Source organism: Butyricimonas faecihominis, assembly GCF_033096445.1.
Taxonomy (GTDB): domain Bacteria; phylum Bacteroidota; class Bacteroidia; order Bacteroidales; family Marinifilaceae; genus Butyricimonas; species Butyricimonas faecihominis.
In genome coordinates this window covers 540,857-1,463,602 of sequence record NZ_AP028155.1, presented here as the reverse complement: position 1 = coordinate 1,463,602, position 922,746 = coordinate 540,857, and the positions used below count along the sequence as shown (strand labels likewise).

Sequence of the window (922,746 nt, the reverse complement as noted above, 5' to 3'; positions counted from 1 at the left end):
TTGACAACTGATAGTTTGTCGCACAGAGCATTTCGCCACCAGGAACCTGCAAGTCGGCAGAGGCAGCTTTTACACCAGACACCTGTTTGCGTTCGTCAATAGAGAGATTTGTCTTGCTGACACGACCTTCCTTCACATACTTCTGCAAAGGCTTCTGCTTTATCAACTCGATAAGACCCTTGTTCGCCATGGTGGTGACGCAGACGGTTTTGCCAGCATCAAGATACGATGAAATCACAGAAGCGATGGTGTAACTCTTACCAGTTCCCGGAGGACCTTGTACGATACAACAATGTTCATTAGCGAGCGTGTCTATGATTGTGTCAGAAATGCCTGTTGGCTTCTGTTCATCAAATGCGAGTTCCTCGGGTGTCCATTCCTCATAATCTATAGTCGGTTCAAGGTTCAATTCATCGTTTGAAGAGAATGCATCCATATAGCTGGCAAGGTTGCGGAAATACTCTACAGGAGGAAATGGATTATGGACGATAAGTGAAAGACTTTTGCCATCAACCAACGCCTTTGACAAGATATCGTACAACTTAAAACTGAATCCAGAGCATGCAACATAGTCATAGTTGGAATCACCAGTATGAACATAGTACATTGGAGTCATGTCAGAACCAGAAGAATGAAAATCCTTATTGTCAACGAACTCATCCCAACGGCAGATCCACTCCGTAACGTGTTCACCTAATGCTTGCTTAGCACCTTTCTTAATTATGCACACGCCCTTCAGAACTTTCAAGCGTGGAGCCATACGACGAGGGCATTTGAGGATAATCATGCCTGTCTCATGCTGAATGGAATCAACATAAGCAAGCGATAATTCACCTGTCTTAAATAAGTTCCGCATCTGCGAGCGATTGATCTTTTGTTGCTCGTCGATAGCCTCTTTCACTTGGTCAGCAAAGAATGACTTATAGTTTGCAAGTTTGATATTGTCAATCATAATCAATAGTCGTTATCGTTGTAATCATCGTTACCATCTTCCGCTTCTGCCATAGCACCAACATAGTGAGCGAATACGGCATCCATATTTGTACGAGCAGCCACACGAATCAAGGTGTATGCAGTACCTTTGGCATCTTCAAGTATGCCTGTATAAAGAGCCCTTACTACATCAACCTTCTCCTTGCCGGTAATCTTGATAACAACATCGTCTTTTTCTACGAGTTTCAGGAATTCCTCGGCGTTGTTAATGTAATGGAAGTTCTTGCCTTGTCCATCAAGATAAACGCAAATCTTCCACTTGTCATCAACCATCTTATTCCATACAGAAGGAGAAATATACATCACGCCACGAGCAGCACTACAAGCATGAATGTATCTGCCATCTTTAAGTTTGTGTACAGTTACATCACTCGCATTACGCACGAACTCTTCCATTGTTTCCTCAGGCTCTGCGTGCATCTCATTTCTGAGGTTCTGGTACAGACGCAACTGAGCAAGATAGTTGGTGTCGGCAATCTGCTCTGGCTTGATGTTACATTGAGCTAAGAGGTCTATTTCCTCCCTCGTTGGTGGTAATGATTCCAGTTCAAGAGGCGTTCCATGTGAGCGAAGGCGTTCTAATTCCTTTTTGGTGAAAATCTTCGGATGCTTACGTGTACGAGGTTTGTAAGGTCTGTCACCAACAGGTTGATAATTCTTGTCCTTATCAACAGATCCCATGTACCCATTACTGTCAGGATCATAATCCTTATGAGGCTTGTTTGATGAAGCGTGAGACGTGTTAGACATATGAGTATTAGAAGACGTTGTGCTGGCATTATCCGTTGTGTCAACATCTTCATCAACGTCAGCTTCTACATCGTCTGTTTCATCTGTGTCATCGTAGTCTTCAATATCCTCTTCATCAACCTGTTCATATGTGTCATACTGACCAAGGTCATTTTCTGGCTCTTCCTCTGCTGTAGATGACGTTGCTTGACCAACTAGTGATTCAGTTTGTTGCGACTGCTGTTGTGGACGAGAGTCAGAAGTTGACTGCTGCGATGCGGTTTGAATAGGTTCTTTTGGTGATGTCTCTGATTCTTCCCCAACTTCAAGTTCGTTAACAGGTCTTGACGTTACATCTTTATTTGGTGCACCAGGCTTGTCATCCTCGCGAATAGTTTTCGTATCGTCAACATGCTGATTTTCTGTTGATGTCTCTGTAGTTGCTTCAGTAGCAGAATCTGTTGGTTCATTCGTAGCATTGCTATAGTAATCGTTTTCTGTTTCGATAGGTTCTTCTTCCTCTGGCTCAACGTTGATGGTCAAATCCAACGATCTGAGATAAGCGCGGAACTTTTCATCGTATGCAAGTGAAGAGCAATACTTTTCGATGCACGCTTCTACAGAAACGCTATCATCAAGAACGTCTTCACATACATTATCATACACGTCAAAACCTACCAGTCGCTTCAATCTACTACAGAACTTTGTAAAGGTACGATTATGCTTCCATGAGCTTACATAATAAAGGTGGTTGTCATCGTTATAGATACGCTCCACATCATTATGTATAGTGTCATAACCGAGGTCTATCTTTTCACATACAACAAAATGATACTGCGACAGCTTTGTATTATAACGTTCGTAGAGTTCTTGGAATCGATCTGGGTTCTCGATAGCCGACAAGATAAGCAGACGAGGTCTGAGTATGGCAACCATATCAGCTGTTTCATCTTGTTTGCCTATAGGTGTTGCCACAAAATCAGAACTGTTGGCGGCATAATTGTTTTCTATGGCAGCGTTTACTTTTGCTCGGAAATCGGCATCGCCAACTATGACAGTCGTGATGAAGGAGTCCTTGGTAAATTCGTTGAATCCAAGGTTAGCAAATATTGCAGTTATATTATCTTGTAGCTAACACTTGAAAAGGGACCCGGGTAGCATTTGAAACGTGTACCACCCGATAGGTTTTGCAAAGTTAATTAAATTTGTTTATTTATCATATCTTGTGTTTCTTTCATTCTGTACGATTTTCCCGTCATGTTCAGTAGAATCGCCTTGTGCGTTAGCCTGTCTACCATTGCTGTAACTAGTACTTTGTCTGCAATAATCTCGTCCCATCTGTTGAATGCGAGATTTGTTGTAATGACGGTTGTTTTCTTGTCAGTTCTGAGTGACAGATGGTTGAACAACATCTCCGCTCCCGCCTTGTCACAAGAAACGTATCCGAACTCGTCGCAGATGACCATGTCGTATCGTTCGAACTTGTTCTCGAGTGCCCTTAGTGTCATTGCGTTCCGGCATTCCCTTATCTGCGTAAGCAGTCTGGGCACGGAAGTGAACAGTACGGAGTATCCCGCGTTACAGGCCGCAATCCCCAAGGCTGTAGCCAGATGGGTCTTTCCGGTACCGGGATTCCCGTATAGTATAAGGTTGCGCCCTTCCTTGATGAAATCAAGTGTCTCAAGGTTTGGCAAGGCCTTCCGCGCTTCTGGCGGAAGCGCGTCCGTGTCTATTTCGTTGAGGTATCGCAACTGTGGGAACGCGGCATTTTTGATGCGATGCCGACGCTGGTTCTCCGAGCGGTTTTCTTTTTCCTGACGCAGGAGTTCGGCCGTGAACATCCACAGGTTCCATCGTTCATCAAGTCCTTGCTGTATAAGCAGGTCGATGTCGCGTCGTACCAGAGGGAGTTTGAGGTCGAAGGCATACGCACGTATCCGTTCGCGTATGGAGTCTTGATTTTCGTTTTGTTCCATTGCTATGCAATTTTTATGTTGTTAGACGGTAACTTTGTTTACAGGTTGTTGTGTGGCGCCACATCCGATCATCGCCGAAAGTGTGTCCAATGTCTGTGAGGCCGATTCTTCAATGGCGGTCTGTTGTGGATCGGACGGGGTCAGGGTGGCCGCGTCTTGACGGACGTTTGCGGTTCCATTGCCGTCACTGGCCAGCATCTCGGCGCTCAATTGTTCGGAAGACAGGCGTTTGAGTCCCCGGGAGGACAGACGGTCTGCCGCAGCCAGTATGTCGGCATAAGTGCGCTGGTTGTCACGGGTAAACACGAGCAGTTCGACAAACGATCTGGGAGAATCCGTAAAATGTTTGCGAAACAGTGCCGCCACGTCCGGGTGTACCTGTCGCATGGCCGTGGATCGTCCCAACGCCGCAGGCTTGCGAAGGAACGTGCCCAGATAGTGCATCAGGTCGATACACCAGTCACCGAGACGCCGGGAGCGTACATGCGTGGCTACCTTGTCGCGACCGTCAAGCACGACAATACGCTCGGAATACATCTTTATGGGTACCTCCCGACCGACAAGCCGGTCAGGCACAGAGTAATGCACACCATCGACGGTAATGGTGGAATACTTCCCGACACGGGCATGCCGCTGCTCAAAGCAGCCCATGTCACCGTGGTCAAGCGGCCGCAAAGCCGCAATATCGGCCTGTACGCGCTCCTTCTTCTCTTGCGCAGACATGTTGGAAGCCTCCCCGTTGAGCCTGTCACAGACCTTGTCAAGATGACACTGCGCCTGCTCCAGCGAACCGAAACGGACATCATAGGCGAAAGCCCGCCGGCGGATATGTTCCACCGAACGCTCCACCTTACCTTTCTCCCATCCCGAACGCGGATTACAGAAATGAGGGGTGAAACAATAGTGGAGTTCCATGCGGCGCAGGGCATCGGTATGTTCGCGCTCCTGTCCAAGGAACTTCTTGACGGCCACCCGCATGTTATCGTAGGCCATTACTTGCGGCGTGCCCCCCAAAGCACGGAAGCAGTTGCGGTGTGCTTCCATCAGGGCCAACGTGTCCTCGCGGGAGAACAGGTATGCCCGCCGCAGGTTGCTATGGTTCATCGTGAACACGGCCATGTGCAGCTTCGTCTTGACACCGGCAATCCAAAGTGTCAGCACGCCCCAGTCAAACTCGCACCGGAACCCCGGTTCATACTCCTGGCGGATGAACGCCGCCGGGGACTTGGCTGGAGCGGACACCGCCACTTCCAATGCACGGACATACTGGCATACCGTCGAATAGGCAATCTCTATGCCTTGATCGCGCAACCGGCGCCACATGTCAATCTTGCGCATCTGCTGCTTGCGCAATCCGGCCGCGGCATTAGACCGGTTGCGGGCCATGAAGCCGTCTATCGCCTCCATCACCTGCTGGTTCATCACTCTGCGGACACGTTTGCTGCTGTCATAGCGCACCGGCTGCTGCAGGTACGTGTCCATTGCTTCCGCATCGGGGTTGTCACCGACCGCTTGTTCGAAAGCCCGGAGATACTTGCGTACAGTCTTGCGGCTCATGCCGTTACGACGGGCGATCTCACGGATGCTCAATCCGTCACGCCTATAGGCGAGAATTATGGAATCTCTTTCTTCCATGTGGTACATATTATGAACGCCATTGGTTTTTATGAATATACCAATTTTGTTCGGTTAAACATACCCATGGGTGGGGCACTTTTTAAATGTTGTTCCGGGTCCCTTTTCAAGTGTTAGCTACATATTTACCTAATAATTTGATTTAGAATATAAAATTATAGTCAATAATACGGTAAATCAAGCTTAATCGTCTTGGTAGCCTCTTCCTTTTTAGCATCAACAACCTTTGCATACACTTGAGTTGTACGGACATTCGTATGACCAAGCATTTTGCTAACAGTATAAATGTCTGTTCCTCCGGCGAGTTGCAGGGTTGCATACGAGTGCCTAAAACAATGGTAGGTGATGTGCTTCGTTATTCCGGCTTCTGCAACCCATTTCTTTATCGGACGGTTAATCCATGACGGGTCTGGCAGTCCGCCAAAAACTAATTGTTCGCCGTCCTTCCTTTCACCACATAATTGAAATGCTTGTTCGGATATAGGCATATACTCAACGCCTTTGGTCTTTTGCTGAGTAAAGTTCAAACGGTAACCACCATTGAATACCTCTATCTCTGACCACTTCAACTTTTGAATGTCACAATGACGAAGCCCGGTAAGTGCAGAAAAGAGGGCGGCACGCTTCAACAACGGGTCGCATGGAGTTTGAGCCAAGCGGTTCAGTTCTTCAATGGTCAAGTATTCCCTACGGCTTTCTTGACCTTGAATACCCTTGATCTTTGCCCCAATATCAACCGTCAAATAGCCGTCAATGAAAGCCTGCTTCAATGCAGCCTTGAATATGGAGAAATAAGTGGATGCCGTATTTTGCGAGATGACACCTTTCTTGCCTCCTCCCTGTGGGGCGTTCAATAGGAACATACGGAATGATTCTATCAACTTCAAGTCAATCTGTGAGAAAAGGATGGTATCTCCTTTCGCAAAGATTTTCAACAATTCATGTACACGCTTCCAGTTGATGATAATGGAATCGGAGCTATGGGCGTGGCGTAACCGTTGCACATGGTCGAAGTAGTCTATGAAGTTGCAACGTGAACGCTCTAGCTGCTCTGCCTGTTCTGCATCCGTTTCAGAATAAAGCGAAGCGTTATCGTATTCCTTTTGGCGCAGGCTCCTCACCTTGTCGGCATAGATACACGATTCTTGGTCTAATTGAGATTTGCATTGGATGATGCCGTTCAAGTCACGCTTTAGCTTATAAGTGGTCTTGCCGTCTTTGTCGGTTCGGGCATTCCGCGACTTATCCCATATGGGAGTGGTTATAGTACGGCTCAGATATTCACGCACTCTTTGGGGAGTGGGTTTGTCTGCTTGGAAAACCGGATAAGCTTCAACATACAGGTACCATTCCTCGCGGTATTCCGATTTGCGGAGTTTTACTGAAACTCGTGTATTGGCCAACGCTTTCTTCATTGCTTCATCCCTTTATATAGGTTATCAATTTCTTTCTTGGGCACATAAACGAAGTTACCTATCTGCCGGGTAGGGATAGAGTATTTACGGATATGTAGATAGACCGTACTGTCTTCTAAATGAAACTTCTTGGATATTTCGCCGATAGTATAACAGTCTTTAGGCTCCAAGCTATATAGTTTTGCAACGGGTTTGGGTTTTGTCAGAGCTTTCTTTCGTAGCGGATAGAGTTTCAGCAGTTCTTCTTTGCTGACACGGATTTGGTTAGTTCCAAGATTTATGTGCGAAATAGTCCCTTTATGTATCAGACGATACAGCGTATCTTTGCTGATGCCGAACATGGCATAAGCTTCCGACACCTTGATGTAATCTTGGTGCTTCGGGATGCTCTTTACAATTTCATCCAATCGCTGATTCCGCTTCTCTTCGTCTTTCCTGCGCTTATAGGCAATGTTGGAACAGCGTTTGGAGCAATACCACGATTCTATGGTCTTGGCGATGAACTCCTGACGACACACCTGGCATTTGCGCTTTATCTCGAACTTTGCTGCTGGCATAATGCTGATTTTTATTTGTTTGTATTCAATCCGTTTATATTTTGTCGCAGATTTCCGACTTTCTTATCGCGGCACAAATATGGTACAAATATACAATAAAAATCCGAGAAACAAGCAAATCCATCAGAAAGTGTTAAAAATAAAGTAGGGTGTAACTCATTGAGCTACACCCTACTTCTCTATCGTTAGTTATCGTTGTTTACCGATACTTACTTCACTTCCTCGAAGTCAACGTCAGTTACTTCTTGGTCTTTTCCACCATTGTTCGCTTGTTGTTGTTGATCAGCGTGAGGGGCTCCTTGTTGTGCACCGCCTTGTTGTTGTTGGGCATTGTACATTTCTTGAGATGCAGCCTGGAACACGTTGTTCAGTTCATCAATAGCCGAATTGATAGCGGTAACGTCCTGAGCCTTGTGAGCGTCTTTCAGTTTTTGCAGGGCAGCCTCGATCGGTTGTTTCTTGTCGGCAGGCAATTTGTCTCCAAACTCTTTCAATTGTTTTTCTGTTTGGAAGATCATGCTGTCGGCTTTATTGATCGTGTCAATCCGCTCTTTTTCCTTCTTGTCAGCCTCTGCATTAGCGGCAGCCTCGTCCTTCATTCTCTTGATGTCGGAGTCGGAAAGTCCGGATGAAGCTTCGATTCGGATAGATTGCTCTTTTCCAGTAGCTTTATCTTTTGCAGATACTTTCAGAATACCATTGGCATCAATGTCAAAACTAACCTCGATCTGTGGTACTCCACGCGGGGCTGGTGGTAGTCCGTCCAAGTGGAAACGTCCGATTGTCTTGTTGTCTTTTGCCATAGGACGTTCTCCTTGCAACACGTGAATCTCAACAGACGGTTGGTTATCGGCAGCCGTGGAGAATACTTCTGATTTCTTGGTCGGGATCGTGGTGTTGGATTCAATCAACTTCGTCATCACTCCACCTAATGTTTCGATACCTAAAGAAAGCGGGGTTACGTCAAGTAACAACACGTCTTTAACTTCTCCGGTTAATACACCACCTTGGATAGCGGCACCAACGGCAACAACTTCGTCCGGGTTAACTCCCTTGGAAGGAGCTTTTCCAAAGAACTCCTCAACTTTCTTCTGAACAGCCGGGATACGGGTAGAACCACCTACCAGAATTACCTCGCTGATGTCTGATGCACTCACGTTTGCATTCTTCAATGCACGACGACAAGGCTCGATCGTAGCTTGCACCAGATGGTCTGTCAATTGCTCGAATTGTGACCGGGTCAAGGTTCTTACCAAGTGCTTTGGAATTCCGTCAACCGGGAATATGTACGGCAAGTTGATTTCCGTGGAGGTTGAACTGGAAAGCTCGATTTTAGCTTTCTCGGCAGCCTCTTTCAGACGTTGGTGAGCCATCGGGTCTTTCCGGATGTCCACGTTCTCGTCTTTCTTGAACTCGTCAGCCAACCAGTTGATGATCACGTCATCGAAGTCATCACCTCCTAGGTGGGTATCACCATCGGTTGATTTTACCTCGAACACTCCGTCACCTAATTCCAAGATAGAAATATCGAAGGTACCACCTCCCAAGTCGAAGACAGCGATCTTCATATCTTTATCTTGTTTATCCAATCCGTAAGCCAATGCTGCGGCCGTCGGCTCGTTGATAATACGTTTCACTGTCAACCCGGCAATTTCTCCGGCCTCTTTCGTAGCTTGACGTTGAGCGTCGTTAAAATATGCGGGAACGGTAATTACCGCCTCAGATACCTCTTGTCCTAAATAATCTTCGGCTGTTTTCTTCATTTTCTGAAGAATCATGGCAGAGATTTCCTGCGGGGAATATTTACGGTCTCCGATTTCAACACGCGGGGTATTGTTTTCTCCTCTTACCACTTTATAAGCTACACGATTGATTTCTTTATCTACCTGATCATAGGTTTCACCCATGAAACGTTTGATAGAATATATTGTTCTCGTCGGGTTCGTGATAGCCTGACGTTTTGCAGGGTCACCTACTTTTCTTTCGCCATTGTCAACAAAAGCAACAATAGATGGTGTTGTTCTCCTACCTTCACTGTTCGGAATCACCACCGGCTCGTTACCTTCCATTACGGCAACGCAAGAGTTCGTGGTTCCCAAGTCTATACCAATAATCTTTCCCATATTGTTTAATATTTATAATGTTATTATTTTCTATTTACTTTTTCGTTCTTTGTCCCTGAATAGTTTCAAGAACATTTATCTTTTATCAAACGGTGTGCCAGTTCCCAAATAAGACTTATTTTCATAAAAATCTCTTACAGGCATGTGACTGGTGTCACGTTTACTGACAGAACGTCATAAATCGAACCGGTCAAGACGTTTCAATCTGACAATGAAATGGCAGAAAGAGTATTGGGAGTTGATAACTTATTTTATATCTTTATACCCGTTAAAGGTCGTAAGTGGGCGGTGAGATATATTAACTAGTTGTGTAAAAGATTCTACAGTGGAAGAAGTCGTAAATAAGTCTATTCAGGTAATTGGTTTCACGAGAAATGCCGATTTTCAATTACCCGTTTTAAATGCCAATAAAGAATTATTGCAGGAGAATATCATCCTGCTGCGGGTTGGTTGTCAGCATGAAGAGTTTCTAAACGTGTTACAAGAGGTACAGGCCGAGGATATAATGCTTGTCGATCTGGATCGGGTGGCCCTGCCCGTGTTGAACGCTCTTGGGCAAGCTTACGGAAAAACGGAACGAAAGGATCATGTTTATTACGTGAGTAACCGGAAACGTAAGCTGTGGCTTGGGTTTGTGGATGCAGTCCTGTGGCGAGGTGATCGGAGTATCACGGATTCTCCTGTGTTGATCGGTAACAAGTCTTTGTTCATGAAGGCTTACGCCGGGGATGACTTGGACGGAAATCTATTGCGGGCTGTGAGTTACAGTTTACAGAAAGCTTTCGTGAAATTCGGGACCTTGGAGGTGCCTGTTACTTGGAAAGATTCGGAAAACGTTTCGAACCCTGCCGTGAATTATTTTTGGAAGATACCTTTTCGTTTTTTGACCACAGGCCGTTTCTTTACCACCTTGTTTGATGTTTCCGGTCGGTCTCGTCGGGATATGACATTCCGAATGCTTATGCTGTTATTCGGTTTGTTCGTCTTTTTTTACATGCCTTATATCAGCAAGGATTACGGGATTAGCGGGGACGAGTTTGTCGATCACCGGCATTCCGGTTATGTGCTTGATTTCTTCACGAAAGGAGATAAGGCCGCGTTGAATCAGCCGAAAACGGCTTTACATCTTTACGGTAATTCGATGCAGGTCGTGGCGGCCGTTGTGGCTAACGTGATCGGTGCGGATGATGTCTATGCCGTGCGCCATGTCGTGTGTGCCTTGGTGGGAGCTTTGGGGGTAATTGCGATCGGTCTGTTGGGAATGCGTTTCGGGGGAGGGTTGTGTGGACTGATTTCCATGTTGTTACTCTTTTTTTCGCCTCGTTTCTTCGGGCATAGTATGAATAACCTGAAGGACATTCCGTTTGCCGTGGGATACTTGGTTGCCATATTCTACTTCGTGCGGATGTTCGATCGTTATCCCGTGGTCAAACTACGACACATGATCGGGGCCATGCTGGGAATCGCTTTGGCACTGGGAACCCGTTCCGGGGGCTTGCTTTTGTTCCCGTACTTGTTGATGTATGGCGGTTTGTTTTACATCTTGTGGGTCGGATTTAAGGAGTTTTATAAATTTATGAAATATCGTAAGGAAGTCGAAAACATTCTGTTTTTGATTATACTCGTTTTATTTGTTGGGTATTTCTTGTCTATCATCACGTGGCCTTTCGCGTTGGCTCGCCCGTTTACTAACGTGGTTGTGTCGTTAAAGGAATTCACGAATTATAATATCGGGTTGCGCACGATATTCGAGGGCGAACAGATGATGTCGAATATGTTGCCTGTCCATTACGCCCCGAAATACCTGATGATTGGGTCTCCCTTAGTGGTGGTGGCCGGTTTTATCGGTTACCTCTTTTTCATGGCTTTCCGGAAGAAGGAATTCTCTCTGTTGTCGTTCTTCATTTTATTCTCACTGGTATTTCCCGTGTTTTGGGTGATTTACCAGAAATCAAATTTGTACGGGGGAATTCGTCATTTGTTGTTCGTGATGCCTTTCATGGTGTTGTTGGCAGCCCGGTTCTGGACGTTAATGTTATCTGTTTCCCCTAAATATTTGAAGGGCGTTATGGTGGTCGTGTTTGTTGGGTTGTTATTCCTGCCTGCACGTCACATGGCCGTGAATCATCCCAATGACTATGTTTATTTTAGCGAGTTGGTGGGAGGATTGCGAGGTGCTTACGGGGATTACGAAACAGACTATTATTATAATTCCTTGAAGAAAGGGGTGGATTGGTTCAAGAAGAACGTGGATTATAAGGGACGTCCTCTCCGGATCGTGACGAATCATAGTGCGAATCTGCAACATTATTTCCGGAAAGATACGAATGTAACCATCGTGTATAGTCGGTATTACGATAAATTCAGCAAGGAGTGGGATTACATGATATTCGATAACGTGTATATCAATAGTTTCCAGTTGAAAAATGGTCTTTTCCCGGTGAAAGAGGGCTTTTTGTACTCGGTGGATGCCGATGGGTTGCCGATGTGCGTGGTGGGTGAGAGAACGTCTAGGGATGATTACGAGGCGATCAAGTTGGAGGAACAGAAGAAGTACCCGGAGGCGATCGCGAAATTGGAGAATTATTTGAAGGATCACCCGTGGAACGAGGAAATGTGGATGCGTTTATCCCGGATGTACTACACGATCGGCAAGCCGGAGGAGGCTCTTCGGTGTACGGGTGAATCTCTGAAATGGCAACCGCAGTTGATGGATGCGTTGAATATCCGGGCGTTGAGTGCTTTGGATTTGAAAAAGTTCACGACGGCTCATCAGGCGGTTGACGCGATGTTGGCCCAAAATGATGTGGCATCTTCTTCTTATTATGTGAAGGGGTTGATTTACTACACGGAGGGAAAGGATAAGGAGGCGTTGGACTATGTCAATAAAGCGTTGAGGTATAACGGTGGAAACGTGCAGGCGTTGGCCTTAGGTGGGGATATTCTACGGCGAAACGGGAGTTATTCGAAAGCGATAGAACCTTACGAGAAGGTGGTGAGAGCCAAACGGGCGGATGAGCGGGTGTTGCTTTCTTTGGCGGAATGTTACTGTCGTGTGAATAACTACAAGTTACTGGAACAGGTCTCGTCATTGTTACACGAGCAAGGGCGGGATAAAGAGGCGTTGCAGAAGATTGAACTCCGGGCTTTGATTCAGCAAAAACGCATGGAGGATGCCGAGAAATTGTTGAAACAGATGAGCGGGGTTAAGGAGGATAGCGAGTTTGTATTGTTACGTGCGCTATGTGAACTTGCCGCGGGACGCCGGGCTACTGCCGCTGAAATGGCTCAAAAGGCGGTGGAACTGGACCCGAAGAACAGGGAGGCGATTGAATTACAGCGTTTCTTGTCGAAAGAAATGGAGATTCGGAAATAAAACGATTATAAATGGAAAAGATATGTGTCATCATCCCGTGTTATAACGAGGCGCAACGTTTGGAGTTGGAGGTCTTCCGGGAATTCGTGGGTAGAGAAGAACGTTTTGATTTTTGTTTCGTGAACGATGGTAGTCAGGATAATACTTCCGAGGTTTTACGGCGGGCCGTGGAGTTGGAACCGGGGCGTTTCTTGCTGGTTGACAATGCGGATAACCGGGGAAAGGCGGAGGCCGTCAGGAGTGGGATGTTGTATGTCAGTTCCTTGAATCGTTACAAGATCGTGGGGTACTTGGATGCCGATCTGGCCACGCCATTGGAGGATTTGTATTTGTTGGCAGAGGTGATGGACCGGAAACCGGGAGTATGCATGACGATGGGGGCCCGTTTGAAACGCTTGGGGGCTAACGTGCAAAGGAAAGCGTATCGCCACTATTTGGGGCGGGGGTTTGCCACGTTAGTTTCGATGTTATACCAACTTCCCGTGTATGATTCCCAATGCGGGGCCAAGCTTTTGAAAAGTGAGTTGATACCTGTTGGATTTAGCGAGGAATTTCGTTCCGGTTGGCTCTTCGACGTGGAACTAATCTTACGAATCCGGGAAAAACACGCTGATTATGACCGGATTATTCATGAAGTTCCCTTGAATACATGGGTGGAGAAGGGGGATAGCCGTATCAAGTTCAAGCATTTGTTGAAGATGCCCAAGGAATTGTTTAATATTTATTGTCGATACATGGGGAGTGAATAAGGGAGCGTGTTCCGGGTTATTCTAAACTTAATATTCCGGATAAGTTACCATGTACTCGCGTCGCTGCCTCGTTAGTAAGTTACCGATAAGTCTTCGAGCGGGAGTGGTAACTTGTTCCAGTGTTCGTGTCGATGAATGGTGGGATTACGCCCGAGTCACGGGCAGAACACCGGAGGGTGTGTCTGCCAGTAGCCTTGAATAATGTTTCTATTGTAAATATTCCGGATGTCGTTTCAACCACACGGTCGCGTACGAGCAAGTGCCTTCCGGTTTGAGGTGATTGGCTCTCGCGTAATCATAAGCGGTTTCCGTGAGCGCGCTTGCGATCCCTCTCCCTTCTAAAGCCGGGGGAACGAACGTGTGAATGATGTCGAGACTATTGTCCGTTAACCTGTATTCAGCATAAGCTGTCATGTTTTCCAGCTCGATTTCGAAACGTTGCCGGGTAGGGTAATGTGTCACTTTGTAATTCATAGTTTTTGTTTTTTGATGTAACGAAGATAAGCAATAAAATGTTTTGTGTCATTTTTTCGATTATATTTGAGGAAGAAAGAGTATAAATTTAAATGATGGAATTATGATAGAAGCACCTGAAGCGCTTTGTTTGTCGGAACAGTTGAACGGGGTTATCAAAGGAAAGGTCGTGACTGATGTTATACCTTGCTACACCCCGCATAAGTTTACCTTTTTCAACGGGGACCCGGAAGCATACCCGGGGATGTTGCTAGGTAAGACGGTGGACGGGGCTTGTGCTTACGGGGGAATGGTGCAAATTAACGTGGGGGATGCCAAGGTGGTGTTTAGCGACGGGGCAAACCTCCGGTATTACGAGCCTGAGGCGAAGTTACCGAACAAGCACCAGTTACTGATCGGGTTTGAAGATCAGAGTTGCATAATCGTTTCCGTGAGGATGTACGGCGCCGTGTGGTGTTTCGTGGGGGATTCTTTCGAGGGTGGTTTGATGTCATATTACGGAGGGGCTAAAAATAAACCGCAGGTGTTGTCGGATGCTTTTGACAAGGCGTATTTCATGTCCTTGATTAATGACGAAGGGGTGCAGAAAAAGAGTGCCAAGGCGTTGCTTGCCACTGATCAGATGATTCCCGGTTTGGGAAATGGTGTGTTGCAAGATATTCTGTATCTGGCTCGGGTACATCCGAAGACGAAGATTGCGGTTCTTTCACAGGCGAAAAGGGAAGAGCTTTTCGGGTGTGTGAAGAAGGTTTTGCGGGAGATATACCGACTGGGAGGACGTTGTTCCGAGAAGGATTTGTTTGATCAAAAAGGGGGGTACGTTCCTTACTTGTCTAAGGATACAGTGGGGAGCCATTGCGTGTACTGCGGGGATTATATATTAAAAGAGAATTATTTGGGGGGTAGTATTTACTATTGCAACACTTGTCAGCAAGAAGAAAGATAGAATAAAAAATCCCGGAGTTTAATCCGGGATTTTCGATATTATCTGTTGTGATCTTTTAATATCACGTCGTGGGCACCGCCTTCCACGATACTGGTTGAAGAAACCAGGGTGATTTTAGCATTCTTTTGTAATTCAAAGATGGATGTTGCTCCGCAGCTACACATCGTGGAGCGGATTTTACCGATGGTCACGTCCAAATTGTCTTTTAATTTTCCGGCGTATGGAACGTAACTATCCACACCTTCCTCGAATTTGAGGGATTCACTGCCGCCCATATCATAACGTTGCCAGTTGTGGGCGCGGTTAGAACCTTCTCCCCAGTACTCTTTCACGTAGGAGTTATTCACCATTAGTTTTTTGGTGGGGGATTCGTCGAATCGGGCGAAATAACGTCCCATCATCAAGAAATCGGCACCCATGGCAAGAGCCAACACCATGTGGTAGTCATGTACGAGACCGCCATCACTACAAATCGGAACGTAGATACCGGTATCCTCGAAGTATTTGTCACGGGCTTTGGCCACGTCAATCACGGCTGTTGCCTGTCCGCGGCCGATACCTTTCTGCTCGCGGGTGATACAGATGGAACCTCCACCGATGCCCACTTTGATAAAGTCAGCCCCGGCTTCCACCAGATAACGGAATCCGGCCTGATCTACCACGTTTCCGGCACCAACGAGTACTTTGCCGTTGTATTCTTGTTTAATCCATTGTAATGTTTCTTTTTGCCATTCGGAGAAACCGTCGGATGAATCGATACATAAAACGTCCACCCCGGCTTCTACTAACGCGGGAACACGTTCTTTGTAATCACGGGAATTAATCCCGGCACCTACCAGTAATTTCTTGTCCGTGGTGTTTAATAATTCATTCGGGTTATCTTTGTGGCTATCGTAGTCCTTGCGGAACACGAAGTAAGCAAGGTTTTGATCTTTATCGATGATCGGTAAGGTGTTTAGTTTATGATCCCAGATGATTTGGTTTGCCTCGCTCAGGGTCATCCCGATTTCTCCGACGGTTAATTTGGAGAAGGGAGTCATGAATTCTTTCACCTTTCTGTCTTTCGGGTCTTTTTCTCCCCGGTAATCCCGGCTGGTTACTATACCCAATAATTTGCCGTTCGGGGTTCCGTCATGGGTAACTCCCATCGTGGTATGTCCCGTGCGTTTCACCAAAGCAAGCACGTCTGCCAAAGTGGCTTCCGGGGTGATGTTGGAGTCACTGGTAACGAACCCGGCTTTGAATTTCTTTACCTTGCGAACCATTTCTGCCTGTGATTCGATAGGTTGCGAACCGAAGATAAATGACAATCCCCCGTTCCGGGCAAGTGCAATTGCCAATCCAGAATCGGAAACGGACTGCATAATCGCTGAAACAAACGGGATGTTCAGTTCAATGGCTGATTTCTCGCCTTTTTTATACTTCACCAAGGGTGTTTTCAATGAAACGTTGGTTGGGATACACTGTTTCGTGGTCAGACCGGGAATAAGCAGATATTCTCCGAAAGTTCTTGATACATCGTCCAAATAGATTGCCATAGAATTTATCTTTATGCGGTTTGATTAAAAATTGGGCAAAGATAGTCAATTTCTCGGAATATGCAGGGTGTAGAGCCTTATTTTTTGTTTCGATGAATTTCATGCAATTTTTTCAAGGCAGTTTAAAGAGTGATATAAAAAGGCAACCTCTCCCTATTGTATACAGAGAGAGGTTGTCAATAAATGAAGAAGGATTATTTACCTTTTATGATTTAGAATAATCAACAAGAAATAAAGATCTCTTATTTCTTGTTTGCTAACCGTTCGTCCAGCCACGTTTTCAGCTCGTGCTTGTCTTTTGCTTTCCCGACGATTTTTCCATCCGGGTCGATCAGCATCAACGTGGGAAGGTAAGGGATAGCGTAGAGCGTGGCTACTTTGGCAGGTGTATTGCGTATCGGATATTCATCGATGACTTGTAACCACGGGAGGTTGTCTTCTTCCAACGCTTTAAGCCAGTCGGTTTTCCGGCTATCATTCGTGATTCCGAGTATTTCAACCCCTTTTTTATGGTATTCTGCGTATAGTTTTTTCATTTCAGGGAAAGAGGCTCTGCAAGGACGACACCAAGAAGCCCAGAAATCCAGAATCACGTATTTCCCTCGCAAATCTGATAAGGATAATTTTGCTCCATCGGGTGTTTCCAGCGTGAAGTCCGGGGCCGGCATTCCCGGTTGCACCCGAATTCTTGCTGCAATTTCCTCTCTAACATCTTTAGCGAATGAGCTGTTTTGTACTTTAGGAGATAAGGCCTTGAATACTTGTTCCAATTCAGCTAACTCCATGTCATTCTGAAGGAAATTTAAATAGTATGCTACTGCTTCTATCGTGTCATTTTTCAGGATCAATTCTTTTTGTTGCTTCCGCACCTCATTGTTGAATTCTTTGGTTATCGCCTCGGTTTCTGCTTGATACTTGTAGAAGGCTTCTTTATCCTCACCATTATGGAGTTCATTCAATTTAGTTTGTACTTCTGCGTATTTCTTAAAGCGGGGTTCTTGCATCAACTTTTCCCGAACGTTACTGATTTCTTGGTATATTTTTTCGTTTAATGAACCTGTCACATCAACATTCGGTATACCCCGATACCCGTATTGGTCGATAACATCTGCCCATTTTCCAGCGAGAGTGATCGGGTTATTTTCCCCGATAAAGCTAAAGGATGCCGTTTTTTCCTTATCTGGGCAAATTTGAATCACGATCATGGTGGGTTCTTCCAGTTTTCCCGTGAAGGTAAAGTTCCCGTCCTTCATTTTTACCGTGTCCCCGGTTGTGACTTCTTCTCTCCCGACGGGAATTGTCATGATTGCGGTTCCGTTTCCAGCACCTTCAATATTTCCCTTGATAGTGTAACCATCCTTGTTGGATTGACAGGCTAAAATTGTTAACCCGATTAATCCGATAATTGTCATTTTTTTCATTTTTCGAATATTTCTATTAATTTTTGATCCAAATTCTCTTGCGGTTCGCCTCCTCCCCCGTAACGTCCAATGATGGTGCCGTTTTTATCAATTAGAATTTTCGTGGGTAGTGAGTGGATACCATACCATTCTCCGATGTCCTCGGAGGTGTCGTAGCCGTTAGCCGTGCTTTTCAGGCCACTTAAAATGTGGCGAAAATGCCCGATCCCGTCTTCTTCAATAGCTTTTTTCCACTTTTCTGGGGTGTCATCGTCAGACGCGATACACACGATTTCGAATCCCATACTTGCGTATTTTTCGTATAATGTCTTTAAGTGTGGATTACCTTTACGGCAAGGGACACACCAGCTGGCCCAGAAATCCAGAAGAACATATTTTTTACCTTTTAACTCGGAGAGGTTGAATGTTTCGTTGTTGACATCTTTCCGGTTGAACGGGGTGGCAACACTTCCCGGAGAACCTTTTTTTAATTTAACTATCTCCCCTGCTATTTCCTTGCCCGAACTACTGTTTTTTACCCGTTCCGTCCATTGGTTATAGGCGTTTTCAACTTCATCGGCAGGCAACGACATCAACCGGAAGCGCATGAGATAGGGGGCTAGATAAGAGTCGGGATGGGTTCGGATGAATTCATCTGTGATCCTGTTCATTCGGTCGTTATAAGGTTCGAATTGTTCACGGATAACGGCGGCTTTCTCGTGATCTTTTTCTGCCCGGTAAGCATCCAGAAGCGGTTGCATTTCTTTTCGTATAGGAGCTTGGAGACGTCTTAATTCTTGCTCTTCGTCATTTGTTTTCGAACCGGTAAGTTTAAACTCTTTAAATGCCCCGACAGTTACTTCCATGTGCATGGTGGTGGCTTCGATCCAGAAATCGGCTAGATTCGGATCGTCCATGAGCTGGATAGTTGAATCTAAACACAACAACACTTGCGTGGGTTCGGAAATATTTCCTTCTAGTTTAAATTTACCGTTTTCCACTGGAATTGTCTTTTTCAGGTATTGCCCGTTGTTATCCGTGTGTCCGAAATAGAGGCTACCGGAAGTCATGCCTTCTATTTTTCCGTTGAGCGTGAATTTAGTATTTTGCCCAAGGAGTATTGTTGTGCTTAATACAAGTGCGGCGAAGAATACGATTGATTTTTTCATATAAATAATGTTTTAAATTTTGCTGTATCCGGGATTCTGACTTCCAATAGTGGGATTTTTCTCGAATTCTGTTGCCGGGATGGGGAGTATCGTGTAATTATATTCCTTTATGGCGGGTTTGATCTTCAAGATTTCCTCTAACGGTAATCGTGTCATGGCGGTCCACTCTATCCCGTCTTCAAATATTAAATTTTTGACGGTTTCTTTATAAATTTCCAAACGTAGTTCATCCCGGTTCGTGATGGCATCTATGACGGAAAAATCAGTTATTCCCGCATGGCCCGAGACTGTTTTTAATAGATTTTTTGCATCCTCCAGTTTTCCCCCGGAAAGGACGATCGCTTCTGCCTTTAGTAAGTACATTTCAGTCAAACGTATGGCAATAGATTCTTCTTTTTTGTTTCCCGATATTCCTTTTACAATACCGTAGTCCGTTAGTGTCGGGTCATTATAACGCTTTTGTGCTATGAGCATCCAATCTTTTCGGGGATCATTCTCGATCAGAGACATGAAACTCGGCATCGCTGTGTACATGGCCATAGAATTATATTCCTGCCAGTAAGTACCATATCTGGCTGTTTGGTTTGCTAAGGGTTGAATCCCTAACATGACCTCTTTGCTCGTTAGACCTTTCGTGTTGAATATATCTTCAACATGTTCTTCCAATTCGTAGGGACCGTTATCAATGATATCAGTTGTGATCGTGACCACATCTGTATAATCTGTACCTTCACCCCGTAAAATCAATACTCTTGCTTTCATGGCTTTGGCAATCCATTGATTCCCGTAAATATTCTTGTTTTCTAGCGGGGCGTTTTTAATGGCTTCTTCGAGGTCTTCCAGTATGAACGTGTATGTGGACTTCACGTCACTCCTGCTTTTTGCGATATTATTTGTCGTGACAAATTCATCACGGATCAGAGCCCCGTATTCACTCTCCGTGTCATCAAAACGGCAGAAATAACGCAGCAAATTGTAGTGTCCGTATGCTCGCATTAATTTTGCCTCGGCAATGATTTCTGCCTTGCGGTTTCCCGTGAATAACGTGGAGGATAATGCTTCCATCTGTTCGATTACCCCGTTGGCTGCATTAATTAAGGAGTAAGCATTCGACCATGTATTTAAAATATTATTATCTGTTGGATAAAATGTTTCTTCAAGGGGAGAACCTCCGAATGCATACGTGAAGTATCCTGTAAGTATGGGAGAAGTTAGTTCGTGATAACTTGCCCATAAAATGGCTGGTTCGTCCTGAGATTCTCCTCCCGAGGCAAATCGGTAGTACACGCCATTTAATGCTATTTCGGCACTGGCTTGATCGACAATCACGTTTCCCTCTACTTTCGATTGAGTCGGTAAGGCGTTGAGTTGATCTTCGCAACTTGTCTGGGATATGATACTCAAGAACATGAATATATATATAAAGGTCTGTTTCATAATTCAATTTATTTGTTTAAAAACCTATTCTTATGCCAAACGTGTATGATTTTGCGGTAGGGTAGGTGCTGGCATCCCGTCCTCCCCCGATCACGCTTCCCGGGTCATCGCTTACTTCGGGATCTGGTCCGGGATAAGAGGTAAGTGTGAACACATTGGTTGCCGTTCCATATATGGAAGCGGATTTGATCTTGACTTTTTGACAGATGCTTGCGGGAAGATTGTAGTTTAACGTGAGTGTTTTCAATTTTAAATAAGAAGCATCATACACGTTTAAACTTGTTAGCATATATGTGGCTGCCCACATACTTCTCGGGCGATTGGAGGAGGTGTTCGTTTCGCTGTAATGGTTTAATACTCGTGTACCCCGGTTGGCTAAACTTGACATGCCTGAATCGCTCACGTCTTTTTGGTATATTAAATCGTTACCATACGAGAATGTAAATAGTGCGGTTAGAGTGAATTGTTTCCACGTGAAGGTGTTCGTGTAACCACCGAAGAAATCCGGTGTCGAACGTCCGATCACGTCTTCTTTCCAGTAGCCATCTTCATATTCGAAAGCGATGTCTCCCAAGTCTAGATAGGGATCGAAACTCGTGTAGTAGGGAAATGCCTCCTTGGCGGCAGCCAGTTGTTCTTCTGTTTTTATGATGCCTGTAGCTACCCGTCCATAAAGTAGTCCTAGGGGTTCGCCTTCTTTTACCACGCTGGTTCCCAAATTCAATGCATCACGGTTATTGGGGTCGGAGAAGGGACCTCCGTTTATATCCAATACTTTAGATATATTCCGGGAGATATTCAGCGCTCCCGTCCAGCGGAAATGCTTTTTACGAATGAAATCTCCATGAATATCAAATTCCACCCCTTGATTTCGAATTTTGGCAATATTGAATACAACAGTCGAGTACGAGCTACTTGGGGCCGGGGTCATATTTAATAATGCGCCATCAGTTACCTTGTGGTAATACCCGAATGTTCCGCCCAAACGTCCTTGTGCGAAAGAGAAGTCAATCCCGAGATCTTTTTGTACGGTGGATTCCCATTTAATGCTACTATTTCCGAGTTGCGAGGGGATTAATGCGTTTTTGTCACCATACGATACCGGTGTGTAAAGCGTGCGCCACATGTGGTCTCCAATACTCTGTGTTCCGGTTTTTCCCATGCTTGCACGAATTTTTATTTCATCAATCCACTCCGCTCTTTTCAGAAAGTTCTCTTCCGATATTCTCCATGCAATAGCTCCCGAGGGGAAAAATCCATACTGGTTATCCGGGGCAAATTTGGAAGATGCATCTGCGCGTCCCGTGAATGTGAATAGGTAGCGATCCTTCCAAACGTAGTTTGCTCTGGCATAAAATGATAATAACGAATTTTGGCTCTCCGGGGTAGCTCCCTGTACTTTGGATGCGTGAGCTGCAGAACTCAGGTTGTTTAATTGCTTGTCATCCGGATAACCCTTGCCCGCGGCTGAAAAGAAATCGCTTCGGTGTTCTTCCCATGAAGTACCTACCAATAAATTGAAACGATGGTTCTCGTTTATTTCTTTGTCCCATGTCAATGTATTTTCGAAAAATATATCCAGTGTTGTCGAATGGGATTGAGATCCGGTTCCGTTTTCAGAACTTGTTTTTCCCATGTAATTACCTATATCCACGTAACTTGGAGTATAGCTTAGCTGGTTGTAACTGCTATAATTGATTGAAACCGTACTTTTGAATTTCAAATCTTTCAGGATACTTATCTCCCCGGCAACGGATCCCATGAAAGTGTATGTCTTTGCTTGGTTCGTGCAGGAAGCTACTGCCAGAGGGTTCTGGTAACCTTGATAATTGTATCCTAATTCAAGTATAGCGTATGTACCGTCTTCGTTGTATGGGGCAAATGTTGGAGGTGCGTATAAGGCCTGTCCGTAGACACCGTTAGTAATGTTGGATTTCGTGTACCCGAAATTCAGATTGGTGTTTAACCTGAAATACTTGGAAATATCACTGTCAAGACTGATCTTACCGGATATCCGTTGGAAATCGGTTTTAATTAAGGTTCCCTCCTGTCCGGTGTAAGATAGTGACGTGTAGTAACGGGAATTGACACCCCCACCGGCAACCGAAAGATCCAGATTTTGGGTAACCCCCGTGCGTAGCACGAGATCCAGCCAATCTGTATCCGTGTCACCGAAATAATCCGGGTTGTTCAAAATAGCTTGCGCTTGTTCCACGTCACTTCCGGTCAAAGGTTCTCCTGCTTTTTCACGGGCATCGAGGTACGTCTGGGCTGCTTCCTTTAGTGTCGATTTATATTGTTCTGCGTTCAGAACTTTTTCTTTGTTCGGGGTGGAAATCCCGATGTAATAATTCAGGTTTAATTGTGGCTTACTTTCTTTGCGTCCTTTTTTAGTCGTGATAATAACCACTCCATTAGCGGCTTTCGACCCGTAAATTGCCGTTGCGGATGCATCTTTCAGGATGTCGATACTTTCAATATCCGCGATGTTTAATCCGGATAAATTATTTAATCCCCGTAAAAAAGCACCTTGAACACTGTTATTGAAGTCTTCCCCGTAATTATTAGATTCTATCGGGTTAACAATATCAGATTCTGTGATATAATTATTTGACACGACCATCGGGATCCCGTCTATCACGTATAGCGGGTCATTCGTTCCCAGCAACGACGCCCCACCTCGAATACGGATACGTACTGCTCCACCGGGAGAGCCGTCTGCCTTGACCACGGATACCCCGGAAGCCTTACCGGCTAAGGCATCATCCACGCTAATGTACGGGACATCTTTTATCTCAGATACTTTCACTGTAGATACCGATCCCGTGAAGTCCTTTACCCGGGTTATTCCGTATCCAACCACAACCACCTCGTCCTCCACTTTCACATTTTCCTTCATGACAATATTAATGGTATCTTTGCCCGTGTAAGGAATCTCTTGTGTTTGCATCCCGACAAACGAGAATACTAGGATAAAGTTTTCACCGATGCTAGTGGGAACCGAAAGGCTGTATGTCCCGTTCACTGCGGTTGCTGTTCCGCGTTCGGTCCCTTTTATCTGGATCGTCACACCGGGTAGCTCTTGTCCCTGTTCATCGCGAACTTTTCCCGTGATTTTGATTTCTTTCACTTGTTGTGCCGTTTGGCTTTTTAATTTCGGTGAAATGATAATCACGTCGTCTTCAATCGTGTAAGCCAGTTTCGACCCGGCAAGAAATACTTGCAGGACTTCTTCGATCGTGGCATCCTTCAAATCCATCTGTTTTGCCGGTAATTGTCTGATTTCTTCGTGATTGTAAAGAAAACGGTAATGAGTGAGTGCTTTTAACTGCTGGATCACCATTTCTGCCGGAATCCGGTCTGCTTTGAAATTAATCCTTCCCGTTTGGGCTCTTCCTTCTGCAAATGATGCGAGGGTGAAACCCATGATCATGATAAATGTTAGCTTCATGATTTTGTAACTTTTTTGCAACACTTCTCCCGTTAAGTGACAAGTGTTTCTGTTTTTTTTCATAACTTTGTCATTTAGTAATTCAACTTCGTTTGAGTTTTGCCGGAGTAGGGGTCGAAGTCTTCTCCGGCTATTTTATTGTTTTAGAATTTTATTCCGGTGTGATCGTGATTGTTTTCCCGTTGATCGAGAATGATATATTTGTCGTTAATTCAATCATGCGTAATACTTTGTCAATCTTTTCATATCTGTCAATTTCCCCGCTAAAATGTAATTCTCTTGCTCGGGTTCCGACAAAGAAAATATTCACGTCATACCAACGTCCCAGTTGAGCCATAATGTCTTCCAGTCTCTCGTTGGCAAAGAGAAAACGTCCGTGACGCCACACGCTTTGTTGGCGTGCATTTACTTTTACAATCTCCACGTCCTTCGAGGGGTTTAATATTGCTTGTTCGTTCGGGGTTAACCGGAATTCTTTGTCATCAACAAATAAACCGATAGAACCGGTTTCGAGCGTTGTCTTTTGGAATGAGTCATCCGGGTAGGCTTTTACGTTGAAGGTTGTTCCGTATACCCGGATAGTTGACTGGGATGTTTTCACGAAGAAGGGTATTTGATCGTCGTGTTGTACCTCAAAATAAGCCTCTCCTTCCAGTTCCACCTCCCGGTTGGTACCGGAGAAAGAAGTTGGATATTTTAGACGGGAATCAGCATTTAACCAGATTTTCGTACCGTCGGCCAGTACGAGAGAGAATTCTCCACCCTTGGGAACCACCAGAGTGTTTATTGTCGGGGCTCCGGTAACTGCGGAATGTTTTAATTCGTTATGAGCTACCACAACGGATGAATCCTGAGTTAACACGGCTTGCATATTTTCCTTGAGTTCGATCACCTTGTTATCTCCGGTGTACAAGGTTGCTTTGAAACTTCCAGCCTGAATTTGAGCCGTGTGAACGGGGGCAAGGGTGATATTTTCGGGATAGAACCAGTAAGAGCCGATGGCGAACAATAGGGCTATCGTGGCAGCTATGCCTATCTCCCGATAACGAATGATTCGTGTATGACGGTTTCGGGTTACTTGCCATTGTTTCCAACTTTCTTCGATATTGGAATTTAAACGATTATATTGTTCCAGCTTGTTTTCTATGTTTTGTTTGGATAAAACTTCCCGTACGATTTTCTCGTCTTCTTCCCGGAGCGAGTTTTCTGTATTCTCCTCACTCTTGTTCTTTCCCGTGAGATACAGCCCGATTCGAAGGGCCTGTTTTATCGTTTCTTCAATTTGTCTCTTCATTTTTATCTCCTATTTTCATATAAGAAACACGCTCGTTAAGGTTTGGATGGAGACAAAAAGTGATTTTTTTTGAAGAAAAATGATATGTTATTGAAAATTAGGAAAGTAAAAGTAATAATATTTTTAAGTATTGTAGTTTTTCCCTTAGTACTGCGTAACCTTTTGCCTTATGGCTCTTCACGGTAGAGACGGCAATTCCCAGCTCTTGAGCGATTTCTTCGTTTGATTTTTCCTCCAGCGTGAGCAATAATACTTTTTGCTCCATTTCCGTGAGGTGGCTGATTTCTTGATGAATGACATGGAATATTTCTTCTTTTACAACCGTTTCGTGTATGAAACTCTCGCTTTCTAGGTATTGAAGGTTCTCCGCGAGATATTTATTTTGTACTTGTTGATGACGGATTAGGTTTAGACACGTGTTACGGATTGATTTGTAGAAAAAAGCTCTAATGGCTATTAAATTATCGAAATCGTTTCGGGTATTCCAGTATTTCAGAAAAACATCATGTACCACGTCCTTACATTCTTCTTCGGAAGGCAACAAGTTGTTTGCGAAAGAAACAAATAGGGCAAAATACTCTTCGTAAAAGCTTTTGAGTGTTTTCTCTTTTCCGTTTTTTAATTCTTCTACTAGGAGCTGGTCATGTTTTTTCATACACATACACGTTATACATTTACAAATATAGGATATTTTTGATTGGATCAACATATTTTAAAATGTATTTTTGTCCTTGATGAATTATATTGAATGGAACATAAATCCCGTTGCGTTTTGGGTAGGAGGAATCCCTGTCATGTATTACAGTTTGCTGTTGATTGCGGGGACCGTGGCGTCCGTGTCGATACTGAAATGTGTTTACCGGGAAAACGGGATACCGTGGGAGCATCTCCAGATACTCGTGATGCTGAGTATTGCCGGCTTGTTTCTAGGGGCGCGTCTGGGGCATTGCCTGATTTACGAGTACGCGTATTATTTTGCGCATCCATTGGAAATTTTGCTCCCGATACAGGTTAAGTCGGATGGAAGTGTTATTTTTTCCGGTTATCAGGGGATGTCCAGTCATGGAGGGCTTGTCGGGTGGATGATTGCCATGGTGATTTATTCCCGGATTACAGGTGAGAACGTGTTACGGACACTTGACACGATTGCTCTCGTTTTACCTTTAGCGGCGGGGTGTATTCGTTTGGGAAACTTAGCAAATTCCGAGATTATCGGAATCGAAACCAACGTGCCATGGGCCTTTGTTTTCGAACAGATTGATTCGGTACCCCGTCATCCGGCTCAAATTTATGAGGCCTTGGCCTATTTCTTTACTTTCGGGATAAATTTGTTGCTTTACCGACGAATCGGGTTGAAGTGTTATAGGGGAGTACTTTTAGGGAATACGCTTGTCTGGGTTTTCGTGGCTCGTTTTTTGATTGAATTTGTCAAGGAAAGGCAAGTCCCTTTCGAGGATCAAATGACTTTGGACGTGGGACAGGTGTTGAGTATTCCGTTTATCTTATTGGGTATATTCCTGTTGATTTGCGGGTTTAAGTGTAAAAAGAATACGACACGGTGATTCATGTAACGTGTGTAAATCGTGTTTTGTTCCTGTGAAAGAAATGTTTATTGGGAGTTGTTATTAGATATGGCTATTATTATATGATCATGCTGTTATTATAAATGTAGCCAAATCATTCTATATACTAATAAATGTCTATTTTTTATTAGTGTGATAGGATGGGAATAGGGGAGGAATGGGAGCGGAATGGGAGCGGAATGGGAGCGGCTCGCAATATGATTCGTGTATGATTGAAATTTAGTAATAATAATTTACATGAATTTGTGAAAATTTAGGATTGAACTCGACTGAAGTTACCTTACTATGATGGCCTACCCCCTCCAAGGGGCTGTCCTAAAAGTCATTTTATTTCAAAAACTCCTCCGTCACTTCGTGCCACCTCCTCTATAAACAGAGGAGGAGCTGGTGAATCTTCTCGAAGACAGGGAGCATTTCAGCTCTCCCTCTGTTTATAGAGGGAGTACAGTGAAGCCGGGAGGGAGTTGGAAAAATGACTTTTAGGACAACCCCAGTTAATTTCCAAATAGTCACCGCTTTTAATAAGCTAACCGTACGTTATCTACCCAAAGTTTATTTCCCACGGTGCCAATGTAAGCCTCCCCGTAACTAGAGGATACACGCAGGAACAAATGGGTGGGTTTGTCGTCCGTATCTCCCCAACCTACTTCTTCCACGGGTACGGATTTACCTTTACTGTTGATACAGTATAGAGATTGTTCTTTGGGGATTAATTGCATATAGGATTTACTACCGGCCTGATTTGCCGGGTCCCCGTAAAGAATATTCAGCCTGTGGTCGTTTTTCCAGTCGGGAGTGTTTTCGGAAAGGCGTTCTATGGCTGTTCCGATCCGTTTGGCATACACGTTACCATTCTTGTCTTCCCAACGTTTTTGAAGGATCACGTATATTTCGGCGGAATCCCGTCCCGCCACGTCAACAATTTTGCTGAAACCGGTTGCTTTGATCCGGTGATCTGTTCCCGGGGTCTCCATCTTGTAGTCAAATACAACTGCGTTCGGGGTTTCTGTGAAAGGAATTCCGGCGTTCAGTTTACTTTGCGGGTTCTTCGTGTCTTTGATCGGTTCGTGCATCTGTCCCAGATAAATTGTACCCGGTACAAGCACGGTGATGTTCACGATGCCCAGTACTTTACACTTTTCCATGAGCGTTTCGACACGCACGCAGTAGCCGTCATCTCTTTTCTCCGGGAAAACAGAGATACTGCATTTCGTGACTCCACTGACTTTTGCCATGACGTTAGAAGTTCTCCACGGGGAAACCGTGGAACTGATATAGGGTTTGTCTCCTCGAATCGTGTCCACCGGGGCAACCTCGTAGAGGGTTTTCGTGTTACCACCAATGACAAATGATTCGTCAATGATTCGAACCATCCAGCTATTGAAGTCCCCGAATGGGATTAATTTTTCATTTTCTTTTTCTGTCGTTTGTGCCATGGATAGAACGCTTGTTCCCAGAATAATTCCTAGGCATAGCGTTTTTATAGTATTACGTGTAAATTGTTTCATATCAATTGATTTTCTTCTGTCTTGAATACTTTTATTACGATAAAATGACTTTAAGGTTTTATGCAAGAAACATGCCAGTGTTAATAATCGTGTTGAATAATGTAAATAATGTTGTTAACGTGTTTATTTTTGGTTTGAAAATGAGAATGTTAAAAATAAAGCGTATCTTTGATTGTCTTAAATACTTTTATATATGATGATGAAAAAATTAAACATTGGGAATCTCTCTATTTCAGTTCCCATTGTACAAGGTGGTATGGGCGTTGGTATATCACTTTCCGGATTGGCGTCCGCGGTGGCAAATGAGGGAGGAGTTGGTGTGATTTCCAGTGCCGGATTAGGTTTGTTATATCGGAATTTATCTAAAGATTATATTCAGGCTAGTATCATGGGTTTGAAGGAAGAACTTCGTAAAGCTCGTGAGAAAACGAAGGGTGTGATTGGCGTGAATGTTATGGTGGCTATGTCTAATTTTGCGGATATGGTGAAGACGGCGATTGCTGAAAAGGCGGATATTATTTTCTCTGGTGCGGGATTACCGTTGAATTTGCCAAGCTTCTTGCAAAAGGATAGCGTGACCAAGTTGGTTCCGATCGTTTCTTCTGCACGTGCGGCCAGAGTTATTGCCGAGAAGTGGCATAATTTATATAATTACCTGCCGGATGCGTTTGTCGTGGAAGGACCGAAAGCGGGGGGACACCTCGGGTTCAAAGATGAACAAATCAATGACGAGCATTTTTCGTTGGAACATATTTTGCCGGAAGTGATTGATGAAGTGAAGAATATCGAAACGCATTACGGGAAAGATATTCCGGTGATCGTGGCTGGAGGAATCTACACGGGTGAAGATATTAAACGTTTTATGGATATGGGAGCGTCCGGGGTACAGATGGGTACTCGTTTCGTGACCACGGAAGAGTGTGACGCGTCCGATGTTTTCAAACAGACTTACATCGAGGCGAAACAGGAGGATATACAGATTATCAAAAGTCCGGTGGGAATGCCGGGACGGGCGATATTCAGCAAATTTATCCAAAAGGTGAAGGAAGGGCAGAAACAGCCCAAAACGTGTATGTGCAAGTGTATCAAAACGTGTGATATAAGCAAGAGTCCTTATTGTATCATTGCGGCTTTGTACAACGCTTTCAAGGGAAATATGGATAACGGTTACGCTTTTGCCGGGGCGAATGCTTTCCGGGCCACGAAGATTGTTTCAGTGAAAGAGACTTTCCGTTCTTTATTGGACGAGTTTAATCGTGCTATCAATAAATAGTATAATCGGGAGTGTCAAAGAACTTTTGACACTCCCGATTATACTATTTATTGAGTTTATAAGGTTTATAAAGTTGAAGGTTCATAAGGTTTGCAGACCCCTGTGGGACATTTTGCTTACGGTAGCTAGAGCTGCCGAATCTAAAATCATAAATCTAAAATTATTAGATTCTCCACCAGATACTATACACGGCGAAAGCGGCAATCGTGAGTAATCCCGTGTAAATAATGATTGACGTGTGTTGTATGTGGTATGGGTGTTTCACGAGTTTACGATCTAGATGAAATTTTAGCCCGTTGGCAATGCTATCCACCCGAAGACAGAAACGGTATATTCCATAAGTGACGGCTCCCACGGCAAACCCGACAACTGTTCCGAAAAGTAGATCTCCGGGATAATGTACTCCCACGTACACCCTCGTATAACAAGTTACAATCGCCCATAGCATAAAGAATGTAGTTAAGGCTCTGTTCTTGAACAGTAACATCATGAAACAAGCTAATGCGAACGTGTTAGCCGCATGGCAGGAGGGGAATCCGAATTTTCCGCCTCGCTTTCCATTGACTAAATGTACCATGTCTGCAATATCCGGGTCGCGTGATGGTCGAGGACGTTCGAATATAGGGCGCAGGAGGGAACTACATGTTTGGTCTGCCAATGCTATAAGCAAGGCGAACATCAAAGTAGTGAAAATGACCATGCGGATATTCATGTTTTTATACAAGACGTACAGGATGGACGCGTAAAGAGGAATCCATACGAGTTTACTCGTGAATATGTACATGAAGGAATCCAAATAAGGGGTGTGCATTCCGTTTAAGGCAAGAAATACCGTACGATCTAGTGCTTGTAGTGATTCTAACATGAAATTTGAATCTATAAGTTTAAATAAATAATGTTCAGCCGCTATTTGAGGGGATGATTGGAGAGCAAATATATCATTTTTCGGTATATTTGCAAAATTGTTCGGCAATATGGATTTGTTCGAATGGTTTTATTGTTTGCAAATGAATGAATTACAAATAGTAGATCGGCGGATGCCGGGTCTTTTAATTTTGATGAGTTTATGGTAATATTTCCGAATGCAAAGATTAATATAGGGTTGTTCGTCACGGAGAAGAGATCGGATGGATTTCATAACTTGGAAACTGTTTTTTATCCGATTGATCTTCGGGATATACTGGAAATCACGGAGGTGAAGGGTGAGCAAGGGCGTTGTGTTTTTACTTCCACGGGAATTTTGATAGATTGCCCGCCGGAAAAGAACTTGGTGAGCAAGGCATACGCTATTCTGGCTGCCGAGTATGATTTACCCTCGGTAGATGTGCATTTGCATAAGATCATACCATACGGTGCCGGACTGGGTGGCGGTTCCTCTGATGCGGCTTTTATGCTGGTTGGGTTGAATCAGCTTTTTTCCTTGGGGTTGAACGAGGAACAATTAATGGGATATGCAGCCCGGGTAGGAAGCGATTGTCCTTTTTTCGTTTTGAATCATCCCGTGTTTGCTTTTGGGAAAGGCGAGTTGATGGAAACGATAGATTTGTCATTAAAGGACTATCATATGGTACTCGTGAAACCGAATCGGGGAGTTTCTACTCCCGAGGCATACCGGGGAATAACGCCTCGTGCGGCCTCTTTTGATTTGCGAGAATTGGGAAAATTGCCGGTAGAGCAATGGACCGGAGTGATCGTGAATGATTTTGAGGATTCCGTGGTTCCTAAAGTACCGGAGATAGAAGAAATAAAGAATAAATTACGGGATTTGGGTGCGATTTATGTTTCCATGACCGGAAGTGGATCAGCCGTTTACGGGTTGTTCCATCATCCCGTGGAGGCAGAAAAGGCGTTTCCGGAATATTTCGTGTGGCAAAGCGAGTGAATGTGTTTATAGCTTTACTGTTAAATATAAAATGACTACCCCCTCCAGCTCCCCCTGTGTAAGGGGGAGTTAGAGGGGGTAGTTTGTTATCCTCTTCCTACAAAGGCATATATAAATGAAGAGATGCCGGCGAAGATGAAACTAAGTCCCGTCCAGATGATGATATTGAAAATTCCGAACAGGGGATAGAAGACGATCATGAAGGAAAAGAACAAGGTGATGATTCCCGCTATGAATATCCATCCCCATCCTCTGATTTTTAGCGATGACATCTGTAATGATTCGGCAATGTAATCAATGCTTTTGAACATGAGGATAAAGCCGACGATGTAAGGAAGTATGTCTTCCGTGATGATCGGGTGGATTAACAGGATAAAACCGATAATCAGGTCGAGTAACCCGATGAACAGTCCCCATCCCCAATGCCGGGAGTTACCGCCCGCGAAAGCGTTCATGATTTCACTGATTCCGATAACAATGATAACGATACTGAAATACATGGCCAATCCGAAATAAGATGCCACCGGATGCCGGATGATGCCGATGCCAAAAACGAATAACACGATACCTAGGATTAGGTATAGCCATCTGAACCCCTTGGGACCGGTAGATGTTGTTGCACTTGTTGTAGTCATTTTTCTGATATTTTTAAAGTTTAGTTTGTTTCTTTATATGTGAAATGCATTCAAAAAGTTGTTATATTGTCATTAAAAATAAATAACCAAATGCCGGGAAATACGTTTCAGAGTATAAAAGAGCGATGATGAGAAAAATTATATTATTCTTGATGTTGTTTTTAGTAAACTACATGATTATGGCACAAAAGAAAGAGCTAACAGCGGATGAAAAACAAGTGATTATTTATAAGGGGACGGAGAGACCTTTCACGGGTAAATATTATGATTTCAAGGCGAAGGGGACATATGTTTGCAAACAATGCGGGAGCCCGCTTTACCGTTCGGAGGATAAGTTTGATTCCCGGTGCGGGTGGCCGAGTTTTGATGATGAGATTCCGGGAGCGGTGAAACGGGTACCTGATGCTGATGGGAGACGGACGGAGATTGTCTGCGCTCGTTGTGGAGCGCACTTGGGACACGTGTTCACGGGAGAGGGGCTTACCCCAAAGAATACCCGTCATTGTGTGAATTCGATTTCGATGGAATTTATTCCTGCGGAAGAATTGAAAATAGACACGGCTATTTTTGCCGGGGGATGTTTCTGGGGAGTGGAGTATTACATGAAAAAGGCACCCGGCGTGCTTGCCGTTGAGTCCGGGTACATTGGAGGAAAAGTGGAAGATCCGTCTTACGAGGAAGTATGTGAGGGAAACACGGGACACGTGGAGGCGGTACGAGTGTTGTTTGATGCATCGAAGACTGATTACGAGACGTTGACAAAGTTGTTTTTCGAGATACATGATCCCACGCAACAAGATCACCAAGGTCCGGATTACGGGGAGCAATACCGTTCGGAAATTTTCTACAATAGTCCGGAACAGAAGGCCGTGGCTGAAAAGCTGATACAGGAGTTAAAAGAGAAAGGCTATGCGGTGGTGACCCGGTTAGCTCCGGTTACAACATTTTGGGTGGCAGAGGATTATCATCAGAATTACTATACTAGGAAAGGGACTTTGCCTTATTGTCATGGATATACGAGGCGATTTTGAAAAAATCATGTACCTTTGTTTGGATAAATATTTCAAAGGATAACAGAGAATTTATTTATATAAAAGAAAGGAATTGAATCATGAAAATTGCAGTACCAACAAGAGAAAACGTTGTTGATGATCATTTTGGACATTGCGCGTATTACACGCTGTTCACGGTAGATGACGATAAAAATATCACGAATATTGAAACACTCCCTTCTCCACAAGGATGCGGTTGTAAATCGAACATTGCTTCCGTGTTGAAAGAAAAAGGGGTTACCGTAATGCTTGCCGGTAGTATGGGTGACGGGGCTTTAAAGGTATTAAGTGACCAAGGGATTAAAGTTTTCCGTGGTTGTAAAGGGGATGTCCGGAAAATAGCGGAAGGTTATTTGAAAGGGTTTATTTTGGATTCCGGCATCGGTTGCCACCATCATCACGAGGGTGGAGAACATCAGTGCAGTCATCATAAAGAGGTTGACTAAAAAGTCTTATCCCGTATCTACAAGCTACCCCCTCCAACTCCCCCTGTGTAAGGGGGAGTTGGAGGGGGTAGTTATTTAAAATTGACTTTTTAGTCAGTTTCTTTGTTGATTTTGACAAGTACTTTATCAATTCGAGCGGCATCCATATCCACGATTTCAAACTCGAAGTTATACCATGTCAATTTTTCTCCGGTCTGGGGAATATGTTCCAAAATCTTTAAGATCAGTCCGCTTAATGTGTTGTAGTAATGGTTCGTGTAAAGACATTCCATGTCGAAATGGGCCAAGAAATCATAGAAAGGGCATTGGCCGTCTACGAGATAAGTACCATCTTCCCGTTGCACGATATCCGGTTCTTCCCCAAGTTCCGGCAAGTCTCCGATCAAGGCTTTCAGAATATCTTGTAAGGTAACAATACCTTCGATACTTCCGAATTCATCTGTGACCAGTCCATATTTCGTGTGTCCTTGTTTCAAGTGTTCCATGGCGTTATACACGCTTTGATTCTGCGGGAAATACTGAGGTGGGCGAACAATGGCTTTCAAGTCAAAATCCGGGGCATCCATTCTTCCGAAAAGGTCTTTCAGAAAGACGATGCCGACGATATTATCCAATTTTGTGTCAGCCACCGGGTAAATGGTGTGAAGATGTGCGTTTACCGTTTCCCGTAGAGTCTCGTTACTATCTTGTATGTTCAGCCAGATGAGATCACTCCGGTGTGTCATGATGGAGCCAAGATCCCGATCACCAAGATTAAACACCCGTTCCACGATGTCTTGTTCCACTTCTTGAATCTCGCCTTCGGCAGTACTTTCTTGGATGATTGCTTTAATTTCCTCTTCCGTGATTTTGTTCTCTCCCGATTTGTTCAATCCCAATAGTCTCATCATGAATGACGTGCTGGCAGAGAGTAACCACACGAAAGGTGAGGCTATACGGGAAAGAATATCCATCGGGGCGGCAATTAGTTTTGCCATTCTTTCTGCGGCGACCATTCCTATACGTTTGGGTACGAGTTCTCCGAAAATCAGCGTGAGATAAGTCACGACGATCACGATAAGCGTTTTGGATATGAGTAACGCATGAGGTTGCAACACCTCTATTTTTTCTACCCATACGGCCAAGTCTCCCGCGAGGGCTTGCCCGGAGTAGAGACCGGTAAGGATACCGATTAACGTGATTCCGATCTGTATGGTCGAGAGGAATCGATCCGGTTGATTCGCTAATTTTAATGCTCTTTGTGCGGATTTGTTCCCGCTTTTGGCTTCTGTTTCAAGACGGGATTTACGGGCAGAGACCATCGCTATTTCAGACATGGCGAGTACCCCGTTTAAAATGATAAGTCCTATGATGATTAGAAATTCCATGTGTTAATTTTTTGATTTTAGATTTCCTAACTCCCTCCCCCTTCGGGTACTCCCTCTATAAACAGAGGGAGAGTTGAATTACTATCCCACTTCGGGAAGAGTTACCAGCTCCTCCTCTGTTTATAGAGGAGGTGGCAGCGTAGCTGACGGAGGAGTTGTTTTTTCCATTCTAAATTTTAAACTTTAAATTCTATTTGTTTTGGCCTTATGATTAGTAGTGAGGGTAACTTTGCAAAAAGAGCCTGATCTTTTGACAACTTTTCGCAAGTGGTATAACTCATCACTAATAAGGTTTCTTTATTTTCAATAAAAGTGTTCATGGTTAATGGTTTGTCCAGTATGAATTTGTTTGAATCGATTTGAACGAAATCATTCATAATTCTGGATTCTAGTTGTTTATCCACCTGTTCGTTGATAAAGCAAATCCGGATGGTCATGCTTTGTTCGCCCAACCGGGTTCTGGCGTAATTAAAGAGGAACAAGTCGTCTTCGCTATCAACGAGAAGTAAGATATTGGAAGCCCGCGTGAAACCTCTGTTCACGAAGATTCCCACGGAACAATCCACGTGATCCATGATAGATTCCAGTTTTTGCCGGAGTAGTGTTCCCGGTAAATGTAACGGGCGATCTTTTAATTGTTTCAGCCAGCGGGAGATCGTGGTGAATCTTTTACCCAATTTTCCGGGGGCCGTGCTATTGTCCTGCATGAATTGTTGTCCGGCCCCGACGAACAGGTAGTCCACGTGTTCTTTCTTGGCTACGTGAATCATCTCCTGAATGAGTTTGTCGGTTACCTGATAACGTTCATCAACCTGTAAATTCAGATGGCGAGCCTCTTCCCGAAGGGGGATAAAACTCTCTTCTGCAAACTCTTCCGCTTTGGCAGGATTCAAGTCTGTTCCCAGCGTGAAGTGGGTGGCTATAAGTTGACTGTTTTGCAGACGATGTCCTAGTAAAAGATCGGCCATACCCAGTAAGGTTCTACCGGTTTCGGGACGACCAAAGGAGAGCAAGACTTTCTCGTGGTGATGGGCTTTTTCCTCTTGCTTGGCAAACATCTTTTCCACGAGCGACAACATGGGAGTTGCCATGAACGTGGTCAATAAAGACATGATCAATAACACCACGAACATTTGGGCAGAAAGGATTCCCATCTCGAACCCGATGTTCAGGGCCACGAGTTGCATAAGTCCCCGTGTGTTCATCAGTGTGCCGACGATAAGACTATCTTTCCAGTTTTCGCCCACAGCCCGTGCAGCCAACGTACACCCCCCAAACTTCCCGGCAATGGCTACCACGATGAACAGTAAGCACACGCCCCATAGCTCCGGCGTGTTAATCAAACCGATTTCCGTGTGTAATCCCGAAAAGGCAAAGAATAGGGGGAGGAAGAATACCAAAGAAATGTCTTCCACCTTCTCCATCATGACTTTACGGAACCCGATGTTCGTGGGCATGACTACCCCGGCGATAAATGCCCCGAAAAGGGCATGAATACCGATGATTTCTGTCGTTACCGCCGAGAGTACGAGGAAGAGGAATATGAATCCCACGAAGGTCTTGTTGATGACTTCCGAGTTGGCATAAATGTCCCCGATTTTACGCAGAAACGGGCGCATGACCATAAACATGAAGGCGATGTAGATGAGCGTTAAGGCAATGGTGTAGAGGGCGCTGACGAAACTACCCGCTTTAGCTAAGGCAATCACGATGGCCAGCAAGCACCACGCGGTGACGTCATCATTGGCTGCCGAGGCTATGGATAACATCCCGACGGGACTTTTTGTCATATTACGTTCCTGCACGATCCGGGCCAACACGGGAAAGGCCGTGATACTCATGCTTATCCCGATGAACATGGCAAAAGGTAGAAATTCCGCTTGCTGTGCCCCGTAGTCTGCGTATACCCAGATGGCAGCTACTACTCCTAGGAAAAAAGGAACCACGATTCCGGCATGACTGATGACCAGTGTTTCGTTTAGTTTGTCTTTTATGACGCTGAAATCCAATTCCAGTCCGATGACAAACATAAACAGCACTAACCCGATCTGGCTTAACAGGTTCAGGTTCATCAGTGATTCGGGAGGGAATAGCGTGGCAGAGAATTCCGGAAAGAAATATCCCAGCAACGAAGGTCCCAAGACGATTCCGGCCACGATTTCACCCATAACACCGGGCTGCCCGATGTATTTGAAAAGGAACGAGAAAATGCGGACGGTGATCAAAATCACGATGATTTGTAACAACAAGATCGTTAGTGAGTTTGCCAGATTGTCGGAAATGATTCGTTTGAATAGTTCAAATGAACTCATTTCCGTGTTTACCGTACTGCTAACTTCGGGATGATCGATATGTTGACCCGTGCAAAGTGCAAAGTAAATTAAAGCACAGAAGACGGTCATCATGCCGAGATATATCCAGTAGTTTGTGCTATTCCTTTTCATGATCCCCAATGATTTTTACACTACTTCCTGTTTTTCATTCGTTTGAATGCTCTGAAGATTTCTCCCACCCAAAGTACAAGAGACGTGGCAAGCGTGATCCAGATCCATTCGGTCCACGTCAACGGGATGGTTCTGAAAACGGAACCACCGAAGTTGACCACGAGTACCTGTCCCACGATAATGGCCATTCCCACGGTAAGGAAACCTTCGCTTTTGAATATATCTTTAAAGGCGGAATCATTTGTTCCGAAAGTCTTCGCGTTGAACATGTTCCAAAACTGTAACATCACGAATACCGTGAAGAAGATCGTCAGGTTCCGAAGTCCTTCCGGTGTTCCGGCCTCAATACCTCCGGCATAGTTGGAGAGTACATATAACAAGCCGAGTAGGATGACCACGAACGTGATTCCGGTGGCTAGTATCAGTCTCTGCATTTGCGGGACGATGATGAAGGCATTCGAGTTTCTCGGCTTCCGTTTCATCACTTCCGGGCTAGGTGGGAGTGAGGCTAAAGCCCCGGCAGCAAACGTGTCCATGATGAGGTTTACCCACAACATCTGTGTTACCGTGATGGGAAGTTCCGAACCGAACAAAGACCCCAGTAGCACAATAATCAAGGCTGCCACGTTAATGGTAAGCTGGAACAGGATAAACCGTTGAATGTTCTGGTACACCGAACGTCCCCACATCACGGCAGAGGTGATGCTGCAGAACGAGTCGTCCAGCAAGGTGATGTCACTGGCCTCTTTCGCCACGGAGGTTCCGCTACCCATAGATAATCCCACATGTGCATGATTCAAGGCGGGAGCGTCGTTCGTCCCGTCTCCGGTAACGGCCACGATGGCTTGTTTCTGTTGTAGCAATTGAACGAGGCGTTGTTTGTCCATCGGGCGGGCACGGGACATGATTTTTAAATCCAGTACTCGATCCAAGGCCTCTTTATCAGTTAGTTTCGCGAATTCAACTCCCGTGATCACATTTCGATCGGTATCTTTTTCCGTCCACAGGCCGATTTGTCTTCCGATCTCTTTTGCCGTACCCGGTGTATCCCCGGTCACCATTTTCACTTGTATTCCGGCATCAAAACAGCGTTTCACGGCATCCGGTACATCCAAACGGATCGGGTCTGAAATTGCCACGATACCAAGGAAGGTTAATTCGGTGTTGTATAAACGTCCGTCTTTAAAATGCGGTTCATTATCCTCGATGATTTGGTAAGCAAAACCCAGCGTCCGCATGGCTTGATTTTGGTATTCTAGCAATTGGTTCTCCACGGTCGTTTTGTAATTGGCAATCGGTTGCAGTTCCTCGTCGATCAACGCGTTCTTACATTGAGCGAAGATAATTTCGGGAGCCCCTTTCACGTATAGAATCTTTTTTCCCATGACGGGAGAGTCAACCAATGTGGCCATGTATTTCCGTTCCGTGGAAAAGGTTAATTGGTCGATCACCGTGGCATTTTCCCGGAGTTCTTGGTAATTAGCCTGTTGTCCGTTTAACCAGAGTAACAAGGCAGCCTCGGTCGGGTTACCTAGAGTTTTCACTTTGCCCGGATCGGAAAAGTCAAGGAACGCGGTTGTATTTACGGCAATACCCTCTTTTATCAGTCGGGAGTTTTCATTATCCGTGAGTTGTTGATCTTTCAGACCGTAGAAGTTTGTTTTGTACACGGTCATCTGGTTTTGGGTCAGGGTTCCCGTTTTATCCGTACAAATAACGGTTGTGGCACCCATCGTTTCGCAAGCGTGCATTTTGCGAACGAGGTTGTTGGATTTTAGCATTTTACGCATACTGAGAGCCAAGCTCAAGGTAACACTCATTGGAAGACCTTCCGGAACAGTTACCACGATCAGGGTAACGGAAGCCATGAATGCCGACAGGATTTTCTTTCCCAGACTTAGCGAGATCCACGCTTGCGGATCCCAAGGTTTAACCCCGAAAGCCAAACCAATGGCGAGCATGATAACCAATGCTCCTAATCCGTACAGAATCCAACGTCCCCAACCTCCTTGCTTTATACTCTTGGGGAGTTCTTTTTCTTTTCCCCGTAGGGCATGAACATCGTATATAACAGGTACCCATACTTTGGCAAGCATGATGACTGCCGCGATTATCAATGCCCCGATCAGTCCGAGTTGTCCTAATTCCGGGGTAGGGGATGCGGGATTAAAGAAGATGGCTTTAATGAATAGGATGGTGAACGTGACCGCGGCACCGCAGAATCCTACTATTCCAATGAATTTTGCCAGCGAATCCAGCTGTTTGTCGAGCGGGGTTGGTTCTTCGCTTTTTTCTGAAGATTTTTCTGCCACTTTTCCAAATTCCGTGGCATCTCCCACGGCGAGTACCTGCATGATCCCGTGACCGTCGGATACGGTTGTGCCTCTCATCACGTGATTGGAAGGATAGGTGGCTTCGAGGTTAAATTCGGACTCGATCACGGTTTTATTGGCGATCGGTTCTCCGGTTAAACTGGACTCGTTCACCTGTAACGAGATTGCCTCCAGAAGCACCCCGTCGGCGGGGATCTCTTCTCCTTGCTCCAATAGCACGATGTCGTCCACGACAATGTCTTTTTTAGGGACTTCATGTACATTACCGTTGCGGATAACTTTAACCAACGTGTCGTCATTCACTTGATTCAGCACGTCGAACTTTTTGTTTGCATCCCACACGAACCAAGTGGCTACCCCTGTCGCGAGTAAAATGGCCACGGCGATACCGATGGTTTCCGCGATCTCGATGATTCCTTCCGAGAAATACATGGAGATGGCGATACCTCCCGAAAGAAATACCGCGACCATTAATATGCGAATGACGGGATCTTCAAAGTTCCCGATAAAAATCTGCCATAAAGAATCCCTTTTAGGGGGAGTTAACACGTTAGCCCCGTGTTTCTCGCGACTTTCCAGCACTTGTTTATCCGTGAGGCCCGTGTAGTGTTTACGTGATTCCATGTTATAATTTAAGATTTAATTGTTTTTTTTTACGTGTTGACCGAATAATAAGATACGTGAAAAAGCCAATGCCGACGATTAGCATGACGATGGAAATCTCGGTGAAATACTTTTCCAGTAACTCTTTTCGAGAATATAAAAAATAGCCGGCCGTAGCCAGTATCAGGTTCCAGATACCGCTTCCGGCAGCCGTGTAAAATATAAAGCTGTTTAAAGGCATTTTGACCAATCCAGCCGGAAGGGAAATAAAACTTCTTACCCCCGGGGTAAGTCTTCCGATCAGCGTGGAACTTTTGCCGTATTTCAAAAAATATTGTTCGGATTTTTCTACTTTTTCTTTTGACATCCGCAAAATCTTTCCCCAGCGTGATTCCGCGAAAGAATAAATGAATTTACGCCCTAACGTGTATGCTAACACGTAGTTGAAGAGGGCGCCTAGAACCGATCCGATTGTGCTGAAAATAACTACCAGTAGGAAATTGAGATCCCCGTTTGCAGCTTTCCAAGCTGCAGGAGGCACGATCAATTCCGCCGGAAAGGGAATGATGGAACTCTCAATGGTCATACACACGAGAACGCTCCAGTAGTTCACGTTATGCATATACCAATCGAGAATAGATTGAAGCCAATCGATCATATGTTGTTTCTAAATTTTTTTTTATGTTTTTATTTGCTCTCACTTGTTATAATTATCGTTATGGTTTTGTCATAACAGCAATACTTTCAGCGAGTAGATATAAAAACCTTGACTATGTCGGGCGGTCAGGTATTGGATAAAGTGCCGTTCTTTTTTAGCGAAAGACAATTTTATCGGAATATTCTTCCCACTCTGCATATTGTGATGCGAATACACGTTTGTTTTAGGAGTTTTATCGAGTCCGAAACGTCGTCCGTGAGAGCTTGCAATTCCTTCATCGGAGCCTAAACGAAGACCTCGTAAGAGAGTGTCATAATGATGGGCCATCTCGTCCGGTTCGGATAGTTGTTCTGTTTGTGTAGGCAATGTTATCTCTTCCTCGTTTTCCTCAGCCTGTAGTCCATTGACTATGAGTAGTAAAGAAAAAATGAAGATAGATATATATACAAAAAACAGCCTTTTCATTATAAAATTATTTACAGGCTCAAAAGTAATATATTTTTTGGATATATATCCAGTCTCGTTTACGCTTTTTCTTATCAATAAATCCGTTTTATTACGTACCTTTGCGGGGAATCAGAAATATTCGGATCATGACGGTAAAAATGATATTAGCTTGTATCGTGGCTCTCTTGGCGTTAGTAAACCCGGTACAGAAAGTTTTAATTGTTACTTCATTGCAGGAGAGGTTCAGTCCTAAAGAATTGCGGTATATATCCATTAAATCATCTATTACAGCCGCGTTGATTCTAGTCTTTTTTCTTTTCTTGGGAGAGGTTACTTTCAGTTACGTGTTCCATGTCGAATTGTATTCTTTTCAAATCACTTGTGGGGCGGTGTTGATGTATAACGGTCTATCCGGTTTGTTGAAAGGTTTTTTCTTGAAAGTGGACGAGCATATCAAATTAGCCGATCTGACCACGGTGCCTATTGCCATCCCGATGATCGCGGGCCCGGCAACCATCACGGCAGCCGTTACGTTTCCCGTTCAATACGGGCGTGAGATCACGATTATAGCCATTTTGATCGCTTTGGTGGTAAATCTGTTTTGTATGTTACAAGCCCGGCGAATCGGGAATTTCTTGATTAAATACAATTTCATGAACCCGTTGATCCGGATTATTGGGTTGATTGTTGCCACGATCGGGTTACAGATGATATTTGACGGAATCACGTTGTTTATAAAGTCGTTGACGGTGTAGTGTATTTGTTTCCCATTTCCTTTCTGGCCAGACGAGTGGCCTCTTGGATAAAGTCGGTTTTGGCCTCGGTGTAGGCATCCCGATCATGTTCATAGCGGAGTTGAAGGTTTTGTTTCAGTTTGCCGTATGATTTTGCCGTTTCCGGGTGGGAACGCAGGTAATCCCGGAAATAGAGTTCGTTCCAATCCCCCGGGAATCTCACGTGAAGATGAACGGCTTGGCCTCGGAAACCTTGAGGGGTATATCCTTTCATGAACATCAGGTGAGGGGCCGGGTTATTAGGCTGCGTGTTGCAAATATATCCTGCGGAGATCAGGGCTGCGGTGAGCGACGGGATGTCCGCGTCAGTGGGGATTTCCAATAGAATGTCTATGGTTGGTTTGGCTATTAGACCGGGGACGGATGTACTGCCGATATGATTGATTCTGTACATGTTGTTTGTCCCGAGAGCTGAAATGATGGTGTCTTTTTCTTGTTCATAAAACTTTGCCCATTCTGCACGATGTTTGCTTAGGATGATCGGAAATAGAACCCAAAGCTCTTCGTTTGTCATTTCTTGTAAAGGGTTGTTCATTGTTTTAAGGTTTCCAGTCTATAATTCCGTTTGCAGGATGTGTTTTCCGCCAGTTTTGGAAAGCGGTATAATCGTGAATCCCGTCTTGGATGACGGCTTGATAGTACTCGATTCCCATGATTTCTTCGCCGTCGGGAGTCTCGTACTTTAGTTTCAATATGGTTTCCCGGATTTCCGGTGTCAATACCGCTAAGATTCGTTCGGCCACTTGCTCGAAATAGCCGTCATAGTAGGAACCTTTCAGGATGTGAATCATGTCGATTTGCCACAATTCATGATCGGAATCCTCGTACCACGTGTGCCATTCTATGCAGTGTTCGTCCGTGTCGATCAGGTTTTTGTATTCGATTCGTTTGATCGCCGGGTTTGCGGCTAGTCGTGTGATTGCTTGGAAACTGATGGCCGGGGTTAATCGCGGGGTATAGACGTGGAAATCTATATCCCGGTGTTTCATCATCAATCCCATTTTTAATGACCCGACGAGATTGATTTCCGCCCCGATGGATTTCCAAATATTGATAATGTCAGTTGCTTGGACTATCTGTTTGGCTCGTTCTGTATTGCGAGCTGCAAGTTGTAACATCGTTTCCATAAATCCGTGTTTGAATATGCAAAAATATAAAAACAATCTGCGTTTCTGCCAAAAATCTACTATCTTCACGCCGAAATTGTAAATATTCACATTTTGGGAACAATTCTTAAATTTATACTGGCTTAGTATTAGTCTTAGAAACCACAGGCTAATAATTCTTTCGTTTGGGTAATTCTGCCCAAGCCGGTTTATTGTTTTTATTTCTTTTCATTCACGGCATTGCTCTTTTTAAGGGGATAAGTCTCTATTGTTGTAGTTTATGGTCACTTCTACGTGTGCCGTAAGTTGTAATGCTGTGAATGATCATAAAATCTTTCAAAGAATATTAGGCACAGTATAGATTATGAGAACAGAGTATATATGGGAGATAAAGGTTAAAAACACACCTACCTTAAAAAGAAAATGTAATCATTGTAATAGTAATAGATTTTATTGTAGTAACAAGTTCAGGATGAATGCCCAAAAAAGAAATATTGATGTATGGTTAATTTATAGATGTGTTGAATGTGATAGTACCTATAACCTGACTATCTTGTCACGCACAAAACCAGAATTGATAAAAAAAGATTTATTCTCCAAGTTTTCAGAAAATGATGAAAAACTTTCTTGGGAGTACGCTTTTTCTTCTGAAATAGGACGTAAAAATGGTGTCGAACTTGATTATAGTAGTGTCGAATACGAGATATTGCATGATGATATTTTGATAAATGAGATCTTGGATGCCGAGGGGGAGGTCGTGGCGTTTAAAATTAGAACCCATTTTGAATTTGGGTTGAAGTTATCTTCTGTTATTCGCTTTTGTTTAGGGGTATCTTCCAATTTGTTAAACCAAATGATAGAAGCTGAAGCTATTTTTGTTTCTGAAGGCTGTTTGCTAAAGAAACGTAAAGTTAAAGATGGAGATATTGTATTTGTGAATAAAGAGAAGTTACGAAATATGTATATATTTCGGGGGATGTTATAAATCTATGGACTAGGGGCTGTTCCAGAAGTCATTTAATTTCCAAAAACTCCTCCGTCACTTCGTGCCACCTCCTCTATAAACAGAGGAGGTGCTGGTGACTCTTTCCGAAGACGGGTAGTATTTCAACTCTCCCTCTGTTTATAGAGGGAGTACCCCGAAGGGGGGAGGGAGTTTGAAAGATGACTTTTGGAACACGTTATTCATTTTTCATCCCGATATAAAAGACGTAGCCGTAGTAACTTTTGTATTTCCGGTAATAGTCGATTTCATCTAATTCCCGTTGTACTAATTGCTGGGCGGGTTTACTGTTTTTATATTTTTCCAAGAAGAGAGGAATGTTTTCTTGCATGGGTTTGTAAAAACAATCCAACCAACAATATTCAGGTAAAATGAAATGGGCTACCGGGGTGTATCCGGCTTCTTCCATTTTCTTGATTTTATTGGAAATGGTGTCAATTTCGGCATAATTGAAATTCCAGAATTGTTCAATCTCATCCGGTCGGGTATTCGTGAGCCAAGAAACTTCCGAAACGGCGATCATTCCTCCCGGTTTCAGGAATTGTTTCCACTCCCTTAGACCTCTTTCGAATCCGATGTTATAGATGGAGCCTTCCGCCCAGATTAAATCCAGTTCTCCGGGTTCAAAAGGTAGGTTCTCCATGGAAACTGCAATGCCGGAAATCCGGTCGCTGAGTCCATGATGAATGGCCCGTTCCTTTAAAAGTGTGATCATCTTCGGGAATAAATCGATCGCCGTGATCTGTCCTTTCGTGTTCTCGGCAAGCGTGATGGTTTGTCCACCGCTGCCGCAACCAATATCGGCAATTTTGGCGTTATCCGATAACTCCCCGATAAAGCTCAAGGCTTGTCGGGTGACTTGTTGACTTCCGGGGCCTTGACGGTTTAGGCGTGAAAAAAAGTCCACGATCATGTCAAAGTCGAAGTCTGCTACTAATTGTAATTCTTGTTCCATAATTGTGATAAATATATGTGATTATATAGTGAATCCCATGCTTTAGACATAAAGATTCGGATAAAAATTTTCGTCGTGGCAGTAGGCACTTGAAAATCAAAAAATAAAATCAATAGAAATAATTTCCGGGTAGGAAACCCGGATAGGGAAATCCAGCCTGAAAGAATTCGGGCTGTTAATTACGCATTTATCTTCTTAGAATTTGTTGTTTTCAAAAAGCGATATTTTGTTTGTTGAGGCGAAGGTATATTATTTTCATTTAAAATCTATTTTCCGGCTCTAAAAAACTCGATCATTTCGCTGGTAAGACTAATGTCAGATTCAGAAGCCGGAATGTTTTCCCGCTCAAACCATTCGGCCAAGGCCAGTTCCTCCCGGTCGAGCGTGATGCTGTCGTCTCCTTCCACTTCGGCAAAAAAGCCCATTAAAAGCGTGTCGGAGAATGACCACGGTTGACTTTTGTAGTATCTGAGGTTTTTAACGTGTAATCCGACTTCCTCCATGACTTCCCGTTTCACGGTTTCTTCGACGCTTTCCCCGATCTCGGTAAATCCGGCGAGTAAGGCGTAGCGGGTATATTCCCGGTTGGCATACTTGGATAACAGGATTTTATTCCCGTTCGTGACGGCGATGATCACGGCTGGCATGATTTTCGGGTATTCCGTATTATTACAAGTCAGGCAATGTAACATCCGTTCCTTTTCATGGGGAACGAGTTTTGTCCCACAATGGCTACAGAACTGGTGGTTGTCGTACCATTTGTAGAGGCTGTACGCCGTGATACCTGCAAATGCTAGGTGTCTCGGCTCGCTTGTCCGGAAAAGCCCGATGTCTTTTAGCTCGAATTCCGGTTGTCCTTCCGGGACTTGATGTACCAGATAAAAACAGTCGTTGTCAATGGCAAATAAATAAATGGCTTTCTCGTAAATACTTTCTTCGATTCCGTTTAATTCTGCAAAACGGGGAAAACGTAGGGTTGCTGAAGCTTTACTTGCCAGAACCATATGCCCGTCGAAATAAAGTGCGTAGCTTGTTGCCTCCGGACGTTTGGGGGCGTAAGCATTTGAAAATATATGGGGCGCGATATCTTGTATCATACCTTATTTATTTTGCCTGTGAATTCGGGCGTCAAAGGTATTAAATTGTTGGATATGACGCTAGTTTTTAAAATGAAAAGTGGCTATCCCAAAAGTCAATTTTAAACAACTACCCCCACTAACTCCCCCTTACACAGGGGGAGTTGGAGGGGGTAGTTAGCAAATACAGGCAGGACTTTTGGACAGCCACTTTAAGAATAAAAACTTTGTAATTAAGGGTAATTGGCTCCTATTTTACCATCTCGTAATCGATACCGTTTACATAGTAGATAGAATAGAAGTTTTTATTATGGTTTTTCATCCACTCCCGCATTTGTTGAATGCTGTTCTTTTCAGAGTCGCAGTGGTCGGAATCTTTGTCTCCTTTAGCCTCTTCTTCCGCGACTTCTTTTTCCCAGTTGTCGATGTATTCCTGTGACAGGCGTTGTTCCTGTAATACCCCGGTCACGACGATTTCGGAATTAACCAGCTCTTTGTTGAAAGATTGTATGTTACCACCAGCTTCAACACGGATTGTAAGTTTACCCGTGGAGTCCGCGATAAAACAGCGACGTCCGGAGTGAGAACAAGTGTGTTTCACGACGCCTTTCAGAACGACCGTATCATTCAGTTGTTCTTCGGCCACGTTCAGAAGACCGTTAACGTCCAAGGCCTTGGAGACCAAGGATATTTCAGTGGTATTCTCCTGCTGTGTTTTTTTGTTCGTGTTTTTACATCCCACGATGGAATGTGTCGTGATACAAGCGATAATAAAAATAAATGTACTTCTTTTCATGACGATATATTTAATGTTATTTTCTTATTTTGGCAAAAAGGCACACGGTAATAAATCCGGCAAATCCCGTGAATAACGTGATAATCCCGGCAAGGTATTTCCCGTATGATTTCTCTTTACGATACACGACAAAAGTAACTATTGTCAGTATAATATTCAACAGAAGAGACGGGAAATAATAACCCGAAATCCGGGGGTAGATGTAACTGTTCGTGCTATCTTGAAAGGTCACCGTGAACGGGAATAAATAAGGTAGTGTTTTGTCCCACGTGGATTCCGGTGCCGGGCGGAACAGGCTGTCCACTTGACGCATACTTTTATTCTCCAAGGCGTAGGTATGTTCCCCGTCCGAAGAAATCTTGGCTACCGTCCAGTAGAACATATTGGCCATGATGGAAACCCGGTCTTTATCGGGATTCACGTTTTCCAACACTTTCACGAGGCGGTACCCGTCCGTGGAAAGATAGTAAAGCGTGTGATTCGTGTCGAACAGGAATCCGTACAGGCTCCGGTTGTCAATTTCCATCGGGAACATACAGGAGATGTTACTTGCCTTCGTGTCCTTGACAAAAGGTTTCCCGTTTGTCATTTTTACATGGAAAAGATGTCCCTCGCTATCCAAGGCGAAATACCCTTCATCGTATGATTTCTGGCTCGTGGGAATCCCGGTGACCCACAGCGCGGGGAACGTGAAACCGGCCTTCTCCATTGCTTGCTGGAAACGGGTGGATTTCTGTTCGTCTACCCGGTTGGTGGCCATGTCGATGAATTCGATGTTCTCTTTCAGTCGGAACATATCGCTGGGGTTTTCAAGGTCTACTTTTCCCGAACAGGATTCGAACATGGGGTAGAGTTCTATGACCGGGGTATTTTTATCTTTGGGTTTATACCAGAAGAAAAAGTTATTCCGGGCTATGGTTTGTCGGTCAACCGGAATCCCTTGGATGGAATCCGGGATGGCGTTTTCCATGGCTAACTGACGATAGTAGAACATGGGTAACACCCGGTCGAATTCCGCGTCCGAGTAAACTTTCCCGCTCATGTCTTTTCCTCTCACGTTATCATTGTCCTGATCCAAATAACAGAATTGGTTAATGACAGAACTGTAATAGGTGAACGGGTACCGGGGAGAGGAATCCATGGTTAATTGAACGAGTGACGGGATAATCCATGATAATAGGAAAATGGATAATCCGATATATAGAATCTTTATTTTCATCTGCTTGAAATTTAATGATATTACTGCATTCCTTCTTTAAAGTGACGAATGGAGATTTTGGGGTATAGGGCTAAAAGTACGAGTGTCCCGAACAGGAAGGGGAGCATGTAAATGTAGCTACCCGGTACGCCTTGTACCATGAATAATGATAGGATCAATAACCCGATCACGGCATTATAGATTCGCTGGCTCCACACGGGTTCCAGAATAATCCACGCCGTAAGTAGATAGGATGCGAAACCGCATAATACTTGCGGGAGTATCGTGGCGAACCATGCACCGACCACTTCTCTCGGGAAATCCGCGGATAGTCCCCACAGGAAACCACCATAGCTGACCGTGAAAAGGAGTAACAGGCACGCCATCCCGTAACTTAGCATCAGGAACACGATTCGGTTCTCTCCAAGCGGGAGATGCAGTGTCAGTTTGAAACGTTTCTTCGTCATTTCCGGAATAAACTGGGTGATTCCCATGATGATCCCGGCAAGTAGCGGTAAGACTTTTATCTGGTCCAGCAAAACCACGTTTTTTAGGATAAATACTTCCCACAAGTGTGGCATTCCCACGTTACGGGCGGCACTTGAAATGCGAAGTGCAATGTAGCCCATGGCGAGGATAAATACCACGAACATCAGGAGAAACATCCAACGGGTTTTAATCCATTCTTTGAATAGTAGTGCTTTGTTCATCGTTTTAGTGTTGTTTTTGATTAATATTTTCCGGTTAACCCGATAAAAGCGTCTTCAAGGGATAAAGTTTCCTCCTTTAAATCTGCCACTTGTACACCTTTTGATTCCAATAGTTGCCGGACGGTTTCGAGTGGTTCGAATGAGTAGGTAATCCATTGACCGTTATTTTTTTCGGTGTTCCATAGTTTTTCATGTTCCGTGGGAACTTGACCTTCGTTCAAGGAGAAACGGAAACGGTGGAAGTTTTCCATGATTTCCCGGGTCGGTTTGTGAATCAGCAAGCGTCCGTAATCCAGAATCATACAATCGTCAATCAGCAATTCCATGTCTTGGATGATGTGGGAGGTCAGGAATATCGTTTTATCCCCTCCGGCGGCAAAATCCCGCAAGTATTCCACGAACAGACGGCGATAGCCGGGGTCCAGTCCCATGGAGAAATCGTCGAGGATCAGTAATTCCGGGTCTTGGGCAAATAGTAACCCAAGGGCGACTTGAGAACGCTGACCGCAGGACATATGATTGATTTTCTGATGAGGAACAACTTTTAGTTTTTCCATCAAACCGTAGAACGCGTCTCGTTTCCAGTTCGGGAAAAAGGCCCGGTAATACTTTTCGATTTGCTCGATCGTGAAATAGGTGTGTTGCACGTGACCTTCCAGTAATAAGCCGATCTTGGCTTTCGTGGCGGGAGTGAGGTGATTCATGTTCTCGCCGAGAAGGTAACACTCTCCGGAACAGGGTTTTAAATAACCGTTCAATATGTTAATGATGGTGGTTTTTCCCGTTCCGTTTTTTCCGAGTAACCCGAGTACTTTACCTTTTTCTACTTCGAAGTTCAGGTTCTCGTAAATTAATTTTTCTCCGTAATAGTGCGTTATATTTTTACACTTGATTACTTTTTCCATGTATAAAAGATATTATGGTTTAAAAAACAATGCCGCAATGTGCTTGCAGGGTTTCCCGGTGCAAGTCGTTTTGGCAGGAGTCATGTTGCCAGTTTAATTTGATAAAGATACCCCTGTTTTTAGGCAGGGAATAATTCCAGCGGAGTTCTATATTCGTGGTCCAGTTGTCCGTGGAGAGATTGTCGTAAGCCTTGTAAACTGCGGCTAGGGCGATTTGCTCTTGGTCGATTTCCGTGAGCTGCAAATCGGCGGTTGAATTCTTACGATACACCCCGTCCAGAACGAACTGGAAAGAGTGCTTTTTGTAGCCGGTTGCGGCAAAGAAGTTCATCCCGCCGGATAAATAGTTTACTTTCATGAGGCGGGCAGGGTCAAGATATTCCATCTTGAACGAGTTGAACCCGGCTCTTGGTGACAGGTACCATGTAAAACGGTCTCCCTTGGTTTGCCCGTATACTCCCGAAACGGAAATATCTGCTTTTTTCACGGATAGCTGTTCGGCCTCGCCCGTTTTTTCGTACACGTTGGTTGTGGCACTTCCGATAAGGGATTCAATCCCTTGACGATCTTGGTAGGTTGCCCGTGTCCGGACTCCCCACTGGTGCTTGTTCCGGAAAGAAGTGTAAGCGATTTCGGCTTTCATCTCGTCCTGATTCAACGTGTTCAAGGGCAGGTCGTTCAGGTCTGAAATAATCTTCTCGAAAGAGAATCTTTCATACCCGAAGGAGCCGGAGAAACCTTGTTTGTCGCGGGGGAAAATTTCAATGCTTGCCCCGTAGCGATGACCGTCGTAGAAGAGGGAAGTGGCCCCTCTGCGAAACCGGACGTAGTCCATGCCCAGACCGCTGAGATTATAGGTAATGGCGGAACCCAGTTCGCTATAAAACTTCACGTCATTGGTTTGCTTGTATTTTCCGGCATGGAAGGCGATTCCCATGGAGTATAGCTTGTTCAACTTGGCCGACATACCGATGGAGGCTTTCAGGTCCGAGACGATATTTCTGGGGCGGGGATCGATCTTCCGGTACTCGATAAGGGCCCGGTAATTGGCATATATCCCCCAAGTGAAACGTTTATGTTCCTGCGCGTATCCCCCGGCAAAATAATATTCTTCAAAGTCCATGTCCCCACCGACCGAGTCTGCGACCACGTAAGGATATACCGTCAAATAATCGGACGTTTCGTTCCATTCTACTTTTTCCCTTTTCCCTTTTTTAAAATAGGCGTTTCCCCATGTCTTGCTGTTTTCTCCTAATGGCATATAAGAAAATGCGTGGAAGGAGAAATTACGAACTTCCGAGCCTAATTGGGGCAAAAATGCCTTGTTTGCATTCTGTTGTTCCCAACCGATTTGTAGTTCCGATATGGAGAACGTGTGAGCATAGTAATTTATTGCCGGGTTATCATAGATTTGCGACACGAAACTCTCCGTCGGGGAGAAGTAAATCCGTACGCGGGTGTTTGCCGGAATGCTATCCTGCGCCCATGTCCCGAAGGTCTGGAAAAGAAGACTAAAAATCAGAATGAAACGAAAAGTCATGATTTTGTCGGTTTAATAATTATTGTTTTAAAGACGGAGTGGCCTTGGCCTCAAAGTCTTCCGTGGAATTATTCGTGTCTTTCAGTATCTTGCGTCCGTCAGGAGTGGTGGAAAGTACTTTCCGGCGGACACTTTTGTTGTATCGGTTTTTGTCGAGTGCGACTTCCCCGCAGTAGGTGAATCCCATGTCGAGGGATGCGTCAACTACATTCCAAGCATATTGTGCTTTGTTGCTTATGTTGACCGCGTCGATGATCCATGCGTTGGGGACTTGATAAGCATTCTTGTCTTGGGATTCTCCTATAACGTTAATATATGTAGCCTTGTATGTGTAATCTGTTAAAAAAGTATTTTTATCCACTTGTAACCGGGCAATAGCATAAGCGCAAAGTCCTTGATTGTGCAGACTCCATGTCGTTTTTGTATAGCTATAGATTTTGTCAAGGTTGGTCACTTGTGGATTATCTATATCTGGATTTTTGTCACTGTCATCATACCATTCGAAGTCTGCATTACTTAGGTCGAAAGAATTGCTGTTTGCTTCTCTGTGATCTATTGCTTTATCACAAATCAAAAGAGATTTTCCGGGTTGTACCGGATAGTCTTTTCCGTTTCCGGGAATGGCGTACACGCATTGAACAGCCATTGCTCGTGACATGATGTCCGGTGTGTAGTCGTATTTTTGGGAGGTTTTAAAAGCGGATTCTAGAATAACAAGTCCGTCTGCATATAAAACGGAATCGGAATTGTTGTATATTTTAATATATTGATCTGCAAGATATTGTTTTCCTTCCGGTGTCGTACTTCCGGCGAAATAGACCTCTTCAATAACAAAATCCGCTTTCGAGTTGAAAAGGAATAATTTAATATTATCAGCGCTTGTTGTTCCGACAAGATTCACGGATTCTTTATATCCTTTTACTTGCCCTTCAACGGTTTTCTCGTCAACGATATAATTCATTTTCCCCTCTACGGTGATATTGTAAAGGCCTTCGTTGAGCGTGATTTTCCCTGTGGTTCCGGTCATCGTGTTTGTTGTCTGTTTTCCGGTGTTCACGTTCTTGAACGTGACGTGTAGGTCGGATATGCTTGTTACATTCAAGTCTTCCGGTTCTGTGAGTGTTAAAGTAAACTCTGTGATTTTTACTTTGTCATCATCCGTGCAGGCAATAAATCCTGCACAGATGAATAACATAAATACTAATACGTAAGAAATTTTGTTGATCATGTTGTTTTTGTTTTTATAAAGTGTTTATTTCTTCAAAGATGGTGTAGCTTCCGGGGTAAAATCCTCGGTTGAATTGTTGGTGTCTTGCAGAATTTCCCTTCCGTCTTCCGTGGTCGTGAAAGTTTTCCGGAGAACGCTCTTTCCATATCGGTTTTCATCCCCGTCAATAACCCCGCAGTAGGTCCAGCCCATATCTATCGTGGGCGAGGTTACAATCCATTGGAATTCTGATTTGACACTTAAATTGACAGCGTCTACAATCATTTCGTTCGGTACTTTGTAACAACTTTCCTCGCAGGGAATCTGGTATTCTTCAAAGACAAACATCCACTCGTAATCATAAGTATAGTCTTGTAAAAACTTTTCGATATCTCCCAGTCGAGCTATCGCGTAACTATTGAAACCGCGATTGTGGAATACAAATTTGCCGTACGGGGTCAGTATGTTGGGAACTTCGTGGTTATCAATATCGTCACTATCTTCATAGAAGATTTCGAAATCCGCTTTACTTAAATCGATGGAGTTTGAGTTTTGAGCTTGATGATTTATCCCGTTATCTGCAATGATAATATATTCTCCGGGATTAACCGGGTGTTCGGTTCCATTTCCCGGAATGGTAAGAATAGAGTTTACGGCCATAGCCTCTCTCATGATGTCTGGCGTGTAGTCTTGCTTGTCTGTGGTTAGGAATGCTGATTCTAGAATAGATAATCCGTCGGCATACAGCACCTTATCCGTGTTATTGTAGATTTTAATGTATTTGTCTCCATTGTATTGTTGTCCTTCTTCCGTCACCGTTCCCGTGAAAAATATCTCGGCGATAATGAAGTCGGAAGACGTCTGGCTAATGAATAATTCGGTTGCTAAAGAAGCGGTCGTTCCCGATATGTTGACAGATTCTTCGTATCCCCGGATTAGTCCTTCATGGCTTTCTCCCTCTCGCTTGTATTGAATAAAACCTTCCATGCTGATATGATACATTCCTTCCGGAAGGGTTACGTGGATTTGATTATTCTCGAACGTCGTGTTATTTGTCACTCGTCCGGTATTCACGTTGGTGAACTTTACTACCATATTGGATATACTAGGTTCTTCAAATCCTTCCGGAAGTGTTGTGTTTAATGTAAATTCGGTTGTATTAACCGTTTTGTTATCGTCCGTACAAGACAGCACGCTAAAGATCGTCACGATCAGCGAACAGAAAATGATAAAATTGTTTTTCATATTTATGATATATTGGTGTTATAATTTGATGTTCAATTCCATGCCGAAATAGGGGACTGCTTTCCTTCTGATTTTCGCCCCGTTGGCCTCGTAGCTGGGATTGTAGTCCAGTATGTTGTTTACGAACAGGGAGAGTCCTATCTTTTGATTGAAATACTTGGTTGCCGAGAAATTGATGTTGATGGATACGGGAACCGTTGTCCGTTTGAAAGCGGCCTCGTTGTAGTTCACTACCAGATGCTGGCGTTCCATGTCGGTTTGATCGGCAGCCGTGTAATCGTGTTCTTCGCCTTTGATGTCCACGTACTTGATCGGTACCCCGTTCTTTCTCATGCTCTCCTGTGCGGTAAACCACATGCATTGTACCGAAGTGGCGAAATTCAGTCCGAGCTTTTGCAGGTACGTGTCGAACATGAAGTTCGTGTTGAATTGTTCCCGAATGTACCCGTCGTCGTCCAGATATAACCCGATGTATTTTAATTCTTTCCCATTCAATATCACGCTGGGTTTCCTGTACACCGGCTGGCTGTTGTGGTAGGTCGATTTGAACCATGCCCCGGTAACCGTGAGACGGGTGTGTATGGATTCAATACGGTTGGACGAGTATTGAAATTCAACTCCTTTTTTGATAATCATGCTACCGTTCGTGTTTCTCCCGTATGTGCTGATCACCGTGTCGTTCGTGTAAGTCAGGTCACTTAATTCCGGTGGCCCCTGTAATGAGGTGTGGTCAATGGTTGAGGCGTCATATTTTTTATACTGGAAAGACCGGTAGTAATTGGTTGTTCTGAAACCGTCAGTCATCTTCTCGTAGAAATAATTCACGGAGAACAGGTGTTTGTCATAATCGAAATCCAGACGTACTTCCCATTTCTTGTTACGGGCGGGTTCCAGATCGTAATTCGTCGGGTCAATAATGTAGGTCATCATGTTTAAACGCCGGAAGTCAGCGTTCGTGTGATAATAGTTCAATTGGGTCAGGTCGTAATAGATCTTCTCCGGGTAGAGTTGTGACATCACGGGCATTTTTCTTTGCCATCCGATCCCGCCGACAAGTTGGATGTTTAATTGTCGGTCGAAGAGAAACAGGGTCGGGAATTTCCATTGTGCGTTTACCCGGGGATCGAAGTATATTTTACCCTGCATCCGGTACTCCGCATCCAAGTTGAGCGGGGAGAAGGCACGTATACCCCCGGCCACGATCAGCCGATGCCGGTCGATAGGAATATCAATCCGGTCCTCGATGAAAAACGATAACAGGTGATCTGCCGGAATCTCGTCATACGGTCTGGGGCGATAGGAGGTCGAGGGATAAAGAGGCCGTGTCAGGTCGTACACCTGACCTTTCCCTAGGTTTTTACTCATTCGCCATTCAACTCCCGCTTTCAATTTATTCGTGGTGTTGAAAAGATCGAAGTGAAATTCACTCATCGTCTTCACGTAAGCATTGATGGGTTTGCCGTCCACTTTTAAATGTGCCGTATAGCGATACGGGAGAAAAATCCCGTCGTGTTCGCCTTCTTCCGTGTTGTCGGGAATGGGGGTGTCTTTATCCAGCGAGATAAATTTAGTCTGTTTGATTTTGTTGAGCGAGTAGTCCACGGCGGCGGTTAAGTTGACGTATTGCCAGTGCCGGGATTGGGTGAATACCCAGTTCAGCGTGTTTGACACGGACATCCGGTGGTAGCTGGATTTGTATTTGTCTATCTTTTTATAGCTGATGTCCGGATCGCTTTTCTCATCATCAATGGATTGCCCGTAGTCCAAGTCCAAATCCCATGATAATGACCGGGTGTTTGTTTTCCACACCCGTGCCATGTGGGTGGTTGCGGAGAGACGTTTGTAGTTTTCCAGATTGTTGCGGGGATCGATCTCTGCATCCAAGTAATCGAACCCGAAGTTGAATATCCATCCTTTGTTTGTCGCGAATCCTTTACCTAGGTACACGAGTTTACTTTCGGGGTCTGATTTTATGCGGGCTTCCCACGGATGGGCTCCCGCTTTTCGTTGGATTTTGATTACTCCGCTGGTCAGTTCACCGTATTCAACGGAAGGAATTCCCCGGATCACTTCCACGCTTTCGATGAAATCAGTTGACACCATACGCATATCAACCCCTTTGCCCGTGCTGTTCCGGTAGTAATCGTGATCGCTTTGACTGGCTCCCAGCACGTGTTGCATGTTGGCATCCGTGTTGATTGGTACCCCGTTGACAAGAAAAGCGGTACCTAATGATGAAATATCGTAATCGTCGCTGGAAACACCAACTTCCCGCAAACGGGCTTGGTTTACACCACCGAGGGCGGGATCTTTCGTTCTTCCGCCCGGCAGTAATGCCAGAATATCCGTGAAACTTGACGGTTGCAGGAGTTCCATGGCCTTGCGGTTAATCTTGGAAGAGGTTGTAAGGCCTCTGGATTCGGATGCGGTGACAATAATGTCTTTTAGCGTGATATTGTCCGGTTGCAAGGCGATTGCAATTGTCGTATCCCGGTGGATGGACAGGGATTGATGTATCGGGGTATATCCGATAAAAGAGATGCTAAGAGAGTAGGTCCCGGTTGGAACGTTTTTTATGCTGAAACTTCCTTTCGTATCACTGATCGCGTGAAGTTGCACGGAATCATTCTTTAATAATACGGTTGCGAATTCCAGTAATTCGTTCGTCTTGGCGTCTTTTATATTCCCTTGCAGGTGAAATTGTGTTTGACTTTGCGCTTGAATCGGTAGCGCGATAGATAGATAACCCAATAAACAAAGAATCTCGATAATCCCAAATCTGCATTTCATCACTTACTTCTTTTTGTCGATGCAAAGTTATAGGGTAGGATAATATGAATCCATCACCAAAAATAAGGATATTGGGGGTGCTTTTGGGGGAGAGGTGTCCCCGTTTATGGGGATAAAAAAAGAATGGGGCTGACTAAAAGTCACCCTCATTCTTTTGTTTATAAGTTTTATAAACCCAATGACTTTCTGGTATTTTATTTCTGTAATTTATCGGCTCTTTCTTTTAATCTTGCTGCACGAGCCTCGCTATCCGGGTGGGTAGAAAACATCTGTTGAATGCGAGAGGCTTTTTCTCCCCCGGTATTGGAGAGTTCTACCAGTTTGGTCAATGCTTTTGACATGGCGTAGGGGTCAACCTTTTGTTGAAGGCAGAAATCAAAAGCGTAATCATCAGCGGCGAATTCTTGCTTTTGTGAGAATTGTGCCCCCATGAAAGCCTCTGCCAACGCTCCCAGTTGGGAATCGGTCAATTTGGACGCTGTTTCACTTACCGCACCTGCCACGTTCTTGGCAGCCGAGCGAAGATAGGCATTTTTCATGGCGTGTTTAGTGTCTTGGTGTACCACGTGTCCGATCTCATGACCGATAACAGCCAACACCTCGTCATCAGTCATTAACTCCATTAATCCGGCAAAGATACGGATGCTCCCGTCCCCGCAGGCAAAAGCGTTGACATCGACAACTTCATATATAGCAAAATTCAGTTTCAGCCCTTCAATTTCGGGGAAGTTTGCCGTGATCTTGGCCAAGCGTTTACCTAATTCGCTATCCGGTGCCGCCACTTTATTATGTGTGTCCATCCATTGTATGTATTCTTGGCTCATGTTAGCAATGTCCTCGTCGGAAAGAGTGATTGCTCCGGCCGCGTCTTTCCCGGCTTGAATAGCTTTTTTCGTGTCGATTTTCATTTTGCCGATTTTTATTTGCGCTTGTAAAGTTAAGGTTCCGGCAAGTAATAATACGCACATGAATAGTTTTCTCATCGTTGTAGTGAATTTTAATGTTTGATTATTAATATTTCCTTATTGTCGTTATATGCTTATAATATAACGTACAAAAATAAGCATTTCCCTTGTATCTTCAACGAGAAAGAATTATTTAAAAATATTCTCGTAAGAAGTGAGCAAGTGAAGAAAATTATATTACCTTTGCATCGCTCAAATGAAAAGGACTCGTAGCTTAATGGATAGAGCACTTGGTTACGGCCCAAGAGGTTGTGGGTTCGACTCCCGCCGAGTTCACGAAAAGCAAATGAAAACCTTGTAAATCGACTGATTTGCAAGGTTTTTTCTTACGTCGACCGACGTGTTGTTAAATTCTTGCCTGTAAGAATCCGTCAATTATATGTTGTATTTCCATGACTTGATCACGGGATAAGTTATCTAAAAATTGATCGTTGATTTGTACGTCATATTCGATTGGAGGTGTAATGTTTACCTTTGTCAAGGTTTCGTTTTTCACGATCATTGGCATTTCTTTGATGATCTCTATTTTCTTTTGCGCCTCGTTTTCTTCCAGCAATAGGATATGACGATTATTCTTGCGTGTGGGTGCCGGCTTTATTTTTCGAGGTTTTATTTTCGGGATGGAGCATTGTATGTCTATTCCTTCAACTTGTTGCAGAAACGAGAGTATATTTAGGAACAAGTCTAGGAGTTGTAATGCGGATATATATTGTATGATTTCTCCAAACGTCGAAACGTTGTAACGCACGTTAAAGCTCCCGTTGTCAAAAATGGTTATCTTTTGGATTTTGGAGAATTGCCCCAAACCAGGACCTAGGTATATGCTCGCCGGGAAGGCTTCATCTTCTCGATCGAAGTACTCGTTTATGGTGTCGTGAAGAGATTTCAAATCTTCGGGTGATAGCCCGTGAATGGTTTTTCTCCCAAATTTTAAATAGTAACTTTGCCGGGGTTCATCTTGACTCTTGGTCATAGTGGAAATGTCATTACTTTTCATGGTAATTAATTTTTAATTATTATAAAATGACTTGTACCCTTGCGAAACATTAGCAAGTGGTGACTCAAGTTTGGAGGTAAATTATCCATGATGTGTTGTGTTAGTGGAGGCAGAAAAAAGACGGTTCCGCCTGTCCCGTTGCTCAACACCAAAGGCGTGTGAGGTGCATTAACACTCTCTACGGGGGTACGAAACCGCCGTATGAGGATAACGGGCATAAAAAATGCCTGTCATAAATTGGCAGGTTTCCCCGCCTTTGGTATGTTGAGCATTACAAATGTACAACTAATTTTTAGTAATGTGTTACGTGATTATCACAGGATTTGTAAAAAATAATATAATAATTTGTGTATAAGGTTGTTTGATGAGAAGTGAAGTCTTTTATAGAGCGATTGTCATGAGAAAGGGAGAGATAAAGAAAATAAGCTTATGGGGGGATAATTTTGTTTTAGTTTCTTCATTTCTCCCTTGCCGTATGGTATTGGATAAAATGAAGAAATTAGGAAATATTTTACAGAAAAGTCGAGGATATTATATTGGATTGCGACAGGATAGCTCTTGTTGAATATTGAATTAAACTCGTTTAACAGCTTTCATGGCGTTCAACCGGCGGCGGAATGCGATGGCTATATTCTTGCGTGCAAATTCATTTAATCCTCTGAAAGTGGTGCGTTGTTTTAACTCTTCCAAAGGCATAATAAGAAGAAGTTTGGCAAGACACTCATCTGCAAAGGAGTTGGATACGACGTTCACCCCGCTAAAATCCAGCACTACCTTATCATTTTCCTGCATAAGATCTAACAATTGGAAACGAACTTTTTCTCCCAGTTGTCGGGTACCTAAGTTCTCGTTTATCGTGACAAATTTGAATGTTATCATATTCCTTTATATTACCATAGTTGTTCCAGGTCATCAATTGGTGTAAACGTCTCGTTATACAAAGACTCACAATCTGTTCGGTTATCTACTATCTCGTTGGGATCAATCTCGCGGTTTGAGTGGATGTCAAAATAGACAATCGTACCTTGCCATGACGATGATGGATATACATGAGTCTCTTTACCATCATACACCAATATGTGACGACCCGAATGAATTTCCAATCGTATTCCCACGTTTTTTATAAGCCGAGACGTTGAATAAAGTCCGAATCCCATTCCTTTCCCATCAGTCACCGAGTCCTGAATACTTTTTTCTATAGCTTCCGGTTCCGAAAGTTGTGCATATAGTGGATTTTGTGCCAATGATTGCTGGATTCCCATCCCATCATCAGCTACCAATATCTGAATCATGGACTTGGTGGGGCTGTATAATGAAATGGCCGTACCACACGTCTTTCCTGAGTGGGTTAATACATTATCCAATACTTCGTAGAAGCAATAGCTTAATGCTTGCATTACACTCAGTTCTATATCGGGATAGTTCGTGAGTGATTTTACAATATCCGAGTATACATTATAAATATTCTCCGTATCGAATACTTCAATCAAGGGTTGTGCATTACAATCCTTAAAATAGTAATTTAAAAGACTATCTATATTCATTCTTTACGGGTTTAATTTATACCTATATTACAAAGGTAATTTATTTCTTCGATTTACTGAATGGTAATCGTTAAAGAATGATGTGTTTGTTTGTTAAATTTTCAATAATATAATTTTGATGGTTATCTGTGAAAAGTCTCTTGATCATGTATAAAAGTAATTTATTGGGTTTAATCGTATTGTTTCCGGAATAATGAAACAGGGAAAGTTGTTGTTACGTGAATCATACCTTATGCTAGGGACGATACGAGGCAATACATGGGGGTGGGTGTATTGATGGAGGCTTGTAGTTTGCCTGTTGCTTGTTGGCGTGGGAATATGGTCGATGTTATTTTTGCTTATTGTTTGTTAAAATGGCGGCTATGATCGGGCGACAATCGGGCGACAATCGGGCGATGGCGCCTAATTGCCGCCTAACAGTCAGGTAACGACCGGGTAACAGGCAGGGTTAAGGGTAGGGAAACCTTATTAAATCCCATGATTCCCGTGCTTGTAAAAAGAAAAGAAATTAAACCGGGATGTCATATTTTTGAAACTGATAAATGTTATTTTTGTGAAGATGTAAAAACAAAATGCGATAAATGGAGAAGACGGTTTATTTTTTGGGGTCGGGTTTTTCTAAGGAGGCCGGGGGATTGGTTCAGAACGAGATTATCAAGACTATTCTGGATGAAGATTTTACGCGGGGAAACGAGCGTCTGATCAAGGCCAAAGATAATTTTATTGGTTTTTTGAAGGAGGAATTGCATATTTACGAGGACCATTATTGCAACGTGCAGTTGGAAGATATTTTCACGCCGATTGATCGTTGTGTCTGGGACGGGCTTTCTATCGGGCGGTATAGTGCGCGGGGGTTGGTGGAACTGCGGGAGGAGTTCAACGCGCTGATGGGGGCTGCGGTAAATTACAGTTTTCAGAAAAATAGGGCTTGTTGTGATTATATCGACGAGTTTGCCGAGTATATTAATCAAGTTGCCCGGCGGCGCATGGAGGATGGAGTGGATCGGGTGTCGGTGATCACGACGAACTGGGACGTGATGTTCGACCATGCCTTGAAACGGGCCATCGAAAACGGGCATCCGGAGAAGTTGAGCGTGGTGGATTACTGTTGCTACGTGAGTTCGTGGGAGGCGAATGACGACACGATTAAACCGGGATTGCTTGCCGTGGGGTATGGGGGATACAATATTAAGTTGTTGAAGTTACACGGGTCAATGAACTGGTTTCAATGCCCCATGTGCCAGCGTATGTACGTGCGATTCGGCGAGGAAATCGAGATCATGAAGGCTGCCTATTGTCGGCATTGCCGGAAAAATTACGGGATGTCGGAGATTAACTCGATCAAGTTGCAGAGTAATTTGTTACTGCCGACTTATTTAAAAAACTTGAGTAATATCCAGATCAAGTTGGTGTGGCAGAATGCGGCGATCGAGCTGTCGGAGGCGATGAGAATCGTGTTTATCGGTTATTCTTTGCCTGCTGCCGATTTCGAGATCAGGCAGTTGCTGGCACGGATGATTCGTCCCGATGCGGAGATACAAGTTGTTCTTTATCCGAATACTCCGAACGTGGAGGCCGAAGCGGAGCGTTATCGTAATTTCTTCGGGAGCCGGATCTCTGAGCCGGACATCATGAGACTGACCGTGCCGGAATACGTGAAGAAACTAAAAACTAAAAGTTAAAAGATAAAAGTTGTGAAGAGCGGGAGCTTGGGAGATACTTGTTGCTTTTATCTTTTATTTTTTAACTTTTATCTTAAAAGTGGTATTTATACTCTATTATAGTAGGTCTGAATGCTTTATTTTTGTACATATAAAGAAATGTACAATTCAAGGAAAGAATTTATGACAAGTTATCATTTAGAGTCAGCATGTTGCGGGACTACTTTTGAGGATAAGGAGTGGGAGTTGGAATGTCCCCATAAGGATGGTGCGGCTTTGATCTATGCTAATTATGCAAAACGTCAATTTGAAGTGAGAAATGATCTGCCCGGTATTTACAGGTATGCTAACTGGATGCCTATTTGCCGGACGTTGGAAGGTTCCGGCGCTCCCGTGACTTATAAGAGCGAGGGGTTGGCTGAATATTTAGGGCTGTCTAATTTGTACATCACGTTTAATGGCTATTGGCCGGAACGGAATGCCATGATGAAAACCGGGTCGTTCAAGGAATGCGAGGCGTTTAGCGTGTGCGCTCGGACGAATGCTTTTAATGACAAGATCATGGTGGTGGCTTCTGCCGGTAATACGGCGCGGGCTTTCGGGCGTGTGTGTTCGGAGAATCATATCCCGTTGTTGTTGTGTATTCCGGAAGATAATTTGGAGGCAATTTGGGCGGACGGACCGTGGAATGATTGCGTGAAATTGGTTTGCTCGGCTTCCGGGTGTGATTATTTTGATGCGATTCATCTTTCTAATATTATATGCGAGATGGAGTTTTTCTACCCGGAGGGAGGGGCCAAGAACGTGGCTCGTCGTGACGGGATGGGAACGACGGTTTTGTCGGCTGTGGAGAAGATCGGGCGTATCCCGGATTACTATTTTCAGGCCGTGGGTAGCGGAACCGGGGCTATTGCCGCTTGGGAGGCAAATAAACGTTTTGTTGCTGACGGGCGTTTCGGTTCGCATTTGATGAAATTGATGGTTTCACAAAATGCTCCTTTCTCGTTGATGTACGACGCGTGGAAGGCGGGTTCTCGAGCCTTGTTGCCATTGGATGAGGATGTTGCCCGGGAACAGGTGAAAGAGATGTGTGCTAAGGTGTTGTCCAATCGTAAGCCGCCGTATTCTTTGAAAGGCGGATTGTATGATGCGTTGGTGGCAACGGGTGGTGATATGCTGTTGGTGACGAACGAGGAGGCGATGGAAGCACAGAAGTTATTCGAAAAATTGGAAGGAATTGATATAGAACCGGCGGCAGGGGTTGCCTTGGCCTCGTTGATGCAAGCTGTTAAAGAACAGCGAGTGGAGGAGGATGCCGTGATTATGTTGAATATCACGGGTGGCGGTGTGGCTCGTTACAAGAAAGAGTTTAACCCGGTGATGCAGAAACCTGATCTGGTATTTCCGGTAAACCCGGACCCGGAGATGGTGAAGGCGAAGGTGAGAGAATTGATCGGGAAATAATAGACGCTATAAAAGCCCCGTGACGGAAGTCACGGGGCTTTTCATTGTGATTTTTTTATTGAATCAGCGTGAAAAGATTCGATTTTTCATTATGTTTGTCTTGATAAATGGAAATTTGGATGACAATGGGCGTGTCGGATTTGGAGATATTAACAGCTTTTCAAAAGGATATGAACGAGGGGGGAAAATTACTCTTCCAACGTTATTATAAGCCTTTGGTGCTATTCTCCGGTTCAATGCTTGATGATTGCACTTTCCCGGAAGATATTGTACAGGAGGTGTTTTACCATTTTATCAAGAATAATGTTTATCGACAGTTGTCCCCGGAAGTCTTGAGTACTTATTTGTTTCGTTGCGTGAAAAACGCTTGTTTGAACAAGATTCGGGATCAGAGGGAATTTGCACAAGCGGAATTACTGCGGTATGATGCCGTGGAGGAAGAGGCGATGACTGTTTCACAGGAATTGATCGAGGCTATTCGGAAAGCGATCGAGGAGTTGCCGCAGAAGACTCGAATGGTGGTAATGGCTGTTGTCGTTGAAGGGAAAAAATACAAGGAGACGGCTGAGGAATTGGGTGTGTCCGTGAATACTGTGAAAACTTTATTGAGTGGTGGTTTGAAACAATTACGCCAACAATTTTCCGATACCCTTTTGCTATTTTTCATTTTGGAGAAAAATAATTTTTAAAAAACTTTCGAAAGTTATTCACCCATTTTTCAATTCTCGTGTTTGTCTTGTAAAATATGAATACAAATACGAGATGATAGATAAGAATGAAAAAGAGACACGAATCCGAGAGTATCTTTCGGGAGAATTAAGCGAGAAGGAAGAACGGGAGTTCAACGAGTGGCTTGTCGGGGACGTGGAGGCTCAACGAATTTTTAAGGAGAGGGTGAAACAGTATGATTTGATTCGTTGGGCAAAGCGGTGGGAATATATAGATGACGAGGTGGCTCGAAAACAGGTGGTGGGCCGGGTGCGTCGTTATCGCTTGAAGATAGGATTTGTAAGGTATGCTGCCGTGATTGCCGTGATACTGGTGTCCGGGGTAATGGTTTGGAATTGGAAATATCGGTCGGTGGAACCTGCCACTTTGGCCACCGTTTCTGTTCCCTTGACCAATGTACCGATTCTGAAATTGGCTGATGGAGAAGAGATCCCGATTTCCTCTCGAAACACGGAGATTATTCGTTCATCCCGGAGGGTTGATATCCAACTGGTTGATTCGGGGAGATTGGAATACGTGGCAAAATCGGATTCGATGGTCGGGCAGGTGGAATACAATACTCTCGTTATTCCCCGGGGGTGCGAGTTTAATCTCGTCTTGGCAGATGGGAGTCGGGTGTGGTTGAATGCGGGGAGTTCGTTGAAATATCCTGAAACATTTTCGAATAGTGAACGACGGGTTTATTTGGAAGGAGAGGCTTATTTCGAGGTGGAACATGATGGGAATGCCCCTTTTATCGTGAACACGAGGTCCATGGATTTGCGCGTACTTGGGACGAGTTTTAATATAAAGGCTTATGATGACGAAAACACGGTTATTACCACTCTCGTGTCCGGGAAAATCCGACAGGAATTCCCGGAAGTGGGTAAGGATGTTACGTTGACCCCTTCACGTCAATCGATATTCGACCGTGTTACCGGAAAGTTAGAAACGAAACAAACCGATGTACAAGCAGCCCTCGCTTGGAAAGAAGGTAAAATTATTGCGAATAACGAACGTTTGGAAGATATTTTCCGGCAATTATCCCGTTGGTATGATTTTAAGGTGGTATACACTCAGCCCTCACTGAAAGATGTCCGCTTTTATCTTCATTCCAACCGGTATGCGGAAGTACATACAATTCTGGAATATCTCCAAACAACGAAAGGGATTCATTTCACTTATGCTGAAAAAACAATTTACGTGAGTCAATAAAATAAGGAGATGCCCTCACATCCCCTTACCTGTTAGCCCCTCAGCTAACACTGTATTAATTTAATAATAAGCTAAACAAAGTTATGAGAAAAAAACGGAAATTTCAACAAACGTTGAGAAAAATGAAATTACTTGCATTTTTTATGCTTTTGGGTTTTTGTGCCTGTCACGCTACCATTAGCGCTCAGGAGGCTCGTATCGACTTGAAAATGTCTGATGCGACGTTAAGTCAAGTGTTCAGAAATATAGAACAGTTGACAGAATATATGTTTATCTATAAATCCGAAGACGTGCAATCTATCCAGCATATCAACGTGGATGTACGTCAAACTATGGTGCGGGATGTTCTGGAGAAATGTCTGGAAAATACCGGGTTGTCATTTTTGTTTAAGGAGAACGTGATTATTATTCAAAAAAAGACTACCGATCAAGAGAAGAAAGAGAACCGGATTACGGGTAAGGTGACGGATGAAAAGAAGGAACCTTTACCGGGCGTGACCGTGATTATCAAAGGCACGAAGTTAGGCACCGTGACGGACGTGGACGGGAAGTATACGTTGGCGGTTCCGGTAGGAAATAATGCCCTAGTGTTTTCAATGATTGGGATGAAACAAAAAGAAGAGGTGATTGGAAAACGTACACAGATTGATGTGGTGATGGAGGAGGAGATAAGTGAGTTAGAGGACGTCGTGGTTACCGGGTACTATACGCAGGCAAAAAATAGTTTTACCGGGGCTGCCCGGACCATCACGGCAGAGGAGTTGCAGATGGGGGGAAATCAAAATATCCTGACAGCTTTACAAAATGTTGATCCTTCTTTCATGAAAATAGATAATAATCTGGCCGGTTCGAACCCGAACGTGGTTCCTGAATTCCAGATCCGGGGAGCCGGGAGTATTTCCGGGATCGAGAGTGAATACGAGGGAAACCCGAACACGCCGGTATTTATCGTTGACGGGTTCGAAACGACGGCAGAGAAGGTGTATGACATGGACCCTTACCGGGTGGCATCTATTACATTGTTGAAGGATGCGGCAGCAACGGCAATTTACGGATCGCGAGCCTCCAATGGAGTCGTGGTTATCACGACCAATGCCCCGGCGAACGGTAAGATGCAGGTGAGTTATAATGTAGATGCCTCGTTTTATATTGCCGATTTGAGTGATTATAACGTGTGTAATGCGGTCGAGAAGTTAGAAATTGAAAAGTTAGCGGGGATGTACACGTCTAAGTCTGTGAATCAACAACTCACGTTGAATAAGTGGTATAACGAGAAGTTGGCGAATATCGAGAGGGGGTATGACACGTACTGGTTGGATAAGCCGTTGGATGCCGTGGCCGTGGCTAATAAACATTCATTACGTTTGGATGGCGGTAATGACAATATCCGGTATGGAATTGAACTGGGGTATAGTAATACACCGGGAGTAATGAAAGAATCCGGTCGTCGTCGTTTGGCTTTGGGAATGGAGTTACAGTATATTTATAAGAATCTGACTTTTAGGAATAATTTGACTTATTCGAATGTAAAGGCGATAAATTCTCCTTATGGCTCGTTTAGTGTTTACACGAAACGTAATCCTTACGTACGGTATAAGGATGATGATGGTAACTATATTTATAAAGTTGATGAATATGTTCCGATCGGTGGTGGCGGATTAGGGAAAGATTACTATAATCCGTTGTATAATACGACATTGAATACGACAGATGAGGAGAAATACAATGACGTGACGAATAATTTCGGGGTGGATTGGAGTATTATGGATGGATTGCGGTTAAAAGGGAGTTTTTCGTTTACACATCAAAATACATATAAGGATAATTTTAAGCCAGCCAAGCATACGGATTTTGCGGATTATGAGGACGATGATTTTGATCGTCGGGGATCTTATGTTGGAAGTCGCGGGGAGAATTACAGTTACGATGCCAGTTTGGTAATGACCTATTTTTATCAATTGGAAAAGCATGTGATTAATGCTAATTTAGGTTGGAATCTTCAGGAGAGTGTGACAAGGGAATTTACGGTAAAGACGGAAGGATTTCCGAATGAAAATTTGGATTATATCAGTTTTGCAACACAATACGAGAAAGACGGTTCTCCGGCTGGAGACGAATATACTTCTCGTTTAGTAGGTTTTTTGGGTAATTTGAATTACAGTTATGATGAACGTTATTTGTTGGATCTTTCTTTTCGTGAAGATGCATCTTCTCGTTTTGGTTCTGACAAGCGATGGGCTCCATTTTGGTCTGTGGGTTTAGGTTGGAATTTGCATAACGAGGGATTTCTGAAAAACGTGACTTTTATCAATCGGTTGAAGATTCGCGGTTCATACGGTTTGACAGGTAGCCAGAATTACAATCCTTATCAGGCGATGACGACTTATAAGTATTTGACGGGAGAGCGTTATCACCATACGGTGGGAGCCGAAGTGATGGCTTTGGGAAACGAAAAATTAGGGTGGCAGCGCACGTTGCAACAAAATTATGGAGTGGATATTGATTTGTGGGATGAACGGATTAATTTCACGGGTAACTATTACATAAAATTATCCAAAGATGTGTTGACTACTGTGACTTTACCGCCTTCTTTGGGTTTCAATTCGTATATGGATAACTTGGGCGAGGTGAAGAATTACGGGTACGAGTTGAATCTGCGCGTGGCGTTGGTGAAAAATCTTTCCAAGCAATTATATTGGAGTGTGAACGCAACAGCCTTACATAACAAGAATAAGCTACTGAAGATTTCGAATGCTTTACGTGCGTATAATGACAATCAGGATGAAGACACGATGTCCGGATCTAAAAGTAAAGAGTCAAATCGTCCTAAAGTTCGTTATGTTGAAGGGAAATCCATGAATTCTATTTGGGTAAATCAGTCATTGGGAGTGGACCCGGCAACAGGAAACGAGTTGTTTCAGGCTGTGAATGGAGATATCGTGACAACTTGGAGTACGGATAATTATGTAATTGGGGGATGTACGGATTCAGATTTGGAAGGTACGTTCGGGACAAATTTGGCGTGGAAAGGACTTCAGTTGAATGTCATTTTCCGTTACAGTTATGGAGGACAAATTTACAATCAGACGTTAGTGGATAAAGTGCAGGATGCGGCTTTGCGGGAGAATGTTGATCGACGTGTATTTGAGGAACGTTGGCAGAAACCGGGTGACCGGGTGATGTTTACGAAACTTATCGGTGGTGCTACCGCAAATGCGACAAGTGTGACCAAACCGACATCCCGTTTTATCGAGGATAATAATTGGTTGGAGTTGTCCACCTTGAATTTGTCGTATGAATTTAAAATGCCTTGGATGAAGAAAATCGGATTAAAGCGATTGAAAGCCTTATTCTATATGAACGATGTGTTCCGGGTTTCGACAGTGAAACAGGAAAGAGGTATTGATTATCCGTTTGCCCGTAATTTTAGTATTGGTTTACAAGCCCGGTTTTAATTATTTATGAAATAAATAGGTCAGAATTATGAAATATAGAATTGTAAAATACATTGGGTTGGCAGGAGTCCTTTTGTTGGGTGGTTGCAGTGATTGGTTGGATGTGGACCCGAAATCACAAATAAAACAGGAAGCTTTGTTTGAGTCAGAAGCGGGCTTTCGGGATGCATTGACCGGTATATATACGGTTATGGCGAGAACGGAAATGTATGGTGGGAATGAGACGATGGGTTTTTTAGATATGGTAGGGCAGGTGTATACGGATGTGTCAATTAATTATGAGGATGCTCTCAAGTATGATTATGAGTCAACTAAGGTTGAAGAATGTATTGATGCTATCTGGCGGGGAAATTATAATGCGATAGCGAATTGTAATCATATTCTTGCTAATGTCGATGAAAAGAGAGGTGTTTTTAGTAGCGGTGTGTATGAGACCGTGAAGGCGGAGGCTATGGCATTACGGGGATTCTTGCATTTTGATGTGTTACGAGGGTTTGCTCCATCGTATTTGAGGGGGGCTAATGTGGCTGCAATTCCTTATGTAGAAGAGGTGACCAATAAACCAATAGCCCAATTGACTGTAGCAGAGGTGATCGATAAGGTGATTGATGATGTGGAGGCTGCACGAAAATTGATCAAGGAGGTAGATCCGATCGGGCCATCATTTGATTCGTATACAGAGAAAGGTTACGAGACAGAGGATTATATTCAGGGAGATGGTTTTTGGCTGTATCGGAAATCCCATTTGAATTATTACGGAATGACGGCCTTGCTAGCACGTGTATATTTATACAAAGGCGACAAAACGAAAGCTTTGGAATGTGCAAAGGAAGTTATTGATGGGGAAAAGTTTACTTTGTTGGAGGAATCTCAGTTGGGGGATGGTAATACATGGGGAAGTTTGTGTAGTGAAAATGAATACATATCTTCTTTGTATGTGTATGATATGGAAGAGGGGCGTTCGGATGTGTATTTTGGAGAAGAGAGTACCGTACAATGTCATATTTCTGATACTCGCCGGGCCAGTGTGTTTGGAACTCCCGGCGTGGATATAGATTGGCGGAACCAGAACACGTTTTTTTTGAAAACCGGGGAAGCTAAAACATATATTGGTAAATACCGGGGCGTGAACAGGATTCCTTTATTGAAATTGTCGGAGATGTACTTGATTGCCGCGGAGGCTTCAGGTGATAAAGGTTATTTACAAACCTTGCGTGATCATCGAGGATATGTGAATTATCCGTTGGAGGAGAATTGTGATCTAGCCGCGGAAATCGAGGCCGAGTATCGGAAAGAGTTTATGGCAGAAGGACAATTGTTTTATTATTATAAGCGGCTTGATTATAATACTTTGCCCGATATGGGTGTTGTGATGACCGGTAATTACGTGTTCCCGATGCCGGATGATGAAATGGAGTTTGGTGATATTAAATAAAGCGGAATTATGAAAAAATTATATTATATTTTCTTGTTGTTGATAGCTTTTGGAAGTTGTAAGGATAATGCTGACTATCCTTTTACAGGAAAGGATGCTGTTTATTTCCAGTTGCAGACGGAAAGTTATTATTGGACGAAGACATTGGACAGTATCGTTTATTCTTTTGCGGGTAAGGGTGTTGATCAGGATACGTTGTGGGTTCGGGTAAATTTGGCCGGGGAGGCCGCACCTGAAGGGCGTCCGGTGATTGTCGTGGTGGATGAGGAAAAGACGACAGCGGAAGTGGGTTTACATTATGAGGCCTTGCAAGCAGAGTACGAGTTGCCCCGTGATTCGGTATACGTGAATATTCCCGTGGTTATTTATAATAAGGATGAGGCTTTGGAAAACAAACAAGTTGTCATTGCGCTTGCCTTGAAACCTTCGGAAACACTGGAATTGGGAATTACCGAGCGGTTGAGTTGCAGGTTACTTGTTTCTAATATGTTGGGCAAGCCGATTTACTGGGAGCAGACAATCAAGTATGATTTCGGCGATTATTCCCGGCGGAAACACGAGTTGTGTATGATTGAATTGAAACGGGATTTCCCGGTAGAAGCGAGCGAGTATTCCAATGAGCGCACGATGTGGCAAGTGTATGGAGCCTATATGAGTGATTATTTCGAGGAAAACTACCCGATCAGGGATGAGAACAACGCTATTATAGAACCTTGGTGATTTATTGTGTAACTTAGTAAATGAAAAGCATAAATGAAAAAAATATATTGTTTGTTAGGGTTTATTGTCTGTGCCTTTTATGCCTGTTTGGAGGATAAGGGGAATGATATATACAGGGAATTAAACGATGTTACTATCGAAAGGATGAAAGATACGACGGTGGAACAATTTACACATTTGCAGATTACACCGGAGATTGCTGTAAGTGATGGAAATTTCAACCCGGAAAATTATACTTACTTGTGGCATATGTATATTACTTACGGTTCTGGCAATCCCACGAAGTCGGATACTCTATCTTTTGAGAAGGACTTAGATGTGGAAGTTACAAGTATACCGGAGGAATACACGCTCGTTTTCGAGATGACGGATAAAAAAACGGGAATACAGTATGTTCCTGATCGGTTGACACAGGTTACGGTAGTCAATTCCTATTCAAAAGGGATGATGGCGTTGAGTAACGTGAACGGGGAGGCTAACGTGACTTTCGTGAATGTTGTCGGTTCGGTGGTAGAGGATGCCTACCAGAAGGTAAACGGGGAAGTAGCCGGCAAAAAACCGACCGGGGTTCGTTATATAACAAGTATGATTGCTGGAGCGGAAAAGATGGTGGTGATTATGACGGATGATGAGCGAGGTGGAGTAGTGGTTAAACCTTTGGATATGTCGTATGTAATGGATTTTAAAGATATGTTTTATTTCCAACCGGAGATTGTTAAACCACAGTCTTTTGGTACGCATAGTGTTACTTTATATGAATATGTGAACAATAATGGACTTCTTTACCGGAGAGAGAATCGGGCAAACGGTTATCCGAAGTACGGGGTTGCCGTGAAAGGAGACTACGAGAAAATAGCCCCGTTTGATTTCTTTTTTTCTATGGTTAATTACAGGGCTTATTTTTATGATCAGGGGAAAGAGCGCTTTATTTCCATGAAATGTCCTTTGCAATGGGATGAAATTATCACTTTACCGGATGATCTGACGGGAGAGTTTAATCCTAATAGCGTGGGGATGCAGATGGTGTGGGGAGGATTGTTTGGTAACGAGTATTCTATGAGTAGCGGACGAGCTGTCATGGTTGATGATTCGGGCGAACATTACATGCTTTCTTTTGAGGTGGGTAAAGATAAGGACGGTAATCCTCAGTTTTCTCCGAAAAAGAAGAGGCAGTTGTCTCATCCGGGAGGTAAGGAGGCTCATACTTTTACGACTTCCCAGAAAGCAAATTTCCTATATTATGGTTATGCCGGAAAGATAGCTTGTGTTAGTTTTGATACGGGGAATTTGTTAATGGAGTATGAAGTTGGAGGAGGAAATGTTGACTATATCGAATGTGATCAGGTTGGAAATACCAACCAGATGTGGGTTGGTGTCAGTGATGGTTCAGGTGCAAAGAACTCGGGTTCTATCGTGGTGCTGGAGATGAGTACGGATGGTTCGTTAAAAGAAGTTGCCCGTTATAAAAATGTTTGTGGGAAAGTAGTCGATTTCGAATATAAAAAATAACGATTGAAAAGATGAAAATTAGATTGATATTATGGGCCGCACTTTTGTGCGGTACCATCTTTCGTGCAAATGCTCAAGGAGTGGAATTTCGTGATCTGACTTTCCGGCAGGCTTTGGAACAAGCCCAAAAAGAGGGAAAGTTAGTGTTCATGGATTGTTATACCAGTTGGTGTGGACCTTGTAAAAATATGTTGAACAATGTGTTTACATTAGCTGAGGCTGGGGAGTTTATGAATGAAGAATTTGTGTGTGTGAAATACGATATGGAAAAGGGTGAAGGAATAGAACTCGGAAAACGTTTTGAAGTGCGTGCTTTTCCAACTTTCTTCATATTACGACCGGATGGTACGGTACAACATAAATTAGTGGGTGGCAGCCAATGGGAGCGATTCCGGATGCGTGTGGAGAGAGGCTTAAATGAAAAGACTTCATTGCTCTACTTGGAGGGGCGTAATCAAGCGGGCAAATTGTCCACAAAAGAATATGCCGCCTATGTAAATGCATTGAGAGATGCTTCACGCGATAAAGAAATTGAAACTTTTTGTCAGGAAGCGTTTGGTAAATTGAATGATAAGGTGAAATGTCGCAGGGAGAACTGGTATCTTTTTGAACAAGAGATGTTGCCGAATGATGAACGGTTTATTTATTTGGTAGAAAATAAGTCGGATTTTGATAAAAATATTGGAGGTACAATTGTAGATGAACGGATTTGTTCCGTGTATTCGGATGCGTTGAATCGTTTACATAGTGATAAAGGGAATACGTGGGTTGAAATGTGTGGATTGATAAAAAGACAATCGGAAAAGATCGAGTTTGATGGAAAAGATAAGATTAGTTGCCTGTTGGAGTATATTGTTGCTTTGAAGGCCCGGGATGTCGAGAACGTGTTGCAATGTTTGGAGAAAAATAAGGAGAATTTGCCGACTTATGTTGAGTTTGATATGCTCGGAGGCTTAAATTTTATCGTGGATCTTGGCGATAACAGTCAAGTTGAACATTATATTCAGTTAGGGCGAGAGGCTGAGAATAAGGCTGGAACTCCACAATTGAAAGAGCTTATAAAAAGAGCTTTCGATAAATTACAAGATGAGTTGACAGATCGTACTACTTATGTCGAATTGAAAGGAAAGGTGACGAAGGATAAAATGGAGAATGTAAATCTGTATGAGGTGGTGGATGGTAAGGAACGTTTGGTGGCAACAACTCATATTAGTGAAGATGGGCATTATGGTTTTTCTTTTCAACCTGCATATCAGGGATTTTATACCGTGGGAGGAGAGAAAATTTTAGATCGTGTACGTTTGTATCTGGAGCCGGGTGATCGGGCCGAGGTAAACATCTTAGAAGATACGCTGATGATAACTGACCGTAATACTCCAGAAAATCTTTTACTGGCTCGTTGGGAATCAATGATGATACCTGTGAGGAAAAGATTGGATGATATGAAATATGTTTTATTCGATTACAGGGATTTTTACCCTTATTTTGAGGCTTTTTTACCACAGGCGGAAAAGTTTAAGGACGAAATCACTCTTCGGGATGCGACTTTTGCGGCTTTAGTTAAGCAAACTGTTGATTACGATTTGGATTATGCTGCGTTTAGAATATTGAATGCTTTAAAAGCGACGAAAGAAGTTTATATGCGTGATGGTAGACCGACACATATACCAAGTCGTCCGACTCCAGCAGATTATCCGGAATATTATAAAACAATCGTGGAAAAAGGAAAGTTATCGGATGCTTCTATATTAAGACAACCTTATGGCTACGATTATTTACAACGTTATACAACTTTTGCTTGTGGTGGTGAAAAAGAACGGATTGCTTTGGAGGATCGTTTGGAATGGTTGTCAAGTGATCCGTTGAAAGCTGAAATGATTCTTTGGGAGATGGAAAAGTGTAGGAAGTATGAAGATTATATCAAGCTTTTGGATATATACGGGAACTATTTGACAACAGTTAATCATCAACAACGATTAGATGCTGTTTCGGCTAAATTATACAAGGGTGCTGCCGGAAAATTAGCATCTGATTTTACCTACCCGGATCGGAATGGGAAACTGGTTTCCTTGTCGGATTTTCGAGGAAAAGTAGTTGTCGTGGATGTTTGGGCTACATGGTGTGGGCCTTGTCGGGCAGAAATTCCACATTTGCTTAAACTAGAAAAGGAGATGAGGGGAAAAGACGTGGTCTTTATCGGTGTATCTGTCGACGAACAGAAAGACTATAAGAAATGGTTGGAGGCATTGGAACAGGAAGGATTGGAAGGTATCCAGTTGTTTGCTAATGGTGAGAACAAGCAAGGTCGGGATAAAATAATGAATGATTATAAAATTAAAGGGATACCTCGGTTTATGGTATTTGACAAAAAAGGAAAGGTCGTTACGATTAATTCGCCCCGTCCCTCAAGCCCGGAGCTGAAGAGCTTGTTGCAAAAGTTGTTGAAATAAAAAGAACTCCAAGGACAAGGAAATAATAAAATATATTAAAAACCCCGTAACGAAAGTTGCGGGGTTTTTCGTACCTTTGAAACTCGAATATTTTCAAAGAAAAGGGATATGAATAGATTGAAAGAGCATAAGGGGATAAGTCTGTTGCTTCGATATAAAAAAGAGATGCTCCGTCGTATGGATTGTCTGTTGGATTTGGATTATCATTACATGGTTTTGCGCAGGGATTATGGGAATCGTTTCGTGATCACGGAGTTCTTGCAGAAGGCGTTGTCTATTGTGGTGGTTTCTTTCAATCGTTTTATCAAGGATGCGTGTACGATTTCGGCATCGGCACTCACGTTTTATTCGATCCTGTCGTTTATCCCGTTGATGGCGCTGGCTTTCGCTTTGGCTGCCGGATTTGGCGCCCGCGAGGCTTTGGAGAAGGAGTTTATGTTGCAATTGGGCGATAACCAAGAGTTTGCCGGGCAGTTGCTGGGGTATGTCACGAAAGCGATTGATCATGCCAAGGGCGGGGTGATCACGGGGGTTGGTATCGTGATTTTGCTTTGGTCGGTGATTAAGGTGTTGAATAGTACCGAAATGACGATGAACCGTATCTGGGGGGTGCGAAAGGGAAGGAGTTTACGGCGGATGTTCACGGATTATTTCTCGATTATCTTTATTGCCCCGATACTGATGATTCTCGTGAGTAGTCTGAATTTGTTCATGACAAGTTCCGGCTGGCAGGAGAATTTTCCGTTGATCAGTTCTTTCCTGCAAGTTTTGATCAAGTTGTTGCCTTATATGCTGGTGTGGATGCTGTTTATCTTCCTCTATATGTTCATGCCGGCGACCCCGGTGAAGTTCAAGCACGCTTTCGTGGCGGCGATGATTGCCGGGACGGTTTACCAGATCATTCAATGGTTTTACATCCGTTTCCAGATCGGCATGAGTTCTTACAGTGCCATATACGGTACGCTGGCCGCTTTGCCGTTGTTGTTGGTGTGGTTGCAGTTGAGCTGGAGTGTCGTGTTGTGGGGGACGGAATTGTGCTATATTTTCCGGAACAGGCATTTCATGTACAAGAACGAATTGTTCGGGGATACGGCTTGGATGGAGACGTTGGAATGTGCGCTGAAAATTATGAAATTCGTGGCTCGGGTGTACGTGAATGGTGGAGGGGGACCTAGTTTGGGGATGATTAACAAGGAATTGAAGATTAATACTGGGAAATTACGTATCGTGTTGCAAGAACTGGTGGATTTGCATATTCTGGTAGAGGCGAAGGAAGAGGATGATTACTTCTATTACCCGGCCTCGGATTTGCACACGATGTCGGTGGGAGATATTATCATTCGTTTTTCCCGAGTAGATGAAAGCCGGGATGAAGTCTGGAAAAAACAATTCAAGGAAACCGTGTTGTCCGGTTTTGCCGGCGATCGGTTGATTGAGGATTCTGAGGTTCAGCAATAATAGGAATGTGTTCATCTTAAAGTCTCGTTTTTTCTTGTATATCCGGTAAAATTTTTATATATTGTCGAGCAAATTGAAATGAAGTATGAGGAAAAGAATCGATTTAGAGTACATTTTCTCATCGTCGGTAACAATATTGTTCTCCCGTCTAAGTTCTGCTCCCGGTTTGGCGGAGTGGTTTTCCGATGATGTGAAACATGATGGAAATATCTTCACGTTTGTGTGGGATGGTATTGGTGAAGAAGCGGAGTTAGTGGATATGAAGAAAAATTCTTACGTGCGCTTCAAGTGGCTGGATGCGGACGATGAGGAAGAATTTTTTGAATTTTCGCTCCACGTAGAGCCTTTGACGGAGGAGGTCGCTTTGATCATCACGGATTTTGTGGATGCTGATGAAGAGGGGGATGCCATTGAATTGTGGAATAAACAGGTCGAAATGTTACATCGCACGGTTGGTGGATAAAGTTTTTTTCTATCTTTGTGGATTCGTTTATCACGAGTAAAGTAGAAAAATAAGAAAACCAATATAAGGTGCTAAAGATGAAGAAGCTCCACCTGTTTATGCTTAAAAGCTTTGTCGGTCCTTTCGTGGCCACTTTTTTTATCAGTATGTTCGTCTTGATCATGCAGTTTTTGTGGCGATATATTGATGATCTGGTGGGAAAAGGACTGGAAGGCCATGTTATTTCAGAATTACTTTTTTACGTGTCTTTGACACTGGTGCCGATGGGATTGCCGTTGGCAGTGTTGTTGGCTTCCATCATGACATTCGGTAGTCTGGGGGAGAATTACGAGTTAACGGCGTTGAAAGCGGCGGGTATTTCCCTGTACCGGATTATGAAACCGTTGATCGTGCTGATCGTTATTTTCACGATTGCGGCCTTCTTTTTTTCCAATAATGTTCTTCCTTACGCTAACTTGAAGGCGAGTAGCTTATTGTACGATATAAAACGACAGAAACCGGAATTATCCTTGAAGGAGGGAGTGTTTATCAATGATATAGAAGGGTATAGTATTAAGGTGGATAAGATCGACAAGAAGTCGGGTATGATGTACAATATGTTGATTTACAATCACACGGATCGAAGGGGTAATTACGAGATGACGATTGCGGATTCCGGTATCATGGAGGCAGACCCGACGGGGCGTTTCATGGAGGTGGAGTTGTATCACGGTTACACGTACACGGACGAGGGATTGAAGTCGAATAATAATAAAACCTATCCTTTCCGGCGCGTGCAGTTTGACAAACAGTATTTTATTATCCCGTTGGGTGATAAGGATTTGCAGCGTACGGATGAAGACTTGTTCAAGAATAGCTACGGGATGTTGAATATAGCCCAGCTGGATAGTACGGTTTCGGCCCTGTCCCTACGATTGGATGGCCGGAAACAAAGAAAAGCGCACGATATGCTCCGGGAGAATTACGTGAAGAAGCAGGAGAGAAACCCCAAGCGGGATAGCGTGATTCGTGAAGAGACGAGAGGGGTTGTCAGGAATCTGGATAGTCTTTACCGGACTTTTGACGTGGAGGAACGGAAAAACACGATTGACCAAGCCGTGCAGCTTGCCCGGGGGGCTCAAACGAGTCACATGAATGATTTATCTATCAATAAACGGGACGAAGAGGCCGTTCGTAAATATAATATCGAATGGCACAGAAAGTTTACTTTGTCATTTGCTTGTTTTATTTTCTTCTTTATCGGGGCCCCGTTGGGGGGGATCATCCGTAAGGGAGGATTGGGAGCGCCAGTAGTTGTTTCGATTTTCCTGTTTATCGTGTATTATATTATCTGGATGATGGGGGAACGAGCGGCCCGGGAAGGGGTGCTGGAACCTTGGCAAGGAATGTGGATTTCTTCCGTGATTCTGTTGCCGTTGGGGGCTGTCTTGACTTACACGGCCATGACGGATTCGGCTGTCATGAGTAGTGAATCGTATACTAATTTCATCAAGAAGATCATCGGTTTCTTTAAAAAGAAAGATAAAAATGCGTGAATTGAGAATCGTGTACATGGGAACACCGGATTTTGCGGTGTATCCGTTACAGAAGTTGCTGGAGGCCGGACACAAGGTCGTGGCTGTCGTGACCAATCCGGATAAACCGGCGGGGAGGGGACAAAAGATTCAAGAGTCTCCTGTGAAGAAGTTTGCCATGGAGAAGAGGATTCCCGTGTTGCAGCCGGAGCGTTTCCGGGATGAACGGTTTTTGGAGGAGTTGAGGGCTTTTCAAGCGGATTTGCAGCTCGTGGTGGCATTTAAGATGTTGCCGGAGGTGGTTTGGAATATGCCCCCGTTGGGAACGGTAAATTTACACGCATCACTGTTGCCGGATTACCGGGGTGCAGCCCCGATCAATTGGGCGGTGATGAACGGGGAGACTTGTAGCGGGGTGACGACTTTTCTTTTGAAACACGAGATTGATACCGGGAATTTGATTTTCCAAGAACGGGTGGAGATCGGACCGAACATGACGGCCGGGGAGTTGCATGATCAATTGATGTACACGGGCGCCGATTTGCTGGTGAAAACGGTGGAGGCTATGGCTGTCGGTGATTACCCGTTGCAGGATCAGGGCGGGTTGCTGGCCGGACGTGAACCGAAACACGCACCTAAAATATTCAAGGAGGATATGAAGGTGGATTGGTCACTAGGGGTGGACGCTATTTTTAATCATATACGAGGACTTTCACCTTTTCCGACGGCGTGGACCGAGTTCCGAAACAAGAAGAACGGGGAAATTGTGTCATTGAAGATTTTCGAGACGGAGCGAATCGTGAAAGATCATGGGAAAGAAGTGGGTCTGTCAACGGATAATAAAACTTACTTGGACGTGTTGGTAAAGGGGGGAGTCATTCGGATAAAAGAGTTGCAGTTGTCCGGGAAAAAGCGGATGAAGACGGAAGAGTTCCTGCGGGGATTTCATATAGAGGATTACTCTCTGTAATCAAGTTATTATGCGTGTCGGGAGAGAAACTATGCGAAGGCCGATCCTTAGGTTAGGGATCGGGGGGAGTGTGTTGCTTGCCTTGGTGATAGGGTGGTGGTATTTTCTACCAACCCCGTTGTTTACAGTGCCTTATTCTACCGTGATTTTGGATAAGGAGGGGGAGATTATGGGTATGACGGTGGCGAGTGACGGGCAGTACCGGGTGTCGGGCAGGGGGCGCCTTTCCATGAAGTATATGGCCGCTTTACTGTGTTTCGAGGATAAGCGGTTTTTGACTCACTCCGGGGTGGACCCGCTAGCGGTGGGACGGGCGTTGTGGTTGAACGTGCGGAGTGGTTCGGTGGTGAGTGGCGGGAGTACGTTGACGATGCAGGTGATTCGGCTGTCACGTGACAACCCACCCCGGACGATTCCGGAGAAGATATTGGAAATGTTGCTGGCGATTCGTCTGGAACAGAGTTACACGAAATGGGAGATTCTGAATATGTACGTGGACCACGCCCCTTTTGGTGGGAATATCGTGGGAATACAGGCGGCTTCGTTGAAATATTTTAATCGTCAGCCGGATGAACTGAGCTGGGCCGAGGCGGCATTGCTTGCCGTGTTGCCGAATGCCCCGGCTTTGATGTACCCGGGAAAGAATATGCCCGGTTTGAAAGGAAAGCGGGATGCATTGTTGCGTGAACTTTATGAACAGGGATATTTTGAGCAAGGGGATCTGGAAATGGCGATGGCGGAACCTTTACCGGAACAGGTGTATAGTCCGGAGTGTATCGCACCTCATTTGCTGGCAAGAGCTTACGGGCAGCGTCGGGGGAAGATCAGCCAGACGTTTATTGATTCCCGATTGCAAGAACAGGTGAACGGGATTGTAAGGCGGCATATTGATGTGTTAAAACACAATCATATCTATAATGCAGCCGTGTTGGTTGCACATATCCCGACCGGACAGGTACGGGCTTACGTGGGAAACGGGCCTAAGGTGCGTGATGACGGGGGAAATCAAGTGGATATTATCACGTCGAACCGTAGTTCGGGGAGTATTTTGAAACCGGCGTTGTACGCGCTGATGCAGCAATCCGGGTATATCTTGCCGGGGACGATCGTGTCGGACGTTCCGTCCCGTTTCGGGGGATATGTTCCCTCGAATTTTAACAAGGATTTCCAAGGGATTGTCCCTGCCGACAGGGCGTTGTCAATGTCTTTGAATATTCCTTTCGTGCGTTTGTTGCGGGAGTATGGGGTGGAGCATTTCTATGATGATTTGAAAAAGATGGGGATTACGACGTTAAATCGGAAGGCGGAGAATTACGGGTTAAGCTTGATTTTGGGAGGAGCCGAGTGTAAGTTGTGGGATTTGTGTAATATGTACGGGGGGATGGCTTCCATTTTGAGGCACTATAACGAGTGTGACGGGACGAGTTTTAACCACGAGTTTCGACGTTTACGACTTTGGGAAGGTGAACAGGTGGATAGTGTCGAGGTGCAGAATAACGTGGTCAATGCCGCGGCGGTATGGCTTACACTCAAGGCTTTGCAAGATGTGGAACGACCGGATTTGGAGTCAGGATGGAAGAATTTTGCCTCTTCGATGAATCTTTCTTGGAAGACGGGAACGAGTTTCGGTTTCCGGGATGCTTGGGCGGTGGGGGTGAATCCGGAGTACGTGATTGGCGTGTGGGTTGGTAATGCGGATGGTGAGGGACGTCCCGGGCTGATCGGGGTACGGGCTGCGGCACCGATTTTGTTTGAGGTGGCCTCTCTGGTGAGGACAGATGCTCGTTTCTATATGCCGAAGGAGGAGTTGTCCGCGGTTGCTGTTTGTCGTAAGAGTGGGTATCGGGCATCTTCAATATGCCCGGAAATAGATACCGTTTATGTTGCCCGTGCCGGGGAGAAAACAGAGGTTTGTCCTTACCATCGATTGGTGAATCTTGATCGGACGGGTAAATTCCGGGTGGATTCGGAATGTGAATCCGTGTCACGCATGAGGATTGAACCTTGGTTCGTGCTGTCTCCCGTGCAGGAGTGGTATTATGCCCGCACACATTCGGATTACAAGAAATTACCACCTTATCGTGCCGATTGCCAGCGGGGACAGGATGATGTGATGGAAATGATTTACCCGCAGTGGGGATTGCGGGTGTTTATACCCAAAGATTTAGGGGGAGTGGTACGTGGTGTTGTATTTGAAATGGCTCATCGGGAGCCTTCCACGTTGGTGTACTGGCATATCGATGATCAATTCTTGGGAACTACCCGTTATCATCACCAGTTAGAGGTAAATGTGGCCCCCGGACGACATACGCTTTATCTCGTGGATGCGAAGGGAAATTCACTACGGCAGAGTTTTGTTGTCGTGGATGGGGAAAAGGATTATAAATGAATTAATGTTTGTCGGGTTTTAGAAAGTCATTTTTGCTGATCTTGGTGCGATGTTTTTCTTTATCACCGGATTTTACGACAATAGTTACCGAATCTTTCCATTGCTGAAGGTTTACAAGTGATGAAATATCACATGATACGGTTCCGTAGTCGGTCTGAGTTTTTGACCAATCATCGGGAGTATTCGGATTGTAGTAAAGTTGCAATTTCAGTGAATCTTGGGTTTGTTCTTGAGGGTCATATACTAAATTGATTTTACCTTGAATTTTCTCTCCGGTTACCGAGTTCACCGTGGAGAAACCTGCATGTAGATCGAAATAACCATGATACCCATAGCCTACACCTAATAATGATGGTAATTGACAATTCTCGGCTATGTTAGTATTATTGGCCTCCTCTTTGCTAATTGGGTGAATTATCTCGTATTTTGACCATGTGACGACATGGGCATTGTTGATAAACTTTTCATCGTTTGCGGAGGTTTCCCAGTCTTCCTCGTTATAATAAAAGCCGAAATAGCCTCTTTCCGCATCAGCGAGATTTTGGTCGTATGAGATTACCAGTCCCCCGCCATCCAGATAGCAATAGAAACCATTTGTCGTGTCCCCGATAATCGTGGCAACACACATGAAACCTCTTGAGCCGTCATCTTTGTTGTCATTGCAACTAGAGCCTATTACTAGACATATAAATAGGGTAATGGTAGTCAGCAAATTTGTATTCATACATAATTGATTATAATGCAGCAAATATAGTAAAATTTTAGTACGTCATTCCAAAATGCCAGAGTGGAATGATGTTCATGTACCCGAATTCAATATCATCTTTTACAACAAAGCTGTTTTCAATATTTTGAATCTGTTTTTGCTTTTTGTTCTTTCCCCCGACTTCAAACGTGATGTCATTGATCAGGAAGTCGGATGCGGGGGATGCAATAACGTCAGCAATGACTCTGGTTTGATTAAAAAAGAATGTTTCCCGGATATTGCCGATATTCGAATTCTCGTGTGCTAGATTGTAAATTAAATTCGTGTTATCCAAATAAATTTTGTTTACTTTTCCTAATCCTCGAACACCGCCGGTGGCATCACGTAGTTGTGAAATAAGTCCGGCTTCTTCAATGTACAGGCAATAATCGGCTATATTATTACGACTGGCTCCCAACATTTCCGCAATGCTACTTAGGTTGGGTTTAAACGGGACACTTTTCGCTATGATCGCTAATAATTGTTTTAGCTTTCGGCCCGTGGATACATTCATATCCGCGTACAGGGGAATATCGGATTCCAGCGTTTGGTTGATGATCTGTCGTAAACGCTGATCGTATGTGTCTTCTAGGGCAAATGGATAGTAACCTCGTTTCAGGTAATCCTGAAAAAGGGGCAGGGGATGTATTGATTCCGGAATTTCCACCTTGTGGGTGATGATGTCCTGTAAACCGTAGATGTCGGTTGAGATTTGATGGAATAGTTGCAAGTATTCTCGGAAAGAAAGTCCCTGCATTTGGTACATGATGGCTCTTCGACTCAGATCGGAAACTCCTTTATTGATGTCTAGTATCGAGGACCCGGTAAATATGATTTTTAATTCCGGGTGGTAATCATAGATTAGTTTTAATTCTTTCGACCAATTTTTATACTTGTGAATTTCATCGATAAACAAGTGTTTACCGCCTACTTTCGTGTATGAATCGGCCAAGTCTAGAAGTTTATGGTCTGCAAAGTAGAAATCTTCAGCAGTGACGTACAATGCCGTATTGGGATTCAAATTCTCTTTGATATATTGGAGTATCAGGGTGGTTTTACCAACACCTCTTGGTCCGGTTATACCGATCATTCGGCTATTCCAATTTATTTGGGAATAAATATATCGGTGGAAGTCGGTCTTTGTTTCCTGAAGTAGCTTGTTAAAATGTTCCAATAATTTTTCCATATCACGTTCCTTTTCCACAAAGATAATAAAAAATGCACTGCAAGAGTGCATTTTTATCTAAATTTTGCACTGTGAGAGTGCATTTTCTTTTTAGTTTGGATCTCAACGGGACTGTTTAAAAAGTCTTATCCAGTAAAGCTACCCCCTCCAGCTCCCCCTTACACAGGGGGAGAGCTGATTACCAATCGATTTTCCCTTTTGAATACTCTTGTTATTTTCTGTTCACGTCTCTGGAACTAGCTTGAGCGGTAGGCATAATCTGAATATCGTTCAAACAGATGTGAGCCGGGCGGGTCACGGCAAACACGATCGTGTCGGCGATGTCTTCTCCCGTGAGGGGGGTAACACCCTTGTACACGTTGTCTGCGGCTTGTTGGTCACCTTTGTAGCGCACTACGGAGAATTCGGTTTCAACCATTCCCGGAGCGATGTTGGTTACCTTGATGTTGTGTTTCAACATATCAATGCGCATGGCTTTGGAAAGGGCGTCCACGGCGTGTTTGGTGGCACAATACACGTTCCCGCCGGGGTAAACTTCCTTACCTGCCACGGAGGCGATGTTGACGATATGTCCTTTTTCATTTTTGATCATCAAGGGGGCTACTTCGTGGGTGATGTAAAGAAGGCCTTTCACGTTGGTGTCGATCATGCGTTCCCAATCATCTAAAATCCCATCTTGGATAGGAGAAGTTCCCACGGCAAGACCTGCATTATTGACTAAAATATCTATATTTTGCCATTCTGCCGGTAGGTTGCTGATTGCGTTGTGGACTTCCTGTTGGTTACGAACATCGAATTGAAGAGCCAGTACTTGAATGCCTTTTGCCTTTAATTCGTCTTCCAGTGCGGTCAGACGATCGCCCCGGCGTCCGGTGATAATGAGGTTATACCCGATTTCGGCCAATTTGGTCGCTGTTGCCTTTCCGATACCGGAAGTGGCCCCTGTGATTAACGCTATCTTGTTCATAGTAATTATTGTTTAAATCTGTCGTGCGAAGGTATGATTTTTTTCTTATTTTCGCACGAAATAATAGTTGCAAGTTACAGGTTACAAGTTGCAGGTTAATTACCGAACAAATAATTTTGAACTTGTAACTTGTAACCTGTAACGTGGCGAAGCCACCATATTTATGTATAAAGAGATAGAATTGAGAATTACGCCGGAAGAGGCACATGATCGGGAGATTGTCAATGAGCTGTTGGCAAGGAGGTTGCACGTGGGTCAGGAGAGAATCGTGCATGTGGAAATTTTGCGAAGATCAATAGACGCCCGTCAACGCAGGGTTGTTATTCAACTGAAAGTTGGTGTTCATCTGGATCGGGTGGAACAGAAGGAACGGGTATTTACTCCCCAATACCGGGATGTTTCGTCTGCCGGGACGGTGGTCGTGGTGGGTGCCGGGCCGGCTGGTTTGTTTGCGGCTTTGCGTTTGATCGAGTTGGGGAAAAGACCGATTGTTTTGGAGAGAGGGAAATGCGTGGAAGAGCGGAAACAAGATCTGAATCGTTTGTACAAAACCGGGGTAGCGAATGAAGATTCGAATTACGGTTTCGGGGAAGGAGGGGCCGGGACTTTCTCGGATGGTAAATTGTTTACCCGCTCGAAGAAACGGGGGAACGTGGATCGTATTTTGGAAATTCTGGTCTATCACGGGGCGAATCCTAATATATTGATTGATGCACACCCGCATATTGGTACGGATAAATTACCCCAAGTGATTGTAAATATGCGTAAGACTATCGAGAAGTATGGTGGGGAAGTACGTTTTAATAGTCGGGTGAGGGATATTATTATAGAGCAGAACCGGGTGAAAGGAGTGGTGACGGGTGATGAGGAGATTCGGGCAGAACACGTTATTCTTGCCACAGGGCATTCGGCCCGTGACGTGTACCGGATGTTACAGGCACGGTCCGTGTTGATGCTGCCGAAGGATTTTGCCGTGGGTCTTCGACTGGAACATCCGCAAGAGTTAATTGACCAGATTCAGTACCATAACCCGCAAGGGCGGGGAGATTTTCTACCTGCGGCCGAGTATAGTTTCGTGACGAATGTGGATGGACGAGGGGTATACTCATTTTGTATGTGTCCCGGAGGGGTGGTCGTTCCGGCTTGCACGGGACCGGAACAACAAGTGGTGAACGGTATGTCTGCATCCGGTAGAAACACGGCATGGGCAAATTCGGCCATGGTAACCTCGATTGGGAAGAGTGAATTGACTGGAATGAGGTACAAGGGGTTATTTGCCGGGTTGGAATTTCAAGAGGATTTGGAGCGGGCATCTTGGGAACAGGGAGGGAAGAACTTGTATGCTCCGGCTCAACGATTAACTCACTTTCTGAGAGGACATTTAAGTGAAAATTTACCAAGAAGTTCTTATAAACCGGGGATACGGGCAACTTCTTTTCAGGAATGGTTACCCGAAGTCGTTTACCAGCGTCTTTGTGGAGGGTTGGAGCAGTTCGGGAAAAAGGCCCGGGGGTTTATCACGGAGGATGCCCTTCTGTTGGGCGTGGAGAGTCGTACTTCTTCTCCATTGAGGATTCCGAGAGAAACAGAAAAGATGATGCATCCGGAAATTATCGGGTTGTATCCTTGTGGAGAAGGAGCCGGATATGCTGGGGGAATTGTCTCGGCCGCGATGGATGGAGAAGGCTGTGCAGAGGCTATTTGTTAAGAAACAAGAAGGGGACGGACAGGTTATAACCGAATGTGTTAAAGTGACTTCGTTTTTTTGTTAAAAAATTTGCATTCATCAATAAAATATCTACATTTGCGAATGTATAAAGAATTTATTAGTTCTAATCCTAAAACTGTCTATTATGAATAAAGCTCAATTAATTGACGCAATTGCTGAAAAAGCTGGTTTGTCAAAAGCAGATTCTAAAAAAGCATTAGAGGCTTTTGTAGCTACGATCGGAGAATCTTTGAAGAAAGATGAGAAAGTGGCATTGGTTGGTTTCGGATCTTTCTCTGTATCTGAAAGAAGTGCAAGAGCAGGTAGAAATCCGCAAACCGGGAAAACAATCCAAATTCCGGCAAAGAAGGTGGTGAGATTTAAAGCTGGTGCTGAATTGGAAGGCCAACTATAATTACCATTTAAGAGATTTAAAGGGGGGTGTTTTGAGACACCCTTTTTTTGTTCATCATCAAATTGATTTGGTGATGAACAAGTTGCAAGTTACAGGTTTCCCGGTTGCAAGTTGTGAAAACTGGAGCGAAATGAACTTGTAACCTGCAACTTGTGAACTTGTAACTTTTAACGTGACGAAGTCACCTTAAAATAGCATTATGCATACTGTAAGAGAGCAGGTTGAGTATCTGAGTGAGTTTGTGACGGATTACAAGAATGATTTGTTTCGTCGGTTAATCGCGGAACGAACGAGTTATGTCACGATGGTACTTGAGGATTTTTACCAGCAACATAATTGTAGTGCCGTGTTGCGTTCGTGCGATTGTTTCGGGATTCAGAACGTGCATGTGATTGAAAATATGAATTCTTTCACGGATAATTCCGAGATTTCTATGGGAGCTGCCGACTGGTTGACCGTTCATCGGCATCGGAAGAGAGAGAATAACACGGTGGAGACGATTGAGATGTTGAAATCACAGGGGTACCGGATCGTGGCGACAACTCCGCATGAACGAGATACTTTTATTGATGATATTGACCTTTACAAGGGAAAGATGGCTTTTTTCATGGGAACGGAGCTGACGGGATTGTCGGATGACGTGTTGTCGAGAGCCGACGAATTTGTGAAAGTACCCATGTATGGTTTTACGGAGAGTTATAACGTGAGCGTGTGTGCCGCTTTACTGATGTATAGCGTGGTACAGCGTTTGCGGCAAACAGATATAGACTGGCATTTACCGGAGGAGGAACGTTACGAAGTGTTATTTGCTTGGTACAAGCGTTCGATCAAGGCTTCGGCTCAGATATTGGAAAGGTTTAATCATAACGAGTGAGAGATGTATTATTTGAAATGTAAACATTGTAATCACCTGAACGAGGTGAAGTCCGAGTATTTGGTGGTATGTGGTTTGTGTAACCGGAAACTGGAGGATAATTATAAGGATTGGAAAGTGAAACACCCGGAGAAGTCATTCGAGGATTTCCAGCGAGAGGTTTGTTTGACGGAGGAACAGGTGAAGAAGGGAAATATGATGAAACCGACCGGGAAGAAAGGGAATAAGAAAGGTTTGATTGCCGGGAGCATCGGGGGAATACTGGTTATATTGATGGTTGCGCTTGTCATAAACGGGATGAAGGATAGTTATGATGCGTTGTATGGAGATGATGATATCCCGGTGTTGGAACAGCAATGGTACACTGGAACATATGCGGGAGGGGTGTCCCTTGCCACGCCCAAGGCGATGAAGTCCGCGGGGTCCATGATCAATAAGTTGCCGGAAGAAGTGCGTCCTTTGATTAAAGAGATACAAACTTTTAGTTATAAAGGGAACGGTTTGGAGTTTATGTATTTATATACCGAGTACACGCCTGAAGTCGGACAGGTTGATTTGGAGGGGGCTGTAAACGGGGGATTGAATCAGTTGAAGAGTCAGCCGGGAGTGTTCGATCTGAAAAATGATATTGCTTACGTGGAGGAGGGTGATTTGAGTGGGGTCGTTATGCAGGGAACATACGTGCAAAGAGGGACGGAATATGAATTTAAGATTACTTTATACACGACCGGATTGAAACTTTATCAATTTATTTCGAGTAATAAGAAAGGAGATGACACGGCCAGAGGTGTTGTGCGTCGAATATATGATTCGTTGAAAATCAGCGGACATGGAACATCAGAAACAGGAGGTGCAGAATGAAAGAACAAGTGTATTTATTAGAACAATTTGACGATATAAAGATATTGCGTTACGATGTCCCCGCTTTTGAGGGATTGTCCTTGCGGGAAAAGTTATTTGTTTATTACTTGAGCCGGGCGGCTTTGGCCGGAAGAGATATTCTCTGGGATCAGAATAATAAATACAATCTTCGGGTCCGGGAGGCATTGGAAAGTATTCTTCGGGCATATCAAGGAAACCGGGAGACGGAAGAGTTTCAGGCTTTTCTGGTGTACGCTAAAAAAGTGTTTTTTGCTAACGGGGTACATCATCATTACTCGATGGAAAAGTTTACCCCTTCCTTTACTCCCGAATATTTTAAGTCACTTCTTCGGGAAGTGGGAGCGGAACAGTTGTACGGGGAAGTGGAACGTGTTATTTTTGATCCGAAATATATGGCGAAGCGGGTGGTTCTGGACGAGGGGAAGGATCTGGTGCAGGCGTCTGCCAATCATTATTACGAGGGGGTGACACAAGAAGAGGTGGAGAAATTCTACGGGGAGAAGAAAAAAGAGAATGCGTTGCTTTCTTGGGGATTAAATTCTACGTTGGTACGTGATGAAAAAGGTCAGTTGCAAGAGCAGGTTTGGTTTGCCGGGGGAAAATACGGGAAAGAAATTCGTCGTATCGTGGAATATTTGAAGAAAGCTGCGGAATATGCTTGTAACGAGCACCAGCGAGAGGTGATTGAATTATTGATCCAGTATTACGAGACGGGTGATTTATCCTTGTTTGACCGCTACTCTATTGAATGGGTGAAGGAGGTGGCAGCCCCGATAGATTTTATCAACGGTTTTATTGAAGTGTATGGAGATCCGTTAGCGTACAAGGCCAGTTGGGAATCCGTGGTTCAGATTATGGATGAAGAGGCCTGCAAGCGTACACGTAAATTGGCGGATAATGCTATGTGGTTTGAACGGAATGCACCGATTGATGAGCGTTTCAAGAAGAGTGAGGTGGTGGGTATTACGGCGAGAGTGGTACAGGCTGCCATGCTGGGAGGGGATTGCCATCCGGCAACTCCGATCGGGATTAATTTGCCGAATGCCGAATGGATCCGGGAGCGTTATGGCAGTAAGTCGGTAACACTGGATAATATCACGTACGCGTACGACCGGGCTTCACTGAATTCCGGGGTACTGGATGAGTTTGCCTATTCGGACGAGGAAAAGGAACTGGTGAGAACGTACGGGTATATCGGGGGAAACGTGCATACCGATTTGCATGAATGTCTGGGACACGGTTCCGGAAAGATGCTACCGGGCGTGGGACAGGAGGCGTTGAAAAATTATTATTCCACGATAGAAGAGGCTCGTGCGGACTTGTTCGCATTGTATTACGTGATGGACCCGAAACTGGTGGAGTTGGGGGTAATTCCCTCGCTGGAGGTGGCAAAGAGCGAGTATTGCAATTATATCCGCAACGGTTTGATGGTTCAGTTGACCCGGGTGAAGTTGGGAAATAATCTGGAAGAGTCACACATGCGTAATCGCCAGTTGATTGCCTCTTGGGTTTACGAAAAAGGCAAAGCGGCTAACGTGATCGAGCGGGTAAGTCGGGATGGAAAGACGTATTTCACGATCCGGGATTACGAGGCTTTGCGGAAACTGTTCGGGAGATTATTGGCCGAGGTGCAACGGGTGAAGTCGGAAGGTGATTTCGAGGGGGCTAGGAATTTGATCGAGAATTACGGGGTACGGATTGATCCCGTGTTGCATCAGGAAGTGCTGGAACGTTATCAAAAACTGAACGTGGCTCCATATGCCGGGTTTGTTAATCCGAAGTATAGATTGGTGGAGGAAGAGGGAAAAGTAGTTGATGTGAAAATAGAATACCCGACAGATTTTCTGGCACAGATGCTGGAATACGGGGATAATAAATAATAATGATGTTTATGTTGCAAATGACACTGGCCGCGATAACCCTGCCGTTGACGGACCCGGTTTTGAAGTTCCTGTTGATTTTGGTAATTATCTTGGCGGCTCCTTTATTGTTGAATAAGTTGAGGATTCCCCATTTGTTGGGATTGATTATTGCCGGGGCAATTATCGGGCCGAATGGTTTTAACTTGGTACTACGGGATAGTAGTATTATCCTTTCGGGAACAGCCGGGCTTTTATATATCATGTTCTTGGCGGGGCTGGAGATTGATCTGGGGGATTTTAAAAAGAATAAATGGAAGAGTTTGACCTTCGGGATGTACACTTTTTTGGTGCCGATGGCCTTGGGAACGCTTGTCGGGCTTTACGTGTTGAATTTCTCCATGTTGACTTCCATATTGCTGGCGAGTATGTTTGCCTCCCACACGTTGATTGCTTACCCGATTATCAGTAAACTGGGGATCACGAAGGATAAGGCCGTGGGAATTACCGTGGGAGGGACGATGATCACGGATACTTTGGCGCTGTTGGTGTTGACGGTGATCGTGGAGATGGCCGTGGGGGATGTGGATGATTGGTTTTGGTACAGGCTGGGGGCGGCAATTATCCTCTTTTTTGCTTTCGTGATGATCGTGTTCCCGATCGTGGGACGTTGGTTTTTCAAACGGTGTGAGGATAACGTGTCACAATATATATTCGTGCTGGTCATGGTTTTCTTGGGGGCTTACTTGGCGGAATTGGCCGGACTGGAGTCTATTATCGGGGCTTTCCTTGCGGGGATGGCGTTGAACCGTCTGATTCCTTCGACTTCTCCTTTGATGAACCGGGTGGAGTTCGTGGGGAATGCGATCTTTATTCCTTTCTTCTTGATAGGGGTGGGAATGTTGATCGACTACCGGGCGTTCTTTACCAATTGGGACACGATTAAAGTGGGGGCGGTGATGATCGTGGTGGCTACCGTGGCTAAATTCGTGGCGGCTTGGCTCACGCAGAAGACGTTCCGGATGTCGGTGGACCAGCGGCGGGTGATTTTCGGATTGAGTAATGCACAGGCAGCGGCAACTTTGGCAGCCGTGATGGTGGGGTATAACGTGATTCTAGGAGAGACCCCGGCGGGAGAACCGATTCGTCTGTTGAACGAGAGCGTGTTGAACGGTACGATTTTGATGATTCTGGTCACTTGCACGATGGCATCTTTCTCCGCGCAGAAAGGGGCGCATAATATCGCGATGAATGACGTGTCGGAAGAGAAAGAGGGAACTGGGGAACATCAGGAACGCATCCTGATTCCGGTGTCCTACGAGAAGAACGTGACCGAGCTGGTGAATTTGAGTACGGCAATCAAGTCGAAGAAGAATAAGAACGGGCTTTTTGCCTTGAACGTGATCAACAATCAGGCATCGGACGATAAGGCCTTCAAACAATCCAAAAAGGTGCTGAATATGGCCGTCACGACGGCTTCGGCCACGGATAACGTGTTACAGGATTTGTTGCGGTACGATCTGAACGTGGCGAATGCCATTATCAGCGTGATTAAAGAGCAGGGTATCACGGATTTGGTTTTGGGATTACATCAGGGAAAAGGTGTCGTGTCCTCCTTCTTGGGGAATATGACCGAGGCGATTCTGGGGCAGAGTAACGTGACTACATTAATTTATCGCCCCATACAACCTATTGCCACGGTGAAACGTCATCTGGTGGTGGTTCCGGCCCGGGCGGAAAAAGAGGTCGGATTCCCGATGTGGGTGAATAAGGTATGGAATATTATCCACAATTCGGGTGCGAAGGCCGTGTTCTACGCATCAGAAGACACGATGGTGTACTTGAAGGAGATGTATAAAAAAAGGCCGATCGAGGCAGAATTTTCGTCCTTTGATGATTGGGATGATTTCTTGATCATGTCCCGGGAAATAAAGAGTGACGATACGTTGTGGGTGGTGATGAGTCGTCGGGAACGGCTGTCCTATCATGCCAATATGAGTAGGATTCCCAATTATTTGAACAAGTATTTCCAATCCAATAGTTTCGTGTTGGTTTACCCGATACAGGCGGGAGAGACGAATAATCGGTATTTGGTATAGTTGAAAAGTAAAATTTAACACGCTGTCCACTCCCTATAATTGGGGAGTGGACAGCGTGTTTTTACCCGATTTTGAGGATGTAGGTTTTCAGGATGTATTTGTAATTTTGAAAGCTTGAAATATCATAAATAATTCTATAAACTAATGAATAAACTTGGTGTTGAGTCAATTATTTCCAATATTTGCGGTAAAAATAAGGATATGAATTCACATCTATTTTCCGCGGATATGAAACTGGCGGACGTCATTCATGCCGATTATTCACTGTTGTTACTGTTGCATCGGTTTGGAATAAATCTGGGATTCGGGGATAAAACAGTCCGGGAATGTTGCGAGGCGAATCATGTTTCGTGTACGTTATTCCTGATGATTTGTAACGTGTACAGCAACGAGCAATACTTGCCGACGGAGAAAGAGATCGAGGGAATAGGGACGGACGTGGACCAGTTGATTGCTTACTTGAAAAATTCTCATTCTTATTACTTGGAAAACCGGATGCTTTCCATACAAGAACAGTTAAAGGAAATTTCCGAAGGGTGCGAACAGCAACATCAGCAAATATTGAATCTTTTTTTCAATGAATACAAGAATGAGGTGATTCGTCATTTTGATTACGAGGAAGTGACGGTCTTCCCTTATATCTCCAATATGGTGAAAGGCGCTCGTCCGGGAGATTACGAGATCGGGGTGTTCCGGGAGAATCATAGTAATATTGATGATAAACTGAATGACTTGAAGAATATCATCATGAAATATTTGCCGGGAGATACTTTATCGGATATGCGGATCCGGGTGTTATTCGGGATCTTTGCCTTGGAAGAGGATTTGAGTAAACATTCTTTGATTGAGGATAAAATACTTATTCCTTTAGTAATGAAATTAGAGCAACGGTATGCAAAACAATAATAAAAGTTACAAGATTGTTATTATTGAGCCGTCAATGATTATTTCAACCGGACTGAGGAAGTTGATCGAAATGAGGAATGAGTTTGAGGTGGTAGCGGTTATTGCCGATTGTTTTCATTGTCTGGAGAGGATTAATCATTTGAATCCGGATATTATCATCATTAACCCCTCGGCCGTGGAGCTGAAAAAACGGCAGCATCTGGAAGAGTTGTTTGAAGGGGTGAAGGATACGGCTTTCGTGGCGTTAGTTTACCAGTATATCGATCCTGAGATTCTGAAACAATATCACACGACGATTGATATTGCCGATGATGGTGATAAGATTGCCCAGAAGTTACTACATTCAATCGACGCGTTAAGTGCCCCGGCTGATTTGCTTGATAAGAACGAACTCTCCGAACGGGAGAAAGAGATTTTGATTTCCCTCGCGAAAGGGAAGATTAACAAGGAGATCGCGGATTTGCATCATATATCGGTACACACCGTGATTACTCACCGGAAAAATATCATCCGGAAAACCGGGATAAAGTCTGTTTCCGGGCTTACTGTATATGCTATTTTGAACAATCTCATCGATATTAATGAGGTGGAGTGATATTTTGATTGAAATATCCCCATTATAAGGGATTGCGGGAAAGGGTGGAATTGTTGATCTTTGTAATGTTAATAATAATATGATTTTTTTCTTTTCAACGTAAGCCATTGAAAGAATTTTGCCAAAAAAGACTGTTTAGCTATAAAAGTTATTCAGTCTTTTTTTATTGGGGGAGTCCCCGTGCGTCCCCTTGGGATTTTGGGGGTATGAAAGCTGCATACCCGTGGTTGAAGGAATATTCTAGGCTTGCTAAATCTAAAATAATTTAAAATATGGTTATTAAATGATCATTAAATTCTTATCATATTGTTAGCCGCTCCCATTCCGCTCCCATTCCTCCCCTATTCCTCTCCTATCATAATAATGAAATATTGTAGAGTTATAGGATATGTTAACATTCGGATAGATGTATAATAGTAACTTGATCACGTGAATATAGCTCTATCCGATAGAAACTTTACCCGACGATTGATTTTGCGAGGATAAAACCTCGCCTCTCCCTGCGGTTTGCATGGGCGAGAACGGATGGTCACCTTTGTTAGTTTTCCATCAATTTCGAGCCTTTATAAGCGATGGCGTACAGGATGAACGTGAGTAGAATCAATCCGGCGATAAACCATTGCCAACCGAAGTGGTCGAGAACGACCCCGGTGGCTGATCCCCAAACACTGGACCCCATGTAATAGAACAGGAGGTAGATGGAGATGGTGACCGAACGTTTTTGGAGGTTGTAGTCACTGACGATTCGGTTACAGATCACGTGTACCACGAAGAAATTAAACGTGAAAATGGCCAGTCCGAGCGTGACGATCCAGAAGTTGTTAATGTAAAGCAAAAGCAATCCTGCCACGGAAAGGGCGATGATTGTTTTCAGTATTTTGAAGTGGTTGTACAATGCTGTCAATTTTGCCGTGGCGATCGAGCCGAATACCCCGAACAGGTACATGAAATAGATATAGTGAATCAAGTACGGGGAGAAGTTAAACGGTTCTTTTATCAGATAAAAACCGAGGTAGTTGTACAGGCTCACGAATATCCCTAACATGAGGGAGCCGATCAGATAGAAGGGGATCAGTTTCACGGAGACGATCAAGTGAAGGTTGGAAACGATCAATGATTTGAAATTTTCCCGTTTGGGCTTGAAATTGACAGAACGGGGACTGAATATCAGGAATGATATGGCAAATAAGGCACATAGTACACCTATGGAGACGGAGGCGATGCGCCACGAGAATTCACTACTGAGGTAAGAAGAAATTACTCGTCCACCCATTCCCCCCAAGGCGTTTCCGGCAATGTAGAGTCCGGTAATTTTTCCTTTATTCCGGGGTTGAACTTCTTCAGATATGTAAGCCAGTGACACGGAAGTGGCTCCCGATAGCAAGAATCCTTTCAGGGCGCTTAATGCAACCAACAAGAAGAAGGAGGGCGAATAAGAGCAGATCACCGAAAAGACGGCCGACGATAATAGCGCCGCGCTAATCAGTTTCTTCCTTGAAATCGAGTCTGCCACGAACATTGCCGTGAACAGTCCTACTACCATTCCCAGCGTGGAGAATGATATGGCCAGACTACTGTAGCTGGCTGATAATCCAAACTCTTGAGCCAGATCGGGCAAGAGAGGCTGGAAATAGTATAACTGGGCAAAACAAGAGAACCCGGACAAGAAGACACAAATGGAGATCTTGCGGTCCTTGGTCATATTCTCCGGTGTGATAATTACTTGACTTGTATTCATGACTTTTCTTTATCCGGTGCAAAAGTACGTATTCTATGAGCAGGTTATTCTTTCGCGGAGAAGTTTTTCATCGGAAACTTTCTTTTCTTTTTCTCGTTAGAATGAGTATCAGAAAATAAGATTGTTAAACAGATAAATTTGAGAAAGATTATGAGAGGAAGGATTTTAATGGTGACGCTATGGATGGCATCATTGTTTGTTTTTGCCGCTTGTCATGATGACGACGACGATGATGATAAGGGGTACACCCCCGGAAAGAGTGTCGTGGCCGCTTTTGAGGCGAAGTTCCCGAATGCCGTGGCCGTGAGCTGGGAGAAAAAAGGAGAGTATGAAAAGGCGGAGTTTCATCAAAACGGGCAGGAAGTGGATGCTTGGTTTGATGCATCCGGAAAATGGATGATGACGGAGACGGACGTTCTGTTTGCCAATCTCCCCACGGAGGTGAAGACGGGTTTCAACGAGAGCATATATAGCGCTTGGCAAGTGGAAGATGCCGACGTGCTGGAACGGTTGAATATGCCCACGGTTTACCGCTTGGAGATCGAGAAGGGAAACGAGGAAATGTTGATTTATTTCAATGAAAAAGGGGAGCTGGTGAAGGAGGTAAATGAAGAGGCTTCCACGTTACCGACGGCCGTGAGTAGTTTCATTACCCAGCAGTACCCGAAGGCCTTGGTTGTTACGCTTGATCGTTGGCAGGATGGTATGTTGGAAGTCGGTATTCTGGATGGCAGTTTGGTAAAAGAAGTTTTGTTTGACCGGAATAACGGTTGGATGAAGACTTCTTGGCCGGTGTTGAAGGCCGATGTACCTCAGGTGGTGCTTGATGTGTTGAAGGGCGAGGCGTATAACAGTTTTTCCATTGCCAGCGTGCAATACATAGAATACGCTTCCGGTAGTGACGTTTACCATTTTGTTTTGCAGAAAGAGCATTCGATGGATATAAGTGTAGAAATTGATCCTCAAGGGAATTTGGTTTTAGATTGATACTATATTTTATGGGAAGAGGGCTGTCCCAAAAGTCATTTTATTTCAAAAAACTCCTCCGTCACTTCGTGCCACCTCCTCTATAAACAGAGGAGGAGCTGGTGACTCTTCCCGAAGACAGGGAGTATTCCAGCTCTTCCTCTGTTTATAGAGGGAGTACCCCGCAGGGGGGGAGGGAGTTTGAAAAATGCCTTTGGGGGACAGCCCATGTTGTTTTATTTTAAAATTTAGGATAAAATCGTACATTATTGTAATATAATTGTTTATTTTGTGGAATCAATCTATGTGAATGAATCGATCAGAAGAAATATTGGCCGCATTGAAAAAGGGAGAAAAGAGTGCGTTTCAGGCTTTTTTCTCGGAGTATTATGAAGTGCTGGTATTGTTTGCCACGGGGATATTGAAAGACGTGGATGCTGCCGAGGATGTGGTGCAGGATTGTTTCGTGAATGTTTGGGAAAATCGCCATTTTGAAAAGCTGGCGGACGGGTTGGATCGTTATATGTTTCATCTGGTAAAGAATGCCGCGTTAAATGATCTTCGAGGGACTCAACGTCGGGAGTTACGACATGAAAAGGTCATGGCGGAAATGGCCTCTGAGAATGAAAACAGGGGAGAAGGTGAGCTACATGAAATGGAAATTCTGTATGCAGCTATAAATCAGCTGCCCCTTGAACGTCGTCGGGTTTTTATGATGATCTGTGCCGAAGGCATGAAGTATCAGGATGTTGCGGATTCGTTGGGTGTCAGTATTAATACCGTGCGAACGCAAATGGGACGCTCTATGAAATTTCTTCGGGAAAAATTGAAAGATCAGGTGTTCTCTTCTTTGCTTTGTTTCTGGTTGAAGGTGAAGAAACAATTTAAAACAATTCGATAGGGTTTATTTTTAGAAAATCAGCATACGGAATCCCGCCTGTGCCTACGAGTAATACCTTTTCCGGATGAAATTTTTGGGCAAAAACGCTCATGCCGGTATTATCGGAATGTATGCCGCTTTTTACTTCTAGGGCTATCGTTTTATTTCCTTTTTCCATGATAAAGTCAACTTCTTCATTTCCTTCTCTCCAATAATAGAGATTGTACCGTTCGGATATAGAATAATTAATCAAATGGGCTCCCACGGAGGATTCCACTAAACGACCCCACTCTTTTGGATTTACACGTATCTCTTGAAATGTCGTGCCGTTTTGAGCTGTTAAAAGGGCGTTGTTGTGGACTTGGAATTTTGGAGAAGATGAACGTTTACGAATGACATTTCCGGCATATTTTTCTAATCCGCTTAAAAGTCCGCAATCAGAAAGTAATTTAAGATAGTTGGCTAACGTTGTTACATTACCGGCGTCTTGTAGTTGTCCTATAATTTTCGTGAACGATAAAATTTGTCCTGAATACAATGAACCCAATTCAAATAATTGTTTTAATAATGCCGGTTTGTCAACACGGGTGAGCATTAGAATATCTTTGGAGATACTTGTTTCAATAAGTGCATCATTGATGTAGTTTTTCCAGCGATTTTCTTCTTCAATTAAAGATGCTGATCCCGGATAGCCGCCGAAATATACGTATTGTTCAACGCCCCATCCGAAAGCAGCCTGCATTTCGAGATAAGACCAATGTCCTAGATACAAAGTTTCGAATCTTCCTGTTAATGATTCTGTGAGTCCTTTTTGTATCAGAAGTCGTGATGATCCCAGTAATATAACTTTAATGTTTGTTCGTTCCCGGGAATCTTGATCCCATTGTTGTTTGATTACTTCACTCCAATTGTTGATTTTTTGGATTTCATCAATGACTAATAAATATTCATCTGTTTTACTGACCTTCATTTGCAATCGGGCTGTTTCCCAAACCTGTAATAGCCAAGTTGAGTTGGTTGCGGATATCGCATCAGCTGATTCAAACGTGTAAGGTATATTTATTTGTGATAACAATTGTGTCATCATGGTTGTTTTACCTACTTGTCTGGGGCCTAATATAACCTGAATGAATTTTCTTGGTTCATTAATTCTTTTCTTAATAGTCTGTAAATGAATTCTTTCAAACATAGGTAACTAATTTACTCAATATCTTGAGTAAAATTACTCAATATGTTGAGTAAATCAAATAATAGGATTGATATTTTTTTTGAAAAAAATCACTTTTCCTGTCACATGATTTTGAATCTGCGGTGTTTTATGGGAAATATTGCAGATCATGAAAGATGAGATTTATGAAATTATAGCCAAAGTGGTCGCCGGGGAGACGCTAACGGACGAAGAGCGACAAGATTTGGAGGTTTGGAGGGAGGAACACGAGAGGGAGTATCAGTTGTTGGTTCGGTTGAAAGAACCTGTGCGATTTATTCGGGAACGAGGGGGAATAGTGCGGGAAGTTGCCTATAAACAGGTAGCAAGGCGGCTTGAACGGGGTAAACAAAGGAAGATCAGACGGTACGCATATATTTCTGCGGTTGCGGGAGTGTTGCTGGTGATAGGAATTGCCTTGACGTGGTGGGGGCTACCGTTTGGAGAGAAGGGGACGATGGAGCAACCGTTCAGACCGGGAAGCGGGCAGGTGATGCTTACATTGAAACATGGGGAAGTGGTTCCGTTGAAAAGGGATGTGAAGGAAGTGATCGTGGCTGATACCACGTTATGTGTTACCAACGAGGGAAATACGCTCGTGTATTCCGTGATGCAAGGTGAGGTGCGGGAAGATACTTACAACGTGTTGACGGTTCCGGTCGGTGGGGAATTTCGGGTTATTCTATCCGATGGAACAATGGTGTTTTTGAATTCCGGTTCGGAGTTACGTTACCCGGAAGTTTTTCGTGACGGGCAGAGGGAAGTCTTTTTAAAGGGCGAGGCTTGGTTTGAAGTGGCGAAAGATAGCGTGCGTCTTTTTAGGGTACACGCGGGAGAAATGGACGTTCGGGTACTGGGAACGTCTTTTAACGTGAAAGCGTACGAGCGGATGGAATCGATAGCCACGACGCTTGTGACGGGGAGTGTTGAAATCACGTGTGATAATGAATCATTCCGGATTGTTCCGGGGGAGCAATTCGAATACCGTAAAGGGTTAAAATTGGCAAGTGTCAGGGAAGTCGATACCGAGTTATATACTTCGTGGAAAGACGGGTACTATAAATTTAGGCAAGCCTCGTTGGAAGAAATTATGACAACTCTTTCCGTGTGGTATGGTTTGGAGGTCTTTTACCAGAATGAGGAGGCGAAGCGGCTGGAGTTTACGGGAAAAGTGAAACGGTACGAGGATGTCGGGAATTTACTTCGAAAATTTGAACAGACGGAGAACGTGGTATTTAATCGAAAAGGAAATAACGTTATTATTCAGTTGAAATAAAAAGCTGTTCACGATGGACGGGAACAGCTCTTAAAAGTAAAGCATGAGGGTAAGTCTGGTGGTACATGCAAACCCTGTATGCTATGTGTAACTTTCAAAGTATAAAAGTATGAAAAAAAATCGAATCGGCACAAGATCCGATGGTTGGATTTTTGTCCGAAAATGCGTGTTGATGATGAAATTTGTATTTATTTTTACGATGTGTTGTCTTTTTCAGATTCAGGCAGCGGTGTATTCTCAGCAGACGAAAGTGTCTGTGGAGTTTCGGAACGTGTCGTTGGAAAAGGTGTTTCAAGAGTTGGAACGACAATCTAATTGTAGTTTCCTTTACAATCACCGGGTGGTGGAAGCCCGGGGGAGGGTGAGTATTCAAGTTGTTGATAAAGAGTTAAGTCAGGTTCTTGACGAGTTGTTGACAAAATTGGGACTGGGATTTACTTTCGATGATAATCTGGTGATTATAAAAGAACGTACTTCGATGTGGGGGAAAGATTCTGTTCAAAAAGGATTGCGGATCGTGGGGAGAGTCGTTGATGAGAAAAAACAGGCCATGCCCGGCGTGACGGTGAAATTGACGGGAACGACTTTAGGAACGGCGACGGATTCCAAGGGAATTTTCAGTATGATGTTACCTTTGGCCAAGGGGGCGTTAGAATTTTCTTTCGTGGGCTATAAGACGCAGAGCTTGACTTTTTCGGCAACCACGCGAGATACGATTCGGATCGTGATGCAAGAAGATATACAGGCTTTGGATGAGGCGGTGGTAGTGGCATACGGAACGACAACCCGTCGGGAGGCAACCGGGGCCATCTCGGTGATTAAAGCGGATGAATTGAGGGGAATTCCGTCGGGGAGTATTGCCAGCCTGTTGCAGGGACGGGTTGCGGGAATGGACGTGACGAACATTACCGGGGCGCCCGGGGGAGGTGGAACGATTATTACCATCCGGGGATATAATTCTTTGGACGTGGAACAGAAGAGTCGCCAGTTTTCGAATCCCTTGTGGGTGGTTGACGGGGTGCCATTGAATTCGTTTACTTCACCGATTACGGGTACGAACCTGTTGGCCGAGATAAACCCCGATATGATTGAATCCGTGCAGGTTTTGAAGGATGCCTCGGCAGCCTCTATTTATGGGTCTCGTGCGGCAAACGGTGTGATTATCGTGACAACGAAAAAAGGACGGGCGAATCAAAAGGCTACTTTTTCAGTCAATGTTTCCCAAACGTGGAGCGTGTTACCCAAGTTACCGACGCTGATGGTCGGACGGGCTGAACGATGGTGGCGGATAAAGGCATTACGGAATATGCCTAAAGCTTATCTGGATTGGGAAAACAGGCAATATAAATACCCGAGTTCTATATCCGAGATGGAAAAGAATCGATTGTCTTTTCTGGATTGGTTTTATCCCAAAAGTGATTCACAACCGGCAGACGGGATTATTCTTCAGGATAGTTTGAATGCGTTTTATAATCATGCCACGAATTTCTTTCCAATGTACTTTGAAACGGGGAAAGTGACGAATGCGAATATACAGGCATACGGGGGATCGGACAGGATAAACTATGGTATCGGTTTGGGATATTATAACGAGGCAGGTGTGTTGAAAGGAACTGGATTTAATCGTGTCGATTTGACGACCAACCTGAACGTCATTCCGACGAATCGTTTAAACGTGGATTTGCGTTTCTATCTTTCATTGACGAATCGTAAAAGAAGTTCCGAGAATCAAATGGAAGGTTTTCAAACCAGTACGAACGTGGATGTTATTCCCGGTGATCCTTTTGAATTGACAACCTTACTTCCCGGTAAAGGGAGCGTGGTGTGGGATGAGGTGTTGAAATCTCTTCAGGGTATAAAAGAAAAGAATCGATCCGTGAGGGGAAGGGCTAATATAAAGATCGGTTATGACGTGTTGGAGGGGTTGAATGTATCAACTTCTCTTGCCGCGGATTACTCGATTCATAGACGTCACTATTTCTCGCCGTCTTATTTGGATACGGACGGGTATTCTATAAGCATAGGGGAGACCGGAATTAACGTGATGGCTTTGAGCGAAACCATGTTAACCTACACGAAGACGCTTAAGGAAGACCACACGTTTAATGTGCTTGCGGGGTTTTCCTACCAATATGATCAAGAGGAATATAATGGGGGCAGTGGCCGGAATTCTCCCAGTGATAAGATCCAGTATGTACCAAGTGGTTTCCCGACGTTAGCGGAAAAAGAAATTTACGATTATAAGGAGGTGATTCCCTTGCAGGCATACGAATCAGACATGAAAGAAAAATCCTTACTATCGTGGTTTGCCCGTTTGGAGTACGATTATCAGAAAAAGTATTTCATTTCAGCAAGTTTTCGTCGGGATGGAAGTTCAACCTTCGGGGCGAAAAATAGATGGGGAACCTTTCCTTCCATTGCCGGGGGATGGAATTTTAGCGAGGAGAGTTTTATCAAGGATAATCTGGAATGGTTGAGTTTTGGAAAGATCAGGGCCAGTTGGGGACGTTCCGGGATGCATTTCGAGGAGTGTTACTTGGCTTTGGGATCGCTGTATTCCGGACAGCCGTTTATGGGAGAGAGTACCTTGTCGTGGGGAAACGGGTTGTATAACGAGGAGTTATCGTGGGAGAAAACAGACCAGTATGATTTCGGGTTGGATATGGATATGTTCAATTATCGCTTGGGTTTGACGTTAGATTATTACTATCGTTATTCAAGTGATAAGTTATGGCAGATTGAATTACCGGGGGATTATAACGGTTTTGCTTATCAATGGAGAAATGCAGCGGCGGTATCTAACGAAGGGATTGAATTGTTGATCCGGTACGAGATATTCCGGAATGATAATTTGTATTGGAAGATTTCAGTGAACGGGGCCAAGAATTGGAATCGATTCGAGAAGTCATACACGGGGGAGGATATTCCCCGAATTGGTATTATCGGGAAGGCTTTAAATGGGATATATACTTTGGCAACCGATGGTTTTGTGAATAAACAGGATGAATTGCCTGTTACTTACAATAATGCGGGAATCAGTTCTTATTTGAATAATGGAGATAAAAGTACATTTTATAAGCCGGGAGATTATAAATTTATAGATGTAAATGGGGATGGAATTATCAGTGAAGAAGATCGGATTTACCAAGGGAGTGCTTTACCTGTCGTGACGGGAGGTATCGTGAACGAGGTACGTTGGAAGAATTTCGATCTGAATATGTCGGTTACCTTCCAAATCGGCCGACATATCGTGAATGCACAGGCAAATGCCTCACTAAAGACAAGTTATCCGAACGAAATCTTACATCCGTTTTTGCTGAATATGAATAAGCAGCATTTCTGGCAGCAACCGGGAGACACGGGAGCGAGATACACGCAATGGCAAACCGATCAAGGGGTTGGGAACTATAATACTACAGATCGGGATGTGGAAAAGGTGAATTGGTTAAAGTTAAAAACATTGTCTATCGGGTACACGTTGCCGGCATCTTTAATGAAATCTTGTAAGTTGGAACAGGTACGTTTTTTCGTGAGTGGGGAGAATCTTTTGTCTTGGCACAATTATTCCGGTCTCGATCCCGAAATCGTGGACGTGCGTACGGGATTCGATGATGGGAAAAATTATCCCTTGGCACGTAAGTTTACATTGGGTTTAACGGTTAAATTTTAAGCAGATGAAACATATTATTATTTTGATAACAAGCATTTGGTTGCTTGCCGGGTGCGAGGATCTTTTAGAAATGGAACCTAAGAATTCCTTGACTTACGGGAATAGCATGACAGAGAAAGAGTTGGAAGCATCTGTTCGGGGGGCGCAAGCGATTATCAGGACTTATATGATGATGCACTATAATAATGGTTCAAATTATGTGAATGGTAGTTATGCTGATGAGGTGGAATATACTCTTTCTTTGAGACGGAATCTGGACCCGCAAGTGATTCCGGGTGGAGATTGGGGGCAGCAATATAACGTGATTTCCGTGGCTAACCGGACGATATATTTAGCGAAACACAGTGATCTTGATCAAGATCGGAAGAATTTGTATCTTGGTCAAGGGTATTTTCTAAAGGCTTTTATTTATTATGATTTATTGAAAGAATGGGGGGAGTGCGTGTTGATTAAAGATGAGGTGGAACCCGAGCCGGTGGCTAAATCCCCGTGGACGGAAATTGCAGATTACGCGATAGAAGTGGCACAGGAGGCCGTGGATGCATTACCCGATTTCTCGGAAATAAAGGATTCTAAAGGGCAGTTTGCCCGCTATAAATCAACTCCTTGTAAGGGTGCAGCGAATGCTTTGTTAGCTCATTTATGCGCATGGAAAGCCGGGGGAAAGTATTTTGCCCGGGAAGACCAGAGAGATTACGACGAACGGGAACTTTGGCTAAGAGCGGAACGGGCTTGTTCGTGGGTAATCGATTCGTCTATTTATCAATTGGCCTCGTCCCCGGAAGAGGTTTGCACGGAGGTCATGGTTGGGGGGAGTAAGGAAAGTATTTTCGAATCCGTGTACAAGGACCAATGGGTGGAAATGGGGGGCATGTGGGAAGCGTTGAAATTCAATCCTGCAAAAGATTACGAGAACTGGCCGATTAATAATCTTGCCATGCCTTCGGACAATGAATGGAATGCTTTTAATATTAAAACAACGACTGTACAGGAGATGTTTCCCGATGGTGATTTGCGTAAAGACGCTTATTTTTATAAGTTTGAGGAAATGGCCCATCCGGATAGCGTGGAAATAACTCATGGCTTTGCTTATCCCTATAAATGGAGATATGGTTATTATAAAGATGATGGATGGGGAAAATATTGGCGTAATATTAATCAAAACAAAATTTGGTGGCGTTTAGCTGATATTATCCTGTTGCGGGCAGAATGTCGGGCCCGTTTGGGAGGGGAATATGTTGCTGGGGCGATAGAGGATTTGAACACGATTCGCCGCCGGGCAAATGCTAAACTCTATTCTTCTTCAGAATATGGCGGGGATTTACGTTATGCAATTTTTAAGGAACGGGAGAAAGAGTTGTTGATGGAGGGGTACCGGTATTATGACGTGATCCGGAATGGATACGTGCGGATGGAGTTGGAAGAAGGTTTCCGAAAAGCCTCCGATCAGGATTTTATAGACGGGTGTTTCTTTAATGCAATTGGAAGTGGCGCGTTTAGTAAAAATACGTTGATGCGCCAGAATTCATACTGGTTGCGGTATATGTAATTTAGAATTTTAAAATTTAGAATAATGAGAGTTATAATATTGATATTGTGTTGTATGGGAGTTTTGAGTGCTTGCACGCAACAGGATGTGATTAATTCGGGAGTATCGTCACCTTACCATGATTGTAACATGATGGATTATATGCGTGGAGATACCTATAATTGGGAATTAACAGTACAAATGATTGAACACGCCGGGTTGACGGATTTGTTCGAGGGAAAAGTGGACACGATGCCAGTGATCACATTTTGGGGAATACCTTCTTATTCCATACAACGTTTTATTTTTGATTCACACGAGAATGAAGATTTGACGAAGGTGTACACGAAGGTTTCGGATATTCCGAAGTCGCTTTGTAGGGAATTCCTGTTGAAGCACGTTACAAAAGGAAAGATTTTAAAGGAGGACATTGCTTATAAAAATAAAGAGTTCGAGATCAATGAATCGGGGCAGGACGGGGGAACTTGGATTACCTGTTTGGCGGGGAATCGTTTTATCGCTTACCGGGAGGGTAGCGATTACGCCGGGGTGCCGGATGCCGGAGAGGTAAATTTGAGATGCTGGTCGCCTTCGTGGGGAAAGATTCCCATGTCTTCTCCGGATATTCAACCGACGAATGGCGTGGTACATGCGTTGAATTACTCGTATCGATTAGGACATATTTAATTGGATGGTTATGAGAAATATAATATGGATATTGTTTGTGGCGGTCTTGACTTCTTGTCAGGATGTGACCATTGGTTTCTTAAATATTGAAAAGGCCGGTTATGAAATTGATTCATTGGAGGTAAAGGTTGTTTTGGATAATGCTGTTCCGGAAATTATCCCTAACCCGGAATACGAGGAATATATTGATATGGGATTTGATCCTGAAAGTTGCATTGAAATGGGAATTTATCCCACGCTTGAAATAGGAGGAGGCGAGGATTATACACGGGATAAATATAACATCCCGTGGACGAGTACCCCGATTGAAGGGGTGGACGGAACGGCTCCGATTTATGTTTCGATTAAAAGCGTGACGAGTAATGATGGAGATGCCGGGAAATTGAAAGCCGTGTTGACCGTGAAAGGGGATGGAATGTTAAATGTCTCTTGTCATCATGATATTCCCGTGGGACGTTATGTGATTTCACTTACGTTTTCGAACGAGGGGTATTCTAAAGACGTGGATAATTGTTTCACGATTATCGTGAAATAGTGTGTTTTTAATTTCGATTTGTTAGATTTGAAAGTCGGGTTAGCATAATATGCGGCCCGACTTTTGTTGTTTTCTTTGTTGGAATACGGGATTTATCTTCATGCGGGCTTGGCTATTTTGTGAGATTGACGGTTGAAAAATTTATTTGAGGGGGACTGAACAAGATATTATTAAACTACGTATGTTTGCGTAGTTTTAATATACAAAAACAAAAAATGATAAAGGAGAGATTCCAAGGAATCTAGCAATTATGAAAACAGGTGTAAGCGATTTGCCCCGATCGATGAATCAGGGAAATGAGTTCTTAATGTTACGGGAAAAAAAGCACAGTGTTAGGATTGAAGGTGAGGGATTCGTGGTGCGTGAATGGCGTTTTTCGGATTGTGATTCTTTAGCCGAAAATGCCAATAATGAGAAGATTTGGAATAATGTTATGGATCACTTTCCGCATCCATACACGAAACAAGATGCTTTTGATTATATCAGTATGGTTCATGCCATGCCTGTACCCCCGATGCGATTTGCGATCGAGGTGGATGGGAAAGCAGTAGGAAGTATCGGGTTTGGTTCAGAAGGTGACATTGAACGGGTAACTGCCGAAATCGGTTATTGGCTGGGAGAACCTTACTGGGGACGGGGAATTATGCCTAAAGTCGTGGCTGCCGTCACGCGATACGCATTTGAAACGTTCGGTTACCAAAAACTTTACGCCTTGGTTTTTGATTACAATCCGGGATCCATGTGCGTATTGGAGAAAGCAGGGTACCAATTGGAGGCGGTGTTGCACAAGGCGGCCGTGAAAAATGGAAAGGTGATAGATTTCTATTATTACAGTATCATGAAAGAGAATTAATTAAAAAAGCAGTATCCGTAAGGATGCTGCTTTTTTAATTTCATGTTTACCAGTTGATTTCTTGAATACCCTTACTTCGTAGAAAAGCATTGGCTTTACTGAAATGTTTACAACCGAAGAAACCATACTCGGCAGAACGGGGAGAGGGGTGTACGGTGGTTAACACAAGATGTTTGCGAGTATCAATAAGTGACATCTTTTGTTTGGCATAACTTCCCCATAACATGAAAACCAAGTTCTCCCGTTCATCACTTAATTTTTTGATCACGGCATCGGTAAAAATTTCCCAACCTTTGTCTCTGTGAGATCCCGTTTCGTGCGCCCGAACCGTGAGTACCGAGTTTATGGGGAATACCCCTTGGGCTACCCAATGGTCCAGATTCCCGGAGGTCGGGATGGGTGTCCCTAGGTCCATGTGTATTTCTTTAAAAATATTTGCCAGAGAGCCGGGAATAGCTACCCCATCCGGTACGGAAAAACATACCCCGTAATATTGGCCCGGATTAGGATAGGGATCTTGTCCCAAGATGACAATTTTTACTTTTTCAAAGGGGCAGGCGTTGAATACATGAAATATCTGGTGTCCCGGAGGAAGTACATGAGCTTTCTTGTATTCACTCTTGACAAACGCCACTAATTTCTCGAAATAGGGCTTGTCAAATTCATCCTGTAAGCGTTGTTGCCAACTTTCTTCTATTTGAACCTTCATAGATGTGTTTGGGTTGCTTAACGAAGACAAAAGTAAACATATTTTTCATTCGTTTATTTCCATTTTTTCAGAATTTTATTGTTTTACAAAGCTTTGATGTTCATGATTGGTTTGATCGTGTCGATGATCGTTGCCGTGTCTTGTATCGCTAGCATGATCAAATCTTTATCTTTATACGCCATCGGGGATTCATCAAGGGTTTGTCGGCAGACGGAGGTGGAATAAATGCCTTCCATTTCTTTTGTGAATTCCTCCATATCCAGTGTTTTCAGTGCTTTGTTCCGGGCAAGTACCCTTCCGGCTCCATGAGGGGCGGAACAGTTCCAGTCCGGGTTACTTTTTCCTTCACAAATCAACAAACCGTCACGCATGTTGAATGGAATAACCATTTTTTCACCTTGATAAGCCCGAATGGCTCCTTTTCGGATGATCCAGTCCGTCGTGTCGATGAAATTATGCATGGAGTAAACCGTGTCCACGGCTTGATAATTTTCACCCAAGTCTTTGAATATGGCTTTTGCCATAGCCTTGTGGTTGAATTGCGCGTAAGTTTGAGCAATAACCATATCGACAAGATATTCATACATGTCTTCTCCTTCAAGCATATATTCCCTTTTTCCGACGTGGTAACGTTTGTTTAACTCTTCCAGTTTCTGGGGAATATCACTTGTCGGTAGAGTGTTACGCGTGATAGACTTGAATTCTTCATGGTACTCTTCCGGAAGAACGGTCGTTTTATGCATTTTCTTGGCATGATAATTACACACCTTCAACCCGAAATGACGAGAACCGGAGTGAATGGTCAGGTAATGTGAACCATCTTTGGCAGATTCTCCTAGTTCAATGAAATGATTTCCACCACCTAGTGTACCCACGGAACAATAGAAGGTACTTTCTTTGATACCGATTTTCTTACACAAGCGGGAGATATATTCTTTATCGACTAGAATGGAATCTTTGGTTTCCCCGAATCGCTGGAACCATTTTTGTTGAAAGGCATGAAGGTTATTATTCACGGTTTCAAAATAGGGGGTAATCCACCAGTCATCCAAGTTCTTCTCCTTTCGGATATGCATTCCCATGGGAATGGAACGCCGGATGGCATGGTCCAGTGTCGGGAATTGTTCTTCTTCGATTCGCTGGTTTAATTTGAACGTGGTGACGGAACAACCGATGTCCACACCAATATAGTTCGGGTTGACCATTCGTGTCACGGGCATGGTGAATCCAATCACGATTCCCTTACCCACGTGGGTATCCGGCATGATTCGTACTTGTACTCCGGCAGAGATTTCCTGATTCAGAATGTTCCGGACCAACTCGATGGCCTCGGTTTCCACTTCGTCGATGAAGATTTTGCAATCTTGATTATATGTTCCTTTTAATTCTATCATCATTTTTGTTTTTAATATACGCGGAGCAACGGGCAAACAAGGATCGTACGGGATTCGAACCCGTGGTGACCACTTTAACGAAGTAACCCTGTTTTACGGCATCCGCGTGAGTTTCATTTGTAAAAAACAGGAGTAACAAGCGAGAAAGGAAACGGGGCATGACTTGCCGGAGTCGAACCGGATAGTCTCGTCGATTTTACGACCTCACTATTCCTCCCCTAAATTGAGTCGAAGTAACCCTTCTCTACGACATCCTGTTTTAGTAATTTAAAAGCAAGGCTACAAGCGATAAGAGACTGTTTCCTGCTCTACCCACTGAGCTACACTCCCTTGTTCGTAGTTTACAGATCGTGGAAGTGGCGGGATTCGAACCCGCGACCCGGGCGTTACATGCGAAGTAACTCTTATCTACGGCACTTGCTTTATATTTTTGTTTCAAAGAACGCTTTTATATTTCTATTTTCATTATTTCGTTGACAACCGAGGAACCTTGTTCGATATAATATATCATATCGAATATTTTTTCACTCCACCCGCTGACGAGGATCACGTTGCCGTTATCTTTTGTCATGCTGTTCCCGTAACCTCTCAAGTCAACCGTATAGACCCTCACGTCCGGGTTGATCTTCAGGTATTTCTGGAAAAGGCGGTTGAAGTTTTCTCCCCGATTTCCTTTGTGATCGTACCAGTTGCATCCGTCACCGACCTGACAGTCAGAGAATATGACAATTCTGTCTATAATCGTTTTTGATTTTATTAAATATTCCATGTAGTCGAATATTCCTCTTTCCGTTGCCGGGCCGCATTTCTTGGCAGCTTGGTTAATGATGTTGAAATTCTCGAACACGTTTACCGAGCGACTCAAGTTCGCGTCAATTAACCGATCACCAAACAATCCGACGTAAGTGTCTTTGCATTTGTTCCAATACAACACGGCAAACAAGTTGGCAATATCCGAAGTTTTCCGTTCGCTCATGGCTGACACTAGGGATTTTCCACCCCGGTCCCCGTACATACTTCCGGAGTTATCGGATAGTATCACGGTTTTTCCCTCGCGGGTCGGGATATTGTCACAACTGATTACCAGCGCTTTTTCCAAAGCTGCCAAGGCTTTCTTTATTTTCGCTTTTTCTCCTTCGAATATAGAGGTTTCTTTGGCCAGTTTGTCTATTTCCAGGAATGCTGACAGGTAACGGAAAGGCATTTGTTTTGCTTTTCTGATCCGGTATTCGTTTGTCAGGATATTCAAGGTCATGTCCAATGCTTTATCAGTGCTTTTCGTGACGATATTCCGCAAGTTTCGTAATAGAGCCATGTAACCCACTTGACCGCTTGACACGAGTTCCTCCCATTTTTCGGAAACGGCTTGGGCTTTCGCTTTCTCGTTTTCGAACGCTTGTTTACCCAGTTCGGATAATTCGGTTTCCCACGTGTAGGGGATAGCTAGGTTACCCGATACGATTTTGTCAAATATAGCCTGTTGTGCTTCATCCTTTGCTTTCGGGTGAACCAGAAACAAAGCGTCTCGCAAGCTTACAGCCGAGTCGGTATTGTATTTGGCGAATTGGTACTCGTCAAACCTGTTGAACGATTCGATCAATCCTTTTTGTATTTGTTTTGACAACCGGTTCAATTTTTTGGTCCCTTCCCGTTTGTTGGCGATTTGGTAGTAGGCGAGAATCTCGGTGATCTCGTCAGCTCGTTTCACCACACCCGTGACGGCACGTTTCACGATCTCGTTACCGGAATACAATCTTGCCAATTCAACAGCCAGTATCATCGGTACCGAACGCAAGTTCATTTCCGTGCGAGCATATACAGCGAGTCTGGCTACAAACTCGGGACTGCATTTCGCGATCAGGTTTTTGATCCTGCAAACCCTGTCCGTGTTTGATTCGTAGTATGAATCATCGACCATGCAGGTGACTACGGTTGAATAGAGTTCCATTTCCGGTGTCATTTTGTAAGCCTTGGCTCCCATGTAATTCACGGTAGTGTCTTTTCCTTTGTTTGTAAAATTGAATTTCATAATTGTATCTTTTTTCGTTTTACACCACAAAGATGCATAGGTGGGTGCGCAAGCTTTTTGCGTAACTGAAATTATTTTCATATTTTTGAAAAAATAATTTTTATTCTGTTTTTATGCCAGCGAATCGTAATGCCCTAATCCGTTATAAAACAATAGATAACTGCCTGCGTAACAAATATAGAAGATGGACGCTTGAAGATTTGATTGACGCGTGTTCCGATGCCTTGTACGAGTACGAGGGGATCACGAAAGGAATTAGTCGGCGCACGATTCAGATGGATATACAGATGATGCGTAGCGAGAAATTGGGTTATAATGCCCCGATCGTGGTATATGATAATAAATACTATAGATACGAAGACGAGGAGTATAGTATCACGAACACTCCCTTGTCGGAGCAGGATTTGAAAGTGATGTCGGAGGCCGTGGAGGTGTTGCGCCAGTTTAAAGGGTTCTCTTACTTCTCGAATATGGGGGATATTATCAGTCGTTTGGAGGATCATGTGACTTCAGCCCGTCAGAAAACAATCCCGGTGATTGATTTCGAGAAGAACGAGAGTCTGAAGGGGATTGATTATCTGGATATGATTTATCACGCGGTGGTGAGCAAACAAGTGCTGCGGATGAAATACCGGTCTTTCAAGGCCCGATCCGCATCCTCGTTTTTGTTCTATCCTTATTTACTAAAAGAGTACCGGAATCGTTGGTTCGTGTTCGGGGTAAAACAGGGAATATCCGTGCTTGTAAACTTGGCCCTTGACCGTATTCATAGTCTTGAGATTGCTAAAGAGGAATCTTACAGGGAAAACACGGTGTTTGATCCGGTCACGTTTTTTGACGATCTTGTCGGGGTAACTAAAAACACTGGATCAAGGGCTGAGGTGGTTCGTTTTTGGGTAGATCGACTCAACGCTCCATACGTGGAAACCAAACCCCTGCATAAGTCGCAACGGGTGGTGGAAAGACAAAAAGACGGGGCAATCGTGTTCGAGATTGAGGTGGTTATAAATCAAGAGCTAAGACGGGAGATTTGTGGATTTGCCGAAGGGATTCGGGTGCTATCACCACCTGTGTTGGTGCAACAGATGGCATCCAAATTTCAACAGGCAAATGATTTGTATCGACAGGAATAGTTTTAGATTCCTTTTTTGATAATGGTATAGCCGAAGAATCCTTTTTCTAGGGTTAGTGTCCTAGTTGCGTTCGTACGTGTCTTGTTATAGGTGGAGAGTGAAACCGGGAGTTTTTTTCGTGTCCCGTTTTCGAAAATTACTTGCAGGTAATATTCTTTTCTTTCCCCGGCTGGAACATAACGGTGGTTTCCGACTCTACGGGTTTGCTTGTGTGTTTCGATATGTTTTGAGAGTACGGTTACTTTTTCTTCCCGAGTAGAAGACGGATCAGCCAATATAAGATTCCCGCCTAATATTAAGAAATAACAGAGAGCGCTTACATGAAATAGATGGCATATACCATTCAATATTTTACTATTGGAACGAGTTAACCATTGCCAGTTTTTATACAAGAACAGAGTAGCGATAGCGAGTATAAGAGCCATCGAGAGAGGTTCCCACCAATCAATTAGTGTTTCCCCGTAAATGGCATATCCGATTCCCCAGGCTATCATGGCGAGTAGCACGGTTACGTAAGGGATGATTTTGATGAATAGCGCTTTCATAACGATTCTTGTTCGGTTGCAAAAATAAGAAATATTTCTGGTAGATCAACGGGAGGCCTTGGTCGCCTCCATGTCTGTCCGACTTTTACTACGTGTTACTTTTTTAGCGACCACAAAAGTAGAATAAGAAAGAATTTTTTCCAGTATAATTCGAACAATTTATTTGATTAGATTTTTACTCTATGGTCATTTGGTTGACCTTCTGGTTGACAAAATGTATGGGATTTCTTGCTGATTCTGGTTTTCGGTTTAATTCTTGGTTTAAACATTGGGCTGAAAATGACATTTTTTGAGATAAAAGAAAAGAGAGTTACTTTCGTAACTCTCTCATTTTCAGTGGTACCACCAGGAATCGAACCGGGGACACAAGGATTTTCAGTCCTTTGCTCTACCAACTGAGCTATGGTACCATCGCTGAATTGCGAGTGCAAATATAGAGGTTTTATTTCAATCTGCAAGAGCTGAGGCAAAGAATCTCGAAAAATATTATTTCCCGCTTTGTCGAAGACGGATGCAGAGGTATATCATCCATATCATGATGACCATGGAAGCATAGGGAACTGCCGGAACGAACAGGAACCATAGCAAAAAGCCGATGATCAAGAGATAGAGGTAGATGAACAAGTATTTATTGATGATCCACGGTAGAGTGCGTTTACCGAGGAAGAAAGCGGCGATGAGGTTTAACGGATTTGCCCAGAAAGCATTGAAGTTGGGGAACATCGTGGGATGTTTCGTGAAGAAACACAAAAAGACGATGAGGCACCCGACAACGCCTGTCGCAATAAAGAAGGGAATAGCGATAGCTTTTAGCAAACGGCGGCTTTTTACCTTTTGTAAAAATAAAATGAGTGCAAGCGTACAAATGGCAAAAACAAAGAACGGGGAGAAATACCAAGGTGTTGAAAGGTCTTGTTCCGGGGCCTCGTATACTGTCTCTATCGGTTGCACGAGTGGAGTCCCATTATATGCCGCGGAATCTAAACGATACATGAGGTAATCGGGAAGAAACATTTGTTCATGGATGGTAGCCGTGGAGGTTGCGGGAGAGCCGAGGATCGTGTGAATACCCCATTGAATCCAAGGGGAACGACCTAGGTATTCATCCAGAAGATTCCAAAAGCTTTTCGTGGAAGGCTGGGCAATCCATGTGATTTGATTACCTGTACTTTTCTCTATGATGTCCCGAACCCGGGTTGAACAATTGTCATATAGAAAGTTGTAGAGGTATTCCCGGTTTGCAGGTTCATGATTTTCAACGAGCAAGTCCATCAAGTATTGCTTTTGAATGGAATCTAGGTTTAAGATCTGGGAATACACGCTACGTTCGTCATGAATGTAGGAAGATAAAAAACGACGAAATTCGGAACACGATAATTGGTAGGGAAGTAGTCCACGTGCAAATTTGAAATAGAATCCTTGGGTTGCAAAATCAAACGTTCCGTAATTGAAAACAATATCCATGTTGTTTGCCTTGTCAACCACCCGGATGCCCGTGTGTCCGAACAGCGAGTAGAGTTCGTTACCCGGGGAACACGTCAGAATACTGATCGTGGCGTCTTTGGACAACTTGACGGAGGCTGACGTACTCGCTGTGAGTAAAATCAGGAAAAAGGATATGATGAATAGTTTTGTTTTCATGTGTTTCAATATTATAGTTTACACGGGGGATATTCAATATCACAAAGAAACAAGGCATTACCGGGAACGGAAGTTCCTGCTTTGCATCGATCCTTGCTTTCAATAATCTGTTGGAATTGTTCCAGCGTGATACGTCCTTGCCCTACATCCAACAATGTTCCCACGATGGCACGTACCATGTTACGCAGGAAACGATCGGCTTTGATCGTGAATACAAGTTGTTCATCCGTTTCTTCCCAGTTGGCCTCCATCAAATGGCAGATGTTCGTTTTTACATCCGTGTGCAGTTTGGAGAAACTGGTGAAATCCTCGTAACGCAGGAGAAGTTCACAAGCGTTGTTCATTAACCGGATGTCCGGTAGGGGGTGCGGTCGGTAGGCAAACGGGTAAGTAAACGGATTCTTGCTTTTATTGATATAATATTTGTACGTACGCGATATTGCCGAAAATCGAGCATGCATATCAGGCAACACGGCGTATATATCTTTGATCGCGATGTTTTTTCCCAAGAAACGATTGAGTTTGTCTGCCAAGGCTTTCGTGTGAGAAATGGCGACATCACTCTCAAAGTGGGCCACGAAAAACGATGCGTGTACTCCCGTGTCTGTTCGTCCGGCCCCGGTCACGTTGATTTCTTGTTTCAACAAGAGGGAGAGAGCCTTGTTGATTTCTTCTTGGACAGAGGGGGCATTGGGTTGTATCTGCCAACCGTTATATCCACTTCCGTTATATGCTAATTCAATAAAATACCTGTGCATGTTTCCACTTTTTCAAGATTCAAAATTAACAAAATTCCGTGAGAGTAGAAGAACATGAAACGTTTTTTACTTTGTCTGTTCTTCGGGCTGCGGGAATGCCATGCACGGGTAAATTTCAATTAACTTGCGACTTGTGACCCGAGAACCTGTAACGGAAGGGTATAAACGTTAATTTTTAACGCTTGTATACTGACATTATATTCTGATTTTACGTTATATTTGTAAGTCCGTAGTATTTCAAGGGCATGTTAAATGTTGAAAAGGAATGAACAGTATTGTAGAAAATTTGAAAGAGATTGCCGGTAGTTTGCCGGAAGGAGTAAAATTAGTTGCCGTATCGAAAACAAAGCCCGTGGAGGCGATAGTGGAGGCATACGAGGCTGGGCAGAGAGTATTCGGGGAAAACCGGGTACAGGAACTAGCGGAGAAGTACGAGGTACTTCCCAAAGATATAGAATGGCACATGATCGGTCATTTACAAACGAATAAAGTGAAGTATATGGCCGCTTTCGTTTCTTTGATTCATGGTGTGGAGAGCTTGAAATTGTTGGAGACCATTGACAAGGAGGGGAAAAAACATGATCGGGTGATCCCTTGCCTGTTGCAATTTTATATAGCCAGTGAGGAAACTAAGTTCGGGTTGGATATGGAAGAGGCGAAAGCTCTCTTGGAGAGTAACGATTACAAGCAGATGAAGAACGTGAAGATCGTGGGCGTGATGGGGATGGCGACGAACACGGATGATGAGGTGCAGGTCAGACGGGAATTTCATCACCTGAAAGAGATTTTTGACGAGTTGAAGGCAACTTATTTTGCGGAGAACCCTGAATTCAAGGAATTATCCATGGGGATGTCCGGTGATTACCGGATAGCCGTGGAGGAAGGAAGTACGATGGTACGCGTGGGGAGTTCCATCTTCGGGGCGAGAAATTACGCGAATATATAATTTGAAAGATTCATTATTAACTATTTAAATAAATCATTATGGCAGATTTGAAGACGAAATACATGGGACTGGAGTTACGGAGTCCGATTATCGCGGGAAGTTGCGGTTTAACGTCCGACGTGGAGAAGATGGTCGAGATGGAGAAAGCGGGAGTGGGAGCCGTGGTGTTGAAATCTATTTTCGAGGAACAGATTAACGAGGAGACTTCCGGTGTGTTCAAGGCCGGTTACGGGATGAGTGATGCTTACCCGGAGGCCGAGGATTATATCAAAACGTACATTCGTTCCAACACGATACAGAAGTACGTGGAATTGGTTCGTAATGCCAAGAGTCGTTTGACGATACCCGTGATTGCCAGCGTGAACTGTTTTAGTGGTGGTGAATGGATTTCGTTTGCCAGCCAGTTGGAAGAGGCTGGGGCAGATGCGCTGGAGTTGAATGTCTTCATTTTGCCTGTAAACGAATTTAGGGAGAGTGCGGAAGTGGAGAATGTGTATTTCGAGATCGTGAAATCCATCAAGAGCCAGATAAAGATACCTGTTTCTGTTAAGATCAGTCATTATTTCACGAACCTTTCCGCTTTCGTGGATAAAATCAAGGCTTACGGGGCGAATGCAACTACGTTATTCAATCGATTCTACGAGCCGGATATAAATATTAATACATTAGAAATGGGGGCCGCATCCGTGTTTAGCACGGCTGCCGAATTGAGGACAACCTTGAGATGGACCGGAATATTGGCCGGGAAGGATAAAAAGTTGGAAATTTCTGCATCCACGGGCGTACATGGCGGTGAGGCTGCCGTGAAGTTATTGTTGGCAGGAGCAACGACAGTTCAAGTTTGTTCGGTTCTTTACGAGAAGGGTATTCACGTGATCGAGGATATAAATAATTTTATCGGGAAATGGATGGACACGAAAGCTTTCAAGACGATCGGGGATTACCGGGGAATGCTTTCCTATTCGTCCATCGAGAATCCGGATCTTTATGAAAGAGCCCAGTTCATGAAATACTTTAGTAATAAACAATATTAATTTATGAGAAGTACATTTATCTTGTTGTTGTGTTGCATGTGCTTTGCATGTGCGAAGTATCCGGGAGTGCCGGAAAAATATCATGCTTTGTTGGACAAAGCTTTAGAAACGTCGGGAACGAATCAGCCGGAACTGGCAAAAGCGTTGGAAAGTGCGACGCCGGAAATGAAGGAGGGCGTGGCCTTTTTGATTTCTTACATGCCGGAGCGGGATTTGAAAACGATGAAAGGGGATGATTTGTTGTCGAACGTGAAATTGGCATACGAGGCTCGTAACCGTTTTGCTTGGGCGAAGAGCGTGCCGGATTCCATTTTCTTGAATGACGTGTTGCCTTACGCTTCACTGAACGAGGAAAGAGATCAATGGCGTGCCGATTTCTACAAGAGATTCGCTCCTTACGTGGAGAATTGCAAAACTTTGGAGGAGGCAATTAAAGCCGTGAACAAGAACATCCGTGATGAAGTGAAGGTGGATTACAACACGGCTCGTGAGAAACCGGATCAGAACCCGTCAGAGTCTATTCGTCAGGGAATGGCTTCTTGTAGCGGTCTGTCTATTTTGTTAACGGATGCTTTGCGGTCAGTGGGTATTCCTTCCCGTATTGCCGGAACAGCTAACTGGCATGATAACCGTGGAAATCATAACTGGTGCGAGGTTTGGTTGGATGGTAAATGGTATTTCACCGAGTATTACCCGAACGAACTCGATCGTTCTTGGTTCCTTGCCGATGCCGGAAAAGCTGATCCAAAGGATCGGATGCACGCTATCTGGGCCTCTTCTTTCAAACCGACGGGGGAGAGTTTTCCGTTGGTTTGGGATTTTAATATTAAGTACGTGCCTGCTATCAATGTCACTCAACGGTATTTGGATATTTATCAAGAGGTTTATCAATCTCAATTGGCTGGGGGAAATTATGTACCTCTAAAGGTCATGATGTTTAAAGATAAACGCAATATGCGTAAATCTGATGATCGGGTAGCTGCCAACGTGGACATTTTCTGCGGTAAAGACCAAATCGGTGGAGGACGTACTGCCGGACCAACACAGGATATGAATGACGTGTTGGAATTTATGGTGGAAAAAAATAAAGTATATACGTTGAATTATTTCGATAAAGACGGTAAATGGGTAGGTGAAGAAGTGAAAGTGAAAGAGAAACCGGTAGAAGTGAAATTACACTTGTAAAATCAAAGGGCGGTCTTTTGAGGCCGCCCTTCGGTTATTAATTCTTTGGTATTGCAGATACAATCTTGAGATTGTTAGCGTCTATCGTGACATCGAATTCCCGATCTCCTTGTTCAACTTCAAAAATGTAAACGAGAGAACCGTCTGCTCTTTCTTCATAATCAATGTCATCTATCCGGTAGTTCGCGTAGGAAGAAGTTTTCAACACGTTCATCACGTTAGCCGGAACATTATTTTGCAGTACTTCCCACGTGGTGACAACCCATTGATTCTGGTGGTTGAACACTACTTCTTTCATGATTCGTTGATCAATAATGTCAATTTTCAATAGCCCTTTATCCTGATCTATTTCCACGATATTGGCCTGCGGGTATTTCTGCCGGATGAATTGTAAAACTGCCTGTGGTGCGCTCTCCGGTTGATAGCCCCGACCGTTATCCATGAGGGTTTTTACCAGTGTTCCATTTTCCAGATAATGCAGGGCGACTTCTTGTTCCCCGAGTTCGGCTTCGATGATGTAGATGGTTTCCATCCCGGCTCTTTCCAGTTTGTCAACGTCTTCTACTTCCCATTTTCCGTATTCTCCGGATTCAAAGCTATTGCGGATTACCACGGGGAGGGAACTATACTTGACGTCGCTTTCTGTCATCACCCATTGGCCGTTGTTGTCAAACCAAGCTTCGGCTTCCGTGAAGTCGATATGGAATTCGGCCACTTGATACGTGTTTTTCACTTCCCATTCTACTCGTTTTGCCGAGGGATATTTGGCTTTAAAGGCACTCACGACGTTTTTGGGTGGAGTGTAGCTGCTGTCTTTGCAGCTACTAAAGGCAAACGTGGTGGTGAGTAGGATTAATGCGGTAACTAATGTTGTTTTCATAATTTCTAATTTAAGATCCTCTTGTTTTACGTTACAACAACTTAAATGTTACCTGTTTATTATCCCACGATGTTTCCATCCATATCTACAGTCACGTATTTCTCGTTATCGCCTTGTTCCAGTTCGAAGATGTATACTTTATTTCCGTCTGCACTTTCTTTGTAATCAATATCATCAATGTGGAAACCGGGATTTGCGGCCTTCACTTTGTTAGCGATTTCCTGAACGTCTCTTTCTCTAACATCCCAAGTCGTGTATAACCATTCATTAGCACTATTGAAGTGTAATTCTTTGGCTTTGTTATCGTGTAAAATGTCGATTTCGGTGATTCCTTTTTCGACTTCAATGTCCACGATTGTTGCTTGCGGATAGTTCTTGTTGATGAAATTTTTCAAGACTTCAGAAACCGTGTTAGGCTGGTAATTGTTGTTGTTATCGACGTCTTCTACGGCTTTAACTAAAGTTCCGTCTTCCGCGTAGAATAAATCGAATTCCTGTTTGCTTTTTTCAACTTCGATCACGTACACGGTTTCCATTTCAACTCTTTCGAGCATATCCACGTCATCCACTCTCCAGTCTTTGTATTCCGATTCTGCGAAAGCGGTTTGTATGGCTTCCGGGAGATTCTTGAATAGAATGTCACTTTCGGTCATTACCCATTCGCCTTTGGTGTTAAACCATGCTTCCTTCTCGATGTTATTGTCATAGAAGTCAGCCACATAGTGGTCGTGTTGCAGTTCCCAATCGATACGTTGTGCGTTCGGGTATTTTTCGTATAGAACGTTCACGATTTTCTCATCCGGAGTGTAGTTATCATTGTCATCGTCACAGCTTGTGAAAGCAAATCCGGCTAACAATAAAGAAGCGAAAATAGTCATTCTTGTTTTCATGGCATATAAATTTTAATGTTTGTATTCTTTGTTCCAATTTCTGAGAACAAAGTAAAGGGGTGATTTTGGAAAGATTTGGGAATCGAAATTATTTTAGATTTAAAAAATTGAAGATTCTGTGATTTATGATTTCCGATTCAGTGATTTTTTCCCCGTGAATGTGTGCCTTTTTTAATCACGGAATCATTGAATCGGAAATCACAGAATGATATATTAGAATTGTAAATCGAATCGGTGTTTACCGTCAAAGGAGTAGGAAATGTGGAAATGATAAAGATGGACGATACTCTGGACGATTGCCAATCCTAGTCCGGTGGAATCACTTTTTTTGTTGTCGGCTTGGTAAAAACGGGTGAAAAGGCGGGATTGATCCAAAGCGTTTCCATCTGTGCTGTTCGTGAAGCTGATCCCGGTTGATTGTATGCGAATGGTGATACTTCCCTCGTTCGGGGTGTGTATCATGGCGTTTTTCAACAGGTTCGTGATTAATATATTTGCCAACGATTCATTTATATGGATTTTACAAACGGCATTTTCCTCCACTTCCACGTGCAGTTTTTTGTGCTCGTAAATCTCTTGAAAATCTTCCACGAGTTCTTTGATAATCGGGTTGAGTTCCACTTCTTTTGTTTCGTGGAATTGACCGTTCTCGATACGGGAAAGGAGCAACAGGGATTTGTTCAATTTCACGATACGTCCTAGATTCCGGTGGATGTCCTCGATTTCTTCCAGTTGCCCTTCCGTGCAATCCGGTCGTTCCGCCAGTAATTCCAGCTTGTTCCGGCAAATGGCCAACGGGGTCTGGAGTTCGTGGGAGGCGTTTTCGATGAATTGTTTCTGTTGGGAATACATCTCTTCGTTTCGCCGGGTCATTTTAAGTATCGTTTCGTTTAGTCGTTGGAACTCTTTTATCTTGGTCGGGTTCTCCAACGGGGGATTCTTCCCGCCTAGGGTGAATTTGTTCAACCAGTCCAGTAATTTGTAGAAAGGGGCCAAGCTTTTCCTGAAAACAAATTCGGAAACGATCAGGATACAAATAAGTAGCGTGATGTACAGGATCACGATTGACCATAATATTGCCTCGATCATGTCGTCTTGTTCCAAGGTTGAGATCATGATGGTCAACTCGTAAAACTTTTTGTCCTGTCCCCGGAAGGCCGTCTTTAAAACACGAACGGGATCGAACTCGTATTCAAGCTCGTAGAAACGGGTCGAATCAAAATAACGTTCTTGGTAGTGAATCGCCTCTTTTTCGGATATTTCCTTGATAAAGTATTGGCTCATCAAGTCACTACTATTGTTGATTGCTGCCGTGTCTCGCTGGACTTGTTGAATGATGAGATGCTTGTAGTTTTCGAGGCTATCGTCCGTCTCGTCCAGAATTTCATCCAGTATGCTATAAAAGAAAAAGCCTGCCCAGAACGTGAGGATAATAATCATCACGATCGAGAGTTTACTTATCGTGTGGTGGATGAGTTTCATGCTTCCGGCGTTGTGATTAGTTTATACCCGAACCCGTACACAGCTTTTATCTCCGGGATGGCCTCGGCGATTTTCATCTTTTTACGTAAGTTTTTCACTTGGGAATAGATAAAATCAAGACTATCGGCTTGGTCAATGTTGTCGCCCCACACGGCTTCCGCCAACGTCGTTTTGTTGATCAGGCGGTTGGGATTGGTGACAAAATAATAGAGCAAATCGAATTCTTTACGATTGAGTTTCAGCTCTTTTCCATTGATGAACACGGTGTGATCGTCGGGACGGACGGTCAGGTTTTCAATTTCGATCTCGGTATTCCCGTCGGTTTGATGGCGTCGGATCACGGATTTCACCCTCGCGTGTAATTCTGCCAAGTGGAATGGTTTTGCGAGGTAATCATCGGCACCGAGATCAAGTCCCGTGACCTTGTCTTCAATGGAATCCTTGGCCGACACGATGATCACGCTTTCCCGTTTCTTTAATTTTTTCAGCTCTTCTAGAATCGACAAACCGCTACCCCCGGGGAGCATAATGTCCAGCAAGATACAGTCGTAGTCGTAATCATTGATCTTTTGCAGGGCTGTAGAATAGTCTGCCGCTGTCTCCACGACAAAACGTTCTTTCTCCAGTGATCGGGTCATCACTTCTCGCAAGTCTTTTTCGTCTTCAATGATTAATATCTTCATGGCGTTGAAATTTTATAGAACAAAAATAGTAATTTATTCTGGAAAGAATCTGGAATAAATTTTAAATAAGAGACTTCCGGGAGTGCATTTCCGATTTATTCCTTTATATTTGCCGCAATGCAAAAAGAGGTTGTATGAAGGATAAAGACCTGTCTTCGGACATTCCGGCTACGGTATGGCCTGTCCTGTTGTTTGGGATTGTCATGCCTGTTGGGGCTATTCTGATCTTACATCATTATTATTTGCTTTTTTGATGTAATAATAATTTAAATAATAGAAATATGGAATATCCGAGTGTTGAGGCGTTAATGGAACAGATCCGGGATTGGGCGGAAGAAGAAGATTACGATGCAATTATAGAGGCTCTGCCAGAGCTGAAAAATCCCGGTCAATTTTACGAGGCGGTTTTGTGTCTTGCTTATGCTTATTTGAATCAGGGGTTTTATCGGGACGCGGAAGAGTGGTTGCGTGAAGTGGAAGACCAAGGACGTGAGAGTGGTGTTTGGAATTACCGAATGGCCGTGGCCTTAATGCATCAAATGAGACTGGAAGAGGCATTGCCGTATGCCGAACGTGCGGTGACGGTGGAGGCGGATTACCCGTGGGGATGGTTGGTGTATAGCAAATTATTGTATGGATGTCAAAGAACCGAAGAGGCGCTAGAGGCTGCCGGGAGAGGTTTGGCTTTGATGCCGGGAGACGAGGAATTTACTTCGCTGATCGAGGATATTTCCAACGGGTTGTCATTTTTTGAAGTTACGGGCGTGGAGGAAGACGATGGGAAGGTGGAGAACGGGGAAGAGAAGGCCGGGACTTTTTGCGGGTCCGTGTTGCTAAACTCGGTGAGTTTCGACGTGGATAAGGTCATGGCTGATTTGAAGGCGGAGTGGGGAATAGAACCATCCGATAAACCGGGAGATATGGCCAGTGATGATACGCGTGCAGACGAATCGACCCGGGTGTTTTATCTCGGTGAGACTTTGGTGGCGATCAGTCTCATGCCGGCGAGAGTTCCGGATGGAGAGGCCGAGTATTATGCAGAAACCAATTATATGTGGCCGGAAGCCGTTGAGACAACAAAAACACATAAGGCTCACGTGCTGGTAGCGGTTCTTGCTCATGGCTTGACCCCGGTGGAAGCGGGTAAGTTACACGTGAAAGTGATCGCTACTTGTCTGAGACAGCCCAATGCTATTGGCGTTTATGTTTCCGGAACCGTGTTCCAACCAGAATTTTATATCGAGGTGGCCAATATGATGAAGGAGGATGAGGAAAACTTACCCGTGTTGGCTTGGGTGTATTTCGGCCTGTACCAGAGCGAGGTGGGAAATAACGTGTACACGTACGGGATGACGGCTTTCGGGAAAGAAGAGATCGAGATATTGGGAAGTAAACATAGTTTGACCGAGTTACAAGGATTCATGCTTGAAATAGCCTATTATGTTATCGGTTCGGACGTGACGTTACGGGATGGAGAAACATTAGGTGGCAGCGAAGAACAAAAATTACCGATTACCCGCTCAAAAGGGGTGGCCGTGGAGGGTATGACTTTGAAGATTGAATATTAATCAGAATCTATTTCGAGTTTGATCATATGGAGCGTATTTTATAAGGTCTAGGAGTTTGATATTGTTGGCGATTCGTTATCTTTGTTGGTGATAAATCCTTGGAATAGGTGAAAACAGTGCATGGATAGTGATGATATATTTATAGGATTGAAGCGTCGGGATGAAGCGGCTTTGTCTGTTCTTTTCGATACATATTACGAGAAGTTGTATCTTTTCGCGGAAAAGTATATCTATGATTCGGATAAAGCGCATGACATCGTGCAGGATGTTTTTCTGAAGATATGGGAGAATGCCGAACGTTTGGAGCTAACGTCTTCCATCCAGCATTATCTTTTCGCGTCCGTTCGCAATGGTTGCTTGAATTACTTGAAAAGTCTGCAAATCGAGGATCGTAATAATCGTAAGTATGCGGAGGCCTATATTGAGTCGCAGAACGTGGATATGGTGGACGATGAAGAACTCCTTGCCCGCGTCCGGCAAGTGCTTGACGAGTTGCCGGAAAAGTGCAGGGAAGTCTGTCTTCTGCGTTTCGTCGAGGGGTACAAGTATGCTGAAATTGCGGCCCGGCTTGATATGAACGAGAATACCGTGAAAGCCCAGTTGCACCGGGGAATGGAGCGCTTGAAACAGGCCTTTGCCACGTATGACTACGTGCTTGTTCTTTGCGCTCTCGGTCGGATTTTCATGGACCGGTGATTATTCCAGTATGATATTCGTGTATTTGGACACGGAGGCTCTCGTGTTCACCGGGGAGAGGGCGAACGCATAAGCGACGCAGTTGGCCGGGGTAAAATCCTTGTGTAAAGGGATTTCTTTCGTTCCGGGTATTCCTCGTTTTCCTAACGGGTAGGCCAGCGTGTCCTGTTCTTTCGTGTCGTGGATGACTAGATATATATCGTCCTCGTCTTTGGCGAGGGGACTGAGGGGTTGACGGAACCACTCCGCACGGACGATGCGTTCGTTTTCCCGGATATGGACCTCTACCGCGGGTTGTGTCAGGTTTCCCGTCGTGCAGGTCACTCGTTCCAAGCGGATCGTGACGTCGAGGGTTTCCGCATCAATTTCCACAGCATTTTGATTCATCCCGATGAATCGGGTTCGGGCGGTGGACCAAGATTGACGGGGGAATCCGGCTTGTATAGCCGCGTAGAAATGGTAGGACAGGTCGGAAAGTGCCTTAAAGCGGGTTTGTTGGATGACCTGTGCCGGGGATTGTTTTTTCTTTTTGAAAAAGATTTTTCCCTTGGCGATGCTTTTCCCCTTGTACTTGCACATCGTGACGTTCCCCACGGAGCCGGAGGCGTTATCGAAAATATGTGAGTGAAATATAGCCATACTGATTTTAGATTTATGATTTACGGTTTTGGATTGAAGGATTCAGATCACTTTAGCTTAACCTTGTAGTAAAGGCTATTCGTGAACGAGTCCCTGTCCGCGTTCGTGAAGAAGGCATAGACATGAGCTTCCGTGGCATCCGGTTGTTCGAGGGGAATGTTGGCGATCCCGTCAGTCCGGGTGATGCCCGTGTTCTCGATGATTTGGACCCGGAAAGGTTCGTTGTCGTAAATCACGGCGAGTACGAGTTCATCCTTGTTTCTGCGGTCAAGAATCCACGGGGTGGTTTCCCAGTTGATCGAGAGAATTCCTTCCGGGGCATCCTGTTGCCGGAAGTGGAAGGGCATCTGTAAGTCCCCCACGGTAAATTTTAACAGGGCGAAATCCCCGATGTTGTAGTCCGTGTCGTACGCGTTGATATTCTCCTTGACGAAAAGGTTGTATCCCGAAGCGATGTTCCTGTTGTTCGCCTCCCTGTTCCACGAGTAAACCAAAAACGTGTTCTTCACGGATTGATAAAGGGTTACCACCGATGACAATCGGGTGTTTTGGTGGGCTCTGGTGGGTGAACCTGCGTTGCCATCATACGAGGGAAATTTGCGACCGAACGTTTTTCCTCTTTTGTGGTATATAACCATACCATCGAATTGCCCGTGGGCATCTTTTAATAAACCGGATTTAATTTCTACCATAACTTTACTATTATTAATAATTACCTATTACTCTCCCGTTTCATTTGTGTTGTTAACTAAATAGGTGGATAAAGGTACGACAGGAATGACCGTTTGTCAAGTTAAATATCCTTTTCTTTTCTTAAAATGGCGGCGATGATCGGGCGACAAGGGGGCGAGCATGGGGCGACGGCGCCTATTTACCGCCTATCTGTCGGGCAACAAGCAGGCAACGGGGGATTGTATCCGTGAAGAATGGGTATTTATAGGGATGTGATTTGTTTGGAAAGTAAAATATTTACTTGATTTTAATATTCTTGTTATCAGTGTTGTAGGTATTTTTATTCATGACTGAGACTGTTTTTTTGAAAAATTATTCGTTTTCTTGTAAACATTTTGGAGGGGGAGTTTGTCTTTAGGGTGTAATGAAGATGAAAAGTCATGGAGAAAGAAAATATACATATTGATTGGGAAGTCATTTCGAAAAGTTTCCGGGGCGAGTTGTCCGGGGAGGAGCGGGAGAGGTTGGAAAGCTGGTTGGCGGTGTCTTCCCGGCATCGGGATTTCTACCGCCGGGCGCTTGAAGGGGGAGAGACGGACGTCACGGTCGGGGTGGATCGAGACGTGTTGGCGGCAAAGAAAGACGAGTTGATGCGACGGGTCCGCGTGATGACGGGGAACGTGAAACCCCGGAGGTCGTTGAGGTGCGTGTGGTATGCTGCGGCGGTTATTTTGCCCTTGGCGATTGCTGTCGGGATGTGGGTGAATATGGGAGGACGGGAGAAAAACATGGTGATTGCCCAGCGGGTGCAACCGGGTAGTGGGCGTGCCGTGTTGGAATTACATGATGGGAGAACCTATTTTCTGGACACGACTCGGGTGGTTGAAACCGGAATCGAGGGAAATCTGGCAAAAGCTGAAAAGCAATCGCTGGTTTACACGAAACGGGAGGCCGAGGAGCTGGTGTATAATAAAGTGATCGTTCCCCGGGCGGGAGAGTATTCTCTCACGTTGTCGGACGGGACGCGGATATGGTTGAATTCCGATTCGGAGATTCGTTATCCCGTGGCTTTCGGGAAGGAGCGGAGAACGGTCTTTTTATCCGGGGAGGCCTATTTTGAGGTGGAGAAGGACGCGGAACGCCCGTTCTATGTGGTGTTGGACGGTATGGAGGTGAAGGTGTACGGGACATCGTTTAACGTGAACACGCATTATCAAGGGAAGATCCTGACTACGCTGGTGGAGGGAAAAGTGGGCATCCGGGTAAAATCGACGGGGGCGGAAAGCATCCTGCAACCGAACCAGATGGCCGAGTTTAATTGCGAAAAGGAAGAAGTCGAGGTGACGGACGTGGATACGTACTACTACACGGCTTGGCGGGCGGGGGAGTTCGTGTTCCAGAACGAGACGATTGAGGAGATCATGGATCGTTTGTGTCGCTGGTATGACACGGAGGTTTTCTACGCAAATGACGACGTGAGAGGGAAGCGTTTCACGGGGATTATCGCTCATTTCACAGACGTGGCGGACGTGTTGCATTTGATTGGAGAGACTGCGACGGTACAGTTTGATTTGAAAGGGGACGTGATCACGGTAAGTGATTTAAAATAAAACCGCAAGTTGTGGCGCAACTTGCGGTTTGATAACGGATGTTGTGTGTACATCCATAATGTTTAATATTAATCAACAAATCTATGAAAAAAATCAGAAAGTCGTTTGATTTTTCGGACTTTTTATGTTCGATAAAGATGAAACTACTAATGGGCAAATGGGGGGTAATGGTGGTGATATTGTTGGGATTGCCTTGCATTACTTTGGCTCAGAAACAGAAAGTGACGATCAACGTGAAGGAGGTTGACGTGCAGATCGTGTTCAAGCAAATCAAGGAACAGACGAACCTGAATTTCGTGTACAATGCGGACCAGTTGAAAGCGATGAAAAGCGTGACTTTGAACGTTCGGAATGTCTCGGTGGATGCCGCTTTGGCAAAGCTGTTCGAGGGTTCCCCTTTCGAGTATAAGTTCGAGATGCAATCGATCGTGATTAAAAAGAAAACGGAGAGAGTTGGGAACGAGAAGATGGTGTTATCCGGTCTGGTGACGGATAAAAATGGCGATCCTTTACCCGGTGTTGCCGTTTTGTTGAAAGGGTCTATGGTGGGTACTGCCACGGATATGGACGGGAATTTCAAGTTCATGATTCCGAGAGAGAATAATGTCGTGTTGGTGTTTTCCTTTATCGGGATGAAGCGGCAGGAGGTCGCCGTGAAGGATGATAAACCGTTACGTGTGGAATTGGAGGAGGATGCCACGGAGTTGGATGAGGTTGTTTCCTACGGGTACTATAACGTGGATAAACGACACATGACGAGTTCGGTGACTTCTTTGAAGATGGGCGATATTATGATGCCGGGGGTAAGTTCGGTGGATCAAATGCTGGAAGGGCGTGTGCCGGGGATGATTTTCATGCAGAATTCGGGACAGGTGGGTGCGGCTCCAAAGATTAAGATCCGGGGAACGACGACGGTTTTGGGGTCTCAAGCTCCGTTGTGGGTGTTGGATGGTGTGATTTTGTCTGATCCGGTGAATATTGACCCGACGAGCATCAATGATTTGGATTTTGTGAATTTGTTGGGGAATGCGATTTCCGGTATTAACCCGGACGATATTGACAAGATCGACGTGTTGAAGGATGCTTCGGCCACGGCTATATACGGTCCGAGGGCATCGAACGGAGTGATCGTGATCACGACAAAGAAGGGGAAAGTGGGGACCCCGTCGGTTTCCTATTCTTTGACAGGAACATTCCGTCAGCGGCCCCGATACACGGACCGGGCGGTGAACGTGATGAATTCTCAGGAGAGGATAGATTATTCTCGGGATATTGTTGAAAATAAACTGGAGATCCCGGATTTGGAGAGTTGGGTGGGTTATGAATCCGCCTATTATGATTACCAAAGCGGTAAAATCAATCACGAGGAGTTCTTAAATGCCGTTCATAAAATGGAAACCGTGAACACGGATTGGTTGGGGATTCTAATGAAAGATTCTTATTCACATAATCATACGGTGAGTGTTTCCGGTGGTACGGATAACATTCGCTATTATGCGTCTTTGGGATATAGTAACGAGAATGGTAATATCCGGGGAGAGAAAAATGATCGCTATTCCGCTTTGACCCGTTTAAATCTGAACTATAAAAATTTCACGATGCAATTCGGGTTGAATGGTAGTACGATTAAAAAGGAATATACACCGGAGAAAGTCGGGGTGACCGATTACGCTTACAATACTTCCCGTAGTATTCAGGCGTATGATGATAACGGAGATCTTTGGTTTTATCAAAAGAGAAAAGCAGATGCTAGTGCTTATGATCAGCTATTTAATATTATAAACGAGCGAAATAATACTTACGATAAGATTAAAACGGAGCAAATCGGTTTGAATGTTTCCTTGGGGTATTACTTGTTTCCGGAATTGAAAGCTGAAGTATTCTGTTCCTATAATGTCTCTAATTCAAGCGAAGAAATATATTTTGGGGAGAAAACGTGGTATATTGCCGAGTTAAGGAAAAAGAATGCGGAAACGGGAGAAATAGATTTCGGAAAGACATTGTGTCCTTCCGGGGGAGAATTGCGGCTGGATAATACAAAAAACGAGAACTATAGTTTCCGGGGATCTCTTACTTTTAATAAAAGTATCGACAAGGGACAGGAGCATGTCGTTTCTGCTGCCGTGATCGGGGAATTGAGTTCTTCGAGATATAGTGGTTTCAAGATCACGAAACGCGGGTATCTACCGGAGCGAGGGTTGATTTTTGACAAGATTGAGTCGATGACAGACGGCAATCTTTACACGAAATATAATGAATGGTTGTTGACTGATGCGGCTAGAGGACAATTGAAAGATAATCTGACGAATTTGGTGGGATTGATCGGTACAGCGACTTATTCATACCGGAATGCTTATATTTTTAACGTGAACGCGAGAATTGATTTTTCGAATAAATTTGGGGATGCCAGTAATGATCGGTTGTTGCCGATATGGTCTGTTTCCGGGCGTTGGAATATGCACGAGAATGTGTTGCGAAATATAAGCTGGATTGATATGCTGGCGCTGAAAATGTCGTTCGGGTATCAGGGAAATATGTCGGCACAGGATTCTCCCCGTTTGATTATTAAAAAGGGAGGTACGGATAACGATTTCAAGGAATATTCCTCGACAATTGATAGATACCCGAATCCCAACTTGAAATGGGAGAAGACTTCAACTTACAACGTGGACGTGGATTTTTCGTTATTCAATAATAAAATTAACGGTACGGTCGGCTATTATTACCGTTACACGACAGATGCTTTCCTCTCGAAAAAAGTATCCGTGGTGAATGGCATTGATACTTACACGGTGAATAGTGGGAATTTGAAAAATCAAGGTTACGAGTTGACGTTGAATTTCGTACCAATTAACACGATGACAACGGTTAACGGGAAACGTCGTGGGTTAGTCTGGCGTTTTGACCCGAATTTTGGTTCGGTGTTTAACCAGTTGATTGATAAGATAAAACATAAGGATCAAGTGTTGCAGGATGAAGTGACGTTCGAAGATTATTTGAATGGTCGGGTACAAATATCCGGACGTCCGGTGAACACGTTTTATTCCTACAGATACAAGGGGTTGAACTCGAAGAACGGGGCTCCGATGTTTTACGGGACAGAGGCGACGACTATCGTGGATGGGGAAGAAAAAGATACGAGCGAGATTTACGAGGCGATGGATCGTGAGGATGTGTGGATGACCGTGATGGAACATTCCGGGTGTCGGGAGCCGTTTTTACAGGGAAGTATAAGTAATTACCTCGGATGGAAGAATTGGGGACTTTCTTTTAACTTGTCATATAGTATCGGTTCGAAAATTCGTTTGTTCAGGTTGTACCCGAATCAAGGAGTTGTGAATGGACCGGAACAGAATCTTCGTCGGGAACTGGTAAATCGTTGGCGTCGTCCGGGAGATGAGTTAAACACGAATGTTCCCGGTATCTTGTCGGGAAGAGATCATCTGGATGCTGTTTTTCCTTGGTGGGATGGAGAGACATACGATTTTTCTAGGACGTTGTGGGATATGTATGACTTTTCCAATCTTCGGGTGGCATCCGGTAATTATTTGAAATTGTCAAGTATTTCGTTGCGGTATATCGTGCCGGAAAGTTTTTGCGAGAAATTGCGGGTGAAGTCTCTTTACCTGAATTTGAGCGGGACAAATTTATTTACCTTGTGTAGCCGGAAGCTAAAAGGGCAAGACCCGTCTCAATCCGGTTCTACCGATTTGATTAATATTTCCGTGCGTCCGACATATTCACTTCAATTAAATGTAACGTTTTAAGTAAACAGAGTTATGAAAAGAATATTATTTGTTGTTGTAGTAGGATGTTTCTTGTTTAGCTCGTGTGGGGATTTTTTGGAAGAGTACTCCAAGGATCTCGTGTACGCCAGCTCTTGCGAGGATTTGGATGAGATTATTATTGGTAACGGGTATATGAAAAGAAATGCGAATCAGGAATATGCCTATTACAGGGAAAATGAACTGTATTACCCGTATTTACACGTGATGGATGACGACGTGGAAGAGTTTCTTTCCGGGGCGGTAAAAATGTTAACAAATGCGAATCCTGCCGTCCGATACCGAAATTTCTACACGTGGGGAGAACGTCCTTTTTCTGATATGACCGGGGTGGAATTGGTTGATTCTGACTGGAAAAGATTATACGAGCATATCGGGTATGTTAACGTGATTATATCTTACGTGAAGGAGTTCGAGAGCGATCCGGAAGAAATTCGCCATCGGATTGCGGGAGAGGCTCTGTTTTTACGCGGGTGGTATTATTATATGTTGGTGAATCTTTACGCTAAACCTTATTCAAAGGAGACGGCAGGAAAGGATTTGGGCGTACCTTTGAACATCACGGAGTTTATCGAGGATAAGTATTTTAGCCGGGATCCGGTGGAGAAGGTGTACGAACAAATTGTTTTGGATTTGAAGAATGCGGCGGATAACTTGGCTGGTATCGTTCAGCCAACTTTTTACAGAGTAAATGAAGCGGCGGCCCGCATCTTGCTAAGTCGGGTTTATTTGTACATGGGGGAATGGCAGTTGGCTATTGACGAGTGTGACAAGGTGTTGGCCTTGGGATGTAAGTTGCGAGACATGAATGGTTTGGACGAAAAATGGTTGAATACGGTGAACTCTCCGGAAATATTGTTTACCCAAGGTAGTTACGCTATTGGAGGGTTGATGAACAATAATCTGTCACGATACGGAATTACGGGTGGTGGACGTTATCGTGTTTCGGATGAACTTCTGGCCTTGTATAAGAAATACAAGAACGATGGCGTGGTTGATTTGCGGGAAAGTGTATTTTTAGAGCCTTCCTCAAGTTATTGTCCGGGATATTTCTTTATCAGGAAGACTCCTGATTATAGTAATAATCGTAAAGGATCGGTAAAAGTTTATGATGCTTGTCTGATTCGTTCTGCCGAGGTTTATTTGAATAAGGCTGAGGCTCAGGCGATGCTGGATCAGCCGGATGCGATAAGTACGGTCAAGGTTTTGATGGAGAAACGTTATAAAGATGGCGTGTTGCCCGCAATAGACGGTTTGAAGGGAAAGGGTTTGGTTGATTTTATCAGGGAAGAACGGCGTCGGGAATTGACTTGCGAGGGGCATCGGTGGTTTGATCTGAGACGTTATGCCGTGTCACCTAAATATCCGGAATTGAAAGAAATCACGCATGGGGTTTACCAGTCCGCGATGGCGAGCTTGAAACCGGGCGTGTATGACGGGAGTTACACGTTGAAACCGTATGGTCAGGATAATGCCTGGGTGTTACCGATACCGGATTACGAGATTATTTTTGATCGAGGGGCTATGGTGGACAACGATAAGCGGGAACCTCGGGAGAAGAATGAAAATTAACATTAAAAATTGCGAGTATGCTAAGAAATATTTTTGTTGTACTGGGAATGGTGTTTTGCTTTTGTGTGAGTTGTGACAAGGAAGACAATGATGTAAAGGCAGTCGAAAATATGCGCGATTGGTATAAGGTTGAGGATAAACCGGGCGAGGTGAATCATTTGCTTTATAAAATGTACAAGTATTATGACGTGACTATTTTTATTAATGATACTCTTGGACAGGAAGAACGAGGTGTGGATGCCTACGGGGAACCTATCGTTCACACGGAATTGTTTGATATGGGGTATTACGTGTACGGGACTTACACGGATGGGCGAATGACGTTATCCGCTGACAGTGCGGCCATGATTGTTGCCATTAATATGATAGAAGATCGAGTGATTCCGCATCTGCCGGAGTCGGGAGCTTACCGGCCACATTCTTTTTTGTTGGCAGATTCTGTTTTCTTGACGCAACAAATCGGTTTTTCCTATGTTACTTACGAAACGGATATTTATAGCCGGGGGATAAGAGGAATGGTGATTGGGAAATTGAACGCGATCAAAAAGATGAGTGAGGATGAACTGAAATGGTTAGGAGGGGAGATTTTGGCTGTGAAATGTGCGGACTGGATTCAAGAGTTTTGTGTGGATGAGTTACTGGATTTTTATAAAATATCCGGGGATTCTAATTATGATGAAGCGAGTATGTTTGCCCCGGCAGATTGTCCTGAAGAGCTTGGATTTATTAAATGGCTGGAAGTGGAGGTTTCATCCCGTAATTGGGTTAAGACTCCTACTAAGGAACAAGATATTCGGGATTATGTTGCGGCTATTTACGCTTATTGGGGAGAAAAGGAGAGGTTCTACGAGTCGTATCGTGATTATAAGGATATAATTAAGAAGTTTGATTTGATGGTGCCTTTGGTCGAACGGTTTAAGAAAGCAAATTGTGAGGTGAAGTAGGAGAAAGAGCGTGCAGGGAAGGTTGAGATTGGGAAGTCTTGTTGTATCAGGACTTCCTATTTTTTAGGGAAAGATTTGAGCGTTTTATAAATAGAGATTTGAGTTTGCTATTTATTTGTGTATTTTTGTCTTTGTATAAATGGGTGGATTGGATTATTATTGATGTGTTAATTTGTGTAGGAGTATGGAAATGTTTTCCCCGAAAATATTGGAAAACTTTAAAAGAGGTGATGAGAGTGCATTTCGTTATTATTACGAGATGTATTATCCTGCTTTGTGCCTGTTCGGAATCCGGATGGTGAAGGAGGAAGATGACGTGCTGGATATTGTGCAGGATGTTTTCGTGAATCTGTGGAAGGCGAGGGAGACGATAGAATCGTTGGTTCACATGAGAATGTATTTGTACCAATCCATGCGACATCGTTGTCTGAATTATATGCGGGTGAAGAAACTGGAAGAGACGTATTGTCATGAATACGCATTGCTCGAATCGGAAGAGGGATTCGGGGATGCAGTCGTGGAGGAGGAGATACATCGGTTGGTGATGGAGGAAATTGAGCAATTGCCACCGGAACAACGTCGGGTGATCATGTGGCATTTGGAGGGAAAGAATAATATTGAAATTGCTGAGATCCTGAAAGTTTCTGTGAACACGGTGAAGACGCATAAAGCCCGTGCCCGTCAGCAATTAAAAACTAAGTTGAAGGATCTTTTCGTGATGACGTTCGTCTTGGGATTATAATCTTTGTGTATTTTTTTGAAAAAAGTGATGCTTCGTGTCATCCTCTTGGTCGAGATCTTTGTATTAATAATAGTTAGTGGGTGAGAAACCTATAATTATTTGAACATGGAAAAAGAGATAGAAAGGTCTATAGAGGAAAAAATTCAGCGAATGAAGGCTTATTTGGACGGGATGTTATCCCCGGAAGAGGAAGCGGAATTTTTGTATTGGATAGATTCATCTCCGAAGAATAAGGCTTTATTGGAGCGTGTACGAGATGAACGTGTGTTGTTGGAAAAAATTCGTTTCCGGGAGAGAAATGATCTGGAGAAAGGATGGGATAGTATTCAGAAGAAGATACGGAAGCGTCCGGTGTTATTTGTGCGCTTGATGCGTTATGCAGCCATGTTGGTTGTTGTCGTGTTGGGAGGGATGATGATTTATGAAATTTGGTATGGTAAGGATCGAGAGAGAATCGAGTTGGTGCGAGGAGAATCTATTCCGGTGAAAGGTGGATGCAAGGCGTTTTTAGAGTTGACAAATGGGGAACGCTTGGTGTTGGATAGCGTGAGTAAATTAGAAACCCAAGTTGAAGGAGTTGTGATTAGAACGGGAAATGAAGGAACCGTTGTCGTGAACGAACAAGATAGAGATTCGTTGATTGAAAAAGTGGAATATAACCGGATGGTGGTACCCCGGGGTGGGGAATACAAGATTGTGTTGGCAGATGGTAGTGAGGTATGGGTAAATTCACAATCCGAGTTGGAATTTCCTTCTCGTTTTACGGGAAACGAACGTCGGGTGAAGTTAAGGGGGGAGGCATATTTCGAGATTACCAAAAATGTAGATATGCCTTTTATCGTAGAGGTTCAGGATAAGGAGATACGGGTGTTGGGAACAAGTTTTAACGTGAGTGATTATGCCAATAAATTTGTGACGACGTTAGTAACTGGAAAAGTCCAAGTAAATACGAAGCATCAAGATTACGTGCTTGATCCTTCGATGCAGATACAAGTGGAAGGGGAGAAGGTGTCGGTGGACAGGGTGGATGTGAAGGAGTTCACGGCTTGGAAAGATGGTTTGTTCGTGTTTAAAAAACGACGTTTGCAGGAGGTAATGGATATTTTGTCCCGGTGGTATGATGTGGACGTGTTTTACCAAAATGTAGATTTGCAGGATTTGCATTTCACGGGGACAATTCAACGACATAGCGAGATTGTCGATGTGTTGACGTTTCTGGAAAAGACGGATATGGTGAAGTTTAATTTAGAAGGAAAGACTTTAATCGTTTTCAAATAAAAAGCTGTTGAAAACTTGGACCTTTTCAACAGCTTGAGTAAACAACAGTGTGTTTAATCTTTTAGTAAGAACAAATTTATGGGAAAAAATCGACAAATACGATTTTTGAGGAATCGTATTTTAAAAAAAGTAGTGAACATTATGAAATTAACATTCATTTTGTTGTTTGTCAGTTTTATGCAGGTGTCCGCATCTTTGTATTCTCAAGATGCCCGGGTTTCTATTCAAGTGAAGGAAACCTTGATAGAGGATGTGTTTCAATTGATTGAACAACAGACGAATTACGTGTTCGTGTATAATCACGAACAAGTGAGTAAGGTGGGGAAAATTTCGGCTGAGTTTAAAGACCAGTGTGTGGCTGAGGTGCTGGATATTTGTCTGAAAGGTTCCGGATTGCGTTATGAGTTGTTGGAGAATACGATTATTATCCGTCAGGCGGGTGAAAGAGTACAATCTGACAAGGAGCTAAAAGGGCGTGTGATAAAGGGTGTCGTGACAGACACGAAAAAGGGGCCTATTCCCGGAGTTACCGTGTTAGTGAAGGGAACAACGTTGGGGGTAGTTACTGACGTGAGCGGAAAATACAGGTTGACGTTGCCTAAGGAACAGAAGGATATTTCATTGATATTTTCTTTTGTTGGGATGAAAACACAGGTGATTAAGCTTGGTGAGCAGGATACTTTGAACGTCGTGTTGGAAGAGGATATTGCGGATTTGGATGAGGTCGTTGTTCGTGCTTACGGAACTCAGAATAAGCGGGAAATGATTAGTGCGATTTCTTCCGTGAAAGCCGAGGATATGAAAGAGCTTCCAGCGGCAAGTATTGCCAGTATGTTGCAAGGACGTTTGGCAGGAGTGAATATCATTCAACAGTCTGGGGCTCCGGGAAGTGCATCCGTGATCGCTGTCCGTGGATTTAATTCTTTGTTAGTGGATGGGGCAAGTGATGGTCAGCCACTTTGGGTTGTGGATGGGGTTCCGATGCATTCATTCGTGTCCCCGGTAACGGGAACGAACACGTTGGCGGATTTAGATCCAAGCATGATTGAGTCTGTTGAAGTATTGAAAGATGCGGCAGCAGCTTCTATTTATGGTTCGCGGGCTGGTAATGGTGTGATTCTGGTCACGACAAAAAAGGGGAAAGAAGGTAAGGCGGTTTTTTCGGCTAATGTTTCTTATACCTTGGCCCAACTGATGGAGTATCCCGTGCAAACGGGAGGACGGATGGAACGTTGGTTGGATCTCTTGATGGCTCGAAATTATAGAGGTAATATAAGTGACTATTCTGATTTTGACGTGTATAAACAACATTACCCGACATCTTATGAAGATGTGTGGAATACGAATGGAGCTTATGATTCATTTTGGGGATCAGGTAGGGAAAGTGATGTTTATTTGAATTATAAACTTCAAGATAGTTTGGATCCTTATTATAATAGTGAAACAAATTGGTATAAATATGCTTTTCGAACTGGTAAAGTATTGAATGCAAATATTCAAGCATCTGGAGGATCGGATAAGTTCCAATATATGGTGGGTATAGGTTATTATGACGAGAAGGGGATTATGGTTAACAGCGGGTATTCTCGTGCTAATTTGATTTCAAATTTAACGGCCCAGTTAACTAAAAAGATTAAGTTAGATACTCGAATTTATTTGTCGTATGTAGACAGAACGATGAATAAAGCCGTGAAAAATGTGATGGATAAGAGTCGGTACGAAAAAATGTCTGTTGATCCTAAAAGTCAACCGACGTATATCGCCGGAACAAAAGAGTTGGAAGAGGAAATGTTACAACGTGTACATGATTTACGAGATCGGACGGATGACTATCGTGCCATGGTTAGTGTTTTTGGAAGATATGAAATATTGAAGGGGTTGTCTTTTTCTGCTTCTGCCGGTATTGATTTTTCACAGGGAAATAAGAATTTATTCACACCAAGTACGATGGACGAGAAATATCATGAAAATAAATCCGAGGGAGCAATTAGTCGTACAATAGCTCTTTCGACAGATGAATTATTGGAATATGACCTGACTATAAAGGAGAAGCATAAGTTTAATGTTTTATTGGGTTTGAATATTACGAAAGATCAATATTTTTATATAGGAGGTTACGGGAAGAATGGGGCTAGTGATAACGTGTACTATTATGATCCGGGTAAGGCACCTTCTATTGTGGATCATGGGAAAAATGGTAACGAACAGTGGGTTTCGACTACTACTTACAGTTCAGATTTTAGTGAAAAGATCATGGTTAGTTATTTCGGACGTTTGGGGTATAATTTCAAACAACGTTATTTGTTCGAGACCACATTCCGTAGGGATGGAAGCTCCACTTTCGGAGAAGGAAACCGTTGGGCAAATTTCCCATCTGTTGCCGTGGGATGGGCTTTTTCGGAAGAACCTTTTATGAAATGGGCCAATTGGTTGAACTGGGGAAAACTCCGGGCAAGTTACGGTACTTCCGGGCAGATATTTACAGATGCTTATCTTGCTCATGGTTTGATGCAGGTTTCCAAGAACGGGTTTAACGGGAATGCAGCGGTTTCAACCAATACCCCGATTTCTCCTAATTTGACTTGGGAGAAGACAGAACAATACGATATTGGTTTGGATATGGATATGTTTAATTACCGTCTGAATTTCAAATTAGATTATTACTATAAATACACAAGTGGCTTGATTTATAATATTGGTTTGCCTTCTGCTGGACAAATGTACCCGTTCCCGCGTCGTACTGAAAATTGTATGGAAATTTCCAATGAAGGTATTGAATTGGAATTGACAGGTGATATTTTGCGCGAGAGTAAGGTGAGTTGGCGTACGAAATTTAATATCGCACGTAACTGGAATCGTTTGGAAAAAACGAATAATAATAAAGATTTGGCCGACCATATCATTGGGCGTCCGGTGAATGGAATTTACGTGTACGCTTCTGATGGCTTTTATGAGTCTGAGGATGAAATCCCAAGATACTATACGGCAAACGGAGCCGAGGTTTTTATGGGAGGAGTTGCTACGGATAGAGGAATAAGTGGATACGTGGGTTATTATAACTTGAAGGATTTGAACGGAGATAACCAAATATGGACAGATGATAAATATTTTGCGGGCTCTGCATTGCCGTTAGCTCATGGTGGTTGGGTGCATGAGTTAAAATGGAAAGGTTTTGAGTTAAATCTATTGTTTGTTTATACTTTGGGAAGGAAAATTTTAAATGGCCGAATCATGTCATTAAATTCTCCGGGACCTAAAATGTTTGATTATCGGAAATATCGTTTTTGGACAGCACCCGGGTGTGATGCCAATTTGCCAAGGATAGGAACAAGCGTGGATTATTTATTTGATTCGAATATTGAGAAGGTAAATTCTATGAGTTTGAAACAAATCACGTTGGGATATGATTTGCCAAAGGTAATTGCAGCTAAGATTGGTTTTAAAGGTGTGAGATTCTTTGCTACAGGCGAGAATTTGTTTTACTGGTCTAATTACTCTGGCGAAAATCCGGAAGTAATTAACGTATACACGGGATTGGACCAAGGTGGAGAATACCCTTTACCTCGGAAATGGACTTTAGGTTTAACACTTAATTTTTAATGAATATGAGAAGTATATATCATTTAGGGATATTTTTTATCCTGTTTTGTGTGGGCTGTGGGGATTTGATAGATGTTGTTCCCGAGAATGGTACTACATATACAAATTATTTCAGGACGAAGCAGGATGCGGAAGCTTTATTGAATAATTTGGAGAGAAATATGTTACAGACTAAAAGTCGGGAGGAAATCAATCGTTTAGCTGATAATCTTGAAGAGAGTGACGGGTACTTGAATCTCGATCCCGGTTATATGGAAGTTAGTTGGTCATCATATTATAGTTTGATTTACGCGGCTGATCTGATTATTGATAATGCTTTCCGTTTCGAGATATCTGAGGAAGAGATTCGTCCTTATGTGTTACAAGCCTATTTTGCGAAAGCCGTGGCCTATTTTGCATTGGCCCAAAATTGGGGAGAGGTACCTATAACAAAAGGAAGTACGAGTTTTGTGAAATTAGCCAAAAGTCCCGTGGAGGATGTGTTGAAGGAAGCGGAAAAGTATGCTTTGTTGGCTATGGAACTTCCGATTTGGAGTGAACTTCCGTGGGAATCCAAACAATATGCTAGTAAAGGGGCTGTCTCGGCTTTATTGGCATATCTTTATGCTTGGTGGGCATCTGTGGGAGAACGCCCGGAATTGTGGGAGAAGGCGGAAGAATATTGTACGATGATTATCGAGAATAAAGTGGGATTTTATGAATTAGTAGAGAGCCCCGAGGCTGTTTGTACTGAGGCGTTAATACGAGATAGTAAGGAAAGTATATGGGAGATTATGCTTTGTACTGTTGATAATACTTTGGGATATGGTAAAGGGTCGTTCGTGACATTTCCGTTGAGATTGAATGCTGATATTATTGATGATGAAAGCGAGTGGGCTATTTATAAAACTACAGTGAACAGGTTGTATGATAAGGAAGATCGTCGTCGGGATGCATATTTTTGGGGCATGGATGCCGATTCGGTTTTCTTGAAAAATGTGGCAGGAAAAGCTGTGGCTGTCGCTGCAGATCATCGGGAGCCCGGAGATGTGATTTTGGAGGGGCGTGATAATCGCAAGATTAAAAAAGCTTATTTGTACAAGTATCGTAATGTGTATTATACATATACGGATGATCGTCCGGTTCCTTATTTCGGAGGCTTGAATCAGGATGTGGTTAAATATCGCTTGGCAGATATTTTATTGTTGCGTGCGGAGTGTCGGGTTCGACAAGGAAAAGAGAATGCTGCAGAGGATTTGAATACAGTTCGTGAACGAGCGTACGGGAATAGGGAGCATGACTATACCTCGGCGGAAGGAGATTTGCAATTGGCTATTTTCCGGGAACGAGAGAAAGAATTGCTTCTGGAAGATCATTATTATTATGATGTACGTCGGAATGGAGTTGATTACGTCCGTCGTGAGTTGCCCGGAGCATATCCGAAACTTTCGGATCAGGACATTAAGGATGGGGCTCTTTATTTAATGATAAATTCATTAAATTTTGAAGAGAATGATTTGATGCGTCAGAATGTGTACTGGAACAGGAGACAGAATGAAATAAAATAAAAGAACCTATTATAAAGAATAGTGAGATGAAAAGAGCGATATGTTTTATGGTATTGTTTGGTGGGTTGTTATTTACAGCTTGTACGAAAGATAATTTTATCCACACGGGGACGAGTAAAGGTCGTTTTGAAGGTAGTTTGATGGAGTATATGGAGGCACATCCTTATGATTGGAGTTATATGGTGGAATTTGTGCGACATTCCGGAGAAGATATGGTACAACTTTTTGAAGGAAAAGATCCGGAGCATAAAGAGATCACTTTTCTCGGAATAACGAATCATTCTATACGACGTTATTTGTTAACGGAAGGGAAGACGATAGCAGATTTGGATCCGGAATGGTGTCGTGGGATTATTTTGCAACATGTTATTGATGGTAAAATATACAGGAAAGATGTTGTACCGGGAGAACCTTCTGAATATGAAACCTTAGGCACAGGAGGAACGATTTACACAACATTGGCGGGAACTCAAGTGTGGATATATACGATCATACCGGAAGCTGGTGGTGTGACTGAAAATACGGCTCGTCCTATTTATTTGAATTTTTTGAAATCTAACGAGAAGTGTAATGTGGCCTCCGGAGATATAGAACCGGATAATTGTGTCGTACACGCATTGGAGTATGCTTTTACATTGGGTCAAGAGGAATAATTTGAAAAATTGAATTTTATGAAAGTGTTATTTATTTTAGTTACGATTATATCGTGTTTTTGCATGGCTTGCCATGAACAGACTGTAGGTTTTTTAGTTACCGAAAATGCATCTTATGATCCGGATTCACTGGTAATTCGTAAAATACCGGATCCAGAAGAGGATCGGGTGCGGATTGAGTATAATGCTCCATGGATTTCTACTGATTTACAAGGATACGAGGGAACCGCCCAAATTCAATTTGACGTGGAATCCGTGTCATCTTCTTTAGGTGAAGAGGCTGCTAGGGTGTTTCAAGAGGAATTGAGTATTCGTGGGGGAGGATATTTGATGTACCCTTTGAAAAATAATGCCAAACCGGGACGTTATGTTGTTTCTGTTCGTCTTTCTAATCCCGGATATAGTCAGGTGATTAAGGATGCCTTTACTTTTATTGTTGAGTGATAAGAAAATATGGAGAGAAGAGTTTGTCCCGCTTGTTGGCGGGATAACTTTTAATATTATGATGTAATGAAAATTATTAATTCAATATTAGTATGCTTTCTTTTATTTGTAGGAGAGCAAGTGAATGCACAAGGGATACGGTTTACAGAAGGAAGTTTTTCTGAAGTGAAAGCTTTGGCAAAGCAGGAGAACAAACCAATCATGTTGTATTTTAAAATGGCAGGAGGTTCTTGTGAACAACTGGAAAAAGATGTGTTTACCAATGTGGAATTGGCTGAATTTTATAATGAACATTTCGTGTGTTATGCGATTGATGCTGCCGATAATAACACGGATATGTTCATGGGATACGAGGTACATATTGTTCCAATGGTTATTTTACTTGATAGTAAAAAAACGGAGCGTTATCGCATTGTCCATAGAATAAAACCTGATATTTTGTTACGTTTAGGGAAAGCTGTAACAGGGGAGGCTCCTACATTGGAAGAGATGTTTCAGGCTTGTAAATTGAAAGAATTTGATCTGGTTAAAGCACAACAATTATTGTTTGACGCTCCTTATTTTATCACGATGATGCCTCGGGATGAAGGGGAAAGATGGATGAAAAAATTGAAAGACATTTACGCAACTTACGTGGAAAAGAACGGGGCAGAGAATATGTTCAATTCTGTGGATTTTAATATTGTTCGGAATTTTAATAAAACACCGGCAGATAAGGATCCGCTTGTAGAATATCTAGTGGCCAATTTTGAACGGTGTAAAGAGAAAGTTCCGGAGAAATATTTGGTCGAGTATTTGTTCGATGCTCAAAATAATTTGATCTTAAGTATGGCTCGGTCAGGCAATAAAGAGTATGTTAAAGCTTTAGCCCGGGTAACGGGTGATATGAAGTATGTTTATAGTTATGTAGAAAGTAAAATAGGAGCCGATACTTTATTACGTTATCAAGCGGGAGGTTTGTTTCTTCTTTTTGGTAATAAGAATCAAGACGCTTATGTACGTTTGAAAAACGAGTATTTTGATTTGTTGGGAGCTAGACTTTCTGCTGAAGATCTTTATAATGCTATTAATGAATTGATGGGGGCTACAGAAGGAAAATTGACAGAAGAAGCGGCAACTGTTTGTGCGGCTTGGGTTGATGTGGTATTGGGACAGAAAGATATTTCTGATGCCGTTCGTTTACAAGCTTTGATAGCAAAAGGTGATTGTTGTGCTAGTGTAAAAGATTTCGGAAATGCTAGGATATGTTATAAAGATGCTTATATGCTGGCTTTGCAGGTGCAGGATAAAAGAATGCAGCAATATGCAAAACAGAAAATGGCTGATTTAGATGCTTAATGTTTGTTGAATGACAAGAAGAAGGATGTTGGTGCGTGCAAACTTCTTCCTGTTTTCATGTAAAAATCCCACGAAGTTGATACTCCGTGGGATTCTTTTTATTTGTTTGGTTTTATTATTTCAACCACTTATCCAGCCAAGAGGCGAAAGTCCGTTGCCATAGGATTCCGTTCTGGCAACCCAATACCCAGTGACATTCTTCGGGGAAGTACAAGTACTGTGCCGGGATGCCACGCATACGGGCTGCATTGAAGGCTCCCATGCCTTGAGAGGCGTCGATACGGAAGTCTTTTTGACCGTGGATAACCAAGATCGGGGTGTCCCATTCTCCCACGAATTTGTGAGGAGAGTTGTCGAATGTACGTTGAGCTACCTTGTTATTCTTTTCCCAAGGAGCGCCGCCCATATCCCAGTTAGCAAACCACATCTCTTCGGTGTTGTAGTATTGCATTTCCATGTTGAAGATACCGCAGTGAGCGATGAATGCTTTGAAGCGCTTGTCGTGATGTCCGGCAAGGAAATACACGGAGAAACCACCATAAGAGGCTCCCACGCAACCTAAACGGTTTTCATCAATATAAGGTTCTTGCTTCATCTCGTCGATGGCAGAAAGGTAATCCTTGATGTTTTGTCCGGGGTAGTCACCGCTGATTTGCTCGTTCCATTCTTGCCCGAATCCCGGTAGACCGCGACGGTTCGGGGCAACAATGATGTAACCGTTGGCTGCCATCATCTGGAAATTCCAGCGATAGCTCCAGAATTGGCTTACCGTGCTTTGAGGACCGCCTTCGCAATAAAGGATTGCCGGGTATTTTTTGTTCGGATCGAAGTGGGGAGGGTAGATGATCCAAGTCAACATTTGTTTGTTGTCCGTGGTCTTGATCCAACGAGATTCAACCTTACCCATGGTTAATTGATCCAAAATCCCTTTGTTCACGAATGATAATTCGGTGTCTTTTCCGGTTTTCGGGTCAACTTTGTAGATTTCTGCCGGTTGACTCATAGATACTTTGGTAGCGATGAGGTAGTCGTTCACGGGAATAACCGAGGTGTAATTGTGTACGCCTTCGGTTAATTTGGTGATAACACCGTCATTCAAGGTTAACCGATAGATCTCGTCCGTAGCGTGATGGTCTGAAATGAAATAGATCGTGTTGTCGTCACCCCAAGAGAGAGCCCCAACATTTTGATCGAAATCTTTCGTGTATTCTTTTTTCTCCCCGGTTTTCAAATTCATCACGAATAGACGAATTTTGTCCGCCTCGTAACCGTCACGTTCCATGCTTTCCCAAGCCATGAGTTCTCCATTGGGGGAGATCACTTGGTTTTGATCGTAACCCATCATCCCCTCTGTAAGGTTGCGGGTTTTACCGGAATTCAAATCGTAAAGATAGAGGTCCGTGTTGGTAGAAGTCATGTAAGCGATTCCCTCTTTTTTACGGGCCATGTAGATTACTCCTTTTCCGTCTTTGGTCCATGTGATCTGTTCTGTACCGCCCCAAGGACGAACGGGTGATTCCCATTTTTCTCCTTCCATGATGTCTTTCCCCGTGGTAACCATTTGGCCAGGGATGTAATCTGCCACGAAAGGATGGGTGTAAGCCTCTACCCAGTCATTCCAGTGACGATATACTTGACCGTCGATCAAGCGGGCGTTTGCCTTCGGAAGATCGGGGTGAAGATCGTGAACATCTTGTTCCAGTTTCACGTCTTTCAAGAAAAGAAGTTTGGATTTGTCCGGGGAGAAAATAAAGCCCCCGATACCGCCTTCGATATTGGTTAACTGGGTAAGCCCACTACCATCGGCATTCATTTCCCATAATTGTACGGAACCGGATTTGCTGGACATGAAGGCAATTTTACCGTCGGAAGTCCACGTCTCTCCGAATTCCTTGTAATCCGTGTCTGTCAGTTGTTTTGATTTACCGTCGGCTAGGTTCATCACGTAGATGTCACTGTATGAACGATCTTCTTCCTTGTTGAAGTAAGTCACGTCGTACACGAGTGTTTTTTGATCGGGTGATACGCTTACGCTACCGATTCTACCAAATGACCATAACACCTCGGGAGTCATCACGTCGGATGCTAGTTTCATATCCGGTGTTTTATAACTTGGTTTTACTGCCTCTTTCTTGCTGTCACACGACACCATTGCCAACAAGACTAATGCAGAACATAAATAATTTTTCATTGTAATTTTAGCTGTTTTATTACACGATTTTCTTATTTCGTTGTCGGTTGTACGCCGTTTTCCATGGCTTCCACGATTTTTTGGGTAAGCTCTTCTGCCAGTTCCGGGTTATCCATCACCAGTTGTTTCACGGTTTCCCGTCCTTGTCCCAGTTTGCTTTCGCCGTAAGAGAACCAGCTACCGCTTTTCTTGATCACGTTATATTCAACTCCGAGATCCACGATTTCGCCTGAACGAGAGATACCTTCCCCGTACATGATGTCGAATTCGGCTTTCTTGAATGGAGGTGCGACTTTGTTTTTCACCACTTTCACGCGGGTGTGGTTACCGTAAATTTCCTCTCCGTCTTTGATTTGTCCAACACGACGGATGTCCAGTCGCACGGATGAATAGAATTTCAACGCGTTACCACCCGTGGTTGTTTCGGGATTACCGAACATGACACCGATTTTATCACGCAACTGGTTGATGAATATACAGCAGGTGTTTGTCTTGCTGATGGTTCCTGTTAATTTACGTAGTGCTTGTGACATCAAACGGGCTTGTAATCCCATCACGCTGTCACCCATATCTCCCTCTATTTCAGCTTTTGGGGTTAGGGCGGCCACGGAGTCGATCACGATAATATCGATTGCTGCCGAGCGGATCAGTTGCTCCGCGATTTCAAGGGCTTGTTCCCCGTTGTCCGGTTGGGATATAAACAAATTGTTCACGTCAACTCCCAGTTTCTCTGCGTATGACCGATCGAAAGCGTGTTCGGCATCGATGATAGCCGCGATACCGCCTTGTTTTTGTGCCTCGGCGATGGCATGGATGGCTAATGTGGTCTTACCGGAAGATTCGGGACCGAAAATCTCGATCACACGGCCTTTCGGGTATCCGCCTACTCCTAATGCTCTGTCCAGTCCGATAGAGCCGGAAGGGATCACTGCAACATCTTCCACGACATTATCGCCAAGTTTCATGACGCTCCCCTTACCGAAGTTCTTCTCGATCTTGTCAAGGGTAAGTTGAAGTGCTTTTAACTTGTCTTGATTAGTTTCTGTGTTTGCCATAATTTATTGATTTTAAATTTTAGATTTTAGATTTTAAATTTGAACTCCCTCCCCCCTTCGGGGTACTTCCCCTCAGGCAGGGGAAGAAGGAGGTGGCCGAAGGCCGGAGGAGTTCTTTATTTTATTTTTAATTGTTCAAGGATTTGTTTCGCATGATCCTTCGTGTTTACTTTCGTGATCACTTTTTCGATGATCCCGTTCTCGTCAATAACAAAGGTGGTGCGAACGACTCCCATGTAAGTTCTGCCATATAATTTCTTTTCGGCCCATACACCGTAGGTTTCCAGTATCTTTTTCTCGGTATCAGCAATTAGGTTGAAAGCCAAGTTGTATTTGGTAATGAATTTTAAGTGAGAACTTGCCGAATCGGGGCTGACACCAACGACTTCAAATCCTTTTTCCGTGAGGGAAGAATAACCGTCATTCAAGCTACATGCTTCCGCGGTGCATCCCGACGTGTTATCCTTCGGGTAAAAATAGAGGATTAATTTTTTCCCTTTAAAATCTTCCAGCGTGATTTTTTTCCCGTCTTGATTTATGCCCTCGAAGTAAGGGGCTTTATCTCCTTCTTTTAATGGTGCCATATTCGTTTATAATTAGTGATTTACGATAAGGAATATAAACAATTTATGATTTAATAAAACTTGTTTACTTCTTTTCCCGTAGTCTATGTACAAAAGTAGGAATATTTTGGTGAAATGAAATAGAGTTTTGGAATATTTGTACATTTGCATGAATCTAAAAATAGAGTATGGAATTTATAGAAACGTATAATTTGACAGGGCTGATTATCGGGATTTGCACGTTCCTGATTATCGGATTATTTCATCCCGTGGTGATTAAAGCGGAATATTATTGGGGAACAGGTTGCTGGTGGATTTTTCTCGTTCTGGGAATCGTGGGGACAGTGGCCGCTTTGTGGGTGACGAACGTGCTATGGTCTTCTCTACTAGGCGTGTTTGCCTTTTCTTCTTTCTGGACGATCAAGGAGATTTTCGAGCAGGAAGAACGAGTGCGTAAAGGGTGGTTTCCCGAAAACCCAAAGAGAAAGAAAAAGTAAGATGAATTTAGTGATTGATTGAAATCTAAAATTTAAAATCTAAAATTAAAACATGGATAGTTCAGTAATTATAGAGCGGATGAACCGGGAGAGCCGGGGAACGTTAATGGCAAGTTTAGGTATAGAGTTTATTGGTATCGGAGAGAATTGGTTGGAGGCAAAAATGCCTATTGACGAACGGACGATGCGCCCCGGTAATTTGTTGCATGGTGGAGCAATTATGGCATTAGTAGAGACCGTGGGAAGTGGATTAACTTATATCGGAGAGAATCTGGAAGAAAATCACGTGTTTGGAATCGAGATTAATGCCAACCACGTTCGGAAAGCTCAAGGAAGTTATGTTATCGGTCGTGCGGAGTTTATCCATAAAGGACATCGTACTCACGTGGTATCTGTTAACGTGACGGATGAATTTGGGAATTTGGCATCTGTTGGACGGATCACGAATGTGGTGCTACCTAAGTCTTAGTTAATAGAAAGCTTATAGGATAGCAGCAATTTTACGTATTTTGCTCAGTTTTTCCATAAACTTGCTATCGTTTTTTGCCATTTGCAGATTGTAGCATGTTTGCATTTTAAGTAAAGGTTCAGCATCAATGTCTAAAGCTGCCCCTATGAGCATGGCATATTCTGTATTTAATGGACGTTTTGCATTTAGTATCTCATTTAAGACTGTATAAGATACGCCCATTTCTTTTGCAAGTTTCTTTTGAGAAATGCCTCTGTATTCAATTTCATCTTTCAAAATTTCTCCAGGGTGTGTTGGCTCAAAAGGAGTAATATTATTGGCAATCATTTTAGGGTCGATATTATCTATTTTGCTCATAACTTTTTCTATTTATAATGGTTTGATAATTCAATTATATTACAAATGGTAGTTACAATTTCGCCTCGCATCTCTGTTACTATGAATTCAATTCGATATTGATTGTTGACTCTAATGGAACAAAGTTCTTTTCTATTTCCTGATAGTTTTTCAAAATTTAGTCCGTTGTATTTGTAAAGTGCTGTAATGTTAGAAACGTTAATCATGATATCTATACAACGTTTGTATCTACGTATAATCTCAGGCTGAAAATGATGTTTTTTGTCATTAGCTTTTCCTGTTTCATATAATTCTTTTAGATACTCTTTATCGAATGTAACAATCATATTAGTTGTTTCTTTGAATACAAAGATAGGGAATAAATTTTATAAATTCGCAAATTTGCGAATTTATATGATGATTTTGAGGTAGTGTCGTGGTTTTATACATAAACACTGATCGAAAAAATTTAATATAATCTTGCATTCCTGTTTGTTATTTGTTTATAGTTTGATACCTTTGCTATTGACTTACATATATCCACGGTAGGGATTCCTGCCTAATTGTAGCAGGCATTTTTCATGCCTGTTACTCAACATACGGTTCTGTACCCCCGTGTGGTGTATTAATGTACCCACTGCCGTGGATGGTGTAAGTCAACGGGAAAGGCAGAACCGTTTTTTTCTGCCTGACTTAAATCTATAACTTATGGAAAAGAATGATGCTTTGAAGGCGCAATCAGAAAATGGAGATGCGTTAGGTGGTCTGTCCACGGAAGAAATTGAAAGGCTGGAAAATTACTACATTTTGGAGGCAGAACGTTTAATGGCGTTTGGGGTGCAAGAGAAAAAGGAACCTTTAGAGGTTATGTTGAAACACTTGCGTATCGTGGAAAACCTATTACACAGTTTACAATTTCAGTGGGAGGATAGTATTTCAGTACTATATAGTAGTTTTATGCATTATGTAGTTCTGGTAGAGGGAAAAGAGAAGCAAAATCGCTTATCAGATTTGGTGATAGAGTTGATAAAAAAGATGAAACATCTTTCCAAGAAAGAACCTTTGATTATGGGTTTGGCACGTCAATACCAGCAACAGAGGAAAGAAGTAGAAGCTTTGATTGATTTGAGGAGTAATGAACCTGAAATGTGACTATCATGGGTGAAAAGGATGAAAGTGCTTTTTCTGACGGGATGTCGGGAGAGCAACAAAGAATGTCTTCGAAAGATTTCTATCTGACGAAGTCTCAGGTTATGAGAAGGTTTCGGGGTAATAAATTGAGAGGAGATTGTGATGAAAATTTATTGGGAGGCTTGCTCCATGAGATGAATGAAACGCAACAACTCTTGGATTGTATGCGACTTCCTTGGATGAAATTGGCTGATGCTTTTTTTCAAGGTTACGTTGATGTCCCCTCGTATAGTAAGGATAAGAGACTGTTAGCTTCACGATTAATAGAATTAATGGTGAAATTATCAAGGGAAACTTCTTTTGTTGAGAAATGGTTTGTGTACAATTCTTTTCAAGCGAAAGAAATTAAAGAATTAGAGGTTGCGTGTAAGATGCGACGCCTCTATAGTATTTCCATTGGTGATGAGTTATTGTACGATCTTTCGTTAAAACAATTAGTTGAAATTCATGATACGATCGAAACGTTTCTTGAACAAGATAATACCTCTTTTCAGGAATTTGAGGATGATGATTTATGTGGAATTGATGTGGATATGTCTGTTTGTCGTTTTGCGGATAAAGATACTTATGGTGTTTCTTACTATATTGATACTTACGAGGGGGAGATGCACTTTACATCTTCCGAGCAAATAAGCTGTGTTATCGAGCAAATGCAACAATTCTTGGATCGGATGGAAAAGAGAGAGTTTATGAATATTAAAGAGGCTACGGAAAAAGAAGAGGCTTTCATTACAATACGGGAAGACTATTCCCCAAGAAAGAAAGTCTTGAACGAGATTCCACTTGTAAGCAAAAGTATTCGTCAATGTGATGGGGAGGCATTAACGGGAAATTACACGATAAGTGCTAATGGTTTGTATTTAAATGATCTATCTTCCCCGAAATTAAAAGAAATTTCCGTGAAACTTGAAGAATTTTTAGAATCTGTAGATAAACAATGGAGAATACTTCGAACGCCTGTAGAATGTGGGGTCGAATCTTGATTGGAAGGGTAAAAAGCAACTGCTTTTCCAGTTGCTTTTGCTATTATAATAGAAAAATATTGTTAAGGATTCAGCCGTTTGATTGTTTCTTCCAGTTTAAACATTTCATCCCGGAGGCGGGCAGCTTCAAGGAAATCCATTTCTTTGGCGGCTTTTTGCATGGCGGCTTTTGTTTTTTGCAGCATTTTTTCCAGCTCCGATTTACTCATGTAAGCGGTAACGGGGTCTGCGGCCATATTTACGTGTTCTTCTTCGATGTAGGCACGAGAGGTTTCTTTTAGTACGGATTCCGTGGATTTCCGTATTTGGGTAGGGGTGATACCGTGTTGAAGGTTATACTCCATCTGTTTTTCTCGGCGGTACTGGGTTTCATTGATGGTTTCCTGCATAGAGCGAGTGATCGTGTCTGCATACATGATCACTTTGCCATTTAGGTTACGGGCGGCACGTCCGGAGGTCTGTATCAGTGAACGGGTAGAGCGTAGGAATCCTTCTTTGTCTGCATCGAGGATGGCAACAAGGGAAACTTCAGGCATATCTAATCCTTCACGTAATAAGTTAACTCCTACAATTACATCAATTACTCCTTTGCGTAAATTTTCGATGATCTGTACTCGTTCTAGTGTGTCCACGTCAGAGTGAATGTACTGGCATTTGATGCGAATGCGGTCCAAATATTTACTTAGTTCCTCCGCCATTCGCTTGGTCAGCGTGGTTACAAGAACTTTTTCGTTGATCTCAATTCGTTTTTGTATTTCGTTGATGAGGTGGTCTATCTGGTTCTTGCTGGGAACGACTTCGATTTCCGGATCAAGAATTCCGGTGGGGCGGATAATCTGTTCCACGACAACCCCATTGCATTTTTCCAGTTCATAATCGGCCGGGGTGGCACTGACGTATATGGTTTGCCCCGTGTTGGCCTCAAATTCTTCAAACGTGAGTGGACGGTTATCGAAAGCTGCCGGAAGACGGAACCCGTATTCCACGAGTGATTGTTTACGGGATCGGTCACCACCATACATGGCTCTTACTTGCGGGAGTGTCACGTGTGATTCGTCTACGACGAGCAGGAAATCCTGCGGGAAGTAATCCAGCAGGCAGAAGGGGCGAACGCCGGCAGCCCGCCCGTCTAGGTAACGGGAGTAATTCTCGATACCGGAGCAATAACCTAGTTCCCGGATCATTTCCACGTCATATTTTACCCGTTCGTCCAGTCGTTTTGCCTCAAAGTGTTTACCGATGGAGTTTAAGAAATCAACTTGCACGACAAGATCGTGTTCTATGTCATGTATGGCTTTCGTGAGCGTGGCTTTATCCGTGACAAACAGATTTGCGGGGTAGATGTTCAGATTTTCCATTTCGTCGATCGTTTTCCCGGTTTGCGGGCTAAACGAGGTAATCCGGTCAATCTCATCATCCCAGAACTCGATCCGGTAGGCCATTCCCTCGAAGGTTTCAATGGCCGGGAAGATGTCTACGGTTTCTCCTTTTGCCCGAAAACTACCACGTTTGAATTCCAGTTCGTTATTCACGTAAAGGGCATCCACCAAACGGCGTAAAAGTTGATTACGGGCTATCTTTTGACCTTTCTGCAAGTAGATAATATTTGAACCGAAAGCAGTTGGGTCTGCCATACCGTAAAGACACGAAACGGATGAAATCACAATTACATCCCGGCGTCCGGATAGCAAGGATGCCGTGGTTCGTAACCGTAATTTGTCGATCTCGTCATTGATCATAAGATCTTTCTCGATATATGTGTTGGTGGTGGGCAGGTAGGCCTCCGGTTGGTAATAGTCGTAGTAAGATACAAAGTATTCTACTGCATTTTCAGGGAAGAAAGCCTTGAACTCCCCGTATAACTGGGCGGCCAACGTCTTGTTGTGGCTGAGGATTAGTGTCGGACGCTGAACCTCTTGTATCACGTTGGCAATCGTAAATGTCTTTCCCGATCCTGTAACTCCCAATAATACCTGCCCCGGGACTTCATCCAGAAGTCCTTGCGTTAGTTCCTTGATTGCTTCCGGTTGATCCCCGGTCGGTTCGAATTGGGAAGTTAGTTTAAACATTTACTAATTTTAGATTTTAAATTTTAGATTTTAAATTGAAAATGTTGGTTCTTCAATTTAAAATTTACAATTATTCAATTTACAATTAAGAAAGTTTGCTCATGAATTTTTCCGGGTTGATGATAAAGCGGTCGTGGATGGCCGAGCCGATAGGGGCGGTTTCATCCCATGCCTCGATAGAGAAACGAATACGGCGACCGTCAACCTCGGTGATGGTGGCTTTGCAGGTTACTTTCTTGCCAACAGCGGTTGCCTTCACGTGTTTGGTATTGATTTCGATACCTACGGTGTCGCTGTCGGCTTCCAACATTCCTTCCAGGCATTTGATAGCTGTGTTTTCCATTAAACCTACCATTGCGGGTGTTGCGAATACTTCCAGTTTCCCGGAACCGTAAACGGCTGCCGTGTCTTTATGTTGCACGGTAATTTCTTGTGTGAAAGAGTGTCCTATTTTTATTTCCATGATCTTTGAATTTGAATTGCAAAGTTAACTAATAATCCTGTATGGAAAGGTCGTTTTAAGAAGTTTTCACGTGATGTTATGGATTGTTTAAATTCGGTTAGCTGAAAAACAGGCGTACGGCTACAATGACAAGTACGACGAGCAGGAAATACCGAATGTATTTAGCTCCCCATTTGATACTGAAACGTACTCCTAACCATGCCCCAAGCATATTTCCACAGGCTAGGATGAGTCCGACTTTAAAATCCACGAGATCGTTCCAGATAAAGATTGCCAGAGCGATAATCGTGTAGAATAGCACGATAAATAGTTTTATGGCATTGGCTTTTAATAGATCGTAACCACATCCGAGAACCAACCCCGCCAGCAGGAAGAACCCGATACCGATTTGGATGAATCCGCCGTAAATTCCTAGGAAAAAGAAGATAATGTTTCGTAGCCACGGGCTTTTCATTTTTGCCTTGTCCGCATTTGCTTTAACCCAGGCATCCGGGTTCAAGAGTAGCATGAAAAACATGACGATTAAAAGTCCGGCAATGACTTTTTTGAATATCTCTTCGTTGATGTCCACGGCAATAAATGCACCCACGATACTTCCGAGGGCCACGGGGAGTAGCAGTTTAGAATCGGTTTTGAAATCAAGTATTTTTTTTTGTTTAAAGCCGCTGACGGATACCACGTTTTGCAATAAAATAGCAATCCGGTTGGTTGCGTTCGCCACGTTTGCCGGTAAGCCGATGAAGATAAGGAAAGGTACTACCAACATGGAGCCGCCCCCGGCAAACGTGTTGATAAAACCTGCGGCGGTACCGAGGAGTATGGTGACGATGATTTCGATTATTGTCATGGGGCAAAGTTAAAAACTAAAAGATAAAAGCTAAAAGTTTACCGTGAGTATTTCCGAGGATAGCGAAAGAATATAGCCAAAAGGGCTGCAACACCCATTAAGTACGGGTAGTAGAGGTACTGCATGATGGCTAGCGGGGTAATGGAGGCTAGACCGGCGGCCATGAGTAATTGCGCTCCGTAGGGAATGATACCTTGCACGAAACACGAGAATGTGTCTAGCAGGCTGGCTGATTTCCGGGGATCGACACCAAAACGATTGGCAATGTCTTTAGCTATGGGGCCGGACATGATGAGGGCTATCGTGTTGTTTGCCGTGCATAAATCGGCGAAACTGACTAGGGCGGCAATACTTAATTCGGCTCCTTTTTTTGATTTGACATGAGTTGTCAATTTCTGAATGATGTAGGCAATTCCCCCGTTGTAGCGAATCATTTCGAGCATTCCGCCTGCCAGCAACGTGATAATGATCAGTTCTCCCATATCGGAGATCCCCGAACCCATGGCGGCAAACCATTCCCAGAATTGAATGCTTCCGGTAATTATCCCGACTATACCGGAACAGAGAATACCGAGTAGAAGTACGATCATGACATTCACGCCAGCCAAGGCGGTGATTAGTACCAAAATGTAAGGAATTACTTTTAACCACTCGATCGGGGTGGCGCTGGGTGTTGTTGTTATTTCGCTGCCTTGGAACAGGTAAACGATAGTTACGAGTATAGCAACCGGGATGACAATTAAGCTATTGACTTTAAATTTATCTTTCATGTTACAGCCTTGCGTGCGGGTGGCAACAATGGTCGTGTCGGAGATAAAGGATAGGTTATCCCCGAACATGGCTCCTCCGACCACGATGGCTACCATGAAAGGCGTGTTTATGCCTGTTTGTGCGGCAATACCGACGGCGACGGGGGTAAGTGCCACGATCGTACCGACAGAAGTTCCCATGGAAAGTGAAATGAAACAGGCGGCAATAAACATCCCTGCGAGTAAGAGACTGTCCGGAAGTACGGATAAAGCGAGATTAACAGTCGCATCTACCGCCCCCACGGCTTTTGCCGTTTGGGCAAATGCCCCGGCAAGGATAAAAATCCACACCATGAGCATGATATTGCTGTTGGCGGCTCCTTTACAGAATAGGTCTATCCGTTTGTGGAGTTTTCCCCCGGAAGAGATGGCCACGGCCACAACGGAAGAGACGAGAAATGCCACGGTGATCGGCATTTTGTAAAAATCTCCCATGATGATAGAGGCGATCAGGTAGATACTTAAAAATATGATCAAGGGAGTTAGTGCCCAAAAGTTTGGTTTAGTTTCTTGTTGCATAGCTTAGAAAACTTGTTTTACAATTTCCTGAATATTTTCCGATTTCCCCATCGTGTAGTAATGAACGGCGGGAACCCCGTGTGCGATGAGTTCTTTACTCTGTGCCACGCACCATTCTATACCGACTTGGTTGATCTCCTTGTTATTTTTGCATGAACGAATCTCTTTAACCAGTTCGTGTGGGATGTCTATACTGAATGTACGTGGGAGCATTTCCAGATGTTTGAATGTTGATATGGGTTTTAATCCCGGTACGATAGGTACGGTAATTCCTTGCGCCCGGCATTTATCGACAAACTGGAAAAATTTGGAGTTATCGAAAAACATCTGGGTGACGATATAATTCGCTCCCGCATCGACTTTCTTTTTCAGGTTCTCGATGTCACAGGCTTGGTTGGGTGCCTCGTAATGTTTTTCCGGGTATCCGGCAACCCCGATGCAGAAGTTCGTGGGAACGGCATCTGTCAGCGTGTCATCCAAGTATTGGCCGTGGTTCATGCGAGTGATTTGTTCTACCAGTTCACAACTATATTGGTGTCCGCCTTCTTCGGGAGTAAAGAAACGTTCTCCCGGTATGGGATCACCCCGGAGTGCCATCACGTTTTCAATGTCAAGGAAATTCAAGTCTATGAGTTCGTTTTCGATCTTATGGCGGGTGGCTCCCCCGCACACGATATGAGGAACCATGTCCACGTTGTACCGTCTCATGATGGCTGCGGCCAGTGCCACGGAACCGGGGCGTTTTGTCACGGTAACTTTTTTGATCGTTCCGTCCGGGTATTCACGATATACCACTTCATCCCGGTGAAAGGTAATGTTAATGAATGGGGGAGCAAGGGCAATCAAGGGTTCGATGGCCTCGTATATTTTATTGATGTCTCCGCCTTTTAGTGGCGGTACCAGCTCGAAAGAGAATACCGCTTTGTCTGTATTGTTGAGTATGTCGATGACTTTCATAATTTTAGATTTTTAGATTCCAATAGTTTATCTATTTTAGAGTTCAAACTCCTCCGTCACTTCGTGCCACCTCCTCTATAAACAGAGGAGGAGTTGGTGACTCTTCCCGAAAACAGGGAGTATTCCAGCTCTCCCTCTGTTTATAGAGGGAGTACCCCGAAGGGGGGAGGGAGTTTGTTACTTTTATCTTATTTTAGAGTCTTATACGCTAAAATATTTTGCTTTAGGATGAGAAATCAGCATACCACACAGGCTTGTCGAGGGATAGATGGAATACCCCTCGGTGAGGCGTACCCCGATCTGGGCAGGAGCATCCAAGATGTCAAAGGCCAATTTCTTCATCGCATGATCCGGGCAAGTCGGGTAACCGAAAGCGGGACGGATGATGTGAGTTCCTTCATTGACTTGTTCCTGCATCCATTCCGCGCAGGCTTCTGCCAACCGGGCACAGAGACTTCCTCGTAACAAATGTTCAAAATTACGGCAATCGTTGCATTGGTGATCATCCTGTACTTTCAAGCAGAATAGTCCCACGCTGCCGATTCCTTTTTCTTTCGGGATGACAAAATCAGCCAGTGAAAGACACTCTTCCAAGTCCGCTTGTTGCCGGGGCATCGTGAATCGATATTGACCATCCAGAACGATGTCTTCATACTCCGAATAGGCATCAAAGAAACGGACAATGATGGAAACGTCAAATTCATTTCCGGCGATCACTTTACCCAGCATATCCAGTGCTGCCTGGTAAGTATGGTCCGCCTCGTCGTTCGTGTAAATGATTTCAGGGTATATCCCTTTGAATCCCCAGAAATGGAAAAATGGTGTCCAGTCGATTCTTTCCACTAAATCTTCGAGATTCAAGCGTTTTACCAGTAGATTGTGTTCTCCGAAAGTTGTGGGCTCCACGTGATCCCAATCGTATCGAGGGGCTCTCCGGCGAGCCTCTTCGAGTGATATTTGTTTTTGTTGATGTTGATTGTACAAAATTCGAATGTTTTCTTGTTCAACTTTTATTTCACGAATATAATTTTTCCGGTCATTCAGTAAACGCTTGATGATTCCCACGGTCCGGGATGCGTCACCGCCTGACACGACGCAATAATCGTATTTAGGTGCCAGTTTAACGGCCGTATGCACGGTTGAGGTCGTAGCCCCGCCAACAAGTAGGGGAACTTGTAATTGTTCTTTTTGCAACAGTTCGCACAGGTTTTCCATTTCCCCCAGAGAGGGCGTGATCAAACCGCTGACTCCGATAATATCTGCCTCGTGTTCTTTGGCAGCCTTAACAATACTCTGATTGTCAACCATGACACCAAGGTCGATTACATCCAGATTATTACAGGTCAGAACAATATTCACGATATTTTTACCGATGTCGTGTACGTCTCCTTTCACCGTGGCAATCACGACACGGGGGCGGCGGGTTACGTTTTTGCCCGATGCGTTGTGACGTTCGATTTCCGGTTGCAGGATGTGTACGGCTTCTTTCATAACCTTGGCTGATTTCACGACCTGTGGCAAGAACATTTTTCCTTCCCCGAAGAATTGTCCGACCCGTTCCATTCCTTTCATTAAAGGTTCTTCTATGATCTCGACCGGGCTGGCATAATGCGCGAGTGCCTCTTGAAGGTCTTCCGTCAGATAATCCGTGATTCCCTTGATTAGAGCGTGTCCGAGACGTTCTTCCAGGGGACGGTTCCGCCATTCTTCCTGTTGCACTGTTTTTACTTCTCCTTTCGTTTCCTTGTATTTTTCGGCAAGAGAGATTAGGGTTTCCGTTGCTTCAGGTGTACGGTTTAGTACGACGTCTTCCACGGCTTTCAGCAATATCGGGTCGATCTCGTCATATACCTGTAATATGGCAGGATTCACGATCGCCATGTCCAACCCTGCACGAATGGCATGGTACAAGAAAACGGAGTGCATGGCTTCCCGCACCGTGTTGTTTCCCCGGAACGAGAATGACAGGTTGGAGACACCACCGGATGTGCGGCATCCTTTCAAGTTTTGTTTAATCCAGCGTACCGCTTCGATATAGTCCACGGCATAGTTGTTGTGTTCCTCGATTCCGGTTCCGATGGCTAGTATGTTCACATCGAAGATAATGTTTTCAGGAGTAAATCCAGCTTGCGTGGTCAACAAGTCGTAAGCTCTTTGGCAAATGTCTATTTTACGTTGGTATGTCGTGGCTTGGCCTTCTTCGTCAAATGCCATCACGACCACGGCTGCCCCCAGACGTTGAATTTCTTTGGCTTTGTAAAGGAAGTCTTTTTCCCCTTCTTTCAAGCTGATCGAGTTTACAATACATTTTCCTTGCGTGTTTTTTAACCCGGCAAGGATGGTTTCCCACTTGGAAGAATCTATCATGAAAGCCGCTTTGGCAATATCCGGTTCGTTGCTGATGATTCGCACGAAACGTTCCATCTCGGCCGTGCCGTCCAACATGGCATCATCCATGTTGATGTCGATGATAGACGCTCCTGCCTCGATCTGTTTCCGGGCGATCGTGGCAGCCTCCGTGTAATTCTTTTCCCGGATAAGACGGGCAAATTTAGCGGAGCCTGCCACGTTTGTACGTTCGCCGATATTGATAAAATTGTTTAATTCCTTATCCACCACGACGGTATCGAGACCACTCACTTTTAGTTGGTGGTTGGATGTCGGGACTTTTCTAGGGGGGATGTCTTTCAAGGCGTTTGCGATTGCCCGGATGTGTTCCGGTGTCGTTCCGCAACATCCTCCGGCAATATTGATCAATCCCTCTTTTGCCATGTTCTGGAGACAAAGAGCGGTAAATTTCGGAGATTCGTCGTATTCTCCCATTTCATTCGGTAGTCCTGCGTTCGGGTATATACTGATGTAACACGGGATGCGTGGAGCCAGTTCCCGTAGGAAATGGTGTAACTCTTTCGCCCCGAATGAACAGTTCAGGCCAAAGCTGAGAATCGGGTAGTGGGAGAGACTCGTGAACAGGGCCTCCAGTGATTGTCCGGTCAGTGTACGTCCGCTTTTGTCGTTTACCGTGGCGGAAAGCATCACGGGAAGATGCGTACCTTTCTCTTCCTGTACTTTTGCGATAGCGTAAAGGGCGGCTTTTGCGTTCAGCCCGTCGTAGATGGTTTCAACCAGCAACAAATCTACGCCGCCTTCTATTAATGCCGTTACCTGACTGGCGTATGCATTGGCCAGCGTATCGAAATCCACGATTCGGTAAGTCGGTTGATCGGGATCAGGGGTGAGGGTCAGGGATTTATCGGTTGGTCCGATACTTCCTGCCACGTAAACTTTCCGTTCTTTACAAGCGGCTGCGGTTTCTTTTGCCAGACGGGCGCCTTCCAAGTTAAAGCGTTCCACCCATTCCGTACAACCGTATTCGGTTTGTGAAATAGCATTGGCATTGAAGGTGTTGGTTTCGATAATATCGGCTCCCGCATCAATATAGTTTTGATGTACCTGACGAATCACGTCCGGGCGGGTAATATTCAGCACATCGTTGTTTCCCTTTAGGGGGATCGGGTGGTGTGCGAATTCCTTGCCTCGGAAATCGGTTTCCGTCAACCGGAATTGCTGCAAAGCTGTTCCGGTGGCTCCATCCAGTATGTATATGCGATCTTGTAGGTTCATTTTTGTAATTTAGAATTTAAAGTTTAGAATGAAAGAGTTTTAAATCAAAAATGCCGTGAATTCCGATTTTGTCATCCTTGATACAGATGGCGGCAAGGATGTCTTTCGTCTTCCCGATCTTTTCGATGCAAGGGGCGATGTCGTCTGTTGTTTTGATTTCGTTGGCAAAAGCCGTGGCATACGTGTCGGCTAAAGCACAATTTTTACAAATAATCATGACGGCATCCGCTTTCCCGAAACTTAAAGAGGGACCCACGGTTCCGGATGAAGTACAAATTCCTAGGGGGGCGTGGTCAGCCCAGAGGGTGAAACCCACTTTTTCCGACAGGGGAGAGGGCCCGGCAAACACGGCAATATCTATGTTTTCTTGTATGTCCGCGTAGATGTCTCCGCCATTTTCCACGATGATTTCCCGCACCCCGTACTTTTCTTTGATCTCTTGACCAATTCGGCTGGCAACAGCCCCGGCAACCGCACTCATCGGACCGATTCCGGATTTTCTGGCCACCTCAGACATCTCTTGAAAAATGGTTGGGGCTCCCGGTTGTGCCTCGTAGGAAACGAGTGACGTGGCGTAATCCGGATCATTTTGCAGGTAAGCATCCATGTATTCCCGTAATGTTCGGATTCGGGATTCCGTGAATGTAGGTATGCTTTCTTGGAAAGATGCTTGATCTATTCCGATCCACAGGTCTGTCTCTTTGTAAGCAACCGTGAAAGAATACCAGCGCTCTTTCTGCAAATGCTCCCGATATGTGCGATTTTTGTACTCGATCATAACCGAATTAATTTATGATTTCAATTTTCAATTCTCCATTTTCCATTTTCAATTGTCTAGCAGCTTTCCGGATTACTGAATTCAATCTTGAAAAGTTTCAACGGGCAAGCTTTTAAACATAGTTTGCAGGCGATACATTTTTCGGGATTGAATTGTAGTTTCCAGTCGGGAGCCTCGATCGTCAAGGCGTGGGAGAAACAGGCCGAGGCACAGTTTCCGCAATTGATACAGCGGGATTCGTCGTAAGAAATCTTGCTGGATACAGGGCTTACGGTTACCCCGTTATCATTCAGGAAGGCGATAGCCTGTTCTATTCTCAAGGGATCCGCATCCATTTCGATCAAGAGTGATCCGGTTTTTCCGGGTTGTATCTCTGCCTTTAGGATATTTACTTTTACATCATAGATACGAATTAAGTCGTATGTCAAGGGTCTATCTGTTGCGTCAACCGGGAAGGTTAATATTACTTTTTTAGTCATAGCCGCTATTAATTTTAGATTTTACTAATTATTTGATTCTGTGATTTCCGATTAGATGATTATAAAATCACGTAATCGTTGAATCGGCAAGCACTTAATCTTTTTTCAATTCTCCATTTTCAATTTCTTGGAGTCCTTTTAGAGAAGTGCCTGTTGGCATGGGGCGAACGGGTTCCGTGAGCAGGAAGTCTCCTTTCTGAATCCATGACTTTAAAATCTCGGCAATTTGCCGGGCTTTTGACAAGCTGGCAACAGGAGCCGTTTTGATTTTATGGCCATTGACCTCGATCTCTCCACTTTGTAGGGCGGCGTAATTTGTTTTACCTAAAATCTTATTCCCGTCTCCGTAATCGACAACCGTGGTTTCTATTTGTTCATTTCGGATAGATACTCTGCGGGCAAGGTCTTCATCCAGAATCGGGATGGGGATGCCGATGCCGACAAACATGCTTACCCCGTATTTTTCGTAATAAACTCCTCTTAAAAATTCCGTACTCATGTTTTTTAAGTCACCGATTACGGCAATCGTGCGGGCATTGCTGGTGGGTATTCCGTGTTCGTTCGTTTCTTTCGTGGAGTGGAATTGTGTTCCGTTCCAAGTGACGTATCCTTCTGTCCCGCAGAGGAAAATACGAGTTCCTAAACCGATCGTACGACATTCCGGATCGTTCAACAGGGGAGATAATTCTCCGGCCGTGCTGTAAGAGGCATTTCGCAATTTTGGCAACAAGGTTCCCATGTACGTGTATTTAATTTTATCCGTGGAGTTAGTAGCCACGTTATAATTCTGGTAGGCATTTCTGGGGTTGTACAGGATGGCCTCGTTAATCGTATCTTTGGTGATCACCGTTTTGATATGTTTCCGGGGATAACAATCCGTACCTTTTCCCCAGGCCTCCAGCGTGATTTCTTTACCTACAATCAGGTCTTCTATGATATGGGCACCCCCGTAACTGGGATTTTCCGGGTTGCAATCAGTGGCACCCACGTAAGTGTCCACGGCGGCTAGTCCACCACTGACACGAATGCCGTTCAACTCGATTTTTTCCATGCGAATCGGGGGATTAGCGTGTCCGAAGTTTAGGAATGCCCCGGAGGAACACATTGCCCCGAAAGTGGCCGTGGTCACGACATCCACTTTCTCCGCAATCTCTTTCGGGGAGAGCGTTTTTGCCAGTTCTGATACCTCTTCGGCCGTCAACACGACAGCCGTACCTTTTTTGATTTTATCGTTTATTTCTGCGTATGTTTTAGCCATGATCTTGTACAATTTTTTAATGGATAAATTGTTTGTTGGTGATTTTTTATCTGTTAGCTGCCTTGCAACTAATTGATTTCTATGGATGATTTGATGGTATGCAATGACACGTTTTCACACGGTTTATCCTTGAAACCGATTCATAAAATCCTGAAAATTACCGTGTAATTTCCCAATCAAAAATCTGAAATTAAAAAAATCTAAAATAAAAAGTCCGGGGTATAAAAAATATTAGCGCATGCAGCGCATACGCATAGACATGGCGATAGAATGAATGAAAAGAATGCTACAATTTGTAGTGCAATAAATGCTGTTTTGTTTTGTTGTTTCTGTTTTCATTTTCTTTCAGCTTAAATTATAACTCCTGGTTCTCAGGTCGGGTTTTGGCACCTTGCAAGTGGTCTTGCAGGTTGTCGGAGTTTCCATGAGCCCGTTCTCTCGACTCCTCTTTATAATTCAAACAATCCTCGCAGATTGAATTGATTGGGACAAAGAAAAACAGAATAAATGAATAATGCAAGTATTTGGCGGGATTTTTTCAGCCGATCGAATATTTACGTCCGTGTAGTTTCCTAAAATCGAGTAAACCGATTTTAGAAAACTACATTAGAAATAAGGTAGGATTAGATAATCTTGAATCCTAGGGTTAAGTTCCATGATTTGGGAGCTTTTATATCGTCCCCGAATTTCTTTAATCCGAATTCGTAGTCAATGTCGAAAGTTACTTTCCAAACGTCAACTCCGGCTCCGATTTTCCCGTTCCACATCATTTTATCCGTGTTGAAGTCCTTTTTTAAATCCTTGGTCACGAAGGAAGCAACGGGACCCGCAAATCCACGCAATTTGAATACGGGGAGTTTAAGGATGTTATATCCAACCATAACAGGAATGTCGATGGAGCTGTATTTGAATTTCCCGATGGAACCGATTTCGCCATTAATTTTACTTTCTTTGTGAGCAAAGTTCAAGGCGGGTTCAAGATAAATACTTCCCAGATTGATACGGGCGAAAGCTCCAATCATATATCCCCCGTGGGAATCTACTTTCAAGTGTTTTGCACTGATTTTCGTATCATTCCATCCCGCATGTATACCAAAATTAATTGGGAGTGATTGGGCCATTGTTGCAAGGCCGATAAGGCTGAATAATGCCAATACTACAATTTTCTTCATACTGTTCTTTTTGTTTTAAATAATTGATTTATCTATTTAATTATATTCTATTCGTTTGAATTCCGAAAGGATGATGCCAGTGGCAACTCCCACGTTCAGGGATTCTGTCGAATAAAGACTGTGTGCAAAACTGGGAATTGTTATTTTGTGGTCTACCAGTTGTTCGATACCCGCGGTAATTCCGTTTCCCTCGTTTCCCATGACGATAAATCCCTTGGTTTGGAGGTTCATCCGGTAGATGTTTTCTCCTTCCAGAAATGTCCCGTAACAGGGAAAGTCCGGGTTCGTGAACCGGGGGATAAAACTGACAAGATCCAAGTAAAAAACGTTCACCCGGAATATTGCACCCATGCTTGCTTGAACGGATTTCGGGTTAAAAATGTTTGCACAATCGTGATCGCAAAATATGTTCCGGATACCGAACCAGTCGCAAACCCGGAGTATCGTGCCGATGTTGCCGGGGTCTTGAATGCCGTTGAGAATCACTGAAAGCGAGTCTTTTATCTCCTCCGGGTTGTATGTTTTAACGGGGATTTCGGCTAGTGCGATGACTTCCGGTAAGGATTTGAAATTGGAAATACGTCCCATCTCGATCTCGTTTACCTCGATCGTGTTACATTTTTTCACGTGTTGTTGATTACTTTCGATCCACGAGGGACGGGCAATCAATGAATCTATTTTCATGTCAGAGAGGAGTAATTCCTGAACGAGTTTATCTCCTTCTACCTTGTATAAATTATATTTTTCCCTGAATTTCTTTTTTTCAAGGTTTTGAATTACATTTGTTAGGTGTTTGCTAAGCATCATTTTTAAGCTTGCTGGTTAAAATAAAACACAAACATAGTATTTTTTTGAGATTTTTGAGCATGCGGGTAGCGTACAAGATAAGTTTTATTTTTTTTATATTCTTCATTTTTTATTCGTGTTCACCGACGAAGTATGTCGGGAAAGACGAGTATTTGTTGGATCGTGTGAAGGTGAAAGTGGATGATTATAAGCTTAATCGGTCTGATTTGAAACGAAATATCCGACAAAAACCGAATACCCGAATTTTGGGGGTTGCCCGTTTTCATCTGGGATTATATAATTTAAGCGGGAGAAATGAAAAAAAGAAATTTAACCAATGGTTACGACGTATCGGGGAGGCTCCCGTTATTTACGATCCTTTCATGACGCAACGAAGTGCGAGCCAGATTGAATTGTATCTCCATAATAAAGGGTTTTATAGTGCGGAAGTGTCAGATACGATCTTTTATAAGAAAAGGAAGGCGTTTGTGGAATACCACGTGAAAGTGGGACCTGTTACCCGGATTCAGGAAGTGCGATTTGACGATAAGGAGGGGGGACGGGTAAACCAGATCGCGGAGGAAAGCGGGTTGATGGCCAATTTTCGACGGGATACGGTGAATACTCTTTTGGAGAAAGATGCTCCATTGGATCTTGACGTCTTGGATGACGAACGGGAACGAATCACGAAGATGCTCCGGGAAAAGGGATATTTTAATTTCTCAAAGAATTTTATCCAGTTTTTTGCCGATACAACAAGCGCGGCTAAAGAAAATATGGCTAAAGTCTTCGTTCGAGTGGTTGAGAATGCGGTGGATAGCAACGCTTACAGGCGTTATTTCGTGCGGAACATCAGTGTGAATTTTGATTACGACCCGATGCTGACTGCAGAGCAGGTGGATTCTACGTATAATACTTTGTATTATAACGGTTATAATATTCTGTACAAGGGGAAATTAAAAATAAAACCCAAGATGATTATCGAAACCATCCAGTTGCAGCAGATGGAATTGTACGATGCCCGGCGGGTGATTGATACTTATGTGCGATTGCAGGCGCTGAATCTTTTCAAGATGGTGAATATCGATTTTAAAGAAGTGGAGTCGGATGGAGACGTGAAAGCTTTGGACTGCGTGATCCAGTTGTCACCCGTGAAGAGGCAATCCTATAATGTGTTCTTGGAGGGTACGCATAATTCAGGCAATATGGGAGTGGGAGGTAATTTTACTTATAACCATCGTAACGTGTTCCGTGCGGGGGAGAATATTTCGGCCAGTATTTGGGGAAGTTTGCGGAAAGAGCAGGTCAATGGAGAGGGAAAAATATTTAATACCTCGGAAATCGGAGCTGAATTGAAACTCGTGACCCCGCAGTTTTGGATGCCGTTTTTCAAGATGAAAGATTTCCGGCGGAATTATGCCCCGAAGACTTCGATTTCTTTTTCGTATAGCTATGAATATACCCCGTATTATACCCGTTCGATTGCTAATGCCCGTTTCGGTTATTTATGGCGGAAGGCAAATAAAAAGTGGAGGTATAATTTTGATTTGATTGATTTGAATTACGTGTTGATGAAGGATGTAGACCAGAATTTTATCGACGGTTTGAAAAATGAATATATCAAAAATGCCTACACGGATCATATGATCCTTTCTGCCGTTTTCTCTGCCACTTATACGGATCAGCAGGTGAACGTGAAAACGGCAAATTATAGTTATTTTCGGGTGAACACGGAAACTTCGGGGAATTTTCTTTCCGTTATAGATGGAATTGCCGGGAGTAAAAGTTCCGCGAGTGGAACGTTAAATGAAAAGTATTACAAAATTTTCGGGGTAAGGTACGCGCAATTTGTGAAAGCAGATGCCGAATATCGTTATAACTGGTATATCAACCGGGCGAATTCACTCGTGGGACGTCTTTTCGTGGGGTGTGGTTACCCGTATGGAAACATGAAGGTATTGCCTTTTGAGGAGGCGTATTACGGGGGTGGGGCAAACGACATCCGGGCTTGGCAGGCTAGGACATTAGGTCCCGGTTCTTATCTGGCCACGGAGAAATACCCGAATAGCGTGGGGGATTTCAAATTGGCGGGAAATATTGAATACCGTTTCAAGTTGATTTGGTTGTTGGAGGGAGCGTTGTTCGTGGATGCCGGAAACGTGTGGAATATTAACCCGAAAGAAAATCGTTTCGGGGCAAAACTGAATTACAATTTCTTTAACCAGATTGCTATCGGTACGGGGGCGGGATTGAGGTTGAACGCTAATTTCTTTTTGTTACGTTTTGATTTGGGAATCAAGGTAAAAGATCCTTCCATGCCCGAGGGAAATCGTTTCGTGTTATTTGATTCACGGGGAGGATTCCGACGCTCAGTATTCAACGTGGCGATCGGGTACCCGTTCTAATAATTTAGAATTTAGAATGAAAAAGGATATTGGCTTGTGGGAGTGGAATCTGGAGGCGTGACTTTATTGCGTCAATCGTTGATAAATTTGTAAATTATACCGATATTTGGGGGAATGACTTTTGCATTCATTTTAAACTCTAAATTCTAAATTTTAAATTATTGAAGTTGTGGTTACACAAATAGTTGTATACTTGTCTTTGTTGTTACAGATCGTTGCGATGGGATTCGCTATCAGTTTGTTTAAGCGGACGAAGTTTAATGCCGCTTGGATTTTGATTTCAACGGGCTTTTTTTTGATGGCGATTTACCGGGCGATAGAATTGGTTCCCTCGATGCACCGGGGAGAGTCGGAAGAGTTGTACCAGACGAAAGTGTGGTTGTCATTTGTTATTTCGCTGGCCTTTGCTATCGGGGCATTTTATATACGGAAAGTATTTCAGTTTTTACGTCGGCTGGATGGTATACGAAGTGAGACGGAAAAAAGGGTCCTGTCGGCTGTTATCCGCACGGAAGAACAGGAGCGGCAGCGTTTTGCTAAGGAATTGCATGACGGGCTAGGGCCTTTATTGAGTGTTATAAAAATGTTGCTTTCCGGTTTCGAGGAAAAGAACTTGCCTGAGGTAAACGACAAGATCAAGGGAAACCTGAAACAGGCCGTGGATGAGGCCATCACGAGCGTGCGGGAGATTTCAGCTAATATCAGTCCTCATATATTAAATAATTTTGGTTTAAAGGATGCCACGGAGTCATTTATTCGCAAGTTGCGTCCGGCTGAAGGTATTAGTATTAATTTTAAAACAAATATTGATAATCGTCGTTTTATATATAACGTGGAAGTTATCATGTACCGGGTAATTTGCGAGTTGATCAATAACACGTTGCGACATGCTAATGCCAGTAAAATCAGTATTGACCTACAGTTGCAGGGTGATGTTTTGTATTTGGAATACGAGGATAATGGCATGGGGTTTGACGTGAAGCAGGCCGAAAGTGATGGCGGGATGGGATTGAGTAACATGCAGTACCGGTTGAATTCGGGAAATGGAGATATAAAGATTTCCAGCGAATCGGGCCGGGGAATGATTGCGAGGGCTTTTATAACGTGTAAGTAAATCTTGTTTTATGGATAAATTGAGAATATATCTGGTTGATGATCACAAATTGTTTAGGGAGGGGTTGAAATTATTGCTTTCGACTCAGGATTTTGTTCGACATATTTACGAGGCTTCGAACGGGAGGGAGTTTATTGAGAATTTGTCGTTTGTTGATTGTGATGTCGTGCTGATGGATATAGAGATGCCGGAGATGAATGGTATTGATGCCACGATCGAGGCGATGAAAATGAAACCCAATTTGAAGATTATTGTTCTTTCCATGTACGGGGACGAGCAGTATTATTACAAGATGATTGATGCGGGAGCAAAGGGTTTCTTGTTGAAGAACTCGGGAATTGATAAGGTGGTAACGGCTATTCGGAAGGTGGCGGAAGGGGAAAGTTTCTTCTCGGAAGAGTTGCTGGTGAATATTCTGAATAATATGCGTGATAACAAAAGCGAGACACCGGAAACCGTAGATAATGATATTTCGGAACGGGAGCTGGAAATTTTGTATCACGTGTGCAAAGGATTGTCAAATCAGGAGATTGCGGACGAATTGTTTATCAGTAAACGTACGGTAGACAAGCACCGGGCAAATCTACTCAGTAAGACTGGATGTCGGAATACGGCGGCATTGGTGATGTATGCGATTAAAAATAATATTATAGAGATATAGATGAATGGGATGATTTTTGCAGCCGGTTTAGGTACCCGGTTGCGGCCATTGACAAACGATCGCCCGAAAGCTCTGGTAGAATTGAAAGGAAAGACGCTGTTGGAACGGGTGGTCGAGAGAATGAGAGAAGTGCAGGTGGAGCGGTTAGTGATTAATATTCATCATTTCGCCGATCAGGTAGAACTCTTTCTGAAAGAGAAAGGAGATTTCGGTATGGACATCGTTTTGTCCGATGAACGAGATGAGTTACTGGATACGGGAGGAGGGGTTTTGAAGGCCCGAGAATTATTTATTCCGGGGGAACCCGTGCTTATTCATAACGTGGATATTTTAACGGACTTGGATTTGAAGGCTCTCGTTTGTCAACATGAATCACGTGAGGCATACGCCACACTGGTCGTGCAACAGGCCGTTGCAGATCGGGTATTGAAGTTTAATCACGGTATTTTGAAGGGGTGGGAGAACAAGCGAACCGGGGAGCAAAAGATCGTGGACGAAGGCTTTTACGGGGCCACGGAGTTCAATTACTGCGGGATTCAGATTCTTAGCTCGGAATATTTAAAGCATATCATTCATCAGGGAGTATTCTCTATCATCGACGAGCATCTGGCGCAGGCAAAAGAACATCCTATCGAGCTTTTCCGGCACGATGGCCGATGTCTCGACTTGGGTACCCCGGAGGCAATAAAAGAAGCGAGTAATTTTAGATTTAATGATTTTAGATTTTAGATTCCAACCACACAAGCTATCCCTTCTTTTAATCTCTCAATCTAAAATCATTAAATCTAAAATCATTAAAGGCTTCTGTTTCCCGGGATTAGTTTTATCCTGTTCGTGTCTTCGAAGAACCTGAAATACATGTAGAGTTTGTAATTGAAATCAAACCCGTAGTCCCTGTTCAGGCTGTAATCGATATAACTGTTGATTCTCGGATCTCCGGCAGCATACCTTCTGTTCCATTCGATGGCATACTGGTGATTCATACTTTGGTAATAACTTTCCGAGTGTTGACTGGCCACGTTTTGGTGACTTGCCAACCAAAAATCGAATCCCGAATCAAAAACGATCAATTCATATTGCGCTGAATCTTTTATAGCGCAACGCCCCTTTTTATTTTGGGCTACCTCTTTTTGAGATGCACAGGAGAAAAATAGGGCAAGCATAAGGAGTAAACCGAATATTCTCATCATGTTTGATTTAAGTTATGCACTACTTTCCTCTAAGGTAAGAAAAAAAAATGAAAAAACGGCTGAACCAGCCGTTTTTATCTTTATTTTATAGCGATGGTTTCAATTTCAACCATGGCACCCATTGGAAGGGCTTTTACGGCAAAAGCTGCACGGGCAGGACAATCTGTCTTGTAATATTTGGCATAGATTTCGTTCATATCAGCGAAATAAGACATATCTCCCAACAGGCAAGTTGATTTAACCACGTTGTCAAAAGTATATCCGGCTTCTTCTAGGATGTAACCGATATTTTTCAAACATTGTTCTGTTTGTTCTTTTACTCCACCTTCAACGAATTTTCCGGTGTTCACGTCAATAGGAAGTTGACCACTGATGTAAAGCGTTCCGTTTGCTTCAATTGCTTGACTGTAAGGACCGATGGCTTTCGGTGCTTTTGGTGAGTTGATTACTTTTTTCATAATGACTTTATTTTATCAATTAAAAAATAGATTTCTGTTTCTTTGTCGCGAATATAACGAAAATCGAGTTGTGATTTCTTCAAGAGGGATAAAATAAAAAACTAAAAGTTGAGACATCTGCCTCAACCTTTAGTTTTTTATCCTCAATTACAAGTATGATTAGTAATTGTTTTTCTTTTCCTCGAAATATGCTTGAGGATGAGCGCAAGCGGGACACGCTTTCGGGGCTGTTTTGCCTTCGTAAACGAAACCGCAGTTACGGCATTGCCACAGGATCACTTCGTCTCTCTCGAATACTTTACCGGCTTCCACGCGAGCTAAAAGCGTTCTGTAACGAGCCTCGTGTTCTGCCTCTACTTTCGCAATGTTACGGAATACAGCAGCGATGGCGGTAAATCCTTCTTCCTCGGCAACTTTAGCAAATTCCGGGTAGAGGTCTGACCATTCTTCATTTTCTCCTTCTGCGGCAGCTTTCAGATTCTCTGCTGTTGTTCCGATTACACCTGCGGGGTAAGATGCGGTGATTTCAACCATTCCACCTTCTAAGAATTTGAAGAATCTCTTGGCGTGTTCTTTTTCCTGTTCGGCAGTTTCCATGAATACTCCGGCGATTTGTTCGAATCCTTCTTTTTTAGCTACACTAGCGAAAAAAGTATAACGACTTCTGGCCTGTGATTCACCGGCAAATGATTTCAATAAGTTTTGTTCTGTTTTTGTTCCTTTAATGCTCATAAATTTAATCTTTTTAGTGGTCGTGTTTTGATAGCACAATAATACGACAATTTGTTTTGATAAACAAATATTTAGTTTTTATCAGATGATAGAAAATGCCTATAAAGTGTAATTTTTTCTATCTCTGATGTACTACCGTATGGCCAGTATCAAGCATTTTTTTGAATTGAATAATCCGTGATTCCCAGACTTTCATAAGTCTTCATGAGAGCTTCATCATCATCCGTGATCACGAGTAACTTATCTCCGGTATGTAGTTTGGTTTTTCCCTTGGGAACGCAATAGGAATCGTTCTTTTTGATCAAGGCTACCAACGTGTTATCCGGTAATACCAAATCCATTAATTTGTCGCCTTTTGCCAGCATGGAAGGAATGACTTCAATTTCGGACATGGCGGTTTTAATTTCTTCGGGTAGTTCGACGTTAAAGACGTTTTTACGTTCTTCAGGGGTTGACAAACCGAGTAATTTTGCCATGAAACTGACAGTTGTCCCTTGTACGACCAAAGAAAGAATGGTAATGAAGAATACCACGTTAAATATTAATGATGCGTGCTGGATGTTTGCGATTAGCGGGTACGTGGCAAAAATGATGGGGACTGCTCCGCGCAAACCGACCCATGAAACGTATGCCCGTGCTTTTGTGGTCATTTTCCGGAAGGGGAGAAGGCACAAAAATACACTTATCGGACGAGCCAGTATAATCATGAATACCCCGATAAGAATGCTTAACACCGCAACCGGGAATAATTCAGCCGGGTTTACTAAAAGGCCTAATGTGAGGAACATCACGATTTGGAATAACCATGTGATACCGTCGAAAAAGGTGGTAAGACTCTTCTTGTGTACCACTTTGTGATTTCCAACTACTAAGCCGGCTAAATAAACTGCCAGATAACCGTTACCTTTTACCAGATCTGTGAACGAGAAAATGAAAAACACGAAGGCTAATAAAAGAACGGGATATAATGATTGGTTGATGTTTAGTTTATTGATGCAGTATACTGCCAATCTTCCTAACAAGTAACCGGATACGGCACCAATGCTCATCTGCATGATGAATTGCAGTATCGTGTTACTTAAACTGCTTTCTCCGGATTGGATAATTCCGATAAGTAATATCGTTAACATATAGGCCATCGGGTCATTACTACCACTTTCCAGCTCTAGCATGGGGCGTAAATTCTCTTTTAGTCCTTGTCGTTTGGAACGGAGGATCGAGAACACGGATGCGGAATCGGTAGATGACATGACGGAGGCGAGTAACAATGATTCTGTGAAATTTAGGGTGACGAAACTATTTTCGAGATTCGTGATATAATAGATAAAATAACCCGTGAGAAAGGCCGTAAACATGACTCCGGCCGTGGCGAGAACAATGCCTTGTCCCAGAACGGGTTTGATTTCTGCCGCACTTGTATCCATACCACCGGAAAACAATATAATACTTAATGCAATCACTCCGATAAATTGAGCGGTTTGCGGGTTGTTAAACTCGATCCCTAAACCGTCGGTTCCGAAAAGCATTCCTACTCCCAAAAAGAGAAGTAAAGCGGGTACTCCGAAACGGAAACCTGCTTTTCCGACAACGATACTAATAAATAATAGGATAGATCCAATAAGTAATATATTTCCGGCATTTAGAATCATAAGTGTTTAATTTTAAAGGGTTATTTATCTAGTTTGAGCCTCCTTCTCGCTTGGCGTGGTTTTTCTTTTTTACGAAAGAACGGCCACTAGGTTTTCGTCCTCTGCCTTTTGACGAGCCATGTTCGAATGCTTTCGGATTGTATTCCGGTGCCGGTCCCAAGTAGGCGGGGAGCGGTATCTTGTAAATCGTTTCTTCAATAAATTGCTCTATGCGATGAAACTTTCCTTGTTCCGCCCCGGAGACAAAGGTCAAGGCAACACCTTCTGCGCTGGCTCTCGCTGTTCGTCCGATACGGTGAATATAATCTTCCGGATCATGGGGAACGTCAAAGTTGATTACCAATCCAATCTCATCAATATCTATACCACGGGATACGATGTCGGTGGCAACGAGTATATCTATTTTATTATTTTTAAAATCCATCATAACAGATTCCCGTTCTGACTGCTCCAAGTCGGAGTGCATGGCTGCTACATTGAATTTTTTACGTTTTAAGGTGAAGGCGAGGTCTTTTACTTTTTGTTTGGAAGAGGCGAAGATTAGCGTTTTGTGTAAGACCGGTTTGCTGAAAAGCTCTTCAATGATACCCATTTTCTGGCTTTCGTGGCAGATGTAGGCGGCTTGCATGATGGCTTCGTTGGGTTTGGATACCGCCACGTTGATTTCTACCGGGTCTCGAAGTACGTTTTGGGCTAACTGCCGTATCTTCGGGGGCATCGTGGCCGAGAAGAGTATGGTTTGTCGGTCTTTGGGCAGTTTGTTCACGATTTGCATGATGTCGTCAAAAAATCCCATATCCAGCATCCGGTCGGCCTCGTCAAGGATAAAGTATTTTACTTGCGAAAGGTCCACATCGCTATGTTGCAGATGCGCGATCAACCGTCCCGGTGTTGCGATGGCAACATCCGCACCCAGACGCAATGCTTTTTTCTGTTGATCCCATAAACTTCCGTCACCACCCCCATAGACGACTACTGTCGAAACAGGGAGAAAATAAGAAAATCCCTCGAATTGTACATCTATTTGTTGGGCTAATTCCCGGGTGGGAGCCATGATCACAGCTTTTACCGTATCCGATCGGTTCTCTTCTTTGATTAATCGATTTAAAATCGGAAGGGTGTAAGCGGCTGTTTTTCCAGTGCCTGTCTGTGCGCAGGCGATTAAATCTTTTCCCTCTAAGATAACAGGGATCGTTAATTCTTGTATAGGGGTTGTTTCCTGAAAATTCATGGCATCTAATCCTTGCAACAATGAATCCTCTAGTTCCAGCTCGTCAAATCTCATCTTTTATATCTCTACTATTCTTTATTTTTAATGCTGCCTTTTTCCTGTTTTAAAGTACAGCGGCAGGAGAAAATTACACATAAATCTATCATCGTGTCAATCCCTTCTGTTTGTTGCAAAGTTAAAAAAAATATTTTATTCCCATTCACTCGTGGAATCTTTTAATTCCGGGATGAACGAGGACTTGAATATGATATTTTTCTTCCTGATACGGCGTTGACGGTTGTAGTCCTGTAATGCTTTCAAGGCGATTTTACCCAGTAATACGATTGCGATCAAGTTGGTTATAGCCATGATTGCCATGAATAGATCGGCAATATTCCACACGAGATCTAGGGCGGCGATTGATCCGAACATGACCATTCCCCCCACGATAATTCGGTAAAGTTGTAAATAGGTTTTATTCTTGGATATGAAAAATAAGTTTGTTTCACAGTATGAATAGTTACCCACGATGGAACTGAAAGCAAACAGAAGTATACAAATAGCGATAAATTGTCCTCCCACGCTTCCGATCTGGTGAGACAGGGCCATTTGTGTCAGCTGGATTCCTTTCACCGAGCCGTCTAGCGGAACGTCCGAAAGTAGGATAATGAGTGCTGTGCAGCTACAAATGATCAGCGTGTCGGTGAAAACACTGAGTGCTTGGATTAATCCTTGTTTCACCGGGTGAGAGACGGTTGCCGTTGCGGCAGCATTTGGGGCAGACCCCATACCCGCTTCATTTGAGAAAAGTCCTCGCCGGACACCTTGCATGATGACGGCTCCTAAACCCCCGCTTGCGAATTGTTCGAATCCGAATGCGTTCGTAAAAATAGAACCAATGACATGAGGTAATGTTCCGAGATGCGTGAACAGGATGAAAGCGGCAAGTAGAATGTATGCGATAGCCATGAGGGGGACGATAATCCCGGATATAACGGCGATCCGGTGAATTCCACCGAATATGACCAGTAGGGTGAACAGGGTTAGAATGATTCCCAGCCAGACACGGCTTGTACCGAAGACTTCATGAAATGCCAAGGTAACGGTATTTGCCTGTACCGAGTTGAATACAAGTCCGAAGGTGATGGTAATGATGACTGCAAAAAGAATACCTAACCATCGTTTTTTCAAACCTTTTTCCATGTAAAAGGCGGGTCCCCCGATGAACGAGCGGTCTCCTTTAACTTTATATATTTGGGCTAATGTGGATTCGATGAAGGCAGAGGCAGAACCGATAAGCGCTATAAGCCACATCCAAAATATAGCTCCCGGTCCTCCCAAGGCTAGAGCTGTAGCCACACCCGCTAGGTTACCTGTACCAACTCGCGAAGCGGTTGCAATGCAAAATGCTTGAAAAGAAGAAACCGAGTTCTTGTGGTTCCCGCTTGCTATTCCGTCACCGAGCAGCCGGAACATTTCCCGGATATTCCGGAATTGTACGAATCTACTCTTGAAGGTAAAGTAGATCCCGATACAGATGAGCAGGGCTATTAATATATAGGTCCAGATAAAATCATTGGTTACTATAATCCAGTTGTTTAAATTTTCCATAACCGCATTACGTATTTAAATTACGAGTTTAAAGAAAAAGTTCACACCATTCCTCGAAACGGGCGGCTGTTTCTTCGCCGTAAAAGGCCATTTCTGCTCGGATTTTGCCTAGTTTCTTTTCCCGGGTTAAATTGGTTTTCGAATAAAATTTATCGGCAAAAGCGATTAGTTTTTCTTCAAGCGTAACGGGGAGCATATCTCGTTGGGGTAAAGGTAAATGATTCTCCTTGATCATTTCAAGTGATATGCCGGCTCCCGTGTGTCGTTCACATACTAGAGCATGGCGGGGAAGGCCTTCCTCGCGGAGTAGATCGGCTCCCAGATAACCGTGGCAGATGTAGGGATGTTCTCCGAAACAACCGATGTCCGGGGCCTTCGTGAGAAAAATCCCGATGTCGTGGAGCATGGCAGCCTCTTGAATGAAGGGAATGTCCAGATCCATTTCGGGATGTCGGATAGCCAGTGATTGTGCTTTATCTCGAACAAGTTGGCTATGTATGAGGAGGGATTGCCCGGCGAGGGAATCCAACGTGTAATATTTACGAATAATATCTAATGGGTTTATCATTATTTGTTCTTTTTTTTAAACTTGCAAATATAGATGTTTGCTCGTGAAAATGTCATGACTGGTTTATTATAAATATTCCGGGTTATTTGTAACGGACCCCGACGGTTCTCCAGTCTATAATTGTCCATAATTTTTCGATGTGTTCCGGACGGCGATTCTGGTAATCAAGGTAATAAGCGTGTTCCCAAACGTCGATCCCTACTATCGGAGTGTAACCTTTGGTAATTGGGTTCCCGGCGTTGCTCTCGGAGAAAATGTATAGTTTCCCTTTTTTGTCCTTTGCGAGCCATACCCATCCGGACCCGAATAACGAGGTGGCGGCAGCCGAGAACTCCTTTTTGAAATTATCGAATGAACCCCATTCTTTTTCTATGGCAGCAAGTAGCGCTCCTGATGGGGTATGTTCTGCTTTCGGAGAGAACGAATTGAAATAGATAATATGGTTCAGCGCTTGTGCTGCGTTGTTAAATATCGCTCCGGTGGAGTTCTTGACGATGGTTTCAAGATCACAATTCTCGAATGGTGTCCCCATGATCAATTTATTCAGGTTATCAATGTAGGTTTTCAGATGTTTACCATGATGTAGTTTTATGGTGGTTTCACTGATAACAGGTGCGAGGGCATTTGTTTCGTAAGGTAAAGGCGGGAGGGAAAATTTCTCTTTTGTTGTTTGTTGTTGAGCCCACAATGCCCCGCTTGTCGTGACGAGAAGGGCAACTATCCATATCTTTTTGAATGCTTGTTTTGTTTTCATCTTCTATTTTTCTTTTAAAGTTTATGTCATTTACGAATAAAAGTACATTTTGGTTATTAAAAAGTCCTCTAACTTTTATAATTTTGACTATTTTTATGAAAGAGAGCGGTGGGGGAACAAATGTGCAATTTCAAAATTTGAGTATATGATCAGGATAAATGTTACAATTGAGGTGAAGAGTGAGGTTCGCGCTCATGTCGTGGAACTTTTGCATGAGATGTCTGAATTGTCAAGACAAGAAACGGGGTGTATCGGGTACGAGATATTTGAAAATAGTCGTTTGAATAACGTGTTGATGATCGTGGAGACGTGGGAAAATGAAGCTTTGTTGGCTATTCATAAAGAAAGCGACCATTTCGTGAGGATTATTCCGCAAGTGCGGGAGCTGGCGACGGAAATGTGTAGCCAGAAATTTACGGATATGCTTCCATAAGCGCAAGAAGACATTTTATCACTCGTTAAAAATATTCGTAAAAAAATCACTAAAAAGAGAACCTTTTCATGTTTCAGTTCGTTAAATTAGGTACGAACATAAAAATTAAAGAATATGAAACATGAAACTTCAAATCTACTGATAGGGCTAGGTATTGGCGCTGTTGTAGGAGTTGCTGTCGGTTATTTAATGGTAGCTGATAATCGTAAAAAATTAGCGGAAGAATTCGATCATGCCGTGTCTAAAGTGAAAGAAGAGGTGAAGGAGGTTTATTCAAAAGCAAAAAACAAGGCCGAGAACGTGAAAGAACACGTGACCGAGGATGTCAATCATGTAGCTGAAAAGGTTGCGGGGAAGACTGCTACGGAAACGAAGTAATAGCTTATGGAGAATATTGCCGAGAAGACGTTCGCTGAGTTGAAAGAGGATATTTCAACTTACGTGGAATTGAGGCTAGAGCTATTAAAATTGAATACATACGAAAGGGTTGCTAAGACAATGGCAGTCTTTTCGTATGGTATTGTTTTGGTTTTATTGGCTTTTTTTGCCATTTTATTTTTGTTCTTGGCGTTAGGTTTTTTCTTGGGAGAATTATTGGGTAGCATGGCTTTGGGATTCGTGTTGGTGGTTGGGATGTACCTGTTGTTGTTCGGTATAACGATGTTTTTCAAGAGAAAGATCACGTCCAAGGTGATGAACGAGATTATAACAGCAATGATGAGTAAGGATGAAAAGGATAATGAGGAGACAACCGACCCCGCTGGACATGTTGATGGCGGAACAGCGCCGGGTGCGTGAGAGTTGCCGGGTGCAGGAACAGAAAATAAACGAGGATTTTAAGTTCATACATGATCATTCCGGGCGGATTTTGTTTGCCGGGATTTCTTCTTTGTTTTTTTCTAAACGAAGAGAAAACGGGAAGAATGACGGGGGAGAAGAGGCGGAAGGACAAATCCCGATGTTGGGAATGATGTTTAAAAATATTTCGCCCTTGTTGTGGGAGGCCGCTTTGCCAATCCTTTTGCGTTGGGGATTGGGGCGAGTTGGTAATTTGTTTAAAAAACGCCCCAAACGATAAAAGTTAAAAGATAAAAACTAAAAGTTGAAAGTAGGAAATTAAGAAGCGTCGGCCTTGTGCGGTTGGAATCTAAAATTAATAAGGCCTTGTGTGGTTGGAATCTAAAATTTAGAATCTAAAATCTAAAATAAACGACGAGTTTTATTATCTTTGTGTCCTCTATTCGGGTTATATTTCTGAAAATAGTGGGTCAATCACGGCCATTCCATCAAGAGGTGTTTTATTTTAATAGAAGGAGGATAAAGAGTTATGTCGAGTATTAATGCATCGCAGGTTTTGGAGACAAAGCCAGTCGGCAAGTTATTGTTACAGTATTCAATCCCTGCAATCATCGGGATGACGGTAACGTCATTGTATAATATTATTGATAGCGTTTTTATCGGGCATGGCGTGGGGCCGTTAGCTATATCGGGTTTAGCGATCACTTTTCCCTTGATGAACCTGATTATTGCTTTTTCGACTTTGGTGGGCATCGGGGGTGCGACAATCAGTTCGATTTATCTTGGGCAGAAAGACACGGAGAAAACAAATTCTGTCTTGGGGAACGTGTTGTTGTTATGCATGATTAATGGATTTTGTTTCGGGGGATTGACCTTGATATTCCTAGATCCGATCTTGCATTTCTTCGGGGCTAGTCCGGCGACTTTACCTTATGCCCGGGATTTTATGCAGGTTATCTTGATGGGGAATCCGATAGCTTTTACTTTTATCGGTCTGAATAACGTGATGCGAGCCACGGGGTACCCAAAGAAGGCGATGTTAAGTTCTTTACTGACCGTGTTTGCCAATATTATTTTGGCTCCGATATTTATTTTTCATTTGGATTGGGGAATCCGGGGAGCGGCATTGGCCACGGTAATCTCCCAGTCGATCGGTTTAATCTGGATCGTGAGTCACTACCTGAACAAGAACACGACGATACGTTTTAAGCCGGGGATATTTAAATTGCGAGGTCGAATAATCATGAGCATTTTTTCCATCGGGATGTCACCTTTCTTGATGAACGTGTGTGCCAGTTCGGTGGTCATTATATTGAATAACAGTTTTATGCGCTATGGCGGTGACTTGGCTATCGGAGCCTACGGAATAGTAAACCGGGTACTGACCTTGTTTATCATGATTGAGATCGGGGTGACACAGGGGATGCAGCCGGTAATTGGGTTTAATTACGGGGCACTTCTTTTTGACCGGGTGCGTAAGACTTTACGTTACGCTTTGATTGCCGGGTTTTCGATCATGACATTCGGTTTTTTATTAAGTCAGCTATTCCCTTCGGCTATCGTGGGGATGTTCACGGATAATCACGAGTTGATGGAATTATCTAAATTCGGCTTACGAGTGACTTGCCTGATGTTTCCTCTTGCGGGGTGCCAGATTATTATCACGAACTTTTTTCAATCTATCGGGAAAGCTAAAGTCTCCATATTTTTGTCTCTTTCCCGACAATTACTATTTTTGATACCGTTTTTGTTAATATTGCCTCGTTTCTGGGGAATTACAGGCGTGTGGAGTAGTATGCCTATGGCAGATTTTATTTCTTTCATGACCACGATAGGTACGTTCATGTATTTTGTCAGAAAAGGGCTTTTGTTTAAAACCAATAAAATAGTGGAATGAAAATAGTTAAATTATTACTTGGCGTGTGGGTAGGGTTATGTTTTGGGGCGTGTGACAAAAAATCGGATTTTTTTACCGGGGAGGAACGGGAACGTATCGGGCATTCGGAAGAGGCGGGAATCATGCCCCTGTTTCTTGTCACAGACCGGGCCGATTCATTGTTTTTGCGTTTACAGGCAAAGGAATTCGGGAAAGAAGATATCGAGACGGAAACTTTTCGTGTTTTAAGGTCACGTATGCTTGCTACCGTGAGGGATTCTTTGAACGAGGGAGTGGGTATTGCGGCTCCTCAAGTCGGTATATCACGTCAATTAGTTGCCGTGCAGCGTTTGGATAAAGTGGGAGAGCCTTTTGAATTTTACGTGAACCCGGAAATCGTTTATTTTTCTCAAGATTCAGTTTTAGGAGAGGAAGGTTGCTTGTCGATCCCGGATCGGACGGGGGCGGTATATCGGTCTAAAGAGATTATCGTGCGCTATCGGGATGAACTTTCTTTCGAGTGGAGACAAGATACGGTGAGAGAATTTACAGCCCGTATTTTTCAACATGAGATCGATCATTTGAATGGAATCCTGTACACAGATTATCTTCTGTAAGTTTTAAGGATATAAATAATAAACGGGTTCTCGATTTTCGGGAACCCGTTTATTAAAAAAATGTCTATTCGTCGAGCGTTACGGCTCCTGAAAGAGCCACAGCCTCTTTATTACGGAAAGTCATGATCGGTGATACAGCCTCGTAAGCTGACATGATGTACTCGAAGAGTTGTGCCGTCACCAGTTTTCCGCGTTCAGCTAATGAGAGTTTCAATTTAATACCCGTGTCCTCGTCTTCTGAACTTTGTAATTCGGAGAGTTCCCCGAATTGTTTGGTTTCTAATAGATATTGCACCCGGTGCAATTCATCTGATTCGAAAAATAACTCGTAATTTTTCTCGTCCCGGTTCTTACTGAATAAAGTTGTTTTCATCTTCTTGTGTTGTGTGTGTGTATATATATATACAACGTTCCCAGCGTTGCTCTGTTTTTTATATCAAAGGATAACACTTAATCGTGTAAACATCTTGTATTAGTACAAGATACGTGCCATATTTTCGAGAAGTTTTAAATAATTAACAAACAGAGTTCATGGAAATATCGCTTGGGGTGCGATATGAATACTTCGTGTATTCCCGTGTGATCTGTTTCCTTATTAATGGTAAGACTTTCATTTGCCTGTTTGTAGACTCCGTCCAGCATCACTCGAACCCGGCAGGGTAACTCTGATCTTGTCATGCTGACAAGTGAAGTCCGAATTAACGGGCTGGGATATTGACTCTGAAAATCAAGGCTTTGTCCCTTGTTTATGGAGTCATGTAATTGTGCTAGTTGGTAGGTCTCTGCCGTATGTTGAGATTCAGTCATGATCAGTCCCATGGCAACATTACTGAGTTGTGTTACCACAAGAATAAGAATACTATGCAATATGAATCTTATCATACTTAGTGTTTGTTTCAAATTTAAAGAATATAAATTGCATTTGCAATGTTTTTCTTCTTTTTTTCTATCGATCTATATAAAAATAAGTATTTTTACTACCGGAAATTGTTTTTTTGTTTCGAAAAGGTTACAAATTAACATTTTATATACCCCATTATTCTACAATTTATGTGGATTTATTACTCATTTATAATCTTTTTTACGATAGACGTTGAAAAAAGATATAGAATAATAAATAATTTTGAAATTTGGATTGCATTATAAAGCGAACTTAATGGAAATAAGAAGTAAACAGGAAAATTTTAGGTTACGGGAGTGGAAGTTGACGGATATAGACTCGTTAGCGAAACATATTAATAACGTGAAAATATGGAATAACGTGCGGGATGGACTTCCATACCCGTATACAATGTTGGATGCCGATAAGTATATCCGGATGGTACAAGCCCAGCCTTATGTCCAAAATTTTGCCATAGAGGTAGCGGGAGAGGCCGTGGGTGGGGTAGGGATCGTACCCTTGACTGATGTGGAGCGTCTTAGTGCGGAGGTCGGTTATTGGCTGGGTGAGGACTATTGGGGGCGGGGAATAATGGGCGAGGCTGTTGCGTTGCTGGTTGATTACGTGTTTCGGGAAACCGGAATTATTCGTTTGTTTGCCTCTGTTTACGAGTATAATCCTGCCTCGATGAAAGTGTTGGAAAAAGTTGGTTTTACCAGACAGGCTATTTTGCGTGATGCAGCGATTAAAAACGGACGGGTGATAGATATGTATTATTATGATTTAGTAAAGCGTGAGGTATGAAAAAGCGAGTGTTGATCACCGGCGCCGCGGGAAATTTGGGAGGATTGCTCGCCCGTCATTTGTTGAAAGACGAGATGTTGTTGCATCTTCTCGTTCATTGTAAAGATGTAAGTCAGGAATTAAAGACGAAAGATAATGTGAACGTGTTCCGGGCGGATCTTGCTGTGCGGGAGAGTTTGAGGGATGCTTTGAATGGGGTCGATACTATCGTTCATTTTGCCGGGGTGCTTTTCAAGCATAATCCGGAAAAGTTTTTAAAGACGACAAATACCCTATATTTTAAAAATTTATTGGATGTGGCCGTTCAAAAAGGGGTAAAGCGGGTTATTTTAATTAGTTTCCCGCACGTGGAGGGTGAGACAACCCCGAATCATCCCGCTAGGGGAAGATTGGACGGAAATCCTATTTCGATGCATGCCCGGACTCGCTTGGAAGAGGAAAGGTTACTATTCGAGTATGGGGAGCGAAGCGGTTTTGAACCTGTCGCTTTAAGAGTCGGGATGGTTTACGGGAAAGGGATCTTGATGATTGATGCGGCCCGTTGGTTTTCTCGTCATGCCCTGCTGGGAGTTTGGAGAAAGCCTACTTGTATTCATTTGATCTCCACGGATGACTTTTTGGAGGCGACGAGGGCGGCAATCATGAATGAAGGGGTACGTGGAATTTATCATGTTGGGGATGAGGGTATTCAGACCTTGCAAGAATTCTTGGACGAGGCTACAAAATACTGGCACACGTGTAGGCCTTGGCGAATGCCTTTATGGATGATTAATACGGCGGCACGAGTGTTCGAGTTGGTTTCCCGACTGTTCGGGGTTAGAAGCCCGTTAACCATCGATTTTATTCGGATCGGGCGAGTGTCGTATTACGGGGATACTTCCCGGATGAGGAAGGAGCTATTACCTTGTTTAAAATACAAGAATTTTAGAGAAGGATTGGAAACACTATAAAATAAGAATCATGATGAAGCATGGCGTTTTATTGATTTTAGTGGTGATGGTTGTTTCGTGTGCTACTCCCAGTTATATGCATTTATACGAGTCCCCGAAAAGTCTGGATTTCACGACGGGTAAATGGTTGGTGACGAACGTGGAAACTCAGTTACCTCTCATGTACAAGGAAGGGTTGACACGTGATCTATTAAAGGAATTGAAAAAGATGGGAGGGGATTCTATTTATTTTTTGAATGATATATCCTTGAAATACCTGTCTCATGACAAACTCACTTTTGAGTTGTCTCTCGAAGTGATGGAGACGTTGAAGAAAACGACGGATTACAAGTATGTGGTGACTGCCACGGCTCGAAAAGTACGTAATGAGGTCAGCGATCTGATTTATCCCGGGGGACCACTTTCTTACCAGAAGAGCGAGTCGGAAGTCTGTATTGCCGTGTATGATGTTTCTCTGGGAGCCCGGATTTATTTCCAGCGAATAATAGCATCCGTGACACTGGATGCGGGAGACGAGCAAGTTGTGTTTGCTCGTTCGGCTGGTACATTATTATATAATGCGATGAAAAAAGGGCTGAAGGATATAAAAAAGAATTCCCGGAAGGTAAAAAAAGAACGAGGTGGGAAGTAGTGGTATTGACAGTCTATTTCGCCCGTGTCTTGCCGTAGTCTCGTTAATATGATGATTGTATGAGAACATGATGTCAGGAACAAATTAATTCCCCGTATCGTTGACCTATCGTTAATCTATCGTTAACCTATCGTTAACCTCTTAGCGAGACATAGGTGGGATACCGGTGTATTTACCTTGAGATATAGTGAGATCCAAATGCAAGATTACCGTGAAATCTCGTGATAGACTAAATACTAATTAACAAATAAAAAAAGACCGCAATCCATGTTGCGGTCTCTTTGTATATTTAGAAAGTCTTATTACCAAGCGAACATAGGTCTGTCACTCATCATGGCGTTTACTTCTTTCTTTACTTGTGCGATCACGGCTTCATCGTCCGGGGCGCTCAATACTCTGTCGATCATGTCCACGATGATAGGCATATGCTCCTCTTTCAAACCACGAGTGGTGATTGCCGGAGTTCCTACACGAAGACCTGAAGTAGAGAACGGGGTGCGGGTATCAAATGGAACCATGTTCTTGTTGATTGTGATGTCAGCTTTAACAAGCGTGTTTTCAGCTTTCTTACCAGTTAATTCCGGGAATTTGGTTCTCAGGTCAATCAACATGGAATGGTTGTCGGTACCGCCGGAAACCACTTTATAACCTTTGTCCACGAATGCTTTGGCCATCGCTCTGGCGTTTGCTAACATTTGTTTTGCATATTCCGTGTACTCGTCAGACAATGCCTCGCCGAAAGCAACAGCTTTAGCGGCAATCACGTGTTCAAGCGGTCCACCTTGTTGGCCCGGGAACACGGCAAAGTTGATCACTTGTGACATCATCTTGATCTCTCCCTTCGGAGTTTTCAATCCCCAAGGATTCGGGAAATCTTTCGGAAGAAGGATCATACCCCCACGAGGTCCGCGAAGGGTTTTGTGAGTGGTGGTTGTCACGATGTGGCAATATTCCATCGGGTTGTTCAACAAACCTTTGGCAATCAATCCGGCAGGGTGAGACATATCGCACATTAGCAAAGCACCTACTTTATCAGCGATTTCGCGCATACGTTTGTAATCCCAATCGCGAGAATAAGCGGATGCTCCAGACACGATTAATTTCGGTTTGTGTTCCAAAGCCAGTTGTTCCATCTCGTCATAGTCAACCATCCCGGTTTCTTCTTTCACGTGGTAAGCTACCGGGTGATAGTTAATACCGGAAAGGTTCACGGGTGATCCGTGTGAAAGGTGACCGCCATGAGCCAAGTCAAGACCTAAGAACGTGTCGCCGGGTTTCATGCAAGCAAAGAACACGGCAGCGTTAGCTTGTGCGCCGGAATGCGGTTGCACGTTAGCAAATTCGGCACCGAATAGCTGGCAAGCCCGGTCGATAGCCAGTTGTTCCGTCTGGTCAACGATTTGGCAACCACCGTAATAACGGGCCCCGGGGTATCCCTCTGCATATTTATTGGTCAGGCAAGATCCCATAGCCTGCATTACTTGCTCGCTCACGAAGTTTTCAGATGCGATTAATTCAAGTCCTTCTTTTTGACGATGACATTCTTTGTCAATCAGGTCGAAAATTTGAGTGTCTCTTTTCATTATTTAGATTTTTAATACTATAGACGTTTATAAATCTAGGCCAAAATTATACTAATCGTGCATGTAAACAAAGTATTTGTCAACTTTTTTTCATCTCTTGTTTTTTAATTTTCGAATATTTGTGTACGTTTGTTGTGTATAAAATTAACTTGATTATGGAAAATCCTTTTAACGTAGAGAAACCGGTCAGACCGACTTTTCTAACTGTACTTTGCATCTTGACATTTATTGGTAGTGGTTGGGGTTTAATTAACAATTTATTCCAATTAGCGATGTTTACACCGGAACGATTGGTTGCTCAAATTCAACAGATAACGACGATGGCCGGGACCGAAACGCAACCTTCTTGGGTTTCTTCCATGCTGAGTTCATCCTTGGAGGTGTTACAAACTACCATCATGCACGGGAAAGCAATCTACTCGTTGGCAGCCTTGTGTGCCGTGATCAGTTTGATAGGAGCTTTCATGATGTACAAGCTAAAAAGGAATGGTTTCTATTTGTACGCGGTTGCGCAGATCGGGCAATTATTTATCATGCCGATTTACTCCGGTTGGAACAGTGCCGTGATAGTTTCCATGGCAATGTCCGGGTTCTTTGCTCTCTTGTTTATTATTCTATATGGACTGAATTATAGTAAGTTAAAATATTAATATTTTGAAGTAAAACTCCTATCAATAGGGGTTTTTGTCTGATGTAATGGATGTCAATAAACGATCGTTTATTGACATCCATTTTATTTGCTCACAAGGAGGTGGGAAAAAGAATTAAATAATTGAGAATGAATTTTTAAGAAAATGATTGAAAAGTCGATTTAATGCTTTTTATTTGCAACTATTATATGATCATTTCTTAATACAATCGTTTATGACATTTAATGATTCTAAATCAATGGTTTACGCTGGGAAAGTGAATTATTTGAAGAGGGGTTTTCTGTTATATATGTGTGCCTCTTGCCTGTTACTCGTTCAATTTGTGATTTATCTCGTGAATAGTAATTACTGGGAATCCTTGAATTTCGTCGGGGGTTTTTATTATTTGATAGCGGCACTGGGACAAGCTTTTCTTTTCAATTTGATTCCTTGGGTTGTTTTATATCTTCCCTTCGCGTGGTGGCGGCAGATGCGGAAGGTCGGTACCATGCTGTTTACTTGTGCTATATTTTTATTGAACGTGTTGGCCTATCTGAACGGGATTGTTTTCCAGTTGTATAAATTCCATATTAACGGGTTCGTGCTAGATCTGGCTTTTGGCGAGGGAGGAAACCAAGTATTCGTGTTTAATGATACCTTGGTCCTGCACGGGGTTTTTATCGGGTTACTTATTTTATTGTTTACTTTGGTGGTTATTTTTATTGCTTATCGATATGCCCGGTATGTTACTTCGAAACAGGTGAAAATCGGGATTTATCTGTTTCTGTTTTCCTGTATCGCACCCCAGTTAACCCATGCTTATGCAGCGGCAGCTAACGTGAATTCGATCACGGAAGTATCGGCTTGTTTACCGCAATATTACCCTTTGACGGCCAACCGTTTGATGTTGAAGTTGGGAGTGGTCAAAAAGGAAGATTTGTATGTGAATAACCCGGATAAGGGGAAAGGGCATGGTTTCGTGTATCCTCTGCATCCGCTGGAAAAAACGGATAGCGTGAAACCGTTGAATATCATTTATCTTATTTTGGATTCGTGGAATTTTAGGACTTTTACACGGGAGTGTTGTCCTAACATCCGGGCTTTTGGCGATCGTTCCGCGGTGTTCAATCGTCACCTGAGTTCCAGTAATGGTACGCGGGGTGGGATATTCGGTTTGTTTTTCGGTATTTCCGCGACGTACTGGCAAGATTTTGAACGTACGGGAGTACAACCTTTATTTATCGAGAACTTACTGGAAAATGGGTATGATATAGAGACGTTCGCCAGTGCGACGCTTGTTAATCCTCCTTTTTATCGCATCGTCTTCGGGAACGTGAAAGATATTCGCAAGGAAACACCGGGGGCAACTCCGTTTGACCGGGATAACAGGATCACGGAAGATTTTCTGAATTATCTGGATGAACGAAAAGAAGTGGATCAACCTTTCTTTTCGTTCGTGTTCTACGATTTGTTGCACGCGATAGATATTCCGGCTCCCTATCGTAAGAAATTTCAGCCTTCGTGGGATTATGCCAATTATTTGGCTTTAAATAATAATCTGGATCCGGAACCATTCTTTAACCTGTATCGAAATTGTGCCTATTATGTCGATTCGCTTGTGGGAAAGGTGGTGAATAAACTGGAGGCGAACGGGTTGTTGGATAATTCCGTGATTGTCATTACCGGGGACCACGGGCAAGAGTTTAACGAGAATAAAAAGAATTTCTGGGGGCATGGAAGTGATTTCTCGAACGCACAGGTGCATGTTCCGTTTATCCTGTACTATCCGGGAAATACTCCCGGTGTGTACTCGCACAGGACATCTCATTATGACGTGACACCGACTTTAATGAAACGGGTGCTGGGAGTGAAGAATCCGGCGGAAGATTATTCCATGGGAAGGGATTTGTTTGATCCTGAACGCCCGCCTTTTCATCTGGCCGGGGATCCGCAGAATTATGCTTTTATCATGGATAACGTGATCTACGAGAAGAAGGTGGCCGGGAACATCCAGATGACGGATTCTCTGTTGAATCGTCTTCCCCGGAATCAAGTAAATTCGGGATTACTGCTTGAAGCGATTGAATTTAAGAATATGTTTTTGAAAAAGTAATTTGTCATTTGAAATAAAAAAAGCTGCTTGTAAAAGCAGCTTTTTTTATTTTGATTATCCTCCGAAGTTATCGTACATTACGTTTTCATCCGGAACTCCAAGGTCGTACAGCATTTTGGTTACTGCCGAGATCATCATGGGAGGACCGCAGAGGTAGTATTCAATATCTTCCGGGTTTTCATGATTCTTCAAATAATTCTCGAAGATTACCTGATGAACGAAACCCGGTTTGTAAGCCACTCCGGCCGCGTCAGCCACGGGATCCGGTCTGTCGAGAGCCAGCGTCCAGTGGAAGTTCGGGTTCTCTTCTTGAATCTTGTTGAACTCGTCCACGTAAGGAGCCTCTTGCAAAGCACGCGCACCGTACCAGAAGGTAACTTTACGATTGGTATGCATCGTGTGGAAGAGGTTAAAGATGTGTGAACGCATGGGGGCCATACCGGCACCACCACCGATGAACATCATCTCGTTGTTCGTGTCTCTCAAGAAGAACTCTCCGTAAGGTCCGGAAATACTTACCTTATCTCCCGGCTTGCGAGAGAAGATGTAAGAAGAACAGATACCGGGATTCACGTTGGCAAAACCACCGATAGCTTTGTCAAACGGGGGAGTCGCGATACGAATGTTCAACATGATAATGTTACCTTCTGCCGGGGAGTTGGCCATGGAGTAAGCACGGTAGGTTGCTTCCGGGTTGTGCATTTTAAGATCGAACATTTTCATGCGTTCCCAGTCAGCCTTGTACTTCTCGTCAATATCGAACGTCTTGAAGTCAACGTCGATTGCAGGCACGTCAATCTGGATATATCCTCCGGATTTGAATTTCAGGTTTTCGCCTTCTGGTAATTTTACCACGAATTCTTTCAAGAAAGTAGAGATATTTCTGTTGGAAACCACTTCGCACTCCCATTTCTTGATTCCGAGAACTTCTTCCGGAATGTGCATCTCGATATTCTCTTTCACTTTTACCTGACAAGCCAAGCGCCAGTTGTCGTGTTGTTGTTTGTAGGAGAAGAATCCCGTTTCTGTTGGTAGGATAGACCCTGCTCCGGATTCAACCTGACAACGACACATACCGCATGAACCTTTACCTCCACAAGCCGAGGGGAGGAAGATTTTGTTGTTTCCAAGGGTGGCCAACAGCGTGGACCCCGGTTCGGTTACCAATTCCTTTTCGCCATGATTAATGTCAACTTTCACCTCTCCTTTGGGAGTCAGTTTGGCCTTGGCGAACAAAAGCATGCCCACGAGAATCAGTGTTACGATGAGGAACACGATGACCCCTGACATGACAATTGTTGTATTTATTGCTAATAACATCATTTTTTAATTTTAGATTTTATGATTTTAAATTTTAAATTGAGGACTCCAGAGAAATTTACAATCTAAAATTTACAATTTAAAATTATTTTACAGGTTAATTCCCAAGAAACTCATGAATGAAATAGCCATCAATCCGGTCACGATAAAGGTAATACCGATACCTCTAAGCGGGGCGGGGATATTTGAATATTTCAGTTTCTCACGAATAGCGGCAATACCCACGATGGCGAGCATCCAACCGATACCTGAACCCAAACCGAAAGCCGTTGCCTCTCCAATGTTAGCATATCCTCTTTCTTGCATGAACAGGGATGCTCCCATGATGGCGCAGTTTACCGCGATCAACGGAAGAAAGATTCCTAACTGGTTGTAAAGTGCGGGGGCAAATTTCTCAACGACCATTTCCACGAGTTGCACGATAGCGGCGATAACTGCGATGAACATGATGAAACTCAAGAAACTTAAATCGATGTTTGCCGCACTTTCACCCAGTAACCAGCTTAAAGCTCCAGCTTTTAGCACGAAGTTATCCAGCAAGTAGTTTACCGGGACGGTGATTAATAACACGAACACGACGGCAATACCTAATCCGAATGATGTTTTCACGGTCTTTGATACAGCAAGGTATGAACACATACCCAAGAAGTAAGCAAAGATCATGTTGTCAATGAATACGGACCGTACAAATATATTTAATAGATTTTCCATATCGTTATTTCACTTTTAGTTGACTATTTCTGTTCTATTAAATCCTTGTTCTTGGAACGGTGAACCCAAATGATCAGCCCCACCAGCATCAATGCCATCGGGGGAAGAATCATTAAACCGTTGTTTTGATAACCCCAATCGTAGAATATTTGTGGGATTACTTTTACCCCGAACAAAGTTCCGGACCCCAGTAATTCACGGAAGAAAGCTACGATCACGAGGACTAACCCGTATCCGAGACCGTTACCGATACCGTCCAGTAATGAAGGCCACGGTTTGTTACCCAAGGCGAAAGCCTCGATACGTCCCATGATGATACAGTTCGTGATGATCAACCCGACGAACACGGATAACTGTTTACTTACCTCGTAGGCGAATGCTTTCAGTACCTGATCGACGATGATTACCAATGCAGCAACCACGACCAACTGCACGATGATACGTATACGTGTCGGGATTGTATTCCTCAGTAGCGAAAGAATCACGTTAGAGAATGCCGTTACGGCTGTAACCGAAAGAGCCATCACGATGGCCGGTTCCATTTTCGCGGTTACGGCGAGAGCAGAACATATACCCAGAATCTGTACCAGAACGGGGTTATTTTTGCTCAAGGGACCGAGCAACAACTCTCGGTTCTTAGCTGAAAATAATGTTTCTTTATCGCTCATTATTGTATTTGTTTTAAGAATTGTTCGTAACATTTTAAGTAGTCGGCGATCATCGTCTCAACTGCTTTTGACGTGATGGTACCCCCGGAGATTCCGTCAACTTCGTGTACTCCGGTTGCGTTACCGCCTTTCTTCACCGTGATGGCTTTTAAAGAGGAGTTTTCAAAAACGGTCTTTCCGCTGAATTGCTTCTGGAAAAACGGTTGGGTGATCTCGGCTCCAAGTCCGGGAGTTTCTCCTTTGTGGTCGAACAGAACCCCGTAAACGGTATTTTTGTCCTCATTTAAAGAAATATAACCCCATACCGGCCCCCAAAGTCCAACCCCGTATGTCGGCAGGATGTATTTGGTGGCTCCGTCAATGTCGGCCACGAATACAGGGAATTTAATGTCCGCTAATGCTTTGTCATCTTTGATTGTTTCTGAAAGCAATTTTCCGTCCTTCAACGCTTTTTGAAGTTCGGGGTTTTTCATTGCTTTCTGAAGTTTCTTACCTTCGGTCGGGATGTCCACGGCGAAAGCGTTTCCTTCAATAGCCTCACCCTTGTAGTTCAGAATGAATTGTTTTGTGATGATTTTGTTGAACAATTCAGCCGAAGTTTCCGGGGTAGAACTAACATTTACAGAACTCAGAATGTTTTGTCTCTTCTCGTTCTCAATATTCTCATCTTGGTATGGCTTTAGTGAAAGAGACACTATCGCCAGAATGGCTGCAACTACGACAACCAAAACGATGGAATAGATAAAGGTATATGTATTTCCTTGTTTGTTCATCTCATTAAAGATTTAGTGATTTACGATTTATGATTTACGATTGTTTTTAGGTAATCTGAAATCATGAAATCTTAAATCTGAAATTGTTTAGCTCTTTTCAGTCTGCGCTTGATGTTACCTTGAACGACAAACCAGTCAATAAGCGGAGCAAAGGTGTTCATTAACAGGATGGCTAGCATCATACCTTCCGGGTAACCGGGGTTAAGCGTACGAATGAGGATGGCCATGACTCCTAAAATGAAACCGTATATCCATTTCCCTCTTTCCGTTTGTGCCGATGTTACAGGGTCTGTTGCCATGAATACGGCTCCGAAAGCAAAACCTCCCATGATTAAATGAGTAATCGGGGTGATTGCCGCGTACGGGTTGGTTGCGGGTAACGTGTAGTTCAGTAATAAAGCCATGCAGTAACCTCCGATGAAGGTGGAAAGCATGATTTTCCAGCTCCCGATTCCGGTGGCAATTAACAAGATGGCTCCGAGCAATATACAGAAGGTTGATGTCTCACCCACGGATCCCGGGATCAATCCCCAGAACATGGAAGACATATCGTATGTCGTGGGCAGGCCTTGGGCAGCCTCGGCAAGCGGGGTCGCTTGCGAGAACCCGTCGGGCATTCCGGCGATCCATACTTTATCCCCCGAAATCATGGAAGGGTAGGAGAAGAAGAAGAACGCACGGGCTAATAAGGCCGGGTTCCAGATGTTCATTCCGGTACCACCGAAGATTTCTTTACCGATAATCACGGCGAAGGCGGTAGAAACTCCCACCATCCAAAGGGGTGCATTAATCGGCATAATCATCGGGATCAATAAACCGGATACGAGGAATCCCTCGTTGATCTCGTGTCCCCTGATTTGTGCTGCGGCAAATTCAATACCCAATCCGACCACGTAGGAAACGACGATCATGGGTAACACTCTCCATAGTCCATAGAAGAATAACTCGAAGAAGCCGGTATCGGCCAGAGTACCCATAGCATTGAAATGCTGGTACCCCACATTATAAATACCGAATAAGAGGGCCGGAATCAAGGCCATCACGACAATGATCATGGTTCTTTTCAGATCAATCGCGTCCCGGATATTACAGCCTGAAGATGTCGTGCGGTTAGGCACGAAAAGAAAAGACTCAAAACCCGTGAAAACGGAATGCAACTTGTATAGTTTGCCTCCCTTTTCAAATTTTGGCTTTTGCTTATCTAGATAGTTGCGTAAAAAATTCATCTTTATAATTTTAAATTTTTGATTTTAGATTTTAAATTTTGAATCGTGTCCCATCAAGGAATTGACAATTTAAAATTTGCAATTTAAAATTAGCTTAGTTCTTTTATCATTAACTCTATACCTTTGTCCAGTATTTCCTGTACCGGAGTTTTAGAGGTACAAACGAACTCGCATAAAGCCATATCTTCCGGGGCAACCTCGTACATACCGAGTTGTTCCATCTTGTCCAGGTCCTCAGCCAGTACCGCTTTTAGCAGGTAAACGGGAAGGATGTCCATGGGAAGAACTTTCTCGTATTGTCCGGTCACCACGAAGGCTCTTTCTTCCCCGTGATAGTTGGCATCAAGAGTGTACTTCTTGTTCGGGCATAAGAAAGAGGGGAAAGTTTTTGATATGGAGAATTTGTTGAAACCGGGAGTTGCCCAACCCAAAAATTCGTAATTATCACCCTCAGGAATAACGGTTACCATATTATTATAATATCCGAGATAGTCTTCTTCAGTTACCTTGTAGCCCGTGAGTACGTTACCGGAAATAATGCGTTGATGAACTAGATTCTTCAGTTTCCCGTTCACGATACAACCGATTTTTGCCCCCAGAATGGTTTTGTAGTAAGCAGGCTTTTCAACTTCCGAACCCGCGAGAGCGATCGTCTTGCGAGCGTCGAATTTTCCGGAAGTGAATAATCGTCCGATAATGGCAAGATCCATTGCGTTTACCACCCAAACGATTTCCCCTTTGTTGATCGGGTTCAGATGGTGAATCTGGATTCCTGCATTTCCTGCCGGGTGTGGTCCCGCAAAATAATTCACATCCACGTTTTTCAACTTGGCGAACACGGATGTTGAAGGCGTCCCTTCTTTCAAGTTCAAATTCACGTTTTTACCGCATAATTTTTTTAAGCAATCGATTCCGGATTGGAGTGCGGTTAGCTCGTCTGCAAGAGTAATGTCGAAATCCGGAGCGAGAGGAGCGGAATCAAAACCGGACACGAATATCGCCTTCGGCATATCAGCCGGGGTAGCGATGATGTCGTACGGACGTTGTTTGATCATGGGCCAAACACCGCTGTCAAGTAATTTTTCGATGATTTCGTCTCTGGAAAGTTTGTTCACGTCTGCTGCCCCGAAATCCTTGTATTGGATTTGGGCATCCGCTTTAACCACGACCTCCAGCAATTTCCTTCTTTCTCCTCTGTTTACGGTTTCGACTGTACCGCTAACAGGTGATGTGAATTTGACTTCAGGTCTGTACTTGTCGATAAACAACACGTCACCCGCTTTCACTTGATCGCCTGCCTTTACTGCAAGTTTGGGAGTAAGTAGACGGAAATCTGTCGGTTTTACCGCATAAGAATCACATCTCTCGATGTTTTTCACCAGATTTTCGGCTTCTCCTTTTAACTTGATATCAAGGCCTTTTTTCAGTTTTATAACCTTGGACATTGTTCTATTATGTTTTTGATATGTAGATAATTATTTCTAATTCACCCTGTAATTGTTTATTTTAAAAACACGTGCAAATATATAATCAATTATTGAATTTATTCAGTAATTCAAAAGTTAATTCATCCCTTTAGATGTTTTTTTTTACTGCTTGATTTTTCAAATAAATGAATGTTTGAATGAGGTGAGGTTTATTGATGAAATTCCCTTTTGGCATGGTATTTGTAGAAAAGAATGAGAAAACTAATGAGTACTAATTATCCAAAATGGTGATTGAATTATGAAAGGAATATTTTTTTATTGTGTATTAGCAATATGGATGACTTCGTGCAAGTCGGCAAAGGAGAGCGTTTCTCTGACCGGGGTGAAATGGGTTGCGGAGAGTTTGAACGGGAAAGAGATTAAGTTCAAGGAAGGTGGGAGCGAGGTGTTCATCACGCTTGAAAGCAGTGATAAGAAAGTATTTGGAAGGGCGGGATGTAATCGCTTTTTTGGAGTTTACGAACAAAACGAGTCGCAATTAACTTTTAGCGGTATGGGAGCAACCAAGATGGCTTGCCCTGATATGGATATTGAAACAAGTTTTTTCAAGGTTCTGGAAGATACGAAGAGTTTTATCATAAAGAATGATAAGTTGACGTTGAAAGATAGTAATAACGTGATTGCGGTATTTAAAGCGCAAAAAGAAACTCCTAAAAAGGAATAAGACAAAGTTTATAGTTTGATTTTTCGTGTAGTAAAAAGAGTGTCAAAATTTGTTTTGACACTCTTTAGTTTATAAGTTTTTTTAAACCACTTCCGCGACGACAAAAGTGCTTCCCCCGATGTATATCATATCCCGGTTGCTGGCGGCTTCACGAGCGGCTTGATAAGCAGCTGCAACTGTCGGGAAGGTTTCCCCGTGGAGATGATTTGCCCGGGCTTTCTCGGCTAAAGTTTTCTCATCCATGGCTCTGGGTATGGATGCTTTGCAGAAATAATAAATAGCGTCTTTTGGCAGGATGTGCAACACGCTGTCCACGTCCTTGTCGTTTACCATACCGATCACGAAATGGAGTTTTTCATACGTGCAGGTTTTTAATTGGGCGACAATCTCGGTCAGTCCATCGATGTTGTGTCCGGTGTCGCATACCGTATAGGGCGTTTGTGATAATTCTTGCCAACGTCCAAGTAATCCCGTGTTGCGAATCGTGTTGGCTATGCCGTTATATATGTTTTGATCGGAGATATGTAAACCATTGTTTCTTAAGCTTAGAACCGTTTCCAGAACGGCCGGAATGTTTTTTCGTTGATAAAGTCCTTTCAAGTCTGCTTGCACGGGGACAAACACGATCCCGTTTTTGTTTTCCAGCCGGTAGGCGTTTTCATTATCCCGTGTTACTTGCCAGTTTTCGGATGCAAATTCAAGGGTGGTTTCACACTCTTTTGCTTTTTCAATGAAGACAAAATCACTGGCAGGGTCTTTCGTTCCGATGATCGCGGGAACACCGGGTTTGATAATCCCCGCTTTTTCGTGTGCGATTTTTTCAAGCGTGTCACCGAGAAGGGCCATGTGATCGAATGAAATATTCGTGATCACCGAGGCCAGAGGGGTAATGATATTCGTGGAGTCCAGTCGTCCGCCAAGTCCGACTTCGATAACAGCAATATCAACTTGCTGGTCTGCGAAATATTGAAAGGCCATGGCCACTGTCATCTCGAAGAAGGACGGTTTGATCCCGGCGAAAAGGGATTTATTCTCTTCCACGAAATTGATCACGTATTGTTCCGTGATCATCTCCCCGTTTATTTTGATACGTTCGCGGAAATCTTTCAAGTGCGGTGACGTGTATAGTCCGGTTTTATACCCGGCTTCCTGTAATATGGAGGCTAGCATGTGAGACACCGAACCCTTACCGTTTGTACCCCCCACGTGGATGGTCTTGAATTGTTTGTGCGGAGAACCGAAGTGTTCATCCAGTTTTAACGTGTTGTCCAGATTGGCTTTGTACGCGGCCTTACCTTCTCTTTGATACATGGGAAGTTGGGCAAACAACCATTCTAATGTTTCCTTGTAGTTCATGTATATTCTTTTAAATAAACTGGTTCATTCTATTGAGCGGGCAAAAATAGTAAAAATATACGGTGGGTGTGAGTTCAGGCTTTGATATTTCTTTTCAGTGGAAAAAGGCGTGTGTTTGAGGATGAAAATGTTAATAATATATAAGAAGCATGGGTTTTTGATTGCGTGCAAATGTGGAATAAATTTGAGAAATGTAGGCTGTGTGGTGTATTCTTTTCGTCTATTTCATCTGACGAGCGTGGGGCGTGAGGTGAAGAGTGAGTGTGTGTCGGAAGAGATGGTGTATGTATTTGACGAAATTTCACTAACTTTAAACCCGGAATTAGTATGTCATGATAAGAAAACGTGCTAATTATCGAAGTAACGTATGTGTCGCATTTGGGAAATAAAATGAAATAAAAATATGGGAAAGGAAGTACAGGCAATCTTGAATCTTTTGAATGAAGGTGTCGTCGTGGAGGGAGATATTCAAACGCCAAGGGATATACGGATTGACGGCACGCTTGTCGGGACAGTTCGTACTGATGGGCGTTTGGTGCTCGGGCCTTCTTCTCGTGTTTCGGGAAAAGTTAATTCTCCGAATATTGACGTGTTCGGGAACGTGGAGGGGGATATCGTTTCAACCGGTATTGTCGTGTTAAGGGCAAAATCAAACGTGAAGGGAACGATCTCTGCGGCAACCATGGTTGTTGAAGTCGGGGCGGTGTTTAACGGGGAGTGTAGTATGGTTGTGTCTGCCAAAGGTATTGGTCGCCCGGAAACGGCAGAAAAGAAATAATGCAAATTCTTTGTGTCGGATTTCGCCGAAAAGATATAACTTTGCAGAAATTATAGAACGTTATATGGCTAATGATAGTAAAGTTGTTCCAGTTCCGGTCTTGAGACGGATGCCCGCGTATCTTTCTTTCGTGAAGACATTGCAAAAGCAGGGAGAGAAATACGTCTCATCGACAAGGATTGCCGAATACATGGAAATAGACGCCACGCAAGTGACGAAAGATTTGTCGCATACCGGTATCTCCGGTAAAACTCGTGTGGGTTACGAGGTGGATAATTTCGTGGAGATACTGGATGACTTTCTTGGTTTCAACAAGATTAATAACGCTTTTCTGGTTGGGGCAGGTTCGTTAGGATGTGCCTTGTTGCAGGATAAGGGATTGAGAAATTTTGGGTTGAATATACAGAAGGCTTTCGACGTGGACAAGTCTAAAATCGGGACCAAGATTAATGATGTCGAGATTTTTCACGTGGACCAGTTCCGGGGAATGCCGGGAGAATGTAACGTGGCGATAGGTATCATTACCGTTCCGGCCGAATGTGCCCAGAACGTGGCCGATTTAATGGTTGCTTGGGGGATTAAGGCTATTTGGAATTTTACCCCGGCCCGGATTAAAGTGCCTGCCCATATTGCCGTGCAGAACACGACGATATACACGAACTTGGCCATTTTATTTAATAAATTACATGGGCAGGAATAGCTTTGTCAATTTTAGATTCCAGTGTGCGAGCCGACACCTTTTATCTTTTAGTTTTTAATTTCCTCTTACACAGGGGAAGGGTTGATTACCAAGCGGTTCCCTCTTCCGAGTAAGGAGGGATTAGGGAAGGTTGCCGCTTTGAGCATGACTTTTGAGTTCGTCTCTCATTTTTTCCCGAGCTAACATCTACACGTTACCTTTTTTTAGAAAAATACAAATATTGTTAGGCAATATATTGTAAATCAATTATTTATATTTTATGTATTTACTTGTTGTCATACATTAACCAGCTCGTTTGTATATTATATTATAATTTAATATATTTTCAATATTAATAGGAGGGGAATAGGGGAGGGATGGGAGTGGAATGGGAGCGGGTCACAATGTGAATGCAATAAAGTAGATAAATAATAGCGAATATTTACATTTATTAAATAACATCCGGGGTCGTTCTCGAACATGCCTCGTGTCTGTTTCTTTTTCAAGACAAGAGACGTGTTTAAGCCGGGCTTTTTCTTTGATATTCCGATGTTTTTTTATAATTTTGCGGTTCGTAAATTACAAAAAGTAATAACTAAAAGAAAGCAGAATGGTAAAGATTAAATTTCCCGATGGGAATGTAAAAGAGTTCGAGTCCGGGGTAACCGGCATGGACATAGCTAAGTCGATTAGCCATAAGCTGGCTAAGGAAGTGTTGTCTATATCCGTAAATGGCGTCACGTGGGATTTGATGCGCGGTATAACAACAGACTCCGAGATTAAGCTATATACATGGGACGATGAAGAGGGACGCCATGCTTTCTGGCACTCATCTGCACACCTTATGGCAGAAGCTTTGCAGGCTATTTACCCGAATATCAAGTTCGGTATCGGTCCGGCAATTGAAAATGGTTTCTACTATGACGTGGATCCGGGAGAAGGTGTTGCTATCCAAGAGAAAGATTTGGTGGAGATCGAGAAGAAAATGTTGGAATTGGCAAGAAAAAACGAGGAGTATTGCAGGATAGACGTTAGTAAGCAAGAGGCGTTGAATCATTTTTCATCGCTCAATGAAACATATAAAGTAGAGTTAATCAACGATTTGGAAGACGGAACAATCACGTATTACCGTCAAGGTGACTTCACGGACTTGTGCCGCGGACCGCACTTGCCCAATACATCCTATATCAAGGCTATCAAGTTGACTTCTGTTGCCGGGGCATACTGGAGAGGGAACGAACATAACAAGATGTTAACCCGTATATACGGTATCACTTTCCCGAAACAAAAAATGCTGGACGAATGGCTGGTATTGATGGAGGAGGCAAAACAACGCGATCACCGTAAGATTGGTAAGGAGATGGAGTTGTTCATGTTCTCGCAAGCAGTTGGTTCGGGACTTCCGATGTGGTTGCCGAAGGGAGCCATGTTGAGAGATCGTCTGGAAGCCTTCTTGCGCAAGGTACAGAAGAAGTACGGTTACGAGCAGGTGATCACCCCGCATATCGGTAACGTGAATTTGTACAAGACTTCGGGACACTTCCAGAAGTACGGTAAGGATAGTTTTCAGGTCATCACGACCCCGCAAGAAGGGGAGGAATTCATGTTGAAACCGATGAACTGCCCGCACCACTGCGAGATGTACAAATTCAAACCGCGGTCTTATAAAGATCTTCCGGTTCGTTTTGCAGAATTCGGTACGGTATATCGCTACGAGCAGAGCGGGGAATTGCACGGGTTGACAAGGGTTCGCGGGTTTACGCAGGATGATGCCCACTTATTCTGTACGCCCGATCAGTTGAAAGAGGAATTCAAGAAAGTAATCGACATTATTTTCACGATATTCAAAGCGTTGAGTTTCGAGAATTTCACCGCGCAGGTGTCCTTGAGAGATCCGAATAACAAGGAGAAATACATCGGAACCGATGAAAACTGGGAGAAAGCCGAGAGTGCCATTATCGAGGCGGCAGCCGAGAAAGGTTTGAAAACAACGGTAGAGTTGGGTGAGGCCGCTTTCTACGGTCCGAAACTGGATTTCATGGTGAAGGATGCCATCGGGCGGAAGTGGCAGTTAGGAACGATCCAAGTGGATTATAACTTGCCGGAACGTTTCGAGTTGGAATACACGGGTGCTGATAACCAGAAACATCGTCCGGTAATGATTCACCGGGCACCGTTCGGAAGTATGGAGCGTTTCGTGGCCGTGTTGATCGAACATACGGGTGGAAAATTCCCTTTGTGGTTGACTCCGGATCAGGTCGTGGTACTCCCGATCAGTGAAAAATACAACGATTATGCTCAAAAAGTTGTAAATTTCTTAAATAATTCCGACATTCGCACCGTTTTAGACGATCGTAACGAAAAGATTGGTCGTAAGATACGTGATAACGAGTTGAAAAAGATTCCTTATATGTTGATTGTCGGAGAGCAGGAAATGAACGAAAATAAAGTTTCTGTTCGTCGTCAAGGAGAGGGAGACAAAGGATCCATGACAACGGAAGAATTTGCGGAAATGATAAATAAAGAGGTAGAAGCTCAGTTGAACTCTATCTACAATGAATAATAATAAAAGGAGGATTAATTATAGCAAGAACAATGGAAATTAGGGGCAGAGGTCAAAATGACAAGCCACAGCACAGAGTGAACGAGCAAATTCGGGCTGCTTCTGTGAGAGTCGTTGGTGAAAATGTAGAAGCGGGTGTTTATCCTTTAAAAGAGGCTTTAGCCATGGCTGAAGCTGCCGGAGCTGATCTGGTAGAGATATCCCCCAATGCCGATCCACCTGTATGCAGGATCATTGATTACAGCAAGTTCCTGTATCAGTTGAAGAAAAAGCAGAAAGAGATTAAAGCCAAGAGCGTGAAGGTCGTTGTAAAGGAGATCCGTTTTGGGCCTCAAACAGATGATCATGATTTCAATTTCAAGTTGAAACACGCGATCGGGTTCCTGCAAGAGGGGGCGAAGGTGAGAGCCTACGTGTTCTTCAAAGGGCGTTCGATTCTGTTTAAAGACCAAGGGGCTGACTTGTTGGAACGCTTTGTCAATGCGTTGGAAGATTACGGGAAACTGGAATCCGCTCCCATGCTTGAGGGAAAGAAAATGATCGTGGTGATTGCTCCTAAGAAATAGTGGAAGTTTAGAATTTAAAGTTTAGAATTTAGAATGAATAGATCTGTGAATCTAAAATCATTCCATCATTGGATTTTTCAATCTGAAATCTGAAATCATTAAATCTAAAATTGATACTGGATATTTTATAATTACATATATTCTGAAACAAATTAAAATTAGAACAAATGCCAAAGATGAAGAGTGTGAGCAGTGCAAAGAAAAGATTTACTTTGACTGCGACCGGGAAGATCAAGAGAAAACATGCTTTTAAAAGTCATATTTTGACCAAAAAAGCAACCAAGAGAAAAAGAAATTTGACTCATACAGCTATCGTTGACGTGGCTAACGACGCAACAGTGAGAAAAATGCTTTGTATCTAAGAAATTAAAAAAACAGTAATTAACCAGGATGTTACGCTAGTTAAGTTCCTTGAGGGACGCTAACATTCAAAAAACAAAAGATTATGCCAAGAGCTAAAAATGCCGTTGCTTCAAGAGCACGTAGAAAAAAGGTTTTAAGTCAAACCAGAGGTAACTTTGGTGCAAGAAAAAATGTCTGGACGGTTGCCAAAAACACGTATGAAAAAGGCTTAACGTACGCGTACCGTGACAGAAAGAAGAAAAAATCAGAATTTAGAGCGTTGTGGATTCAGAGAATTAACGCCGCAGTTAGAATGGAAGGTTTGTCTTACTCTAAGTTTATGGGCTTAGTTCATAAAGCCGAGGTAAACATGAACCGTAAAGTTCTGGCTGATCTGGCTATGAATCAACCGGAAGCTTTCAAAGCAATCGTTGCGAAAGTGAAAGAGTTAGCTTAGTAATTATAAAATATCAGAAAAGGCTGCCCGCGGGTGGCCTTTTTTTATTTTTAAATATTACCTTTGTAAAATAGTGGTACATTATTTTTAATTCAATATAATGAAGATTGCATTACTTGGATACGGGAAAATGGGGAAAACGATAGAGCGTGTGGCTCGTAATCGCGGGCATGAAGTCGTGTTGATCGTGGATGAGAATAACCGGGCAGCGTGTACGGATGATCAATTGAAACAGGCTGATGTTGCGATTGAATTTACAACCCCGATCGTGGCAGTCGATAATTACAATTGGTGTTTCCGTAATCATGTTCCGGTGGTATCCGGTACGACGGGATGGCTGGAAAGATGGAGCGAAGTGATGATGTCACGCGAGCAATTGGGGGGAGCATTCTTTTACGCGTCCAATTATAGTATCGGGGTGAATATATTTTTTCATTTGAATCGCTGGTTGGCTCAGACCATGGCTCGATTTTCCGATTATAAAGTTTCTATCGAGGAAACCCATCACATTCACAAGCTGGATGCTCCCAGTGGAACAGCTATTACTTTGGTAAAAGATATTTTGAAAGAGCATCCGGAATACTCGTCTTGGGTACTGGATGAAGGGGCGGTTGGTGCGGGAGAGTTGCCCATAAAAGCCAAAAGAGAAGGAGAAGTTCCGGGAATCCATACGGTAACTTATAAATCGAACGTGGACGAAATTCAGATATACCATTCCGCTTATTCCCGGGATGGCTTTGCCCAGGGAGCCGTGATGGCAGCTGAATTCCTGATGGGGAAAAAAGGTGTTTTTGGAATGGAAGACTTGTTGAAAATTTAGAGTTTAAAGTAGTTTAGAATTTAAAATTTAGAATTTAGAATGAAAGGACTACCCCCTCCGGCTCCCCCTTACACAAGGGGAGAGACGGACGCAAGAAGGCACTACGATGTAACAGTGTGGCGGTATCCTCCCCCTGTGTAAGGGGGAGTTAGAGGGGGTAGTTAAAACGTTGGTCTTGTGCGGTTTAAATCTAAAATCTAAAATCATAAATCAAAAAATATATGAGTAGGATATTGACAAATAAATGGTTTAAATTAGGGTGCGTTCTTTTCGTGTACCTGCTGTGGACATTATGGATCGGGAGCTGGTGGTTGTTATTAGGTGTGCCTGTTCTGTTTGATATTTATATCACGAAGAAGGTGCATTGGGCTTTCTGGAAGAAGAAAGGAGTGGAAAAACAGACCAAGACGGTGGAGTGGATCGATGCTTTGATCTTCGCTATTATCGCGGCTACGTTGATTCGTATGTTTTTTTTCGAGGCGTACACGATCCCGACTTCCTCCATGGAGAAGTCTATGCTGGTCGGGGATTATCTTTTCGTGAGTAAGGTGGCTTACGGACCGAAATTACCTAATACCCCGTTGTCAGTACCATTTACTCATCATACCTTGCCTTTCACCCAGTCAACGAAAGCTTATTCAGACTTGATTCAATGGCCTTACAAACGGATTGCCGGGTTGGGAGAGATTAAACGTGAAGATATTGTCGTGTTTAACTTTCCGGCGGGGGATACGGTAGTAGTCGGAAGGGAAAACCCGGATTACTATTCGCAAATCAGGGGACAGGAGGCTGCTATTCGGTACGTGGCACAAGAGAAGGGGTTGAGTGTAACCCCGGAGGAGGCTTGGTCTATCGCTCGTAAACAGATTTGGCGGGAGAACGAGATTATTGCTCGCCCGGTAGATAAGCGGGAGAATTACATCAAGCGGTGTGTCGGGATTCCGGGGGATGTTCTGGAAATGAAGGATGCTGTACTTTACGTGAACGGGAAGAAGTTGGAGGATAAAGATAAGATGCAATATAATTATGATATTATCGTGAATTCTCCCTTTAATAAGGTAAAGTTGCAAGAGATGGGGATTTCCATGGAAGATATTAATGGGGGGTATATGGGGAATAATCATTACGTGTTGCCTCTGACGGTTGAAATGGTAGAGAAGATCAAGAAAATGCCGAATGTTTTATCCGTGAATCATCAAGAGGATGATGGACAAATATTCCCGTATAGCCCGAATTACCCGTGGACCCGTGATAATTTTGGACCGTTACCGATCCCGAAGAAAGGGGAAACTATTGACCTGACGTTGGAGAATTTACCGCTTTATGACCGTATTATCGGGGCATACGAGGAGAATAAACTGGAGGTCAAGGATTCCGTTATATATATTAACGGCGCCCCGGCAGATAAATATACTTTCAAGATGGATTATTACTGGATGATGGGGGATAACCGTCACAATTCGGCTGACTCCCGTTACTGGGGATTTGTTCCTGAAGATCATATTGTCGGGAAAGCTTATTTTATCTGGCTTTCTCTGGATAAAGATAAATCTTTCTTGGGTAAGATACGTTGGAACAGGATATTCCGGTTCATACATTAAAAAAAGCGGCATGTGCCGCTTTTTTTGTTATTATATTTTGTAACTTGTCATTGTTTTAAAAAATTACATTATGGCTAAAACTAAAAATAAGAAAACATTTGTATTAGATACGAATGTGATTTTACACGATTACAGATCCATCTACAATTTCGAGGATAATGATATTGTTATTCCAATCACGGTATTGGAGGAATTAGATAAGTTTAAACGCGGGAATGACCAGATTAATTACCATGCCCGTGAGTTTGTCCGGGAACTGGATCAGATTTCCGGATCAGATTTTTTTCAAAAAGGAGCGCCGTTAGGTAAGGGGAGAGGGCGTTTGTTTATCCAGACGGGAGTGCCTTTCTCTCCCAAAATGAATGATTCTTTTAGCGAGGATATACCCGATCATCGGATATTGGCAATTGCCGAATATGTAACAGAGAAGAGAGAAGGAGAAAAGGTCGTTTTGGTGTCGAAAGATATGAATTTGAGGATGAAAGCGAGGTCTCTGGGAATTTTGGCAGAGGACTACAAGACCGATCAGGTGAAGGACTTGGAAATGTCGTTAAACAAGTGTATAGAAACAAAAGAGGATTTCTCTCAAGAGTTGATCGCAAAGCTTTACGAAAGCGGGGAGGCAGGAGTTCCGGTAGAGACGTTTTTTCCGAAGGAAGAAATTAAAGGAAATAATTACTATATATTGAAGAATGGTAGTAATTCGGTATTGGCTTGTTATGATCCCGTCCGGAAAGTGGTGCGAAAAGTGGAGAAACTAAATACTTTCGGTATTTACCCGAAGAACTCGGAGCAGGCGTTTGCTCTGGATGCCTTGATGAATCCGAATATCTCGTTGGTAGCATTGAGCGGTAAGGCCGGTACGGGAAAGACGTTATTGGCTTTGGCGGCAGCTTTGCAACAAAACAAAGCATTCGAGCAAATTTACCTTGCACGTCCGATCGTGGCCTTGTCAAACAAGGATTTGGGGTATTTGCCGGGGGATGTAAACGAGAAAGTTAGCCCGTACATGCAGCCTTTGTTTGATAATCTGGCCGTGATCAAGCATCGTTATAATATGCATAGTCAGGAGAACCGGTTGATTGAGGATATGTTGAAAGATGAACGTCTGGTGATTTCGGCGCTGGCCTATATCAGGGGGCGGAGTTTGTCAAATGTCTTTTTCATCGTGGATGAAGCGCAAAATCTTACGCCACATGAAGTAAAGACGATTATCACCCGTGCGGGAGAGGGCGTGAAGATGGTATTCACGGGAGATATTGACCAGATAGACTCTCCTTACTTGGATCGACAATCGAATGGTTTATCGCATTTGTTTGACCGTATGCAGGGACAGGATATTTTTGCCCACGTGCATCTGGAGAAGGGAGAGAGAAGTTACCTAGCAGAAGTGGCAAGTAACTTGCTGTAAAGATAAAAACTAAAAGATAAAAGCTAAAAGTTCAATGATTTAGGATTGTTAGCTTTTATCTTTTGGGTTAAACTTTTATCTTTTAGTTTTCAACTTTTAGTTTTTTCAAGTGAATATACTGGGTTTTTTAAGTGCGGCCATTTTATTGACTTTGATGCCGGGGCCGGATATTTTATTCGTGATCACGCAAAGTATTACCCGGGGAAAGAAAGCGGGAATTATTTTTGCTTGCGGGTTGTGTACGGGGTTAATTGCTCACACGGCGGCTGTGAGTCTGGGACTTTCTTTGATTTTATATAATTCTCCGGTGGCATTCAGCGTACTGAAATACATGGGGGCGGCTTACTTGATTTATTTGGGCGTGAAATCATATATCCACCGGAAGGAAAATTCGTTAGCTTTGCCGACTGCTGCCGGGGTAGAATATAAACTGTACCGGAAGGGAATTCTGATGAATATACTAAATCCGAAGGTGCTGTTGTTCTTTATTGCATTCTTTCCCCAGTTTGTAAGTCCTGCCACGGAGAATCCGGCAGGAGAGTTACTGGTGCTGGGATTGCTTTTTATGGCGCAGGCCATTGTTATATTCTCGTTGATAGCCTTGCTGGCAGACCGATTATCACGTCGGTTGATGCAAAATGCTCGATTCTCGTTGATCATGCATATCATCGAATCGTTGGTCTATTTTGCCATCGGAATCAGTCTGATTTTCGTGACTGTTTGATCAGAATTTTCTTAATCGAAGTATTCGAGGTATATAGGTCGAGATGTGGCGGGCTTTCTTGGTTTCGTATACATCTGCAATCTTGATCAAAATTGCTGTTTCTTCCACACCACCAAAGCCCGGGTTTATGGCTGTCCCAAAGGATTTCATGGAAGGTGACAGGCTCATGTAGGCATTTACAAGCGGGGGGATATTTTCCCCGTGTTCCCGGACGTAACGAGAAAGGATTCGATAATCCTCGTCATAATTATTTCCGCAGAGTATTTTCCCGAGTTTATTGTCATCAATATGAATTTCCAACGGAGTAATCGGCTCGACAAGTCGTTCCGTGTCTTTGAAATACTTTCGCATGAAATACAGGATCATGTCACGGGCCTCTATGTTGAAACTGGTGTACATGGTTACTTTCCCGAAGAAGTATTCCATACCCGGATTCTCCACGGTAAGAGCGCCCAGACCGTCCCACAAGTTATCCAAGGCGAACAGGGATTTGCGTCCCATTTTTGTAGACTGGTACAAAGGTTGTACGAAAGAACGCCCCAACTCGATCATTTTAGTGAGATATTGCTTTTTGAAAGCCTCGGAGAAACGGAATAATTCAGTCGTGGCCAAGTTGGGTTCTCCCTCTTGATTTAAAGGAAGGTTGTCACATAAAATATACCGGTACCCGCCTAGGATTTCCTGCTCTTTCGGGTCCCATACGATTAATTGCTGGTAGGGAACCTGTTCGTCAACATCAAACGGATCAATGTCTACCTCTTTTCCAGTACCCCCCCCGGCAGTCCTGAAAGTTAATTCCCGTAATCTTCCCACCTCTTTCATCAAGTTAGGGCTGTTGAAAGCATTGAACGAATAGATCTCGTTTCCCCCTTTGTTGGTTTTACGAATGAATCTTTCTTCTGTCAGTTCTGCTAATAATTTCGCTTTGTTTACAGGATAGATGACTGGTTGCATAGTTTATGTAGACTATAATTGATAGACAATATTCTTTATCTCTTCCGCCCACTCTTTCGGGGTTTTGCTCTTGTCCAGCGTTTCCCATTTAATGGGTTTCCCGATGACAAGGGTAAAAGTTGAACCTTTCTTGTTGAATGTTTCCTTGGGAAGATACATCATTTCCAGATTAACCTTTAGCCCTATTTTGGTACGAAAGTTTGCTAAATTATAAAAGAATTTTGAATTTTCCGCTTTTACCCGTATCGGAATAATGTCTCGTTGGTATTTGACTGCTTTAACCACGAAACTTTTTTGCCATTCTAAGTCTTGAATCACACCTTTAACTTTGCGGCTTACCATTCCGGCAGGGAAGGTGATGATCTGGGCATCGGAGGCAAATGCGTTTTCCAAATCCACGGCAGCTTCTTTGGCCAAGGCTCCATGCTTGTTAACCGGTAAAAAGATATTATTCAGATTCTTGAGGTTCATCAACAAATCGTTTACCGGGAATTTAAGTTTTTTATATATTTTCCCTAAGAAAGAGATCAGAATGATACCATCCGGCCCTCCCAGTGCATGGTTAGCGGCGAAAATGTAGCGTCCGTTGGGATCGGGTAAATTCTCTTTACCTTCGATAATGTAAGAAATATCAAGATATTCTAAGATACCTTCGGCAAAATCCAAACCTTTTTGATCCCCATATTTAGAGATGAAGTCGTTAATCTGGTCTTGGCAGATCACACGTTTTAAAAATGAATAGACGAATTTCGGAATCCAGCGGGCTAACTTCGGATTCTTACTTTTAAAAAGCTGTTCAATATATATCGGTTTAACCGTTTCTTCCATAATAAATGTGAATTGAATCTCCTTGTTTCAAAACTTTTGACAAAGATAAAAAACCTTATTCAATAAAATTCGTTAGAGAGGATATGAATTGAAAAATATGAACATTTTTAATGGATAGAATAAGTTAAACGCAAAAAAAGAGAACTATGAGAAAATTATCTTTGATAACGAGTGGAGTTATTTTGATGCTCTCTTTCTTGATGGTGGGGTGTAATACCATGAAGAAGTTGGAGAGAGAGGCCATCGAAACGGCAATTGTGGGGAAAGTTTCTCCTCAGCAGTTGACTGCGGTGGATGGGGTTGTGAATTTTAATTATAATATTGCTTTTGCTCCCAAGCAGTTTTATAAAAAGTTAATTTTGAAAGTGACTCCTAAAATGCAATATCCCGGTGGGGAAGAAGCGATGGAACCGCTTTATTTCCAAGGTGAGAAGGTGAAAGGAACTAATTATCCGGTGGTGGAATATAAAGGAAACACGCTGGGAACTTATAATTTATCATTCCCTTATCGTGACGGCATGCAAAAAGGGGTACTAATCGCTGATATAGAGGCGATCATGGGAAATAAAACTGTTGCGTTTACTCCGGCTATATTAAACACGAATGGGGTGAAGGAATGGAAAACATACATGTATTCTCTACCGAACAATCCGGATGCAATTCCTTTGTTTACTGAAACTTTTGTGAAAGATGTTCCGGCAACAGGTGTGGGAATCATTAGTGGGTACGTGTTATTCCCGTTATCTAAATCCGTGATTACAGATGCGCAGAAAAAATCGTCTGTCATGGCACAGGCAGCCCAAGAGATGAAGAAAATTCTGGCAGACAAGAATGCCAAGATTACCAATATGTTAATGTACGTTTCCAGCTCTCCGGAAGGACCGGAAAGATTAAACAAGAATTTGACCACGAATCGTTTCAATACGGCCAAGGCTTATTTCATGAAAGATTTGGGATTGGCTAACACGCCGATGGCAAAAGATACTAAATTTATCGTTTCCAACACGGTGAGCGAGAATTGGGAAGGTCTGTATATGTTGTTGAATGATTCCAACTTAAAGAATAAGGCACAAATCGTGAAGGATTTGCAGAATGCCCCGAATTTACAGAAACGGGAGGCTGTTTTGGAATCATATATTAAGACTGTACCGGAATTGAAAGATGTGATTCTTCCGACATTGCGGCGGGCCGATTTCTACGTTTTCTATGCCGTGCCCGAAGTGATGCAGGTGGAGGATCAGGTGACAACTTATTACGTACCTCAATTACAAGAGACTTCAGTTTTGTCAGCTCGTACGGATGTAAATTTGTTGAATGATTTGGCTGTCATCGCTATCCGTAACAAGGATTACAGAAAAGCTAAAAAGTTACTGGAATCGGCAGCTGTAATTAATCAAAAACCGGAAGTGCTGAATAATCTTGGGATTGTTTATCAAAATGAAGGGAATAATACTCAGGCTAAAGATATGTATACGAAAGCTTCTATAAAGAATGAGGCGAAGTATAACTTGGGGATGTTGTTATTGAAAGATAAAGAGTATAATAAGGCTATTCCTTATTTGAAAGCGATGCCGAATGTGAATCTGGCTTACGCTCAGTTGATGGCTAATGATAATCGTGCTGCCTTGGAGACTTTGAAGAAGTTGAACCTGACAGAAGGGTACGAGTATTACATGATGGCCGTGGCTGCTGCAAGAGTAAAAGATGTACAGGCAATGGCTGTTGCTTTACAGAAAGCTATACAACTTGACCCGCAATTGAAAGAGAGGGCAAGTACTGATAAAGAATTTTATCCTTACGCTCAAGAAAGTATTTATTTGGATATTGTTGATTAAAATTGTTTGACTTTGCATTTTAAATCGGGCCGTAGCGAGAGCTATGGCCCGATTTGTTACAAGTTACAAGTTTGCAAGTTACAAGTTATGGCGAACCTGTAACCTGTTAACTTGTAACTTTGTGAAACAATTTATTGTTTTACAGAACCTTGTCTGGATTCTGTTTGATGAAGTCTCCCCAGTCCTTGCATTTGGAGTTTCCCGTGGTGGGTAAGTTGCCTTGTAGGTGGTGGCAATAGGCGATGGCGATGGCATCTGTTTCATCCAAGGTGGAAATGGTGGTCGGTATAGTCATGAATTTGCCTAGCAAAAGGGCAATCTGCTCTTTGGAGGCCTCTCCTGTTCCCGTGATGCTCATTTTAATTTTCTTCGGGGCATATTCGAAAATGGGAATATTCCGTTGTAGAGCGGCTGCGATGGCTACACCTTGTGCCCGTCCGAGTTTCAGCATAGACTGGATGTTCTTACCGTAGAATTGTGATTCGATGGCCAATTCGTCCGGATGGTAAGAATCAATGACTTGCAGTGTGCGTTGAAATACTCTTTGCAGTTTGAGATACGGATCGGTCATTTTTTTCATGTCAACGACTCCCGACACGACAAGTTCCGGTTTGCAATTCTTTCCGGTTGTCCTAAGAATTGCATATCCCATGAAGTTTGTACCGGGGTCTATCCCCATGATTAGTTTTTCCATCTATCAGTTTTAGATTACAAATATAGCGAAAATCTGTCAGAATTTCGATTTATTCAATCTCTTCGAGAGTGGTACTGAAATATAAAAGATCCTCACCGAACACATCTACCAGCATATGTAATAATCTGTCTTTGTAGTTTTCTATAAAGATGCTGTATTCTTCGGCAGAAGGGAATATGAGTTGTAGGGATAGGGACAGGCCTTCTCCTTCACGAATCATGACACGGGTAAATAGTATGTCATTACAAAGGTTTTTGCCCTTGAGATAAGCGATGTAACCACCCCGGATAACCTGAATGAATTCCTCTGCAATGTTTTCGTCAATACTGAATGTCGTGTTGTATATAAAGCGCATATTAAGCTAAAAGATAAAAACTAAAAGATAAAAGATAAAGTTAAAAACTAAAAGATAAAATATCCGTGAAGGATTAACTTTTATCTTTTAGTTTTCAGTTTTTATCTTATATAGTCGGTACCCATAAACCCACGGAGTACATCTGGAACCCGGATACCTTCCGGAGTCTGGTTGTTCTCCAGCAAGGAGGCCACGATTCTCGGTAATGCTAGGGCGCTACCGTTCAGCGTGTGTACCATGGTCGTTTTCTTGTCTCCTTTATCCCGGAAACGTAGTTTCAGACGGTTTGCTTGATACTCTTCAAAATTGGAAACAGAGCTGACTTCCAGCCAACGATTCTGTGCTTTTGAATACACTTCAAAATCGAAGGTTAGGGCAGAGGTGAAACTCAAATCACCACCGCATAGACGTACGATACGGTAAGGTAATCCTAACTTGATTAACAGTCCTTCCACGTGTTTTACCATGCCGTCGAGAGCCTCGTAAGACATTTCCGGACGGGTGATCTGCACGATCTCTACTTTATCGAACTGGTGCAGGCGGTTCAATCCGCGCACGTCTTTTCCGTATGATCCGGCTTCCCGGCGGAAACAAGCGGAGTAAGCCGTGTTTTTGATCGGTAACTGGTCTGCATCCACGATCATATCCCGGTAAAGGTTGGTTACAGGCACTTCTGCCGTGGGGATAAGATATAGTTTGTCCTCGTTCACGTAATACATCTGTCCGTCTTTATCGGGCAACTGACCGGTACCGAAGCCTGAATCTTCATTAACGACAAGCGGGGGCTGCACTTCTTGATAGCCTGCTTTGGTGTTTTCTTCCAAAAAGAAGTAGATTAAGGCTCTTTGTAGGCGGGCTCCCAACCCTTTGTAGACGGGGAATCCGGCACCCGTGATCTTCACACCTACCTCGAAATCGATCAACTGATACTTTTTCGCCAGGTCCCAGTGGGGAAGTTGTCCTTCTTCATGGGCAGGCACGTTATCACTGATTTTTACAATCACGTTGTCCGCATCACTCTTTCCGGGAGGTACGGAGTCATGTGGTAAATTCGGTAAACGAACGATGAGTGAGTTCAACTCGTTCTGGGTGCTATTATGTTGGGCAGTCAAGGCTGCAATCTCTTCTTTCAGACGGGTTGTATTAGCCCTTGCTTGCTCGGCTTCCTCTTTTTTCCCTTCTTTCATCAAGGAACCGATTTGCTTGGAGATGCTATTCATTTCGGATTGCTTGTTATCCGATTCTTTTTGTAAATTCTTTCTCTCGTTGTCGAGAGCGATAATCTTCTCAACTAATTCCTTGGCATCAAAGTTTTTCACGGCTAATTTCCGAATGACCGTGTCTTTGTTTTCCTGAATAAATTTAAGGTTTAGCATCTCTGGTAATTTTAAATTTTAGATTTTAATTTTAAATCATCGAAACGGGAACACGGATGTTCTTGTTTCGAGGCGTAAAAATAAAAAAAACTCCTGTACTTTGTAAGGACAGGAGCTTAAATATGTTCATTTTTCTACTTATTCAGCGATAGCCTCAATAGAAACGTAAGATTTGTTGTCTTGTTTTTTTCTGAAAACAACTTTTCCGTCGATCAATGCGAATAAGGTATGATCTCTACCGATACCCACGTTTAATCCCGGGTTATGTACTGTTCCTCTTTGACGAACGATGATATTACCTGCTTTAGCAAATTGTCCGCCGAATACCTTTACTCCTAATCGTTTACTTTCTGATTCACGACCGTTCTTAGAGCTACCGACTCCTTTCTTGTGTGCCATATCGTTTTAAATTTTAGAAGTTACAAAATAAATTAAGCGTTGATAGCTTCGATTTGAATCTGGGTCATACATTGACGATGACCGTTTTTCTTACAATATCCTTTTCTTCTCTTTTTCTTGAAAACTATTACTTTATCAGCTTTCACGTGAGATAATACCTTTGCCGTAACTTTAGCTCCTTCTACAACCGGAGTTCCGATTTTGATGTCACCTTCGTTGTCTACTAAAAGCACTTTGTCGAATTCAACTTGAGCGCCTTCTTCTGCAGTCAGTCTGTGAACATAGACTTTACGGTCTATTTCAACTTTGAATTGTTGTCCTGCGATTTCTACAATTGCGTACATTGTTCTATTTCATTATTAAGTTAATACCGTGGGGTGGGATTCTTCCACTTGTTGTACCCCTGAGGTTAAATTTTCGCTCGGCAAAAGTAGCAATTGTTTTTGAAACAACAAAGAATCGTTGAATAAAACTACGTTGTCTTTAATAGAAATTTTTGACATTGGTATTTTAAGTTAGGTAATAAAAGTAGATGCTGCGATCAATCGTAGGTGTTTTTCATGTTAGTCAAAATTTGGCAAGTTGTCCTGTATATTGTATTCATAAATGTAAAGTTGATTTTTGTGTATTTTTGAAAGTAATATAAGTATGTAAATATGCTATTTTGCTGAAGAAAAGATTTGAAAAATTAAAGTAAATAATGTTTGATATGTGAATCTATTTGATTATTATTGCAATAATAAATATTAATTAAAATATAAACACCATGAAACAGAGAGTAATTTTTATTTTTGTATTATTATTGGTGCTGACAGGATCTAATGGAGAAGATCGAATTGTTGAGCAAAACAATGTAAATCTTCAAGAGAAAATTTTGGCTGAAGGTATTCCTGCCCGTATTGTGCAAGGACTTTGTGATATTATAAAAACTGAAGGTCAAAACGCTGTCTTCATCGCCCATGTTGCGCCATCTGATTGTATTGCCGTTTGGAGCAAAAATGGAGAACTTCTGGAAGCAGGAGAAAAATATGAATTTTTTCATGAGGACGAGGTTGTAAAATTGACGATAAAGAATTTGACGAAAGATGATACTGGAATATATGAACTAGAAGTTAAAAACGACGATGGCTCAGATTCATCATCAGCGCTATTGTCTGTGAAACTTTTGAAGAAGTAAAATATTTAATTTTATTCCGTTGATTATTAAGAATTAGTTTAAGGATATTTCTAAAATCTTTTAAACTAATTCTTGAAAAATTACCGACTTTGTTTTTTATCCAAAAATAATTGATACTTTTGATTAGGTGTTATAATTCAAATCGAGCGTTATGAGCGGTGACCATATTTTTATTGAAACTTTATATGGATTCAAATGTGTCGGACGGAATGTCATCTTTCGTATATTCATTGTTTTAGGGATTGTGGGGATTGCTCTTTACGTGTTTACGCCGCTGTCTGCTTTACCTTACGTTAAAAGTATCAACCAGCTTTTAAAGCAACCTTCAATGGGATGGATTTCCCAAGCGTTGCCTTCGTCTATACCCTTCACATGTGCTTATTTGTACAATATTTTGCAACTTTTCTTCGTGACGGTGCTCGCCATCAACGATACGAGATTATTCCACTTGGATGCCATGATGGCGTTGAACGTTCATCCGCAAGGAAATTCAGATATTTCGGTAGGAAACATTTTTGGAAAATTCCTTGCCTTCTCGATGGCTAATATATTGATCTTCGCTTTTTGTGGTTTGTTGAATCTTCTTTTCTATCCCAAGGTATTTAATATCGGATATTATCTTTTTTATTGGTTTACGCTGAACCTTCCCGTTCTTGTCTTTTGCTTGGGTATATCGACCCTTGTGACAAGATTGACGAGAAACCAAGGCTTAAACGTGATCCTTTTGGCGGTGATTCTTGGGGTGTTAACAATCCCCTGTTCGATTTGGTTAAACGGGGTACTTGACCCTCTCGCGGCGAGGATACCCAATATGTTTTCTGATTTCACGGGACACGTGAATTTCGGGAGTTATATACTACAACGGATATTTATCTTGTTCTTCGGGATTGGTTTGGCAATTCTTGCAGTTATTCCTTACCCTAGAATTCACAATAACGAACGGGCAAAGTTTCGCTTAGCTTGTGTGGCCTTATTCCCTTTGTTGTTTGCCGGAGGTTTTGCGATTATTTACTCTTGCGGATTCCAATCCATATCTGATGAACGGGAAGCATTTAGGGCGGTTTATTCCAAGTTTGCCCAGAGAAAGGTATTAAAAATAGTCGATAACCAACTCTATTTGAAAGAAACGGAAAACGGGGGAATCTCCGTGACAAGTCGAATGCGTGTTGAAAACCGAGAAAATGAGGCTCTTCCATTGTTTTTTTATCTGAATCCCAGGCTTGTGATTTCCTCGATCATCATGGATGGGAAAACCGTTACCTTTCAGCGTGATTTGCAAGTGGTTCTTGTGGACAAGGAGTTGGCTTCTGGCGAGATAACAGAAGTCGTAGTGAATTACGAAGGGAAAATCGACAATAGTTTTTGCTTTCTTGACGTCTCAAAAGAGAAGTATATTTCTCCGATGGTAAATACTATAGATATTTATCGTTTCGGTTATACCCCTGCGTTTTGCCAGAAAGAGTATAAATTACTTACCCCAGAATGTGTTTGGTACCCGGTCAGTGTGCCTCCTTACGATACATTTGGTTTTAGACGATCCATGTTCACTCGCTACAGGTTAGAGGTAGAACATGACCCGAAACTTATGGCAATATCCCAAGGAGAAGCGAGTCGGGACACGGTCGGGAAGACGACGTTCACGCTCAAGCATGGCATGAAAGGTATCACTCTTTGTATTGGTAATTATAGAAAACGGGAGATCGTAGTTGGTAGTGACGCATTAACGATGATCCAAAATTTGAAGAAGGAGATGCCGGATATTGTAAAGGATGATTATCCGACGAAAGTAGCGCTTTTTTACTTGCCAGAGCATGAATTTATGCTTGATTTTTACGATGAAATTCCCAAGGAAAAGTGGTCAAGTATCATCGAGGACGCCAAATCTTCAATCAAATTTTATGGTGATAATGGTGATTATTTCCTGAAACGTATAATGAATGAAGTTGCGTTTGATCCCACGCTACAGTATCCTTATAGTTGGATCACGGTTGTGGAGGTGCCGTGTGATTTTTACGTGTTCCCGAGGAGAACCTTACAAGAGGGTGAGCGAGTACAAGAAGGAATGGTGTTTCTCCCGGAAAAGAAATTCTCGGAGGACGTGTCTGTAGCCTCTTATAATGACAAAGAATTGGAAATTGAATTTCGATTGAAGAGAGAATTTGACCAGTTTAGGAAAGGGGGGAGTTGTGATCTAAAATCAACTGGTAAGGGTAACACGAGTTTCATTTACTCGGACGAGTGTCCCTTGATTAATGATGCTTTGTTTTTAGCTTTTTATCCCTATTTAACTTGGGTAAATAAGGAGAATATCCAATATTTTGTTGTTGATTATATGAAAAATCATAGTTTAGAAGAGGCGTTGAGTGATACCTTACTTTCCCCGGAACTGTTTGATTGGATATTCCGTATGAAATGCGCAGAGTTAAAAACGTTATTAGAGATTAAGATTGGAGAACAAGAATTTCACGATGCTTATCATGATTTCCTCAAGCGACATCTTTTTGAAGAAACTACCTTTGAGGATTTTTCGCAAGAAATTTTCGCCAATTTTAATGTTAGGTTAGACTCTATCGTTATGAATTGGTTTCGAATGAATCAATTACCCGTTTTCGAGATAGACGGGCACACCGTCTTTATAAAAGGTAAGAGTGATCGAGTATACGATTTCAGAGTATTTAACTGGGGGAAAGTCCCGGGTATTATCAATATTAATACGAATGGTAAGCATCCGGGATGGATCATTCCCCCGGGAGAGGGACGAGCAATCAGAACGTATGGGCCAGCTCTTAATTCCAATGTTTCTACATATATGTCTTTAAATGTTCCGAAAGATATTGAATTATCAAGCGAGCGTGGGGAGGCTGATATTGATATGGACACGACTAAGTGGTTTTTACCTCTCGATTCAACTTTTTTTTCAATTAAGAATGAGAATGAGTTTATTGTAGATAATGTCGATTCGGGATTCACTATTCTGGAAACTAGAAAATTTAATATAGCTTCGCTATTTGGAATAGTTGAGACTCGTGCCAAGTATTATGAGTATCCTCCTTACAATCATTGGGGTTTTACGGTCGATAGGAATGGAGGTTATGGTTTCCCCGTAAAAGGAGCGTATTTTAAACGAGCCGGTAAGGGAAATCAGAAAGTACAATGGGAAACCGATTTACCTGAGGGAGCATACGAGGTGTTTTGCTATCAACCTTCTAGAAAAAATAGAGGTGGTGATGTCCAAAGGGAGTATTATTATTCCGTGTTTGACGGAAAAAAAGAGCATGAGGTTATACTTTTGATGGACAAAAATGATGGAGGATGGATATCTTTAGGGGTTTTTGATTTTCAGGGGAGGGGAAGGGTGACTTTGAGTGACAAGGATCAAAAACATGATTCCATTGATAAACATGATTCCCCACAAGTAATCATTGCTGATGCCATGAAGTGGGTTAAAGTTCAACAATGATATAGATTATTATTGTTGAACAATTACTTCTAGTTATCCTAGTAAAACTAGAAGTGAAGTTGTTGTTGATTAATTTTTTGGGTAACAAGTGCGTAAAATAGAGGATCGTAATTTCGTCTGGTATATTTACAATAAAAAACATTGTGTCCGATTTTAATTGGGTGTTATTTCTGGAAATATATTAACTTTGACGGGATTTCAGAAAACAGAATGGTTATGAAACATATTGCACGGCTGATATTGAAGATATTCGGATGGAAACTCAAGGGTGGCTTGCCTGAGGATAAAAAGGCGGTGGTTATATCCGTACCGCACACTTCCATAATGGATTTTATCTGGGGAAAGTTGACTTTTATAAGTCAAGGAGTTCCTACTTATATTTTGATGAAAAAGGAGTTTTTCTTTTTCCCGTTGGGACCGATTTTGAAAGCGTTGAACGTGATTCCTGTGGATCGGGGAAATAAGGAGAATCATATCGTGGAGAGAATGGTGGAGGAATTCAAAAAACGGGATGTAATGTATTTGACCATAACCCCAGAGGGGAGCCGGAAGAAACGGAAGAAATGGAAAAAGGGATTTCTGGTGATTGCTAAGGAGGCCGGGGTTCCGGTGTATCTAGGACGTATTGATTACAAGGATAAATATTGCACGTGGGGCCCCCGGTTTGAACCGACGGGTGATCCGGATGCGGATTTGAAATACATCATGTCAACATACAAGGATGCGAATCCGCGTCACCCGGAAAACTTTTCCGCGGGTGATTAAAAGAAATTAGTATTATAAATAAATAGTATATATGAATGTTGCGATCGTACAGGCACACTTGGAATGGGAGAATGTGCCGGTGAACCTGAAGCTTTTTAACAAGCGGATAGCGGCGATAGAAGGAGCTAACGTGATCGTTTTACCCGAGATGTTCGCATCGGGGTTTACCATGAAAGGGAAAGAGCGGGTGGCACCTTTTTACGAGGCTGTTTACCAGTGTATGCAGGAATGGGCCAGAGAAAAGGATGCGTTGATCATGGGATCGACTGTTTATTTTGAGGATGAACATTACTACAACCGTCTGCTGGTGGCCTTCCCGGATGGTAAAATCTTGCATTATGACAAGAAACATCTGTTTACGATGGGAGAGGAAAAAGAGCATTTCACGGCAGGAGATGAGTTGTTGGTATTTGATTATCAAGGGGTGAGAATAGCTCCATTTATTTGTTATGATTTGCGTTTCCCCGTGTGGAGTCGTAACACGTGCGGGTACGATTTGGCCGTGTACGTGGCCAACTGGCCGGAAGCGAGAAGACAACCGTGGCAGATCTTGTTGATGGCTAGGGCAATTGAGAATCAATGTTACGTGATCGGGGTGAACCGAGTGGGCGAGGACGGGGTTGGCTTGAGTTACTCCGGTGATTCAGCGGTCATCTCTCCTAAAGGGGACGTGCTGGTCGCTTGCGAACCTTTTGCCGACGAGGTGAAACAGGTGGATATTGATTTGAAAGCTTTACGGGAATTTCGTGAGAAGTTCCCAGTGTTGGAAGATCGGGATGAATTTACAATTGAAGATTAATAATAACAGCTAAAAGTAAAGCATGAAAAGGATGTTTTTGGCAATAATCGGATTAAGTATGATGTTCGATTTAAGCGCACAGAAAAAGGTTTTAACCATGGAAGAGGCCGTGGTAGGGTATCATTTATATCCCCGGTCCAAGTATATTCAATGGCAAGGCGACAAGAATCAGTTGACCTATCTGGACCGGGAAGGTTTGATGGGTGAATCTGTCGATAAAGGTGAAAAGAGTGTGCTACTCACTGTGGCGGAATTGAATCGTATTTTGGGAGCCGAGTTGAGAGGATTCCCTAATTTTTCTTGGTTGGATGATAACACTTTGGTGATAGCTCGTCAAGGGAGTATCTACCATATTGATGTTGCTAAGAAACAAGTGAAACAGAAATTTACTTTCCCGAAAGGGGCTGCTAACGAGACTTATTCTAAAGCGGGTAATATGTATGCTTACACGATCGATAATAACTTGTATTACATGGACGAACGTGGGAATAGTTATACCGTTACCGCGGACGAGGACAAGAATATCGTGAACGGGCAGGTGGTTAGCCGGAATGAATTCGGAATTACTGGCGGTATTTTTTGGTCTCCGGACGGAAAGAAACTGGGATTTTACCGTAAAGACGAAAGTCAGGTAACGAATTTCCCGTTGCTGGACATCAATACTCGTACGGGTGAATTAAAGGAGATCAAGTATCCCATGGCAGGAATGAAATCCGAGTTGGTGAGTCTTGGGGTTTATGATATAGCTTCTGCTAAGACGACTTTTCTGGATGCGAATGATTTTGGTCGCGAACAATACCTGACGGGAATTACTTGGTCTCCGGAGTCTGATATGGTATATGTTCAGGTGCTTAACCGGGGACAAAATCATATGCGTTTGAATAAATATGATGCGTCAACGGGTAAATTGATCGCTACCTTATTCGAGGAAAAGTCCAATACTTACGTGGAACCGCAAAGCGGTTTGGTATTCTTGGCTAACAACCCGAAACAATTTATTTATTCTACGAATAACCGGGATGGTTTCATGAACCTTTACCTGCACGATGTGAACGGTAAATTAATTCGTCGTCTGACAGACGTGGATGCGGACGTGGAATTCGTGGCTGTTGATCCTGCCGGAAAATATGTATATTATCTTTCATCGGAAATCTCTCCGGTGGAGAAACAACTTTTCCGGGTAGAGGTAAAGAGCGGGAAGAAAAACCGTTTGACGATGGAAGAAGGATGGCACAATATCACGATGAGTGGTGACTGTGCTTATTTCGTTGATAATTATAGTAGCATCAAAGTACCTCGTAACGTGGATCTGACGATGAATTCCGGAAAGGTTGTACGTCGTTTGCAGGAAGTGGAGAACCCGAATAAGGATTATAATTTCGGGGAGATCACGTTGGGTAAGATTAAGGCAGATGATGGTAGTGATTTATACTATCGTTTGATTAAACCGATGGATTTTGACCCGAACAAGAAATATCCCGTGATTCATTACGTGTATGGTGGGCCTCATTCACAGTTGGTAACCAATACGTGGAATGCTTCCTTGCGGATGTGGGAAATGTATATGGCTCAACATGGTTACGTGGTATTCGTGATCGATAATCACGGTACGCCGAACCGCGGTAAGGCTTTCGAGGATATTATTCACCGTCAATGCGGACAGGTTGAAATGAAAGATCAGGTGAAGGGAATCGAGTGGTTGAAATCTTTCCCGTGGGTGGATGCGAATCGTATCGGGGTTCATGGTTGGAGTTACGGTGGTTTCATGACTATTTCGTTGATTACCAATTATCCTGATATTTATAAAGTGGCCGTTGCCGGAGGTCCCGTGATCGACTGGAAATGGTATGAAGTGATGTACGGGGAACGTTACATGGATACCCCGCAGGAGAACCCGGAAGGATATGCTAAAACGAGCTTGATTGCCAAGGCGAAAGATCTGAAAGGTAAATTGTTGATCTGTCAGGGAGCAGTTGATCCGGTAGTGGTTTGGGAGCAAAGCTTGAGCTTTATCCGGGAGTGTATCAAGAATAACGTGCAGGTGGATTACTTCCCTTACCCGTGTGCCGAGCATAACGTGATGGGACGGGATCGGATTCATCTGATGCAGAAAGTGACGAATTATTTCGAGGACTACTTGAGGTAATTGAAAATGGAGAATTGAAAATGGAGGTGTGGTAAAATCATTTTGCCACACCTCTTATTTATAGTATCTTTTCGTAAAGGCGGAATTTGTGTAGTCCGTAGTCACCCAAGCCTAAATCAACTGTGTCGATATAGTTAAAGCCGAATTTTTCATATAGTTTGATGGCGGGAATGTTGTTCTCGTATACATCGAGCCGGATAGCTTTCATGTGTAGCTCTTTTCCCAACTCACAGGCAAAAGAGATCAGTTTTTTCCCTACACCTGCTTTCAGGAAATCGGGGTGAACCACGAGTGTGTGAATCACGAATATTTTGCTGTAATCTGACTCTATTCCCCAAGGTGCTTGATCGTATGCCGGTTCCGGATGATGATTTAAAATGATTGAACCGATAATTCGTCCTTCCTGCCTTACCACGTAAAGGTGTTGCTCGTTAATCCCAGCTTCTGCGATTTGCCGAACGGGATATACTCCTTTGATCCATCCGGGGTGATTTATATCCGAGTCCAGAAAATCATTTAAATCATCGTATAGCCGTGCCAGTTCATCAATATCTGCGTGTACACCTTTTTCAATAACCATTTTCGTCATTTTTAAATATACGGGCAAAGATAAATAAATTACTATCTTTGTACCGAATTTGAAAAGTCATTTTCAATTTTCATTTTTCAACTTTCAATTGTTTAGTCATGCGTATCGATATATTAAGTGTAGTGCCGGAATTGCTGGAAAGCCCTTTGAATCACTCGATTATTAAACGGGCGAAAGAAAAGGGAATCGTGGAAATCCATATTCATAACATTCGGGATTGGTCGAAAGATAAACACCGGAAGGTGGACGATTATTCTTTCGGGGGTGATGCCGGGTTAGTGATGGCAGTTCAGCCTATTTTTGATTGTATCAACGAGTTGACTTCCCAGCGGCATTATGACGAGATTATCTATACGGCTCCGGATGCTCCTGTTTTTAACCAGAAGACGGCAAACGAATTGTCGTTGAAAGAGAATATCATGATTCTTTGCGGACACTACAAGGGGGTGGATCACCGGGTGCGTGAACATCTGATTACGAGGGAAATATCCGTGGGTGATTACGTGTTGACGGGCGGTGAGTTACCTGCCTGCATCATGACGGATGCCGTTGTACGCCTGTTGCCGGGAGCCATGGGGGATGAAACTTCTGCCTTGACCGATTCTTTTCAAGATAACTTGTTAGCCCCGCCTGTATACACGCGTCCTGCAGAATTTAACGGGTGGCGGGTACCGGAAGTTCTGTTATCCGGTAATCATGCCTTGATAGACGAATGGCAGGAGCAACAAGCATTGGAACGGACGAAGGCTTTGCGCCCGGATTTGTTGGATGAATAGTTGTGGGCTTTGTGTGTAAATCCCGCTTATTTTGGCAGAGGTCGTCTATATTAAGGAGTACTATTGTATCAAAATGAACGTTTTTACACAATAGTACCCCCTCTGGTAAACTCTAATAATAATCCATTTATTTAATGATAACTATAATCATAGAGTCCAGCACAACACTATAACCTTCATTGCTGATTCGTAAGGATATGATATACTTACCTTGAGGAACGGTGTGATTCCATGGTAATTGAATGATCCCTTTCTGAACTGCAGAAAACTGGTTTAGAATTTCCGGGTCATTATGATCCGAGTCGATTCTTTCAATCGAATAACGGATGGGGTTCGTGCCTTGTACTCCTTCAAGAGATTGACTTTGCCAAGGGATCTCGAATTTCTTCCTGTGAGCGTCGTCATCATTGGCCTCATCGAGATATGCCTTGAACACCACAGAATCGGGATTGTATTTTGCATTATGCGTGAACAAGTACCCGACTTTTACATCTTTGCATCCGCTATATAATAGGGCGGAAAGTAATATCATCATCCATATATATTTCATACGATTCGTTTTATAGTTCAACCCATGTAAACCTGTTTGACAGGGAATGTACCACCCCGTTATTTGTCTCTATGTCGGCCGAGGCAATGCTTGCCATCTGCCCGCTGATTTCGGCATGAATTTTTAGCCCTTCCGCTCCGATGTCGGGGATTCCGTTAAACTCGGATTGGGTACGATATACCCGGAGCTTGACGTTATTCAAGGAATACACTTCCGTTCCTCCCGTGAGTGTCCCTTTTACCTCGTAATCGAACGTCTCTTTCATCTTTTTCCCTTCGACTAGGTAAGCGAGAATCATATCCCTGACCAGTTCAACGGGTATTTCCCGGATGGTATGATAGATTGCCTCTCCGGTTTGTTCGAGAAAGAATTTTCGGATACTCATGTTCGTGGGGCCGAAAAACGTGATTTCCTTGTAATCAGGATTTGTTCCCTCGAAAATATCGGTTAATCCCGCGTATTCAATGGCAACGACGATCGAATCCCAGTTGTTGTGATCACTTCTCAAATAGTCCATCATCGAGCAATCGTGATAACCGTCCGCCAGTCCGGTGTCATGCTGGTAATCTTTTTCACAGCTTGCGAGAAGGGTGACGGTAATGCATATAAATAGTATTGTTCTCATCTTGTATCGTTTAAATTGCGAATCCATTTCTTTTCCAGTAAATATTCTGCGTCATTTTGGTATTGTTTTGGAAGGCGTCAAAAGAGATCGGGAAGAATAAAGCCCCGTCTTTCACATCTTGGTCGGAGAGGGTCTTGAATTTACCCCTGAGTTTTTCACGGAATGTCCTGTTACGGACAATATCAAAATATCTCGTGCATACCCCTTCGAGAAATAATTCTTTGTCTCTTTCTAGTGCAATTGCCTCTTCCAAGTTCTCATCCGGGGTATATTCTTTTGCCCCGGCTCGTTTTCTGATCACGTTCAAGTCGGCTATTGCTCCCGGAATATCACCGGATTTCGCTCTCATTTCAGCTCGGAGCAGGTATATATCTGCGAGACGAATCAGGATTTCATTCAGGTCATATCCCAAGAGCTTACCGAGCTGGCTGCCACTCGTGTGCAGTAGCGGTCTTCTGAACTTGTAAATATACGCCGCTCCTTGCGTGATTGAGGTTTTAACCCCTGCCATGGAATCCAGCTTGTAGAAATATTCTTCCCGTCTCTTGTCATTCCTATCCGGAAACATGGCCATGGCGCTCTCGTTGTTCAAACGGAGCAAGGTTCTCCTTGTCGAGGGGGTGGCGTTCGGGTCTGCCGGCCATTTTTGTGTGATACCCGGCAAACCATTCCCGGACCGATTGACCGCTTCGGGGTTTAGGAAATCGATTTCAAGAATACCTTCTTGGCTATTGCCGGGTAACACGATTTCGCAGATTTCATGAGGATTGTTTACTAGCGAGTAGTCACCGGATTGGATGACCTCGGTTGCTGCCTCGATACCTTTCTGGTAATATTCCGGTTCCTCCCCGAATCCGGCCAGCCAAGCATAAGCATGAGCGAGAATGGCGAATGCTGTTCCTCTTGAGGGGATTTGTTTGCTTGTCACTGGGGTGTTATTGGCATCCTTCATCTCGTTCACCGGGGATAATAATTTCGTGGCCTCAACGAGATCATCTATCACGACTTTCATGATTTCCCGCCACGGGGTTACGGCTTTTTCACCAACATCTTCTTCGTTCGTGATTAACACGGCATTGCCCCACGTGCGTAAAACATAGAAATACAAGTAAGCCCGTATTGTCAGCGCTTGTCCTTTGTAGTAATTGATGCGTTCTTCGGGTATCTTTGCCCGGTGAATGTTGCCTAAAATGAAATTGCACATCCCGATTGCTTGGTACTCGCCACGCCAGCTTGGAGCTGTTGTTATGTCCATATCCTTCTGTAACTCGTTGTCCGAGATATTTCTCCAGATCAAACCGAGATAATCAAACGGGAGGCCCCTGTCCCGGTAAAGTCGTGTTTCAACGTATCCACCCCAAGATCTGAACATGACGTGAAGTTCATACACGGCGGCCTCGACATCTTTTTCCGTTTTCCAGAAATTCGTGTTCGTGACGAGAGTCTCGGGCTCTTCGTTCAAAAAATTCTTGAACATATCATTGCAACTCGCTAACGGGAGCAATAGCAAAATTATATATATCCGTTTTTTCATGTGTTTATAAATTTAAAGTTAACCCTAGTGTATATCTTGTCGCTAGCGGGTAGTTGTTGTTCGAGTCAACGCCGGTAACGATATCTATGGATTCCGGATCGGGGCTTGAAGAATTGGTGATGGTAAACACGTTCTCCACGGACATGAACACACGGGCGTAATGTTTGGATTGTTTCGGGAACACGGGTAGGGTGTAGCCGATCGAGATACTTTTTAGTTTCAAATAATTGATTTTTTCCACGTTACTTTTCAAATTCGTGGCGAAATTATTCTTCCCGTTCTCTAGTTCGTTGATCGGAAAATCGGTATTGTCACCGGGTTTCTGCCAGAAAGAAACCTTGTCAAGATCGGCTAGAATCGGGACCATCATTTCTGCCGTGTTTGCTCTCAGGATCGTACCGACTGAAGCTCCTCTTCCCGCATTCAAAACGTGTCTTCCCAGCTTGTAAGAGAACAACAGGTTTACATCAATTCCTTTCCATTTGAGTGTCGTGGCAATCCCTCCAAATGCGAGCGGGAGAGGGGAACCCCCGTATACCCGGTCTTCCAAAAGCGGAACCATGGTTGCAACCTGTCCATTCCCGTCGACATCCTGTATTCGTCGGTCACCGGGAGTGTAAATCTGGTTTCCCAAGGACGATAGATATTTCCGTCTGCCGTTGACATAGTAGAGTGGCACTTCATCTTGTGAATTATAGTATCCTTGGTCGTTATAGACGTAAATTCCATTCAACGGTTTCCCGATGATGTTTAGATTATGTTTGCTTGCTAGATTCGTGAAGTCCATGCCATTGTTACTTTTTTCAAATCGGTTCCAGTTGCGGGCAATATTAAAACTGAAATCCCAGTGCAGTTTTTCCGATCGAACGAGGTCAGCCTTGATTTGTAGTTCAATTCCTTGATTCGAGATCGCGTAAGCATTTTGCCATTGGGATATGTAGGCATTATAATCTCCCGGTAGGGTGACTTGCGCCAATAGCTTGTCCGTGTATCGATAGTAATAGTCAAGCTCGAAACTCAGCCTGTTACCGAAAAACTCCAAGTCCAGTCCCGCGTCAAATTGTTTGGTTTCCTCCCAGCTTAATTTGGGATTTATTAATCCGTCCGGCCAGTAAGGGGTTATGGTTTGGTTCCCGTGAAAAGGAACGTTGTTGACTATTAACACCCCGAAAGCGAAATAAGGATATTCAAATTGTTTCCCGGACTTCCCGTAACTTAATCGGACTTTCCCGAAATCCAGAAAATCTCGGGCCCAATCCATGTACGGTTCCTCGGTGAACGTGTAGGCAATAGCGTATGACGGGAATGTTCCCCAGCGTGTGTTTTCCCCGAACTTTGAGCTGGCATCCCTTCTGAGCGTGACGGAGAGGAAATACTTCTGTTTGTAGTTGTAGGCTACCCGTCCGAACATACCTACCATCGTGCTTCTTTCTAGGCTGGAATTGAAATCCTTTAATTGCAGGTCTTTCTCGGTGTCATACACGTTACCGCTCCACGTGACGTATTGTATCAGGTTACTTGGCGCGCCTTTGCCGTATCCGCTCTTGTCCTTGGCGATGTCTCCTTGGAACGAGAGACCGAGAAGGAGGTCAACACTATGATTGTCAGCGAAAATCTTGTTGTAGGAGAGTAGATTCTCGTTTAACCACATCATCTTGATCGTGTTGTTGCCTGCCGAGTAGCTGTTGAGATCCGTGTTCAGGTCGGAGGGTATGAATATATTTTGGTCTTGCATGGAGAAATCGACAGCGAGAGACGATTTCAGTTTCAAGCCTTCCACGATCGTGTACGCCAGATCGAACGATGATCTTAGCCTGTAAGATTCGTTTTTCTCCTTAATCTCGTTGAAACGTCGGACCGTTTCATCAAAAGCCTTCGTTCCCGGACCGGGCATGAGGGTAGAGGTCGAAAGCAATTCATCCGGAATGGTTTCCAAGTCACTCCTGTCATTGGAGAAATTATAGGCATCATGCCCTTTGCCCGCCCTGTTTCGTCCGGTACGAGCCAGGTAAAAACGGATGTTACTTTCAACGCTCTCGGAGGGTTTGATAAACAAGTTGGTGATGAGTTTAATCCTGTTAAATCCCGTGTTTCGTAGCACGCCAGTTTCCGAGTAATATCCCAGCCCGACGTGATAAGCGATCGTGTTGGAGCCTCCCGATAGTTGGATATTGGCATCGGTTACTTTCCCGGTTCTGAAATAGTAATCGAACAAGTTCGTGGAATTGTTGTAGAATTTGTTCAAACTATCTTGCACGATGGGAAGATCCAGTCCATCACCGTTGTTCCAGAATAAATTGTAGTTCTTGTTGTTTTTGTAAGAATCTTCGTAGGATTGAACAGGGCGGTACATGTTCGTTTCTTCATCATAAACGGACTCCCGGTAATTTTCCATGGCTTGCATCCTGTGTCTTCGTTCCCTGTTTCCCGTGGTAATATCCGGTAACGAGGGGCGAGTAACCCATGTTTGGGATATATTTACCGTGAACGTGGGAGCTTGATTCCGGTGTCCTTTTTTGGTGGTCACGATAATTACCCCGTTTGCCGCACGAGAACCGTAAATTGCCGCGGAGGCAGCATCTTTTAATATTTGGATGGACTCGATGTCCTTGGTGTCGATCTCGGCAATCGTGTTTAGCCCGGTAAGCTCGGAGGTGTAGCTGAACATGGGAACCCCGTCAATAATCCATAACGGGTCTGAGGTGATACGTTCTTTCTCTACAGCCAACGAGTTATATCCCCGGATAACGATGGGGGAACCGCCACCACCGGGGGCTCCTGTAATGTTCGTGACATCCACCCCGGCCGCCCGGCCTTGTAAAAGGTTATTGATAGAAGGGGAGGGGAGATCCTTGATCTCGTCAGCCTTCACGACAGACATGGAACCGACACGATTACGGCGTGATTGTTCCCCGTAGGCGATGACTTGTACTTCATCAAGCTCGGACACGTCCTCTTCTAGAATGACATTCAGTAACGTGTCTGCCTTACTGAAAGGAAGCGTTTTTGTTTTATACCCGATAAAAGAAAAAACAAGACGTCCCTTGTTGAGCGGGAGGAATATCCGGTAATTCCCGTTATTATCCGAGGAGGTTCCTATCAGAGTGCTATCCAGTCGCACGGTGACACCGGGCAACGGTCCTTTTTTCTTGTTTAGGATTTTCCCCTTTATAAGATGTTTGACAATAGAATCCTGTTGGATCGGATTCGCTTGCAAAGGCTCGCTTTTTACCATCAAAGGGACGTAAGCGAAGAACGCAAAAAACATAATACTGGCTACACGCAAATTCAGGATAGATTTGCGCCGACAATCCATTTTTTTCATACTTTTGTATTTAAGTTAAGTGACAGGCGAATACGCTTGTCTCGTTTTTGTAAGAGGGTGTTTGAGCACCCTCTTTTTTAATTCAGAGTGAGATCTTACCCCTCGCTTGGTGGTGGGCGTATTTTTAAAGAGTTTGATAATTTGTGTTGATGCTGCATTTTATGTAATATTTGAGTAAATAATTAATTCATATTAAGTTAAAACTTCTATATAATATCTTGTTGCTTCTTAATTAAATTGACAATACTCCCTAATAGCTGGGTGGATGGAGTCTAAAATATCCCTTTATTCGTACGTTAATTTCAAAATATGAAAACAGAGATAGATTTATATGTAATTGCTAAGGTACGTGAATATAGATTGATGGCTAAGCATACCCAAGAATCTCTTTCTTATACTTTAGGATATACTCGAACATTTATTAGTAATTTCGAAAATGGTCCTAAAAAATATAATATCAATCAACTAAATAAGATTGCTAAAGTTCTTAAATGTTCTCCTAAAGATTTTCTGCCACAAGACCCATTATAATTTATCAATAAAAAAAGAACTGTTATACCATTCTGTAAGTAGGTATCGGCAGACCCTTTCCAGCAGTTTGAATACAACAGTTCATACCAAAGTATGAAACTACTGTTACAACCCGCTGAAAAGTATTATTTTGCCGATTTTACTTACTAGGTCGATACAATAACTTCAAATATATTATGCGGACTCTTCCGCACTTGATTTCTCAACTTCTGCAAATATATAATATATTTTTACAAAAATCAAATATTCTGCCATTTTATAGCTATGATGGTGTTGATCGGCTTGTAACTTTGGGTTCAGAGATGGTCAATACTTTCGCTAAAGTTGCTATGTAGTTTCCTAAAATTGGTTTACTAGATTTGACATTCAATAAATTGTACAAAGCATTTTCAATTCTATTTTCTGTTACAAGTTTACTTCAAAAAACTGTAATTCCTGTAATAGTTTTACTTTTTTATTGGCATCCCGGGAATTCCCGGGATGCCAATAACACTTGGCGTCAATACATGACCCTGGCGAATAACTCTTTTTTATCGCGGTGTGCCTGGTCCGGAACTTTCAACCCGATAGCCATGTGTGGTCTTCTGGTGTTGTATATCCCGATGATTCTCTCCACTTGCATTCTCGCCTGGTCAATATCTCTCAAGACCATATCGTTTAACCATTCCCGTTTCAAAATCCCGTTCACTCTCTCGGCGATACCGTTATCGTAAGGGGAGCCATCTTGTGTCACGCTGACTTGAATACCGTGTTCTTTCAATATCCCGGTGTACAGCGAGGAGCAGTATTGCCCACCCCGATCCGAGTGATGAACAAGCTTATCGCTAAAGTTGGGAGGTAGCGTTGCCAACGCCCGGCACAACGCCTTCACGGGACCGGACGAGTCCAGGGTGGGGTGAACTTCCCACCCCGTGATCCGCCGGGAATAAGCGTCGGTTACCAGCGAGAGATACACGAAACCGGCACTCGTTGACAGGTACGTGATATCACTGACCCATACCTGGTTGGGGCGGGTAACTCGAAGCCCTTTCACCAGGTTCGGGTACTGGCGATGCCACGCCCGGGAATCCGTCGTGATGACCCGGTACTTCTTCTGTTTTATCATTAAATCGTGAAGGTGAAGTAAACGATAAAGCCAATCCCGACCGACGGGAAGCCCGTTAGACCCCAGCATGTTCCACAATTTATTAACCCCGAGGTTAGGCATGTCACGGCGAATATCCTGGACGATGGAAAGAACGTAACGCTCGCGTTCCTCGCCTCCACGATCGGCACGGAGGCTCTTGTAATAAGCCTGCTTGCTGTAGCCAAGGGAATTGCAAAGGTGTTCCGTCACGGCTTTACCTCCCCGCTCTTTTTGTCTCTCGACAATCCCGCTAATAGCATCTCCTCGTAGTTTTTTTTTACATCAACATGCAGGCGTTCCCTGGCTAACTCTAGCATTAACTCGTAAGCTTCCACTAGTATTTTCTGTTTCTCTACTTCCTGACGTAAAGACTCCAGCTCGGCGCGTTCTTGATCGGTCATCGGGTATAACATTTTGTAATTACGCGAAGATAAACGTTTGTGTTGTTCTTCCGATAAAACGCGAGATTTATACTTGTGTAGCCAAACGTGAAAAGTCGAGGGTTTGACCTCGTACTTGGCTAGAACTTCCGCGTAACCCATTTCATTGATTATTCGATCTCGTACCGCTGATAATTTCGTCTTCACGGCGTAATAACGACGACGAACAGGGGGAAAATTTAATTCTGACATTGGTTTACTAAGTTTACTGTAAACTTTTTTCAGGACAATACACTATCCTTTCTTTTGATCATGAACATACCAAGTACATAGTATGAACTCTGATGTATGTATATGCTATGTTAGTGCCGTGTCTGTATTCCCTTGATGTCTTAGTGTAAGGATAGAGAAAGGTGGGCTGAAAGTTAAGTTTACGATAGGTTGGGGAAGGAGTTATCTAAAGTACATATCCATTCTTATTGAGCAGTTGTATAAAACCGTAAGAGAAATTATGGAAATGCTCTTGAGAAACTGCCTCTTTTTCGTTGATCTCTCGAAGATTATTCAGAGTTTATTCATACGGGCATGGATGAGCAACGTTTGATCTTCGAATGAACTCTGAATGAGGGGTATTATTTGGTACTTATCTGTACTTGATTTGGGGTATATTTGTGTATGAATTCCGCAAGAATTAAAACTTCCTCTAGAATTTGGAAACAGTTATCCATTGCGTATCACTTTTCATCGTGAAGCTACACGTGATCATTGCAATCACAACGATTGTCGCTAATACAACTAAAGATTTTACTTTCATGATAACAAATAAAATTTTGTTTGTTGATAGATATATGTAGTGGTTACGAATAATATAATAGCATTTAGTCTTTTTGAACTTTTGTTGAAAATGGGGTATGTGCATGACAGGTTGTGTGGTATTGCTGTATTTTTACCTGTAATACATCATTAAATAAATTAAAAGTATAGTCTTTGCATATTATATGACGCATTGAATATGGCAAAGAATATAATGGGAACTAAATTATCCCGAAAATTAGAGCAGAAGATGTATGTTCTCCTATACGTAAGTTATAAATGCTTCTGTGAGGATAAAAAATATGATTTTAAATTTTGTATTATGCTTTAAAAACATTATGTTTGCAATGCATAATAGGTAGAGTATATGAAATTCGTTGATAGAATAGATGAGGCAGCACGTCTAAAGGATGCTCTTGCGAGAGAAAAGTCCTCGTTAGTCGTTATGTATGGTCGTAGACGATTGGGGAAGTCAACGCTTATCAAAAGAGTGTTGTCGGACAATGATGTTTATTTCCTTGCCGATCGTTCTGAAGACCAACACCAGAGGACATTGCTTGCAAAAGTGATAGCACAAATATTCCCGGATTTCGACAAACTGACATATCCAGATTGGGAGTCTATGTTTCGTGCGGTCAATTATCGCACAGACAAGCGTTTTACTTTGTGCTTGGATGAATTTCCGTATCTTGTAGAGCAATCTTCTGAACTACCATCTGTGTTGCAAAAACTGGTTGATGAAAAGCAGCTGAAGTATAATCTTGTGCTTTGCGGTTCATCGCAAAATATGATGTATGGGTTGTTTCTTGATTCTACTGCACCTCTCTATGGTCGTGCTGATGAGATCATGAAACTTGCACCGATACGTTTGCCATATATTCAAGAGGCTTTGAGCCTTGATGCGATGAATGCCATTGAAGAATATGCTGTTTGGGGAGGTGTGCCGCGTTATTGGGAACTAAGAGAAAACAGAAGTTCGCTTGATGATGCCCTATGGCGTAATATCCTTTCTGTGAATGGAACTCTTTACGAAGAACCGATAAAACTGTTTCAGGACGATGTGAAAGATATAGTCAAGACTTCGACGATAATGTCTTATATTGGTACTGGTGCAAACCGACTTTCCGAGATTGCTGCACGATGTAATGAGCCGGCAACCAATCTGTCACGTCCATTGAAGAAACTTATTGATCTCGGATTTTTGGAAAAAGATGTTCCGTTTGGGATTGATGAAAAGAATGCGAAAAAGAGTCTCTATAAGATAGCCGATCCGTTTATGGCATTTTATTATCAGTTTGTCGTTCCTAATCGTTCGTTCATTGAACTTGGTCGTCGCTTGCCCATAGAACAGGCTTTGAACGCCCATTTCTCGGAATATGTGAGTATGAAATGGGAAAAACTGTGCCGGGATGCTGTAACGGGAAATCTTGTCAATGGAGTAGTTTATGGCAAAGCAAAACGCTGGTGGGGGACTGTTTTCAATGAGGATAAGAAGCCTGAACAAGTCGAATTTGATGTAATGGCAGAATCGCTTGATAAAAAGTATTTGCTGGTTGGAGAATGTAAATGGACAACACGAGAGAATGGTAAACAGCTAACAGCCGAACTACTCCGCAAAGCTAATATGTTACCGTTTGCCAAGAACTACACCATTGTGCCAATTCTATTTCTTAAGAATGCGCCGAAAGATGATGTAGGAAACGCCATATTGCCGGAAAATGTTGTTGAGTTAATGAGATAAAGAAATAACAAATTCACGATTTGCAGATGTTGGATTTTAGAAAACAATTTCAAGAGATTATAGAGCAATCCTATATTCCTTTCAATATAGATAAAACTGCGACTTCTGATGTATGGAGTAATATTTATAAATTAATACTTCCTAATATGCCGGAAAAACTTTTTAGATATCGTAGAATAGACGATAACGGCTATACTATTGAATCATTTAAATCTGGAACTATTTCATTATGCCATGCAGGAATGTTTCCGGATAAGTATGATTCATATTTATATATAGATCAAGATAAAATTCACAAAGATCTAAAAAAGGCATTGAAAGATGCATTATGTATAACATTGGCGCATATAACACAGAAATCTCTTGATATAAGGACAGAAAAAGCGACGCAAATATGTTACTATAGAGAGTGTGGATATACGGATGAACAAATTATAGATAAAATATTGACAGGTAAATATGTTGATTTTTGCAATAATATTGGGTCTGCGATAAAAAAGCAAGAGTCGCGTTTTAGAAATCCAAGAAATAGTGCAAAAATTGCCTGTTTTACAGAAAGTGTGCAGTCTAAGTATATGTGGGATAGGTACGCAGATGGATATAAGGGGTTTGCACTAGAATATGATCTCAGAAAGTGTATTTTTAAATATAGTTCATTGGGAATGAATGTAAATCTCTTTCCTGTGATTTATACAGATTTAAGACCGGACGTTACATTAGATGAGGGAAATATTCATACTTACGAATATTTCAAGCAAGTTGGAGATAAAAATTGGTTGAACTTTTTGTCGTCTAAAATATCTGTTAATCAATTATATTGGTATCGAGCTTATCTTTATAAGGACAGAAAAGAATACGAGCACGAACATGAATGGAGAATGCTTTATTATAACTTAGAGGATGAGAATGATTATGTCTCAATTCCTGATGTTGGATGTTTGAATGCAATCTATTATGGTCTAGATATAACACAAAAGGATAAGAATGAATTACATCTAATTGCAATTGAAAAAGGACTAAAAGAGTATGACGTTGATCTTGACACAGGTAGCCGTAGATATGATTTGAGAGTAACAGCAATTAAATAGTGAGGATATTTGATGAGTAAGAACGAAACTTTCCCATCTATTATTAAAATAGAAAGAGGTAAACACTAAAGATGGTGATTTGTGTTGGCAGAAAAAGAAATGAATTGTTCTTGGATCACTTGAAGAATAGTTAATTCGGGATATTCAGTAAGGAGTATAAGAAAGAAACTCAACGAATTATTCAAGAATTGGTTGCAGCACTTTAAATGTACCGCCTGTAGCGGAATCAAATGTACCCCCCAGTTAACTAGTGCCAGCATGGTTGGGGCAGATTCTTCGGAATGGTCGCAAACGGTTTGACGAGGTAACTTTGTGGTAATAATACCACAAGGATATGGTAAATGTAAAAGCGACAATGACAGACATCAGAGTAATTATCCGCGAATTTTCATGCGGGACATCACTACGCGAGATGGAGCGTAAGCTGAAACTCAGCCGCACATCTTTGAGGAACTATCGAGATCGCGCAGAAGCATCCGGCAGGAGTATGGTGGACCTCCTTGCCTTGAACGATGCGGAACTGCAGGCAATCATGCTGAAAGGCGACGGGCATCGCGGCAGAGACGCCGACAGGTATGCCTTCATGCAGGAGAACGTTGAAGACTATGCAAAGGACATGATGCGCAAGCACATGACCTACGACGTTCTGTATGAGAAATATCTGAAGAGTACAGACAATCGAAAATGCTCTAGGAGGTACATTAATGTGATATAGTCAATTTCTTACTTGTATCTTCCCAAATGGGGCATGAAAGCATTGTCATGTCATCGGCGATAGTACTATTGAAAACATCATTTATGAATCCTTTCTTGCTAGCATGGTATACGATCATAGTTCCGTGTATTTTTTTGCATTTCCTTTAGATTTGTCAACGGGATATTTTTCTGCATTTTGGGCCAACTTGGAGAGAATAATATCTTTTATATCTAGTTGATATTTATCGGCAATAAGGAAAGCGTAGTTCATAATATCTGCTAGTTCTTCCTTTACTTTCTCAATACAGACATCTTCGGGTTTTTTCCATAAAAACGCTTCGTTTAATTCTGCAGCTTCTATAGACAATGCTAAAGCAAGATCTTTTTCCATTGTGAAACTGATCCCAGTCTCTGTCTCGAGTAAATTGTACGATTTGTTCAATTATTTCTTGTATGTCGGATATATATTCTTTGGACATTGTATTTAATTATTTATAGCACAAAGTTATATTTTAAATTTATTGAAAGAAATGGGAATAATTTTCTATTACATCTATTTTTGTTCTTCAAAAGGAAGGGTAGAATAGTATATTAATATTCTCATTTTCTTTCAAAACACTATTTTTATCCCCAAAGATAACGATTTTTTCGAAATCGGAATAGATAATAAGCGACATGGAAATATTCGAATGGCTTGTATACATAAAACCTTCGGGAAGAAATTTATTGTTCAGAATATTTTGGTGTAATAAACATGGTAACAAAAATGGAGATCTAAATTATTGTTGTTTAACAAATTGATTGATATCATGTTTTTGTCTAATTTTATTTTTTTGAAATGTAAAATTAAGAAAATGATTTTTTTATTTATTTTAAATTTGTTGATATTAAGTTTTTCTCCTATTTTTGAACTAGCTAATTGTAGCTAAATTTTATTCAAAATTCATTTCTTAGCGAGGAAAATATGGCAAGCTGTTAAGAGAACGGGTTGGTAAGTTTGCCTCTAAATACTAATATAGAATACTGATTATGGATACGTTAAGTCTCACGAAAGTAACATTATTGTTCATCTTAACTTTAATAGAAAGAGATGATGGACAAAAGAAACAAATTTTGGAGACGTCAACAAATGGCACGTGTGTTTAAGGTTCGTATGATTTTTTATACCTCTTGTGGGAATTGCGTTATTCACGATGATGGTAGCGTTGATAATCATCCACATTGGTTTGAGTTGGCAAAAGAAAAATGGGCAAAAGTTTATAAGACTACAGGTGTTCCATGTAGTTGTTGGATGTGTAGAGGGGAGGAGTACGATCGTAGGGAATATAAGAAAGAGATGTTGCGTATTATTGAAGAATCATTAGATTAACTTTTTCTGTTTATAGATTATGATTTAGGGAAAGTTAAGTCCGTGTAAATGGATACTCCTTTGATCGGTAGCTAAATTCTTTGTAATGGTAAGTAAAATTCTTTTCACTTTGCTTTAAATCAATGCCATTTAATAAAAACTTAGCGTTTTGAGTTATTCGAATTTTTCGAATAACTTAAAATTTCACATTACTTTCCATTAAATTCTTTTGCCATATACCACATATATCGATTTTATTTCCTCTATTATACTCATGAGCAAAATAAAATGAATAATTTTGTATTTGACGCAATCTATAATTGAATTCAATATGGCAAATTTGAATTTTGGTTTTAATATACATACTTTTTCATTCGATTCAGCGGGCTTACAACAGGCTTCTGAAATTAAAAATGCAACGAATTGGCCGGTGGTTTATCTTATCAATAATGCAAATGTATTATATGTTGGAGAAACTACCAGCTTCGAACGTCGTTTTTCCCAGCATCTTCAGAGTAAAGAGAAAAAAGAACATAAATTCACAAAGATTTCATTTATAAATGATGGTGAGGAAAACAAGTCTGTGATTCTTGACTATGAAGCAATGCTCATCAGGCTTTTCGCTGCTGATGGTCACTATACATTGACAAACGCAAACAATGGCCAATCTCAATCACATAATTATCACAGAAGAAATGTTTATAGGGCAAAAATCCCTTATCTTTGGAGTGAACTGCCAAGCCATGGATTTAAGCTAAAAACATACGAAGAAGTGGTAAATAGCAATTTATATAAGTTTTCTCCGTATACACAATTAACTCAGGAGCAAAAAGAAGTAATGAAGCAAACATTGCGTGCTTTTATTGATACGTTAAAAGAAGGTAAAGCTGGTACGACTGTAATTAATGGGGGAGCAGGTACGGGTAAATCATTAGTTGGCATTAAGTTGATTCATATTCTTACTAATTTGAATGATTATTCTTCACATGATTCTTTTAGTGATTATGATGAAGAGTGGGAGTTATTATGTAATGAACTTATAGCTTTTCAGAAGAATATTGGAAGGGAGATTCGTGTAGCTTATGTTGCTCCAATGCAGTCATTCAAGCATGATCTGCAGAAAGTATTTAAGCAGACTGCGGGATTGAAGACAGATATGCTTAAAAATACAAGTGACATATCAGATAATATGACAGGCTATTATGATCTGGTTATAGTTGATGAAGCACATAGGTTAAAACATAAAAAGAATATGGGCATGACCATCGGTCAATTTTATAAAAATTGCAAACGGCATGGTCTTGATAAAAATACTGCTAATCAGCTTGATCTTATTATGGCAATGTCAAAATATCGTGTGCTGTTTTATGATCAGAGACAGTCTGTAAAACCTGCAGATTTAACACATGATGAATTTGAAGCATCTATTAATAAAGAAGGTCAGACGTCACCACAATGGTTATATCTTAAATCTCAGTTGAGATGCCAGGGTGGTGATGATTTCATTGACTATATCAACGATATTTTTGATTGCAAAAATCCCGAAAAACACAAGATAGAGAATTATGATTTCCGTATCTTTAATGATATAGACGATATGGTATGTGCTATTAAAGAACATAATAGCAGAATGGGATTATGTCGTACAGTTGCGGGATATGCCTGGGAATGGAAGACAAAAAAGCATATCAGTAAAAATATTACTGCGAGACAGTTATTAAATCAGAATCTATATGATATTGATATCTGTGGTCATAAATATGTATGGAATACTGTAGATAAAGGTTGGGTATTATCTAAAAACTCTATTGATGAAATAGGATGTATTCATACAGTACAAGGCTACGATTTGAATTATGTCGGTTTGATTTTTGGACCAGATATCGATTATGATTTTGTGAATAACAAGATTGTAATAAACAAAAAGAACTTCTATGATAGTTTTGGAACTAATATGCCTGAAGACGAGCTAGAACCATTTATAATCAATGCTTATAAGACAATGATGGTTCGTGGAATCCAGGGATGTTATGTGTATGCTTGTAATAAAAATCTCCAGAAATATCTGTCAAAATTTATTGATACTTATGTCAAGGAATTTGATGATAGTATTGGATCTCCGGATAAGATAAGAATAGTTGATGTCGTAAATAATAGAGATAAGTTTACAACTCATTTGCCATTTTTTCCAACGCTTAAAGCTGCATGTCATGATTTGTCGGAAATAGGATTATATGAGGAAATTATGCAATGGATAGATGTTTCTGATGACATGTCACGTCCGGATGAATCTATGTTTGTCGTAAGAGCTATGGGCAATAGCATGATGCCGATAATAAATGATGGAGACTATTGTGTGTTTACACGCTATTCAGGAGGTAGTAGAAATGGAGAAATAGTACTCGTAGAAGGTTATAATATAAAAGATTACGATAGTGATAATATCGCCTGCACCATCAAGAAATATCATAGTGAGAAACGTGCTACCGAAGAAGGTTGGGAACATACTTCTATTGAATTGATTCCACTTAACCAAGACTTCGAACCTTTCAAGTTAGATCCTGATGATAAATCATTTAAGGTCTTGGGAATATTGAAAAAGGTGATAAGGAAGTAATATAAAATGAGCTGGTTGGGATAACTAACTAGTTAATTAAATGGGTAATTTACAACAATTTTGGTAACATTACTTTTTATAATCACTTTAACTTATCACTAACCATTTGGGCAAGTACACTAAGAAATTCTGTAAATAGTATGTTTTTAGTGTATAATCTCTAAAATTTCATTTTCTCTATTTGCCCAATGTTTAATATCGGTTGATGTAATCCACTTCATGTTTTACTATATTTGGATTGGCATATGCTAAAAGAGATGCTTTATCTATAGCGCCCAATTTATTAGATCAATAGTGTGTCAGACTACTTACCGATGCAAAATTTGAAAAGTTGGGTGTTATGGTGTTGATAATAAGTTTTTTTATGATATAAAAACCCTCTTCGAAGCAACAACTCAGCAACAAAAATAAATAGGTTTATTGACAAGCCTGCATTAATTATTTGTTAGTGACATAAATCGTTACTATTATGGATAGAATAGCCACTAAGACTGATATGATTGTGACTATCATCATTAATATCGACATTCTATATGTTTGATAGTTAAAGAATGATGAAGTTGCTAATGATTGGAATGTGTGCGCTTGATATGCTTTTACTCCATCATCTGTAATTTTAAAGTTGGGAGCATATTTATTATCTGTTTCTATTGGTTCTACTAACCCTAATCTTATCATCTTTGAAATAATGAGATTTATTTGAGCTACGGAAATATTCCAAGTGAATTCTTTAGGAATATAGTTAACAATAGTTTCATTAAGCTCTTTGAATGAAATCTCATTTTTAACGAAAAAAGATTCTAATACAGCAGACATTATAAAATGTTCTTGATAGAAACGTTTTGAGAGTGTATTCACGGTATTTTTACGAATAGTCTTAATATCATATGGTTCACATGCTTTTCCTACTTCTTTAAGAGATGCAAAAAGCTCTGCCATATCTTTTCTCTCTTCCTCAGTCATATTTTCAGGATTTTTACTTATTTCTCTTAATGTCTTTTTTTTGTTTCCATACATTGTGTGTATAATAAGATGATGAAATTTGTTACTTTTGTTGCTCAAATATTTCCGAGCAACAAAATAGCAACAAAAATGGAGTTATATATTATTGCTAAACATTGCTAATATGTTGATTAATAGTGTTTTACTGTACGTGTTATTTTAGTGGTTTAATTTGTAAACAGTTGATTATTAGTAATTTAAATAGCTTACTTCCCGATGCAGAAAATGTTTTGTATCATTTTTGAATTATAATAAATTGATATTTAATATATTATGTTTTTATGAAATACTTCGGGGGACAAACTGGGGACAAAAAATTGCTGTCCAAAAGATAAAAAGAGCAAATATAAGGTCTGTCCCTCGATGTTTTTTCATGCTATTTTTTTGTCCCCCAAAAAAGAAACTGTTCTCATCATACGATGATATTCAAAGTACATTGCAAATATAAAAAAGTTTAGTCTGTTTTTTGTATATCTCTTCAAGTTCTAAACTAAACTGCCAGAACCCTCAAAATATCGACAACAGCAGATAAACTCCTTATTTTTCTTTTGGTCAGCCAAATTGTAATTCTTTAATTAAGATTCTCCATTTAATGCTGTTTGCTCTATTTTAATGTAATATTAAAACGAAGCAAAGTATAATGCAAACAGTTATGTAATAGGCTGTTGAATGTTTTTTATTTGTTAGAAGCCAATAATGGTTTTGTAATGTTTGACCTGAATAGAATATGTTGAGAGTGACGTATTGTGATTATATTTGAGAAAATCTCTCAAAATAACACGCGATATAAATTTTATTGTGTATCTTTGCAATCGAAATAGATTATGTGTAATAATAGAAATACTTAAAAGTCAGATATATGTTACTTGAATTTACAGTGGAGAATTACAGGTCGTTTTATGGAAAAAAGACCTTGGTATTGGAAGCCGATAAAGCTTTGAAAGAATGTACTGAAACGAACTTGTTTGATTACAATAAACACACTCTGCTTCGTTCACTTGCACTGTATGGTGCCAATTCAAGTGGAAAATCCAATCTTGTCAGTGCGATGCACGCAATGGCGAGATGCGTGTTGTTGTCGGTGAAGTTGAATGACAATGACGAATTGGAATATGACCCATTTCTTCTTTTAAAGGACAATCACCATCCCACTATGTTTGAGATTATATTTCTGAAAGGTGAATATTGCTACAGATATGGATTCAGGTATAATTTGGAACGTATCGTTGAAGAATGGTTGTTCCGGAAAACAACACCTCGTTCTAAAGAGCAGATGATGTTCGTCAGAAACGAAGAGGGGATTTGTGTAGATGAGAATAATTTCCCGGAAGGAGTCGGATATGAAGAAAAGACCAACGACAACCGTTTGTTCCTGTCATTATGCCAACAGTTAGGCGGTGAAATATCTCGTCAGGTTATTTCTTGGTTTCAATCGGACTTCAATGTGATTTCAGGATTAAATAATCAACAATATAGAGCATATTCAAAATTATTTTTCCATAAAAAAGAGTCTTTGAGTATTGATGCTCTCAACTTCTTCCAGAAATTGAGACTTGGATTTAACAACATTCTTACTCATGAGGAAGAACCCAATGTTCCTCAAGACTTGCCTTTGGAGCTAAGAGCACTATTCCAAAGAGAAACGCAAGGTAAGAAGAGTATCGAGTTGGATTCCATACATAACGTATATTCAGATAAAGGTAAGATTGTGGGTACAATAAACTTTTCGTTTGAAGATAGGGAATCTTCCGGTACAAATAAGTTGTTTGACCTTTCCGGACCGATATTTGAAACGCTTTTTTCCGGAGCTGTACTTGTTATAGATGAACTGGATGCAAAGATGCACCCTCTGATTTCTCAGTATATTATTGAATTATTCAATAATCCGGAAACAAATCCGAAGAATGCACAATTGATATTTACCACTCATGATACGCATCTGCTTTCTCAGAAAATCCTCAGACGTGACCAAATATGGTTTACAGAGAAAGATTCTAAAGAGCAGACGGACTTGTATAGTCTGATTGACATCGTACTCCCTGACGGGACCAAACCTCGTAATGATGCAAATTATGAGAAAAACTATATCACCGGTCGTTATGGTGCCATTCCTTATATTTTGAATGATTAATAATGTAAGGTTATGGCAGCAAAGAGAATAAAGATAGATAATGCTTCTTCAAAATTCAGGAGGCAATCGCAAAAGAGAGAGCAGAAGGTCATACGCTGTTCTGTTCTGATTGTGTGTGAAGGGACTAAGACCGAGCCTAATTACTTTGAGGCATTTACTGAAAAGCAACAGGGGGTAATTGTATATGACATCGAGGTGAAAGGGCTTGGGCGTGGAACAAAGGATGTTGTGGAGAAGGCCATTAACCTTAAAAACAAGAATCACTATGACCGTGTTTGGGCTGTTTTCGATAAGGATGAATTTCCTGCAAAGGATTTCAACGAAGCCATTGCAATGGGACAAAAGAATGGCATTGAGGTGGCTTGGAGCAATGAAGCATTCGAATTGTGGTACCTGTATCACTTCCAAAATGTGACAACAGGTGTCCCACGAAAGGATTATGAAGAGAAGATTTCAGCCGCTGTGAATGCTTCTTCTAAATATAAATCGAAGAAAAAGTACAGATATGCCAAGAAGATCCTAACAATTATAAGATAATGACTACTTATGGTTCAATGGATTCCGCCATACTATATGCAGAAGCAAAGCACCTTGAATATGCTTCGGACACCCGTTATGCAAATCACAACCCATGTACGACTGTTTATCAACTTGTTCGGCAATTGTTGGGAAGAGATGAAGAGTTGAATGAAGAGTTAAAGGTCAAGATGGAAGTTTAGGACATTTTCTATAACAGAACTTAAAAAGGAGACAGAAAAGATTTTATATAACTGATTATAAATAGATACAATTACTATATGAATGATAAGTGTCTCGATATTATAACGCGAATAACAGTTGAATTACATAAAGATGATGATTACAAACAGAAATTGGGATCAGGTGTACTTTATTTTAATAAGCAGTTAGCCGGGACGGTATATCTCTTGACAGCCAAACATTGTCTTTCTGGATTCAAAGAAAGAGAAAAGGTGTCTCTAAGGTTTTTTAACCCGGAAACTGGCACCTACGATTATATTACCCCAGTAAAGCAAAACATACTGCTCCATCCTATTGATGATGCAGGAATTGTCATTCTCAACCAGCGAGAACTTTCTACGATAGTATCCGACCTTCCACCAGTATTTATTATCAATAAGAATGTTGGTTTTGACGAGGCCGTGACCAAAGGATTTCCTATTGCAAGTCTTGACCAGACAAGCGAAACAGGAGAGTCTTCTTTAGTAACGCTTAATATGCGTTACCTCCAGGAAATCCCGACTGAACACGCTTTCCAACTCTCTACACTTGACGACTATAACGAAGATTCAATCAAGGGAATGTCGGGTGCAGGTATTTTCATTGAAGCGTGTGAAGAGTTGTATCTTAATGGTATATTCACCCGATTCACCGATGAAGATAGAGGCAAAGTCATCTATGCCCAAAAGTTGACCTCATTTAATGAGTTGTTGGGGAATAAATACAAAAAGAAAATGCCTTTAGCATTCCTTGGACATCATGGATTAGGACACAAGACATTTGAAAACAGCGTAAAAGAATCTGTGGCAAATCTGGGACCGAGGTATTGTCAAAAAGTCAATGTGAAAACTGGAACAGCGAAGTATTTTGATAGCGTAGCCAAAACTCCAGATTATTATAATAGATTGAATAGGTGTATTGACGCATGGTTGACTGAGAAAAGCTATAGAACTAGAGATGATTCCAGTAGAATAGGTCATTTGGAATCTAACCTGAAAACTATAAGAAACGACTTCGTTGATGCCTTGAATGGACTGGATAGGAGAGTGCAGGAAATAATTGACTTTTCTATTTTGATGAAAAGGGTGGAAAACCTACAGAATGAATTAGAGGATGTCCGTCACAAATTATATTCTGATTTTTCATCAATCGGTAAAGATGAAACGTATAAAAAAGAGTTGGAAACTGATCAAACAAGATTATCGGAAATATCAAGTGATTTGCGTACTTTCACTGAAGATGTTGAAGATTTAAAGATTAGTCTCGCAAACAAACCTTATTTGATTATCAAAGGCGAAGCTGGCTGTGGCAAGTCGCATTTAATGGGTGATATAGCCAACAATAGAATTGCTCATGGGCTACCTACATTGTTGTTCCTTGGGTCTGATTTTGCTGAAGGAACTTATGAAACTACTATTACATCAAAAATCGGTTTTACTGGTACTTTCCAAAAATTCCTATATAGTTTTAATCAGATAGGATGTCAAATTGGCTCTAGAGTTCTTTTAATGATTGATGCGCTGAATGAAGGCAATCAAGCAACTTTATGGAAAGAAAGGCTGCCAGGACTTATCAAATCACTGGAGGTGTATCCGGCAATTGGCTTAGTAGTTTCTGTGCGAGATACATACTTTGAAGATGTAATTCCTGAAAGACCTGAAACAAGTTGCAGTGCGACTATAATTGAACACAAAGGTTTTAAGGGGCTAGAATATGAGGCGGTGAGACAGTTCTGTATTGCATATGAATTGAATTTGCCAAATGTGCCTATCCTTACTCCGGAGTTCTGTAATCCACTATTCCTTAAAATTGTTTGCGATACACTTGAAATTTCCGGAGAAAAAGATTTTCCTAAAGGATTCAATGGCGTATCAGCATTATTTAATCAGTACTTTAAAAATCTTGACCAAAAATTCTCTGAAAAAAGACCGGAATATAAATACCGGAATGTTGCGAGCACTTCAGTCCGATTACTAGCCATTCCAGTCTTTGAGGCAAAATACAACCTTTTGAAAAAGCAAGATGCAGATTCGATACTTCAAAAACATTTTCCTGCTTGTCCTACATTATTAGCAGATCTCATTGATAACAATGTTTTACTCAAAACGAAGTCACAGGCAAGAGAAGAAAATGAAGACTGTGTTGTTTTCTGCTATCAAAGAATAAGTGATTTTATTATTGCTAGAGTACTTGTACAACAATATCAAAACTGGGAATCATTCGCAAGAGTCATCAATACAGATAATGTTTTACGTGCAATTTTTGTAGAATCACACTGGTCTTGTAAGGGGATTCTTGAAGCCCTTGCTATCTTAATTCCCGAAGTATTTGGTCACGAAGTTACGGACCTTATCAAATTCATCCCAAAAACAGAACTCAAAAGGAAATTTTATTTATGTTTAGATTTAATTTCGGATGCACTGATAAACAGTTTAAACTGGCGCTCTATAGAATCAATAAACAAAAATGCGATAAGGCGTTTTCTCAAGTCTAAATTGTGTAGGGTAGGATCAGATAATTGGCATTATAAACTAGTAGAGCTTTCGGTTATTCCAAATCATCCTTTTAATGCGGATTATTTTCATGTATTGATGATGCGTTTGACAATGCCAGTACGTGACGGAATTTTCCAATTCTTTTTCAATGGGTGTGCAGGATATAATGATGATAAGTGTGCAAATCCCCTGAGGCGGCTGATAGATTGGGCTTGGTCTGAAGATGTATCGCGGAATGCGGATGCGGAGTCTACGAGATTGACCGCAATTATGCTCTGCTGGTTGCTATCATCGACGTATATCAAACATAGAGATGAAGCGACAAAAGCACTCGTCAATCTTCTTTCGGAGAAGGTGGATGTGTTGATTGGCATCATGCGTTCATTCGAGAAAGTTGATGACATGTACATATACGAGCGTTTATTTGCTGTGGCTTACGGAGTGGTTTTACGAACTTCATCCAGTGGCGAACTGTTAAATCTGGCCAAGTATGTATATGACACAATCTTTAAGCACAATAATCCTCCTAAGAATATCTTGCTACGAGATTATGCAAGGAATATAATCGAATATGTCAGCTATACAATGGAGATGACTTCTATCAATATGAAAAAAGTGCGTCCACCGTATTCGAGTGATATTCCAGTATGGCCTACAGATGATGAGGTAAAGCACTTTCATATTGATTACGAAGTACCTGATTTCAAGGAAAGAAAAGGTTTCGAACAGAATCTGATATGGGAATCGGTAAAAGGTGGATTGGCTGACTTCTGGAATAAGCTTGCATCACCGGTAATTGAAGACTTTTACCCAATTCAGATTTCTGAAGAAAAAGCGTATAAGAAGGCACAGCACCTCTTCAAGGGTGATATGAAGAAGGTGGCGATACTATATTCCGAAGATAAAGCACGCACTATCTTGAATGATCAAACTGCTTCTAATAGAAAAACTTCTCATGACAATTTGCTTGAAATGCTTAATAAGAGTTTCGAACAGATGATGACTAAAGAACAATTAAAGGCAATGAATGAGGTAATTATTCCTTTTCATCTCAAAGAGTTGTCTTTGCGGAATCACTATTCTAACAGATTCCCAACCGATGGGGCAAGAAATTGGCTGGTAAAGAGAGCCTATGAATTAGGATTTGATGTGGAGTTGCATGGTCGGTATGATCGTTTCGCGAAAGATTGGACATTTAGACATTCGGAAGACAGGATAGACAGAGTTGGGAAGAAATATCAGTGGATTGCATTCTATGAGATAATGGGAATTTTATCTGATAATTATAAATTTAAGGATGATTATGCAAGCAATGGTTATGGTGAATATGAATTGTTTCATGGAACATGGCAATCGTTGTTAAGGGATATCAATCCTTCTTTGATTACAAGAGATAAATGTACTGTTCCTGATGTTGAAGATGCTGGTTTTGAGGAGGAAGAACATAAATGGTATAAAGATGAAATCTATGACAATTGGGATTATTCTGGTTCAGATGAATCATGGGCATCCTTAATCGCAGATTTGCCAGATCCTGTTTCTATGATTCAAAAAGTAGACGATGAAAGTATAGAATGGCTTACCTTGAATAATTCGGTAAGTTGGGATGAACCTAAGAGTATAGGCAAAGAGAAGTATCAGTATAAGCTTAAAAGACATGATGTCGCTCTGTATGTTGATGCGATACTTGTTAAACAGCAAGATATTGAACAAGCAATTCAATCCCTTAAAGGAAGGAACTTATGGGGAAGGTTTGAGTTTCCGTCGGATGATTGGCAGTATTTGGTGAATAGAGAGAAGTTCTGGTCGCCTGCATATAAAGATGTGTATAGAAGCAAAAGTGAATGGGAGAATCCAAATGCAGAACTTAATGTTCCTTTCATCTTTTCCACAGAGAAAGCTTGTGGGCATATTGAAGATGATAAATCAGGCACAATTTGTAATTATAGTATTCCATGTCGGACATTGTTTGAAGGTTTAGAAATGGAATATGATGTGCATGATGGTCAATATATTGATAAGTGTGGCAATCTTGTTGCGATAACTTACGGGTATGATCAGATTTTAGTGAAAAAAGATCCACTATTGAAATTCCTTAAAAAGAGTGGAATGTCCATATTATGGGTTGTGAGAGGGGAAAAGAGGGTTTATGTGAGCGGTGGCATAGGATGTTTAAGTGAATATAACCCATGTGGTATCTATCATTTAGATTGTAATAAGGAGCCATATGGATTTCTTAAAATGTATAAGAGAGTGTGATATGAGATTGTTTTGTTATAGAGCAAAGTGCGGGGACTCTTTTCATTTACAATATGTAGGTAAAAGTGGAAAGCACCGTAATATATTCCTAGATATGGGGTATTCTAAGACATATTCTGCAATATTGAAAAGTGTTATCTCAAAAATTGTTGTAGCTTCAGAACAAATAGACGCTTTATTCCTGTCTCATATTCATGACGACCATATCGGTGGTGCAAGTAAATTCGTAAGAGATATTCAGTCGGATAGTGCTCTTAATAATGTTGTAAAACGCTGGATTTATAATGCTCCGAGAAAGTATGTTGTTGAACAGGCCTACGATGAAAATAATGGTGTGTTGTGTGGGATTGTCTCAAGTGACAAAGTGTATGAACATATCTTGTCAAATAATCCCAAGAACCTAGGTGATATCATAGAAGGACAATCTTTTGTTATTGATGGAATGAAAGTCACCATTATTTCACCAGATGTGGATAAATTGAATCAGTTGAGAGAAAAGTATTCGAATCATCGCCCTCTATGCAAGTCAGAAATTGATAAAGCAAGTGTAGAGGCAGGAAGTGTAATGGATGATTATTTCATCCCGCTGCAGAAGTTTAACTTAGATTACTTCCAAGAAGATACAAGTGTAGAGAACGCAAGCAGTATAGCTGCCGTTTTTGAATATGATGACAAGAGAATCCTATGGCTTTCTGATTCGGTACCTTCTGTTGTTATGAAGTCATTGTTTATGCTTGGTTTTAGTGAAACGAACAAGATGTATTGTGATGCTGTTTTACTTTCTCATCATGGTAGTGCTGCAAATAATAGTTTGGCACTTTTGCGAATGATTCAGGCGGATAAGTATATTATTAGTGCAGATGGAATGAATGGACACTGTTTGCCGAACAAAGAAACCATAGCGAGAATCGTATCTGCTTCTTCAAATCTCCCCGTGACGTTGTATTTTAACTATGAGGATGGACGATTAATCAAAATGTTTAAATCTGATGCCCAAGAGGATGTAAAATCAAGGATTGACGTTCATTATTTGAAAGATATGGAAGCTATTGAATTTTGATAGCGTATCGCCCCTCATCTCAAGAAGTATATAAATAACCTTCCATATTTTTGTTATCCAGAGAACGGTCATCCTATGGTATAATTAGTCGAAAGGACAAAAAAGAGAAAATAGCACTGTCCAAAATTAGTAGATTATCGGGTAGTGTAAGCAGAATTATATCAAGTATATTTTCAGACCTTTAAAATCCTATCTACCATCGGGCACAATGGGAAATAGAACTGTTGTCAAGTTCTCGATAAAGTCCTTTTATATGGAGAGTGCAAATGCATTAAAACTCTAAATATGAGGCACACCATTGTAAACCTGCTTTTGAATACTATTCAGCGAAGATTTACACGCTCAAGTAACTTTTTCGGAGTTGCCACTTTAGAGAGGTTAACCTATTAATAACACACTTGTGGTGAGAATAATTTATAGAACCATATTGAATCGTTTTTTCTTCCTCCTCGAAAAAACAATGTTCGATAGTTGAAACTGATTAAGTCAATATTTGAAATATCAAAGTTGCGCAAATTATCGGCACTAATTAGAAATAGTGCCGATAATTTGCATATTGCTGATTAATTAATGGATTGACAAATGTAATTAGAATAACAACGAGAAATACTTTTTACATATTCTAAATTGAATATCATCAGAAGTGATTTTTGTTATAGTATAGTTTGTTCGCATGTGTCTGTATATTAATACTATAATATCTTATGGTTTTTGGCAATGATAGATTCAAACTACTTTGAGAAATGTTTTGCTTATGGATTTTATAGGAGCAAATGTCCAAATTGCATTGATGGACAAGAATTTGTCCCCAGCCTGACTATCAAGGGACAGACGGGGGACAAAATATGGGTAAGTATAAGCAAATATGAGAAAATACAGTAACTAAGAGAAAGAAAAAGCAAATACCGTAACTCGTTTTCTGATAGAATTATACTCGATTAAATCATATAACTTATTGATAATCAATGTATTGTACTATTGCCGATGCAGAAAATGTTTTGTATCATTTTTGACTTGTAATAGATTGATATTTAATATATTATGTTTTTATGAAATGCTTCGGGGGACAAACTAGGGACAAAAATTTGCTATCCAAAAGATAAAAAGAGCAAATATAAGGTCTATCCCTTGATGTTTTTTAGGCCAATTTTTTTGTCCCTTGGAAAGAAAAACAATCCCGTTCTCATCATATGATGATATTCGAAGCACACTGCAAATATAATAAAGTTTAGTCTGTTTTTTGTATATCTCTTCAAGTTCTAAACTAAACGGCTTTTATAAGCTCCCAAAGCTATACCTATTTTTCTTTTGGCCAGCAAAATTATTAAAGGAGACCTTACTTTGTCCTTTCAGTTCTGTCTCTTTTCACCAGTCGTTGTTTGGGCTATGTGCTTTGGCGGAATATCCTCGGTTTTACCTTTCCCTGTTTTAGCCTTTTTCTTACTTCCTCCATTATTCCGCATATCCCTTTCGGGCTACCTGATGTGAATTGTGTCGCAAAGGTGCTTGTCATGTCTCTCTTGTCTGCAAGGTCATAGCCTTGGGTTCACAGCCAAATCTCCACCTTCTGCTTCACAGAGGTCGTATTTAGCCGTGAAACCTTGCATAAGGAGTCATGACACCTTTTGAGACGACATAATTAAATCAAGCCCGAAAGTAGTAGATGCTACAAGAGGGAAAAACAAAAAAACAATCTTAAAATTTAAGCATTATAACATTCAGAAAATTTATGAAAGAAAACGGTAACGAAATAAAAACAATGTTTTGGGAAGATTTTTCGATAGCAGAGCGATTTGTCCTTTCAGCTATTCAGGACACGTTCAATCGTGCTTTCAAAGAGTGGAAAGAAGATTACGAATTTCTAACCGAACTGGTATTGGTGCTTAACTATAAGATATGGCAATACCACGAAAAAAGACCGGAGTTCGCGGAACTCTACAATACCCTTTGGGAACAGACCGACCAATATGCGATGGAGAATCTGAAAGATGAAGAGCTAAGTTATTTCTTTGATGTAACGGATTAAGCGTAGGAGTGTAGGGAACCGGCTTTGGTCGGGTTCTCATCCGTGCGGATCCCTTTTTATTAGCACGGATTTCCCTTGTTGGAGATTACGATTGCAGAATTACAGAAGCTACACGAAAGCGAAGAACATATAGAATTTAAAGAGGCAAAGCATAATTACCTGTTTGCCGGAGGAAAACACGTTGATCTGAAAGACAGGCGGCGGTGTGTATTGGGGTGTATTGCTGCCTTGGCGAATGAAAAGGGTGGACGATTGGTATTAAGGAATGGTAGATCATATGCCCCATGCGGTTGTTGGTTCGGATTTTGCAGAAAAAGAAGTGGGAGAACTCACAGATGAAATCTACGAAAGATTAGGAATAAGGATAGAAACTACCGAACTTTACGAAGACGGTAAGCGTGTGCTTGTACTATCTGTTCCATCTCGTCTCGTAGGTAGGTTGTTGAGATTTGAGGGCGTACCTCTTATGTGTACAGGGGAAAGCCTGCGGGCAATGTCCGATGCCGAGATTTTCAGGATATTGTCTGAATAGGAACCGGATTTTTCAGCCAAGATATGCGAGGGGCTTACTATAGAGGATTTGGATAAGGAGGCCATAGCAGAAATGAAAACCCAATATGCGCGAAAGCAGGAAAATCCGTTGTTTCAAAACTATCCCGACGAACAAGTGCTATCTGATTTGGATTTGTTGAAGGACGGGAAATTGAATTATGCGGCACTCATTTTGCTTGGGAAATCCGAAGCCATACGGAAATATCTCCCTCAGAACAATATCGTTGTAGGGTTCAGGATGTATCACTCGATGATACAATATACCGCTCGCAAAGAATTTCAGTTGCCGTTATTCATAGCGATTGACAAGGCATGGGATTACATCAACCAGCCTGCCAGCAATCCGCTTCTGCATTACAATGACGGCTCTTATATATTCGATATACCATCTTTCAACAAGGAGGCAATCAGAGAGGCGATATTGAATGCTTGCTGCCACCGCTCAATGTTGATTCAGAGCGATGTCGTCATCAAGCAGTATCCCGATAGTATAACCATTACCAATGCTGGTGGTTTTCTGTCCGGAGTGGATATGAACAACATTTTGACAGTGAACAGCGTTCCGCGCAGTAAGCTGATGAGCGAGATATTGCAGAAGACCGGATTGGTGGAGCGTTCCGGTTAGGGAGTGGAAAAAATGTTCTACAACTGCATTATGGAGGGGAAAGAGCTGCCTGACTATTCGGGAACAGACCCGTATCAGGTATGTCTCACATTCAAAGCTCCTATACTTGATAAGGCTTTTGTCATTTTCATCAGGAAGGTACAGGACAATAGACCTGCGGCCGAGCAACTGAATGTCTTTGAATTGCTGGCTTTGTACAAAATAGCAATGAGGGATTACGAGGGGCTCGAAGAAAAGACTTTAAAACTGTCGGAAGAAAACCTTGTCATTTACGAAAATGGCTCTTATCGTTTGTCCGAGGAATATCGGAATGAGTCTGCTGAGAGACTGAAAGGATTGAATATGAATCACCTCAAGTTGGTTTCAGACTGTTTTTATAAAAATGGTTATATAAATCGTTCTCTTCTCAAAAAGGTATTTTAAGACATGTTGTCCGAAAAACAAATTAGAGGCTTGATTTCAAAGATGGAAAATGCAGGGATTATACAGAAAGATGGTGCAGGCAAATATACCCGTTATGTAAAAGCACCGGATTTTCCATCGTTTGTCTAGGGCCGCAAGAATCAATTTTAGGGCCGTAAGATTTCAACTGTCTGTTTATCAGCTTATTTGATTAGGGCCGCAAAAGTCGATTTTACGTCCACAAAGATTTCCGACAATAGACTGAAAAATATGAAAAATCCTTGTAATAATTTGGTGATTATCGCAGGGATTTGATTTTTTAGCACTCCTAATCAAAAGATTTAGATAAGCGGAGCCTTATGATCTACTTTCCATACAATGAGGAAATGTGTAGTTATACTGATACATGGATGGGTGAACTATATGAAAACGAGTATCCATTGGTTTCTAAAGGGGTATGGTCAGGAATAATCAATTTGAAAACTCATAAACTTCTGAATTCGAAGCCCGAATATGGCAGTTTGTATTTGCAAGCCAAGGTATGTGATAGTGGGACCTATTTCTTACTTGACAAAGACAAAAAGACAATATGTAAAATTGCAGATTATGTTCCTAACGGTTTAATTCCAGAGGTAGATGGTTGTGGCGATTATATTCGTCTTAGAATCAATGAGGATGACATGATAAATTGGTTTGAAGAACCGGACTTTTCTGACTTTATGGAAGACTTTGAGGTTGTTGAGAAAATCGATGTGCACATTAAAGAAGAAATCTATACTGTATATCAAAGTCGAGTTCATTTATAACCAGCTTATGGCAAAATTGTTTCGATTGCCTAAATTCATACAGATGGAAATAGGAAAGGCGTTGATAGCAAATGCTTCGGAAGAATTTGAAAAGGAAGAGTAAGAACATCCTTCTTGAGTTACATAGTTTATAGTAATGAACCCTGCTAAATTATATCTTCACTGATATAATATCTATATTCATATAGACTCAGTTTCTTGTTCTGTCATGCGGTATATGAAGTTTATTTACTAATTTTGCACTGATTTTGAAATAACATAAAACTAACAATGCAGAGAATTTGGATGGGCATACTATCAATCACCACAATTTAGGGTAATAAACGCTCGGAATGTGTGTTGAATGTTCATGTCTCCGGTATTGAATCTCGTATTGTAAATACTTTCCAGCGAACATAATAAAGTACATTTTACTATACTTTGATCTAGAATAGAGACTGAATGGCTGGAGAGTCTTTAGCAAACTTTTCAACTATTTTGTTTTATACCCATTTATGGCAGTTACTTTTGTGATACTTCTCTGTCATTTCCGTTTGATGGGTGATTGATAACTTGATTATTAACGTGCAGTGATGCACATAAATTGAGAAGAAATAAATTATAAATTTGATGGCAGCAAGGTGTTCTTTACATCTGATACCCACTTTTATCACGGAAATAGACACTGTCTGGAATTTTGTGTAAATGGAAACAGGATTCACTTGTAAGTTCTCTTATATCTGGATTCTGTTTTCAAATATAAGCATAAATTGGTTCATAATTTGAATCCCGTATTTTCCATTTACACAAAATATTCTATAGTGCCGAATTATACAATTTATTAGTGCTTCTCGTATAGCATCATGAGCAGGTGTTTCTTCTTGTTGTATACCATCTTTTATCATAATAGGATGTGGTAAAACCTGTATCAATCTATTATATACTTTTATATAGAAATGATAGAGGTTTGCTTCCCATAGATACGGTGTGTCCACCTTACATTAGAATCTCTGTGGTGATTAGCATCAGCAAACATACGTCTTATTTCTGCTTCTGTACATAGATAGTTATCTTCATGGTTTCTTCTGTAGGTATACTTACCTTTTCCTTGTTGTGATCCAAGATTTTTAAATGATTGATATTGCCTAAGGTTATAAAAAAATAATAGAATAGGTATTAGTTTGTGATATTTGTAGAAATGATGCAAATAGATTAATCTTATTTGTGGATATGGATATTTAGTTATATATTTGTGGAAAAACAAATTGTATGATAGCAGAAATTAGATTTAAGAACATGTTCTCATTTAGAGACGAGGCTATATTAAGTTTTGAAGCTGATAGAAGTAAGGATATGGAATCATATCATGTTGTTGAATTGGGTGGCGGTGTGAGACTATTGAAAGTGGCTGTTATTTATGGAGCAAATGCTTCGGGTAAGAGTAATATTATTAAGGTTTGTGATTTTATCAAGTCATTCATTACTTATACTCCACTTAATAAGGCAGAACAAATTCAAGTAGTCCCGTTTCTCCTGAATAAAACAAGTTCAAAGCAGTTATCTGAATATTCGATTTCGTTCTATTTGAAGAATGAGGAGAAAGTTGTTTGTTATGTCTATTCAGTAGCTTTAGATAGATGGCACGTAGCAAAGGAAAGTTTAATTTATTATCCAAGTCAACAGCCTGCTACTATATTTGAAAGAAATACTGAGAATAACGTATCTGTTATTAAATTTGGACAGAAAATCAAGATGTCGCAAGCTGTCAAAGAGGAAATAACATTGAAGTGTTTGCATAATATGTCAGTTTTTGCTGCCTATATGCAGGTGAATACACATATTGTAGAACTAGAGACGGTTCTTCAGTATCTAACCAATCAGGTTATGCCGGCTATTGTACCTGCATCATCTTTAGGTCGTTATGCCGAAGAATCAATCAAGAATGAGTCAGCAAAAGATTATATTTTGAGATATCTGCAGGAAGCAGATTTTAATATTTCAAATATTACTTCCAAAGAACAGGAAACGCATAAGGGGCCGATTAATTATACTATGTATCAGCATAAAGTTTCATCTGATTATGGTAACAATGATTATTATGAGTTCTTGGAACTGTTTGAATCGGACGGCACTATTCGTACATTTGGCTTGGCTGCTCAAGTACAAAAGATTCTTGAAAAAGATGCTTTTCTCGCAGTTGACGAGATTGAATCTTCTCTTCATCCAAAATTGATAGAATACATCATTGAACGTTTTCTAAAAGAATCAGAACAGGCACAGTTGTTGCTCACAACGCATTATGATGGACTGTTAGGAGAGGAAGATTTGCTTAGAAAAGATAATGTTTGGTTTACTGAAAAGAATCTGGATGGTTCAAGTGTACTGTATCCTCTGACAGACTTCAAGGGATTGAATAGGATCAGTTCTTTCCAAAAGGCATATAAGTTCGGTAAATTCGGTGCAGTTCCTAATCTATAATCGTGTATTTTTATGAGAAAAGCAAGAAAAAATACAGCGACCAGACAGATTATTCATATCGTCGGTGAGGGTTTGACTGAATTATTCTATTTCAGTCATTTGAAAAAAATACTTGGTTATAGATACTCTATTTCTCCTCGTTTATTTGAAAACAATAGTATTGAGAAAATAGAAAAGAAAATAAAGGAACTTCTGGATGAAGATGTCTTTGTAATATGTGTTTTTGATGCTGATGTTAGCAGGCGTTCTGATGCAGAGAATAAAAAAATGGTATCGCTCAAAAAGAAATATGAAAATAATGCTAATGTGATTCTTTGTGATAGCTTACAGTCAATAGAATATTGGTTTTTACTACATTTTGAAGATACATGTCGACATTTCCAAGATTCAGCAGCAACAGAAAGAGCATTAAAGCAATATCTGCCAACATATGATAAAACTCGGAAATACCTTGAGAAGGATAAATGGGTTAAAGAAATACTTGCAGGCTCAAAAATGGATAAAGCATGTGAACTGGCCGAAAAATATAAAGGTAGAGATTCTTATAGTGAGATTTATAAGGCGATTAAAAAAGTTAGTGAATCGTTGTAATAAATATGAATTGATGAAAAAAAAGATTTATATGTTGTTTTGGGAATCATAATTAGTGGAATTGCTATTGCATTTATCATTAATACGTTGTTGGCATATGGTAATGTTATTAAAACAAATCTTTCAAATGACTCGTGGTTAAATTTTGGGGGAAGTTATAGTAGTGGAATTTTTGCTGTTGTAGTAGGTTATCTTGCTATTATTTATAGTAATAGAAATAGTGAGAAAGCTATTCTACAACAAGAAAAACTGTTAATTCGTCAACAAAATATTAAAAAGTTGGATGATTATAATAACTGTCTAAAAAATAATTTGGCTTTACTTAATATAGTAGATGTTATGGGAATTACTGTTGGTCTTGACCATCAGAATATATCATTATCTAAATCAGAAATATGTCAAATGAAAGGTCGAATCTATGCACCAGATTTGCAGTATAGATATGTGTTTGAAGTTGATGTACAACGCCAGAAAACAAATTTAGAAAAGACTTATGAAGAATGCTGGATTAAAGCACGTATTGGACTATCGGATTTATTGGATCAAGAACTCTCTTTTATAGAACGTGTTAATCAAAACAGATATGATATTCAAATAAAAGAGAATAATATGCATCGAAAAAATATCTTATTGGAATTAAGTAAACAAGCGGTAGATATAGAAAAGAGAAAGTTATTTCTGCAAGAGATTAAGGATGTTAACATGGAACTGGAACGATTAGATAAAAAAATTATTTCATACTATGATGATGTTGATAAGATGACCACTTCGATTAAAGATTTTTCGCTTGAATTAAATAGTACTATAAAGGTCTTATTTGATATTTCTTTATTGCTTATTAAAGAGAAAGAGGCTCAATTTAAATTAGAAAAATAAGGGTTTGGTATATATGTTTTAAGTTTTAGGATCACTAGTGTCCCATTAAAATTGGTCCGAATTAAAATTTAAATGAACTTGGCCTATTTGGTCCGAATCGTTCTTTGTCATTTTGAAATTTAGTTTTATCAAAGAGGTCTCTCAGATGAGTTTTATCTGTCAATGAGATATTCAATATTTGTAGTACTTCGTATGTACTTTACTAGTCTACATACTAAATAAGGCACGCTATATTTATATTTCTGCAATCCTATATGATAAGAACCGGTAAGTTTGACTTTTGTACGATATCGGAAGTGGTAAGGTTTATGAAGAAGTTTTCCTAATGCTGGCGTTTCCTCCTAATCAAATATGTCTATACAGATTTTTCGGTAGTTGAGGAAGGCTTGCTGTTAAACACATAATAAATAAAGCTTGTAAATAGAGAAGGCTGAAGAATGAAGTCATAGAATTTAGCGCATGATCTTTTCTTTTTATCACTGAACTTATCGTTTTTCAGTAATATTTTGTAATTTTGCCACACAATTGAGAAACATATAAAATATGGTAACTATATATTGCCTTAAAGTGTGAATCCTTGTTAAACGGTAGGATATAGAAAATATAAACCTTCTATAAATCGTATAATCGTGTATAGAGGATTTTGCTGTAAGATAGTATATAGTCACCTAATATTTTGCCCTAAATAATATGTAATGCATAGTCATGGATAAGGACATAAATCGCATCAAAGGAATGTTGGCAGAGAAGAAGCGCACAAACAAGTGGCTTGTAGAACAATTACCTTAGATCCTGCTACAGTATTAAAATGGTGCACGAATGCAGCATAATCCAGCCTCGAGACTCTATTTCAGATAGCAAAGGTGCTAGAAGTAGGGGAAGAAGAGGTGCTCGTTTATCCTTCAAAGATGTGACAATAACATATAAGAAATATACTGATGGATATGCAAGTAGAAGAAATAACACAAATATTACGAGAGTCACCAAGCGTACGACTCATAAAATCAAGAAGTGTGGATTTCTTCTTGTCTTTTGTCATTGAGGCGTTTGAGGGACAGTCGGCTATAATGCAGGAACGCTTGCACATGCTACTGGAGAACCGACTGGATGAGCAGGAAAATGCGTTGGTGGAGGATAATCTTGAAATGACAAGACTAGGGGAGTCGAACGAACAGAAAGCAAAACGACTCATCAAAGACTGGACAGACAAGGGATTCTTGACCAACTATCAGAACGAAGAGGGAGAGGTGATATACGAGATTTCGTCGCACACAAGCAAACTGATGGATTGGGTGGTGAGCTTGAAAAAAGAGGATTACATCGGTACGGAATCGAAGTTCAAGACGCTGTTTGCCCAACTGAAGGAATTGGTGGAATACTCGAACGAGGACCGCGAGAAGCGACTGGAACTGCTCCGAGCCAAAAAAATGGAGATAGAGCATCAGATTCAGCGACTGGAGATGGGCGAAGAGGTCGAGGTGTATGAGGACTACCAGATAGAACCACGATACAATAGCTTGAATAAACTGGCTAAGGAGCTGCTTAGCGATTTCAAGGAGGTGGATGACAACTTCAAGGGGATTATCAAAGAGATATATGAGCGCCAGACAGACAATGCGGAGAAGAAAGTATTGCTGAACTACATCTTTGATGCGTATGGCGAACTGAAACAATCGCAACAAGGCAAGAGTTTCTATGCATTCTGGGAATTCCTGCTCTCGGCCGATCTGCAGAAAGAATGGGACGAGTTGACTGGTGCACTCTATGAAACACTGGAGAATAGAGGCATTGATGCGCATGACATGTTTCTCAGGGAAATGAAAAAGCATCTGTTTGACGCAGGCGAGAAGGTGGCGAAAACCAACGATCGCATGAGCGAGAAACTGAGTCGCATCATTCGCCAGAACGGACAGATGAATGCAGAGGTGACAAAGCAGGTGATTAATGATATAAAGAAACTGCTCATCGAAGCCACCAAACAGAAAGAGAAACCAGAAGCTTCGCTTGAATATGAAACTATCGATATCAATCTGCCAGTCGAGCGCCCTCTGACTCTGGCTCCTATAAAAGAGACTGTGTATAAGGATAAGCCTGATATGGCTGAACTGAGTCTGGACGACTTGGAGCGCATAGGCAAACTCTACAATCCGTATCACATCGATCGTCTGGTGCTGAGAGACCGCATTAACAAGGTGCTGTACGACAGACAGCAGACGACACTAGCAGAGGTGATAGAACGGAACGAGGGTGTGGAGAAAGGTCTGTCGGAAGTGTTTGGATACATTGGCGTGCTGAAGGAATATAAGACTGTGGTAAACGAAGAGCGCCAGCAATATATTGTTTTTGCAGAAAACAAAACGATATCAATTCCCGAAATCATAATAACACGATGAACGCAACAAATATACAACCATACAGCAGGGCTGTGGTGAAACTTCTGAAAGGCATCGTAGAGAAAGACGATGTAGTGTGGAATGATGTACTCGACTACCAGAGCGAGATACTGGACTATATCAGCGTGATGGGGCTGGAACTCATCGTGAAAAAGGATGAGGGTTTTGCCTTTGTCAAGCAACTGAAATTGGACGATGACAAAACGTTGAACATGACGTCGAGAAGGTTGTATGGTTTTGAGGTGTCGGTGATACTCATCGTGTTGAGGCAGATACTCGAAGACTTCGACAGCAATCCAACAGAGTCGCAGGCTTCGTATAAGTATGTAACCGCCACTGAAATAAAGGAAGAGGCGGAACTGTTCCTGCCCACCACCTTCAATCGTGCCAAGTTTGAGAAAGACCTTGACCGCTATATCGACAGCATCGTCAGCTTTGGTTTCCTTGTGGAAGCAAAGCATGCTGAGGGCGAGAAACGCTATAAAATACATCGCATCATCAAGGAGAAGGTGACACTGGACGATCTATTGGAATTCAAAAACAAACTGAACGACTATGATGCAGCAGATGAATCTCTTTAATACCAGTCCAGAAGTGGCAGGCTTCAAGCTTGACTATTTGGAAGTGTGGAACTGGGGTACATTCGACCAAAAGGTGTACTGCATGAATACGCAGGGCAATAACTCGCTGCTGACCGGTGCCAACGCATCGGGCAAGAGTACGCTGGTAGATGCTCTGCTCACGCTGCTAGTGCCACTGAAGCGCCAACGATTCTACAACCAATCATCGGGTGTGGAGAAGAAGGGCAACCGTACAGAGGAGTCGTACTTCTTTGGCAACTATGGCAATCAGCAGCAGGAGGGTGCAGCGAGCACTACCACGCTTAGATTGCGAGACAAAGGGGCACGTTCGGTACTTCTTGCATCGTTCTGCAATGTGGACAAACGTGTGGTGACGCTGTTTCAGGTGCGCTACTACACTGGCGAGGAACTGAAGGTGTTGTTTGGTATAGCTCGCGAACCGCTGACTATAAAGCGCGACTTTTCGGAGTTTGACCTGCATGGCGACTGGCGCAAGCGACTGACGAAGAAATACAATACGAATGACACAAGACGCAAGATAGAGTTTTTTGACGGCCCGGTTGCGTATGGCGAGAAGATGATAGCCCTCTTCGGAATGCGTTCGGACAAGGCGCTTACACTCTTCAATCAGATAGTGGGCGTGAAAGTGTTGGACGATCTAGACAGTTTCATCCGTACGAATATGCTCGAGGAAGTGCCGGCTGAGGAAAAGTACCAGGAACTAAAGGACAACTTCCAAAATCTGATGGAGGCGAAAACCAATATCGATAAGGTGAAGGAGCAGATTGCCCAACTGGAACCTATCAATACATTGGCAAAGGAACTGATGGCGATAGACACGCGCATAGCTGAATTGGAGCAAGAGAAGAGTGTGGTGGCCTATTGGTTTGCTGCGCGAACGGTGGATTTGTGCAACGAGGAGTTGGTGCGCTGCAAGAGCAACTTGAGAAAACTGGAAGATGAGTTGAAGGCGTTAAAGGTGAAGAAGAGTGAGCTGGAACAAGAGCAGACGTGCTTGTCGGTGGCTATTGAGAAGGACGAGGTGGGTCAGCAGATACGTGAGATTGAGAAGGAAATCAATCAGAAGGTGAAGATGCGTGATAACCGCAAGGCCAAAGCCGAAGAATACGATAAGCTGGCAAAGACGGTGGAGCTGACACAAAGTCCTGATGCAGAGGTATTCGATGCCAATCGTGCGACCGCCAAACACGAGAAAGATGCTCTGCAGGTAAAGATTGACAGGCAACTCATGGAAGAGAAGCGTCAGGCACAAAACCGTCAGGATGAAATCAACTGCACGATATCAGAGCGAGTGGATACTATACGCTATCTGCAGCAGCATAAGAACAATATCTCTGGTCGTGTGGCTGAGATTCGTGATGAGATACTGGAGGCTGTTGGTGCAACCGCCGAAGAGATTCCATTCATCGGTGAACTGATACGTGTGAAGGATATTGAGTGCGATTGGGAGTATGCCATCGAGCGTATTCTGCACAATTTTGCCTTGAGATTGGTGGTGCCAGAGAAGTATTACAAGCAGGTGAATGAGTATGTGAATGGTCATAATCTGCGAGGACGCATCGTGTATCAGCGATACGAGGGCACAGAGCCTCTTCGTGAGTTTGAGGATAGGACATTGAAGGTGGATTCGTTGCTCCGTAAGGTTGAATACAAGTCAAAGTGCTTGTATTTGGATTGGCTTGAGGATAGGTTATTTGCTGAGTTCAACTATAGTTGTGTTGATTCGCTTGCGGACTTCAACTATCTGCAAGAGAAAGCAGTAACGAAAGAGGGACTGATAAAAGCGAGAGGTGGTAAGCATGAGAAAGACGACCGACCAGAGACACGAGGCAAGGAACACTATGTGTTGGGCTGGGACAATAAGGAGAAGATTGCCATGCTACAGGCGGAAGTACGCCAGTTGCAGCAGGATGAAAAGGAGGTGGCAACCAAAGTCCGTCGTATAGAGGCAGATACAAAGAATGCTCAGGAGAAGCGAGAAACCTACTCGAAGCTGTTTGATAAATACGATAAATTTGATGATATCGACTGGTGGTCGTGTGCACTCGTCATTCAGCAAAAGGAAGAACAGAAGCGACAACTGGAGGAGACCAATGATAAGGTGAAGATGTTGCAGGGGCAATTGGAGAGGGTGAGAAAGGAACTTGGTGCACTTGAGGAGAAGTTTAATGAAGCTATCGGTAACAAAGCATTATTGGAAAATCGTGAGAATATACTCAAGAAACAGAGCAATGATTGTGCTTTGGCTTTGGCTCAAATAGGCGTTGTTGATACCGATGCTTTTGAGTCGCAACACACAGATTTACTGAATGTGGCATTGGTGGGTTTGGACAAAATGCGTGACACGTTACAGAGTGACATCAATTCCGCTTTGCGGAAACAACGTGAGACGAAGGGTAGCAAGAGTGGCGATTTGAAGAACCTGATTTATCGCTTCAAGAATCCCATTGAGGAAATTACCGCGAAGTATCGCGATTGGCGTTCGGACGTGAACCGTTTGCCCGAAGCCGTGGAGTTTGTGGGCGAATATCAGACCTATTACCAACGATTGCTGGACGAAGATCTGCCTGGGTTTGAATCGCGCTTCAACAAGTATTTACAGGAGAATATCATCAACAAGGTCAGTGCATTCAATATGTTCTTCCAGAACTGGCGCCAGTCTATCACCAAGACCATCGACCAATTGAATTCGTATCTTGTGGGCATCGATTTCAAGGATGCTCCAAAGACGTATATCCAGTTGGTCGCAGCCAAACGATTGAACGTGGATTTGAAGGAGTTCCAAGACCTTCTGAGTAGTGCAATCCCGAACATCCATGAGATGAATTCGACAATCGATGGCAGCAGGATTCATTTTGAACAGCATATCGAACCGCTGATGTCTCGTTTACAAGACGAATCATGGCGAAAGTTGGTGATGGATGTGCGTGGATGGTACACATATAAGGCGGAGGAGTTTTATCAAGACGATGATCAGAAGCGTAACACCTACGAGGCTATGGGACAGCTGTCAGGTGGCGAGAAGGCGCAATTGACATATACCATCCTGGGGTCAGCTATCGCTTATCAGTTTGGCTTGACTAAGAACGGACTCGACTCTTCGTTCCGCTTCATTGCCATAGATGAGGCTTTTCGCGCACAGGACGAGGACAAGGCTCGCTATCTGATTTCGCTCTGCAAACAGCTCCACCTGCAGTTGCTCGTGGTGACTCCGAGTGACAACATCCACATCGTGGAGAACGATATTTCGTATGTGCATTATGTGGAGCGCAAGGGCGACCGTTCTGTACTCTATAATATGCCTATCAGTGAGTTTAAGGCAGAACGTGAAAGGAGTATGGAGGTATGATAACGGCAGCAGAAATACGTAAGAAGACGGAACGCAAGTATGTGGATTATTTGCGTTCAGTGGTCGCTGGCTCTGAGTTTGAACCAATTGTGATTCCTTGCGATAAGAAAGCGAGCGCATCGATGGATGAGTATCAGCACGAACTGACGGACATCCGTTCGCAATCGAAAGAGGTGAAGGGCTTTGGTTACACGATTGAGTGGAAAACAGTGAAAACGAAAGCATTGGGCGAACAGGATCTGCCTGAGCGTGTGTTGTTCAGGAGTGCATCGGACGTTGAGCGCTTCTTGCTGAAGGGTGGTGAAGTGTCACAGTTTCGCAAGGATGTGGCGATGTTGTTTAATGAGTTTCCGCAGCTTCGTCCATGGGTGGAACGCTATCCACTTAAGGTGATTGAGAATGCTTCCTCTTGGCCTGATTTGTTGAAAGTTTTGCGCTATTTTGTGGCGAATCCTTGTCCAGAGTTGTACATTCGTGAATTGCCTATTGAGGTGCACACCAAGTTCATTGAGCGCAATAAGGGAGTGCTTCGTGAGTTGCTGGATATTGTCATTGTAGAGCATGTCTGTTCGGATGAGAAGGAGTTCGAAAAGCGCTTTGGATTGCGATACGATGAGCCATGGGTGCGCATTCGTGTGTTGGAAGCATCGATTGCGAGTGAATACTTTTCTGGTGTAGACGATCTGACGATGCCTCAGAGTCAGTTCTGTGCGTTATCGTTGCCTGTGCAGAAGGTGTTTGTGGTGGAGAATAAAGTCAACTTCCTGACTTTTCCCAAGTTGGCAGGAAGTCTGCTGATTTGGGGGCATGGATTCACCGTTGGCATCCTCAAGTCTGTTCCATTCATGCGGCACGCTTCCCTATACTATTGGGGCGACATTGATGTACAGGGCTTCGAAATTCTCTCGCAGTTCCGCAGTTATTTTCCCCAGACGCAAAGCCTTCTGATGGATCGCGCTACCTTTGACACCTATTTTGAAGGCGACAAAGGCACTCCAAGCAATGTATCAAAGCCTCTCCATCTTACCCCTGCGGAAGCCACACTGTATAATCATATCAAGTCTCACAACCTACGTCTAGAGCAAGAGAAAATTCCGCAAAAATGTATTGAAAATATATTCAATAGTTCGTTAAAAATTAGCCAAGTCTAAGTGGTTCTGCGGTAAATAAAAGTAGTTCTTTGAAAATTTTGTCAATTAATGTCGTGTCTGCTTGAATGGCGAACACGCCGTTCAAGCATATTGGCATTGTGTGTTACCGACTTGCATGAAGAAACCGAATATTTGATTTTCATTCTTTTGCAAGTGCCCTTGGCGAGATTGATTGCAGTAAGCGAAACGTTGAAGTGAAAGGCCATCTTTCTGAACAAGTCTTGACTATTACAGCTTACCATTCAAAAGCTTAGTTACTTCCAAAATAGATGTACATAATATGTCAAACTTGCGTTTTTACAAGTCTTCTGAGTCGTTTAGAAGTAATCTTTTCTCATTTTTCTTTGATTTACCATATGTGGCATGATAGATATATGATTTCCATCATCTCGGTTAAACCTTACATCTTTTGTTCTTGTAGGTTCATGCCACTAAGTTGAGTTAAATTTTGATTGTCTTAAAACTTCAATCTGCCAGCATCTTTAATAACAGATAATATTCTTTCTTATGTCTTTCCATCCTCGCTAAGTCTTTGTCTGTATGGTGTAGAATGCGGGTAATATCCATATTGTACTGAAGGTCATTCAATTTGACTTTGATGGCCAAACGATGTCCGCGGAAACGCTCGATATATGTTTCACGATTGGTAGTTGTGCGGAAGTCCATTAGATCGAGAGCTTCTTCAATCTCGTCCCATTCTTGCTTTGTTAATTTGTGGTATTTTTCGTTCGGAAAGGATCCTACGATATCTTCAAATTCATAAATCCAGTCATGTTTTTCCTTGTTCTTCTCCCAGTCATCCAGTATCGCTTTCAGTTTTCTAATGATCTCTTTTACGGTATGACCTGTATCTTCAGCTACATTAAACAGAAATCCCACGGTTTTTTCTTTCCAGTCGAAACCGTTTCGTCCGACAGTCGATAAATGTTCTTCAAAGTAATTTTTACCTGCTTGATCTACCTGTCCTTTGTGCAATTCTTTGGCCAATCGTGCCGCTGCGTATGCTACATGTATCTTATATCCCATGATATCTTCATAGGTATCTTTTGTTTCTTTTGCAGCTTGAGGGTTAAACGTTCCCAAGTATTTGATATATTTCATATAAGTTCGTTCTCCCGCACCTGATAGCCCTGACATAGTGTCAAGTAGCTGGTCTGCAATCCGATCCAATACATTAATATCTTGGATATTGTTGCGCATCGCTTCATTCAACCGTTTTCCCGCCTGTTTCGCCATTCGTTGTTCCAATGCGATGCTCTGCTTGCAGAATGCTATAAAATTTGAGTCAAGTTTCATTCTTTTACACGCTTCTTTTTAATTAATTCCTTTTGTTTTTAATTATATAGTTAATTATAACATATTGGGCAGAGTATCATTGTCTGCCAAAGATGTTGCTAATAATTATGAGGTTGTGTCACAATTTCGACACAACCTCGTTTTTGTCAATGTTTACTTTTTCTATTTCATCCCATTCTGCCAGAGAGATAATGTCATGGTATTGTTTCAATGATAAAACATTCTCCTCGCTATCCATACATTCGTATTCCCATGGAAGTTGATAAACGGTTCCTTCTTCATGATGGCCCATGTAGTCGTGAAATGTGTACGGAATCAATTTCACATGATCCTTCTCCTTGAGTATTCGTAAAAGTTTGGCAGCGTCGTGTATTTCCAAAGGAGCGCCAGACTTGTATAGTGCAGTGGCGACTTCTACCGCAACATCCACATACGCCGAGTAGCTGTTGGAAACAATGATTCTCCATCCGGGGCTGTCAAAATCCGATGCGAGTATATTCAACCGCAACAATCCCAGTTCCCCATAATGGTCCGAGGCGAATTTGTTGAAATCCGTCTCACTGTCGAGAGCGTATTTATCCTGCAAATCACAGAATTTAACCATGTTGTAATATGCGACATCCTGTAATTCCAATGGCACTCCATTCGGGAGGGTACGTATCTTTCGTGTAGTATCAAACCTTTCAAAATACCGGCCATAGGCTTCATGAGCGATCCGATAATATTTGCAATACGAACGTATCGTCATTGTATCTAACGGCCGCCCGAAATTCTTGCAGACGGAATCCTCCAGTGCTTTTATTGCAGTCGTCTCGTCTTCGACCTCAATTTTAAATCTCGGTTCTATTCTGTTGAACTCCTTTCTCGCAATTTTCCCGTCTCGCTGCTGGTAAGGAAGATGATTCGCTACATAATCATTGAACTCCTCCGGATCTTGTATGATAGTATCGATTAGCTTATGAAAATATAAGGTCAACTTAGCCAAGAAATCCCTTTGCCATTCATTGGGAAAATTGTTACCTACTCGGTTTATATATCGAGAATAATTCGCAATAGTAAAATACGAGTGTTTCCTATCCGTGAATTGTATGGTGCGATTTTCTCTGTACCTGGCGGAGCTGACATGATACCATACCGTTTCTCTGGGATTTGACAATTCCCAATCCCGGAGGTATTCTTCCGTGCTCTCATATTCTCCGTCTGCAATCGACGCGTCGCAATCTCCCCATTCTTCCTGAGTAGGGCGGGGCAATTCGATATAAAATCCTCTGTATTCATTGTCACCCATCTCTTCCAGTTGAGCAAATTGCTCCTGAAGTTTAACTAACATCTTCAATGTATCGTTATCAACCACGATTTCTGTATTGCGCCCGCTTCCGAGCTGTTCGAATATCGCAGCATTCAATCCGCATTCTTTTGCCAAGTCTATGAAAAGATGCCTGGTAAAGATTGTCTTCTTATGTCGTTCCATATCTCATTCGTTTTCAATCGTTAAAAATTTCCCTGGATCAAATCCATTGATTACATGCTCGTTTTCAAATGTATATCCCATCTGGTTGCAAATCACTTTTGTACTCCCGATTTCTGTGTCGATATTGGTATGCGAATGTCCGTAAATCCAAGCATTGATCCGGCTGTTAGCGATCAGGTCTCCGTATTCACTGGCAAAGGCACTGTTCAATACGGAACCTTTATGCTGAGGAGCAACAACCTGCAAAGTAGGCAGGTGGTGAGTCACGACCACTATGTGTTCTGCCGTACTTTCGGCAAGACTTTTTTTGATATGCCCTAAACAGAAGTCATGCATCTGATTATATGCTTCCGTTTGGAGCAGTTTCCCTTTGTACATGGTCTGACGGAAATCGTTAAGTCCTTTCCAAACGAAATATTCGTCTGCCGGTTCGATATGCGACCAAAATGTGCTCATTATGAAATCGGTATCGTCTATTCTCAATACTTGATTTTGATAATAACCGACATTCTCTTTGAACATCCATCGCCATTGTAATCCCCGTTCCATCACATCGCAATAATTGTAATATTCATGGTTCCCGGGAACAATAAGAACCTGCCTATAGTTTTTAGATGCCCATTTCCAGAAATTCCCCAAAGGAGCCACTCTGTCTTTCAGATAGAAAATGTCTCCGGCCAATACGAGTATATCGCCCGTTACCGGAAATCTGTTTTGTTTTATGTACCTGCTGTTCTCCCTGAACTCAAAATGCAGATCGCTCATATATTGTATTCTCATATTACTTATTTTTATTTGCTTGTTCAACCTGTTTTTGGATTATCCTCTTTACCAGCTCAAATGAGACCGGAGTAAAGTCATTATTATCCACTCCCACATCATATTGCGTCGGAAAGAGCATATCCAGCCGTGAAGCGTCTTTTCCCGTATTATTCTTGCTCGTATGCACATGCCCGAACAGTTGCCACATATTCCTGTAAGCACCTCCATAGCAGAGGAACGGATAGTGGTTCAGGTAGATTTTCTGCTTGTCGACCTCTATGTGCATTTGCATGCTTGTCAATTCAAACCTGCTGGCGTACCCTTGCCTGATATTTTTTAGATCATGATTACCGAGAATGAGATAGATTTTTCCATTCAGTCTGTTAAGAATCTTGGTCCATTCATGGGATCCTCCCAGGCAAAAATCCCCCAGATGAAACACTATATCATCTTGACCAACTACCCGGTTCCAATTTTCGATCAGCGTTTCATTCATATCTTCTACATTCTTAAATGGCCTCTTGCAAAAGTCAATGATATTCGAATGATAAAAGTGCGTGTCCGATGTAAAATACACCTTGCTTCCGTCAAACTTGTAATTCATTTTGCTCTCTTTTGTGCACATTGCTGTGCGGTTAATTAAAATTGGTTGTTCTTGTGCTCATTGTACGGAAATGACGAGAGAGGAATTGCACGGAGCAAACAGTCACCAATGGGCATAAAACAAAATAGTTGGAAAGTTCGGTAAGGACTCTCCAACTATTCTGTTGTTTATTTTAAGATCAAGATACGAGCATCTATCGCATCTTATCTCCTATATCTGTTCGTTGGAAAGTATTTATGATATTCTCTGGCGTTTCAATGCTCCAAACATGAAGAACATACGACTGAACTTCGAAGCATTTGTTGCCTCGAATTGTCGTTTGGGATAATATGTTCATTCTATTTTGTTGCATTGTAAATTTTCAAAAGAGGCGCAAATATACAGAATAATTTCGCAATACTCCAAATATTTTTCAGTGAATTCTTTAAATTACCCTATAAAAATCACTGATATTCAAATATACAAATCGCTTGATTATCAGAATCTATTTTGGCTGAAAAAACAATTCAGTTCTATTCGAATATTATCTGTAATTTGGATAAGTTTTAGTGGTACTGATAAAATTTGCCTATTTATCACTGTTAAATTGTATGAGGGACAGAATTTTGTCCCTTGTATCCGTTCAGGGAACAAACGGGGGACAAAATCATGAAAAATTGATACAATACTTTATTATTCCTTTGCATTTAATGTATTGATTATCAATGTCATCTAAGTTGGACTGTTTCTTCTTTTACTTTCTATTGTATATTGTGTAGTATGCTGATAATCAATTTGTTATATGCTGTTATTTTCCGATGCAGAATGTTTATTTCCCCACGCAAACGATATTTGTATCGTGTAAATCGCTGTGTATCAATGGAGAAATTTTTGAAGAGTATTTTTGGGGGACAAACGGGGGACAAAATTTCGCATAGAAAAATAAAGAAAAACAATAAAACCCTTTCAGAAAATGACACTGAAATGTGAGGGGCACAATTTGTCCCTCGCTATTGTTTTGTTTGTCCCTCAGCCGTGAGGTTAGGTTTAGTATCATTTCTGAAACTCTCAAAGTAATCACATGCACCCAATTTTAAAATCAGCAATCCTGTATCAATTCTTGCATACCAAAAGAAAAGTAATAATATATTATTTTAGAAGCTGCCTGAAATTAGGGGGACAAAATTTGTCCCTCGCCATCTTTCGTTTTGTCCCTTGCTGTCCCTCGTTTTCATGACTGAGTCCTGTATTATTTCTGAAAAGCCTTCATAAATAAGTTTAGTTTGGTTTTTGTATATCTAATCAAGTTCTAAACTAAACCGCTTGATAATCTCAAAATCTGAACATTTTGGCCGTCTTTTTTCTTTTCGCCAGCAAAGACTTCTTTTTAACTCGCTATTACTTGAAATGCAGTTCACCGTTTATAGTGTTCCTGTTATACGCCCACTATCCATTTTCTTCTTCCACATCACTTTCGGGCTGGTTGAATAAGAATTGTGTCGCGAAGGTATATGTCCTGTCTTTCTTCTTTGCAAGGTCAAGCCTGCCGGTTCCTGTCAAAATCTCCACACTCGGTTATTAACAGAGGTAGTATTTTGCCAATGAAACCTTGCAAGAAGAGCCGGGACACCTTGCAATGCGACATAATTTTAATCAAACCTGAAAGTAGCTGATGCGACCAGAGGGAAAAGTAAAAATTCAAATCAGAAGCGATTATGGCAAATTATGCGACAAACATCTTCTACGCAAGTACGGAGAACGAGAAAGACCTTGATAAGGTAGAGAAATTTTTAGATGAAACTTTTTGCGACTGTTATCTTGACAGGGCAGAGGACAGTATCGAGGGAGAGTTTTTCTCAAAGTGGGATTATCCCGAAAAAGAGATAAACGAAATGATTTCTCTTTTGGAGAGCAAAGACAAGATTTATATCCGAGTGCTGACACACGAGCTGTGCAACGAGTATGTGAACTTTCAGGTATTCTCAAACGGAGAATGGTCTTACAGATAACCCTTAAACACAAGCGTACTATGTATTACGAAGAAGAACAGGCAACAGAGATTATCGGGTGTTCTTGTACTTTACTAACACCTTACAAAGGATATACTGAGGGCGAAGTGGTTGGCGATTATGGCTCTGAAATAGTGGTAAGGCTCAACAACGGCAAAGAAGTAGTGGAATACCGGGACGAGGTACTAATCTATGACTAATGGAGGATTGATTTATGATGACACCGATAGCGACAAGATTTGTGGATTGGGATATTCCCGAACTTTCAACCCTGCAAAATAGCATGGTATATCAGTTGAGACAACAACTCAATGATGGCGTTCCTATGTGCCGACAGCAGAAGAATTGGCTGACAAACAGCGTGAACAGAAATACCTATTTCAAGAAAGGAGTTCCATTAGGAGGATACCGCTTTGACTTTTCGGATGTGCTGAAACGTTTCTTTGTCAAGCAATATGGGCATATTGCAGAATACTATGCCGTTGATAAAACCTCATTGAGGGCATTCTTTTGTGGCAGGATTGATGAAATCATTGAAATAACCGATTAAAATAAAAATATTATGCTGTACGATTATAGACAAGAAAGCAAAACGCCAATGCTTCTGACTTTGGCTAATGGCAAGACCATTGAGGGCGAATTTATAGACCTGCGGATAGATACCAATACATTGCCCAAAGGGAAACTATGGTATCACATTCGGCATACGGACGATGATTGGACGGAACCTGCCTCATTGAAGAACGGTTGCGTGGTGGTCAATTTCTGCGGTACGTTCATTTGCGACCCCATCGACGATTTCCCTTGTGGACAGGAACTGGAGATAGCCGACTGGTCATATCTGGAATGATGACAGGCTTCAGGCGAATGGCAGCACGGAGAATGTTTCTCTATGTTGCCATTTCTGTTATTGACCAATATGCCATAAATGGCAATCGACTTTTATAATCCGGGCTTGTAGAAACAAGCCTGACTACCTTTTGTAAATTAGTATTATTTCGGAGACGCCGGGAATACACCTTTTATAGATACGATAGTTCATACTTCGCCAATAGCGACCAAGGCTGCTTTGTCCGGCGATAGCGGGACTTCTGCTTTTCTTTCTCTTCTTGGGCATCCTTGTCTTGTCGGCCGTTGAAGTAGAAGGCGACTATTCTGATGCGGTTTTCGACTGTTCGTCAAGTCGGTCTGTTTTCCGGGGCGGCACACTCCACGGCAGAATGCTCTTGGTCGGCTTACGATATAAATGCAGGCATTGTCCGGCATCCACTTTTGGCGACAATACTCGTTCCTCTCCGATCATACTTCTTCTTTTGGACTTACAGCCGGAGCGTTTATTCAAACTTACATTTACGGACGGATGCTGTCCACTCACGAAGCCTTGCTCATTTTTTTTCATCAACCCGTTTCACAACCGCTTTTGGTCGTGTTATCACACATTTTTCCGTTGCAAAGTTAGTATGCAGCCGGGCACGGCTAAAGAGCCTTGGTCAATGGCGTAGCTTCACAAATCTTCCTTTATCGAGCCTGTGGTTTTGACGGCTTGCGCTGACAAAAATAAAGCGTATTTGATTGCTATCCTTGTCGCAACCCTATTCTGCACTCACTTATGTTGGCAGCGTAAAAATAATTTTAATAACAACTTAAAGCATTGTAATATGAAACAGATTGAGAACAATTTCGCAGTATCAGGATTCGTAGGTAAGGACGCAGAAATCCGTCAGTTCGCAAACGCAAGCGTGGCACGCTTCTCATTGGCAGTAAGCCGTCAGGAGAAGAATGGAGAGGAAACAAAACGTGTGTCCGCCTTCATCAACGTGGAAGCCTGGCGCAACAACGCCAACACAGATTCACTCAACCAGATAACCAAGGGCGTTCTGCTGACCGTGGAGGGCTACTTCAAACCCGAAGAGTGGATCGACAAAGACGGCGTAAAACACAGTCGCATCGTCATGGTCGCCAACAAGTTCTACCCAACACCCGACAAGGAGGAAGCTCCGGCAGAGCCTGAAAAGAAAACGAAAAAAGGCAAGAAGTAATTCCTGCCTCACTAAATGAACAAAGCGGCTTCGGTCGCTTTTGTTTTTGCTTGTATGGTTGCCTGTTATATTCTGATGGCTTGCCTTTATACTTTTCACCCATCCCGTAAGCGGCTTCTTCTATTCTTTCTGAAGAGACTTGTTCGGTTGCGCAATGTTACACGTTGCTCCACTTTCACAAGACTCTTTGGTGAAAACGCCCGATACAAAAAGATTTGCCAACCGCTCCAAGACTTCGTTTTATACCGGTAGTCAAAACATTTTGTTTATCATCGGGCTTGCAGAAGAAACTCGCTTACAGCCCACCCGAATATGATTGGTAAAATCTTTTGAGCAGAGGGAAAATGTACGCTGAATATAATCCTCTTTAGTCTTGTTCGACATAATTCTCGCAGATATTTTTATACCAATATTGAAACTTCATTAGTAACTGCCGTTTTGTGTCAGTTATAATTATTATCTTTGCATCATGAAACTGCAAAATATGCCTGATTGTATGAATGATAACATTAGTAGCTACTTACACGAACCTAAACCAATTGAGGTCGGTGAATTATGTCGAGAAAAATTTAACTTGAAAATTCCGTCCTATCAGAGAGGATATCGCTGGACTAAAAAGGAGGTGTTACGACTTATTGAGGATGTATTCCATTATGATGCTAAAAAAGATGGCAGTTTTTACTGCCTTCAACCACTTGTAGTGCGACACATTGAGCTTAACGGGAAGCATGAATGGAGAGTTATAGATGGGCAGCAGCGACTGACAACTATCTATCTTATATTGAAAACAATCGGATACGAAGGAGAATGTTATTCGCTCGAATATGAACGAGAAAAAATACTGGATAGAATCTATAAAGAAGAATTCGACTGCGAAGCATCTTGTGAAATTTGGCATTTAACCAATGCTAGAAAAGCTATAGAAGAGTGGATAAATCAGAATACGGATAAAAAGGAAACACTAAAAGAGAATATACTTAATCATTGCTGTTTTATCTTGTATGTGATGAAAGAAGGCGACCATTTATCAGAAAAGGAGATTGATAAAATGGAACATGACCTATTCAATAACCTTAATTCCGGTAAAATATCACTTACTGAGAGCGAGCTAATAAAGGCTTTGTTTCTTCACAACATTGGTGAAATCAAAACAGTAAAGGAAGTTAAACAAATATCAATGTCTGAGGAACTTGATTTAATGGAGCGGACACTAAGGGAAGATGAAATGTGGTATTTCCTTGCCGGAGACCAAAAGAAACCGTCAAGTTGCATTGATTATCTCTATAAGGTTTGGTATTTGTCACAGCATGAAGAAATTCCTCAGAATGTAGATTATCCTATTTTTTCATTTATGGAAGAATCTATCACTTCTGAAAAGGAGATGTTCAACAACTGGGAGGAACTTAAAAGATGTTTCTACATTATTACGGGGTGGTATCATGATCCATTGCTTTATAATCTAATCGGTTATCTTGAAGGACGTAAGTTCCCGAAATATTTGCCGAAAGATTATCCTCCATTCCACGAGTACCTTCTTGCCATGTTCTATAAATTCTCTACGAGTAAAAACAAGAAACAAAAGCTACCTACCCGAAAGGAGTTTGTGGACTATGTGAAAGAACAATGCTTAAAGTCAATTCCCGAAAAGTATATGGAGGCTCGTTTTGATAAGGACAAAAATGAGGTGTTCAATGTTTTATTGCTCTTGAATGTAGCAATGCTTATCAACAACAAGAGTGCTCTGTTGAAACAAGATAGTGATAAGTCTACCGGAAGAGGAACTGAAACGAAAGTAAGTCGATTCCCATTCCATGTATTCCATACCGTGAACTGGAATGTGGAACATATATCACCGCAAAATCCCAAAGAGAAGCTGGAACTCCTAAATCGCCTTCGCGTTTTAAAAAATGAATACCAAGAAATGAATCTGCCCAACGAGATTGAAAAGATTTATGAAAAGTTAAACGCCTCGGAAAATGACCTTTCAGCTTTGGATCATGATGAGGACTATAGGAGTTTAGTAAGCAAATTTGTAGCAGAGAAAGAAGAAGTAATGCGTCTTAGAAATCTTACACTCCTGACAGAACATGACAATAAAGGTATAGGTAACAAATTCTATTTTGACAAGCGAAACAAACTCAACGCTTACCAAGCCAAGGGAAGTTTCATTCCAGCTGCGACTATCAATGTTTTCAGCAAATGGCACACACCATCTCCTGAAGGATTTATATTTTGGGATGAAAACGACCAACAGGCATACTCGGATGCAATAGAAAGCACAATCAATGATTTTAAAAAATTTTGTGAAGACAATGGCACAGAATGACTCAAGAAAGACTCTTCAAATATTGTTTGAAGAAGAAAAATACGAATACATCTATATTCCACGTATTCAACGTGATTATGCACAAGGTAGAATTGATGGCGAAGCCACTGTGATACGAGATAATATTCTTGACGATGTGGCTTCACGCAAACCATTGTCTTGGGGTATAATATTTGGAGTTTCAGAGGAAAGAGATTTGGAAGATGGCAGCAAGAAGAAATGCTTTATTCCAATCGATGGCCAACAACGTCTCACTACGCTCTATCTTCTTGCACTATATGGTGAAAAAAAGCATAGTGTACCATTCGGATACCTGACGGGATTCAACTATGAGACTCGCAGTGCATCGCGTGATTTCTTGTCTGCCCTGGTAGAAAATTGGTATGGAGAAAAAGAAGAAGGCGAAGATTTAAAAGAACATATACTCAACCAAGGATGGTTTTTAAATTATTGGGCTCTTGACCCAACGGTAGATGCTGTTCTCAATATGTTGAATGCTATCGACTCAGGCTTTAAAGAATCTCCTGAGGTATTTCAGAATCTGGATAGAATCAGTTTTGAGTTTTTGGATCTCAATAGTCTGAATCTCAATGAGACACTCTATCTCAAAATGAACTCTCGCGGCAAGAAGTTGTCTCAGTTTGACAGGATTAAATCTGAAATTGATAAAATCTTGCCGGACGATGTTGTTGAGAACTACGATTGCTGTTTTTCGCTTTATGAAGATGAGACTTCTCACCTAGAGACGCTTTCCACTTTTGCGGAAAAATGGAGATATTGCATAGACCGAGAATGGAGTAATCTTTTCTGGGACCGAACCACCCATAATTTCGATATTCCATTGTTAGCATTTCTTTCAAATTGGCTTATCGTTTGTGCTGGAGAAAAATATCGATATATCGATGATCTTGTGGCACTGAACTACAAGAATAAAGATTTCTTTCTGCCTTGGAAATTCTTTGGAGGTTTCTTGAACGATACTAATGTGAAAAAATACTTTGAGGAAATCGCCTCCTTGCTAAATAAGCTTTGCCATAATCATCGGAATATTGAGATAGTAAAAGAACTTATTTCTATCCCAACCTCATACCCACAGCGAGCACTGCAATTTGGATTGCTCTCCTTTCATGGTAATGATTACTCTTCCGAAGAGTTTAAGGAATGGAAGCGTTTCATTTATAACTATTCTGTAAATGTTGTCAGTGATAAAGAATCGTTCTTTGCTTTTATAAATAGAATAAGGAATGATTTTGCTTCCTACTCCACCAATATCCTTCCTCGTTTGGCCATTTTACACGAACAAAAGGGCAACGAACCCAATATGCAACTTCGCGAAGAATACTTTAAAGCAAAAATCCTGCTTCATAACAGTGAACTGTCTGCAATGATTCGTGAAGCAGAACAGCATCCCATGCTTAATGGGCGTTTGCGTCCGCTCCTTGTTGATGGCGACAACTTTGACGAAACTGGTTTTGCAATAATATGGTCAAACTTCAAAAAATGGTTTGGTGATGATGGTGATGCTTTAGTATTTAAGGAAGATGATGCTGGCTCTTTGCACAAACGTTCGGCATTTGCTCGCGCGTTCACAAAACAAGTTGTAAGGCAAAATCAATTCTTTAATGATTGGCGTGTGCTTGATTTTGCGGCAGGTACACTCAAAGACAGGTTACAAAGGGACAGATTTAATAAAATTTTCCGCTCTTGTCTTATGTCTGATAACCTTGATGATATTGAGAAGTTGGAATGCGAGAACGAGAATGAGATTGAATTTATTCAAGCTAAAGAAACCTTGCTTCAACCTAGTGTAATAGAAGGCATTCTAAAATGGAGCATAGGTAGTCGTCTAAGATTCAGATGGTATCACAACTCTAGGTGTTTCTATCCTGAAAATGGGAAAAATTCAGGTGATAGAATTGGAATTGACCGCCTAAATGATAGTCCAGGTTGGGATCGGAACCGTAATCATACGCTAGCCTATTTACAATCTAAGTCGTATATTATTGATGCAATGCCTGTATCTGATGATGAATCAGTGGCTTTGTGGTGGGGAAGTGATATACGGCTCTATCATTCTGAATATCCAGATATAATTCTTTGGTGGAATGAAGATTATAACCTTGGTATTATCAATAAAGAAACATACAAGTGGATAAAGCGACGTGAACCTATTGAAGGTAAAAATCCTAATTTTATGTTTGGTACAGTTGGAATGAACGAGGATGAGATTGAACATGAAATAGATACACTTATCAAAGATTATCTTGAAGAACAAAATGAGCATTTAATAGAAAGAGAGTAAACGATGGCTGCATCAGAATTATTTAATCGCTATATTTGGCTTGTTGATTTAATCTTTAGTTCCGAAGGTATTACTCGGGAGGAAATCAACAGGCGTTGGTCTCGTAGTTCTCTCAACTATAATAATGAGTATGAGATACCAGAGAGAACTTTCCATAGGCACAAAGATGCCATTAAAGAACTCTTTGATATTGATATTGTATGTGATCGCTCGGCTGGGAAAGTCTATAAAATAGCTAATAGTGAAGACATTAAAAAAGGCGGAGTTAGAACATGGCTTATCAATACATTTGCCGTTAATAATCTCATAAATGAGAGCCATCATATGAAGCAGCGGATTCTGTTTGAACAAATCCCTTCTGGACAGCGATTCCTTACTCCGATAATTGAGGCAATGCGAGATAATTACACATTGACAATTACATATCAAAGCTTTCATCGAGAGCGACCTTCTACGTTTGAAGTTGAACCGTATTGTGTTAAGGTCTTCAAACAACGCTGGTATCTTCTTGCACGGAGTACATGGGATGGAAATATTCGTATTTATGGACTTGACCGCATTCATTCTATTGAGCAGAACGAGAGCACGTTCAATCTACCCAAAGGATTTGATGCTGAAAGCTACTTCAATGATGTTATAGGCATTATCATTGGTACGAATGATAAACCCGAAGTCATTGAAATTAAAGTTTCAAATGGTCAACAGAACTATTTCCGTTCGCTTCCGTTACATCATACTCAATATGAAGCACATACAGAAATGTATTCCTCTACGTTTACTTTTTTTCTGCGGCCAACATTCGATTTCATCCAGGAGCTTCTAAGATATGGAGCTGATGTAGAGGTGATTCAGCCATTAGAGCTTCGTAATCAGTTCGCAAAAATAGCTACCGATATGAACGAACTTTATAAATAATGATTTGAATCATAACTGAAAAATCCTGTTGTTGACGATAAAACATCGGGATTTTTTTTGAAAATAATTGTTATGCTGCCGTAAAGTGGCAGTTATGAAACCTAACTTTGCATCATCAAAACAACAAAATCGTTAAATATGGGACAGATAACCAACAATGAGTTCCTCACCTCCGTACTATATGCAGAGGCTTGGAAGAAAGTTTCAGACGAAAGTTTGAGCATGGAGATGATCGATAAGTTTCAGGACAAACTCGATTGGGAAACACTATCGCAGAACCGAAATATCTTATGGACAGCCACTGGTATTGCCAAATTTGCGGGCAAGATTAACTGGTCTGATTTTTCGCAGTGCTGCAATGCGAACATCCTTACGGATGAGAATCTTAACAAGTTCAAGGAAAAATGGAACTGGAAAAACCTTTCGGCTCGCGATGAAATCTATAACAATTGGAAATTACTTGACAAGTTTGTCGATATGATGGACTGGGCCGACATCATTGATAATTGGGATATTGAACATGCCGAAGAGTTTGTGGAACGCTACCAACAATACATTCCTCTCAATAAGTTACAGACCTCGCGACTATGGGATAAACTCGTAGAAAACAAGGCTGAGCAACTTCTGAAAGAAACAATTTACTCAATCTAAATAACTCTAATTTACATTAGTATGCCACTCTGGAATTTTACAACAAAAAACAAGCGCCAATGCAATGGCGTATTTGTCGAAAAAGGGATGACCGTTGAAGTCGTTACACCTACGACATCTAACCCACTTAACAACCCGCAGGGACGAGAACAAATTGCTACTGCCTTCATGACAAAGTATGGAGTTGATATGAAAAAAGCGCAGATGCTCACTGCAAGCTATTTGGATTACACAATGTCTAAGTAAAGGCATTCAATATTTGTAGTTATTCAGGGGTTTACAATGTAGTTATTGTGAACCCCTCGCAGACCTTTAATATTAAATATGAAAAAGATAGTTGCGATTGGAAACGCTGGTGGCAATATCGCTGACTCCATCAGAAAACAAGGCATCGGTGTTGGTGATGCCGAGTTTGTCTATTATGATACAGACAAGGAGTCGCTTTATATGCATGGAAGAGAAACTGATACACACATCCTTTTGCCAGAAGAAGCAAAAGCCGAGGAGTATTTCAATGGGGTTCTCAATGGGGTTGAAACTCTTATTATAACAGCAGGACTCAGTGGTAAAACAGGTGGTACATATGCACTTTGTGCTGCATGGTCTAGTGAAGATATGAATGTGGAGAACGTAATAGCCTTTGTCGCAATGCCATTCTCATTTGAGGGTGAGGATAAGCAAGCTGTTGCTATGGGTTGTCTTGAAAACTTGAAAATTTTGTGTGACGATGTCATCATTCAGGAGAATGATAAACTTGATGGAGACCTCAGTATGATTGATATGGATGCGATACTCTGTAGCAAATATGCGGAAATATTTCAGGAAAAATGATGAAAAAAATACTGCTAATAGGCTTTTAAAGTTGCGGCTTTGTGCAAAATAAGTGACACAGAAAGATTACATATTGAATATGCTCCTTAACAATAAAAGATATGAGAACTATAGAAGGATATGACGTAAAGATATTCACAGACACGATTGATGAAAATGCATTGGAGCAAGTAAAAAGATTATTATCCATAGATGTCTTTTCGGACAAGAAGATACGTATTATGCCAGACGTTCATGCTGGTGCCGGATGTGTAATAGGCTTTACAGGTAATCTTGGCGATAAGATAATTCCAAATATCGTTGGCGTTGACATTGGCTGCGGTATGCGCGTTCTTAATCTTGGAAAAGTATCGGACATTGATTTTCATGCGTTCCATAATTTTATTTATAGCAACATTCCGTCTGGAATGATTGTCAGAGAAGACCGATTTGGCTTTAGTCCTCTCATTGGTGAGGAAATGGATATCTATCGCGAGGCTAAACAGATTGTTGCATCATTACGATGTTATCGCTCACTGAAGGATAGCAACCGTATCAATAAAGCTATCGGTTCGCTCGGTGGTGGAAACCACTTCATAGAACTGGATAGGGACGATGACGGAAACGTGTATCTCGTGATTCATACCGGTAGCCGGAATCTCGGTAAGCAGGTGGCTGATATCTATCAGACTGTGGCTGTTCATCACCTAACGGAAGGATATGACGAATTAGAAGAGTTGATTAAACGTACTATTGAGGAGTACAAGGCTGCAGGGCGTAGGTCGGAACTTCAGTCTGTCATCAAAAGAATGCGAAAGGAACATAACGAAGCGGAACCGATAATTCTGGCAGAGCTTTGTTATGTTGAGAATCAGGCACGTGAGGATTATCTCTACGATATGCGCCTCTGTCAACATTGGGCGGTACTCAATCGTAAACTCATATCCCGACTCTTGCTTAAGTTTTTCCCAAACATTGAAATTTTGGAAGAGTTCGAGAGTATACACAACTACATCAGTGATGACAATATGGTACGCAAAGGTGCTATTTCAGCCGTTGAGGGCGAACGATGCATCATTCCGCTGAATATGCGTGATGGTTCTTTGCTCTGCATAGGTAAAGGAAATCCAGATTGGAACTACTCTGCGCCACATGGCGCTGGTCGTGTACTCAGCCGTACCCAAGCTTATGAGCAAATCAAATTGGAGGAGTTTGAAAAATCAATGGAGGGAATCTACTCGGAGAGTGTGAACGACTTTACTCGTGACGAATCTCCTATGGTTTATAAGCCGGCTGAAGAGATTATCGCAAATATTACTGATACGGTTTCTATAAGAAAAATCATCCATCCAATATTCAACTTCAAAGCACACTAATAATATGGAAAAAATCAAAACATATAGACAATACATAGAACAGACATCATTCAACAAAGTCTGGGATATTTTGAGGTCTCAATACGGTGAAACAGAGGATGTAAAGCAATTCTACATTGACTTATATGAGGAACTTAAATCCTTGCCTAAAAGTCCTAATGGTAAGCCTATTCAAATCAGAGAAGTATATGATTTTGACAGGGAAACGTTGTCAGAAAAATTGCTATACTTGAGTGTGGACAATGTGTGTTATCGTCAAGAGGTTCTTATCGACCAAAAGGTAAAAGTTTCTACTGAACAGAAAATTAAAGATGAAGAAATTCTCGCTTTAATACTGTACATGTCTACTCTACATGGATTTGAAACAGGCAGACAAGCAGATAAAGCAATGGCAGACTGGTTGAAATCTTTGAAAGATGATGAGCCACAACGCATTCAATCAGATACCGATAGAAATAAAGCAGAGGCAAAAAGCCTTGAAAGGAAAAAACAATATTTTTGGAAACACACCATTAATTACGACTACGCTTATGATTGGAGTCCAATACTCATAATTCTAAGACGCAAGATTGAGTTTAATATTGGTTACTGGTATTATCATCAACGCTATGTAGGTTGGGATGTGGATGTATCGCGAATGGAATTGTGTTGTAAATTGATTGACATTGCCATTGACGATGGAATATCTGGACAAAAGTTTTATCTGAATTACAGAAATGCACATCGTTTCAAAAAAGATGAGTTGTCAGATGATAAAGATATTATAGACAGTCAAACTTGTGAACTTCGTGCGGCAAAAGCATGCCATCTTGTTTTTAAACTATTAGAGAAAGAAATACATAAATGGTGGGACTAATATTGTAAATATGACCAATTTTGTAGCCATAGATTTTGAAACGGCCAACCAATACCGTTCAAGCGTATGTAGTATAGGAGTTGTAATCGTTCGTAGTGGTAAGATTGTTGATAGATTCTACAATCTTATTCATCCGTTACCAAATTACTATACTCATTGGGCGAGTGAGAGCTATGGTTTGACATACGAAGACACCGATAGTGCTCCGACCTTTCCTGAAGTTTGGAGGAAAATAGAGCCTCTTATTAAGGGATTACCGTTTGTGGCTCACAATAGTTCTTTTGATGAGGGGTGTCTCCGAGCTGTGTTTGAGATATATGAAATGGTATATCCGGAATATACATTTTATTGTACTCTAAGAGCTTCACGTAAGCTCCAACCGGAATTACCCAACCATCGTCTTGATACAGTCGCTGAAACTTGTGACTACAATCTCATCAATCACCACAATGCTATTGCTGATGCAGAGGCCTGTGCTGCCATAGCATTAAAGCTCTTATAATATGGAAGAAAAGAATATATTTAATGATCACATGACATTACACCCACTTGTAAAAATCATAGGATTAGGTAATACTAGCTACATTCTAAATGAGTTAAAATCAAAATATGGTCGAATCATAAGTATTGATAAATTTGATGGAAACAGAGTTTTGTCATTCAATGGAGAAGTAATGGGAATTTTCATTGTAGATGGCTATTTCAATGGATTGTCAGAAGCTGTGTCCGTTTTCGCTGACAAAGTACAACTACTGCTTGTTTTTAGCACACAAGAAGTTACATTTCCAAAAGGAGTTGATAGCCTCATGGTGGGCAATACAACCGAACTCTATTCCGGCATCAGAGCCATTTTGGATAATCTCCAATTGCCAAACCAAATTTCCATAGACTTTTATGACATCTGCAAAATATTGAGGAATTCTGGCAAATTCAATGTATTGAGTATAGAACAAGAAGGAGAGAGTCCAATTACTACAGCTGTCCCGAAGATAGACCAATGGTATAAAGGAATGAATGGCAATAAGCTGCTCATAAATTTTGTTCATAATCCCAATAACGAAACACAACTGATGATGGATGATTTTTCCTCATTATCAGAGTGGGTGGAAAGCCTTACGCAAAAGATTGATATTGTATGGGGCATTTCCTTTGCCGACTCTATGAGGCGCGAATCCATTAGAATTGATATAATAACAACCTATAATGAATTAAAGTCATGATGTACAAGGATAAGTTAGTAGTCACAGTCCTTGGGTATGGTGTTATCCTTGGTGTTCTCGGTGGATGTTTCTCCTTTCTCGGGAAACCTGGTTTTGGTATACAAAAAGCATTATGCGGTGTTGTTGTAGGACATTTTATGTTTTGGCCGATGTTCTATCCAATTCTTGTGGAATTGGCAACTTGTGTAAGATTTGAGGAGAAATATGGCGCAGAGGATGACGATGAAGACAGGGATGATTCATATGACTCTGAGTTTAGGAAACAATTAAAAGAAATTTTCAAATAAAGGCTTTAGCATGAAGCACATGAAAATTTTAAGCAACAAAAAGGAATTATGCAAAATAAAATTGTGCAAATCACTAAGATAAATCCAGAAGAAAGTAAAGCAATAGAGGAGATGATGAAATATCTGATTAAAAGCAGTAACCGCAATGCTTATAAGGTCATTGTAGCAGGAGGGCGTGATTTTGACGACTACGAATATATGTCAGCTAAATTGAATGAACTCTTTTGGCTTTCGGATATTTTTGATGAATATCCCATTAAAATAATATCTGGCATGGCGAAAGGTGCAGATACGTTAGCAATCCGTTATGCCGATGAGTATGAATTGACAAAAATCTTGTTTCCTGCCAATTGGAAGTCACATCCTCGTATGGCTGGTATTCTTAGAAATGAAGATATGTTGTCTATCGCAACCCATTTGGTAGCGTTTTGGGATGGAATGTCTCATGGGACAAAGCACATGATAGAAATTGCCCGTGAGAAAAGAATTCCAGTTTGGGTATTCCAGTATAAAAAGACAAATAAATATAATTGCATAAAATGAAAATACTTCATTTATCAGATACGCATGGTCAGCATAATCGACTTAAAGGGTTGCCTGAGGCCGATGTGATTGTGCATTCGGGTGATTTTACCTTTGGAGGATCAGAAAGAGAAGTTTTGGATTTTTTGAATTGGTTCTGTGACCTGCCGTATAAGTATAAGATTTTTATTGCGGGCAACCATGACGATTGTCTTTGGAATAGCGAAATAGATGGTCTTCCAAATAATTGTTATGGTCTTAGATACTCTTCTGTCAATATAGAAGGTGTGAAGTTTCATGGCATTCCAATGTTCGTACAGGATTGTGTGTCAGGATTGAATAATACAGCGATTAGGAATATCAGTCTAGATACGGACATACTCATAACTCATTGCCCACCATTTGAAATTTTAGATTTTGATGATAATATTCATTATGGCTCAAAGGAATTGTTAACTGCAGTTGAGAGAATAAGACCACATTATCACCTTTTCGGTCACATTCATTCAAATAATGGCGTTGAAGAAGGTGGTTTTACAACCTTTGTGAATTCGGCAATTGTGAATGAAATTTACGGAGATTTGCAACCATGGCATTTGATTGAGATTTGAGTATTTTTATGCCGACAATATTTATTTACAAAATATACGAATTTTCTACCCACCCGAATATGATTGGTAAAATCTTTTGAGCAGAGGGAAAATGTAATTACTCTTCATAGCCCCTTTGCTGATACAAATGAACACGGATCAGTTATGCGTCACCCAAAGACCTGTTATCTATCTCTTCGATAGTCGCTTTTGCTCCAGCCTCTAAAAAGCACTTTTAAGATTTTGATGAACACCCAAAATGCCAATAATACAATTATAGTTTCTCCCATATTGCTGTTATATTTTCGTTATTTCTTGTATGTAAAGATACGAAAAAATCACGACATAAACGAATGTATGGCGTTAAATATCAATGCAATATGTGATACAATTTTAATGCTTTGATTAAAGCTTGTGCCTTTTATTCTAATATGCAAGACCAATGTTTTTTCTTGTCTTCCAATGAAAAATGGGTGTTCATATGACTTGTACTAGGCATAGATATAAATTTAATATGTTCGGGAATATCTCTGGTGCCTATAAGTTCATAAAACTTTTTCTCAGCCTCTTTACCATTGAATACTATTTTTTGTAACGATGGATGAGTGGTAACAAATCCTACTATGTCGTTAGCGATAGGATTCTTAATGTCAGCGTCAAGACTTCCTACTCTATTAGCCGAATAGAGGACATCCCAAAGAGCGATATGATGTTTCTTTAACATCGTAAGTTTCGCATTATATGAAAGAGGTAACGCCTCTTTGAGTATTTCGGCTATTATTCCCCAGAACTGATTGTTTGGAGAAGCATAGTATTCTTTTGTCTGTAACGAGATTTTCCCTGGCAAGGTTCCTATGATTAGAATCTGGGAGTTTACATCTGCAATCGGATTAAGACATTTCACTATACTTTTAGGGGAATAAATTTTTCTAATGATAGGTTCTTCTTTTATAGGTTGCGTATTTACAATGCGAACTTTATTGGAATGTCCTATTACCCATCTATTCCCCGAAATTTTAAAAGCATTAGGTATAACCCCTTCACGCAAGAGTTTACGTAGAGGTTGTCCTTTTGTAGAGTAACTCAATACTCCATATTTGTCTAGAAATTTGGAGATTTCATTAGGCTCCACATATTCCAACCCCTTCATTTCGAGGTAAGAATCTATAAGGATTATAATTTTGTTAATGTCGGTCATTTTTGTTAATTATACATATAACACAAATACATTTACCTTGTAAGGGTACTGCAAATATCCGAATGTGCAGTATGTTTTATAGGTTACTCTATTCTTTCATATATTTCTCAGACTAGGCAATACCAAACAGTTCAATCTCAAATATCAAGGTTGAACCACCGGGGATGTTTGGTTGCGAGAACTTGCCATATCCCATTTCTGCCGGAATGTATATCTCCCATTTATCTCCTATGCACATCTGTTGCATTGCGATAATCCAACCCTCTATCAGTTCGTTCAAACGGAACGCTATTGGTGTTCCACCACGACTGGTGTCGAACTTCTTTCCGTTTATAGTCCACCCCGTGTAGTGTGCAGTAACGATACTGCGGGGCGAGGGATGTTTGCCGTCGTCCTTTCCCTCATTGATGACCTTGTAATAGATTCCTTTCGGGAGAGGTTTTACGCCCTCTTCCTTTGCCTTTGTCTCCAGCCATTCCTTGTTGGTCTGTATGTATTCTTTTTTGCTCATTCTATTTCGGATTTTCTAATTTGTATATGATATGGGGCATTTCTTTACCTCGATAAACAACGGTATGGTTGCCACAAGATTCCATGCCAAGTCGTTTTGCTACTCGGATGGAAGCCTTGTTTTCCGGACGGATGCTACAATATACAGCCGGTAATTCCAAGCAGTCAAAAGCATAGGCTATGAGAGATTCGGCGGCTTCTGTCGCGTAACCGTTGTGCCAATATGTGTTGTCAAATATGTAGCCGATCTCAACGACTTCATTCCCGTTCATTGTTGTTTTCATAAGTCCGGCCTGGCCTATCAGTTGTCCGCTCTCCTTTAACTCTACGGCAAAATATCCGATGCCGTCTTTTGTATATCGTGTAAGCTGTCGCTCTATCCAGGATCGTACATCATCTTCACTGAAGCCATGTTCCCAAGCGTACATAACTTCCGGCTTGCCCATTATTGCTATCAAAGTCTCAAAGTCGTCATGGGTGAGTTTGCGGATAGCCAGCCGTTCGGTTTCTTGTATGTTTTCTCGTTTGTTCATCGGATAAAAGTTGTTGCAATTACAATTCTCTCAACAGATGTTTGACGGCTGAGACAGGATGATAAAAAAGCATTCTCGGACCGGACCATCGCATAACCATTTTTATCCGCTTTTTCATATCCGGGCGATAACAATGTACAGGACACTTTTTACAAGTTGGCTTGTCGTTTCCGAATTTGCAATGGTTAAGTCTGTCCCTTGCGTATGTCAACAACTCGTGGCAAGCCGGACATAGGCTTGCATTGCCTTCCTTTTTTAGGCAGTATAAAAAAATCATTTGTTTTACTACCTTCTTCTCCTCTTCAATACGGTTTTTTACCATATCGTTACTCATCTTTTGGTTTACGTTTCCCAAGCGGCCCGCTGAACTTGCCTCGATTGAGTGAAACGCCGTATTTATTGAGGATGCGGAACACGGAGCTGCGGCTGCTGAATCCGCTTACTTTCCAGATGTCATCGATTGAATGCCCGTTATTGTACATCGCCACGATGGTTTTCTCCCTTTCCGCCTTGCTGATGTTTTTCTCTTTGGACGGCTGGTTTATGTTCTGTTTCAGATGGATGATGTGGGCTGAAGCCTTGCGCAGCATGGCACATTCCTCCGGCAAAGAACCGAACATCTCCAGTACATCGGAGGCTTTGGTTTCCGGAAACAAATCCCCACGGCTGTCAATCTTGTCGTGAATGGAGACAATCCGAACCACCTTTACCCGGCAGAACTCGATGAATGTTGCCAGCTCACGGGAGCCACGCAGGGCATTGCTGAACTTTGAGATAACCAACTCGTCCCCACGCTCCAGACTTGCCATCAGCTGTTTCCATTGAGGGCGCAGTTTCTCGTGTCCGTTCTCTTCCTCTATCACTTGTACACAGCCGTATTGCTCCATCCACTTCTTGTCAGTGTCGAAGCCGTCATAACCGGATGCCTTGAATATGTAACCTACTTTTGCCATACTGATGTTCAATGCTAAATGATACCAACTGCAAAGGTACAAAGTTTAATCTGAATAAAATCATACTTACGAAAATAATTTGCAATAATTATACTCTGTATTTTCATTTGTTTTGCTCTTGTTTGTTTTGCCCGTCATACACGTAAGTATGAAAAAGAAAGTATATTAAAGTTTGATTATTAAGTATTATTATACAAACTTTTATACTTACCTTTGCAGCCATAAATCAATAATAATCGTATGTGCAAAGGCTTATTCAAAGTGAAATCAGAGAGAAAAATCATGGGTGTTGATGTTATATCATACTTAAAAAAGCAATCCGTTCTTGCCAAAGGTGTTGCCGTATGTTTTGCCATCTTTATATTGGCATCGTGCGGAGAAAAGACTGGCAACAGTATGTTTCAGGCCGTCAAAAATGCTGCCGATGCTTACAGGTCATACCTGTCCGAGGTGCGAAAGGAAGAAAACCTGCCAACAGAGCGTCTGATTGAAAAAATAAACGACTGGCAGTCGCTTCGGGATTCAGTATCTGCCTGTATCGCCAAAGACACGGCAAACTGTATCCACGCCAATTACGAAAGCGAAATTCGTGGATTGCACGATTCGTTGCGCATTGAATTTACCCGTCTGGCTCTGGAGAAGTCGAGAACTTTCGCTGATGTGTTGCTCATCAAAGAAAAGACTTCCCAATATCGACAAGACACAGAACTGGCACAAGCGGTAACAGATGCAGAATCTTTCTTCAGGTCGTTGGATTCAGTAGCACCGTGTCACGGAAACGCAAAACAAACAGTGTCAGCCTACCAATCCTTTCTTGCCAATACTCTGAAATCCGGAATAGACTCCAAGGACAAGATGTTAGCCTTTATACAAGAGGAAGACTGGCTGTTCCGTTCTTTCCTGAGCCATCTTCCGAAGCTTGCCGATGCCGACCTTTCTGCCATTACGCGCGACACGGAGAAATGCTGCCTGTCTGTGTTCCAATCGGCAGAAGACGGCAAAATCTCTTATCGTGATGCCTTGATATATACAGCCAGGCGAACCAACCGGAGAATCATACTCAACGCTTTGGCTTGCCGTAATGACATCAACCAAGGAAATGTAAAAACCGAAGCGCAGGCAAGGGCTTACGTTTGGATGTTGTTGCAGCCGTATGTTGCCTTGGATGGTTTCAGCGTGGCTGTTCTGTCCGATATGGAAAGGACAACACTTCATGCAGTCGCTGACCGGACACCTCAGATGATAGCCAAACTCAACAAGACCGCCGGGACGGACAATGACCAATGGCGGGTATTGCCCGGAGTACTGATCAAGATAATGCTCACATCCATTTGACGAACCAGAAACAAATAAACACAACAGTTATGCTACAACTTTTTTACGATGACTTTCTCTCCTTTGTGCCGCTCCAGCTTCCGCAGTTGCTGGATGTAACCACAATGGAACAGCCGCAGTTCTATGACGATTACGTCCTCCTTTCGTTTCCGCTTGCCGACCCATACGATCTGGAAGAAGTGATGGACATCTTCGAGGACGACATGGAGCTGATAACCCTTTATCATCATATTCCTTCAAGCGCAACGACATTCGGAAGCAGCACCTGTGCCTATTCCAATCCGGCTTTCGGACAGATGTTCAAGATGAACGCGAGAGTTTCTGATACCGGCAAGGTTGACCGCATTGATGTGACCATCTATGAATCCCTGGAGTTCATGTGTTCTGACATCTGTCTTGACTTGAAACTTCACGAAAAGACCGGTCATTTCAAGTACCGCAAGACCAAGGAGGAGTTGCTTGCCGAATTTATATGAGACGGACGATTTACCTGCAAATGCTATACATTATTAATATGTACAGGAGTTGGATAGTCGTTGATGACGGATATGGATACAGGCAAAGTGTCGTGTTCAGACGGGGCAGACCGGTTTCCTGCGTGTGCCGTATGCTCCGGCTCCGTTCCACTTATAAGCACAATGGCTATGAGCGTGGCACGAAATGGAGCATATCCGAATACGAGTTGGACAAGGCATTGGCAAGGTATCGTCAAAAGAATCACGAGCTAAAGGCACGGCTTAAAAAGGGAGCGTCATATCTCGAAGCCAAGGATGTGGAAGCCATTATAGAGATTGCCACCTATGGGCTGGTCAAACTGGAACTGACCGAACTGCCATTATTCAAACAATACTGATTACACAAAGGATTACGATTATGATTTTGATTGTCATCGAAATGTTATTTCCGGCATTGCTCATTATACTGCCCATGTCATTGCACAGGAGCAACCTGTTTTTTATGGCAAAGTTTTACCTCAGAATGGCGGGTAGCGAGAGTGCAAGGAAACTCTATGTGCAGTGTATGCTTATCTTCCTCCTGCTATATCACTATGTCTATGCAGGCGGACACTTCGGAGAGTGGGGAGTTCTGATATCCACCATACCCTGTGCCGTTCTGTTCTCGTTCAGACGTGCCGACAGGTGGATGCACAGACTCCACGAGGATAAGAAAAGGATCGTTATGGCAGCCTTGATTACATTGGTCATCTGCGCTGTACCACATCTGCACACCACGGCGTTCACGCTTGCCTTTCTTCTTTTGGCTGCCATGTTCTATCCCTCTTGCCGTGTGTTAGCCGAATGGCAGGATGAAGACACGCGCAAGCATTTGAAAGAAAATCCAAAAACAATGTCCGAACATTACTACTGACATCATCACGCGAAACTGCCACGAATAAGTGGATAGTGGCAGGTTGATAGAATCCACATATAGTCAAATAAAAATCAAATGAAATGATGAAAGACAAGAATAGAGCCGCCAATCAGGTATTGGCAGATATGATGTTTTTCGACTACCTCAAAGAGAAAGTCGGTGAACGGAAGACAAAGACCGGTGCTTACTACGACCTGTTGGAGAAAGCAACGGCAGGTTTTATCGCTCCCTTTTTGAAGAACCACGAGTATGTGTTGCAGGCTGACCAGTGTCATGTGACCATTTCAGACCTTGCGGTGGAATGGCATTGGCACAGGGCTACCGTCAGGGCGTTCCTTGACAAACTGGAGGAGATGGGATATATTCGTCGGACAAGGTTCGCAAAGAGTGTGGTCATTACCGTGACTTTTGCGCCATTCTCCAGTGGCGAAACTACTGCCTCTTATACCGGTCATACAGGGTCCGGACTTGCCGATGATTTGGACAAGGCTTTGTCCGAATGGATAAATGGCAATCTGTCTGACGAAGATATGGGAGAGATTTGTGGACAGTATCATGAAGCCGGGCGGAAACGGCTTGCCGATGAATCCGGCAAAGTTCATTCGGGCGACAAGCCGGCAATAAAGGCAGGTGCAGAAACGGAGTTAGCCCAAGAGATTGTCGAACGTGTAGCCGTAGCCGGACTGAAACGCGCCATACGAAATTCGCGCTTCGATGACCCGACCGATTTCCTGGAGTTCTTTCACAAAGAACTGGAAGGTGACTGGACTTCACTTTTGGAGGCATCCAAGATAATCGCCAAGATGATTCTGGACGCTGGAAACGACGGCGCGGCCAATAGTTCGAGCGAAACGGATATGCTTGCCACGCTCCGACAGCCGTTTAGGGCGTTGTGGGCAAAGTATCAGGAGCGTGATTCCACCCTTTTATAGACTTCACAACCGGTGTTGTAAGTCAAAAGACTATTGTATAACCACGGACGAGCCGTGATGCTCTACACTTGTAGGCTTGCCATTTTAAGCGTGCAGCAGTGCTTGCACGTTGACCAAACAGAGGGAAGCATGGGTAACTCAATACCCCACACGACTACGGTCGGTGGGAGCGGTTGCCGGACAAGCAGCAAGCTGGGGCAAATCGGTTGTCCGATAAAAACGGATAATATGGCTGAAAAATCATGGCAGGTGATGCACATGAACGTGATGAAAGGCATAACCACCGCCCAAAGCAACGAACACCAGCGCAACTGGACCGAACGGGGCTGGGACTTCGCCCTGGAAAAAGGAAGGTATGACCGTCAAAGGGAACGCCTGAATTTTGAGGTTGTCAAGGGCGGCAAGATTCAAGAAATAGACAAGAGGCAGTCCATTCCGGAACGGATGGCTGAAAGCCTTTTGCAACGTGGCATAAAAGATCCGAATGAGGGTCTGGCCGAGCCGAAATACCGGACTGTCGTGGATTTTATTCTGAGCGGTTCACAGAATACGATACGGCAACTGGCATTCGGGGATCAGGACGTGGTATATGAACCCGGCAATAATTTGGAAAATGCCACGCTCAAAAGAATGCCCGAAATAGAACAATGGGCAAAGGATATGTACTGGTTTATGAGTGAGCGTTTCGGTGAGGAGAATATCGTCGGTTGTTATGTACATCTTGACGAACTCTCTCCACATATGCACCTTACCTTATTGCCAATCCAAGACGGTAAGTTTGCGTTCAAGAAGATGTTTGCAGGAAAGGACAAGCTGGAGTTCTCGGCAAGGACGAAGAAGTTGCATGACGAGCTTGCGGAAGTGAACAGAAAGTGGAATCTGAAAAGGGGCAGGAATATTTCCGAGACCGGTGCAAAACATCGCACCACTGAAGAATACCGCCGACACCTATCGGAAGAATGTACCAATATAGAGGAACAGGTTGTCCAACACAAAAAAGCACTGTCCGACCTTAAAGTGGAAATAAGTCTGGCAGAGCGCAGGGTGAAAGGCTTGACCTCAATGGTGGACAACCTCAGAAAGGCGAAAGCGGAAAAGGAATCCCAACTATCGGCATTGGAACGCACCCTTCAATCCCATCAGGGAGATACGGCTACCATTATAGCCGAGAGGGAACGGTTGGAAAAAGAACTGGCTTCTATCCAAATAAAACTGGAAGACAAGCAGGATAAGCTACGGACGGCTGACCAACAGCTTGAAGCCCTTAAAAGGGACATGGATGCCATTGGCGAGCGCACGGAGGAACTGAAAGGCGAAGCCTATAAGTACAGCCGTGAAATCCATTCCAACGTGGATGTGCTGCTCAAAGATGTAATGCTGGAAACATTGGTTGGAGAGCATTCGGAAAGAGTGGCTGAAATGGGAGCTGCGGAACAATCCGTCTTTGACGGTTCTTTGTTGCAGAGCCTGACCGAGCAAGGGGCGGAAGTGATGCACTGCGCCACGCTCCTCTTCCTTGGTATGGTCAACGATGCCACTACATTTGCAGAAACGCATGGCGGTGGAGGAAGCAAAAGCAACCTTAAATGGGGAAAGGATGATGACGAGGATAACCGTGCGTGGGCAAGGCGTTGCATGATGATGGCAAGCAGAATGATGCGACCAGCTTCCGGCAAGAAGCAAAAGAGGTAATCGGCAGAATATGTTTTTCTGCAATGGATAACAAAACAAAATAATGCGTTGAATATGACAAAGAAAATATTTTTAATTCTGGCAGTGGCAGGTATGGGCTGTTCACTGCAAATGAAAGCGGCTGTATCACCTGTGACAAAGGACACTGTACAGCTGGAGTCGTACACGGATATCGAACAGATGCTCCGGCCTTTGGAGCCGACTTACCACAAGGGTGTATTCGTGACATCGCCTTGGAACGGTAACTGGTTTGTCAGTCTTCAAGGTGGTGCAAGTGCGTTCATTGGCAAACCTGTTGGTTGTGCCGACTTATTTGACAGGATAAAGCCTACTATTTCCGCATCGCTCGGCAAGTGGTTCACTCCGCAGATCGGAGCAAGAATCGGTTATGGAGGTTGGCAGTTCAAAGACTGCGAACTGGTCACAAATGACTACCATCACTTTCATGCTGACTTGATGTGGAATGTGCTTGGATGTCGGTATGGCAAGGTGGAGAATCCTCGTTGGGGAATCATTCCATACATAGGATTGGGACTATTGCACAATCCGCAGAACGGACATAATCCGTTTGCCGTTTCATACGGAGTACAGGGACAATACCGTATCTGTAAACGGCTGTCTGCATTATTGGAAATTGGCAATATTTCCACATTCCAGGACTTTGACGGCTATGGCAAATCCAATCGTTTCGGAGATAATATACTCTCCGTGTCAGTCGGCTTGTCGTTTACTATTGGAAAGGCCGGCTGGAAACGTGCCGTTGATGCGAGTCCTTACATCCGGCAGAACGAGTGGCTGATTGGTTACGCCACACAGCTATCGGAGAGTAATCGCAGATACACCGGGCAACATGACAGGGCGATGAGAACGATAAACGAATTGAAGAAGATTTTGGAAATTGAGGGTTTGCTTGATAAATATAGCAGGATGTTTGATGACCGGGAGAGTTTGGGCAATGTCTATCCGAGAAACGATTACAGCGGACTGAACTCGCTCCGGGCAAGATTGAAAAACAGGCATTGGGATGGCAAGTCTCCATTGTCCAATGACAGTTTGTTCAGTAAGTCTGAATTTGTCAATGCCATACCCAATAATGACGGTAGCGTTGTAAACGGCTTCTATGTCACAGGTGCCGATTCCCTGCTGTCTCCGGATATGAATAATGACAGCATTTCCATTTATAGCCATTCGGATTATCTCTCCTTTATAGGTTCCGGTAACGAGTGCATCGGTTCACCTGTCTATTTCTTCTTTGAACTCGGCACGGTTCAACTGACCGATAAATCCCAGTTGATCAATCTGGATGAACTGGCGCGTGTGACAAAGAAATACGGATTATCCGTGACTGTTGCAGGTGCGGCTGACGCTGCCACTGGAACTGCCGATATAAACAATAAGTTGAGCGCATCGAGAGCCGATTATATTGCCACGGAGTTGCGCAGGCGCGGAGTGGCCGTTGAAAATATAACAAAGGTCAGTCAAGGAGGTATTTCCAATTATGTACCCACTGAAGCTAACAGACATACCAAAGTCATGCTATATATGAAATAGTAAAGTGTAAGATTCTTTTTGTTCAAATTGATTAGTTAAATGTCAATTCTTTTGAAGGGAGAGCCTGTCCGTGATGGATCGGCTCTCTTGTTTTTGATATAGTACAAATTTATCGCCCCTTATACAAAGGCTGTGCTTTACAAATCATGAACTCCTCCGGCTCATCTTGCCGGCTCTATTTTCCTTTGCAAAGGTACTGCGGTGAGGGAACGCCAAGTACCGCTATGCAGGTCTGCTCGCTAATGGCTTGGTGGACTTGACAACAACTTTCCGCAATTTCCGTCAAGCGTAAATTGGGTATTTCATCAACTCCTCTGCCATTTACTTGTCTTATCCCTCTGTTTCCTCAGTCTCTTGATAGCACGTAAAATTCAGATCCCGACAAGAAAGCCGATAAAGGCTTCAAAATAAGGGAAAAGAAAAAGACAAAAGTTCAACGATTAAAACAGACTGATTATGCACAGCAAGATTTTTCAAATCACGGAAACAAGAGTTGACAGGGACAACTACTTGAACGAGGACACCCTTGAACAAGGGGACGGACACTATTACGACTATTGTTCGGAGATAGACGAGGAAGAACGCAAATTCCATATTGCCAATCTGATAGAAAAGGCATTGCCAAAAGGGATGTTCACTCTTGTGGGAGAAAACACAATCCGATACAATGGCGGTGCGGACAAGTGGAAAAAGGAATTTGTTACAGCCATCCAAGAAAAGGCACAAGCCGTTACCGTTGAAAACTGCATGATGTGGATTGGGGCGGTGTACCAACTTGAAAAATTTCTCAAAAATCCGCTTGACCTCGGTTATCAGTTCTATATGGACGAGCATGGCGTTAATGGCTATGCCGAACAATCGTACTCGTTTTTACAGACGGTCAGCCAGTTCGAGCCGGGAAAACTACTTTACATCGGTGGAGTTATTGACTATCATTTCTAAACGCTATGAGGACAAGACGAATGACAAAGGAACAAGGAAAGCGGTGCAATATCAGCCGATTTTCCAATTTCCACCACACAGGCAGTATTAAAGGAATGAAACGGATGTACTACGGAAACCAAGCACTTTTGGTAAGGTGCGGAGCGTACATATACAATGTTTCAAGTGAACCAAGTATCTATTATCAAGCAAAATAACAGACATTATGAAAGGAACAGAACATTTTAAGCAGGCAATTAAGGCATATCTGGACGAAAGAGCCAAGACCGATGAACTCTTTGCTGTATCGTATGCCAAAGAGAACAAGAATTTGGACGATTGCGTGACATTCATACTCAACCAGGCAATGGCAATCTGTAAAGAGGGCGGTTGCGGTATGACCGATGACGAGGTTTATTCTCTTGGAGTACATTACTATGATGAAGATGATATAGAAGTGGGAAAGGCGGTCAACTGCGGAGTGATAGTCAACCATAGAGTAGAACTATCTCCCGAAGAACAAGCCGAAGCGAGGGAGAATGCACTCAAAGCCTACCAAAACGAGGAACTGCGTAAAATCCAACAGCGAAACAGCAAACCGAAGCCGACCCCGAAAGCGGTCAGACAAGAACCCGAACAACCGACATTATTTGATTTAGGACTATGAGAGCGAAAACGAGATTACAGCATAAGGTAGTAACCGCCAACGGACGGTTACTGCCACAGACAAAGAAGCAGGAGTTATGGGCATTCCGTCAATGTATCAGCCATTACGCATACCGCACCAAAAATGGAGGAACGACCTGTATGGATTGCGGTTATCAATGGAACGAGAGCAACGAAAAGGTGTGCCGTTGCCCACATTGCGGTGCAAGACTGGAGATACTGGACACCAAGTGCAGGACATTCAAGGACAAAGCGTATTATTCCACACTTGCCACACAGGACGGTTTACAGGTACAGCGTGTATTTCTTATGAACGCAAACTTCCGTAAAGGCAAGAAAGCGGAGTATTATTCTATGGAGATTGCACGCTATTGGGTGGATGATAACGGCAAGACGGAGATAACGGCATTGAAACGCACACTCGGACATTACGCAGATACTTTTGTTTTGGACGGCTGTCTGGAGTTACGGAGAGACAACTATGTGTACAGACGGATTGCCGATTGCAAGGTCTATCCATATTATTCTGCCACTCCAAAGTTAAGACGCAACGGATTGCAAGGCTCATTGGCTGACATCGAACCGACACGGCTTATCGAAGCCTTGTTGACAGACAGCAGAGCCGAAACGATGTTCAAGGCAGGCAGGAAAACTGATTTGAACTATTTCCTGCAACATTCAATGTACTTTGATTTGTATTGGAACACTTACAAGATAGTTTTACGCAATGGCTATCATATAACAGATATTTCTCTTTGGATAGATTACATCCGCTTACTTGAAAGGTGTGGCAAGGACATTCACAATGCCCACTATGTCTGTCCATTAGACTTGAAATCCGAACACGACCGCTATCAGGAACGGGCAAGGATTATCCAAGAACGGGAGGAGCGTGAGGAACAAAGAAAAAAGGCAAAGGAGAATGAGGAGCGTTTCAGAGAGTTGAAAAGCAAATTCTTCGGACTGTCATTCACGGATGGACTGATTGTAGTCAGTGTGTTGGAGAGCGTGGATGATTATTACAAGGAGGGAAACGCCCTGCATCATTGTGTCGGACAATGCGAATATTATCTCAAACCGCAGTCGTTGGTGTTTTCTGCACGGATTGACAACCAGCGTGTTGAAACCATTGAATTGAGCCTTGAAACATTCAAGGTATTGCAGTCAAGAGGGCTTTGCAATAAGGCTACGGAATACCACGACCGAATTATCCGGCTTGTTCAGAAGAACGCCCGGCAAATCCGTAAGCGAATGACCGCATAATCTGTTCTGTTCTTTTCGTCAGCCACTTGTTACGACACACATTGTAGCAGGTGGCTTTATGCGTGGCTACGGTAACTTGCTGATTACCGTAGCGATTTCTGTTATATAGGACTTAAATGGGCTTTTATAATGTACTGCATATATATCCTTTTGTATAATGTCGGCAACAAATAAAAACTATTGCCGAATTTATATCCTAAAACCTTTATAGGATAATCTCCCATTATAGTCATCGGAGGATTCTCCTTAGAGCCGGCCATCACGCCACACGGCATTGTTTTATCGTGCAAAGGTACTATGGAGGTAGAATGCCAAGTACCGCCTACGCTAACAATTCAGTGGACTTAACGACAGCTTTCCACGAATGTGCCATTAGTGGTATTTCATTAACTCCCTGTTTGTTTACTTGTCTTATCTCCCTTACACCATAGTCTTTAACGCACATAAAACATATCCTGGTGGCGAAGTTTGACAGCTTCAAGCAAAGGGAAAAGAAAAAAATGTTTAACATCAAAATTCTTTAGAAATGGAGTACAACAATCAATTATCGGAGAATGACAAACGCTTTGCAGACGAGTTCTCAAACTATGTGAACGGAAAAATGGCTTCACCCCGAAAGGTGGGCAAGGCATTGGCGGATGACCACCGCTATTTGGTAAACGAAAAAGCCAAGCTAATGTTCTACTTTATGGAGCAGTTGGCGGAGAACTGGCACAAGGGAAGATATGACCAGCGTAACGAATGGGCGTGCCGTCTGGCAGCGGAAACCATAGACCATTTGGCAGAGAACGACCTCTATCATTTGCCCGAAGAGTATTACGAAAACCATAAACAATAACAAGTATGGGAGCATTGCAAATCACTATTCCAAGATGGAACATAACAGAGTTCAGCGGTTATGAGCCGATAACTACCTTTTGGCAGGACTTCTCAATTGCCGACAAGTTTGGGAACAATGCCATAGCCGACACATACAGGCGAGCCAAGTCTGAATGGAAAGACAACTACAAGTATTGGACGGAACTTTGCCTTGTCCTCAATCACAAGATATGGCAGTGGCACGAGAGAGACAACCAAAGAGCCATTCTCTATGACAAACTGTGGAGGGAAGCGGATGCAATGACCGCTGAATGGTCGGACGAGGAACAGGAATATTATTTTGAGATAACGGATTAAATCAACCAGTGGGGAGATTGGAGAGGTCTCCCCACAAAAACAAAGAGTATGACTACCCAAGAACAGATACGGAAAGTAACGGACATTGCCCAAGAAAAAGGCTGGAGCATAAGCGTTGAAGACGAGAACAAGACAAGCATACAATTTGAGTTTCAACGCTATACCAAATACGGGCAGGATTTCAATTTCAATGCCGATATGCTGGATGAAGACATCGACACGCTTATTGCCGGTATGAAGCGATATTACGAGGACTTTGACCCGGATTATGAAGCCTATTTGTGGATTGGCGATGACGGACACGGCAGAAATGGCGCACCTTATCATATCAAGGATATTGTGTCGGATATGGAAGATGCCGAAGAACAGATATACGAGTTGCTGCAAGCACTTGAAGTTGAATTTATCTAATGTTTACAACTATGACTTTATCGGACAAATCATATTACAGAAGACTTTGCAGGAACATCCTTGCAGACCGCTTTAACTGGCGAAAATACTGCACACCGAGCCTTTATTTTGGCAGGGAAATATGTGTTACGCCGCTTCATTGTTCCTACGGACAAATCGGCTACACCATCAATTTTCCCTATACTAATGCACCGGAAGTGGAGTATGATTGGGAAATGAACAAACTTACCATTGATGATGAAAATTGGAAATTGGTATGTTAGACGAAATCAGACAAAACGGCAAAACAGTGTTGTCAGGAGAGGATGGGTTTTCAATGCCCATGTTTTTCAACAACTTGTGCGGTAAAAACTTTTCAGACGAGAAGTACCGGGATTATATCAAATACATAGCTTTCGGAGAAATGGGTTTCAAGCCCGGAGAAATCACACTCTACCGTAACGGAGTACAGGTAAGGACGGGTAAAATAAATATTGAAAAATAGGTACGGATATGGAAACGACAACTATTCATCCTGCGGAGAGCTATCTTCGCAACGAAACCAATCCTTCGTCTCTATATGTGAGGATTGCAGGAAAACGCAGACGCTTGTTCATCAATAGGGACAGGGGTATTATTGGCATTATCGCGCCCGGCAAAAGGACAAAAGGTTATGTATTCACAGATTGGTCAGGCATCGAGCAGATATACTATCCCTCGCAAGAGCAGGAGGCGAATACGGACAGGAAACTCATTCTGAAATATCAGAAACTTGCCCGGCTTGCCACACATACAAATTCCTGGCTTCGTGACATCGCAAATGCGGATTTGGATAAATCCCTTTACGAGAACCACATCACGACCGGAACACGCATTGACGGCAAATGTATTGGGCTTGCCACTATCGAAAAATATTGTGGGACGGCATCTATGCAGCGTTTCAGAGAGGCGATGAAGAACAAAGAGAGTTTTTTCACTTGTCGCTTTGATTTTTGCGGTTATGACGGAACGCTTTGGTGTGAGCCACGGGACAATGGCGATATGTCGGCAGGCTTCAGCAAAGAATACCGGAATTGTGGCAACGGCTATTACTATCTGCTTATCAACGATGAATACGTGATAGGCTATGATATTGACTGACTATATAGCTACAACAATCCAACCGCAAAGAAAGAGACTAATTTGATTTGGAAAAGCGGGTAATATAGTCACCCCACACCTCCAATTTGACAATCAGCGGATGCGGCAAAGTGATAGTCTTGCCATAGAAAATGGCAGCTACCACCTTGCCACCGCACCGTTCTATCTCCTCCTTGTAGTCGGTCATACTTTGCCCGGTAGTCAGTACATCGTCAACAATAATAACATCTTTCCCTTTTATATCTCCTGTGATTCGGTAATTCCGTTCAAGTATTCGATTCTCATAACCTTTGGCTTCATGCAAACATTCACGAGGCTCGAACACATCAACATCGTATAATCCTGATGTCGAATCCGGACAATGGGTACAGACATACCAGTTCAAACGCTTGAATCGCTGGATATATTTGAACTCATCGCTACAAGGCATGAACATGATATGAAAATGGTGGTCATCCATTTGTAAGGCGTTCATGCAAGATTTGAAAAACTCAATGCCGTGTATTTTTCCCTCCTTGAACTCATAGACTGAATGGCAGAACGCCTGCTGATCATCGTTGAGAAACGGTTTGTACCGGGACGGATAATATTGCCCATAGAATACTACTTTTGTACCGTGCAATTTGAATGGTTTGAGTGGTGGCTGTTCTTTGAATAAATCCGGATGTAAACAACAGAACATACGACAAGCATCCCGATGACCGGCTCTTACCGCCAAACGGCATAAACGGTCACGTTCATCCTCCTTCTCGGTCTTTTGCGCAGCTAAAAACGCCGTTTCTCCGGCTTTCCGCCGCCAATATCCAACGATAACCATAGGACACTGATAACACCGAGCAGGATTACAAATACCAGCCTTTCGTTCATATTGACCGTGAATTATGTAAGGAATAGCCTTCGTGCTGTTTACAAAAAATCATACTTCCAACAGTTCACTCGTCTTTGCCCAATAATAGAAGGCTTCCGGTAGATTGCTTTTCAACTTGTTCAGTTTGTTGGTCAGCGAAGGTCGAATAACCAAATCCTTGATGTCAACCGGATTGTTTGAATAGCGTTCCACTTCTGTGACTCCCTTTTCAATCAGCGTGGCTAAATAAGCCGCCCGTGCCGCATCAATAATAGCATTGTCTATCAGATACCGTTGTTTGTACATAAATGACTTTACACGGATGATTCCGTCTTGTATCAAGTTGAAATCACCTTCTCCGGATTTACCTCGTGTGGAGATACAGAGTGCCGTCTGACGGATGTCGTTGAAGACCTGTCCGATATCCGTTCCCAAAGACCGGTACGAGAGTTCGACTACCGCAATCTTGCGGAAAGCCTCTGCGGTAATCTGCAATCCTGAAACATTTTCAAACAACCGCCCCACGTCATAAAGTTGCTTGGCTATCTCCATCGAACAGGACCTGCCGTTCTTGTAATAAGGTATTCCGGTAGTGTTGGGAGCGAAAGCTGTCAGTTTATCCCCTAAAATATCTTCTGCGGACGGAACAGTCACCATTAACGGTTCTCCCTCCAGCCGTATGAACGGGCAATCAATGGCTATTTGCCGGGTTTGGAAATAATGAATGTCCTCGTACAATACGTCCAGCAGAATATAGGATTGGGCGTCCGTGTCGTTCCGGTAAGCTATCTGATAGAAAAACTTGGAATGGCTTTTAGGTATGTCCGCGTCGTCCCTTTGCTTGCGCTCCACGAGTTCCAGATTGATAAAGCCAAAATCGGCAAACGATTTCAGATAGTCCTCTATATTGGTTCCGGGAGGACAGATGACATCAATGTCGATTGATAGACGATGGGCAGATTTCCCAAGGATGAGCATAAGTGCTGTGCCACCCTTGAAGACGAGAGGACACCCGGCTTTAACCAACATTTCAAGCAGGGACAAGGCACGGATTACTTTCTCTATGAGGTTCTTGTCATTGTAGTGCAGTTCGGATGCAACCTGTTCAATCCATTCTGTCGTAAAACACTCTTTCTTTATCATTGTATGTTCAAGTTTTCTAAAATTGACGATAATTCTTTCTTCACTTTACGCCTGTCGGCATACCTGAAAAGCCTGTTCCTGTTGATTGTGTACAGGTTAAAAGCGTTTTCTATGATACGGTCACTCTCACTGCCTTGCAGGTAGAAAAAGTCCGTATCTCTCAATATATCCACTAACAGTTTTTCCAACGTGGGCATAGGTACGCCGGATACTTCTTGCAAGGGAGCTTCCGAAACAAGGTTTTTCACGAAAATGACACGACTGTCCATATCCACATATCGGTATATCATATTTTTGTCCGGTCGCAAGTAAACATCATGGTTCTTGTCTTTCAGGAAATTGAAAACGGTTTCTGCCGAATCCCTGTCCGTTTCCACGTAGATGATGCGGTTGGATGAAAGGTGATGTTGCAAAGGGGCTATGATGTCCCCTTGATAAACACAGAATTTCGCAAACGGAAAATCCGATTGCAACAAACCGTAAACCTCCTTCACTTCCTCTATCGGTTGGGGTGAAAAGACCTGCTTCATCACTTTGGCATACGTTCCCCGCCCGGTTCTGACCAGTACATTTTCATTCACGAGCTTGAACAGATACCAGGACAAAGAAGACTTTTTGATGCCTGTCTTCTCTTGTAGATAAGCAAACAAATCTCCTAAACTAAAGTCATGATGAACTTCAGCATAGTCAAGTATGAATGTTGTCGTCTCGTTGCTCATGTGATTATTATTCCTTTCTTCGACTGCAAAGGTAACAAATTTTCGGCACTAATTCAGAATAGTGCCGATATTTTGCGACTAATTAAGGTGAAAAATCTCTCATTTTTGTGTAAGTAGGACTTATCAGTGGGACTAAACCAATTCAGCCGCAGAGAGGATGACTCTCTACGGCTGAACAGAACAGATAGCAGACTTTATACTCAGCGGTGCATCCCGCCGCTGTATTCCACCTCCTCTTTTTGATATTGCTCCATTTCATTCAGTTTTTCATTGACGGATTGGAGATTGGAATCGAGCGAATTGTCGTGGTCGTATGGGAAACTGTGACTGACGGCAAGTCCGGCATTGGTCGCCGTGCCGACATCAAGGGTGTCGGCATCCCTGTTATACCCGATATGGAGAATATCTCCGCTCGGCATTTCAAGGACAGGAGTACGCTGCCTTGTCATCGCAGAGAACTGCTCGGCCGCCATGTCTTTGGCAACCTCTTTTATGTCACTGCTTGCCAGCCGGACACCATACCGTGTAATATGGTCACGGATTTCCTGCTCCGAGTATTTCAGCATCACCTCGTAAGTTCCTCCCACGCAGTTGTTATAGACCACGGCAAAATCCTTGTCTTCTATCAGCAGGTCATCACCCTTGTTCTGGCGAGGAGAGGCAAAGGTATATTGCTCGTTGATTCCATCGCCGTCATAATACTCCTTGGCAAGCCGGAGCAATCCCTCATAATCGCCTTTCTCCCGAAGCGCATCCAGTCGTGAGGTGTCATCGGTGGATTGCAGATAGGCTACGGAAGAGTAGAACACCTTTCCTTCGGGTACGGACTGTTTGACCTCATTCCGCTGTCCGTTATCCTGCTGCACCTTGCTATTCTGTTCCAATTCCTGCACTATTTTATCCACATTCTGCGTAACGAGCGAGGTAGCCCTGTTTACATCCAGAAGTGTGGTCTTGATAAACTGGGGCGATTCCTTCAAGTGGTCCAGCCAGGATTTCAGATAAGCGCAGCTCTCTTCTTTCAATGCCTTGCTCATACCGTAACGCTGTGCCACCAATGCGCTGCCTAATTCTGCCACCAGTTCCTCACGGGCGTATTCGTCCGAACCGAAACCGGACGGTTTGATACGGTCGAGTTGCCCCTCAATGCCCGTGCTGTGGGTCATCTCATGCCAAAGAGTACCATAATAGGATTCGCCGTCCTTGAACTGGGATTTTTCGGGAACCACAATCTCGTTCTTGGAAATGGAAAAGTATGCCTTGTCCTGGTGCATCGGCTTGATCGGGCAAATCCAGCGGTTATCTCGAATCATCACATCCATCGGTTCAAAAGACATCTTCTCGCTTTCATCCAACTTTACGGCATCCCCATTCGCCAGCTTGTTCCAAAGTTCCGGACGGGCTTCCTGAAGATTGGTTTGGGCTACATTGAATACCCGGAAGACCTGCATCTTCGGATATACATTGTACATCTTCTTCTCTTCATCGGAGAGTTTCTTAAAATCGTCATACTTGATCTTCTCCTTGGTCTCCTTGTGGATGCAGGTAAAGGTAGTGAGCATCACGGGGAAGGATTTTTCGCCCTTGTTCACTGAAACTCTTGGCAGCTCCACGCCCTCCTTTGCCTGCTTTTCGGACGGTTTGTTCATCCGTTGCACGCAGTCAAAGGTGCAGAAACGCGGTATCTTGTAGCCCTCGTTCTCGCAATGAAGAAGCAACATCAGCGCGTTCATCCCATTATACTCACGTCCGGACAGATTCTTCGGCCACCCTAAACTACCCTCGGTAATCCACGGTTTCGTCCAGTCCTTGCTGATGGTCTCGATACGCTCGATCATCATTTCCGCAAAGAGGTCAAGAGCCTTGTCCTCCGCGGACGGACCGTCATTGCTGTTTTTCCTGTAACCGGCCATGACTGTCAGTTGTTAGGGTTATACGGCTGTTTCACATATTCCGACATTTCCGATACCTTGCAGGCAATGTTCAGCTTGTCGTTATAGACGGACAGCTCCAGTTCACCTTTGGCCTCAATGCCGGTCTGCGGTTGTAGCCACTCCTCACGTTCACGGTCAAAGCCTAAGAAGCGTACCCACAGGTACTCGAAGCCGTCATTGACCTTTTCCGCGGAAAATGCGGAGAACTGCAAGAAATTCTTGCCTTTCTTGTCTGTCTTCTCCTCGATGTTCTTGCCTGTCTTTCCACGGAAGTGCATTTCGCCCTTAATGGAATCCTCGTTTGAAGCCACGGTAAGATTGACCGATGAAGCCGACATATTGAAATAGAGATTGTCTCCACGCTTCTTGAAAGTCAATACACCGGAAATTTCCACTCTCTTGCCTACGGTATAGTCAGCCCGGTTGTATTCCTCCCCATCCTTGGCAACAGAGATTTCCACCGTTTTGTTAATACCGTTTCTTGCCGGAATCACGCAATTTACGGCAAATGCCGTGAATGCCTTGTTCTCATTGTTGGTGCGCACTACAGCCGCCTTGCTGATGGTTCCGCACACTGTTACGTTACACTTAATCATATTGCTTGTAGTTTTATTTTAACCAAGACCATTTGACCGGAATATCCTATTAAATGTGAACTACCTGCATATACGTTCCGTCTTTAATCGGGCGCACGGATTTTAATCCAGACTATCCCTGACGCAATGACAACCTGCACACCCACAATCACGAGTGTCACCACCAAGCCGAACAGCCGATAGCATACGAGGGTGTGCAGTCCTGCAAGGGACAGCCCGACGACTAACAATCCTATTTCCATCATCACGCGTTTCATTATCTTCTGATTTGTTCGTTCTGGCTCTGCTGTTCCGACATTCCCTGCTCGAAGTTTTGTGAAGCCTGTTGTGAAAGGACAATGGCATTGACCATTCCTGCCACTCGCATACGCTTGCTTTTCTCCGAGAGTTCAGGATTATTCAAAGTGGCAGACATCCGGCTCAACTCAACGGTACTGAGTTCCCGTGAGACTTGCACGGTACCGTTGTCTGCCTGCAATACGGCTTTGTTGTTCTCTCCGATGACAAGGGCACAGCTTCTCATGTGGGGCAACAATGAAGTCAGTTCCACCTTCCGGCTACCTGCCATTTCAGAAATAGCTTCTTTCTGTTCCTCTTCGTTCTTGTTGTCAATGACTACCGCCAGCATCATCAGCGAGGAAAAGGCTTTGACCACCATATCCATAATCGGGTCATTCGTTCCTGAAAGTCCGACACCGCTGTCTTCCGATGATAACAGTTTCTTCATCCACTCTTCAGGACTTTGTGATTTTGTTTCCTGGGGAGTGGCAGTAACCTCCGTTTTGTATTTAGCCAACAGGTCGTTGCCATTATGCAAGGCTTGCAGTTTGATGTTTCCCTTTTGGGCGATGTCTGCCAGATAGATTGCGGGGTCAATGTCTCGCTTTTGTCCGTCAGCGGTAATCTGTGCCACTCCGAAATGCAGGTGTTCGCCCGTAGTCCGTGTGCCGGTGTTGCCTGACATACCAAGTCTCTGTCCGGCTTGCACCTTGTCACCCACCTTGACATCAACAGAGAACAGATGCATATAAGTGTTCTGTATCTTGTTTCCGTCAGCCCTCTCGTATTCAATGGTTACGGACTTGCCTCCGGCGGTTTTGGCATTTTGGTTTACTGCCACCACTTTGCCGTTATTCTCGGTAGCCAACACCGCATCGCCCTTACAACGGATGTCCATACCCTTGTGCATTTGCTGTTTGTCAGCATCCATAGGGTCGGTACGCATTCCAAACGGTGAAGTGACAAACAGGAACTCTTCGCGCTCGACCGGGAATGAATAGGCGTTTGTCGTAACCGCTTGTCCGGTTCCTGTTTCCAGTCCTTTTGCCTTCATTTCTGCCATGACTATCCGGTCATACTTCTGCAGCCCGTTTGCTTCAATGATTTTTTGCAGACTTTGGGCATAATTGCCGCCACTTGCATACCCGGCCTTGGCAAGTCCTTCCGTCCAACCCTTGTAATCGTCAGGAGACAGGTCAAAACATTCCGCGTACCGTTTGTTCTCTACAAGGAATTTGGAGTGATGCTCGTAAGAATCGCCCACGCTGTCGTAGCTGCAAAACTTCTCATTGGGCTTGTCATCGGTGTAAATACCGTATTTGCCACCTTGCGCAATCCATCCCGGAGTGGCTTTGATACCGAAATGGTTGTTCTCGTTCAGGGCCATACGGCTTTGCCCGTTGCTGCTCTCCAGTATGCCCTGTGCCAAGGTCACGGAAGCCGGGATGCCGTATTTGCGCATCTGTTCCATCGCAAAAACGGCGTATTTTTCCGCATATTCTTTATTCTTGCTCATTGCTTTGTCTGTTTATCGGTGCATTCCTTTTGATACCTCTTCCTCTTTAGGCCGGTCGTGCTTGATTTCCTCGTCACGGCTGATTTTCGTTTCCACTTCCTCCTCCTGTCTCTCGGAAGAGGTCTGTTCCTGTGTCTGGCTTTTGTTCAGCACGTCCGCGAAAAGCGTTGCTGCCAGATGCTGTTTGAAACTGTTCCTGTCCTCGGCGACCCACATCCGTTGCCATTGCTGTGGTGTGACACTTCGGGGCTGTGGCTTCCGGTTGTCAATGGTGGGAGCGCAGAGTATCGCCCCGTTCTTTGTCTTGAACACGGCCACTCGTTGTATGCGGTTCAAGTCAATGCTTTCATCTGCCGTATGGAACAGGTCCACCTTTAGATCCGGCTTGCTCTCGGCAAGGGCGTAGTATTTTCTGGCCAGTTCTCCACGCACCTTGTCTATATTATCCAATGACTGTTTCAGCGTGGTGAAGAAACGGTTCAGGTCATCCTTTTCGGGATAGACGCTGTAACCGGCTTTTCCTTCCGGCTTGATGAACAAAGCCCAGCGGTTCTTGTCATCCTGTACCATCTGTATCTTCTCAAACCAGGGTTTGTCAGCTTGCTTCACTGCGGGGTGCGCATCGATGGTGGAGAGTGTTTCCAATGCCCAGTTTTTCAGACGCGCCACCTCTATCTGCTTTTCGGCGAAGTAACGGTCATCGGGACGGTAGCCCAACGCACCGTCCGGATTATAGAAACGCACTTTTTCAATGCCGCTTTTCTCCAATGCGCTTTGTATGCGCTGTTTGCTCATTCCCTTGATCTCGTTGTTCACCTCCAGGGATGCACCGGCAGGGAGTATCACATCGGCACTCCTGCCTTGTTTGTCGATGACCAGGACAATGGTCTTGTTTTCCTTGTCGGGATGCTTCTTGATTTCGTCAGCCACGAAGAAATGCTTGGGCATTTGCTCCCGCATCTGTTCTGTCTGGCGGTGGTTACGATAGGTGGCATACTCGATTTTCTCGCCCCGTTCCGCTTTGCGTATCACTTCCAGCGCATTGTTCACATCGCTCTCGATGGCATCTATCAGACAAGGGTTCTCTTTCAGTTCACGGTTCCAATAATCCACCAGTTTGACACTCTCGTCCGACAACCGGGCCGGAAGTCCCATTTCCAGCATCTTGATACCCGAAGCGATTTCGGCAATCAGCCGTTCCTGCTTGACGGCATCCTCTGTTGGGGGAATCCCGCTTTTCATCACCATTCCCTCACGGGCAAGGCGTTGCTGGTGTCCGGTGGCTGCTATGATTTGCCGAAGGGTTTCCTGCGCGTAATCGGTGTAATGTGCGAAATCCTTTTGCCGTGGAATATATATCGCGTCTTTCTGGCTGTCATAATGCGCCACACCGCTGCCATCCGTGCGAACCGGTGCCAGATTTCTCGAAATAGACTGTACGAAGGCATTGAATTTCGGCCTGAGTTCACGCAACTCCTTTTCTCCGAATCCTTGCTCGACACTGTTGCCGTATTTTGCCAATGCGTCATCGTATGCTTGTCTGTCAACGTGGGGCAGCAAAGTCTGGTCGATATTGAACAATGTGCGTATCTCCCTGTTGTGTACGCCTTTGTATCGGTTCTTCTCTTCGGGAGAAAGTTTTTGGTAGTCATCCCTTGATATGACCTCGTTGGGATTGTTCCTGTTCACGTACTTGTTCCAGTTATAGAACAGGAACGGTACTCCTTTTTCGTGTTCCTTGACGGATTCGCCTCTTGCCTTTGCTTCGCTATATAAGGTGAAGAGGTTGCTCTTGCATCCGTGCTTGTCCGAGTGCAGAGCCATGAACAGGGCGTTGAACGGACTGACCGCCACGCCTGCCGGATAAAACTTGGGATATCCCTTTCCTGTGGCATTGAGCCAGTGGCCGCCCGCGCTGACCGCTCCGCTTAACGCTCCGGAGAGCAGTTCCACTTGTTTGTCGGCGGCATTTTTCTCAAACTGTGATTTCTCTTTCATATCTGTTGCTGTTTTATTGTATTCCTCTGGTACGCACAATCGTTTCCCGGTCGTTCTCTTCGTAATTCTGCGACATCAGTTGCTGGGTACGGTCGCTCTTGGCAAGGATGGCATTGGCAAGGGTATTAAGCGGCAATGCCCCGGCATTGTAAGCTGACACCACTTTTTCAGGCAACTGGATGGTGCAAGGTACATGGTCTATGGTTGCGATAAGGTTGTTCCCTTGCAGTATCGGACCGGAAATCCGTGGATTCAGCGGTTCGTCCGCATAGACCCGGTATCGGACGGAACGGTTTCCCGTATTCAAACCGTTATCTTCATTCCGTTCCCATCCTAATGCCTCGTGTCCTGCCTTGTTCAACAAATTGGCACCGCCCAGTCCGATCATCATCATTTTGAGAATAGGATTCTTAATGAATATACCGGCGACGATGCTGGCGATAGGCAGTACATTGTCTCCCAAATCCAATGATTTTGTCCTGCCCGTAAACATACCCACCAGAATATCCGGCAACATGGCAAGCACATAACCCAAATTTTTGCTTATGTCTCCCATACCACTCAATCCCAAGGTTGAGAAAAAATCGCCCCAGCCGTTTTCGTTGGCATTGGCGGTTTGCTGTCCTGCCTGTCGGTTCTGTTCTGGTTCAATGGCTGTATCTTTCCTTGATTCTTCTGCCGTTTCCGTTTCATTGGTTTGTTGGACGGATTGTGCGGTATGGATGTTTCCCGATTGTCCCGGATTGCTTGCAAGCGCGGATTGACCTTTAACCTCTTCTTTCTTCTCCATATCCTGCAAATAAGTTTCCATGTATTCCGGAGCGATGACCATCGGAATATCCCTGTATCGCTCATCTTTTATCTTTTGGCCGGCAATAAAATCAAACGGCATTTTCGCTTGGGCGTTATGGCTCATCCAGTCCCTGAAATCAAAACTCTGTACGGAAATCTTCTTGGTCAGCCGTTCATTGGTGGCGATGATATAAGGATTGTCATTGGCTCGAATTTCATAGGCTTCTTTACGGAATCTGTCAAAGACATTCCTCTCACTTCCGAATACGCCCTTGCTGATGCAATCTTCAACGGATGCAGTGTTTCCTGTTTTGTCCTTGGAGGAAGTCAGTGCTGAAAATGCCAGGTCAGCCCCGACAAATTTGGCGAAGCTCGCCCAACTTCCCGTACCGCCGAGCGATATGGCATCGATGCTTGCACCGATGACTTTGCCTGTCCCTTTTTCCAGTTTGGACGGTTTGTAGGCTGCTTCCCCACGTCGCTCGATTTCTGCGGCAAGCGGTGACTGGTTCAATGTGTATGACAGCCCGAAAAGCGTGTTCTGTGCCGCCTTGCGCATGATGTATTCAGCGGAAGACTTGGGCATATTGTCTTTGACCATCTTGCCCATCATCAACTCTCCGATACGGTATTCCGTATATGCGTAAGCGAGGTCGCACCCTAATTGCCCGGACAGTTCATCATATCTTTCCCTGCCGATTTCATCCACCACGGTTGTGCGCCACTCGTTTGCCAACAATGCGAGGTCTGCCTGTATCTCCTTATTGTTTGCAATCTTCTCCCTGCACATTTCCAGATAGTCCTCCGAGGTCTTGGAGTTCCATTCCCCGGTCACTCTCAGTGTCTGGTACGGATCCATCATCGGATTACCGGCTGCCGCCATAGAACCGAGGATACCGGCTGTACTGGTGGAATATGCAGCCATTTCTTCCGTTTGTTTGCGGTTGAGATAGTTCTGCGTGTCTCGCATGACAGGGGCAAGGTGACTATTGAAGTAGTCACCGAATATCCTTTCTATCTCCGCAAAGCGTGCTGTATGCTTGATTTCGCCCATGTTCTAATAATTCAATTGGTTCAACAGTTGTTCCTTGGTTTGTTCTATGGCGTTGTGGTATATCTCCATCTGCTTGGGGAAGAACTCTTCCAGCCATTCATCCTTTTCTATCCGGTCCTGAATGAAACGGATGGCGGCCATCCGGTCGATTTCTACGGAATGTTCGCCTTCCTCCCGGTTATTGAACCATGCTTTCGTCCACCATCGGACTCCGGCACGGTCGGGATAGACGGACACCATTCTCGGAATATCGAAGCTCTGTACGTCTATCTCCAGTTCCGACAACGGGTCGATAATGCCACTGCTGGCTACTGCCTCGGATTGAAGTTTTTTTTTACTTCCTCGCTCATGGTAGAGAGATAGACATTGTGCCTGAGAGCGAGATAATTGAGAAAGTCCGCTATCAGGAGATTCTGTACCTTGCCGGCCAAAGGCAAGGCACGGCTGCCTATGCCCAAAGGGTTTGCCATGCTCGGCATCGACTCAAAGAAGTAGTTCTTGGCCGCTCCCACGGTGAACACATTACGCAGGGACTGTTCTGTATATTCGGGTACGATGTACTCGCCACGGAACAGGTCTTCCATATAGACGGGAAGGAAGCGGAGCATCAGTTCCTCGATTTCCTCCTTGTCACGGTCGTACCTGGTTTTAATCTCACCGTCAAACGGAGTGAACTCGTGTGCCGCACTGTGTCCCGATTTGCCGAGTGCCTGGATATTGCCGTAAAGCATGGTCAGGAACTCTATCGGATTCAGTTCCTCGCCGTCAAACGCCACTTCCATGTGAAGGTCGTTTCCACTGATGGCTACCGTCTGACCTGCTTTTACCTTTTGTCCGAAACGGATGAATATATTAGCAAGATGCGCATAGGTCACTTCGTATTTGCCGTAGCGTATGACAATATATACACCATGCTCTTTGTCCGTACCGATACTTGACACGACACCGCTTGCCACTGCCGCCAAAGGGCGGTGACTGGCATGGAAGTCTATGCCGTGATGAAAGGATGTCTCTCCGGTGACGGCATCTTTCAGTTCTCCGTAGCCTTTTGACAAGGTTACTTCTTTATTCTTTTCTTCCTCAAAGGGCATACAATAGCCGCTTGGGGACTGTAGAATCATTTCTTCCGTGTATTTCATTTGTAGAATATTATTGTGTTATGACTGTCTTATCTTCTCATTCCTCCGCTATGGGTCTGTTCCTCCTGTTCCTGCTGTGGACGGGCTTGACGCTGGTTGTCGGTAACGGACGCTTCTTGCTGGCGTTGGGTGTTGTTGCCAATCATCATCATGGTCAAGAAGATACCGGCTATCTTGCCGAGCCAGCCTGTACGTCCGAACACGAGGAATGCCCCGGCAATCAATCCGACTATGCTTAATCCCGATACTTTGCCATGCGCGAGGTTGCTGAAAAAGTTGCCTAACATATTCCCGGCATTCCCGTTGGAAACACCGCTTAAAAAATTGGACGCTCCATCGAGCGTGGAAGAGAGCGAACTTGACGCCTGGCTCACGCTGTCAAAAGTCTGTTCGGCTTTGCCGGTAAGTTTGTTTACCGTTTCGGTAGCCGCTTTCGCCGTGCCGCTGATGGCGTTGGTGGTGTCTTCTCCAATGACGGCATCGCTCACGATGCGCACCACGCTCTTGTCGGTGGTCAGTTTCTCCCAGCCGACATATCCGGCCGCGGCTCCTACGGTTGCCGTCTTCAATGCGCTTCCTGCCCCTCGCAAGGTCTGTGATGGGTGCAATACGGCTCCACCAACGGCTTTGCCTGTCGCTCCTGCGGCTTTACCGCCTGTCTTTAATAATGAACTCCAGAATCCCATATCTTTTTGTTTTTATATTCCCGTTATGTTAAAAAGCACCGGCCTTTCCGCTTCGTTTCCACCGTTTCATGGCAGACCTGGCTATCTCTGCTTTGTTGGCTTTGGGTTGTTCCCGTTCCGTGATTTCTGCCCACACGTCACCCATCGAGGAGTATTTCACCGCCATGGTCAGCCGTCGCAGCTTTTTGTTCATCAGTTGCAGCTTGGGACGGATTCCGAACACGATTTCCATCCGCTGTTTCTCCGTCATCTTGTTGTCTGACAGGCAGACCGTGCGTATGTCATTGACAATTTCCATGGAGTTGTATATCAGTTCCCGGTATATCTTGTTCCGGTTCGTGGAGAGTGCTACTGCCACGGCATTGGCAGGACTTTTCCTGAGTTGCCCGGTGAACTCTCCCATGTTTTCCGTGAGATGGGTTATCTCGTGATAGAAGCCGTATATCTGTGCGGCGTAACTGATGACCGAACGGAATGAATCCAGATAATCATTGAACTCCCGTTGCAGGTCGGTGACGGCTTCCACCTCCTCTTTCGTCCAGATGTGTCCGGTGGTTTGCAGGAGCATGATTTTCTCTTGGTTCTTCAAGGTCTTCTTGGACTTTTCGGTATAGATGAGAACCATTCCGGCAAGGGTGGGGTCTATCTGCGCGTGGACTTTCACGCCTATGCACAGCAGTGTGATTATGATAAAGATTGCCCGTCTCATTTTCTCTTTCCTCCATCTTTTTATCTTGCTGTTGCCGCCCTGCGCCACCTGCTCATTGCCATTCGTGCCACTTCACCATTGTTCCTGTCCAGCATACCTGCCGTCACGTTGTTCCACACGTCAGTCATCGTGTAAGTCCTGATGCTCAGGTAAAGCAGGTTGAGTTTCTTTTGGAATGCGGACAGTTGGTCGTTCAATGCCCATAGGGTCTGGCTCCGTTCCGCTCCCGTAAGCATATTCTCCTTACCTCCTTTTGCCACGGCATCACGGAGCAGGGAGAATACCGTCACCAGTTCGGTTGTGGTCTCGATATACAGGTTGTTCATGCTCATTGCGGCGACAATGCCCTGTGGATTGTCGCTGATGGCTTTCTTCAACTTGCATAGCGAGATAAAAATCCTCACACCGTCATTGTACAGGTGGGTACAGGCTTTCAGCGAGGATGCGAAACCGCTTGCCGTTTTAAGGTAGCTGTTGTATTTCTTCTCCCACTGGCGCATCTGCTCGAACTCTGCGGCAATGGTATTCTGCAAAAGGGCGGTTTTCTTCTGCCCGTCCATCTGGTCTTTGACTTTGCCGAGAATCAATTCGTTGCCTTCTGCCAATGCCACATATTCCAACGGATTGGTCGTGACAATCTGCGCCTTTGCCGTGACTGACAAGATGATGCCGAATAGGAGCATCGCTATTTTAGTGATTGGTGATCTCATAGATTCCTTTTCGTTGTTTGTTAAACTCTACACGCTCTCTGATAATATCCACGATATTGATTCGTTTGGGCAGACCTGTCAATTCCAGCTTGGGCGTGGTCCTGTCCATAGACAACACCGTGACAGTCTTTAGTCCGAAAATCTGCTGCAACAAGCTCTGCTGTTCGTGGAAGTCCACCACACGGTACAATTCGATGTAACCGATACTGCGTTGGAACACGCCATGCTCGGCAGTCAGCTGTTCGCTACCGACGTGATAGCGTATGCGTTTCAGGTATATAAGCCGGTAAATCAAAATGAGGGAAAGGAGAACGGCAAGGAGGGTGGCGATAGATGCAAGAGGGGCGTTCTTCATTCCTCCATAGACCAGTCCCACGGGACAAAGCAACAGCAAGGGCAGTTCGTCAATGAAGAACTGTGCCGTTTGCGGTCGTAGCGAAATCTCTCTGTATATCGGTTGTTGCATGGCTCTTATCTGTGTATATTTGGTTGTCGGTGTTCTTCTTCCTTGTCGGTTGCATACCCTGTGGTACCGAGTGGTGCTCCCAATGGGATAATCGCGTCCTTGATGCTGTCAAGGTATTCCTCGCTTGTCTTGCCAAGCAGGGCATCGTTCCAGTCCTTGTAACAGGGCATCAAGGGAAATACTTTTATACGGTCGGAATTGATGTGCATGGATTCCGCTATGGCTTGGAACTTCTTCACGAACTCACGCCCGGCACTGTCGTTGTCGAAACACAAGTAGTGGTTTATATCCGGAGTGACGGAAAGCATACCGCGAATCTGCATATCGGTGGGAGTGCCGCCCGTGGAGACGAACACGCTTTTCTTGGAAAGGTCAGGGTTGTCCCGAAAACCATTCCTGTGTATCTGGTAGAAAGCCATTGCATCGTAGGCACTTTCAAACCACGCAACGCCGCCTGCCTTTTGCAAAGGCTCACCGCTGAAATTGGCTATCCATAAGCCCTCGCTGCTGTTGCTGCCCTCGGCTTTGCCCTTGTAACTTCCGCTACCGTCCATCTTGGGACGGCCTCGTTCCTCCAGTCCTGCAATCTTGTTCGGCTCTTTGGGAAGTACCAGTGGAAAGGCAAGGTTGGCATACGCCAAACCGTCTGAACGGTGTCTGGTAGCCAGAAAGAAATGGTCGGCAAAAGCCCGTTGTGTGAAGATGTCGATGCCACGGTTCTTGAAATAGGGATAAAAACGTTTGTGGGTCTCTCTGTCTTTCACGTCAAAACGGTGGATGTCGTAATCATCCAGCCTGAACGGAGTGTTCTCCCGTCTGGGTTGGATGATGCGCAAAGGTCTGTCATTGATGGGTTGGTTCAACAGCCTGTTGCAGACAAGGTTGACCAACCTGTCGGGAGAGACGCCGTTCCGGTGTTCCGCAAATTTCTCAGGGAATGCCTTGATAAAGGATATGATATTATAGAGCTTTTGCTGTGGTGGCTGGAAACAGCATTTGCCGTTCGGCGTGACGATGAACTTGTCACCACGGATGCGTGTGCCGTTGCTGTCCGTGCGGATATAGGACGGATAACGCAAGCCGTCACGCTTGTTCAGGTGATAGCCTGCGTCCATCAGTATATCCTGAATGTCCAGCCGTTGCAGGAAGTCATCGTATGTCAGTTCTCCGTTTGCCATCTGTGTGTTCCTTTTATTCCTTAAAATCCTCTGCGCATCTCTGCCACCTCCTTGTTCATCTGCGCTTCAAAGTTCCTTGCTGCCACATCCATCGGCGAGTCCACTCCCGGCTTGAAATAAGGACGGGGTGCGGAACAGAAACGCTCTCCGTAAAATTCCGGACAGGGATGGTGAAGCCCGTGGGCGACATCCGACAGCACTACCGCACCTGCGGCAAGTGCGGCGAATATCTTCGTACCCAATCCGCTGCTCATTTCAGGACGGGTCTTCATATCCACTTCGTTGAATATCTTGGAAAAGAGCTTCATGCGGTGGTAGTCATCGACTGCCAGAAACTTGTCGTACTGTTTCTGGCTGATTTCATGGGTGATGGGTTCTCCGTTGATAATGGCGGTCATCTTGTATTTGCCCTCCGTTTCTGCCGGTTGTACGGCGATGGCTTCCACTTCCACCTCACGTCCATGTTCTCCTTCCCGGTACCAGCCTTTGTTTTCGTTGATGTATGACAAGTCCCGTCCGTCAATCAAGGCTCCTTCTTGTGGCTCTCTGATGATATGTTCGTCTTCTTGCAGTACTGTCTGTTCGGTAGAGTGCGGTGCAAGGCTGTTATCGGATTCCAATGGCAGGAGCAAGTCCTGTTCCTGCCGGTTCCGCATAGCCAGATCCTGCTCCACTTCGGGGTGCAGGGCAATGCTGATGCGCTCCTTGCTGTTCAGCGATTCCAATGTGATTTTATCGGAATAGTCATTTTGAATGACATTGTTCAGAATCTCCAGGCGTTTCTCAACCGGATGCTCTTCAATGGAATTAGATACCAGTGCGGATAATTCCTCTTCTGTCAGGTCATAGACCATATCGGCACTGACTTTTTCCGACTGGACGGTCAGTGTTCCGGCTTCCGTATCCACGATGATGCCGTGTGACGAAAGGCATTCCTGCCACTTCTCATTGGAGAAATAGACGGGTGAGGTAATCAACTCCTTGTAAGGCTTTGCCGGTTCTTCGCTTCTTGGCTTGTTTACCATCGGGGTGATGACTGCCTGCAAATCCTGCAAGACATCCTGTCGGACTGGCTGTACCTGCTCTTGTGGTTGCCGATGCCCTTTGTAGTAGAATCCGTAACCGCCGGATTGCATTTCACCGGGTTTCATCCGTCCGTCCGGGCGTTCTGCCACCATAGGCGTACCTGCATAGAAAAGCCGGCCGCCGACCCTGCGCAAGTGATAGCCTTCCTGCTGTCTGGGAGTCCATCCGAGGAAAGAGGGTGGCATACCGTACCTGCCGACCCTGCCATACTCACCGATGCCGATACGGTAGCCGTGAAGTCCCATTGCCACACGACCGTTGGCGTTGCGAGCGTGGACGAAGTTGCGGGGCATATCAAAATCGTCCTTTACGATGTCCGTGAAGGTCTCGTAGGCTTTCTTGTTGGCATGGTTCGTTCCCCAGTCGCTCAGGGCCTGCATCTGCTGCCTGCTGATGGGGTATCGTAACAGTGGGGAATCGTGCCCCTGTACTACCAGCTGGTAGCTGTCACCCACAGGTACGACATGGGCTTGCATACCGTTGCGCATCAAAAGAGCACGCATTTCGGGTTGCAAGTCCGGTCTCATCGGGTTTGTGTTGGTTCGTATTGCCATAGTCCGTGTTTATGCTTCACCGCTTTCCATGGCGGCTTCTAATTGTTCACTCTTGTAGTGGACGAATTGCTCGGCTGCCGCATCGTCAATCGTGAGCGAGTGCGCCTTGCAGTATTCCACCAGTTCTTCCTGCCATTCGGCAGAAAAGTGGTTGACGTAATCCAGCCAGCCGTATTCTCCGCGCTCCATCTTCTCGATGAGCACTTCTTCGGGATAATAGGTGTTTTGTGCCATAATTACAGTGTTTGAAAGGTTTTACTTGTGAAGTCCCGCACCCATATTGCGTTGGGCACTCTTTTTCTGTTCGTTCCAGAGTTCTTCCGTGTATTGCTCTTCCGGGATATAGTCGAGATTGCCGTCATCGTCCATCATCCAGCAACCGTAACAGCCGAAGGTGTATTTATCCCATTCTCTTTTGGTCTGCTCGCTCCATTTCTTGGTGTCTCCCTGGCAGAAGCGGATACCGTCCTTCTCGTGCAGGCTGATGCCGACTGTTACAGGCTCGTCTTGCATCACAAAGGTCAGCGGTTCGCCCTGCTGCATCACCTTGATTTCGGCATTGCTGAGTTTCAGTTCTTCTGCCATCACCTGTAGGTTCCGGGCGATGACCTGCGTGGGGACGGACATGACCTGATTGGTTTCGGTATCGATCTGTACGAAGGCTTTTGTCTTTCGCCCGTCAGCCGTTACCGTGTCGGCAAGAATGACTTTGCCGGAACGGAGCTGCCTCTGTTGTTCCTCGCTGTACTTCTCCAAGGAGGATTTCTTCAGCACTGGGTAGAACACGACATCGGCTTCTCCGTTCTCCTTGCGCACGAAAGCGAATCGGCTACGGTCGGTGACCGTGTTTCCGTTATCATCGTTTACCTTGATGGGAAGTACAGGCGAGTGCCTGCCGTGGCTGAGTTCTTCCAAGATGTGCATAGGAAGGTCTTCAATCATTTCCTGTGTGAGTCCGAACTGCGAGAGAGTTTCGTAAGGCAGTTCTTCAAATTCAAATCGTACTTGTTTCATATTTTAATATGATATTTTGATTATACTTTGACAAAGGTATATACTATTGTTCATACTTCAATTTGTGTAGTTCTAAATAGCCTGATTATTTGTGTTTATTTATGCTTTAAGTATGATTATAATGCAGTATTCATACTCTGAACTTATTTAATGTTATATTTTGGAGGTAAATCAAGACATCTTTTGGCACGGTCGGAGAACTGTTCCTACATTTGCATCTATGAGTAATACACGAATCGTTATAGCCCTTCTTTTGTTATTATCCGGGAACCATGTGAAAGCGCAGTTCAACACGGTTTCCTTTCCGGGCAATCGCTATAAAGTCACTGTTGAAAATCCCACCCGGACGACAAACAAAGCAGAGGCGACACCCGAAAGCATCACCTCTGTAAATGAAAAGTCCGTACCCGACAAGGTTTCATTGTCAAGTACTGACACAAAAAAGAAAGAGCAGGTAGCTCGCTATCTCAGCGTATGCTATCCGCTCTCACATATCAAGATAAATTCGCCTTACGGTTATCGGAAAGACCCATTCACGGGGAAGAGGAAGTTTCACAATGGTATTGACCTCCATGCCCGAAGTTCCAAGGTATTTGCCATGATGCAGGGGAGAGTCTTTGCTGTTGGACAGGATAAGGTGTCCGGGAAATATGTTACTATCCAGCACGGTGGCTTTACCGTCAGTTATTGTCACTTGTCTCAAATCTCCGTATCACAGGGGCAGGACGTTCTGTCGGGTGATGTTGTCGGGATTACAGGCAATACCGGGCGCAGCACTGGGGAACATCTGCATATAACCTGTAAATATAATGGAAATAGTATAGACCCTTTTATCTTGATTAGTTATGTGAAACGAGTTAGAGAATAGTTATAGGGGTATTACGAGGTGACGATAGATTATTGTTTTAAATCTTGCAGCATCTTTATTATTTCAACAATAAGTGATAAATTGGAAAATTTACAAATATAATTTTATCGTCATTTTTCATGTTTTCAATTATATATTTTGCCACATCTGTATCCCCTAAAAGTATATTCGCTGCTGCTCTTACCATAGGTTCTGAGCTTTGGGTCATTTTTATCAACGGTTTCCTTTCTTCATCAGTCAAGTCTCGGAGTCTTTTAGTTGTTTGTAAGTAATTTATGAGGTGTATATCTGTTAACGATGTTTGCTTATCATTCTCAATTAGCCATTGAGCTAATTCTAAAGCAGTATTTAATGTAATTTTTCTTTTTGAGAGCATCTGTTTATTTTGTAATTCATCTGCGGCTTTAAGCATTTCCAAGAGGTCTAAATTGGCTTGAGTGTATACCCTAGAATCAATATCAACAAATTCTTTATATGAATCCAAAATTTTGTCATAAGGAATATTGTCAAATAATACATAGCCTAATTTTTCTAGAAATGAAAATATTGGTACCAGGAATGGTTTTTTGTTACCATCCTGGCTTACTTTTATATTTGAATTCTTGAAAAAATCATCAATATAAAACTTTCCATTGCCATCACTTTGGCAAGTCAGAAGGATGCAGATGTTCGCTATGTCTAATTTAAAGAATGCTTTGGGTTTGTTTAATCCAATGGGTTGATGTTCAATTAATGCCTTATGTAATTGAAGAATAGATTTGTTATCTTCTTTTGAAAAGATGCCATAGTCAAGTGGTGTTTTAATGTTCAATACTTTAATAACTTCCGCGTGCTTTTTAAAATTAGAAATTCTATTTTCTAAATCCGATATTATTCTATCTGTGTTTTTTGTTTTTAGAGTATGGCAATGACTTCCGAACTTTATTTGTCTAACTCTTAATAATGATAAAAAAATACTATATGCTTCTATGTATTGTTCTGTCGTTTTTGCAAGTATATCAATAGTTACATTATTTTCTTTCACATTCACGTTGTTCAATATCTTGAATGATAGCAAATTTTGAATCTCATAGGTGATAAAATCTTTTGAATATTTAAGAGTATATTCGTTGGCTATTATATTGTCTGTTACTACGGGTTCTTGCTGTATACCTGTAATCTCAGGAATACAAACAGTCATACGACTATTTCCTACGGGAATTTCTACACCTTCTTTTGTTTTCGCATACAAGAAAGACTTAAATCCATCAAATATATCCTTAGCAAAGTTTTCTTTCTTTCCTAACATAGTAAATCCCCATTGATATTCTGTCGCATCTTTTATATCCTCTATCTTAAATTCATCTTTGATAGCAAAACTCTTTTGTTTAATACAGTCAATAAGAAATTCAGCTAATTGTCTAGTTATAAAATCCTTATCGCTATCTAATATCTCAAAATGAAAATTTTTAGTCTTCTGATCATTCTTTAATTTAGATAATTCAGCTCTTATTTCTATTGGTGCCATCATTCTATAAAATATTGTGGAGGTGCCGTCTTCTTTTACTTCCACAACAAAAAACACAAATCCTTCACTACGGGCATTGTTAAGAAATACAGTCTCTATAGGAAAAGATTCTGTTTTCTTAAAGTCATTAACTTGAATACCTTTTACTTGTATCCTGATGCAACCAATAAAATTCCTTCGAACATCTTTCTTCTCTTTGTAAATATTCAAATAGCCGTCCCAATCTGGAGTTTTGTCATTTTCTTGAATTTGAGGAGAAATGAGGTTACATGTGTTGAAATATCTTTTGACAGCACCTGTGGCTAGTTCTTCAATGTCTTTTTTACTGAGCATTATCGTGATAACATTTATATTGTGGATGTTCAGAAATTACTTCTACTTTTATACACCTACGACCTTTAAGTCCAACTGCTCCATTCCTAACCAAATCTCTTGCAAGAAGTTCTGCATCTGTTTGGCTTACAGCAGTGATGACTAAAGTCTCTTGTTCATCAAAATCTGTAGTTATATCCAAAGTGTATTTATGTATTGAGTCTATCTGATTATTCTTCAGTGCTCTATCAACCATTGAAGAAGACCAATTTATAACGGATGCAGGTGCTTTACGGGTGTCTTTTAGCATTTTTACTTTCACAGCTACATCTGTTCCGTCGGGATTCACTTTCCGAAACCGCTTGCATCCACACGAGCAACACCATATCGGAGGACGACGAGGTATGTTATCTCCACCCATTATGGCTTCCTTTCGGTATTGAAGTGCAAACTCAATTTCAGTCATATCTCCTGTACCATACACTATATCAACGACCTTTTCTCCGCAATTCGGACATTTTGTTGGCTTGCGTGTTACGTTGATAATTCTTGGTCTTCTATCGTCTGGCATACTCATTTCACATAAAGTATTTGCTTAAAAAATCTTCTTGGTATTCATTGAGTTCCTTGAATTGAGTATATCGATTGATACCGATTCCTTCGAGTGCATCTAATGACAACTCTTTTCCCTCATACATAGCAGATGTTGGAGTGAGTTTATAACAATCATTGTCAGCCCTAAAAGGAGTAACCCAGCATGAACTATCTTCGCGAGTACAGCTGGTGTCAACGACTTCAAGACGATAGCGAACTTGGTAATGTCCTTTACCGCTTAGATAGAGGTAGCATATATCTCCAATTTTCAAATTTTTGTTACGAGCTTTTTTCCAGTAGGCACATCCAAGTGTTTGAATGCTCTTTACATGGTCTATCATGTTCTCTTTTCCTTTTAATAGGAATATCCGTATTGATTCCATATATTAATCAATTAAGTCCTTCATAGATTGTTTAATTTATCCATAAGAGCATAATGTAAAATAGCCACATATTTACCTTTACGGTCAACAGGGATAGAGAGGATTTTCTCCTTCATAGCTTTTACCTCATTTAAGAATTTTTGTTCTTTAGAACCTTCTGAGACTTTAATGAGTTTGTATGTGTAGTATGAATATTGACGTGTGTGGTCTTCTATGATAGATTCGTTAAAATCTTCATTCACAAACAAAATTGGGCGTGGATAACCATCCCCATATTCATCTGCCATATTTCTATATTGATTCATATAGCTAATGTTTACATACTCCAGATTATGTAATGCTGTCAAATCCACAAATGGGATTAAAACTCCGAACAATGTTAGTCTCTTTAGGTTGTTACAATGAGATAGTTCTATCCAACGTAAACTTTGTGATAAAGACATAGATACTTCTTCAAGTAAGGGGTTGAAAGAAAAATCAAGTTCGACAATTCCATCCTGCCCACCGACAACTTTCTTCAACTTCTTATTCGTTGAAAGGTCTAAGTGTATGTCATTACCTCTAACTCCTTCCCACCGAAGATATTCTAGTTCAGTACATCCCGTTGTTATCAAATCTTTGATGAACAGATAACTGCAATCAATCTTTTTTAGATTCGGGAATTCAGAGAAATTCCATGTCGTAACCTCACTATTCATAGTAATATCACTGACATTGATTTCTTCAATGGCTTCAAGTTGCTCTTTCGATGCTGTATCAACATCTATTTGATACATTCGTTTAACTACATTCTTTATGTACTGGTTCATATTATTCATAATATTAATGGTTTATGCCGCAATCACCTGACTGATAAGTTTCACATAATCAATCAACGCTTTGGGACTATCGCGGAAGATGGTTGTAAACTTATTGAAAGGTGGTTGTTGCAATACAACAGTGGTAATATCACCATTCTCGCATACATAGCGGATAAGCGTGCGCAGATATTCTTCCTGCATACGGGTCAGTTCTGCGCCATAAATCAATGCGCGATATTTCTCCAGCGCAACATTTTGTTCCACGCCAATGATTGAACGGATAAAGGCGGCCACATTGTGTTGGTATGGTTTTGTCCTTGTTTGTGCCTCAAACTCTTCCTTTGAGCCCAACTCTTCCCAGAAAATCTGTTCCAATCGGTTGATGTCCTGTTCTGAAAGCGGTTCAAGATGATATATCTTCTGTAAGGCATCATCGTCTGACAGATGTTCCTTAAGATAATCTTCCACTCTGCGGCGATAGGTGCGTATAGGAGTGATATTAACGCTTGAATTATCTTCTTCAAACGTGTCTTTTACATTAATGGTAAATGTTTGTCCTGTTGTGCTACTATCCAAGTATTGAATAAGGTCACGAAGTTCCTTCCTGACGCGTTCAAGAGAACCAAGGCTTTTCGATTCCCAGAAATGGACAGATAGCACTTCGTCCAATACATCCATCTTAGCCATTACTTGCGGAATGGACGCTTTCTTTTCTTTGAGATAACCGGCTATATCCATTATTTTCCGCTCAGAAGATGCGGAGTTGACGGTATCATCTACCAATGCAAGTTGTGATTTCAGTACCAATGCGTCAAACTTTAGCGCAGCTGTGTCGGTGGTTGTGTTTTTAAGCAATGGCGATATTTTCCCTTTCATTGCCATTACATCGCCAAGTGTCAGGCATACCATAGATTCCGGGGTGGCGTATGTTTCTACTGCTCTCAGTTGTAGCCGGACATCAATCCGATTCCTATTCAGTCCGTCTATCTGCCGGTGCAAAATGTCGGCAAGGTTGTCATGAAAAGCCTTGGTTTCCTCATTGGTCTGATGTTCTCCGTCTTGCAAGGCGAATTTTATATCCGTGCGCAAATTGAACAGCAGACTTACGATAGACTGCGACTGTGTTGGCCTGACACCTTCGGGATTCATCTCGAAATATTCAAAATTGCGGTAGAAGTCAAATATCAGAAACTCTTTCTTGTCCAAGCCTTCACCAAACAAGTTTTCGCACAGGCGTGTGCCTCTGCCTATCATTTGCCAAAACTTAATCTTGGAATGAATAGGCTTAAAGAATACCAAGTTTACAATTTCAGGAACATCAATGCCTGTGTCGAGCATATCTACCGATACTGCAATTTGAGGTTGCTTCTCTTTATCGGCAAACTTATCAAGCAGGTCTGATGAATACTTTTCGTAATTGTCAATCACCCGACAGAAATCCGGTCCCAGGTCGGAGTAAAGAGCGACAAACCGTTCGGCAATAAACACGGCATGTTTGTGATTATAAGCGAATATGATGGTTTTGCCAATCATGGTGTCTTCATTTACCCGGACACCTTCGTTCATTAATCTATTCAATACATGGTCAACTGTATCTTGGTTGAAAATATATTTGAAAATTTCTGTTGCGTTGATGGTGCGGCTATATGGGTCGTCCGGTTCCAACCCGGCCATCATTTTTTCATATTCGAAAATCTCTTCCAATTGTTTGCGCTCTTCCGGAGAAAGTTGTTCAGGATTAATCCCTTCGGTCAGGATTTGCGAATTGTCTTTGATTGCCTTGAATGGATTCAAATAACCATCTGCTACTGCTTCATCGTATTCGTAGCTGTCTGTCGGTTCGCCTTGTTCCATGCCGAAAAGGTCGTATGTGGAACGATCGACTTCATCGCGTGGCGTTGCCGTCAAGCCTAAGAGGAGTCCGTCAAAATAATCGAATATGGCTCCATACTTACCAAACACACTGCGATGGGCCTCGTCTATGATGATAAGGTCAAACCTGCCTAATGAGAATGTCTTGGAATCCTTGTCCAGATGACCTATCATGGTTTGGTAGGTAGAGAACAGGATGCGTGCTGACGTATCCACATCGCTGTCCCGCAAGGAACTGACCGTTATGTCAGGCAATAATTTTGTATAGTTCTTCTGTGCTTGATTAACCAGTTCAATTCGGTCGGCAAGGAACAGTACGTTCTTTACCCAGTTGTTCCGCACCAATACATCTACGAGCGAGATACTGACACGTGTCTTCCCCGTCCCTGTAGCCATCACCAGCAATGCTCGCCTGTGCTTCTTGTTGTAATGGTTGCAGACAGAGGCAATAACCCGTTTCTGATAATTACGGTTGGTTATCTTGTCGGAGATGGTAAGGTCTGTAATGTCATTGCGCCCTCTTTGCGAAATCATGCGTTGCAGTTCATCGATGGTATGAAATCCCATTACTTTACGCGATGGATACCCTATGCCGTCTATTATATTGGTTTCAAATCCATTGGTATAATAGATTACCGGTCTGGGACAGGCATAGCGTGCAGCCAAGCAGTCAGCGTACAATTCCGCTTGATGACGCCCTTCTGCGGCATTCTTGCTTGTGCGTTTGGCTTCGATGACAGCCAACGGTATTCCACCGGCATTGAACAATACATAATCGGCATAACCCACTCCGCTTTCATTTGGCATACCCTGTACTTCAACCTCGATGCAAGCCTGCCGTGCTATGGTTTCCCCTTTGCGCTCAGATATTTTCCAACCGGCTTCATGCAGTAGCAAATCGATATACAGCCGTCGTGTCTCCGCTTCCGACAGGTCGTTTACTACCGGCTGTGCTTCTACCGTTGCAGGCTGTGCATCGGAGCTTTCTTCCACCGCTTGTGCAGCAGTGGTGGCTGCTCGTGTGGTGGTTGTGTTTACTTGGTCTGTTTGAGGAACAATGGCGAGAGGATTTGTCTGTGGCGTTTGCGGTATCAATCCTTTATCAAAATCAGGCAAACTGTCAATCACTTGCCAAGCCAGCATGATAGAGCCAATGATGTAATAGAGGTTCAATACGGCAAAGAACGATTCTCTGCGCCCGACGAAGCCATCACCGGCGTGAGCTGCGGTATTGCCGATTTTGCGGATATAGTGAATGCGCTTCATCAGGTCTTCGCTGTCTATGAAACCGGTGAAACGCTCATCGGTGGTTAGCGAAAGCAACGAAGCCCGTTCGCCTATTTGCCACCCTTTCAGACGGTAAACGGTCTTCACCATTGTTTCTAACGCAAGCCGTGCCTGCTGTGCCGAAATCATCGGATTGTTTACTTGAAAATCCTCGGCTGTTGCACAATACCGATAGATTGTCCCTAATCCGTCAATGCCTTTTATGATGTCGAAATTCCTCATAACTCAGTCTTTTATAAATTGCCAATAACCATCTTTGTCCGAACCGACTCGATGTATTACTGTTCCATTTAGTTTCTTGATATGTCGGGCAACGGTGGCGCGACTGATACCCAGCATCTGTGCATATTCATCGTATGTGTATTCTGGATGCTCTTTTATTGCGGTGACAAGCCGTGAAGTGGTGTCGTTGGTTTTTACAGTATCACTTGCAGTATCATTTACAGTATCACTTGTGGCCTTTTGATACTGTAAAGTCCGATTTTCGAGATTGGTAATATGTTGTGCCATCATTACATCTTGAATAATGGTACTGTCTTCATGCTCGCGGCTGTCTATCAGTGCCTGTATATATTCTCCTTTTGCTTCTTTCGTCACAATGGAGGGGATAAGTCCCAACTGCCGTTGCACCATGTTCATTAATAGGCGTGTGGTGCGACCGTTGCCGTCCACCCACGGATGAATGGTAACCAAGCGGAAATGGGCTTCAAAACTCAGGCGATAACAGGCGGCCATGTCGTTTTTGTCAATGGATGACAATGCCTCATTCAGCCACTCACAAAACTCAGCCGTTGCTTTAGGAACTTTTTGAAAAGCCAGATAGCTCTTTCCTCCGATACCGGCACTCACATTGCAACGGCGCAACTCGCCTTTGGAGGAATCGAATGTGCCGCCTAATGTGGAGTATTCCGAACCGGTACGCCGCATGACTTTAGCAGACAGCTCACACAAGAATTCAACCGTGTAAGGCCGAGCAGATTTTACCCATTCAAATCCAAAGAGATAGGCGTTCTTCAAGTCCACATTCATCATCTGCTCCATGAGGCTTCTTCCCTTGGCGGCAATTCCTTCATCAAACAGAAGTTGGTTTTCCACCTCGGTAACGGTAGAACCCTCGATGGCTGTGGAGTGCGTGATAAGCGAATAGAGGTAGAATTTGTCGTAATCTACCTGTTGCTCAATACCTGAACCGGAATATCGGTGGATGGTATCTTTTAATTTTTTATCTATCTCTTTCATTGCCATTGTGCTACTTTATGAAAAATAATATTGCATTCGTTCTGCCATCATGGTTTTGGCATCTTCCAATTGCTTGCAGATTAACTCTTTCTGTTTTTCAATGGATTCAATCTTGAAGGCAAATTCTTGTTGTAAAGAGAGTGGGGGAATTATAAATTTGATATTTCCAACAATAGTAAGATTCATGTTTTTTTGGTTTGTTCCATTTCCTAATTCACGATTAGCTTCATAACACATTTGAAAATGCCAATAACAAAAAGTAGGATTTAATGAGTCTTTACATTGTATGGCTGCACATGCTTGATTTGTTGCTGCTTTAATTCTTAATAACCCGACTTGACCTCTTGTTTTACCTTGTCCATACATCGCAACAAGTATGGTATCAGGAAGATAAATCGAACAATTGGAATTATCTATAGCTTCTTTAGTTATGTGCTCCTGAGTCTCCCAAATATATGAATTATGTACTTCCGTAGATTTAACCCATGGAATATCTCCTTCATAGTATGATACTATTTTGCGACTTGGAGTTGCACCTGTTCCTATGGATGCATATTTATTTAAAGATCCCTTTTCCCATCCTTTCGGATTACTCACCGGGTCACCGAACATATCCAGAAAAATGGATTGCGCCAGTGCATCCAAGTCCTCTAATTGCGCTTTGTAGCCGTCAATCATCGCTTGCACAGCATCCAACTCTGCTGCTATCGCTTGTTGAATATCCAGCGGAGGATATATTATTTCAACAGAAGCAACTCTATCAATATTTAGATTATTTACAACAGCTCCTTGTGCTTTCTGAGCAAATTTTTCATACATAGGAGCTGATCCAAGGAGATAATATAGGTAGGATTTATCAAACTGTTTCGGCTGTTCTAACACAAGCCAACCGTCATGTATGCAACCATCAACATTGAGAATATAGGGTCTGCCAAATGACATAGAGTTTGACAGTAGAAAATCTCCTTTGTGAACGAAACGGGATTTACTTACACCTTCAGGAATGATTTTTTCCTTGCAGGAGGATATAAATTTTGAATCTCCGGCATCTCCTATTTTAATCCAATTGATACCATCAGGGGCATCGGTTAGAAATTTTTGAATAGGACGAGGTGAACCGCCACGTTTAATATTACAAAGATTTCCAAGTAAATCTCTGTGCCATCTTGATTTATCCACTTTCATACCCTCACGAATTAAGCAGTTTCTTAAACTCGGCAAAGGCTGCATCAATAGTCTTTTGCCGTTCCTCCATACGAGCCATAATCACCTCGGGCGCATCATATACTACTGCCTCACGCTCCACTTCGTGATAACGCTTATAACTGAGGTCGTAGCCGTTTTCGCGTATTTCATCGGCAGTTACAAAGAATGATTGCTCCCTGCGGCTGCGGTCGGCTTCCGCTTCGAGATTATGGAAACGGGAGACAATGTCAGGGACATCGTTTTGCTCCGGGGTAGGAGTGCGTTGTGTCGTTAGAGAATAGCCATCGGCACGCATATCGTAAAACCAAACCCTGTTCGTTCCACCCGTTCCGGTCTTGGTGAAGATTATGATGGCTGTGGATACCCCACTGTAAGGCTGGAACACGCCTGATGGCATGGTGATAACAGCTTGCAGACAGTGATTATCCACCAATGCGGAACGTATGGTCTTATAGGCTTGTGCATCGCCTGTAAGCACCGTGTCGGGAACGACAGAAGCGCATCGGCCGCCCGTCTGCAACATCCGCATCATCAGAGCAAGGAACAGCAGTTCTGTCTTTTTCGTCTTGACAGCAGCTTTCAATGTGTGCGCGATATCATCGGCATCAAGGCTTCCTGCGAATGGCGGGTTGGCGAGGCAAAGCGTGTATTTGTTAGTGTCGTTGTTCTCGTTCGATAACGAGTTGCGATAGTGCAGTTGTGGCTCATCCACATCATGGAGCATCATGTTCATGCAGCCGATGCGCATCATCGAGGCATCGGAATCCGAACCGTGGAAAATCTCGTTCCGGTATCTGTTTCGGTTGTCGATATTCAGCAGTTCGTCGCCCTGATGTTCCGCAATGTATTTTGCCGCTTCCATAATGAACCCTGCCGAACCCATGGCAGGGTCACAAATGATGTCATCAAGCGTGGGACGCATCAGTTCCACCATCATGCGGATAATGTGGCGAGGGGTGCGGAATTGTCCGTTGGTTCCCGATGCCGCCATCTTGCCAAGCATATACTCGTATATGTCGCCCATCATGTCCGCACCGTCGGATGCCAACTCTTCTATACCCTCGACTACACGTGACAACAATCGTGCATTGGTTATCTGAAAGACAGTATCCTCCATTGCCTGACTATATGCCGAGCCTTCGCCCCCGATATGCCGCAGGAAGATAAACGCATCGTTACGGACACGGTTCAGCATCTTTGCAGATTCCATATCCTTGAAGTTGTGCCAACGCATCTCGCTGTATGGCACTTCTTGGTCTGTATTCGGGTTGTGCCACATTCCTTCTGGGAAAGTGGGGTTTAGCAATTTATCGCCTGTCAGGTTGGCAATGGCCTCCTTTTCCAGTTGCTTCTCATCAAGCATCTTCATAAAGAGCAAATAGGTGATCTGCTCAAAGATTGCCGAAGGCTGTGTGAAGCCATTGTTCCAAAATGTCTGCCATATATTATCGACTTGTTGTTTCTTTTCTCCTGTTATCATATGCTTACTGTACAATTTCTATTTCTGTTACTATATAAGGCAATTCAGCCATATCCATACCTTCGTTCTGAATGATATTCTTTAGAATCGCTTTCTTCCTGAGCATAGGGCTGTATTTAGAATCTAATTTGCAATATGGACCACATGTCAACTTTCCGCTTCTGTGGTACATAATATTACATTCCGTCCCTATCAAAGAATCTATAGAAGGAAACTCCACAACCTTTCCTTCCACAACCTTAATATCTTTTTTCTTTCCAATGTCTGTTATAGTTGTGCTAGGTGCCGGTAATGGAATAATTTTTATCTTGGATTTGTTTGTCTTAATGTCCGGATTAGAGTTGATATACTCGCCAAGCCATTTAATCACATGGCATAGCTGAAGGACATATCCAAAGAAAATTTCTTTCTTATCTTCCTCAATTATGTATGGATCATCTTCATTTGTATGTGAGTCTGAACTAGAATAATTCAAGATGTTTTTGACAAACATTGCTATTTCTTGATTGAAAATACAATCATCAGGCTCCCCAAATCTTACTTTGTTTTTGATAGTTCTTCCATCATAAACATTAGTCTCCAGACCTGCCATGAATCTACTGGCATCTAGCGACACAATATGACCATTAGTGTCAAAGAAATCGTCAGGAAGAAGACCAAATTTATTTGCACCACGAAATAGATATTCTATTACCTTGCGGAGTGGGTTACCCTCATATACAAAGTTCAAATTTTCTTCCGGATAGTAAAGTGCGGAAAGCATCTTCAACATATAAGTGCGTGCTTTTATATAACCAAATACACGTCCCTCGCCAAGATATTTGAATACATCAGAATGTCTGAACAATACCGTATTGATACCTGTGGATGAAGCTACTCGTCTAATATTATCAAAAAGTATTTCTTCTTGTGCGACCTTTTTGCCATCAATTTCCTCATCTTTGGCCTTGATATATTTCATAGGTCCCCACAATGAATCAAAGTTTTGTCTTTCTTCGGTGTAAATCAATTCCAATACTATGCTGAAATCATCCATTGTTCCAGCAGAAAGAACATACCAAGGTATGAATTTATGCTTTTCTCCGAAAATTCTTGATAAGCGAACAGAGACATTGTCCCAAGAATAGCTTTGATGCTACTGTATCTGCTTTTTTAATTTTACATTGAGCGTCCAAGATGATGGCAGAGTATTCTTTGAAATTGATGCGCAGTTTTTCCTCCGCTTCTTCCCAATTTGTTGCCACATCAAGCTCTATGTCTTTTGACTCAGCAATAATTTGATAACCTTGTATAATGCTAAGGTCATCTTCTACCCAAAGTACTTTATAAAATGTTTCTTCTCTCATAATTCAAAAGATGAATCTATGTTAGTATCGTGAAAAATAAGTTTATAAGTAATAGTAAACTCATTTTCAGGCTCTGAAATAATCTCTAAGTTATCACCAAACTCTTCCATGAGTTTTTTGATTTCGTATCCTCCAATACCAAAATGAGTATTAGAATTGCCAGAAGTCTGACCATAAACAGTTATGTCGCTGCAACTCATTTGAGGAACTAATGGCTCACCGTTATTTGATATTGAAACGATGTAGTCCGATCCTTCGGAGCCAATCTCAATTTTTATGATGTTATCGGCATCCTCTCTATTTACAAATCCGTGAGCACACGCATTGCTAACGATATTATTGAATATAGTGGTAAGAGCTTCCTTGGAAAACTTAACATATTCAATAGGATCGCCTTTTCTCAGAACATAATTACCGGTAAGTTTACCATTTAGATTACTATCAATATCTATCTCTGGAATATCCTCTATACAGCGATGATCTGCTGAACTGTACTCATATCGAAATAGAGGACTTTTATTTCCGTGAATGTAATTCTCAATGAATTCAGTCAAAGCTATATCTTCTTTTGGCAAGCCATAACCTGTGTCAAACTTGTTAAACTGTGTAGAAAGTTTTGACATCGAAGTTTCCAAATTCTCAAAAATTTCTTTAACTGAGACTTTGTGAATACGACCGACTATGGCATTCTCGTCAATGATACCATTGTTGTCTTTTCTTACCTGTTCTAACAATCTCCACCAGTTCTTGAAATTTGATAATGTCTGACCTATAGCATGTTTTTTCATATGAATATCCTTACGGAAATCTTCATATATCTTTTGAAGTGTAATGTCGGCTTCTTGAATACCAGCATGCGCTTCATTGTAACATACTTTTTCCTGCTCCTCCAATGACGGAACTTTGATAAGTATGTCGCATAAATCTCTGAAAGAAATTCGACTTATGACACTTCCGGTTGATAGCTTAACAATTTGTTCCTTAGAATAATCGCACAATAAAGAGCGCAATAGATAATCCTCTGTTATGATGTTTGACACAATCTTAACAGGGAAAATCTCACTTCTCAAAGAAACAGAGTTAGTTTGAGTGGCATTTTTCAATCTTGCAACCTTAACTTTCCCCCCTATAAATCCAATCAAAAGACAGTTCTGGTCTATGACACTATTGGTTTCTTTAACGCTGGCAAGAGTATTATCGGCAGATAATATGCAATTAAGATAATCGTCAAATAATTCCCTGTTACCAACGAGTGGTCTAACGGCTTTAACAGTTAGCCTTGTTGCAGGAACTCGTTCTATTAGCTCACCTAATTTGACCAACTTTTCTCCGGCAGCAAGTATTGGGGCATTGATTGTAGGCAAATATCTATTTGGGGAGAAGGATAGCGAGCCTGTCAGGTCAGGATACTTTCCGCACCAAACTAATTTCTCATCACGCTCTTTCAACGATTCTATGATGCTTTCGGTTTTGAGTGTGTATCTTTTACGACCTACGACATTTGTCCTTGATACAAATGTTGAACTGCTAAAATCTGCAAGGATTACATTTCCTAATCCATCTTTTTTGATATGAATAAGGCAAGTTTTTACTCCAGTGTATGGTTGGAAGGTCTCTGAAGGTAAAGCCAAAACAGCGATACTAACATTTAAATCTGCTGCTGTTTTCCTAAAATCAAAGCCGTAATTTCCACTAAGAGTAGTACAAACATCAAAAGGTACAATAGCGTAAAGTTCCCCATCTTTTTTGAGATTTGTCTCTAAGAGATGAATTAAACTACTTATAGTTTCTCGTCTTTGACCGAAAGGAGGACATGTAAATATATAATCGTACTCCTTGGTAGTCATAACAATTGGGAAGGCAACACACTCGATGTTACATTCTACTCCTACTGCGGAATTAAGAATCTCTGATATAGCCCAGTTGATAATGCCTTGCTCATAGCCGTCACACTTGCAGCCAATCAGTTTATGAGAAAATTCCCCAGTACCATTATAAGGTAAATATACCTCACTATTAGGCTCGCATTCTGCTATTTTCAGACACAGGTCAACTAATCCTGATGGCGTAATTTGAGTTGCGCCATTACGCAAGAAATTCTCTGAATCTTGGTCAAAACAAGAAAGAATGACATTTCTGTATTCGTTCTTTAAAATGTCTATTTGCTCAGAAGGTAATTCTTCTTTTAAATCGATGATGTATTTATCCAATTCTTTTACGACCGAAGACTTGGCATTAGGATTAGTGGCATAAAGGCTTGCGCCCAATATCATTGAAGGATTATTGGTAAAACCTTTACTCCAAATACTATTAGAGAATTTGTTCACTATGTTTTGAGCTTCAACGGAAAGTCTTGCGAACTGTGTCATTGTTTTGAAATTTTAGAGTTAAACTTTAATACTGATTTCATTTGACACTGCAAAGGTCGTTGTTGTCTATGCAAAGGTTCTGCATAGAAAAATATTTTTTCATACATTCTGCAATTTTCTTGCTAAAAGCCTCGCGAAACCATGTAGGTGAAAGGACTTCCACATCTGGTCCGAAAGAGAAAATCTGTTGCTCCAATTCTAATGTGTGATATAACTGTAGTGAAATTATACAATCCTCTTCGCTTATAATTTCCTGTGATTTATGTATAGGCTTTGAGGTTACATATTTGAAACGTTTTGGAGAAAACTTTAATTGAAAAACTTCCAAGTTTGATTCTCCCTCATATGGAACAGTTACACCAACTACATTGTCGAAATATGTATTGAAATCAATCTTTTCATTTTTTCGGAATGCACAATTATTATTTACCATACTTTGAATACGGTCAAAGGCAAGACTCTTAATCCTGTCTTCTTTTTCGTCAAGCCCGAACAGATACCATCTTCCATTATATTGTTTAACAAAATATGGATGTAATGTATGTTGGTGATGGTTTCCGTTGGCTGAAATATATTCAATATCTAACGGCTGATGGTTGATGGTCGCATCAATAATGTCAGAGAGATATTCAATCCCTTTTAACTGATCATTCTGCCCAAAAGAAACAAGATTTTCTGCATTACCTTTGACTCCAAATCTAATTTCGAGGTTGGAGATAACCTCTTCCAACCATCCGTTCGAAGGTAAACCTCTGTATTTACCTAACATTTCTATTGTTGAACGGAGGTTCTGCACTTCTGCTACTGATAGTTCGTTTTTGTAGATAGAAAAATTCGGTTCAGAATAACGATAGTAACACTTCTTACCATCATGCGGTATGGCTTCAAGATATATGCCGTCCGGGAGCATCTTGCGAATGGCATTTAAATCTCCTCGCAATTGCCGCTCCATAATCATGGACTTGCTTCCGTTTGCATCATATAATTTATCGTTGACCTTTTCCAATAGGTCTTCAATAGTGTATTTATGACGAAAGTCGCTAAAGCATCGGTCTAAGACCATGAACCTATATTCGGCATTCTTGTTTTTGGGCATAATGTCTTTATGTTACATCGTTAGATTGGTTGGAACTTTAATATACATAGCATCCTCTTTTGTTGAATGAAGTAAATCTTTCACATCAACATCAAGAACACCGGCAATCTGCAACAGTGTTTCCAATCCCGGTTGCGAAGTGTTCGTACACCATTTAGACACTGTTGCCGGATCCTTGCCCAATTGTTCTGCCAGCCATTTGTTGGTTCGCTTCTTTTCAACAAGAACAACTTTGATTCGATTTATATCTTTCGTCTCTTCCATTTTGGTTTATTATTTCTCCATACATTGCAAAAGTACTAAATTAAATTCAATCAGCCATTATATAAGTAAGACTATTTGCTATAAAAATTGCGGATTACTTCAATTTTTATCACAAAAGAGTTCTGCTAACTCAACTAAAAGGATTACCTTTGTACAATAACTTGAAAGATTAGATATTATGGAATCCGAAAAGATATTGAACTATATTACGCCACAGATTGTAAAATATCAAAATATTGATGACCTGTTAGAGAATAATAGGCAGCGCACATTTTTTGATGTGACAGAGAATTTGTCTGTTGACAAACTGCTTGAAGAAAGCTTCGTTTGTGTTGTGGGAGAACCAGGCATAGGTAAAAGTAGACTCGTTGAAGAAATAAAGAAACGTGTTTCTGAAAATTTGTACCATTGTACCGCATCTGAGTTGAAGCACAAGGTTCTTTCAACGGAAACAGACTATTGCATTATAGACGCTTTGGATGAAGTTGATGGAAACTCATTCTATGATATACTACAAACGATAAAGCAATATAAAGAAGCGTATCGTGATGTTAAGATAATATTCACTTGTAGAAAGCATTATGTGGCATCTTATGCAAAGCATTTTTCCAATTGTAGGAATTTGCGATTTGTAGAAATATGTAGGTTGAATGAGGGAGAGGTAATGAATGTGGTTAAAAGCAAGTGCTCTGAGACAACAATAGAGCACATAAGTAAAAGCCCGAAATTAAGAACACTTATAACTATCCCAAGATATTTGACCTTTTTATTGGAATGGAACAAAAAAGAAGGTAGTGGTGTGAATATCGGAGAGCTTTTTGAGTACATAATTGCTCGTTCAATACAGGCAGCAGTAAAAGCTCGGAAAGACATTGAATATAATGAAAATAATAAGATATTGGTGCAGAGAACATTGGAGAAAGTGGCTTTCGTTATGGAGATAAGTCGAAGAGACCAAATCTCAAAAGATGACCTATATACGATTTTAGATGGTATAAAAGGCAATATGACGCAGATGCTCATTGCCAATTTTGATTTACTGTTCTTTGAGAGTCGAATATTGAAAGATACAAATGATATGCTATGTTTTGAAAATACTGAGTTACAAGAATATCTTGCAGCAAAGGAGTTGTGTAGACAGGACAATATAGAGAGTGTACTTTATGATGTTGCTGTACAGAAAGATTTGAAACATATCTATCCCAACTGGTATGATGTTATTCCTCATATCTCATATTCAAATGATAGAATCCAGACTTTTATTAATGTGTTTAGACTTATTGTATCATACGAATCAAATCTTGATAATGAATCATTTGAAAATCTATTGAAATACGTTGATTCATCTGTACTTTCACTTCAGCAGAAAGAAGATTTATTTTCAATAATTTTTGAACACTACCAACGAATACCTGTATATATTATGTGGAGAGGTTCGATTTCTGAATTATTGCATGAGTGTTATACGGTAAATTGTGATGCTCAGATGTTATTGCCATTCGACTACCTCAATAAGATTCAATTATCCAATATTTATGTCGTTCTTGATACGCTTGTTGAAAACAGCAATTTAAGCAAATGCGTTTCGGATCATTGGATTAATGCAGCAAATGGTCTGATGGCAACCAACGATGAGGAAAAGCAGTTGGCGGCTTTAGACTTGTATAATGCACTTAAATGTAAAGACGAACTTATACAATTATCAAAATCATATAGCGGATTTACCCAAGAATTAAAAGAAAAGTATTGTGAAGTAACAGGTTACAGCAAAATGACCGAAATAGATGTCGTTGATTGTTGGTTGAATGATTGTTATGTAGGTAATCCATACGCAATAAATGCAGTTTTATGTATAGAAGATTTATCTACAATAGTTTATGCCTATAATAACATCATAGAAAATGGTAAGCTGTATGAATTTTTTAATAAAAAGGGTACACTAGTCGTTTGTTATGAATTGTATTTAAATAGACAATTTGATATTGTTTGGAAAGGAGACACAGATAGCAAACAACTCATTACAAGAATAATTGCAGGTCTTATATCCAATCATACTTACATTACCTATAGTGATATGTATGAAATCATTAGGCGAATATTGCTTGAAAAAAAGACAGGAGCCTTGTTTATTGCAAGTTTTGATAGAACATGGGATTTAGAAGATTTATTTCGACGTTTCGATGCAGAATTTGTTGATTTAGAACTTATATCGTCAATGGATATTTTGTTGAGCGAAAAGGAGATAGAAACTTGGTATATAGATAATATTCTCACCACACTCATTAACAAAATTAGAAACGATGCAGATAAAAGGACTTCCATAGCTAAGTACATAGCACGTTATGCAGACACATTTGAGCATTGGGATAAGGAATCACAAAAATTAGAAGATGGAAAAGTAAATTCACAAAATCAACAACTTATTGAGGCTTATCGAAATATCTTAGACCCGAATGTGTCAAAGTACTATAAATATGAGGCTGCGTATGAGTTGTCAAAAAATATTGAATTTGTTCAAAAACAAGATTGTAATCCTCTGATAGATATTGTTAAAGTTTTTTTTGAGGAACTTGATTTAGACAAAATGACATTAGAAAGGGAAACACAAAATTCCTTTACTCTTTCTATGTCTTTACCCAAAATTCCTGTTTTTGTAAAGTTTTTATATTATTTAGGTGCTAAAGATTTACTGAGCTCTTATAGAATAATTTTGGCTAAAACATTGCCAAATGTTTGCTTCACGAGAAATTATGATGTCAAAGATGTGAAGAATATATACAAGTCCGTTATTGGTAGTATTAGCGATGAGGAGAAGAAACAACTTGTAGAATGGTGGAAGTCAAGGGAAGATGATTTTATGAATGTAAGTTCGGATGATATATGTGCCTGTATCACTGATTATGGGATTGAGGCATTGTCATATAAGTTGGAAGAGTATATAGAACAATATAAAGTTAATCAAAATCTTGATTACAGCATTGCAGCTTCCAAGGCATTAGATGTCATATCTGATTACAGTTATTGGGGTATAGACAAGTACCGAGACTTATTCGATTCTCTCAAAGATGATGGTATTACAAGCATAAAGATGAAGTGTAATGCTGTAATGATTGAAAAGTTTAAGGATACAGATGCCATTAAATGGCGGATTGAGTATTTTAGAGAGCATATTATAAAGACCTTCCATAATGACACAGGACATGCTCGTGCGATTTCATATGAGGAGTCCGAAATAATAAGCCCAAATCCACATATGTTCAGATGCTTCATGAGTATAAAAGATAATGAAACGTTGGCTAACCAAATGTCGGATTTGTTCGATTTTGGATTGACATTATGTGAAAACACTGATACATTAGAATACGCACGTTATCTCCTTAACCAAATATATCTTTTCTTCGTGAATTTAAACAATGTTGATTACATTTCTACATTAAGAAAAAAGATAGAGGCTCATAATGCGAAAAGTGTAAGTTATCTCGCTACCAGTATTATGAATAATGCAGAAATGCTGTTTTTAGTAAATGAAAAGATTACCATCGGTAGAGCTATTAAACAATACAACAAATGTATTGAAGAATCATATTTAAATATCCGGAATGACGGTGATTTAAGACGTTATTTTACAGAAATACACTCTGAAGTCCAAAAAGAGATACAAGACCAAGGTATTTACACATTAGTTCGTCCAGATGCTTTAAGTGAAGATTTTATTCAAAGGGAGTTGAAAAATACCATCATTAATAAATGCTGCCAAATGGGATTAGAGGCTGTTCGTGTAGATCGGGAGGTTGCTCTACAAGATAATAAGCGTACAAATATTCTCATTCGATACGGCTTGTGTAATCCTATTATGGTAGAGCTTAAACTACTTCACAATAAAGAAATTCAGGAAGAGAAGAAACGTCGAGAATACAGAAATAAGTTTATTCAGTACACAAATGCAACTGGTACTTGTTTGTCTGTATTTTGGGTGTTTGATGTTCATAGAGAAAGCAGCAAACGTTCTGAATTCGAAAAATTAAGACTAGAGTACAAAGATTTACCTCATACTTCTGTCTTACTGACGGATTGTAAATGTAGTAGTGGTGTTGAAACAGGATTGCCAAAACAAAATACTAAAGTTAAGAAAAACAAGAAAAGCAAGAAATGACAAAGTTTCTATTATGATTTTATAGAGTTATGGATATTAGAACAATTTATGCAAGATGAAAATACTCGTGTTTATAAATGTAGGTAATACTCCTATGTCAGAAGAGACTATGGCTGCTAAGCTCTCTAAAATTTGTTTATTTCACGGAGGAATATTGGATCAATCGCTTGACAACAGAAGCGTATGGATAGTTAAGACTAAATTTAGTGAAGAATTTAAGAATCACTATACTCAATCATTTTGGAAAAGGTTAGGAGATGGAGTTCGTGAATTATTTGATACGCCTGTATATGTAAGCATATATGCAGATGATTTACAACGATATCCAAAATTTCAAGAAAAAAGAAGTGTTGGATATGTCGGTAGGATACAAGATATTCAATTTGATTTTTCCGGGGATGATATTAGTACAGACCCTCGATTTTGGTAATTGATAAATTGAATAGGGGGCAATGACTGATAATTTGGTACTGCCCCCATTAGAGAAACTATTTCACTTTATACTTCTGAATCTCTTGTATCATTTCCTTGACATCCTCTCCAACTTGTACAAAGTTCTTGTAAAGGATGCGCTCCCGTTCATCCCTTGATTTGAAGGTGTAAAACTTGGGAAGCGGTACATAGCTGGCTTCCTCCTTTTTTATCTCCTTCATATCGAAATCCGTCTTGCAGTAGAACTTGGAGGTCTTGAACTCCTCGCTTTCCTGAATGTTCATGCTTCCACCGCTTCCTGTTTTTGTTTGCACAAAGTCACGGGCTGTCTGACCGCATATCCATCCGGTCGGCATATCGGAGATTTTGGATGCAGGAACAAGGCTGTCCATGTTCTCATTGAGGTTGATGGAAGTCTTGTCCCGGTCGATGGTCACGCCTTTTTTGAGTTGTACCACCTTACCGAAGATGTCGGATGACAACCATTCCAAGGTCTCTTTGGAACGGGCAGAACCGCTGACCACATTGCCGACAGTAGTGATAATCTTCTGCATACCTACCTTGCCATAGTCCGCTTCGAGCTGCGGTAACTCCTGAAATCCCAACGCCACTGACACCTTGTTACTTCGTGCCGTACCGATAAGGCGGTCTATCTTGTGAAAATACAGGGTAGGCAACTCATCCACGATGATGCTTACCGGGATATTCTTGCCTTGTCCCGTGTTCACTCGTGTAACCAGACGATTAAGGATAAGGGCGTTCAGCGCACCGATGATGCTTTCCATTTCCGGATCATTGGCTATCAACAGGTAAGAGGGATTCTTGGGGTCAGAGACTTTCAAGTCGAAGTCGTCACCGTCCTTGTGGAATATCCAGTAGCTTTCCTTGGTGGCAAGGCGAGAGGTATAGACACGCAGCGTACCGATCATACCTTCCAACTGTTCCATTGCCTTGTTCTTCAGGGCGGTTTGAAACGGACCGAGCAACGGTGCCACCTCGTTGTCGGTCTCCAATACCTCGAAAATTGTCTGGTAACTCTCATTGAGGAATGACAGGATATGTGGCATATCGGAATACTTTCCGAGCCAATAAGCCGGTTCCACTTCCTCACCTGCGGAATTGAACACCCGTCCGGTGGGTATCATCCGCTTGGTCTGTTTGTCCTGTACCTTCTCTGCCGTGAGCATATTACCGTCCTTGTCGTAGGGTTCTTTGCCCCAGTTGCAGAAAAAATAGATGCAGGCGGCAAGGAAGTTGACAGCGGATGTCTGAAAGAACTGGTCACTGCCACCGCCTCCTTCTTTCTTGCCTTTTTGTAAGGACTCAAGCAGGGTTTCTGCGGTTTCAGATGCGGCAGCAAGATTGTTGATGTATTTCAACTGGATAGGATTTACCCTGCGGCTGTATTCCACATCAACGAAATTGATTATGTTGAACTTGCACCCCTTGGGCAGCTTTCTGAGCTTCTGGTTTTTCTTATAATGATAATATAATTTGGTTGCCAAAGTCGGATCGGGTAGGTCGGCACCCTTACGGGCGCTTTCCCCCCTAAGAACCGTACATGATAGTTTCCCATCATACGGCTCAAGCAATTCAATACTTCTATGAAGCACGCTCATGAAAGTCCTCCTTTCTTGTTAAGAGATTTACAACATGTTTCATGTGCAAGATGCAGTTTGGATATACCATCCACGTTCAGCATCACCGTGCGCCACGGTGTGTCTTTGGTTATGGGTTCTCCACATAATGGACAGCATTGGTTCTGTCTTTCCCACATGAATATGAGGGATTTCCTTCCTTTCAAACTTTCTTTCATACGAATAAGATTTCTGTCAAGGAAGTAATCATACCATTCCGCATCATACGGATTTGCATCCCCTTTTATTTGGGGATATTTTGTAATCTTGGTATCAAACAGACGAGTTAGAAGGATATGTGTATTTCCCTTAGGACTGTCTTTTGCGATACCAAAACACCAATCACGATTATTCACACGATGAAAATACCGATTTTTAATCCATCCAAGAGATTTGTTTGAATGGCGTCTGAGACACCATCTCCAAATCATATTGAATATCTTTTGGTCGGTTTTCCTAAAAGTTTCTGAGGCTGCGCAATACCGATAGTACATTGACCATCCCGTCAATATTGGATTCAGCATCATAAGTATTTCCTCTTGTTTTACTGCTCTGTGCGATTTCAATAGAACCTTCACCTTTTCGGTGAGTTTCTTTACACTTTTCTTTGACGGTTTTGTCAGTAGTGTACCATTATATTTGCGAACATTGAATCCGAGAAAATCAAAACCTTCCGAAACATGGGTTATAACTGTTTTTTCTTCTGACAGTTCCAGCCCTCTTTCTTGGAAGAATTCGACTAGAATAGGTTTTACCTCGTTTTCCAAGATTTCTTTAGATGCACCTGTAATGATAAAATCATCGGCATATCGTATTAAACTCACTTTGGGATTATATGCAACACCATTACGGGTTGTTTGCTTGAATCCCGAAAGAGCCTTTTCGATACCGTTCAGAGCGATGTTAGCAAGAGTTGGCGATATGATTCCACCTTGTGGTGTACCTTCTTCCGTTGGGAAAACCTCTCCTTTGAAGACAAATCCGCATTTCAACCACTTACGGAGTATTTCTTTATCCATAGGGACATTGTTTAGAAGCCAATCATGGCTGATGTGGTCAAAGCATCCCTTTATATCTCCCTCTAAAACCCACTCGGGTGAGTAAGAACGAGATAAGAGGGTATGACAACGAATCATGGCATCTGCACAACAGCGATTCTTTCTGAATCCAAATGAATATTTGTCCGAAATGGTTTCTGCTACAGGGTCAAGTGCCATTAGGTACAATGCCTGCATTGCGCGGTCTGTCATTGTAGGAATGCCCAAAGGGCGAAGTTTACCATTACTCTTTTTGATATTGACTCTCTTTAACGGTTGAGGTTTGTAGCCTCTTCTCTTAAGTGTAGCAATGGCTCTGTATTTTCTTTCAGGTGTTGTCCATAATGTTTTGTCCACCCCCGAAGTTTTTGAGCCACTGTTAGAGGTCACTCGTTTAACTGCCAATGCCTTGGCATAAAACGAGTGGGTAAGTGTCCATTGCAAAGCTTTCACTTTACCATACTTACCTTCTTTCTGAGCTTTTACAATACGCGCTTGAAGCTTCTTGACCGTTTCCTCCGCCTTGTTCCAGTCTATACTGGTCCAACTTTGGTTTCGGTCAGAAGGCGCACACTTAATATTTCTATTTTCGTTCATTTGCTTTCCTCCTTTAAGAAGTTCTTTAAGTTATCTTGTAAAAGAATTACCTAGTGGAAGTCTGCCCACTTTCGTGGAGGATGATGTTGTCAATGACACACGTGACATTGGCTTAATCCTTATCCATTCCGTTACAGAATGGCATTCGCTTTTTCCACAATCTTATACCTACATACCATTCGGCATTCCTTGCGGTCTGCTTACCCTTTGTGGGAGATATATAGGCTTACCGAGTTCCATGTTGATGCCAAACCAATGGGTTAGGTTCTGTCTCTCAGCCGGCGGTTCTGATGTTCGTGCATTCCCAAAATTCACAGAAATGTCCAACCGCTTTACCTTTTGGTTCAAGCCTATCAGCGTTGTTTGGCTTGTTCGACTTAACGACCTTTAAATAACAGTTCGCTTGCGCTAACCATACCATTGAGCCAAGCCCCCAGACTGCATAACGCTTGCGGTCGTTGAAATTCCCTCACGGTTCATTCTTCCCCTTTCGGGAGGGTTACCTTTTCAGAGCAGCTTAGCACAACTGATGTCGCACCTGCTCTTAGGCTACTATTGACGAAACAATAGGTTTAATCAGAGTTTAACTCAGTTAAACAGCCATCAACATGACTTGCTCGTCACACAAATTTATAGTCGTAAACAACTAAGGCAAAGCCTTTTGCTGAGTGTTGCCGGATAAACGGTTCGATAATGGAGAAAGTCTTGCCGGAACCCGGTGTGCCGACTACCCATGTGCCTCGGAACGGATTGCTGATGTTCACCCAACCTTTGCGGAACTTCCCCTTGTAATAGTAGCGCATGGGGATATTGACCGAATACTTGTTCTCCTGCAACTCCCGGCACTGCTCAAAACTCTCGTTCTCAAAATTGAAACGGTCTTTCAGCAATCCCTCTTTGAGGAACTTGGAAATGTTGTCAAGGGCGATGTGTACCAGTACCACGCCGATTATTGAGGCAAGCATATAAAGCCAGATGTTCAACCGTAAGGTGTAAAGCCTTGTTTCCATCGGATATCCAAACAACCAAACAGACAATACAACCAGCCCCATACCTATTATGATAGGATAAAGAACTTGCTTCCGTGCATTGAACTCCAGTTTCTTCTTGTTCCTTGTCCCTATGCAGGTGATGCATATAAGCAGGAACGTGGCTAACTTGCTATATGCGAGATTTCCGTCATTGTAGATTACCCACCGCTTGATACGCCCGTGTATGTCGCAGAGTATGCCGCCCCAATGGTCAAGCATGGCCGGGTCAATGGCATACTCGAAGAACTCCAGCAGAATGGAGACATAGATGACCGAACGGAATATCTTGTAAAATCCTTGTAACTCTTTGCTTTCTTCCATGATTCAATATGTTATTGGTTACTGTTTCCGACGGAACCAACGGCTGCCGACCCGGATGACATCCATCCCGAACCATACACCGTTCTCGTTCATCTTGGTTTTTATCTTTTCAAGAGTGACCGGACCTACGCCCCAGGTCTCGATAAGATGCTGTTCACTGAGCGGAATCAGGTCTCCGATATACAATATGCCGCGAGCTTCCAGACGGTCGCATACAGACGGTGTGATGCCCATGCTGAACACCGGCTTCGAGAGGTAATGAACCTCTTCCGCAGGAATGTTGCCTAAAGCAATCTCCAGTCCCTCTTTGATTTTCTTCTGATACTCGATGCGTTGTCCTATCTCGCGGAGAGCCTGCTCGCTGTACGATATTTCTGTTCGTAACCGGGCGGATTGCTCCACAAGCGTGTCGCTGCTTTCTCTTAGTTCGGCTTGGATGTTCGTCAATGATTCGATGTTCTCATCAAGTTTGCCGCGCTTCTCTTCCAGTTCTTCGGTTATCTCCTGCAATTGGGTGATACGTCTTTTCAGGAACGAAACGTGTTCATTTTCGTCCGCTATCATTTCCAGCAGGTAATCGAATCGCTGTAATTTGTATGCAAAATCCTTTTTGACCGAAACAAGGACTTCGGCAAGTTCTTCCATTTTCCGACGGGGCGATCTTTTTCTCGCACATCGGTACATCAGGACAAGTGCCGTTATCATCAGTAAAAGTCCTATAAGCATGATAATGTCTATTGTTTCCATATTCTCTTCGTTTTATTTGTTTAGTGTAATGATTGCACGTACCTTGTGTGCCTGTGTCTTGGGTGTTTCCTGCATCGAGCCGCTTCCCATGGAATAGAGCCACGCTTTCGCCTTTTCCTGCCCGGCCACTTCCGTACTCGTCCAGTACCAGCAGTCATCGGCAGCATCGGGCAGCTCGTCGCCACCGCACATCCTGATGATGGGGTTTATCTGGCTCTTGGCATTATAGAGCATCCGCATCTGCGCCACTGATGGGATATAGGACGACTGTCCGTACCGCCACAGGGCGAAGACCGCTTCTGCCATAGGCGAGGTGGTTTCTCTGGTGTCGTAGATTGCAAAGGTGTTCTCGTTGCCGTCCAGTGCCGTGATGTCAGCAGATGTGCGTTGGTTTACACCTATGCTATCTGCAAAAGCCTCCGGTGCCAAGTCCCACAGGTAAACCGCATAGCCGTTGCCTTCAATAGCTTCGTCGTGATTGACATGGAACACCACGGCAATAGGCTGTTTTTCGGATTGCTTGAAGTCTGATACCGACAACACTTTGCCGTCCGTACACAGGATATGACAGGGTTTCATTGCCGTGTCCGGGAAATCCCGGTGTGCGTCACAGGCTACGAATAACGTGACGATGGTTAACAGGCTGAATAGCCTGCAAGCGTTTATGTATAATTTCTTTTTCATTTTCCCTTAGTTTAGAGGTAATTTTACACCTAAGACAATGCCTGTGCGGAACAGGTCTTCTCCTTTTATCATCAAATCGGTTTTCACTTGGCAGAACAGCCTCCAGCCACCACGCAACACATAATTGTGTTCATAGCCGAGGTGGATGCCGCCCAAGAACCGTTTTGTGTCACTCCCGGCAGATGCCCCGATACGGACATTGCCGTAATGGTTGCGACCACGCGCCACACAAGGCTTGTAGGCTACTCCGAATCCGTAACTCCTGTAATTCCTCCAGAATGATTCCGGACAGATATGACCGCAGGATGCGCATTCGTCCCATTTGAGATAACCGTTGGCAAAAAACTCCCACATGTGGTGGTACTTGCCCTCATGTTCGTATGAGAGGGTGAGGTCCAGTCCGTTTTGATACAGGCAACCAATACCCAACGAAAGACGGTCGCTGTTGCTTTGCGCTTTACCGTTCATGGCAAATGTTATTACCGTGACCAATATCAATAATATCTTTTTCATCATTCCTCCTCCAATAATACACGGTTAAACGAATCGGCTGAAAGCACATCCTCGTAGTCTATATTCAAATGTATGTTCCTGCCGCTTATCTGTTTCTCGGTCATTTCAATGGTCAGTACCTTGTCGTTGGGGAAGGTCATCTTCTTCAACACAATGACGTTACGGTAGCCATGACGGAATGACTTTGCCTGTTCAAGTACCAATGCGGGTGCCAGCTCTATGATTTGGGCGTTGGTTGCCTTGGACAACTTCTTGTCCGCGAGTTTTACCCGTATCTGATCGATGTCGAAACGGATATTGGTCTTGTTCTCGATGGAGAAGTCAATGAAAAAATAATCACTGACCGTATAGATGTTGTTCAATCTCATCGTCATGCGGTGTTCCCGGCTTCTCACGTTGCGGTATTTGGCAGGAGAGTTCCATATACGCCTCGCAAACTGTGTCATATCCGCCTGTGACATACTCACGGCAGGATTGTTATAGGCGTTACGTTCCCGGAACTCGATTTCCTTGTCCGTCACGGCTTCCTGCATCCTTGTGGTATAGAGCAGCGCATACTGGGTACGGTAGCGTTCCGTGACAATGGTGACGATGGCCAGTACCTCACCGTCCTCGTGTCCTGTCTCCTTTGGCTTCAGACGGATCGTGTTGTTTATCGGTTGGTCACCGACCACTTTGTCCGTGGAAATATCCACGAAGCGTATAGGTTCGGAAGCGGTAATGACCGTGGTCACTTGCTCGTTGACGGTCAGTTGCTCCAATTCCTCGTAAGTCTGCTGGGCGAATGTAGGCAGGCTTGACAATGCCGCCGTTACTCCGATACAGATAGTCTTGATAATCTTCATATCTATGATTCTTTGAATGGTTATTTACTTTGCATTTCTTTTTTCCTTGCTGTTGATGATATAGACAAACGTACCGTATTTCAGGTTGACCTTGTTCTTCTTGATGTTCTTGCTGATGGCGTTGCTCGTCTTCTGGTAGGCATCCTGAATAGCCTGCATTCCCCATTGAGTAAGGCTGTTGCCATTACCGCCGGTATTAATGTTCATGTTGCTATTGAACGCTCCGCTTGCCACATCTTTTGCGGTTTCACGGAATGAACTTGACGGCACATACAGCCCCTCCAGTCCGTCGGTATCATAGAGCGAAAGGCTGACCTTGACGATTTCATCATTCACCAGTACGCTGTTAATGGTTCCCTTGACCCTCTGCGAGGAAAAGCCGCTCATGATGGCGTAGAGATAAGAACCGCTTTTGACCACCGTCTCATTGATTTCCACATCATCCAAAAGCCGAAGTCTGACACGGCTTCCGTCCACGGCCTTGACATCCTCGTCTATAATCGCCTTGATCAGATTAGGCTCATGCTCGTTTTGGGCAATGGTGTTGAAATAGTCGGAGGTCACTTTTACTTTCTTGACCATTTCACCCGGTTCTTCGTTTTCGGAAGGAGCGTTTACCGCCCGGCTTTCTTCATTGATTGTTCCGCTTGCGGACACTCCGGTTTCCGTGCGTTGTTCAAGACTGTCTTCTGCAAGCGGTTCAACAGGTTCCACCTGTGCCTGCGCCTTTAGTCGTGCTTCCGCGAGGGCACGCTCCAGTTCTTTGAGGGCTTCCTGCTCTCTCGCTTTGGCATCGGCAGTTTCCTCTGCCTGTAATTTCTGCTGTTCCAGTTCACCCAAGAAGGCAACTTCGTCCTGGCTGTACTGCGATTCGTATTTTTCCTTGTCATCATCGGGTTCGTCTCGTTCTATGTTATCCACAGCCGTGTAGTCGGCAATCTTGCCCCACGACTTTGCCATGTTCTCGTATTTGCTTCCTATGCCGTCGCCGCCCTTGATGGTGGCATCGGGCAGGTCGGGATTCAGGAACTCCGTGGTCTGGAGTGTCTTGTCGGCTATCTCTGCCTTTTCTGCATGGAAGAGGTCAAAGATGAAATAGGACGCGCCCAACAGCGGAATATACAATATGGCAGGAAGCATATATTTGGGCTGCCTGAAATTGATTTTCTCGAATATCCTTTTCATCGTTGTCTGGTTTGGGTGGGTTCAACAATGGGAGCAACCGGCTCCTTGTGGCGTTCTCTGAGCAGGCTGTCCTGCATTTCTGTAGCACTTCTTATCTCCTGACCATGCCGATAAGCCTTGGTCAGCCGATAAATGTTGAAGGTGAATGTGCCGATTACGAAACCGAATACCATGACAAGGAACAGTATCTTGTTCCTGTTGGCAAAGCCCTGTATCTTGGCGGCCAGTTTGTCAAGACGTGTCGCCTGGGCGAATTTGCGACCGGCATTCACATCACGCTCGTATCTCTCTTTGTATTGTGGATCGTTCTTGTCAGGCATCTTTTCGCCGAACAGCATCCTGCGGAATCCTTTGGTGTTCATATCTGTAAATTTTAATAGGTTGCTTTCGTTTTCTGTTCGATGTCTTTATTGAGGAGGGTACGCCAATTTACGATAAGCAGTCCGTGCGGATTGTTCTCGGTTCTCGGCACTCGTTTGAGTTGTCCTGCCGTCACCAGTTCACGCATCAGGATGTTGCTTCTGCGCTCGATACGCTGCCGTCCGTAATAAGTGAACTCCATATTGCTTTTGTCAAACCGCACACTGTCGCAGTAAATGGAGAATACGGCACTTGTTCCCAAGATGTTGGAGTAAAAGCCTTTCTCTTTGAGCGTGTTGTACTGCGCCAAACCTGTTTCGTCCACCAGGTACATCGCCTTTTCCATCGTGTATTTGATGTACTTGTCATCGGGAGGAAGCGTGAAAAAGAAGTGGTGGAACATTTCCACATGACTTTTGGCTTCCACATCAAGGGTTTCGTCCATCGTGGTACGGTTGACCAATATTGGCACGTTGCCGTCCAGCACATAGACTTTCTTCTGTGCATCTGTCACCATTGTCCGTGCCGTCCAAATGCTGCTCACGCTGATGATGATGCAGCCGACAAGGAAGAACGAGCAGATGATGCCCACTAACTTGATTTTGTTTTCTAAATTTCTGATTACCATTGTATATTTTTGATTATGAGTTTACGATTATCGCATCATAGTACCGATTGCACCGGTCGCTGTCATCTTCGCCTGTTGAGCCACACCTTCACCGAAGTTTCGGGTTGAGAATGCGGTATCGCCCTCCGGTATCATCCAGGCGGCCAAGTCCGGAACAAGGTTCAGGCATTTCAATGCCACGATACTTGCAGCCATAAGGTAGCCTGCCGAGAAAAAGGAGTTTTGCAGATAAGCAGCCATTGTCTGCTCACTTACCGTGATTGCCGTCAGGTTTTCCACCTGTATGCAAAGCACAATGTCGAACAGAAGCAGGACATAAAATCCGACGAAGTAGAGCATCGCACCATAAAAATGTACAGTCAGATACCTTGTCAGCCATTTCGCCCAAGCTCCTTCCCATTTGGGCAAGAGGCTGAAAGCCCATTGTATCGGTCCGAAAATCGTGAGCATTCCGAGCAGGATTTGCTGGCAGTAAATCGTAGCCCACCAGCCTATGCGAAACACAATTAAGGCTATGAGCATCACGATTTTATCTATTCCTACAACAATCCCGGAAGTAAGTGAAGTGAACCAAAGTTTGGCTGCATCCTTTTCCATATTGGTCACTTCGTCCACCCCGGTCTGTTCCATAGTGGCTTCTATCAGATTAGGGTCGGAAGTTCCGCTGTGTGCCACATCCGCCTGTGCTTGTAGGCTGGTGTACATCGTATCTCTTGCATAGATGAGTTGCTGCACTTCCTGAAATTTATCCTCAATCTGTGTGGCTTCCGCTTGGTACAGGTCATGAGTGTAAGAGCCGATACAGTTCGGAATATAGGATAGGAAATCCAACACGCACCAGTTGCTCCCGCTGTTTACCATACCCGTGTCTGCCGGAGGATACCACCAGCATAGGATAATTGAAATAGCCAATGGCTTGAACAACTTCATGATATCCAGCGGTTCGTTCTTGACCATCATCTTATACGCCATGCCTGCTGCCATGACGATTGCAAACAAGGCCGCGAGTGCCATACACATCTGGAGAATCCACCAAAACGGGCCTTGTGAACCTGTGAAGGTGGCATCCGTCAGGAACTCGTTGGTCTGAAAAATCACATCATCAATCTCTTCTTCAAGCAGATTGATGCCGAAATCTGAAAGTATATCTCCGCTTGCCATCTATTTTTCCATTAAATTTTATCTGTTCACACTCTCGTTCTCATTTCCGTCTTCGTTCCCGTCATCATTCTGCGACCCTCGCACTGCTGACCGGGATTCATTCCAGCGACTCATGGCATTGCTGATAATGCTTCTTTTGTCTATCGGGCGGTTCTCCGTTGCCGAAAGGAGATTCTTCGTGGCATTGCGGTTGCTCAACTGGACGAGATATTTCACCAGTACATCGTTTTGCCGGGAGACATCGGCATAGATTTGCAGATACTCTTTCTTACGCTGCGCGTTGGGCATATAGGCATCCCTTGTTGCCTTGATTGCGCATTGATAGATACGGTAATAGTCGTTCCACCGTTCTTTTTCTTTTGGCGAGCCGCCTGTCATCATTATGCGGTCAATGTTCTTCTGAAACTGCCGCATCTGTGATTCCACCTTGTCCTTTTCCGCAAGCCAGGCTAAATCCACTTGTCGGTCTGCCACATTCAAGGCTTCAATCTTGGCTCTGCTTGTGAGTGCGGAATCTATGGCTTCCGCTTCATTTACCTGCTGATAGGAAGCCACGCCTGCCGCCGTGCGGAATGTGAGTTTGTTCTTGACAGCTGCCGTTTTCTTGTACTTGTTGTGCAGCAACGTGTAATAAAGTTCCGGTTTGAGCGCACCGGCTCCGGTTTCTTCCACCGTGATTTGGTTCATCTTGGGCGAATCGTGGTTGTAGGTGACATATTGGGCGTTTGCCGCAATGGTTGCCACTAACAGCATCGTTGTAAAAATCCATTTCATAATTTCTCTATTTTTAGTTATCAATAATCCAGTTTACCTGATTGTCTCCACCGTCCGAAAGCATCGTCAATAAGTTCCCGTTTGGTCTTGGTACGATAGACTTTCTCTTTCCAATAGCCGATACGAACCTGTATGTACCGCCAGGTCTCGAAATAAGCACGGTTCAAATGCTTCTCGATATTGTCAAGAGAACAGTTGACGCTGTTCAGCACCATCAGCAAGTCCGAAGTGGAACAAGCCGCCGCACCTGTGGCGTACAGAACCAAATCGCTCACGGATTTATATAGGTATTCTCCTTCCTGGGCTATCATCCGTATGGCTCCGGCATTGATGGATAATATCAGAGTGTCTGCCAACTCTATGTGTTTCCGCTTGATGACCTTCTCATTGAAATCTTCAAGCATCGCCTTGTAGTCGGATATTCTTTCGCTGACCCCTTTGTAGGTGGAATGTACATTCAATGCCGTGCGCAGGGACTGGTACATCACGTCAATCACATCGAAAGCTCTGGTGTACTTGTCCAAATCTACATTCAGTTCCTTATAACCCACCGTTTCCTTACGGCTGTACTCATGCAACAGTTTATTGCTGTGTTCCAATGTGGAGCGAGCCAGCAAGAGGCTTCGTTGTTGCTTGTGGTCATTGATATAGGCTTCAACCGTCCCCACATCAAAACTCCATTGCGCATTTGCGGACAGGGGTGCCAGCAGCATTATCAACAATCCGAGTATATATGTCCTGCCTCTTTTCATCGCTTGCCCTCCTCAATCTTTCTGTTTCGTGCGTTTTCCATCCAACGGTCGTGACATTCCTCCACAAGGGAAAGTCTGCGCCCCTGATCATCGTCAACGGGTGGCAGAACATCTTTCAGCACGTCAATGATACTGCGCCTGTAGTGCATCATCTTTTCCAATGATACCAAGTCGGCGTAAATCTTCGTGAGCCGGGAATCCACTTCACGGGCAATCTCCAGCCGGTCGCTTGACCAAAGCAGGTGATACATATCGTTTGTTTTCGTGTCCTCCTGCGGTTCAGTACGGGCATATTCAGTCGTTATCTTGCACTTCGGATATTCTTTCGCGATTTCCGCTATGCGGTCATTGACCAGTTTTGTCTTTTCCTTGTCGCTCATATCGGGGTCAAGCGTAATCACTTCCACCACATGGGTATCGGAATACTCCGTTGTCAAGTCCCAGGAGATTTGCAGGATAGCTCTGTGTATCTTGATGCCAAGGAAGTATTTGGGCTTTCGGGCGATTTTCAGTGTCGCCTTGAATGTGATGATGCCGTTGATATTCGGGATTGTGCCTTTTCGGACATAGGTGTAGCCGTTCCAGGAACCGTTGTCCTGCCAGGTGATATTGTAAGCCGTCTTGCAGTCTTGCATGATAGCCGGTATCCGGTAATAGTCATCGGTCTGCACATCGTTGTCGCTTTGGCCTTCTTTTTTTGCCTGTGCGATTTCCTCTTGCTTCTGCTGCCAGGCGGCAAGTTCAGGTTTCAACCTGTTTATTTCCGCTTTGTTCTCATTGTATTTCTGACGGAGAGGAACGGCATCCTCCACACTGGCATTGGCAATCTGTTTGATAAGCGATTCGTTTTCCTTTTCCAATGCGGATATTTGTGACTGGAGCGCGTAAACCTTGTTGTCCGCTTCCCGCTGCATGGCATCGAGTTCAGACAAATCCAGTTCCTCGCTTTCGGCTGTAGTCTTCATCGCGCACTCCTTGGAATGGGCGTTGAGCGTACTTCCGCATTTCCGGCACTTATACTGGGTTGTTCCCTGCCCAAGTGTCGCACCGTCCGAACAGGTGACACTGATTGTTACCGTTTCGCATCCTTTCAGTTTCTCTTCATTGGTTGCCTGGTAATAGTTCCGGCTGTCGGAAGCGATATAATAGACATAGCCGTCTTCGTTGTCGTTAAACTCAGACAGATGTGCATTAAGTTGAGCCTTGAATGTGTTCAAATCCATCGAATAGGAATCGAACACGTCTTCATAGACTATTTCCTCGTTGTTCCAGCTTTTCGTGACATGGATTTCGTAGGCGTATGCCTTCTTGGTCTGTTTCTTCCCTTTTTTAATGATATAGCTGGACTGGTAATAATTGATTGTGTAACTGAAGCCGTCATTGGCATTGTTAAGCTGCTGCACCCTGTTCCTTGACCATCCGGCATAGCGTTCCGAATTGGAAAGGGCCTGCTCCTTTTGCGATGCGTTGGGATAGAAGTTCGGATCGCTTGTCTTGAAGCGGGTCCATTCACCACCTTCAAGGATGCTCTTGTCATCTGTCGGGGGATAATAGTCGCAGAGGGAGACACTGCCACGGTCACGCCTTGCGATGTACCATCGCTGGGTGTAGTAATTCCCGGCTGTTTCGTCCAGATAATCGGTAATCCACGAAGTGAGGTTGTAGTCGCTGAACTTGAACAATCCTGCCACATTTTCTTCACCACCCACGATGCCCAGTATGGTCTGTCCGGCATTGTTCTCCAGTTGCTCGAAAAGTCCGTTGTAATGCTCGTAGATGTCAATGACCTTGCTGACTTTCCCGTTCATCAGCTCGTGAAACGAGTTCTGTTGCAGCAAGGCGTTCCCGATATTGGTGATTCCCGAAGTGGCAAGACCGGCTCCCATCTGGTAAAGTTTGTTCAAATCGGCTTTCAGGTTTTCCTTGGTGAAGTTGCCCGGCACTTTGGATATGTCATCAAAGAGCCGTTGCCAGTCCACGTTGCCAATCTCGGAGAGTTTTAAGATGGAGGCGATTTCTTCATTGATTTCCAGAAAGGTGATATCGGAGAAAGACAGAGTGCTGTTGGTGACAACGCTCTCGAACTGCATACAGAGGGATTTGGTGTCATCGCACACTTTCATCAGATAACTGCACCAATGGAGTGCGGTCTGTGGAGAACGGAGCATCAGTTTGGCGACAATCCATGTCTTCGGGATAATCTTGTGCGCCACCAAGTGATAAATCCTGCGGTAGTAGTAATTTTCGGTGGCACTGCTCCAGATGCCCAAATCAGTGAGTGCCTTCCTTTCCAGGAACTTGCTGGCAAATATTCCGGCAGTGGCCACTTCCGAAGCCTTGTAGTGTTTCAGTATATTCTGCACCTGCTCGTCATAATACGCTTCTGCAACGGTTCCAGTACCGTAGGCGGCAACCATAGCGGCAACGGTTTTCGCATCGAAGTTCACGCTGTAATACTGGGCATGAACTTGTTGGGCGAAAATCGTGGCTATTGTCATTATTATGAGAGCGAATCGTTTCATTGTTGTTTTGTCTTTGGTTGATGAAGATTCAATACCTTCCCGGCAGCATTCACTTTTTGGGCAAACGGCAGGGACTTGTTTATTCCGGAAGCATCCCAGTCAGCGCAATAACGCTCGATGGCTTCCTTGTGGCTGCATTGCAGTTCAGCCTTGTAGAGTTTCAAGGCTTCTTTCTCGGCCCGTTCCGTGGTATAGGTCATGTAACACTCATGCGGTTCCTCCACACCATACACACCGCTGGTAGTGCCACGGCGGATAAAGACCTCACGAAAGAACGAACGCCCCTCTTTATTCTCCAGTCGGTTGATGGTAAAGATTTTCTTGCAGTCCACGTCTGTCAGACCGAGAATAGCCTTGATGGTATCAAAGCGTTCACGGAACTTGCTTTGGTCAAGCAGCATTACCACATCGGAGTTGTTGATGATGGCCTCCTTGACAATCTCAGACCCGATGATGTCCTGAATCTCCTGTGTGACCACGCCCACTGAAGCCCAGAACTTTCGGGCGGTCTTATACATGAATTTGATGTATTCTGCCATAAGAGGGCTGGCTATGGCTTTCCATGCCTCCTCAATGACCAGGACTTTGCGGTTCTTCTTGATACGCATCTTTTGCAGGAACACGTCCATGATGATGAGTGTCACCAAGGGGAACAGGAGCGGGTCATCTTTTATGGAATCGATTTCAAAGACAATGAAGGTCTCGTCAAACAGCGAACTGTCCATGTTCTCGTTCAGCGTCTTGTCGTGGTTGCCACCTCGATAGAAATCTTTCATCATATACCGGTAGGTGGAAATGTCTATCCCGGTTATACTGTTTTCATTGCAGATGTCGGGAATGCGTTGTACGGAGAACTCATAGAATGTGTTGAATGACAGTGATTCCACTTTCAGTTCCTTTCTCCTGCGTTCTATCTCGTCTATGACAGTTTCTATCCGTGCGTTCAGTTCCGTTTCACTTTCAGCGCGATTGCCGCTTTTGTTTCGTTCGTCAATCAAAAGGCTTTTGCGCAAATCCTCCCGTTGGGGTGGGGTGAAACCATCGAAACCGTTGAAGTAGGTATCGTAATATTCGGTGATGACCTGCTCGATCAGCCTGTCTTCCGTTTTGGTGACCGTCCCTTGGCTGCCTTTCCAAATCAGCAGCACGAGATTTTTCAGGAAGCCTGTCTTTTCCACGTTCAATTCCTGCCTGTTGATGCGGAAAGGATTCATCGTAATCGGGCATTCTTCCGTGTAGGAGATATATTTTCCACCCAAATACTCGCACAGTCCCTCGTATGAGTTACCGGTATCTACTATTACCACATCCGTCCCTTGCTCGTGAAGCTGGCGCACAACGCTGTTCATGTGGAATTCATATGAGAGGAGTTTTGTAATTGAATATCAACTATATAAAAAAATAACGGTACAAAAATCCTACTAAGAAAAAAAGGAAGTATAAAAGCCGTTTGGGGAATAGAACCGAATAAAAAAGTTTGTTTTTGGGATGAAAGATTTAACAAAAACTTAACACTTGAAGAGTATTTTTATCTTTTGAAGGTATAGGTCGGAATGAAGCAAAAATCGCAAAGGACTTGTCAAGGGATTATCTTTTACCGCTGAAAAACAGAATCTTAAACGCTTGGAGAGCCAATAGAGGTACAAAAAGAGGGAAAATGAGCCTTGAAATGCTGTTTTTTACCTATCAGTGAGAGCTTTTTATGGGAATTTCATTACCTTTGTATTTGGATTGGGGAAACCCTGTCCGAGACATAGAAATTAAGAAGCGTTATGCTTATCTTGTGAATTGGAAACGTAGGAAATTTCACAATTACACACAAGGGTGGCATAGTGGTTCTCACGCTATAGCGTGGGCTGCTATTACTACATTCGTGTGTACAGGTTTCCTACGACCTCCAATTCAGAACGTGGCATTTGCAGTTCCACGCTTCTGCGTAATTAACGGCTCAATTGGAACTAAAAGAGCCATTGGCATAAGAAGAAAATGAGAAAATTTTTAATCGCAATCACATTACTCTTTGTTGCTGTAATCAATACTATGGCACAAGAACACCTTTCCTTTAAAGGTATTCCTATTGAAGGAAGTATGACTGAATTTTGCCAAAAACTGAAAACGAAGGGCTTTACACAATTGGGGCGCGACGACAATGTGACGACGTTCACAGGCGATTTTACAGGCAGACAGGCAACAGTCGGTGTCGGTGCGACAGATGATGGGAAAAGCGTTCACTCTGTTGTCGTTATATTCGATGAAAGTAGCGAATGGAATACTCTTGTGAATACTTATGACTATTATAAAGGCTTATATATTCGTAAGTATGGTGAGCCTTCTGCTTGCCGAGAACATAATCCGAGCCGTCAGGACAGCAATATTTCTCTCATGTACGAATTAGGACAAGGAACAGTTACTTATGCAAGTGCTTGGAATGTCACTGGTGGAACTATTGAATTATCAATCGAGAAAGCTGGTTATTCTGACGGTGTTGTTATTATTCGATACCGTGATTCTCAAAATGTAGAAACCAAAATCCAAAAGGATTTGGAGGATATATAACAATAGGTGTTAAGCATACGAGCCTTGACTATTAGTTAAGGCTCACCTTGTTAACTAATAAATAAAGAATAATTATCATTGAATATGAAAAAATGGCTTATTTACGTGCTTGGTATAATCACAGGTGTTATACTCACATTTGCTTTCGCATTTTGCATTAATCTATCTAACAATTCGGGAATTATTGGACTTGAAATGTTTGAAGAACCCGGAGATTATATGGAATACTCACAATTTAGGGTGTTCCAAGTGGTAGAATCTGGGTGTGCATTAGCCCATGCCGATGACTCTTTTGGTGCAATAGTTTTTATTATACCAAATGAAAATCAACAGTTCTATGATGATCAAAAAATCGTTCTTAAAAACGATCAATGCGCTCAACATGTGGGAACTTATAAATACAACACCAAAATGGAAATAGAAAAAACAGTTCCGGCTATTAGAATAATTGACGGTGTAGAATTGCCTAAATCAAATAAAACAGTTTCAGCTAAAAATAATTCCGGAAAGACATTGTTTGACAAACCAGGAGATTGCGTAAGCCGGAAAAATTTTGAAGTGCAGGAGGTCTTGGAATCTGGTGATGCTATTGCACTGGAAATTAGAGAGACTATAGGGGGACATATATTTACTTCTGATTTAGAAGTCTTAATATTAGCTCAAGAGGGCAGCAATTTTTACAATAAACAAATAGTGAAAGCTCCTCATGGAAAATGCGCAAGACAAATTGGGAACTATAAGTATCAACCATATGAATATGGAGATACAAAAGTAATTCCTATAATTGCTTTCAAGTAAGCATTTGGGTCTTGCGATTTCATCATTCAAACATCCTGCATAGCGTTTTATTAAATTATCGAATAATCATCAATGCCACTCACGTTTATCATATTCCCTATTTGTTTGATAATAGGTGTTGTCTATCTTGTTTATGTCAAACGAAAAGAACGGCAACTTATCGAACAGGTTACGCCCATTACTCGTGGCGAATGGTCGGAACGGAGAGTGGTACTGAATTTATTGAAAGGTGGTATTAATCCTAAAGCCATATTTCATGACTTGTATATTCAAAAACCGAATGGGGAATACACGCAAGTAGATGTAGCCGTTGCGACAAAAGCGGGCATTATTGTGTTTGAAGTCAAGGATTATAGCGGTTGGATTTTTGGTAACGAACATCAGAGGTATTGGACACAGTTATTGGCGTATGGTAAGGAAAAACATCGCTTCTATAATCCTGTTATGCAAAATTCCGGACATATTCAAGCCATTAGGCAATGTTTACCGCAAAATCCCGGCATTCCAATTTATTCTGTTATCGTATTCTTCGGGAATAGTGAGTTTAAGAATGTTACTTGTAATGCAAACAATACTTTTATAATATATCCTCGCTCTATACGTCAGGTAGTAGCCGAAATTTTGATGCAACCTAATGCTAATTATGGTAACAAATACGAAATAATGGATGTATTTGCTAAGGCAGTGCAAAACGGCAATGACCCGATGATTGTTTCTTCACAAATCAATTCTGCTGCATATTATGGTCGCAATACGCCTCAATCTACATATACTATATCTCTCAACTCATTATTCCGCTTCGGTAGGTTCTCGCACAGAAGAGGATTTTGGTAGTCCATTCATCATCAGAGTTTTTACATCTTTATTCCGTTATCTTGTCCTCTCTCAATCTTCCAATCATACTTACCCTCTGCCACATCGCCCACCTCATTGAGTGTGTGGCGATGTTTGATTTCATCAAAAGGCTGCCTGTGTTCCGCATAACCACACAGCCATGTCCCCACTGCCTTTTGTTGGTCGGTGGTTTCCCCATATTCCTGCATTACGTTCTTGATGTCGGCGGCTTCGGACGGGGCGAATATTGATTTGTGCTGTTCCGTACCGAAATGGATAATCGCATCAACGGCTCGCCTGAATATCTCGCTTGCCTTATAGAGAATATCAGCAAGCAAATTCAGAATGTCCCGGCTCGATTTCAGCGCACCTTGCAGCAAACGGATTGTCTTGTCTTTTTCTTCTGTGGCTCGGATCACCGCCATACTGATGCGGTGCTGTTCCCCGGTCTTCTGCTCCTGAAGCTGCCGGACAGCCTTGTCCCTCTCCATGCCGAGTGAACGGTTCTGCGCCAAAGCCCTGTCACGCTCGGCTTCGATTTCCTGCTTCTCTGTGGCTAATGCCCTTGTCCGTTCCTCCACCTTGTTGTTTACGGCACCGGGAAACGCTTTCCTGATACGCTCGTTCTCGGCTTTCAATCTGGCATTTTCCTTTTCAATGGCTGCGTACTTGCCTTTGCCCAAAAGGTTGGCAATACCGGATTTTATGTTGTCCGTGTTCTCCCTGTCGGCTTTCCGTGCCCGTTCCTCCTTGTCGGCAATCTCGCTGTCGAGTTCTGCGCTGCGCCGTTCTTTCTCCTCGTTCCCGGCTTTTAGTTTTTCCTGCTCCGTCTTGGCTTTGTCCGCCTCACGGAGAGCCACATCCCTCTCGGCTTTGGCTGCATCCTTTTCGGCTTTGGCTCGTTCGGCTTCCTGCTTTTGCTTGGCGATGATGTAGTCCGTGCGCTCCAAATGCTTCTTGCCTGTTATCTCTTTCGAGGTGCCCCTTTCCATTTCCAGACACTCGGCTAACAGCGTCTGCATATCGCCCATGTCTTTCCCGTTCAACTTGCAGGATTTGCCCGTGTCATGGTTCATCCAGTCCCAAACGATATGGGCGTGAAGGTTTGGCTTCCATGTGGCAGCTTCACCGGGATTGACGTAATGCCCCTCGTCCCGGTGGATAAATATTTGCAGTGGTGTGATTCCCCAACGTTCCTTACACACCTCGCAGAAATGCTGCAGCTGCTTCATCGTGGTGTCTTCCTTGATTACGACAACCCCCTCCTTGATTGGCGTGCTGCCCCGTACTATGGTCACCTTTCCCGTCTTTTTGTTCACCTTTTTCCGGTCTTTTGTCTGCATCGCCCGACCTGTCTTCTCCTTGACCATTGCGGCTATCTGCCTGTTGCGTTCTTCGAGCGAGGTTTTGCCCAGTTCAGGTGCTACCCATTCCTCGTTTTTCGCCATGAGGTCAGTACGGACGTATATCTTTTCCTTGCGGATATTGGCGAGATATTCCGCAGTCCGCCTGTTATGCGGTCCGCTGCTTCTCACATTGCAGGGCTTTATGTTGATTGATGTTTTCTTTGCCATAGGTTTGCTTGTTTTTTGAGTTTCACGTGTGGGTTATTAGGGCTTCGCCTTAATCGGTGGGTGCAGGGAGAGGGTCACTTCCTGCTCCGGGTTCTTAGGGGTGGAAACCACTAAGCGGAGTTTCCAAAGAGAGGGTCACTCTTTGGTCGGGGGTGTTGGGGGCAGACAGTCCTCCGACCGGGTTCTTAGGGCAGCGCCCTGAGTGGGACGGGGCAACGCCCAGCCCCTCGGGAGAGCCCACAACTTTGGAGCGTAGCGGAGAAGTTATAGTGGGCTATACCGGGACAAGCCCGGTCACTCACGCCACGCCAACGAAGTCCCTCTTGAAATCCTGCGTTCTGAGCCGTTCAAATTCTCTTCCCTGTATTCGGGTATGTTTCGCTGCCAATCGTGCCGTCTTGCGCCTCTTTTGGGCTTTCTGTGCCGTCATCGTCGGGTGTCCTGTTTGTATCAGACAAACAAACTTCCTGCCCGTTCTCTGACGGGGTGGGAATTACAGGCGAACAGAGGGAAGGAAAAAGGGCTGTTGTGCTGTCCGTATTCCGCACCCCGCTTTGGCTGCCACCCGGTACGATAGTCTGTTCACCCACTAACGGCAAATCATCGGAAAGAGGTGTCCGCACACTGCCCGTCTCTCCTTTGGTGGTAGCCGAAGGTCTGACATAATGGGGGTTGGTCACGAGGACACCCCCGACATACCAGCCTGTAAGAAAATGCAGGGTATGAATGGAAGTGCGGTTGTTGGTTCGGGTGGTCAGCATACCAAGCCGGTTAAGGCTGTCAACGAGCTTGCCGATTGTCTTGCGGTTGCATCCCAAGTATTCCGCCAGTTCCACGTCGGAAGCCGCCACCTGTCCCACCTCCAAGACAATTTCAACACCCTTGATTTTATAGACAGTTCTTGCCCGTACCGCACCGGTCATCAGCCGATGCAGGCACTTCTGCCTGAAAGCGGAAAATTTGCCTTTCAAAAGAAAATCCCACTGCCCGGTAGAAAGAATGGTGCAGTAGTGTATGGTCTGTTTGTCCTTGCACATAGTCTATGATATTATGGTGTTACAACGGTCAGCTACATGCCGCCTGTTTTAAGTGAATCCGGTTTGCGCCTCTTGCTGCCACGCAATGCCTCAAGCCGTTTGTTAAACTCTTCCTCGTTGCCCGTTCCCGATGTTCCGCCCTGCTCAATCCAAGCGATGATTTCATTCTCGAAGAAATAGAGTTTGTTGCCCCTCTTGTGGTAGGGAATGCGCTTGTCGGATGTCATGGCGTAAATGGTGGAACTGGATTTGTTAAGCAAGGTCGCCACATCGTCCAAAGTGAGCAACCGCCTTTCCTGTCTCTGCCCTGTATTGCCCAGCACTTTCTCCACCTTGTCCGCAAGCTGTCCGACTTTTTCAATCAGCATGGAAACAGCCTGCGGGAGTTGTTCAAATGTGATGTTATCCATATATCTGTCTCCTTGTTTTATTCTGTGTGGTTCATTATTTCAGCGTTATCTGTTCGGAAGCCTTGCGCTTCAGGTCGTTCACCACGTCCGCATAGACCTGTGTGGTTGCCACATTGCTGTGCGTGAGCATCTTCGATATGGTGTAGAGGTCTGTCCCGGCGGCAAGCTGCAGGGTCGCGTAGGTGTGCCGAAATCCGTGAAAGGTGATGTGCTTCGTTATTCCGGCAGACTTTATCCAGTCTTTGAGATACAGGGGGAGAATGGTCTGCGTAAGCCCCTTGAACACCTGCCCGGTGGAACGCTCACCGCACAGTGCGAGTGCTTCATCGGACAACGGCAGCACGGCTTCCGTCTTTGTCTTCTTGGTGACGATGTGCATGCACCAACCACCGTCCGCACCCTTGATGATGTTCTCCCACTGCAAGCGGATGATGTCGCTAATGCGCAGTCCCGTAAGGCAGGAGAATAGTGCGGCAGTCCTTATGACAGGCTTCTCGCAAGGCGTGTCGGCAAGCATTCTCACCTCTTCGAGCGTCAGGAACTCACGCCTTGTGCTGCTTTCCTTTGCGTGTTTCAGCCGTGGGGCGATGTTCTCCTTTATCCGCTTCTCCTCATAAGCGATGCGCAAGACACATTTCAGCTTGTTCAAGTTGTTGTTGGCGGTGGAAGCCATTATCTTGGTTTTGGTCTGCGTGGTGAGGGACAGCATGTAGGTGAGGAACCCCTGGCAGTATTCCACCGTCAAATCGTCAAAGGTGCAGTTACCACCGCAATACCTTTCAAAATGCTTGTAGGCGGTATTCCAGTTCCGGAAATTGTCATCGTCCGCCATTTTGGAACGGAAATACTCCAAGAAACTCTCCTTTCCCCTGTTGCGGTCAAGGAAACCGTATTCCTCATTGATTATGGCTTCGGTTCTGCGGCATTTGATAAGTTCCGCATTGCGGAGCATGGTCTTGTTGAACTCCGCCTCGAACTTGTCCGTGGGATTGGCATAGATGTATATACCGAGATACTCCCGTCTTGTCGGCTTGCCTGTCTTCGGGTGTCGCACGGGCGGATAGAAGTCAAGATACAGCGACAACTGCCCGTTCTTGATAGGTCGCTTCCTGACTGTCACTTTCGTACAAATATTTGTCATATCGGTTATGTATTTAATTGTTGTCTGATTCATTTTCCTGTTCTCTCTTGGCTTTCGTGCTTGCGCTCTTACGTTCCGCTATCTTCCGGGCTGCGTCCCAGTCGGCTTTGAGATAGTAAAGGCGGTTGCCGTGTATGCGCTTTGTCCTTACCCCATGGGTGAGGGCGAACCTGCGGACTTGGGTCTTGCCCAGACCGAACAGGCGCATGATGTCGAAACAGGAATACCAGTGCTCCGACAAGTTGCTGCCCAAGCGTTCCGCCTCCTCCGCCATAGCCTTGTCCACCTCCGCTTTGGGAAAGCACTTGGTGGCGTTGGCTTTGATGCAGGGTATCGAGTAACGCATACGGAGATTGTAAAAGCGTCCGTAGGTATAACTGAACTTTTGGCATATCTCCGCCATTGTATAAAGGTCGTTTCCGGCACTTTCGCTGTCCGTGAACGTGTCACGCACGGACTGCTTGTAGTTTGCCGCCGGAATGAGCTGCCGTTTTTTCGGGCTGCCCTTGGGCTTGTTCTTTCCCTCTTGTCGGGAAAGTTCCGTATTCTCTATGTTCTGTCTGTTACCGTCCATTTTCTTCTTTTTAGTCTTTTTCTCCTGCCTTGCGAAGATTGATACGCTCCGCTTGCAGTAGGTTGTTTCCTTAATCATCAGGAAGAAATCTTCTCTGGTGATTAGCGTAATGTGGTATGTCAGCCTGCAAGCCCGGAGCGTACCGTTATATATAAGGTTGTACACGGTGCGGTTGCTCACTTGCAGAAGGTCTGCCACTTCCCTGATAGTGAGGAAAGGCTTGTCTGTCATATCCCAGCCATAGCCGGGCTGACCTGTTAAATTGTGTTCATTATGACGGTCCATTATCGAAGAAATTTAATTGCACGCTGTTGAAAGCTGTTGTACGTTGTTGAAAGGTTGTCGTGCCGTGTGACCCCTCCCACGTGGTACAACTGCGGTACAAAAATACTCCAATAAGGACTAAACGCCAATAGCCGAATTTTCCGTTTGTTAAAACATATTAGCTGTAAATCAAGGTTTTACAACACCCGATTTTGCAGCCGTTTGTCTCCGTTTTGACCTCTGAAACTTCCATGTGGAACGACTTGCCGCTGCCACTTGGACCTAAACAGAAAAAATTGCTGTTGTCGGTCAATTTCTCCGCGCCCTCTTTTCCTGTGATGTCGATAGCCACAGGCACGCCTTGCCTGTCCGTGTAATATATCTTCAAAGGAGTTTTCTCGCTATGCAGGATGCGTTCCTTGTACATCAGACAGGCTGCCGCATCACCCAAGGTAAGGAAACGGTCATAGTCGGGATTCATACCGTAACAGTTGCCCGGAAAGGAATTGACGAACAGCTCCAACTGGTTGTAGGCTCTTTTGGAAATATGGATGCCCATCCTTGAAAACTGGTTTTCCAGATGGTTGGTGCATTTGTGGATGTCGGTGTCCGCGGACATGGCTACTACAAGATTGTAGTGCGTATAGACCAGTTGCTTGCTTTCCCTTGCCACCACCTCCTGCACACGTTTGATGTCCTCTACCGCCATCTGGTTTCCGGGATTGGGCATACTCGCATGGCGGTTCTTCTTTTTGTCAAGCAAGGCCAGTTCTCTCTTTTGGTTGGGAATGAATATCATCTGGTTATACACCACCGCTTCGGTATTGGGAATGCCGGACACAACCGACACCAGATCCATCGGCATACTGCTGTTGTTGACTTCCACGTTGGTGTAGGGATGGATGACAGACGGCAGGCTCACGTTATCCACATCCACAAGGCTATACACCTTGCACCGTTTGTCTCCCATGGAGATACATTCGTCATCCACCTTGAAGTTAGTCATCGAGACTACCTTGTCACGGAAGTTCATGGCGAAATAACGGTCAACATATTCATTGACTTCCTGCCTGTTCAGGAATCTCACCTGTACGCCGGCATCACGCAGCTGGTCGTGAACCTTGCGTATCTTTACAAGGAAGTCTCGCCACTTCTTGCCGTCAAAAGAAAACAGACGGCTTTTCTTGACTTCCTGTGTGATAGTCAGGTAACATTCGCTGTCGGTATAAGGTCTGCCGTTGAAGTAACGGAAATAGGATGTGGAGAGAAATTCACGGTTCTCGTCACTCTCTTCCGTGAACTTTTTCCGGATAAAAATATCCTGCTTGTGTATGGCATAGCCTTCTCCCAAAGTCTGGGCAATGGCGGTGAAAAGTTGCGTGAACTCATAGTAAGAGTCGATATTGGCGCAATATTTCTGTACCGGGTTCTCCAGTTTCAGCACGGCAGAATATTCTCCAGTCTTGGTATATATCACACCAATCCCGTTCGCTTCTTCCACGGAGAAATAGATGTCCTGAAAGATGCGTTTCCGCTTGCCGCCAGTTCCAAAGGCATAGACCGACACGGCCATGCCCACGCAAAGGGCAATGAAGACTATGAAAACATATATAATCATTCGGCTGTTTACAATTAAGGGCAGGCTGACCTATTGAAAGGTCAAGCCCACCCACGTTCAACATTCAATATATCCATTCATGGTCAAATGGTTTTCTGTTACATTTTCTTTGAGTAGGCATAGATGAACACCCCACGTTCCTGCCGTTTGCTGTGCAGTCCCTTGCGCTGCTTGAACAGAATCAGTCCCACACCGCTTGTCACGGTGACGGACAGGATAATCAGGGCAAGGACGAATCCTGCCATACAGTAGGCTATGATGAAGCCGACAATGGCGATGCCTATCGTGGCTGCCGCCCAATAGATGTAGCGACCCTGAATACCCATAAATTCAAGGGGACGTTGCAGCCCCTTGAACAATGGATAATCCGGATAGTGTTCCTCTTTCCCGTTCATGATACCTGCGGTTTAGGAGAGTCCGAAGAACAGAGGAAGTGCCTGGGCTGCCGCGATAAGGAAGATGCAGGCTCCGACCACCATCATGATCTTCTTCTTGACATCCTGCTCCTCGTTGTTCATCGCGATATATACCGAGATCGCACCCACTACGGCTACCACACCGGCAATGGCGTAACAGAGTTTCACCACGATAGGAACATACTTGGCGATTTCCTCGCTCACTTGGGTCAGAGCCGCTGTCCCGGCCGAGTAGTCTCCTGCGGTAGTCTGTGCCATCAAAGCGGTCACACCGCACATTACCATCAGGCAGGTCATTTGCGTTTTCTTTGAAGTCGCGATTTTCTTTGCGAATCGTTTTACTTTTTCAAACATACTTGTCTTGTTTTAATTGAACTTTATTGATTGTTTTACACTCGTGATTTTCTAAATTCGATAGCCGAAAAATGCCGGAAAGACTATTGTCGCACCGATGATGAAAAGGCAGGCTCCGACCAGCGTGAGTATATGCTTGGTGATTCCGTCCTCGCCCGTGTTCATCTTGATGTATATCTGGAATGCGGCTATGACCGCAAAACCTCCTGCAACCGCGTAAATGATGTACTGGACATAGAGCATCATCGTCACCACATAGTCGTGCATGGAAGCCAGCGCGTCCGCTCCCCACGAGTAGTTCACGCCGCCGCTTTTAGCGAAGACGGAACAAGGGAGCAGCGCACATAGTGCGCTTAGTATTCTTTTGCCATTGTGTCGGGTCATAGTTCATCAATTACGTTCTTGGTGGTTACACCTCTGTCCGGATGCAATTCTCCAATGCCGTTTTGAATCATCAGCTTGTACAGCTCCGCAGAGTTATAGGGATTGGAGAAGGTAACCTGTGTCTCTTCCATGTTAGCCTTGACTTTGTTGTTCAGAGCCTCGATGACATCCTGTTTTGGCTTTTCGTCTGTGGAATTTGTTTCCTCCGATACATTCTGTGTCTCATCGATGTAGTGGGTCTCATACTCGTTGTCACCGATATTGAAGCCCTTGTCGTTCTCCACCACGCTGACGCTTTCTTCCTCGTCAAAATCGCTCACGTCAAATTCTTCTTCTCCGGATTTTATCTTTTCTTCGTTTTTACCATAAAGGTCTCTTGCTATCATCACAGCGTAGTAGATGATGTATGCCACGGTCAGCGCAATGGCGAAGATGAAATATGCTTTCATATCTTATAGTCTGATTTTAGAATATGATTAAAATATGAACGCAAAGGAAATACAATAATTTCATACTACGAAATATCCTCGTGAAAAGCGGCTGAATATTAAACATTATTCCGAGAAAATCTAAAATCATACTCAATTATCATACTTTGACGGGTTTTGTCCGGGGTAATAAACAAGAAAAGCCCTCCGTATTTGGGAGAGCCTTTCGCTGGTTGGAAGATTTCTATCAGAGGGAAGACAAAGACTAACGCCTTTTACCTCTCAGATAGTCATTCAAATCTTTGTAGTTGTAGTAACTTTCGGAGTGGTCGATTACCTTTTCCCCGTAAAGTCCGGTAATAGTTTCGACTGTTTTTCGCCCGGCAAGGTCGTTATCCAGATAGCAATGGATGGTGGTGTACCGTTCCAGTTCCACAAGACACTTTTTCAGATTACTGACTGAGTTCATCACGAGAAAATCGGTAGGGCTGTCGATGCAGACATGATAGTCTCCTTTTCTATTAAGTTCTTGGTAAGACAAGAAGTCCATAAAACCCTCGAACACGCAGACATGGTTTTGGATTATATCCTTGTTATACCTGATGACGGATATGTCTTTCCCCTTTATACATCCTTTATAATAAGGATTGCGCACCTCGTAACCGCCGGTCTTGTTTTCAAAGGCTATGGCGAAATAGTGTCTTTTGCGTAGCTCATAATGAATTTCCTTACAATACAGCCTGCCGATATTCTCACTGATATACCTGGAACGGAGGTAAGACAACAAGGCATGGTGGCTCAGTTCTCTTACTTCCACGTTTTCCATTTCTTCCTCGATAGGACAGGGACGGACACTCCGGCTTTGTAACTGTTGAAAGGGTACACCAATGGCATTCTCGCTGATGCGGAGCAATACCACACTTACATTGCCAGTACGATAAAGGTGTTTTCCCAGTTCTATGATGTCACCTCCGGCAGAAAGCCCAAAGTCGTACCATTCGTTCAAATTATCGTTGACCTTGAACGAGGGGGTACGTTCCTCTCGCAATGGGGAGAGATACCAATACTGGCAGCCACGCGCATTGACCGGAGAATGTCCTATTATCCGCAGATATTCCACGAGCCGTATCTGTTTCGCTTCTTTTATATTCATTTTAGTATGGTTTACTTATATATACCCACAAACTAAACCATACTGCTTAGAGATGGAATGAACTATTATAGGAGTAGGTACGGCCGTTTTTTGTAATGGCATGATGTTCCAACAGAAATTTACACAAGTTTACCAGTGTGTTTCTTCCTCGTGAATACCCAATGCTTTCATATCCTTTTTTTAGGGCATCAAGCAGAGACTGATAGCCATATTCTGCACTTTCTGCGAATGTTGATTCCAGGGCAGTTCGGTGTTGCTGCTCGGTCATATCCGTATAGGAAGTCAGTCTGTCCATTTTGTTCTTTTTGAATTGATGCTCTTTTACCAAGTGCGGGAGAGAGTCTTCTCCGATTTCAAATGCGAAAGGTGTAAATTCCCTGTCCCTTATGTGCATGGCCCTTACTTCGCTGATTTTTCCATTTTCATTGTTTTTTGATATTTGCAGGATAGTCTCGGCCTTATTGTTCAGTTCTGTTCCTATATGACCTCTGGTATTGTCATCGCCTTTGTTTAGATGTAACACGGTGTGGATATGCAGCTCGTAATAGCTTGACCATCTCATCAGTTCATTGATTATGTCAAGGGATTCACTGGGACTGTTTATGTCATGGATTAAATCACGGATGCCGTCAATGATTACGAGCCCGATGTTTTGCTCTTCGTGGAGTGCCCATCGTATAATATCTCTCCTTTGGTCGGGAGTGTATTCACGCAGAACCAAGAATTGGATGTTGTCATTTTCCTGGTCAGTAGGCAATCCTGCCAGTTTGAGGATTCGATGAAGGACTTTGTGGCAATGGCACTTGCTTTGTTCAGTGTCGATGTATAGGATTCTATTCTTGCAAGACGGCAGTTCTGCCTTATATTTTAGAATCTCTTTTCCGGAAAGAGCAGACGCGACAATGGCACTGACATTAAATGTCTTTTTGCTTTTGGGTTTGCCCGTGGAAGCACTGAAATTTCCGATTGTGGCAATGGTAACACCGTCTATTTGTACGATTTCCTGTGGAAACTCATATTTTTCGGTAACACTCAGCCGTATATATTTCAATAAAGACTTATATTTGGCTTCGTCTATCCGATAATTGTTGGGTTGTATCATATCAGGTTGCATTATTTTTTTTCTCCTTTTGTTGGTTTGTTCTTACTTTTTTGTCCCAATGTGTAAGCGATGACATTGGCTTGCCTTTCTATTTCTGCATTGGAGAAACAGGGGTTGCGCTTTATCCATCGGTTCAGGTCATCCCTGAGAATGAATATGTTTTTCCCATTCGGCTTATACACGGTAAGTTCTTTCTGCATGGTTAACTTATAGACATAGCCTTTGGACACTTGTAGATAGGCGGCTACCTCGTCTATATTGAGAAACTCTTTTGCGGCATAAGCTATCTTTTCCACATTTTCAAGATGGGATAGCAGTTCGGCCAAAGAACCGAATCGTTTCAGGTAATTTTCAACATTCAGAATTTCCTGCTGAAAATTTTCCAAGGAGTTGTTTTCGAGGAATGATTTCAATCCTTCGATACGAGAGAGTAGTAAGTCTATTTCTTTTCTATTCATAATTCTTCTTTTGTTATAGCAGCAGGTTGCCCTATTGTTTGTACTTGATTTCTCATTGCCCATTCGCAAAGTTCCTTTCTATTGAAATACACCAATTTGCCGTTTGGCTTGTAGTGTGGTATTTGCTTGAGAGAAGTGAGTTTGTAGATATAACTCTCGGACAAACCGAGATAAGCAGAAGCTTCAGCGGTAGTCAGTACTTCCTTGACTGCCCAAATACGCTCTTTCAACTGTGCAATGTAATTCTCGATGGTCTGGATTTTATCCACTTCGTTGATCTTTTGTTCTAACGATTGGAGCCGTTCAAAAGGTTTCTCCGTTGCCATCATCGAAATCATGTTCTCCATTTTGGAGAGCATCTTATTTTCATTTGTCGTTCTTCGATGTCTCATTGATTGATGCTGTTAAATTTGACAATGCGAGGTATGCCCTCCGTGGGTAATCGATTACGGAGGGCAAAGGTAGATGAGTATATTCGCTTGATTATGTTGAGATTATTGAGTATCAACACAATTCTCAATACAACTCTCAACAATTTGTTATTCCTTTGTTATACTTCTCTGTTTTTGATTAGAGTGATATACTTGTCTATGATTGCCAAAAACTGCTTATCTATGGCGTTGGGAGTGGTGTCTTTTATCCGATTGAGGGTTGATGACATATCGTGTTGGGTCAGTAATTTCTTCCTTGAAGAACTGATGACAAGATGTTTTTGGGCAATTACCGATTGCCAGTTATAGGTTATCACATCGTGTGAAGCCAGTTTATCCAACAATAAAACCAATTTGCTGTTGTTTCTTGAAGTCACAGTCTGCAATGTGTCTGCCGCATAACAAATGGCAACATTGTCTGCATCCAAAACTTCCTTAAACAAACAGACCTCATTGGCAAGCTGCACAATGAGGTCCAGAGTATGTCTGTCAAGTAAAGGTTTGATGTTGGTATTCTGATTGGTCTGAATAGGATTCCCCGGACTGCTGTTGTCGGACTCGGTAGCGGATTCCGACAGGTCAATGGCGTAAAATTCGTTCAGAAGTTTTATGATCCCATTTTCGTCCAATAGGTCATGGTCGAAATGTTTGCGAATCAAAATTTCATGCTTCCCCAGAAGCTCTATTACCGTGTGGTAATTCTTTAGATGTTCATTCTTGCTCCAGGCATCATTCGCATCGTGAAACCGATGGGAATGGGTAAAGTCAAGCACGTATCGCCTGTAACTTTTTTGCCGTGTGGTGACTTCGTCTTTGTAAGACTTATGGGCTTGCTCAACCAACCGGAATAGCCCTTCTTTACCGGTCTGCGCAGGAGTCCATTGGAAACCTCGCATCGCTCTTTTCAAAAAGAGAGAGGTGCAAAGATAATTTCTTTGACATAAAACATTATTTTAAGTATTGTTGTTTGCCACCTTTGCGTTGATGGCATTTTTGTTTTGAGTGCTAAGATAGTTATCTGCAATGGTTTTAAGTTGAATGTCGTATGTGTCCATCAATCCTTTTTTTACTATAAAACGAAAATTACTATCCATACTTTCTCTGTTAGGTACTTTATCATTTTGCAAGCGGAAGCAGTTTACGCATTTTACCCATACATCATAGGGATTGTGTTGCTTAAAGGCCAAATGTACAAAATACATAAGTGAAGTCTGTGTTTTCATCCATACTATAGGATGTTCAAATACCGTTTCATCGAAAATACCTTTGAATGCGGTAAATGTGGTGTCGGAGGAGATATATCCACCGTCAAGTAGAGCGGAGAACATTAAATGTATCTCATCTTCGCTATTCGGACTGTAAAATACAACTTTGCTCGTATGAATGAGCCGTTCATCAGAAGTTTCTTCATTGAACGTATTTTCAATGTGGTTGAACTTATCACAGATAGTCTTTAATTTAACATCATACCTATCCAACCATCCGGCTCGCTTAATCCAACTGTAACCTGATACAAAACAAGCTTTGTGCGGAGTGTGTCCGTTTATGCTGAAACAACATTCTCCTTTTATCCACAAGTCCTTCTTGTTGAATTTGTAAAATGCCTGATAGACGAAAAAGGACAACTGCCGTTGCGTTTTAATCCATTCTACCGGCTTGCGGAATGTCTTTTTATTGAAAATGCCGACAAATGTTTTCAAGCCAGTATCAGGTGCGATGTATCCGTATTTCACTAAATCTCGATACAACACTGCTATATCTTCTTCACTCTGTGGTGTGTAGAATGTCTCTGTCTGATGCGTTGGCTCAAATTCAGTAAAGTCAACTTCAGAGTAGAGGGCTTTGGTCGTTTCGTAAAGTCCCGTATTGTATCTCGGAACACGCCAAGTGCTGAATCGCTTTCCATATTCCCTTTTCCATTGCTTTTCAAAAAGGATGTAGGTGCTGGGAAGTTTGCAGATGGTAGATACAGCATAGGCTATCACTTTCAGTTGCAGCGGCTTCGTTTGCGGCATCGGCTGATAGTGTTCATCCAAAAGACCTGCGCGTATGGCTCTTTGTAATAATGTAGCCACCTGTTCATTGGCTAAAGGCTCAATCAAATCTTTATATTCGCCTTTCACCTCCTCTTCTTGCCTTTTGCAAAGTGACAGCAACGCTTGCATATTGTTCGCATAACAGTCAATTACCTTGACGTATGCAGAATCAATTTCCAGCCTATGACTTTGTACATAGTTTACGACAGGAACGGTAAATTCGTTATTTGTTATAAGGTTTGCCAAAAGAGGAGAGGGAGCTTGTTCCATATATAGACAAATCTCTTTCGCCCATTTTCCGATATTCATCCACGAAGAGTCAAGTGCTTCAAATTCGATTTCGTCATCCAAATCCAACTGGCTTTTCATTTCGCCGACGATTCGGGTAATCTTCGTTATCTTTATAACGGTTTCTTGCCTTGTCATAAGCACGGGATTTAATCAATGTCCGGAATCAATGATACGGCATTCTGCTTGTTTTTGTCAAGCACCTTTGCATAAATTTGTGTGGTCGCCAACTCTTTGTGTCCTAATAGTTTTGATACTGTGTAGATGTCTGCGCCCAAGTCAAGCATAAGCACAGCGAAGGTATGTCTCCCGCAGTGGAAGGTCAGATTCTTATTGATATTGGCAGCCATGCTCCAACGCTGTAATTCCAATGAAGTCCAAGCTCCGTATGTAAATCCTGTAAAGACGGGATCTCCGGGTTGCCTCTTTCACCGAGGTATTTTTCTGCCTGTGAGGAAATGTCAAGATACTCCTGTCCGCCAGTCTTCTTTTGTTTGAAGACGATTCTCGTGTAGTCTCCAAATTTTTGAACTTCGCTCCATGTGAGTTTCTGAATATCGCTTTTGCGAAGTCCGGTCAGGCACGAAAAGAGGAAAGCTCTTTTTAGAATAGGGTAGCGGCAAGGAGTAGCAGCCAACTGTTTTACCTCTTCCAAGGTCAGATAGTCACGCTTTACTTCTGCGGCTTTGAATCCCTCGATTCCACGCAAAGGATTTACAGGTATGATTCTTTCATCGTAAGCCTGGTTGATACAGGCGCGGAGCTTATTGAAATAAGAGACTTTTGAGTTTTGGGACAAGCCTTGAAACACATCCCTTTCTCTACGTGGGCCGGTACGCTTGTGAGTGTCTTTTTCCACATTATTCAAAAAATCCTTGAAGCCGTTTATAAACTCCGGAGTAATATCTTTGAATGTGGTTTTCTCATCACAATAGATTTCGAGATAACGCAAGCAGCTTCTCCAGTTACCCCAGTTTCCCTCAGATTCAGGATTCTTGTGTCTTTCTTCAACCATCTTCCGATAGTATTCCAAAAAAGGAGTATCTTCTTTGAATTGGCGAGTGAAAGAATACTCTCCGTTCTGCATTTCAATGAGGCGTTTGGATTTTATAGCCTGAGCGGTTGCCAATGTCTGTCTGTTCTGCTCACGCTCCAGTGGAGTAGTGGCATCGATCAGATAAAGTTTCAAATACTCTTTCTGACGTTTCCCATTTCTGTAGATGTCGAGATACAAGCTCACGTTACCGTTTGCCAACTTCTTTTCCCGTAATTTTACGGGTTCTTTCTGGATTGTTGTTTTCTTAGTCATAGCCTGTTTCTATTTTAATGAGAGATGTGATTCATTGTCTTTGGGGGACAGATTTTTGTCCCTCGCATCCCTTTCGGGGGACAATCTGGGGACAAAAATACGAAAAAAATATGAAAACAGGCAGAAAGTATGGAGAAAAAGAGAAAATACAAATTCTCATAAAATCATTGATTTATCGCATTTTACGGATTTATATTTTCTCTTTTTATGCTTTTCTTTTCTTTATGTCACTTCCCGATGCAAAAATTCTTAAATATATTTCCCAATACCTCATCCGTCGTGATTTGTCCCGTGATTTCCCCGAGATAATGAAGGCATTCCCGAATGTCTTGTGATACAAACTCACCACTAAGATAGGAGTCCAGTCCTGTGATGACTCGCTCGATGGCTAGGCGGGCATGGGAGAGGGCTTCGTAATGGCGGGCATTGCTGACGATAACATCTCCTGAATGAAGAGCGTTTAGGTTGATCGTGGAAACTAGCTCGTCCACCAAGTGATGGATGTTATATCCAGTCTTTGCAGCAATCGGGAGAATCTTTTCCCCGGAAGATAGAGATGTGATTTGTGACAAGATCATGTTGGCAGAATCTGTTTGGTCTGTCTTGTTGAGTAAAATGACTAAGCGGGTATCCGGTCCGAGATGTTCTTTCACTTGGGTATAATAGGGAAGGAATTGTTCCGTGTTTTTGGTGGCATCTATTAAAAACAATACGATACGGGCTTGTTCAATTTTGGAAAAAGTACGTTCGATACCCATGTTTTCTACTTGGTCGTCTGTGTGGCGGATGCCTGCCGTATCGATAAATCGGAAAGTGATTCCCTGAAGGTTAATCGTATCTTCGATCACGTCGCGGGTAGTGCCTTCTATATCAGAGACGATGGCACGATCCTCTTTTAGCAGAGCGTTGAGTAGGGTACTTTTCCCCACGTTAGTGTTACCGACGATGGCTACCGGAATTCCGTTTTTGATCACGTTGCCGAGGGAGAAGGAGGCACATAGGCGAGAAATTAATGTATCAATACCGACTGCAATGCCCCGTAGTTCCGATCGGTCGGCGAACTCCACGTCTTCCTCCGAGAAATCCAGTTCCAGTTCCAACAGGGAGGTGATGTGCAACAGTTCCATTCGCAGTTTCATCAGTTCGTCCGAGAATCCACCCCGCATTTGGCTTAATGCCATTTTGTGGGCGGTTGCCGAGGACGAGGCGATTAGATCTGCAACGGCTTCTGCTTGTGAAAGGTCCATTTTACCATTCAAGAAAGCCCGTTGAGTAAATTCTCCAGGGGCGGCAAGCCGTACTCCGGAGGAGATTAATAGTTGTAATATGCGTTGCTGAATGTATACTGAACCATGGCAAGAAATTTCGATGGAGTTTTCTCCGGTGAAGGAGTGGGGGGCGTGGAACACGGAGATTAGTACTTCATCAATCAGTTCCTCCTTGTTGACGATCTTTCCGAAATGAATTGTATTCGGAAGAACATCCACCAGTTTTTTATGGGAAGGTGAAACAAATATCCGGTCACAAATTTCAATACATCCTTTTCCTGACAGGCGAATCACGGCAATAGCACCCATTCCGGGGGCCGTGGCAATGGCACATATTACAGTCTGGTCATTCATGGTAATTTCTTTCGTGCAAAGGTATATCTTTTTTATCGCGTATAGACTAAAAATGAATCCAAATGAGTGTTCATTGGGATTCATTTTTTTGATTCTGTATTTGCTTATAAAAATTGCAAGAGTACTGCCCCGCAAGAGTACCCACCCCCGAACACGGAGAGTGCCACGAGGTCACCATGGTCGACTCGATCAAGGTTTTGCGATAAGGCGATAGCACAACTAGGGCATCCCGTGTTACCTACTTCCTCGATGTTCGATAACATGTGATCTTCGGGGAAATCGATCTGACGTGCAACGGTAGCCATGATTCGCTTGTTGGCTTGGTGTGATGCGATGAATTTCAAATCTGTCAGTTTTATACCTTGGCTGTTGGTTACAGCATTTAACCCTTCGATCATGTAATGGCAGGCATTGATAAACACGTCACGTCCTTCCGGCATTCCGATCCCCCCGTGATGTGGGCGTAAATATACGGCAGTGTCTGCTTTACCGATGTGGCCAAGTCCGCGGGTGAATATATTAAGTATGCGGGCGGCTTTTTCTCCTTCCGGCATAGTGGAGATGGCAATAGCCACAGACCCGTCACCCCATAGATGACCGCTTTGCGGACACGTCTCGTTGCTGTATTCCGTGTTATGCTCGGATGCCACGACGATTGCTTTCGTTGCCTTATTCATGGCAAAATACCCTTCAACGATTTCCATGGCATTGATAAACGAGGAACAGGCTGCCGAAACGGTGAGACAGCGTGCGGCTCGTGCTTTGAAATGGCGTTGTATCATGTGTGCTGCCGTGGCTACGGTGTCGTGAGGCGAGTAAGTGGCGGCCACGATCAAGTCGACTTCCTCTATGGGGAAGGGTAGTTTTTCATTCAGGCGTTTAACGGCCTCTAGGGCCATGGTATTTGTGTTCTCGTTTTCGCCAGCCTTGCTCCGGGTACTTATTCCGGTACGAGTGCGAATCCACTCGTCGTCCAGACCGTTCACGTCCTTGAAGTAGGAGTTTGGTACTCGGTCATCCGGGAGATAATGGGCGAAGGCGTTGATATATAATTCCATATAATAGTGTGTGTTAGTTTATTTCTTAATTATACCGTGAAATAATATGTTAATATATTCGTTAATCACTTGTGGTCGTGGTTGATGTTCGTACTGGCGTATAAAACCGAATTCCAAGCTTTTAAAGACGGATTGTAGGGAATTAGCCAAGCGCCGGGGTTGTTTGATTGAGAAGATTCCCGCATCGGCCCCATCCCGAAGGATTGAATAGAGTAGCTCGATTTCCTGCTTGTCTATATTCTCCCGTAGTATTTCAATCTTACTGTTATTGTGTAAAAAAGTTTCCTTGATAGGTTGGCTGCCGCCCATGAGTTCCGCGATTAAATTGAATCGTTCCTTGATATATAACTTCAACCGTTTGTCGGCTGGCAAGGCCGTTCTGACTGCCTGTTCGAGTTTTTGTTCTATTAATTCTATTTTTTGATCTACAATGTGGTTAAAAATATCTTCCTTACTGTTAAAATGAGTGTATAGCGTACGCCGGCTAACTTTAGCGGCACGGGCAATATCCTTCATTGTAGTCCGATAAAAACTTGTTTCAATGAACAATTTTTGTGCCACGCTGATAATTTTTTCTTTTGTAATCAGTAGGGTTGTTCTCATTTTAATTTCACAATTTGGAAAAAGTGTGCAATTATAATTAATATTTTTGGACAAGCAAAATCAATGCCATAGGTAATTCTCAAATGTTAAATAATAGAAGGGAAAAAATTCTTATAAAAAGATGACTTTTGTCATGTTTTCAAAAATGAGATAGATGTATATTCGCGGCCGAATTAAAATCAGATAAAATGGTGAATATACTTTTGAAAGAGAAACCGTTTACCCGTGAGTGGTTTAAGACATATGCTTTGCTTGTCGGGGGGGCTTTTATCTTGGCATTGGGATATAGTTGTTTTATGGCTCCTTATAAAATTGTACCGGGAGGAATTTATGGTATCACGATTGTCTTGCAACATAAGTGGGGTTTCCCGATAGGTATGGCGGCTCTTTGTTTTAATTTGCCGTTGAGTTTATTGGGGATGCGGGTGTTGGGAGCTGGTTTTGGCTTAAAAACATTTATTTGTTTTATCCTTGTTGCCGTTTTCTCTGACAGTTTACCAACTATATTATTGATGCTTATGGGGGAACCTATCCCTACGGACCCTATGGTTGCGCTCGATCCTTTTAAATTAGGGGATGAAGTTTTATTGGCGTGTATCTTCGGTGGTGTTGTGATGGGAACAGGTGTGGGGATGATTATGAAAACACGTGCATCAAGTGGTGGAACTGATGTGCTGGCAAATATTTTGCACAAGTGGACACATCGTTCTCTCGGTCAAATGCAAATGTCCGTGGATTTTGTTATCGTACTTTTCGGATTCCTTATGTTTCAGGATTGGAAGGTTCCGATGTATTCATGGCTAGTTATTTTCCTCATGGGAAAGACGATCGACATGATTCTGCAAGGTTTTGACAGTGAAAAAAGTTTCTTTATTATTTCCGATAAAATAGAAGAAATACGGACCTATATATTGAATGATTTGCACCGCGGTGGTTCTATCGTGCCGATACAGGGTATGTATAATCGTTCAGATAAAGAAATGATTATGACTATGGTCAACCGTCGTCAGATGGTTACTTTACAACAAGCGATCTATAAGATTGATCCGAATGCTTTCGTGACGATATTCGACGCTAACCAGATTCTAGGGAAAGGATTCAAGCGGTTGGATGCGGAATGAATCAAGAATATTATTTCGTAATATAATTTATTTTAAATCCGACTTAACATGGGGTAATCTCTTTTGTTGAGCCGGATTTTAATTTAAATTGTTTTCTATATCTTCATTCGTTTTGTAACTTTTCGCCTGATTCATTCGTCCCATTAATAAACAAAAATAGTGTGGTATGTTAAAAACATGGATAACTGGGTGCTTAATCTGTTGTGCCTGCGTGACTAACGGGTCTGCGCAGAATAGTCGGGCAATACGGATTTACGGGGAAGTGACTACGGTGATGAATCGTAAAATCTGCGGGTACATCACGTGGGGAAAAAACCTTTACTGGACAGACATTTTCACTGCGGGAAAAATAGGGAACCCGTACATGCGGTATCGGGATATTATGGGTGATAACGTTCGTTTCAGTGATGGGCGGAGAGATACCCCGCCGGAGCATGAATTCTCTTGTCGTTTCGGGAATATTCGATCGATTCGGGTGATCGGTGATAGGCGGATTGAATTGGGTGTGAAAGGGGGAAATGTCACTGAACTCGAACGGGGGCGGTCGCTTGCCATCGGTAACTGGATTGCCGTGGAACTGCGGGATGGAAAGACGGAAAGCGTGGTATGGGACCATATCAGCGAGATCGTTTTTTCCGCCGCACCTGACACGATCCCCGAGCCGAAAGATCGTCCCATCGCGGGTATCGTGGAAACGCCTTACGGGATGTACAAGGGGCTTGTCCAATGGGATCTGGACGAGAATTCACTGGGTGCGTTACTCGACGGGCGGACGGAATCCAGCGGGGTTTCCGTGGCATTCAAGAATATAGCGAGTATCAAGTCGCTGGGAAACTCTTCCTTGGTAACCCTTCATAGCGGCAGGGAACTTTACATGTGGGGAGAAAACGACGTGAACGCCACGAACCGGGGAATAGCCATCAACCTGCCGTCTGTCGGGCAGGTGATCGTGGGGTGGCATGACTTCAAGCTGTTTCGTTCCATCCCTCTCGATCAATTGAATCTTCCTGTTTACGATGATTTTGCGGCTCCCGAACGTTTGTCCGGGAGGGTGGAAACACGGGACGGACTATCGCTGGAAGGGGTGCTGGTGTATGATCTCGACGAGGCCATGGATTTCGAATTACTGGACGGGCAGAACGGGAATATATCTTACCGTGTACCTTTCAAGTATGTGCAGAAGATAGAACCCAAAAACTATAAATACACGTGGGTCAAGTTGTCGGGGGGAACCGAGCTGGTGTTGGGGACGATGTGTGATGTGACAGCGGCGAATGACGGGATACTGGTCTTCCGGACGGGGGGAGAAGTCGTTTACGTGCGTTGGCGTGACGTGAAACGTGTCGAGTTATGGACCAAGGTAAAACAGAATGACTAGAACCGAGTATAACCGGGCCGTGGACCATTTCTCCGATGGTGTGTATCGTTTTATCCTTAAAATGTGCAAGTCGAAGGAGATGGCGGAAGATGTCGTGCAAGATAGTTTCATGAAACTTTGGGAGGAAGTGGGGCATATCGCTTACGATAAGGCAAAGTCTTTTCTTTTCAGCACGGCGTATCACAGGATGATTGACGTCTTACGGCGGGAAACGAAGTTTGGGGATATTGAGACCGTGGCAGACCGGGCCGGGGAGGTGCGGGAGGAATACACGGGGTTACAAGAAATATTGAATATAGCCTTGGAAAAGTTGCCCCCGGTGCAGAAAACGGTGATTCTCCTGCGGGACTACGAGGCGTATTCTTACGGGGAGATTGCCGGGATCACGGGGTTGAACGAATCGCAGGTGAAAGTGTACATCTTTCGGGCGAGAGCATTTATGAAAGCCTATATCCGCAGGCCGGATGTGGTTGTTTAAGCGGGAGGAGATATGATAACGAGAGAGAATTACGAGATTTATTTCATGGAGTACATGGATGGGAACTTGTCGGCGAGAGAACAGGCAGAGGTGGAGGCATTCTTGTTGGTTTACACCGACTTGCGGGAGTTACTCGACGGGATGGACGAGGTGCGACTGGAAGTTCCTGCGGAAGTTTTCGGTAAAAAAGAAGAGATAAAACGGACGGTACGGGAAAGGGAACTTGAGTATTATGCCATTGCTACCGCCGAGGGTGTTATCACGGATGAAGAACAGGCGTGGGTGGACGGGAATGTCGATAAAGACGTGTTTGAACGGGAAGTTGAAACGTGTGCCAAGATTAAAGTAAAGCCTGACCCGACATGTCGATTCGAGGGGAAAGCAGGGATGTATCGTAAGTCCGGGGCGGTACTTTTCGTCAAACGCTACGCAGCTATCGCTGCGGTAGTGGCTTTGGGGATCGTGGTGGCTATTTATTCCACGAGAAAAGAAGAATTTTCCATGGAGGATTTACCAGTGACTGTGGTTAAGACGGAGACAATCTTGTTACCGGGGATACCGGAGCCGGAGGCAATCGTGGAACCGGAGATTGAGAGGGTGCAGTTTATGAAACGGGAGGCAGAAGCGGGAGAAACAATCGTGGGCGTGGAACGGGTGATTCCGCCGGATGCTATCGAATTGAAAAAGCAACTGAAAGTTCCTGTAGAGATCATGGCCCCGCAACCGAACGAGATACTGACTTCCCCGTACGAGGGACTTCAATTCCGGGCATCGGTGAAAGAACAACGAGAACCCGTGTTTCAATTGATTACCCGGTCGGGAAAGTCAGATAACATCGTGAATAACTTGATTGATGTGGGAAAGAACGTGCTGGAACGTCTCCGGGCTAAAGAGAAAAAAGATATAGAGAGCTTGTAACTAATTGGGAAACTTAAACGTCATGTAAGAAATAAAAATAAGGTTATGAGAATAATAGCAGCTTTTATCATTTTGATGGTGTGTGGACTGTCTGCCGCGGGGCAACGGGATAGCGTGATTGTCAACGACGGCTGGCGGAAGGACACTATTCGCGTGAAAGGGCAGGTCATCGACACCCTCGGCAAGGAAACAGAAATGATTATCTGGGACAACACGGTGCGGGAAAGCGAAGAAGAAAGGAGAAACAACGTGGTCAAACCTCCCTTAGATTCTAGAGTGTTCAATACTCTTTCCGGTAAGGTGCCTCGTCCGAACAAGTTTCGCGGGCATTGGAACGGGTTCTATTTCGGGTTCGTGAATTTCGGGAAAACCAATTATTCCAAGTATGGCGGGAATGACTTCATGGAGCTGGACTGGGCTAGCTCGTTCACGATGCACTTCAACTTTGCCAAGTTTAGTTTTGGGTTGAGTCCCCGGCAGCGTTTCGGTATATTCACGGGATTCGGCCTTGACTACTCCCGCCTGTGTTTTGACGGTGATATAACTGTCCGCCGCAAGAAAGGCGAGATGCTTCACGCTGTGCCATTGTCCGACTTGGGGATCGAGGAGGTGAAACGGAGTACTTTCAAAGCTCTTTATTTAACGATACCTTTGATGTTGGAAAAACAAATCCCAGCTCCACATTGGAAAAGGTTTTATGTCTCCACTGGGTTTATCGGGGGAATCCGCCTGCACTCCAAGACAAAAGTCGTTTACACGAGCGAGAAGGGAAATAAACGTAAACTGAAAGAGAACGGGAGTTATGGGATGGTTCCTTTTAAAGTTGATTATACGCTCCGGGTTGGCTACCGTGGTGTGTGTATCTGGGGAAATTACTCGTTGACCAATATGTTTAACAAGAATCGGGCACCGGAGTTGCGACCTTTTGCGGTAGGGTTCGGGATAACGATTTAATAATTTAGATTTTAGATTAGGTCGCACGAGGAAACCTCTTTAACTACCTCCTTTAACTCCTCTTCGCTTGTGTAAGGGGAGCCAGAGGGGGTAGCTCAATTTTAAATTTAAAATCTAAAATTTAAAATCAGTAAGTTCTTTAGTTGCCCTTTCGAATATTCCATGTAGGTAAGCAATCGTCATTCCATAATTACTAACAGGTATTCCCGCGTCGATGGCAGGTTGGAGCCTATTCTTCAATTGTTTCCCGGTGATCATGCAACCACCGCACTGGATAACCATGGCATAGTCGGTGATGGGGCGAGTGATCGCATCTAGACCGACGATGAAATCGAACTGGAAGTTCTTCCCGGTGTGTTCTTGTAACCAACGGGGAATCTTGTGACGGCCGATGTCTTCGCAGGAAACGTGATGAGAGCAGGACTCTAGCATCAGGATGCGATCCCCTTCTTTCAGTTCCTCGATCCGGGGTGTCCCAGCGAGATAAGCCTTGAAGTTTCCTTTGTGGCGGGCAAGAACGATGCTAAAACTCGTGAGGGGAATCTCCGGGGAGATGATGGCAGCCACTTTTTGGAATACTTGACTGTCGGCTATCGCAAGACGGGGGCGGATACCCGTTTTTTCCAGAAAGGAAGTGACTTCTTCCGGTTGCAAGACGATGGAGATGCAATGGTTGTCGAGAATATCCCGGATCATCTGTACTTGCGGCAGGATGAGTCGCCCGGCGGGAGCTTCGGAATCAATCGGGGTGATCAGCAACACGATGTCCCCGGGAGTAAGTAAATCACCGATTAAAGATTTCGGGGCGTTGTCTTTTTTCCATACACTTTTCAGTGCATCTAGGATCGGGGTTGTGTTGTCTTCCCGGGTGGAGAAGTCAATCACGGGACAGTTGTAGGTAGCCGTTAATTTTTCCTTTAAATCGGGAATCAAGGCGACTTCGTCACGTTTGTTGTGGATTACTAGAAACGGGGTTTCCAGTTTCTTTAACTGTTCAGCAAGTTGTTGTTCGGGTTCTTCAAAACGGTTATCCGTGATCACGAGTAGGGCCATATCAGCTTGAGATATAGCATTCCGGGTTTTTTCCACCCGCATTTCACCCAAAGTTCCCGTGTCGTCGATGCCTGCCGTGTCGATAAAGATAACGGAGGCGAAGTCCGGGATTTCATAACTTCTTTTCACGAGGTCGGTAGTGGTTCCGGCCACATCCGAAACGATGGCAATATTCTGACCAGTCAGGGCATTTATCAGCGAGCTTTTCCCGCTGTTTCTCCGGCCCAATAATATAATATGTAGTTTATTATCTTTTCCCATAAAACGAGCTAATTTTAAATTTTAGATTCCTGCCGGGATTCGCCCGGCGAGTTACAGGTTAGCAAGTTACAAGTTACAGGTTTTTCAACTTTTAGTTTTTATCTTTTTTCTTTTATCTTTCCCATTATCTGTACATCCTCACGTCTTCCCGGGTAATAGTGTTGCCACAAAGAATGACCAATCGTTCCACGACGTTACGTAGTTCACGGATATTACCCGTCCATTCGCACTCCTTCAGTGCGGTGATGGCATCGGGGGAAAGCGTTTTGGGGGCGATGCCCATTTCTGTACATACTTCTGTCAAGAAGTGATTGGCCAAAGCATCAATGTCTTCCAGACGTTGGCACAAAGGAGGTACGTCAATAATAATCACGCTTAACCGGTGATAGAGGTCTTCCCGGAAATTTCCCTTCTTGATTTCTTCTTTCAAATTCTTGTTCGTGGCGGCAATGACTCGCACGTCTACATTAATATCGGCATCCCCACCGACACGGGTTATCTTTTGTTCCTGCAAAGCTCTCAGCACTTTGGCTTGGGCGTTGAGGCTCATGTCGCCGATCTCGTCGAGAAAGAGCGTTCCCCCGTTGGCGAGTTCGAATTTTCCTTTCTTTTGCTTGATGGCCGAGGTGAAAGAACCTTTCTCATGCCCGAATAACTCGCTCTCGATGAGTTCCGAGGGGATGGCGGCACAGTTTACCTCGACAAAGGCATTGTCCTTGCGGTGGCTTAGCTCGTGCAACTGGTGGGCAACGAGTTCTTTCCCGGAACCGTTAGGCCCGGTGACCAGTATCCGGGCATCGGAAACGGCCACCTTGTCGATCATGGCTCGTATATGGTTTAAGGCCTCGGAATTCCCGATCATGTCGTATTTCTTGCTGACCTTGTTTTTCAGGGTCTTTGTCTCGTGAATTAATAAATGTTTGTCCGTGGCGTTCTTTATCGTGATCAGTATACGATTCAAATCCAACGGTTTTTCGATGAAATCATAAGCCCCTTTCCGGATGGCCTCTATGGCGGTGTCTATGGTTCCGTGACCGGAAATCATGATTACCGGGGTGTCTGCGGAGAACTCTTTGATGCGTTCCAGTACTTCGATACCTTCCATTTTCGGCATCTTTATATCGCAGAATACAATGTCGGGTTTTTCAGATTTCACGGAAACGAGGCCTTCCATTCCGTTTTCAGCCAGCACGACTTCGTGTCCCTCGTATTGTAGAATATCCTTCATCGAATTACGGATACTTCTCTCATCATCAATCACTAATATTTTCGTCATACTACATTTTTTAGTCTCACCGCAAATTTAGCTAAATAATTTAGAAAAAGAAATGTCAGATATTGTGCGAACTTGGGAAGTTGAGTTGCTAATGTTCCGAGAAATTTGTATTTTTGGGAAGTTTAGAGCGAGAAGAATGGTATCTTTTTTGATCTAACCTCTTAAATTTAAATTCTGGAATGTATGAAACGAATTTTGGTGTTTCTTCTTGTTTTATTTATTATATTGGATGTTCAAGGTCAACGGAAAAAGGTTGGGTTGGTGCTGAGTGGTGGGGGTGCGAAAGGCGTGGCACATATTGGAGTGTTGAAGGTGTTGGAGGAAGCTGGGATTCCGATTGATTATATTGCAGGGACGAGTATGGGGTCTCTCGTCGGGGCGTTGTACGCGATCGGGTACGATGCGCACACGATGGATAGTTTGGTGAGAAGACAGAACTGGACGTTTTTGTTGAGTGATAAAGTATATCGTTATAATCTCCCTTTCTCGGAGAAGGAGGAAACGGAAAAGTATCTGGTTTCCGTGCCGATAAAGAATAACCGGGAGATCAAAATTCCATCGGGATTCATCAGTGGGCAGAATATTTACAACCTGTTCTCGGATCTGACAATCGGTTACCATGATTCGTTGGATTTTAAGAAATTGCCTATCCCTTTTGCCTGCGTGGCGAGTAATTTGGTGGATGGTAAGGAGGTTGTTCAGGACCGCGGCGTGTTACCGCTGGCCATGCGTGCGAGTATGGCGATTCCGGGGGCTTTCGCTCCCGTGCGGAAAAATGGTATGGTACTGGTGGACGGGGGAATCTCCAATAATTTTCCGGTGGATCTGGCTAAAGCAATGGGAGCCGATATAATTATCGGGGTAGACGTGCAGGCGGAACTGAAAGATGCATCCGGGCTAGAATCCGTGATGGGGATTCTTGACCAGATGACCTCTTTTTTAGGTATCCAGAAGTACGAGGAAAATAAAAAGATGGTAAACATCTATATCAAACCGGATGTTACACCTTATTCGGCCGCCAGTTTTTCGTCAAGCGCTATTGACACGCTGATCATGCGGGGTGAGGACGTGGCTCGGAGTCAATGGGATGAATTGATGCAATTGAAAAAAGAGCTGGGACTTACAGAAAGTTTTCAACCGAAAAAAATATCTGAAGATATAATTATCGAGAATGATACGATCATGGTGGAACACGTGCATCTGTCAGGAATTGATGAACGGGATGAGAAATGGTTACGGAAAAAGATACGGATAAAGGATTATAGCCGGATCACGTTGAGCGATCTGCACGAGGCAATTGCCGAATTGTACGGGATCGGGGCATTTTCGAGCGTGAGTTACAAGCTTAGTGGTGGCCCAGTGTACGATTTGGAATTGATACTAAAACAAAAGCCTATGAGTTCTTTGAACCTTGGTTTCCGGTTTGATTCAGAAGAAATGGCGGCTATTTTATTGAATACCACGCTTACTCACAAGGATTTGAGAGGTTCGCGGCTTTCTCTGACCGGACGTTTAAGCATGAATCCTTACGTGAAGTTGAATTATTCACTGGGCAATACTTTCCTGCGGCGTTTTGAATTGGAGTATATGTTCAAGTATAATAACTTGGATATTTATACCAAGGGAAAGAAAACGGATAACGTGGATTACGGGGTTCATCGGGTAAACCTTGGAGGTTCTGATATTTATTTCCGTAACTTTAAATTGCAGCTGGGGGTTCGTTACGAGTATTATAATTACGAGTCGTTCCTCTTCTCGGACAAAGATCATAATATTTCGGTGAAACCGGAAGGGTTCTTTAGTTATTACGGGCTGGCACATTTGGAAACCTTTGATAAACGCTATTACCCGACACGGGGAATGTCGCTGAAAGTGGATTATTCCTTGTACACGGATAATTTGATCACCTATAATGACGGGGCACCGTTCTCAGCTATCGGGTTGGATTTCGAGTCCGTGCTGTCCATCACCCGCCGGGTGAAGTTTATTCCGTCTATTTACGGGCGAGTGCTGGTGGGGCATGATGTTCCCTATCCCTATTTGAATTGTATGGGAGGGGATGTTGCCGGGAGGTATGTCGATCAACAATTGCCTTTCTTGGGAATTCAGCATCTGGAGATATTCGATAATTCGGTTGTGGTGGCAAAAGTCAAGGTGAGGTATAATATTGGTCGTAACCATTATATTTCTCTAGCCGGGAATTATGCGAAACAGGAGGCTAATTTCTTTGATATATTTGGAGGTGATGATATTTGGGGCGGGGGTGTCGGGTATTCTTACGATAGTATCGTGGGACCGATTGATTTCATGTTCAGTCTCTCGGATTGGTCAAAGAAACTGGGCTTTTATTTTAACTTGGGATATTATTTTTAGAAAAGTGTATGAAAAAGTTGGGGATTATTATTTGCGGGCTGGTGTTGGTGATGGGATGTCAGCGTAATGTGTACCGGTTCTCGGAAGGTAGCGTGTATGGTACAGTTTACCACGTGTCGTACCAGAGTGAAATGGATTATGCGGTGGAGATCCGGCAGGAGATGGAGCGGGTAAATCGGTCCTTGTCAATGTTTAACAAGAATTCGGTGATTGCCCAGTGGAACCGGGGTGAGAGTGAACAGGTAGATTCGCTTTTCGTTGCTATGTACGAGAAGGCTAGAGAGGTGAACGAGGTGACGGGTGGAGCCTTTGACGTGACAGTGGCCCCGTTGGTGAACGCTTGGGGATTCGGTTTTAAAAACGAGAAGTTGCCTTCGGACGAGAAGATCGATTCTTTGTTGCAATACGTGGGAATGGATAAGGTGCAGTTGGAAGGGGAGCGGTTAGTGAAGCTAGTCGAGGGGGTACAGATGGATGCCAGTTCCATTGCCAAAGGGTTGGGAGTGGATCTCGTGGCCGAGTTTTTTGACCGTAAAGGAGTACAAAATTACATGATAGAGATCGGCGGTGAAATCCGCGTGAAAGGGGAAAGTAATAAACGGCGCCCGTGGCATATCGGTGTAGACAAGCCGATTGACGATGCGACGGCTGCAAACAGGGAGTTGCAGCTTGTGCTGGCTTTGCGGGAAGGGGCGTTGGCGACTTCCGGAAATTATCGTCGTTTTTACGTGGTGGATGGAAAAAAATATTCTCACACAATAAACCCTAGGACCGGTTATCCTGTCCAACAAGATATACTAGGTGCTTCCGTGTACGCTCCGACTTGTATGGAGGCAGATGCTTACGCGACAGCGTTTATGGTGTTGGGAACTGAAGAATCTAAAAAAATAGTGTTGGATAATCCTCATATCGAGGCTTGTTTTATTTATCAAAATAAACAGGGAGAACGTGAGGTTTGGATGTCTGACCGATTGAAAACGTTAGTGTTAGAGGAGTAATTTTATTGGAAAAGAAGCGTGTGATTATTCGTTGTATGATATGGATGCTGGCATGGGTATTACTCGTGGAAAGTCAAGCAAATGCAAGGCCCTTATCATTCGACGTGCGTGGGAATAACGAGTATGAATTTATAAAGCTACCTGATACACTGAAACAAAATGACGTGGTTTTCTTACCGGATAGTTTAATTCGGGATACACTCCAGTATGAGTTTTCCAAGATCAAGGAGGTCGCTTATCGACGGAAGTGGACGAAAGAGTTGTACAAGATGATCTTCGTGAATCCCCGAAAAATTAACATTGATATTGTTCAAACGGAAAATAGTGAGGATCGTTACAAGCCCTACCGGGGAAAGACGATCCGTGATATTCACGTGAAGGTTTTACCTCCTTTCGGAACGAGTGTTAACGACACGACGCCCTTGCAGGACAGTTTACAATGGCTTTTAAGCGTGGCAAATTCCGTTCACCAGAAATCGGCCGAACGGGTGATAAAAAAGCAATTGACCGTGAGGCCGGGGATGATAGTCGACCCTTTCGAGCTGGTACAGAATGAACAGTTACTGAAAGCAATGTCGAACGTGGATGATGCGCTGATTGGCATACAAGAGGTACAGAGTGACACGAATCAAGTTGATCTGATGATTATTTGCAAGGATGAATTTTCATGGACGGGGGAGGTGTGGAGTAACTTCTTGAATGCGGTTGACTTGGGGCTAGAAACAAAAAACTTGTTTAAACTGGGGCATAGTTTACACTATCAGGCTAGTTTTCGGGGAAGTAAAGATAAAAAATGGGGAAACCTGATCGAGTATAAGGCCAGTAATCTTCTAGGGTCTCACATGGACTTTTACGGGATGTACGAGAATTCCTATAATCAGGATATTTTACGGGTGGAACTGGATAAAGAGTTCTTGACGTACAAGACAAAATGGGCCGGAGGTGCCGCATACAGTCGGGTATATTCCTCGAAAACATTGGTTGACCGGGATATTAACAAGCCCGTGGAATTGTTTAATTACCGGTTGTGGGACTTCTGGGGAGGAACTTCTTTTTATTTGCCGGAAAAGTATAGTTATAACCGGATATTTTACCTGACGGGACGTTACACGGGTACTAGTTTTGTCGATCGTCCGGAAGTGTCGAGTGATTCCAATCATTTCTATTACGACCGTGACCGGATCATGGGAGCTTTGACGTTTACCAAAATCAAGTATTTCAAGGCAAACTTGATCTATGATTTCGGGCGAACAGAGGATATTCCATCGGGATTATCGGGGACGTTGCTTTTCGGGTATGAGAAGAGTGATTTCACGGAGTACGGGTACTTGGGAACAGAATGGCATTATTCATGGTTTAATAAATACACGGAGAGGTACTATGCTTGGTACGCGGCTTTGGGTACTTTTCTGAATGGTTACACGGCCGAGAGTGGCGTGTTTAAGGTCGGTAGTCAGTATATCAGTCGTTTGTACGATCTGTCCCGGCACCGGTTACGTTTTTATAGTAACGTGGATTACGTGTTGGGAATCAAGAGGAATCCGGATGACTATATTTATTTCGAGGATGCTAATATCCGGGGATTTGATTCCGATACCACTCGTGGGACACAACGACTTTCCGCCTCCATGTCCGCAACGTTGTTCCTGCCTTACATTAAAAGAGGGTTTCGGGCATCGGTTACCGGGTTTGTGGATTGGGGGGTGTTGGCCCGGGATGAGAAGAATTTGTTGAATAGTCAATCGTACTGGGGAATCGGTGTTAGTCTGAATCTACGAAATGATAACTTGATTCTCAAGAATGTAAGTATTCGTTTTGCTTTTTACCCCAAAGGACCACCCGATATTCATAGTATAGAGGTGAACGTGTCGAGTCGTCGGAAAAGTGGATTTTATGATTACCGTGTTTATAAACCCGATGCGATTAAATACGAGTAGATCAAGGTTTTTGATATACATTTTTTAACTAGATTCATTTTAAATAACGATCGAAAATCGCCTGAAAATCCCTATCTTTGTGGCAAATTAATTTTGATGGGGATGAAGAAAGTTTTTTTATTTTCTATTTTCTTACTTTGTGGCTTATTTTTTTCTCAAATACTTCCTTCGGCGTTAGGGAGTGCGTATGGAACTCTAGCATCAATAAGCAAATGGCTGATGTTTATTTGTCTTGCTTTTATCATGATTAATGTAGGGAGGGAATTCGAGCTGGATAAGGTAAAATGGCGTTCGTACACGACGGATTATTTTATTGCCATGGCGACGGCTGCCGTACCTTGGCTCTTGATAGCCTGTTATTATATCTTTTTTCTGGATACGGGATTGTCGTGGGAGAATAATTTGCTGATCAGCCGGTTTGCGGCTCCTACGTCCGCAGGGATTCTTTTCACGATGCTCGCCGCTGCCGGGCTGAAAAAGGAGTGGATTTACAAGAAGACGCAGGTGCTTGCTATATTCGATGACTTGGACACGATTTTGTTGATGATTCCGTTGCAGATATTGATGATCGGTTTCAAGTGGCAACTGTTTGTTATTATTCTGGTGGTTTGTATCCTTTTGATTTTCGGATGGAAACGGTTGAGTTCGCTGAACTTGCCGCAATCTTGGAGAGCTATTCTGCTCTATTCCGTATGTATCGTGGCGGCATTCGAAAGCGTGTACCTGATCTCGAAAGCTTTTATGGGACAAGATGGAGCAATTCATATTGAAGTCCTGTTACCGGCATTCGTGTTGGGAATGGTGATGAAAACCGTGCATAATCATTCGCAAGAGGAAGAAAGAGCCTCTAGTTTTATCTCGTACCTGTTTATGTTTTTGGTCGGGTTGAGTACGCCTATCTTTATCGGTTTGGAGACTGGGGGAGACGGGATGCCCGGATGGGGGATGCTGATCTTCCATGTAATTGTGGTAACGATTCTTTCGAATCTTGGGAAGATGTTTCCGCTATTCTTCTATCGTGACCGGAAGATTCAGGAGCGTTTGGCGCTTTCGATCGGTATGTTCACGAGGGGAGAAGTCGGTGCTGGAATTATCGTGATTGCCATGGGGTACCAGTTAGGAGGTCCTGCGTTGATTATCTCCATTTTAAGTTTAGTACTTAATCTCGTTTTAACAGGTTTCTTCGTGGTCGCTGTGAAACGTATATCCCAGAGTGTGTACGGGGTAAAAGAATAAAGGGTTTATGATCTTCTGAATTTATTTACGAGTGCATAGATTCTCCACCAGAGGTAAGCGATGATTAACACGGATAGGGAATAGATAATCCAATCGTCCATTTTAAGGAATCGTTTGAACATAAGTGGAACAGCCTGAATAGTATTCCACGGGTTCAGCCCGTGCCATGAGTAACGTATTTCAGCTGGGGCTGCAATCATGGATATGATACTGAAAGCAATAGCCAGTATAATAAGGGCAAGGAGCAGGGATGTCTTGTTTATTGTTTTCATGGTGAATTATTTTTTATCTTTTTTCTTGAACAGGTCCCCGATTTTCCGGAAGAAACCTTTTTTCTTGGGAGTATCGGTATCTTTTTCTGTATCTTGTTTCTTTACTTTTTCCAGTTTTTGGTTGGTTAATCTTTCCAACAGGTTTATATTATCCTTGAACGTGGGGACTTCCAGTTCTTTTTGTGTATCCGTGGGTGGGACCGGGAAGGACAGACCGGACCAATAGGCGTAAGTGTTACTTTGCAGACATTCCTGCATGAACAACCCGAAGATGGGAAGTGCCATGTTGGCACCTTGTCCTAGTGCGGTTGAGTTGAAATGTACACGAGAATTGTTGGCCCCGACTCTTACGCCCACTACGATACGAGGATTATAACCAATAAACCAGCCATCGGCTTGATTCTGGGTTGTCCCGGTTTTTCCGGCTAGGGGTATGTTCAACCCGTAGTTGTTGATCAGTCTTTTCCCTGTTCCTTCTTGAATAACAGCGGAAAGCATGGAAGACATGGTATGAGCCTGCTCTGCCGGGATCACCCGTTCCCTGCGTGGTGGTTCGGACTCGTAAAGAATGCGTCCGTCCCGGTCTTTTATGGAAAGCAGATAATAGGGCGTTGTCGATACGCCATTGTTTGCATAGCACAAGTAGGGGAGAATCATTTCCCGAAGAGGAATATTGGCAGCTCCTAGGGCAATGGAGGGAACTGCAGGCAGGTCACTTTGTATTCCTAGCCGATGAGCGTGTTCTATCGTGGCGTCGATTCCTGTTTGTAGGAGAACTTGGACGGCAATCGTGTTGATGGATTGACTTAGAGCCCCTTTCAGCGTGTAGTAACCACCGTACTGGTTGTTTGAATTTCGGGGCGTCCAGTTGTCGTACTCCGGGTAACTTTTTTGTTCATTATTATAATAGGCGTCTACACGGGCTCCATGTTCAATGGCAGCACTGTAAACGACCGGTTTGAACACGGAACCGACTTGGCGGGGAGCCAGCACTTGGTCATATTGGAAATATTTGAAATCAAGTCCCCCGATCCATACTTTTATTTTTCCGGATTGGGGTTCTACTGCTATCATACCGGGTTGAAGAATCTTTAGATAGTGTTTAATGGAATCAATGGAAGACATTTGCATTTCGGTTTCTCCTTGGTATGTACTATAAATAGTCATGGGCTTTTTCTCGTTCATGGCTGCGAGGATGGCTTTCTCGCCAAGCCCTTGGCGTTTTAGATTTTTATATACCTCGCTTTCCCGAATGGCATTATCAAGGAGATTCTTCTCTTTGTCCCATGGCTCTTGTTTTCCCAGATGCGTGTAGAAAGCGTGTTGCAATGACTTCATGTGTTGTTGCATGGCTTTTTCCGCGTAACGTTGCATCTCCGCATCGATCGTGGTGACGAGTTTCAGCCCGTCCTTGTATAAATCGTAATTGGTGCTGTTTGCCTCGTTAAATTCCGCGATGAGCTTGACTGCGTCTTGGCGGATTTGTTCACGTAAGTAGGGAGCTAGGCCGGAATAATGGTTTAACGGTTTGAAACGGAGACGTAGTTTTTCTTTTTTCAATTCTTCTCCTTCTTCTTCGGTCAGATAATCGTACTTAACCATTTGGGCAATCACCGTGTTACGTCGTTGTAACGTGCGATCGGGATGTACTCGGGGATTGTAGTAAGAAGGCCCCTTCAAGAGTCCGATCAGCGTGGCGGCTTCCGGAACAGAGAGACGTGTTGCCGTCGTGGAAAAATACTTTTGGGCGGCACTTTCAATACCGAACGTGCCTTCACCAAAAGATACGGTATTTAAATATAGGGTGAGAATTTCGTCTTTCGTGTATAGTTTTTCAAGACGATGTGCCGTGATGATTTCTTTGATCTTGATCACCGGAATCATGAAACGGTTGTTATACTGGCGAGGATAGAGATTTTTGGCCAATTGCTGACTGATCGTACTTCCCCCGCCCGAACTCTTATCGCCTAATAGTAATGTCTTGAACAATACCCTCAGCATACTGACTTTATCGAATCCGTGATGCTCGTAGAAGCGCACGTCTTCAGTGGCGATCAAGGCGTTTATGGCATTGCGGGATATACTGCCGAACATGACGTTTGTACGGTTTTCCACGTAATATTTTCCGAGTAACTCCCCGTCTTCACTGTACAGGGAAGATGCCTCGTTGTTACGAATTTCCCTCAGGTCCCGGTAATCCGGAATTTTCCCCCACATCCCGTAGTACACGCAACATACGAATAGTCCAACGAGAATGGCGCCCAGTAAGGCACTCAATAGTATTGTTTTGAAAACACGGGCAAAGATACTTTGTTTTTTCTTCGTGGCTTTTTTTCGTGTTGTGGTCTTTTTCTTGTTCATATAATTGATTCCGGAAATGCCTGCGAATGTACGAAATTGCAATGTAATTTTCAAGGATAGGGGTAAAGTTGTGTGAGTGTTTTCGTTTGTTTGTATCCAATATTGTCGAATTTCGGACAAATTTGATGGTGTATTTAATTTATTTTATATATTTGTAACTGCAAGGTGATAATTACATTCATAATGTAAAAAAGAGTAAGTAAATTATTTCGATAAATGAATAAAACCATGACAAAAGAAGAGTATGTAGCTTCTATAAGAGAGCTGGAAGAAATTATAACCAAATATCGGGAGCAGGAAAAACGACTGAAAGAGCAGTATATTAACGAAAACAAGCTGTTTGAGGTGAATGAGAAGGTGAAAATTACAACTCCTGCCTTCCGGCGGGCTATCCCAGACGAAAATGGTCGAAGATATATGGACGAGGAATGTAAATACGGGTTTGTGGAAGATTATGAGGTTGATAATCAGGGAAATATTAAGTATATTTTGGCTAGAATGAATGCAACTGGAAAGAAATCACAACATCGCACCTATTACACGGATATGGACGTACTTGAAAAGGTGAAAGAGTAATTACGGCAGATGCAAATTAACATGAATAGCTTTAAGATGAAGTTTCTAAAATACTGGAATCCATAATAATGCAAAAATGATGTTATTCCAAACATAAAATTAGAAAATATTCTGACTTTTCTATTTTAAAGTTTGGATTAAAGTATACCTTTGTGGCTGAGTTCATAAAAATGAAACAATTAATACATCAAAAGGAATAAAATAAAGTTATTGTCATGCTGAATATTGCATTGTTTGGCCCTCCGGGAGCCGGAAAAGGTACTCAGGCGAAAAAGATCGTTGAAAAATACAATCTAGCGCATCTGTCAACAGGAGAGATGATTCGTAAAGAGATTGCCGAAGGTTCGGATTTTGGTAAAATGGCTGCCGGGATTATTAATAAAGGCGAGTTATTATCTGACGAGTTTGTGGTTGCGTTAATCGAAAACAGCATCGAACATCACAAAAACGTGGATGGTTTCCTGTTTGACGGGTTTCCCAGAACGGTGAGACAAGCTGAAATTCTTGATGAGATGCTGGCTAAGACGGGACACCCGTTAAGTGCATTGGTGAGTATCGATGTGCCTCATGACGAGTTAATGCGCCGGATGTTGGAACGTGCTAAAATCGAGGGACGTGCCGATGATAACGAGGAAGTGATTGAAAATCGTTTCCGCGAGTACCGGGCAAAGACATTACCTGTTGCCGATCACTATAAGGTTCAGAAAAAGCATTTCTCTGTGAACGGTCATGGTTCGGTAGATGACGTGTTCGAGTCGATAACAAAGATTCTCGAAGAGGTACGGTAAAACGGATCAAGAAGAAGAGATTGAAAGGATGTTTGCGAGAACATCCTTTTTATTTTAAACTCTAGACTCCTTTAAACTTTCTTCGAGTAGCGCCATTGTAAAATTAGGAATAGTAGCCCGGGAACAAAAATGATGGCGGCTGTTGCCTGCAATGCGATGGAGAGGGAATACAGATCATGCAACCAGCCCACTAATGGGGCCATGGCTGCGAACATAAGTCGGATAACGAAGTTACGGATGGAAAGTACGGTTGCCCGCATTTCGGAGAAGGTAATTTGGTTGATATACCCTTTCAATATAGGAGTGGCGAATCCTCTCACGATGTAAAAGAAGAACAGGCATATCAAACCAACGTAAGATATGTTGAAAGCGACCGCAATATACCCGCTCACGATAAAAAATAGGATAAAAGCGTACATTCGCAGACTTCCCAGACGTTGATCCAGTTTATCGGAATAGAGCGCTGAGATGCCGACGGTGAGATTCAGTATTGTCCAGATGATCCCGAACCAGGACGTGGGGGTATCCAGTTCTATTAACAGGGGTTGAACGAACCAAGCCATGGTCAGCGTGGCGGCACCGATCACGCCGGAAAACATGATGTTATAGCACAGTTCCTTGTTCGTGAAAAGGGAGTATTGAATGATTTTCACGATATTGGCAAACGAATTCTTGATTCTGGTTTTAGCTGCGTGTTCGGTTAGGGCCATGGCTGCCGGGATACCGATAAAAGCGATTCCACTCTGTGCGTAGAAAGGAAATCGGAGAGAATAAACAGCCAACAGCCCGCTGAAAATCCCGGCAAATGCTTCCGAGAAATTCCCTACCATGGTAACTCGTCCCTCGTATTTCAAATAAGCGTCTTCCTTTTTATAATATAGCATTGTATCATAAAGTAAGGCGGAGTCAGCACCGGACACAAGGCTCTGTCCGAATCCGAGCAAAATTTCCGAGAGGAAAAACGCCGTGAAAGTGTCGGAAATCGAATAGTTGGTGAATCCCAAGAAACAGAATATGCAACCTGCAATCAAGCAATTCCTTCGTCCCCACACGTCGGCTAAGTAGCCTGTCGGTATCTCCAAGGACACCATGGCGATGGAATAGACGCTCTTCAGAATAAATATATCTGCCAGATCCAGTCCACATTCCTTGTAAAACAGCACGATGATAGGCATCACTAGGGTAAACCATTTGGAAACCTTGATCAAGTAAAGTGCTATTATATTTTTTTTGAACGACACGTGATTTCTGTTTTTCTATTCGGAAGACAAAAGTAGTTTAAAATTAAGAATAAACGAAGTGATTAGAATCTAAAATCAAAAAGCTCCTTTTTGTTTCAGTTTTCATCAAAAAGCGTTATTTTTGTTTCCAAATTTAAAACATAAATCACTAATCAAGTAAAAAATAAGTTTGCCATGGCAATACAGAAAATTGATGACATCTACGAGTTACTGAAGGGAAATACCCAAAAAAAGCGTTTGGTTGTAGCTTACGCTAACGACAGTCACTCTATCGAGGCTGTGAATAAAGCCGTTGAAATGGGTATTGTTGAAGCCACCTTATGTGGTGATGAAAACGAGATTAGGAAAGTGTGTACCGAGCATGGCTTTGACATCTCTCGTTTTAAGATTGTACACGAACCGGTGGACACGAAAGCGGCTGCTAAAGCTGTTCAAATGGTACGTGATAAGGAAGCTGACTTCATCATGAAAGGATTGGTAAGTACTGATAAATATATGCGCGCTATCTTGAACAAGGATTGCGGTTTGTTGCCCCCGAAAGCCACGTTGTCTCACGTTGTTGTGATGGAGTGTCCGAATTACCACAAGTTGTTGGTGTTCAGTGATGCTGCTATTATTCCGGCCCCGGATTTCAGCCAGAAAATGGCAATCGTGAAGTATGTTACCCAGATTGCCAACGCTCTTGGTGTTCAGCGCCCGAAAGTTGCCATGATTTCAGCCACGGAACAAGTACTTCCGAAAGTGGAGTCTACCACGGATGCTGCCATTCTTGCCAAGATGGGAGAGAGAGGTCAGTTAGGTAATATTGACATCGACGGACCGTTAGCTCTTGACGTGGCTATTGACAAAGAGGCTGCCGAGATCAAGAAAATCAAATCTCCGGTTGCGGGAGATGCGGACTGCTTGGTATTCCCGAATATCGAGTCCGGTAATGTGTTCTACAAAACGAACACGAAATTGGCTAACGCTCGTCAAGGTGCGATCCTTGTAGGTGCCACCGCCCCGAGTGTGTTGTCTTCCAGAGGTGACAGCGTGGATGCAAAGCTGAATTCTATCGCGTTGGCTGCTCTTTTTGCAAAGTAAGATAAGTTAGATACAAGTGAAAAGCCGAAGTTGTTGTATTAACACTTCGGCTTTTCTGAATTATTTAAACAACTAAGAACACAGGCTTATTCATTTTCTTCCGTGATGACGATTTTAATAATCTCGTCTCCTTGGCGGATGGCATCAATCACTTCTAATCCCTCGTAAACTTGGCCGAAACACGTGTGGCGTCTATCTAGGTGAGCCGTATTTCTGCGGTTGTGACAAATAAAGAATTGAGATCCCCCGGTATCCCGTCCGGCGTGAGCCATGGATAGGACCCCCCGATCATGATACTGGTTATCCCCGTTTAACTCACATTTGATGGTGTAACCCGGTCCTCCGGTTCCGTCACCTCTAGGACAACCGCCTTGGATCACGAAATCCGGGATGACCCGATGAAACGTTAATCCATCATAAAAGCCTTCTCTGGCTAGTTTTACAAAATTGGCAACGGTATTCGGCGCGTCTTTTTCGAAAAAAAGAACCTTCATAACACCTTTTTCTGTGTGTATTTCTGCTCTGTACATTACGAAATTGGTTTTGAATTATTGCAAACAAATGTAGGGTATAATCCTAATGAATGCAAGCTGTCCAAGTTTATTTAACGCATTTTCTGTTATTTGCATATAGTTAAAAAAAGAGGTGTTTTCGGGAATTTAACAACCTGAAAGATCAAAAATATCAGTATGTATTTAAAAACTTCGTCGTATATTCGCGTACGATTAAAAATAGAGAGTATGACGTGTTGTAATAGCAGACGAAAACCGGAATGGTTGAAGATTAAATTACCGAAAGGACAGAGTTCCACGGAGGTTTTAAATATAGTCAGAAAACATAATCTACATACGATATGTACCAGTGGTATGTGTCCCAATCAAGGCGAATGCTGGGGAAACAGAACTGCAACGTTTATGATCGGCGGGGATGTATGTACCCGTTCGTGTAAGTTTTGTAACGTGAAAACGGGGCGTCCGGCTCCATTGGACCCGGCAGAACCGGAAAATATAGCTAACTCCGTGAAGTTGCTCGGTTTAAAACATGCCGTGATCACTTCCGTGGACCGGGATGATTTGGCTGATTTGGGGGCAGCTCACTGGGTGAAAGTGATCGAGGCGGTGAAACGGGAGAATCCTGAAACGACAATGGAAGTGCTGATTCCGGATTTTCAGGGAAGACAGGAACTCGTGCAACAGGTGATTAATGCTCGTCCGGAAGTGATTTCTCATAATCTGGAGACGGTGAGAGAATTGTCGGATGGCGTACGTAGCCGGGCAAAATATGATATTTCTTTACAAGTGATCCGTCAGGTTTCGGAATCGGGTATCGTTTCCAAATCCGGTATTATGCTGGGATTAGGGGAGACTCGTGAACAAATTCTTCAGACGATGGATGATTTGCTGGCAGTCGGGTGTAAAGTAATGACTATCGGTCAGTACCTGCAACCGTCCGAGGCGAATCTCGAAGTAAAAGAGTACGTGACACCGGAGACCTTTAAGGAATACGAGCGTATAGGGTTGGAAAAAGGGTTCCGTTACGTGGAGAGCGGTCCGTTGGTTCGCTCTAGTTACCACGCGGAAAAGCATGTGAGATAAGTTATGAAACGTACACGATTAATTGATCTAGGAGTGGCGAGCTATATGCCCGTGTGGCAACAACAGGAAGAGTTGCACAAGGGGATTATTGCCGCGAAGTTAAAGGGTGAGGACACGGAGAATTGTATGATTTTCGTGGAACATAATCACGTGTACACGTTAGGGAAGAGCGGGAACGAGGCGAATATGCTGATTAGTGCCATTCAGTTGCAGGCGGCTCATGCTGAATTCGTGAAGGTAAATCGAGGTGGGGATATTACATATCATGGCCCCGGACAATTGGTTGTGTACCCGATTATTGATATGGCTAATTTTGGCGTGGGGGTGAAGGAGTACGTGGATTTGTTAGAAGAGGTGGTTATTCGTACCGTGGGAGAGTTCGGGATTACCGGGGAACGGTTGGAAGGAGCCACGGGGGTATGGTTGGATGCACATACTTCTAGGGCTCGCAAGATATGTGCGATCGGGATTAAATGTTCCCGTTACGTGACGATGCATGGTTTCGCGTTGAACGTGAATACGGATTTGAATTATTTCAATTATATCAACCCCTGCGGATTCGTGGATAAGGGGGTGACTTCTATCTCGAAAGAGGTGGGGACAGAGGTTCCCGTGGCGGAAGTGAAAGCGGTCGTGAAGAAGTATTTCGAGGAACTCTTCGGGATGGATTTTTACACGTTTTAATACAATTTGGCGGGAAATGTCATACACTTCCCGTCGTGTATCTATTCTTGTTTATTTTAATGTAATGTGCTTATTTCTCCCGTTATCCTTTTTTGACATGTGATACTCTGTTGAATGTATGTAAGTTAGAAATAACTTGAATGTCAAGGAGTATTTTATCTCTGTTTTTTATTTGAAGTTTGTCGATAATTTCATTATATTCGTAGTATGAATTAACCAATAAACAAAAATTGACAGAGCGGAATGAAGAATAATATTGAGGTCGAAATATGTACTTTTTCTTTGGAATCATGCTTGAATGCCCAGTTGGCAGGGGCATCCCGGGTGGAACTGTGTTCCGGGATGTATGACGGGGGAACAACCCCGTCTGCGGCTATGATTCGCATGGCCCGGGAAAAGTTATCTATACAACTTTACGTGATGATTCGCCCGAGGGGAGGCGATTTTCTTTATTCCGATTTAGAGTTCGAGGTGATGAAGGAGGACATCCGGTTTGCCAAAGAGTGCCGGGCGGATGGTGTCGTGTTGGGTATCTTGAATGCAGACGGTTCGGTTGACGTACAACGTACGCGGGAACTGGTCGAATTGGCGGCTCCTTTAAAGGTAACGTTTCACAGGGCGATAGATATGACTCGAAACATGGAAGAGGCCTTGGAGGGGATCATTCAGGCCGGATGTTACCGGGTTTTAACATCGGGAGGACGCAACACGGTAAGCGAGGGAATGGAGCAAATTAAAGCCTTGGTGGAGCAGGCGAAAGGGCGTGTGCAAATTATGGCCGGAAGTGGTGTAAATGCCGCGAATGCCAACACGTTAATAACATTAGGGGTGGATGCTATTCACTTGAGTGGGAAAAGTAGTCGGGACAGTGAAATGGAATTCCGTAACCCGAACGTGTTCATGGGCGGGGTTTCGGGACTACCGGAATACGAGCAATATTACAGTGATGTTGAGAAAATAAAAGCAGTTTTAGACAACGTGAAATTTAGAATATAAAATTCAGGGTGTGACGTTCATTCTATGTTTTACATTCTAGATTCTAAATTCAATATATGCGAACATTTGTAGAGAAGATATTAAATGCCGAACGTGGGAGCATCGTGGTCCGTGAACCGGATTATGTGATGAGTCATGATAATTCGGCACGGGTTAGGTTTTTGTTTGAACGAATTCATGGTACCCGAGTATACAATCCTTCCCAGTTGGTGATAGTGCTGGATGGAAAGGTGTCTGGGTTAGTCAACGAATTATCCTTGGAATATAATTCGATACGGGATTTCGTGGAAGAGCAGGGAATAGAGCATTTTTATGACTGTGACCGTGGAATCAGCCACCAGATTATCTCAGAATTGGTACGTCCGGGTATGTTGGTTGCGGGGAGCGATTCTCATACAGCCACGGCGGGAGCGTTCAACACGTTGGCTGTGGGAATTAATAAAACAGAGACGGCCGTGTTATGGAAAACGGGCAAAATGTGGTTTCAGGTGCCTGAAACGGTGAAGATCGTTTTGAAGAATCGTTTGTCGGAAGGAGTGTTTGCTAAAGATTTGGCTTTATGGATCAAGGGAATATTGAGCGAGTTGGACGTGAACGGGCAGGCAATTGAGTATCACGGGGAAGGGGTTTCCTCTTTGTCCATTGATGATCGAATGACAATAGCCAATATTTCCACGGAAATGGGAGTGATCAGTTCGGCTTTTCCCCCGGATGATCGGTTGGCAGACTATTTTAACGAACCGGCAGTGCGGGGTGTTTGGGCGGACGAGGAGGCTGTTTATTCTCGGTTTATAGAGATTGATCTGGCCAGCGTCTTTCCGATGGTATATGACACGAGAAACGATGTTCTTCAGGGAGTGGAGGAACTTGTCGGGTTGAAAATACAGCAAGGACTTATCGGTGCTTGTGCTTCAGGACGGTTGGAGGATTTACGGTTAGTTTCCATGATCTTGGAAGGAAAGCGTATTGCCAACGGGTTCCAATTGTTCGTGGTTCCGGCTTCTAGGAGTATATATTTACAGGCTGTTGAAGAGGGTATTATTGATAAGATTGCACAGTCCGGAGCCATCGTTCTTGGCTCCAGTTGTGGGCCTTGCTTGGGAGTGGGACACGTGGCGTCTGCCGGAAATAGCCGTTTTATCTCTACTGCCAATAGTCGGTATATCGGAAGTTCGAATCATTCCGGTGTTGAAAAATATATAGCCTCTCCGGCAACCGTGGCTATGACTGCGTTGCGAGGAGAACTAACATCAATAATACACTTCGAGGGCGCACGGTATAAATATAAAGCTCCCCGGATAGAACCAGTCGTGTTGGAAGGGTATGATTATCGTAAGAGTAACGGGGTGTGGAATTACGGGGATATAGATAATATATCAAGTAACCAGATATTTGCGGAAAAATTGATGTATCGCTTGACCCTTGAACAGGTGGAGGAGATTAAACCTTACTTGTTTGGAGGATTGGATCCGAATTTCGCTTGCGACGTGAAACCGGGAGATATTATTATCGCCGGGGAGAACTTCGGGTGTGGTCAACTGGTGAAACATGCAGCGACGGGATTGGTAGCCGTGGGGGTAAAACTGGTGATTGTAAAATCTGTGAACTGGGATTTTTACCGTATGGCTATTAATCACGGGTTACGGATTCTTGTTGATTGGGCCGTGGTGGATGCTTACACGTCAGGGGAACAACTGGCAATAGATGATGAAAATCATTTATTGTATTTGAACAAGAGAGCGTATAAGCTCCCTTATGTTGATGCGGAGTTTCAAGAAATCCTCGAAAAAGGAGGATTAATAAATACCTTTTCTTAAATAAGAAAAGGTTATTGATATTCATGTGTGTGTTGTTTTTTTCTGTTCCGGGGTGCCGGAATGGGGAAGAGGGCAATCCTTTCGAGGATTGCCCTTATTTATTTTTGGGCGTAAAGCCTAAAACAGCGGGATATGGTAAATTAGCCCGATGGATAAAGTTGATGTAGAGTAGTTCTCGGCTCCTAATGTTTTGGCCTTGTCCGTGAATCGATAAGAACGTCCGATGTACGATGCGAAGAAATGTAGATTTTCCGTGGTGGGATAGTATTCGATACCACCGAAATACCCGTAAGCCGTCCGGTATTTGCCTTTCTCCAGTTGATCGGAATGCTTGTAAACAGAGGCATTTTCGTACATTCCTTTCACGAAAATATTCCATTTGGGCTGGAAACGATAGTTTAATTTGGTGACCCAAGATTCGTAACGAGCATTTTTGATGCAATCTGCCTCTCCTTGAAGTCGGTAGAGGCTTGAAATAATACCTCGGTTATCCAGTTCTTCATCGGAAAGGTAGAAATCGAGGTACATGTTGAACTTTCCCAGATCTAATTCGTTACCGATGGCATAAAAATGATTGTTATATCCTTTTGCCAGACTGAGCAAGGAATATGACCAACGGGTTCTAAATTTATCGCTGAAGAAATTGCCGTTCCAGTTGGCCGTGTAAGCGAGGGGCGCACGACTTTCTTCCACGTCTTCCGGGAGTTGCCCGTAAATATCATCCATGGAAGCCGTCCGGCTGTTCACGACTTGTAAGGCTATTTCTTGGGTAGGGGTGACTTGATAAGAGAACGTGATTCCGGTCATGAAATCGAAGAGCATGTAATCGATCATGTCACTGTACTGGTAGATTTCAATCGGATCCAGATCATATTCGAACCCCCCGTATGCTGCCGCCTGTTTCCCGATGGAGGTGACAAACTGATCAGTCAGGCGTACAGAGATCATGGCATAATCGATGGAGGAGGGAAGGTTATCCAGTGCGTGGGGCGTGTTACTGCTGTTCAGGCGTTGACGCCAACGGTAAGAAAGCCAGTCATTGATGTCCCCCCGGGCTTCTAATCGAAGCTGGTTCATTTTGAAGGCTGCTTGCTCGAATGTTCCGTCTGTGAATGCACTGTTGAATGTGGCTTGCATGTGCAGTTTCAGGTTAAAAGTATTATTCTTTTTTTCGATATTCGATACTCTTTCAAAAAGAGAGCGCCCGTTTGTCGTGTCGTTTAGATGGGATAACAGACCTTGGGCTGACAGACTCTGTAATGATAGTGCTAATAGCGTGATTAGTAATAGTTTTTTTCTTTTCATTGTTATCGGATTAAAAAAACTAAAAGCTGGAGATCGTTCGAAAACAGCCTTCCAGCTTTTAGTGGTTACTTACTGATTGTATCTTATTTCAAGGTACCTTCTTCTGCTTGTTTGATCATGTTTGCGCTTGCCGTGATATATACTTCGACACGACGGTTTTTAGCACGTCCTTCTGCTGTACTATTGTCAGCTACCGGTTGATCGAATGCTAGGCCTTCCGTGGTGATTCTGTTGCGGGCAATCCCGTTTCCAACTAGGAAGTTTGCAACAGCTTCCGCACGTTCTTTGGATATTCTTTCATTTACGGCACGGGTTCCGGTGTTATCCGTGTGGCCGTAGATCGTGATGTCTGTTTCCGGAGAATTCTTTAACGACGTGGCAAATTTTGTCAAGGCATCTCTGGAAGATGAACTTAATTGGCTAGAGTTCGTGGCGAACAATATGCCGTTGTCAAAAGTTACTTTAATGGCTTGTAGGTCATTTGCATCTGTAACAGTTTCAACCTGAGCTCCTTCAATGGCTTCTAACTCTTTTTTCTGTTTATCCATCTTTCTGCCGATTAAAGCCCCTGTTCCAGCTCCAACAGCTCCTCCCACGGCAGCCCCGATGGCAGCTCCCTTACCTTTACCAACCAAGGCTCCGATACCGGCTCCAAGTGCGGCTCCACCACCGGCCCCGATGGCAGCGCCTTTGCCCGTGTTGCTCATGGATGCACATCCTGAAAAAATAATGCTTGCGCTTAATACTAAAATAGTGAGTAGATTAGTTTTTTTCATAGTAATAGTTTTGTTTCTAAATTTAGATCGTAAATCTTTACTCTAATATGGTACAAAAATAACACTCGTTAAAACAATTTCAAAATAAAATGAGATAAATCAAAAGAGGGAATATATTTGAATATTCCCTCTCGTAATTGTATCATTTCTTGTTTGTTAGAACATCGGTAATTGGTATATAAACCCGACTTCCAATCTTTGCGTGTTGTATCCTTTTTGAGCGACACGATCAGTAAATTTGTAAGAACGTCCCACGAAGGTACAGAAGAAATGCAGGTTGCTGTCTTCTAACGGGTAGTATTCGATACCGGCCAAGTAACCGTAAGAAGTACGATAGTTTCCTTTTTCGATGTCACCACGTGTTTTTGACACGGAGGCCGTTTCATACATTCCCTTCACGAAAGCATTCCATTTCGGTTGGAAACGGTAGTTTACTTTTGTCACCACGGATAGGTATTCTGCATCAAGTGCATTGTGACCGTCAAGAAGAGCGGCATCTTTGTTTTCTAGCATACCGGTAATGATACCTTTTCGGTCGATTTGTTCGTCAGAATACATGAAGTCTACAAACATATTTACTTTTTTAGAGAACGTGAAATCGTTACCTAAAGCATAATAATACATTTGCTTATCTTTTGTTTCGGACATCACGGATGCTGACCAACGAGTTTTATAGATTCCATCGAACAAGTTACCATTCCAGTTTAACGTGTACAAGAGTGGGGCACGGCTTTTTTCAAATCCGGGACCGTATGTTTCATCCTGAGAACCGTTACGGCTATCCAAAATTTGGAATTGAAGTTGATGGTTGTCACAAATCTGGTAAGCGATGTTCAAACCGGTCATGAAGTTACTCATGTTCTCGATCATATCGCTATATTCGTAGATTTCGATCGGGTTCAAGTCGAATTCGATACCACCATAAGCGGCACATTGTTTTCCGGCAAAGAATGAGAACTGGTCATTTAATTTTACCCCAATACCTGCGATGTCAATGGAAGTAGGCATGTTGTCGATATTGTTACCACCGTTGTTCCCACGGTTCAGACGTTGTCTCCAGCGATAGGACAACCAAGGGGTGATGTTACCTTTTGCTTCAATACGGAATTGACGCATCTTGAATGCAGCCTCGCTCAGTCCGCTTTGGTCATAGTTGAAACTGGCATCAAAAGAACCTTGCATGTTCAAATAGAAGTTGAACCAGTCCATTTTTTTCTCTATTTGGGTTACTCGTTCGAAAAGAGTCTTTTCGTTCGTGGCATTTTGTGCGAAAGCACCTGCTGCGCAACCCATAACAAGTATTAATAAAGCTAATTTTTTCATGTTCTGTGTTTTGATAAAAATATAATTTCCTAATGGGGTGTGTCAAAATGTATTTTATTCCTCAAAAAACTCCTCCGTCACTTCGTGCCACCTCCTCTATAAACAGAGGAGGAGCTGGTGACTCTTCCCGAAAAAAGGGAGTATTTCAACTCTCCCTCTGTTTATAGAGGGAGTACCCCGAGAGGGGGGAGGGAGTTTGAAAAATGCTTTTTGATACATTTATTCCTAATTCTGACTACCCCCTCTAACTCCCCCTTGCACAGGGGGAGAACACGCATTTGCGTTATATCGAGGCGGTTCCCCCCGTGAGAGGAGGGACCGGAGATCGTTTATGCATTAATATTCGTTGAAATATTGTTGGATCTGTTTCCAATCGTTAGTCTTAGTCAAAGCTAACATCAAGAGGATTCTTGATTTTTGTGGGTTCAATTCTTGAGAAGCGATGAATTTGTATTGATTGTCATCTACTTCAGCGTCAAGCGTGGTCGGTCCTGTCGGCACACGGGTGGAACGTACGATAAGAATTCCCTTGTTACGTGCGTTGATTAATTCCGGGAACACGTTTTTGTGGATGTTTCCGTTACCTAATCCGGCGTGGATAATTCCCTTGTAACCGCTATTAGCCATCATTTTAACAACGTCACCTTCCATGTTTGAATAGCTGTACACGATGCCCACTTTCGGAAGAGAGTTCAAGTTCGTCACATCAAATATGGATTGACTGGTGTGTTTTTTTAACGGAGATTGATTGTAGAATACTTTGCCGTTGTAAACATAGCCAAGGGCTCCTGAATTCGGTGCTTGGAATGTTTGAACATCAATCGTGTTCATTTTTAAAACACTGTGAGCTCCGAGAATAATACCATTCATGGAAACTAAAACTCCTTTACCCATGGATTCTTTTGCTCCTGCAACAACGACGGCATTGTATAAGTTTAACGGACCGTCAGCGCTAAGAGCGGTAGAGGGACGCATGGCACCTACAAGTACAACCGGTTTGTTACTTTTCACGACAAGATTCAAGAAATAGGCGGTTTCTTCCATCGTGTCGGTTCCGTGGGTGATCACGATTCCGTCAATGTCTTTTCTTGCCAATAATTTGTTGATTGTTTTGGCAAGTGTCAACCACACGTCATCCGTCATATCCTGTGAACCGATCTTAACGATTTGTTCTCCGGTTACATTGGCTATTTTCTGAATTTCGGGTACAGCCGATAAAAGTGTACCGATGGCAACCTGTCCGGCTGTGTAATTGGTCCCGGTTGAAGAAGCTCCGGTTCCGGCGATCGTACCTCCTGTTGCCAGAATATGGATGTTAGGCAACTTTTGTGCGAACGTGGTCGCAACAGAGAATAGCACTAGGGCTACCAGCAAACTTAAATTCTTAAACATTTTCATAACCTGTAATTTAAAATTTACTTATAATTAGAGTATTTAAAAAATCTGTATAAAGAGCAGTCCAAGTCCAACGGCCACGATGGTCGCGACAAGTCCGGGCATCATGAACGAGTGGTTCAGCACGTATTTGCCGATTCGAGTTGTACCCGTTCGGTCGAAGTTAATGGCGGCTACCACGGTGGGGTAGTTCGGGATAAAGAAATACCCGTTGACGGCCGGGAACATGGCGATCAGCATGTAAGGCGATATTCCCAAGGCTATGCCGAGAGGCATGAGCGCCCGGACGGTAGCGGCTTGGCTGTACAACAAGATAGACATCACGAACAGGGCTATACCGAACAACCAGGGCATTTGTCTAACGACTTCTTCGATAGAAGATTTTAATTCTGCCATGTTGCCTTGCAAGAAAGTATCTCCCATCCAGGCGATTCCGAAGATGGCTACTACCGCTTGCATACCGGCCCCGAAGACGGAACCTTGTGCGGCTTTTAACCCGTCTGTACGAGTTATTAATAATATGATAGCTGCCGCGGATAACATTAATATTTCAATGATAGATGGCATATCTAATAATACTTGTTCGCCATTGATCATGAATGAAGGACGCATGGTATCAAACGAACCGAATAGCACGATAAATACCGTGGCGATAATGAAAACAAAAACAGACAGGCTTGCTCTTCTCTGGTTGGCAACGTCTTTCAGTTCGTATTTCTTGTCATTGAACACGCCTTCTTTCAAACGTTTTTGATATTCCGGGTCATCAACGAGTTCTTTCCCGACTTTCATGGAGAAGAAGGCACCGACGAGTACACCGATTAGCGTGGCGGGAATCGTGATCTTCAAAATGTCAAACAAACTAATGTCAAAACCGGCTAGCAAGCCCAGTAATGCTACCGTGGCAGCAGAAATTGGACTGGCGGTAATGGCTTGTTGGGAAGCGATCACGGCAATTCCCAGGGGACGTTCCGGGCGAATCTTGGTTTCCGTGGCAACTTCAGCGATCACCGGAAGTACGGAATAGGCAACGTGGCCGGTACCAGCGATAAACGTGAATGCGTAAGTTACTAACGGGCTTAGAATTGTGACGTGTGCCGGATTCTTTCTTAATAAGCGTTCGGCCACCTTAACCATAAGATCCAATCCTCCGGCTGCCTGCATACATGCTGCCGCGGATATAACCGCCACGATCATAAGCATAACATCAATAGGCGGGGCCGTGGGTTGCAAGCCGAACACGAATGTCAGAATTCCCAATCCAATACCTCCCATGACACCCAGTCCGATACCACCTAGACGCGCTCCGATGATGATTGCTGTTAAAACGAAAGCTAGTTGTAAAATCATCTCATCTATTTATTTAAAGTTTTATTTTTCAATCATTATCAAGTCTTACACGATATATCCTACGGTAATCACGAAATGAATGTTTCACTTTTCGCAAAATAAATGAAACTTGTTGTTATTAATTTAAAATCTGTATAAATGCGGATAACCGTTCATCTCCTCTTTATTTAAACTTTTATATGTAATACAAAATTTAAGCCAAAAGTGTTACTTTTGCTCTAAAATTTAACATTTATGCAAGATTTATACCTGTTTAATCCGGATAATGAAATTTCAATAGCCAATGGGACAAATGGTTACACGCCAAAGGCGAATATTTCGATTATGGCCGGTGATCTGGCGTTTTTATCTGCATATTTGACAGGAAAAGGGGATTACGTGTTGGTGACGAAGATGCCGGACTTCGATTTTATGAAAAGTCGAAAAGAAATTTTTGGTCTGGATTGTAAACCGATCATCTGGGAAAAAGCTCAATTACTTTCTTTTAACGAGATAAAGCCTTGGGGATGGAGTCCCCGGGTACACAATTTGTTGAAAGATTTGAAAAGTCGTTGTAACGAGCAGTTCAGGGAGAGTGTCATGTCAACGTGGCGTGATGAACGGAGGGATTTATACAGCAGGCGAATGGCTGCCACTTGTTTGGCTGAGATGGTACGGGCTATTCCCTGTATAGGGGAGGGTATTATTCCTCGTGAATGTAACACGTTGGCAGGAATCAGGTCGTTGTCGGAAAAGGAAGATATCGTGGTGAAAGCTCCTTGGTCCTCTTCCGGTAAAGGAATTCTTTTTATCCCGAAAGGACAGATGACGTGTAAAGAAGAGGAAGTTTTATCCGGTATCTTGCGTAAACAAGGGTACGTGATGGTGGAAAAAAGATTGAATCGGGTGCTGGATTTTGCCATGGAGTTTGAAATGGACCGTTTATTTCACCTGAATTTTCTTGGGTATTCTGTTTTTCAAACAAGTCGGCGGGGGGAATACGAAGGGAACAGGGTGGCATCGAATTCTAGTTTGGAAGGGATGATTGCAAAATATACGGGAACGGGGTTCTTACATGAAATCCGTGAACAGTTGGAAAAGGTGGTGATGACGGTGTTTCATGGGAAATACGTGGGATACTTGGGGGTGGATATGATGATATACGAGGACGAGTCGGGAGAATTTGGCGTGCAGCCTTGTGTCGAGATAAATCTGCGTTATAACATGGGAATCGTTTCAATTGCTTTGCAGCGTTATTTACAAGAGGGTGTTGAGGGTGTTTTTAATATTCGCTTTTCTCCCCAAGCGGGAGAAATCATGCAATCGGTGGAGAAGAATAGAGAGGTGCATCCCTTGCTGATGGAGGCGGGACGAATCGTGTCCGGATATATAAATTTAACACCGGTATCTCATGAATCACGCTTTGTGGCCGAATTGTATGCAAAAAGAATTTAGAGTTTAAAATCTAAAATTAATCCGGGGTTTTGCATCCCTTCTCCCGGGGTTTTCCATGCCCGTTGCATGACGGTGGGGCGACTATGGGGTGGCTGTTAGGCGCCATCGCCCGATTGTCGCCCGATGCTCGCCCGATTATCGCCGCCATTTTAACAGATGGAAAACAAAAATAACATATTCGAATATCCCGTCAAGAGGACTAATAACGAGGCTATTCACGCTCAAGAATAAAATTTCGGGCTACTATATCCCCGGTAGAAGCCCGGGATAAGGGATACATCAGCTGTTCCAGTATTTTATACATTCCCATTTTATTCTATCCTTTTCCAAACAGAAGGGGCAACTATGTTTCAATTATATCAACCTCACGCTAAATAAAAAGTTTGTAAACTTTATGAACTTTTATAGAGAAAATAAAGAAAATTTTATTCTCTTTGTTGTTGATAAAAGGATCAGGCACTAAATTTATAGATAAGCATGCATACGAAAATGAAAGGTGAAGGTATCAAGGGGCTTTTTATTGAGCAAATTGTTCCGGTCATGGAAAGGCATGGCTATCATTTCATGAAGGCTAAGAATGTATTTGTTTATGAAGATCGTGAATGGAAGAACGAGTGTATTCTTCGATTCACGAATTGGGAGAATGATCAGTTGTCTTTGCGCACGGAGTACTTTGTAACTTGTAAGAAAGTCAGTCAATTATATAAGGAGGCTATATCGGAAAAGGATTGTATGCCTATTTGTGGCGTGCTGGATGTCGGGTGGGCTTACAAGTACTTGGGGATACCTTTGGATGATAAGCCTTGGTTTCAGATGAAAATAGCAAAACTTCATTCACTTGTGCAGAAATGGATCGTGGAATTCGAGAGCGTGGGACTTTCTTTTTTCAAGGAAATGAACGATTATGAGAAGGTTGAGAAAGCCTTGGATATTTTTAATGTTTCCGGTTGGGCTCCTTTGGCCGTGTGGACCGGGGAACGTATTTTGCATGGAATCTGTTTATATTATTTAAATACGTACGACAAGCGGGGGACGTTGGGGTTGTTCGATTTGTACCGGGGGAAAATCAATGAAATGGAATATTCCCCGATCCGGGAACAGTTTGAGCGTTTAGAGCGATATATGAAATGTTTGCCCGATAGGCAGCCAATACCCAGAAGAAATGAAGATAAGGAAAGCCAATCTAAATGATGTTAATCTATTGATTGTTCTCCGGTTGGATTTTCTCCGGATGAACGGGGCGAATTTTACGGTGGAGGAACAAATAGCTATCGTTGCACAGATGCGGAATTATTTCCAAAAGCATATCCCTTTGGGTGATTTTATCGCCTGTTTGGCCGAGGAAAATGGGCAGGTGGCGAGTGCTGCATACGTGGTTATCGAGGAGAGACCGGCAAATGGTTCATTTATAACGGGGATTGTAGGGAATTTAATAAATGTGCTGACTTATCCCGAGTATCGTCATGCCGGGCTTGCGACGCGGGTGATCGGGGTGTTGATCGAGGAATGTCGTCAATTAGGAGTTTCCGCGATAGATTTGGATGCGACTGAAATGGGACGCGGGGTGTACGAACGATTGGGATTTAAGGTGATGCGTGATGTTGCGATGAGATTGAAGTTGTGAGTTGAACTTGTTGTGGGTGAAATGTTTAATAATTCATGTTATGAAAAAATGGAATAACATTATTTTTTTGGTTTTATCCATGCTTGTCGTGGGATGTGGTGACAATGATGAGAATCCGGTTGGTTTCTATACTTCGTCCGGTGGAGATCGTATCGAGGGGTTTTCGGCTTCTGTGGGAGAGAGTTGGTTGAGAGCAGGTGGTGGTAGCGGTGTTTACAAGGTTTCTTCAAGTGACGAGAGTATTGTGAGGGCTGAATTATCTCAGGAGGTTATCACGTTGAAGGCTTATAAGGTTGGGCAGGCTGAAATCACGATCGTGGATAGCCGGGAAGAGTCTGCCACAATTGAGATTACAGTATGTCCCCTAATCAGAACGATCGAGGTGATGGAAACTCGTGCCTTTATCCGTTATTCTGATGGTAGAGATACATCGGATGTAGAAGAGAAGGTAAAGAAAGAAATTATCGAGAACATGGATATTGCCAAAGGGTGGCAGTTTAAGATGGTGTATGATCATTGGAATGGAGCGTATGAAAGAGAGGGAAAGGTAACTGTTTATCAGGATGCGTCTCAAGAGGAGGGGATCGAAGGTACTTATTCGATGGGAAACGTGGAAAACAAAATCGCCTACACGTTTAAGTATGAGGATCGGGAGCATATCCTTCAGTTTCCTGAGATTTTGGAATCCGGGATAGCGAGAGATACGGGTCCCCAGAAAATGACTTGGATTGAGAATTATTCAGCAGAATATAAAGAAAAATATCCGGATGCGAATTTTAAGGAAGTCGTGTGTATTTTGCGGGTTGCAATATGGCGAAGATAGTTTTCAAGAGTAAGGATATTTGAAATTCCGGCATTATAGATGACGATTCAATTGATGTGTTAACGAGGGGAAAATATATCTTAATACTTTCGATATTATAGCTGATTTTTAATATATTTGTTGAATAATTTAGAGTTGTGTTGATGACATTGCTATATGAAGTCGTTATTCAGAATCGTATATTTTCGAAAGTTTCTTAACGTGGCATTGTTGCCTAGGATTTCTATGGTTCGCAAAAGGGAAAATGGAGGAATACTAACTGTTTCAATGGATGACAGAAGCGTGTTTTGTGGCAAGAATAGAAGGGATCTGTGTGAGTGGAATTAATTTATGATAAGAATAGTGAGATAATATTAAGAGCGAGAGCTTTTAGGTATAATATAGAATAAAAATAAATGATATGAGAAATCGGACGATAAGTATTGTCTGTATGCTGTTATGTTTGTTGGGAATAAGCCGGGTTTCGTTTGGTCAACAGGAAGATGATTTGTTGCGGCGGGAGTATCAGGTGGCGATGGAGGAACACGTGCAAAATATGATTGCAGCATTATCCATGTACAGTTCGGATATTTATTACGAGAATGAGAACGTGTTGAGGACAAGGCGGGTGAAGTTGATCCGGGTGTTCTTCCGGTCGGAGCAAGCCAAAATGTACGATTTCTTGAAGATCGGGGTGGAAACTCAGGATAATTATCTGGATGTAATGGAGTTTCTAAGGACAATTCCGGTAGTCTTGCCCCGGGTGACGTTTAACATGAGCGTGGAGGAAATTTCCCCGTATGTGCGTTTGGCGAGTGGAGAGTTTAAATTGCCGGTAAAGGTTGCCATCACGTTTGTTGACTTGAACACGAATCAAGAGAGAACAATGCCGTCAAGGGTGTATAACGTGTACTGCTGGCAGTCAGAAAATGGTAACTTTGCCGTATCCTCGATGGATTTGTTGCGGGAACAGCAACAGACGGTGGTCAGGAACGAGGGCAATGCGAGCGAGTGGATAGCGCAAGGAGATAAATATTACAATGCCAAGAATTACACTTCGGCTTTGACCTATTATAAACAGGCCGCGGAGGCTGGGAATGCTAGGGCGGCGACGATGGTCGGGTGGATATACAAAAAAGGACTTGGGGTGACGGAGAATGCGGTAGAGGCGGTGAAATGGTATCGTATGGCAGCAAATGGCGGTAATGCTTCCGGGCAGGTGAATCTGGGTGATGCGTATTATACGGGAGAAGGGGTGACGAAGGATTATAACGAGGCATTCAAATGGTTCATGCAGGCAGCCCAGCAAGGGAATAGTACCGGGCAGAGTTGGCTTGCTATCATGTACCGGTATGGTTTCGGTGTGACGAAGGATGAAACCGAGGCCGTTAAATGGTATCGAAAAGCTGCGGATCAGGGAAGTGATTTTGGCCAGTATTATTTGGCAGAAATGTATGAAAACGGATACGGGGTTGAAAAAAATATGACGGAGGCTAGGAGATGGTATCAGAAAGCGGCTGATCAAGGGTATCAAAAAGCCAAAGATAAGTTGGTCAGTCTGGAGGTTGGTGTATCGGCTTCTGCCAGTGAAATTGGAGATTGGAAGAGCAAGGCTTACAAGTATTATAATGATAAACAGTATCGAGAGGCGATGACGTGGTTCCGAAAAGCTGCCGACGCTGGTGATGCGGGTGCGCAGTACTTTATGGGGGTGATGTATTTTTGTGGGTTGGATGTTGCGAAGGATCATAAGGAAGCCGTGAAATGGTATAAACAGTCGGCTCTCGGTGGTGATATGTACGGGCAATATTCTTTCGGTGAGATGCGTGAGAATGGTTGGGGAATAGAGAAAAATATGGCGGAGGCCAAAACGTGGTATCAGAAATCGGCTGATCAAGGATATGATCGGGCTATTGAGAAACTAAAGGAGTTATCGGGGACGACTACAAGTTCTACTTCCGGCAAGACGTACAAGGAATACGAGAAAATGGCGGATGAGTTCTACGATAAAAAGAATTACACGGAAGCATTGAAATATTATAAATTGTCAGCTCCGGGTAATGATGGGGGGGTACTCAATCGTTTGGGGTACATGGATTCGGCGGGTGTCGGTGTTGATGTGAATGCATCGGAAGCGGTGAAATGGTTCCGCAAATCGGCAGAGCAGGGATATATGATCGGGCAATATAATATGGGATTGATGTACGAGCTGGGAAGAGGTATTGGGAAGGATGTGAATGAGGCGATCCGTTGGTATCGTAAGGCTGCGGATCAAGGGTATCAAAATGCCAAGGATAAGCTGGCAACCCTGTCAGACACGGGAACAACTTTATCCAAGACGGAGATTAAATATTACGTGGATAAGGCGGATAAATATTACAAAGAGAAGAACTTTCAAGAAGCACTGAAGAATTACTTGATAGCCGCAAATGCCGGGGATGATTACGCTCAGAATTGGGTGGGATGGATGTATAAGAATGCAGAAGGGGTGGAGCGGAATTATATGGAATCATACAAGTGGAATATGAAATCGGCTGAGAGTGGAAATGCTTATGCAATGAATAGCTTGGGTATTTTGTTCGAGAACGGGCAAGGGGTGGAGGTAAATCTTCCGAAAGCGGTGGAATGGTACCGGAAAGCTGCAAATGCGGGGAATGTGCATGGACAGTATAATTTGGGACGTATGTATGAAAATGGACGAGGGGTAACGAAGAATATTATTTTGGCGAAACAGTGGTATGAAAAAGCGGCAGCACAGAATAATAGTGATGCGCAGAGTAGTTTGGGAACGATCTATTATAATGGAGAGGGCGTTACCAAGGATTACGCTAAAGCTATGGAGTGGTATCGGAAAGCGGCTGATCAAGGTAATATGTACGGGGAGTTTAACATTGGCTTGTTGTATGAATTCGGTTACGGGGTGACCAAGAATCTGGATGAAGCTGCCAAGTGGTATCGTCGGGCGGCGAATCGGGGGATGGAACGGGCGAAGACCAAATTACAGGAGTTGGGACGATAAGTATAGAATAAAAAAATTAGAATATATGGCTAGATTGAAGGGGGAATCTTCACATTCAGTTTTTTTGAGGAATTCCAGCATTATAGATAACGATTCGATCGAAGTGTTAACGAGAGGGAAATATATCTTGAAACTTTCGATATTCATAGCTGATTTTTAATATATTTGTTGAATAATTTAGAGTTGTGTTAATGACATTGCTATATGAAGTCGTTGTTTGGAATGGTGTATTTTCAAAAGTTTTTAAACGTGGTGCTGTTATCGAGGATTACCCCGGTTGCCCCAAAGGGGATGGTGGCCGCTTTTTCGACGTATAGCGGAAATGTCCTTCGTGATAATGAGGAGGGAAACCTACGTGTGAAGTTAATTCATGATAAGAATATAAATAGAAAGAGAATATTGAGAACGATAGTCTGTATTCTGTTGTGTTTGTTGGGGATAAGCCGGGTTTCAATTGCCCAACAGGAAGATAATTTGTTGCGGCGGGAGTATCAGATGGCGATGGAGGAGCACATGAAAAATATGATTGCTGCATTATCTATGTACAGTTCGGATATTTATTACGAGAAGGAGAACGTGTTGAGAACAAGGCGGGTAAAGTTGATTCGATTATTCTTCCGGTCGGAGCAAGCCAAAATGTACGATTTCTTGAAGATCGGGGTGGAAACTCAGGATAATTATCTGGATGTAATGGAGTTTCTAAGGACAATTCCGGTGGTCTTGCCCCGGGTGACGTTTAACATGAGTGTAGAGGAGATTTCTCCGTACGTGCGTTTGGCAAGCGGGGAGTTTAAACTGCCTGTGAAGGTTGCCATTACGTTTGTTGACCTGAACACTGATCAGGAGAAAACGATGCCATCGAGGATGTATAACGTATACTACTGGCAAGCGGAGGATGGTGATTTTGCCGTTTCTTCAATGGATTTACTGCGGGAAGAACAACAGACATTATCGGGGATAACTACTGGTTTTATTTCTGGTAAGACGTACAAGGAATACGAGAAGATGGCGAATGAATTTTACGATAAAAAGAATTACACGGAGGCTTTGAAATATTATAAATTGTCTGCCCTAGGTAATGACGGAAATATACTAAATCAATTGGGGTACATGTATTTGACTGGTGAGGGTGTTGAAGCGGATGATTCGGAGGCAGCGAAATGGTTCCGAAAAGCTGCTGAGGCTGGGAATGTTACAGGACAGTATAATCTGGGTTGGATGTATGAGACTGGACGAGGGGTAACGAAGAATATTATTTTGGCTAAACGATGGTATGAAAAAGCGGCAGCACAGAATGATGGCGATGCACAAAGTCGGCTGGGGGATATTTATTATAATGGAGATGGTATTACTAAAGATTATGCTAAGGCTAGAGAGTGGTATCTGAAAGCGGCAGGTCAGGGTAACATGTACGGGGAATTTGGTATAGGCTTGTTGTATGAATTTGGTTGCGGGTTGACTAAGAATATGGATAAAGCAGCAGAGTGGTATCTAAAAGCGGCGAATCGTGGATATGATAGGGCTATTGAGAAACTCAAGGTATTATCGGGGATAACTACTGGTTTTACTTCCGGTAAGACGTACAAGGAATACGAGAAGATGGCGGATGAATTTTACGATAAAAGGAATTACACGGAGGCTTTGAAATATTATAAATTGTCTGCCCTGGGTAATGACGGAAATATACTAAATCAATTGGGATACATGTATTTGACTGGTGAGGGTGTTGAAGCGGATGATTCGGAGGCAGCGAAATGGTTCCGAAAAGCTGCAGAGGCTGGGAATGTTACAGGACAGTATAATCTGGGTTGGATGTATGAGACTGGACTAGGGGTAACGAAGAATATCATTTTGGCTAAACGATGGTATGAAAAAGCGGCAGCACAGAATGATGGCGATGCACAAAGTCGGCTGGGGGATATTTATTATAATGGAGATGGTATTACCAAAGATTATACTAAGGCTAGAGAGTGGTATCTGAAAGCGGCAGGTCAGGGTAACATGTACGGGGAATTTGGTATAGGCTTGTTGTATGAATTTGGTTGCGGGTTGACTAAGAATATAGACAAGGCTGCAGAATGGTATCGTCGAGCGGCGAATCGGGGGATGGAACGGGCGAAGACCAAATTGAAGGAGTTGGGACGATAAGTATTGAATAAAAAATTAGAATATATGGCTAGATTGAAGTGGGAATACAAGGATAAGGTGATTCGATTTTCAGTAAGTCACGAGGGGCAGGAGAGTGAATTTTATATTGATCCCCGGTTGGTGACTTATTTGACCGAAGGAAAGAAAATCTATGACTTCCAAGTGTATGTTCAGAAGGGACAGACGGACCCTTACGTGTTTGTTGGGAAGTTCACCGATATGACGGTGGAAGAAGGTGTTCCTGAAGGATATGAATTTACCGAATCAGACCAGATAACAGATCATTGTTTTTGTATCTGTCGGGCGTTGAATTTACCGGATCCTTGGTTAAGTGGAGACGGGTGGCGTAGTGAACCTTGCTATTTTGTGGCAAGGAAATTGAACGTGGAGGTTCCTCCTGTTCCCCCGGTACCACCCGTGCCTCCGAAGAATGAGGATGTTCCCCCGGTGAAAGATGATAAGCCAGAGCCTCCCAAGGCACCCGTGAAGGAGCCGAAAAAAGAGCAGGATGAAAAGCCCGAACCGCCCAAGGAACCGGAGGTAAAACCAGAAGAAAAAGATATGGTGGTATGCAAACGTTGTCAGACGAAACAGCGTATCACGAATCAGTATTGTAAACATTGCGGGGAGTCATTCGTTCCCTTGGAGCGTTGTGGAAAATGTGGACGAGAAGTGCCGAAAAATGCTATTTATTGTCCATTTTGCGGTAAAAAGCGATAATAATGATATAAAATATAAAGTTCATGATAACACTTATTCCAAATTCCGGTGTACAGTTTATCACGAAGGAAGTGAATCTTTCTGATGATAAATTGAATAAGTTCAGACCTTTTGAGTATTACGAGGAGAAAGATGAAGAGGAGGAGGACGAAGATGTTTTTCTGTTCAAACTTCCCTACTATTTATCGAGAATTTCCAGTTATATAGAGAAGGCTCCAAGCGAGTCGGGAAATACGGTTATCAATGCCGAGGCTATCAACGTAGAGACGTGGGAGGTCATGGACGAGGAGAAGATTCTGGATCGGGTGATTCACCGTATTCCGGAAGAAGAGATTATTTCTATCCCGGCCCGGAAGGCATTGGAATGCTTTGAGAATAAGTGGTTACCTGTTCCGTATTTATTAAAGACGGCTGCCGGAGATAAATTTCATGACGGGCCGACAGCTTGGGCCCGGATGTGGTTCACGAAGATCGGAACGCTGGATCATGGAAAGACGGGGGCCACGCATCACGTGGTGTTTGCTTTTGACACGACGGAAGCGGAGAGGCAACATCGTTTCATGAGCTTGAAAGCACAGAATGCCCGTACAAACCAGTTTTTTGCAGTCCCTAGGGCTGAAAGTGATTTGTACCAGTATTGGTATGGAAATGAGTGGATTGACAATTGGTTACGGCAAATTGTCCCCTTGTCCGGTTCCGAGCAGGAAAAGGTGTTCACGCATGTGGGATATTATTTCCAACTGTTGAAAGTACTGTTGGGGTCAAATGTATTTGAAGAAATAGAGATTCCCGGGCAGAAGGGAACGCAGGATATAGATGTAGATTTAGTGTTGGATATTGGAAATTCCCGAACTTGTGGGGTGATCTTTGAAACAGACCACGAGACTCCTTTCCAGTTCACGAATGCGGTACCTGTGGCAATACGGGATTTGGGTCAACCGAATCGGTTGTATCGGGAACCCTTTGAAATGCGGGTCGCTTTTCATGAGCAAGTGTTCGGTAACCGGATAGCCCGTATGGAGGCCGGGGACCAGAATATATTTAATTGGCCCAGCTTGGTTCGGGTGGGCAAAGAAGCGTTGCGTTATTCCGTGATCTTCGGGCAGAAATCCAATTCCTACATGTCAAGTCCGAAACGTTACTTGTGGGATTCCCGGAAACGTCCGGTGAGCTGGATGGTCGTTCCGGCCAATAAAGAGGCGGATTCGGCATCGGCCTTATTTGGTGTGGCTCATCATTTGACGGCAGACGGCGTGTTGTTGGAACGTGCTAGAGAAGATTTGGAGAAAAAGGGAGAAGGGCTGTTGCCTATCGCGGCGATGGAGGCGAACTATTCGAAGAGTTCGTTGATGACTTTCGCCATGTTCGAGATTTTATTACAGACACTTTCTTATATAAATAGTCATGAGTTTCGAGGGAATTCCCGCTTGAAACCGATGTACAAAGATTTTGCCCGGAAATTAAAACGGGTTGTATTCACTTGTCCCACTGCCATGTTGGAGGAGGAGAAGAAAATATTGCGGGAACATGCCGAGGATGCCGTTCGTCTGTTAAAAGATTACTTCCCGTCTTCATTGGTTGACGAGGTAGAAATTATCCCGTCGGCAAAAGATATTGGCGTGGATAAGACCAAACGTAAAAATTGGGGATATGATGAGGCTACTTGTAATCAGTTGGCTTTCGTGTATGGCGAGATCATGCACCGTTTCCGGGGAGACGCGGGCCTCTTCTTCAAGTATTCACAGGTTTGGCAGGATTATCTGAAAGAGAAGAACGCAGTACGGATTGCCAGTATTGATATTGGTGGTGGTACTACGGACGTGATGGTTTGCGAGTATTCCAGAGATCCGGATGCGCATATTGTGGTGCTTTCTCCTGATCCGCTTTTCTGGGAAGGGTTTAACTTGGCAGGAGATGACATCGTGAAGAGTATCGTGGAAAGGGTGGTGCTGCCCCCGATCGCGGAATATGCCCGGGAACAGGGATGCACGTCCACTTTCGAATGTATGAATTTTCTGTTCGGTCCTCACTTGGGTACACAAAACGGGACAATGCAACAATTACAGTTGATGTTCTCCACGCAGGTGGCTTACCCGATAGCCTTGGGTATTCTGGATCATGTGCGGGAAAACAGAAATGCTTGTTTCTATACCTTCAATGATTTCTACACGGACAATAAGCATGCAAATCCGGTGAATCAAGTGATTCAATACGTGAATGACGAGTTTAGAAATCATGGGGCTACTTCATTTAACTTATTGAACGTGAAGTGGAATATTGATAACCGTTTTATAAATCAGGTGATCGGGCAGGTAATTGAAAAGTTATTAGGGGATGTGTGTAAGAAGTTGAAAGCATACGAATGTGATTACGTGTTGCTTTCCGGTTGCCCGACGACCTTACCGGTTGTGAAAGATTTGTTCTATAAGTATTTGCCTGTGCCGCCAGAACGGGTTATCCCAATGGGTAACTATCGAATTGGAGAATGGTACCCGTTCTCTAATAATGCCGGGCAGATTAAAGACCCGAAGACTTGCGTGGCCGTGGGGGCGGCAATCGCTTTAATGAGTGGGGAGTTGATGCGCTTGGATAATTTCCGGTTGGACATCGGCAAGTTAAAAGAGAAATTCGAGTCAACGGCTAAATATATCGGTATTTATGACAAGATAAAGTCTCACTTGGCATCTATTTGCTTTGATGAGAACGAGAATAATAAACAATTACGTTTTGATGGTCCCATGTTGCTCGGGTTTAAGCAATTCGAGGCAACGGAGTGGGTTGCCTCTCCCATGTATTTACTGGATTTTGCATCGTCGGAAAAAGCCCAGATGATCAAGGATAAGTTACCTTTATCCGTGAATATCGAGCGTTCGGAACGGAATCGGGAAGCGTTAAAGATCCGGGGGACTATTTACGATCGGGACGGGCATGCCGTGTCACCGGAGTACCTGATTTTGCGGTTACAGACCTTGGCAGATGAGCAGGGGTATTGGTTGGATTCAGGGATCTTCTCGATTAATGATAACGTGGACGACTTATGAATGTGACAAGAGAAAAATCCGCTTTGTTGTCCTTGGAAACGAGAGGGGACGATGCCGAGCGTCTGGCAGTTTGGTTAACGACGTTTCTGGGGGAGGACGTGTTCCGACGTCTGGAAGAGAATGAAAACTTGCACGTGTCCATGTTGGAGGAAAAGAAAGATGTGACGGGGTGGTTAACAGCAGGTTTAAAAACAATTCTGAAGTCGGAGGACTTGGAGTTGCTGGTTCAACGTGTGGAACGGGAAATACAAGAATTGCAGAAAAGATTGATCGTTGCCGAGGAAATTCAGGTTTCTAATCAGGATATAACGGCTGATTGTGAACGACAGAAAAGGGAGATAGAGGCTTTGGAGGTGAAGTTGGAGCCTTTGCAAAGAGAGGTGAACAGCTTGAAAAAGAAAGTGGCTGCATCCGTGGGAATTGATGTCGTGGTGGATGCCGTTTTCTCCGGAGAAGCCGTGGAGATTCAGACCATAAATCAGCTGTTGAAAGAGGATATAAAGAATCCTTCCGAGGCTTTGTCTGCCTTTTGCGTGGCGCTGGCAAAGACTTGGGGAATTTTAGCGCGAGCTTTGCAGAAAGAGGGTGAGGAGGAAGAGAAAATGGAAATTTTGCATGCCGCCTTGACACGTGTGTTGGAGGCCTTAACGGGACTTTATATTCCCCAGCGACGGGCCGTGTTGGAGCAGCTGGCTAAATTGTGTAATTCGAGGGTTTCGGATTACCTGTTTATTTCACCGGAAGAGAGTAAAGAAATTGATTTAAGGATTCACAACGCCGCATCTATCGGGGGAAACCAGATACTGGAAGGGCGAACGTTTGCCGTGGTAAACCGTTCTTCCTACCAGACAGTGAAATACGCGGAAATCGAGGTTTGTTAACAATATAGAAAGATATAGGATATGAAAGATATAGTTGCTAAATGCCAGATCGTTGGACGAGGAATAAGTTCTGCCCTCCGGTGGATGGAAGAGTTTGCATCCGAAGAAAAGCAGCGAGCCTCCCTTGCTAAACTGAAAAAGTTAAACCGGGAGATTAAGAAGTTGGAACGGGCAACACATTTAAAGCCGGCCGTGGCTTTGTTCGGTCCCAGTCAGGCGGGTAAGTCTTTTATGGTGGGGCTGTTGGCAAAGAGTTCCAGCGATGAAGTGATGTACGTGGCGGACGATGCGACCGGGAAAATGTATGATTTTACAGATCAGATCAATCCTCCCGGCGGAAAAGAATCTACCGGACTAGTTACTCGATTCACCGTGGAGCGACACGTGGGACAACCGGCGGATAAGCCGATTATGGTGAAATTGTTCAGTCAGGTGGATTTGGTGAAGATTATTGCCGTGGGATTTCATAAAAATATTATAGAACCCGCAACTTGCCCGAGAGAGCAATTGCTGGGAGAGGTGGAAAAGGTGTTGGCTGATTTGAGGGGAGAGATGCGGGAGACGCCTTATCCGGAGATCGACGAAGACCAGATCATGGGTATCAAGGAGTATTTATCCATGAAGTTAGGCGATAAATATATCATTCGCACGTTGGACGAGATGTCTTTCTGGGAAAGGGCGGCTGAGATATTGCCATACGTGTCTTGGGATAAACGGTATGAATTGTTGCAGTTCGTGTGGGGTAAGCATGACTTCTTCAATGATTTGTTTATTTTGTTGAGCCGGGGATTGAGTACGTTGAATTTTGCCAATATGGCTTATGTCGGTTTTGACGCTTTGGTTCCGAGAGAAGTTTCTATCATCGACGTGAGTCGTTACTCCGAGATCAAGGAGAGTGAAGAGGAATGGTGCCGGAAGAATGCCCGGACGGGAGTGCGAACCAAATCACTGGAAGTTTCTGCCGGTGGTAAGTTGGCGAATATAGATCGGACGATATTGAGCGCGCTTATTTCCGAATTGGTGTTGACATTACCCACGAACGTGTTGGAAGATCATAGTCGTGATTTTCTGAAGAATGCAGATATATTGGATTTCCCGGGAGAACGCTCGGCTGATATGTTCAAAGAGAGAGATTTCGTCGTGAAGGGATTTGAGGATCAGTTGAAAGTGTTTTTGCGGGGGCGGGTGTCTTACCTGTTTGATTATTATAGTTTAAACTTTGGTATCAGTTCCTTGTGCTTGGTTCTGGGAGATGGTAATCACGAGGTGGCACAGTTGCCGCATTTGATTCTGGAGTGGATTCATGGAATACATGGGGAAAGTCCGGAGGCTCGTGCCCGTAAAGAGAGCGATACGAAGATGTTGACCGGACAGGATTACGCTAATCCGTTGTTTGTTATCCTTTCTAAGTTCAACACGGCATTTGATAAGGGAAATGCCATGAAAAAAGAGGGGTATTACAGTATATGGAATGGCCGTTTTGATGATAATTTCAGTCAGGCCTACACGAAGCAGATGACAGACGTATGGACCAAAAAATGGACGGATAAGGATTCATTCAAGAATGTTTTCATTTTGAGAAATCCAATGTTCTCTAAAGCTTATTTTAAGAACCGGGGAGGGGAAACCCACGTGTGGGAAGAGGGATTAAAGGATGAGTTCGAAGTTATGATGAGTTATATGAGGGAGTCCTTCGTGACCGACGAGAATGTACGTTCTTTGGTGGATAAGCCGGAGGCTTGTTGGGATGATATGATTCAGCCGAATCATAGTGGCATTGATTATATGATGCCCTACCTGACCCCGGTAACAGATCCCCGTATCAAGAAAAAACAAATAGAGGATGCCGTGGAACAGGTGCGTAAGATCGTGCTGAATGAATTGGAACAGTATTACGTGGGGGGAAATATTGAAGTGGAGTTGAGTAAGGCGAAAAAGAATGCTTTACAGACTAACCTACTGATTGGCAAGATGATCTCCGAGCAGCGAACAGGGAAATTTATTACCGCTTTGTCTTGTCCGGATTATGTGGCGAGAAGAGTGTACCAAGAGTTCGTGAACGGGCAGTTCGCGGTACAGAAAGAGGTGAATCAAGTAAACGTGTCGGATAACCAAGTATTGGTAGATTTACTGGATAGTTACGGTATTCAAGTTGTCCCCGGGAAAACTCGTTACGAGGAAATTATTTCACAGTTAAAGACGGTTACGGATATTGATGATGAAAAAATGTTGCTGGAGGTGATCGGAGAGGCAGGCATTGATGAGGCTGATTTACATGCTTTGGCTTTCTACGATCGGACAAAAGAGAATGATCCGGTGTACCAGTTTGTAAATCGTCTGGTAGGGGAGTGGTTGAGGCATATAGACAGTATGGACAGTTCTCGTTTGAAGGAGGAGTTTTGTATTGTGAACCCGGTGGCCTTTGTACAGGTTGTGGGGGTGCTGAAAGATAATTATGAACGGGTAGGGTTGAAAGAGCGTTTAGTGGATGCTCTTCGGAGCCAAGTGGAGAGTTATGATGTATCTCGGAATCAGAATTTCGAGTTGGTAACTCGTATCGCCTCTTCCGTTATAAATCAATTCGTGTTCTCTTTGGGATGGATATGGGTTCCTGTATCAGAACGTCCGGTTCAGAAATCATCCGGTACACCGATATTTACTCCGGGGGAGGAAGGAATGGATATTGCCCAGAGCTGGCGAACCGGTTTGGTGGAATCGTTCGTGGCCAATGTTTACTTCAAGAGTAAAGTAGATAATAAATCGAATTTGAAGTCGATGTCTAAACTAGGTGAGATTATTCATTCGATACAGGAAGATTAAGGGTATGAAAAGTCGTGAGTTGTTTAAGATAAAATTAGAGAATTATCGTCCTCTACTGTGGTATGGTGATACGGTTTTCGGCCGATATGCGTCAATTAAGAATTTGCTAGGTTCTCAATTCGGGCGAGAGTTTGCAAACGTGCTGGCAGAACCTTCCGTGATGGATGGTGAAAATGGAGTTCGATACGGGGTTTGGTATGCCGAGAACGTGGAGGAATACCGATCTTTTGATAAACTCGGGCCGGAGGAACAAGAGCAGGCTGCCAATCAACTCTCTGGGATTTTGGAAAAAGTGACAGCATTCGCAGATCAGTTATTGCAAAGCGGGGAGACTTCCCACAAGCAGATGGGCGAGATTCTGCATCTGGCCTTCCGAGTCCCGGGATATGAATCTATTTATTGGGGTAACGGGCAAGTGATCTTGGTTTTATGGGGATTTGTTTCTGATGAGTTAAGCAAGAAAAGTTTTAGCTTGCGGGATGCATTGAGTCGATTCCGTCCCCAAGTGACACCCCCGGAACCTCCGACGAAGGTGACGCCTCCGCCTGTGCCGGAAATCGGAACTACTGGTATCACGGGAGACGTGAAAGAACCTGTTGTTACTCCACCGCCTATTCCCGAAAAGAATAAGGAGATAAACAAAAACGTGGAGGAACATGAAAAGGATATAAAGATAACGGATGAAACAACCACGGTTACGAAGGATGTAAAGGTAAAGAAAGCGTCTCGCTGGAGATTTTGGTGGGGAAAATGGTGGAAACGTTTATTGTGGATTTTACTAGCCTTATTACTCCTGTTATTATTGTTTTTCCTGTTGAATAACTCTCGTTGCGGAGGTTCAACAGGCCGGGATGAGACCACTCATATTTCAACGAATCCGGTACCGGGACGTGACCAAGATCGTTCGGGCGACCGAGATCGGCAGAATCCGGTGCCGCCTGTCCGAAGGGAACAGATTCCGGAGACGCCCCTTCCTATTAATAGAGACGATGTACGTCCCATGCCGGGAGATACATTGCAGCGTCCTATCGTGGGTAATCGCTTGAATGTTATTATTAACCGGGACAATACGATAGAAGAGTTTCTGGAAGATTTCAATGCAAGGTATGCGGATCAAGCTCAAGTCGTGTATTGCGACACGCTGGCGAACTTGCTGCAAGTACAATTCGCCACGGATGACATTGTTGTCTGGAAAGAAAGACTGCAAAAGTTGACGGGAGTCCGGATGGTTTTCACGGAAGGCGTCTTTGGTGCGGAAGTAATACCGGATGAGCCGGGTTTTAAGGATGCGGATGAGTCTTATTATTTTAAACTCATCCGGGCTTTTCAAGGATGGGATGTGACGATGGGAAGGGAGGATGTTGTTGTCGCGGTCATTGACAACGCTTTCGATTTGGAACACGAAGAGTTGAAAGGTCAATGTGTCAATCCTTGGAATATTATGACTAATTCGCCGGATGTGAACACGTATGGGGGAACACAGCGTCATGGGACCCACGTGGCCTCGTTGGTTGTTGGAGCCATAAATGGAGTGGGGGTTTCCGGAATAGCCCCGGGATGTAAAGTAATGCCGATACAGGTGGGAGTTGAGGACGGGAGTATGCCGACGTCAGCCATCATCAAAGGTTTCTTGTACGCCTTAAAACAAGGGGTACAGGTTATAAGTATTTCCATCGGAAGTAATCCTCGGGAAGGAACGGACCAGCTGCCGTGGGATGTGCAGGAACAGATCGGGCAAACTACTTTCGTTGAAGAGGGAATGTTCTGGAATGAATTATATGTCTATGCAGAGGAATGTGGCGTGTTGGTGGTGGAATGTGCAGGAAATGAAAACATATTGACCGTCGTTGACCCGATGAAACGTTCCGATAAAGTTTTATATGTAGGAGCTGTCGGAGTAAATGCCGAGCCAGCTTGGTTCTCGAATTTTGGGAAATATGTATCCATTTGCGCCCCCGGTATGAGTATCTATAATGCCATCCCGGATAATAAGTATGATTTTTTACAAGGAACGAGTATGTCAACTCCCATTGTTGCCGGAGCGGCAGCTTTGCTGTTTTCACTTGGGGATGATGTCAAGTTTACGGACGTTAAGGAGGCTTTAGTGAAGACAGCCATACCTTTGCCGGGGAACGGGGTACGTAAGCAAATCGGAAACTTGTTGCAAGTAGATAAAGCGATGGCCTATCTTCAGAAGAATAATCCCTTGCTCGCGGATCCATGTACTCGTAAAATAGACAGTTTAGAACGGGAGATCGAGCGTTTGAAAAAACAATTAAATCAACACTGATGCTACTACTGAGGACAACCGGATTGGAGCATGTTGTTCCTATTGTCAGGGACAATCTGGAATTGATAGCTTTGTACCGTCAAATAAAGAGTAATCTAGGAAGGAATGAGGAATATCGTATTTTTGCGGAACCCAGTATTGACCGTTTTAAGAAACAAATTAGCTGGTACACGGAATACGAGGAAGAGTTTTCTCCTTTGCGGGTTGTTTTTGCGTCCTGTTCTCCACAAGTTCAGGACGAAATAAAATCCGCTCTAAAAGAGAAGATTGATGCCGTGCTGGCCCATTTTAATCCGGATCATGGGGTGAAGAATCCCGATTACGTGGCATTTTATCAATTATTGTTGCAATGTATCGAGATCCCCTCGCTGGAAGATTGCGTGTACATGAGTCGCTTGTCGGATGGTACGTTACATTTCGTGCTAACGGAATGGGGGTTCTTGAGCAACACGTCAAATGCAGAAATGGGGATTATCCAGAAGATAAGGCCCTTGAGGAATGTCATGATCGATTGCATTTATACGGATGGAACTCCGGCAAGCCAAGTTTTACTGCATTTCAAGCAAGGAGAACGTACTTGGAAAGCGATGACTGACGGGAATGGAAAATGTAATTTTTCTTTGCCTGTCGGGACTTCTTTCGAGGCTTATGACGTGCGGGAAGAAGCGAAACAACGTTTCTTGAAGGGGTTTAACGTGTTGGATCATGCGAAATACCAGTTGGTTTTGGAGGCAGAGGATAAGCCAATGCCTCCTCCGGTTCCCCCGGTTCCGCCCAAACAAGGAACCCCGCCTCCGGTACCCCCGTTGGGTGTGAAACAACCAGCAGAGGCTCCGTTTCCGCATAACCGGAAGACGGTGCATGTAATTAATCATTTGAACGAGGTGCTGACAGGAGTTCCCGTGCATGTTTGGGGGGAAGGAATTAATCTCCGGACAACAACGGATGAGAATGGTAATTTCTATCTGCATGATGTCTGGGGAACTAAAAAAGTGAAAATGAAGATCGGTGATGCTCCCGGGAAATTAAAGATCGTGCCGGATGCAGACTATTATCAAATGACGGTTTATCCCAAGAAAAAAAGACCTTGGTGGCTTTGGTTGTTGGGTATATTGTTATTACTTCTATTATTATGGCTGTTGCGGGATTGCAGTTGTTCGTGTCAGCGACCGACAGGTGTCCCTGTTTTACCGGATTCTACTGTTACGCACCGGGAGACTGTTCCGGTTCCACCGGATTCATTGGCGGAACCTCCCCGAGATACCGTGTTGCGGGGTGAAAGAGGTTCTTTGAGAATAAATTTGCAGTGGGGTAGCACGGATGATTTGGATTTGCTCGTGATTAATCCCTGTTCGGATACGATCTATTACAAGCGTAAACGACAGGTTTGTGGCGGTTGTACAGGAACTTTGGATGTAGATGCAAATGCAAAACCGGAAATGGCTATAGCGAATCCTCAGGAAAATATATTCTTTGACGAGTTGCCCCGGGGAGAAATTCAAGTGGGGGTGCAGATGTATAATAAACGGGTATCGAACACTTGTCCGTTTAGAATAACAATTCAAGCTCATAATTTTGAGCAAGTGATAGATACTGTACTTGTTTTTGATAGATTAAGGGAAAATATGATTATTTTTACCAAGAAATTTGATTGATGTATATAGATAAATGTGTAGTGTTATGAAATGTTCTCGATGTGGTCATGATAATGATTCTGATGCGTTATATTGCGTGGAATGTGGTTTGGTGTTGAATGGAGCCCACTCGTGCAAGGCTTGTCATAATTGGTTGAATCCGGGATATAAATATTGCATCTATTGTGGGAAGAAACAAGGGGCTAACGTGGCAAAAATAGCCGGAATATCTACCTTAGTCGTTGTTCTGTTGGCGGTGGCTTTTGCTGTGTGGTATTTCTATCCTGTTAATACCCCGGAAACTCCCGTTGCCAATAATGACCAGATCATAGAGCTTATCCAGAAAAACTTAGGCGAGGTGTCTGCCGGACATGTAGATTTATCGCAACCACCCGCCCAGTTGAACACGGTTTTAAGTGACTTTGCCGCACCTGATTCCGTCTGCGTGGAGGACCGGTTTATCGGTCAGCGTTCTACTCCCAAGGAGTTTTTGAATCATTTATGGTTAACGGGGGAAGTATATCAGGTCATTTCCGTGACCAAGAATGATGCGAAGAAAATAACCGAATTAGTGGTAACAAAATGATATGACTATGATAAAGAGAGTTTTACTATTCACGTGCGTCTGTACGCTGGCCGTTTTGAGTACTTCTGCCCAGACTTTCAGGAATAAGTTATTCCCATCGAACGAGATTAGTGGTGAGGAATTTAAAAAGCAGGCCATAAACAAGATACAGTCATTACAGAATTATCTGGAAGTCTTGGTGAAGAACGATCAGAATACTTCTAAAACAGCCAAGAACGCGGCAGTCGAAAATGCCGTACGTCTATTTTCAGATGAAAACCGTATCGTAGAGGTAAATTCAACATCCCGGCCCAAGCCCCGGAAACTAAAAGTTCGTCAGTATTTGGTGAAACTTGCTTTCTTGTCCGAGAAAGTGTACGATAAAGTGACGATCCGTTTTTATGATGTTTTTTTCATTTCTAATTTCAAGAAACGTCCGGATGGGAAGTACGAGGCTGTGGTTTCCATGAGCCAAAAGTTTATGGGAGAAGGTGATCGTCCCTATTCCGATGTCGTGCAAAAGAACATACAGATCATACTTGTTCCAATTCAAAAGCCGGAAGGCACGTATTACGAAGTAAAACTGGGGGATATTTCGATCACGGACAATAATATATAATACCTTGAAAATACTGAATTTATATAAATATATCCTTCTCGTTATTTGCGGTTTACAGAGCGTTACTCTGGCAGCTCAAGGTCTTGACGATGACAGGGCGATAAATAACGTGTTGACGATGCGTGTTAAAATGTTGGACGAGTTTTTCCAGCGTTTTAACGGGAAATACACGGTACATGCGTTTCAGCAGGAGAATTTAGATTCCGTTTTGTTGGAAAAGATGGCTACGGTAATGAAGGATCGGGAAATGATGATTCAATTCCTAGTAAATCAACGAAACGAGAAATTGGTAGAAAGTCCGGTTGTAAAGGAATTCGTGAAACAGGTTGTGAAGGATTCCACCCTGTTATCTTTTTATGATCCGGATTGGTATGCCGTGCTTACCTGTAAAATCAAGATAAAGGGAAAGGAAGAACGCGTGAATTTGACATTAAAAGTTCAACAAGGGGAACAGGGCGATAGCCGATGGGTTATCGTGGGATGTAGCCCTTTTAACGAGAAGGCTTTCACGCCGAAAGTAGATTCTCTTTTCTTTATCGGCCCGGCTAATAATGAATTGAACTTCATGGAACTTTCAAGTAATATGGTAGCAGACACTTCGTTGGTGACCTATTGGGCAAAGGGGATTCAGCCGGATTACCTGACTCTTTTCTCTTGGTTGACGTACAGCGGGACGGCAGAACTACAAAAAATCGAATCTATAAAGTACTATTGTTTGCAGGTGAAAAATTATATGTTCACGATCGAATTTTTCAACCGGGCCGAGTACAATTCCGGCTGGCTGATCTCTTCCGTGCAGAAAATGAATAGCGAACAGAAAGTTGCCTTCCGAAAGGAGTCTCTTTTCGTGAAAGGAGAAGTTCTCCAGTGGAAATTGTTTCAAAGATAATCTTGTATAATCTCGCTTGATTTCGCTAAAGTTACATGAATTTTTCGTATATTTGTATGTTTTGTGTCGGAATGAAATTCCGGCTGTGAATGAACAGTTTAGCGAATATAAGAAATAAGAAAAAACAATTAAATATATCATATGAGTGAAGAATTAGAGCAGAACATGAGTGAAGAAATAGAGCAAACGAATAACGAGTATTCGGCTGATAGTATTCAAGTGTTGGAGGGGTTGGAGGCCGTTCGTATGCGTCCGTCCATGTATATTGGAGATGTTAATACGAAAGGATTGCATCATTTGGTGTACGAGGTGGTCGATAACTCGATTGACGAGGCGTTGGCTGGCTATTGTAAAAATATCGATGTAACGATTAACGAGGATAACTCGATCAGCGTGTCTGACGATGGACGTGGAATTCCGACGGGAATGAACCAGAAAGAGAATCGCTCGGCACTGGAAGTCGTGATGACGATTCTGCATGCCGGTGGTAAATTTGATAAAGGTTCTTACAAGGTTTCCGGGGGACTTCACGGGGTGGGTGTATCCTGTGTGAACGCACTTTCCACGAAATTGGTCGCAACCATTTATCGTGAAGGTAAAATCTGGCGCCAAGAGTACAGTAAAGGATTCCCGTTAGCAGATGTGCAAGTGATTGGCGAGACGGATCGGACGGGTACGACGATCTATTTCAAGCCGGATGATTCTATATTTTATGTAACAGAATATAAATATGATATTTTAGCTGCCCGTTTGCGGGAGTTGGCTTACCTGAACCGGGGGATCCGTTTGTCGTTAACTGATAAACGGACGATTGATCCGGACACGAACGAGTTTAAGTCAGAAGTTTTCTACTCGGAAAAAGGATTGAGTGAATTCGTGGAATACTTGGATGAAACCCGGGAGAAATTGATTGACGAAACCATTCATATCACGACCGAAAAGAATGGAATTCCGATCGAGGTGGCCATGCATTACAACACGGAGTTCAAGGAAAATGTTTACTCTTACGTGAATAATATCAACACGATAGAGGGGGGAACACACCTTGCCGGATTCCGTCGGGGAGTGATGCAAACCTTGAAGACGTATGCAGATAATTCCGGGATGTTAAGCAAGTTGAAGTTTGATATTAGCGGGGAGGATTTCCGTGAAGGTCTGACAGCTATTATTTCCGTGAAGGTGGCAGAACCTCAATTCGAGGGACAGACCAAGACCAAGTTAGGTAATACTGAGGTCGGGTCGGCCGTGGCTCAAGCAGTAAGTGTCGCATTAGCAAATTATCTGGAGGAACATCCGAAAGATGCCCGTGCTATCGTGGACAAGGTAATCCTTGCCGCACAAGCTCGTCACGCGGCCCGTAAAGCCCGTGAACTTGTGCAACGGAAGACGGTGCTTTCCGGTTCCGGTTTGCCCGGTAAATTGGCGGATTGTTCGGATAATAACCCGGAGAACTGCGAGATATTCCTTGTCGAGGGAGACTCGGCAGGGGGTACGGCTAAACAAGGGCGTGACCGTAAATTCCAGGCGATCCTTCCATTGAGAGGTAAAATCCTGAACGTGGAGAAAGCGTTGGCTCATCGCGTGTGGGAAAGTGAGGAGATCAAGATGATCTTCCAAGCTTTGGGTATCACGATTGGTACGGCGGAAGACAGTAAAGCGGTTAATTTGGAAAAAATACGTTACCACAAGATCGTGATTATGGCCGATGCCGACGTTGACGGGGCGCACATTGCCACGTTGATCATGACGTTATTTTTCCGTTACATGAGATCGGTAATTGAAAACGGTTACTTGTATATCGCAACCCCGCCTCTTTACTCCGTGAAGAAAGGAAAGGATCAACGCTATTGCTGGACGGAAGAACAGCGTTTGCAATTGATTCAGGAAATGGGAGCGGGTAAAGAGAGCAGTTTGCATATCCAGCGTTACAAAGGTCTTGGTGAAATGACTGCAGAACAGTTGTGGGACACGACGATGTCTCCCGATGGCAGAACGTTGCGTCAGGTGACGATCGAGAATGCTGCCGAGGCAGACCGTATTTTCTCCATGCTTATGGGGGACGATGTGCCGCCTCGTAGACAGTTTATCGAGCAGAACGCTACATACGCTAACATTGACGCTTAAGCGTCAATGTAGTTCCAAGTTGCAGGTTAATGGGTTACAGGTTTGTACTATTAATCTGCAACTTGTTTTATGAAATGAATAACTTGCAACCTGTAACTTTTAATCTATGAAAATTTGTGTGTTTTGTGCATCGTCAGAGAGTGTCGATAACGTGTATTTTAAGGCCGCGGCTGATTTGGGGAAAGAGATCGTGACACGGGGATGGGGGTTGCTGTATGGCGGAACAAATTGCGGGTTGATGCGTGAGGTGTCCGACGCCGTGAAGAATGGTGGGGGAGAGGTGACCGGGATCATTCCGCAATGCATCGTGGACCGGGGTGTTTCGGCAGAAGGTATTTCCGAATTAATCGTGGCTCCCGACATGAAAGAACGAAAGAGCATGATGCGTGAAAAAGCAGATGCTTTTATCGCTTTACCCGGGGGATGGGGAACGCTGGAAGAGATCACGGAAGTGATTACCTTGAAACAGCTTGGAATACATAATAAACCAATTATTTTCCTTAATACGAACGATTTTTACGAGTATTTTTTCCTTTTTATCAATAATATTCGTAAGGAAGGATTCGTGTCGAAGGCCTATGATGGGTTGTATGTCGTCGTAAGTACGGTGGAAGAGGCTGTGGAGTATATCGAGAATTATCAGGCTAAAGATTTTTCAAGTAAATATTAAAAAAAACTTGTTTTTTAAATATTTATATTCTATATTTACAAAGCTAATATAGCGTATGAGTTGACTATTGTAGTGATACAAAAGTTTGGTTAGTTTAGTTTAGAATGTAAAGGGTGGCTTTTGTCACCCTTTATTTATTGGGATAAAATAGGTGATCTGTTAATTAATGTTTTGTGTGGTAAGTGTGAATGGGTCCTATTTCGTTAGTTATTCTTTTGGTTTTCAGTATACTCTCACTAGTGTTGCGTGCGTAACTATTCGATAAGTATTCGATAAGTTAACGATAACTTACCGAGGCGGGGACGGTAACTTCCAGTTGATTTGTACCCGATATTTAATGATGCTAGGCGTGAGACTACGGTGAGACAATGTTGAAATAGGTCGGGGTGTCCGGATTTCTATTTTCTAAAAATTCTCATAATTTTATCATATTTGAATTCTTTATATTAGAAAAATAAAACTTTCCTTTGTTGAAAGAATAACTAAATACGTGAGATATGAAAATTAAGATTTTGTATGCGGAAGATGATGAGTTTACACGGAAATTTGAAATTAGGCGTTTAAAAGAGTGTGGATTTAACGTATCCTCGGTTGAGGATGGACAGAAAGCTTGGGACGAATATCAAAAAGGTCGTTATGATTTATTACTTCTAGATGGAGATATGCCGAAAATGCAAGGGGAAGAAGTGATGCGTCTTGTTAGGGAAGCGGGAGATGATATTGCCATCGTGATGTATAGCAGCCTGCCGGATTACAGCCTTTTGAATGAGGGGGTTGATGAGTGTATTGATAAAGGAACTCGTAACTCGCAAGAAGTGGAATGGCGTATCAAGACGGCATTTCGACGTTCTCAGGAAAGAAAGGAAATGAATCGCTTGAAAACACCAAAGACAGAAAAACGGAAAACATTCTGGGATAGATTCAAACGAAATTCATGAACAGAAAAGGAGTAACCCAAAAGTTGAATTTGTGAAATGGCTACGGCCTCTAACCCTCGTTACACGGGAGGAAAATCGCCCGGTAATCAGCTCTCCCCCTGTGTAAGGGGGAGCTGGAGGGGGTAGTATTACTCCATCAAACCTCGACCGACTTTTCTGATTTCATTCTTTTCTTTCAGAAGAGCCACGGTTTTGTCGAGAACACCATTAATAAACCCGCTACTTTTCGGGGAACAATAGTTCTTGGAGATCTCGATATACTCGTCCAGAGTCACCTTCACGGGGATAGAGGGGAAATATTTCAGCTCGCAGATTGCCGCATCCATGATGAGTTTATCCATGTCGGAAATACGGTCGAGTTCCCAGTTGGTAGTGAACTGATCCACTAATTCCAAGTTTTCCTTCATGTCGAGAATGGACTTCCGGAACAGGGTTTTCGCAAAACTCAAGTCTTCTTCCTCGTTATATAAGGAGATAAAGAAAACGGTGTCTTCTGAATAGCTTTCTTTCATATTCTTCACCGTTTTGTACACGATGCTCAACACGAGTTCGAAATCGTCATTCCAGAAAATATTCTTTTCTTCCATGGCTTGGTCGAAATCTTCATCTTCCGCGATTAATTCCGAGATCATGTCAAGCACGAGTTTCTTGTGATCCTCGTAAGTCACGTTGGGTTTGGACATGTAAAGCTTGAAAAAATCCATTTCCATCATGCGGTCATGCAGCAAGGCGACCACGTCTTGACACTCGTTCAAAGAAACCAGATTCGTGGAAACATAGGTCTTGAATTTTCGGTTATTGGCAATTTGATTGATTACCGGGTTGTCAATAAAGCGGGTGTTCGGGTTTAACTCTCTTTGTGATGCAAGTTTCCGATTACGGGCAGCATCTATTTTTAAAAATGCACGACGTTGGATTTCAGTGATTAAGAGGAAAACGTGGTAGTATAAATCCGTACTTTTGGTTATACTTTTGAACAAATCTCTTTCCACTTCCGTAATTGTCACTCCCTCTTTCTTCGTGTAAGAATATAAAAGCTGTAAAACTTTAATTCTAATTAATCTTCTACTTGTCATTTTATAAAGAACTATATGTTTAAACCGGTGCGCAAAAGTACTAATTAAATTGAAAACGGAAAATTGAAAATGGAAAATTATTAGTACTTTCGCATGATTTATGCAATAAAGGTTGTAGGAATGATAAAGAACATCCATATAGGAAATTACGCTTTGATCGATAAAACGAATATCGAGCTAGAGAAGGGATTTACGATTATTACCGGGGAAACAGGTGCGGGAAAATCCATTTTGTTGGGTGCGATCGGGCTGACGTTGGGACAGCGGGCTGATGTTGCAGCCATTATGGATAAGAACAGAAAATGCGTGGTCGAGATCACGTATGATGTCGTGGGGTACGATTTACAGCAATGGTTTGCTGATAATGACTTGGATTATGATGACGAGGTGGTCGTGAGACGAGAATTGACGGCAGACGGTAAATCGAGGGCGTTTATTAATGATACTCCCGTAAATAACAAATTATTGAAAGAGTTCGGGAGTTTCTTGATCGACGTGCATTCGCAGCATCAGTCCTTACTTATCGGGCAACCGGAATATCAATTGGAAATACTGGATGCTTTTTGCGGTAATCAAGTGTTGTTGAAAGATTACCGGGTAAAATATACCCACCGACAGGGATTGTTGTCAGAATTGACTTCACTAAAACAGCGAGCAAAAGAGGCCGAGCAAGAGGAAGATTATTTGAAATTCCAGTTTAACCAGTTGGATGAAGCCCGTCTGCGAGAAGGAGAACAGCAGGAGTTGGAGGAAGAACTGGCCGTGTTGAATAATGCGGAGAATATTAAATCTGCCTTTTCTGAATCGACGTATGTATTAACGGAATCGGATAATCCCGTTATTCAGGCCTTGAAAGGGGTGAAGAATCGGATGGCGACATTGGAGGGGATCGTGAAAGAGGCTGCCGACTACGAGCAGCGTCTGAGCTCGGTGATTCTCGAACTGGAAGATATTGCCGATGAATCGGAACGAATGGCGGAACGGGTGGAATACAACCCGGCAAGAGTCGACGTGATCAACGAGCGATTGAACGTGATGTATGATTTGCTACACAAGCATCGGTTGGAAAAAGTCGAGGAACTGATCGCTTTAAAAGAGGAGTTAGGGAAGAAGTTGAAAGGAATACAATCCTTTGCGGAACAGATCGAAATATTGGAAAAACAAATCAAGTCCGTGGAGACGGAAATGGATTCGTTGGCGGGTAAGCTACATAAAGCCCGTGTGGCATCGGAGGAGAAATTGAGAGAAGAGATGCGGGGATTGCTGGTGAGCATGGGGATTAAACATGCCGTGTTTAAGGTTATGATCACCCCGTTGGATCATTTTACGACGACGGGAAAAGATGACGTGAGTTTCTTGTTTTCGGCGAACAAGAATCAGGAGCCGGGAGAACTGGTAAAAGTGGCGTCCGGGGGTGAAATCTCGCGGTTGATGTTGTCGCTGAAGTACATCCTGTCCCGCACGAAACAGTTGCCGGTCATTATCTTTGACGAGATTGACACGGGGGTTTCCGGGGAAATCGCTCACCGGATGGCCGAGATGATGAAAGAGATGGCTCGCCGGATGCAGGTGATCAGTATTTCCCATCTGCCCCAGATTGCCGCGGCGGGAGATCACCACTTTAAGGTATATAAAGAAGACGATCAGGTGGGAACAATTTCCCGTATCCGTCGTTTAACAGATGAAGAGCGGGTGGCGGAAATAGCCGGAATGATCAGCGGGAGTGTTGTCAGTGATGCGGCGTTGGAGAATGCCCGGTTGCTACTCGGTCAATTTTAATAGTAGAAAGAATTTTTTAATTTAATACAGTTTTATGAGTTACAATTTATTGAAAGGAAAAAAAGGGATAATATTCGGTGCGTTGAATGAGATGTCCATCGCGTGGAAAGTGGCGGAGAAATGTTTGGAAGAGGGGGCCGAGATCGTGTTGACGAACACTGAATTATCTATCCGGATGGGACAGATCAAGGATTTCGCGGAGAAGAATAATGTTCCATTGATTCCTGCAGATGCAACTAGTGAGGAAGATTTGGAGCGTTTATTTAAAGGGGCGATGGAATTGTTGGGAGGAAAGATTGATTTTATATTACACTCGGTAGCCATGTCGTTGAACGTGAGAAAAAAACGTCCTTACGATAATCTGGATTACGATTTTTTACAAAAAACATTGGATATTTCGGCTATTTCTTTCCATAAGGTTCTCCAGACGGCGAAGAAATTGGATGCGATTAATGAATGGGGGTCTGTTGTGGCGCTTTCATACGTGGCTGCACAGCGTACCATGTTTGAATATAATGATATGGCGGATGCCAAAGCGATGTTGGAGTCTATTGCCCGTAGTTTCGGGTATATTTACGGACGGGAAAAGCGGGTTCGTGTCAACACGATTTCACAATCCCCGACGGTAACCACGGCTGGTAGCGGTATTAAAGGTTTTGACTCTCTGATTGATTTTGCAGAACGGATGTCCCCGTTGGGAAATGCCTCTGCCGACGAGTGTGCGAATTATTGTATTACCTTGTTCTCTGACTTGACCCGTAAAGTGACCATGCAGAATTTGTTCCACGATGGTGGGTTCTCCAGCATGGGTATGAGTTATCGGGCGATGCACCAGTATAACAAGAGTTTTGAAAACGGCGAAACGAAATAATTTCGGATTTACGATTTATGATTTCAGGTGTAGGCGTGGTAAAGAAAATCATAAATCGTAAGTCATAAATCGTAAATATAGTAAAGATGTTTTTATTTTTTGACACGGAAACGACGGGACTTCCGCAGCGTTGGAATGCTCCCGTGACGGACGTTGATAATTGGCCCCGGTTGGTGCAGCTTGCGTGGATTATGTGTGACGATAAGGGGAATATTATCGAGGAACGTAGCGATATTATTAAACCGGAAGGGTTTTCTATTCCGGTGGAGGCATCCCGTGTACACGGGATTACCACGATAAAAGCCCAAGAGGAAGGGCAAGATTTGTTATCCACCTTGGAGCTGTTTTCGGATAAGATAGATGTGGCCTATGCATTGATCGGGCATAATATCAGTTTTGACGAATGTATTGTGGGGGCTGAATTCGAGCGGAAACGGATGATGACTTCTTTATTTCTGAAACCGAAATACTGTACGATGAAAATGTCCACGAATTATTGTAAATTGCCGGGTGGAAAACAGGGATTCAAATCTCCGAAATTATCCGAGTTACACCAGGTTCTGTTCGGGGAGGGATTCGAGAATGCCCATGATGCTTTGGCGGACGTGCGGGCAACTGTTCGTTGTTTCTGGAAATTGAAAGAGTTAAAAGTGATTTAATATGGCGAAGAAACCGGAGTATAATTACAAGTCATTACAAACCGAATACGGGAAAATGCCACCGCAGGCCGTGGATCTGGAGGAGGCTATCTTGGGATCTCTGATGTTGGAGAAGGATGCGTTTATTACCGTGAGTGACTTCTTGAAACCGGAATGTTTTTATAAGGAGGCACATCAAAAGATATACAGGGGAATTCAAAACCTTTCCTTGAATAACGAACCGGTGGATATTCTTACCGTGAGCGAGGAGATGAAACGTTTGGGGGAACTGGAAGAGATCGGGGGATATTACTATCTGGCTCAACTGACTTCGAAGGTGGCATCCGCGGCTCATATCGAGTTCCACGCCCGTATTGTGGTGCAGAAATATATTCAGCGGGAATTGATTCGGGTTTGTACCGACATTCAGAACAAGGCATACGACGAGGCAACAGACGTGGCCGACTTGGTGGATATGGCCCAAAAGCAGGTGTTCGAGATTGCCGAGGGAAATATAAAGAAAGAGACAACGGCTATTAATGCTTTAATTGATGAAGCGATCAAGGGAATCGAGATTGCCGGTAAACGTGCAGATGGATTGAGTGGGGTTCCTTCCGGGTTCAACGCTTTGGATGAAGTGACTTCCGGTTGGCAGCCTTCCGATCTCGTGATTATTGCCGCCCGTCCCTCTATGGGTAAAACGGCATTCGTGTTGTCCATGACCCGGAATATGGCGGTGAACCATAACCAGCCCATCGCATTATTCTCTTTGGAGATGTCTTCGGTGCAGTTAGTGAACCGTCTGATTGCTAGCGAGACCGAGTTGGGTTCCGAGAAAATACGTAATGGTAAGTTAAGCGAGGAAGAGTGGCAACAGTTACACTCGAAAATTAAAGCCTTGATCAAGGCCCCGATATACGTGGATGATACCCCGGCCCTCTCTATATTCGAGTTGAGGGCCAAGTGTCGCCGTCTGCAACAAAGATATGGAATCAAGGTGTTGATTATCGACTATTTGCAGTTGATGACTGCCGGGGCGGATATGCGGGGAAACCGGGAACAGGAGGTAAGTATGATTTCGCGGCAGTTGAAGATTATTGCCAAGGAATTAAATATACCGGTGATCGCCTTGTCCCAGTTGAATCGTGGGGTTGAGCAGCGTACGGGTGATGCCAAGAAACCGATGTTGTCTGACTTGCGTGAATCCGGGGCCATCGAGCAGGATGCCGATATGGTGCTTTTCATTCACCGTCCGGAACGTTACGGGATCATGGAGGATAGTATGGGAAACAGCTTGAAAGGGATTGCCGATATTATTATAGCCAAGCATCGTAACGGTGCGGTAGGGGAGATTCAGTTGCGGTTCCGTAACGAGTTGGCACAATTCTGTGATTTGGAAGAAGTTTCTCCGTTTGCATCGGGAGGTTCTACCGTAAAGACGGTTACTTTCGGCTCCCGGATGAACGAGGATGCGGCTCCACAAATGCCACAATTGGATTCCGATTTCCAAGAGGGAGGCAAGAGTTTCGAGAATCCGGCGAATAGTAGTAAAGCACCGTTTTAATAATTGAAAATGGAGAATTGAATATGAAAAATAAACTCCCTCCCCCCTTCGGGGTACTCCCTCTATAAACAGAGGGAGAGTTGAGTTACTCTTCATTTTTGGGAAGAGTCACCAGCTCCTCCTCTGTTTATAGAGGAGGTGGCAGCGAAGCTGACGGAGGAGTTTAATCTAAAATTTTAAATCTAAAATTAATCTATGCGTGATAAATTACTGTTTTTGCTGAAATACTATCTCTTTTGGATTGTATTTTCATGGGTGGCCAAGGTGGTGTTCTTGATATATCAATACAAGGAGACGGTCACTCTTACCGGACATGATTACATGATGATCTTTGCCAAAGGGTTCCGCATGGATCTTTCGTTTGGCGGATACGTGATTTTGTTGTCCTGTGTTCTGATGGCAATAGGTGTCTTTTTATCCGCAAAAATATTGAAACGTATTTTCTCCTGCCTGACGCTTTTGCTTTTAGTGGTATCGAGTCTGATTATCGTGGGAGATCTGGAATTATTCAAAAATTGGGGGTATCACATGGATGCAACTCCCTTGTTTTACTTGAAGACACCCGGAGAGGCGATGGCCTCAACTCCGACGGGGTTGATTCTGTTGCTCTTGTTACTCTATGCAGTCATGGTGGCTGTTTTTTACGCGATTTACCGCCGTTGGGTGGCCAAGACTCTTCGTACGGACAGACGAGAGGCATTATGGCATGGTGTCGTATATCTTATTTTAGGTGGTGTTGCGTTTATTCCCGTGAGAGGCGGTTTCAACGTGGCCCCAATGAACGTGAGTTTCGTGTTTTTCAATAACAAAAATATGTATGCGAATCAGGCTGCGGTCAATCCGGTATGGAACTTCCTGTACGAGGTAATGCATATTGACAAGGTAAAGGGAAATTATGCTTTTATGCCAGAAGAAAAGGCTCAACAGTTGGTGGATAGCGTGTATGTGGAAACGGGAGATTATCCTAGGGTATTGAAAACCGATAAACCTAACGTGGTGGTACTCTTGTTGGAAACATTCACGTTAAACGCTTGGGACGCCATGCCGAATTTACAAGCAATAGCCAAGGAAGGGATATTTTTCTCTAATATATACGCAACCGGAAATCGTTCAGACCGGGGTATATTGGGGGTGATCAGTGGTTTCCCCGCTTATCCGAATGCATCCATGTTGAAATACCCGAACAAGACTTATGAACAACCCCGTTTCCCTCTGAATTTTGAGGCAGAAGGATACTCTACTCGTTTTTATTATGCGGGGGATCTCAATTTTGGCGGATTCCGTTCTTACGTGACCATGAGTTTTCAGGGTACAGTTACCGAGGATGATTTTTCGGGAGAGGCTATCGAGAACCGTTTCAAATGGGGGGTACATGACGGGTATATGCTTGATCGTCTTTACGAAGATTTGCGAATTGCCCAAGTACCGTTCATGTATATGGCGTTTACTATGAGTAGTCACGAACCCTTTATCGTTCCTATGGAGACAAAGATTCCGGGAGACGATAGCGGTTCCAAGTTGAAGAATGCGATTGCGTACACGGATCAATGTCTGGGAGAATTCTTTGAAAAGTGTAAGAAATCGGGGCTTTGGGATAATACCTTATTCGTGCTGGTAGCCGATCATGGAACCCGTCACGTGGGGAATTTACAACCTCATTTGCCGGAGGCTTATCGAATTCCGATGATCTTCACGGGAGGAGCGATGAACGTGCAGGATTCCGTGGTCAATACATTGGGATCTCAGACCGATATGGTGGCAACATTGTTTGCCCAGTTGGGAATGGATGCCTCGGCATTCCATTATAGCAAGAATTTGCTTGATCCTACGGCGGTGCCTTTTGCTTTTTATGCTTATTCCAATGCTGCAGCAGTGGTGACGAATAACGGGGCATACATCTATGATCTGAAAACAAAAAAGCCGATAGGACCTAACACGAATCCCCAAGATGGAGAGTTATTGAAAGCTTATTTACAGGTAGTCGATCGGGATTTCAAGAAATGAATCAAGGGGGAGAGGGGGCAAAAGTCATCCCAGTATATTCTTTCAGATCATCTAGAACGATGTGGACCAGTTGTTGCGAGGTGTCGCAAGGGTTGGATTTGATAATCTTTGCCGAGAAAATTTCATTATTTACAATTGTTGGTTAGCTTGATTAAGGTGATTTCCGGTCTTTGGCCGATACGTCCAGCGAATCCCAGATAACCAACTCCCCGGGAAACGTACAATTGTTGGCCGTTTGCTGTATACAGTCCGTTATACTCCGGGTAGACGTACACTGCCGGGCTCCACCGGAAACTGCCGATGGTGATTCCCAGTTGCATGGCGTGCGTGTGACCTGCCAGCATGAGGTCCACGGGATAATTTAGTACCTCGTGTCGCCAGTGAGACGGGTCGTGAGAAAGGAGAATGACGGGATAACCGTCTGTCCCTTCCAAGGCTTGAGCTAATTTGCCAAAACAAGGGAAGGGGGGAAGTCCCCAGTTTTCAACCCCGGCCAAATAAAGCGTATCCTTTGCGATGACGAGCGGGACATTCGTGTTATTCAGCATCGTGAAATCAGCCCGTTTCATATTTTTGAAAAACTGTTTCAGGTTATTCTCTTGGTCTGTTTTCGAGGGCCACTTCACGTAAGTACCGTAATCATGGTTCCCGGTCGTGGCATATTTGCCGTATTTGGCTTTTAATTTTTTTAAGGTTTCGATCCAAGGGGTCATTTCCGAGGCAAAACTATTTACCATGTCTCCGGTAAACACGATCAAGTCGGGATTTAACCGGTTTACTTCATCCACGAGTTTCGTGATTCCGGGATAGTGTTCCCCGTAACTTCCCAAGTGTAAATCGGTTAGTTGTACGATGCGAAAATCATTGAAGGCGTCGGGTAGAGTTTTGATACACACGGTCTCCCGCTCAATTTTGTAGTTGTACCTGTACCACGTGATCCCGTTCAATATAACAATAAAAGAGGCTAGAGCTATACCTAGAGCCAGTCTGTTCACGATTCTGGCAGCCGGAATGCATTTAGCCTTCCTCAATAAGATAGAGAAAGCATTTACAATGATATACAAAGTCTTGGGAGTATAGAACAGCAAGATGATAGAGATGCATTTTTCTACCCAGAAATAGGCTTCCGGACCTTTTAGAGTTGGGATAAACAAGTGATACCACACGATACAAGCCACGAAAAACAAGGAGTGCAGCCAGAATAAATACGAGCATATTTTCCGCTTGAAATAACGTCTGATCTGTAAAAATAGGAGCGAGTCATTCAGCAACACGCAGAAAATTCCAGCTATCAGTATGAATAATCCTGTTTTCATGGTTAGTTATTTAAAAATAAGTGTTCCGAAAAATTCCGGTCGATGGAAATCCGGTTTTTCCGTTGGAATCGGGTTCCACGTGACAAAGTGAGGGTGGGGAAGTTTGTTCCCGCATTTATGAATATTTCCCCTGATCGTGGCTCCGGAAGTGGGAATAAAAGTGTGTTTGAAAAAAGCCGTGTGAGGGAATCTGATAATCAGTGACCATTGATAAAAAGCTTCATCCTGATTCTCATTGTTAAATTTTATGGTAGAATCCCTGAGAATGGTGGTACTTATTTGCATTGGCATTAGGCTGCGATTCTCTCTACCCGTACCGTAAGCGCATAAGATTGTACCGATCGCATTGATTTCAATATTGTAGTATCCGTCCCCATCTTCCAATTGGATGAAAAGTTCCACGCAGGAATCTTCCCACACGTGTCCGCAATCCGTGATTTCCGTGGCTCGGAATTCATTTTCATGCACGTCAAATTTCAAGAAAATGTGCTGTTCGTTATAAGCAATCCGGAAATGGATGTCCGGGCGATAAGGGTAAGTATCCGGCCAGTTTACTTCCTTCAAGGTGATACGATTACACTCCCGGTCTAGATGGTAGCTTAACACTTGTAGCGTTTCGTTACTTGCATACGGGGGGAACTTGACAATATCAATGGTATCCATGGCTTAGAACGAAAATGAGACGTGTCAGGAGGAACCTTCCTGACACGTCAGTTTTAAAATTTATTTAGAACAATCCGGTGATCTTACCGTTGTTATCTATGTCAATTTTTTCGGCAGCGGGAATATCCGGTAAACCGGGCATTCTCATGATGCTACCCGTGATCGGGATGATGAATCCGGCTCCGGATGCAATCTCGATCTGGCGTACCGTTACCACGAAATCTTTCGGACGGCCGAGTAATTTCGGGTTGTCCGACAATGATTTCTGTGTTTTGGCGATACAAACCGGGAGTTTATCCAAGCCCAAGTCCATCACTTTCTTCAAGTCGGATTTAGCCTCTGCTGTGTAGTCAATAGCGGCTGCACCGTACAATTCTTTGGCAATGGTTTCAATCTTCTTTTCAACACTCCATTCCCAATCGTACAATGGTTTCATGCTACAAGTACATTGTTCTGCCACCTTGGCAACCAGACGTGCCAGATTTTCCGCACCTTCACCGCCTTTTGCCCATACCTCGGCAACTTCCATGGGAACGTCAAGCTCTTTACATTTCTCGGCAAGGAATGTAATTTCCTCGTCTGTATCTGTAACGAATTTATTGATGGCAACAACAGGGCAGATATTGAATTTCTTCATATTCTCGACCTGTTTTTCCAAGTTGGCCACTCCTTTCTTCAAGGCTTCTAAGTTCGGTTCTTTCAATTGGTCCAGTTTGGCTCCCCCGTGATATTTCAATGCCCGAACGGTGGCCACCATGACAACAGCACTGGGTTTTAAACCGGCTTTCACACACTTGATGTCGAAGAATTTCTCCGCACCGAGGTCAAAACCGAATCCGGCCTCAGTCACCACGTAGTCGGAGAGAGTTAGTCCCATGCGGGTAGCGATGATCGAGTTGGTTCCTTGGGCGATATTCGCGAAGGGACCACCATGTATGATGGCCGGGTTGCCTTCCAAAGTTTGTACCAAATTCGGTTTGATTGCATCCTTTAATAAGGCCGCCATTGCACCGTGTGCGTGTAGATCCCGGGCGTAAATTGGTTTCTTGTCGAAGGTGTAACCGATAAAGATGTTACCCAGTCTGTTTTTCAGATCCTCGAAATCATCCGACAAGCAAAGAATGGCCATCACCTCGGATGCCGCAGTAATGTCGAATCCGGTTTCCCGCGGGATTCCGGCTGACGTACCACCCAAGCCTACGATAATATGGCGTAAGGAACGGTCATTCATGTCCATCACCCGTTTCCAAGTTACTGTACGAGGATCAATATTCAAAGAATGTGTTTTACTTTGAATGTTATTGTCGATAAGGGCAGATAGCAGGTTATGAGCTTTTTCGATAGCACCGAAATCACCCGTGAAGTGCAGGTTGATGTCTTCCATTGGAACGACTTGAGAGTAACCACCACCGGTGGCACCGCCTTTGATACCGAATACCGGACCAAGAGAGGGTTCACGTAGTACGACCGTTGCTTGTTTTCCTATCCGGTTCAATCCTTCCGTAAGACCAATGGAGATTGTTGTTTTACCCTCTCCGGCAGGAGTTGGTGATATGGCAGATACAAGTACCAATTTTTTGCCGTCTATCTTTGATTTATCAATCAAACTTAACGGTAATTTGGCTTTATATCTTCCATAAGGTTCCAATAAATCTCTGTCTATGCCTAATTTATCTGCAATCTCGTAAATCGGTTTTATCTCGATCGAGTTTGCAATTTCAATATCTGTTTTCATGTTTATTAATTTTAGTTTCAAATTCCAAGTTACAAGTTCTAGGTTAATTTAGTTTACTGATTTTCTTGTAACTTGTTTCATTTTTTTATTTTAAAATAAATTTAAGTGTACCGATTTGTTGATTATCCGAGAACAGATCGGCCACGTATTCTCCTTTCGTCAGACTACCGTCATTCGGCCAATAGATGGCAACATCCAATTTTTCTCCCTCGTACGTGATCTCTCTTCTGGCAGAATAGGTCAGGGAGGCATTCTGGAATTTAAAGAATGATTTGCTGGATGCAGCCAGTACTTCACCATCCGGACGAGTAATCCGCAAGTAGATCATTCTAGGACCTCGTTTTGCCGTGATGTTACGGGAAATGGTGAAGTCTGCCTTTAATTGGAAACACTTTTTCAACGTGGTTTCCTTGTCTCTTTTGTTGATCGGGTAAATGTGGAAGTTTTCGACGGCCAGCGTGTTGGCTTTTTCAAGTGTCTCTTCCATTTTTTCTGTCTTCTTTTCTAAGGTCTTATTGCGTTCGCGTACCCAGTCCATCTGTTTCTTCACCTCTTTGTTTTCGGCAAGGAGCTTTTGATTCAGTTGGTTCAGCGAGTCGATTTGTACCACGTAACTTCTTAAAACGGTTTTTAAAGTTCCGATCTCGCGTTTGTAACGATTAATTTCAGCGTAAGAATCATTTCGGAATTTTTTCATTTTATCCATCAACGTGGCAATCTTTTCTTGCTCGTGTACGAGCTTGGCGTTTAACGTGTCGTTGTCTGTTTTCAGGTTATCGTAGTGGTGGCTCAAATCGGTCAATTCTTGCTGCAATTCCTCTTTCTCGGCCGTAATAGCAATCATATTTTCCCTGTTCTCCTTTTTCTCCACGAGGAAGAACACGAAGAGTACAATTAAAACTGCGGACAACACCCCGATAATTATCATTAACGTCTTATCTTTCTTGCTTTTAGTTAAATTCTCATTTTCCATATTCGTTTCCTGTTTTATGTTATAGTCAAAGCTTGGTTATTCTTTTCAACAAATATAAGTATAAAACGTTATAGAAAGGAGAAAGGATTAGAATTTATAAAAATTTAGCACTTGTTTATTTGTAAAAAAGTGCGTAATATTGTGAATGGCGTTTTTAGGGTCTGAAATATTCATATCAATTAACAAGTGAATTTTATGACAGAAGAGTTTTTGCAGTATGTATGGGCGAATTCGCTTTTCACGAGTACGGTGTGTGTGTCAACCAAGGGGAAAAGAGTAGAGATTTTGAATGTCGGTTTTCAGAATCGGGATGCCGGACCGGATTTCTTTAATGCTAAGGTGCGTATCAATAATGTCGTGCAAGTGGGAAACGTGGAGATTCATCAGAAAGGAAGTGATTGGTTCCGTCATGCTCACGAAAAGGATTCGGCCTATAATAATGTTATTCTCTCCGTGGTGGGTGAGGCAGACATGGAAGTATACGATTCTCGTGGCCGAGAAATTGATGCGATCACCCTAGTCTATGATAATCGGCTATGGGATGAGTATGTTTTCATGCAGGGAGTACCTGTTGAACCCCGTTGTCATCGACACTTGAAAAAGATTGATTCGACCCGCTTGGAAATGTTGTTCACGGGGTATGCGATCGAGCGGTTGGAACGTAAATGTAAAGATATTCAGGTGATGTTGCGGGAAACTAAAAATGATTGGGAGGAATGTTTCTACCGGATGTTGGTACGGTATTGGTCTGGGAACGTGAACGCTGATGTTTTCGCCCAGTTGGCTCAAAACTTATCTTACAAAAAAGTGGTTCGTAGTAGCGAATCTCTTTTCCGGGTGGAGGCGTTGCTTTTAGGATATGCCGGTTTGTTGGTTGACGTGCCGGAAACAGACGAGTATGCCTTTGGTTTGCGGGAGGAGTACGAGTATCAAGCAGCCAAATTCCAACTGGAAGCCATGAATGTTTCTCAATGGAAATTTATGCGGATTCGTCCGCTAGCTTTTCCCACGGTTCGTCTGGCCTTGCTGGCCTCTTTGATGATGCGTTTCAATTTCTTGCTTTCCAGCGTGCTGGATGCCTCGGACGTGTCGGAAATTTATGGTTTACTGGACGTAACCGCCTCTTCTTATTGGGATACTCACTATAAATTAGGAGTGGTTTCCGTGAAACGGGTGAAGAAATTGGGGAATAGCATGAAGAACGTAATTATTATCAATGCATTGATTCCGTTCCTGTTCATTTACGGGAAAGAACGGGGGGAAGAACGATATTGTGATAAGGCGTTACGATGGCTGGAAGAGTTGAGGGCGGAACGTAATCATGTTTCGGAGGCGTGGACCCGTTACGGGGTACAGGTGAATTCCGCTTTGCAGTCCCAAGCTTTGTTACAGGTAAAACGGGAATATTGTGATGCACATCGTTGTCTCCATTGTAAAATAGGAGCGGAAGTCTTCCGTCGGGTAGGAAGAGGTTGATTCGACACTAATTGAGTTCCTGTTTCAGAACATCTGGTAGTTCGATTCCTCGCTTTTCCAAGCTGATAAACCAATCGGATAACTCTTCAGGACGGATCGAGTAGAGGATTTCCCGGAATTGGTCGATTTGTTGGTCATTGAAACTGTCGGAGGGAATACCCCTGTATTGATCGAGTTCTTCATCATCGAAATATTCGATCTTTTCATCTATTTTTTTCAGCCCTTTTTCACAGATGGCATGAGTCCCACAACAATCAGCAGGGGGAACTACGACGGGAGGCTCTTCTGTTTTCGTTTTTGATTTTGAAGAGTATGTAAAAAGGGCAACTATTACTAGTAGCCCTATTATGCTGATAATGATATAAATCATTTTTAATTACCTACTAAGTTCTTTTTTCAGAAGATTTACTTGGTTTGTCAGTTTTTCAACCTCTTGGGTTTTCTTGGTTAACTGGCTCTTGGCGTTTGCTAGCTGTTTTTTTACCCCGGCAATTTCTTTTTCCAAACGGGCAATCTCGCTGTCTTTGAATTTGAGGCTCGATTTGATGTGTTCCACCTCGTTGCTCAATTTGCGGTTGTCCCAGTCAGCGTTGGTTTTATAGTCAGTCAACTGTTTCCGGATTTGGTCCCGTTCCTCGGTTGTCCTTTTTAGTTGAAGTTGTAGTTCTGCCAATTGCCCTTCGCTGCTTTGTACTTTGGATTTCACCTGTTCTGACACGTCCTTTAACTCTGATTTTAAGGCCGATTCCTTGCTTTGTAAAGCACGTAATTGGGTGTTCAGGTCATCAATCTGTTTGTCCTTGGCGGCATTGTTAGCCGTCAACTGATAGCGAACGGCATTGAAGTCATCTTTGAGTTTCTGCATCTCGGATTCCAATGATTTTTTGTCATTCTCCAAAGTTGCCACTTCTCGATCAATGCTCCTTTTCGCTCTGGCTAACTCCTCGTATTTCTTTTTAGAAACACAGGAGGAAAGAAGTAATGTAAATATTAAGATGCCTGATATATAAAATAATCCTTTTCTCATATTTGAAATGTTTTAATTGAACTTTTCTGTTGTCGTGTGACAAAAGTAGTAAATAATTTGTGTATAACAAAGAATGTAGGGGATGCCAGAATCTTAATTTATTGTTAATGAAAGGCGATCTGGTGTATTTTTGAGTGTGATGTGCGATAAACATGGTCTGTTTTTTTGCCGGTAACGGCAAAAACAACTACCTTTGTTTGAAATCTGAATGTAAAACTTGCCGATAATTTTAATATGGAATATATTTCAGTGAATGAATTTGCTAGGAAATACGGTATTTCGGAGCGTACTGCACGTAACTATTGCGCGACCGGGAAGATCGAGGGGGTGTTTTTAACGGGTAAAACTTGGAATATTCCAAAAGCTGCAGGATTGCCCATGCGTAAGTCTTCCCCAATGGAGGTTATGCCATTACTTGCTATATTGCGAGAACAGAAGAAAATGAAGTTGAAGGGGGGCATTTATCATCGTACACAAATAGACCTCACGTATAATTCCAATTACATCGAGGGAAGTCGCTTAACTCACGACCAAACGCGTTACATTTTTGAAACCAACACGATCGGGATAACAGATGAAAGTGTGAACGTGGATGATATTATCGAGACGACCAACCACTTTCGTTGTATTGATCTGATTATTGACCGGGCAGAAGAGCGACTTTCAGAAAAATATATCAAAGAATTGCATTATATTTTGAAATCCGGAACGTCTGACCACCGTAAAGATTGGTTTGCTGTTGGTGATTACAAGCGTTTACCGAACGAGGTGGGCGGAATCTTGACAACACCACCGGAATTGGTACACTATGAAGTTAAAACTTTGTTATTAGAATATAATGCGAAGAAGTCTAAGACTTTCGAGGATATTATTGACTTGCATCAAAGATTCGAGTCCATTCATCCGTTTCAGGATGGTAATGGACGTGTTGGTCGGTTAATCATGTTCAAAGAGTGTCTGGCGAATGGTTTTGTCCCGTTTATCATCACGGAAGAGTTGAAGATGTTCTATTATCGTGGATTGCAGGAATGGAGTCATGTCAGAAACTATTTGCTTGATACGTGCCTTACTGCACAAGATAATTACAAAGAAATTTTAACTGGATTTAGAATCAAGTATTCAAAGTAATCAGCGCTGCTTAGAACTTTGAAGTTACAGGTTGAATCATTTAATTGAAAGGAGCATTGTTTTTAATAACTGCGACTGGTGAACTTGTAACCTGCAACTTTTTTATATCTTTGCAGGGGAAAATTAATTTTGAATAATAGAAATGTTATGAATAAAAAAATACTATCATTAATTATTTTGTTTTTAGGAGTGTTCTCGGTCATGCAAGCTCAGAATGACGGGAAGATTCGGGTGAAAGGTGTTGTACTGGATGAGACAACACGACAGCCTATTGCTTTTGCGAATATCGGGATTATCGGTACTGCAGCGGGAGCAGCCTCGGATATGGATGGTTTGTTTGAGTTGATCGTGTCGGAAAAATTGGCAACTTACATGATGAGAGTGTCTGCGGTGGGATATGCATCTGCAGAGATGAAGGTGTATGAGGCAAGAGATAAAGGGGAGGTGCAAATTTTTCTAAAACCGGTTACTTACGGGATTGGGGAGGTTGACGTGACGGCCGAGTCTCTGGTATTGAAGAAATTACTGGAGAATGTGGTGAAGAATATCGGGAGGAACTATATTCCACGTCCCTATAATTACGAGGGATATTTCGAGTATGGTGTAGAGGTAAACGACGGGGAGAAGAAATTTAAGGAAGCGATCGTGGATATTTATGATAGTGAAGGGTATAAGCGTTCAAACGTGGAGCAAACGTTTAAAGCGTTGAATTATAATTTCTCGCAGGTTCGCCGGAGCGGGGAAAGCGGTTCTGCTGTTGACGGTTTGATCTATTTCGATGATATAATTACGGCAGATATTGTTCGTAATACTCGTAATATACTGGACTTACAAAATTTCCGAGACTTCAAACTGAGAAGTAAAGGAAAATTCATGTATGAAGGGGATTCCGTGCAGATTGTTACTTATGAATGTCTGAAACCTTCCTTGTCAAATTCCGGTACGGCAAACGTAACGAAATTCAGTGGGGAATTGTACGTGGAATTAAAGAGTTTCGCGATTATCAAGAACGTGATGCACGTAACTTCTTCTGCGTTTAACTTGTTGGGACGTAATTTGCTGCTTGCCGGAGATAGTCCCCGTCACGAGGTGATGGCCACAATCACGACGAACTATAAACGTGTTAGTTCATATTATTTCCTTAGTGGCGTAAGTATCGTCTACACTTACAAGGATGGTGGCGACCGGATTAAGGGAGAGATGCAGTACCAAACTACTAAAGTCAGCGTGAACAAGACCACCCCGATTGCCGGAAGAGTCTATTACGAGGAAGTACCCACCGATCACAATTTCTGGGATCGGTACACGATTTACTTGGAGGAAGAAGAATAGATTAATTTTAGATTTAATGATTTTAGATCCCACTGATTTCTTGATTTATGATTTAAGATTAAGTGATTTTTACCTATCAACTAACGCTTTTCTTAATCGTAAATCGCAATTCATAAATTATAAATTAATTGATTCTTTCATTTTCAATTTTCAACTTTCAATTTTCAATTATCATGTTGGATCAAATTTGGGAAAATATCCAGCGGGTGAAGGAAGAATCCCCGCTGGTGCATAATATAACGAATGCCGTGGTGATGAATAACACGGCAAATGCGTTGCTTGCCGCTGGTGCATCACCGATTATGGCACACGCCTTGGAAGAGATTGACGAGATGGTGGCTTTATGTCGTGCCACAGTAATTAATATTGGTACACTGGATCGTTTTACCGTGGAATCCATGAAAGCGGCCATCCGGCGGGCAAACGAAGTGGGGCATCCCGTGGTACTTGATCCCGTGGGAGCCGGGGCCACGAGCTTTCGTAATCAAACGTTGCGGGATATACTGGCAGCCGGAACTCCGACTTTTATACGGGGCAATGCATCTGAGATCATGACTATGGCAGGATTATCAACACAATCCAAGGGAGTGGATAGTTCCGAATCTTCTTTAAATAGCCTTGATGCAGCCAAAGCGTTAAGCCAGCGAGTCGGATGTATCGTTTGCGTTAGCGGGGAGACGGATCTAGTAGTAGAAGGCGATCGGGTAGTATACCTGCATAACGGTTCGCCGATGATGGAGAAAGTGACTGGGTTGGGGTGTACGGCCTCGGCTATTTTGGGGGCGTTTGCTGCGGTTGTAAAGAATCCGTTTATGGCGGCCGTTAGTGCTACTTCTTTCATGGGGGTATGTGGCGAGATTGCCGTGGGGATGTCTCAAGGCCCTGGAACATTGCAACTTCATCTATATGATGTAATGTATAACTTGAGTCGGGAACAATTCATGCAGATTGTACGAGTTTCAGAATAAGAGGAATATGCGAATTTATTTGGTTACGGATGAAGGGTTGTTATTAGGGAAGGACTTGTACCGTACGGTCGAGGCCGCCGTAAAAGGCGGGGTGAGCATGGTACAGTTACGGGAAAAAGAGTCGTCAACCCGAGAATTTATTGAACGGGCAATTCGGTTGAAAGAAGTGTTGACTCCTTACGGGGTCCCTCTGATTATTAATGACCGTGTGGATGTTGCGTTGGCGGCTGATGCTGATGGGGTACACGTGGGACAAAGCGATATGCCCTACGAGATGGTTAAGCGGTTACTGCCGGAAGGGAAAATTATCGGCTTATCCGTGGAATCACCGGAACAGGTGCTGGAGGCCAATGACTATGATTTGGATTACGTGGCAGCAAGTCCCGTGTTTTCAACCACGACGAAAACAAATACTATCGTGGAATGGGGATTGGACGGCTTGCGCTGGATCAGGTCCGTTTCCCGCCATCCGTTAGTTGCCATCGGGGGAATTCATCCCGATAACGTGGCGTCAATATTTCAGGCCGGGGCGGATAGCGTGGCGGTAATCTCGGCGATTGTCTCTGCCGACGATCCGGAACGAGCTGCACGGGAATTATTGGAAAAAAGCGGTGAACTTCACTAATTAATTTTACTATACTAACCCCTGCCTGATGGTTAGGCTATCCTTGCCTTACCTTTAAAATATAATCTAAACATACCATGAACACATCATCAACACTGACCATTGTTGATGATGTGTTCATGGTATGTTGTTGGTATGTACTTGAGGTAGCGAATCCATAGTGTATTGTCCTTGTATTGTCCTGAAAAAGTTTACTGTAAACTTAGTAAACCAATTTTAGGAAACTACATTGTTGAGAGAATAATCAGAATAGTCCCAGCGAGTGTAATAGAATCACGAGGATAAACAGGGGTGCTACATATTTCAGGACGAATATCAACGGTTTCAGTAACCATAGTTTCAATTCTCCATTATTGGTTAATTCCGCTTCCAGTAAACGGCGATCGAATCTCCATCCCACGTAAATGGAGATCAAGATTCCACCCACGGGCAGCAGTATGTTGGAACTGACGTAATCAAATATCCCGAAGACCGACAAGTTGCCGATATGGACTTCTTTTAACGGTCCAAAAGAAAGGGTGCATAAAATTCCGAAGATCGTGACGATTACCGTGGATATGACGGTCGCTTTGCGGCGGCTGATGTGCTTTTCTTCCACGAAAAAGGCAACGATTACTTCCAGAAGGGAAATAGAGGACGTGAGAGCGGCCATGGTTAGCAGGAGAAAGAAAAGAATCGCCCATAGTTGCCCGAAAGCCATGCTTTGGAACACTTGTGGCAACGTGAGGAATACAAGGCCCGGCCCGGAATCCGGTGCAATGTTGAAAGCGAACACGGCGGGAAATATGGCAATTCCTGCCAACACGGCGATCAACGTGTCCGCGCAAATCACTTGCAAGGATATAGAAGTCAGGTTTTCATCTTTTTTGATGTAAGAGGCGTAAGTCAAGAGGACACCCATACCGATTGATAAGGAGAAAAAGGCCTGTCCCAGAGCAGAAAGTACTCCCTGTGAAGTAAGTTCCGAGAACTTGGGTAAGAAAAAAAATTTTATCCCTTCCATGGCCCCATCCAGCGTGCATGCCCGGATTCCGAGTATCAAGATAAGCACGAAAAGGAGGGGCATCATGAGTTTGGTGTATCGTTCGATACCTTTTTTTACTCCTGCCAGCACGATAAAACCGGTGAGAGCCATGAACACGATTTGCCAGAACACGGGTTTATAGGGATTCGTGATAAAGTCCGAAAACATAGTGTTCAAGTCAACATCGGTGCCGACATGAAAAGAGAAGGTGAAAGATTTAAAGACATATTCCAACGTCCAGCCGGCAACCGTCCCGTAAAAGGAGAGAATCATCGTGGCGGCAAGAAGAACCAGTACCCCGAAATAACGCCAGACTGTTTTGGGCTCCAGTCGGTCGAAGGTCCCGAAAGCGTTTCTTCCGGAATAGCGTCCTAGAGCAAATTCCGAAAGCATTACCGGTAATCCTATGGCTACCGTGAAAAATATGTATACCAGAAGAAAGGCACCCCCGCCATTATTCCCTGCCTCGTAGGGAAATTTCCAGATATTTCCCAAGCCGACCGCGGAACCAGCTAGGGCAGCTATTGCCCCGAATTTAGAGCCAAAACTATCTCTCGTGTTGTGCATAAGAAGAAAAAGTTACAAGTTAACAGGTTAAAATTGTAAAGTGCAAGTGAATTACGGTTTACAGGGATTTTAGGTTACGAAATAACGTCATTTTTTAACACTGCATATCAAGAAGTTATAAGTATATCAATAGCCTGTAACCTGTTAACTTGTAACCTGTAACTTTTTCGTCAGGACTTTTTTAAAGTTCCGGCGAAAAAAACGTATCTTTGCCCGAAAATAAATAAGCGATTCACATGCAAGAGAAAATTCTAATACTGGATTTCGGTTCACAGTACACGCAGTTGATAGCGAGACGCGTGCGGGAACTGAATGTCTATTGCGAGATTTACCCTTTCAATCACTACCCTGCACTTGATGCGTCCGTGAAAGGCGTGATCCTTTCGGGAAGTCCTTTTTCCGTGCGTGACGAGAAGGCCCCGCAACCGGATTTGTCTTCTATAAAAGGAAAATTACCGTTGCTGGGAGTATGTTACGGGGCTCAGTATCTGGCCCATTATTTCGGGGGTGAAGTCAAAGCCTCGAACAAGAGAGAGTACGGTCGGGCGAATTTATCATTTGTTGATAATTCCTGCCCGTTGTTCAAAAATATCAGCCAACATTCACAGGTGTGGATGTCTCACGGTGACACGATAGAGGTGTTACCCTCGCATTACACGGTGGTTGCCAGCACGTCTGACGTGGAGAATGCCGCTTACCGCATCGAGGGAGAAGAAACTTTCGGTATTCAATTCCACCCGGAGGTGTACCACAGCACGGAAGGAACCGCTTTGTTGAAGAATTTCGTGGTGGACATCTGTGGTTGTAAACAAGACTGGACACCGGATTCTTTTATCGAGACTACAGTTGCCGAATTGAAGGAAAAGATCGGCGAAGACCGTGTGATTCTTGGTTTATCGGGGGGAGTAGACTCCACGGTTGCTGCCATGTTATTACACCGGGCTATCGGTAAGAATTTGACTTGTATTTTCGTGGACAATGGTTTGTTGCGGAAAAACGAGTTCTCTGATGTGCTTGAAAATTACAAGGAACTCGGCTTGAACGTGATCGGCGTGGATGCGGGAGATCTTTTCCTTTCCCGTTTGGCAGGTATCGAAGATCCCGAGAAAAAACGTAAGATTATCGGAGCAACATTCGTGGACGTGTTCGACGAAGAGTCGCATAAAGTAAAAGATGCAAAATGGTTGGGGCAAGGTACGATTTACCCGGATGTGATTGAATCATCATCGGTAAACGGACCGTCACAGACCATCAAGTCACATCATAACGTGGGCGGTTTACCCGATTATATGAAACTAAAGGTCGTGGAGCCTTTACGTCTGTTATTCAAGGATGAAGTTCGCCGGGTAGGTAAGAGTCTTGGATTGGCAGATAAGTTTTTGAAGCGTCATCCTTTCCCCGGACCGGGTTTAGCTATTCGTATCTTAGGGGAGATCACGAAAGAGAAAGTGAGATTATTGCAGGAGGCCGACTACATTTATATTTCCATGCTTCAAGAAGAAGGTCTGTACGATAAAGTATGGCAAGCCGGAACCATCTTACTCCCGATCAAGAGTGTCGGGGTGATGGGAGACGAGCGTACTTACGAAAGTGTGGTAGCCCTGCGTGCCGTGGAATCAACGGACGGGATGACAGCCGATTGGTGTCACCTGCCATACGAATTTTTGGCAAAAGTGTCTAACAGGATTATCAATAATGTCCGGGGGATTAACCGCGTTGTTTATGACATCAGCTCAAAGCCACCAGCCACGATTGAGTGGGAATAGTGGTGGAATTTAAAATAAAGGAGAGCGTTCGACAGGTTTAGAGTTGGACGCTCTTTTTCGTAAGATACTTTGAAATGAATTTAGATTCTATTCTGTTTTTATTAAATCAGTAATAGCATCGATGAAAATTTTAGCTTGCGGAAATAATTCATTTACTAAATCTTCATCGCAATAAGCAAAATCATCATAGTCCCCACTATGCCTTTTTTCAAATAAAGTACTGAATGTTTTACCAATTTTTAATGGTAATTTGCCAGTTGCGACAAAATGTAATCCGAGCATCGTTTTAACCCCATTGTGAGTTTGTGTTTGAATATCATACTTTAATAGGAGAGCCACGGTTGCATAATAACATGCGTAATACAAACGATTGATGGCTGCATTATAGAAATTTTCACGTTTCATAACCTCAGCCTCTTTCAATGTTTCATAAGCTCGTTGTATTCTGTATGCAATCAATGCATTCTTGCTATTTTCATCCATTTTTTCTTTCATAACACGATCCCTTCATTTACAATGTTGATATAAAATGGTGTTTTAAATGGACGATTTTCCCAAAGCTTTTTTAACATTATGATAGGGCTGATCGTGACACCTGTCTTTAATTCCAGTTCATAAAGAGGTAGAGTAATAGATTCTTCCTGTTCTAGAGACATTTTTTCTCCGTCGACTAAAATCAACAAGTCAATGTCACTATCAGAACGAGCTTCTCCACGAGCCTCAGAACCAAACAGGATAGCTTTAGCTGTTGGGGCAATTTCATGTATTATCTTTCTAATTTGTTCTACTACGTCAGCTCGTTTCATGGGTAATGAATTACTTCGTTCTTACAAAGATAAGAATTTATCTTTTATCTTCAATGCCATTTTTTAAAGAACACCTTTTTTGAACCCACCTCTTTTCGTCACGAATTTCTCGAAAAAGTCGTCCCGGTAACTATTGCCAATGGCGATTTCGTGCGAGCGGATGGTGACGTCGTTGTTATCGAAGGAGGTGATGTGTCGGGTGTTGATGATATAGGATTTGTTAATGCGGAAAAACAGGCTGGCGGGAAGTTGTTCTTGCATGGCCTTGAGAGTCATTTTGGTAATGATCCGTTGATCTTTCAGTTGGAGAATCACGTAATCTTTCAGTCCCTCGATAAAAAGAATATCCTCGAAATTTACCTTGAAATAACGGCGTTCGGATTTCACGAACAGATAATCATTCTCCACTTCCTCGATGTTTTCTTTTTCTCCCGTGACGAGTAAAGCGTGATAGTTTATCGCTTTATTGACCGCTTTTTGGAAACGTTCAAATTCAATGGGTTTTACCAGATAATCCACGGCATCCACCTCGTAACTGTCCAATGCGTATTCCGTGTATGCAGTTGTAAAGATGATCAATGTATTTTTCGGGATATTCCGGGCGAACTCGATTCCCGTGATACCGGGCATTTGCACGTCGAGAAAGACAAGGTCTACCGGGTGGGAGGTCAAGTAAATGGCTGCGGAGGAGGCATTATTGAACATCTCCATCAGTTCTAGTTCTGGTATCCGGGCTACAAGTGACCGGATGCCCTTACGTGCGATCGGCTCGTCGTCAACAATAATACATTTCATAATTTCAATTGTAAATGGACTTTATATTGCGTTTCTGTCTCTTCTATCCGGAGCGAGTAATCTTTCCCGTACAATAACTCCAAGCGTCGTTGCACGTTTAATAATCCCAGACCACCAGTTTCTTTCTTTACCGGAACGAGAGGCTTGGAATTTTCGCAAGTAAAGGTCAGCTCGTCATGCTCTACGCGAAAATAAAGGTAAATGTACGATAAATTCTCGCTATCGGGGTTATGTTTTATAGCATTCTCGACAAAAGGGATGAAAAGTAGCGGGGGAATCTTCACGTTATTCACGTCACCTTCTTTCGAGATCAAGTACTTGAAATGATCCCGGCGTATCTTTTCCAGTTCGAGGAACCCCGTTAGGAAATGAATGTCCGCGCTTAAAAAGACTTCTTGCCGGGCGCTGTCGTTTAGTTGATAACGCAGCATATCGTCAAGTTTGGTCAGAAGGCGGGAGGCCTCGTCCGGATCTTCTTTCACGAGAATATTGGCATTGTTGAGCATGTTGAACAGGAAATGGGGATTGATTTGGTTCTTCAATTGCTGCAATTCCGACTGCATGGAGGTCTTTTCCAATTCCGTGATCTGTCGGTCGTAGATCATCCAGCGGCGGAACAATTCGATACTGGTGGTCCCCATGGTAATCATCCCGATAATCACGATCGCGTAGAGAACATTGGGAAACGAGTAGGCGTTCTCGTTCACGAATATCTCCGTGACCACGCCATATTTTTGATAAAGATACTGAACAGCAGGGGCGTACATCAATAGTCCGATAATAATGACTAGAAATAAGGCTACGATATAAAATGATAGTTTATTTTTCACGAGCAAGCGTGGGATCAGGATAAACTGGTTGATATAGGTCGGTAGCATGAACATGGACAAGCTCGTGAGGTAGGCATAGAACCAACCAATCCCGGTGAAGTATTCATACACGTTCTGAAAGGCGAAGAAGGCGATGACCAGAAAGGTCGTGATGTTTCTGATCTGGTTGAAATTCGGGTTCAACTGGATATGCGGGTTCAAGTGGTTCTTTATAGACATATTTGTAAACTGGTGATGTTATTTTTGTCTCCCTGTTTTGTTTCAAGTAGAAAATTTTCCCCGTACAACAATTGGAGTCGTCGATGCAGGTTATACAATCCGTTGGTCGGTTGTTTCGATAGACCGGGTGGATAGATACAGGCAAAATACAGGTTGTCGTTCTTCATTTTAAACAGGATGTATATATCAGAAGTCTTACCAGCATCAAGGGATGGGAGGTGACCGAGAGCGTGTTCAATAATGGGAATGAAAAGCAAGGGAGGAACTAGGATATGCTCGATGTCCTTATCCGTGGAGAGGTTGAAATTGAAACGGTTGTTATGCATCTTTTCCAAGTTCATGTAATCCTTGATAAACGTAATATCCGCACTTAACAACACCTTTGCCCGGGTACTGTCATAGAGTTGATAGCGGAGCAGGTGACTTAAGCGGAGTAACAGGGACGAAGCTTTCTCCGCGTCCTTTTTTGCCAGCACGTTGGCCGTGTTTAACATGCGGGACAGGAAGTCCGGTTGAACCTGATCTTTCAAGCGGTCGAGTTCATTCTGAACCTTGCTTTTTTCCAACTCCTGCAATTGTCGGCTGTGCATGATCCAGCGTTGCAGGAATATGGTCATGGAGAATGCCGAGATATAAAAAAAGATGCCTAGGAAGTTTATGAAAAAGAACAGGAAAAGATTACAATTCGGTCTAATCGCCTCGTGAAGTGTCGGGAGGTACAATTTCGAGATGAAAATGATTAAAAACATCATGAATAGGAGGAGCAGGGTACATGCAAACAGACAGAGTGCGTAGATCCAGTATTTATCTTTAAAGAGAAGACGGGGTATCATTATATAGGTGTTCAGGCATATTATCCCCCAAAACAGGAAGATAAGAGCAATGTTTATCAACGTGATGGCATTCCATCCCGGGGATAATTCGGAATTTTCGAAGAGGCCTTTCATGACGATAATCCCAAGTAACAGGAGAATCAACAGGTGCCTGAGAACCCGGAATTTCGGGTGCATCAAGAGATTTTCCCAGTACTGGTTCCCGTTTTTGTATGTGATCGAATTGGACATAGGTATATGAAACTAGGGATAAAAGTAATGATTTCTTTTTAGAATTTCCATGCTATACCGAGAGAGCAATAGAATCCCAATCTGAAATGCGGATCGCTCTCGTCGTCATCGGAGAAGTATTCCTTTAAACTTCTTTTCGAGTAAAAAGCACTTCGAGCCGGGGTAATGCCCAAGGTGAGCGGGATGGATAACGATTTACCGAGCGTGAATTCCGGACGTAACCCGACAACCACGTATTGCTGGGTGAAATACATCTTTTTCCCGTTTCTCTCGGAAAGAGCCATCATCCCGTCCATTTCGGCAACAAGACTTAATTTCAGGTGGTTGTTAAATTTCATGCCCACGGAAACCCGCACGGCATCAATTAAGGCAACATTTACCTCGTAACGTCCTTCTAATCGCCAGTTGAAATAGAATGCGGGGAAGAGCATGGGATAACCAAACGTGTTATTTAGGGCGGCTCCCACACCAAGGTCTAGGTTCGGGCGTAAATGGCGGATGAACACGATGGCACCTTGTCCCAGTATATTATCCCATCTTGCCTTGGATAGATTATCGCTATCTATGTAAAGTCCGGCCCCAACGGTTGCCAGCATGGACCATTTAGCATTTAGTGGTCTCGTGTGTGTTAACCCGATTTGCAGGTTTAACATATCCGAGGGACATAGGGTTTCGGGAAGTTTCTTGTTATTCATGCTTGCGTGTGATGCACCACATCCGATCGCCCAAGCCGTGGGGCGGTTATTCTCGTTCATTTTAACTGAAAGTGGAATCCGGAATCCACCTTGTATTACTTTTAAATCTCCCTTGGCTCCCGAAAGTTTGTTCTCTTCATCTTTGTATGAGGTAGAACTGATGTACTCCGTTTTAAAGTAAACCTGAGCGTGTGTTTGCTGATAGGCGAGCGGGATAAAAAAGAATAGATAGCATAGAATAGATTTCATATTGTATTGATTTTTTATTCACGGATAAAAATAGAAGATGTTTGGAAATGAGGATGAAATAATAGACGAAGTCTGGGAATAAGTCGACCAACCTCATGTTTTTGTTCGTCCTTGCAGCATATCTTCTTTTATATCTGTCCCTTCATCCCGTCGATATACCTTCGTTAAGTCTCCGTTTCTATGAAACACGTGTTTAACGATAATATAACGAATACATAACGAACTGATGTAAGAGAATGCATTGATTAATAGAAGATTAATATATTGTGTGAATTTTTTTTGAAAAAAGTGGCATTTTCTTATTACACCAAAGGGGGTGGTTCCCGTTTTGGTATTAAAAGCACAAAAATGACATTGAAAACAAGAGAATATATCGTACAGTTAATTGTCCGCCACGTGCAAGGGACGTTGGATGATACCGGGAAAAAGGAGTTGCTTGAATGGCGGGAAAGTTTCCCCGAGAACGAGGCTCTTTTTCAAAGAATGACTTCCCGTGTTCATTTCGAGGAAAGTTTAAAGGCTTGCGAGATGACGAGTAAGGAGATGGAATCAGAATGGAAACTGATCTATGGGAAAACGATTGGACGTCGGCGCTTGGGTATGAGACGGATGTTTCAGTACGCAGCGATATTGATTGCAGTTGTGTTGATCGGTGGAGTCTGGATGTTGGGAGACCGGGATGTCGAGTTACCTAGTGTTTCCTTGATGGCTAAGGCTCATCTGATAAAGAGAATAAAACCTCAGGCAATTTTGGTTATGGGGGACGGGACGACCGTGAATTTAAAAGACACAAGCTCTCTGGCATCATTGGTTTCCACGAAAGTGGCACTTTCCGCGAACAAGGAAATTTTGACCTACACGGAAGGAAGTGTTGACACGGTGATGGAGTTCCACACGATGAGAATACCCCGAGGTGGGGAGTACGTGCTGGTATTGTCCGACGGGACGACAGTTTATCTGAATGCCGAATCAGAATTAACATATCCGGTTAAATTCAGTGGTAAAGACAGGCGGGTTTATTTGAAAGGAGAAGCGTATTTTGAGGTGGAAAGAGATACGTGTAAACCTTTTATCGTGGAGGCAAATTCTTTGGAGATACAGGTCCTCGGAACGGAATTCGGGGTTCGGGCTTATGGCGATGAAGAATGTGTCCGTACAACACTTAAAAAGGGAAAAGTGAGCGTGGAAAGTGAGGGGTGCGGGGTGATCCTGACCCCGAATATGCAGGCCTCTTTTGACAAGAAAACGTTACAAATGGATGTACGGGAGGTGAATGTGGATTTGTTCCTAGGTTGGAAAGACGGGCGGTTGATATTTGATAATTGTTCTTTGGAAGATATTTTAAAGGATCTGGGTAAATGGTATGATTTTGATACCCGTTATGCCCGGGAAGATGCCCGGTTAATACCATTCTCTCTGAATATAAAAAAACATGATGCTTTTGCGGAGGTCCTTCAATTACTTGAAGACACGGGGTGTGTGAAATTTGATATAAGAGATAACGTCGTTGTTGTAAAATAAAAAGTAGCGCGGGAACGCTACTTCAACCATCCCCCGCTAAGAACAGGGGACGAATAGTTATAAATTTGAGGCACAAAGTTATGAAGAAAAATTGTAATCTTGTAAGGAAGAGGTGGCTTTTATTATCCCTTTTCCTTGTTTTTACTACATCGTTTAGTCAGCGAGCTTACTCGCAAGAAATGAAGTTATCTTTCAGCTTGAAGAATGCAACTTTGAAGGATGTAATCAGCGAGATCAAACGTATTTCAGCTTATGATTTCGTGTATAGCGATCCTCAACTGACCTCCTTTAAACAACGAGACGTGTCGTTCAAGGATGCGACTATTCAACAGGTAATGGATGAGTGTTTGAAAGACACGAAACTCACGTACGCAATTAATGGAAACACGATTGTACTTAAATTGAAAGACTCTAAAGTGGACGAACAAAATCTGAAGTACGTATCGGGTGTGGTCACGGATTTGGCCGGAAATCCACTTCCGGGTGCGACGCTGTTGATCAAGGGAACAACAACAGGTATGGCCACGAATGCCAATGGTGAGTATAAGATTGGAGTTCCTAAAGACGGGGAATGTACGTTGATTTTTTCATTTATGGGGATGAAAACTCAATATATGAAAGTGGGTAATAGAACGACCATCAACGTGAAGATGGAAGAGGATTTGGCAGAGGTGGAAGAGGTTGTTGTGACCGGTTATCAAAATATAGATAAAAGACATTTAACTAGCGCTGTAAGTTCAGTTAAGGCATCGGATGTGCTGACTCCCGGTATGACAAGTATCGATCAAGCGTTGGAAGGACGGATTCCGGAACTTTTGTTAATGAGTAATTCTGGTGAGGTCGGGGCGACTCCGAGAATCCGTGTGAGAGGTACATCCACTTTACTAGGGAATCGGGAGCCTTTATGGGTATTGGATGGTTTCATCATGCACGACCCGGTGGATGTGAGTAATGACGACTTAAATAATCCGGATTATATCAATATTATTGGTAATGCTATTGCCGGGATCAACCCGCAGGATATCGAACGTATTGATGTATTGAAGGATGCTTCAGCCACGGCACTCTACGGGACGAGAGCGGCCAATGGTGTAATCGTGATCACGACAAAAAAAGGAGCTGTCGGTCCGGCACGTTTTTCGTATAATCACTCGTCGAAATATACTCGTCGTCCTCGCTATACGGACCGGAATATAAACTTGATGAATTCTCAGCAACGTGTACAGTTCGGGAAAGAACTGAGCGACTTGCATTATCAATTTCCGTCAGATATGACGATGGTCGGATACGAGGGTGCGTTGAATAGTTATTACAAAGGATTATCCACGTATGACGAGTTTGTTAATAGCGTGAAGTGGTACGAAACGGTAAATACGGACTGGTTCGATATTTTAACACAGGACACTTATTCTCATGATCACACGTTCGGGGTATCAGGAGGAAACGATGACATTCGTTATTACGTGTCTGCCGGTTATAACAAAGAGGATGGTGTTTCTAAAACGACATACACGGAGCGTTACACGGCCCTCGTAAATCTGGATATGACTTTTTCAAAGATAGTCAAGGCACATTTTTCCATGAACGGGAATGTCCAGAAAAAAAATCACTTGATGAGTGAGATTGATGCCATGGATTATGCCTATAACACAACTCGTGCGTTACCTTGTTTCAATCCTGATGGAACACTTTATTACTATGACAAGAGTGCTTACGGCAGAACTAACAAACCTTACAACAAGTTTAGGTATAGTATTTTGAACGAGATAGAAAACAGTTCCAACGAATATGACGGGAGTACGATCGGGGCTATGCTCGAAGTGAAAGTAACCCCCATCACGGGATTGGATATTTCGGTATCCGGAAATTATAATAGAAGTAACACGTTACAGGAACAATGGTGGGGTGAAAAGACGCATTACGTGGCTCGTTGGAAGAATGGCGAGTACGAGGAAGTACCTATGCCGGGAGAGGCAGGATCATGTTATCTGCCGTATGGAGGGATATTGAAAACGACAAACTCTATAACTGAAAGCTATACTTTTCGGACTCAAGTGGACTATCGTTTGTTATTCGGAGAAAATCAGCAGCACATGTTTATGTTGATGGGGGGATTCGAATTAAATGGAAACACAAGCCGGGGTATCAGCGATGAGAATCGGGGATTCGTGAAAGACCGAGGACTACAATTTATTGATAATTTACAAAATTTAGATGATTATCCTGAGTATAAAAAATGGTTGAATAAGAATCATCGTTCCTTGAGTCATGGTATTTCCCATCAGATTTCCGGGTATTTCGTGTTAAGTTATAGTTATCGGAATCATTTCACGTTGAATCTGAATGGTCGTTTCGATGCATCTAACAAGTTTGGTAGTCGTAGTAATGAACGATTTTTACCGGTATGGTCTGTTTCCGGGAGCTGGAATTTGCAGGAAAATATACTGAAAAATGTTGAGTTTATCAGTGAACTTCGCTTAAGGGGATCATTCGGAATACAAGGAAATATGCTGGAAGATCAAAGTCCGAATTTAATCATCAAGCAAGGGGCCTTGGACCCGATATATAATGAAAACGTGTCTTCGATAGCTCGTTATCCGAATCCTAATTTACGTTGGGAAGAGACGCAACAACTGGATGGAGGACTTGAAATAGGGTTCTTCAGATCCCGGTTGAGTATGGAGTTTTCCGTTTACTCCAAAAAAACATCTAATTGTTTTACCAACGTGCAGGTGTCTTCCGTGAACGGGGTGGCAGGGCATACGTACGTGATGAATGGTGGGGACCTGAATAATAACGGATATTCAATTTCCTTGTCAGCAACTCCCGTGAAAACAAAGGATTTTCAATGGAAATTCTCCACGTATTATTCAGGAAATTTTAATAAAGTACAAACGAAATCGGTAGAAAATTATACGTTGAATGATTATTTGAATGGAACGGCATTGATTGATGGAGTCGCAATCGGTAGTTTTTATTCTTATAAGTATTTAGGATTAAATCCTTCAAATGGAACACCATTGTTTGATGATTACAATGACCGGAAACATCTGTTGGAATACAAAACGTTGGAAGAAACCGTTTTAATGACGATGGAAAAGAGCGGGCAAAGGGAACCGATTTTTAGCGGTAATTTCTCGAATAATTTCACGTATAAGAATTTTTCTCTTTCTATGAACATGGCTTACAGCATAGGATCAAAGGTGAGATTATTTCCGTTGTATTCTCCTGTAGTTTCTGGAATTAGTTCGGAAACGAATGTTAGAAAAGAATTTTTAAGTCGTTGGATGGCTCCGGGGGACGAAAAGTATACGGATATTCCGGTTATCATGAGTCCATCAGATCCTGAATACATGAAATATATTTCTCATTTCTCTAATGGACCAACTTCTGCAACACATATACAAGGGTTTGCTAGTAGTATATGGAATATGTACGATAACTCCAACCTTCGGGTGGTAAGTGGAAGCTATTTGAAGTGTTCTTCCATGTCCCTACGTTACAATGTTGATCCGGAATGGTTGAAAAAAACACCTTTTTCTAATATTTCACTTAGCTTGAATGCTTTGAATCTATTCACCATATCAGCTAAAAAGTTAAAAGGGCAGGATCCTTCACAAGCGGGATTTGCGAAACCGAATTTATCCGTACGTCCTTCCTATACGTTTCAGTTTAATGTATCATTCTAATGCACATGAAGATGAAAAATATTATTTATATCATCGCTTTAATCCTGTTTTCCGGTTGTGGGAATTTTCTTGATGAGTATTCGCAGGATTTAGTTGTTCCTAAAACAGTATCGGATTTGAATGAGGTTTTGTTAGGTAATGGATATCTACCTTCGGCAGAAGTCGAGTATTTAAGAAGTGGCTCTATCGGGTGGCAACTTCATCTATTGGATGATGATATTAATACCGTGATAGCTTATAATGCGACGAAAGGACGAACAGAAATGAACCAAATTTATTATGGTTACACGACTTGGCAGCTAGAAGTTGGAAGAAATTACGAGGGTACTGGCTTATCCGGAGACAATGGAAATTGGGATGCGTTGTATCAACGGATTAATTCCATGAATATTATTTTACACGAACTTGGTAACGTGAGTCAAAGCACGGAACAGGAGAAAGCGGATGCCATTCGGGTACAGGGAGAGTGCTATTTTTTGCGGGCGCAATTCTACCTGATGCTGGTGAATCTTTATGCAAAACCTTATGCCACAGATAATACCACGGAATTAGGGGTTCCCTTGAAATTAACTTATTATGTGGAACACGATAAAGATAAGGAAACGCAATTTGATAGGACTCCGGTTGCCGAGGTGTATGCTCAGATCGTGAAGGATTTGAATGAATCAGTAAAATGTTTCACGGTAAGTCCCCAAACGAAAAGCTTTTACCGGGCTTCAAAGGATGCAGCATTACTGTTATTGAGCCGAGTTTACCTGTATATGCAGGATTGGAAAAATGCAGAGAATACGGCAAAAGAGTTATTGGCCGGAAATAAGACATTGTTGGATTATGGTAATATTTGGGGAAATACAGAGAGTTATGCCATATCTGAGAGCAGTCCGGAATTGTTGTTCTCTCAAGGGCCTCTAAATTTGCAATGCGATTTTAATGGATCTGGTGGAGACTTCTGTATATCAAATGACTTGTACAAATTATACGATGAAAATGATTACCGGAGGGATATATATTTTGTACGTTCAACACAAAGTGATAGCTTGGGATTGAATCGTAAATACGAGATGGGAAAACACCGTTCTTATGTTTCGGACATCTTCACGTTACGTACGGCAGAAGGGTATTTAAATGCGGCGGAGGCTTGTGCCATGCAGGGAGATGCTCAAGGAGCGTCAGATTGGTTGAATCAATTACGAGCTAAGAGAATAAAGGATTACGTGAATGTCACGTATGATGCCAGTGAAATTATTGAACAGGTACGTGCGGAAAGGAGAAAAGAGTTGTGTCTGGAGGGGCATCGTTGGTTCGACCTGAGAAGGTATGCCGTGTGTAAGAAAGCTCCCTTTAAAAAAGTTATAGAACGAGTATTTGCTCTGTACGATTGGGAAAATCGAAGTGTATTTCAATATGCTGAAGTTTATCAATTAAACGTGGATGATCCGGCTTATGTTTTTGCAATACCTAAATCCGTGCTGGACTTTGATAAAGGAATGCCTGATAATATCCGGGAAGATCGAGAGTATGTTAGGTTGATGTACAGAAATAATGAATAAGTTATGAGAAATGTAGTATTATATTTACTTCTGGCACTCTTGGTTTTAGGATGCGAGAAAGAAAGTGGATTGACTTCCAAAATAGAATTAGAAGATTTGTATGCAATTAAAGATGATCCGTCCGATCCGGTGAAGCATCGGGTGTATGAACTGTATAGTAAGTATGGAATACCGGTTTATTTTAATGACACTATCGGGAAAATTTTTGTAAAAAAAGACGTGACGGGGAAAGATGTCTATCGTTATGAGACATTGGATTTGTCATGGGGATTTACTTCTTACAGCCAACTGAAGTATTCCTATGAATATATGACAGATCCGGATGAACAGTTAACAGCCTTGGGTATTATAGAGGAATATTTGGAATTAGCGGCAAAACCTCTCCATCCTTTCAATTTTTTTGTGACGAAATCAGCGAAAACGATAGATATAAAAGACGAAGAAAAAATTTATAAAGAAGGAGAGTATAAGATTCATTTTCGTACTGTGCTAATGACCGGAGATTGGACGGAATCACAGATTACGTCCCTACCTAATGAGATGATGCGTGAGATGGTGAAGAATAAAATCACGAATTATAAAGATTTGTTGGCAGCTTTTAATAGTGTCTCGGATAGAGTTTGGTATGGAAAAAGTTGGGCTAAGCTTGATCCTCATTGGTATGATTACGTGGAAACAACAGATAAACCCTCGTATTATTTTTCTCCAAGTGCATTGTCTGATACTTGGTATGCAATTAATGAATTTGAGCCGGAGGAATTAGAAGAATTTAGGGCTGCACTTCGTTTGGCAATGGGACAATTTGGCTTTGTTGCCGGAGGACAAAGTTCGTTATATACTCCCGGAGATAACGAGAAAGATTTGGTTTCTTATATTTCAGAGATGTTGAATCGTTCAAGAGATGAATTTATTGAGTTGTGGGGGGAAAGTCCATTGGTGATGGCAAAATATGAGATATTGTATCATATTGTTGCCGACGAATTAGGTGTGAAACTGTAAAAAAGTGAGGTATGAAAAAGATAATTATATTATTGTTATGTGTTGTCGTGTATTGTGCCTGTCAAGACGATGATGACAAGTGGATAAAACCGGAAATTAGTTTTTCTGATTTTCAAGATCCCCGTGATATGAACACGTATAAATGTGTCACGATTGGTGGACAGACATGGATGGCAGAAAATCTGAAGTATCGTTCCCCACAAGGAGGGAGAGATGGGTGTTACACATACGGAGAGGAGAAAATGAGGGATCAAGATATTACAATAAATGTAAAAATATGGTCTGATTCTATACACGCTGCGGAAGATCGAGGAGAGTTGGAAGGTAAGATAGGTTCTTTTACCATCGTGGTATTACTTGAAATGTGGGTGAATAGTTATAATTATTCTCCAGATTATGCTACCAGTAATTTTGAAGAATTTTATGGAGCGATGTACCCGGATGCGTTAGCTGCACTGAAACGGATTAATGATAATCTTTACCCACAAGCGGTTCAGGCATTAGCCCGGCAACTAATGGAAAAAGCAGAGAGTACGAATGGCCGATATTCAACTCAATACGGCTTTTTATATACTTATGAGGGAGCGTTGAAGGCCATTCCCGAGGGATGGCGTCTACCCACGGATGCGGATTGGAAAGAGTTGGAAAAAGCATTAGGAATGCCTGTTTCTGAGGCCGATAGATTGGACGAGTGGCGAGGGAGTCATGTGGGGGATTTATTGAAAAAAGATGAAAATGGTATTGGATTCAATGCCATCTACGGTGGAGGAAAATTGTATGGTTCCTATATGTATGGAGATGCTTATTTTAATCAAGAAACTAATGCTTATTTTTGGTCATCAACACGTATCGTAGAAAGTGATACGGTGGATTTAGGAGTTACAAGAGTGCTTTTTATGAAGGAAGACCGGGTTATGAGAGGATCTTCCAAATTAGATGCCGCATATAGTGTTCGTTGTATAAAAGAGTAAAATGTAAGAAAAATCACATGAAAAAAATTACTTTAGTATTAAATCTTGTATGTTTTTTTGCTTTGGGCACTTTTGCCCAAAGCATGTATGGAGATGCCGTAAAGGCCGACGTGAAAATGAAGTATGTTTACTCCTTTGGAGAAGCCTTGAAAAAGGCCAAAGAAGAGAACAAACTGATTTTCTTTAATTGTTTTGCCGATTGGGCAGTTCCTTGTCATTCGATGAATAAATTAGTGTTTAGTGATCAAGAGTTTGCGGACTGGATGGACAAACATTTTGTGAATTTTTTCATTGATGTAACAACTCCGGAAGGACGTCCGCTTGCCGATAAGTACAATATTAGATTTCAAGCGCATTATCTCGTATTGAATGGCGAGGGCGAGGTCGTACATCGGATCGTAGGAGGACATCAGCTCCCTGAATTTAAGACTATTCTAGAAAAAGCTTTAAATCCTAAAACTTCCTTGGCAGGAATGAATAAGAGATATGAAGCGGGAGAGAAGAGTATAAAGTTTTTGACCGCTTATGCAGATGTCTTAAATATTGCCGGGGAGGATGAAATGTATAAGAAAGTTGTAGGAGAACTGTTTGGTAAATTGAAGAAGACGGATTGGTCTAAAAAAGAATATTGGGACTTTTACTGGAAACAGATAAAGAGTACTGATGATGAAATGTTTAAATACATGGTGGATCATAAGGCAGCTTTTGTTAAAGCAAATGGGGTAAACGAGGTGAACATGATAATTACACGTTTTTATGTTGCCCTAATCTATCCGTATGCATCCGGTAAGGAGGCATACGATGGCAAAAAACTACTGGATATATACTTGAATGCTCAGAAAGCCGGGCTACCAGACAGTAATATGACTTATTCGTTGTATAATATTGCAAAATACCGGGGAGAGCATGAATTTGGTAAGATGATGGATGTGGTGGAAAGTGCTGTTCCGACATGGAATGAGAATATTGCCTCTGCGTTGGATCTATCTCTACCGGAAATAAAGGAATTAAGTAAACAGGAAGAAGTGCGATTGATTAATTATTTTAAAAGCAGGGCAGAAAAATCCGGAGCGAAAAAGTTTTATCTGGCAGCGATCAACGACATGACAAACACGGACGGTATAAAATTCGAAGAGTCTACTTTTAACGAAGCTTTGAAAAAAGCAAAAGATCAAGGAAAACTTCTTTTTATGGATTGCTACACGACTTGGTGTGGTCCTTGTAAAATGATGAGTAATCAAGTCTTCAAACAAAAATATGTTGGAGACTATTTTAACCAGCATTTTGTGAACTTGAAAATGGATATGGAAAAAGGAGAAGGGAAGGATTTACAAAAGAGATACGGAGTATCAGCTTTTCCGACCATGTTTTTGCTGGATGGAGATGGGAATGTCGTGTATAAAATTTTAGGAGGACGTGATGTTCGTTCCTTTATGGAATCTATTAAAAGAGGAAAAGAGCAAGAAATCCCATATTACACGTTGAAAAACAGATATGATATGGGAGATCGATCTGTGGAAGTAATGGCAGATTATTTTCTGACCATGTCGGATGCAGGTGAGATGAGAAATGCAGAAGGGGAAGCACGTTCTTATATCTCAACGTTGAAAGTACCGGAATTGTATAGTAAATCAGCTTGGATGTTATATGATAATTTTGTGAATCATGTTACCGATCCTGAATTCAGGTATTTAGTGAACAATCGGGAAAAGTTTGGAGAACAGCTTGGAGATAGTGTGGTGAACAAAAAAATTGAAAAAGTTATTTTCCCTATGGCCATTGAGTATCTGAAAGGGTCTGTTTCCCTCCAAGATATGGTTCCCGTATGGAATTTAGTGAATACAGCCAAGTTTTCTCTAGACTATTCTCTAGTGTTACTGAGTAAAATAGTCTCGATGTATGATAAAAAAGAGTATGGTAAAATGCTCGATTTTTACGAGAAAGAAGTTGCCTCGAACTCAAATGATAAAGTGCGTTTGAATCTGGACGTGATTCTTTATCGTTTACTAAAAACAGCGTCTGTCGAAGAGAAAAAACGTGCAATCACTTATGCTAAAAAAGAAATGGGAAAGGCAAAGCCCGGAGCTAAAGACAATTATATGGCTTTGATTGAGAGGTTGTCCGAATAAATAGTATGTGTGTTTAGAATTCTCCTCGTAGAATCGACTGATTCGAGAGGAGAATTTTTATCTTTATATGCCGATTCCTGTGGTTAAAATGATTTGTAAAAGATATTTTAATTTTTCTCGCATGTAATGATTTGCATTATTCTTGTGTTTTTTTACGGTATTGATCGTGATATTCAATTGTTGCGAGATTTCGTCATGACTTTTTCCTTGTAAACTCAGTAAATATACTTCCTTACAAGCGGGAGGAAGTTCATTAAACACAGTACGTAAAGCTTGGAATATTTCGGATTCCAATATGTTGTCTAGGAATGATTTCTCTTCTGTATTTTCAGAAATAATGTGTTCAACATATTTTTGGGCAACTTCTTGATGGCGAATCAAGTCGATACAGGCATTTTGTACGACTTTGTATAGAAAGGCTTTTGCCTCATTTTCATCTTTAAATTGTAATATTTTCTCCCATAAACGCACAAACGCATCTTGAACAATATCGGAAATAACTGATTGATCATTAATGTATCTTGTAGCAAAATAGCGTAAGAGAACCACATACTTTTCATATAAATAGCGAAAAGTTTTTTCTTTTTCTTTGTCTGTAAAATGTGATACGAAACTATTTTGCATATCTATTATTGAATTCTTTTAAAATATCAAATTAACAAGGAGTTAGATGATCGTTTTTATATCATAAATGGAACGTTTAATGATTGACATCCTTTGAGATAGATTATAATTTGAAAAAATAGACTTTAATAACTGCTTTGTATTGAAAATGAAAATATTAAACAAAAATTGGATTCTTTCAAAAATATCAATAAATAGACTATATTTGTAATATGTTTAAACGTTGGATTTTTGAATGTGGGTATATTAACGACATTAAATTCGGCTTGTTTAAAATATGATTTTTTTCCATAGGATTGATGATATATTTATTGTGCTTGTAAACCATAAGATTTTCATTTCTAATTTATTGGTGCTACCAGCATAAGGAATATGCGTATATTTTATGAAGAATGGAACAAGGTTTTAAGTCATCAGCCAGCGGCTGATGATTTGGTGCTGAATGAAAAGTTATTGTTAATGACAATTCATCAGCCAGTGGCGGATGAATTTAATTGGGCAGATTTCCTGTCTATCGGTTTTAGCCATCATACAGAAATTATCGCAAAAGTGAAGTCTTTGGATGCGAGGTTGTTCTATATACATGAATGTGCTATTCGATATTGGAACAAATATACTTTAAGAGATTATTTGAAAGCTGATCTTTATCATCATCGGGGTGCATTGCCTAACAATTTTGCCCAAACATTACCCGATAAGAAACAGGCGATTAAGGCTATTTGTTCTTTTAAGGATGATTATTTGTTGGACTTTATTAATATAGAGGAATTAGATGAGCAGGAAGAGGACATTAATGAACGTGTTATAGAAAAAGCTATTGTGGCCAACGTAAAGAAGTTTATTATGACCTTTGGGCAGGATTTTAGCTTTATAGGCAATCAATACCGTATTGAGACGGCAGGGGAAGAAATGTTCATTGATTTGTTATTTTTCAATCGGGAGCTTAACTCTTTAGTGGCGGTCGAATTGAAGTCTGGAAAATTCCGTACTTCGTATTTAGGGCAACTGAATACTTACCTTTCCGTTTTAGATTCATACGTGAGAAAACCGCACGAGAATCCTTCTATTGGAATAATACTTTGTAGAGAAATGAATCAAACCTTTGTAGAATTTGCTGTGCGTGATTATAACAAGCCGATGGGGGTTGCCACTTACCGTGCATCTGAAGATATGCCAGAACGACTTCGCAAGGCATTACCGGATATAGAAGAACTGAAGAAATTATTATAGCATTGGATGAGATCTACCACAGAATAAATGGTGAAGCTAAAGTGAATAAACCCCTCATTCGTAGAATATTTGAAGTTCATACAGAGTTTATACAATAGAGAATGGATGAGCAAAAGATGATCTCTGAAGAAGCAACGAATCGGGGGTATGTTCTCTTTAGGAACTCGACTATATTACTTCGAATTCTGGGTTTGTGAGTATTTAAATTCCATATTTTGCAGTTTTTTCCTATTTTTGCGGGAATTCATACTGAAAAGATAATACAAATGTACGAAACAATCATAGAAAGAATAAAGGAGAGGCTGGAAAGCAGAGATTTAAAGGCGGTTATCATTCCTCACATATCACCGGACGGAGATGCTGCCGGTTCATGTTCTGCCCTGTGGCAAGTGTTGGATCGGGTGGGAATACAGGCACAGTTGATGACGTGTGATTATATCCCGGATTATTTAAAGTGGTTGAAGCGTATTCCGGATGCAATATCTTTTCAGAATCGGCCTAAAGAATGTAAACATTGGTTACATCAAGCGGATATATTGTTCATGCTAGATCATAATACCGTGGCTAGGGAAGGGGATTTGGAACCTTTCGTGAAGGAGTTTAAAGGGGAGGTTATCATGATTGACCACCACCCGGATCCGGATGACGTGACGTACCGGATTTCGGACACGAGTGTTTCCTCCACGTGTGAATTACTTTATAATGTAATCTCTAGAGTATGGGGTAAAGAGGTCATCGACACGGATATAGCGAATGCTATCTATACTGGAATTTCAACAGACACGGGGGGATTGAGTCATAATTCTTCTCACCCGGAAACGTATCGTGTGATTGCCGATTTGTTGGCACTAGGACTGAATAAAGACTACGTGCACGAACAACTTTATCAACGAAACACGCTTTCCCGGTTACGTCTGACGGGGAATTGCCTGTTGAATAAGCTAACGATTGATGAGCATTTTCCGGTAGCCACGATTCCGATAACGTTTCAGGAATTGGAATTATACAATTATAAAGACGGGGATCTGGAGGGATTGGTAAACATACCCTTGTCCATCGAGGAAGTACTGGTTTCTATTCAGATTACCGAGCGTAAAGATAAAGTGAAGTTATCCTTCCGGTCAAAGGGCAATATCCCCGTGAACCTGTGGGCAAAAGAGTTTTTCAATGGTGGGGGACATTTAAATGCCGCCGGGGGACAAATGCCGTTGCCTTTGGATGACGTGGTGAAGAAGGTACGGGACACGGCGGAATGGTTCTTTAAAGCAATTAAAAATTGAAAATTGAAAATGGACAATTATTGCTTTACGAGAACCGAGAAAAGATATATTTGATGTATAATCTTGTAGGAAAGAAAATCATTTTCAATTTTCAATTCTGCATTTTCAATTGATTTGTTATGCCATTTTTAAGATTTCATGCAGTAGAAAAAAGTAGATTGGACTTGGTAGGGGAGCGATTGATCTCGGAGATTGTTCGCACCTTGGGATGTCCGAGAGAGACAGTTGTAATAGAAGCTATTGACTCTTCTTTTATTTCTGGACACGAGCAATTTCAGGCTTATCCTTTTGTGAAGGTGGAGTATTTTAAGCGTCCGTTGGAACAGCAGAATGCGGTGGCAAAGATTATTTTCGAGTGTCTGAAAGAGATCGGATATCCGGAAAGTGATGTCTATTTTTCTTTTCTGGAGAAGGATTGTTACTATGAAAACGGGGAAGTGATAAAGTAAAGATTACAAGATGGAAATAGAAAAAGCGGTAATATTTTTGCAAATATTGCCGCTTTTTTCAATAATAATAATTAAGTTTGTGCATAGTATAAAATGCAACGACTATGACGGAAGTAAGTGAATTAGTAGCTCTCTTGAGCAAGGCGGAAAGAGGGTACACCAAAGTTTTAAATCGCAGTTTCCAGAATGCCGGGTATGATCTTAGCCGGGAGCAATATGAACTTCTGGAAGTGTTATGGGAACAGGATCATGTGAACCAGCAGAACATTTCCAAACGTCTCCAGAAGGATAAATACAATGTCACAAAACTATTGAACACCTTGCAAAAAAGAGGTTACGTGCAACGAAAGATGGACAAAGAAGACAAACGGAGTAATTTCGTGGTACTAACTGAAAAAGGGGTAGAATCCCGTCATACGTTGCGCCAGATCGTGGAACAAGTCCACACGGATATAAGTTTTACCTTATCTCCGCAAGAGTTGAAGTCCGCGATATGGGTGTTGAAAAAGTTGAATTTGCAATAGATCGCCTACGGCGAGTTGTAGGTTGCGAGTTAACAGGTTACAGGTTGAAATTATAAATCTAAAATTGTAAATCATAAATTGTTATGGGAGTTTTTGAAGGATTAAAACCAGAAGCAGTTTGGGGATATTTTGAAGAAATATGTCAGGTTCCCAGACCGTCAAAGAAAGAAGGTAAAATTATCGCTTATTTATTGGATTGGGCGAAGAAACACAATCTGGAGGCGAAACGGGATGATGCAGGTAACGTGTTGATTAAAAAGCCTGCGACCAAAGGAAAAGAGAATGCACCGACCGTGATTTTGCAGGCTCACATGGATATGGTTTGTGAGAAGAATTCAGATACGGTACATGATTTTGATAAAGACCCGATACAACCCTACGTGGATGGAGAATGGGTACGTGCTAAAGGAACAACTCTTGGTGCTGATGATGGGATTGGTATGGCGGCTCAGATGGCCGTGTTGACTTCTACCGATATCGCACACGGACCGATCGAATGTTTGTTTACCGTGGATGAAGAGACCGGATTAACGGGTGCTTTTGCCCTGCAACCGGGATTCCTGAGCGGAAATATACTTTTGAATTTGGACTCGGAGGATGAAGGAGAGATGTTTATCGGTTGTGCCGGAGGTATCGACACCGTGATTAACATGGGGTATAAGACCGAGAAAACTCCGGCAGAATCATTTGCCGTGAAGGTACAGGTGAAAGGGCTTCAAGGAGGACATTCCGGTGATGATATTAATAAAGGTAGGGGAAATGCCATCAAGATTCTGAACCGTTTCTTGTGGGATTTGAATGCAAAATACGGAATTCGTGTTTCCGTGTTTGAAGGAGGTAATCTGCGGAATGCTATCGCCCGTGAATCTTTTGCGGTGATCACGTTCCCCGAGCAGTACAAGGAAAACGTGAGGGTAGACTTTAATATATATAGTGCGGAAATGGAAAACGTGTGGAAAATCACGGAACCCGGTTTGCAGTTAGCATTAGAGTCTACGGATGTGCCGGAAAACGTGTTGACAAAAGAAAGTACGGATGCACTTGTAAACGCATTGTACGCTTGTCCTCACGGGGTTTTCTCCATGAGTTACCGTATGCCGGGATTGGTTGAAACATCAACAAATCTGGCTGCAGTCAGATTCAACGAACCCAATAATATCTTGATCACCACTTCACAACGGAGTGACGTGAATTCGGAAAAATTCAATATTGCCAACATGGTAGAATCCGTGTTCACGCTGGCAGGAGCCAAGGTTGAGCATGGAGAAGGGTACCCGGGGTGGGCTCCGAATCCGGATTCCCCGGTAGTAAAAGTTGCCGTGGATTCTTACAAACGTCTGTTCGGTAACGAACCGATCGTACGGTCTATCCATGCCGGATTGGAGTGCGGTTTGTTCTTGGAGAAATACCCGAACATGGACATGGTTTCTTTCGGACCGACACTGAGAGGTGTTCACTCCCCGGATGAAAAAATCAATATCAAGACGGTACAGATGTGGTGGAGCCACTTGGTGGATATATTACAAAACCTGTAAAAAATTTGAAAGTTCATAAGGTTTATAAAGTTTGTAAAGTGGAGAATGATTCCTTGATTTTATACTCTTAAAACCTTATGAACTTTACGAACCTTATAAACTTTATAAACATTCATTTTATGGAGACTTCAAGAAAACTGGCAAAATACGATCGGTTGTATGACCAGATCAAACAATATATCCAGACCACGGAAGATATATGGGCCCGGTTGGCGACAATGGAGGCCGTGTTGCATCACAAAATGCAGTCTTTTTTCTGGACAGGAGTGTACGTGTTGGTTGACGGGGATTTAATTGTGCGTTCCTATCAAGGACCAGTGGCTTGTCAGAAACTCCGAAACGGGGGTGTTTGCTGGGCTGCGATTAATTCGGGAGAAACGGTTATCGTGGATAACGTGGAAGAGTTTCCGGGACATATAGCTTGTAATGCCGCCTCGAAAAGTGAAATTGTAATCCCATTGCGGGACCCGGAAGGCCGTATTTTTGGCTGTCTGGACGTGGATAGCGACCAGTTAGGGGCCTTTGACAGGGAAGATGAAGCGGGTTTGAAGAAAATTTTGTCTCTTCTTTATCAATCAGATAGCGTGAAATGATTCGAGAAATGTGAAAAATAAGTTAAGAGACTTTTGATATTTCTTAATAGAGTGTTATCTTAGTGGGCATAAACAACGAATTTATTCATGTTAAACAAAAACACACGGAAAATATGAAGAAACTACTTTTATTTGTTCTAACGAGCTTGTTTGTAGGAGGAGCTTTATTTGCACAAACCAATGAATCCGGCAAAGTTAAGAATGAAGGTAATGCAGCTTGGAGAGCCAAGAATTATAAAGAGGCCTTTACCAAGTGGGAGCAATACCTGAAATTAATCGAATTCAAAGATGACGCAACGGTTTATAACGTGGCTGTTTGTGCAACTAAATTGAAAGATTATGCCAATGCCGAGAAATACTTTGGTATGTCTATCAAGAATAATTACAAAGTTGCCTCTTCTTATCTGGGAATGGCTGATGCTCAAGAGAACTTGAAAAAGATTCCTGAAATGTTGAAAACGTTACAGGACGGGATTAAAGCAACCCCGGGGCAAAATGTGAAATTGGAAAAAGCATATTCTGATTATTTCGCTAAAGAAGGTCAGAAATTCCAAAAAGCAAATGATATTGCCAAGGCTGCAGAAAATTTCACCAAGAGTAGTCAGGTTTCTAACAAGCAATTGAAAGCCCGCGGATTGTTGAGTTTAGGTACTCTTTATTTCAATAACGGGGCATCTATCCTTCAAAAAGCAACTCCTTATGCAACTTCTGAGAAAGAAAAATATGAAGCAGAAAAGGCAAAAGCTTTGGCTGATTTCAAGAAAGCTCAGGATTATCTGAAACAAGCTGCAACGGTTGAGCCGACAAACGAGGCTGTAAAAGAAACACAAAAACAAGTGGCTGATGCTATCGCTCCGCTAGTTGAAAAGAAATAAAGCTTAGGCTGAATAATAAATCTTGAAGAGATGTGTCAAAATTTTTGACACATCTTTTTTTCGTTTACTCCTTACTTGTTTGAAATTTGAAAGGCTATTTAATTACTATTTTGCAAAAATATCGTTTGTTTTTCGTAAATTTGAATAATCAAAGGTGTAACTTAAAATCGTGGGCATGGAGAAAGATTCTTTAGATAAAAAATTACCTTGGGAAAATCGGCTATCTATATTTCGGTTTGTCCAGAATCCCCTAAAATATGTCACGGATGAAGATGAATTTGATTGCTTACCGGATCGGATTCCTTTACGACATGATGTAGGTATGTATTTTCCGGCGTACGACGATTACATGGATTATTATCAGTTCGATAAAGAGATTAATCCTGAATTTATCAAACGACTTGCAGATAAGTTCCAAGCCTATGTAAATCGGGGAAATATAAATGCGAAAATCGAATTTTATAATCTATTGAAAGGTTTTCCCATTATTAATTATCACAGTGATTTTATAGATGAATTAGCCACGAGAAAAGTCGTGATCACTCCGCAAATAAAAGAATTAGGGCGTTGGATGGTCATGGAAACCCCGGACAGGGAAGTGGTCAAGATGGGAATTATCTTGTTGGGGGTATCTCATGACATTGAAAGTATTCCTTTGTTAAAGAGTATTGCCAAACATGGAGAGTTTACTTATTATGTAGGATTAGCACTATATGAAATGACCCCCCAATGGGATCTTATGCTGATTGATATTATAGAGCCTTTGTATTACTGGGGACGGATTATGGCCGTGATTCTATTACTTGATTATTCACCCCGGGAGAATGTGCGAAAATGGTGTGTTAGATATGGATTCCGGCACAATTATTTACCGGATTATAATATCGAAGACTGCATGAAACAAGGGAACGTTTTAAAGGATATGCGAGAAGAAAAGTGGGATGGGCCATTATTACGTGCCGTACAAGCTTACGTGGTGTTTTTACTTGAAAATACTCGCTATGTTCACGAAAATGGAGGAGAAGTCATTCGGTTATATCTAAAATACACGCTTGGGAAACGAAGAGGATATGTACAGTTTCATATTATACAGTCATTATATAATTTTCTTAATGTAGCGAAAAACGATAAAACGTTTGTAGAGAATCTTAATATGTCGGAAGAAGATTATAGTGATATATGGATAGATGTACACGAGGAAATTCAAAAGCCGTGGTTCCAGAAATTATTACATGAAGATTGCACATACAAAACTTATCCTTATACTACGCAAGAGCGGTTGAAGAAGGTAATACAAGATCTTGGCGACTGAAAATTAATAATATTGCGAGATAATTTCTGCCGCTTTCGAGTAACCAAGGCGTTTTGAGATTTCCAAATCTTGAAGGGCTTCTTTGTAATTATCGACAATCAGCTTGGAAATAGCCCGGTTATAGTAGGCTCTAGCATTGGAAGGATCAATTTCAATGGAACGGGAGTAGCTTTCAATGGCATCACTAAGTTGGCCTTTCTGGTGAAAGATGACCCCTCGGTTGAAGTATACGGCACTTGATTTTAAGCCAAGGGAAATTGCCTTGTTGTAATCAGCGAGGGCTCCGTCCAAGTCTTTCATTCCATAACGAACGATGCCGCGGTAGTGGTATGCCTCCAATAAATCCGGCTGTAAGTTGATAGCGTGACTATAGTCCTGAATAGCTTGGGTTGGCTGACCGAGATTCTCGTATATGATTCCCCGGTTATAATAAGCTAGAGCATGATCAGGGACATTGGCTATCACGTAATTAATGTCTTTAAGGGCCTCTTCATTTTGCTTGAGGTTCGCCCGGATAATAGCCCGGTTATAATAGGCGGAAAAGAAATCCGGGTCCAACGAGATCGCATGGTTGAACTCTTCCAAGGCTTTCCGGGGTTGCTCTCGGGTAATGTAGTCCATACCTCGCTGATTACTCTTCACGGCTTGGTGGTGAGTACACGAGGTGAATAGAAAAAATAACATTATCCAAGTATAATAGCGCATATTCCTTTTAATTACGTGATTCAAAGTTAATGATTAATCATGAAAAAATGAATATTTATTTATTTTTATTTGAATATAACCGTTTTACGAGATCCGTTCTTTTCAGTTTCGTGAGGATGCCGATAATTTCACTTTTGAATTCCCGTTTGTACCAGAAGAAAAATATGTTCTGGCGTTTTTTTTCGGTTTCTGTTTTGGCCGATTGAATTTTGCGCAGGGAGTAGGGATGAAAACCGGAATAGTACATATCCGTGGCTAATGTCATGGGGGTGGGAGTAAAATCCTGTACTTGTTCCAGCTTGAAATCCAGTTCTTTGGTATTGATGGCTAAGTCGGCCATGTCCTCTAGGCTACATCCCGGATGAGACGAGATGAAGTAAGGGATAATCTGTTGTTTTAAATGCTCTTTGTTGTTGATGGCATTAAAGCGAGCTGTCAGTTCCCGGAAAAGCTTGAACGAGGGTTTGCGCATCAGGTGCAACACCTTGTCAGAACTGTGTTCCGGGGCGACTTTAAAGCGGCCGGACACGTGGTGCTTGATGACGGTTTCCAAGTATTCCCGGTTTATGGCGTCGATCTCTTTGTTGCCCGTGCGATGCATGGAGAGGTCGTACCGGATACCGGAACCCACGAAACAGTGTTTCACCCGAGTGTCTCTACGCACTTGATTGTAAAGGTTCAAAAGGTGCGAATGGTCGGTGTTTAAGTTTTTACACACGGTCGGGTGTAGGCAGGACGGACGTTTGCATTGTTCACAAATACGATGATCTTTTCCCTTGATCATGTACATGTTAGCGGAAGGTCCCCCCAAATCGGTAATCGTTCCCTTGAAGTCGGGCATATCACAAACATGCTGCACCTCTCGCAAAATGGATGCCTCGGAACGGGAAGAGATAAATTTTCCCTGATGGGCGGAAATCGTACAAAAAGCACACCCCCCGAAACAACCACGATGCATGGTAATGGAATGACGGATCATGTTGTAAGCCGGAATCTCCTTACCCCGGTATTTAGGATGGGGCAAACGGGTAAACGGCAGATCGTAAATGGCATCTATTTCCGTTGTGGACATGGGCGGGTAGGGCGGATTCACGATTATTAATTCATCCCCGATAGGTTGCACTAGTTTCGCGGCATGAATACTATTGGATTCTTCTTCGATATACCGAAAGTTCATGGCATATTTTCGCTTGTCCGATAAACACTCTTCGTGAGAGGCGAGCATGATGGTTTGCCATTTCTTATTGGTGGCGTATTTCTCGTCTTTATGTCTGATCACGGAGGTTTGCGGGATATTGGTTAAGCTTTGAAAAGGAATACCTCTTTGCAGCATCCGACAGATTTCGGTGAGAGGTTTCTCTCCCATACCATATACTAGCATATCCGCTTGGCTTTCATAAAGAATGGACGGTTTAAGTGAATCTTTCCAATAATCATAGTGGGTGAAACGTCTTAAAGAGGCTTCTATCCCTCCGATGATGACGGGAGTGTCGGGAAAAAGTTCCTTTAATATCTTGGTGTAAACAATGGTTGGCATATCGGGACGTGCGCCACTCCGGTTACCGGGGGTGTAGGCATCGTCCGAACGGCGTCTTTTAGCTGCCGTGTAGTGGTTTACCATGGAATCCATGCAGCCGGGACTGATTCCAAAAAATAAATTCGGTTTGCCCAATTTCTTGAAATCCCGTAAATCATCCTGCCAGTTGGGCTGGGGGACGATAGCTACGTTCAGTCCGAGAGATTCGAGAAGTCGCCCGATAACGGCCCCGCCAAAGGAAGGATGATCCACGTAGGCATCCCCCGTGAAAAGAATGACATCAATACTTTTCCATCCCCGCTGTTCGACTTCTTTCTTGGTGGTCGGTAACCATTGTTGTATATTATAATCCATGATAGAGCATTTGCTTGAATTCCGCAGCAAAGATACGGAAAGTCGCTGAAGATTTTATTACCTTTGCGGGCAAATTAGAATATGGCATGAAGAAAGTAAATATTATCAGCTTGGGATGCTCCAAGAATTTAGTGGATACGGAGTTATTGATGAAACAACTGGAGAAGGCGGGATATGGTGTTGAAGTGGATGTTGAAAACTCGAAAGCGAAAATTGTCGTCATCAATACCTGCGGGTTTATCGGGGATGCGAAGGAAGAATCTATAAACACGATTTTGGAGCAAGTAGAGCGGAAACAGGAGGGAGAAGTTGAAAAGATATATGTCATGGGATGTTTATCTCAACGCTATGATCAGGATTTAAAGAAGGAAATCCCGGAAGTGGATGCTTATTTCGGAAAATTCGATTGGAAAGGGATTCTCGCGGAGTTGGGTAAAAGCTATGACGAGAAACTGCGGAACGAACGCCATTTGACGACACCGAAACATTACGCTTATCTGAAAATATCCGAGGGATGTAATCGGGGATGTTCTTATTGTGCCATTCCAATTATGACGGGGGAATATAAATCACGGCCATTCGAGGAAATCGTGGATGAAGCTGAACGGTTGGCCAAACAGGGCGTGAAGGAGTTGTTGGTGTTAGCACAGGATATTACCTATTACGGGATTGATAAATACGGAAAAAACAGGTTGGCTGAATTGGTGGACCGGATTGCAGATATACCGGGAGTCGAGTGGATTAAATTGCATTATGCTTACCCGGCCGGGTTCCCCATGGAACTTCTTACCGTGATGCGGGAACGGAAAAACGTATGTAAGTATTTGGATATTGCTTTGCAACATTGTAGTGATCACATGCTAAAAATGATGCGAAGGGGGGTGACGAAACAACAGACCGTAGATCTCATCAATAAAATTCGGGAAGAAGTGCCGGGGATTGCCTTGCGCACGACACTCATGGTCGGACATCCCGGAGAGACAGAAGAGGATTACCGGGAACTGGAAGATTTTGTCAAAACGATGAAATTTGAACGTTTAGGGGTGTTCCCATATTCTCACGAGGATGACACGTATTGTGACAAGCATTATCAGGATGATGTACCCGAAGAGACGAAAAATAAACGGGCTGAAAAGTTGATGGCGTTACAAGAAGGGGTTATTGCCGCTATCAACGAATCATGCGTGGGAAAACGTTTTTTGGTTTTGATAGATCGGGTAGAAGGGGATTATTTTGTCGGGCGTACACAATATGATTCCCCGGAAGTGGATCAGGAAGTGTTCGTGACAAGTGAAAAAGCGCTGCAAATAGGGGAGTTCTATGAAGTGCTTATTACCGAATCGGGGCAATTCGAGCTTTATGCTAAGTATGAATAGCCGTTCCTCGAAAAGAAATAATCTATTTTAGTTGTAAAAAAATAAAAGATCGGGAATATTTTTTCATTTTTATTTGTACTTTTACTCATCAGGGTTCGTTTAAATCTTGACGAGTATTTTTTTGTACGACTTTTACTAACTACAAATATATAATACCATGTTAAACGATCTATTTTGGATAGTACCTGTATGTGCTATTATCGCTCTCCTTTTCGCAAGGATCTTTTTTAAAGGGATGATGAAAGAGTCGGAAGGAACCGACACGATGAAACGTATTGCCGGGCATGTACGCAAAGGAGCTATGGCTTATTTGCGTCAACAATATCGGGTAGTAGCCCTTGTTTTTCTTGTTTTATGTGCGCTTTTTGCTTGGATGGCTTACGGTCCCGGTTTACAGAATCCGTGGGTATGGTTTGCGTTCTTGACAGGAGGATTTTTTTCCGGATTAGCCGGGTATATCGGGATGAAAACAGCTACCTACGCATCTGCAAGAACGGCCAATGCTGCACGTAGGAGTTTGAATGACGGGTTGAAAGTTGCTTTCCGTTCGGGGGCGGTCATGGGACTGGTTGTTGTCGGTTTGGCTCTACTGGATATTTCTTTATGGTGGTTATTGTTAGATTATTTCGTGGAAGAGGCAACAGAGACGGAAAAGGCGATCGTGATTACGACCACGATGTTGACTTTCGGAATGGGAGCATCCACGCAGGCACTTTTCGCCAGAGTGGGTGGAGGTATTTTCACGAAGGCTGCGGATGTCGGCGCAGACTTGGTAGGTAAAGTGGAAGCCGGAATTCCGGAGGATGACCCCCGTAATCCGGCAACTATCGCGGATAACGTGGGGGATAATGTAGGGGACGTGGCCGGAATGGGGGCCGATCTTTACGAGTCTTATTGTGGTTCGATACTGGCAACGGCAGCGCTAGGAGCTGCGGCATTCCGAATGGAGCCGGATGCACAATTTAACGCGATATTGGCTCCGATGTTGATTGCGGCATTCGGGGTGATCTTATCATTGCTCGGTATATTTCTGGTAAAGACGAAAGAAGGAGCCTCTCAGCAACAATTATTGCGGGCCCTTGATCGGGGAATTAACGTGAGTTCCTTGTTAATCGTGGGAGCCAGTTTCTTGGTGATTCATTTGCTCGGTTTGAGTTATTGGATATGCGGATCAGTGATCGTGGGGTTGGTAACGGGTATTATTATCGGGAAAGCGACAGAATATTACACTTCTCATGCTTATAAGCCAACGCAAGATATTGCCAAGAGTTCGGAAACGGGTCCCGCAACCGTGATTATCAAGGGAATTGGAACCGGAATGATTTCAACGGCCATCCCGGTACTTACGATTGTCGCGGGTATTATACTCTCGTTCCTGTTTGCGGCAGAATTTAGTTTTGCCAATATGTCCATGGGATTGTATGGCGTGGGTATCGCTGCAGTGGGAATGCTTTCCACGTTAGGTATAACCTTGGCCACGGATGCTTACGGACCGATTGCCGATAATGCCGGGGGTAACGCTGAAATGAGTCAGTTGGGAGAGGAAGTTCGTCATCGTACGGATGCGCTGGATGCACTGGGTAACACGACGGCTGCCACGGGTAAAGGATTTGCTATCGGATCAGCTGCATTGACCGGGTTGGCATTGATTGCCTCTTATATAGAGGAAATTAAGATTGGTTTGTTGCGGATGGGTGAGGAAGTGTTGAAGATTGGAGACAACGTGGTACGGACGGCTGATGCCACGTTGACGGATTTCATGAATTACTATGATGTTACTTTGATGAATCCGAAGGTGTTGTCTGGAATCTTCATCGGTTCGATGATGGCTTTCGTGTTCTGTGGTTTGACCATGAATGCGGTAGGGCGTGCTGCCCAGAAAATGGTGAATGAAGTCCGTCGGCAATTCCGGGAAATCAAAGGAATTATGACTGGCGAAGGAGAACCGGATTACGCTAAATGTGTAGAGATTTCCACGAAAGGGGCTCAACATGAAATGGTTTTCCCGTCTTTGCTGGCGATCATTATTCCGGTTGTTATGGGATTGATCTTTGGCGTTTCGGGTGTGATCGGGTTGTTGGCCGGAGGATTGGGTACCGGGTTCGTGCTGGCTATTTTCATGGCAAATTCCGGGGGAGCTTGGGATAATGCTAAAAAGTATATCGAGGAAGGTAATCTTGGCGGTAAAGGTTCTGATAATCATAAAGCAACGGTTATCGGTGACACCGTGGGCGACCCGTTTAAGGATACTTCCGGACCGAGTTTGAATATTCTGATTAAATTGATGAGCATGGTGGCTATCGTGATGGCCGGGGTGACTTGTGCGTTTAGTCTTTTATAATGTTTTATATTGAGGGTATGTCAAAAGTCATTTTTTTAAACTCCCTCCCGGCTTTGCCGTACTCCCTCTATAAACAGATGGAGAGTTGAAATACTCACTATCTTCGGGAAGAGTAACCAGCTCCTCCTCTGTTTATAGAGGAGGTGGCACGAAGTGACGGAGGAGTTTTTTAAGGATAAAATGACTTTTGACACACCCTCAGTTATTTTATTATCCCAATTATTCAATTTGCATAATTGAAAACAAATAATTAATTTTACCTGAAATAAAAATGTATATGGCAAAAGAGATTAATCCTTTTATTGTTACAGGTAAGATTGCCCCAGAGTATTTTTGCGATCGGGTACAGGAATCGGCTCGACTTATCAAATCCTTGACGAATGGTAATAATATGGTAATCATTTCACCTCGTCGTATGGGGAAGACTGGGTTAATTCGATTCTGTTATGAAAAACCGGAAATTAAAGGACACTATTACACTTTCTTTATTGATATTCTCCATACATCGAGTTTAAGGGAATTTACTTATATTCTTGGGAAGGAAATATTTGAAACTTTAGCACCTAATAGCAAGAAGATGGTTAGACTTTTCATGCAAACACTAAAGTCTATCAGTGGAAAGTTCGGTTTTGATCCTCTGACTAATTTACCTACATTTAACCTTGAATTAGGTGACATTGAACGCCCGGAATATACCCTAGAGGAGATATTCAAATATCTCATGTCTGCAGATAAACCCTGTATTGTTGCCATTGACGAATTTCAACAGATTGGCAAATATCCCGAAAAGAACATTGAGGCATTGCTAAGAACTCATATCCAAAAAATCGAGAATAGTCATTTCATTTTTGCCGGCAGTGAACGTAGTATGATGCAGGCTATGTTTCTCTCTTCGGCTCGTCCGTTTTATCGTAGCTCGGATGTTATGGAGTTGGATGCTATTGATAAAGATATTTACGTGGCATTTATCTCGGAACATTTTGAACGTCGGGATCGCCGAGTCAGTACAGAAAATGCAGGGAAAGTCTATGACTTATTTAGAGGACATACATTCTATATTCAAAAGACATTCAATGAGTCGTTTGCGGATACCCTCATGGGGGGCGAGTGTACACTGGATATTATTCGCAATGCAATCCATTCGATGATCGATTATAATGACACGATATTTCGCGAAATTTTGTCTAATATTCCAGAGAAACAAAAAGAATTGTTGTATGCGATAGCCAAAGAAGGTGAGGCTGTACAAATCCTTTCAGCTAGTTTTATTAAGCGACATAGTTTAGCCTCGGCTAGTTCCGTTCAAACTGCAACAAAAAAGTTATTGGAAAAAGACATTATTACAGAAATAAACAAAGTCTATTCTGTTACAGATAAACTTTTCGCCATGTGGATAAATAGGTTGTACGGAGAGAATAAAGTATTATTGTGATGTTTTTTAATTTGATTTATTCTAAATAATCTAACTTTTTCAGAAAAAATGCGTATATTGTAGAAAATAAATCATTGAGATATGGAAAGAAAATTTAAAGAAGCTTTGGCACATAGGAGAAGTTATTATGCTCTCTCGAATAAATCACTTGTTTCTAACGAAGAGATAGAGGAAATCGTAAAATTTGCCGTTAAAAATATACCGTCAGCATTTAATTCTCAATCAACGAGAGTGGTGCTTTTATTAGGTGATCAACATACGAAACTGTGGAATATCGTAAAAGATACGTTGCGGGAAATAGTTTCCGCAGAGGCTTTCAAATCGACTGAAAACAAAATTGATAAATCCTTTGCATCCGGTTACGGTACGGTGCTTTTCTTTGAAGAGCGGATGATCGTGGAAGGCCTGCAAAAATCATTTCCGACTTATCAGGATAGATTCCCGGTATGGTCACAGCACACTTCGGCAATGCACCAACTGGCGGTGTGGACCATGTTGGAAGATGCCGGGTTCGGAGCTTCATTACAGCATTATAATCCATTGATTGATGAAGCGGTAACTAAGGAATGGCAACTACCGGAAACTTGGGAATTAATCGCCCAGATGCCTTTCGGTGCGCCTTTACAAGAACCCGGGGCTAAAGAGTTTAACCCGATAGAGGAAAGAGTGCGTATTTTTAAATAACCACTATTTCATCCGGAAATTAACCCACACGGCTTTGTGATCTGTTGGCCATACACCTAGGGGTTTGATGAAAACATCTTGTCCGGATTCAGTCACACGTTGACTCTTGCGAATACTGGTCTTGGGGCCGAGAATCGCTGCATCTTTTAGATGTAGTCCTTTACGAGGATAATAGAAGATGTAATCAATACGATCGCGCTCATCGGCATCGGGAGTCCAAGTGATCTTACTTGGAGGCAAAGCGAGATTATCCGACGGGTAAGTATAGCCGGGATGTGTAACGGGATTGGGGTATTTTTCACGATAAGAATCTTTAAAGCCAGCTTCATGGAGTAGGGTGGTTACCGGCCAAGGAACCACAACTCCATGATGGTCGGCACTATCTTTAGTCGTTTCAATCCAATCGAGGTGAGAAGGCTCGTTAAAATCACCCCCTAAAAAGATCCAATTTCCTTCTTCAATTTCTTTTTGAGCATCTTTGATAAAAGCACGGATGGCATCATCGCGTAATGAAAGGTTGTTACGCTCCAAAATAGTCGGAACATCAGTCAAAGGTGCATCCATTTTGTGCCAATTGTTACCGTCATAACCCCGTACTTCATAATACGTGTCATTCAGATAGTCTAAATGAGCGGTATAAACAGCACAAACTTGTTTTCCCACGGTAGTTTTCATTTTATAAATAGTTCCGTGATCATCTTGAATCGGGAATATCGTACTACTGTCTGTTATAGGATGTTTACTAAGCAATCCTGAATCATAACTATAAAAAGAATAATACGTTTTACCCCTTTCTTTCAAGGCATTCACGATACGGTCACAAAAGCGGGTATCCCGGTAATTCCGGACTTCACTCAGCATGATAAAATCGGGTTCCAAACGGGCTATTTCATCAGCAATAGCGTCAAAACCGCCCGGAATCATAGAGCCTTCCTGCCAGATGTTAAACTGTAACATACTAAGGTTTTGGGATGAAGAACAGCTTGACAATAAAGTGATTATTCCCATGATGCACCCTAGAAATATTATTCTCTTTTTCATTTCATTATAACTTAAACCGATCATTATGGTACAAAAGTAGTAAAATTCTCCGTATGCTTTTGTTTCGTATACAAAATCGGGTGTTTTGTCTCTTTTCTTTAAATCACTTCCACATGGAGCCTATTTTTGTCTCGTAATCAAAAAGTATTGGATATGAATAAGACGGAAATAATAACAGAAGTATCACGAATGACAAGTGTAAGTGTGGCAGACTGCGAGAAGGTTTTAGATGCCTTTGAAGAAGTTTTAGGGGGAGAACTGAACCGTAAAGGATGGAAAAACGGAATTTTTGACGTGATTTTCAAAATCATGAGCAAGATTAAAAGCAAGAAAAGAGTCATCGGTATATATTTTTTCCTTTTCATGTTATCCGTGAATGTATGGGGACAGAAAGAGGGTAGAGTTTTAACCCAGAGTGTACGGGGACGGGTGATTGATGCGGCATCGGGTTATCCGGTGGCTTACGTTTCCGTGTATCTCATGGGAAAAACGGAGATCGGTGGAGTAACGGATTCCCTAGGCCGTTTTGTCATCAAGAATGTCCCGATCGGGCGACACGATATACAGGTTTCTTTCGTGGGATACGAACCAACTATTTTCCGGGAGATACTGGTAACTTCCTCGAAAGAAGTCTATTTGACCATTCCATTGAAAGAAAGCATCAAAGAACTGGATGAAGTGATGGTCCGACCTCAATTGAATAAAGAGCAACCATTAAACAAGATGGTTACCACAGGAGCCCGGATGCTCAGCGTGGAAGAGGCAAGTCGATATGCTGGGGGAATGGATGATCCGGCCCGTTTGGTAAGTTCCTTTGCCGGGATTTCTCCCAGTATGTCTACGAATGGAATATCCATTCACGGAAATGCCCCGCATTTATTGCAATGGAAACTGGAAGACGTGGAAATTCCGAATCCCAATCACTTTGCGGATTTGTCCATTCTTGGTGGGGGAATTTTATCCGGGTTAAGTAGTCTCGTACTGGGTAATTCGGATTTCTTTACCGGAGCTTTTCCCGCAGAGTACGATAATGCCGTGTCGGGAGTCTTTGATATGAAATTACGTAACGGGAATAACCAAAAGATCGAGAACACGTTTCAGATCGGCTTATTAGGGATTGATTTTGCCTCGGAGGGACCTTTGACCCGAAAACACAATTCTTCTTACATTTTCAATTATCGTTATTCCACCACGGGATTGCTGGGAGACATCGGGGCTGTTGATATTGACGGGACTTTGGATTATCAGGATTTGAATTTCAAATTGAGTCTGCCGACACGTAAAGCGGGTGTCTTCTCGATTTGGGGAACAGCCTTGATAGACAAGTCAAAAGGAGATTTTGAGGAAAACACGGATAAGTGGGAATCGATTGGTGATATGATGAAATCCAGTACCAAACAATACATGGGAGCCGGTGGTATCAGTCACCGCTATTTCTTTAACAACGAGACACAACTGAAAACGACGTTAGCGGTTACCTACTTCAAACACGAGGGGACGATGACAAGTTATGACTGGAATTTGAATTCGGCACCTTTTCTTGATTTAAATCGGAGTAACACAAACTTGATATTCACCACTGCTATTACCCGGAAATTCAGTGCCAAGTTCACGAATAAAACAGGGATAACTTACACGAAGATGTATTACGATATGGACATGGATCTGGCCCCCCATCAAATGCATCCCATGGAATTAATCTCCCAAGGTAAGGGAAACACAGATTTAATATCCGGTTACACGAGTTCATCCATTGGCATAAGCGAACAGGTCACTTTAAACGTGGGAGTTAACGCACAAGTCCTGACACTGAATAATAGCTGGGCACTGGAACCCCGGGCCGGGATTAAATGGCAATTTTCACCAAAGAGTTCTTTTGCCCTCGCTTACGGGGTACATAGCCGGATGGAAAAAATGGACGTTTATTTCGTGAAAACACAAGGTACGGGTGATCGTTCCGTGAATAAAGACTTGGGATTCACTAGGGCGCATCACGTGATGTTATCGTATGGTTTCAAAATATCGGATAACATGAATATGAAAATAGAACCTTATTTCCAACAATTATATGATGTACCCGTTATTGCCGATAGTTCTTATTCCGTGCTGAATAGACGAGATTTTTACGTGGAGAACGCTCTGGTCAACCGGGGAAAAGGACGTAATATCGGGGTAGACATCACGCTAGAACGCTATTTAAACAAGGGACTTTATTATATGGTGACGGCATCCATTTTTGATTCAAAATATTATGGGGGAGACCGGAAATGGCGTAACACGTTGTATAATCGGAATTTTATTGTCAACGTGTTGGGTGGCAAGGAATGGATGGTCGGGCGTGACAGGCAAAATATGTTCAGTGTGAACTTTAAAATAACCTTGCAAGGGGGAGATCGCTATGCCCCCGTGGATGAAGTAGCCACGTTACTCGATCCGGACCGGGAAGTGCAATATGATGAAACAAAGGCTTTTTCCAAACAATTCTCACCGATGTTTATCACGAATTTCTCCGTGGGGTATAAAATCAACCGGAAGAAGGTGTCTCACGAATTTTCGATCAAGTCCTTGAATACGACGGGATGCGAAGAATATTACGGGCATGAGTATAATTTTAAGACCGATAAGATAAAACCCATCCGTGGAGCCACCTCTTTGCCGAATGTCAGTTATAAATTAGAATTTTAATCCGATTTAGGAATAAGATTGTAACTTTGTAACCATCAAATAAAACCTCGAATGTTTAAAATCAACACGGAAGGACAGGCTTTCCTATATAATCTCCTAGTAAATTCGAAATTCCGGATCTGGCGGCATATTCTGTTTATCGTGTCACTTGCTGCCATTTCTTTTAACCAAACCTATGTTATCTTTCAACCGGAAATTCCGGCACTTGGAGTAAGGCTCTACTGGATTGCCTTGGGGAATTTGGCCTCCTACTTGGCCGTGGCCTATTTGAATATCTACGTGTTGGTACCCCGGTATCTCTCATGCAGAAGAGATACCTAACGTATACAGTCATGATATTTGGTACCGTGCTGGTGCTTTTATGGATACAGACAATCATTGAAGATACGGCACGAATTTGGTTGGGACAGCGTGCGGGAAACATCTTGGAACCGGTATTCATCTTAAATTATATCTCCTCTTTTGCCACTGTAACTTTGTGTATGCTGGGAGGCTCGATCACGATCGTGTTAAAACATTGGATGACAGAAAATAACCGGGTAAACCAACTGGAAAGAATTCATGTGCAGTCGGAAGTGGAGCAATTGAAAGCCCAAGTCAATCCTCTGTTACTTTTTAATGTACTTAATCGTACTGCAGTTTTGGCAAAAAGTGAACCGAAGGAGGCATCCGGGATGTTATTGGAGTTAAGCCAGATTCTGAGATACCAGCTCTATGATTGTAGCCGGAAAGCGGTGTTATTAAAGGCTGAAATAGATTTTTTGACAAACTATCTCGCTTTGGAACAGGTGTATTCCCATCGTTTTCAATACATGGTTTCAGCCGAAGGGGAGGTGCATCGGATATTTGTCTCTCCCTTGTTGTTCCTTCCTTTCGTGCAACAAGCCGTGATTCAGATATACAGTCAGCCTGTATTTGGCTCGATTGATCTAAATTTTCATGTGAATGGGAATGAGATTCAATTTGTTTGCTCTTTTGATAATGGGAATTTACTGCATCCGGATGACTTTTCGAAAATCAGGCAGAGATTGGAATTGTTATATGGGAACGATTATACCTTATCTGTTGCTAAAAGGACAATTATGTTGAAACTTAAAATACAGAAACCATGAGTAATTTGATTGATAATCACGTTCCGGATTTCCTGTTATCTCCACGTTTTAAGTTCGTGAGACATTTTCTGTTGCTATTAACTCTTGCCTGTATCACAATTAGTATATTTGCCAATCAATCAGGAGAGTTAGTGTTGACTTGGGAACGTTTTTACGGGTGGGTATTTTATTTTTTGCTCACCAGTGTGATCATTTATTTTAATCTATATGTGTTAGCCCCTCGTTTTTTAATAAAGGGCCGCTTGTTGAAGTATTTGGTATCTATGTTATTGCTGACATCATTTTCGCTTGTATGTATCGCAATTTTACAAATAAGCGTTCAAGAGGTTAGTGCGAATTACGAGGATGGAAATCCATATATCATATTAAACATGATCACGTCAATCATCTCGTTTGGATTACTAATATTCGGAACGTCGGCTTTGCTACTATTTAAATACTGGATCGGTTACAGTCAACGAATAGACGAACTGGCCTCTTCGACATTACAATCCGAATTGAAATTTCTTAAGAAACAAATTAACCCGCATTTTCTGTTCAATATGCTGAATAATGCTAACGTGCTGATCAAGAAAAATCCGGAAGAGGCCTCCCGGGTGCTTTTCAAGCTTGAAGATATGTTGCGTTACCAAATTAACGACAGCGCGAAAGAACAGGTGTTATTGAGTTCTGAGATCCATTTCTTGAATGACTTTCTGAATCTGGAGAAGGTTCGACGGGATAAATTCGAGTATGTCATTTCCAAAGAAGGAGATATTAGTGAGGTGTGGTTGCCACCATTATTGTTTATTCCTTTCGTGGAGAATACCGTGAAACATAATGTGGATAGCGAGAATTCATCGTATGTCTATCTCGGTTTCAAGGTCTGGGATAAACAACTGGAATTTCAATGTATAAATTCAAAGCCTAAAATCGCTTTACGGAAAAATGAAGTGGGAGGGTTGGGACTCAAGAATATAAAGCGCAGGTTGGAATTGCTGTTTCCGGAACGTTACACGTTGGAGATAGAAGAAAGTGAAATAAGTTATACCGTATATTTACATTTGATATTATGAATTGTATTATTGTTGATGATGAGCCGTTAGCCCGTGAGGCGATAGAAATACTAGTAAAAGATACCAGTCAACTAAATCTGACGGGTATGTTTAATAATGCTATCGGAGCGTCAAAGTTCATGGAAGAGAATCCAGTAGACTTGATCTTTTTGGATATTCAGATGTCGGGAATCACGGGTATCGAGTTCGCTCACAATATATCCAAGAGAACGTTGGTCATTTTCACCACGGCTTACACGGAATACGCTTTGGATAGTTACGAGGTAGACGCTATCGACTATTTAATTAAACCGGTTGACCCGGAACGCTTTCACAAGGCAGTTAACAAGGCAATTGCTTACCATTCTTTATTATTAAAAGAAGAGAAAGAAAATATCGAGGCAGGTAACACGGAATACTTCTTCGTAAAGTCTGAAAGACGCTACTTTAAAATAAATTACAAGGATATTCTATTCATCGAGGGACTGAAAGATTACGTGATCATCCAATTGGATGAACAACGGGTGATTACCCGAATGAATCTAAAGAATATATTTGATTTATTACCCAAGCATGATTTTTTACGAGTCAATAAGTCCTATATCGTAAATACCAAGCATATAGATTCCTTTGACAACAACGATATTTTCATTAAAACACATGAAATAGCTATTGGAAACACCTATCGGGATGCCTTTTTCGAGGCGTTTATGAGGATGGGGTAGTTTTGCTATTGGAGGTTATGGCAAAGAAAACGACCGGAGTCTTAACGGGGTGGGTTTCTTATTCGTGGTCAAAATCGGAACGTCGTTTTGATCATGTAAGTAACGGGGAATGGTTCCCGTTTGAATACGACCGTCGGCATAAGTTGAACGTGACGACCAATTACACGCTCCCGATCAAGGAAAGATGTAAGTTTAACAAATCATTTTCAATTAATTTTACGCTTGCGACCGGGAATTACATCTCGATAGGGAAACAATTCTATCATGCGGCCCCGATGCCTGAAAGTTTTCAAACAGATGCAGACAACACGCAATACCGGGAATATATTGAGAGTCCGAATAACTTTCGAATGCCAGCCTATCACCATCTGGATATATCATATGCTTTGGATAATCGAAAAGGAAAGGGAAGTTCATGGGTATTCGGCATTTATAATTTGTATGCCCGTAAGAATCCTTCTGTCATATACCACAAACAAACGAGAGAAGGGGTGACTACCCGGAGTTGGAGTTTACTTCCATTTGTGCCGTCCGTGACGTGGAGTTACCATTTTTAAACTACCCCCACCAGCTCCCCCTTACACAGGGGGAGAGCTGATTACCAAGCGTTTTTCACTTCTGTGTAAGGAGAACTGGTGAGGTTGTTTATGAATAAATCTTTAGATTTTTGAATTCACGATATTCAAAATATCCGTTTCCATTTGTTTGGCCATTTCAACCACTTTTTCACCTCTGGAAATAATATCGTTAGCATATTCTTTATCATCCAATCCGGCAGCATTGATCTTCACGTTCAAGAAAGCGCCGATTACTCCGGAACGAGCGGCCAAAGCACCAACTCCGGCATCAGTTACAGAATTCGGGTTACCGATCTCTGCCATGGCTTTCACCACTTCCATACATTCGTAGCAAAGCATCATCGTTTTGAACGGTACTTCGGTAGCAAACTTGGTTGCATCTTGAATTGCTTGGTGACGTGCAGCTTTTTCTTCGTCTGTTTTCTTCGGTAATCCGAAGGCATCCATGATACGATTGAAAGCGTTAGTATCCTCGTCAACCATTTTGATTAATTCAACTTGATAAGCTTTTCCTCTTTCAGCCCAATTACTGAATTCTTCCCAACGCTCATCCCAACCGCGTTTGTGAGAAGACAAGTTGGCAACCATCGTGGCCAGTGAAGAAGCAAGAGCTCCCATGTATGCTGAAATGGAACCACCACCGGGAGCCGGAGATTCTGATGCTGTTTCATCAGCAAATTCATGAAGATTCATATCGATCAAGAATTTCTTTCCTTGATTCATCTCATCTTCCAGAATATACTCGATGATTTTCTTTCTGGGTTCGAATGGATACAATTCATCCAAACCTAAAGATTTCACGGCAATCTTGATCAATTCTTTATCCGATACCCCGGTAGAGCGTTGTTGTTTACGCAAGAAATAACGTCCGGCATCCAACATGGCTTTTAATGGAATTACACCCACTAACTCGGAACCGGTTACACGAATACCGCGATCCTGTGCTTTACGGCATACTTCGTCGAAAGCCTCGTGTACGGAAGTCACGGAAATATCCGTCAAGTTCATGGAGATCTGAGCAATTCCATACTCTTCGATAAACCAACCAATAGCCTTCACAGACTTCAAGGTTCCCGGGATCATCACATTTTTACCTTTCTCGTCTTTCACGATCTTACCGGTAATAGGATTTCCTTCTCTCTTAGCTCTTCCTCTTTCACGTACGTCAAAAGCGATCGCATTGGCACGACGGGTAGAGGTGGTATTTAAGTTCACGTTGTAAGCCACCAAGAAGTTTCGGGCTCCAACAGCCGTAGCTCCGGTTTTAGCCGTCCACTCGTTCAACTCACGGGGACCGAAATCGGGATGCCATTGTTCACTGCTTAAACGCTCTCCAAGAGCCTCATATTCTCCGGCACGGCAAGTAGCCAAATTTCTTCTTTCCGGGGTGAAGGCTGCACTCTCGTAGCAATATACCGGGATGTTCAATTCTTCACCGATACGTTTTGCCAAAGCACGTGCGTATTCCACGGTTTCTTCCATCGTGATGTTTGATACCGGAACCAAAGGACAAACGTCTGTAGCTCCGAAACGGGGATGCGCTCCCTTGTGTTTTTTCATATCGATCAACTCGGATGCTTTTTTAACGGCACGGAAAGCGGCTTCACATACTTCTTCCGGAGTACCTACCATGGTAACAACCGTACGGTTCGTTGCTTTTCCCGGGTCCACGTCAATGAGACTAACTCCTTCAACAGCCTTAATTTCTGCTGTAATCTGATCTATAATGTGCATATCGTTCCCTTCACTGAAATTCGGAACGCATTCGATTAATTTTTTCATATATATTAATTTTATAATTTGACAAAAAATAAATTTAGTATCGATTTCCTAATCACTCAATCATGAAATCGTAAATCATCAATCAATAAATCTTCTAAGGATATCTTATCCGGTACGCTTTCCGTATCCATACTTTTTTGTAATGTGAATAGGGCATAACTTCCTTAAATTTGTTCTCCGTTTAAGAATACCGCTTCAACTAAATCCGTCCCGTAAGCGTATGGAAGATACTCTATTCCAGTAATCGGAGTCGTGATATAGAAATTCGCTTTTTTACCCACGGCGATACTACCCAGCTCTTCTTCTACACCCATAGCGTATGCTGAGTTGATGGTCGTTGCGTTAATCACCTCTTCCGGCAGCATTTTATAATTCACGCACCCGAGAGACATCACGAACTTCATGTTTCCGGAAGGAGAGGAGCCGGGATTAAAATCCGAAGCCAAAGCAACAGGAAGTCCGGCATTAATCATTTTACGAACCGGAGAGTAAGGCATATTCAAAAAGAATGCAGCTCCCGGTAACACGGTTGGCATGGTTTCACTACCTTTTAATGCAGCGATTTCTTCATCCCCGACATATTCAAGATGATCCACGGATAAGGCATTATATTTTACCCCGACTTGAATACCACCCGAATAATCCAGTTCGTTAGCATGTATCTTCGCACGCAATCCGTATTTCATTCCGGCATTTAACATCCTGTCCGTGTCTTCCACCGTGAAGAATCCTTTATCGCAGAACACGTCGATATAATCAGCCAAATCCTCGGCGGCAACAGCCGGAATCATTTCATTAATGATTAAATCCACGTATTCCGTCTGCCGTCCCTTGTATTCCACCGGAACAGCGTGAGCACCCAAGAAGGTGGACTTTATGGTTAAAGGTGTTTCCTCGCTCAGTCTTTTAATCACACGCAACATTTTGAGTTCACTCGCCGTGTCCAAACCGTAACCACTCTTGATTTCCACGGCTCCGGTTCCAAGAGAGGCGATCTCTTGCAAACGGGCATAAGCTGAATCAAATAACTCTTCCTCCGATGCCTTCCGGATACGTTCGGCTGAATTCAAAATGCCACCACCTCTTTGGGCAATCTCCTCGTATGATAAACCTTTGATTTTATCAATATATTCTATTTCCCGGCTCCCGGCATAAACGATATGCGTGTGGGAATCACAGTAGGCGGGGAGAACCAAACGTCCTTTGGCATCTATTTCCTTCACCGTGTCCGTGCCCTCGTAAATCGTATCTTGATTCAATTCACTCATTTTACCGAAAGCCTCTATTTTATCCTCGTTAATCAGAAGGTAGGCATCGTCAATGATACCCAGTTTTGCCATGTCGGCACCCGCAACCCATTTACGTGGTTCTTCCTCAACCTGAACAAGTTGCTTTATGTTTATAATTAATGTTTTCATTCTTCTCGTGTTTAAGTTCATTTGGGAACGAATGTATTAAAATCCTTGAAAATCCACAAGGAAAGCGTTCAGAAAGTTTATTTATTATCTAAAGACTTGTAAACGATTGGCATCTAATCTCAAAAATATAAATATAAGAATGGTAAAAGACCATAGTGATGATCCCCCGTAACTGAAGAATGGAAGAGGAATTCCGATAACAGGTGCCATTCCAATAGTCATTCCAATATTGACCGCCACGTGGAAGAATAGGATAGAGGCTACTCCATAACCATATATCCGGGAAAAACTGGAACGTTGCCTTTCTGCCAGTTTGATAATTCGTAAAATAAACACCGCCAGTAGCACGATGACGAAAGTACTCCCGACAAACCCCCACTCTTCGCCAACTGTACAGAAGATAAAGTCTGTACTTTGCTCCGGAACGAAGTTCAATTTAGTCTGTGTTCCTTGTAGGAATCCCTTACCCAGTAATCCCCCGGAGCCTATTGCAATTTTGGATTGAGTGACATTATATCCAGTTCCCTTGGGATCTACTTTTATACCCAGTAACTCGTTAATACGATCCTGCTGGTGAGGTTGAAGATGGTTAAAAGCATAATTCACGGAAGGAGCGGCCCCGACGCATAACCACGAGATCAGTAACAGGGTAATCATGTTTTTCATCTTCCGCTTATATATCGGGTAGATCGCGGTTATACTTGTAATCACGTAAACGATGAGTAGCATGTAATAATCGGAAATCGATAGATTAAACATCCATTTAATCAAGACGAAAAGCCCGAAACCACACCCGATGAACAGGATGATCTGGAATAATTCCCGAATATCGTGCCGATAATAATAAAAGGCTATCAGAGTTCCCCCGATAATGACAAGCAATACCGTAAAAGGAGAATACAGCAATGCCATGATAAATATAGCTGCCGCCACGAAACAAAGCAATAGGATAGAGCCATGCAATCCTTCTCGGAAAAGAACGAGTATAAAACTACTGTACACGAGAGCTGACCCCGTGTCGTTCTGCAAGATAATCAATCCCGCGGGAAGAGCTAAAATCAACCCGATGGTCAAAAGGCTGGAAAAGCGCATTACCTTGAAATTATGCCGGCTCATGATATAGGCTATGGCCAAGTTGGTTGCAAATTTGGCAAACTCCGCCGGTTGAATGCGAAAATCCCCGACTTCAAACCACGAACGCGCACCCTTGGTTTCCGTACCAAAAAACAGGACGGCAATCAACAAAAATATCATGATGCCGTAAATGACCATCGAGAAGGTGGTAAAGAATTTACTATCCGTGAGTAGAACGAGAAAAGCAAGCACGAAAGCCGCCCCGATCCAAATCAACTGTTTCCCGTACTTTTGAGAAATATCAAGAATACTGCTATGATTTTCATCATATACTGCCGCATAAATATTTAACCACCCGATTAATACAAGCAGCAGGTATAATAGAATGGATACCCAATCTATGTTGGCGAGTAGGTTATTAGATCTGCTATTCATTGCTCGTTTCTTTTACTTTACTGGTTGTATCATGGATCAAACTACCTTGGAACATCTCTTTTTCAAGAGGTTTCTTCTTGTCGGATATTTTTCCTTTTAAATATTTCTCTATTAATAAACCGGCAATCGGGGCCGCGTAACGTGATCCCCAAACCCCGTTTTCAACATATACGATCAACGCGATCTTAGGGTCTTCTACCGGGGCAAAAGCAATAAACACGGAGTGATCGTCACCATGCGGATTTTGCACGGTTCCTGTTTTTCCGGCTATTGCAATCGAATCTACCTGAGCCCGTCGTCCGGTTCCTCCCTTGATAACCATTTGCATTCCTTCGACGATAGGGTCAAAGTGTTTCCGGTCAATGGGAATAACGTGCTTTTTTATCTGGCTGGAAATCGAGTCATTTATCGATCTTACAATATGTGGTGTAATATAATATCCCCGGTTCGCCAGAATCGTGGCCAAATTCGCCATTTGAATCGGCGTGATCATTAATTCTCCTTGACCAATGGAAAGAGAAATCATGTAGGAAGGGTACCATTTTTGTGTTTTAAACACATTGTCGTAATATTCCTGCGTGGGGATAGAACCGGATACTTCATTGGAGAAATCCGGGCATATCTTATTGCCGAACCCGAAGGACATCACGTATTTCCGCCATTCCCCGTAAGCATTTCGCACCGTTTTATATTCCGGTAATTCCAAGATTCTCTTGAAAACATTGGCGTAATAGGGGTTACAGGAGTTTTCAATGGACTGGAGTAAATTCACGGGAGAACTATGGTGGTGACACTTCATGAATTTTCCCCCGACAATATAAGCACCTCCACTACACGTACATTGTGTTTGCAGGGAAATCGCTTTTGTTTGTAAACCAATCAGAGCTTGAACGGTTTTGAATATGGAACCCGGGGGATATTGTGCCATCGTCGTTCTGTCAAATAGGGGTTTTAAGGGATCATTTAGCAATTTAGAGTAATTTTTACCCCGATCCAAGCCGACCATTAATTGCGGATCATAACCGGGACTAGACATCTTGACCAATATTTCTCCCGTAGAAGGTTCAATAGCCACGATTCCGCCTTTTTTGTTCTGCATGAGTTCGTAGGCGTATTCTTGTAGGTCAACATCTAACGTGGTGTATAGATTTTCACCGACAATGGCGTCTTCGTCATATTCTCCGTCCGCAAACGAACCCTTCACCCGGTTTTTATTGTCGACAAGAACGACCCGTTTTCCCTTGGTACCGCGAAGGTGTTTCTCGTATGTTTTTTCCAACCCACTGATCCCGATGTAGTCTCCTTGTGCATAATAGGGATCTTTCATCTGTTCGGAATTCACCTCTCCGATATAGCCGAAAACATCTGCAGAATGGTTTACGTTATATTTTCGTAATGTTCTGGTTTGTATATAGAAACCTGGATAACGATAAAGTTTTTCTTGAAGGACAGCATATTTGTTTCCGGGGATCTGAGAAACAAGAACCGAAGGTTTGAATTTCGCATAATCCCGACAATCCTGAATCCTTTTTTCCAAAGATTCTTTCGTTATATCCAGAATGGAAATCAATTCTAAAGTATCAAATTTTTTTACCTGGTTGGGGATAATCATTAAATCGTAGGCCGCTTGATTATCAACCAAAAGTTTGTTATTCCGATCATATATTAATCCTCGTGCCGGATATTCGGTTTCCGTCCGCTGGGAATTATTTTCAGCCATAACTTTATATTTGTCGGACACCACCTGATAGGTAAACAATCGCAGGAGGTACACGACACATACACTGATAATAATTCCTGATATAATCCCTTGTCTATACCCGAATTTGTTCATTTCAAGAATTCATTAATCGATTAAAACCACGCTTTTATTATTGCTGTACTTTCTTAATTCCGATGAAATAGTAGAGTAGCATGAATAACATTGAGATAAAGGTACTTAAAATAATCCGGATAATCGAGATCAGCATATCGTTAAAAGTAAAGGCCTCTGTCAAAATCAGTACCACGTTAAATAACAGCGTGGAAACAAACGTGTATTTCAGAAACCACCTGACATCCGTTAGACCTTGCCCTCCATGCGTGTCGTCTATTTCTTCCCGGGTAGAGGTCAACTGCAATAACCGAGGACGAATATAAGCGATGAAAGTAGATGCCGCGGCATGAATACCGACCGTGTTATCAGCCAAGTCCATGATTAAACCTAAAAAGAACCCGAATAACAGTAATGGTATACCTTTCATCTTATAAGGTAAGATGTAGAGAGCCAGAATATAAATGTTCAAGTAAAAATAGGAGCCAAGGTGGATATTATCCACGATTACAATCTGTAATAAAGAAAGTATCAACAAATGAATGAAATAGTTTATATTATTCATGATAGTTTATGGCTTCTAAACTTGTTTGCTCATTTTTCTTGTTATTCAATATGACATAAACATGGTTTATGCGTTTGAAATCAACGGCTAGTTTGACCTTTATCTTTAAGAAGTTCGCGGTTTCCTTGTCAACAGATTCTACATATCCCACGACAATTCCTTCCGGAAAGATTTTTGAGAGACCGGAAGTGACAATCGTGTCCCCGGCATTAACTTCCACGTGATAGGGAATATCATTCAGATAGGAGTAGGCATAATCATTACCATCCCATTGCAAGGAACCGTAATAGTTATTCTTTTTTATTTTGGCCGAAATTCGAGAATCCACGTTGATCAAGGGGATGACTACGGCAAAATGATCACTTAAATCCTGAATAAGTCCAACGATCCCTTCCGGAGTGCAAACGGCCATTTCTTTCTGAAGACCGTTTTTTCGTCCTCGATTTAAAGTAATGTAATTTTTCGTCCGGTTATATGTTGCGTTGACCTGTTTTGCCCCGATATACTCGTAAACAGGTATACTATCTTGTACAACCGTCCCATGGATAATCGTATCCCGTAAAAGCTCATACTCTTCCAAACGATTTTTCAGCAAGATATTTTCATTTGCTAAAGATTCGTTCATCTCTTTTAGACGAAAATAATCTTTTATGCTCGTGATCGTTGACGAAACGTTTCCGAATAGAGTAGAAGCACTTTCAGAGAAAATTGCTCTCTGATATTCGTTATGACGAATAATCAGAGAGAAACTTACGATTTCCAGTAATATAAAAATAATAGTAAAATGATATTTTAATATCAGTTTTATAATCTCTTTCACATCACTATCTTATAAGGAATGAGAACCTGTCCACGTTCTTTAATGCAATTCCCGTACCTCTGGCCACGGCTCGCAATGGATCTTCAGCAATATGGAATGGAATGTTCAGCTTGTCGGTCAAACGTTTATCCAACCCGCGCAACAATGCACCACCACCGGCCAAGTATATTCCTTTGTTCACAATGTCTGCATACAACTCGGGAGGCGTCTGTTCCAAAGCGGCCAAGATTGCAATTTCAATTTTAGAAATGGATTTCTCTATACAATGAGCTATCTCCTGATAGGAAACAGGTACTTCAACCGGAAGAGAAGTCATCTGATTCGGTCCTTGCACCACGAAGTCGGCAGGAGGTTCATCCAGTTCGGACAAAGCTGAACCGACATGAATTTTAATTTCTTCTGCTGTACGTTCCCCAATCTTGATATTGTGTTGATGTCTCATGTATTCCTGAATATCATCCGTCAAGTCATCACCCGCAATACGGATGGACTTATTCGTAACGATACCTCCCAAAGAAATCACGGCGATCTCCGTGGTACCACCACCTATATCCACGATCATGTTACCTTCCGGGGCTTCCACGTCCAAGCCGATACCCAAAGCGGCAGCCATCGGCTCGTAAATCATATAGACATCACGTCCTCCGGCGTGTTCGGCAGAGTCTCGTACGGCACGTAGTTCAACCTCTGTACTTCCGGAAGGTATGCAAACCACAATACGCAAAGAAGGAGAGAAGAACTTGCTCTTTCCGTTTGCCATCTTGATCATACCCCGAATCATTTGTTCTGCAGCGTTAAAGTCCGCGATCACACCATCTCTCAACGGGCGAATGGTCTTTATATACTCGTGTGTCTTACCCTGCATTTGGCGAGCTCTCTCACCAATAGCAATTACCTTCTCTGTTTTTTTATCGACGGCAACAATGGATGGCTCGTTTACAACCATCTTGTCATTCATGATGATGATCGTGTTCGCCGTCCCCAAGTCGATCGCTATATCTTGTGTTAAAAAAGAAAACAAACCCATAATCAATTAATGTTTGAAGTGTCTCATTCCAGTAAAAATCATCGCAATATTATACTTGTTGGCCGCATCAATCGAATCCTGATCATGGATAGATCCGCCCGGTTGAATGATCGCGGTGATGCCGGCTTTGTGGGCAGCCTCAACACAATCAGCGAAAGGGAAGAAGGCATCCGATGCCATCACGCTCCCCGCAATTCGCTCCCCGCCTTGACGAATGGCATTTTCCAATGCCCAGATTCGGCTTACTTGTCCCGGACCAACTCCCGTGGTGCATTTGTCTTTTGCAATCGCAATTGCATTAGATTTAGTATGCTTGACAACTTTCCATGCAAACAACAAGTCTTCTAGTTCTTTTTCCGAAGGACGACGATTGGTAACGTATTTCAATTCACCATCAAGCAACTGTTGGTCCATATCTTGAATCAACAGACCTCCCAATACGGTTTTTGCTTTGGGAGAAGTATAATCTCTTTTACTAATATTTGATACCTGTAATAATCTCAGATTTTTCTTTTTGGTAAGAATTGCTAAAGCTTCTTCCGAGAAAGAAGGAGCTACAATCACTTCCAAGAAAATAGGGGACATGACTTCTGCCGTAGCCTTATCTACTTCCCGGTTTACCGCGATGATTCCACCAAAAATAGAAACAGGATCAGCCTCGTAAGCTTTCTTGAAGGCCTCAGCAAGAGTAGCGGCACTACCAACACCACAAGGATTTGCGTGTTTTGCAGCTACAACTGTCGGTTCTTCGAACTCTTTCAAGGTTTCTAAAGCCCCGTCGGTGTCACCGATATTATTATAAGATAATTCTTTGCCATGTAACTGAACCGCCCCGGTCAACGTACCCTCTGTCTCCTGAATTTGGGTATAGAAAGTAGCTGACTGGTGTGGATTTTCTCCATAACGAAGATCTTGTTTCTTTTCGAACGTTAAGGTCAAGGTCTTCGGGGATTGTATATTCAATCGTTTAGAGAAATAGTTGGCTATTAGAGCATCATAGTGTGAAGTATGAATAAACACTTTAGCTGCTAATAGCTCTTTGGTTTCAAGTGAAGTATCTCCATGAGCTTGAATTTCCTCGATTACTTTCGTGTAATCTTCCGGATCTGTAATCACCGTCACGAAAGGATAATTCTTCGCTGCCGCCCGAATCATAGTCGGCCCGCCAATATCGATATTCTCGATAATTTCTTCGTGTGAAACTCCTGTTTTAAGAATGGTTTCCTTGAAAGGATATAGATTACAAACGACCATATCAATAGGTTCAATCCCAAGTTCGGCCATCTGTTGCTTATGTTTCTCGTTGTCTCGTATCGCTAAGATACCTCCCTCAACATTCGGGTGAAGGGTTTTCACTCTTCCGTCAAAACACTCGGGGAATTGGGTTAAATCTGAAATATCTTTCACCTGTAGTCCCTCTTCTTTCAATTTCTTAGAGGTTCCCCCAGTAGAAATAATCTCCCAACCCATAGAATTTAGCGATTTAGCAAAATCAACAATCCCACTTTTGTCAAATACACTGATTAATGCTCTTTTCGTTCTCATCCGGATATTTAATTTTTATTGTTCCAAACGTAATATTACTTGCAGACAAAGGTAAAAAAAGAATATTATTTTTTTATATAAAAAAGCGTTTCGTGCAATATTTTTCTTGCGATCGTTTTTACGTGTTCAAAAAAACAGTATATTTGATAAATAATTGGATATTATTAAAGGTTTCGGAATAATTTATTTGTTGATATTATGAGCGATAAAGGTGTTGATTTAATTGTTTACTTACTGTTGACGTTAGGTGCGAGTGCAATAGGCTGGTTTAAGGCTTCCAAGGAGAAAAAAGCAAAAAATACACCTCCCGAATTTCATCTTCCGGAAGAAGAACATGATGATTTGGATGATGAGATTGTCGTGATTTCACAAGAACCGGAAATCCCATCTCCGGAGCCTGTTTTTGCTCCGATATCAAATAGCGATGAACTTGTAGAAAGAGCGGGGAGAGAGATAAACGTGAATAATTTTGGTAAAACAGATGAAGAACGTTATGCCATGCTTGAGCAACTACAACAAGCAAGAAGGGGAAGAAATAAAAAAGAAGCTATTCTCTTTAAGGAAGAAGAAGAGTCTAACGAGCAACCAAATAATTCAATTACCGAACATTTTGATTTTGATATTCGTCAAGCGATAATTTCCAGCGAGATATTAAATCGTAAATATTAATTAGAAATTAATTCCGATTCCAGTGGAGAACGTGAACGAGTAAGGTTTAAAATCAATTTCTGCACTCTTACTCAAGGATTGTAAATAATATTTGAATCCCGGTTCCACTTTTATGTGGATTGATTTTGAAAGGGGATACTCGATACCGAAGCCGATATTCGTACTGATATTAAACGTTCTAATGTCCTCGGCTTCTCCCATAAATTCTTTCTTCCCATTGTAATTCACGTAAGTATGGTTACGTACCATAAAACTGGCACCAAACCCACCTAATACACTAAATTTTACTCTATTATCATTCAAATGATAACGGAAAATTAAAGGAATCTCAATAGCATCGAATTGCTGCTCGATACTTCCGTCTTCATCTTGTTCTGTTTTTAATGAAACAAAGGTTTCGGGAGAGGAAACGGTTGCATTGGCTTTGTTTTTTACGCTACCAAGTGGGGTATAGGCATGAGTGTTAGCATTATATGACACCATATCGGAACGAGGCACATACACTTGTGCATCATCCGTCTTTTGTCCCATACGGGAATACCCTAAACCGGTTTCTATAGAGATTCGTTTAGTCGGTTTTACGGCGAAAGTCAACCCTCCACCTACATTAAAAATACCACTCATCTGGCTACTTTCATACTGGGCGGAGCGGGCATTTGTTCCACTCGTTTTATAGCTCCCGGACGAATATCCGGGAGAGACATATCCACCTACAGTAAACATTTTAGCATCTTCTGATTTTACTTTATTGGTAGTCTTTACCGTGGGTGTATTTTTCCCATCCAAAAGTTCCGTGTATTTACGTTGATTTTCTATCGCATTTTGATTTACCAAAGGGATAAACCCTGCACGAACGGATGTTTTTTTCAAATCACCTTCCGGCTGCTCGTTCTCCAAACTGGTTAAAGTGGAGGTAGAAACCGGAACCGGAGCAAGATGCTCTACGGTATATTCTTCTCTTTTCTTCTTTATTTCTGGTATTGAATGAGGGGTAGAAGTAAATGCTAGTATCTTATTATTATCCTGATTGTTAATGTTTGAGTTTAGAGTGGCAACAGATGTCGGAGTATAGATGTTTGGATGTTTGCTTTGCATGAAAAATCCCACGCCGAACAATAATATTACCGCTGCAGCAATACCACTATACGTGTAAATTCGCCTTAGACGTCTTTGCTTCATCACGAAATGGGAGTTTATTCCTTCCCACACTCGTGCTGGAGGTTCAACGGAAACTTGTTCCAAAGCGTTTTTAAATAATTTCTCAATCTTCTCACTCATCTCTCAAATATGCATTTATCTTCCTTTTCAAAATTTCTTTCGCCCGTGCCAGGTTAGATTTCGATGTACCGTCGGATATACCTAGTAATGCTGCTATCTCCTTGTGTTGCATGTCTTCCATGACATACAAGTTGAAGACCAGCCGGTATTTCTCCGGTAATTGATTGACAAACTCGAACAGCACCTCGGGAGGTATGCTCACGTCATCATCAACATCATCTTCATCCACCACTTCCGGAACTTCTTCGACAACTTGCACGGATCGATTTTTTCTGAATTTCTCTAACGCCGTGTTGATGAAAATGCGCTTCATCCAACCTTCGAAAGATCCTTTTCCCTTGTATTGGCCAATGGACTCCAACACTTTGATAAAACCATCTTGCAAATTATCTTCCGCCTCTTCGCGTGATTTGGAGTATTGGATACATACGGCAAACATTTTAGCCGAGAACATATGGTAAAGTTGTTCTCCCGCTTTTCTGTCTCCCTTTTTGCATCGGTCTACTATTTTGTCCAAATTACACATTGATAACTATTGCTTAGATGCGCTATTTTGTAAATGGTTGCGTTCACTACGCGAAAAAAATGAAAAAAAACCATTATCAGCTAAAAAGCTGTCTTTTTTTTTGCATCGTATTGTTTTTTTGCGAATCTTCGCAGTGTGAAATGAAAATATGTGGTGATAATCATGGAATATTTAAAACTATAAAACAACTAAAAATGAAGACAATCTTAAATTTAAAACAGTACGTAATTTTATTGGTTGCGGCTTTCGCAATGACATCTTGTTTGGATAGTGACGATCCAGATTTTCAAGTTGTAGGAGGAGGATATATTATTCAAGTTAACAACACTTCAACTCCAAGTTTTTTTCCAATGGTAACAATCTCTGCAAACGAACCCATGAGTGGAGGATGTCAAGTTTCTAATGGGAAAACAAATGTTTCTTTGAAAGATATTGAAGGGTATGCGAAACAAGCTGTTCAAACCGATGCGAGTACTCAAATATTGCTTGCAAAAGAATTAACAGAGGTAACTGGGCAGTATACGATTAAAGCAGTAAATGGCGCAGGGGAAGCTGCTGAAAGTTGGTTTAGTCTTTCTGCTTCCAAAGGGATGGGGGCATTAGAATCAAAAATTGAATGTGGTGATGATGGAAAAATTACCGCTTATTTTAAGTTAGCAGAAGAAGCTGATTATTATTACATTTTCTTGCAAAAAGATAGTTATGATCTTTCTAAATATGGATCAAAATACTGGAGTGAAACTGACTTAAAGAAAGTAGAACCTGAAATGAATGGACAGTACGAGGGGTACTACAAACTTGTTCTTAACGTGAGCGATTTGTTATCTAGTTCATCAACAGAACTTGCTTCTGGAAGATATAAAGTTATTGCAGCTGCTGCGATTACAGGTACGAACTACACTAATTTTCTTGTATTACAAGAAGGAGATTACGATACTTATACAAAGTAGTAAGAATTCTTAAAATATAAAGCCGGAAGTTTTTTCTTCCGGCTTTATATTTTAAAGGATTTGTATGAATTAATTGGGTTTAAACAAAAACATAAGTTACGACTAAAAGTTTGCACACATTAACCCTACAATTTATAGCCGTTTCATCACACGTGTTTCAAACGTAGGGGAAACGGCTATAATTCGTTTATGGTGACTTATCTCGAAACAAACTCCTGCTTAATTCTTATCAAATTGCTTTTGTCTTATTTCGCAACCAAATCCTTTCCCGTTCTTCAAGATAAGGAGATACTTCTTGATAAACCCGTTCATTATAAGCATTTAACCAATCGATTTCCTTTTGATTTAAAAGTTGAATTAATAGAGCAGAAGTATCGAAATAACAAAGAGTTATTGTTTCAAATTGATAGAATTCTCCAAATTCATTCACCGCTTTGGGCTGGCACACGATCAAGTTCTCGTGACGGATTCCATGTAAACCTTCCCGGTACAATCCCGGTTCGTTAGAGGTTACCATACCCGGCAACATTTCTTGATTCTTTAAATCCGGGCGAATGGATTGCGGTCCCTCGTGTACATTGAGAAAATATCCTACACCATGTCCGGTTCCATGTCCAAAATTTCGAAGATTCATGTATAATGGCAATCTAGCAACTATATCAATATTACATCCTTTCGATCCTTTCGGGAAATATAGCATACTAAGATCAATCATACCCTTTAAAACAAGCGTGTAATCCTCTTTTTCCAATTCTGTCAATTCTCCCAACGGCATCGTACGAGTTATATCCGTCGTACCGTGCATATATTGAGCGCCGGAATCCACAAGATATAATCCTTTGGGATGTATTTCCGATTGTTGTTCCGGGGTTGCGGAATAGTGTGGCAGGGCTGCATTAGGACCATAGGCCGAAATACACCCAAAACTATCCGACACGTATTCCTTATCTTGAGAGCGGAACCAAGTTAATTGTTCTGCTGCCTCCAGTTCTGTTACAGGTTGTTGTGATAATCTATTTTCCAGCCAATAATAGAATTTAGACAACGCAACTCCATCTTTCCGGCAAGCTAATCTAAATCCTTCCAACTCAGTTGTATTTTTTACAGCCTTCAGTAAGGGAATAGGTGATTCGATTTCATGTACCTCGAATTTTTTCGCCAGATGATTAAAAACAGCATAGTTGCAAGTATTAGTGTCCACGAAATACGTGTTTTCTTTATTCTGTGCATCCAGAAATAGGAACAAATGATGGTAATCATGTAACTCGATCCCATCTTCTGCCAATTGTTGTTCTATTTCTTGAGAAATCTTGTCTAATTTGATGAATAAATGAGCTTTATCCTTTTCTACAATGGCGTAAGAAATGGCTACCGGGTTATAGGCAATATCGTTACAACGGATATTATATAACCAAGCAATTTCATCCAAACAACTGAATAACATGGCATCACCATGATTATCGCATATAAACTCACGAATTTTACCTATTCGTTCTCCGGCAGATTCCCCGACATATTTTGTATCCAAACGAATTATTTTCTCCACGGGAAGAGCCGGACGATCAAACCACATTTCTCCCAGCAAATCTATTTGCTCCTGGATAGTTATATTTTTAGGGCTTAATGCGTTTTTCAGGTTACGTACATCACTAACAGACATACAAAAGCCATCAATTCCTACTTTAGTTCCAGATTCAAGCACTTCAGCCAACCATTGAGGATAATCTACAGCACCGGGAATACGCAATTTATGGAGTTTTATGCCGGAACCGACCAATTCTTTCTCTGCTTGGATAAAATAGCGGGTGTCAGTCCACAATCCAGCCTCGTTTTTCGTGACCACGACAGTACCATATGACCCGGTAAAACCGGAAATCCATTTTCTCTGTTGCCATGGAGCGGGAAGATATTCGCTATTGTGAGGATCTGTTCCGGATATGATATAAGCCGCAATATTTTCTCGATCCATAATGCGTCTTAATTCGATTAATTTCTCTGGTATATTCATGACTATATTTTTTTATTTTCCAAATGTAGAGTTTTTGTTGAATATAACAAAACAGAAGGAAATTACATCTGTAACATCGAAATGGCATAGATTTGAATTTACATTTGTAATATATAAAATAATGAAGAAAGGAAAGGGGAGATCGCAAATATAATCATTACAAGAGTCAGTGAATCTAAGGCTTTTTACAGGTTAACACTTGTAAACAACTGTAGTTGTTGTGCTGAATACCAATAAATAAATACATTGTACATCATGTTTATATTTAATGATAATTTAACCGTAATAAGAAGATTAGAACATATTCAGTGTTAATTAAATTTAAATGTAATAATTAATACATTGATATTCAATGCATATTATCTTTCAATATAAAGTTTAGCTACAAGCTAAGTTTCTCCTTTTTCCAGCACTTAAATCACTGATTATTAAAGATTAAAACATACATTAGTACATATCATACAACAAACAGGTACAAATGAGATCAATTGTATTGATAACAAGAATCTTACACTAATAAAACATAGCTTGACAAATATCACGATGATTTACTGATTACATCTGTAATTTTCGTGCATTACAAATGTAATTTTGATTTCTCAACTCGAATGATTACATTTGTAAATCTTGATTTTACAAAAATAAAAGGTTTATGCAAGAACGTTTGAATCAAATTATCGAGAAAAAAGGATTGACCGCAACAAAGTTTGCGGCCATGATTGGAGTAAACGCTTCTACAATTTCCCATATTCTTGCAGGCAGGAATAAACCCGGTTTTGATATTATCAATAATATTGCTAAAACATTTCCGGACCTCAATCTGACTTGGTTAATCACAGGAAACGGATCAATGGATAATTCTCCTATACAAGAAGAAAAAAATCCGGTGATAACCGAGCCTACATTATTTGATATGGAACCGACAGAAAAACAAAATACACCTGTTATGTCCGATAAAAATGTAAAATTGGAAGAAACTAGAGATCCAATAACATCCGTCAGGTCTTTAACGAAACAAACAAAAAAAATAAAACGGATTATATTGTTTTTTGAAGATGGTAGTTTTGAAGACTACGAAAAAGAGTAAAAAAAATGAGTCAAAAGTCCATTCGATTTTATCGACTTTTGACTTCATCCTTTTTTGTTTCCTATTTCTTATATCAAGCCGATAATTTCTTTTACAGACTTGAAACCGTTTCGATCCAAGTAATCGTTAATTCCGTCAATCACTTTTATCGTTACTGTCGGATCGATAAAGTTTGCTGTACCGATCTGTATGGCCGAGGCTCCGGCCAATAAAAATTCTATCGCATCATTGGCACAACTTATTCCCCCCAAACCAACTACAGGAATTTTCACGACTTTGGCAACTTGCCAAACCATACGAAGTGCGACAGGTTTCACGCAGGGGCCGCTCAATCCTCCTGTAACTGTACTCAATACAGGTTTTCGAGTTTTTACATTGACCGCCATCCCCATCAACGTGTTGATAAGTGATACAGAATCTGCACCGGCACCTTCCACGGCCAAAGCAATTTCCTGTATACTCGTGACATTAGGAGATAATTTGACCATTAAGTGTTTTTTATAGACTTTCCGAACTTCCTTGACTACTTCAGCCGCCGAAACACAACTTGTTCCGAAAGCCATACCACCTTCTTTCACGTTAGGACAAGAAATATTCAGTTCGATTGCCGGAATATGATCCAAAGCGTTGATTTTTTCTGCCGTGGCAACATAATCAGAAATAGTTGAACCGGATACATTCACCAGTATATTACTGTTTATGTCTTTTATCGTCGGGTAAATATGCTCGATGAAATAGTCTACACCTTTATTCTGTAATCCCACGGCATTCAACATTCCGGAAGGAGTTTCGGCCATCCGGGGATAAGGGTTTCCTTCACGATGTTTTAACGTTGTTCCTTTCACGATGAACCCGCCTAGACGTTCTAAATCAATAAAATCTTGAAATTCAGTTCCATACCCGAAGGTTCCGGATGCTGTCAACACGGGATTTTTCAGGGGTAAGCCGTTGATATTTATATTTAAATCTGCCATTTTAAATCTTTTATATTGAAAATAGGACCTTCCGTACACACGCATTTGTGACCTTCTTTCGTGTCGGTTACACAACAGAGGCATGCTCCGATACCGCAAGCCATTGTGTTTTCCAAGGATACTTCACAATTGATATTATTTTGGTTCGCATACCCCGCAACTGCTTTCATCATCACTTCCGGACCACAACAAAAGATATGATCGAATTTTTCTTTCAAAACGGAATGTTGCGTGACATATCCTTTTTCCCCGAAGGAACCATCTTCAGTTGTATAGTATACCGTAGCATATTTTTCGTACTCTTCTTTCCGAAGAATATCTTTATCTGTTCGGGTGCCGATCAGCACGACAGGCGATAAACCCTGTGCTTTCATGATCCGGGACAAATGTAACATGGGAGCCACCCCACAACCACCACCGATAAGCAAAGGTCTACCGGAAGTCGGGATAGAAAAATGATTACCAAGAGGTAGCATCACGTTCACTTTATCACCAATTTGTAATTCGCCCAAGGTTGACGTTCCACATCCCACGATTTTGATAAAAAGGTAAAGTAACCCGCGTGATTCATCCACGTCATGCACGGAGATCGGTCTTCTTAAAAAAGTCGAGGGAGAATGATCCACCCGCACGTTCACGAATTGTCCCGGCTGAATTTCTGGTAATTCATCCGAATGTAACACCAGTAAAATGGTGTCGTGATTTAATCTTTTGTTCTCAGTAACAGTGAAATCTATTAACTTCTTCATATTTAAATATTCCAAATGAGCATATCTGTTATTTATTTTCTTGCAATTTTTCTGCAAGATATTTTCCGGTATAAGAGGTTTCACACGTTATCAATTCCTCCGGTGTCCCTTCGAAAACGAGATACCCGCCTTCATTTCCTCCTTCCGGTCCCAAGTCTATAATATTATCGGCACATTTGATCACGTCCATGTTGTGTTCTATGATCAACACCGTATGTCCTCGTTCTATCAAGGCATTTAGAGAATCCATCAATTTATGAATATCATGAAAATGCAATCCCGTGGTCGGTTCATCAAACACGAAAAGGGTAGGTTCCGCATTTTCCTGACTAAGATGGTAAGCCAGTTTTACTCGCTGGCTTTCTCCACCACTCAACGTGCTGGATGCCTGACCTAATTTTATATATCCCAAACCGACATCGATTAATTTTTGCAGTTTGCTAACGATACTTCGCTCACTATGACTTGTCCCGGAAGAGAAAAATTCAACTGCTTGGTTCACGGTCATCTCTAAAATATCGTATATATTCAATCCCTTGTATTTTACTTCCAGCACTTCATCCTTGAAACGTTTTCCTTTACAATGTTCACATTCCAAGTAGACATCTGCCATAAATTGCATCTCGACCTTGATGATTCCTTCTCCCTGACACTCTTCACAGCGACCTCCCGGTACGTTGAAAGAAAAATGAGCTGGTTTGAACCCGTTCAATTTCGATAATTTTTCGTCAGCAAATATTTTACGTATATCATCCCACGCTTTCAGGTAAGTAACCGGGTTAGAACGAGAAGATTTACCAATCGGATTCTGGTCAATAAATTCCACTCCATGAATAGAATCCACGTCCCCGCTCAAGCGGTTGAAACTTCCTGTACAGTCGGAGTAATCCCCATAATATTTTTTCAAGGCGGGAACCAGTATCGTTTTGATCAATGTACTCTTACCCGACCCACTGACCCCGGTCACGGCTGTCATTATCCCCAAAGGAATTTTGACATCAATATTCTTAAGGTTATTTTCTGTGGCACCGGAAAGGAGTATGTAACGATTTGATTTTCTTCTTTTTGCCGGAACAGGAATACTCTTTTTTCCATATATATAATCCGCCGTAAGAGTGTCCGCTTTCTTCAAGTTTTTCAGTGTTCCTTGGTACACGATTTCTCCACCCAATCTCCCGGCCAAGGGACCAACATCAATAATTTCATCCGCGGCTTTAATAATATCCTCGTCATGTTCGACTACCACCACGGTGTTACCGATATCACGAAGACGATGAAGAACCTGTATCAAGCGATCCGTGTCCCGGGAATGTAACCCGATACTCGGCTCATCCAAGATATACAAGGAACCGACAAGAGCTGAACCCAACGAGGTCGCCAGATTGATACGTTGCGACTCTCCACCGGATAATGAAGAGGATAAACGATTCAGTGTCAAGTAGCCAAGACCAACATCCAACAGGAAATCAATCCGGTTATGAATATCCGGAAGTACTCGTGCGGCAATCGTCTTATCGTGTTCGGATAACTGAAGATTGTCAAAATAGACTTTCAGTTCCGAGATGGGCATATCCACGAGTTCCGTGATAGAATGATTGTTTATTTTCACGTACGTGGCTTCTTTTTTCAAACGAGTTCCCTGACACACCGGACATTTGGTCTTTCCCGTGTATCGGGCAATCATTACACGGTTCTGTATTTTAAACTTTTTGGACTCTAGGTATTCAAAAAACGCGTATATCCCGTTTTCACTATTCCAAAGAAGATCTTTTTCCTTGGCCGTCAGCTCAAAATAAGGGGTATGTACCGGAAAATTTATCTTGTGAGCGTGTTGTACGAAAAAATGTTTCCATTCGCTCATTTTTTCTCCCCGCCAACACATAACCGCATCATCGTAAACACTTAATGATTTGTTGGGGACCACGAGATCCTCGTCGATCCCGAGTATCTTCCCGTATCCCTCACATTTCGGACAAGCTCCGATGGGGGAGTTAAAGCTGAACGTGTTAATGGTCGGTATTTGGAATTCGATACCATCGGCCTCGAATTTATTTGAGAACGAACGTGTTACTCCATCAATATCAATGTAGCAAGTACCGTTTCCCTCGTAAAGGGCTGTCTCAACGGAATCCTTGATCCGGGATACCGTGTCTTTCTCGTCATTTATCCGGGTCCGGTCTATCACGAGAAACATCTCTTTCGAAGAGTCTACCGGAATATTTTTCTCGATCAAGTCGGAAATTCGTATAAACTCATCCCCGTATTTTATTCGCGAAAATCCTTGACTAATCAAAAGAGGAAGATTTTCATTTGTCGTCTCGGCTAATTTTGCCATGATAACAACCGTCTGATCGGTATGCCCTTCCAGAATATACGAGTAAATGTCATCCACGCTATGGCGCTTAACTTCTTCACCCGAAATAGGGGAGTAGGTTTTACCGATTCTGGCATACAACAGTTTGATATAATCGTAAAGTTCCGTGGATGTTCCCACGGTTGAACGTGGATTCGAGGTATTCACTTTTTGCTCGATTGCCACGGCTGGCGGAATTCCTTTAATGTAGTCACATTCCGGTTTGTTCAATCTTCCCAAAAACTGACGCGCATAAGAAGACAAGCTTTCCACGTAACGTCTTTGTCCTTCTGCATATAACGTGTCAAAAGCCAGTGAAGATTTACCGCTTCCGGAAACTCCGGTAATCACGACAAACTGGTTTAACTTGATATTCAGATTTATATTTTTCAGGTTGTGAACCCGTATTCCTTTCAACTCAATGCTCTGCTTACTCATATATGTCCTTCCAAAATATATACAAAGATAAGACTTTTCGCAAAAAAAGCACCCTTTGGGGGTGCTTTTAGCGTTTGGAATATGTTTGGAAATACGTTTAAGTCTTGTTAATGACTCGTTTTAATTATTCGGAAACTACTTCGAACTCAACATCAACTTTCACTTCTCTGTGAAGTTTGATAAGAGCGGTGTAAGTTCCAATTTCTTTTACATCTTTCAGCACGATCTTCTTCCGGTCGATGTCGAAACCTTTCTCCTTCAAACTTTCAGAAATCATGATGCTGTTAACAGAACCGAAGATCTTACCGGTAGAGCTGGTTTTAGCTCCGATCGTAAGTTTAACCTCAGCCAATTGTGCTGCAATTTCTTCTGCCTCTGCTTTCAGTTTAGCTTCTTTGTGAGCTCTTTGTCTTAAATTTTCTGCAACAACTTTTCTTGCAGAAGGTGTTGCTAAAATAGCGTAACCTTGAGGGATAAGGTAGTTACGTCCGTAACCTTGTTTTACATCAACGATGTCATCCTTATGTCCTAAGTTTGCTATATCTGTCAATAATATTATCTCCATTTGTGTCCTCCTTCCTTAAAATTATTTCATCAAGTCGGTTAAGTAGGGCAACAAAGCAAGATGTCTTGCTCTCTTCACAGCGGTTGCTACTTTCTTTTGGTACTTTACAGAAGTTCCGGTAATTCTTCTAGGAAGAATCTTTCCTTGTTCATTCAAGAATTTCTTTAAAAATTCCGGATCCTTGTAGTCGATGAATTTGATTTTTGCTTTTTTGAATCGACAGTACTTTTTCTTTTTGATTTCAACCGTTGGGGGGGTTAAATATCTAATTTCGCTTTCGTTCTGTGCCATGGCTTATTTCTCCTCTTGTTTTACTTGATTTTTAGCTCTTCTTTTCAATGCATACTCGTAAGCATACTTGTCTAATCTGAACGTCAAGAAACGAATCACTTTTTCGTCACGTCTGTAAGAAGTTTCCAGTTTGTCAACTAGAGTACCTTCTCCTTCGAATTGGATTAAGTGATAAAAACCTGTCGTTTTCTTTTGGATTGGATAAGCCAGCTTGCGTAGACCCCAAGCCTCCTCGTGCTCGATATTACCGCCATTTTCGGTAATAACAGCCTTGAATTTTTCTACCGCTTCCTTTACCTGTATTTCAGATAAAACGGGAGTTGTGATGAAAACGGTTTCGTAATGATTCAACATAACTGATTGTTTATTAATACATTAATGTAATAAAAATTTATTTATCGCCCGCAAAGTTACTACTTTCCTTCGGATTTACAAAGAAATATTCAATTTTAGATTTTAGATCCTATTAATTTCGTGATTTAGCGATTATAGATTAAGTGATTCACACCCATGATCTAATGCTTGTTTTCAATCACTTAGTCTCAAGTATCAGCAATCTCAGAATCTTTCATTTACCTCCAGATTTTCCGTTTATTCAATTCTTGATGGTACTCCCGGGCATAAATATTATGCTGTCGAAGTGTTTTCGAGAAATTATGATACCCGGAAAAGTCACTTTTAGCGCAGAAATACAGATAATCATGTTTTTGATAATTCAACACACTATCAATGACCTTGATGGAAGCCATCCGGATCGGTCCCGGGGGAAGTCCGGCATACATATATGTATTATAAGGAGAATCAATCTTTAAATAACGATCCAGAATACGACTTATCGTGAAATCTCCCAACACGAATTTCAGTGTCGGACAAGCATCCAATTTAATTCCCCGGTTCAACCGATTGATGTAAACACCGGCGATGACAGGGTATTCTTCCGGTTTCACGGTCTCTTCTTCGATGATAGAGGCTAACGTGATCACTTCTTCCGGAGAAAGCCCAATTGCAGATGCTTTTGCCATCCGGTTTTCATTCCAGAAACGATGATATTCTTTTTTCATTCGTTTCAACAAATCAAGAGCCGGGGTATTCCAATAGATCTGATAGGTATTCGGGATAAACATGGCCATGATCGTGGTAGAATCAAATCCTAAATCGGCAAGCACATCAGAATCTTTCAGCAACGTTAGCAATTCTTCTTTGGAAGTACCTAATTCTTCATGAGCTTCCTCGGCAAATTCAGCCAGCGTTCGCATATTATTAAACGTGAAGTAAACCGGGTATTGGTTACCAGAACGGAACATGTTGATCAACTCGTTATTATTCATCCCATCCTGAATTTTATACCTTCCGGGTTTCACGGGTGAAAAAAAACGTTTGAGTCTCGCAACCACGCTGGGGGTGTGTGCATTTTCGATGTACCCGTGTCGTCGCAAGGTATCAATCACTTGTGATATAGTGCTACTATCGCGCAAGTAAACAATACCGTCATCTTTGACACTCGTGTTTGGAGCCAGAATATAATAATATCCCAATCCCACACAAGCGAGAAAGATTATTGCCAGTACTCCTAATATGATAACAAATCTCCTGATTTTTTTATTCATAGGCAGGAAGTGTTAGTTTTCTTCTCTAAAATACAGCTTGTAATAATTCATATCCCGGTCCGAGTCATACCCTTTCTCGATGTATTTTTTTTGTCCGTGAATATAAACGTGAAAGTTCTTGTCCAATTTCAACACGTGTTTAAAGTATCTTTTTTCGTCTTTTACCGCACTATTTGATACATCAAACTGGTCTTTTAACGCAAGTTCGTTCTTTTCTTCATAATAGTTTTTGAAATTCTCAAAAGCATCGATAATCTGCGGATCGGAAACAACTTCTTCTTTGAACAAGTTTTCATTGAAAGTATCCGCTTTTTTGAAGTAATCAATCGAACGGTTGAGCATATCGATTTGGTCTGCTTTGGGAATATCATTTTCCTGATTATAAACCTCTTGAACAAAATCTTTGCAGAGTTTCAAGTAATTGGATGTCTGGAAATAGTTATCTTCGCATTGTTCCAATCCCAAGAAATCGGTCGTCCAGTAGACAGCCTCCGTGGAGTTTGTCTTATCCAAAATACTTACCCGGTAACCGTTTTCACTCTCGACATTGAAGACCAAACAAGCTTTATCCAGTTTTTTGATATTAATACCCGATTCACTTTCCAGTTGATAGCTATTATCATTCATGATAATTTTCAAGAAAGTATCTTTCGTTTCTGATTTAAAAATACCGATAGCATCACAAGGGCCTTCTTCCAGCACGCAATTCTTGAAATGGACCATGTATAACTCTCCGGCTTTTATGTTTGGATGGTTTGACTGGTCGAATAAATGTTGAGCGATATTCAACGAAGCCTCGTAAAAATTCGTGTTATCCTCGAAAATAGAATTAACTGCATTGTACACCAGATTGTGATATAAATTATCTTCAATAGGTGCAAACCGGTAATAGGCGTCCTTCTTAAAAGGTGCAAGAAAATAGCTTTTAAGTAGGTTGTGAACATCCATATCATCCGGTAAAAAGCAAGATTCGGAGAGACGTAATTTTCCATCCTCGTATTTATTGCCGATGTCATGGATCACGATATTATTGATCTCACAGGATTCAAAATTCATCATATGCTTTAAAATCTAAAATATACTCCTAAGTTTAATGTTTGTTTCAATTGTATTTTTTTCGAATCATTCTGGTTATAAACAGCATTAGCATAGACGGAAGTCTGCATGAAGTAATTGATTTTAAAGTTCAGCGTTAACCGCCAGTCTAATGTCAATTTTTCCGGTTGTTCATAGTAACTGGAAAATATAATCAGATGATTGTCTATTTTCAAGAACTTGAAAAGTTCATGCTGGTTTTTCAATTCAATTTTAGCACCCGCATCACTTTTAAATTTTTTCCCTATTTCCAAACCGTAACGGCTGGGAGCAACGAGGTTTGTATCACGCATATATACCCATTGTCCGGCGATAGGGGACAGGTATAAAGAAATGTTATTTTTGGGTTTATAGTCCAAACCTAGAGATAAGGTAAAATTTCCCGGAGTCAAGAAGGCTGCAATAACCTCTTTGTCCGGATTATTCTTTGTCTTGAACAACACGGTGTTCATATCAAACTGCGTGGCGTAGTTCCAATGTTTAAAAGCTTTTATTCCCAATTTTGATTGGAGTTCCAGCTTATCTTCATTTTTACTCAAATCTTCACTACCGCTTTTTAAGGCTCCCAAGCGATAACGGATCGAGTTTTCCCACGTTGTGTTATTCTTTTTATATGTTGCAAAATACTTTATATCGGAGAGAATAGACAGAGAATTTTCACCGCCACTGGCCCAGTTACTACTGATAAAACCCTGCCCGAAAGAGAAGGTTACGTCAGAATAGTACATCCAGCGCCTTTTGGTTATTTTTCCAATTTTCATTTCCGATAGTACAAAATACATTGAGTCAGGGGCTTCCAGAAAACATTCCTCAACAATTTCTTTAGGCTCTGAATATTTCTGATATTGATAAACATTTTCATCCAAGAAGAATTTCAGTTGATTCCCTCGCGGCATAACCTTTACCCAAGTACCTATGGTGTCACCAATAAAATTCTCTGCCATAAAACGATAATATTGTGTTTTTCCGGTATTAAGCCACAGGTTTCTAGGACGGTTAGAGGCTGACAGCAAGGTGATTTGTACGGAATCACGACTTTTTTCCTTCAACCATTGGTAATTCACGTCCTGATCCATAAAGGAGAGTAAGGCCTTCAAGTTTTGGTTCAACAGTTTATCGTATTGTACGGAATCTTCCGGGTGTTCTTTATAAAAATCAACACTGTCTTTTTTAATACGATCTTCAATTTGACGAATTGCCTCTTCTTTTGCCTGTACCGTTTCAAAGTAGTTTCTCACGTAATTGAGCATATATTTAATATGTTCGTTTTCAGCATAATCACTTAACGTGTTGATGGCCTTGTATAACTCATAATATTTCATTCTTTCTTTTTTCAAGTTATCCAATGCATAACGCACAAGCGGATCATCGATATGTTGATTTTTATAGCGTAAATAAATATATTTGAGCTGAGGGCGTGTATGATAAAGAGAATCTGTCTTGTTATGTTTCAATGGTAACACGTAAGAATGAGACAATTTAGGCACAACACGTATATGTTCTCTTTTCTGGGCAAAAAGGGAATTTATAGATAATAGAAATATAAAAGTAACAAGTACAAGATTCCTCATGTGCTTTTTTTCGTTATTTAAACGGTGAATCGGGTTCTTTAGCCATGTGGCTGTAAGCAAGTTTATCCAACAAGCTAGGGAACCACTTGCTTAAAAACACGGATATTTTTCCTTCAACCAGTGTCATCACGATTTCCCGTTTACGTTTCACTACACCATTTACAATTATTTGAGCGCATCTTTCTGCACTCATCATTTTATTTTCTGCCCGCGGGCTATCGCCTTGTTGATGTCCGTCAGCTACTAAAGCCGTTTTTCGTATGTTGGATGCCGTGAATCCCGGAGCCGCAACAAGAACATGCAATCCTTTCTTTAGATTCTCAACTCGCAATGTATTCAAGAATCCGCGCACGGCAAATTTACTGGCAGAATATCCGGTTCTTCCGGGTAGTCCAAGGAAGCCAGCAACTGAAATAATTCCGACTAAACTACCTTTTGTTTTTAATATATAAGGTAATGCGAATTTGGTACAATAAACCGTTCCCCAAAAATTCACATCCATTAAACGCCGGATGACATCCAGTTCCAAATCTTCAAATAGCGCACGCATGGATATTCCGGCATTGTTTACAAGAACATCAATTTTACCAAATCGTTCAACTGTTTTCTCAACCAGATTTTTACAATCCAACTCCCGAGTAACATCCGTTTGAACGGAAAGCGCATCAACACCCCGAGATTTTAAATCTGTCTCGATTTTCTGTAATTCATCCAAATTCCGAGCTCCCATGGCAATTTTTGCTCCACGTTTTGCAAATTCATAAACAAGCGCTTTACCTATGCCAGAAGAAGCTCCTGTAATAATTACAACTTTATTTTGCATGAATAATTTTCTTTGGTGAATGAAATATTTATTTTGTAACTTACAAATATAGTAACTTTTAGAGGATCATGAAAAGAAAAAGTACTCTTTTCTTCTATTATAATATTTGTATTATAATTGATATTATGATAATAAATAAGCACAAAAAAGAAGAAGGAAAAATGTATATCTCCTTCTTCTTGTGATATTTACAAGCTATTCAAAGCCTCCATTGTCTTGTCATACTTCTCTTGATAAACTTTATTTTTTGTTCTCAAGCGGAAATATAATTCTTTCAACGTAGTCAACGTATTCTTGTCATTAGGATTTAATTCCAATGCTTTTTCGAAATAAGGAATTACAGCTTCGTATTTCTCCATAACCTTATCCAAGGCAGCGTTATATTCCTTTGCATCAACGATATCCTGTACAACTTTATGATCTTCAATAACCCGGTTCAAATGAATGTTACCCAAATTATATTGTGCGAAGAAATCACTCGGATTCAGTTCCAAAGTCTTGATATACATTGCCTCAGCCTTTTCCGGTTGATTTAATTTTTCGTATAAAGATCCTTTCGCTCTGTAATATTCAGCTTTATTCGGCTCTTGTTTAATGGCAGCATCCAGGAATTCTTCAGCTTTAGCTGGAGTATCACCCATCAAGTAATAGTTGATCAACTCAACCAGCATATAGTTATCATCCGGATACAATTTGTGTCCTTCATGTAAGAAATTAACAGCTTCTTCCTGCTTTGCTTTTCCTGTAACAGAATCTCCGGCCTCATTAGCGGCACGGCTTTGTCCTAAAAGGATATTTGCCACCATCGCGTAAATCTTTCCAGCTTCATAATTCAATTCCAAAGATTTTTTGTAGAACTTAATTGCTTCATCCAGATCTCCGGCTTTGTGTGCAGCTACTCCGGCGTTATAGATAACGGTCGTGTCTACTTTTTGTGTTCCTAGCGGGGATTCGTTGATTTCCAATACTCGTTTAAAATTGTTTACAGCATCTTTAAAATCTTTGGTATCATCTGTTTTCATTCCTTGATTGTAACAAACAACACCTTGGTTAGTAAAGTCTATAACCAAATTAGCATACTGGGTCTTTAAATCTTTCTCAAATTTATTCTTATCGTCCAGTTGGATAACTTTTTGATAAGAGTCCCAAGCTACACTTAACGGATCTTTGGAGAGTTTTTTGTAATTCTCATCCTGAGTTTCGAAGATGGCTTGATAGATTTGTCCTCTAACCATATAAGCTTTCGCCCAGTTCACGCAATTCTCATGGCCAATAGCTTCATCTATCAGTTCTTTCGCTTTATCCAGCTTTCCCTGCGTGAAAAAGCTAACAGCCGATGTTACTTTCCCCTTTTGCGCGAAAGATATATTCACGCAAAGCAGAAGGGCAATGATAAAAGATAGTTTTTTCATACGTTAAAAATTTGTGTTCCAATTAGATATCATGTGTAAATAATTATTCTTCATCATTCGACTCTGCTACTTCTGTTCCCTCCTGCCCTTCTTCCGGAAGATTCTCTTCTTTCGAAGCGGATACTTTCGCTACTGCTGCAATAGCATCATCATTTCGCAAATTAATTAATCTCACACCCTGTGTGTTACGTCCCATAACTCTCAAGGTACTAACATCCAGTCTTATCGTCAATCCTGACTTGTTAATAATCATCAAGTTATCTTCATCCGTAACGTCAAGCAAGGCGATCAGGTTACCTGTTTTTTCCGTCATGTTGATGGTCTTAACACCCTTACCACCTCTATTAGTGATACGATAATCCTCGATACTGGAACGTTTTCCATATCCATTTTCAGACACAACCAACACGTCGGATTTACCGGATTCAATGCAAATCATACCGATTACCTCGTCTCCTTCGTTATCCAGCGAGATACCCTTTACCCCGGATGCAGTTCTACCCATCGGACGAACTTTTTCTTCCGGGAAACGGATGGCTTTACCGGATTTGACCGCTATCATGATGTCACATTTACCATTGGTCATTTTTGCATCCAGCAATTGATCCCCGTCTTTAATTGTAATTGCATTCACTCCATTCGCTCTCGGACGAGAGTAGGCCTCCAAGGTTGTTTTTTTCACAATACCTTGTTTCGAGCATAATACAATATAGTTATTATTGATATACTCTTCATCTTTCAAATTGAGGATGTTGATATAAGCCTTCACCTTATCATCCGGCTCGATATTCAATAAATTCTGGATAGCTCTACCCTTAGATTGTTTAGTTCCTTCCGGGATTTCCCATACTTTCAGCCAGAAACATTTTCCTTTTTCAGTGAAGAACAACATGGTGTTATGCATCGTGGCCATAATCATATGTTCAAGAAAATCTTCATCTCTCGTGGCAGATCCTTTCGAACCTACTCCCCCGCGATTTTGAACCTTGTATTCGGATAGCGGAGTCCGTTTGATATATCCCATGTGAGAAATAGTGATTACCATTTCTTCATCGGCATAAAAATCTTCCGGGTTGAATTCTTCAGAGGCATAAACGATGTCTGTTTTACGCTCATCGTTATATTGAGCTTTCACTTGAAGCAGTTCATCTTTAATAATTTGCATTCTCAATTTTAAACTAGCTAGAATTTCTTTCAAATGCTCGATCAATTTCATGATGTCGTCATACTCGGCTCTTAGCTTATCTTGCTCCAGACCTGTTAGTTGACGCAATCTCATTTCAACGATAGCACGAGCTTGTACCTCCGTCAAGGAGAAACGTTCAATCAAATTATTCTTTGCTTCCTCCGGAGTTTTAGATGCCCGGATAATCCGGATCACTTCGTCAATATGATCACTGGCAATGATCAAACCTTCCAGAATGTGAGCCCGATCTTCCGCTTGCTTTAATTCAAATTGAGTACGCCGTGTAATGACATCATGACGATGTTCCACGAATAACCGGATCAAGTCCTTCAAATTCAACAAACGGGGTCTACCTCCCACGAGTGCGATGTTGTTCACCCCAAAAGAAGTTTGAAGAGCCGTATGTTTTAATAATGTATTCAGAACGACATTGGCAATGGCATCTTTTTTCAAATCAATAACGATACGCATACCGCTACGGTCGGACTCGTCATTAATATTAGAGATTCCATCTATTTTTTTCTCGTTCACCAGATCAGCAATGCGAGAAATCAATTCTGCTTTGTTGACCATATAAGGAATTTCGTGGACGATCAGTTTTTCCCGGCCATGAGGAGTTGTCTCCACGGATGTTTTCGAACGAACAACCACACGGCCTCTTCCCGTGTGATATGCCTCTTTCACCCCGGCATACCCGTAAATTGTTCCTCCCGTGGGGAAATCCGGTGCTTTTATGATCCGGATCAAGTCATCTATTTCAATATCCCGGTCATCAATATAAGCACAAATAGCATCGATCGTGTCACGCAGATTGTGAGGAGGCATATTAGTAGCCATACCAACCGCGATACCAGACGCACCATTCACGAGTAACAAAGGAATTCTGGTGGGTAGAACGCTGGGTTCTTTTAATGATTCGTCGAAGTTCGGAATCATGTCCACGGTATCCTTATCCAAATCCACCAATGTGTCCTCGGTTACCTTCATCAAACGAGCCTCTGTATAACGCATTGCTGCGGGGCTATCTCCATCCACGGAACCGAAGTTTCCTTGTCCGTCAACCAACGGATAACGCAAAGACCAACTTTGGGCCATACGTACCATCGCCATGTAAACCGAGCTATCACCATGAGGGTGGTACTTTCCGAGTACCTCTCCGACAATTCTCGCTGACTTTTTGAATGGTTTACCAGACGTAACACCCAATTCGCTCATTCCATATAATACCCTTCTCTGTACCGGTTTCAAACCGTCCCTAACATCAGGTAATGCACGCGACACAATCACCGACATTGAATAGTCAATGTACGAAGATTTCATCTCCTCCTCGATGTTGATCTTGATAATTTTTTCTCCGACGTTTTCCATTTATAATATTAAATTACACTATTAACGCATTGTTTTATAGGGTATTATTCTAAATTTCACCCCTATATTACTAAAATCCCACAAATGTAATAAAAACAGTGGATTAACGGAAATTTTAAGTCCTTTTTTATTCACATTCACTCTTGCCTTTCAGCAAGCATTTAACAAAAAGGAAAACGGAGCGGGCAATAAGATTTTAGAACTCAAATGATAACATATCATGAGCCAGTTGTATATTTTCAGGTAATTCCCGCGAGACCTCTTCGTGCAATCCCATCTGATGACCGATATGCGTGATGTAGGCCTGTTTCACGTGTAAGGTTTTCACCACATCAATAGCCTGATCCAGTGTAAAATGAGAAAGGTGAACTTCTTTACGCAAAGCATTAATCACCATATATTCGACGCCTTCCAGTTTTTTCATACTTGCCTCCGATATGAAATTCGCATCTGTGATATAAGCGAAGTTATCAATACGAAATGCCGTCACGGGGAGCTTGTAGTGCATCACCGTAATAGGTTCTATTTTAATCTCCCCAATCCAGAATGGTTCTTCATCTATCACGTGAATATTCATCTCAGGTACACCGGGATAACGGAATGCTGCGAAAGCGTAGTCATAATCCTTACTGATAACGTCTTTCGTTCTCTGGTTACAGTAGATGTCGACCTCGCCATTTTTGACCCAGTTAAAAGCCCGAATATCGTCCAGTCCCCCGATATGGTCTTTGTGTTCATGTGTCAGCAGCAAAGCGGTCACGTCCTTTACACCCGCCCGTAGCATCTGTGTCCGGAAATCAGGTCCCGCGTCTATAATTAGTTTTTTATCCCCAATATCAATCATGGCAGAACTCCTTAAACGCTTGTCATTCTCATCCGTAGATTGACAAACAGGACATTCGCAAGCAATAACGGGAACCCCTTGTGAAGTTCCACTTCCTAAAATTGTTACTCTCATCTGTTGAAGACTGAAAAATAATTATATTCTGACATCGAAAATTCCATACAGAACGTTTTATTGTGTCATGCAAAAATAATAAGATTCGGAATAATCCTGTATATTTGCCCCAAACATTTTATTATGGGAAAATTATATTTGATCCCCAATTTACTTGGGGAGACACCGATAGAGCGGGTTATTCCTGATGATGTAATTCATATCATTAAGAATATCAAAGTTTTTGCAACTGAAAACGTGAAAAATACCCGTCGTTATTTAAAGAAAATAGATAAAGCGATAAATATTGATGAACTCGTTTTTTTAGACCTCAATGAACATTCGGATATAAAAGATATTGAAACCTATCTCCCCTATCTGGCCAATCAAGATATGGGGATTATCTCCGAGGCCGGATGCCCCGGTATTGCAGATCCGGGAGCTGAATTGGTGGCATTAGCCCATAAACACGATTATCAGGTAATTCCTTTAGTGGGCCCCTCTTCTATTTTATTGGCTCTAATAGCCTCCGGGGCTAACGGGCAAAACTTCTCGTTTAATGGTTATTTACCCATTGCTAAGCCGGAACGCATTAAAACATTGAAAGCTTACGAGAAACAATCTGCCGCAGAGAACCGGACACAATTGTTTATAGAGACCCCCTATCGGAACGTGCAATTATTCGAGGATATGATAGCCACCTTGTCCCCCACGACACGCCTCACGATAGCCTGTGATATTACGACAGAAAATGAATACATAAAAACCATGTTAATAAAGGATTGGAAACACGTGAAACCGGATATAAATAAACGTCCGACGATTTTCGTGTTATATGCCCGATCATTCTAAACCTTTTATTTGTCATGAAAACCTACAAGAGAGTATTATCTATAGCCGGTTCCGATAGCGGTGGTGGAGCCGGAGTTCAAGCAGACTTAAAAGCGATCTCCGCCTGCGGGTGTTTCGCCATGACTGCCATTACAGCCGTGACAGCTCAAAATACATTAGGTGTAAGAGCCATTGAATCTCTTCCTGTGAATGTCATAGAGGCCCAGATTAGGGCTTGTTTAGACGATATTGGCGTGGATGCGGTAAAAATTGGTATGTTACATTCCGTGGAAGTGATTCAAGCCGTCACGAGAGTATTAGCCGATTACCCGATCAAGCACATTGTCGTGGACCCGGTAATGGTGGCAACCTCTGGCGATCTGCTTGTGCAGCAAGAGGCCATTGCCGTGATGCAAAAGGAATTATTCCCGTTGGCTACCGTGATCACTCCCAATCTTTACGAGATAGAGATTCTCTCCGGAAAGAAAATACGCTCTCAGGAAGATTTATATCTTTCCATTCCTGCATTGAAAAATATCGGCGCTCGCAATGTCTTATTAAAAGCCGGACACTTGGAATGTGAAGAGATAACAGATGTTTTAATTGATTGTGAGAATGATTTGGAATATCGTTATCCAGCGAAGAAAATAATCACCCCGAACACGCACGGTACCGGATGCTCTTTATCATCCTCCGTGGCCTCCTATTTAGCCCATGATTTTCCCTTGAACATCGCCGTGGAAAAAGCCTTGAATTATCTGCATGGGGCCATTGAAACGGCAGCCGGGTACCAAATAGGGCATGGACATGGAGCCATTCATCATTTTTACAAGTGGTGGTGAGCCGTTCAAGTATGCTCGTTTATAGGTAAAACCCTAGTATAACTTTGTTATAACCCATAGATAAGGGTAAATCTAACAATAAAGCCGCCTCTATCAGTTAGAGACGGCTTTTTTCCTAATATAGTGTGATTGTCAATGTGTTTTAAACCAACGGAAGACATTCCGTACCGTTTTATCCAGAACAAGAGGATCTTCAAAATATTGTGCATGAGTAACGGAACCTTCCCATATAGCTAATTTTTCCTCCGCGCAGATCGTGTCGTACACGCGTTGAGCAGATTGATACTCCTTTTCGTTTTCTCTTCCGTGAATAACGATTGTCGGGATTTTTACCCGGGATGCCTCTTTGCGTTTGTAGCATCCTGCCACTAAAGCGATCGCTTTCAGTCGTTTTTCCACTTCTGTACTGGCCAGAACTTCATTCGTTCCGTTACATATTCCCATGGCGTACATTTTATTCGGGTCAACTTCATCTTTCAAGCTCAAATAATCAATGGCTGCTTTCACATTCTGAGTTTCCTCCATTCCTAAAACAACAAAACCATAGTTTGCCAATTGCGTGGCATATTGTAATAATACCGTGTTATTCGAGGCATCTTTGGGGCCTAAAACAAGTATTGCCGGTTTTTTACCTTTTTCTTGCGGATTACACAACCAGCCTTTACTATCAATTCCTCTATCTGATAAAGTGACGTCTTCGCATCTATAAGTTCTCATACAATTCTCCGTGTTAAATTCAATTTCGAGTGTTGTTACGGGAACTTACAAGGTAAAGTTACATGAAATACATATAAAAAATGTATTATTTTACTAACAAAAAGAGATCGTCTAAGTCTTGACGATCTCTTTAATATTATAAAAGCAATCTATGATAGATTACTTGAAATAACGATTGTATAATCCCTCGAAACCTTTACCGTGACGAGCTTCATCCTTACACATTTCATGAACAGTATCGTGGATAGCATCCAAATCCAATTTTTTAGCCAAGGTTGCAATACGTTTTTTATCCTCGCAAGCACCAGCCTCTGCTTCCATACGCTTTTTCAAGTTCGTTTTGGTATCCCAAACACATTCTCCTAATAATTCTGCAAATTTAGCCGCATGTTCTGCCTCTTCCCAAGCGTAACGTTTGAAAGCCTCTGCAATCTCCGGATAGCCTTCACGATCTGCCTGACGACTCATAGCCAAATACATCCCGACTTCTGAACATTCCCCGTTGAAATGCGCTCTCAATCCTTCAAGAACTTCAGGATCAACCCCTTTTGCTACACCAAGACGATGTTCGTCTACGAACGTCAAAGCACCTTCGGTTTCAACTAATTCTTTGAACTTGCTTTTCGGTTGTTTACATTGCGGACAAATTTCCGGAGCTTCATCTCCTTCATGAACGTAACCACATACAGTACAGATAAATTTTTTCATAACGCACTTTTTAAATGTTATAATAATATGTTTTTTCTTTTCTCTTCGGTGCATTTTTTACAATACCCCTTGTAATAAAGATGAATTTCTGTGATGATTAATTCCCCTACTCCTTCTAATTGTATCGCTTCTTGATTCTCAATCGGAAGATCATACACGCAACCGCACCCCAAACACATGAAATGAGCATGACTTGACGTGTCAATGTCAAAACGCACGTTTTTTTCATCAATCACGAGAGCTTTCACCGCACCCTGTTCCGTGAACAATTTCATCGTGTTATATATTGTCGTTTTAGACAACGTGGGCATGGTCGGATATAAAGCATTGTAAATTTCGTCAGCTGTCGGATGTACCCGGTGTACCATCAAATAATCCATAATTGCTATCCTTTGCATAGATGGTTTGATGTTATACTTAAGTAAATATTCCCGTGTTCCTTGAACTGTATTCATTATTTATTTGTAATTGTTACAATTTTATATCGAGTGCAAATATCGTCATCTTTTTTATAAATGCAACATTCCGGATTGTATTTTGTAAAAATTTAGAATAATTCTAATTAGTAATGTTCCCAATGAATTTTGGTTATCTCTATTCAATTATTTTATAGATTTGCACCATGTTTTTCATCGGACCATCGGTAAACATATTCGTCTATTTGCTTGTTTCAGCGTTCTTTGTGATATGTTTCTATTCACAAACTGAAATAAGACCCCCGGAAGCTATTCCGGGACAGGAAAGAATTATAGAATACCGGATCGGGAAAAACGAGACATACTATTGCCAGACGATGGAAGACGAGGAGATTATTTCCTCTCCAAACACTCCTTATTCAAAAATAACAGACGATCGATCGAGAACCAAGCAAGCTACCTATCTTGCTGCCTATGACGATCCTAACCTTGTTTCATTAGCACTAAGGGCCCCGCCTGTTAGCCTCTTGTTGTAATCCTTTAGAGGAAAGAGTGAAATATTTTACGGGATATATTAATTAAAAACAACATCAAATGCGGATAATATATAGCATTCTGCTATTGACATTTATCTCCGGGCATTTGTTCGCACAGCGATCCGAGACCGTGCAGACAAATGACTCTACATTCAGTGTCATCAAACAATTAAAAGAAGTCGTCATCACGGCTGAAAAAAGGGAATTATCCATTAGCGAGATTCCTGTTGCTCTCAGCGTGATTAGTGGGAAAAACTTGTTGAACGAGAATAATCCGGATCTTCGGAACCTGTCAGGAATCGTTCCGAATTTTTACATGCAGGAAGGAGGCTTGAAACTATCAACACCGCTCTATGTTCGCGGAATTGGAACGGTATCCGGGACCCCACCCGTCGGTTTGTACGTGGATGGTGTCCCGATCTTTGACAAAAATGCCTTCATATTTGATTTGTATGACATCAAGCAAATAGAAGTACTGCGAGGTCCTCAGACAACCCTGTACGGTCGGAATAGTATCATCGGTTTGATTAATATCCGAACAAATCCTCCTGCGACAAAGTTTTCGTTGCAGGCAAAAGCAGGAGTTTCCAGCTATAACTCCCAGAATTACATGGTTATGGCTAATTTGCCTATAAACAAAGTTCTATATAACAAATTATCTTTTGCTTATAATCGCACGGACGGGTATTTCAAGAATGATTTTACTGGTGGGAAATCGAACAAATCGGATTCATACGATCTTCGTTACCAAGGAAGCGTGTTCACGGATGCAACATGGAAGGTCGCGTTTGGTCTGAACTATAATCATAGTTTTGATGATGGCTACGCTTATCATGCCGTTGATTCTTTAAAAGTACACCGCTACCGGGTCAATTATAATGCGGATGCATCCTATAAACGGGATTTATTGTCCACGTACATTGACATTCAGAAACATTTTTCTCAAACCCTGTTGAACTGGATCACTTCCTATTCCCGGGCTAAAGATAAACAGGTTTTGGATGCTGATTTCACGTATCATGATGTATTCCAAAATGGTAAGAAATCGAAACAGGATCTGATCACGCAAGAGATCAATTACCAGTCCTCCCAAGGCGAGAGAATCGATTGGACAATAGGAACATTTGGTTTTTACAAAGACTTGGCGAATGACTATTTGGCCACTTTTGGCTCGGAACGTCACTTGTTGCTCCCACTGGATCTGGATCAAGCATCGTACTACAATAACACCTCTACTTGGGGAATTGCCGGATACGGGCAAGTTACCGTGAAAAATCTCTTGCCGGGGATGTTCGTCACTGCCGGAATCAGGTATGATTACGAGAAAGCGTCTCTCTCCTACCGGGATAGTTTGTTATTTCACGGGGCAAGCCAGTTCACCGGTTATCATGATTGGGACGAAAAACATTCTTACGCGGCTTGGTTGCCCAAATTCTCCATTCTACAAAAATGGAACGAGCAGTTATCCACCTACTTGAACATATCTAAAGGATATAAAGCCGGTGGGTACAATATCATTTCGAATGAAATGACCACGCAGGTTGTAGAACTGGAATATGGTAAAGAATCTTTGTGGAATTACGAACTTGGAGCTAAATACTTTAGTGCCAACGGACGGTTTAACATGAATGGGGCGCTTTTTTATATTGATTGGAAAGACCAGCAAATTTTTGTCATGGAGATGATGGGGCCGATTATTAAAAATGCGGGAGACGCCCGCAGTATTGGAGCGGAAATTGATTTAAGCTGGGAATGTCTGCCACGATTGGTTTATTTCCTTTCCTCAGGATATAGTAATTCGGAATGCTACCACCACTTAACCAAGGAATACGAGGGGAATAAAATTGTCATGGCCCCGGAATTCACGATGAACACAGGGGTAGCGTACTCCAAAGCAATCAAGTTCTCATTATTCAAATCTTTCACAGCAACCACGTCTGTTACCGGTTTCGGGACCCAATATTTTGATGAGGCGAACACCATGAAACAAGATCCTTATTTCCTTTGGAACATGGATTTGGGCATTTCCGGTAAACACATCGATTTCCACGTGTGGGGTAAGAACATTTTGGATAAAAGTTTCTTTTGCTACATGTTCAACAGCCCCGTGGGCAAGAATTTACCAGAATACATGAAATCCGGGCAATCTGGGGCTCCCTCTCGATTCGGGGCATCTATAACAATAAAACTATAAACACATTTTAAATTTATCTAGATATGAAAAACAAATTAATTTACTTGATCTCTGTACTATTTGTGGCAGTTGCATGTTTCTCTTGTAGCGATGATGATGATGATAATAACGATAAAGACCTTATCGGGACTTGGAATTATACAAAAAAGACAAGTGATATTCATTTTAAATTTGAGTATAATGGCGATGAGATCAGTTTTCCCGAAGGATTGATTCCATCAGGGGTTATCCCAGAAGGAATACCGGGAATTAGCGAAACAGGGATTAATGTTGCCATAATTAAAATGGCGTTGCCGGGAATTGCGAATAAATACATGTCTCTATATTTCCGAGGAATCAATTTTACATCTGAAACCGAAATGGAAATATTTATGACCATGAATGATCAGCCTGCAACTTTAAAGACGACTTACACTATTCAAAAAGATATTATAAAGGTCAGTACACAAAGTGATGGTTTTAAAGAATTGTTAGGTACAATTCCCGTGAAATCTATTGATTTGAATTACAAAATTGTAAATAATGAATTGACGGTATATTTAGGTACATCTTACGTGAAAACTCTTCTTGCAGCAGTTCCGCTTATTTTAAGCAGCGCAGAATTACCGGCTGAGCAACAGGCAATGATTAAAACTTTTGTTGAAACTTTTTCATCTAACCTAAAAACATTTGAATTCGGAGCTAAATTAAGCAAATAGAGTTTTCTATATACGTAGAACAAATACGGGTAGTTATCATTTTCACTACCCGTTTTATTTTTTTCATAGAAAGCAGTAACTTTATTCATATTTTATCGTATCCTTAGTATAGAATTTGTAAATTTAAAAGCAGTTTAATTTAAAACATAAGGATATGAAAACAGAAGAGTACAAAGAATTGGATGTGTTGATGTCATCAGAGGTTATAAATACAAAAGGTGAGGATAACAAATTTAAATTACCCCCTCTACCCTATAAAGAAAATGCGTTAGAACCTTATATCAGCGAACGTACTATCCAATATCACTACGGAAAACATCTCGCAACTTATATTACAAACCTGAATAATTTAATCGTGGGTACCGAATTCGAAAAAATGTGTTTAGAAGGTATCGTGATCAAATCCGAAGGTGGTATTTTCAATAATGCAGCACAAACATATAATCATATTTTCTATTTCGAGACTTTCCAAGCTCATCATGCAGCACAAGTCGCTCCGACAGGAAAAATAAAGGAATTGATTGATAAATCATTTGGAAGTTTCGATGCCTTCAAGGAAGCGTTTGCTAAAGCAGCCACCACCTTATTTGGTTCAGGATGGGCCTGGTTGGTTGTGGACAAAAAGGGGAAACTGGAAATCGTACAAACCGGTAATGCAGATACTCCACTGAAACATGGAAAGAAACCCGTGTTGACAATTGATGTCTGGGAACACGCTTACTATTTGGACACCCAAAACGCTCGTCCGAAATACATTGAAAATTATTGGAACATTATAAACTGGGACGTTGTAAACAAACGCTTAGGATAAAAGAAAATCGGGAGTTTTACTCCCGATTTTTTATTACTTAATGAATGATTACCATCTCGTCAATCAATCTTTGCGCTCCTGCATATTTATCAATGATAAACAGGACATAGCGAATATCAACAGCAATATTCCGACAAATCTCTGGGCTATATTGCATATCTGACATCACACCTTCCCAAGCACGGTCAAAGTTTAAACCGATCAAATTACCTTCTGCATCCAGAACCGGACTACCGGAATTACCGCCAGTCGTGTGATTCGTCGCGATAAAGCAAACAGGAACTTCCCCGTCTTGAGTGTAAGGGCCGAAATCCCGATTCTTGTACAAATCCCGTAATTTCTGGGGTACATCATAATCATAGATATTTGGATTATCCTTTTCCATGATACCTTTCAATGTCGTGTAGTGCGTGTAATAAACAGCGTCAGTTGCATGGTATCCGGCAACTTTTCCATATGCTACACGTAAGGTTGAATTCGCATCCGGATAGAATGTTTTATCGGGCTGCATCTCCATCAATCCGGCAATCCACAACCGATTCAATAATTTCAATTCATTTTCAATCCGGCTCAATTCGGGACGAATTTTATCCGCGTACAACGTGTAAATTCCGGTCGCTACTCCAAGAATCGGATCTTTTTCAATTTTCGTGATTGATTTCTCTGATAAATTGTCGATGAATTTCAGCAAATTATCCTTATGCGTGAATATTGATTTTTTAAACAAGTCGGCAGCATAACGATCGGGAGCGTTCAGTTTAGCATATTTCGGGCTCAAACGAACGACTGACGGTATCCATTGGTCTCCGACTTCCTCATTATTATACAACTTGAACATTTCGGTCAATATCCGTTGATCCGTGGTCACATCGTAATCTTTATAGAAGGCCTCAACGTAATTTTTCAAAGATGTTTTAAGCTGTTCCTTATCCGGAAATTTGTCATAGTTATCCAATACCTGTTCTATTTCACGGGCAAATTTTATGATTTCTGCACCTCCCAATCCGGCCTCCGAAGCATAAGCTGCAGCCAGAACATATTCTTTACGAGCGTCATATAACGCTTTGTAACGATCCGTCAAACCGATATACTCGGTTTTTCCATTACTTTTAGCCCAGTTGTTGAAATTATTTTCAAGAACTCTTTTATTATCAGCCGTTCTGAAACGATCCAATCCTTTAATCTCTCCCTGCCATTTTTTCCAAGCATTAGCAACACTTGCAGCTTTAGCAGCATATTTTATACGCAACAATTCATCCGACTCCATGGCGGCATTGATTACCGCCAATTTTGCTGTGCGGATTTTGATCTTATGCGGGTCTTCAACAGAAGCAATTTGATCTATCGCGTAAGAAGTCAGGTACTCGTTTGTCGTTCCGGGATAACCGAAAACCATAGTAAAATCACCTTCTTGCACCCCCCGTGCAGAAATCTTAAAGAATTTAGCCGGTTTATAAGGCACGTTCTTATCTGATATAGCTGCCGGCTCATTGTCCGGTCCCGCATAAATACGCAAAACGGAAAAATCACCCGTGTGACGCGGCCATGTCCAGTTATCCGTATCCCCTCCAAATTTACCGATAGCAGAATTCGGAGCCCCGACTAAACGAACATCCCGGAAGATTTTAAACACGGAAAGAAAATATTGATTTCCGTTAAAATACGGCTTTATATTAGCCGCCAGATTGGTTCCTTTAACAGCTTCCGCCTCCAATATCCGGCATATTTCATTCACCTTCTTCGTACGTTCGCTTTCAGACATCCCGGCATTCAATCCTGCATTGATTTTATCCGTGACATCCTCCATCCGAACTAAAATAGAAGCTGTTATCTTGGGATTAACCAACTCATCCGCCATGGATTGAGCCCAAAAACCATCCCGTAGATAGTTATGTTCCAAACTGGAATGAGCTTGGATCATGCCAAAAGAGCAGTGATGATTCGTAATCACCAATCCTTGATCACTCACGATCTCCCCGGTACAAAAGTGATGAAACGGAGAACCTTCATTACCCAGCCCGATAACGGCATCTTTCAATGAGGCTTGGTTGATGTCGTAAATATCCTCCGCTGTTAATTTAAAACCGGCTTTCTGCATATCTTCTATGTTGTATTTTTTCAACAACATGGGAATCCACATTCCCTCGTCAGCTAAACTTGGTAAAGTCAGCAGAATGAAAGCCAAAAAACATAATGTAATTTTTCTCATTTACTGGTATTTTTGAATGTTATTTATTGAAATTGTAATTTCCGCAAAGTTTCATATAATTTCTGTATCGGTAATCCCATCACGTTATAGAAAGAACCTTCTATACGCTCGATCCCGATGTACCCGATCCACTCCTGAATCCCGTAAGCTCCCGCTTTATCGAATGGCTTATACGTGTCCACGTAGAATTCAATCTCTTCATTTGATAAACGCTTGAAAAACACGTCTGTCCGTGAAGAGAAAGAAAGTTGTTCCGTACGAGTGGTTACGCTCACACCCGTTACCACTAGGTGACGATTTCCTGATAGCTCCTGTAACATCGAAATAGCCTCTTTCCGGTCAGCGGGTTTACCTAAAATCCGGTCATGAATACAAACTACCGTATCGGCTGTTATCAATACTTCATCAGCCTTTAGCTCCTCTCGAAAGGCTGAGGCCTTTACTTTCGATAAATATTCCGGTACATTCTCCCAATGGAGTTCTTGAGGATATTTTTCTTCAACATTTTTCAACCAGACTTCGAAGGTAAACCCAGCATCTTTCATCAATTGCTGTCTCCGTGGTGATGCGGAGGCCAATATTAATTTATAATTTTTAATAGAATGCATCATTCACACAACTTACAAAATACACTGACTCCTATGCACAAAACCATAATCAAACGAATCATTCGCAACTGGAATTTCATCTTGTCATTCTTCAATACCGCGTAGCCGTAAAACAAGTATGGTATAATCAAAGCTACAACAAAATAAATCCATACGATCAGGGTTCGTGTAAATCCGAATAACAAAAATAGGATCAACGATGTGATGGCAATCGTGATCAACCCGATGATCACCTTTCTCGTTGCCGGAATACCAAATTTTACAGGTAAAGTAACGATTCCATCAGCCCGGTCGCCATTTATACTATATATGTCCTTGTTGATCTCGTAGATCAGCATATTAATAAAAAGAAAATACGAGAAACATACTGTCCAGTAGAACACGTAGGCAAAACTAACGTGCGTTTTCAAAACGACATCCGAGTACACATCACTCAATAACGGGATTTCGAATGTAATCACGGTAAGCGGGATTAATCCGGCCAAGATAGCCACAACGATATTTCCCCAAATAAAACGTTTTTTTATCCGGGAGGAATAAAACCACAATACCAATGATATAATTAAAAATAAGAATACGATCTCAGCATGATGAGCTTCTCTCGCCAGATAATACGCGATTCCCACGGCCACAACATTCAAAATAGAATGTAGAATGATTGCAGCCCTGCGGCTAATGGTTTTCCCAACAATCACGGGTCTGTTTCCCGAAATACGGTCCGCCTTCGTGTCAAAATAATCATTTATGACATAAGCGGCCGACACCAGACAACACACGGCTATTACCAGTAACGAGAAATTGCTTTCCGGCATTTGCAGGGCAAAACCAGCTTTCTCCAGCACGGGCTGGACAACAAAGAAACGCATGGCATACATGGTAAATGCCGTGAATGCGATCGTTCGTAGGCGTATTAACTTGAGAATTTCCAACATCTTATTCTTTAACTTACATACATTTCACGTAGCATTGGGTATCCATCCATTCGCCTTTTGCTTTCAGTACTTGAGCCACGACATCCCGTACGCATCCAAGGCCCCCGGGCGTGTCAGAAATATAACGGGAAATGGCTTTGATCTCTTCGCACGCATCCGAAGGACATACCGGCATACCCACGATTTTCATCACGTTGTAGTCTGGTATATCATCTCCCATATACATCACATTTTCCGGGTTCAGATTATATTTTTGCAAGAACTCGTTCAACGCTTCAACTTTATTCGCCACGCCAAGATACACGTCCTTCACACCCAATTTCTCAAAACGTTCTCTTACCCCGGGAGCCTGCCCCCCGGAAATGATACAAACCGGGTATCCCTTCTTCGTGCAGTACATCATGGCATAACCATCTTTCGTACAGGATGTACGAATCAAGTCTCCTTCCGGTGTTATATTCATTTCATGACGTGAAAAAACTCCATCTACATCGAAAGCAAAAGCTTCTACCTTCTTTAATTCCTCTTTGAATAATTTCATAGCGTTCGTATTTATCTAATTTACCACAATGTGGGCATATCTATTATATCTTGCGAGATCTTTTGATCCCCCGTCTCTTCTTTATCTTGCGTTTCCTTTATTCCTTCCGACAATATCGTGTATATTTTCAGCAAATCTTTGTCATTCTTCAACATATTCTTATGCATATTCATGATACTCTCGTCCCCCCGCTTGGCCGGTCCGGTTTGAGCCTCTTCCGGATTAAGGAGCATCACTTTATGTGCCGTCTCGAAAATCAAAGGACGTAACATAGCAAAAGATAGTCCTTTGTTTTCTAGCAATTTGCCTGCCACTTGATACAAATAATTAGGGAAATTACAGGCAAAAACTGCAGCCAGATGCAATTCTTTACGCTGGACCGAGTCTATCTCGTATATTTTATCCGACAACTTTTCCGCAAACTTTTTAATTCGTTCCTTCACGGGCCCCGTGTTTCCCTCCACACATAGCGGGATCTCCCTGAAATCCAGTTCCCGTTTCTTAGAAAAGGTTTGTACCGGATAAATCACCCCGTAGTGTTGGGAACATGATTTGAATACATCCATCGGTTGACTTCCTGAAGTGTGTAGAATCAACGCATCATCTGGTATCCTAATAGCCTTAATAATAGATGGTAAAATATCATCACTTACACAAAAAATATAAATATCTCCATCCGGATACACCTCATTTACTTCAGCCGTGTAAGATATTCCCGTCTTCATTCCCAGTTGCCGGGCAGAATCAAGCGTACGACTATAAATCTGACATAAATTCTCTCCCGCTTTTAAAAGGGCTCCCGCCAGATGATGAGCGACATTCCCAGCCCCGATCAATATGATTTTATCTTGTTGTTCCATGTATTAGTAAGCAATATTTTTAGGAGATAATACCCCGTTTTTAATAGCTTCTAAAAGACGTTCACTCGCCTTGTGAATGTCTTCATTGAAAACTTCGGAAATTAAAACTAATTTGCCATCGATTATTTGTAAATGTTTATATCCGTTCTTATTGTCCGCTTGATTCAATAATATCAAATCATTCCCGGGAATGAACGTGTGAGTCATTTGGTTGCGAAGTTTATCATACAAAAAACCATTATCATTTAACAACCGATAACGCCCGCCGAATAACTTCTTTACCCCAAGAGAAAAACGTTTGGCCGACTGCCCTTTGGCTTTCATGGGTTTATTATCTAAAAAACTTCCCAGAACCTCAATCGCTTGCCCCATGATGACAAATTGCATATATGACAAGCCCACGCCCTGCAACTTAGTAATTTCATCCACAATCACTTCACGTATGAAATGCTCTATCCGTTCTATTTGCTCTTGTGTTTCCATATATCAGCCAAAAATAGCGCAAATTATCGAAAGTAACAAGTCCCATTTTCTCTCTCTAAAATTTCTGAACATTTCCGGTTATATAATCGTTTTAAAGCATAAATTCGCGACACATAAAAGGAGATAAATTATGATGTTATTTAATAATAAACCCATCGATAACAAGGAATATTCCGAAGACATCCTAAATGAAGGACTTAGTATATATGAAGTATGCCGGGTTTTTAGAGGCAAAGTTATATTTTTAAACGACAACCTTTTACGACTTGACAATTCAATAAAAAAATCAAATATTGCCATTGATTTGAATTCATTACACGTGGCAGACCAATTAAACCGATTGATTCAACTTGAAAATATCAAGGAAGGAAACATTAAATACGTACTTCGGGTTACCCCGACGGGAATCGAACAATATGTCTATCAGATAAAACATTCCTACCCGTCGGAAGAAGCTTATCAACATGGAGTGGATACGGTTACTTGCCATGCTGTCCGTGAGAATGCCGAAGTGAAATATGTCAATTCTGGATTACGGGAAATGACCAACAAGATCATTCAGGAACAAGGAGTTGCTGAAGTTTTATTAATCGATCAAGATAACTGTGTGACAGAAGGTTCTCGTTCAAATGTATTCTTTATCCGGGATAACGTGTTTTACACGGCTCCTCTTCCCCATGTTTTGCCGGGAACCAGTCGGAAACGGGTATTAAATATCTGTCAGGAAGACGGGTTGACCGTGGTGGAACAAAGAGTGAATTACAAAGACATTGCCTCCTATCAAGCAGCCTTTATAACGGGGACTTCCCCACTTGTGTTGCCCATCGCTCATATAGACGGAATAGCTTTCGACCCGCACCACCCATTGCTGGTGAAAGTTATGGAACACTACTTCAATTTATTAAGTAAGAATTTTTAAAGGTGTTTCACATCTGATCTCTTTGAATAAAAATGTATTTTTATTAATATTGCAAGCGTAATATTCCATCTCAAAAGAATATTACGCTTTTTCCTTTAGATTGCAGATGTAATGAAATATATTATACTAATTATACTATTCTTTTTAGTTATCAGTTTCAGACCTTGGAATTCTTTCACGAAAGAAATTCAGGTTGAAAAAGATTCTATTCCCCAAGACACGCTTGCCGTAGCGGTACATGATTTATTCACGAATGAATATTCTGATCTAGTTGAAACCAAGCGTTTAGATCAAACGATTGAACGTTTTATGAATCAGTGGGAAATAAAAGGGGCTTCCCTCGCGATCATGAAAGATGGGAAACTGATTTATAGCAAGGGATATGGGTATGCCGACGAAGAAAATGAGGTGAAAACCGATGTGAACCACATCTTCCGAATTGCCTCGGTTTCCAAACTAATCACGGCGGCAGGAATCATGAAATTAGTTGAAAACGGGATTCTATCCTTGGATGATAAAGTATTTGGCGAGGAAGGTATTTTAAGTGACACGACACTTTATGCCCCGATAAAAGATAAACGGGTGAATAATATCACCGTGGAAAATCTTCTACGCCATCAGGGGGGATTCACCAATCGTGCAGGAGACCCCATGTTCTGCCCGGTAGATATCGCAGAAAAAATGAATGTTCCGGCACCAGCCGACTTGAATACCATCATTAAATTTGTTTTATCTCGACGTTTAGGCTTCACACCGGGGACAAGCACATGTTATTCAAACGTGGGTTATGGAATATTATCAAGGGTAATAGAAAAAGTTTCAGGAAAAAACTACGAAGAATTTATTCAAGACAGCATACTCATTCCTGCCGGGTGTTACGATATGCACTTGGCCCATAATCTGGATAAAGACCGATATTTCAACGAGGTCAGGTATTACGAACAATCAGACGCAGACCTGATCCGTTCATGCGATGGGCGGGACACGCTAGTATATCGCAGTAACGGGGGAAACAATATCGAGGCTCTTTACGGTGCCGGTGGCTGGGTAGCTTCCCCGACGGAATTATTACGTTTCCTTTCTGCCATAGACGCTGACGATTCATATCCGGATATATTGACAAAAGAAAGCGTGGAGACCATGACGAAATGTGTGAAAAATGCTTTGCCTCTTGGTTGGATGAACACGAACAATCAAGGTGATTGGTGGCGTTCCGGTACTTTGGCGGGAACCAGTGCCATGTTGAAACGTCAACGGGACGGGTTCTGTTGGGCATTTATCACAAACACGAGCAATTGGACCGGACCTCGTTTTCCTCATAAGATTGAAGGTATGATGGCTCGTGCCATGGATCGGGTAAAAGAATGGCCGGACAGAAATCTGTTTGATCCTGATTACTGCAAGGCTTTCGAAGACGGGAAAAAATTGCTGGCCAATGAAAAAGGAGTCCAAGCACATCCCGTGCATCCTGACAATATCTAACCATGAACCTCATAAACAACCGTAATATTCTTCTAGCTCCTAACTCATTCAAGGGAAGTCTGGATGCTTTCGAGTTTTGTCGAATCCTAGCCTCTGAATTAGAGGAATGTGGATTTCATACGATCTCTCTTCCATTAGGAGATGGCGGTGATGGAACAGCCCGAATTGTGGCACATTACCTTCATGCACACCCTATCAAGACGAAAACGGTAGATGCCTTGGGACGTGAGCATTTTGCCTCGTATTACTTAAAAGACAACACGGCTATCATTGAATTAGCCGAAGCTTGTGGTCTGAAACATTTGAAACGAGAGGAATATGACATCTTGAACACGAACACGGCAGGATTCGGTGTTTTAATCAATCACGCCCTCTCGCAAGGAGCGAACAATTTGATTCTGTGTGTTGGAGGAAGTGCCAGCGTGGATGGAGGAACAGGGGCTCTGCGAGAAATGGGATTGACAATTGTCAATAACTCTCTGAACAGAAATTATATTACAGGTATTAAGGATATTAATATCGAATTATTGCAGCAAAGGTTTAAAGGAATCCACATTACAATACTATGTGATGTTGATAATTCTATTTGTGGACCGGAAGGTGCAGCCGCTGTGTTTGCCCCGCAAAAAGGAGCATCACCAGAACAAGTTGTCATGCTTGATAATCAATTGTGCCTTTGGAGTGCTTTATTAAAACAGCATACAGGTAAAGATGTAACCCGGTTGAAACATGGAGGTGCCGCAGGTGGAATCACGGCAGCCATGCACGCTTTACTAAATGCACAACTTATTTCGGGTTCCGAATATTGCCTGACTCTCTCCCATTTCCACGACAATCTTTTACAAGCCGGAATTGTTATCACCGGAGAAGGAAAAATTGATATCCAGTCCTTTTATGGCAAAATTCCGGGAACAGTTGCAACCTTATGTTTGCAACAAAACGTTCCGGTTTATGCCGTTGTCGGATTGGCAGAAAAACAGGTCCTTACCCGTTTCGATAAAGTATTCACGATGAGCCAGTATGCCCGTTCTATTCAAGATTCTATAAAAAATGCCCCGTACTACCTAAAGATCATTGCTCAAGCCATTGTTGATACCCTTTATTCATCCGCTTATTCGGATTGATTCTCTATTATAAATAAATTATCACTTTTTCTTTGAGTTTTGCTTACAATTTATAAATTTTGCAGCCTCATAACGTGCGAAAAAGAATAATTATTAATATTTAAAATAACAATTAAAACTATGTCATTTAAAATTCTTGCGATCAATCCGGGATCAACTTCCACGAAAATTGCAATCTTTGAAGATGAAACAGAGAAATTTGTAAAGAACATCAAACATTCCGCAGAGGAAATTGCGAAATTCGATAGCGTGGCTTCACAATTCCAATTCCGGAAAGATATTATTCTTTCTGAACTGAAGGATGCCGGATTTAATATTAACGAGATCAACGCGATCGTTGGAAGAGGTGGTTTAGTTAAACCTATCGAATCCGGTGTGTATGAGGTAAATGAAGCTTTAATTAACGACTTGAATAATCCTCCTCTTGGCGAACATGCCTCCAATTTAGGTGGTCTGATCGCAAACGATATCGCAAAATCTCTTAACAACGGAACAAAAGCTTATATTGCAGATCCCGTAGTAGTAGATGAGTTGCAAGAGGTAGCTCGTTTGACCGGACATCCTGATTTCACAAGAGTATCAATCTTCCATGCCTTGAATCAAAAAGCAATAGCACGGACTTATGCAAAAGAAATTGGGAAGAAATACGAAGATATAAACTTGATTATTGCGCATCTTGGTGGAGGCGTTTCTGTTGGAGCGCATGATCACGGACGGGTAATTGACGTGAATAATGCTTTGGATGGTGATGGTCCTTTTTCACCGGAACGTTCAGGAAGTCTTCCTACCGGTCAGTTGGTAAAACTATGTTTCAGCGGTAAGAAAACCGAAGCAGAAATCAAGAAAATGTTGAAAGGTGCAGGCGGATTAGTGGCTTATCTTGGAACAAACGATGCTTACGAAGTAGAAATAAAGGCAAAAGAAGACCCGAAATATAAATTGGTACAAGATGCCATGTCTTACCAAGTAGGTAAAGCTATTGGTGAAATGGCTGCCGTGCTAAAAGGTAAAGTTGATGGTATCCTGTTAACCGGAGGAATCGCTCACAACCCCTTCTTGGTTGACTACGTGAAAGAGATGGTTGGATTTATCGCTCCGATAAAAGTATATGCCGGAGAAGATGAAATGAGAGCATTAGCCATGAACGGACTGATGGTTCTTCGCGGAGAACTTTCTGGAAAAATCTACAAGTAATAATTTAGGATTAGTAATAGATTACAAGTGACTGGTTAATAAATTTAGCCAGTCATTTTTTATTGAGTACGGGAATCCAAGGAACACTCTAATGGCTCTAAAGAAGTATCTTTGCATATTTTTTTGTAGTTTTGTAACGATACAAAATATAAATAACAAAAATGAAAGATACCATTTATTCGTTCAAAATGTTGAGCTTGTTAATAGTCCTTGCATTTTCAAATTATAGCATAGCTCAAGAAGTATCCTTGAAAAAACAGGATGTAAAAACAAAAGAAAAAATCACGACCCATTTCTCCGGTCACCTGTCAGGTAATGCTGATGCCTATAAAGACAAAAGCACACTCAAATCAACTGATGTGAAAAAGATGCAGCAAATCGTGTGGGATGCATGGAAGGAGGCAAATAACAAATTCTCCGAGCAGAAACTGATTAATCTTGATAAACTGGAAAAAGCAAATTCAGGAAAATGGACTCTCCCACAGGAACTGGAACCCAATGCAATCATGCCGTATTACTGGGGTTACAAGGGGGATGCAGAACCGGAAGGAGGTTTCCCATTATATCTATACACGCATGGTTCTGGAGATAAAGCCAGTGAATGGAGAACGGGAATCAACATATGTCAAAAGTTCGATGATGCTCCATCGGTTTACTTCATACCTCAGATCCCCAACATGGGCGATTACTATCGTTGGTGGCAAAAGGCAAAGCAATTTGCTTGGGAAAAGATGTTACGTTTAGCTTTCGTATCCGGAAAAATAAATCCCAATAAAGTTTACTTTTTCGGAATATCAGAAGGCGGATACGGTAGTCAACGGTTAGCATCATTTTATGCGGATTATCTGGCTGCAGCAGGCCCGATGGCTGGAGGGGAACCTCTGAAGAATGCACCCGTTGAAAATTGCAGAAACATCGCCTTCTCCCTGTTAACAGGAGCAAACGACAGGGGATTTTACAGGAATAAGCTTACGCAACGCACGAAAGATGCGTTTGATAAATTAGAAAAAGCCAACCCGGGTCATTATATCCATCGTATAGAACTTATTCCCGGTATGGGACACGGTATAGATTACAAGCTTACAACTCCTTGGTTGAAACAATATACCCGGAATCCCTATCCCAAGCATGTAAGTTGGGAGAACTTTGAAATGGATGGTTTATACCGTAATGGATTCTACAACTTATTTGTTGAAGAACGTTCTAATGATGATACGAAATCCAGAACCCATTATGAAATGGATATACAAGAGAATAATATTTCCTTAAAGGTTGATTTAGTTACTTATAAAGCAACAGAAATTGATCCGAACTGGGGTATCGAACTGGATTTTGAAAAGAGCTATCAACCCGCAACAAAAGGGAAAGTAATCATTTACTTGAATGATCAACTGGTAGATCTAGACAAGGAAATTACATTGGTAGTAAATGGAAAAGAGGCTTTCAAGGGAAAAGTTAAACCACAACTTAAAAACATGGTGAACAGTTGTGCTGCATTTTTCGACCCGGAAAGAATTTATCCGGCTGCAATAGAAGTAAATATTGCAGATTTACAGTAATATCGGAATATACGATTAAAAATCCCCAAGACTCTAACTCTTGGGGATTTTTAATATGTGTCCTAAAGTATTTCATTAACCCAACATCCTGACACAATTTTCCACCATTAGCGCAATACCCGCTTTCATAGCATTCTCGTCGGGAGCCATTCTCGGATTGTGAAGTGGAGGCATACTCTCCTGTTCCAGCGGACAAACACCCAAGACCCAGAATACTCCCGGAATCTTCTCCAAGTAAATGGCAAAATCTTCTCCTAAGGTAAGATGATCCATTGGGATCACATTGTGTTCTCCCAGTAAATCTGTTGCATTTTTCTTCACAAATTCTGTCAAACTCTTATCATTCACCAACACGGGCAATCCATTCCAAGTTTTATCCAAATGGAATGTGCAATCGTATAAATCACAAATGGTGTTTGATTTTTCCTCGATTAACTCGAATATCTTATATCGTAAAGAGTTATCGTGTGTCCGAACTGTTCCCAACACGTCTACCCGATCCGGAATTACGTTATTACACGTGCCACCATGAATAGACGTGATCGAAAGAACCGCCGGGATCAACGGATCTCGAAATTTAGTAATTAACGTCTGGTAAAATTGTATCAAGCAAGCCGTGGCCAATATGGGATCCGAACCCATGTGTGGCATGGCAGCATGAGTACCTTTACCTTCCACGGAAAAAATAATATTATCTGAAGAGGCGAAAAAGGCCCCGGGACGAATTCCGATAGTTCCGGTCGGAAGGTTCGGGAAAACGTGTTGTCCGAATATAGCTTGCGGAACGGGTTCTTTTAAAAGTTCGGGAAGTAATAAACGAGCCCCTCCCGGACGTTTCTCTTCACTGGGTTGAAAAACAATTTTTATTGTTCCCTGTAATTTGTCTTCTCCGGATTTAAGAACAAGTGCAGCCCCTAAAACCATAGCCATGTGCATATCATGCCCACAAGCATGCATCATGTCTTCATTTTGAGAGCAATAGGATAATCCTGTCTCTTCCTTGACTTTCAGAGCATCCATATCAGCCCGGATTGCGATACATTTCTCTCCTTTCCCCACGGTTGCAATTAATCCCGTCCCCACTTTTTGGTACGGGATTCCATTCTGTTCCAGTACTTCCGCAATATAGCGTTGTGTCTCCACTTCTTGCATGGCGAATTCCGGATGTTGATGAAAATAACGCCGGAATTCAACAGCCAAAGGGTAAATCTCTTCTATTCCTATCATTTTATGCTATAATCTAATTTAAGAATCAACTCTTAAAGGTTGTTTTCACGATTATTCTTTCACGTGTATCAGTACATTCGACACAATTGCCGTCAAACCTCCCGTCGTGATCCCGGATGAGAATATATTTTTAATGGTATCGGAACAACTGTTCAATATTTCCGGAATGAATTCGACACTTAATCCCAAGGAGAAACTCAATGCTATAACCAGCGTGGCTTTCCTGTTTATATTCTGGGAGGCAATAATACGGATTCCGGCAGCAGCGACCGTACCGAACATAAGTAGTGTCGCTCCCCCCAGAACCGGTTCCGGCATTAACGAGAACACCAGCCCGACAGCAGGAAAAAGTCCCAATATCACTAAAAAAGCGGCAATATAATATCCCACATAACGACTGGCCACTCCCGTTAATTGTATCATCCCGTTATTCTGGGCAAACACGGAATTCGGGAAAGAATTAAATGCCCCTGCCAAGAAAGAATTGAAACCATCGGCAAGGATTCCCCCGGAAGCCCGTTTAATAAACCTCTCTCCTTCCACGGGTTCCCCCGAAATCATGGAATTAGCCGTAATATCACCATAAGCCTCGATAGCAGTGATCATGTAAATCAACCCGACGGCAATAAATGACGACCAGCTAAAAGCCAACCCGTATTTAAAAGGAACAGGAATATTTACCCCGGAATAACTCTGTACAGAAGAGAAGTCTATCATACCCATGAAATAAGCGACCACATATCCCACGACTAACCCGATCACGATGGAACTCATCCGTAGATATTTATTATTACTCCGGTTAAAAAAGATGATCAAAACTAACACCAGTAAAGCCAATCCGAGATTCTCGAAACTACCGAAAGTACCGTTTTCTTTAGCAATAACACCCCCTCCACAAGCCGTAATACCTACTTTCACCAGACTCATCCCGATTAATGTTACCACAATTCCCGATACCAGCGGGGTAATGATTTTCTTGGCATATTTCAAAATCCTACTTATCAGCATCTCAACCACTGAACCTGCCATGCACACCCCGAATATCAGAGGCAAACCACCCGCCAATCCCGTAGATATAATCGGGCCGATAAACGAAAAACTTGTTCCTTGAATACATAATAACCCGGTTCCGATAGGTCCAACCCGTCTACATTGAATAAAAGTCGAGACACCGGAGGCAAAAAGAGCCATCGAAACGAGAAAACCCGTCGTTTCCAAGTCAAGGTTCAACGCTCCGGCAATAATTAACGGTGGAGTTATAATGGCAACAAAAATGGCTAATAAATGCTGTAACGCAGCAAAAAAAGCCTCTTTAAAAGGCGGACGGTCCTCTATTCCATAAATAATGGCCGAACTAACCTGACGATTGGTCGTTTCACTCATGCCGGATTATCTTATTTTTATCTGACAATTATCCAAACTATCTATAATAGCTAAAGATTCAACATGAATCCCACGTTCTCTCAGTACTTCGCCCCCATGTTGAAAAGCCTTTTCAATAATAAATCCCATGCCTACAAGTTGCGCCCCCGCCCGGTCAATCAAATCAATAATACCATTCGCGGCATTCCCGTTTGCAAGGAAGTCATCAATAAAAAGCACACGATCCTCTTTACTCAAGAAATCTTTACTGATACAAACATTATATTCCCGATCTTTTGTAAAAGATCGTACCGTCGTTGAAATCATATTTTCCATCGTTTTCGGTTGCTTTTTCTTGGCGAAGACCACGGGCAATTCCAAAAGATACCCCACCATGATTGCCGGAGCAATACCGCTAGCCTCAATGGTCATCACTTTATTAAAATCCTTATTCGCGAAACGACGCACAAATTCCACCCCGATCGACTTCATTAAAATCGGGTCCATTTGGTGATTAATAAAACTATCCACTTTTAAAATGCCACCTTCAAAGCATTTTCCATCCTGTAAGATTCTTTTTTTGAGCAAATCCATATTGATCGTACTTTTTTACACTTCGGCAAAAGTAAGAATAATAATCAAAAAACAGGCTTTTTACTATAACTTGAATAAAAATTAATGAATCACCTCGTCCAAATCAACAATGGTTATCTTGTTTTCTTGGGCATCATACAATTTATTCCCAACGCGTACGGCATTTTTACTGATTCGCAAATGAGCCCATAACTCTCCCGAAGGAGCGATTACAATAGTTTCCTCTCCACGGGAAAGAAAAGAATACCCTTGATAAGTCAGGTAACACAGACAATACTCGCTCGGCAATAACATTCTTGCACCCTGCACATCCGCCTTGACACACAAGATATTTTGTTTCCCGGTAAGGATATAACATTGAGTACTATCCATCTCCTGCAATGTCTTGTATCTAGAATCTTCCAAAACAAATATCCGGTTACTGGCAAAATATCCTGCCCGATCTCTATCCAGAGAAAATTCTACTTGAATTCCCCGTGCCAAGTCCAACGAGGACAATTTTATCAGATGTTGATCAAATAATACATACAAAGTATCTTTGGACACTTGTACGTGATTTACAATTCCCAAAGTTGTTGGAAATGAGGAAAACGCTTCTTGAAGCCCCGTATTCTTATTAAACTTAGCGACATAAGGAATCCCCCATTTTTTCGTCATCGAGCCTTTAACGAGACCACTTCCGTAGTTTACCATGTAAAGCGAACTATCCATTGTAAATATCTGGGATTCACCGGTTATTTTTCGGGATACCCCCTGTAACCAAAGCACTTTTCCCGTGTGATCCAAGCAAAACAAACGATCACATGATGCTATATATATTTTCTCTTTTTCAATGAGAATATTCGAGGTAAACCCTTGCATAAATTCCTTTTCAGCTTTAGGGAAAGGTAATTCTTTTAAAAAGATCTCATGCCTCCATCCTTCCCCGTTTTTCATGTTAATCGCATACAAGGCATCTGAAAGCAAGAGAATAACCGAATCATTCAAGGGTAACATATCCGCCCATCCTTGTTGGGAAAAGATCTTCCTTTCCCATATTTTCTTCCCGTTATGCAAGCTGATCCCTTCCAGTTTTGAAACCTCCGTACCTCCCAAATTATCTTTACATCTTATCCCCACGCCCCATTTCTGATCCACGTAACTAATGCTACCTCTATCATTCCAACGTTCCTTTCCACTCCGTCGGTCAAAGCACCGGGTCTTGAAGTCGGATGTCAAAAATAACACGTTCTGAACAGGACTGAGATTCTCAATATCACTATTAATTTTACAATGCCACAAGGATCGTTCCTTTTCCGTGTCCCAAACAAAAAGTATTCCCGAACCTTGTGGAACCCCTTTCCTTGAAAAACGGTCTAATTGCACGGAAATAGTTTTCGTGATAGAATCCGCATACAAATGCCGTACATACCCCTCTACCAATATTTCTTTCCCCGAAATATTTTCCTGTCTTTGATAATGACGCCCTACCAACCGGGGCATCACCTGCTCTTCCGACTCTTGTTTTGTGGACTGGGCAAATCCATCGATACAAATAACCGACAATAACATACTCCATAAAAAGAAAATCCTAACGAAAGACATTTCTGTAACCATGATCGAGAAATTTATATCTACTTTCACAAATATATCATTTTATTTAGAGTTTGTTTAAATTTTGTTGAACAAAATCTTGTCGTTGTTTGATTACCTCTAGATCATACTAATGTTCCTTCGATGTTCTTATATGTCTCCATCTCGATTTGTGCCGTGTTCAAATGTATTTCCTCCGGCGATCACTCGCTAGTGACACGGAGAAAGCACGGAGAAGACCTAGCCAAACAATAGAGTAACAGCGTATTATAAGAGTAATAAAGCACTTGTTGTCTGATAACCATCTTATACCGAGATAGTTGATCTAAAAAATACATATAAATTCGAGAAATCCTCTTCATGTAAGGGGGTATGAAATAAAAGAAGGCAACCCCAAAGTCTTGTTTAAATGGCTTTGGGGTTGCCCTCTTTTATTTTGATTTGCAAGACTTATATTATTTATGCTCTTCAATCCACAAACGAGCATTTACAAACGCTTCAATCCACGGGCTGACTTCATCTTCCTTCCGATCCTCGGCATAATATGCCCAGTTCCACGGGTGAAGAGAACGTTCCAAGTGAGGCATCATTGCCAAGTGACGCCCGTCTTTACTACAAATAGCTGCCGTGGCAAAAGGTGATCCATTCGGATTCGCCGGGTAAGTGTCATGGCTGTATCGAAGTGGAATATTATATTCTTCCTGTCCGTAAGGTAATTGGAATTGTCCCTCTCCGTGAGCCACCCAGATTCCCAAACGAGATCCGACTAATGACTTCAACAACACGGAATTGCTCTCCACGACATCCACGCTCAAGAATGCGGATTCCAGTTTGTGGGATGCATTATGCAACATCTTCGCCTTCTCGCCATGTTCCGGGTAGACCAAGTCTAGCTCAACCATCAACTGGCAACCGTTACAAATACCCAAACTCAAAGTATCTTCACGTTTATAGAAGTTTTCCAAAGCCACCCGAGCCTTTTCGTTATATTTGAAAGCTCCGGCCCATCCTTTAGCAGAACCAAGCACGTCCGAGTTCGAGAACCCACCAACAAACACGATAAAGTTCACGTCTTCCAAAGTCTCTCTTCCAGAAACAAGGTCTGTCATGTGAACATCCTTCACGTCAAAACCGGCCAAGTGCATCGCCCATGCCGTTTCCCGCTCGCACTGACATCCTTTCTCCCGGATAACGGCAGCTTTTATGCCCGAAGGTTTAACACGGTTAACATCCAATCCATATTGGGAAAGCTTACCACTGAATGAAGGTGCAAACTTGTATTTCAGATCATGATTCTTATAGTTTTTATATCTTTCAAGGGCCAACTCATTGCCACTCTGACGACGATCTAACAAATAAGATGTCTTAAACCACAAGTCTCTTAATGACGAAATATCCAAGTGGAAGTTTTTACCGTCTTTCTTGATATTCAACTTTCCGGCCTTACCCAAGCGTCCCAAGAAATTGTAAGCCACTCCCGCTTCATCCAAGATAGCGGCAACCTTCTTGCAATCCTTAATCTGTACTAGTACACCCGGATTCTCCGCGAACAAGATCTTCACGATGTCCTTTTCAGCTAGGTAAGAAAAATCAATATCCAATCCCAAGCGATTATCGGCAAAACACATTTCCAACAAGGTCGTGATCATACCTCCGGCAGAAATATCGTGTCCGGCTAAAACATACCCTTCCTCAACCAAACGCTGTATTGCCATGAAAGCATTCACGAAATAATCGGCATCCTTTACATCCGGGGTCTCTTTACCTACCCGGTTCAACACTTGAGCAAAACTGGAACCGCCCAATTGCAATTTATCAAAAGAGAAATCAATATACACGATTTCAGAATCTTGATCCGGTTTCAGTACCGGAGAAACAATCTTCTTCACATCGGTAACCTCACCCACGGTAGAAATAATCACGGTTCCCGGGGCGTACACCTTATCCTTGCCATACTTTTGCGTCATGGAAAGAGAGTCTTTTCCCGTCGGGATATTGATTCCCAACTCAATAGCAAAATCACTGGCAGCTTGTACGGCTTTATATAAACGGGCATCTTCTCCGGCATTTTTACAAGGCCACATCCAGTTAGCAGACAACGATACACCTTTAATTCCCTGTTCGATAGGAGCCCAAACCAAATTGGTCAAGGCCTCTGCAATAGCCAATCTCGAACCGCAAGCCGGATTTGCCAACGCAGCTACCGGAGCGTGTCCGATGGAAGTGGCAATACCTCTTTCTCCACGATAATCGAGAGCCATGGCACCCAAGTCATTCAAAGGTAACTGTAAAGGTCCGGCGCATTGCTGACGGGCCACACGACCGGTAATAGAACGGTCAACTTTACTTGTCAACCAATCCTTACAAGCAACAGCCTCAAGCTGCAAAACTTGCTCGATATATTCTTCAACTTTATCTTCACTATATTCAACATCGGCGAAATGTTCTCTTTTGGTTTTATCCTCCATCACTGTTTTCGGGGGATTTCCGAACATATCCGTCATCTCCAGATCAATAGGCTTCTCTCCGGTTCTGGCGTCCTCAAACACGAAACGATGATCTCCCGTGGTCTCCCCGATCACGTACATCGGAGCCCGTTCCCGATCAGCCACACGCCGCAAGGTCTCCACGTCCTTTGCTTTCATTACGAGGCCCATCCGTTCTTGGGATTCATTTCCCACGATCTCTTTGTCGGAAAGTGTAGGATCACCGACAGGCAATTTCTCCAAGTGAATCAATCCACCTGTTTCCTCCACCAGCTCGGACAAGCAGTTCAAATGTCCTCCTGCCCCGTGGTCGTGAATAGAAACAATCGGGTTTACATCGCTCTCGGCCATAGACCGGATGGCATTACATACCCGTCTTTGCATTTCCGGATTGGAACGTTGCACCGCATTCAACTCAATAGCGTTGGCATATACTCCCGTATCCACGGAAGAAACGGCACCACCACCCATTCCGATGCGATAATTATCACCCCCTAGCAGAACAACCTGTTCGCCAACTTCCGGGGTCTTTTTCATGGCTTGTTCTTTATTACCAAAACCGATACCACCCGCCTGCATGATTACCTTATCGTAACCATACGTCTTTTCGTGTTCCTCATGCTCGAACGTGAACACGGAACCCACGATAAGGGGTTGTCCGAATTTATTTCCAAAATCAGATGCCCCGTTAGAAGCCTTGATCAGAATATCTTCCGGAGTCTGGTATAACCATTTCCGAGGATCAATAGCCGATTCCCAAGGACGACCTGCCTCCAAGCGCGGATATGATGTCATGTAAACGGCCGTGCCTGCCAACGGAAGTGATGCTTGTCCCCCGGCTATACGGTCACGGATCTCACCACCGGAACCGGTTGCGGCCCCGTTAAAAGGCTCTACCGTGGTCGGGAAGTTATGAGTTTCCGCTTTCAATGAAATAACCGTGTTAATATCTTTTTGCGTGTAGAAATCCGGTTTGTCCGGTGTTGCCGGGGCAAACTGCACCGTGGCCGGTCCTTCAATGAAAGCGCAGTTATCTTTGTAGGCCGAAACAATCCGGTTCGGGTTCGTTCGGGAAGTTTTCTTGATCATGGAGAACAAAGACTCTTCCTGTTCTTCCCCATCAATAATAAACGTACCTCCGAAAATCTTATGACGGCAATGCTCGGAATTCACTTGTGAAAAACCGAATACCTCGGAATCTGTCAACCGACGGTTCAATTTCTTGCTCAGACCTTCCAGATAAGAGATTTCATCTTCATTCAGCGCCAATCCCTCCTGTTGGTTATATGCCCGGATATCCTCGATATACACGATCGGGTCCGGTTTCTTATCAATAGTAAACGTATCTTGATTCAGACCCTTGTAAAATGCTTGAAGCATCGGGTCAAAAGCCGCTTTTTCATCTTCCACACGAGTAAATTCCTCTATCCGCAAGATACCGGAAATACCCATATTCTGAGTAATCTCCACGGCATTAGTACTCCACGGGGTAATCATTTCCCGACGAGGTCCCACGAAAAAGCTTTCCAGTGAATCGCTTTGAACTTTCTTAGCCCCACTGAATAACCATTCTAACTTACTTACATCTAAAGGATTTTCCGATTCTTTATAGTGTACGGCATACACTGTTGCATCTTTTTGATAGAATACTATAGCCATGTGTTTTATTTGTTTATTTTCAACTACACGTATTTGCACCGCGAATATAATAAAAAGCGGGCAAATAAACCTATCCGATCTTCAATTTATGATCTCAGACTTTGGAGATATTTTAAAGTGAACACCTTTCGGCTCCATAAAGTCTGCATAATCCCGCGTAGCGCAAGGTAAACCAAGAAAGCCAACCATAACATATGGTTATTCGTAGCCCCGGAAAAACAATAATAGATCACAAAAAAACTACCGGAAGCCACCAGCATGGCCCATAACATAAAACGGGTAGCCGTGGCCCCGATCAGAATTCCATCCCACAGAAAGGCAGCAAATCCCGCTAGCGGAATAGCAAGCACCCAGTAAAAATAATGCCCGGCAGTCTCTATCACGACCGTGTCATTCGTTAACAATCCCAAGAAATTCTCTCCTCCTATCCCGTACAATAACGTGAAAACCAATGATAAACCAACTCCCCAGCCGAACAATGCCTTCACCGCCCGTTTCAATTGTACCAAATTACAGGCTCCCACGTAACGCCCCGACAGAGCTTCCCCCGCGTATGCAAAACCGTCCATGATATAGGAAAACAAGGTAAACAACTGCATGAGCAATGTATTAACAGCCAGAATTACATCTCCTTGACGGGCTCCTGTTGAAGTAAAGAATGTTGTCACTCCGATCAAGCAAAGTGTCCGAAGAAATATATCCCGGTTCACGGCAAAAAAACGCCGCATAGCTATCAATTGAAGACTTCCTCTAAACGTGATCCGTCCCCGCAGTTCTTTGTAATTATAAAACCAAAGCCACCAAGCCATCATCACTCCTGAATATTGCGCAACAACTGTCCCCAAAGCCACGCCTTCCACCTTCATCCCGAACAAAAAGACAAAACAGGAACTACACACGATATTAATCACGTTCATCACAATGGCAATATACATCGGGTAACGGGAATTTTGCATTCCGATAAACCACCCCGTGAAACCGTATTGTGCCAACACCGCCGGGGCCCCCCAAATACAAATTCTAAAATAAGAGACCGCGTATTGTTCCACCTCCGCACTTGTATCCAATAGTCGAAAAGCCAGCCGTTCTATCGGGTATTGCAGAATCAACATGGCCAAGGCTGAAAATAAACCGACACTCACCGCCTGCACAAGTACCCGTATTTCAGCATCTTTATCTTTCCGACCGTATGCTTGTGAAGTCAGCCCACTGGTTCCCATTCGTAGAAAACCGAAATTCCAGTAAAGAATATTAAATAACAATCCTCCCACAGCGATGGCACCGATATAGGCTGTCGCCCCTAAATGTCCCACGATCGTTACGTCCACCAATCCCAACAAAGGAACGGTAATATTAGACACGATAGAAGGAATAGCAAGATGAAGTATTCTGCGATTCATTGCTTGTACCCGATTGTATTCCTTTCTGATGTCATACTATCCAACATGGTAGGCGTGAACATTTCAACATCCTGTTTCGTGACCGAATGTTTCACATCCACGTCATTCGCTTTCTTATTCTGGGCCAAGCGCTGTACCCGATTCCGAATCATCATCTCTGCAACCAGTTTGATTAACCGGGCACTGGCATGACTACGTTTTTTATTCGCGACAATATAAGATATAAATTGTTCCATGTGTTGTTGAGCCATTCTCGTCATCCGGGCATTATCCGTGGCAAGATCACGTTTCAATATTTCCATTAACTGATCAGCCGTATAATCCTCAAAAACAAGAATATTAATCATATCAGAAACCTTTTCAACCTCGTCGTTGATAATCTGACGGGGAGGATCTTGTTTCGCATAGATCACGTTATAAGCCCCCGGTTGTGTTGCCAACTGATTCACAAGAATCGCCCTTACCCGATCCCGGAAACCGGAAACTTCATTCAGACTACTGGAATCTTCATCGAAGAAAAATAACCCTCCTTTCGATTGTAATAGAGCCATACCGATACTTTGTATAACATCTTCCTCGGTCAACCCGAGTAAACGTTCTACTTTAAAACTTGTAACCTCACTTTTATCTATAATCCCCATAGCTTTATAAATACGGGCAATAATCCGAGCAACTGTTCCTTTTCCCATTCCGGAGTTCCCGGTAAAGCACCATTGTAATGATACACGGGTATTTAGTTTCGTCCCTTGTTGATTATAATGACGAGCCAAATCCACGAAATCATGAATCTGTTTTTTGAGTTTCGTCTGTCCCACCATGTGATCCAGATCCTTCAAAGCCGAGGCAATCTCTTTCTCGTCGAAAGTATCTTTATAAGAATTGGGTAGCTCGGAAGTTGCCGTCGGAATATCCACGGCCATCAATGTCGTAATCTCCTTTCGAGTAAGTTCCCGCTCCTTCCTGATCTTCATGGTTCGAGCAGATAGGTTGTGAATGGCTTTATCCACCATCTTCTCGACAAATAAAGCATTTCCAAAGAATTTATCATGCTCGTTACATACTTGGGATACCAAGTTTTTAAATGCCTCTTTCGCTTTCGGATGCAGGGTATAATTCTTCTCTGCCACCTTCTGAATCGCTATCTCCAATAACTCTTCCGGCGTGTAATCGGAAAAATGGAAATGATACGGGAAAAGAGACTTCACTCTCGGATTTCCGGCCAGAGCTTTATCCATCGCTTCCGGGTCACCACTCAATATAACAATGGTATCTCCATTATCGGTAGGCGACAATTGCCCGAAAATAACACCTAATGCCGCGGCCCCTACATTATCCTGAAACAAGGTGTGAGCATCTTCCAAGAAAAGAATACCCCCTCTTGCCTGTTCGAAAATATACATGGCAATCTGTTGTGGAGGAATGGAACCATCACCGATAATTTCACCCCTACTCCTGACGGTCACCATAGAACTTTCCAGAATCCCGGCCGACTCGAATATCTCCCCAAGCATTCGGGCCACCGTCGTTTTCCCCGTCCCCCGATTCCCGGTGAACAGCATGTGCAAAGGCGGAATCACATCCGCGTAACCATGCTTTTGTCTTTCCCGGATAAAATAGATATAATTAATATAGCTAATCAAACTGTTTTTTAACTCTTTAGATCCGATCATATCATTCAACACATCAACAGACTTACTCGGATCCGGCTGTTCCAGTGTTTCGATGTCTTCCACCTTGATCAACATCATATCTTCCTTTGTATGTGTACCCTTGTGATTTACCATCAATCGCTTGGCCATCCGTGTCAAGGCATCATCCAGTCGCTCTTCTATAAACCGACCATTGGAAAAGCCGGATTCCCTCACGGAACAACAATCCTTCAACATATCGGAAAACTTATCCTCTGCTTCCGAGGTAAACTTAAATTGTCGCTTCTCCAACATTTGATGAGTAATTTCCATCAATTCCTCTGCCGAATAATCATCAAATACAAATTGGTAAGGGAAACATTTTTTCACGCCGGGAATTCCTTCTGTAATAGCCTGCAATGCCATAACATCGCCCGCCATGACAACCAACAAAGAAGGTTGCTCTTGTTCCAAAATTCCCAACAACACGGTAAAAATACGCATAGAAGGATCATTCGGATCATTGGTCGGGTACAATTCATCTGCATCCTCAATCAACAGAATACCTCCGATGCTCTTCGTGATAGCCTCCCGAATCAACTGTTCTTCCGCAGCCATTCCCGGACGGGTAAAATCCTCTCTCTTATACCGATGCACTTTACCGTTTGACAGTACTCCCAAACGGTAAAACATCTCTCCCGTGATCTCGGTAACCAAATGTTTACCTGTTCCCGGATTCCCCATAAGGATCATATTCAAAACCGGAAGTTTATCGTTAAAACCGTTCTCTTGTCGCATTTTCACGAATTCTGCCAACTCGTACATCCGGGTAATTTCCTCTTTCACTTTACGCAATCCCACTAACTGATACAATCGGGATAGAGCCTCTTCCTTATCTTGTGGAGTTGAAGGTTCTCCCGCCACTTCATGTACCTGCCCGTTGATTCCGGCAATTTCGTCGGTAAAATTGTAAGGTAAATCCTGTTCCCCGATCGAAAACTCCAATTGAATCACAGGCTGATCAAAACACAATACTTCAACCCTATATTTCCCTTCTTCCCAAAAATTACTCAATCCTGCCCCTAAATCCAAGGCAAAACAAAGCAAACGCTTTCCTTCCCGATTCGGAATGTAATAATTTCCTTTAGCTACTCGATTAGCTTTTAGTATTCCGTTAGCGTCAAACACGTTAATCAAAAATTCATACGTCCATTCACTCGATAAAAAATTCTCCGCCACCAGATAGAACCGAACGTCTTCCAATCCTTTGGCTGCAAAGGCCTGATACGAGTGAGGACGCTGCACATCAGGAGCTTCCTCCACGCATTTGTCAAACCCAATATCCAACAATTGAAAATAATCCCGGAACAAATCATGCGGTTCCAACAAATGGATTTCATCCGACACCCCGGCTTGCCCGTTTATCATCACTTGTACCCGATAAGCTCCTTCTTGAAACCTAAAGTCTGTAAAGTCCTCGACAGAAAAAGCAGTTGAAAATTGAAAAACAGACTCCGTTTCGGGGATGGTAACTTTTCCTCCTTTTTGTGCCACCAGTACAGGTTGCTCTCCATGCATATATATCAAAGCCGCCACAATCTCCGCATCCCAAGCTTTTTCATCAAACTGTTTATTTATCACTTCCGTGTCCACGAACAAAGTTTCGACCTCGTTCAAGCGGAAAACCGTACGATAATGCTTGTTTCCGGTAAAATCAATTACCTCGCTACAACTTGTGCGAATACTCTTGAATTTGAAATTTATATCTGTAGCAGTCTGATCTTTTGACGCTTTTGATTTTTTGGCCTTCTCCACCATAACTCGTTTGTTTTACATTTATTTTTCAATCCCCCCATCTGATCCTCCCTTGCATCCAAAATTAGTTTTATTTTTTATAAAAGACTACTTTTGCAACGTATTATTTAAAATCAAAAAGTATGCTAAAACATATTGTCATGTGGAAACTCAAGGAGTTTGCCGAGGGAAAAACAAAAGCAGAGAACGCGTTAATTATGAAAGAAAGCTTGGAAAGACTGGTCGGTATCGTTCCGGAAATCATATCATTACAGGTCGGAATCAATGAAAAGGAATCCGATATGGCATACGATGCGGTCCTAATCTCCACTTTTGCCGATGCCGAAGCGCTCGCCCGTTATAAAGTTCATCCAGAACACGTAAAAGTAAGTGATTACTGCAAAAAGATTCGGGAAAGTCGGACATTTGTTGATTTCACGGAATAGTCTCTTATTCACATCACCAAGCATTTTCTCCCCTCGTGAAAGGGTGGTTGAGAAGATAAAAACTAAAAGTTGAACTCTAAATTCTAAACTCTAAAATTAATCCCGGGTTTAGTATCCCTTTTCCCGGGGTTATCCATGTCCGTTACATGGCGGTGGGGCGATTATTAGGTGACTGTTAGGCGCCATCGCCCGATTGTCGCCCGATGCTCGCCCGATTATCGCCGCCATTTTAACAGATGGAAAGCAAAAATAACATACTCGAATAACCTGTCAACCGGGCCAATAACGAGGCTATTCACACTCAAGAATAAAATTACGAGCCATTATATCCCCGGCAAAAGGCTGGAATAAGGGATATACATTGATTTATAACTGAAAAGAATTTGGGAGTAACACATTACACAAAAAAACGAGACCAATAATTGATCTCGTCACAAGGAGCGAAAAACGGGGCTCGAACCCGCGACCCCGACCTTGGGAAGGTCGTGCTCTACCAACTGAGCTACTTTCGCATTTAAAAGTGAGCGAAAAACGGGACTCGAACCCGCGACCCTAACCTTGGCAAGGTTATGCTCTACCAACTGAGCTATTTTCGCATTTACTATTCCATTTAAGAACTCTGCCGTGGGTTATTCCCAACTGCGATGCAAAAGTAACACCTTTTTTCTAAAAGCAAAAAAAATCAGAGAAATTTTTCCAGCCTCAAGAATGAAATCTTTAAAAAGACCATCCCCTCTTGTTTTCTGCCATATATTTCGTAATTTCGACACGTTAAATTAGTTTACAAACCGGGAAGTTGAAAATTGAATTTTATTTTCCATTTTTCAACTCTCAATTTTCAATTATATTATGGCAATAATCAGAGAATTAAATGGACACACGCCGAAATTCGGCAAGAATTGTTTTTTAGCTGAAAATGCCGCTGTTATTGGCGACGTGGAGATGGGTGACGATTGTAGTATATGGTACGGGGCCGTTCTGAGAGGTGATGTACATTATATTAAAATAGGCAACAAAGTAAACATTCAAGATAACGCGACGATACACGCAACGTATCAAAAATCTCCGACCAATATCGGGAATAACGTTTCTATCGCCCACAATGCCGTGGTTCACGGATGCACGATTCATGATAACGTACTGATCGGTATGGGTGCTATCGTTCTTGACAACGCTGTCATTGAAAGTAATTCCATCGTGGCTGCCGGTAGTGTGGTGACGAAAGGTACCGTTGTTGAATCCGGTTGGGTATATGCCGGGGCTCCCGCTAAAAAATTGAAACAAATGGGTCCGGAACTCTTACGTGACGAAGTGGAAAGAATCGTGAATTCCTATTCCATGTATGCTAGCTGGTACAAATAATTTAAATTCTAAATTTTAAACTCTTTAAAATGAGCGTTATTGTTTCTCCCTCGCTATTATCTGCAGATTTCCTGCATCTATCAAAAGATATTGAAATGGTCAACCGTAGCCAAGCCGATTGGTTTCACTTGGATATCATGGATGGCGTATTCGTCCCTAATATATCTTACGGACTTCCAGTAGTTTCCCAAATAAAAAAAATGGCCACGAAACCACTGGATGTACATTTAATGATCGTGCAACCGGAACGTTACGTGGAGGCTTTTCATAAAGCCGGAGCAGACATATTGACCGTACATTACGAAACGTGTACTCATCTGCACCGCACTATCCAGCAAATAAAAGCACAGGGCATGAAAGCCGGGGTTTCACTGAACCCACATACCCCAGTCTCTTTGTTGGAAGATGTTATCGAGGATATTGATGTTGTTTTATTAATGAGTGTTAATCCGGGATTCGGGGGACAGTCTTTCATTGAACAGACTATCAATAAAGTTGACAAACTGAAGAAATTGATCATGGAATCTAACTCTCATACCCTTATCGAGATTGACGGCGGGGTTAATTTCGAAACCGGAAAACGCTTGGTAAATGCCGGAGCCGATGCCCTTGTAGCAGGTAGTTTCGTTTTCAACTCTCCCGATCCGGAAGCAAACATCAAAGGACTAAAGGAACTATAAATGGAAAATTGAAAAGATTCAGTGATTACAAAACGGTGGCCTTGTGCGGTTGGAATCTAAAATCTAAAATTAATAAGGTGGAAGCAATTATAAAACTGGAAAACGCCGTCATCCGGCAACAAAAAAACACGATTCTCAAAGATGTATCTCTGGAGATCAAAGAAGGTGAATTCGTTTACCTGATCGGTAAAGTCGGGAGCGGGAAAACATCTTTGCTCAAAACATTATATGCCGAACTCCCCCTTATTTACGGTAAAGGAGAAGTTGCCGGTTACCAACTGAGCAAGATCAAGAAATCACAAATTGCTTACTTACGACGCAAATGCGGGATCGTGTTCCAGGATTTTAAATTACTGACAGACCGGAATGTTTACGCAAACTTGGAATTCGTGCTGAAAGCCACAGGCTGGAGAGACAAGAAAGCAATCAAGGAAAGGATAAACGAAGTGTTGGATAAAGTCGAACTTCCTGACAAACGAGATAAATTCCCACATCAATTGTCCGGCGGTGAACAACAACGCATCGTGCTTGCCCGAGCATTGCTAAACGCCCCTCCTATCATCCTAGCTGACGAGCCTACCGGAAACATCGACCCGGAAACTTCCTATCGATTAGTTGAACTACTGAAAGACATCTGTGATAGTGGCAAAACAGTCGTTATCGCCACCCACCAATACGACCTAATAAAACATTTTCCGGGAAAAGTATTCCGATGTGAAAACGGTGTTCTTCAAGAAGATGTTTCGTTTTCAGAGAACCAAGCTGCCATGACAACAATCATCTCAGAAAATTCCGTTATTGATATTGAGAGTCCTACGGAAGAGATAGAGGAACCAACAGTTGTACATGAAGTTATTTCTTTAAATGAAGATCCGGAAATCCTCTCTCACACCGAACCGACTTTACAAGAAGGGCAAGAAATTACACTTGTAACAGAGGATTCTGAAATTACAGACTCCACAACAGTATTAATAGAAGAAAAAATAACGGAAGAACCACGGGATGCCTCCGAAGAAAATGTCTTATCTGGAAATGATGAAACGAAGAAAAAAGATGATAGCGGTCCTGATATTGTGGGATTTGAATTGATTTGATACTTAAAAGGTCGGCTAATGCCGACCTTTTATATCATCTTTATCTCGTATTTAGTTTTGCTTGGAAATCAACAGCCATGCATCTGCAAACTCCGGATATTGTTCACGAACTTTTAATAATTCTTCACGAGCGGATGCCTCTTCGTCAAATCCAGCAATACTTACCCGACTCATCCCGGCACTATTCTTCATGATAATACTGTGATAGCCCATCCCGTTCAATTTTGCCTGTAATTTCAAAGCATTGTCCACGTTTGAAAAACTGCCGACAATCACGTTATAACGTTTCAACACGTCCCCGTGAGTCATAGTTACATTCTCTTCCCGAGAAACGACAGGTTTTGTATTTTCAGTTTTCTTTGTGGGATTTTGTGCCGTGGTTTGCACGTTTTCTTTCACTACAACAGTCTCTGTCTCCTCTTCCTCAAAAGGTGGTGCGTAAACACGTTTGTTAGTACCGCAACTGACAGTGATAAATGCCAATAAAATTACAGATACAATAATTCTCATTTTTCCCAATTTTTAATGTTATCAATCTTATATTAAAGGGGCAAATTTAGTGATAATACACGAGAATTGGATTGGAATAAAAAAGATTTTTTCTTACATGAACGAAAAAAGAGAAAAACACGGATAAATCTAACACACCCTCCTAGGCTATTATTAATTGTTATAACAATATGCCAAAACAAGCATAATCTTCCTATCAAAAAACGAACGATTAATAATCAGTAAAAGTGTTGATTATTGGTTATTTTAAGATCGAAATTACTTTTATTAGAGTCTCTTTCCCAGTGGGAATAAAAAAATTAATAAAAACATAATTTCGATGTGAAAATAACCATTAATAACCTATATTTTTACTGATTATTAATCGTTGGTTTAAAGATACGGCATTTACATGGAAAGTCAAATAACAACAAATTTCTGGGGACAAGACAGCGATAAAGCTTTCCGCTATTTATATGACAAATACGCATCAACATTGCGCTATTTTTCAGCTAAATATGTAGATGATGATGCGACCATTGAAGATGTAGTACAAGATGCCTTTCTCAATTTGTGGGAAAAAAGGAACGAATTTAAAACAGAAAGCACGATAAAAGCTTATTTGTACAAAATCGTACGTAGTTTCTCTGTTGACACAATTCGTCGCAGAAACATTGCGAATCGATATGCCGAAAAAATTGTTCTCGAAAAAGAAGACCAAGAATTCTTTCTGGAAAACATCGTTGAATCAGAAGTTTTCCAGATGATCCAAACCGTCTTTAACGAACTCTCCCCTTCTTGCCGAGAAGTGTACCAACTCAGTCTTCATGGGAAATCTCATGAAGAAATTTCCCAGTTATTGGATATTTCAATAAACACCGTGAAAAAGCACAAGAACAATGCCAATCACTATATGCGGGAAAGATTGAAACACGTTCTTTCCATACTTTTATACATCTAAATTAAAATTTCATGTTATCAAGGAAACTATAGTTCTTTCACTCTATCTTCATTCTTTACTCCCCGACCACTTTTCTTTACACGATCACACAAGCGTCCAAAATTATAGACTAGGGTAAACGACACCCACCGACCTCGCCATTGTTCATCTTTGTGGTAGTAAAACGAGTCTGTTTCTTTCACGTTTTCCACATTGATATGTTTCCATAAAAACTTGTCCACATCAACGAGGAAAGATAGCCTTGAGGTAAAAGCATATTCTCCTCTCAAAGTAGCTGTCGTGAGATATTCAAATTTTGTATGTTGCACAGATGTTGACATAGGACGAATATTGCCAATAATTCCAATAGTGGCCTTTTTGAATAATGTGACATAAACTCCTGCAGCTGATTTAAAATTCCAAAGTGGAAAATTACTTCTAGCGATAGAATAATACGTATATTTTGCCTCTCCTGTACACCATATTTGAAGTTTATCAGGGATTTTGTATTCAAAGTTCATATTAAAAGAAAGCATTTCCGAACGATTCATATTCCCGTAAGTAGTGACAAGCACTCCTGTTTCATTCGTGTAGTCATAAGGATATATGGCATTACCTGAATGTTTATACTTTGCTGAAAAAGCTAAACTCGTCTTTTCTGTATAAAAGCGATAACTCATCGAGAGCAACTGGGATATTTCCGGTTCTAAATCGGGATTACCAACTTTCCAATGTGAAGGATCAGAACGATCTACAAAAGGATTCAGATAATAAATATCCGGGCGGAAAGAAGGTACTGAATATAATATTGAAAACGTAGATTTCCGACTTAATAAAAATATAGCTGAAGCACTGGGCGTTACATTAAAGAAATTCTTTCGTACCTTTTCGCTCTTCCTACTAAATTGCATATTATTCATTGTTTTCTCAAAACTCACTTCTGCCCTTAAACTCATTTTGATTGTAGAAAAAAAATAACTTGCCCGAAATGCCGAAACATATTGATCATAATTCAATTCCTCATCACTGCGATACTGTCTGGCAACAAGTTTAGCCGTCAGGAAATATGAATGTTTCTCATTTATTGGATTCGTAAAATCCACTCCTGTTGTGTGTTCCGTTAAACGCAAGCTATTCTTAAATATTCCCCTAGAATCCTCTATCCCCAACATCCCTGTTAACTCCTGTCCATACTGTTTTTTCCCTTGATTATTTTCCACGCCATACGTGGCAGTAAAAAGCCTCCCTTCTTTATTCCGGAACGACTTCTGATAATTAATTTTTCCATTCCACCGCTCCTCTCTGTTGATATTTCTATTTTCAAAGGAATAAATTTGTACCTTGTTATCTTTTTTATTCCATATCGTAGTTTTTCCTTCCTGAAACTCCCTTTCCCGATAGTAGGTGTATTGCCCGGTAAAGGTGAGTAAATCATTGTCTGAAAAATCGTAACTTGCGTTTAATTGTAACTCATGCGAATCATCTTTCGACCAAGTTATCAATTCTGATTCCGTTCTGTGTATCGTGTCATCCCTATAATTTATTACCTTTGTCTTATCTGTTAACTCCGAATAATAGGTGTATCCCGGTTGATAATTCACGTTATACACCAATTTCCCAATTTTTGAAGTTACCCCTAAATTCGGTTTAATGAAGTCTTTACCGAAATCAATCATAATATTCCCGACAATACCATCCGGCAAACTCCCCTTTGTCACGATATTAATCACGGCAGTCTTATCACTGTATTGTCCTTGTGGCGAGGTGATTAATTCAACTTGTTTCATCTTATCTCCTTGTAACAGTCGAGCTACGTATTGATTTGCCTCCGAAAGAAAAAGATTCTTTTTCCCGTTAATCGTAATCACGAAATTCGTCCCTCCCATCACTTGTAATTATTTCGTTTTCAAGTCAATATTAACAAACGGAAGTTTCTCTAGTATCTGCATCGCCACAGAATTTTTGGCCATTGAATCTTGCTCCACATCATATATGATCCGATCTACTTTTGTTGTTAAAGATTTTTTGTGCTTTATTACAGTTACTTCATCCAAGGTAATCCCTTCTTTTATTCTAAACACACCTAAATCTCCTCGATTTCCCTCTATCAAAATATTTTGTTGTAAAATCTCGAATCCTACACAGGATATGTTCAATTTATACATCCCCTTTTCCACGGCTTGGATTAAAAAGAAACCATCATCATCACTTACAGCATGGGCAATAACCTTTAAATCTGAATTTAGTAAAATAACATGGGCTTGAGAAACAGGTTTCTCCTCCAAGGTTTTGACATAACCTTGTAAGATTTGTCCAGTTCCTTTACAAACGACCAAGAAAAATAATATCAAAAATAATATTCCTTTTTTCATTAGATTTCCTATAACTTTTTATTCAAATTAGATTTCTTCACGCAAGAACTTAAATTCTGAATTTATTATCGTCTCTATATTAGTGTTTTCGCCTTCTCGATTATTACTACATTCATGACTTCTTTACCCACTTCACCGCATCCACAAAAACCAATTGTTCCGGGAAAGCCCCCTTATCATGTAAAATTAGTTTTACTTTACCCTTGGCTAGCGGGAGAACACCTACTTGGATCCAACCACATTGAGGCATTTGTTGCTGGTAAGAATATTCTTCCTTTCGTCCGAGATTGTCTGACAGATAAATGTTTTGCAGTCCATTTCGGAGAAACGACATCACAATATCCGCACGATAATCTCCTTGCTCCAACGTGTAATAATAGGCCACTGAATCAGCTTGCCTTTGGTACCTGAAATCCAGGTCTAACTTGTATATAGACACCCCATACTCTCCTTGTTCCGGAATTTCCGTTTTCCATTCCGCACGGGCCTGGCTGTTTTTCGTCTTTTTACCTAAAAAACTCCGTACGGGAAAACCGTAAGCATCTATATAAACGGAACTAACCCATCCCGGGGCATTGTCGGTCAGAAAATCGACCCCACTATCTTCCACGATCATCTTATCCTGCAATAATTTCCCTAACAAGGATTCTTTCGTCTCCGAAGCGAAAACATGAAATCCTTGATCCTCATTGTCCACGACAATCTCTCCTGAAGACGGTAAAAAGCAAGAGGGTTCCAACTTTTTCCGTCCCGCATGAACAAGCGCTTCCTGGGGAAATTCCATGAAATTGTAAATATAATTACCCGGGATATTCTGCGCCAAATTAGATTGCAAGATCACACCTCCTACACTATGGGATAACGGGAAACAAATCCGGGAACATTCACCGGCCCGGATCATAAAATCCCCTACATTCAACAAATCTCTTGAACCATCGCCTTTATCCGTGTACGCGGAAATAATTCCGTTCACGTCTGAAGAATTCCATACACTGAAAGCAAGCATCGGCCCTTCGTTTCCCTTCCCCGTGTATTGTTCAATATCTTGTACACGAAGTGCGGCAAGTCCATGTTGGTCATACAATTCGCATGTTGCCTCAACAAGATCGAAATTAAATTCACGTTCAAATTCTTCCGCCAGACATTCGAAAGTAACGCGAGAAAAAGAATTCCTAGATCGGAAATTGTTCATGAAAACAGCAAAACTATCCTGATTCACTTTTATATTAATCTGTTTTCTCAAATAAGCGGCTTTTAGCTTGTAAATAGCATCTAAATCACAAGACTTTCCCGTTCCTTTCAATACATCTCGTAAACTTTGCGAAGAAAGAGTCCGTATCGCTTTATGTTCACCGGTTTCTCCGACCTTGTATAATTCCCATTGTATATCAACTTGATTATTTGCTCGCATTCCTGTCATAATTCGATTAATGCCCGGAAAATTTTCAGAATAAATGTAATCGCTAAAATCAGTAAACATGGGAAGAATTGAAGCCGGATTCTTTATTATTTCCGGTGTAATTTGCTGCCCGGCAATAAAATCCGGCAACGCCATTTTTCTCAACACGCTAATTTCTTCCCCTACATTCGCCGTACAAAAATTACGAATCGCCTCACTTTCGATCTCTGTTCTAGAACTTCCGATAACGGCTTTTTCTCTTTTATCCGCATACTCCTTTACGGGAAGATAATCTGATTGATCGCAACAATTTTCCGGTTTAAAGATTAATTCCGGTTGAATCCGTTCACTCCTTTTCCTATTTTCGCCACGATAAGCACAAAAACTAACCGGGGTTTCAATGAAAGCCAATTTATGAAAAGGATAAACTTCTCCGGTTAGTTTTTCAAAATATGCTTTAGCCTCACCAATTCCTTGCACAAGCCCTTCTCTAGTCGCCTCAAGCGAAGAGAACAAGGCTCCTTTTTCATCAAAATAATACAATTCAAAACGAGTATCGTCAATCGTAATCTCTCGTTTATTATACCTGCCCATGCACAATGTTAATCCCGGCAATGCGTGAGCATGATCAAAACGGGTTCCATCCCCCGTTTGTGAAGCCTCCCCTTGAGATATAACGGTATAACTTGAATCATGGATAACGGTTAACACGTAATCCGTAAAATACCTGTCGGCAAATTGTAATGCCACGGGAGATGTCTGAAACTCCACAGTCGGATACCATAAACATTCGGGAGTTAACAACGTGTATTTATCATCAACCAAAGCTGTATGTTTCCCGTATCTCAAAATATTAATACTCCATTGTGTCGCATAATAATCCTGATCCGGAATATCTAAATAACAAACACTCTCGTCAATTTCTCCGGCATAACGAATCACGAACTCTTTCGCCTCTCCCGGCTCCAAAGAATGGTGTAATGATATGGCAAAATCTTTTCGATCGAAATTCACGCTAGTCTCTCCAGTCGTTATGCCATCAACATATAATCCGGGATTCAGGAAAAGGAAAAATCCATCTATTTTTTCCCGGTAGGGATTACGAATAGTCAGCGTGTCATTCACGATCATCCGAGTTCGATGTTGGCTATACTCGATATGTTGACGGATAATTTCCACACGTTTCCGTGTTGCATACTCCATGTACAATTTCACAAACTCCTGTCTTTTCTGTCGGTCTTTTTCAAAATGGAAATAATAAGTTCCTCCTACCCAGATTCCTGTAATCAGCACAATAACCCCCATCCATTGTATCCATCGTCTATTTCCGGGATTATTCGGTAAACGTTTCAATCTAACTACAGATAGCAACATGAAGGCAATACCTAACATGGCAAATGCGATTCGTTGAGTCACATACGGGAAAAGTCCCACGTGTTTTCCCGTGGCATCCGAGAACACATTAGGTATCGAAATCGCCAGATAGTCCAAACTGCCATATAAATAATCCGTCAAAACAAAAACATTAAAAAAGATATATCCTATCAAGCACAATAACGCCACGGGCCATATTTTTATCGTGACGGTTATCCACAAAGTTATCCCGACCAAAAACAATAAAGAAGGGAGAGTTAATGTCATGAAATAAAATACATACGGGAAAAAAACAGGAGATGATTGCATTGAAAATTGATGGAACCCCCATGTAATCACAATGACCAGCACGTTCAACACCACGAAACTCCCCACAACAGCCAGTAATTTCCCCATTGCGTAATCGCCATTCCCATGAGAACGTGTGCTTAGCGATTCAAAAGAGTCTAAAGAACGATCTCTCCGGATAAAATCACCCGCTATAAAGAGGATAAAAATTCCCTGAATAAAATTGAAAAGAAAAGCACTCACGAAAGGAATCGAACAAGATAGTGCATTCAGAAAATGAATAGGAAAGTCCACTTGTATAAACCATTGAGCCGCCAGACTCCCATCTACCAATAAAAACACGAGAAAAATGAATAACCAATTTCTCCTTAGTAGCTTTGCCTCATAGTGACTGATTAATAGTATTTGATTGATATTCATAATTTTCGCGTTTTAAGTTATTAAAATATTTAAGCCATTTCTACATAAATCTTTTTAGGTAATATAAAATATGATTCCCACACCTCTTCTATTTCCTCTCTCTGATTTTGAGAAAAACGATAATCACCCAATATTGTAACAGTTATAAACAAAAATTGATTACTAGGCATCATTAAATCAACAATTGGTTTTGTATACCAAAGTGTCGGATTTTCCACATATACATTAAAATGATGAAAAACACTAATCTTAAACGAAACCCTTCCATCAACATCAGTTATTCCATGATAATTTTTCCCGCCAGCTTCATGGACTGAAATACCCATTCCTTTTATAGGATTACCGAAATTATTACCAACTAAAGTTATATACAAATTATCTTGTCCAAATGAAGCCAAACCACAAAGAACGAATAAAATCATTAAATACTTTTTCATAACATCATAAATTTTTATTATTATATTTCTTTCTAAAAATTTTATACCCTTGTAATGCCATAAGTAGCATAACTGCACCTATCCCCCACCACATCCACGAAAGACTTTTACTAGCATTTAAAAGTTTCATCTTTACAATTGGAGATTTATTCACCATATCATTTTTCCAAGTGACACGAACTTCCTCGATTGGTTCATACCCTTCTTTACTAAATTGGAGATAATACGTTCCAAAGTTTTGTATTTCTATTTTCTTAATCTGCCCTTTAAAATCAGTTTTATTAACAACTTCCTCTTTTACAAACCGATGAAGACTATCATATACAATTACTTTAGGTTTATCAATAGGATTCCCTTCTGAATCAAACACGCCAATCTTTATTGCAGGTTCAACATACTGTGGTTGAGCTTGTGTCAGCAAACTGGTTCCAGATAAAAGTCCTAACAAACACACGAATTTTATTGCTAGATGTATCATTTCTTCATTTATTATTTTTTACAACATGCTCAATTTCCTCCATTCCCGGATTGGTATCCAAAACCATCCCATCCGGAGAAATCAAGTATAGAGTAGGCAAAAATTCTACCTTATAATCATCGGCTGTATCACTTCCGTTTATCTCCTGATCAACACGTAATTGTTTCCATATAGGTTGATCCTCTTCCACGGCTTTTAACCAATCCTCCTTTTTCTTGTCACAGGAAATAGCAATCACTTCAATCCCTAATTCTTGCAGACGACCATATTCTTTTTTCAACTCTTTAATCTTCATGCGACATGGTTTACACCAAGAAGCCCAAAAGTCAATCAATAAATATTTCCCCTTGTAATCCGACAATTTTACGTTTTCCCCCTTTAGATCCGGCAAAGTAAAATCCGGGGCTTTACCCGTTAATTGTTTTTGTTTTGCCGCCTCATATTTTTCCATGATCTCCTTTCTTATTTCCGAATCAGGTCCATCCCCCATCGCTTTCACAGTTCGTGTGAATAATTTAAAATCATAACTGATTATCCACATATTATCCTGTACCAACATGGCCGCCACGGAACTACCACTGAAATCAGTCACCATATCCAATAGCAGATCGTTCCCTTGTTTCCATAATCGTTCATTTTCTCGTCCCAATGACTCTAAATCCCCTTCATCACTTGTTTCTGCCATTCGTTTTTGCAAATCGAACCTTTCCGTCGAGTTCTTCTCGATCTTTTCGAGATGAGCGTTTAACCGGGATTGCATTCCTTCCTGCCCGGTCTCGACTAAATAATTATTACCTATCTTTTTCAACTGGTACTCTCCGGGTTCTGAATAAAAATAAACTCTTCCACCATAGTTTCCCATATTTAAATAAAGCAAACGATTCTCCGCCTTACCTTTTAATGTAAAAGTACGATCCCCACGTACCGTACTTTTTGCAAGAGTATCAGTACCTTTCCCTTCCCCCGTGAGTAAATAAACTTCAGTGGCTTTACTATTTTCGGGCAGGGTACCCTGAAGGGTATAATAATCCGAAGGTGTACATGCTAGACACGCCACACCCAATACAATACAATCTATGATTTTCATGTTGTAAGAGGTATATATTTCAAAGGAGACGCTTTAAGCATCTCCTTTGAAAAAAGATTCATTAAAAAGATTCATTAAAAAGAATTAGGAAAATAACTATAACTAACCATGGACATAGACGGATCGACATAATGCATCTTCACCACTTTCCCCTCTCCTTCCAGCACGCGCACCGGCTTACCATAAGGCTTACCTCCAAGAATCTCGTATAAATACACTTTATACTTCCCATCCTTATGAGTAGCAAATACCAAATAATCAAAGTTTTTATCTGCATTATCAGAACCCGACCAGTAACGATTACTAATATAAGTAATCTCTTCTCCCGTAGCCATATCCGTCGGACGAAGTAACTCTTCCGTATTCTGTACCAGATCATACATATACAATTGATTATCGTTTACAAAATACATCACTTTAGCTGTCAACTCATTCACGGCAAACAGATTCGCCCCGTTCAATTTAGACGAAGTTGCAACTTCTGTTACCTTTTCAATCGGGTTAGAAGGATCCATTCCCAACACCAACTGATAAATATAATGTTTTCCTGCAGTATTCTCATCTTCAAACAAAGCATACCCTGTACTCGTTTCATCCATGTAATTCTTTCCAAAGAATTTCAGATGGTGAGTTATACCGTTAGGCTTATTCGGTTTTTCTTCACCATTCTTGTCCAAATCACTATAAGTATGTAAGCTACCATTAAAATCCAAAAACAAAAAGCGTCCTTTCAATTCGTCTAAATAATAAAAACAAGTACTCGCAAACACACCGTTCTGGTTGGGTTTTGTTTCCTCGTCATCATTTACCATAGCGGGGAATCCGAACTTTCCCGTTCCTAACAAATCCCAAAGGGATGCTTGTGTAGAAAAGTATGCTCCTTTGTCAGAAATATATCCGACCCCGTATGCATTTCGCCACACATAATACGGCTTTTCTTCGGGAGCCTCACCACCAAGGAACATGTTACTATGAGTGTAAATCGTACTCATATCCTCGATATTAGAAATCCGGACATCCTTCTCCGTGCAAACAGTTAAAGCCTTCGTGATCACGTATTCTGCCGTGGTTTCATCAACAAAACAATATCCGGGATCTAACCCTAAGCTAACCGGTGCATCAGGCATATGTTCCCCATCCATTTTCAAGAAAATATTATCCACTAAACTGTTATCAGAAGCGTGCAAATCCACATCTGTTGAATTTCCCATATCTTTCAACAGGTAGAAACCTTCTGAAAATTTAGTCACCACGCTCAAAGACATCACCTGATACGTTTCCAGTTTATTGCTCTTATTCGTTACCCGAAATGTCAAATCATAAAACCCTTGTTTAATATTTACCGGAAAATCCAACACCCGATCAGTTCCAATCGTGTCCAGTATTATCTCTATTTTATTGGAAGTCGTACCCGACCCTTTCGTCAGGTTCAACGTCCATAAATATTCAAAATCACTCTCCCCACCCGTTGCCGTAACGGTTGGTTCCAGATGAAGAACATCCTGGTAGGACGTTTTCGTGTAACTCTTTTCCAATCCTTCAGTATTAATCGTACTGATTTCATGATAGTCATAGTTTCCCTCGTCGTCATAACATGCCGAAACAAGTAACGCGAATAAACAGACTGATAATATATTGTATATTTTCTTTTTCATAACTTGTCATTATTATCTTTCATACCGGGTAAATCTAACTAACGCACCTTCCGTTTCACCGGGCTCCGGTGCCTCTCGAAGGGGTTCTTCACCTCTGGCAGCTCTCGCCTCATTTTCAGCAGCCAATTTCCGAGTGAAGAAATAGAACCAATAATCCGTCATTCCCATATCAACGCTACTCGGATCACCAACTAACGAATAGAAAAAGTCATCGTTCATCTTGATTCCTAAATCTGCCGTGGCATCAATCATAAACTGATGCTTCACTTTACCATATTTTCCAGCGAAATAATACGATGCATAAAAATCCCAGTATTTCGGTTGCATCAATATATCTGCCACCCGAATGATCTTCTTCTGATATTTTTCGTAGCCGGGAATAAAGTTTTCATTGTGACCGATCTGAACACATAATGTCACCTCCTGTTGTTTTAATGAAGGATCACGTTTTAATATTATCGGAAAACGTACGGTATTTTTTCCCGCTGGAATCTTGTAATAATCGGCAACAAGCGGATCATCAAAAGCAATATAATGCTTTCCTGCCACGGCTTGTTCTCCCTCTCCTTTCTTCACTTGTTCCAGTACAAACGAACGTTCATGATCTTCTACATACCCCATCGTTTCAACTTCCAACCAAACGGTATCGAATACCCGGGTTTCAACATCGTAAACAAATGTACGAGGAATCACGGTATCGGCCATCGTGAATGGTTCATATATAAAATTCAAACGATTCTCCGGTGAATTATACACCCCCATCTCATCTTCACATGCGAATAATCCGAAAATCGGTAATAACCATAGTATATATTTATTTATCTTTTTCATAGCTTTCTACTTTTAATTTGCGTTCAGTTCTGTACTTGGTAATGGCACAATATAATCCTGTTCGCCAACCTCCCGATCCGTCTTCCATAACATATTTTTTATTCCCAAACGTTTGTAAGTATAGAACATTTGTCCTTCTCCAAAGAATTCTCTACGATATTCCCGGATTATCTCGGTCATCAACTGTTCTTGTTGTAAAGGAGACGCATCCACGTTTCTCGCTTTCATATAAGGAATATAAAGAGCATTAGCCTCATTCAGCGTGGGAGCAGATTCGATAGCAATCAAGTACATCTCGGACAAACGAATCAATGGAACCACCTGTTTCTGCGTGGCCAACACCTCCATATCCGTGTTCGTGGTTGAGGACGGTTGATTGTACTTTTTTAGCAAAGGTTTTATAGCCCCTTGATTATCAGGTGTACGATCCCACACTTGCACTCGGTTATTCACGGCCGTAGATTGTCCGGCAAACAAATCATTATTAAACTGTTTTTCTGTAAGGTATATTCTTTCAGTTTTATCGGATTTAAACAATTTCTCTGTATTACTTTCAATCTCGTAATTACTTAAAGCCAAAATACATTCTGAAGGCAAAGCAAAATTACTACTACTAATATCTCCCGCTCCCGCCAATTCCAAAACTTTCTTACCATTCTTATCGACGGCATCAATAATTTCTTTTGCTGCAGTATATGCTTCTGTTTTCTTCCCCATATACATATACAACCTTGCCCGAATTGCTTTCACAGCATAATAATTGAAACGGAAACGTCTAAATCCCATAAACTCGTCCGCCAGCTCTACATTATAATTTTTTGTATCGAAGAAATTATCCAATTCTTGGAAAGAATAAGTAAATAACGGATCATGATCTTTAAACAAAGCTTCAGCCGCATCTAAATCAGCAAGAATCAAATTCGTGAAATCATTATATGAATAATGCGGAATCATCACCGTGGACACGGTTTTAGCATACGCCAAAGATACCTGTTTATCAGAATTTTGCGGCATTTGCCCAAACAAACGTAATATTTCCATGTGACAAAATGCCCGAATCGTTAATGCCTCTGCCTCTACAATTGCCCGCATATCCTCGTTCGTGATCACCTCCTTGTGATCGGGCATATTCTGTAGTATAATATTGGCTTGGGCAATTGTATTATACATCTCCCCGTAAATTGCGGATATTAATGTCTTCGGATAATCGTTTTCATATTTGAAAGCCTTGAGATCCTCTGCCCCCCGATAATTACTCTCCTGATAACTCCAATGTTGGGCCATAAATTCAATATCCGTAATCGTCAAACTTAGCCCATATAAATTTTTGGAATTCAATTTAATATAGCAGGCAGTCAAGGCATTTTTAAACCCGGAAACCGACTTGAACATATCTTTTTCATCGGTTTGAGTCTCCGGCTTTACATCCAGCCAATCATTACAAGAGGCTAGCGATAAAGTTGCGAATAACGTGATATATAGTAAAATTCTTTTCATAATACCATTGTTTAAAACATTAATGAAAGGGTTAAAGCCAGTCTGCGGGCAAACGGATAAGAAGTTCCTCTTTCACGCTTGATAGAAGAAATATAGAATATATCCGACATATTAGCCCCGATACTGATTGTCTCAACTTTCCACTTGTCACGCAAGAAATCTGAATGTAACCGATACTCCACACTGGCACTTTGGAATTGGAACACGTTATCATCCATCACGAAACGGGAAGTTGCTTTTGTCTCCACGGAACCGTATCCCTTGTAAGGTTTCACGTCTCCAATATGCTGCCATCTCTTTTTCAACACACGACTATCAACATTATTCTTATCAATTTCACCATTGGTCACTTCCACCTTGTTAAGCAAGGTTTCGTTATATTGTTGGCCCCCCCATTGATAAGCAAATGACAGATTCACGGAAAGATCCTTCCAAGCAAAGTAAGTACTGATATTACCTCTGTATTTAGGTTCATCGACTCCAAAATAACGCTTGTCGGATGGATTCCATTTATCCGTGATATTCCCATTCTTATCCAAGAAAATTTCATATCCGGTACTCGGATCAATTCCCATGGAAGGAACAGCCCAAATTGAATTCTGTGCATACCCTTCATACAATAACTGATTAATCTCTACATCTTTTGATTTGTAAAGCTCATTCTGCCGTTTGATTGCTTCAGAAAGCTTGGTAATTTCATTCTTCGTGTAAGCTAATTTGGCTGTCATAGACCAGATGATATTCCGGTGCGTATCACGCATTAAATATCCACTAATCATGGCCTCGTAGCCCGTATTTTTCACCTCTCCCACGTTATCCACGTAAGAACTGAATCCGTTCGCCAAAGGCAAATCCATTTGAGACAACAAATTAGAAGTCTTTTTACTATAAATATCGAAAGATGCCGACAAGCGTCCGTCGAAAAGTCCAACTTCAACACCACCGTTTAATTGCTTGGTAACCTGCCATTTCAACTTTTCATTTCCTAATCCCATCAACTCAGACCCGTTCCAAATAATGTAACGTTTTCCCGTATAACTCTGGAAAGTTGACAAAGCCTGATAGGAAGAAAACTGTTGAGATCCGGTTTCTCCGTACGATCCTCTAATCCGAAGATTATTCACGATATTCTGATTCTGCATGAACTTCTCGTTATGCACGTTCCACCCGATACCGGCACTCCAGAACGGGGCAAATTTATTTTTTGTCCCGAACAACGATGAACCATCCACACGGAAAGATAAATCCATGAAATAACGATTGTTATAAATGTAGTTGACATTCCCGGTAAAACCAACCCGACGAGACAATTCTTCCGTACCTTTCGGTACCCCATTTTTCTCATACTGCAAAGCATTACCGATGAAATCCAATTTACCATCAGGAAATCCTTCCACGATAAACGTGTAGAAATGATTTTTCTTCTGGGCTATAGAATAATCGAATCCGGCATATAGCTGGTGTTTTTCATGAAATATCTTTGAATAACTCAACGTCACGTTTGCATCAATATTAATATCCTCACCTGTTCCGTAAGTGTACTTTCCTTTGCGAAAATAACTATCACTATCTGTAGCAGTCGCAAAAGTCGTGTGATCGGCAGGTAAATAATTATCAGAAGTACTATTTTTCTTTTGTAAGCCTAATTGAGCTCGTAAACGCAAATCATGATTAATGCTCCATTCAATAGAAAAATTATTCGTGATCAAGGTATATTTATCCTCGTCGATTACCCCCAACTGGGCATTATAAAGCGGGTTATACTGTTTTGTCCCTTTTATCGTGTACACCTTGATATATTCTCCATTCTCATCTTTTATCCGGTAATACGGATTCATTTTGGCATAATCAGAGAATGTTCCATATTTACTTTCTTTTCCTTTATTTATATCAATACTAGTCTGATTCTTAAAGAGCACATTCTTCACGGAATATGACAAAGTTACCGTACCACTGAAAGTATTTCTCTCGGATCCCTTCATCGCTCCTATAACAGAATTATAAGAAATATTTGTTCCCCAACGAAAAGACTCATTTCCACCCTCTAGACGCAAATTATATTTCTGACCAATACCGGTCTGTACCGGTTGGCTCAACCAATGCGTGTTCACACCTTTCAACACCTCCGAATATAATTGACCATATTTCTCCTTTAACGCCCGATCGTTAACGACATCATCTTCATCATCATAGAGTCCGACAATCCGCTCCAATTCCAATTTGTCACGGGCATTCAATAAATCGTATGAAGAAAGGTCTGGCATTTCAATATTCATTCCTCCTTGCACGTAAATTTTCAATTTACCGGCTTGAGGAGCCTTCGTGGTAACAACAATAACACCATTTGCACCCCGAGAACCATAAATTGCCGTGGCAGAAGCATCTTTCAGTATGTTGATACTTTCAATCTCCTCGTCATTAAAATCCATTAACTTCTGCAAAGTAATCTCGAATCCATCCATGATTACTAACGGAGCATTCAATTGTTTGGATGCTTGTTGATTTAATTCATCCACGCTCATGGGTAAAGAGGAATTACCCCGGATATTAATTTCCGGTATCACGTTCGGGTTACTTCCCAAAGCATTGTCCATCACGACATTGATTGAAGGGTCGATGTTACGCAACGTGGCTAACAGATTTTGGCCTTTGTACATCTTCAACTCTTTGGCAGAAACGGCCGTAACAGCCCCCGTGTAACTTTCCTTGGATTTCGTGAAAATACCGGTCACAACCACGTCGTCCAATGTTTCCGAATCCTCGACTAACTTCACGTCTAGTTGCGTCTTCGAACCGACGGCAATTTCTTGAGTCTTCATCCCGACGAAAGAGAAGATCAAGACTTGCTCACTATCACCGGGTATTTCCAATTTATACTCCCCGTCAGCACCAGTTGCCGTTCCCAAGGTCGTACCTTTAATGATAACCGTAACTCCCGGCAACACGTTTCCTTGCTCATCCGAAACCTTACCTGTAATTGTTTTCGATTTTTTTTCTTCTTGGCTTACAGCCTTTTTACGAATAATGATCGTCTTACCATTTATCTCGTAACCGAGATCAGTCCCTTTAAGACAATCCGTTAAAATTTGTTCAATCGTTGCATCTTTAAAAGCAACATCTTGTCGGGCAAATGATTCCAGATTCACGTCACGATAAACGAAATCATAATCAGAATTCTTACGGATCTCACTGATAATCTCTTTTAAAGACGCATTTTTCAATGAAAACGTAATCTTTCTTTCCTGCGAATACGCATTCAGACTAATTTGGGTTGTGAAAATTAAGAAAAGGAGGAATAAAAACCGCCTCTTCCCGACGACATTAGAAATTTTCTTCATAACTTTGTTTTTTGAATTCAACAATTCCTCACACCCTGTGCCAACAGGGAGTGAAATACGAAAAGTAGTGTTAGCAGCGCTACTTTTTTATTTTACAATAACCGTGTTATCTTTTATTTCAAATTGTACTTCTCCGGTTTTACCGATTAATTCTAATACTTGAGTAAATTCTTCGTGTTTTTTCATGTTCAAAGAGAATTGGTATGAACGCAATTCATCCCGACTATAGAATACATCAATGTTATACCATCGTCCCAAGTCGGTCAGGATTTTTTCCAACGGACAATTATCATACACCAAACGTCCGTCCGCCCATGCCAAGTACAAATCGACATCCACGTCCCGAACTTCCAACCCCATCGTTGATTTATTAAACAACACTTGTTTATTCGGAACAAGTTTCACACTTTTACCTTCCACCCTTACCGTTACTTGACCACTTTCCAACGTGGTTTGTATATCCTTTTCGTCTTTATATGCCCGAACACCGAAAGTAGTTCCGGTAACCAGCACTTCCAATTCTCCGGCTGTCACGACAAAAGGATGTTCCGTATTTTTCGCCACCTTAAAATAGGCTTCACCGGTTAAATACACCTTACGCTCCTTACCCTGAAATTTCACGGGAAAACTTAACGTTGATTCCGAATTTAAATAGATCATCGTACCATCTGATAGCGTAAGTAAATATTCTCCACCCCGTGGAATCTCCAACGTGTGAAAAATTTCCGTCGTGTCGGGAGAATCAATATCCCTGTATTTTAAAGATCTGGCGCTAACCAATAATAAACTGTCACTCTGAGCCAGATCAGAACGTAACACCTCGTTTTCCAGATCAACTTTACGCCCATCGGGTAAAATCAAAACGGCCCGGGAACCGGGAACTTGCACCTCATTCTTAGCTATCGGAAGAATTTCGGTTTGTTCTTTATCCCCGGAAAAATAAAAAACACCTCCCACGCTTAATATTAATACAATAGCAGCCGCATACGGGAACCATTTTATCTTCCGAACAGATCGACCGGATCGTGCTCTCTGTTGGAGTTGCCACCATCCTCTCTCCTCCTCTTCTTCCGTTTTCACGAAACGGGAAATACTTTTTTCCACGTGTTCGCTTGACAACATTCGTTGAAAAAGTTCTTCATGCCTCGGGGAAACCGATCTCCATTCGTTCAGTTCTTTTTCCTGCACATTGTCCGTCATTCCCTGTATATGCAGGAAAATCAACCGGGCTATATGTTCTTCTTTGCTTAACATCTTTTTTGGCTTTTATACTAAAGCGATTTGGGGTGCGTTTGGTGTAATAAAAAAATCACTTTTTTTCTCACTTTTTTATTATCATCTCTGTATTTGCAAGTTAGCCTCTTCGTTTTCTGGCAATAGATGTCGAACAGATACAAAAGCATCTATTTATAAATCATTGATTTACAAGAAAGATATTTATAACAGTCCAAAAGATACAATCAACAGGGTTACAAGTTAAAATATAATCCATATTTTCGCGAAAGAGAATTCAAATGATCAAAACACAATAAAATGAGAAAACTATTATTTTTATTCATGCTGATCTGTACCATGCAGTTACACGGGCAGACAGTCAGGGAATGGATGGGATTACCTCCCGTCCCGGTAGAGTTTCCGGCTTTCGGGGACATGAAAAACGTGGAAAACAAAATATTTTCCCAAGCGGATTTATTAACTCTTTCCACGTTTAATATCGAAAACCTAACCCCTGCCGTGGGCGAACAAGAACTACAATATCACTCTCTCACTTGGGAAACTGCAACCGTGAATGATAACATTGTTATTTCCCAAAATAAAAGTATCGTTCCGGCAATCGGATTATATGCCGTTTACGTCGAAAACACGCAATGGATGAGCGGGAAACTGCAATTTTCATTTTATGGGAATGCCGAAGTTTACGTGGATGGAGTGAAAAAAATCACGTATACCAGCCACAAGGGAACCGAAGCAGTAAACCAAGAATGTACCCTGCAATGGGTTCCGGGAAAACACTCCATCATCGTGAAAAGTTTGCAAACGAAAGAAAGCGACAAACTATTTTCAGCTCAATTTATTGCAGATCCCGATTTCAAGGATACCCCGGTGGAATTTACCTTATCCCCCAAACGTGGGAAAAATATACTGGACGTGCTGAACGGTCCCAGAATCGGAGGAATTCAGGTTTCTCCCAGCGGAAAATACCTGATCATGGCAGAAGGTGAGATTATAAAAGGTAAAAGCAGTTCCATAACGAACGTGTACAGAATTGCTGACAAAGAGATCGTGTACACGTTCTACGGCAACAATGTCAGTAACTTGACTTGGATACCCGGAGAAGACAAGTTGTCTTACCTGATAAAAGAAGGAACGGGAAACTCCCTATACACCTACGACATCGAACAACAAAAGATGGAACGCTTGTTCCGGGACGATCAGACGATCAGTTCTTTCTCGTGGTCACCGGACCGGAGTTATCTTATCTATTACAAAAATGAGAATTACACCCCGAAAGAATGGGAACTCCGCAAACTCGACGGGATCGAAGATCGACAGGCTTATTATCGCAATCGGTATTTCTTATGCAAATATGATTTGGCAACGGGCATACATACTCGCTTAACTTGGGGAAACCAAACGACTTCCATCATGGACATCAGTCACGATGGTAACCAAATTTTAATCAGCACCGGACGACCGGATTATAACGAATACCCGTACCGGAAACAATCTGTCTACCTGTTGAATGCCCGCACGAATCAACTTGACACGCTTTGGAAAGACCGTCTGGTTGACATTCAATGTGTCTTTTCTCCCGATGATTCAAAATTATTAATTGCCGGAGCGGCTGACGCTTTCGGACAAATCGGGGTAAAGATTGCTAAAGGACAGATCGTGAACGGATACGACACGCAGCTATACATTTATGACTTAAATTCCAAAGAAGTAACTCCGATTACAAAAGATTTCAATCCTGCAGTCTCCAACTACATCTGGCATACCGACGGGAATATTTATATCGTGGCCGGGGATACCGATTACGTTTACTTGTTCCGGTATGGGAAAGACGGGAAAATCACGAGAATAGAATGTCCGGGTGATCTCGTACAAAAGATCAGTTTGGCTCAAAACGGAAATACCGGGATCTACACTGCCTCAGACGAGAGTTACCCGACGCGGGTCTATACCTTGGACTTGGCAACCCTCAATGCACAGGAATGGGCCGATCCGCAAGGTGAACAATACAAAAATATAGAATTCGGACAAGTAAAAGACTGGGACTACAATTACAAGAAAGGAACCACGATAGACGGACGCTATTATCTTCCGGCAAATTTCGATCCCAAGAAAAAATACCCGATGATCGTGTATTACTACGGGGGAACAACCCCGGTAGAAAGGACTTTCGGAGGAAGATGGCCATTCAATCTATACGCTGCGAATGGATATATTGTATATGTGATGCAACCCTCTGGTGCGACCGGGTTCGGACAAGAATTTTCAGCCCGTCATCAAAACAACTGGGGTAAAATCACGGCAGACGAAATCATTGCCTGCACGAAAGCATTCTTGAAAGCACATCCTTTCGTGGATGCACAACGTGTCGGATGCATGGGAGCCTCTTACGGTGGATTCACAACCATGTACCTGCAAACCCGCACGGACATCTTCGCTTGTGCCATTTCACATGCCGGAATTTCCTCCATTTCCAGTTACTGGGGTGAAGGCTACTGGGGATATAGTTACAGCACGAACGCATCGGCTCATGCTTTCCCGTGGAATCGAAAGGACATCTACGTGGATCAAAGCCCGCTATTCAACGCTGACAAGGTAAAAACCCCCATGCTTTTGTTGCACGGTACGGCCGATGTAAACGTACCCACGGGTGAAAGTATCCAGTTCTACACCGCGCTGAAACTCTTGGGCAAAGACGTGGAACTCGTATTAATCAAGAATGCAGATCATGCCGTCGTGGATTACAACCAACGAATCATCTGGGGTAACACCATCATGGCTTATTTTGCCAAATACCTGAAAGGTGAACCCGCTTGGTGGGAAAATATGTACAAGGACAAGAACTTATAAATAGTTTAGAATTTAGAGTTTAGAGTTTAAAGTGAATACTATAATATCCCGCCTTAAACTCTAAACTTTAAATTCTAAACTCTAAACTTAAAAAATGGCTCAAGAAATTGAACGTAAATTCTTAGTGAAAGGAGATTTCAAACCGGAAGCATACCAATCGATCCGCATCACACAAGGATACCTCTCTTCCGTACCGGAACGTACTGTCCGAGTACGAATCAAAGGAGAGCAGGGATTTCTCACGATCAAGGGGAAAGGGAATCACTCCGGAATCAGCCGTTATGAATGGGAAAAAGAAATTACTTTAAACGAAGCGGAAGAATTGCTACAGCTCTGCGAACCCGGTGTTATCGACAAAATCCGTTATCTTGTTAAATCCGGAAAACATACCTTCGAGGTGGATGAATTTCATGGGGAGAATGAAGGATTAGTCATGGCAGAGATTGAATTGGAAACAGAAAATGAGAATTTCACGAAACCTGCGTGGCTTGATAAAGAGGTGACCGGAGACAATCGGTATTATAACGCCATGTTGACAAAATATCCTTACACGAAGTGGTAAATATTCTGATTTCAATGCTTATTTTTGCGGCATGAAACAGACACTTAAAGAAAACGGTGGTTTACCGGCCTCCATCTTGTGGACGTTAGCTATTGTAGCCGGAATATCCGTCGCCAATTTATATTATAACCAGCCTTTGCTGAACATGATACGTCAAGATCTGAACGTATCGGAATTTCATACCAACTTGATTGCCATGATAACCCAGATCGGGTACGCGATAGGATTACTCTTTATCGTTCCATTGGGAGACTTGTTTCAACGGAAAAAGATCATCATTATCAACTTTTCCCTACTGATCCTCTCCCTTTTAACCATAGCCATGGCCCCCTCGATCAACGTAATTCTAGGAGCCTCACTAGTGACAGGTATCTGTTCCATGGTCCCGCAAATCTTTATCCCGATAGCCTCACAATTCTCCCGACCCGAACACAAGGGGCGTAACGTGGGAATCGTGGTGTCGGGGCTTTTAACCGGAATTCTGGCCTCACGGGTAGTCAGCGGGCTTGTGGGAGAAATATTCGGGTGGAGAGAAATGTACTATATTGCAGCCGTTCTCATGTTACTCTGCTCTGTGGTAGTTATGAAAGTCCTACCGGATATTCAACCTAATTTCCAAGGTAAATACAGCGAACTGATGAAATCCCTCTTCTCGTTATTGAAAACCTATCCGCAAGTGCGCCTCTACCCTATTCGTGCCGGTTTATGTTTCGGTTCATTTCTAACGCTATGGTCCTGTCTGGCATTCAAAATGGGACAAACTCCCTTTCATGCCGGGAGTAATATTATCGGGATGTTAGGATTATGTGGTATTGCCGGGGCCTTATCTGCCTCACTTGTCGGAAAATACGTGAAACAAGTGGGTGTCCAACGTTTTAACTTCATCGGTTGCGGGTTAATTCTCCTCTCTTGGTCAATCCTTTATACCGGACAAAACTCGTACATTGCCATTATTGCAGGCATCATCCTGATTGACATCGGGATGCAATGTATCCAGATCAGTAACCAGACCTCTTTGTTCGAACTTTGCCCTTCCGCCTCCAACCGGGTAAACACGATCTTTATGACGACCTATTTCATCGGAGGCTCCTTGGGGACCTTTCTTGCCGGAACCTGCTGGCATTGGTTCGGATGGGCCGGAGTCGCGGGAATCGGCAGCGTGTTAGCAACAACTTCCCTACTGATCACGGCCTGTAACCGGGAAAAAACGGTGTAGATTCATGATCGACATACCCATCACGCTTTTAATTTTTAGATACTTTGATTTCCCGACAGAAAAGCATACCTTTGCCGAAAATTTAAAATTTTCATCAAAAAAATATAGGCATGGATAAGATCCTTAATCGAGCAGCGGACAACATCCGCATCCTTTCAGCTTCTATGGTTGAAAAAGCCAAATCAGGGCATCCGGGAGGTGCAATGGGTGGCGCTGATTACATTAACGTGTTGTATTCTCAATTCTTGAATTTCGATCCGGATGATATGACATGGGCAAACCGGGACCGTTTCTTCCTTGACCCCGGACATATGTCCCCGATGTTGTATTCTATGTTGAGCCTGATCGGCACGTATAGCATGGAAGACTTGAAAAACTTCCGTCAATGGGGAAGTGTAACCCCCGGACACCCGGAGGTGGACTTCAAACGAGGCGTGGAAAACACCTCCGGTCCTCTCGGTCAAGGTCATGCCATGGCTGTCGGAGCTGCTATAGCAGAGCGTTTTCTGGTAGCTCGTTTCGGAGAATGGATGGCCCACAAAACGTACGCTTTTATCTCTGACGGTGGCATACAGGAAGAGATTTCACAAGGAGCCGGACGTATTGCCGGAACATTGGGATTATCCAACCTGATCATGTTCTATGATGCAAACGAAGTGCAGTTATCTACCCGTGTAAATGAAGTAACTCACGAGGATACCGCGGCCAAATATCAGGCTTGGGGCTGGAACGTGATCACGATCAACGGGAACAACGCTGACGAGATCATCAAAGCATTACAAGCCGCCAATGCCGAAAAAGAACGTCCGACATTGATTATCGGTAAAACCTTGATGGGTAAAGGTGCCATGGGTGCTAACGGGGAAGATTTCTCCGACAAAGTTTCCACTCACGGACAACCCTTAACCGGGGCCGGGGCTTCTATCGAAAAGACGATTGAAAACTTGGGTGGCGATCCGCAAAACCCCTTCACGATCTTCCCGGAAGTAGCCGAGTTCTACGCTAAAGTACTTGATGAAAAACGGGCTTACGCCAAAGCTAAAAAAGCAGAGCAGGCAGCTTGGGAAAAAGCAAACCCGGAATTAGCAGCCAAACTGCACAAATTCTTATCCGGTAAAGCTCCCGAAATTGACTATAAAGCAATTCAACATAAAGCAAACATTGCCACACGTGCCGCCTCGGCTGACGTGCTGGTAGCCTTGGCTCAACAGGTAGAGAACATGATCGTTTCTTCTGCCGACTTGAGTAATTCTGACAAGACCGACGGATTTATCAAAGGTGGAGCCCGCAACCTCGTGAAAGGAGATTTCAGCGGGGCATTCTTCCAAGCCGGAGTTGCAGAGTTGACCATGGCTGTAATCTGTAACGGTATCGCTCTTCACGGGGGTATCTTCGTGGCTTGCGGAACCTTTTTCGTGTTCTCCGACTACATGAAACCTGCCGTACGTTTGGCTGCGTTGATGGAAGTTCCGGTGAAATACGTTTGGTCTCACGATGCCTTCCGCGTGGGAGAAGACGGACCGACTCACCAACCGATCGAACATGAAGCCCAATTGCGTTTGATGGAGAAATTAGAGAATCATTCCGGAAAGATGAGTTTGTTGGCTTTGCGTCCTGCCGATGCAGCCGAGACTTCCGTTGCTTGGAAGATGGCAATGGAAAACACCTCCACCCCTACCGCTTTGATCCTGTCCAGACAAAACATCACGGATCTTCCGGGAACAGATCGTTATGACGAGGCTTTACAAGCGGAAAAAGGTGCTTACGTGGTATGCAAAACCGGAGAGAACCCGGATGTCGTGTTAGTTGCTTCCGGTTCTGAAGTTTCTACTTTGGTGGAAGGAGCCAAACTTCTTCAGGAACGGAAAGGAATCACCGCACAGATCGTGTCCGTGATCTCTGAAGGTTTGTTCCGTCACCAGCCACAAGCATACCAAGAACAAGTTATCCCGGCTAACAAACCGAAATACGGACTGACAGCAGGTTTATCTGTTACCTTGGAAGGTTTGGTTGGTTGCAATGGCCGTATTCACGGTGTAAACCACTTCGGATACTCAGCCCCTGCCAAAGTATTGGATGAGAAATTCGGATTCACCGGAGAATGTGTATTCAACGAAGTATGTGAAATGTTAGGAAAGTAATTTTCTAACACGCTAAATATCAAACGGGAGTAACGATGGTTGCTCCCGTTTTTCTTTCCTTTCATGACAACTAATTTTATTTATTCTAAAAAAAGAAGGAAATACTTGCATACACGATAAATATGTACTATCTTTGCAGACGCAAAACAGAAGATGTTTTGACTAATATTGCGGGATGGAGCAGTTGGTAGCTCGTTGGGCTCATAACCCAAAGGTCGTCTGTTCGAGTCAGGCTCCCGCTACAAAATAAGGATCGAGAAATCGATCCTTATCTTTTTTCCTCCCTCCCCTTATAGTAAACTTAATTTTCAGCCGCCCCTTCTCTATCCTTACACTAAAACACCAAGGGAATACAGACACGACACTAACATAGCATATACATACACCAATGTTCATGCTATGTACTTGATGTGTTCATGCTATGTTCGTGATCAAAGGAAAGGATAGTTTAACTTTAGCGAAAGTGTAGGTTATCATTAAATAAGTAGCACGCCTAAAGAAAGTTTCATTATTATCGATTTTCCCTATAAGCCACCTGTTTTATCCGCTCTATGAACTCCTGTAAACGATCGGATTTCCGGTTCCCCATAATCCAAAGATTACCGACTTCAATGTCTTCATCGTAAGAAGGTTGCATGTACGTCTTGTCGAGAATCTCATACCCGTTACGACGATAGTAATTCACCCGGCGAGTGGTCATCTCATCCGTGGTCGGTTCCACTTCCAACAATCGCGTATCGTCTAAATGTTCCGCGATATAATCCAACACCTGTTGCCCGACTTTCAGATTACGCATTGGGGTGAAAACGGCTAAATGTTCAAGGTAATAAAAATCCCGCATATCCCAGTAGATAAATAAACCGGCCAAAACACCATCCGTCTCTATGGCATTAAAATGCATCTCTGTTTTTTCTCGAATCAACCGTTCCAATTGCTTGATATTTCGCCTCTCCTCTTCCGGGAAAGCCTCCTTATAGAGTGGGATAAGTTTTTGTAAACGAATATCTGTCGGCTCCGTTATTCTAATCAAATTTACCATAACACGAATCTTTAATTTTATTTTCTTATTTTCATAAATGCCGGGATCAAACGTTTCATAGAAAAATGTCCCGGATGACTGGACAGGATCACGATGAACACGGCTACCAGCACGATAACAACTCCCAGTATCTGCCCCAACCCGAAACGTTCTCCCAAAAACAAAACTCCCATACTTACTGCCGTCAAGGGTTCCATACACCCCATTATAGCAGCCGTGGTTGATCCCACGTGTTGTATTGCCAATATTAACGTTAAATCGGACACAAGAGTTGGGATTAAAGACAGCAAAAAGATATGCACCACGGCATTCGCATTCGGCATCATATCCAATCCCTGCCCTTTTAACAGAATGTTGGCTCCAAAGATGATTGTACAACAAAATAACATATAAAAGGTCATTTTTAATCCATCCATGTGCTGTATACAGGATTTATTTACCCCGACGATATATATGGCATAAGTCACCACGGTCGACAGTACCATGAAAAGTCCTTTCAAACTCGTCACTCCTTCCCCTTCACCACTGCTTAATAAATAGACTCCCAGAATAGCCAGTACCGTGGCAATGATTACCGAGAGTGATATTTTATCTTTGAAAAAAGCAATCATGATAGCGGTAACCAACACCGGATAAAGAAAATGAATCGTTGTGGCCACCCCACTAGGAATGTACAGGTAAGATGCTGTCAGAAAAAGTGAAGTAGAGGCATACGCTCCTCCTAACAGGAACATCGTTCCAAACTCCTTTAAAGTTATCCGAAGATCCACACGCCGTAAAAGCAAATAGGCACCCACGACCACCGCGGAAATGGCAAAACGATAAAACAATACGGAGTCCAATCCCACCCCCTCTTGCATTGCCGGAAGGGCAAACAATGGAATCAACCCGAACGTGGATGATGAAATCATCGCTAATAATACACCTTTCAACTGCCGCATTTTATTTTCTGCTTTTTAAATTAACGGCCCCAAAGGTCTGTAAAATTCCCGACTTTTCAATTTACATATGTAAAAAATAGTATCGAGTCAAAACATGATAAAATTAAGAAACATTGGATTTGTACAATCAGAATTTAAAATCTAAAATTACTGAATTCCCGCCCTGATCCTACTTAACGACACTTGAGAAATTCCCAAAAATGATGCGATATGACGAAGTGGAACCTTCTTAAGAATTTCCGGTTCCCGTTCAACCAATAAATGATAACGTTCCGAGGCCGACATGAAATAACGTTCCATGAATAATTTCTCGAATTTCAATATAATCCCGTCAGACATCCGTCGTCCCCAATTTGCCAGTTCAATATTGGAATCAAATAAACGATTTAATGTTTCGTTTGATATTTTCAACAGGTCACATTCTTCCAGCAGCTCCACGTTCTCGTACCCGGCAGTTGAAAACATATACCCGTTCATGGACAAAAGGGACATACCCTCGGAGGCAAACCAGATCGTAATATCCTTATCCTCCTTATGGAAAAATCCTCGGGCAAATCCTTTTATTACAAAATAAGTATATTTTGCAACCGTTCCCTCCCGCATCAATAATTCTCCTTTAGGAAGAACAACTCTTTCCGTGTGACCGAACAATAAACGAACGGTTTCATCCGATAACGGGTAAGCCTCCCTTATTTTCTTTATAAAAACCTCCATGATCCAAACCTTTTCGGCAAAGATAATGTAAAATTGAGCAGAAACTTAAAATTAACTGCTCACATGTATAATTTTTCTATAAAAGAAATAAAATCTACATTTCTATTTACAATTTTGGTATACCTTTTGTCTATTCGACTCTGTGTCGCCTTTTATAAGGCGTTTTTAAAGTTATACACGAATACAATTAATTAAAATCTAGCATATGAAAATTAAAAAGTCAATGATTATTTTGTCTCAAAGATTGATTGTTATTATGTTAGGAACTGCTCTTTTTGCCTGCGAAAACAAGCAGGCAGGACACCAAGCGGGAGTTCCTGAATATGCAGTCATCACGATTGAGCCCAGCGTATCAAAGTTGAATAATTCTTATCCGGCAACAATCAAGGGATGTCAGGACGTTGAGATTCGTCCGAACGTGAGTGGATTCATCACGAAGTTATGCGTGGATGAGGGTTCGGTAGTAAAGAAAGGTCAAACGCTGTTTGTTATTGACCCCGTACAATACGAGGAAGCCGTGAACGTGGCCCGTGCAGCTGTTAAGGTTGCAGAAGCAGGAGTTGCAACAGCGGCGCTCACCGCCGAGAATAAAAAAATGCTGGCGCAAAAAAACATTATCAGCCAGTACGAATTACAAACGGCAGAAAACACATTAGCACAACAGAAAGCTAATTTGGCCCAAGCTGAAGCCCAGTTAATCAACGCTGAAAAAAACCTGTCCTACACGCAAGTTTCCAGCCCCGCGGATGGAGTTATCGGAAAGATACCCTATCGTGTCGGTAGTCTCGTTAGCCCCAGTATGGCAACACCGTTAACCACGGTATCAGACAATTCCAAGATGTTCGTTTATTTCTCCATGAACGAGAAAGACCTTCTCAAACTAACCCGTCAAAGCAACGGGGCTACCCAAGGAGTATTAAACCAGATGCCGGCAGTGGAATTACAATTGGTTGACGGCTCAATCTATTCCGAAAAAGGCAAGATAGAAACGTTAAGCGGGGTAATTGATCAAACGACGGGTTCTGCCAGCGTGCGTGCCACCTTCCCTAACCCGAACGGGATCTTGCGTAGCGGTGGATCAGGAGTTATCCTGTTGCCGGAGGAATCAGACAACGCAATCATTATTCCCCAAAAGGCAACTTCGGAAATCCAAGATAAGAAATTCGCTTTCGTTGTAACAGACAGTTCTGTTGTAAAAACCCGAGAGATCACCATACTACCCATTAACGACGGGAAAAACTATGTTGTCACCTCCGGGCTAAACATCGGGGACCGCATCGTGGTTGAAGGAGTGGGAACATCCGTGAGAGACGGTATGTCCATCAAAGCAATCACCCCGGCTGAATCGGCAGCCAAACGCCAACAGGCAATCGCCCGATAATGGAAGAACATGAACAAATGACTTTGAATGAATTAAGATTATGAAATTAGATAATTTTATTAAACGTCCCGTTCTCTCCACGGTGATTTCCATTATCATCGTGATCTTGGGTATTCTGGGGTTGGTTTCCATCCCCGTCACGCAATACCCGGACATCGCCCCCCCTACCGTTCGGGTAAGCACGTCTTACACCGGAGCAAACGCGGAAACGGTGCTAAACAGCGTGATAGCTCCGTTGGAAGAGCAAATCAATGGTGTGGAAAACATGATGTACATGACTTCTACCGCTACCAACACGGGAGACGCCTCCATCGAGGTATATTTTAAACAAGGAACAGACCCGGACATGGCCGCGGTAAACGTGCAAAACCGCGTGGCCAAAGCGCAAGGATTCCTGCCTGCCGAAGTTACCCAAGTGGGAGTAATCACCAGCAAGCGTCAAACCAGTATGTTGCTAGGTTTTACCGTTTACAGCACGGATGACCGGTTTGATCAGACGTTCCTTCAAAACTACATGAAGATTAACTTGATTCCGCAAATCCAACGTGTTCCCGGTGTGGGTGACGTGATGGCATTTGGAGCGGACTACTCCATGCGTATCTGGTTAAAACCCGACGTGATGGCACAATACAAGTTAATGCCTTCCGATATTACGGCTGCACTGGCAGAACAAAACATCGAGGCCGCTCCCGGACAATTCGGGGAAAGTGGCGATCAATCGTTCCAGTATATCATGAAATACAAAGGACGTCTCCAGACGACAGAGGAATTCGAGGATATAATCATCCGGGCCACTTCCGACGGAGAAATTTTACGGCTGAAAGACGTTGCCCGCATCGAACTGGGCGGATTAAGCTACGGTTATTCGAACAACGCAAACGGTCACCCCGGAGTCACCAGTATGATCTTCCAGACAGCGGGTTCCAATGCCACGCAAATCATCAAAGACATCGAAGCATTGTTGGAAGATGTTTCCAAAGACTTCCCTCCCGGTGTTGAATACAGTATATTACTTAGTGCCAATGACTTCCTGTACGCCTCTATCCACGAGGTGTTGAAAACTTTGATCGAAGCATTTATCCTTGTGTTCCTCGTTGTATTTATCTTCCTGCAAGACTTCCGGTCCACGTTGATTCCCGCCATAGCGATTCCGGTTGCTTTGATCGGTACGTTCTTTGTGCTTTACCTGATCGGGTTCAGCATGAACTTGCTAACACTTTGCGCCCTCGTGCTGGCTATCGCAATCGTGGTCGATGATGCCATCGTGGTGGTTGAGGCCGTGCACGCGAAACTGGATCAAGGGTATAAATCCCCGCTTAAAGCGTCTATTGATGCCATGAGCGAAATTTCCGGAGCGATCGTGTCCATCACCCTCGTGATGATGGCCGTATTCATCCCCGTGAGCTTCATCACCGGTACTTCCGGTACATTCTACCGTCAGTTCGGTTTGACAATGGCAGTTTCCATCGGTTTGTCCGCCATCAACGCTTTGACATTAAGTCCCGCATTGTGTGCCATTTTCTTAAAACCTCACGACAAGAGCGAGGATCACAAGAAAAAAGGACTCATTAACCGGTTCCACGCCGCCTTCAATGCCGCCTACGACGTGACATTGAACAAATACAAGAAAGGGATCAATTTCTTCATCAACCACAAGGTAATCACGTTCGTGACAGTAGTTGCCAGCATGGTGGTCCTTGTATTCCTGATGCAGAAAACCCCGACGGGATTGGTACCTAATGAAGACACGGGAACCTTCTTCGTGATCGTTGACCTCCCACCTGCCACATCATTGGAAACCACGCAAATCGCCTTGGCACAGGTGGACAGTCTAATCGCCAACAATCCAGCTGTTTCCGACCGGACTGAAATTGCCGGGTATAGCTTCATTGCCGGACAAGGTAGTTCTTACGGTACGTTTATCTGCCGTCTGAAACCGTGGGATGAACGAAGCAAAGGCCAAGATGTAAACAGCGTGATCGGACAATTATACATGCAAACCCAAGGATTGATCAAGGATGCACGAGTACTATTGTTCGCCCCACCGATGATTCCGGGATATAGCTTGACGAATGGATTCGAATTCAACCTTCAAGACAAAACAGGCGGTGATTTGAACGAGTTCTTCAACATCACCCAGAACTTTTTGGAAAAACTAAATGCACGTCCGGAAATCGCCGCGGCACGAACTTCATTTAACCCGAATTACCCGCAATACATGGTAGACATTGACGTGGCCAAGTGTAAAGAAGCCGGACTATCCCCCAACGTGTTACTGTCTGCATTGCAGGGATATTACGGAGGTCTATACGCCTCTAACTTTAACCGTTTCGGAAAATTGTACCGTGTCATGATTCAGGCTGATGCCAATTTCCGTGCCAACCCGGAAACCTTAAACCAAATCATGGTTAGAAACGGAAATGAAATGGCACCGATTACCCAATTCGTTACGCTACGCAAGGTATACGGTCCGGATAACATCAAACGTTTCAACATGTTCACGGCCATTAGCGTGAACGGTTCTCCTGCCGACGGATACAGTTCCGGACAAGCCATCAAAGCTATCGAGGAAGTGGCAGCAGAAACATTGCCCACCGGTTTCGGATATGAATTCTCCGGTATGACCCGTGAGGAACAAAGTGCCAGCGGAAGTACAACTGCGTTAATCTTCGTACTCTGTCTCGTGTTCGTGTACCTGTTACTGAGCGCCCAGTACGAAAGCTATATTCTACCATTGGTTGTTATACTTTCCGTACCCTTCGGGTTAATGGGCAGTTTCATATTTGCACAGTTCATGGGTGTTGAAAACAACATCTACATGCAGATTGCCTTGATCATGTTGATCGGTCTATTGGCGAAAAATGCCATCCTGATCACCGAGTTCGCCCTTGAAAGACGTCAGTCCGGAATGAGCATTGTCTCTGCCGCCGTATTGGGTGCTTCCGCCCGTCTCCGTCCGATTTTGATGACCTCTTTGGCCATGGTAATCGGTTTGCTACCGATGATGTTCGCTAGCGGTGTTGGTGCAAACGGTAACAGCACGTTGGGCTCCGGAGCAATTGGTGGTATGTTAATCGGTATGATTTGCCAGATTTTCACGGTACCTGCCATGTTCGTTGCATTCCAATACCTGCAAGAGAAGATTAAACCGATCGAATGGCATGACACGGATAACACGGAACTTGAATCTGAAATAGAACAATACACAAAATAAAGAAAGATGAAACAAGTTGTTATATACACGATATGCATGGGTGCCCTGTTAAGCAGCTGTAACATTTACAAGAAATACAACCGCCCGGACGTGGATATGGAAGGCCTGTACCGGGACCCGGTTTCTGTAAATGACACACTGGTATCGGATACCACGAACATGGGTAATTTACCCTGGGAAGAGGTATTCACGGACCCCCAATTACAGAAATTAATTCGTCAGGGACTGGAACAAAACAGTGACCTGCAAACTGCTATCTTGAAAGTGAAAGAGGCAGAGGCAGGATTAATGTCCTCCCGCTTGGCATACTTACCTTCCCTAGGATTATCTCCTCAGGGAACAGTAAGTAGTTTTGACAAAGCTGCCGCCACGCAGATTTACTCGCTCCCGGTCGTTTCCAGTTGGGAACTTGACCTGTTCGGCAAATTAACGAATGCCAAACGCGGAGCAAAAGCGACCTTACTACAAAGCGAGGCGTACAAGCAAGCCGTTCAGACACAAGTCATTTCGACGATTGCCAACACATATTACACGCTGCTCATGCTGGACAAGCAACTGGCCATCACGGAAGAGACAGCCGTATTATGGCAAAAAAGCGTGGAAACCATGAAAGCGATGAAAGAGGCCGGGATGGTAAACGAGGCCGCTATCGCGCAAAGCGAGGCTAACAGCTACATGATTGCCGCCTCTATTCCCGACTTGAAAAAAAGCATCCGGGAAGCGGAAAATTCACTTTCTCTATTGCTGAAACAAGCCCCGCAGCGTATCGAACGAGGTAAGCTGGAAGATCAATCCCTGCCTACCCTGTTAAATGTCGGTATACCCGTTCAATTATTATCGAACCGTCCGGACGTGAAGTCGGCCGAAATGGCATTAGCCAGCACGTTTTACAATACGAACCAAGCCCGTTCGGCATTCTACCCGCAAATATCAATCAGCGGAACGCTCGGCTGGACCAATAGCTCCGGGTCATACATCACGAACCCGGGTAAGATGATTGCCTCTGCTGTGGGATCACTGACACAACCGATCTTCAACCGGGGAGCCCTCACGGCCCGTTTAAGAGTTGCCAAGGCACAACAAGAAGAGGCCTTGATTAGTTTTGAACAGGCAATATTAAACGCAGGAAGTGAAGTTAGCAACGCGTTGGTGCAGTACCAAACGGCACAAGATAAAATAGAACAACGTGAAAAGCAGATATTTTCTTTAGAAAAATCCGTGGAATACACGCAAGAATTACTAACTTTAGGAACATCCACTTACCTAGAAGTGCTCACGGCACAACAGTCCTTGCTCAGCGCCCAACTCTCCGGAATATCCGACGAGTTCCAACGCATACAAGCCGTTGTTAACTTGTATCATGCCCTAGGTGGTGGACGAACCGAATAACCTTTAAATACAAATTATCATGATAAGTCCACTAGCTTACGTTAATCCCGATGCAAAAATAGGAAAGGATGTAACTATCCATCCTTTCGCCTATATCGACAAGAACGTCGAGATCGGGGATAACTGCACAATCATGCCGTATGCCAGCATTCTGAGCGGTACACGCATGGGTACAAACAACACGGTCTATCAGGGAGCCATTATCGGGGCCACTCCGCAAGATTTCAAGTTTAAGGGAGAAGATACCCTTTTAAAAATCGGGAATAACAACACGATCCGGGAGAAGGTGATCATCAATCGGGGAACTAACACAACAGATTGCACGATTGTCGGCAATGGGAACTTCCTGCTGGAAAGCGTGCATCTGGCACACGACACCCATCTCGGCAACAACTGCGTGCTGGGAAATGCAGCCAAGACAGCGGGGAATTGCATTGTCGATGACAACGTGATACTGGGTAGTGGAGTGATCGTGAAACACGGGTGTCGCATCGGCACTTGGGCCCTAGTAAAAGACGGGTGCCGGGCCAACAAGGACGTTCCCCCTTACATTGTCGCTGCCCATAACCCAATTGCCTATTACGGAATCAACGCTTACATTCTGCGTAAAGAGCAAAAACTCACGGAAGAAATCATTGACGATATAGCCAAAGCCTACCGTCAAGTGTATCAATGTGGGACAAGCGTTGAAAACGCCCTACTGAGAATCAAGGAGACCATTACTATCGGACCGGAAATTCAATGTATCCTTGATTTCATAGAACAATCCACGAAAGGATTAATCGGTACAACCATGTGACACTAACACTTTTCTAGCAAATAACGATTCGGGGCTGCCAATTCACATTGAGCAGCCCTGAATTCATTTACCCCTTATGCCATCGGTGTCCCAGCACTCTCTCGTCGATAGCATGAGTAAATATCAAGGATAAATCAGGAATAAATTGACGACACGTGTCGAATACTTATCGAACACTTATCGAACACTTACCAGCGAATCACAAGTGTAACAAGCTTTATAGTGTATCTCGTCCAATACTTTCACGCTCCCAGCATTCTCCACATTCCCCATGCCACGAGCATAACTAATAGCAAAATTCCCAGAAAAGCAAACATGAAACGGGTGTAATACACCTTTTCGTCATGTTCTCTCGATTTTATGTCTCTTTCGATTTGTTCCATTTCCCCTTCCGCCAACTTGTTCGGATACCCCGTTAAAGGTTTCTCGTTCATTTTCTCAACGAGATCTTTCATCCGGTCACGACGCTCCTGAAGCATTTTTCGATTCTGTTTCGTGCGTCGAATCATATCAAATACGTGTCCTTCGCCTCCCATGACGTTCATAATTTAGTTAGTAATATCGTACTATAAATATATGAAAAATAATTATAAAAATCAAGTCGTTTTACAAATATTGTTCTATTATTAAAATCCATTTATTCTATTTTTATTCATATATTCGCATGAAGAGATAACAACAATATGCAAGAGCAAATAAACATGATAACCACGCTAGCACCATGTGGGATGAACTGCGAATTATGCCACTCGTTCCAAAACAAGAAAAAGAATTGCCCGGGATGTAGAAGAAGAAGTACCAACTGCGTTATCACAAGATGTGACAAGAGAAAGTTATATTGTTTTGAGTGTTCCCAATATCCTTGTCGGCGCCTCCGTCAACTAGACGAGCGCTACCGTACTCATTACAACATGAGCATGATCGAGAATTTAGAATTTATCAAAGAGTACGGGGAAAACGCTTTTTTACAGCAACAACAGGAGAAATTCCAATGTCCCGGTTGTGGAAAGTTACAAACGGTACATTACGAGGGTTGCATATATTGCAAGCAACAGAAGAGGGAGAAACTTCACCCTCTTCACCCCAAGATATAACTATTTTGAATAAGTTAACGGCGTCGTAATCCAGTTCAGATGCTGCCACGGACGTACTTTCTGCATAATATCAAAACTAGATTGCAGGAATTGATGGACGGCATCAAACGGGTCATCATAAGCCAGAGCATCTTCTAGTGTCAGAAAAAACTCTTTCTTCTCGGGCTTGAATATTGCCATTGCGGGACGGATCAAATGATCATTACCTTTTATATCACTTATGAAAGGATAAGGCAACCCGTAGAAAGCAGGACGAGGATAATTCACGTCTCCCGGCCAGAAACCGCACTCGAAATAACGTTCATCAAAAGCATGATCTGAAATCGGTTTATTCATGCCAAACGGAGCCGATTCACCGCTATACACGATTCCCGTGAGGTCCATCGTACCGAAATAGTAAGCCGGCCCATCCACTTTTCCCCGGAAACCGGAAAGGAAACCCCGTAATGCCTCGTACGCAAAAAGATGATTTTGATGCCAAAGTTTCACGGCCTCCTTATCGTAATGATGATGTTTGGTGTCCTTGTCAAAATCAATCGGATCGTAGAACTCCTGAGCACGGACATTGATCGCTGTCGGGGAACCGATCTCTTCCAGTCCCTTCATGAACTGTTTGTAGAATTCCATCACGGAAAGCCCGTCCTGTAAAGTAAACGTAACCACTTTCCCGTTCCCGTTACGGAAAACGACCAGATGTTTCATGAAGTTTGCCTGAATCTCGAAAGGAGAATTATCACCGGGTATAATCCCCGTGGATACCCCTTCCACCGTCAAGTAAAGACGCACGTGTGCCCACTCGGGACGTTGATGACAACGCATCAATTTCACTTTTCCCAACATCTGAAGATACATGTGCAGCGTGTCGGCAGTTCCTTGCCAATCCGTATAATTTAAAAATTTCTTGTTCATCTTATTATTTTTTATTTCGTTTCTTTTTTCTTTAACGCCAAGAAGTTAAAAAGGTTCTACTTTTCCACCGTCTGGTTACTTTCAAGTTGATTTTACTAACAAACGATAAATTTAAGGAAACTATTTTTTAACATTCCCGTTATACCTTGAAAGATAAAAATGGGTATGAAATATAAAAGACTGTTTCTAGGAATATGCCTAACGTTACTGATGGTGATAAGTCAGGCACAAGAACGGGTGTTACCGAAGTTCAAACTCGGGGGAGCGCTCCGTTTTAATTACAATTTCTGCGATTGGAAACCCGGACATCGTGACCGGGGTGGAGATTTTGGTTTCGACGTGTTATACTTCAAATTGTCAGGCTCCTACCGAAATATCATTCTAAGCGCAGACTACCGCTTTTACAGCAAAGATTTCGGTGGTCCCATGCTGAAATACGGGTGGATCGGCTACCAGTTCAACGACAAAAGTCAAATGCAACTGGGACTAACGGGAGTGCCTTTCGGTATTCAACCTATCGCCTCGCACAATTTCTTCCTGCAAATCGCTTATTACATCGGACTAGAAGACGATTCAGACATGGGAATCAAGTATTTATATCAAGGTGACACGTGGGATTTTACTTTCGCTTTTTTCAAGAATGCAGATGAACTACTTTTCGGGTCAGATAACGAGACTTCCGATGATCGATACGGTTACGACGTGGCCGGACGGAACAAAGAGATCAATCAAATCAACGGACAAGCCTTTTATAAATTCGGGGAATCTACCCGGCAACGATTAGGCGGATCGGCAGAGTTCGGACAACTTTACAACCTCGACACCCGCAAGAACGGTACACATTACGCTTTCGCCCTACATTATGAACTAACCACGAAAAGAGTCAGCCTGAAAGCACAATTGACAACTTATGCCATGAACCCTAAAAATGGCGAGGGAGATGACGATGAGCTGATCTCGATGACGGCTTACGGGGCCCCCTATCTGGTAGCCGCCAAGGCAAACGTGTATATGTTGGGAGCCGGGTACACGATCCCGGTAAACAGGAAATTTCTAAAGAAAATACAAGTGTACAACGACTTCGGTTGGCTCGACAAACAGAACAACGATTACAAAGATAGTTTCCAAAACGTCACGGGATGTATGCTGGACGGTGGCCCCGTGTGTATTTACGTGGATTACGCTCTAGGTAAAAATCACGGGTGGCTGGGACCTAATTTCAATGGTTTCGGTACCGGTGGCGAAAGTGATTCTTGGCACGCCCGTTTTAACGTGAACGTGGGTTATTATTTTTAACTTTTAAACGCAATACAAATGATAAAAGAGATTTACACTCTATACGTGGAACGTTGGCACTTTTTCCTAGACCTCACGTGGGAGCACCTGCAAATATCACTGATGTCCATCGTGATCGCCACGATGGTTGGATTGGGACTAGGAATCATGATTAGTATGTACCGGAAAAGTTCATCCACCGTGTTGGGCCTCACGAACTTTATTTACACCATCCCGTCAATTGCCCTGTTCGGTTTTTTGATTCCTTTTTCCGGAATCGGTAACACCACGGCCATCATCGCCTTGAGCATTTACGCCCTGCTTCCGATGGTCCATAATACCTACACGGGAATTATTGGCATCGACAAGGAGATTATCGAGGCGGCACGGGGAATGGGCAGCACGACCTTCCAGATACTCTATAAAATACAGATTCCACTGGCATTTCCTGTTATCCTGTCGGGAATACGTAACATGGTCGTGATGACCATCGCCCTCACGGGTATCGCCGCATTTATCGGTGCCGGGGGATTAGGAGTAGCCATCTACCGGGGAATCACAACCAATAATTCGGCCATGACGATTGCCGGGAGTTTATTAATAGCCCTGCTAGCCTTGCTGGCAGATTGGGGTGTGGGACGCTACGAAAAGCATATTAAAAGAAAACGTAAATTACTATGAAAAAAAACATGAAAAACGGACTACTTGCACTATTCATTGGCCTCGTACTCCTTTCGGGATGCGAGTCGAAAAAGGACACGATCCATATTGCCACCAAACCGATGAGCGAACAATTCATTCTCGGAGAGATGCTTGCCCTGCTCATTGAAGAAAACTCCGATTTGCACGTGAAAATCACGAAAGGCGTGGGTGGTGGCACGAGCAACATTCATCCGGCCATGGTCAAGGGAGATTTCGACCTTTACCCGGAATACACGGGTACAGGCTGGTTGGTGATCTTGAAAAAAGACACGCTACTCCCACTCGACCAATTATTCTCCGAGTTACAAAAAGAATATTCCCGGGAATACGGGCTGAAATGGGTTGCCCCCTACGGCTTTAACAATGCTTATAGCTTGGCTGTAAGTAATGAAATGGCAAAAAAATATAACTTAAAAACATTTTCCGATCTGGCCCTTTATCCCGCTTTATTCACTTTCGGGGCGGAATATGACTTTTACGAAATTAATGACGGGTACGCGGATCTCTGCGCCTACTATAACCTCAAATTCAAGAAAAACTTGGATATGGACATTGGATTGAAGTACGAGGCCATGAAATCCGGCAAGATTGATGTAATCAACATTTTCACGACGGATGGGCAGTTAAGCCACGCGAATCTCACGGTTCTAAAAGATGACAAGCACTTCTTCCCTTCCTACTATTGCGCAACAATCGTACGAGAGGAAACATTGAAGGAACACCCGGAACTGGAAAGGATACTGGAAAAGATGAACGGTATACTGACTGATCAGGAAATGGCCGACATGAATTACAAAGTCGACGTGGAACATCGCACGGAACGGGAAGTTGCCGTGGAGTTTTTAAAGAAAAAAGGTTTACTTAATCCACAATTGAGTTATGGAAAATAATGTTGCTATTCGTTTTGAACACGTCAATAAATCATACGGGAACCGGGAAATATTAAAGGACTTCAACTTGGAGATCCGGAAAGGCGAGTTCCTAACCATTATTGGAAGTTCCGGTTCTGGGAAGACAACCGTACTAAAGTTAATTAACGGGCTGATCTCTCCCACTTTCGGGATCATTTATGTCGATGGGAAAGATATTTCGAAAGAGGACCAAACACTTTTACGTCGTAACATCGGGTACGTCATTCAAGGTATCGGGTTGTTTCCCCACATGACCATTCGTAAAAACATCGCTTACGTCCCCAGCCTACTGAATCACAGGGACAAAGAACGTACCCGCAAAGCGGTGGAACGATTGATTGATGTGGTCGGTCTTGACAGGGATATGCTCGACCGTTACCCGGCAGAACTGTCCGGTGGTCAACGCCAACGAGTTGGTATCGCCCGAGCCCTTGCCGCAAACCCGGATATCCTGCTCATGGACGAACCGTTCGGGGCGGTTGATGAGATTACACGTAAAATGTTACAGAGTGAAATTATTCGCATTCACGAGCAGTTAGGAGTGACTATCGTGTTTATCACCCACGATATAAAAGAAGCTCTAAAACTGGGTACCCGAGTTATGGTCATGAACAAAGGGCTTGTTGAGCAACTGGACACCCCGGATCATATCAGGAATACCCCGGCAACACCTTTCGTGAAAGAATTAATAGAAGGCTGACATTTACAAGTCAGTCTTTTTCTTTCCATTTCACATCACTATTCTTTTTGATGTATATCCGCAATGCGACATAAACATTCCAAAGTAAAATAACCAAACCGACAAACAGTATTAGTTTTAACACCACATACAAAATTCCAACCACTCCTCCTAGCATCATACTTTTTATTATTATTGATTAAACACTTATTTCTATCGAGTTAGGAAAGCTAATGAATATTTTTAATATCTCCTAATAAATCAGCTTTTATGAAAAAATACTTTCTCCGTTTTATTTATAAAATTTGCTTATATTTGCACGAAACGTGCGTACTATGAGAAATTACAACCAGTGTGAATCCGGTCTTATCTACAATGAATTTTCCGTCATTCTGATACAGACCTTTACTTCTGCCGGAATTGAAATTCCCTTAAACCCCGAAACGAATTTCTTCATCAAGAAGGATGATGACGGGCATTTTGACAACCAGTTGTTTACCCATTCGGATAAAGTCATCAACCGTTATCGCTTGAAAGGGTTCGATATATGTATTGACATTGACGGGAACACTCCCGCTAGACTGTGGGGACACGTACACGTGCGGGCTGCCGTATTTTTCAACAAGACAGTTGAAATCTCCTACCGGATTATCGTGAGCCCGACGGGAAGAATTAACGGGACCAAATTTTGCCAAACAGATGTTCCATTCAACACAGATCAACTGATTGCCGTAGCGGGGATCGTGCAACATGTGGAACATTGGGTTTACAACAACAAGAAGAAAGGCCAAGAAATCGACGGTTCCCTGAAAGTCGTTTCAATCAGTGACCTGCACATCGACGAAGAATCACACGTCCACACGACAACCGTGAAAACGAAAGGCGTTACTTTCGATGAAGTACAAAAACGCTACCGCTATTTTTTTGACAGGCAAAGACAAAACGATTCAAGAAAAAGTAAAGAATCCCAAGAGTTCGAATACGGATGGCATAATTATATCTTTCTGGATATTTGGGAAAGTATCGGTCACGAGGGACGAATCCGTTTTGACCAGATGCGGGAAGACCAAGTTATCGAACATATCGAACAATGTCACAAGGCGGAACTCGTGGGCCTCATGAGTCTTTACCCCGAAGAGTGGCCCTACCGCATGGATTCCAGTTTTGAAGATATTTGTGGGAAAAACATCGCCATTGACACCGATGATCTTGTGCTGGCAAATGAAAACATGAGTCTCGTTATCGGTACGTACGGAAACCGTGGGAAAGAGGCTCCCACCGACTGGAAAAAACACTTGGCCCGACGAGACCGTTATCACGTCAGTTGGCCGGAATATCTTGTGCTAGTCGAAATCCTGTTGGCTAAAAAACACACGATCAACTACGTGCTGAATAAATATATCTTCAATTCCCGACAAGCGATCAAGGATAACAGTCACCCGGAATCAAAGGACGGCCAACAGGGATTCACAATCATCAATGACAAGATTCTAGACATGATCGAGCAAAATGCCCGCCTAAGTATCAGCTTATCCGATGTAATACTGCAACTCGATTCGGTACGCTACCTGCGCTATATGTCTCACAAGCATATGTATCACGAGACAAGCCGAAGACTACGAATTGACGCTGACGAGCAGCAATTAAAGGACATCACGGAAAGAGTGGATAAATCCCTAACAAATGCCAACAATATAGCCGATCTGAAAGAGGCTAACAGCACGAAGAATATTCTTCTTTTCATTTCCATAGCCTCCCTTTTCGGGGTATTATTGGAAGGTAACGGTGAGGCTCCCGTGTTCTCGATGATTTCCAAGGAATTTGGGGTATTCACGGCTGTCGTTCTGGTTGTTATCACTTCTATTGGTATATATTTCAGCATGAAAATCATGATCCGGGTAATTATTCATTATCTCCGGAAAAAGCATAGTAAAATGAAATCACATCAAATTTAATTCACGTATATGATACAGACATATTCTATCGATTACAGGACGCAACTTTGCGAATTTTTCTCTCGCATTATCGAATCACACAAAGCCTACATTTCCCACGGGGAACTACAAATGGGAATCGCTCTCGAGAGTAACGAGCTTGCTCCTAATTACAAGGAAATGTGGCTAAATTATCTCGATCGACAAGTAGAAAACCCGGACAACACGCTCCTGCTTTATCTGGAAAACGGAACAATTATCGGGTTCGTTTTGTTCGGTATCACGAATGACGGAGCCAGACCTTACGGGGTTATCTTTGACCTCAGTGTCGATCCCGCATACCGGGGAAAGCGTATCGGACAGGAACTCCTGCAAAGAGCGACGGAAAGTTTCCGGGACAAAGGAATACAGGATTGTTACCTCGAATCGGGCGTCAACAACCATTCTGCCCATCAATTCTTCGAGCATCACGGCTTTAAACAAGTATCCGATATTTTCCGGTTAAAATTGTAGAAAACGAAACTAACAGATTAATTTTTTCAAAGGGATTCCGGTTGTGTTGATTGTTTCAAGATTATTGATTGCCAATTGACACCACGTTTCCCATTTTTCCCCGATATTGAATTGACATTTCCAATACTCCTGCAATTCAGCATCATCAACCTGCTGAATAAATTCTTTTATTGCAGATAATTCCCGGTAAAGTTTCCCAATCACTTTTGACACACCAGAATAACTCTCTCCGTTTTTCGTAATACACTCCTTCCCTCCTGCCGAGAAAATATCTCTTAGATTCGGACAAACAACTCCTTCTTGAGTTGCAAGCCAAACAGCCATCCGATTGAATTTATCCGAACGATTACTTAATAACTCTGGGAAAAAGATAAATCCTTTAATTTGGTATCTCTGTTTCTCTTGCGGAGATAGCGAACTCCACATACGAATCACAAGGTTAGATACCTTAGAATGATCATTATCCAACCACCATAATTCTTCACCTTCTTTAAGCCGGGAACGATAGTAATCAAGAATGGTTCGAATTGGATTCGGTTGACAACGCAATTCATCATAAGGAATTCCCAACTTGTCAAAAATTGTTTCTCCTTTTGATAAATTCATATCTACCAAATAACGAGGAGAGTGAGTTACCACAACTTCCGATAAACACTCTTCGTAAGGCTTGCAAACAAAACAAACCGGTTCACACATTTTTCCAAACAAAAGGTATACTCGCTCCACATCTTCCACTCGAGTCCCCTCAGCAACACTACTTCCCGTAGACTTCCAATGATTAGCTTTCGTTGTTTTCACCTCAACCCCATAATAACCACCGATAACAATATCAGGAAAACGTTGCCCGGAATATTTCACGATCTGATCTTCAAAACATTGTCCCGACAGCACATTGTTGCAATACCTCCACGACTTTGTCTTCTAATTTACTACCTAATAAACCAGTATACATTTTCGGAAACGTCAATGCTTCCCGATTCATGAAGTCTATTACTTTTGCTAATAGCTCTTCGAAAGCACGATCATCTTGCATATGAAAACTAAATAATGACTTCATCAGGTTCGAAATAAAGATCCCACAAATTCTCAATTCGTTTTCCTATATGGTAAGCCAATAAAGGCGGAACGGCATTTCCAATAATCTTATAGGCTGCCGAAGGACTTAGAATATATCTCTGTTTGTTTTCCTCATGAGGAATCACAAATTCATAATCAAGAGGGAAAGTCTGTATCAACGCACATTCTCGCGGGGTTAAACGACGCTCTTTCAATCCCTTTTTCAATTCCTTGTCAATGATACCGCCATGTTCTTTTGACAGTCGTCGATATTCAATGTTACCATGATGTTCTGCCCGAATCGTCGGCCCGATCCCGTTAACATCCACCTCTGTCTGACCTTGACAATGAGTACCCATAAACTTGGCTTTGGAATAGACCTTTTGTGCAGGATCATCACTATCTTCCGGTTCCTTCAGTCCGGCAAACATCCCTCCCACCGTCTGGGGGGGCATTAATCCCTTATTCTTAATATGATATGCATGACTGGGTGACGGATAAGGCACGTATTCATCGGGGATAACATCACGCATCAAAGCCTCACGGGCCGCGGGTGTTAACGCAGATTTACGTATACCGATAAAAATCACCCTCTCACGGGATTGGGGAACACCGTAATCTGCGGCGTGCAGAACACGAGGTTCCAGCACGATATACCCGTCTCCATCTGCCCGGGAAAAATCCTGTTGAATAATCTCCTTCACATTGGAAAGATTTACCAATCCTTTCACGTTCTCCGCGATAAACAGCTTGGGTTTCGTGATTTCAATAACCTCTTTCATCCACATATATAACTTACCACGGGTTTCTTCCGAGGCAATCTCCCCATCAATAATTTTTCCCTTATGATCTTTATGAGAATTGAAACCGTTACGTTTCCCCGCCACACTGAAATCCTGACACGGGAAACCTCCTGTAACCACGTCTACTTTTTCCGGGAAAACCAGTTCCCCTGCCTTGTGCCGTTTCACGAGATCCACGATACTTTCCTCCCGGTAAACATCCGGCGTGTAACCGTACTTGGCGAAATAATGGGTCCAAGCCGTCCGGGCCTCTTTCAAAATATCATTGGCGAAAACAAGTTGGAAACGAGTAGAATGTAATTTTACCAATTCACCTCGCTCCTGCTTTTCAATAAAATCAGGATTACTTTTCTCGTTAATACATCCCTTATGGATAGAGAATCCTCCTTCCAATCCTAAATCCATTCCACCACAACCTGAAAATAAAGATAATACCCGAATCGTTTTAGATGCCATTTACTTGTACGTTTTTACACCTACAAAAATAACAATATTTATCGGGTTATTGACACTGCTCGGAAAATTTATCCGCCATTTATTCCTTCCTCGGTTAATCAACCATTTAACCAATTCCCCCAAGTTTTACATCCCCGGGTTCACAACGTTAATTCCGTTACAATCCCACCACTTTCATTCCCGTGAATGCCTCGCTCGCAGCATGATCAAAGAAATTGATTAACTCCGCAAAACTTATCCACGTGTAAACAACAATACTCGTGATGACGACCAGTAGTAGAACTACGATTACCATTTGATTCCATTTAGTTTTCATCTCTTTTCATTTTAAAAGTTACTAACTCAAATCAAACTCTCGCTCCTATCATTGCTCTCTGTAAATATATAACATTATTTTATATTTACCAAACATTTTCTTAATAAAATCACAAATTTAACACCATGTAAAATATATTCCGAAACGCCACTCACAAGTCCAGTTCCCGACGACAATGAATCAGCCGATCACGCAAATATTTGATACTTTTGTTCTTTTGAACCTTCACTGTGTTCACACTAATGCCCAATTTATCGGCAATTTCCTTCCCGGAGAAACCACTGATACTTAATTTCATGATCTGCCGTCTCACTCGCGGTAAATCACCAATATGAAGATGTAGCAAACGTACGATCTCTTCCTGCACGGTGTCCAGCATGAAATCTTTCGAGAAATCCTCGTTTTCTTTCTCTTGGTCTATTTTATCAAGAATCATCGCTCTTTTTCTCTTGTTACGGATATATAGTAAAGAATTATTATACAAAGATTTATACAAGTACCCCATCAATTCCCGGCCGGAAGCGAACCGAATATCCGAGTGCCAGAGATTCACCAGCAAGTCCTGCACGATGTCCTTGGAGCAATCCATATCCTTCACGATCGACTCCACGTACACGCACATCGCCGCATAGCAAGACGTGTAGAGTTGCTCCCAGCATCTTTCATTCTTTGCGTTAATGCCCGACAAAATAGATTCAAGGTTTACCATATCTATTTCTATTAGACGTCAAATATCATTTACATCGAGATAAAACATCAATTGAAGACACAAGAACAGCCAAGGGGCGAAGATTCAATAATCACCGATTATCTACCCCTCGTCAGAAGAATTTAATTCACATTTTCCTTTGTCCCGTTCTTCGTTTGTTACAATTTGTTTATCTAATAAATCCTATCACTTAGTGCCACGTATTCAGAATAAAAATACCTAAAAATGAGATAGGTATTACTTAAAAACACAAAATATAAACGATTTTAATAAATTTATTTAACCATCCGGCTGTATAGCCGGATGGTTAAACGGCCTTCTATCGGCACGACACTCCATATCATTTTAAATCGCATGTTTAGCCGGGCCATCATACCGTATATCAACAATCTTACCGTAATTCTTGGTTGACGTCCACTTCGGAGTGATACCCGTGCCAAAGTGGGAGTTATTCACGTTGAACATGTATATTTCCCCGGTTTCAAGCGCCACAGTTAAATCCATTCCCATCGAGCTACCTCCATTTCCCGCATCTGTCGACGAGATCCGGGCTATTTTCCGACCTCCGAAGTCAAACAACTTGATCGGGTCTGTTCCTCCCGTTCCCCGGAATATGTATCCCCACAATTCACTATGGGAAGCACCGGAACTAAAGAACAGAAATTCATATTGCCCGGCGGGTGAAACAAAGAATTGCCCATCCTCTCGAATCGCATACTGGAAAGCCGCGGGAAATGCTCTCTCGATTTTGGGGATAGCCTTGTTAATCCATAGTTCAAAATCGTAAGCAAATTGGAAGGTATAGATGCAATATTGCCCGACGGTCTCACTCCCCGCCCGGTTGTCTTTATAAAGCATAAACACATCAGATGTCCGATCTGGAATTCCCCATTCCGATATGACTTGTCCCACGTAAGAGCCACAATACAGGACATCAATGTCTTTCAGGTTATTCAAGGCGAGAGTAATACCGGGAACAGACTCCGTGAATATCTCGGATATTGCGTTCGCATCTCCCCACACGCCTTCGTACTCCAAGTCGTTATGATCTTGGATGAAGAGCAAGCGATGATGTAGCACGTCGAGAGCGAAAGTTCCCGTGGTATTTCCGGAGTAAGGCATCCGTATCAAACGATCGATTTTCATTCCTCCCTCTATCGTGGCAGGGACATCGAGGTATTTACCCGTGAACCATACATCCAGATTTTCGACTGCTTTCATGTATAGTCCCCCGTCCTCCGAGAGTAGGATATGACTCTTTTGGTTCGCCACGGCATCTTTGAAGATCACGTTGGGTAACACGCCATTAATGAAATCATCCTTCAAGTCCAGAGCCCGACGATAATCCTGATTCCCCATGTAGATCGGACCAATACCCCCGTTTTGAAGAAGGAGTAACATACCGGGGGCTGACGAACTTCCGCCCCCCAGCCAATGATTCATAATCTTGACCGGATGACCGCCCAGTTCCTGTCCTCCGTTCTGTGTCGGATAATAATCCACCATCTCGCGGAAACGGTACACGTAATTAGTACCCTCCCAGTTACTTGCATCTTCAAGTATAGAGAAACAAGCTTTCCCATCCACCTCGGAAAGTACCATCCATGCCTCGGAGGTGGATTCACTGTTCGTGGGCCACATCGCTAACTCCTCGTGAATGATCTGATAGCCTGTCAACGTGTCGGTGATAAACAAGGAAACTCTTATAAAACCACCCATATCCGTTTCCCAAACCAGTTGTTTCCCAAACCCGATGGTCTTCACCTCATCAGTAGTCCCATTCTCGGCAATCCACTCAAATTTCAGAGCGAGAGCCGTGGAATCACCCGTGTACTCAAGAATAGGTTCGACTATCACCACGTCACCAACCGTTAAATCCCAGAAACTCCCAAGTTCCTCCTCATTCGTGATATAACCGAGAACTTTCACCTCAGGAATCCCCGCATAGTCATAATTTCCCTTATCGTCAAAACAACCGAAAAGGAAAAACATCACCATAGCACACCATATATATTTATGTATCTTCATGACATTTGTTTTATTTATCCAACAATAGGAACACTCATTTCCACGTCACCATCCATGACCGGATTCCCGCCATTCTTCAATTCCAGCAAGTGGTATTTTAATTTCAAGGCGTAATACCTTAATTCGGTAGGCCCGAAGTTCGTCATATCGCTAATGCCGGTAGCCTCGATGAACTCGGCATACTTTGCATCACTATAATCACCAAGGTAGTACTGCGTGATATGGGCATCCCACCACGCCGGGGCAATCGCCTTAGAGGTAAAAATCACCCGCTGGCTACGGGCATTCTTGGTCGGGCCGACTTCGAAATTAGTTGTCGGAGTGACTTTTAGTACTACCCGAAACATCTGGTTATCGAGTTTTGGCGTTTTGATCAATTTCAACACAAGCGTGTCCCGCTCCTTACCCACCGGCCACGTTCTCTCCGATTCGAAATCGAAATCCGTTCCTTTCACGGCGGTAGTCAGGCTCTCATCCACGTCAACGCGGTAGGTCATGGCCTCCGTCACCGGATCCCCGGCAAACAATAGCTCCAACCGAATATCATGCGTGGTCTCGTCCGGGTAGAAGAAAAAAGACTCGGTGATACTATCGGCCGTTATTCCTTTCGCAAAATACAGGTACCTCGTCGAATCGTAAGTCGTGAACTTATCCTCGGAACAAGCCGTGAAAACGCACATGGTCACGAGAATTATAATTATGTATCTCATCTTCATTTACTTTTTTAGGTTTACAAATTCTAAAAGACCACTTCCTCGCTTTTAGGAACAGGCAGCGCATACTGGTCACGGAAATCAATATTCTGTATCCCGTCAAAAACAGGCAGGTTCAAGCGTTTGAACAAGTAGAATGATTGTCCCTCACCGATGAACTCCTTCCGGGCATCGGTCAGCATGGCTTGAATGTACCCGGCTTCGGTGGAGATCATGTTCAGATCATCCAAAGATATATCCCCGCGGGCACTTCTGATTTCCCTGAGCAAGTCCACGGCCTCGCTTATTTGCCCGATAGATGCCAAGTACTCACCCTTGATGTAATACAATTCGCTCTTGCGTAAAATAGGAAGATATGCAACATCATTATTCCCTTTTTTACTCTTGATAGACAAGTAATTTCCGCTCAACATACTGAGCAAACGCTCAAACCGACCGTCTATCTGATGCTGTGCCGGGAATAAATCATAAACATTACGTATATAAAGCGGCCGTTCGGCCGTCATAAACGGGGCATTTATATCTCCCGCACGAGTATTATAAACATTAAAAACCACATCACTCAACAGGCGACCATACCCCGGCTCAAGCCAGTCCATGTTCTCAAATCCCCACGGTTCCCACTTACCGCCCATTGCGAATGCCTCCTCGATGGCATCGTACGCTTTCTTTTTCTCTCCCATGTAGGAATACACGCGTGCCAATATTCCCCGTATGGATGCCATATTCATGCGAGAACGTTGGTGACCGAAGAATTCTGCGATTTCACTTTCGGTATTCCAATCCGTCCAAAAACGTTCCATGATATGCCATATCCGGATAACTTCCTCGTCATAATAATCACTATAAACGATGGCCGAATCCCACGGAACCATACACGTATGAGCCTCTAGTAAATCACGCTCCACGTTTTCCAATACTTGTTTTACGGTCAATTTATTATTAATCACGGACTCCGAGCTGGTCACGTAAGGAATCCACGAGCCATTTTCATTCACCGCGGGAGCCGGGGCAAAAAGCCGAAGCAAATCGAAATGAACAAATGCCCGCACGGCAAGAGCCTCTCCCCGTATTTTCAACCGTTCGGGTTCACCAAGCTCGAAAATACTGTTGGAGGCTTTATCCACGTGTTCGATAATATTGTTGCAATCGGCAATAACCTTGTACATTCCCGACCAAATCCCGTCGATTATCGGTAGGACATTGGCATTTTCGTACTGGCGATCATTCACCTCTTGGTAAGCGTTATCTAAATTCTGCCGGATGTAGTACTGCCCCAGAACATCTAGGAAACCCCACGTTAATTCTTGGGCATACAGGCTACTACTCCCCAAACTTTTATACAAACCGTTCACCTGCATCCGGAAACCGTTTCCCTTCTCGTAAAGGTCATCACTACTCACTTGGGTTTCCGGGCTTACCTCGAACCAATCATTACAGGAGGTTAAGGTAAAAAACAGGAAAAGTCCCATGATATATCTTATTGTTTTCATGTTCATAGTTTTAATTCGATTAGAATCTAACATTCACGGAAAAATTTACCGAGTTCGCATACGGGTAACTTAAACCTCTTTCAGCCTTCACCGTGGAAAGCCGCCACAGATCGTTCGTTCCGACTTCAATCCGGATATTCTCTATCCCGATCCGTTTCAACATCTCCCGGTCCAGCTCGTAACCAATCGTCATGGAATTCCAACTCAACACGTTATTCCTCTGCATAAAACGGGAAGTCGGATCGGTAGTCTGTGTATTATCCTTAATATCCTTGTACATGACCACATCCCCGAATTTCTTCCAACGCTGGCTCATGGCACGACGATCCACGTTATATTCCTCGATCTTGGCATTTTCCACCTTGTCTATCAACGTCTCGTTATAGAAATCGCCACCGAATTCATACAGGAAACTGGTACTGAACGTGATGTTCTTCCACCGTAAATTCACACCGAAAGAACCGGTACCCCAAGGCATTTCATCCCCGATATTCCGCATCTCTGTCGCGCTCCAGTCGTAACTTACCGTTCCATCCCGGTACACGTAGAGTTCCTGACCGTTCGCAGGGTCTATTCCAAGGGATTTCAACCCGTACTTTGCGGAAAGGGATTGCCCTTCCTCGTATTTCGTCATCACCCGGTTCAGGTTTGGATTGTCCTTGTCCCAGAGACTTTCGATTTCTTGGTTGTAATACTCGTTCACCGCATCATTATAAGCCTTCAAGGCATCGGATATTTTCTTTATCTTGTTCGTGTTGTGCGCCAAGTTGGCAAAGACGGCCACGTACCAATCTGCCGTGCTGAGTAAATCGCTTCGGAATTGAATCTCGAATCCTTTGTTCTCGACTTTTCCCATGTTACTCTTGTATGTCTTGAATCCCGTGGAACTTGGCAAGGTGACATCGGTGATCAGGCCGTTCGTGATTTCATTGTACCATGAAAACTCAAGGTAAAGTAGATTCTTCAATAAACCCAACTCGAAACCGACATCGAATTTATTGGTCTTTTCCCATTTCAGATCCCTATTCCCGCGGGTTGTCATCAAGCTTGCTGCCGGACCGGAAATATACCATTCGTCAATATCAATCTCGTGAGTAGGAACGGCCGCGTATGGGGCGAAATTCACCTTACCCGTTTGCCCGAAGGAACCACGCACTTTCAGGTGATTGATAAAACCGTATTTCTCCATGAAATCGTACTTGTGAATATTCAATCCCAAACCTCCTGAAAAGAAAGGAGCGTAACGTTTGTCGGAACCGAACTCGGAAGAACCGTCAATTCGAAGGGATGCATCCAGAAGGTATATGTCTTGATACGAGTAGTTCAAGCGAGCGAACATACCGAATAGACGAGTTTGCACTTCTTGAAAACTAGGTTTATAAGGCATCGACCGGGCAAATTCGGGTGAAGAAAATTCGGCAGACTGGAACCCTTTATAAGTTCCGGTATTCGTGCGCCTGCGTGTCGTTTTTACTTCCAATCCACCCCCGACATTGATGTTATGATTATTGATCGATTCATTATAGGAAATAGCCAGTTTCCCCTCCCACGAGGTATATTCCGTGTTCGTTAATGTTAAACTCCCCACATTAGTTCGGTCATCACCATATTCCAAGTTATTTTTAACGGATAAAGGATCAATAAAAGCCTCCCGCTTACCCGTTGAATGACTGATACCCAACTCTCCTTTTACCCAGAAAGTAGGCTTGATAAACCAGTTCACGCTCAAGTTTTCGACCAGCACGTTAGTTTGCCCCTTGTCAAAATTACCCAAATCGGCCTCGTATAATGGGTTGTACGGTTCGAAATCCAATACCCGCGACCATTGTAAAATACGCAACATTTTACCGTCGTCATCCTTGTAGCGCTCGTAGGGTAACATCTTGGTATATTGCGAAAATTCCCCGTAAGGTGATTCCTTCTCTTTTGTCACGCCATAACTGATATAATTACTCACCTGTACTTTCGAAGTCGTGTAGTAAATCGAGAATCCGGCATCGATACGATCCCGGTAAGATCCTTTCATGACCCCGTTCTCGTTATTACACCCTAAATCAATCCCGTAACGGAATTCCTCGTTTCCCCCTTCTAGATACAAACTATGTTTATGGTTAAATTCCGTACGCAAGGGTTTCGCCAACCAATAGGTGTTTACTCCTTCCCGTACGTTTTTCAGTTTCCCTTGGTATTCTTCAATTCTCATTTTTTGTATCCAAAAATCCTCTCCTTCCCCATCGTACATGCCGGATGCCACTTCTGCCTCTAGTTTCTGACGGGCATTCATCAGGTTATAATCATTCAAGTTAGGCATTGAGATTGTCCCAACCATGTTGTAAGTCACCCGCACTTCCCCCGATTTGGGGGCTACCGTCGTGATGACCACCACGCCATTGGCTGCCCGAGAACCGTACAACGCTGTCGCCGCCGCATCTTTGAGTATCGTTATACTCTCGATACGGTTCGGGTCCATGTCATACACTTTTTGTATCGTGGTCTCGAAATTATCCATGATAAAAATCGGTAGGTTGGGATTATTCTCCAAGGCAGATTTGGAAAGCGTGTTGCGGTCCAAATCCTTCACCCCGATACTCGATTGTCCCCGGATCTGCATTTCCGGCAAGGCATTCGGGTCGGACCCCCATTGATTATTGGTCTTCACCCGGAACGAAGGATCATACACCTCCAAAGCCTTCATGACATTCGTTTTGGAAACTTTCAACAGTTCATCCCGGGAAACCGTCACCGAATTACCCGTGAAGCTCGTTTTCCGTACATTACCGTAACCGGTTACGACCACTTCTTCCACCTCTTTCGTGTCAAATTTCATGCGTACCACTACTTCCCGCGTAAAGTTCGTGATCGCAACCTCTTGAGTTTCCATTCCCACGAAACTCACCAACAGATAAATCGTATCCATCTTGGGCAAACTGAACACGAACATTCCCTGATCATTTGTGCTTCCCCCGATACTCGTTCCCTTCACGATTACCGTGGCACCGGGTAAAGTCATTCCCTTCTCGTCCAACACCTTTCCCCGAACACTAACAGGCTCTAATGTCTTCTGCCGCTTTTGGATCACGATCATATTCTGAAACAAGCGGAAAGTATATTCCGTTCCCTCTAAACAGGCTTGAAGCACCTGTGACGCCGGAACAGATTTGAAAGAATGTGTCACGGCCGGAATCTTCTGCACCTCCTCGTTATTATAAAGGAAATCAAACTTCGTGTGACGCTTAATGTAATTGATCACGTCTATAAAGGGAGTTTCGTTGAACTCCACGGTCAATCTCGGCTCATCGTTCGACTGCGCCCGACTGACTCCGATTCCAAAGGACTGCAACAGGATCACCAGCATCAACAACGTGCCAACTCTCCCGCGTTTTGCAGATAGATTAGACTTCTTCTTTTTCATATAGATCAGTTTTAATTTTCATAAGGATGAAACCTTGCTTGACATCATATCCCATTACGATCTCCCGCACGGGTTTCACCACAGTTCGTAGATTAGTTAGTAGGTATACTTCTCCCATTTAGAATACCTATGATTCTATTAATTCATGTTTAAATGTTAATTTCTTACGTGTTCTAATTTTGTTTAATGGTTATCACTCCATCCTGTAAAGAGAATTGTAGATTTGTCGTGGTACTTAATGCCTCCAACAGCTCTTTCAACGGCATATTATTTGCAGGCGCCCCGGTAAAGCGACGTTCTCTGATTCCCGGAACCGCATACAGTACTTCCACATCGTACCAACGACAAATCTTCCTCATGATCACATCCAGTCTTTCGTTACTAAAACCGAATTTTCCATCCATCCATGACACTACGACATTTATATCTGTTTTTTGAACCGTCATCCGGTTATCACTTGTTATCGACACTTGCTCGCCCGGTGACAACCGAACCGTATCATGCCCGGAAGTCGTTTCCACTTTCCCGGATAACAAAGTAACACTCGATGCAAATTCATCATCATAACTCATCACGTTAAAGCTGGTTCCCAGCACCCGCACGTCAAAATTCTTGACCGACACGATAAACGGGTGTTCCTCATCTCTTGTCACCTCAAAATAGGCCTCTCCCTCCACGTACACTTTTCTCTCTTCCCCACGGAACGCCACCGGGTATTTCATGGTTGACTGCGCGTTCAGTATCACCCAGCTACTATCAGAAAAAATAACCTTCTGCCTTTCTCCCTTCGGCACAATCAACGTGTGGTACTCGGACACGTTTTCGAGAGAATCACTCTTCACGTACTTGTAATTCAAAGTTCTCAGGCCCTCAGAATGTAATATACCCCTCATGCCTAACACGATAGCCTCGTTTTTATGAGTCAACGGAATCATCCGGTTATCCCCCAAAATTAACCGTACACTATTCCGATCAATCGTCGTCTCTATCACGATTTCCCGCCCCTCTTCCGGGGAAATCATCGCTGTCCGTTCCGACCACCACACGCCACCGGCCATGACAAAAACAAGTAAAGAGGCCGCCACGTAAATCGTACGGCGGACACTTGCGGTCAACACCCTCCGTTTCTTATGTTTGCGGATTCGTTTCAAGAAACATGAAAAATCGGCAATCTTATCGTATTTCTCGTATTCTTTAAAACGTCCCATGATAAAACGATCATCTTCCAAATCCTGTTTCAGCCGTGCCCACTCCGGGTCCTCCAGCAACTCGTTCAACCGTTCTTCTTCCGGTTGCGTGAGCGTCCCTGCCCAAGATTTCAGAATCAAATCCAATATGATATGTATGCTATCTATACTCATAACTATTTAAAGAATACTTGAAACACAAATTGGTACTACTTTTTCCAAGAAAATTATCTTCCTCTTCTCCTGATGGCCACGAAAATCGCACCTATCAGCAGAACAATCGGGATAAACCATTTGAATAAAATATCCGTCACCTTTACCCCCGTCTTTCCCAAGAACAAACGGTTATCAATCGACTTCGGACGACGCACATCCACGGGAGCCTCCCCGTCTGAAAGCCAAGCAAAAGAACCTAGGATAATGTAAAAATTACCGGATTCAATCTCTTCGCGGGATTTGAAAAGTTCCACGTTACTGATGCAATCCGCATCACCCAGTATCACGATCTTTTGTTCCCGACCTCCCATCGGACGGACCAGAGCTACTGCCGTCGTGTATAACTGTTCTACCTCCCCAACTGCGGGATTAAAGCGAACCGTATCATCTATAAAGTTCGTCGTTTCCAACTCGTTCCACACTCCAAGAGTATCGGTTTGCAACACCGGGGTCACCTTGAACCCCTTATCCTCGGCATATTTCAATCCGGCAACACCCGGCATAACAGCACTCATTTTCCAGCTATCCATTGTCTCGTAGAAATACGATAATTCCAAAGCTCCAGCTGTCGGCCGGGACATAACCAAATCAGGCTGGAAATTCTCCGTCGGTTTCACCAGTACCCCTTCCATGAACTCCACGCCGAAGAGTTGCGTCAACGGGTTCATGTACTCCCGGCTATTCGGATCACCCACGATAAACAAATTTCCACCCCGGTCAATATACCGCTGTAAACGTTCCATCTCTTCCCCGGTCAAGGATTTTGCCATATCGGCAATCACCAGAATATTAACTAACGTCGGAATATCCTCGTTCAAGTTCACCTCTTGAACCTCAAACCCTTGGTTCAACAAAGCATACCGAAACCGTTTATCACGTGCGAAACAGGCATAATCCCGGTCCCTATAAAGATTCATATCCCGTTCCCCGTGTCCGGTCAGGAACCCGACCGTGGGCAGCTCCATCACCATCCGTTTAAAGGCTGCCGAAATCTCCCCCTCGGAAGGATCACGCATCATGTCATCAAATTGCCTCAGGAACATCTTCTCCCCACTTTCCCTCGTTACCTGACGGACAAAACGATTATCCTCCGGAGTCAAATCAATAACCTGTTTAATCTGATCGGGACTTAAATACCTCGAAAACTTGATTTTGTGGGAGTGAGCAATTTGCCGGGCCCTCTTTTCCAAAGGAAGATCAGCCAAAAATCCCCTTCTCCTCGTGTTTTGAACCGAATCATAGTAATACACGTATTCCATCTTAATTTCCGGCTTGAAACGAATATACTCCCGGAAATTACTCTTATCGTAATTCTGGTAGCGGGGGATGGCTTTCATAAAATCATCATCCAGCAAGTTACTATAAGTTGTAATTGTCAGACCTCCCTCCAACTTTTTCACGATCTCCTGACTATTCGGGGTCAACGTTCGGCTCTTTTCCCTAGTCGTGTCAACATATCCCATCAAATGAGGACGGGAACTCAAGTAACCAACAACAGCCACCACCAAAAACACACCCACGTACTTCATGGCATTCCGCCCCTTGGAACTATGACTTACCCGGGACGATAACTTTATGATCGAGAACCAAAGGAACATCCCCGGAACCATTATAAAATAAATCACGTCCTCGCTGGAAATCAATCCTCCCGTGAAACTCTCCGCTCGTCCCCGAAGAGATAACCAAAACGTAACATCCCGCACGAAATCAATATCCTGCCAAATGCCGTTCACGAAATTCAAGAAAGTCAAAAGTACAAAGGTCCCCACCGCCGCGATAATCTGGTAAGAAGAAATCGTCGACATGAACAACCCGATCGAGGCATACGTACATATCAGCAAATAAATGCCCAGAATCCCCGTAAGAATATAGCACACATCGAAATTCTCCACCACGAACAGGCAATAAATCACGTAAACGACAAATATCCCCACTAACAACAAGGCAAAAATCATCATGGAAAGAAATTTTCCCAAAATAATCTGCGTGTTCGTCATGGGCGAAGAATGTAGTAACTTGATCGTTCCACCCGACAGATCCCGACTGACCAATCCCATCGTCAGCAAAGGAATATACAGGAAAAGATAATCTTGCACGCTATAGAACAGTCGATTGAAAAGCGAAGAACTGATAAATAGCGGGTCATACCCCATAGCCTGTTCCCGCTCGATCATTTCAATCATCCCGGAGAAAATCATCCCCGATTGAAACGTAAATATAATCAAAACCAGCCAAGCCACAGGCGAATAGAACAACATCTGTAACTCGGTCTTTGCTATTTTATATATCATATTCATAAAACAAACTTTTAAAGATTAACGCCCGCGACGACGTACCCATATAATGATCCCGGCAAGAGCCAGTATAACAGGTATCACGACCATAAACACGATAGACCAAACCTCCATCGCGGCCTCACCGATATACAATTTCCGGTCGATAGGGCTATCTCCTGCCGTATTCACGGGTAACTCTTCATGTGACAACCAGTAAAAAGCGGCATGTTTCAATATCCCGTTAAAATTCCGAACCTCTCTCCGTCCCGTGGCAAACTCCCCGTTACTAAGAAAATCCGTGTTTCCGGCAACGAGAACCCGTTGTTCTCGACCGTTCACATCACGGGTCAACGCTAATGCCGTCGTGAAAATTCCCGCTTGATCTCCTGTTTCTGGAGTATAATACACCGAATCCCGCACGAAATCCGTCGCCACGATTCTATTCCAACACCCCGCCGTATCGGTTGAAAATAACGGAACAACTGTTATCCCTTCTATCGGAGTATATTCTAATCCCACGCACCCCGGCATAGCCACGCACCCTTCATTCTTCCGGATATAATCCAGATCGGACCAGTACGCAACACCTTCATCCGTCGGGACGGACTGAATCAAATCCGCCTGAAGTAACGGGGTGGGTTGCACCAGTTGGCCCGGCATAAAACGAACACCAAACTGTTCAATAATCGGGTTCATCAATTCCTGACGTCCGGGTCCACCCAAAACGAAAAGACTTCCTCCCCGACCGATAAACTCCTGCAAATAGTTCATCTCTCCTGCCGATAACGGTGATCTCAACTCGGATATCACCAGAATATCAATACTATCCGGAAGGGATGAATGTAAATAAACCTCTTCAATATTAAACCCTTGATTAATCATTGACGAGCGGGTATTTTTATCACTGGAAATCCGCTTGTATTCCCGATCCCCCTCCCGGTAAATATTCCGTTCGCCATGTCCGGCAAGGAAACCGATCGTGGGGACTTCCGACACCAACCGCTTGAACGCAGCCGAAATCTCGGCCTCTCCCGGAGACTCTTTCCAACCACCGTGGAAATAGAAACGCAAATACGCCTTCTGACCATTTTCCAATTCAATAACACGGATGGTCTTGTTGCCCTCGGCACTCAAATCTTCTATCTCCCGCATCTTTTCCGGGGCCAGAAATATCGAGAACGGCACACCATAATTTTCACTGATTTGCTTGGCCCGTTCCTCGTCACTCATATCAGGATACTGTTCCTCCAACTCCGGATTATTCGCATTATCGTAAAAATAAACATACCGGATTTTCATGTCAGGTTTAAACCGCGTGTAAGGCCGGAAAGTCTCTTTATCAAAATTAATATGATCGGGTAACGTACTCCAAAAGTCCCGATCCAACAAGTTCGTGTAAGTCGTGATCTTCACTTTTCCATCCAGTAATGCCACGATCTCCTGACTACTTTTACTCAATGAATTACTCTTGGTACGGGTAGAATCATGATATGCCATCAATGCCGGGCGGGAACTCATGTACCCCAACATCATCGACACCAAGAACACGCCTAGATAAATCCCCCAGCGAGTAGTCCAACTCCGTTTCTGCACCCGGTTGATGAGGCGATAGACCGTCCACGTCAGGAACAGGAAAATCACGATCAGGAAATACAACACATCCTCGCTACAAATCAACCCGTAAATAAACTCTTCCGTCCGTCCCCGTATAGACAACCAGTAGGTAATATCCCGCACAAACTCGTAATCCTGCCACACACCACCCACGTAATTAAACATGGCCAAAATGAACAACGTCCCGAAAGCCGCCATCACTTGATAAGAAGTCAAACTCGACACGAACAAACCGATCGCCGCGTATGCACATAACAACAGGTAAAGCCCCAACATTCCCGTCAACACGTAAGGGAAATCTATATTTTGAATCGTACACACCCCGAAAAGCACGTAAAATAACAAAACACCCATCATCGCCAACCCGAATACCATCAATGCCAAGTATTTACCCAACACGATTTCGGCATTACGCAAAGGAGCCGATTGCAACAACTTGATCGTCCCGCCACTCAAATCCCGGCTAATCATGTTCATCGTGAGCAAGGGAATATAAAAATACAGGGTTCCCTGTACATTCCCGAAAAGTTCTCCAAAAATGGTTGTTACCCTCCACGATTCATATCCCATGGCCTGCCGAACCACAATATCTTCCAGCATCCCGGACATAATCATCCCGACTTGGTAAGCAAACACCACCAAAAGTAACCAAGCAATTGGTGAATAAAACAAAGACTGTAACTCCGTCTTCGCTATCTTGAATATCATTTTCATAAGCTCTCCTTTTTAGCGGTTCTTACTCTTGGCCGACAATTCGGCAAACACGCTATCCATGGAACTCTTCTCCATACGTATCTCCAACAATTGCCAATTCCGGGTCACACTTGCCTCCACGATCTGGGTAATCGCCTCCCGGGAATCCGAAAAGTTTACCCGGTAATCCATGCCTCCCATGCTCACCGCATCCTCCACACCGGAAAGCATCTTCAACTCGTCCACCGGCGGGGCCGATGCCAGACTCACGAATATCGTGTTCGGTACGATATAATTATCAAACTCTTCCACCGTTCCGGCAAAAACGACCTGTCCTTCCTCGATCATCCGGATATAATCACACGTTGCCTGTACTTCCGACAAGATATGCGTGGAGAGAATCACCGTACGTTCCTCGGCAATCTCTTTAATCAAATGCCGAATCTCCACGATCTGATTCGGGTCCAGCCCGTTGGTCGGCTCATCCAGCACGACAAATGCCGGGTTGTGAATAATCGCTTGGGCTATCCCCAAACGTTGCTGATACCCTCCCGATAGATTGCGAACCAACCGTTTGCGGAAATGGCTTAACCCGCATCGTCCCATCACCACCTTAATCGCCTCGGCCACCTCTCCCGTGGGAATACGACGAATATTAGCCGTGAAAGCCAAAAATTCCTCCACGGTTAAATCATTATACAGGGGTGGTTTCTGGGGTAAAAAACCGATATAGCGTTTGGCCTCCACCGGGTTCTCTCTCATACTTACTCCCTTGATGAAAACCTCCCCTTCTGTCTGTTTCAACACCCCACACATAATGTTCATCGTCGTCGATTTACCCGCCCCGTTAGAACCCAATAAACCGTAAATACCGTTTTCCGTTATCTCAAAATTAATATCCCGAATCGCCCATTGTACACTGTAACGATGAGATAAATGCTTTACCTTAACAATTGATTCTTCCATAAAGTATAGTTTTGAATAAATATTACCACACGTTTTACTTACACTTTATAGAATACCTGAAATAGAAAACGGTACTATTTTCTACCCTTATTTATCCCTGTTTAGGGCTTAGGCGATGCACATCCAAGACATCCCCAAAAGATAAAGACGACACAACTCGGCTGTATCTCAGCTTTGTGTCGTCTTTATCTCGGCTTTGTTCAACGTTCTGCCAATTATATCGGTAGAAACACGGTTAAATTACGCCATATTCTCCAAGGCTTGAGCCAACTGATCGGGACATGAAGTTGACTTTCGTCCGCAGCATATTCCCCGCAACCGACGGATGGCCTCATCTTTTTTCATTCCTTTCAACAAGGCCGACACCCCTTGCGTATTCCCGGCACATCCCTTCTTGAAACCGACTTCCACGATCACATCGTCTTCCAACACAATATGAATCTCTTTCGAACAAACCTCTGCCGAGGGAGTATATGTAATTTCTTTTCTTGCCATAATGACCATCTGAATTTGACGCTGCAAAGATAGAATTATTTCAAGAACCTTTCTTTCCCACGATATTAAAAAAGGAGAAATCCGCTTTACCGGAAATCTCCTTTCACACTTACACGATTCGTATTACAATTTATTCAGCCAGTAAATATTTCGTGAAATAATCCCTTTTCTTCTTTTCGAAATAAGATTTATAAGGCCCATCAAAAGCATGACCTTGATTCGGTAAGATCAACAAATCGAAATCCTTTCCTTGCAAAATCAACTCGTTCACCACCCGGTACGTGTTAGCCGGATGCACGTTATTATCCACCTCTCCTGTCACCAGAAGTAAACGACCTTTCAAGTATTTTGCCAGTTTCTGATTTGTTTTCACGGTAAACTTATAATCGTCCCCGATTCCTTGATAAGTCTCTCCCCACGTACGATTATAAATACGATTATCGTGATTACCCGATGAGGCCACAGCCACTTTGTAAAAATCAGGATAAGTACAGATTGCAGCAAAAGCCATCATACCACCCCCCGAGTGTCCGAAAATACCTACCCGATTCGTATCAATAAAAGAATATTTACGTCCCAATTGTTCCAATCCCGCCTTGTCATCCGCTAACGCATAATCCCGTAAATTCCCGTACCCGTAGGTAGCGTACGCTTTGTCCCGGAAGGGAGAACCGCCCCGATGTCCGAAACACACCACGATAATCCCCCTTTGTGCCAAAGCCGTATTATTATAACGATCCAGCACGGTAAAATCCGTCCACACGGTTTCCGTTTGTGGCCCCGGATATACTTGCGACACGATCGGGTATTTCTTGCTAGGATCAAAATCATAAGGTTTCCACATAATTCCGTAAAGATCCGTTTTCCCGTCAGCCGCCTTCACGGTAAACTGTTCCGGGTACTTCCAACCATACGCCAACAAATGAGAAACGTCCGCTTTTTCCAAAATAGTCAGCAAGCGCCCGTTTATATCACGTACGGAAATTTGTGGTACCGTGTCTACACGGGAAAAATTATCCACGATCAGACCTCCTCCCAGATGAACAAACGTGCTATGTGTTGCATTTTCAGGGGTTAACAAGGTCAATCGTTTTCCATTAAAACCTACACGATACAAATAAGTATAATTCGGGTTTCTCCCCTTTTCCTTACCGAACCCGTACAGATAAATCTGTTTTTTCACCGTGTCAATCTTCATTATGCGTCCCGCTGTCCATTCCCCGGAAGTCACCACATTCAGCAACTTGCCATTACCATCATAGTGATAATAATGCCCCCACCCGGAACGATCGGACCACAAAAGAATATCCTTTCCTCCATTCAATACCCGGCAACTAAATAACTCTTCATTCAGATATGGTTTACTCACTTCATGCAAAATCACCTTTACCTCCCCTGTTTTCGCATCGACCGAGCATAATTCAAATTCATTTCGGGTCCCCTTTTTACGGATGAAAAAGACCCGATCCTGTACATCTGCCACTTTCAGCACTTCCAATAGCTGCCCCCGCCATTTCACCACATCCACCTTTTTAAACATCCCCGTCTTTACGTTCCCGATAAACAACTCTTGTTTTAAAACAGCGGTATCTCCCGGTAATTCATATTTGTACTCGCTGACTGTCGGTGCCGGTTCCCGAAGTGAATACACCAGAGGAAACGTCCGGATATTTCGTTTGTCTTCTCTCGTGAGATAAAAAGTCCCGTCATCCGACAACCATTCGGTATTTGCCGTTTCAAACTCGTAATCCTTATCCCCGTCAAAAGTCAGTTGTACCTGTTTCTTTTGCTCTTTATCTTCCAACCAAAGATTATACTCTTTCACGATTAGCTCGTATCTCAGATCGGGAGAAACCCCATACGGACGAATAGAAGGATATTTCTTGCGTTCAGAAGGAATCAAAGCCTTATTCTTGGCATCATACACGAATATCTTTCCCCCGACCTCTAATTTAGCCACCAACCCGTTATCATCAAATTCCGGGTTATAATATATTCTCTCTTCTTCCCCCGGCAATATCTCCCGGACCAAACTATCTATAATCCGGTAGTTATACACCTCTCGTTTCCCCTCCTTCGGGTCATAGGCATAATACGCTCTCTCGCCCGGTTGTTTCTCGTAAGAGTACCAAAACAATGGTTTCGCCGGGTGAAAGAAAGGTACAATCATCGTGGAACCGATCTTATCCTTCAGATTCTGCACGTCATATTTCTCGCCCACGTATGCCTCATCCGGATTAAGTAAAGTCTTTAAATAGTTGGCCAAATTAGAGGTTGAACCACCTTGAACCACCTTTCGGGCAATTTCCAGTAACTGTTCATGATATACCCCGTTATAGGAAGGGAACCATCCCATCCCACCGAACATGATTTGTTGATTTTCATTGCTAAAATCGGCAACATGATCTTCCAAAAGTCCCCGAACCGTCAAGGAATCATTTAAGGTGACCGCTTTCGCCACGTCCATCATAACCAAGTAATCATTCTGACAAGGCAGAGGAATTGCCGAAATCCGTTGCCGATAGTACACGAAATCCTCCGGATTACGTTCAAAATCCCGGAAATACCAACCTTGTAACACCCATTCCGTCATATCCCGGTAGAAAGCTGTAATTCGTTCATACACTTTTTCTTCTCCTTGTACCCTCACGAAATCCTGCCAATGCTCAAGCAAGTATCGCATATTCGTACTATTGATCCCGCCCAGAGTCCGATCCGCAAACAAGAACCAGTTCTCCGGTTGTAAACGTTCTTCTGGCGAAATTTTATCGAAATACTCCTTCCCCAATCTAAGGCTTTCCCCTTTCTCAAGCAACTGCAATTTCAACTGCACGTACTCCCGTAAAAAATCATTGGAATACTTACCCGTGGCGTAAGTATCATCCATTGATTTCACCCGGTTATCAGGTTTCATCCCCTTTCTAATTTCGGCCATAAACACATCTGCCGATTTTCCCCCGACAAACTTATAAAGCAACTCACCCTTACCATTCAAAAGTAGGAAAGAAGGATAGGCCCCGATTTTGTACTTATCCGCATATTGTTTCCCATCTTCCGACAGCATATCCAATTTAACATTTACAAAATTGGAATTAAAAAAGTCGGCAACACTATCCAACGTGAAAACCAACGCCGCCATTGTCTTACAAGGGCCGCAATATTCCGTGTAACAATCCACGAAAGCCATTTTTCCCGCGGCAGTAGCCTTATTTAAAGCATCCTGCAAAGTGGACTTTTCAAACTCGATTTCCCTGTTTTGTGACTCTGCCTGACAGTATGCCAACAGTCCTACAAGCAAAAATAAAATCTTTCTCATATCCTTATTGTTTATCAAAATACTCTCGGTTCATTCGCATCAGCATCACCCGGTAGTTTTCCCGGGTAAGGGAATCTTGGTGAGTTTCACTCAATTCCTTCACTTTTCTCGCCAGTTCCACGAAATAGGCATGAAGGACTCCCGCAGACTCGTTTCCCAAGCCAAAAGAGATGTTATTCTGTGCCATTGTTCGGGCAAAATCCGAAATAAAACAAGCCTGTATTCCTTGTTTATAGGTAGTAACAGCCTTCCGGGTATCAAAATTTTCAAAAATAACCCGATCAACATACGCGAATAATTCTTTCGCCGTGAACGCATTCTCCCCGTATGCACTTTCTGCCGCCACGAGGGAAGTGATGACTTTCGGATCTATAAAATGTTGCGTGATTTTCTCGGCCAATCCTACCATCATATGGTTTATATCGTATGTCCCCGTTTGTTGCATTTCTTTGGAATGAACCCACTCCGGACGTTGTGTCAAAATTTCTGTCTCTAAATATTGTAAAGCCTTTTCCTGAAGTTCTCTCGGGACATAAATAACCGGAGATTCATTCACTCCTTTTATGACCGGACGAATAGAACGACCTCCCACCAATTTCACAATCTGAGTCAGATAAGTCTGGTATAGTGCAAGCACTTTCAGCGAGAAATCGGATACACTTTTCCATGTATTCTGATCTTTCGGTAACTGGTTCATCCATTCTCCCAGTTGAGGATAAATCTCCCGTACCGATTCGATGCCTTTCACACTTGCCGACAAAATATCATTTGACAAGAAACCGTCTTGAGCATAGGGGTCCCATTTATCCTCCGGGGCATAGAAAGCCGCCTGCATGGAAGGTAAGGCATCACTATTGCCATAAGCATAGTTAATCGCATCATAATCATACATGGAAACACGAGGAAAAAGATTCTTGACACTTACCCGGTCACCCGGTTGAGCGAGATAATTAAACACCATACCGGAAGTAATTGATGCCGATATTCCATATTTATTCAACCATTTCTCGGAACGAATATTATCCGGGGTAAAAACGGTATTTCCGGCTTTATTAGGTTTCATTCCCAATACCTTGGCCAAAATCGATGCCAGTTGAACGGTCAACACATCTTGCCGTACCCCCAAGCTATGAAGATCCTTCCGGATTCTCCCGTCCAGCCACCCACATTGCAAGAAATAAGTGCCTAACAATTCATCTGCCATGGCATCCATCACGTTAATTCGGGCACATAATATTTCACCATTCACAGGATTGGCAATCATGGAAAAATTAACATCGTTAAAAGCATTTCCCCAACGAAAAAGAATCGTCCGGTAAGTCAAGGCTGCATCTTTCGCCTCCGAACTATAACGGAAGACATTCTTCCATCCGGCACTCTCGAATGCTTTTTCCCATTGTTGCATGGCCTTCTTGATACTCTCGACAAAAGGGGCCGGGGTGATCGGATCGATGTACACGCAAATCTGATTTTCCGGTTCAATAGTCAAACCTTTCTTCTGTTTTCGCAACTCCTTCACGGGAGCCGAAAGATGCCACCTCTGTATATACTCTTTTTTACGGGCCACGTATCTCTTGGTATCATATTCGGTAATCCCGATTGTTTCAAAACCATAAGCCGGATGACTGGCTTTCAAGGTCACGGAATGTTCTGGCAGTTGCTGAATAACCATTTCCAATGCAAAAGTAGAGGCGACATCCGATCCCTGTTGCATTTGAGGATTTGCATAAAAATCCGACTGGGTACGTGTCACCGAAAAAACAACCCCTTGATTCAACATCCGGAAACCGTCAATTCCAGAAAGATTAGGATCCGGATGGCTTAATAAACTATAAGAACTCACCTTAAATAACCCACTTCCGGGATTATTCAATTCGTTCGTTAACTCAATAATCACCGACTGCTTATCTTCTCCCCAAGCCGCTATCGGCAAGGTAAAATCCACCGGTACAAGTCCTGATTTTCGAATCGCATTCGCCATACAAAAATCAGTTGAATCCGCAGCAACATCCGTAACCCGGTTACGAACCACTTGAACTCGATTGTTTTTCCCGATCGAAAACCGGACAACTCCTGAAGTCTCGGAAAGAAAAGCCGAATATCCCCGCACCACTTGTGTCGTGATCAAAACCTCTTTTCCCATTCCTTCCATTGGAATCTCCAAGTAATATTTATCTCCTAAACGATAAACCGTGTAAAAACCGTTATTTATTTGTAAATCTTTCTGTTCCTTAAATTGACTGAATGTCATCGGTTCTGCATTATTTTGCGCAACAACCGGACGAGACATCAATAAAGTTACTATCAGTAACAAACATACATTCAATACTTTCATCCCTAATATATTTAGTTCAATTCAATCAATGACTTATTCTTTCCGCTCTCCCACAGAGTAATAAAATTATAAAGTGTTTTGTAGTGACTGACCGTCAACGCATCTTGTCCCTCCCCCGAGGCGGTCAACACATATTGTTTTATTTTCGAAACCAGTTGCTTGATACGAACTCCAACCCCGTTAAATAAAGTCGTCGGATTCTCCCCGTTCACGACAAGATCCTGCACAAATCCCTTTTGCAATGCCCTGTCATACCGGGATAATTCTCCACTCCTACCCTTTTCTTCAAAGAGAGTCACGTACATACGATCCAGCAACTCGTCAATAGTCAAACCATCCGGGTTTAATTGCCGGTTTTTATGTAATATCGAATACTTTAATAACAATTTAGTTATCATACTATTGGCCGGTTCCTGCTCATAATATTCAAAATTAATACCGGTCTTTTCCATTAAATTGGGCCGAAAAAGCCATTCCGGTTCCCGACACACGTATTCTTCCAAGAAAGCAAGTGCCTCCTCTTCCTTTTCCTTAGGTACAGGTTGATACACCGTTAAACTCTCTTCTTCCCTCGTCGGGTTATCCGTATAACTACCACCCACGTAACGGATCACGTGGTTCACGTAATTCTGGTACTGACTCAACACGGAAAGATAGCGTCTTCGTAAAGCGTAATAATCCGGATCACTCGTTTTTGTCCATTCTTCCAGATGCTCCATGATATATTTCAAATTTTTCATTCCCAAGCGATTCGCCTTGATGATGTCATCCCCACTATCTTCAGATTGTACTCGGGGATCACTATAATCCGTTTCCACGATATAAAACATCTTCGGGTCCTTCCGCTTTTCATCCACCCAAGCACGTAACTTCAAATCATTTTCCACCAGATTATTTGTCTCCTGAAAACAACGATACCCCCATTCTATCGCAAACTCGTCGTATATCCCGATACGAGGCAATAAATCTTGCGGTTCCAAACCATCTTCCGGTTGTGCCAAATAATTAAAACGTTGATAATCCATAATGGAAGTTCCCAAACCATGTTCACGGATAAAAGCCTTGCTACGCAAACTATCCACCGGATAGGCCGTACTACCGATAAAATTATGCCGAAGTCCTAACGTATGTCCCACTTCATGAGTCAACACGGTTGCCGCCAGTTCTCCCATTACCTCATGGCTTAGAGGGTATTCTCTTGCACGGGAATCAACCGCCCCACACATCACGAAATACCAACGTTGTAACAAATCCAGAACCGAATGAAATATTGCAATATGCGAGGTGATAATTTCCCCGGATCGAGGGTCAAACACCATCGGACCGTAAGCATTCGGAATCGGGGAGGCTTTGTACGATACTAACGGATAACGAATATCACCTTCGCTATATTCAGGGTCTTCCTCCGGCGAGGGGGCTAACTTTCCGTAAATCGCATTCTTAAATCCGGCTTTCTCAAAAGCACCCTGCCACGCATTTACCGCTTTTATAAAATAAGGCACCAAATATTCCGGGGTTGCCCGATCAATATAGAAAACAATCGGTTTCACGGGTTCCACAAGTTCTCCACGCAAATATTTTTCCATATCCTCCGGTTTCGGCTCCAAACGCCAACGAGTTGCAAATGCCGCTTTTTCCATCTGGTCATTCCGTTTCGTCATCCCATCCAACACGAAGGTAAAATACCCCACCCGATCATCAAACATTCTTTGTCTCATCGGTTTCTCCGGTAAAAGAAACCATGACGCCCCCACCTCCCAAAGAGAAGAAGTGTACCCACCATCCTTCACTTCCCCGTCAACAGCATAACCACGCATGGAACGGAAATTTATATTTTCCGGAAAAGCTTTTACATCCAAAGCATAGGACTGCTCCTGCTGATAACCGCCTAATTTTAAGGCTACCTTCGCTCCTTTCAAGGAAAACAAATCACAATCACTCAGAAACAAATCGGTAATATCTACCAAATAACTATCGGCAGATTTGGCTTTAATCTCCAAAGAATACATCACGGGAGAGATCACATTTTTAATATAATCATCATACAAGGCGGGAGTATCTCCCAGGTAAAATACCTGAGGAGATACAATTTCAATTCTATCCTGATTCTTGATAAAACGAATCAACCGATCATACACGGAGTCCCCGCCATACCCGAAACGAGCATCCGTACTCCGCTCTTTCTGTGCCGTTCCCTTTATGATCGTTACGGCCACCAGAATATCCCGTTCAAGTTTATCATCCGGTACTTCCAGATAATATCTTCCATCCTGTACATAAACATGAAAGAACCCGGCATCTTTCGGGGTATCTTTATGAATAAATTCATCTATAGACACCTCTTTCTCATCCTCTTTCTGAACCACACGATTCTCAGCCCCGCTACTTAATACGTACAGGGAAAACAATATAATCAACAAATATTTCATACTAACGATTTAATTCATTGCCTATTTTTTGCAAATCCATGTTATAATTCTCGATAAAATAATCCCGCACCATATCATACCGCTTTTTCAAAAGACCGTTTACATCTTTTGCCGGATTCAAGATACCATCCCAGTTCGCCATAGAATGATCCCATTCATTGAAATATTCGGGAGTTCTTGTTAAAAATTCCTCACTAAAAGTTATCATCATCATCAAGAAACTCGTCCAATCTGTTTCAACCGAAACACTATAGGTCTTCAGACTAGCACACGGAACTCCTAATTTCCATAATTCCACAGGACTCATACTATTGATACCATCTGTTTTATAGTTTGTAACTTCCTCAAATTCTTTCGTAGGTGAAGTTTTACCTCTCCCAATCATACTCTCTATAAAAATCTGATTTATTTTCCTCCGGAAAGCTAAAGTATCCTCTTTCGTCATCTGTATCACAGTTTCATTACCATAAGATACACATATATTATCGTAATTATACCAAGCATTTACTCCCTTTCCTTTGTATATCACTTTAAAACCTTCAGAAAAATCATATTCTGCATATACAGAGTCTATATTAGAACAAAGCATAATTTTTACGGGTAAGAATTCTTTCAAAAACTCATCCGAATAGAAAGAAAACCATGCATTTTGAAGTAAATCTACTTGTTGACCAACATAATTCTCGTCTGCCGGAGTTACAATGTAACCATTTGTTCCCTCTTCTCCCAAACTTCCATTCATCCAACCGGAAGGAGTCCAATAAGTATCCTTGTCTGTAAACTTATATAATAAACAACTACTATATTGATCATAAATATCTACAATTACATCATCATAATCATGTGTCCCTTGAGGAACAGAATAACTGGAAACTATATTTGAAGGTTCCAAATCCTTTTCATCGTAACATGAAACTGTCAATATTGACAAAAACAATAATTCGATATAAAAATAACTCCATTTCATATTTTATCTGGGATTTTGTTTTAATTTATAATTTCGTTCCATTGCATCATACGGGATAGGTAAAGCATACAATAAAGAGTTACTTTCCAATACATATTCCCGTTCTGTTCCTTCACTATCAATATATCTATGAGTCACAGATAAACCAAAACGTTTAATATCAAACCAACGGAAGCCTTCCTCCATACATAACTCCAATCTACGTTCATTCACACAAAAATCCAATAAATCCTGCGCATTCGTAATCTCTTCATCTACATAAGTCCCGGCAACATATCTAGTCTCTCTCAATGTATTCAAATCATTCAATGCCTGTACCCGATCATTTTCATCGCCTTTTGTCATGAAACGACGGGTTAATGCTTCTGCCCGGTTTAAATAAGCTTCAGCCATACGAATACCGTGGTCACCACCATATGAAGAATTATAACCGATCTTACTTCCATAAGTTCCTCTAACAAAGTCTGTACTAAAATAAACATCATCCCTTAAATCATTTGTTCCATATGCACCCAACAATTGAGACGATACATCCCAAGGAACAATCTCTTGATAAGATTGGGTGAAAAAATAGGGAGAACTAGAATTATAAAAAGATTTACCCCCATAACACCAAACAACTTCTGAACTAGCATCACTATCATAAATACTTTTGTCTGTTCCTACCAACATAGACAAACGTGTTAACATCGGACCTTGTTCTATTGCCATTTGGGCATACTGAATCGCTTTATCCAAATCTTCATCACTTCCACGAAACAAATAAAAACGAGAAAGTAATACGTAAGCAGCTATATTTCCTACCCGGTAAACATTATCCGGCTCATAATTTTCTTCTAATAAAGAAGTTACTGTTAACAAATCCTCTTCTACCTGTCCATACAAGGTCTCTAATGAAGATCGTTCAGGATAATCATCAGTCAAGTCCATCGTTAATATCAAAGGTACTCCCAATGCCGTTTTGGGATCAACACCTTCCGCATTATAAGCTTGACAATAAATCATTGCTAATTTCAAATAATAAAATCCTCGTAATAAAATTGCTTGCCCAAGTAACGCATTCTTTTCCTGCTCAGTTCCGGACACCTCTGGAATATAATCAATAATCACGTTACATCCCATAATCTTCTCGTAATACACTTTCCACGAGTTTACATCATCCGGAAACGATTCTCCCCCGTCAAACATCATTGGATTAAAAGTAAACACAGGAGTTCCGTTTTCATGTTTTGTTGCATACATTTCATTCAAAGAACCATTACATTGTATTTCATCTGTCAATAACATCAAATAACTATCTGATGCAAACTGATAAGGATAAGCCTCCTTGTACATCACGGAGCGTAAATCTTCTACCGTAGACGGTTTTATCTCATCTTGACTTGATTCTTTAAAGAAATCATGACAAGAAGAACAGATAAATAAAATTCCCCAAAGCCATACATATAAGTTATTTTTCATAATCATATCAACTAAAAAGTTACACTAAGATTAAACGAATACGAACTGGTCACCGGTTGTGCTCCCGTTGCAACCTCGGGATTCCGTCCCTTGAAATCCTTACTAGCAATAGTAAAAGGGTTAGACATACTTGCACCCATACTAATATATTTTACTCCAAAACGTTTTGCTAATTGCTCCGGGAAAGAATAATTCAATGCAATACTATTACATTTTAATGACGAAGCATTCACTACCCGTACATTACTGTAATTATACATCTCGTAAACATTTGTGTATGTCTTAGTATCCGGAAGCAAAGAATTTACAACATTTTTATCTGGCAATCCCGGGAATTTTGCATTCGTATCCCCCGGTTTCCAACGATTATTCAACTCAGAAGATAGATTCTCATATTCAGAAGGAAGTGTTTGTGACTCATAAGCAGTCATTAAAAACTTTTTACCTCCAACTTGTAAATAAAAATTGGTGGATAAAGATAATTGTTTGTATCTAAAAGACATAGTTAATCCCCCCGTAAAATCCGGATCCAATTTCCCGGCATACCTCATATAAGCAGTAGGATCATTCAATGGGTCACTTCCATCGTGTACGTCCAAATTAATAATTGGATAACCAGTTTGTTGATCTATCCCCTCACAGTCAAAAGCCCAAAATGAAGAAACAGGATAACCCTTTTTGTAATACTCTCCACCTACAACCGTTCTCCAGGTTAGATTCTGTATCCCGACTTCCGTGATCTTATTATTATTCTTGGATGTATTCAGTCCCATATCCCAAGTAAAATTCTTTGTTCGTACAGGGGTAAAACTTACACTTAATTCCCAACCAGAATTATTCATGCTCCCACCATTCACTGGCATATTCTCTATACCATATTCCCGAGGTACTAATAAGGAAGTAATCATATCTTTTCCTTTCTTCAAGTAATATTCAAAACCAACACGAATTTTATTCTGAAACAAGCCCATATCTACCCCATAATTGTACGAAGAAGTTTTCTCCCAACGCAAATCTTCATACGGGAGAGAACTAATTTCAAGTAAATCATCTCCTGTATTTTGATCTGTGATTTCACTAGCAGACCCAGTAGGAACCTTTACAATCAAAGATGGACTATAATTAGTTGCCATATTTCTTTGATAACCATAACTAAAACGTAAACTTAAATCTGACACGATATTTTGCTTGTTAAACCAAGTCTCCCTAGAAACATTCCAACGAAGTCCTCCTGCCCATACTGGGTTAAAATTTTCATTGGCATAACGGCCAAAACGATTGGATGCATCTAATCGTACACTAAAATTAACCACATACTTTCCATCATAAGCATAATTCATTGTTAAATAGGCCCCAAATTGATTAGTTTTCTTATCTGTAATCTTACGAGTAAATTTTTCCAATAACTCATTTGCAGATTGAGTATTACCATACGGATTAGTCCGAACTATCGGAACTTGGGCAAATGATTTTCCCCTATATTTTAAATAACCATATGTTGTTGAAGAATAACCTGTATTCTTTGTACTACTTAATTCAACTCCCAACATGGTTGTTAAAGCGTGTTTCCCATTAAATACTTTATCATAAGAAAGAGAATTTCTCCAATTCCAAGATACCGATTTGTTCTCATCCTGACTATACTCACCTCCCACAGGAAGTTGTGAATTTTTATATTCAGCATCAACAGCCTTGTAAACGCCATAATCATACCACCGAATTTTAGCTATATATTCTGTTCTTTCCGTAGCCCAAGCTTCTCCTATAACTGAAGCTACATTCACACTTCCTAGCATCTGAAACTTCAAAGATTCCGTAAAATCATAATTCAAATTCAAATTCGAGTTAAGAGAAAAAGTTTTATTAGAAGTTCCCGATTCATCTCTTTCATTAATAATATTAAACAAATAACCACTTTCTTTTTGGTAATAAGACAAATCTCCATTATCTTCATAAGCCGCTATTGCTCGGTTTGTCTTAGTGGCATATTCATAAGGATTAACGATAGTAAAACCTTTTGTCGTTCCATGAGATCCAGACAACGAGAAAGAAGCCCTAAATTTATTCGTTACCGTCATATCCAACCCCACATTCGCTCCATAAGACTCAGAATCATTTCCGACAGCAGTTCCCTTGGTGGAATTATACGATAAAGATGTATAATAACGTATATCTTCACTACCACCGGAAACAGAAATCGAGTGATTGTGACTGAATGGATTACGAAAAAGAATATCAAACCAATCCGTATTTGTTGTTTCCAACTTAGCAACACGCCGCTCAAACTCATCTCCAGAAATTTCTTTATCCAAATACTGCTTTAATACCCCGGCATAACCAATATTATTATTTGTCCAAGAAGCTGTTAAACCTCTTTGAAATATTTCACGAGACACCGCAACTCGTTCTTTAGAATTCATCAGTTCCAATTTATCGTAAGTAACTTGTTCTGCCACATTCAAAGAAGCAGAATAAGAAATTGAAGCGGCTCCCGTTTTTCCTCGTTTTGTCTTAATGACAATTACACCATTAGCTGCCCGGACCCCATAAATTGCAGTAGAAGAAGCATCTTTCAAGACTGTAATACTCTCGATATCACTAGGATTCAACCACGAAATTGAACTACCTACAAAATTCCGGATATAATCAAAGTTATCTGAATTAATTTCTCCTACACTATTAAAGGTTTGCGCATCAAACGGAAGTGGATCTTCTTGAATAATCCCATCCACGACCCAAATCGGCTCCTGGCTACCTAACAACGTCGAAGTTCCCCGAACTCTTGTTTTTTGCCGTACCCCGACCAGTCCACTTGTATTTGTGATAACAACACCCGGTAATCGCCCCTGTAATGCCTGTTCCAACGTATTAGTTCCACTGAAATGCAAATCTTCTGCTTTAATAGAAGAAACAGAACCAGCCATTCTGGTCTTATCAAATTCCTGATAACCAGTCACAACAACCTCTCCCAACTGAGTCACATCTTCCTTCATAACAACCGTGTATTCCAACTTATCTTTTTCAAGTTTCAGATATTCGGTCTGCATACCGATAAAACTGACAATCAAAGAATCCACACCTTGAGGAACCCGAATTGAAAAATTTCCTTTGGAATCCGTCACAGTTCCGATGGTCATTCCCTTCAATAACACGGTTACTCCCGGAAGTGGTTCTTTCTTTGAATCAACAACTTGTCCCTTAACAATGACCAACTTGTCATGATCATTCTCAACCTTCCGTTTGATCACTACAATCTCATCCTTCACGTCATACGTGAAACCTTCCTTCTCTAGAACTTTCCTCAACACGGATTCCCAATTCTCCCCGTTTGCTGTCACGGAAATTAGTTTCGCATCTTTAAACAGCAATGAATTATACAGGAAATTCAATCCTGTCTTTTGTTTCATCACTTCCACGAACCTCTCTAATTTCACTTCTTGCAAATTCAAAGAAATAGTGTCTCGCACGGCTTTCGCTCCATATCCCGACAAACTACTCAATGTCAAGATAAGTGTTAAACTCATCACGTGAAAAAAGCTTCTACATTTTACAAGCCTTTTCCACCTCAAGAATGGATTTTTTTTCATAGATTTGTAAATTACTTGTTAAATGAGATAATGGACATCGAACCTGAGAAATTTGTAGTCCGTTATCTCGTTTTTATTTAAATAGGATCACTTGATTTCCTTCCACTCGATACTTCATATCCCCGGTACGAGTCAAAGCATCGAAAAATACATTTATATCATCATAACGTTTCAAATTACCCGTAAATGGCAAATCAACCAAACTCTTCTCTTGGAAATCCACGGATATGTTATACCATCTTTCCAAAGTTTTCATAATCTCACCCAAACTCTTCTCCTTGAACACGTAAATGCCATCTTTCCATCCCACGAACTCTTCAACATCCACCTGCTGTTTGATCATCTTCCCATCTTTAGAAGTCACTACCTGTTCTCCCGGTAAAATAACAACAGGTTTTATCCCCTCTCTCTCAACGCTCACTTTACCCCTTACCAAAGTAGTATAACTTTCCGGTTCACTCGCATAAGCACTTATTCCAAAGGCTGTTCCCAACACCCGTACATCTCCAAAAGAAGTTTTCACGATAAAAGGTTTTTCGTTTTTTGCCACATCAAAAAATGCCTCACCCTCCAAAACCACTTCCCGACGGTCACCGACAAAGGTTACCGGATATTTCAACTTCGTCTCCGCATTTACCCATACCTTCGTCCCGTCATCTAGTTTAATCATACATTCACCCCCCCGGGGAACCTCAAGTTTATTATAAACAACCTCTGTCGTTTTTTCTTCACTTTTGTGATAAACAATCTCCCCATTCCTATATTCAATATTCATCCCCTTCTCCTGCAATATTTGTGCGGTTATTTCCTCAACGTGAACCTCCGTTCCATCCGCTAACGTCAATGTAGCTTTTTTCTCCCCAGCCGGAATAATCTTCGAGGCCACCGGAAGTGGAGCGACATTTTCTTTCTTCCCAAAAGTCATCCATAATGTAACACCCAATGCCAACACCCACACGGCGGCAACCACAGCAACCCAACGTACGATTCTGATTCGTCCGGAATGTCCTCTTCTTTCCTTAAACTCGCGATAAGCTTTTTGGGAAGAATACTTCTCGTATTCCATAAATTGCTTTTTCAAATAACCACGATCACTCAACTCCTTGTATACATCTTGTAAGGATTGGTCATCCAGCAATTGATCTAATTCCTTTTGCTCCTTATCACTTAAATCTTTTATCAACGACTTTTTGATCAAAGACGCATCATCATATATGTTTTTCTTTTTCATCATCTGTTATCTTCCACATTGTATACTCATAATACACAACTCTTGATTTCAGATGACACGAAGAGGCTCTTTTTTTCAATTAAATTAAAAATAAACACACGGAATCTTGCAGTTTTGAACGTAAAGATTTGAATCCACGACTTTTATGAGTCTTGACCGTATTTACACTTATCCCCAATTTTTCTGCAATTTCATCCCATGAATACCCTTCAATACTCATTAATATAACCTTTTTCTGTTCCGAAGGTAACGCTTCAATATACACGTACAACTGCCGGGTTACTTCCTCCCGAACCGTTTGAGCATACACATCGTCAGCCGTAAAATCACTTTCTGCTCCTATTGAGTTCAATATCGTATCATGAATCTGGTTATTCCGCACAAACACCAACGCATTATTATAGCAAGCCCGATACAAGTAACGAGTCAAATCTTGCATGGAAGCAAATCTTTTTTCAGACCTCCAGATGGCAATAAAAACCTCCTGCACTAAATCCTCAGTACTCTCGGAGCCTTTCAATATCCGGTTCACGTATGCACACAATGCCGCATAATAATGATCGTAAAGACTTGCCCAAGCCTTTTCGTTCTTGCGATTTACCCCGGATAAAATCAACTCCTCATCTATCATTTCATCTAAATTTTCATCACCCAGAAAGCAAATATACGAAATAAGATTAAAAATCAAACATAAATAATAACCTCGCGGCTTTACTTCCCCCCATATTGAACTAACCCTACGCCCTAGTCTCCCATCACTCAAGCATATCTCACCCTATAACAAATATACTTCACCCCTTACCCCGAATCCAAACAAAATCGTCTCAAATATCTATTTTATCGAGGATAAATGCAACATGAATACAGGATGAATGCTCCGTGATCTAAATGAACTATCAATTAAATGTAAAAGGAATCATACTAAAGACTAGACAAGCCTTAGCCCAAAAGCGAGGTAAGTCATGACAACATTACCCCCGTTTCACCGCAGGTAATTCGAATACCGCCCCATCATAACACAAATCCGTATTTGGAAAAATCTCCCGTGCTTGTTCCAGTAAAGGGGGCGGATCGGGATAACGGGACGAAAAATGTCCCAGCAGAAGGTGTTTTGCTTCGGCAAGCATTGCCATTCGCGCTGCTTGTCCTGCAGTACTGTGAAAAGTTTCTTTGGCCAATCCTTCAAACTCGTTCCCGTAAGTAGATTCGTGATAGAGTAAATCAACACCTTGTACGTATTCAGCAAAAGATTCTCGGAAAAGCGTGTCTGTCATATAAGCATATGAACGAGGAGCTGGCGGAGCCGTTGTTAAACGACTATTCGCGATCACTTCCCCCTCGGGCGTGATAAAATCCTCCCCCTTCTTCAAACGGTGCATGAAGGCCACGGGAACACAGAAAGCATCAGTCATCTCCCGCTTAATATTTCTCTCCTTCTCTTTCTCGGCAAATAGGAATCCCGTCACGGGAGCCTCGTAACGGTGTTTCAGTGGGAAAGCATGAACCGTCATCATACGGTCCTCGTATATTAAACCGGGTTCACGGTCTAGGTAATGAAATATCAATGGGTAATTCAGCCGAGAGTTCATCACTTTCAGTTGGAACTCGATGATCTCTTCCAAACGCTTGTCTGAATAGATATGTAATTCAGCCCGACGGTTCTGTAATGAAAAACTGGATAATAGACCAATTAGTCCGAAAAAATGATCCCCGTGTAAATGGGAAATAAAAATATGATTGATCTTATTGTATGGCACTTTAAAGCGTCTCAACTGTTGTTGAGTACCCTCGCCACAGTCAATAAGAAAGTACCGCTCAAGTACATTGAGTACCTGAGCGGCAGCATTTCTTTGAAGCGTGGGTACGGCAGAACCGCACCCTAATATAGTCAATTCGAATTTCACAAATTAATTGTTCTTTTCTTCCTCTTCTTTAGCTTCCATTTGGTCTTTCAAAGCAGCCAACTCGGTGATGTCACCTAACGTTGTTTTTTCCAATTTTTCTTTCACTTTCTTCACTGCTTTTTTAGTAGCGCTAGCCTCATCTTTCTTCTTGGCATTATCAACCGCCTTTTGCTCGTCTTCGAAAATACGAGAGTGAGAAAGAATGATTCTCTTGGCACCCTTGTTGAACTCGATCACCTTGAACGGTAATTTCTCGTCAACCTTAGCCTGAGTTCCGTCTTCTTTTACCAAGTGGCGAGGAGTAGCAAATCCTTCTACACCGTAAGGTAATGCGATAACAGCACCCTTGTCGAAGATTTCAGTGATCGTTCCTTCGTGGATAGAATCAACGGTGAAGATCGTTTCGAATACATCCCACGGATTCTCTTCCAATTGTTTGTGACCTAAGCTCAATCTTCTGTTATCCTTGTCGATTTCAAGAACTACAACATCGATCTCAGCACCGATTTGAGTGAATTCTGCCGGGTGTTTTACTTTCTTCGTCCAAGACAAATCAGAGATGTGGATCAATCCGTCAACTCCTTCTTCGATCTCTACGAATACACCGAAGTTCGTGAAGTTACGCACGATAGCTTTGTGTTTCGTGCCAACAGCATATTTCTCTTCGATATTTTGCCACGGGTCGTTTTTCAATTGTTTGATACCCAAAGACATCTTTCTTTCGTCACGATCCAAAGTTAGAACAACAGCCTCTACTTCGTCTCCCACTTTCATGAAGTCCTGAGCTGAACGCAAGTGTTGAGACCATGACATTTCAGATACGTGGATCAAGCCTTCTACACCCGGAGCGATCTCAACGAAAGCACCGTAATCAGCCATAACCACTACTTTACCTTTCACGCGGTCACCCACTTTCAAGTCTGCGCTCAAAGCATCCCACGGGTGCGGAGTCAATTGTTTCAAACCAAGAGCGATACGTTTTTTCTCGTCATCGAAGTCAAGAATAACAACGTTCAACTTCTGATCCAACTCAACGATTTCGTTCGGGTGATTTACGCGACCCCAAGAAAGGTCAGTGATGTGAATCAATCCATCTACGCCACCCAAGTCAATGAATACTCCGTAAGAGGTGATATTTTTAACAGTACCTTCAAGTACCTGTCCTTTTTCCAATTTAGAGATGATATCTTTCTTCTGTTGTTCCAATTCAGCCTCGATAAGAGCTTTGTGAGATACAACAACGTTTTTGAATTCTTGGTTGATCTTAACCACTTTGAATTCCATGGTCTTGCCAACATAGATATCATAATCACGAATCGGCTTAACATCGATTTGAGAACCCGGTAAGAATGCCTCGATACCGAATACATCAACGATCATACCGCCCTTCGTGCGACATTTAACGTAACCCTTGATAATTTCGTCGTTCTCCAACGCCGCGTTAACACGATCCCAGCTACGTAAAGCTCTTGCTTTTTTGTGAGAAAGAGTCAATTGACCTTTCTTGTCTTCTTGAGTCTCAACGTAAACTTCTACTTTATCTCCCACTTTTAATTCCGGATCGTAACGGAATTCGTTCAATGAAATGATACCGTCTGACTTGTAACCGATGTTTACAACGACTTCTCTCTTGTTCATTGAGATAACAGTACCTTCAACAACTTCTTTCTCTACTACAGATGAAAGAGTCTCGGCGTATCTGTTAGCCAATTCTTCTTTTTCAGATGCGGGGATTACATCATCATTTGCATAAGCTTCCCAGTCAAAATTCTCGTCAGCCTCAGCGCTTGTTGTTGCTACGGGAGCAACTTTCTTGGTTTCTTCTTGTGCAAGTTCTACTTGCATTTCTTTTTGTTCTTCTGCCATAATAAATAATAAATGCTTATCTCCTAATAAATTAGACATTATGTTTTTATAACACGGGCGCAAAAGTACAAATAAATATCAACCCACCAAACAAAATGCACTGAAAAATAACGAGAAAAGGAATAAAAAAACGGGGAAAACTCCCCGTTTTAACCTACCATTATAGTTTCACGTTATACAACGAATTCGGACAATATATCAGCCCCTCTTTTCCCATCGGTTCACCTTTCCCTATGGCGTCATAAAAACCTTCTTTGGGAGTTCGGAAAATAGAAATATCTCCTGTTTTCATATAGCCGTCGAAATCATAAATATCAGATATATTCACAAGCTCTTGGGGATATAGAAACCAGTCAACTCCACAACGCTCCCCTTTCTCGTTACAATAAATATACTTATCATAGATTCTAGTGAATATCAATCCGTAAGGTCTTCCCTCTTGATTAAGACATATCGGGTTATTCGTAATAGCATATAATCTTGTCCCGCCATCTACTTCAATGAACCAATTCACGGCACATCTAAGATCATTACTCTGTTTCGCCAACTCTTTCTGGTATTTATATTTACCATTATTAATAATCACCTTTTCTTTGCCGGAAAAAGTATTGATAAATCCCTCTCTCCCCTCAAATAAATCTTTCCGACAATCTTCGGCCACGATTACCTCGTTCACACTCGAAATATTACCATCCATTTTCTCGAATCCCAGCTTAATTTTCTTGGAAATCCTAAAGCAATTGGCTGAACGGATATCGTGTAATTATTTTCCCGAATGCTCCAGTTCACGTGTATGATCAAATCATTATAGTCATAATCTCCTTCCCGACTATCCTCAAAGGCCACGACCTGCCAAGTATTTAACACACCCTGATAATAATTATTCTCATTCTTTACATTTTCAATTGTGATCGGACTATTTTCAGATGCCCGACCCAATTTAGACGCCCAGAAAGTAGGGATCGAAATTGTTGTTGAATAAGTACAAATTGCCAAGGTATCATCATATAACTTGACAATCGAGGCATACCCCTCCGGAACGATGACCTCCATATCCTCATATGGTTTCAACAGATTCAAATCTGCCTCCGGAGCTTTATACACGTCTTTACCTCTACATGATAAAAACAGAGAAATACAACTCAAAATATACACCACCTTTTTCATACACAAAGAATTATTTATTTTTACAAAGGTATGACTATTCATCCACACAACAAAGAAAATAGCGTATTTTATACATTCCAAAATGTAACTATATAGCAAATACAACAATTATCTATTCTCTATATATTGTCTCACGTGAAAAATTAGGAGGGTAGGTCTCAAACGTGTTAGCTTTGTATGTTGAATAAAAAAAAGGATCGACTTTCATCGATCCTCATTTTGTAGCGGGAGCCTGACTCGAACAGACGACCTTTGGGTTATGAGCCCAACGAGCTACCAACTGCTCCATCCCGCAATATAAGCAGAACTTCTTTCGTTTTGCGAGTGCAAAGATAGAGTATCTATTTTACATTTCCAAATATCAGATGATAAATTATGCTTTCACTACATTAAAATGAAACAAATAATTAATAATAATCCTTGTCTATTCTAAAATAAAATGACAATTTTGTGTCGTAATAAATATCAAATCAGATTTATAAACGACACTATTTATGAAAAAAAGTTTTACCTTTTTGAAAGTTATCTGTGTGGCTATACTTTTGTCTATTATGGGAATTTCTGAGGGTCTTGCACAAGGACTTAGAACTTCTTATTTCATGGACAACGTTCCGGCCAGACTTAAAATGAACCCTGCCTTGCAACCCGCCAGAGGATATTTTAATATCCCGGCTATCGGTGCCATCGGGTTATCTGCTTCTTCCAACAAATTGAGTATCGATGATTTTATCGACATTATCGAAAACGAGAATGACTTTTTGAATAGCGATAAGTTCATCAGTCGTCTGGACAACAAGAACACGATGAATATCGACTTGACGGTGGACATTATTTCTTTCGGTTTTTACAGCGGGAAAGGATTCTGGACTGTAAATTTGGGTGCCCGGTCCATCATTAGCGCCTCCATCCCGAAGAAGATGTTCGAATTTGCCCGTTACGCTAATATTGATCCGGATTCATTCGAAGAACTTAACACACAATACGACATTCGGGATATGGAACTCCACGCAGATATTTTCACTGAAATAGGATTGGGATATTCACGTCCGGTAACAAAGGATTTGACTATCGGGGGACGTGTGAAAGTTTTGGTTGGACTAGGTAATCTAGACGCTAAAATTGACCAAATCTACGCAAATGTAAATACCAGCGATATTTCAAGCTATCAATCGTGGAAAGTAAAAACCAAAGGACGTTTGGAAACTTCCATGAAAGGATTAGAATTTGGGTATAGTTCAGATGGTGGATATATTGATGATATTGATTTCGATTCGCCCGGTGTATCCGGTTATGGATTCGGCATCGACTTAGGGGCAAGTTATAATTTTCTTGGTTGTATTAATGTATCAGCTGCCATTCTCGACTTGGGATTCATTAGCTGGTCAAAATCATCCACCACGATTGCCACGACTGACAGTGAACACGATTACGGTGATTTCGTGAATATAGACCCTGAACATCCTGAAAATTACGAGGCTGGAGACGTGTTCGACTTCGACTTGATCCAATTCCAAACGGAAGAGAAAACCAAAAGCCGGAGTACCAGTCTTCGTTCAACCTTGAACCTTGGAGCAGAATATACCCTTTTGAATAACAAGCTCGGATTCGGTCTGTTGTCCTCTACTCAATTCACTCAGCCTAAAGCTTACTCCGAATTGACACTTTCAGCAAACTATCGTCCGAGAAACTGGTTCGGGGCAACATTAAGTTACTCTTTCTTACATAGTGACTTCGAAACGCTGGGAATAGGCTTGAAATTAGGCCCTGTTTTCATCGGTTCCGACTATTTGATGACCAAATCAGCAGGTGACGCCAACCGGGTAAATGCCTACTTAGGTGTTAGTGTTCCTCTTGGCAAAAAGAGATTAGACTATCGTAGATAATAAATCTCCGGATATAAAAAATGGGAAGTTTCAAATGCAAACTTCCCATTTTTTATGTTCTCACACGGACACTACTTTCCCCAAGGGAACGTACCAAATATAACCTGCCACATCGGTATAGCCCATCTGTCGTAATGTTTTACAATAAAAACCAACCTGCCGGATATACGATTTTTCTTCTTTCTGACCGAATTTATAATCCACAACAATGGCTTTTTTCCCATCAACCATAACCCGGTCCGGACGAGCTTTTCCCGAGTTACAGAAAAGTATATCCCGTTCATTAATAACCTTATATCGACCATCAAACCATGCCGAATGGACTGGGTTATTCAAATAAGACACCACCTGCTCCCGGTATTCCTCCCTTTCCACCAAGGTAAGTAAACCCGAATGATACATATCATTTACCGCCCGATCGACATCATCCACCGTCTCGATACGACGGAATATCTCATGTAACATCTTCCCCTCGTCAACGGCAGAAATCTCTGTTGTCTCCGGGTCCGTGTAATCTTCATATTTATAGCGGACACTCACTCGCTCGTTCAATTCATAAATCGGATATTCCGCCAGACTTAATGTATCATCGTCTTCTATTTTTTCCTTACCGGCTATCAACTGTTTCTCCCCAATGATCAAGCTCGAATCCTCGGAATTCCATTCTGGCATCCCGCTTGCCTCCAAAACTTGAAAGAGAAAAGCACCAATATCTGACGGTTTCCCTTCTTTCGTTATCTTGGGTGCGTAAGGCAGAACATACAACTCCCGTTCCGCCCGCGTGAACGCCACGTAAAGCAGATTCAAGTTGTCAACATAAGCCTTCACGTGTTCACTGAGGTAATCCTCCCGGAAATGACTATCTGCCAGTTTAGAGGAATAGTTCAATGGTGCATACTCCAAATCCCTAAACCCCTCCTCCCGGTTCTTACACCATATCCGGCGCCCGTGACGGATATCATCAAGCTCCCAAGCACAGAAAGGAATAATAACCGTTTTAAATTCCAACCCTTTGGATTTATGTATCGTGAGAATTCGCACGGCATCCACTTCTTCCGAGGTAGATAACACTTTTTTATCCTTTTCCTTCTCCCACCATTCAAGGAAAATAGGAATACTGTTCGTGTTGTTTTTCTCGTAATCAAAGAGAATATCTTGGAAAGCGATCAAGTAAGGCAATTCTTCCATCCTAGCCCGTAAACCGAAAGCCTCAATAATCGTCTCCGTGATCTCGAACAAGGAACTAAATGTCAGTTTCTCCGGCTCCCGTAAAAACGGCAAGTCGATCGTGTCAAGAAAACTCTCGTCCGTACTACCGGCCTTGAAAAGAACATCTTCCCGTGAAGTATCTTCACCCCTGACAAAAGTTCGGTAATTATAAAGCAACACCGTTCGATTCACCGCATCATACGGTTCCACCATGTAACGTAGCACGTTAATAATTAATTCCACGTAAGGCGACGAGGAAACGTATAGCGAATCATTAGATATAAAAGGTATCGGAAAAGGAATATTCTCCCGCTTGTTATATTCTATCAAGTAATCAGCCACGAAAGCACCTTCCTTACCGTTACGCACAAGAATCACACAGTCTTTCAGTTCTCCACCCCGGTGCATCGTGTCATTGACAACATCCACGACAGAGTCCATGATCTCCGCATCACTCCCCTCTTCTTGTTTTTCCCCACTGAAACGGATCTCCACGTACCCACTTCCCGAACGGCTCACAAGTTGCTCCGGCCGGGAATAGGCTTCGGTGATCGAACGGGAATAAACATTCTCTTCTCCACATTCATTGTCATACAACTCCTTTAATTGCCGTGCAGCTAGGATAAAGAACTGGTTATTGAATTCCACCACCTCCTTGTAACTCCGCCAATTATGCTCCAGAATCACGTTATCCGTACCGAAAGTAGCCAAATCACGCTCTACCCCTTCCGCCAACAAACGCCAGTCCCCGTTACGCCATCGATAGATGCTTTGTTTCACGTCCCCCACGATCATAGCCCTTCCTCCCTCTGAAAGCGTGTTCACGACAAGTGGCAGGAAGTTTCCCCATTGCATGGTCGAGGTGTCTTGAAACTCGTCAATCATGATATGCTTGTAGAAATTCCCTGTTTTCTCGAACAGGAAAGAAGTATCATTCCCGGCAATCAGCATGTTAAGTAACCGGGTGGTGTCACTCAGTAACATGAGCCCTTTTTCGTCACAATAATCTCTCACCTCCCCGTACAAGTCATTCAGAATCCCCAATTGGTAAAGATTCTTCGAGAGCAAAACCGCAGACACGTAATCCCGAAAATTCTCGTCATAATACTCAACACTTTCCCGCAAGTTCGTATTCAGTTCCGGGTAGATATGCTCAATCAATGTCCGGATCGACGAATCATGCTTTTTGGTCACCCATTCATCCGGATTATCTATTGCTTTTCGGGCAGAATCGGGAATCTTATCCAGACTTTTATCCCGCAATTTGTAAAAATAATTTATAAAACTTCGTTTCCCTCCTTTAAAATCTTCCGCGTGCAATCCATTCTCCTCGATATTCCGGCAAGCAGACTGACCGAACATCTCCATGCGATCCTCGAAACGGGAGATCACACCTTGCAAGAACATCTTATAACCTTTCAGGAATCCTCGATCGTTAAACTTGTCCCTCACATCCTTGTCGAAAAGCATATAACTCTCTCCAAACAACTCCTTCCCCAGCTCCGCGATCTTACTCTTCACGCTCCACGATTTGGCATCCTCCACGCTATCACTCATCAACTCGGTAATCCACGCCCTTAGCTCCTTATCCTTATTCATGCGTTGCATCACTTGATCCACGGCTCGCTGTAACACGTAGTCACTATCCAACTCGACATTATAACCGGGAAATATCCCCAGTTCACGGGTAAACGCTTTGATTACCCGTTGAAAAAAACGATCAATTGTCGTCACGGATAACCGCCCGTAATCGTGCAGAATCAAAGTACGTAACACTCCGGCCCGTTCCCTTACCTGATCGTCTGTCAATTTCAGCGTCCGTTTAAGTTCCTCCCGGTAATCACTCTTCTGACCTTCCGCCAGCTTGTTCAATTCCCGCACTATACGGGATTTCATTTCTTCCGTGGCCTTATTGGTAAAGGTCACGGCAAGCACATTTTTATACTCAGAAGAAACATTGAAAACGATCTTGAAATATTCCATCGTTAAAGCAAACGTTTTCCCCGCACCGGCTGAGGCCCGATATACACGCAACATAGGCAATTGAAAATTGAAAATTGAAAATTGAAAATTAGAAGGATTAATCCTAAACTAAAAGTCGATTTTCAATTTCTGTAAACAGAATAAAATGGAGAATTGAATTTGAAAAAAGACACTTTTGCCATTTTCAATTTTCAATTCTCCATTTTCAATTATTAAAGTCTTGAAGTTAATATCGCTCTCACATTATCCACGTTCACATCATCGATACCACCTAGGGCAAAATCCCCCCGTTCACGGAAACGCTTTTCAATACGGTCGATCGTGTCGATACCCACGCCGTAATCAGACAGGCGGGTCTTCACGCCCAATTCATTGAAAAATTGTTCCGTACGGGCAATCGCTTGATCGGCAGCATCAGGTTGATCTGTGTCAATATTCCACACACGTGCGGCATATTGCAACAATTTCTCACGACGTTTAATTTTTGTGGCATTCATCACTCCCGGTAAAACGATCGCCAGCGTGATCCCATGATCCAACCCGTTGAAAGCGGTCAATTCATGACCGATATGGTGAGTTGACCAGTCTTGCGATACCCCGCAGGCAATCAAACCGTTCAACCCCATCGTGGCTGCCCACATGAAGTTGGCCCGATCTTCATAATTCGGTTTCTCGGCATGAATCAACTTCGGTCCCAACTCAATCAAAGTCTTCAAGATTGATTCAGAGAAACGATCTTGAATCTCAGCTTGTTCCGGGAAAGTATAATATTGTTCCATGACATGCACAAAAGTGTCAACCACCCCGTTAGCCACTTGTTTCATGGGCAATGAATAAGTCACCATCGGGTCCAGTACAGAGAATTTCGGGAACACGTGGCGAGAATTGAACGCCAGTTTTTCCAAAGTGGACTGGCGAGTGATCACACCGCCACTATTCATTTCCGATCCTGTAGCCGGAAGGGTCAGTACAGCTCCCAACGGCAGTGCCGCATTCACCCGTGCGCCTTTTGCCACGATGTCCCAAGGTTCATTCCCCTCGAAACAAGTTGCAGCTGCAATAAATTTCGTCCCGTCAATCACGGAACCTCCTCCTACAGCCAGAAGAAATCCCACGTTTTCCTGTTTTGCCAATTCCACGGCCCGCATCAAAGTCTCGTATTTCGGGTTCGGTTCGATACCCCCGAACTCTACAATATCAAACCCTTGCAACGCATCCATCACTTGTTCGTAGACACCGTTTTTCTTGATGCTTCCACCACCGTAGGTCATCATAACTTTCATCCCTTTCGGAATCCATTTTGCGATCTCGGCAATTTTTCCTTTCCCGAAAAGAATTTTCACGGGATTGTAATAATCGAAATTTCTCATGCTTTAAAATCGTTTATAACTGTTCCATAATTTTGGTTTCATCCTTGATACGTTTCTCTAAACGCTTTATGTAATCCGTAATATATACGGACAAATTGTCATTGATGTTATTTGCTTGTAATGTTTTCAAAGCCGCCTCCAATAAAGCTTTCGCTGACGAGAAGTTACCATCTTTTTCATAGAACCATGCCAAGTTCACCGCAGCACGAGCCGCTACTCTGGGCTTCAGGTTCAAGGCCGCATTCCATATCCGCTGAGCCTCTTCATCATTCTCGTTCTCAAAATGATAGTAACCGAGATTCAACAGACGGTTATTCGTGTAAATCCTACGTTGTTCGGGTTTCCATGTCGGCGTCAAACGTTCCGCGTACTTCACCCCGTTATTGTAGAAAAAATTACATATTATATCATAATTATTTCCCTCGAACAGCGTCTCGTCCACATCATCCAATTTATGAGTAGTTGCGGAATCCACCACAACACCATCCGGGTCATATAAACGCACGAAAAGATTGGTATCAAGCATCAACCGACTCGCACCATCCAACCCGAACTTACAATATTCCACCGAGAGAACGTATGTTTGTCCGGAAATCTTTTCCAATGCGGCAATACCTGCCGGGGAAATCGGTGCAGGAGTATACCCGTCCGGAATATATCCCGTGTTCAATCCCAACCCTTTAACCAGTAAGATAGGTTGTACCCCGTTACGTAACCCATCACGCACCCCATTATAGAAATGATTGACAACCTCGTCCCGCCGTAACCGCAAACTAGCAAACAACTGGTACGCAGAGAGAGAATCCGACTCATGCACCAATTTCCGGTCGATAAACAAAATTTGTGCATTCTTGTTTCCGATATTCAGCTCTCCCGGATGCAACACGTCTATATTCAGCACTTTGTAACTACTACATGAGGCTAATAAGCCCACAAATAAAAATGCCCCGACTATCTTTAGCCCGGCCTTCATCTTATATTTTACACGCCTTTCCATGAAATTACTTGTTTGTTTTATTTTAAGTTTACAAAAAGTGAGCCACAATCACGGCCTGACTTTTCGGCAACCATTCAAATACGATGTTTTAAAAGTAGAAATATTCCGGGAAATAACCAAACGGTCATCGAGAAAAAACAACTTCCCGGATAAAGCGTGCGAATTGTCAATAAATTATTAGTTTCCTTTAGGACGGTATAAATAAACTAAACGTCGGAATGTCGTTGGATATGTAGTAGATTATTCATTCCTTTGCTTAACTATTTAGATGGAAAAATGAAAGAATATGCGACTATCAATATCAAGGAACTCGCCCGGCGGGTACCCCCGGATTATACCTCGGAAAGTCTAATCATTTATAACCATGTGACCCATGAAAAAGCATTCATTGGAGAAGAAATCAGTAGGCAGGGGTTCATCGTGACAGAAACCTGTTCTTTTTCGCTTTGTACCCGGGGAGAAGCGGAAATCATGATCAATACTCAAAACTATCATATCAAAAAGAACCACTTGATTGTCGTACTTCCCAAGCAAGTCATCAAACCGATTCATACAACACTGGATTACGAGACAAAGATTATTTTCATCTCGTCAGACTACTTCAAAGAGAAATGCCAAGAAATGATTCCCTTGCGATTTAAAATGCAATTCCATCCGGTTGTTGGACTTAAAGAGGGTGAAATTAAACTATTGGAATCATATTATTCACTATTATCTAGGAAAACAGATAAACTGAATCCTCATTTTTCTGAACTAGCCGTACATAAACTAGCACATGCTTTATTTTATGATCTTTACAATTTCGTTTATCGTCATATGCAAGATAAAGATTTTGAGTTATCACACCCCAATAGCATATTCAACCGCTTCATCACGCTCGTCGAAGAATATCACCTCAAAGAACGAGACATTATTTTCTATGCAAACAAATTATGTCTAACCCCTAAATACCTATCATCAGTCATTCATGCCGCTAGCGGAAAATTTGCGGGGGAATGGATTGACGATTACGTGATCACGCTGGCAAAATCCCTACTTGTTTCAAGTACCAAGACCATACAGGAAATCAGTTATAGCCTGAATTTCCCTTCTCCATCCACCTTCACGAAATTCTTCAAACGTATCATGAAGATGTCCCCTCGGGAATACAGGAACAATCAATTAAACAACACAACACACAAAATATCATGATTGACCAGATAAATTTATTCACTGGCGACGCATCTATTCAATATAGTATAACATTAAACATTATTCTATTGGCCGCTATCGTCATTCTTACCCTCATTTTCTACTTGATAGCACGAAAGCGAAAATACGAAAGACTGGTAAAGGAGAAGCAATTAGACACGCAACAAAAGTTCGCTCGAGAACTTCTTGATTCCGTACCGGCGGGATTTATTCTATTAACCCCGAATGGGACAATCAAACAGGTAAATCGTCAGGCCGCTACCGAACTCGGAGTACAAAAACAAGACATAAGGGATAAAAACATTCGGGAAGTATTTTCAATTTTCCACGAGAACCTCAATATTCTGGATAAACTTTTGAGTCTCCTACAAAAAGACGAGCAGGAAGTTACACTCCCACCTGACACGTTCATCCACGGGGCAACCAATGCCATCTCTTTTCTAGTGAAAGGCTATTTCAAAAATGTTACCGGAGAAGAAGATTCAAATTATATCATATTCACGTTCCGAAACGTCGTGACCGAACTTACCCAAGAATACGTGTTGAACATGGCCCTACACCGCACGAAAATATTTCCTTGGTCATACGATATAAAATGTAATCTGATGATTATTGATCCCCGTTATTTCGAATACCTTGGAATTCCTGCCGGGGATTGCACGCTAACAAACGAACAATTTGCCCAAATGGTGCATCCCAATGATATTGAAGGGGTAATCACGGCTCTTACGCTCACTGTTCATGGAAGTTTAATCGAGACCCCCGTGAGCTACCGTCTTCGGCGAGGCGACGGACAATGGGAATGGTTCGAGGCCCAATCCACTTATCTCGGTCAAGGAACACAAACTCCTTTCCGGCTCGTTGGTGTCTGCATGAGTACACAGGAACACAAGAAAATTGAAGAAGAATTAACCAAAGCCCGTGACAAAGCACAACAAAGCGATAAACTTAAAAGTGCATTCCTTGCCAACATGAGCCATGAAATACGGACACCGTTAAATGCCATTGTCGGCTTTTCCAATTTACTGGTTGATGGAGATATGTCTTTCCAGAAAGAGGAGATCAAAGAATTTTTATCATTGATATACCTGAATTGCGAACAGCTACTAGCACTTATATCCGACATACTCGATCTCTCAAAAATAGAATCCAACACGATGGTTTTCAACATAACAGAACAACCGCTTACGCCTTTATTACAAAATATCCTACGAGCCCAACAAATAAATGTCCCGCAAGAGGTAGAATTACTTTTGGACCTTCCTGCAACCGACACGATCATCACGACCGATCCCCTACGCTTAAAACAAGTCATTAACAACTTGATCAACAATGCTATCAAGTTCACCTCCAAAGGAGCAGTCACACTTGGTTACAAGCAGAATAACGATCAGGTTTCCATTTTCGTGAAAGACACAGGTAGCGGAATTGACGAAGATAAGATAAACCGTATTTTCGAACGTTTCTACAAGGGTGACAATTTTGTTCAAGGAACAGGACTAGGCTTGGCAATCAGCCATACAATCATAGAGCATCTAAAAGGGACGATCACAGTAACCTCCAAAGTTGGAGAAGGCTCCTGTTTCACAATTCAACATCCGGTAAAAAAAATGGGGTATTGAATTTCAATACCCCTACCGTCTCCATCTACGACAATTATAACCAAACTTTTAGGCGGATATTACATATTCATTCCCCCACAAACGTGGATTGTCTGACCTGTCACGTAAGCAGACAAATCAGAAGCCAAGAATACGCATACCTTTGCAATATCTTCCGGAGTACCGCCTCTCTTCAATGGAATTTTAGCAGCCCACTCCTTACGCACGTCCTCAGACAATTGCGCGGTCATATCGGTAATGATAAATCCCGGAGCAACAGCGTTAGCACGAATATTACGAGAGCCAAGTTCTTTGGCCACGCTCTTCGTGAATCCGATAATCCCGGCTTTAGATGCAGCATAGTTTGCTTGTCCGGCATTACCACTCACTCCTACCACGGAACTCATGCTGATAATGGAACCCGATTTCTGACGTAACATAACGGCAGACACGGCTTTCGTGAAATTAAACACAGATTTCAAATTCACGTTGATCACGGCATCCCATTGTTCTTCACTCATACGCATTAACAAGGTGTCTTTCGTGATACCAGCATTATTTACAAGTATATCTACACGTCCGAATTCTTTAACAATCTCATCCACGGTAGCATTCGTAGCCGCGAAATCAGCAGCATTGGAAGCAAACATTTTAGCTTTCACACCCAAAGCGGCAATTTCTTTTTCGGTTTCCTGAGCTATTTCATCATATCTTAAATCGGTGAAAGCGATGTTCGCTCCTTGACGGGCAAATTCCAATGCCACAGCCTTTCCGATTCCTCTTGATGCCCCCGTGATAATGGCGGTCTTTCCTTCTAATAACTTCATAATTACAGTTTTATTTAAACCTAAATTTAAACCGGAACCACTTGTCAAGTGATCCCGCGGCGGGAAAATCCCACCCGATCAAGCGACAAAGTTAGTGATTTAATTCAAACCAAGAAATTATTTTCACTTCGATTGTTTATTCTCCTAAAAAGCATTACACTTGTAGTTACAAGATACACCTCAGGCATTTTATATTACACGCAACCAATAACAATACAACATGAAAAACAAGAACCGACTAAAAACATTACTTTTCTCCCTACTAACAATTCTATTTACAGGATGCGATTACTGGTGTCAAGACGAGTACCACGTGATTAACAATACAGACGACACGCTCCGGATCATCGTGAATTACGACACGCTCCGGCTATATGGGAATTGGAGAACCGAAGAAAACATGGACACTCGATTGAATGATACTACCCATATCGTCTACCCCCACACCAAAATAGTACTGGAAGAAGGATCTGAACTATGCGGCAAATATTATAAACCAGATGATTACAGGTTTGAAGACAATGACCTTCAATTCTGGGGAAAATGGATTCAACATATCTATGCCAATACAACTCCCGTGGAATACTCCTACTGGAATCCGGAAAAATGGACATTTAAATCCAAACGAAGATTAAGAAAATATGAACTCATCTTTGACAAACACGAATAAAAATATGGAACAAAAGATTCAACCCAACAAACAAGAGCATTCCCCAACGTACACAAAGGAGACATATTATCTTGTTTATAAGACAGAAGAACATAAGAACAAAAAAGAAATATGGAAATAGAAAATCTGATAAAAACTGTTATTCAGTGTGCTTATGATGTAAGAACACATCTTGCTGCGGGTTTTCTTGAGAATGTTTATCAGAAAGCATTGATAATAGAATTAAAAGAAAAAGGTATTCATGCAGATACAGAAACTCCTATAAATGTATATTACAAAAATGAAATTGTAGGAGAATTTAGAGCGGACATAATCGTAGAAGGAAAAATAATCATTGAGCTTAAAGCGGTACAACATCTCCTTCCCATACACGAAACCCAATTAGTAAATTACTTAACCGCTACCAATACAGACCACGGCTTATTAATAAACTTTGGTGGTGAACGTATCGAAATAAAAAGAAAATTCAGAGAATATAAACATATATAACCACCCATCAGAAAAATATGTACTTTTGTCTTTATGTCTAAAAATAAAAACTTGTCTATGATGGAAATAAGCCAAGCAGCCCCAAAATTTCAGGATGTGTCAATCGCACCGATGCACACAGCGGAACACCTACTAAATTCTCAGATGGTCAAATACTTCCATTGTGAACGTTCTTTCTCCGCCCATATAGAGAAAAAGAAATCCAAATGTGATTACCACTTCAAAACGGCACCTTCTGCCGAAGACATTGCCACCGTGGAGCAAGCGGTAAACGACATTATACAACAAAACATCAACGTGGAAGAAATTTTCTACCCGATCGATCAGGTGCCGGCAGGCATCAACCTTACCCGCCTTCCTGAACCGGGTATAAAGACCGTGCGGGTAATTCGTATCGGGGATTACGATCAATGCGCCTGCATCGGACTTCATGTCACCAACACGGCCGAGATCGGCACGTTCCGCATCATCTCGTTCGATTTCAATGATGGAGTATTGCGTATTCGTTTCAAGCTCGGAAAATGAAATAAGAGTAAATAATAAACTTTTCCCCGAAAATGAACTTTTTTGTAATGTCTGCATTACAAATTGATTATTTATTTCTACTTTCGCGCTAACGATTGCGAGTAACTATATATTTAAAATAAAAATATCATGAATCTCCTTGAACAAATCAAAGAAAATGCGAAGAAGTGCAACAAACGGATTGTACTTCCGGAAGGAACAGAAGAACGTACGTTGAAAGCAGCCGACATCTTGATAGCTGAAGGTATTGCTCAAATCATCTTGATCGGTAATCCGGCTGAAATTAAAGCGTTGGCCGAGAAATTCGAATTGAAAAATATCGGTAAAGCCACAATCATCGATCCCGAAAATCACGAGAAGAAAGAAGCGTATGCAGACCTTTTGGTTGAACTTCGCAAGAGTAAAGGTATGACAAAAGAACAAGCTTTGAAACTCGTTCTTGACCCGCTATACCTTGCCACTTTGATGATTAAGAGCGGGGATGCCGATGGTGAAGTTGCCGGGGCAAAAAATGCTACCGGAGACGTGTTACGTCCCGCGTTACAGATCGTGAAAACCTTACCGGGTATGTCTGTTGTATCAGGAGCATTCTTGTTATTAACCAACAAACCGGAATATGGAGAAAACGGCCTAATCGTATGTGCCGACTGTGCCGTACTGCCTAATCCGACCGCGGAAGAATTGGCCCAGATCGCCGTGGCTACTGCCGGAACAGCCAGAGCTATCGCTAAAATCGAACCGAGAGTTGCCATGTTAAGTTTCTCCACCAAAGGATCAGCTAAAAACGAACTGGTTGACAAAGTAGTGAAAGCAACGGAACTCGCCAAACAAATGGCTCCCGACGTGATGATCGACGGTGAAATGCAAGCTGACGCGGCCCTCGTGGCATCGGTAGGTGCCAGCAAAGCCCCGGGCAGTCCCGTGGCCGGTAAAGCTAACGTGTTGATATTCCCGAGTCTTGAAGTTGGAAACATCAGCTATAAACTCGTGCAACGTATTGCAGGAATTGAAGCGGTGGGTCCCGTCCTCCAAGGAATGGCAGCCCCGATTAACGACCTGTCAAGAGGTTGTTCCGTAAGCGACATCGTGAACCTTGTTGCCATCACGGTAAATCAGGCAGCGGCAAAATAGACTTTTATAGACTCAACAAGTATTACCATTTTCAAATTAAATTATAATGAACGTATTAGTTTTAAACTGCGGTAGCTCCTCTATTAAATATCAATTGCTTGACATGGCAGGAGAACCGACGTTACTCGCTAAAGGATTGGTGGAAAAGATCGGTTTACCCGTGGGAAGTTTCACTCACAAACCGGAAGGAAAAGATAAATACGTGGTAGAAGAACCTATCGCGGACCATACAGCCGGGATCGATCTGATCTTGAAAGCTCTGGTTGACCCGAAACATGGGGTAATCAAGGCCTTGACGGACATTAATGCCGTGGGACACCGCGTAGCTCATGGAGGTGAATTCTTTGCTAAGAGCGCCCGTGTTGACGAGGATGCCAAGAAAAAGATCGCCGCTTGCTGCGAGTTAGCCCCACTTCATAACCCCGCAAACTTGAAAGGAATCGAGACCATGGAGAAACTGTTACCGGGCGTACCACAAGTAGCAGTATTCGACACGTCATTCCACCAAACTCTTCCGAAAGAAGCATATATCTACGGGCTCCCATACAAATACTACGAGGATTATCGTATCCGTCGTTACGGATTCCACGGAACCTCTCACAAGTTCGTGGCTGAAAAAGCATGTAAAATACTGGGATGGAATATTGAGGAGAAAAAAATCATCACTTGCCACTTGGGTAATGGTTCATCCATAACCGCCATCAACAAAGGTAAATCCGTTGACACCTCCATGGGTTTCACTCCCAATGCTGGTGTGATCATGGGAACCCGTACGGGAGACCTTGACTTGGGAGCATTATTGTATATCTGCGAGAAAGAAGGTTTAAACGCAGCACAGGCAAACGACCTAGTAAATAAGAAATCAGGATTGCAAGGAGTATCTGAAGTTTCTTCCGATTGTCGTGACTTACAGGCTGCAGCTGAATCCGGAAACGACAAGGCTCGCCTCGCCCTTGATATTCTTGCTTACGACGTGAAAAAATACGTGGGTAGCTATGCTGCCGCCCTAAACGGAGCGGATTTGATCGTCTTCACCGGGGGTATCGGGGAAAATGACAGTGAAGTACGTGAACAAGTATGTACCAACATGGAATACATGGGTATTCACTTTGATGTTGCCGCCAATAAAGGCGTTCGCGGACAAGACAAAGTACTGTCTACCACCGATTCCAAAGTAATCGTGATGAGCATCACCACGGACGAAGAATTGGTTATCGCGACGGACACCATGAATCTAGTGAAATAAGCTATTATTTCTATATAAAAAAAGAACGATCTGCATCACAGATCGTTCTTTTTTATATACGTTCAGTCATCATGCTTGAAAAGACAACCGATTGATTTTCTTGCCAGTTAGAACTTGGATTTCCCGAATCTTAGACTGTTCCTCTTCCGAACAAAACGTCACCGCTGTACCGAAATGTCCCGCACGCCCGGTGCGCCCGATACGATGTACGTATGTTTCAGCCACATCAGGCAGATCATAATTTATGACAATCTCCAACTCCTGAATATCAATTCCTCGAGCTGCAATGTCAGTGGCTACCATCACCCGGATAGCTCCTGCCTTAAAGTTCGACAGAGCTCGCTGGCGTTGTCCTTGTGATTTATCCCCGTGAATCGCCTCACTCTTGATGCCGGACTTCTTCAACAAGCGGGATATATTATCTGCCCCATGCTTGGTACGTGAAAAAACAAGCACCGACTTTTTCTCTTGTTTCAACAAGGAAACAAGAAGTTTCTTCTTTTCCGGTTTCTCCACGAAATAGACACATTGTTCCACCGTGTCAACGGCAGAAGAAACCGGGGTTACCTCCACCCTCGTCGGGTTTGAAAGAATACTTCTCGACAAATTCACTATATCCTTAGGCATCGTTGCCGAGAAAAACAGCGTCTGCCGCTTTGTCGGCAGCATGGGTAACAAACGTCGTATATCCGCAATAAATCCCATATCCAGCATCCTGTCAGCCTCATCCAGAACAAAATGCGTAATTGATGAAAGATTCACGTATCCCTGCCGGATCAAATCGAGCAAACGTCCCGGTGTGGCAACAAGAATATCTACTCCTGCCTGCAACAGATCCGTCTGCGGTCCTTGTTTCACTCCGCCGAATATAATTGCGTGCCTAATCCCCGTGTACTTCCCGTAATCCGTGATATTCTCTCCGATCTGGATAGCCAATTCACGGGTTGGCGTTAAGATTAAAGCCTTAATTGCCCGTCTTTTCACGAGACGTCCTTTATTGCCTCGTGTTTCCGAACTTTTTTCCTCCGAACGATCAGCCAGTAAATGTTGCAGGATCGGTATAGCGAACGTCGCTGTCTTACCGGTTCCGGTCTGGGCAATTCCCAGCATATCGCCACCACCAAGAGCCACAGGTATACCCTTCTCTTGTATCGGGGTGGGCTTTTCATATCCTTTTTCACAGATAGCCTTTAAAATAGGCTCTGCAATTTCTAATTCTCTAAATGTCATAATAAATAATTGTTACGTTTAAAATTGCCTCCAGCCATTTTCGGTTCGTACATATAAACCTACTCGGGCAAAGAAACTGTCTGAACAAAGAAAGCTTACAAAGGTCAATTCAACGATGGAAAGAGCCGAACGGAATATGTCCGGAAAATACAAAGAAGATAAAGATCAAAATGAACTCACAATGTTTCACGGCACAAAGATAGTTAATATAATTCAGTTTACACCATATTTCTTGGAATAATTGCAAAAACCCTTATCTCAATAGCTTATTTCTCAGAAAAAAGAACGTTTACTTCCTTTCATCTGTCGAATTCGTTATATTTGCCAATCAATCACTAAAAACGTAAAAGATGGGCGTGTTTCGTAAATTTCCCCGCACCTTTTGGGTGGCTAATACTATTGAATTATTTGAACGCTGGGCATGGTATGGTTTCTTCATGCTTTTTGCCAATTACCTTACGGGATCATCCGACATGGGTGGTCTGGAATTCACGCAAAGTCAAAAAGGAATCCTGATGGGTGTGGGAACGGGAATACTCTACTTCCTGCCCGTCTTGACCGGGGCCATAGCTGATCGCTACGGTTATAAAAAAGTACTGGCCCTCGCTTTCGTGATCTACACGTCCGCCTTCGTCCTCCTACCCATGTTCTCCACGTTCACGGGAGTATTCCTCATGTACCTTTACTTGGCTCTGGGTGCCGCCCTGTTCAAACCGATCATCTCGGCCACAATTGCCAAGACCACAACGGATGAAACAGCCTCCATCGGGTTCGGCATCTACTACATGATGGTTAACATAGGCGCCTTCTTCGGACCGATGGTCACCCTTTTGTTCAAAGGATCGTCCAACCTCGTGTTCTATGTATCGGCTGGTATTATCGCGCTGAACTTCGTGCTACTTCTTTTCTACAAGGAACCCCACCGGGGAGTCGTACAACAGACTTCTCTCACTCGCACCTTCGGGGATATATTCCGGAATATGTTCAGTATTGTGAAAGACTTGAAATTCGTGGTATTCCTGCTCATCGTGGCCGGATTCTGGACCATGTACAACCAACTCTTCTTCACCCTACCCGTCTTTATCTCGCAATGGATAGACACGAGCGTGTTGTACCATTTCTTTGAAAAGTATATCCCTTTCATCAGCACCAACTACAGTCCGGCTCCGGGAGTTATGGATGCTGAATTCGTGACGAACTTCGATGCCCTCTACATTATTATTTTCCAGATTATCGTGTCAAGTGTCGTGATGCGCATGAAACCCCTTAAATCCATGATTTCGGGATTCCTTGTCTGCTCCATCGGAATGGCCCTCACCCTATTCTCGCAAAACGTGCTGTTCACGCTTGTGGCGATACTGATCTTCTCGCTGGGAGAAATGGCCGGATCTCCGAAAATCACGGAATATATCGGCCGAATTGCCCCACACGACAAAAAGGCTCTCTACATGGGCTACTCCTTTATCCCCGTCTTCATTGGTAACGTTTTTGCCGGAATTATCTCCGGTGTAGTCTACCAAAACATGGCGGATAAAGTGATGATCACTCGTCAATTTGTTGCAAAAAAAGACCTCCAGCTACCGGACGGTTTGTCAAATAACGCCTATTTCGATCATGTAGCCCAACAAGTCAACCTCACCCCTCACGAGTTAACCAACCTACTATGGAACGAGTATTCCCCCTCCGACATATGGATGGTAATACTGGCTATCGGGCTAGGCACTACCTTGTTGCTCTACATTTACGACCGGGTGATAAATAAAACTAAAAGATAAAAACTAAAGGATAAAAGTTTAAAATCTTAAATCTTAACATCCTCATTCTGCAGAGGACAATCAATAAAGCATTATATTTGTACTCGTAACACTAAAATAAAAGCAAAACATGAAAAAGAGTTATATTGTAATAGGAGTAATTATCGTCATCGTGATTGGAATCTTCATGTGGTTCAAAGGAAGTTACAATCAGATGGTAACCCGGAGTGAGAATGTATCCTCCCAATGGTCGAACGTGGAAAATCAATACCAACGTCGTCTGGACCTGATCCCGAACCTCGTGAACACGGTGAAAGGCTACGCGGAGCATGAACAGAACACGTTGACCCAAGTCGTGGAGGCCCGTGCAAAAGCCACGCAAATGCGAGTAAACTTTGATCAACTGGACGAGCAAACCATCCAGAAATTCAATAATATGCAAGGCGAACTTTCCTCTGCCCTCTCCCGTTTGATGGCGATCTCCGAGCAATACCCGGACTTGAAAGCCAACGAGAACTTCCGTGACTTGCAAGCCCAACTGGAAGGAACAGAAAACCGAATTGCCGTTGAAAGACGCAAATTCAACGAGGAAGTGAAAGGTTATAACGCCTACATTCGTTCATTCCCCAAAAACATCATCGCCGGGATGTTCGGTTTCCTCCCGAAACCTTACTTTGAGGCTGCCGCCGGTGCAGAAAAAGCTCCGGAAGTTAAATTTTAAACACCCCCCTCCGACTCCCCCTTACACAGGGGGAGAGATGGATGCAAGGAATGCTAGAATGCTACAATATAGCATGTCCTCCCCCTGTGTAAGGGGGAGTTAGAGGAGGTAGTTGAAAAGATAAAAATCAAAAAGCGTTGGCCTCGTGCGACTGGAATCTAAAATTTAAAATCTAAAATCATCAGCTTATGTCTCCCGAAAAAGCTTTTACCCAACAACAAAAAGATGCCATGGTAGCCGCTATCAAGCAAGCGGAAAAAGACACGTCCGGGGAAATCCGGGTACATATCGAAAACCGTAGTAAAATAGACGTACTTGACCGGGCTGCCGACGTTTTTGCCCACTTAAACATGCACAAAACGGCGCAAAGAAACGGTGTACTGATCTACGTGGCCTTACTCGACCACAAATCCGCGATCCTTGGAGATGCCGGGATTAATGCCAAAGTACCCGCGGACTTCTGGGATTCAATCATGAAAAACATGGTTGCAAAATTCAAGGAAGGCAAGATCACGGAAGGCATCTGCGAAGCCGTCATCACCGCCGGTGAACAATTGAAAGTATACTTCCCCTATCAAACCGATGACGTGAATGAACTTCCCGACGAAATCTCCTTTCAGTAAAGGAACATCACAGGTTTACACGAACAACCTGAACTTCTAATTTGTAATATATAGCAAAATGATAAAAAAACTCCTCATATTATTCACCGTCATCGCGGGAACCCTGCTCTCCGTTCATGCTCAGGATATTCCGGAACCCATGACCCCGAAACGCATCGTGAATGACTTCACGGGATTATTCAGCACCCAAGAACGGGCTGCGCTGGAAAAGAAACTGGTAAACTTCAATAATAACTCCTCCACCCAAATCGCCGTGGTCACCGTACCTTCACTCAACGGGTACGACATCAACGACTATGCTGCCCGTCTCGGGGAAAAATGGGGTATCGGACAAAAGGGAAAAGACAACGGTATCGTCATTCTGATTAAACCCAAATCCGGAAGAGAAAAAGGAGAAGTGGCCATTTCCGTCGGTTACGGGTTGGAAGGTGTCGTTCCGGACGTGACGGCCTCCCGCATCATCCGTAATGAAATCATTCCCGCTTTCCAAGCTGACAACTACTACAAAGGTATTGACAAAGCCACTGACGTGCTAATCGACTTATCAAAAGGAGAATACACCGCGGACGAGTACAAGAAAAAGAACGAAGGCAGTCCTTTTGACATCGTGATCGGGTTCATTGTTTTCGTGATCATCCTGTCACTCATATTCCGAAAACGGGGCGGCGGAGGTTACTCACCCGGTCACACCTCCGGTCGCGGCGGGTTCTTCATCTTCCCCATGGGCGGTGGCAGTAGCGGCGGATTCGGTGGATTCAGCAGCGGTGGCGGGTCATTTGGTGGATTCGGCGGTGGTTCATTCGGTGGCGGTGGTTCCAGTGGTAGCTGGTAACGGTCACCGGATCAACTGATCCACTCGATAAAACGATCAGCGTACTTGATATACAGCAATACCCACACCAGAAAGCGGGCGAAACGCCCCACGAGCATATAGAAAGCGGACATCTTCGGACGGACACGATAAAATCCGAGGGCAATGGCAAACAAATCTCCCACGATCGGCAACCACGTGAAAAGAGCAAGCCAAACGCCGTAACGATCCACGTGTCCTTTCTGTTGCTCCAACTTCTCTCGTTTCACCTTGAACCAGCGTTCAATCCAGTCCCAGCGTCCCAGCCACCCGATCCAGTACGAGGTCAACCCTCCCAGCCAGTTACCCACCGTGGCTATCGCCAAGCATCCCCACACGTTCCCCCCTAAAGCCAGCACGCCTACCAACAGCACGTCGGCACTCATCGGGATAATCGTTGACGCCAGAAAAGAACCGATAAACAACCCCCAGTATCCTAAACTTACCAGTGTATCCATAACTTAATTCATATCATCATTCAATTTCTTCGGGTCTCGCAGAAACTCCAAGTTCCATACCTTCTCTGCTTTACGCCCCAGCAACCAGAAAGATACAGCCAGTATAAAAAAGAACAACCCGGCATGCATGACATCCCACAGCAGGGAGAAATACAACGTGTAAATACCCAACAGAAAAAAAGTGATCCCGAACCCACGGGCAACGGCATCATCCCGTTTCAAACCTACAAATATAGCCACTACCGAACCGAAAAGGATCAGCAAATTCCAAGCCCACAACTCCACCTGTTTCATGGAATACCAACGAATCCAGCTTTCCGAATTCCCGAATATAGAAAGGAACCACAACGAGATAAACAGGTAAAGCATTCCCACCACGTATGTAGAGTAATCAAAAGTCGTGAACCACTTCTTTCCGGCCAGCAAGAAACGACATGCTACCAGCAATCCCCCGAAAGCCACGTAACGCTGCGGGTAATTCAGTCCCAGAAAATGATTGCCCCAGTCACTCAGATACCCTGTCTCGGCCCCGTACCACGCTCCCAGCGACAACAAGGCAAACACCCACACCTGCACCGACGAGAAGTAAAAGCCCAGCACGGCATAAATCACCGCCGCCAGTAGGAAAAGCAAGGAAAAATGCCCGCTCCCGTTATCCATGGCCGCCCCCAAGTAACCGACCGAGACTGCCGTCAGCAACACGCCCAAAAAAAGAATTGTCTCGTTACTGAAAACCTTGTAAGGCATCCGTTTCCGTCGTCGCCACCCCCAGTAATACACCAAGGCCGCTCCCACGGCAAACACGCCGCTGGTCAAAGAATAGGAGGAAAGAAACAATCTTTCAAGTAAATCCATGATCAAATGATCCGCCAACACTGACACCACGGCAATCACCCCGCACACGATGGCTATCCAGAACGAATACTTCGCCAACTCCTTCCACTCGAAAGATCGCACCGTGTAACTTTCCTTCAACCGATCCGCCGTACTCACGTCAATCGTGCCGTCCGCCTCCCATCGCTCGATCACCCTTTTCAACAAATCCCCTTGCGACTTATTTAACTTCATGCCTGCATTCTTTTATAATTCGACGTAAAGATAGAAAATAAATGTAACCACACGAATAATTAATTATTTTACCTTCGCGGTGTAAATTGAAAAGCTATGCAAGAAGATACTTTTTATCAAATACGCCGTGAGCTACACCAACACCCCGAACTCTCGGGACACGAAGCTCGGACGGCCCGTTTCGCCGAGGATAAATTACAAGCATTCAACCCGACCAAAATCATCCGTCACGTGGGCGGCCACGGGCTGCTCGTAGAATACTTTTTCTCGGAAGACGGTCCCACCGTCCTGTTCCGAGCAGACATAGATGCCGTCGCTGTACAAGAACCGGACGAGATACCCCACCATTCACAAACTCCGGGAGTGGCGCACAAGTGCGGTCACGATGGCCACACGACCATACTGCTCCGGTTTGCTCGAATGTTATCGGAACACCCGTTGACAAAAGGACGCATACTGCTCCTTTTCCAACCGGCAGAAGAGAACGGCTCTGGCTCAAAAGCCGTGCTGGACACGAAGGTGCTGGACTATTACCAGATCGACAAGACGTTTGCCCTGCACAACATACCGGGCTACCCGTTGCACGCCGTTCTCTGCAAGGAAGGTAGTTTCACGTGTGCCGTGGTGAGCGTTTCCATCACGCTCACGGGAAAAACCTCACACGCCGCAGAACCACAGAAGGGTATCAGCCCTATTCCCGCCATGCTCACAATTGTTGATGAGTTATCACGCTGGAATAACACCGATATGCAATCCGACGACTACTTTCTCTCTACCATAGTAGAAATACACGTCGGGGAAGAAGCATACGGCGTGTCGGCTGGAAACGGCGTGATCCGGGCCACGCTTCGAGCCAAGACAGACAAACTGCTACACCAACACGCCGAGCAACTAAAAAATCTGGTAGCCACCGAGTGCGAACGTACTCCCGGCTTGCAACACGAGATGGAATGGTTGGAACCGTTCTCCGCCAATGAAAACGACCCGCAGTCCGTGAGTCTGGTAAAAAGTGCAGCCATTCGCAACAATTTACCATACTTAGAATTACAGACACCATTCAGCTGGGGCGAAGACTTCGGCTTATTCACACAGCAATATAAAGGAGCCATGTTCGGTCTGGGTTCCGGGGAAAACTGCGCCCCGCTCCACTCCCCGCAGTATGACTTCCCGGACGCAGTGATTGAAACAGGAGCAACCCTGTTTTACACGATCGCCGAAGAAAATCAAGAACTATGATGTAGGCGTGTCTCTCTATACTTGTGCCGTAGTTTCGTTAGTAGGTTAACGATAGGTCAACGATAGGTTAACGATAGGTTAACTACACGAACTGTATTTTTTTAATTGATCTCCTCTTGAAATACACATGAGATATTAAGGAGAGTACGGCACAACATACCTGCAAGTCACTGGCAATAATGAGGGGGTTAACATCCCTTTCCACGGGGTTATCCATCCCCGTTACCTGATAGTTGAGCGATTGTTAGGTGACAATTAGGCGCCATCGCCCGATACTCGCCCGCTTATCGCCCGATCATAGCCGCCATTTTAACAGACGATAATTAAAAATAACATGAACAAATATCCTGTCAAATAAACCAACAACGAGACTATTTATTCTCAAAAATAAAATTACGAGCCATTATATCCCCAAGAAAAGCCGGGATTTAGGAATACATCACCTATTCCGTTACCACATCATAGACACCCGACCATGAAAATCCCCAATAAGCGTTTGTCTCGGTAGGCCATATACTGAGTGGTATGTAAGTTGCAATCCCGCTAAATTTTTCTTCCGGTATCTCCGTATAATAAAATGGATTCGTTGCATTTTTATAGATCACGACCTGATTATCCAAAAAATCACGATACTCCTTGTAAAGTCCTTCTCTCCCCTCGGTCATATACTTCATATACTCTCCCAAATCAAAAAACCTGTCATGCTTGGAGTATTCCACCATAGGATAACAATAAACAGCTTTCTGGTATATATCAGCCACGTAATCCTTCTTCCCTTGCAAAACCTCACGAGTAAGATCAAATAAATGCTCCATCCCGTCCATCTTTATCAAGGCAATCGTACCAAACCGATTAGCGGCATTATACGTGTTATAATAATCCCAAAACTCATCACACACTTTCACCAAATCCTTTTCCAAATTCGTCCCCTTCCCCCAGAAATAAGGCATCACCCGGGCATAAGGGAAACCCGGTGCCGGAAGTTCAGCCGGGGAGGCAATCACGTATTTTGCCTTGTCCCGCAAATCATAAAGCACTTCAATAGAAGACATCAGACAAGCATCGAACAGGATAAACTCCAGATTCTCCTTGTTGAAAGGAATTGCCTTTGCCATATCCCGCGTGTCCATCTCGTTCGGTCCGGTATAATCCGTACCGAAACTCCGGGTCAGCACGGGTTCGGCATATAACATCCGACTACTCCGACCGCTCCCACCAGAAGGAATCCACCCCGAAGCGTGTGAACCGAGAATCAACCCGTAAGAATCCGACGGGTACAAATCCTGCATCTCGTTCAACACCTCTTTCAGCACTTCCGGATCTGCGGAATCCATCTCCTCATACGTTTTTAGCACTTGTTTCTCCACCTCTTTTCCGTTAAATCGGAACGTGTAAAGCTCCGGTGCGGCATTGGGAGCATCAAAATAAATCACAATATTCGCATTATAACTCTTCTTCCAAGCGGACATCATGGAACTGATATTCTTCTGCATATGCCCCGAAAGATTATTATCTCCCGCCAAATAAACCATCAACGTCCTTGTCTTCTGTGGCTCCACGTCATTTTTCTCGCAGGACACGAGGAAAAAGAAAAGAATCACACCGATATATTGAATAATTCGCATAACTTCCTTGCAATAATTACATAAATTTGTGCAAGATAGTAAAAATCACTGATATATTCCCATTTTATCAAGCCTTTCTTTCATGGTTGACAAAATCATACACGGAAAAAACAGGACAGTTTCAGTTCGTGAAACTTTTCGTTACTTCGTTCTGTTTTTAGTGATCGCCCGAATCCGGCTCAGATGTTCCGAGGAAATCCCCAAGAAAGATGCGATATGCTGCAACTGCACCCGACGCAGTATCTCCGGTTTTTCCCGCAATAACTGCATATACCTATCGGCTGCAGGTTCCGAGAGGTTGGCAATCAGATGGTGTTCTGTCCTCACAAATTCCCGCTCAATCAATCGCCTTGCCCAGTTACAAATAACAATATCGTTACAATACAAATCCTGTAAATCCTTCCCACTCACCCGGTAGAGTTCCGAATCTTCCAAAAGCACCATAGTCTCGTAACCTTTCTCCCCGTACACGTACCCTCTGGCAGATATAATCACGTCTCCCTCCTGTCCGAACCAGATCGTGACCTCCCGGCCATCAACCTCGACAAATGCCCTCGCCATTCCCCGCTTGATAAAGTAGATATTTCTCTCCAACTTCTCGTTGTTGAACAAAACATACCCTTTCGGGTAACTCACTTCCGTCAGGTAGGGTTTCAAGCGTTCCAACACGTTTTCATCAATCATACAAGATATTATTATTGTAAAAACAAATATACAGACTTCTTGATAATTATCAAGTATTTTCCCTCCCGGTCGCCCTAACTTTGTCCCGTAACACTTAATAAATACAACTATGCAATGGATTTTACTGGTATGTGCCGGATTATTGGAAATCGGTTGGCCCCTCGGCTTTAAACTTGCCGGATTACACGAGAAATACTTCTACCACTTCATCGCCCTTTCCGTGGTCTCTATGGGGCTGAGCGGATTCCTGCTCTATCTGGCACAAAAGAGCATCCCCATCGGCACGGCATACGTCATCTGGACCGGAATCGGTGCAGTCGGTACCGTGCTATTGGGAATTTTCTTTTTCCATGACTCGACGAATATATACCGTCTCCTTTTCGTGTTCCTGATCCTAACGGGAGTTGTCGGGCTGAAACTAGTGCATTAATTAAATAGATAACACCTTCATGAAACAATTCTTACAATCGAATTCAAGCCGGAACCGTCCCAAATTGTTGGAAAGATACAACGGAAATTTCAACACCTTATCCTTCCCCGTCTTACGACACATCCCCAGCTCGAACAACAGGCAATAGCGGGTAGTCATTACTTCCCGACCGCCCCGCTTGTTTTCCTTCTCGAATCCCGGTTCTACCGTCTCCACGCCATGCTCCCGGTAGAACTCCGTTGCAAGACGGTTCACCACGTTCAGCCGCCAGTCGGCACTCCCAGTATACTTCACATCCCGGTTCAAAGGCTCCTGCACCCATCTCTCCCGTTGCTCCTCCCGTTCCCGGCTCAAGGTATCCAGCAATTGCCGACGATAGCCATTCACCACGGAAGAAGGAATGAAAAGCACCGTTTCATCGAGATATTCCACCTCGCAACAATCGTACTCCGTGTCCCCGCTCTTCCGCAATTGTCCCACCACACGTTCCATCTGTGCGGGATTCGTGGCCACCTCGAACGTCTCGTCACTCCGTATCATCACGGAAACCCCATTCTCGTCCGTGGCCACCAGTACCAGCCGAGCATCCTCCGCATACACGTCAACCTTCACTTTAATCTTACGCACGGAAGTCCCTTTAGCAAGACGTGTTACAAACTCGTGGTCATAATTCCGGTACAACAACGTTCCCGGTTTCACGTTCAATCTCTCGTTACAAGTCAGACGATTTCCCTCGGCCGTATTCACCTTCACTCCCCGCAATTCCCGGCCATCAAAGTAACACAACCCATCAGCGTTATGCACGGGTTCCAACAACTCTACCCACATCTGATTTCCCTTCACCTGCTTCACCATGGCCACCTTCTTCCCCATCGACTTCGGGGAATCCATGCTCACCATACCCGTTTTCCTCTGCACGAAGAAGTAGTCCGTGTATCCCCGGTTAAAACTCCGCTCGGGATCGGCCTCGAAACCGGTCTTCACGTATCCGGCTCCCACTCGTGCCAAATCCTCATTGCGAGCCACAATTTCATCCAGACGGCCGGAGTAATAACTCGTGACATTTGCCACGTAATCCGCCTCCTTCAACCGTCCCTCGATCTTGAAAGAATCAATGCCTACTTCAACCAACTCCGACAAATGAGCCGATAAGTTCAAATCCTTCAGCGAAAGCACATACTTATCCTTCAGCACCACCTTTCCCGCATCATCCTCCACCGTCCACTGCATCCGGCAGGCTTGGGCACACTCGCCCCGGTTAGCCGATCGTTTCGTCAAGTAATGTGACATATAGCATTGTCCGCTTAAACTGACACACAAGGCCCCGTGAACGAAATACTCCAGCTCGGCTTTCACTTCCCGGCGAATCTCCCGTAATTGTTCCAGTGACAATTCCCGCGCCAACACGATACGTTGGAATCCTAGCCGATCGAGAAACTTGATACGCTCCAGATCATAATTATGCATCTGTGTGCTGGCGTGCAACGCTATCGGTGGCAAATCCAACTTCAATATGGCCGGGTCCTGCACGATAATAGCATCCACGCCGATCCGGTACAGGCTGTGAATCAATCGTTCTACCTCCGGCAACTCCTCGTCATAAAGAATCGTGTTCAGCGTGACAAACACCCGGCAATAAAACCGATGTGCATAGCATACGGCCTTCTCTATGTCCTCCAGACTGTTCCCTACCGCTTTCCGGGCCCCGAAAGCCGGACCACCGATATACACGGCATCCGCACCGTTATTGATAGCGGCAATCGCCACATCAACATTCTTTGCCGGGGAAAGTAGCTCCACTCTTCTCATCTTCTACCCTCCAATGCGCTGACATCCACGTCCGGATAATCGGTTCCGTGTACCACGGGAACCTCAATCAACGCTGTCGACGGGAAATATTGTTCCAAGTAATGTTTGAATATCGTAATCGAGTCATTCGTGATCCACTCACTATCATTCGGGAAACGATTGTACACGAGACACGCCACCTTAATTCCCCGCGTACGGCAAAGCTCTAGGCTCATCAGCGTGTGGTTAATACTTCCCAGTTTGGAAGACGCCACGAGAATCAAAGGATAATCATACTCCTGAATATAATCTATCGTGAAATAATCCCTAGTAACAGGCACGTACAGTCCCCCGGCTCCCTCCAGCAACACCATATCGTACAAAGCTTCCAGTTTACGGGTTGAAACCGTAATCCGCTCCATATCCAGCGTCACCTTATCAATCTCCGCCGCCAAATGAGGCGAGGCCGGATACGTCATCACGTAAGGACACGTCGTCCCATCCTTATCCACGGGTTGCGGTTCGATTCCCATAATCTCCCGGTGTTTCAGAATATCCTCTGATATACCGACCCATCCCGTCTGTATAAACTTCTGGGTAATCACGTTTACCCCTCTCTTTCTCAAAGAGCGAGCCAGTAACCCGGTCACCACCGACTTTCCGGCATCTGTATCTATTCCACTTACAAAATATACCACCTTATTGATTTTAGATTTAATAATTTTAGATCCTACTAATTTCTTGATTTAGTGATTTCCGATTTAGTGATTCCCACCCTCTACGCGACGCTCTTTTTAATCACCTAATCATTGAATCGGCAATCACTGAATCTTTCCACTCTCCACTTTTAGTTTTTAGCTTTTAACTTTTAGCTTCATTTCCTCCTACACACAAAATAAAGCGGATGGTAAGTTAGGGCAACCTTTCCGTCAATGGCAAAGCGGGCGTTATAGTCCTTGATAAAGGCATCCACCCGTCCTTTCGTCCAGATTGTCGGATCACCCGAAACATTCACCCCCGTCTTTTTCAGATGTTGGAGTACCGCTAACGGGGTATCAAATTCAAGCATATGAAATTCTTCCTCTATCAATTCGATTTCAAAGTAAGGTTTCAGCATCTTTTCCAGTTCTTCCTTATTCCGATAATCAAGCCCGCCCCCCGTGGTCAGTCGAATTTCACGCAAGTTAAATTTCCCAAAGGTACTGAACACCAACACCCCCCTTTGCTCCAATCGCTTGGACAATTTCTTGAACGTTTCTTCCGGAGTCGTAAACCACTGAAAAGTGGACGCAGAAGCAATCAGATCAAAACTAAGGGGCAAAAACAACTTCTCCACATCCCCCGGGAAACAATGCTTCAGCGGCACATGATTAACCGTCGCCGCGTGATAACACAACTCCTCCACCAGATCATTCAAGTACAACCCGTCACTCGGAAAAGTTCGTTGCAGTTGCGAGGTCAACAAACCCGTACCGCAACCGATCTCCAATATCTTCTCCGGCACACGCTCCACGGATGACAAAATCATGGGAACCATCCGATCAACGACCATTTTCTGCACTCGCGCATTGTCATTGTAACTGACCCGACTCCGCCTAAAACGCTGTTCTACCTCTTCTTTATTTATTTCCATATCTTTTCCCAATTATCTAACACGTAAAACGGGTAATGTCCCCCCGGTAGCGTAATAATCTCGACACGATTCCCCCACCAGTTTCGTTGATTTTCCACCGGGAAGATAACATCCCCCTCGGAAACATAAACCCGCTCCCAGTGCATTTCGGGCATTTCCCGTGCCGACTGCTCCCGGATAAGTCGCAATTCGTCCCTTTGCTCATCAATAGCCCTGCAAGGCCTGTTTTCCTTGAAACGTTCCATTTCTTCCTTCCCGGAAAACATACGGGCAAAGAACTTGTCTCTTCCTTGTTCGGTCATACCCCGTTCGGTCAGCAAATATATCTTAGGATGAATCCCATAATGCTCATCCACCGGGCGTTCTGTCCCGTTGATAGCCACCCGGCAGGAAACAGGAATATTCCAACGACTCAACAACACCGATGCTGCCCACACTCCCATCGACCAAGCCACGACCCGGACACTCTCGTACCCCTCAACCTCCGGTGCATCCTCCCCGGAAATATCCCGGTAATCGTAGAACAAAAGCAAATCACCCATACCCCTCACGTGTTGCACAGTATGTTCATCCATACCCCAACCGCAAAAAAATAACGTGAGCACCCGGTTTCCCTCTTTAGTAATCCATTTCCTTTTCATGAGATCGCCTTTGACGAGTTATCAGTTTCAAGTTGAGGATCAGACCTGTGCGGATGAAATTTAAAATCTAAAATCATGAAATCTAAAATTATTAAAGACTAATTTCTATAAACTCCATCAAACAATCATAATCCTCCTCCGGAATCGCTGCATTCAACGAGAACCGGATACGTGCCTCGTTCTTCGGCACGGTCGGGTATCTCACAGGCAACACAAAAAAACCATTATCTTGGAACAACTCGGACATATAAACACTATTCTCGTTACTCCCACACAGGAAAGGCACGATATGAGAATCTCCCCGGGTCTCGAATCCCCGGTTTGCCAGTGTCACTCGCAGTCGTTCGGCAAGACCGGTCAGTTTCATACGATAAGAGTAAAAATCCGGCATCCGGTTAAGGATAAAACGAGTCCATGCCACGTTTACCGGAGGCAATGCCGTGGTGAAAATCAAACTGCGCTGCGTGTTCACCAAGAAATCCCGAAACATCTCGTCACAAACCACGAAAGCCCCGTAAGATGCAAATGCCTTCCCGAAAGTACCCACGATAAAATCAATATCATCCATGCAGCCCTGCTCCTCGCAACATCCCAGCCCGTTCGTACCCCGAACCCCGACAGCGTGCGCCTCATCCACATACAGGAACGTATCGTATTCCCTCTTCAGATCACACAACTCCTGCAAGTCTGCCACGTCACCATCCATGCTAAAGATTGACTCCGTCACGATAAACACGTTCTCGTACTCCTCCCGATGATTAAACAAGATTTCCCGTAAATGCTCGTAATCTAAATGATGGTAACGCAACATCTCGGCCTCACTCAACCGCAAGCCGTCGATAATACTGGCGTGTACCAGCTTATCTGCCACGATCAAGTCCCGTTTCCCTGCTAATGCGGGTAATATTCCGATATTTGCATGATAACCGGAATTTAACACCAAGGCGGCCTCCTTCCCGTACAAATCGCTCAAATCATTCTCTAACAAGTTATAATACTCGTGATTCCCCGATAACAAGCGGGACGACACGGCACTATACGACAACAATTTCACGTCCGTCTCCTTACGAAAATCCTCGTATAACACCGGGTTCGACGCCAACCCCAAATAATCGTTCGACGAGAGATTCAGCATCTCCCGTCCATTATAATGTATCAGGAAACCGTTATGCTGCACGTCTCGCAGCACCCGGTAATTCCCCGATTCCTTTATCTTGTTCAGTTTATTAATATATCGTTCTTTATTCATAGTGTTTTGCCTTCGGCAAAGTTACAAGTTAGCAAGTTACAGGTTACAAATCCTTGCATTTTCAATTACTTCAAATACGAAATCACGTGCAACAAGGCGGATGTCAGCCTTTGCAGTTCCCAATCACGGATGATGAAAGGCGGCATGACATACACCAGCTTACCGAACGGACGCACCCACACGCCCTCTTTCACGAAAGCGGCTTGGATCAGCCCCATGTTCACGGGTTCCTTCATCTCCACCACGCCGATAGCGCCCAACACCCGCACGTCCGCCACGTTCGGGAATTCCCGAGCCGGGGCAAGCTCTCTTTCCAACTGGTCTTGAATATGCCCGATCATGGTCGTCAAGTCATAACTCTTGATCAGATCCAGCGAGGCATTTGCCGCGGCACAAGCCAACGGGTTACCCATGAACGTCGGACCGTGCATGAACACACCGGGATCTTTCGCACAAATCTGGGTAGCTACATTCTCCGTCGCCATCGTGGCAGCAAAACTCATATACCCGCCCGTAATCGCTTTCCCTACACACATGATGTCTGGCACGATACCCGCATGATCCACTCCCCACATCTTACCCGTGCGCCCAAACCCCGTGGCAATCTCGTCACAAATCAGCAACACGTCGTAATCGTTACATAACTCACTCACCTGCCGCAAGTAATCCGCCGAGTAAAACCACATTCCCCCGGCACCCTGCACAATAGGTTCCAGTATCACGGCAGCAATACGGTTGTGGTTATTCCGCAGGCTTTGTTTCAGTTCTTCAATATGCTCCGGTAGGCAAGGCTCCCCGTAACGGGTTTCCGGCCGGTGAATAAAATACTGCATGGGCAGTGATCCCCGGAATATATTATGCATTCCCGTCACGGGATCACACACGGACATGGCATTCCACGTATCCCCGTGGTATCCCTTCGTGATCGTCAGAAAATGGCGTTTATCGTCTCTCCCGGCAGCGTACCAATATTGTAGGGCCATCTTCATCGCCACTTCCACGGCCACCGAGCCGGAATCACAATAGAATACCTTGTCAATCCCATCGGGGGCCAGTTCCACCAGTTTCTCGGCCAGTTCTACTGCAGGGCGATGTGTTAGCCCGCCAAACATGACATGTGACATACTCTTTAATTGCTCTTCAATAGCGGCATTAATAACCGGGTGATTATACCCGTGTACCACGCACCACCACGAGGACATCCCGTCAATCAGACGCGTCCCGTCCTCCAGTTCAATATACACACCTTCCGCCCTCTTCACCGGATAAACCGGAAGTGGGTTAACCGTTGACGTATAGGGATGCCACAAATGCTCCCTGTCAAACTTCAATAATTCTGCCGTGTTCACTTTATAAAGTTAAAAGTTATAAGTTAAAAACTAAAAGTTAAAGATTATCTTCTGTCGTAAAGCCTAATCTTTTCACCTTCTCCATATCCTCTATCACCTTCGAGCCGATCGTGGTCAGAAGATCACCCACGATAGCCGAGTTAATCCCGGCCCGGATGGCATCTTCCTCGATATGAGCGATCAGCGCCCGTCCCCCGGCAAAGCGCAAAAAGGCATCGGGATTGATGAAACGGAAAACTGCCACCGTCGTCAACACCTCCTCGTCCGTAAGTGGCGCTGCTCCTTCCAGCGGGGTACCCGGAATCGGGTTCAGCACGTTCATCGGGATAGATTTCACGCCCAACTCCCGTACCGTCAGCGCCAAGTCCATGCGATCTTCCATCGTCTCGCCCATGCCGATGATACCCCCGGAACACACTTCCATCCCCAGCTCAAGCGCATGGCGAATCGTCTCGATCTTCTCGTCCATCGTGTGGGACGTGCAAAGAGTAGAGAAATAACGGCGGGACGTTTCCAAGTTACAATGATAGCGGGTTATACCCGCATCTTTCAGTCTTTTCAATTGCTCTCTCGTCAGTAACCCCATGGAAGCGCAAAGGTTAATCTTCATCTCCTGCTTGATCTTGACGGCATACTCGCACAACTTGTTAATATTCTTATCCGACAAGGAACGCCCGCTCGTGACGAACGAAAACTTGTTCACCCCGTACTTGGCATTCAACCGGGCCAGCTCCACGCAGCTCTCCTCGTCAATCAGCTCGTACTCCTGCACGTGCGTTTTGAACACGGCCGACTGCGCACACCACTTACAATTCTCGGAACAACGTCCCGAACGGGCGTTCACGATCGAGCAAGTATCAAAATACCGCCCGGCAAAACGATCCCGAATAGCCCCGGCCGCCTCGTACAAAGCCTTCTTATCTTCCACCCGTGACAATACCAACGCCTCTTCCCGGGTAACCTGTCCTCCCTCTTCCACCTTTCGCTTTAATTCCTCTATAATATTTTCTTCTTTCATTTTCTGTTTCCTGTTAAAAAATAAAAAAGGTACCCTGCCCAAGGACAGGAATACCTTCAAATTTCAAATTATGATAAGAATTAATGAAGACATCCTCCATACCCATACGAGTCGGCAATAACTCGCACCCCGCTCGTTTCACCTTCTCCACGTACCCTTCGAACAACCTCTCCAACCGCTCGAACACTTCCGCCAGCATCACGATCACGCCCTTCCTCGAAGATTTCTGTAACGACATTTCGCAAATATGAATAGCCAGCCGCCCGATCCGAACATTCCGTCCCAGTGAGGCGAAAATAGCGTACCCTTTCCTGTTCCAACGGGAAAAGCACAACATCAAACCGGATCGCATAGCACGTTTGTTCATATCAAAATGTTACCATTACAATAAAACGTCGCAAGTTAATAAAAATCTTTTTAATCGGAGGAATAAATTCGTGTATTTCTCCCACGGATAATTCCATGTACTCCGACTCTACACATGAGTAGAATCATGACAAACTACTCCCAATAAAAATATAAAAAGGCCGGGTGACTAATGCCACCCGGAAAATCGCGCATCAATATATAAAAATCCATCTTTTCGTCATGAAAAAAATATGTAGCGCGAAACTTAAGTTCAGGTTAAGTATATAATTGTCTTTCCTTTTGTAAATCCCCCGGGAGAATATGAAATCCCGGGGGTCCCGTTTTTCGCTTTCGTCATCTCGACGATAGATTTTCATATAACGATTTGTCAAATATACAAATATTTTTACAAAATATAGCTATGCGGCTATATTTTTGATTATTATTTTCAACCGAACGTTAATTTAAACGATCGTGGCCATGAAGCATAAATCGTAAATCCTATCTTATTTTCTCTTGTCATTCCGCCAACAAATCTTTAGCTTTGTACAAAACAAAACATCATGGAAAAAATAGACTTGAACAAAATATACAAGCGGAAAAAGAGCGACCGCGACATATTTCAGGAACTCATGCCCTTCAAGGTAAAAGAAATCCTGCTCATCGCCAACTACTACGACTCCTACACCATCGAACGGGAAGGACAATTCTCCGGGAAGATATTCGGTGAATATCTCCAACTGAACCTTTTCGCAGCTCCCCGTTTCACCTCCGTGGCAAACGAGGAAGGAGCCTTGCACGAGCTGAAAAAACGCCATTTCGACTTGATCATCATCATGGCAGGATTGGACAAAGAAACCCCTATCCTCACCAGCCGTCACATCAAAGAACTCTACCCCGACATCTGCCAACTCATGCTGGTCAACAATAACGCGGACCTCTCTTACCTGCTGAGTTCTGAAAAAGAGATCAGCGAATCCATCGAGCGGGTATTCGTGTGGAACGGTTCCACGAAAGTGTTTCTCGCCATGGCCAAATACTTGGAGGACAAGATTAACCTAGAAGCCGATACCAAGCTGGGCGACGTGCGGGTGATCCTCGTCGTCGAGGACTCTGTAAAGTATTATTCCCGCTACCTGCCCCTACTCTACACCGAGATCATGAGCCAGACGCAGGCCATCATAGCCGAGGAACCCTCCAACGACGAGATGGGCGTGATCCTCCGGATGCGGGTGCGCCCGAAACTGATCCTTGTCAGTAACTTCGAGGATGCCGTGGGCATCATCAACAAATATCGCAACAACATTATCGGTGTCATCTCCGACGTCCGCTACGCCCACAACGGCGTGGAAGACGAAGACGCCGGGGTCAGTCTCATAAAATACGTGCAGCAACTTGACAACAAGATTCCTTGCCTACTCCAAAGCCACGAGGCCAACAACGAGCGCCGGGCACGGGAAGTGAACGCCCATTTCATCAACAAAAACTCTCTCACGCTGGCACGGGAAATACAGGACTTCATCAAAAACCAACTCGGTTTTGGAGATTTCATCTTCCGGGACCACAATGGAAAGGCCATCGACCGGGCACACAATATCGAGGAATTCCGCCAGAAACTCATGACCATCCCCGACGAATCACTGGAATACCATGCTATTCGCAACGGGATCTCCACGTGGCTCATGGCACGGGCCGAAATCAATCTAGCGAAAAAACTACGCCGTTACAGTTTCAGTTACTTCAAAAGCCCGGACGAAATACGCCGTTTCATAGCGAACGTCTTCGAGGCATCGAAACTCAAGAAACTACGGGGACGCATCATCAAGTTCAACCCGAAACTCGTGAACTCCAATCGCTACATCACCCTGCTCGGCGACGGATCGCTCGGTGGCAAGGGGCGAGGATTGGCGTTCCTCTCCAACTTCATCGAGAATGTTTACCTCAAGAAACTCATCCCCGACCTACGCGTGGCTATCCCCAAGACAGCCGTTATCGGCGTGGATGAATTCGACAACTTCCTAGAGACCAACAACCTCTACGACGTCATCTTTGAGGACAAAGAATATGATCACGTTCTGGAGGCCTTCCGCACCGCACGCCTCTCCGAGAAGTTACGTGACAACCTGCGGAAGTACCTTCAGGTCATGACTAAACCGCTAGCAGTGCGTTCCTCCGGGCTTTTCGAGGACTCGCTCAATCAACCGTTTGCCGGGGTCTATTCCACCTACTTGCTCCCCAACAACCACCCGGACTTCGAGCGTCGGCTGGAGGATGTTGAGAACGCCATCAAGCTCGTCTTCGCCTCCATCTACTCGCCGGAATCCCGGGCATACTTCAACGCCATCGACTACATGATCGAGGAAGAGAAAATGGCCGTCATCATACAGGAAGTCATCGGTAACGAACATAACGGACGATACTACCCCGAAATCAGTGGTGTCGCCCAGTCCTACAACTTTTACCCCTTCTCCTATATCCAGCCGGAAGACGGGTTCGCCGTCACTGCCATCGGGTTGGGAGCCTACGTCGTGGGTGGTGAAAAGACGCATCGTTTCAGTCCCGCCTATCCCAAGTTGCAACTGGCCTCCACGCAGGACAAAATCAAGGCATCGCAACGTTACTTCTATGGAGTGAATATGCTTGCGCAGGATTACGACCTCTACCGGGACGGGGAAAATGCTGCTATCAAAGCGTATGACATCTCGGAGGCCGAGCGTGACGGTACGCTGGAATACACCGCCTCCGTCTACGACTTCATGAACGACCAGATTACTTACGACTTTTCCGTCAAAGGACCCCGCATCGTGGATTTCTCCAAAATACTCCAGTACGACTATTTCCCGTTGGCACCTACCCTGCAAATCCTACTGAACATTTTCTCGCAGGCCATGGGTTCCCCCGTCGAGATCGAATTCTCCGTTAACTTCGAGAGCGGCACCCCCATCTTCTACCTCTTGCAGATCAAACCGCTAATCAAAAACGAGTATAACATCGACATCGACGACCTGTCCATCGACCCGACACACGTGCTGTTAAAGGCTGATAAAGGAATGGGGAACGGAAAATTGCAATATATCCGGGATGTCGTGTACGTCGATCCCGACAAATTTGACCGATTACGCACCGAAGAAATCGCCGAGGAAATCAAACGTCATAACTCGCAGATCGCCCGGGAAGGCGATAAGTACTTGCTCATCGGACCGGGACGCTGGGGTACACGCGACCCGCTCACCGGGATACCCGTGCAATGGTCAGACATCGCCAATGCCAAAGTCATCGTGGAGCAAGGACTTCCCGACTTCCCGCTGGATGCCTCCCTCGGCTCGCACTTCTTCCATAACGTCACCTCCATGAAAGTGGGTTACTTCGCTATCCCCTTCCAGTCCGCAGATGCCTTCATCAACTTTGACATCCTCCGGCAACAGGACGTTATCGAGGAGTTTAAATACTCCCGCCACGTGCGCTTCAAGGCCCCGCTGACCGTGTGGATGGACGGGAAGAAACAGACGTCGGTGGTTACGTATTAGTCATAAAGGGGCTGTCCAAGAAGTCAATTTTAAACAACTACCCCCACTAACTCCCCCTTACACAGGGGGGAGAAACCGTTTGGTAATCAGCTCTCCCCCTGTGTAAGGGGGAGCCGGAGGGGGTAGTTGACAATACCATACAAGACTTTTGACACACCCCAAAGCGCCCCGCTAGAGGTCCACGGGCTTTATAGACCTGATAACTCCCTTTCCAAAGCCCTTCCCAGAAATAAAACAATCCAAAATGGCAGTAAATTCTATATATTGAGTTAAAATTATTAATTTTGTTCCTGCGTTAAACCAACTAAAATATTTGAAACATGACGATTGAAAATTACATTCAAGCCGGCTTACAGCATTTGGGGGTTTACTCGGAAAGTATTTCCGACATCATCTACTTCATGGCCCTGCTTGTGATTATCGGTATCATCAACTGGATTATCCACGTGCTTACCCGCCAATGGCTAGCACGTATCGTACTAAAGCTGACCAAACGGACGGCAACGAACTGGGATGATCTCATGCTCGATCAACGATTCTTTAACCGGCTGGGACTTCTCATCGCCCCCATCGTGATACAAATCGTATTCAAGGAATTCGAGTGGACTCAATTTGCCTTCCTTATGAAACTGATCAATGTCTGGATCACACTCTCCTTCCTGCTCATCGTGTCGAGCATACTGGACGGCATCAACCGGATATACGATAGTTACCCGATGGCCAAGGACCGCCCGATCAAGGTGTTCATCCAAGTGATCAAGATATTTTTCTACTGTGCCGCCACCATCATCGTGATCAGCATACTGATCGATAGAGACCCCGTTGCACTACTTGCCGGACTGGGAGCCATCTCCGCCGTCCTCATGCTGGTATTCAAGGATTCTATTCTAGGGTTCGTGGCCGGAATACAGTTAATCTCCAACCGTATGGTAAACATCGGGGACTGGATTGTCATGCCCAGTAGTAACGCGGATGGTGACGTGATCGAGATCAACCTCACCACCGTGAAAGTGCAGAACTGGGACAAAACCATCTCCACGATCCCCACTTACAAGCTCGTTTCCGAGTCATTCACCAACTGGCGGGGAATGCAGGAATCCGGCGGACGACGCATTAAACGATCCGTCAACATCGACATCTATTCCGTGCATTACCTCACGAACGAAGACCTTGAAAACCTGAAACAATCAGCCCTGCTCAAAAGCTACATAGAGGGAAAGATGAAGGAGCTGAACGAGTATAATGCCAACGTGGAAAACCCGCTTGACAAACGCCGCCTGACCAACATCGGGACTTTCCGGGAATACATGGAGGCGTGGCTTGCCGCCAACCCCAACATCAACCTCGACATGACCCACATGGTACGGCAACTACAACCCACCCCGACGGGAATCCCGTTAGAAATCTATTGTTTTTCGGCACAAAAACAATGGGTAATCTACGAACGAGTACAAGCCGACATTTTCGACCACTTGTTTGCCATTCTCCCACTTTTCAAACTGAAAGTGTTCCAATACCCAACAAACATGGAGTGGATGCAGGAAAACTAAAAGCTATAAACTAAAAGTTGGAAGTCATTCACGGCCTCCAACTTTTATCTTTTAGTTTTTATCTTTCTAGTAGCAATCCCAATGATACAACACCCGGCTAAAATCCCGTTTAGCCAAGTTCTCCGGACGGATAAAGAAATTGCACACGCCGGAATCCCCCCACACGATCTTGTAATCGTCCGTCTCGTCCGAATCCAACTGGAACAACAAGATTGAATTTTCCTTCAACTCCTGATGATACTCCCGCGGGTCAAGCTGCGTGAAGAAGGGATACCCTCCCATGCGATGCCCTCCCATATCCAGTTGGTCGTAAACCTTATCCAGCTCATCCTCCGGGGCTCGGTCCAGAGAGGCCACCCGGGCATCGGGATTTGCCTCGTTATAGGCATCCAACAGCAATTTATCGAAACGATAGTCTCCGCCCCCCATCGGCATGGACGATTTCTCGAAATTCAGTCTTAATTCACCATCCACCGGGAAACCATCCGGGTACTCCACGCCATCTGTCGGCAAAACGGAAAGTAAGGCCGTCTCGTCTTCCACGACTTCCTCGTGATAAATCACCCGGAATCCCTTCTGCTCTTCCGGATTCTCGAAATTCAACCCGTGGGCATTTTCTCCCGCAATATAAAACTGGAGAATTCCCTTTGTCGGGAAACCATCCAACGGCGGCATCTCGCTGAAATTCACCTGTGCCAAGAAACGCAAGGGCAACAACTTTCGTTCTTCCACCTGTTCAACAGCCTCTCCTGCGGCTGCGGAAGGCACGGTGGTTGTGCCTCCATCCAACCCGGCAAACGGCCCGGCTACCACGCTCGCAGCCACCGCAGGTGCTTGTCCTTCCGTGACAACCGTACTCCCCGCCTCCTCGTAAGGATAGTCAAACCCTTTAGGCATATAAGGCATCCCCCCGATCTTGCTCTCCCAAGGTTTAGTCGTTCCTTTTGACGGGATCAGCGTCACGCACTCTGTCGTTGTTTTCTCCTTGATAACCCGCAGTATTCGATCTGCTGAAGTCTCTTTCTTCCCTTCATTTCCTCCACCTCCGAATATTTTATTAAAGAATCCCATAATATCGTCTTATTAAATGATTTCCGTGCCAAAAATACAAAAAGAAACTAAAAGTTAAAAGCTAAAAAATAAAAGTTAGAAATAAAAGCCTAGATTTCTATTAACTTTATTTTAAGTATAAGCACACTCATTAACTCCAAATATTCGTTAACATAACACATTTTTAAGTGGCTGAAATAAAGCATATTACAACAAATCTACGTTTCCACCCTCTCGTAACCCGCGCCAGCAAAGGGCTCAGAAGGTTCATAGCCTGCTTAAAGCCTGCTAAAAGCTTGGTATTAGCCTGCTCTACCTAGGCTAGTACCAAGCCTAAAACAGGCTACATTTAGTTAAGCAACCAGCCTACCATCCAGAGAGAATAGCAAGTATATCCAAAAAATAGTTCTTTTTAACGAATCTCCAAACGCAGTAAAGTCATATCCACGCAAGGCCTCCCGTTATCGATGATCGGTTCCGGGTAATTATCCGTGAAGAAATTCTTCACCACGTGGTCCTGCACGAAACCGTAACGCTCGTAATACCCCACGCCACCCTCGCTCGTCCCTACCCACAAGCAAGAAAAACGATCTTTATAGTAACCGGCCAGAAAAGAAAGAATGTACATTCCGTACAGTTTCCCTTGATACTCCGGCAACACGGCCAAATTCTTGATTTCCCCCTTTTCGTCAACGACAGCCTCCCCGATCACCTTCCCGTCCCTCTCCAAAACGAACATATCGCTCTCCTCCAAGTAACGGTCAACCATCGCCTCGCACGGGTCCGCATCCAGTAGAAGATGAAGATACGCTTTCTTATCCCCCGTCACCTTTACCATTCGCTGCGGGGGATTCTTTAAACGCAGGTATAGGATCGGGTAAGGTTTCCCGCAACCGTCCGTTTCCGTGCGGCGTTCCACCTCAAACCCCATCCGGGCATAAAAGCTCACGGCCTGCCCGTTTTGCTCGTTCACGGCCACCGTCTCCGCGTGAACATCCTCGATCGCCCACTCGATAAGATCACGACCGATGCCCTTTCCCCGGTAATCCGGGTCCACGAAAAGCATCTCGATAGATGTCATGTCATACCCCAAAAAGGCTACAATTTCATCCCCTTCATAATGAAGTAGCAAGGGCAACTTCTCGCAATTCTCACGCACAAAAGGCCTGTAAAACTCTATATCTCCTTCCACGAGGAAATCATGGGTGGCTCGCACGGAGGCCTCCCATAATTCCACACATCGTTCCACGATTTCCGCTCGGTTTCTCTTTTCTTTCATTGCATATTCTTTGATAACCACATCCCGATATCTTGTTTTGCCAAGGCCGCCGCCATCAAGTCCGGGAACTTGTCCGGGGTACAGGCAAATGCCGAAACACCCAGTTCTGCCAAGAATTGGGCGTTCTCCTTGTCGTAGAAAGGCGCCCCGTCGTCATTCAGAGCCAACAACACGATCAACTGCACCCCACTCTGCACGAGAGAAATCATCTTCTTGCGCATCTCCCGCTCGTTACCCCCCTCGCACAAGTCGGTCACGAGAACCAGCACCGTGTCCGCAGGACGGGTAATCACCGTCTGGCAATACCCCAAGGCCCGGTCAATATCCGTACCGCCACCCAGTTGCACGCCGAAAAGCAAGTCCACCGGGTCCTGCAAATCATCCGTCAAGTCAACTACCGAGGTGTCAAACACCACCATACGGGTCTGCACGGACGGGATCGAGGCTAGCACGGAGCCGAATATTCCCGAATAAACCACGGACGCCCCCATCGAACCACTCTGGTCGAGACACAGCACGATGTCCTTCAACGCCCGGCGTTTCCGGCCGAAACCGATACGAACCTCCGGGATAATTGTCTTGTATTCCGGCTGATAGTTCCGTAGGTTTTTCTCGATCGTCGTCTTCCAATCAATCTCGTTGTAGCGGGGATTTCGCCGCCTGCTGGAACGGTTCAAAGCCCCGGTAACGGCCTGTTGCATGGGTGACGATAGCTTTTTCATCAGCTCGTCCACCACTTTACGCACCACTTCCCGGGCAATAGCCTTGTTCTTCTCCGGTATCACCCGGCTCAAGGACATCAACGTTGCCACCAGATGCACGTCCGGCACCACCGATTCAAGCATCTCTTTCTCGGTCAGTAACGAAGTCAAGTTCAATCGCTTGATAGCGTCCTTTTGAATCACTTGTACAACCGTCTGCGGGAAAAACTCCCGGATGTCTCCCAACCAACGGCTTACCTTGGGAGTCGAACCACTCAATCCCCCTTTACGGTCACTATCGTACAAAGCATTCAAGGCAGCATCCACGCGACTCTCCTCGGCAGAGAGAGAAACTCCCGTTCCATCCGCCTCGTTTCCTCCCAGTATTAATCGCCATCGCTTTAAAAGAGCTTCTTCCATTTTAGATTTTAAATTTTAGATTTTAAATTCCTCCTACACAGGCCAACGTTTTTTGATTTCCTACTTTTATCTTTTAGTTTTTATCTTTTACTTTTCTCGTTCCAAATGCCTAATAACCGCTCAATCAACGGAATTACCTTCCGGGCATCTTCACCGTTAAACGCCTCGCTTTCCGCATTTACCCGTTTCACGGCAGAAGTTCCCTTGGCTTTCTCACCGAGTTTACGACGTTCCGGCAGGCTGTACTCGCTGAAGGTTCTACGGAGTATGGGCAATAACTCCATGAAACTCCCGTCGTTCAGAGTGGCCAGCCAGCTATTCACCAAATCCCATAACTGATCGTCCAGCAACAAGATAGTACCCGATGATTTAAGGAATCCTTCAAACCAAAATGCCGTGTCGGATGCCGTGTTCCCGGGAGACGTGTAATAACTCAACGTTTGGGCCGTTTCCTCGTATCCAAGGATATTCTTATCCCGCAGTAAACGAGTACAATAACCGGACAACAAGGGATGAGAACCCCGTGCTTCCCGGATCTTATTCACCAGTTCCGTCCACATCTCCATCAATCCCGGTTGGTTCGCCGTGGCCATAGCGTAATCGACAGCCACCAATCGCTCCATGACCTCTGCTGCCGCATCCTCGTCCACGTTCGTGCAAGCCAGCACTCCCCCGGCAAGCACACGGGCCATCATGGCGTTCAACATATCGTTAACCTTCCCGTAATCCAAGTTCCGCACACTCCCGTAACGAACCACGTTCACCATACCGGGGATGGTCTTCATCATCTCCAGCACATCGGTTGTCGAGGCGGAAAGCGCATCCAGCCGGGAAGTCATTTCTTCCACGAGAGCGGGCAAATCCGCGGGAATCACCCGTTCCAGCAAGTCCACCAACTCGGATATAGACGTGATGTCTTTCGACAAATGGGTGTTATACGCGATAACTGCCTCGGACAAAGTATTTCCCCACACGGCCTTCTCGATCACGGCAAGGGTCTGCTCCGGTTCGTAATAAACGGACCAAGCCTCCTTGAAAGTCCCCTTCCCGTCAACCCGTAACGGACGGGCCATCTTTATACCGAGCAAGTTCAGGCGGTGGAAAAAGATACTCCGCTCCAAATCCATCGGTTTCCGCAAATCCAGCTGGAATTCCTTCACCTCGGTCGTGAGGGGTAAGCGCAAGCGTTTCAATAACTTCTCTACATCCACGAGAAGAGGAACTTTAGGCACATCATCCGGTACGCTCCCCATGCGATCACTAATCACCAAGGCCTCCCGGATCACTTGTAACAGAATCGGATCACCGAATCCCATCACCGTGGTCACGGCATCATTGTATTCCTCCAAAGAAGGACGGGGCAAACCGCGTAACGCGGCTGCAACTTGTGCCAAACGCACGGCCTCGATCACGTGAGCCACGGAAATATCCATTCCTTTCGTCCGGAAAAGGGCGGCCACCTTGCTCATCCAACGGGTTCCGTCGTCATCCGGATAATGCCATAAATGATCGTACCACCCCGGGGAAACGATTCCCGCCCCGTAACCGCTCCGGAAAGACAACCGATCGTAAGTCCACGGAATCCACGTACACTCCACCTTCACTTTCGGTAATCCCTTCAATAACTCGTTGTCTTCTTTCTGCGTGGGCATCTTCTCCAGACCCGGCACGTGCCAAGCCCCGCACACCACGGCTATACGTTTGAAACCCTCTTTTTGGGCAGCCCGGATCATCTTACGCATCCACGCCTCCCGCAACAAAGTCTCCCGATCGGTCTTGGGGAAATACTCCCGTAACACCGAAACAGCCTCTTTCACGGCGGCAAACACCTCCTCGTTACGCTGACGATTCTCAAAGTTCACTTCCCACCACAATTCCGGATCATCGTACCCGGCCGCTTTCGCCAGATGAGCAAAAGGATCAACGGGCAGTAATTCCGGAACGTCAACTACCCGAACTTCTTCCGGGGTCTCGGTTGCGGACGCCTCCCCCTGTACTTCATCGCACTCCCCCTCTTCGCCGGTTTTCCCGGCCACGGCTTGTTCCTCCCGTTCTTTCCAAAGAGCTAAATGATGCACCAAAGGTAAGTCAAAAAAGCGTAATGACACCTCCTTTTTCATGGCATAGCACATGGCCTGCCATTCGGGTGAAAACTCGGCAAAAGGATAAAACACGGCCCTTCGAGGCTCGTCGGGCTGATACGCCAGCAAGGCCACGGGCGGTTTCATCTGCTCATGAAGTACTCCCGGCAAAAGCGGCTCCGCCTCCGGGGGACCTTCCAATAAAATAACATCGGGTTCCAGTTCTTCCAAGTACGCTCGTACGTTCTTGGCTGACCCCGGACCATGATGCCGTATGCCTAAAAAATGTATTCCATCAACCATTGTATAAATTAAATGACTACGTGATTGTCGATTACATGATTCCGTGATTCTACAATCACCGAATCGGAAATCACTAAATCACCGAATCAATCCGATTTCTAAATCTAAAACTAGTCACTATAACATTTCCCTAGATGCCCGGTAGATGTCCTTCCAGCCATCGCGTCCCTTCACGACCGTTTCAAGGTACTCCTGCCATATCACCTGATCCTGCACGGGGTCCTTCACAACCGCCCCGATAATTCCCGATACAAGGTCCGTGGCGTTTAACCGGCCATCACCGAAATACCCGGACATGGCCAAACCGTTATTCACGACGGAGATGGCCTCGGCCGTACTCAGCGTACCACTGGGAGTTTTCAACTTGGTCTTACCATCTTCGGTTGCTCCCTGACGTAACTCCCGGAAAATGGTAACCACTCGGCGAATCTCTTCCAGTGCAGGTTTCTCTGCCGGAAGGTCCATAACGGCCTCGAAACTCTCCACCCGGCGACGCACGATGTCGATTTCCTCGTCGATCGTGTCGGGCAAAGGCAGGATTACCGTGTTAAAACGGCGTTTTAAAGCGCTTGACAAGTCATTTACACCCTTGTCCCGGTTATTGGCAGTAGCAATCACGTTAAAGCCCCGGATAGCCTGTATTTCACGATCCAGCTCGGGAATAGGCAATGTCTTCTCGGAAAGAATCGTGATCAGCGTGTCCTGAACGTCCGAACCGACACGGGTCAACTCCTCTATACGGGCCAGTTTACCATCCTTCATTGCACGCATGACGGGAGTTTGCACGAGAGCCCCCTCGCTAGGACCTTCGGCTAATAACTTGGCATAGTTCCACCCGTAACGGATGGCCTCCTCGCCCGTTCCTGCCGTTCCCTGCACGATCAAGGTAGAATCTCCGGATATAGCCGCCGCCAGATGCTCGCTTACCCAGCTCTTGGCTGTACCCGGCAGACCGTACAACAATAATGCCCGATCCGTGACCAGCGTGGCCACGGCGATCTCCATCAAACGACGATGCCCGATATACTTCGGGGTCACCTCGAAACCGTTTGCCAGTTTCCCGCCCATCAGGTAGGTAACCACCGATTGCGGGGATAGTTGCCAGTTTTCCGGTACTTTATTTGTCTCGTTCTTCTTTAACTCGTGCAACTCTTCCTCGAATTGCTGTTCCGCGTGTTGTCTTAATAATAAACCCATATTTTTACTTTTTGATATTTGTCTCTTATACCCAAACAATTTTAGATGAAAGAATCCTTTAAAAAGCGCTAGCCCCGTGCGGCTGAAATCTAAAATCTAAAATCTAAAATCATAAATCTAAAATTAAAACGCTTGTATTATTTCCTTTTTCATCAATAACAGTTGTTGCAAACGAACCGTGAACTCCCAGTGGCTAGCACTACTCTCCCGTGACGCCCCTAAAGTGGACACGTAATCATACATCGAGGCAGGAAGGCGTAAAGCCAGCGCCTCACAAGTCGGACGATCGTAATAACAATAATCCATGGCGTAAATCATCTTCAACACACCCCGGGAGAATTTCTCTCCCCACTCGCCGTCGTCCTCGCCGAACCATTGACTGATATAAAAATTCCGGTCGGCTTTCCCGCTTAAATTCAATTGCTCCCGCTGTTCCACGGATAGTAAGGGAACCAATTGCATCAAGTCGGATGACTGAAGTACCCGTTCATCTTTCAGCACGTGGTAAGCCCAATCCCGGTCTTTATAACCCAGTATCGTGTCCGTCAAGTAAATATGTTTTGAAAAAGGGGGTGATTTACGCATCCGCTGAGCTGCCGTCTCCGGATCACAATCGAAAAACTCGCACCAAAAGGACAAAGGCATACATTGTGCCATTTGTCGCAGGATATAATCACTGTCGCTCTCGCCTTTATTACTACTCACTTCGTTTATTCCTAACTTCTTGAATTCTTCCGTGTAAGCAATCGGATCCACAGACCAACCAAGCAAACGACGATAATGCAAATGCTTCTTTAACGTCTCGGCAAACAAGTGCAAGATTCGGGATTCCGGGATCATACGTAACAGACGCAACGCCTCGTCCCGCACGGTAGAACTCCGGTCACCACCCCGTACTTCCTCTAAAAAATCCTCATCCGCTACCGACAAACCAGTCTCCAGACAAGCCAGAAACTCCGCACGATGCTGGGCAGACTCGTTTTTCCATTCAGCACGTAACATCTCGATACCCCGGGCAGGATTCTCACGACGTACCCGTGAAAGTATCAGTTTCCGGTCAGCATGAGTGGCCGTTTCCCACGTATCATCATCCTCTTCCTGCAAAGCGGCATATCCCATAATGGGTAATAACCAACGTCCCCGGTTACCCACCAGAGAGATTAGTAATTGCCGCTCCCGTTTTGCCGTCTGGCTCCCCGGTTGAAATACCCGTGTCAGCACTTGGGGCAAATATTCCGGCGGAATCAACTGTTCCCGCTCTGCCGCTTTCCGGTACCAAAAAAGCAACATATTAGCATACTTTTCCCCCAGCAAAATACTTAGTATTGCGGCCGCTTTCTGACCGACATAAGGCCGCATTTCCGGCCCAGCCTCTGAAACTGGAACAGGATCTTTTAACTTCAAAGGTTCCAAACCCGAACGATAGTAAGCGAAAAAAGCCGCAGCCCCCTTATAGAAGACCTCCTCCCCGTCTGTAGCGTTCTCTTTTACCCGCTCCAACGTCCCGGCAAGATCTTCCGGTAACTCGCCGGAAGTCATCTCCCGGTTAGCCGTTCCCAACAAGGCTATATTTATGACATTATCCGTTATACTCATTGCTTAACGTGTAATATTTATCTTCTATCCATAACGATAACACTCTCCATGACCGCTCCCCGGCAAGGAAGAACCCCGTGAATTCCCGTCCGCCGGTCACGGCAAAACCTTTCAATTTGCCGGCCTCACCCAAGGTTAACGGAATCAGATACTCGTTGCTATCCTTAATCCACACCTGTTTTTCGTGCATCACAAGGCGTACCTCGCTAACCAACACGGGTACTTCATACGTGAAAGGATTACGGGTCATACTCTCCCGATAGACTTGCATGGCCTCTGCCAATCCCGCACAACATCCTTTTCCGGATGGGATAAAGGGTTCTCTTGTACCTTTCTGTTCACGGAATAATACCCGGGTCGGGGTCACGCCCTTGTAAAACGCCACATCAGCCGCAACAACACTACCCGGTAATAAAGCGGTTTCCGTCAAAGCTCCCGGTGTTAAGAATTGCAAGAAGAGCGCATAACGACAGGTTTGTCGGCCGTACAACCAATTGTACTCTACCGTCAACCGATCTTGTTGCAGACTTTCCGAGGCAACAACCAACCAATCGTCGGAAACCTGTTCCCCGTTAGCCAACACCTCCTCCTTGGCCTGCGGGTATCCCACGAGAGTACGGATTTCATCCTGCCATTCCGGGGACAACTGATCGAGGTGCTTGTAGCTTTCCGCCACGAGGTACGCCCGGCTTGCTCCCGCCGTCAGCTCGTACTTCCAGTCCTCACCGAAATAATGAATCTCCTGTAACTGCCGCATCATCCCCGCCAAACCGGGAGCCTGTGCATCGACCATACGCTTGGAAATCCCAGCAAACAGGGCTTGCGCCCGCTCCGGAACGTTTAACAGACCACTTCGCACAAGGTCCTTTAACCACCCTTGCAAATCGTCCACACCGTTCAGCACCTTTTTGTGTCGAGCCTCCTGCCTCTTTGCCTGAGCCTCTACATCCACGGGTTTATCCGCTTTTTCCTTCTTCTCCTCCGCTTTTCCCGCACGTTTCTCCAACCACTCCTTTACCCAGTCGGGTTCTTCCCCTGTCGTGAATAAATCCGGCTGAGAAGCATATAAAAACAAAAGCCCCAAGCTATGTTTACAAGGAAACTTATGGCTGGGACACGAACATTTGAAAGCGATATTCTGCAAATCGACCTGCGTCTGGTAGGGATTCTTACCACTTCCCTGACAATGCCCCCATAACGCCCGGTCACTCGCTCCCCGTAACACCCATTTCGCCGCCGAGGCCAATCCCTTCCCGGCTTTCACGGATGCCGCATCCGGGGCCAATTTTATAATTTGATCTTCTGATAATTCCATGTACTCCAAATTTCAATATCCATTCCGACAAATTTAACGCTTAATCCGAGACTTGAAACACCTTCAACCATTATCTACTAAAAAAAGATTCAGGTATCAGCCATCTTACGGCTAAAACCTGAATCTTTGTATGATCAGAAAACACATCCTTTACTTCATCCGCCTCATCACCCAGATCACGCAACCACACACCACGATCAGTACCGGACATATCCAACGCAAGAATATCTTGATCCACGCAAATCCTCCCGGGGTTAGGTACGTGTCATTATCCTTGGCTGCCGGACGACTAACATCAATAGGATACTCATCGTAAACAAGCCAACGAAACATTCCATCCGTAAGTGCGTAATTCGAGCGACGGAACTCTCGATTTGCTCCAAGTTCCCCATTACTGATACAATCGGCATCCCCAAGCACAAAGACACGTTGTTCCTTTCCCCGCACGTCACGACGCAAGGCATAACCGGTCACGTAGGCTTTTTCCTCCTCCCCTAATGCCGTGTTTAGACGGGGTTCTTCGAGAGAAAAGTTCTTCGTTTCCAACTCATTCCAACACCCGTGAGTTGCCGTCGTGAACACGGGAATCACCTCGAATCCCTTATTTTCCGTCTCGCAAATAGCTGCCGCAGAAGGCATCGTGAGGACATTACCCAATTCCACCATACGGGCAAAAATAGGTTCCAAACTTGCCCCTTCCGGTGTGAATGTTGCCCAAAGATAATCAGCAACATATCCCTCACGAGGCTGCACCAGCACACCGGGAACAAAAGCGAGGCCCAATTGTTCCAGCACGGGTGCCATGTACTCCTGCCGACGCGGTTCCCCGATCACCACCAAGTTTCCCCCGTGTTCGATATATCGTTTAATTTGAATCAATTCATCATCCGTCAAAGCTTTTCGTAAATCAGCGATAACGAGTACATCCACATCCGATGGAATATCTCCCCCTTCCGTCAGCATTAGCGTATAGGGCGTGTAGCCTTGATTGACCAACGCACCTCTTGAATCAAGAACTGTCGTGAACGAAGTATAATTAACCCCAGAGCCATCATAAATATTGCGTTCGCCATGTCCATTCAAGAAAGCAATACGCGGACTCTCGGACACCATAGTCTTCAATACGGCGGAAATCTCCGCCTCGGAAGGATACTTTCCCTGATCATCGAACATACGTAGGAAAGCTTTCTGCCCGTTCTCCCGCTCGATCAAGAACACGTAGCGGTATTCCTCGGCAGAGAGGTCGATCTTCTCCCTCATCTGTTCCGGGGTGAGTATGCTTTTGGGATTAATATCGGAAGTCAGCACGAGTCTCTCTATTGCCTTATCCATTTCCTCGCGGGAAAGATTCATCCCTGCACTATTATCGTAATAATAATAGCTTTTCAGTTTAGTCTCCGGCTTGAAACGAGTAAATGTCTCGAAGATATTCCGGGTATTAAACCAATTGGATGGCATTCCAAGATAGCCAAACTTGTCAAGGAGATTAACGTAAGAAGTAATCGTCAAGCCTCCGTCCACCTGTTTCAGTATTTCCTGACTGTTCGGGGTGATCGTACGATCCTTGTTAGCCGTAGCATCGTAGAAACACTTCAATTGAGGAATCGTGGAGACATACCCGAGTAGGGCAACACAGGCTACCAATCCCACGTATTTGCCCACTTTCACGCTCATGGAACAACTCCGACGAGCAAATTGCAGTTTCAGCACCGAGAACCCGAGGAACATTCCCGAAACGAGAATAAAATAAAGTATATCCTCGCTACAAATCAATCCCCGGATAGATTCATCCGCACGTCCTTTAAGCGAGAACCAATACATCACTTCACGCACCCCCTCAATATGTTGCCACAAGCTACCGATAAAGTTTAAAAAGCTAATGAAAGTTAACGTTCCTAAAGCCGCAATGATCTGGTAAGAAGTCAAGGTCGACATGAAAAGCCCGATAGCCGCGTATGTCGCCATGAGCAAGTACAAGCCCAACCAACCGGAAAGTACGAGCGAAAGATCAAAATCTTTGATCGAGAAAAACGCCACGACCACCAGTACCAACACGCTCCCCATCATGATCAGCCCATAAATCAACATGGAAAAGTATTTTCCCAATATGATCTGCAAACTACTGATTGGGGAAGAAAAAAGTAATTTAATAGAACCACTACTATATTCCCGACTCATAAGCCCCATTGTTAACAAGGGAATGTAAAGATAAAGGGTAGATTGGATGGTTGTATAAGGGGCGAAACCACCGATCACGAAAAGCATATAACTCTGGTACCCCTGCATTTGTCCAAGAGTTTTCGCGTTAACGGTATATTCCAGTAAGTTCGCAAAACTACCAAAAACCTGAAATACAAATATGACTAGGATTAACCAAGCTATCGGAGAATAAAAGAGTGTACCTAACTCCGATTTTGCTATTTTATATATTACTCTCATAACGTTTATTAAAATTTATCGATCAATCTTTTTCCTGACAACTGGGCAAAAATCTCTTCCAAAGAGATTCTTTCCAACGTAATCTCGCTTAATCCCCAACCATGACGCACACACGTGTCGGCCACCACCTCGGTGATGTCGTCCCGCTTGTCAAACTGCACTCTCAAGGTGTTTCGATCCAAGTGTTTGAGACGTGTCACCCCGGGGATAGCCAATATATCCTCGTCGGCAGGCGGGTTGTCAAGTTTCACGATAAACGTGTCCGGTTTCACGTAATTATCGAATTCTTCCAGCGTCCCGGAAAAGACCAGATGCCCGTGTTCTATCATCTTGATATCGTCGCACATAGCTTGCACTTCCGACAGGATATGCGTGGAAAGCAAAACGGCATGATCAACAGCAATCTCCTTGATCAACTTGCGAATCTCAAGAATTTGATTCGGGTCTAACCCGTTCGTCGGCTCGTCCAGCACCACGAATTTAGGACTATGTATGATGGCTTGCGCTATTCCCAAACGTTGTTGATACCCGCCGGAAAGATTACGGATCAACCGCTTGCTGAAATGAGCGATACCGCACCGTTCCTTGGCCATCTCTACAGCTTGCTTGATTTTCTTGGGTTCCATCAATCGCAATTCCGCACAAAATTCAAGATATTCATCAACCGTGTGGTCCGAATACAAGGGTGGTTTCTGCGGTAGGAAACCGATATTCTTTTTTGCCTCCACGGGATTCTTGCGAGTATCAATACCGTTAATATACACCGTGCCATCCGTTTGATTCAACACGCCGCAGATAATGTTCATCGTCGTGGACTTTCCCGCCCCGTTAGATCCCAATAATCCCAAGATTCCCTTCCGGTTCACCTCGAAATTTATATCTTGAATTGCCCAATCCACCGTGTAACGATGGGACAAATGCTCTACTTTTACAATAGATTCCATATCTTTTTTATCATTTAATAATTACTACTTACCTCTTCTCTTAAACCACACCAAAAGATATAACAACAAGATCACGGCCGGGAAGACAACAACAAACGCCACCTTCAAGGTCCCCCGTGACTGGTAGGACAATTTCAAGTGATTATCCGGTTGTGCCGGGCGAGGAAAATAAGTCGGGTATTGATAATCAGCCATCCAGCTACACATAAGCGTTGTCAACGGCCCGTTTGCCACTCCATAATATCTACTCTTGCTAAACTCCCCGGTCGTCATCCAGTCAGCATCTCCGAAAATCAAAATACGCTGCTCCTTCCCGTTCAATTGGCGGGTCAAGGCAAGCACCACGGGTAACTGTTGATTGATTTCCCCTGCTTTCGGGTTAAACACCGGGACTTCCCCCTCGAAATCCGTCGTTTCCAATTCAGTCCACGAACCTACCGGGGAAACCACTAACGGTACAACGTTATACCCCTTATCCATCGTGTAACTCAACCCAACGGCCCCCGTCATGCTCAACGGGTAGTTGCGGCTTGCCCACTGGGCGAACGTCGGGTGAATCGCTCCTGCCTGTGGCGTGAAAACAGCGTTAATATTCGTCGGGTCCTCATCTTTACGAGGTTGTATCAACATTCCGGGTAAAGCCTTCACCCCAAAATCCTCGAGTAATTCCCCCGTCACCCCCGAACGATTAACATCCGTTGCGAGGATCAAATGGCGCCCGCTTGCCACGTAAGCACGGATTTTTTCCAGTTCCACCGCTGAAAAAGGTTCTTTCGGGTCTATAATTAAAAGGATTTGCACGTCATCCGGGATCGCCCACTCTTCCGTGAGCGGCACGCTTACCGGATCAAAACCTTGGTTAATCAACGACCCGCGACCGGAACCATTCGTGAAAAGCCACCCGATCTCCCGATCCCCACTTTTGTTCATTTCCCGTTCACCATGTCCGTAGAGAGAACCCATTTTCACGGCTCCATCCTTCATGCGCAACAGGGCAACAGATATTTCCTGTTCACTCGGGTAAGGATTCAGGTCATTGAACATTCGCAAATAGGTCCAGTTTCCCTCGCTATCCTCAAGCGTACGGACAACTTGATTATTTTCACCGCTTAAATCATGAATCTTCCGTATTTCCTCGGGAGAAAGCACATCATCAAAATCCAACCCGTTCACCTTAGCTTGTTTTCGGGCAGCCTCTTCTAGATCTTCTCCCGGTGCACAACAGGAATGCCCGTTCAACACGTGATCGTAATAATAAATGTATTTGAACTTCATGTCCGGTTTGAAACGGTAATATTTGCTGAACACGGACATATCCCCAATCCGACTCTTCGGGAACATTCTGGCAGCCGTATGTTCGTCCATGATGTTGACATAGGTTGTCAGTGTTAGTTCCTGCCCTTTGTAACGTTCCAGTATATCACGACTCTTTGGAGTTAGTGTCAACTGTTCGTCACGGGAAAGGTCCGTAATACATACTGTGTTTCGTCGGGAAGTTGCATAACCAATCCCCACGATCACGACCACCAAAGCCAAATACTTCACCACTTTCGTGTACCACGGTTTACTCTGCCGAGCAAACTGCAATTTCATGATGGACATCCCGATAAACAGCGCAGGCATTAACAAATAGTATAACACGTCACCACTATTAATTAACCCGGCTATCGGGCCGTGAGGTCCACTACAAATCCAGTAAGTTATATCTCTCCAGAAATCCACTCCTTGTAAAACTCCGCCAATAACCTGCAAAATGGTTAACGCCGCAAACGTACCGATAGCCGCCACGACTTGATACGAGGTTAAACAGGAAACAAACAATCCCACAGCTGAATAAAGGCACATGATCAAGTAAATACCTATCAATCCGGTAATCGCCACGGGATAATCAAAGTCCTTCAGCACGCACATGTAAAAAACCACGTAAACCGTAACAATCGCTAGCATGATCAACCCGTAGAGCATCATCGACAAATATTTCCCCAACACGATCTGCGTGCTAGTAATCGGCGAAGAATATAGTAATTTAATGGATCCACTACTAAATTCCCGGCTCATCAATCCCATCGTCAACAACGGAAAATAAAGATACAAATAGGAAAGTACACCGGGAAATAATGGCGTACCGAAGCCGGTAAGCAGAAAATAAGCCGTCATTCCATCCTTTTCCCGGTTATTGATGACAAAATCTTTCAATTCCCATATAATCCTGTCCGTGAAAGTCATGCTCATCTGAAAAGTAAAGATGACCAGCACTAACCAAGCTATCGGGGAACAAAATAAAGAGTTTAGTTCTGATTTCGCTATTCTATATATTGTTTTCATATCCTGTAACATTAAAATTTATCAACCACTCGTTTTCCCGATAGCTGAGCAAAAATCTCATCCATGGATACCTTTTCCATCTGCATCTCGCTCAACCTCCATCCCCGGTTCACACAAATTTCCGCAACTCGTTTGGCCACCTCTTCTCCTTCCTGTTCGAGCTGCAACCGGAAAGAATGTTCATCGAGTTTCTTCACCTTGATCACTCCCGGAATATTTCCTAATTCCCCTTCCGCAGGAGCATTCTCCAACTTCACAATACAAGTATTGGATTTAACACTGTCATGAAATTCATCAAGTGTCCCGGAAAAGATCAAATTACCGTGTTCTATCATTTTAATATTCTGACAAATGGCCTCTATTTCCGACAAAATATGAGTGGAAAGCAAAACGGCATGATCTTGCGCAATCTCCCAAATCAAATCCCTGATTTCCAAGATCTGGTTCGGGTCCAAACCATTTGTCGGTTCATCCAGCACCACCAATTTCGGGTTATGCACGATGGCCTGCGCTATTCCCAAGCGCTGTTGATACCCACCCGAAAGGTTCTTCACGAGCCGCTTGCTAAAATGAGCGATCCCGCAACGTTTCATGGCCGATTCCACGGCGGCCTTCACCTCCCGGTCATCCATCAGCCGCAGATGAGCGCAATACGTGAGGTATTCACTCACGTTATGATCCGTGTACAATGGCGGTTTCTGTGGCAGAAAACCGATGTACTTCTTGGCCTCCACGGGTTGCTTACGGGTATCGATACCATTAATATAAACCGTTCCTTCCGTCTGGTTCAATACCCCGCAGATAATATTCATCGTGGTCGACTTCCCCGCCCCGTTCGAGCCTAAAAGCCCCAAAATCCCCTTCTGGTTAATTTCGAAGTTTATATCCCTGATCGCCCACTGAACACTATAGCGATGGGATAAATGCTCCACTCTTACAATTGGTTCTTCCATAAATTTCTTTTTACAATGACTTATTTTTTATACACAACACTCCCTTAGAGATTGTTACTACAATCCTTAATCATATCCAATATTCATCGTGTGAGGGAGTTAAAAACATCGCTTTCAACTCACCTCCTCACGATAGAATTAATTATTATTATTGTCTTGACTGTTGATTAAAATTAGACGAATTTCCGTATTTATACTGCACATCCACGACACGTCCCAAATTCTCGGCTTTGAACAGCACTTTTTCCTTCTGACCAGTCATAGCCTCGAAAGACGCATCCAGTATATAGAATTCTCCGTTATCCAGACCTACCGCTATTTCCTCCCTGTCCTCGTAAGCGTAACGCTCTATATCCAAAATTGTGGCTCCACCGGGAAACGTGTAGTACGGCTCAACCTTACTCACCCGATCCCAATAGTAAAGAACATTTCCCGCCGTAAAATAGAAGTACGAACTCCCATCCATGCAATATTTAGAATTATCGTTCACGTAACCATTCCCGACAAACAATTCTTCTTTACCACCATAGACATACAGGTTCGCATCACCTAAAGCAGGAAAAGCAGCTTTATAGGTTTGGAAATAATAATCAGACCCTTTTTTAATAATCTGCACGAAATCTCTCCCGGAAGCACCTTCCACGCTATACGAATCAATATACATCACTTGAGTACCTTCGCCCATATTATTTATTGGAGTAAAAGTTGGCAAATGCGTACTATCCGGATGCATACTAACATAGATGATTTTCTCCGTATATAGCTGAGGACTATCATACATACCTATCATTCGGTGGTTCAATTCATCATACATATAAATATAACCCAAATACGCACAGTAGTACATATTAGCAATTTTAGCATTACTAATCGCAGGAACATCATTATATTGGCATACTTGAAAACTTCCATTCGGGTTTATTCGGGTATAAAGATTTCCATCGGTTCCTAAAATAGCCTCTAACCGACTGCCATACTCCGCTTGTTTCGGTACAAAACCAGAAGGATAGTCTTTTTTTACAAATTCCTCTTTCGTGGTAATCACTTTCGAGAAATCAAGACCACTTATTTCTACAGCACCACTTTCTTGGATAACCAGAATCTCATCACTTGCACTAGAAAAATGTCGTCCCAAGCGGATTGGCCCGGTTCCCAAATCATCTCCACGGAGTTCCGTGTAAATATTTTCAAAAAGATTATAGGTTATTTCATTTTCACCCGCTTGCTCGGCCCGAACATAACTCAAAATAGATTTATTATTTTGTTCGGATAAAATTGTCCACCCCGTGGAATAACGTGATACCGTGTTAATATCAATCTGTTTCGATGTCAATGAACCGGTCGGTCCATGCTCCACGATGAATACGGTCATGTAACGTGCAATTTCCTTAAAAGTATATCGTAACACTTTCTCTCTTGAAATAGTATCACTCCATTCCTCCTGAATCTCGCTTACCCATGCATAAACAAATTCGGTAGAATCTGCACCTCCATAATCAATAACCGGGGTAATAACATATTCTTCACCCAGAGGGGTTGACCAATTACTGGATACATTACTGATCACCACGGTTTTTAATTCCGTGTAATCATAATTCCCCTCATCGTCAATACAGGAATATAGCATTATTATTGCTATCAAATATCCTAAAAATAGTTTTATTGTTTTCATACTCATCTTTATCAAACTATTATTACTCCAAACCTAACACCGGAACTGTCATGGGTTGCCCGTTCTCGTCTATCGTTTCCGGTTCCCCGCGATGGTCAATCAGGTATTGCTTAAATTCCAAAGCATAAGCTCGTTTCTCGCTGTCGCTTGCCCCCGTCAGGTCAGCCTCTGTCACTTGAAGGAATAGAACAAATTTCTTCTGCGAGTAAGTTCCCAAGTAATATTGTTCCACGTTAGAATCCCACCATTCCGGCCGATCAACGGTATTCGAAAATTGGATAATAGCCACAGAATTCTCCAATTTACCTATCGCTAAATCAGAAGTCGTTTCCAAACGAATCACGAGTCTTACCTTCTTACTATCCAGATCGCTCGTTTTGTTTAGGCGAATATAACAGGTATCATGGTAAAATCCTTGACGAATAACCGTCTTCTCCGGCAGAGTGTAGTGTTTGGTTTCCGCCGTGGAAAGTTCCTCATCCACGTATATTTTATAAGTTAAATCCCGATCTGCATCCTGTCCGGCAATCTTCACGGCAACCGGAAGGTCGTAATATTCATCATATGGATGATAGATAAACGTGAAAATAGTAGAATCGACCGTCGCATTTTCAAATTCGATATAATGCCTTCCCGTGTTATACGTGGGAATTTCCCTTTTATCACACCCTATCGATAAAAGGGCCAATGCTAATATGGTTAATATTTTATTTTTCATAATTCCTATTCTTTATTGGATGATGGTTTCACTGTCCGGGAGTGGTATCACGTATTTTCCACCACTCATGTCAATCGGGTATTCCCCGTTGTACATATCCCTATTCAGTCGTTTATACAAGTAAAAAGTCTGCCCTTCAGCAATGGATTCACGTGTGGCATCCATGTACATTCGATCCAGAAATTCATCCTTTGTCAAGGAAGTATTTAATTCGGCCGCACCTCTAGCTATTTTCAAGGTATTGAGTAAATTAATTGCCCGTGGTAAATCCGTCTCGGCCAAATACTCACACATGATGTAATATATCTCGCTCATACGCATAACAGGCAAAAGAGGATATTGATACTGTATATTCCATAAAGCACTGGCATCCGTTACAGGAACCCACTTCAAGGAATACCCGGTCTCGTGAAGCAAATAACGATACCTAAAGTCAGCCAAATCCCCCGTAAACAAATTCGTTCTGTTCTTAATCGGGAATTGTGAATAAGACGAATAAAACGATTGGAACCAGTCATTATAAACGTCAAATATTTTCGTGTTATAAAAAGCCAATAAAATATCATCAAATAACTTACATCGGCGATATTGAACATTCGTGTTACTGATATTCCCCTCGGGAGTAAAACGATACCAACCTTTTTCACTTTGGAAACGATACACTTCTTGAGCATATTGATAAGCCATCGCCCGATCTCCCTTGTATTGATAAGCTCTAGCTAGCAAGGCCGTCGCTGCAACATAATTCATACGAGTTCCCCGGTATGCAAAAAAATCACCACCAAGAGCCGTACCTGTTACATTACCATCAAAACGCATACTCGCACTTTCCATCATTTTATAGTTATACAATGTATCGTTATAAGCCAATAGCCGTTGTGCCTGTTTCAGGTCACTGATAATACTATCCAGCACCACGGATGTTGGCAGATGGGTCGGGTGTGAAGTCAAATACACCGTTACATAAGGAACATAAGCCGCATCATCTCCCGTTACAGGAGCCGGGGCAAATAACCTCAATATATCGAAATGCATCAATGCCCGAAGCCCTTTCGCCTCCCCGATAAGAATATTTTTCTCGTTTTCACCCTCGTAGAAAAAGTCGTTCCCGTGTGCCTCTGTATTCTGGATAAGCACGTTACAATTAGCGATGGTATTATACGCTTTTTCCCAAATAGCTTGAGTGATACTTTTGATATTATTATGCTCATAATTATAATTTATAGCATTACCGAGAAAATAATATTCAGGGTACAAAGCTAGCCAAGAAGGGACTTCATAATTCTGACCGAGCAAACTAATAAAACCAAACGAAAGGTCCTGCCCGTAAAGCGATGTTCCGGACAAGTTCCGGTAAATACCGTTTAGTGCTGTCCTGTAACCATCATAGCTGGAAAATAAATCTTCTTTAGCAATCTCGTTTTCCGGTTCCACTTGAAACCAATCGGAACAAGAAGAAAGGGAAAAGAGTAACAAACCGGACAATAATATATTTTTATACGTTTTCATAAGCGAATGATTTTAGAAACTAACACTTAAACCCAAATTAAAGGTACGGGCAAACGGGTAATCCAATCCTCGTTCCTGCTTAATAGAGGAAAATGTACCCAAATCGTTCGTACTAGCCTGTATTCGAAGGACATCCAACCCGATACGTCTCACCCATTCAGGATTGAATTCATAGGATAACGAGATCGAATTGATCGTGAACTCGTTATTATCCTGCACGAAACGGGAGGTCGACTGGGTGGTCAGCTTCCGATTGGCAATATTCTTTAAAGGTGTGACATCACCCGGCTTTTGCCAACGTTGCGTCAATACCCGTTTATCCGCATTGGACGAAGATAAATCAACACATTCCACTTTACCCAACAAGGTTGAGTTATATTGTTGCCCTCCGAACTCGTACATGCAACTCGTGTACAGGGTCAAACGTTTCCACCGAATATTGATCCCGAACGATCCTTGCCCTTTGGGTTCTGTATTTCCGATAATCTGCTGCTGGGATGATAACCATTTCCCCGTGACATTCCCTGAACGATCTACAAATAATTCCTCCCCATCCGCAGGATTAATTCCCAATGATTTCATCCCGTAAATAGCTGTTAAGGAACCACCTTCTTCATATTTTAGGAACGGTTCGGATTTTTCAGCCGAATTCGCGTATGCCGTATGTTGTAACGTTAAATAATCATCCACACGTTCATTATACGCTTTCAAAGATTCGGATATTTTCATCAATCTCCCCTCGTTACGAGCGAAATTAATGAAAGCATTTACTCCAAAATCCTTCGTATTAAGAATGGTAGCACTTAAACTAATTTCATATCCCCGATTACGAGTTTCCCCCATATTATCCTTGTAGGAAGTGAAACCGGCTGAAGACGGAATGGTAACATCTGTAATCATATCCACGGTCTGACGGTTATACCATGAGAAAGTTAAACTGTACTTGCTTTGGAAAAAACTAAGATCAAAACCGATATTCGTCGTGTTGGTTTTCTCCCAAACGAGCTTTTCGTTTCCAATACCTTGCAGGGTAGCCCCGACACCCGTGGAATACCAGTCATCAAAAAGAACCTCGTAAGTATCACGTGCTGCATAAGGAGGATAGTTCACCTTACCGGTAGCACCATAGGTTCCGCGAATTTTAAATTGATTAAGCCACGGGAGAGCCTTCATGAACTTCAAATTGTGAACATTAATACCACCACCAACCGACCAGAAAGACCCCCACTGTGAATCGGAACCAAACTCGGAAGAACCATCAAAACGAATAGACACATCCCCCAGAATAATATTATCCCAAGAGTAGTTCCCGGAAATAAAGATTCCCATTAAACGGGTCTTGTTATCCGCACCGGAAGGTTTACTCACGATCTCCTTGGCGTGTCCTATCGTGTGTAAAGCTGCTGAAGGAAATCCTCTGTATTGAGACGATAAACTACTCGTTTGATTCTCTTGAGCGTTTATACCCAAGGACAAATTCAAATAATTCTTCCCGATCGAATTATTATAAGCCAAAAATGCGTTCACGTTCCAACTAAAATTGTCCGTACTGCTAACAGACAAATCCCCACGAGTAAAAGGATTATCTTGAGAACTATACTTTGTTGATAAAGGGTCCGTGAAATTATTGTCTTCTGTATCACTTTTCGTAACAGAGAATTGACTTTGTAATTGGAGATGATCGCTGATAAACCAGTAAAAACTCAGGTTATTCGTTAAATTCGTGGATTCTCCACGACTAAAGTTACCTAAAGTTGCCTCGTAAAGAGGATTCGGAATACCGGTAGCCAAGGTTTGTTTCAGTTTCCCGTCCTCATCATGTATGGCATAATAAGGCTGTTGTTTCGTGTAGTCACTAAACGAGCCATAGGGAGAATCTGATGATTTGGCAAGGTCGTATGACACATGGTTCCGAATCTGTAACTTGCCCACTCGATAATCAACATATACCCCAACACTCATACGATTACGATAAGATTTTTTCATAACTCCCCCCTCATGACTATAGCTCAAGTCTGCTCCGAACCGAAACCCTTCCGTTCCCCCCGATACATACAAACTATGAGAGTGATTAAATTGATTTTGCAAAGGTTGTGACATCCAATCGGTATCAACACCCTGTGTAATATAGTTTTTCTTCATGACATAAGCCGTCATATCATTAGCCTTGGAAAGATCGTACAAACCAGACAATAGTTCGGCCTCTAACTTTTCTTTCGCATTCATCAAGTTATAATCAGAAAGATCAGGAGCCGTCAGAGAAGCATTGAACGTGTAAGATACCTGCAATTTACCCAATTCAGGGGTTACCGTTTCGATCACAATAACACCGTTTGAAGCACGGGAACCGTACATGGCTGTCGCTGCGGCATCTTTCAAAATCGTGATATTGGCAATCCTGTTCGGATCCATATCGTATATTTTCTGGACATTCACCTCGTAACCATCCAGAATAAAAACGGGCAAATTGGGATTAGTTGTCAATGAAAATTCTGAAACACTCCCTCCCTGTTGTGCTTCAAGAAGATCAAGCTGTTTCACCCCATCCATTCCGGTACGCCCACGAATATAGAACTCCGGTAACGCATTCGGGTTTGACCCCATCTCGTTATTCTTCACAACACGCAACGAAGGATCAAAAACCTGTAACACGTCAATCACGTTTCTCGGAGAAATCTTCAAAATATCCTCCTTTGTCACCGTCGTGGCTGCACCTGTAAAACTCTCTTTCCGAATATTAGCATATCCGGTCACAATCACCTCGTCTACGCCCACCGTTTCCGGCTGCATCACAATCCGCATCGGTTTCGGGGTCGGTAATCCCAACACTTTATGCACCTGTTTTTTCATTCCCAGAAAAGAAACCTCGATATAAATCTCGTCGTCCATAGGCACGACTAACCGGAACTTACCGTTCACATCGGTTGCTACTCCGGTTGTCGTTCCCTGTAACACGATTGTGGCCCCGATAATAGGCATCGAATCCCTTTCCAAGACTGTTCCCTCGATGACCACTTCTTGTATTGGCTTTCTCGCTTCTTGACGCTTTACCACGATAATCTGTTCTCCGGAAACCCGATACGTGTACTCCTTACCTTGGAATACCCGATCCAACACGTTTTCCACCGTCTCGTTCTTCACGCTGATCGTGATCTTCCCCATCTCCTTCTCCTGCGTGTCGTTATAGAAGAACTTGAAAGAAGTCTGTTTCTTTATCTCCTGAAACAACTCGGAGAGAGAAACATCTTTCAGCTCCAACGTCACCCGTTGTGGCTCCACCGGATCACCTTTCACTGAAAAGAATAAGAAACTTGTCCCAAAAATTGTCAATAAAACGACTCTACAGAGAAATTTTAATGACAAAGACAACGAATACTTGTTTTTTTTCATAATTTTGTCATGTTAAGTTTATTAATAAGTAAGGCTTAGCGCAAAGAGCATCGAATAGTGTTGGTCGCACGGATGCTCTTTTTTGTTACCTCTTCAGAATAATTCGATCCTTATCCATCATGTAAGTAATATTCAAATTTGTACACAGTGACTCGATTGCCATATGAATATCTTCCCGGTCGAACTCCCCGCTAAAAGATTGGGTAAATACAAGTCCGGTCTCGTTCACGATCGACACTCCATACCAGCGTTCCAGCTTCCAGACCACATCCCGGAAAGCCTCGTTATCAATCACCAGTATACCGTCCTTCCACATCACTTTCCTCGCGGCATCCACCTCGTTCACCTTGATAGTGCCACTCTTCGTGTTAAACGTGAATTGTTGATTAGGCTTGATAACAACAAAACGACTGCCAACACCGACGCGCACGCTTCCTTCCACCAACGTCGCGCTCACCTCATCCCGGTCCCCGTAGGTGTTCACCTCAAAACGGGTTCCCAACACTTCCGTGGTCAACTCCCTTGATGCCACCACGAACGGGCGGGTCGAATCCTTGGCCACTTCAAAATACACGTTTCCCCGGGCCTCGACTTCCCGAATATTTTTACCAAAATAAGCCGGGTAACGCAAAGCACTTTCCGAATTAATCCATACCTTGGTTCCATCAGACAGCTGCACTAGAAAACGCTCGCCTGCCGGAACAATAATTTGATTATAGCTCAATTCTTCTTCTTCGATTCCCATCGAATCTTTTAGCCTATACACGATTCCCCGATGATCCACTTTATTAATACTGACCCACTCTCCCGCCACCCCCGACAGGTTTAACGAATCACCAAGTATGATCTCTTTGTTATCAGCCAACTTCAAAATAACTTCCCGTCCCGAAGAAACGACATATTTTTCACCCGAAGAAACCTCCGGAACATCTTTCCGTAACCAGAAGACAGAAGACAGGATCATCAATAACACTGCCGCAACCGAACCTATCCTCCACATCAACGTCACACGCATTTTCGATTTCAGAGATTTTTCCATAAACAGACGGTAATCTCTTACCCCCGCCTCCAGCATTTCCGGGCTTGCGTGACTTCCCGCGGAAAAATTCCATATTTTCTTGAACTTCTCAAAATACACCCGATTTTCCTGCCCCTCCATCCATTTCGAGAAATATCGTATTTCTTCCGAACCTGCCCGGTTTTCCAGTATTCGGACCAGTAATTCTTCTATATTGATTTTTTTATCGTCCATCTTCTCGTGCTTTTATACACTAAAGACAGCCGAGGGAAACTTTACCCCCAATGAGAAAATGAAAAAAATAAAATAATTTGTAACAACCAGTCCAGTTCGTCTCGTAACTTACTCAATGCTATTGACATATGACGTTCAACCGTTTTTTCCGAAATATTCAGTTTTTCGGCAATTTCCCGGTTTTTCAACCCTTCAATCTTACTCAACACGAAAACTTCCCAACATTTCTCGGGTAAAGTTGCGATGGCCTCTTGAACAGCCAGCTCTATATCCGATTTCCACAAAGCCTCTTCCGCCTCGGGGGATTGTATCACTGTAGAGAAGTAGAAATCAGTCAATTGTTCCTGCTCGTACTTTTGGATATTTTTCTGATGAGCCAACGTATTCAAGCTGCCATGATAAACTGATTTAAAAAGATAAGCTTTAATAGAAAGAGAAATATTCAACGCATCCCGGTTTTCCCATATTTTATAGTACACCTGTTGCACCACGTCCCGGGCCGCCTCCATATCATTCAGCAAACGATCGGCATAATTCAGCAACGCGTCGAAGTACGTGGTGTATATATCTACAAATGCAGAGATTTCACCACGCCTCAATAACGTTAACATTTCCCTATCTTCCGAATAATCCACAACCATGTACATTCATTCTTTTATGCAAATATAAAAGATTAAATTAAACTTTTTATTAAAGGAATTAAAAATATATTCGTGCTGGGCGAACAGCAAGAAATGGTAACCTCCACGAAGTTACCATTTCTTATATACATTTATCTTCCCCTCCTTCTCAACTAGATAAATTTTCCCATTTTTTTGAAAAAATAATCTTTATTATTTAGCACAACTATTAATACACTGATTTACAAAACAATATATACAAAATCTACTCAAAAGCACATCATTCCCACAAATTCTATAAATATAAGGCATCAAGTGTAACAAAATGTTATAAAATTATGACCAAATTCTTATCATCATGTTACCCGCTCCCATTCCGCTCCCATTCCTCCCCTATTCCGCTCCTATCTATATAATAATATATTATACTTACATAGTAAATATTAACATGCTAATAAGTATATAATAATAATCTGATGACATGATAAACACGACCTGTGAACTTTATCAAAACAGTTCATACATTTATCTTTTTATGAACCTTCAATGTCAAAAATGACAATCCTCATACATGAGAAAAATAAATATCCACGCCCAAACAATAGGAAAATTTCACGTTGCCATATAAAACAACGAACCACCCCTTGCGGAGTGGTTCGTTATCTTTTCATTTACCCGAATAAATCAATACTCGTCCTCGTTAAAGAAAAAGTCATCTTTACTCGGATAGTCTGGCCAAATATCTTCAATACTTTCAAATATTTCTTCATCATCCTCGATATCCTGAAGATTTTCGATCACTTCCATAGGTGCCCCGGAACGAATGGCGTAGTCTATCAACTCATCTTTTGATGCTGGCCAAGGCGCATCTTCCAATTTAGAGGCAAGTTCTAGTGTCCAATACATAGTTATATCGTTTTTAATGTAATTTCTTATTTTTGCCGCGAATATATAGTTTATTTCTAATAATACAACTTCTTTTTTCTAATAAGAAGTTATTTAGACACATTAAATCTAATGTATCGCCATAAATAACGCAAAACGATCTAAATTGTTACACTAAAAACTATTCATCATCGGAGAAATGAATCAACACTTTTCGATACGTGTTGAATATCTTCGCTTTAGAAACAAAACCAATATATTTATGATCTTGAAGGACGGGGAGGTTCCACGCTTTCGAATCCTCGAATTTCTTCATAACAACCTCCATCGAGTCGTTGATGTCAATCACCACGGAAGGCGTTGTCATGAAATCCCGCACGTAGGTTTTCGAATACAATTCTTGATTAAACATCACTTTACGAATGTCATCCAGCAAGACAATCCCCAACAATTGCTGGTTGGAATTCAAAACAGGGAATAGATTCCGGCTCGATTTGGAAACCACCTTTACCAGATCACCTAATGTCGCCTCCACCTCGATCGTCTTAAAATCCGTTTCCACCACCTTGTTCAATTTCATCAAAGTCAACACGGCTTTATCCTTGTTATGAGTCAACAAGTCTCCCTGCATGGCTAAACGACGGGCATAAATAGAATAAGGTTCCATCCCTTGGCTAGTCAGGTAAGAAATAACCGAGGTCAGCATCAAAGGTAGAAATAAGGCATAACCTCCCGAAATCTCGGCAATCAAGAACATGGCTGTTAACGGGGCCTTCATGACACCGGACATCGTTCCCGCCATTCCCGCCAAGACGAAATGACTGGGTTCCACGATACGGATTCCGCTCATATTAATCAACATCGCCAACAAATACCCGGCAACACCACCCGTGAACAAACTCGGAGCAAAAACACCACCAACACCCCCACTACCATTGGTTAAGGCCGTGGCAATCACTTTTACGAATATCAACCCAACCACGAAAAGGATCATCATCCAGGCACTATCCCGAAAACCGAAGAAATAGGTATTATTCAATAACTTATCGGAATGTCCGGCCATCATGTCATCCAAAGCCGTGTACCCTTCACCGTATAGAGGAGGAAACACGAAAATAATGACACCTAACAAGGCTCCACCGATGGCTATTCTTTTCCACGTTTGCTTGATACGCTCCAGAAATTGTTCCACCCGGAGATTCATCCGAACGAAATACACGGACAACACTCCGGCAAAGATGCCCAGTACAACATAATACGGGAAATTAGCCATCACGAATTTATCCGTGATCTGGTAGGAAAACACGAAACCATCCCCCATGAGGAAGAACGTAACCACATACGAGGTAATAGCCGTGAACATCAACGGTACCAACGAGGCCATCGTCAGATCAAGCATCAACACCTCCATCGTGAATACAATCCCGGCAATCGGGGCTTTAAAGATCCCGGCAATGGCACCAGCCGCTCCACAACCAATCATCAAGGTCATCACCTTGTAGTTCATCCGAAACAAGCGTGCCAGATTCGAACCGATGGACGCCCCGGTCAACACGATGGTAGCCTCCGTCCCGACCGATCCACCAAAACCGATGGTCAGGGTACTGGCAATCATCGAGGTATAGTTGTTGTGCGGCTTGATCATACTGTTGCGACGGGAAATAGCATACAATACCTTTGTCACACCATGACTGATTCCCTCTTTCACGAAAAATTTTACAAATAATGTCGTCAGCAATATTCCGATAAAAGGGTATATAAAGAAGAGCAAGTTACCACTGTCCACCTGCATCCGTTCCGTGAAAAACATATGTGTAAAATGTACCATATTTTTCAGCACAACTCCCGCCAAGCCGGTAACGATACCGACCAGAATACTCAACATGACAATAAATTGCTTTTCCTTGATGTAACGGACCCGCCACACCAAAAATTTACCCAATAACCCCTTTTCGTTAATCGCCGCCATGATCTAAAAGTGTATCAAACTTATTTTTTCATTATACCTTTTATCGAACCATATTGCGGGTAGAAATCAATGGAAATACCTTCGTTGTTGATGACATCCAAAGGGAATTGCTTGATGAATCCGAGTTGTGGAATGACACTCCGAACAGTCATCACGGTCTCTTTTCCTTTCAGCAAGCACAAATCGGCAACAGCCGGTTCACGATAAGATAGAGACGGAACCGGACGGGAATTCCCAGCCTGTTGGGCATCTTTCTTCGGAACATAGATATTTTTCAATTCTACAATATAAGGGATAGCAGACACGTTGTTTTTTGCCGTGATCCCGTCGTTCGCAGAAAAACGGAACAAAACGATCGATTCATCGGCTTTTTCCGGAATAAAAGAGATGGTTTTAACCACTTCACGGGTTTCCCTTTTTCCCATGAACAAACTCATGTAATTTGCCTCAAGTTCATCCAGAGCTTTTAAAGCCTCTGCCGTGGCCGAACCTCCGGCCAATAATTCCAATCTTTTTTTACGAATATTGAATATCTCTGACGTGATCTCATCCACGTAATCTTTATTTTCTTTTAACACGTGACGTTCTATCGGGTCCCATACCCGGCGCATCTCTCCTTCAACTTCCATCTCCGTGAAATTGGAATCAAGTACTTCCTTCTGGGTAGAACGAATACCGAAATACACGTAATTAATACCTGTCCCCACGCTTTTCTCTTTTTCCTCGTAAACAATCTCTTCGTCACGAGTTCGGTTCGTGTTGCCACTTCCCACACCGGCTAAAAAGCCTTCAGGAGTTACATTCAACAAAATAGAGTTATATTCTCCGATAGCATTCACGGTATAAGAAGCTTTCGGATCAGGCAAGGCCCGCGGAATAAATTTGATATTCTTAATCGTCCACTCTTCGCCTTCACTCGTGATCTCCGGAGAAACACCTAACTGTTGTTCGGCATATTGCCGGAAAGGCCCCGGAATCAAACGACTACATTCCATCGTAATAACCACGTCGTAACTGATCTTTGGTAAAGTATAATCAACTGACACCTGCGTGGTCAACTCTCTCTTTTTCTGTCCCGAAACAGACAGGGATACTAATCCCACTAACCCGATTATAAAAAATAACTTTTTCATCTTTCTATCGCTGTTTAGCCATATTATATGTTTCCATCTTTTTCCACACCCAACCCAGTTTATCAGCAATGTCCCCGGCACGTGTTCCTCTCATTCCCTGCTCCTCTGCAGCCAGATCTCCAGCTAAACCGTGGGCATACACTCCAATCATAGTTGCATCTAATGGAGAATGACCACTTGCCAGTAAAGCGGCGATAACACCCGTCAACACGTCCCCCGCTCCTCCTTTAGCCATTCCCGGGTTACCTGTCATGTTAAAGTAACATTCACCCTCCGGGGTAGCTATTATTGTATGCGCACCTTTCAGCACGACATACACTTGGTGTAGACGTGCAAAGGTGCTTAATTTATTTAATCTATCAAAATCATTTACACTTTTTCCTGCTAATCTTTCAAATTCTTTCGAGTGAGGAGTCAGCACTGCTCCATCCGGAAGAAGTTCCAGTAATCTTGAATCCGCTGCCAACAAATTCAAGGCATCTGCATCCAACACGATCTTTCCTCGCCACACGGATAATAGTTGACGAATTCCTTCTGCCGTGACAGGTGAAGTCCCGATTCCCGAACCAATCCCGACCGCTTGGAAACGGGAAAGATTGTCTACACCGGAAAAACAAAATTCATTCCGATCCACTTCAACTAATGCCTCCGGCACGGAGAGATGGATCATTTCTTTCAACTTACGGGGAACATGCACGGAAAGCAGTCCCGTTCCGGACCGAATAGCCCCCTTGGCTGCTAACACGGCTGCCCCCATCATGGAATAAGAGCCTACTATTAATAAGGTATTACCCAAAGTCCCCTTGTGGGAAAACTTTGCCGGAATCAATAATCGGGATGTAACGACTTCTTCTGTCAGATAATAATAAGTAGCAGGATACTCCCGCAAGATAATCGGGTGTAAACGAATATCCAGCACTTCCCAATGTCCCACGTAAACTACATTTTCCGGGAACATAAAGGCTAACTTAGGAAATTGAAAAGTGAACGTGTAATCAGCCTTTATGATCGCCCCGTTATTTTCCCCGTTATCCTCTCCCATTAAACCGGAAGGCATATCTATTGCCACAACCGGATGGGACAAACCATTTATCCGACGAATTATATCTCCCAAAAATCCCGTTACCGGACGATTTAACCCGGCCCCGAAAATGGCATCCACCAGCACGCTATTTTCGTCCGGCTGCAAATTATCCGGATTTTTCACCTCAATATAACATCCTCCCATATTAATGAAACGTTCCCTGTTCACGGCACAATTCGGAGAGAGATGATCGTTTTCATGCAGACCGAAAACCTTGACATTCAATCCGTTTTGATATAACAATCTTGCCACGACATACCCGTCTCCCCCGTTATTTCCGGAACCGGCCAGAATGTTAAAAATATGACTATTGGGGAAAAAAATCAATAATTTTTCTGTAAAAACAGTAGCCGCCCTCTCCATCAAATCTAACGATGTTACCGGCTCATTCTCAATCGTATATTTATCCAATTTTTGTAAATCCGATGTCTTGAAAATTTTATTATTCTTCAACATGACGATAGGTTTCAAACGTTTTCAATGACTAAAGATAAAAAAATAATTTATATTTGCACACTATTAGCGTGAACGAAAAAATTTAATTATTTACCAATACAAATTAAAAACAAAAGTTATGTTCAAAAATCATCCTAAAGGGTTGCTCACTGCGGCTCTAAGTAATATGGGAGAACGTTTCGGCTATTACATCATGAATGCCGTGCTAGTGTTATTCCTATGTTCTAAATTTGGTTTGAGCGAAGCCGCCAGTGGTACCATTTATTCCTTTTTTTACGCCGGCATCTACATTTTAAGCCTTGTCGGAGGTCTTATTGCTGACCGCACGCAAAACTACAAAGGAACCATTAAGACGGGTCTTGTCGTTATGGCAATAGGGTATATTATCCTATCTGTTCCAATCCTTGCGACATCGCAAAATACAACTTGGTTATTAACTCTTACTTGTGTTGCTTTGTTCTTGATTGCATTCGGTAACGGTTTATTCAAAGGTAACTTGCAGGCAATTGTAGGTCAAATGTATGATAATTTTGAAGCCGAAGCTGCAAAACAAGGGCCGGAAGCTCTCAAAATCGCAAAAGACAAGCGAGATTCAGGTTTCCAGATTTTCTACGTATTTATCAACGTGGGTGGTCTAATCGCTCCGTTCATCGCTCCGGTTTTACGCCAATGGTGGTTAGGTGCAAACGGGTTGTCTTATAACGCACAACTTCCTGCTCTTTGTCACGAGTACATTAATAATGCAGCCAACATGGCTCCCGAGGCTCTTGCCAACTTACAACAACTTATGACTGCTGCCGGTGGAGCTATCACCGATATGACAGCTTCTTGTCTCCAATACCTGCAAATTTTCAATGAAGGTATTCACTACTCATTCATTGCCTCTGTTGCAGCCATGCTTATTTCTCTTGTAATTTTCTTTGTTTCACAAAAAACATTCCCGAACCCGGCAAAGAAAGCCGCAGCACAGAGTGTAACTTACACGGCAGAGGAAAAAGCTGCTATGGCTAAAGAGATTAAACAGAGAATGTATGCATTATTTGCTGTTTTGGGTATCGTTATCTTCTTCTGGTTCTCATTCCACCAGAACGGTATGTCCCTTTCATTCTTTGCACGTGACTTCGTAGACTCTTCTGCAGTTGCTCCTGAAGTATGGCAAGCAATCAACCCGTTCTTTGTTATTGTCCTTACTCCAATGATTATGGCCATTTTCGGATTCCTTGCAAGACGCGGTAAAGAGATTTCAACCCCAAGAAAGATTGCCATCGGTATGTTCATTGCAGGTTTGGCATTCTTGTTCCTTGCCGTTTTCTCAATCATGAAAGGTTATCCTTCCGCAGACGCGTTCAGAGGTCTTCCTATTGCAGAACAAATGGCAGCAAAAGCTCATTGGTGGGTTCTTATCGTTACTTACTTCTTCCTGACAGTTGCAGAGTTGTTCATCTCTCCTCTTGGATTATCGTTTGTATCAAAAGTTGCTCCAAAGAGTATGCTTGGCTTGTGTCAAGGTTTGTGGCTTGCTGCTACCGCTCTTGGTAACCTTCTACTTTGGATTGGTCCTCTCATGTACAACTCATGGCCGATCTGGCAATGCTGGTCAGTATTCTTGATCGTATGCCTTGTATCTATGGGAGTTATGCTTGGTATGGTGAAATGGCTTGAAAGAGTGACAAAATAACCTTATTTATCAACATATAAAAAAAGGGTTCAGAAATTCTGAACCCTTTTTTTATATTAAAATCAGCTCTTAGAAATTTATCTGAAGTCCCACTCCCAACACTTCCTTAAACTGTACCCGCGGCCCCGCAGTACCGTCTTTTTGGGCGATCTTTACATCATTGTCATATAACAGGTTAGTTGATAAAGTCGTTGAGAACCATTTATTAATGGCCATATTTAATTGAACCTCCCAGCGAACATCCACGTTCTGAGGATCTTCCAGATAATTGGAATACAATTCCAGACGAGAATAAACCTTCATGTTAGGCAAAAACTCGTAATTCACCTCTGCCTTCAAGTTTGCACCAAACTCGGATAACAGATGTTTTCCTTTATCCACACCGAAAGCCCCCTCATCTGACAAACGACTGTCAGCTACAATAGTTCCTCTCCAAGAGGCCGGAGTAAAAGTGGCCGTGAATATCTTATTCGGACTCCAAGTAACACCGGTACCAATCATCAAGTATCCCGGAGCCATAAACTTTGAAATAAAGTCAGAATCCTCGATATTGTAATCGTATCCTTTCGCAAACTGCGTGTTGAAGTTCAATAAAGCACTCCAGTAAAGTGTCTTGTAAATCTGATACCCGTAAGTGGAGGCGAAATATATCTTATCGTTTGTTTTCCGGGCACTCTTACCATCATTTTTCGTCAAACCGTATCCCAGTTCCAAACGATTTTGCCACAACTGGCGATCTCGTTTAAAATCGGCACTATATGTTATCTGGCTATCAAATGCCAAGGCAGACTCACCTCCGGCAGACCAACTACTCAAACTTACTTGCGTTAATTTTAACCCGAAGTAACCGGCTTTTGTCCACGCAGTATCTCTTACCGGTTGCGCATACAATTGTCCTAAACCCAATACAAATAGGGCAATAGCAAAGAATCTTTTCATCATACTCTCATTAAATTATTTAGGTTTAAATTTTAATATCTTTTGACTGATAAACGTAAAACAACAAAGATTTGTTATAAAAAAAGCAGGTTATTTTCTAACCTGCTTCAGAAGAAGTGCTTTTCTCACTTATATTTTAGCACATAACTCGGAAATCTTCACAATCACGCTCACGATTTTCTCCATAGAAGACACGGGTATATACTCATAACGTCCATGCCCGTTATGTGCCCCATTGGATAAGTTCGGCGTGGGCAATCCCATAAATGATAATCTTGACCCATTAGTACCACCGCGAATAGGAACAATCAAAGGTTTAATACCCAGTTCTGCCATGGCCTGTTTAGCTATTTCCACGATATATCTCACCGGTTCCAAACGTTCTTTCATATTTGCATACTGATCCTTCATTTCCAAAAGTACCGGTAAATCATACTTCTTTGAATATTCCCGAACTCCATTTTCAATCACGTCTTTTCTCCATTCAAAACGCTCCTTATCAAAATCACGGATCAATATCTCCAACAATGTCTCCTCTACTGTCCCCTTAATGGAATAAACATGGAAGAAACCTTCGTAGCCGGAAGTATATTCGGGTGCTTCTTTTTTAGGGAGACTAGCCATAAATTCATTAGCCACTTTGATTGAATTGACCATTTTATTCTTGGCATATCCCGGATGGAAATTACGTCCTTTGAAAGTCAAACGAGCCAATGCAGCATTGAAATTCTCGCACTCTAATTCTCCAATCTCACCACCATCCAAAGTATAGGCGAATTTAGCCCCGAATTTTTTCAAATCGAAATGATCTACTCCTTCACCGATTTCTTCATCAGGAGTGAAACAAACAGCAATCCGTCCATGTTTTATTTCCGGGTGTTGAATCAAATATTCCATGGCCGTCAGTATCTCGGCAATTCCCGCTTTATCATCCGCCCCCAAAAGCGTGTTACCGTCCGTAACAATCAAATCTGTTCCGACATAATTCATCAGCTCCGGGAAATCATCTGGTGACAGCGTGAATCCCTTTTCCTTGTTCAACAACACGTCATTTCCCTTGTAATTCTCTATAATCTGAGGTTTCACGTGTTTGCCCGTCATGTCCGGACTGGTATCCATGTGAGCGATAAAACCGATCGAAGGACACTCTCTATCTGCATTAGCAGGTACAAAACCCATAACATACCCGTAATCATCCACAGCAACATCCTGCATTCCTATTTTCTGCATCTCCTCGCAAAGAAGATAAGCGAACTGCAATTGTCCCGGAGTACTTGGAACTAAACCCGTCTCCCGATCCGATTCTGTATGAATCTTAGCATACCTGATAAAACGCTCAACTACTGGCAGCATAAAATAATTTTAGATTTATGATTTATGATTAAGTGATTTATAATCCCGTAACGTGAATCACGCAATCATAAATCACACAATCATCAATTAGTAGGCTCTCGCAATCAACACCCTCTTATGAGAAGGTTTACCTGTTACCATACATTTACCCTCTTCGTCGGGAGCATCGAATGGAATACAGCGGATGGTTGCTTTCGTCTCGTTCTTGATGAGTTCTTCCGTTTCCGGGGTCCCGTCCCAATGACACAGGAAGAATCCACCTTTCGTATCCAACAAGGTCTTGAACTCCTCGTAAGAATCCACTTTCGTGATCAATTTAGAACGACGTTCCAAAGCCAGTTTGTATATATTTTCCTGAATCTCTTCCAATAAAGTCTCGATATGCTGTTCCACACCTTCCAATGGCAATGTCTCCTTGGTCAAAGTATCACGACGAGCCACCTCGATCGTACCGTTTTCAAGATCACGCTCTCCCATAGCCAGACGTACAGGAACTCCCTTTAACTCGTAATCGGCAAATTTCCAACCCGGCTTTTGCGTGTCACGATCATCAAATTTCACGCTGATTCCCGCGGCTTTCAATTTATCCATCAGACCACTAACCGTTTGACGGATTTTTTCCAATCCTTCCAAACTTTTATAGATAGGCACGATAGCCACTTGAAGTGGAGCTAATTTCGGGGGTAAAACCAAACCGTTATCATCGGAATGTGACATGATCAGCGCTCCCATCAAACGGGTAGAAACTCCCCATGAAGTTGCCCATACATATTCCTGTTTTCCCTCTTTCGTGGCAAATTGTACATCAAAAGCCTTCGCAAAATTCTGACCTAAGAAATGAGAGGTTCCAGACTGAAGGGCTTTCCCGTCCTGCATCATCGCCTCGATAGTCAAGGTATCCAATGCCCCGGCAAAACGTTCCGTTTCACTCTTATGCCCCATAATCACCGGCATAGCCATCCATTTTTCGGCAAACTCAGCATATACACGAATCATTTTCTGAGCTTCCTCAACCGCTTCCTCTCTCGTCGCGTGAGCAGTGTGCCCTTCTTGCCATAAGAATTCAGCAGTACGCAGGAACATACGCGTACGCATCTCCCAACGCATCACGTTAGCCCATTGATTACAAAGAATTGGAAGATCACGATAAGACTGAATCCAATTTTTATAAGTATTCCAAATAATCGTTTCAGAAGTCGGACGAATGATGTATTCCTCTTCCAATTTGGCAGCAGGATCCACAACTACCCCACCTCCATTCGGATCATTTTTTAATCGATAATGAGTTACAACCGCACATTCTTTCGCGAAACCCTCCACGTGATCAGCTTCTTTTGAAAAGAATGATTTGGGAATTAACAACGGAAAATAAGCATTACTATGTCCTGTTTCCTTGAACATCTTGTCCAATTGCTGTTGCATTTTTTCCCATATGGCATAACCGTAAGGTTTAATCACCATACATCCTCTTACAGCTGAATTCTCGGCCAATCCGGCCTTTACGACCAGATCATTGTACCATTGCGAATAATTTTCTTCTCTTGAAGTTAAAAACTTAGCCATCTCATTATTTTTTGATAAAACAGCAGCAAATTTAAAACAAAAACTAGGAAATCCGATTATTATTTTCTATTTTTATAACATAGAATACAAAACAAGCCGCACACGTATATTTATAACAAAGAAGCAACGAATGAATGGTACGCATTTTGTTAGAAGTAAATAAACCAATCGTCAATGAATTTGTCATACAAGAAAGGAATTAATATTATTACTATGAAGATAGCATTATATTTTTCAGCATTAGCAATCCTATTAGGAGCTTGCTCTTCCTCGCAAAACTTTACGCGAGCGCAGGAAGATGATATCTACTATGTTCCCGGTAAACGTTCCCTCTTCGCTCAAGAAATTAAAGACAAGACCGGAGTGGACATTACCTCGAATACTTCTTCTAGTTCTCAAATCAGTAAAAACACGAACAATGATAAAGTTTATCCGAAGGAAATAGATAACAGTGTAAATCCAAAATCTCATTCCATCGGTATGGCTCGTTATGCAACTGAAAAACAGGTGCAAAAAGAAGAGGCCCGAACCGGACAAACTGTTAACCGGATTGCTGTTCCGGCAGACGACGGGTACTGGATCGGAGGCTTTAAAGGTAGTGAAAATGATTTGGAAGAATGTGTCCGGATCATGAATCGTTACCCGGAAGGTTTCGCCTATTTCGGAAACGGGTACGAAATTGCCCAGAATCTTTCGTTCAGCTCCGACTGGAACGTGTACACGATTGACGGTCGCTACTGGTGGTTCCCCAGCAGTTCGAACGTGGGACTATACTCTCAATTAATTTTCGGTAATTACCCAAAATACATTTGGACCGTAATTTGGAACGATCCTCGTTTTGATAGTTTCGCATGGAGTAACAACGTAAGTTCCGGTTGGAACCGCTGGGGATGGGGAGCTTCGTTCGGTTGGGGTAACTCTTGGGGATGGGATCCATACTGGAATAATTACTACGGTTATAACCCGTGGGGTTGGGGACATGGTTTCTACGATCCATGGGGATGGGATCCCTATTGGAATCACTACTACGGTTATTATCCACACTGGGGACACCGTCCGGGACATGGACATCACGGCCCGAACTGGGGTAACCATCGACCGGATTGGGGTGGTGCCAGCAAACCGACTGTAACTACTCGGTATGCACCTAAAAAACAATACACGACGAATAGAAACGCCCGTTCGTACAGTACCTATTCAAGAACTTCAAGAAGTTCCGCTATACAATCCAGATCAAGTAGCAGCCGTTACGAGTCTGGCTCAAACTACAATCCATCGCATAACAACTCCGGTTATTCATCAGGAAGTTATTCTAGAGGAAATAGCACGGGTTCATATGGAAGTAGTTCCACAACACGTTCTAATAGTGGTAGTAGCAGTAGTGGCGGACGTGTTGAACGTACAAGCACCGGACATAGAAAATAAATTTGTAGAATCAATATTTAGAATATGAAGATCGCATATATACTAACACTAATGCTCTTTTTCTCTCTTTTTGCCTCTGCACAAAATGAAGAAGATGCAATTAGATTCTCTCGAATCTCTCCTTTCGGAACAGCTAGATCAGCAGCAATGGGTGGTGCATTTGGTGCTTTAGGAGGTGATTTATCCACCCTAAGTACAAATCCGGGAGGAATTGGTGTATTTAGAAAATCAGAGGCTAGTTTCACATCCATGCTTGACTTTGCTCATGCAAAAACAGGAAAGTTTGACTATGAAAAAAATATGTATTTATTGGGAGATTTAGGTTTCGTTCTGTCATTTACACCCATGAGTGACAAATGGAAAAACATTAATATCGGATTCAATTATACTAATCTCAATAATTTCAACAGGAACATTTATCAAGGTAATTTTATATCGAAAGGTTCTTCTATGATTGATGTATGGAAAGCAGAGGCTGATGGAAAGCCTGTAAGCGATTTAAATCCATTTACCACAAGACTAGCTTATGATGCTTACCTTCTTAATTTACCAGAAGGAAGTACGAATAACATATATGATATTCCAATCAATAACACCCATTCTGTAGAAGAGTTAAAATACACGAAAGAAAGGGGGTATCAAGCTGAATATGCCATCTCTGCGGGAGCTAATTATGACGACAAATTTTATTTTGGTGCCACGTTAGGAATTCAGTCTCTTCATTTCAAATCTTATTCATATTACACTGAATGGGTTGTAGGAGATGAAATTGACAGCAAATTAAAGGGTTTCACTTTCGATCAAGATTTTACCACTAGTGGTACTGGAGTTAACTTTAAATTTGGAATGATTTATCGTCCTATACCAGCAATACGTATCGGGGCAGCTATCCACACTCCAACATATTATAATTTAGATGCTTATGCGATAAATTGGGTTTCATCAGAATTTGTAGAACTTCCGTTTGAAGGAGCTGATCCCGGAAATGATCTAACTTATGGAATGTATCAAGAAACCGATTATTCCTACAAATTAAAAACCCCATGGAGAGTAATAGGAAGTCTTGCAACAGTCCTCGGACAAAGAGCTATTATTAGTGCTGATTACGAATACATTGATTACACTTCGGCTAAATTTACAAATAGTGGCTCAGGTAACGAGTATGTCGCAACTAATGATGCCATAAAGACTATTTATAAAGGTACCCATAATTTCCGTGCCGGAGCAGAATATCGATTTAATAGCGTATTCTGTCTACGAGGTGGTTATGCTTATTCTGCCTCACCCTACACGAAAGGAGAAATGAATGAAAAGAATGACATTCAAACAATCACGGGGGGGTTAGGATTAAATTTTGGAGTATTCTACGCAGACCTTGCCTATCTTCACAAGAATTCCAAATTAAACGGTCTATTCTATTACTACGAAACCTCAAAAGGGGAAGTAATTGAATCACCCGAATTTCAAACGAAATTCAAAGATAACGAATTCAGGCTAACATTAGGAATTAGATTTTAATAAATAAGAAAGAGGTCTGTCTAACGATTTTGTTGTTAAACAGACCTCTACAAACATTAACATCACACACTATTTCTTCTTTCGCATTGGCTTTTGTGCCAGATTCTTAGGACGCATACTATATTCTTTTGCACCGAATTCCGGTTTCTCCATGATTGATTTCGGGAAAACCTTCTCCGCACCCGGAGTCAAACGAATCAAACGTTCCAATAAAGCGGCATACTCCTGATGAATATACGGATCTTGACGGTCGTCACTGTTATAAGCAATATATTGTAGATAAGAGACGCACCTGCCCAACCATTCTACCGGAGTCTCCGGGGACCAGTAACTACCACGCACAATAAAACGAAGTTGTTCTATAAAATCCTGCTGATTGATAGACGTATCAGCCATCGTGGCACGGATCAACGCATCGGTTTCATCATATTTTTTATCTCGAACCAAGGCATTAATTTGTACCAGATACTTGTTCAAGGATTTCCCCTTAAATTCCGGTAACCTATTTAATTCTTCCAAAGAAATATTACGAGTCTCCATATACAGCTTATTATCCACAACCTCTTTTCCCAAAGCTTTCACGAAAACATCATAATTTTTCACTAATTCTTGAAAATAAGGATTATCTGTACCTCTTATATTAGCTTTAAATATATCCCAGACATCCGAATCCGTTAATTTTGCCTCCTTTTTAATCAACATATCAAAAGCCTTCTGCACATTCTCTCGTTCATAAATCGAGGCATTATAATGAATATAATTCTTCAAGAACTCCCGGTCGTCACGCCCTTTAGCAAATTCTTCAATTAGATAACCGGAACGCAATTCCGGTACTAATGCACTTTTTCCCGTGGCAAGAAACTGCTCGGCCTCCTGACGAGATTTACTCTGATGTACCACATCACCGTTCTTGGGATCCACAAACACGTAGGTTGGGTAAGAATTCACGCCATAACGCTTGGCAAGCTCCACCCCTTCCCCATTCTCGGCATCAATTTTCATATTCACGAAATTCGTGTTATAAAAATCACCAATAAAGGGGAGAATGAATACATTCTCCGCCATATTTAAACAGGGACCACACCATTGGGTGTAAAAATCCACGAATATCAATTTATTCTCAGCTTTAGCCTTATCACACGCTTCTTTCCAAGTTCCATGATAAAACTGAATACCATAATCCAACTTCGTCTGTGCAAACGAATTGACAATCGAGACAACAAACAATATCAAAATCAATCGTTTCATACTCATACATTTTTAATATCCTGGGTTCTTTTCGCAAGCAGTATTTGCACTCGTCTCCGATGTAGGAATATTGTATATTTTCTTCCATTTTAATTGAGTCAAATAAGTTTCGGCTGCACTCTCACTTATTGCTTCTTGTTCTTCTAGATCCTCAGCAATAGAAGCATTCATTTCCAATAAACGGTCGAAACGTTGCACGGCAAACCATTCATGCCAATTCTCAAAAGCCATCTCAATCCACCACTCTTTGAAAATCTCATCCAGTAATTCTTCATGTGTAGATGGCGTAGTAATATCTGAACTTCCAGCTCGTTCACGTAACTCTTTCACCGGAGCCCAAGCATCAGCAATGGCTGCATTACTCCTTGCCAATGACTCAGCCTTGATTAAATACAACTCAGCAGTACGCAAAAAGATCACAGGAACGGCATCTCCGGAACGATACATTTTGCTTACCACATTCACGTTCTGGTTTTCTTCTTTGTAGGTGATATCCTTATTCGTGATAACCATATCTTTACGCGGATCACCTTCAATTATATTCATGTAAGATTCTGTTGCTCCCCAAAGCCCGGAATTAAAAGCTTGCTCTGGATAATAAGTTATGTAAGATAACTCGTCTGAACCAAAATCCCGACAGAAAATCACCTCAGTAGAAGTTTCCGTATTCGTAAAAACATTTGAAAAACTTGCATCAAGTGGGTTTACAGAAGTAATCGCTTCATCAGCCGCCGTTGCAGCTTCAGCATATTCGCCTTGATAAAATAAAACAACCGCTTTCAACGCTTTGGCCGCCTGTACAGAAGCCAAAGAAGAAGTCGTGTATTCCGGTGCCTGATTAATAGCTATCTCCAAATGCCCAAAAATCTCCTCATAACTTTCAGCCACAGTAGCACGTGCCTTCACGGCATTCGACACGGAAGGTAATTCGTCACGGATTAGTACTCCATATGTACTTGACATATCCCAGTATTCTCCAAACTGACGCAATACTCTAAAATAAGCCAAAGCAGAAAGGAAATGACACTCTCCGATAATTTCATCTTTCCGTCCTTCCTCAAAATCACTATCATTAATTCCTTCTAAAGCAGTCAAAAGATAATTAACATTTTTGATAATATTATAATCAGCATCCCACTCCCCGTCTCCAAAGGAACTATAAGAAAGTATTGGCAAGTTACGCTCTGAATAATAAATAGCATTACCGGAAGTAATAAAACTCCCCCGTAACATGGCTCCCGACATAAAACTACCACTCAACGTTGTGAACAAATATTCCAAACTCTTACTAGGTAAGTAAGAATACACTCCATTTAGAGCAAGTTCAGCCATTTCTGGGGTAGTGATCGCCCCTTCCAAATCTAACTCGTACATTGGATCTTGCTCAAGTACGTCAACCAGTTGACAATTAGCAAATCCTACAATTATAGCAAATACTATCAATATCTTTTTCATATTCATCAAAATTTAGAAGTTCAGTTTTACCCCAAAAGAGAATGTGCGTGAGGATGGATAACTCCATCCCTCGTAATTCGACCCGTAATTGGAACTAGCCGAACCGATCGTACTCGGGTCTAAACCGGGATATTTAGTAATCACGAAAAGGTTACTTGCGGTGAAATAGATTTCCCCTGATTTCAAGTATTTCCCGTTCCATAAACGTGGAATGTCGTAAGAGAGACGCAATTCCTGTAAACGGAGATTCGATGCATTATGCAATTGATGATCTGTCAACGATGCACTTGAATCACCAATATACATAGCTGGCAATTTGGCATCAGGATTATCTACACTCCAGCGATTGTACAAATTGTAATCAATCAAGCCACTCAATTGATTTGGAAGATTCTGCAATGTCTTATTAAATAACTTTTTACCCCCGATCTGAAAACCAAAATGCGTGTAAAGACTTAACCTTTTCCAGGTAAGTGTAGAAGTAAGTCCTCCCGTTAGATCGGCTTCCGGTGAACCTATCACAACTTGGTCATAATTGTCAATATATCCACTATTATCCACGTCACGAATCAATAGATGACCTGGAAGTAGCCCGGAACCATTGTAGGTTGATTTTCCCGCAGCAACCGCTTTCGCATTTAATTCGTCAATGGTTTCTTGATTTTGAATTATTCCATCGTATTCATAACCTAAGAAAACTCCCATAGCATATCCCTCCACGAGGACTTGATTTCCAGACCCCTGTACAGTTACATCCATTCCGGTTGCAATACCACCATCTTTCTCCAACTTAGTCACTTTATTTCGATTATGGGCCATATTTAATCCCAACTCCCAATTCCAATCTTTCTGTCCGCGCAACAAGTTCGCCCGAAGAGAAATTTCAATACCTCGGTTTCTCACCGCACCGATATTTCTCGGTATATCAGCAACAGCCAAACTTGAAGGAGGAGTATAAGTCCAAATCAAGTCATCAGTATTTTTCACGTAGTAAGCAATACTACCACTCAAGGCTGAACGAAATATAGAGAAATCAATTCCCAAGTCATATTGTACAGTGGTTTCCCACTTAATATCACGATTTCCCAATTGACTATGCACGATAGCAGGATTACCTAGATAGCTACTTGTAGAATAAAGATCTTTGTTTGCATAACTACCTCGATCAAAATTCTGTACTCCGGTTTTTCCCACACTAAACTTTATTTTCATATCGTCCAAGAACTTTAAATTCTTCATAAAACTCTCATCACTTATTCTCCAAGCGATAGCCCCAGATGGGAAAAAACCAAAACGATTATTAGAACCGAAAGAAGATGACCCATCGTAACGAGCCGTGAAAGTAAATAGATATTTATCCAGCAACCGATAATTAATACGAGCAAAAGAAGACTGCAAGCCATAAACAGTACCGCTACCATTCTTACTTTCAAATTCTGTCGCATTGGTAATTCCTGTCAATATCTCATCCATCGGGTAATTGCTCACGTACAAACCGAATCCCCGGTCTTTGGTACGCTCAAACGAGATACCAACCACAGCGTCCAATGCATGAATATCATTAATGTTTCCGGCATAAGACAAAGTATTATCAAATACCGTGGTAAACGAACGACTGGTACTTTCACCCCCGTATCCATTATTATCGGAAGTCAAAAAAGTTGGTGTATACGTCTCGGAAAAAGACATACTTTGATTCAAAGACAAGGAAGTTTTCAACTTTAGCCCTTTCCAAATATTCAACTCCAAAAAAGAAGTAGAAAGAATACTATAATTATCGCTATAACTCCGTTTCTCATTTTGTGCTACCGGATTATAAGAAGTCCCTTCCTTAAAATAAGAACCATCTTCTTCGTAAACGGGATAATCAGGCCGGAAACCGATTGCCGTGTAAAGGGAAGTTCCTGCAGAACTCACATCCGTATACCCTAAGGTTGTAGAAGTCCCGAATTTCAAAAAATCTGTGATATCATAATCTAGATTGATTCGACCAGTATAACGGGTAAAACTATCATGTTTAATCATACCTTGATAATCCATAACTCCCAAAGAAATATAGTAACTAGAGTGATCTCCTCCCCCGCGTACAGATAGATTTAAATCATGGCGATAAGAAGGTTGCTCCAACTCTTCAGCCCAATCCGTGTTACCATCTTTCAATTCATCACTTCCCTCAGCAAGTATTGAATTAGCCATTTCATTATCAGCATCAACTTTTAACGTTTGTTCGGCAACATAACGCACATACTCACGAAATTCATCCCCATTCAGAGCTGAAAAATTATTCACCCGAGAATCCACGCTAAAAGAGTAATTTACACTTAGACCCGGTTTTCCCCCTTTTCCTCGTTTCGTGGTTACGATAACCACACCATTAGCCCCCCTAGACCCATAAATAGCTGCTGCTGAAGCATCTTTCAAAACATCTATGGACTGAATGTCTGAAGGAGAAATTGCACTCATCACATCTGAAGATACGGGCATTCCATCCACCACGTATAACGGTTCATTATCACCACTCAACGAAGCTTCTCCACGAACCCGTACTCGGATTTTCTCATTCGGATTGGATGATGCCAGAGAAACAACAACCCCGGCTGCCGCATTCTGCAACATGGTCTCCACATTGGTTGCGGTTTTCTTACTTAATTGTTCCTCGTTCAAAGAGGCCACCTGTCCGGTCAAATCTCTTGTTGCAGTAACACCATATCCAACAACCACAACTTCGTCTACACCGACAGCCTCGTCCTCCATGACCACTTTCAGCGGGGCAGGATTCGACAAACCTTTCACTTTCACAAATTGTTTTTTCATTCCCACGAATGAAAATTCCAGTTCGATGCTCTCGGCACTCGGCACGGTCAATTTAAAATTACCGTCCAAATCCGTTGCTGTTCCCAAGGTTGTACCCTTCACCAAAACGGTTGCCCCGATAATTGCCATTGAATCTTTATCCACCACTTTCCCTTCAATGACAATTTCTTTCTTCTGCTCGCTTGGCACGGGCTGTGTCGGGATTGATTCACAAATCACAATAATGTCTCCCTCGAACTTGTAGGAAAGCCCCGTGTTCGCTAAAACCCGATTCAAAACACTTTCCACGGCCTCCTGTTTTGCCTTCACAGATACCTGTCCCAAATGTTGTGTCAGTTCCATGTTATACACGAAAGACAAAGCCGTCTGTTTTTGAATCTCTCCGAACAAGGTCCGGATAGACACATTCTTTAAATTCAAATTTACTCGTTCTTGCTGCGCACTTGTATTAGCAACAAGGGTGAACGAGAACACAAAAATAAATAGTGCAGTCAATTTCATAACTAACCATTTTTTTTGTCCTCCATGTCGCCAAAAAAAGGACATAATTGATTTTTTTTTCATAACTTTGAACATTATAAATTTTTACTTAGTGATAAGAAATGCGCCAACATGACTTATCAAGGTTATCAAAATACCCGGAAGGTCTCGAACACCTTCCGGTGTTTTTTATTTAGAAATACAAATCGTTCTATCTTTTATTGTAAAAGTGACGCCAACCGCACTTTTAATTGCTTTTAAAATATTATCAATCTGATCATAACGTTTCACGTGTCCCGTAAAATGCAAATTCTTTAATTGCTCGTTCGTGTAAAAAACATCCACGTCATACCACAAAGAAAGCGTGTTCATGATCTGCTCCATGGTTTGATTTTCAAACACGAAAAAGCCATCTTTCCAAGAAACATAAGGTTCAATATCTACCGTTTTCACGTTCACGGATGCATCCGTTCGCCTGTATTCTCCCAGTTGTGAAGGTTTCATCCGGTATTCCGGCCCTCCCTTTTCAGCGCTCAATCCAATCGATCCTTCCACCAACGCCGTCTGCACTCGCTCTTTATCATGCGTGTTCACGTTAAAAGATGTCCCGTACACCCGGATTTTGATCCCGTCTGCAATCACGTAAAAAGGACGCTTTTCATCTTTCTGCACTTCAAAAAAGGCCTCCCCCGTTAAATATACCTCTCTTTTCTCTTTATCAAACACCACCGGAAATTTCAATTGAGTGCCAGAATTCAATTGTACCATCGAACCATCTGCCAACGTGATTTGGTACTCCCCACCCCTCGGTGTTTGTAATACATTATATTGTAAATTCCTCTTCTCATTCCCATTTGCAGAATACACGATCCCGCGACCGGAATTCTTCGCATTCACCCCCTCACCCACGACTATATCACGGGTTGTATCATGTTGTAACACTACCGATTTCCCATCTGCCAAAATTAGGGTTGCCTTCGTTTCTCCCGGAAGAATATCCACGGTAGCAACCTCCACGGGTTGTTCGCGTTCATTATTTCTTAATAGCACGAAGATCGTCCCCAAAGGAAGTAATAACATCGCCGCATATTTCAACCACACTCCGATACTCTTTCTCTTTATTCCGGCTCGTTTTTCACAACGCTCGTAAGCTGCTTTATGGTCAATTTTTTTGTACATTCTATACTTGTATAAAATATCCTTTCCCTTACAAACCCGGTCAAACATGGCCCGGTTCTCCGGAACCGCATCCAACCATTTTTGCAGTTCCTGCATCTCTTCATCCGTAATCACCCCGGACAAATAAAGATGCATCATTTCAACCATTCTAAATTTACAATCATCCATTGCTTATCCTTTTTCTATAATTAGAACAACAACCTATTTCAAGAGAGGTACAAAAAATAAAAGAAATTTCATCCCAAAAGCGAGATTCTTTACGAACAATTCATTTTCAATAGATTACAAAACAAAAAAATCAGATTATTCCCAAAGACATCATCACGAAATACACCCGTCCCAAACGTTCCCGAATATATGACATGGCCCGTTTTTTCTGTGTTTTAACCGTTAATATGGATAAATTCAACAAAAGAGCGATCTCCTCGTTTCCCTTTCCCTCCAAGTGCAATAGAAAAATATTTCTACATTTATCCGGAAGTTCATCTATCGTCTTGAATAGCAAGCGATACAACTCTTCCTCCATCATTTTCAAATCAATATCATCCCCTTCATCCTCAAGATTCAACGAGGCAAGATATTTCTCCTCCACGTTCTTGTGTTTCAAATGATTCAAACCGGCATTCTTCACCGAATTATAGAGGAAACTACGAAAAGCATTGTAAGTCGGATATTGGGCATCCCGTTCCCAAACGGCAATAAACACCTCCTGCACAATATCCTCCGCCACGTCCTGTTGCTCGACAAACCCCATCGCAAAAAGAACCAGCGAATTATAAAACTCGCTGAATAATTCACGAAAAGCTTCCGGCTGCTTCGCATTTATCCGTTGTAAGAACTGTTCTTCCCTCTTTGGCATCAATACAATTTTCAATCCAATTACAAAATTAGAAATTCAAATGAACAAACCTATGAATCATAAAAAATAAAATTATCCTCTATCATAAAATGATCGGGCAAAAAAAGGACCGATTCCTATACTATATAGAAACCAGTCCTTCAACTATGTAAACTACGAAGATCTTATTAACGTCTAAACCCGTTCTTTTTGTAATCCTTGGAATTTCATCTCGATCATTCCCCGCCAATAATGGAAACCTCCACACAAAATCTTACACATCAGCACGCATTCCGTTGTCTGTTTCCGGATCAATTGTAACGAAGAAGTGTATAAAAGTCGATCCAAGTTGTTAACACGTATCCGGATAATCCTTTGTTCAGACATCCCGGTGGTACACGTCAACCAATCCACATCGAACATCCCCAGAAGAGAATAACAATAAAAGGCAGAATGCTCGTAAGCATACCAATTCCCATCCTCTTGATAAAGAAAAATATATTCTTCATTCCGTTTTTCCTTTTGCAATATCTCTTCCAGTTCCATACACATCTGAATTTTATTGAACAATGATTATTTTACACGCTTTTGTCTTACCGCCAACAACCGAACTCATCTGCACCATCCCGCTCCTGTTACTTCCAAAGCCGATATGCAGGTAAGCATGAGTATAATAATTACTATTAAGCTCCGATAAAAAACCGTCTACACCCGGGAAGGCTGCAGGCAAGCTGGCGGTAGGATGCAAGGCCAACCAGGTAGTAGACAATGGCTTCATAATCTGTATGGTCCAGTTATGATTTGTTGTATTTACTAAATCCAGAACATACGAATCCCCATCCTTTTGAGTGGAGATTTCCGGGTTCCAACTGACCTCAACAGACTGGGACAAGTTATCACAGGTAATTGTCAAAGTTGTGGATACAAGAGTAGACGTTCCCACGAAGTTTCCGACAATCTTGTATTTGTTACTTCCCAACGGTTGGACTTGCAAACCGGTAAGCCAAGTTGTTCCTCCCGTCACCACGGGCGTGACACCTCGGCTCGAATATACCGTGCAAATTTCAATACCGTTAGCAACAGAGGTCGTTTGGTTTTTACCGTACAGGTTAAACACGTTATTGGACATTGTCATCCGATGTTGGGCGTCAGCCACGATGCAAGGGAAATCAGCGTCTTCATCCGTCAATTCCACCTTCAAGGCATTTGACGGGGCAAAATTGATCGCATCCGTCACGTTGGTATATCCCGGACCGTTCACGCTAACCACCGTGATGATATAACGATGATTCCGCACGACATTCAAGGGAGTACCTACATTATCTACCATCACCACTTTATAATACCCCTCTTTCCCTTTATACTTGGCTTTAATGATCACGCCCATGTAATCGTTTGTCGTACAATTCCGCTCGTAAATATACAAGGAAGGAGTTTCCCCGTCCGACCATCCGTTGGCGTAATTCAAAGTACTACCGGAAAGAGGACGCCCTGTCACGGGGGTGATAGTCATCAAATAATTCGTGGGAGTCAGGTAACCGCAATCGGAGCCTTTATTCACCGTTATACTTTGAACGGTGAAATCATTCAACCCGTTTGCGGCGCTGGCCGCACCTTTCTTTACCTGCACGCAAGCCACGGCACGTAACAACTTCACGTTATCCGCCTTCGTCACGATATTAATTCCCGTCGGTAGTTCAACACGTCCCCACATGATCAAAGGCATCACGTTATCCACCAGAGTTCCCGCAAACGTCGAGGTCTTTAGCGCAAGCATGGCCGCACTTTCCGTCATTGTGGGGGTAATGTCCCCGAAATTCAGCCGGTCAGTCACCCCGTCAGGAGTCCGCCCATTAGGCACTAGATGGATAACACGTCGTTTCGAAGTAGCATCCAAACGTATCGAGAAAGAAATTTCCGTCCCGCTGGGTGTCAACTCCCCGCCATCCACCTTCACCCGCTCCATGAACTTCCCATCCTCGTCGAACACCAGCACGTCCACGTTCCGGATCTCGCTGTCCGTGTAGGAACGAGCAAGCGACTGTACGTTTTCCGGCTCTGGCAGAGTCACAGTAAGAGCTACATTCACTTGACGAGGTGTCTGTATAGGATGACTATCATCACTGGCACAAGAGGCGAATAATATGCATATTAAATATGGTATTATTTTGAGATATGATTTCATAGTATTATTCCATTAATTTAATTACAACATTTATTCAGCATAAATGGCTTTCCCATTTTCACCACGTCCAATCATTTCAGGTTCTACAATCACCTCTTCACTTGAAGTTTCAACCACATTCGTATTCATTCTCCTAGTAGTCGTCAATTTCGTGTTAGGAACATGCACAGAAACCGAAGCCGAATGTTTCACCCTATCATAAGTAATTGTAGCTATATGCCCATAGGAAGTTGTGTAAGTTTTAGCTTTACTTTGCCCATAACTTGCAACGGTTATAGCATAACCTTCTGAATACAGGAGAGTACCTCCCCTATTATAAAAATTAAACTTATTATTATCTCCAGATGCATTCGTACCCCTTTCCATCGTACCATTCTCATATGCGTACATATGAAAATTCATAGCCGTATTGGATGGTTTACTTGAAGTATACCAAATAGCATAAACCTCCAATTTTATTTTACGAGGAGAATTAGCATCCCCTTCAAATAATGGAGCATTGAAAAATGTTGTTTCTCCTTGTCCCCTCGTGGCATCTCCCCCCCATTCCAAGAGAGTTCCTCCATTATAAGCAAAAGACTCTCTTCCATTATTATCACCTCCACCTGGTCCTGTGACCCCTTTTCCGGGATTATTAGCTTGCATACCAAATCCAACAGGTATTTTATCATATAGACTATTATCATTACCTACATTTGTAAGATGATTTCCGGTAAACTCCACGGCAATATCAACATCCGTAGAACCACTCCAAGTGAACTTCACAACAAAGTAATGGAAAGGCGGTATCGTCACGATTATATCTTGATAAACATTAGCCGTTACTACATAATCCGGACACGAAGCATGTCTGAATGTCATGGTTCCCGAACGAGGTTCATCGTCATCCTCTGGGTTAGCATTTCCCGTGTTACGATCCGTCGTGAATGATAGTATTTGCCCGATCGGATCCCAAGAAATATCATGAATCCAAGCTTGTTGAGGATTAAAATTCTCGATCATCTTTGTTCCACCATATACAATCACATCTTGCGAGTTCGTCACGGCTTGCGTTGCTGTTCCTTGTGGGGCAACAGCGTCAATCGTGTTATCATTATCCACGTAGATATAACAATTCACCAATCGAATCGTATCTGTATCCAACGTCATAACATTCTTCACGATGACAAGCGTATCGCCATAAACAAGGTGTCCCTCGTCCAAAGTTTTGTTATAAGCAACAGAAGAACGGGTGAAGTTAACGTTACTTATCCCGGCATTTCCACTCTGCACGTTTGCGGTAGCCTTTCTGGGATTCGTGGTCAGGAATTTCCAGTTACCGCCGGTACTCGTGATCTCGACTTGTTTGCTCGTGTGAAGATTCGGGCAGAAAACCAATCGTTTGTTATTCACTGTAATCGTTCCCTCGTCCGGTCTTTGCGTCACAGGAATCTTTTTCGTCACGTTATTCGCCTTGACCGTGATATAAGAACTACGAGGCTGCCCATCCACGTAAGTATCCACGTTAGCCGTGATCTCAACCCCGTTATCCGCAATCTTCCGGACGGAAGTAATCCAACCTCCTGCCGGGTAATCCACCGTGAAATCCGGGGCATTCGTGTTCACGTAAAGCGTATCTTTATGCGATAGTCCCACGGACGCCTTGTCCGTGTAAAGCTGGGTTTGGGACAAGTCGGCATTCAATTCTACATCCTCCCAACCCAAAACATCAGCCGTCACATCCAACTTTCCACCTACCAGAAGACGCACGAGTAATATTCCGTTTACACGGGGAACCCGCGGGATGACCACATCTGTTTTTTGAAAGCGACTTCCACCCTCACAAGCCAAGTCGACACTCACCTTCATGTGGCTCTCCGTCGTGTCCTTCGGGTTAGCATTCAAGTAATCGTTCCCTTTATGGGCCGGGATAATGAAGTACAACGTGTCACTACGCTGGTGTCCCGGTAACGAGGTGCTATCCTTGACCCGGAAAATCCCGGTCATCGGCACCGTGCTTACCCTAGGATTCTTTGCCGTCGGGAATAACCCGCCTTCCCAGTTCAGGGTAGTCGGGACATCTTTTAATTCAAAATTATGCGTCCCGTTCACATCCAATCCGCCCGCATCCGCAATAACCACCTTCACCAAGGCCACATTCCGTGACAAGATCGTCGTTCCCGCAACCGAATTATCCTGCCCGCCAACAACCAATTGTCCGTCAATGCTGGCCGTACGTAATTCCGGCATGGAAGGCAATGTTCCTCCCACCGGTTGTGTTTCCCACATCTTCGAATCCTCGCGAGCGACACTGCGCACGGGTTGTATCAATCCACTGCTAAAATCAGTATTGGCAGTCACCAAAGCTATATTCCACGTCCCGGCAGCAACAGTCATCGAAAGTTGATCCGGGCCGTAAGTTACCTCTTGAACCTTATGGTTGAACTTTCCGGCATCACTTCCCTGTCCATCAAAAAGATAGACCAACGTGTTACTGACAATATCCCCTCCCGCTCTCGTCATGTTGAAAGTCAGTAGAGGATCTCCACTCGCTTGCCCGGACAGGGAATCCCTGTCGTCCGAGCAAGCTGATAGGAGAATAGTCAATAACCCCGCTAACAATATGTTTATATATTTTCCTGCCATAATTCTCTTTTTTCATTCACTACCTCCCCGAAGGGAGTAGAATCTGTTTATTTACGGATCGTGAACTCGGCCGAGGATTCCGCATCCGAAACACTGATCGGTTGCGCACCCGTGGGTTGAGTTACAGACTTGATCTTCAACTTCACTTGTTTTTCCGCTGCATCCGTACTATATAGCACCACACCATACACGTTCGCGGAACTATGATTCCCGTCACCACTGATGCGGAGATCATGCATATTCGTGAATACAAAGTCTTTACCTTCTTTAGCCGAAGCATCAGGAACCGCCACACAATTCACGATAACATCACTTCCGGTAGCATTCGTAAGCAAAGCCCCGTCAGAAGCCCGCACCAAAGACACCGTGAAGAATCCCGATACAACATTATTGTTCAATCTGTGATCGCCAAGGGAAGCAATCATTAAACGTGCCGGTTGATCGACAACCACCCCGCTACAACTCAACAACTCCCCTTCAAAAGCCACGTTCGAACCACTCAGGCAATGTACCTTGTTAAAGTTAATCACGACCGTCTTGGGTAATTCATAACGGGTATCCTCCAACGTTTTCACAGAGAACGATGATTTCTGTGATCCATTGGCAAACATCACTCTCGGGGTTAATCCCATATCAAAGTCAAGAGCATCGGCTGTTCCTTCCCCGTAGATACCATCCACGATGATATTGGCTCCCGTCGAGTTCGTCAAAGGAGTTCCATCCGGTTTGAATAATCCAAGTTCGTATAAAATATCTTTTGTTCCCTCTTCTCCCTGTTCCGTACGAACCATCTTAACAACAGCCTGTTGATCCTCGATCACCGCCTTACCCACGGGTTTCACCAGATAACTTTGCTGTGCATCCGAAAGTACGAGTTCAAACTCTTTCATCCCCTCGATCAAATTATTCGCTTTCACGGACACCTCTATATCCTGTTTTACCAGATAACGGTCAGCCGTTCCCCGAGATGGGGTAAACGAAAGCTTTCCTTTCACCGGTGTAAAATTATTCGCGATATTAGCCGTTTTCTCTTGGGTAGCATATCCCACGCTTACCGGAATTGGTGCGCCTTCTTTCGTCGTGGCATACCCGGTCAGAGTCACGGTAAAAATAGCCGTGGCTATTCCGTTCACCGGTTTCGTGATCTTCACGTCCGAAACATAAAGACCATGTCCCAGTTTCACGAGACGACCTCCCGCTCCTAGGAAAAGTAACTCCCCGGATGAAGCGGTATATGCCTGACGATAAGCCGTCGGTTTATTATCCGTCACGTAACGGTCAAACTCCTTTTCACCCGTGGACGAAAACATACAAACCCGTCCTTCAGAAGAAGATAACAATAAAATCTCCCCGCTGTTAGTCACTTTCATTTTGTCAAAATTACCATCCAGTGAACGCTCGAACTCCACTTTCCCGGTCGGGTGAATACGTATAAACGTACCTCTACGTCCGCCCATATCGTATGTCGTCACCACGGACTCCCCGGTTGCCGGGTTCATCCCAATTCCCCGTACATTCCCCTTGGACGTACCCGAATATAAGGCTGTTCCGTCATTACGCAACAAAGCGTAATATCCTTGACTTCCACTACCTCCAACCAAAATGTTACCATTACGAGCCACCTGAAGATGATCTAGCATAGCGGCCCCTTGGTTGGCGGGAATCATATTCTTCGCAAACACGATGTCCCCCTCCGGACGAATCTTGTAAATAATCCCCCCGTCTGTCGGCGAATTACCGATCACCAGTACCGAACCGTCATTAATATTGGCATTCAACCCGGTCACGACAAATTGTTTTGCCGGGATCGCCGTCATGTAATAAGGTTTTCCCTTATCATCCAGACGAACCACGAGAGCCTGCTCCTTATCCTTTCCGGCAGAGAACGCCGCACAAATGTATTCAATCGAATTTCCCATCACCGCGAACTGGTCGCAATAACCACCCCCGGCATTTTTATACTGGTAAACCACGCTACCCGTCGGGTCCAGTTTCAATAGGATTCCCTGACGACCGTCCGCTCCTTTCGGCTCCGAACCGGACACCACGAACGCCCCGCTCCGCAACAACATCCCTTTCAGGAAATTACTGCCCTGATCCCCGGCATAAATATCGGTAACGATACGTCCGTTGCGTTCAACCACAGCGATACGCCCGCACAACGTGATTCTATCTTTTTTACCTTTAACATTCGGCATCGTAGACTGTCCTACCACCAAAACCCGGTTGTTATCCAACTCCGCTATCTCGTTCACGGCGGTAAAACCCGTCAAAGGAAGTGAAAAGACCACGTCTCCTTCCCGTTCCACCCATGTCAGGTTATATTTCTGACCTTCTTTACCTACTAAAGCTACTTCATCACCGGGCAGCGGACAAACCAGTTGAATCTGATTTTTATCACCATACACCTTATCGAACACCACCGGCATGTATTGAGCTTTCACCTGCAAACAAGTGACAACGCTCAACAGGAACAATATCCACACTCCATGAATTCTTGTCTTCTTCATATTATCGTTTACTTTTTAATTCTACCTCTTATGATATATCTCAACACGTCTTGCCCGACGATTCACTTGGATCCAGTCAATATTTCCCTCCGACTGAGTTCCCATTTCTTCCTTCATCTCTTCTGGAGAAAGTTTCACCTTGCCGTGAGCCTTTATATTGAATTGTATATTTACACCATGATCCCGTAAAAACTCGGCCACGCTCTTTGCTCTTCGAGCCGACAGGGCATAGTTGTAATTATCACTACCCATCTCGTCCGCGAAACCGTCAAATCTCAACTCGGTGAAATAGTAGGTACCCATTTCATTGATAAACTGCTCTAGGCATTGAGTGGATTCTCGGGTCAATTTGTCCGAATCGAAATCAAAATAAAGAGTCATTAGCAAACCTTCCGGTGCATATCGTTTTAGTGAAATAGTTTCCTTGGTAACCGCTTCCGTGGCCCCGTTCAGTAACAAAGCCCCGCCCAAAATCGCGTTTTCCTCGCTCATCCCGAAATGAGGGTCTCCTTGTTGGGTCCCCAAATCTTCATCGGTTTGCAGATAATAAATATCATCCCGGGACTCCATTTCCCGATCCGAAACGAAATAAGCGGTTCGCAAATCCAGCGGACACATAAAATAGTCGTTGAAAACCGAATTCACCGGATAAGGGAAATGACGCACGCTGCCCGGAACTACTCCCTCGTGATCGTAGTTGGCATTGAACAGATCATACCCACCGAAACCCGGTAACCCGTTAGATGAAAAAATAAGACGTCCCTCGTAAAGCAAGGGAAAAATCTCGTTCCCTTCCGTGTTGACATCCGCCCCCAAATTCATCGGGGTTCCCCACTCTTGCGTCTCCTCGTCCCAATGAACGACGTACAAGTCAAATCCACCGAATCCTCCCGGCATATCAGAAGTGAACAACAATGATTTTCCGTCATTAAACAAGTAAGGATGAGCATACGAATTTTCTGGGTCTTGCGGGAAAACCGGAATGTACTTTCCAAAACGTTTACTCTGGTTCTTGATCACCGAATAATACAATTTAGTCCGGAAAGGACGATGCTTTTTGTCCACCATCTCCACCGATACATTCTTTTTATCGTACTCGATCACCGTGGTCACCATCAACTGCATATCCGGTGAAAACGTCACCGGTCCATTCTGCAAATCCACCGGAATCCTCCGGAAATAATCGGAATATCTCGGTGATTTCTGTGACATCACTTTCTCCCCGGCCTCCTTCAACTCGTAATAGTGAGTACGATGGAAAAACAACTTCCCGGGATCGTTAAACTTACTGTAACTGATGGCATAGAAAGGTTGTTCCCCGTAATTCCCGATCCAGAACTCGGCATTCGGCGTGTTCAAAGCCAATCGTTTGGCCGTGAACCCGGGAAATTCCTGCACGGAATGACGCATGGCAAGAGCCTCCAGTGTATTTTGGTAGCGTTGGTACCTGCTATACTGATCTTTATAGGCATTATCCAAGCAAATCGCCTCGGCTTTCCGTGTCTGACCTTGGAAACGCAACGCATCAATGTAATCACACACGTCATCCACGAGGAACAAATCCCGTTCCAGCTCCATCGCCTTCTCGTAATGCCCGATAGCCCAACTATAATCCCGTACCATGAAATACAAGCGTGCGATCTTCAGGTGAAGAGCGGCTTGATTTTGCAGATTCTCTTCTTTTTTAAGAGCCGTTTCATACTGCGCCATCGCTTTATTAAACTTCTGTCTAACAAAATTACGGTCAGCCCGTCTCTCCACCCGTCCCAGCTTTCGTTCATGCGCCTCGACTGGAATTGCCCCGTCCATCAAGAAAAGGAACACGGCAACCGACAAGAGAATGTGTATCTTCTTTTTTCTCATTTTCAGCAACATTTTATCTGTAATACTAGCGGAATATATTGTATGTAAGACTCACTCCGAACTTCGTCGGACCAATCCATTGTTTGGTCTTCTTGAGTTCCAACGGGAACTTCACGTATTCTCCTCCTAGTTTATATTTATCATACTGGAAATGAGCATACCCCACACCGAGATTCAAATCCAGTCCCAAACGGGAATTAAAAGCAAACTTGTACCCGAAAGTAATACCTCCCGATACCCCCCATCCTTTCCGGCGATGGCTCCGAAGCGGGTCATTATGCTTCAATAACCCGATATTAAAATTGCCATACATGGCGTAAGGACCGATATAAAATCCATCCCATGAATCATTCGTGTAAAAATTTTGCGGGTTCCAATAATACCGCAACTCCGCGGCTCCCATTAACACGCGGAAAACCTCCTCGTTCTTTTTAAACATGTACGGTAACCATGCCCCCTCGGCATTCACTGTAAGTTGTCGCGTTAACGTGTATTCAAAACCGATATTAGGTGAACCGGTCAACCATAAAGGTATATTTACCTTGACACTTTGCGCCCGCACCCCACCAAACAAGCAAAGTAAAACGGAAACAAGTAAAATATATCGTACAACTGGTTTCATAGTATTCTCTTTATTCATGAATATTGCATCATTCCATGTTTGTATTACCACTCTCTATATCTTCATTCCATCCCACGATCGCAACTTTAATCACGGTGTAAGAATCGATTTCGATAATGATTCGTTGACCATGTAATAACCTGAGTGGCAACCCGGTCAGTTTATCTTTCACTTCCACCGGTAAATGATTGACAGCAATACCGTCACTATCAAGGAATGTATAATTCAGTCTCATAAATTCGCCTTCTACAGACGGTAAATAACGATGATCCACCTCTAAGTAATCAGCAGTCGTCTGTGCCGGTAACTCTCCGAAATGAAACATGTGGTCATCCGAGGTCTGCCGACCGGCTATCGTATCATGTTTCAAATACTGCACGGTGGATGCCCCTTCTGTCAACAATTGCACGTTTGCTATGCGAGACACATCACCCGGAAAATTTTTAAAACGCACGGTTACACGTCCCGTGTAATGTTCCAACTCGACCGTGTCAGTACGCAAAATTCCCGGATGATCAATCACAGGTACAAACTTCTGGAACAACACGTCCGAAGGATGCACGTAATGATTCTCCCCGGAATCGCTGTTATTCAACATAAAAGCAGAGGTTTCCAGTTGTTGTTCATCCACAAATGAAAGACTATCCGTGTTGGTATAACAATAGACTTTATATTCACCGGGGGGTAATCTAAAACTAAACAACCCTGCTCTCATACGGGGATCTTTCCACGGGGCAGCCTCGTAACGCGCTCCCACCAACACTCCGGTCTCGTCATAAACCAGTACACGACAGTCACTAACCTTATTATCCACCACTTCGGGTACGTAAACTTGGTAATTGGTTTCATCTTTAAAATAATCATAGGTACATGACGCGAGCAGGATAATCACACCCGTAAATACTATGAGAAGTCTGTTCTTTCCCATATTTAATATTTTTGTTGATTTTACACTGATTTCAGATTCCCCGGGAGCAGAGGATCCCGCTCCCAGGCAATCATCTTGAGTGTATAAAAAGGAATTCTTTTACAGTGTAAGTGCTGATTCCACGATATTACTACTCCAAGCCTCCGGCGTACCGACACTGATTGTCAAACCACCTTCTTCTCTAGGCTTGGTCGGTACGTCCGTGGTACCTCCTGAACGCAAGGTCAGATTCACTTCGCGAATCGTGTTCGGCGTGAAATTCTCCTTGATCAAACCGGACCAGTAAACCGGACCGTCAGCGGCCATTTCATCCCCGTTTGCCAAAATATGACCCGTTGCTCCACGTCCGGAAACAACGATAAAGTACTGCCGATCGGTAGATGCTTCCGCTGTTGATGCACCATTAACAGCACGTCCTCCATTATTCGGCCACACGATAATATCTCTCCACATGGTGAAATTACCACCCAAAATAACCTTCGGATCATATCCTGAAGTAGGATTAGCCGTGTTGAAAATAGTACCGTCCTTCACGGCCAATATATTGGCATCGGTTGACGTTGAACTCACACCACCTGCGTTTGCAGCCCCAACTTTCATGTTGTCGGGTAAACGATAGATCATGATAGACGCGTCTTTCGTGAAATCAACCGTGTTCAAATTATCCGTCTCGCTATCCTTCACGTTCAAACGAACACGCAACATGGCAACTTCGCGCTTCAGAGCAATGGCCGGTACTGTAGTAGTAATTCCGGTTGTAACATCAAAACTCGCTGATGCTCCCATGAAAATTTCTGACGGCTCGGTATAAGCAGTATTACCCGCGGTGGTCAATTTAGACGAACAGAATGTCGGGAAGTCTCCCGCTTTATGCTCTATCACCAAATTCGGGAGAGTCTTCTGACGCACATTCCACATGGTCCATTCCGTTGGAGTTGTACCTCCATCTAAATAAGTGGTAATTGCATCGGAAGAACTTTTCACGTTCGCAACAGCAACTAACGTGTAACCGGTACCTACCGGTACGTCCGTGTACGTGAAAGTAGTCAATGCACTTGTCGGGTTCACGATGGTTGAATAAACCACTTGACCGGACGTGTTGTACAATAAGAATTGTAATTGTTTGATATTTGACCATGAAGTTTCTGGAATTGCCGTGGATTGCGGAGCTCTACCTTCCATTCCGGTTTTGTCAAAAGTAACTTGAAACGTTAAACCGGCTTTTTCTGGATCCGGATAATCCGAACCACCACTCTTTGAACAAGCACACACTACTACCATTGCAAGCAATGACCATAATAAACTAAATCTTTTTTTCATAACCCATTCTTTAAAATTACCTAACATTTGAAATCTGACAGAATGTCATCAAAAATTTTTACTACACACTATTTAAATTTACCGTTACTTTGTAGGTAACGGTAAAACATAAAATTTCAAATAAAAAGGGGTCTTTCGGCGGGTTATTATTTATATAATGAATTTTTGTAGTCCGAGGAAGGCGATCTAAACTCCGCCCATCTTTCAGAAAATCGAGGTGGGTAATAGTTTTTTTGTCTCCAAAAAAACTATCACGCAAAAAAAATTGAATTATTTTACCATCTATTGAAAAATAATCGTCGCATTATTTGAAATAATAAAAATATATATATAAATTTGCACTCATTAAAAGATTCCGTTACCTACAAAGTAACGGATTTTTTTCTGACTAATTGTCAGACATTTACCTTCTTGATATCACATAATTCCTATATTATTCTCAACACAACACCTTCTTTGATAAAACAAAGGCCACAAGTGCATTATTCAATTGGTTTACCTCATCTTCCCGGTAACGCTGGAAATAAGTCTCGGTCACCTTTACCGATGAATGCCCCATCGCGTCACAGATCAGGCTGGAATTATAATTTTGTCGCAACGCCGTGGTTGCCCAAGTATGACGTGCCACGTAAGTACTCAATTGCTCTCTGATCTTCAAGAAATATCCCACCTGCCGCAACCGGTAGTTATGCAGGCGCAACATCCGAGAATACTGCCGGTACTCGTCCTGCTTGGGATCTTGAATAATAGGGAGCAAATAAGGAGAATCAGGATACATGTCCTTGTATTTCTCTATAATGGCCATCGCTTCCGAACAAACCACAACAGTTAGTTTTCGTCTCGTCTTGTGCCGGTGATAAACAATCACGTTCCCCTGTAAATCACATTTACGCAGGAATGCCAAGTCAACAAAAGGCATCCCTCGAAGCAAAAACAGCAGGACAAACATATCCCGGGTAAAAGAAAGCCGTTCAGGCAAAGGCTTTTTATCTGTCATCAACCGACAGATTACCTCCGGGGAAACCGCCCTTTTCACCTGACAATCGATCCCGGTATGCACCCGGCTGAAAAGACGGGGTATATAAGAGGCTATCCCTCGCTCAACCGCTTGATTATAAACAGATCTCAGCGTCCGCATATACGTTGAAATAGAATTCCACTTCAACTGGTCGGACAACAGTTTCCGCTCGAATTGAGACAACCACTCCGGGGTCAATTGCTTAAAACTAACTTCACGTCCATTCGCAAATTTCTTCAACCGTTTCAAAGTACTCTGATAAACATGAGCAGTACCATCCCGCTGCTCCCGTTCCAACTCGACAATAAGTCGCTCCATAAACTGTGTTAAAAATTCTCGTTTCATTTTCTATCTGTTTAGATTTCAATTTAAGTGTTTTATAATTTACCCCCAATTGACACGTGACCAAACACGTGCCAACTAGCTATTTATGCAAACATTTCAACAACCGACCATTCACTTGTCATAAAATCGTACATCCAAACCATGAGAAAATTAAAAGTCTATTTTTAAGAGAATACAGTCTAGGGCTACTTCTCCTCTACCACCAAGACCTTTTCCATTTTGGTGTTTTTTTCCTTCACGGGTGCATTCATCCCGGTGGTATTACAAACACCATCGAACCCGGCATTCGGCTCTATTTCCAGCTTACGCGTGTAAACATCACCTTTCACCATGCACCCGGATTTCATGTACAGCTCATTCGTCGCACGAATATCTCCTTGCAACAAACCATACAACACCGCAGTATCACAGTTCACATTTCCCTTGACTTTTCCTTGTGGACCAATCACAACTTTTCCCTTACAAATAATGTCTCCCTCTAACGTTCCCTCCAGATGTAATCCTCCAGCAATAGTGATTATCCCTTTCACTATCGTCCCTATTGTTATCATTGTCAGGTTGTCAGCACTGACTTTCATTACTTTTTCAGTGTCATCTTCATTCTTTTTCTTTCCAAACATATCAAATATGAATTAGTCATTAAAAAGATGAACACTCTTCGATTTTCAAATATTAGTATCTGACAAATATAAAATAAATAGGTGAAAAATAGAACACACTGTCGACAAAAAATAGTAAACAAAAAAAGTTTTACATAAGTAAAAATAATGACAAGAACACCGAAACGAACGGGAATAATACTGCACGGCAAGATTCACGACTATCGAAAAACTGACAAAAAGTCTTGTTTATCCCCCTCTTCATTTTCTGTTGATCGTAACCCGAAATATATTACCTTTGTATTTATAAATAACAGGAGAAAAGAACATCATGAAAAAAGCGCTTGTTTTATTATCCGGGGGACTGGATTCCACGACAGCCCTATACGTTGCCAAAGAGCAAGGATTTAATGAATTATACGCCATCACTTTCGAGTACGGGCAAAAACATGATAAAGAGATAAAAGCGGCAAAAGCCGTGGCAAAAGCCGCCGGAGTGAAAGAACACAAATTCGTGAAAATCATGCTGAATCAATGGGATGGTTGTTCCCTCACGGACGAGAAGATGGACATTCACGATGGGGATATAAATCGAACCACCATTCCGGACACGTACGTTCCTGCCCGGAACATGGTATTTCTTTCCGTGGCGGCCTCCTACGCGGACGCCCTCGACATCACCGACATCTTTATCGGGGTCAGTGAGGTTGACTACTCCGGGTACGTGGATTGTCGGGAAGAATTCATCCGTTCCATGGAACAAACCATTAACCTAGGAACTGTTCTCGGTGCCGAGAAAAAACAAAAAATCACCCTTCACGCTCCCTTCATGCACATGACCAAGGCCGACGAGGTGCGTCTGGGGAATCGTTTAGGAGTTGATTACAGCCTCACTTGGACTTGTTACCGCGGCGACGAAAAACCCTGCGGTACCTGCGATAGCTGCCTTCTCCGGGCCAAAGCATTTGAAGAGGCGGGAATAAAAGACCCGTTGTCTAATTGAAAATGAAAAATGGAGAATTGAAAATGAAAAAACCGATTTAATTTATGATTTATGAATTACGATTTACGATTGAAAAAGCGTGGACTTCGTGGGTGGAAATCTAAAATCTAAAATCAATAAATTAGTAGGATTTAAAATTTAAAATTGATAAATGGTAATTAGAAAGTTATTCAAATTCGAGGGGGCACACATCGTGCGGAATTGTTCTTCACACCGTTGCCGGGAGAACATTCATGGACATTCGTATATCGTGGAAGTATTTATCACGTCCGACAAGCTGGACCGGGGATACATGGTGATGGACTTCGTGCTACTGGATAAGGTGAAGGAACTCGTGGATAGTTTCGACCATACCTACTCGTTGTGGCAGGAAGAATCCGACGAGTTGAAGACTTTTGTATACAAATACAACCGCCGGGTAGCTGAAATACCCGTCTCTCCTTCTGCTGAAGGATATGCATTGTTATTCCTTTACCTAATCGACAAAATCCTGCAAAACACGGAGCATAAAAACGGGGAAGGAAACGTACAACTCTCCTCCGTTCGGGTACATGAAACGGCAACCGGGTATGCCGAGGCTTTCCGGGAAGACCTGAAACTCGTGAATTTCAATGTTCACAACATCCGTTTTTCCGAGGCAATCCGGGAAGAATGGAAAAATGATCAGTGGTGGGAAGGAATTAAGATAAAAGATAAAAACTAAGAAACTCACGTATGTTACATTTGGCGAAGGATGGTATTTTCCCGATCACGAAAGACAAGGACGGTAAATTGCTAAAGGAACTGCCCGCCTCGGGATTGCACGTTGCAGGAACGATACAGGGCGAGGGAAAATTAAACGGTGTACCTTCCCTGTTTATTCGGTTAGCCGGATGTAACCTCCATTGCACGTGGAAAACACTTGCCGGGAATACTTGCGAATGTGACACGGCATACGCGGCCTTTAAAGTAGAGAATTCGTTCTCCCTGCCCGTGGAAGAGATCGTGCGAATTATAGGACATAACCGGGGAAACATAGATCATATCGTAATCACAGGTGGCGAACCATTCTTGCAAGCGGATAAAGTCCGGGCATTGTGCCTACAATTAAAAAAAGAGTCCCATTTTCATATTACCGTCGAAACCAACGCCACGCTTTATGTAGAAGAATGTGCCGAGATGATCGACTTTTTTAGTCTTTCCCCAAAATTATCCGGCTCTGTTCCCCCTGCACCTCATATGGACCACCACAACAAGACCCGCATTAATATCCCGGCTATACAATCATTTATCACGTATGCCCGTAAAAACAAAAAAGACTTTCAACTAAAATTCGTTTACTCCGGGGAAAACGAAATCATCGAAATACAGGCACTTTTAAAACAACTGGATGGATGGGGAAACGAAGACATCCTATTGATGCCGATGGGAGCCACTCCCGAAGAATTAAGCCTCTCGATTCCCAAAACTCTGGAACATTGCCTCCGAAACGGGTGGCGTTTCTGCGATCGGCTGCACATATCTCTTTTTGGCAACAAACAAGGAGTATAAATATAAAAGCGGTATTCTATCCCATTTAAGCACGTGAACATCCGTCAAAAAATACACATTAAGAAAACCCGGACTAACAAAGACGACTCAACTCGGCTTTAAGTCAGCTATATCTCAGCCGTGTGCAATATTCTGGGAATAATATCGGTTGTAAATCTTTCTGATCACTTACAATAGTCTATCTCTACTCCTTCTCTTACATACGTGTCATTATCTCTTCGTTATTCGTCGTTATCCACTCGCTCCTAGGAACGGAAAGATAACGAAAGGATAACGACAAAATAGGAAAAGGATGTAAGCTGAAGAGTGGAGATAGACAAATTCTAACATTAAAAAGAAAATGCACTATTGAATAGCTTGAGCATACTCTTGCTCACTCATAAGATTTCCTAATTGATCTCTTTTCAAATGGCATTTATATACCCAAACTTGATTAGGTTGCATATCGTAAGGATTTTCAATCATAGGATTGATCCCCTTAACCACTCCGGCACAAGGCGCATACAATTTTGTAGAACCATCTGCACCTTCAATTTCAGCTAGCAATTCACCCTTTACAAAAGTTTCATCTACAGCTTTTGCAGGAGAAATAGAAACAATTGCATTTCCAATTGCAGATACCATGAAATAAGAAATCCCGACTTGAATATGATCATCGCCATTTTTTAACCACACATGATCTTTCATATAACGATTACCACTCTGTTCCAATTGTGAATAATACGCCTGATCCCGAGCCTGTGAAGGCAACGAAGACATATTCACGTTACCAGCCTCGATATCCCAGTTACCCCCGGAAAACAAAGCTATTAAAAATAAAATTTGAATAAAGAAAAAAACTCTTTTCATGCCCCTTTATTTTTTTGATTATTAAATAAAACACGTTTACACGCTGTCAGCAAAGTTAATAATTGTATTCAACATCATATCAGATTCTTACAAATTATTCTTCAAGTTTTAATGTTGCCTGTTCTACTACACGCGCCCTTTATAAATAATCGCAATAGGTTTATCCGCAATATTGTGGTATTGATTTACCAAGACAGAAGTCTTTACATCGTAGATATACAAATGCCCTTTCAGAGCTTCCGTTTCATCTTTTTCGTACAAACCAACATATAGTAAGGTTCCATCCGTGTTCATCGACAAACTGGTGATCTCCATTCCCTCAGGTATCGAAATAACAGGGGTTGTTGCCAACCGATTCTTCAAATCCCAATAATATATACCATCCTCACACGTGTAATACAGACAATCACATGATTTACTTCCGGCAAGCAACGAATTCCGGTTAACTTTCAGTGAAACCGGACTATCATAGAATTGAAGAATCGTCGGGTTTCCTAAGCTGAAAGTTGTCTGGGACAAATAGATATAGGAAGGCATCACTTTATAGGTAGCTATGACATACACGCTACTCCCAACAGGACAAATACCCCAAATATTAAAATCGACATACCTGTTTAAAGAGCTATTTACCCCTCCGAGCGAGGGTGAATAAAACACGGACGTTTCATAATTAACAAACACGGGTCTATCCACCGAAACTGCCGCATCAACATCCAGATTTTTAAAATATTCTGTCAGCACTAATTCATCTAAACCGTAATCATACACGTATCCCCGTCTGTCACGAGAGATGAGATATATGTTATTATTAGCAGAAACCCCGGCAAACTTCACGAAAGCACATCCCGGATATAATTCCTTAAACGAGGTCATTCCTTCAACATCGAAAGTCCGGGAATCCATATTATAAATCCTTCCCTCCTCACCGGAACAAACCAATAAACGATTATTTACCTGCACCATGTCGGTCACATCTTCCATTTTCGTTTGCGGGTTTATCTGCTCCATTATATCCGTCCGGAACGTAGGTGCTTTCCCGGTATTAATTTTCTCCTTTGTTAGTGTTCTCATAAAAGAAATCCGTCCTTTTCCATCCCCATCCCGACTTAACACCGTGATTCCCTCCGAAAACTCGGTATCTATCTGTAAAACAAAATATTTATACCGGATCGTTTCCCCGTTATCAACCCTCAATCGTAACCCGAAAGTTCCCAGTTCCCGAAAAGCATATCTCAATTCCGGATCGTGCGACACGATATGTAACGAATCTTTAATCGGATAGGACGCCATTCCATTTTCATCCGTATTCAACGTTCCGTAACTCCATTCATAAGCGAGAGGTAGCTCTTCTCCGGATTGTTCCACGCTCAAATCACTTACCACAAATTCCTCACCGAAATAAGCCGTCAGCGTGTCATGAGGTGCGGAAATTGTGATTTCCGATAACTCCCGATCTCCCAACGAAGACTGATCATCCAGACAGGCACCCAATCCGAATAAGGTAAAACACAAGATCCCGATACTGTATTTCGTTTTCATCTCCAATAACTTTTATTTGCTTAACGAATAAACCGATCCGGATCAACCATGGCAAACCCTTCGTACGTGTTTTCCGGATCACTATAATACTCGTAAGCTGGTTTCAACACGTATTTTATCCAAATCATATTTCCCGGCATCTGAAAAAAGGCTGTCGGGGCATTTTCCAAAAACTTCCCGTACTCCTTCTCTTTTTCGGCATAAAACACGGGTTTTAACTCTTCCAAGGCCCAAAAATTTTCCAGTATCTTCAAATATAATCTATCATTATTATTGTTATATTCTCCTAGGTAATAACTGGTCCACCAAGCCGGTTTCGCCAATTTCCCATCTATAATGGAAAGGCAATAATGATCCCCTTCCATCGGTCTGAAATAGTCGTTCTCCCGAAACTTCAAATAAAGAAGAACAGGATGATTCATCAGGTCCTCCGTCCGTTTCAACTTCAAGGGTAACACGCCTTCCACTTCATTTTTAGGAATGATCAAAGTACCAAACTCATAATGTTTACCGAATTCCGCTGTGGTTGAATCCTCCACGACTTCCAACTCAAAACATTGATCCTCATCAACAGACATTCCCATACTCTTCACCGGAATACGATACTCCACCTCTTTCTCTTCATAAATTGCGAAACTGAAAAATACAGTATCGGGAGCCACGTTAGAAACATATTTATTAAGATCCCAATTAAAATAGATACTTCTCTTCTGGTCCGGATTGTAATAGATAGCCTTGTTCGAACAAGCTCCTAACAGAAGGAATATTCCTGTATATATCAAATACTTTGTCATCATACGTTTTCTAATTTTATAATTTAACGAGGATCAAGCTCTTCCGTGGGTAAAGGCAAGGTGTAGATTCTATCACTCCCTTTTAAAGTTGCACCTAACGCATGAACATAAATATCCCGATTCAATCTTTTTAAACAAAACCACCATTGCCCTTCTCCAAATAACTCTTTTCTCCGTTCATTCATAATATCATCCAAAGTAATATCTTTACCCACATCCCGATCTGCAAATTTCACCATACCTCTAGCCGACACCACGGCATTCAAATAATCTCTTGCACGTTCTTTATCTCCTTCCCCCAATAAGGCCTCAGCCATAATATAATACATTTCCGGAATACGAATCATACTAAAACCGAAATATGCACCTCCGGAATATTCAGAGGCATCATTTGATTCATCCATGATTTTGACACAAATATCTTTTGAATTCCCTGTATTTTCTTTAGAAAGAAACCAAGCAGATAACCGTTTATCTTCCCCCAGTTCCGGTCCTTCTGCATTTTTATATAATAATTTCCAGCCATTATGAAGAATCATTATAGTTTTCGCAGCATGTCTATCATACAAATACGAACTAATATTCGTCGTATATAATCCCCAAATCGTCTCGGACAAAGAAATGCGTCTCTTCATGAATGTCGACAAATCCTCTTGATTCACAAATTGGAACTTTTCCGATTGAATTACTTTATTCGCATACTTTTTTGCGTTTTCCAAATCCCCTTTCATCCAATACACTCTAGCTAACATTGCTTGCGCTGCATACAAATTAAAATGTAATTCTCTGGCTCCCGTAAATCCCTTTTCTCCACCTTTACGAATCTTCGGCATCAAGGTCTCATCTTCAGCCAAACAAGTTTCAGCCTCTTTCAGATCTGCAATGATTTTCTCATACACTTCTTCCACTGATGAAAAAGGAGTTACTTTAAAAGTATACTTCGTTACATAAGGAATAGCCTCCGTTTTCGCATTTTCATCCGTTGAATTCACGTGAACAGCAAACAATCGCAATAAATCAAAATGGATCGCCGCTCTCAATCCTAAAGCTTCTCCACGATATAAGTCATAATACTTAAAATCTTTCACACTCTTCTGATCTAAATTCTCTATAATATTGTTTAGATAGCTAATTACGAGATAACTCGCTTTCCACATATCCTTTGCAATATATTTTGCCGATTGACTTGCAAAATTCAATGTAGACAAATACCTGTAAGTTCCATCATCCGTAACAAAATTTTGCCCCAACAACTCCGGTATCAACACAGACATATCCCCACCATACATATCCTCCTTCACCATCGACATATACACCCCATACAACGCATCCTCCACACCTTCCGCCGTACTGAACATATCATCGTTCACTACCTCCGATTCGGGATTTATATCCAAGAAATTTCCACATCCCAAGAAAAATAAAGAGACACATGCCAATAATATTCTTTTCATCATCATCTTCTGCCTTTAGTAGTTATCAAAATGTCGGTCTAAACGTGATATGGAAACTCCGTTGAAAAGGATATTCCGTACCTCGTTCCTGTTTCACGGAAGAGAACCGGGCAATATCGGCAACGCCTATGCCTAGATTCAGCCTCTTAATCCCGATCTTGCGCAAATAACCGGGTTTAAACTCGTAATTCAACATGATACTCGTTATCGCGAACGTGTTATCCCGTTCCACGAAACGCTCGGAATACCTATTCTCATCACTCACGTTCTCCGGAATCCCGAGGAAACGCACTAAGTCGCCCGGTTTCTTCCACCGTTTGGTGAAAGCCCGACGATCCACATTCCCGTAGGGATCAATATACTCCACTTTATTCGCCAAAGTTGTGTTGTAAATATCACCGCCAAACTTGTACGCCGCGGTGACATTCAACGTGAATCCCCGGTACGACAAGCTCGTGAAAAGACTCCCCTCCAGCATGGGATTCGTGTTTCCAACCTCCACTCGCTCGTTCTTATCGTAAGTAAACGTGTAATTCCCATTCTTCTTGATATACACCTCCTGCCCGGAAGCCGGATCAATTCCCGCAGAACGCATGGCATATATACCGAACTGAGATCCCCCTTCCACGAACATCGGCTGAGGTTTCACGCCATAATAAGCCGCCATATTCTCCGCCTTCAACGCATCCGAGATACTCGTCAGTTTATCAAACACGTGCGATCCGTTTACCATCACCATCCAAAGCAGGTTATTTCGCTTGACCACTTGTGCAGAAATGGAAAACTCGTAGCCCGAATTCTGTAACTTCCCCATATTCACCAACACTGAAGAAACACCGACAGAAGACGGTAAGGTCAAAGGCATCAAGGCATCCTTCGTTTTGTTCACGTAGTAACTGGCCTCCACGTTCACCCGTTCTTTCCAGAAAGTAGCCGTCAATCCCCAATTATACTTTCGGGTAACCTGCCATTTCATATCGGGATTCCCCATCGTGATCGGAACCGCACCCATCCCGCCATAATGAATTAAGTCGGAATCATAAAGATAAGTGGTCAAAGCCTGATAAGGCGTGAAAGTCACGTTAGCCGTCGAACCGACGCTAAACCGAAGACGCAAAACGTTCAACCAATCGAAATTCATGAATCCTTCTTTATGCAGATTCCAACCGATTCCCGCCGACCATACCGGGGCAAAACGATGTTTACTGCCAAACTTCGACGAACCCGCTGTCTTGTAAGAGGCATTGACAAAATATCGTCCCAGCAAATCAAGACTACCGTTCACGAAGAACCCCACCTCTGCCGATTCCTTCTCGCCACCCACGGGACGCGTAGTCGCGTACTGCGAGGCAAATTTAATATCCGTCATCTTGTCCTTCATAAACCCTTCCGCCTTCACCTGCATCGAAGAAGACTTGTCCTTCCCGATGTCCGTACCCGCGCTCAAGGAAAGAACCGTAGTCCCAGCATCATTCAGCGGTAAACGATAATTAAGTACCAACTTCCCCGCCCAATCCGTCGTCTCGGTTGAATATGCCGTGTAAGTCCCTTTCTTGTTTTGAGGAATCTCCTGCAAGGTGAAACTCGCATCCTCCGGGGAAACATACACCTTATTCCACGTGTCCCCCTGTCGCACACTCACGTTTCCCGTGATAAACAGGGTCTCGTTCATATCCCAGCGTAACGACAAATAATTCGTGACCGCTTTATTCTGACTTTTCGAAAAGCTTGCCAGCGTGGCATTATACAGTGGATTGACTTGCCGTTCCATTGTCCGGTTTACCGGATCGAAATAATAATTCCGTATATACTCCCCGTCCCCGTCATATACCGGGTTGTACGGGTTCAACCTCGTGTACTGCGCAAAACTCCCGTAAGGACTATTCTTTCCCTCGGTCATGGTATAAGCCAACTGGTAAGTGGCCACCACATCCCGGGCAAACCGGTACGACAAAGAAACATTCACCCCGTAATTCCGGCGATAATCACCTTTCATCACGCCGTATGTATCGGAGAACCGTCCCGTTACCTTATACTCGATTCCGCCACCCCGCCCTGTCATCGTGGCAGAATGACTATGCGTGAAAGCATTCCGCAAAGGTTTCGTCGTCCAATCCGTGTTGACACCCCGGCGGATGTTCTCCAGCTTATAATCATAAGCCGGGTCAAGACTACCATCTACCCGGTCATACAATCCCGCCAAACGCTCCAGTTCCAACTTTTCCTCCGCATCACACAGGCGAAGAGAGGTCAAATCGGGAAAACTGAACATCGGCGTGAAATTATAACTGAATCTCGGCTTATCCGACTTTCCCCGCACCCGTTCCACCAATATCACCCCATTGGCAGCTTTCTCCCCGTAAAGTACCGCCGCGGATGCATCCTTCAACACCAGTACCTGTTCTATATCGTAAATATCCAGATCATACAAATCCTCCACGGAAATCTCCACCCCGTCCAGCATAATCAAGGGGGCATTTACCCCTTCCTGTCCTTTTGTCATGATTGAACTCGCCCCACGAATCAGAATCTCAGGCACGACGTTCGGATCAGACCCCGCCTCGTTATTCTCTACAATCCTCAATCCCGGTGTCAAGATTGCCAATGCCTGTAACAGGTTCGTCGGGGATACCCGCAACAAATCCTCTCCCTTGATCCGGGTAATCTCCCCGGTAAAAGCATTCTTCGCCTGCGTGTAATACCCGGTCACGATCACATCATCCAATTCTTTCATATCCTTCACCATCGTCACCCGGATATGCCGGGTACTGGTAACCGTGACTTCTTGATTCTTCATCCCGACAAACCGGAAAAGTAACACCATCTCCTTTTGTTCCGGAATTTCCAATCGGAACTTCCCGTCCGTACCCGTGGCACATCCCAAAGAAGTCCCTTTCAGGACAACCGTCACGCCCGGAAGTGGTTCGCCATCTGCATCCTTCACCTCTCCCGTGATCACGATCAAGGCAGAACGCGATTCACCCGCCACGGGGATTTCCGGAAAACATATGCAGCAGAACAACAGAATCCATTTCACAACACCACATAAGTTGCCGTCAAACTTCAATACCAAGTCTACTCTCATTTAATTTGATCTTTTAATACCATACGTGCAAGATATGTTTCTATCACTTTATTGTCTAAACATATCCATTCGCACCTAACATCATTCATCGCACCATGCGGTATAAACCCGTAAAATACATCATCACACCATCATTGCTACCTGACGCGAACCCTCAACTTTATCATTCACGTTCAATCGCATAATTTACCTTCTATCCCTGTTTTCTACAACTATTTCAAAACAAGGGGAACAAAAGTAATAAAATAAATAAAAAATTTCAATCAAGCAAGTATCGATTTTGGCGAGTTGCAAGATTAGGGAAAAAAGAGATACCAAGTTTCAATTTCACAAACAAAAACGACACGAAGATTCTCTTTTTGTCCCGAAAATAAGACAAATATATGAATTATAAATCAATGATATAGAATATTACAAGCAAACTATTCCTTAAAAGAAAAGCCGGAGACACCACTGGTACGGTCCCATATTTTTGCGAAGTTGTTTTAACGCCTCTCCCTTTTTATTTTTAATCGTCTGTTCGGAAAGATTCAACTCTTCCGAAATCTCCTTGGTAGAATACCCTTCCAAACTCATCGCCATGATCTCTTTATAATCACCCGCCAATCGGGCAATTTCAGTCCAAATAATCCGTTTCACCTCATGTTCTATGATTTCCCCTTCAATATCGAGACTGGATACCTGTTGCAACAGAACTTTATTCTTTATGTCCAGATGCCGCAACTCGTTCAGACAAGCATTTCTCACGCAAGCATACAAAAAACTGATAATCATCTGGAACGAGGTAAACTGTTTCCTTTTCTCCCACGTCTTGATAAAACTCTCATGCACGATGTCCACGCAAACATTCTCTTCCCGCAAGAAACGTCCTGCGTAAACTCCCAATGTTGCAAAATATTGATCATACAACAATTCCAAGGCTTTCTCATCCCCTTTCACAAAACGCTCATATACGGAAGACTCTACCAACATCACCATCAGATTTATAAAAAAACATCATATTCCACACCTTAAAGATATTCTTTTCAAATGTACCGAAAATAGTAGAAACAACAAAATAGAACATGTTAATTTGTTCTTTCCATCTCAAAAAAGATAATAATTCATCACACAAAAGAAAAAGCTGCTCGAAAAGTCCTATCTGTTACAAAATTAACTCATCCGGCCTTCGCCCACCTCCTCTATAAACAGAGGAGGAGCTGGTGAATTGCCCTAAAGATAGCAAGTAACTCAGCTCTCCCTCTGTTTATAGAGGGAGTACCCCGAAGGGGGGGAGGGAGTTAGAAAAACAACTTTTCGAACGGCCTTACTTTATGGACCTTATAAATTTTGGGCCTACATCATTTCGTCTTGTAAAATACTCTCAACGGCCGATCGGCAATTCCCCCGTAAGACTCGATCAATTTACCGTCATTCGCATCATAAATGTCAATTCCACCCTTCAAACCACTTCTCTCGCTATCCACGTAGCAAACATAAATCAGCGTTTTATCCGGATCCATAGCCACAGCCGTAATCTCCTTTGTATCGGGGAATGTGATAAACGGGGTCTTCGGGAATTGCCCGGTACAATTCCAACGATAAATATTATTCCCGTAATCATAGTAAGCATTCTTGTAAGTTTTACTAAACATGATCGTTGAATTCTTATCCAACTTCAAATCCGTTCCATCAAACTTAATCAACTCCGTTAACTTGGATAAAGAACCACTTGTCTGAAATACTCGACCTTGTGACGGATCTTCCTTCAAAACAGCTATCGTGTAAAGTTTCGTGATCGTCCAAGGCACCATTCCGATGATATTATAATCCTCGAAATAGTTGGAAGAAGAGGTTGCTTTATTTCCCGTCGGAGAATAGATAATAGATTTATCGTAATCAATGAAATATTGATAGGAAGAACTATATCCAAAGAAACAAGCATCATAACCATACCCAACAGCATTATCAATCACCAACACTTCATCAAAGGTAAGCTCGTAACGATATGCACTTCCATTTTCTGATAACATCCAATTCGTTGCCCCACTTCCCATCAACTCCTTACAAGTGAAATCCGGAATAATATCCCTTACCCTGTTCTTATACATAACTCCGAAAGTCTTGGCATTCAATTTATAGATCAATCCATCCTCCCGAGAGGCCAACAGCAGATAGGGACCGAACTGTGCCAGATCCGTGCAATTTTTAATCGTGTAGTCCGGGTTCTCCTTTGTCAGAACATCCGTAACAAATTCCTTCTTCACCCCGGATTCTATTTCCTGCCGGGTCAAAGTTTTCATAAACGAAATCCGAGGATTCCCCGCATCATCCTGACTCAATACCGTGATTCCTTCATCATAAGGTGTCGTCACGTTCAACATAAAACCTTTAAACGAGATCGCCTCCCCATTATCCACCTTCAATCGCAAATAATAAGTACCTAATTTCCTGAAAGTATAACGTAACTCGGCCTCGTTAGATATAATTTTTAAAGAATCCTTTGCCGGATAATCACTCTCATCCTTGGTATTATAGGTCGCATACCCCCACTCGTAAGTCAACGGTCTATCCTCCCCGCTTTGCACAACATCCACTTTGTAAACAAACTCCTCGCTTAGATTCACGCTCAACGTGTCGTATTGAGAAATGATTGAAAGCCGGGAGAAGTCCGGGTCCGCCAAGCTCGTATCGTCATGAATACAAGCATCCAGTAAACCACTTACCAGAATGGCGAAAACTATGTAATATATCTTTTTCATCGCTCTTCAATTTTTATTTAGATCACTATACAGGAGATTACATCAAATGAATTTATCAGGATTCGGCATATTCACCCCTTCGGTGGGATGTTCTTGGTAATACTCGTACACCGGTTTCAACACGTATTTCACCCAGATACCCGGATAATTTCTAGACCAGAACCATGCCGGGGCATTCTCAAGCAACCGCCCGTAATTCTCTTCGAAATAAGCATATTCCACCGGACGAAGTTCCTCCAGTTCCCAGTATTTTTCCAACATCCGCTTAAACAAATCGGAAGAGAACGTTCCCAGATCAGCATCTTTCCACCAATCCGGCCGGGAGTACTCCCCGTCAGCTATCGACAAAATATAATTATCATCGGCAATCGGTTTAAAATACTCATCCTCTGCAAATCTCAAATAGAGGTAATACGAACGTTCCTTCATGTCACCCGTCTTGTTTAACCGGATGTTCAGGACACCTCGAACGCTATCGGCGGGAATCACCACCTCTCCCATCACGTAATGCATGTTCTCCCGTGCTGTTGAAGAATCGGCAACGACCATAACCACCGGGTGCTGCACCTCGTTCACGGGTTTACCGATCACCCGGATCGGGATACAGTAATCGTAGTCATCCCCTTCAACCGAAACAAAAGAGAAAAAAATAGTATCTGTTTTACTTTCCCGGTCAAAATAGACAGACCTTTTCTGATGCACGTTATACATCAGGTCATCATCCGAACAGGAAAGCGCGCTCAACGCTAATCCAATAGCAAAACTAATTAATGTTATCCTTTTCATGTCTTTCGTTTTTAATGTTAACGGGCATTCATTTCCTCTTCGGGAACAGGCAAACAATAGATCTTGTCACTTCCCGGCAGGGTTACCGCCCCTATGATTGAATATACATCCCGGTTCTGCCGTTTCATGCAAAACCACTCTTGGCCTTCCCCGTAATATTCCTTACGGCGTTCCTTCATAATATCATCAAGCGTCAATTGTCGAGCCGGAATCCGGTCTTTAAACCCGACCATTCCCCGGGCCTCCACAACAACATCCATATAATCCGTGGCCAAGTCGATATTCTCTTCCAGCAAAGCTTCCGCCATGATATAGTACATCTCCGGGATACGAATCATGTTCACTCCCAGAATAACGGGTTCATCGTATTTATTCGGGTCAGCCAAAAACTCGTAGTTAATCAGCTTGAGGCAAGTCGTGGCATCTTTATCCGGGTCCACGTCAAACCAGAATCTCCTGTAATCCACGCCCTCTTCCGCTCCCTGATTATCTAGGTACAAGTCCTCCCAATCCGAGGCCAAATCTATTCCCGTACTTCTAATAAATAAATTCTTCATCGAGGTCCCGAAATCCCTTGTATAAATTCCCCAGATCGTCTCTTTAAAAGACAACTTACTCTGTACCATGCTCTCCACCTCCGTTTTATCCACCAACTGGAATTTATGAGAATCAATCACCTTTTGAGCGTAGATCTTGGCATTCTTCAAATCGCCCTTCATCCAATACACGCGGGCCAAAGCTGCCTCCGCTGCGTACAAATTGAAATGAGTCTCCCGGGCTGAAACGAAATCAGCAGCGTGTCCCGTTCTTTCTGCCTCCATCAAACTCTCGTCGTCTGCCAAAAGACCAATTGCCCGTTCCAGATCTTGAATAATCTTATCGTAAACCTCCGTTACCGAAGAAAAGGGTGTCACGTAAAACTCGTAAGTCGTGACGTAAGGAATGGCGTGTGCCTTGGCCGTTTCATCTTTCGAGGTAACATGAACGGCATAATATCGTAGCAGGTCAAAATGCAGATAAGCCCGAAGCCCTAAAGCCTCCCCAAGGTAAATATTATAATGTTTGAACGCCTTCTCGTCCTTATTCTCTAAGTTTATAATAATATTGTTCACGTAACCGATCGCCGTATAAGCTTGTTTCCACATCTTCATCACATCCGATTCCATCATAAGATCGCCCATGTTCAATTTCCCGATCTCCGTTCCCTTGATACCGTCATCCACGAAATTCTGTGCGAACAGTTCCGGGTAATACACCGACATATAATTACCATACAAATAACTATTGGACAAGGCCGAATACACACCATACAGGGCATCCTCCACGCCCGAAGCCGTGCTGAACATATCCTCGTCAATCACCTCCGCCTTGGGATTTACATCCAGAAAGCTATCGCAACTCCACCCACACGAGGCGATCAGTAGCATATATATTATCTTTTTCATAGTCATACGATTATATTGTTTCATTAAAAGGTAGGTCTAAGTATGAAATTAAAGCTCCGACAATAGGGATAGGAAGTACCTCTTTCAAATTTAACCGTGGAAAGCCGCCCGATGTCCGATGCTCCGATACCCACGACCAGACGTTTCAGACCGAACAATTTCAGCTTTTCAACATTAAACTCGTATTGCAGGTTAATATTCGAAATCGACAACTCATTCTTACGCTCCACGAAACGTTCCGAAAGATAAGTAGCCCATCCGCTTTCCGGGATGCCCAAGAAACGGGTCTCGTCCCCGATCTCTTTCCATCTTTCCGTGAACGCCCGTCGATCGACATTCTCTTTGATGTTTATATTCTCCACCTTCTTCGCCAGTGTCGTGTTATAAATATCACCTCCCAACGTGTAAGCAGCCGACACGCTTAAAGAAAACCCTTTATACCGGAACGACGTGAATATACTTCCTTGTATTGTCGGGTTTGTATTCCCCACAACCACCTGATCGTCGTAACTGTAATCAAACGTGTATTCCCCGTTTTTATTTATATACACCTCTTTACCCGTGGCCGGATCAATCCCCGCGGAACGCATGGCATAAATCGCATATTGAGACTCTCCCTCCTTGAATTGAATCTTGGGAGCGTTCCATTCGTCCGAAGACGTGGTTTCCGAGTTCGTCCGTTGCAAGGCATTACTGATCTTCTCGATCTTGTCATACACATGCCCGCCATTCACCGTCAGCATCCAGCTCCAATCCTTCTTTTGTATGATCTGCCCGGAAATAGAGAAATCCAACCCGGCATTTTTAGCCGATCCCAGATTAACCTTCACGTTATCCACGCCCATGGAAAGGGGTACATCTATCGGGATCAACATATCTTTCGTCTTCTCCACGTAGTAATCGAATTCCACTCGCAACCGGTCATTCAGGAATCCACCGGTGACCCCGTAATTCATTTTCAACGTCCGCTGCCACTTTAAATCCATGTTTCCCATCGTGATCGGTAAAGCCCCGACACCCGCATAATAGCGATAATCATTGCTATACTTATATGTCGTGATCGCCTGATAAGGAGAAAAACCGGCATTACCCGTGTACCCGTAGCTTACCCGGAAACGTAGCGTGTTCAACCAATCACATTTCAAAAACTCCTCGTTGTGAACATTCCACCCGAAACCGACAGACCAGAAGGGAGCGAAACGCTGATTCTTACCAAATTTAGAGGAACCGGAAGTCCGGAAAACTCCGTTGACAAAATACCTGTTCCGGTAGGAAAGATCTACATCACCAAAGAACCCGACTCTTGTTGATAATTTCTCGCTCCCGCTAGGAGCCTTGTCATCGTATTTCATCGCATAACTCAAATCGTCCAGTTCGTCCTTCAAGAACCCCACGGCAGTGATCTGGCTACTCGTAGTCTTCTCCCTTGAAATCTCTGTCCCGGCATGAATACCGAACACGCTACCATGCTCATCCAAAGCGATAGAATAGTTTGCAACCAATTTTCCCGTGTACGAATTCCCGTCGGAAGAGCTTTGCCTGTATTCCCCCTTCTGCGCAAGCTCTTCCGGAGAAGTGTAATTTTCATATGCCGAATTTTCCGGCGAGGTATATTTATCACTCTTCGAATCCGACAGGTTCAAATCGAATTGCCCGTTCACGAAAAAAGACTTGCTGATATCCCAGCGCAGGGATAAACTATTTTTGATCGATTTACTCTTAGATTTCGAAAAACTGGAAAGCGTAGCATTGTATAACGGATTCTCTATTTTCTCGTTGCGAGAGGGATCGAACTTGTTGAAATAGTAATTCCGGATATACTCGCCATCCTCGTCATACACCGGCTCGTAAGGATTCAACTCGGTGTAGGTTGAAAACTGACCGTAAGGAGAATCCTTGCTATCCGTCATCCCGAAAGCAAACTGATAAGAGATCGTCAATTTATTCGTCATGTGGTAAGCCAATGAAAAATTAAGACCGTAATTCCTTCTGTAGTCCCCCTTCATGACCCCGTAAGTATCTTTAAAAGAAGCAGATGCCTTGTAATCCATATTACCTCCCCGACCGGCAACCCGCAATGAATGAGAATGACTGAAAGAGTTTCTCAATGGTTTTGAAATCCAATCCGTGTCAATCCCCTTGCGCACGTTTTCCAACTTATAGGCATAATTTCTGTCAGCGTTACCATTAGCCGAATTATACAACCCGGCCCGACGTTCCAATTCTAACTTTTCAGAGGCATTACACAAGTTCATGGAACTCAAATCGGGGAAACTGAAATCAGGAACAAAATTATAACTGAACCGCACTTTATCATCCTTCACGTGAGCCCGTTCCACCACGATCACGCCATTGGAAGCCCGTTCACCATAAAGAACGGTTGCGGCTGCATCTTTCAGTACGTTCACACTCTCTATATCGAACAAATCCAAATCGTAGAGTTCTTCAAGCGAGATTTCGATTCCATCCAGAATAATTAAGGGCGTGTTGATTCCCGCCTCATCACTGGTCATCAATGAATTGGTCCCCCGGATAATAATCTCCGGCACGGCGTTAGGGTTCGATCCCTGCGCGTTATTCTCCACGATTCTCAATCCCGGCACCAAAGTACTCAACGCTTGGATCAGGTTCGTGCTGGATGCCTGTACCAGCTCTTCCCCCTTCACGGTGGTCACGGAACCCGTGAACGTGTTTTTATTCTTCGTGTAAAAACCATTGACCACAACATCATCCAGAGCCGTGTCCGCCATCTTCAGAACAATTTTCAAGTTAACGTCACGAGTCACCGGAATCTCTTGAGAAACCATACCGATAAAATTGACCACGAGAACCATCCCGTCACTTTCCGGTAGCTCCAGTTTGAACTCCCCGTTCACGTCAGAGGCCACGCCAATCGTCGTGCCTTTCAGCATCACGGTTGCTCCCGGAAGAGGTTCATTCTTCTCGTCGAACACGGTCCCGGTAATCGTAACCTTTTGCTGACCTCTCTTTACCTCTTTCTTTTTGATCACCACCACGTCATTCACCACGGAAAAAACATACCCCGTGTTGCGCAAACAATAATCCAAAATCTGGTGTACCGTCGCCTGCCGGAACTCCTTCGTGATAAGTGGAATCCCCTTTATCTCCTCGTGATTATACACGAAATTCAAAGCCGTCTTCTTTTTCAACGTATTGAGTACCTCCAACATGGTCGATTTCTCAAACTTTAAATCCAGCTTAATCGAATCATTCACCAAGCGAACGTCCGAAGCGTAGATTCTCATAGAACTAAACAAAATGCAGCCGATCACGAGAGACCACCTGATCCATCCCCTGCATTTGTCCCTGTTTAACACTCGATTCGTTTTCATGTTTATATAATTAGTTGTTAATAGGTATTCTTTTCGAGAGACAGGGGACTTTCCCCGCCTCCCGGTATATTATTCGGCTTTAAGCGCCTTCTCAATTTGAAGAATCAATGCCCGATAATGAGCTTTCGTGTCCTTATCCGCGGTAGATAACTTACCTTCCAACAATTGTTTCACCCGAACCAGCATGTCCTGCAAGTACACCTTGGAATCGTCGATTGCCGTGGTAGTCACTTTTCGCTGCCAACCGTACCCGTTCCCGATATTTTCAAGATGAGCGGCCACGAAACCCCGTCCGTACACCTGTTCTATCTCCCGGAACTCGTCCAGATACCTACTCACCATCCCCGTCTCATCCAGCCCGTAAGCGTTGATTTCGTCAACAGAAGGAGCAAAAGCATCACCGGAATGCAAGTAAAGAGCCTCGTCTGTCAAGAATGGTAAACCTTTCTTCTTTCCTTCCATCCCCTCTGACGAAACTTCAACAATCACCCGCTGTAATATCTTCTCGCTCTCGGAAAGTTTCCGGTTATTCAAGGTAGAAGCCCACACTTCATGATACAAATCGTCAAAGAACTCTTTCACCGTGTAAGGATCACGAGACACGTGAGCGGAAAGAACCACGTTCTTGTACAATTCGGCAACATTCTTCGCGGCAGCATACCGTACCGTCGGTGCCAGTGAAACGCCCAAGGCAAACTTATCCGTCAGCTCCTTATCGGTCAGCCAATTCTGGGTTTTCAACTCCCGGATCACCCATTTAAGCGAGTTCTTTTGTACCTCCCGGGGAACCGCAACAAAGCGTTTGCCCGGAGTTCCGTCCTTCACCTCCGTCAAGTAAATACCTCCCACGTTATACATCACGTTCTTCAGATAACGATAGTATTGATTACCGATAGCTTGGTACATGGCCTGACGATGTTGCCCGTCTGGATCATCCCCCAACCACTCGTTCAAATGACTCATAATATACTTCAGATTCTGAATCCCATAATCTCCCGCTTTCACCGGATCATCCCCCAAATCCTCTTCTATCGCACTAGGATCAAACCGGGCATAAACCTGTTGCCGTCCATAACGGTACCTGGGATCCCCGGCCTTCTCATCCAACCATTTTTCTAGGATAGGAACCTCGGCCATAGCATCTTCTACCTCAGGTAGTGGCGTGTATAACCATTTTATGACAAACTCGTCATAAACCCCCAAATCCGGTGGTGTCAATCTCACCCCTTTATCCCCCGGCTGAGCGACATAATTATAGCGGGCGTAATCCATGATGGAAGGCGTGGTTCCGTATGTTTGCGTGAAACTTGCCGAGCGCAAGGAATCCACGGGATAAGCGGCAGAAGCTGCCATATTATGCATCAATCCCAGCGTGTGGCCCACTTCATGAGCGATCACGTAAGCCAGCGATTCTTTCACCACATCATCCGGCATCTTTTTTGCCCGGACACGGGGATCAACCTGAGCCGTCTGCACGAAGCGCCACCCGTTAATCAACCGGATTACGTCGTTATAGATCAGCACGCTGGCATTAATAATCTCCCCCGTACTCGGATCCACCCACGAGGGTCCCATTGCGTTGGCCGTCGTTGACGGGATGTAGCGAACACAAGAGTATTTCAAATTATCGGGATCAAACTCTGGATCATCCAAGGGAAAATCCCGCACCTGAACCACGTTCTTGAACCCGATTTTCTCGAATGCGGTGTTCCATCTTAAAATTCCCTCCCTCAAGGGTTCTTTCCACGATTCCGGGAACGTGTTATCCAAATAATACACGATTGGTTTCACCGGCTCCACCAACTTTCCCTGTTTCCACGCATCCATATCCTTAGGTTCCAACCGCCAGCGATTAGCCACCGAATATTTCTGAATACCGTCCTCTTCCATGGAAACGTACACTTTATTCCCTAAAAATATACCTAACCGGGAATCCGTGATCCGAGGACGCATCTTGTTTTCCGGTAAAAGCAACAACGTGCGTGTAACACGAGTAGTCAATGGATCATCCTTCTTTACCGTGAGCATACCCATCGCTTTCGTCGTGACCAGATAAGACAAAACGGATTTAATACTTACATTATCTTCAAAAGCCTTGATCTCGGTCAACATAGATCCCTCTTTATTCAAACTGGCAGAATGACTGAGTATTCCACCCGAGTTCGGCATAATTGGAGACAAAGAAGATTCATCCTTCGTGAACATATCCGTCATGTCAAAAACCACCGCAGAACTATCCGGCGTGTACGCCAGCACCCGGTAAGACTCGACAATAGGATCCCCGAAATTCTTCTCCATCGCTTCTTCTAGCCCGGCCTGTCCCTTGTCATAAGTCATTTTCGAATTGACATTCCTCAAACAGACCATACTATCCAATAATGTAAATTTTATATGCCGGGGAGTTCTCGGCTTATAACCTACCACGCAGATGCTATTATCTGTCGCGGAAGTTACCGTGGAGGCCAATAAAAATTCCCGTCCCATGTACTTTAAAGGCATTTCAAAAAACAACTTGCCGTCCACCTTATGCAAGGTCATAAAACCACCTTTCGCCACCACGTGTGCCTTGTTCTTGAACAACTCGTCATATTTACCAAGCACAACCTTCGTCGTTTTAGGCTGAACCTCTTTCTTTTTCCTGTCAATTCCCTGAGCTGAATAAGGACATAACGCTACCACGAGCATTACCGCAGCCAGTATACTCCAATTTTTCATACATTTAAAATTTATTATACGACACTCCGATGATTAATTTAGCTGGCCATGCTTGAATTAATGTTTTATAATTATCACTTTTTTATCCTCTTTTCGAACAAAACTTACATTCGCCGATTGTTCCAATATCTCAAACAAATTCGTTATACTCTCGTACCTAGGTATAAACCCGGAAAATTTATAATCCTTGATCTCCTCATCATCAAACACGAACTCCACGTCATACCAGCGGGAAATCTTTTTTAACAAATCTTCCAGACGTTCCTCGCTGAAACTGAACTGGTCTCTCGTCCAGGAGATATAGGACTCCACGTTCACTTCCCGGGTCGTCACTTTCGAATCGGCCACGGCAGCCATCAGTCCGGGAGTCAACGCAACAACCGTATTCCCGCACTCAATATTCACCCGTCCCTCGACTAACGTCGTCATCGAAACCTCATCGTTCCGGTAAGCGGAAATATTAAACGTAGTACCTAACACACGCACGGCATACCTCTCACAATGCACGATAAAGGGTTTCGCGGCATCCTTTGCCACTTGGAAAAATCCTTCTCCTTCCAAATACACCTCCCGGGTATCACCCGAAAAAGATTGCGGGAACTTTAACCGGGAATCGGAATTCAGCATTACCTTCGTACCATCCGACAACTGCAAGGAATAAGCCCCGCCACGAGGTATTTTCAGCGTATTATACACCAAAGAATCCGCCGTCCGGGGAGTATGATAAATCAAGGTTTCACCATTATTACTCACGAAAGGTAATTGCTCGTCAAGCGTGTCTACCACCCCCGGTGCAATCAGCAAAGTATCCCCTCCCGGCAGAATCAGCGAGGCACGCTTCCCAAAAGAAAAATGGTTGCCCGACTCCACCCGGGCCACGGGCAGTACTTCCTCCCCGCCCGTCGAAAACATCAGATAAGAAGATACACTCAATAACACGATGGCAGCCGCAGCAACTCCACGATACAAGCGTCGAATGGAATGTCTCTTCCGAATGTCTTTCATGACAGACGGCCACGACCGACGAGCATTAAAATGCTCGTATAAAGGATATTCCGTGTGTTCCTTGTATTCATTTTCCAATCGTTCATACAACTCCTCGTTGGCCTTGGAACGTGATTTCCAAGCCGCGAAGAAAGTTTCCTCTTCGAGAGACAAACCTCCTTGAAGTCTTTTCACGATCAACTGGATAATATACTCTGTTTCCTTTTTCATTTCGTGTTATTTTACCTTATAACACTTCACGAAGAAAAAGGTACCGACAAATTTGAATCTTTTTTATTCGATTTCTTTTATTCGCTCCACTTGCCTGTTTAGAAAATAATCAGCATAAAGAGAATAATCTTCGGTTTCATAAAAAGCTATCAACCCTTTCCTGTAATTCAATATATCAGCATCTTTCGAGGAATAGACTGGGATAATATCGGCATTCATCAAGGCAATGCTTTCCACCATTCGGGCGGTACGTTTATTTCCATCTATGAAAGGCTGTAATTTAGCTATGTTACAATGAAGATAAATAGCCCGTTCCAATGGATTTGTGAATTGTTCCTGTTGATAAAGTATTTCATTCAACTTAGCCCGAATATCGTGCAAGTCCTTTGGAGGGATATATCCCGTACCGCTGATACGGACAGCTCTTGTTCTTAAATAGCCGGATTCTTCATTGGAAACCAAACCCGTGGATATAGCCTGATGTACTCGGAATAAAGTGCGTTCATCAATTATTTCCTGATTCCTCCCTTTATTAATATACTCCACTTCTGATATGAAAGTATTATATAGGTTTTTCAGCATCTTGGCGTCTTCATACTTCTTTTCAGAAGTAATGCCATCTTTGAGCAATGCCTCTGTTTCCACGTAAGTATAGGTATTCCCTTCAATCTTACCCGAATAGTAACACCACACCACGGCTAAATCTTTTATTTCGTTAGAACGCAAATCCGATAGTTTCGCTAAAGGATGATTCAAAATGAATCGCGCAGTTCCTTGCTGTTCCTTATTAAATATCTGTTCCATAATCATAAAACATTGTCGCCTAGGGTTAGATTTTATAGTTCCCTATATAACAGGAATATTGTGTTTATCCCCCAAAAACATGAATTCCATCGGTTATATTTTTTCTATATTTACAACCGCAAAAGTAATAAATAATATTTAGTTCTAACGATATAAACAAAAATCCTAATTAGACTACCGATCAACATCAAATTAGGATACTTCTTATAAAATACGTTCCTAACACTCAACAGTGACTCGCACCTATGTCTCACTAATACCTCATTCATTTTTCAAGAAAAAAGTAACGAAAAATTGACTGCCCGTATCGGCAACTTATCGAAGACTTATCGGTAACTTATCGAATACTTACCAGTGAAACACCGACGGGACAAGGGAAAGAGTGTAATGCAATTATACTAAATTAACATTTAGGACTTCCTCGTTATCCCCAGTTCCAAGGTCGAAACATATTGAATTTTCCCTTCATCCAACAATTTCCGGACTTGCCCGATCACGACTTCTTCGTCCTCACCCAATTGACGCACCAACTCCCGGATATTCGTATTCTGTTTGGCAAGCACCTGCAAAATCTGTTCCTCCAGACTTTTCCGCTCTTCCCGATGCAACCGTTTCTTCTTCCCGATACAGACATCACATATCCCGCAAGGCTTCTCTTCCTTCTGCCCGAAATACTCCATAAGCAAAAGCTGGCGACACGTTTCGTCATCCCGGATATAACGGGCCATGGCCCCGATCTTCGTGACAAACAACTCCTTCCGGTTCTCGTAAGCCTCCCTCCCGAGCGTGATATAGGACAATGGCAACCGGGGTTGGTAATACACGATGTAAGGTTTCACGTCCCCCGGCACGTAGCGAATAATCTTACGTTTTGCCAAAGAAATAAAAGCATCATACAACACCTTGCGTGTCACGTCGAGCTGATCAGCCAAGAAACCTTCGTCCACGTAAGCATCCTGCACGAAAATTCCGGCATAATTTCTCATCAGGAGAACCATAAGTCTTTCCAACAAGGGATCACCCGTCTCGAACTCGTACAACCGATCCCGTAACACGGTGAACATCACCCGGGAACGGGAATTTATATCCGTCGTGTACCCCAAGAACCCCGCAACCTCCAGAATACTGATGGCAGACATCACCCTCGCCTCGTTGAGTTTAAAATTACGGGCAAACAGTTTCAAATTGAACTCGAACGCCCGTCCCTGTCCCTCGCCCTCACCTAACTGATAATAGTTCGCCAAGGCCTCGTACACCCTCAATATATAATCTTTCGGGGGAAAAGCATCATCAATCCGTTTTTGTAAACCACCCAAAGCTGCCCGGCTGGAAAGTAACACAGCGTATGCCCTTTTTCCATCCCGTCCGGCACGTCCCGCCTCTTGGAAATAGGCCTCCGGACTGTCCGGCACGTCATAATGCACCACCACCCGCACATCCGCCTTATCAATCCCCATCCCGAAAGCGTTCGTCGCCACCACCACGGGAACCATCCCGCTTTTCCACGCCTCCTGCCGACGTGCCCGCTGCGCGGAAGATAACCCGGCATGATAAAAGTCAGACTTGATCCCCGACTTGTTCAGGAAAGCGGCAATCGAAGAAGCCTTCAACCGGGTACGCACGTACACGATCGCCCCCCCCTGCACCTTAGACAAAATATTGAATAATTCCAACGGCTTGGCCTCCGTGTCCCGGATCACGTAGGAAATATTTTCCCGCCGGAAACTTTTAGAGAGAACGTTCGGGGTCGAAAAGTGCAGCTGTTTCTGAATATCCTCCACGACCTCCGGGGTAGCCGTGGCCGTGAGTGCAAGGGTAGCCACCCCGGGAAAGAATTCGCGTACCTCCGCTATTCGCAGGTACGGGGGACGAAAATCATACCCCCATTGCGAGATACAATGAGCTTCATCCACGGTAATCAGACACACGTTCATCAACCTCAATTTTTCCCGGAACCGTTCCGAGTACAATCGCTCGGGCGACACGTACAAGAACTTAACCGTATCATATATACATTTATTAATGATCGACTCCACCCGGTCACGCCTCATCCCCGTGTAGATCGCCTCGGCCGGAATCTGCCTGTTCTTTAAATCCTCCACTTGATCCTTCATCAAAGCAATCAACGGGGTCACCACCAGACAGACGCCCTCCATCGCTAACCCGGACACTTGGTACGTGAGCGACTTTCCCCCTCCCGTGGGCATAAGGGCAAGCGTGTCCTTCCCGTCCAGCACGGAACGGATAGTCTCTTCCTGCAAGGATCGGAAATCATCATATCCCCAGTAAGTCTTTAATATCTCTTTTATATCACGGGTCATTCTTCGAATTCTATTCGCAAAAATACAAAATAGACGAAAAAACTCTCACAAACTCGTATATTTAAATCGCTTTTTATTATTTTCGCCCGAATATTAATTGCGTAAAATCATGAAACTACAACATATACTGATTTTTATCCCCTTCCTGTGGGCTTGTAACGATAAGTTCGCGAAAAACGAGCAACCCGTGGCAAAGGTTTTCGACAAATACTTGCTGAAATCGGAAGTTTCCGGCTTTATTCCCCAGGGAACCCCCTCGAAGGATAGTCTCATCATGGCACAAAGCTACGTGCGGAACTGGATTACCAAAGAATTACTGTTGCACAAAGCGACCCAGAACCTGAGCGACGAGGAAAAAAACATTCGGAAACAAGTGGAAGACTATTCCTCTTCTATCTTGATCCATAAATACAAGGAGAAACTGATTTCCCAGAAACTCAGCCGGGAAGTAAGCGAACGTGAAATCTCGCAATACTACGACGCGAACAAATTCAACTTCGTGCTGAACACCCCGGTCGTGAGAGCCTTGTTCGTGGTGATTCCCAAATCCGCCCCGAACATTGAAAATGCTCGTAAATGGTTCCGTTCCAAGGAAGCCAAAGACCAGGAAGCGTTGGAAGAGTATTGCATCACGTCAGCCAAGAAATTCGATAACTTCAACGACCAATGGATCGAACTGCGTAACCTGCTGAACCTCCTGCCCATCACGTCGGCAGAATGGGAAAGCAAATATAAAAACAAGGAGTCCATCGAAATCGAGGACGACGAGAATCACTATTTTCTCAAGATCAACGAGCTACGACAAGCCCATGAAACAGCACCTCTCGGTTACGTGAAAAAAGAGATTGAGATATTGTTGCTGAACAAACGTAAAATCTCCTTCGAAGAGAATCTGGAAAAAGACATCAACACGGAAGGTCTCCGAAAAGATTACGTCAAAATATATTAACAGGATTAGAAAAATGAAAATAAAAATGCGAAAACGAACGGATTATTCGCGGATTTGAAGAAAAAGTATTAGTTTAGAGCGTTTTTATTGAGTATAACCTTATTCATAAATTATGAGATATTTATCACTGCTTGTACTGTTATTTTTAGCTAGTTACGCCTCGGCACAAAAAAACGTGATCGACAAGATTATCGCTGTCGTGGGTGAAGAAATCGTGTTGAAATCGGATATCGAGAACCAATTTTTACATGAACAATCCCAAGGATTAGTAAATTCTTCCACCGACTCTCGTACCAGAATATTAGAAAATTTATTGGTTCAGAAACTATTAGTGGCTCAAGCTAAGATAGATAGTATCGAGGTAACCGACACGGAAGTGGAAAACGCGTTGAATTCACAATTGGAGCAATACGTGCAACATATCGGTTCCCGGGAACGTCTGGAAACCTACTTCGGAAAATCATACGAGGACATCAAGAACGAAATGCGTAACCCGCTTCGGGAGCAGATGATCACGCAAAGGATGCAGTCTAAAATCGTGGAAAACGTTCGGGTGACCCCCTCGGAAGTCAGGTATTTCTACCGGAAATTCAACAAGGACAGTCTTCCGGAAGTACCCGATAAATACGAGATTCAACAGATCGTTATCAAACCAAGAATCAGCGACACCGAGAAGGAACGTATCCGTAACCGGTTGAGAGATTTCCGTGAAGAGATTCTTGCCGGTAAACAAACGTTCAACACGTTAGCTGTATTGTACTCGGAAGACCCCGGATCTGCCGCCAAAGGTGGTGAATTAGGTTACCAAACCAAGAGCGCACTGGCCCCGGCATTTGCCGAAGCTGCCTTCAGCTTGAAACCCGGCAGGGTATCTAAAATCGTGGAAACGGAATTTGGTTTCCATATTCTTCAATACATCGACCGCCAAGGAGACAAAGTAAACGTACGCCATATCCTGCTCCGTCCCCGGATTTCCGATGAAGAACGGCAAGAAGCAATCCAGCATTTGGACACCGTGTTGACTTACATCCACGACGGGAAAGCCACGTTTGAAGAAGCCGCGGCTTATTTCTCCATGGACAAAAAGACCAGAAACAACGGCGGATTGATTTTCAACGAGGAAGACGCTGATTCCAAACTCCCCAGAGAAACCATCGAAGGAGAAATGGCCCGTCAGGTAAACAAACTGAAAGTGGGTGAAATTTCCTCTCCTTTCTTGGATCAGACCCGTACAGGCGAGGAATACAAGGTGATCAAAATCAAGGCTTACTATCCTTCCCACACGGCTAACCTGGACGATGACTGGATCAGCTTTGAAAACGGGTTGAAAAGCAAGAAACAACAGGAAGTACTTGATAAATGGATCAAGGAAAAACAAGCAAACACCTATATCCATATCGACGAAGATTACAAGAACTCCAAATTCCATTATGACGGGTGGTTCAAGTAATTGACAAGCTAAGATTTACAATTAAAGATTGATGATTTTTCCGCGATGAGAGCAGGTTTATGGGTTGGGATATTATGTATTGTATGGGGACTACTCCCCTTGCAGACAGTTGTAGCACAGGGAAATAAAAAAGCTAAAGTCAAGATCGTTAATGCCGATAGTTTACTGGTGGGAACGCTAGGCAAACCGTCTAGGTTTATCGGGAACGTACACATGACGCATGAAAACACACTCATGTGGTGCGATAGTCTCTACCAGTATGAACTACCAGACTCCAACTATCTTGAAGCATTCGGCCACGTGCGGGTGATCAAAAACGATAGCATCCGTATGTCCGGTGACTACATGTACTATGATGCCAACAAAAAACTGATTCAAGTCCGCCGGAACGTCACGCTGGAAGATCCCCAAATGATCCTGACCACCGATTTTCTGGATTATGACGGACTATTCGACATCGGGTATTACTTCAACTGGGGACAACTGAAAGATAGCCAGAACACGTTGGATAGTAAAAAAGGAAACTATTTTACCCAAACAAAGATAGCTCTCTTCAAAGACAGCGTGAAAGTGAATTCTCCCGAATACCTGATCTTCTCGGACACCTTGAAATATAACACGGAAACCAAGCTGGTTTCCATTCTGGGACCCACGAACATATACGGGAAGGAGGACGAAAATAACACCCTCTACTCCGAGGATGGATGGTATGACTCCAACTTGGGACACGCAGAACTGTACAAGAACAACCGGGTCACGCACCAGAGTTACGAGGGGGTGGCCGATACCATGGTCATCGATAGTATAACCGGAATGGCTTATCTCTACTGGAACGTCACGCTTGTGGACACCGTGAACAACGTGATTGTGAAAGGTGAATATGCGCAAATGGACCGGGAACAAAACAAGGCATTCGTCACCGACAGCGCCCTGTTAATCATGGTCGGAAAACAAGATTCTCTTTTCGTACACGGGGATACCCTGTTCATGGATCAGGACTCTGCCAAGAACCAGATCTTACGGGCTTACTATAAAGTCAAGTTCTTTAGTCAGGACTTGCAAGGATTGTGTGATTCGATGGTCTACCTTTCTGTCGACTCCACCATCACACTCTATAATGAGCCAGTGGCATGGGCCAGTGGCAACCAAATGACCGCCGAAAAGATTTCCTTGCTCACGGGAAATGGAACGATTAAGGAATTCTACCTGAATACCAAGGCCTTCATGGTCTCTCGAAGGGAGGAAACCGAAATGTACGACCAGATCAAAGGGCGAAATATGACCGGTTATTTCCGGGATAACGAACTCTACATGGTGTACGTGAACGGTAACGGGGAAACCATCTACTTCCCCGATGATAAAGGTAACATCATTGGTGTTAACACCGCCAATAGCTCCAACATCCGTATCATGATCGACAAACGGAAAGTCACGGACATCGTCTTCATCAACAAGCCCGACGGGGAACTCAATCCCTTGTTCTTGGCCGATCCCGAAGAAGCCCGTCTGAAAGACTTCCGCTGGTTGAAATATATGCAACCATTGAACAAATTCGACATCTTCAAAGAAACCAAAGAACCCGACCCTGTCGAGAAAGAAGAGGAAGAAAAAGAATAATGTAATCAAATCAAACAAAGGATGCATTATGATGACAAACAAATCAAGATCATATAATTCCAAAGCCAAGAAACAATCATCACAGCATAAGCACCTTCAATCTATCAACACAAAGCACAAGAAGAGCATCAATCTTTATACCCAGCAAGCAATGATTGATGCAAAAGAAGGTAACACGATCAAATGTGATAACTTTGAAGATTATTTAAAGCACTTAAAATTCTCATAATCTTATCAGAATTCCCTAACGCTGTTCATAGTATATTTTTTACATTTGTGAAAAATAAAACGATATGCAGCTCCGGAAAAACCTTAACCTCTACTTATCGGGCATCGTAGTCTTCACGCTGACTATACTCTTGTTGTCCACAGCCTTTGCCCTCGACGAGAGTTTAGGGAACCGGATAGCTAAGATTTTTTGGTTCTACAAAGTTATTATCGTGGCAGGAATTGCCTGCATACCACTCGCATGGATGCGTCCTTTCCGCTTTTCGATAACTGACCTGCTGGTTCTCCTTTACGCGGGCTATACCCTCTGTAACGACTACTTCGCGGGGACAATCGCACCCACCCGAACGAGCCTCTTCATCTTGATCATCGTCACGTATTTCATATTCCGACGGCTGACAACATTTGCCCCGCTCGGTTTCACGCATGCGGCACTCTTGCTCACCGGGGCAATAGAAGCCATCTGGGGACTCGCCCAACTATACGGTTTTACCCCCTCCCAACACAGCCGTTTCGAACTGACCGGATCATTCTTCAACCCCGGTCCCTATTCCGGATTTCTAGTTGCCATACTACCGTTAGCTTTATACTACACGCTTACCGCCTGCCGGATAGCCCGCATCTTGTCGGGAGTGATTCTCGTACTTCTCCTGCTCGTCCTGCCCGCCACGTTAAGCCGCGGGGCTTGGTTAGCCGCCATCGCGGGATGCGGAATTGTACTAGGTTACTACTTTCACCTCTATAACCGATTGAAGTTTTTATTTCAAAAACATCGGCTCGCCTCCTTCATCGCAACGATCTGTATATTCCTCCTCGTCACCGGGACTCTCATCGGGATATACCAGTTAAAAAAAGAATCTGCCGATGGACGCCGACTCATCTGGAAAGTCTCGTCCACCCTTGTAGCCTCCCATCCGGCAACAGGCGTCGGGTTCGGGCATTTTGCCGGGGCCTACGGGGAAGCCCAAGCCGCCTATTTCTCTGCCACGGAGCGTCCCGCGGGAGAAGAACTCGTAGCCGATGCCCCCGAGACAGCCTTCAACGAATTCGTGCAAATCACGACAGAAACTGGAATCATCGGTTTATTACTTTTCCTGACAATCATTTTTTGGGCCTTCAAAACCGCCCGGCATCCTGACAATAAAGTCGCGGCAGGCGTGACCGGTTCGTTAGCCGCGTTCCTCGTTTTTGCCTGCTTTTCCTACCCGTTCAGCGTGTTGCCCCTTCTCATCCTCTTCACGCTGCTCTTGGCACAATGTACCCCGATACAACGGGGTTCCCGTTGGCTCTCCGGCATCTTCTACCTGTTCCTGCTTCTCCCGGTCTATTTCCTCGCCACCGGGCAACAGGAACGGGAACAAGCCTACAAACGCTGGAAATCCGAACAAATCTATTTCAACATGCAGATATTCGAACGCACCGTGGATAATTACAAGAAACTCTACCCTCTCCTGAAGGATCAACCCGCTTTTCTCTTTGAATACGGGCAATGCCTCTCCCGCACGGGACAACCCGAAGCCAGTAACCTCATCCTTGAAGAGGCTGCCCGCCTGTCTGCCGATCCCATGATCCGTAACATCATGGGCAAAAACTACCAAACCATGAAACAATATCCCCAAGCTGAATCCGCTTTCTTGAAAGCCTCCCACATGGTCCCCAACCGCCTCTACCCGCTCTACCTGCTCGCCAAGATGTACCACGAAAGCGGCCAAACCGACAAGGCCATCGCCACCGCCCGCCTGCTACTCGAAAAAGCCCCCAAAGTCCCCTCTTCCGCCGCCGAGGAGATGAAACGGGATATGCAGAAACTAATTATAGATACTCAATAGAGTCCCATTTTATTTATTACAAATTAGTAATGCCCACGTCGATCACACTTATTGCCGGAATGACGGTCGGAACCTTCGTCAGTTTATTCATCATTCCCTTGTTTTATTACTATTTAGAACGTATTTTTATCTCAAGAAAAAAATGAAGAAAGTAATTAAATCCATATTCCAGTACGTGGGAGCCGTCCTGCTGGCCATCGTGATTGCCGCCCTGTTGCGCTTTTTTATCGTGGACTTTTACAGCATCCCTTCCGATTCGATGTACCCGACGATCGAACCGGGAGATTTTATCGTGGTGAACAAAATGTACATGGGAGCCCGCTTTTACAAAAACTTCGACTTTCTGGATGGCGCGCACCCGGAAACCGTGCGGGTACCGGGGTTCTCTTCCCTGAAACGCAATGACGTGATCGTTTTCAACTTTCCCACGCACACGAACGGTCGCTGGGATATGGATTTAGGAACATTTTACGTGAAACGCTGTATCGCCCTGCCCGGAGACACGTTATCAATCATCGCCGGGATCAATCATATCAACGGCCAAACCGGCTACGGAAACATGGAGGAACAACAACGCCTGCACCATTACTGTGGGGAGTATGCCCCGGGAATTTACAACGCTTTCCCCTTCGATTACTGGCATCGCTGGAACATCCAAGACTTCGGTCCCCTGTACCTTCCCGCCGCGGGAACCACTATCACCATTGACACGTTAAACTTTTCGCTATACCGCCACCTGATCGCTTACGAAACCCAAGCACCCGTACACTCGCAAGATCGCCAACTCTACATCCGTGACTCCTTGATCCGTGAATACACGTTCCAAAAAAACTGGTACTTCGTGGCCGGAGACCAAGTCTTCAACTCCCGGGATTCCCGATATATCGGTCCCATCCCCGAAGACTTTATCGTGGGCAAAGCCTCGTTCGTCCTCACGTCAAAAGACCCACACACGAAAAAATACGTGTGGCAACGCTTTTTCAAGAAAATAAAATAAGGGGTCCGCATAACACGGACCCCTCATGCCACCACGATCACTCTTTGTTTACTTCACGACAAAAGTGTAAATATCTTTTACGACATGGCTATATCCCTCGTTTGTAATTCGAATCGAAACCACATACTTACCAGCTGGAGCTTTATGTTCTAAAGGATAATAGAAACTTCCGTTTCCTATAATCCTCAATTCCTGTTTAAATACCATTGCATCTCCACCTTCTGTCGCAGTTACTTCTTCGATAGAATAAATCATCGGATCAGTTCCTTCTATACCCTGAATAGGTTGTGTTACCCAAGGTGCGTTATTCTTTATACGTAGGGCATCCACAACTTCGTCTAGATCCTCGATTTGAGGTATTTCCATGTTATCAGGTATATACTCGGCATTTTCAGTCTCTAAATATCCTACCGTAACATCATTACATGCAACAAGAAACACGACACATATTAAATATATAATACTACATCTCATAATTAATTATTTAAAGTTCATCATAATCCACCTAACACGTAATTATAGCTCAATGAATGTACAACCCCATTTGTAGGCTGTATGTTAGAAGAAGCAATATCAATAGTCACATCTCCCTTTAAATAGATCACCCGTACTCCCCCTTCTACAACATTACCATAATCTTCATAAAACAGCCCCATCCAAATACTCTTTCCAGAAAGAGTCGTATAAACATCTCCCCCTTCTTGTGTAAGATATTTTCCTTGGGGAATATCGTCACGTAATATCTTCCCGGCAAACAAATGATCCTTAACAATTTTAATACAAGCATCTTTATCTATGTCATTGATACAAATTATAAACTTGTCATTCATCCATTTTCTAACAGAGTGATTCGTGGGACCTATAAAAGTAATCGGGTCTTTCCCCTCGAACAAAGGTACCAACTCTGCCTTTTCTATTATTAATCGTATTGAATCCCAATTATAAGAGTCACTTTTTAGATATTCATACATATTTCCGTCGAAATGTTCCTTAGCTAATCCAGTATTCTCAAAATTCCAATTTGTAGAACACCCTCCTATCAAAAGGAGTACTATCATTGTAACTAATAATTTACTCATAATAACTACATTGTATATTTTACCAATCATTACCATCTTGCTAACCAATACGGATTCTGACGCATTAAAGTATTGCGCTGCATTTCCGTATCCATTATCGGAACATATAACGCTCCATCTTTTACATCCTGTTCGGAAAGTTTCTCGAACGTTTCAGAAATCATTCCCGGGAAATTATAGTATCCGTTCCGAACAATATCATAATACCGTTCTCCGTCAAAAAACATTTCTCGTTCCCTCTCCCTGAATATTGCCATCTGTAAACCTTCAGTATCAGTATCCGCAGGATAGATTTTTGCATGAGCCCGATTTCTAACATAATTCAAATCATCTTCTGCCCCCGGCAAATTTGCACGACAACGTGCTTCTGCTCGTAGTAAATAAATTTCAGCCAAACGCCAAAATATTTTATTACCATCTACATTTATCATTTCCGCCGGAACCCAAGCCGCATCCAATAATGGTTTACGCCAGAAATATGGATAAGCGTAGCCGCCCGTAACCTCATTATCAGTTTCTGCCATTTCATCAAATTTCCAAAAATAAGCCGCACGTCTTAAATCCTCATCACCCCAAATCTTCTTTACCCGATCATTTTTTATGAGATAAAGATTTTCATATTGATTATTAGACAAAGAGCCAAAGGGGTTTAACGGATATCCCCCATAGCCATAGTTTGCCCCTATATGGAAATTTATACCCGGGGAAAAACGTCCGGTCGTGAAACCAAAGTCAATACTACTATTCAACAATTCAAAAACAGATTCAGAACTCATGCGATCCATGACAACAGAACAGACTTCTTCAGGCGTATCAACCATTTTATAAATCCCCACTTTATTTTCAATAATTAAAGTACAGTACTTTTCAGTCTCCTTGTAAGCATCCGGATCATTGAATAAACCACCTTTCCATGCGTAAATGTTAGCTAAAAGTGCCGCAGCCGCTCCCTTATGTGCATAATATTTTTTCAATTTCTGTCCGTTATAATCAACTGCCTCATCATAGTTTTTTAACAGATCAAAAGCTTTCAAAGCATTAGACAACGCTGTATCTAATACAACTTTCGCATCACTACGCCCTAACGGATCTATACTTTTGGCATCTCTAGTAATCGGAGCGTTTCCCCAACGTCTAGCAATTTCATAATACATCAAACCTTTAGCAAAATAGCAATGTCCCTTGTAAAAATTCTCTCTATCTTTGTGCAAATTCTGAACACGATACAGATTGTCCAATATCAAGTTAGATTGAAAGATTACATTATAGTGAAGAATCCAGCTCGTCCCGGCAACTTTTTTAAAGGCCTCAACAGAGAGATTTTTCAATTCATTTGCATAAGAGTAATATTCATTACATTGGTCATATACTAGTCCCATTTTGTGATGAGGTTGCAATTGATATTGAAAATATACTTCTCGCATTTTAGCATACATATCAATATACGTTTTGTGTACATCCTGTTCATTTTGGAAATAGTTCGTGTAGGTTACAGCAATTTCAGGCTCTACATCCAACATATCTCCACAAGAACAACACACGAATAATCCCGCTATATATAACAATCTTTTTAGTCTCATGTTTTTAAAAATTAAGAGTTAAACCAATGGTCCATTTTCGTGCTAACGGGTAAGTATTAAAATCATCCTGCCCATTTTCTATGCTAACAACCTCCGGATCGACACCCGAATAATTAGAAAGAATAAACACATTCTCTCCTGTAATAAACGCTCTTAATCCAACCATCCCTACTTTCCTAGCCCATTCTTTCGGAAGATTATAACCTAACGTGAGTTGCTTGAGTTTCATGTAAGAAACTGTTTCAAGATTAGATTCCAGCATACCTCCCATTGTATTCAATGTTCCCAGACGAGCATATTGAGCCTTATGATTATTTTCCGTCCAGAAAGAGGCCTTATCCGTATTGATATACAATGCCTGTCCACCTTGTCCACCATTATAAGCATCCAATGAACGAATATCATAAGTTTTATACATATCCCTTCCCAAAGAATAGGTAAAAAGTAAATTTAAATCAAAATCCCGCCACCTTAGTTCATTAGCCCAACCGCCATAAAGTTTCGGTACAGAAGAACCTACTCTCACGAAATCAGATATATCTATTTTTCCATCGCCATTGACATCCATAACTTTAGGATCCCCTGCCGTAAAATATTGCGTTTCATACATCGGCATTAAATACTTTTTAAATCCGTCAGCCTGATAATAAACAGGAACTTCATCTTGTGAATTATAATAGCCATTGTCTTTATATAAATAAATATTGAAAAGAGGTTTACCTATAATAAACGTATCCTCATCTTTACCCGAATAAGATTTTTCAAAACGATTCCAGTTTCTAGAAGCTGTTATTTTACTTCGCCAAGTAACTTTAGTCTCTCTAAGAATATCACAAGTAACTTCAAATTCAATACCTTCATTAGAAACTTCCATGGCATTCCGCCATTGTTTAGAGAATCCACCTAAAAAACTTCCTCCGCTTGGCAGGTTTACTTTCCATAGTTTATCTTTCGTATAACGATAATAATAATCAAATTTAAATTTGATCCGATAATCAAGAAAATCCAAGTCCAATCCCAAATCATATTGATCCGATTGTTCCCAACCCAGTTTCCGATTCAAGATACCGCTAGCCCTCATTCCTCGTTCTCCATCATAAATAGCGCCTATTTCCATCAATCCATGAGCAAGATAAGCCTTATCAAACTGTACTCCGGATTGTCCCCAGCTTGCTCGAATTTTTCCATAACTTAACCAATTAACTGATTTCAAAAAAGATTCGTCTGAAAATGTCCAACCAATAGCCACTGACGGAAATGTTGCCCAACGTTGATCTTCACCAAAAACAGAAGAACCATCTCGACGCAAAGTAAACTCAAACAAGTAGCGAGTTTTAAAATTATAAGCAAAACGACCAAAATAGCTCAAATTTATCTTTTCTTCCAATTTAGAAGAAGCATGCACGGTTTCATAAGCCACGGGATCACCCCATTCGGGTTTCGTGTATTTAATAGGAGTTGTTCCCTGTATATAGTGAATGTAATCACTTGGAGTACCAAGAGCATCAGCATCATTTTCAAATAATTGAGATTTATCCATAGAAATTCCCAATAATAACTCAAAATTGTGTTTCTCTTGGATCGAAAATCTATAATTCAGAAGAGCCTCTCCCTGCATGAAAATATTCCGCGTAATTCCCTCCTCTATATAATTTTCATTCATTTTAGATACATCCATCGTGCTAGGACGAAAGAAGTTACGATTATTCTGATTATAATCAATACCACCATCTACCCTTACATTCAATCCATCTATAAATTCAAAACTCAATCCCATATTTCCCATAAACCGATAAGAATTATTTTTATCTATCTGTTCATTAAGAGCTTCTAATAATTTATCCTTTACCACACCAGAATTCAATGTTAAAGAAGAGGCAGTTCTCGGATCCACTGTTAATCCCTCGACCTTATAATTCATTCTTTTCCCATTCGGAGACTTTCCTCGACTACGATCTGTATAAGCTGCATAAAGACGAGTATCTAGTTTTATCCGTTTATGAGGTTGAATATTTAATCCCACATTCACATTCATCCTATTAAAATCGCTACTCAACATGATTCCAGATTCACTATAATATCCTGCCGCAACCATATACCGAATTAACTCCGTTCCCCCACTAGCCTGTAAATTAACATTATATACTTTCCCCGTACGAAAAGCTTCTTTGTACCAATCTGTAGCATTATTATAAAATGGATTCAAACTATCTTGTAAGACACGAAGTGCTTTTATATCATCCTTGTCAATAGGATTACCTTTGTTCCAGAAATAATCATATTGTCCTCCCATAAAACCACTTCCTTCGGCAATTGAATTAGGATATTCCCCAGTAAAAAAACTAGCTGTACGATAAGCTTTTAATGCTGCTATATTATAATTTCGTTCCATCATCCCACCATAATGTTTCGGAGCTTTCGGGAAAATAGAACCTGTATATGAAAAATTAGCAGAAAAGTTTGAATGTCCTTGTTTCCCTTTTTTAGTCGTGATAAGGATTACACCATTTCCACCTCTGGAACCATAGATTGCAGCTGAAGCCGCATCTTTCAACACTTCCACGGATTCAATAATAGACGGATCTATTTCTGCAATTGTATTGGTTCCCGTACGAGGAGAAGTGAATGAATACATGGGAACTCCGTCAATCACATAAAGAGGAGCACTATTACTAAGAGGTTCATCAAACTGTGAATTAAAAGTATTATAACCCCGAACAACAACTAATGTCCCTCCTCCTCCCGGAGCCCCGGACTGGTTCACGACCTCCACTCCAGACATGCGTCCCTGTAACAAATTTTCAAAACTTGCGGTCGGAAGCTCCTTCATCTCATCTGCCTTTACAGAAGATACGGCACCAATTAATTCCCTCTTTTTACGAGAACCATAGGCAATCACCGTTACCGCATCCAATTCAGATAAATCCTCATCCATTACAACCAGCACTTCTTTGCCCCGGTGAAATACCACCCTCTGCATCTTGAAACCAATATACGTGAATAACAAAGTTCCTGTCGAATCCTTTACCGGTAAAGAGAAATTACCATTCACATCTGTCGCTGTACCTGTTGCTGTTCCGGCTATCACCACGGAAACACCAACTAATGGTTCTCCCTTCTTATCCTTCACCACACCTTTAATTATTGTCGTGGTTACCTCAATCCTATTTTCCGAACCTTTTTTAGCAATAATAATCGTGTTCTCTTTAATCATGTATGATAAATTCGTTCTATCCAAACATTTATCCAACACGGTAGCTAACAATTCATTATTAACCTGAATAGTAATCCCTTTTACCGTTGCCACAAGATCCTTATTGTACAACATTCGATAGCCGGACTCCAATTCTATTCTTTTTAATACTTGTTCCAATGCCATATTTTCCAACTTGAGAGTAATCCTTTCCTTCGTCTGCCCGAAAGAAGTAAAACTTGTCATCATACTGAAAAACATCACGATAAGTATGAAAAAACACTTTCGCAAAAGGATATACCTCGGACTACACGACTGTAGCCGCCAATCGTTCAATTCATTCATATAGTTCAATTTTAATAAATAATGATTTTTATAATCGAGTTACGCGTACTGTTTTCGAATCTATAATTGTAAAACCGATCAAATTCGTGCATCTCAGCATATCCAAGACCTGCGAGATATTTTCATGTCGTTTAATACTCCCGTAAAAAATGAGTTCTTCCGTTTCCGGTTGATCAAATTCAAAAGTAAGATCATACCAACGTTCTAACTTTTTCGCAATAGAACCTAAACTCTCATCATGGAAAGTCAGAAAACCTTCATGCCAAGCCACGTAAGGAGCGATATCCACCCTCTTCTTTTCTATCTTTTGAATCCCCGGTACGAAAATGGCAATCTCATTCGGAACCAACGACACGCTTTCAGTATCCGCACATTCCGGACAACTCACGTCAACAGAACCGGATACCAGTGTGGTTTGCACTATTTTTTCATCCGGATAAGCCGCAATATTGAAAGAAGTTCCTGTAACCTTTATTTCCAATTTTCCACTATTCACGATAAAAGGTGAAGAAGTATCCTTCGCTACCTCAAAATAGCCTTCCCCGACAAGTTCAACCCGTCTCATCCCCTTAGAAAACTTCACCGGAAACTTCAAACGAGAATCAGAATTTAACCAAACTCTTGAACCATCGGATAACGTCAACAGATACTCTGTACCCCGGGGAGTAATCACCGTATTATATATAATCTCTTCCTCCCGCAATATATCCTCCTGCATATTTTGATAAACAATTCCCGCCGTGTCGTTTGTTGCCACGTTTCTTCCATCGATCTCCTTTACTTCCAACACTTTGGCCAAAGAAATGGTCTTTCCATCAGAAAGTTGTAACTGCACACCGGAACGATCAGGAGATGCAAGAGTTTTCATGAGATATTGTTCTCTTTCGCTTGAACCCTGTCGCCATAATATCGCAAATGTAACCACAATCATCAAAGAAGCTGCCACACTGCCCCACGTGATCCAACGCATCCGGTTAACCTTCTTCTTTTGTTGTATTTCGATTTTCCAGAAAACACGATCATATCCCTTCTCCATATCCGTTTCTCCATAAAAGTGCATATCTTGAACAAACCGAGAAAAATGCTCGTAACTTTTCAACAATTCCCGATTACGTTTGTCTTCTGCCAGCCAAGCCTCTAACTCAACCTTCTCAGAAACGCTTAACGTTTCTCGATAATACTTAAAAAGCAATTGTATAATGTGATACGTTTTCTTGTCCATGAAATCTCTATTGTTTTATAATAAAGACACATGAAAAGAAAAAACGACTAAAGAAAATTCAACTTTTTTTCAAAAATTATCATTAACAACAAATCTTTTTTATCCAACTTATCCCGAAGTAACTGAATAGCACGTTGTTTATGAGCTCTTACGCTATTAATAGAAATTTGTAAATTATCCGCAATCTCTTGATTTTTCAATCCATGAACGTAGGCCATACGAGTAACTTCACGACATTGACCGGGTAAAGTTTCTATGGCCTGGTATATTCGGGAAGAAATTTCAGATGAAACAATAGCATTCACTATATCCGTATCATCAAATACCGGGAATTGATTTTTAGCCTGATACTCCTTGACAATATTATTGTGCCTGATTTGATTAAGGCAAAGATTTTTAGCCGTCAGATACAAGTAATTCTTTATAGCGATTTCGTGTTGACTCACATTCTCTTTCTGATTCCAGAAATTCACGAAAGTATCTTGAGCAATATCCTCGGCCCCTTCCCGATCTCCCATAATTTGGAACGCAAAATAAACAATCCTGGCATAATAAGTCACAAAAATCTTCTTAAAAGTAACATCCCCCTCTAAATTATCCTGTAGTAAATTCTTCATATCGCCAGATCGTTTTATTCATATATCAATAAACGTTATAATAGATTTACAAAATTACAGAAATCACTGACAAATCAAAGAATGTTCACGAATCTCGAATAAAAACGTAAAATATTTTGATACGCAAACCTATCTACAGTCATTTAAAGTGACTACGAGAATCTTTCGAAAATAACTAACGGCAACGAGAGTTGCCGTAGCCAAATCACCCTGCAGAGGTCCATAGACCTTATGAACCTTATAAACTCATTTTCTCCCCCCCAACTCTTCTCGCAAGAAAGGAGCCGTTACGGATTTTTTGTTTAAAGCAACTTCTTCCGGGGTTCCGGTGCAAACGACAGTTCCCCCCATTTTACCACCACCGGGTCCCATATCAATAAGATAATCGGCCACTTTAATCACGTCTAGGTTATGCTCGATGACAATCACGGTATTCCCTTTATCAACCAGCTTTTGTAGCACTCCCAACAATATATTTATATCCTCGAAATGAAGTCCGGTTGTAGGCTCATCCAGTATATATAGCGTACTCCCGGTGTCTTTCTTCGAAAGTTCGGTAGCCAATTTAATGCGCTGGGATTCTCCCCCGCTTAACGTAGTACAAGGTTGTCCGATCTTGATATACCCCAACCCGACATCCTGTAACATCTTCAATTTGGATTGCAGGTGAGGCAGATTCTCAAAGAACTCTACCGCCTGATTGATCGTTAGGTTCAACACGTCACCGATGGACTTTCCTTTATAGCGAACCTCCAAGGTCTCTTTGTTGTAACGTTTACCATCACAAGCTTCACAATGCACGTAAACATCCGGAAGGAAATTCATCTCGATGGTCTTCACTCCCGCACCTTTACAAACCTCACAACGTCCTCCGCTCACGTTAAAGGAAAAACGTCCGGCCGTGTAGCCCCGGATCTGTGATTCCGGTAACTTTTCAAATATCTTCCGAATATCGGTAAACAATCCCGTGTAAGTAGCCGGATTGGAACGGGGGCTTTTACCTAACGGGCTTTGATCCACCACCACGACCTTATCGATTTCAGTCATCCCTTCTATCGATTTATAAGGTAACGGTGCAGCCAAAGCATTATAAAAATAAGCACTCAATATCGGATGCAAAGTTCCATTAACCAAAGAAGATTTTCCACTTCCACTCACCCCGGTCACGCAAATCAATTTCCCCAGAGGAAAATCGACACTCACATTTTTAAGATTATTTCCGGTACATCCTTTCAGGGAAATCTTCTTTCCATTCCCCACTCGACGTTCCGCCGGGATAGCGATTACCTTCTCCCCTTTCAGGTATTGTGCTGTCAGACTATCACTTTCCAGAATATCGGAATACCCCCCGATAGCCGTGATCTCCCCTCCTTTTCTTCCCGCCTTAGGTCCCAAGTCCACGATATAATCGGCATTCTCCATCATCTCCTTATCATGTTCCACCACGATCACCGAGTTACCGTTATCCCGCAATTCCTGTAAAGAATGAATCAACTTCCGGTTATCCTTCTGGTGCAACCCAATACTCGGTTCATCCAATATATAAAGCACGTTTACCAACTGTGAACCGATCTGAGTCGCCAAACGAATACGCTGAGACTCCCCCCCCGATAACGTCATGGATTGACGATTCAAGGACAGATACTCCAAGCCAACATCAAGCATAAACTTCAAGCGAGTTCGGATCTCTTTCAAAATCTCCCCAGCAATCTGTTTCTGTTTATCCTCCAGATGTTCCTCCACGTTACCGATCCACTCGTACAAATCAGATAACTCCATATTCGCTAATTCGGAAATATTCTTCCCGTTAATATAGAAATGCAGAGCCTCTTGGTTCAACCGTTGACCGTTACACACGTCACAGGTTGTTACGGAAATAAACTGTTCCGCCCATTTATTCGCTTTCTTGGAAGTCGAATTTTCCTCCTGCATGGTGACATACTTCAATATTCCCTCGTACGTCGTGAGGAAATTGGATGATACCCCGATCTCCGCATTCTCCAAACGGAATTGTCCCGGATAACCGTACAATATATCCGTCAAAGCCTCTTCGGGTAAATCCCGGATCGGTTGTTTTATATCGGCACCATGTTTTCTCAGAATCGTTTCGATCTGGTAGAAAATAAGAGATGCTTTATATTTTCCCAAGGGCAAGATTCCCCCAGCATGAATGGATAATGAATTATCCGGGATTATCTTTTCCATCGCCACCTCGTTGACAAATCCCAATCCCTTACATTTCTTACAAGCCCCGTGAGGAGAATTGAAAGAAAAGGTATGCGGGGCCGGATCTTTATAGGAAAGCCCAGTATCCGGACACATCAAATGGCGGCTATAATATTTAATCTCGTCAGATTCGTAATCTTTTACCATCATCACGCCCTTACCGTGTTTCATGGCAGTACCCACGGAATTTTTCAAGCGTTTCAGATCAGCCTGATCCATGACAATCTTATCCACCACGATTTCGATATCGTGCATCTTATAACGATCAACACTCATTCCGATCGTTATCTCCCGCAACTCTCCATCTACCCGTGCCGAAATAAAACCATTCTTCCGTAAATTCTCGAATAACTCCCGGTAGTGTCCTTTACGTCCTTTTACCACGGGAGCCAACAACAATACACGCCGCCCAGCAAAATCACGCTGCAACAATTCCAATATCTGTTCATCCGTGTACTTTACCATCTTACTACCCGTGGCGTATGAGTAAGCAACACCCGCACGGGCATAAAGCAAACGCAAAAAGTCATAGATCTCGGTGGTCGTTCCTACCGTAGAACGTGGATTTTTATTCGTGGTTTTCTGTTCAATTGAAATCACGGGACTTAACCCCGTAATTTTATCCACATCCGGACGTTCCATGCCTCCCAGAAAACGACGGGCGTATGCGGAAAAAGTTTCCAGATACCGACGCTGCCCCTCGGCATATATCGTATCAAAAGCCAAGGATGATTTTCCACTCCCGCTTAACCCGGTAATCACCGTCAACTTATCCCGTGGAATCGTCAGGTCTATATTTTTCAGATTATGCTCTCTGGCACCAAATATGGCTATATTGTTATCTTCTTCTTCTCTGTACTCCATGAATTCCTATTCCTTAAAAATCAACTTACAAAGATAGGGAAACTATTTCGAATGGAAGAAAAATTTATGATTTATGATTTACAATTTGCGAATAAAAAGTATAAACTTGATACCGTAAAAATCTAAAATCAGTAAATCTAAAATTCATGGAGTAATGTGTGGTAGGAATTTAAAATCGGAAATCAAAAATAAAAAAAAGGAGGGATTTCCTGTAGCGTCTTAAATGGAATACATTGGGACTGACGAAAAGATGTTGTATGTATGTGTGTGCGTGCGTCTGTGTGTGTGGTGTGTGTGCGTGGTGTCCCGTAGGATATATTCCAGTACTTTTAAGAACTCTATCAGAAAATCAGCTTAAACCCCAGTCAAAGCTATCCCCTCTCTTTATGCTAGATGATTCAATCTAATAACAGCTAAAAATAAATCATAAGTTCATCATCTATTCTACTTCTTTAACGTTACCGCTAAAGAAAGGTTTCGTTTTTTCTCGAAAAAAATCGAGAAATTTTATTTTTCAATTATTCAAACTAACTCTTCAGTTTTCAACCATCAAGAAGCATTCCTTGATTGTGAATACATAGAGTATAACGGGAATTGTTGAGATAGGTTACACTTTCGAGTAAAAAAATCATGATTTTTTTTGTCCTGATGAAATCCGGTGTAAGTAACTCCAAGAAAGCGTGTCAAACGTCATTTTTCAAACTCCCTCCCCCCTTCGGGGTACTCCCTCTATAAACAGAGGGAGAGCTGGAATACTTCCTGTCTTCGGAAAGAGTCACCAGCTCCTCCTCTGTTTATAGAGGAGGTGGCAGCATTGCTGACGGAGGAGTTAAAAAATAACTTTTAAATCAACCTCCTTCAGAACAAACTTCCCGAAACACACAAAAAAAAGAGCGCCTCACGACGCTCTTTCTTATATGAAGATTTTAAAATCTTATTTTTTCACGGCTTCTTTCACCTGATCGTTAGGAACCATTTGTTCCTTAAAAGTATAGGCACCGGTTTTCGGAGATTTCACCATTTTGATGATTTTTGCAAATCCCCTACCATCTGCTGTTTTAAGTGTTGCAACAACTTTCTTTGCCATAGCTTAATTATTTTATTTCTCTGTGTAAAGTTACTCTTCTCAGAATCGGGTTGTATTTACGCAACTCCATTCTCTCGGGGGTGTTCTTTCTGTTTTTGGTAGTGATATAACGAGACGTACCCGGCATTCCGGATTCTTTGTGTTCCGTACACTCCAAAATCACCTGTATTCTGTTTCCTTTGCTCTTCTTTGCCATCTCTTCTTACTTTATACGTTCTTAATTAAACCATTGGCAGTAGCTTCTTTCAAACAAGCACTAATACCTTTCTTGTTGATCAGGCGCAATCCGGCTGCAGATACATTCAAACGGATCCATCTATCTTCTTCTGGCCAATAAAAATTCCTCTTAAACAGGTTGATCTCGAATGTTCTCTTCACTCTTCTTTTGGAGTGAGAAACATGGTTACCAACCATCGCTTTCTTTCCAGTTATTTGACAAATTCTTGACATCTCTCAATATTTTTATAAACGCTTTCCAAACAGGATGCAAATTACGCACTTTTTATTCAAACAATCAAATGTTTCGGTAAAAAAGTTTCAAGTTTTTTTTACCTCAATATAAAATATAATATCACGAGGAATATTGCCAAGGCAATAAATTCCCGGATCACTTTTTTTCTTCTCTCCGAACCCGCCTTTGTATCGGCCTTTCTCAAAATATCCAGCAACGCCCCGGTAGGACAAAAATAGTTACACCAAGGACGGGCAAAAAATACGGATAAGAGTAAAAATATGACAGCCAAAGCGATGACCCACCCCGTTGCAGCGGTCAATAAAAATGCCGGGAAGGGTTCCAACGATGCCAATTCCAACGGGATTCCCCACAATAACAGAGCGAGAATCACCATAAAATAGATCACGCGAGTATATTTAAATACATTCTTCCACACTCCCTTTGGGGCTATTTTTTTCTTACGAACTTTCCCTACCAACTCCTGCGCTGCCCCAAAAGGACATAAATACGCACAATAATAAGCCTTATTCAAGAATAAAGGACAAGCCAAAGCCAACACGGCAATCACGGGCAACAAAATACGAGCCCCCCAAGGTACCCCGTTCAACAACCAGTTAAATAACAACTCTAATGAAACAAAGTACCCGGACCAGAAACCAAGAATCAACACGGAAGAAACCTGCAACACGTAACGCCAACGTTTCATCCGACTTCCCCTGAACATACTGGCTAACGCCAACAAAACCACGATTCCCCCCAAAGCGTGCTGTAACAATTTCATCCAATCCACGTCAAAACCACCCCCGTCACGTTCTAGGTAAAACTCCAGCGCTCTTTTCACACTCCCCCGGATGGCATCACTCGACATCGTGGCCCCACTCACGGCCTCCACGTTCAGTTGCTCGGCCTCCTCCAGCGTCTTGCCATTCCACGCCGAAAACAGGTTCTTTTTCTCCAAACGTCTCAAAAACCCGGGCGACTCGCTATTATCTAACAAGGTAAGTCCTAAAATCACATCTTCCTCGGAAACAGCCAAAAACAAAGGCACATTCCCGGCATAACCGATCAGATCGTCCGCAATCGGTGTCGTAACAAGTAATTTACCGACCTCTTCCCCGCCAGCCTTCACAACATAGTGAACTTCGTTCACTTTCTCAACACTCGTACAGGTCGGAAAATATTTCTTCACCGCATCCAGCGGAACAACATTCGAAACTTCAGCTTTCACCTCTTGATTCTTCGGGACTTCTTTGACCGCCTTGAAATTCAACGAAATCAGGTAAATGATAACACACAACAAAATTACCTTAGGTAACTTCGTGATAAAAGTTGCAACATTTTCTTGTATATCCATATCAATTTTATCCATTTTTGAAGGCCACAAAAATAAGGAGAAAATCATTTATTTGTATATTCTGCCCGACTTAATTATATTTGTCACATTCTAAAACCAAATAATAAAATTCAAAATGAAAAAAGTCACTTACTTAGTTTGTTGCGTAGGACTGGCGCTGCAATCCTGCCAATCAGGGCAAGTGAAGAATGAAAATCCATTTTTCAACACGTATGAAACCCCTCATGAGGTCCCCCCTTTCCACTTGATTAAAAATCAACATTATCTTCCTGCTTACGAGGAAGGGATGAAACAACACCAAGCGGAAATCGACGCGATCATCAACAATCCGGAGGCTCCGACATTTAAAAACACGATCGACGCACTCGAAACTTCCGGCGAATTACTGAACAAAGTAGCATCCGTGTTCGGTAATCAACAAGGAGCGAACACGAACGATTCGATCAAGGCCATCGCCAAAGAGATTACCCCAAAACTCACTGCTCACTGGGATGCAATCAACTTAAATGACAAACTTTTCGAGAGAATCAAAACGGTATATAACAATAAGGAGAAAGAAAATCTGACCCCGGAACAATTAACCGTACTCGATAAATATTATCAAGGTTTCGTTCGGGGTGGAGCCAACCTCTCTCCCGAAGACAAGGAAACGTTCAAGAAATTGAACAGCGAACTATCTATGCTCAGCCTGCAATTCGGTGAAAACTTGCTGAATGAAACCAACAGTTTCAAGTTGGTCATCGATAACGAGAAAGATTTATCCGGCCTACCCGAAAACGTGATTGCCACGGCTGCAACCGTAGCCAAGAATGTCGGACTGGAAGGGAAATGGATCTTTACCCTCCACAATCCAAGCATGATTCCGTTCCTACAATATGCTGACAACCGGGATTTAAGAGAAAAAATCTACAAGGCTTATATCAACCGTTGCAATAACGACAACGAGTACGATAACAAAGAAATCATATCCAAAATCACTTCCCTGCGAGTACAAAAAGCCCAGTTACTCGGTTATGATACCCATGCGGCCTTCATTCTCGACAACAACATGGCCAAAACTCCGGAGAACGTGTACGACCTGTGTAACCAAATCTGGAATGCCGCTCTACCGATCGCTAAAAAAGAAGCCAAAGAACTTCAAGACATGATTCGCAAGGAGGGTAAAAACTTCAAATTGCAGCCTTGGGATTGGCGCTATTATGCTGAAAAAGTAAAGAAAGCCAAATACGGACTGGACGAGAACGAACTTCGTCAATACTTCCCTCTGGAAAACGTCAGAGAGGGAGCCTTCTACACAGCCAATAAATTATACGGAATCACGTTCACGCAACGTACCGACCTCCCCGTACCCCATCCGGACGCTTTGGCATTCGAGGTGAAAGAAGCGAACGGAGATCACATCGGGATTCTATACATGGACTTCCACCCGAGAGAAAGCAAACGTTCGGGAGCATGGATGAACGCTTATCGCAAGCAATCCGCACTGGGTAAAAAAGTAACCCCGATCATCACGAACGTGTGCAACTTCACGAAACCCACGGGGGATGTTCCGGCATTATTGAGCTTTGACGAGGCACAAACCCTTTTCCATGAATTCGGTCATGCCCTTCACGGTTTATTGTCACAATGTACATATAATAAGGTATCAGGAACTTCTGTTCCTAGGGATTTCGTGGAACTCCCGTCCCAAATTATGGAAAACTGGGCCGCTGATCCCGAAGTACTGAAAGTTTACGCCCGTCATTACAAAACGGGAGAACCGATTCCGCAAGAGCTTATCGACAAACTAGAGAATAGCGGACATTTCAACCAAGGATTCGTCACGACCGAATTCATGGCAGCCGCTTTACTGGATATGGCTTACCACACGCGTAACACGACCGATCCCGTTAACCCGAATGAATTCGAAAAAGCCACGTTAGAAAAAATCGGACTTATCCCGGAAATCACGGTACGCTATCGCAGTCCCTACTTCCAGCACATATTTGCCGGAGGCTATTCTTCCGGATATTACGCTTACACGTGGGCAGAAGTACTGGATGCTGATGCTTTCGAAGCATTTAAAGAAACCGGAAACATCTTCAATCCCGAAAAAGCAAAAGCATTCCGGGAGAACATTCTTTCCAAAGGTGGCTCCGAAGATGCCATGACCCTTTACCAGAAATTCAGAGGACAAGAACCTTCTATTGATCCGCTATTAAAGCGTAAAGGATTAAAATAAAAAATTAGAGGATTGTGAATCACAATCCTCTAATTTTTTTATTTTTTCACGCAACCTTTTCAAGAATCCTGCATCTAATAAATAAATTCACACTAAGTAATAAAAATGGGTTTATTGCAAAAAAAACGGATGCTCAAAGTAGTTCCAATTTTAGGGTTAGTAGTAAATAGTGAAAAAGCTGTCTCTCGTCAAGACAGCTTTTTTTGATGATATCTGCACCACTCGGCAATCCCACACTCTTCACACTTCGGTTTTCTTGCCACGCAAACATATCTTCCGTGCAATATCAACCAATGGTGAGCCGTGGACAGCCACTCGGCAGGAATATGCGCCACGAGTTGTTTCTCCGTCTCTAACGGGGTCTTGGCACCCGTTACCAGCCCGATACGATCGGCAACCCGGAAAACGTGCGTGTCGACAGGCATGGCCGGACGCTTGAAAGCCACCGCTTCCATGACATTGGCCGTTTTCCGTCCCACCCCGGGCAACGTCTGCAATAACTCGAAATCATCCGGGACAATTCCATTGAAATCTTCTATCAACTTTTTCGCCATCGCTGACAAATGCTTGGATTTATTATTCGGGTAAGAGATAGATTTGATCAACTCGAAAATCTCCTCCACGCTCGCTTTGGACATAGACTCCGCATCCGGAAATTGCTCGAACAAAGCGGGAGTCACCATATTCACCCGTTTGTCGGTACATTGAGCCGATAAAATCACCGCTACCAGCAACTGGAAGGGATCATTATATTGTAACTCCGTGTCAGCTAACGGCATACGTTCCCGAAACCATGCCAACACCTTATCGTATCTTTCCTCTAATCGCATAATATTAATTTCTTTGCCTACAAAGATAAGAAAGCTGAAAATTAAAAACTTCTATTTCACCCTAATTTTCTCCCTTTTTTAATCTTGAGCCGACCAGTCCGGCCACGAATTGCTCAGTCTGAAGCCACAAATTCTGACAAGCCTCAACATCAAGAGCCGCTTCCGGTAGTCCCACCTGATGTTTATTCCTAAAAAAGCCTCCCGATATATTCACATACTGATCGGAAGTTGCCAAAAGTATAGCCGTCATCGCCCCTCGTTCCGGAGATTTAATAAACGGACGGAAAAATATATCCGCCAAAGGGTCATACCATTTGTGCATGGTGATCATCCCCGTGTTCACCACGCCCGGATCAACCGCATTCACGGTAATCGCACGCCCCTGTACCCGCCTTGCCAGTTCCGTCGTAAACATCAGTATCGCCAATTTCGAATTGGGATAAGCCTTAAAGCGACGGTAATGCTCCGGATCCAATTTAAAGAAACGATCTCCAACCTCTCCCATCTTACAAGTAACCGACGACGTGTTAATAATCCGGGCCTTCCCGGTTCTCCCCATATTTGGAAGTAACCAATTCGTCAACAACCAAGTCCCCACGTAATTCACCCCCACGGTCATCTCCAACCCGTCCTCGGTTGTCGTGAAATCTCTACACATGATTCCCGCATTATTCACCAACACGCTCACCTCCCGTCCGTTCAACCCGTCAACAAAAGAACGGATGGAAGCAACCGACGCCAAATCCAACTGATGCAACTCCACCCGACCGTTTCCCGTCTCTCGCACAATCTCATCCCTCACTCCTGCCGCCCGTTCAACATTCCGACAAGCCATAACCACGGGAACTCCCATACCGGCAATCGCTCTCGTGATCGCCTTTCCCATGCCCCCATTAGCCCCGGTGATGATAAACAAACCCTTGTTCATTTTAGATCCTACGAATTATATGATTCTGTGATTTTCGATTAGATGATTATAGAATCACTTAATCATTAAATCGACAATCACTCAATTTTTTTCATTTTCAATTGCTCTTTTCACTTTCCTTATCATCCACCTCACCACCCCGTAAGGCAAAAAGAATAAGAAACCGATAAAGAAATAATTAATCACCCCGGGAATCATTTGGGCTCGGTGACAGAACATACCGTTGATTGCCCGGCGAGCAAGCGTGGCAGGTTTCATCATCACACCGATTCGCACGGCCAACCGCTGCAAATGAAGAGGTAAATTATATAAATCGGTAGCAATCGCCCCCGGACAAACCGTGGTAACGTTCACCCCGTAATCAAGCATCTCCAAACGAAAAGCCCGGGAAAAACTCTTCAAAAAACACTTCGTGGATGCATACAACGAAATTCCCGGATAAGGGAACCAAGCTGACATTGAAGACATATTGAGGATATACCCTTTCCCCCGTTTTCTCATATCCTCCCCGAAATAACGACAAAGCAAAACCACCGTGTTCATGTGCAACATCAACATGGTCTGCACAACACCCACTGAAAGATTCACGATATGCTCGAACCGGAACATTCCGGCATTATTCACCAGCACCTCCACTTGTAACCCTAATGCCACGCAAAAACCATGCAAATGTTCCGCTGCATCGGGTAGTGATAAATCCATATAAAGAGGCCACGTCTGCACCTCGTACATTTGTGATAACTCCCCGGCACACCGCGTAAGGCGCTCCTCCTCATTACTGACCATCACGACATCATACCCCCGGGAACACAACTCCCGGGCATACTCCAAACCGATTCCCGAACTGGCTCCCGTGACGATGGCCACTGGATGAACACTAGGCTGATCAATTACTTCCATAAATCCGATTTCAATTTTTCTTGGAAGCCGATTCCAACTCCTTCAATAACTTCTTGGGCAAATCCGGAATATGCTTATGACAGGCCATCTCCCTAGAATACATACGGGCAATACAATAATTCGCGTGTTCGCAAGCATTCCGGGCATTCTCCTCCCTCCCCATCCGGTTCACGAAATCCGGTTCATTCAACAAGGCACGAGCCATTGACACCCCATCAAATCCGGCATCCAACACCATATCTATCTTTTCCCGGGAAACCAATCCTCCCACGTACACGAGAGGTAACTTCACCGCTTCCCGGAATTTCAACGCATCTTCGAAAAAATAAGCCTCTTTAAACGGTACCGTCGGAATCATCATATGTCCGGCAATTCGAACGCCTATCGGTAACCAGAATTGTTGCATATAATACGTCAGGCTACGGATAGGCATGGCCCCCCTCATCACGTACATCGGGGCCCGACTGACAAAACCACCACTCAGAATCAAGGCATGAACCCCTGCCGCTTCCAGTGCCTTGGCCACTTCAATACATTCCGGCACCTCCATCCCACCCCGGAATCCATCCCGGGTATTCATCTTCACCAGCACGGCCATGTCATCCCCCGCCGCTTTCATCACTTCCGCCATTACCATACGCATAAACCGCATCCGGTTCTCCAGCGATCCCCCGAACTCGTCCTTCCGGTGATTCGTGTAAGGAGAAAGGAACTGACTGATCAGATACCCGTGTCCGGCATGAACCTCCACGGCATCAAATCCCGCCTCTCTAGCCATATTCACTGCCTGTCCAAACGCCTTTGCCATCTCCACGATCTCCTCTTTCTTCATACCCCGCACCAACGTCGGCGAGTAGATATTAAAACCACTTGAAGCGGAAATGGGCGTGCAGCCACAAATCCCCTTGTGCGACATATTCCCGCAATGCCCGATTTGTATGGATGCAGCCGCACCCGTGGCATGTATATCGTCCGTAAGCTGTCGTAACGCAGGAAGGATCTCCGGCCTCAACCACAATTGATGGGGAAACGATAAACCGCTACGAACAACAGCCGCATAAGCGATTGTCGTCATCCCGATTCCACCCCGGGCCACCGAAAGATGATAATCATGTAACATTTCCGAAGGAGCATTCCCCGGACACATACCCTCGAATGCTGCGGCCCGAATCGTTCGGTTACGTAAGGTCAGCGGTCCGATCGTTAATGGCGTGAATAACTTGGATTCTCGTGTCATATTATTCTTCTTAATATATAAAAGGAATCACCCGTTTCAGACGACGTTTCTTCACCTCGTCCCCGAACATCCCTAAATATTTGTGATAAATTGTATTAGCTCTCGGCACTAAATTAGCGAACGTCCAAATGGCAAAAACCGCCCCGGAAAGTGACCACGTGAGAATGGCAAAACCGATCCATTCTACAATCTCGCCCAAATAATTTGCAGAAGTCACGTAACGGAACATCCCGCCCTTGGGCAAATAATGCCCCGTGTCACCGGGACGCCGCAAATGACGAATAATATGGTCCGATTGTATATTCGTGAACATCCCGGCAAAGAACAATATCGTCCCGATAATAAACTGCGGGGACATCAACCACTCCGGGGTATAAAGATCCGACGGGGCAAAATAGAAAATCCACCCTCCCTGCATACACGCATTCAACACATTAAACGTGATCCCCATCAACATGATTCCCATCGGCATTCTCCCCTTACCTTTCAGTAATAACGGGAAAATAAACGCACGCTGAAAATAATGTATCTCGAAAAAAATAAAGAAAATCAACGGCACCAACTCATATCCCCTATCCGAGAAATACCAGAAAAGTGCCATCGCTATAAAAACAGGAGCCTCCATCAAAACCCAGCCGATCCGGTTATCTATTGGTCGCCCCCACTTGGCATCGAAAAACATACCATAACCCGCTTTCACAAAGTACAGGGCTACAAAAACAATAACTGCAATTCCGGTCATCACGGCCAGAAAAATATGAAACACATCCATCCTACAATTTTATTGATTACACAAGTAACCAACAAATATCATGCCAATAAACAATAAATGTTAAGAACGATAGAAAAACTCAAACGCCAATCCAACCACTCTCCATTCTTTTATCTTTCAGTTTTCACTTTACCCCGCCATGTGGCCCCGGTAACCCGTCCCGGAAACGAATACTCACGTGTGTTCCGTCACAGAAAGGTTTGTTCGATGACGCCCCGCAACGGCATAGTGTAACCCGGTTACGAAGTTCGTACCTCACGCCCTCCGTATCGTCAATCGGAATCCCGCCCCGTACGAACAAAGGACCACTGCAACGCTCCTGCGGGTCTTCCAACAGCACCAGCGATGGTTCCAGTTTATTTTCAATAAATTCCCCTTTATCCTTATCCCAAGCCTTCAAACGACCCGCCGGGCAATAATTAGCCTCCCGGATCGTCAACTCCCTAGCCTCCGGATCATCGGACTCCTCCACGAGATTCCAAACCTTCCCGTAAGCATCACAAAAACGGGCAAAAGCACAATATTTCTCATTATCCGTCAGTTCAAGCGTAGGCCCGTCAACCACATCGGCATCTTTCAATAAAGGAATATTATCGGCTGTCAGCGTGGGATCCCAATTCGTGTTCAAGTGAGCCCCATCGCAATACGGCTTATTGGCAGAAGTCCCGCAACGACATAAAGCCGTGGGGTTATCATTCATATCGTACTCAACCCCATCCCGGTACGACCACGAACTTCCCTCTACATTCTGCACGATAAACTGTTGTTTTAAAAGCGGATGACCATACACTAGGTAAGGTCCTTTTCTATCGACTACAATGGAATACTGTTTATTGATTTCAGGTGTTCCCGGTTCTATCTCTCGTTCTTTCATAACTCTATCAGATTAATTATTACGATAGATATACCCGCGAAAGACCTTTTTTGTTTCTTTCCGGACCAAATATTTTAGAAAAAGTTGCAGACTGGGAGGCAACATGAAATATGTACCTGCAACTCTTTCCGTTTTACTTCTTTATGCGGGTAAAGAAATAACGTTCCTCGTCCGAGAGGTCAGCATTAAACGTGTACCCGTCCTCGTTGAAAGCCTTTAACTCCTCAGGTTCCTCGACACGATTCATCACGATATATCTCGTCATCGTCCCCCGTGCAATCTTGGCATAAGTACGAACTGTTTCGTATTTACCATCCCGCCATTCCTGAAATTCCGGTGTAATCACCCTCACCTCTTTCCTCAACTCGTCCATCTTCAACGCTCCCTGAATATCCATACTGGCCAGATTCACCATAATCCCTCCAACCTTACGCACATCTTCCAATAATGGAGTCGTCAGCTTCGGAACCCAATAATCATACAGGTTCGCCCCATCCAACTTCACGGAAAATGCGATCCGGTAGGCTTGAATCAAATCCAACGGACGCACCAAACCATAAAGCGTAGAGATAATCCGGACACGATCTTGAGCATACTTCAAGTCCTCTAAAGAAAAAGAATTCGGATCAATAGCTTTGAATACACTCCCGTTATAAGCAAACAAAGCCTGTTTGCGAGAATTCGAAAGTGAACCAAACCTCTGATAACGTTCGTAATTCTCCGCTGCCAGCTTAGGACTGATCTTCAACATTTTCTCTAACTCCGATGCAGAAAAATGACGCATATGTTCCGCCAGATATTCCGCCTCTGCCGTGTATTCCGGAGTGGTACCCGGAAGTTCCTGTTCCACCACGGACATATCCATGGTCTTGGCCGGTGATAAAATAACTAACATCGTTTATCTGAACTCTTCAACTTTATACCCCGCGTTCTCGAACGCCTTCTTCACCGAGTGCGTGTCTCCGGTCTTCAACATAACCGTCAGCACCTTGTCCGGATGTTGCAAATCCACGCTCCATTCCGTCACGTCTCTCAAACTATTCAAAAACGGAGTGACTTTCGATACGCAGCCACTGCATTTCAACGTTGTCTTAAATCTGAACTTTTTTTCCATGTTGCTTTCTTTTATTGGTTTATATAATAGCTACAATTTCTTCCATTTAATTCTCAAACTATTAGTCACCACGGACACCGAACTGAAAGCCATCGCGGCAGCCGCAATCATCGGGTTGAGTAAAAAACCGTTGATCCCGTACAACACCCCTGCCGCTAAAGGAATACCAATTATATTATAAATAAACGCCCAGAACAAATTTTGTCGAATCGCCCGCACCGTTTGATGCGAAAGTGCGATAGCACGGGGAATCACGTTCAGATCGGAAGTAATCAAAGTCACCTTTGCCACGTCCATGGCAATATCCGACCCTTTTCCCATGGCAATACTCACGTCAGCCTGTGCCAATGCCTGCGAATCGTTGATTCCGTCACCCACCATGGCCACCACTTTCCCCTCATGCTGCAAGGCCTCCACGAAATTAGCCTTTTCACCCGGCATCACCTCGGCCTTAAAATGACGAATGCCCACCTGATCTGCCACGGCACGAGCCGTCAAGGCATTATCCCCGGTCAGCATATAAACATCAATTCCTTTTTCATGCAGCGTCGCAATTGCCTGACGAGAACTCTCCTTGATCTTATCGGCAATGGCAACCAATGCCAGCACCCGTCCCTCTCCGGCAAAAAAGACAACCGTTTTACCGTCTCCTTCCCACCGGACAGCAAGTTTCTCGTTATCATCGTCTAAAACCACATGATTCACGTCCATCAAAGCCCGGTTCCCAACAAGATATACCTTATCCCCGACTTTTGCCGTCACCCCTTTGCCGGTCTGATTCTCGAAATCCGAAACCGATATTTCATTCACGACCTTCTCTTTAAACTTCTGCACCACGGCATCTGCCAGCGGATGTTCCGAACGCCGTTCGATCTCCAAGAGGATGGATTGATAACGCTCGTCTTCCGCCCCCGGAGTCCAGTGAATATCCGTCACAACAGGTTTTCCCTCCGTGATCGTCCCCGTTTTATCCAGCACGATCGCATTCACCCGGTACATCAGCTCCAAGCTCTCAGCATCCTTGATCAGTATATTATGTTCCGCCCCTTTACCGATCCCGACCATAATCGCTGTCGGCGTCGCCAATCCCAGCGCACACGGGCAGGCTATAACCAGCACCGTGATAGACGTCAGCAAAGCATGAGTGAAAGCAAGGTCCCCACCTATCAGCATCCACACGATAAACGTGATTACCGCAATCCCCATCACTACCGGAACAAAAATTCCGGCAATACGGTCCACCAGTTTCTGCACGGGAGCTTTACTTCCCTGTGCCTCCTGCACCATCCGGATAATATTGGCCAAAACGGTTTCTCCCCCCACCTTATCGGCACGGAAACGGAAACTTCCCTTCTCGTTTATTGTCCCGGCATACACGGGTTGTCCTTTCACCTTCTCCACGGGTATCGACTCCCCGGTAATCATACTCTCGTCGACAAAAGAAGCCCCTTCCGTCACTTCCCCATCCACCGGAATCTTTTCCCCCGGTTTCACGACCAGAACATCCCCTACCGCCACCTCACGGATAGGTACCTCCTCTTCGCTACCGTCGGCAAGAATTTTAGTCACCGTTTTGGGTTGTAACCCCATCAATTTCTTTATTGCAGTCGAAGTACTGAACTTGGCCTTTGCCTCCAGCAAACGCCCCAACAAAATCAGAGCAATAATCACCGCAGCAGCCTCGTAGTACACGTGAGCCTCCAATCCCCGACTCGTCCAGTATTCCGGCCAGATCGTGTTGAACAGACTGAACAAAAATGCCACTCCCGTACTGACGGCCACCAACGTGTCCATATTCGCACGCCCGTGTTTCAACTGCATATAGGCATGGACAAAAAAGTCTCGCCCGAAAAACGCCATCACCGGAATGGTAAAAGCCAGCATAATCCAATTACCATAGGGCATATGCATAAAAAACATACCAATCACGAACACGGGTATCGCCAAAACAATAGCCCCGATCGTCTTTCGTTTTAATGCGAGAAACTCTTCCCGCTGCAAACGATCCGCTTGATCCGTATCCTCCGTGTTTTCCACCACCAATTCGTAACCGGCAGCCTCCACCGCCTTTTGAAGTTCCACGGGTGTAATCACCTGCGGATTATAATCCACTAAAACAGTTGAACCGGCAAAATTTACCTTTGCCTCGTAAACTCCCTCTTGAGCGCCGAGTGTTGTTTCCACATTCAAAGCGCAGACAGCACAACTCATGCCCAAAACTTGGAAAGTCTCTTTCGTATGAATTTCTTTTCCTGACATTTCACATTGTTTGAATATATGTTTACGGAATATCGTAACGTTTAGTTACAATCTTACCACGAACAACCCTTAACTTGCATCAAATCTTATACCAGCGAACTGTTTTATTTTAACATTTTCACAAGAAATGATCACGCACATTGACGAATTACGAGTATTTGACCTCCTCACTTACAAAAATAGCATTAAAATTACCTGTGCCATAATAACCCTCACGAACATCGTCAGCGGGTAAACCGTTGCGTAAGCCACCGAAGGCGTGTCACTATCCACCGTGCTATTCACGTAATTCAACGCCATCGGGTTCGACATACTCCCGCACAACATCCCGGCCACCGAACCGAAATCAATCTTCATCCATTTAATGGACACGGCCGCAACAAGAATCACCGGAATCACCGTAATGGTAAATCCCAATCCAACCCACAACGCCCCTTCCGGACGGAACACGGTTTCGAAGAAATGAGTTCCCGCATCCAATCCCAGACAAGCCAGATACATGGAAAGCCCCAGCGCCCGTAACATCAGATTGGCACTGATTGTCGTGTAAGTCACCATGTGAATCCGAGGACCGAAAGCCCCCACGAGAATCCCCATTACAATTGGTCCCCCGGCCAATCCCAACTTTACCGGAAAACTGATGCCCGGAATCGTCAAAGGAATTGATCCCAGCAACAACCCCAATACCATCCCGATAAAAACGGCCACCAGATTCGGCTCGTCCAAATCCTTCACGGCATTCCCTACCACGTTCTCCACCTTCGCGATGGCCGATTCCTCCCCGACCACCGTCAACCGGTCACCCAACTGCAACGTCAAGTCCGGCGTGGGCAACAACACGATTCCCGCCCGGTAAATGCGGGTTATATTTATCCCGTATTGATTTCTCAACCGCAACGCTCCTAACCGCTTCCCGTTAATCTCCGGCCGGGTAATCACGATCCGGTGGGACACCAATTGACTATCAATAGCATCCCAGTCAATATCTTCCTTATTCCAATCCCTCGTATCCCGCTTCCCGATCAACATCGTCAGCGCCTCCACGTCCCCTTCCGTCGTGATCATCAGCAAACAATCCCCCTCCCTCACCACGGTATCGGATGCCGGAATAATCACCTTCTCATCCCGCCACAACCGGGAAACCACAAACTTTTTGGACGATTGCCGGGCAATCTCCTGAATGGTCTTACCGGACACACCGGGATTGCTCACGAGAAATCCCATAACCACCGTCTTCTTGTGGCTATCTTCATCGCTTTTTTTGAAAAATATACTGGATGCAAAAAGTTTACGTACAAAAATAACAGCCAGAATCACACCCACCACCCCTAACGGATAAGCCACGGCACACCCCAGTGCCAGATCCGACTGTTGAATAGCGGGATCATTCAATTGTTTCAACGTCTGTTGAGCCGCACCCAAGGCAGGCGTATTTGTCACCGCACCACTCAGAATTCCCACCATATCCGGCAACGACACACCCGTGAACCAATGAAATCCCAAGGTCATCACGATTCCCAACAAAACCACCAACATGGCCAGCATATTCAATTTCAATCCCCCCTTTCCCAAGGAAGAGAAAAAACCGGGTCCCACCTGTACCCCCAAGGCATACACGAAAATAATCAACCCGAAACTCTCCGCATAATTCAACATCTGCGGATCGATCGACAACCCGAAATGTCCTGCCATAATACCCACGAAAAACACGAAAGTTACTCCCAACGACACGCCCCACATGCTGATTTTTCCTAAAGCCAGCCCCACCGCAGACACCAGTGAAACCACGATTACTGCCTGAATCACTGAATGTTCTGTTAATAAACTACTCAACCATTCCATAATCTTATCTTTGAACGCCAAAATTAATTAAAAAAACAGGAATACGTATCGGTGGCTATTTTGTTTTTAATTTCACTTTTCCTAACTTTGCGAACAACCAAAGTTGGATTATGGAACGTGTGCAAGACAATAAACAGAGTAGCCTGATGTTTGAACAATTATTCAAGCAACACTATCGTACCTTGTGTTTTCATGCCATGAGCTTGGTAAACGACTTGGACACCTCTAAAGATATTGCACACGACGTGTTTCTCAGCTTGTGGTATCACCGGGCCACCATTGATTTCACCCGTCCGATTCTCCCCTACTTGTTTAGCCTCACCCGTAACCGGGCATTGAACTACTTGGAACATAAAAAAATCCAGAATAATCACGTGCGTCAACACCTTGCCGACGACCCGACTTACACGCTATCGGACGATTCCACCCGGGAAGAATTGTTGGAACGCATTCTAGCCCGCATCGAACTCCTCCCCGAACGTTGCTCGCAAGTGATGAAACTCAGTTTTATCGAATGTAAAAAGTATAAAGAAATTGCCGAAGAATTAAACATTTCGGTGAATACCGTGAAAACTCACATCACGACAGGCCTAAAAACCTTACGGGACGAATTTCCCGCTTCTCTCCTGTTGCTCCTATTCTCACATCCGCACCGACATTTCGACTGATCCGGCATCAGTCATTTCCCCCTTTATTAAACACTCTAAACCTTTCTTTTGCCTTATCCAACTCTCCCTCATCGACCTCAATACCCGGTATAAAGAAAGAAGATTCTACCCCGAATTGTTTCTGCTTGGCTGACTTATTCCAATTCCCGACAATCTTCCCGTTATGCAAAATCACCGGGTAGAAAATTCCAAAAGTATTAAAAGCCTTCCTATAATATTCCGGCGCCAATGCCATCGAACGATCTTTATAACTAATAAGATATTCATCATACGAGGGCAACAAATGTATAACCCGTTTCGCCCGTACATTCCTTGCACATGAATGATGGATTAACCAATCCGTCTCCCCGATTCTCTCCTTAATCAGCTCCGCATCAATCAATCCAACGGCCTGTTTTGCCTCCGTTATAGATAACCCCGACCACCAGATAAAATCCTGCAAGCTGGCAGGGGAATGACTTCTGAAATATTTGATTGCCAATTTCGCCAAAGCCTCTTCCTTGTGCAACTCCTTCATCGGGGGAACCCGCTCATCCAGCAAAGCATACGTCCTTTTATTTCCCTTATCCACGCCATTACAGATGATACTGTCAACTTCCGCCCTTCCCAGAAAATACCCGACCAGATCATCCCCCACGATAACACCCGCCCGGCTCAACTCCTCACCAATCTCCTGTCGGGTCAAGTACCGATTCCCCTCCAAAGCCCTCACGATCACATCAAGACTCTTGATATGCAACTCTTCCGATATTCCATGATTTTTCCAATACGAATCGTACGCCAACTTCACCCGTCTGACCGACAACTTCAACATCCATCGAATATCCTCCGCCACCACCAGATGCCAAGTCGGGCGTAACACGTGAGTCCGCAAGATCTCCCCTTTCTCCAAAGCCGCCTCCACCTTCCGGATGTCCGGTTTCTTCAACCGTAACCCCACGGCCCACTTCGCCATGCTATACTCCTGCCCCTGCAAAGCCCCCATCCATGCCACAAGCTCCTTGGGATCATTAAAAGCCGGATTCACCAATTGCTGACTTCTCAAACGAATATCTGTAATCATATATCTGTATTTTTAGTACATTCTCATTCATTTCTTTTTCAAATATATAAAGAACACACTAAAAAACAGCAGGGTTGGGTAAAATAAAGTAAATATATCTTTCAATTATAATATTATCACCCGTCTATCATTTTGATAAAACGTGCAGGAACACCACCTACAATCGTATTCGCCGCCACATCTTTCGTAACGACCGCACCCGCACCGATAACAGCATTGTCACCAATGGTTACTCCTTGAAGAATTGTAGCGTTGGAACCTACCCACACATTTTTACCCAACACAATAGGAGCCGGATAAGTCGTTTTACGATCTTCCGGGGCTAATCCGTGGTTGAGCGTGGCAAAAACAACATTATGCCCGATTTGGCATCCGTCGCCAATGGTCACCCCGCCATGATCTTGAAAATGACAACAGGCATTGATAAATACGTTCTCCCCAACAGTAATATTCTTGCCATAATCCGCATAAAACGGAGGAAATACTCGAAGAGACGACGGCACTTGATAACCAAACAATTCGGAAAGCAACCCACGTACTTCGTCCGGTGTACGATATGCCGTATTCAACAAGAACGTGATCCGTCTCGCCTCGTTACTCATGGCATCCATAAAACGATGTATTTCCCCTGTATTAAGCGCCTTACGCGTCTTTACATATTCATTAAATTCCTTCGTTGTCATCATTTAATTTGTTCGAGCTTGTTGTACTCTTCATCCGTAACCGGTTCGAGCCATTCGTTGGAGGTTTTCTCTCCGGGAACCTCGAAGGCCAAATGAGCAAACCAACTATCAGCGGCAGCCCCGTGCCAATGTTTCACGTTCGCGGGAATATGGATGACCGTACCGGGCAGAATCTCCACGGGAGCCTTACCCTCTTCTTGATACCAACCCCGTCCGGCAACACCGATAAGCATTTGCCCGCCACCTTTCGTTGCACGATGGATATGCCAGTTATTGCGACACCGCGGTTCAAACGTAACATTGGAAATCGCAACTTGCTCACGAGAAACCGGGGCGAGGTAGCTATTACCAATAAAATACTTCGCATATGCCGTATTCGGCTCGCCGATAGGAAAAATCATTTCACGTTGGAAAGCAGCCTTAGCATCATTGCCTGTCGAATCTTCTGCCCACACGTCCTTGGCCAAATTAAATGCAGCCCACGCCTTCGGCCAACCGGCATAAAATCCTATATGAGTGATAATCTCGGCAATTTCAGTACGGGTGATTCCGTTCTTCTTTGCCGTCTGAAGATGATAAGTAAGCGAACTATCCGTAATACCTTGACTAATGAGGGAGGTGATGGTTACTAAACTACGGTCACGCAGACCCAGTTTATCCGTGCGGCTCCAAACTTCACCAAAAAGTACATCATCATTGAGTTCCGCAAATTTAGGGGCAAACTCTCCGAGTTGATTACGCCCAGCCGTCTGTACGATCTTTTCTTGTGCCATAACATTGAATGTTAAAATACTGAATACTGAAAATAAGAGAAATTTATTCATAGTCGTTTTGATTTATTGAATGAAATTATTGATTTGATTCGCAGGATTAAGCGGCGTCTGATCGGTAAGTGTCAATCTCTTGACCATGTGCAACGTTCCCTGTTTGTACTTTTGAAAATGTTCCGATGCGATATGTAACTCGTAAGCCTTTTGATTGGCATAGATTTCGAGAATCGTTACCATACAGGGATTCTCCTTTTCGCTGACAGCATACATGGTCAACACCCCCGGTTCTGTGCGCAGGGAAACTTCGCCCACTTCCGTCGCGTATTTCATATACTCGTCAAGATACTCCGGATAAACCTCTATTTTCGACAGGCGCACAATACCATCGACCGCCATCGGTTGTTTCGCACACATACCGGGTTCCTCATCCAGATTCAGACACTTCCCGATCACCTCTCCTGTGGCAAGGTAAGAGTAAGTCGGAAACTCAAACAACACAGGCTTTAACCGGGCATAGTCGAGTTTACCGTTATGATCAAGCACATCAGGAGTCGCATAAGTATTAACCACGGTGCAAATGAAATTATCAAACCCCTCGGTTTCGTAAATATCCACCACATTACACTCCATTGTCAAAGGCGACACGTCAATCACAGGCGTACCATTCTCCCCGATATGATAAGCGAACACGCTCGATTTATTAACCGTCTCCCCGCTCACACTACCCACATAATCCGCTTTAGGCAGCATCTCCCGGCTAACGAGATTAATGGAGAGTTTTTTCGATTGCTTGATTCCCTGATTGGAATAATGTTGTTTACTCATACTGACGAGTACGCGATCATGACCGATAACACCCGTATGTCCGACAACAAGCCAATTCACCTTTCCTTCCACTTTCGTACCAACAACAGTCATCGGCTTCGGATAGAGAGCCAACAGTTTGCCGAGATTTTTCTTTTCCACTTCCATTATATTGGGCTGATCAGTATTCTCTTTCACTGTCGGGCTGCATGACAACATGGTAAGCAGCGCAAAACTCGATACTGTTTTCAAAAGGTTTCTCCCGTCCATAATTTGCTATCTTTTATTGTTAAACTTCTGATGGCAAATTTACAGCAATGGAACAAGCGGGTTTGTATATGAATTACGGATATTCATACCCAAATTCCCGATTTTATAATCGGACCCTATTTATATAAGTAATCATGAATGATGCCCTTAAAGTAAGTAAATCTACCCTTAATCATGCAAATCTCCAGTTCGTTGCTAGACTGTTACCAGACAGTTAGGCGCTCTCGCCGCATTGTCGCCGCCTTATCGCCCGATTATAGCCGCCATTTTAACAGATCATAAGTAAAGATAACATTTGCCTTCTTTCTATTTCAACCTCTAACAAACAATCTACAAAGTAGCAAAAAGATTCATACACCCATATACTACCCCAAAGTATCCCTAGAATTAGGTATATCTATCGGAAGTAACAACATTTGTAATTTTTCTTTGAAAATATTTCATTTTTCACTCACCCATTTTTCAACCTCACCTGTGTATATAGTGTAAAAGATCAAACCAGAGACAAATGAAAGAAAAACTGGATAAAATAGAATTCATACAGGAACACCTTCGAGAACCGGAACGGCTACTAGAAGAAGAATTCATGAATTGGTTGCAGGAAGAAGAGAATAAACACTTGCTCGAGGAAGTGACTACGAACCGGATGGCATTTTTGCAAAAAGAATACGGTCAACAAATAGAACCGGAACTGGAATGGCAAAAATTATGGCAACAAATGCAAAAGGATTTCCATACCTCCATACCGGAAAAGAAAAAAATCAACCGAAGGGTATGGTATTCCGTGGCAGCAGGAGTATGCGTACTGATGGCTTTAGCGGGAGGTTTGTTGTTACAACAAGGGAAAGAGAAAAAGTCAGTTTCCCCCATGGCACAAATTGAACACGTGGGAAAACGGAGTGCGCAACTAATCGTTTCCACGGGGGAAGTTCTTGACCTGTCCCAAGAAGAGATTTACCAAAAAGCCGTGGACGGGACGTTGATCACAAATGACACATTAAAACTACTCTCCTATCAAAGCAATGCAGGGGAAACATACACGACCGGAACCAATGCCCCGGAAAAGGTAAACAAAGAAACCGTGTATCACACATTACGTGTTCCGGCAGGTGCCGACTACCAAGTAACATTAGCAGACGGCACGAAAGTATGGTTGAATTGTGAATCGACGCTACGGTATCCCGTGGAATTCGGGGATGAAAAACGGGAAGTATATTTGGATGGAGAAGGATATTTTGAAGTAAACAAAGCCGCGGAGTGGCCCTTTATCGTCAACGCAGAACAAATGCAAGTAAAAGTCACCGGGACAAAATTCAACGTGAAATCTTACTCCACCGAACCCATCGTGCATACCACTCTCGTCGAAGGTTCTGTATGGGCTTACACCGATCAGACACAAGTGCAATTAACCCCATCCGAGCAATTCCGATACGATAAGGAGACCGGAAAGACATCTGTACAAAAGGTTGACACGGAACTCTACACGGGATGGATTGAAGGTATGTTCGTGTTCCGGAACCAACGTCTGGAAGACGTGATGAATGACCTCGCACGCTGGTACAACATGACCATATTCTATTCCACGGCAGAAACCAAGGAAATCCGAATCTCCACGAATCTGAACAGGTACAAGAATATTGACGATCTATTGGAAATTATTAATGAAAGTGGTAAAGTGGTTGTCGCCCGCAAGGACAATACCATAACCATCCACGCCCGATAATAAAGAAAGGATCGGGGCCTGCGCCAACATTTCCCGATCCTCTGTATTAATTAGTTATAATTAAAACATTTCAAATGTATGAAAAAAAGATGGAAGAGTGATTTTCCGTTAGAGAGAAAATTGCAAAAAATTTTTAGATGTATGAAATTAACCTTTCTACTACTCACGTGTTTTGTCGTTCAGACTTTTGCTAGCCTGAATGCACAGACTGTCACGATCAAAAAACAAAACGCATCACTGGAAGAAGTGATTTGGGAGTTAAAACAGCAGACCCAGTTCACGTTCATGTACAACAACGAAGACATCGCCCGGATAAAGGGGATCGATTTGAATGAAAAAGAAGTGGACGTGGAGAAAATTCTACAAAAGTGCCTGAAAAACACGAATTTGGAGTATGTCGTGTTAAACAATGCCATTGTCATAAAACTTAAAATGGACACGTTGGACGAGAAAAAGTCCGTCACGTTAAAAGGTTGGGTTTATGACAAGAAGAAAGAACCCATTCCGGGCGTGACAGTCAAACTGACCAATATTAACCTCGGAACAGCCACCAACAACAAGGGATGGTTTTCACTTTCACTCCCGTTAACCAAAGGGACATTGGAATTTTCTTTCGTGGGCTTTAAAACCCAAAAAGTAAATTTCACGGAAAAAACAGATACCCTCCGGATATATCTCGAAGAAGATGTACAAGCCTTAGACGAAGCTGTTGTTGTTGCTTATGGAACGACCACCAAAAGAAAAGCTACAGGTTCCGTATCAGTAATTAAAGCCGATGAATTAAAAGGAATTCCTTCATCAAACATAGCCAATTTGTTACAAGGGAGGGTAGCAGGAATGGACATTACAAACATATCGGGAGCACCAGGCGGAGGAGATATTGCAATCACTATACGTGGTTATAATTCTTTAGATGTTGAACAAGGAAGACGATTCTCTAATCCTCTTTGGGTTGTTGATGGAGTTCCTCTAAATTCATTTACATCGCCTATTACTGGCAACAATTTATTAGCTGACTTGAATCCGGACATGATTGAATCCATACAAATTTTGAAAGATGCTTCTTCTGCTGCAATATACGGATCTAGAGCCGCAAATGGAGTTATTATTGTTACCACTAAAAAAGGAAGGAAAGATCAAGATGCAACGTTTTCTGTAAATGTTTCACAAACTTGGAGTGTACTACCAAAACTTTCCACAATTACAACCGGACGAGCTGAAAGACTTTTAAGATTAGCTGTTACTAAACAAACTTATTCTGCCTATCTGGATCCGGAAACAAACCGATATAAATATCCGACCTCATTAAAAGAATGCTATGATCATAAAGATGAATTTGCCAGTATTGATGGAAATTGGATTCCTGATCCCCAAGGTAACGTAGATAACGGAACCATGTTTCAAGATAGTCTTAATCCTTTTTATAATAACTCAACCAATTTCTTCCCAATCTATTATGAAAAAGGGAAAATAACAAATGCCAACATTCAAGTTTATGGTGGTTCCGAAAAAATAAGTTATGGTATCGGTTTAGGATACTACAACGAAAATGGAGTATTGAAAGGAACAGGTTATAGTCGGGTAGATTTAAATTCTAATCTAAACATAGTTCCTATAAAACGTTTAAATGTTGATCTACGTTTAAATGCTTCTATTGGTAATAAAAAAAGAGGTACTGCAGATGGATATTTTAGTACTACACCTAGTATCGAAACTGTCCCTGGTGAGCCATTGAAATTATCATCCTTATTACCAGGAAAAAATTCCATTGTTTGGAATGATGTATTAACAAGCTACAAAGGAACCAAAGAGAAAAACAGATCCGTTCGTTTAAGAACTAATTTCAAAATAGGATATGATGTAGTTGAAAATTTAAACTTATCAACCTCTCTTGCTGCCGATTATTCTATTAACAGAAGAAATTATTTTCAACCTTCCAATCTAAGTGAAAGTGGGTACTCCATGAGTATGGGAGAAACCGGTATCAACTTAATGGTATTAAACGAAAATTTATTGACATACAACAAAACGATCAATGAAAACCACAATCTCAATTTTATCGCTGGTTTTTCCTATCAATACGATCAAGTAGAATACAATGGCGGAAGTGCACAAAATTCCCCTAGTGATAAAATTTACTATGCTCCTGATGGTATGCCAGAAATCGGACAACAAATATATGATTATGGAGATGGAAACTCATACACAGAAACCGTCGCTTTTCAACATTATCGTTCTGACATGCAAGAAAAAAAATTATTTTCTTATTTTGCTCGCCTAGAATACAATTTCCAAAAGAAATATTTACTTTCTGCAAGTTTACGCCGAGATGGTAGTTCTGTTTTTGGGACAAACAATCGCTGGGGAACATTCCCATCTGTAGCTGTGGGATGGACGTTCTCTGAAGAAAATTTTATAAAACAATTTTCAAGTTGGTTCAATTTCGGAAAAATTCGAGCAAGTTGGGGACGTTCGGGTATGATTTTTGATCAAAATTACCTTGCCTTAGGAATCATGAGAGTAAGTGAACCTCATAAAGGAGAAGCAACAATCAGTCCTAATTACACCGATGGATTATTAAACCCGAATTTATCCTGGGAAGAAACAGATCAATATGATTTCGGTCTTGACTTGGATTTTTTTCATTATCGTTTGGGTATCACATTCGATTACTATTACCGTTACACGGACAAAATGTTATCCCTAGTCCTTCTTCCTGGTCTATTTAACGGATACGATAAACAATGGAGAAATGCTGCGGCAGTTTCCAATGAAGGTCTTGAATTATTAATAAAATACGAAATATTACAAAAAGATAATCTATATTGGAAATTATCAATAAATGGGGCTAAAAACTGGAACCGATTTGATAAATCATACGATGGTAAAGATCAAACTAATTACAGGCGAATTATTGGTAAGCCTTTAAATCAAATTTATGCCTATAAAACAGATGGTTACGTAAATCAACAAGACGAATTACCCATAATCTACAATAACGTGGGGGTTAGTCATTATCTTGCAGGATGGAATCCCTTAACCTATTTTAAACCTGGAGACTACAAATTCATCGATGTTAATGGGGATGGGAAAGCACCAGATATGGTAGCTTGTGGTAGCGCATTACCAGAATTTAGCGGAGGTATTGTCAGTGAATTTCAATGGAGAAATTTTGATATAAATCTATCTTTTGCATTTCAATTAGGACGTCACATGACATACAGTTATGATGTCACAACCATAAATCCAGAAATGGACACTCCTCCCGTTCTTGTCGATTTAAGGAAAGTAAATTTTTGGGAAAAAACTGGAGACAATAATGCCATGTATCCCAAGTTACAAAAAGATCTAAATAATGTATTATTCTCTCCTCAAGTAGATCAACGTGTGGAAAAAGTAAATTGGTTAAAGTGGAAAACTCTCTCTATTGGTTACAATTTACCCAAGAAATGGATTCATCATTTAGGTATACAACAATTACGTTTTTTCATCAGTGGAGAGAATTTAATGTGTTGGGATAATTATTCCGGTTTAGATCCAGAAACAGTTGATCTTAGATGGGGAGAAGACCGAGATTATTATCCTTTAGCCCGCAAATTCACGTTAGGTTTAACCGTAAAATTCTAAAAGATGAAAACATATAAATTGATTCTTATATTAGTTCTTCAGGCATGGTTTTCCAGTTGCGAAGATTTACTAAAAGTAACTCCTGAAAATTCTGTTACTTTCGAGAACGCATTCCAATCAGAGAAAGACATTGTTTCAGCTCTTAATGCAACAGAAAAAATAATACGTCAGAATAAAGCTTTTTCTTATTGGCCATGTCAAAATGGTGAATATTCAGACTATTATCCTAGTGTAGGTTTTGCAACATTAAATCCATCCTTTATTCCCGATATGCAATGGATATTTTATTATCAAGTTATAGCTTCTGCTAATGTCTCTCTCCCTTATATTGATCATATCGATATGCCTCAAGAAAAAAAAGACTTCTATAAAGGACAGATTTACTTTTTTAAGGCATTTACTTATTTACAAATTATACGAATATGGGGAGATTGCATTCTTTTAAAAGATGATGTTATCTTTACAGCTGTTGCCAAATCGCACTGGACAGAAGTAGCCGATTATGCAATTGATCTTGCTAAGAAAGCGATCTCACTATTGCCCGATTTCGATCAAATGACAGATTACAACGGTAATGCCATAAAATATAAATCAACACCAAGCAAAGGTGCCGCAAATGCCGTATTAGCTCATTTATGTGCTTGGAAAGCTGGTTGTAAATACATGGCCCAACCGGATCAACAAAACTATGATGAGGTTGATTTATGGAAAACAGCAGAACAGGCTTGTACTGATATTATCAAACGAACAGATTTATATGATTTAGAAAATTCTGCCGAAGAAATCTGTACAAAAGCCTTAGTTGGGAACAGCAAGGAAATCATTTATGAAAGTATGGTTCGTGGATTCGAAAATGAACTTACATCTCGAGATCAAGCCTTTTGCTGGGGATATTATTACCAAGGTTGGCCAGTCAAAGCAGAAGAAAACCCCGGTGAAATAAAAAACAAATCTTTTCGAATTTATGCCAAAACCGTTCGAGAAATGTTTCCAGGAACAGACGAACGAAAAAATGCTTTCTTTTACAAATTAGATTCCATGCAATACAAAGTGAGCGAAGAAATAACAGGAGGATATGCCTATCCTTATAAATGGCGAATAGCCCGAGTAGGAACAGAAGGATGGCAAGCCGGACAATTTATTGATTTTGACCAAAACATGATACATTTTCGATTAGCCGATATTATTTTATTACGAGCAGAATGTCGCACCCGATTAGGAGGAAATTATACAGCAGGAGCAATTGAAGATTTAAATAAAGTTAGGGATCGATCAAAAGCAACTTTATATGATGCCTCTGAATATGGTGGTGATTTACGCTATACGATTTTTAAGGAACGAGAAAAGGAGTTACTTATGGAAGGTGCACGCTATTGGGATATTATTCGTAATGGTTATGCTCGAATTGAATTACAAGGAGGGTGGTTAACCGCCACAGATCAAGATTTCATTGATGGAGCTTTCTTCATGGCCGTATCACAAGATGATTTTAGAGGCAATCCATTAATGCGACAAAATAGCTATTGGCTAAAAAGGCAATAAAAGTATAACATTAAAATCCAAAATTTAAAATGAAAACATTTCTATACATATTTATATCCAGCTGTGTTTTATTCACATTCACAAGTTGCGATACAAAACAAGAATGGTGGAATTCTGGCATTTCTTCACCTTACCATGATTGTTCAATAATGGAATTCTTAAGAAGAGATTCTTACAATTGGGAATTAACCGTGGAATTAATCGAACGAGCTCAATTGACAAATTTATTTGAAGGGCAAGTAGATTCTCTTAAAGAAATAACATTTCTTGCTCCACCAAGTTATTCTATACTACGCCATCTTTATGACAACAATCTTGAAAAAGTTTCAGAATTATCTCAAGATGAATGCTGTCAACTTGTTCTAAAACACGTAATTAAAGGTAAACATCTAAAAGAAGAAATCATTTTTCGAAATCCAGACTACCTAATCTTGGATACAAGACAAGACGGATTCTCCGAGTTTACTTGTGTAGGAGGTAATAAGATACGAGTATGGAAAGATAAATCCGCATGGGCAGGAGTTCCAGATGTAGGGCCCGAAACCATGTATATATATTCTTTTAATGCTCAACAGAACGTACCATTAGCAACCCCGAATATTCAACCTCTAAATGGAGTAGTCCATGCATTAAATTACAACTATGTACTAGGAAAAATCTAAGCATGTCGTATTTAAAATTTAATATAATGAAAAACAAATTTATATTCGTGATATTTTTGATATTAGGATTAAACGCTGGGTGTCATGAAGTAACCGTGGGATATTTATGGTTGGAAGATCCCGGTTATAATCCAGACACACTACTCGTGAAACAAGAAAGTTCGTTAAATATTTCCGCTCCCTCTTGGGGAATATGGCCTAATCCCACGTGGGATAATATGATAGAATCTGGCTATACTCCAGAACAATTGGAAGAATGGGGAATACAACCTACATTCGAAGGTATGGGGGGCGAAGGAGAAGACTATTATCGTAACAAATGGGATCAACCCTATGTAAGTACTGCTATAGAAGGAATTGAGGGTACAGACCAAATCTATGTTTCAGTAAAACAAATCACGACAGATACGGGAGATGCCCAAAAATTGAAAGATTGTTTAATGGTTTGGGGAGATGGCAGGATTCAAGTTCCTTTACATCATAACGTACCTGCAGGACATTATTTAATTTCATTAAACTTCAAAAACGAGGGATATTCTAAAGACGTGAACGATTGTTTTACTATTATCGTGAAATAATCCTTCAAGTGTGTGTGTCAAGAATAGGTGGAAATTCTCCACCTATTCTCTTTTATATCTACATCACAAACTCGTCAAATAACTTATCAAAAGTAACATCCGGATCAGTCAGAAAGCCGGGATGCGGACGAGAGGTTTGAATTATCGTGCTACGAACGGCCGTCAGCCAACGGAAACGCTCCGGAATATCCAATCCGGCAATCGGTCCGCCATCACGGGAACCGGAACAAATTCGATCGAAAATTTGCAGGTTCACCCGAATCTCCTCTATATCGATTTCCGGAAATAGCATCCTTAATTTTTCCTCGTGAAGCACGTACTTCGCCCGCAGAAATTTTTTCCGCTTGGAGAACAAAATGATCCCCACGTTAATAAATTCTTCCCGTTCCACCCGCGGGACAACCCGGATAACGGCATATTCATACAAGTATCTCTCTGGCATGTTGTGCTTCTTTTATAAATATTTCCGAATGTGCAACCCGTTCCGTTAAAAAACGAACATACGTCTCCCGTATTTCTTGATTTGTAATACCCAGATCATCCCAATTTAGCCAATCCTCCGGTATCAACGCCACGACTTCCCTTATCCTTTCCGGGGTCAATCGGGTTTTCAATCCGGCATCGACTTCTGCCAATTGACTTGCCCGAGGTAATAAAACATGATTCTTTACTTCTGCAAAAGGACTCAAAGCGTGTTTCTGCCAATTCGTCCAAGAATAATGAAAATAGAGTGACGAACCGTGATCTATCAACCATAGTTCCTTGTGCCACATCAACAGGTTCGTGTTACGAACCGTGCGATCAATATTCGTCAGTAAAGCATCCAACCAAACGATTTTCGAGGCCAGTTCCGCATCAATCACGTTTACCGTGGGATCAAATGCAAGAGCCCCGGATAAAAAGTGCAACCCGAGATTTAATCCCCGGCTCGCTTTCAACAAATCCTGTATTTCCTCATCTCCCTCCGCCTGACCGAAAGCCTCATCCAGTTGTAGAAAAACCAACTCCGGTACTCGTAATCCCAAGACACGAGCAATCTCCCCTCCGATCAGTTCGGCTATCAGAGCCTTCGTGCCATGCCCGGCACCCCGGAATTTCACCACGTACTTGAATCCATCCTCCGCCTCCGCCAATGCCGGTAATGAACCGCCCTCTCGTAATGGCATGATGTATCTCGTCACATTTTCTGTTCGTAATTCCATTTCTATCTCCTTTTTACTCGAACAAAGATAATCATAAAATCACAACACGCTATCTACATCTCATGGGAATACACCCGGGGAAATCCAATTCGTTCGACGAATGGAAGAATTACGTCCCCATTCATGCGACACGTCCAACCGTTAATAAGCCCTGTTTATTCCCCATTAAGTGATATATACTAAATTTTCAACGAATATTATTCATACTTATATTATACCAACTCCCATTCAACTCCTATTCATTTCCTATTTAACTCCTATAAAAATAAGAAATGAATTATAATTTTATAATAATTATAAAATCAATATTACGTCATTACTATATCATATAATCAATTTATAATACACATACAAGTATTAAATCCCTACATCTACCCGGTGAATACCCACGAATTACAGGTCATAGACAAAAATATCGTCCACGATCTCACTTGAAAAAAAGAAACGATGTTGATTCAGTGAGACACAATTGTCAATCAGGTGATAAAACCCTCATTTCACTTCCCCTTTCACAATCAACTGGATCCTTGGTTGACGGGGATCATTACAAAAGAGAGTGATAACTTTACGCTGTTTACCGTTTCGCCCGGCAGAGTGGAAGATGACATTCAAGTCCATTTCTTTGCCGGGAAGAAGGACACGCTGACTGGGGAGTACCGCGGTACAACCACAAGTGGTTTCTATTTTACGGATGATCAAGTTACGTTCCCCAACATTTTGAATTTTAAAAATCATCTTGGCCTCCTCTCCTTCCCGAAGAGTTCCAAAATCACGTTCCGTCGAGTCCACCATGAAATGAGGGGCTTGTGCTTTTTCTTCCTCGCTCCAATGTGCAAAATCCTCCCGTACAGGCACATCAATCATAAACCCGTAATCATAATTCACCTCCCCGTTTATCATGAAACGCATCACGTTATAATAATTACCTAACATGGACTCATTCTTTAAACGTAACGTCACGATTAACGTGTCACAAGTTCCGGGTTCCACGGTATATCCTCCCAAACTCCAATCCTGTTCGGAGTGTCCGATCTTCCGACAGGTGATCTCCGGGAAATGATTAAAACCTTCCAAACGAATCCCCGTTTTCGTGGGATTGTACACCAATACCGTGTCGGAACGCTCCTTACCAATATATACCTCACTCCACCCTGCCTTTTCCTTACTGAAAAACAATTCTCCTGCCGGATAAATACACTTTTTAGAAGGCTTGTCTGCAGAACAAGCTCCCAGTAAAAGAGTGATAATGAACCATCCAAATGCTCTCATCTCTATTCAACTTTAGAAACTCAAAATTACTACTTTTATACTGGAAAATGGAAAATGCCCCATAGAAAATGAAAAAACGAAGGAAAGAGGCGGGATATAGATAAAAAAATCCTAATTTCGTGCCAATTTACATGACACAAAAATGCGTAATTACGATTATATCATTGTCGGGAGTGGTTTAGCGGGTCTTTACACGGCCTATCGTGCGTCTGCCTATGGGAAAGTTGCACTATTAACTAAATCAAACATCAGGGAAAGTAATTCTTATTTTGCCCAGGGAGGTATTGCAGCAGTCACCGGAGAAGATGACGCCCCGTTATTTCACTTTCAAGACACGATCACGGCAGGAAGAGGTCTATGTGACTACCCTGCGGTGAACGTACTGGTAAATGAAGGGCCTGCCCGCATACAGGAATTAATCAATGACGGCATGCACTTCGACACGGAAAACGGGGAGCTAGCCCTAGGGCTGGAAGGAGGCCATCATCAAAAACGAATTCTTCATGCCGGAGGTGATGCCACCGGAAGAATGATCACGAATTTCGTGATTGATAAAGTGGAGCATTGTCCTACCGTGGAAATATTCGATAATCATGCCGTCATCGCCCTATTACAGGATGAACACGGATGTTACGGTGTCAGATGCTGGGATTTTAACGAGAACCGGGAAGAGATCTTCACGGGACACAACGTGTTCTTGACTTCCGGAGGAACCTCGGCCATCTATAAACGAACCACCAATCCTCACACAACCATCGGAGACGGTTTGGCTTTAACCTATAATGCCGGATGCGAAATCGTGGACATGGAATTCATTCAATTCCATCCTTCCGCTATCTACACGCCTACCGGGGAGGCATATCTGGTGAGCGAAGCCGTACGCGGTGAAGGCGCACACCTACTGAACCAGCAAGGCGAACGCTTTATGGTGGGAAAACATGAACTGGCTGAACTTGCCCCGCGGGACATCGTGGCCCAGTCCATATTCCAACAAATGAAAGAACACCACGAGGACTACGTTTACTTATCATTAAAACACCTTGATCCGGAAAAGATCAGAAAACGTTTCCCCAACATCTTCGAGAAATGTGCGGAATTAGGTATCGACATGACAGACCGTATTCCGGTTGCTCCTGCAGCACATTACACCGTGGGCGGGGTGAAAACGGATCTCACGGGACGTACCAATATCCCACACTTGTACGTGTGCGGAGAACTCGCCTCATCCGGTATCATGGGAGCCAACAGACTGGCGTCTAACTCACTGATCGAATGTTTGGTGTTCGGGAAACGTGCCGTGGAAGATTCCGTGCGTAACCGCCGGGAAGACCCGATTCCGGAAACCATGCCTTTATTCTCCCTAGATCGAGAGAAACTAGATGCCTACCTGTCTTTAAAAAACAAGGTAGCCGACATCATGACTCAAGAGGCCGGCATTATTCGCACGGAAAACGGATTGCAGGAAGGATTGGAAACCTTGCTCCGCTTGGAACAAACCGAAATATTCGAAGAGAACGAATACTATTCGCTGGTAAGTAAAAACTTACTTACCGTTGCCGAATTAATCATCCGTTCCGCCCTCTTCCGTAAAGAAAGCCGCGGCGGTCATTTCCGTTCCGACTACCCCACCCCGAATGATGACTATGTTTGCCATATCATTCAACAGAAGGGCAAAGAGATCAAAACAACACCGGTAATCCAGAACAATTGAAAATGGAAAATGGAGAATTGAAAATGAGAACTCCTCCGCCCTTCGGGTATCTCCTCTATAAACAGAGGAGGAGTTTAGTTACTCTTCAATCTCAAGATGGTATTTTTAACTCTCCCTCTGTTTATAGAGGGAGTACGGCGTAGCCGGGAGGGAGTTTAATCTAAAATCATAAATCAAGAAATTAGTTGAATTTAAAATCTAAAATTAATATATGTACGATTCGCTCATAGACAGACTCATCGACCTCGCGATTGAAGAAGATATCGCAACGGGAGATATTACGACCAACGCCATTATCCCGGTACACGCTAAAGCGGTTGCCGAAATGAAAGCAAAAGCCGACGGTGTTATTTCCGGACTGGAAATCGCGAAACAAGTATTTGAAAGATTTGAAAAAGATATAGTATGGGAACCTCTCGTTACTGACGGGACTGCCGTAAAGAAAGGGGATATCATCCTGCGCATCGAAGCCAGCTACCGCACGTTACTTTGTGGGGAGCGTCTATCATTGAATATCCTGCAACGGATGTCCGGTATTGCAACAGCTACTTCTCACTACATGAAAGAGCTGGCAGGAACACATACCCAACTACTGGACACCCGGAAAACAGCTCCCGGCTTGCGGGTACTGGACAAAATGGCCGTACACCACGGAGGAGGTTCCAATCACCGGATGGGACTTTACGACATGATCATGCTGAAAGACAACCATATCAAGATTGCCGGAGGTATTCCGAATGCCGTGAAAGCCGTGAAACAGAATCTTCCGTTAAGTATCAAGGTGGAAGTGGAAACCACAACATTAGAAGAGGTACAACAAGCCATTGACGCGGGTGCAGACATTATCATGCTCGACAACATGAGTAACGAAACTATGGCCGAAGCTGTGAAACTTATCGCAGGCAGGGCAAAGACAGAGGCATCCGGAAACATGAGTATCCCCCGTCTCCAAGGTGTTGCCGCTACCGGGGTTGATTACATCAGTGTCGGTGCCCTCACCCACTCGGTTACAGCTTTGGATATTAGCATGAACATCATAAAAATGTAGAAGGTAAAATTTAAAATGTAGGAAGGTACACCCTAAATTTTACATTTTAAATTCTAAATTAATATTTATCTTTGAAGTCTCAAAAAACAAGGTTATGACGCAGACAGAGATTATCGACAGGATAAAACAACTTAAGAAAGAGAAAAACGCCATCATTTTGGCGCACTACTATACTCGTCCTGAAGTACAAGACATTGCAGACTATTTGGGTGACTCCCTAGGACTTTCTCAGATGGCCGGAACCACCGAGGCCGATATTATCGTCTTTTGCGGTGTGCATTTCATGGCAGAAACAGCATCCATCATCTCCCCCAATAAGAAAGTGCTGATCCCCGCGGAAGGAGCCGGTTGCTCTTTAGCCGAGGGAGTAGCCGGGTATGACTTGAGAGAATGGAAAAAAGCAAACCCGGATGGTCTCATTGTCAGCTACGTGAACACCACGGCTGAAGTAAAGGCTTACACGGACTATTGCTGCACGTCTTCCAATGCCTTGAAAATAGTGCAAAGCCTGCCGAAAGACAAAAAGATACTTTTCGTTCCCGACAAGAATTTGGGTGCTTATATACAAAAAGTCACCGGAAGGGAAATGGAAATTTGGAATGGAGACTGTTGCGTACATGACAAAATTGACACCCAGATGGTACTGGATAAATTGGAAGAATATCCCGATGCTGACGTGTTGATTCATCCCGAATCCAGTTGTTCGCACGACGACCGGATATTAAATCATCCCCGTGCCTTCATGTATTCCACGGCAGGAATCATCAAACATGCCAAGGAATCCCCGAAACAACGATTTATCATTGCCACGGAATTAGAAACCATCCATAAACTCCAAGCAGACAACCCGACCAAAGAATTCATCCCGATTCACCCGAAAACGATATGCGGACAGATGAAGAAGGTTACTTTGGAAAAAGTACTCGAAGCCCTTGAAAAAGAACAATACGAAGTACGGCTCCCGGAAGACTTGAGAGAAAAGGCTTGGTTACCCATTCAACGTATGTTAGACCTTAGTTAAAAGGATTCAGTGATTGACGATTTAAAGACTAGGTGATTAACCTATGGGGAAAAATCACAGAATCAAGAATCAATAAATCACTCAATAAATAGAATCTAAAATTTAAAATCTAAAATTTAAAATCAAAATATGAATGTATCACTGAACTGGTTGAAAGACTATCTAAAGATCGACCAAAGCACTGAAGAGATTTGCAAAATTCTGACAAGTATCGGACTGGAAGTTGGCGGGTACGAAGAATTTGAGGCAATAAAAGGGGGATTAAAAGGATTGGTCATCGGTCATGTGTTGACTTGCGAGGCACATCCCGATTCGGACCATTTACACGTGACAACAGTTGATTTGGGAATGGGTGAACCGGAACAAATCGTCTGCGGGGCTCCTAACGTGGCTACCGGCCAGAAAGTAGTCGTTGCCACTGTAGGAACAACCCTTTACAAAGGTGATGAAGAGTTCGTGATCAAGAAATCAAAAATACGGGGTGTAGCCTCTAATGGTATGATCTGCGCCGAAGACGAAATCGGTGTCGGAACCGATCATGCCGGAATCATGGTATTACCCGAAAATACCCCGGTTGGAATACCGGCCGCAGACTATTTCAACGTTTACCGGGACACGGTTATCGAAGTCGATATTACCCCGAACCGGATTGACGGAGCCTCACACCTTGGTGTAGCTCGTGATTTAGCCGCTTATTTACAACAGACACAAGATATTCACTATACTCTTCCCTCCGTGGAAACTTTCCATCCGGACAGTACGGATGCTAAAATCACCGTACGAGTAGAACGTCCCGAGGCTTGCCGTCGGTACGCCGGAATATGTATCGAAGGAGTAACCGTTAAAGCGTCTCCTGAATGGTTACAAAACCGGATGAAAGCTATCGGATTACACCCGATCAACAACATCGTGGACGTGACCAACTACATTCTTTTCGGTCTGGGACAACCTTTACACTCTTTCGATAAAGACAAAATAAAAGGAAACGAAGTCATCGTGAAAAGCGTTGCCAAAGGAACTAAATTCACAACTTTAGACGGCGTGGAAAGAGAATTGCATGAGGACGACTTGATGATCTGTAATACCGAGTCCCCCATGTGTATCGCTGGAGTATTCGGTGGACAGGAAAGCGGTATTTCGGACACGACAACAAACGTGTTCTTAGAAAGTGCTTGCTTTGACCCGGTATTCGTTCGCAAAACAGCTCGCCGTCATGGTTTGAACACGGATGCCTCTTTCCGTTATGAACGGGGAACAGACCCGAACATCGTGATCTACGCACTAAAATTAGCCGCCATGATGATTAAAGAAGTTGCCGGAGGTAAGATTACTTGCGCTCCTATCGACATCTACCCGGAACCCGTGAAGGATTTCGAAGTGTTCATAAAATATGCTCACGTAGATCGATTGATTGGTAAAAAAATTGACCATGAGGTAATCAAAAACATCCTCCGTTCTCTTGAAATGAAAATTGCGGAAGAGTGCGAAGAGGGGCTTTTATTGAATGTCCCCCCCTACCGTGTTGACGTGCAAAGAGAAGCTGACGTGATCGAGGATATTCTTCGCATCTACGGTTTCAACAACGTGGAAGTACCTGCCAGCGTAAGATCCACGCTAAGCTATTCCGAAAAGCCGGATGACTTCCAGTTGAAAAACATCATCTCAGACCTATTAGCAGCAAACGGGTTCTGTGAAGTAATGAACAATTCATTGACGAAAGCCAGTTATTACGAAGACTTCAAGTGTTTCGATCCCACGCAGACGGTAATGTTATTCAACCCGCTTAGCGCAGACTTGGGAGCTATGCGTCAATCCCTGCTCTTTGGCGGACTGGAAAACATTGCTTACAACATCAACCGGAAGAACAATAACCTGAAATTATTCGAGTTCGGTAAGGGTTACACCTTCAACAAAAAAGAAGGTATTGACAACCCGCAAAAACAATACAAGGAAGACAACTTGCTTTCTCTTTTCATCACGGGGAATAAAAACATGACCACATGGAATGTCAAAGAGACGAAAACTGACTTCTTCTATTTGAAAGCGTATTGTGAAATGATATTAACCCGTCTAGGACTTCACCCCGATAACCTGAAAATTGATGCCACTGACAAGGACATCTTCCGAGAAGGATTGACGTACAAAGCCGGGGATAAACATATCGTATCCATGGGTATCTTGAGTAAAGCCCCTCTGAAAAAAGCAGATGTTAATCAAGAAGTCTACTACGCTGAATTCTCGTGGGAAAACATTCTGAAAGCCATCAAAAACCTCAAGGTAACCTACACCCCGCTACCGAAATTTCCTTCTGTAAAACGGGATTTAGCCTTGTTGCTTGACAAGAAAGTCACTTTCAGGGAAATCAAAGAAACGGCGTTCCGTACAGAAAAATCATTACTGAAATCCGTCACGTTATTCGACGTGTACGAGGGAGAAAAACTCGGTGCAGACAAGAAGTCCTACGCCGTCAGTTTCACCCTTCTCGACGAAGAGAAGACCCTCACGGACAAACAGATCGACAAAATCATGAACAAGTTAATGGGTACCTACAAACACCTGTTCAACGCTGAAATCAGATAGTTACAAGTTTACAGGCTACAAGTTATCATTCCACTTGTAGCCTGCCTTTCAATTTTCCATTTTCAATTCTCAATTTTCAATTGTATGAAGTCCCTTCTCCCCTCCTTTATCCTTATTCTTCTATACTTCATTGCCGAAGAATTTTTTGGTCCGAAAATCGGTTTGATAGCCGTGATCGTATTAGGAGCCGGAGAGTTTTTCTATTCATGGATCAGGGAGAAACGTATCAACAAGATGACACTCTTCAACACCCTGTTCTTCATTGCCCTTGCGGCAATCAGCGTGTTGCTCGAAGGAATTTCTTTTGAAAGGATACAACAAACCATTGTAGAGGCAGCCATGTGTGTACTAATCGGGATCTTCGCATTCTCGAAAGTGGACATGACTCAGACATTGCCCGAATCATACCGCAAGACATTACAGGTCACCCCGGAACAGCAACAAGCCATGCACCGGATGCTACGCCTGCTATTTTACCTGCTCGTATTACATACCGTCCTAGCTTTCACTTCTGCCTTTATCTTTGACGAAGAAATACATCAATTTATAGAAGGACCTCTATTGTATATTCTGATTGTCCTGTTTTTTCTCACATTATTTGTTAAGAACAGACTACTTGCCAAAGCAGCCAGTCAGGACGAATGGTTACCTATCGTGAACGAGAAAGGCGAAGTCGTCGGTAAAGCTACCCGTAGAAGTTGTCATTCCGGCTCCATGCTCCTACATCCCGTCGTGCATCTCCACCTTATCAACGAACAAGGGGACATTTACCTGCAAAAACGCAGCATGAAAAAGAACTTTCTTCCCGGAATGTGGGATACTGCCGTGGGTGGTCACGTCGCACTGGGAGAGAAAATAGAAGATGCCTTAAAACGGGAAACTTTCGAAGAACTGGGTATCACGAAATTCAAGGCCCGTTTCCTCGGTTCCTACGTGTGGGAGAGTTCCCGCGAACGAGAACTCGTATTCCCTTTTCTTTGTACCTCTCATGACGCCATTCACATCAATAACGACGAAGTAGACGAGGGACGCTTCTGGTCTCGCAAAGAGATCGAACAAAATGCAGCCGCCAACATCTTCACCCCAAACTTTTTACACGAATACAATCATCTACTGAAAAAAATCAAATAACCAATCAACGTCCTAATCAATTTGATTCCACCAAGCCATACCTCGATGGACCTCTTTTTTTATTCTCTTAATTTATAACCACGTAAACCTGCCCGGCCTGATATTTAACCACCCGTACCACTTTTCCTCTCTCAATAAAAGCTCCCGTATCCGACACAGCATCATACACCTCATTCCCGATCATTACCTTCCCCGCCGGGCGCAAATCTGTGAATGTAGTCCCCACCTTACCGATCTCCTCCTTTACCGCCATATCCACACCCACGAAACCATCCTCCACTTTCTGTTCTGCGTGAAGAGCAAAATTCAATCGTCGGGAACCAAACAATTTTCGGCTCAACCAAATACTCCCGAATAGTGAAAGTAACGAACAACTCACCACGAAAAACAACGAGCGAATAATGGCACTTGTAAAATCCGGCAAGAAATCAAACGTGAAATCGTCAATCCCCGCCAATACCAGCGACGCTACCACGCAAACAATTCCCAGTACCCCGGTGACACCGAAACCCGGTATCACGAATATCTCCAGCAGCAACAGGATAATCCCCACCACAAACAGGATCATCTCCACGTAATTTGCCATCCCTTCCAAATACAACGGGGCAAAATACAACAAACACGCTGTTATCGCTGCTACCAAGGGGAACCCAACTCCCGGAGTCTGCAACTCGAAATAAATTCCCCCGATAATAATCATGATCAAAATCCCTTGTACGATCGGGCTGATCAGAAACCCTATAAACCGATCCATCGTCGTCGGTTTATACTCGTGCAACTCGTAATTCGTAATTCCCTCTTTCTGTAACACTTCCACCACGCTCTCCGCAATTCCGTCACAGAACCCGTATTGTATCGCCTCATGCGGAGTAAACGTTACCACTTTCCCGCTATCCGTTACCCCCTCGACCACAACCCTCTCGTCCACCATAGCTTCGGCAATCCTCGGATCCCGTTTCCAACGAATCACCCTTTGCCCGTTCTCCATCACCGTATCCTTCCCGTGCGCCTGAGCCGTGGCACGAATCATCGATCGCATATATGACTGGTACTTATCGGGCATGGCATCCCCCGTTTGGTTCACGACTGTTGCCGCACCTATATTCGCTCCTTCACGCATATAAATACGGTCACAGGCAATAGAAATCAACGCTCCCGCAGAGGCGGCATTATTATCAATAAATACCCATACCGGTTTCGGATAATTCAATATCAAACTACGCAGAGAATCGGCATATACTACCATTCCCCCGTACGTATTCATATGCACCAAAATAACATCTGCATTTTCGTCCGTGGCCCGGTCAAAAGACCTTTTCACCAACCGCCATATACTAGGACCGATTTCGTCCTTAATATCCACCTTGTAAACCAGTTCCCGATTCTCCCCCGAATCATTTTTTTCCTCCCCGGCAAACATCGGCAGGTTTCCCACCAACAAAAACAAAACTACCAACCACTTTCTCATCATGCTATATCTTTCAATTTTTGAATATTTTCCTTCCCCAACTGTTCCTCGACCACCACCGTTCCCGCCACCACAGAAAGTAACGACACAAAACTGCAAACCACGATACTCCCCCACGGGATCATCAACGACAAGGCAAACACAGTCCCGATAGCCGTCACGCTTCCCGCATTATGTCGCATATAACGAACACTCTCCTTTACCCGAAAACGCTTTCTCTCCACGGCATAATCCATAAAAGCGAACCCGTAGAAATAAGCGCCCACTCCAAAGGTCAGTACAGGCATAACCAATCCGGCCAAAGGAATAAAAGAACCGAAAAACAACACAATCATCACGAGTAATTGCAGGATCATACAACGTAACGAAATTGCAATACCTCGTCCGATTTCCCAAACCAATTGTTTCAGGTCAAAAGGGTACTCCCACCCCGACACAATTGCCTCTGTCCGTTCCGAAAGCCACGAGTAAACGGGCGACATCACCACCATTACCACGTATCCCCCGAACGAAATAAATAGTATATAATACAGGAAACGGGTTAACAACTTTACTAAGAATCCGGCCACTCCCGACACCCATTCCAACCATGATATACCCTCAATCCACTCCATCATTTTTGCCTCGATCACACCGGAAAGTCCGTCCCCCAAATACCCCACGGCATAATTACCGACCACGAACAACACGATGACAATCACCACCGGGAAAAGCATAAAATACCACAACTTACTAGAAAACAATAAACTTATCGCCTTCCCGTATGCTCGTATTCCTCTCGAAAAATCTCGTGCAAAACCCATAAACAGTGCATTAAATTTCCTGTAAATTTAAACATTTTTTCGCAAACATCAAGGCAACGACGTTGCCTTAGAATTCTTTATAAACTTTACAGACCTTATGAACTTTACGAACTATTTTGTACTTTCGCGTGAGAAAGTAAATTCCTTGATTTAACAATAACGTGAAAAACAAATAACATATGCAAGCATTAACAGCAATTTCGCCGATTGACGGCAGATACAGGGACAAAGTAGATAGCTTGGCAAACTACTTTTCCGAGAGTGCCCTGATTCGTTACAGGGTAATGGTAGAGGTTGAATACTTCATCGCTCTCTGCGAGTTACCGTTACCACAATTACGAAGATTCGACCACGCGCTGTTTGACAACTTGAAAGAAATATACCTGGACTTTACCGTCGAGGATGCCCAAAAGATCAAAGACATCGAGAAAGTAACCAACCACGACGTGAAAGCCGTGGAATACTTCATCAAGGAACGGTTCGACGCACTGAATCTCCACGAGTACAAAGAATTTATCCACTTCGGGTTGACTTCACAAGATATCAACAACACGGCAGTACCCTGTTCTTTCCGGGATGCCATTCACGACGTTTACTACCCCGTGATTGACGAACTGATCGCCAAACTCGAAGAATTGGCCGAAGAGTGGAAAGATGTACCCATGCTGGCAAAAACCCACGGGCAACCGGCATCCCCGACCCGATTGGGTAAAGAGATCCGTGTATTCGTCTATCGTCTGACCAAACAACTGGAACTACTGAAAAAAGTAGCTTGTTCCGGTAAATTCGGAGGTGCCACCGGGAACTTCAACGCCCACAACGTGGCTTACCCGGAGATCGACTGGACGGCATTTGCCAACAAGTTCCTTACCGAAAAACTGAAAATAGAACGAGAACAATACACCACCCAAATATCCAACTACGACAACTTTGCCGCCGTGTTCGACAACCTGCGCCGCATCAACAACATCGTGGTGGATTTGGATCGTGACTTCTGGACGTATATCTCCATGGCCTACTTCAAACAGAAAATCAAGGCCGGAGAAGTTGGCTCGTCAGCTATGCCCCACAAGGTAAACCCGATCGACTTCGAGAACTCGGAAGGTAACCTAGGGATTGCTAATGCCGTGCTTGACCACCTCAGCAACAAATTGCCAATCTCCCGTCTGCAACGTGACCTTACGGATTCCACCGTCTTACGTAACATCGGGGTACCCTTGGCCCACACGATCATCGCCTTCAAATCCACGCTGAAAGGATTAAACAAACTGATCATCAACAAACCGGCCATCGAGGCAGACCTAGAGGATAACTGGGCCGTGGTAGCCGAGGCGATCCAGACCATACTTCGCCGCGAAGCTTACCCCAACCCGTACGAGGCGTTAAAAGCCCTTACCCGTACCAACAGCAAGGTAACCCAAGCCTCCATCGCCGAGTTCATCGACACCCTTGACGTATCTGCCGAGCTGAAAGAACAACTCAAACAAATCAGCCCGTCAAACTACACGGGAAAACTATAAAACAATTGAAAATTGAAAATGGAGAATTGAAAATGTATTCTATTCTCATTTTCAATTTTCAACTTTCAATTTTCAATTATTATGCGTGATTTCATACAAATTTTGAAGAGGTTCATCCCTCCTTACAAATCCAGACTCGGAAAAAACATCTTCTACAATATTCTTTCCGCCGCATTCGGTTCTGTTTCGTTCGTGTTACTCGTACCCGTGCTAAACATCCTTTTCAACGTGACGGAAGAAGTAACAGAACTCGTACCATTCGAACTAAACAAGGAGAGCTTGATGACGAACTTCAACTATTACGTCACGCTATCAAAACAACATTTTTCCGCATCGACCACCTTACTATTTGCCGGTGGTTTCTTCGTACTAGCCGCATTATTCAAAACGGGATTCTCCTATCTCGCCTCCTACGAGATCGTGTTCATCCGGAATGGTGTCGTGCGGGATATTCGTCGGAAAATATACCAAAAGATATTATCATTGCCTCTTCCCTTCTTCTCCGAAGAACGCAAGGGTGACATCATCGCCCGAACCACGGGTGACGTGCAAGAAGTGGAGAACTCCATCATGAACTCGTTGGAAATGTTCTTCCAAAACCCCATCATCATCCTGATCTACCTCTCCGGAATGATCTTTATGAGCTGGCAATTAACCTTATTTGTGCTGGTACTACTGCCCATCATGGGGACCTTGATCGGTAAGGTGGGAAAGACCTTGAAAAAGCGCTCCAAGGAAGGGCAAGACAAAATGGGCGAAATCCTGTCCAACATCGAGGAAACCCTTTCCGGCCTCCGCGTGATCAAGGCATTCAACGCCGAAGATAAGATGGATAAGTTATTCACCTCGCATAATGAACAGTACCGCCAAATCATGAACCGCCTGATGTGGCGTCGTTCACTCGCTCACCCGATGAGTGAATTCCTCGGAACCATCGTCGTGGTAATCGTCGTGTGGTTCGGAGGCCTTCTTATTCTCGGGCAGACACCTCTCATGGATGCCTCAAGCTTTATCGCCTATATAGCCCTCTTCTACTCGATCATCAACCCGGCAAAACAATTCTCCACGGCACTATACAGCATTCAGAAAGGAGCCGCCGCCATGGACCGTATCGACCAGATACTAAATGCCGAATCAACCATACTGGAACCCGAACAACCGAAACCGTTAAACGGGTTCAATAAAGAGATCGAGTACCGCAACGTGAGTTTTGCTTACCGTCCGGACCGCGTCGTCCTAAAGGACGTGAATGTCAAAATAGGAAAAGGACAGACCGTTGCCCTCGTCGGACAATCCGGCTCCGGGAAGAGTACCTTTGTCGATCTCTTGCCCCGTTTCTACGACGTGATCAAGGGTGAAATCCTAATCGACGGCATCAACATCAAGGACGTGTCGTTACACGGTTTACGTGAACTCATGGGGAACGTGAACCAAGACCCGATCCTCTTTAACGATACTATCTTTAATAACATCGCCTTCGGCGTCGAATCGGCCACCCGGGAAGAGGTCGAACGGGCAGCCCGGATTGCCAATGCCCACGAGTTTATCATGCAAACCGAGAAAGGATATGACACCTGTATCGGGGACCGCGGGGGCAAATTAAGCGGTGGACAACGCCAACGCTTGAGCATCGCCCGGGCCGTGTTGAAAAACCCGCCCATCATGATCCTCGACGAGGCGACCTCCGCACTGGACACCGAGTCGGAAAAGCTCGTGCAGGAGGCCCTCGATAACCTGATGAAAAACCGCACCTCCATCGTCGTGGCCCATCGTCTTTCAACGATCCGCAACGCCGACATGATCTGCGTTTTCCACGAAGGTAAAATCGTGGAACGGGGACGCCATGAAGAACTGTTGGCTCTGGATGGCATCTACACGAAATTATACAACATGCAAAACTTCTGATCATGAGTATTGAATCCAAAGTCCTCGGCCAACAAGTTGCCTACCCGACCGATTATTGCCCGTCAATTCTCGTTCCGGTCCCGCGTAGCCTAAACCGGGAGATTTACGATATTCATACCCCGGAAGAATTATTCCGGGGATTCGACACTTGGCACGCCTACGAGGCCGGATTCTTAACCAGAAACGGCTTACCCGTGTGCGGGGTTCTAAAACTGGTTTACCCGGCCAACAGCCCATGTATCGTGGAAAGTAAATCGCTGAAACTATACTTGAATTCCTTAAACATGACCCGCCTCGGGGAAGACATTCCATCAGGCATAGAAACATACCTCCAAACCGTGAAATCGGACCTCGAACAAATACTGCAAACCCGTATAGAAGCCACGTTTTTCCGTCAAGCCCCCGAAAAACCGTATTTCGATTTTCAAGATTACATGCTACTGGAAGCCATGCCCGGCATCGAACAGGCAACCTTCACCGAGTACAGTGAAAACCCGGCATTACTGGAAAGCCGGACAACCGGAAGAGGGGAAATCAAGGTATGCAGCCACCTGTTACGGAGTAACTGCAAGATCACGAAACAACCCGATTGGGGTAGCATCTACATCCACATACAAGCCGACTGCCTACCGGATCATGCCTCCCTCTTGAAATATATCGTCTCCCTACGAAACGAGAACCATTTCCACGAAGAAATATGTGAAATGACCTACAAACGCTTATGGGACCTCTTCCACCCGGAGATTCTCGCGGTATCCTGTATCTACACCCGCCGCGGGGGCATCGACATCTGTCCCTCCCGGGCCAACCAAGCAGAATACCTCCCGGAACACCTCCAAGCCCCGGAAATATTAACCCGGAAATTATTAAGACAATAGCAAAAGGACTGCCTAAACGATATTTAGACAGTCCCTGCAACCAGTCCCCACTTTACGGGTCTGACAACCACTTTACACTATCATTTTTTGATTCGTTAAACGAAGGTTTATAGAGATCGTCCAAAACGACTTTTAGAAAGCCATGTGCAAAGAACAATTACTATCGTTTAACCATTGATTACAAACATATTAAACCTTATGACAACTTTTTTGGTAATTAAAAGAAAATAACTACATTTGTAATATCAAAAAAGGTTCGTTAAATAATACTCGAAACAAGTCCTAGTTTCGTACCTAAATCACACCTTCCGAGCCTCAAAATCAGTCATATTAATTATTCCCGTTGACTTACAAGCAACAATACGGTATTAAATAAAAAGACCGCACCTGAATATTCAAAGTACGGTCTTTTCAATAAAACTCATCCATCTCACGTCATGAAACTTACGAGTTTCTATATTCTACGATAAACACCTAGAATTTCCAACCGGCTGATAACTGGAACACCCGGTTCTGGTTATTACCACCGAATTTATCTTTCTCGATCACGTTCGTCAACCCCAAATTGTAACGGGCAGAAACCACCAATCCCATATTAAAATCGTAAGACAATCCCATGGCAAAACTCAAATCCACCGTGTTCAAATGATCAATATCCGTTTTTACTTCCGTACCACCGGATTTCGTTTTACTCTTACCATTCAAGGCAAAACCCAGTTGCGGCCCGAGATCAACGCTAACCCCTTCCCAAACATAAAATTTAGCCAAAACAGGAATATTCAAATAATTCACGCGGGCCCATGTCTTCACACCCCCGGACTTTCCTTTATCTCCTTGACGAGAATAGATCAACTCCGTCTGCAAACCGAAAAGATCATTAAATTTAAACTCGGCAAAAGCTCCCAGATGGAAACTAAACTTACTCTTGTTCAAACCGTCACTGATACTTGCCACGTTAAACCCGAACTTCGGACCAAAATAAAATTCCGTCCCGGTTAAACCTTCCACCTTGTTTTTAAACGACGTTTGGGCCTGCACGCTACCTAACATGACCATGGCAAGCACCACTAATAAAAACTTTTTCATTCCACTAAATTTAAGGTTAATATGGTAGAACTGAAAAACGAGTTTTTCAGTTCGGTTACAAGTTAACAAGTTACAAGTTACAGGTTCAACTACCCTGCACACGCCATAACTGTTAACATCAATAAATATTTGCAACAAAAAACAGGCCAAAGGGATGAACTAAAAAACAACTTTTTCAATTCGCTTACAAATTAACAGGTTACAAGTTGAGACCCAAATATTCAAATCCCCGAAACCTGTAACCTGCCAACCTGTAACCTGCAACTTATCAAGTAACGTCCCGTTACTTGATAATCTTCCCATACGTCCCGTCATGCAATGCCTTCACGGCAGCTTTCAGTATCTTGTTCTCCTCGTTAGAGATTCGGTACAACTCGTTCATATTCCAAAGATCACGGGCGATTAGTGACTTCACGAACAACTTGATTTCCGGCACGATCGGGGTGAAAAGTTTCTCGTCCTTCTTCACGCCTTGCTTCTCGCCGTTTTTCACGATCTCATCAATCATATCACTTGTTACCTGAAAATTCTTCTGGAACATCTCGAACTTCGGGTATTTCTTTTTAAGCGATTCCCGGTTCTTATCCACGTAATTCAACACATATTCATTGATCACGCCCTTTGCCAGCAAACGATTAAAGTAGCTGTAATTGATCCCCGTGTCAATCGGTACAAACACGTCGGGAATAATACCACCCCCACCGTAAACCAGACGATGATCCTTCTTCGTGTAATATTTCGTGGAATCCGTCAACTCGATACTATCGGCACTAAACATCTCTCCATTGTTATATCGTTCGAACACTTCGGCCTGATAATCCTTCCCCTTGTAAGGTTTCTGGATGCACCGCCCCGACGGCGTGAAGTAATGCGACACCGTCAGACGAACCATTGAACCGTCCGTCAACGGGAATTGCCGTTGCACAAGTCCCTTACCGAAAGAACGACGTCCCACGATCAACCCGCGGTCCCAATCCTGCACCGCTCCCGACACGATCTCGCTGGCTGAGGCCGAGTTCCCGTCAATCAACACGACTACCCGGCCGTCTTGGAACAACCCGGCCGGTGTGGACGACTCGCCCATACGCCCGAAAGCGGGACTATCCGTGTACACGATCAACTTCTCCCCGTCAAGCAAATGATCGGCCAAACCGATAGCGGCACCCATGTAACCGCCCCCGTTTCCTTGCAGGTCGATAATCAGGTCTTTCATACCCTGCGCTTTCAATTCGGTCACGGCCTTTTCAAACTCTTCCACCGTGGTGGCGGCAAAACGGGCAATCTTGATATATCCGATATTCTTATCGATCATGTAAGAGGCATCAACGCTATAAATCGGAATCATGTCACGTGTGATATTGAAATCAATGATCTCACCGCCTCTCTTCACTTTCACCTTCACGATAGACCCTTTCTCTCCTTTCAGCCGTTTCCGCACGTCCGTGTTGCTAATCCCGATTCCGGCGATATTCTCCCCATCAACGGCAATAATCCGGTCTCCGGCCAGCAAGCCCACCTTCTCGGAAGGTCCCCCGGCAACCACATCCACGACCAGCAACGTATCGTTAAGCACGTTAAACTGAATCCCGATCCCGAAAAAGCCCCCGTCCAGCGGTTCATTCGCCTCTTCAACCTCTTCTTTGGAAATATACACGGAATGCGGGTCCAGATCCGCCAGTACCTTCACGATGGCATCTTCCGTCAATTTTTTCAGGTTCACGGTATCCACGTAAGCGGCATCAATCATTTGCATTAATCGCTGGTACTTAATCGCTTGTTCCTGCACCTCACGGGGTTTCCGTTGTGCGTCAGCATTTTCCCAGCTCAAACAGGCGATTAGCAATGCAACCGCCGATAGTAATACTCTTTTCATACTTTATTATATACTTTATGTTCTTCCTATTCTACGTGTAATTTGCACAAATGTAACAAACAGAAAGCATTAAATGTCCTAACAGACTCTTAAATTATTTATTTTTCCAACTCGATCAATTCAAGGTTTTCAATCCGTTCCCCGTTAATCTCGAAACGGGCCGCAGTCCGTACCGTGTGGAACCCGAATTTCCCGGCTGCCCCCGGATTGATATGCAAGCATCCCAATGCCTGATCATACTTCACTTTTGCGATATGCGAGTGACCGCACACGAAAAGTTGCGGGCGTTCCCGCCGTAACGTCTCCGCGATCTTCCGGTCATAATGCCCCGGGTAACCTCCGATATGAGTGATGACCACTTTCACGTTCTCGCAATAAAACACCTCTTTTTCCGGGAATATCCGGCGTAATATACCCCCGTCAATATTCCCGTACACAGCGTGTAACGTGAACCGTTTCGCCAGTGCATCCGTGATCGCCACGTCCCCGATATCCCCGCAATGCCACACCTCGTTACAATCCTTGAAAAACTCCACGATCTTCGGGTCCAACCACCCGTGAGTATCTGATAACAAACCGACCTTTACCATTTTAGATTTTAAATTTTAGATTCAACTAATTTCTTGATTTATGATTTTAGATTAAACTCCCTCCCGGCTACGCCGTACTCCCTCTATAAACAGAGGGAGAGTTAAAAATACCATCTTGAGATTGAAGAGTAACTAAACTCCTCCTCTGTTTATAGAGGAGGTGCCCGGAGGGCGGAGGAGTTCTCATTTTCAATTCTCCATTTTCAATTTTCAATTATCACCACGCTCCCCCTCTCCACCGTGTTCTCCACGAATAAACACGCCGGAACCTCCTGCTGCATTTCCTCGACATGAGAGATCAGCCCGACCACCCGGTTCTCGGCCCGCAAGGATTTCAAGGTTTCGAAGACGACACTCAACGACTCCCGGTCCAGCGAACCGAACCCTTCATCCAGAAAGAAAAAGTTCTGGCTACTCCCTGTCAAATGGCGGATATTATCCGTCAATGCCAGCGCCAGAGACAACGAGGCTTGGAACACCTGTCCCCCGGAAAGCGTGCGGGCGCTCCTCACTCGCCCCTCGTTCATGAAATCACGTACCACGAAATCATTTTCCTCGCTCAACTCCAGTTTCAAGCGCTGGCGGGTCATCCGGTAAAAACGCTCGTTCGCCGCGTTACAGAGATTCTGCAAGTAAATAGACGAAACGAACTTCACGAAATCATTCCCCCGGAACAACCCCTTCAACATCTGCAAATTCGTCAACCGTAACTCCAAACCTTCCAACTCTCGCCCGATCTTCTCCCGGGCCGCAACACGGGTTTCCATATCCTTAATCTGGTTCCCTAAAGCTCCCTGTTCTGCCAGCATTTCCCGTTCCCGTACCAACGCGGCCTCCACCCGTTGACATAGCGCAACGTGTTCTTCCTCGTTATAAGATACCCCGGCAAGCAACACCTCTAACTCCGCTTTCCGAACCTGCACGGCGTGAACCTGCTCCCGGTAACGGTTAATCTCTCCCCGCACCCCGGGTAAATCCAGCTTACCAGCCAGCACCTCCCGAACCGCAGCCAGATCGGGATAAGCCGAATCTTTCAACAAACGTTCCAACTCCTGTACTTCCTCTTCCAATTCCTGCTGCAAACGGGTCACCTCCTTACTTTTTTCCTCCACGCTCCCTTCCCACTTCCGGAAATCCGCCTCGATCACCTGCAACCGTGCGGCATCCCGTTGATAATCCAGCCCGACCTGATCGAAACGCTGCCTACATCCTTCCAGCTCCTTACCGACTTCCGTGTCGGGCAACCCCTCGTACTCCTTCCCATCGAACCCCGCCTGCTGCTCCCGCAACAACCCGGTCTGTGAATCCCGCTGCACGATCTCCCGGCTGATCTCGTCAAGACGGGCGACGTACTTTTCAAGATTCACTCGTTTCTGCTCGATGCTCTTCTCCGTGTTCCCGCGTACCATCTCCCGCTCCCCTTTCTCCTTATTCAAAAGCGCCACCCGGTTCATCTCATCTGTCAAGTACTGCATATTATCGGGCGTAAACCCTTCCCACGCGAAACGGGTCAGATGCTCCCGTAACCGTTCCCGCACAACAGCCTGCTGTCGGATGATTTGTTCTTTCCGTTCCCCTGCCGATCGCAACCGTTCCCCGATCACGGCCAGACGGGACATCATCCGTTCCAACATCTTCCCTTCTTCCTCCAAGCCCGCGACACGGTCGGCCTTCTCCTTCAACTCCCCCTCGACTTCCGTGACGTGCAAGGGTGCGGGATGCGACAAGGCCCCGCAAAGGGGACAAGGTTCACCCTCCGACAACTCCCTTGCGAAATCCACCAATCGCTGGCGGGTACTTAAATGTAACCACTCCTCCCGCATCTTCTGCACGGTGGCGGCAAGTTGTTCCTGCCTCTCCCGGCAAGCCTCCTGCAACGCCTCGCGTGTCATGGCCTGTAACGTCCCGAATGCGGGATACTGCTCCTGTACCATCCGCACCTCCCCTTCCTCCCGGGCGATTTCCTTATCCACCCCGGCTAACTCTTCCTGCCAACGGGTCAACTCTTCCCGGAGATGCTGTTGTATATTATACCATTCCCGAATATCCGATAACATCTTCATATCGGGAATCGACTGGTTCAACTGTTCTAACCTCTCTTTCTGTTCTCGTAACTGCTCCTGTAACACCTCGATCTCCCGCCTCGTCGCCACCACGATTTCTTCACCCTTGCGGTGTCGCTCCTTCAATTCATCCTGCTCCTTGCTTATCGCACGTAAATGCAGCAACCGTTCCAATTGTCCGGCACGCTCTTTCAACACATCCCGTCCCTCGTACGCCTGTTTCAATTGAGAGAATTGCCCGGAGAAACGGGTAAGCTCGGCCTGTTTAGCGGTCAGTTGCTCCCGGTAACCGGACAACACCCGCGCAGACTCTGCCAACCGCCGCCCCGTCTCGTCGTGGCGGCTCAACGGTTGCTGGAACTGTTGCAAACATCGCTCGTACTCGTCCATGCGAGCCTGCAAACCTGCCATCGCCTCCCGTTGTTCCAACAGCTTTCGTTCCTCTTCCTGTCGTGCCACCCGCTCGTCGGTGAGTTGTTTCACTTTCTTCCCCCTCTCCATTTGCTCCTGCCCCTCGTGAATCTCTTTTTTCACCCCGGCAATCTCTTCCTGCAAGGCCGCGTAACGCTGTTTCCGCTCGGCCAACTGCTCTCCGCTCACCTCACCCAATCCCGTGAGTTGTCCCCGCAAATCGATCACCCGCCGGGTCGTCTCCCCCTCCAAGTAAGCCACTCGCCCACCCAGATCATAGCGCCGGAGTTCCCCGAAAAGCTCCATCATCATATCGGTACGCTCCTTGTCCCGCAACATCAGGAACTCCTGAAACTTCCCCTGCGGGATAATCACCACCCGTTTGAAATTCTGTGCCGTCAGCCCGATCGCCCCGACCACTTCTTCCCGCATACAGGGCAACCACTCGTCGCCCTCCCACACGTGGTAAAGGTACTTCGGCGAACTCACGTCAGCGAACCTCTTCTTGTTCCGCCTGCACTCTACCGTCGCCCGGTACAATCGTCCGTCCTCTCCCGCCCGGAACTCGAAGTCCACGAACAGGCGGTCGGATTGCAGGTTCATCACGTTATATTTCACGTCATTATTCAAACGGTCAATCGTACCGTAAATGGCATAGATCATCGCCTCCAATATCGTCGATTTTCCGCTCCCCACCGGACCGAATATCCCGAACAACCGGGCTTCCGTCAAGCGGGTAAAATCTATCGTCTGGCGCTCCCGGTAGGAGTAAATACCTTCAAGAGTTAATTTAACGGGCAACATAGGAAATTGAAAATTGAAAATGATAGAACTTGTAACTTACCGAAGACAACCACGGGGGATAATTTAGAAAGTTTCATCTTTTAGTTTTTAACTTTTATCTTTTAACTGTCACTTTTCCTCGAATCGCCATCCATCGACAACGCCTCGCGGAAAAGCGACCTGATTTCTTCATTCGGTTCCTGTCCCTTGCGCTGGCGGAAGTACTCGGCAAAGAGGGCGTTAACGTCCGAGCGCAAGTCGTGGATAGAAGCCACACGATCGTTCACGAGAGAAGCGTCACGCACATCCGGGATGATACAAACAATACCGTCATGCGCGGCGTGCAGAGATTTCACTTCTTGAGCCGTAAGGAAAATATCCGTGGCAACGGTCAGTTCTACCCACGTGTCGAGATGTTCCGCGAGCCATTGCAAGGCAGCCTCCACCCCCTCGAAACGGCCACGCACCAAGGGACGCCCGCTCGTCAGCCGACGCTTCGTGACACGAGCCGGACATCCCGGTTCAAGGTCCACGAGCGTCACGTATTTATCCTGCTCGGCCTCGCTGAAACTGTAACTCAAGGGACTACCGCTATATACTGCGGGACAAGGCTCCGTGTCCACCGTTTGCCAGCGATGCAGGTGTCCCAGCGCGGCGTACTGCATGGCGGGAGGAATCAACGAAGTATAGATGACATCGGCACCACCGATATTGATCGGTCGCTCGTCCTCCGGCTCTTCGGGCAACTCACCGCCCTCCCTCGCCATGAAAAGATGGGCCACCAACAGGTTCACCCCCTCCGTGTCGCAATACTTGTTGGCCAACCCTGCCCAATGATCCCGCAGGAAAACCCGCAACCCCTCGTCGGCATCCTCCGTGCCCATGTAGCGTTTGGCCCGTTGCCCGTTCGTGTAAGGGGTAAGTAGCACCCGCAACGGGTAATCGAACCCCGGCAATCGGAACTCGGCAAACCCCTCGTCCGACCGGACCAACGTCACCCCGCCTTCCGTTCGCGTCTCCTGCGACACGATCATCGGGTTCCCGGCAAAGAAAATCCCGCTCTCCCGTGCCAGCACGTCGGGCGAATCCACCCGGTCCGGTGAATCGTGATTCCCGGCAATAGCCACCACCAAACGCTGCCCGCCCCGTGCCAACCGATGCAACGTGCGGTAAAGCAACTCGATCGCCTCCACGGGTGGGTTAAACGTGTCGAACAAGTCCCCCGCCACGATCACCGCATCCGCGGCCTCCTCGTCAGCCACCCGCACAATCTCGTCCATCACGGCCACTTGCTCTCCGGCACGCTCCCGGTCATTCAACCGCTTTCCAAGGTGCCAGTCTGAAGTATGTAATATTTTCATCCTCTATTTAATTAGAGCCTCCACGTTCCGGAGTCCCTCGTCAATACTCTCTTTCACGCCGGGCAAATCCCTAGCGTACTCTTCCGCGATCCTGAAATACGCCCTCGCCCGGGTCAACACGGCCTGCGTCTTCCGGTTATAATTCAACAGGAAAACCGCCTCGTTATAGTATGTCACCGCCATCACCTCCTTGTTCCGCGGGTTAAAACGGTTCGCCCGCCGGGCAAAAAGCATCTGTCGTTCATCCCTCGGCAAGCGCCGGAAGGCCGCGATACTATCCGTGTAATTATAATAATCTCCCCGCTCACCCTCCGTCAAATTCCCCTCGATAAACGCGTCCATGGCGTACGGCCTGTCGGTCAACTGCCACGCCGGATCAGCCGGCATGTGAGTGGTCAGAAATTGCTCTCCCCGCGTCAACACGTACTCCGGGTTCCAGTGCCGTCTGAACACCCATTCCCCCGCCGCATCTCTCCCCAACGCTCCCACGGCCCACATCATATCGACGTGCCACCACTCTCCCGCCACTTGCACGGCATTCCACACGTGATTCGTCCGGCGACACGTTTCCCCACGCTCCCGACCATCCTCCGCCACGTACCCTTCCACCCGCTCGTTCTCGATCCCCAGCCTGTTGCATAACTCCCCGAACAACCCCGTGAAATCCCCGCAAATTCCTTTCCTCTCCTTCAACACCTCGCGGTAATCCCCGTCCGGCCCTCCCGTGAGGAACTTCCCGGCGTCAATCGCCATGTACTCACGGAACCATCCCGCCAGCACGATCACTTTCTCCCGTTCCGTCCGCCCCCACCGGGCCACGCTGTCGACAAGCGCCTCCATGCTCACCTCACCGGGGAGGCGCCCTCCCCGTTCAAGCATACCCTCTTCCCCCGGCAAGACTTGTGCCACGAGAGGTATCTCCGAAAGGACAACCACCGCCGTCAACAACCATTTCACAGACGCACGCACCGGTATCATTTCACGAAACCCTTCAACATCCGTATTTCCTCCGGCCACAACGCCTCGTCCGGCGTTTCCAGTATCAATGGTATACCGTCAAACCGTTCGTCCTCCATGATCCACTTGAAAGGCTCTATGCCCAACGTTCCTTTTCCCAAACTATCGTGGCGGTCCACCCGTGAACCCAGCTCTTTTTTAGCATCGTTCAGGTGCATTCCCCGCAGGTACTTGAACCCGATCACGTTGTCGAAATGCTCGAACGTCTCGGTGAATCCTCCCGATGTCGCCAAATCGTAACCCGCGGCGAAAGAATGGCAGGTATCAATGCAGACGCCCACCCGGCTCTTGTCCTCCACCCGGTCGATAATATAGGCGATCTGCTCGAACGTGTAGCCGAGATTCGATCCCTGTCCCGCCGTGTTCTCGATCACCGCCGTCACGCCGCGGGTCTTATCCAGCGTCAGGTTGATCGACTCCGCGATCAGCGCCAGACATTCCTCGTCGCTGATCTTCTTCAACGTACTGCCGGGGTGAAAATTCAACCGATCCAACCCCAACTGCTCGCAGCGCTGCATCTCGTCGAGGAAAGCCTCCCGCGACTTCTCCAGCGCATCCGCATCCGGGTTACCGAGATTAATCAAATAACTGTCGTGCGGCAATATCTGTCGAGGCGTGTACCCGAATTCCTCGCAGCGTTCTTTGAACAGTGCGATACTCTCCGCCGTCAGCGGTGCCGCCTTCCACTGCCGCTGGTTCTTCGTGAATAAGGCAAAAGCCGTCGCCCCGATTTCGCGGGCGTTCAACGGCGCGTTCTCCACTCCTCCCGATGCACTCACGTGCGCTCCTATATACTTTTCCATAGTCTCTTTTTCATTAAAATGACACGAACTATTACAAAAGTACTTCTTTTTTCCCGAACCACGACATTCTCCAACAAAAAGAAAGAGGTGTATCAAAAGCCGCCTTCAAACACACCTACCCCTCTCACTCGATTTATCACACTCTTAAATAGTCACGAATGCAAAACTCGTTTCAACCAGTCTGATTAAATCACCCGTCATAAAAGTCTCATCTACTACCCATATTCGTTTTTTCTCGAACTCTTCCTTGAACTCTAACATCTTCTCTTTACTCCCTTTCATTTCCTCGAATCGTTTATTCAAATCCATAACCTTTACCTTCGACAAAAATGTCTTAGGTAACGTCCGTACCGAAAATCTTGGTAGGGCTAACGGCTTTTCTCCCTTTCCCCGATAGTTTGAGTGAACAATCTTGCTACCGTCAATATTAACATGATCAAGCATGAAATAATATCCCTTTGTTTCGAGATGATACTCGATCGATGGCGTCGTAAACTGCATCGTATCGTTCCACGTCACCCGATAAACACCCTTTCCCTTCTCCACGGGGCTAACCACCATAAAAACATCATTCAAATCCGGCTCTCTCACGCTATCCTTCACGTGTTGGAAATATTCCTGTAAACAAGCCGGAATACCTGTTCCGTCACAACCTGTCGAATCCCGTTCCGAGCCTTCAACCAAAAGCATTAACAAAGTAAGCAGTTTAATCATTTTTCTATTTTTTAATTCTAAAATTTACTTTAATCAACTCCACAAGCATTTTTTCTTCATCGCTTAAAGCCTTATACTTTTCAGTATCTTCAAACCCGATATAAACAAAATACTTCGCAAGATTCTCTCTACAACCAAAAATTCTTTGAATCCACCTGTGATAGACAACATCCGTTAGCATTCGTTCATGATCCCTTTCGTTATCTCCACAACCATACTCTATATGATACCATTCATGTAAAGCGATTAAAAGGTATCCATTCCAATCATACTCCCGAATTTTTTCTTTTTTGATATAAAATTGACGCAATAAAAATTGAGGTCGTGTAATCACTACTACCGGATCCATCTGTGTTAACTGATTATCAAGATACCAATGTTCATATTCTGTTTCTAAATTAAATATAATTTGAACACTTTCAAATGCAAACCTAAATGAATCAACAAAATTATTTGTAATCGGAGGAGGAATAACGGAATTACTTGTTAAGCCTATTTTCTCTTCATCCATACTCAAGATAGCATCATCAAAAACATTCTCGCATCCACACATAAAACCTACTATTACGATAGTAAAAATACATCTTCTCATAATTGCAATTAAATTACACTTTTACCTCACGAAACGCCCCATATTCCACAAATTTAAGAAAAATAATCCTTATTTTCAATCCTATCCCTCCATATTTTCAATTCTGAATTCCTTTTCCTATCTTTGCACCCGCTAAAAAAAACACGTAATCAGCATGGGTTTCAAGGAAGAAATATTAAAACGACGCACGTTCGGTATCATCAGTCACCCCGACGCGGGTAAAACGACCTTAACGGAGAAATTATTGCTTTTCGGTGGCGCCATACACGTGGCGGGAGCCGTGAAGTCGAACAAGATCAAGAAAACGGCCACCTCCGACTTCATGGAGATCGAGCGCCAGAGAGGGATCTCCGTGGCCACTTCCGTCATGGGTTTCGAGTACAAGGACGTGAAGATCAACATTCTTGACACCCCCGGTCACCAAGACTTCGCCGAGGACACGTTTCGCGTGCTGACGGCCTGCGACAGCGTGATTATCGTCGTTGACTCAGCGAAAGGCGTGGAGACGCAGACCCGCAAGCTGATGCAAGTGTGCCGGATGCGCAAAACCCCGGTCATCGTGTTTATCAACAAACTTGACCGCCCCGGTCAGGACCCGTTCGACCTGCTGGACGAGATCGAGAAAGAGTTGCAAATACAAGTCACCCCGTTAAGCTGGCCCATCGGTAACGGTGACCAGTTCAAGGGTATTTACAACATACACCGCGAGAACCTTTGCCTCTACTCGGCAAGCGTGCAGACCATTCAGGATGGCATTGAGATCAACGACATCAATTCCGGCGAACTCGACGAGCATATTGGTGAACGCTCGGCCGACAAGTTGCGGGAAGACCTCGAACTCGTTCGGGAAGTGTACCCCGCCATCGACCGGGAGGCATACCTTGACGGGCAACTGGCCCCCGTGTTCTTCGGATCGGCACTGAACAACTTCGGTATCCGCGAGATGCTGGATTGTTTCATCGAAATCGCTCCCAGCCCGCTTCCCCGCGAGACGGACGAGCGTCTCGTGCAACCGGACGAGGAGAAATTCACCGGTTTTGTCTTCAAGATCCACGCCAACATGGACCCCAACCACCGCGACCGTATCGCCTTCGTGAAAGTGTGTTCCGGCGTGTTCCGACGTAACACCAACTACCTGCACGTCGGCTTGGGCAAGAACCTCAAGTTCTCCACCCCCACGGCGTTCATGGCATCCAAGAAATCCATTATCGACGAGGCGTACCCCGGTGACATCGTGGGTCTTCACGACACGGGTAACTTCAAGATCGGTGACACGCTGACGGAAGGCGAGAAACTTCATTTCAAGGGTATTCCCAGTTTCTCCCCGGAACTCTTCAAATACATCGAGAACGCTGATCCCATGAAATCCAAGCAACTGGCCAAGGGTATCGACCAGCTCATGGACGAAGGGGTGGCCCAATTATTCACGAACCAGTTCAACAATCGTAAGATTATTGGAACCGTAGGTGCGCTCCAGTTCGAGGTTATCGAGTACCGTTTGCTGCACGAGTACAGCGCCGCCTGTCGCTGGGAAAATATCAATCTTTACAAGGCTTGCTGGATCGAGGCTCTCGACCCGAAGGAATTGGAAGATTTCCGTCTCCACAAGGCACAGTACATGGCCAAGGACAAGTGGGGTCGTGACGTATTTCTCGCCGAATCACAGTACATGCTGCAAATGGCGCAAGTGAATTACAAGAAACTGGTGTTCCACTTTACCTCGGAATTTTAGGGTTTATAAGGTTTATAAACTAGGAAAACATTCAAGGTGCGATCTCACCCTAGAATCTCGTCAACGTCGCGGGCGACACGGAGATAGACGGAAGTGGAAAACTCGTCCTGCCCGAAACCCGCCACGTAGGGATAAAGGTGGACAATCTCGTCCGGGGAGAGGGGCTTGCCGGTTGCCGTCACGGGATCGGGCAGCGTGAACGTGGCTACCCGTCCGGCACGGGTGACGTTGGGCAAGTGAAGCACGCGGGGCGCGTCGGGCAAGGAATCGTAGAAGTAGCCGATGACAAGCGTATCCTTGTCCCTCGTCTCGTTGGGGACGCCGTGGGGTCGCCACTCGATGGTGATCTCCCAGCCGCGACGGGTGACGCGGGTGAAGAGCGGCACGGCGAGCCACCCGACGCTGAATATAAAGGCGCGGAAGTTCGCCACGCCGTTCTCGTCGCACGCGGTGCCGTTGACCTTGTGGCAGAGATTCGCGGGAGTCATGTTCGTTGCCTTCGCGAGGGACACCCACGCGTTGAGGTCCCGCAGCTTTCGCGTGAGGATTTTCACGAGCCGCGACACGAGGGCGAACACGCTGGACCGCTGGCGCTGGTTCAAGGTACGGGCGGCGCGGCGGCGGTCACGTTCCTCCCTCGACCCGGGGGGGCGTTTGCTACTGCAATGGCATACTTTACCTTTCCGGTAGTACGTGGTCACCCCGTCGCAACGGGTGGTTTCCGGTCGCTTGCCGGCCGGCCGCGTGATTTTTTTCTTCTTTTTCATAACACCTCCTTGTTAAACGTTCCTGTAATCCTCCAACAATGCTTAAAGGCACCTTAACAACAAATATACTAAATTTTCGTTAAATTACCAAATCATGCATGGTAAGTGTTCGCTTTTACATCGAACACTTGTCGAACACTTATCGAACACTTGTCGAACACTTACCGAATGACTACCGAAGGTGACGTTAACCTACAGTGAAGATAACCAGCATCTTACACGAAAACTGGCAGGAATTCCATTATTTATTACTTTTGTCAAGAAAAAAGGCTCTATGTATACCCCCGCGCGTTCCTTGATTTTCCACCTTCATGCCCTGACACGAAACGAGCCTGCACGAGCTATTGTTACCGATAAATTTAATACCTTTACGCTGGAGCAAGAATTGAATATGGACGAAACATTACGGGAATTTTTCAACGACGTGTACGAGATCACCCGGCAGATCCCGCGGGGAAAAGTACTCACCTACGGCAGGATCGCCGCGCTGGCGGGACGACCGCAACACGCCCGGTGGGTAGGCCGGGCAATGGCACAATCCCCGGACGACAAGACGCTCCCCTGCCACCGTGTCGTGAACAGTGCCGGACAGACCGCACCGGGATGGACCGAACAACGGACGCTACTCGAAAACGAAGGGGTCACCTTCCGTCCCAACGGCCACGTGGACATGAAAAAACATTTGTGGGAAATCCTATCAGCCGATGAAGTCACAAGTTAAGGGGTAGCATCTCCTGTAACTTTTTAATACTTGTCGTTGCAGGTATTAAAATTTATCCGTAGCTTTGCCATGAGATATTCTGAAGGGGTGCCTAAGAAGCGAGGGATTTTCCCGACACTTCTACCTGCCGCGAGAAGGCAGGGTAATACAACGGGCTGAGATTATACCCATGAACCTGATCCGGGTAATGCCGGCGGAGGGAAAGAGTTATAATACAAGCTGGATTTCATTGTAGACTTCCCGGAGGATTGAAAAAAGTTTAGAATTTAGAGTTTAAAATTTAGAGTGGACTACCCCCTCTGGCTCCCCCTTGCACAGGGGGAGAAACGGACGCGAGAAACGCCACAATGTTACAATGTAGCGAGTTCTCCCCCTGTGTAAGTGGGAGCTAGAGGGGGTAGTTAGAAGTTAAAAATTTATATACAATGCAAGTATTTATAAACGACAAATCCTTCGAATGCGCCCCCGGCACGACACTCCCCGAAGTACTGGAAGCCAACGCCATCCCGACGGGCAACATTGCCATCGCCGTGGATTTCAACGTCATTCCCCGTCCCGACTGGGGTAAAACCGTGCTTCAAGATGGTAGCAAAATTATCATCATCAAGGCAGTACAGGGAGGATGAATCAATTGAAAATGGAAAATTGAAAATGGAAAATGAAATTCCCCGTTTTCAAGCACGTCCACTGTAATTTTCAATTGTCAATTGTCAATTTTCAATTAAATAAGATATGAGCCAAGAATTTACCATTTCAAGCGGCCCGCTACCCGGGTCGGAAAAGATTTACGTGAAGGGCGAGATGTTTGACATCGAGGTGCCGATGCGCCGGATTAACCTCACGCCCACGGTTGACACGGACGGGACGAAGATCGAGAATGAGCCTGTCGTGGTTTACGATACATCGGGACCTTACACGGACCCGAACTACACGGTGGACTTGCACAAGGGACTGCCCAAGATCCGGGAACAATGGATTGCCGACCGGAATGACACCGTGAAACTGGAAGGACTGAGTTCCGAGTACGGCCGGGCACGCCAAAATGATCGCTCGCTCGATGCCTTGCGCTTCGAACACGTGAACACCACGCCGAGAGTGGCGAAACCGGGACACCGCGTGTCGCAGATGTACTACGCCCGTCAGGGAATCATCACCCCGGAAATGGAATACATCGCCATCCGCGAGAACCAGATGGTCGACAAGATCCGGGAGACCTACAAGAAAGAGAAAGGCGAGCCGCTGGGCGCGAACTTCCCGGAATATATCACCCCGGAATTCGTGCGTCAGGAAGTGGCCGCCGGGCGGGCCATCATCCCCGCGAATATCAACCACCCGGAGAGCGAGCCGATGATCATCGGGCGTAACTTCCTCGTGAAGATCAACGCCAACATCGGGAACTCCCCCATCACCTCGTCTATTTCCGAGGAAGTGGAAAAAGCCGTGTGGGCCTTCCGCTGGGGAGCCGACACGATCATGGACCTGTCAACCGGGAAAAACATCCACGAGACACGCGAGTGGATCATCCGTAACTCGCCCGTACCCGTGGGAACCGTGCCATTGTACCAAGCACTGGAAAAGGTGCGGGGCAAGGTGGAAGACCTCACGTGGGAGATTTACCGCGACACGCTCATCGAGCAAGCCGAGCAAGGCGTGGACTACTTCACGATCCATGCCGGGCTACGCTGGCATCACGTGCCGCTGACGCTGAAACGCCTCACGGGAATCGTGTCCCGCGGGGGAGCCATCATGGCACACTGGTGTACGACCCACAAACAAGAAAGTTTCTTGTACGAGCATTTCGAGGACATCTGCGAGATTCTTGCCAAATACGACGTCGGGGTATCCATCGGTGACGGGTTGCGTCCCGGTTGCATCGCCGACTCGAACGACGAGGCACAGCTTGCCGAGTTGAAAACGCTGGGAGAACTGGCCCGGGTGGCTTCCAAGCATGACGTGCAAGTGATCATCGAGGGACCGGGACACGTGCCGATGCAGAAAATCCGGGAAAATATGCGGCTAGAGCAAGAATGGTGTGACGAAGCCCCGTTCTACACCCTCGGACCGCTCGTGACGGACATCGCCCCCGGCTACGACCACATCACCTCCGCCATCGGTGGTGCCATGATCGGCTGGTTCGGGACATCCATGCTCTGCTACGTGACCCAGAAGGAACACCTCGGACTGCCGAACCGGGACGACGTGAAAGAAGGCGTGATTACCTTCAAACTCGCCGCCCACGCCGCCGACCTTGCCAAGGGACACCCCGCCGCTTACTACCGGGATTACGCCATGAGCAAGGCCCGTTTCGAGTTCCGATGGAAAGACCAGTTCCATCTCGCGCTGGATTCTGAAAAAGCCTTGCGTTTCCACGACGAGACGTTACCCGCCGAGGGACACAAAGAGGCTCATTTCTGCTCCATGTGCGGGGAACATTTCTGCTCCATGCGTGCCAGCGAGAAGTTGAGGAAAAAGATAAATGAACAAGAAGGATAGAGTTCAAACCACATACACATGATCGTAATCATCACCCCTCCCCGCACCCTGCCTGACGAAGAGCATATCGTGAACAAGCTCTTTGAAAGCGGATTGCACTTGCTGCACCTGCGAAAGCCGGGAGCAGACCGGGACACGCTGGAACGCTACATCCGGGGCATCCGGCCGCGTTTCCGGGAACGTGTCGTCCTGCACGACCACTTCGAACTGGCAGAAGAGTACGGGTTAAGAGGGATTCACCTGAAATACAACGAGGCACGGACGTTCACCGGACGGGATCGACTCGCCCACGTGAGCGTGTCGTGTCACTCCTTCGAGGAAATCGACGCCTTGCCTTTCGAGCCGAACTACGTCTTTCTCAGCCCGGTATTTGACAGCATTTCCAAACAGGGATACCCGTCGGCCTTCGCCCCGAAATACCTGAAGGAAAACTTACAAAAGAGACGCGTACCCGTAATCGCTTTGGGAGGTATCACCGCGGAAAAAGTCGCGGAATGCCGGAAAATGGGATTCCGCGGGGTCGCCTTGCTGGGACACGTGTGGGAACAGCCGTCGGAGGCCGTTGCCCGTTTCACCAACATCTTGCCCGACGAGGTGCTAAGTATTGCCGGATTTGACCAAAGTTCCGGGGCCGGGGTGACGGCTGACATCAAAACGTTCGAAAGTTGCCGGGTATATGGACTTGGAACGAGCAGTTCCATCACCTTCCAGAATCAAAACACGTACCTCGGGACGAAGTGGCTCACGCCGGACGAGATCATCCGGCAATGCGAAGTCCTGTTCCGGGAGTTCAGCCCCACTTACGTCAAGATCGGGTTGATCGAAAGTTTCGACACGCTGGAACAAGTGGTGAACTATCTCCGGACGGCTCTCCCCAAGGTAAGGATTATCTGGGACCCGATACTGAAAGCCAGCGCCGGATTCCAGTTCCATGACGGGGAGAATCTAACTCAGTTGCAGGATATACTTCGAAAGATATACCTGATTACCCCGAACACGGACGAGCTGAAAACACTTTTCGGGAATCACCCGGACGTGGAAAGCCTGCAAGCGCTGGCCCGCAGCCTGAAACTCAACATCCTCTGGAAAGGCGGTCATAACGACGGGGCGCTGGCCTCCGACCGACTGGTCACCCCAGACAAGGTGTACACCTTCTCGGTGACACGGGCAAGACACGGGAAACACGGGACGGGATGCGTTCTTTCCTCGGCCATCGCCTCGTATCTCACGCTCGGCTATCCCCTCCCCGACGCTTGTCGGCTGGGGCAGCACTACGTGGCGGGATTTATCCGCTCTAACGACACGAACCTAGGGATGCATAACCGCGTGGAAAGCACCGCCCCGGAAGTTGACTTGTACCGGATTCCCTTGCAATACATCACCGACTACAAGGAAGGAGTTTCTATTCCCGAACAGGTGGAGGCCGTGTGCAAGGGAGGGTGTCGATGGGTGCAACTACGGATGAAAGAGGCTGACCGGGAAGAGTTTATCCGTGTCGGACGCACCGTGAAAGAGATTTGCAAACGTCACGGGGCCTTGTTCCTTGTCAATGACAACGTGGACATCGCCCTTGAGCTGGATGCCGACGGGGTACACTTGGGAAAAGAGGACATGAATCCCCTTGAAGCCCGCCGGATTCTCGGTTACTCGAAGATCATCGGGGGAACGTGCAACACGTTTGAAGACGTGGTGACCCGTTTTCGTCAACAGGTAGACTATATCGGTCTGGGCCCGTTCACGTACACCTCGACGAAAAAGCGTCTCAGCCCGGTCCTCGGTCTCGAAGGTTACCGAAAGATCATGGAAGCCTGCCGGGAAGAGGGCATCTATCTCCCCGTCCACGCCATCGGAGGCATCCGGGAGGATGACATTCAACCGATATTAAGCACGGGAGTAACGGGCATCGCCCTCTCCTCCTTGCTGAAAAATAGCGAGGATATAACGGGAAAGACGAGAGAAACGGTAGAACAATTGAATATAAAAGAACTCCCTCCCCCCTTCGGGGTACTCCCTCTATAAACAGAGGGAGAGTTGAGTTACTCTTCATCTTTGGGAAGAGTCACCAGCTCCTCCTCTGTTTATAGAGGAGGTGGCAGCGAAGCTGACGGAGGAGTTCAATCTAAAATTTAAAATCTAAAATTAGTATGGCTTTAAAAATAGCAGACAAAGAATTTACCTCACGCTTATTTACCGGAACCGGTAAATTCGCATCGAATCAACTGATGGAAGATGCCATCTTGGCATCCGAATCACAACTCGTAACCGTCGCGCTGAAACGCGTGAACATGGACGGTAAGGATGATGATATTCTGGCTCATCTGAAAGCACCTCATATCACCTTGTTACCCAATACTTCCGGCGTGAGAACCGCCAAAGAGGCCGTGTTCGCCGCACAACTGGCGAGAGAAGCTCTCGGCACGAACTGGCTAAAACTGGAAATACATCCCGATCCCAAGTACCTGTTGCCGGACCCGATTGAAACCCTGAAAGCGACCGAGGAATTGGCAAAGCTGGGATTCGTGGTGTTACCCTACATTCAAGCCGATCCGGTACTTTGCAAACACCTTGAAAATGCCGGGGCCGCCACCGTGATGCCGTTAGGTGCACCGATCGGCACGAACAAAGGGCTGGTGACCCGCGACCTGCTGGAGATCATCATTGAACAGAGTAACGTCCCGGTAATCGTGGATGCCGGAATCGGGGCTCCCTCCCACGCCGCCGCTGCCATGGAAATGGGTGCTGCCGCAGTGCTGGTGAATACCGCTATCGCCGTATCGCCTAACCCGGTAGAAATGGGACGGGCATTTAAACTGGCCGTGGAGGCCGGACGCATGGCATTCGAGGCAAAACTTGCCAAACAATACCGCCACGCACAGGCCAGCTCCCCGTTAACGGCATTTTTGGATTAAATGAGTTCATAAGGTTTACAAACCTTACAAACTATTAAAACATCAAGTAAATGACTTCATTTTACGATACCTTGAAAACCTACGACTGGGACGATGTGAAACAGAACATCATGGATAAGTCGAAAAACGATGCTATCGCGGCAATCAATAACCCGCATCGCACGTTAGATGATTTTATGGCATTGATCTCCCCGGCAGCAACACCGTTACTGGAGGACATGGCCGTGGAAGCTAACCGTCTGACTCTGGAAAGATTCGGGAACACGATCCAGTTGTACATTCCCCTGTACGTTTCCAATTACTGCACGAATTTCTGCGTGTACTGCGGTTTCAACCACGATAACGATATTCACCGGAAAATGCTTACTCTCGAAGAGGTACAGGCGGAAACCGACGTCATTACCGGGTGGGGATTCAAGCACCTGCTGCTCGTGTCGGGCGAGGCGCCTGCCGTGACCACGGTGGACTACTACGAGAAAGTGATCCGTGCGGTACGGGACAAGTTCTCGCAAATCGCCCTTGAAGTGCAACCTCTCGACACGGACGACTACGCCCGGTTACACGAGGCCGGGTTGAGCTTCGTATGCGTGTACCAAGAAACGTATAACGAACAACAATATCCCAAGTACCACCCCAAGGGACGGAAGGCAAATTACCGCTACCGTTTGGAAACTCCCGACAGGGTATGCACGGCCGGGGTTCAGAAAATGGGAATCGGGGCATTGCTCGGTCTGGAAGACTGGCGCACCGACTCGTTCTTCACGGCCCTGCACTTGAAATACCTGGAAAGGACCTACTGGCGCTCCAAGTACTCGATCTCTCTTCCCCGCCTGCGGCCACACGCCGGGGCCTTCATGCCGAAAGACCCGATCAACGACAAGCAGATGGTGCAACTGATATGCGCCTACCGTTTGCTCGACCAGCAGGCCGAAATCTCCGTGTCCACGCGGGAAAGCCGGGAGTTCCGGGATCACGTGATGCACCTAGGAGCCACGTCCATGAGTGCCGGATCAAGCACGGAGCCGGGCGGGTACGTCGTTCCCCACAAGGAACTGGAACAATTTGCCATCAACGATAACCGTACCCCACAAGAGATGGTCGAGGCCATCAAAGCACAAGGGTATGAACCCGTGTGGAAAGATTGGGACGCTTGGATGTAGTTAATAATAATAGGGTTTGGTAGCCGCCAAACCTTATTATTATATGTTTGCTAACTTCTTTTAACTTTTGAAAAACAATAAATATTCTTCTCCTTTTGTTACGTTTGTCTTTTTAATACTCTAAAATCATTTTAATTATGGTAGTTGCATATTTGCGAGTCAGCACAAACAAACAACATTTGGAAAACCAGCAGGAGGAGATCAAGAAATTTGCAGCCCACCGGGGACTTGATATTGACAAGTGGTATCATGACGTTGTCAGTGGAAAAGTACATAGTAATGACCGAAAACTAGGTGATCTTCTAGAATCTTTGCAGGAAGGTGATTGCCTTATCGTCACGGAAGTTTCGCGATTGAGCAGGACATTGATTGACATCATGAATATCATCAATACCTGTATTCAACGTAAAATTGTTCTTCATAGCACGAAAGAAGGGTACACTTTCGAGAATAACCTGAACAGTAAAATCCTGGGATTCGCATTCGGGTTAGTCGCGGAAATCGAACGTAATCTTATATCCATCCGGACAAGAGAGGCTCTCGCGGTAAGAAAGGCCGAGGGAAAAAAACTAGGGCGCCCGTATGGCAGTTGTCCGCAGTTGAACGTGTTGATACAAAACAAGGAGAAGATTATCGAACTCATGGATAACAGCGTACCTTACAAGAAAATAGCCAAGAAATACAAAGTATCCATCTGCACCGTCAACCGATTTGTCAAACAACACATTAACGAAAGCAAGTAACAAGAGTAGAACAAATTAGAATTTTCATTACCGATGCCACTGACCAATCAAGAACAAGAACGTTATAATCGACACATTATCCTACACGACATTAGAATTCAAGGACAAGAAAAAATTAAAGAAACGAGCATACTGGTCGTAGGAGCCGGGGGATTAGGCTCACCTATATTATATTACCTCACGGCAGCAGGAATCGGCCATATCGGCATCATGGACGACGATGTTGTTTCAGAATCCAACCTGCAACGCCAAATATTATACGACACGACTCACGTGGGAACCCCGAAAGTCACCGTCGCCGCCACGAAATTAAAACAATTAAATCCATTCACCCGGATTACACCATATTTTACCCGGTTATCACTGGATAACGCACTGGAAATCATTCCCGAATACGATATTGTCATGGACGCGACAGATAATCTCCACGCCCGTTACCTGATTAATGACGCTTGCGTGAAGCTGGGAAAACCGTTCGTTTACGGCAGCATTTGCGAGTTCAGCGGGCAAGTGTCCGTGTTCAATTACCAGAACGGCCCCACTTACCGGGATCTTTTCGAGTACAATGACGAGATCGAGAATTTCTCGCAACCGCTGGGTGTCATCGGGGCATTACCGGGAATTGTCGGTTCCCTTCAAGCGAACGAGGCAATTAAAATCATACTGGAGAAACCCGGCGTACTTTCCGGGAAATTACTGACTATTGATATATTGAATAACACGTACCTTACTTTTGCCATCCGAAAGAAGGAACGAGGGGAGGAATCTCTATTTAAATAAAAAGTGAACTGGCATTGCCAGTTCACTTTTTATTTTCTCTCGTACCCCGGCTTACCCAGCAACATGAACATATTGTTCTTATAGGCCTCCACGCCCGGCTGGTCGAAAGTATTCACCCCGAGTATACCACCGGAGATACCACAAGCCAGTTCGTAGAAATAGAATAGCTGACCCAAGTAGTACTCCGTCAGTTCCGGGATAATGACCCGGATATTCGGTACCCCACCATCCACGTGGGCGAGTTGGGTTCCCAGTTCGGCCATCTTGTTTACCTCATCGACGCGCTTACCGGCCAGATAATTCAGTTTATCAAGGTCATGGGCATCGCAAGGCACTTGCAAGCTGTATTTCGTTTTATCAATGGAAAGAACCGTCTCGAACAAATTGCGACGTCCTTCCTGTATGTATTGCCCCATGGAGTGCAAATCTGTCGTGAAGTCAACGCTGGCGGGGAATATACCCTTATTCTCCTTTCCCTCGCTTTCCCCGTAAAGCTGTTTCCACCATTCGGCAACATAATGCAATTTCGGGTTGAAGTTCACCGTGATCTCGATCACGTACCCCTTCTCGTAGAGCGCATTCCGAACGGCAGCGTATGTGGCGGAAAGCTCTGCCCCATTTTCCTTGCCATACGCCCGCATATCCACGGCACCTTTAACTAAAGCCCGGACGTCAAACCCGGCAATAGCCACGGGGAGCAATCCCACGGGGGTCAGCACGGAGTAGCGTCCCCCGACATTGTCCGGAATAACGAAAGTCTCGTACCCTTCCCGGTCCGACATCGTTCGCAAGGCTCCCTTTTTCTCGTCGGTAATGGCCACGATTCTCTCCCTTGCCACGGTAACTCCCTCTTGCTCGATCAGTTGATCCTTCAGTAAACGGAAAGCCACGGCAGGTTCGGTCGTGGTTCCCGATTTGGAAATCACACATATACCGAATTTCTTATCTTTGAGGAACGCCTGTAACTCGTATAGATAGTCCTCGCTCACGTTATTTCCCGCGAAAACAACTTTCGTACCGGAATAAGCATCAAAACTACCGGACATGGCCTCGATCACCGCTTTGGCTCCCAAGTAAGATCCCCCGATGCCCACGATGACAACAACATCGGTTTGCTCCCTTAACTTGTTGGCACAAGCGGAAATACGATTCAATTCATCATCCGTGATGTGGACGGGTAGATCGAGCCAACCCAAAAAGTCACTCCCTTTACAAGTTCCGTCTTCCAAGCCCTTTAGAGCCTTTGTTGCTTTTTCTCGTTGCACGGCGATCTCTTCTTCCCCTACAAACGATAACACCTTCGAGTAGTCAAGTTTTATGCGATCCATTGTTTTCATGTTTTATATATTATTCCTCTTTCCTAGCTTTCAGCATATCCCTGAAGCGAGAGGCACTCTCGTAATCCTCGTTCTTCACGGCCTCATCCAGTAAACGGGTTAATTCTTCTATCGTGAAGTTATACTCGGTTGTTTCGGATTTCTCCGGTTCAACAGGCTTTTGCCCGCTAAATTCTCCCGTGGCCAGATCGGAGATCGGGATAGCTGTCTTGGCAATCACGCTGGCCGCAATATAAATCGGACAATTATAGCGCAAGGCCAAGGCGATGGCATCGGAAGTACGCGAATCAATCTTCAGCAGTTCCTCGCCATTCCTGAAACGCAGTTCTGAGTAAAAGATACCGGATTCCCAACGATATATATAAACCTCTTCCAGAACCACACCCAGACTATCCGCCAGACTCTTCATCAAATCGTGCGTCAAGGGACGCTGTGAGTGCAGGTGTTCCATCTGTATGGCAATGGATTGAGCCTCCGCGATCCCTATAATGATGGGGATGCGGAAGGCATCATTCTCTTCCGCCAGAATCAGCGCGTACGCCCCGGTTTGTGACATACTCTGATAGGATAACCCGAAAACTTTTAACTTAATCCTGTCCATAAGCCTTGTATAACTTTAGGTCTACGATTTTCTATTCTTAGTTGTTACAATTAATGTACCATTCCGGCTCACCAACACCGGATTCGACGCTACGATTTTTTCAAGGGAGCCCTGTATATACGAGCCAGACCTCCGAGGCTTGTCTCGCGATACTTGGCCTGCATATCGCAACCCGTCTGCATCATGGTCTCCACCACGTCATCGAAAGACACCTTGTGCCGGCCATCCGAGAACAAAGAATAGATTGCACACTCCCGCGCTTTCTGCGAGATAAAGGCATTTCGCTCGATGCAGGGAATTTGCACATAACCGCCCACGGGATCGCAAGTCAAACCTAAGTTATGCTCGAATCCCATTTCCGCAGCGTACTCGATCTGCATCGGGGAACCTCCCAAAATCTGGGCCGCCGCACCGGCTGCCATTGCGCAAGCCGTTCCCAGTTCTCCCTGACATCCTACCTCGGCACCGGAAATAGAACCGTTGGTCTTCACGATGTTACCAATCAATCCAGCCGTGGCCAAACCTTTTATAATTCGTTTATCACTAATCTCCTGATCGTGTTTCAAAAAGAACAACACGGAAGGTACGACCCCGGCCGACCCGCACGTGGGAGCCGTCACGATCTTACCTCCTGCCGCATTCTCTTCGGCAACTGCCAAAGCGGCAGCAAATACCATTCCCATATGGCGCAGGGTACCTGCCGATTGCTGGGCCCGCACGTGGTAGGAACAAGCCTTGCGTGCCAACCGCAGGTTACCGGGTAACACACCCTCGTTTTCCAAGCCGTTATGAATACTTGTAACCATCACTTTCCAAACCTCTTCGAGATAGTCGAAGATTTCCGGTCCCTCGTGCAGTTCCACGTACTCCACGAAAGAGCGCCCCTCGGCCTTGCACCAGTCCAGTATATCCGTCATTTTCGTGTCGGGATAGACATCTTCCTCCTTGAAGGTTCCCAGTTCATCCCACAGGGCGCCACCTCCCACACTATATACCTCCCAACGATCCACGACTTCCCCGTTTCTTAAAGCCTCGAACAACATCCCGTTCGGATGATGGGGCAGGGATTTCGTGGACTCCCATATAATTTCCGTGTCGTCCGGCCGATTGATCATCTTCTGGATGGCAACATCCGTTCCGTGTCCCACTCCCGTCAATGCCAGACTCCCGTACAAGGTCACCCGGTAGCGCTCGGCATCCGGATTCTTTTCCTTGAAATAATACGCCGCCCGTCCCGGTCCCATCGTGTGACTGGAAGAAGGCCCGTACCCGATTCTAAATATTTCTCTGATTGATTTCACGTCCTAGTTATTGTTATAGATTTTATTAATTTACTGATTTATGATTTTAGATCAAGTGATTATACTAATGTTTTCCTGAATCATAAATCGTAGTTCATAAATTGCGAATTAATCGGTTTTCAATAAAAAAAGGCAGGCCTGTAAGCCGGGTTCTGTACCTTGCGGTTTCTATCATTTATCTACTCCGCAGATCACTCCGCAGCTCTAGCGACCTACCCCCTGACATCGGTCGGGCAAACCTAAGCGCCAGTGTACATGGTCTTGCAACTCGTGAGGTGTACGGCTACCCCGATCACCCGGGATACCGGTGGGCTCTTACCTCACCTTTTCACCCTTATTCCGCGAACGGAACGGTTATTTTCTGTTACACTACTGCCCCCTCTCGGAGACCTTCCCGTTAAGAAGCACGATGCCCTGCGTTGCCCGGACTTTCCTCTCTCCCTCGCGGGACAGCGATAGAACGGCCTGCCTTTATATTTTAGATTTAATGATTTTAGATTTTAGATTCCAACCGCACAAGGCCTATGCTTTAACTACTCCCTCTAACTCCCCCTTACACAGGGGGAGCCGGTAGGGGTAGTCCCCTCTAATCTCCAAACTCATCAAATCTTCTTCATTTTCAATTGTCAATTCTCAATTCTCAATTAATTAAGAATCGGGTCTTCCGGGAAATTCGCCCACAGCTTGTATCTTCCCCCCAGAGAACTCATGGCTTGTTCCCATAATCCCTCGTTCGGGATGGTAAACAGCGTGTCGGTAGGAATTGTCCCCACCATCCAAGAATTCTCCTTCAATTCATTCTCCAACTGGCTATCTGTCCAGCCACTATACCCTGCAAAGAAACGAATCTCTCCTTCCAATACCTTTCCGGCTTTCAACATCTCCGTCAAAGCCTTAAAATCACCTCCCCAATATATACCTTTCGCGATCTCTTCCGAGTCCGGTATGTCATTTCTCCGATGGATGTAATACAACTGATTACGCTCCACGGGACCACCAATGTACACGGGGAAATGTACGCCTTCGAGTTCTTTTACCAACTCGGAAGTCGTGTAAGGTAACGGCTTATTCAATACAAAACCCACGCTCCCGCTCGAATCATGTTCCACCATGTAGACCACGGAACGGTTAAAATATTTACCTTCCAGAAAAGGTTCTGCAATCAACACCTTTCCCACCTCAACACGGTCATCATTGTGACGTATCTGAAACAGATCCTGAAATTCCTTTTCCACTAATTAATATTTTTACAAGTCAAATATATCTACTAACTTTGTATTGATAAAGCGTTAATGCAAAGATATAAAAATGTGCAAAATATTTATCATATCACTCCTATCTTTATTTATTAACAGCTTTGCAACAGCGCAGAGTGTTGTCCCGTCCGTGATTATGGGCAGGGATACCGTACCCCATGTTCTTCTCCATGAAGTAGATGTCGTCGCCCGATTGAAGAATCCACGGAAATACGCCCGCCAGCAACAACGGAACCAAAGGATGGTTTATAACGTGAGAAAGGTGTTCCCGTACGCGAAAATAGCCGCCGCCAAGATCAACGAGATTGAAAATAAACTAGCGCAAACGGATTCCGAGGCAAAACGAAAACAGATTATCAAGAAAGAGTACAAGGAACTCATGCACACGTTCAAGCAACCGTTGATGAAACTGACCGTCACGCAAGGGAAGATTCTCGTTCGCTTGATCTACCGGGAAACAAACAACACGTCCTTCAATCACATCAAGGAGTACAAGGGTACGGTGAATGCCTATTTTTGGCAATCGCTGGCTCTGTTGTTCGGGAATAACCTGAAAGCCGATTACGAACCGAACGGGCGGGACCGCGAAATCGAGCAGATCGTGCGCTCGATCGAAAAGGGAGGCCCTTCTCACATCACCCGGCGATAAATCCTGTTCTTGGCACTAAAATTACCACTCTTTGATATGATCGGAATTTAAAGTTTATTACTTTTGCCTTATGAAATACGAAGAGATAGTTGCAGATTTAAAAGCAGGGAAATATGCCCCGATTTACTTTCTATCGGGGGAAGAGTCCTATTTTTTGGACGATATAGCGACACGCATCGAGAAAAACGCCCTCACGGAGGACGAGAAGGCGTTTAACCAAACGATATTGTACGGGAACGATGTCTCCATGACCACCGTGACCGATACGGCCCGCCGCTTTCCCATGATGTCACAACGTCAAGTTGTCATTGTCAAGGAGGCCCAGAATATCCGGGATTTCGAGAATTTACTGCCTTATATTGATCATCTTCAACCGACAACGATCCTCGTGTTTCTCTATAAAAACAAGAAACCGGATAAACGTAAAGGAGTTTTCAAAAAATTAAGCAGTTCTTCGCATTGCATCTATTTCGAGTCGGCCAAACTTTACGACAACAAGATCCCGGACTGGATTATTTCGTACTGCAAAGACAAGAAGTACATGATTTCACTGAAAGCCGCGGGTATTCTCGCAGAAAGTCTGGGGAACGATTTGAGCAAGGTGGCCAACGAACTGGACAAGCTCATGCTCCTACTTCCCGGTGGCGGTGAAATCAAGGAGAATCTGGTGGAAGAACACACGGGGATCAGCAAGGAATTCAACACGTTCGAACTCACGGCAGCCATCATACAGATGGATCACCTGAAAGCAAACCGTATCGTGAATTATTTCGAGGCTAACCCCAAGAACAACCCGCTGGTTCTCACGATCAGCATGTTGTTCCGGTACTTTCTGAACCTACTGACGTACCACTACCAGAAGAAAAGTACCCCAAACCAGCAAGAAATGGCCCGGTTACTGGGTATCAATCCCTATTTTCTGAAAGATTACACGGAAGGAGCGAAACGATATAACGCCATGAAATGTGCTAACATCATCTCTTGGTTACGGGAGTATGACCTCAAATCAAAAGGTGTCGGTAACGCAAACATTTCTGACGGTGAGCTTTTGAAGGAGCTAATATTTAAGATAATGCATTGAAATTTGCCCGTGGTGAATTTCAGGTTACAGGTTGACAAGTTACAAGTTGGAAAGATAAAATCTAAAATGAACAAGGCTATATTTCTGGATCGGGACGGAACCATTAATTCTGATGAAGGTCATTATTACATATATAAAGTTGAAGACTTCGTTTTCAATCCCGGTGTAATCGACGGAATTCGTCGACTGAACGAGGCGGGTTATTTGATTATCATAGTTACCAATCAAGGCGGGGTCGCTAAAGGGGAGTACTCGATCGAAGACGTGGACAACCTTCACGCTCATATGTGCAAGGAATTGGAAAAGCATGGGGCGCACGTGGATAAAATATACTACTGCCCTCATCACAGCAGCATTGCCCCCTGTAAATGCCGCAAACCATCGCCTTACATGATCGAACAGGCTATCCGGGAGTTTGACATCGACAAATCAGCCTCGTGGTTAATCGGGGATGGTTCACGGGACATCGAGGCGGCGGAGGCTGCCGGAATCCGGGGTATTAAAATACCTAAAAACAGTGACTTAACCCCGGTTATAGACTCCATTCTCAAGCAATAAGAAGGTTAACGATACGTCATGTTCGAAATCTTGTTTGCCTTACTGCCAATGGTTATACTGGTCATATCCATGGGGATATGCAAGTGGCCCGGAGATAAGAGTAGCCTGCTTACCCTTGTTATTACCGTTATGTTGGCCATTTTCGCCTTTGGTATACCCGCGCAAGAGATCGGTTTCACTTTAATAAACAGTACCGCACGTGCTTGTATCACTATTCTTTCCGTTATCTGGATGGCTGTATTTAGCTATAATATTCTGCTGGATTCCGGCAAGATTAAAGTGTTAAAAGACCAACTGGCAACGATTTCCACGGACAGGAGTGTACAGGTATTACTGATCACGTGGGGATTCGGGGGGCTACTGGAAGGAATGCCCGGCTACGGGACTTCGGTTGCCATCCCGGCAGCCATACTCGTAACGCTGGGATTTCGTCCGTTGTTCGCCGTACTCGCAAGCCTCATCGCTAACAGTGAACCCACGACATTCGGGGCCGTCGGTATCGCAGAAACCGTTCTCATGGAAGAGACCGGCTGCCCGTTACCTGAATTGTGTAAGGCTACCATTCAACAATTATATCCTTTTATATTTTTGATCCCGATAACTTTGGCTATATTGGCCGACAGACGCCGCCAAGCTTTACTCAAGAACATCTTGCTCGGCACGCTTGTCGGGGGCGTATCCTTCCTAGCACAATACGCCACGGCCGTATATCTCGGTCCGGAGATGCCAGCCATTCTAAGCAGTATTTGTTCCATCATTATTATTATCGCATGGAGTAAATGGACCAAAAAAAGTGACACAATTCCCACGAAACACTCGCCCCGGCAAATATACCAAGCGTGGAGTGTCTACGGCCTTATCATTTTCTTTATATTACTGGCTATTCCCTTCAATTTCAAGGTAACGAGTTTATTGCTTTTTGCCGGAGCTTTTATCGGGGGACAGATACAGGGTGTAACGACAAGCAGACAATTCACATTACTAGGCCAGACTCTCGTACAAATCCGCAGTACTATTATTATGGTTATCGCCTTGGTCAGTATATCCGCACTCATGGAAATATCCGGCATGGTGCAATTACTGGCCGACACACTCACTTCCATCTCCGGGAAGTATTACGCTTTCTGGTCCCCTTTGATCGGGGAAATAGGAACATTTATCACGGGTAGCGGTACTTCGGCAAACATTCTTTTCGGGAAATTGCAAGCAGGAATCGCCACAAACATGGACATTGATCCTTCTTGGCTTGCCGCCGCCAACACCACAGGCACTACTGCCGGGAAAATTATCTCACCCCAGAGTATTGCTATTGCCGCCTCCGCATGTCAATTACAGGGCCAAGAAGGGGGAATCTTAAAACGGGCTTTCCCATACGCTCTCGTGTACGGAATACTACTGGGAATTATTGTCTTTCTCGGGTGATCAGAAAGCAGCCATCAATAAATCAATATCTCTAGAAACTAATCCATAGCGATCGGCAATCACCCGTTTCGTCAACACACCGTTATAAACATACACGCCATGCCGTAATCCCGCATCATTTTTTATGGCAGTATTAAAGCCACCCGCCCGGGAAATCTTATCAAATAAAGGAGTGAATAAATTACTATAAGCGATAGATGCCGTACGAGCCACTCTCGACGGGACATTCGGGACACAATAGTGGATTACCCCATTATATACATACGTCGGGTTCTCATGAGTCGTTGGTCCTGATGTTTCAATACATCCACCATGTTCAATGGACATATCCACAATCACCGCTCCCTGTTTCATCAACCTTACCTGTTCTTCGGACACGGTAATCCCGAAATCATCATCGAAGAAACGCAAAGCCCCGATCAGCACGTCGGCAGACAACAACGCCCGTTCCAAAACCGGCTTATGAAAAACAGAAGTATATACCCGTTGTCCCAGACAATGATTTATCCGGCGTAGACGCTCCAGCGAATGATCGAACACTTTCACCTCAGCCCCCAAAGCCAACGCCGTACGAGCCGCATATTCCCCCAAAGTCCCGGCCCCCAAAATAACCACCTCGGCTGGAGTGATTCCCGTCACCCCTCCCAGCAAAATACCTTTCCCTTCCCGAGAATTGCTCAAGTACTCGCTGGCAATCATGATTGCCGAGCTTCCAGAAATCTCACTCATCATCTGCACCACGGGATAAACCCCGTTCTCGTCTTTCAGAATATCGAACCCGACAGCCGTCACCTTCTTCTGCATCATCTCCACGACAGCCTCTTTTCGTAACTCGAAAAGCTCGATCGGTGACAGTATGACCTGCCGATCATGCATCATTTCCACGTCTGCCTGCATCACCGGAGTCGGTTTCAGTATAATATCCGCCGTGTACACTTCCTCGCAGGTATCCAACATCTGGGCTCCCGCATCGGCGTACTCCCGGTCATGGTAATGTGCCGCCTCCCCGGCTCCTCGTTGTATCATTATCGTATGCCCCATATCAACCATCATGGCCACGGCCTCCGGGGTTAAACACACCCGGTTTTCCCGTCGCTCGGTCTCGTTCGGTAAACCGATTGTCAATCGTTTCTGCCGGTATTCCCCGAATACCTCTTTTTCCTGGTATAGAAACCACTCCCGATTAATTTGGGCTCCCAATAATTTACCCGAGTTATCCATAACCTACACTTTAAAGTTTTTCTTCAATCACCAATTCTCTCCGACCATCTGCCAGTTCAGAGAACTTGCATATCAACGTGTTTTTCGGTAACAGAGGCTCCACCATCTCCGGCCACTCTATAAAACAACGATTCCCGCTATAAAAATATTCCTCGTAACCGAAGTCCATGGCCTCCTCAATATTCTTCACCCGATAGAAATCGAAATGAAAAACCGAGTCTCCCGTGGCCGTCAGATACTCGTTTACGATAGCGAACGTCGGGGAATTCACATCATCCTCTATCCCCAAACACCCGGCTACCGCTTTCACGAAAGTGGTCTTTCCCACTCCCATCGGCCCGTACAGGGCATATATCGTGTTGCCTCCGGTACTTTCCAGAAACTCTTTTGCTACCCGATTCAAATCATCAACACCGTCAATTATCCAGCGCATAAACTTTCCTCTATTTTATGAATTGATTAATTACCTTTGTCATATACCCGATTGAAGTATACCACAAAGGTAATTATTAGTAAACGAAAAAACGAAACTAAAAGTTAGAATCTCCCCTACTTCTCAACTTCTTCAACGATCTCATCTTGTTGTCCGGCATCCGTAGCTTTCTCTTCCGTGGCGGCACCTTTCAGGAAAGTCGGTAGATTCAGCCCAGCCATGTTAAACAGATCATTCAACGGGGGAACCGATTTCATCATCCCCGAGATGAAGTTAGCCGTGGAGGTATTCCCGTTCCCGGCATTATTGCCATCCCAAACGGTAACCTTGTCGATCTTGATATTCTTAACAGCCTCCACTTGCGTTCTCACCAGCTCCGGCAACTTATCGGTAATCAACATCATCACCGCCTTGTCGGGATCTCCGGCGGCGGCTTTCACGATTTGGGCATATCCTTCCGCCTGTTTTGTCAGCACCTCGTATAAACCTCGTGCTTCGGCATCCATCTTGGCAAAAATGGCATCAGCCTCTCCTTTCGCCAACCGGCGCAAACGTTCCGCCTCGGCCTCCGCATCAATAATCGCTTTCTCCTTGTCAATCTGTGCGGGAACCACGATATTAGCCGCTTGTGTAGCTTTCTCTCTTTCGGCACGAGCAATCTCAGCCTCCCGCTCTGCCATATAAGCCTCTTCCAAAGCCTTTGCAGCCTGCACTTTCTCTGCCGCGATAGCTTTACGGGCAGCCTCGGCCTCTCTCTCCCGACGGATGGCATCCGAATCGGCAATTAAAATCTTGGCATTGTTTTCTCCCTCCACCGCGGTTGCATTAGCCTCGGCCGTCCGAATACGAGTGTCCCGCACGGTTTCCGCGATACGAATATCTTTATCCCGATCTGCCTCGGCTTTACCGATCTCTCCGAATCGATTCTGCTCGGCCACGCTTTTCTTGGCATCATTGATCGCTTTCGCTGCTGCTTCTTTTCCCAAAGCCTCGATATACCCGGACTCATCCCGCAAGTCGGTCACGTTCACGTTGATCAGTTTCAAACCGATCTTCCGTAACTCGGCCTCCACGTTAGCACTCACGTTAGCCAAGAATTTATCCCGGTCGGAATTGATTTCCTCAATATCCATCGTGGCAATCACCAAACGTAACTGCCCGAAAAGAATATCCTTGGCCAAATCCTGAATATTTTCCTGCCGTTGCCCCAACAAACGCTCTGCCGCATTCGTCATGCTATCCGGTTCGGTAGAAATACCCACCGTAAAACGACAAGGCACATCTACTCGTATATTCTGTTTACTTAAAGCATTCGTCAAATTACACTCGATAGAGATCGGAGTCAAGTCCAGAAATGAAAAACTCTGGAACACCGGCCAGATAAAAGCCGCCCCTCCATGAATACAACGTGCGGAACTCACTCCTCCGGTCGCATTCTTACCGGTCCGCCCGTACACGACAAGAATCTTGTCTGACGGACAACGTTTATAACGGGACAATATCGCCGCAAACGTAACAAACAACACCGCCACGATGGCGACAATCAAATACAAACTACCTTCCATACTTTCCATATATTCCTAAGATTAATAATAAATAGTCATTTAAAAACGCTCCACCAGTAAGGTGTTGTCGTTTATCACTTCCACGACCCGAATCGGTGCTCCCGTCTCCAATTCCTCGCCTGCTGTCAGGGCATTAAATTCCCGGATAGCCCCTTGTATCGAGATTTGTACTTTCCCCTCTCCCCGTTTTTCTCCCGGAATTTTCAAATACACGTTCCCTTTACACCCCACGGCATTTGCCATGTTAATCGTCCCGCTTTGCTCCATGCGGCTCATGAATCTGAAAATAGCCATCACGGCCATCACTAGCAACACACCGATCACAGCCGACACGAGAATCAACACGAACTGGTTTTCTATCGCTTTTTCAAAAGAGATGATCGACCAACCGAACCCCAGTAGGAAATTGATGAAGTTACGAAAAGTAAATAACTGGAAAGGACCGCTATCCCCATCAGTCGCTGTATCCGCACTCACGTCAACATCCATCCCCCCATCCGTATCCATCCCGATAAAAGTCATGATTGTCTGGATAACAAATACCAAACTGGCAAATAGAGTGATACACCACACCGATTGCATAAATAACCCCAGAGAACTCCACCATTCTTCCATTACATTCAATTTTAATTAGACGATATTCACTAACTTCCCCACAAGCACACTACTACACAAATATAAACATTTTTACAGGACTTCCTACCCTCCATTAAAATTAAATATACATTCTACCGATCCGGGTAAAATACAAGATTAAATATCTAAAAATAAAAGAATAACGAATCAAAACTAGAGTTTAAAGTTTATTAACTATAAAAATTAGTTTTAAAACTAAATATTTTAGTTCTTTGTTGCAAAAGAAATAAACCATGAAAGGATTAACTAGCAAAGAAGAAGAAATCATGGGCTTTTTCTGGGAGAAAGGCCCTCTATTCGTGAAACAGATGCTTGCATTTTACGAAGACCCGAAACCGCATTTCAACACGTTATCCACCATCGTGCGCGGGCTGGAAGAAAAAGGTTATCTCGCTCACGAAGTTTACGGGAACACCTATCAATATTATGCGATCATTAGTGAAGAAGAGTTCCGCAAAGGCACCTTGAAGAACGTGATCAGTAAATATTTCAACAACTCGTACCTCAGTGCCGTATCTTCACTCGTGCAGGAAGAGGACATTTCATTGGAAGAATTGAAACAACTCATTTCCGAAGTAGAAAAAGCACACGATAAATAAACTATTTATGGGTACCTTCTTTGTCTATATACTAAAAACATCCATCTGTTTAACGGGATTCTACTTGTTTTACAGATTATTACTCAGCAAAGAGACCTTCCATCGTTTCAACCGGATAGCATTACTGGGTATTCTACTGTTATCCCTGCTTATCCCGTTCTGTGAAATAACCGTTCCCAAAGAATCGGAAGTACAACAAACGTTACTAACCATTGAACAGATTCTCACCCTAGCAGACCACGTTCCACAAACAGAAGTACAAGCCCTCCCTTCATCCATCCCGTTGTGGCTTCTCGTCCTGCTGTGTATTTATTTGCTGGGAATTCTTTTCTTCCTCGGACGCAATCTTTATTCACTGTTTCATATGCTCCGGCTATTGCATGGCGGAAGGCAGGAAAAGTTAGAAAAAGGTATTACCCTCATCATCCATGACAAGAATATCGCTCCCTTCAGTTGGATGAAATACGTGGTCATTTCCGAGAAAGATTTGCAGGAAAATAGCAAGGAAATTCTCATCCATGAAATGGCTCACGTACACAATCGACATTCCATCGACCTGTTGATCAGCGATATTTGTATCATTTTCCAGTGGTTCAACCCCGCATCTTGGCTCTTGAAACAGGAGTTACAGAATATTCATGAATACGAGGCCGATGAAACGGTTATCCGTCAAGGCATCAACGCAAAACAGTATCAATTATTATTAATAAAAAAAGCTGTCGGCACAAGGCTCTACTCTATGGCCAACAGCTTTAATCACAGTAAACTTAAAAAACGAATAACTATGATGTTAAAAGAAAAATCCAGTCCTTGGGCCCGGATGAAGTACCTCTACGTACTTCCCGTTGCGGCAATCACATTAACCGCTTTCGCCCGTCCCGAAATCTCGAACGAACTAAACGAGATTTCAACTATCAAAGTTAGTGATATTACTTCAATTCTCGATGCAAAAGAAGTAAATAATTCCCTTACGGCCGTTGATACGGCTCAAAAAACAGTAATCACAGAATCAACCTTTAGATCCACCCTGCCCGAGGATTCTATTCAAAGCAAAACGCCACACTTTTTTTTGAAAACGGAAAAAGTAAAAGCAACTTCAGTTCCTCTCAAAATAGGTCAAATAACACTCCAAGATTCATGTATTAGTACAACATCAGAGATTCCCGTCCTATTTATTGTCAATGGAAAAGAAGTTTCTGCCGATTCCGTGAAAATAATTGATCCTAACAAAATTGAAACGATCACGATTCTAAAAGATAAATATGCTATTACCCAGTATGGAGAAAAAGGGAAAGAGGGCGTTGTTTCAATTACTTACACATCCGGGAGTCCGGCCAAAAAAGTAACCTCTTATAAACTGGCAGACGGCACCACGGTCTATTTAAAATCAGAAACGTCAACAACCGGTTCTTACACGATTATCCACTCGAAAGACACGTCCAGCCTTAAAACCGTGAAACTAAAAGGTGAAGCTCGATTCAAGATTGTCGAAAAAGATTCCATCATCGAGTATCAAGTCATCAGTGACACGTTAAAATACGGCATTCAAAAGAAAAAAGAGAAGTAGCATCGCACTTTCTCCTTGCACTGGGGGAGCGTGGCTTACTAAGCCGTTTTTCATTCAAGGAAAGAAGGAGCTGTCTAACAACAAAATCGTTAGGTAGTCCCTTCTTTTTCGCCATCTGACAAACTATTTCTTCATCTCAAATCCTAAAAGAATCTCATCATACCCATCCATCAGCGAAGTAGTTGTTTTATCTGATTTCTTCAAGGCAGAGGATAATACACTGACAAAGTTCATAAGTTTTTCCGTATTGAAAAGCAACGATACTTGTTCCCCCGATTTTACCAATTGTACTTCCACACTTTTCACCGTGATCGTTTTTGCCAACATATAACGTAATGTCAACACTCGTGTTTTCTCGTCCAAAGAATACGTACCCTTTAATACTTTTTTTCCTATCGTATTAGTAAACGTACTATCACTACTAAACGTGTAGCTGAAATTCCCCGGCACAATCCCCAACTTCGTGTAAATATTCACCATTTTTTTCTCCAACGCCGAAGTCACTAACGAACCACTCGCCTCTTTCAACAAATCCCCACTCGTCATTTTACAAGCAGGCTCCACGTAATTCCAAGTTCCTTGAAGATCCGAAAATTTAATCACGTTACCTGTTACAAGATTCACCACATCCTTTACCTTCGATGAATTTAAAATGTCCTTCAATGATTGGGCTTGTACCAATTGTACTCCCCCAAAGCACATCAATACACAACAAATTACAATAACTCGTTTCATAAAATATAATGTTTAGGTTTAAATACAAAAGCCTGTCTATCAGACAGGCCTCTATTCGAGCCAATTTGGGGACTCGAACCCCAGACCTACGCATTACGAATGCGTTGCTCTACCAGCTGAGCTAAATTGGCGATAACGGGTGCAAATGTACGACTATTTTTGTAATTTGAAAACGATAAATCAATTTTTTTCAACTCAAAACCGTACATTTTTTATACATTTGCGGCTACATTTTAATTATCAATAAGATGAAAAGAGGATTGCCGACAATTATTTTTCAATTTGCCCTATCACCTTTGCTATTTTTACTTTTAATCACGAACGTTTCGGCCCAACAGAAAGCTGTAGAGACCTCCGGAGACGTTATATATTACGCAACTCCCGTCTTCTGTTTAGCTACCACTCTATTGAAAAAAGACTACCAAGGAACCAAACAACTTATTTTCTCGGTGGTCACGGCTGTCGGAACCAGCTACATTTTAAAACATACGATCCACAAAAAACGGCCAGATGGAAGTAACCATCATGCATTCCCCTCCGGACATGCAACCGTCACCTTTCAAGGAGCTTCTTTTCTACAACGCCGATATGGTTGGAAATTCGGTATTCCGGCTTATCTCCTCTCCACTTATGTTGCTTGGGGACGGACTTATTGCGATAAACATGATTGGTGGGATATTCTTTGTGGTACTGCAATAGGCATCGGGAGTTCCTATATTTTCACCAAACCCTACGGTCGTACACGTATCACACTCACCCCTACCGTACTCCAGAAGCACCCCGGACTCTACGCTAGTATCACTTTCTAACAGACTTCTAAATATTTTGTTAAAATAGTATTTAAAGAAATCATAAACCCTTTTATTATCATGGTGCATCCATATTATATGTCTATTTTTGTTTAAATCAGAACAACAACATATAATATGCAACTTCATATCTACAAAATAGTCTTTCTTTTGTTCATGTTGACCATGCCCGTGACAATATTTGCCCAAACGCAAAAAAAAGACACGATTAGAAAAGATACAGCCACAATACCTGAAAAAAAAGCAGTCAAATATACACTAAAAGGGATCGTCACAGGAGACACTGATGACGAAACTCTGCCGGGCGCACACATTTACATTGGAGAAGACAAAAAACCAACTACCGTAACCAACGCCATGGGAGAATTCACCCTAAAAGACCTTCTTCCGGGTGAACTGGTCATTACCGCTTCTTTTGTCGGGTATCAAGCGACAAGCAAAAAATATCTGGTGAAAGCAGATACAAATATCGGAATGATCAAACTCCTTCCAGAAGTTTTGGAAGAAGTTGTTATTACCGCAAAACCACCTCTAATCATCCAAAAAGGTGACACGACAGAATTCAACGCAAATGCATTGAAGGTTCCAGAGGATGCTGAATTGGAAGATTTGTTGAAAAAATTACCCGGTTTCCAAATCGTCGACGGAAAATTAATGGCGAACGGGGAAGAAGTCAAGAAAATCTATATTGATGGAACCGAATATTTCCTTAGCAACCCGATGGCCGCACTTCAAACACTTCCGGCCAGCCTCGTCAACAAGATAAAGATGTTTGACGGGAAAAGTGAAGAAGCTGATTTCTCAGGATATGACGACGGGAAAAGATTCCGTTCATTAAACATTGAAACCAAGAATCCCAACCAGTTAAAAGTGTTCGGTAAAGCCAACCTCGGATACGGCATCTCAGAAGACCTAGAAGATTCATTTAAAGACAACAACTATAATCTAGGAGCTTCAGCCAATGCCTTCAACAAAAAGCAAAAATTCTCCATTCAAGGAAGCTTACGTAACACCAATCAAGGTTCCGAGCTTCCCAACGCACAATATCACGGCAAAGGGGGAAATAACCGAGGAAAAAGTTACTCCGTGGACTTTGCTAACACATTTAAGAAAGGAACTGACATCGGAGGAAGTTACAGTGGTAGCAATAGTGAATCATATTCTGCCAACTCCAGCATTCAAGAATATTTTCCTTCTGAAAGTTACCAAAGTAACATATACAATTCTGAATCACACTCGTGGTCCGAAAGCTCAAGCCACAACGTGAATACTCGCTTCAACTACTCCATGAACAAGAAAAACAGATTCTACTTCACCCCTTCTTTTTCATTCAGTAAATCAGATAGCAGATCATTAAACATGAACAGTAACATTCAAGACAATGACACGATAAACATCACGAATAGTAAAAATCAAAGTCATAGTGAAAATCGTTCTTTCGGGGGTAACTTCTCATGGATGCACGCTTTCCAAAAAACCGGACGAACCCTAACATTAAATGGAAACATAAACATCGGTAAAAGCAAAAATAACAATACCCAGCAAGATAGTAGTATCATAAACAAAAAAGATACATTACGGAATCTTATCAACACCTCTGAAAGCATCTCAAATTCATACACGGGTTCTATCTCCTATTCCGAACCACTGACAGAGAAGGCCCGATTATCATTTAATTACTCTTTTAGCTACAACAAGAATACTTCCGACAAAGAAAGTATGTCTTACAAAGATGCTCTATTCACGGAAGTCATTGGTATCGATACGGCTTTAACGAATAAAATTAGTACAGTTAGATCAAGTAATAACCTAGGTATTCGTTACGGGTACAATCAAGAAAAATTTTATTTCAGTGCAGGTGGATCTATCAATCTATCAAGAGAAGAAAACAAATACGAATATCTGAATGCACCAGACTCTAACGTGAGAAATAATTACCTGAATCTCTCCCCTCAAGTGAATTTCAGCTATCACTTTTCTAAAAAGTCAACCATGACTTTCTACTACAACGGAAACACGGATTCCCCCAGAGCCGAGCAACTACAAGATATTCTTGACGTGAGAGACCAATTAAATATTTCGACAGGAAATCCGAACTTGAAAAAAACATTCTCGCAATCAGCCTCCATGTCTTTTAACCGGAATATTGTCAGTGAAGAAAATTTCAGTTTCTTGAATGTCAACCTTAGCTTCCGGAATTCATTTAACAATATTGCCACTGCAACACAATTTATTTCAAAAGACACGGTTATCAACGGTTATCAGATATTACAAGGAGCACGCCTCACCCGACCTGTAAACCTAAACGGTCAATGGGGACTTTCCATGAATTCCAGTTATTCCTTTGAAATCAAATCTTTAAAATTAAGATTAAGTCCTTCGTTATCTTACAGTTATTCTAGGACTCCTTCTATCTACGATAATATAAAGAACTTGACGAACTCTCATAACGCATCATTCGGTCTTAACATCAATAGCAACATATCAGAGAATTTGGACTATAATATATCTTCCCGTACCTCTTACACCAATTCCACGAGTACGACCACTGAAGGTTCCAGTTCTTTCTCTCAATCAGTCAATGCAAGTGCCAAATGGGTATTCTGGAAAGAATTCATCCTTGCCGGTGATTATTCATATAGCTACACACTAAGTAAAAAAGGTGGAAACGTGAACCAATCCAATAGCCTCTTGAACATGGAGATCGGGAAAAAATTCCTAAAAAGAAAACAACTCCAAGTCAGATTCAAAGCAATGGATATTTTACGTCAAAGAAACCTGTTAAATTACAGTATTCAAGACCTATACACACAAACCAGTTACAGTACAAATGAGCGAAACTACTACATGCTAACGGTTTCCTATCGCTTTAACTCTATTGGTAAAAAGAAAGAAGGAAGAGGTCCGGAAGGAACACCTCCTCCCGGATTCTTCTAAAAATTTAACGAGAACCTAACTCCTGAGCTTGTTCGAGATACGCCGTATTTCGAACATCTCCTTTTTTATCAACCCCGTAAGCTACAACCTCACCAACAGAATGCCAATGCATGTATTCTGCCAAAATTCGATAGGATTCCAACATACCTTTCGCCTCTTCCTGTACATCCGTTGCCGCTGCAAGCAACAAAGCACACTCCTTACCTGCCACACTCCGTTCACTTTTCTCCAAAGCATAAGGATACAAGCGATCTATAACGCTTTTTATCTGAGTCGGCCAGCTAAAAAAGTAAAGAGGAGAAGCAAACACGATCATATCCGCTTGTTCTATCTCCGGAAAAATCTTCTCCATATCATCCGACTGCACGCAAGGTGTTCCCATTGACCAGCACATACCACAGGCAAAACACCCGTTTACCTTGTAGCCCGGAACTTTTATCACGCTCACGTCATATCCCTTAGCCCTAGCACCCGTGGCAAAAGCCTCTGCCAGCATATCACTGTTCCCGTTTGACCGGGGACTTCCCTCTAAAATCAAAATGTTTTTGCCCATAATTTATCGTTTTATGATATACAAAAATACGTATTTATTGCTTCACTAAAACCATGAAAGAAAAAAAACTCCTTGACACGTGGTCAAAGAGTTTTCATATTTTAATGTACATAGCGTATCTTTATCCGCTCCTGTATTTGTGTTGGAGATAAATCCGTGTCAACTTTTATCTTATAATTCCTTCCCGGAATTATATCTATATAATTATCCGAAAAGAAAGCCGATTCTCCCGGAATACAGAACATAACATTACAAGCCAGTTTATCCGAGGATACCTGAATAAATTTTTCATCATTTTCCTCCCCGGCCTGAACAGAAAAATGAGGTGTCGGTAAATCCAAATCTTTATGATACACGAAATAAATATTCTTTTCATCTAAAACCTGATCGCCTTCCTGCAAACGTACCACAAGCACCACCTCATTCTCCGAACCTCCTGCAAGCAATACCTCCCGGTTCAATTTCCACAAAACGGTTGAAGTATTTGCCGTCACATCTACTCCTTTTTCTACAGAGGAAATAGAATTTCCTTGAAAATCCAGCACCTCAACGACCAGCCTCCCCTGAATCATTTCCTGCCTATCACTCACGGCATAAATTGCCAAGGAATCCCCCTCCCATTTCGGAGCAACGATCACCTCTTTAAAACAATCCCGCATCATGTAATGCGCCGCTTTCCATTTATGATAATAATCCGTCGTCGACCAACTGGCAACAGGCCAACAATCATTGATCTGCCAGATCAGAGAGCCCATACAATAAGGCATATTCCGACGATGTGCCTCGATACCCATTTTCGTAGCCAACCCCTGTAACACGTGGGTCATGTAAATAAACTGTTCAAACTCTTCCGGAACCCAGTAATACATTTTCATATAATCCAAAATACGCCCGTTACCAATATAACTCCTTTGGTGTGATTTCATCACCTCCGATTCTATATCATAATCCTCCGGTAGTGCATACGTTTCTATCGTACTCATCTCCGGGAAGGACTGAAAACCGTATTCACTACAAAAACGGGTAGTCACCTCGTCAAAACTTTCCAACGGTCGGAAACCATGCCACACGCCCCAGTAATGCTGGTCACCCGAAGTCGTCCCGTCCAAACCATGTTGATCCGGTTCCGGTCCCGCCATCGGCGAGGAAGGCCAGTAATCATCCCCATCCGTGTAATCCTTCACCACTTGGGGAAGTATCTCGTGAAAAACAGTATAGTAAGCCTTGAAAACCGTATCCTGTTCCTCCTTCGTGAAAGCGTTCTTCCATCCCCATCCCCCGGGCGCACCATATCGCCAAGCCAAAGCGTTTTCATTATTCCCACACCACAAAGCGATACTAGGATGATTCCGGATTCGAGTAACATTGTCAATAGCCTCTTGACGCACGTTATCCAAAAACTCTTGATTTCCGGGATACATCGCGCAGGCAAACATGAAATCCTGCCACACCATGATCCCGTACTTATCACAGAATTCAAAAAATGCATCATCCTCGTATATACCGCCACCCCATATCCTGATCATATTCATGTTGGCATTCGCCGCATCCAACACCATTTTTTCATACAAATCCGGGGTTACACGAGGCAAGAACACGTCATTCGGGATAGCGTTAGCCCCCTTGGCAAACACGGGTACTCCATTCAACTCGAAGCCGAAAGACTCTCCCCATTGATCCTTTTCCCGAACTAACCTCAACGACCGCAAGCCCGTCGTCACCTTCTTTTCCGACACAACACCTTCCTCGCTAGTCACCAGAATCGTGAAATTGTACAAGTTCTGTTCCCCTAACCCGTTACTCCACCACAAGCGAGGATTCTGAATTACATAAGGAATAGATATTTTGTTTTCCCCTCTTCTTAACTCTTTTTGCTCCTGCAACAACATCTTCCCCTCATTCATAATCGCTATCGTGACACTCTGTTGCTTGTCCGAGTTCACACAAACCTCCGCCACCAGTTGAGCCTTTTCCTTTGTTACGGAAGGCTGGCGAATAAACACATCCACCACCTTCACGTCATTCCAAGCCTCCAGAATCACCGGACGCCAGATACCGGAAGTCACCAAACGAGGCCCCCAATCCCAACCATAATGGTAAGGAGCCTTACGAGTGTACACGCTAACCCGGTCATTTCCCATCTCCCCCCGAACACTCTGATCATTATCCGCAGGTAGTCTCAAACCGTAACGTTCCATCTCTTCCCGTCCCTTCAAAGTCGGGGAAGCAAACACAATATGCAACTCATTACGACCAACTTTCAGTTTTCCTTCAACATCAAACCTCCACGTCCGGAACATATTATCCGTACTTCCCAACTTCTCCCCGTTCAAATAAACATCGGCGTATGTATCCAACCCCGTGAACGTGATCCGTTGATTGACCTTTTTCCCTATTTCCTCCGAAACCGTGAACTCCGTCCGGTACTCCCAATCCTTCTTATCAATCCATTGCAACTGCAATTCATTCATCCGGTAAAAAGGATTTTCAATCTTCCCGTTAGCCAACAAATCCGTGTGTACCGTACCGGGTACTGTTGCGGGTAACCACGTCCCCGAATCCCTCTGACGGAATTGCCAACCGGAATTCAGTTCCGTACGAATCTCTTTTTCGGTTGAACACCCGACCATTCCCCAGGTGATACAACCGAAAAACAGCATCCAAACTATTTTATTCATTGGACTTTGACTCTTGTAGAATATGTTTTGCGAAATTATAACCTAAAGCCTCGTAACGTTGCGTCAACAACTTCGCCCGGTTCAAGAAATTCGAGTACTCTCTCGCCTCCTGCGGAGTCCATGCCACCTCTGCCAATGCGGCCATTCGCGGCAATAACATATATTGAGCATGGCTAAAAGTCGTGATATACTCCGTCCACAAATTAGCTTGTACCCCGATAATCTTCTTTCCCTCTTCGGCCGTCAATCCCTCTGTCGGGTCCAAACTATATACTTTCGCTACATCCACAAAACCACCAATAGCAAAAGGTTCATTAGCAATATCTTTTGACTGATAGTAATCAAAATAAGCGTAGTCATTCGGCACCATCACCACCTCGTTCCCTCTCTTTGCACCTTTAATTCCGCCAGTCTTACCTCTCCATGACATAACAATCGCCGTTTTAGAAACATCTCCTTCCAATATTTCATCCCAACCGAGAATTCTCTTCCCCTTCTCTTTCAAATACGCCTCGATCCGGTGAACGGTATAATTTTGCAATTCTCCCTCTTCCTTCATCTTTTCCTGTTTCATCCGGGCCTGACATTTCTTACACTTTTTCCAAGCATCTCTCGGACATTCATCTCCCCCAATATGGATGATCTCTCCGGGGAACAATTCCGCAACCTCATCCAACACACCTTCCCAGAACTCAAACGTCTTCTCGTTACCGGGACAAAATACTTCCGGGAACACTCCCCACATCTGGCATACCTCGTAAGGTCCACCCGTACAACCCAATTCCGGATAAGTAGCCAAAGCAGCAAGCGCATGCCCGGGAAGCTCTATTTCCGGAATAATCGTGATATACCGATCGGCAGCATATTGAATAACTTCTTTAATCTCTTCCTGAGTGAAAAAGTAGGGTCCGTATGGAGTTCCATCATACTTTCCCGTATTTTTACCAATTACGGTCTGTTTCCGTTGACTCCCGATTTGCGTGAGTTCCGGATATTTCTTGATCTCGATACGCCATCCCTGATCATCCGTCAAATGCCAGTGGAACACGCTCAACTTATGTAAAGCCAACATATCGATAAAAGTTTTCACCTCATCCACCGTGAAGAAATGGCGACACACATCCAGCATCGTCCCCCGATACCCTAACCGAGGCTCGTCCTGAATCTGCACGTTTTGAATCCTGATCCGATCCATCTTCTCTCCTTTCTCCACGTCCACGGGCATCATCTGCCGTAAACTCTGCATGGCATAGAAAACCGCCTTTGAACTTCCTCCCTTTATATTAACCGCATTCTTCTCCACCGTCAAATCATAAGCATCCGCTTTCATGGATGGGTCAACAAAAATATTTATCGCATTCTTTTTCGTTTCTCCATTCGCCACGGTTAAGGCCTTCCCGAAAGATTTTTCAACCAATGTACTCATAAAAGTACAAGCCGGCTGCAAATCATCCGCACCCTTCACCACGTTAATCACTGTTTTGGGAGATAGATAAAAACCGCCATCCGCAACTGTTACCTGTTGAGGCTGAGGAATAATATTCACCTCTTGATTCGGTTCACTGGCACATCCGCCAAGCAAAATAATACACAATACTACAATTGAAACAAAACTGATTTTTTTCATAAACGCATTTTTAAACACAACAGCCAAGATAAGTTAAAATTCGTTCCTGTACAAATATTCTCAACAAAAACACCTAAATTAAATTATTTACGATTTATGAATTACGATTTTAGATTCCAGCTACACGGGTTAATATCTTTCAATTATAAATCGTAAATCATAAATCATAAATCATAAATTAACAAGCTACCCTTGGCAACTTACCTCACATACAGCACCTCCTTATCCCTGTATTTTCCCATATCCGAGATAATAACCTTCTCCCCGACCGTCAGCCCCTGCAACACCTCCACGTATTCGAAACCACTCTCTCCCAGCATAACCTTCCTCTTTTCCACCCGATCCCCGTTGACAACCCACAGATCATAATCTCCCCGTCCCATGTAATAAGCACCCGTCGGCAAACGCAACGTTTCATCCTTCATGGCATGAGTAACATGCACATCCACTTTCAGCCCGGAACGCAAACGAGTATTACTCTGATCATCCAAGAACACAACAAACTTGATAATTCCGTTATTCACCGAGGGTGTGACATTCCCCACTGTACCGGAAAGCTTCTCGTTCCCGATCACCACGTTCACCCGGTTCCCCGCGGTAATCTTATCCGCGTAACTATCGACAATCTCGCCTTCTACCTTAAAACTCGACAAATCAGACAATATCGCCAAATTACTTCCCTGCGAAACAGAAGCCCCTACCTGATCATTAATCCAAGTCAACGTGGCGACACGAGGCGCCATCACCTGAGCCTCCCCAAGCGTCTTGAACAACAAATCCATGTTCCTCTTGGCAATCTTGTAATCCAACTCCAGCGAGCGAATTTCCGATTGTGAAGTACTCTTTTTATTTTCAAACTTCCGTTTCAATTGTTCCAATTGCATTTGTTTCACCGTGTAATTCAATTCCGCCTCCCGCACCTTTTCCCTCGTACTGGCCCCGATACTATCCAGATAGCGCTCGTTATTCAGCGAAACCAAAGTTCGTTTCAACATCATCTCATCAATATCCACCTGCATTTTCATTTCCGCCAAATCACTCGCTATCGTTTTACGCTGTAAATCCAATTTATTCAATTGCATCTCCAACGACTCCTTCTTCGTTTCGTACTCCGTCCGTATTGTTTCCAGATCCAACTGTAACAACGGTTCATCTTTCTGCACCCGATCCCCCGACTTTTTATACACTTCCAGCACCTTCGAAGACACCGGAGAAGTGATGATTTCTTCTGCAAAAGGAACCACCTTTCCCGTGGCATACACGGAAACCTCCACTGCCCCCTCATCCACCACACCGAAATTCACCTCCGCTCCCCGAATCTTAGGTTGAAACATATTCACCAAAAAAGAAAACACCCCCACACATATTACCACAATCATAGTAACCCTTACGACCATTTTCCGTTTACGCTGTCTTTTTATCTCCGGCGATATTGCCTGATCCATAATCTAATATTTTTCTTGTTGATAAATTATATCTTCTCTCTTTTCAAAATCATACAAAGTCAACCTACGCAAGGCATAAAAATACACCCATGACGAATACAATTGACTGACATAAGTACGTCGGGCATTATCCTGCTCCGTCTGTGCCGCATTCAAATCCAGCACACTGATCTGCCCCAACACGAAAGTCTCGTATGCCGTCTTGTAACGCTTCCGGGCAACGGTATCCGCCAAACGCACGATCTCGTTCAGCCGATTCTGTTCCTGATATTGTTTTACCGCCGTCATCACATCTTGTTCGAAATTCAATGTTTCCTTCTCCACCTGTACCCGTGTGATCTCTGCTTGCGAACGGGCCAACTCCACCTGTCCCCGTCCCTTCCCCCAATTCAATATTGGAATACTTATCCCCAAGCTAACCGCCTCCCGGTTTCGCAGATTCTGGTATGTCTCTTTAAACGTCCTATCACTTCCCGTGAACCCGATCGAAGCATAAACGTCTGCCTTAAACCCTCTCCCGGCTTTTGCTTGTGCCACCTGCTGACGTGCTTGCAGCATCCGGCAAACCACATCATAACGGAAAGGATTATTCCTATTCGCCAGCTCCATAACCTCTTTAAACGTCACCTCGACTTCCGGACACTCTTCCGGCATATCAGGAACAATCACCACGCGTTCATTATATCCCAGATAATTACGCAAAGCAAACATTTTCTGCTCGTAAGCCTGCTCCGTCTGAATCAGCGATGACGAGGCATTCAAGTAATTCAACTTCAATTGTAACAAATCATTATCGGAAATTAATCCTCTCTCACGTTTGCCTTGTGCTATCTGCATCAGTTTTTCCGAATTTTTCAAATTCTGCCGATCAATATCCACGTTAATCATCGCCAGCAATAAATCGAAATAATACGATATAGCCTGTACTGCCACGTTTTCCATGTTCACGGCAAACTGTTGACGAGCTTGCTTGTACTTTTCCGGCTCGATCTTCATACTCCATTTCAAGGGATTCGCCGTGATCAACGGCTGTGAGAAAATCACGTTAAACGGCACGCTCATATACTCCGTTGTCTTGTCACCATCCAACTGGTCCACCCGCTCCACCTGTGATTGTAAGGACAACGCACCTCCCGTCAGCGGGATATTCTGTGTCACCGACAACGCCAACTGCTCCGAAATCGAATTACTGGAAATATATTTGTACGTCCCATCTTCCTTCAAATAACTCGATAACGTCCGGTTAAAACTCGGTAATGTTCCCGTCAATGTCACGTTTGGTAACAAATCGGATCTATAATTTCGATATTGCCAGTATGCTGATCTCAACTGACTTTTTGCCACCATCGCATCCAGCGATTGTTCCCGTGCCAAACGAATCGCCTCTTCCAAAGAAACAACCTTCTGTTCTTGCTGAGCTGCAACAGGTAAAACTACCAATAAACACCACCATATAAATAATCCTTTCATCATATCTCCATTTTTACTGTTACGCTTCTCGCATTGCTTCCACTGGGTTCACCTGCGCCACTTTATAAGCCGGCCACCAGGCACTAAACACCGCAAAAACAATCATCACGACCAAAGTCATCCCAATCGCAGCCACGTTTACTCCCGTCCATTCATACACGAAACCAAAAAAAATCATTCCCGGTAAGGCTGCCAAAACACTCAAAATTAAACTTTCCGTTACGACAAGGCCTATCAAGCGCTGTTTCGTAGCACCAACCACCAAACGCAAAGCAAACTCCACTTTCCGCTTTTTAGAACTTAACCAAAACAAACCAAATGTCCCGATAAACGCAAAAAGTAACAAAAAAGCCGTGGGAATAGCTCGCATGGCAACACCGAAAACGACATCGAACATAGATCCTCGTTTCAATCCGCTCATTTCATAACAAAACGATACTGCCTTTTCTGCTAACCCCAGTCGCTTATATTCCTTGCTAAAACAAGAGTGAAACTCATTTTCGTATCCTAGCTTGATCTTGGCACAACATTCCTCGTAAGAAGATAATTGTTCCTCATCCCTAGGAATGATTATCGCCGTAGGCATATCGGAAAAAACATTTTGTTTCACGCCAGGACTTATCCCCACGATAGTCAACGTACGTCCCGCTAGGTACAATCTTTTCCCTATCGCCTCACTCCACCCCAACTTATTCATCAACTGGCGAGTTATGACTGCAGGACGAAAGCCGTCCTCCAAAGCATTATTCGTAAGCCACTCACCTTCCTCCAATTTCGGTTGAAAAACACTCTGCGCCTCTTTATCAGCAAACTTTACAATAACTACCACGGATTTTCCATCCACCTTAACCGTGTCGGCAAACATCCCGTCATAATAAACATCCGAACGTAGATAAGGAGCCAAACCGTAACTCCGGGTGATCGCCACCACGAACGGTTCCTTCTTCAATTTTTCAATAATAATATTCATTCCCTGTCCCACATCCCGCATGTCATACGGACTACCATTACCACCACCGTGCAACATATACCCGAAAATCATCGTATTATCCGTATTTAATAGTCCGGGTTCCCGATATTTGTCTATCGTTTCAAACAAAGCCACCATACTTACCATCAGAATAACAAATATCAACATTTGCTCCATCAATACCCCGGCATATTTTCTCCGCTCCTGCCAAAGCATCTTTAATACATGCCCTATCATTTAGAACCTCCTTTCAAAACCGTAGCTATATTTTTCCGGGCAATAATATATGCCGGAATTCCACCAGATAATAATGTAAACAACAACGAGAGAGGAAACACCCCGCATAGAATAACCAGATAGTCCAAATCCTCTATCAACGATATTTGTCCCTCGTCTCCGTTATTAAAAAATGACACACTGATCCAATCCGCCACCGGGTACGTCAGGAATATACCTAAAATAGCCCCGACAATCACCAACAGAGCGATCTCAGAGATCACTTGCATGAACGAATCCCCAAGCCCTGCTCCCAAAGCTCGTTTCAACGCAATTTCATCCGAATAATTATCCACGTTCGCCATATTCAAGGTAACAATATTTATCGCAGGAATAAGTAGCAACAAGAGAATAGCCACGGGAATCCCGTAAGCATACAAATCAGAACCGAAATTATCAATTCTTGCCTCTCGGAATGTATATAAATTCTCCGGTTTCACATCCACTTGCATATTTATTTGCCGCCAATAATCCTTAACCGCCACGGCAACATCTTCTTTCATATTTTGGACGGGGACATCCCGGGGAAACAGAACACCCAAATCGTAATACCCAAACCCACGAGGCGAAAAGCTATTAAAAACATGAGGTATCCATATCCCGTCCGCACGAATCGCATAAGTCGGAAAATTACGCACCACGCCGATAACCGTGTACTCTCTCCCCTGAATCTCCATTTTTTTCCCGACAACACTTTCCCTCTTGAAAAACATCCCTGCCATATCCTCCCTCAACACGACATACGCATCTTTATTCAGGCATTCCTGTTCTGTGAAAGGACGCCCTTCTATAAAATGGAACTGGTTAATCTTCCAATAACCTCCATTTACAAAAGCAAAAGAAAGTGTCTTGTACACGTCATTCACGGCCACCTCCCCGACACTATTATAATACATGAAATAATCCTCTTTCGTCCGTATCCTTTCCATTAACCAAGCCGTACTCTTCGAGTATATACCTCCAACATCCCGTCCATTCATATCTTGAAAAGTGCTGAACACAATTGTCCTATCACCATTCACAAAAGGAGCTTTATCACTGGTTGTATCATACACGAGTTGAAGCATGATAATAATGAACACGAATGTAAATGCTGTACCAATCACGCAGAACAAAGCATACACTTTATTATGCCCTATACTACACAATGCTGATCTTAAATAATTTTTCCATTTATTCATAATCTCTTTATTTACTATTCTTCTCGCATCGCCTCCACGGGATTTACCCGAGTCACCCTATAAGCTGGCCACCAGGCACTAAACACCGAGAACAAAATCATCACCCAACAAGCACATCCTAACGCAGACAAATAGACCGGATCCAACGGATAGACAAAACAAAATAAAATAATCCCCGGTAGTAACGCTAATACCGAAAGCAATAAGCTCTCACTTATCACAAAACAATATAATTCTCGGGGCGTGGAACCAACCACAATCCGCAAGGCAAACTCTTTCCGCCGTTTGGAAGAATTTAGCCAAAACAATCCAAAAGTTCCGATAAACGCAAATGAAAAAAGAAAAAACGTAGGAATCCCTATGCCAAGTAAGATAATAAAGACATCTCGCATATCATTCAGTTTCCACTTTTCAATATTTCCAAAAGATAATCTCACATAATCCTTGCCCATCATCAGATTAAATTCTTTGCTCATCAAACTCCTAAAATTATCCGCCTCTCCCTCTTTTATACGAGCTGTATATTCAAACCACGTATCCGGTTGTACTCGATTAGGCACGATCATCGTGGGCCGTGCAACCTTTAATGGCTCCTGCTTTATTCCCGCCACCACGCCTACAACCGTAAACACGATCCCATTATAATGTATTCTCTTACCGATCCCTTGTGACCAACTAAGTTCCTCCATCAACTGACTGGTTATCACGGCTGGATAACTTCCATCCTCCAACGGCTCATCCGTCAGCCATACCCCCTCTTCCATTTGTAATTGAAAAACTTGATTCATGTACTTATCCGCAAACTTCAAAAATACCTGAATCTTTCTCGTTCCTATTTGGATCGAATCACTCAAGTACATCTCTTCAGGACGAGTATAAGGAACCAACCATTTACTTTTTCCCAAAGCAGTCACAAAAGGAGATTTTCGTACCTTTTCAACAACACGATCCATCTTTTGCTGTAATTCCGCAGGCGAAAAATCTTCCGAGGGTAAAACAGGATGTAACATACATTTAAATGTATTCTTAGTATTCAATATCCCCGGCGAAAAATATTGAGCAATCTTCTCTCCGACAATAACAAAACAAAATAGTAATGCAAGAAACACAAGTATCTGTTCCGCAAGCATACCCCCGAATGTTCTTTTTTGATTTAAAAACAATGTAAAAATATGCCTCATCATTTCGTACCTCCTTTCAACATATCTACAATAGGACGTTTCACAGTCAAATATGCGGGAATTCCCCCCGACAAGAAAGAAAACAACAAAGCCAAAGGCAACACGCTGATGAAAATAATGGTCCAATTCAACTCTGGTAATAACATCATTTGTCCCTCTATACTGTTCGAAAACACAATCCAATCGATTCCGCAACACACGGGAACAGTCAACAGAATCCCCAAAACTGTACCCATAATAACCAGCAAAACATTTTCTACCAAAATAAATAAAAAAGACGTTTTTTTACTGGCGCCTAACGCTCGCTTAAGCCCTATTTCTCTCGCTTGCACACTTGTATTCGCCATACTCAACAAAACAATATTCAAAACAGGTACAACCAAAAGTATAAAAACCATCACGCCCACTCCAGAGAGAAATAAACCACCTCCATACATTTTCCGAATAAACTGTTTCTCTGTACTAATCTGTTTCACCGAGACACTTTTATCTATATTATAATATGTCTTAACAAAAAATTGATAAGCATTAGTTACACTTCGAATTATTGTTTCTGTACTCATATTTTCTGGATAAAGAATATAAGTTTCTACCCAATCATTTGATTCATTTTTACTAAACTTCTCAGGAACCCATAAAGAAGCCTTTCCCTGCGGAGCAAAATAGGAAACATCAGCCACCACACCAGTAATCCTATACGTGTTACCTTCAATCTGAATTTCCTTATTGATAACCGATTTATCCGGAAAAAAACTTCTCACGAAATTTTCATTAACGATCACACAAGACATCTGCATCTCGTCCTCTGTAAAAAAATGACCTTGCAAAAGCTCAAACTGGAACACATTCCAATAATTGCGATCGATAAAATAAATACCATACTCATCATATCGTCCATTCACGATAATATCTACCGCTTCATAATGATAAGACGTGTAACAGACCTCCTCTCTCACATTGTTCATCAATGTTCGAATATCCGACTTATTCAAACCTTTCACCGCCTCTCCCTTGTTATCTCTCAACACGAAAGGAACACTCACAATTCGATCCGCCGCAACAGCTGGAGCCGTATCACACAATATCACGTATGCCACTTGCAACAATATCGTGATAAACACGAATGTCAACATCGTCCCGAACACACAGAATCCGGCATACGCTTTATGGTGTATGATATTATACCAAATTGGCTTGAAATATATTCTTATTCTTTCCATACGCCTCTCTTTTTATTTTAAAGTCTCCGCCGGATTTACCTTCGTCACCTGGTAAGATGGATACCAAGTACTCAACATCAACACGTAAAAAATCGCGAACGACAGGTTGTGCCGGATATGGTAAAACGCCGGGATAATATAATTTTTCCGCCGATTCATAATACTAACTTCCCGTCAAACAAACGAATGATCCGTCCGGTTTCCTCTGCCAACCTCTCATCATGCGTCACCATCACGATTGTCGTTCCCTCCCGATTCAATTGCACGAGCAAATCCATGATCTCCGCTCCCATCTTACTATCCAAATTTCCCGTCGGCTCGTCTGCCAGAATCACTTTCGGCTGCCCGATCAATGCCCTCGCTATCGCCACCCGTTGGCACTGTCCCCCGGACAACTGCGAGGGGAAATGTTTCAACCGATGAGTCAACCCGACCTTTTCAATTAATTCCAGTGCCCTTTTCTTATTGGCCGATGCGGAACTTCCCCGGCGATACAACATCGGAAGCAACACGTTATCCAACACGTTCAGCGACGGGATCAAATGGAAACTCTGGAAAATAAACCCCAGTTTCTGGTTACGAATCCTCGCCATATCCCGATCATACAAAGAATCCGCCCGGACATCATCAATAATCACCCAACCACTCGTTGGCTTATCCAACAACCCCATAATATTCAACATCGTACTCTTCCCACACCCCGAAGGTCCCATGATAGCCACAAACTCACCTTTCTCCACCGTCAAATTAATATCTTCCAATGCCCGTGTCTCCACCTCGCTCGTGTAAAACGTTTTATTAATATTTTCTAAAATTATCATACGATTTAAGTATTAGTTGATTCATGATTTATTTTACCATTACAAACATAACGAACTCCTTCCTAGAAAATCACCCTGAATTATTGTAAAACTATTGTAAAATTTCACTCCCGACATATCGCTCAACCACAACTCCTTGTAAAATCAATTCTAAATACGTAATTTCGTCTCGTCTATGTGGCGGTAACCATTCAACAAACGTGCATGTTGAAATAGCAAAAGAAAAGTGAATGAAACACGATTTAAGAATAATAGGTTATATCACGTTCACGATATTCATTTTATTGTGGATCAATCAATTATTCTCCGGTATTAAATTATACGAAACCGTCAAGACACGCTGGCAGATTCACATGGATTCTATAATAGAATCAGTTATTCCCCCGTACGTGGAAATCCTGCAAACGGACTCCGTTCAAGAACGAACCCATCTTTTCTTGTCATTAGACAGCGTATTACGCTCCCAAACACCCGATGCCGTTCATTTCACCATCGCACAATTAGACAGCACAAATCAAATCATAGTCCGATTCCAGCATCACAAAACGCCTACGCCCGACATAACACGAGGAAACAGTTTTCCGATAAATAATCTTTCCCACGAATCCTTGGCCATTTATTACAATTTTCCAATCTCCTTCTTTTTAGAGGAATCATGGCAAGACATCCTCGCCATTGTCGCACTGACACTACTACTTGTTCTAGGTTTACAATACCTCTCCCACGCCCAACAACATCTATCCCGCCTTCAGGAAGAAATGATTAAACAAGTCGTGCATGACTGGAAGACCCCTCTCGCAAGTATCGTTACCCTGTCTGAACTTGTAGAAAAGAAATCCATCCCCGAGGATGACGAAAAGGGACGTGCGAAAATTAGGCTCATCCAAGAAGAAGCCAACCAACTGAAAACAAGCTCTCAGCAATTGCTTAAAACGTTAAGTGGGCTCGCCCACTTGAACATCACCCGGGACGAATTTAACCTGAAAAACGAGATACTCTCGTTATTCGAGAAACAATACCTCGCCAACCACGAACAAAAAGATATCCAGTTAAACCTGCGCTATCTCGTTGAATCCGAAATTGTTTATGCATCACATTTCTACCTACTCGGCGCTCTTCAAAATCTCTTGGATAATGCCGTGAAATACAGCGGAGAAACGCCACAGATCACCGTAATCTGTTACCAAAAAAGAGGAACCTTCGTTATAGAAATAAGGGACAACGGTCCCGGTATTCCCAAAAAGCAACAAAAATATATTTTCAACAAATATTATCAGGCAAACAAAGACTCTACCAGTAAAAAAGGATACGGTTTAGGCTTGACATACGTCTACAACGTCATCAAAGCCCACAAGGGAAAAATCACGGTGGACAGCCCGCCGGGAAAAGGATGTACATTCACGATATACTTACGCAAATGGAAGAAAAAATAAATATACTCTATGCCGAGGACAACACCACGGCCGCCATGATATACACGGAAATCCTTGAAGAAGCCGGGTACACGGTAACCCTTGCCAAAGAAGGGAACAAGGCATGGCAACTATACGAAACCGGAGCTTGGGATCTCCTGTTACTTGACATGGACCTACCGGGAAAAGACGGCCACGAACTGATTCGCCTTGTACGGGAAAAAGGGGATCAGGTTCCGATCGTGATTCTCAGTTCCGTCAATCACAACCATGCCCTGTACGAGGGAGCCGACGATTATCTCGTGAAAGGTTGTAGCGTGGACGACGTGAAAGCTCGCTTGGACAAGGCTATCGCCAGAACCAAACGATTGAACACGGAAAAAGAACAAGGCCTTTTCCGCGTCTCTCCCGACACCACCTTCAACAAAAACAACCGACTGCTCACCATCTCCGGCAAACGAGAAGAGTTGAAAAGTATGGAATCAAACATCTTATGGCTATTCTGCCTGCGGATCAACGAGGTGATTCCCACCGTGGAAATGTGCGAAACGCTCTGGGGTGTCTATACCACAGACAAGGAAAAAGCCCTCACCAGATACGTCTGCCTGCTGAATAAAAAACTGAAAGCGGATAAAAGCATCGCTATCCAAAACGAATTTGCTCGAGGTTACAAACTCGTGAACGGCTTGTAGTATAAAAATTCACCCTAGGCCCTCAAATACATAAATGCAAATTAATGTCACAAAACGTGACATTATCACTAACATATTCTTATCAAATTGCGAGCCGCTCCCATTCCGCTCCCATTCCGGCCCTATCCCCCTCCTACAATTAAAATTAAATATTGCAATTAATTTGTTTTTTTAAAGTAATCTATCTACATTTGAAAACTCCTACATAGCATTATTTTAGTCTTAAAATAGGAGACTGACTCATAAACACGACCGAAAGGTCAACAAAATCAGAAAATACATGGCAACATTAAACGATTCGGTATTACAAGGAGCCTCCGGGAAAATCGGGGGATACGTGACTTACACGGTAGGAAATAAAACGTATGCCCGAAAATTGGCAGACACCATCAGCAACCCGCGTTCGGAAGGACAAACGACACAACGTTCAAAGCTCCCCGGAGCCCAGACCATGTATCGTGCCACACGAGGAAGCATGCTGGAAAAAGTGTACACGCTCGTGGCACGGGAAGAGGAACGACGCTCCGGCTACCACTGGTTCCTTCACGCAAACATGAATATGTTCGGCCCGAATGACTACATCGATTACCCCCGGCTAGTCCTGTCGGATGGTAGCCTGCAATTACCTTTCGGGATGAAAGCCACGGCCATTCACGCAGACAAACTGGAACTGGAGTGGCTGGATAACACGTCAACCGTCACCGCGCAAGCGACCGACCAACTGACCGTTGCCGCCATCTTTGACAACGAACCCTATCAACCCGTCGTGCTGGATGACACGGGATTCTGCCGATCAAATGGAAAAGCCATCGTACCCGTCCCGGAAGGAACATGGACAACAGCCCATTTATATTGCTTTTTCGCTGCCCAAGACGGGAAACGTTACTCCCCCTGCATGTATTTCTCTACTTCCAAATCTTAAAACACGAATATCATGGCAATCTTTAAACCGACCATATTTCAAGACATCTCCGGTTCCGTCGGCAACGTAACCTCCTACAAAGTGGGTAAAACTCAAATCGCGAGAGGAAAACCGGGTTTCGTGAAGGATGCGAAAACCCCGGAACAATTGAAACAACGTGCCAGACTTAGCCTGATCACGAAATTGCGTCGCCGTTTCCTCAAAATCCTATCCGTGGGGTATTGTTCCCCCTCCGGCAAAATATGCGCCAACTGCTTCACCCGTGACAATATTCACAAAGTAAACGCCGATGACGTGGAAAATCCCACCGTGGACCTGTTGACGCTCTCGCTCTCCGGTGGCGGGTTACGATTACCCCTCATCGAGGCTGAAGTGAACAAGGAAAAACGGCTGGTCACGTTCCGGTGGAAACAACAACCATTAATGCCTTTCATGGCTAAAGAAGACCGCTTGATGGGTGTGATTCATGAACGGGAAGAAAAGAAAAGCCGGCTCGTGGAACTCGGAACTAGAGGTACAAGCGGGGAAGAAGAATGGTCGTTACCGGAAGACTGGGACGTGAATCAACTGGTCGTGTACGGTTTCGCTGTCAGCGCAAACGGGCAGAACGCATCGGGGACACTGGGATTACTCGAAACTAACGGGGACGCCTGATCACGAATCAATTTCCAGATTCGTGAAATCCCCCGTGATTTCAATTCTCGGTTCCGGATATTCAAAAAGGGCAAAACGGGATTCCGTGCGCCCTTCAGTATAATCCCACAACGAACTATAATCCTCCACACGTTCGCCCAACGCTTGCAATTGGCGTAAATAAGCCGCGATCGACTTACTTTCCACGATATAAATCTCTCCCTCGTGATCCACTTGAGGGCTATGTCGTCGTCCCACGTCCAGAGAAAAACGTAAAATACGCTTTCCCTCCTTTGTCATCCCGACCGTCTGGTACGTCATGCTCTTCCCGATTCCGGGCAGGTTCATCACGTTTCGATCCGTGGCCAAAAACGGTTGCCAGTATTTATCCAACAAATCCGGTAATTCAGAGGGAATCCTTTCCGGGTATTTCAACAATTCCAAGATCTCCTTTTCCAACTCCACGGGTAAATCTCCGTACACTTTTTCCTCCAACATCTCTTGTAGCGAACGACTATTCGGGGCAAACAAGGCATAATTCTCCTCGAATCCCTTCACGGAAAAGGTATAATAGGTCAGAATACCGATTCGATTCAAAACCTCTCTCAACCTCGCCGTATGTCCCCGACGTGAAACTGCCACAGTGAACACAGCCTGATTGGTGATAATCCATCCGGCCTCCAGCAAGCGTCGGGTAGCCTGAATCACCTCCTCGGTCACTTCCAAAGGCGACTCGAAATGAGTCTGTATGAAAAATTGCTGAATCCCGACCTGTTCCGCCTTCTCCCGGAATCTTTTCAACACTTCGATCAAACCGTCATTTACACGACTGGGTAAATAAGCCAATAACCTCGAACCCAATCTCACCCGTTGTATCTCGGCATATTTTTTCCCTTTCCCACGCCGTTTGTTCAATTCTCGCTTGCGCACGGCCATACGGAAAACAGCATCCAGAATTTTCTCCAACGTCTGGTTCTGACTCATCAGAGCATCCCCTCCCGTGATCAAAATATCCCGTAATTGAGAATCATGCTCGTAATACATCATCAGACGCTCCATCTTGACTTCCCACCCGTCTGTCGGTTTCAGCCGATCCAAGTTAAAATTCAAATGTCCTTTCTGAAAGTCGTACATTCGCTGGCATAAAGCGCACAGCCCGCCACAAGCCCGTCCCATCGAATCCGGGATGAAAATAGCCACTTCGGGATAACGACGATGAATATTCGTGGCATTGGGCAACAACCACCCGGCAGCATTCGGTTTTCCCGGTTCCACCACATCCTCTTTTTCCCACGCACGGATTTGCCCGAAATTCTCCACCAGCTCTTCGGAATAGATCACGTAACTACGAATCGTGGAATCATCGTACCCATCCGTCCGAACGCTCAACAAGGAAAGATAATAGGGTGTCACGAAAAACGGGATTCCTTTCTGCCTCGCCCGGTGTAAAAGCTCCATTAACTCCGGCGATAACGTGTTACCCATGAACAGGTTCAACTCATCCGGTTCCCGGACAGCTAAAGCGAGATGAAATTTATAATCCCCCCACCATTCACTCACCAACTCCCGTTTTCTCTCCATGCTCATTCCCTCTTCAAAACGATAACGGGTATTCAACTTATCTCTCTTCTCTATTTTCTCGATCAACAAACCACATATCCGCTCCCGGTTCTCCCGTCGCTCTTGAGCTACATCCTCATCCATCCCGGTTTTCCAACGTCCCCGCCATTGATCACATCGTGCCCGCTCCGGTAAAACGACTTCATCTGTCTGGTATTTCTTAAATAGATAATACCAATCCAACAAAAAATCCGGATGTATGCCATCCCCCTCTCCCCGTAAAGCTTGCCATAACCATTTAATCGGTTCATAACGAATCTTCTCCCCCGTGGAAAAATCACGAATATGCCGGGTCTCGTTCATAAACATCCGGAAAAATCGTTTTATAGACGAAGAAGTCGAATATTTTGTCAAAGCGGCACGCACGTACCCCTTCAGGAATTGTTCAAACTCTTTCCAATCCTTACTAAGGCTTGCACCTTGCATGATCGTCGGGAACTCCCGCTCAAATAAACTCACCAACTCTACACACGAAAAATTCAATACATCTTTCTCCTTCACATTTTCTCCTTATCTTAGATTAAACAAAAACGACAAATGGATATCGCCCAAACAAGTCCCCGGAAGTCAGGGTTTCGAACATTCATATAGAAAATAAATGCCTGATGTTTACAAATTTAATAAAAAAAGAGAAAGTTCGCAACCTACAAAACAAAAAAAGACGCCGCAATCTCGTGGACACGGCGTCTTTTTCAATATTTACGCGATCTTATCTAAGATCTTCTTCTGTCAAATTTTCCAACAATTTACCATATATCATCCCGGAACAACCCAATATCATGGCCATATAAATAACCATCAAACAAAATGCAATAATAACCCCGATAAACGGAATCCAAGTCAATAACAGGGATGCCACTAAAAAGGCTAGATAAACAACAAACATCACGGCAAAAATGATCCATTTGTTGCCATAAGTCATTTTATTACTCAATGATAACGCTTTGGCCGGGTTCACCCCCTTGTCCAGTACAAGATAAAGGGCTTGACTCCAAATAATCCCCAACACGATACCGGGTACAACAAGAAAAATCATGGCCATCAACACCCCTGCCGTGTACCACCCACAAGTCAAAAAGAACTCACCCATATAACGATAATATTGTTTCTCGAAAATACAGAGAGGGGAAAAAATCTCTCCTTTACTGAATTTAATGGGAATCGTCATGATAGCTATCGTGGTCCCCACATTCACGTAAGGAATCCAGATCGTCAAAAGCCATAATACAATTGCACCCAAAAGAGAAGGCAGATTTTTCATTCCCACCAAAAAACCTTGCGATAACACGCTACCAAAGTCCAATTTCTTTTCCATAATTCTAAATTTAGGTTGAGTAATTAAATTCTACACACGACCTACCACGTTGTCATTCACAAATATAACAAATTTAAACGGAATAACAATTTCATTTAGAACACGAAAAAGAGAGGATATAAAAAAAGAGTCAAAAAAATTTTGACTCTCCTTTTCTAATATCTCGTTTTATTATTGGTCGTCTGCCAAAGCCTGAATTCCTCTCCCGCACCCTCTTCTCGTTTATTCTCAAACGGGATACAACGCATAGGCCCATCCAACACGATCTCTTTATAGATAAAAGAATCATCAAAGCCACCGACAGCGGCATCCTCCTTCGTGCAGGCATAATACACCCGTTCAGGTCTAGCCCAGTATATTGCCCCCAAACACATGGGACACGGTTCACAACTGGAATAAATCTCACAACCTTTCAACTGGAAAGAATCAAGTTGCCTACAAGCCCTACGAATAGCATTCACTTCCGCGTGAGCCGTGGGATCATTATCCGGCACAACCGTATTCCCGGAGGTTGCGATAATCTTACCATCCCGTACAACTACCGCCCCGAACGGTCCTCCTGTCCCATTCTCCACGTTCTCCACGGCAATACGAATTGCCTCCTTCATAAACTCCGGATTATATGCCATTTTAATTTTAGATTTTAGTTTTTAACTTTTATCTTTTTCCCGCTTCTCCAAATCATGTAAATCCCGATCAATACAAAAGGAATACTCAACCATTGTCCCATATTCAAGGTCATGGCATTTTCAAATTCTTCCTGGTTCTCTTTCACAAACTCGATCACAAAACGAGCGGTAAAGATCAGTACCAAAAACATTCCAAAAAGAAAGCCCTGACGATCTTTCGCTTTCGTCTTCCAATACAAATGCATTAAAACAGCAAAACTGATCAGATAACAAATCGCCTCATACAACTGTGCCGGATGACGGGGTGTCGACGGATCAGGCATTCCGGAATGTACAAATCGGAATCCCCAAGGCAGATCAGTCGGTAAACCGACAATCTCCGAATTCATCAGATTTCCCATACGGATAAAAAATCCTGCCAACGCAATTGGAATTACAGCACGATCCAAAATCCAGAATATTGATTTCCTACTTACCTTCTTGGAATAGTACCACAACCCGGCAATAATACCGATTGCAGCCCCGTGACTAGCCAACCCTTGATATCCGGTAAAACGGAATTCCGGTTGGAATCGAACCGGTAGAATAATTTCAAACGGATGAGCGCTATAATATGCCCAATCATAAAAGAAACAATGTCCCAACCGGGCCCCGATCACCGTGGCAACCGCCACGTATATCCACAACTTATCCAACCACTGCTGGCTCAACCCTTCCGACTTGAACATCTTCTCCTCTACCTTATACCCGCACACGAAAGCCAAGGCGAATAATAACCCGTAATAACGAATCGAGAAACCACCTAAACTAATTAATTCGGGACTAACATCCCAATTGATAAATAATGAAACCATAATTATTTTGTGATTTAGTGATTATGATTAAGAGATTCAATGATTGCATAATCACGGAATCATCAAATCTCTTAATCACCGAATCAGTCTATTCTTCCCCCTTCCCGTGGCAATTCTTGTATTTCTTACCACTTCCGCAAGGACACGGATCATTACGTCCTACCTTGGGACCCACTTTCACGGGCTCGGTTTTACGGGGAGCTTGATTGGTCTGAGCGGCAGGAGCATCACTACGTCCCGTACGCATCTTGCTTAAATCGGTTCGTTTCTCTTCAGCCTGTTTCACTTCTTCAGGAGCCTCAAAAGGAATTTGTCCCTTCATCAAAGTAGACACGACATTCTTGTTGATTTTGTCCACCATACTCTTGAACAAGTTGAATGACTCGAACTTATAGATCAATAACGGGTCTTTCTGCTCGTAAGTTGCATTCTGCACGGATTGTTTCAAATCATCCATTTCACGCAAATGCTCTTTCCATGCGTCATCGATATGAGCCAACATGATAGACTTCTCGTAAGCACGGATCAACTCCTCACCTTCAGATTTATACGTCTTCTCAAGATTAGCCACGACATTGTAAGCCCGTTTCCCATCGGTAAACGGCACTACTATATTCTTGAACATTTCTCCTCTCTGCTCGAAAACATTCTTGATCACCGGGAACGCCTGTTTAGCGATAGTCTCCGTCTTACGACTGAATGTATCCCGAACCTCCTTGTACAGTCTCTCAGTCAAATTGTTGGCAGAAGTCTTCTGGAAATCCTCTTCTTTTATATCAAAGTCAACGGCAAAATATTTCAACACATCCATACGGAAGCTTTCCAAATCATTAGCATCCTTGTGTTCTTCCACCAATGTCTCGCAAACATCATACATATTGTTGGCAATATCCACTCCGATTCTCTCTCCCAACAAAGCGTGACGTCTCTTCTTGTAGATCACCTCACGTTGAGAGTTCATCACATCGTCATATTCCAACAAACGCTTACGAATACCGAAGTTATTTTCCTCCACCTTACGTTGTGCACGCTCGATAGATTTGGTAATCATGGAATGCTGAATCACGTCACCTTCCTCGTGTCCCAAACGGTCCATCACCCGAATGATTCTCTCGGAACTGAACAAACGCATCAAATCATCTTCCAATGACACGAAGAACTGAGAAGAACCCGGGTCTCCCTGACGTCCGGCACGACCTCTCAACTGACGGTCTACACGACGTGAATCGTGACGTTCCGTACCGATAATGGCCAAACCTCCCGCTGCACGTACCTCCGGACTTAACTTGATGTCGGTACCACGACCGGCCATATTGGTTGCAATCGTAACTACCTGTGATTTACCGGCCTCTGCAACAATATCTGCCTCCCGTTGATGCAACTTCGCATTCAATACGTTATGCTTGATACCCCGCAATTTCAACATACGGCTCAACAACTCGGAAACCTCGACGGAAGTCGTACCCACCAACACCGGGCGGCCTTCTCCAACCAATCGGGTAATCTCCTCGATCACCGCATTATATTTTTCACGTTTCGTCTTGTACACGTAGTCATTAGCATCCTTTCGAATCACCGGTTTGTTGGTCGGGATAACCACAACATCCAATTTGTAAATATCCCAGAACTCACCCGCTTCCGTCTCTGCCGTACCGGTCATACCGGCTAACTTATGGTACATACGGAAATAATTCTGTAAGGTGATCGTGGCAAATGTCTGCGTGGCAGCCTCTACTTTCACGTTTTCCTTCGCCTCGATAGCTTGGTGCAAACCGTCTGAATAACGGCGTCCTTCCATGATACGTCCCGTCTGCTCGTCCACGATCTTCACCTTGTTGTCAATCACCACGTATTCAACATCCAATTCGAACAACGTGTATGCTTTCAACAACTGGTTCACCGTGTGTACACGCTCAGATTTGGCGGCATAACTTTGCACCATCTGGTCTTTTTTCTCCAGCTTCTCTTCCTCAGTCAGGTTCATCTTATCGATCTCTGCCAATTCAGAACCCACATCCGGCAAGATAAAGAAGTTCGGATCTTCACCCGCGGCCGTAATCGTATCATGCCCTTTATCCGTCAAATCGATAGAGTTCTGTTTCTCATCGATCACGAAATAAAGTTCATCCGTAATCTCCGGCATACGACGGTTATTCTCCTGCATATAAACATTCTCGGTTTTCACCAAGGTTGCCTTGTTTCCTTGTTCACTCAAGAACTTGATCAATGGCTTATATTTGGGTAATCCCTTATATGCTCTCAACAACAATATAGCCCCCTGTTCCTCTTGTTTCCGATCACCGCTAGCCAACAACGTTTTAGCTTCCGTGAAAATCCGGGCAACCAACTCACGCTGCATACGCACCAACTTCTCCACACGAGGTTTGTACTCGTCAAACATCTGAATGTCCCCCTTCGGAACCGGACCGGAAATAATCAACGGGGTACGGGCATCATCGATCAACACGGAGTCGACCTCATCGACAATCGCATAATGATGCTTGCGTTGTACCAAGTCTTCCGGGTGAATAGCCATGTTATCTCTCAAATAATCGAAACCAAATTCATTATTTGTTCCGAAAGTAATATCTGCCTGGTAAGCTTTCCGTCTCTCCGGAGAGTTCGGCTCTGTCTTATCAATACAGTCAACAGACAACCCGTGGAACATATAAAGAGGTCCCATCCACTCGGAGTCACGTTTTGCCAGGTAATCATTGACCGTAACCACGTGTACCCCGCGACCAGTCAAGGCATTCAAGAATACAGGCAAGGTAGCTACCAACGTTTTACCTTCACCGGTAGCCATCTCGGCAATCTTACCTTGGTGTAACACGGAACCACCTATCAACTGCACGTCATAGTGAACCATATCCCAGGTAACCTCGTTACCTCCGGCCAACCAAGAGTTGAAGTAAACGGCATCCTCACCGTCAATTTCCACGAAATCTTTCGTTACGGCCAAATCACGATCAAAATCGTTAGCCTTCACGACGATCTCTTTATTTTCTTTGAAACGTCTTGCCGTATCTTTCATCACGGCAAACGCCAAAGGTAATATTTCGTTTAGAACATCCTCTAACTTCGTGTTAATCTGTTCTTCCAGCTTATCAATCCGGTTATAAATTTCCTCTCTTTCCTCGATCGAAGGTTTCTCATTCTCTACTCTTGCTTTCAAAGAAGCAATTTCATCCTCTTCTTCCTTCACGTGAGCGTGAATCTTTGCTTTCAGATCAGCTGAAATCTGTCTCAACTCATCATGGCTCACGCCTTTGATCTTTTCCCACTCTGCATTTACTTTTGACGCGATCGGCAATAATTCTTTCAAGTCACGATCAGACTTGTTACCAAAAAGACTTTTTAATATATCGTTAAATCCCATAGTTTATAATTGAAAATTGAAAATTGAAAATTGAAAATGACCAAGCACAAATCTCCTTTAGTCATTCAATCGTAAATCTAAAATCATAAATCCGAAATCATTCCATTTTCCCGGGAGCCCGGATGGGATTTGCTGCAATTTCCGGGACTTTCCAACCCGGTAGTACAACAGACGAATAAGTAGTATAAACTTTTACAGCATCCACGGTTTCCGCGTGACTCTGATTGTAGAAATCGCCATAATCGAAATCCTCCGTGGATCTTTTCTCAGTAGAAATCGTGATTACCTTTTCGGTAGAAGAAACCAACAAACGATAGCAATCTGTCCTAACGGATACATTCCCCCCACGCACATTTATCGGCAGGGTTGCCACGCATCCAGCAACAACATACAAAGCTGCTATCAAATATTTATTCATTTCCATACCGCCAAAGATAATGCTTTTCTCCTAACTTTCAGTTTTTATCTTTTAGTTTTTATCTTTTTAGATTCCATGATTCCCTCCTACCATCCAATACTCTTTGTAATCACGAAATCATTTAATCGCCAATCACAAAATCTTACTCTTACAGCTTTTCCCCGAAAGCCAAATCTCCGGCATCACCAATTCCCGGATCGATATAGCAACTCTCTGTCAGATGCTCATCCAATGCTCCCGTCCAGATCGTTACCGGCTCATCTTTCAAAGCCTCTGTAAGTTTTTCTATACCTTGACGACTGGAAACAATAGCCGCAATATGCGTGTGTGCGGGCCTTCCTCCCTGTTTCAATAACTCGTGATAAGCCACCACGATAGAACCTCCCGTGGCTAACATCGGATCTACCAGCAATAACTGTTTTCCTTCCAAACTTGGCGTGTAAATAGAATCGAAACGAATTTCAAAATCAATATGATTTTCTTTATATTTTCTTCTTGCCGAAATAAAAGCACTCCCGGAACGATCGAAATAGTTCAAAAAACCTTGATGAAAAGGTAATCCTGCACGCAACACGGATGCCACCACCACCTCTTCGTCTGCCAATCTGACATCAGCCACGTTAATCGGTGTCTGTACTTGTCGCGTTGAATAACGAAACGTCTTACTGATCTCGTAAGCCATCACCTCACCAACCCGTTCCAGATTCCGACGAAAACGCAACGGATCTTTTTGAATTTCTTTATCCCTAAGTTCTGCTAAAAAACGATTATAAACCGAATCCTCCTTGTTAATAATATGCACCATTTTATCTATTTCTTTTCTTAAACCTTTTCGATCACACGCACCTATCCTGTAATTTAAAATCTAAAATTTAAAATCGTAAATCTTCATTTATTCTATTTCTTCATACTCCGCATCCTCAATCTCTCCACCTCCCATCTTCTGTTGTTGCTCGGTTTCATGTGTCTCCTTACGCAACTGATTAACCTTATAATGATTAATCAAATCCGTTATCCCGTAAAATATTGTCACAGCACCGAAGAAAGTTATAATTCCTTCTTTCGCCGAGAACGGATTAGCAAAAACAATCAATCCGGCCAACAAAATAATTACCGGATACACGTAACTCAACGGAGCGATATGCCCGAATTTCCTCGCAGAAGTCAACATCACCAACTGACCGATACCCGCAACAATCAGGATAAATCCCAACAAATACATCAACATGTTGGTGAAAAAATCAGCCATCGACCACAATAGAATACCCAAAATAATACTTCCGATCCCGTTAAAAGAAGTCAGTCCCCTAGCCGAACGTTCATTCTGATCCCGCATAGAGACCAGAAAAGAGATAATCCCGGTAACACAAAATACGGCTCCGATAATCTTTACCGTGTAATTTAACACTTCTGTCGGCCACAGTACGAGCACAAGACCTAAAACAATCGCCACGATCGATTTAACGATAGTTCTTTTGTAATTTCCGGAAGTATAAATAATCTGCATAACTTCTATTTTTTTAATTTATACGAAATTCGTCAACGAAAGTAGTGATTATTTTTGAAAAAATTAAGCCGGACGACCTGTCCGGCTTAATTTTTTATTTAATCAGTTCAACACTTCGTTTTACAAACCTGTTCAGCGCCTCGCCTTTCAGTAGCCCGTTCGCTAACAACGCCAAGTCAATTAACTGACCAACAACCTTGTTACCTTTCCCGTACTCCTCCAGCAACGAGTTCTTTTGCTTGTTCAGATCGGCTATTGTCTTACTATACTCACTCTTCCGATCTTTATCCACTTGAGGAATCTCCTCGTCTTTCTTACCCTTATTCAACTCGTCCAGTTCTGCCTGTTTCTTTTCAGTCTCCTTGATCTCGAAATTAATCGGCTCCAACTGAGCACTCATTTCCTCTTTCTCGTTCTCTAGGATTGCGTTCACCAACTTATGATCCGTGTTTACCACCAAAGTGTACTGATCGCCCATTGCCCCGTAGAATCCCATTCCCGGATTCATGGCTGCCATCTCTTTCATACGACGCATGAACTCAGAACGTGTCACGATCACCGGATCACCATTCTCACCCATAGCCTCGAAATTAACCATAAACATTCCTTCCTCCTTCGGTAACTGGGAAGTAAACACGGCACGCAATTCCTCTTGTTCCTCGTGACTCAAAGCAACCTCTTTCGTCTCTTCCTTCGGGATCAACTTGTCGATAACATCCGAATCCACCCGTACAAAACGGTGATCGGAGTTCTTTTGTTCCAAATGGTTGATAAAATGTGTATCCAATTGACCATCCATCAACAACACATCATATCCCTTACCCTTAGCAGTCTCGATATACGTGTACTGTTCTTTAGCATCCGTGGCATACAGGAACACCACCTTATTATCTTTATCCGTCTGGTTGGCTTTGATCAAGTTCTCGTACTCTTCATACGTGAAGTATTTCCCTTCCGTGTTCTTGAACAAGAAGATACTCTTGGCTCTCTCTGCGAATTTCTCATCCGTCAACATACCATATTGGATGAAAATTTTCAAATCATCCCACTTCTTCTCGTAGTCTTCCCGCTTATTCGTGAAAATATCATTCAAACTATCAGCCACCTTCTTCGTGATATGACTTGAAATCTTCTTCACGTTACGATCGCTCTGTAAATAAGAACGGGACACGTTCAACGGAATATCCGGTGAATCGATCACACCATGCAACAACGTCAAGTACTCCGGCACAATTCCTTCCACGGAATCCGTCACGTACACTTGATTGCTATATAATTGAATCTTGTTCTTCTGAATCTCGAACTTGTTGTCGATCTTCGGAAAATACAATATACCCGTCAAGTTAAAAGGATAATCCACGTTCAAGTGAATATGGAACAACGGATCTTGAGCCATCGGGTACAATTCGCGATAGAACTTCTCGTAATCCTCCTCCGTCAGATCAGCCGGTTTACGGGTCCATGCCGGATTCGTATCATTGATCACGTTATCTTCCGTCGTATCTTTGTATTCCCCGTCCTTCCACTCTTTCTTCTTTCCGGAAATAATCTCTATCGGCAAGAACTTGCAATACTTGGTCAGCAATTCATTCACCTTAGCATCTTCCAAAAAATCCTTCTCTTCCTCGCTGATATACATGATAATATCCGTACCTCTCTCGGCCTTTTCCGTCTCCTCCAACGTGTATTCCGGATTTCCCTCGCATGACCATTTTACAGCCTTCGCCCCCTCTTTATAAGATTTCGTCACGATCTCCACCCGGTCACTCACCATGAACGAAGAATAGAAACCTAACCCGAAATGCCCGATAATGGCCGCGGCGTTATCCTTGTATTTGTTCATGAACTCCTCCGCACCGGAAAAAGCGATCTGGTTGATATACTTCTCCACTTCCTCTTGCGTCATACCGATACCGTTATCCGATACCGTCAGCGTCCCTGCCGCTTTGTCAGCCTTCACCCTTACCTTCAACTCACCAAGTTCACCTTTAAACTCCCCGTTCGAAGCCAATACTTTCATTTTTTGAGAAGCATCCACCGCATTCGAAACAATCTCTCTCAAAAAGATCTCGTGATCCGAGTATAAAAATTTCTTGATAATCGGGAACAAATTCCCTGTTGAAACTCCAATCTTTCCTGTTGACATAACTCTATATTTTTAATTTAATTATACTTCAAATTTTACGACAACTAAATGACAATAGTTATGCCAAACCCAAATTCCTGCCGATTTGACAGCTACATCTTCACCTACTACAACTTTTTCATCGTACAAAAATACCCCGAACTTTCATCCGGGGTACTATCTCTTTTTACAAACAATCACAAATTATCAAACTAATAATTCCGATGGTTGTAGAACCGGCAATGTGGACAATTTAAAATCTTTTACATTTCGAGTTACAATTGCTTCGATTTTTCTATTCTGCAAAGCAGAAAAATATTGTATTGCATCCTCAAAATCACCAAATTCAGAATCAAGAGATAAACGAATTATTTTCCCATTTACAGGAAGAATTCCCACGTATTTAGACAATTCTTTCAAACTTTCTATCGTTCTCTCATGCCCCAAATATCGTCGAATAATGTAATATATATTCGAATATGACAAGGAGGATATATACACGCAAATTTCACCACGCCCTGCAGCATCCATAAGATTTGAAGCCGCTTCCGCAAATTCACCACGATTTGCCAACATATCAATGACGACATTTGTATCTACACAATAATGCTTCATTTTTCCAAAGATCTATTTTTCAATTCCTCTTTATAATCAAAATTTTCTGGAAGATTAACAATTCCCCTTAATTTTGAAGAAACAGGCTTGTCTTTTACCTCTGTTCCAAGCAAGCTTTTTAATTGCTTTTCGACGACCTCCGTGATCGTCCGACCTTTAGATTTTGCATATTTTTTCAACTGCTCAAAAAGACTCAAATCAACCTCTATTGTTGCTTTTGTACTCATAACGTAAACATTTTTACAAATATAGGAAACTTTCATACAAAAAACAATAGCCCTCAAAACAAAATACCCCGAACTTTCATCCGGGGTACTATCTCTTTTTCAATCACGTAATCCCTACATCATTTAACGATCTTCATCAACGTCAAAAATATAATTTTAAAATACTCTTTCAAACATCGATTATTTATATACTTCATGTTATACCGTATCTTATCCGGCATAATTTGCTCCACATAAGCCCGGTCCGGATCACTTGCCTGTCCCAAGATTGTATTTTCATCCGCATACTCGATAGAAGCATAATCCGTTATACCCGGAACAACCGCCAACACTTTATGTTGCTCGACAGTGTACATATCCACGTACTTCCTCACCTCCGGTCTCGGTCCTACCAAACTCATCTCTCCTCGCACCACGTTCAACAACTGCGGCAACTCGTCCAGTTTATACTTTCTCAGGAAATACCCGACCCGTGTTACCCGTGAATCCTTTGCCCCCACGGTTATCAACCCCTTCTTATCCGCCCCGCTTGCCATGGATCGAAACTTAAACAACCGGAAATCCTTACCATCCCGCCCCACTCGCACCTGACGATAAAACACACCTCCCCGACTATCCAACACGATACATAAAGCTATAATCACAAAAATGGGTGATAGAACTATCAAGCCCAATAAAGAAAAGAAAACATCACAAAAGCGTATCACGCTAAAACCTCTTCTACAGAACAAATAACAGCATCAATAACCGTTTTTACCATCTCCTCACTCAACCCATACCACACTGGTAAAGAAATCTCCCGGCAATAATTATCGTAAGCAACCGGATAATCTTCAATCTTATACCCCTTATTCTTAAATGCACTCAACAAAGGCAAGGGTTGAAAATGCACGTTTACCGAGACATCCTTGTCAAAAATCCGCTGAATAATCTCATCCCGTTGTTGCTCCGTGATTCCCTTCACCCGCAAACAGTACACGTGATAAGAACTCTTCCGGTCTTCCGTTTCATAAATCGGCAATTCTGCCCACCCATATCGGGCAAAAGCATCAGTGTATTGATCATATATACACTTCCGATAATGCAAAGTATCATCCTCGTAACGAGACAACTCCACCAAACCGATAGAAGCCATAATATCCGTCATATTCCCCTTAAAACCGGACACAAGCACATCATAACGCCACGCCCCCCTTTTCGTCTTGGCCAACGCATCTTTATTTTGTCCATGCAAAGTATATGTACATAAATACCTATACACCTCCTCGTTATCAAAAGGCTCCGGCAAATTCAACATGATCGCTCCACCCTCCGCCGTGGTCAGATTCTTCACCGCATGGAAAGAGAACACCGAAACATCAGCCAGGCATCCCGCTTTCCGCCCCTTATATTCCGCCCCTATCGAATGAGCCGAGTCCGACAAAATTAAAATCCGTCCCAACTTCCTCTGCTCTTCCGTCTTCGCCTGAAACAACGTTTTTACATCCTCAGCCTCCACCAATTCAAACAACTCATCATACGCACACGGCATACCTCCCAAATCAACAGGCATAATCACCTTTGTCTTATCCGTGATCGCCTCCCTCACTTTCTCCAAACACACGTCAAAATCATCCGCATTCACATCCACCATCACCGGTTTCGCCCCACAATGCACGATAACATTCGCCGTGGCACAATACGTGTACGCCGGCACAATCACCTCATCCCCCTCCTGTACTCCAAACCACCGCAGTACAACTTCAAGCCCCACAGTATTCGAGTTCACAGCCAACGTCGCCTTGTTTCCACAATACGCTGTCAGTCTCCGTTCAAACTCCTTCGTCTTTGGTCCCGTCGTAATCCAACCGGACTTCAAGGTATCAACAACCTCATCAATGACCTTCTGGTCAATTCTTGGTGGTGAAAATGGTATCATATAAAAAAAATTACAACATTAAAGAAGGTTTATCACATGTAGAATATTATTTCCAATATTTACATACCACAAATCTGATATATGTAAAAAATTTATCTATTGCTTACTACAGAAAAGGAACTTTTAAAAATCACCTTAAAAATTCCAACTAAATATCCCCAACCATAACTTACATGTATCATGAAGAATATAAAAGGTAAGAGCATCACTCCACCTAATCTTTTTATTTTCCGTATATTACTCAATGCAAAATAAAATGCGAGACACCAATATAAACTCACTACTAATATATAAATATATACCAATGAAGTAAATATACTAAACACTCCACCTACAATTAAACCAATAACAAACAACACAGGAAAAAATTGTCGAATAGTAGTAGGTTTTCTCAACTTTATATTTACTAATGGTTTAAATAACCCATATTGATAAAACATTTTTATTACTTTTTTTATCGAATCTCGGGCATAATAATCTATAATAACCTCTGGTATTAAATAAATACAACCACCCTCTTTAATAATCCGCCCATTAAATTCGTCATCTTGATTACGAATTAATTCTTCATCAAAAAGCCCTACTTTATCAAATACTTCTTTTCTAAAACAACCAAAAGGCACCGTATCTACTTTTTTTACATCTTTTATTCCTATTCTAAAATAGGAGTTTCCCATACCGAAAGGACTACTTAAAGCACAAGCAATTGCAACACAAACATTCGTATTATTAACAGGTAGTGTTCTACATATACCGCCAACATTATCTGCTCTCAACTCTTCAAGGTATTTAACCAATATTGAGAAATAATTATTAGGATAAATAGCATGTGCATCTAAACGAAAAATAATCGAACCTTTTGCTGCAGTAACCCCTATATTTAAAGCAGTGGGAGTAATTTTTTTAGGATTATCCAATAATTTAATGAAAGGATATAAAGACATAAATTGCTGTACAACATCGCGAGTTCCATCTAAACTCATCCCATCAACAAACAATACTTCCAAACTATCTTTAGGATAATCCTGCGCTACAATTGACTCTATACACCCTTTAATATACCTCACTTCATTGTATATCGGGCAAACAATAGATAACATCATTAATTATAATCTTGCATCAACAATTTTTCTAGGAAGAACACCTTTCACATCATAAACAACCCCATTTTCTGACGCTAGAAGAGAACGAATATCAAGATTTAGAAACTCATCATGAGCAACAGCAAGAATAATAGAATCATATTTCTCTCTACCTGAGAGAACATTAATTATTTCAAGACTATATTCATGACGAACGGCATCAATATCTGCCCACGGATCGTAAATAGTAATATTATTCGTATACTCCTCGAACGTATGATAAATGTCAACGATTTTCGTATTACGAATATCAGGACAATTTTCCTTAAATGTAATACCAAGAATCAAAATTCTAGAATCCTTTACTATTACCCCTTTTTTGTTCATGCATTTAATAGTTTGGTTTGCTACGTACGCCCCCATACCATCATTCAAACGACGAGCATTTGACATAACTCGAGGTAAAACGCCATAAACCTGGGCTTTCTGAATTAAATAATACGGGTCTACACTTATACAATGTCCACCTACAAGCCCTGGACTTAATTTTATAAAATTCCACTTACTGGAAGCGGCATCAATTACATCGTGAGTATCAATCTCCATCGCATTAAAAATTTTTGCTAATTCATTCATAAAAGCGATATTAACATCACGCTGTGAGTTCTCTATTATCTTAGAAGCCTCGGCAACTTTAATAGAAGAAGCTTTATGAGTTCCATTTTCAAGTACAGAATTATAAATCTTATCAACAACCTCTGCAATCTCTGGAGTCGAGCCCGATGTAACTTTCTTAATCTTCTCTACAGTATGTTCCTTATCTCCAGGATTAATCCGTTCTGGGCTATAACCAGCAAAGAAATCTTGATTAAACTTTAATCCTGATACCCGTTCCACTACAGGTAAACATTCTTCTTCTGTGACTCCCGGATATACTGTTGACTCATATACTACTATATCTCCTTTTGAAATAACTTTTCCAACAGTTTCACTTGCACCCCACAAAGGTTTAAGATCAGGACGGTTATTCTCATCTACAGGAGTTGGAACGGCAACTATATAAAAATTACAATCACTAATTTCATCGATACGGGTCGTACACTTAAAACCATGATTATGGATAGCATCTTGTAATAAATCATCCGCCACCTCTAACGTCACATCATGTCCTGACATCAAGGTATCTACTCGCCTTTGATTCATATCAAAACCAACAGTTAAATACTTAGTTGAAAAAAGACGAGCCAAAGGTAATCCAACGTAACCGAGACCGATTACAGCAATTTTTATTTTATTCATAAATTTAATTTATTATTTTTCAATACTATTAATAAGAAATTGAAATGAATCCTTCCGTAATCTAAAGATCTCTTCGTTTACACTCTCATAATTAATCGGAAGATTTATTTCTTCTAACGTCATTGACGGAGAATATATGCGATTTTGTAAGCCAAGCAGTTGTAAAATACTCAATACTCTCTCGTCTTTTCCTGTATCACCAGTAAGAATAGCTATAAATGGCTTGTTAAGAATAATCGACAATGCGATACAATGGAATGAAGCAGATACAACGAGTTCCGCATAATTTATACAACTAACAAATTCAGATGGAGACATCGCATACTTTACACAAGTATGACTAGATAAGAAATCTAACAAAGATGTTGCCCGAGCCAATTTATAATGTTTAAAATACTGTATATCATAGCCTGTTTGATTAAAAAATCGCTCTACTTGCCCTGGTTGATTCGTATAAGTAAATATATACTTACTACGTGGTCGATTTAATAAAAATCGTTGCCACTCTTCTCTACTTAATAAGAAGACTGGATCTAAAACCAATTCGGCACACCGACCTGATAGCTCTCGAACTAAATTCACTGCATAACGTTCACGAACCGAAATATATTTTATTTTCAAAAGATTGTACTTGTACTCCTTGCGTAAATCCTTAGGAACAGAGCTTAACCCAAAACTTGATGAATAAGAAATTTTTTTTTCATCATCAGTGACAAAATCTAACAAAAAAGCAAAATCTCGACCATTATTTTCATAATTCCATACTTGATCACTACCAACAATAAATTTATCATATTTATCATTTAATACTTTTGCTTCTGCTGATGAGTGATAAATAGAAGCTGTGCAGTGTAAATATCTACGATAAAATTTATTAAATCGGTATTTACGTAAACACATAAAAGGCGTTCCTAAAAAATAAAGAAAAGCTGATTTTAATTTTCTTGCTTTTAGGCTACACCAAACATGATAACTCATATTGTAAGCGTTACTTCGATACGTATTCCGGTAATCAATATATTCACAAACATACCCTTTTCGAGTCAAAGCCTCCTGTAAGGCAAAAGCTTGAAGTGCAGCCCCATAGTTAGCTGCATTATGAAATGACAATAATGCTATTTTTTTCATTTTCCAACTATACTCTTGTATATATTATAATACTTTTGGGCAATTTCACCCCAACTAAATTGCTCTTTCAGATCAATTCTTGCAATACGTCCTACAATATCGTTATATTCTGTAATAATCAATTCTATTTTATTAGCAATATCTACAACATTAAAGGCTTCCACATGATATCCAATATAGCCTTCAGAAAAATACCCATCAAATCCTTGTCCTTTGGCATAGACAATAGGCAAATTTTGAGTCAAAGCCTCAACATAAACAAGTCCAAATGTTTCTGGCTTTGAAGGCATAACGAATATATGACTTTCACGAAATAACATTTTCAAATCTCGCTTATTCATGTAATTCTCTAAATGTACCCAATCATATTGGTTAGCAATAGTTTCTATCTCTTGAAGGTATCTTTTATTTTCATTTCTAAAAGGCAATCCTCTACCTACTGCCTTAATATCAATATTGTATCCTTTATCTCTGAGCATAGCGATAGCTAAAATAATTTCCTTGAGCCCTTTCCCTTTAACAAAAGCAGAAGCAAAAATAACATGTATTGCCCCGGATAAATTTTGGCAACCAAATACTCTATCATTCAGAAACAAAGGATCAATCCCATTAGGAATATTCACTACCTTTTTTTCAGCATTTTTTTTATAAACAAAGGGGATTCTTTCTCGAATAAACTTTTTTTGATATTGTGGACAAATAAATATTACTTGAGAAGCTCCCTTAAATATTTTAAAAAAATAATTTATACGCCAACGAAAATATTTATAATACAATTCCATATCAGTGTTCCTAACAGCACAGATATAAGGTATTTTATATCTTTTATTCAATTCATGAGCGACGGCTCCATTTACACAAAGAGTTGCTGCATGAATTAAATCTATTTCATCGATGTTAATAGAAGAAGTTATCGCCTTTAAAATCGTAGAAATTTTAAATTGATACAAGAATTTATGATAAGACTTTAATGCTATGGAATAAATAATTTTTGATCCTGACACCTGAAAATCAATCAAATGATTTCCTATTCTATTATGATTACTAACATTAAGAGGAACAAAAATAGTTTGTTGTATACCTAAACTATCTAATGCCACAAAAAGATTTTTATACACCTCTGTTCCCCCGTATGAATCTACAATATGAAGTACATGCATCTTACTTGAAGAATCGAATTTCTATTTTATATCTTGAAAAGAACACTTTATGCCATCTAATAGCCTTCCCAATTAAAACCTCAATATCTCCTACTTTGGCATTATCTATATTTGATATCCAATTAGATGTTTTTTTTGAAAAAATGGCACCACCATATCTTGTACCTCTAAGTAATCTCATAATCACTGGATTCATAAGACAGAATACAGATCCACAACTTGGTTTATCTGCAGACAAATATCTTTGAGAATAAGCCAATCTTTCCTTAATCAATCTGTTAGTTATATCAACATCTTGTTTGATAAATTTAAATCTTGCACTCAAAATAACCGTATTTAAACTTTGAAAAGGAGAACTCCGATATAAATATCCATCATTCCCATACATGTTTTTTATCTGCATATCAGCAATATCCAAATACCTCACAGATTCAATATAGTCTGAAATAGAACGTTTTATTTTTCGTCCTCTCCCTGCATTCATGTATACAGCTCCCCCCACACTTGATGGTACTGAAGCAAGATATTCAATACCTCCTAAAGAAAATTCCTTTATTTTTTCAAGTAAAGATTGAATTCGTACAGATGCACCACATTCCAATATACCATCCTCACAAAATGACATATTTGTATTAAAGGACATTAAATATACTATAGGACGTTCAATTCTTGCTCCAAAGACGATATTACTTCCTGCAGATAACAAATAAAATGCAGTATCTTCTTTTTTTAATTTTCGAAAAATAGCCAGTAATTCGTCCACATTCTCCGGTTCATACATTATCCTAGCGATAGAATGTAATTTCATTGTATTATACCGATACAAATCTATTTCATTATATATTTTCATGAATTCCTATTAAATATTTTAATATTATTCAAAATCAAACTAAACACTCAGATTCAATAAAATTTGGGATTTAATTCTCTAATTTTCTTAGTTCCTGATAAATCAATCCAATTTCCTAGTTTCAAAATTTTATCACCATAAGTTCCACAAAACATATCGAATCCAGGAGTAAAAGTCATCTCTCCAAAAATTGGCTTTCCCCCAACTTCATAAAAATCGAGTCGCACAAAAGGAAAGGGAGAAGATAATTTTCGTGCTACCTGAACCATCTCGTCAAATGATTTTGGTCGAGGAAAATCTTGACTTTCATCTTCCTTATAAACTATACGTTCCCATGACATTGTATAATAATGATCAAGGTATGTATGTTCTTCAATACTCCTATTCCCAACAAGATTAATCAAACGTGGTTCTCCATTAAAGCAAAAAAATTTATAATCAGGTAACGCTTTTGTCGGATCCTCCTCATTAATTAAATACCTTTCAACAATGATTTGCGGTTTAATTCCTACATAATGAGGTTGACCTGTACGAACTCCATATTTATCCTTCATGACTTTTTTTAAACCCGAATAAATTCGTTTTTTATTTACAGCCTCCTTGTTTTTAACAAGATAAACACCTTCACCTCCTCCACAATGGTTTGTTTTCACCACAAATGATCTAGGTGCATTTGTAAACAATGTATTCATATCAGGAAGACTATCATATGTTGCATAAACTTTATTCAAGATATTTCCATATCCCATTCGTGCTATATAACTCCGAACTTTCACTTTATCTGTCAATTCTGTCCATATTGACGTATCTGTACAATATAACATCCAATATATTTTTTCATGTAATGATATCGGATTCTCCAAATCCATTCTTCTTCCATAAACCCATTTATGATTATGTGCTGGATATCTATATGGATGCGCTGCAGTAATGCGAGCTAACACGTGATGACATATCAAATCTAAAGGGTACGCTAAAGTTCTAGTTACTTTATTACCACGTATAATTTTTATAATTCTACTGAATTTCATAATTATATTATATATCTTATTATTTTAAATATCTTGATTAATAAAAAAATTCACATCTCTGCTAAAAAACAAACTAACCACAAATAATTAATATCCAAATTCATAAAATTATAGATGAGGCACTATTTTGCGTTGTGGAGCATTTGTTATACTAGGCATAAACATTACAATAAGACATAAAATAAACATTCCATGAGTTAACAAACAGACTGTAAAAAAAGAACTGATCATGTTATAAGTAATAATAAAAGCCGCATAGAAGGTAATCCCATAATCTTTACCTCTAAATATGGATTCTACATATTTAAAAAAAATCGTATAAACAAAAGGATATATAAATACCCCCCAAATACCAAGATTTATATAAGCATCAGAAAATAGTCCATTATTTGCACAAGTTCGACTTGTACGCCAAAAACCACCAATAACATATGCAATGTCTGTCTTATTGACTACTGGATTAAAATAAAGAGGACCATACTCAATAGCATAATTATAATAATATGTATCCAACAAAGATGGAATATATAATATCCTACGTATTAAAATATCAGAAATAAAATAACTCCCCAAAAATGAAAATTCAAATAAAGCAACTATACAAAGAAAAATTAAACCGATTGATAATTTTGATAACAAATATTTAGAGTGCAAATAATAGAGTCCCAAACAAAGAAACAAATTCAGAAAAGTTGATTTCATTCCATTTACACCAAAACTCAAAAGTATTGCCAAAACAATAAATAGTACAATAACTCTTTTCTTTTGTCCTACATAGAAAATTAATAATAAAGGAAGAACCTTAGCTGCAGCACTATGAATGTATCCTAATACGATTGGGATATCATAATCTCGTGCCTCCCTACGTAAATCATAGACATCCATTAGTGAAAAATGTAGACGAAAATGGGCATAGTAACCCGACAAAAAAACGATAACAGCGACAAAAATAAAGGTAACCCCATTTATAAATAATGTATTTTTACCAAGGTAAGGAATTCGAAATGATGGTACAACTCTAAGTAATACAAAAATAAGAGACCAATAAATAGTTTGTAAAACAATAAATTCCCAGGGTTGAGCATTACACGCAATGAATGACGTGAAAGGAATGACCTTAAACAAAAACAACATCGCTACCACAAAAGATATAAAACTAGTTTCTTTTTTCAAGAATGGATAAACGCACCACGTTAAAATCAAAAGTATTCCCCAAGAAAAAACGTAAACACTCTCACTTCTATTTATAATTAAACTATCATAACTAAAAAATGGAGAAATCGTGCTAACGTACAATTTATCCAACAATACTCGATATATTGTTATTATCAGCACAAATACCAATTTCCTTGCCATTTAAATTACTAATAATTTTATTAACAACATGATAAATCTAACACGTAAACTCATAAAATACATATGAAACCAATATTATCCTTATAGCATATCAGATATTAATTCCACAATAAATTACTAAGAATTCAGCAGATCAAGGAAATAATAAAATTCTGAAATAATATTAAAATTGATCCCTAAGAAATCTACACTTTGAAGGTACACTAATAAGATCTTAATTTTCAATTAAAATCATACGTACCAAAAGCGTTTGGAATCAATTCTCATCACATAATTAATCACCTCTTCCGTTCTGTCTTTTAAAAAAGGTCCATTAAAAGGTTGATGATATTCTAAATTTTGAGAATCAAGATTCAATTCTATTATTCGAATATTATTGTTAATATCTATAGTGACATCCCATGCAACAAATTTTACAAATGGAATTTTTCCATGTTGTTCTGTCACAACATTTTTAATTTTTTCATAAGAAGTAATCTTCTCTCCTTTAAAAGAAATCATCGAGGGAGCTTTATAAAAACGTTGAAAACCTTTATTTAAACCATATTCATGTAATTTTCCATCACTTTTCACTCCTATATACACCCCTCCCGTACACACATTATCATTTTTACGTTGAGACGAAGACATTCTCATATAAGAAGATACAACTGATACGGAGCCATTCAAATTTATTGTAAACACCCGTATAGTATTTACAGAATATGGATTATACCGAGACAATTCATCCGATATTTTTAATGTCTGCTGGCAAATCAAATCTTCGGATGTTTCTAAAATTTCTGAAATAATTTTATTTTTTTCTTCATCATTATTTTTAGATAAATCATAAAAACAAACACCATTCCCTCCTCCAAAATTTGTTGAATACTTTTTTACAAATTCTCGATTATTCCATAGAATATCTCTTGCACATTCTTTTGATATAATTTGGTCATTCTCATCATAAATTACTCCTTCTATAATATTTATCAACGTATGAGGTAAATACTCACTACTAACAAATTTATGTAAAAATCCCTTATGAGACAACATGTTTCTATACTGTAATGGATTCAAGATAAATTCGATACCACTCCATATATCCTGAGGAATATAATAAGGCGAAAAACCGTTTTCAAATGACTTATAAAAACTGAACCAGTCATAATTGTACTTCAATTTCAATTTTTTCCATACCTCATCCACCATTTTTTTTTCAGTCGTTGTTAACTTAATTTTGGGCTTACAGACATTTTTAAGATATTTATCTAATTTAAATTTACAATAACGATAAATCAATTTGTTAAAAAATATATTAAATGCTTTCTTCAAAAAAGATTTCATATTAATAGTTTTACGTTACAATACTTCAAATCATCTATTTATAAATGCATTTTAGTTGATTTCAATTTAACAAACAATTGTTTCATTTCATTATAAAAAATCTGAAACTCTTTGACAAGAAAATATCTAGAAATCAACGTATATGAAAAACAGTACACTACTACTTTCATACATAATTCAATGAAAATGCATTCTAAAAATACATAATCACATAATACATAAGATATACATCCACATAGTAAACTAATCAATAATATATCCCCAATATTTAAAATTTGTTCTTTAAACCCATAACACGGCATTACTCTTCTTGTATAAAAAATACTTACAAGAAGAAATAATAAAGGAATTAGAACCGTTCCCACAATCATTAACCACCACAAATTTCCTATAAATGCGATCATCAATATTAAAAAGAAACCCAATAATTGTTTAACAAAACGGCTAAAAAAAAATAATTTAGAAAATCCTTGTGCTAATAAAATAGAATTATTTAATTGTATCGAAGACGATAACATCCCTCCCAAACAAGCTATTTGAAAGAATGGAACAGCTTCAACCCATTTTTCTGTATACAAAATGCGAAATAAAGGATCTGCTATAATAATTAACAATATCATCAAAGGAAAATTAATATACACTAAACATCGTGTTGTTTTTCGAAGACCATTTAATAATTTATCAGGTTCATCTTGCAATTTTGAAAAAATAGGAAATGTAACCTGCCCTACGATGGTTGTCAGAGTTTGATTAGGCACACTCTCTAAAGTTCTTGCTTGAGTATACAATCCTAATGTTTTAGATGAAAATGATCTCCCAATAATCAATGGTAATGTATTAGAATAAATAGTATCTATCAAATTTGATAATAAGATCATTGACCCGAAATTAAATTGTTGTTTTAATACTTTTATAGAAAAATAGCACGCAGGTTTCCAAGAAGAAGTCACAAATAACATTATTGATCTAATCAAACTAATAGTCAACATCTGAATTACTAAACTCCATACTCCTAGCGAACAAAAGGCACAAGCAACCCCTAAACAACATCCCAAAAATGAAGAAACGATAGAAACTATTCCTAAATATTTAAAATTCAATTCCCGTTTTATTTTCGCAATTTGGACAACACTCAATGAGTTCGTTAACAAGACAACACCAATGACACGTAATAAGAAGGTTAATAATGGTTCTTTATAGAAATTAGAAATGCAAGGAGCACTACAATATAGTAATAAATATAAAAGTAAGGCTATTACAATATTCACATAAAATGCCGTTGAATAATCTTCATCATTAATTGTTTTCTTTTGAATCAGAGCTGATGCAAATCCCCCATCAACAATAATATTAGCAACAGTAATAAAAATCAAAATCATCCCTATTAGACCAAAATCGTCAGGGTTTAATAAACGTGCTAAGAAAAAGTTAGATAAAAACATTATAAACATGTATCCAAATCTCTCCACAGCACTCCAAATCATCCCATAAATCGCTTTTTCTTTTAAATTTGTCATTTACTTATCACTCTTTTTTATATACGTTTTGTATACAACATATTCAAATTATTAACTATTTTTTGATTTACAAGAAAGAGATAATTAAACACATATTTCTTTTATTATCATTGCTTTTTACACCAATATGATGTTTTACCAAACAAACCACATCAATATGTTCGATTTTCACAAAGTTGAAATAGTCAATAACCAGCCACCCCGATCAAAGCAAAATACTTCATGATATATTTAACGATTTCAATTATAATTCAACACCTTTACCCTTCAATTCCCACATCCCCAATATCTCGAAACAAAAAGTTTCTCTACCCGCTATTCCGGTATTTTCTATAGAACCAATGATATTACTCAAAATCTCCTTCTCTTCTTTATTCCATCTCTCCAAAAACATCGTATCTTCTGACAAATTTTTAAAGCATCTCTCCGTCCGCAACCACTGCCACACTTGTTTTTGTTCCAGATTATCGTAATCTCCAGCAATTCCCTCCGCCATCTCCCAACACCACTCCTCCCCTGTAAAATAGTACCAATTACAAAGCAATCGACACACGTTAGGAGTTCTACCCGGAATCACGCTCTCCCCTTTCTCATCCACGGTCAATATCCGATAAGCCATATCCAACGCCTCATTCAAAAGATCCATATCCGAATATGTTTGATAAGCATCCATCAAATCAGCCACGTACCCTATCCTTTCGTCCAGCTCGATAGAGGTATCTTTCATTGCCTTAGACAATTCCTTGGCTATTTCACGTAACCGTTCATGAATTTCCTGCAATGTTCCATACTCCCATTCTAAAACGGGAGAAACCCGAACCAGCGCGTACACGGACAAATAACCATGTAGCAAATGAGATAATGACATTGCAGAACAATCCCTTACTCGTACATCCCGAATGGTCATGTACAAGTCATGAAAAAAATCATTCTTCATTCTTCTATTCTATCTTTTCCAGAAAACTACCAGGAATATACGCTGTAGCTAAAGACACGACCCCTTCCAGCCTTACGACCACTCTTTTATGACCTTTCACCCGGATCAATTCACCCTCGATCCCGGCAAAATCCCCTTTTATGACACGTACTTTATCGCCTTTTTTCAGATTCTCGTTCACCACCTCTACCATTTCTTTGGAGAAATCAAGCAAGAACATAAAATCATTCATCTGTTTATCGGGAACGATCAAGAAGTTACCCGTTTCCCGATCCCTCAAATAACGCATGTCAAAAGCATACTCTTGAATCAATGACATACAAGATTTAAAGGTCGTATGAATAAATACCAGATTAGGAATAACCGGTACTTCTATTAATTTATCAACACCATGAATCTTTCGTGCAATTTGTTGGAACGGAATGAAATTCTCGATCCCCATGCTATCCAAACGCTGTTTTATCTTTTTCTCCTGACGACAAGTATTTGCAACATACCAATGTAGCTCGCTATCGGACAATTTAAGCATTACATAATTTTTATTCATTCATTCTAGGACAAAGCTGCGCTTCCTGATCATCCACGGAGTGATCTTTGCCCGAAGAATTAAATAAGACGCCCTTTTCCTAAACGTCCGCCTCTTAAACAGAGAGGACCATATTAGACAAATGAACGGGGCAAATGTAGTTCATAAAGATTTTCAATGCAAATTTTCAAATACATTTTTCCTCAAAACTTAATAAATTCCTGAGTTTCATCAACTCTTACATCTCTTCGTTATCTCTTCGATATACTATCGATGAACACATGCTCTATAGGAACGAAGAGATAACGATAACATATACACTATATGTATTTCCAAGACAAACGAAAGTATGGTTTTGTATTTTTAAAAGAAAATAGAAAGCCCGTAGACTAAAATTCATTACCTTTGCCTCCTGCAAATAAAATCAGGAATGAAGGTAAAGAAATTTTATATCGAAACTTACGGTTGCCAGATGAACGTGGCAGACAGTGAAGTGGTTGCAGCCATCTTGGAAGACAAAGGATACCAACGGACGCAAGAAAAAAGTGAAGCAGACGTGATTCTGGTGAACACCTGTTCCGTGCGTGAAAATGCGGAACAACGGGTTCGCGGACGGGTACAAGGATTTTCCGAGGTAAAGAAAAAGAATCCACACGTGCTGGTCGCCATCATGGGATGTATGGCAGAACGTTTGGGGGAGGCTCTTTTTGAACAGGAGAAGAACGTGAACATCGTGGTTGGTCCCGATGCGTACATGGATCTCCCCTCTTTAATTGAGAAAGCCGAAAAAGGCGAGAAAGCCATCAATATTGAACTCTCTACCACAGAAACCTACAAGGACATCTGCCCTTCCCGAATTGACGAAACAGCCATATCCGGATTTGTTTCCATCATGCGGGGATGTAATAATTTCTGTACCTATTGTATCGTTCCATACACCCGGGGCCGCGAGCGTAGCCGAAGTCCCAGAAGTATTGTCAATGAAGTTCTAGACCTTCAATCCAAAGGTTACAAGGAAGTGACACTACTCGGTCAGAATGTAAATTCCTACCTCTGGCAGGGAGATAATCAGGAAGTGAATTTCCCGGCATTACTCGCCATGGTTGCCCAAACGGTACCC

766 protein-coding genes, 7 tRNA genes, 1 other RNA gene, 12 pseudogenes and 1 riboswitch (2 of these 787 only partly in view) are annotated in these 922,746 nt (G+C 43.1%); of the genes and pseudogenes, 328 read left to right on the top strand and 458 right to left on the bottom strand.

Going from position 1 to position 922,746, the window contains the following annotated elements; translation table 11 throughout:
* The 7 genes from R8806_RS06205 to dnaK form a co-directional block, all read right to left on the bottom strand.
* Window positions 1-952 carry the 5' portion of a PIN domain-containing protein gene (locus R8806_RS06205; protein ID WP_135950342.1) on the bottom strand. The gene continues 1,397 nt to the left of window position 1, outside the view, so the window shows 952 of its 2,349 coding nt (coding positions 1-952); its start codon is at window positions 950-952; its stop codon lies off the left edge, out of view.
* Between the two features lie 2 nt (window positions 953-954).
* A complete protein-coding gene (locus R8806_RS06200; protein ID WP_229782927.1) occupies window positions 955-2,697 on the bottom strand; it encodes a hypothetical protein in 1,743 nt (580 codons plus the stop codon).
* A gap of 224 nt (window positions 2,698-2,921) precedes the next feature.
* Window positions 2,922-3,698, bottom strand: a complete 777-nt coding sequence (gene istB, locus R8806_RS06195) for an IS21-like element helper ATPase IstB (protein ID WP_016272400.1) — start codon at window positions 3,696-3,698, stop codon at window positions 2,922-2,924.
* 21 nt (window positions 3,699-3,719) lie between these two features.
* A complete protein-coding gene (gene istA / locus R8806_RS06190) occupies window positions 3,720-5,333 on the bottom strand; it encodes an IS21 family transposase (protein WP_016272705.1) in 1,614 nt (537 codons plus the stop codon).
* 161 nt (window positions 5,334-5,494) lie between these two features.
* Entirely contained in the window at window positions 5,495-6,748 is a 1,254-nt protein-coding gene (locus R8806_RS06185) for a site-specific integrase (protein WP_005936674.1), read from the bottom strand.
* Window positions 6,745-7,305 carry a helix-turn-helix domain-containing protein gene (locus R8806_RS06180; protein WP_151411782.1) on the bottom strand — a complete coding sequence of 187 codons (561 nt, stop codon included), beginning with the start codon at window positions 7,303-7,305 and terminating at the stop codon, window positions 6,745-6,747. Before R8806_RS06180 ends, R8806_RS06185 begins: the two co-directional genes overlap by 4 nt.
* Before the next feature lie 209 nt (window positions 7,306-7,514).
* On the bottom strand, window positions 7,515-9,428 hold the full coding sequence (gene dnaK / locus R8806_RS06175) for a molecular chaperone DnaK (RefSeq protein WP_124317190.1): 1,914 nt from the start codon (window positions 9,426-9,428) through the stop codon (window positions 7,515-7,517).
* 325 nt (window positions 9,429-9,753) lie between these two features.
* Here dnaK and R8806_RS06170 point away from each other — a divergent pair, with 325 nt between their 5' ends.
* Window positions 9,754-12,804, top strand: a complete 3,051-nt coding sequence (locus R8806_RS06170) for a tetratricopeptide repeat protein (RefSeq protein ID WP_124317189.1) — start codon at window positions 9,754-9,756, stop codon at window positions 12,802-12,804.
* Between the two features lie 11 nt (window positions 12,805-12,815).
* Window positions 12,816-13,553 carry a glycosyltransferase gene (locus R8806_RS06165; protein WP_124317188.1) on the top strand — a complete coding sequence of 246 codons (738 nt, stop codon included), beginning with the start codon at window positions 12,816-12,818 and terminating at the stop codon, window positions 13,551-13,553.
* 207 nt (window positions 13,554-13,760) lie between these two features.
* Here R8806_RS06165 and R8806_RS06160 read toward each other — a convergent pair whose 3' ends face one another.
* Window positions 13,761-14,027 carry a GNAT family N-acetyltransferase gene (locus tag R8806_RS06160; RefSeq protein ID WP_124317187.1) on the bottom strand — a complete coding sequence of 89 codons (267 nt, stop codon included), beginning with the start codon at window positions 14,025-14,027 and terminating at the stop codon, window positions 13,761-13,763.
* Window positions 14,028-14,130: 103 nt separating this feature from the next.
* Between R8806_RS06160 and R8806_RS06155 the strand changes: the two genes are divergently transcribed.
* Entirely contained in the window at window positions 14,131-14,973 is an 843-nt protein-coding gene (locus R8806_RS06155; RefSeq protein WP_124317186.1) for an endonuclease VIII, read from the top strand.
* A gap of 38 nt (window positions 14,974-15,011) precedes the next feature.
* Here R8806_RS06155 and R8806_RS06150 read toward each other — a convergent pair whose 3' ends face one another.
* The 7 genes from R8806_RS06150 to R8806_RS06120 form a co-directional block, all read right to left on the bottom strand.
* Window positions 15,012-16,511 carry an IMP dehydrogenase gene (locus R8806_RS06150; protein WP_027201042.1) on the bottom strand — a complete coding sequence of 500 codons (1,500 nt, stop codon included), beginning with the start codon at window positions 16,509-16,511 and terminating at the stop codon, window positions 15,012-15,014.
* A 242-nt stretch (window positions 16,512-16,753) separates the two neighbouring features.
* Window positions 16,754-17,932, bottom strand: a complete 1,179-nt coding sequence (locus R8806_RS06145; RefSeq protein WP_124318189.1) for a TlpA disulfide reductase family protein — start codon at window positions 17,930-17,932, stop codon at window positions 16,754-16,756.
* Window positions 17,929-19,080, bottom strand: a complete 1,152-nt coding sequence (locus R8806_RS06140; RefSeq protein ID WP_124318188.1) for a TlpA disulfide reductase family protein — start codon at window positions 19,078-19,080, stop codon at window positions 17,929-17,931. Before R8806_RS06140 ends, R8806_RS06145 begins: the two co-directional genes overlap by 4 nt.
* A gap of 12 nt (window positions 19,081-19,092) precedes the next feature.
* Window positions 19,093-20,517, bottom strand: coding sequence for a RagB/SusD family nutrient uptake outer membrane protein (locus tag R8806_RS06135; RefSeq protein WP_151411781.1), 1,425 nt, complete (start codon window positions 20,515-20,517; stop codon window positions 19,093-19,095).
* Between the two features lie 16 nt (window positions 20,518-20,533).
* A complete protein-coding gene (locus tag R8806_RS06130; protein ID WP_151411780.1) occupies window positions 20,534-24,031 on the bottom strand; it encodes a TonB-dependent receptor in 3,498 nt (1,165 codons plus the stop codon).
* Between the two features lie 88 nt (window positions 24,032-24,119).
* Window positions 24,120-25,262, bottom strand: coding sequence for a FecR family protein (locus R8806_RS06125; RefSeq protein ID WP_124317760.1), 1,143 nt, complete (start codon window positions 25,260-25,262; stop codon window positions 24,120-24,122).
* Between the two features lie 97 nt (window positions 25,263-25,359).
* A complete protein-coding gene (locus tag R8806_RS06120; RefSeq protein ID WP_183312865.1) occupies window positions 25,360-25,917 on the bottom strand; it encodes an RNA polymerase sigma factor in 558 nt (185 codons plus the stop codon).
* 79 nt (window positions 25,918-25,996) lie between these two features.
* Here R8806_RS06120 and lgt (R8806_RS06115) point away from each other — a divergent pair, with 79 nt between their 5' ends.
* On the top strand, window positions 25,997-26,824 hold the full coding sequence (lgt, locus tag R8806_RS06115) for a prolipoprotein diacylglyceryl transferase (RefSeq protein ID WP_317715825.1): 828 nt from the start codon (window positions 25,997-25,999) through the stop codon (window positions 26,822-26,824).
* A gap of 539 nt (window positions 26,825-27,363) precedes the next feature.
* Here lgt (R8806_RS06115) and R8806_RS06110 read toward each other — a convergent pair.
* Complete coding sequence (locus tag R8806_RS06110) at window positions 27,364-28,353, bottom strand: PCMD domain-containing protein (protein WP_124318409.1); 990 nt, start codon at window positions 28,351-28,353, stop codon at window positions 27,364-27,366.
* Window positions 28,354-28,552: 199 nt separating this feature from the next.
* Between R8806_RS06110 and R8806_RS06105 the strand changes: the two genes are divergently transcribed.
* Complete coding sequence (locus R8806_RS06105) at window positions 28,553-29,626, top strand: NAD(P)H-dependent flavin oxidoreductase (protein ID WP_124316979.1); 1,074 nt, start codon at window positions 28,553-28,555, stop codon at window positions 29,624-29,626.
* A gap of 163 nt (window positions 29,627-29,789) precedes the next feature.
* On the opposite strand, the gene R8806_RS06100 is transcribed toward R8806_RS06105, so the two are convergent.
* Window positions 29,790-30,491, bottom strand: a complete 702-nt coding sequence (locus R8806_RS06100; protein WP_124316977.1) for a phosphatase PAP2 family protein — start codon at window positions 30,489-30,491, stop codon at window positions 29,790-29,792.
* 201 nt (window positions 30,492-30,692) lie between these two features.
* Here R8806_RS06100 and ispE point away from each other — a divergent pair, with 201 nt between their 5' ends.
* Window positions 30,693-31,508 (top strand): 4-(cytidine 5'-diphospho)-2-C-methyl-D-erythritol kinase, encoded by an 816-nt coding sequence (gene ispE, locus R8806_RS06095; protein WP_124316976.1) that lies wholly within the window; start codon window positions 30,693-30,695, stop codon window positions 31,506-31,508.
* An 86-nt stretch (window positions 31,509-31,594) separates the two neighbouring features.
* Here ispE and R8806_RS06090 read toward each other — a convergent pair whose 3' ends face one another.
* On the bottom strand, window positions 31,595-32,143 hold the full coding sequence (locus R8806_RS06090) for an HdeD family acid-resistance protein (RefSeq protein WP_124316975.1): 549 nt from the start codon (window positions 32,141-32,143) through the stop codon (window positions 31,595-31,597).
* A 128-nt stretch (window positions 32,144-32,271) separates the two neighbouring features.
* Between R8806_RS06090 and R8806_RS06085 the strand changes: the two genes are divergently transcribed.
* Both R8806_RS06085 and R8806_RS06080 read left to right on the top strand, forming a co-directional pair.
* A complete protein-coding gene (locus R8806_RS06085) occupies window positions 32,272-33,174 on the top strand; it encodes a bifunctional methionine sulfoxide reductase B/A protein (RefSeq protein ID WP_124316974.1) in 903 nt (300 codons plus the stop codon).
* 80 nt (window positions 33,175-33,254) lie between these two features.
* The gene (locus R8806_RS06080) at window positions 33,255-33,641 is read left to right on the top strand and encodes a NifB/NifX family molybdenum-iron cluster-binding protein (protein WP_124316973.1); all 387 of its coding nucleotides are present in this window, start codon (window positions 33,255-33,257) and stop codon (window positions 33,639-33,641) included.
* Window positions 33,642-33,730: 89 nt separating this feature from the next.
* On the opposite strand, the gene R8806_RS06075 is transcribed toward R8806_RS06080, so the two are convergent.
* The 5 genes from R8806_RS06075 to R8806_RS06055 form a co-directional block, all read right to left on the bottom strand.
* Window positions 33,731-35,008, bottom strand: a complete 1,278-nt coding sequence (locus R8806_RS06075; protein ID WP_124316972.1) for a hemolysin family protein — start codon at window positions 35,006-35,008, stop codon at window positions 33,731-33,733.
* 176 nt (window positions 35,009-35,184) lie between these two features.
* Window positions 35,185-37,452: a cation:proton antiporter gene (locus tag R8806_RS06070; protein ID WP_164719668.1), complete on the bottom strand. Its 2,268-nt coding sequence runs from the start codon at window positions 37,450-37,452 to the stop codon at window positions 35,185-35,187.
* Between the two features lie 20 nt (window positions 37,453-37,472).
* Window positions 37,473-40,409, bottom strand: coding sequence for a calcium-translocating P-type ATPase, PMCA-type (locus R8806_RS06065; RefSeq protein WP_124316971.1), 2,937 nt, complete (start codon window positions 40,407-40,409; stop codon window positions 37,473-37,475).
* A 1-nt stretch (window position 40,410) separates the two neighbouring features.
* Entirely contained in the window at window positions 40,411-41,046 is a 636-nt protein-coding gene (locus tag R8806_RS06060) for a DedA family protein (protein ID WP_151411779.1), read from the bottom strand.
* A 69-nt stretch (window positions 41,047-41,115) separates the two neighbouring features.
* Window positions 41,116-41,511 (bottom strand): hypothetical protein, encoded by a 396-nt coding sequence (locus R8806_RS06055; protein ID WP_124316922.1) that lies wholly within the window; start codon window positions 41,509-41,511, stop codon window positions 41,116-41,118.
* 128 nt (window positions 41,512-41,639) lie between these two features.
* Here R8806_RS06055 and R8806_RS06050 point away from each other — a divergent pair, with 128 nt between their 5' ends.
* A complete protein-coding gene (locus R8806_RS06050; RefSeq protein WP_124316921.1) occupies window positions 41,640-42,248 on the top strand; it encodes a MarC family protein in 609 nt (202 codons plus the stop codon).
* Here R8806_RS06050 and R8806_RS06045 read toward each other — a convergent pair.
* Window positions 42,226-42,822 carry a GrpB family protein gene (locus R8806_RS06045; protein ID WP_124316920.1) on the bottom strand — a complete coding sequence of 199 codons (597 nt, stop codon included), beginning with the start codon at window positions 42,820-42,822 and terminating at the stop codon, window positions 42,226-42,228. The genes R8806_RS06050 and R8806_RS06045 overlap by 23 nt on opposite strands.
* 4 nt (window positions 42,823-42,826) lie before the next feature.
* Window positions 42,827-43,414, bottom strand: a complete 588-nt coding sequence (locus R8806_RS06040; protein WP_124316919.1) for a phosphoglycerate mutase family protein — start codon at window positions 43,412-43,414, stop codon at window positions 42,827-42,829.
* A gap of 343 nt (window positions 43,415-43,757) precedes the next feature.
* On the opposite strand from R8806_RS06040, the gene R8806_RS06035 reads away from it, so the two are divergent.
* The gene (locus tag R8806_RS06035) at window positions 43,758-44,378 is read left to right on the top strand and encodes a DUF1062 domain-containing protein (protein WP_124316918.1); all 621 of its coding nucleotides are present in this window, start codon (window positions 43,758-43,760) and stop codon (window positions 44,376-44,378) included.
* A gap of 196 nt (window positions 44,379-44,574) precedes the next feature.
* On the opposite strand, the gene R8806_RS06030 is transcribed toward R8806_RS06035, so the two are convergent.
* The 11 genes from R8806_RS06030 to R8806_RS05980 form a co-directional block, all read right to left on the bottom strand.
* Window positions 44,575-45,351, bottom strand: coding sequence for a class I SAM-dependent methyltransferase (locus R8806_RS06030; protein ID WP_124316917.1), 777 nt, complete (start codon window positions 45,349-45,351; stop codon window positions 44,575-44,577).
* Between the two features lie 266 nt (window positions 45,352-45,617).
* Window positions 45,618-46,448, bottom strand: coding sequence for an NAD(+) diphosphatase (gene nudC, locus R8806_RS06025; RefSeq protein WP_124316916.1), 831 nt, complete (start codon window positions 46,446-46,448; stop codon window positions 45,618-45,620).
* A 229-nt stretch (window positions 46,449-46,677) separates the two neighbouring features.
* A complete protein-coding gene (locus R8806_RS06020) occupies window positions 46,678-47,223 on the bottom strand; it encodes a hypothetical protein (protein WP_124316915.1) in 546 nt (181 codons plus the stop codon).
* A 16-nt stretch (window positions 47,224-47,239) separates the two neighbouring features.
* Complete coding sequence (locus R8806_RS06015; RefSeq protein WP_124316914.1) at window positions 47,240-48,442, bottom strand: DUF4857 domain-containing protein; 1,203 nt, start codon at window positions 48,440-48,442, stop codon at window positions 47,240-47,242.
* A 20-nt stretch (window positions 48,443-48,462) separates the two neighbouring features.
* Window positions 48,463-49,131: a hypothetical protein gene (locus tag R8806_RS06010; RefSeq protein WP_124316913.1), complete on the bottom strand. Its 669-nt coding sequence runs from the start codon at window positions 49,129-49,131 to the stop codon at window positions 48,463-48,465.
* Between the two features lie 20 nt (window positions 49,132-49,151).
* On the bottom strand, window positions 49,152-50,036 hold the full coding sequence (locus tag R8806_RS06005; RefSeq protein WP_124316912.1) for an ABC transporter ATP-binding protein: 885 nt from the start codon (window positions 50,034-50,036) through the stop codon (window positions 49,152-49,154).
* A 19-nt stretch (window positions 50,037-50,055) separates the two neighbouring features.
* A complete protein-coding gene (locus R8806_RS06000; protein ID WP_124316911.1) occupies window positions 50,056-51,576 on the bottom strand; it encodes a DUF6850 family outer membrane beta-barrel protein in 1,521 nt (506 codons plus the stop codon).
* 19 nt (window positions 51,577-51,595) lie between these two features.
* A complete protein-coding gene (locus R8806_RS05995) occupies window positions 51,596-52,804 on the bottom strand; it encodes a DUF4876 domain-containing protein (RefSeq protein WP_151411776.1) in 1,209 nt (402 codons plus the stop codon).
* A 24-nt stretch (window positions 52,805-52,828) separates the two neighbouring features.
* Window positions 52,829-54,028 (bottom strand): DUF4876 domain-containing protein, encoded by a 1,200-nt coding sequence (locus tag R8806_RS05990; RefSeq protein WP_151411775.1) that lies wholly within the window; start codon window positions 54,026-54,028, stop codon window positions 52,829-52,831.
* Between the two features lie 18 nt (window positions 54,029-54,046).
* Window positions 54,047-56,818 (bottom strand): TonB-dependent receptor, encoded by a 2,772-nt coding sequence (locus tag R8806_RS05985; RefSeq protein ID WP_124318032.1) that lies wholly within the window; start codon window positions 56,816-56,818, stop codon window positions 54,047-54,049.
* A 194-nt stretch (window positions 56,819-57,012) separates the two neighbouring features.
* The gene (locus R8806_RS05980) at window positions 57,013-57,801 is read right to left on the bottom strand and encodes a M48 family metallopeptidase (RefSeq protein ID WP_124318033.1); all 789 of its coding nucleotides are present in this window, start codon (window positions 57,799-57,801) and stop codon (window positions 57,013-57,015) included.
* Window positions 57,802-57,986: 185 nt separating this feature from the next.
* On the opposite strand from R8806_RS05980, the gene R8806_RS05975 reads away from it, so the two are divergent.
* Window positions 57,987-58,059 (top strand) — tRNA-Arg (locus R8806_RS05975).
* 70 nt (window positions 58,060-58,129) lie between these two features.
* On the opposite strand, the gene R8806_RS05970 is transcribed toward R8806_RS05975, so the two are convergent.
* The 3 genes from R8806_RS05970 to R8806_RS05960 all read right to left on the bottom strand — a co-directional run bounded on the left by R8806_RS05970 (window position 58,130) and on the right by R8806_RS05960 (window position 60,324).
* Window positions 58,130-58,780, bottom strand: a complete 651-nt coding sequence (locus tag R8806_RS05970) for a hypothetical protein (protein WP_151411772.1) — start codon at window positions 58,778-58,780, stop codon at window positions 58,130-58,132.
* Between the two features lie 573 nt (window positions 58,781-59,353).
* The gene (locus tag R8806_RS05965; RefSeq protein ID WP_124318322.1) at window positions 59,354-59,659 is read right to left on the bottom strand and encodes an STAS-like domain-containing protein; all 306 of its coding nucleotides are present in this window, start codon (window positions 59,657-59,659) and stop codon (window positions 59,354-59,356) included.
* Window positions 59,660-59,670: 11 nt separating this feature from the next.
* A complete protein-coding gene (locus R8806_RS05960; protein WP_124318321.1) occupies window positions 59,671-60,324 on the bottom strand; it encodes an ATP-binding protein in 654 nt (217 codons plus the stop codon).
* A gap of 581 nt (window positions 60,325-60,905) precedes the next feature.
* Between R8806_RS05960 and R8806_RS05955 the strand changes: the two genes are divergently transcribed.
* The 14 genes from R8806_RS05955 to pbpC all read left to right on the top strand — a co-directional run bounded on the left by R8806_RS05955 (window position 60,906) and on the right by pbpC (window position 81,735).
* A complete protein-coding gene (locus R8806_RS05955) occupies window positions 60,906-62,006 on the top strand; it encodes an SIR2 family protein (protein ID WP_151411770.1) in 1,101 nt (366 codons plus the stop codon).
* Window positions 62,007-62,168: 162 nt separating this feature from the next.
* Window positions 62,169-63,449, top strand: coding sequence for a cysteate synthase (locus R8806_RS05950; RefSeq protein WP_124317595.1), 1,281 nt, complete (start codon window positions 62,169-62,171; stop codon window positions 63,447-63,449).
* 107 nt (window positions 63,450-63,556) lie between these two features.
* A complete protein-coding gene (locus tag R8806_RS05945) occupies window positions 63,557-64,138 on the top strand; it encodes an RNA polymerase sigma factor (RefSeq protein ID WP_270593229.1) in 582 nt (193 codons plus the stop codon).
* Between the two features lie 73 nt (window positions 64,139-64,211).
* Window positions 64,212-65,372: a FecR domain-containing protein gene (locus R8806_RS05940; protein ID WP_124317596.1), complete on the top strand. Its 1,161-nt coding sequence runs from the start codon at window positions 64,212-64,214 to the stop codon at window positions 65,370-65,372.
* A 122-nt stretch (window positions 65,373-65,494) separates the two neighbouring features.
* On the top strand, window positions 65,495-68,827 hold the full coding sequence (locus R8806_RS05935; protein ID WP_229782925.1) for a SusC/RagA family TonB-linked outer membrane protein: 3,333 nt from the start codon (window positions 65,495-65,497) through the stop codon (window positions 68,825-68,827).
* Between the two features lie 28 nt (window positions 68,828-68,855).
* A complete protein-coding gene (locus R8806_RS05930; protein WP_124316584.1) occupies window positions 68,856-70,262 on the top strand; it encodes a RagB/SusD family nutrient uptake outer membrane protein in 1,407 nt (468 codons plus the stop codon).
* A gap of 9 nt (window positions 70,263-70,271) precedes the next feature.
* The gene (locus tag R8806_RS05925; RefSeq protein WP_124316583.1) at window positions 70,272-70,982 is read left to right on the top strand and encodes a DUF4843 domain-containing protein; all 711 of its coding nucleotides are present in this window, start codon (window positions 70,272-70,274) and stop codon (window positions 70,980-70,982) included.
* Window positions 70,983-71,015: 33 nt separating this feature from the next.
* Entirely contained in the window at window positions 71,016-72,491 is a 1,476-nt protein-coding gene (locus R8806_RS05920) for a PKD-like family lipoprotein (RefSeq protein ID WP_124316582.1), read from the top strand.
* Between the two features lie 11 nt (window positions 72,492-72,502).
* The gene (locus tag R8806_RS05915) at window positions 72,503-74,941 is read left to right on the top strand and encodes a TlpA family protein disulfide reductase (RefSeq protein WP_124316581.1); all 2,439 of its coding nucleotides are present in this window, start codon (window positions 72,503-72,505) and stop codon (window positions 74,939-74,941) included.
* 108 nt (window positions 74,942-75,049) lie between these two features.
* Window positions 75,050-76,399: a YihY/virulence factor BrkB family protein gene (locus R8806_RS05910; RefSeq protein ID WP_124316580.1), complete on the top strand. Its 1,350-nt coding sequence runs from the start codon at window positions 75,050-75,052 to the stop codon at window positions 76,397-76,399.
* A gap of 85 nt (window positions 76,400-76,484) precedes the next feature.
* Entirely contained in the window at window positions 76,485-76,862 is a 378-nt protein-coding gene (locus tag R8806_RS05905; RefSeq protein WP_118258286.1) for an START-like domain-containing protein, read from the top strand.
* A gap of 77 nt (window positions 76,863-76,939) precedes the next feature.
* The gene (locus R8806_RS05900; RefSeq protein WP_124316579.1) at window positions 76,940-78,397 is read left to right on the top strand and encodes an LptF/LptG family permease; all 1,458 of its coding nucleotides are present in this window, start codon (window positions 76,940-76,942) and stop codon (window positions 78,395-78,397) included.
* Window positions 78,384-79,346, top strand: a complete 963-nt coding sequence (gene fmt / locus R8806_RS05895; protein WP_183312866.1) for a methionyl-tRNA formyltransferase — start codon at window positions 78,384-78,386, stop codon at window positions 79,344-79,346. The genes R8806_RS05900 and fmt overlap by 14 nt, the downstream gene beginning before the upstream one ends.
* Before the next feature lie 31 nt (window positions 79,347-79,377).
* Complete coding sequence (gene pbpC / locus R8806_RS05890; RefSeq protein ID WP_221230311.1) at window positions 79,378-81,735, top strand: penicillin-binding protein 1C; 2,358 nt, start codon at window positions 79,378-79,380, stop codon at window positions 81,733-81,735.
* Between the two features lies 1 nt (window position 81,736).
* On the opposite strand, the gene R8806_RS05885 is transcribed toward pbpC, so the two are convergent.
* The 3 genes from R8806_RS05885 to R8806_RS05875 form a co-directional block, all read right to left on the bottom strand.
* Window positions 81,737-82,459, bottom strand: coding sequence for a hypothetical protein (locus R8806_RS05885; protein ID WP_124316577.1), 723 nt, complete (start codon window positions 82,457-82,459; stop codon window positions 81,737-81,739).
* Between the two features lie 37 nt (window positions 82,460-82,496).
* Window positions 82,497-83,666 (bottom strand): ATP-binding protein, encoded by a 1,170-nt coding sequence (locus R8806_RS05880; protein ID WP_124316576.1) that lies wholly within the window; start codon window positions 83,664-83,666, stop codon window positions 82,497-82,499.
* A 211-nt stretch (window positions 83,667-83,877) separates the two neighbouring features.
* Window positions 83,878-84,633, bottom strand: a complete 756-nt coding sequence (locus tag R8806_RS05875) for an SDR family oxidoreductase (RefSeq protein WP_124318302.1) — start codon at window positions 84,631-84,633, stop codon at window positions 83,878-83,880.
* A 163-nt stretch (window positions 84,634-84,796) separates the two neighbouring features.
* Here R8806_RS05875 and R8806_RS05870 point away from each other — a divergent pair, with 163 nt between their 5' ends.
* From R8806_RS05870 to R8806_RS05835, 8 genes are all read left to right on the top strand, one after another.
* Complete coding sequence (locus R8806_RS05870; protein WP_151411766.1) at window positions 84,797-86,341, top strand: NAD(P)/FAD-dependent oxidoreductase; 1,545 nt, start codon at window positions 84,797-84,799, stop codon at window positions 86,339-86,341.
* Window positions 86,342-86,486: 145 nt separating this feature from the next.
* Window positions 86,487-86,756: an HU family DNA-binding protein gene (locus R8806_RS05865; protein WP_087420520.1), complete on the top strand. Its 270-nt coding sequence runs from the start codon at window positions 86,487-86,489 to the stop codon at window positions 86,754-86,756.
* Between the two features lie 199 nt (window positions 86,757-86,955).
* Window positions 86,956-87,630 carry a TrmH family RNA methyltransferase gene (locus R8806_RS05860; protein WP_118302113.1) on the top strand — a complete coding sequence of 225 codons (675 nt, stop codon included), beginning with the start codon at window positions 86,956-86,958 and terminating at the stop codon, window positions 87,628-87,630.
* A gap of 3 nt (window positions 87,631-87,633) precedes the next feature.
* Complete coding sequence (locus R8806_RS05855; protein ID WP_124317769.1) at window positions 87,634-88,491, top strand: hypothetical protein; 858 nt, start codon at window positions 87,634-87,636, stop codon at window positions 88,489-88,491.
* Window positions 88,488-90,392 (top strand): dipeptidyl-peptidase 3 family protein, encoded by a 1,905-nt coding sequence (locus tag R8806_RS05850; protein ID WP_124317770.1) that lies wholly within the window; start codon window positions 88,488-88,490, stop codon window positions 90,390-90,392. Before R8806_RS05855 ends, R8806_RS05850 begins: the two co-directional genes overlap by 4 nt.
* An 11-nt stretch (window positions 90,393-90,403) precedes the next feature.
* Window positions 90,404-92,470, top strand: a complete 2,067-nt coding sequence (locus R8806_RS05845; RefSeq protein ID WP_164719826.1) for a cation:proton antiporter domain-containing protein — start codon at window positions 90,404-90,406, stop codon at window positions 92,468-92,470.
* A 201-nt stretch (window positions 92,471-92,671) separates the two neighbouring features.
* A complete protein-coding gene (locus R8806_RS05840) occupies window positions 92,672-93,376 on the top strand; it encodes a hemerythrin domain-containing protein (protein WP_229782924.1) in 705 nt (234 codons plus the stop codon).
* Window positions 93,363-93,971, top strand: a complete 609-nt coding sequence (locus R8806_RS05835; protein WP_087420514.1) for a response regulator transcription factor — start codon at window positions 93,363-93,365, stop codon at window positions 93,969-93,971. Before R8806_RS05840 ends, R8806_RS05835 begins: the two co-directional genes overlap by 14 nt.
* A gap of 538 nt (window positions 93,972-94,509) precedes the next feature.
* Here the strand turns inward: R8806_RS05835 and R8806_RS05830 are convergent.
* Window positions 94,510-95,709: an MFS transporter gene (locus R8806_RS05830; protein WP_124317819.1), complete on the bottom strand. Its 1,200-nt coding sequence runs from the start codon at window positions 95,707-95,709 to the stop codon at window positions 94,510-94,512.
* 150 nt (window positions 95,710-95,859) lie between these two features.
* On the opposite strand from R8806_RS05830, the gene R8806_RS05825 reads away from it, so the two are divergent.
* Together R8806_RS05825 and R8806_RS05820 are read left to right on the top strand one after the other, a co-directional pair.
* Window positions 95,860-96,696: a PepSY-like domain-containing protein gene (locus R8806_RS05825; protein ID WP_124317818.1), complete on the top strand. Its 837-nt coding sequence runs from the start codon at window positions 95,860-95,862 to the stop codon at window positions 96,694-96,696.
* A gap of 289 nt (window positions 96,697-96,985) precedes the next feature.
* Window positions 96,986-97,576, top strand: a complete 591-nt coding sequence (locus tag R8806_RS05820) for an RNA polymerase sigma-70 factor (RefSeq protein ID WP_124317817.1) — start codon at window positions 96,986-96,988, stop codon at window positions 97,574-97,576.
* Here R8806_RS05820 and R8806_RS05815 read toward each other — a convergent pair.
* Window positions 97,560-98,744 (bottom strand): ATP-binding protein, encoded by a 1,185-nt coding sequence (locus R8806_RS05815; protein ID WP_124317816.1) that lies wholly within the window; start codon window positions 98,742-98,744, stop codon window positions 97,560-97,562. The two genes, R8806_RS05820 and R8806_RS05815, sit on opposite strands and share 17 nt — an antisense overlap.
* Window positions 98,745-98,892: 148 nt before the next feature.
* Between R8806_RS05815 and R8806_RS05810 the strand changes: the two genes are divergently transcribed.
* From R8806_RS05810 to R8806_RS05785, 6 genes are all read left to right on the top strand, one after another.
* A complete protein-coding gene (locus R8806_RS05810) occupies window positions 98,893-100,038 on the top strand; it encodes a FecR family protein (protein WP_124317150.1) in 1,146 nt (381 codons plus the stop codon).
* A gap of 172 nt (window positions 100,039-100,210) precedes the next feature.
* On the top strand, window positions 100,211-103,708 hold the full coding sequence (locus tag R8806_RS05805) for a SusC/RagA family TonB-linked outer membrane protein (RefSeq protein ID WP_241241697.1): 3,498 nt from the start codon (window positions 100,211-100,213) through the stop codon (window positions 103,706-103,708).
* 4 nt (window positions 103,709-103,712) lie between these two features.
* Complete coding sequence (locus tag R8806_RS05800) at window positions 103,713-105,257, top strand: RagB/SusD family nutrient uptake outer membrane protein (protein ID WP_124317152.1); 1,545 nt, start codon at window positions 103,713-103,715, stop codon at window positions 105,255-105,257.
* Window positions 105,258-105,281: 24 nt separating this feature from the next.
* Window positions 105,282-105,923 carry a hypothetical protein gene (locus tag R8806_RS05795; RefSeq protein WP_124317153.1) on the top strand — a complete coding sequence of 214 codons (642 nt, stop codon included), beginning with the start codon at window positions 105,282-105,284 and terminating at the stop codon, window positions 105,921-105,923.
* Between the two features lie 10 nt (window positions 105,924-105,933).
* Window positions 105,934-106,458, top strand: coding sequence for a hypothetical protein (locus tag R8806_RS05790; RefSeq protein ID WP_124317154.1), 525 nt, complete (start codon window positions 105,934-105,936; stop codon window positions 106,456-106,458).
* Between the two features lie 250 nt (window positions 106,459-106,708).
* Window positions 106,709-107,311 (top strand): GNAT family N-acetyltransferase, encoded by a 603-nt coding sequence (locus R8806_RS05785; RefSeq protein ID WP_229782923.1) that lies wholly within the window; start codon window positions 106,709-106,711, stop codon window positions 107,309-107,311.
* A gap of 46 nt (window positions 107,312-107,357) precedes the next feature.
* Here the strand turns inward: R8806_RS05785 and ung are convergent, their stop codons facing one another.
* The 3 genes from ung to R8806_RS05770 form a co-directional block, all read right to left on the bottom strand.
* Window positions 107,358-108,020: a uracil-DNA glycosylase gene (gene ung / locus R8806_RS05780; protein WP_124317155.1), complete on the bottom strand. Its 663-nt coding sequence runs from the start codon at window positions 108,018-108,020 to the stop codon at window positions 107,358-107,360.
* A gap of 83 nt (window positions 108,021-108,103) precedes the next feature.
* Window positions 108,104-109,417: an RtcB family protein gene (locus R8806_RS05775; RefSeq protein WP_229782922.1), complete on the bottom strand. Its 1,314-nt coding sequence runs from the start codon at window positions 109,415-109,417 to the stop codon at window positions 108,104-108,106.
* A gap of 445 nt (window positions 109,418-109,862) precedes the next feature.
* Window positions 109,863-111,443 carry a TROVE domain-containing protein gene (locus tag R8806_RS05770; RefSeq protein ID WP_164720015.1) on the bottom strand — a complete coding sequence of 527 codons (1,581 nt, stop codon included), beginning with the start codon at window positions 111,441-111,443 and terminating at the stop codon, window positions 109,863-109,865.
* A 113-nt stretch (window positions 111,444-111,556) separates the two neighbouring features.
* On the opposite strand from R8806_RS05770, the gene R8806_RS05765 reads away from it, so the two are divergent.
* Window positions 111,557-112,576, top strand: a complete 1,020-nt coding sequence (locus tag R8806_RS05765; protein WP_124318137.1) for a helix-turn-helix transcriptional regulator — start codon at window positions 111,557-111,559, stop codon at window positions 112,574-112,576.
* 2 nt (window positions 112,577-112,578) lie between these two features.
* Here the strand turns inward: R8806_RS05765 and R8806_RS05760 are convergent, their stop codons facing one another.
* The 4 genes from R8806_RS05760 to truA all read right to left on the bottom strand — a co-directional run bounded on the left by R8806_RS05760 (window position 112,579) and on the right by truA (window position 115,520).
* Window positions 112,579-113,121: a DUF2500 family protein gene (locus R8806_RS05760; protein WP_124318136.1), complete on the bottom strand. Its 543-nt coding sequence runs from the start codon at window positions 113,119-113,121 to the stop codon at window positions 112,579-112,581.
* A 337-nt stretch (window positions 113,122-113,458) separates the two neighbouring features.
* Window positions 113,459-113,531: transfer RNA gene (locus tag R8806_RS05755), tRNA-Phe, on the bottom strand.
* A gap of 76 nt (window positions 113,532-113,607) precedes the next feature.
* Window positions 113,608-114,762, bottom strand: a complete 1,155-nt coding sequence (locus tag R8806_RS05750; RefSeq protein ID WP_124315925.1) for an Lnb N-terminal periplasmic domain-containing protein — start codon at window positions 114,760-114,762, stop codon at window positions 113,608-113,610.
* Between the two features lie 11 nt (window positions 114,763-114,773).
* Complete coding sequence (gene truA, locus R8806_RS05745; RefSeq protein ID WP_124315924.1) at window positions 114,774-115,520, bottom strand: tRNA pseudouridine(38-40) synthase TruA; 747 nt, start codon at window positions 115,518-115,520, stop codon at window positions 114,774-114,776.
* 265 nt (window positions 115,521-115,785) lie between these two features.
* Between truA and R8806_RS05740 the strand changes: the two genes are divergently transcribed.
* Genes R8806_RS05740 through R8806_RS05730 form a run of 3 tightly spaced genes read left to right on the top strand, consistent with a single transcriptional unit; the run spans window position 115,786 to window position 118,685 of the window.
* A complete protein-coding gene (locus tag R8806_RS05740; RefSeq protein WP_124315923.1) occupies window positions 115,786-116,466 on the top strand; it encodes a YggS family pyridoxal phosphate-dependent enzyme in 681 nt (226 codons plus the stop codon).
* Window positions 116,467-116,504: 38 nt separating this feature from the next.
* Window positions 116,505-117,500, top strand: a complete 996-nt coding sequence (locus tag R8806_RS05735; protein WP_124315922.1) for a dihydroorotate dehydrogenase-like protein — start codon at window positions 116,505-116,507, stop codon at window positions 117,498-117,500.
* 3 nt (window positions 117,501-117,503) lie between these two features.
* On the top strand, window positions 117,504-118,685 hold the full coding sequence (locus tag R8806_RS05730) for a transglutaminase-like domain-containing protein (RefSeq protein WP_124315921.1): 1,182 nt from the start codon (window positions 117,504-117,506) through the stop codon (window positions 118,683-118,685).
* Window positions 118,686-118,722: 37 nt separating this feature from the next.
* On the opposite strand, the gene R8806_RS05725 is transcribed toward R8806_RS05730, so the two are convergent.
* The 4 genes from R8806_RS05725 to R8806_RS05710 all read right to left on the bottom strand — a co-directional run bounded on the left by R8806_RS05725 (window position 118,723) and on the right by R8806_RS05710 (window position 122,620).
* On the bottom strand, window positions 118,723-119,565 hold the full coding sequence (locus tag R8806_RS05725; protein ID WP_124315920.1) for a PepSY-like domain-containing protein: 843 nt from the start codon (window positions 119,563-119,565) through the stop codon (window positions 118,723-118,725).
* Between the two features lie 59 nt (window positions 119,566-119,624).
* On the bottom strand, window positions 119,625-120,455 hold the full coding sequence (locus R8806_RS05720) for a PepSY-like domain-containing protein (protein ID WP_124315919.1): 831 nt from the start codon (window positions 120,453-120,455) through the stop codon (window positions 119,625-119,627).
* Window positions 120,456-120,668: 213 nt separating this feature from the next.
* Window positions 120,669-121,937: a sensor histidine kinase gene (locus R8806_RS05715; protein WP_124315918.1), complete on the bottom strand. Its 1,269-nt coding sequence runs from the start codon at window positions 121,935-121,937 to the stop codon at window positions 120,669-120,671.
* The gene (locus R8806_RS05710; RefSeq protein WP_124315917.1) at window positions 121,934-122,620 is read right to left on the bottom strand and encodes a response regulator transcription factor; all 687 of its coding nucleotides are present in this window, start codon (window positions 122,618-122,620) and stop codon (window positions 121,934-121,936) included. Before R8806_RS05710 ends, R8806_RS05715 begins: the two co-directional genes overlap by 4 nt.
* Before the next feature lie 281 nt (window positions 122,621-122,901).
* Here R8806_RS05710 and R8806_RS05705 point away from each other — a divergent pair, with 281 nt between their 5' ends.
* Together R8806_RS05705 and R8806_RS05700 are read left to right on the top strand one after the other, a co-directional pair.
* A complete protein-coding gene (locus R8806_RS05705; protein WP_229782921.1) occupies window positions 122,902-124,188 on the top strand; it encodes a DUF4261 domain-containing protein in 1,287 nt (428 codons plus the stop codon).
* 120 nt (window positions 124,189-124,308) lie between these two features.
* Window positions 124,309-124,884, top strand: coding sequence for an RNA polymerase sigma factor (locus tag R8806_RS05700; RefSeq protein WP_124315916.1), 576 nt, complete (start codon window positions 124,309-124,311; stop codon window positions 124,882-124,884).
* Here R8806_RS05700 and R8806_RS05695 read toward each other — a convergent pair whose 3' ends face one another.
* Window positions 124,885-125,523: a hypothetical protein gene (locus R8806_RS05695; RefSeq protein ID WP_124315915.1), complete on the bottom strand. Its 639-nt coding sequence runs from the start codon at window positions 125,521-125,523 to the stop codon at window positions 124,885-124,887.
* Between the two features lie 47 nt (window positions 125,524-125,570).
* On the bottom strand, window positions 125,571-126,215 hold the full coding sequence (locus R8806_RS05690; protein WP_124315914.1) for a hypothetical protein: 645 nt from the start codon (window positions 126,213-126,215) through the stop codon (window positions 125,571-125,573).
* Between the two features lie 420 nt (window positions 126,216-126,635).
* Between R8806_RS05690 and R8806_RS05685 the strand changes: the two genes are divergently transcribed.
* From R8806_RS05685 to R8806_RS05635, 11 genes are all read left to right on the top strand, one after another.
* Window positions 126,636-127,805: a FecR domain-containing protein gene (locus R8806_RS05685; protein ID WP_124315913.1), complete on the top strand. Its 1,170-nt coding sequence runs from the start codon at window positions 126,636-126,638 to the stop codon at window positions 127,803-127,805.
* Between the two features lie 83 nt (window positions 127,806-127,888).
* Window positions 127,889-131,572 carry a SusC/RagA family TonB-linked outer membrane protein gene (locus R8806_RS05680; RefSeq protein WP_124315912.1) on the top strand — a complete coding sequence of 1,228 codons (3,684 nt, stop codon included), beginning with the start codon at window positions 127,889-127,891 and terminating at the stop codon, window positions 131,570-131,572.
* Window positions 131,573-131,584: 12 nt separating this feature from the next.
* Window positions 131,585-133,162, top strand: coding sequence for a RagB/SusD family nutrient uptake outer membrane protein (locus R8806_RS05675; protein WP_124315911.1), 1,578 nt, complete (start codon window positions 131,585-131,587; stop codon window positions 133,160-133,162).
* 17 nt (window positions 133,163-133,179) lie between these two features.
* Window positions 133,180-134,106: a hypothetical protein gene (locus R8806_RS05670; protein ID WP_124315910.1), complete on the top strand. Its 927-nt coding sequence runs from the start codon at window positions 133,180-133,182 to the stop codon at window positions 134,104-134,106.
* Window positions 134,107-134,290: 184 nt separating this feature from the next.
* Window positions 134,291-134,848, top strand: coding sequence for an RNA polymerase sigma factor (locus tag R8806_RS05665; protein ID WP_229782920.1), 558 nt, complete (start codon window positions 134,291-134,293; stop codon window positions 134,846-134,848).
* 105 nt (window positions 134,849-134,953) lie between these two features.
* Window positions 134,954-136,126: a FecR domain-containing protein gene (locus R8806_RS05660; protein WP_124315909.1), complete on the top strand. Its 1,173-nt coding sequence runs from the start codon at window positions 134,954-134,956 to the stop codon at window positions 136,124-136,126.
* A 141-nt stretch (window positions 136,127-136,267) separates the two neighbouring features.
* Complete coding sequence (locus R8806_RS05655; RefSeq protein ID WP_229782919.1) at window positions 136,268-139,726, top strand: TonB-dependent receptor; 3,459 nt, start codon at window positions 136,268-136,270, stop codon at window positions 139,724-139,726.
* Window positions 139,727-139,731: 5 nt separating this feature from the next.
* Entirely contained in the window at window positions 139,732-141,273 is a 1,542-nt protein-coding gene (locus tag R8806_RS05650) for a RagB/SusD family nutrient uptake outer membrane protein (RefSeq protein ID WP_221230312.1), read from the top strand.
* Window positions 141,274-141,299: 26 nt separating this feature from the next.
* A complete protein-coding gene (locus R8806_RS05645; RefSeq protein ID WP_124317438.1) occupies window positions 141,300-141,926 on the top strand; it encodes a fasciclin domain-containing protein in 627 nt (208 codons plus the stop codon).
* An 18-nt stretch (window positions 141,927-141,944) separates the two neighbouring features.
* Entirely contained in the window at window positions 141,945-142,370 is a 426-nt protein-coding gene (locus R8806_RS05640) for a hypothetical protein (RefSeq protein WP_124317437.1), read from the top strand.
* A 66-nt stretch (window positions 142,371-142,436) separates the two neighbouring features.
* On the top strand, window positions 142,437-143,708 hold the full coding sequence (locus R8806_RS05635; RefSeq protein ID WP_124317436.1) for a thioredoxin family protein: 1,272 nt from the start codon (window positions 142,437-142,439) through the stop codon (window positions 143,706-143,708).
* A gap of 115 nt (window positions 143,709-143,823) precedes the next feature.
* Here the strand turns inward: R8806_RS05635 and R8806_RS05630 are convergent, their stop codons facing one another.
* The 3 genes from R8806_RS05630 to bcp form a co-directional block, all read right to left on the bottom strand.
* Window positions 143,824-145,899, bottom strand: coding sequence for a S9 family peptidase (locus tag R8806_RS05630; RefSeq protein WP_124317435.1), 2,076 nt, complete (start codon window positions 145,897-145,899; stop codon window positions 143,824-143,826).
* A gap of 32 nt (window positions 145,900-145,931) precedes the next feature.
* Entirely contained in the window at window positions 145,932-146,954 is a 1,023-nt protein-coding gene (recA, locus tag R8806_RS05625; protein WP_124317434.1) for a recombinase RecA, read from the bottom strand.
* Window positions 146,955-147,070: 116 nt separating this feature from the next.
* Window positions 147,071-147,538: a thioredoxin-dependent thiol peroxidase gene (bcp, locus tag R8806_RS05620; protein WP_151411759.1), complete on the bottom strand. Its 468-nt coding sequence runs from the start codon at window positions 147,536-147,538 to the stop codon at window positions 147,071-147,073.
* A 167-nt stretch (window positions 147,539-147,705) separates the two neighbouring features.
* On the opposite strand from bcp, the gene R8806_RS05615 reads away from it, so the two are divergent.
* Window positions 147,706-148,014 carry a DUF4491 family protein gene (locus R8806_RS05615; RefSeq protein ID WP_124318438.1) on the top strand — a complete coding sequence of 103 codons (309 nt, stop codon included), beginning with the start codon at window positions 147,706-147,708 and terminating at the stop codon, window positions 148,012-148,014.
* A gap of 52 nt (window positions 148,015-148,066) precedes the next feature.
* On the top strand, window positions 148,067-148,483 hold the full coding sequence (locus R8806_RS05610; RefSeq protein WP_124318437.1) for a PaaI family thioesterase: 417 nt from the start codon (window positions 148,067-148,069) through the stop codon (window positions 148,481-148,483).
* A 12-nt stretch (window positions 148,484-148,495) separates the two neighbouring features.
* Here the strand turns inward: R8806_RS05610 and R8806_RS05605 are convergent, their stop codons facing one another.
* Complete coding sequence (locus R8806_RS05605; RefSeq protein WP_087420473.1) at window positions 148,496-148,840, bottom strand: HigA family addiction module antitoxin; 345 nt, start codon at window positions 148,838-148,840, stop codon at window positions 148,496-148,498.
* An 8-nt stretch (window positions 148,841-148,848) separates the two neighbouring features.
* Window positions 148,849-149,166, bottom strand: coding sequence for a type II toxin-antitoxin system RelE/ParE family toxin (locus tag R8806_RS05600; RefSeq protein WP_151411757.1), 318 nt, complete (start codon window positions 149,164-149,166; stop codon window positions 148,849-148,851).
* Window positions 149,167-149,527: 361 nt separating this feature from the next.
* Between R8806_RS05600 and R8806_RS05595 the strand changes: the two genes are divergently transcribed.
* The gene (locus tag R8806_RS05595; RefSeq protein ID WP_124317040.1) at window positions 149,528-149,971 is read left to right on the top strand and encodes a hypothetical protein; all 444 of its coding nucleotides are present in this window, start codon (window positions 149,528-149,530) and stop codon (window positions 149,969-149,971) included.
* A 5-nt stretch (window positions 149,972-149,976) separates the two neighbouring features.
* Window positions 149,977-150,993, top strand: a complete 1,017-nt coding sequence (locus tag R8806_RS05590) for a hypothetical protein (protein WP_124317039.1) — start codon at window positions 149,977-149,979, stop codon at window positions 150,991-150,993.
* Window positions 150,994-151,055: 62 nt separating this feature from the next.
* Here the strand turns inward: R8806_RS05590 and uvrB are convergent, their stop codons facing one another.
* From uvrB to R8806_RS05535, 11 genes are all read right to left on the bottom strand, one after another.
* Complete coding sequence (gene uvrB / locus R8806_RS05585; protein WP_124317038.1) at window positions 151,056-153,062, bottom strand: excinuclease ABC subunit UvrB; 2,007 nt, start codon at window positions 153,060-153,062, stop codon at window positions 151,056-151,058.
* 85 nt (window positions 153,063-153,147) lie between these two features.
* Window positions 153,148-153,525, bottom strand: coding sequence for a thioesterase family protein (locus R8806_RS05580; protein ID WP_118258242.1), 378 nt, complete (start codon window positions 153,523-153,525; stop codon window positions 153,148-153,150).
* Window positions 153,526-153,622: 97 nt separating this feature from the next.
* Complete coding sequence (locus R8806_RS05575; RefSeq protein ID WP_124317037.1) at window positions 153,623-154,372, bottom strand: sulfite exporter TauE/SafE family protein; 750 nt, start codon at window positions 154,370-154,372, stop codon at window positions 153,623-153,625.
* A gap of 38 nt (window positions 154,373-154,410) precedes the next feature.
* Window positions 154,411-155,700 carry a Na+/H+ antiporter NhaC family protein gene (locus tag R8806_RS05570; RefSeq protein ID WP_124317036.1) on the bottom strand — a complete coding sequence of 430 codons (1,290 nt, stop codon included), beginning with the start codon at window positions 155,698-155,700 and terminating at the stop codon, window positions 154,411-154,413.
* Window positions 155,701-155,703: 3 nt separating this feature from the next.
* A complete protein-coding gene (gene metF / locus R8806_RS05565; RefSeq protein WP_124317035.1) occupies window positions 155,704-156,657 on the bottom strand; it encodes a methylenetetrahydrofolate reductase [NAD(P)H] in 954 nt (317 codons plus the stop codon).
* A 201-nt stretch (window positions 156,658-156,858) separates the two neighbouring features.
* Entirely contained in the window at window positions 156,859-160,281 is a 3,423-nt protein-coding gene (gene metH / locus R8806_RS05560; protein WP_151411755.1) for a methionine synthase, read from the bottom strand.
* 16 nt (window positions 160,282-160,297) lie between these two features.
* Window positions 160,298-161,059 carry a UPF0280 family protein gene (locus R8806_RS05555; protein WP_221230313.1) on the bottom strand — a complete coding sequence of 254 codons (762 nt, stop codon included), beginning with the start codon at window positions 161,057-161,059 and terminating at the stop codon, window positions 160,298-160,300.
* Window positions 161,060-161,115: 56 nt separating this feature from the next.
* The gene (locus tag R8806_RS05550) at window positions 161,116-161,538 is read right to left on the bottom strand and encodes an NIL domain-containing protein (protein ID WP_087420462.1); all 423 of its coding nucleotides are present in this window, start codon (window positions 161,536-161,538) and stop codon (window positions 161,116-161,118) included.
* Window positions 161,539-161,632: 94 nt separating this feature from the next.
* Window positions 161,633-162,796 (bottom strand): homocysteine biosynthesis protein, encoded by a 1,164-nt coding sequence (locus tag R8806_RS05545; RefSeq protein WP_124317481.1) that lies wholly within the window; start codon window positions 162,794-162,796, stop codon window positions 161,633-161,635.
* 352 nt (window positions 162,797-163,148) lie between these two features.
* Window positions 163,149-163,254: riboswitch (SAM riboswitch) on the bottom strand.
* Window positions 163,255-163,419: 165 nt separating this feature from the next.
* Complete coding sequence (locus R8806_RS05540) at window positions 163,420-163,968, bottom strand: porin family protein (RefSeq protein ID WP_124317482.1); 549 nt, start codon at window positions 163,966-163,968, stop codon at window positions 163,420-163,422.
* Between the two features lie 36 nt (window positions 163,969-164,004).
* Window positions 164,005-164,772 carry an RNA methyltransferase gene (locus tag R8806_RS05535; protein ID WP_124317484.1) on the bottom strand — a complete coding sequence of 256 codons (768 nt, stop codon included), beginning with the start codon at window positions 164,770-164,772 and terminating at the stop codon, window positions 164,005-164,007.
* A gap of 47 nt (window positions 164,773-164,819) precedes the next feature.
* On the opposite strand from R8806_RS05535, the gene tamL reads away from it, so the two are divergent.
* The 4 genes from tamL (at window position 164,820) to R8806_RS05515 (ending at window position 169,663) form a co-directional block, all read left to right on the top strand.
* Window positions 164,820-167,159 carry a translocation and assembly module lipoprotein TamL gene (gene tamL / locus R8806_RS05530; RefSeq protein ID WP_229782917.1) on the top strand — a complete coding sequence of 780 codons (2,340 nt, stop codon included), beginning with the start codon at window positions 164,820-164,822 and terminating at the stop codon, window positions 167,157-167,159.
* Window positions 167,160-167,328: 169 nt separating this feature from the next.
* Window positions 167,329-168,273: a sensor histidine kinase gene (locus R8806_RS05525; protein ID WP_124317483.1), complete on the top strand. Its 945-nt coding sequence runs from the start codon at window positions 167,329-167,331 to the stop codon at window positions 168,271-168,273.
* 10 nt (window positions 168,274-168,283) lie between these two features.
* Window positions 168,284-168,934 carry a response regulator transcription factor gene (locus R8806_RS05520; protein ID WP_151411752.1) on the top strand — a complete coding sequence of 217 codons (651 nt, stop codon included), beginning with the start codon at window positions 168,284-168,286 and terminating at the stop codon, window positions 168,932-168,934.
* The gene (locus R8806_RS05515; RefSeq protein WP_229782916.1) at window positions 168,935-169,663 is read left to right on the top strand and encodes a nucleotidyltransferase family protein; all 729 of its coding nucleotides are present in this window, start codon (window positions 168,935-168,937) and stop codon (window positions 169,661-169,663) included.
* Window positions 169,664-169,728: 65 nt separating this feature from the next.
* On the opposite strand, the gene R8806_RS05510 is transcribed toward R8806_RS05515, so the two are convergent.
* The 8 genes from R8806_RS05510 to R8806_RS05475 all read right to left on the bottom strand — a co-directional run bounded on the left by R8806_RS05510 (window position 169,729) and on the right by R8806_RS05475 (window position 177,106).
* Window positions 169,729-170,124, bottom strand: coding sequence for a DUF6146 family protein (locus R8806_RS05510; RefSeq protein WP_124317928.1), 396 nt, complete (start codon window positions 170,122-170,124; stop codon window positions 169,729-169,731).
* 80 nt (window positions 170,125-170,204) lie between these two features.
* A complete protein-coding gene (locus R8806_RS05505; RefSeq protein ID WP_124317929.1) occupies window positions 170,205-170,582 on the bottom strand; it encodes a RidA family protein in 378 nt (125 codons plus the stop codon).
* Between the two features lie 159 nt (window positions 170,583-170,741).
* Window positions 170,742-171,314, bottom strand: a complete 573-nt coding sequence (gene rbr / locus R8806_RS05500; RefSeq protein ID WP_118449150.1) for a rubrerythrin — start codon at window positions 171,312-171,314, stop codon at window positions 170,742-170,744.
* A gap of 149 nt (window positions 171,315-171,463) precedes the next feature.
* Window positions 171,464-172,963, bottom strand: coding sequence for a potassium/proton antiporter (locus tag R8806_RS05495; RefSeq protein ID WP_124317930.1), 1,500 nt, complete (start codon window positions 172,961-172,963; stop codon window positions 171,464-171,466).
* A 28-nt stretch (window positions 172,964-172,991) separates the two neighbouring features.
* Window positions 172,992-174,248: a DEAD/DEAH box helicase gene (locus R8806_RS05490; RefSeq protein ID WP_124317931.1), complete on the bottom strand. Its 1,257-nt coding sequence runs from the start codon at window positions 174,246-174,248 to the stop codon at window positions 172,992-172,994.
* A 135-nt stretch (window positions 174,249-174,383) separates the two neighbouring features.
* Window positions 174,384-175,784, bottom strand: a complete 1,401-nt coding sequence (locus tag R8806_RS05485) for an alanine/glycine:cation symporter family protein (protein ID WP_124318334.1) — start codon at window positions 175,782-175,784, stop codon at window positions 174,384-174,386.
* A 28-nt stretch (window positions 175,785-175,812) separates the two neighbouring features.
* A complete protein-coding gene (locus R8806_RS05480) occupies window positions 175,813-176,349 on the bottom strand; it encodes an HD domain-containing protein (protein ID WP_124318335.1) in 537 nt (178 codons plus the stop codon).
* Between the two features lie 85 nt (window positions 176,350-176,434).
* Entirely contained in the window at window positions 176,435-177,106 is a 672-nt protein-coding gene (locus tag R8806_RS05475; RefSeq protein ID WP_151411749.1) for a superoxide dismutase, read from the bottom strand.
* Between the two features lie 145 nt (window positions 177,107-177,251).
* Between R8806_RS05475 and R8806_RS05470 the strand changes: the two genes are divergently transcribed.
* From R8806_RS05470 to def, 6 genes are all read left to right on the top strand, one after another.
* Window positions 177,252-177,539 (top strand): putative quinol monooxygenase, encoded by a 288-nt coding sequence (locus tag R8806_RS05470; RefSeq protein ID WP_151411747.1) that lies wholly within the window; start codon window positions 177,252-177,254, stop codon window positions 177,537-177,539.
* A 114-nt stretch (window positions 177,540-177,653) separates the two neighbouring features.
* The gene (locus R8806_RS05465; protein ID WP_124318049.1) at window positions 177,654-177,917 is read left to right on the top strand and encodes a YtxH domain-containing protein; all 264 of its coding nucleotides are present in this window, start codon (window positions 177,654-177,656) and stop codon (window positions 177,915-177,917) included.
* A 6-nt stretch (window positions 177,918-177,923) separates the two neighbouring features.
* Window positions 177,924-178,337, top strand: a complete 414-nt coding sequence (locus R8806_RS05460; protein WP_027201127.1) for a phage holin family protein — start codon at window positions 177,924-177,926, stop codon at window positions 178,335-178,337.
* Window positions 178,279-178,617, top strand: a complete 339-nt coding sequence (locus R8806_RS05455; protein WP_206513605.1) for a hypothetical protein — start codon at window positions 178,279-178,281, stop codon at window positions 178,615-178,617. Before R8806_RS05460 ends, R8806_RS05455 begins: the two co-directional genes overlap by 59 nt.
* Window positions 178,618-178,866: 249 nt before the next feature.
* Window positions 178,867-180,234, top strand: coding sequence for an MATE family efflux transporter (locus R8806_RS05450; RefSeq protein ID WP_124318047.1), 1,368 nt, complete (start codon window positions 178,867-178,869; stop codon window positions 180,232-180,234).
* Window positions 180,231-180,830 carry a peptide deformylase gene (gene def / locus R8806_RS05445; RefSeq protein ID WP_221230315.1) on the top strand — a complete coding sequence of 200 codons (600 nt, stop codon included), beginning with the start codon at window positions 180,231-180,233 and terminating at the stop codon, window positions 180,828-180,830. Before R8806_RS05450 ends, def begins: the two co-directional genes overlap by 4 nt.
* Before the next feature lie 64 nt (window positions 180,831-180,894).
* On the opposite strand, the gene R8806_RS05440 is transcribed toward def, so the two are convergent.
* Together R8806_RS05440 and R8806_RS05435 are read right to left on the bottom strand one after the other, a co-directional pair.
* Window positions 180,895-181,203, bottom strand: coding sequence for a hypothetical protein (locus R8806_RS05440; protein WP_027201130.1), 309 nt, complete (start codon window positions 181,201-181,203; stop codon window positions 180,895-180,897).
* Between the two features lie 134 nt (window positions 181,204-181,337).
* Complete coding sequence (locus tag R8806_RS05435) at window positions 181,338-181,712, bottom strand: hypothetical protein (RefSeq protein WP_124318046.1); 375 nt, start codon at window positions 181,710-181,712, stop codon at window positions 181,338-181,340.
* A 274-nt stretch (window positions 181,713-181,986) separates the two neighbouring features.
* Here R8806_RS05435 and R8806_RS05430 point away from each other — a divergent pair, with 274 nt between their 5' ends.
* The 3 genes from R8806_RS05430 to R8806_RS05420 are packed head-to-tail and all read left to right on the top strand — an operon-like array spanning window position 181,987 to window position 184,095.
* Entirely contained in the window at window positions 181,987-182,514 is a 528-nt protein-coding gene (locus R8806_RS05430; protein ID WP_124317235.1) for a GNAT family N-acetyltransferase, read from the top strand.
* Window positions 182,511-183,464, top strand: coding sequence for an NAD-dependent epimerase/dehydratase family protein (locus R8806_RS05425; RefSeq protein WP_124317236.1), 954 nt, complete (start codon window positions 182,511-182,513; stop codon window positions 183,462-183,464). Before R8806_RS05430 ends, R8806_RS05425 begins: the two co-directional genes overlap by 4 nt.
* A gap of 10 nt (window positions 183,465-183,474) precedes the next feature.
* Window positions 183,475-184,095: a hypothetical protein gene (locus R8806_RS05420; protein ID WP_124317237.1), complete on the top strand. Its 621-nt coding sequence runs from the start codon at window positions 183,475-183,477 to the stop codon at window positions 184,093-184,095.
* 302 nt (window positions 184,096-184,397) lie between these two features.
* Here the strand turns inward: R8806_RS05420 and glyA are convergent, their stop codons facing one another.
* Window positions 184,398-185,678: a serine hydroxymethyltransferase gene (glyA, locus tag R8806_RS05415; protein ID WP_124317238.1), complete on the bottom strand. Its 1,281-nt coding sequence runs from the start codon at window positions 185,676-185,678 to the stop codon at window positions 184,398-184,400.
* A 155-nt stretch (window positions 185,679-185,833) separates the two neighbouring features.
* On the opposite strand from glyA, the gene R8806_RS05410 reads away from it, so the two are divergent.
* Together R8806_RS05410 and R8806_RS05405 are read left to right on the top strand one after the other, a co-directional pair.
* The gene (locus R8806_RS05410) at window positions 185,834-186,328 is read left to right on the top strand and encodes a hypothetical protein (RefSeq protein WP_124317239.1); all 495 of its coding nucleotides are present in this window, start codon (window positions 185,834-185,836) and stop codon (window positions 186,326-186,328) included.
* A 214-nt stretch (window positions 186,329-186,542) separates the two neighbouring features.
* Window positions 186,543-188,420: a DUF3413 domain-containing protein gene (locus R8806_RS05405; protein WP_124317240.1), complete on the top strand. Its 1,878-nt coding sequence runs from the start codon at window positions 186,543-186,545 to the stop codon at window positions 188,418-188,420.
* A gap of 54 nt (window positions 188,421-188,474) precedes the next feature.
* Here R8806_RS05405 and nqrF read toward each other — a convergent pair whose 3' ends face one another.
* The 6 genes from nqrF to R8806_RS05375 all read right to left on the bottom strand — a co-directional run bounded on the left by nqrF (window position 188,475) and on the right by R8806_RS05375 (window position 194,563).
* Window positions 188,475-189,743, bottom strand: coding sequence for an NADH:ubiquinone reductase (Na(+)-transporting) subunit F (gene nqrF, locus R8806_RS05400; RefSeq protein WP_124317241.1), 1,269 nt, complete (start codon window positions 189,741-189,743; stop codon window positions 188,475-188,477).
* Between the two features lie 87 nt (window positions 189,744-189,830).
* Window positions 189,831-190,451 carry an NADH:ubiquinone reductase (Na(+)-transporting) subunit E gene (gene nqrE / locus R8806_RS05395; RefSeq protein ID WP_124317242.1) on the bottom strand — a complete coding sequence of 207 codons (621 nt, stop codon included), beginning with the start codon at window positions 190,449-190,451 and terminating at the stop codon, window positions 189,831-189,833.
* A gap of 23 nt (window positions 190,452-190,474) precedes the next feature.
* On the bottom strand, window positions 190,475-191,119 hold the full coding sequence (locus tag R8806_RS05390; protein WP_124317243.1) for an NADH:ubiquinone reductase (Na(+)-transporting) subunit D: 645 nt from the start codon (window positions 191,117-191,119) through the stop codon (window positions 190,475-190,477).
* Window positions 191,119-191,892: an NADH:ubiquinone reductase (Na(+)-transporting) subunit C gene (nqrC, locus tag R8806_RS05385; protein ID WP_124317244.1), complete on the bottom strand. Its 774-nt coding sequence runs from the start codon at window positions 191,890-191,892 to the stop codon at window positions 191,119-191,121. Before nqrC ends, R8806_RS05390 begins: the two co-directional genes overlap by 1 nt.
* A 71-nt stretch (window positions 191,893-191,963) precedes the next feature.
* Window positions 191,964-193,118 (bottom strand): NADH:ubiquinone reductase (Na(+)-transporting) subunit B, encoded by a 1,155-nt coding sequence (locus R8806_RS05380; protein WP_124318442.1) that lies wholly within the window; start codon window positions 193,116-193,118, stop codon window positions 191,964-191,966.
* Between the two features lie 89 nt (window positions 193,119-193,207).
* Window positions 193,208-194,563: a Na(+)-translocating NADH-quinone reductase subunit A gene (locus R8806_RS05375; RefSeq protein WP_124318421.1), complete on the bottom strand. Its 1,356-nt coding sequence runs from the start codon at window positions 194,561-194,563 to the stop codon at window positions 193,208-193,210.
* Window positions 194,564-194,843: 280 nt separating this feature from the next.
* Between R8806_RS05375 and R8806_RS05370 the strand changes: the two genes are divergently transcribed.
* Window positions 194,844-195,269, top strand: a complete 426-nt coding sequence (locus R8806_RS05370; protein WP_221230316.1) for an META domain-containing protein — start codon at window positions 194,844-194,846, stop codon at window positions 195,267-195,269.
* An 81-nt stretch (window positions 195,270-195,350) separates the two neighbouring features.
* Here the strand turns inward: R8806_RS05370 and R8806_RS05365 are convergent, their stop codons facing one another.
* Complete coding sequence (locus R8806_RS05365) at window positions 195,351-196,625, bottom strand: bifunctional folylpolyglutamate synthase/dihydrofolate synthase (protein ID WP_124318172.1); 1,275 nt, start codon at window positions 196,623-196,625, stop codon at window positions 195,351-195,353.
* A 403-nt stretch (window positions 196,626-197,028) separates the two neighbouring features.
* Between R8806_RS05365 and R8806_RS05360 the strand changes: the two genes are divergently transcribed.
* From R8806_RS05360 to R8806_RS05315, 10 genes are all read left to right on the top strand, one after another.
* Entirely contained in the window at window positions 197,029-197,403 is a 375-nt protein-coding gene (locus R8806_RS05360; protein WP_124318173.1) for a bactofilin family protein, read from the top strand.
* A 64-nt stretch (window positions 197,404-197,467) separates the two neighbouring features.
* The gene (locus R8806_RS05355; RefSeq protein WP_087420432.1) at window positions 197,468-198,103 is read left to right on the top strand and encodes a redox-sensing transcriptional repressor Rex; all 636 of its coding nucleotides are present in this window, start codon (window positions 197,468-197,470) and stop codon (window positions 198,101-198,103) included.
* Between the two features lie 589 nt (window positions 198,104-198,692).
* Window positions 198,693-200,645: a threonine--tRNA ligase gene (gene thrS / locus R8806_RS05350; RefSeq protein WP_027200083.1), complete on the top strand. Its 1,953-nt coding sequence runs from the start codon at window positions 198,693-198,695 to the stop codon at window positions 200,643-200,645.
* A gap of 32 nt (window positions 200,646-200,677) precedes the next feature.
* A complete protein-coding gene (infC, locus tag R8806_RS05345; RefSeq protein ID WP_027200084.1) occupies window positions 200,678-201,211 on the top strand; it encodes a translation initiation factor IF-3 in 534 nt (177 codons plus the stop codon).
* Window positions 201,212-201,378: 167 nt separating this feature from the next.
* The gene (gene rpmI, locus R8806_RS05340) at window positions 201,379-201,573 is read left to right on the top strand and encodes a 50S ribosomal protein L35 (RefSeq protein ID WP_027200085.1); all 195 of its coding nucleotides are present in this window, start codon (window positions 201,379-201,381) and stop codon (window positions 201,571-201,573) included.
* A gap of 83 nt (window positions 201,574-201,656) precedes the next feature.
* Window positions 201,657-202,010, top strand: coding sequence for a 50S ribosomal protein L20 (rplT, locus tag R8806_RS05335; RefSeq protein WP_027200086.1), 354 nt, complete (start codon window positions 201,657-201,659; stop codon window positions 202,008-202,010).
* A gap of 100 nt (window positions 202,011-202,110) precedes the next feature.
* Entirely contained in the window at window positions 202,111-202,830 is a 720-nt protein-coding gene (gene dapB, locus R8806_RS05330) for a 4-hydroxy-tetrahydrodipicolinate reductase (protein ID WP_124318062.1), read from the top strand.
* Between the two features lie 221 nt (window positions 202,831-203,051).
* On the top strand, window positions 203,052-204,431 hold the full coding sequence (lepB, locus tag R8806_RS05325) for a signal peptidase I (RefSeq protein ID WP_124318063.1): 1,380 nt from the start codon (window positions 203,052-203,054) through the stop codon (window positions 204,429-204,431).
* 70 nt (window positions 204,432-204,501) lie between these two features.
* Window positions 204,502-205,842 carry a PhoH family protein gene (locus R8806_RS05320; protein WP_151411745.1) on the top strand — a complete coding sequence of 447 codons (1,341 nt, stop codon included), beginning with the start codon at window positions 204,502-204,504 and terminating at the stop codon, window positions 205,840-205,842.
* 109 nt (window positions 205,843-205,951) lie between these two features.
* Window positions 205,952-206,566: a LysE family translocator gene (locus R8806_RS05315; RefSeq protein WP_151411743.1), complete on the top strand. Its 615-nt coding sequence runs from the start codon at window positions 205,952-205,954 to the stop codon at window positions 206,564-206,566.
* Here R8806_RS05315 and R8806_RS05310 read toward each other — a convergent pair whose 3' ends face one another.
* Both R8806_RS05310 and R8806_RS05305 read right to left on the bottom strand, forming a co-directional pair.
* On the bottom strand, window positions 206,567-207,520 hold the full coding sequence (locus R8806_RS05310) for a GNAT family N-acetyltransferase (protein ID WP_124318309.1): 954 nt from the start codon (window positions 207,518-207,520) through the stop codon (window positions 206,567-206,569).
* Between the two features lie 12 nt (window positions 207,521-207,532).
* Window positions 207,533-208,348 (bottom strand): glycerol acyltransferase, encoded by an 816-nt coding sequence (locus R8806_RS05305; protein WP_124318308.1) that lies wholly within the window; start codon window positions 208,346-208,348, stop codon window positions 207,533-207,535.
* 146 nt (window positions 208,349-208,494) lie between these two features.
* Between R8806_RS05305 and R8806_RS05300 the strand changes: the two genes are divergently transcribed.
* Window positions 208,495-210,183, top strand: coding sequence for a tetratricopeptide repeat protein (locus tag R8806_RS05300; protein WP_229782915.1), 1,689 nt, complete (start codon window positions 208,495-208,497; stop codon window positions 210,181-210,183).
* Window positions 210,184-210,322: 139 nt separating this feature from the next.
* Here R8806_RS05300 and ruvC read toward each other — a convergent pair whose 3' ends face one another.
* The 5 genes from ruvC to rplU form a co-directional block, all read right to left on the bottom strand.
* Complete coding sequence (gene ruvC, locus R8806_RS05295) at window positions 210,323-210,877, bottom strand: crossover junction endodeoxyribonuclease RuvC (protein WP_124318258.1); 555 nt, start codon at window positions 210,875-210,877, stop codon at window positions 210,323-210,325.
* Between the two features lie 49 nt (window positions 210,878-210,926).
* Window positions 210,927-211,232, bottom strand: a complete 306-nt coding sequence (locus R8806_RS05290) for a DUF4286 family protein (protein ID WP_124318257.1) — start codon at window positions 211,230-211,232, stop codon at window positions 210,927-210,929.
* Window positions 211,233-211,333: 101 nt separating this feature from the next.
* Window positions 211,334-212,608 (bottom strand): serine--tRNA ligase, encoded by a 1,275-nt coding sequence (serS, locus tag R8806_RS05285; RefSeq protein WP_124318393.1) that lies wholly within the window; start codon window positions 212,606-212,608, stop codon window positions 211,334-211,336.
* A 138-nt stretch (window positions 212,609-212,746) separates the two neighbouring features.
* The gene (gene rpmA / locus R8806_RS05280) at window positions 212,747-213,007 is read right to left on the bottom strand and encodes a 50S ribosomal protein L27 (RefSeq protein WP_027200097.1); all 261 of its coding nucleotides are present in this window, start codon (window positions 213,005-213,007) and stop codon (window positions 212,747-212,749) included.
* Between the two features lie 32 nt (window positions 213,008-213,039).
* Entirely contained in the window at window positions 213,040-213,351 is a 312-nt protein-coding gene (rplU, locus tag R8806_RS05275) for a 50S ribosomal protein L21 (RefSeq protein WP_124318488.1), read from the bottom strand.
* A 422-nt stretch (window positions 213,352-213,773) separates the two neighbouring features.
* Here rplU and R8806_RS05270 point away from each other — a divergent pair, with 422 nt between their 5' ends.
* The 5 genes from R8806_RS05270 to R8806_RS05250 all read left to right on the top strand — a co-directional run bounded on the left by R8806_RS05270 (window position 213,774) and on the right by R8806_RS05250 (window position 221,354).
* Window positions 213,774-214,184, top strand: coding sequence for an immunoglobulin domain-containing family protein (locus tag R8806_RS05270; protein WP_124318504.1), 411 nt, complete (start codon window positions 213,774-213,776; stop codon window positions 214,182-214,184).
* A 151-nt stretch (window positions 214,185-214,335) separates the two neighbouring features.
* The gene (locus R8806_RS05265) at window positions 214,336-217,644 is read left to right on the top strand and encodes a carbohydrate-binding protein (RefSeq protein ID WP_124318120.1); all 3,309 of its coding nucleotides are present in this window, start codon (window positions 214,336-214,338) and stop codon (window positions 217,642-217,644) included.
* A gap of 216 nt (window positions 217,645-217,860) precedes the next feature.
* Window positions 217,861-218,409, top strand: a complete 549-nt coding sequence (locus R8806_RS05260; protein ID WP_151411741.1) for a 1-acyl-sn-glycerol-3-phosphate acyltransferase — start codon at window positions 217,861-217,863, stop codon at window positions 218,407-218,409.
* 31 nt (window positions 218,410-218,440) lie between these two features.
* Window positions 218,441-219,208 (top strand): amidohydrolase, encoded by a 768-nt coding sequence (locus R8806_RS05255; RefSeq protein WP_124317054.1) that lies wholly within the window; start codon window positions 218,441-218,443, stop codon window positions 219,206-219,208.
* A 22-nt stretch (window positions 219,209-219,230) separates the two neighbouring features.
* Window positions 219,231-221,354, top strand: coding sequence for a S9 family peptidase (locus tag R8806_RS05250; RefSeq protein ID WP_124317055.1), 2,124 nt, complete (start codon window positions 219,231-219,233; stop codon window positions 221,352-221,354).
* Window positions 221,355-221,412: 58 nt separating this feature from the next.
* Here the strand turns inward: R8806_RS05250 and R8806_RS05245 are convergent, their stop codons facing one another.
* Window positions 221,413-221,934, bottom strand: a complete 522-nt coding sequence (locus R8806_RS05245) for a GNAT family N-acetyltransferase (protein WP_206513584.1) — start codon at window positions 221,932-221,934, stop codon at window positions 221,413-221,415.
* A gap of 107 nt (window positions 221,935-222,041) precedes the next feature.
* Here R8806_RS05245 and trmD point away from each other — a divergent pair, with 107 nt between their 5' ends.
* Window positions 222,042-222,719 (top strand): tRNA (guanosine(37)-N1)-methyltransferase TrmD, encoded by a 678-nt coding sequence (trmD, locus tag R8806_RS05240; protein ID WP_124317057.1) that lies wholly within the window; start codon window positions 222,042-222,044, stop codon window positions 222,717-222,719.
* 127 nt (window positions 222,720-222,846) lie between these two features.
* On the opposite strand, the gene R8806_RS05235 is transcribed toward trmD, so the two are convergent.
* From R8806_RS05235 to R8806_RS05220, 4 genes are read right to left on the bottom strand one after another with little or no spacing between them, the layout of a single operon-like run.
* Window positions 222,847-223,269 (bottom strand): hypothetical protein, encoded by a 423-nt coding sequence (locus R8806_RS05235; RefSeq protein ID WP_229782914.1) that lies wholly within the window; start codon window positions 223,267-223,269, stop codon window positions 222,847-222,849.
* A 10-nt stretch (window positions 223,270-223,279) separates the two neighbouring features.
* A complete protein-coding gene (locus R8806_RS05230) occupies window positions 223,280-223,894 on the bottom strand; it encodes a fasciclin domain-containing protein (protein WP_124317058.1) in 615 nt (204 codons plus the stop codon).
* 10 nt (window positions 223,895-223,904) lie between these two features.
* Window positions 223,905-225,428 (bottom strand): RagB/SusD family nutrient uptake outer membrane protein, encoded by a 1,524-nt coding sequence (locus R8806_RS05225; protein ID WP_124317059.1) that lies wholly within the window; start codon window positions 225,426-225,428, stop codon window positions 223,905-223,907.
* Window positions 225,429-225,432: 4 nt separating this feature from the next.
* Window positions 225,433-228,753 carry a SusC/RagA family TonB-linked outer membrane protein gene (locus tag R8806_RS05220; protein ID WP_124317060.1) on the bottom strand — a complete coding sequence of 1,107 codons (3,321 nt, stop codon included), beginning with the start codon at window positions 228,751-228,753 and terminating at the stop codon, window positions 225,433-225,435.
* Between the two features lie 309 nt (window positions 228,754-229,062).
* Here R8806_RS05220 and R8806_RS05215 point away from each other — a divergent pair, with 309 nt between their 5' ends.
* Entirely contained in the window at window positions 229,063-229,284 is a 222-nt protein-coding gene (locus R8806_RS05215; RefSeq protein ID WP_124317061.1) for a helix-turn-helix domain-containing protein, read from the top strand.
* Between the two features lie 499 nt (window positions 229,285-229,783).
* Here the strand turns inward: R8806_RS05215 and R8806_RS05210 are convergent, their stop codons facing one another.
* Window positions 229,784-230,620, bottom strand: a complete 837-nt coding sequence (locus tag R8806_RS05210; protein ID WP_164720063.1) for an IS3 family transposase — start codon at window positions 230,618-230,620, stop codon at window positions 229,784-229,786.
* A complete protein-coding gene (locus R8806_RS05205; protein ID WP_124318325.1) occupies window positions 230,617-231,042 on the bottom strand; it encodes a hypothetical protein in 426 nt (141 codons plus the stop codon). Before R8806_RS05205 ends, R8806_RS05210 begins: the two co-directional genes overlap by 4 nt.
* A 928-nt stretch (window positions 231,043-231,970) precedes the next feature.
* Here R8806_RS05205 and R8806_RS05200 point away from each other — a divergent pair.
* The 3 genes from R8806_RS05200 (at window position 231,971) to R8806_RS05190 (ending at window position 235,147) form a co-directional block, all read left to right on the top strand.
* Entirely contained in the window at window positions 231,971-233,344 is a 1,374-nt protein-coding gene (locus R8806_RS05200) for an ATP-binding protein (protein WP_124318121.1), read from the top strand.
* A 26-nt stretch (window positions 233,345-233,370) separates the two neighbouring features.
* Complete coding sequence (locus R8806_RS05195) at window positions 233,371-234,432, top strand: DUF2971 domain-containing protein (RefSeq protein WP_164720002.1); 1,062 nt, start codon at window positions 233,371-233,373, stop codon at window positions 234,430-234,432.
* 334 nt (window positions 234,433-234,766) lie between these two features.
* Window positions 234,767-235,147 carry a hypothetical protein gene (locus R8806_RS05190; protein WP_124318122.1) on the top strand — a complete coding sequence of 127 codons (381 nt, stop codon included), beginning with the start codon at window positions 234,767-234,769 and terminating at the stop codon, window positions 235,145-235,147.
* 114 nt (window positions 235,148-235,261) lie between these two features.
* Here R8806_RS05190 and R8806_RS05185 read toward each other — a convergent pair.
* Window positions 235,262-235,607: pseudogene (locus tag R8806_RS05185) on the bottom strand (nucleotide pyrophosphohydrolase).
* Window positions 235,608-236,221: 614 nt separating this feature from the next.
* Between R8806_RS05185 and R8806_RS05180 the strand changes: the two are divergent.
* Window positions 236,222-236,497: a hypothetical protein gene (locus R8806_RS05180; RefSeq protein WP_124318243.1), complete on the top strand. Its 276-nt coding sequence runs from the start codon at window positions 236,222-236,224 to the stop codon at window positions 236,495-236,497.
* Window positions 236,498-236,807: 310 nt separating this feature from the next.
* Window positions 236,808-239,093, top strand: a complete 2,286-nt coding sequence (locus tag R8806_RS05175; RefSeq protein ID WP_124318242.1) for a DNA/RNA helicase domain-containing protein — start codon at window positions 236,808-236,810, stop codon at window positions 239,091-239,093.
* Between the two features lie 438 nt (window positions 239,094-239,531).
* Here R8806_RS05175 and R8806_RS05170 read toward each other — a convergent pair whose 3' ends face one another.
* Window positions 239,532-240,056, bottom strand: a complete 525-nt coding sequence (locus R8806_RS05170; RefSeq protein ID WP_124318467.1) for a hypothetical protein — start codon at window positions 240,054-240,056, stop codon at window positions 239,532-239,534.
* A gap of 898 nt (window positions 240,057-240,954) precedes the next feature.
* Between R8806_RS05170 and R8806_RS05165 the strand changes: the two genes are divergently transcribed.
* The 14 genes and pseudogenes from R8806_RS05165 to R8806_RS05100 all read left to right on the top strand — a co-directional run bounded on the left by R8806_RS05165 (window position 240,955) and on the right by R8806_RS05100 (window position 257,113).
* Window positions 240,955-242,226, top strand: a complete 1,272-nt coding sequence (locus tag R8806_RS05165; protein WP_124317424.1) for an AAA family ATPase — start codon at window positions 240,955-240,957, stop codon at window positions 242,224-242,226.
* Window positions 242,227-242,238: 12 nt separating this feature from the next.
* Window positions 242,239-242,763 (top strand): RloB family protein, encoded by a 525-nt coding sequence (locus R8806_RS05160; protein WP_317715788.1) that lies wholly within the window; start codon window positions 242,239-242,241, stop codon window positions 242,761-242,763.
* Window positions 242,763-242,945 (top strand): hypothetical protein, encoded by a 183-nt coding sequence (locus R8806_RS05155; RefSeq protein ID WP_317715786.1) that lies wholly within the window; start codon window positions 242,763-242,765, stop codon window positions 242,943-242,945. The genes R8806_RS05160 and R8806_RS05155 overlap by 1 nt, the downstream gene beginning before the upstream one ends.
* Window positions 242,946-243,023: 78 nt before the next feature.
* Complete coding sequence (avs2, locus tag R8806_RS05150; protein ID WP_124317422.1) at window positions 243,024-247,718, top strand: AVAST type 2 anti-phage system protein Avs2; 4,695 nt, start codon at window positions 243,024-243,026, stop codon at window positions 247,716-247,718.
* A complete protein-coding gene (locus tag R8806_RS05145; RefSeq protein WP_124317421.1) occupies window positions 247,687-248,778 on the top strand; it encodes an MBL fold metallo-hydrolase in 1,092 nt (363 codons plus the stop codon). Before avs2 ends, R8806_RS05145 begins: the two co-directional genes overlap by 32 nt.
* A 1,711-nt stretch (window positions 248,779-250,489) precedes the next feature.
* The gene (locus R8806_RS05140; RefSeq protein ID WP_124318139.1) at window positions 250,490-250,804 is read left to right on the top strand and encodes a hypothetical protein; all 315 of its coding nucleotides are present in this window, start codon (window positions 250,490-250,492) and stop codon (window positions 250,802-250,804) included.
* A gap of 265 nt (window positions 250,805-251,069) precedes the next feature.
* Window positions 251,070-251,336, top strand: a complete 267-nt coding sequence (locus R8806_RS05135) for a hypothetical protein (protein ID WP_164720017.1) — start codon at window positions 251,070-251,072, stop codon at window positions 251,334-251,336.
* Window positions 251,337-251,408: 72 nt separating this feature from the next.
* On the top strand, window positions 251,409-251,981 hold the full coding sequence (locus R8806_RS05130) for an ATP-binding protein (RefSeq protein WP_229037549.1): 573 nt from the start codon (window positions 251,409-251,411) through the stop codon (window positions 251,979-251,981).
* Between the two features lie 30 nt (window positions 251,982-252,011).
* On the top strand, window positions 252,012-252,404 hold the full coding sequence (locus tag R8806_RS05125; RefSeq protein WP_229037547.1) for a hypothetical protein: 393 nt from the start codon (window positions 252,012-252,014) through the stop codon (window positions 252,402-252,404).
* Between the two features lie 389 nt (window positions 252,405-252,793).
* Entirely contained in the window at window positions 252,794-253,189 is a 396-nt protein-coding gene (locus R8806_RS05120; protein WP_225979518.1) for a hypothetical protein, read from the top strand.
* Window positions 253,190-253,782: 593 nt separating this feature from the next.
* A pseudogene (locus R8806_RS05115) lies at window positions 253,783-253,869 on the top strand (metallophosphatase); the annotation flags it as partial.
* A gap of 568 nt (window positions 253,870-254,437) precedes the next feature.
* Window positions 254,438-255,646: an AAA family ATPase gene (locus tag R8806_RS05110; RefSeq protein ID WP_124318277.1), complete on the top strand. Its 1,209-nt coding sequence runs from the start codon at window positions 254,438-254,440 to the stop codon at window positions 255,644-255,646.
* A gap of 12 nt (window positions 255,647-255,658) precedes the next feature.
* On the top strand, window positions 255,659-256,237 hold the full coding sequence (locus R8806_RS05105) for an RloB family protein (RefSeq protein WP_070752636.1): 579 nt from the start codon (window positions 255,659-255,661) through the stop codon (window positions 256,235-256,237).
* Window positions 256,238-256,276: 39 nt separating this feature from the next.
* The gene (locus tag R8806_RS05100; RefSeq protein ID WP_183312845.1) at window positions 256,277-257,113 is read left to right on the top strand and encodes a hypothetical protein; all 837 of its coding nucleotides are present in this window, start codon (window positions 256,277-256,279) and stop codon (window positions 257,111-257,113) included.
* A 61-nt stretch (window positions 257,114-257,174) separates the two neighbouring features.
* Here the strand turns inward: R8806_RS05100 and R8806_RS05095 are convergent.
* Window positions 257,175-257,312 (bottom strand): annotated as a pseudogene (locus tag R8806_RS05095) (IS4 family transposase); the annotation flags it as partial.
* A gap of 506 nt (window positions 257,313-257,818) precedes the next feature.
* On the opposite strand from R8806_RS05095, the pseudogene R8806_RS05090 reads away from it, so the two are divergent.
* The 5 genes and pseudogenes from R8806_RS05090 to R8806_RS05070 all read left to right on the top strand — a co-directional run bounded on the left by R8806_RS05090 (window position 257,819) and on the right by R8806_RS05070 (window position 264,608).
* A pseudogene (locus R8806_RS05090) lies at window positions 257,819-258,027 on the top strand (helix-turn-helix domain-containing protein).
* 24 nt (window positions 258,028-258,051) lie between these two features.
* Window positions 258,052-259,506 (top strand): DUF3375 domain-containing protein, encoded by a 1,455-nt coding sequence (locus tag R8806_RS05085; protein WP_007855930.1) that lies wholly within the window; start codon window positions 258,052-258,054, stop codon window positions 259,504-259,506.
* Window positions 259,503-260,087, top strand: coding sequence for a DUF4194 domain-containing protein (locus tag R8806_RS05080; RefSeq protein ID WP_007855929.1), 585 nt, complete (start codon window positions 259,503-259,505; stop codon window positions 260,085-260,087). Before R8806_RS05085 ends, R8806_RS05080 begins: the two co-directional genes overlap by 4 nt.
* The gene (locus R8806_RS05075; protein WP_124316931.1) at window positions 260,062-263,457 is read left to right on the top strand and encodes an ATP-binding protein; all 3,396 of its coding nucleotides are present in this window, start codon (window positions 260,062-260,064) and stop codon (window positions 263,455-263,457) included. Before R8806_RS05080 ends, R8806_RS05075 begins: the two co-directional genes overlap by 26 nt.
* A complete protein-coding gene (locus tag R8806_RS05070; RefSeq protein ID WP_007855926.1) occupies window positions 263,454-264,608 on the top strand; it encodes a Wadjet anti-phage system protein JetD domain-containing protein in 1,155 nt (384 codons plus the stop codon). The genes R8806_RS05075 and R8806_RS05070 overlap by 4 nt, the downstream gene beginning before the upstream one ends.
* Before the next feature lie 465 nt (window positions 264,609-265,073).
* Here the strand turns inward: R8806_RS05070 and R8806_RS05060 are convergent, their stop codons facing one another.
* From R8806_RS05060 to R8806_RS05045, 4 genes are all read right to left on the bottom strand, one after another.
* Entirely contained in the window at window positions 265,074-265,904 is an 831-nt protein-coding gene (locus tag R8806_RS05060) for a hypothetical protein (protein ID WP_124316932.1), read from the bottom strand.
* Between the two features lie 118 nt (window positions 265,905-266,022).
* On the bottom strand, window positions 266,023-267,375 hold the full coding sequence (locus R8806_RS05055) for a hypothetical protein (protein WP_124316933.1): 1,353 nt from the start codon (window positions 267,373-267,375) through the stop codon (window positions 266,023-266,025).
* 3 nt (window positions 267,376-267,378) lie between these two features.
* Window positions 267,379-268,155, bottom strand: a complete 777-nt coding sequence (locus R8806_RS05050; protein ID WP_124316934.1) for a metallophosphoesterase — start codon at window positions 268,153-268,155, stop codon at window positions 267,379-267,381.
* Window position 268,156: 1 nt separating this feature from the next.
* Window positions 268,157-268,741, bottom strand: a complete 585-nt coding sequence (locus R8806_RS05045) for a metallophosphoesterase (RefSeq protein WP_032496686.1) — start codon at window positions 268,739-268,741, stop codon at window positions 268,157-268,159.
* A gap of 1,694 nt (window positions 268,742-270,435) precedes the next feature.
* On the opposite strand from R8806_RS05045, the gene R8806_RS05040 reads away from it, so the two are divergent.
* Genes R8806_RS05040 through R8806_RS05025 form a run of 4 tightly spaced genes read left to right on the top strand, consistent with a single transcriptional unit; the run spans window position 270,436 to window position 271,579 of the window.
* Entirely contained in the window at window positions 270,436-270,729 is a 294-nt protein-coding gene (locus R8806_RS05040; protein WP_027200667.1) for a hypothetical protein, read from the top strand.
* Window positions 270,730-270,749: 20 nt separating this feature from the next.
* Window positions 270,750-270,929, top strand: coding sequence for a ribonuclease P (locus R8806_RS05035; protein WP_151411689.1), 180 nt, complete (start codon window positions 270,750-270,752; stop codon window positions 270,927-270,929).
* A gap of 17 nt (window positions 270,930-270,946) precedes the next feature.
* The gene (locus R8806_RS05030; protein WP_151411705.1) at window positions 270,947-271,279 is read left to right on the top strand and encodes a molybdenum ABC transporter ATP-binding protein; all 333 of its coding nucleotides are present in this window, start codon (window positions 270,947-270,949) and stop codon (window positions 271,277-271,279) included.
* A gap of 12 nt (window positions 271,280-271,291) precedes the next feature.
* On the top strand, window positions 271,292-271,579 hold the full coding sequence (locus tag R8806_RS05025; protein WP_149939592.1) for an LPD28 domain-containing protein: 288 nt from the start codon (window positions 271,292-271,294) through the stop codon (window positions 271,577-271,579).
* A 300-nt stretch (window positions 271,580-271,879) separates the two neighbouring features.
* Here the strand turns inward: R8806_RS05025 and R8806_RS05020 are convergent, their stop codons facing one another.
* The gene (locus R8806_RS05020) at window positions 271,880-272,128 is read right to left on the bottom strand and encodes a hypothetical protein (protein ID WP_167513905.1); all 249 of its coding nucleotides are present in this window, start codon (window positions 272,126-272,128) and stop codon (window positions 271,880-271,882) included.
* Window positions 272,129-272,387: 259 nt separating this feature from the next.
* Here R8806_RS05020 and R8806_RS05015 point away from each other — a divergent pair, with 259 nt between their 5' ends.
* The 14 genes from R8806_RS05015 to R8806_RS04950 all read left to right on the top strand — a co-directional run bounded on the left by R8806_RS05015 (window position 272,388) and on the right by R8806_RS04950 (window position 284,644).
* Entirely contained in the window at window positions 272,388-272,768 is a 381-nt protein-coding gene (locus R8806_RS05015; protein ID WP_151411687.1) for a single-stranded DNA-binding protein, read from the top strand.
* A 496-nt stretch (window positions 272,769-273,264) separates the two neighbouring features.
* On the top strand, window positions 273,265-275,094 hold the full coding sequence (locus tag R8806_RS05010) for a DUF262 domain-containing protein (RefSeq protein ID WP_167513908.1): 1,830 nt from the start codon (window positions 273,265-273,267) through the stop codon (window positions 275,092-275,094).
* Window positions 275,081-277,396 (top strand): GmrSD restriction endonuclease domain-containing protein, encoded by a 2,316-nt coding sequence (locus R8806_RS05005; protein WP_167513907.1) that lies wholly within the window; start codon window positions 275,081-275,083, stop codon window positions 277,394-277,396. The genes R8806_RS05010 and R8806_RS05005 overlap by 14 nt, the downstream gene beginning before the upstream one ends.
* 3 nt (window positions 277,397-277,399) lie before the next feature.
* Window positions 277,400-278,311 (top strand): helix-turn-helix transcriptional regulator, encoded by a 912-nt coding sequence (locus tag R8806_RS05000; protein ID WP_120096348.1) that lies wholly within the window; start codon window positions 277,400-277,402, stop codon window positions 278,309-278,311.
* Between the two features lie 138 nt (window positions 278,312-278,449).
* A complete protein-coding gene (locus R8806_RS04995; RefSeq protein WP_120096349.1) occupies window positions 278,450-278,962 on the top strand; it encodes a hypothetical protein in 513 nt (170 codons plus the stop codon).
* Between the two features lie 21 nt (window positions 278,963-278,983).
* Window positions 278,984-279,208, top strand: a complete 225-nt coding sequence (locus R8806_RS04990) for a DUF6140 family protein (protein ID WP_120096350.1) — start codon at window positions 278,984-278,986, stop codon at window positions 279,206-279,208.
* Window positions 279,209-279,286: 78 nt separating this feature from the next.
* On the top strand, window positions 279,287-279,793 hold the full coding sequence (locus R8806_RS04985; protein ID WP_120096351.1) for a hypothetical protein: 507 nt from the start codon (window positions 279,287-279,289) through the stop codon (window positions 279,791-279,793).
* A 101-nt stretch (window positions 279,794-279,894) separates the two neighbouring features.
* The gene (locus tag R8806_RS04980) at window positions 279,895-281,148 is read left to right on the top strand and encodes an RtcB family protein (RefSeq protein WP_120096352.1); all 1,254 of its coding nucleotides are present in this window, start codon (window positions 279,895-279,897) and stop codon (window positions 281,146-281,148) included.
* A gap of 4 nt (window positions 281,149-281,152) precedes the next feature.
* A complete protein-coding gene (locus R8806_RS04975; RefSeq protein WP_151411683.1) occupies window positions 281,153-282,004 on the top strand; it encodes a hypothetical protein in 852 nt (283 codons plus the stop codon).
* 10 nt (window positions 282,005-282,014) lie between these two features.
* Window positions 282,015-282,506 carry a 3'-5' exonuclease gene (locus R8806_RS04970; protein ID WP_151411681.1) on the top strand — a complete coding sequence of 164 codons (492 nt, stop codon included), beginning with the start codon at window positions 282,015-282,017 and terminating at the stop codon, window positions 282,504-282,506.
* Between the two features lies 1 nt (window position 282,507).
* A complete protein-coding gene (locus R8806_RS04965; protein WP_120096355.1) occupies window positions 282,508-283,224 on the top strand; it encodes an FtsZ/tubulin family protein in 717 nt (238 codons plus the stop codon).
* Complete coding sequence (locus tag R8806_RS04960; protein WP_120096356.1) at window positions 283,221-283,511, top strand: hypothetical protein; 291 nt, start codon at window positions 283,221-283,223, stop codon at window positions 283,509-283,511. Before R8806_RS04965 ends, R8806_RS04960 begins: the two co-directional genes overlap by 4 nt.
* A gap of 48 nt (window positions 283,512-283,559) precedes the next feature.
* On the top strand, window positions 283,560-284,054 hold the full coding sequence (locus R8806_RS04955; RefSeq protein WP_151411673.1) for a DUF2493 domain-containing protein: 495 nt from the start codon (window positions 283,560-283,562) through the stop codon (window positions 284,052-284,054).
* Window positions 284,051-284,644 (top strand): metallophosphoesterase family protein, encoded by a 594-nt coding sequence (locus R8806_RS04950; RefSeq protein ID WP_151411666.1) that lies wholly within the window; start codon window positions 284,051-284,053, stop codon window positions 284,642-284,644. Before R8806_RS04955 ends, R8806_RS04950 begins: the two co-directional genes overlap by 4 nt.
* 400 nt (window positions 284,645-285,044) lie before the next feature.
* Here R8806_RS04950 and R8806_RS04945 read toward each other — a convergent pair whose 3' ends face one another.
* From R8806_RS04945 to R8806_RS04925, 5 genes are all read right to left on the bottom strand, one after another.
* Window positions 285,045-285,821: a DNA-deoxyinosine glycosylase gene (locus tag R8806_RS04945; RefSeq protein ID WP_151411664.1), complete on the bottom strand. Its 777-nt coding sequence runs from the start codon at window positions 285,819-285,821 to the stop codon at window positions 285,045-285,047.
* A gap of 112 nt (window positions 285,822-285,933) precedes the next feature.
* A complete protein-coding gene (locus R8806_RS04940; RefSeq protein WP_151411660.1) occupies window positions 285,934-286,332 on the bottom strand; it encodes an FKBP-type peptidyl-prolyl cis-trans isomerase in 399 nt (132 codons plus the stop codon).
* Between the two features lies 1 nt (window position 286,333).
* The gene (locus tag R8806_RS04935; protein WP_151411651.1) at window positions 286,334-286,864 is read right to left on the bottom strand and encodes a GNAT family N-acetyltransferase; all 531 of its coding nucleotides are present in this window, start codon (window positions 286,862-286,864) and stop codon (window positions 286,334-286,336) included.
* 19 nt (window positions 286,865-286,883) lie between these two features.
* Window positions 286,884-287,186 carry a nitrous oxide-stimulated promoter family protein gene (locus R8806_RS04930; protein ID WP_151411643.1) on the bottom strand — a complete coding sequence of 101 codons (303 nt, stop codon included), beginning with the start codon at window positions 287,184-287,186 and terminating at the stop codon, window positions 286,884-286,886.
* A gap of 4 nt (window positions 287,187-287,190) precedes the next feature.
* A complete protein-coding gene (locus R8806_RS04925) occupies window positions 287,191-287,817 on the bottom strand; it encodes a recombinase family protein (protein ID WP_151411703.1) in 627 nt (208 codons plus the stop codon).
* A gap of 240 nt (window positions 287,818-288,057) precedes the next feature.
* Between R8806_RS04925 and R8806_RS04920 the strand changes: the two genes are divergently transcribed.
* The 3 genes from R8806_RS04920 to R8806_RS04910 are packed head-to-tail and all read left to right on the top strand — an operon-like array spanning window position 288,058 to window position 290,005.
* Window positions 288,058-289,152: a hypothetical protein gene (locus R8806_RS04920; RefSeq protein ID WP_151411641.1), complete on the top strand. Its 1,095-nt coding sequence runs from the start codon at window positions 288,058-288,060 to the stop codon at window positions 289,150-289,152.
* Window positions 289,153-289,181: 29 nt separating this feature from the next.
* The gene (locus R8806_RS04915; RefSeq protein WP_075965722.1) at window positions 289,182-289,628 is read left to right on the top strand and encodes a hypothetical protein; all 447 of its coding nucleotides are present in this window, start codon (window positions 289,182-289,184) and stop codon (window positions 289,626-289,628) included.
* The gene (locus tag R8806_RS04910) at window positions 289,625-290,005 is read left to right on the top strand and encodes a hypothetical protein (RefSeq protein WP_008771341.1); all 381 of its coding nucleotides are present in this window, start codon (window positions 289,625-289,627) and stop codon (window positions 290,003-290,005) included. Before R8806_RS04915 ends, R8806_RS04910 begins: the two co-directional genes overlap by 4 nt.
* A gap of 199 nt (window positions 290,006-290,204) precedes the next feature.
* Here R8806_RS04910 and R8806_RS04905 read toward each other — a convergent pair whose 3' ends face one another.
* A complete protein-coding gene (locus R8806_RS04905; RefSeq protein WP_183312846.1) occupies window positions 290,205-290,420 on the bottom strand; it encodes a hypothetical protein in 216 nt (71 codons plus the stop codon).
* Window positions 290,421-290,603: 183 nt separating this feature from the next.
* Between R8806_RS04905 and R8806_RS04900 the strand changes: the two genes are divergently transcribed.
* From R8806_RS04900 to R8806_RS04840, 13 genes are all read left to right on the top strand, one after another.
* On the top strand, window positions 290,604-291,455 hold the full coding sequence (locus tag R8806_RS04900) for a helix-turn-helix domain-containing protein (RefSeq protein WP_118146525.1): 852 nt from the start codon (window positions 290,604-290,606) through the stop codon (window positions 291,453-291,455).
* 228 nt (window positions 291,456-291,683) lie between these two features.
* Complete coding sequence (mobV, locus tag R8806_RS04895) at window positions 291,684-293,147, top strand: MobV family relaxase (RefSeq protein WP_151411701.1); 1,464 nt, start codon at window positions 291,684-291,686, stop codon at window positions 293,145-293,147.
* Window positions 293,148-293,201: 54 nt separating this feature from the next.
* Window positions 293,202-294,698, top strand: coding sequence for an OmpA family protein (locus R8806_RS04890; protein ID WP_151411628.1), 1,497 nt, complete (start codon window positions 293,202-293,204; stop codon window positions 294,696-294,698).
* Between the two features lie 456 nt (window positions 294,699-295,154).
* Window positions 295,155-295,640, top strand: a complete 486-nt coding sequence (locus tag R8806_RS04885; protein ID WP_103878043.1) for a hypothetical protein — start codon at window positions 295,155-295,157, stop codon at window positions 295,638-295,640.
* 5 nt (window positions 295,641-295,645) lie between these two features.
* The gene (locus R8806_RS04880) at window positions 295,646-295,837 is read left to right on the top strand and encodes a hypothetical protein (protein ID WP_151411621.1); all 192 of its coding nucleotides are present in this window, start codon (window positions 295,646-295,648) and stop codon (window positions 295,835-295,837) included.
* An 8-nt stretch (window positions 295,838-295,845) separates the two neighbouring features.
* The gene (locus R8806_RS04875; protein WP_008771352.1) at window positions 295,846-296,286 is read left to right on the top strand and encodes a PcfK-like family protein; all 441 of its coding nucleotides are present in this window, start codon (window positions 295,846-295,848) and stop codon (window positions 296,284-296,286) included.
* Complete coding sequence (locus R8806_RS04870) at window positions 296,283-297,548, top strand: PcfJ domain-containing protein (RefSeq protein WP_118146529.1); 1,266 nt, start codon at window positions 296,283-296,285, stop codon at window positions 297,546-297,548. The genes R8806_RS04875 and R8806_RS04870 overlap by 4 nt, the downstream gene beginning before the upstream one ends.
* A 526-nt stretch (window positions 297,549-298,074) precedes the next feature.
* On the top strand, window positions 298,075-298,386 hold the full coding sequence (locus R8806_RS04865) for a sulfide:quinone reductase (protein WP_120027203.1): 312 nt from the start codon (window positions 298,075-298,077) through the stop codon (window positions 298,384-298,386).
* A gap of 5 nt (window positions 298,387-298,391) precedes the next feature.
* Complete coding sequence (locus R8806_RS04860; RefSeq protein ID WP_149941805.1) at window positions 298,392-298,724, top strand: hypothetical protein; 333 nt, start codon at window positions 298,392-298,394, stop codon at window positions 298,722-298,724.
* A gap of 48 nt (window positions 298,725-298,772) precedes the next feature.
* Window positions 298,773-299,135 carry a hypothetical protein gene (locus R8806_RS04855; RefSeq protein WP_149941806.1) on the top strand — a complete coding sequence of 121 codons (363 nt, stop codon included), beginning with the start codon at window positions 298,773-298,775 and terminating at the stop codon, window positions 299,133-299,135.
* An 11-nt stretch (window positions 299,136-299,146) separates the two neighbouring features.
* Window positions 299,147-299,398: a hypothetical protein gene (locus tag R8806_RS04850; RefSeq protein WP_008997478.1), complete on the top strand. Its 252-nt coding sequence runs from the start codon at window positions 299,147-299,149 to the stop codon at window positions 299,396-299,398.
* Window positions 299,392-299,619, top strand: a complete 228-nt coding sequence (locus R8806_RS04845; RefSeq protein WP_151411619.1) for a DUF7688 family protein — start codon at window positions 299,392-299,394, stop codon at window positions 299,617-299,619. Before R8806_RS04850 ends, R8806_RS04845 begins: the two co-directional genes overlap by 7 nt.
* A gap of 8 nt (window positions 299,620-299,627) precedes the next feature.
* Window positions 299,628-300,254, top strand: a complete 627-nt coding sequence (locus tag R8806_RS04840) for a hypothetical protein (RefSeq protein WP_151411615.1) — start codon at window positions 299,628-299,630, stop codon at window positions 300,252-300,254.
* A 37-nt stretch (window positions 300,255-300,291) separates the two neighbouring features.
* Here the strand turns inward: R8806_RS04840 and R8806_RS04835 are convergent.
* The 19 genes and pseudogenes from R8806_RS04835 to R8806_RS04745 all read right to left on the bottom strand — a co-directional run bounded on the left by R8806_RS04835 (window position 300,292) and on the right by R8806_RS04745 (window position 318,674).
* A pseudogene (locus R8806_RS04835) lies at window positions 300,292-301,121 on the bottom strand (phosphoribosyltransferase).
* A gap of 49 nt (window positions 301,122-301,170) precedes the next feature.
* Window positions 301,171-302,244 carry a nucleotidyl transferase AbiEii/AbiGii toxin family protein gene (locus tag R8806_RS04830; RefSeq protein WP_151411607.1) on the bottom strand — a complete coding sequence of 358 codons (1,074 nt, stop codon included), beginning with the start codon at window positions 302,242-302,244 and terminating at the stop codon, window positions 301,171-301,173.
* Complete coding sequence (locus tag R8806_RS04825) at window positions 302,241-302,963, bottom strand: DUF6577 family protein (RefSeq protein WP_103878051.1); 723 nt, start codon at window positions 302,961-302,963, stop codon at window positions 302,241-302,243. The genes R8806_RS04830 and R8806_RS04825 overlap by 4 nt, the downstream gene beginning before the upstream one ends.
* 200 nt (window positions 302,964-303,163) lie before the next feature.
* Window positions 303,164-304,876: a zincin-like metallopeptidase domain-containing protein gene (locus R8806_RS04820; RefSeq protein ID WP_151411601.1), complete on the bottom strand. Its 1,713-nt coding sequence runs from the start codon at window positions 304,874-304,876 to the stop codon at window positions 303,164-303,166.
* Between the two features lie 5 nt (window positions 304,877-304,881).
* A complete protein-coding gene (locus tag R8806_RS04815; RefSeq protein WP_151411599.1) occupies window positions 304,882-305,493 on the bottom strand; it encodes a hypothetical protein in 612 nt (203 codons plus the stop codon).
* A gap of 83 nt (window positions 305,494-305,576) precedes the next feature.
* Window positions 305,577-305,750: a hypothetical protein gene (locus R8806_RS04810; RefSeq protein ID WP_165859726.1), complete on the bottom strand. Its 174-nt coding sequence runs from the start codon at window positions 305,748-305,750 to the stop codon at window positions 305,577-305,579.
* On the bottom strand, window positions 305,750-307,288 hold the full coding sequence (locus tag R8806_RS04805) for a glucosaminidase domain-containing protein (RefSeq protein WP_151411597.1): 1,539 nt from the start codon (window positions 307,286-307,288) through the stop codon (window positions 305,750-305,752). The genes R8806_RS04810 and R8806_RS04805 overlap by 1 nt, the downstream gene beginning before the upstream one ends.
* A gap of 12 nt (window positions 307,289-307,300) precedes the next feature.
* Window positions 307,301-309,286, bottom strand: a complete 1,986-nt coding sequence (locus R8806_RS04800) for a zincin-like metallopeptidase domain-containing protein (RefSeq protein ID WP_151411699.1) — start codon at window positions 309,284-309,286, stop codon at window positions 307,301-307,303.
* A 13-nt stretch (window positions 309,287-309,299) separates the two neighbouring features.
* On the bottom strand, window positions 309,300-311,132 hold the full coding sequence (locus R8806_RS04795) for a hypothetical protein (RefSeq protein ID WP_151411595.1): 1,833 nt from the start codon (window positions 311,130-311,132) through the stop codon (window positions 309,300-309,302).
* Between the two features lie 3 nt (window positions 311,133-311,135).
* The gene (locus tag R8806_RS04790; protein WP_008771370.1) at window positions 311,136-311,417 is read right to left on the bottom strand and encodes a hypothetical protein; all 282 of its coding nucleotides are present in this window, start codon (window positions 311,415-311,417) and stop codon (window positions 311,136-311,138) included.
* A 23-nt stretch (window positions 311,418-311,440) separates the two neighbouring features.
* Window positions 311,441-312,271, bottom strand: a complete 831-nt coding sequence (locus R8806_RS04785; protein WP_151411593.1) for a M23 family metallopeptidase — start codon at window positions 312,269-312,271, stop codon at window positions 311,441-311,443.
* 29 nt (window positions 312,272-312,300) lie between these two features.
* On the bottom strand, window positions 312,301-312,957 hold the full coding sequence (locus tag R8806_RS04780; protein ID WP_151411591.1) for a hypothetical protein: 657 nt from the start codon (window positions 312,955-312,957) through the stop codon (window positions 312,301-312,303).
* Between the two features lie 28 nt (window positions 312,958-312,985).
* Window positions 312,986-313,666: a hypothetical protein gene (locus R8806_RS04775; protein WP_151411589.1), complete on the bottom strand. Its 681-nt coding sequence runs from the start codon at window positions 313,664-313,666 to the stop codon at window positions 312,986-312,988.
* Window positions 313,667-313,686: 20 nt separating this feature from the next.
* Complete coding sequence (locus tag R8806_RS04770) at window positions 313,687-314,376, bottom strand: hypothetical protein (RefSeq protein WP_151411587.1); 690 nt, start codon at window positions 314,374-314,376, stop codon at window positions 313,687-313,689.
* Entirely contained in the window at window positions 314,357-314,842 is a 486-nt protein-coding gene (locus R8806_RS04765) for a PH domain-containing protein (RefSeq protein WP_151411585.1), read from the bottom strand. Before R8806_RS04765 ends, R8806_RS04770 begins: the two co-directional genes overlap by 20 nt.
* Before the next feature lie 5 nt (window positions 314,843-314,847).
* Window positions 314,848-316,020, bottom strand: coding sequence for a toprim domain-containing protein (locus tag R8806_RS04760; RefSeq protein ID WP_151411583.1), 1,173 nt, complete (start codon window positions 316,018-316,020; stop codon window positions 314,848-314,850).
* A gap of 20 nt (window positions 316,021-316,040) precedes the next feature.
* A complete protein-coding gene (locus R8806_RS04755) occupies window positions 316,041-317,660 on the bottom strand; it encodes a hypothetical protein (RefSeq protein ID WP_167513906.1) in 1,620 nt (539 codons plus the stop codon).
* Window positions 317,661-317,669: 9 nt separating this feature from the next.
* Entirely contained in the window at window positions 317,670-317,894 is a 225-nt protein-coding gene (locus R8806_RS04750) for a hypothetical protein (protein ID WP_075965714.1), read from the bottom strand.
* Between the two features lie 21 nt (window positions 317,895-317,915).
* Window positions 317,916-318,674 carry a DUF4099 domain-containing protein gene (locus tag R8806_RS04745; RefSeq protein ID WP_151411581.1) on the bottom strand — a complete coding sequence of 253 codons (759 nt, stop codon included), beginning with the start codon at window positions 318,672-318,674 and terminating at the stop codon, window positions 317,916-317,918.
* 220 nt (window positions 318,675-318,894) lie between these two features.
* On the opposite strand from R8806_RS04745, the gene R8806_RS04740 reads away from it, so the two are divergent.
* A complete protein-coding gene (locus tag R8806_RS04740) occupies window positions 318,895-319,542 on the top strand; it encodes a M23 family metallopeptidase (RefSeq protein ID WP_120096460.1) in 648 nt (215 codons plus the stop codon).
* A gap of 58 nt (window positions 319,543-319,600) precedes the next feature.
* On the opposite strand, the gene R8806_RS04735 is transcribed toward R8806_RS04740, so the two are convergent.
* From R8806_RS04735 to R8806_RS04675, 13 genes are all read right to left on the bottom strand, one after another.
* Entirely contained in the window at window positions 319,601-321,382 is a 1,782-nt protein-coding gene (locus tag R8806_RS04735) for a hypothetical protein (protein WP_103878067.1), read from the bottom strand.
* Window positions 321,372-321,932, bottom strand: a complete 561-nt coding sequence (locus R8806_RS04730; RefSeq protein WP_120096463.1) for a hypothetical protein — start codon at window positions 321,930-321,932, stop codon at window positions 321,372-321,374. Before R8806_RS04730 ends, R8806_RS04735 begins: the two co-directional genes overlap by 11 nt.
* Window positions 321,933-321,939: 7 nt before the next feature.
* Entirely contained in the window at window positions 321,940-322,338 is a 399-nt protein-coding gene (locus R8806_RS04725; protein ID WP_103878068.1) for a hypothetical protein, read from the bottom strand.
* Window positions 322,339-322,358: 20 nt separating this feature from the next.
* A complete protein-coding gene (locus R8806_RS04720) occupies window positions 322,359-323,156 on the bottom strand; it encodes a leucine-rich repeat domain-containing protein (RefSeq protein ID WP_104369956.1) in 798 nt (265 codons plus the stop codon).
* A 12-nt stretch (window positions 323,157-323,168) separates the two neighbouring features.
* Window positions 323,169-326,519, bottom strand: coding sequence for a DEAD/DEAH box helicase family protein (locus R8806_RS04715; RefSeq protein ID WP_120096385.1), 3,351 nt, complete (start codon window positions 326,517-326,519; stop codon window positions 323,169-323,171).
* Between the two features lie 3 nt (window positions 326,520-326,522).
* Window positions 326,523-327,542 (bottom strand): Fic family protein, encoded by a 1,020-nt coding sequence (locus R8806_RS04710; protein ID WP_229782895.1) that lies wholly within the window; start codon window positions 327,540-327,542, stop codon window positions 326,523-326,525.
* 9 nt (window positions 327,543-327,551) lie between these two features.
* Window positions 327,552-328,721, bottom strand: a complete 1,170-nt coding sequence (locus R8806_RS04705) for a restriction endonuclease subunit S (RefSeq protein ID WP_165859728.1) — start codon at window positions 328,719-328,721, stop codon at window positions 327,552-327,554.
* 4 nt (window positions 328,722-328,725) lie between these two features.
* Window positions 328,726-330,222, bottom strand: coding sequence for a class I SAM-dependent DNA methyltransferase (locus R8806_RS04700; protein ID WP_120096387.1), 1,497 nt, complete (start codon window positions 330,220-330,222; stop codon window positions 328,726-328,728).
* Window positions 330,223-330,226: 4 nt separating this feature from the next.
* Window positions 330,227-331,183, bottom strand: coding sequence for a hypothetical protein (locus R8806_RS04695; RefSeq protein ID WP_317715784.1), 957 nt, complete (start codon window positions 331,181-331,183; stop codon window positions 330,227-330,229).
* A gap of 109 nt (window positions 331,184-331,292) precedes the next feature.
* Window positions 331,293-331,568 (bottom strand): hypothetical protein, encoded by a 276-nt coding sequence (locus tag R8806_RS04690; RefSeq protein ID WP_317715782.1) that lies wholly within the window; start codon window positions 331,566-331,568, stop codon window positions 331,293-331,295.
* On the bottom strand, window positions 331,565-333,937 hold the full coding sequence (locus R8806_RS04685) for a GHKL domain-containing protein (protein WP_120096388.1): 2,373 nt from the start codon (window positions 333,935-333,937) through the stop codon (window positions 331,565-331,567). The genes R8806_RS04690 and R8806_RS04685 overlap by 4 nt, the downstream gene beginning before the upstream one ends.
* Before the next feature lie 37 nt (window positions 333,938-333,974).
* Window positions 333,975-335,033, bottom strand: a complete 1,059-nt coding sequence (locus R8806_RS04680; protein WP_103878075.1) for a helix-turn-helix transcriptional regulator — start codon at window positions 335,031-335,033, stop codon at window positions 333,975-333,977.
* A 12-nt stretch (window positions 335,034-335,045) separates the two neighbouring features.
* Window positions 335,046-335,297 carry a helix-turn-helix transcriptional regulator gene (locus tag R8806_RS04675; RefSeq protein WP_103878076.1) on the bottom strand — a complete coding sequence of 84 codons (252 nt, stop codon included), beginning with the start codon at window positions 335,295-335,297 and terminating at the stop codon, window positions 335,046-335,048.
* A gap of 178 nt (window positions 335,298-335,475) precedes the next feature.
* Here R8806_RS04675 and R8806_RS04670 point away from each other — a divergent pair, with 178 nt between their 5' ends.
* Window positions 335,476-339,450, top strand: a complete 3,975-nt coding sequence (locus tag R8806_RS04670; RefSeq protein ID WP_317715780.1) for an NACHT domain-containing protein — start codon at window positions 335,476-335,478, stop codon at window positions 339,448-339,450.
* A 55-nt stretch (window positions 339,451-339,505) separates the two neighbouring features.
* Entirely contained in the window at window positions 339,506-339,880 is a 375-nt protein-coding gene (locus R8806_RS04665) for a hypothetical protein (RefSeq protein ID WP_103878077.1), read from the top strand.
* A 58-nt stretch (window positions 339,881-339,938) separates the two neighbouring features.
* Here R8806_RS04665 and R8806_RS04660 read toward each other — a convergent pair.
* The 15 genes and pseudogenes from R8806_RS04660 to R8806_RS04590 all read right to left on the bottom strand — a co-directional run.
* A pseudogene (locus R8806_RS04660) lies at window positions 339,939-341,486 on the bottom strand (type IV secretory system conjugative DNA transfer family protein); the annotation flags it as partial.
* A gap of 11 nt (window positions 341,487-341,497) precedes the next feature.
* Entirely contained in the window at window positions 341,498-343,153 is a 1,656-nt protein-coding gene (gene ltrA / locus R8806_RS04655) for a group II intron reverse transcriptase/maturase (RefSeq protein WP_005815604.1), read from the bottom strand.
* 626 nt (window positions 343,154-343,779) lie between these two features.
* A pseudogene (locus R8806_RS04650) lies at window positions 343,780-344,505 on the bottom strand (YWFCY domain-containing protein); the annotation flags it as partial.
* 18 nt (window positions 344,506-344,523) lie between these two features.
* Window positions 344,524-345,189: a hypothetical protein gene (locus R8806_RS04645; RefSeq protein WP_229782894.1), complete on the bottom strand. Its 666-nt coding sequence runs from the start codon at window positions 345,187-345,189 to the stop codon at window positions 344,524-344,526.
* Window positions 345,190-345,264: 75 nt separating this feature from the next.
* A complete protein-coding gene (locus R8806_RS04640) occupies window positions 345,265-345,936 on the bottom strand; it encodes an Lcl C-terminal domain-containing protein (RefSeq protein WP_103878079.1) in 672 nt (223 codons plus the stop codon).
* A 6-nt stretch (window positions 345,937-345,942) separates the two neighbouring features.
* Window positions 345,943-346,452, bottom strand: a complete 510-nt coding sequence (locus R8806_RS04635; RefSeq protein WP_120096391.1) for a hypothetical protein — start codon at window positions 346,450-346,452, stop codon at window positions 345,943-345,945.
* Window positions 346,449-347,294, bottom strand: a complete 846-nt coding sequence (gene traN / locus R8806_RS04630) for a conjugative transposon protein TraN (RefSeq protein WP_120096392.1) — start codon at window positions 347,292-347,294, stop codon at window positions 346,449-346,451. The genes R8806_RS04635 and traN overlap by 4 nt, the downstream gene beginning before the upstream one ends.
* A gap of 24 nt (window positions 347,295-347,318) precedes the next feature.
* Entirely contained in the window at window positions 347,319-348,479 is a 1,161-nt protein-coding gene (gene traM / locus R8806_RS04625) for a conjugative transposon protein TraM (protein WP_151411579.1), read from the bottom strand.
* The gene (locus R8806_RS04620; RefSeq protein WP_008775159.1) at window positions 348,476-348,841 is read right to left on the bottom strand and encodes a hypothetical protein; all 366 of its coding nucleotides are present in this window, start codon (window positions 348,839-348,841) and stop codon (window positions 348,476-348,478) included. Before R8806_RS04620 ends, traM begins: the two co-directional genes overlap by 4 nt.
* An 11-nt stretch (window positions 348,842-348,852) precedes the next feature.
* The gene (gene traK, locus R8806_RS04615; RefSeq protein WP_008771398.1) at window positions 348,853-349,467 is read right to left on the bottom strand and encodes a conjugative transposon protein TraK; all 615 of its coding nucleotides are present in this window, start codon (window positions 349,465-349,467) and stop codon (window positions 348,853-348,855) included.
* Window positions 349,468-349,494: 27 nt separating this feature from the next.
* Complete coding sequence (locus tag R8806_RS04610) at window positions 349,495-350,628, bottom strand: membrane protein (protein ID WP_008771399.1); 1,134 nt, start codon at window positions 350,626-350,628, stop codon at window positions 349,495-349,497.
* Window positions 350,629-350,646: 18 nt separating this feature from the next.
* On the bottom strand, window positions 350,647-351,402 hold the full coding sequence (locus tag R8806_RS04605; protein WP_151411695.1) for a DUF5045 domain-containing protein: 756 nt from the start codon (window positions 351,400-351,402) through the stop codon (window positions 350,647-350,649).
* 20 nt (window positions 351,403-351,422) lie between these two features.
* Window positions 351,423-352,154: a hypothetical protein gene (locus R8806_RS04600; RefSeq protein WP_151411577.1), complete on the bottom strand. Its 732-nt coding sequence runs from the start codon at window positions 352,152-352,154 to the stop codon at window positions 351,423-351,425.
* Window positions 352,151-354,676: a hypothetical protein gene (locus R8806_RS04595; RefSeq protein WP_151411571.1), complete on the bottom strand. Its 2,526-nt coding sequence runs from the start codon at window positions 354,674-354,676 to the stop codon at window positions 352,151-352,153. The genes R8806_RS04600 and R8806_RS04595 overlap by 4 nt, the downstream gene beginning before the upstream one ends.
* Window positions 354,673-356,031: pseudogene (locus R8806_RS04590) on the bottom strand (TraG/VirB4 family ATPase); the annotation flags it as partial. The gene R8806_RS04595 and the pseudogene R8806_RS04590, both read right to left, overlap by 4 nt.
* A 631-nt stretch (window positions 356,032-356,662) precedes the next feature.
* Between R8806_RS04590 and R8806_RS04585 the strand changes: the two are divergent.
* From R8806_RS04585 to R8806_RS04575, 3 genes are all read left to right on the top strand, one after another.
* Window positions 356,663-357,232 carry a hypothetical protein gene (locus R8806_RS04585; RefSeq protein ID WP_100717205.1) on the top strand — a complete coding sequence of 190 codons (570 nt, stop codon included), beginning with the start codon at window positions 356,663-356,665 and terminating at the stop codon, window positions 357,230-357,232.
* Window positions 357,233-357,316: 84 nt separating this feature from the next.
* A complete protein-coding gene (locus tag R8806_RS04580) occupies window positions 357,317-358,030 on the top strand; it encodes a hypothetical protein (RefSeq protein WP_100717207.1) in 714 nt (237 codons plus the stop codon).
* 105 nt (window positions 358,031-358,135) lie between these two features.
* Window positions 358,136-358,864, top strand: coding sequence for a nuclease-related domain-containing protein (locus tag R8806_RS04575; protein WP_229782893.1), 729 nt, complete (start codon window positions 358,136-358,138; stop codon window positions 358,862-358,864).
* A 20-nt stretch (window positions 358,865-358,884) separates the two neighbouring features.
* On the opposite strand, the gene R8806_RS04570 is transcribed toward R8806_RS04575, so the two are convergent.
* The 20 genes and pseudogenes from R8806_RS04570 to R8806_RS04475 form a co-directional block, all read right to left on the bottom strand.
* Window positions 358,885-360,438 (bottom strand): mobilization protein, encoded by a 1,554-nt coding sequence (locus R8806_RS04570; RefSeq protein WP_118327637.1) that lies wholly within the window; start codon window positions 360,436-360,438, stop codon window positions 358,885-358,887.
* A gap of 347 nt (window positions 360,439-360,785) precedes the next feature.
* Window positions 360,786-361,475, bottom strand: a complete 690-nt coding sequence (locus tag R8806_RS04565; RefSeq protein WP_100717213.1) for a hypothetical protein — start codon at window positions 361,473-361,475, stop codon at window positions 360,786-360,788.
* Between the two features lie 32 nt (window positions 361,476-361,507).
* Window positions 361,508-361,885 carry a helix-turn-helix domain-containing protein gene (locus R8806_RS04560; protein ID WP_100717215.1) on the bottom strand — a complete coding sequence of 126 codons (378 nt, stop codon included), beginning with the start codon at window positions 361,883-361,885 and terminating at the stop codon, window positions 361,508-361,510.
* Window positions 361,886-361,919: 34 nt separating this feature from the next.
* Window positions 361,920-363,026, bottom strand: a complete 1,107-nt coding sequence (locus tag R8806_RS04555) for a site-specific integrase (RefSeq protein ID WP_100717221.1) — start codon at window positions 363,024-363,026, stop codon at window positions 361,920-361,922.
* Window positions 363,027-363,039: 13 nt separating this feature from the next.
* Window positions 363,040-363,885 carry a helix-turn-helix domain-containing protein gene (locus tag R8806_RS04550; RefSeq protein WP_100717217.1) on the bottom strand — a complete coding sequence of 282 codons (846 nt, stop codon included), beginning with the start codon at window positions 363,883-363,885 and terminating at the stop codon, window positions 363,040-363,042.
* Window positions 363,886-364,114: 229 nt separating this feature from the next.
* A pseudogene (locus R8806_RS04545) lies at window positions 364,115-365,482 on the bottom strand (TraG/VirB4 family ATPase); the annotation flags it as partial.
* 98 nt (window positions 365,483-365,580) lie between these two features.
* Window positions 365,581-365,877: a DUF4133 domain-containing protein gene (locus R8806_RS04540; RefSeq protein WP_151411565.1), complete on the bottom strand. Its 297-nt coding sequence runs from the start codon at window positions 365,875-365,877 to the stop codon at window positions 365,581-365,583.
* Window positions 365,878-365,889: 12 nt separating this feature from the next.
* The gene (locus R8806_RS04535; protein ID WP_008770785.1) at window positions 365,890-366,252 is read right to left on the bottom strand and encodes a DUF4134 domain-containing protein; all 363 of its coding nucleotides are present in this window, start codon (window positions 366,250-366,252) and stop codon (window positions 365,890-365,892) included.
* A gap of 51 nt (window positions 366,253-366,303) precedes the next feature.
* Window positions 366,304-366,636: a DUF4134 domain-containing protein gene (locus R8806_RS04530; protein ID WP_008775140.1), complete on the bottom strand. Its 333-nt coding sequence runs from the start codon at window positions 366,634-366,636 to the stop codon at window positions 366,304-366,306.
* Entirely contained in the window at window positions 366,633-367,085 is a 453-nt protein-coding gene (locus R8806_RS04525) for a hypothetical protein (RefSeq protein WP_008775139.1), read from the bottom strand. The genes R8806_RS04530 and R8806_RS04525 overlap by 4 nt, the downstream gene beginning before the upstream one ends.
* A 244-nt stretch (window positions 367,086-367,329) precedes the next feature.
* The gene (locus R8806_RS04520) at window positions 367,330-368,217 is read right to left on the bottom strand and encodes a toprim domain-containing protein (protein ID WP_151411564.1); all 888 of its coding nucleotides are present in this window, start codon (window positions 368,215-368,217) and stop codon (window positions 367,330-367,332) included.
* A 46-nt stretch (window positions 368,218-368,263) separates the two neighbouring features.
* Window positions 368,264-369,331, bottom strand: coding sequence for an AAA family ATPase (locus R8806_RS04515; protein WP_151411563.1), 1,068 nt, complete (start codon window positions 369,329-369,331; stop codon window positions 368,264-368,266).
* Window positions 369,331-369,777, bottom strand: a complete 447-nt coding sequence (locus R8806_RS04510) for a helix-turn-helix domain-containing protein (protein ID WP_151411562.1) — start codon at window positions 369,775-369,777, stop codon at window positions 369,331-369,333. Before R8806_RS04510 ends, R8806_RS04515 begins: the two co-directional genes overlap by 1 nt.
* Window positions 369,774-370,169 carry a helix-turn-helix domain-containing protein gene (locus tag R8806_RS04505; RefSeq protein WP_103878091.1) on the bottom strand — a complete coding sequence of 132 codons (396 nt, stop codon included), beginning with the start codon at window positions 370,167-370,169 and terminating at the stop codon, window positions 369,774-369,776. Before R8806_RS04505 ends, R8806_RS04510 begins: the two co-directional genes overlap by 4 nt.
* 158 nt (window positions 370,170-370,327) lie before the next feature.
* A complete protein-coding gene (locus R8806_RS04500; protein WP_167513909.1) occupies window positions 370,328-371,104 on the bottom strand; it encodes a hypothetical protein in 777 nt (258 codons plus the stop codon).
* 57 nt (window positions 371,105-371,161) lie between these two features.
* Window positions 371,162-372,670, bottom strand: coding sequence for a hypothetical protein (locus R8806_RS04495; protein ID WP_151411560.1), 1,509 nt, complete (start codon window positions 372,668-372,670; stop codon window positions 371,162-371,164).
* A gap of 11 nt (window positions 372,671-372,681) precedes the next feature.
* Window positions 372,682-373,841: pseudogene (locus tag R8806_RS04490) on the bottom strand (phage integrase SAM-like domain-containing protein).
* A 227-nt stretch (window positions 373,842-374,068) separates the two neighbouring features.
* A complete protein-coding gene (mnmE, locus tag R8806_RS04485; protein WP_124316461.1) occupies window positions 374,069-375,463 on the bottom strand; it encodes a tRNA uridine-5-carboxymethylaminomethyl(34) synthesis GTPase MnmE in 1,395 nt (464 codons plus the stop codon).
* A 104-nt stretch (window positions 375,464-375,567) separates the two neighbouring features.
* On the bottom strand, window positions 375,568-376,521 hold the full coding sequence (locus R8806_RS04480) for a 3-oxoacyl-ACP synthase III family protein (protein WP_124316460.1): 954 nt from the start codon (window positions 376,519-376,521) through the stop codon (window positions 375,568-375,570).
* A gap of 18 nt (window positions 376,522-376,539) precedes the next feature.
* Window positions 376,540-377,124: a TetR/AcrR family transcriptional regulator gene (locus R8806_RS04475; protein ID WP_151411559.1), complete on the bottom strand. Its 585-nt coding sequence runs from the start codon at window positions 377,122-377,124 to the stop codon at window positions 376,540-376,542.
* 188 nt (window positions 377,125-377,312) lie between these two features.
* Between R8806_RS04475 and R8806_RS04470 the strand changes: the two genes are divergently transcribed.
* From R8806_RS04470 to R8806_RS04450, 5 genes are all read left to right on the top strand, one after another.
* Window positions 377,313-378,245, top strand: a complete 933-nt coding sequence (locus R8806_RS04470) for a YitT family protein (protein ID WP_124318423.1) — start codon at window positions 377,313-377,315, stop codon at window positions 378,243-378,245.
* 166 nt (window positions 378,246-378,411) lie between these two features.
* A complete protein-coding gene (locus R8806_RS04465) occupies window positions 378,412-379,623 on the top strand; it encodes a hypothetical protein (protein WP_124316503.1) in 1,212 nt (403 codons plus the stop codon).
* Window positions 379,616-380,101, top strand: coding sequence for an RNA polymerase sigma factor (locus tag R8806_RS04460; protein WP_124316502.1), 486 nt, complete (start codon window positions 379,616-379,618; stop codon window positions 380,099-380,101). Before R8806_RS04465 ends, R8806_RS04460 begins: the two co-directional genes overlap by 8 nt.
* A gap of 12 nt (window positions 380,102-380,113) precedes the next feature.
* Window positions 380,114-381,019: a hypothetical protein gene (locus R8806_RS04455; RefSeq protein ID WP_124316501.1), complete on the top strand. Its 906-nt coding sequence runs from the start codon at window positions 380,114-380,116 to the stop codon at window positions 381,017-381,019.
* 45 nt (window positions 381,020-381,064) lie between these two features.
* Window positions 381,065-381,973 carry a porin family protein gene (locus tag R8806_RS04450; RefSeq protein ID WP_124316500.1) on the top strand — a complete coding sequence of 303 codons (909 nt, stop codon included), beginning with the start codon at window positions 381,065-381,067 and terminating at the stop codon, window positions 381,971-381,973.
* A 114-nt stretch (window positions 381,974-382,087) separates the two neighbouring features.
* Here R8806_RS04450 and hydF read toward each other — a convergent pair whose 3' ends face one another.
* Both hydF and R8806_RS04440 read right to left on the bottom strand, forming a co-directional pair.
* Window positions 382,088-383,287, bottom strand: a complete 1,200-nt coding sequence (hydF, locus tag R8806_RS04445) for a [FeFe] hydrogenase H-cluster maturation GTPase HydF (RefSeq protein ID WP_124316499.1) — start codon at window positions 383,285-383,287, stop codon at window positions 382,088-382,090.
* A 124-nt stretch (window positions 383,288-383,411) separates the two neighbouring features.
* Window positions 383,412-384,563 carry a sigma-54-dependent transcriptional regulator gene (locus R8806_RS04440; protein ID WP_124316498.1) on the bottom strand — a complete coding sequence of 384 codons (1,152 nt, stop codon included), beginning with the start codon at window positions 384,561-384,563 and terminating at the stop codon, window positions 383,412-383,414.
* 183 nt (window positions 384,564-384,746) lie between these two features.
* On the opposite strand from R8806_RS04440, the gene R8806_RS04435 reads away from it, so the two are divergent.
* The 4 genes from R8806_RS04435 to R8806_RS04420 all read left to right on the top strand — a co-directional run bounded on the left by R8806_RS04435 (window position 384,747) and on the right by R8806_RS04420 (window position 391,107).
* Window positions 384,747-386,936 (top strand): patatin-like phospholipase family protein, encoded by a 2,190-nt coding sequence (locus R8806_RS04435; protein ID WP_124316497.1) that lies wholly within the window; start codon window positions 384,747-384,749, stop codon window positions 386,934-386,936.
* 8 nt (window positions 386,937-386,944) lie between these two features.
* Complete coding sequence (locus R8806_RS04430) at window positions 386,945-387,934, top strand: FAD:protein FMN transferase (protein WP_124316496.1); 990 nt, start codon at window positions 386,945-386,947, stop codon at window positions 387,932-387,934.
* A 5-nt stretch (window positions 387,935-387,939) separates the two neighbouring features.
* Window positions 387,940-389,871, top strand: coding sequence for a BamA/TamA family outer membrane protein (locus tag R8806_RS04425; RefSeq protein ID WP_229782892.1), 1,932 nt, complete (start codon window positions 387,940-387,942; stop codon window positions 389,869-389,871).
* A gap of 102 nt (window positions 389,872-389,973) precedes the next feature.
* Window positions 389,974-391,107, top strand: a complete 1,134-nt coding sequence (locus R8806_RS04420) for a cation:proton antiporter domain-containing protein (protein WP_124316495.1) — start codon at window positions 389,974-389,976, stop codon at window positions 391,105-391,107.
* A 5-nt stretch (window positions 391,108-391,112) separates the two neighbouring features.
* On the opposite strand, the gene R8806_RS04415 is transcribed toward R8806_RS04420, so the two are convergent.
* Entirely contained in the window at window positions 391,113-391,379 is a 267-nt protein-coding gene (locus tag R8806_RS04415) for a hypothetical protein (RefSeq protein ID WP_124316494.1), read from the bottom strand.
* Between the two features lie 6 nt (window positions 391,380-391,385).
* Complete coding sequence (locus R8806_RS04410; RefSeq protein ID WP_124316493.1) at window positions 391,386-393,740, bottom strand: transglycosylase domain-containing protein; 2,355 nt, start codon at window positions 393,738-393,740, stop codon at window positions 391,386-391,388.
* A 228-nt stretch (window positions 393,741-393,968) separates the two neighbouring features.
* Here R8806_RS04410 and R8806_RS04405 point away from each other — a divergent pair, with 228 nt between their 5' ends.
* Entirely contained in the window at window positions 393,969-394,316 is a 348-nt protein-coding gene (locus R8806_RS04405) for a hypothetical protein (protein ID WP_317715778.1), read from the top strand.
* A 215-nt stretch (window positions 394,317-394,531) separates the two neighbouring features.
* Window positions 394,532-395,104, top strand: coding sequence for an adenylate kinase (locus R8806_RS04400; protein ID WP_124318369.1), 573 nt, complete (start codon window positions 394,532-394,534; stop codon window positions 395,102-395,104).
* Between the two features lie 71 nt (window positions 395,105-395,175).
* On the opposite strand, the gene R8806_RS04395 is transcribed toward R8806_RS04400, so the two are convergent.
* The gene (locus R8806_RS04395; RefSeq protein WP_151411692.1) at window positions 395,176-396,279 is read right to left on the bottom strand and encodes an MFS transporter; all 1,104 of its coding nucleotides are present in this window, start codon (window positions 396,277-396,279) and stop codon (window positions 395,176-395,178) included.
* Window positions 396,280-396,519: 240 nt separating this feature from the next.
* On the opposite strand from R8806_RS04395, the gene R8806_RS04390 reads away from it, so the two are divergent.
* Window positions 396,520-397,428: a bifunctional enoyl-CoA hydratase/phosphate acetyltransferase gene (locus R8806_RS04390; protein ID WP_124316188.1), complete on the top strand. Its 909-nt coding sequence runs from the start codon at window positions 396,520-396,522 to the stop codon at window positions 397,426-397,428.
* An 86-nt stretch (window positions 397,429-397,514) separates the two neighbouring features.
* On the opposite strand, the gene R8806_RS04385 is transcribed toward R8806_RS04390, so the two are convergent.
* On the bottom strand, window positions 397,515-397,958 hold the full coding sequence (locus R8806_RS04385; RefSeq protein WP_027200235.1) for a peptidylprolyl isomerase: 444 nt from the start codon (window positions 397,956-397,958) through the stop codon (window positions 397,515-397,517).
* Window positions 397,959-398,168: 210 nt separating this feature from the next.
* Here R8806_RS04385 and lipA point away from each other — a divergent pair, with 210 nt between their 5' ends.
* The 4 genes from lipA (at window position 398,169) to R8806_RS04365 (ending at window position 402,520) form a co-directional block, all read left to right on the top strand.
* A complete protein-coding gene (gene lipA / locus R8806_RS04380) occupies window positions 398,169-399,023 on the top strand; it encodes a lipoyl synthase (RefSeq protein WP_124316189.1) in 855 nt (284 codons plus the stop codon).
* A 3-nt stretch (window positions 399,024-399,026) separates the two neighbouring features.
* Complete coding sequence (gene lipB, locus R8806_RS04375) at window positions 399,027-399,707, top strand: lipoyl(octanoyl) transferase LipB (protein ID WP_124316190.1); 681 nt, start codon at window positions 399,027-399,029, stop codon at window positions 399,705-399,707.
* A gap of 243 nt (window positions 399,708-399,950) precedes the next feature.
* Complete coding sequence (locus R8806_RS04370; protein ID WP_183312847.1) at window positions 399,951-400,703, top strand: copper homeostasis protein CutC; 753 nt, start codon at window positions 399,951-399,953, stop codon at window positions 400,701-400,703.
* A gap of 56 nt (window positions 400,704-400,759) precedes the next feature.
* The gene (locus R8806_RS04365) at window positions 400,760-402,520 is read left to right on the top strand and encodes an aconitase family protein (protein WP_124316191.1); all 1,761 of its coding nucleotides are present in this window, start codon (window positions 400,760-400,762) and stop codon (window positions 402,518-402,520) included.
* A 117-nt stretch (window positions 402,521-402,637) separates the two neighbouring features.
* Here R8806_RS04365 and R8806_RS04360 read toward each other — a convergent pair whose 3' ends face one another.
* The 5 genes from R8806_RS04360 to R8806_RS04340 form a co-directional block, all read right to left on the bottom strand.
* A complete protein-coding gene (locus R8806_RS04360) occupies window positions 402,638-403,825 on the bottom strand; it encodes a porin (protein ID WP_124316192.1) in 1,188 nt (395 codons plus the stop codon).
* An 83-nt stretch (window positions 403,826-403,908) separates the two neighbouring features.
* Window positions 403,909-404,601, bottom strand: coding sequence for an OmpA family protein (locus R8806_RS04355; protein ID WP_124316193.1), 693 nt, complete (start codon window positions 404,599-404,601; stop codon window positions 403,909-403,911).
* A 156-nt stretch (window positions 404,602-404,757) separates the two neighbouring features.
* Entirely contained in the window at window positions 404,758-405,924 is a 1,167-nt protein-coding gene (locus R8806_RS04350) for a porin (RefSeq protein WP_124316194.1), read from the bottom strand.
* 336 nt (window positions 405,925-406,260) lie between these two features.
* Window positions 406,261-407,322: an L-asparaginase 2 gene (ansB, locus tag R8806_RS04345; RefSeq protein WP_087420315.1), complete on the bottom strand. Its 1,062-nt coding sequence runs from the start codon at window positions 407,320-407,322 to the stop codon at window positions 406,261-406,263.
* A gap of 36 nt (window positions 407,323-407,358) precedes the next feature.
* Window positions 407,359-408,669: an anaerobic C4-dicarboxylate transporter family protein gene (locus R8806_RS04340; protein ID WP_087420314.1), complete on the bottom strand. Its 1,311-nt coding sequence runs from the start codon at window positions 408,667-408,669 to the stop codon at window positions 407,359-407,361.
* Between the two features lie 234 nt (window positions 408,670-408,903).
* Here R8806_RS04340 and R8806_RS04335 point away from each other — a divergent pair, with 234 nt between their 5' ends.
* The 18 genes from R8806_RS04335 to R8806_RS04250 all read left to right on the top strand — a co-directional run bounded on the left by R8806_RS04335 (window position 408,904) and on the right by R8806_RS04250 (window position 434,887).
* A complete protein-coding gene (locus R8806_RS04335) occupies window positions 408,904-410,103 on the top strand; it encodes a hypothetical protein (RefSeq protein WP_124316195.1) in 1,200 nt (399 codons plus the stop codon).
* 477 nt (window positions 410,104-410,580) lie between these two features.
* Complete coding sequence (locus R8806_RS04330; protein ID WP_087420312.1) at window positions 410,581-411,294, top strand: hypothetical protein; 714 nt, start codon at window positions 410,581-410,583, stop codon at window positions 411,292-411,294.
* Complete coding sequence (locus tag R8806_RS04325) at window positions 411,266-411,727, top strand: GNAT family N-acetyltransferase (protein WP_124316196.1); 462 nt, start codon at window positions 411,266-411,268, stop codon at window positions 411,725-411,727. Before R8806_RS04330 ends, R8806_RS04325 begins: the two co-directional genes overlap by 29 nt.
* Window positions 411,728-411,767: 40 nt before the next feature.
* Window positions 411,768-412,550 carry a hypothetical protein gene (locus tag R8806_RS04320; RefSeq protein ID WP_124316197.1) on the top strand — a complete coding sequence of 261 codons (783 nt, stop codon included), beginning with the start codon at window positions 411,768-411,770 and terminating at the stop codon, window positions 412,548-412,550.
* 400 nt (window positions 412,551-412,950) lie between these two features.
* A complete protein-coding gene (locus R8806_RS04315; RefSeq protein ID WP_317715776.1) occupies window positions 412,951-415,548 on the top strand; it encodes a tetratricopeptide repeat protein in 2,598 nt (865 codons plus the stop codon).
* A gap of 204 nt (window positions 415,549-415,752) precedes the next feature.
* Window positions 415,753-417,696 (top strand): tetratricopeptide repeat protein, encoded by a 1,944-nt coding sequence (locus R8806_RS04310; protein WP_151411558.1) that lies wholly within the window; start codon window positions 415,753-415,755, stop codon window positions 417,694-417,696.
* Between the two features lie 24 nt (window positions 417,697-417,720).
* Window positions 417,721-418,416, top strand: a complete 696-nt coding sequence (locus R8806_RS04305; RefSeq protein ID WP_124317779.1) for a zinc ribbon domain-containing protein — start codon at window positions 417,721-417,723, stop codon at window positions 418,414-418,416.
* A gap of 23 nt (window positions 418,417-418,439) precedes the next feature.
* Window positions 418,440-421,457 (top strand): virulence factor SrfB, encoded by a 3,018-nt coding sequence (locus R8806_RS04300; RefSeq protein WP_124317780.1) that lies wholly within the window; start codon window positions 418,440-418,442, stop codon window positions 421,455-421,457.
* A complete protein-coding gene (locus R8806_RS04295; RefSeq protein ID WP_151411557.1) occupies window positions 421,454-422,338 on the top strand; it encodes a hypothetical protein in 885 nt (294 codons plus the stop codon). The genes R8806_RS04300 and R8806_RS04295 overlap by 4 nt, the downstream gene beginning before the upstream one ends.
* A gap of 21 nt (window positions 422,339-422,359) precedes the next feature.
* Window positions 422,360-425,158, top strand: a complete 2,799-nt coding sequence (locus R8806_RS04290) for a virulence factor SrfC family protein (protein WP_124316992.1) — start codon at window positions 422,360-422,362, stop codon at window positions 425,156-425,158.
* A 4-nt stretch (window positions 425,159-425,162) separates the two neighbouring features.
* Window positions 425,163-427,448 (top strand): S8 family peptidase, encoded by a 2,286-nt coding sequence (locus tag R8806_RS04285; RefSeq protein WP_124316991.1) that lies wholly within the window; start codon window positions 425,163-425,165, stop codon window positions 427,446-427,448.
* On the top strand, window positions 427,448-429,103 hold the full coding sequence (locus R8806_RS04280; RefSeq protein WP_124316990.1) for a hypothetical protein: 1,656 nt from the start codon (window positions 427,448-427,450) through the stop codon (window positions 429,101-429,103). The genes R8806_RS04285 and R8806_RS04280 overlap by 1 nt, the downstream gene beginning before the upstream one ends.
* A 25-nt stretch (window positions 429,104-429,128) precedes the next feature.
* Window positions 429,129-429,668 carry a zinc ribbon domain-containing protein gene (locus tag R8806_RS04275; protein ID WP_164719670.1) on the top strand — a complete coding sequence of 180 codons (540 nt, stop codon included), beginning with the start codon at window positions 429,129-429,131 and terminating at the stop codon, window positions 429,666-429,668.
* 7 nt (window positions 429,669-429,675) lie between these two features.
* A complete protein-coding gene (locus R8806_RS04270) occupies window positions 429,676-430,266 on the top strand; it encodes a hypothetical protein (protein ID WP_124316988.1) in 591 nt (196 codons plus the stop codon).
* A gap of 4 nt (window positions 430,267-430,270) precedes the next feature.
* Window positions 430,271-431,155, top strand: a complete 885-nt coding sequence (locus tag R8806_RS04265; protein WP_124316987.1) for a hypothetical protein — start codon at window positions 430,271-430,273, stop codon at window positions 431,153-431,155.
* A gap of 165 nt (window positions 431,156-431,320) precedes the next feature.
* Window positions 431,321-433,279, top strand: coding sequence for a DNA topoisomerase (ATP-hydrolyzing) subunit B (gene gyrB, locus R8806_RS04260; protein WP_124316993.1), 1,959 nt, complete (start codon window positions 431,321-431,323; stop codon window positions 433,277-433,279).
* A 106-nt stretch (window positions 433,280-433,385) separates the two neighbouring features.
* The gene (locus tag R8806_RS04255) at window positions 433,386-433,949 is read left to right on the top strand and encodes an LOG family protein (RefSeq protein WP_151411556.1); all 564 of its coding nucleotides are present in this window, start codon (window positions 433,386-433,388) and stop codon (window positions 433,947-433,949) included.
* Between the two features lie 497 nt (window positions 433,950-434,446).
* Window positions 434,447-434,887 (top strand): response regulator, encoded by a 441-nt coding sequence (locus R8806_RS04250; RefSeq protein WP_124318342.1) that lies wholly within the window; start codon window positions 434,447-434,449, stop codon window positions 434,885-434,887.
* Between the two features lie 128 nt (window positions 434,888-435,015).
* Here R8806_RS04250 and R8806_RS04245 read toward each other — a convergent pair whose 3' ends face one another.
* A complete protein-coding gene (locus tag R8806_RS04245; RefSeq protein WP_164720075.1) occupies window positions 435,016-435,963 on the bottom strand; it encodes a transcription antitermination protein NusB in 948 nt (315 codons plus the stop codon).
* Window positions 435,964-436,083: 120 nt separating this feature from the next.
* Between R8806_RS04245 and recN the strand changes: the two genes are divergently transcribed.
* The 5 genes from recN (at window position 436,084) to R8806_RS04220 (ending at window position 442,819) form a co-directional block, all read left to right on the top strand.
* Window positions 436,084-437,742, top strand: a complete 1,659-nt coding sequence (recN, locus tag R8806_RS04240; RefSeq protein WP_124318394.1) for a DNA repair protein RecN — start codon at window positions 436,084-436,086, stop codon at window positions 437,740-437,742.
* 34 nt (window positions 437,743-437,776) lie between these two features.
* The gene (locus R8806_RS04235) at window positions 437,777-438,613 is read left to right on the top strand and encodes an enoyl-ACP reductase FabI (RefSeq protein WP_124318231.1); all 837 of its coding nucleotides are present in this window, start codon (window positions 437,777-437,779) and stop codon (window positions 438,611-438,613) included.
* 86 nt (window positions 438,614-438,699) lie between these two features.
* A complete protein-coding gene (locus R8806_RS04230; protein ID WP_087420296.1) occupies window positions 438,700-439,272 on the top strand; it encodes a 3'-5' exonuclease in 573 nt (190 codons plus the stop codon).
* A gap of 1 nt (window position 439,273) precedes the next feature.
* Window positions 439,274-440,815 carry a replicative DNA helicase gene (gene dnaB, locus R8806_RS04225; protein WP_027200254.1) on the top strand — a complete coding sequence of 514 codons (1,542 nt, stop codon included), beginning with the start codon at window positions 439,274-439,276 and terminating at the stop codon, window positions 440,813-440,815.
* Window positions 440,816-441,010: 195 nt separating this feature from the next.
* Window positions 441,011-442,819 (top strand): LTA synthase family protein, encoded by a 1,809-nt coding sequence (locus R8806_RS04220; protein WP_124317873.1) that lies wholly within the window; start codon window positions 441,011-441,013, stop codon window positions 442,817-442,819.
* Window positions 442,820-442,944: 125 nt separating this feature from the next.
* Here R8806_RS04220 and R8806_RS04215 read toward each other — a convergent pair whose 3' ends face one another.
* The 4 genes from R8806_RS04215 to R8806_RS04200 all read right to left on the bottom strand — a co-directional run bounded on the left by R8806_RS04215 (window position 442,945) and on the right by R8806_RS04200 (window position 447,506).
* Window positions 442,945-444,135 carry a metallophosphoesterase gene (locus R8806_RS04215; protein ID WP_124317872.1) on the bottom strand — a complete coding sequence of 397 codons (1,191 nt, stop codon included), beginning with the start codon at window positions 444,133-444,135 and terminating at the stop codon, window positions 442,945-442,947.
* A gap of 6 nt (window positions 444,136-444,141) precedes the next feature.
* The gene (locus R8806_RS04210; RefSeq protein ID WP_124317871.1) at window positions 444,142-444,798 is read right to left on the bottom strand and encodes a carbohydrate-binding family 9-like protein; all 657 of its coding nucleotides are present in this window, start codon (window positions 444,796-444,798) and stop codon (window positions 444,142-444,144) included.
* Window positions 444,799-444,862: 64 nt separating this feature from the next.
* Complete coding sequence (locus R8806_RS04205) at window positions 444,863-446,533, bottom strand: formate--tetrahydrofolate ligase (RefSeq protein ID WP_124317870.1); 1,671 nt, start codon at window positions 446,531-446,533, stop codon at window positions 444,863-444,865.
* Between the two features lie 85 nt (window positions 446,534-446,618).
* Window positions 446,619-447,506 carry a coiled-coil domain-containing protein gene (locus R8806_RS04200; protein ID WP_087420290.1) on the bottom strand — a complete coding sequence of 296 codons (888 nt, stop codon included), beginning with the start codon at window positions 447,504-447,506 and terminating at the stop codon, window positions 446,619-446,621.
* A 195-nt stretch (window positions 447,507-447,701) separates the two neighbouring features.
* Here R8806_RS04200 and R8806_RS04195 point away from each other — a divergent pair, with 195 nt between their 5' ends.
* Window positions 447,702-448,982: a DUF2851 family protein gene (locus R8806_RS04195; RefSeq protein WP_124318382.1), complete on the top strand. Its 1,281-nt coding sequence runs from the start codon at window positions 447,702-447,704 to the stop codon at window positions 448,980-448,982.
* Between the two features lie 7 nt (window positions 448,983-448,989).
* Here R8806_RS04195 and R8806_RS04190 read toward each other — a convergent pair whose 3' ends face one another.
* Window positions 448,990-449,352 (bottom strand): hypothetical protein, encoded by a 363-nt coding sequence (locus R8806_RS04190; RefSeq protein WP_151411555.1) that lies wholly within the window; start codon window positions 449,350-449,352, stop codon window positions 448,990-448,992.
* Window positions 449,353-449,358: 6 nt separating this feature from the next.
* The gene (locus R8806_RS04185) at window positions 449,359-450,009 is read right to left on the bottom strand and encodes a hypothetical protein (protein WP_124317804.1); all 651 of its coding nucleotides are present in this window, start codon (window positions 450,007-450,009) and stop codon (window positions 449,359-449,361) included.
* Window positions 450,010-450,243: 234 nt separating this feature from the next.
* On the opposite strand from R8806_RS04185, the gene R8806_RS04180 reads away from it, so the two are divergent.
* From R8806_RS04180 to thiE, 4 genes are all read left to right on the top strand, one after another.
* Entirely contained in the window at window positions 450,244-451,137 is an 894-nt protein-coding gene (locus R8806_RS04180) for a Fic family protein (protein ID WP_124317805.1), read from the top strand.
* 147 nt (window positions 451,138-451,284) lie between these two features.
* A complete protein-coding gene (locus R8806_RS04175; RefSeq protein ID WP_124317806.1) occupies window positions 451,285-452,469 on the top strand; it encodes a carboxypeptidase-like regulatory domain-containing protein in 1,185 nt (394 codons plus the stop codon).
* Between the two features lie 173 nt (window positions 452,470-452,642).
* Window positions 452,643-453,437, top strand: coding sequence for a hydroxyethylthiazole kinase (thiM, locus tag R8806_RS04170; protein WP_124317807.1), 795 nt, complete (start codon window positions 452,643-452,645; stop codon window positions 453,435-453,437).
* 7 nt (window positions 453,438-453,444) lie between these two features.
* A complete protein-coding gene (gene thiE, locus R8806_RS04165) occupies window positions 453,445-454,062 on the top strand; it encodes a thiamine phosphate synthase (RefSeq protein WP_124317808.1) in 618 nt (205 codons plus the stop codon).
* A 244-nt stretch (window positions 454,063-454,306) separates the two neighbouring features.
* Here the strand turns inward: thiE and R8806_RS04160 are convergent, their stop codons facing one another.
* Window positions 454,307-455,653 (bottom strand): sodium-dependent transporter, encoded by a 1,347-nt coding sequence (locus tag R8806_RS04160; protein WP_151411554.1) that lies wholly within the window; start codon window positions 455,651-455,653, stop codon window positions 454,307-454,309.
* A 236-nt stretch (window positions 455,654-455,889) separates the two neighbouring features.
* Here R8806_RS04160 and guaA point away from each other — a divergent pair, with 236 nt between their 5' ends.
* Window positions 455,890-457,419 carry a glutamine-hydrolyzing GMP synthase gene (guaA, locus tag R8806_RS04155; RefSeq protein ID WP_087420282.1) on the top strand — a complete coding sequence of 510 codons (1,530 nt, stop codon included), beginning with the start codon at window positions 455,890-455,892 and terminating at the stop codon, window positions 457,417-457,419.
* Window positions 457,420-457,506: 87 nt separating this feature from the next.
* Here the strand turns inward: guaA and R8806_RS04150 are convergent, their stop codons facing one another.
* The 6 genes from R8806_RS04150 to R8806_RS04125 all read right to left on the bottom strand — a co-directional run bounded on the left by R8806_RS04150 (window position 457,507) and on the right by R8806_RS04125 (window position 462,077).
* Window positions 457,507-457,914: a HEPN domain-containing protein gene (locus tag R8806_RS04150; RefSeq protein ID WP_124317847.1), complete on the bottom strand. Its 408-nt coding sequence runs from the start codon at window positions 457,912-457,914 to the stop codon at window positions 457,507-457,509.
* A complete protein-coding gene (locus tag R8806_RS04145; RefSeq protein WP_087420280.1) occupies window positions 457,911-458,225 on the bottom strand; it encodes a nucleotidyltransferase family protein in 315 nt (104 codons plus the stop codon). Before R8806_RS04145 ends, R8806_RS04150 begins: the two co-directional genes overlap by 4 nt.
* Window positions 458,226-458,288: 63 nt before the next feature.
* Window positions 458,289-459,020: a LytR/AlgR family response regulator transcription factor gene (locus R8806_RS04140; RefSeq protein ID WP_124317846.1), complete on the bottom strand. Its 732-nt coding sequence runs from the start codon at window positions 459,018-459,020 to the stop codon at window positions 458,289-458,291.
* Window positions 459,017-460,069 (bottom strand): sensor histidine kinase, encoded by a 1,053-nt coding sequence (locus tag R8806_RS04135; RefSeq protein WP_124317845.1) that lies wholly within the window; start codon window positions 460,067-460,069, stop codon window positions 459,017-459,019. Before R8806_RS04135 ends, R8806_RS04140 begins: the two co-directional genes overlap by 4 nt.
* Window positions 460,060-461,133, bottom strand: coding sequence for a sensor histidine kinase (locus R8806_RS04130; protein WP_124317844.1), 1,074 nt, complete (start codon window positions 461,131-461,133; stop codon window positions 460,060-460,062). The genes R8806_RS04135 and R8806_RS04130 overlap by 10 nt, the downstream gene beginning before the upstream one ends.
* A gap of 38 nt (window positions 461,134-461,171) precedes the next feature.
* A complete protein-coding gene (locus R8806_RS04125; protein ID WP_124317843.1) occupies window positions 461,172-462,077 on the bottom strand; it encodes a DUF6268 family outer membrane beta-barrel protein in 906 nt (301 codons plus the stop codon).
* Between the two features lie 348 nt (window positions 462,078-462,425).
* On the opposite strand from R8806_RS04125, the gene R8806_RS04120 reads away from it, so the two are divergent.
* The 6 genes from R8806_RS04120 to R8806_RS04095 all read left to right on the top strand — a co-directional run bounded on the left by R8806_RS04120 (window position 462,426) and on the right by R8806_RS04095 (window position 472,936).
* Entirely contained in the window at window positions 462,426-463,598 is a 1,173-nt protein-coding gene (locus tag R8806_RS04120) for a FecR family protein (protein ID WP_151411553.1), read from the top strand.
* A gap of 80 nt (window positions 463,599-463,678) precedes the next feature.
* Complete coding sequence (locus R8806_RS04115) at window positions 463,679-467,287, top strand: SusC/RagA family TonB-linked outer membrane protein (RefSeq protein ID WP_151411552.1); 3,609 nt, start codon at window positions 463,679-463,681, stop codon at window positions 467,285-467,287.
* Window positions 467,288-467,298: 11 nt separating this feature from the next.
* Complete coding sequence (locus R8806_RS04110) at window positions 467,299-468,837, top strand: RagB/SusD family nutrient uptake outer membrane protein (RefSeq protein WP_164719698.1); 1,539 nt, start codon at window positions 467,299-467,301, stop codon at window positions 468,835-468,837.
* Window positions 468,838-468,840: 3 nt separating this feature from the next.
* Window positions 468,841-469,836, top strand: a complete 996-nt coding sequence (locus R8806_RS04105) for a hypothetical protein (protein ID WP_124317175.1) — start codon at window positions 468,841-468,843, stop codon at window positions 469,834-469,836.
* 11 nt (window positions 469,837-469,847) lie between these two features.
* Window positions 469,848-470,807 (top strand): FISUMP domain-containing protein, encoded by a 960-nt coding sequence (locus tag R8806_RS04100; protein WP_124317176.1) that lies wholly within the window; start codon window positions 469,848-469,850, stop codon window positions 470,805-470,807.
* A gap of 17 nt (window positions 470,808-470,824) precedes the next feature.
* A complete protein-coding gene (locus R8806_RS04095; RefSeq protein WP_124317177.1) occupies window positions 470,825-472,936 on the top strand; it encodes a thioredoxin family protein in 2,112 nt (703 codons plus the stop codon).
* 63 nt (window positions 472,937-472,999) lie between these two features.
* Here R8806_RS04095 and R8806_RS04090 read toward each other — a convergent pair whose 3' ends face one another.
* The gene (locus R8806_RS04090) at window positions 473,000-473,560 is read right to left on the bottom strand and encodes an RNA polymerase sigma factor (RefSeq protein WP_151411551.1); all 561 of its coding nucleotides are present in this window, start codon (window positions 473,558-473,560) and stop codon (window positions 473,000-473,002) included.
* 360 nt (window positions 473,561-473,920) lie between these two features.
* Between R8806_RS04090 and R8806_RS04085 the strand changes: the two are divergent.
* The 8 genes and pseudogenes from R8806_RS04085 to R8806_RS04050 form a co-directional block, all read left to right on the top strand.
* Window positions 473,921-474,790, top strand: a pseudogene (locus R8806_RS04085) (PDDEXK nuclease domain-containing protein); the annotation flags it as partial.
* A gap of 266 nt (window positions 474,791-475,056) precedes the next feature.
* Window positions 475,057-476,070 carry a DHH family phosphoesterase gene (locus R8806_RS04080; protein WP_124318314.1) on the top strand — a complete coding sequence of 338 codons (1,014 nt, stop codon included), beginning with the start codon at window positions 475,057-475,059 and terminating at the stop codon, window positions 476,068-476,070.
* 119 nt (window positions 476,071-476,189) lie between these two features.
* A complete protein-coding gene (locus tag R8806_RS04075) occupies window positions 476,190-476,519 on the top strand; it encodes a DUF1904 family protein (protein ID WP_087420267.1) in 330 nt (109 codons plus the stop codon).
* Window positions 476,520-476,623: 104 nt separating this feature from the next.
* Window positions 476,624-477,043 (top strand): MarR family winged helix-turn-helix transcriptional regulator, encoded by a 420-nt coding sequence (locus R8806_RS04070; RefSeq protein WP_087420266.1) that lies wholly within the window; start codon window positions 476,624-476,626, stop codon window positions 477,041-477,043.
* A gap of 83 nt (window positions 477,044-477,126) precedes the next feature.
* Window positions 477,127-478,578 carry an aminoacyl-histidine dipeptidase gene (locus R8806_RS04065; protein ID WP_124317452.1) on the top strand — a complete coding sequence of 484 codons (1,452 nt, stop codon included), beginning with the start codon at window positions 477,127-477,129 and terminating at the stop codon, window positions 478,576-478,578.
* Window positions 478,579-478,697: 119 nt separating this feature from the next.
* Window positions 478,698-479,171 (top strand): GAF domain-containing protein, encoded by a 474-nt coding sequence (locus tag R8806_RS04060; RefSeq protein WP_124317451.1) that lies wholly within the window; start codon window positions 478,698-478,700, stop codon window positions 479,169-479,171.
* A gap of 113 nt (window positions 479,172-479,284) precedes the next feature.
* Window positions 479,285-480,046, top strand: coding sequence for a tetratricopeptide repeat protein (locus tag R8806_RS04055; RefSeq protein WP_124317450.1), 762 nt, complete (start codon window positions 479,285-479,287; stop codon window positions 480,044-480,046).
* Between the two features lie 175 nt (window positions 480,047-480,221).
* Complete coding sequence (locus R8806_RS04050) at window positions 480,222-481,358, top strand: hypothetical protein (protein ID WP_124317449.1); 1,137 nt, start codon at window positions 480,222-480,224, stop codon at window positions 481,356-481,358.
* 3 nt (window positions 481,359-481,361) lie between these two features.
* Here R8806_RS04050 and R8806_RS04045 read toward each other — a convergent pair whose 3' ends face one another.
* Window positions 481,362-482,042, bottom strand: coding sequence for a tetratricopeptide repeat protein (locus tag R8806_RS04045; protein ID WP_229782891.1), 681 nt, complete (start codon window positions 482,040-482,042; stop codon window positions 481,362-481,364).
* A 76-nt stretch (window positions 482,043-482,118) separates the two neighbouring features.
* A complete protein-coding gene (locus tag R8806_RS04040) occupies window positions 482,119-483,957 on the bottom strand; it encodes a YgiQ family radical SAM protein (protein WP_373289709.1) in 1,839 nt (612 codons plus the stop codon).
* Window positions 483,958-484,040: 83 nt separating this feature from the next.
* Between R8806_RS04040 and rimO the strand changes: the two genes are divergently transcribed.
* The 4 genes from rimO to R8806_RS04020 all read left to right on the top strand — a co-directional run bounded on the left by rimO (window position 484,041) and on the right by R8806_RS04020 (window position 489,787).
* Window positions 484,041-485,330: a 30S ribosomal protein S12 methylthiotransferase RimO gene (gene rimO / locus R8806_RS04035; RefSeq protein ID WP_124317447.1), complete on the top strand. Its 1,290-nt coding sequence runs from the start codon at window positions 484,041-484,043 to the stop codon at window positions 485,328-485,330.
* Between the two features lie 157 nt (window positions 485,331-485,487).
* The gene (locus R8806_RS04030; RefSeq protein ID WP_087420259.1) at window positions 485,488-487,671 is read left to right on the top strand and encodes a sodium-translocating pyrophosphatase; all 2,184 of its coding nucleotides are present in this window, start codon (window positions 485,488-485,490) and stop codon (window positions 487,669-487,671) included.
* 277 nt (window positions 487,672-487,948) lie between these two features.
* On the top strand, window positions 487,949-489,103 hold the full coding sequence (locus tag R8806_RS04025) for an AAA family ATPase (protein WP_151411550.1): 1,155 nt from the start codon (window positions 487,949-487,951) through the stop codon (window positions 489,101-489,103).
* An 81-nt stretch (window positions 489,104-489,184) separates the two neighbouring features.
* A complete protein-coding gene (locus R8806_RS04020; RefSeq protein ID WP_124316087.1) occupies window positions 489,185-489,787 on the top strand; it encodes a nitroreductase family protein in 603 nt (200 codons plus the stop codon).
* A gap of 3 nt (window positions 489,788-489,790) precedes the next feature.
* On the opposite strand, the gene R8806_RS04015 is transcribed toward R8806_RS04020, so the two are convergent.
* Entirely contained in the window at window positions 489,791-490,828 is a 1,038-nt protein-coding gene (locus tag R8806_RS04015) for an endonuclease/exonuclease/phosphatase family protein (RefSeq protein WP_124316088.1), read from the bottom strand.
* A gap of 147 nt (window positions 490,829-490,975) precedes the next feature.
* Here R8806_RS04015 and R8806_RS04010 point away from each other — a divergent pair, with 147 nt between their 5' ends.
* The 6 genes from R8806_RS04010 to R8806_RS03985 are packed head-to-tail and all read left to right on the top strand — an operon-like array spanning window position 490,976 to window position 496,941.
* Window positions 490,976-493,513, top strand: a complete 2,538-nt coding sequence (locus tag R8806_RS04010) for a carboxypeptidase-like regulatory domain-containing protein (protein ID WP_183312848.1) — start codon at window positions 490,976-490,978, stop codon at window positions 493,511-493,513.
* A gap of 51 nt (window positions 493,514-493,564) precedes the next feature.
* Complete coding sequence (locus R8806_RS04005; RefSeq protein ID WP_124316089.1) at window positions 493,565-493,834, top strand: hypothetical protein; 270 nt, start codon at window positions 493,565-493,567, stop codon at window positions 493,832-493,834.
* Window positions 493,835-493,845: 11 nt separating this feature from the next.
* On the top strand, window positions 493,846-494,625 hold the full coding sequence (locus R8806_RS04000) for a sensor histidine kinase (RefSeq protein ID WP_164719574.1): 780 nt from the start codon (window positions 493,846-493,848) through the stop codon (window positions 494,623-494,625).
* On the top strand, window positions 494,622-495,680 hold the full coding sequence (locus tag R8806_RS03995; protein ID WP_124316091.1) for a sensor histidine kinase: 1,059 nt from the start codon (window positions 494,622-494,624) through the stop codon (window positions 495,678-495,680). Before R8806_RS04000 ends, R8806_RS03995 begins: the two co-directional genes overlap by 4 nt.
* Window positions 495,677-496,384: a LytR/AlgR family response regulator transcription factor gene (locus R8806_RS03990; protein ID WP_124316092.1), complete on the top strand. Its 708-nt coding sequence runs from the start codon at window positions 495,677-495,679 to the stop codon at window positions 496,382-496,384. The genes R8806_RS03995 and R8806_RS03990 overlap by 4 nt, the downstream gene beginning before the upstream one ends.
* A gap of 17 nt (window positions 496,385-496,401) precedes the next feature.
* A complete protein-coding gene (locus tag R8806_RS03985) occupies window positions 496,402-496,941 on the top strand; it encodes a hypothetical protein (protein WP_124316093.1) in 540 nt (179 codons plus the stop codon).
* Between the two features lie 102 nt (window positions 496,942-497,043).
* Here R8806_RS03985 and ftcD read toward each other — a convergent pair whose 3' ends face one another.
* The 8 genes from ftcD to purH form a co-directional block, all read right to left on the bottom strand.
* Complete coding sequence (gene ftcD / locus R8806_RS03980) at window positions 497,044-498,744, bottom strand: glutamate formimidoyltransferase (protein WP_087420247.1); 1,701 nt, start codon at window positions 498,742-498,744, stop codon at window positions 497,044-497,046.
* A 164-nt stretch (window positions 498,745-498,908) separates the two neighbouring features.
* The gene (hutI, locus tag R8806_RS03975) at window positions 498,909-500,162 is read right to left on the bottom strand and encodes an imidazolonepropionase (RefSeq protein WP_124316094.1); all 1,254 of its coding nucleotides are present in this window, start codon (window positions 500,160-500,162) and stop codon (window positions 498,909-498,911) included.
* Window positions 500,163-500,246: 84 nt separating this feature from the next.
* A complete protein-coding gene (rodA, locus tag R8806_RS03970) occupies window positions 500,247-501,671 on the bottom strand; it encodes a rod shape-determining protein RodA (RefSeq protein ID WP_124316095.1) in 1,425 nt (474 codons plus the stop codon).
* A complete protein-coding gene (gene mrdA / locus R8806_RS03965) occupies window positions 501,664-503,505 on the bottom strand; it encodes a penicillin-binding protein 2 (RefSeq protein ID WP_124316096.1) in 1,842 nt (613 codons plus the stop codon). The genes rodA and mrdA overlap by 8 nt, the downstream gene beginning before the upstream one ends.
* Window positions 503,506-503,542: 37 nt before the next feature.
* Window positions 503,543-504,049 carry a rod shape-determining protein MreD gene (locus tag R8806_RS03960; protein WP_087420243.1) on the bottom strand — a complete coding sequence of 169 codons (507 nt, stop codon included), beginning with the start codon at window positions 504,047-504,049 and terminating at the stop codon, window positions 503,543-503,545.
* On the bottom strand, window positions 504,042-504,869 hold the full coding sequence (gene mreC, locus R8806_RS03955) for a rod shape-determining protein MreC (protein WP_087420242.1): 828 nt from the start codon (window positions 504,867-504,869) through the stop codon (window positions 504,042-504,044). The genes R8806_RS03960 and mreC overlap by 8 nt, the downstream gene beginning before the upstream one ends.
* A 4-nt stretch (window positions 504,870-504,873) precedes the next feature.
* Window positions 504,874-505,896, bottom strand: coding sequence for a rod shape-determining protein (locus R8806_RS03950; RefSeq protein WP_027202431.1), 1,023 nt, complete (start codon window positions 505,894-505,896; stop codon window positions 504,874-504,876).
* Between the two features lie 6 nt (window positions 505,897-505,902).
* Entirely contained in the window at window positions 505,903-507,441 is a 1,539-nt protein-coding gene (purH, locus tag R8806_RS03945; protein WP_124316097.1) for a bifunctional phosphoribosylaminoimidazolecarboxamide formyltransferase/IMP cyclohydrolase, read from the bottom strand.
* A gap of 198 nt (window positions 507,442-507,639) precedes the next feature.
* Between purH and R8806_RS03940 the strand changes: the two genes are divergently transcribed.
* Complete coding sequence (locus tag R8806_RS03940; RefSeq protein WP_124316098.1) at window positions 507,640-508,110, top strand: hypothetical protein; 471 nt, start codon at window positions 507,640-507,642, stop codon at window positions 508,108-508,110.
* On the opposite strand, the gene R8806_RS03935 is transcribed toward R8806_RS03940, so the two are convergent.
* Together R8806_RS03935 and R8806_RS03930 are read right to left on the bottom strand one after the other, a co-directional pair.
* A complete protein-coding gene (locus tag R8806_RS03935) occupies window positions 508,111-509,388 on the bottom strand; it encodes an outer membrane beta-barrel protein (RefSeq protein ID WP_124316099.1) in 1,278 nt (425 codons plus the stop codon). It abuts the gene before it with no gap.
* On the bottom strand, window positions 509,381-509,914 hold the full coding sequence (locus R8806_RS03930) for an RNA polymerase sigma factor (RefSeq protein ID WP_087420238.1): 534 nt from the start codon (window positions 509,912-509,914) through the stop codon (window positions 509,381-509,383). Before R8806_RS03930 ends, R8806_RS03935 begins: the two co-directional genes overlap by 8 nt.
* A 194-nt stretch (window positions 509,915-510,108) precedes the next feature.
* On the opposite strand from R8806_RS03930, the gene R8806_RS03925 reads away from it, so the two are divergent.
* A complete protein-coding gene (locus R8806_RS03925; RefSeq protein ID WP_124318262.1) occupies window positions 510,109-510,864 on the top strand; it encodes a hypothetical protein in 756 nt (251 codons plus the stop codon).
* Between the two features lie 229 nt (window positions 510,865-511,093).
* On the opposite strand, the gene R8806_RS03920 is transcribed toward R8806_RS03925, so the two are convergent.
* On the bottom strand, window positions 511,094-512,872 hold the full coding sequence (locus R8806_RS03920; RefSeq protein ID WP_124318263.1) for an aminopeptidase P family protein: 1,779 nt from the start codon (window positions 512,870-512,872) through the stop codon (window positions 511,094-511,096).
* Between the two features lie 652 nt (window positions 512,873-513,524).
* Between R8806_RS03920 and R8806_RS03915 the strand changes: the two genes are divergently transcribed.
* On the top strand, window positions 513,525-513,959 hold the full coding sequence (locus tag R8806_RS03915) for a helix-turn-helix domain-containing protein (RefSeq protein ID WP_124317063.1): 435 nt from the start codon (window positions 513,525-513,527) through the stop codon (window positions 513,957-513,959).
* 68 nt (window positions 513,960-514,027) lie between these two features.
* Here the strand turns inward: R8806_RS03915 and R8806_RS03910 are convergent, their stop codons facing one another.
* The 13 genes from R8806_RS03910 to R8806_RS03850 form a co-directional block, all read right to left on the bottom strand.
* Window positions 514,028-514,933, bottom strand: a complete 906-nt coding sequence (locus R8806_RS03910) for a dihydroorotate dehydrogenase (RefSeq protein ID WP_124317064.1) — start codon at window positions 514,931-514,933, stop codon at window positions 514,028-514,030.
* On the bottom strand, window positions 514,921-515,682 hold the full coding sequence (locus tag R8806_RS03905; RefSeq protein ID WP_087420233.1) for a dihydroorotate dehydrogenase electron transfer subunit: 762 nt from the start codon (window positions 515,680-515,682) through the stop codon (window positions 514,921-514,923). The genes R8806_RS03910 and R8806_RS03905 overlap by 13 nt, the downstream gene beginning before the upstream one ends.
* 28 nt (window positions 515,683-515,710) lie before the next feature.
* Complete coding sequence (uvrA, locus tag R8806_RS03900; protein ID WP_124317065.1) at window positions 515,711-518,473, bottom strand: excinuclease ABC subunit UvrA; 2,763 nt, start codon at window positions 518,471-518,473, stop codon at window positions 515,711-515,713.
* Between the two features lie 124 nt (window positions 518,474-518,597).
* Window positions 518,598-519,038, bottom strand: a complete 441-nt coding sequence (rplI, locus tag R8806_RS03895) for a 50S ribosomal protein L9 (RefSeq protein WP_087420231.1) — start codon at window positions 519,036-519,038, stop codon at window positions 518,598-518,600.
* A gap of 21 nt (window positions 519,039-519,059) precedes the next feature.
* Window positions 519,060-519,329 carry a 30S ribosomal protein S18 gene (gene rpsR, locus R8806_RS03890; protein WP_018336357.1) on the bottom strand — a complete coding sequence of 90 codons (270 nt, stop codon included), beginning with the start codon at window positions 519,327-519,329 and terminating at the stop codon, window positions 519,060-519,062.
* A 3-nt stretch (window positions 519,330-519,332) separates the two neighbouring features.
* Complete coding sequence (gene rpsF / locus R8806_RS03885) at window positions 519,333-519,680, bottom strand: 30S ribosomal protein S6 (protein ID WP_027202443.1); 348 nt, start codon at window positions 519,678-519,680, stop codon at window positions 519,333-519,335.
* 221 nt (window positions 519,681-519,901) lie between these two features.
* Window positions 519,902-520,936 carry an endolytic transglycosylase MltG gene (gene mltG, locus R8806_RS03880; protein ID WP_124317066.1) on the bottom strand — a complete coding sequence of 345 codons (1,035 nt, stop codon included), beginning with the start codon at window positions 520,934-520,936 and terminating at the stop codon, window positions 519,902-519,904.
* A gap of 12 nt (window positions 520,937-520,948) precedes the next feature.
* On the bottom strand, window positions 520,949-521,995 hold the full coding sequence (locus R8806_RS03875; RefSeq protein WP_087420228.1) for a nucleoid-associated protein: 1,047 nt from the start codon (window positions 521,993-521,995) through the stop codon (window positions 520,949-520,951).
* 5 nt (window positions 521,996-522,000) lie between these two features.
* Window positions 522,001-523,602 (bottom strand): DUF3078 domain-containing protein, encoded by a 1,602-nt coding sequence (locus R8806_RS03870; protein ID WP_124317067.1) that lies wholly within the window; start codon window positions 523,600-523,602, stop codon window positions 522,001-522,003.
* 13 nt (window positions 523,603-523,615) lie between these two features.
* A complete protein-coding gene (locus R8806_RS03865) occupies window positions 523,616-524,425 on the bottom strand; it encodes an SDR family oxidoreductase (protein WP_124317068.1) in 810 nt (269 codons plus the stop codon).
* 188 nt (window positions 524,426-524,613) lie between these two features.
* Window positions 524,614-525,837 (bottom strand): tetratricopeptide repeat protein, encoded by a 1,224-nt coding sequence (locus tag R8806_RS03860; RefSeq protein ID WP_124317382.1) that lies wholly within the window; start codon window positions 525,835-525,837, stop codon window positions 524,614-524,616.
* 43 nt (window positions 525,838-525,880) lie between these two features.
* A complete protein-coding gene (gene gyrA / locus R8806_RS03855; RefSeq protein ID WP_151411549.1) occupies window positions 525,881-528,391 on the bottom strand; it encodes a DNA gyrase subunit A in 2,511 nt (836 codons plus the stop codon).
* Between the two features lie 196 nt (window positions 528,392-528,587).
* Window positions 528,588-529,349 (bottom strand): MBL fold metallo-hydrolase, encoded by a 762-nt coding sequence (locus R8806_RS03850; protein ID WP_124317380.1) that lies wholly within the window; start codon window positions 529,347-529,349, stop codon window positions 528,588-528,590.
* 123 nt (window positions 529,350-529,472) lie between these two features.
* On the opposite strand from R8806_RS03850, the gene R8806_RS03845 reads away from it, so the two are divergent.
* Window positions 529,473-530,180 carry an SAM-dependent methyltransferase gene (locus R8806_RS03845; protein WP_221230286.1) on the top strand — a complete coding sequence of 236 codons (708 nt, stop codon included), beginning with the start codon at window positions 529,473-529,475 and terminating at the stop codon, window positions 530,178-530,180.
* 14 nt (window positions 530,181-530,194) lie between these two features.
* On the top strand, window positions 530,195-531,001 hold the full coding sequence (thiD, locus tag R8806_RS03840; RefSeq protein WP_124317379.1) for a bifunctional hydroxymethylpyrimidine kinase/phosphomethylpyrimidine kinase: 807 nt from the start codon (window positions 530,195-530,197) through the stop codon (window positions 530,999-531,001).
* A 132-nt stretch (window positions 531,002-531,133) separates the two neighbouring features.
* Here the strand turns inward: thiD and R8806_RS03835 are convergent, their stop codons facing one another.
* From R8806_RS03835 to R8806_RS03825, 3 genes are all read right to left on the bottom strand, one after another.
* Window positions 531,134-531,718, bottom strand: coding sequence for an alpha/beta hydrolase (locus R8806_RS03835; RefSeq protein ID WP_124317378.1), 585 nt, complete (start codon window positions 531,716-531,718; stop codon window positions 531,134-531,136).
* Between the two features lie 159 nt (window positions 531,719-531,877).
* Window positions 531,878-532,426: an NADH peroxidase gene (locus R8806_RS03830; protein ID WP_124318500.1), complete on the bottom strand. Its 549-nt coding sequence runs from the start codon at window positions 532,424-532,426 to the stop codon at window positions 531,878-531,880.
* A 17-nt stretch (window positions 532,427-532,443) separates the two neighbouring features.
* Window positions 532,444-532,881 carry a Fur family transcriptional regulator gene (locus R8806_RS03825; protein ID WP_124318502.1) on the bottom strand — a complete coding sequence of 146 codons (438 nt, stop codon included), beginning with the start codon at window positions 532,879-532,881 and terminating at the stop codon, window positions 532,444-532,446.
* 167 nt (window positions 532,882-533,048) lie between these two features.
* On the opposite strand from R8806_RS03825, the gene R8806_RS03820 reads away from it, so the two are divergent.
* The 4 genes from R8806_RS03820 (at window position 533,049) to R8806_RS03805 (ending at window position 537,081) form a co-directional block, all read left to right on the top strand.
* Window positions 533,049-533,378 (top strand): hypothetical protein, encoded by a 330-nt coding sequence (locus tag R8806_RS03820; protein WP_124318510.1) that lies wholly within the window; start codon window positions 533,049-533,051, stop codon window positions 533,376-533,378.
* A gap of 58 nt (window positions 533,379-533,436) precedes the next feature.
* Entirely contained in the window at window positions 533,437-535,572 is a 2,136-nt protein-coding gene (locus R8806_RS03815; protein ID WP_151411548.1) for a TonB-dependent receptor, read from the top strand.
* Window positions 535,573-535,595: 23 nt separating this feature from the next.
* Window positions 535,596-536,270: a hypothetical protein gene (locus R8806_RS03810; RefSeq protein ID WP_151411547.1), complete on the top strand. Its 675-nt coding sequence runs from the start codon at window positions 535,596-535,598 to the stop codon at window positions 536,268-536,270.
* Between the two features lie 154 nt (window positions 536,271-536,424).
* On the top strand, window positions 536,425-537,081 hold the full coding sequence (locus R8806_RS03805; RefSeq protein WP_124317192.1) for a superoxide dismutase: 657 nt from the start codon (window positions 536,425-536,427) through the stop codon (window positions 537,079-537,081).
* Window positions 537,082-537,118: 37 nt separating this feature from the next.
* Here R8806_RS03805 and R8806_RS03800 read toward each other — a convergent pair whose 3' ends face one another.
* The 6 genes from R8806_RS03800 to R8806_RS03775 are packed head-to-tail and all read right to left on the bottom strand — an operon-like array spanning window position 537,119 to window position 542,714.
* Window positions 537,119-539,290 (bottom strand): S46 family peptidase, encoded by a 2,172-nt coding sequence (locus R8806_RS03800; protein WP_124317193.1) that lies wholly within the window; start codon window positions 539,288-539,290, stop codon window positions 537,119-537,121.
* Window positions 539,291-539,313: 23 nt separating this feature from the next.
* Window positions 539,314-539,901 carry a Maf family nucleotide pyrophosphatase gene (locus R8806_RS03795; protein ID WP_164719699.1) on the bottom strand — a complete coding sequence of 196 codons (588 nt, stop codon included), beginning with the start codon at window positions 539,899-539,901 and terminating at the stop codon, window positions 539,314-539,316.
* Window positions 539,898-540,830 (bottom strand): geranylgeranylglycerol-phosphate geranylgeranyltransferase, encoded by a 933-nt coding sequence (locus R8806_RS03790; protein WP_124317194.1) that lies wholly within the window; start codon window positions 540,828-540,830, stop codon window positions 539,898-539,900. The genes R8806_RS03795 and R8806_RS03790 overlap by 4 nt, the downstream gene beginning before the upstream one ends.
* Before the next feature lie 13 nt (window positions 540,831-540,843).
* Window positions 540,844-541,371 carry a KdsC family phosphatase gene (locus R8806_RS03785; RefSeq protein ID WP_118302398.1) on the bottom strand — a complete coding sequence of 176 codons (528 nt, stop codon included), beginning with the start codon at window positions 541,369-541,371 and terminating at the stop codon, window positions 540,844-540,846.
* A gap of 20 nt (window positions 541,372-541,391) precedes the next feature.
* Window positions 541,392-542,231: a Rossmann-like and DUF2520 domain-containing protein gene (locus tag R8806_RS03780; protein ID WP_124317195.1), complete on the bottom strand. Its 840-nt coding sequence runs from the start codon at window positions 542,229-542,231 to the stop codon at window positions 541,392-541,394.
* Between the two features lie 3 nt (window positions 542,232-542,234).
* Window positions 542,235-542,714, bottom strand: a complete 480-nt coding sequence (locus R8806_RS03775) for a hypothetical protein (protein WP_124317196.1) — start codon at window positions 542,712-542,714, stop codon at window positions 542,235-542,237.
* 130 nt (window positions 542,715-542,844) lie between these two features.
* Between R8806_RS03775 and R8806_RS03770 the strand changes: the two genes are divergently transcribed.
* The 5 genes from R8806_RS03770 to R8806_RS03750 all read left to right on the top strand — a co-directional run bounded on the left by R8806_RS03770 (window position 542,845) and on the right by R8806_RS03750 (window position 548,992).
* Window positions 542,845-543,633 (top strand): aminotransferase class IV, encoded by a 789-nt coding sequence (locus R8806_RS03770; protein WP_124317197.1) that lies wholly within the window; start codon window positions 542,845-542,847, stop codon window positions 543,631-543,633.
* Window positions 543,634-543,744: 111 nt separating this feature from the next.
* The gene (locus R8806_RS03765) at window positions 543,745-545,115 is read left to right on the top strand and encodes a serine hydrolase domain-containing protein (protein ID WP_124317198.1); all 1,371 of its coding nucleotides are present in this window, start codon (window positions 543,745-543,747) and stop codon (window positions 545,113-545,115) included.
* Between the two features lie 2 nt (window positions 545,116-545,117).
* Window positions 545,118-546,239, top strand: coding sequence for a glycerate kinase (locus tag R8806_RS03760; RefSeq protein ID WP_124317199.1), 1,122 nt, complete (start codon window positions 545,118-545,120; stop codon window positions 546,237-546,239).
* 120 nt (window positions 546,240-546,359) lie between these two features.
* Window positions 546,360-547,433 (top strand): butyrate kinase, encoded by a 1,074-nt coding sequence (buk, locus tag R8806_RS03755; RefSeq protein WP_124318451.1) that lies wholly within the window; start codon window positions 546,360-546,362, stop codon window positions 547,431-547,433.
* Between the two features lie 161 nt (window positions 547,434-547,594).
* On the top strand, window positions 547,595-548,992 hold the full coding sequence (locus R8806_RS03750; protein WP_124316451.1) for a hypothetical protein: 1,398 nt from the start codon (window positions 547,595-547,597) through the stop codon (window positions 548,990-548,992).
* A 75-nt stretch (window positions 548,993-549,067) separates the two neighbouring features.
* On the opposite strand, the gene R8806_RS03745 is transcribed toward R8806_RS03750, so the two are convergent.
* The 7 genes from R8806_RS03745 to R8806_RS03715 form a co-directional block, all read right to left on the bottom strand.
* A complete protein-coding gene (locus tag R8806_RS03745) occupies window positions 549,068-550,219 on the bottom strand; it encodes a M20 metallopeptidase family protein (RefSeq protein ID WP_221230287.1) in 1,152 nt (383 codons plus the stop codon).
* Between the two features lie 51 nt (window positions 550,220-550,270).
* The gene (locus R8806_RS03740; protein WP_124316452.1) at window positions 550,271-551,602 is read right to left on the bottom strand and encodes a nucleobase:cation symporter-2 family protein; all 1,332 of its coding nucleotides are present in this window, start codon (window positions 551,600-551,602) and stop codon (window positions 550,271-550,273) included.
* A gap of 6 nt (window positions 551,603-551,608) precedes the next feature.
* Window positions 551,609-552,175 (bottom strand): xanthine phosphoribosyltransferase, encoded by a 567-nt coding sequence (xpt, locus tag R8806_RS03735; protein ID WP_124316453.1) that lies wholly within the window; start codon window positions 552,173-552,175, stop codon window positions 551,609-551,611.
* 81 nt (window positions 552,176-552,256) lie between these two features.
* Window positions 552,257-553,798, bottom strand: coding sequence for an outer membrane protein assembly factor BamB family protein (locus R8806_RS03730; RefSeq protein ID WP_124316454.1), 1,542 nt, complete (start codon window positions 553,796-553,798; stop codon window positions 552,257-552,259).
* 404 nt (window positions 553,799-554,202) lie between these two features.
* Window positions 554,203-557,892, bottom strand: a complete 3,690-nt coding sequence (purL, locus tag R8806_RS03725; RefSeq protein ID WP_124316455.1) for a phosphoribosylformylglycinamidine synthase — start codon at window positions 557,890-557,892, stop codon at window positions 554,203-554,205.
* Window positions 557,893-557,978: 86 nt separating this feature from the next.
* Window positions 557,979-559,292, bottom strand: coding sequence for an MATE family efflux transporter (locus tag R8806_RS03720; protein WP_124316456.1), 1,314 nt, complete (start codon window positions 559,290-559,292; stop codon window positions 557,979-557,981).
* On the bottom strand, window positions 559,289-562,738 hold the full coding sequence (locus R8806_RS03715) for an AAA family ATPase (RefSeq protein ID WP_124316457.1): 3,450 nt from the start codon (window positions 562,736-562,738) through the stop codon (window positions 559,289-559,291). The genes R8806_RS03720 and R8806_RS03715 overlap by 4 nt, the downstream gene beginning before the upstream one ends.
* Before the next feature lie 119 nt (window positions 562,739-562,857).
* On the opposite strand from R8806_RS03715, the gene R8806_RS03710 reads away from it, so the two are divergent.
* Window positions 562,858-563,160, top strand: coding sequence for a Dabb family protein (locus R8806_RS03710; RefSeq protein WP_124316458.1), 303 nt, complete (start codon window positions 562,858-562,860; stop codon window positions 563,158-563,160).
* A gap of 439 nt (window positions 563,161-563,599) precedes the next feature.
* On the opposite strand, the gene R8806_RS03705 is transcribed toward R8806_RS03710, so the two are convergent.
* Together R8806_RS03705 and R8806_RS03700 are read right to left on the bottom strand one after the other, a co-directional pair.
* Window positions 563,600-563,672 (bottom strand) — tRNA-Gly (locus tag R8806_RS03705).
* A gap of 11 nt (window positions 563,673-563,683) precedes the next feature.
* Window positions 563,684-563,756 (bottom strand) — tRNA-Gly (locus tag R8806_RS03700).
* A 253-nt stretch (window positions 563,757-564,009) separates the two neighbouring features.
* On the opposite strand from R8806_RS03700, the gene R8806_RS03695 reads away from it, so the two are divergent.
* From R8806_RS03695 to R8806_RS03685, 3 genes and pseudogenes are all read left to right on the top strand, one after another.
* Window positions 564,010-564,522, top strand: coding sequence for a gamma carbonic anhydrase family protein (locus R8806_RS03695; RefSeq protein ID WP_087420195.1), 513 nt, complete (start codon window positions 564,010-564,012; stop codon window positions 564,520-564,522).
* A gap of 29 nt (window positions 564,523-564,551) precedes the next feature.
* Window positions 564,552-565,202, top strand: coding sequence for a ribulose-phosphate 3-epimerase (gene rpe / locus R8806_RS03690; RefSeq protein WP_124318227.1), 651 nt, complete (start codon window positions 564,552-564,554; stop codon window positions 565,200-565,202).
* 68 nt (window positions 565,203-565,270) lie between these two features.
* A pseudogene (locus R8806_RS03685) lies at window positions 565,271-565,918 on the top strand (cell division ATP-binding protein FtsE); the annotation flags it as partial.
* A gap of 429 nt (window positions 565,919-566,347) precedes the next feature.
* On the opposite strand, the gene R8806_RS03680 reads toward R8806_RS03685, so the two are convergent.
* A complete protein-coding gene (locus tag R8806_RS03680) occupies window positions 566,348-566,806 on the bottom strand; it encodes an SPOR domain-containing protein (RefSeq protein ID WP_051466006.1) in 459 nt (152 codons plus the stop codon).
* A gap of 391 nt (window positions 566,807-567,197) precedes the next feature.
* Here R8806_RS03680 and R8806_RS03675 point away from each other — a divergent pair, with 391 nt between their 5' ends.
* Window positions 567,198-567,746, top strand: a complete 549-nt coding sequence (locus R8806_RS03675; RefSeq protein ID WP_124318226.1) for an RNA polymerase sigma-70 factor — start codon at window positions 567,198-567,200, stop codon at window positions 567,744-567,746.
* 26 nt (window positions 567,747-567,772) lie between these two features.
* Here R8806_RS03675 and R8806_RS03670 read toward each other — a convergent pair whose 3' ends face one another.
* The 11 genes from R8806_RS03670 to R8806_RS03620 all read right to left on the bottom strand — a co-directional run bounded on the left by R8806_RS03670 (window position 567,773) and on the right by R8806_RS03620 (window position 584,155).
* Window positions 567,773-569,611, bottom strand: a complete 1,839-nt coding sequence (locus tag R8806_RS03670; protein WP_124318225.1) for a TonB-dependent receptor domain-containing protein — start codon at window positions 569,609-569,611, stop codon at window positions 567,773-567,775.
* A gap of 9 nt (window positions 569,612-569,620) precedes the next feature.
* Window positions 569,621-570,097: a carboxypeptidase-like regulatory domain-containing protein gene (locus R8806_RS03665; RefSeq protein WP_124318224.1), complete on the bottom strand. Its 477-nt coding sequence runs from the start codon at window positions 570,095-570,097 to the stop codon at window positions 569,621-569,623.
* A 112-nt stretch (window positions 570,098-570,209) separates the two neighbouring features.
* Window positions 570,210-573,578, bottom strand: coding sequence for an ABC transporter permease/M1 family aminopeptidase (locus R8806_RS03660; protein WP_151411481.1), 3,369 nt, complete (start codon window positions 573,576-573,578; stop codon window positions 570,210-570,212).
* 29 nt (window positions 573,579-573,607) lie between these two features.
* Complete coding sequence (locus tag R8806_RS03655) at window positions 573,608-574,015, bottom strand: hypothetical protein (protein WP_118302427.1); 408 nt, start codon at window positions 574,013-574,015, stop codon at window positions 573,608-573,610.
* Between the two features lie 4 nt (window positions 574,016-574,019).
* On the bottom strand, window positions 574,020-574,463 hold the full coding sequence (locus R8806_RS03650; RefSeq protein WP_317715774.1) for a hypothetical protein: 444 nt from the start codon (window positions 574,461-574,463) through the stop codon (window positions 574,020-574,022).
* A 34-nt stretch (window positions 574,464-574,497) separates the two neighbouring features.
* Window positions 574,498-575,580 carry a TlpA disulfide reductase family protein gene (locus R8806_RS03645; protein ID WP_124316871.1) on the bottom strand — a complete coding sequence of 361 codons (1,083 nt, stop codon included), beginning with the start codon at window positions 575,578-575,580 and terminating at the stop codon, window positions 574,498-574,500.
* 74 nt (window positions 575,581-575,654) lie between these two features.
* Window positions 575,655-577,235 (bottom strand): PKD-like family lipoprotein, encoded by a 1,581-nt coding sequence (locus R8806_RS03640; protein WP_124316870.1) that lies wholly within the window; start codon window positions 577,233-577,235, stop codon window positions 575,655-575,657.
* Between the two features lie 12 nt (window positions 577,236-577,247).
* Window positions 577,248-578,066 (bottom strand): DUF4843 domain-containing protein, encoded by an 819-nt coding sequence (locus R8806_RS03635; protein ID WP_124316869.1) that lies wholly within the window; start codon window positions 578,064-578,066, stop codon window positions 577,248-577,250.
* A gap of 12 nt (window positions 578,067-578,078) precedes the next feature.
* Window positions 578,079-579,563, bottom strand: coding sequence for a RagB/SusD family nutrient uptake outer membrane protein (locus tag R8806_RS03630; RefSeq protein WP_124316868.1), 1,485 nt, complete (start codon window positions 579,561-579,563; stop codon window positions 578,079-578,081).
* An 11-nt stretch (window positions 579,564-579,574) separates the two neighbouring features.
* The gene (locus R8806_RS03625; protein ID WP_124316867.1) at window positions 579,575-582,901 is read right to left on the bottom strand and encodes a SusC/RagA family TonB-linked outer membrane protein; all 3,327 of its coding nucleotides are present in this window, start codon (window positions 582,899-582,901) and stop codon (window positions 579,575-579,577) included.
* A gap of 87 nt (window positions 582,902-582,988) precedes the next feature.
* The gene (locus R8806_RS03620) at window positions 582,989-584,155 is read right to left on the bottom strand and encodes a FecR family protein (protein ID WP_124316866.1); all 1,167 of its coding nucleotides are present in this window, start codon (window positions 584,153-584,155) and stop codon (window positions 582,989-582,991) included.
* Window positions 584,156-584,434: 279 nt separating this feature from the next.
* On the opposite strand from R8806_RS03620, the gene R8806_RS03615 reads away from it, so the two are divergent.
* The 5 genes from R8806_RS03615 (at window position 584,435) to R8806_RS03595 (ending at window position 591,145) form a co-directional block, all read left to right on the top strand.
* A complete protein-coding gene (locus R8806_RS03615; protein ID WP_229782890.1) occupies window positions 584,435-586,984 on the top strand; it encodes a S9 family peptidase in 2,550 nt (849 codons plus the stop codon).
* A gap of 94 nt (window positions 586,985-587,078) precedes the next feature.
* Window positions 587,079-587,546, top strand: coding sequence for a CYTH domain-containing protein (locus R8806_RS03610; RefSeq protein ID WP_124317730.1), 468 nt, complete (start codon window positions 587,079-587,081; stop codon window positions 587,544-587,546).
* 31 nt (window positions 587,547-587,577) lie between these two features.
* Complete coding sequence (locus R8806_RS03605) at window positions 587,578-588,762, top strand: MFS transporter (protein WP_124317729.1); 1,185 nt, start codon at window positions 587,578-587,580, stop codon at window positions 588,760-588,762.
* Window positions 588,763-588,872: 110 nt separating this feature from the next.
* A complete protein-coding gene (locus R8806_RS03600) occupies window positions 588,873-590,903 on the top strand; it encodes a transketolase family protein (RefSeq protein WP_183312849.1) in 2,031 nt (676 codons plus the stop codon).
* 169 nt (window positions 590,904-591,072) lie between these two features.
* Window positions 591,073-591,145, top strand: a tRNA-Met gene (locus R8806_RS03595).
* 269 nt (window positions 591,146-591,414) lie between these two features.
* Here the strand turns inward: R8806_RS03595 and R8806_RS03590 are convergent.
* From R8806_RS03590 to R8806_RS03580, 3 genes are all read right to left on the bottom strand, one after another.
* Window positions 591,415-591,942, bottom strand: coding sequence for a GNAT family N-acetyltransferase (locus R8806_RS03590; protein ID WP_124317728.1), 528 nt, complete (start codon window positions 591,940-591,942; stop codon window positions 591,415-591,417).
* Window positions 591,943-591,959: 17 nt separating this feature from the next.
* On the bottom strand, window positions 591,960-592,883 hold the full coding sequence (locus tag R8806_RS03585; protein WP_124317727.1) for an EamA family transporter: 924 nt from the start codon (window positions 592,881-592,883) through the stop codon (window positions 591,960-591,962).
* A gap of 147 nt (window positions 592,884-593,030) precedes the next feature.
* Entirely contained in the window at window positions 593,031-593,597 is a 567-nt protein-coding gene (locus R8806_RS03580) for a Crp/Fnr family transcriptional regulator (protein WP_124317726.1), read from the bottom strand.
* A gap of 205 nt (window positions 593,598-593,802) precedes the next feature.
* Here R8806_RS03580 and R8806_RS03575 point away from each other — a divergent pair, with 205 nt between their 5' ends.
* Genes R8806_RS03575 through lpxA form a run of 4 tightly spaced genes read left to right on the top strand, consistent with a single transcriptional unit; the run spans window position 593,803 to window position 600,380 of the window.
* The gene (locus tag R8806_RS03575) at window positions 593,803-594,978 is read left to right on the top strand and encodes an efflux RND transporter periplasmic adaptor subunit (RefSeq protein WP_164719743.1); all 1,176 of its coding nucleotides are present in this window, start codon (window positions 593,803-593,805) and stop codon (window positions 594,976-594,978) included.
* 40 nt (window positions 594,979-595,018) lie between these two features.
* Window positions 595,019-598,192, top strand: coding sequence for an efflux RND transporter permease subunit (locus R8806_RS03570; RefSeq protein WP_124317474.1), 3,174 nt, complete (start codon window positions 595,019-595,021; stop codon window positions 598,190-598,192).
* A 6-nt stretch (window positions 598,193-598,198) separates the two neighbouring features.
* Window positions 598,199-599,581, top strand: a complete 1,383-nt coding sequence (locus R8806_RS03565; protein ID WP_151411479.1) for a TolC family protein — start codon at window positions 598,199-598,201, stop codon at window positions 599,579-599,581.
* 19 nt (window positions 599,582-599,600) lie between these two features.
* Window positions 599,601-600,380, top strand: coding sequence for an acyl-ACP--UDP-N-acetylglucosamine O-acyltransferase (gene lpxA, locus R8806_RS03560; protein ID WP_124317476.1), 780 nt, complete (start codon window positions 599,601-599,603; stop codon window positions 600,378-600,380).
* Window positions 600,381-600,622: 242 nt separating this feature from the next.
* Here lpxA and R8806_RS03555 read toward each other — a convergent pair whose 3' ends face one another.
* Complete coding sequence (locus R8806_RS03555; RefSeq protein WP_124317477.1) at window positions 600,623-600,925, bottom strand: hypothetical protein; 303 nt, start codon at window positions 600,923-600,925, stop codon at window positions 600,623-600,625.
* A 138-nt stretch (window positions 600,926-601,063) separates the two neighbouring features.
* Between R8806_RS03555 and R8806_RS03550 the strand changes: the two genes are divergently transcribed.
* Window positions 601,064-601,474: a DUF3795 domain-containing protein gene (locus R8806_RS03550; protein WP_124317478.1), complete on the top strand. Its 411-nt coding sequence runs from the start codon at window positions 601,064-601,066 to the stop codon at window positions 601,472-601,474.
* On the opposite strand, the gene R8806_RS03545 is transcribed toward R8806_RS03550, so the two are convergent.
* Entirely contained in the window at window positions 601,475-602,383 is a 909-nt protein-coding gene (locus R8806_RS03545; protein ID WP_151411478.1) for a DUF5996 family protein, read from the bottom strand.
* A 165-nt stretch (window positions 602,384-602,548) separates the two neighbouring features.
* Between R8806_RS03545 and R8806_RS03540 the strand changes: the two genes are divergently transcribed.
* The 4 genes from R8806_RS03540 to R8806_RS03525 are packed head-to-tail and all read left to right on the top strand — an operon-like array spanning window position 602,549 to window position 605,971.
* Window positions 602,549-603,679, top strand: a complete 1,131-nt coding sequence (locus tag R8806_RS03540) for a hypothetical protein (protein ID WP_124317253.1) — start codon at window positions 602,549-602,551, stop codon at window positions 603,677-603,679.
* Window positions 603,680-603,697: 18 nt separating this feature from the next.
* Window positions 603,698-604,339, top strand: coding sequence for an ABC transporter permease (locus tag R8806_RS03535; RefSeq protein ID WP_124317252.1), 642 nt, complete (start codon window positions 603,698-603,700; stop codon window positions 604,337-604,339).
* Window positions 604,336-605,250 (top strand): glycine betaine ABC transporter substrate-binding protein, encoded by a 915-nt coding sequence (locus tag R8806_RS03530; RefSeq protein ID WP_124317251.1) that lies wholly within the window; start codon window positions 604,336-604,338, stop codon window positions 605,248-605,250. Before R8806_RS03535 ends, R8806_RS03530 begins: the two co-directional genes overlap by 4 nt.
* Complete coding sequence (locus tag R8806_RS03525) at window positions 605,240-605,971, top strand: ATP-binding cassette domain-containing protein (RefSeq protein ID WP_124317250.1); 732 nt, start codon at window positions 605,240-605,242, stop codon at window positions 605,969-605,971. The genes R8806_RS03530 and R8806_RS03525 overlap by 11 nt, the downstream gene beginning before the upstream one ends.
* Before the next feature lie 10 nt (window positions 605,972-605,981).
* On the opposite strand, the gene R8806_RS03520 is transcribed toward R8806_RS03525, so the two are convergent.
* The gene (locus tag R8806_RS03520) at window positions 605,982-606,131 is read right to left on the bottom strand and encodes a hypothetical protein (RefSeq protein WP_158571833.1); all 150 of its coding nucleotides are present in this window, start codon (window positions 606,129-606,131) and stop codon (window positions 605,982-605,984) included.
* A 154-nt stretch (window positions 606,132-606,285) separates the two neighbouring features.
* Here R8806_RS03520 and R8806_RS03515 point away from each other — a divergent pair, with 154 nt between their 5' ends.
* Entirely contained in the window at window positions 606,286-607,905 is a 1,620-nt protein-coding gene (locus tag R8806_RS03515; protein WP_124317249.1) for a hypothetical protein, read from the top strand.
* Between the two features lie 9 nt (window positions 607,906-607,914).
* Window positions 607,915-608,397, top strand: a complete 483-nt coding sequence (locus tag R8806_RS03510) for a GNAT family N-acetyltransferase (RefSeq protein WP_124317248.1) — start codon at window positions 607,915-607,917, stop codon at window positions 608,395-608,397.
* Window positions 608,398-608,406: 9 nt separating this feature from the next.
* Here the strand turns inward: R8806_RS03510 and R8806_RS03505 are convergent, their stop codons facing one another.
* The 27 genes from R8806_RS03505 to R8806_RS03375 form a co-directional block, all read right to left on the bottom strand.
* Entirely contained in the window at window positions 608,407-609,255 is an 849-nt protein-coding gene (locus tag R8806_RS03505) for a hypothetical protein (protein ID WP_317715772.1), read from the bottom strand.
* A 10-nt stretch (window positions 609,256-609,265) separates the two neighbouring features.
* Window positions 609,266-609,430 carry a hypothetical protein gene (locus tag R8806_RS03500; RefSeq protein ID WP_317715770.1) on the bottom strand — a complete coding sequence of 55 codons (165 nt, stop codon included), beginning with the start codon at window positions 609,428-609,430 and terminating at the stop codon, window positions 609,266-609,268.
* Between the two features lie 7 nt (window positions 609,431-609,437).
* The gene (locus R8806_RS03495) at window positions 609,438-610,712 is read right to left on the bottom strand and encodes a DNA cytosine methyltransferase (RefSeq protein ID WP_124317246.1); all 1,275 of its coding nucleotides are present in this window, start codon (window positions 610,710-610,712) and stop codon (window positions 609,438-609,440) included.
* Between the two features lie 157 nt (window positions 610,713-610,869).
* Window positions 610,870-611,028, bottom strand: coding sequence for a hypothetical protein (locus tag R8806_RS03490; protein WP_158571832.1), 159 nt, complete (start codon window positions 611,026-611,028; stop codon window positions 610,870-610,872).
* A gap of 151 nt (window positions 611,029-611,179) precedes the next feature.
* Window positions 611,180-611,737, bottom strand: coding sequence for a sigma-70 family RNA polymerase sigma factor (locus R8806_RS03485; protein ID WP_124317245.1), 558 nt, complete (start codon window positions 611,735-611,737; stop codon window positions 611,180-611,182).
* A 345-nt stretch (window positions 611,738-612,082) separates the two neighbouring features.
* The gene (locus R8806_RS03480; RefSeq protein WP_124317469.1) at window positions 612,083-613,765 is read right to left on the bottom strand and encodes a PKD-like family lipoprotein; all 1,683 of its coding nucleotides are present in this window, start codon (window positions 613,763-613,765) and stop codon (window positions 612,083-612,085) included.
* 14 nt (window positions 613,766-613,779) lie between these two features.
* The gene (locus tag R8806_RS03475; RefSeq protein WP_164719738.1) at window positions 613,780-614,475 is read right to left on the bottom strand and encodes a DUF4843 domain-containing protein; all 696 of its coding nucleotides are present in this window, start codon (window positions 614,473-614,475) and stop codon (window positions 613,780-613,782) included.
* Window positions 614,476-614,504: 29 nt separating this feature from the next.
* Window positions 614,505-615,971: a RagB/SusD family nutrient uptake outer membrane protein gene (locus R8806_RS03470; protein ID WP_164719740.1), complete on the bottom strand. Its 1,467-nt coding sequence runs from the start codon at window positions 615,969-615,971 to the stop codon at window positions 614,505-614,507.
* A gap of 19 nt (window positions 615,972-615,990) precedes the next feature.
* Window positions 615,991-619,383 (bottom strand): SusC/RagA family TonB-linked outer membrane protein, encoded by a 3,393-nt coding sequence (locus R8806_RS03465; protein WP_124317472.1) that lies wholly within the window; start codon window positions 619,381-619,383, stop codon window positions 615,991-615,993.
* A gap of 173 nt (window positions 619,384-619,556) precedes the next feature.
* Window positions 619,557-620,744: a FecR family protein gene (locus R8806_RS03460; RefSeq protein ID WP_151411477.1), complete on the bottom strand. Its 1,188-nt coding sequence runs from the start codon at window positions 620,742-620,744 to the stop codon at window positions 619,557-619,559.
* Between the two features lie 53 nt (window positions 620,745-620,797).
* On the bottom strand, window positions 620,798-623,083 hold the full coding sequence (locus tag R8806_RS03455) for a Gldg family protein (protein WP_151411476.1): 2,286 nt from the start codon (window positions 623,081-623,083) through the stop codon (window positions 620,798-620,800).
* 18 nt (window positions 623,084-623,101) lie between these two features.
* Window positions 623,102-625,390 (bottom strand): Gldg family protein, encoded by a 2,289-nt coding sequence (locus tag R8806_RS03450; RefSeq protein ID WP_124316604.1) that lies wholly within the window; start codon window positions 625,388-625,390, stop codon window positions 623,102-623,104.
* Between the two features lie 12 nt (window positions 625,391-625,402).
* Window positions 625,403-626,335: an ABC transporter ATP-binding protein gene (locus tag R8806_RS03445; RefSeq protein WP_124316605.1), complete on the bottom strand. Its 933-nt coding sequence runs from the start codon at window positions 626,333-626,335 to the stop codon at window positions 625,403-625,405.
* Window positions 626,336-626,575: 240 nt separating this feature from the next.
* On the bottom strand, window positions 626,576-626,830 hold the full coding sequence (locus tag R8806_RS03440; protein WP_124316606.1) for a TIGR03905 family TSCPD domain-containing protein: 255 nt from the start codon (window positions 626,828-626,830) through the stop codon (window positions 626,576-626,578).
* A 130-nt stretch (window positions 626,831-626,960) separates the two neighbouring features.
* A complete protein-coding gene (locus tag R8806_RS03435) occupies window positions 626,961-630,146 on the bottom strand; it encodes a prolyl oligopeptidase family serine peptidase (RefSeq protein ID WP_124316607.1) in 3,186 nt (1,061 codons plus the stop codon).
* Between the two features lie 4 nt (window positions 630,147-630,150).
* Window positions 630,151-632,481, bottom strand: a complete 2,331-nt coding sequence (locus tag R8806_RS03430; protein ID WP_124316608.1) for a DUF5117 and DUF5118 domain-containing protein — start codon at window positions 632,479-632,481, stop codon at window positions 630,151-630,153.
* 11 nt (window positions 632,482-632,492) lie between these two features.
* Entirely contained in the window at window positions 632,493-634,910 is a 2,418-nt protein-coding gene (locus tag R8806_RS03425) for a zinc-dependent metalloprotease (protein WP_124316609.1), read from the bottom strand.
* 1 nt (window position 634,911) lies between these two features.
* Window positions 634,912-635,877 carry a zinc-binding metallopeptidase gene (locus R8806_RS03420; RefSeq protein ID WP_151411475.1) on the bottom strand — a complete coding sequence of 322 codons (966 nt, stop codon included), beginning with the start codon at window positions 635,875-635,877 and terminating at the stop codon, window positions 634,912-634,914.
* Window positions 635,878-635,880: 3 nt separating this feature from the next.
* Window positions 635,881-637,338 carry a RagB/SusD family nutrient uptake outer membrane protein gene (locus tag R8806_RS03415; protein WP_164720043.1) on the bottom strand — a complete coding sequence of 486 codons (1,458 nt, stop codon included), beginning with the start codon at window positions 637,336-637,338 and terminating at the stop codon, window positions 635,881-635,883.
* Window positions 637,339-637,349: 11 nt separating this feature from the next.
* A complete protein-coding gene (locus R8806_RS03410; protein ID WP_317715823.1) occupies window positions 637,350-640,862 on the bottom strand; it encodes a SusC/RagA family TonB-linked outer membrane protein in 3,513 nt (1,170 codons plus the stop codon).
* 136 nt (window positions 640,863-640,998) lie between these two features.
* Window positions 640,999-642,159 carry a FecR family protein gene (locus R8806_RS03405; protein WP_124318337.1) on the bottom strand — a complete coding sequence of 387 codons (1,161 nt, stop codon included), beginning with the start codon at window positions 642,157-642,159 and terminating at the stop codon, window positions 640,999-641,001.
* Window positions 642,160-642,235: 76 nt separating this feature from the next.
* Window positions 642,236-642,787 carry an RNA polymerase sigma factor gene (locus tag R8806_RS03400; protein ID WP_124318079.1) on the bottom strand — a complete coding sequence of 184 codons (552 nt, stop codon included), beginning with the start codon at window positions 642,785-642,787 and terminating at the stop codon, window positions 642,236-642,238.
* Between the two features lie 340 nt (window positions 642,788-643,127).
* Window positions 643,128-644,060: a ribonuclease Z gene (locus R8806_RS03395; protein ID WP_124318080.1), complete on the bottom strand. Its 933-nt coding sequence runs from the start codon at window positions 644,058-644,060 to the stop codon at window positions 643,128-643,130.
* 3 nt (window positions 644,061-644,063) lie between these two features.
* A complete protein-coding gene (rpsA, locus tag R8806_RS03390) occupies window positions 644,064-645,905 on the bottom strand; it encodes a 30S ribosomal protein S1 (RefSeq protein ID WP_124318081.1) in 1,842 nt (613 codons plus the stop codon).
* A 181-nt stretch (window positions 645,906-646,086) separates the two neighbouring features.
* Window positions 646,087-646,623, bottom strand: coding sequence for a hypothetical protein (locus R8806_RS03385; RefSeq protein ID WP_317715768.1), 537 nt, complete (start codon window positions 646,621-646,623; stop codon window positions 646,087-646,089).
* Window positions 646,599-647,093 carry a DUF4114 domain-containing protein gene (locus R8806_RS03380; protein WP_317715766.1) on the bottom strand — a complete coding sequence of 165 codons (495 nt, stop codon included), beginning with the start codon at window positions 647,091-647,093 and terminating at the stop codon, window positions 646,599-646,601. The genes R8806_RS03385 and R8806_RS03380 overlap by 25 nt, the downstream gene beginning before the upstream one ends.
* Before the next feature lie 222 nt (window positions 647,094-647,315).
* Window positions 647,316-647,388: transfer RNA gene (locus tag R8806_RS03375), tRNA-Met, on the bottom strand.
* 199 nt (window positions 647,389-647,587) lie between these two features.
* Here R8806_RS03375 and R8806_RS03370 point away from each other — a divergent pair.
* The gene (locus R8806_RS03370) at window positions 647,588-648,976 is read left to right on the top strand and encodes a DUF5723 family protein (RefSeq protein WP_124316980.1); all 1,389 of its coding nucleotides are present in this window, start codon (window positions 647,588-647,590) and stop codon (window positions 648,974-648,976) included.
* A 60-nt stretch (window positions 648,977-649,036) separates the two neighbouring features.
* Here R8806_RS03370 and R8806_RS03365 read toward each other — a convergent pair whose 3' ends face one another.
* The 3 genes from R8806_RS03365 to R8806_RS03355 form a co-directional block, all read right to left on the bottom strand.
* Window positions 649,037-652,222, bottom strand: a complete 3,186-nt coding sequence (locus tag R8806_RS03365; RefSeq protein ID WP_124316981.1) for a UvrD-helicase domain-containing protein — start codon at window positions 652,220-652,222, stop codon at window positions 649,037-649,039.
* Between the two features lie 158 nt (window positions 652,223-652,380).
* Window positions 652,381-653,538 carry an iron-containing alcohol dehydrogenase gene (locus tag R8806_RS03360; RefSeq protein WP_087420145.1) on the bottom strand — a complete coding sequence of 386 codons (1,158 nt, stop codon included), beginning with the start codon at window positions 653,536-653,538 and terminating at the stop codon, window positions 652,381-652,383.
* Window positions 653,539-653,551: 13 nt separating this feature from the next.
* Window positions 653,552-654,535, bottom strand: a complete 984-nt coding sequence (locus R8806_RS03355) for a DUF6340 family protein (protein ID WP_124316982.1) — start codon at window positions 654,533-654,535, stop codon at window positions 653,552-653,554.
* A 276-nt stretch (window positions 654,536-654,811) separates the two neighbouring features.
* Between R8806_RS03355 and R8806_RS03350 the strand changes: the two genes are divergently transcribed.
* Window positions 654,812-655,726 carry a helix-turn-helix domain-containing protein gene (locus tag R8806_RS03350; protein WP_124316983.1) on the top strand — a complete coding sequence of 305 codons (915 nt, stop codon included), beginning with the start codon at window positions 654,812-654,814 and terminating at the stop codon, window positions 655,724-655,726.
* Window positions 655,723-657,348, top strand: coding sequence for a sensor histidine kinase (locus R8806_RS03345; RefSeq protein ID WP_124316984.1), 1,626 nt, complete (start codon window positions 655,723-655,725; stop codon window positions 657,346-657,348). The genes R8806_RS03350 and R8806_RS03345 overlap by 4 nt, the downstream gene beginning before the upstream one ends.
* 59 nt (window positions 657,349-657,407) lie before the next feature.
* Here the strand turns inward: R8806_RS03345 and fabG are convergent, their stop codons facing one another.
* The gene (gene fabG, locus R8806_RS03340; protein WP_087420141.1) at window positions 657,408-658,154 is read right to left on the bottom strand and encodes a 3-oxoacyl-[acyl-carrier-protein] reductase; all 747 of its coding nucleotides are present in this window, start codon (window positions 658,152-658,154) and stop codon (window positions 657,408-657,410) included.
* A gap of 220 nt (window positions 658,155-658,374) precedes the next feature.
* On the opposite strand from fabG, the gene R8806_RS03335 reads away from it, so the two are divergent.
* The 5 genes from R8806_RS03335 (at window position 658,375) to R8806_RS03315 (ending at window position 662,215) form a co-directional block, all read left to right on the top strand.
* Window positions 658,375-658,824, top strand: coding sequence for a hypothetical protein (locus R8806_RS03335; protein WP_124316985.1), 450 nt, complete (start codon window positions 658,375-658,377; stop codon window positions 658,822-658,824).
* Between the two features lie 111 nt (window positions 658,825-658,935).
* Window positions 658,936-659,313 (top strand): GxxExxY protein, encoded by a 378-nt coding sequence (locus tag R8806_RS03330; RefSeq protein ID WP_124318512.1) that lies wholly within the window; start codon window positions 658,936-658,938, stop codon window positions 659,311-659,313.
* Between the two features lie 60 nt (window positions 659,314-659,373).
* A complete protein-coding gene (locus tag R8806_RS03325) occupies window positions 659,374-659,838 on the top strand; it encodes an alanyl-tRNA editing protein (RefSeq protein ID WP_118302868.1) in 465 nt (154 codons plus the stop codon).
* Window positions 659,839-659,967: 129 nt separating this feature from the next.
* Complete coding sequence (gene pta / locus R8806_RS03320; protein WP_087420137.1) at window positions 659,968-660,969, top strand: phosphate acetyltransferase; 1,002 nt, start codon at window positions 659,968-659,970, stop codon at window positions 660,967-660,969.
* Window positions 660,970-661,015: 46 nt separating this feature from the next.
* Entirely contained in the window at window positions 661,016-662,215 is a 1,200-nt protein-coding gene (locus tag R8806_RS03315; RefSeq protein ID WP_124317866.1) for an acetate/propionate family kinase, read from the top strand.
* 69 nt (window positions 662,216-662,284) lie between these two features.
* Here the strand turns inward: R8806_RS03315 and R8806_RS03310 are convergent, their stop codons facing one another.
* Window positions 662,285-663,445: a DEAD/DEAH box helicase gene (locus tag R8806_RS03310; RefSeq protein ID WP_124317867.1), complete on the bottom strand. Its 1,161-nt coding sequence runs from the start codon at window positions 663,443-663,445 to the stop codon at window positions 662,285-662,287.
* 350 nt (window positions 663,446-663,795) lie between these two features.
* On the opposite strand from R8806_RS03310, the gene R8806_RS03305 reads away from it, so the two are divergent.
* The 4 genes from R8806_RS03305 to R8806_RS03290 all read left to right on the top strand — a co-directional run bounded on the left by R8806_RS03305 (window position 663,796) and on the right by R8806_RS03290 (window position 667,375).
* Complete coding sequence (locus R8806_RS03305) at window positions 663,796-665,220, top strand: MFS transporter (RefSeq protein ID WP_124317868.1); 1,425 nt, start codon at window positions 663,796-663,798, stop codon at window positions 665,218-665,220.
* 109 nt (window positions 665,221-665,329) lie between these two features.
* Window positions 665,330-665,920, top strand: coding sequence for a LemA family protein (locus R8806_RS03300; RefSeq protein ID WP_087420133.1), 591 nt, complete (start codon window positions 665,330-665,332; stop codon window positions 665,918-665,920).
* Between the two features lie 188 nt (window positions 665,921-666,108).
* Entirely contained in the window at window positions 666,109-666,543 is a 435-nt protein-coding gene (locus R8806_RS03295; protein ID WP_124317869.1) for a TPM domain-containing protein, read from the top strand.
* A gap of 58 nt (window positions 666,544-666,601) precedes the next feature.
* On the top strand, window positions 666,602-667,375 hold the full coding sequence (locus tag R8806_RS03290) for a TPM domain-containing protein (RefSeq protein WP_124316645.1): 774 nt from the start codon (window positions 666,602-666,604) through the stop codon (window positions 667,373-667,375).
* Between the two features lie 11 nt (window positions 667,376-667,386).
* On the opposite strand, the gene R8806_RS03285 is transcribed toward R8806_RS03290, so the two are convergent.
* Complete coding sequence (locus R8806_RS03285) at window positions 667,387-667,851, bottom strand: YqaA family protein (protein WP_124316646.1); 465 nt, start codon at window positions 667,849-667,851, stop codon at window positions 667,387-667,389.
* Window positions 667,852-667,854: 3 nt separating this feature from the next.
* On the bottom strand, window positions 667,855-668,919 hold the full coding sequence (locus tag R8806_RS03280; protein ID WP_124316647.1) for a DUF2157 domain-containing protein: 1,065 nt from the start codon (window positions 668,917-668,919) through the stop codon (window positions 667,855-667,857).
* Window positions 668,920-669,015: 96 nt separating this feature from the next.
* Here R8806_RS03280 and R8806_RS03275 point away from each other — a divergent pair, with 96 nt between their 5' ends.
* Window positions 669,016-670,155: a M20 metallopeptidase family protein gene (locus R8806_RS03275; protein ID WP_124316648.1), complete on the top strand. Its 1,140-nt coding sequence runs from the start codon at window positions 669,016-669,018 to the stop codon at window positions 670,153-670,155.
* Between the two features lie 443 nt (window positions 670,156-670,598).
* Here the strand turns inward: R8806_RS03275 and R8806_RS03270 are convergent, their stop codons facing one another.
* Together R8806_RS03270 and R8806_RS03265 are read right to left on the bottom strand one after the other, a co-directional pair.
* Entirely contained in the window at window positions 670,599-671,780 is a 1,182-nt protein-coding gene (locus R8806_RS03270) for a clostripain-related cysteine peptidase (protein ID WP_124316649.1), read from the bottom strand.
* Window positions 671,781-671,921: 141 nt separating this feature from the next.
* A complete protein-coding gene (locus tag R8806_RS03265; protein ID WP_124316650.1) occupies window positions 671,922-672,464 on the bottom strand; it encodes a Crp/Fnr family transcriptional regulator in 543 nt (180 codons plus the stop codon).
* 109 nt (window positions 672,465-672,573) lie between these two features.
* Here R8806_RS03265 and R8806_RS03260 point away from each other — a divergent pair, with 109 nt between their 5' ends.
* Window positions 672,574-672,894, top strand: a complete 321-nt coding sequence (locus R8806_RS03260; RefSeq protein WP_087420125.1) for a DMT family transporter — start codon at window positions 672,574-672,576, stop codon at window positions 672,892-672,894.
* Here R8806_RS03260 and R8806_RS03255 read toward each other — a convergent pair whose 3' ends face one another.
* The 8 genes from R8806_RS03255 to R8806_RS03220 form a co-directional block, all read right to left on the bottom strand.
* Entirely contained in the window at window positions 672,895-674,703 is a 1,809-nt protein-coding gene (locus R8806_RS03255) for a peptidase U32 family protein (protein WP_124316651.1), read from the bottom strand.
* Window positions 674,700-675,389, bottom strand: a complete 690-nt coding sequence (bioD, locus tag R8806_RS03250; RefSeq protein WP_124316652.1) for a dethiobiotin synthase — start codon at window positions 675,387-675,389, stop codon at window positions 674,700-674,702. Before bioD ends, R8806_RS03255 begins: the two co-directional genes overlap by 4 nt.
* A gap of 167 nt (window positions 675,390-675,556) precedes the next feature.
* Window positions 675,557-676,315: a malonyl-ACP O-methyltransferase BioC gene (gene bioC, locus R8806_RS03245; protein ID WP_124316653.1), complete on the bottom strand. Its 759-nt coding sequence runs from the start codon at window positions 676,313-676,315 to the stop codon at window positions 675,557-675,559.
* Window positions 676,306-676,956: a DUF452 family protein gene (locus R8806_RS03240; protein WP_124316654.1), complete on the bottom strand. Its 651-nt coding sequence runs from the start codon at window positions 676,954-676,956 to the stop codon at window positions 676,306-676,308. Before R8806_RS03240 ends, bioC begins: the two co-directional genes overlap by 10 nt.
* Before the next feature lie 91 nt (window positions 676,957-677,047).
* Window positions 677,048-678,205, bottom strand: a complete 1,158-nt coding sequence (locus R8806_RS03235) for an aminotransferase class I/II-fold pyridoxal phosphate-dependent enzyme (protein WP_124316655.1) — start codon at window positions 678,203-678,205, stop codon at window positions 677,048-677,050.
* A gap of 65 nt (window positions 678,206-678,270) precedes the next feature.
* On the bottom strand, window positions 678,271-679,554 hold the full coding sequence (gene bioA, locus R8806_RS03230; RefSeq protein WP_124316656.1) for an adenosylmethionine--8-amino-7-oxononanoate transaminase: 1,284 nt from the start codon (window positions 679,552-679,554) through the stop codon (window positions 678,271-678,273).
* Window positions 679,555-679,591: 37 nt separating this feature from the next.
* The gene (gene bioB, locus R8806_RS03225) at window positions 679,592-680,572 is read right to left on the bottom strand and encodes a biotin synthase BioB (RefSeq protein ID WP_221230288.1); all 981 of its coding nucleotides are present in this window, start codon (window positions 680,570-680,572) and stop codon (window positions 679,592-679,594) included.
* Between the two features lie 13 nt (window positions 680,573-680,585).
* Window positions 680,586-680,939 carry a hypothetical protein gene (locus tag R8806_RS03220; RefSeq protein WP_124316657.1) on the bottom strand — a complete coding sequence of 118 codons (354 nt, stop codon included), beginning with the start codon at window positions 680,937-680,939 and terminating at the stop codon, window positions 680,586-680,588.
* 544 nt (window positions 680,940-681,483) lie between these two features.
* On the opposite strand from R8806_RS03220, the gene R8806_RS03215 reads away from it, so the two are divergent.
* Window positions 681,484-684,447, top strand: coding sequence for a PEP/pyruvate-binding domain-containing protein (locus tag R8806_RS03215; RefSeq protein ID WP_124316299.1), 2,964 nt, complete (start codon window positions 681,484-681,486; stop codon window positions 684,445-684,447).
* Between the two features lie 320 nt (window positions 684,448-684,767).
* Window positions 684,768-685,997: a mechanosensitive ion channel family protein gene (locus R8806_RS03210; protein ID WP_124316298.1), complete on the top strand. Its 1,230-nt coding sequence runs from the start codon at window positions 684,768-684,770 to the stop codon at window positions 685,995-685,997.
* A 66-nt stretch (window positions 685,998-686,063) separates the two neighbouring features.
* Here the strand turns inward: R8806_RS03210 and R8806_RS03205 are convergent, their stop codons facing one another.
* From R8806_RS03205 to R8806_RS03105, 21 genes are all read right to left on the bottom strand, one after another.
* A complete protein-coding gene (locus tag R8806_RS03205; protein WP_124316297.1) occupies window positions 686,064-687,068 on the bottom strand; it encodes a YwqG family protein in 1,005 nt (334 codons plus the stop codon).
* A gap of 391 nt (window positions 687,069-687,459) precedes the next feature.
* On the bottom strand, window positions 687,460-688,326 hold the full coding sequence (locus tag R8806_RS03200; RefSeq protein ID WP_164719588.1) for a GNAT family N-acetyltransferase: 867 nt from the start codon (window positions 688,324-688,326) through the stop codon (window positions 687,460-687,462).
* Window positions 688,323-689,447, bottom strand: coding sequence for a VWA domain-containing protein (locus tag R8806_RS03195; RefSeq protein ID WP_124316296.1), 1,125 nt, complete (start codon window positions 689,445-689,447; stop codon window positions 688,323-688,325). The genes R8806_RS03200 and R8806_RS03195 overlap by 4 nt, the downstream gene beginning before the upstream one ends.
* A gap of 80 nt (window positions 689,448-689,527) precedes the next feature.
* Complete coding sequence (locus R8806_RS03190) at window positions 689,528-691,831, bottom strand: DUF5682 family protein (RefSeq protein WP_124316295.1); 2,304 nt, start codon at window positions 691,829-691,831, stop codon at window positions 689,528-689,530.
* Window positions 691,832-691,948: 117 nt separating this feature from the next.
* Window positions 691,949-693,028: an ATP-binding protein gene (locus tag R8806_RS03185; RefSeq protein ID WP_118258545.1), complete on the bottom strand. Its 1,080-nt coding sequence runs from the start codon at window positions 693,026-693,028 to the stop codon at window positions 691,949-691,951.
* A 123-nt stretch (window positions 693,029-693,151) separates the two neighbouring features.
* Window positions 693,152-694,624: a DUF5691 domain-containing protein gene (locus R8806_RS03180; RefSeq protein ID WP_124316294.1), complete on the bottom strand. Its 1,473-nt coding sequence runs from the start codon at window positions 694,622-694,624 to the stop codon at window positions 693,152-693,154.
* Window positions 694,608-695,939, bottom strand: a complete 1,332-nt coding sequence (locus tag R8806_RS03175) for an SWIM zinc finger family protein (protein ID WP_317715764.1) — start codon at window positions 695,937-695,939, stop codon at window positions 694,608-694,610. The genes R8806_RS03180 and R8806_RS03175 overlap by 17 nt, the downstream gene beginning before the upstream one ends.
* 150 nt (window positions 695,940-696,089) lie before the next feature.
* Window positions 696,090-698,378, bottom strand: a complete 2,289-nt coding sequence (locus R8806_RS03170; RefSeq protein ID WP_124316292.1) for a Gldg family protein — start codon at window positions 698,376-698,378, stop codon at window positions 696,090-696,092.
* 8 nt (window positions 698,379-698,386) lie between these two features.
* Entirely contained in the window at window positions 698,387-699,322 is a 936-nt protein-coding gene (locus R8806_RS03165; RefSeq protein WP_151411472.1) for an ABC transporter ATP-binding protein, read from the bottom strand.
* Between the two features lie 24 nt (window positions 699,323-699,346).
* Window positions 699,347-701,647, bottom strand: coding sequence for a Gldg family protein (locus R8806_RS03160; protein WP_164720059.1), 2,301 nt, complete (start codon window positions 701,645-701,647; stop codon window positions 699,347-699,349).
* A gap of 11 nt (window positions 701,648-701,658) precedes the next feature.
* The gene (locus R8806_RS03155; protein WP_151411471.1) at window positions 701,659-702,600 is read right to left on the bottom strand and encodes an ABC transporter ATP-binding protein; all 942 of its coding nucleotides are present in this window, start codon (window positions 702,598-702,600) and stop codon (window positions 701,659-701,661) included.
* A gap of 148 nt (window positions 702,601-702,748) precedes the next feature.
* Window positions 702,749-704,272 (bottom strand): PKD-like family lipoprotein, encoded by a 1,524-nt coding sequence (locus R8806_RS03150; protein ID WP_317715762.1) that lies wholly within the window; start codon window positions 704,270-704,272, stop codon window positions 702,749-702,751.
* A gap of 22 nt (window positions 704,273-704,294) precedes the next feature.
* Window positions 704,295-704,990, bottom strand: coding sequence for a DUF4843 domain-containing protein (locus tag R8806_RS03145; RefSeq protein WP_151411470.1), 696 nt, complete (start codon window positions 704,988-704,990; stop codon window positions 704,295-704,297).
* A gap of 12 nt (window positions 704,991-705,002) precedes the next feature.
* The gene (locus tag R8806_RS03140; RefSeq protein ID WP_124317781.1) at window positions 705,003-706,499 is read right to left on the bottom strand and encodes a RagB/SusD family nutrient uptake outer membrane protein; all 1,497 of its coding nucleotides are present in this window, start codon (window positions 706,497-706,499) and stop codon (window positions 705,003-705,005) included.
* A gap of 12 nt (window positions 706,500-706,511) precedes the next feature.
* The gene (locus tag R8806_RS03135) at window positions 706,512-709,889 is read right to left on the bottom strand and encodes a SusC/RagA family TonB-linked outer membrane protein (RefSeq protein WP_124317782.1); all 3,378 of its coding nucleotides are present in this window, start codon (window positions 709,887-709,889) and stop codon (window positions 706,512-706,514) included.
* Window positions 709,890-709,974: 85 nt separating this feature from the next.
* Window positions 709,975-711,141, bottom strand: a complete 1,167-nt coding sequence (locus R8806_RS03130) for a FecR family protein (protein ID WP_124317783.1) — start codon at window positions 711,139-711,141, stop codon at window positions 709,975-709,977.
* A 41-nt stretch (window positions 711,142-711,182) separates the two neighbouring features.
* Window positions 711,183-711,782, bottom strand: a complete 600-nt coding sequence (locus tag R8806_RS03125; RefSeq protein ID WP_229782889.1) for an RNA polymerase sigma-70 factor — start codon at window positions 711,780-711,782, stop codon at window positions 711,183-711,185.
* Between the two features lie 663 nt (window positions 711,783-712,445).
* Window positions 712,446-712,667: a DUF2795 domain-containing protein gene (locus R8806_RS03120; protein ID WP_009135471.1), complete on the bottom strand. Its 222-nt coding sequence runs from the start codon at window positions 712,665-712,667 to the stop codon at window positions 712,446-712,448.
* Window positions 712,668-712,827: 160 nt separating this feature from the next.
* Entirely contained in the window at window positions 712,828-714,615 is a 1,788-nt protein-coding gene (locus R8806_RS03115) for a chloride channel protein (protein WP_124317122.1), read from the bottom strand.
* Between the two features lie 20 nt (window positions 714,616-714,635).
* Window positions 714,636-715,748, bottom strand: coding sequence for a DUF4831 family protein (locus R8806_RS03110; RefSeq protein WP_124317121.1), 1,113 nt, complete (start codon window positions 715,746-715,748; stop codon window positions 714,636-714,638).
* Window positions 715,749-715,752: 4 nt separating this feature from the next.
* Window positions 715,753-717,288: an NAD(P)H-hydrate dehydratase gene (locus R8806_RS03105; RefSeq protein WP_229782888.1), complete on the bottom strand. Its 1,536-nt coding sequence runs from the start codon at window positions 717,286-717,288 to the stop codon at window positions 715,753-715,755.
* A gap of 118 nt (window positions 717,289-717,406) precedes the next feature.
* Here R8806_RS03105 and R8806_RS03100 point away from each other — a divergent pair, with 118 nt between their 5' ends.
* Window positions 717,407-718,966 (top strand): peptide MFS transporter, encoded by a 1,560-nt coding sequence (locus R8806_RS03100; RefSeq protein WP_124317120.1) that lies wholly within the window; start codon window positions 717,407-717,409, stop codon window positions 718,964-718,966.
* Window positions 718,967-719,035: 69 nt separating this feature from the next.
* On the opposite strand, the gene R8806_RS03095 is transcribed toward R8806_RS03100, so the two are convergent.
* The 3 genes from R8806_RS03095 to proS form a co-directional block, all read right to left on the bottom strand.
* Complete coding sequence (locus R8806_RS03095; protein WP_373289707.1) at window positions 719,036-719,905, bottom strand: DUF3078 domain-containing protein; 870 nt, start codon at window positions 719,903-719,905, stop codon at window positions 719,036-719,038.
* 129 nt (window positions 719,906-720,034) lie between these two features.
* Window positions 720,035-721,258: a peptidase T gene (pepT, locus tag R8806_RS03090; RefSeq protein ID WP_124317118.1), complete on the bottom strand. Its 1,224-nt coding sequence runs from the start codon at window positions 721,256-721,258 to the stop codon at window positions 720,035-720,037.
* An 87-nt stretch (window positions 721,259-721,345) separates the two neighbouring features.
* Entirely contained in the window at window positions 721,346-722,821 is a 1,476-nt protein-coding gene (proS, locus tag R8806_RS03085; RefSeq protein WP_124317117.1) for a proline--tRNA ligase, read from the bottom strand.
* A gap of 213 nt (window positions 722,822-723,034) precedes the next feature.
* Here proS and R8806_RS03080 point away from each other — a divergent pair, with 213 nt between their 5' ends.
* Together R8806_RS03080 and R8806_RS03075 are read left to right on the top strand one after the other, a co-directional pair.
* Window positions 723,035-724,246 carry a hypothetical protein gene (locus R8806_RS03080; protein WP_124318391.1) on the top strand — a complete coding sequence of 404 codons (1,212 nt, stop codon included), beginning with the start codon at window positions 723,035-723,037 and terminating at the stop codon, window positions 724,244-724,246.
* A 24-nt stretch (window positions 724,247-724,270) separates the two neighbouring features.
* Window positions 724,271-725,764, top strand: a complete 1,494-nt coding sequence (locus R8806_RS03075; RefSeq protein WP_151411468.1) for an OmpP1/FadL family transporter — start codon at window positions 724,271-724,273, stop codon at window positions 725,762-725,764.
* Window positions 725,765-725,833: 69 nt separating this feature from the next.
* Here R8806_RS03075 and R8806_RS03070 read toward each other — a convergent pair whose 3' ends face one another.
* The 15 genes from R8806_RS03070 to R8806_RS03000 form a co-directional block, all read right to left on the bottom strand.
* Window positions 725,834-727,012, bottom strand: a complete 1,179-nt coding sequence (locus tag R8806_RS03070) for a thioredoxin family protein (protein ID WP_124318143.1) — start codon at window positions 727,010-727,012, stop codon at window positions 725,834-725,836.
* A gap of 12 nt (window positions 727,013-727,024) precedes the next feature.
* Window positions 727,025-728,467, bottom strand: coding sequence for a RagB/SusD family nutrient uptake outer membrane protein (locus tag R8806_RS03065; RefSeq protein ID WP_164720020.1), 1,443 nt, complete (start codon window positions 728,465-728,467; stop codon window positions 727,025-727,027).
* Window positions 728,468-728,479: 12 nt separating this feature from the next.
* A complete protein-coding gene (locus tag R8806_RS03060; RefSeq protein WP_167513894.1) occupies window positions 728,480-731,782 on the bottom strand; it encodes a TonB-dependent receptor in 3,303 nt (1,100 codons plus the stop codon).
* A gap of 168 nt (window positions 731,783-731,950) precedes the next feature.
* Window positions 731,951-733,108: a FecR family protein gene (locus R8806_RS03055; protein WP_124318040.1), complete on the bottom strand. Its 1,158-nt coding sequence runs from the start codon at window positions 733,106-733,108 to the stop codon at window positions 731,951-731,953.
* A 130-nt stretch (window positions 733,109-733,238) separates the two neighbouring features.
* On the bottom strand, window positions 733,239-733,799 hold the full coding sequence (locus tag R8806_RS03050; RefSeq protein WP_124316644.1) for an RNA polymerase sigma-70 factor: 561 nt from the start codon (window positions 733,797-733,799) through the stop codon (window positions 733,239-733,241).
* 174 nt (window positions 733,800-733,973) lie between these two features.
* Window positions 733,974-734,324 (bottom strand): hypothetical protein, encoded by a 351-nt coding sequence (locus tag R8806_RS03045; protein WP_124316643.1) that lies wholly within the window; start codon window positions 734,322-734,324, stop codon window positions 733,974-733,976.
* A 13-nt stretch (window positions 734,325-734,337) separates the two neighbouring features.
* Entirely contained in the window at window positions 734,338-735,963 is a 1,626-nt protein-coding gene (locus R8806_RS03040) for a FimB/Mfa2 family fimbrial subunit (protein ID WP_124316642.1), read from the bottom strand.
* Between the two features lie 30 nt (window positions 735,964-735,993).
* Complete coding sequence (locus tag R8806_RS03035; RefSeq protein WP_221230289.1) at window positions 735,994-738,588, bottom strand: hypothetical protein; 2,595 nt, start codon at window positions 738,586-738,588, stop codon at window positions 735,994-735,996.
* Window positions 738,589-738,635: 47 nt separating this feature from the next.
* Window positions 738,636-741,098 (bottom strand): Calx-beta domain-containing protein, encoded by a 2,463-nt coding sequence (locus R8806_RS03030; RefSeq protein ID WP_124316641.1) that lies wholly within the window; start codon window positions 741,096-741,098, stop codon window positions 738,636-738,638.
* Between the two features lie 21 nt (window positions 741,099-741,119).
* A complete protein-coding gene (locus R8806_RS03025; RefSeq protein WP_124316640.1) occupies window positions 741,120-742,961 on the bottom strand; it encodes an OmpA family protein in 1,842 nt (613 codons plus the stop codon).
* 25 nt (window positions 742,962-742,986) lie between these two features.
* Complete coding sequence (locus tag R8806_RS03020; protein WP_124316639.1) at window positions 742,987-743,583, bottom strand: DUF3575 domain-containing protein; 597 nt, start codon at window positions 743,581-743,583, stop codon at window positions 742,987-742,989.
* Window positions 743,584-743,611: 28 nt separating this feature from the next.
* Window positions 743,612-744,511 carry a FimB/Mfa2 family fimbrial subunit gene (locus R8806_RS03015; RefSeq protein WP_124316638.1) on the bottom strand — a complete coding sequence of 300 codons (900 nt, stop codon included), beginning with the start codon at window positions 744,509-744,511 and terminating at the stop codon, window positions 743,612-743,614.
* Between the two features lie 99 nt (window positions 744,512-744,610).
* Window positions 744,611-745,831 carry a FimB/Mfa2 family fimbrial subunit gene (locus tag R8806_RS03010; RefSeq protein ID WP_124316637.1) on the bottom strand — a complete coding sequence of 407 codons (1,221 nt, stop codon included), beginning with the start codon at window positions 745,829-745,831 and terminating at the stop codon, window positions 744,611-744,613.
* 439 nt (window positions 745,832-746,270) lie between these two features.
* Window positions 746,271-747,194 carry a tyrosine-type recombinase/integrase gene (locus R8806_RS03005; RefSeq protein WP_124316636.1) on the bottom strand — a complete coding sequence of 308 codons (924 nt, stop codon included), beginning with the start codon at window positions 747,192-747,194 and terminating at the stop codon, window positions 746,271-746,273.
* Between the two features lie 185 nt (window positions 747,195-747,379).
* A complete protein-coding gene (locus tag R8806_RS03000) occupies window positions 747,380-747,814 on the bottom strand; it encodes a bactofilin family protein (RefSeq protein WP_124316635.1) in 435 nt (144 codons plus the stop codon).
* A 310-nt stretch (window positions 747,815-748,124) separates the two neighbouring features.
* On the opposite strand from R8806_RS03000, the gene queC reads away from it, so the two are divergent.
* From queC to R8806_RS02985, 3 genes are all read left to right on the top strand, one after another.
* On the top strand, window positions 748,125-748,796 hold the full coding sequence (queC, locus tag R8806_RS02995) for a 7-cyano-7-deazaguanine synthase QueC (RefSeq protein ID WP_124316238.1): 672 nt from the start codon (window positions 748,125-748,127) through the stop codon (window positions 748,794-748,796).
* Between the two features lie 151 nt (window positions 748,797-748,947).
* Window positions 748,948-749,499 (top strand): 6-pyruvoyl trahydropterin synthase family protein, encoded by a 552-nt coding sequence (locus R8806_RS02990; protein WP_124316239.1) that lies wholly within the window; start codon window positions 748,948-748,950, stop codon window positions 749,497-749,499.
* Between the two features lie 11 nt (window positions 749,500-749,510).
* Window positions 749,511-750,326 carry a 7-carboxy-7-deazaguanine synthase QueE gene (locus tag R8806_RS02985; protein WP_124316240.1) on the top strand — a complete coding sequence of 272 codons (816 nt, stop codon included), beginning with the start codon at window positions 749,511-749,513 and terminating at the stop codon, window positions 750,324-750,326.
* A gap of 345 nt (window positions 750,327-750,671) precedes the next feature.
* On the opposite strand, the gene R8806_RS02980 is transcribed toward R8806_RS02985, so the two are convergent.
* The 14 genes from R8806_RS02980 to R8806_RS02915 form a co-directional block, all read right to left on the bottom strand.
* On the bottom strand, window positions 750,672-751,175 hold the full coding sequence (locus R8806_RS02980; protein WP_124316241.1) for a glycine cleavage system protein H: 504 nt from the start codon (window positions 751,173-751,175) through the stop codon (window positions 750,672-750,674).
* 126 nt (window positions 751,176-751,301) lie between these two features.
* Window positions 751,302-752,714, bottom strand: coding sequence for a hypothetical protein (locus R8806_RS02975; protein ID WP_124316242.1), 1,413 nt, complete (start codon window positions 752,712-752,714; stop codon window positions 751,302-751,304).
* Window positions 752,715-752,734: 20 nt separating this feature from the next.
* Window positions 752,735-753,511 (bottom strand): DUF4843 domain-containing protein, encoded by a 777-nt coding sequence (locus R8806_RS02970; RefSeq protein ID WP_124316243.1) that lies wholly within the window; start codon window positions 753,509-753,511, stop codon window positions 752,735-752,737.
* 20 nt (window positions 753,512-753,531) lie between these two features.
* Entirely contained in the window at window positions 753,532-754,968 is a 1,437-nt protein-coding gene (locus R8806_RS02965; protein WP_229782887.1) for a RagB/SusD family nutrient uptake outer membrane protein, read from the bottom strand.
* Between the two features lie 19 nt (window positions 754,969-754,987).
* Window positions 754,988-758,047, bottom strand: a complete 3,060-nt coding sequence (locus R8806_RS02960) for a SusC/RagA family TonB-linked outer membrane protein (protein ID WP_124316244.1) — start codon at window positions 758,045-758,047, stop codon at window positions 754,988-754,990.
* Between the two features lie 429 nt (window positions 758,048-758,476).
* Window positions 758,477-759,019: a sigma-70 family RNA polymerase sigma factor gene (locus tag R8806_RS02955; protein ID WP_164719581.1), complete on the bottom strand. Its 543-nt coding sequence runs from the start codon at window positions 759,017-759,019 to the stop codon at window positions 758,477-758,479.
* A gap of 368 nt (window positions 759,020-759,387) precedes the next feature.
* The gene (locus R8806_RS02950; RefSeq protein WP_124316246.1) at window positions 759,388-760,788 is read right to left on the bottom strand and encodes a hypothetical protein; all 1,401 of its coding nucleotides are present in this window, start codon (window positions 760,786-760,788) and stop codon (window positions 759,388-759,390) included.
* Window positions 760,789-760,830: 42 nt separating this feature from the next.
* The gene (locus tag R8806_RS02945; RefSeq protein ID WP_124316247.1) at window positions 760,831-761,574 is read right to left on the bottom strand and encodes a DUF4843 domain-containing protein; all 744 of its coding nucleotides are present in this window, start codon (window positions 761,572-761,574) and stop codon (window positions 760,831-760,833) included.
* A 17-nt stretch (window positions 761,575-761,591) separates the two neighbouring features.
* Complete coding sequence (locus R8806_RS02940; RefSeq protein ID WP_124316248.1) at window positions 761,592-763,019, bottom strand: RagB/SusD family nutrient uptake outer membrane protein; 1,428 nt, start codon at window positions 763,017-763,019, stop codon at window positions 761,592-761,594.
* A gap of 23 nt (window positions 763,020-763,042) precedes the next feature.
* Window positions 763,043-766,372, bottom strand: coding sequence for a SusC/RagA family TonB-linked outer membrane protein (locus R8806_RS02935; protein ID WP_124316249.1), 3,330 nt, complete (start codon window positions 766,370-766,372; stop codon window positions 763,043-763,045).
* Window positions 766,373-766,441: 69 nt separating this feature from the next.
* A complete protein-coding gene (locus R8806_RS02930) occupies window positions 766,442-769,087 on the bottom strand; it encodes a zinc-dependent metalloprotease (RefSeq protein WP_124316854.1) in 2,646 nt (881 codons plus the stop codon).
* Window positions 769,088-769,144: 57 nt separating this feature from the next.
* Window positions 769,145-770,302: a FecR family protein gene (locus tag R8806_RS02925; protein WP_124316853.1), complete on the bottom strand. Its 1,158-nt coding sequence runs from the start codon at window positions 770,300-770,302 to the stop codon at window positions 769,145-769,147.
* Window positions 770,303-770,365: 63 nt separating this feature from the next.
* Window positions 770,366-771,106 carry a Fic family protein gene (locus R8806_RS02920; RefSeq protein WP_124316852.1) on the bottom strand — a complete coding sequence of 247 codons (741 nt, stop codon included), beginning with the start codon at window positions 771,104-771,106 and terminating at the stop codon, window positions 770,366-770,368.
* Window positions 771,107-771,516: 410 nt separating this feature from the next.
* Window positions 771,517-773,427: a RecQ family ATP-dependent DNA helicase gene (locus tag R8806_RS02915; protein ID WP_124316851.1), complete on the bottom strand. Its 1,911-nt coding sequence runs from the start codon at window positions 773,425-773,427 to the stop codon at window positions 771,517-771,519.
* A 109-nt stretch (window positions 773,428-773,536) separates the two neighbouring features.
* On the opposite strand from R8806_RS02915, the gene R8806_RS02910 reads away from it, so the two are divergent.
* From R8806_RS02910 to lepB (R8806_RS02890), 5 genes are all read left to right on the top strand, one after another.
* On the top strand, window positions 773,537-774,376 hold the full coding sequence (locus R8806_RS02910) for a peptidylprolyl isomerase (RefSeq protein WP_087420071.1): 840 nt from the start codon (window positions 773,537-773,539) through the stop codon (window positions 774,374-774,376).
* 112 nt (window positions 774,377-774,488) lie between these two features.
* Entirely contained in the window at window positions 774,489-775,826 is a 1,338-nt protein-coding gene (locus R8806_RS02905) for a peptidylprolyl isomerase (protein ID WP_124316850.1), read from the top strand.
* Between the two features lie 45 nt (window positions 775,827-775,871).
* Entirely contained in the window at window positions 775,872-777,443 is a 1,572-nt protein-coding gene (locus tag R8806_RS02900; RefSeq protein WP_124316849.1) for an OstA-like protein, read from the top strand.
* Between the two features lie 293 nt (window positions 777,444-777,736).
* Window positions 777,737-779,500, top strand: a complete 1,764-nt coding sequence (locus R8806_RS02895) for an O-antigen ligase family protein (RefSeq protein WP_151411466.1) — start codon at window positions 777,737-777,739, stop codon at window positions 779,498-779,500.
* A 142-nt stretch (window positions 779,501-779,642) separates the two neighbouring features.
* On the top strand, window positions 779,643-780,497 hold the full coding sequence (gene lepB, locus R8806_RS02890; protein ID WP_151411465.1) for a signal peptidase I: 855 nt from the start codon (window positions 779,643-779,645) through the stop codon (window positions 780,495-780,497).
* A gap of 48 nt (window positions 780,498-780,545) precedes the next feature.
* Here the strand turns inward: lepB (R8806_RS02890) and R8806_RS02885 are convergent, their stop codons facing one another.
* From R8806_RS02885 to R8806_RS02835, 11 genes are all read right to left on the bottom strand, one after another.
* Window positions 780,546-780,863 (bottom strand): hypothetical protein, encoded by a 318-nt coding sequence (locus R8806_RS02885; protein ID WP_151411464.1) that lies wholly within the window; start codon window positions 780,861-780,863, stop codon window positions 780,546-780,548.
* A 128-nt stretch (window positions 780,864-780,991) separates the two neighbouring features.
* Window positions 780,992-781,555 carry a fasciclin domain-containing protein gene (locus R8806_RS02880; protein WP_167513893.1) on the bottom strand — a complete coding sequence of 188 codons (564 nt, stop codon included), beginning with the start codon at window positions 781,553-781,555 and terminating at the stop codon, window positions 780,992-780,994.
* Between the two features lie 50 nt (window positions 781,556-781,605).
* Window positions 781,606-783,156 (bottom strand): RagB/SusD family nutrient uptake outer membrane protein, encoded by a 1,551-nt coding sequence (locus tag R8806_RS02875; protein WP_124316960.1) that lies wholly within the window; start codon window positions 783,154-783,156, stop codon window positions 781,606-781,608.
* 4 nt (window positions 783,157-783,160) lie between these two features.
* Complete coding sequence (locus tag R8806_RS02870) at window positions 783,161-786,694, bottom strand: SusC/RagA family TonB-linked outer membrane protein (protein ID WP_317715760.1); 3,534 nt, start codon at window positions 786,692-786,694, stop codon at window positions 783,161-783,163.
* 28 nt (window positions 786,695-786,722) lie between these two features.
* The gene (locus tag R8806_RS02865) at window positions 786,723-787,916 is read right to left on the bottom strand and encodes a FecR family protein (protein ID WP_124316962.1); all 1,194 of its coding nucleotides are present in this window, start codon (window positions 787,914-787,916) and stop codon (window positions 786,723-786,725) included.
* A 47-nt stretch (window positions 787,917-787,963) separates the two neighbouring features.
* Window positions 787,964-788,533, bottom strand: coding sequence for an RNA polymerase sigma-70 factor (locus R8806_RS02860; RefSeq protein WP_124316963.1), 570 nt, complete (start codon window positions 788,531-788,533; stop codon window positions 787,964-787,966).
* A 246-nt stretch (window positions 788,534-788,779) separates the two neighbouring features.
* Window positions 788,780-791,623, bottom strand: a complete 2,844-nt coding sequence (uvrA, locus tag R8806_RS02855) for an excinuclease ABC subunit UvrA (protein ID WP_124316964.1) — start codon at window positions 791,621-791,623, stop codon at window positions 788,780-788,782.
* A 934-nt stretch (window positions 791,624-792,557) separates the two neighbouring features.
* Window positions 792,558-792,710 carry a DUF4295 domain-containing protein gene (locus R8806_RS02850; protein WP_072025905.1) on the bottom strand — a complete coding sequence of 51 codons (153 nt, stop codon included), beginning with the start codon at window positions 792,708-792,710 and terminating at the stop codon, window positions 792,558-792,560.
* A 7-nt stretch (window positions 792,711-792,717) separates the two neighbouring features.
* Window positions 792,718-792,906, bottom strand: a complete 189-nt coding sequence (gene rpmG / locus R8806_RS02845; protein ID WP_027202636.1) for a 50S ribosomal protein L33 — start codon at window positions 792,904-792,906, stop codon at window positions 792,718-792,720.
* Window positions 792,907-792,917: 11 nt separating this feature from the next.
* The gene (rpmB, locus tag R8806_RS02840) at window positions 792,918-793,160 is read right to left on the bottom strand and encodes a 50S ribosomal protein L28 (protein WP_027202637.1); all 243 of its coding nucleotides are present in this window, start codon (window positions 793,158-793,160) and stop codon (window positions 792,918-792,920) included.
* Between the two features lie 98 nt (window positions 793,161-793,258).
* Entirely contained in the window at window positions 793,259-794,518 is a 1,260-nt protein-coding gene (locus R8806_RS02835) for a 4Fe-4S binding protein (protein ID WP_167513892.1), read from the bottom strand.
* Between the two features lie 115 nt (window positions 794,519-794,633).
* On the opposite strand from R8806_RS02835, the gene R8806_RS02830 reads away from it, so the two are divergent.
* A complete protein-coding gene (locus tag R8806_RS02830; protein WP_151411462.1) occupies window positions 794,634-796,739 on the top strand; it encodes a M3 family metallopeptidase in 2,106 nt (701 codons plus the stop codon).
* Window positions 796,740-796,927: 188 nt separating this feature from the next.
* On the opposite strand, the gene nth is transcribed toward R8806_RS02830, so the two are convergent.
* The 10 genes from nth to R8806_RS02780 all read right to left on the bottom strand — a co-directional run bounded on the left by nth (window position 796,928) and on the right by R8806_RS02780 (window position 807,495).
* Window positions 796,928-797,569 carry an endonuclease III gene (gene nth / locus R8806_RS02825; protein ID WP_124316555.1) on the bottom strand — a complete coding sequence of 214 codons (642 nt, stop codon included), beginning with the start codon at window positions 797,567-797,569 and terminating at the stop codon, window positions 796,928-796,930.
* A 61-nt stretch (window positions 797,570-797,630) separates the two neighbouring features.
* The gene (locus tag R8806_RS02820) at window positions 797,631-798,497 is read right to left on the bottom strand and encodes an SDR family oxidoreductase (RefSeq protein ID WP_124316556.1); all 867 of its coding nucleotides are present in this window, start codon (window positions 798,495-798,497) and stop codon (window positions 797,631-797,633) included.
* Window positions 798,498-798,578: 81 nt separating this feature from the next.
* Window positions 798,579-799,397, bottom strand: a complete 819-nt coding sequence (locus R8806_RS02815) for an SDR family NAD(P)-dependent oxidoreductase (protein WP_124316557.1) — start codon at window positions 799,395-799,397, stop codon at window positions 798,579-798,581.
* A 10-nt stretch (window positions 799,398-799,407) separates the two neighbouring features.
* Entirely contained in the window at window positions 799,408-800,634 is a 1,227-nt protein-coding gene (locus R8806_RS02810) for an NADH:flavin oxidoreductase (protein ID WP_124316558.1), read from the bottom strand.
* Between the two features lie 10 nt (window positions 800,635-800,644).
* The gene (locus R8806_RS02805) at window positions 800,645-801,376 is read right to left on the bottom strand and encodes a DUF1295 domain-containing protein (RefSeq protein WP_124316561.1); all 732 of its coding nucleotides are present in this window, start codon (window positions 801,374-801,376) and stop codon (window positions 800,645-800,647) included.
* A gap of 154 nt (window positions 801,377-801,530) precedes the next feature.
* A complete protein-coding gene (locus tag R8806_RS02800; RefSeq protein ID WP_124316559.1) occupies window positions 801,531-802,280 on the bottom strand; it encodes a CDGSH iron-sulfur domain-containing protein in 750 nt (249 codons plus the stop codon).
* Between the two features lie 133 nt (window positions 802,281-802,413).
* Complete coding sequence (locus R8806_RS02795) at window positions 802,414-803,175, bottom strand: YaaA family protein (RefSeq protein ID WP_124316560.1); 762 nt, start codon at window positions 803,173-803,175, stop codon at window positions 802,414-802,416.
* A gap of 3 nt (window positions 803,176-803,178) precedes the next feature.
* Complete coding sequence (locus R8806_RS02790; RefSeq protein ID WP_027202647.1) at window positions 803,179-803,394, bottom strand: heavy-metal-associated domain-containing protein; 216 nt, start codon at window positions 803,392-803,394, stop codon at window positions 803,179-803,181.
* Between the two features lie 30 nt (window positions 803,395-803,424).
* A complete protein-coding gene (locus tag R8806_RS02785) occupies window positions 803,425-805,653 on the bottom strand; it encodes a heavy metal translocating P-type ATPase (RefSeq protein WP_183312851.1) in 2,229 nt (742 codons plus the stop codon).
* A gap of 171 nt (window positions 805,654-805,824) precedes the next feature.
* Complete coding sequence (locus R8806_RS02780) at window positions 805,825-807,495, bottom strand: putative transporter (protein WP_124317672.1); 1,671 nt, start codon at window positions 807,493-807,495, stop codon at window positions 805,825-805,827.
* 110 nt (window positions 807,496-807,605) lie between these two features.
* Between R8806_RS02780 and R8806_RS02775 the strand changes: the two genes are divergently transcribed.
* On the top strand, window positions 807,606-808,163 hold the full coding sequence (locus tag R8806_RS02775) for an RNA polymerase sigma-70 factor (RefSeq protein ID WP_124317673.1): 558 nt from the start codon (window positions 807,606-807,608) through the stop codon (window positions 808,161-808,163).
* Between the two features lie 7 nt (window positions 808,164-808,170).
* On the opposite strand, the gene R8806_RS02770 is transcribed toward R8806_RS02775, so the two are convergent.
* The 4 genes from R8806_RS02770 to R8806_RS02755 form a co-directional block, all read right to left on the bottom strand.
* Entirely contained in the window at window positions 808,171-809,226 is a 1,056-nt protein-coding gene (locus R8806_RS02770) for a winged helix DNA-binding domain-containing protein (RefSeq protein WP_124317674.1), read from the bottom strand.
* 116 nt (window positions 809,227-809,342) lie between these two features.
* Entirely contained in the window at window positions 809,343-809,909 is a 567-nt protein-coding gene (locus tag R8806_RS02765; RefSeq protein ID WP_124317676.1) for a sugar O-acetyltransferase, read from the bottom strand.
* Window positions 809,909-810,733 carry a carboxymuconolactone decarboxylase family protein gene (locus R8806_RS02760; RefSeq protein WP_124317675.1) on the bottom strand — a complete coding sequence of 275 codons (825 nt, stop codon included), beginning with the start codon at window positions 810,731-810,733 and terminating at the stop codon, window positions 809,909-809,911. The genes R8806_RS02765 and R8806_RS02760 overlap by 1 nt, the downstream gene beginning before the upstream one ends.
* Before the next feature lie 12 nt (window positions 810,734-810,745).
* Window positions 810,746-811,753: a flavin reductase gene (locus R8806_RS02755; protein ID WP_124317895.1), complete on the bottom strand. Its 1,008-nt coding sequence runs from the start codon at window positions 811,751-811,753 to the stop codon at window positions 810,746-810,748.
* Between the two features lie 508 nt (window positions 811,754-812,261).
* Between R8806_RS02755 and R8806_RS02750 the strand changes: the two genes are divergently transcribed.
* The 5 genes from R8806_RS02750 to R8806_RS02730 all read left to right on the top strand — a co-directional run bounded on the left by R8806_RS02750 (window position 812,262) and on the right by R8806_RS02730 (window position 819,885).
* The gene (locus R8806_RS02750) at window positions 812,262-813,476 is read left to right on the top strand and encodes a FecR family protein (protein ID WP_124317894.1); all 1,215 of its coding nucleotides are present in this window, start codon (window positions 812,262-812,264) and stop codon (window positions 813,474-813,476) included.
* Window positions 813,477-813,554: 78 nt separating this feature from the next.
* Window positions 813,555-817,103 (top strand): SusC/RagA family TonB-linked outer membrane protein, encoded by a 3,549-nt coding sequence (locus R8806_RS02745; RefSeq protein ID WP_229782886.1) that lies wholly within the window; start codon window positions 813,555-813,557, stop codon window positions 817,101-817,103.
* Between the two features lie 3 nt (window positions 817,104-817,106).
* Entirely contained in the window at window positions 817,107-818,645 is a 1,539-nt protein-coding gene (locus R8806_RS02740) for a RagB/SusD family nutrient uptake outer membrane protein (RefSeq protein WP_124317560.1), read from the top strand.
* A gap of 29 nt (window positions 818,646-818,674) precedes the next feature.
* Window positions 818,675-819,307, top strand: coding sequence for a fasciclin domain-containing protein (locus R8806_RS02735; RefSeq protein WP_124317561.1), 633 nt, complete (start codon window positions 818,675-818,677; stop codon window positions 819,305-819,307).
* 26 nt (window positions 819,308-819,333) lie between these two features.
* On the top strand, window positions 819,334-819,885 hold the full coding sequence (locus R8806_RS02730) for a hypothetical protein (protein ID WP_124317562.1): 552 nt from the start codon (window positions 819,334-819,336) through the stop codon (window positions 819,883-819,885).
* Window positions 819,886-819,943: 58 nt separating this feature from the next.
* On the opposite strand, the gene R8806_RS02725 is transcribed toward R8806_RS02730, so the two are convergent.
* The 3 genes from R8806_RS02725 to R8806_RS02715 form a co-directional block, all read right to left on the bottom strand.
* Window positions 819,944-820,327, bottom strand: coding sequence for a DUF3037 domain-containing protein (locus R8806_RS02725; RefSeq protein WP_124317563.1), 384 nt, complete (start codon window positions 820,325-820,327; stop codon window positions 819,944-819,946).
* Window positions 820,305-821,087, bottom strand: a complete 783-nt coding sequence (locus tag R8806_RS02720) for a HipA family kinase (RefSeq protein ID WP_124317564.1) — start codon at window positions 821,085-821,087, stop codon at window positions 820,305-820,307. Before R8806_RS02720 ends, R8806_RS02725 begins: the two co-directional genes overlap by 23 nt.
* A 492-nt stretch (window positions 821,088-821,579) precedes the next feature.
* Entirely contained in the window at window positions 821,580-822,356 is a 777-nt protein-coding gene (locus R8806_RS02715) for a DUF1573 domain-containing protein (RefSeq protein ID WP_124317565.1), read from the bottom strand.
* Window positions 822,357-822,498: 142 nt separating this feature from the next.
* Between R8806_RS02715 and nadB the strand changes: the two genes are divergently transcribed.
* The 5 genes from nadB (at window position 822,499) to R8806_RS02690 (ending at window position 829,847) form a co-directional block, all read left to right on the top strand.
* Window positions 822,499-824,067 (top strand): L-aspartate oxidase, encoded by a 1,569-nt coding sequence (gene nadB, locus R8806_RS02710; protein WP_124317566.1) that lies wholly within the window; start codon window positions 822,499-822,501, stop codon window positions 824,065-824,067.
* A gap of 211 nt (window positions 824,068-824,278) precedes the next feature.
* Complete coding sequence (gene nadC, locus R8806_RS02705; RefSeq protein WP_124316490.1) at window positions 824,279-825,115, top strand: carboxylating nicotinate-nucleotide diphosphorylase; 837 nt, start codon at window positions 824,279-824,281, stop codon at window positions 825,113-825,115.
* A gap of 94 nt (window positions 825,116-825,209) precedes the next feature.
* On the top strand, window positions 825,210-826,136 hold the full coding sequence (gene nadA / locus R8806_RS02700) for a quinolinate synthase NadA (RefSeq protein WP_124316489.1): 927 nt from the start codon (window positions 825,210-825,212) through the stop codon (window positions 826,134-826,136).
* Window positions 826,137-826,265: 129 nt separating this feature from the next.
* Window positions 826,266-828,716, top strand: coding sequence for a phenylalanine--tRNA ligase subunit beta (gene pheT / locus R8806_RS02695; RefSeq protein WP_151411460.1), 2,451 nt, complete (start codon window positions 826,266-826,268; stop codon window positions 828,714-828,716).
* 579 nt (window positions 828,717-829,295) lie between these two features.
* Window positions 829,296-829,847, top strand: coding sequence for an NUDIX hydrolase (locus R8806_RS02690; protein ID WP_229782898.1), 552 nt, complete (start codon window positions 829,296-829,298; stop codon window positions 829,845-829,847).
* Between the two features lie 67 nt (window positions 829,848-829,914).
* Here the strand turns inward: R8806_RS02690 and R8806_RS02685 are convergent, their stop codons facing one another.
* Both R8806_RS02685 and R8806_RS02680 read right to left on the bottom strand, forming a co-directional pair.
* The gene (locus tag R8806_RS02685; RefSeq protein ID WP_124316491.1) at window positions 829,915-831,315 is read right to left on the bottom strand and encodes an NfeD family protein; all 1,401 of its coding nucleotides are present in this window, start codon (window positions 831,313-831,315) and stop codon (window positions 829,915-829,917) included.
* Window positions 831,315-832,118 carry an EI24 domain-containing protein gene (locus R8806_RS02680; protein ID WP_124316487.1) on the bottom strand — a complete coding sequence of 268 codons (804 nt, stop codon included), beginning with the start codon at window positions 832,116-832,118 and terminating at the stop codon, window positions 831,315-831,317. The genes R8806_RS02685 and R8806_RS02680 overlap by 1 nt, the downstream gene beginning before the upstream one ends.
* A 179-nt stretch (window positions 832,119-832,297) precedes the next feature.
* Between R8806_RS02680 and purB the strand changes: the two genes are divergently transcribed.
* The 3 genes from purB (at window position 832,298) to R8806_RS02665 (ending at window position 836,421) form a co-directional block, all read left to right on the top strand.
* Complete coding sequence (gene purB, locus R8806_RS02675; RefSeq protein ID WP_124316486.1) at window positions 832,298-833,638, top strand: adenylosuccinate lyase; 1,341 nt, start codon at window positions 832,298-832,300, stop codon at window positions 833,636-833,638.
* A gap of 81 nt (window positions 833,639-833,719) precedes the next feature.
* Entirely contained in the window at window positions 833,720-835,543 is a 1,824-nt protein-coding gene (locus tag R8806_RS02670; RefSeq protein ID WP_118302771.1) for an ABC transporter ATP-binding protein, read from the top strand.
* Between the two features lie 2 nt (window positions 835,544-835,545).
* A complete protein-coding gene (locus R8806_RS02665; RefSeq protein ID WP_124316485.1) occupies window positions 835,546-836,421 on the top strand; it encodes an NADPH-dependent 7-cyano-7-deazaguanine reductase QueF in 876 nt (291 codons plus the stop codon).
* A 474-nt stretch (window positions 836,422-836,895) separates the two neighbouring features.
* Here R8806_RS02665 and R8806_RS02660 read toward each other — a convergent pair whose 3' ends face one another.
* The 9 genes from R8806_RS02660 to R8806_RS02620 all read right to left on the bottom strand — a co-directional run bounded on the left by R8806_RS02660 (window position 836,896) and on the right by R8806_RS02620 (window position 847,714).
* Window positions 836,896-837,507: a porin family protein gene (locus R8806_RS02660; RefSeq protein ID WP_027202671.1), complete on the bottom strand. Its 612-nt coding sequence runs from the start codon at window positions 837,505-837,507 to the stop codon at window positions 836,896-836,898.
* Between the two features lie 283 nt (window positions 837,508-837,790).
* On the bottom strand, window positions 837,791-839,380 hold the full coding sequence (locus tag R8806_RS02655; RefSeq protein ID WP_124316484.1) for a S41 family peptidase: 1,590 nt from the start codon (window positions 839,378-839,380) through the stop codon (window positions 837,791-837,793).
* A 98-nt stretch (window positions 839,381-839,478) separates the two neighbouring features.
* Complete coding sequence (locus R8806_RS02650) at window positions 839,479-839,970, bottom strand: metallophosphoesterase family protein (protein WP_087419982.1); 492 nt, start codon at window positions 839,968-839,970, stop codon at window positions 839,479-839,481.
* A gap of 203 nt (window positions 839,971-840,173) precedes the next feature.
* Window positions 840,174-843,248: an AAA family ATPase gene (locus tag R8806_RS02645; protein WP_124317689.1), complete on the bottom strand. Its 3,075-nt coding sequence runs from the start codon at window positions 843,246-843,248 to the stop codon at window positions 840,174-840,176.
* Window positions 843,249-843,349: 101 nt separating this feature from the next.
* The gene (locus R8806_RS02640) at window positions 843,350-844,588 is read right to left on the bottom strand and encodes a metallophosphoesterase family protein (RefSeq protein ID WP_124317688.1); all 1,239 of its coding nucleotides are present in this window, start codon (window positions 844,586-844,588) and stop codon (window positions 843,350-843,352) included.
* A 3-nt stretch (window positions 844,589-844,591) separates the two neighbouring features.
* The gene (locus R8806_RS02635) at window positions 844,592-845,566 is read right to left on the bottom strand and encodes a transglutaminase domain-containing protein (protein ID WP_124317687.1); all 975 of its coding nucleotides are present in this window, start codon (window positions 845,564-845,566) and stop codon (window positions 844,592-844,594) included.
* A complete protein-coding gene (gene nfo / locus R8806_RS02630; RefSeq protein WP_124317686.1) occupies window positions 845,563-846,408 on the bottom strand; it encodes a deoxyribonuclease IV in 846 nt (281 codons plus the stop codon). The genes R8806_RS02635 and nfo overlap by 4 nt, the downstream gene beginning before the upstream one ends.
* A gap of 144 nt (window positions 846,409-846,552) precedes the next feature.
* Window positions 846,553-847,122, bottom strand: a complete 570-nt coding sequence (locus R8806_RS02625; RefSeq protein ID WP_151411459.1) for a hypothetical protein — start codon at window positions 847,120-847,122, stop codon at window positions 846,553-846,555.
* 4 nt (window positions 847,123-847,126) lie between these two features.
* Window positions 847,127-847,714: a hypothetical protein gene (locus R8806_RS02620; RefSeq protein ID WP_151411458.1), complete on the bottom strand. Its 588-nt coding sequence runs from the start codon at window positions 847,712-847,714 to the stop codon at window positions 847,127-847,129.
* Between the two features lie 154 nt (window positions 847,715-847,868).
* On the opposite strand from R8806_RS02620, the gene R8806_RS02615 reads away from it, so the two are divergent.
* Complete coding sequence (locus tag R8806_RS02615) at window positions 847,869-849,446, top strand: peptide chain release factor 3 (RefSeq protein WP_124317053.1); 1,578 nt, start codon at window positions 847,869-847,871, stop codon at window positions 849,444-849,446.
* Window positions 849,447-849,490: 44 nt separating this feature from the next.
* Here the strand turns inward: R8806_RS02615 and R8806_RS02610 are convergent, their stop codons facing one another.
* On the bottom strand, window positions 849,491-850,213 hold the full coding sequence (locus R8806_RS02610; protein ID WP_151411457.1) for a hypothetical protein: 723 nt from the start codon (window positions 850,211-850,213) through the stop codon (window positions 849,491-849,493).
* A 391-nt stretch (window positions 850,214-850,604) separates the two neighbouring features.
* Here R8806_RS02610 and R8806_RS02605 point away from each other — a divergent pair, with 391 nt between their 5' ends.
* The 8 genes from R8806_RS02605 (at window position 850,605) to R8806_RS02570 (ending at window position 859,019) form a co-directional block, all read left to right on the top strand.
* Window positions 850,605-850,934, top strand: coding sequence for an MGMT family protein (locus tag R8806_RS02605; protein WP_118305091.1), 330 nt, complete (start codon window positions 850,605-850,607; stop codon window positions 850,932-850,934).
* Window positions 850,935-851,359: 425 nt separating this feature from the next.
* Window positions 851,360-851,560, top strand: coding sequence for a sulfur carrier protein ThiS (thiS, locus tag R8806_RS02600; protein ID WP_087419968.1), 201 nt, complete (start codon window positions 851,360-851,362; stop codon window positions 851,558-851,560).
* 106 nt (window positions 851,561-851,666) lie between these two features.
* On the top strand, window positions 851,667-853,427 hold the full coding sequence (gene thiC, locus R8806_RS02595; RefSeq protein ID WP_124317051.1) for a phosphomethylpyrimidine synthase ThiC: 1,761 nt from the start codon (window positions 851,667-851,669) through the stop codon (window positions 853,425-853,427).
* 18 nt (window positions 853,428-853,445) lie between these two features.
* A complete protein-coding gene (locus tag R8806_RS02590; RefSeq protein WP_124317050.1) occupies window positions 853,446-855,446 on the top strand; it encodes a thiamine phosphate synthase in 2,001 nt (666 codons plus the stop codon).
* Window positions 855,447-855,571: 125 nt separating this feature from the next.
* Window positions 855,572-856,336: a thiazole synthase gene (locus R8806_RS02585; RefSeq protein WP_034503127.1), complete on the top strand. Its 765-nt coding sequence runs from the start codon at window positions 855,572-855,574 to the stop codon at window positions 856,334-856,336.
* Window positions 856,337-856,386: 50 nt separating this feature from the next.
* Window positions 856,387-857,496: a 2-iminoacetate synthase ThiH gene (thiH, locus tag R8806_RS02580; RefSeq protein WP_087419964.1), complete on the top strand. Its 1,110-nt coding sequence runs from the start codon at window positions 856,387-856,389 to the stop codon at window positions 857,494-857,496.
* 137 nt (window positions 857,497-857,633) lie between these two features.
* A complete protein-coding gene (locus R8806_RS02575) occupies window positions 857,634-858,239 on the top strand; it encodes a recombinase family protein (protein WP_027202688.1) in 606 nt (201 codons plus the stop codon).
* Window positions 858,240-858,272: 33 nt separating this feature from the next.
* Window positions 858,273-859,019, top strand: a complete 747-nt coding sequence (locus tag R8806_RS02570; protein ID WP_151411456.1) for a HesA/MoeB/ThiF family protein — start codon at window positions 858,273-858,275, stop codon at window positions 859,017-859,019.
* A 29-nt stretch (window positions 859,020-859,048) separates the two neighbouring features.
* Here the strand turns inward: R8806_RS02570 and R8806_RS02565 are convergent, their stop codons facing one another.
* The 5 genes from R8806_RS02565 to R8806_RS02545 form a co-directional block, all read right to left on the bottom strand.
* Window positions 859,049-860,347, bottom strand: coding sequence for a glucose-6-phosphate isomerase (locus tag R8806_RS02565; RefSeq protein ID WP_124318218.1), 1,299 nt, complete (start codon window positions 860,345-860,347; stop codon window positions 859,049-859,051).
* A 19-nt stretch (window positions 860,348-860,366) separates the two neighbouring features.
* Window positions 860,367-860,957: a bifunctional nuclease family protein gene (locus tag R8806_RS02560; RefSeq protein ID WP_124318219.1), complete on the bottom strand. Its 591-nt coding sequence runs from the start codon at window positions 860,955-860,957 to the stop codon at window positions 860,367-860,369.
* Window positions 860,958-861,046: 89 nt separating this feature from the next.
* Window positions 861,047-862,258 carry an L-serine ammonia-lyase gene (locus R8806_RS02555; protein ID WP_124318220.1) on the bottom strand — a complete coding sequence of 404 codons (1,212 nt, stop codon included), beginning with the start codon at window positions 862,256-862,258 and terminating at the stop codon, window positions 861,047-861,049.
* 125 nt (window positions 862,259-862,383) lie between these two features.
* Window positions 862,384-862,730: RNase P RNA component class A (rnpB, locus tag R8806_RS02550), an RNA gene on the bottom strand.
* 172 nt (window positions 862,731-862,902) lie between these two features.
* Window positions 862,903-863,493 (bottom strand): YqgE/AlgH family protein, encoded by a 591-nt coding sequence (locus tag R8806_RS02545; protein WP_124317337.1) that lies wholly within the window; start codon window positions 863,491-863,493, stop codon window positions 862,903-862,905.
* Between the two features lie 73 nt (window positions 863,494-863,566).
* Between R8806_RS02545 and R8806_RS02540 the strand changes: the two genes are divergently transcribed.
* The 4 genes from R8806_RS02540 to R8806_RS02525 all read left to right on the top strand — a co-directional run bounded on the left by R8806_RS02540 (window position 863,567) and on the right by R8806_RS02525 (window position 867,224).
* Window positions 863,567-864,163: a DUF4294 domain-containing protein gene (locus R8806_RS02540; protein WP_124317338.1), complete on the top strand. Its 597-nt coding sequence runs from the start codon at window positions 863,567-863,569 to the stop codon at window positions 864,161-864,163.
* Between the two features lie 70 nt (window positions 864,164-864,233).
* Window positions 864,234-865,244 (top strand): DNA polymerase III subunit delta, encoded by a 1,011-nt coding sequence (holA, locus tag R8806_RS02535; protein ID WP_087419957.1) that lies wholly within the window; start codon window positions 864,234-864,236, stop codon window positions 865,242-865,244.
* Between the two features lie 66 nt (window positions 865,245-865,310).
* Window positions 865,311-865,802, top strand: a complete 492-nt coding sequence (locus R8806_RS02530) for a D-glycero-alpha-D-manno-heptose-1,7-bisphosphate 7-phosphatase (RefSeq protein WP_124317339.1) — start codon at window positions 865,311-865,313, stop codon at window positions 865,800-865,802.
* 18 nt (window positions 865,803-865,820) lie between these two features.
* Window positions 865,821-867,224: an L-lactate permease gene (locus tag R8806_RS02525; RefSeq protein ID WP_124317340.1), complete on the top strand. Its 1,404-nt coding sequence runs from the start codon at window positions 865,821-865,823 to the stop codon at window positions 867,222-867,224.
* Here the strand turns inward: R8806_RS02525 and R8806_RS02520 are convergent, their stop codons facing one another.
* From R8806_RS02520 to R8806_RS02505, 4 genes are all read right to left on the bottom strand, one after another.
* A complete protein-coding gene (locus R8806_RS02520; protein ID WP_087419955.1) occupies window positions 867,225-868,445 on the bottom strand; it encodes an alanine dehydrogenase in 1,221 nt (406 codons plus the stop codon).
* 10 nt (window positions 868,446-868,455) lie between these two features.
* Window positions 868,456-868,878 (bottom strand): tRNA (adenosine(37)-N6)-threonylcarbamoyltransferase complex ATPase subunit type 1 TsaE, encoded by a 423-nt coding sequence (gene tsaE / locus R8806_RS02515; protein WP_124317341.1) that lies wholly within the window; start codon window positions 868,876-868,878, stop codon window positions 868,456-868,458.
* 116 nt (window positions 868,879-868,994) lie between these two features.
* On the bottom strand, window positions 868,995-870,443 hold the full coding sequence (locus tag R8806_RS02510) for a flotillin family protein (RefSeq protein ID WP_124317342.1): 1,449 nt from the start codon (window positions 870,441-870,443) through the stop codon (window positions 868,995-868,997).
* A gap of 39 nt (window positions 870,444-870,482) precedes the next feature.
* Window positions 870,483-871,058, bottom strand: coding sequence for an NfeD family protein (locus R8806_RS02505; RefSeq protein ID WP_151411455.1), 576 nt, complete (start codon window positions 871,056-871,058; stop codon window positions 870,483-870,485).
* A 254-nt stretch (window positions 871,059-871,312) separates the two neighbouring features.
* Here R8806_RS02505 and R8806_RS02500 point away from each other — a divergent pair, with 254 nt between their 5' ends.
* Window positions 871,313-871,678 (top strand): BlaI/MecI/CopY family transcriptional regulator, encoded by a 366-nt coding sequence (locus tag R8806_RS02500; protein ID WP_027202699.1) that lies wholly within the window; start codon window positions 871,313-871,315, stop codon window positions 871,676-871,678.
* A 7-nt stretch (window positions 871,679-871,685) separates the two neighbouring features.
* Entirely contained in the window at window positions 871,686-873,245 is a 1,560-nt protein-coding gene (locus R8806_RS02495) for a M56 family metallopeptidase (RefSeq protein WP_124318278.1), read from the top strand.
* Between the two features lie 123 nt (window positions 873,246-873,368).
* On the opposite strand, the gene R8806_RS02490 is transcribed toward R8806_RS02495, so the two are convergent.
* Both R8806_RS02490 and R8806_RS02485 read right to left on the bottom strand, forming a co-directional pair.
* Entirely contained in the window at window positions 873,369-873,980 is a 612-nt protein-coding gene (locus R8806_RS02490) for a DUF4923 family protein (RefSeq protein ID WP_124318279.1), read from the bottom strand.
* A 58-nt stretch (window positions 873,981-874,038) separates the two neighbouring features.
* Window positions 874,039-874,111: transfer RNA gene (locus R8806_RS02485), tRNA-Thr, on the bottom strand.
* A gap of 117 nt (window positions 874,112-874,228) precedes the next feature.
* Between R8806_RS02485 and R8806_RS02480 the strand changes: the two genes are divergently transcribed.
* Window positions 874,229-874,789: a phosphatase PAP2 family protein gene (locus R8806_RS02480; RefSeq protein WP_151411454.1), complete on the top strand. Its 561-nt coding sequence runs from the start codon at window positions 874,229-874,231 to the stop codon at window positions 874,787-874,789.
* A gap of 117 nt (window positions 874,790-874,906) precedes the next feature.
* Window positions 874,907-877,726 carry an outer membrane beta-barrel protein gene (locus R8806_RS02475; protein WP_151411453.1) on the top strand — a complete coding sequence of 940 codons (2,820 nt, stop codon included), beginning with the start codon at window positions 874,907-874,909 and terminating at the stop codon, window positions 877,724-877,726.
* Between the two features lie 4 nt (window positions 877,727-877,730).
* Here the strand turns inward: R8806_RS02475 and R8806_RS02470 are convergent, their stop codons facing one another.
* From R8806_RS02470 to R8806_RS02420, 11 genes are all read right to left on the bottom strand, one after another.
* Window positions 877,731-878,279 (bottom strand): flavodoxin family protein, encoded by a 549-nt coding sequence (locus tag R8806_RS02470; RefSeq protein WP_151411452.1) that lies wholly within the window; start codon window positions 878,277-878,279, stop codon window positions 877,731-877,733.
* A 101-nt stretch (window positions 878,280-878,380) separates the two neighbouring features.
* Window positions 878,381-880,957 (bottom strand): beta-mannosidase, encoded by a 2,577-nt coding sequence (locus R8806_RS02465; RefSeq protein ID WP_151411451.1) that lies wholly within the window; start codon window positions 880,955-880,957, stop codon window positions 878,381-878,383.
* A complete protein-coding gene (locus R8806_RS02460; protein WP_124318078.1) occupies window positions 880,950-882,584 on the bottom strand; it encodes a beta-N-acetylhexosaminidase in 1,635 nt (544 codons plus the stop codon). The genes R8806_RS02465 and R8806_RS02460 overlap by 8 nt, the downstream gene beginning before the upstream one ends.
* A 200-nt stretch (window positions 882,585-882,784) precedes the next feature.
* The gene (locus R8806_RS02455; RefSeq protein WP_151411450.1) at window positions 882,785-884,029 is read right to left on the bottom strand and encodes an efflux RND transporter periplasmic adaptor subunit; all 1,245 of its coding nucleotides are present in this window, start codon (window positions 884,027-884,029) and stop codon (window positions 882,785-882,787) included.
* A gap of 3 nt (window positions 884,030-884,032) precedes the next feature.
* Complete coding sequence (locus tag R8806_RS02450; protein WP_229782884.1) at window positions 884,033-885,502, bottom strand: TolC family protein; 1,470 nt, start codon at window positions 885,500-885,502, stop codon at window positions 884,033-884,035.
* A 16-nt stretch (window positions 885,503-885,518) separates the two neighbouring features.
* Window positions 885,519-886,706 (bottom strand): ABC transporter permease, encoded by a 1,188-nt coding sequence (locus R8806_RS02445; protein ID WP_124316506.1) that lies wholly within the window; start codon window positions 886,704-886,706, stop codon window positions 885,519-885,521.
* Window positions 886,703-887,926, bottom strand: coding sequence for an ABC transporter permease (locus R8806_RS02440; RefSeq protein WP_124316507.1), 1,224 nt, complete (start codon window positions 887,924-887,926; stop codon window positions 886,703-886,705). Before R8806_RS02440 ends, R8806_RS02445 begins: the two co-directional genes overlap by 4 nt.
* 14 nt (window positions 887,927-887,940) lie before the next feature.
* Window positions 887,941-889,110 (bottom strand): ABC transporter permease, encoded by a 1,170-nt coding sequence (locus R8806_RS02435; RefSeq protein WP_124316508.1) that lies wholly within the window; start codon window positions 889,108-889,110, stop codon window positions 887,941-887,943.
* Entirely contained in the window at window positions 889,107-890,327 is a 1,221-nt protein-coding gene (locus tag R8806_RS02430) for an ABC transporter permease (protein WP_124316509.1), read from the bottom strand. Before R8806_RS02430 ends, R8806_RS02435 begins: the two co-directional genes overlap by 4 nt.
* Before the next feature lie 12 nt (window positions 890,328-890,339).
* Window positions 890,340-890,486, bottom strand: coding sequence for a hypothetical protein (locus R8806_RS02425; RefSeq protein WP_164719610.1), 147 nt, complete (start codon window positions 890,484-890,486; stop codon window positions 890,340-890,342).
* Entirely contained in the window at window positions 890,483-891,148 is a 666-nt protein-coding gene (locus tag R8806_RS02420; RefSeq protein ID WP_124316510.1) for an ABC transporter ATP-binding protein, read from the bottom strand. The genes R8806_RS02425 and R8806_RS02420 overlap by 4 nt, the downstream gene beginning before the upstream one ends.
* Before the next feature lie 230 nt (window positions 891,149-891,378).
* Here R8806_RS02420 and R8806_RS02415 point away from each other — a divergent pair, with 230 nt between their 5' ends.
* The 4 genes from R8806_RS02415 to R8806_RS02400 all read left to right on the top strand — a co-directional run bounded on the left by R8806_RS02415 (window position 891,379) and on the right by R8806_RS02400 (window position 894,828).
* Window positions 891,379-892,581: a sensor histidine kinase gene (locus tag R8806_RS02415; RefSeq protein WP_124316511.1), complete on the top strand. Its 1,203-nt coding sequence runs from the start codon at window positions 891,379-891,381 to the stop codon at window positions 892,579-892,581.
* Window positions 892,566-893,252: a response regulator transcription factor gene (locus R8806_RS02410; protein ID WP_164719611.1), complete on the top strand. Its 687-nt coding sequence runs from the start codon at window positions 892,566-892,568 to the stop codon at window positions 893,250-893,252. The genes R8806_RS02415 and R8806_RS02410 overlap by 16 nt, the downstream gene beginning before the upstream one ends.
* Before the next feature lie 280 nt (window positions 893,253-893,532).
* Window positions 893,533-894,174, top strand: coding sequence for a DUF6266 family protein (locus tag R8806_RS02405; RefSeq protein ID WP_124316513.1), 642 nt, complete (start codon window positions 893,533-893,535; stop codon window positions 894,172-894,174).
* Window positions 894,175-894,186: 12 nt separating this feature from the next.
* On the top strand, window positions 894,187-894,828 hold the full coding sequence (locus R8806_RS02400; RefSeq protein WP_124316514.1) for a DUF6266 family protein: 642 nt from the start codon (window positions 894,187-894,189) through the stop codon (window positions 894,826-894,828).
* Here the strand turns inward: R8806_RS02400 and R8806_RS02395 are convergent, their stop codons facing one another.
* From R8806_RS02395 to R8806_RS02280, 24 genes are all read right to left on the bottom strand, one after another.
* The gene (locus R8806_RS02395) at window positions 894,829-896,928 is read right to left on the bottom strand and encodes a KamA family radical SAM protein (RefSeq protein ID WP_124316515.1); all 2,100 of its coding nucleotides are present in this window, start codon (window positions 896,926-896,928) and stop codon (window positions 894,829-894,831) included. It abuts the gene before it with no gap.
* Window positions 896,929-897,136: 208 nt separating this feature from the next.
* The gene (locus tag R8806_RS02390) at window positions 897,137-897,742 is read right to left on the bottom strand and encodes a hypothetical protein (RefSeq protein WP_124316516.1); all 606 of its coding nucleotides are present in this window, start codon (window positions 897,740-897,742) and stop codon (window positions 897,137-897,139) included.
* Between the two features lie 155 nt (window positions 897,743-897,897).
* Entirely contained in the window at window positions 897,898-898,371 is a 474-nt protein-coding gene (locus tag R8806_RS02385) for a nucleoside deaminase (protein ID WP_124316517.1), read from the bottom strand.
* Between the two features lie 14 nt (window positions 898,372-898,385).
* Window positions 898,386-899,225 carry a prolipoprotein diacylglyceryl transferase gene (gene lgt, locus R8806_RS02380; RefSeq protein ID WP_151411449.1) on the bottom strand — a complete coding sequence of 280 codons (840 nt, stop codon included), beginning with the start codon at window positions 899,223-899,225 and terminating at the stop codon, window positions 898,386-898,388.
* 88 nt (window positions 899,226-899,313) lie between these two features.
* A complete protein-coding gene (gene secA / locus R8806_RS02375; protein ID WP_124318082.1) occupies window positions 899,314-902,604 on the bottom strand; it encodes a preprotein translocase subunit SecA in 3,291 nt (1,096 codons plus the stop codon).
* 97 nt (window positions 902,605-902,701) lie between these two features.
* Entirely contained in the window at window positions 902,702-903,028 is a 327-nt protein-coding gene (locus R8806_RS02370; RefSeq protein ID WP_151411448.1) for a hypothetical protein, read from the bottom strand.
* Window positions 903,029-903,170: 142 nt separating this feature from the next.
* Window positions 903,171-903,827 (bottom strand): uracil phosphoribosyltransferase, encoded by a 657-nt coding sequence (gene upp, locus R8806_RS02365; protein ID WP_124318126.1) that lies wholly within the window; start codon window positions 903,825-903,827, stop codon window positions 903,171-903,173.
* 87 nt (window positions 903,828-903,914) lie between these two features.
* On the bottom strand, window positions 903,915-904,529 hold the full coding sequence (locus R8806_RS02360; RefSeq protein ID WP_124318127.1) for an HdeD family acid-resistance protein: 615 nt from the start codon (window positions 904,527-904,529) through the stop codon (window positions 903,915-903,917).
* Between the two features lie 94 nt (window positions 904,530-904,623).
* Window positions 904,624-906,675, bottom strand: coding sequence for a molecular chaperone HtpG (htpG, locus tag R8806_RS02355; protein WP_124318128.1), 2,052 nt, complete (start codon window positions 906,673-906,675; stop codon window positions 904,624-904,626).
* Between the two features lie 186 nt (window positions 906,676-906,861).
* On the bottom strand, window positions 906,862-907,269 hold the full coding sequence (locus tag R8806_RS02350) for a type II toxin-antitoxin system VapC family toxin (protein WP_124318241.1): 408 nt from the start codon (window positions 907,267-907,269) through the stop codon (window positions 906,862-906,864).
* On the bottom strand, window positions 907,266-907,496 hold the full coding sequence (locus R8806_RS02345; RefSeq protein ID WP_124318240.1) for a DUF6364 family protein: 231 nt from the start codon (window positions 907,494-907,496) through the stop codon (window positions 907,266-907,268). Before R8806_RS02345 ends, R8806_RS02350 begins: the two co-directional genes overlap by 4 nt.
* A 119-nt stretch (window positions 907,497-907,615) precedes the next feature.
* Window positions 907,616-908,203 carry a sugar transferase gene (locus R8806_RS02340; RefSeq protein ID WP_124318239.1) on the bottom strand — a complete coding sequence of 196 codons (588 nt, stop codon included), beginning with the start codon at window positions 908,201-908,203 and terminating at the stop codon, window positions 907,616-907,618.
* Window positions 908,200-909,414 carry a DegT/DnrJ/EryC1/StrS family aminotransferase gene (locus tag R8806_RS02335; RefSeq protein ID WP_124318238.1) on the bottom strand — a complete coding sequence of 405 codons (1,215 nt, stop codon included), beginning with the start codon at window positions 909,412-909,414 and terminating at the stop codon, window positions 908,200-908,202. Before R8806_RS02335 ends, R8806_RS02340 begins: the two co-directional genes overlap by 4 nt.
* A gap of 92 nt (window positions 909,415-909,506) precedes the next feature.
* The gene (locus R8806_RS02330) at window positions 909,507-910,517 is read right to left on the bottom strand and encodes a glycosyltransferase family 2 protein (RefSeq protein ID WP_151411447.1); all 1,011 of its coding nucleotides are present in this window, start codon (window positions 910,515-910,517) and stop codon (window positions 909,507-909,509) included.
* Between the two features lie 3 nt (window positions 910,518-910,520).
* A complete protein-coding gene (locus R8806_RS02325) occupies window positions 910,521-911,795 on the bottom strand; it encodes a nucleotide sugar dehydrogenase (protein WP_124318159.1) in 1,275 nt (424 codons plus the stop codon).
* Between the two features lie 12 nt (window positions 911,796-911,807).
* Window positions 911,808-912,923, bottom strand: a complete 1,116-nt coding sequence (locus R8806_RS02320) for a polysaccharide pyruvyl transferase family protein (protein ID WP_124318158.1) — start codon at window positions 912,921-912,923, stop codon at window positions 911,808-911,810.
* Window positions 912,920-914,083 (bottom strand): glycosyltransferase family 4 protein, encoded by a 1,164-nt coding sequence (locus R8806_RS02315; RefSeq protein ID WP_151411446.1) that lies wholly within the window; start codon window positions 914,081-914,083, stop codon window positions 912,920-912,922. Before R8806_RS02315 ends, R8806_RS02320 begins: the two co-directional genes overlap by 4 nt.
* A 1-nt stretch (window position 914,084) precedes the next feature.
* Window positions 914,085-914,933, bottom strand: coding sequence for an FAD-binding protein (locus R8806_RS02310; protein WP_151411445.1), 849 nt, complete (start codon window positions 914,931-914,933; stop codon window positions 914,085-914,087).
* 53 nt (window positions 914,934-914,986) lie between these two features.
* A complete protein-coding gene (locus tag R8806_RS02305; RefSeq protein WP_151411444.1) occupies window positions 914,987-915,964 on the bottom strand; it encodes an ATP-grasp fold amidoligase family protein in 978 nt (325 codons plus the stop codon).
* Window positions 915,965-916,072: 108 nt separating this feature from the next.
* A complete protein-coding gene (locus tag R8806_RS02300; protein WP_124318184.1) occupies window positions 916,073-917,320 on the bottom strand; it encodes an O-antigen polymerase in 1,248 nt (415 codons plus the stop codon).
* Window positions 917,321-917,551: 231 nt separating this feature from the next.
* A complete protein-coding gene (locus tag R8806_RS02295; RefSeq protein ID WP_151411443.1) occupies window positions 917,552-918,646 on the bottom strand; it encodes a sugar-transfer associated ATP-grasp domain-containing protein in 1,095 nt (364 codons plus the stop codon).
* Between the two features lie 38 nt (window positions 918,647-918,684).
* The gene (locus tag R8806_RS02290; protein WP_151411442.1) at window positions 918,685-920,163 is read right to left on the bottom strand and encodes a lipopolysaccharide biosynthesis protein; all 1,479 of its coding nucleotides are present in this window, start codon (window positions 920,161-920,163) and stop codon (window positions 918,685-918,687) included.
* Between the two features lie 244 nt (window positions 920,164-920,407).
* Window positions 920,408-921,100 (bottom strand): hypothetical protein, encoded by a 693-nt coding sequence (locus R8806_RS02285; RefSeq protein WP_124317649.1) that lies wholly within the window; start codon window positions 921,098-921,100, stop codon window positions 920,408-920,410.
* A gap of 4 nt (window positions 921,101-921,104) precedes the next feature.
* Window positions 921,105-921,629, bottom strand: a complete 525-nt coding sequence (locus R8806_RS02280) for a UpxY family transcription antiterminator (RefSeq protein ID WP_124317648.1) — start codon at window positions 921,627-921,629, stop codon at window positions 921,105-921,107.
* A 427-nt stretch (window positions 921,630-922,056) separates the two neighbouring features.
* On the opposite strand from R8806_RS02280, the gene miaB reads away from it, so the two are divergent.
* Window positions 922,057-922,746: the 5' portion of a tRNA (N6-isopentenyl adenosine(37)-C2)-methylthiotransferase MiaB gene (gene miaB, locus R8806_RS02275; protein WP_124317647.1), read on the top strand. Its footprint extends 642 nt past the window's final position; only the first 690 of its 1,332 coding nucleotides appear in the window; it begins with the start codon at window positions 922,057-922,059; its stop codon lies off the right edge, out of view.

Excerpts from the sequence above, each read along its gene's own strand:
- istB (WP_016272400.1), bottom strand. The coding sequence starts at position 3,698 with ATGGAACAAAACGAAAATCAAGACTCCATACGCGAACGGATACGTGCG.
- istA (WP_016272705.1), bottom strand. The coding sequence starts at position 5,333 with ATGGAAGAAAGAGATTCCATAATTCTCGCCTATAGGCGTGACGGATTG.
- R8806_RS06185 (WP_005936674.1), bottom strand. The coding sequence starts at position 6,748 with ATGAAGAAAGCGTTGGCCAATACACGAGTTTCAGTAAAACTCCGCAAA.
- R8806_RS06180 (WP_151411782.1), bottom strand. The coding sequence starts at position 7,305 with ATGCCAGCAGCAAAGTTCGAGATAAAGCGCAAATGCCAGGTGTGTCGT.
- dnaK (WP_124317190.1), bottom strand. The coding sequence starts at position 9,428 with ATGGGAAAGATTATTGGTATAGACTTGGGAACCACGAACTCTTGCGTT.
- R8806_RS06165 (WP_124317188.1), top strand. The coding sequence starts at position 12,816 with ATGGAAAAGATATGTGTCATCATCCCGTGTTATAACGAGGCGCAACGT.
- R8806_RS06160 (WP_124317187.1), bottom strand. The coding sequence starts at position 14,027 with ATGAATTACAAAGTGACACATTACCCTACCCGGCAACGTTTCGAAATC.
- R8806_RS06155 (WP_124317186.1), top strand. The coding sequence starts at position 14,131 with ATGATAGAAGCACCTGAAGCGCTTTGTTTGTCGGAACAGTTGAACGGG.
- R8806_RS06150 (WP_027201042.1), bottom strand. The coding sequence starts at position 16,511 with ATGGCAATCTATTTGGACGATGTATCAAGAACTTTCGGAGAATATCTG.
- R8806_RS06145 (WP_124318189.1), bottom strand. The coding sequence starts at position 17,932 with ATGAAAAAAATGACAATTATCGGATTAATCGGGTTAACAATTTTAGCC.
- R8806_RS06140 (WP_124318188.1), bottom strand. The coding sequence starts at position 19,080 with ATGAAAAAATCAATCGTATTCTTCGCCGCACTTGTATTAAGCACAACA.
- R8806_RS06135 (WP_151411781.1), bottom strand. The coding sequence starts at position 20,517 with ATGAAACAGACCTTTATATATATATTCATGTTCTTGAGTATCATATCC.
- R8806_RS06130 (WP_151411780.1), bottom strand. The coding sequence starts at position 24,031 with ATGAAAAAAAACAGAAACACTTGTCACTTAACGGGAGAAGTGTTGCAA.
- R8806_RS06125 (WP_124317760.1), bottom strand. The coding sequence starts at position 25,262 with ATGAAGAGACAAATTGAAGAAACGATAAAACAGGCCCTTCGAATCGGG.
- R8806_RS06120 (WP_183312865.1), bottom strand. The coding sequence starts at position 25,917 with ATGAAAAAACATGACCAGCTCCTAGTAGAAGAATTAAAAAACGGAAAA.
- lgt (WP_317715825.1), top strand. The coding sequence starts at position 25,997 with ATGAATTATATTGAATGGAACATAAATCCCGTTGCGTTTTGGGTAGGA.
- R8806_RS06110 (WP_124318409.1), bottom strand. The coding sequence starts at position 28,353 with ATGAAACAATTTACACGTAATACTATAAAAACGCTATGCCTAGGAATT.
- R8806_RS06105 (WP_124316979.1), top strand. The coding sequence starts at position 28,553 with ATGAAAAAATTAAACATTGGGAATCTCTCTATTTCAGTTCCCATTGTA.
- R8806_RS06100 (WP_124316977.1), bottom strand. The coding sequence starts at position 30,491 with ATGTTAGAATCACTACAAGCACTAGATCGTACGGTATTTCTTGCCTTA.
- ispE (WP_124316976.1), top strand. The coding sequence starts at position 30,693 with ATGGTAATATTTCCGAATGCAAAGATTAATATAGGGTTGTTCGTCACG.
- R8806_RS06090 (WP_124316975.1), bottom strand. The coding sequence starts at position 32,143 with ATGACTACAACAAGTGCAACAACATCTACCGGTCCCAAGGGGTTCAGA.
- R8806_RS06085 (WP_124316974.1), top strand. The coding sequence starts at position 32,272 with ATGAGAAAAATTATATTATTCTTGATGTTGTTTTTAGTAAACTACATG.
- R8806_RS06080 (WP_124316973.1), top strand. The coding sequence starts at position 33,255 with ATGAAAATTGCAGTACCAACAAGAGAAAACGTTGTTGATGATCATTTT.
- R8806_RS06075 (WP_124316972.1), bottom strand. The coding sequence starts at position 35,008 with ATGGAATTTCTAATCATCATAGGACTTATCATTTTAAACGGGGTACTC.
- R8806_RS06070 (WP_164719668.1), bottom strand. The coding sequence starts at position 37,452 with ATGAAAAGGAATAGCACAAACTACTGGATATATCTCGGCATGATGACC.
- R8806_RS06065 (WP_124316971.1), bottom strand. The coding sequence starts at position 40,409 with ATGGAATCACGTAAACACTACACGGGCCTCACGGATAAACAAGTGCTG.
- R8806_RS06060 (WP_151411779.1), bottom strand. The coding sequence starts at position 41,046 with ATGATCGATTGGCTTCAATCTATTCTCGATTGGTATATGCATAACGTG.
- R8806_RS06055 (WP_124316922.1), bottom strand. The coding sequence starts at position 41,511 with ATGAAAAGGCTGTTTTTTGTATATATATCTATCTTCATTTTTTCTTTA.
- R8806_RS06050 (WP_124316921.1), top strand. The coding sequence starts at position 41,640 with ATGACGGTAAAAATGATATTAGCTTGTATCGTGGCTCTCTTGGCGTTA.
- R8806_RS06045 (WP_124316920.1), bottom strand. The coding sequence starts at position 42,822 with ATGAACAACCCTTTACAAGAAATGACAAACGAAGAGCTTTGGGTTCTA.
- R8806_RS06040 (WP_124316919.1), bottom strand. The coding sequence starts at position 43,414 with ATGGAAACGATGTTACAACTTGCAGCTCGCAATACAGAACGAGCCAAA.
- R8806_RS06035 (WP_124316918.1), top strand. The coding sequence starts at position 43,758 with ATGAGAACAGAGTATATATGGGAGATAAAGGTTAAAAACACACCTACC.
- R8806_RS06030 (WP_124316917.1), bottom strand. The coding sequence starts at position 45,351 with ATGGAACAAGAATTACAATTAGTAGCAGACTTCGACTTTGACATGATC.
- nudC (WP_124316916.1), bottom strand. The coding sequence starts at position 46,448 with ATGATACAAGATATCGCGCCCCATATATTTTCAAATGCTTACGCCCCC.
- R8806_RS06020 (WP_124316915.1), bottom strand. The coding sequence starts at position 47,223 with ATGAAAAGAAGTACATTTATTTTTATTATCGCTTGTATCACGACACAT.
- R8806_RS06015 (WP_124316914.1), bottom strand. The coding sequence starts at position 48,442 with ATGAAAATAAAGATTCTATATATCGGATTATCCATTTTCCTATTATCA.
- R8806_RS06010 (WP_124316913.1), bottom strand. The coding sequence starts at position 49,131 with ATGAACAAAGCACTACTATTCAAAGAATGGATTAAAACCCGTTGGATG.
- R8806_RS06005 (WP_124316912.1), bottom strand. The coding sequence starts at position 50,036 with ATGGAAAAAGTAATCAAGTGTAAAAATATAACGCACTATTACGGAGAA.
- R8806_RS06000 (WP_124316911.1), bottom strand. The coding sequence starts at position 51,576 with ATGACTTTTCGTTTCATTCTGATTTTTAGTCTTCTTTTCCAGACCTTC.
- R8806_RS05995 (WP_151411776.1), bottom strand. The coding sequence starts at position 52,804 with ATGATCAACAAAATTTCTTACGTATTAGTATTTATGTTATTCATCTGT.
- R8806_RS05990 (WP_151411775.1), bottom strand. The coding sequence starts at position 54,028 with ATGAAAAACAATTTTATCATTTTCTGTTCGCTGATCGTGACGATCTTT.
- R8806_RS05985 (WP_124318032.1), bottom strand. The coding sequence starts at position 56,818 with ATGAAATGCAGATTTGGGATTATCGAGATTCTTTGTTTATTGGGTTAT.
- R8806_RS05980 (WP_124318033.1), bottom strand. The coding sequence starts at position 57,801 with ATGAGAAAACTATTCATGTGCGTATTATTACTTGCCGGAACCTTAACT.
- R8806_RS05970 (WP_151411772.1), bottom strand. The coding sequence starts at position 58,780 with ATGAAAAGTAATGACATTTCCACTATGACCAAGAGTCAAGATGAACCC.
- R8806_RS05965 (WP_124318322.1), bottom strand. The coding sequence starts at position 59,659 with ATGATAACATTCAAATTTGTCACGATAAACGAGAACTTAGGTACCCGA.
- R8806_RS05960 (WP_124318321.1), bottom strand. The coding sequence starts at position 60,324 with ATGAATATAGATAGTCTTTTAAATTACTATTTTAAGGATTGTAATGCA.
- R8806_RS05955 (WP_151411770.1), top strand. The coding sequence starts at position 60,906 with ATGGAGAAGACGGTTTATTTTTTGGGGTCGGGTTTTTCTAAGGAGGCC.
- R8806_RS05950 (WP_124317595.1), top strand. The coding sequence starts at position 62,169 with ATGACAAGTTATCATTTAGAGTCAGCATGTTGCGGGACTACTTTTGAG.
- R8806_RS05945 (WP_270593229.1), top strand. The coding sequence starts at position 63,557 with ATGGAAATTTGGATGACAATGGGCGTGTCGGATTTGGAGATATTAACA.
- R8806_RS05940 (WP_124317596.1), top strand. The coding sequence starts at position 64,212 with ATGATAGATAAGAATGAAAAAGAGACACGAATCCGAGAGTATCTTTCG.
- R8806_RS05935 (WP_229782925.1), top strand. The coding sequence starts at position 65,495 with ATGAAATTACTTGCATTTTTTATGCTTTTGGGTTTTTGTGCCTGTCAC.
- R8806_RS05930 (WP_124316584.1), top strand. The coding sequence starts at position 68,856 with ATGAAATATAGAATTGTAAAATACATTGGGTTGGCAGGAGTCCTTTTG.
- R8806_RS05925 (WP_124316583.1), top strand. The coding sequence starts at position 70,272 with ATGAAAAAATTATATTATATTTTCTTGTTGTTGATAGCTTTTGGAAGT.
- R8806_RS05920 (WP_124316582.1), top strand. The coding sequence starts at position 71,016 with ATGAAAAAAATATATTGTTTGTTAGGGTTTATTGTCTGTGCCTTTTAT.
- R8806_RS05915 (WP_124316581.1), top strand. The coding sequence starts at position 72,503 with ATGAAAATTAGATTGATATTATGGGCCGCACTTTTGTGCGGTACCATC.
- R8806_RS05910 (WP_124316580.1), top strand. The coding sequence starts at position 75,050 with ATGAATAGATTGAAAGAGCATAAGGGGATAAGTCTGTTGCTTCGATAT.
- R8806_RS05905 (WP_118258286.1), top strand. The coding sequence starts at position 76,485 with ATGAGGAAAAGAATCGATTTAGAGTACATTTTCTCATCGTCGGTAACA.
- R8806_RS05900 (WP_124316579.1), top strand. The coding sequence starts at position 76,940 with ATGAAGAAGCTCCACCTGTTTATGCTTAAAAGCTTTGTCGGTCCTTTC.
- pbpC (WP_221230311.1), top strand. The coding sequence starts at position 79,378 with ATGCGAAGGCCGATCCTTAGGTTAGGGATCGGGGGGAGTGTGTTGCTT.
- R8806_RS05885 (WP_124316577.1), bottom strand. The coding sequence starts at position 82,459 with ATGAATACAAATTTGCTGACTACCATTACCCTATTTATATGTCTAGTA.
- R8806_RS05880 (WP_124316576.1), bottom strand. The coding sequence starts at position 83,666 with ATGGAAAAATTATTGGAACATTTTAACAAGCTACTTCAGGAAACAAAG.
- R8806_RS05875 (WP_124318302.1), bottom strand. The coding sequence starts at position 84,633 with ATGAACAAGATAGCGTTAATCACAGGGGCCACTTCCGGTATCGGAAAG.
- R8806_RS05870 (WP_151411766.1), top strand. The coding sequence starts at position 84,797 with ATGTATAAAGAGATAGAATTGAGAATTACGCCGGAAGAGGCACATGAT.
- R8806_RS05865 (WP_087420520.1), top strand. The coding sequence starts at position 86,487 with ATGAATAAAGCTCAATTAATTGACGCAATTGCTGAAAAAGCTGGTTTG.
- R8806_RS05860 (WP_118302113.1), top strand. The coding sequence starts at position 86,956 with ATGCATACTGTAAGAGAGCAGGTTGAGTATCTGAGTGAGTTTGTGACG.
- R8806_RS05855 (WP_124317769.1), top strand. The coding sequence starts at position 87,634 with ATGTATTATTTGAAATGTAAACATTGTAATCACCTGAACGAGGTGAAG.
- R8806_RS05850 (WP_124317770.1), top strand. The coding sequence starts at position 88,488 with ATGAAAGAACAAGTGTATTTATTAGAACAATTTGACGATATAAAGATA.
- R8806_RS05845 (WP_164719826.1), top strand. The coding sequence starts at position 90,404 with ATGTTGCAAATGACACTGGCCGCGATAACCCTGCCGTTGACGGACCCG.
- R8806_RS05840 (WP_229782924.1), top strand. The coding sequence starts at position 92,672 with ATGAATTCACATCTATTTTCCGCGGATATGAAACTGGCGGACGTCATT.
- R8806_RS05835 (WP_087420514.1), top strand. The coding sequence starts at position 93,363 with ATGCAAAACAATAATAAAAGTTACAAGATTGTTATTATTGAGCCGTCA.
- R8806_RS05830 (WP_124317819.1), bottom strand. The coding sequence starts at position 95,709 with ATGAATACAAGTCAAGTAATTATCACACCGGAGAATATGACCAAGGAC.
- R8806_RS05825 (WP_124317818.1), top strand. The coding sequence starts at position 95,860 with ATGAGAGGAAGGATTTTAATGGTGACGCTATGGATGGCATCATTGTTT.
- R8806_RS05820 (WP_124317817.1), top strand. The coding sequence starts at position 96,986 with ATGAATCGATCAGAAGAAATATTGGCCGCATTGAAAAAGGGAGAAAAG.
- R8806_RS05815 (WP_124317816.1), bottom strand. The coding sequence starts at position 98,744 with ATGTTTGAAAGAATTCATTTACAGACTATTAAGAAAAGAATTAATGAA.
- R8806_RS05810 (WP_124317150.1), top strand. The coding sequence starts at position 98,893 with ATGAAAGATGAGATTTATGAAATTATAGCCAAAGTGGTCGCCGGGGAG.
- R8806_RS05805 (WP_241241697.1), top strand. The coding sequence starts at position 100,211 with ATGATGAAATTTGTATTTATTTTTACGATGTGTTGTCTTTTTCAGATT.
- R8806_RS05800 (WP_124317152.1), top strand. The coding sequence starts at position 103,713 with ATGAAACATATTATTATTTTGATAACAAGCATTTGGTTGCTTGCCGGG.
- R8806_RS05795 (WP_124317153.1), top strand. The coding sequence starts at position 105,282 with ATGAGAGTTATAATATTGATATTGTGTTGTATGGGAGTTTTGAGTGCT.
- R8806_RS05790 (WP_124317154.1), top strand. The coding sequence starts at position 105,934 with ATGAGAAATATAATATGGATATTGTTTGTGGCGGTCTTGACTTCTTGT.
- R8806_RS05785 (WP_229782923.1), top strand. The coding sequence starts at position 106,709 with ATGAAAACAGGTGTAAGCGATTTGCCCCGATCGATGAATCAGGGAAAT.
- ung (WP_124317155.1), bottom strand. The coding sequence starts at position 108,020 with ATGAAGGTTCAAATAGAAGAAAGTTGGCAACAACGCTTACAGGATGAA.
- R8806_RS05775 (WP_229782922.1), bottom strand. The coding sequence starts at position 109,417 with ATGATGATAGAATTAAAAGGAACATATAATCAAGATTGCAAAATCTTC.
- R8806_RS05770 (WP_164720015.1), bottom strand. The coding sequence starts at position 111,443 with ATGAAATTCAATTTTACAAACAAAGGAAAAGACACTACCGTGAATTAC.
- R8806_RS05765 (WP_124318137.1), top strand. The coding sequence starts at position 111,557 with ATGCCAGCGAATCGTAATGCCCTAATCCGTTATAAAACAATAGATAAC.
- R8806_RS05760 (WP_124318136.1), bottom strand. The coding sequence starts at position 113,121 with ATGAAAGCGCTATTCATCAAAATCATCCCTTACGTAACCGTGCTACTC.
- R8806_RS05750 (WP_124315925.1), bottom strand. The coding sequence starts at position 114,762 with ATGAAAACAAAACTATTCATCATATCCTTTTTCCTGATTTTACTCACA.
- truA (WP_124315924.1), bottom strand. The coding sequence starts at position 115,520 with ATGCACAGGTATTTTATTGAATTAGCATATAACGGAAGTGGATATAAC.
- R8806_RS05740 (WP_124315923.1), top strand. The coding sequence starts at position 115,786 with ATGAACAGTATTGTAGAAAATTTGAAAGAGATTGCCGGTAGTTTGCCG.
- R8806_RS05735 (WP_124315922.1), top strand. The coding sequence starts at position 116,505 with ATGGCAGATTTGAAGACGAAATACATGGGACTGGAGTTACGGAGTCCG.
- R8806_RS05730 (WP_124315921.1), top strand. The coding sequence starts at position 117,504 with ATGAGAAGTACATTTATCTTGTTGTTGTGTTGCATGTGCTTTGCATGT.
- R8806_RS05725 (WP_124315920.1), bottom strand. The coding sequence starts at position 119,565 with ATGAAAACAACATTAGTTACCGCATTAATCCTACTCACCACCACGTTT.
- R8806_RS05720 (WP_124315919.1), bottom strand. The coding sequence starts at position 120,455 with ATGAAAACAAGAATGACTATTTTCGCTTCTTTATTGTTAGCCGGATTT.
- R8806_RS05715 (WP_124315918.1), bottom strand. The coding sequence starts at position 121,937 with ATGAAACTCATCCACCACACGATAAGTAAACTCTCGATCGTGATGATT.
- R8806_RS05710 (WP_124315917.1), bottom strand. The coding sequence starts at position 122,620 with ATGAAGATATTAATCATTGAAGACGAAAAAGACTTGCGAGAAGTGATG.
- R8806_RS05705 (WP_229782921.1), top strand. The coding sequence starts at position 122,902 with ATGGAATATCCGAGTGTTGAGGCGTTAATGGAACAGATCCGGGATTGG.
- R8806_RS05700 (WP_124315916.1), top strand. The coding sequence starts at position 124,309 with ATGGATAGTGATGATATATTTATAGGATTGAAGCGTCGGGATGAAGCG.
- R8806_RS05695 (WP_124315915.1), bottom strand. The coding sequence starts at position 125,523 with ATGGCTATATTTCACTCACATATTTTCGATAACGCCTCCGGCTCCGTG.
- R8806_RS05690 (WP_124315914.1), bottom strand. The coding sequence starts at position 126,215 with ATGGTAGAAATTAAATCCGGTTTATTAAAAGATGCCCACGGGCAATTC.
- R8806_RS05685 (WP_124315913.1), top strand. The coding sequence starts at position 126,636 with ATGGAGAAAGAAAATATACATATTGATTGGGAAGTCATTTCGAAAAGT.
- R8806_RS05680 (WP_124315912.1), top strand. The coding sequence starts at position 127,889 with ATGAAAAAAATCAGAAAGTCGTTTGATTTTTCGGACTTTTTATGTTCG.
- R8806_RS05675 (WP_124315911.1), top strand. The coding sequence starts at position 131,585 with ATGAAAAGAATATTATTTGTTGTTGTAGTAGGATGTTTCTTGTTTAGC.
- R8806_RS05670 (WP_124315910.1), top strand. The coding sequence starts at position 133,180 with ATGCTAAGAAATATTTTTGTTGTACTGGGAATGGTGTTTTGCTTTTGT.
- R8806_RS05665 (WP_229782920.1), top strand. The coding sequence starts at position 134,291 with ATGGAAATGTTTTCCCCGAAAATATTGGAAAACTTTAAAAGAGGTGAT.
- R8806_RS05660 (WP_124315909.1), top strand. The coding sequence starts at position 134,954 with ATGGAAAAAGAGATAGAAAGGTCTATAGAGGAAAAAATTCAGCGAATG.
- R8806_RS05655 (WP_229782919.1), top strand. The coding sequence starts at position 136,268 with ATGAAATTAACATTCATTTTGTTGTTTGTCAGTTTTATGCAGGTGTCC.
- R8806_RS05650 (WP_221230312.1), top strand. The coding sequence starts at position 139,732 with ATGAGAAGTATATATCATTTAGGGATATTTTTTATCCTGTTTTGTGTG.
- R8806_RS05645 (WP_124317438.1), top strand. The coding sequence starts at position 141,300 with ATGAAAAGAGCGATATGTTTTATGGTATTGTTTGGTGGGTTGTTATTT.
- R8806_RS05640 (WP_124317437.1), top strand. The coding sequence starts at position 141,945 with ATGAAAGTGTTATTTATTTTAGTTACGATTATATCGTGTTTTTGCATG.
- R8806_RS05635 (WP_124317436.1), top strand. The coding sequence starts at position 142,437 with ATGAAAATTATTAATTCAATATTAGTATGCTTTCTTTTATTTGTAGGA.
- R8806_RS05630 (WP_124317435.1), bottom strand. The coding sequence starts at position 145,899 with ATGAAAAATTATTTATGTTCTGCATTAGTCTTGTTGGCAATGGTGTCG.
- recA (WP_124317434.1), bottom strand. The coding sequence starts at position 146,954 with ATGGCAAACACAGAAACTAATCAAGACAAGTTAAAAGCACTTCAACTT.
- bcp (WP_151411759.1), bottom strand. The coding sequence starts at position 147,538 with ATGGCACCATTAAAAGAAGGAGATAAAGCCCCTTACTTCGAGGGCATA.
- R8806_RS05615 (WP_124318438.1), top strand. The coding sequence starts at position 147,706 with ATGGAATTTATAGAAACGTATAATTTGACAGGGCTGATTATCGGGATT.
- R8806_RS05610 (WP_124318437.1), top strand. The coding sequence starts at position 148,067 with ATGGATAGTTCAGTAATTATAGAGCGGATGAACCGGGAGAGCCGGGGA.
- R8806_RS05605 (WP_087420473.1), bottom strand. The coding sequence starts at position 148,840 with ATGAGCAAAATAGATAATATCGACCCTAAAATGATTGCCAATAATATT.
- R8806_RS05600 (WP_151411757.1), bottom strand. The coding sequence starts at position 149,166 with ATGATTGTTACATTCGATAAAGAGTATCTAAAAGAATTATATGAAACA.
- R8806_RS05595 (WP_124317040.1), top strand. The coding sequence starts at position 149,528 with ATGGAAAAGAATGATGCTTTGAAGGCGCAATCAGAAAATGGAGATGCG.
- R8806_RS05590 (WP_124317039.1), top strand. The coding sequence starts at position 149,977 with ATGGGTGAAAAGGATGAAAGTGCTTTTTCTGACGGGATGTCGGGAGAG.
- uvrB (WP_124317038.1), bottom strand. The coding sequence starts at position 153,062 with ATGTTTAAACTAACTTCCCAATTCGAACCGACCGGGGATCAACCGGAA.
- R8806_RS05580 (WP_118258242.1), bottom strand. The coding sequence starts at position 153,525 with ATGGAAATAAAAATAGGACACTCTTTCACACAAGAAATTACCGTGCAA.
- R8806_RS05575 (WP_124317037.1), bottom strand. The coding sequence starts at position 154,372 with ATGACAATAATCGAAATCATCGTCACCATACTCCTCGGTACCGCCGCA.
- R8806_RS05570 (WP_124317036.1), bottom strand. The coding sequence starts at position 155,700 with ATGCAACAAGAAACTAAACCAAACTTTTGGGCACTAACTCCCTTGATC.
- metF (WP_124317035.1), bottom strand. The coding sequence starts at position 156,657 with ATGAAAGTCATCGACATACTCAACAATACAGACAAAGCGGTATTCTCT.
- metH (WP_151411755.1), bottom strand. The coding sequence starts at position 160,281 with ATGAACCTACAAGATCGCATATACATACTGGATGGAGCCACCGGAACA.
- R8806_RS05555 (WP_221230313.1), bottom strand. The coding sequence starts at position 161,059 with ATGATCGAGTACAAAAATCGCACATATCGGGAGCATTTGCAGAAAGAG.
- R8806_RS05550 (WP_087420462.1), bottom strand. The coding sequence starts at position 161,538 with ATGACTAAAAAAGTAATATTAACCTTCCCGGTTGACGCAACAGATAGA.
- R8806_RS05545 (WP_124317481.1), bottom strand. The coding sequence starts at position 162,796 with ATGGCTAAAACATACGCAGAAATAAACGATAAAATCAAAAAAGGTACG.
- R8806_RS05540 (WP_124317482.1), bottom strand. The coding sequence starts at position 163,968 with ATGAAGAAAATTGTAGTATTGGCATTATTCAGCCTTATCGGCCTTGCA.
- R8806_RS05535 (WP_124317484.1), bottom strand. The coding sequence starts at position 164,772 with ATGCTTAGCAAACACCTAACAAATGTAATTCAAAACCTTGAAAAAAAG.
- R8806_RS05520 (WP_151411752.1), top strand. The coding sequence starts at position 168,284 with ATGGATAAATTGAGAATATATCTGGTTGATGATCACAAATTGTTTAGG.
- R8806_RS05515 (WP_229782916.1), top strand. The coding sequence starts at position 168,935 with ATGAATGGGATGATTTTTGCAGCCGGTTTAGGTACCCGGTTGCGGCCA.
- R8806_RS05510 (WP_124317928.1), bottom strand. The coding sequence starts at position 170,124 with ATGATGAGAATATTCGGTTTACTCCTTATGCTTGCCCTATTTTTCTCC.
- R8806_RS05505 (WP_124317929.1), bottom strand. The coding sequence starts at position 170,582 with ATGAAAAAAGTAATCAACTCACCAAAAGCACCGAAAGCCATCGGTCCT.
- rbr (WP_118449150.1), bottom strand. The coding sequence starts at position 171,314 with ATGAGCATTAAAGGAACAAAAACAGAACAAAACTTATTGAAATCATTT.
- R8806_RS05495 (WP_124317930.1), bottom strand. The coding sequence starts at position 172,963 with ATGATTCTAAATGCCGGAAATATATTACTTATTGGATCTATCCTATTA.
- R8806_RS05490 (WP_124317931.1), bottom strand. The coding sequence starts at position 174,248 with ATGAGATTTGACGAGCTGGAACTAGAGGATTCATTGTTGCAAGGATTA.
- R8806_RS05485 (WP_124318334.1), bottom strand. The coding sequence starts at position 175,784 with ATGGAAAATTTAAACAACTGGATTATAGTAACCAATGATTTTATCTGG.
- R8806_RS05475 (WP_151411749.1), bottom strand. The coding sequence starts at position 177,106 with ATGAAAACAAAACAAGCATTCAAAAAGATATGGATAGTTGCCCTTCTC.
- R8806_RS05470 (WP_151411747.1), top strand. The coding sequence starts at position 177,252 with ATGATCAGGATAAATGTTACAATTGAGGTGAAGAGTGAGGTTCGCGCT.
- R8806_RS05465 (WP_124318049.1), top strand. The coding sequence starts at position 177,654 with ATGAAACATGAAACTTCAAATCTACTGATAGGGCTAGGTATTGGCGCT.
- R8806_RS05460 (WP_027201127.1), top strand. The coding sequence starts at position 177,924 with ATGGAGAATATTGCCGAGAAGACGTTCGCTGAGTTGAAAGAGGATATT.
- R8806_RS05455 (WP_206513605.1), top strand. The coding sequence starts at position 178,279 with ATGAGGAGACAACCGACCCCGCTGGACATGTTGATGGCGGAACAGCGC.
- R8806_RS05450 (WP_124318047.1), top strand. The coding sequence starts at position 178,867 with ATGTCGAGTATTAATGCATCGCAGGTTTTGGAGACAAAGCCAGTCGGC.
- def (WP_221230315.1), top strand. The coding sequence starts at position 180,231 with ATGAAAATAGTTAAATTATTACTTGGCGTGTGGGTAGGGTTATGTTTT.
- R8806_RS05440 (WP_027201130.1), bottom strand. The coding sequence starts at position 181,203 with ATGAAAACAACTTTATTCAGTAAGAACCGGGACGAGAAAAATTACGAG.
- R8806_RS05435 (WP_124318046.1), bottom strand. The coding sequence starts at position 181,712 with ATGATAAGATTCATATTGCATAGTATTCTTATTCTTGTGGTAACACAA.
- R8806_RS05430 (WP_124317235.1), top strand. The coding sequence starts at position 181,987 with ATGGAAATAAGAAGTAAACAGGAAAATTTTAGGTTACGGGAGTGGAAG.
- R8806_RS05425 (WP_124317236.1), top strand. The coding sequence starts at position 182,511 with ATGAAAAAGCGAGTGTTGATCACCGGCGCCGCGGGAAATTTGGGAGGA.
- R8806_RS05420 (WP_124317237.1), top strand. The coding sequence starts at position 183,475 with ATGATGAAGCATGGCGTTTTATTGATTTTAGTGGTGATGGTTGTTTCG.
- glyA (WP_124317238.1), bottom strand. The coding sequence starts at position 185,678 with ATGAAAAGAGACACTCAAATTTTCGACCTGATTGACAAAGAATGTCAT.
- R8806_RS05410 (WP_124317239.1), top strand. The coding sequence starts at position 185,834 with ATGGAAAATCCTTTTAACGTAGAGAAACCGGTCAGACCGACTTTTCTA.
- R8806_RS05405 (WP_124317240.1), top strand. The coding sequence starts at position 186,543 with ATGACATTTAATGATTCTAAATCAATGGTTTACGCTGGGAAAGTGAAT.
- nqrF (WP_124317241.1), bottom strand. The coding sequence starts at position 189,743 with ATGATGTTATTAGCAATAAATACAACAATTGTCATGTCAGGGGTCATC.
- nqrE (WP_124317242.1), bottom strand. The coding sequence starts at position 190,451 with ATGGAAAATCTATTAAATATATTTGTACGGTCCGTATTCATTGACAAC.
- R8806_RS05390 (WP_124317243.1), bottom strand. The coding sequence starts at position 191,119 with ATGAGCGATAAAGAAACATTATTTTCAGCTAAGAACCGAGAGTTGTTG.
- nqrC (WP_124317244.1), bottom strand. The coding sequence starts at position 191,892 with ATGAACAAACAAGGAAATACATATACCTTTATCTATTCCATCGTTTTG.
- R8806_RS05380 (WP_124318442.1), bottom strand. The coding sequence starts at position 193,118 with ATGAATTTTTTACGCAACTATCTAGATAAGCAAAAGCCAAAATTTGAA.
- R8806_RS05375 (WP_124318421.1), bottom strand. The coding sequence starts at position 194,563 with ATGTCCAAGGTTATAAAACTGAAAAAAGGCCTTGATATCAAGTTAAAA.
- R8806_RS05370 (WP_221230316.1), top strand. The coding sequence starts at position 194,844 with ATGAAAGGAATATTTTTTTATTGTGTATTAGCAATATGGATGACTTCG.
- R8806_RS05365 (WP_124318172.1), bottom strand. The coding sequence starts at position 196,625 with ATGAACTACAAGGAAACATTAGAATGGTTGTTTGCCCAACTTCCCATG.
- R8806_RS05360 (WP_124318173.1), top strand. The coding sequence starts at position 197,029 with ATGGGAAAGGAAGTACAGGCAATCTTGAATCTTTTGAATGAAGGTGTC.
- R8806_RS05355 (WP_087420432.1), top strand. The coding sequence starts at position 197,468 with ATGGCTAATGATAGTAAAGTTGTTCCAGTTCCGGTCTTGAGACGGATG.
- thrS (WP_027200083.1), top strand. The coding sequence starts at position 198,693 with ATGGTAAAGATTAAATTTCCCGATGGGAATGTAAAAGAGTTCGAGTCC.
- infC (WP_027200084.1), top strand. The coding sequence starts at position 200,678 with ATGGAAATTAGGGGCAGAGGTCAAAATGACAAGCCACAGCACAGAGTG.
- rpmI (WP_027200085.1), top strand. The coding sequence starts at position 201,379 with ATGCCAAAGATGAAGAGTGTGAGCAGTGCAAAGAAAAGATTTACTTTG.
- rplT (WP_027200086.1), top strand. The coding sequence starts at position 201,657 with ATGCCAAGAGCTAAAAATGCCGTTGCTTCAAGAGCACGTAGAAAAAAG.
- dapB (WP_124318062.1), top strand. The coding sequence starts at position 202,111 with ATGAAGATTGCATTACTTGGATACGGGAAAATGGGGAAAACGATAGAG.
- lepB (WP_124318063.1), top strand. The coding sequence starts at position 203,052 with ATGAGTAGGATATTGACAAATAAATGGTTTAAATTAGGGTGCGTTCTT.
- R8806_RS05320 (WP_151411745.1), top strand. The coding sequence starts at position 204,502 with ATGGCTAAAACTAAAAATAAGAAAACATTTGTATTAGATACGAATGTG.
- R8806_RS05310 (WP_124318309.1), bottom strand. The coding sequence starts at position 207,520 with ATGCAACCAGTCATCTATCCTGTAAACAAAGCGAAATTATTAGCAGAA.
- R8806_RS05305 (WP_124318308.1), bottom strand. The coding sequence starts at position 208,348 with ATGGAAGAAACGGTTAAACCGATATATATTGAACAGCTTTTTAAAAGT.
- R8806_RS05300 (WP_229782915.1), top strand. The coding sequence starts at position 208,495 with ATGAGAAAATTATCTTTGATAACGAGTGGAGTTATTTTGATGCTCTCT.
- ruvC (WP_124318258.1), bottom strand. The coding sequence starts at position 210,877 with ATGGAAAAACTAATCATGGGGATAGACCCCGGTACAAACTTCATGGGA.
- R8806_RS05290 (WP_124318257.1), bottom strand. The coding sequence starts at position 211,232 with ATGCGCTTTATATACAACACGACATTCAGTATTGACGAAAACATTGCA.
- serS (WP_124318393.1), bottom strand. The coding sequence starts at position 212,608 with ATGCTAAACCTTAAATTTATTCAGGAAAACAAAGACACGGTCATTCGG.
- rpmA (WP_027200097.1), bottom strand. The coding sequence starts at position 213,007 with ATGGCACACAAGAAAGGAGTCGGTAGCTCTAAGAACGGTCGTGAATCA.
- rplU (WP_124318488.1), bottom strand. The coding sequence starts at position 213,351 with ATGTACGCAATTGTAGAAATCGCAGGACAACAATTCAAAGTTGAAATA.
- R8806_RS05270 (WP_124318504.1), top strand. The coding sequence starts at position 213,774 with ATGAAACAGAGAGTAATTTTTATTTTTGTATTATTATTGGTGCTGACA.
- R8806_RS05265 (WP_124318120.1), top strand. The coding sequence starts at position 214,336 with ATGAGCGGTGACCATATTTTTATTGAAACTTTATATGGATTCAAATGT.
- R8806_RS05260 (WP_151411741.1), top strand. The coding sequence starts at position 217,861 with ATGAAACATATTGCACGGCTGATATTGAAGATATTCGGATGGAAACTC.
- R8806_RS05255 (WP_124317054.1), top strand. The coding sequence starts at position 218,441 with ATGAATGTTGCGATCGTACAGGCACACTTGGAATGGGAGAATGTGCCG.
- R8806_RS05250 (WP_124317055.1), top strand. The coding sequence starts at position 219,231 with ATGAAAAGGATGTTTTTGGCAATAATCGGATTAAGTATGATGTTCGAT.
- R8806_RS05245 (WP_206513584.1), bottom strand. The coding sequence starts at position 221,934 with ATGGTTATTGAAAAAGGTGTACACGCAGATATTGATGAACTGGCACGG.
- trmD (WP_124317057.1), top strand. The coding sequence starts at position 222,042 with ATGCGTATCGATATATTAAGTGTAGTGCCGGAATTGCTGGAAAGCCCT.
- R8806_RS05235 (WP_229782914.1), bottom strand. The coding sequence starts at position 223,269 with ATGAAATATATATGGATGATGATATTACTTTCCGCCCTATTATATAGC.
- R8806_RS05230 (WP_124317058.1), bottom strand. The coding sequence starts at position 223,894 with ATGAGAACAATACTATTTATATGCATTACCGTCACCCTTCTCGCAAGC.
- R8806_RS05225 (WP_124317059.1), bottom strand. The coding sequence starts at position 225,428 with ATGAAAAAACGGATATATATAATTTTGCTATTGCTCCCGTTAGCGAGT.
- R8806_RS05220 (WP_124317060.1), bottom strand. The coding sequence starts at position 228,753 with ATGAAAAAAATGGATTGTCGGCGCAAATCTATCCTGAATTTGCGTGTA.
- R8806_RS05215 (WP_124317061.1), top strand. The coding sequence starts at position 229,063 with ATGAAAACAGAGATAGATTTATATGTAATTGCTAAGGTACGTGAATAT.
- R8806_RS05205 (WP_124318325.1), bottom strand. The coding sequence starts at position 231,042 with ATGTCAGAATTAAATTTTCCCCCTGTTCGTCGTCGTTATTACGCCGTG.
- R8806_RS05200 (WP_124318121.1), top strand. The coding sequence starts at position 231,971 with ATGAAATTCGTTGATAGAATAGATGAGGCAGCACGTCTAAAGGATGCT.
- R8806_RS05195 (WP_164720002.1), top strand. The coding sequence starts at position 233,371 with ATGTTGGATTTTAGAAAACAATTTCAAGAGATTATAGAGCAATCCTAT.
- R8806_RS05190 (WP_124318122.1), top strand. The coding sequence starts at position 234,767 with ATGGTAAATGTAAAAGCGACAATGACAGACATCAGAGTAATTATCCGC.
- R8806_RS05180 (WP_124318243.1), top strand. The coding sequence starts at position 236,222 with ATGGACAAAAGAAACAAATTTTGGAGACGTCAACAAATGGCACGTGTG.
- R8806_RS05175 (WP_124318242.1), top strand. The coding sequence starts at position 236,808 with ATGGCAAATTTGAATTTTGGTTTTAATATACATACTTTTTCATTCGAT.
- R8806_RS05170 (WP_124318467.1), bottom strand. The coding sequence starts at position 240,056 with ATGACTGAGGAAGAGAGAAAAGATATGGCAGAGCTTTTTGCATCTCTT.
- R8806_RS05165 (WP_124317424.1), top strand. The coding sequence starts at position 240,955 with ATGTTACTTGAATTTACAGTGGAGAATTACAGGTCGTTTTATGGAAAA.
- R8806_RS05160 (WP_317715788.1), top strand. The coding sequence starts at position 242,239 with ATGGCAGCAAAGAGAATAAAGATAGATAATGCTTCTTCAAAATTCAGG.
- R8806_RS05155 (WP_317715786.1), top strand. The coding sequence starts at position 242,763 with ATGACTACTTATGGTTCAATGGATTCCGCCATACTATATGCAGAAGCA.
- avs2 (WP_124317422.1), top strand. The coding sequence starts at position 243,024 with ATGAATGATAAGTGTCTCGATATTATAACGCGAATAACAGTTGAATTA.
- R8806_RS05145 (WP_124317421.1), top strand. The coding sequence starts at position 247,687 with ATGGATTTCTTAAAATGTATAAGAGAGTGTGATATGAGATTGTTTTGT.
- R8806_RS05135 (WP_164720017.1), top strand. The coding sequence starts at position 251,070 with ATGGTAGATCATATGCCCCATGCGGTTGTTGGTTCGGATTTTGCAGAA.
- R8806_RS05130 (WP_229037549.1), top strand. The coding sequence starts at position 251,409 with ATGAAAACCCAATATGCGCGAAAGCAGGAAAATCCGTTGTTTCAAAAC.
- R8806_RS05125 (WP_229037547.1), top strand. The coding sequence starts at position 252,012 with ATGGAGGGGAAAGAGCTGCCTGACTATTCGGGAACAGACCCGTATCAG.
- R8806_RS05120 (WP_225979518.1), top strand. The coding sequence starts at position 252,794 with ATGGGTGAACTATATGAAAACGAGTATCCATTGGTTTCTAAAGGGGTA.
- R8806_RS05110 (WP_124318277.1), top strand. The coding sequence starts at position 254,438 with ATGATAGCAGAAATTAGATTTAAGAACATGTTCTCATTTAGAGACGAG.
- R8806_RS05105 (WP_070752636.1), top strand. The coding sequence starts at position 255,659 with ATGAGAAAAGCAAGAAAAAATACAGCGACCAGACAGATTATTCATATC.
- R8806_RS05085 (WP_007855930.1), top strand. The coding sequence starts at position 258,052 with ATGGATATGCAAGTAGAAGAAATAACACAAATATTACGAGAGTCACCA.
- R8806_RS05080 (WP_007855929.1), top strand. The coding sequence starts at position 259,503 with ATGAACGCAACAAATATACAACCATACAGCAGGGCTGTGGTGAAACTT.
- R8806_RS05075 (WP_124316931.1), top strand. The coding sequence starts at position 260,062 with ATGATGCAGCAGATGAATCTCTTTAATACCAGTCCAGAAGTGGCAGGC.
- R8806_RS05070 (WP_007855926.1), top strand. The coding sequence starts at position 263,454 with ATGATAACGGCAGCAGAAATACGTAAGAAGACGGAACGCAAGTATGTG.
- R8806_RS05060 (WP_124316932.1), bottom strand. The coding sequence starts at position 265,904 with ATGAAACTTGACTCAAATTTTATAGCATTCTGCAAGCAGAGCATCGCA.
- R8806_RS05055 (WP_124316933.1), bottom strand. The coding sequence starts at position 267,375 with ATGGAACGACATAAGAAGACAATCTTTACCAGGCATCTTTTCATAGAC.
- R8806_RS05050 (WP_124316934.1), bottom strand. The coding sequence starts at position 268,155 with ATGAGAATACAATATATGAGCGATCTGCATTTTGAGTTCAGGGAGAAC.
- R8806_RS05045 (WP_032496686.1), bottom strand. The coding sequence starts at position 268,741 with ATGAATTACAAGTTTGACGGAAGCAAGGTGTATTTTACATCGGACACG.
- R8806_RS05040 (WP_027200667.1), top strand. The coding sequence starts at position 270,436 with ATGGCAAATTATGCGACAAACATCTTCTACGCAAGTACGGAGAACGAG.
- R8806_RS05035 (WP_151411689.1), top strand. The coding sequence starts at position 270,750 with ATGTATTACGAAGAAGAACAGGCAACAGAGATTATCGGGTGTTCTTGT.
- R8806_RS05030 (WP_151411705.1), top strand. The coding sequence starts at position 270,947 with ATGACACCGATAGCGACAAGATTTGTGGATTGGGATATTCCCGAACTT.
- R8806_RS05025 (WP_149939592.1), top strand. The coding sequence starts at position 271,292 with ATGCTGTACGATTATAGACAAGAAAGCAAAACGCCAATGCTTCTGACT.
- R8806_RS05020 (WP_167513905.1), bottom strand. The coding sequence starts at position 272,128 with ATGAAAAAAAATGAGCAAGGCTTCGTGAGTGGACAGCATCCGTCCGTA.
- R8806_RS05015 (WP_151411687.1), top strand. The coding sequence starts at position 272,388 with ATGAAACAGATTGAGAACAATTTCGCAGTATCAGGATTCGTAGGTAAG.
- R8806_RS05010 (WP_167513908.1), top strand. The coding sequence starts at position 273,265 with ATGAATGATAACATTAGTAGCTACTTACACGAACCTAAACCAATTGAG.
- R8806_RS05005 (WP_167513907.1), top strand. The coding sequence starts at position 275,081 with ATGGCACAGAATGACTCAAGAAAGACTCTTCAAATATTGTTTGAAGAA.
- R8806_RS05000 (WP_120096348.1), top strand. The coding sequence starts at position 277,400 with ATGGCTGCATCAGAATTATTTAATCGCTATATTTGGCTTGTTGATTTA.
- R8806_RS04995 (WP_120096349.1), top strand. The coding sequence starts at position 278,450 with ATGGGACAGATAACCAACAATGAGTTCCTCACCTCCGTACTATATGCA.
- R8806_RS04990 (WP_120096350.1), top strand. The coding sequence starts at position 278,984 with ATGCCACTCTGGAATTTTACAACAAAAAACAAGCGCCAATGCAATGGC.
- R8806_RS04985 (WP_120096351.1), top strand. The coding sequence starts at position 279,287 with ATGAAAAAGATAGTTGCGATTGGAAACGCTGGTGGCAATATCGCTGAC.
- R8806_RS04980 (WP_120096352.1), top strand. The coding sequence starts at position 279,895 with ATGAGAACTATAGAAGGATATGACGTAAAGATATTCACAGACACGATT.
- R8806_RS04975 (WP_151411683.1), top strand. The coding sequence starts at position 281,153 with ATGGAAAAAATCAAAACATATAGACAATACATAGAACAGACATCATTC.
- R8806_RS04970 (WP_151411681.1), top strand. The coding sequence starts at position 282,015 with ATGACCAATTTTGTAGCCATAGATTTTGAAACGGCCAACCAATACCGT.
- R8806_RS04965 (WP_120096355.1), top strand. The coding sequence starts at position 282,508 with ATGGAAGAAAAGAATATATTTAATGATCACATGACATTACACCCACTT.
- R8806_RS04960 (WP_120096356.1), top strand. The coding sequence starts at position 283,221 with ATGATGTACAAGGATAAGTTAGTAGTCACAGTCCTTGGGTATGGTGTT.
- R8806_RS04955 (WP_151411673.1), top strand. The coding sequence starts at position 283,560 with ATGCAAAATAAAATTGTGCAAATCACTAAGATAAATCCAGAAGAAAGT.
- R8806_RS04950 (WP_151411666.1), top strand. The coding sequence starts at position 284,051 with ATGAAAATACTTCATTTATCAGATACGCATGGTCAGCATAATCGACTT.
- R8806_RS04945 (WP_151411664.1), bottom strand. The coding sequence starts at position 285,821 with ATGACCGACATTAACAAAATTATAATCCTTATAGATTCTTACCTCGAA.
- R8806_RS04940 (WP_151411660.1), bottom strand. The coding sequence starts at position 286,332 with ATGAGCAAAAAAGAATACATACAGACCAACAAGGAATGGCTGGAGACA.
- R8806_RS04935 (WP_151411651.1), bottom strand. The coding sequence starts at position 286,864 with ATGAACAAACGAGAAAACATACAAGAAACCGAACGGCTGGCTATCCGC.
- R8806_RS04930 (WP_151411643.1), bottom strand. The coding sequence starts at position 287,186 with ATGGTAAAAAACCGTATTGAAGAGGAGAAGAAGGTAGTAAAACAAATG.
- R8806_RS04925 (WP_151411703.1), bottom strand. The coding sequence starts at position 287,817 with ATGGCAAAAGTAGGTTACATATTCAAGGCATCCGGTTATGACGGCTTC.
- R8806_RS04920 (WP_151411641.1), top strand. The coding sequence starts at position 288,058 with ATGTGCAAAGGCTTATTCAAAGTGAAATCAGAGAGAAAAATCATGGGT.
- R8806_RS04915 (WP_075965722.1), top strand. The coding sequence starts at position 289,182 with ATGCTACAACTTTTTTACGATGACTTTCTCTCCTTTGTGCCGCTCCAG.
- R8806_RS04910 (WP_008771341.1), top strand. The coding sequence starts at position 289,625 with ATGAGACGGACGATTTACCTGCAAATGCTATACATTATTAATATGTAC.
- R8806_RS04905 (WP_183312846.1), bottom strand. The coding sequence starts at position 290,420 with ATGGCAGCCAAAAGAAGAAAGGCAAGCGTGAACGCCGTGGTGTGCAGA.
- R8806_RS04900 (WP_118146525.1), top strand. The coding sequence starts at position 290,604 with ATGATGAAAGACAAGAATAGAGCCGCCAATCAGGTATTGGCAGATATG.
- mobV (WP_151411701.1), top strand. The coding sequence starts at position 291,684 with ATGGCTGAAAAATCATGGCAGGTGATGCACATGAACGTGATGAAAGGC.
- R8806_RS04890 (WP_151411628.1), top strand. The coding sequence starts at position 293,202 with ATGACAAAGAAAATATTTTTAATTCTGGCAGTGGCAGGTATGGGCTGT.
- R8806_RS04885 (WP_103878043.1), top strand. The coding sequence starts at position 295,155 with ATGCACAGCAAGATTTTTCAAATCACGGAAACAAGAGTTGACAGGGAC.
- R8806_RS04880 (WP_151411621.1), top strand. The coding sequence starts at position 295,646 with ATGAGGACAAGACGAATGACAAAGGAACAAGGAAAGCGGTGCAATATC.
- R8806_RS04875 (WP_008771352.1), top strand. The coding sequence starts at position 295,846 with ATGAAAGGAACAGAACATTTTAAGCAGGCAATTAAGGCATATCTGGAC.
- R8806_RS04870 (WP_118146529.1), top strand. The coding sequence starts at position 296,283 with ATGAGAGCGAAAACGAGATTACAGCATAAGGTAGTAACCGCCAACGGA.
- R8806_RS04865 (WP_120027203.1), top strand. The coding sequence starts at position 298,075 with ATGGAGTACAACAATCAATTATCGGAGAATGACAAACGCTTTGCAGAC.
- R8806_RS04860 (WP_149941805.1), top strand. The coding sequence starts at position 298,392 with ATGGGAGCATTGCAAATCACTATTCCAAGATGGAACATAACAGAGTTC.
- R8806_RS04855 (WP_149941806.1), top strand. The coding sequence starts at position 298,773 with ATGACTACCCAAGAACAGATACGGAAAGTAACGGACATTGCCCAAGAA.
- R8806_RS04850 (WP_008997478.1), top strand. The coding sequence starts at position 299,147 with ATGACTTTATCGGACAAATCATATTACAGAAGACTTTGCAGGAACATC.
- R8806_RS04845 (WP_151411619.1), top strand. The coding sequence starts at position 299,392 with ATGTTAGACGAAATCAGACAAAACGGCAAAACAGTGTTGTCAGGAGAG.
- R8806_RS04840 (WP_151411615.1), top strand. The coding sequence starts at position 299,628 with ATGGAAACGACAACTATTCATCCTGCGGAGAGCTATCTTCGCAACGAA.
- R8806_RS04830 (WP_151411607.1), bottom strand. The coding sequence starts at position 302,244 with ATGATAAAGAAAGAGTGTTTTACGACAGAATGGATTGAACAGGTTGCA.
- R8806_RS04825 (WP_103878051.1), bottom strand. The coding sequence starts at position 302,963 with ATGAGCAACGAGACGACAACATTCATACTTGACTATGCTGAAGTTCAT.
- R8806_RS04820 (WP_151411601.1), bottom strand. The coding sequence starts at position 304,876 with ATGGCCGGTTACAGGAAAAACAGCAATGACGGTCCGTCCGCGGAGGAC.
- R8806_RS04815 (WP_151411599.1), bottom strand. The coding sequence starts at position 305,493 with ATGATTAAGTGTAACGTAACAGTGTGCGGAACCATCAGCAAGGCGGCT.
- R8806_RS04810 (WP_165859726.1), bottom strand. The coding sequence starts at position 305,750 with ATGAAACGCGTGATGATGGAAATAGGATTGTTAGTCGTCGGGCTGTCC.
- R8806_RS04805 (WP_151411597.1), bottom strand. The coding sequence starts at position 307,288 with ATGAGCAAGAATAAAGAATATGCGGAAAAATACGCCGTTTTTGCGATG.
- R8806_RS04800 (WP_151411699.1), bottom strand. The coding sequence starts at position 309,286 with ATGAAAGAGAAATCACAGTTTGAGAAAAATGCCGCCGACAAACAAGTG.
- R8806_RS04795 (WP_151411595.1), bottom strand. The coding sequence starts at position 311,132 with ATGGGCGAAATCAAGCATACAGCACGCTTTGCGGAGATAGAAAGGATA.
- R8806_RS04785 (WP_151411593.1), bottom strand. The coding sequence starts at position 312,271 with ATGAAATACACGGAAGAAATGATTCTACAGTCCCCAAGCGGCTATTGT.
- R8806_RS04780 (WP_151411591.1), bottom strand. The coding sequence starts at position 312,957 with ATGGGATTCTGGAGTTCATTATTAAAGACAGGCGGTAAAGCCGCAGGA.
- R8806_RS04775 (WP_151411589.1), bottom strand. The coding sequence starts at position 313,666 with ATGAGACGGGCAATCTTTATCATAATCACACTGCTGTGCATAGGCGTG.
- R8806_RS04770 (WP_151411587.1), bottom strand. The coding sequence starts at position 314,376 with ATGAGATCACCAATCACTAAAATAGCGATGCTCCTATTCGGCATCATC.
- R8806_RS04765 (WP_151411585.1), bottom strand. The coding sequence starts at position 314,842 with ATGCAACAACCGATATACAGAGAGATTTCGCTACGACCGCAAACGGCA.
- R8806_RS04760 (WP_151411583.1), bottom strand. The coding sequence starts at position 316,020 with ATGGCAAACGGAGAACTGACATACGATGACTTCCTGCAACGGCTGGAC.
- R8806_RS04755 (WP_167513906.1), bottom strand. The coding sequence starts at position 317,660 with ATGGCAATACGAACCAACACAAACCCGATGAGACCGGACTTGCAACCC.
- R8806_RS04750 (WP_075965714.1), bottom strand. The coding sequence starts at position 317,894 with ATGGCACAAAACACCTATTATCCCGAAGAAGTGCTCATCGAGAAGATG.
- R8806_RS04745 (WP_151411581.1), bottom strand. The coding sequence starts at position 318,674 with ATGAAACAAGTACGATTTGAATTTGAAGAACTGCCTTACGAAACTCTC.
- R8806_RS04740 (WP_120096460.1), top strand. The coding sequence starts at position 318,895 with ATGAGTAATACACGAATCGTTATAGCCCTTCTTTTGTTATTATCCGGG.
- R8806_RS04735 (WP_103878067.1), bottom strand. The coding sequence starts at position 321,382 with ATGCTCAGTAAAAAAGACATTGAAGAACTAGCCACAGGTGCTGTCAAA.
- R8806_RS04730 (WP_120096463.1), bottom strand. The coding sequence starts at position 321,932 with ATGCCAGACGATAGAAGACCAAGAATTATCAACGTAACACGCAAGCCA.
- R8806_RS04725 (WP_103878068.1), bottom strand. The coding sequence starts at position 322,338 with ATGGAATCAATACGGATATTCCTATTAAAAGGAAAAGAGAACATGATA.
- R8806_RS04720 (WP_104369956.1), bottom strand. The coding sequence starts at position 323,156 with ATGAATAATATGAACCAGTACATAAAGAATGTAGTTAAACGAATGTAT.
- R8806_RS04715 (WP_120096385.1), bottom strand. The coding sequence starts at position 326,519 with ATGAGGAATTTCGACATCATAAAAGGCATTGACGGATTAGGGACAATC.
- R8806_RS04710 (WP_229782895.1), bottom strand. The coding sequence starts at position 327,542 with ATGGCAATGAAAGAGATAGATAAAAAATTAAAAGATACCATCCACCGA.
- R8806_RS04705 (WP_165859728.1), bottom strand. The coding sequence starts at position 328,721 with ATGAAAGTGGATAAATCAAGATGGCACAGAGATTTACTTGGAAATCTT.
- R8806_RS04700 (WP_120096387.1), bottom strand. The coding sequence starts at position 330,222 with ATGATAACAGGAGAAAAGAAACAACAAGTCGATAATATATGGCAGACA.
- R8806_RS04695 (WP_317715784.1), bottom strand. The coding sequence starts at position 331,183 with ATGAAATATATCAAGGCCAAAGATGAGGAAATTGATGGCAAAAAGGTC.
- R8806_RS04690 (WP_317715782.1), bottom strand. The coding sequence starts at position 331,568 with ATGAGAGAAGAAACATTTTATAAAGTACTTTGGGTAGAAGATGACCTT.
- R8806_RS04685 (WP_120096388.1), bottom strand. The coding sequence starts at position 333,937 with ATGACACAGTTCGCAAGACTTTCCGTTGAAGCTCAAAACATAGTGAAC.
- R8806_RS04680 (WP_103878075.1), bottom strand. The coding sequence starts at position 335,033 with ATGCCCAAAAACAAGAATGCCGAATATAGGTTCATGGTCTTAGACCGA.
- R8806_RS04675 (WP_103878076.1), bottom strand. The coding sequence starts at position 335,297 with ATGGAAGAGACGAAAGATATAAATCGAATCAAAGTTGTTCTTGTTGAA.
- R8806_RS04670 (WP_317715780.1), top strand. The coding sequence starts at position 335,476 with ATGGAATCCGAAAAGATATTGAACTATATTACGCCACAGATTGTAAAA.
- R8806_RS04665 (WP_103878077.1), top strand. The coding sequence starts at position 339,506 with ATGAAAATACTCGTGTTTATAAATGTAGGTAATACTCCTATGTCAGAA.
- ltrA (WP_005815604.1), bottom strand. The coding sequence starts at position 343,153 with ATGAACGAAAATAGAAATATTAAGTGTGCGCCTTCTGACCGAAACCAA.
- R8806_RS04645 (WP_229782894.1), bottom strand. The coding sequence starts at position 345,189 with ATGTACCGATGTGCGAGAAAAAGATCGCCCCGTCGGAAAATGGAAGAA.
- R8806_RS04640 (WP_103878079.1), bottom strand. The coding sequence starts at position 345,936 with ATGAAAAAGAAATTATACATAAACGCTTGCAGGCTATTCAGCCTGTTA.
- R8806_RS04635 (WP_120096391.1), bottom strand. The coding sequence starts at position 346,452 with ATGATGAAAAAGATATTATTGATATTGGTCACGGTAATAACATTTGCC.
- traN (WP_120096392.1), bottom strand. The coding sequence starts at position 347,294 with ATGAAGATTATCAAGACTATCTGTATCGGAGTAACGGCGGCATTGTCA.
- traM (WP_151411579.1), bottom strand. The coding sequence starts at position 348,479 with ATGAAAAGGATATTCGAGAAAATCAATTTCAGGCAGCCCAAATATATG.
- R8806_RS04620 (WP_008775159.1), bottom strand. The coding sequence starts at position 348,841 with ATGAACACCAAAGGATTCCGCAGGATGCTGTTCGGCGAAAAGATGCCT.
- traK (WP_008771398.1), bottom strand. The coding sequence starts at position 349,467 with ATGGTAATCAGAAATTTAGAAAACAAAATCAAGTTAGTGGGCATCATC.
- R8806_RS04610 (WP_008771399.1), bottom strand. The coding sequence starts at position 350,628 with ATGGCAAGCGGAGATATACTTTCAGATTTCGGCATCAATCTGCTTGAA.
- R8806_RS04605 (WP_151411695.1), bottom strand. The coding sequence starts at position 351,402 with ATGAAATGGATTTTTACAACGATGCTGTTAGTGGCAACCATTGCGGCA.
- R8806_RS04600 (WP_151411577.1), bottom strand. The coding sequence starts at position 352,154 with ATGAAAAGAGGCAGGACATATATACTCGGATTGTTGATAATGCTGCTG.
- R8806_RS04595 (WP_151411571.1), bottom strand. The coding sequence starts at position 354,676 with ATGAAACGATTCGCTCTCATAATAATGACAATAGCCACGATTTTCGCC.
- R8806_RS04585 (WP_100717205.1), top strand. The coding sequence starts at position 356,663 with ATGAGAAAATTTTTAATCGCAATCACATTACTCTTTGTTGCTGTAATC.
- R8806_RS04580 (WP_100717207.1), top strand. The coding sequence starts at position 357,317 with ATGAAAAAATGGCTTATTTACGTGCTTGGTATAATCACAGGTGTTATA.
- R8806_RS04570 (WP_118327637.1), bottom strand. The coding sequence starts at position 360,438 with ATGGCAAAGAAAACATCAATCAACATAAAGCCCTGCAATGTGAGAAGC.
- R8806_RS04565 (WP_100717213.1), bottom strand. The coding sequence starts at position 361,475 with ATGTGCAAGGACAAACAGACCATACACTACTGCACCATTCTTTCTACC.
- R8806_RS04560 (WP_100717215.1), bottom strand. The coding sequence starts at position 361,885 with ATGGATAACATCACATTTGAACAACTCCCGCAGGCTGTTTCCATGCTG.
- R8806_RS04555 (WP_100717221.1), bottom strand. The coding sequence starts at position 363,026 with ATGACAAATATTTGTACGAAAGTGACAGTCAGGAAGCGACCTATCAAG.
- R8806_RS04550 (WP_100717217.1), bottom strand. The coding sequence starts at position 363,885 with ATGGACCGTCATAATGAACACAATTTAACAGGTCAGCCCGGCTATGGC.
- R8806_RS04540 (WP_151411565.1), bottom strand. The coding sequence starts at position 365,877 with ATGAACGGGAAAGAGGAACACTATCCGGATTATCCATTGTTCAAGGGG.
- R8806_RS04535 (WP_008770785.1), bottom strand. The coding sequence starts at position 366,252 with ATGTTTGAAAAAGTAAAACGATTCGCAAAGAAAATCGCGACTTCAAAG.
- R8806_RS04530 (WP_008775140.1), bottom strand. The coding sequence starts at position 366,636 with ATGACCCGACACAATGGCAAAAGAATACTAAGCGCACTATGTGCGCTG.
- R8806_RS04525 (WP_008775139.1), bottom strand. The coding sequence starts at position 367,085 with ATGAAAGCATATTTCATCTTCGCCATTGCGCTGACCGTGGCATACATC.
- R8806_RS04520 (WP_151411564.1), bottom strand. The coding sequence starts at position 368,217 with ATGAATATAAAAGAAGCGAAACAGATACGGCTCGTGGAATATCTGCGG.
- R8806_RS04515 (WP_151411563.1), bottom strand. The coding sequence starts at position 369,331 with ATGCAACCTGATATGATACAACCCAACAATTATCGGATAGACGAAGCC.
- R8806_RS04510 (WP_151411562.1), bottom strand. The coding sequence starts at position 369,777 with ATGAATAGAAAAGAAATAGACTTACTACTCTCTCGTATCGAAGGATTG.
- R8806_RS04505 (WP_103878091.1), bottom strand. The coding sequence starts at position 370,169 with ATGAGACATCGAAGAACGACAAATGAAAATAAGATGCTCTCCAAAATG.
- R8806_RS04500 (WP_167513909.1), bottom strand. The coding sequence starts at position 371,104 with ATGCGAGGTTTCCAATGGACTCCTGCGCAGACCGGTAAAGAAGGGCTA.
- R8806_RS04495 (WP_151411560.1), bottom strand. The coding sequence starts at position 372,670 with ATGACAAGGCAAGAAACCGTTATAAAGATAACGAAGATTACCCGAATC.
- mnmE (WP_124316461.1), bottom strand. The coding sequence starts at position 375,463 with ATGAATGACCAGACTGTAATATGTGCCATTGCCACGGCCCCCGGAATG.
- R8806_RS04480 (WP_124316460.1), bottom strand. The coding sequence starts at position 376,521 with ATGGAATTATATATCAACGCCTTCGCCCATTATCTCCCGGATGACCGA.
- R8806_RS04475 (WP_151411559.1), bottom strand. The coding sequence starts at position 377,124 with ATGAGAACAACCCTACTGATTACAAAAGAAAAAATTATCAGCGTGGCA.
- R8806_RS04470 (WP_124318423.1), top strand. The coding sequence starts at position 377,313 with ATGGTGAATATACTTTTGAAAGAGAAACCGTTTACCCGTGAGTGGTTT.
- R8806_RS04465 (WP_124316503.1), top strand. The coding sequence starts at position 378,412 with ATGTTAAAAACATGGATAACTGGGTGCTTAATCTGTTGTGCCTGCGTG.
- R8806_RS04460 (WP_124316502.1), top strand. The coding sequence starts at position 379,616 with ATGACTAGAACCGAGTATAACCGGGCCGTGGACCATTTCTCCGATGGT.
- R8806_RS04455 (WP_124316501.1), top strand. The coding sequence starts at position 380,114 with ATGATAACGAGAGAGAATTACGAGATTTATTTCATGGAGTACATGGAT.
- R8806_RS04450 (WP_124316500.1), top strand. The coding sequence starts at position 381,065 with ATGAGAATAATAGCAGCTTTTATCATTTTGATGGTGTGTGGACTGTCT.
- hydF (WP_124316499.1), bottom strand. The coding sequence starts at position 383,287 with ATGGGAAAAGATAATAAACTACATATTATATTATTGGGCCGGAGAAAC.
- R8806_RS04440 (WP_124316498.1), bottom strand. The coding sequence starts at position 384,563 with ATGACGAAAATATTAGTGATTGATGATGAGAGAAGTATCCGTAATTCG.
- R8806_RS04435 (WP_124316497.1), top strand. The coding sequence starts at position 384,747 with ATGAAACGAATTTTGGTGTTTCTTCTTGTTTTATTTATTATATTGGAT.
- R8806_RS04430 (WP_124316496.1), top strand. The coding sequence starts at position 386,945 with ATGAAAAAGTTGGGGATTATTATTTGCGGGCTGGTGTTGGTGATGGGA.
- R8806_RS04420 (WP_124316495.1), top strand. The coding sequence starts at position 389,974 with ATGAAGAAAGTTTTTTTATTTTCTATTTTCTTACTTTGTGGCTTATTT.
- R8806_RS04415 (WP_124316494.1), bottom strand. The coding sequence starts at position 391,379 with ATGAAAACAATAAACAAGACATCCCTGCTCCTTGCCCTTATTATACTG.
- R8806_RS04410 (WP_124316493.1), bottom strand. The coding sequence starts at position 393,740 with ATGAACAAGAAAAAGACCACAACACGAAAAAAAGCCACGAAGAAAAAA.
- R8806_RS04405 (WP_317715778.1), top strand. The coding sequence starts at position 393,969 with ATGACAAAAGAAGAGTATGTAGCTTCTATAAGAGAGCTGGAAGAAATT.
- R8806_RS04400 (WP_124318369.1), top strand. The coding sequence starts at position 394,532 with ATGCTGAATATTGCATTGTTTGGCCCTCCGGGAGCCGGAAAAGGTACT.
- R8806_RS04395 (WP_151411692.1), bottom strand. The coding sequence starts at position 396,279 with ATGCCTATCATCGTGCTGTTTTACAAGGAATGTGGACTGGATCTGGCA.
- R8806_RS04390 (WP_124316188.1), top strand. The coding sequence starts at position 396,520 with ATGGCAATACAGAAAATTGATGACATCTACGAGTTACTGAAGGGAAAT.
- R8806_RS04385 (WP_027200235.1), bottom strand. The coding sequence starts at position 397,958 with ATGTACAGAGCAGAAATACACACAGAAAAAGGTGTTATGAAGGTTCTT.
- lipA (WP_124316189.1), top strand. The coding sequence starts at position 398,169 with ATGACGTGTTGTAATAGCAGACGAAAACCGGAATGGTTGAAGATTAAA.
- lipB (WP_124316190.1), top strand. The coding sequence starts at position 399,027 with ATGAAACGTACACGATTAATTGATCTAGGAGTGGCGAGCTATATGCCC.
- R8806_RS04370 (WP_183312847.1), top strand. The coding sequence starts at position 399,951 with ATGAAGAATAATATTGAGGTCGAAATATGTACTTTTTCTTTGGAATCA.
- R8806_RS04365 (WP_124316191.1), top strand. The coding sequence starts at position 400,760 with ATGCGAACATTTGTAGAGAAGATATTAAATGCCGAACGTGGGAGCATC.
- R8806_RS04360 (WP_124316192.1), bottom strand. The coding sequence starts at position 403,825 with ATGAAAAGAAAAAAACTATTACTAATCACGCTATTAGCACTATCATTA.
- R8806_RS04355 (WP_124316193.1), bottom strand. The coding sequence starts at position 404,601 with ATGAAAAAAACTAATCTACTCACTATTTTAGTATTAAGCGCAAGCATT.
- R8806_RS04350 (WP_124316194.1), bottom strand. The coding sequence starts at position 405,924 with ATGAAAAAATTAGCTTTATTAATACTTGTTATGGGTTGCGCAGCAGGT.
- ansB (WP_087420315.1), bottom strand. The coding sequence starts at position 407,322 with ATGAAAATGTTTAAGAATTTAAGTTTGCTGGTAGCCCTAGTGCTATTC.
- R8806_RS04340 (WP_087420314.1), bottom strand. The coding sequence starts at position 408,669 with ATGATTTTACAACTAGCTTTCGTTTTAACAGCAATCATCATCGGAGCG.
- R8806_RS04335 (WP_124316195.1), top strand. The coding sequence starts at position 408,904 with ATGCAAGATTTATACCTGTTTAATCCGGATAATGAAATTTCAATAGCC.
- R8806_RS04330 (WP_087420312.1), top strand. The coding sequence starts at position 410,581 with ATGCATACGAAAATGAAAGGTGAAGGTATCAAGGGGCTTTTTATTGAG.
- R8806_RS04325 (WP_124316196.1), top strand. The coding sequence starts at position 411,266 with ATGAAGATAAGGAAAGCCAATCTAAATGATGTTAATCTATTGATTGTT.
- R8806_RS04320 (WP_124316197.1), top strand. The coding sequence starts at position 411,768 with ATGAAAAAATGGAATAACATTATTTTTTTGGTTTTATCCATGCTTGTC.
- R8806_RS04315 (WP_317715776.1), top strand. The coding sequence starts at position 412,951 with ATGAGAAATCGGACGATAAGTATTGTCTGTATGCTGTTATGTTTGTTG.
- R8806_RS04310 (WP_151411558.1), top strand. The coding sequence starts at position 415,753 with ATGAAGTCGTTGTTTGGAATGGTGTATTTTCAAAAGTTTTTAAACGTG.
- R8806_RS04305 (WP_124317779.1), top strand. The coding sequence starts at position 417,721 with ATGGCTAGATTGAAGTGGGAATACAAGGATAAGGTGATTCGATTTTCA.
- R8806_RS04300 (WP_124317780.1), top strand. The coding sequence starts at position 418,440 with ATGATAACACTTATTCCAAATTCCGGTGTACAGTTTATCACGAAGGAA.
- R8806_RS04295 (WP_151411557.1), top strand. The coding sequence starts at position 421,454 with ATGAATGTGACAAGAGAAAAATCCGCTTTGTTGTCCTTGGAAACGAGA.
- R8806_RS04290 (WP_124316992.1), top strand. The coding sequence starts at position 422,360 with ATGAAAGATATAGTTGCTAAATGCCAGATCGTTGGACGAGGAATAAGT.
- R8806_RS04285 (WP_124316991.1), top strand. The coding sequence starts at position 425,163 with ATGAAAAGTCGTGAGTTGTTTAAGATAAAATTAGAGAATTATCGTCCT.
- R8806_RS04280 (WP_124316990.1), top strand. The coding sequence starts at position 427,448 with ATGCTACTACTGAGGACAACCGGATTGGAGCATGTTGTTCCTATTGTC.
- R8806_RS04275 (WP_164719670.1), top strand. The coding sequence starts at position 429,129 with ATGAAATGTTCTCGATGTGGTCATGATAATGATTCTGATGCGTTATAT.
- R8806_RS04270 (WP_124316988.1), top strand. The coding sequence starts at position 429,676 with ATGATAAAGAGAGTTTTACTATTCACGTGCGTCTGTACGCTGGCCGTT.
- gyrB (WP_124316993.1), top strand. The coding sequence starts at position 431,321 with ATGAGTGAAGAAATAGAGCAAACGAATAACGAGTATTCGGCTGATAGT.
- R8806_RS04255 (WP_151411556.1), top strand. The coding sequence starts at position 433,386 with ATGAAAATTTGTGTGTTTTGTGCATCGTCAGAGAGTGTCGATAACGTG.
- R8806_RS04250 (WP_124318342.1), top strand. The coding sequence starts at position 434,447 with ATGAAAATTAAGATTTTGTATGCGGAAGATGATGAGTTTACACGGAAA.
- R8806_RS04245 (WP_164720075.1), bottom strand. The coding sequence starts at position 435,963 with ATGACAAGTAGAAGATTAATTAGAATTAAAGTTTTACAGCTTTTATAT.
- recN (WP_124318394.1), top strand. The coding sequence starts at position 436,084 with ATGATAAAGAACATCCATATAGGAAATTACGCTTTGATCGATAAAACG.
- R8806_RS04235 (WP_124318231.1), top strand. The coding sequence starts at position 437,777 with ATGAGTTACAATTTATTGAAAGGAAAAAAAGGGATAATATTCGGTGCG.
- R8806_RS04230 (WP_087420296.1), top strand. The coding sequence starts at position 438,700 with ATGTTTTTATTTTTTGACACGGAAACGACGGGACTTCCGCAGCGTTGG.
- dnaB (WP_027200254.1), top strand. The coding sequence starts at position 439,274 with ATGGCGAAGAAACCGGAGTATAATTACAAGTCATTACAAACCGAATAC.
- R8806_RS04220 (WP_124317873.1), top strand. The coding sequence starts at position 441,011 with ATGCGTGATAAATTACTGTTTTTGCTGAAATACTATCTCTTTTGGATT.
- R8806_RS04215 (WP_124317872.1), bottom strand. The coding sequence starts at position 444,135 with ATGAAAACAGGATTATTCATACTGATAGCTGGAATTTTCTGCGTGTTG.
- R8806_RS04210 (WP_124317871.1), bottom strand. The coding sequence starts at position 444,798 with ATGGATACCATTGATATTGTCAAGTTCCCCCCGTATGCAAGTAACGAA.
- R8806_RS04205 (WP_124317870.1), bottom strand. The coding sequence starts at position 446,533 with ATGAAAACAGATATTGAAATTGCAAACTCGATCGAGATAAAACCGATT.
- R8806_RS04200 (WP_087420290.1), bottom strand. The coding sequence starts at position 447,506 with ATGGAAAATGAGAATTTAACTAAAAGCAAGAAAGATAAGACGTTAATG.
- R8806_RS04195 (WP_124318382.1), top strand. The coding sequence starts at position 447,702 with ATGACAGAAGAGTTTTTGCAGTATGTATGGGCGAATTCGCTTTTCACG.
- R8806_RS04190 (WP_151411555.1), bottom strand. The coding sequence starts at position 449,352 with ATGATTTATATCATTATCAGCATAATAGGGCTACTAGTAATAGTTGCC.
- R8806_RS04185 (WP_124317804.1), bottom strand. The coding sequence starts at position 450,009 with ATGAGAAAAGGATTATTTTATATATCAGGCATCTTAATATTTACATTA.
- R8806_RS04180 (WP_124317805.1), top strand. The coding sequence starts at position 450,244 with ATGGAATATATTTCAGTGAATGAATTTGCTAGGAAATACGGTATTTCG.
- R8806_RS04175 (WP_124317806.1), top strand. The coding sequence starts at position 451,285 with ATGAATAAAAAAATACTATCATTAATTATTTTGTTTTTAGGAGTGTTC.
- thiM (WP_124317807.1), top strand. The coding sequence starts at position 452,643 with ATGTTGGATCAAATTTGGGAAAATATCCAGCGGGTGAAGGAAGAATCC.
- thiE (WP_124317808.1), top strand. The coding sequence starts at position 453,445 with ATGCGAATTTATTTGGTTACGGATGAAGGGTTGTTATTAGGGAAGGAC.
- R8806_RS04160 (WP_151411554.1), bottom strand. The coding sequence starts at position 455,653 with ATGCACAACACGAGAGATAGTTTTGGCTCTAAATTCGGGGCAATAGCT.
- guaA (WP_087420282.1), top strand. The coding sequence starts at position 455,890 with ATGCAAGAGAAAATTCTAATACTGGATTTCGGTTCACAGTACACGCAG.
- R8806_RS04150 (WP_124317847.1), bottom strand. The coding sequence starts at position 457,914 with ATGAAAGAAAAAATGGATGAAAATAGCAAGAATGCATTGATTGCATAC.
- R8806_RS04145 (WP_087420280.1), bottom strand. The coding sequence starts at position 458,225 with ATGAAACGAGCTGACGTAGTAGAACAAATTAGAAAGATAATACATGAA.
- R8806_RS04140 (WP_124317846.1), bottom strand. The coding sequence starts at position 459,020 with ATGAAATGTATTATTGTTGACGACGAGCCGATCGCACGTAAGGGCATC.
- R8806_RS04135 (WP_124317845.1), bottom strand. The coding sequence starts at position 460,069 with ATGTCTATAAAGAACCACTTGAACCCGCATATCCAGTTGAACCCGAAT.
- R8806_RS04130 (WP_124317844.1), bottom strand. The coding sequence starts at position 461,133 with ATGTCCAATTCGATCACATACAAAAACGGGAACCAGTACTGGGAAAAT.
- R8806_RS04125 (WP_124317843.1), bottom strand. The coding sequence starts at position 462,077 with ATGAAATCTATTCTATGCTATCTATTCTTTTTTATCCCGCTCGCCTAT.
- R8806_RS04120 (WP_151411553.1), top strand. The coding sequence starts at position 462,426 with ATGACATTGAAAACAAGAGAATATATCGTACAGTTAATTGTCCGCCAC.
- R8806_RS04115 (WP_151411552.1), top strand. The coding sequence starts at position 463,679 with ATGAAGAAAAATTGTAATCTTGTAAGGAAGAGGTGGCTTTTATTATCC.
- R8806_RS04110 (WP_164719698.1), top strand. The coding sequence starts at position 467,299 with ATGAAAAATATTATTTATATCATCGCTTTAATCCTGTTTTCCGGTTGT.
- R8806_RS04105 (WP_124317175.1), top strand. The coding sequence starts at position 468,841 with ATGAGAAATGTAGTATTATATTTACTTCTGGCACTCTTGGTTTTAGGA.
- R8806_RS04100 (WP_124317176.1), top strand. The coding sequence starts at position 469,848 with ATGAAAAAGATAATTATATTATTGTTATGTGTTGTCGTGTATTGTGCC.
- R8806_RS04095 (WP_124317177.1), top strand. The coding sequence starts at position 470,825 with ATGAAAAAAATTACTTTAGTATTAAATCTTGTATGTTTTTTTGCTTTG.
- R8806_RS04090 (WP_151411551.1), bottom strand. The coding sequence starts at position 473,560 with ATGCAAAATAGTTTCGTATCACATTTTACAGACAAAGAAAAAGAAAAA.
- R8806_RS04080 (WP_124318314.1), top strand. The coding sequence starts at position 475,057 with ATGTACGAAACAATCATAGAAAGAATAAAGGAGAGGCTGGAAAGCAGA.
- R8806_RS04075 (WP_087420267.1), top strand. The coding sequence starts at position 476,190 with ATGCCATTTTTAAGATTTCATGCAGTAGAAAAAAGTAGATTGGACTTG.
- R8806_RS04070 (WP_087420266.1), top strand. The coding sequence starts at position 476,624 with ATGACGGAAGTAAGTGAATTAGTAGCTCTCTTGAGCAAGGCGGAAAGA.
- R8806_RS04065 (WP_124317452.1), top strand. The coding sequence starts at position 477,127 with ATGGGAGTTTTTGAAGGATTAAAACCAGAAGCAGTTTGGGGATATTTT.
- R8806_RS04060 (WP_124317451.1), top strand. The coding sequence starts at position 478,698 with ATGGAGACTTCAAGAAAACTGGCAAAATACGATCGGTTGTATGACCAG.
- R8806_RS04055 (WP_124317450.1), top strand. The coding sequence starts at position 479,285 with ATGAAGAAACTACTTTTATTTGTTCTAACGAGCTTGTTTGTAGGAGGA.
- R8806_RS04050 (WP_124317449.1), top strand. The coding sequence starts at position 480,222 with ATGGAGAAAGATTCTTTAGATAAAAAATTACCTTGGGAAAATCGGCTA.
- R8806_RS04045 (WP_229782891.1), bottom strand. The coding sequence starts at position 482,042 with ATGTTATTTTTTCTATTCACCTCGTGTACTCACCACCAAGCCGTGAAG.
- rimO (WP_124317447.1), top strand. The coding sequence starts at position 484,041 with ATGAAGAAAGTAAATATTATCAGCTTGGGATGCTCCAAGAATTTAGTG.
- R8806_RS04030 (WP_087420259.1), top strand. The coding sequence starts at position 485,488 with ATGTTAAACGATCTATTTTGGATAGTACCTGTATGTGCTATTATCGCT.
- R8806_RS04025 (WP_151411550.1), top strand. The coding sequence starts at position 487,949 with ATGGCAAAAGAGATTAATCCTTTTATTGTTACAGGTAAGATTGCCCCA.
- R8806_RS04020 (WP_124316087.1), top strand. The coding sequence starts at position 489,185 with ATGGAAAGAAAATTTAAAGAAGCTTTGGCACATAGGAGAAGTTATTAT.
- R8806_RS04015 (WP_124316088.1), bottom strand. The coding sequence starts at position 490,828 with ATGAAAAAGAGAATAATATTTCTAGGGTGCATCATGGGAATAATCACT.
- R8806_RS04005 (WP_124316089.1), top strand. The coding sequence starts at position 493,565 with ATGTTTAAAATCAACACGGAAGGACAGGCTTTCCTATATAATCTCCTA.
- R8806_RS04000 (WP_164719574.1), top strand. The coding sequence starts at position 493,846 with ATGATATTTGGTACCGTGCTGGTGCTTTTATGGATACAGACAATCATT.
- R8806_RS03995 (WP_124316091.1), top strand. The coding sequence starts at position 494,622 with ATGAGTAATTTGATTGATAATCACGTTCCGGATTTCCTGTTATCTCCA.
- R8806_RS03990 (WP_124316092.1), top strand. The coding sequence starts at position 495,677 with ATGAATTGTATTATTGTTGATGATGAGCCGTTAGCCCGTGAGGCGATA.
- R8806_RS03985 (WP_124316093.1), top strand. The coding sequence starts at position 496,402 with ATGGCAAAGAAAACGACCGGAGTCTTAACGGGGTGGGTTTCTTATTCG.
- ftcD (WP_087420247.1), bottom strand. The coding sequence starts at position 498,744 with ATGAAAAAATTAATCGAATGCGTTCCGAATTTCAGTGAAGGGAACGAT.
- hutI (WP_124316094.1), bottom strand. The coding sequence starts at position 500,162 with ATGAAAACATTAATTATAAACATAAAGCAACTTGTTCAGGTTGAGGAA.
- rodA (WP_124316095.1), bottom strand. The coding sequence starts at position 501,671 with ATGAATAGCAGATCTAATAACCTACTCGCCAACATAGATTGGGTATCC.
- mrdA (WP_124316096.1), bottom strand. The coding sequence starts at position 503,505 with ATGAACAAATTCGGGTATAGACAAGGGATTATATCAGGAATTATTATC.
- R8806_RS03960 (WP_087420243.1), bottom strand. The coding sequence starts at position 504,049 with ATGAATAATATAAACTATTTCATTCATTTGTTGATACTTTCTTTATTA.
- R8806_RS03950 (WP_027202431.1), bottom strand. The coding sequence starts at position 505,896 with ATGGGTTTGTTTTCTTTTTTAACACAAGATATAGCGATCGACTTGGGG.
- purH (WP_124316097.1), bottom strand. The coding sequence starts at position 507,441 with ATGAGAACGAAAAGAGCATTAATCAGTGTATTTGACAAAAGTGGGATT.
- R8806_RS03940 (WP_124316098.1), top strand. The coding sequence starts at position 507,640 with ATGAGCGATAAAGGTGTTGATTTAATTGTTTACTTACTGTTGACGTTA.
- R8806_RS03935 (WP_124316099.1), bottom strand. The coding sequence starts at position 509,388 with ATGAGTGAGAAGATTGAGAAATTATTTAAAAACGCTTTGGAACAAGTT.
- R8806_RS03930 (WP_087420238.1), bottom strand. The coding sequence starts at position 509,914 with ATGTGTAATTTGGACAAAATAGTAGACCGATGCAAAAAGGGAGACAGA.
- R8806_RS03925 (WP_124318262.1), top strand. The coding sequence starts at position 510,109 with ATGAAGACAATCTTAAATTTAAAACAGTACGTAATTTTATTGGTTGCG.
- R8806_RS03920 (WP_124318263.1), bottom strand. The coding sequence starts at position 512,872 with ATGAATATACCAGAGAAATTAATCGAATTAAGACGCATTATGGATCGA.
- R8806_RS03915 (WP_124317063.1), top strand. The coding sequence starts at position 513,525 with ATGCAAGAACGTTTGAATCAAATTATCGAGAAAAAAGGATTGACCGCA.
- R8806_RS03910 (WP_124317064.1), bottom strand. The coding sequence starts at position 514,933 with ATGGCAGATTTAAATATAAATATCAACGGCTTACCCCTGAAAAATCCC.
- R8806_RS03905 (WP_087420233.1), bottom strand. The coding sequence starts at position 515,682 with ATGAAGAAGTTAATAGATTTCACTGTTACTGAGAACAAAAGATTAAAT.
- uvrA (WP_124317065.1), bottom strand. The coding sequence starts at position 518,473 with ATGAGTAAGCAGAGCATTGAGTTGAAAGGAATACGGGTTCACAACCTG.
- rplI (WP_087420231.1), bottom strand. The coding sequence starts at position 519,038 with ATGGAGATAATATTATTGACAGATATAGCAAACTTAGGACATAAGGAT.
- rpsR (WP_018336357.1), bottom strand. The coding sequence starts at position 519,329 with ATGGCACAGAACGAAAGCGAAATTAGATATTTAACCCCCCCAACGGTT.
- mltG (WP_124317066.1), bottom strand. The coding sequence starts at position 520,936 with ATGAATAAAAAAATCAGGAGATTTGTTATCATATTAGGAGTACTGGCA.
- R8806_RS03875 (WP_087420228.1), bottom strand. The coding sequence starts at position 521,995 with ATGATGAATTTTGAATCCTGTGAGATCAATAATATCGTGATCCATGAC.
- R8806_RS03870 (WP_124317067.1), bottom strand. The coding sequence starts at position 523,602 with ATGAGGAATCTTGTACTTGTTACTTTTATATTTCTATTATCTATAAAT.
- R8806_RS03865 (WP_124317068.1), bottom strand. The coding sequence starts at position 524,425 with ATGCAAAATAAAGTTGTAATTATTACAGGAGCTTCTTCTGGCATAGGT.
- R8806_RS03860 (WP_124317382.1), bottom strand. The coding sequence starts at position 525,837 with ATGAAAAAACTATCTTTTATCATTGCCCTTCTGCTTTGCGTGAATATA.
- gyrA (WP_151411549.1), bottom strand. The coding sequence starts at position 528,391 with ATGGAAAACGTCGGAGAAAAAATTATCAAGATCAACATCGAGGAGGAG.
- R8806_RS03850 (WP_124317380.1), bottom strand. The coding sequence starts at position 529,349 with ATGAGAGTAACAATTTTAGGAAGTGGAACTTCACAAGGGGTTCCCGTT.
- R8806_RS03845 (WP_221230286.1), top strand. The coding sequence starts at position 529,473 with ATGGGAAAATTATATTTGATCCCCAATTTACTTGGGGAGACACCGATA.
- thiD (WP_124317379.1), top strand. The coding sequence starts at position 530,195 with ATGAAAACCTACAAGAGAGTATTATCTATAGCCGGTTCCGATAGCGGT.
- R8806_RS03835 (WP_124317378.1), bottom strand. The coding sequence starts at position 531,718 with ATGAGAACTTATAGATGCGAAGACGTCACTTTATCAGATAGAGGAATT.
- R8806_RS03830 (WP_124318500.1), bottom strand. The coding sequence starts at position 532,426 with ATGAAAAAATTTATCTGTACTGTATGTGGTTACGTTCATGAAGGAGAT.
- R8806_RS03825 (WP_124318502.1), bottom strand. The coding sequence starts at position 532,881 with ATGAATACAGTTCAAGGAACACGGGAATATTTACTTAAGTATAACATC.
- R8806_RS03820 (WP_124318510.1), top strand. The coding sequence starts at position 533,049 with ATGTTTTTCATCGGACCATCGGTAAACATATTCGTCTATTTGCTTGTT.
- R8806_RS03815 (WP_151411548.1), top strand. The coding sequence starts at position 533,437 with ATGCGGATAATATATAGCATTCTGCTATTGACATTTATCTCCGGGCAT.
- R8806_RS03810 (WP_151411547.1), top strand. The coding sequence starts at position 535,596 with ATGAAAAACAAATTAATTTACTTGATCTCTGTACTATTTGTGGCAGTT.
- R8806_RS03805 (WP_124317192.1), top strand. The coding sequence starts at position 536,425 with ATGAAAACAGAAGAGTACAAAGAATTGGATGTGTTGATGTCATCAGAG.
- R8806_RS03800 (WP_124317193.1), bottom strand. The coding sequence starts at position 539,290 with ATGAGAAAAATTACATTATGTTTTTTGGCTTTCATTCTGCTGACTTTA.
- R8806_RS03795 (WP_164719699.1), bottom strand. The coding sequence starts at position 539,901 with ATGATGCATTCTATTAAAAATTATAAATTAATATTGGCCTCCGCATCA.
- R8806_RS03790 (WP_124317194.1), bottom strand. The coding sequence starts at position 540,830 with ATGTTGGAAATTCTCAAGTTAATACGCCTACGAACGATCGCATTCACG.
- R8806_RS03785 (WP_118302398.1), bottom strand. The coding sequence starts at position 541,371 with ATGAAATTATTCAAAGAGGAATTAAAGAAGGTAGAAGCTTTTGCTTTC.
- R8806_RS03780 (WP_124317195.1), bottom strand. The coding sequence starts at position 542,231 with ATGGAACAACAAGATAAAATCATATTGATCGGGGCTGGGAATGTCGCT.
- R8806_RS03775 (WP_124317196.1), bottom strand. The coding sequence starts at position 542,714 with ATGGAAACACAAGAGCAAATAGAACGGATAGAGCATTTCATACGTGAA.
- R8806_RS03770 (WP_124317197.1), top strand. The coding sequence starts at position 542,845 with ATGATGTTATTTAATAATAAACCCATCGATAACAAGGAATATTCCGAA.
- R8806_RS03765 (WP_124317198.1), top strand. The coding sequence starts at position 543,745 with ATGAAATATATTATACTAATTATACTATTCTTTTTAGTTATCAGTTTC.
- R8806_RS03760 (WP_124317199.1), top strand. The coding sequence starts at position 545,118 with ATGAACCTCATAAACAACCGTAATATTCTTCTAGCTCCTAACTCATTC.
- buk (WP_124318451.1), top strand. The coding sequence starts at position 546,360 with ATGTCATTTAAAATTCTTGCGATCAATCCGGGATCAACTTCCACGAAA.
- R8806_RS03750 (WP_124316451.1), top strand. The coding sequence starts at position 547,595 with ATGAAAGATACCATTTATTCGTTCAAAATGTTGAGCTTGTTAATAGTC.
- R8806_RS03745 (WP_221230287.1), bottom strand. The coding sequence starts at position 550,219 with ATGATAGGAATAGAAGAGATTTACCCTTTGGCTGTTGAATTCCGGCGT.
- R8806_RS03740 (WP_124316452.1), bottom strand. The coding sequence starts at position 551,602 with ATGAGTGAAACGACCAATCGTCAGGTTAGTTCGGCCATTATTTATGGA.
- xpt (WP_124316453.1), bottom strand. The coding sequence starts at position 552,175 with ATGGATTTGCTCAAAAAAAGAATCTTACAGGATGGAAAATGCTTTGAA.
- purL (WP_124316455.1), bottom strand. The coding sequence starts at position 557,892 with ATGGCTATAGTATTCTATCAAAAAGATGCAACAGTGTATGCCGTACAC.
- R8806_RS03720 (WP_124316456.1), bottom strand. The coding sequence starts at position 559,292 with ATGAATCGCAGAATACTTCATCTTGCTATTCCTTCTATCGTGTCTAAT.
- R8806_RS03715 (WP_124316457.1), bottom strand. The coding sequence starts at position 562,738 with ATGGTGGAGAAGGCCAAAAAATCAAAAGCGTCAAAAGATCAGACTGCT.
- R8806_RS03710 (WP_124316458.1), top strand. The coding sequence starts at position 562,858 with ATGCTAAAACATATTGTCATGTGGAAACTCAAGGAGTTTGCCGAGGGA.
- R8806_RS03695 (WP_087420195.1), top strand. The coding sequence starts at position 564,010 with ATGGCAATAATCAGAGAATTAAATGGACACACGCCGAAATTCGGCAAG.
- rpe (WP_124318227.1), top strand. The coding sequence starts at position 564,552 with ATGAGCGTTATTGTTTCTCCCTCGCTATTATCTGCAGATTTCCTGCAT.
- R8806_RS03680 (WP_051466006.1), bottom strand. The coding sequence starts at position 566,806 with ATGAGAATTATTGTATCTGTAATTTTATTGGCATTTATCACTGTCAGT.
- R8806_RS03675 (WP_124318226.1), top strand. The coding sequence starts at position 567,198 with ATGGAAAGTCAAATAACAACAAATTTCTGGGGACAAGACAGCGATAAA.
- R8806_RS03670 (WP_124318225.1), bottom strand. The coding sequence starts at position 569,611 with ATGGGAGGGACGAATTTCGTGATTACGATTAACGGGAAAAAGAATCTT.
- R8806_RS03665 (WP_124318224.1), bottom strand. The coding sequence starts at position 570,097 with ATGAAAAAAGGAATATTATTTTTGATATTATTTTTCTTGGTCGTTTGT.
- R8806_RS03660 (WP_151411481.1), bottom strand. The coding sequence starts at position 573,578 with ATGAATATCAATCAAATACTATTAATCAGTCACTATGAGGCAAAGCTA.
- R8806_RS03655 (WP_118302427.1), bottom strand. The coding sequence starts at position 574,015 with ATGAAAAAGTATTTAATGATTTTATTCGTTCTTTGTGGTTTGGCTTCA.
- R8806_RS03645 (WP_124316871.1), bottom strand. The coding sequence starts at position 575,580 with ATGAAAATCATAGATTGTATTGTATTGGGTGTGGCGTGTCTAGCATGT.
- R8806_RS03640 (WP_124316870.1), bottom strand. The coding sequence starts at position 577,235 with ATGAAAAAGAAAATATACAATATATTATCAGTCTGTTTATTCGCGTTA.
- R8806_RS03635 (WP_124316869.1), bottom strand. The coding sequence starts at position 578,066 with ATGAAAAAGATAAATAAATATATACTATGGTTATTACCGATTTTCGGA.
- R8806_RS03630 (WP_124316868.1), bottom strand. The coding sequence starts at position 579,563 with ATGAAAAGAATTTTACTATATATCACGTTATTCGCAACTTTATCGCTA.
- R8806_RS03625 (WP_124316867.1), bottom strand. The coding sequence starts at position 582,901 with ATGAAGAAAATTTCTAATGTCGTCGGGAAGAGGCGGTTTTTATTCCTC.
- R8806_RS03620 (WP_124316866.1), bottom strand. The coding sequence starts at position 584,155 with ATGTTAAGCAAAGAAGAACATATAGCCCGGTTGATTTTCCTGCATATA.
- R8806_RS03615 (WP_229782890.1), top strand. The coding sequence starts at position 584,435 with ATGAGAAAACTATTATTTTTATTCATGCTGATCTGTACCATGCAGTTA.
- R8806_RS03610 (WP_124317730.1), top strand. The coding sequence starts at position 587,079 with ATGGCTCAAGAAATTGAACGTAAATTCTTAGTGAAAGGAGATTTCAAA.
- R8806_RS03605 (WP_124317729.1), top strand. The coding sequence starts at position 587,578 with ATGAAACAGACACTTAAAGAAAACGGTGGTTTACCGGCCTCCATCTTG.
- R8806_RS03600 (WP_183312849.1), top strand. The coding sequence starts at position 588,873 with ATGGATAAGATCCTTAATCGAGCAGCGGACAACATCCGCATCCTTTCA.
- R8806_RS03590 (WP_124317728.1), bottom strand. The coding sequence starts at position 591,942 with ATGGTAAATTTGATTAGAATAACGGAGCCGACAGATATTCGTTTACAA.
- R8806_RS03585 (WP_124317727.1), bottom strand. The coding sequence starts at position 592,883 with ATGCGGCAGTTGAAAGGTGTATTATTAGCGATGATTTCATCATCCACG.
- R8806_RS03580 (WP_124317726.1), bottom strand. The coding sequence starts at position 593,597 with ATGGAGGTTTTTATAAAGAAAATAAGGGAGGCTTACCCGTTATCGGAT.
- R8806_RS03575 (WP_164719743.1), top strand. The coding sequence starts at position 593,803 with ATGAAAATTAAAAAGTCAATGATTATTTTGTCTCAAAGATTGATTGTT.
- R8806_RS03570 (WP_124317474.1), top strand. The coding sequence starts at position 595,019 with ATGAAATTAGATAATTTTATTAAACGTCCCGTTCTCTCCACGGTGATT.
- R8806_RS03565 (WP_151411479.1), top strand. The coding sequence starts at position 598,199 with ATGAAACAAGTTGTTATATACACGATATGCATGGGTGCCCTGTTAAGC.
- lpxA (WP_124317476.1), top strand. The coding sequence starts at position 599,601 with ATGATAAGTCCACTAGCTTACGTTAATCCCGATGCAAAAATAGGAAAG.
- R8806_RS03555 (WP_124317477.1), bottom strand. The coding sequence starts at position 600,925 with ATGAACGTCATGGGAGGCGAAGGACACGTATTTGATATGATTCGACGC.
- R8806_RS03550 (WP_124317478.1), top strand. The coding sequence starts at position 601,064 with ATGCAAGAGCAAATAAACATGATAACCACGCTAGCACCATGTGGGATG.
- R8806_RS03545 (WP_151411478.1), bottom strand. The coding sequence starts at position 602,383 with ATGAACAAGAAATTTTTAAATTATACGGATTGGCAAGGAACTGCCGAC.
- R8806_RS03540 (WP_124317253.1), top strand. The coding sequence starts at position 602,549 with ATGAAATATAAAAGACTGTTTCTAGGAATATGCCTAACGTTACTGATG.
- R8806_RS03535 (WP_124317252.1), top strand. The coding sequence starts at position 603,698 with ATGATAAAAGAGATTTACACTCTATACGTGGAACGTTGGCACTTTTTC.
- R8806_RS03530 (WP_124317251.1), top strand. The coding sequence starts at position 604,336 with ATGAAAAAAAACATGAAAAACGGACTACTTGCACTATTCATTGGCCTC.
- R8806_RS03525 (WP_124317250.1), top strand. The coding sequence starts at position 605,240 with ATGGAAAATAATGTTGCTATTCGTTTTGAACACGTCAATAAATCATAC.
- R8806_RS03520 (WP_158571833.1), bottom strand. The coding sequence starts at position 606,131 with ATGATGCTAGGAGGAGTGGTTGGAATTTTGTATGTGGTGTTAAAACTA.
- R8806_RS03515 (WP_124317249.1), top strand. The coding sequence starts at position 606,286 with ATGAGAAATTACAACCAGTGTGAATCCGGTCTTATCTACAATGAATTT.
- R8806_RS03510 (WP_124317248.1), top strand. The coding sequence starts at position 607,915 with ATGATACAGACATATTCTATCGATTACAGGACGCAACTTTGCGAATTT.
- R8806_RS03500 (WP_317715770.1), bottom strand. The coding sequence starts at position 609,430 with ATGCAAGATGATCGTGCTTTCGAAGAGCTATTAGCAAAAGTAATAGAC.
- R8806_RS03495 (WP_124317246.1), bottom strand. The coding sequence starts at position 610,712 with ATGGCATCTAAAACGATTCGGGTATTATCTTTATTTTCAGGTTGTGGT.
- R8806_RS03490 (WP_158571832.1), bottom strand. The coding sequence starts at position 611,028 with ATGAAAACTAAATGGAATCAAATGGTAATCGTAGTTCTACTACTGGTC.
- R8806_RS03485 (WP_124317245.1), bottom strand. The coding sequence starts at position 611,737 with ATGGTAAACCTTGAATCTATTTTGTCGGGCATTAACGCAAAGAATGAA.
- R8806_RS03480 (WP_124317469.1), bottom strand. The coding sequence starts at position 613,765 with ATGAAGATACATAAATATATATGGTGTGCTATGGTGATGTTTTTCCTT.
- R8806_RS03475 (WP_164719738.1), bottom strand. The coding sequence starts at position 614,475 with ATGAGATACATAATTATAATTCTCGTGACCATGTGCGTTTTCACGGCT.
- R8806_RS03470 (WP_164719740.1), bottom strand. The coding sequence starts at position 615,971 with ATGAAAACAATAAGATATATCATGGGACTTTTCCTGTTTTTTACCTTA.
- R8806_RS03465 (WP_124317472.1), bottom strand. The coding sequence starts at position 619,383 with ATGAAAAAGAAGAAGTCTAATCTATCTGCAAAACGCGGGAGAGTTGGC.
- R8806_RS03460 (WP_151411477.1), bottom strand. The coding sequence starts at position 620,744 with ATGAGTATAGATAGCATACATATCATATTGGATTTGATTCTGAAATCT.
- R8806_RS03455 (WP_151411476.1), bottom strand. The coding sequence starts at position 623,083 with ATGAATATGATATATAAAATAGCAAAGACCGAGTTACAGATGTTGTTC.
- R8806_RS03450 (WP_124316604.1), bottom strand. The coding sequence starts at position 625,390 with ATGAAAATGATATTCAAGATAGCGAAGACGGAGTTACAGTCTTTGTTT.
- R8806_RS03445 (WP_124316605.1), bottom strand. The coding sequence starts at position 626,335 with ATGGAAGAATCAATTGTTAAGGTAAAGCATTTATCTCATCGTTACAGT.
- R8806_RS03440 (WP_124316606.1), bottom strand. The coding sequence starts at position 626,830 with ATGGCAAGAAAAGAAATTACATATACTCCCTCGGCAGAGGTTTGTTCG.
- R8806_RS03435 (WP_124316607.1), bottom strand. The coding sequence starts at position 630,146 with ATGAGAAAGATTTTATTTTTGCTTGTAGGACTGTTGGCATACTGTCAG.
- R8806_RS03430 (WP_124316608.1), bottom strand. The coding sequence starts at position 632,481 with ATGAAAGTATTGAATGTATGTTTGTTACTGATAGTAACTTTATTGATG.
- R8806_RS03425 (WP_124316609.1), bottom strand. The coding sequence starts at position 634,910 with ATGAAATATTTGTTGATTATATTGTTTTCCCTGTACGTATTAAGTAGC.
- R8806_RS03420 (WP_151411475.1), bottom strand. The coding sequence starts at position 635,877 with ATGAAATGGAGTTATTTTTATATCGAATTATTGTTTTTGTCAATATTG.
- R8806_RS03415 (WP_164720043.1), bottom strand. The coding sequence starts at position 637,338 with ATGAAAAATAACTTATATGTATGGCTTTGGGGAATTTTATTTATCTGT.
- R8806_RS03410 (WP_317715823.1), bottom strand. The coding sequence starts at position 640,862 with ATGAGTTTAACACTTATCTTGACATTGAGTAGTTTGTCGGGATATGGA.
- R8806_RS03405 (WP_124318337.1), bottom strand. The coding sequence starts at position 642,159 with ATGATGAAAAAGAAAAACATATATGATGATGCGTCTTTGATCAAAAAG.
- R8806_RS03400 (WP_124318079.1), bottom strand. The coding sequence starts at position 642,787 with ATGATAGATGAGGAGTTGATTTTATCCGGGGTAAATCGCAAGAACGAA.
- rpsA (WP_124318081.1), bottom strand. The coding sequence starts at position 645,905 with ATGCAAGTAGAACTTGCACAAGAAGAAACCAAGAAAGTTGCTCCCGTA.
- R8806_RS03385 (WP_317715768.1), bottom strand. The coding sequence starts at position 646,623 with ATGGATGGTAATATTTCGAGTGTGAACGAGGTAATCGTGGCCGAAGAT.
- R8806_RS03380 (WP_317715766.1), bottom strand. The coding sequence starts at position 647,093 with ATGAAAAAGGTGGTGTATATTTTGAGTTGTATTTCTCTGTTTTTATCA.
- R8806_RS03370 (WP_124316980.1), top strand. The coding sequence starts at position 647,588 with ATGAAAAAAAGTTTTACCTTTTTGAAAGTTATCTGTGTGGCTATACTT.
- R8806_RS03365 (WP_124316981.1), bottom strand. The coding sequence starts at position 652,222 with ATGTTGCGTGTATATCGGGCCTCAGCCGGTGCGGGGAAAACGTTTGCT.
- R8806_RS03360 (WP_087420145.1), bottom strand. The coding sequence starts at position 653,538 with ATGAGAAATTTCGATTATTACAATCCCGTGAAAATTCTTTTCGGGAAA.
- R8806_RS03355 (WP_124316982.1), bottom strand. The coding sequence starts at position 654,535 with ATGGAAAGGCGTGTAAAATATAAGATGAAGGCCGGGCTAAAGATAGTC.
- R8806_RS03350 (WP_124316983.1), top strand. The coding sequence starts at position 654,812 with ATGAAAGAATATGCGACTATCAATATCAAGGAACTCGCCCGGCGGGTA.
- R8806_RS03345 (WP_124316984.1), top strand. The coding sequence starts at position 655,723 with ATGATTGACCAGATAAATTTATTCACTGGCGACGCATCTATTCAATAT.
- fabG (WP_087420141.1), bottom strand. The coding sequence starts at position 658,154 with ATGAAGTTATTAGAAGGAAAGACCGCCATTATCACGGGGGCATCAAGA.
- R8806_RS03335 (WP_124316985.1), top strand. The coding sequence starts at position 658,375 with ATGAAAAACAAGAACCGACTAAAAACATTACTTTTCTCCCTACTAACA.
- R8806_RS03330 (WP_124318512.1), top strand. The coding sequence starts at position 658,936 with ATGGAAATAGAAAATCTGATAAAAACTGTTATTCAGTGTGCTTATGAT.
- R8806_RS03325 (WP_118302868.1), top strand. The coding sequence starts at position 659,374 with ATGGAAATAAGCCAAGCAGCCCCAAAATTTCAGGATGTGTCAATCGCA.
- pta (WP_087420137.1), top strand. The coding sequence starts at position 659,968 with ATGAATCTCCTTGAACAAATCAAAGAAAATGCGAAGAAGTGCAACAAA.
- R8806_RS03315 (WP_124317866.1), top strand. The coding sequence starts at position 661,016 with ATGAACGTATTAGTTTTAAACTGCGGTAGCTCCTCTATTAAATATCAA.
- R8806_RS03310 (WP_124317867.1), bottom strand. The coding sequence starts at position 663,445 with ATGACATTTAGAGAATTAGAAATTGCAGAGCCTATTTTAAAGGCTATC.
- R8806_RS03305 (WP_124317868.1), top strand. The coding sequence starts at position 663,796 with ATGGGCGTGTTTCGTAAATTTCCCCGCACCTTTTGGGTGGCTAATACT.
- R8806_RS03300 (WP_087420133.1), top strand. The coding sequence starts at position 665,330 with ATGAAAAAGAGTTATATTGTAATAGGAGTAATTATCGTCATCGTGATT.
- R8806_RS03295 (WP_124317869.1), top strand. The coding sequence starts at position 666,109 with ATGTCTCCCGAAAAAGCTTTTACCCAACAACAAAAAGATGCCATGGTA.
- R8806_RS03290 (WP_124316645.1), top strand. The coding sequence starts at position 666,602 with ATGATAAAAAAACTCCTCATATTATTCACCGTCATCGCGGGAACCCTG.
- R8806_RS03285 (WP_124316646.1), bottom strand. The coding sequence starts at position 667,851 with ATGGATACACTGGTAAGTTTAGGATACTGGGGGTTGTTTATCGGTTCT.
- R8806_RS03280 (WP_124316647.1), bottom strand. The coding sequence starts at position 668,919 with ATGAAGTTAAATAAGTCGCAAGGGGATTTGTTGAAAAGGGTGATCGAG.
- R8806_RS03275 (WP_124316648.1), top strand. The coding sequence starts at position 669,016 with ATGCAAGAAGATACTTTTTATCAAATACGCCGTGAGCTACACCAACAC.
- R8806_RS03270 (WP_124316649.1), bottom strand. The coding sequence starts at position 671,780 with ATGCGAATTATTCAATATATCGGTGTGATTCTTTTCTTTTTCCTCGTG.
- R8806_RS03265 (WP_124316650.1), bottom strand. The coding sequence starts at position 672,464 with ATGATTGATGAAAACGTGTTGGAACGCTTGAAACCCTACCTGACGGAA.
- R8806_RS03260 (WP_087420125.1), top strand. The coding sequence starts at position 672,574 with ATGCAATGGATTTTACTGGTATGTGCCGGATTATTGGAAATCGGTTGG.
- R8806_RS03255 (WP_124316651.1), bottom strand. The coding sequence starts at position 674,703 with ATGAGAAGAGTGGAGCTACTTTCCCCGGCAAAGAATGTTGATGTGGCG.
- bioC (WP_124316653.1), bottom strand. The coding sequence starts at position 676,315 with ATGGAAATAAATAAAGAAGAGGTAGAACAGCGTTTTAGGCGGAGTCGG.
- R8806_RS03240 (WP_124316654.1), bottom strand. The coding sequence starts at position 676,956 with ATGAAAAGGAAATGGATTACTAAAGAGGGAAACCGGGTGCTCACGTTA.
- R8806_RS03235 (WP_124316655.1), bottom strand. The coding sequence starts at position 678,205 with ATGAATAAAGAACGATATATTAATAAACTGAACAAGATAAAGGAATCG.
- bioB (WP_221230288.1), bottom strand. The coding sequence starts at position 680,572 with ATGAAAGAAGAAAATATTATAGAGGAATTAAAGCGAAAGGTGGAAGAG.
- R8806_RS03220 (WP_124316657.1), bottom strand. The coding sequence starts at position 680,939 with ATGAACAAACGTGCTATGCGATCCGGTTTGATGTTGTGCTTTTCCCGT.
- R8806_RS03215 (WP_124316299.1), top strand. The coding sequence starts at position 681,484 with ATGGAAAAAATAGACTTGAACAAAATATACAAGCGGAAAAAGAGCGAC.
- R8806_RS03210 (WP_124316298.1), top strand. The coding sequence starts at position 684,768 with ATGACGATTGAAAATTACATTCAAGCCGGCTTACAGCATTTGGGGGTT.
- R8806_RS03205 (WP_124316297.1), bottom strand. The coding sequence starts at position 687,068 with ATGGGATTCTTTAATAAAATATTCGGAGGTGGAGGAAATGAAGGGAAG.
- R8806_RS03200 (WP_164719588.1), bottom strand. The coding sequence starts at position 688,326 with ATGAAAGAAAAGAGAAACCGAGCGGAAATCGTGGAACGATGTGTGGAA.
- R8806_RS03195 (WP_124316296.1), bottom strand. The coding sequence starts at position 689,447 with ATGGAAGAAGCTCTTTTAAAGCGATGGCGATTAATACTGGGAGGAAAC.
- R8806_RS03190 (WP_124316295.1), bottom strand. The coding sequence starts at position 691,831 with ATGGTTGATGGAATACATTTTTTAGGCATACGGCATCATGGTCCGGGG.
- R8806_RS03185 (WP_118258545.1), bottom strand. The coding sequence starts at position 693,028 with ATGGGTTTATTATTAAGACAACACGCGGAACAGCAATTCGAGGAAGAG.
- R8806_RS03180 (WP_124316294.1), bottom strand. The coding sequence starts at position 694,624 with ATGAGTATAACGGATAATGTCATAAATATAGCCTTGTTGGGAACGGCT.
- R8806_RS03175 (WP_317715764.1), bottom strand. The coding sequence starts at position 695,939 with ATGGAATTATCAGAAGATCAAATTATAAAATTGGCCCCGGATGCGGCA.
- R8806_RS03170 (WP_124316292.1), bottom strand. The coding sequence starts at position 698,378 with ATGAGAGTAATATATAAAATAGCAAAATCGGAGTTAGGTACACTCTTT.
- R8806_RS03165 (WP_151411472.1), bottom strand. The coding sequence starts at position 699,322 with ATGGAATCTATTGTAAAAGTAGAGCATTTGTCCCATCGTTACACGGTG.
- R8806_RS03160 (WP_164720059.1), bottom strand. The coding sequence starts at position 701,647 with ATGAAAACAATATATAGAATAGCGAAATCAGAACTAAACTCTTTATTT.
- R8806_RS03155 (WP_151411471.1), bottom strand. The coding sequence starts at position 702,600 with ATGGAAGAACCAATTGTAAGAGTGGAGCATTTATCCCATCGCTATAGT.
- R8806_RS03150 (WP_317715762.1), bottom strand. The coding sequence starts at position 704,272 with ATGAAAACAATAAAACTATTTTTAGGATATTTGATAGCAATAATAATG.
- R8806_RS03145 (WP_151411470.1), bottom strand. The coding sequence starts at position 704,990 with ATGAAAAATAAAATATTAACCATATTAGCATTGGCCCTTTTATCGATA.
- R8806_RS03140 (WP_124317781.1), bottom strand. The coding sequence starts at position 706,499 with ATGAAAACGTATAAAAATATATTATTGTCCGGTTTGTTACTCTTTTCC.
- R8806_RS03135 (WP_124317782.1), bottom strand. The coding sequence starts at position 709,889 with ATGAAAAAAAACAAGTATTCGTTGTCTTTGTCATTAAAATTTCTCTGT.
- R8806_RS03130 (WP_124317783.1), bottom strand. The coding sequence starts at position 711,141 with ATGGACGATAAAAAAATCAATATAGAAGAATTACTGGTCCGAATACTG.
- R8806_RS03125 (WP_229782889.1), bottom strand. The coding sequence starts at position 711,782 with ATGGTTGTGGATTATTCGGAAGATAGGGAAATGTTAACGTTATTGAGG.
- R8806_RS03120 (WP_009135471.1), bottom strand. The coding sequence starts at position 712,667 with ATGTATTGGACACTAGAACTTGCCTCTAAATTGGAAGATGCGCCTTGG.
- R8806_RS03115 (WP_124317122.1), bottom strand. The coding sequence starts at position 714,615 with ATGGCGGCGATTAACGAAAAGGGGTTATTGGGTAAATTTTTGGTGTGG.
- R8806_RS03110 (WP_124317121.1), bottom strand. The coding sequence starts at position 715,748 with ATGAAAAAGTTATTTTTTATAATCGGGTTAGTGGGATTAGTATCCCTG.
- R8806_RS03105 (WP_229782888.1), bottom strand. The coding sequence starts at position 717,288 with ATGTTGAAGAATAATAAAATTTTCAAGACATCGGATTTACAAAAATTG.
- R8806_RS03100 (WP_124317120.1), top strand. The coding sequence starts at position 717,407 with ATGTTCAAAAATCATCCTAAAGGGTTGCTCACTGCGGCTCTAAGTAAT.
- R8806_RS03095 (WP_373289707.1), bottom strand. The coding sequence starts at position 719,905 with ATGAAAAGATTCTTTGCTATTGCCCTATTTGTATTGGGTTTAGGACAA.
- pepT (WP_124317118.1), bottom strand. The coding sequence starts at position 721,258 with ATGCTGCCAGTAGTTGAGCGTTTTATCAGGTATGCTAAGATTCATACA.
- proS (WP_124317117.1), bottom strand. The coding sequence starts at position 722,821 with ATGGCTAAGTTTTTAACTTCAAGAGAAGAAAATTATTCGCAATGGTAC.
- R8806_RS03080 (WP_124318391.1), top strand. The coding sequence starts at position 723,035 with ATGAAGATAGCATTATATTTTTCAGCATTAGCAATCCTATTAGGAGCT.
- R8806_RS03075 (WP_151411468.1), top strand. The coding sequence starts at position 724,271 with ATGAAGATCGCATATATACTAACACTAATGCTCTTTTTCTCTCTTTTT.
- R8806_RS03070 (WP_124318143.1), bottom strand. The coding sequence starts at position 727,012 with ATGAAACGATTGATTTTGATATTGTTTGTTGTCTCGATTGTCAATTCG.
- R8806_RS03065 (WP_164720020.1), bottom strand. The coding sequence starts at position 728,467 with ATGAAAAAGATATTGATAGTATTTGCTATAATTGTAGGATTTGCTAAT.
- R8806_RS03060 (WP_167513894.1), bottom strand. The coding sequence starts at position 731,782 with ATGAAATTGACTGCACTATTTATTTTTGTGTTCTCGTTCACCCTTGTT.
- R8806_RS03055 (WP_124318040.1), bottom strand. The coding sequence starts at position 733,108 with ATGGATGATTGTAAATTTAGAATGGTTGAAATGATGCATCTTTATTTG.
- R8806_RS03050 (WP_124316644.1), bottom strand. The coding sequence starts at position 733,799 with ATGCCAAAGAGGGAAGAACAGTTCTTACAACGGATAAATGCGAAGCAG.
- R8806_RS03045 (WP_124316643.1), bottom strand. The coding sequence starts at position 734,324 with ATGGAACTGGAAGAGATATTGCAAAAGGAAAAACGGAATGAAGAATAT.
- R8806_RS03040 (WP_124316642.1), bottom strand. The coding sequence starts at position 735,963 with ATGAAATCATATCTCAAAATAATACCATATTTAATATGCATATTATTC.
- R8806_RS03035 (WP_221230289.1), bottom strand. The coding sequence starts at position 738,588 with ATGGCAGGAAAATATATAAACATATTGTTAGCGGGGTTATTGACTATT.
- R8806_RS03030 (WP_124316641.1), bottom strand. The coding sequence starts at position 741,098 with ATGAAGAAGACAAGAATTCATGGAGTGTGGATATTGTTCCTGTTGAGC.
- R8806_RS03025 (WP_124316640.1), bottom strand. The coding sequence starts at position 742,961 with ATGAGAAAAAAGAAGATACACATTCTCTTGTCGGTTGCCGTGTTCCTT.
- R8806_RS03020 (WP_124316639.1), bottom strand. The coding sequence starts at position 743,583 with ATGAAACCAGTTGTACGATATATTTTACTTGTTTCCGTTTTACTTTGC.
- R8806_RS03015 (WP_124316638.1), bottom strand. The coding sequence starts at position 744,511 with ATGGGAAAGAACAGACTTCTCATAGTATTTACGGGTGTGATTATCCTG.
- R8806_RS03010 (WP_124316637.1), bottom strand. The coding sequence starts at position 745,831 with ATGAAAAAAAGATTTAGTTTATTATGGTCATTGCTTGCAATGGTAGTA.
- R8806_RS03005 (WP_124316636.1), bottom strand. The coding sequence starts at position 747,194 with ATGAAACGAGAATTTTTAACACAGTTTATGGAGCGACTTATTGTCGAG.
- R8806_RS03000 (WP_124316635.1), bottom strand. The coding sequence starts at position 747,814 with ATGTTTGGAAAGAAAAAGAATGAAGATGACACTGAAAAAGTAATGAAA.
- queC (WP_124316238.1), top strand. The coding sequence starts at position 748,125 with ATGAAAAAAGCGCTTGTTTTATTATCCGGGGGACTGGATTCCACGACA.
- R8806_RS02990 (WP_124316239.1), top strand. The coding sequence starts at position 748,948 with ATGGTAATTAGAAAGTTATTCAAATTCGAGGGGGCACACATCGTGCGG.
- R8806_RS02985 (WP_124316240.1), top strand. The coding sequence starts at position 749,511 with ATGTTACATTTGGCGAAGGATGGTATTTTCCCGATCACGAAAGACAAG.
- R8806_RS02980 (WP_124316241.1), bottom strand. The coding sequence starts at position 751,175 with ATGAAAAGAGTTTTTTTCTTTATTCAAATTTTATTTTTAATAGCTTTG.
- R8806_RS02975 (WP_124316242.1), bottom strand. The coding sequence starts at position 752,714 with ATGAAAACGAAATACAGTATCGGGATCTTGTGTTTTACCTTATTCGGA.
- R8806_RS02970 (WP_124316243.1), bottom strand. The coding sequence starts at position 753,511 with ATGATGACAAAGTATTTGATATATACAGGAATATTCCTTCTGTTAGGA.
- R8806_RS02965 (WP_229782887.1), bottom strand. The coding sequence starts at position 754,968 with ATGATGATGAAAAGAATATTATTGGCATGTGTCTCTTTATTTTTCTTG.
- R8806_RS02960 (WP_124316244.1), bottom strand. The coding sequence starts at position 758,047 with ATGAGAGTAGACTTGGTATTGAAGTTTGACGGCAACTTATGTGGTGTT.
- R8806_RS02955 (WP_164719581.1), bottom strand. The coding sequence starts at position 759,019 with ATGTTGGTAGAGTCTTCCGTATATGAGCGTTTTGTGAAAGGGGATGAG.
- R8806_RS02950 (WP_124316246.1), bottom strand. The coding sequence starts at position 760,788 with ATGAAAAAGATATATTACATAGTTTTCGCCATTCTGGTAAGTGGTTTA.
- R8806_RS02945 (WP_124316247.1), bottom strand. The coding sequence starts at position 761,574 with ATGAAAAGGATAACATTAATTAGTTTTGCTATTGGATTAGCGTTGAGC.
- R8806_RS02940 (WP_124316248.1), bottom strand. The coding sequence starts at position 763,019 with ATGAAAAAGATAATATATATGCTACTGATCGCCTCGTGTGGGTGGAGT.
- R8806_RS02935 (WP_124316249.1), bottom strand. The coding sequence starts at position 766,372 with ATGAAAACGAATCGAGTGTTAAACAGGGACAAATGCAGGGGATGGATC.
- R8806_RS02930 (WP_124316854.1), bottom strand. The coding sequence starts at position 769,087 with ATGAAAAATTGGAGTATACTGGCTGCGGTAATGCTCGTGGTAGCGTTA.
- R8806_RS02925 (WP_124316853.1), bottom strand. The coding sequence starts at position 770,302 with ATGAAAAAGGAAACAGAGTATATTATCCAGTTGATCGTGAAAAGACTT.
- R8806_RS02920 (WP_124316852.1), bottom strand. The coding sequence starts at position 771,106 with ATGGAACAGATATTTAATAAGGAACAGCAAGGAACTGCGCGATTCATT.
- R8806_RS02915 (WP_124316851.1), bottom strand. The coding sequence starts at position 773,427 with ATGACCCGTGATATAAAAGAGATATTAAAGACTTACTGGGGATATGAT.
- R8806_RS02910 (WP_087420071.1), top strand. The coding sequence starts at position 773,537 with ATGAAACTACAACATATACTGATTTTTATCCCCTTCCTGTGGGCTTGT.
- R8806_RS02905 (WP_124316850.1), top strand. The coding sequence starts at position 774,489 with ATGAGATATTTATCACTGCTTGTACTGTTATTTTTAGCTAGTTACGCC.
- R8806_RS02900 (WP_124316849.1), top strand. The coding sequence starts at position 775,872 with ATGAGAGCAGGTTTATGGGTTGGGATATTATGTATTGTATGGGGACTA.
- R8806_RS02895 (WP_151411466.1), top strand. The coding sequence starts at position 777,737 with ATGCAGCTCCGGAAAAACCTTAACCTCTACTTATCGGGCATCGTAGTC.
- lepB (WP_151411465.1), top strand. The coding sequence starts at position 779,643 with ATGAAGAAAGTAATTAAATCCATATTCCAGTACGTGGGAGCCGTCCTG.
- R8806_RS02885 (WP_151411464.1), bottom strand. The coding sequence starts at position 780,863 with ATGGAAATACCTCAAATCGAGGATCTAGACGAAGTTGTGGATGCCCTA.
- R8806_RS02880 (WP_167513893.1), bottom strand. The coding sequence starts at position 781,555 with ATGATAGTACTCCTTTTGATAGGAGGGTGTTCTACAAATTGGAATTTT.
- R8806_RS02875 (WP_124316960.1), bottom strand. The coding sequence starts at position 783,156 with ATGAGACTAAAAAGATTGTTATATATAGCGGGATTATTCGTGTGTTGT.
- R8806_RS02870 (WP_317715760.1), bottom strand. The coding sequence starts at position 786,694 with ATGAATGAATTGAACGATTGGCGGCTACAGTCGTGTAGTCCGAGGTAT.
- R8806_RS02865 (WP_124316962.1), bottom strand. The coding sequence starts at position 787,916 with ATGGACAAGAAAACGTATCACATTATACAATTGCTTTTTAAGTATTAT.
- R8806_RS02860 (WP_124316963.1), bottom strand. The coding sequence starts at position 788,533 with ATGAAGAATTTACTACAGGATAATTTAGAGGGGGATGTTACTTTTAAG.
- uvrA (WP_124316964.1), bottom strand. The coding sequence starts at position 791,623 with ATGGAGTACAGAGAAGAAGAAGATAACAATATAGCCATATTTGGTGCC.
- R8806_RS02850 (WP_072025905.1), bottom strand. The coding sequence starts at position 792,710 with ATGGCAAAGAAAGTTGTTGCAACACTTAAAACAGCAGATGGTAGGGGA.
- rpmG (WP_027202636.1), bottom strand. The coding sequence starts at position 792,906 with ATGGCAAAGAAGAGCAAAGGAAACAGAATACAGGTGATTTTGGAGTGT.
- rpmB (WP_027202637.1), bottom strand. The coding sequence starts at position 793,160 with ATGTCAAGAATTTGTCAAATAACTGGAAAGAAAGCGATGGTTGGTAAC.
- R8806_RS02835 (WP_167513892.1), bottom strand. The coding sequence starts at position 794,518 with ATGGATATACAAGAAAATGTTGCAACTTTTATCACGAAGTTACCTAAG.
- R8806_RS02830 (WP_151411462.1), top strand. The coding sequence starts at position 794,634 with ATGAAAAAAGTCACTTACTTAGTTTGTTGCGTAGGACTGGCGCTGCAA.
- nth (WP_124316555.1), bottom strand. The coding sequence starts at position 797,569 with ATGCGATTAGAGGAAAGATACGATAAGGTGTTGGCATGGTTTCGGGAA.
- R8806_RS02820 (WP_124316556.1), bottom strand. The coding sequence starts at position 798,497 with ATGAACAAGGGTTTGTTTATCATCACCGGGGCTAATGGGGGCATGGGA.
- R8806_RS02815 (WP_124316557.1), bottom strand. The coding sequence starts at position 799,397 with ATGGAAGTAATTGATCAGCCTAGTGTTCATCCAGTGGCCATCGTCACG.
- R8806_RS02810 (WP_124316558.1), bottom strand. The coding sequence starts at position 800,634 with ATGACACGAGAATCCAAGTTATTCACGCCATTAACGATCGGACCGCTG.
- R8806_RS02805 (WP_124316561.1), bottom strand. The coding sequence starts at position 801,376 with ATGACCGGAATTGCAGTTATTGTTTTTGTAGCCCTGTACTTTGTGAAA.
- R8806_RS02800 (WP_124316559.1), bottom strand. The coding sequence starts at position 802,280 with ATGAAAGAACGAGAGATAGAACCGGGAACACCTGAAATCAATAAACAG.
- R8806_RS02795 (WP_124316560.1), bottom strand. The coding sequence starts at position 803,175 with ATGTTAGTTATTTTATCACCGGCCAAGACCATGGATATGTCCGTGGTG.
- R8806_RS02790 (WP_027202647.1), bottom strand. The coding sequence starts at position 803,394 with ATGGAAAAAAAGTTCAGATTTAAGACAACGTTGAAATGCAGTGGCTGC.
- R8806_RS02785 (WP_183312851.1), bottom strand. The coding sequence starts at position 805,653 with ATGTCAGGAAAAGAAATTCATACGAAAGAGACTTTCCAAGTTTTGGGC.
- R8806_RS02780 (WP_124317672.1), bottom strand. The coding sequence starts at position 807,495 with ATGGAATGGTTGAGTAGTTTATTAACAGAACATTCAGTGATTCAGGCA.
- R8806_RS02775 (WP_124317673.1), top strand. The coding sequence starts at position 807,606 with ATGGAACGTGTGCAAGACAATAAACAGAGTAGCCTGATGTTTGAACAA.
- R8806_RS02770 (WP_124317674.1), bottom strand. The coding sequence starts at position 809,226 with ATGATTACAGATATTCGTTTGAGAAGTCAGCAATTGGTGAATCCGGCT.
- R8806_RS02765 (WP_124317676.1), bottom strand. The coding sequence starts at position 809,909 with ATGACAACGAAGGAATTTAATGAATATGTAAAGACGCGTAAGGCGCTT.
- R8806_RS02760 (WP_124317675.1), bottom strand. The coding sequence starts at position 810,733 with ATGAATAAATTTCTCTTATTTTCAGTATTCAGTATTTTAACATTCAAT.
- R8806_RS02755 (WP_124317895.1), bottom strand. The coding sequence starts at position 811,753 with ATGGACGGGAGAAACCTTTTGAAAACAGTATCGAGTTTTGCGCTGCTT.
- R8806_RS02750 (WP_124317894.1), top strand. The coding sequence starts at position 812,262 with ATGAAAGAAAAACTGGATAAAATAGAATTCATACAGGAACACCTTCGA.
- R8806_RS02745 (WP_229782886.1), top strand. The coding sequence starts at position 813,555 with ATGAAAAAAAGATGGAAGAGTGATTTTCCGTTAGAGAGAAAATTGCAA.
- R8806_RS02740 (WP_124317560.1), top strand. The coding sequence starts at position 817,107 with ATGAAAACATATAAATTGATTCTTATATTAGTTCTTCAGGCATGGTTT.
- R8806_RS02735 (WP_124317561.1), top strand. The coding sequence starts at position 818,675 with ATGAAAACATTTCTATACATATTTATATCCAGCTGTGTTTTATTCACA.
- R8806_RS02730 (WP_124317562.1), top strand. The coding sequence starts at position 819,334 with ATGAAAAACAAATTTATATTCGTGATATTTTTGATATTAGGATTAAAC.
- R8806_RS02725 (WP_124317563.1), bottom strand. The coding sequence starts at position 820,327 with ATGCCAGAGAGATACTTGTATGAATATGCCGTTATCCGGGTTGTCCCG.
- R8806_RS02720 (WP_124317564.1), bottom strand. The coding sequence starts at position 821,087 with ATGGAATTACGAACAGAAAATGTGACGAGATACATCATGCCATTACGA.
- R8806_RS02715 (WP_124317565.1), bottom strand. The coding sequence starts at position 822,356 with ATGAGAGCATTTGGATGGTTCATTATCACTCTTTTACTGGGAGCTTGT.
- nadB (WP_124317566.1), top strand. The coding sequence starts at position 822,499 with ATGCGTAATTACGATTATATCATTGTCGGGAGTGGTTTAGCGGGTCTT.
- nadC (WP_124316490.1), top strand. The coding sequence starts at position 824,279 with ATGTACGATTCGCTCATAGACAGACTCATCGACCTCGCGATTGAAGAA.
- nadA (WP_124316489.1), top strand. The coding sequence starts at position 825,210 with ATGACGCAGACAGAGATTATCGACAGGATAAAACAACTTAAGAAAGAG.
- pheT (WP_151411460.1), top strand. The coding sequence starts at position 826,266 with ATGAATGTATCACTGAACTGGTTGAAAGACTATCTAAAGATCGACCAA.
- R8806_RS02685 (WP_124316491.1), bottom strand. The coding sequence starts at position 831,315 with ATGAGAAAGTGGTTGGTAGTTTTGTTTTTGTTGGTGGGAAACCTGCCG.
- R8806_RS02680 (WP_124316487.1), bottom strand. The coding sequence starts at position 832,118 with ATGGGTTTTGCACGAGATTTTTCGAGAGGAATACGAGCATACGGGAAG.
- purB (WP_124316486.1), top strand. The coding sequence starts at position 832,298 with ATGCAAGCATTAACAGCAATTTCGCCGATTGACGGCAGATACAGGGAC.
- R8806_RS02670 (WP_118302771.1), top strand. The coding sequence starts at position 833,720 with ATGCGTGATTTCATACAAATTTTGAAGAGGTTCATCCCTCCTTACAAA.
- R8806_RS02665 (WP_124316485.1), top strand. The coding sequence starts at position 835,546 with ATGAGTATTGAATCCAAAGTCCTCGGCCAACAAGTTGCCTACCCGACC.
- R8806_RS02660 (WP_027202671.1), bottom strand. The coding sequence starts at position 837,507 with ATGAAAAAGTTTTTATTAGTGGTGCTTGCCATGGTCATGTTAGGTAGC.
- R8806_RS02655 (WP_124316484.1), bottom strand. The coding sequence starts at position 839,380 with ATGAAAAGAGTATTACTATCGGCGGTTGCATTGCTAATCGCCTGTTTG.
- R8806_RS02650 (WP_087419982.1), bottom strand. The coding sequence starts at position 839,970 with ATGGTAAAGGTCGGTTTGTTATCAGATACTCACGGGTGGTTGGACCCG.
- R8806_RS02645 (WP_124317689.1), bottom strand. The coding sequence starts at position 843,248 with ATGTTGCCCGTTAAATTAACTCTTGAAGGTATTTACTCCTACCGGGAG.
- R8806_RS02640 (WP_124317688.1), bottom strand. The coding sequence starts at position 844,588 with ATGAAAATATTACATACTTCAGACTGGCACCTTGGAAAGCGGTTGAAT.
- R8806_RS02635 (WP_124317687.1), bottom strand. The coding sequence starts at position 845,566 with ATGATACCGGTGCGTGCGTCTGTGAAATGGTTGTTGACGGCGGTGGTT.
- nfo (WP_124317686.1), bottom strand. The coding sequence starts at position 846,408 with ATGGAAAAGTATATAGGAGCGCACGTGAGTGCATCGGGAGGAGTGGAG.
- R8806_RS02625 (WP_151411459.1), bottom strand. The coding sequence starts at position 847,122 with ATGATTAAACTGCTTACTTTGTTAATGCTTTTGGTTGAAGGCTCGGAA.
- R8806_RS02620 (WP_151411458.1), bottom strand. The coding sequence starts at position 847,714 with ATGAGAAGATGTATTTTTACTATCGTAATAGTAGGTTTTATGTGTGGA.
- R8806_RS02615 (WP_124317053.1), top strand. The coding sequence starts at position 847,869 with ATGGGTTTCAAGGAAGAAATATTAAAACGACGCACGTTCGGTATCATC.
- R8806_RS02610 (WP_151411457.1), bottom strand. The coding sequence starts at position 850,213 with ATGAAAAAGAAGAAAAAAATCACGCGGCCGGCCGGCAAGCGACCGGAA.
- R8806_RS02605 (WP_118305091.1), top strand. The coding sequence starts at position 850,605 with ATGGACGAAACATTACGGGAATTTTTCAACGACGTGTACGAGATCACC.
- thiS (WP_087419968.1), top strand. The coding sequence starts at position 851,360 with ATGCAAGTATTTATAAACGACAAATCCTTCGAATGCGCCCCCGGCACG.
- thiC (WP_124317051.1), top strand. The coding sequence starts at position 851,667 with ATGAGCCAAGAATTTACCATTTCAAGCGGCCCGCTACCCGGGTCGGAA.
- R8806_RS02590 (WP_124317050.1), top strand. The coding sequence starts at position 853,446 with ATGATCGTAATCATCACCCCTCCCCGCACCCTGCCTGACGAAGAGCAT.
- R8806_RS02585 (WP_034503127.1), top strand. The coding sequence starts at position 855,572 with ATGGCTTTAAAAATAGCAGACAAAGAATTTACCTCACGCTTATTTACC.
- thiH (WP_087419964.1), top strand. The coding sequence starts at position 856,387 with ATGACTTCATTTTACGATACCTTGAAAACCTACGACTGGGACGATGTG.
- R8806_RS02575 (WP_027202688.1), top strand. The coding sequence starts at position 857,634 with ATGGTAGTTGCATATTTGCGAGTCAGCACAAACAAACAACATTTGGAA.
- R8806_RS02570 (WP_151411456.1), top strand. The coding sequence starts at position 858,273 with ATGCCACTGACCAATCAAGAACAAGAACGTTATAATCGACACATTATC.
- R8806_RS02565 (WP_124318218.1), bottom strand. The coding sequence starts at position 860,347 with ATGGATCGCATAAAACTTGACTACTCGAAGGTGTTATCGTTTGTAGGG.
- R8806_RS02560 (WP_124318219.1), bottom strand. The coding sequence starts at position 860,957 with ATGGACAGGATTAAGTTAAAAGTTTTCGGGTTATCCTATCAGAGTATG.
- R8806_RS02540 (WP_124317338.1), top strand. The coding sequence starts at position 863,567 with ATGTGCAAAATATTTATCATATCACTCCTATCTTTATTTATTAACAGC.
- holA (WP_087419957.1), top strand. The coding sequence starts at position 864,234 with ATGAAATACGAAGAGATAGTTGCAGATTTAAAAGCAGGGAAATATGCC.
- R8806_RS02530 (WP_124317339.1), top strand. The coding sequence starts at position 865,311 with ATGAACAAGGCTATATTTCTGGATCGGGACGGAACCATTAATTCTGAT.
- R8806_RS02525 (WP_124317340.1), top strand. The coding sequence starts at position 865,821 with ATGTTCGAAATCTTGTTTGCCTTACTGCCAATGGTTATACTGGTCATA.
- R8806_RS02520 (WP_087419955.1), bottom strand. The coding sequence starts at position 868,445 with ATGGATAACTCGGGTAAATTATTGGGAGCCCAAATTAATCGGGAGTGG.
- tsaE (WP_124317341.1), bottom strand. The coding sequence starts at position 868,878 with ATGCGCTGGATAATTGACGGTGTTGATGATTTGAATCGGGTAGCAAAA.
- R8806_RS02510 (WP_124317342.1), bottom strand. The coding sequence starts at position 870,443 with ATGGAAGGTAGTTTGTATTTGATTGTCGCCATCGTGGCGGTGTTGTTT.
- R8806_RS02505 (WP_151411455.1), bottom strand. The coding sequence starts at position 871,058 with ATGGAAGAATGGTGGAGTTCTCTGGGGTTATTTATGCAATCGGTGTGG.
- R8806_RS02500 (WP_027202699.1), top strand. The coding sequence starts at position 871,313 with ATGAAAGGATTAACTAGCAAAGAAGAAGAAATCATGGGCTTTTTCTGG.
- R8806_RS02495 (WP_124318278.1), top strand. The coding sequence starts at position 871,686 with ATGGGTACCTTCTTTGTCTATATACTAAAAACATCCATCTGTTTAACG.
- R8806_RS02490 (WP_124318279.1), bottom strand. The coding sequence starts at position 873,980 with ATGAAACGAGTTATTGTAATTTGTTGTGTATTGATGTGCTTTGGGGGA.
- R8806_RS02480 (WP_151411454.1), top strand. The coding sequence starts at position 874,229 with ATGAAAAGAGGATTGCCGACAATTATTTTTCAATTTGCCCTATCACCT.
- R8806_RS02475 (WP_151411453.1), top strand. The coding sequence starts at position 874,907 with ATGCAACTTCATATCTACAAAATAGTCTTTCTTTTGTTCATGTTGACC.
- R8806_RS02470 (WP_151411452.1), bottom strand. The coding sequence starts at position 878,279 with ATGGGCAAAAACATTTTGATTTTAGAGGGAAGTCCCCGGTCAAACGGG.
- R8806_RS02465 (WP_151411451.1), bottom strand. The coding sequence starts at position 880,957 with ATGAATAAAATAGTTTGGATGCTGTTTTTCGGTTGTATCACCTGGGGA.
- R8806_RS02460 (WP_124318078.1), bottom strand. The coding sequence starts at position 882,584 with ATGAAAAAAATCAGTTTTGTTTCAATTGTAGTATTGTGTATTATTTTG.
- R8806_RS02455 (WP_151411450.1), bottom strand. The coding sequence starts at position 884,029 with ATGGATCAGGCAATATCGCCGGAGATAAAAAGACAGCGTAAACGGAAA.
- R8806_RS02450 (WP_229782884.1), bottom strand. The coding sequence starts at position 885,502 with ATGATGAAAGGATTATTTATATGGTGGTGTTTATTGGTAGTTTTACCT.
- R8806_RS02445 (WP_124316506.1), bottom strand. The coding sequence starts at position 886,706 with ATGATAGGGCATGTATTAAAGATGCTTTGGCAGGAGCGGAGAAAATAT.
- R8806_RS02440 (WP_124316507.1), bottom strand. The coding sequence starts at position 887,926 with ATGAATAAATGGAAAAATTATTTAAGATCAGCATTGTGTAGTATAGGG.
- R8806_RS02435 (WP_124316508.1), bottom strand. The coding sequence starts at position 889,110 with ATGATGAGGCATATTTTTACATTGTTTTTAAATCAAAAAAGAACATTC.
- R8806_RS02430 (WP_124316509.1), bottom strand. The coding sequence starts at position 890,327 with ATGGAAAGAATAAGAATATATTTCAAGCCAATTTGGTATAATATCATA.
- R8806_RS02425 (WP_164719610.1), bottom strand. The coding sequence starts at position 890,486 with ATGAATCGGCGGAAAAATTATATTATCCCGGCGTTTTACCATATCCGG.
- R8806_RS02420 (WP_124316510.1), bottom strand. The coding sequence starts at position 891,148 with ATGATAATTTTAGAAAATATTAATAAAACGTTTTACACGAGCGAGGTG.
- R8806_RS02415 (WP_124316511.1), top strand. The coding sequence starts at position 891,379 with ATGAAACACGATTTAAGAATAATAGGTTATATCACGTTCACGATATTC.
- R8806_RS02410 (WP_164719611.1), top strand. The coding sequence starts at position 892,566 with ATGGAAGAAAAAATAAATATACTCTATGCCGAGGACAACACCACGGCC.
- R8806_RS02405 (WP_124316513.1), top strand. The coding sequence starts at position 893,533 with ATGGCAACATTAAACGATTCGGTATTACAAGGAGCCTCCGGGAAAATC.
- R8806_RS02400 (WP_124316514.1), top strand. The coding sequence starts at position 894,187 with ATGGCAATCTTTAAACCGACCATATTTCAAGACATCTCCGGTTCCGTC.
- R8806_RS02390 (WP_124316516.1), bottom strand. The coding sequence starts at position 897,742 with ATGGAAAAGAAATTGGACTTTGGTAGCGTGTTATCGCAAGGTTTTTTG.
- R8806_RS02385 (WP_124316517.1), bottom strand. The coding sequence starts at position 898,371 with ATGGCATATAATCCGGAGTTTATGAAGGAGGCAATTCGTATTGCCGTG.
- lgt (WP_151411449.1), bottom strand. The coding sequence starts at position 899,225 with ATGGTTTCATTATTTATCAATTGGGATGTTAGTCCCGAATTAATTAGT.
- secA (WP_124318082.1), bottom strand. The coding sequence starts at position 902,604 with ATGGGATTTAACGATATATTAAAAAGTCTTTTTGGTAACAAGTCTGAT.
- R8806_RS02370 (WP_151411448.1), bottom strand. The coding sequence starts at position 903,028 with ATGGAAATGAATAAATATTTGATAGCAGCTTTGTATGTTGTTGCTGGA.
- upp (WP_124318126.1), bottom strand. The coding sequence starts at position 903,827 with ATGGTGCATATTATTAACAAGGAGGATTCGGTTTATAATCGTTTTTTA.
- R8806_RS02360 (WP_124318127.1), bottom strand. The coding sequence starts at position 904,529 with ATGCAGATTATTTATACTTCCGGAAATTACAAAAGAACTATCGTTAAA.
- htpG (WP_124318128.1), bottom strand. The coding sequence starts at position 906,675 with ATGTCAACAGGAAAGATTGGAGTTTCAACAGGGAATTTGTTCCCGATT.
- R8806_RS02350 (WP_124318241.1), bottom strand. The coding sequence starts at position 907,269 with ATGAAGCATTATTGTGTAGATACAAATGTCGTCATTGATATGTTGGCA.
- R8806_RS02345 (WP_124318240.1), bottom strand. The coding sequence starts at position 907,496 with ATGAGTACAAAAGCAACAATAGAGGTTGATTTGAGTCTTTTTGAGCAG.
- R8806_RS02335 (WP_124318238.1), bottom strand. The coding sequence starts at position 909,414 with ATGATACCATTTTCACCACCAAGAATTGACCAGAAGGTCATTGATGAG.
- R8806_RS02330 (WP_151411447.1), bottom strand. The coding sequence starts at position 910,517 with ATGATGTTATCTATTGTTTGCCCGATATACAATGAAGTGAGGTATATT.
- R8806_RS02325 (WP_124318159.1), bottom strand. The coding sequence starts at position 911,795 with ATGAATAAAATAAAAATTGCTGTAATCGGTCTCGGTTACGTTGGATTA.
- R8806_RS02320 (WP_124318158.1), bottom strand. The coding sequence starts at position 912,923 with ATGAAAAAAATAGCATTATTGTCATTTCATAATGCAGCTAACTATGGG.
- R8806_RS02315 (WP_151411446.1), bottom strand. The coding sequence starts at position 914,083 with ATGCATGTACTTCATATTGTAGATTCATACGGGGGAACAGAGGTGTAT.
- R8806_RS02310 (WP_151411445.1), bottom strand. The coding sequence starts at position 914,933 with ATGAAAATATATAATGAAATAGATTTGTATCGGTATAATACAATGAAA.
- R8806_RS02305 (WP_151411444.1), bottom strand. The coding sequence starts at position 915,964 with ATGAAATTCAGTAGAATTATAAAAATTATACGTGGTAATAAAGTAACT.
- R8806_RS02300 (WP_124318184.1), bottom strand. The coding sequence starts at position 917,320 with ATGGCAAGGAAATTGGTATTTGTGCTGATAATAACAATATATCGAGTA.
- R8806_RS02295 (WP_151411443.1), bottom strand. The coding sequence starts at position 918,646 with ATGAAATCTTTTTTGAAGAAAGCATTTAATATATTTTTTAACAAATTG.
- R8806_RS02290 (WP_151411442.1), bottom strand. The coding sequence starts at position 920,163 with ATGACAAATTTAAAAGAAAAAGCGATTTATGGGATGATTTGGAGTGCT.
- R8806_RS02285 (WP_124317649.1), bottom strand. The coding sequence starts at position 921,100 with ATGAAGAATGATTTTTTTCATGACTTGTACATGACCATTCGGGATGTA.
- R8806_RS02280 (WP_124317648.1), bottom strand. The coding sequence starts at position 921,629 with ATGCTTAAATTGTCCGATAGCGAGCTACATTGGTATGTTGCAAATACT.